Annotated in this window: 810 protein-coding genes, 20 tRNA genes, 2 other RNA genes, 5 pseudogenes and 1 riboswitch (2 of these 838 only partly in view); of the genes and pseudogenes, 447 read left to right on the top strand and 390 right to left on the bottom strand. The window is 67.2% G+C overall.

Translation table 11 applies throughout. The features are described from left to right. Positions 1-663: the beginning of a 3-oxoacid CoA-transferase subunit B gene (locus ACVCMG_RS05610; RefSeq protein ID WP_447099411.1), read on the bottom strand. Its footprint begins 699 nt before the window's first position; only the first 663 of its 1362 coding nucleotides appear in the window; it begins with the start codon at positions 661-663; the stop codon falls past the left edge of the window. 155 nt (positions 664-818) lie between these two features. On the opposite strand from ACVCMG_RS05610, the gene ACVCMG_RS05605 reads away from it, so the two are divergent. From ACVCMG_RS05605 to ACVCMG_RS05595, 3 genes are all read left to right on the top strand, one after another. Beyond that, entirely contained in the window at positions 819-1190 is a 372-nt protein-coding gene (locus ACVCMG_RS05605; RefSeq protein WP_447115079.1) for a BlaI/MecI/CopY family transcriptional regulator, read from the top strand. After that, complete coding sequence (locus ACVCMG_RS05600) at positions 1177-2763, top strand: M56 family metallopeptidase (RefSeq protein ID WP_447115078.1); 1587 nt, start codon at positions 1177-1179, stop codon at positions 2761-2763. The genes ACVCMG_RS05605 and ACVCMG_RS05600 overlap by 14 nt, the downstream gene beginning before the upstream one ends. Positions 2764-2860: 97 nt before the next feature. Continuing rightward, complete coding sequence (locus ACVCMG_RS05595) at positions 2861-3862, top strand: isoaspartyl peptidase/L-asparaginase family protein (RefSeq protein ID WP_395117055.1); 1002 nt, start codon at positions 2861-2863, stop codon at positions 3860-3862. A 69-nt stretch (positions 3863-3931) separates the two neighbouring features. Here ACVCMG_RS05595 and ACVCMG_RS05590 read toward each other — a convergent pair whose 3' ends face one another. The 6 genes from ACVCMG_RS05590 to ACVCMG_RS05565 form a co-directional block, all read right to left on the bottom strand. After that, the gene (locus ACVCMG_RS05590; protein ID WP_447115077.1) at positions 3932-4390 is read right to left on the bottom strand and encodes a hypothetical protein; all 459 of its coding nucleotides are present in this window, start codon (positions 4388-4390) and stop codon (positions 3932-3934) included. Continuing rightward, on the bottom strand, positions 4387-5553 hold the full coding sequence (locus ACVCMG_RS05585; protein ID WP_447115076.1) for a sialidase family protein: 1167 nt from the start codon (positions 5551-5553) through the stop codon (positions 4387-4389). Before ACVCMG_RS05585 ends, ACVCMG_RS05590 begins: the two co-directional genes overlap by 4 nt. A 63-nt stretch (positions 5554-5616) precedes the next feature. After that, positions 5617-7905, bottom strand: a complete 2289-nt coding sequence (locus ACVCMG_RS05580; protein ID WP_447115075.1) for a TonB-dependent receptor — start codon at positions 7903-7905, stop codon at positions 5617-5619. Between the two features lie 93 nt (positions 7906-7998). Further along, a complete protein-coding gene (locus ACVCMG_RS05575) occupies positions 7999-8583 on the bottom strand; it encodes a response regulator transcription factor (RefSeq protein ID WP_395117065.1) in 585 nt (194 codons plus the stop codon). Between the two features lie 70 nt (positions 8584-8653). Then, on the bottom strand, positions 8654-9946 hold the full coding sequence (locus tag ACVCMG_RS05570) for an ATP-binding protein (RefSeq protein ID WP_395117067.1): 1293 nt from the start codon (positions 9944-9946) through the stop codon (positions 8654-8656). 66 nt (positions 9947-10012) lie between these two features. Continuing rightward, positions 10013-11548, bottom strand: coding sequence for a peptide MFS transporter (locus ACVCMG_RS05565; protein WP_395117069.1), 1536 nt, complete (start codon positions 11546-11548; stop codon positions 10013-10015). 332 nt (positions 11549-11880) lie between these two features. Between ACVCMG_RS05565 and ACVCMG_RS05560 the strand changes: the two genes are divergently transcribed. The 5 genes from ACVCMG_RS05560 to lgt all read left to right on the top strand — a co-directional run bounded on the left by ACVCMG_RS05560 (position 11881) and on the right by lgt (position 15401). Further along, positions 11881-12252: a diacylglycerol kinase gene (locus ACVCMG_RS05560; protein ID WP_395117071.1), complete on the top strand. Its 372-nt coding sequence runs from the start codon at positions 11881-11883 to the stop codon at positions 12250-12252. Positions 12253-12325: 73 nt separating this feature from the next. Then, positions 12326-12946 carry a LemA family protein gene (locus ACVCMG_RS05555; protein WP_395117073.1) on the top strand — a complete coding sequence of 207 codons (621 nt, stop codon included), beginning with the start codon at positions 12326-12328 and terminating at the stop codon, positions 12944-12946. Positions 12947-12950: 4 nt separating this feature from the next. Beyond that, positions 12951-13820: a TPM domain-containing protein gene (locus ACVCMG_RS05550; protein ID WP_395121352.1), complete on the top strand. Its 870-nt coding sequence runs from the start codon at positions 12951-12953 to the stop codon at positions 13818-13820. A 1-nt stretch (position 13821) separates the two neighbouring features. Further along, positions 13822-14325 (top strand): TPM domain-containing protein, encoded by a 504-nt coding sequence (locus ACVCMG_RS05545; RefSeq protein WP_447115074.1) that lies wholly within the window; start codon positions 13822-13824, stop codon positions 14323-14325. 191 nt (positions 14326-14516) lie between these two features. After that, the gene (gene lgt, locus ACVCMG_RS05540; RefSeq protein ID WP_447105778.1) at positions 14517-15401 is read left to right on the top strand and encodes a prolipoprotein diacylglyceryl transferase; all 885 of its coding nucleotides are present in this window, start codon (positions 14517-14519) and stop codon (positions 15399-15401) included. Between the two features lie 103 nt (positions 15402-15504). Here lgt and ACVCMG_RS05535 read toward each other — a convergent pair whose 3' ends face one another. Beyond that, the gene (locus ACVCMG_RS05535; protein ID WP_395117079.1) at positions 15505-16515 is read right to left on the bottom strand and encodes a TIGR00266 family protein; all 1011 of its coding nucleotides are present in this window, start codon (positions 16513-16515) and stop codon (positions 15505-15507) included. A 129-nt stretch (positions 16516-16644) separates the two neighbouring features. Here ACVCMG_RS05535 and ACVCMG_RS05530 point away from each other — a divergent pair, with 129 nt between their 5' ends. The 3 genes from ACVCMG_RS05530 (at position 16645) to ACVCMG_RS05520 (ending at position 18438) form a co-directional block, all read left to right on the top strand. After that, positions 16645-17460: a thymidylate synthase gene (locus ACVCMG_RS05530; RefSeq protein WP_447115073.1), complete on the top strand. Its 816-nt coding sequence runs from the start codon at positions 16645-16647 to the stop codon at positions 17458-17460. Between the two features lie 91 nt (positions 17461-17551). Next, on the top strand, positions 17552-18040 hold the full coding sequence (locus ACVCMG_RS05525) for a dihydrofolate reductase (protein ID WP_395117083.1): 489 nt from the start codon (positions 17552-17554) through the stop codon (positions 18038-18040). Further along, complete coding sequence (locus tag ACVCMG_RS05520) at positions 18040-18438, top strand: NUDIX domain-containing protein (protein WP_447115072.1); 399 nt, start codon at positions 18040-18042, stop codon at positions 18436-18438. Before ACVCMG_RS05525 ends, ACVCMG_RS05520 begins: the two co-directional genes overlap by 1 nt. A gap of 52 nt (positions 18439-18490) precedes the next feature. Here ACVCMG_RS05520 and ACVCMG_RS05515 read toward each other — a convergent pair whose 3' ends face one another. From ACVCMG_RS05515 to pilB, 6 genes are all read right to left on the bottom strand, one after another. Beyond that, positions 18491-19303 carry an IS3 family transposase gene (locus tag ACVCMG_RS05515; protein ID WP_447114654.1) on the bottom strand — a complete coding sequence of 271 codons (813 nt, stop codon included), beginning with the start codon at positions 19301-19303 and terminating at the stop codon, positions 18491-18493. Further along, on the bottom strand, positions 19300-19623 hold the full coding sequence (locus tag ACVCMG_RS05510; RefSeq protein WP_447114653.1) for a transposase: 324 nt from the start codon (positions 19621-19623) through the stop codon (positions 19300-19302). Before ACVCMG_RS05510 ends, ACVCMG_RS05515 begins: the two co-directional genes overlap by 4 nt. A 70-nt stretch (positions 19624-19693) precedes the next feature. Then, the gene (gene coaE, locus ACVCMG_RS05505) at positions 19694-20305 is read right to left on the bottom strand and encodes a dephospho-CoA kinase (protein WP_395117087.1); all 612 of its coding nucleotides are present in this window, start codon (positions 20303-20305) and stop codon (positions 19694-19696) included. Next, a complete protein-coding gene (locus ACVCMG_RS05500) occupies positions 20302-21159 on the bottom strand; it encodes a prepilin peptidase (protein WP_447099395.1) in 858 nt (285 codons plus the stop codon). Before ACVCMG_RS05500 ends, coaE begins: the two co-directional genes overlap by 4 nt. 156 nt (positions 21160-21315) lie before the next feature. Beyond that, on the bottom strand, positions 21316-22596 hold the full coding sequence (locus tag ACVCMG_RS05495; protein WP_395117093.1) for a type II secretion system F family protein: 1281 nt from the start codon (positions 22594-22596) through the stop codon (positions 21316-21318). A gap of 141 nt (positions 22597-22737) precedes the next feature. Further along, on the bottom strand, positions 22738-24459 hold the full coding sequence (gene pilB, locus ACVCMG_RS05490) for a type IV-A pilus assembly ATPase PilB (protein WP_395117095.1): 1722 nt from the start codon (positions 24457-24459) through the stop codon (positions 22738-22740). 245 nt (positions 24460-24704) lie between these two features. On the opposite strand from pilB, the gene ACVCMG_RS05485 reads away from it, so the two are divergent. The 5 genes from ACVCMG_RS05485 to ACVCMG_RS05465 all read left to right on the top strand — a co-directional run bounded on the left by ACVCMG_RS05485 (position 24705) and on the right by ACVCMG_RS05465 (position 28581). Then, positions 24705-24944: an AbrB/MazE/SpoVT family DNA-binding domain-containing protein gene (locus tag ACVCMG_RS05485; protein WP_395117097.1), complete on the top strand. Its 240-nt coding sequence runs from the start codon at positions 24705-24707 to the stop codon at positions 24942-24944. After that, a complete protein-coding gene (locus tag ACVCMG_RS05480) occupies positions 24941-25336 on the top strand; it encodes a PIN domain-containing protein (RefSeq protein WP_447115071.1) in 396 nt (131 codons plus the stop codon). Before ACVCMG_RS05485 ends, ACVCMG_RS05480 begins: the two co-directional genes overlap by 4 nt. 68 nt (positions 25337-25404) lie before the next feature. Continuing rightward, positions 25405-26253: a glycosyltransferase family 2 protein gene (locus ACVCMG_RS05475; RefSeq protein WP_447115070.1), complete on the top strand. Its 849-nt coding sequence runs from the start codon at positions 25405-25407 to the stop codon at positions 26251-26253. A 7-nt stretch (positions 26254-26260) separates the two neighbouring features. Then, the gene (locus ACVCMG_RS05470) at positions 26261-27439 is read left to right on the top strand and encodes a glycosyltransferase family 4 protein (protein ID WP_447115069.1); all 1179 of its coding nucleotides are present in this window, start codon (positions 26261-26263) and stop codon (positions 27437-27439) included. A gap of 92 nt (positions 27440-27531) precedes the next feature. Then, positions 27532-28581, top strand: a complete 1050-nt coding sequence (locus ACVCMG_RS05465; RefSeq protein ID WP_447115068.1) for a glycosyltransferase family 2 protein — start codon at positions 27532-27534, stop codon at positions 28579-28581. Between the two features lie 22 nt (positions 28582-28603). Here the strand turns inward: ACVCMG_RS05465 and ACVCMG_RS05460 are convergent, their stop codons facing one another. From ACVCMG_RS05460 to ACVCMG_RS05365, 20 genes are all read right to left on the bottom strand, one after another. Then, positions 28604-29374 carry a class I SAM-dependent methyltransferase gene (locus ACVCMG_RS05460; RefSeq protein WP_447115067.1) on the bottom strand — a complete coding sequence of 257 codons (771 nt, stop codon included), beginning with the start codon at positions 29372-29374 and terminating at the stop codon, positions 28604-28606. A 17-nt stretch (positions 29375-29391) separates the two neighbouring features. Further along, a complete protein-coding gene (locus ACVCMG_RS05455) occupies positions 29392-30414 on the bottom strand; it encodes a glycosyltransferase (RefSeq protein WP_447115066.1) in 1023 nt (340 codons plus the stop codon). A 22-nt stretch (positions 30415-30436) separates the two neighbouring features. Beyond that, on the bottom strand, positions 30437-31819 hold the full coding sequence (locus ACVCMG_RS05450) for a lipopolysaccharide biosynthesis protein (RefSeq protein WP_447115065.1): 1383 nt from the start codon (positions 31817-31819) through the stop codon (positions 30437-30439). Between the two features lie 95 nt (positions 31820-31914). Continuing rightward, the gene (locus tag ACVCMG_RS05445) at positions 31915-32886 is read right to left on the bottom strand and encodes a ketoacyl-ACP synthase III (RefSeq protein ID WP_447115064.1); all 972 of its coding nucleotides are present in this window, start codon (positions 32884-32886) and stop codon (positions 31915-31917) included. Next, positions 32886-33509, bottom strand: a complete 624-nt coding sequence (locus tag ACVCMG_RS05440) for a hypothetical protein (RefSeq protein ID WP_447115063.1) — start codon at positions 33507-33509, stop codon at positions 32886-32888. The genes ACVCMG_RS05445 and ACVCMG_RS05440 overlap by 1 nt, the downstream gene beginning before the upstream one ends. Beyond that, complete coding sequence (locus ACVCMG_RS05435; RefSeq protein ID WP_447115062.1) at positions 33506-34240, bottom strand: SDR family NAD(P)-dependent oxidoreductase; 735 nt, start codon at positions 34238-34240, stop codon at positions 33506-33508. The genes ACVCMG_RS05440 and ACVCMG_RS05435 overlap by 4 nt, the downstream gene beginning before the upstream one ends. Beyond that, positions 34233-35270: an aromatic ring-hydroxylating oxygenase subunit alpha gene (locus tag ACVCMG_RS05430; protein WP_447115061.1), complete on the bottom strand. Its 1038-nt coding sequence runs from the start codon at positions 35268-35270 to the stop codon at positions 34233-34235. The genes ACVCMG_RS05435 and ACVCMG_RS05430 overlap by 8 nt, the downstream gene beginning before the upstream one ends. Next, on the bottom strand, positions 35260-36321 hold the full coding sequence (locus tag ACVCMG_RS05425; RefSeq protein ID WP_447115060.1) for a 3-oxoacyl-ACP synthase III family protein: 1062 nt from the start codon (positions 36319-36321) through the stop codon (positions 35260-35262). Before ACVCMG_RS05425 ends, ACVCMG_RS05430 begins: the two co-directional genes overlap by 11 nt. After that, positions 36318-36557: an acyl carrier protein gene (locus ACVCMG_RS05420; protein WP_447115059.1), complete on the bottom strand. Its 240-nt coding sequence runs from the start codon at positions 36555-36557 to the stop codon at positions 36318-36320. The genes ACVCMG_RS05425 and ACVCMG_RS05420 overlap by 4 nt, the downstream gene beginning before the upstream one ends. 3 nt (positions 36558-36560) lie before the next feature. Then, on the bottom strand, positions 36561-37739 hold the full coding sequence (locus ACVCMG_RS05415; protein ID WP_447115058.1) for a DegT/DnrJ/EryC1/StrS family aminotransferase: 1179 nt from the start codon (positions 37737-37739) through the stop codon (positions 36561-36563). 95 nt (positions 37740-37834) lie between these two features. Next, complete coding sequence (locus tag ACVCMG_RS05410; RefSeq protein WP_447115057.1) at positions 37835-39859, bottom strand: hypothetical protein; 2025 nt, start codon at positions 39857-39859, stop codon at positions 37835-37837. After that, on the bottom strand, positions 39856-41979 hold the full coding sequence (locus tag ACVCMG_RS05405; RefSeq protein ID WP_447115056.1) for a tetratricopeptide repeat protein: 2124 nt from the start codon (positions 41977-41979) through the stop codon (positions 39856-39858). Before ACVCMG_RS05405 ends, ACVCMG_RS05410 begins: the two co-directional genes overlap by 4 nt. Before the next feature lie 69 nt (positions 41980-42048). Then, entirely contained in the window at positions 42049-42492 is a 444-nt protein-coding gene (locus ACVCMG_RS05400; protein ID WP_447115055.1) for a pilin, read from the bottom strand. 359 nt (positions 42493-42851) lie between these two features. Beyond that, positions 42852-43289: a pilin gene (locus ACVCMG_RS05395; protein ID WP_447115054.1), complete on the bottom strand. Its 438-nt coding sequence runs from the start codon at positions 43287-43289 to the stop codon at positions 42852-42854. 107 nt (positions 43290-43396) lie between these two features. Then, entirely contained in the window at positions 43397-44809 is a 1413-nt protein-coding gene (locus ACVCMG_RS05390; protein ID WP_447115053.1) for a hypothetical protein, read from the bottom strand. Between the two features lie 88 nt (positions 44810-44897). After that, positions 44898-45299, bottom strand: coding sequence for a GtrA family protein (locus ACVCMG_RS05385; RefSeq protein ID WP_447115052.1), 402 nt, complete (start codon positions 45297-45299; stop codon positions 44898-44900). After that, positions 45289-46023 carry a class I SAM-dependent methyltransferase gene (locus ACVCMG_RS05380; protein ID WP_447115051.1) on the bottom strand — a complete coding sequence of 245 codons (735 nt, stop codon included), beginning with the start codon at positions 46021-46023 and terminating at the stop codon, positions 45289-45291. Before ACVCMG_RS05380 ends, ACVCMG_RS05385 begins: the two co-directional genes overlap by 11 nt. Continuing rightward, positions 46013-47002 (bottom strand): glycosyltransferase family 2 protein, encoded by a 990-nt coding sequence (locus ACVCMG_RS05375; RefSeq protein WP_447115050.1) that lies wholly within the window; start codon positions 47000-47002, stop codon positions 46013-46015. The genes ACVCMG_RS05380 and ACVCMG_RS05375 overlap by 11 nt, the downstream gene beginning before the upstream one ends. A gap of 157 nt (positions 47003-47159) precedes the next feature. Further along, positions 47160-47483, bottom strand: coding sequence for a type II toxin-antitoxin system HicB family antitoxin (locus ACVCMG_RS05370; protein WP_447115049.1), 324 nt, complete (start codon positions 47481-47483; stop codon positions 47160-47162). After that, complete coding sequence (locus ACVCMG_RS05365) at positions 47483-47731, bottom strand: hypothetical protein (RefSeq protein WP_447115048.1); 249 nt, start codon at positions 47729-47731, stop codon at positions 47483-47485. Before ACVCMG_RS05365 ends, ACVCMG_RS05370 begins: the two co-directional genes overlap by 1 nt. 190 nt (positions 47732-47921) lie before the next feature. On the opposite strand from ACVCMG_RS05365, the gene ACVCMG_RS05360 reads away from it, so the two are divergent. Next, a complete protein-coding gene (locus ACVCMG_RS05360; RefSeq protein ID WP_447115047.1) occupies positions 47922-50042 on the top strand; it encodes a prolyl oligopeptidase family serine peptidase in 2121 nt (706 codons plus the stop codon). A gap of 311 nt (positions 50043-50353) precedes the next feature. Here ACVCMG_RS05360 and mutY read toward each other — a convergent pair whose 3' ends face one another. The 3 genes from mutY to ftsY are packed head-to-tail and all read right to left on the bottom strand — an operon-like array spanning position 50354 to position 53665. After that, positions 50354-51433: an A/G-specific adenine glycosylase gene (mutY, locus tag ACVCMG_RS05355; protein ID WP_447115046.1), complete on the bottom strand. Its 1080-nt coding sequence runs from the start codon at positions 51431-51433 to the stop codon at positions 50354-50356. A gap of 10 nt (positions 51434-51443) precedes the next feature. After that, the gene (locus tag ACVCMG_RS05350; RefSeq protein WP_395117146.1) at positions 51444-52499 is read right to left on the bottom strand and encodes an AsmA family protein; all 1056 of its coding nucleotides are present in this window, start codon (positions 52497-52499) and stop codon (positions 51444-51446) included. Between the two features lie 23 nt (positions 52500-52522). Next, the gene (gene ftsY, locus ACVCMG_RS05345; protein WP_447115045.1) at positions 52523-53665 is read right to left on the bottom strand and encodes a signal recognition particle-docking protein FtsY; all 1143 of its coding nucleotides are present in this window, start codon (positions 53663-53665) and stop codon (positions 52523-52525) included. Positions 53666-53739: 74 nt separating this feature from the next. Between ftsY and rsmD the strand changes: the two genes are divergently transcribed. The 6 genes from rsmD (at position 53740) to ACVCMG_RS05315 (ending at position 58875) form a co-directional block, all read left to right on the top strand. Beyond that, positions 53740-54327 (top strand): 16S rRNA (guanine(966)-N(2))-methyltransferase RsmD, encoded by a 588-nt coding sequence (gene rsmD, locus ACVCMG_RS05340; protein ID WP_447115044.1) that lies wholly within the window; start codon positions 53740-53742, stop codon positions 54325-54327. Positions 54328-54636: 309 nt separating this feature from the next. After that, positions 54637-55197 (top strand): pantetheine-phosphate adenylyltransferase, encoded by a 561-nt coding sequence (gene coaD / locus ACVCMG_RS05335; protein WP_395117152.1) that lies wholly within the window; start codon positions 54637-54639, stop codon positions 55195-55197. After that, on the top strand, positions 55190-55690 hold the full coding sequence (locus tag ACVCMG_RS05330) for a hypothetical protein (protein WP_395117154.1): 501 nt from the start codon (positions 55190-55192) through the stop codon (positions 55688-55690). The genes coaD and ACVCMG_RS05330 overlap by 8 nt, the downstream gene beginning before the upstream one ends. A 104-nt stretch (positions 55691-55794) precedes the next feature. Beyond that, positions 55795-56055, top strand: a complete 261-nt coding sequence (locus ACVCMG_RS05325) for a YfhL family 4Fe-4S dicluster ferredoxin (RefSeq protein WP_395117156.1) — start codon at positions 55795-55797, stop codon at positions 56053-56055. Then, positions 56052-57770: a gamma-glutamyltransferase gene (gene ggt, locus ACVCMG_RS05320; protein ID WP_447115043.1), complete on the top strand. Its 1719-nt coding sequence runs from the start codon at positions 56052-56054 to the stop codon at positions 57768-57770. Before ACVCMG_RS05325 ends, ggt begins: the two co-directional genes overlap by 4 nt. Before the next feature lie 64 nt (positions 57771-57834). Further along, the gene (locus tag ACVCMG_RS05315; RefSeq protein WP_447115042.1) at positions 57835-58875 is read left to right on the top strand and encodes a TMEM43 family protein; all 1041 of its coding nucleotides are present in this window, start codon (positions 57835-57837) and stop codon (positions 58873-58875) included. Between the two features lie 155 nt (positions 58876-59030). Here the strand turns inward: ACVCMG_RS05315 and ACVCMG_RS05310 are convergent, their stop codons facing one another. From ACVCMG_RS05310 to cdd, 4 genes are all read right to left on the bottom strand, one after another. Continuing rightward, entirely contained in the window at positions 59031-59627 is a 597-nt protein-coding gene (locus ACVCMG_RS05310) for an NUDIX hydrolase (RefSeq protein WP_447115041.1), read from the bottom strand. 68 nt (positions 59628-59695) lie between these two features. Beyond that, positions 59696-60625 (bottom strand): 5'-3' exonuclease, encoded by a 930-nt coding sequence (locus ACVCMG_RS05305; protein ID WP_447115040.1) that lies wholly within the window; start codon positions 60623-60625, stop codon positions 59696-59698. Continuing rightward, positions 60613-61182 carry a nitroreductase family protein gene (locus ACVCMG_RS05300; RefSeq protein WP_447105801.1) on the bottom strand — a complete coding sequence of 190 codons (570 nt, stop codon included), beginning with the start codon at positions 61180-61182 and terminating at the stop codon, positions 60613-60615. The genes ACVCMG_RS05305 and ACVCMG_RS05300 overlap by 13 nt, the downstream gene beginning before the upstream one ends. Positions 61183-61254: 72 nt before the next feature. After that, positions 61255-61671 (bottom strand): cytidine deaminase, encoded by a 417-nt coding sequence (cdd, locus tag ACVCMG_RS05295; protein ID WP_447105802.1) that lies wholly within the window; start codon positions 61669-61671, stop codon positions 61255-61257. Between the two features lie 129 nt (positions 61672-61800). On the opposite strand from cdd, the gene ACVCMG_RS05290 reads away from it, so the two are divergent. After that, positions 61801-62901, top strand: coding sequence for an NAD(P) transhydrogenase subunit alpha (locus ACVCMG_RS05290; RefSeq protein WP_447105803.1), 1101 nt, complete (start codon positions 61801-61803; stop codon positions 62899-62901). Positions 62902-62931: 30 nt separating this feature from the next. Here the strand turns inward: ACVCMG_RS05290 and ACVCMG_RS05285 are convergent, their stop codons facing one another. Genes ACVCMG_RS05285 through ACVCMG_RS05275 form a run of 3 tightly spaced genes read right to left on the bottom strand, consistent with a single transcriptional unit; the run spans position 62932 to position 64509 of the window. Continuing rightward, positions 62932-63465 (bottom strand): DUF3106 domain-containing protein, encoded by a 534-nt coding sequence (locus tag ACVCMG_RS05285; RefSeq protein WP_395117172.1) that lies wholly within the window; start codon positions 63463-63465, stop codon positions 62932-62934. Positions 63466-63469: 4 nt separating this feature from the next. Further along, positions 63470-63868, bottom strand: coding sequence for a hypothetical protein (locus ACVCMG_RS05280; protein ID WP_447105804.1), 399 nt, complete (start codon positions 63866-63868; stop codon positions 63470-63472). Then, positions 63865-64509, bottom strand: a complete 645-nt coding sequence (locus ACVCMG_RS05275) for an RNA polymerase sigma factor (RefSeq protein WP_395117176.1) — start codon at positions 64507-64509, stop codon at positions 63865-63867. The genes ACVCMG_RS05280 and ACVCMG_RS05275 overlap by 4 nt, the downstream gene beginning before the upstream one ends. 168 nt (positions 64510-64677) lie before the next feature. On the opposite strand from ACVCMG_RS05275, the gene ACVCMG_RS05270 reads away from it, so the two are divergent. Both ACVCMG_RS05270 and ACVCMG_RS05265 read left to right on the top strand, forming a co-directional pair. After that, entirely contained in the window at positions 64678-64983 is a 306-nt protein-coding gene (locus ACVCMG_RS05270) for an NAD(P) transhydrogenase subunit alpha (protein WP_027493531.1), read from the top strand. Further along, positions 64983-66440 (top strand): NAD(P)(+) transhydrogenase (Re/Si-specific) subunit beta, encoded by a 1458-nt coding sequence (locus ACVCMG_RS05265; protein WP_395117180.1) that lies wholly within the window; start codon positions 64983-64985, stop codon positions 66438-66440. Before ACVCMG_RS05270 ends, ACVCMG_RS05265 begins: the two co-directional genes overlap by 1 nt. 81 nt (positions 66441-66521) lie before the next feature. Here the strand turns inward: ACVCMG_RS05265 and ACVCMG_RS05260 are convergent, their stop codons facing one another. After that, complete coding sequence (locus ACVCMG_RS05260; RefSeq protein ID WP_447100714.1) at positions 66522-66968, bottom strand: hypothetical protein; 447 nt, start codon at positions 66966-66968, stop codon at positions 66522-66524. A 213-nt stretch (positions 66969-67181) separates the two neighbouring features. On the opposite strand from ACVCMG_RS05260, the gene sufT reads away from it, so the two are divergent. The 4 genes from sufT (at position 67182) to ACVCMG_RS05240 (ending at position 71639) form a co-directional block, all read left to right on the top strand. After that, on the top strand, positions 67182-67739 hold the full coding sequence (gene sufT, locus ACVCMG_RS05255) for a putative Fe-S cluster assembly protein SufT (RefSeq protein ID WP_395117184.1): 558 nt from the start codon (positions 67182-67184) through the stop codon (positions 67737-67739). A 499-nt stretch (positions 67740-68238) separates the two neighbouring features. Beyond that, on the top strand, positions 68239-70389 hold the full coding sequence (locus ACVCMG_RS05250) for a M4 family metallopeptidase (RefSeq protein WP_447115039.1): 2151 nt from the start codon (positions 68239-68241) through the stop codon (positions 70387-70389). Positions 70390-70495: 106 nt separating this feature from the next. Beyond that, complete coding sequence (locus ACVCMG_RS05245) at positions 70496-70714, top strand: hypothetical protein (protein ID WP_447115038.1); 219 nt, start codon at positions 70496-70498, stop codon at positions 70712-70714. A 13-nt stretch (positions 70715-70727) separates the two neighbouring features. After that, positions 70728-71639, top strand: a complete 912-nt coding sequence (locus tag ACVCMG_RS05240) for a LysM peptidoglycan-binding domain-containing protein (RefSeq protein ID WP_447115037.1) — start codon at positions 70728-70730, stop codon at positions 71637-71639. 26 nt (positions 71640-71665) lie between these two features. Here the strand turns inward: ACVCMG_RS05240 and ACVCMG_RS05235 are convergent, their stop codons facing one another. The 4 genes from ACVCMG_RS05235 to ACVCMG_RS05220 all read right to left on the bottom strand — a co-directional run bounded on the left by ACVCMG_RS05235 (position 71666) and on the right by ACVCMG_RS05220 (position 76311). After that, complete coding sequence (locus ACVCMG_RS05235) at positions 71666-73306, bottom strand: protein kinase domain-containing protein (protein ID WP_447115036.1); 1641 nt, start codon at positions 73304-73306, stop codon at positions 71666-71668. Further along, positions 73303-73836, bottom strand: coding sequence for an FHA domain-containing protein (locus tag ACVCMG_RS05230; protein WP_447115035.1), 534 nt, complete (start codon positions 73834-73836; stop codon positions 73303-73305). The genes ACVCMG_RS05235 and ACVCMG_RS05230 overlap by 4 nt, the downstream gene beginning before the upstream one ends. 120 nt (positions 73837-73956) lie before the next feature. Continuing rightward, positions 73957-74451 carry an asparaginase domain-containing protein gene (locus ACVCMG_RS05225; protein WP_447115034.1) on the bottom strand — a complete coding sequence of 165 codons (495 nt, stop codon included), beginning with the start codon at positions 74449-74451 and terminating at the stop codon, positions 73957-73959. Positions 74452-74616: 165 nt separating this feature from the next. Further along, positions 74617-76311, bottom strand: coding sequence for an acyl-CoA dehydrogenase family protein (locus tag ACVCMG_RS05220; RefSeq protein ID WP_447115033.1), 1695 nt, complete (start codon positions 76309-76311; stop codon positions 74617-74619). A 103-nt stretch (positions 76312-76414) separates the two neighbouring features. On the opposite strand from ACVCMG_RS05220, the gene ACVCMG_RS05215 reads away from it, so the two are divergent. After that, on the top strand, positions 76415-77200 hold the full coding sequence (locus ACVCMG_RS05215; protein ID WP_447115032.1) for an acyl-CoA thioesterase: 786 nt from the start codon (positions 76415-76417) through the stop codon (positions 77198-77200). 683 nt (positions 77201-77883) lie between these two features. Next, positions 77884-78315, top strand: coding sequence for a hypothetical protein (locus ACVCMG_RS05210; protein ID WP_447115031.1), 432 nt, complete (start codon positions 77884-77886; stop codon positions 78313-78315). Positions 78316-78385: 70 nt separating this feature from the next. On the opposite strand, the gene ACVCMG_RS05205 is transcribed toward ACVCMG_RS05210, so the two are convergent. Further along, on the bottom strand, positions 78386-82006 hold the full coding sequence (locus ACVCMG_RS05205) for a class I SAM-dependent DNA methyltransferase (RefSeq protein ID WP_447115030.1): 3621 nt from the start codon (positions 82004-82006) through the stop codon (positions 78386-78388). Positions 82007-82201: 195 nt separating this feature from the next. Here ACVCMG_RS05205 and ACVCMG_RS05200 point away from each other — a divergent pair, with 195 nt between their 5' ends. The 4 genes from ACVCMG_RS05200 to ACVCMG_RS05185 all read left to right on the top strand — a co-directional run bounded on the left by ACVCMG_RS05200 (position 82202) and on the right by ACVCMG_RS05185 (position 85665). Further along, the gene (locus ACVCMG_RS05200) at positions 82202-82687 is read left to right on the top strand and encodes a hypothetical protein (protein WP_447115029.1); all 486 of its coding nucleotides are present in this window, start codon (positions 82202-82204) and stop codon (positions 82685-82687) included. A gap of 933 nt (positions 82688-83620) precedes the next feature. Further along, positions 83621-84076, top strand: a complete 456-nt coding sequence (locus ACVCMG_RS05195) for a GNAT family N-acetyltransferase (protein WP_447115028.1) — start codon at positions 83621-83623, stop codon at positions 84074-84076. Positions 84077-84093: 17 nt separating this feature from the next. Beyond that, entirely contained in the window at positions 84094-84771 is a 678-nt protein-coding gene (locus tag ACVCMG_RS05190) for a GNAT family N-acetyltransferase (protein ID WP_447115027.1), read from the top strand. Between the two features lie 123 nt (positions 84772-84894). Next, entirely contained in the window at positions 84895-85665 is a 771-nt protein-coding gene (locus ACVCMG_RS05185; protein WP_447115026.1) for an SDR family NAD(P)-dependent oxidoreductase, read from the top strand. Positions 85666-85730: 65 nt separating this feature from the next. Here the strand turns inward: ACVCMG_RS05185 and ACVCMG_RS05180 are convergent, their stop codons facing one another. Beyond that, positions 85731-86105, bottom strand: a complete 375-nt coding sequence (locus tag ACVCMG_RS05180; protein WP_447115025.1) for a DUF2069 domain-containing protein — start codon at positions 86103-86105, stop codon at positions 85731-85733. Beyond that, positions 86102-86704 carry an NAD(P)H:quinone oxidoreductase gene (wrbA, locus tag ACVCMG_RS05175; RefSeq protein WP_447115024.1) on the bottom strand — a complete coding sequence of 201 codons (603 nt, stop codon included), beginning with the start codon at positions 86702-86704 and terminating at the stop codon, positions 86102-86104. The genes ACVCMG_RS05180 and wrbA overlap by 4 nt, the downstream gene beginning before the upstream one ends. Positions 86705-86808: 104 nt before the next feature. Here wrbA and ACVCMG_RS05170 point away from each other — a divergent pair, with 104 nt between their 5' ends. Genes ACVCMG_RS05170 through ACVCMG_RS05160 form a run of 3 tightly spaced genes read left to right on the top strand, consistent with a single transcriptional unit; the run spans position 86809 to position 88822 of the window. Then, entirely contained in the window at positions 86809-88086 is a 1278-nt protein-coding gene (locus tag ACVCMG_RS05170; protein WP_447115023.1) for a YihY family inner membrane protein, read from the top strand. Then, complete coding sequence (locus ACVCMG_RS05165) at positions 88083-88556, top strand: TlpA family protein disulfide reductase (RefSeq protein ID WP_447115022.1); 474 nt, start codon at positions 88083-88085, stop codon at positions 88554-88556. The genes ACVCMG_RS05170 and ACVCMG_RS05165 overlap by 4 nt, the downstream gene beginning before the upstream one ends. Further along, positions 88556-88822: an acylphosphatase gene (locus ACVCMG_RS05160; RefSeq protein ID WP_447115021.1), complete on the top strand. Its 267-nt coding sequence runs from the start codon at positions 88556-88558 to the stop codon at positions 88820-88822. Before ACVCMG_RS05165 ends, ACVCMG_RS05160 begins: the two co-directional genes overlap by 1 nt. A 206-nt stretch (positions 88823-89028) precedes the next feature. Here the strand turns inward: ACVCMG_RS05160 and prfA are convergent, their stop codons facing one another. Together prfA and hemA are read right to left on the bottom strand one after the other, a co-directional pair. Continuing rightward, complete coding sequence (gene prfA, locus ACVCMG_RS05155; RefSeq protein WP_447115020.1) at positions 89029-90108, bottom strand: peptide chain release factor 1; 1080 nt, start codon at positions 90106-90108, stop codon at positions 89029-89031. Between the two features lie 93 nt (positions 90109-90201). After that, a complete protein-coding gene (gene hemA, locus ACVCMG_RS05150) occupies positions 90202-91470 on the bottom strand; it encodes a glutamyl-tRNA reductase (RefSeq protein WP_447115019.1) in 1269 nt (422 codons plus the stop codon). Positions 91471-91578: 108 nt separating this feature from the next. Here hemA and ACVCMG_RS05145 point away from each other — a divergent pair, with 108 nt between their 5' ends. The 8 genes from ACVCMG_RS05145 (at position 91579) to ychF (ending at position 99143) form a co-directional block, all read left to right on the top strand. Further along, entirely contained in the window at positions 91579-93327 is a 1749-nt protein-coding gene (locus tag ACVCMG_RS05145; RefSeq protein WP_447115018.1) for a tetratricopeptide repeat protein, read from the top strand. Beyond that, positions 93324-93929 carry a lipoprotein insertase outer membrane protein LolB gene (lolB, locus tag ACVCMG_RS05140; protein ID WP_447115017.1) on the top strand — a complete coding sequence of 202 codons (606 nt, stop codon included), beginning with the start codon at positions 93324-93326 and terminating at the stop codon, positions 93927-93929. Before ACVCMG_RS05145 ends, lolB begins: the two co-directional genes overlap by 4 nt. Positions 93930-93984: 55 nt before the next feature. Then, positions 93985-95364: a 4-(cytidine 5'-diphospho)-2-C-methyl-D-erythritol kinase gene (ispE, locus tag ACVCMG_RS05135; RefSeq protein WP_395117234.1), complete on the top strand. Its 1380-nt coding sequence runs from the start codon at positions 93985-93987 to the stop codon at positions 95362-95364. Positions 95365-95404: 40 nt separating this feature from the next. Continuing rightward, positions 95405-95481 (top strand) — tRNA-Gln (locus tag ACVCMG_RS05130). Positions 95482-95532: 51 nt separating this feature from the next. Beyond that, entirely contained in the window at positions 95533-96474 is a 942-nt protein-coding gene (locus ACVCMG_RS05125) for a ribose-phosphate diphosphokinase (RefSeq protein ID WP_395121353.1), read from the top strand. A gap of 161 nt (positions 96475-96635) precedes the next feature. Next, positions 96636-97331 carry a 50S ribosomal protein L25/general stress protein Ctc gene (locus ACVCMG_RS05120; RefSeq protein WP_447099339.1) on the top strand — a complete coding sequence of 232 codons (696 nt, stop codon included), beginning with the start codon at positions 96636-96638 and terminating at the stop codon, positions 97329-97331. Positions 97332-97384: 53 nt separating this feature from the next. Continuing rightward, complete coding sequence (pth, locus tag ACVCMG_RS05115; RefSeq protein ID WP_447099338.1) at positions 97385-97966, top strand: aminoacyl-tRNA hydrolase; 582 nt, start codon at positions 97385-97387, stop codon at positions 97964-97966. Positions 97967-98054: 88 nt separating this feature from the next. Further along, positions 98055-99143, top strand: coding sequence for a redox-regulated ATPase YchF (ychF, locus tag ACVCMG_RS05110; protein ID WP_447115016.1), 1089 nt, complete (start codon positions 98055-98057; stop codon positions 99141-99143). Between the two features lie 114 nt (positions 99144-99257). Here the strand turns inward: ychF and ACVCMG_RS05105 are convergent, their stop codons facing one another. The 3 genes from ACVCMG_RS05105 to ACVCMG_RS05095 all read right to left on the bottom strand — a co-directional run bounded on the left by ACVCMG_RS05105 (position 99258) and on the right by ACVCMG_RS05095 (position 104047). Continuing rightward, complete coding sequence (locus tag ACVCMG_RS05105; protein ID WP_447105817.1) at positions 99258-102332, bottom strand: TonB-dependent receptor; 3075 nt, start codon at positions 102330-102332, stop codon at positions 99258-99260. 91 nt (positions 102333-102423) lie between these two features. Further along, entirely contained in the window at positions 102424-103482 is a 1059-nt protein-coding gene (locus ACVCMG_RS05100) for a FecR family protein (RefSeq protein ID WP_447115015.1), read from the bottom strand. Further along, entirely contained in the window at positions 103472-104047 is a 576-nt protein-coding gene (locus tag ACVCMG_RS05095) for an RNA polymerase sigma factor (RefSeq protein WP_395117244.1), read from the bottom strand. Before ACVCMG_RS05095 ends, ACVCMG_RS05100 begins: the two co-directional genes overlap by 11 nt. A gap of 132 nt (positions 104048-104179) precedes the next feature. Between ACVCMG_RS05095 and ACVCMG_RS05090 the strand changes: the two genes are divergently transcribed. The 48 genes from ACVCMG_RS05090 (at position 104180) to ACVCMG_RS04855 (ending at position 141995) form a co-directional block, all read left to right on the top strand. Further along, positions 104180-105220, top strand: coding sequence for a cyanophycinase (locus ACVCMG_RS05090; RefSeq protein WP_447115014.1), 1041 nt, complete (start codon positions 104180-104182; stop codon positions 105218-105220). A 106-nt stretch (positions 105221-105326) separates the two neighbouring features. Beyond that, entirely contained in the window at positions 105327-105815 is a 489-nt protein-coding gene (locus ACVCMG_RS05085) for an acyl-CoA thioesterase (protein WP_395117248.1), read from the top strand. 93 nt (positions 105816-105908) lie between these two features. Then, positions 105909-105994 (top strand) — tRNA-Tyr (locus ACVCMG_RS05080). 48 nt (positions 105995-106042) lie between these two features. Then, positions 106043-106116, top strand: a tRNA-Gly gene (locus ACVCMG_RS05075). A 172-nt stretch (positions 106117-106288) separates the two neighbouring features. Continuing rightward, positions 106289-106364 (top strand) — tRNA-Thr (locus ACVCMG_RS05070). A 78-nt stretch (positions 106365-106442) separates the two neighbouring features. Continuing rightward, a complete protein-coding gene (gene tuf / locus ACVCMG_RS05065) occupies positions 106443-107633 on the top strand; it encodes an elongation factor Tu (protein WP_395117250.1) in 1191 nt (396 codons plus the stop codon). A gap of 106 nt (positions 107634-107739) precedes the next feature. Continuing rightward, positions 107740-107815: transfer RNA gene (locus ACVCMG_RS05060), tRNA-Trp, on the top strand. Between the two features lie 81 nt (positions 107816-107896). Then, positions 107897-108292, top strand: coding sequence for a preprotein translocase subunit SecE (gene secE, locus ACVCMG_RS05055; RefSeq protein WP_395117252.1), 396 nt, complete (start codon positions 107897-107899; stop codon positions 108290-108292). A 7-nt stretch (positions 108293-108299) separates the two neighbouring features. Then, a complete protein-coding gene (nusG, locus tag ACVCMG_RS05050; protein WP_136258106.1) occupies positions 108300-108860 on the top strand; it encodes a transcription termination/antitermination protein NusG in 561 nt (186 codons plus the stop codon). A 299-nt stretch (positions 108861-109159) separates the two neighbouring features. Beyond that, on the top strand, positions 109160-109588 hold the full coding sequence (gene rplK / locus ACVCMG_RS05045) for a 50S ribosomal protein L11 (RefSeq protein ID WP_027491701.1): 429 nt from the start codon (positions 109160-109162) through the stop codon (positions 109586-109588). 3 nt (positions 109589-109591) lie between these two features. Beyond that, positions 109592-110299: a 50S ribosomal protein L1 gene (rplA, locus tag ACVCMG_RS05040; protein WP_395117254.1), complete on the top strand. Its 708-nt coding sequence runs from the start codon at positions 109592-109594 to the stop codon at positions 110297-110299. Positions 110300-110648: 349 nt separating this feature from the next. Continuing rightward, positions 110649-111182 (top strand): 50S ribosomal protein L10, encoded by a 534-nt coding sequence (gene rplJ / locus ACVCMG_RS05035; protein WP_136258108.1) that lies wholly within the window; start codon positions 110649-110651, stop codon positions 111180-111182. Positions 111183-111233: 51 nt separating this feature from the next. Continuing rightward, positions 111234-111605: a 50S ribosomal protein L7/L12 gene (gene rplL / locus ACVCMG_RS05030; protein ID WP_136258109.1), complete on the top strand. Its 372-nt coding sequence runs from the start codon at positions 111234-111236 to the stop codon at positions 111603-111605. A 256-nt stretch (positions 111606-111861) separates the two neighbouring features. Beyond that, the gene (rpoB, locus tag ACVCMG_RS05025) at positions 111862-116025 is read left to right on the top strand and encodes a DNA-directed RNA polymerase subunit beta (protein WP_395121355.1); all 4164 of its coding nucleotides are present in this window, start codon (positions 111862-111864) and stop codon (positions 116023-116025) included. 154 nt (positions 116026-116179) lie between these two features. Beyond that, on the top strand, positions 116180-120391 hold the full coding sequence (gene rpoC / locus ACVCMG_RS05020) for a DNA-directed RNA polymerase subunit beta' (RefSeq protein WP_395117258.1): 4212 nt from the start codon (positions 116180-116182) through the stop codon (positions 120389-120391). 177 nt (positions 120392-120568) lie between these two features. Continuing rightward, entirely contained in the window at positions 120569-120943 is a 375-nt protein-coding gene (gene rpsL / locus ACVCMG_RS05015; protein ID WP_007083021.1) for a 30S ribosomal protein S12, read from the top strand. Positions 120944-121146: 203 nt separating this feature from the next. Then, positions 121147-121614 (top strand): 30S ribosomal protein S7, encoded by a 468-nt coding sequence (rpsG, locus tag ACVCMG_RS05010; RefSeq protein ID WP_007514548.1) that lies wholly within the window; start codon positions 121147-121149, stop codon positions 121612-121614. A 192-nt stretch (positions 121615-121806) separates the two neighbouring features. Continuing rightward, a complete protein-coding gene (fusA, locus tag ACVCMG_RS05005) occupies positions 121807-123924 on the top strand; it encodes an elongation factor G (RefSeq protein WP_395117261.1) in 2118 nt (705 codons plus the stop codon). A gap of 158 nt (positions 123925-124082) precedes the next feature. Beyond that, positions 124083-125273, top strand: coding sequence for an elongation factor Tu (tuf, locus tag ACVCMG_RS05000; RefSeq protein ID WP_395117250.1), 1191 nt, complete (start codon positions 124083-124085; stop codon positions 125271-125273). 534 nt (positions 125274-125807) lie between these two features. Then, complete coding sequence (gene rpsJ / locus ACVCMG_RS04995) at positions 125808-126119, top strand: 30S ribosomal protein S10 (RefSeq protein ID WP_007082173.1); 312 nt, start codon at positions 125808-125810, stop codon at positions 126117-126119. A gap of 20 nt (positions 126120-126139) precedes the next feature. Beyond that, the gene (gene rplC, locus ACVCMG_RS04990; protein ID WP_395117262.1) at positions 126140-126781 is read left to right on the top strand and encodes a 50S ribosomal protein L3; all 642 of its coding nucleotides are present in this window, start codon (positions 126140-126142) and stop codon (positions 126779-126781) included. An 11-nt stretch (positions 126782-126792) separates the two neighbouring features. Further along, positions 126793-127395 (top strand): 50S ribosomal protein L4, encoded by a 603-nt coding sequence (gene rplD / locus ACVCMG_RS04985; protein WP_395117264.1) that lies wholly within the window; start codon positions 126793-126795, stop codon positions 127393-127395. Further along, positions 127392-127685, top strand: a complete 294-nt coding sequence (rplW, locus tag ACVCMG_RS04980; RefSeq protein WP_395117266.1) for a 50S ribosomal protein L23 — start codon at positions 127392-127394, stop codon at positions 127683-127685. Before rplD ends, rplW begins: the two co-directional genes overlap by 4 nt. 17 nt (positions 127686-127702) lie before the next feature. Beyond that, entirely contained in the window at positions 127703-128527 is an 825-nt protein-coding gene (gene rplB, locus ACVCMG_RS04975; RefSeq protein ID WP_395117268.1) for a 50S ribosomal protein L2, read from the top strand. A 12-nt stretch (positions 128528-128539) separates the two neighbouring features. Further along, positions 128540-128812 carry a 30S ribosomal protein S19 gene (rpsS, locus tag ACVCMG_RS04970; protein WP_108473256.1) on the top strand — a complete coding sequence of 91 codons (273 nt, stop codon included), beginning with the start codon at positions 128540-128542 and terminating at the stop codon, positions 128810-128812. After that, the gene (gene rplV / locus ACVCMG_RS04965; RefSeq protein WP_007082179.1) at positions 128812-129147 is read left to right on the top strand and encodes a 50S ribosomal protein L22; all 336 of its coding nucleotides are present in this window, start codon (positions 128812-128814) and stop codon (positions 129145-129147) included. The genes rpsS and rplV overlap by 1 nt, the downstream gene beginning before the upstream one ends. 15 nt (positions 129148-129162) lie before the next feature. Beyond that, the gene (gene rpsC, locus ACVCMG_RS04960) at positions 129163-129915 is read left to right on the top strand and encodes a 30S ribosomal protein S3 (protein ID WP_447115013.1); all 753 of its coding nucleotides are present in this window, start codon (positions 129163-129165) and stop codon (positions 129913-129915) included. 12 nt (positions 129916-129927) lie between these two features. Further along, positions 129928-130341, top strand: coding sequence for a 50S ribosomal protein L16 (gene rplP / locus ACVCMG_RS04955; protein WP_136259088.1), 414 nt, complete (start codon positions 129928-129930; stop codon positions 130339-130341). Next, positions 130341-130526, top strand: a complete 186-nt coding sequence (gene rpmC, locus ACVCMG_RS04950) for a 50S ribosomal protein L29 (protein ID WP_136259087.1) — start codon at positions 130341-130343, stop codon at positions 130524-130526. Before rplP ends, rpmC begins: the two co-directional genes overlap by 1 nt. Before the next feature lie 12 nt (positions 130527-130538). Beyond that, a complete protein-coding gene (gene rpsQ / locus ACVCMG_RS04945) occupies positions 130539-130799 on the top strand; it encodes a 30S ribosomal protein S17 (RefSeq protein WP_136259086.1) in 261 nt (86 codons plus the stop codon). A 15-nt stretch (positions 130800-130814) separates the two neighbouring features. Next, the gene (gene rplN, locus ACVCMG_RS04940; protein ID WP_395117270.1) at positions 130815-131183 is read left to right on the top strand and encodes a 50S ribosomal protein L14; all 369 of its coding nucleotides are present in this window, start codon (positions 130815-130817) and stop codon (positions 131181-131183) included. A gap of 15 nt (positions 131184-131198) precedes the next feature. Further along, entirely contained in the window at positions 131199-131513 is a 315-nt protein-coding gene (gene rplX / locus ACVCMG_RS04935; protein ID WP_136259084.1) for a 50S ribosomal protein L24, read from the top strand. 8 nt (positions 131514-131521) lie between these two features. Next, positions 131522-132064 carry a 50S ribosomal protein L5 gene (gene rplE / locus ACVCMG_RS04930; protein ID WP_395121356.1) on the top strand — a complete coding sequence of 181 codons (543 nt, stop codon included), beginning with the start codon at positions 131522-131524 and terminating at the stop codon, positions 132062-132064. Between the two features lie 63 nt (positions 132065-132127). Beyond that, the gene (gene rpsN, locus ACVCMG_RS04925; protein WP_395117272.1) at positions 132128-132433 is read left to right on the top strand and encodes a 30S ribosomal protein S14; all 306 of its coding nucleotides are present in this window, start codon (positions 132128-132130) and stop codon (positions 132431-132433) included. Positions 132434-132657: 224 nt separating this feature from the next. Next, positions 132658-133053, top strand: a complete 396-nt coding sequence (gene rpsH, locus ACVCMG_RS04920) for a 30S ribosomal protein S8 (protein ID WP_395117275.1) — start codon at positions 132658-132660, stop codon at positions 133051-133053. A gap of 11 nt (positions 133054-133064) precedes the next feature. Continuing rightward, on the top strand, positions 133065-133592 hold the full coding sequence (gene rplF, locus ACVCMG_RS04915; protein WP_447099333.1) for a 50S ribosomal protein L6: 528 nt from the start codon (positions 133065-133067) through the stop codon (positions 133590-133592). A 102-nt stretch (positions 133593-133694) separates the two neighbouring features. Beyond that, entirely contained in the window at positions 133695-134048 is a 354-nt protein-coding gene (gene rplR / locus ACVCMG_RS04910; protein WP_136259079.1) for a 50S ribosomal protein L18, read from the top strand. 151 nt (positions 134049-134199) lie between these two features. Next, on the top strand, positions 134200-134709 hold the full coding sequence (gene rpsE, locus ACVCMG_RS04905; protein WP_136259078.1) for a 30S ribosomal protein S5: 510 nt from the start codon (positions 134200-134202) through the stop codon (positions 134707-134709). Continuing rightward, the gene (rpmD, locus tag ACVCMG_RS04900; protein ID WP_136259077.1) at positions 134702-134899 is read left to right on the top strand and encodes a 50S ribosomal protein L30; all 198 of its coding nucleotides are present in this window, start codon (positions 134702-134704) and stop codon (positions 134897-134899) included. Before rpsE ends, rpmD begins: the two co-directional genes overlap by 8 nt. Beyond that, positions 134899-135336: a 50S ribosomal protein L15 gene (gene rplO / locus ACVCMG_RS04895; RefSeq protein ID WP_447099479.1), complete on the top strand. Its 438-nt coding sequence runs from the start codon at positions 134899-134901 to the stop codon at positions 135334-135336. Before rpmD ends, rplO begins: the two co-directional genes overlap by 1 nt. A 4-nt stretch (positions 135337-135340) precedes the next feature. Beyond that, a complete protein-coding gene (gene secY, locus ACVCMG_RS04890) occupies positions 135341-136663 on the top strand; it encodes a preprotein translocase subunit SecY (protein ID WP_447105820.1) in 1323 nt (440 codons plus the stop codon). A 125-nt stretch (positions 136664-136788) separates the two neighbouring features. Beyond that, complete coding sequence (gene rpsM / locus ACVCMG_RS04885; RefSeq protein ID WP_136259074.1) at positions 136789-137145, top strand: 30S ribosomal protein S13; 357 nt, start codon at positions 136789-136791, stop codon at positions 137143-137145. 90 nt (positions 137146-137235) lie between these two features. Beyond that, positions 137236-137622 (top strand): 30S ribosomal protein S11, encoded by a 387-nt coding sequence (rpsK, locus tag ACVCMG_RS04880; protein WP_007513384.1) that lies wholly within the window; start codon positions 137236-137238, stop codon positions 137620-137622. 67 nt (positions 137623-137689) lie between these two features. Then, the gene (rpsD, locus tag ACVCMG_RS04875; protein ID WP_136259073.1) at positions 137690-138316 is read left to right on the top strand and encodes a 30S ribosomal protein S4; all 627 of its coding nucleotides are present in this window, start codon (positions 137690-137692) and stop codon (positions 138314-138316) included. Positions 138317-138332: 16 nt separating this feature from the next. Next, positions 138333-139331 carry a DNA-directed RNA polymerase subunit alpha gene (locus ACVCMG_RS04870; protein ID WP_395117283.1) on the top strand — a complete coding sequence of 333 codons (999 nt, stop codon included), beginning with the start codon at positions 138333-138335 and terminating at the stop codon, positions 139329-139331. Between the two features lie 204 nt (positions 139332-139535). Next, entirely contained in the window at positions 139536-139919 is a 384-nt protein-coding gene (rplQ, locus tag ACVCMG_RS04865; protein WP_395117285.1) for a 50S ribosomal protein L17, read from the top strand. A 115-nt stretch (positions 139920-140034) separates the two neighbouring features. Then, entirely contained in the window at positions 140035-140598 is a 564-nt protein-coding gene (locus ACVCMG_RS04860) for a disulfide bond formation protein B (RefSeq protein WP_447115012.1), read from the top strand. Continuing rightward, positions 140595-141995, top strand: coding sequence for a class II 3-deoxy-7-phosphoheptulonate synthase (locus ACVCMG_RS04855; protein ID WP_447105821.1), 1401 nt, complete (start codon positions 140595-140597; stop codon positions 141993-141995). The genes ACVCMG_RS04860 and ACVCMG_RS04855 overlap by 4 nt, the downstream gene beginning before the upstream one ends. Positions 141996-142007: 12 nt before the next feature. On the opposite strand, the gene ACVCMG_RS04850 is transcribed toward ACVCMG_RS04855, so the two are convergent. Further along, the gene (locus ACVCMG_RS04850) at positions 142008-143615 is read right to left on the bottom strand and encodes an amidase (RefSeq protein WP_447115011.1); all 1608 of its coding nucleotides are present in this window, start codon (positions 143613-143615) and stop codon (positions 142008-142010) included. 95 nt (positions 143616-143710) lie between these two features. On the opposite strand from ACVCMG_RS04850, the gene ACVCMG_RS04845 reads away from it, so the two are divergent. Further along, complete coding sequence (locus tag ACVCMG_RS04845) at positions 143711-144481, top strand: c-type cytochrome (protein WP_447105823.1); 771 nt, start codon at positions 143711-143713, stop codon at positions 144479-144481. A gap of 13 nt (positions 144482-144494) precedes the next feature. Here ACVCMG_RS04845 and ACVCMG_RS04840 read toward each other — a convergent pair whose 3' ends face one another. Both ACVCMG_RS04840 and ACVCMG_RS04835 read right to left on the bottom strand, forming a co-directional pair. After that, the gene (locus ACVCMG_RS04840) at positions 144495-145010 is read right to left on the bottom strand and encodes a mismatch-specific DNA-glycosylase (protein ID WP_447105824.1); all 516 of its coding nucleotides are present in this window, start codon (positions 145008-145010) and stop codon (positions 144495-144497) included. Continuing rightward, the gene (locus tag ACVCMG_RS04835) at positions 144994-145686 is read right to left on the bottom strand and encodes a Dph6-related ATP pyrophosphatase (RefSeq protein ID WP_447105825.1); all 693 of its coding nucleotides are present in this window, start codon (positions 145684-145686) and stop codon (positions 144994-144996) included. The genes ACVCMG_RS04840 and ACVCMG_RS04835 overlap by 17 nt, the downstream gene beginning before the upstream one ends. 163 nt (positions 145687-145849) lie before the next feature. Here ACVCMG_RS04835 and rng point away from each other — a divergent pair, with 163 nt between their 5' ends. From rng to ACVCMG_RS04745, 18 genes are all read left to right on the top strand, one after another. Further along, positions 145850-147349 carry a ribonuclease G gene (gene rng / locus ACVCMG_RS04830; protein ID WP_395117297.1) on the top strand — a complete coding sequence of 500 codons (1500 nt, stop codon included), beginning with the start codon at positions 145850-145852 and terminating at the stop codon, positions 147347-147349. A gap of 21 nt (positions 147350-147370) precedes the next feature. Next, positions 147371-151315, top strand: coding sequence for a YhdP family protein (locus ACVCMG_RS04825; protein WP_447115010.1), 3945 nt, complete (start codon positions 147371-147373; stop codon positions 151313-151315). Positions 151316-151382: 67 nt separating this feature from the next. Then, a complete protein-coding gene (gene tldD, locus ACVCMG_RS04820; RefSeq protein WP_395117302.1) occupies positions 151383-152822 on the top strand; it encodes a metalloprotease TldD in 1440 nt (479 codons plus the stop codon). A gap of 82 nt (positions 152823-152904) precedes the next feature. After that, positions 152905-153192 carry a PAAR domain-containing protein gene (locus ACVCMG_RS04815; protein WP_395117304.1) on the top strand — a complete coding sequence of 96 codons (288 nt, stop codon included), beginning with the start codon at positions 152905-152907 and terminating at the stop codon, positions 153190-153192. A gap of 144 nt (positions 153193-153336) precedes the next feature. After that, the gene (locus ACVCMG_RS04810) at positions 153337-154650 is read left to right on the top strand and encodes a tetratricopeptide repeat protein (protein WP_395121358.1); all 1314 of its coding nucleotides are present in this window, start codon (positions 153337-153339) and stop codon (positions 154648-154650) included. Positions 154651-154762: 112 nt separating this feature from the next. Then, positions 154763-156724: a type VI secretion system Vgr family protein gene (locus ACVCMG_RS04805; RefSeq protein ID WP_395117306.1), complete on the top strand. Its 1962-nt coding sequence runs from the start codon at positions 154763-154765 to the stop codon at positions 156722-156724. Positions 156725-156735: 11 nt separating this feature from the next. Then, positions 156736-157278: a DUF6931 family protein gene (locus ACVCMG_RS04800; protein ID WP_395117308.1), complete on the top strand. Its 543-nt coding sequence runs from the start codon at positions 156736-156738 to the stop codon at positions 157276-157278. A gap of 261 nt (positions 157279-157539) precedes the next feature. Then, complete coding sequence (gene tagH / locus ACVCMG_RS04795) at positions 157540-158880, top strand: type VI secretion system-associated FHA domain protein TagH (RefSeq protein ID WP_447115009.1); 1341 nt, start codon at positions 157540-157542, stop codon at positions 158878-158880. Between the two features lie 201 nt (positions 158881-159081). Beyond that, entirely contained in the window at positions 159082-160416 is a 1335-nt protein-coding gene (gene tssK, locus ACVCMG_RS04790) for a type VI secretion system baseplate subunit TssK (protein ID WP_447115008.1), read from the top strand. A 4-nt stretch (positions 160417-160420) separates the two neighbouring features. Then, a complete protein-coding gene (gene icmH / locus ACVCMG_RS04785) occupies positions 160421-161797 on the top strand; it encodes a type IVB secretion system protein IcmH/DotU (RefSeq protein ID WP_447115007.1) in 1377 nt (458 codons plus the stop codon). Between the two features lie 5 nt (positions 161798-161802). After that, positions 161803-165330, top strand: a complete 3528-nt coding sequence (gene tssM, locus ACVCMG_RS04780) for a type VI secretion system membrane subunit TssM (RefSeq protein WP_447099320.1) — start codon at positions 161803-161805, stop codon at positions 165328-165330. 4 nt (positions 165331-165334) lie between these two features. Then, on the top strand, positions 165335-166906 hold the full coding sequence (gene tagF / locus ACVCMG_RS04775; RefSeq protein ID WP_447115006.1) for a type VI secretion system-associated protein TagF: 1572 nt from the start codon (positions 165335-165337) through the stop codon (positions 166904-166906). Next, positions 166903-167619, top strand: coding sequence for a PP2C family protein-serine/threonine phosphatase (locus ACVCMG_RS04770; protein ID WP_395117320.1), 717 nt, complete (start codon positions 166903-166905; stop codon positions 167617-167619). The genes tagF and ACVCMG_RS04770 overlap by 4 nt, the downstream gene beginning before the upstream one ends. Before the next feature lie 16 nt (positions 167620-167635). After that, complete coding sequence (locus ACVCMG_RS04765) at positions 167636-172036, top strand: bifunctional serine/threonine-protein kinase/formylglycine-generating enzyme family protein (protein ID WP_447115005.1); 4401 nt, start codon at positions 167636-167638, stop codon at positions 172034-172036. Beyond that, positions 172033-172404, top strand: a complete 372-nt coding sequence (locus ACVCMG_RS04760) for a hypothetical protein (protein WP_395117324.1) — start codon at positions 172033-172035, stop codon at positions 172402-172404. Before ACVCMG_RS04765 ends, ACVCMG_RS04760 begins: the two co-directional genes overlap by 4 nt. A gap of 243 nt (positions 172405-172647) precedes the next feature. Further along, a complete protein-coding gene (locus tag ACVCMG_RS04755; RefSeq protein WP_447099477.1) occupies positions 172648-174417 on the top strand; it encodes a ShlB/FhaC/HecB family hemolysin secretion/activation protein in 1770 nt (589 codons plus the stop codon). A gap of 14 nt (positions 174418-174431) precedes the next feature. Continuing rightward, positions 174432-185240, top strand: a complete 10809-nt coding sequence (locus ACVCMG_RS04750; RefSeq protein ID WP_447115393.1) for a filamentous hemagglutinin N-terminal domain-containing protein — start codon at positions 174432-174434, stop codon at positions 185238-185240. Beyond that, entirely contained in the window at positions 185219-186364 is a 1146-nt protein-coding gene (locus tag ACVCMG_RS04745; RefSeq protein WP_395117328.1) for a hypothetical protein, read from the top strand. The genes ACVCMG_RS04750 and ACVCMG_RS04745 overlap by 22 nt, the downstream gene beginning before the upstream one ends. 39 nt (positions 186365-186403) lie before the next feature. Here ACVCMG_RS04745 and tssA read toward each other — a convergent pair whose 3' ends face one another. Then, positions 186404-187438, bottom strand: coding sequence for a type VI secretion system protein TssA (gene tssA, locus ACVCMG_RS04740; RefSeq protein ID WP_395117330.1), 1035 nt, complete (start codon positions 187436-187438; stop codon positions 186404-186406). Positions 187439-187527: 89 nt separating this feature from the next. Further along, positions 187528-188082, bottom strand: a complete 555-nt coding sequence (locus tag ACVCMG_RS04735) for an NADPH-dependent FMN reductase (RefSeq protein WP_395117332.1) — start codon at positions 188080-188082, stop codon at positions 187528-187530. Between the two features lie 28 nt (positions 188083-188110). On the opposite strand from ACVCMG_RS04735, the gene dapD reads away from it, so the two are divergent. The 5 genes from dapD to dapE all read left to right on the top strand — a co-directional run bounded on the left by dapD (position 188111) and on the right by dapE (position 192267). Beyond that, positions 188111-189067, top strand: coding sequence for a 2,3,4,5-tetrahydropyridine-2,6-dicarboxylate N-succinyltransferase (dapD, locus tag ACVCMG_RS04730; RefSeq protein ID WP_395117334.1), 957 nt, complete (start codon positions 188111-188113; stop codon positions 189065-189067). A 101-nt stretch (positions 189068-189168) separates the two neighbouring features. Beyond that, a complete protein-coding gene (locus ACVCMG_RS04725) occupies positions 189169-189522 on the top strand; it encodes a Spx/MgsR family RNA polymerase-binding regulatory protein (protein WP_395117336.1) in 354 nt (117 codons plus the stop codon). Between the two features lie 31 nt (positions 189523-189553). Next, complete coding sequence (locus tag ACVCMG_RS04720; protein ID WP_447115004.1) at positions 189554-190021, top strand: DUF2165 family protein; 468 nt, start codon at positions 189554-189556, stop codon at positions 190019-190021. Between the two features lie 2 nt (positions 190022-190023). Next, positions 190024-191085, top strand: a complete 1062-nt coding sequence (locus ACVCMG_RS04715) for a VIT1/CCC1 transporter family protein (protein WP_447105834.1) — start codon at positions 190024-190026, stop codon at positions 191083-191085. A 42-nt stretch (positions 191086-191127) separates the two neighbouring features. Then, the gene (dapE, locus tag ACVCMG_RS04710; protein ID WP_447115003.1) at positions 191128-192267 is read left to right on the top strand and encodes a succinyl-diaminopimelate desuccinylase; all 1140 of its coding nucleotides are present in this window, start codon (positions 191128-191130) and stop codon (positions 192265-192267) included. 84 nt (positions 192268-192351) lie between these two features. Here dapE and tatA read toward each other — a convergent pair whose 3' ends face one another. The 17 genes from tatA to ACVCMG_RS04625 form a co-directional block, all read right to left on the bottom strand. Next, positions 192352-192555: a twin-arginine translocase TatA/TatE family subunit gene (gene tatA / locus ACVCMG_RS04705; RefSeq protein WP_447105836.1), complete on the bottom strand. Its 204-nt coding sequence runs from the start codon at positions 192553-192555 to the stop codon at positions 192352-192354. A gap of 13 nt (positions 192556-192568) precedes the next feature. Beyond that, positions 192569-193225 carry a nitrous oxide reductase accessory protein NosL gene (locus ACVCMG_RS04700; RefSeq protein WP_447105837.1) on the bottom strand — a complete coding sequence of 219 codons (657 nt, stop codon included), beginning with the start codon at positions 193223-193225 and terminating at the stop codon, positions 192569-192571. Between the two features lie 10 nt (positions 193226-193235). Further along, the gene (locus ACVCMG_RS04695; RefSeq protein WP_447105838.1) at positions 193236-194069 is read right to left on the bottom strand and encodes an ABC transporter permease; all 834 of its coding nucleotides are present in this window, start codon (positions 194067-194069) and stop codon (positions 193236-193238) included. Next, entirely contained in the window at positions 194066-194995 is a 930-nt protein-coding gene (locus ACVCMG_RS04690; protein ID WP_447115002.1) for an ABC transporter ATP-binding protein, read from the bottom strand. The genes ACVCMG_RS04695 and ACVCMG_RS04690 overlap by 4 nt, the downstream gene beginning before the upstream one ends. Then, positions 194979-196265, bottom strand: a complete 1287-nt coding sequence (locus ACVCMG_RS04685; protein WP_447115001.1) for a nitrous oxide reductase family maturation protein NosD — start codon at positions 196263-196265, stop codon at positions 194979-194981. The genes ACVCMG_RS04690 and ACVCMG_RS04685 overlap by 17 nt, the downstream gene beginning before the upstream one ends. Positions 196266-196318: 53 nt before the next feature. Continuing rightward, positions 196319-198265, bottom strand: a complete 1947-nt coding sequence (gene nosZ / locus ACVCMG_RS04680; protein WP_447115000.1) for a TAT-dependent nitrous-oxide reductase — start codon at positions 198263-198265, stop codon at positions 196319-196321. Positions 198266-198298: 33 nt separating this feature from the next. Then, complete coding sequence (locus ACVCMG_RS04675; protein WP_447114999.1) at positions 198299-200488, bottom strand: 4Fe-4S binding protein; 2190 nt, start codon at positions 200486-200488, stop codon at positions 198299-198301. Further along, the gene (locus ACVCMG_RS04670; protein WP_447105843.1) at positions 200488-201555 is read right to left on the bottom strand and encodes an FAD:protein FMN transferase; all 1068 of its coding nucleotides are present in this window, start codon (positions 201553-201555) and stop codon (positions 200488-200490) included. Before ACVCMG_RS04670 ends, ACVCMG_RS04675 begins: the two co-directional genes overlap by 1 nt. A 47-nt stretch (positions 201556-201602) precedes the next feature. Further along, the gene (locus tag ACVCMG_RS04665) at positions 201603-202679 is read right to left on the bottom strand and encodes an NAD(P)/FAD-dependent oxidoreductase (protein WP_447105844.1); all 1077 of its coding nucleotides are present in this window, start codon (positions 202677-202679) and stop codon (positions 201603-201605) included. A 194-nt stretch (positions 202680-202873) separates the two neighbouring features. Further along, positions 202874-203782, bottom strand: coding sequence for a cyclase family protein (locus tag ACVCMG_RS04660; RefSeq protein WP_447114998.1), 909 nt, complete (start codon positions 203780-203782; stop codon positions 202874-202876). A 20-nt stretch (positions 203783-203802) separates the two neighbouring features. Then, the gene (locus ACVCMG_RS04655; protein WP_447114997.1) at positions 203803-205536 is read right to left on the bottom strand and encodes a hypothetical protein; all 1734 of its coding nucleotides are present in this window, start codon (positions 205534-205536) and stop codon (positions 203803-203805) included. 107 nt (positions 205537-205643) lie between these two features. Further along, positions 205644-205844 carry a hypothetical protein gene (locus tag ACVCMG_RS04650; protein ID WP_136259909.1) on the bottom strand — a complete coding sequence of 67 codons (201 nt, stop codon included), beginning with the start codon at positions 205842-205844 and terminating at the stop codon, positions 205644-205646. A gap of 224 nt (positions 205845-206068) precedes the next feature. After that, complete coding sequence (locus ACVCMG_RS04645; protein WP_168709697.1) at positions 206069-206224, bottom strand: hypothetical protein; 156 nt, start codon at positions 206222-206224, stop codon at positions 206069-206071. Positions 206225-206328: 104 nt separating this feature from the next. Then, positions 206329-206718 carry a hypothetical protein gene (locus ACVCMG_RS04640; protein ID WP_136259908.1) on the bottom strand — a complete coding sequence of 130 codons (390 nt, stop codon included), beginning with the start codon at positions 206716-206718 and terminating at the stop codon, positions 206329-206331. Positions 206719-206775: 57 nt separating this feature from the next. Then, positions 206776-209034: a TIR domain-containing protein gene (locus tag ACVCMG_RS04635; protein WP_447114996.1), complete on the bottom strand. Its 2259-nt coding sequence runs from the start codon at positions 209032-209034 to the stop codon at positions 206776-206778. A gap of 251 nt (positions 209035-209285) precedes the next feature. Beyond that, entirely contained in the window at positions 209286-211703 is a 2418-nt protein-coding gene (locus ACVCMG_RS04630; RefSeq protein ID WP_447114995.1) for a penicillin acylase family protein, read from the bottom strand. 26 nt (positions 211704-211729) lie between these two features. Next, positions 211730-212497 (bottom strand): phosphodiester glycosidase family protein, encoded by a 768-nt coding sequence (locus tag ACVCMG_RS04625; protein WP_447115392.1) that lies wholly within the window; start codon positions 212495-212497, stop codon positions 211730-211732. Positions 212498-212666: 169 nt separating this feature from the next. Between ACVCMG_RS04625 and ACVCMG_RS04620 the strand changes: the two genes are divergently transcribed. After that, positions 212667-213155 (top strand): NUDIX hydrolase, encoded by a 489-nt coding sequence (locus ACVCMG_RS04620; protein WP_447105849.1) that lies wholly within the window; start codon positions 212667-212669, stop codon positions 213153-213155. 128 nt (positions 213156-213283) lie between these two features. Here the strand turns inward: ACVCMG_RS04620 and ACVCMG_RS04615 are convergent, their stop codons facing one another. From ACVCMG_RS04615 to ACVCMG_RS04600, 4 genes are all read right to left on the bottom strand, one after another. Further along, on the bottom strand, positions 213284-214060 hold the full coding sequence (locus ACVCMG_RS04615) for a lipoate--protein ligase family protein (RefSeq protein WP_447105850.1): 777 nt from the start codon (positions 214058-214060) through the stop codon (positions 213284-213286). After that, complete coding sequence (locus ACVCMG_RS04610) at positions 214057-214344, bottom strand: biotin--protein ligase (RefSeq protein WP_395117375.1); 288 nt, start codon at positions 214342-214344, stop codon at positions 214057-214059. Before ACVCMG_RS04610 ends, ACVCMG_RS04615 begins: the two co-directional genes overlap by 4 nt. 194 nt (positions 214345-214538) lie before the next feature. Next, positions 214539-215426, bottom strand: a complete 888-nt coding sequence (locus ACVCMG_RS04605) for an NAD(P)/FAD-dependent oxidoreductase (protein ID WP_447114994.1) — start codon at positions 215424-215426, stop codon at positions 214539-214541. Then, positions 215416-215868 (bottom strand): Rrf2 family transcriptional regulator, encoded by a 453-nt coding sequence (locus ACVCMG_RS04600; RefSeq protein ID WP_447114993.1) that lies wholly within the window; start codon positions 215866-215868, stop codon positions 215416-215418. Before ACVCMG_RS04600 ends, ACVCMG_RS04605 begins: the two co-directional genes overlap by 11 nt. 51 nt (positions 215869-215919) lie before the next feature. Between ACVCMG_RS04600 and ACVCMG_RS04595 the strand changes: the two genes are divergently transcribed. Beyond that, positions 215920-216597: a class I SAM-dependent methyltransferase gene (locus ACVCMG_RS04595; protein ID WP_447114992.1), complete on the top strand. Its 678-nt coding sequence runs from the start codon at positions 215920-215922 to the stop codon at positions 216595-216597. 144 nt (positions 216598-216741) lie between these two features. On the opposite strand, the gene ACVCMG_RS04590 is transcribed toward ACVCMG_RS04595, so the two are convergent. The 3 genes from ACVCMG_RS04590 to ACVCMG_RS04580 form a co-directional block, all read right to left on the bottom strand. Then, positions 216742-217497 carry an oxidoreductase gene (locus ACVCMG_RS04590; protein ID WP_447114991.1) on the bottom strand — a complete coding sequence of 252 codons (756 nt, stop codon included), beginning with the start codon at positions 217495-217497 and terminating at the stop codon, positions 216742-216744. 470 nt (positions 217498-217967) lie between these two features. Beyond that, a complete protein-coding gene (locus tag ACVCMG_RS04585) occupies positions 217968-218702 on the bottom strand; it encodes an SDR family NAD(P)-dependent oxidoreductase (protein ID WP_395117387.1) in 735 nt (244 codons plus the stop codon). An 89-nt stretch (positions 218703-218791) separates the two neighbouring features. After that, the gene (locus ACVCMG_RS04580) at positions 218792-219391 is read right to left on the bottom strand and encodes an NADPH-dependent F420 reductase (protein WP_447114990.1); all 600 of its coding nucleotides are present in this window, start codon (positions 219389-219391) and stop codon (positions 218792-218794) included. A gap of 128 nt (positions 219392-219519) precedes the next feature. On the opposite strand from ACVCMG_RS04580, the gene ACVCMG_RS04575 reads away from it, so the two are divergent. Then, complete coding sequence (locus ACVCMG_RS04575) at positions 219520-220425, top strand: LysR family transcriptional regulator (RefSeq protein ID WP_447099293.1); 906 nt, start codon at positions 219520-219522, stop codon at positions 220423-220425. A gap of 466 nt (positions 220426-220891) precedes the next feature. Here the strand turns inward: ACVCMG_RS04575 and ACVCMG_RS04570 are convergent, their stop codons facing one another. Then, positions 220892-221803: a helix-turn-helix transcriptional regulator gene (locus ACVCMG_RS04570; protein WP_395117394.1), complete on the bottom strand. Its 912-nt coding sequence runs from the start codon at positions 221801-221803 to the stop codon at positions 220892-220894. Positions 221804-221938: 135 nt separating this feature from the next. Between ACVCMG_RS04570 and ACVCMG_RS04565 the strand changes: the two genes are divergently transcribed. Both ACVCMG_RS04565 and ACVCMG_RS04560 read left to right on the top strand, forming a co-directional pair. After that, on the top strand, positions 221939-222727 hold the full coding sequence (locus ACVCMG_RS04565; protein WP_395117396.1) for a hypothetical protein: 789 nt from the start codon (positions 221939-221941) through the stop codon (positions 222725-222727). Between the two features lie 227 nt (positions 222728-222954). Beyond that, positions 222955-223461, top strand: coding sequence for a methylated-DNA--[protein]-cysteine S-methyltransferase (locus ACVCMG_RS04560; RefSeq protein ID WP_395117398.1), 507 nt, complete (start codon positions 222955-222957; stop codon positions 223459-223461). A gap of 159 nt (positions 223462-223620) precedes the next feature. Here ACVCMG_RS04560 and ACVCMG_RS04555 read toward each other — a convergent pair whose 3' ends face one another. Further along, positions 223621-224211 carry a hypothetical protein gene (locus ACVCMG_RS04555; protein ID WP_447114989.1) on the bottom strand — a complete coding sequence of 197 codons (591 nt, stop codon included), beginning with the start codon at positions 224209-224211 and terminating at the stop codon, positions 223621-223623. Positions 224212-224445: 234 nt separating this feature from the next. Next, on the bottom strand, positions 224446-224877 hold the full coding sequence (locus tag ACVCMG_RS04550) for a hypothetical protein (RefSeq protein ID WP_395117402.1): 432 nt from the start codon (positions 224875-224877) through the stop codon (positions 224446-224448). A gap of 357 nt (positions 224878-225234) precedes the next feature. On the opposite strand from ACVCMG_RS04550, the gene ACVCMG_RS04545 reads away from it, so the two are divergent. The 3 genes from ACVCMG_RS04545 to ACVCMG_RS04535 all read left to right on the top strand — a co-directional run bounded on the left by ACVCMG_RS04545 (position 225235) and on the right by ACVCMG_RS04535 (position 228369). Beyond that, on the top strand, positions 225235-225786 hold the full coding sequence (locus ACVCMG_RS04545) for a LemA family protein (RefSeq protein WP_395117404.1): 552 nt from the start codon (positions 225235-225237) through the stop codon (positions 225784-225786). Further along, entirely contained in the window at positions 225783-227531 is a 1749-nt protein-coding gene (locus ACVCMG_RS04540; protein ID WP_447114988.1) for a DUF2207 family protein, read from the top strand. The genes ACVCMG_RS04545 and ACVCMG_RS04540 overlap by 4 nt, the downstream gene beginning before the upstream one ends. 268 nt (positions 227532-227799) lie before the next feature. Then, the gene (locus ACVCMG_RS04535; RefSeq protein ID WP_447114987.1) at positions 227800-228369 is read left to right on the top strand and encodes a peroxiredoxin family protein; all 570 of its coding nucleotides are present in this window, start codon (positions 227800-227802) and stop codon (positions 228367-228369) included. A 40-nt stretch (positions 228370-228409) separates the two neighbouring features. Here the strand turns inward: ACVCMG_RS04535 and ACVCMG_RS04530 are convergent, their stop codons facing one another. Both ACVCMG_RS04530 and ACVCMG_RS04525 read right to left on the bottom strand, forming a co-directional pair. Then, entirely contained in the window at positions 228410-229639 is a 1230-nt protein-coding gene (locus ACVCMG_RS04530) for an MFS transporter (RefSeq protein ID WP_447114986.1), read from the bottom strand. 315 nt (positions 229640-229954) lie between these two features. Further along, the gene (locus ACVCMG_RS04525; protein WP_447114985.1) at positions 229955-231625 is read right to left on the bottom strand and encodes a tetratricopeptide repeat protein; all 1671 of its coding nucleotides are present in this window, start codon (positions 231623-231625) and stop codon (positions 229955-229957) included. A gap of 451 nt (positions 231626-232076) precedes the next feature. Between ACVCMG_RS04525 and ACVCMG_RS04520 the strand changes: the two genes are divergently transcribed. Together ACVCMG_RS04520 and ACVCMG_RS04515 are read left to right on the top strand one after the other, a co-directional pair. Then, positions 232077-232880, top strand: a complete 804-nt coding sequence (locus tag ACVCMG_RS04520; protein WP_447114984.1) for a hypothetical protein — start codon at positions 232077-232079, stop codon at positions 232878-232880. 112 nt (positions 232881-232992) lie between these two features. Beyond that, positions 232993-233634 carry an NAD-dependent dehydratase gene (locus ACVCMG_RS04515; RefSeq protein WP_447105860.1) on the top strand — a complete coding sequence of 214 codons (642 nt, stop codon included), beginning with the start codon at positions 232993-232995 and terminating at the stop codon, positions 233632-233634. 16 nt (positions 233635-233650) lie between these two features. Here the strand turns inward: ACVCMG_RS04515 and ACVCMG_RS04510 are convergent, their stop codons facing one another. Then, positions 233651-234406 (bottom strand): M90 family metallopeptidase, encoded by a 756-nt coding sequence (locus ACVCMG_RS04510; protein ID WP_447114983.1) that lies wholly within the window; start codon positions 234404-234406, stop codon positions 233651-233653. A gap of 94 nt (positions 234407-234500) precedes the next feature. After that, on the bottom strand, positions 234501-237728 hold the full coding sequence (locus ACVCMG_RS04505; protein ID WP_447114982.1) for an EAL domain-containing protein: 3228 nt from the start codon (positions 237726-237728) through the stop codon (positions 234501-234503). 524 nt (positions 237729-238252) lie between these two features. On the opposite strand from ACVCMG_RS04505, the gene ACVCMG_RS04500 reads away from it, so the two are divergent. Next, positions 238253-238747, top strand: coding sequence for a cupin domain-containing protein (locus ACVCMG_RS04500; RefSeq protein WP_447099280.1), 495 nt, complete (start codon positions 238253-238255; stop codon positions 238745-238747). A 26-nt stretch (positions 238748-238773) separates the two neighbouring features. On the opposite strand, the gene ACVCMG_RS04495 is transcribed toward ACVCMG_RS04500, so the two are convergent. Then, positions 238774-239322: a hypothetical protein gene (locus tag ACVCMG_RS04495; RefSeq protein WP_395117426.1), complete on the bottom strand. Its 549-nt coding sequence runs from the start codon at positions 239320-239322 to the stop codon at positions 238774-238776. Positions 239323-239340: 18 nt separating this feature from the next. Further along, on the bottom strand, positions 239341-240408 hold the full coding sequence (locus tag ACVCMG_RS04490) for a DUF5694 domain-containing protein (RefSeq protein WP_447114981.1): 1068 nt from the start codon (positions 240406-240408) through the stop codon (positions 239341-239343). Between the two features lie 471 nt (positions 240409-240879). On the opposite strand from ACVCMG_RS04490, the gene ACVCMG_RS04485 reads away from it, so the two are divergent. From ACVCMG_RS04485 to ACVCMG_RS04470, 4 genes are all read left to right on the top strand, one after another. Continuing rightward, positions 240880-241212: a hypothetical protein gene (locus tag ACVCMG_RS04485; protein ID WP_447100631.1), complete on the top strand. Its 333-nt coding sequence runs from the start codon at positions 240880-240882 to the stop codon at positions 241210-241212. A 69-nt stretch (positions 241213-241281) separates the two neighbouring features. Beyond that, positions 241282-242340, top strand: a complete 1059-nt coding sequence (locus ACVCMG_RS04480; RefSeq protein WP_447114980.1) for a radical SAM protein — start codon at positions 241282-241284, stop codon at positions 242338-242340. A gap of 20 nt (positions 242341-242360) precedes the next feature. Continuing rightward, the gene (locus ACVCMG_RS04475) at positions 242361-243791 is read left to right on the top strand and encodes a hypothetical protein (RefSeq protein ID WP_447099276.1); all 1431 of its coding nucleotides are present in this window, start codon (positions 242361-242363) and stop codon (positions 243789-243791) included. A 41-nt stretch (positions 243792-243832) separates the two neighbouring features. Then, the gene (locus tag ACVCMG_RS04470; RefSeq protein ID WP_447114979.1) at positions 243833-244513 is read left to right on the top strand and encodes a glutathione S-transferase N-terminal domain-containing protein; all 681 of its coding nucleotides are present in this window, start codon (positions 243833-243835) and stop codon (positions 244511-244513) included. 42 nt (positions 244514-244555) lie between these two features. Here the strand turns inward: ACVCMG_RS04470 and ACVCMG_RS04465 are convergent, their stop codons facing one another. From ACVCMG_RS04465 to ACVCMG_RS04450, 4 genes are all read right to left on the bottom strand, one after another. Beyond that, a complete protein-coding gene (locus ACVCMG_RS04465) occupies positions 244556-245305 on the bottom strand; it encodes a class I SAM-dependent methyltransferase (protein ID WP_447114978.1) in 750 nt (249 codons plus the stop codon). A gap of 40 nt (positions 245306-245345) precedes the next feature. Beyond that, the gene (locus tag ACVCMG_RS04460) at positions 245346-246029 is read right to left on the bottom strand and encodes an SDR family NAD(P)-dependent oxidoreductase (RefSeq protein ID WP_447114977.1); all 684 of its coding nucleotides are present in this window, start codon (positions 246027-246029) and stop codon (positions 245346-245348) included. A 71-nt stretch (positions 246030-246100) separates the two neighbouring features. Then, the gene (locus tag ACVCMG_RS04455; protein WP_447114976.1) at positions 246101-247393 is read right to left on the bottom strand and encodes a M24 family metallopeptidase; all 1293 of its coding nucleotides are present in this window, start codon (positions 247391-247393) and stop codon (positions 246101-246103) included. A 48-nt stretch (positions 247394-247441) separates the two neighbouring features. Next, positions 247442-248707 carry an MFS transporter gene (locus tag ACVCMG_RS04450; protein ID WP_447114975.1) on the bottom strand — a complete coding sequence of 422 codons (1266 nt, stop codon included), beginning with the start codon at positions 248705-248707 and terminating at the stop codon, positions 247442-247444. Between the two features lie 366 nt (positions 248708-249073). Here ACVCMG_RS04450 and ACVCMG_RS04445 point away from each other — a divergent pair, with 366 nt between their 5' ends. The 3 genes from ACVCMG_RS04445 to ACVCMG_RS04435 all read left to right on the top strand — a co-directional run bounded on the left by ACVCMG_RS04445 (position 249074) and on the right by ACVCMG_RS04435 (position 253426). Then, the gene (locus ACVCMG_RS04445) at positions 249074-250990 is read left to right on the top strand and encodes a M61 family metallopeptidase (protein ID WP_447115391.1); all 1917 of its coding nucleotides are present in this window, start codon (positions 249074-249076) and stop codon (positions 250988-250990) included. A gap of 32 nt (positions 250991-251022) precedes the next feature. Further along, complete coding sequence (locus tag ACVCMG_RS04440; protein ID WP_447114974.1) at positions 251023-251880, top strand: endonuclease/exonuclease/phosphatase family protein; 858 nt, start codon at positions 251023-251025, stop codon at positions 251878-251880. Positions 251881-252205: 325 nt separating this feature from the next. Continuing rightward, positions 252206-253426, top strand: a complete 1221-nt coding sequence (locus ACVCMG_RS04435; protein WP_447114973.1) for a serine hydrolase domain-containing protein — start codon at positions 252206-252208, stop codon at positions 253424-253426. A 127-nt stretch (positions 253427-253553) separates the two neighbouring features. Here ACVCMG_RS04435 and ACVCMG_RS04430 read toward each other — a convergent pair whose 3' ends face one another. Then, complete coding sequence (locus tag ACVCMG_RS04430) at positions 253554-254390, bottom strand: class I SAM-dependent methyltransferase (RefSeq protein ID WP_447114972.1); 837 nt, start codon at positions 254388-254390, stop codon at positions 253554-253556. Between the two features lie 166 nt (positions 254391-254556). On the opposite strand from ACVCMG_RS04430, the gene ACVCMG_RS04425 reads away from it, so the two are divergent. Together ACVCMG_RS04425 and ACVCMG_RS04420 are read left to right on the top strand one after the other, a co-directional pair. After that, positions 254557-255417 carry a TrmB family transcriptional regulator gene (locus ACVCMG_RS04425; RefSeq protein ID WP_447114971.1) on the top strand — a complete coding sequence of 287 codons (861 nt, stop codon included), beginning with the start codon at positions 254557-254559 and terminating at the stop codon, positions 255415-255417. 29 nt (positions 255418-255446) lie between these two features. Then, positions 255447-256094 carry a hypothetical protein gene (locus ACVCMG_RS04420; RefSeq protein WP_447114970.1) on the top strand — a complete coding sequence of 216 codons (648 nt, stop codon included), beginning with the start codon at positions 255447-255449 and terminating at the stop codon, positions 256092-256094. Positions 256095-256369: 275 nt separating this feature from the next. Here the strand turns inward: ACVCMG_RS04420 and ACVCMG_RS04415 are convergent, their stop codons facing one another. Further along, positions 256370-256837, bottom strand: coding sequence for a hypothetical protein (locus ACVCMG_RS04415; protein ID WP_447099266.1), 468 nt, complete (start codon positions 256835-256837; stop codon positions 256370-256372). Between the two features lie 403 nt (positions 256838-257240). Continuing rightward, positions 257241-257519: a hypothetical protein gene (locus ACVCMG_RS04410; RefSeq protein ID WP_447114969.1), complete on the bottom strand. Its 279-nt coding sequence runs from the start codon at positions 257517-257519 to the stop codon at positions 257241-257243. Here ACVCMG_RS04410 and ACVCMG_RS04405 point away from each other — a divergent pair. Beyond that, positions 257507-258463: pseudogene (locus ACVCMG_RS04405) on the top strand (IS110 family transposase); the annotation flags it as partial. The gene ACVCMG_RS04410 and the pseudogene ACVCMG_RS04405 overlap by 13 nt on opposite strands. A gap of 976 nt (positions 258464-259439) precedes the next feature. On the opposite strand, the gene kynU reads toward ACVCMG_RS04405, so the two are convergent. The 6 genes from kynU to ACVCMG_RS04375 all read right to left on the bottom strand — a co-directional run bounded on the left by kynU (position 259440) and on the right by ACVCMG_RS04375 (position 266123). Then, on the bottom strand, positions 259440-260717 hold the full coding sequence (gene kynU, locus ACVCMG_RS04400; RefSeq protein WP_447114968.1) for a kynureninase: 1278 nt from the start codon (positions 260715-260717) through the stop codon (positions 259440-259442). A 95-nt stretch (positions 260718-260812) separates the two neighbouring features. Further along, positions 260813-261328, bottom strand: coding sequence for a hypothetical protein (locus ACVCMG_RS04395; protein WP_395117465.1), 516 nt, complete (start codon positions 261326-261328; stop codon positions 260813-260815). Then, positions 261325-262359, bottom strand: a complete 1035-nt coding sequence (locus ACVCMG_RS04390; RefSeq protein WP_395117467.1) for an amidohydrolase family protein — start codon at positions 262357-262359, stop codon at positions 261325-261327. The genes ACVCMG_RS04395 and ACVCMG_RS04390 overlap by 4 nt, the downstream gene beginning before the upstream one ends. A 112-nt stretch (positions 262360-262471) precedes the next feature. Next, complete coding sequence (locus ACVCMG_RS04385; RefSeq protein ID WP_395117469.1) at positions 262472-264532, bottom strand: FUSC family protein; 2061 nt, start codon at positions 264530-264532, stop codon at positions 262472-262474. A 132-nt stretch (positions 264533-264664) separates the two neighbouring features. Beyond that, on the bottom strand, positions 264665-265228 hold the full coding sequence (efpL, locus tag ACVCMG_RS04380) for an elongation factor P-like protein EfpL (RefSeq protein WP_395117471.1): 564 nt from the start codon (positions 265226-265228) through the stop codon (positions 264665-264667). A gap of 127 nt (positions 265229-265355) precedes the next feature. Continuing rightward, on the bottom strand, positions 265356-266123 hold the full coding sequence (locus ACVCMG_RS04375; protein WP_447114967.1) for an SDR family NAD(P)-dependent oxidoreductase: 768 nt from the start codon (positions 266121-266123) through the stop codon (positions 265356-265358). A 207-nt stretch (positions 266124-266330) separates the two neighbouring features. Between ACVCMG_RS04375 and ACVCMG_RS04370 the strand changes: the two genes are divergently transcribed. Beyond that, a complete protein-coding gene (locus ACVCMG_RS04370) occupies positions 266331-266765 on the top strand; it encodes an RcnB family protein (RefSeq protein WP_395117475.1) in 435 nt (144 codons plus the stop codon). Between the two features lie 102 nt (positions 266766-266867). Here the strand turns inward: ACVCMG_RS04370 and ACVCMG_RS04365 are convergent, their stop codons facing one another. The 7 genes from ACVCMG_RS04365 to ACVCMG_RS04335 all read right to left on the bottom strand — a co-directional run bounded on the left by ACVCMG_RS04365 (position 266868) and on the right by ACVCMG_RS04335 (position 273782). Further along, a complete protein-coding gene (locus tag ACVCMG_RS04365; protein ID WP_447114966.1) occupies positions 266868-267449 on the bottom strand; it encodes an N-acetyltransferase family protein in 582 nt (193 codons plus the stop codon). A gap of 4 nt (positions 267450-267453) precedes the next feature. Beyond that, a complete protein-coding gene (locus ACVCMG_RS04360) occupies positions 267454-267942 on the bottom strand; it encodes a GNAT family N-acetyltransferase (protein WP_447100608.1) in 489 nt (162 codons plus the stop codon). Further along, positions 267939-269258 carry an amidohydrolase family protein gene (locus ACVCMG_RS04355; RefSeq protein WP_447114965.1) on the bottom strand — a complete coding sequence of 440 codons (1320 nt, stop codon included), beginning with the start codon at positions 269256-269258 and terminating at the stop codon, positions 267939-267941. The genes ACVCMG_RS04360 and ACVCMG_RS04355 overlap by 4 nt, the downstream gene beginning before the upstream one ends. A 61-nt stretch (positions 269259-269319) precedes the next feature. After that, complete coding sequence (locus tag ACVCMG_RS04350) at positions 269320-270222, bottom strand: hydroxymethylglutaryl-CoA lyase (RefSeq protein WP_447114964.1); 903 nt, start codon at positions 270220-270222, stop codon at positions 269320-269322. Between the two features lie 172 nt (positions 270223-270394). Next, positions 270395-272383, bottom strand: a complete 1989-nt coding sequence (locus tag ACVCMG_RS04345; protein ID WP_447114963.1) for an acetyl/propionyl/methylcrotonyl-CoA carboxylase subunit alpha — start codon at positions 272381-272383, stop codon at positions 270395-270397. Positions 272384-272461: 78 nt separating this feature from the next. Then, on the bottom strand, positions 272462-272974 hold the full coding sequence (locus ACVCMG_RS04340; RefSeq protein WP_447114962.1) for a cupin domain-containing protein: 513 nt from the start codon (positions 272972-272974) through the stop codon (positions 272462-272464). Positions 272975-272990: 16 nt separating this feature from the next. Continuing rightward, positions 272991-273782 (bottom strand): enoyl-CoA hydratase-related protein, encoded by a 792-nt coding sequence (locus ACVCMG_RS04335; RefSeq protein ID WP_447114961.1) that lies wholly within the window; start codon positions 273780-273782, stop codon positions 272991-272993. A gap of 129 nt (positions 273783-273911) precedes the next feature. Here ACVCMG_RS04335 and ACVCMG_RS04330 point away from each other — a divergent pair, with 129 nt between their 5' ends. From ACVCMG_RS04330 to ACVCMG_RS04320, 3 genes are read left to right on the top strand one after another with little or no spacing between them, the layout of a single operon-like run. Continuing rightward, complete coding sequence (locus ACVCMG_RS04330; protein ID WP_395117501.1) at positions 273912-274157, top strand: FeoA family protein; 246 nt, start codon at positions 273912-273914, stop codon at positions 274155-274157. Further along, complete coding sequence (gene feoB / locus ACVCMG_RS04325) at positions 274154-275989, top strand: ferrous iron transporter B (protein WP_447114960.1); 1836 nt, start codon at positions 274154-274156, stop codon at positions 275987-275989. The genes ACVCMG_RS04330 and feoB overlap by 4 nt, the downstream gene beginning before the upstream one ends. 10 nt (positions 275990-275999) lie before the next feature. Beyond that, positions 276000-276302, top strand: a complete 303-nt coding sequence (locus tag ACVCMG_RS04320) for a DUF6587 family protein (RefSeq protein WP_447114959.1) — start codon at positions 276000-276002, stop codon at positions 276300-276302. A gap of 249 nt (positions 276303-276551) precedes the next feature. On the opposite strand, the gene rpsT is transcribed toward ACVCMG_RS04320, so the two are convergent. After that, a complete protein-coding gene (gene rpsT / locus ACVCMG_RS04315; RefSeq protein ID WP_072760571.1) occupies positions 276552-276815 on the bottom strand; it encodes a 30S ribosomal protein S20 in 264 nt (87 codons plus the stop codon). A gap of 219 nt (positions 276816-277034) precedes the next feature. Here rpsT and murJ point away from each other — a divergent pair, with 219 nt between their 5' ends. The 6 genes from murJ to ACVCMG_RS04285 all read left to right on the top strand — a co-directional run bounded on the left by murJ (position 277035) and on the right by ACVCMG_RS04285 (position 284491). Next, a complete protein-coding gene (gene murJ / locus ACVCMG_RS04310) occupies positions 277035-278645 on the top strand; it encodes a murein biosynthesis integral membrane protein MurJ (RefSeq protein WP_447105894.1) in 1611 nt (536 codons plus the stop codon). A gap of 34 nt (positions 278646-278679) precedes the next feature. Beyond that, on the top strand, positions 278680-279633 hold the full coding sequence (locus ACVCMG_RS04305) for a bifunctional riboflavin kinase/FAD synthetase (RefSeq protein WP_447114958.1): 954 nt from the start codon (positions 278680-278682) through the stop codon (positions 279631-279633). A 99-nt stretch (positions 279634-279732) separates the two neighbouring features. Further along, positions 279733-282594: an isoleucine--tRNA ligase gene (ileS, locus tag ACVCMG_RS04300; protein ID WP_447114957.1), complete on the top strand. Its 2862-nt coding sequence runs from the start codon at positions 279733-279735 to the stop codon at positions 282592-282594. Between the two features lie 112 nt (positions 282595-282706). Then, the gene (lspA, locus tag ACVCMG_RS04295; protein ID WP_447114956.1) at positions 282707-283204 is read left to right on the top strand and encodes a signal peptidase II; all 498 of its coding nucleotides are present in this window, start codon (positions 282707-282709) and stop codon (positions 283202-283204) included. 99 nt (positions 283205-283303) lie between these two features. After that, positions 283304-284266, top strand: a complete 963-nt coding sequence (gene ispH, locus ACVCMG_RS04290; RefSeq protein ID WP_447114955.1) for a 4-hydroxy-3-methylbut-2-enyl diphosphate reductase — start codon at positions 283304-283306, stop codon at positions 284264-284266. Between the two features lie 149 nt (positions 284267-284415). After that, positions 284416-284491: transfer RNA gene (locus ACVCMG_RS04285), tRNA-Thr, on the top strand. Between the two features lie 121 nt (positions 284492-284612). Here the strand turns inward: ACVCMG_RS04285 and pyrC are convergent. Further along, entirely contained in the window at positions 284613-285656 is a 1044-nt protein-coding gene (gene pyrC / locus ACVCMG_RS04280) for a dihydroorotase (protein WP_447114954.1), read from the bottom strand. Between the two features lie 464 nt (positions 285657-286120). Between pyrC and pilV the strand changes: the two genes are divergently transcribed. The 6 genes from pilV (at position 286121) to ACVCMG_RS04250 (ending at position 294228) form a co-directional block, all read left to right on the top strand. After that, positions 286121-286651, top strand: a complete 531-nt coding sequence (pilV, locus tag ACVCMG_RS04275; RefSeq protein WP_395117519.1) for a type IV pilus modification protein PilV — start codon at positions 286121-286123, stop codon at positions 286649-286651. Then, the gene (locus ACVCMG_RS04270; protein WP_447105899.1) at positions 286648-288033 is read left to right on the top strand and encodes a PilW family protein; all 1386 of its coding nucleotides are present in this window, start codon (positions 286648-286650) and stop codon (positions 288031-288033) included. Before pilV ends, ACVCMG_RS04270 begins: the two co-directional genes overlap by 4 nt. A gap of 82 nt (positions 288034-288115) precedes the next feature. Continuing rightward, positions 288116-288724: a pilus assembly PilX family protein gene (locus tag ACVCMG_RS04265; RefSeq protein WP_395117523.1), complete on the top strand. Its 609-nt coding sequence runs from the start codon at positions 288116-288118 to the stop codon at positions 288722-288724. Positions 288725-288741: 17 nt separating this feature from the next. Then, positions 288742-293205 carry a PilC/PilY family type IV pilus protein gene (locus ACVCMG_RS04260; protein ID WP_447114953.1) on the top strand — a complete coding sequence of 1488 codons (4464 nt, stop codon included), beginning with the start codon at positions 288742-288744 and terminating at the stop codon, positions 293203-293205. A 22-nt stretch (positions 293206-293227) separates the two neighbouring features. Further along, positions 293228-293641: a type IV pilin protein gene (locus tag ACVCMG_RS04255; RefSeq protein ID WP_395117527.1), complete on the top strand. Its 414-nt coding sequence runs from the start codon at positions 293228-293230 to the stop codon at positions 293639-293641. 5 nt (positions 293642-293646) lie between these two features. Next, positions 293647-294228 carry a GspH/FimT family pseudopilin gene (locus tag ACVCMG_RS04250; RefSeq protein ID WP_395117529.1) on the top strand — a complete coding sequence of 194 codons (582 nt, stop codon included), beginning with the start codon at positions 293647-293649 and terminating at the stop codon, positions 294226-294228. Between the two features lie 342 nt (positions 294229-294570). Here the strand turns inward: ACVCMG_RS04250 and ACVCMG_RS04245 are convergent, their stop codons facing one another. The 5 genes from ACVCMG_RS04245 to recC form a co-directional block, all read right to left on the bottom strand. Beyond that, positions 294571-294861 (bottom strand): HigA family addiction module antitoxin, encoded by a 291-nt coding sequence (locus ACVCMG_RS04245; RefSeq protein ID WP_447099232.1) that lies wholly within the window; start codon positions 294859-294861, stop codon positions 294571-294573. Between the two features lie 8 nt (positions 294862-294869). Continuing rightward, positions 294870-295148 carry a type II toxin-antitoxin system RelE/ParE family toxin gene (locus tag ACVCMG_RS04240; RefSeq protein WP_447099231.1) on the bottom strand — a complete coding sequence of 93 codons (279 nt, stop codon included), beginning with the start codon at positions 295146-295148 and terminating at the stop codon, positions 294870-294872. Between the two features lie 217 nt (positions 295149-295365). Further along, positions 295366-297339: an exodeoxyribonuclease V subunit alpha gene (gene recD, locus ACVCMG_RS04235; RefSeq protein WP_447114952.1), complete on the bottom strand. Its 1974-nt coding sequence runs from the start codon at positions 297337-297339 to the stop codon at positions 295366-295368. Beyond that, positions 297329-300985 carry an exodeoxyribonuclease V subunit beta gene (gene recB, locus ACVCMG_RS04230; protein ID WP_447114951.1) on the bottom strand — a complete coding sequence of 1219 codons (3657 nt, stop codon included), beginning with the start codon at positions 300983-300985 and terminating at the stop codon, positions 297329-297331. The genes recD and recB overlap by 11 nt, the downstream gene beginning before the upstream one ends. Beyond that, positions 300982-304524, bottom strand: a complete 3543-nt coding sequence (recC, locus tag ACVCMG_RS04225) for an exodeoxyribonuclease V subunit gamma (RefSeq protein WP_447114950.1) — start codon at positions 304522-304524, stop codon at positions 300982-300984. Before recC ends, recB begins: the two co-directional genes overlap by 4 nt. A gap of 175 nt (positions 304525-304699) precedes the next feature. On the opposite strand from recC, the gene ACVCMG_RS04220 reads away from it, so the two are divergent. From ACVCMG_RS04220 to ACVCMG_RS04195, 6 genes are all read left to right on the top strand, one after another. Then, entirely contained in the window at positions 304700-305122 is a 423-nt protein-coding gene (locus ACVCMG_RS04220; protein WP_447114949.1) for a YciI family protein, read from the top strand. Positions 305123-305209: 87 nt separating this feature from the next. After that, positions 305210-306469, top strand: coding sequence for an RNA polymerase sigma factor (locus ACVCMG_RS04215; RefSeq protein WP_395117539.1), 1260 nt, complete (start codon positions 305210-305212; stop codon positions 306467-306469). Between the two features lie 254 nt (positions 306470-306723). Beyond that, the gene (locus ACVCMG_RS04210) at positions 306724-310479 is read left to right on the top strand and encodes a diguanylate cyclase domain-containing protein (protein WP_447114948.1); all 3756 of its coding nucleotides are present in this window, start codon (positions 306724-306726) and stop codon (positions 310477-310479) included. Positions 310480-310657: 178 nt separating this feature from the next. After that, positions 310658-314377 (top strand): EAL domain-containing protein, encoded by a 3720-nt coding sequence (locus ACVCMG_RS04205; RefSeq protein WP_447114947.1) that lies wholly within the window; start codon positions 310658-310660, stop codon positions 314375-314377. 147 nt (positions 314378-314524) lie between these two features. Beyond that, positions 314525-314599 (top strand) — tRNA-Val (locus ACVCMG_RS04200). 155 nt (positions 314600-314754) lie between these two features. Next, positions 314755-315096 (top strand): lipid-A-disaccharide synthase N-terminal domain-containing protein, encoded by a 342-nt coding sequence (locus ACVCMG_RS04195; protein ID WP_395117545.1) that lies wholly within the window; start codon positions 314755-314757, stop codon positions 315094-315096. 56 nt (positions 315097-315152) lie between these two features. Here ACVCMG_RS04195 and metH read toward each other — a convergent pair whose 3' ends face one another. Genes metH through ACVCMG_RS04180 form a run of 3 tightly spaced genes read right to left on the bottom strand, consistent with a single transcriptional unit; the run spans position 315153 to position 319904 of the window. Continuing rightward, a complete protein-coding gene (gene metH / locus ACVCMG_RS04190; RefSeq protein ID WP_447114946.1) occupies positions 315153-317852 on the bottom strand; it encodes a methionine synthase in 2700 nt (899 codons plus the stop codon). Then, complete coding sequence (locus tag ACVCMG_RS04185; RefSeq protein ID WP_447105911.1) at positions 317849-318949, bottom strand: homocysteine S-methyltransferase family protein; 1101 nt, start codon at positions 318947-318949, stop codon at positions 317849-317851. The genes metH and ACVCMG_RS04185 overlap by 4 nt, the downstream gene beginning before the upstream one ends. Positions 318950-318974: 25 nt before the next feature. After that, positions 318975-319904: an ArsR/SmtB family transcription factor gene (locus ACVCMG_RS04180; RefSeq protein WP_447099221.1), complete on the bottom strand. Its 930-nt coding sequence runs from the start codon at positions 319902-319904 to the stop codon at positions 318975-318977. A gap of 99 nt (positions 319905-320003) precedes the next feature. Between ACVCMG_RS04180 and ACVCMG_RS04175 the strand changes: the two genes are divergently transcribed. Further along, positions 320004-321197 carry an acyl-CoA dehydrogenase family protein gene (locus tag ACVCMG_RS04175; protein WP_395121363.1) on the top strand — a complete coding sequence of 398 codons (1194 nt, stop codon included), beginning with the start codon at positions 320004-320006 and terminating at the stop codon, positions 321195-321197. 190 nt (positions 321198-321387) lie between these two features. On the opposite strand, the gene ACVCMG_RS04170 is transcribed toward ACVCMG_RS04175, so the two are convergent. Then, positions 321388-324558, bottom strand: a complete 3171-nt coding sequence (locus ACVCMG_RS04170; protein ID WP_447114945.1) for a multidrug efflux RND transporter permease subunit — start codon at positions 324556-324558, stop codon at positions 321388-321390. A gap of 12 nt (positions 324559-324570) precedes the next feature. After that, positions 324571-325764 (bottom strand): efflux RND transporter periplasmic adaptor subunit, encoded by a 1194-nt coding sequence (locus ACVCMG_RS04165; protein ID WP_447114944.1) that lies wholly within the window; start codon positions 325762-325764, stop codon positions 324571-324573. A gap of 131 nt (positions 325765-325895) precedes the next feature. On the opposite strand from ACVCMG_RS04165, the gene ACVCMG_RS04160 reads away from it, so the two are divergent. The 10 genes and pseudogenes from ACVCMG_RS04160 to ACVCMG_RS04115 form a co-directional block, all read left to right on the top strand. After that, positions 325896-326210 carry a hypothetical protein gene (locus ACVCMG_RS04160; RefSeq protein WP_447114943.1) on the top strand — a complete coding sequence of 105 codons (315 nt, stop codon included), beginning with the start codon at positions 325896-325898 and terminating at the stop codon, positions 326208-326210. 11 nt (positions 326211-326221) lie between these two features. Beyond that, positions 326222-331147, top strand: a complete 4926-nt coding sequence (locus ACVCMG_RS04155) for an NAD-glutamate dehydrogenase (protein ID WP_447114942.1) — start codon at positions 326222-326224, stop codon at positions 331145-331147. A gap of 176 nt (positions 331148-331323) precedes the next feature. Then, complete coding sequence (locus tag ACVCMG_RS04150; RefSeq protein WP_447099217.1) at positions 331324-332085, top strand: NAD kinase; 762 nt, start codon at positions 331324-331326, stop codon at positions 332083-332085. 110 nt (positions 332086-332195) lie between these two features. Beyond that, a complete protein-coding gene (locus tag ACVCMG_RS04145; RefSeq protein ID WP_447105913.1) occupies positions 332196-333119 on the top strand; it encodes a 5'-nucleotidase in 924 nt (307 codons plus the stop codon). A gap of 227 nt (positions 333120-333346) precedes the next feature. Beyond that, positions 333347-333712: a hypothetical protein gene (locus ACVCMG_RS04140; protein WP_447114941.1), complete on the top strand. Its 366-nt coding sequence runs from the start codon at positions 333347-333349 to the stop codon at positions 333710-333712. Next, a complete protein-coding gene (locus ACVCMG_RS04135) occupies positions 333709-336198 on the top strand; it encodes an Hsp70 family protein (protein WP_447114940.1) in 2490 nt (829 codons plus the stop codon). The genes ACVCMG_RS04140 and ACVCMG_RS04135 overlap by 4 nt, the downstream gene beginning before the upstream one ends. Before the next feature lie 4 nt (positions 336199-336202). Next, positions 336203-337642: an ATP-binding protein gene (locus ACVCMG_RS04130; protein WP_447114939.1), complete on the top strand. Its 1440-nt coding sequence runs from the start codon at positions 336203-336205 to the stop codon at positions 337640-337642. A 12-nt stretch (positions 337643-337654) separates the two neighbouring features. Further along, positions 337655-338848, top strand: coding sequence for a hypothetical protein (locus ACVCMG_RS04125; protein WP_447114938.1), 1194 nt, complete (start codon positions 337655-337657; stop codon positions 338846-338848). 5 nt (positions 338849-338853) lie between these two features. Continuing rightward, complete coding sequence (locus ACVCMG_RS04120; RefSeq protein ID WP_447114937.1) at positions 338854-340878, top strand: hypothetical protein; 2025 nt, start codon at positions 338854-338856, stop codon at positions 340876-340878. 102 nt (positions 340879-340980) lie between these two features. After that, positions 340981-341055 (top strand): annotated as a pseudogene (locus ACVCMG_RS04115) (hypothetical protein); the annotation flags it as partial. A gap of 195 nt (positions 341056-341250) precedes the next feature. On the opposite strand, the gene ACVCMG_RS04110 reads toward ACVCMG_RS04115, so the two are convergent. Next, positions 341251-342126: a DMT family transporter gene (locus ACVCMG_RS04110; protein WP_447114936.1), complete on the bottom strand. Its 876-nt coding sequence runs from the start codon at positions 342124-342126 to the stop codon at positions 341251-341253. A 143-nt stretch (positions 342127-342269) separates the two neighbouring features. On the opposite strand from ACVCMG_RS04110, the gene ACVCMG_RS04105 reads away from it, so the two are divergent. The 4 genes from ACVCMG_RS04105 (at position 342270) to ACVCMG_RS04090 (ending at position 346962) form a co-directional block, all read left to right on the top strand. Beyond that, positions 342270-343439 carry an acyl-CoA dehydrogenase family protein gene (locus ACVCMG_RS04105; protein ID WP_395117571.1) on the top strand — a complete coding sequence of 390 codons (1170 nt, stop codon included), beginning with the start codon at positions 342270-342272 and terminating at the stop codon, positions 343437-343439. A gap of 167 nt (positions 343440-343606) precedes the next feature. Beyond that, positions 343607-344149 (top strand): GNAT family N-acetyltransferase, encoded by a 543-nt coding sequence (locus ACVCMG_RS04100; RefSeq protein ID WP_447114935.1) that lies wholly within the window; start codon positions 343607-343609, stop codon positions 344147-344149. Further along, positions 344146-344652 (top strand): hypothetical protein, encoded by a 507-nt coding sequence (locus ACVCMG_RS04095; RefSeq protein WP_395117575.1) that lies wholly within the window; start codon positions 344146-344148, stop codon positions 344650-344652. The genes ACVCMG_RS04100 and ACVCMG_RS04095 overlap by 4 nt, the downstream gene beginning before the upstream one ends. A 39-nt stretch (positions 344653-344691) precedes the next feature. Continuing rightward, positions 344692-346962 (top strand): thiamine pyrophosphate-dependent enzyme, encoded by a 2271-nt coding sequence (locus tag ACVCMG_RS04090; RefSeq protein WP_447114934.1) that lies wholly within the window; start codon positions 344692-344694, stop codon positions 346960-346962. A gap of 46 nt (positions 346963-347008) precedes the next feature. Here the strand turns inward: ACVCMG_RS04090 and ACVCMG_RS04085 are convergent, their stop codons facing one another. The 4 genes from ACVCMG_RS04085 to ACVCMG_RS04070 form a co-directional block, all read right to left on the bottom strand. Then, positions 347009-347239, bottom strand: coding sequence for a hypothetical protein (locus tag ACVCMG_RS04085; RefSeq protein WP_447105918.1), 231 nt, complete (start codon positions 347237-347239; stop codon positions 347009-347011). Between the two features lie 70 nt (positions 347240-347309). Beyond that, the gene (locus tag ACVCMG_RS04080; protein ID WP_395117579.1) at positions 347310-349070 is read right to left on the bottom strand and encodes a GGDEF domain-containing protein; all 1761 of its coding nucleotides are present in this window, start codon (positions 349068-349070) and stop codon (positions 347310-347312) included. A 356-nt stretch (positions 349071-349426) separates the two neighbouring features. Next, the gene (gene mfd, locus ACVCMG_RS04075) at positions 349427-352915 is read right to left on the bottom strand and encodes a transcription-repair coupling factor (protein WP_447115390.1); all 3489 of its coding nucleotides are present in this window, start codon (positions 352913-352915) and stop codon (positions 349427-349429) included. An 89-nt stretch (positions 352916-353004) separates the two neighbouring features. Continuing rightward, on the bottom strand, positions 353005-353607 hold the full coding sequence (locus tag ACVCMG_RS04070) for a GNAT family N-acetyltransferase (RefSeq protein WP_395117581.1): 603 nt from the start codon (positions 353605-353607) through the stop codon (positions 353005-353007). Positions 353608-353806: 199 nt separating this feature from the next. Between ACVCMG_RS04070 and ACVCMG_RS04065 the strand changes: the two genes are divergently transcribed. Together ACVCMG_RS04065 and ACVCMG_RS04060 are read left to right on the top strand one after the other, a co-directional pair. Then, the gene (locus tag ACVCMG_RS04065) at positions 353807-354208 is read left to right on the top strand and encodes an MmcQ/YjbR family DNA-binding protein (protein ID WP_447114933.1); all 402 of its coding nucleotides are present in this window, start codon (positions 353807-353809) and stop codon (positions 354206-354208) included. Then, positions 354205-354606 (top strand): VOC family protein, encoded by a 402-nt coding sequence (locus ACVCMG_RS04060; protein WP_447114932.1) that lies wholly within the window; start codon positions 354205-354207, stop codon positions 354604-354606. The genes ACVCMG_RS04065 and ACVCMG_RS04060 overlap by 4 nt, the downstream gene beginning before the upstream one ends. Positions 354607-354723: 117 nt before the next feature. On the opposite strand, the gene ACVCMG_RS04055 is transcribed toward ACVCMG_RS04060, so the two are convergent. Beyond that, the gene (locus tag ACVCMG_RS04055) at positions 354724-355263 is read right to left on the bottom strand and encodes a DUF2058 domain-containing protein (RefSeq protein ID WP_447099209.1); all 540 of its coding nucleotides are present in this window, start codon (positions 355261-355263) and stop codon (positions 354724-354726) included. Positions 355264-355595: 332 nt separating this feature from the next. On the opposite strand from ACVCMG_RS04055, the gene ACVCMG_RS04050 reads away from it, so the two are divergent. The 4 genes from ACVCMG_RS04050 to ACVCMG_RS04035 all read left to right on the top strand — a co-directional run bounded on the left by ACVCMG_RS04050 (position 355596) and on the right by ACVCMG_RS04035 (position 358858). After that, a complete protein-coding gene (locus ACVCMG_RS04050; RefSeq protein WP_447105922.1) occupies positions 355596-356015 on the top strand; it encodes a GntR family transcriptional regulator in 420 nt (139 codons plus the stop codon). Next, positions 356012-356896 (top strand): ATP-binding cassette domain-containing protein, encoded by an 885-nt coding sequence (locus ACVCMG_RS04045; protein WP_447099207.1) that lies wholly within the window; start codon positions 356012-356014, stop codon positions 356894-356896. Before ACVCMG_RS04050 ends, ACVCMG_RS04045 begins: the two co-directional genes overlap by 4 nt. Beyond that, positions 356893-357579 carry an ABC-2 transporter permease gene (locus ACVCMG_RS04040; RefSeq protein WP_447105924.1) on the top strand — a complete coding sequence of 229 codons (687 nt, stop codon included), beginning with the start codon at positions 356893-356895 and terminating at the stop codon, positions 357577-357579. Before ACVCMG_RS04045 ends, ACVCMG_RS04040 begins: the two co-directional genes overlap by 4 nt. A 94-nt stretch (positions 357580-357673) precedes the next feature. Then, entirely contained in the window at positions 357674-358858 is a 1185-nt protein-coding gene (locus ACVCMG_RS04035) for an acyltransferase family protein (RefSeq protein ID WP_447105925.1), read from the top strand. A 57-nt stretch (positions 358859-358915) separates the two neighbouring features. Here the strand turns inward: ACVCMG_RS04035 and ACVCMG_RS04030 are convergent, their stop codons facing one another. From ACVCMG_RS04030 to ACVCMG_RS04020, 3 genes are all read right to left on the bottom strand, one after another. Then, on the bottom strand, positions 358916-359815 hold the full coding sequence (locus tag ACVCMG_RS04030) for a cation diffusion facilitator family transporter (protein WP_447114931.1): 900 nt from the start codon (positions 359813-359815) through the stop codon (positions 358916-358918). 131 nt (positions 359816-359946) lie between these two features. Further along, complete coding sequence (locus ACVCMG_RS04025) at positions 359947-360462, bottom strand: Slp family lipoprotein (RefSeq protein WP_447114930.1); 516 nt, start codon at positions 360460-360462, stop codon at positions 359947-359949. A gap of 39 nt (positions 360463-360501) precedes the next feature. Then, entirely contained in the window at positions 360502-361416 is a 915-nt protein-coding gene (locus tag ACVCMG_RS04020) for a 23S rRNA (adenine(2030)-N(6))-methyltransferase RlmJ (protein WP_395117607.1), read from the bottom strand. Between the two features lie 163 nt (positions 361417-361579). On the opposite strand from ACVCMG_RS04020, the gene ACVCMG_RS04015 reads away from it, so the two are divergent. The 15 genes from ACVCMG_RS04015 (at position 361580) to ACVCMG_RS03945 (ending at position 379569) form a co-directional block, all read left to right on the top strand. Further along, the gene (locus tag ACVCMG_RS04015) at positions 361580-361915 is read left to right on the top strand and encodes a hypothetical protein (protein WP_395117609.1); all 336 of its coding nucleotides are present in this window, start codon (positions 361580-361582) and stop codon (positions 361913-361915) included. Positions 361916-362063: 148 nt separating this feature from the next. Continuing rightward, the gene (locus ACVCMG_RS04010; RefSeq protein WP_447115389.1) at positions 362064-362411 is read left to right on the top strand and encodes a hypothetical protein; all 348 of its coding nucleotides are present in this window, start codon (positions 362064-362066) and stop codon (positions 362409-362411) included. Between the two features lie 121 nt (positions 362412-362532). Then, on the top strand, positions 362533-364266 hold the full coding sequence (locus ACVCMG_RS04005) for a copper resistance system multicopper oxidase (RefSeq protein WP_447114929.1): 1734 nt from the start codon (positions 362533-362535) through the stop codon (positions 364264-364266). Further along, positions 364263-365285: a copper resistance protein B gene (locus tag ACVCMG_RS04000; RefSeq protein WP_447114928.1), complete on the top strand. Its 1023-nt coding sequence runs from the start codon at positions 364263-364265 to the stop codon at positions 365283-365285. The genes ACVCMG_RS04005 and ACVCMG_RS04000 overlap by 4 nt, the downstream gene beginning before the upstream one ends. A 9-nt stretch (positions 365286-365294) precedes the next feature. Next, the gene (locus tag ACVCMG_RS03995) at positions 365295-366386 is read left to right on the top strand and encodes a c-type cytochrome (RefSeq protein WP_447105932.1); all 1092 of its coding nucleotides are present in this window, start codon (positions 365295-365297) and stop codon (positions 366384-366386) included. Positions 366387-366388: 2 nt separating this feature from the next. Further along, on the top strand, positions 366389-366841 hold the full coding sequence (locus tag ACVCMG_RS03990; protein ID WP_447105933.1) for a DUF411 domain-containing protein: 453 nt from the start codon (positions 366389-366391) through the stop codon (positions 366839-366841). Positions 366842-366924: 83 nt separating this feature from the next. Further along, positions 366925-367347, top strand: coding sequence for a hypothetical protein (locus tag ACVCMG_RS03985; protein ID WP_447114927.1), 423 nt, complete (start codon positions 366925-366927; stop codon positions 367345-367347). A gap of 82 nt (positions 367348-367429) precedes the next feature. Beyond that, a complete protein-coding gene (locus tag ACVCMG_RS03980) occupies positions 367430-368701 on the top strand; it encodes a TolC family protein (protein ID WP_447105935.1) in 1272 nt (423 codons plus the stop codon). Then, complete coding sequence (locus tag ACVCMG_RS03975; protein ID WP_447114926.1) at positions 368698-369993, top strand: efflux RND transporter periplasmic adaptor subunit; 1296 nt, start codon at positions 368698-368700, stop codon at positions 369991-369993. The genes ACVCMG_RS03980 and ACVCMG_RS03975 overlap by 4 nt, the downstream gene beginning before the upstream one ends. After that, a complete protein-coding gene (locus ACVCMG_RS03970) occupies positions 369990-373154 on the top strand; it encodes an efflux RND transporter permease subunit (protein WP_447114925.1) in 3165 nt (1054 codons plus the stop codon). The genes ACVCMG_RS03975 and ACVCMG_RS03970 overlap by 4 nt, the downstream gene beginning before the upstream one ends. 10 nt (positions 373155-373164) lie before the next feature. Beyond that, a complete protein-coding gene (locus ACVCMG_RS03965; RefSeq protein ID WP_447105938.1) occupies positions 373165-373380 on the top strand; it encodes a GDCCVxC domain-containing (seleno)protein in 216 nt (71 codons plus the stop codon). Between the two features lie 81 nt (positions 373381-373461). Next, positions 373462-373851 carry a hypothetical protein gene (locus tag ACVCMG_RS03960; RefSeq protein ID WP_447105939.1) on the top strand — a complete coding sequence of 130 codons (390 nt, stop codon included), beginning with the start codon at positions 373462-373464 and terminating at the stop codon, positions 373849-373851. Between the two features lie 126 nt (positions 373852-373977). Further along, on the top strand, positions 373978-375165 hold the full coding sequence (locus ACVCMG_RS03955) for a TolC family protein (RefSeq protein WP_447114924.1): 1188 nt from the start codon (positions 373978-373980) through the stop codon (positions 375163-375165). Next, the gene (locus tag ACVCMG_RS03950) at positions 375162-376412 is read left to right on the top strand and encodes an efflux RND transporter periplasmic adaptor subunit (RefSeq protein ID WP_447105941.1); all 1251 of its coding nucleotides are present in this window, start codon (positions 375162-375164) and stop codon (positions 376410-376412) included. The genes ACVCMG_RS03955 and ACVCMG_RS03950 overlap by 4 nt, the downstream gene beginning before the upstream one ends. Positions 376413-376422: 10 nt before the next feature. After that, positions 376423-379569 carry an efflux RND transporter permease subunit gene (locus ACVCMG_RS03945; RefSeq protein ID WP_447114923.1) on the top strand — a complete coding sequence of 1049 codons (3147 nt, stop codon included), beginning with the start codon at positions 376423-376425 and terminating at the stop codon, positions 379567-379569. Positions 379570-379678: 109 nt separating this feature from the next. Here ACVCMG_RS03945 and ACVCMG_RS03940 read toward each other — a convergent pair whose 3' ends face one another. The 5 genes from ACVCMG_RS03940 to ACVCMG_RS03920 all read right to left on the bottom strand — a co-directional run bounded on the left by ACVCMG_RS03940 (position 379679) and on the right by ACVCMG_RS03920 (position 387346). Then, positions 379679-380749: a DMT family transporter gene (locus ACVCMG_RS03940; protein WP_395117637.1), complete on the bottom strand. Its 1071-nt coding sequence runs from the start codon at positions 380747-380749 to the stop codon at positions 379679-379681. 59 nt (positions 380750-380808) lie between these two features. Next, entirely contained in the window at positions 380809-381738 is a 930-nt protein-coding gene (locus ACVCMG_RS03935) for a DMT family transporter (protein ID WP_395117639.1), read from the bottom strand. Positions 381739-381954: 216 nt separating this feature from the next. Then, on the bottom strand, positions 381955-384075 hold the full coding sequence (locus ACVCMG_RS03930; RefSeq protein WP_447114922.1) for an AsmA family protein: 2121 nt from the start codon (positions 384073-384075) through the stop codon (positions 381955-381957). Positions 384076-384195: 120 nt separating this feature from the next. Further along, positions 384196-386424: a penicillin acylase family protein gene (locus ACVCMG_RS03925; protein WP_447114921.1), complete on the bottom strand. Its 2229-nt coding sequence runs from the start codon at positions 386422-386424 to the stop codon at positions 384196-384198. A 70-nt stretch (positions 386425-386494) separates the two neighbouring features. Then, positions 386495-387346 (bottom strand): LytTR family DNA-binding domain-containing protein, encoded by an 852-nt coding sequence (locus ACVCMG_RS03920; RefSeq protein ID WP_395117649.1) that lies wholly within the window; start codon positions 387344-387346, stop codon positions 386495-386497. 144 nt (positions 387347-387490) lie between these two features. On the opposite strand from ACVCMG_RS03920, the gene ACVCMG_RS03915 reads away from it, so the two are divergent. Continuing rightward, positions 387491-389299 (top strand): FAD-binding protein, encoded by a 1809-nt coding sequence (locus tag ACVCMG_RS03915; RefSeq protein WP_447114920.1) that lies wholly within the window; start codon positions 387491-387493, stop codon positions 389297-389299. Between the two features lie 285 nt (positions 389300-389584). Here the strand turns inward: ACVCMG_RS03915 and ACVCMG_RS03910 are convergent, their stop codons facing one another. Beyond that, positions 389585-390247, bottom strand: coding sequence for a YajG family lipoprotein (locus ACVCMG_RS03910; protein ID WP_447114919.1), 663 nt, complete (start codon positions 390245-390247; stop codon positions 389585-389587). 124 nt (positions 390248-390371) lie between these two features. Here ACVCMG_RS03910 and ACVCMG_RS03905 point away from each other — a divergent pair, with 124 nt between their 5' ends. The 7 genes from ACVCMG_RS03905 (at position 390372) to ACVCMG_RS03875 (ending at position 399038) form a co-directional block, all read left to right on the top strand. Then, positions 390372-390797, top strand: a complete 426-nt coding sequence (locus ACVCMG_RS03905) for a heavy metal-responsive transcriptional regulator (protein WP_447114918.1) — start codon at positions 390372-390374, stop codon at positions 390795-390797. After that, a complete protein-coding gene (locus ACVCMG_RS03900) occupies positions 390794-393325 on the top strand; it encodes a heavy metal translocating P-type ATPase (protein WP_447114917.1) in 2532 nt (843 codons plus the stop codon). The genes ACVCMG_RS03905 and ACVCMG_RS03900 overlap by 4 nt, the downstream gene beginning before the upstream one ends. A gap of 90 nt (positions 393326-393415) precedes the next feature. Beyond that, a complete protein-coding gene (gene folC / locus ACVCMG_RS03895; protein WP_447114916.1) occupies positions 393416-394690 on the top strand; it encodes a bifunctional tetrahydrofolate synthase/dihydrofolate synthase in 1275 nt (424 codons plus the stop codon). A 76-nt stretch (positions 394691-394766) separates the two neighbouring features. Continuing rightward, positions 394767-395795, top strand: coding sequence for an SPOR domain-containing protein (locus ACVCMG_RS03890; RefSeq protein WP_447099174.1), 1029 nt, complete (start codon positions 394767-394769; stop codon positions 395793-395795). A gap of 84 nt (positions 395796-395879) precedes the next feature. Continuing rightward, complete coding sequence (locus ACVCMG_RS03885) at positions 395880-396587, top strand: CvpA family protein (protein ID WP_447114915.1); 708 nt, start codon at positions 395880-395882, stop codon at positions 396585-396587. A gap of 30 nt (positions 396588-396617) precedes the next feature. Continuing rightward, positions 396618-398093, top strand: a complete 1476-nt coding sequence (gene purF, locus ACVCMG_RS03880) for an amidophosphoribosyltransferase (RefSeq protein ID WP_395117665.1) — start codon at positions 396618-396620, stop codon at positions 398091-398093. 87 nt (positions 398094-398180) lie between these two features. Then, the gene (locus ACVCMG_RS03875; RefSeq protein WP_447114914.1) at positions 398181-399038 is read left to right on the top strand and encodes a ferritin-like domain-containing protein; all 858 of its coding nucleotides are present in this window, start codon (positions 398181-398183) and stop codon (positions 399036-399038) included. A 3-nt stretch (positions 399039-399041) separates the two neighbouring features. Here the strand turns inward: ACVCMG_RS03875 and ACVCMG_RS03870 are convergent, their stop codons facing one another. The 6 genes from ACVCMG_RS03870 to rnd all read right to left on the bottom strand — a co-directional run bounded on the left by ACVCMG_RS03870 (position 399042) and on the right by rnd (position 406366). After that, complete coding sequence (locus ACVCMG_RS03870) at positions 399042-399368, bottom strand: XVIPCD domain-containing protein (RefSeq protein WP_447115388.1); 327 nt, start codon at positions 399366-399368, stop codon at positions 399042-399044. 614 nt (positions 399369-399982) lie between these two features. Continuing rightward, positions 399983-402364 carry a DEAD/DEAH box helicase family protein gene (locus tag ACVCMG_RS03865; RefSeq protein ID WP_447114913.1) on the bottom strand — a complete coding sequence of 794 codons (2382 nt, stop codon included), beginning with the start codon at positions 402362-402364 and terminating at the stop codon, positions 399983-399985. Next, entirely contained in the window at positions 402357-404291 is a 1935-nt protein-coding gene (locus ACVCMG_RS03860) for a site-specific DNA-methyltransferase (protein WP_447114912.1), read from the bottom strand. Before ACVCMG_RS03860 ends, ACVCMG_RS03865 begins: the two co-directional genes overlap by 8 nt. Positions 404292-404509: 218 nt before the next feature. Beyond that, positions 404510-404965 carry a hypothetical protein gene (locus ACVCMG_RS03855; protein WP_447114911.1) on the bottom strand — a complete coding sequence of 152 codons (456 nt, stop codon included), beginning with the start codon at positions 404963-404965 and terminating at the stop codon, positions 404510-404512. A gap of 150 nt (positions 404966-405115) precedes the next feature. Further along, positions 405116-405192 (bottom strand) — tRNA-Pro (locus ACVCMG_RS03850). A 16-nt stretch (positions 405193-405208) separates the two neighbouring features. Further along, on the bottom strand, positions 405209-406366 hold the full coding sequence (gene rnd / locus ACVCMG_RS03845; RefSeq protein ID WP_447114910.1) for a ribonuclease D: 1158 nt from the start codon (positions 406364-406366) through the stop codon (positions 405209-405211). A gap of 249 nt (positions 406367-406615) precedes the next feature. On the opposite strand from rnd, the gene ACVCMG_RS03840 reads away from it, so the two are divergent. Further along, the gene (locus ACVCMG_RS03840) at positions 406616-408553 is read left to right on the top strand and encodes a formylglycine-generating enzyme family protein (RefSeq protein WP_395117766.1); all 1938 of its coding nucleotides are present in this window, start codon (positions 406616-406618) and stop codon (positions 408551-408553) included. 60 nt (positions 408554-408613) lie between these two features. Here the strand turns inward: ACVCMG_RS03840 and ACVCMG_RS03835 are convergent. From ACVCMG_RS03835 to ccmA, 12 genes are all read right to left on the bottom strand, one after another. Further along, positions 408614-408699 (bottom strand) — tRNA-Leu (locus ACVCMG_RS03835). Positions 408700-408726: 27 nt separating this feature from the next. Further along, the gene (locus ACVCMG_RS03830) at positions 408727-409308 is read right to left on the bottom strand and encodes a cysteine dioxygenase family protein (protein ID WP_395117880.1); all 582 of its coding nucleotides are present in this window, start codon (positions 409306-409308) and stop codon (positions 408727-408729) included. 33 nt (positions 409309-409341) lie between these two features. Further along, positions 409342-410466 (bottom strand): homoserine O-acetyltransferase MetX, encoded by a 1125-nt coding sequence (metX, locus tag ACVCMG_RS03825; protein ID WP_395117882.1) that lies wholly within the window; start codon positions 410464-410466, stop codon positions 409342-409344. Between the two features lie 2 nt (positions 410467-410468). Next, positions 410469-411521: a tetratricopeptide repeat protein gene (locus ACVCMG_RS03820; RefSeq protein ID WP_447099146.1), complete on the bottom strand. Its 1053-nt coding sequence runs from the start codon at positions 411519-411521 to the stop codon at positions 410469-410471. Continuing rightward, on the bottom strand, positions 411518-411991 hold the full coding sequence (locus ACVCMG_RS03815; RefSeq protein WP_447115387.1) for a cytochrome c-type biogenesis protein: 474 nt from the start codon (positions 411989-411991) through the stop codon (positions 411518-411520). The genes ACVCMG_RS03820 and ACVCMG_RS03815 overlap by 4 nt, the downstream gene beginning before the upstream one ends. Positions 411992-411999: 8 nt before the next feature. After that, the gene (locus ACVCMG_RS03810; RefSeq protein WP_447099145.1) at positions 412000-412542 is read right to left on the bottom strand and encodes a DsbE family thiol:disulfide interchange protein; all 543 of its coding nucleotides are present in this window, start codon (positions 412540-412542) and stop codon (positions 412000-412002) included. Next, entirely contained in the window at positions 412539-414512 is a 1974-nt protein-coding gene (locus tag ACVCMG_RS03805) for a heme lyase CcmF/NrfE family subunit (protein ID WP_447099144.1), read from the bottom strand. Before ACVCMG_RS03805 ends, ACVCMG_RS03810 begins: the two co-directional genes overlap by 4 nt. A 125-nt stretch (positions 414513-414637) precedes the next feature. Next, entirely contained in the window at positions 414638-415090 is a 453-nt protein-coding gene (gene ccmE / locus ACVCMG_RS03800) for a cytochrome c maturation protein CcmE (protein ID WP_447105967.1), read from the bottom strand. Between the two features lie 22 nt (positions 415091-415112). Then, positions 415113-415349 carry a heme exporter protein CcmD gene (gene ccmD, locus ACVCMG_RS03795; protein ID WP_395117890.1) on the bottom strand — a complete coding sequence of 79 codons (237 nt, stop codon included), beginning with the start codon at positions 415347-415349 and terminating at the stop codon, positions 415113-415115. Beyond that, complete coding sequence (locus tag ACVCMG_RS03790) at positions 415346-416104, bottom strand: heme ABC transporter permease (protein ID WP_395117892.1); 759 nt, start codon at positions 416102-416104, stop codon at positions 415346-415348. The genes ccmD and ACVCMG_RS03790 overlap by 4 nt, the downstream gene beginning before the upstream one ends. Then, on the bottom strand, positions 416104-416790 hold the full coding sequence (ccmB, locus tag ACVCMG_RS03785) for a heme exporter protein CcmB (protein ID WP_447099142.1): 687 nt from the start codon (positions 416788-416790) through the stop codon (positions 416104-416106). Before ccmB ends, ACVCMG_RS03790 begins: the two co-directional genes overlap by 1 nt. Before the next feature lie 81 nt (positions 416791-416871). Next, entirely contained in the window at positions 416872-417507 is a 636-nt protein-coding gene (gene ccmA, locus ACVCMG_RS03780; protein ID WP_447099141.1) for a cytochrome c biogenesis heme-transporting ATPase CcmA, read from the bottom strand. A 102-nt stretch (positions 417508-417609) separates the two neighbouring features. Here ccmA and ACVCMG_RS03775 point away from each other — a divergent pair, with 102 nt between their 5' ends. Then, positions 417610-418494: an RNA polymerase sigma factor gene (locus tag ACVCMG_RS03775; protein ID WP_447114909.1), complete on the top strand. Its 885-nt coding sequence runs from the start codon at positions 417610-417612 to the stop codon at positions 418492-418494. A 267-nt stretch (positions 418495-418761) separates the two neighbouring features. On the opposite strand, the gene ACVCMG_RS03770 is transcribed toward ACVCMG_RS03775, so the two are convergent. Then, a complete protein-coding gene (locus tag ACVCMG_RS03770) occupies positions 418762-420360 on the bottom strand; it encodes an Ig-like domain-containing protein (RefSeq protein ID WP_447114908.1) in 1599 nt (532 codons plus the stop codon). On the opposite strand from ACVCMG_RS03770, the gene ACVCMG_RS03765 reads away from it, so the two are divergent. The 13 genes from ACVCMG_RS03765 (at position 420347) to gspF (ending at position 431574) form a co-directional block, all read left to right on the top strand. Then, positions 420347-420586 carry a hypothetical protein gene (locus ACVCMG_RS03765; protein ID WP_395117902.1) on the top strand — a complete coding sequence of 80 codons (240 nt, stop codon included), beginning with the start codon at positions 420347-420349 and terminating at the stop codon, positions 420584-420586. The genes ACVCMG_RS03770 and ACVCMG_RS03765 overlap by 14 nt on opposite strands. Positions 420587-420854: 268 nt before the next feature. Further along, complete coding sequence (gene gspG, locus ACVCMG_RS03760) at positions 420855-421289, top strand: type II secretion system major pseudopilin GspG (protein ID WP_447105972.1); 435 nt, start codon at positions 420855-420857, stop codon at positions 421287-421289. A gap of 14 nt (positions 421290-421303) precedes the next feature. Then, a complete protein-coding gene (locus ACVCMG_RS03755; RefSeq protein ID WP_447114907.1) occupies positions 421304-421825 on the top strand; it encodes a GspH/FimT family pseudopilin in 522 nt (173 codons plus the stop codon). Between the two features lie 37 nt (positions 421826-421862). After that, entirely contained in the window at positions 421863-422198 is a 336-nt protein-coding gene (locus ACVCMG_RS03750; RefSeq protein ID WP_447114906.1) for a type II secretion system protein GspI, read from the top strand. After that, on the top strand, positions 422195-422794 hold the full coding sequence (gene gspJ / locus ACVCMG_RS03745; RefSeq protein WP_447114905.1) for a type II secretion system minor pseudopilin GspJ: 600 nt from the start codon (positions 422195-422197) through the stop codon (positions 422792-422794). The genes ACVCMG_RS03750 and gspJ overlap by 4 nt, the downstream gene beginning before the upstream one ends. Continuing rightward, a complete protein-coding gene (gene gspK / locus ACVCMG_RS03740) occupies positions 422791-423711 on the top strand; it encodes a type II secretion system minor pseudopilin GspK (protein ID WP_447114904.1) in 921 nt (306 codons plus the stop codon). The genes gspJ and gspK overlap by 4 nt, the downstream gene beginning before the upstream one ends. Then, complete coding sequence (gene gspL / locus ACVCMG_RS03735; RefSeq protein ID WP_447114903.1) at positions 423708-424919, top strand: type II secretion system protein GspL; 1212 nt, start codon at positions 423708-423710, stop codon at positions 424917-424919. Before gspK ends, gspL begins: the two co-directional genes overlap by 4 nt. A 62-nt stretch (positions 424920-424981) precedes the next feature. Continuing rightward, a complete protein-coding gene (gspM, locus tag ACVCMG_RS03730) occupies positions 424982-425404 on the top strand; it encodes a type II secretion system protein GspM (RefSeq protein WP_447099548.1) in 423 nt (140 codons plus the stop codon). Beyond that, positions 425401-426201, top strand: coding sequence for a type II secretion system protein N (locus ACVCMG_RS03725; RefSeq protein ID WP_447105977.1), 801 nt, complete (start codon positions 425401-425403; stop codon positions 426199-426201). The genes gspM and ACVCMG_RS03725 overlap by 4 nt, the downstream gene beginning before the upstream one ends. A gap of 78 nt (positions 426202-426279) precedes the next feature. Beyond that, positions 426280-426747, top strand: a complete 468-nt coding sequence (locus ACVCMG_RS03720) for a type II secretion system protein N (protein WP_395117919.1) — start codon at positions 426280-426282, stop codon at positions 426745-426747. A gap of 34 nt (positions 426748-426781) precedes the next feature. Next, on the top strand, positions 426782-428881 hold the full coding sequence (gspD, locus tag ACVCMG_RS03715; RefSeq protein ID WP_447114902.1) for a type II secretion system secretin GspD: 2100 nt from the start codon (positions 426782-426784) through the stop codon (positions 428879-428881). Positions 428882-428888: 7 nt separating this feature from the next. After that, positions 428889-430364 carry a type II secretion system ATPase GspE gene (gspE, locus tag ACVCMG_RS03710; protein WP_395117923.1) on the top strand — a complete coding sequence of 492 codons (1476 nt, stop codon included), beginning with the start codon at positions 428889-428891 and terminating at the stop codon, positions 430362-430364. A gap of 4 nt (positions 430365-430368) precedes the next feature. Continuing rightward, positions 430369-431574 (top strand): type II secretion system inner membrane protein GspF, encoded by a 1206-nt coding sequence (gene gspF, locus ACVCMG_RS03705; protein WP_447114901.1) that lies wholly within the window; start codon positions 430369-430371, stop codon positions 431572-431574. 66 nt (positions 431575-431640) lie between these two features. Here the strand turns inward: gspF and ACVCMG_RS03700 are convergent, their stop codons facing one another. The 3 genes from ACVCMG_RS03700 to ACVCMG_RS03690 all read right to left on the bottom strand — a co-directional run bounded on the left by ACVCMG_RS03700 (position 431641) and on the right by ACVCMG_RS03690 (position 435163). Continuing rightward, positions 431641-432048: a DUF3293 domain-containing protein gene (locus ACVCMG_RS03700; protein ID WP_395117927.1), complete on the bottom strand. Its 408-nt coding sequence runs from the start codon at positions 432046-432048 to the stop codon at positions 431641-431643. Continuing rightward, positions 432041-433444: an FAD-dependent oxidoreductase gene (locus ACVCMG_RS03695; RefSeq protein ID WP_447105982.1), complete on the bottom strand. Its 1404-nt coding sequence runs from the start codon at positions 433442-433444 to the stop codon at positions 432041-432043. Before ACVCMG_RS03695 ends, ACVCMG_RS03700 begins: the two co-directional genes overlap by 8 nt. 165 nt (positions 433445-433609) lie before the next feature. Next, complete coding sequence (locus ACVCMG_RS03690; RefSeq protein WP_447114900.1) at positions 433610-435163, bottom strand: M4 family metallopeptidase; 1554 nt, start codon at positions 435161-435163, stop codon at positions 433610-433612. Positions 435164-435507: 344 nt separating this feature from the next. Here ACVCMG_RS03690 and ACVCMG_RS03685 point away from each other — a divergent pair, with 344 nt between their 5' ends. Then, the gene (locus tag ACVCMG_RS03685; RefSeq protein WP_447114899.1) at positions 435508-437475 is read left to right on the top strand and encodes a cytochrome c/FTR1 family iron permease; all 1968 of its coding nucleotides are present in this window, start codon (positions 435508-435510) and stop codon (positions 437473-437475) included. Positions 437476-437485: 10 nt separating this feature from the next. On the opposite strand, the gene phbB is transcribed toward ACVCMG_RS03685, so the two are convergent. The 7 genes from phbB to ACVCMG_RS03650 all read right to left on the bottom strand — a co-directional run bounded on the left by phbB (position 437486) and on the right by ACVCMG_RS03650 (position 444566). Continuing rightward, positions 437486-438247 (bottom strand): acetoacetyl-CoA reductase, encoded by a 762-nt coding sequence (gene phbB / locus ACVCMG_RS03680; RefSeq protein ID WP_395117935.1) that lies wholly within the window; start codon positions 438245-438247, stop codon positions 437486-437488. A 112-nt stretch (positions 438248-438359) separates the two neighbouring features. After that, entirely contained in the window at positions 438360-438860 is a 501-nt protein-coding gene (phaR, locus tag ACVCMG_RS03675) for a polyhydroxyalkanoate synthesis repressor PhaR (RefSeq protein ID WP_395117937.1), read from the bottom strand. 89 nt (positions 438861-438949) lie between these two features. Next, positions 438950-440503: a DHA2 family efflux MFS transporter permease subunit gene (locus tag ACVCMG_RS03670; protein ID WP_395117939.1), complete on the bottom strand. Its 1554-nt coding sequence runs from the start codon at positions 440501-440503 to the stop codon at positions 438950-438952. A gap of 9 nt (positions 440504-440512) precedes the next feature. Further along, positions 440513-441715, bottom strand: coding sequence for an HlyD family secretion protein (locus ACVCMG_RS03665; RefSeq protein ID WP_447114898.1), 1203 nt, complete (start codon positions 441713-441715; stop codon positions 440513-440515). Further along, positions 441712-443184: an efflux transporter outer membrane subunit gene (locus ACVCMG_RS03660; RefSeq protein ID WP_447114897.1), complete on the bottom strand. Its 1473-nt coding sequence runs from the start codon at positions 443182-443184 to the stop codon at positions 441712-441714. The genes ACVCMG_RS03665 and ACVCMG_RS03660 overlap by 4 nt, the downstream gene beginning before the upstream one ends. An 11-nt stretch (positions 443185-443195) precedes the next feature. Further along, a complete protein-coding gene (locus ACVCMG_RS03655) occupies positions 443196-443720 on the bottom strand; it encodes a MarR family winged helix-turn-helix transcriptional regulator (protein ID WP_447099119.1) in 525 nt (174 codons plus the stop codon). A 69-nt stretch (positions 443721-443789) separates the two neighbouring features. After that, complete coding sequence (locus tag ACVCMG_RS03650; RefSeq protein WP_447114896.1) at positions 443790-444566, bottom strand: TatD family hydrolase; 777 nt, start codon at positions 444564-444566, stop codon at positions 443790-443792. 172 nt (positions 444567-444738) lie between these two features. On the opposite strand from ACVCMG_RS03650, the gene ACVCMG_RS03645 reads away from it, so the two are divergent. Together ACVCMG_RS03645 and ACVCMG_RS03640 are read left to right on the top strand one after the other, a co-directional pair. Beyond that, a complete protein-coding gene (locus ACVCMG_RS03645) occupies positions 444739-445317 on the top strand; it encodes a glycine zipper 2TM domain-containing protein (RefSeq protein ID WP_395117948.1) in 579 nt (192 codons plus the stop codon). Between the two features lie 26 nt (positions 445318-445343). Next, on the top strand, positions 445344-445760 hold the full coding sequence (locus tag ACVCMG_RS03640) for a glycine zipper 2TM domain-containing protein (protein WP_447114895.1): 417 nt from the start codon (positions 445344-445346) through the stop codon (positions 445758-445760). An 84-nt stretch (positions 445761-445844) separates the two neighbouring features. Here ACVCMG_RS03640 and ACVCMG_RS03635 read toward each other — a convergent pair whose 3' ends face one another. Both ACVCMG_RS03635 and ygfZ read right to left on the bottom strand, forming a co-directional pair. Continuing rightward, positions 445845-446279, bottom strand: coding sequence for a cell wall hydrolase (locus tag ACVCMG_RS03635; protein ID WP_447114894.1), 435 nt, complete (start codon positions 446277-446279; stop codon positions 445845-445847). A 474-nt stretch (positions 446280-446753) separates the two neighbouring features. Continuing rightward, positions 446754-447557, bottom strand: a complete 804-nt coding sequence (gene ygfZ / locus ACVCMG_RS03630; protein WP_447114893.1) for a CAF17-like 4Fe-4S cluster assembly/insertion protein YgfZ — start codon at positions 447555-447557, stop codon at positions 446754-446756. A 131-nt stretch (positions 447558-447688) separates the two neighbouring features. On the opposite strand from ygfZ, the gene ACVCMG_RS03625 reads away from it, so the two are divergent. From ACVCMG_RS03625 to lpxK, 14 genes are all read left to right on the top strand, one after another. Beyond that, positions 447689-447856, top strand: a complete 168-nt coding sequence (locus ACVCMG_RS03625) for a DUF1674 domain-containing protein (protein WP_447114892.1) — start codon at positions 447689-447691, stop codon at positions 447854-447856. Positions 447857-447936: 80 nt separating this feature from the next. After that, positions 447937-448332: a succinate dehydrogenase, cytochrome b556 subunit gene (gene sdhC, locus ACVCMG_RS03620; RefSeq protein ID WP_395117958.1), complete on the top strand. Its 396-nt coding sequence runs from the start codon at positions 447937-447939 to the stop codon at positions 448330-448332. Continuing rightward, complete coding sequence (gene sdhD, locus ACVCMG_RS03615) at positions 448329-448742, top strand: succinate dehydrogenase, hydrophobic membrane anchor protein (RefSeq protein WP_447105985.1); 414 nt, start codon at positions 448329-448331, stop codon at positions 448740-448742. The genes sdhC and sdhD overlap by 4 nt, the downstream gene beginning before the upstream one ends. Positions 448743-448767: 25 nt before the next feature. Beyond that, entirely contained in the window at positions 448768-450555 is a 1788-nt protein-coding gene (sdhA, locus tag ACVCMG_RS03610; RefSeq protein ID WP_395117962.1) for a succinate dehydrogenase flavoprotein subunit, read from the top strand. Between the two features lie 53 nt (positions 450556-450608). Beyond that, entirely contained in the window at positions 450609-451391 is a 783-nt protein-coding gene (locus ACVCMG_RS03605) for a succinate dehydrogenase iron-sulfur subunit (RefSeq protein WP_395117964.1), read from the top strand. Between the two features lie 63 nt (positions 451392-451454). Then, entirely contained in the window at positions 451455-451637 is a 183-nt protein-coding gene (locus tag ACVCMG_RS03600; protein WP_395121375.1) for an FAD assembly factor SdhE, read from the top strand. Beyond that, positions 451609-452046: a protein YgfX gene (locus tag ACVCMG_RS03595; RefSeq protein ID WP_395117966.1), complete on the top strand. Its 438-nt coding sequence runs from the start codon at positions 451609-451611 to the stop codon at positions 452044-452046. The genes ACVCMG_RS03600 and ACVCMG_RS03595 overlap by 29 nt, the downstream gene beginning before the upstream one ends. A 93-nt stretch (positions 452047-452139) precedes the next feature. After that, the gene (locus tag ACVCMG_RS03590) at positions 452140-453381 is read left to right on the top strand and encodes a lipoprotein-releasing ABC transporter permease subunit (protein ID WP_395117968.1); all 1242 of its coding nucleotides are present in this window, start codon (positions 452140-452142) and stop codon (positions 453379-453381) included. 7 nt (positions 453382-453388) lie between these two features. Further along, on the top strand, positions 453389-454087 hold the full coding sequence (lolD, locus tag ACVCMG_RS03585) for a lipoprotein-releasing ABC transporter ATP-binding protein LolD (RefSeq protein ID WP_395117970.1): 699 nt from the start codon (positions 453389-453391) through the stop codon (positions 454085-454087). A gap of 109 nt (positions 454088-454196) precedes the next feature. Beyond that, complete coding sequence (locus ACVCMG_RS03580; RefSeq protein WP_447114891.1) at positions 454197-456497, top strand: DNA internalization-related competence protein ComEC/Rec2; 2301 nt, start codon at positions 454197-454199, stop codon at positions 456495-456497. 114 nt (positions 456498-456611) lie between these two features. Then, on the top strand, positions 456612-457259 hold the full coding sequence (locus tag ACVCMG_RS03575) for a MotA/TolQ/ExbB proton channel family protein (protein ID WP_395121376.1): 648 nt from the start codon (positions 456612-456614) through the stop codon (positions 457257-457259). Positions 457260-457269: 10 nt separating this feature from the next. Further along, positions 457270-457701: an ExbD/TolR family protein gene (locus ACVCMG_RS03570; protein WP_395117974.1), complete on the top strand. Its 432-nt coding sequence runs from the start codon at positions 457270-457272 to the stop codon at positions 457699-457701. Next, a complete protein-coding gene (msbA, locus tag ACVCMG_RS03565) occupies positions 457698-459482 on the top strand; it encodes a lipid A export permease/ATP-binding protein MsbA (RefSeq protein ID WP_395117976.1) in 1785 nt (594 codons plus the stop codon). Before ACVCMG_RS03570 ends, msbA begins: the two co-directional genes overlap by 4 nt. Before the next feature lie 10 nt (positions 459483-459492). Next, entirely contained in the window at positions 459493-460467 is a 975-nt protein-coding gene (gene lpxK / locus ACVCMG_RS03560; RefSeq protein ID WP_447114890.1) for a tetraacyldisaccharide 4'-kinase, read from the top strand. Between the two features lie 27 nt (positions 460468-460494). Here the strand turns inward: lpxK and hutI are convergent, their stop codons facing one another. From hutI to ACVCMG_RS03545, 3 genes and pseudogenes are all read right to left on the bottom strand, one after another. Then, positions 460495-461760, bottom strand: a complete 1266-nt coding sequence (gene hutI, locus ACVCMG_RS03555; protein WP_447114889.1) for an imidazolonepropionase — start codon at positions 461758-461760, stop codon at positions 460495-460497. 13 nt (positions 461761-461773) lie between these two features. After that, a complete protein-coding gene (locus ACVCMG_RS03550; protein WP_395117982.1) occupies positions 461774-463231 on the bottom strand; it encodes a chloride channel protein in 1458 nt (485 codons plus the stop codon). Between the two features lie 93 nt (positions 463232-463324). Next, positions 463325-464884, bottom strand: a pseudogene (locus ACVCMG_RS03545) (GNAT family N-acetyltransferase). 90 nt (positions 464885-464974) lie between these two features. Here ACVCMG_RS03545 and ACVCMG_RS03540 point away from each other — a divergent pair. From ACVCMG_RS03540 to ACVCMG_RS03525, 4 genes are all read left to right on the top strand, one after another. After that, complete coding sequence (locus ACVCMG_RS03540) at positions 464975-466342, top strand: formimidoylglutamate deiminase (RefSeq protein WP_447114888.1); 1368 nt, start codon at positions 464975-464977, stop codon at positions 466340-466342. Positions 466343-466446: 104 nt separating this feature from the next. Continuing rightward, positions 466447-466608 carry a hypothetical protein gene (locus ACVCMG_RS03535; RefSeq protein WP_447099109.1) on the top strand — a complete coding sequence of 54 codons (162 nt, stop codon included), beginning with the start codon at positions 466447-466449 and terminating at the stop codon, positions 466606-466608. 101 nt (positions 466609-466709) lie between these two features. Then, complete coding sequence (locus tag ACVCMG_RS03530) at positions 466710-467198, top strand: hypothetical protein (RefSeq protein ID WP_447114887.1); 489 nt, start codon at positions 466710-466712, stop codon at positions 467196-467198. After that, on the top strand, positions 467198-468481 hold the full coding sequence (locus tag ACVCMG_RS03525; RefSeq protein WP_447114886.1) for an MFS transporter: 1284 nt from the start codon (positions 467198-467200) through the stop codon (positions 468479-468481). Before ACVCMG_RS03530 ends, ACVCMG_RS03525 begins: the two co-directional genes overlap by 1 nt. Positions 468482-468533: 52 nt before the next feature. Here the strand turns inward: ACVCMG_RS03525 and ACVCMG_RS03520 are convergent, their stop codons facing one another. Beyond that, positions 468534-469817 (bottom strand): alkaline phosphatase family protein, encoded by a 1284-nt coding sequence (locus ACVCMG_RS03520; RefSeq protein WP_447114885.1) that lies wholly within the window; start codon positions 469815-469817, stop codon positions 468534-468536. 84 nt (positions 469818-469901) lie between these two features. On the opposite strand from ACVCMG_RS03520, the gene ACVCMG_RS03515 reads away from it, so the two are divergent. Further along, the gene (locus ACVCMG_RS03515) at positions 469902-470285 is read left to right on the top strand and encodes a hypothetical protein (protein WP_447114884.1); all 384 of its coding nucleotides are present in this window, start codon (positions 469902-469904) and stop codon (positions 470283-470285) included. Between the two features lie 14 nt (positions 470286-470299). Here the strand turns inward: ACVCMG_RS03515 and ACVCMG_RS03510 are convergent, their stop codons facing one another. From ACVCMG_RS03510 to ACVCMG_RS03495, 4 genes are all read right to left on the bottom strand, one after another. Beyond that, positions 470300-470833, bottom strand: coding sequence for a methylated-DNA--[protein]-cysteine S-methyltransferase (locus ACVCMG_RS03510; RefSeq protein WP_395117998.1), 534 nt, complete (start codon positions 470831-470833; stop codon positions 470300-470302). After that, positions 470830-472326, bottom strand: a complete 1497-nt coding sequence (locus tag ACVCMG_RS03505; protein WP_447105993.1) for an AlkA N-terminal domain-containing protein — start codon at positions 472324-472326, stop codon at positions 470830-470832. The genes ACVCMG_RS03510 and ACVCMG_RS03505 overlap by 4 nt, the downstream gene beginning before the upstream one ends. 49 nt (positions 472327-472375) lie before the next feature. Beyond that, positions 472376-472933, bottom strand: a complete 558-nt coding sequence (locus ACVCMG_RS03500) for a nuclear transport factor 2 family protein (RefSeq protein ID WP_447114883.1) — start codon at positions 472931-472933, stop codon at positions 472376-472378. A 263-nt stretch (positions 472934-473196) separates the two neighbouring features. After that, positions 473197-473574, bottom strand: a complete 378-nt coding sequence (locus ACVCMG_RS03495; RefSeq protein ID WP_447114882.1) for a response regulator — start codon at positions 473572-473574, stop codon at positions 473197-473199. Positions 473575-473675: 101 nt separating this feature from the next. On the opposite strand from ACVCMG_RS03495, the gene ACVCMG_RS03490 reads away from it, so the two are divergent. The 7 genes from ACVCMG_RS03490 (at position 473676) to ACVCMG_RS03460 (ending at position 480017) form a co-directional block, all read left to right on the top strand. After that, positions 473676-474983: a two-component system sensor histidine kinase NtrB gene (locus tag ACVCMG_RS03490; protein WP_447114881.1), complete on the top strand. Its 1308-nt coding sequence runs from the start codon at positions 473676-473678 to the stop codon at positions 474981-474983. A gap of 76 nt (positions 474984-475059) precedes the next feature. Beyond that, entirely contained in the window at positions 475060-476730 is a 1671-nt protein-coding gene (gene hutU, locus ACVCMG_RS03485; protein WP_447114880.1) for a urocanate hydratase, read from the top strand. Between the two features lie 70 nt (positions 476731-476800). Beyond that, positions 476801-477124, top strand: a complete 324-nt coding sequence (locus ACVCMG_RS03480) for a transcriptional regulator (RefSeq protein WP_395118010.1) — start codon at positions 476801-476803, stop codon at positions 477122-477124. Next, positions 477108-477425 carry a helix-turn-helix domain-containing protein gene (locus tag ACVCMG_RS03475; protein ID WP_447114879.1) on the top strand — a complete coding sequence of 106 codons (318 nt, stop codon included), beginning with the start codon at positions 477108-477110 and terminating at the stop codon, positions 477423-477425. The genes ACVCMG_RS03480 and ACVCMG_RS03475 overlap by 17 nt, the downstream gene beginning before the upstream one ends. A 102-nt stretch (positions 477426-477527) precedes the next feature. After that, complete coding sequence (locus tag ACVCMG_RS03470; protein ID WP_447114878.1) at positions 477528-478379, top strand: hypothetical protein; 852 nt, start codon at positions 477528-477530, stop codon at positions 478377-478379. 247 nt (positions 478380-478626) lie between these two features. After that, entirely contained in the window at positions 478627-479115 is a 489-nt protein-coding gene (locus ACVCMG_RS03465; RefSeq protein ID WP_447114877.1) for a hypothetical protein, read from the top strand. After that, on the top strand, positions 479115-480017 hold the full coding sequence (locus ACVCMG_RS03460) for a hypothetical protein (RefSeq protein WP_447114876.1): 903 nt from the start codon (positions 479115-479117) through the stop codon (positions 480015-480017). The genes ACVCMG_RS03465 and ACVCMG_RS03460 overlap by 1 nt, the downstream gene beginning before the upstream one ends. Positions 480018-480182: 165 nt before the next feature. Here ACVCMG_RS03460 and ACVCMG_RS03455 read toward each other — a convergent pair whose 3' ends face one another. Then, on the bottom strand, positions 480183-481121 hold the full coding sequence (locus ACVCMG_RS03455; RefSeq protein WP_447114875.1) for an alpha/beta hydrolase family protein: 939 nt from the start codon (positions 481119-481121) through the stop codon (positions 480183-480185). A 509-nt stretch (positions 481122-481630) separates the two neighbouring features. Here ACVCMG_RS03455 and ACVCMG_RS03450 point away from each other — a divergent pair. The 3 genes from ACVCMG_RS03450 to arr all read left to right on the top strand — a co-directional run bounded on the left by ACVCMG_RS03450 (position 481631) and on the right by arr (position 484327). Further along, a complete protein-coding gene (locus ACVCMG_RS03450) occupies positions 481631-483151 on the top strand; it encodes a hypothetical protein (protein WP_447114874.1) in 1521 nt (506 codons plus the stop codon). A 170-nt stretch (positions 483152-483321) separates the two neighbouring features. Continuing rightward, positions 483322-483657 carry a GNAT family N-acetyltransferase gene (locus ACVCMG_RS03445; RefSeq protein WP_395118029.1) on the top strand — a complete coding sequence of 112 codons (336 nt, stop codon included), beginning with the start codon at positions 483322-483324 and terminating at the stop codon, positions 483655-483657. A 235-nt stretch (positions 483658-483892) separates the two neighbouring features. Further along, positions 483893-484327 carry an NAD(+)--rifampin ADP-ribosyltransferase gene (arr, locus tag ACVCMG_RS03440; protein ID WP_395118031.1) on the top strand — a complete coding sequence of 145 codons (435 nt, stop codon included), beginning with the start codon at positions 483893-483895 and terminating at the stop codon, positions 484325-484327. A gap of 9 nt (positions 484328-484336) precedes the next feature. On the opposite strand, the gene ACVCMG_RS03435 is transcribed toward arr, so the two are convergent. Beyond that, positions 484337-484675, bottom strand: a complete 339-nt coding sequence (locus ACVCMG_RS03435) for a PQQ-dependent sugar dehydrogenase (protein WP_447114873.1) — start codon at positions 484673-484675, stop codon at positions 484337-484339. Between the two features lie 330 nt (positions 484676-485005). Next, on the bottom strand, positions 485006-485986 hold the full coding sequence (locus ACVCMG_RS03430) for an IS5 family transposase (RefSeq protein ID WP_447114872.1): 981 nt from the start codon (positions 485984-485986) through the stop codon (positions 485006-485008). Between the two features lie 86 nt (positions 485987-486072). On the opposite strand from ACVCMG_RS03430, the gene ACVCMG_RS03425 reads away from it, so the two are divergent. Next, positions 486073-486345, top strand: a complete 273-nt coding sequence (locus ACVCMG_RS03425) for a hypothetical protein (protein WP_447114871.1) — start codon at positions 486073-486075, stop codon at positions 486343-486345. A gap of 108 nt (positions 486346-486453) precedes the next feature. Here the strand turns inward: ACVCMG_RS03425 and ACVCMG_RS03420 are convergent, their stop codons facing one another. Continuing rightward, entirely contained in the window at positions 486454-487494 is a 1041-nt protein-coding gene (locus tag ACVCMG_RS03420; RefSeq protein ID WP_447114870.1) for a cytochrome-c peroxidase, read from the bottom strand. 650 nt (positions 487495-488144) lie between these two features. Between ACVCMG_RS03420 and ACVCMG_RS03415 the strand changes: the two genes are divergently transcribed. After that, positions 488145-488939 (top strand): hypothetical protein, encoded by a 795-nt coding sequence (locus ACVCMG_RS03415; RefSeq protein WP_447114869.1) that lies wholly within the window; start codon positions 488145-488147, stop codon positions 488937-488939. Positions 488940-489046: 107 nt separating this feature from the next. Here ACVCMG_RS03415 and ACVCMG_RS03410 read toward each other — a convergent pair whose 3' ends face one another. Continuing rightward, complete coding sequence (locus ACVCMG_RS03410; protein ID WP_447114868.1) at positions 489047-490768, bottom strand: ankyrin repeat domain-containing protein; 1722 nt, start codon at positions 490766-490768, stop codon at positions 489047-489049. A gap of 156 nt (positions 490769-490924) precedes the next feature. Then, positions 490925-491353: a GFA family protein gene (locus tag ACVCMG_RS03405; RefSeq protein WP_395118041.1), complete on the bottom strand. Its 429-nt coding sequence runs from the start codon at positions 491351-491353 to the stop codon at positions 490925-490927. A 279-nt stretch (positions 491354-491632) separates the two neighbouring features. Between ACVCMG_RS03405 and ACVCMG_RS03400 the strand changes: the two genes are divergently transcribed. From ACVCMG_RS03400 to ACVCMG_RS03390, 3 genes are all read left to right on the top strand, one after another. Then, positions 491633-492139 (top strand): DUF2975 domain-containing protein, encoded by a 507-nt coding sequence (locus ACVCMG_RS03400; RefSeq protein WP_395118043.1) that lies wholly within the window; start codon positions 491633-491635, stop codon positions 492137-492139. Beyond that, complete coding sequence (locus tag ACVCMG_RS03395) at positions 492139-492369, top strand: helix-turn-helix domain-containing protein (RefSeq protein ID WP_395118045.1); 231 nt, start codon at positions 492139-492141, stop codon at positions 492367-492369. Before ACVCMG_RS03400 ends, ACVCMG_RS03395 begins: the two co-directional genes overlap by 1 nt. Before the next feature lie 156 nt (positions 492370-492525). After that, complete coding sequence (locus ACVCMG_RS03390; protein WP_447100495.1) at positions 492526-492801, top strand: hypothetical protein; 276 nt, start codon at positions 492526-492528, stop codon at positions 492799-492801. A gap of 295 nt (positions 492802-493096) precedes the next feature. Here ACVCMG_RS03390 and ACVCMG_RS03385 read toward each other — a convergent pair whose 3' ends face one another. Together ACVCMG_RS03385 and ACVCMG_RS03380 are read right to left on the bottom strand one after the other, a co-directional pair. Beyond that, positions 493097-493753: a glutathione S-transferase family protein gene (locus tag ACVCMG_RS03385; RefSeq protein WP_447114867.1), complete on the bottom strand. Its 657-nt coding sequence runs from the start codon at positions 493751-493753 to the stop codon at positions 493097-493099. Between the two features lie 98 nt (positions 493754-493851). Then, the gene (locus ACVCMG_RS03380) at positions 493852-494331 is read right to left on the bottom strand and encodes a VOC family protein (protein ID WP_395118051.1); all 480 of its coding nucleotides are present in this window, start codon (positions 494329-494331) and stop codon (positions 493852-493854) included. A 204-nt stretch (positions 494332-494535) separates the two neighbouring features. Between ACVCMG_RS03380 and ACVCMG_RS03375 the strand changes: the two genes are divergently transcribed. Beyond that, positions 494536-496137 carry a tetratricopeptide repeat-containing sulfotransferase family protein gene (locus ACVCMG_RS03375; protein WP_447114866.1) on the top strand — a complete coding sequence of 534 codons (1602 nt, stop codon included), beginning with the start codon at positions 494536-494538 and terminating at the stop codon, positions 496135-496137. A gap of 113 nt (positions 496138-496250) precedes the next feature. Here ACVCMG_RS03375 and ACVCMG_RS03370 read toward each other — a convergent pair whose 3' ends face one another. Both ACVCMG_RS03370 and ACVCMG_RS03365 read right to left on the bottom strand, forming a co-directional pair. Next, positions 496251-497096 carry a diguanylate cyclase domain-containing protein gene (locus ACVCMG_RS03370; protein ID WP_395118054.1) on the bottom strand — a complete coding sequence of 282 codons (846 nt, stop codon included), beginning with the start codon at positions 497094-497096 and terminating at the stop codon, positions 496251-496253. Between the two features lie 112 nt (positions 497097-497208). Continuing rightward, positions 497209-497565 carry a DUF1428 domain-containing protein gene (locus ACVCMG_RS03365; protein ID WP_395118056.1) on the bottom strand — a complete coding sequence of 119 codons (357 nt, stop codon included), beginning with the start codon at positions 497563-497565 and terminating at the stop codon, positions 497209-497211. A 136-nt stretch (positions 497566-497701) separates the two neighbouring features. Between ACVCMG_RS03365 and ACVCMG_RS03360 the strand changes: the two genes are divergently transcribed. From ACVCMG_RS03360 to ACVCMG_RS03350, 3 genes are all read left to right on the top strand, one after another. After that, positions 497702-497920, top strand: a complete 219-nt coding sequence (locus tag ACVCMG_RS03360; protein ID WP_395118058.1) for a hypothetical protein — start codon at positions 497702-497704, stop codon at positions 497918-497920. 211 nt (positions 497921-498131) lie between these two features. Then, a complete protein-coding gene (locus ACVCMG_RS03355) occupies positions 498132-498533 on the top strand; it encodes a DUF6795 domain-containing protein (protein WP_395118060.1) in 402 nt (133 codons plus the stop codon). A gap of 43 nt (positions 498534-498576) precedes the next feature. After that, positions 498577-499740, top strand: coding sequence for a lipase family protein (locus tag ACVCMG_RS03350; RefSeq protein WP_447106003.1), 1164 nt, complete (start codon positions 498577-498579; stop codon positions 499738-499740). 5 nt (positions 499741-499745) lie between these two features. Here ACVCMG_RS03350 and ACVCMG_RS03345 read toward each other — a convergent pair whose 3' ends face one another. The 7 genes from ACVCMG_RS03345 to ACVCMG_RS03315 all read right to left on the bottom strand — a co-directional run bounded on the left by ACVCMG_RS03345 (position 499746) and on the right by ACVCMG_RS03315 (position 506201). Further along, positions 499746-500309: a hypothetical protein gene (locus ACVCMG_RS03345; RefSeq protein WP_447114865.1), complete on the bottom strand. Its 564-nt coding sequence runs from the start codon at positions 500307-500309 to the stop codon at positions 499746-499748. A 68-nt stretch (positions 500310-500377) separates the two neighbouring features. Continuing rightward, positions 500378-500905, bottom strand: a complete 528-nt coding sequence (gene msrA / locus ACVCMG_RS03340) for a peptide-methionine (S)-S-oxide reductase MsrA (RefSeq protein WP_395118066.1) — start codon at positions 500903-500905, stop codon at positions 500378-500380. Beyond that, positions 500902-501360 (bottom strand): peptide-methionine (R)-S-oxide reductase MsrB, encoded by a 459-nt coding sequence (gene msrB, locus ACVCMG_RS03335; protein ID WP_395118068.1) that lies wholly within the window; start codon positions 501358-501360, stop codon positions 500902-500904. The genes msrA and msrB overlap by 4 nt, the downstream gene beginning before the upstream one ends. A gap of 99 nt (positions 501361-501459) precedes the next feature. Further along, positions 501460-502284, bottom strand: a complete 825-nt coding sequence (locus tag ACVCMG_RS03330; RefSeq protein WP_395118070.1) for an NAD-dependent protein deacetylase — start codon at positions 502282-502284, stop codon at positions 501460-501462. A gap of 85 nt (positions 502285-502369) precedes the next feature. Further along, positions 502370-503962, bottom strand: a complete 1593-nt coding sequence (gene ahpF, locus ACVCMG_RS03325) for an alkyl hydroperoxide reductase subunit F (protein ID WP_447106006.1) — start codon at positions 503960-503962, stop codon at positions 502370-502372. A 181-nt stretch (positions 503963-504143) separates the two neighbouring features. Then, positions 504144-504707: an alkyl hydroperoxide reductase subunit C gene (gene ahpC / locus ACVCMG_RS03320; RefSeq protein WP_395118074.1), complete on the bottom strand. Its 564-nt coding sequence runs from the start codon at positions 504705-504707 to the stop codon at positions 504144-504146. A 174-nt stretch (positions 504708-504881) separates the two neighbouring features. Beyond that, positions 504882-506201 (bottom strand): dicarboxylate/amino acid:cation symporter, encoded by a 1320-nt coding sequence (locus tag ACVCMG_RS03315; protein ID WP_447099072.1) that lies wholly within the window; start codon positions 506199-506201, stop codon positions 504882-504884. Positions 506202-506354: 153 nt separating this feature from the next. On the opposite strand from ACVCMG_RS03315, the gene prpB reads away from it, so the two are divergent. Beyond that, a complete protein-coding gene (gene prpB, locus ACVCMG_RS03310; protein WP_447114864.1) occupies positions 506355-507239 on the top strand; it encodes a methylisocitrate lyase in 885 nt (294 codons plus the stop codon). A gap of 76 nt (positions 507240-507315) precedes the next feature. Beyond that, on the top strand, positions 507316-508461 hold the full coding sequence (prpC, locus tag ACVCMG_RS03305) for a bifunctional 2-methylcitrate synthase/citrate synthase (RefSeq protein ID WP_395118080.1): 1146 nt from the start codon (positions 507316-507318) through the stop codon (positions 508459-508461). A gap of 66 nt (positions 508462-508527) precedes the next feature. Here prpC and ACVCMG_RS03300 read toward each other — a convergent pair whose 3' ends face one another. From ACVCMG_RS03300 to ACVCMG_RS03290, 3 genes are all read right to left on the bottom strand, one after another. Then, positions 508528-508740 (bottom strand): helix-turn-helix domain-containing protein, encoded by a 213-nt coding sequence (locus ACVCMG_RS03300; RefSeq protein ID WP_395118082.1) that lies wholly within the window; start codon positions 508738-508740, stop codon positions 508528-508530. Continuing rightward, positions 508740-509321, bottom strand: coding sequence for a hypothetical protein (locus ACVCMG_RS03295; protein WP_447106008.1), 582 nt, complete (start codon positions 509319-509321; stop codon positions 508740-508742). Before ACVCMG_RS03295 ends, ACVCMG_RS03300 begins: the two co-directional genes overlap by 1 nt. A 139-nt stretch (positions 509322-509460) precedes the next feature. After that, positions 509461-510150 carry a TerC family protein gene (locus ACVCMG_RS03290; protein ID WP_395118085.1) on the bottom strand — a complete coding sequence of 230 codons (690 nt, stop codon included), beginning with the start codon at positions 510148-510150 and terminating at the stop codon, positions 509461-509463. A gap of 274 nt (positions 510151-510424) precedes the next feature. Between ACVCMG_RS03290 and ACVCMG_RS03285 the strand changes: the two genes are divergently transcribed. From ACVCMG_RS03285 to ACVCMG_RS03275, 3 genes are all read left to right on the top strand, one after another. Beyond that, positions 510425-511876, top strand: coding sequence for a bifunctional 2-methylcitrate dehydratase/aconitate hydratase (locus ACVCMG_RS03285; RefSeq protein WP_447106009.1), 1452 nt, complete (start codon positions 510425-510427; stop codon positions 511874-511876). Between the two features lie 311 nt (positions 511877-512187). Continuing rightward, on the top strand, positions 512188-513342 hold the full coding sequence (locus ACVCMG_RS03280; RefSeq protein WP_395118089.1) for an OmpA family protein: 1155 nt from the start codon (positions 512188-512190) through the stop codon (positions 513340-513342). A 108-nt stretch (positions 513343-513450) separates the two neighbouring features. Continuing rightward, the gene (locus ACVCMG_RS03275; RefSeq protein WP_447106010.1) at positions 513451-514224 is read left to right on the top strand and encodes a pseudouridine synthase; all 774 of its coding nucleotides are present in this window, start codon (positions 513451-513453) and stop codon (positions 514222-514224) included. A 39-nt stretch (positions 514225-514263) separates the two neighbouring features. Here ACVCMG_RS03275 and kbl read toward each other — a convergent pair whose 3' ends face one another. Then, positions 514264-515463 carry a glycine C-acetyltransferase gene (kbl, locus tag ACVCMG_RS03270; RefSeq protein ID WP_395118093.1) on the bottom strand — a complete coding sequence of 400 codons (1200 nt, stop codon included), beginning with the start codon at positions 515461-515463 and terminating at the stop codon, positions 514264-514266. A gap of 47 nt (positions 515464-515510) precedes the next feature. After that, on the bottom strand, positions 515511-516545 hold the full coding sequence (gene tdh, locus ACVCMG_RS03265; RefSeq protein ID WP_395118094.1) for an L-threonine 3-dehydrogenase: 1035 nt from the start codon (positions 516543-516545) through the stop codon (positions 515511-515513). A 316-nt stretch (positions 516546-516861) separates the two neighbouring features. Here tdh and ACVCMG_RS03260 point away from each other — a divergent pair, with 316 nt between their 5' ends. Then, the gene (locus ACVCMG_RS03260) at positions 516862-519024 is read left to right on the top strand and encodes a S46 family peptidase (protein ID WP_447114863.1); all 2163 of its coding nucleotides are present in this window, start codon (positions 516862-516864) and stop codon (positions 519022-519024) included. 134 nt (positions 519025-519158) lie between these two features. Here ACVCMG_RS03260 and map read toward each other — a convergent pair whose 3' ends face one another. Both map and ACVCMG_RS03250 read right to left on the bottom strand, forming a co-directional pair. Further along, positions 519159-519926 carry a type I methionyl aminopeptidase gene (map, locus tag ACVCMG_RS03255; RefSeq protein ID WP_447106012.1) on the bottom strand — a complete coding sequence of 256 codons (768 nt, stop codon included), beginning with the start codon at positions 519924-519926 and terminating at the stop codon, positions 519159-519161. Further along, on the bottom strand, positions 519923-520135 hold the full coding sequence (locus ACVCMG_RS03250) for a ParD-like family protein (RefSeq protein WP_395121377.1): 213 nt from the start codon (positions 520133-520135) through the stop codon (positions 519923-519925). Before ACVCMG_RS03250 ends, map begins: the two co-directional genes overlap by 4 nt. Positions 520136-520337: 202 nt before the next feature. On the opposite strand from ACVCMG_RS03250, the gene miaA reads away from it, so the two are divergent. The 6 genes from miaA to ACVCMG_RS03220 all read left to right on the top strand — a co-directional run bounded on the left by miaA (position 520338) and on the right by ACVCMG_RS03220 (position 526557). Continuing rightward, entirely contained in the window at positions 520338-521306 is a 969-nt protein-coding gene (miaA, locus tag ACVCMG_RS03245; RefSeq protein WP_447114862.1) for a tRNA (adenosine(37)-N6)-dimethylallyltransferase MiaA, read from the top strand. Positions 521307-521438: 132 nt separating this feature from the next. Next, a complete protein-coding gene (gene hfq, locus ACVCMG_RS03240; protein WP_395118103.1) occupies positions 521439-521723 on the top strand; it encodes an RNA chaperone Hfq in 285 nt (94 codons plus the stop codon). 57 nt (positions 521724-521780) lie between these two features. Further along, positions 521781-523082 carry a ribosome rescue GTPase HflX gene (gene hflX, locus ACVCMG_RS03235; protein ID WP_447114861.1) on the top strand — a complete coding sequence of 434 codons (1302 nt, stop codon included), beginning with the start codon at positions 521781-521783 and terminating at the stop codon, positions 523080-523082. Positions 523083-523249: 167 nt separating this feature from the next. Further along, positions 523250-524320: an FtsH protease activity modulator HflK gene (hflK, locus tag ACVCMG_RS03230; RefSeq protein ID WP_395118107.1), complete on the top strand. Its 1071-nt coding sequence runs from the start codon at positions 523250-523252 to the stop codon at positions 524318-524320. After that, positions 524317-525186 (top strand): protease modulator HflC, encoded by an 870-nt coding sequence (gene hflC / locus ACVCMG_RS03225; RefSeq protein ID WP_447114860.1) that lies wholly within the window; start codon positions 524317-524319, stop codon positions 525184-525186. The genes hflK and hflC overlap by 4 nt, the downstream gene beginning before the upstream one ends. A 78-nt stretch (positions 525187-525264) precedes the next feature. Continuing rightward, a complete protein-coding gene (locus ACVCMG_RS03220; protein WP_447099060.1) occupies positions 525265-526557 on the top strand; it encodes an adenylosuccinate synthase in 1293 nt (430 codons plus the stop codon). A 46-nt stretch (positions 526558-526603) separates the two neighbouring features. Here the strand turns inward: ACVCMG_RS03220 and smpB are convergent, their stop codons facing one another. Further along, the gene (gene smpB / locus ACVCMG_RS03215; RefSeq protein ID WP_395118114.1) at positions 526604-527092 is read right to left on the bottom strand and encodes an SsrA-binding protein SmpB; all 489 of its coding nucleotides are present in this window, start codon (positions 527090-527092) and stop codon (positions 526604-526606) included. A gap of 141 nt (positions 527093-527233) precedes the next feature. On the opposite strand from smpB, the gene ACVCMG_RS03210 reads away from it, so the two are divergent. Both ACVCMG_RS03210 and ACVCMG_RS03205 read left to right on the top strand, forming a co-directional pair. Continuing rightward, complete coding sequence (locus ACVCMG_RS03210; RefSeq protein WP_447114859.1) at positions 527234-527665, top strand: type II toxin-antitoxin system RatA family toxin; 432 nt, start codon at positions 527234-527236, stop codon at positions 527663-527665. Further along, positions 527658-527939, top strand: coding sequence for an RnfH family protein (locus ACVCMG_RS03205; RefSeq protein WP_395118118.1), 282 nt, complete (start codon positions 527658-527660; stop codon positions 527937-527939). Before ACVCMG_RS03210 ends, ACVCMG_RS03205 begins: the two co-directional genes overlap by 8 nt. Positions 527940-527963: 24 nt before the next feature. Here the strand turns inward: ACVCMG_RS03205 and ACVCMG_RS03200 are convergent, their stop codons facing one another. After that, positions 527964-528422 (bottom strand): outer membrane protein assembly factor BamE, encoded by a 459-nt coding sequence (locus ACVCMG_RS03200; RefSeq protein ID WP_447099058.1) that lies wholly within the window; start codon positions 528420-528422, stop codon positions 527964-527966. Between the two features lie 76 nt (positions 528423-528498). Between ACVCMG_RS03200 and fur the strand changes: the two genes are divergently transcribed. Then, positions 528499-528921 (top strand): ferric iron uptake transcriptional regulator, encoded by a 423-nt coding sequence (gene fur / locus ACVCMG_RS03195; protein ID WP_395118122.1) that lies wholly within the window; start codon positions 528499-528501, stop codon positions 528919-528921. A gap of 269 nt (positions 528922-529190) precedes the next feature. On the opposite strand, the gene ACVCMG_RS03190 is transcribed toward fur, so the two are convergent. Continuing rightward, complete coding sequence (locus tag ACVCMG_RS03190) at positions 529191-530789, bottom strand: MASE1 domain-containing sensor histidine kinase (RefSeq protein ID WP_447114858.1); 1599 nt, start codon at positions 530787-530789, stop codon at positions 529191-529193. 96 nt (positions 530790-530885) lie between these two features. Between ACVCMG_RS03190 and ACVCMG_RS03185 the strand changes: the two genes are divergently transcribed. After that, a complete protein-coding gene (locus ACVCMG_RS03185; protein ID WP_395118124.1) occupies positions 530886-531521 on the top strand; it encodes a response regulator transcription factor in 636 nt (211 codons plus the stop codon). A 12-nt stretch (positions 531522-531533) separates the two neighbouring features. Here the strand turns inward: ACVCMG_RS03185 and recN are convergent, their stop codons facing one another. Continuing rightward, complete coding sequence (recN, locus tag ACVCMG_RS03180; RefSeq protein ID WP_447106015.1) at positions 531534-533207, bottom strand: DNA repair protein RecN; 1674 nt, start codon at positions 533205-533207, stop codon at positions 531534-531536. Between the two features lie 122 nt (positions 533208-533329). Here recN and hrcA point away from each other — a divergent pair, with 122 nt between their 5' ends. The 5 genes from hrcA (at position 533330) to dapB (ending at position 539132) form a co-directional block, all read left to right on the top strand. After that, positions 533330-534391, top strand: coding sequence for a heat-inducible transcriptional repressor HrcA (hrcA, locus tag ACVCMG_RS03175; protein ID WP_395118128.1), 1062 nt, complete (start codon positions 533330-533332; stop codon positions 534389-534391). A gap of 81 nt (positions 534392-534472) precedes the next feature. Next, positions 534473-535006 (top strand): nucleotide exchange factor GrpE, encoded by a 534-nt coding sequence (grpE, locus tag ACVCMG_RS03170; protein WP_447114857.1) that lies wholly within the window; start codon positions 534473-534475, stop codon positions 535004-535006. Between the two features lie 98 nt (positions 535007-535104). Then, on the top strand, positions 535105-537021 hold the full coding sequence (gene dnaK, locus ACVCMG_RS03165; RefSeq protein WP_447099055.1) for a molecular chaperone DnaK: 1917 nt from the start codon (positions 535105-535107) through the stop codon (positions 537019-537021). 109 nt (positions 537022-537130) lie between these two features. Next, a complete protein-coding gene (gene dnaJ, locus ACVCMG_RS03160; RefSeq protein ID WP_447114856.1) occupies positions 537131-538258 on the top strand; it encodes a molecular chaperone DnaJ in 1128 nt (375 codons plus the stop codon). Between the two features lie 82 nt (positions 538259-538340). Continuing rightward, positions 538341-539132, top strand: a complete 792-nt coding sequence (dapB, locus tag ACVCMG_RS03155) for a 4-hydroxy-tetrahydrodipicolinate reductase (RefSeq protein WP_447114855.1) — start codon at positions 538341-538343, stop codon at positions 539130-539132. 37 nt (positions 539133-539169) lie between these two features. Here dapB and ACVCMG_RS03150 read toward each other — a convergent pair whose 3' ends face one another. Continuing rightward, positions 539170-539865, bottom strand: a complete 696-nt coding sequence (locus tag ACVCMG_RS03150; RefSeq protein ID WP_395118139.1) for a 2OG-Fe(II) oxygenase — start codon at positions 539863-539865, stop codon at positions 539170-539172. Positions 539866-540080: 215 nt separating this feature from the next. On the opposite strand from ACVCMG_RS03150, the gene carA reads away from it, so the two are divergent. The 3 genes from carA to greA are packed head-to-tail and all read left to right on the top strand — an operon-like array spanning position 540081 to position 544910. Next, positions 540081-541208, top strand: a complete 1128-nt coding sequence (carA, locus tag ACVCMG_RS03145; RefSeq protein WP_447114854.1) for a glutamine-hydrolyzing carbamoyl-phosphate synthase small subunit — start codon at positions 540081-540083, stop codon at positions 541206-541208. Between the two features lies 1 nt (position 541209). Continuing rightward, positions 541210-544437, top strand: coding sequence for a carbamoyl-phosphate synthase large subunit (gene carB / locus ACVCMG_RS03140; protein WP_395118144.1), 3228 nt, complete (start codon positions 541210-541212; stop codon positions 544435-544437). After that, positions 544434-544910: a transcription elongation factor GreA gene (gene greA / locus ACVCMG_RS03135; protein WP_395118146.1), complete on the top strand. Its 477-nt coding sequence runs from the start codon at positions 544434-544436 to the stop codon at positions 544908-544910. The genes carB and greA overlap by 4 nt, the downstream gene beginning before the upstream one ends. A 226-nt stretch (positions 544911-545136) precedes the next feature. On the opposite strand, the gene ykgO is transcribed toward greA, so the two are convergent. The 4 genes from ykgO to ACVCMG_RS03115 all read right to left on the bottom strand — a co-directional run bounded on the left by ykgO (position 545137) and on the right by ACVCMG_RS03115 (position 548825). Then, positions 545137-545262: a type B 50S ribosomal protein L36 gene (gene ykgO / locus ACVCMG_RS03130; protein WP_007080705.1), complete on the bottom strand. Its 126-nt coding sequence runs from the start codon at positions 545260-545262 to the stop codon at positions 545137-545139. A gap of 62 nt (positions 545263-545324) precedes the next feature. Next, positions 545325-546236, bottom strand: coding sequence for a LysR substrate-binding domain-containing protein (locus ACVCMG_RS03125; RefSeq protein WP_447099054.1), 912 nt, complete (start codon positions 546234-546236; stop codon positions 545325-545327). Between the two features lie 231 nt (positions 546237-546467). Next, positions 546468-548486, bottom strand: coding sequence for an oxidoreductase (locus ACVCMG_RS03120; RefSeq protein WP_447114853.1), 2019 nt, complete (start codon positions 548484-548486; stop codon positions 546468-546470). Between the two features lie 81 nt (positions 548487-548567). Beyond that, a complete protein-coding gene (locus ACVCMG_RS03115) occupies positions 548568-548825 on the bottom strand; it encodes an acyl-CoA-binding protein (RefSeq protein WP_395118152.1) in 258 nt (85 codons plus the stop codon). 104 nt (positions 548826-548929) lie between these two features. Between ACVCMG_RS03115 and cmk the strand changes: the two genes are divergently transcribed. The 11 genes from cmk (at position 548930) to bla (ending at position 559838) form a co-directional block, all read left to right on the top strand. Further along, the gene (gene cmk, locus ACVCMG_RS03110; protein ID WP_395118154.1) at positions 548930-549610 is read left to right on the top strand and encodes a (d)CMP kinase; all 681 of its coding nucleotides are present in this window, start codon (positions 548930-548932) and stop codon (positions 549608-549610) included. Between the two features lie 176 nt (positions 549611-549786). Next, positions 549787-551460: a 30S ribosomal protein S1 gene (rpsA, locus tag ACVCMG_RS03105; RefSeq protein ID WP_395118156.1), complete on the top strand. Its 1674-nt coding sequence runs from the start codon at positions 549787-549789 to the stop codon at positions 551458-551460. A 72-nt stretch (positions 551461-551532) separates the two neighbouring features. Next, the gene (locus ACVCMG_RS03100) at positions 551533-551832 is read left to right on the top strand and encodes an integration host factor subunit beta (protein WP_395118158.1); all 300 of its coding nucleotides are present in this window, start codon (positions 551533-551535) and stop codon (positions 551830-551832) included. A 121-nt stretch (positions 551833-551953) separates the two neighbouring features. After that, a complete protein-coding gene (locus ACVCMG_RS03095) occupies positions 551954-552202 on the top strand; it encodes a DUF1049 domain-containing protein (protein WP_447114852.1) in 249 nt (82 codons plus the stop codon). Next, positions 552199-553371: a lipopolysaccharide assembly protein LapB gene (lapB, locus tag ACVCMG_RS03090; RefSeq protein ID WP_395118162.1), complete on the top strand. Its 1173-nt coding sequence runs from the start codon at positions 552199-552201 to the stop codon at positions 553369-553371. The genes ACVCMG_RS03095 and lapB overlap by 4 nt, the downstream gene beginning before the upstream one ends. Positions 553372-553378: 7 nt before the next feature. Beyond that, complete coding sequence (locus ACVCMG_RS03085) at positions 553379-554404, top strand: MraY family glycosyltransferase (RefSeq protein WP_447099459.1); 1026 nt, start codon at positions 553379-553381, stop codon at positions 554402-554404. Continuing rightward, positions 554391-556289 (top strand): polysaccharide biosynthesis protein, encoded by a 1899-nt coding sequence (locus tag ACVCMG_RS03080; protein WP_447099050.1) that lies wholly within the window; start codon positions 554391-554393, stop codon positions 556287-556289. Before ACVCMG_RS03085 ends, ACVCMG_RS03080 begins: the two co-directional genes overlap by 14 nt. Continuing rightward, positions 556286-557161, top strand: a complete 876-nt coding sequence (galU, locus tag ACVCMG_RS03075; protein ID WP_447114851.1) for a UTP--glucose-1-phosphate uridylyltransferase GalU — start codon at positions 556286-556288, stop codon at positions 557159-557161. Before ACVCMG_RS03080 ends, galU begins: the two co-directional genes overlap by 4 nt. 78 nt (positions 557162-557239) lie before the next feature. Further along, positions 557240-558529, top strand: coding sequence for an NAD(P)/FAD-dependent oxidoreductase (locus ACVCMG_RS03070; RefSeq protein ID WP_447114850.1), 1290 nt, complete (start codon positions 557240-557242; stop codon positions 558527-558529). Next, a complete protein-coding gene (locus ACVCMG_RS03065; RefSeq protein WP_395118170.1) occupies positions 558526-558873 on the top strand; it encodes a tRNA-binding protein in 348 nt (115 codons plus the stop codon). The genes ACVCMG_RS03070 and ACVCMG_RS03065 overlap by 4 nt, the downstream gene beginning before the upstream one ends. Before the next feature lie 92 nt (positions 558874-558965). Beyond that, on the top strand, positions 558966-559838 hold the full coding sequence (gene bla, locus ACVCMG_RS03060) for a subclass B3 metallo-beta-lactamase (RefSeq protein ID WP_447099048.1): 873 nt from the start codon (positions 558966-558968) through the stop codon (positions 559836-559838). Between the two features lie 18 nt (positions 559839-559856). On the opposite strand, the gene ACVCMG_RS03055 is transcribed toward bla, so the two are convergent. Then, positions 559857-560780, bottom strand: coding sequence for an MBL fold metallo-hydrolase (locus ACVCMG_RS03055; RefSeq protein WP_447106023.1), 924 nt, complete (start codon positions 560778-560780; stop codon positions 559857-559859). Positions 560781-560931: 151 nt separating this feature from the next. On the opposite strand from ACVCMG_RS03055, the gene ACVCMG_RS03050 reads away from it, so the two are divergent. Next, positions 560932-561273, top strand: a complete 342-nt coding sequence (locus ACVCMG_RS03050) for a hypothetical protein (RefSeq protein ID WP_447114849.1) — start codon at positions 560932-560934, stop codon at positions 561271-561273. 9 nt (positions 561274-561282) lie between these two features. Further along, positions 561283-561711, top strand: a complete 429-nt coding sequence (locus tag ACVCMG_RS03045; RefSeq protein WP_447106024.1) for a DUF2231 domain-containing protein — start codon at positions 561283-561285, stop codon at positions 561709-561711. Here ACVCMG_RS03045 and alkB read toward each other — a convergent pair. The 5 genes from alkB to ACVCMG_RS03020 all read right to left on the bottom strand — a co-directional run bounded on the left by alkB (position 561689) and on the right by ACVCMG_RS03020 (position 566683). Further along, positions 561689-562345: a DNA oxidative demethylase AlkB gene (gene alkB / locus ACVCMG_RS03040; protein WP_447106025.1), complete on the bottom strand. Its 657-nt coding sequence runs from the start codon at positions 562343-562345 to the stop codon at positions 561689-561691. The two genes, ACVCMG_RS03045 and alkB, sit on opposite strands and share 23 nt — an antisense overlap. Continuing rightward, complete coding sequence (locus tag ACVCMG_RS03035) at positions 562342-563073, bottom strand: 2OG-Fe(II) oxygenase (RefSeq protein ID WP_447114848.1); 732 nt, start codon at positions 563071-563073, stop codon at positions 562342-562344. Before ACVCMG_RS03035 ends, alkB begins: the two co-directional genes overlap by 4 nt. Continuing rightward, positions 563070-564146: a bifunctional DNA-binding transcriptional regulator/O6-methylguanine-DNA methyltransferase Ada gene (gene ada, locus ACVCMG_RS03030; RefSeq protein ID WP_447114847.1), complete on the bottom strand. Its 1077-nt coding sequence runs from the start codon at positions 564144-564146 to the stop codon at positions 563070-563072. Before ada ends, ACVCMG_RS03035 begins: the two co-directional genes overlap by 4 nt. A 154-nt stretch (positions 564147-564300) precedes the next feature. Further along, positions 564301-565002 carry a pirin family protein gene (locus ACVCMG_RS03025; RefSeq protein ID WP_447114846.1) on the bottom strand — a complete coding sequence of 234 codons (702 nt, stop codon included), beginning with the start codon at positions 565000-565002 and terminating at the stop codon, positions 564301-564303. Positions 565003-565120: 118 nt separating this feature from the next. Beyond that, positions 565121-566683 (bottom strand): SDR family NAD(P)-dependent oxidoreductase, encoded by a 1563-nt coding sequence (locus ACVCMG_RS03020; RefSeq protein WP_447114845.1) that lies wholly within the window; start codon positions 566681-566683, stop codon positions 565121-565123. A 280-nt stretch (positions 566684-566963) separates the two neighbouring features. On the opposite strand from ACVCMG_RS03020, the gene ACVCMG_RS03015 reads away from it, so the two are divergent. Beyond that, the gene (locus tag ACVCMG_RS03015) at positions 566964-567860 is read left to right on the top strand and encodes a hypothetical protein (RefSeq protein WP_447114844.1); all 897 of its coding nucleotides are present in this window, start codon (positions 566964-566966) and stop codon (positions 567858-567860) included. A 15-nt stretch (positions 567861-567875) separates the two neighbouring features. Here the strand turns inward: ACVCMG_RS03015 and gcvP are convergent, their stop codons facing one another. After that, on the bottom strand, positions 567876-570743 hold the full coding sequence (gcvP, locus tag ACVCMG_RS03010; RefSeq protein WP_447114843.1) for an aminomethyl-transferring glycine dehydrogenase: 2868 nt from the start codon (positions 570741-570743) through the stop codon (positions 567876-567878). Between the two features lie 38 nt (positions 570744-570781). Beyond that, positions 570782-570879: riboswitch (glycine riboswitch) on the bottom strand. Between the two features lie 190 nt (positions 570880-571069). Here gcvP and ACVCMG_RS03005 point away from each other — a divergent pair. Further along, positions 571070-571477, top strand: a complete 408-nt coding sequence (locus tag ACVCMG_RS03005; RefSeq protein ID WP_447114842.1) for a VOC family protein — start codon at positions 571070-571072, stop codon at positions 571475-571477. 126 nt (positions 571478-571603) lie between these two features. Here the strand turns inward: ACVCMG_RS03005 and ACVCMG_RS03000 are convergent. Continuing rightward, positions 571604-571690 (bottom strand) — tRNA-Leu (locus ACVCMG_RS03000). Between the two features lie 260 nt (positions 571691-571950). On the opposite strand from ACVCMG_RS03000, the gene rnr reads away from it, so the two are divergent. From rnr to ACVCMG_RS02985, 3 genes are read left to right on the top strand one after another with little or no spacing between them, the layout of a single operon-like run. Further along, entirely contained in the window at positions 571951-574524 is a 2574-nt protein-coding gene (gene rnr, locus ACVCMG_RS02995) for a ribonuclease R (RefSeq protein ID WP_447114841.1), read from the top strand. After that, on the top strand, positions 574521-575267 hold the full coding sequence (rlmB, locus tag ACVCMG_RS02990; RefSeq protein WP_395118202.1) for a 23S rRNA (guanosine(2251)-2'-O)-methyltransferase RlmB: 747 nt from the start codon (positions 574521-574523) through the stop codon (positions 575265-575267). Before rnr ends, rlmB begins: the two co-directional genes overlap by 4 nt. Further along, on the top strand, positions 575264-575545 hold the full coding sequence (locus tag ACVCMG_RS02985) for a CBU_0592 family membrane protein (RefSeq protein WP_447114840.1): 282 nt from the start codon (positions 575264-575266) through the stop codon (positions 575543-575545). Before rlmB ends, ACVCMG_RS02985 begins: the two co-directional genes overlap by 4 nt. 45 nt (positions 575546-575590) lie before the next feature. Here the strand turns inward: ACVCMG_RS02985 and rnt are convergent, their stop codons facing one another. Further along, a complete protein-coding gene (gene rnt, locus ACVCMG_RS02980) occupies positions 575591-576280 on the bottom strand; it encodes a ribonuclease T (protein WP_395118206.1) in 690 nt (229 codons plus the stop codon). Positions 576281-576292: 12 nt separating this feature from the next. Beyond that, the gene (locus ACVCMG_RS02975; RefSeq protein WP_447114839.1) at positions 576293-576799 is read right to left on the bottom strand and encodes a redoxin family protein; all 507 of its coding nucleotides are present in this window, start codon (positions 576797-576799) and stop codon (positions 576293-576295) included. Between the two features lie 132 nt (positions 576800-576931). Between ACVCMG_RS02975 and ACVCMG_RS02970 the strand changes: the two genes are divergently transcribed. Beyond that, positions 576932-577384: an Hsp20/alpha crystallin family protein gene (locus ACVCMG_RS02970; protein ID WP_395118210.1), complete on the top strand. Its 453-nt coding sequence runs from the start codon at positions 576932-576934 to the stop codon at positions 577382-577384. A 106-nt stretch (positions 577385-577490) separates the two neighbouring features. Next, on the top strand, positions 577491-578387 hold the full coding sequence (locus tag ACVCMG_RS02965) for a DnaJ C-terminal domain-containing protein (protein WP_395118212.1): 897 nt from the start codon (positions 577491-577493) through the stop codon (positions 578385-578387). Between the two features lie 191 nt (positions 578388-578578). On the opposite strand, the gene typA is transcribed toward ACVCMG_RS02965, so the two are convergent. Beyond that, positions 578579-580405, bottom strand: coding sequence for a translational GTPase TypA (typA, locus tag ACVCMG_RS02960; protein WP_395118214.1), 1827 nt, complete (start codon positions 580403-580405; stop codon positions 578579-578581). 221 nt (positions 580406-580626) lie between these two features. Then, a complete protein-coding gene (locus tag ACVCMG_RS02955) occupies positions 580627-582024 on the bottom strand; it encodes a GntP family permease (RefSeq protein ID WP_395118216.1) in 1398 nt (465 codons plus the stop codon). Between the two features lie 173 nt (positions 582025-582197). On the opposite strand from ACVCMG_RS02955, the gene ACVCMG_RS02950 reads away from it, so the two are divergent. The 10 genes from ACVCMG_RS02950 to ACVCMG_RS02905 all read left to right on the top strand — a co-directional run bounded on the left by ACVCMG_RS02950 (position 582198) and on the right by ACVCMG_RS02905 (position 594009). Continuing rightward, entirely contained in the window at positions 582198-584426 is a 2229-nt protein-coding gene (locus ACVCMG_RS02950; protein WP_447114838.1) for a TonB-dependent receptor, read from the top strand. Between the two features lie 132 nt (positions 584427-584558). Further along, positions 584559-585581, top strand: coding sequence for an extracellular catalytic domain type 2 short-chain-length polyhydroxyalkanoate depolymerase (locus ACVCMG_RS02945; RefSeq protein WP_395118220.1), 1023 nt, complete (start codon positions 584559-584561; stop codon positions 585579-585581). 178 nt (positions 585582-585759) lie between these two features. Further along, on the top strand, positions 585760-589170 hold the full coding sequence (locus tag ACVCMG_RS02940) for a PAS-domain containing protein (RefSeq protein ID WP_447114837.1): 3411 nt from the start codon (positions 585760-585762) through the stop codon (positions 589168-589170). A gap of 91 nt (positions 589171-589261) precedes the next feature. Continuing rightward, positions 589262-590683 carry a cbb3-type cytochrome c oxidase subunit I gene (locus ACVCMG_RS02935; protein WP_395118224.1) on the top strand — a complete coding sequence of 474 codons (1422 nt, stop codon included), beginning with the start codon at positions 589262-589264 and terminating at the stop codon, positions 590681-590683. Continuing rightward, positions 590680-591669 carry a cbb3-type cytochrome c oxidase subunit II gene (locus ACVCMG_RS02930; RefSeq protein ID WP_447100459.1) on the top strand — a complete coding sequence of 330 codons (990 nt, stop codon included), beginning with the start codon at positions 590680-590682 and terminating at the stop codon, positions 591667-591669. Before ACVCMG_RS02935 ends, ACVCMG_RS02930 begins: the two co-directional genes overlap by 4 nt. Positions 591670-591679: 10 nt before the next feature. Next, complete coding sequence (locus ACVCMG_RS02925; protein ID WP_447114836.1) at positions 591680-591832, top strand: hypothetical protein; 153 nt, start codon at positions 591680-591682, stop codon at positions 591830-591832. Positions 591833-591846: 14 nt separating this feature from the next. Continuing rightward, a complete protein-coding gene (locus ACVCMG_RS02920) occupies positions 591847-592296 on the top strand; it encodes a cytochrome C (protein WP_395118230.1) in 450 nt (149 codons plus the stop codon). A 166-nt stretch (positions 592297-592462) separates the two neighbouring features. Then, on the top strand, positions 592463-592633 hold the full coding sequence (locus ACVCMG_RS02915; protein ID WP_395118232.1) for a hypothetical protein: 171 nt from the start codon (positions 592463-592465) through the stop codon (positions 592631-592633). 82 nt (positions 592634-592715) lie between these two features. Beyond that, positions 592716-593057, top strand: a complete 342-nt coding sequence (locus ACVCMG_RS02910; RefSeq protein WP_447099028.1) for a carboxymuconolactone decarboxylase family protein — start codon at positions 592716-592718, stop codon at positions 593055-593057. Between the two features lies 1 nt (position 593058). Continuing rightward, complete coding sequence (locus tag ACVCMG_RS02905; protein WP_395118236.1) at positions 593059-594009, top strand: PLP-dependent cysteine synthase family protein; 951 nt, start codon at positions 593059-593061, stop codon at positions 594007-594009. 45 nt (positions 594010-594054) lie between these two features. Here the strand turns inward: ACVCMG_RS02905 and ACVCMG_RS02900 are convergent, their stop codons facing one another. Both ACVCMG_RS02900 and ACVCMG_RS02895 read right to left on the bottom strand, forming a co-directional pair. Continuing rightward, positions 594055-595761 carry a hypothetical protein gene (locus ACVCMG_RS02900; RefSeq protein ID WP_447114835.1) on the bottom strand — a complete coding sequence of 569 codons (1707 nt, stop codon included), beginning with the start codon at positions 595759-595761 and terminating at the stop codon, positions 594055-594057. Positions 595762-595959: 198 nt separating this feature from the next. Then, a complete protein-coding gene (locus ACVCMG_RS02895; RefSeq protein ID WP_447114834.1) occupies positions 595960-596619 on the bottom strand; it encodes a response regulator in 660 nt (219 codons plus the stop codon). Positions 596620-596724: 105 nt separating this feature from the next. On the opposite strand from ACVCMG_RS02895, the gene ACVCMG_RS02890 reads away from it, so the two are divergent. The 6 genes from ACVCMG_RS02890 to ACVCMG_RS02865 all read left to right on the top strand — a co-directional run bounded on the left by ACVCMG_RS02890 (position 596725) and on the right by ACVCMG_RS02865 (position 606482). Further along, a complete protein-coding gene (locus ACVCMG_RS02890) occupies positions 596725-598575 on the top strand; it encodes a 3-hydroxybutyrate oligomer hydrolase family protein (RefSeq protein WP_447114833.1) in 1851 nt (616 codons plus the stop codon). Between the two features lie 180 nt (positions 598576-598755). Further along, positions 598756-601281 (top strand): TonB-dependent receptor, encoded by a 2526-nt coding sequence (locus tag ACVCMG_RS02885; RefSeq protein ID WP_447100453.1) that lies wholly within the window; start codon positions 598756-598758, stop codon positions 601279-601281. Between the two features lie 127 nt (positions 601282-601408). Continuing rightward, entirely contained in the window at positions 601409-603703 is a 2295-nt protein-coding gene (locus ACVCMG_RS02880; protein ID WP_447114832.1) for a glycosyl hydrolase family 95 catalytic domain-containing protein, read from the top strand. Continuing rightward, positions 603700-605343 (top strand): trehalase family glycosidase, encoded by a 1644-nt coding sequence (locus ACVCMG_RS02875; protein WP_447114831.1) that lies wholly within the window; start codon positions 603700-603702, stop codon positions 605341-605343. Before ACVCMG_RS02880 ends, ACVCMG_RS02875 begins: the two co-directional genes overlap by 4 nt. Before the next feature lie 74 nt (positions 605344-605417). After that, the gene (locus tag ACVCMG_RS02870) at positions 605418-605927 is read left to right on the top strand and encodes a peptidylprolyl isomerase (protein ID WP_395118250.1); all 510 of its coding nucleotides are present in this window, start codon (positions 605418-605420) and stop codon (positions 605925-605927) included. Positions 605928-606062: 135 nt separating this feature from the next. After that, complete coding sequence (locus ACVCMG_RS02865) at positions 606063-606482, top strand: YidB family protein (protein WP_447106047.1); 420 nt, start codon at positions 606063-606065, stop codon at positions 606480-606482. A 46-nt stretch (positions 606483-606528) separates the two neighbouring features. Here the strand turns inward: ACVCMG_RS02865 and ACVCMG_RS02860 are convergent, their stop codons facing one another. After that, positions 606529-606783: a GlsB/YeaQ/YmgE family stress response membrane protein gene (locus ACVCMG_RS02860; protein ID WP_447106048.1), complete on the bottom strand. Its 255-nt coding sequence runs from the start codon at positions 606781-606783 to the stop codon at positions 606529-606531. A 160-nt stretch (positions 606784-606943) separates the two neighbouring features. On the opposite strand from ACVCMG_RS02860, the gene ACVCMG_RS02855 reads away from it, so the two are divergent. After that, a complete protein-coding gene (locus tag ACVCMG_RS02855; RefSeq protein WP_447114830.1) occupies positions 606944-608143 on the top strand; it encodes an aminotransferase class I/II-fold pyridoxal phosphate-dependent enzyme in 1200 nt (399 codons plus the stop codon). A gap of 109 nt (positions 608144-608252) precedes the next feature. Then, positions 608253-609236, top strand: coding sequence for a malate dehydrogenase (locus ACVCMG_RS02850; protein WP_447100448.1), 984 nt, complete (start codon positions 608253-608255; stop codon positions 609234-609236). A gap of 115 nt (positions 609237-609351) precedes the next feature. Here the strand turns inward: ACVCMG_RS02850 and ACVCMG_RS02845 are convergent, their stop codons facing one another. Then, entirely contained in the window at positions 609352-610560 is a 1209-nt protein-coding gene (locus ACVCMG_RS02845) for a cation:proton antiporter (RefSeq protein ID WP_395118260.1), read from the bottom strand. 75 nt (positions 610561-610635) lie between these two features. Continuing rightward, positions 610636-612090: an MFS transporter gene (locus ACVCMG_RS02840; protein WP_447099016.1), complete on the bottom strand. Its 1455-nt coding sequence runs from the start codon at positions 612088-612090 to the stop codon at positions 610636-610638. Positions 612091-612273: 183 nt separating this feature from the next. Here ACVCMG_RS02840 and rnk point away from each other — a divergent pair, with 183 nt between their 5' ends. The 3 genes from rnk to epmA all read left to right on the top strand — a co-directional run bounded on the left by rnk (position 612274) and on the right by epmA (position 616089). Beyond that, a complete protein-coding gene (gene rnk, locus ACVCMG_RS02835) occupies positions 612274-612681 on the top strand; it encodes a nucleoside diphosphate kinase regulator (protein WP_395118264.1) in 408 nt (135 codons plus the stop codon). Between the two features lie 61 nt (positions 612682-612742). Beyond that, positions 612743-615133: an NAD-dependent DNA ligase LigA gene (gene ligA / locus ACVCMG_RS02830; RefSeq protein WP_447114829.1), complete on the top strand. Its 2391-nt coding sequence runs from the start codon at positions 612743-612745 to the stop codon at positions 615131-615133. Then, a complete protein-coding gene (epmA, locus tag ACVCMG_RS02825) occupies positions 615133-616089 on the top strand; it encodes an EF-P lysine aminoacylase EpmA (protein WP_447099014.1) in 957 nt (318 codons plus the stop codon). The genes ligA and epmA overlap by 1 nt, the downstream gene beginning before the upstream one ends. Positions 616090-616128: 39 nt before the next feature. Here the strand turns inward: epmA and aqpZ are convergent, their stop codons facing one another. Further along, on the bottom strand, positions 616129-616860 hold the full coding sequence (gene aqpZ, locus ACVCMG_RS02820) for an aquaporin Z (RefSeq protein WP_395118270.1): 732 nt from the start codon (positions 616858-616860) through the stop codon (positions 616129-616131). A gap of 202 nt (positions 616861-617062) precedes the next feature. On the opposite strand from aqpZ, the gene ACVCMG_RS02815 reads away from it, so the two are divergent. Next, the gene (locus tag ACVCMG_RS02815) at positions 617063-618367 is read left to right on the top strand and encodes an MFS transporter (protein ID WP_447114828.1); all 1305 of its coding nucleotides are present in this window, start codon (positions 617063-617065) and stop codon (positions 618365-618367) included. An 81-nt stretch (positions 618368-618448) separates the two neighbouring features. Here the strand turns inward: ACVCMG_RS02815 and ACVCMG_RS02810 are convergent, their stop codons facing one another. Together ACVCMG_RS02810 and sbcB are read right to left on the bottom strand one after the other, a co-directional pair. Continuing rightward, entirely contained in the window at positions 618449-619135 is a 687-nt protein-coding gene (locus ACVCMG_RS02810; RefSeq protein WP_447114827.1) for a DUF2461 domain-containing protein, read from the bottom strand. A 72-nt stretch (positions 619136-619207) separates the two neighbouring features. Continuing rightward, positions 619208-620650: an exodeoxyribonuclease I gene (sbcB, locus tag ACVCMG_RS02805; RefSeq protein WP_447114826.1), complete on the bottom strand. Its 1443-nt coding sequence runs from the start codon at positions 620648-620650 to the stop codon at positions 619208-619210. A gap of 69 nt (positions 620651-620719) precedes the next feature. On the opposite strand from sbcB, the gene orn reads away from it, so the two are divergent. The 4 genes from orn (at position 620720) to ACVCMG_RS02785 (ending at position 624662) form a co-directional block, all read left to right on the top strand. Beyond that, positions 620720-621283, top strand: a complete 564-nt coding sequence (orn, locus tag ACVCMG_RS02800) for an oligoribonuclease (protein WP_395118278.1) — start codon at positions 620720-620722, stop codon at positions 621281-621283. Between the two features lie 37 nt (positions 621284-621320). Next, positions 621321-622229, top strand: coding sequence for a dihydropteroate synthase (gene folP, locus ACVCMG_RS02795; RefSeq protein WP_447106055.1), 909 nt, complete (start codon positions 621321-621323; stop codon positions 622227-622229). Between the two features lie 44 nt (positions 622230-622273). Then, on the top strand, positions 622274-623626 hold the full coding sequence (gene glmM, locus ACVCMG_RS02790; RefSeq protein WP_395118282.1) for a phosphoglucosamine mutase: 1353 nt from the start codon (positions 622274-622276) through the stop codon (positions 623624-623626). A 100-nt stretch (positions 623627-623726) separates the two neighbouring features. Then, positions 623727-624662, top strand: a complete 936-nt coding sequence (locus ACVCMG_RS02785) for an isopenicillin N synthase family dioxygenase (protein ID WP_395118284.1) — start codon at positions 623727-623729, stop codon at positions 624660-624662. A gap of 45 nt (positions 624663-624707) precedes the next feature. On the opposite strand, the gene ACVCMG_RS02780 is transcribed toward ACVCMG_RS02785, so the two are convergent. From ACVCMG_RS02780 to ACVCMG_RS02770, 3 genes are all read right to left on the bottom strand, one after another. Further along, on the bottom strand, positions 624708-625121 hold the full coding sequence (locus ACVCMG_RS02780) for a hypothetical protein (protein ID WP_447106056.1): 414 nt from the start codon (positions 625119-625121) through the stop codon (positions 624708-624710). Between the two features lie 97 nt (positions 625122-625218). Next, positions 625219-625890, bottom strand: a complete 672-nt coding sequence (locus tag ACVCMG_RS02775; protein WP_447114825.1) for a DUF6445 family protein — start codon at positions 625888-625890, stop codon at positions 625219-625221. Position 625891: 1 nt separating this feature from the next. Further along, the gene (locus ACVCMG_RS02770) at positions 625892-626704 is read right to left on the bottom strand and encodes an SDR family NAD(P)-dependent oxidoreductase (protein ID WP_447114824.1); all 813 of its coding nucleotides are present in this window, start codon (positions 626702-626704) and stop codon (positions 625892-625894) included. A 98-nt stretch (positions 626705-626802) separates the two neighbouring features. Between ACVCMG_RS02770 and tpiA the strand changes: the two genes are divergently transcribed. The 5 genes from tpiA (at position 626803) to ACVCMG_RS02745 (ending at position 629427) form a co-directional block, all read left to right on the top strand. Next, on the top strand, positions 626803-627570 hold the full coding sequence (gene tpiA / locus ACVCMG_RS02765) for a triose-phosphate isomerase (protein WP_447114823.1): 768 nt from the start codon (positions 626803-626805) through the stop codon (positions 627568-627570). Between the two features lie 23 nt (positions 627571-627593). Beyond that, positions 627594-628058: a preprotein translocase subunit SecG gene (secG, locus tag ACVCMG_RS02760; protein WP_395118293.1), complete on the top strand. Its 465-nt coding sequence runs from the start codon at positions 627594-627596 to the stop codon at positions 628056-628058. Positions 628059-628070: 12 nt separating this feature from the next. After that, a tRNA-Leu gene (locus tag ACVCMG_RS02755) sits at positions 628071-628155 on the top strand. Between the two features lie 247 nt (positions 628156-628402). Then, a complete protein-coding gene (locus ACVCMG_RS02750) occupies positions 628403-628663 on the top strand; it encodes a hypothetical protein (RefSeq protein ID WP_395118301.1) in 261 nt (86 codons plus the stop codon). Between the two features lie 110 nt (positions 628664-628773). After that, positions 628774-629427, top strand: a complete 654-nt coding sequence (locus ACVCMG_RS02745; protein ID WP_395118303.1) for a response regulator — start codon at positions 628774-628776, stop codon at positions 629425-629427. 94 nt (positions 629428-629521) lie between these two features. On the opposite strand, the gene ACVCMG_RS02740 is transcribed toward ACVCMG_RS02745, so the two are convergent. Further along, complete coding sequence (locus tag ACVCMG_RS02740; protein WP_447115386.1) at positions 629522-632740, bottom strand: Rne/Rng family ribonuclease; 3219 nt, start codon at positions 632738-632740, stop codon at positions 629522-629524. A gap of 431 nt (positions 632741-633171) precedes the next feature. Between ACVCMG_RS02740 and ACVCMG_RS02735 the strand changes: the two genes are divergently transcribed. After that, positions 633172-634077 carry an RluA family pseudouridine synthase gene (locus ACVCMG_RS02735; RefSeq protein WP_447107203.1) on the top strand — a complete coding sequence of 302 codons (906 nt, stop codon included), beginning with the start codon at positions 633172-633174 and terminating at the stop codon, positions 634075-634077. Positions 634078-634277: 200 nt separating this feature from the next. On the opposite strand, the gene ACVCMG_RS02730 is transcribed toward ACVCMG_RS02735, so the two are convergent. Continuing rightward, positions 634278-634619: a 4a-hydroxytetrahydrobiopterin dehydratase gene (locus ACVCMG_RS02730; protein ID WP_447114822.1), complete on the bottom strand. Its 342-nt coding sequence runs from the start codon at positions 634617-634619 to the stop codon at positions 634278-634280. A 167-nt stretch (positions 634620-634786) separates the two neighbouring features. Here ACVCMG_RS02730 and ACVCMG_RS02725 point away from each other — a divergent pair, with 167 nt between their 5' ends. Continuing rightward, a complete protein-coding gene (locus ACVCMG_RS02725) occupies positions 634787-635395 on the top strand; it encodes an NfuA family Fe-S biogenesis protein (RefSeq protein WP_395118307.1) in 609 nt (202 codons plus the stop codon). A 73-nt stretch (positions 635396-635468) separates the two neighbouring features. Here the strand turns inward: ACVCMG_RS02725 and ACVCMG_RS02720 are convergent, their stop codons facing one another. Then, positions 635469-635822: a c-type cytochrome gene (locus tag ACVCMG_RS02720; protein WP_447114821.1), complete on the bottom strand. Its 354-nt coding sequence runs from the start codon at positions 635820-635822 to the stop codon at positions 635469-635471. A gap of 18 nt (positions 635823-635840) precedes the next feature. Continuing rightward, on the bottom strand, positions 635841-636164 hold the full coding sequence (locus ACVCMG_RS02715) for a c-type cytochrome (RefSeq protein ID WP_395118311.1): 324 nt from the start codon (positions 636162-636164) through the stop codon (positions 635841-635843). A gap of 267 nt (positions 636165-636431) precedes the next feature. Between ACVCMG_RS02715 and ssrA the strand changes: the two genes are divergently transcribed. Both ssrA and ACVCMG_RS02705 read left to right on the top strand, forming a co-directional pair. Next, positions 636432-636786, top strand: a transfer-messenger RNA (tmRNA) gene (ssrA, locus tag ACVCMG_RS02710). A 238-nt stretch (positions 636787-637024) separates the two neighbouring features. Continuing rightward, entirely contained in the window at positions 637025-637996 is a 972-nt protein-coding gene (locus tag ACVCMG_RS02705) for an alpha/beta hydrolase (protein ID WP_447114820.1), read from the top strand. A gap of 15 nt (positions 637997-638011) precedes the next feature. Here the strand turns inward: ACVCMG_RS02705 and ACVCMG_RS02700 are convergent, their stop codons facing one another. The 4 genes from ACVCMG_RS02700 to ACVCMG_RS02685 form a co-directional block, all read right to left on the bottom strand. Then, positions 638012-639451: a c-type cytochrome gene (locus tag ACVCMG_RS02700; RefSeq protein ID WP_447114819.1), complete on the bottom strand. Its 1440-nt coding sequence runs from the start codon at positions 639449-639451 to the stop codon at positions 638012-638014. A 155-nt stretch (positions 639452-639606) separates the two neighbouring features. Next, the gene (locus ACVCMG_RS02695; protein ID WP_447114818.1) at positions 639607-642402 is read right to left on the bottom strand and encodes a protein kinase domain-containing protein; all 2796 of its coding nucleotides are present in this window, start codon (positions 642400-642402) and stop codon (positions 639607-639609) included. A 70-nt stretch (positions 642403-642472) separates the two neighbouring features. After that, a complete protein-coding gene (locus ACVCMG_RS02690; RefSeq protein ID WP_395118319.1) occupies positions 642473-643003 on the bottom strand; it encodes an ECF-type sigma factor in 531 nt (176 codons plus the stop codon). A gap of 118 nt (positions 643004-643121) precedes the next feature. Beyond that, positions 643122-643197, bottom strand: a tRNA-Ala gene (locus ACVCMG_RS02685). 188 nt (positions 643198-643385) lie between these two features. Here ACVCMG_RS02685 and hisS point away from each other — a divergent pair. Genes hisS through ACVCMG_RS02670 form a run of 3 tightly spaced genes read left to right on the top strand, consistent with a single transcriptional unit; the run spans position 643386 to position 647150 of the window. Then, positions 643386-644765, top strand: coding sequence for a histidine--tRNA ligase (hisS, locus tag ACVCMG_RS02680; protein WP_447114817.1), 1380 nt, complete (start codon positions 643386-643388; stop codon positions 644763-644765). Positions 644766-644808: 43 nt separating this feature from the next. After that, entirely contained in the window at positions 644809-646728 is a 1920-nt protein-coding gene (locus tag ACVCMG_RS02675) for an HAL/PAL/TAL family ammonia-lyase (RefSeq protein ID WP_447106074.1), read from the top strand. 23 nt (positions 646729-646751) lie between these two features. Then, positions 646752-647150 carry a DUF6165 family protein gene (locus ACVCMG_RS02670; protein ID WP_395118325.1) on the top strand — a complete coding sequence of 133 codons (399 nt, stop codon included), beginning with the start codon at positions 646752-646754 and terminating at the stop codon, positions 647148-647150. A 72-nt stretch (positions 647151-647222) separates the two neighbouring features. Here ACVCMG_RS02670 and pilH read toward each other — a convergent pair whose 3' ends face one another. The 9 genes from pilH to ACVCMG_RS02625 all read right to left on the bottom strand — a co-directional run bounded on the left by pilH (position 647223) and on the right by ACVCMG_RS02625 (position 658314). Next, positions 647223-647588 carry a twitching motility response regulator PilH gene (pilH, locus tag ACVCMG_RS02665; protein ID WP_136258582.1) on the bottom strand — a complete coding sequence of 122 codons (366 nt, stop codon included), beginning with the start codon at positions 647586-647588 and terminating at the stop codon, positions 647223-647225. Between the two features lie 69 nt (positions 647589-647657). Further along, positions 647658-648656 carry a YhdH/YhfP family quinone oxidoreductase gene (locus ACVCMG_RS02660; protein WP_395118326.1) on the bottom strand — a complete coding sequence of 333 codons (999 nt, stop codon included), beginning with the start codon at positions 648654-648656 and terminating at the stop codon, positions 647658-647660. A 17-nt stretch (positions 648657-648673) separates the two neighbouring features. Then, a complete protein-coding gene (locus tag ACVCMG_RS02655) occupies positions 648674-649270 on the bottom strand; it encodes an LOG family protein (RefSeq protein WP_447106075.1) in 597 nt (198 codons plus the stop codon). A gap of 149 nt (positions 649271-649419) precedes the next feature. Further along, positions 649420-650844, bottom strand: a complete 1425-nt coding sequence (lpdA, locus tag ACVCMG_RS02650; protein ID WP_447106076.1) for a dihydrolipoyl dehydrogenase — start codon at positions 650842-650844, stop codon at positions 649420-649422. 142 nt (positions 650845-650986) lie between these two features. Next, the gene (gene odhB / locus ACVCMG_RS02645; protein WP_447106077.1) at positions 650987-652180 is read right to left on the bottom strand and encodes a 2-oxoglutarate dehydrogenase complex dihydrolipoyllysine-residue succinyltransferase; all 1194 of its coding nucleotides are present in this window, start codon (positions 652178-652180) and stop codon (positions 650987-650989) included. Between the two features lie 81 nt (positions 652181-652261). Beyond that, positions 652262-655102, bottom strand: a complete 2841-nt coding sequence (locus tag ACVCMG_RS02640) for a 2-oxoglutarate dehydrogenase E1 component (RefSeq protein ID WP_395118334.1) — start codon at positions 655100-655102, stop codon at positions 652262-652264. Positions 655103-655405: 303 nt separating this feature from the next. Beyond that, positions 655406-656359 carry a GNAT family N-acetyltransferase gene (locus ACVCMG_RS02635; protein ID WP_447114816.1) on the bottom strand — a complete coding sequence of 318 codons (954 nt, stop codon included), beginning with the start codon at positions 656357-656359 and terminating at the stop codon, positions 655406-655408. Beyond that, positions 656356-657552 (bottom strand): JmjC domain-containing protein, encoded by a 1197-nt coding sequence (locus tag ACVCMG_RS02630; protein WP_447114815.1) that lies wholly within the window; start codon positions 657550-657552, stop codon positions 656356-656358. Before ACVCMG_RS02630 ends, ACVCMG_RS02635 begins: the two co-directional genes overlap by 4 nt. A 21-nt stretch (positions 657553-657573) precedes the next feature. After that, entirely contained in the window at positions 657574-658314 is a 741-nt protein-coding gene (locus ACVCMG_RS02625) for a sulfite exporter TauE/SafE family protein (RefSeq protein ID WP_395118340.1), read from the bottom strand. Positions 658315-658478: 164 nt separating this feature from the next. On the opposite strand from ACVCMG_RS02625, the gene ACVCMG_RS02620 reads away from it, so the two are divergent. The 3 genes from ACVCMG_RS02620 to ACVCMG_RS02610 all read left to right on the top strand — a co-directional run bounded on the left by ACVCMG_RS02620 (position 658479) and on the right by ACVCMG_RS02610 (position 662841). Then, positions 658479-660347, top strand: coding sequence for an assimilatory sulfite reductase (NADPH) flavoprotein subunit (locus ACVCMG_RS02620; RefSeq protein WP_447114814.1), 1869 nt, complete (start codon positions 658479-658481; stop codon positions 660345-660347). 83 nt (positions 660348-660430) lie between these two features. Then, positions 660431-662125, top strand: a complete 1695-nt coding sequence (gene cysI, locus ACVCMG_RS02615) for an assimilatory sulfite reductase (NADPH) hemoprotein subunit (RefSeq protein ID WP_447114813.1) — start codon at positions 660431-660433, stop codon at positions 662123-662125. 56 nt (positions 662126-662181) lie between these two features. After that, on the top strand, positions 662182-662841 hold the full coding sequence (locus ACVCMG_RS02610; RefSeq protein WP_447107204.1) for a phosphoadenylyl-sulfate reductase: 660 nt from the start codon (positions 662182-662184) through the stop codon (positions 662839-662841). An 82-nt stretch (positions 662842-662923) separates the two neighbouring features. Here ACVCMG_RS02610 and ACVCMG_RS02605 read toward each other — a convergent pair whose 3' ends face one another. Then, positions 662924-663865, bottom strand: a complete 942-nt coding sequence (locus ACVCMG_RS02605; RefSeq protein WP_447114812.1) for a peptidylprolyl isomerase — start codon at positions 663863-663865, stop codon at positions 662924-662926. Positions 663866-664013: 148 nt separating this feature from the next. On the opposite strand from ACVCMG_RS02605, the gene ACVCMG_RS02600 reads away from it, so the two are divergent. From ACVCMG_RS02600 to ACVCMG_RS02590, 3 genes and pseudogenes are all read left to right on the top strand, one after another. Then, on the top strand, positions 664014-664376 hold the full coding sequence (locus tag ACVCMG_RS02600; RefSeq protein WP_395118348.1) for a PadR family transcriptional regulator: 363 nt from the start codon (positions 664014-664016) through the stop codon (positions 664374-664376). After that, positions 664373-665297 (top strand): annotated as a pseudogene (locus ACVCMG_RS02595) (sensor domain-containing protein). Before ACVCMG_RS02600 ends, ACVCMG_RS02595 begins: the two are co-directional and overlap by 4 nt. Then, positions 665297-665740, top strand: a complete 444-nt coding sequence (locus ACVCMG_RS02590) for a DUF1579 family protein (protein ID WP_395118352.1) — start codon at positions 665297-665299, stop codon at positions 665738-665740. Before ACVCMG_RS02595 ends, ACVCMG_RS02590 begins: the two are co-directional and overlap by 1 nt. A gap of 37 nt (positions 665741-665777) precedes the next feature. On the opposite strand, the gene ACVCMG_RS02585 is transcribed toward ACVCMG_RS02590, so the two are convergent. Then, entirely contained in the window at positions 665778-666065 is a 288-nt protein-coding gene (locus ACVCMG_RS02585; RefSeq protein WP_395118354.1) for a hypothetical protein, read from the bottom strand. Between the two features lie 127 nt (positions 666066-666192). Here ACVCMG_RS02585 and ACVCMG_RS02580 point away from each other — a divergent pair, with 127 nt between their 5' ends. The 6 genes from ACVCMG_RS02580 (at position 666193) to ACVCMG_RS02555 (ending at position 674195) form a co-directional block, all read left to right on the top strand. Then, positions 666193-666801 (top strand): class I SAM-dependent DNA methyltransferase, encoded by a 609-nt coding sequence (locus tag ACVCMG_RS02580; RefSeq protein ID WP_395118356.1) that lies wholly within the window; start codon positions 666193-666195, stop codon positions 666799-666801. A gap of 74 nt (positions 666802-666875) precedes the next feature. Then, positions 666876-668867 carry an OPT family oligopeptide transporter gene (locus ACVCMG_RS02575; protein ID WP_447114811.1) on the top strand — a complete coding sequence of 664 codons (1992 nt, stop codon included), beginning with the start codon at positions 666876-666878 and terminating at the stop codon, positions 668865-668867. Positions 668868-668952: 85 nt separating this feature from the next. Beyond that, positions 668953-671559, top strand: a complete 2607-nt coding sequence (gene mprF, locus ACVCMG_RS02570; protein WP_447106087.1) for a bifunctional lysylphosphatidylglycerol flippase/synthetase MprF — start codon at positions 668953-668955, stop codon at positions 671557-671559. Next, the gene (locus ACVCMG_RS02565; RefSeq protein ID WP_447114810.1) at positions 671556-672359 is read left to right on the top strand and encodes an AcvB/VirJ family lysyl-phosphatidylglycerol hydrolase; all 804 of its coding nucleotides are present in this window, start codon (positions 671556-671558) and stop codon (positions 672357-672359) included. The genes mprF and ACVCMG_RS02565 overlap by 4 nt, the downstream gene beginning before the upstream one ends. A 79-nt stretch (positions 672360-672438) precedes the next feature. Beyond that, on the top strand, positions 672439-673500 hold the full coding sequence (locus ACVCMG_RS02560; protein WP_447114809.1) for a class I SAM-dependent methyltransferase: 1062 nt from the start codon (positions 672439-672441) through the stop codon (positions 673498-673500). After that, positions 673497-674195, top strand: a complete 699-nt coding sequence (locus ACVCMG_RS02555; protein ID WP_447106090.1) for a pseudouridine synthase — start codon at positions 673497-673499, stop codon at positions 674193-674195. The genes ACVCMG_RS02560 and ACVCMG_RS02555 overlap by 4 nt, the downstream gene beginning before the upstream one ends. Positions 674196-674238: 43 nt before the next feature. On the opposite strand, the gene ACVCMG_RS02550 is transcribed toward ACVCMG_RS02555, so the two are convergent. Continuing rightward, positions 674239-674583, bottom strand: a complete 345-nt coding sequence (locus tag ACVCMG_RS02550) for a YkgJ family cysteine cluster protein (protein ID WP_447114808.1) — start codon at positions 674581-674583, stop codon at positions 674239-674241. A 47-nt stretch (positions 674584-674630) separates the two neighbouring features. Beyond that, entirely contained in the window at positions 674631-675218 is a 588-nt protein-coding gene (locus tag ACVCMG_RS02545) for a DUF1415 domain-containing protein (protein ID WP_447106091.1), read from the bottom strand. Between the two features lie 183 nt (positions 675219-675401). Between ACVCMG_RS02545 and ACVCMG_RS02540 the strand changes: the two genes are divergently transcribed. Further along, positions 675402-676961, top strand: a complete 1560-nt coding sequence (locus ACVCMG_RS02540; RefSeq protein ID WP_447114807.1) for a protein adenylyltransferase SelO — start codon at positions 675402-675404, stop codon at positions 676959-676961. A gap of 44 nt (positions 676962-677005) precedes the next feature. On the opposite strand, the gene ACVCMG_RS02535 is transcribed toward ACVCMG_RS02540, so the two are convergent. After that, positions 677006-677082 (bottom strand) — tRNA-Arg (locus ACVCMG_RS02535). Between the two features lie 224 nt (positions 677083-677306). On the opposite strand from ACVCMG_RS02535, the gene amaB reads away from it, so the two are divergent. The 6 genes from amaB to ACVCMG_RS02505 all read left to right on the top strand — a co-directional run bounded on the left by amaB (position 677307) and on the right by ACVCMG_RS02505 (position 683009). Then, a complete protein-coding gene (amaB, locus tag ACVCMG_RS02530) occupies positions 677307-678842 on the top strand; it encodes an L-piperidine-6-carboxylate dehydrogenase (RefSeq protein WP_447114806.1) in 1536 nt (511 codons plus the stop codon). 94 nt (positions 678843-678936) lie between these two features. Beyond that, on the top strand, positions 678937-679245 hold the full coding sequence (locus ACVCMG_RS02525; protein WP_395118375.1) for a DUF4190 domain-containing protein: 309 nt from the start codon (positions 678937-678939) through the stop codon (positions 679243-679245). Further along, positions 679239-680009: an SDR family NAD(P)-dependent oxidoreductase gene (locus ACVCMG_RS02520; protein WP_395118377.1), complete on the top strand. Its 771-nt coding sequence runs from the start codon at positions 679239-679241 to the stop codon at positions 680007-680009. The genes ACVCMG_RS02525 and ACVCMG_RS02520 overlap by 7 nt, the downstream gene beginning before the upstream one ends. Before the next feature lie 77 nt (positions 680010-680086). Next, positions 680087-681133 (top strand): quinone-dependent dihydroorotate dehydrogenase, encoded by a 1047-nt coding sequence (locus ACVCMG_RS02515; RefSeq protein ID WP_447098962.1) that lies wholly within the window; start codon positions 680087-680089, stop codon positions 681131-681133. Positions 681134-681143: 10 nt separating this feature from the next. Beyond that, entirely contained in the window at positions 681144-682172 is a 1029-nt protein-coding gene (gene murB / locus ACVCMG_RS02510) for a UDP-N-acetylmuramate dehydrogenase (RefSeq protein WP_447107206.1), read from the top strand. 318 nt (positions 682173-682490) lie between these two features. After that, positions 682491-683009, top strand: a complete 519-nt coding sequence (locus ACVCMG_RS02505; RefSeq protein WP_447114805.1) for an energy transducer TonB — start codon at positions 682491-682493, stop codon at positions 683007-683009. Positions 683010-683055: 46 nt separating this feature from the next. Here the strand turns inward: ACVCMG_RS02505 and ACVCMG_RS02500 are convergent, their stop codons facing one another. The 3 genes from ACVCMG_RS02500 to ACVCMG_RS02490 form a co-directional block, all read right to left on the bottom strand. Further along, positions 683056-683928 carry a ribonuclease H-like domain-containing protein gene (locus ACVCMG_RS02500; RefSeq protein WP_447114804.1) on the bottom strand — a complete coding sequence of 291 codons (873 nt, stop codon included), beginning with the start codon at positions 683926-683928 and terminating at the stop codon, positions 683056-683058. A gap of 2 nt (positions 683929-683930) precedes the next feature. Continuing rightward, the gene (locus ACVCMG_RS02495; protein WP_395118385.1) at positions 683931-686354 is read right to left on the bottom strand and encodes a DEAD/DEAH box helicase; all 2424 of its coding nucleotides are present in this window, start codon (positions 686352-686354) and stop codon (positions 683931-683933) included. 120 nt (positions 686355-686474) lie between these two features. Then, a complete protein-coding gene (locus ACVCMG_RS02490; RefSeq protein ID WP_395118387.1) occupies positions 686475-687470 on the bottom strand; it encodes a LysR substrate-binding domain-containing protein in 996 nt (331 codons plus the stop codon). A gap of 291 nt (positions 687471-687761) precedes the next feature. Here ACVCMG_RS02490 and cysG point away from each other — a divergent pair, with 291 nt between their 5' ends. From cysG to ACVCMG_RS02465, 5 genes are all read left to right on the top strand, one after another. Next, complete coding sequence (cysG, locus tag ACVCMG_RS02485; RefSeq protein WP_447115385.1) at positions 687762-689228, top strand: siroheme synthase CysG; 1467 nt, start codon at positions 687762-687764, stop codon at positions 689226-689228. Positions 689229-689304: 76 nt separating this feature from the next. Continuing rightward, the gene (cysK, locus tag ACVCMG_RS02480; protein WP_395118389.1) at positions 689305-690243 is read left to right on the top strand and encodes a cysteine synthase A; all 939 of its coding nucleotides are present in this window, start codon (positions 689305-689307) and stop codon (positions 690241-690243) included. A gap of 80 nt (positions 690244-690323) precedes the next feature. Next, positions 690324-690908, top strand: a complete 585-nt coding sequence (locus ACVCMG_RS02475; protein WP_395118391.1) for a TMEM175 family protein — start codon at positions 690324-690326, stop codon at positions 690906-690908. Positions 690909-691049: 141 nt separating this feature from the next. Continuing rightward, a complete protein-coding gene (locus ACVCMG_RS02470; protein WP_447100409.1) occupies positions 691050-691598 on the top strand; it encodes an isochorismatase family protein in 549 nt (182 codons plus the stop codon). Next, a complete protein-coding gene (locus ACVCMG_RS02465) occupies positions 691546-692547 on the top strand; it encodes a GlxA family transcriptional regulator (RefSeq protein ID WP_447114803.1) in 1002 nt (333 codons plus the stop codon). The genes ACVCMG_RS02470 and ACVCMG_RS02465 overlap by 53 nt, the downstream gene beginning before the upstream one ends. 6 nt (positions 692548-692553) lie before the next feature. Here ACVCMG_RS02465 and ACVCMG_RS02460 read toward each other — a convergent pair whose 3' ends face one another. Then, positions 692554-694122: a phospholipase D family protein gene (locus ACVCMG_RS02460; RefSeq protein WP_447114802.1), complete on the bottom strand. Its 1569-nt coding sequence runs from the start codon at positions 694120-694122 to the stop codon at positions 692554-692556. A gap of 142 nt (positions 694123-694264) precedes the next feature. Beyond that, on the bottom strand, positions 694265-695191 hold the full coding sequence (locus ACVCMG_RS02455; RefSeq protein WP_447114801.1) for a hypothetical protein: 927 nt from the start codon (positions 695189-695191) through the stop codon (positions 694265-694267). A gap of 141 nt (positions 695192-695332) precedes the next feature. Here ACVCMG_RS02455 and ACVCMG_RS02450 point away from each other — a divergent pair, with 141 nt between their 5' ends. Continuing rightward, positions 695333-695869 carry a hypothetical protein gene (locus ACVCMG_RS02450; protein WP_447114800.1) on the top strand — a complete coding sequence of 179 codons (537 nt, stop codon included), beginning with the start codon at positions 695333-695335 and terminating at the stop codon, positions 695867-695869. Between the two features lie 57 nt (positions 695870-695926). Here ACVCMG_RS02450 and ACVCMG_RS02445 read toward each other — a convergent pair whose 3' ends face one another. The 5 genes from ACVCMG_RS02445 to ACVCMG_RS02425 form a co-directional block, all read right to left on the bottom strand. After that, positions 695927-696226 (bottom strand): HigA family addiction module antitoxin, encoded by a 300-nt coding sequence (locus ACVCMG_RS02445; protein WP_447114799.1) that lies wholly within the window; start codon positions 696224-696226, stop codon positions 695927-695929. 9 nt (positions 696227-696235) lie between these two features. Beyond that, positions 696236-696514 carry a type II toxin-antitoxin system RelE/ParE family toxin gene (locus tag ACVCMG_RS02440; RefSeq protein ID WP_447098948.1) on the bottom strand — a complete coding sequence of 93 codons (279 nt, stop codon included), beginning with the start codon at positions 696512-696514 and terminating at the stop codon, positions 696236-696238. 178 nt (positions 696515-696692) lie between these two features. Further along, positions 696693-697898 (bottom strand): acetyl-CoA C-acyltransferase, encoded by a 1206-nt coding sequence (locus ACVCMG_RS02435; protein WP_447114798.1) that lies wholly within the window; start codon positions 697896-697898, stop codon positions 696693-696695. 150 nt (positions 697899-698048) lie between these two features. Then, positions 698049-700433: a 3-hydroxyacyl-CoA dehydrogenase/enoyl-CoA hydratase family protein gene (locus tag ACVCMG_RS02430; RefSeq protein ID WP_447114797.1), complete on the bottom strand. Its 2385-nt coding sequence runs from the start codon at positions 700431-700433 to the stop codon at positions 698049-698051. A gap of 66 nt (positions 700434-700499) precedes the next feature. After that, positions 700500-701111, bottom strand: coding sequence for a TetR/AcrR family transcriptional regulator (locus tag ACVCMG_RS02425; protein ID WP_395118409.1), 612 nt, complete (start codon positions 701109-701111; stop codon positions 700500-700502). Between the two features lie 236 nt (positions 701112-701347). Here ACVCMG_RS02425 and ndk point away from each other — a divergent pair, with 236 nt between their 5' ends. From ndk to der, 7 genes are all read left to right on the top strand, one after another. Further along, complete coding sequence (ndk, locus tag ACVCMG_RS02420; protein ID WP_395118411.1) at positions 701348-701773, top strand: nucleoside-diphosphate kinase; 426 nt, start codon at positions 701348-701350, stop codon at positions 701771-701773. Positions 701774-701911: 138 nt separating this feature from the next. Then, complete coding sequence (rlmN, locus tag ACVCMG_RS02415; protein WP_447106106.1) at positions 701912-703042, top strand: 23S rRNA (adenine(2503)-C(2))-methyltransferase RlmN; 1131 nt, start codon at positions 701912-701914, stop codon at positions 703040-703042. A gap of 22 nt (positions 703043-703064) precedes the next feature. Continuing rightward, entirely contained in the window at positions 703065-703820 is a 756-nt protein-coding gene (gene pilW, locus ACVCMG_RS02410; RefSeq protein ID WP_447099553.1) for a type IV pilus biogenesis/stability protein PilW, read from the top strand. An 83-nt stretch (positions 703821-703903) separates the two neighbouring features. Next, complete coding sequence (locus ACVCMG_RS02405) at positions 703904-704818, top strand: helix-turn-helix domain-containing protein (RefSeq protein WP_447114796.1); 915 nt, start codon at positions 703904-703906, stop codon at positions 704816-704818. Positions 704819-704963: 145 nt separating this feature from the next. After that, on the top strand, positions 704964-705614 hold the full coding sequence (locus ACVCMG_RS02400) for a YfgM family protein (protein WP_447114795.1): 651 nt from the start codon (positions 704964-704966) through the stop codon (positions 705612-705614). An 8-nt stretch (positions 705615-705622) separates the two neighbouring features. Beyond that, positions 705623-706822 carry an outer membrane protein assembly factor BamB gene (gene bamB / locus ACVCMG_RS02395; RefSeq protein ID WP_447098943.1) on the top strand — a complete coding sequence of 400 codons (1200 nt, stop codon included), beginning with the start codon at positions 705623-705625 and terminating at the stop codon, positions 706820-706822. 18 nt (positions 706823-706840) lie between these two features. Further along, entirely contained in the window at positions 706841-708244 is a 1404-nt protein-coding gene (gene der, locus ACVCMG_RS02390; protein WP_395118423.1) for a ribosome biogenesis GTPase Der, read from the top strand. A gap of 10 nt (positions 708245-708254) precedes the next feature. On the opposite strand, the gene ACVCMG_RS02385 is transcribed toward der, so the two are convergent. Continuing rightward, positions 708255-708818 carry a GNAT family N-acetyltransferase gene (locus ACVCMG_RS02385; RefSeq protein WP_447114794.1) on the bottom strand — a complete coding sequence of 188 codons (564 nt, stop codon included), beginning with the start codon at positions 708816-708818 and terminating at the stop codon, positions 708255-708257. Positions 708819-708902: 84 nt separating this feature from the next. On the opposite strand from ACVCMG_RS02385, the gene folD reads away from it, so the two are divergent. Beyond that, entirely contained in the window at positions 708903-709772 is an 870-nt protein-coding gene (gene folD, locus ACVCMG_RS02380) for a bifunctional methylenetetrahydrofolate dehydrogenase/methenyltetrahydrofolate cyclohydrolase FolD (RefSeq protein WP_395118426.1), read from the top strand. Between the two features lie 9 nt (positions 709773-709781). Here the strand turns inward: folD and ACVCMG_RS02375 are convergent, their stop codons facing one another. Beyond that, the gene (locus ACVCMG_RS02375; RefSeq protein ID WP_447100400.1) at positions 709782-710687 is read right to left on the bottom strand and encodes a cation diffusion facilitator family transporter; all 906 of its coding nucleotides are present in this window, start codon (positions 710685-710687) and stop codon (positions 709782-709784) included. A 246-nt stretch (positions 710688-710933) separates the two neighbouring features. Between ACVCMG_RS02375 and guaB the strand changes: the two genes are divergently transcribed. From guaB to tadA, 3 genes are all read left to right on the top strand, one after another. Next, the gene (gene guaB, locus ACVCMG_RS02370; RefSeq protein ID WP_395118430.1) at positions 710934-712391 is read left to right on the top strand and encodes an IMP dehydrogenase; all 1458 of its coding nucleotides are present in this window, start codon (positions 710934-710936) and stop codon (positions 712389-712391) included. A 265-nt stretch (positions 712392-712656) separates the two neighbouring features. Then, positions 712657-714234, top strand: a complete 1578-nt coding sequence (guaA, locus tag ACVCMG_RS02365) for a glutamine-hydrolyzing GMP synthase (protein ID WP_447106110.1) — start codon at positions 712657-712659, stop codon at positions 714232-714234. Between the two features lie 136 nt (positions 714235-714370). Next, positions 714371-714802, top strand: a complete 432-nt coding sequence (gene tadA, locus ACVCMG_RS02360) for a tRNA adenosine(34) deaminase TadA (RefSeq protein ID WP_395118434.1) — start codon at positions 714371-714373, stop codon at positions 714800-714802. Here tadA and ACVCMG_RS02355 read toward each other — a convergent pair. Continuing rightward, positions 714799-715332, bottom strand: coding sequence for a VOC family protein (locus ACVCMG_RS02355; RefSeq protein ID WP_447114793.1), 534 nt, complete (start codon positions 715330-715332; stop codon positions 714799-714801). The two genes, tadA and ACVCMG_RS02355, sit on opposite strands and share 4 nt — an antisense overlap. A gap of 242 nt (positions 715333-715574) precedes the next feature. Between ACVCMG_RS02355 and ACVCMG_RS02350 the strand changes: the two genes are divergently transcribed. Next, positions 715575-715766: a hypothetical protein gene (locus ACVCMG_RS02350; protein ID WP_447114792.1), complete on the top strand. Its 192-nt coding sequence runs from the start codon at positions 715575-715577 to the stop codon at positions 715764-715766. A gap of 414 nt (positions 715767-716180) precedes the next feature. Here the strand turns inward: ACVCMG_RS02350 and ACVCMG_RS02345 are convergent, their stop codons facing one another. Further along, entirely contained in the window at positions 716181-716375 is a 195-nt protein-coding gene (locus tag ACVCMG_RS02345; RefSeq protein ID WP_395118438.1) for a hypothetical protein, read from the bottom strand. A 223-nt stretch (positions 716376-716598) separates the two neighbouring features. Here ACVCMG_RS02345 and ACVCMG_RS02340 point away from each other — a divergent pair, with 223 nt between their 5' ends. Then, positions 716599-717075 carry a hemerythrin domain-containing protein gene (locus ACVCMG_RS02340; RefSeq protein ID WP_447114791.1) on the top strand — a complete coding sequence of 159 codons (477 nt, stop codon included), beginning with the start codon at positions 716599-716601 and terminating at the stop codon, positions 717073-717075. A gap of 112 nt (positions 717076-717187) precedes the next feature. Further along, positions 717188-717562, top strand: coding sequence for a response regulator (locus ACVCMG_RS02335; RefSeq protein WP_395118442.1), 375 nt, complete (start codon positions 717188-717190; stop codon positions 717560-717562). 14 nt (positions 717563-717576) lie between these two features. Here the strand turns inward: ACVCMG_RS02335 and ACVCMG_RS02330 are convergent, their stop codons facing one another. Continuing rightward, positions 717577-720375: a PAS domain S-box protein gene (locus ACVCMG_RS02330; RefSeq protein ID WP_447114790.1), complete on the bottom strand. Its 2799-nt coding sequence runs from the start codon at positions 720373-720375 to the stop codon at positions 717577-717579. Positions 720376-720663: 288 nt separating this feature from the next. Between ACVCMG_RS02330 and ACVCMG_RS02325 the strand changes: the two genes are divergently transcribed. Further along, complete coding sequence (locus ACVCMG_RS02325) at positions 720664-721623, top strand: cation diffusion facilitator family transporter (RefSeq protein WP_447114789.1); 960 nt, start codon at positions 720664-720666, stop codon at positions 721621-721623. 375 nt (positions 721624-721998) lie between these two features. On the opposite strand, the gene ACVCMG_RS02320 is transcribed toward ACVCMG_RS02325, so the two are convergent. Beyond that, complete coding sequence (locus ACVCMG_RS02320; RefSeq protein ID WP_447114788.1) at positions 721999-722202, bottom strand: hypothetical protein; 204 nt, start codon at positions 722200-722202, stop codon at positions 721999-722001. 271 nt (positions 722203-722473) lie between these two features. Here ACVCMG_RS02320 and ACVCMG_RS02315 point away from each other — a divergent pair, with 271 nt between their 5' ends. Next, positions 722474-723628 carry a mechanosensitive ion channel family protein gene (locus tag ACVCMG_RS02315; RefSeq protein ID WP_447114787.1) on the top strand — a complete coding sequence of 385 codons (1155 nt, stop codon included), beginning with the start codon at positions 722474-722476 and terminating at the stop codon, positions 723626-723628. A 90-nt stretch (positions 723629-723718) separates the two neighbouring features. Further along, complete coding sequence (locus ACVCMG_RS02310) at positions 723719-724087, top strand: response regulator (RefSeq protein ID WP_395118500.1); 369 nt, start codon at positions 723719-723721, stop codon at positions 724085-724087. 271 nt (positions 724088-724358) lie between these two features. Here the strand turns inward: ACVCMG_RS02310 and ku are convergent, their stop codons facing one another. Next, positions 724359-725291 carry a non-homologous end joining protein Ku gene (ku, locus tag ACVCMG_RS02305; protein ID WP_447114786.1) on the bottom strand — a complete coding sequence of 311 codons (933 nt, stop codon included), beginning with the start codon at positions 725289-725291 and terminating at the stop codon, positions 724359-724361. Positions 725292-725541: 250 nt separating this feature from the next. On the opposite strand from ku, the pseudogene ACVCMG_RS02300 reads away from it, so the two are divergent. Then, positions 725542-725742 (top strand): annotated as a pseudogene (locus ACVCMG_RS02300) (short-chain dehydrogenase); the annotation flags it as partial. A gap of 6 nt (positions 725743-725748) precedes the next feature. Next, on the top strand, positions 725749-728295 hold the full coding sequence (gene ligD, locus ACVCMG_RS02295) for a DNA ligase D (RefSeq protein WP_447114785.1): 2547 nt from the start codon (positions 725749-725751) through the stop codon (positions 728293-728295). Between the two features lie 151 nt (positions 728296-728446). Here the strand turns inward: ligD and ACVCMG_RS02290 are convergent, their stop codons facing one another. Next, positions 728447-728995 carry a type 1 glutamine amidotransferase domain-containing protein gene (locus ACVCMG_RS02290; RefSeq protein ID WP_447114784.1) on the bottom strand — a complete coding sequence of 183 codons (549 nt, stop codon included), beginning with the start codon at positions 728993-728995 and terminating at the stop codon, positions 728447-728449. A gap of 305 nt (positions 728996-729300) precedes the next feature. Here ACVCMG_RS02290 and ACVCMG_RS02285 point away from each other — a divergent pair, with 305 nt between their 5' ends. Next, positions 729301-729462 carry a DUF3309 family protein gene (locus tag ACVCMG_RS02285; RefSeq protein WP_395118508.1) on the top strand — a complete coding sequence of 54 codons (162 nt, stop codon included), beginning with the start codon at positions 729301-729303 and terminating at the stop codon, positions 729460-729462. Positions 729463-729650: 188 nt separating this feature from the next. Here ACVCMG_RS02285 and ACVCMG_RS02280 read toward each other — a convergent pair whose 3' ends face one another. From ACVCMG_RS02280 to ACVCMG_RS02210, 15 genes are all read right to left on the bottom strand, one after another. Next, a complete protein-coding gene (locus ACVCMG_RS02280) occupies positions 729651-730118 on the bottom strand; it encodes a hypothetical protein (protein WP_395118510.1) in 468 nt (155 codons plus the stop codon). A 23-nt stretch (positions 730119-730141) separates the two neighbouring features. Next, complete coding sequence (gene zipA / locus ACVCMG_RS02275; RefSeq protein ID WP_447114783.1) at positions 730142-731086, bottom strand: cell division protein ZipA; 945 nt, start codon at positions 731084-731086, stop codon at positions 730142-730144. 10 nt (positions 731087-731096) lie between these two features. Next, the gene (smc, locus tag ACVCMG_RS02270; protein ID WP_447114782.1) at positions 731097-734606 is read right to left on the bottom strand and encodes a chromosome segregation protein SMC; all 3510 of its coding nucleotides are present in this window, start codon (positions 734604-734606) and stop codon (positions 731097-731099) included. A gap of 134 nt (positions 734607-734740) precedes the next feature. Beyond that, on the bottom strand, positions 734741-734986 hold the full coding sequence (locus ACVCMG_RS02265; protein WP_447098878.1) for a BolA family protein: 246 nt from the start codon (positions 734984-734986) through the stop codon (positions 734741-734743). Between the two features lie 8 nt (positions 734987-734994). Next, positions 734995-735297 carry a YciI family protein gene (locus ACVCMG_RS02260; protein WP_395118518.1) on the bottom strand — a complete coding sequence of 101 codons (303 nt, stop codon included), beginning with the start codon at positions 735295-735297 and terminating at the stop codon, positions 734995-734997. A 37-nt stretch (positions 735298-735334) separates the two neighbouring features. Further along, entirely contained in the window at positions 735335-735829 is a 495-nt protein-coding gene (locus ACVCMG_RS02255; protein WP_395118520.1) for a PaaI family thioesterase, read from the bottom strand. Next, positions 735826-737340 (bottom strand): lysine--tRNA ligase, encoded by a 1515-nt coding sequence (lysS, locus tag ACVCMG_RS02250; RefSeq protein WP_447114781.1) that lies wholly within the window; start codon positions 737338-737340, stop codon positions 735826-735828. Before lysS ends, ACVCMG_RS02255 begins: the two co-directional genes overlap by 4 nt. Positions 737341-737401: 61 nt before the next feature. Continuing rightward, the gene (locus ACVCMG_RS02245; protein WP_447114780.1) at positions 737402-737728 is read right to left on the bottom strand and encodes a hypothetical protein; all 327 of its coding nucleotides are present in this window, start codon (positions 737726-737728) and stop codon (positions 737402-737404) included. Between the two features lie 42 nt (positions 737729-737770). Continuing rightward, a protein-coding gene (gene prfB / locus ACVCMG_RS02240; protein WP_447114779.1) for a peptide chain release factor 2 occupies positions 737771-738896 on the bottom strand; the annotation gives its coding sequence in 2 pieces (ribosomal slippage) (positions 737771-738820 and positions 738822-738896; 1125 coding nt in all). A 139-nt stretch (positions 738897-739035) separates the two neighbouring features. After that, positions 739036-740703 (bottom strand): asparagine synthase B, encoded by a 1668-nt coding sequence (gene asnB / locus ACVCMG_RS02235; RefSeq protein ID WP_447114778.1) that lies wholly within the window; start codon positions 740701-740703, stop codon positions 739036-739038. A gap of 321 nt (positions 740704-741024) precedes the next feature. Further along, positions 741025-741147, bottom strand: coding sequence for a hypothetical protein (locus tag ACVCMG_RS02230; protein WP_447114777.1), 123 nt, complete (start codon positions 741145-741147; stop codon positions 741025-741027). A gap of 144 nt (positions 741148-741291) precedes the next feature. Next, positions 741292-741657 carry a SpoIIAA family protein gene (locus ACVCMG_RS02225; protein WP_395118532.1) on the bottom strand — a complete coding sequence of 122 codons (366 nt, stop codon included), beginning with the start codon at positions 741655-741657 and terminating at the stop codon, positions 741292-741294. A 96-nt stretch (positions 741658-741753) separates the two neighbouring features. Beyond that, positions 741754-743466, bottom strand: coding sequence for a single-stranded-DNA-specific exonuclease RecJ (recJ, locus tag ACVCMG_RS02220; RefSeq protein ID WP_447114776.1), 1713 nt, complete (start codon positions 743464-743466; stop codon positions 741754-741756). After that, entirely contained in the window at positions 743463-744383 is a 921-nt protein-coding gene (locus ACVCMG_RS02215) for a phosphoglycerate mutase (RefSeq protein WP_447106123.1), read from the bottom strand. The genes recJ and ACVCMG_RS02215 overlap by 4 nt, the downstream gene beginning before the upstream one ends. Positions 744384-744387: 4 nt before the next feature. Then, positions 744388-746301, bottom strand: coding sequence for an ABC-F family ATP-binding cassette domain-containing protein (locus ACVCMG_RS02210; RefSeq protein ID WP_447114775.1), 1914 nt, complete (start codon positions 746299-746301; stop codon positions 744388-744390). A gap of 179 nt (positions 746302-746480) precedes the next feature. Here ACVCMG_RS02210 and ACVCMG_RS02205 point away from each other — a divergent pair, with 179 nt between their 5' ends. The 5 genes from ACVCMG_RS02205 (at position 746481) to ACVCMG_RS02185 (ending at position 750500) form a co-directional block, all read left to right on the top strand. Next, on the top strand, positions 746481-746846 hold the full coding sequence (locus ACVCMG_RS02205) for a hypothetical protein (RefSeq protein WP_395118540.1): 366 nt from the start codon (positions 746481-746483) through the stop codon (positions 746844-746846). 95 nt (positions 746847-746941) lie between these two features. Then, positions 746942-747976, top strand: a complete 1035-nt coding sequence (locus tag ACVCMG_RS02200) for an agmatine deiminase family protein (protein WP_395118542.1) — start codon at positions 746942-746944, stop codon at positions 747974-747976. A 121-nt stretch (positions 747977-748097) separates the two neighbouring features. Beyond that, the gene (locus tag ACVCMG_RS02195) at positions 748098-748988 is read left to right on the top strand and encodes a carbon-nitrogen hydrolase (protein ID WP_447100328.1); all 891 of its coding nucleotides are present in this window, start codon (positions 748098-748100) and stop codon (positions 748986-748988) included. A 134-nt stretch (positions 748989-749122) separates the two neighbouring features. Beyond that, positions 749123-750355 (top strand): TraB/GumN family protein, encoded by a 1233-nt coding sequence (locus ACVCMG_RS02190; protein ID WP_447114774.1) that lies wholly within the window; start codon positions 749123-749125, stop codon positions 750353-750355. 58 nt (positions 750356-750413) lie between these two features. Beyond that, positions 750414-750500 (top strand) — tRNA-Leu (locus tag ACVCMG_RS02185). 72 nt (positions 750501-750572) lie between these two features. Here ACVCMG_RS02185 and ACVCMG_RS02180 read toward each other — a convergent pair. The 10 genes from ACVCMG_RS02180 to ACVCMG_RS02135 all read right to left on the bottom strand — a co-directional run bounded on the left by ACVCMG_RS02180 (position 750573) and on the right by ACVCMG_RS02135 (position 758854). After that, positions 750573-750646, bottom strand: a tRNA-Cys gene (locus tag ACVCMG_RS02180). Positions 750647-750738: 92 nt separating this feature from the next. Further along, positions 750739-750814: transfer RNA gene (locus ACVCMG_RS02175), tRNA-Gly, on the bottom strand. Positions 750815-750956: 142 nt separating this feature from the next. Then, positions 750957-751032, bottom strand: a tRNA-Gly gene (locus ACVCMG_RS02170). 37 nt (positions 751033-751069) lie between these two features. Next, complete coding sequence (gene pgsA, locus ACVCMG_RS02165) at positions 751070-751666, bottom strand: CDP-diacylglycerol--glycerol-3-phosphate 3-phosphatidyltransferase (protein ID WP_395118548.1); 597 nt, start codon at positions 751664-751666, stop codon at positions 751070-751072. Between the two features lie 72 nt (positions 751667-751738). Beyond that, entirely contained in the window at positions 751739-753580 is a 1842-nt protein-coding gene (gene uvrC / locus ACVCMG_RS02160) for an excinuclease ABC subunit UvrC (protein ID WP_447114773.1), read from the bottom strand. A 47-nt stretch (positions 753581-753627) separates the two neighbouring features. Further along, positions 753628-754407: a 3-deoxy-manno-octulosonate cytidylyltransferase gene (kdsB, locus tag ACVCMG_RS02155; RefSeq protein ID WP_447114772.1), complete on the bottom strand. Its 780-nt coding sequence runs from the start codon at positions 754405-754407 to the stop codon at positions 753628-753630. Positions 754408-754469: 62 nt separating this feature from the next. Further along, on the bottom strand, positions 754470-755780 hold the full coding sequence (gene aroA, locus ACVCMG_RS02150) for a 3-phosphoshikimate 1-carboxyvinyltransferase (RefSeq protein WP_447106129.1): 1311 nt from the start codon (positions 755778-755780) through the stop codon (positions 754470-754472). Further along, a complete protein-coding gene (gene pheA / locus ACVCMG_RS02145; protein WP_395118556.1) occupies positions 755777-756865 on the bottom strand; it encodes a prephenate dehydratase in 1089 nt (362 codons plus the stop codon). The genes aroA and pheA overlap by 4 nt, the downstream gene beginning before the upstream one ends. A gap of 66 nt (positions 756866-756931) precedes the next feature. Further along, positions 756932-758017 (bottom strand): 3-phosphoserine/phosphohydroxythreonine transaminase, encoded by a 1086-nt coding sequence (gene serC / locus ACVCMG_RS02140; RefSeq protein ID WP_447106130.1) that lies wholly within the window; start codon positions 758015-758017, stop codon positions 756932-756934. 69 nt (positions 758018-758086) lie between these two features. Beyond that, the gene (locus ACVCMG_RS02135; protein ID WP_447114771.1) at positions 758087-758854 is read right to left on the bottom strand and encodes an FHA domain-containing protein; all 768 of its coding nucleotides are present in this window, start codon (positions 758852-758854) and stop codon (positions 758087-758089) included. An 80-nt stretch (positions 758855-758934) separates the two neighbouring features. Here ACVCMG_RS02135 and ACVCMG_RS02130 point away from each other — a divergent pair, with 80 nt between their 5' ends. Further along, positions 758935-759210 carry a polyhydroxyalkanoic acid system family protein gene (locus ACVCMG_RS02130; protein ID WP_395118562.1) on the top strand — a complete coding sequence of 92 codons (276 nt, stop codon included), beginning with the start codon at positions 758935-758937 and terminating at the stop codon, positions 759208-759210. A 98-nt stretch (positions 759211-759308) separates the two neighbouring features. Beyond that, positions 759309-759527: a translation initiation factor IF-1 gene (gene infA, locus ACVCMG_RS02125; protein WP_007081871.1), complete on the top strand. Its 219-nt coding sequence runs from the start codon at positions 759309-759311 to the stop codon at positions 759525-759527. Between the two features lie 92 nt (positions 759528-759619). Here the strand turns inward: infA and clpA are convergent, their stop codons facing one another. Together clpA and clpS are read right to left on the bottom strand one after the other, a co-directional pair. Then, positions 759620-761890 carry an ATP-dependent Clp protease ATP-binding subunit ClpA gene (gene clpA / locus ACVCMG_RS02120; protein ID WP_447114770.1) on the bottom strand — a complete coding sequence of 757 codons (2271 nt, stop codon included), beginning with the start codon at positions 761888-761890 and terminating at the stop codon, positions 759620-759622. Between the two features lie 65 nt (positions 761891-761955). After that, complete coding sequence (clpS, locus tag ACVCMG_RS02115; protein ID WP_395118566.1) at positions 761956-762282, bottom strand: ATP-dependent Clp protease adapter ClpS; 327 nt, start codon at positions 762280-762282, stop codon at positions 761956-761958. Positions 762283-762400: 118 nt separating this feature from the next. On the opposite strand from clpS, the gene ACVCMG_RS02110 reads away from it, so the two are divergent. Genes ACVCMG_RS02110 through hflD form a run of 3 tightly spaced genes read left to right on the top strand, consistent with a single transcriptional unit; the run spans position 762401 to position 764665 of the window. Beyond that, positions 762401-762886: an NUDIX hydrolase gene (locus tag ACVCMG_RS02110; protein ID WP_395118568.1), complete on the top strand. Its 486-nt coding sequence runs from the start codon at positions 762401-762403 to the stop codon at positions 762884-762886. Then, positions 762883-764031, top strand: coding sequence for a tRNA 2-thiouridine(34) synthase MnmA (mnmA, locus tag ACVCMG_RS02105; protein WP_447114769.1), 1149 nt, complete (start codon positions 762883-762885; stop codon positions 764029-764031). The genes ACVCMG_RS02110 and mnmA overlap by 4 nt, the downstream gene beginning before the upstream one ends. Positions 764032-764041: 10 nt before the next feature. Continuing rightward, positions 764042-764665, top strand: a complete 624-nt coding sequence (hflD, locus tag ACVCMG_RS02100; protein ID WP_447115384.1) for a high frequency lysogenization protein HflD — start codon at positions 764042-764044, stop codon at positions 764663-764665. Between the two features lie 73 nt (positions 764666-764738). On the opposite strand, the gene gyrA is transcribed toward hflD, so the two are convergent. The 41 genes from gyrA to ACVCMG_RS01895 form a co-directional block, all read right to left on the bottom strand. Further along, on the bottom strand, positions 764739-767354 hold the full coding sequence (gyrA, locus tag ACVCMG_RS02095) for a DNA gyrase subunit A (RefSeq protein WP_447114768.1): 2616 nt from the start codon (positions 767352-767354) through the stop codon (positions 764739-764741). Between the two features lie 301 nt (positions 767355-767655). Continuing rightward, positions 767656-768675 carry an S-methyl-5-thioribose-1-phosphate isomerase gene (gene mtnA, locus ACVCMG_RS02090; protein ID WP_447114767.1) on the bottom strand — a complete coding sequence of 340 codons (1020 nt, stop codon included), beginning with the start codon at positions 768673-768675 and terminating at the stop codon, positions 767656-767658. A gap of 64 nt (positions 768676-768739) precedes the next feature. Further along, on the bottom strand, positions 768740-769807 hold the full coding sequence (locus tag ACVCMG_RS02085) for a class III poly(R)-hydroxyalkanoic acid synthase subunit PhaC (protein WP_447114766.1): 1068 nt from the start codon (positions 769805-769807) through the stop codon (positions 768740-768742). 11 nt (positions 769808-769818) lie between these two features. Then, a complete protein-coding gene (locus ACVCMG_RS02080) occupies positions 769819-770850 on the bottom strand; it encodes a poly(R)-hydroxyalkanoic acid synthase subunit PhaE (RefSeq protein WP_395118578.1) in 1032 nt (343 codons plus the stop codon). A gap of 121 nt (positions 770851-770971) precedes the next feature. Then, positions 770972-773077 (bottom strand): polyribonucleotide nucleotidyltransferase, encoded by a 2106-nt coding sequence (gene pnp / locus ACVCMG_RS02075; RefSeq protein ID WP_395118580.1) that lies wholly within the window; start codon positions 773075-773077, stop codon positions 770972-770974. 83 nt (positions 773078-773160) lie between these two features. After that, complete coding sequence (rpsO, locus tag ACVCMG_RS02070; RefSeq protein WP_136257158.1) at positions 773161-773430, bottom strand: 30S ribosomal protein S15; 270 nt, start codon at positions 773428-773430, stop codon at positions 773161-773163. Positions 773431-773587: 157 nt separating this feature from the next. Continuing rightward, entirely contained in the window at positions 773588-774526 is a 939-nt protein-coding gene (truB, locus tag ACVCMG_RS02065) for a tRNA pseudouridine(55) synthase TruB (protein ID WP_447114765.1), read from the bottom strand. A gap of 14 nt (positions 774527-774540) precedes the next feature. After that, a complete protein-coding gene (rbfA, locus tag ACVCMG_RS02060; protein ID WP_395118584.1) occupies positions 774541-774924 on the bottom strand; it encodes a 30S ribosome-binding factor RbfA in 384 nt (127 codons plus the stop codon). Between the two features lie 156 nt (positions 774925-775080). Continuing rightward, on the bottom strand, positions 775081-777852 hold the full coding sequence (gene infB / locus ACVCMG_RS02055) for a translation initiation factor IF-2 (protein WP_395118586.1): 2772 nt from the start codon (positions 777850-777852) through the stop codon (positions 775081-775083). A 131-nt stretch (positions 777853-777983) separates the two neighbouring features. Further along, on the bottom strand, positions 777984-779489 hold the full coding sequence (gene nusA, locus ACVCMG_RS02050) for a transcription termination factor NusA (RefSeq protein ID WP_395118588.1): 1506 nt from the start codon (positions 779487-779489) through the stop codon (positions 777984-777986). Between the two features lie 113 nt (positions 779490-779602). Further along, positions 779603-780130 carry a ribosome maturation factor RimP gene (locus tag ACVCMG_RS02045; protein WP_395118590.1) on the bottom strand — a complete coding sequence of 176 codons (528 nt, stop codon included), beginning with the start codon at positions 780128-780130 and terminating at the stop codon, positions 779603-779605. Between the two features lie 181 nt (positions 780131-780311). Next, positions 780312-780388 (bottom strand) — tRNA-Met (locus ACVCMG_RS02040). A 90-nt stretch (positions 780389-780478) separates the two neighbouring features. Beyond that, complete coding sequence (nuoN, locus tag ACVCMG_RS02035) at positions 780479-781933, bottom strand: NADH-quinone oxidoreductase subunit NuoN (RefSeq protein WP_447114764.1); 1455 nt, start codon at positions 781931-781933, stop codon at positions 780479-780481. A 12-nt stretch (positions 781934-781945) separates the two neighbouring features. Further along, positions 781946-783451, bottom strand: a complete 1506-nt coding sequence (locus tag ACVCMG_RS02030; protein ID WP_395118594.1) for a complex I subunit 4 family protein — start codon at positions 783449-783451, stop codon at positions 781946-781948. A 14-nt stretch (positions 783452-783465) separates the two neighbouring features. Further along, entirely contained in the window at positions 783466-785493 is a 2028-nt protein-coding gene (nuoL, locus tag ACVCMG_RS02025) for an NADH-quinone oxidoreductase subunit L (protein WP_447106137.1), read from the bottom strand. A gap of 4 nt (positions 785494-785497) precedes the next feature. Further along, positions 785498-785803, bottom strand: a complete 306-nt coding sequence (gene nuoK / locus ACVCMG_RS02020) for an NADH-quinone oxidoreductase subunit NuoK (RefSeq protein ID WP_136257167.1) — start codon at positions 785801-785803, stop codon at positions 785498-785500. Beyond that, positions 785800-786456, bottom strand: a complete 657-nt coding sequence (locus ACVCMG_RS02015; protein WP_395118598.1) for an NADH-quinone oxidoreductase subunit J — start codon at positions 786454-786456, stop codon at positions 785800-785802. Before ACVCMG_RS02015 ends, nuoK begins: the two co-directional genes overlap by 4 nt. A 9-nt stretch (positions 786457-786465) precedes the next feature. Next, positions 786466-786957: an NADH-quinone oxidoreductase subunit NuoI gene (gene nuoI / locus ACVCMG_RS02010; RefSeq protein WP_395118600.1), complete on the bottom strand. Its 492-nt coding sequence runs from the start codon at positions 786955-786957 to the stop codon at positions 786466-786468. Positions 786958-786960: 3 nt separating this feature from the next. Beyond that, a complete protein-coding gene (gene nuoH / locus ACVCMG_RS02005) occupies positions 786961-788013 on the bottom strand; it encodes an NADH-quinone oxidoreductase subunit NuoH (RefSeq protein ID WP_395118602.1) in 1053 nt (350 codons plus the stop codon). 5 nt (positions 788014-788018) lie between these two features. Beyond that, positions 788019-790343, bottom strand: a complete 2325-nt coding sequence (gene nuoG / locus ACVCMG_RS02000) for an NADH-quinone oxidoreductase subunit NuoG (protein WP_447106138.1) — start codon at positions 790341-790343, stop codon at positions 788019-788021. A gap of 127 nt (positions 790344-790470) precedes the next feature. After that, positions 790471-791781: an NADH-quinone oxidoreductase subunit NuoF gene (gene nuoF / locus ACVCMG_RS01995; protein ID WP_395118606.1), complete on the bottom strand. Its 1311-nt coding sequence runs from the start codon at positions 791779-791781 to the stop codon at positions 790471-790473. After that, positions 791781-792347 (bottom strand): NADH-quinone oxidoreductase subunit NuoE, encoded by a 567-nt coding sequence (gene nuoE, locus ACVCMG_RS01990; RefSeq protein ID WP_395118608.1) that lies wholly within the window; start codon positions 792345-792347, stop codon positions 791781-791783. The genes nuoF and nuoE overlap by 1 nt, the downstream gene beginning before the upstream one ends. 169 nt (positions 792348-792516) lie before the next feature. Further along, positions 792517-793773: an NADH-quinone oxidoreductase subunit D gene (locus tag ACVCMG_RS01985; RefSeq protein ID WP_395118610.1), complete on the bottom strand. Its 1257-nt coding sequence runs from the start codon at positions 793771-793773 to the stop codon at positions 792517-792519. Between the two features lie 2 nt (positions 793774-793775). Next, on the bottom strand, positions 793776-794504 hold the full coding sequence (locus ACVCMG_RS01980) for an NADH-quinone oxidoreductase subunit C (RefSeq protein WP_447114763.1): 729 nt from the start codon (positions 794502-794504) through the stop codon (positions 793776-793778). 8 nt (positions 794505-794512) lie between these two features. Continuing rightward, on the bottom strand, positions 794513-795070 hold the full coding sequence (locus ACVCMG_RS01975) for a NuoB/complex I 20 kDa subunit family protein (protein ID WP_008435613.1): 558 nt from the start codon (positions 795068-795070) through the stop codon (positions 794513-794515). Beyond that, positions 795061-795417, bottom strand: a complete 357-nt coding sequence (ndhC, locus tag ACVCMG_RS01970) for an NADH-quinone oxidoreductase subunit A (protein ID WP_395118614.1) — start codon at positions 795415-795417, stop codon at positions 795061-795063. The genes ACVCMG_RS01975 and ndhC overlap by 10 nt, the downstream gene beginning before the upstream one ends. A gap of 257 nt (positions 795418-795674) precedes the next feature. Then, positions 795675-796028 carry a PilZ domain-containing protein gene (locus ACVCMG_RS01965; protein ID WP_136257074.1) on the bottom strand — a complete coding sequence of 118 codons (354 nt, stop codon included), beginning with the start codon at positions 796026-796028 and terminating at the stop codon, positions 795675-795677. Positions 796029-796111: 83 nt separating this feature from the next. Beyond that, entirely contained in the window at positions 796112-798991 is a 2880-nt protein-coding gene (locus ACVCMG_RS01960; protein ID WP_395118616.1) for a sensor domain-containing phosphodiesterase, read from the bottom strand. 27 nt (positions 798992-799018) lie between these two features. Further along, a complete protein-coding gene (locus ACVCMG_RS01955; protein ID WP_395118618.1) occupies positions 799019-800005 on the bottom strand; it encodes a PIG-L deacetylase family protein in 987 nt (328 codons plus the stop codon). Next, positions 800005-800940, bottom strand: coding sequence for a DNA polymerase III subunit delta' (holB, locus tag ACVCMG_RS01950; RefSeq protein ID WP_447114762.1), 936 nt, complete (start codon positions 800938-800940; stop codon positions 800005-800007). Before holB ends, ACVCMG_RS01955 begins: the two co-directional genes overlap by 1 nt. Continuing rightward, positions 800937-801578: a dTMP kinase gene (tmk, locus tag ACVCMG_RS01945; protein WP_395118622.1), complete on the bottom strand. Its 642-nt coding sequence runs from the start codon at positions 801576-801578 to the stop codon at positions 800937-800939. Before tmk ends, holB begins: the two co-directional genes overlap by 4 nt. Then, on the bottom strand, positions 801575-802615 hold the full coding sequence (gene mltG, locus ACVCMG_RS01940; RefSeq protein WP_395118624.1) for an endolytic transglycosylase MltG: 1041 nt from the start codon (positions 802613-802615) through the stop codon (positions 801575-801577). Before mltG ends, tmk begins: the two co-directional genes overlap by 4 nt. Then, positions 802612-803433 carry an aminodeoxychorismate lyase gene (gene pabC / locus ACVCMG_RS01935; RefSeq protein ID WP_447114761.1) on the bottom strand — a complete coding sequence of 274 codons (822 nt, stop codon included), beginning with the start codon at positions 803431-803433 and terminating at the stop codon, positions 802612-802614. Before pabC ends, mltG begins: the two co-directional genes overlap by 4 nt. After that, positions 803433-804779 (bottom strand): aminodeoxychorismate synthase component I, encoded by a 1347-nt coding sequence (locus ACVCMG_RS01930; protein ID WP_447114760.1) that lies wholly within the window; start codon positions 804777-804779, stop codon positions 803433-803435. Before ACVCMG_RS01930 ends, pabC begins: the two co-directional genes overlap by 1 nt. 11 nt (positions 804780-804790) lie before the next feature. Next, positions 804791-806029 (bottom strand): beta-ketoacyl-ACP synthase II, encoded by a 1239-nt coding sequence (gene fabF / locus ACVCMG_RS01925; protein ID WP_395118630.1) that lies wholly within the window; start codon positions 806027-806029, stop codon positions 804791-804793. Between the two features lie 231 nt (positions 806030-806260). After that, entirely contained in the window at positions 806261-806500 is a 240-nt protein-coding gene (acpP, locus tag ACVCMG_RS01920; RefSeq protein ID WP_007513179.1) for an acyl carrier protein, read from the bottom strand. A gap of 199 nt (positions 806501-806699) precedes the next feature. Continuing rightward, complete coding sequence (fabG, locus tag ACVCMG_RS01915) at positions 806700-807443, bottom strand: 3-oxoacyl-ACP reductase FabG (protein WP_395118632.1); 744 nt, start codon at positions 807441-807443, stop codon at positions 806700-806702. A 38-nt stretch (positions 807444-807481) separates the two neighbouring features. Continuing rightward, the gene (gene fabD, locus ACVCMG_RS01910) at positions 807482-808429 is read right to left on the bottom strand and encodes an ACP S-malonyltransferase (protein WP_447106142.1); all 948 of its coding nucleotides are present in this window, start codon (positions 808427-808429) and stop codon (positions 807482-807484) included. A 144-nt stretch (positions 808430-808573) separates the two neighbouring features. Then, positions 808574-809548 (bottom strand): beta-ketoacyl-ACP synthase III, encoded by a 975-nt coding sequence (locus ACVCMG_RS01905; RefSeq protein ID WP_447098836.1) that lies wholly within the window; start codon positions 809546-809548, stop codon positions 808574-808576. 148 nt (positions 809549-809696) lie between these two features. Then, complete coding sequence (gene rpmF, locus ACVCMG_RS01900; protein ID WP_136257062.1) at positions 809697-809891, bottom strand: 50S ribosomal protein L32; 195 nt, start codon at positions 809889-809891, stop codon at positions 809697-809699. Positions 809892-809974: 83 nt separating this feature from the next. Beyond that, positions 809975-810493, bottom strand: a complete 519-nt coding sequence (locus ACVCMG_RS01895; RefSeq protein ID WP_447107210.1) for a YceD family protein — start codon at positions 810491-810493, stop codon at positions 809975-809977. Positions 810494-810638: 145 nt separating this feature from the next. On the opposite strand from ACVCMG_RS01895, the gene ACVCMG_RS01890 reads away from it, so the two are divergent. The 6 genes from ACVCMG_RS01890 (at position 810639) to ACVCMG_RS01865 (ending at position 816265) form a co-directional block, all read left to right on the top strand. Then, positions 810639-811094: a hypothetical protein gene (locus ACVCMG_RS01890; protein ID WP_395118638.1), complete on the top strand. Its 456-nt coding sequence runs from the start codon at positions 810639-810641 to the stop codon at positions 811092-811094. Beyond that, complete coding sequence (locus tag ACVCMG_RS01885) at positions 811094-811690, top strand: Maf family protein (RefSeq protein WP_447100303.1); 597 nt, start codon at positions 811094-811096, stop codon at positions 811688-811690. The genes ACVCMG_RS01890 and ACVCMG_RS01885 overlap by 1 nt, the downstream gene beginning before the upstream one ends. A gap of 79 nt (positions 811691-811769) precedes the next feature. Next, positions 811770-812711: an AAA family ATPase gene (locus ACVCMG_RS01880; RefSeq protein ID WP_447114759.1), complete on the top strand. Its 942-nt coding sequence runs from the start codon at positions 811770-811772 to the stop codon at positions 812709-812711. Next, complete coding sequence (locus ACVCMG_RS01875) at positions 812711-813664, top strand: DUF58 domain-containing protein (protein WP_447114758.1); 954 nt, start codon at positions 812711-812713, stop codon at positions 813662-813664. The genes ACVCMG_RS01880 and ACVCMG_RS01875 overlap by 1 nt, the downstream gene beginning before the upstream one ends. Continuing rightward, positions 813661-815628, top strand: a complete 1968-nt coding sequence (locus ACVCMG_RS01870; RefSeq protein ID WP_447114757.1) for a transglutaminase TgpA family protein — start codon at positions 813661-813663, stop codon at positions 815626-815628. Before ACVCMG_RS01875 ends, ACVCMG_RS01870 begins: the two co-directional genes overlap by 4 nt. A gap of 46 nt (positions 815629-815674) precedes the next feature. Beyond that, positions 815675-816265 (top strand): Slp family lipoprotein, encoded by a 591-nt coding sequence (locus ACVCMG_RS01865; protein WP_395118648.1) that lies wholly within the window; start codon positions 815675-815677, stop codon positions 816263-816265. A 65-nt stretch (positions 816266-816330) separates the two neighbouring features. On the opposite strand, the gene ACVCMG_RS01860 is transcribed toward ACVCMG_RS01865, so the two are convergent. From ACVCMG_RS01860 to ACVCMG_RS01825, 8 genes are all read right to left on the bottom strand, one after another. Further along, a complete protein-coding gene (locus tag ACVCMG_RS01860) occupies positions 816331-816675 on the bottom strand; it encodes a histidine triad nucleotide-binding protein (RefSeq protein WP_395118650.1) in 345 nt (114 codons plus the stop codon). A gap of 37 nt (positions 816676-816712) precedes the next feature. Further along, positions 816713-817312 carry a recombination mediator RecR gene (gene recR / locus ACVCMG_RS01855; RefSeq protein ID WP_447098830.1) on the bottom strand — a complete coding sequence of 200 codons (600 nt, stop codon included), beginning with the start codon at positions 817310-817312 and terminating at the stop codon, positions 816713-816715. A gap of 103 nt (positions 817313-817415) precedes the next feature. Continuing rightward, positions 817416-817739 (bottom strand): YbaB/EbfC family nucleoid-associated protein, encoded by a 324-nt coding sequence (locus ACVCMG_RS01850; RefSeq protein WP_395121393.1) that lies wholly within the window; start codon positions 817737-817739, stop codon positions 817416-817418. Continuing rightward, complete coding sequence (gene dnaX, locus ACVCMG_RS01845) at positions 817739-819400, bottom strand: DNA polymerase III subunit gamma/tau (protein WP_395118654.1); 1662 nt, start codon at positions 819398-819400, stop codon at positions 817739-817741. Before dnaX ends, ACVCMG_RS01850 begins: the two co-directional genes overlap by 1 nt. An 82-nt stretch (positions 819401-819482) precedes the next feature. Beyond that, an RNA gene (gene ffs, locus ACVCMG_RS01840) (signal recognition particle sRNA small type) lies at positions 819483-819579 on the bottom strand. 50 nt (positions 819580-819629) lie between these two features. After that, positions 819630-819722 (bottom strand) — tRNA-Ser (locus ACVCMG_RS01835). Positions 819723-819838: 116 nt separating this feature from the next. Continuing rightward, positions 819839-820597 (bottom strand): MBL fold metallo-hydrolase, encoded by a 759-nt coding sequence (locus ACVCMG_RS01830; protein ID WP_447106149.1) that lies wholly within the window; start codon positions 820595-820597, stop codon positions 819839-819841. Next, positions 820594-821325 carry a 3-deoxy-D-manno-octulosonic acid kinase gene (locus tag ACVCMG_RS01825; RefSeq protein WP_447107211.1) on the bottom strand — a complete coding sequence of 244 codons (732 nt, stop codon included), beginning with the start codon at positions 821323-821325 and terminating at the stop codon, positions 820594-820596. Before ACVCMG_RS01825 ends, ACVCMG_RS01830 begins: the two co-directional genes overlap by 4 nt. 75 nt (positions 821326-821400) lie before the next feature. On the opposite strand from ACVCMG_RS01825, the gene ACVCMG_RS01820 reads away from it, so the two are divergent. Then, the gene (locus ACVCMG_RS01820) at positions 821401-822444 is read left to right on the top strand and encodes a glycosyltransferase family 9 protein (protein ID WP_447114756.1); all 1044 of its coding nucleotides are present in this window, start codon (positions 821401-821403) and stop codon (positions 822442-822444) included. 18 nt (positions 822445-822462) lie between these two features. Here ACVCMG_RS01820 and ACVCMG_RS01815 read toward each other — a convergent pair whose 3' ends face one another. Continuing rightward, positions 822463-823392 carry a LysR family transcriptional regulator gene (locus ACVCMG_RS01815; protein ID WP_447098826.1) on the bottom strand — a complete coding sequence of 310 codons (930 nt, stop codon included), beginning with the start codon at positions 823390-823392 and terminating at the stop codon, positions 822463-822465. 243 nt (positions 823393-823635) lie between these two features. On the opposite strand from ACVCMG_RS01815, the gene acnA reads away from it, so the two are divergent. Continuing rightward, entirely contained in the window at positions 823636-826389 is a 2754-nt protein-coding gene (gene acnA / locus ACVCMG_RS01810; RefSeq protein WP_447114755.1) for an aconitate hydratase AcnA, read from the top strand. An 86-nt stretch (positions 826390-826475) separates the two neighbouring features. Here acnA and ACVCMG_RS01805 read toward each other — a convergent pair whose 3' ends face one another. Then, a complete protein-coding gene (locus ACVCMG_RS01805) occupies positions 826476-826922 on the bottom strand; it encodes a hypothetical protein (protein ID WP_447114754.1) in 447 nt (148 codons plus the stop codon). Positions 826923-827066: 144 nt separating this feature from the next. Here ACVCMG_RS01805 and ACVCMG_RS01800 point away from each other — a divergent pair, with 144 nt between their 5' ends. Beyond that, entirely contained in the window at positions 827067-828752 is a 1686-nt protein-coding gene (locus ACVCMG_RS01800) for an AMP-binding protein (RefSeq protein ID WP_447114753.1), read from the top strand. 68 nt (positions 828753-828820) lie between these two features. On the opposite strand, the gene ACVCMG_RS01795 is transcribed toward ACVCMG_RS01800, so the two are convergent. Next, the gene (locus ACVCMG_RS01795) at positions 828821-829189 is read right to left on the bottom strand and encodes a PilZ domain-containing protein (RefSeq protein WP_395118664.1); all 369 of its coding nucleotides are present in this window, start codon (positions 829187-829189) and stop codon (positions 828821-828823) included. A gap of 846 nt (positions 829190-830035) precedes the next feature. Between ACVCMG_RS01795 and ACVCMG_RS01790 the strand changes: the two genes are divergently transcribed. The 4 genes from ACVCMG_RS01790 (at position 830036) to arsC (ending at position 833645) form a co-directional block, all read left to right on the top strand. Next, a complete protein-coding gene (locus ACVCMG_RS01790) occupies positions 830036-830968 on the top strand; it encodes a segregation and condensation protein A (RefSeq protein ID WP_395118666.1) in 933 nt (310 codons plus the stop codon). A 62-nt stretch (positions 830969-831030) separates the two neighbouring features. Then, entirely contained in the window at positions 831031-831894 is an 864-nt protein-coding gene (gene scpB / locus ACVCMG_RS01785) for an SMC-Scp complex subunit ScpB (protein WP_447106153.1), read from the top strand. After that, a complete protein-coding gene (locus tag ACVCMG_RS01780) occupies positions 831891-833291 on the top strand; it encodes a pseudouridine synthase (RefSeq protein ID WP_447114752.1) in 1401 nt (466 codons plus the stop codon). Before scpB ends, ACVCMG_RS01780 begins: the two co-directional genes overlap by 4 nt. 9 nt (positions 833292-833300) lie before the next feature. After that, complete coding sequence (gene arsC, locus ACVCMG_RS01775; RefSeq protein WP_447106154.1) at positions 833301-833645, top strand: arsenate reductase (glutaredoxin); 345 nt, start codon at positions 833301-833303, stop codon at positions 833643-833645. A gap of 34 nt (positions 833646-833679) precedes the next feature. On the opposite strand, the gene ACVCMG_RS01770 is transcribed toward arsC, so the two are convergent. From ACVCMG_RS01770 to ACVCMG_RS01760, 3 genes are all read right to left on the bottom strand, one after another. Continuing rightward, positions 833680-834480: an amidohydrolase gene (locus ACVCMG_RS01770; protein WP_395118674.1), complete on the bottom strand. Its 801-nt coding sequence runs from the start codon at positions 834478-834480 to the stop codon at positions 833680-833682. Between the two features lie 2 nt (positions 834481-834482). Then, entirely contained in the window at positions 834483-835622 is a 1140-nt protein-coding gene (locus ACVCMG_RS01765) for a pyridoxal phosphate-dependent aminotransferase (protein ID WP_447115429.1), read from the bottom strand. A gap of 64 nt (positions 835623-835686) precedes the next feature. Further along, entirely contained in the window at positions 835687-836661 is a 975-nt protein-coding gene (locus ACVCMG_RS01760) for a LysR substrate-binding domain-containing protein (protein WP_395118678.1), read from the bottom strand. A gap of 127 nt (positions 836662-836788) precedes the next feature. Between ACVCMG_RS01760 and ACVCMG_RS01755 the strand changes: the two genes are divergently transcribed. The 6 genes from ACVCMG_RS01755 to ACVCMG_RS01730 all read left to right on the top strand — a co-directional run bounded on the left by ACVCMG_RS01755 (position 836789) and on the right by ACVCMG_RS01730 (position 841993). Continuing rightward, complete coding sequence (locus ACVCMG_RS01755) at positions 836789-838459, top strand: amidohydrolase (RefSeq protein ID WP_447114751.1); 1671 nt, start codon at positions 836789-836791, stop codon at positions 838457-838459. Between the two features lie 272 nt (positions 838460-838731). Further along, on the top strand, positions 838732-839079 hold the full coding sequence (locus ACVCMG_RS01750) for a hypothetical protein (protein WP_447114750.1): 348 nt from the start codon (positions 838732-838734) through the stop codon (positions 839077-839079). A 2-nt stretch (positions 839080-839081) separates the two neighbouring features. Next, positions 839082-839456: a GntR family transcriptional regulator gene (locus ACVCMG_RS01745; protein WP_395118684.1), complete on the top strand. Its 375-nt coding sequence runs from the start codon at positions 839082-839084 to the stop codon at positions 839454-839456. Beyond that, on the top strand, positions 839453-840310 hold the full coding sequence (locus ACVCMG_RS01740) for an ABC transporter ATP-binding protein (protein ID WP_395118686.1): 858 nt from the start codon (positions 839453-839455) through the stop codon (positions 840308-840310). The genes ACVCMG_RS01745 and ACVCMG_RS01740 overlap by 4 nt, the downstream gene beginning before the upstream one ends. Continuing rightward, positions 840307-841266 carry an ABC-2 transporter permease gene (locus ACVCMG_RS01735; protein ID WP_395118688.1) on the top strand — a complete coding sequence of 320 codons (960 nt, stop codon included), beginning with the start codon at positions 840307-840309 and terminating at the stop codon, positions 841264-841266. The genes ACVCMG_RS01740 and ACVCMG_RS01735 overlap by 4 nt, the downstream gene beginning before the upstream one ends. A gap of 34 nt (positions 841267-841300) precedes the next feature. Beyond that, the gene (locus ACVCMG_RS01730; RefSeq protein ID WP_447114749.1) at positions 841301-841993 is read left to right on the top strand and encodes a hypothetical protein; all 693 of its coding nucleotides are present in this window, start codon (positions 841301-841303) and stop codon (positions 841991-841993) included. Positions 841994-842170: 177 nt separating this feature from the next. Here the strand turns inward: ACVCMG_RS01730 and ACVCMG_RS01725 are convergent, their stop codons facing one another. Next, positions 842171-843553 (bottom strand): class II fumarate hydratase, encoded by a 1383-nt coding sequence (locus tag ACVCMG_RS01725; protein ID WP_447114748.1) that lies wholly within the window; start codon positions 843551-843553, stop codon positions 842171-842173. 226 nt (positions 843554-843779) lie between these two features. Between ACVCMG_RS01725 and purB the strand changes: the two genes are divergently transcribed. The 3 genes from purB (at position 843780) to ACVCMG_RS01710 (ending at position 847279) form a co-directional block, all read left to right on the top strand. Further along, positions 843780-845147, top strand: coding sequence for an adenylosuccinate lyase (gene purB, locus ACVCMG_RS01720; protein ID WP_447114747.1), 1368 nt, complete (start codon positions 843780-843782; stop codon positions 845145-845147). Between the two features lie 103 nt (positions 845148-845250). Then, the gene (locus tag ACVCMG_RS01715) at positions 845251-847062 is read left to right on the top strand and encodes a DUF885 domain-containing protein (RefSeq protein WP_447114746.1); all 1812 of its coding nucleotides are present in this window, start codon (positions 845251-845253) and stop codon (positions 847060-847062) included. Positions 847063-847075: 13 nt separating this feature from the next. Continuing rightward, the gene (locus ACVCMG_RS01710) at positions 847076-847279 is read left to right on the top strand and encodes a hypothetical protein (protein WP_447114745.1); all 204 of its coding nucleotides are present in this window, start codon (positions 847076-847078) and stop codon (positions 847277-847279) included. Here ACVCMG_RS01710 and ACVCMG_RS01705 read toward each other — a convergent pair. The 5 genes from ACVCMG_RS01705 to ACVCMG_RS01685 all read right to left on the bottom strand — a co-directional run bounded on the left by ACVCMG_RS01705 (position 847255) and on the right by ACVCMG_RS01685 (position 851637). Then, positions 847255-848622, bottom strand: coding sequence for an amidohydrolase family protein (locus tag ACVCMG_RS01705; RefSeq protein ID WP_447114744.1), 1368 nt, complete (start codon positions 848620-848622; stop codon positions 847255-847257). The genes ACVCMG_RS01710 and ACVCMG_RS01705 overlap by 25 nt on opposite strands. Next, positions 848619-850037 (bottom strand): amidohydrolase, encoded by a 1419-nt coding sequence (locus ACVCMG_RS01700; protein WP_447115428.1) that lies wholly within the window; start codon positions 850035-850037, stop codon positions 848619-848621. The genes ACVCMG_RS01705 and ACVCMG_RS01700 overlap by 4 nt, the downstream gene beginning before the upstream one ends. A gap of 221 nt (positions 850038-850258) precedes the next feature. Then, positions 850259-850462, bottom strand: coding sequence for a DUF1579 family protein (locus ACVCMG_RS01695; protein WP_447114743.1), 204 nt, complete (start codon positions 850460-850462; stop codon positions 850259-850261). A gap of 42 nt (positions 850463-850504) precedes the next feature. Further along, the gene (locus ACVCMG_RS01690) at positions 850505-851323 is read right to left on the bottom strand and encodes an IS3 family transposase (protein ID WP_447114742.1); all 819 of its coding nucleotides are present in this window, start codon (positions 851321-851323) and stop codon (positions 850505-850507) included. Then, entirely contained in the window at positions 851323-851637 is a 315-nt protein-coding gene (locus tag ACVCMG_RS01685; RefSeq protein WP_447114741.1) for a DUF1153 domain-containing protein, read from the bottom strand. Before ACVCMG_RS01685 ends, ACVCMG_RS01690 begins: the two co-directional genes overlap by 1 nt. A gap of 327 nt (positions 851638-851964) precedes the next feature. Here ACVCMG_RS01685 and ACVCMG_RS01680 point away from each other — a divergent pair, with 327 nt between their 5' ends. Continuing rightward, positions 851965-853059: a hypothetical protein gene (locus ACVCMG_RS01680; RefSeq protein ID WP_447114740.1), complete on the top strand. Its 1095-nt coding sequence runs from the start codon at positions 851965-851967 to the stop codon at positions 853057-853059. On the opposite strand, the gene ACVCMG_RS01675 is transcribed toward ACVCMG_RS01680, so the two are convergent. The 8 genes from ACVCMG_RS01675 to ACVCMG_RS01640 all read right to left on the bottom strand — a co-directional run bounded on the left by ACVCMG_RS01675 (position 853056) and on the right by ACVCMG_RS01640 (position 859966). Further along, entirely contained in the window at positions 853056-853553 is a 498-nt protein-coding gene (locus ACVCMG_RS01675; RefSeq protein ID WP_447114739.1) for a hypothetical protein, read from the bottom strand. The two genes, ACVCMG_RS01680 and ACVCMG_RS01675, sit on opposite strands and share 4 nt — an antisense overlap. A 4-nt stretch (positions 853554-853557) precedes the next feature. Next, entirely contained in the window at positions 853558-854679 is a 1122-nt protein-coding gene (locus ACVCMG_RS01670) for an ImmA/IrrE family metallo-endopeptidase (protein ID WP_447114738.1), read from the bottom strand. Next, a complete protein-coding gene (locus ACVCMG_RS01665; RefSeq protein WP_447114737.1) occupies positions 854676-855257 on the bottom strand; it encodes a hypothetical protein in 582 nt (193 codons plus the stop codon). Before ACVCMG_RS01665 ends, ACVCMG_RS01670 begins: the two co-directional genes overlap by 4 nt. A 575-nt stretch (positions 855258-855832) precedes the next feature. Beyond that, positions 855833-855922 (bottom strand) — tRNA-Ser (locus ACVCMG_RS01660). A 152-nt stretch (positions 855923-856074) separates the two neighbouring features. Beyond that, on the bottom strand, positions 856075-856443 hold the full coding sequence (locus tag ACVCMG_RS01655; RefSeq protein ID WP_447114736.1) for an LrgA: 369 nt from the start codon (positions 856441-856443) through the stop codon (positions 856075-856077). Continuing rightward, the gene (serS, locus tag ACVCMG_RS01650; RefSeq protein ID WP_447114735.1) at positions 856440-857720 is read right to left on the bottom strand and encodes a serine--tRNA ligase; all 1281 of its coding nucleotides are present in this window, start codon (positions 857718-857720) and stop codon (positions 856440-856442) included. Before serS ends, ACVCMG_RS01655 begins: the two co-directional genes overlap by 4 nt. A 167-nt stretch (positions 857721-857887) precedes the next feature. Continuing rightward, positions 857888-858472 (bottom strand): hypothetical protein, encoded by a 585-nt coding sequence (locus ACVCMG_RS01645; RefSeq protein WP_447114734.1) that lies wholly within the window; start codon positions 858470-858472, stop codon positions 857888-857890. Between the two features lie 156 nt (positions 858473-858628). After that, positions 858629-859966: a replication-associated recombination protein A gene (locus ACVCMG_RS01640; protein ID WP_447098800.1), complete on the bottom strand. Its 1338-nt coding sequence runs from the start codon at positions 859964-859966 to the stop codon at positions 858629-858631. Between the two features lie 211 nt (positions 859967-860177). Here ACVCMG_RS01640 and ACVCMG_RS01635 point away from each other — a divergent pair, with 211 nt between their 5' ends. Further along, positions 860178-863210: a ligand-binding sensor domain-containing diguanylate cyclase gene (locus ACVCMG_RS01635; protein ID WP_447114733.1), complete on the top strand. Its 3033-nt coding sequence runs from the start codon at positions 860178-860180 to the stop codon at positions 863208-863210. A gap of 9 nt (positions 863211-863219) precedes the next feature. On the opposite strand, the gene ACVCMG_RS01630 is transcribed toward ACVCMG_RS01635, so the two are convergent. From ACVCMG_RS01630 to ald, 5 genes are all read right to left on the bottom strand, one after another. Beyond that, complete coding sequence (locus ACVCMG_RS01630) at positions 863220-863909, bottom strand: YoaK family protein (protein WP_447106169.1); 690 nt, start codon at positions 863907-863909, stop codon at positions 863220-863222. 7 nt (positions 863910-863916) lie between these two features. Beyond that, on the bottom strand, positions 863917-864585 hold the full coding sequence (gene lolA / locus ACVCMG_RS01625; RefSeq protein ID WP_447106170.1) for an outer membrane lipoprotein chaperone LolA: 669 nt from the start codon (positions 864583-864585) through the stop codon (positions 863917-863919). Positions 864586-864647: 62 nt separating this feature from the next. Continuing rightward, positions 864648-866174 (bottom strand): tetratricopeptide repeat protein, encoded by a 1527-nt coding sequence (locus tag ACVCMG_RS01620; RefSeq protein ID WP_447110586.1) that lies wholly within the window; start codon positions 866172-866174, stop codon positions 864648-864650. Between the two features lie 128 nt (positions 866175-866302). Next, a complete protein-coding gene (locus ACVCMG_RS01615) occupies positions 866303-868627 on the bottom strand; it encodes a DNA translocase FtsK (protein WP_447114732.1) in 2325 nt (774 codons plus the stop codon). A gap of 29 nt (positions 868628-868656) precedes the next feature. Further along, positions 868657-869721, bottom strand: coding sequence for an alanine dehydrogenase (ald, locus tag ACVCMG_RS01610; protein WP_447098794.1), 1065 nt, complete (start codon positions 869719-869721; stop codon positions 868657-868659). Between the two features lie 219 nt (positions 869722-869940). Here ald and trxB point away from each other — a divergent pair, with 219 nt between their 5' ends. From trxB to aat, 3 genes are all read left to right on the top strand, one after another. Continuing rightward, positions 869941-870903, top strand: a complete 963-nt coding sequence (gene trxB, locus ACVCMG_RS01605; RefSeq protein WP_395118732.1) for a thioredoxin-disulfide reductase — start codon at positions 869941-869943, stop codon at positions 870901-870903. A gap of 99 nt (positions 870904-871002) precedes the next feature. Then, on the top strand, positions 871003-872133 hold the full coding sequence (locus ACVCMG_RS01600) for a GNAT family N-acetyltransferase (RefSeq protein ID WP_447114731.1): 1131 nt from the start codon (positions 871003-871005) through the stop codon (positions 872131-872133). Beyond that, entirely contained in the window at positions 872130-872861 is a 732-nt protein-coding gene (gene aat / locus ACVCMG_RS01595; RefSeq protein WP_447114730.1) for a leucyl/phenylalanyl-tRNA--protein transferase, read from the top strand. The genes ACVCMG_RS01600 and aat overlap by 4 nt, the downstream gene beginning before the upstream one ends. On the opposite strand, the gene ispG is transcribed toward aat, so the two are convergent. Continuing rightward, complete coding sequence (gene ispG / locus ACVCMG_RS01590) at positions 872854-874113, bottom strand: flavodoxin-dependent (E)-4-hydroxy-3-methylbut-2-enyl-diphosphate synthase (protein ID WP_395118738.1); 1260 nt, start codon at positions 874111-874113, stop codon at positions 872854-872856. The two genes, aat and ispG, sit on opposite strands and share 8 nt — an antisense overlap. 183 nt (positions 874114-874296) lie before the next feature. Here ispG and ccoN point away from each other — a divergent pair, with 183 nt between their 5' ends. Genes ccoN through ccoS form a run of 7 tightly spaced genes read left to right on the top strand, consistent with a single transcriptional unit; the run spans position 874297 to position 880192 of the window. Beyond that, complete coding sequence (ccoN, locus tag ACVCMG_RS01585) at positions 874297-875766, top strand: cytochrome-c oxidase, cbb3-type subunit I (RefSeq protein WP_395118740.1); 1470 nt, start codon at positions 874297-874299, stop codon at positions 875764-875766. Between the two features lie 13 nt (positions 875767-875779). Continuing rightward, the gene (gene ccoO / locus ACVCMG_RS01580; protein WP_395118742.1) at positions 875780-876445 is read left to right on the top strand and encodes a cytochrome-c oxidase, cbb3-type subunit II; all 666 of its coding nucleotides are present in this window, start codon (positions 875780-875782) and stop codon (positions 876443-876445) included. Then, on the top strand, positions 876442-876636 hold the full coding sequence (locus ACVCMG_RS01575) for a cbb3-type cytochrome oxidase subunit 3 (protein ID WP_395118744.1): 195 nt from the start codon (positions 876442-876444) through the stop codon (positions 876634-876636). Before ccoO ends, ACVCMG_RS01575 begins: the two co-directional genes overlap by 4 nt. Continuing rightward, positions 876633-877541 (top strand): cytochrome-c oxidase, cbb3-type subunit III, encoded by a 909-nt coding sequence (gene ccoP, locus ACVCMG_RS01570; RefSeq protein ID WP_447106175.1) that lies wholly within the window; start codon positions 876633-876635, stop codon positions 877539-877541. The genes ACVCMG_RS01575 and ccoP overlap by 4 nt, the downstream gene beginning before the upstream one ends. Continuing rightward, positions 877525-877764 (top strand): hypothetical protein, encoded by a 240-nt coding sequence (locus ACVCMG_RS01565; protein ID WP_447106176.1) that lies wholly within the window; start codon positions 877525-877527, stop codon positions 877762-877764. The genes ccoP and ACVCMG_RS01565 overlap by 17 nt, the downstream gene beginning before the upstream one ends. Further along, complete coding sequence (locus tag ACVCMG_RS01560) at positions 877761-880013, top strand: heavy metal translocating P-type ATPase (RefSeq protein WP_447114729.1); 2253 nt, start codon at positions 877761-877763, stop codon at positions 880011-880013. Before ACVCMG_RS01565 ends, ACVCMG_RS01560 begins: the two co-directional genes overlap by 4 nt. Beyond that, positions 880010-880192: a cbb3-type cytochrome oxidase assembly protein CcoS gene (gene ccoS / locus ACVCMG_RS01555; RefSeq protein WP_447106178.1), complete on the top strand. Its 183-nt coding sequence runs from the start codon at positions 880010-880012 to the stop codon at positions 880190-880192. Before ACVCMG_RS01560 ends, ccoS begins: the two co-directional genes overlap by 4 nt. A gap of 168 nt (positions 880193-880360) precedes the next feature. On the opposite strand, the gene ACVCMG_RS01550 is transcribed toward ccoS, so the two are convergent. Beyond that, positions 880361-882304: an acetyl-CoA hydrolase/transferase C-terminal domain-containing protein gene (locus ACVCMG_RS01550; RefSeq protein ID WP_395118754.1), complete on the bottom strand. Its 1944-nt coding sequence runs from the start codon at positions 882302-882304 to the stop codon at positions 880361-880363. A gap of 64 nt (positions 882305-882368) precedes the next feature. On the opposite strand from ACVCMG_RS01550, the gene ACVCMG_RS01545 reads away from it, so the two are divergent. Next, entirely contained in the window at positions 882369-883844 is a 1476-nt protein-coding gene (locus ACVCMG_RS01545) for a phospholipase D-like domain-containing protein (protein ID WP_447114728.1), read from the top strand. Positions 883845-883922: 78 nt separating this feature from the next. Then, positions 883923-885290, top strand: a complete 1368-nt coding sequence (xseA, locus tag ACVCMG_RS01540) for an exodeoxyribonuclease VII large subunit (protein ID WP_447114727.1) — start codon at positions 883923-883925, stop codon at positions 885288-885290. Between the two features lie 35 nt (positions 885291-885325). Here xseA and ACVCMG_RS01535 read toward each other — a convergent pair whose 3' ends face one another. Then, complete coding sequence (locus ACVCMG_RS01535; RefSeq protein ID WP_447114726.1) at positions 885326-886537, bottom strand: glycosyltransferase; 1212 nt, start codon at positions 886535-886537, stop codon at positions 885326-885328. Between the two features lie 116 nt (positions 886538-886653). Between ACVCMG_RS01535 and ACVCMG_RS01530 the strand changes: the two genes are divergently transcribed. Then, on the top strand, positions 886654-887205 hold the full coding sequence (locus ACVCMG_RS01530) for a TetR/AcrR family transcriptional regulator (protein WP_447106182.1): 552 nt from the start codon (positions 886654-886656) through the stop codon (positions 887203-887205). Between the two features lie 186 nt (positions 887206-887391). Beyond that, positions 887392-888822 carry an aldehyde dehydrogenase family protein gene (locus ACVCMG_RS01525; protein ID WP_447114725.1) on the top strand — a complete coding sequence of 477 codons (1431 nt, stop codon included), beginning with the start codon at positions 887392-887394 and terminating at the stop codon, positions 888820-888822. A gap of 78 nt (positions 888823-888900) precedes the next feature. Here ACVCMG_RS01525 and ACVCMG_RS01520 read toward each other — a convergent pair whose 3' ends face one another. Beyond that, positions 888901-889656 carry a YdcF family protein gene (locus ACVCMG_RS01520; protein ID WP_447106184.1) on the bottom strand — a complete coding sequence of 252 codons (756 nt, stop codon included), beginning with the start codon at positions 889654-889656 and terminating at the stop codon, positions 888901-888903. 132 nt (positions 889657-889788) lie between these two features. Between ACVCMG_RS01520 and ACVCMG_RS01515 the strand changes: the two genes are divergently transcribed. Further along, the gene (locus ACVCMG_RS01515; RefSeq protein WP_447114724.1) at positions 889789-891240 is read left to right on the top strand and encodes a phospholipase; all 1452 of its coding nucleotides are present in this window, start codon (positions 889789-889791) and stop codon (positions 891238-891240) included. Positions 891241-891560: 320 nt separating this feature from the next. Here ACVCMG_RS01515 and ACVCMG_RS01510 read toward each other — a convergent pair whose 3' ends face one another. The 4 genes from ACVCMG_RS01510 to ACVCMG_RS01495 form a co-directional block, all read right to left on the bottom strand. Then, the gene (locus ACVCMG_RS01510; RefSeq protein WP_447114723.1) at positions 891561-892154 is read right to left on the bottom strand and encodes a GNAT family N-acetyltransferase; all 594 of its coding nucleotides are present in this window, start codon (positions 892152-892154) and stop codon (positions 891561-891563) included. 82 nt (positions 892155-892236) lie between these two features. Next, positions 892237-893043 (bottom strand): AraC family transcriptional regulator, encoded by an 807-nt coding sequence (locus tag ACVCMG_RS01505; RefSeq protein ID WP_395118771.1) that lies wholly within the window; start codon positions 893041-893043, stop codon positions 892237-892239. 67 nt (positions 893044-893110) lie between these two features. Next, on the bottom strand, positions 893111-893584 hold the full coding sequence (locus ACVCMG_RS01500; RefSeq protein ID WP_447114722.1) for a DUF1456 family protein: 474 nt from the start codon (positions 893582-893584) through the stop codon (positions 893111-893113). Further along, a complete protein-coding gene (locus ACVCMG_RS01495; RefSeq protein WP_447114721.1) occupies positions 893581-894075 on the bottom strand; it encodes a hypothetical protein in 495 nt (164 codons plus the stop codon). Before ACVCMG_RS01495 ends, ACVCMG_RS01500 begins: the two co-directional genes overlap by 4 nt. Before the next feature lies 1 nt (position 894076). Here ACVCMG_RS01495 and ACVCMG_RS01490 point away from each other — a divergent pair, with 1 nt between their 5' ends. The 6 genes from ACVCMG_RS01490 (at position 894077) to ACVCMG_RS01465 (ending at position 900313) form a co-directional block, all read left to right on the top strand. Further along, entirely contained in the window at positions 894077-895543 is a 1467-nt protein-coding gene (locus ACVCMG_RS01490) for a vWA domain-containing protein (RefSeq protein ID WP_447114720.1), read from the top strand. Between the two features lie 160 nt (positions 895544-895703). Beyond that, positions 895704-896258 (top strand): RNA polymerase sigma factor, encoded by a 555-nt coding sequence (locus tag ACVCMG_RS01485; RefSeq protein WP_395118779.1) that lies wholly within the window; start codon positions 895704-895706, stop codon positions 896256-896258. Continuing rightward, positions 896255-897169 (top strand): hypothetical protein, encoded by a 915-nt coding sequence (locus tag ACVCMG_RS01480; RefSeq protein WP_447114719.1) that lies wholly within the window; start codon positions 896255-896257, stop codon positions 897167-897169. The genes ACVCMG_RS01485 and ACVCMG_RS01480 overlap by 4 nt, the downstream gene beginning before the upstream one ends. Beyond that, on the top strand, positions 897166-897762 hold the full coding sequence (locus tag ACVCMG_RS01475) for an IMPACT family protein (protein ID WP_447114718.1): 597 nt from the start codon (positions 897166-897168) through the stop codon (positions 897760-897762). Before ACVCMG_RS01480 ends, ACVCMG_RS01475 begins: the two co-directional genes overlap by 4 nt. A gap of 193 nt (positions 897763-897955) precedes the next feature. After that, entirely contained in the window at positions 897956-899725 is a 1770-nt protein-coding gene (locus ACVCMG_RS01470) for an ABC transporter transmembrane domain-containing protein (RefSeq protein WP_447114717.1), read from the top strand. Between the two features lie 33 nt (positions 899726-899758). After that, positions 899759-900313 (top strand): DUF3228 family protein, encoded by a 555-nt coding sequence (locus ACVCMG_RS01465; protein WP_447114716.1) that lies wholly within the window; start codon positions 899759-899761, stop codon positions 900311-900313. Positions 900314-900385: 72 nt separating this feature from the next. Here ACVCMG_RS01465 and ACVCMG_RS01460 read toward each other — a convergent pair whose 3' ends face one another. After that, the gene (locus ACVCMG_RS01460) at positions 900386-901438 is read right to left on the bottom strand and encodes an NAD(P)-dependent alcohol dehydrogenase (protein WP_447114715.1); all 1053 of its coding nucleotides are present in this window, start codon (positions 901436-901438) and stop codon (positions 900386-900388) included. Positions 901439-901674: 236 nt separating this feature from the next. Here ACVCMG_RS01460 and ACVCMG_RS01455 point away from each other — a divergent pair, with 236 nt between their 5' ends. The 3 genes from ACVCMG_RS01455 (at position 901675) to ACVCMG_RS01445 (ending at position 904351) form a co-directional block, all read left to right on the top strand. Beyond that, the gene (locus ACVCMG_RS01455) at positions 901675-903174 is read left to right on the top strand and encodes a catalase (RefSeq protein WP_447114714.1); all 1500 of its coding nucleotides are present in this window, start codon (positions 901675-901677) and stop codon (positions 903172-903174) included. Positions 903175-903451: 277 nt separating this feature from the next. Beyond that, entirely contained in the window at positions 903452-903952 is a 501-nt protein-coding gene (locus tag ACVCMG_RS01450) for a PepSY domain-containing protein (protein ID WP_395118793.1), read from the top strand. 210 nt (positions 903953-904162) lie between these two features. Continuing rightward, positions 904163-904351 carry a hypothetical protein gene (locus tag ACVCMG_RS01445; protein ID WP_395136023.1) on the top strand — a complete coding sequence of 63 codons (189 nt, stop codon included), beginning with the start codon at positions 904163-904165 and terminating at the stop codon, positions 904349-904351. A gap of 6 nt (positions 904352-904357) precedes the next feature. Here the strand turns inward: ACVCMG_RS01445 and ACVCMG_RS01440 are convergent, their stop codons facing one another. The 3 genes in view from ACVCMG_RS01440 to fabV are tightly spaced (at most 55 nt apart) and all read right to left on the bottom strand, a layout consistent with a single transcriptional unit that may run on beyond the window. Further along, positions 904358-904975: a Fic/DOC family protein gene (locus ACVCMG_RS01440; RefSeq protein ID WP_447114713.1), complete on the bottom strand. Its 618-nt coding sequence runs from the start codon at positions 904973-904975 to the stop codon at positions 904358-904360. Between the two features lie 31 nt (positions 904976-905006). Next, entirely contained in the window at positions 905007-906773 is a 1767-nt protein-coding gene (locus ACVCMG_RS01435; RefSeq protein ID WP_447114712.1) for a GmrSD restriction endonuclease domain-containing protein, read from the bottom strand. A gap of 55 nt (positions 906774-906828) precedes the next feature. Then, positions 906829-907286, bottom strand: partial view of an enoyl-ACP reductase FabV gene (gene fabV, locus ACVCMG_RS01430; protein ID WP_447114711.1) — the 3' end only. It continues 745 nt past the right edge of the window; 458 of the gene's 1203 nt are visible here — the last part of the coding sequence; the start codon falls outside the window, past its right edge; its stop codon occupies positions 906829-906831.

The following is a 907286-nucleotide window of genomic DNA, read 5'->3' as shown; positions in this document are numbered from 1 at the left end:
CTCGTACTTCTCGCCCTGCACGATGCGGTCGACGTAGATGCCCGGCACGTGGATGTTGTTCGGGTCCAGCTCGCCGACCGGCACCAGGTGCTCCACCTCGGCCACGCAGACCTTGCCGCAGGTGGCGATCATCGGGTTGAAATTGCGCGCCGTCTCGCGGAACACCAGGTTGCCCATCGCGTCGCCCTTCCACGCCTTGACGATGGACAGGTCGGCGGTGATGGATTCCTCCAGCACGTACTCCTTGCCGTTGAATACCTTGGTCTCCTTGCCCTCGGCCAGCTTGGTGCCGAACGCGGTGCGCGTGTAGAAGCCGGGGATGCCGGCGCCGCCGGCGCGCAGCTTCTCGGCCAGCGTGCCCTGCGGCGTCAGGTGCAGCTCCAGTTCGCCGGCCAGCGTCTGCCGCTCGAACTCCTTGTTCTCGCCCACGTACGAGGCGTACACGCGCTTGACCTGGTGGGTCTTGAGCAGCGGGCCCATGCCGAAATCGTCCACGCCGGCGTTGTTGCCCACGATGGTCAGGTCCCTGGTGCCCGCCTGCAGCAGGCCGCCGATCAGGTTCTCGGGGATGCCGCACAGGCCGAAACCGCCGGCGGCGATCGTCATGCCGTCGAACAACACGCCCTCAAGGGCTTTCGTCGCGCTCGGGTAAACCTTGTCCATTGCCGTGCCTTCCTCATGGAGAGTCAGCTGCCAAGGATACGACGGAATCGCGCCGGCCGGCCTTGTACCAAGGTCGCAGACAGGCAGGCACATGGCTTGACGCGAACAATTACGCATGTAAACATAGATTCACTTACACGCGTAAACGGTGACTCATGGCGATCAGCGAAGCCGAAGCGGTGGTGATGGACGTGCTCTGGCGCGAGGCCCCGCGCACGGCCGAGGAGATCCTGGCCGAGGTCGGGCCCTCGCAGGGCTGGCAGGAGGGCACGGTGAAGTCCCTGCTCAACCGCCTGCTGAAGAAAAAGGCCGTGCAGGCCGAACGCGACGGCCGCCGCTACCTCTACACGCCGCTGCTGGCGCGCGAGCAATACGTGCAGCAGGAGAGCAAGGGCCTGCTCGATCGTCTGTTCGGCGGCCGCGTGGCGCCCTTGGTGGCGCACTTCTCCGAGCAGCGCAAGCTGTCGAAGAAGGACATCGCCGAACTGCGCAAGCTGCTGAAGGAGCTCGACGATGAGCAGCATTGAATGGGCCGGGATCGACTGGTTTGGCCGCGGCTTGCTGCTGATCCTCGCTTTCACCGCCGCGGTGCTGTTGGTGGCCGCGCTGCGCCGGTCATGCCGTCGCCTGTTCGGCACCGAGCGCGCGTTCCAGCTGTGGTTGCTGGCGCCGCTGGCGCTATTGGCCAGCCAACTGCCGCATGCGGCCATCGCTCCGGTCGTGGTGTGGTCGCCGGTGATATCCGCGATCACCGCGGCCGCCGAGTTGCCGGTACAAACCACCGGGTCTGCTGTCATCGGCTGGCGCACATGGGTCGTGCTGCTGTGGCTGCTGGGCAGCGTGCTCAGCCTGCTGCTGGCGGCGCTCGCGCAATCGCGTTACCGGGCGCGGTTGCGTGGTGCCACCCGTATCGTTGACGAGCGCTCGCACTGGCCGATGCTGCGCGCGCCCGGCTCGGATATCGGGCCTGCCCTGGTCGGTGCCTGGCGCAGTCGCATCGTGCTCCCGGCCGATTTCGAATGTCGCTACGACCCCACCGAGCAGATGCTGATCCTCGCCCATGAAACTACCCACGCGCGCCGCCGCGATGGCTGGTGGTGCTTGCTGGCGCAACTCGTTGTCGCGTTGTTCTGGTTCCATCCTCTGGCCTGGTGGGCACTCGCCGCGTTACGCCATGACCAGGAACTGGCCTGCGATGCCGCGGTGTTGCGCGCGCATGGCACGCAGCGGCGCAGTTATGCGAATGCGATGTTGAAGACCCAGTCGGCCGCGCTCGCATTACCGGTGGGTTGCCCCTGGTCACCCCGTCATCCCATCACGGAGCGAATCGCCATGTTGAAACTGCAACAGCCTGATCTTTTCCGCCGGCGTGCCGGTGGCGTTCTTCTTGCCGTCCTCGCCATCGGCGTGGCCGGTGCCGTCTACGCCTCGACACCTTCGCCACAGGCAAATGTCGGCGGCGGCATCAGTGATCGCTACACGCTGAAGATCGACGTCGCCATGGCAGGCCATCCCGACTCGATGCATTTCATCCGCTGCCTGAAGCCGGGCGAATACGCCGAGCTGAGCGGAACCGACACCAGCAAGCTGTCGTGGCAGGGCCGTTTCGCGGTGTCGCCGGTGGCCAGCGGTCAACTGGAAATCAGTGCGGAGGTCGATACCCGTTTTGATCGCGGTGGCGGCAATGTGCGGACGCAGTCGGCCAAGCCGATCGTGCGGACCATGCCTGGCCAGCAGGCGAGCATCGTGTTCGGCCAGGTCGTTGACGGTGGCCCCCAGCAAAGTGGGAAGCTCGAAGACAACACCATCAACATCGCGCTCACGCCAAGCATGGGCTGCGATAGTGAATCGCTGTCTTCTGCCGCGGCTCAGCCGGGCACGATCAGTCTGAAACTCAAGAATGTTTCCGCGCGCGCTGCCGCCGAATATGTCGCGGCCAAGGCAGGGTTTGTACTGGTCAACCCGGAGGCGCTGGACGAGCGTCGGATGACTTTTGATTACGCCGAGATACCAGCCGCGGTAGCCCTCCATATGATCGGGATGATTGAAGGCAAGCAGGTGATGATTGAGGGCAAACAGTTGCGTTTCTTAGATAAGTGACCGATCAAGCTGGCTATACTCATCCGGTCATTAATCGGAGAGTGTCGTGAAGTCGCGCCATCTGCTTGTTGCCCTTGCTGTCTTCGGAATCACCGCCATGAGTCACGCCGCCGTTTCGCCCGTGCTGGTCATCCACGGCGGCGCCGGCGTGGTCGTGCGTGACATGACGCCGGCGAAGGAGCAGGCCGTGCGTGCGGCGATGACCCGGGCGCTGCAGCAGGGCCATGCCCGGCTCAAGGCCGGCGACAGCGCGCTGGACGCGGTGACTGCGGCGATCACCGTGCTGGAGGACGATCCGAACTTCAACGCGGGCAAGGGCGCGGTGTTCACCCATGACGGGAGAAACGAGCTCGACGCGGCGATCATGGATGGCGACACCTTGCGTGCCGGCGCGGTGGCGGGGGTCGAGCACGTGAAGAATCCGATCCTGCTGGCGCGCGCGGTGATGGAGCATTCGCCGCACGTGATGCTGTCCGGCGCCGGTGCGGAAGAGTTCGCCAAGGAGCAGGGCATCACCCTGGTCGATGCCGCGTATTTCCGCACCGATGCGCGCTGGCAGCAATTGCAGCGGGCGCTGAAGGAGGATGCGGCGAAGCAGCCGCATGCGGACGTCGAGACGGCCAAACACTTCGGCACGGTCGGTGCGGTGGCGCTGGACGCGCGCGGCCACCTGGCCGCCGGCACCTCCACCGGCGGCATGACCGACAAGCGCTGGGGCCGCATCGGCGATTCGCCGATCATCGGCGCCGGCACCTACGCCAACGAGAGCTGCGCGGTCTCCGGCACGGGCTGGGGCGAGTTCTACATCCGTGCCGTCGCGGCACATTCGATCTGCATGAAAGTGACCCAGATGCGCGTGCCGCTGAAACGCGCCGCCGCCGAGGTGATCAACCAGCAGATCCCGTCGATGGGCGGCAACGGCGGCGCCATCGCGCTGGACGCGGAGGGCCACATCGCGATCCCGTTCAACACCGACGGCATGTATCGTGGCTGGATCGGCGCCGACGGTGTGCCGCACGTGGCGATCTACGGCGACGAGGATGACGGCACCACGGAAATCCCGGAGCCGGTTCCCGCCGAGAGCGACGCCCAACCCTGACGCGCTGGGCGGACACCGTCCGCCGCTCCCGGCCGCGGTGCACGGAAGAGCCGGCGGGCAGCGCGAGTCCTACCTGATTTTGCGCATCTGCGCGGGAGTGAGTTCGCCGCTGATGCCCAGGCGACTGCCGTCGGCGCGAATCACCAGTACGCGCGGGGTCTCGCCGCCCCAGGTCGGATCGAGCAGGAAGTTGAGGCGCTCGGGCATGGCTTCGGCGTAGGCGCGATTCGGGAGGCCGTCCACTTTCATGTGCTGCAGCCGTGCCTCGATCGCCCGGCGGCGTTCGATGCTGTCGGTGGTGACGATCACCAGTTCGATGTCGCGCGGGTGGGCGCGCTGCAGTTTGGCCAGCGCCTCCAGATTGGGTTCGCAATAGGCACAGTCCAGCGCCCACAGCACGATGATCCGCTCGCCGTGCGTCGGCGGCTTCAGCAGCGCGGCGATGTCGCCGGCGGCCAGCGGTTGCAGCGTGCCGGCCATGGCCAGCACGGGGAACAACAGGGCCACGATCAGCACCAGTCGCTTCATGGCGTCACCCGGATCAGGCGAAAGCCTTGGGCCGTGTTCCATGCGACGAAGGCGTGGCCGTCCTTCTGCAACAACTGCGGCGAGCCGGCGGCGCCGGCGCTGCTCGCGATCTCGCGGGTAGCGTCGAAGTGTGCGCCGTTGTCGGTCGATCGGCGCAGCATCAGGCGATAGCCATCCGCATCGACCTGGTTCCAGGTCACCCAGACAGTGCGGCCATGCACTGCCACGTCGGCGTGGCTGGCGCCGGCCCCGGCGAGCTTCAGCAACTGCTGCGGCCGCTGGCCGGGATCGAGCTGGCCGTACCAGATCGCGGGGCCGTGGCCGGCCTCGTACCACACCGCGTGACGCACGCCGTCGGCGCCGACGCCCAAGCCCGGACCATGGTGCGGGCAGCCGGCGATGTGCCAGTCGCTGAAGGTCGCACGCTCGACATGGGGTGCACGGCCGTCGGTGTGCAGCACGGCAAACGCGTGGTCGCGGATGTTGTCGCCATAAATGCCGCGGAAGAACGCGGCGACCTCGCCGTCGGGCATGCGCGCCAGCGCGATGCGGCAGCATTCGCAACTCTGGTCGACCAGCTTGCGTTCCGGCACGAAGCTCTTGCCGCCATCGTCGGACCAGCTGTAGTACACCGCGGCACCTTCGTACGGCCGGCCGGCTGCCTTTGCGGCCTCGAGATCACGCTTGTCGATCCAGGCGACCACGATGCGGCCGTGGCCATCCACGGCCAGCGCATCGAAGCGATGGGTGATCTCGGCGCGGTCGTGGTGCACGGTGATCGGCGTGCTGAAGTGTTCGCCGCCGTCCACCGAACGGGCGAACCGCACGAAGCCGGTCCACGGCGCGGCGCGCGGCTGCGACCAGCTCACGTAGAGCTCGTCGTGCGGACCGAAGGCGATCTTCGGCCGGTTCTCGCCTTCGCTGTAGATGCGTTCGGCGACCGCGTTCACCGGCATCGGCGCGCTCAGCGTGCGGCCGTCGTCGTCGGAGTGGCGCAGCCGCACGAGGCCATCGGCCGCGTCCACGACGTACAGGCCGCCATGGCTGTCGAACGCCGCGCTGGCGCCCAGCGCGGGGCTTTTCGGCATCTCCATGTGCATGCCGTCGTGGGCGAAGGCGACGGGCGAGAGCAGGCAGAGCAGGGCGATCAGCAGGTGGCGCATGGAGTGTTCCTCGGGTTTTCGGCCTTGCTTCCCCTGCCCGCAAGGGGAGGTCGGTAGGGGATGTCACAACTCCCAGCGCAGCTCGCCGAACCAGGTACGACCGGCGTAGGGATGGTAGACCCAGTAATGTGTATTGCCGATGTTGTCCACGCCCAGCGCGGCAGTCCAGGCCGGCGCGAACTTCCAGCGCAGCTTTGCGTCGGCGACGGTGAAACGGCTCACCGCGCCGTAGCTGTCGACGTGGTCGCTGTTGTCCAGGCTGCCGTACTGGCGGCCGGAGTGGCGGATGCCCAGCGAGGCGTCCCACTGTGGTGCGAAGCGGTAATCCGCGAACACGCTGACGCGCAGCTTCGGGATGCGCGGGAATACCTTGCCCTCGGCCAGCGGGTACTGGCGATCGCGCAGCGTGCGGGCATCGTTGAAGGCGAGGCTGGCGGACAGGTCGAGCCCGTCGAGCCAGACGTCGTGGAAGTCGAACGCGCCTTCTATGCCGCGTCCGCGCATGCGGTCGATGTTCTGCACGCTGGTCACGCTGGGGCTGACGGTGATGTCGGTCTGCGTGTACAGCGAATCGGCGATCAGGTCCTGGTACAGCGAGACGCGCCAGTGGCCGTTGCCCGTGTGGCGGGTCAGGGTGAGGTCGGTGGAGCGGTCGACTTCCGGCGCGAGCGCGGGATTGTTGTTGACGATGGCGCCGGCCGAGATGCTGCCCTGGAACAGTTCGGACACGGTGGGGTAGCGCACCGCCTTGCCCCAGGCCAGTCGCAGCTCCCAGTCCTGTGCGAAGTCCCAGGTCAGCGCAGCCTTGGGCGAGAAATCGGTGCGCTTGCGGTCGGCGTAGCGCAGCGTGTCGACGGCGTTGGCGAGCACGCCGCGGTAGGCGCGCCATTGCTCCAGGCGACCGCCGAGGGTCAGCGTCCAGGTGTCGGTGAAGCTCCACACGTCCTGCAGGTAGGCGGCGCGGGTCTGGGTGCGGCCGGCGTAGACGCTGCGCAATGCTCCGTCGGCGCCGCTGCGCCAGTCGCTGGCATCGCGCACGCGCGTCGTCAGCACGTAGCGGTCGCCGTGCACGCCGGCGTACAACAGGTGGCGCTCGCCGAGCGGGCCGGAGCTGCGCAGGTCGAACGTGTCCCAGCCCGAACCATCCTTGCTCGCCACGGTGCCGGGGCCGCCGCGTGGCGTGCCGGGCTCGGCCAGGCTGGCGCTGTGCAGTCGCGAATGCCGGAAATCGTAGTGGCTGGCGACGGCGGTCCAGCGCCAGTCGTTGTCCAGCGTGCCGTTCAACTCGAGCCCGTACAGCAGGTGGGTGTCGCGCGCATTCGACGGCGCCAGGCCGCTGGCGGGCAAGGTCCAGGTTTTGCCGGCCGCGTCGATCACGCCGCCGCTGACCAGGGTGCCGTCGGCATCGCGGATCAGGCTGCGGGTGCGATCCTCGGCGCGGTTGTGCCACCAGCCCACGGTGGCCAGCGCCGCGACATGCTCGCCGAGGTCGAAGCCGAGCTTCAGCTTGGCCTGGTCCTGCACGGTGTGCTCGATGCTGTTGGCGCCGTAGACCAGCCGCGGCGAACCGTTCGGGTTGCGGTCGGCGGTGGCACCGGTCACCGGCACCGCGAGCGCCGGATCGCCGCCGGCCCGGGCGGTGGCGTACTGCATCGGTTGGCCGTGGTTGTCGAGGCGGCTGTATTCCAGCAGCCAGCTGAAACGCCCCCGCTTGTCGCCCAGGGTGAACGCGGCCTGGTGGCCGTCGTAGTGGTCGCCGGCGCCGTAATCGTCGGCATAGTCCTGGCTGAAGAACCTCGCGTCGACGCTGGCGGTGAACTGCTGCGGCAGCACGGTGTGGATCAGCACCGTGGTGCCCAGCGAGTTGCTCGGATACAGCGCGGAATACGGTCCGTACAGGATGTCGACCGCGCCGATCTCGCCGGGCGCGACCATGCCCCAGCGCGGTGCGCCATCCCAGCCGTTGGTCATCAGGTTGGAGAGCAGCAGCCCGTCGGCATAGACCAGGCTGCGCGCGCTCTGCAGGGTGCCGGCGTTGCGGCCGCTGATGACGGCGTTCGGATCGCCGATGTAGCGCTTGCGCACCTGCATGTTCGGCACGTACTTCAGTGCATCGGCGCTGTCGGTGCCGTTCTGCCGCTGCAGTTGCAGGCGCGTCACGCGCACCTGCACGGCAGGCGTCTCGGTGACCATGGTGTCGCTGGCGTGTACCGAGACCGGCGACAGCGTCACCGGGTGGGTGGGATCGGAGGCCAGCGCGGGGCTGGCACACAACACGAGCGCAAGTGCGCAAAAGCCGGAGGGGAGGCGTTTCAAAGTGAAACTCTGGATGGGGGTCCAAGGTTCAATCATAGTCCGCTGCACGCGGTGCGACAGACGGCAACTTGTCGCAGCATGGAGCGTGCATGGGATGCGCGCGGCACCAAAAGGTGCCGGCGCCGAACCTCACTCCTCGCCGGGGCGCTCGCGCACCGGGTGCTTGCCGAGCTTGCGCTGCAGCGTGCGGCGGTGCATGCCGAGCCGGCGCGCGGTCTCGGAAATGTTGCCGTCGCATTCGGTGAGCACGCGCTGGATGTGCTCCCACTCGAGCCGGCGCAGGGCCAGGGGTTGTTCGGGGGCGTCCGGCGGCTCGTTGTCTTCGGGCGCGGCGGCATCGCCGTCGAGCAGGGCGCGCACCACCGCGTCGGCGTCCACCGGCTTGGCGAGGTAGTCGTGCGCACCTCGCTTGATCGCCTCCACCGCGGTGGCGATCGAGGCATAGCCGGTCAGCAGCAGCACGCGCAGGTCCGGCACCAGGGTATGCAGCTCGGGGATCAGTCGCAGGCCGTTCTCCTCGCCGAGTTTCAGGTCCAGCACGCAGTAGCGCGGGCGATGGCGGCGGGTCAGCGCGCGTGCCTCGTCGAAATTGCTGGCGGTGATGACCTCGAAGCCGCGCGAGCCGAGCGCGCGGGCCAGCACGCGCAGGAACGTGGCGTCGTCGTCGACCAGCAGCAAGGGGCGCACCGGATCGGCAAGGGGCGACTCGGTCATGGTTCGGTTTCCTTCACTCGGGCAGGCGTCCATTCTTGCCGGAAGCGGCGCCGGTTGCACGCCTGGCGCGTCAGCGCCCGGTATCGACCGGTTCGGCGATCACCGCCAGCGGCAGCCGCAGGCACATCTCGGCGCCCTGTTCGACGTTGCGCGCCACCAGTTCGCCGCTCAGGCGCTCGGCCGTGGCCTCGGCCAGCGCCAGGCCGATGCCGAGCCCGCTCTGCTTGCGCGAATAGCCGAGCCGGGTCAGTTCGTCGGCGGTGTCGAAACCCGGGCCGCGGTCGGACACGCTCAGCTCCAGCCAGCGGTCGTCGCGGGTGATGCGCAGCGACACTGCATTGGAGCCGTTGGCCGCCGAGGCGTCGGCGGCATTGTTGAGCAGGTTGATCAGCGCATGGCGCAGCCCGGCCGGCGTGCGCAGCACCAGCGCCGCCAGCGTCTCGTCGAGGCTCAGGGCAAGCTCCGCTTCGGGCCGCAACAGCTGGAAGCGCTCCAGGCAACCGTGGATGAACTTGTCCACGCGGATGCGCTCGGGGTCCTGCGACAGCTGCGCCTTGCCGAAGGCGATCATCTCGCGCAGGATCGTGCGGCAGCGATCCACCTGGTCCTCCAGCAGCGCCAGATCCTCGTCCAGCAGCGGGTTGCCGGCGTGTTCGCGGCGCAGCTCCGGCAGCAGCGTGCGCATGGTCGACAGCGGCGTGTTCAGCTCATGCGCGGCCCCGGCCGCCTGGGTGGCGATGGCCAGGATGCCCTCGCCGCGCAACGCGCGTTCGCGCACGCGCTGCACCTCTTTCTGCTGCTCGCGCAGCACCCGCGCCAGGCGGCTGATGAAGAAGCTGAGCAGCAGCGCCATGATGACGAAGTTCACGCCCATCCCCGCCACGTGCAGCGAGAACCGCCCGGGCGCGCTGCCATGCGGGGGCAGCGGCAACGGAACATGCGCGTAGAGCAGGATCACGTAGGCCACGCCGGCCAGCGCCGACACCGCCAGCACCGAGCGCCCGGGCAACGCCGCCGCGGTGAGCGCGATCGGCACCAGCAGCAGGGTGATGAACGGGTTGCTGGCGCCGCCGGTGAAATACAGCAGGTAACCCAGCACCAGCGTGTCGAACGCGATGTGACAGACCGCTTCCCACTCGCGCAGCGGCCACGGTTGCGCCAGCCGCCAGGCGGCAAACACGGCGAACACCGCCAGCACGCCGATGCCCAGCAGCAGCGGCAGCAGCGGGATCTGCAGATCCATCCACCATGCGCATACCAGCACCGCGGTGCTCTGGCCGGCGATCGCGCACAGCCGCAGCCACGCCAGCGCGCGGGTCAGTGCGTGGGGTCCTACCTGTCGGATGACGATCTGCTGTGGCATGGCAGGCAATGTGTTGCGCGGTGTCGCGACCCGCCGGGTCGGCGGGTCGCCTGATCGCCGCCGGGCTTACTGCTCCGAACCGATCGTCGGCAGCGGCGCCGGGTTGTTGTGCGCGTGATGCTGTGCCGACAGCTTGCGCATCAGCGGCAGCACGGCCAGCGCGATCACGGTGCAGGCGATGCCGGCCCAGCCCAGCTTGCTGAACAGGCTGGTGTAGATCGGCATGGTCTGCAGCGGGTCGGTGATGTTCTCCGGAATGCTGGCGAAGTTGGCCACGATGCCGCCCAGGTACTGCGACACGCCCGAGGCGACGAAGTACGCGCCCATCATGAAGCCGCCCATGCGCTCGGGCACGTAGCGCGCGATCATCGCCAGGCCCAGGCCGCTGACCAGCAGCTCGCCCAGCGACGAGGCGCCGTAGCCCCACACCATCACCCACGAGCTGGTCTTGCCATCCACCGCGAAGTGCGCGGCCCAACTGTAGATGAAGAAGCCCAGCGCCACCGCGGCGAAGCCGAGCGCGAACTTGGTGGCGATGGAGATGTCCTTGCCGCTGCGCCCGGCGGCGTTGTAGAGCAGCGCCAGGATCGGGCTCAGGATGAAGATCCAGATCGGGTTGAACGACTGGAACTGCGCCGGCGCCCAGTTCCACAGGTGGACGCCGAACACGTCGAAGCTCGGGTTCACGTTGCGCAGCGCGAACAGGTTCAGCGAGGTCGACATCTGCTGGTAGAAGATGAAGAAGAACACCGTCTGCACGGTGAGCACCAGCGCGGCGATCAGGCCGGCGCGCTCGGAGCGCTCGCTGGTGCCGATCAGCCAGGCGAAGATGCCCAGCACCACCGCGGCGGCCACATAGACGAAGATGCGCGCCACTTCTTCATGGGCCAGCACGTAGGCCGAGGCGAACACGGTCAGCACGCCGACGCCCAGCACGGCCAGCAGCTTGCCCACGTGCATCGGCTGTTCGTCCGGCGCCGAACCGACGTGGTTCAGCGTGTGGCGCATCACCAGGTAGTTGGCCAGGCCCACCAGCAGGCCGAACGAGCACACCGCGAACGCGGCATGCCAGCCCAGCTCGTTGCCGTAGTGCAGGTTCACGTAATCCTTGATCCACGGCGTGAGCAGCATCGAGAACGTCGAGCCGATGTTCACCGCCATGTAGTAGATGGTGAACGCGCTGTCGATCTTGGAGTCGTCGCCCTCGTAGATCTTGCGCACCAGGTTGCCGGCGTTCGGCTTGAACAGGCCGTTGCCGACCACGATCACGCCCAGCGAGCAATACAGGAACCAGACGCTTTCGGTCGGTACGGCCATCAGCCCGTAGCCGACCGCCAGGATGGTGGCGCCCAGCAGCATGGTGCGCCGCGTGCCGAGGATCTTGTCGCCCACCCAGCCGCCGATCGCCGGTGCCACGTAGATCAGCGCCGCCGCGGCGCTCCACACCAGGTTGGCCTGCTCATCGGGGAAGCCCAGGCGCTGGACCATGTAGTAGACGATGAGCGCCTGCATACCGTAGTAGCCGAAGCGCTCCCACATTTCGATCAGGAAGACGGTGCTGAAGGACTTCGTCTGCGAGACGGCTGGGTTCTGGGTGGCCATGTTTTCCCCGGGCATTGGTTCAAATCCTGGTGGCGTGCGCGCACGCACCGGTGCCGCTGGACCCTGAACGGATCACAACCGAGCAAGGGTAGCGCATCCCCCCAAAGGTCATAGCTGCACCGCCGCATGACAATTCGTGCGCTGCGTGCTTGCGCTGTGTGCGCCCGATGGGGCGGAGGAACGGCTGTGGCATCATGGCGTGCCCGCGTTCCGCGGCGCGACAGGAGCCCGTTCGCCATGCCCCAGGCAAGCTTTCCCCGGACCGCGCGCGTCCGCGTTTCCTCCCGCACCGGCGCCGCGTCGCCGGTGTCGGCCTGAAGCGGAGGCGCAGCATGCCGGCCGAGGGTTTTCGGGGTCCGCGCCAGGTCTGGAACGCGTTTCGCTGGTCGATGAAGGGGCTGCGCGCCGCCTGGCGCCACGAGGCCTCGTTTCGGCTGGAGGCGATGCTGGCGGTGGTGCTGATTCCGCTCGGCCTGTGGCTGGGCGAGGGTGGCGTGGAAAAGCTCCTGCTTGTCCTCGCGCCGCTGCTGGTGCTGTCGGCGGAGCTGCTCAATTCGGCGATCGAGGCAGTGGTGGACAAGGTCAGCCCCGATTTCAACGAGCTGGCCGGCCGCGCCAAGGACATGGGTTCGGCGGCCGTGTTCGTGCTGCTGGTGCTGGTGGCGTTGAGCTGGGGCCTGATCCTGCTGCCGCGCTGGTTTTAGCTCCCGGTCGTGCTCATTGCGCCGGGACAGGCCGGATGCTGCAATGCAGATCCGTCCGCTCAGGAGCGATGCCATGAAAATCTTGCGTACCTTGATGATTCTGCTGCTGGTCGGCTTGATGTCCGGCTGCGGCTACAACGCCATGCAGCGTCAGGACGAGGCGGTCAAGGCAGCCTGGTCCGAAGTGCTGAACCAGTACCAGCGCCGCGCCGACCTGGTGCCGAACCTGGTCAACACGGTCAAGGGCTATGCCCAGCACGAGGAGAAGGTCTTCGTGGAGGTGACCAACGCGCGCGCCAAGGTGGGCAGCCTGCAGGTCAACGCCGACACCATCAACGATCCGCAGAAGCTGCAGCAGTTCCAGGCCGCACAAGGCGAGCTGGGCAGCGCGTTGTCGCGGCTGATGGTGGTCAGCGAAAACTATCCGCAGCTGAAGGCCGACGGCCTGTTCCAGAACCTGCAGGCGCAGCTGGAAGGCACCGAGAACCGCGTCACCGTGGCGCGCAACCGCTACGTGCAGGCGGTGCAGCAGTACAACGCGATGATCCGCACCTTCCCCAACAACATGACCGCCAAGATGTTCGGCTACAAGGTCAAGCCGAACTTCAGCGTGGACAACGAGAAGGCCATCTCCACCGCGCCCAGGGTGGATTTCGGCACCAGTGCGCCAGCGCCCGCGACCTCGGTGCACTGAAGTGATCCGCCGCCTGCTGCCGCTGCTGCCGCTGCTGGCGTTGCTGCTGTGCCTGCCGGCGGCGCTGCAGGCGGCGGCGGTGCCGCAACTGGCGCGGCACGTCACCGATCTCACCGGCACGCTCAACGCGGCCCAGGTCGACCAGCTCGACGCGCAACTGGTGGCGCTGGAAAAGGCCAAGGGTGCGCAACTGGTGGTGCTGATGGTGGGCAGCACCGGCGAGCAGCCGATCGAGGAGTACTCGCTGGCGGTCGCCGAAGCCAACAAGATCGGCCGCAAGGGCACCGATGACGGCGTCCTGCTGCTCGTCGCCAAGAACGACCGGCGCGTGCGCATCGAGGTCGGTTATGGCCTGGAGGGCGCGATCCCCGACGCCGCGAACGCGCGCATCATCCGCGAGTACATCGCGCCGAAGTTCCGCACGGGCGACTATTTCGGCGGCATCCACGACGCCGTCGGCGCGCTGACCCAGCTGATTGACGGCGAGCCATTGCCGCCACCGGTGGAAGGGGCGCCGCGCGAGGATCGCGGCCTCGGGCTGCAAGGCATGTTGATGATCGCGTTGTTCGCCGCGATCTTCCTGCGCGGCGTGCTGGGCCGGGCGCATGCGCTGGTACGGGTGCCGCTGGGCGGCGCGCTGATTGGCGGCCTGTTGTGGCTGCTGGTTTCCGTCGGCGCCGGCGTGCTCGGCGCGGTGGTGGGCGGCATCGTGATGCTGCTGCCTTCCGGCGGCGGGCGCTCGATCGGCGGTGGCGGCTGGGGCGGTTTCGGTGGCTTCGGCGGCGGCGGCTTCGGCGGCGGAGGTTTCGGCGGCGGAGGTTTCAGCGGAGGCGGCGGCAGCTTCGGCGGCGGCGGTGCCTCGGGGAGCTGGTGACATGACGCGCATGCAACGAGTGCTGGCAAACACGTTCGAGGGCTGGTTCCAGCTGCGGCGGCGTTTTCCCGCCAGCTTGCTGGACGAGATCACGGCTGCCATCGCCGCCGGCGAACGCGGTCACCACGGCGAAGTGCGCGTGGCCATCGAATCGCGACTCCACCCGCTGGCCGTACTGGGCGGACTTGACGCAGCCATCCGCGCGCGCCAGCTGTTCAGCCAGCTGCGCGTGTGGGACACCGAGCACAGCAGCGGCGTGCTGCTGTACGTGCTGCTGGCCGAGCATCGCATCGAGATCGTTGCCGACCGCGGCATTGCCGCACGCGTGTCACCGGCGGCATGGGCCGGCATCTGCACCACCATGCGCAACCACTACGCAAACGGCGAATGGCGCGAAGGCAGCCTGGGCGGCATCGCCGCCACCCACGCCCTGCTGCTGCAGCACTTTCCCGCCCACGACAAGGCCAATCCCGACGAGCTGCCGGATCGGCCGGTGTTGCTGTGAACGCGCGCGGGCGTGTCCCGGGGCCAGACCGGCACTCGTAGGAGCCCGCTCGCGGGCGATGCTTTTGCAGATCCCTGGTCCGAGACAAGAGCATCGCCCGCGAGCGGGCTCCTGCGTGCCTGCGCCCGCGGCATCTTTCCGAATCCTTGCGTGACGCTACACTTGGCCTTTGCCCGATCGGCCCCTTCCGCATGTCGCAGCCTTTTGTCGCCCAATTCGATCCGGTCGCCTTCCATGTCGGTCCGGTGCAGGTGCACTGGTACGGCCTGATGTATCTGCTGGGCTTCCTCTTCGTCGCCGTGCTGGGCGAATACCGGCGCCGCCGCGGACGCCTGCCGGTGAGCCGCGACGCGCTGGGCGACTTGCTGTTCTACGGCATGCTGGGCGTCATCGTGGGCGGGCGCATCTGGTACATGCTGTTCTATTACGAGGGCGGTATCGGCTGGATCTGGCGCGAGCCGCTGGTGCTTTTCAAGGTGTGGGATGGCGGCATGAGCTTCCACGGCGGTCTGCTCGGCGTGCTCGCCGCAGGCTGGTGGTGGTCGCGGCGCAACGCGCTGCACTTCTTCGACACGGTGGATTTCGTGGCTCCGCTGGTGCCGCTCGGACTGGGCCTGGGACGGCTCGGCAACTTCATCAACGGCGAACTGTGGGGCAAACCCGCGCACCATGCATGGGCGATGATTTTCCCCGGCGCACAGGCCGAGGACATCGCCTGGGCCACGGCGCACCCGGCCTGGCTGCCGCAGCTGCAGCAGTTCGGCGGGCTGACCCGACATCCCTCGCAGCTCTACGAACTGTGCCTTGAAGGCGTGGTGATGTTCGTGGTGCTGTGGCTGGTGTCGCTGAAACCGCGTCCGCGTTATCTGGTGTCGGGTTTGTTCGCGCTGCTGTATGGCGTGTTCCGCTTCGCGGTGGAGTTCGTGCGCGTGCCCGACGCGCAACTGGGCTATCTGTTCGGCACCGACTGGGTGACGATGGGACAGATGCAGTCGCTGCCGCTGATCGCGGTCGGGCTGGTGCTGATCGCCATGTCCCGCCGCGCGCCCACGTTGCCGCTGGCCAATCCCTCGTAGGGCGGGTACCGCCCGCCGCTTCTTGACGCGCATGCGGCGGGCATTGCCCGCCGGCTGTTCCCCGGCACGACAATGATGGGTATTGTCCTCCCCGCGAGCGACGTCAGAAGTTGCGGTCGCCGCCCAGGATGTCGCCCAGGCCGCCGAGGATCGAGCCTTCGCCGCGACGTTGCCCGCCGCCCTGCGGCGCGGCTGCCAGCATGCGACCGGCCAGTCGCGAGAACGGCAGTGATTGCAGCCACACCGTGCCCGGGCCGGTCAGCGTGGCCAGGAACACGCCCTCGCCGCCGAACAGCATGCTCTTGATGCCGCCGACCGCTTTCACGTCCATGTCCACGGTGTCGTGGAAAGCCACCACGCAGCCGGTGTCCACGTCCAGCCGTTCGCCGGCGGCCAGCTCGCGTTTGATCATGGTGCCGCCGGCATGCACGAATACCCAGCCGTCGCCTTCGAGCTTCTGCATGATGAAGCCTTCGCCGCCGAACAGGCCGGTGAGGATCTTGCGCTGGAAGAAGATGCCCAGTTGCACGCCGCGCGCGCCGGCCAGGAACGCGTCCTTCTGGCAGATCAGCCGGCCGCCGTGGTCGGAGAGTTTCATCGCCAGCACGGTGCCGGGGTAGGGCGCGGCGAAGGCGACCCTGGCCTTGCCCTGGCCGCGGTGGGTGAACACCGTGGTGAACAGGCTCTCGCCGGTGATCACGCGCTTGCCGGCGGAAAGCAGCTTGTCCATCAGGCCGCCGCCGCTCTGGCCGCCGCTGGAGCCGTCGCCGAACACGGTATCCATCTGCACGCCGGCCTCCTTGTACATCAGCGCGCCGGCCTCGGCGATCGCGCTTTCGCCCGGATCGAGTTCGATCTCGACGAACTGCATGTCCGTGCCCACGATCGTGTAGTCGATCTCGTCGGCGCGTCCGCTGCCCAGCGTCGCCGGCACCGGCGGCGGACCCATCGCCGCGCCCAGTTCGGCCACGCTGCGGATCGCCTTCCACTCGGTGAAACCTTCGCGCCAGCAATAGCCGTCCGGCTGGCGCCGGGCCTGAGCCATCGCGGCGGCGTCATCCAGCGGGCCGACGCGTTCGGTATTCTTGCCGTAGCTGAAAAACCACGCTGCCATGACCGTCTCCGTGCGGAAAAGCCAGAGTCTAGCCGTGGCCCCTGCAGGAGTGCACCTTGTGCGCGATGCTCTTGTGCCGTGCCTCGAAGAGCATCGCGCACAGGGTGCGCTCCTACCTATACTTGGCCGATGCATCCATACCTCGACCTGCTCCGCCACGTCCTCGACCACGGCACCCCCAAGGCCGACCGCACCGGCACCGGCACGCGCAGCGTGTTCGGCTGGCAGATGCGGTTCGACCTTGCGCAGGGTTTTCCGCTGGTCACCACCAAGAAGCTGCACATCAAGTCGATCGTGCACGAGCTGATCTGGTTCCTGCGTGGCGACACCAACATCGCCTACCTCAAGGAACACGGTGTGCGCATCTGGGACGAGTGGGCCGACGCCAACGGCGATCTCGGCCCGGTCTATGGTCAGCAGTGGCGCGCGTGGCCGACGATCGACGGCGGCACGATCGACCAGATTTCCTGGGTGGTGGACGAAATCAGGCGCAACCCCGATTCGCGGCGGTTGATCGTCAGTGCCTGGAACGTCGGCGAGTTGCCGAAGATGGCGCTGATGCCGTGCCACACGCTGTTCCAGTTCTACGTGGCCCCTCCGACGGGCCCGGGACAGGCTGCCAGGCTCAGCTGCCAGCTCTACCAGCGTTCGGGCGACATCTTCCTCGGCGTGCCGTTCAACATCGCGAGTTACGCGTTGCTCACGCACATGATTGCGCAGGTCTGCGGCCTGGCCGTGGGCGATTTCGTGCATACCCTGGGTGACGCCCATTTGTACGACAACCATGTCGAGCAGGCACGCTTGCAGCTGAGTCGCGAGCCGCTGCCGCTGCCGCGGCTGGTGCTCAATCCCGAGGTGCGCTCGGTGTTCGATTTCCGTTACGAGGACATCGCGATCGAAGGCTACCAATCGCACCCGGCGATCAAGGCCGCGGTGGCGGTCTGATTCCGTGCGCGGCGCGGCCTGCTAAGATTCCAGACATCCCGCGGCGCCCGAGTGGCCGCCTTTTCGATGATCACGATTGCAAGGATTTCCCATGGCCATCTCGCTCATTGCCGCACTCGATGAAAACTTCGCGATCGGCCGCAAGGGCCAACTGCCATGGCACCTGCCGGACGATCTGCGCTGGTTCAAGCAGCTGACCGTCGGCAAGAATGTGCTGATGGGCTACAACACCGCCGTCTCGATCGGCCGCGCGCTGCCGGACCGGGTCAACATGGTCCTCACCCGCCGCCATGAGGCGCCGTTTCCCGGCCAGATCACCGTGCGCTCGATCGAGGAGGCGCAGGCGCGTTGCAGCAACACCGGCCTGATGGTGATCGGCGGCGGCATGGTGTTCGCCGAGGCCTTGCCCAACGCGCGGCGGATGTACCTGACCTGGGTCAGCGCAGCCATCGACGGTGCCGACACGTTCTTCCCCGGCGTGCACTTCAGCGATTGGACTGAAGTCTCGCGCGTGCACCACAAGGCCGATGCCGAGCACGCCTACGACTTCGACATGGTCGAGTACCTGCGCAACGCGTGATGCCCGCAACGGTCATGCACGTGATGGCTGGCGTCCTGCTGGACGACAATGGTTGCGTGCTGCTGGCGCAGCGCCCGGCAGGCAAGCATCTGGCGGGATTCTGGGAGTTCCCCGGCGGCAAGCTCGAAGCCGGCGAGACACCGCTGGCGGCACTGGCGCGTGAACTGCTGGAAGAGCTGGGCATCCACGTGCGCGACGCCGAGCCCTTGGTCTGCTTGCCGTGGCGATACGAGGAACGGGAGCTGCTGCTCGATGCCTGGCGCGTCTCGTCGTGGCGCGGGGAACCCCGTTCGCTCGAAGCACAGCCGTTGCAGTGGATGCTGCCGGCAAGCGTCGACCCGATGATCCTCGCTCCCGCGGACCGGGTGATTCTGGCGGAGCTGACGGCGCCGTTGTAGGAGCGCACAGGGTTGAAGTGGCCGGCTTTTTTCAAACCACGAGATAGGAGCGTCAAGCCGCTATCGCCTCAAACTCGGCGGGCGGGCGGTAGCAGAGTGTCGAGTGTAAGCGTTGATGGTTGTAGTAGTTGGCGACGTAGTCGATGACGTCGTGGCTGGCGTGCTTTCGTGTGGCATACGGCTCGTCGACCCATTCCTGTTTCAGGCTGCGAAAGATGCGCTCGACCACGGCGTTGTCCCAGCAATTGCCCTTGCGACTCATGCTCTGCACGGCGCCGTGCTGCTGCAGATGGGTGACAAAGAGGTCCGAGGTGTACTGGCAACCCTGGTCCGAATGCATCATGACGCCAGCGCCGGGCATGCGGGTGGCAAACGCCAGCTCGCTCGCTGCCAGCGCGAGGCGGGTGTCGGCGACGGCGCTCGTGGCCCAACCGATGATCCGGCGGGAAAACAGGTCGACCACGATGGCCAGGTAAAGCCAGCCCTGACGCGTCGGGATGTAGGTGATGTCGCCCGCCCATACCTGGTTCGGACGGCCCGGGTCGAACTGGCGGTTCAAGAGGTTCTCGGCCGGGGCCGGCTTGGTGTTGCGGCTGTAGTGTTTGAAGCGCTTCTTCTTCGCCGTGAGGTTCATCAGGCGCATGACCGTGGCCGCCCGCTCGCGGCCCACGTCCAGGCCGGCTCGGCGAAGCCCATGCGACAACGTGCGCGCGCCGCAGCTGCCACGGCTACGGCGACGGATGCGCTGCACCTCCTGCGCCACGGTGTCGTCCACTACCGCTGGCGGCGGCGTGGCGGCGTAATAACGGCTGCGTGGCCAACCCAGCAACGCATGGGTTTGCCGAACCGACAGTTCCCCTCTCACCGCGTCGAGCGCTTGCGTTGAAACAGCGCGACGAGGTGAGAGGGCAACGATTTTTTTAGCAGGTCGCGCTCCTGTGTCAGGGTGCAACGCGCTTCTTCGGACGCTTTCAACTGCGCCTGCAACTGCTCGATGAGGAGCCGCTGCTCGGCCACGGTGGTCGGCATCCGCGCCTCCCGCTCGCGCCAAGCCTCGACCCAACGGCGTAGCGCCGTGGGGCCAACTCCCATGATCTGGGCGGCGCGCGGCGTCGAATAGTCCGCCTCCACCACCAAACGCACGGCCTCCGCCTTGATGGAAGCCTCTATTTTCCGATGTCCCATGATTCACCTCGAAGGAGAGTTTCGCTCCTATCGGGTGGTCCGGAAATACCCGGCCACTTCAGGTACGCTCCTACAGTGCCAGTGCCAGGTACCGCTGATGCAGTTCGGCCACGGGCTGATCCAGCGCGCTTTCGTCGCCGCTGTTGTCGATCACGTCGTCCGCGAGGGCGAGGCGCTCGGCGCGAGTGGCTTGCTGCTCGATCATGCGCCGTGCCAGGGCCTCGTCGACGCCGTCGCGGGCGATCAGGCGGGCCAGTTGCACGGACTCGGGGACATCGACCACCAGTACGCGGTCGACCCAGCGGTACTGCGCGATGTTCTCCGCCAGCAGCGGGATCGCCAGCAGGCAATACGGCGCGCTCCCGCTCTGCGCGCGTTCGCGCAACCAGGCACGCACGCGCGGGTGGATGATGGCTTCCAGCCTGCGCCGCGCGGCGGGATCGGCGAAGACGCGCCGGCGCATCGAGGGACGATCCAGCTCGCCGCGGTCGCCCAGCACGTCCGCCCCGAATGTGGCAACCACCTCGGCAAGGCCTTCGCTGCCGGGTGCGATCACCTCGCGGGCAGCCACGTCGGCGTCATGCACCGGCACGCCGAGCGCCTCGAAGCGCCGCGTCACCGCGCTCTTGCCGGCGGCCACGCCGCCGGTCAACGCCACCACGAGGCGCGGCCCGCCGCTCATCGCAGGCCGGTGAAGTGCATGTAGCCCTGCAGCAACTGGGGACCGGCCATGAACCACACCCAGCCGGCGGCGGCCAGGAACGGTCCGAACGGCATCGGGATCTCGCGCCCGTGCCTGCGCAACGCGATCAGGCTGCCGCCGACCAGGGCGCCGATCAGCGACGACAGCAGGATCACCGGCAGCAGGGCCACCGGCCCCATCCACGCGCCCAGCGCCGCCAGCAACTTGAAGTCGCCGTGGCCCATGCCTTCCTTGCCGGTGAGCAGCTTGAACGCCCAGTAGACGCTCCACAGGCTCAGGTAGCCGATCGCCGCACCGATGATCGCCGAAGGCGCGCTGGCGAACAGCGGGATCAGCGACAGCACCATGCCAAGCCACAGCAGCGGCAGGGTCAACTGGTCCGGCAGCAACTGCGTGCGGAAGTCGATGCCGGCCGCGGCGATCAGCACCCAGGTGAACACCAATCCTGCCAGCGCGGTCCAGGACGGTCCGAATTTCCAGACCACCAGCGCGCTCAGCACGCCGCTGAACAGTTCCACCAGCGGATACTGGATCGAGATCTTCGCCTTGCAATAGCGGCAGCGTCCGCGCAGCAGCAGCCAGCCGAACAGCGGAATGTTGTCGGCCGCCGACAACGGATGCTTGCAATGCGGGCAGTGCGAAGGCTCGCGCACGATACCCGGCGGCAGCGGCGCGTCATCCGCCGGCAACTCCAGCACCTCGCGCGCCTCCCGGCGCCAGCTTGCGGTCATGCGCTCGGGCAGGCGCAGGATCACCACGTTGAGGAAACTGCCCACCAGCAGGCCGAGCACGGCGGCGAGGGCGATCCAGACGGCGAGGGGTAGTTCGGGCATGCGTTGGCCTTGTGCGTTCATGGTCCCCGGGCGGGGCAGGGTTCAAGGGTACGGTGCCGGGGCGCCGCCCACAAACGAAAGCGGCGGGCAGTGCCCGCCCTACGAGATATCACGCCGTAGGGCGGGCACTGCCCGCCGCTTTTTGTTTCGAGCGCTCTAGAACGTGCCGGCCAGCTTGAAGATCGGCAGGTACAGCGCGATCACGATGCCGCCGACCAGGGTGCCCAGCACCACCATGATGAGGGGTTCGAGCAGGGTGGAGAGGGTGTCCACCGCGTTGCTGACCTCTTCCTCGTAGAACTCGGCGACCTTGAACAGCATGCTGTCCAGCGAGCCGGACTCCTCGCCGATGCCGGTCATCTGTACCACCATGTTGGGGAACAGGCCGGTCTGTTTCATGGCCAGCTGCAACTGGTGGCCGACCGAGATGTCGTCGCGCATCTGTCGCACGGCGTCGCCGTAGACGATGCTGCCGGTGGCACCGGCCACGGCATCCAGGGCTTCCACCAGCGGCACGCCGGCGCGGAAGGTGACGCCCAGCGTGCGAGCGAAGCGGGCGATCGCGGAGTTGCGCACGATGTCGCCCATCACGGGCATTTTCAGCGCGAGGCGATCCAGGAAGTGGGCGAACTTCGGCGAGCGCTTCTTGCCGATGACGATGGCGGCGATGCTGCCGACGATGATGCCCACCACGATGTACCAGTAGCCCTGCATGAACTCCGAGGCGTCGACCAGGAACTGGGTCGGCGCGGGCAACTGCGCGCCCGCGTCCTGGAAGGTCTTGGCGAACACCGGCACCACGAACAGCAGCATGATCAGGATGACGATGAACACCACCGCCAGCACCATCATCGGGTAGAACAGCGCCTTCTTGATCTTCTTCTTGATCGCCTCGGTGCGTTCCTTGTAGGTGGCCACCGTGTCCAGCACGGTGTCCAGCACGCCCGAGGTTTCGCCGGCATGCACCAGGTTGCAGTACAGCTCGTCGAACTGCACCGGGTAGCGGCCCAGCGCCTCGTGCAGCGAGGCGCCGCCCTCGATGTTCTGCTTGACGTCGAGCAGCACGTTCTTGAAGCGGACGTTCTTCTGACCGTCGGCGATGATGTCGAAGGACTGCACCATCGGCACGCCGGAAGCCATCATGGTGGCGATCTGGCGGCTGAAGATCGCCACGTCGCCCGGCTTGATCGTGCTGCCGGAGGCGCCGAACAGCGGCTTGGCCCGTTCGCGCACGGTTTGCGGGTTCATGCCCTGGCGGCGCAACTCGGCCTTGACCAGCGAGGCGTTCTTGGCGGGCATGTCGCCCTTCATGCGCTTGCCGCGCTTGTCCAGCGCCACCCATTCGTAAGTGGTCAGTTGACTGACCTCGGCCCGCTGGGCGCCGAGCGCACGCGTCTTGTCTGCCCTTGCTTTTGCGGTTGCGGTAGCCGTGGCCATGCGCATCTTCCCCCGATGGTTCGATCTCGAAGCCGGCGCGCAGGCCGGCTGGCAAGTCATTTTCTACAGCTTAGGTCATTTTCGGCGCTGCAAACCGTGGCGCCTTGCGCAAGTTCCGCAGCGCTGCAGCCCCGCCGGGCGTCATTCCTTGGTCACCCGGTCGATCTCGGTGAGACTGGTCAGCCCCTGCTTCACCTTGAGCAGGGCCGAGGCGCGCAGGTCGTTGACTCCGGCGGCCTTGGCCACTTCGGCGATCTGCATCGCATTGCCGCCCTGCAGGATGATCTTCTGGATATCCTCCAGCATCGGCATCACCTGGTAGATGCCCACGCGGCCCTTGTAGCCCTCGTTGCAGCCCTCGCAACCCACGGCCTGGTAGATGGTCAGGCCGGCGTCGATGTCGGCCTGGCTGAAGCCGGCATCCAGCAGCACCTTCGGCGGCAGCTCGATCGGCTTCTTGCATTCGTGCAGGCGCCGGGCCAGGCGCTGGGCGATGATCAGGGTCACCGACGAGGTGATGTTGTAGGGCGCGATGCCCATGTTCATCAGGCGCGCGATCGTCTGCGCCGCGTCGTTGGTGTGCAGGGTGGACAGCACCATGTGGCCGGTCTGCGCGGCCTTGATCGCGATCTCGGCGGTTTCCAGGTCACGGATTTCGCCGACCATGATCACGTCCGGGTCCTGGCGAAGGAACGAACGCAATGCGCTGGCGAAGGTCATGCCGCGCTTGGCGTTCTGCTGCACCTGGTTGATGCCCTCGACGCGGATTTCGACCGGGTCCTCCACCGTGGAGATGTTGCGCTCGGCGGTGTTGAGCATGTTCAGGCCGGTGTACAGCGACACCGTCTTGCCCGAGCCGGTGGGGCCGGTGACCAGCACCATGCCGTAAGGCTTGTGGATCGCATCGACGTAGAGCTTCTGCTGCTCCGGCTCGTAGCCCAGTTTCTCGATGCCGATCCTGGCCGCCGAACCGTCGAGGATACGCAGCACGATCTTCTCGCCGAACAGCGTCGGCAGCGAGCTGACGCGAAAGTCGATCGCGCGGGTCTTGGAGAGGTTGAGCTTGATGCGGCCGTCCTGCGGCACGCGCTTCTCGGCGATGTCCAGCTGCGCCATCACCTTCAGGCGCGAGGAGATCCGATTGGCCATCTTCATCGGCGGGCTGGCCACGGCCTTCAACATGCCGTCCATGCGCAGGCGCACCCGGTACTGGGTTTCGAACGGTTCGAAATGGATGTCCGAGGCGCCGCGGCGAATCGCGTCGACCAGGATCTTGTTGACGAACTTCACCACCGGGGCGTCGTCCGTGGCATTGGCGTCGATGCCGGTGGATTCGGCCTCGTCGCTGCCCACCTCCAGATCCAGCTCGTCGAACTCGCCGGTATCCATGTCCGGCATGTTGTCGCGCATGGAGTTCAACAGGTTCTCGATCGTCCGCTGCAGCGAACTGCGCTCGACAAGGATCGGCTCGACCAGGCAATTGGAATGGAACTTGATCTCGTCCAGCGCGTGCGACTGGGTCGGGTCGGCGATGCCAACGAACAGGCGCTTGCCGCGCCGGAACAGCGGCAGCGCCTGATGCTTGGTCATCAGCGCCTCGCTGATCAGGTCCAGCGGCATCGTGGTCGGGTTGAGGGAGGTCACGTCCATCATCGGCATGCCGAACTCGAGCGACAGCACCCGCGTCAGCTGCGCGTTCTCGACCAGGTTGTGATCCAGCAGCCACGCGCCCAGCGACACCTTGCGTTGCGTGCTGTCGACCATCGCCTTGCGAACGTCATCCTCGGGCAGCAGCCCTTCGGACACCAGGCGGCGCGCCATGCCGGTCAGGCCTGCGAGCGACGGTTGCGGTTGCGATGACATAACTTACGTGACCCTTTCCCCGTATGTGGTTGAATCTACCGCAGTCTGGCGCTCAGGTCATCCTTTGCCTGCAGCCGGAGTCCCGGTAGGGTGATGCGGCGCACAAGCTGGATAGTCCGATCGCCGCCGGGGCGCAAAGGCGGCTTTGGTCCAAGCGTAAGCACGGATCGCGCCAGGCTGTCGTGTGGGCATTTGCAGGTTGGCTCCCGGTTCCTTACAGTACGGTAAGGAAAAAGGAGGCAGCCATGTCGACGTCCACCATCACCAGCAAGGGCCAGATCACCATCCCTGCAGCCGTGCGAGAGGCGATGCAGGTGCGTACGGGCGATCGAATCGAGTTTGTGGAGATTGAGCCGGGTCGGTACGAATTTGTTGCCGCAACGCGGCCGATACGGGCGCTCAAGGGCATGTTCGGCAAGCCACGAAAGAGCATGACAATCGAGCAGATGAACGCGGCGATCGCGGCGGCTGCGGCAGGCAAATGATCGGCCTCGATACCAACGTGCTGGTTCGCTACATCATGCAAGATGACGCTGCGCAGGCGAGCAAGGCTTCCGTCTTGCTCGAAAGCCTGACTGTCGATGCGCCGGGCTGGATAGCACTGATGTCCATCGTCGAGTTGGGTTGGGTATTGGGCGCTGCCTATGGTTTGCAGCGCACCGAGGTGCTTGCGGCGATCGAATCCATACTGACAATCAAGGAGCTGCGAGTAGAGCGTGCCAGTCTGGTATGGAAAGCGCTGCGCGCCTGCCGCGCAACCAAGGCAGATTTGGCGGATTGTCTGATCGCCAGCTCCGCCGCCTCGGCTGGCTGCGAACGCACCATGACCTTTGACCGCGCCGCGGCCAAGTTTGCGGGCATGAGCTTGATTGCCTGACTTCGCACTCACCGGCAGTCCTCGGCCAACCTTCACGCTATGATCCCCCTTTACCGGGGAGCCCGATCTTGAACCAGCTCAGCATCATCCTGCCTGCCAAGAACGAGGCGCCCGCGCTTGCGGTCTTGCTGCCGCAACTGCGCGCGGCGCAGCCGCAGGCCGAGATCATCGTGGTCGACGACGGTTCGACCGACGACACCCGCAGCGTCTGCAAAAGCCACGGCGTGCAGTGCCTGTCCTCGCCGTACTCGATGGGCAACGGCGCGGCGATCAAGCGCGGCACCCGCGCCGCCAGCGGTGAGATCCTGGTGTTCATGGACGGCGACGGCCAGCACGACCCGGCCGACGTCGCGCGCCTGCTGGACCAGTTGAACCGGGGCTACGACATGGTGGTGGGCGCCCGCGACTGGGGCAGCCAGGCCGGCGTGGGCCGCGGCATCGCCAACACCTTGTACAACTGGCTGGCCACCAAGATGACGGGCCACCCCGTACTCGACCTCACCTCCGGTTTCCGCGCGGTGCGCGCCGACAAGTTCCGCGAATTCCTGCACCTGCTGCCCAACGGCTTCAGCTACCCCACCACCAGCACCATGGCCTTCTTCCGCAGCGCCTACGCGGTCGCCTACATCCCGATCAAGGCCGCCCAGCGCGTCGGCAAGAGCCACATCCGGCCGCTCAAGGACGGCATCCGCTTCCTGCTGATCATCTTCAAGATCGCCACGCTGTATTCGCCGCTGAAGCTTTTTGTGCCGGCCAGCGCGGCATTCTTCCTGCTTGGTTGCGCAAATTATGCTTACACTGCGTTCGCCTATCACCGACTTACCAACATGAGCACGCTGTTGTGGAGCGCGGCGGTAGTGATATTCCTCATAGGTCTCGTGTCCGAACAGATCACGAGTTTGATATATCGGAAGTAGACGCAGCATGCCGCGAGTGCAATTGGTTTGTCAGTTCGGGCAGCCCGTTCGTGGCGTCAGCCCTTATGGTGACGCATTACTGAGCGGTCTTTCAGCCTGCCGCGGTCTGACTGTCGAGCCTGTGGACTTCCGATCTGCTTATCCTTCAGCCCTGCATCCAGCCGGGGGCTACGGAGCTGTGGATCGAGGCGAGCTTCATTGGGCCGACCCCAGGACGTGGTATCGCATTGCTCACGATGATGCTGATATCGTACATTTGCAGCATTGGATGCCTCCGTTGGCCAGCTACTTGTGGCCGCTCGCGGCTATGTCAAAAGGAGCCGGCAAGCGCGTTGTTATTACGGTGCATAATCCCGAACCACATGAGCCTTTAGCGCTATTCAATGCATTGGAGCATCGCTTGCTGCGTGTCGCAGATACATTGCTAGTCCACGACGCTCGGGGCGAAAAGATTCTGAAGCGCAAGCTGGCCGGATGGCCCTGTGACGCACGCATTATTCCACATGGCGTGAATACCGATATCCGTGTACCGCGACAGGCCGCTGATTATGAGCAGACGTGCTTGACCCCGGAGAGACGTTACGTCCTGATGTTCGGCAATCTGAGGGAATACAAGGGACTTGAAATTCTGCTTGAGGCTTGGCGACAGATCATGGACCTTCTGCCGGACGTCGATTTGGTCATCGCAGGCAGGCTTTGGAGGGGTGGTGGTGGCGTGCTGTCCAGAGTGGCTGCGGGCATGATGGGCTCGGGACGCTATTCCAGGAAAGTCATGGAAAAGCTCGCATTGTTTGGCTCTTCGACACGGGTCATAGTTCGAGAAGGGTTTATATCGGACGACGAGATCAATGCCTTGCTGAGAGTGTCGGAGCTGGCACTGTTCCCCTACGAAATATTTGCAAGCCAATCAGGTGCGGCCTGTCGTGCGGCCGGAAGTGGCTGTCCCGTGTTGGTCACTGACGTTGGCGGACTCCCCGACCTGGCTATAAGTCGCGATTGGGTGATTGCCCCGGGTAGCGTGGAGCAATTGGCTCGTCGTCTGTTGGACAGGCTCTCATACGGCGCGGTCAGAGATGTTTTTGAAGCTGATCAACGGGCTCGTATTGAAAATTACGGTTGGAAGCATGTGAGCCAGATGCACGCGGACGTCTACCGTGATTTGACGGGGGCAACAACTTGCGACTGAATTATGTGAAATCTCGGCAAGGATGACTGTTTCGATACGGCCCTCATGGCTCTTCCTTTGCAGTGTTGCCCGTTTTTTAGATGGAATTATAGATGGCGCTGGTTGAATATTTTGAGGCTCAAGACCCTGTCCCGGATCCGCTGTGTTCAATTTGTATCGCCAATTTCAACGGCAAACACATGCTGGAAGATTGCCTGGAGTCGATTGCTGCGCAACGTGGCGACATTTCTGTGGAAATCCTGGTTCATGATGATGCTTCGAGCGATGGTTCGGTCGAATTTTTGCGGGAGCGATACCCTAGCGTTGCACTGTTAGCAAGCAAGGAAAATGTTGGGTTTTGCATGAGCAACAACCGCATGGTGCAGCGCGCGCGTGGCACATTCGTCCTGCTTCTGAATAATGATGCCGCATTGTGGCCAGATGCGCTGGAGACCCTCCACTCGGCGGCTTCCGAACTCGGTCGAGAAGGTATCTTGACGGTGCCCCAATACGATTGGACAAGTGGTGCTCTGGTGGATCGTGGATCCTTGCTCGACCTGTTCTACAACCCCGTACCCAATCTCGACCTTGGGCGTCTGGACGTTGCCTATACGGTAGGCGCCTGCATGTTCCTTCCTCGCAGCTTGTGGGTTGCTCTGGGAGGGCTTCCTGAGTGGATGGGATCGATGGCAGAGGATGTCTATCTATGCTGCCTTGCACGTCTTCGCGGGTTGCCCGTGCGGGCGCTTCGGTCTAGCGGTTACAGACATCGCCAAGGCGCCAGTTTCGGCGGAAATCGTGTCGATGGTGACAAGCTCAATACCACGTTTCGCCGACGCCGCTTGAGTGAGCGCAACAAGACGGCGGTAATGATCATCTGCACACCGACATGGCTGGTCTGGCCGTTGCTGATCATCCATGTGATCGAACTGGCACTGGAGGGCATGGTAGTCACCCTGCTTCGCCGTGACGGTAGGGTCTGGCGCGAAATCTACGGGCCTACCTTCAAATCCACTTTCAGCGGCATTTCGGCTTTGCGGGACCGACGCCTGCAGCAGCAGGCTTTGCGGCGAGTTTCGCTGCGCGGTTACCTCAATGTATTCAGTTTGTTCCCACACAAGCTGCGGATGCTACTCAAACACGGCTTACCGTTCATTCATTGATTAGCCTGGACTTTCATCCAGGTCAGTCTGGACGGCGGAATAGAAAGAACGGCTCCTTTGGATTTATGCCAAGCAAGGCTTCATCGACGCCGGGCAGCACGTCGTCGTGCCGCTGCACGCAGGAGACCAGCCCGGCCGATGTGAATCGCGTAAATATGTCCCGTCCGAACAGGCGCACATGGTCAGCCTGTCCATAAGCCTGCAGACGCGCGGCATCCGTATCGACGCCGGCATCCTGCCATGTGTGATGCAATTTCACGCTGTACGGTGTTTGCAAGATGGCATGGCCGCCCGGCTTGAGCACGCGATAGATTTCAGTCAGTGCTTTCAAGTCGTCGTCCACATGCTCTAGGACGTGGTTTGCGATGACTAGATCAAACGTCTTGTCGTCGAAAGGCATGCTGAGCATATCGACACGTTGTACATCTGGGGCGTTTGGATATAGATCGCACAGCACATATCGAGCGGGGGCGATGGCTGCGATGCGCCGGGCGAGCCGCTTCTCCGGTGCGAAATGCAACACCGACTTCTGGTGGATGTCTGCGAGCAGCCCGGCTCTTTCCAAGTACATAAGCAGGTGCCGTTCGCGATCGTGCGCGCCACATCGCGGGCACTCGAACTGGTCCGGATTGCTGCCTACGACATCCATCGCAAGCATCAGCCCCAGCGTGTCTATAGAGCCGCGCATGTATGGCATGAAGCGCCAAACATGGTGACCACACATAACGCATCGGCGACTTCCGCCGGGAAGCCAACCTGAAAGAGCGTACTTGGCGAGCTTGATGAAGTTCATGGATTCCGGGCGGTGGGCTAGCGGCGATACAGTACGTTATTGAAACGGCCGTGTGATTTCCTGCGGATTCGTCCAAGCAGGTCTTTGCACGCGATGCGTACAACAGAACAAAACACCAGCAAGGCGGTCCGAATGGTGCCATAAGGGGATGCGGCGAAAGCACGGGGCGTCCATTCTTTCAACAATTCTATCCGTCGCGTGCGCAGCGAGCGAAAGAATACCCGGCGCATGAAGTCCGCGATTCCACAAGCCAAGTCGTCATCCGTCACAAGCTCGTGGGGCACGCTCATGATGGCCTCCCAGTAGAGTTGGCGAACGCGATTGTTACCGTGCGTCACCATGGAGCCAGTCGAGCCGATGCGGTAAATGACCATCGGCTCGGAAAGCTGGGCCAGAAAACCTGCGCGTGCCAACAGAAGGTGCCCGCGATAGTCGATTGCCGGCACATTTATTTCCAGGAGGGCAGCCCCCGCCGCTGCGCGATAGACCACTGAGCTGTTGTTCAAGAAATTTCCGCGGCGCAACAGGGCGCCCAAGTCGAATTGCTCGTTGCGGACATCGTTGAATACGCCAATTTCGCGGTTGTCCTTGTCTACCGTCAATGCGTTGGTAAAAACCGCCGCACAGCCGGAGTGCTCTCGCAGATAATTGACTTGGCGCAGCAGCTTCCCTGGAAGCCAGGAGTCGTCGCCATCGAGATAAGCGATGAACTCGCCGCGCGCCGCGAGAAGGATGCGTCGATGATTCAGTGTGGAACCGACGTTCCTTTCTGCCGTGAAAACGCGTATGACGCCGGGATGAGCGCGTTGATACCGGAGCGCAATGTCACGGGTGTTGTCGGTAGAGCAGTCTTCGCCAATAAGCAGTTCGATGGGCATTTCGGCTTGCTGGGCCAGGACACCGTCAATCGCCTGAGCCAGGTAGGGGCCATGGTTGTAGGCAAGCATCAACACGCTCACGACGGGCTGCTTGACAAGCTCTACCGGATCACTGATCTCGTAACCTTCGTTCAGATCGTCGTTGTTGCGTGCTGGCGTCATGTCGCGGCTTCGCCGGTATTCATCAGTTGAGGGTGGCGGACTTTTCGCGCAGTGTGCGCACTACGCTCAACAAGCCGTTCAGAGCAATGTTGCCGGTAAGGGCCGCCAAGACACCATAGATCACCGCAGCCGCCATGATCGCGCCCAGCATTGAAATCGGCCCTGGCGCCGTCCAGTGCAGGATCGCCCACCCGGCGGCGGCCGCGATGGCGGACAGCACGAACGTGGCGGTTTGGTCGACCAGCTGCTCGACGGGACCGTAATCGAGCAGTTTCTTTGAATAATAGGCGTTGATGCCTACGCCAGAGACCCCGGACGCAAGTACGGCCCAAGCTATGGCAAGCGGCCCCCACTGTGAGGCGGCCGCGATCAAAGCGATGCCGATCAGCTGCTTGGCTATTTCGACGCGCAGTAACAGATTCGACCGGCCCTGCGCCCCGATGGCGGCGAGGTTCAGTATGTGTACCGGCCAAAGGGCAGCGCTCAAAGAGAGAACGCTCAGGATCTGAGCCGCAGGAATCCAGCGGGCGCCATACATCAGTTCGACCAATGGTTTGGCGACCACGGCAATGCCGACCATGCATGGAACAAAAAGGAACATCGCCATACGCAACGATGTCCGCAGGGCGGTGCGCAACTTGATCCGATCCTGCGCGATCGTCGAAAAGACCGGCAATCCCACTCGTCTGAGTATGCCGTCGATCAGCGAGGCGGGTGCCTGCTGGGTGTTCTGGGCCAGGGTGTAAAAGCCGAGCGTGCGGGCATCAAACAACTTGCCAATCAGCAGTGATTGCAAGCGCACGGCAGCTGCGTTCAACAGCCCTGTAAGCAGCATGTATCCACCGAACCCGAACAAGCTCCGGAACGATGCGTAGCGGTAACGTCCAAGCGGCCGCCACCCGGAATACGCCCACAACAGGGCTCCGCGTACCCCAATCGAAACGATGCTCTGCCAAGCCAAACTCCAGACGCCGAAGCCCTGCAGCGCCAGTACGACCGCGACCGTGCCCGAACAAAGTGACGCCACCACTTCCGCCCGCGCACGCGCCCTGAAGTTCAGCCTCATGGTCAACAGAGCGTCGGGGACCGCCGCAAAGGCGCCAAGCGGCAAAACGACCGCCATTACCCTGGTCAGGTCCGCCAACCTGGGCTGGTGGAAGAATGCAGCAATGGCCGGAGCTGCGAGCGCCAGGACTGCGCCGGCAGTCACGCCAGCGACCATGGTGAAGATGAATACTGTGGTCTCGTCGTCCGCTGTCGTCTGTTGACGCTGGATCAGCGCCGCTCCGAACCCCGAGTCGACCAGCAAAGTGCCCAGGCTCGTGAAAACCAGCAACATGGCAATCAAACCGAAATCATCTGGTGTGAGCAGGCGGGCCAAAGCCACCATGACCAGGAACTGCACGCCGTATCGCGCCAGAATTTCCAAAGTGCTCCACCACGCTGCGCTGGCAGCGCGTTTCTCAAGCCCTGGCATATTTGCCGACGCGGGCAGCAGTTTCAGTCATTGCCCACATACTCAAGTAGCGTCACCCCCCACGACAAGCCAACGCCAAAGCCCACCGCCATGACGAGATCGCCACGACGCAAGCCGTTCATCTGCTCTTTCAACAACAGGGGTATCGATGCGGAGACGGTATTGCCGAGGTTCATGCAGTTCTGCGGCACCTGCTCCGTCGCCAGCTTCAGCTTTCGCGCCAGCTGCCCGATCATGAAGCTGTTGGCTTGATGGAACAGCACCGCACGGAGTTGAGCCAGGCGAAGGGCATGTGCGTCTAGCGTCAGGGTAATGGCTTCGGGCACCTTGCTCAGTGCAAAGTTGAGGATGCCGGGGCCATCCATGCGGATGCCGTTCGGCGTGCCAGTATCAGTGCGAAGGGCGGAACCCCGGGCTACGAAGGCGTCGTAGCCTGAGCCATCCGCATAGCTGCGGCAATCGACCATGCGCAAGCCTTTGCGCTGCGTGGAGTACAGCGTGGCTGCGGCAGCATCGCCGAACAGCGCGCGGGTGGTCAGGTCATCACGTCGGATCAACTTCGAGTAGGTGTCAGCGTTCACCAGGATGCCGCTGCCACCGGCGGTGTGCAGCCAGTTGGAAATCACCTGGCCACCCACTATGAAGCCGGAGCAACCTTGGTTGATGTCGAGTACGAAGCACTCGGCTGGGAAGCCTAGCTGCCCGTGTAGGCGTGACGAGACGCCGGGAATGAGGTGGTCTGGTGTTTGGGTGCAGACCACTAGAGCGCCGACGGAGTCGGCGGCAATTGCCGTTTGGGCGAGTAGAGCTTCGGTCGCGGCGCGTGCCAAGTCGCTGGTGTACTGGTCAGGCGCCGCGATGGGGCGGCTATGGATGCCGATCTTGTCGGAGAGGCGCCGGCACTCTGCATCCGGCTGGCCTAGGGTGGCCGAGTCGTTACGCTCGATCGTGTCACCGAGTGCCGTGCCGATGTCGTGGATATAGACGTCGTGCATCATTCACTCCCCGAGACGATGACCTTGGCGGGAACTCCGAAAACCGTAGCACCCGGCGGTACGTTCTTGATGACCACGGTGCCGGCGCCAACCACAGCGCCTTCGCCGACGACGACGTGGGGCAGCACCACGGCGTGAGGATGGATGGTGCAGAACGGTTCCAGTCTGGCGTGACCACCAATGAAGGCATGCGAGCTGATGGTGACGCCGGTGCCGATTGTCACGTCGTGGCCGACTACGGCGAAACCTTGGATCAGCAAATCCTCGCCCAATGTCACGCCGGCAGAAATGCTGCAGGCACCAAGAAAAATGCTGTTCACCGTGCCCGCCAGTGGCGTGGCAGTCATGGCGTCGGGCGAAACCAGAGTGGTAAAGCTTGCACCACACGCTTCGAGCCGCAGGCGAACCTGATGCCGGGCACGCCCATGGCCGAAGCCAGTGAGGTAATGGACATCTTGCCTCGGCACGTGAGCCGCTATCGGTCCCAAGACACCAGCCGCATATGGCTTTTCGTCGTCCAGGAAGCCCTCTACCGCATAGGGCATGGTGCGAGCTGCGATCCACGCAGCCAGCTCGCGGCCGAAGCCACCACAACCCAGAATCAGTAACGGTTGCGCGCTCATTGGGCAGTAAATCCACCGTCGACCACGAGTGTCTGGCCGGTCATGAAGCTGGCTTCGGCGGATAGCAGGAAACGGATGGCAGAGGCGATCTCCTCAGCTGTCGCGTAGCGTTTGCCCAACGGGTAGCGTGTGCGGTCGGCCTGCAACGCCTCATCGGACAATTGATGAGAGTTCTCGACTAACTCGGTCTGCACCATGCCAGGTGCTACACAATTCACACGGATGCCCTTGTGAGCAAACTCCAGTGCCATCACTTTGGCGAACGCAATCAGTGCCGCCTTGGTGCCGGCGTAACTGGCTGTACCTTTCATGCCAATTTCGGGGCCGAGGATGGAAGAGAGCAGCACCACGGAACCGCCAGATTTGAGCTTGTTGTTACGCGCCAGCTCGGCCACCAGCGCCAGCGGCGCGGTCTGGTTGATGGCCACAATGCGTTGGTGCGTTTCCAGCGAAAAGAAGCGCAATGGATTGTTCTCTACGATGCCAGCCGAATGCACAAGGCCATCCAGGGCTGGCACCCCGGCAAGCGTTTCTTGGTAGCGCGCGAATGCCGTCAGGTCGAAAGCCAATGGCATGACCGCGTCGCCGCCAAGCCGTACGAGTTCGTCCAGTCGCTGCGCATTGCGGCCTACGGCTACCACACGGGCACCCTCCACCAACAGTCGCTGCGCAGTGGCGAATCCGATCCCCGAGGTCGCTCCAGTGACGAGTACCGTCTTGCCCTCAAACATGCCCCATCCTTGTCTGATAAAGCCCATGGAAGTGTCTGATGCGCGCCTCCTGCGGCTGCAACTGCACGTCGGGCCCCTCGGCCGACATGCCGCACTGGCAGGCTTCGACCAATACTTTATCTTCGGTCAGCGCTTGCTGCGTGAAGGCGATCGCCTCATCTTTCATGTGTTGCCGCAGAGCAGGCGCCAGCGCCTTCAGCGCTGGCAGCTCGAACAGTTGCCAGGCCAGATGTGTGCGTGCGGCATCGATGGGCACCACACGACTCAGGAAACCAATCAAGCCGTTCGTGTTGGATACGAACAGGTCGGGAAAAACGTAGGCATGACGGTAATAGTGCCCGGCCTGCGGCGCTAAGCGCTGGATCGTGGCGCTCTTGTCCGAAGCGACCGAAGGCAGCATCTCATTCCAAGAGGTGTATTGGCCGCCATGCCAGGTGTAGCGGCCGGTGGAGGTAAAACCTGCCGGCCTGAAGCTGTCGGCATGGACAAAGCTGAGGTGATAACCCTCCAACACGTTCTCTACCAATAGCTTCCAGTTGCAGGCGTGTTCGAGGCTGGCACAGTGGAACGGTGTATCTGGCGCGACACCGGTGTCGGTGAGTACTTGTGCCACTTCGTCGATGGGCGGAGCCGTTCCTGCCAGGCCGAGGAAATACAGCCCATGTGTTTGACTAACTGGATAGCTATCCAGCTGGCACCGCGTGATGCACTCCATGTTGGCTAGTGGTGCCGTAGCCAAGCTGCCGTCGGCGGCATAGCTCCAGCCGTGATAGCCGCAACGGAAGGGGCGGTTGCCACAACCGGGCAGATCAATCAGGGCATTGCGGTGCAGGCAGACGTTATTGAACGCCCGCACGCCATCGCGTGTACGGCGAAGGCTTACTGCTTTGCTCCCGATCCGCAGGCTGCGGTAGTCGTCGAGCTGAGCGAAATCGGACTGCGTACCGGCAAACAGGCGCTCGGCGAAGAGCGTCTCCAGCTCGCGCGTGAAGACATTCGAATCGTTGTAGTCGCGACGTTCAATAGACATCGTCGGACGCAATGCAGGGAAGGACCGAAGCCGCCGGCAATTGGAACGTGGCGCTACCCCAAGAGAGACCCACCCCGAAGCCGGACGCCACGACCCAGCGCGGCATTGCGAACAGCTCTGCGTTGGCGCAGAGGGTGACCGGGATGGAGGCGGAGCTGGTGTTGCCGTAGTGCTCGATTGACGTGGGCACGCGATCCGGCGCGAACCCCAGTTTGCGGGCAATGGTGTCGTTGATCATCCTGTTCGCTTGGTGCAGCAGCAGGAAGTCGAAGTCCTGTGCCGCGCGCCCACTGGCAGACATCGCGCGCTGAATGCTACCGGGCACGCGGGAGATGGCGAAGCTAAAGATGTCCGCGCCGCGCAGTAACAGGTTTCCAGCGTGACGTTGCACGCCATCGCTACCAGTCGCATCGACGAGGTGGCCGTCCACCGGAGGCTGTCGCGAGGCCAAGCCGCCACCGGGGATGATGATCGCGTCCTTGCCGGCGCCGTCCGAGCACAGGTCGACGTGGATGGGCGGCGCGTTCTCATCGAGTTCCAGCGCGGTGGTTGAACCGGCATCGCCGAATAGCGGCCACGCACTCTTGTCGTGCTCGGCACAGACGCGGCTGGAGACATCGCCAACCAGCAGCAAGGCCCGCGCGATGCCCAGCGTGCGTATCATCGACCCGACCACCGCCAGGCCGTACGGGTAGCTGGAGCAACCCAGGTTGATGTCGAATGCCAGGCAACTTTGCGGAAGCCCCAGCTTGTCCTGCAGCACGATGCTGGTGGCGGGCACTGGCTGGTCACCGGTTTGGGTAATCAGGATCAGCGCGCCGACGCTGGCCGGATCCCAGCCGAGATGCTCCAGTACCGCTTTGGCTGCTGTCAGGCAAAGATCCGAGGCGCATTGTCCAGCGGCGACAATACGACGTTCGGAAATGCCCGTTGCCTTCTGGAACCGCCTGCGTTCATCAGGATCAAGGTAGGTGTAATCCGCCGTGCGCACCACGCGCGCCGGCGTCGCCGCGGCAACCGCCCGCAGGGCGACTCCCGTGATGGCGTTCATTCCGTGGCCACGCACTTCGAGGATACGACGGCCCACATGTCAGCTACGGTCGTGGCGGCTTCGATGTCACGACCCGTCACGGTCACGCCGTAATCGGCGTCCGCCATCGCAATTACAGCCAGCGTGTTGAGCGAATCCCAACTCGGCAGCGCCTTGAAATGGGTGTCCGGCGCCAGCGTGTCGGTGTCGACCTCGATGGCAAAGGCGAACTTTTCGATGAAATCTTCGATGGTCATGGATCAGGCCTCATGAATGGAAACGGCGAGAATATCGTGAAGGGTCGATATCATCGCCTCGTTTATCGCACCACCATTGGGTAGCACGATCACCCGGCTGGCCACTGCCTCGCTGTGGGGCAGCAGCAGACCTGCGTGCGGGAACAGGTCGCGGTAGGGCTTCATCATGTGGCAACCCGGCCAGAAATATTTGCGTGCCAGAATGTTCTCGGCGTGCAGGGCGGCGATGATGGCGTCACGCGAGGCGGGGCAGGTTTCATCCACCTCGATCACCACATAATGATGACTATTGCGCTCGGCCGGGTCGTAGCCGAGCAGCGTGATACCGGGGATGCCGGCCAGCGCCTCGTGGTAGGCCGAATGGTTGCGCTCGTTGATGGCTACCACCTCGTCGAAGCCGCCGAGGTTGGTCAGGCCCATCGCAGCGCAGACCTCGATCATCTTGCCATTGGTTCCGGGGTGGATGACGTTGTCGTAGCCCTTGAATCCGAAGTTGCGCATCAGACGCATCGCCTCCGCCAACCCGTCGTCATTGGTCGCGACGGCGCCGCCTTCCATCGTGTTGAAGGCCTTGGTGGCGTGGAAGCTGAAGACCTCGCACTCACCGAAACGGCCGATGCTCTGGCCGTGATAGGTGCTGCCGAATGCATGCGCAGCATCGAACATCAGTTTCAGACCGTGCTCGTCGGCGATAGCTTGCAGTTCGTCAACGGGTGCCGCGCGACCCCACAAATGCACGCCGATGATGCCGGTGGTGCGCGGCGTGATCATGCGCCGCACAGCAGCCGGGTCAAGATTGTGGGTTGCCGGATCGATATCAGCAAACACCGGTGTGATGCCTTGCCAATAGAGTGCGTGTGCAGTCGCGACGAAGGTCCATGACGGCACGATCACTTCACCTTCGAGCCCCAGCGCGCGGATGGCTATTTCCAAGGCGATGGTGCCGTTGCACATGGCAACGCAGTGCTTGACCCCGAGGTAGTCGGCAACGCGTTGCTCAAACTCCTGCACCATCGGCCCGTTGTTCGTCAGCCACTGGTTGTCGAGGATCTGGTTCACACGGCGCAGGAAAGCTTCGCGGTCGCCAGTGTTGGGGCGCCCTACGTGCAAAGGCTGGTCAAATGCCGGGGACGCACCATTGATGGCGAGATCGGCCTTGCTGCGAATGATCTTGGTGGACACCTGTTGCTGGTCTCTTGACGTAGTTGGGATCTAGCCTATCGCAATCCTCCAGCAATGTAGCTGGACAGTGGGCCTCCCGTTTCTGGATCGTCGACTCATTGCAGATCCGGCAAGGTGCGCAACTCATGCAGGACCGTATCCAGGCTTCCGCCGATATCAAGTGACTGCAGACCCTTGAGCGCTTCGATGGCTTCCGCCTGATGCCCCTGCGCAGCCAACATGCGCACCAAGGTAATGCGATAAGCTGGTTCGTTCGGAGCGGCCTTCACCGCATTCTGAGTCATGCTTAAACCCAGCGCATGATCATCCAACACGTTCCATGCGTAGTCGCCATACGTCGCCTGCAGCCGGGCACTGGGGTTTGGGTGCGACAAGGCGGCCCTGAAAGCCTCAACCATGCGCTTCTTGGATAGATTGCAGCGCCCTTCGCGATCGCATTGAGTCAGAGCGCCCAACGAACTCTCGTCCTGCACCCCGGGGACGCGGGCCTTGAGCTTGGCGATCATGCTGTCCCACCACGCATCCTTGATCGGCAGGTGCATGCGTGAGTTCATGAATATAAGTGCCTGCTCGGGAAGAATCGATGCTTCTGGAAGCGCGGCAGACCTTTCCAGGGGCGGGTACGCGAGTGTCGTGAAGGGTGAGGCGGGATCGTAATGTGAGTAAATGATGTAGGTGCGGCCCAGTTCGTACTGGGCTCGGGGAGATTGTGGTGCGCGACTGGCCAAGTCCTCGGCCAGTCGCAGCGGATTGCCCCAGGCGTAGGCAGTAAATGCGGTGAGCGTTGCCCAACACAGCAGCAATCCCCCCAGCAGTACGTGGCGGGGCAGCGTAAACACTTGGTCGCGCGGCGAAGCGAGTAGTGGCACGATTGCAAGCAACAGGCCAAAGCTGGCGAAGTAGTTGCGGTGTTCGTAGATCAGCTCCAGCGGCATGATGGTGCCGGTGAGCAGCTGGCAGCCGAGGAACAGCGTGATGCCGAGTGCTGCCAGCGGTTGCCGCCGACGCAGCCACAGCATCAGTGCGACGAGTGCAGCGAGAAACAGGATGCTGGCCAGCGTGGTCCACGGCGTGAGCAACCCGGCTGAGATGTGGAAGTTGTCGTGGTAGAACGACAACGCATTCGGCGTCGGCAGCAGCGTCCAGACAATGTAGTCAACGACTATGCGTGCTTCGCTGAGCAGGCGCGTGGTCAAGCTGAAGTCTCGAGTTGCCCAGTTCTCTGGTTTGAGTATGCCGGGCAATAGCCATGTCAGACCGACGATCATCGGTAACAGGAGTACCACGACAAACAGACTGATGAGACGCTTGTCGCGTCGGCCGGGAGATGTACGAAATCCGAATACGAGCCATTCGATCGATATCGCATAGAGCGGCAACATCACCGCGGTTTCCTTGGCCAGCACGCCCACGCCAGTGCAAGCCACGATGCTCGCTACGCAAAGGAATAATCCGCGGAGTTTCAGCGACGGGGCGATGCCTGGAATACCAGCGTCACAATCGTGGAGGATGGCCGCGGCACTCAACATGCGGTGGCGCCCGGCGACATAGCCGAGCAGTCCGATCATCACGAACAGGTTGGCCATGCTTTCCATGCGCTGCACGACGTAGAGCACGCCGGTAAGGTTGATCGGCAACAGCATCCAGCTTGCGGCGATCAGTGCCGAAATGATGCCTATGCGTCGTTCCGCACCGGCCAATGGCCCCGATGTTGTCACTCGCGCTCGGGCCTGCGGGCGCTCGAAGTCGAGTCGCAGCAATTCTCGTGACAGCAGAAACACCAGCAGGCCATTCAACAAGTGAATGACCAGGTTGGTTAGCTTCATCCAGAAGGGATTCAGCCCTGTCGCGAGATAGTTCGCGGCGAAACTCAACGAGGCGAACGGTCGCTTGAACTCACTGGACGGTGATGAGAGGGCAGCAGCGACCAGCGACGAAAAGCTGGCGTCATGCGGCTGCACGCCGTGATTGTCGACGATATTGGGATAGTCATCGAACAAATAGCCGCCCGACAAACCGGGGGTGTAGATGGCGACAGTTACCAGCAACCCCACGAGCAACCAGATCCATCCGGTGCGGCGGCTGCTGGGCGAGTGGGGTATGGCTTGCTGTTCGTTCATTTGTTGCTGGCGGCTTTCATGTCGGCGTCCTGCTGCAGGGTGGCACGAAGCCTGTCCATCTCAGTGGGCCAGTAATTCTGCCATTGCAACACCTTGTCGTGGAGCCAAGGCATGCCGCTCGATGGTGATACCTGCGATTTTTGCGTAGCATGATAGTGATCCAGATGGGACAGCCCTTTACGGGGGTAACCCGAAGATCCCAGCAAGGCTGCCTCGTTCAATACGGCGCCGGGCCTTGGGTCAAGGTCGAGCGCTTCATTGAAGTCCTGCAGTGCGCTTTGGGGATCGTGGCGGGCCAGCGCAATATGACCCTTCAAGTACAGCAAGTCCTGATGTCGCCCATCGACCTTCATGAGTTTTTGATTGGCCAGGCCGGCATCCAGCAGCTTGTCCAGCGTGTCCAGAGTCAAGCCCTGACAATGGCCCTCAGTGGCTGCCTTGATACTTGAATCGAACCAGTGCACCAGCAGCGCGCCAGGATCACCAGTGTGGGAAATCGAGTAGCGCGCCAGCTCAATGTCGCCGGGAGGTACCCTGCCGAGCATGCATTGCGCGCCAATCAAGTTGAAGCTCAACTGCACCTGATCCGGATCATTCCGTACGGCCTCGGTCAGGCGGTTGATTGCCTGGAGTGGTTGTTTCGCTGCCATTTCCAGTAACGCGGCATTGGCCTGTGCTCGAGGCGATTCGGGATTGAGTCGGGCCCACATCAAGGCTTGATCATGGGTGTTACCCCATAGGTGGGCACGCGCATGGGTCATCACCCCAAGACCCAACAAGATCAATGTGGCAAGCACCAGCTTGGCTGCATTCGCATTCGCCAACGGCGCTTTTCGTATCGACGTGTCGGCAGCGTCAACCTTGGGTGTGATCAGCGTTCCAACCTTCCCCTCGACGCGGCCGATACTCGCATTGCACAACCACAAGGCAAGCGGCCAGAACATCAGCATGGCGGGCAAATAGTTGCGATGCTCGAAGTAGAGTTCGAGCTGCAGGGTCGTCGATTCCAACGCCTGACCGACGAAATAGAAGAGGATCGCAAGTGCCAATGCAGTAAATTTCTTGCGTAAAATCCACGCACCCAGGATCAGACCAACAATGGTCAGCAAAGCCGGCAGGGTAGTTATGGGATGCCACAGTGACGTCGATGTCTGGAAATGATCGTTGAAGAGACCTGGCGTAAATGGCCGCGGCAGCCATAACAGGTCGAGATATTCCATCAATACACGGGGTTCGGTGAGCAATCTCTGACCCATGGTCCAGGGACGTACGGCCGCAGTTCCGTGCACGAATCCACTCCAGCCCGCCCGCACCAGATACCCAATGACGAACGTCGAAGGCAGCCAGCCAAACAGCAGCATGGTGCGGCGATAGGTCTTAGCATGCGCGGTGATGTCTGGCCCAGCTGTCTTGGTCTCCGCGAGTGACACTGCGGAATACCTCGCGGAATGCCTCTGCAGCCAGACGTACTCGATCACCAGTGCCAATGGGGGTAGCAGGATACCGTTGGCCTTGCTCAAAATGCCGAGCACGGTGCAGCCGCCCAACCCTGCCGCAATCCAGAAAAATCCACGGCCATGGAATCCGGACAGCATCGTCTTCCTGCCATGCAGCCAGAGCAACAGGCCCAGCAATGTGAAGCTGACTGGCAGCATCGCTTCGCGTTGCACGATGTAGAGAGTGGTAGAGACAAGCAGTGGGTGCAACAGCCAGAACGCAGCTCCAAGCACGCCCGCCAGGTCACTGCGACCGTACTGGGCTGGCTGCAGGGATTCACGGCCCAAACGGCGCAGCAGCAAGGCCAGCATGATTCCGTTCGCCAGATGCAGCAGCAGATTTGTGCGTTTGAAGGGGTAGGGCGAAGCAGGCCAATTGTGTCCATCGAGCAAGAAGCTCAGCAGGGCGAGCGGGCGTCCGGTTGGGTCAGCCGTGCCGGAGGTGACATAGCGGAAGAACGTGGCCCAGTTGTCCACCGGGCCGTTGGCGCCCAAGGCGGGCAGATTGCCGAAATCGTCGAAAAGGAAGCCCCCGTGCAATCCGGGAGCGTACGCTCCCACACAGAGCGCAACTGCCGCGCAAGCAAGCAGGAGGGTGGCTACAGGTGAGAAACGAGGCGCCATCAAAATCCCAAGCATCAAAGAGAAGGGCCGCACGCGGCGGCCCTTCAGATCAACGTAAGAACCGAGTGCTTACTGGCGGCACGAGGTCGGCAGGTACTTGGGATCGACCGTGGTGTAAGTGACGTTGTTGCAGCTCCACTCAATCGAACCCGCGTGCGTGATAGCCGAGAGTCCAAAGGTAGCGGACTGAATGGCTTTGTTTGCGCCGGGACCGAAGGCAACTTCAATGACGCCTGCATGGGTACTAACGTCGACCGACTTCACATACTTGCCCTTGATGTCGGTACTGGTTGCCAGGCCCGCTGACTTGTTGGTGGAGGGAAAATTACCGGTATTCGAGTAGAACTCGGCAATTGCGGTCTTGGCGCCGTCAGCCAGCGTCGAGGCCTCCGAGACCTGCGAGCGAACCAGGTAGTCCTGGTACGCCGGAATGGCGATGGCGGCGAGGATCGCGATGATCGCAACCACGATCATCAGTTCGATCAGGGTAAAGCCTTTCTGCATGCTCTTCATGGTGGTTCCTCTTTGCGATTGGTTAGCTAACCGGTGATGCCCCCTGAGCCCCAGTCCTGGATCCCCCTAGGCAGGATCGGACCCCATACTCGTGGTCAGGAACGACCAGGAAGCTCGCGGGAGATGAAGCAGGTTGCATGCCACATCTACCGCTGGTGTATTCCCGCATATCGTAGGCCCCGGGATTGTGCCTTTCGTCACGGATGGCCGCAAGCGTTGGCCTATCTGCAGGGAGCGAGCGGTTTCGTCTGTGGAACTCGTATCTCTCGGGCGGCTGCCTGACCCACGCGATGACGGCGTGGCAGGGCAACAAGTGACGCTCTGCGTCAGTTGTGTGCGCTACGGCGCCTCCTTTCGCACTACTTCCGACAGGTTGTTGGGAGATACTTGCCGTCAATCGTGCTTGGGGTGCATGACCACAGGATGCTCCCGCCCACAGTCGTGGGTGACAGAACCAAGAGCGAGCCTTGAATGGCTTTGTTGGCTCCGGCACCTTGGAAAGCAACGGTTATCGCCCCACCGCTGACGTCCACGCTGGAGACGTACTTGCCCCGGATATCGGTTTTGGTAGCCAATCCCGCAGATTTGTTGTTCGCGGGGTACCCCCCTGTATTGGAGACATAGTCCCAGACGGCAGATTTTGCCCCCGAGGCGAGGCTCATGCCTTCGGTGACCTGTGCGCGGATCAGGTAGTCCTGGTAGGCGGGAATGGCGATGGCTGCAAGGATGGCGATGATCGCCACGACGATCATCAGTTCGATCAAAGTGAAACCGGCGGACAAGCGCTGGCGTGACATGGTGGATTCCCCCTTAGGATGCAGCGAGGGGTAAGCACGTTTTGTACCGACTTGAACGGTGCAATGTGCGCCAAGTCAGGTTTTCGTGATGCAGGCGGTTTCAGTCGCTATTCCCCTCCGCCAGGCACGTTGTGGATCACCAGGCCATTCCTCGTCTCGCGCTTCCATTTTTGCCACCATGTGGCGATCCAATACAGGGTAGTCAACGCCAAAAGTATTTCAAGTGGGCGGAATGGAATTGAATAGCGCGGCTCGGCTTGCAGCGCTGAGTACACGAACGTCACAAATGCAACAAGGGATAGTGTGGAGATCAGTGCGGCTCGGCCTGCCGTCAGTGGCCTCAACCCCAGTCGATTCCGCTGAAGCCAGCCGAGCAGGAAGGCTGCAAGCGCAAGCAGCATCAAAAGGGTGTTTGTAGCGTGGCAGATGGCAGCCAGCGCGATCCACATTGGCTGGGTCTGAAACGGCGCATTTTTGGTTGGAAAGACGAAGATGTCACCCTGTCCAATCTCGATGCCCCAACCCCACAACAATGCAGGCTTCTGCATCAGGTACCACTGGGAAAACTGCAACGGGTGCTGGGAAAAGCGTCGGAGCATGACTCCTACACCACGCAGAGGTGAGCTTCGAAGTCGCGCGTAGTCGTCGTTCACGTGTTGGAACACGACCTTGGCCTTGGCCTTGGCATCTTCATCGCCGAACACGGAATCACGCCATGCGGTCTGAAACTCCGGTCTGCTGCCTTGGGCGAGGTTGAGAAGAGCACGATCCGTTGAGGACGTGCCCGCAACCGGTGCCACGACGATGGCGTTTCGCAGTGCCCACGCGGATGGCAGAACGCATGCCCCTAGTGCCAACGCAATGCATAGCTTTCGTGGGCTCAATCCGCGCCACGCAAGGAGAGCTGCCAGCAGGATGCCAAAGGGCAGTAGTACCGCGTTGGTCAAAGCGGCTGCCCCGAGGATCAACCCGGCCACCGCCGCCAAGTGTGTGCTCCCTCGTTGGAATGCCATCGCGCCGCTGAGGATGCCGAGAACAATCAGAAATCCAAAAACCGTCTCACTGAGCAAGTACCCATTGATCGTGATGCTGTGTGGCCAAAGCGCCATCATCACGCCCGCAGCAGCAGCCCAACGAAGTGGCAGCCAGTGCCGCCCGAACTGTGTGGCGAGAGCCACGGTGAGTGCGCCAAGCAACGCCTGACCCAAGAGAACCGCGGCGTACCAAGCCTCCCCTGCGCCCAGGACTTTCATCCACAGCGCGAGAAACACCGGATAGCCCGGGTCACGGTAATTGTCTGGATGGATGACAGTGGCGCCAGGAAGGTCTTTCGAAAAGATCCCGTGGTTGCTCAGGTTCAGCGCGTAGGCGTAGTACTGTGTCGCATCACCGCGCACCGGCTCCAGGACCAACGCGTGGCTGACGTAGTACCAGCGAAGCCCGAATGCAAACAGGAAGATGGCGAGAAGAACCAACCATCCGTGCCAGCGCCTGATCTCTCCGTCGTCACTTGTGGTCATGGGAAATATTGGCTTCAAGGCTGCGTCGGAATGCAGAGTATGCACGGTGACGCGTAGTACGAGCTGTCGCGTCGGGATCTGGCGGAAGTCACCGGATCGATCGGTACGTCCAGGCGCTATGCAACACGAACGTTGTCGGCGTGACCAGCGCAATCACCAGCGCGATCCCGATACGGTAGTCCAGACCCGCAACCTCGGCAGCCGCGGCTATGACTGTAGTAGCGAGGCAGCCGAGCACGGCGACGCAAACGTAGCGGCGCAGGGTGCGGTGATCCATACGGCTGGCGAAGCTCCACACCGTGTTCGTCGCGTATGAGAACGCCGTGGCCGTGACAAATGCGATGGGGTTGGCAATATACGGAGGCGTGCGCAACCACGCGATCAGGGTCATCGCAACCAGCACGTGGATGCCTGTGGCGATCAGTCCGGTGACGCCGAAACGCAGCAGCCGCCCCGGCCACGATGGCCGTCGCCATGCCTCACTTTGCATGTGCAATGCCCATCAGCGAGACGCCTGCGGGAAGGTTGAAGCGGGTCAGCAGGCGCCGTTCGCAGGAAAAGATGGCGTAGAGCATCGAGTTCACAGGTTGGGCGGGAATGCCGGTGCCGGACGATCTTTCGCCCGGGGCGATCCGATCTTTCAGGCGGGCCAGTGCCGCCAGAGGCAGCAGCAGCGTATTGAAATAAGTGACCCGATCGACGGACAGGCCGCTGTCGGTGAAGGCCCGGCGCAAGGTGCGGGCGGTGTACCGCCGCTTGTGATGCAGGAAAACATCGTGCGTGCTCCACAGCCACTGGTATGCCGGCACGGTGATCAGCATGCGCCCGCCGGGAGCGAGATGGTCCCGCAGCACGGCAAGGGTCTCCAAGTCTTCGTCGATGTGCTCCAGCACGTCGAACAGGCAGATGAGGTCGAATTGCTCGCCCGGGAAAGGGATGGCGTGCGGGCAACTGCCGGCGCGCAAGGTGAACTGGCTTGCGGCCTTTTCCGTCGCGAGCTTCCTGGCTTTGTCGTCCATTTCGACAGCGCTCACGCTGCCGTGGCGGGACAGCATCAGCAGATTGCCGCCGGTGCCGGAACCCACTTCGAGAATGCGCGCGGAATGCGGCAGCGAGAGAGTCTCGATGATGCGGTCGAGGATCCTGCGCCGCCCGCGGAACCACCAGTGCGTGGATTCCGTGGCGGCCATCTCCACATAGGCTTCAGGGTTCATGGCGATCGCCATGAACCTGGCGCACCACGTACACTGGCCGTTGTTTCGACTCGGTGTAGATGCGCCCGATGTACTCGCCCAGGATGCCTACGCTCAGCAACTGCAGGCTGCCAAAGAACAGGATGGCGACCAGCAGGGATGCGTAGCCGGGTACATCCACGCCGTAAAGCAGCGTCCGGGTGACGATGAAAACAAGGTAGATAAAAGTCAGCAACGCGCTGCATGCGCCGATATAGGTCCAGATGCGCAACGGTGCGGTGCTGAAACTGGTGAATCCTTCCAACGCGAAGTTCCATAACTTCCAACCGGTGAACTTGCTGGTGCCCGTGGCTCGCGGCTGGCGCGTGTAGTCGATCACCTCCGTGCGAAAGCCGATCCACGCGAACATGCCCTTCATGAAGCGCTGGCGTTCGGGCAGGCGCTTCAATGCGTCGACGGATGCGCGATTCATCAGGCGAAAATCACCCACGTTGGCGGGTATTTCCAAGTGCGAGACGTGATTGTGGATCTTGTAAAACAGGTTGGCGGTGCCGCGCTTGACGAGTGAGTCCCCGGTGCGGTCGACGCGTCGCGCCAGCACCACGTCGGCGCCGAGGCGCCACTTCTCGATCATTCGGGCGATCAGTTCGGGTGGGTCCTGCAGGTCGGCGTCCATCGGAATCACCGCGTCGCCGGTAGCGGCGTCCAGGCCGGCGGTCAGGGCTGCCTCCTTGCCGAAGTTTCGCGACAGTTCGATGACCTTGATGCGAGGGTCAATGCGCGCTGCGGTCAGCAGTCGAGTGAGCGTGTCGTCCTTGCTGCCGTCCTCGACGCAGATGATCTCGAATGTCGTCGCCTCGATGTCGGCAAGCGTCGCGGTGATGGCCTCGAGGAATACCTCGACACCCTTGCCTTCGTTGTAGAACGGCACGACCAGCGATACGACGGAGCTTGCTTGCATATCCGACACCCGACCCTGCGGCGCCGGGCAGGAACCCACGGCGTCGCCAGATGGTAGCGTACTGGCCCCCAAGGAGCGCTCAAGAGGAGCGATTTTTTAGCAGTCTGCCATCTCTGTGGTCGTTCCCCGGTTATCCCCCGACGCTGTCCGGGTTGGTGTGCACACAGCCCGGCTAGGGGAACGCACAGGTTTCTGCTCACGCGCAAAGCTTGTCCGTGACGTATCGGTTGAGGCTGATGCCTTGCTCCGCTGCCTGCATGGCGAGCGCCTTGTGGCGTTCCGGCGGGATGCGCACCTGGAACTTGCCCGAGTAGGACTTGGCGCTCATCGGCTCCGGCGGTGTTTCGCCATGGGCCTCCATGTCGCTGACGGTCTCACCGACCACGCGCACGATGCCCGCCAGTGCCTTCGCCTGGTTGCCGTGCAGCCATGACAGGCTCGGGAATTCGGCGCACAGGCCTACGTATTCGGCGTCTTCCGGGGACCAGATGACGCGGTAGGTGTAGTGACGAGCGTCCATCATTTGTCCTCCAACTTCTTGATTGCTTGCAGCACTTGCCGTACCTGGTACAGCTTGGCCTTCCCGGCGTCACCTTTCTGGATGTTCACGCGGGGATCGCCATGCCAAGGCGTCTTGTATACGCCATGACTTGTGCCTTCCTGCCTCGCTTTTCCGAAATGGTGATCGCAGACCTTGCAGAGGTCGATATAGGCCACGCTTTTCGGTGCCTGGCGCATCCGTTCGATCAGATCCGTGATCTTGTCCATGTGAAAAACATAGTATCAATAATGATACTGTTCAAGTAGGCCGCCGCGCATGGTTGTTGCCACGGTCATTCCGGACACGCTCGAGGGAATGCTGTCGCCGCGTTGACTTCGCTCCCCGGTGCGCCGGACTTGCCTGTTGCGAGGCAGCGCCTTACCGTGGCTGTTTCGCCGCACAACTCAAGGACCCTCCATGAAACCGTTGATTGCCGCGCTGTTGCTTGCGTTGGTGGCCTCACCCGCGCTGGCGGGCGGTGTCGTCGACACCACTTTTGCCAAGGCCCAGGGCTCGCACGCGTTCAACGTGCGCGATCTGGTGATGATGGATCGGGTCAGCGATCCGCAGTTGTCGCCGGATGGGCGCCATGCGGCGTTCAGCGTGCGCAGCACGGATTACGCGGCGAACAAGGGTGTCAACGCGATCTACGTGCTGGACCTGGAGCGCAAGGGTGCGCAGCCGGTGAAGGTGGTGGACAAGGGTTCGTCGGCGCGCTGGTCGGCTGATGGGAAGAGCTTGTACTTCGTGGCGCCGGCGAAGGATGTGGCGCAGCTGTGGCGCGTCGATCTGGGTGCGAACCCTTCCAGCCATGCGGCGCCGGTGCAGGTCAGCCATGCGCCGCTGGATGTCGTCGATTACAAGCTGTCGCCCGATGGGAAGCAGGTGTTGCTCTCTTATGAGGTGTTCACCGATTGCGCCACGTTGGCCTGCACCGAGCAGCGCATCGAGGCGCGCGCGAAGGACAAGGCCAGCGGCACCTTGTACAACAAACTGTTCGTGCGGCATTGGGATACCTGGGCCGACGGCCGGCGCAACCAGTTGTTCGTTGGAACGTTCGGCGCCGATGGCCAGCTGCCGGCCGAACCGACCCTGCTGAGCCGCGGCATCGATGGCGACGTGCCCAGCAAGCCGTTCGGCGACGCCAGCGAGTTCGCCTTCGCGCCGGACGGCAAGAGCGTGTATTTCGATGTGCGCATCGCCGGCACCACCGAGCCGTGGTCGACCAATTTCGATTTGTACCGCGTGCCGGTGGACGGCTCGACTTCGCCGGCCAACCTCACCGCCGACAACAAGGCCTGGGATGCGTACCCGGTGCCCTCGCCGGACGGCAAGACGCTTTATTACCTGGCGATGAAGACCCCCGGTTTCGAGGCCGATCGCTTCGCCATCATGGCGATGGACCTGGCCACCGGCGCCAGGCACGAAGTCGATCCGCGCTGGGATCGGTCGCCCGGCGGCCTGGCGATTTCCGCCGACGGCAAGACCTTGTACGCGACCGCCGACGACGAAGGCCAGCACCCGTTGTTCGCGATTGACCCGGCCAACGGCGAGGTGCGCAGCCTGTCCGGTGCCGGTGACGTGAACGCGTTTTCGCTGGCCGCCGGCAAGGTCCTGTTTGCGCGCGACGACCTGAAGCGGCCGGCCGACTTGTACCTGGCCAAGGCCGATGGGCGTGGCCTGAAGCAGGTCACGCATTTCAATGCCGAGGATCTGAAGAACGCCAGGGTCGGCGACTTCGAATTCTTCCAGTTCCCGGGCTGGAACAACGAAACCGTGCAGGGCTACGTGGTCAAGCCGATCGACTACCAGAAGGGCAAGACCTACCCGGTTGCCTTCATCATCCACGGCGGCCCGCAGGGTGCGATGAGCAATGGCTGGAGCTATCGCTGGAACCCGCAGACCTATGCCGGCCAGGGCTTCGCCGTGGTCACGATCAACTTCCACGGTTCCACCGGCTACGGCCAGAAGTTCACCGATTCGATTTCGGGCGACTGGGGCGGCAAGCCGCTGGAGGATCTGAAACTGGGCTGGAAGGCCGCGCTGGACAAGTACAAGTTCCTTGACGGCGAGCGCGCCTGCGCGCTGGGCGCCAGCTACGGTGGCTACATGGTGTACTGGATCGCCGGCGTGTGGAACCAGCCATGGAAATGCCTGGTCGACCACGACGGCGTGTTCGATGCGCGGATGATGTACTACGCCACCGAGGAGCTGTGGTTCGAAGAGCGCGAGAACGGCGGCCCGCAGTACGAGGTGCCGCAGAACTACGAGAAGTTCAACCCGATCGACCACGTCAAGGACTGGCGCGTGCCGATGCTGGTGGTGCATTCGGGCAAGGATTTCCGCATCCCGATCACCCAGGGCCTGGGCGCCTTCACCGCGCTGCAGCGCCGCGGTATCCCCAGCGAACTTCTCACTTTCCCCGACGAGAACCACTGGGTGCTGAAGCCGCACAACAGCGTGCAGTGGCATGACACGGTGAATGCGTGGTTGAAGCAGTGGACGGCAAAGGACGCACCATCGGGCGCGTCGAAGTAGCGTCGTAGGGCGGGCACTGCCCGCCGACGGTTCCCCGGTACGCCGATGGGCGGGCACTGCCCGCCCCACGCTTCGCTTCGCTTTTGTAGTGCGCGATGCCTTCCATCACGTGACGAAGAGCATCGCGCACAGGGTGCGCTCCTACACAGGTTTGACAGGCTCGTTGGCACGGACGCACCGTCCGGCGCGGCGAAGTAAGCCCCGTAGGGCGGGCAATGCCCGCCGGTGATGTCGCGGCACGCCGATGGCGGGCAGTGCCCGCCCTACGATCGAGCCGCATTTTTTGTAGGGGCGCACCGTGTGCGCGATGGTTACACGGGATGGGCAGGTTCGTCGGTGACGAGGCGTTGGAGCAGCTTGCGCACGGGGGCGGGCAGGCCGAGGGTGTCGAGGTCGCTGGTGCTGCACCAGCGCAGTTGCGCATCGTCGGCAACACGCTGCCGCGCGGTTGCCTGGTCGAACAGCAGCGGCTCGATATTCAATCGGTAATGGCTGAACACGTGGGTGAATGGCGCGAGCGCCTGGGCGTCGTCGATGCGTGCAAGTTGCTGGGCGATGCGCCAGGCGCCATCGGCATCGGCGGCTTCGGGGAGGCTCCACATGCCTGACCACACACCTTGGGGACCACGCCGCTCCAGCAGGATGCGTTGCCGCGTGTCACGCAGCACCAGCATGACCGTGGCGCGGGTGGGGACGGATTTGCCCGCCTTGCGCGTGGGCAATTGCGCAGTGCGGCCTTCGCGGAAGGCAACGCAATCGCCAGCCAGCGGACAGGCATCGCAACGCGGGTTGCTGCGCACGCAGACGGTGGCACCGAGATCCATGATGGCCTGGGTGTAATCGGCCACGCGGCGCACGGGTGTATGCGCCTCGGCATGCAACCACAGTTGCCTCTCGACCGCGCCGGTGCCGGGGTCGCCGTGGATGCCGTGGTAGCGCGTCAGCACCCGCTTGACGTTGCCGTCGAGGATGGGAAAGCGCAGCCCGTGCGCCTGCGCCAGGATCGCACCGGCCGTGGAGCGGCCGATGCCGGGCAGGGCGGCGAGGGCGGCGAAGTCGCGCGGCAGTTCGCTGTCGTGTTGCGCCACGCAGATCTGCGCGGCGCGATGCAGGAAGCGCGCGCGACGGTAGTAGCCGAGGCCCGACCACAGCGCGAGCACGGTGTCCTCGTCGGCGTTGGCCAGGTCGCGCAAGGTCGGCAGGGCGGCCACGAAGCGCTCGAAGTAGGCAAGCACGGTGGCGACCTGGGTCTGTTGCAGCATCACTTCGGACAGCCACACGCGGTAGGCGTCGCGCTGGCCCGGCGAAGTCTCCGACTGCCACGGCAGATCCTTGCGGCCGTGCCGGTCGAACCAGCGCAGCAGGCGTGCGGCCACGTCGGTATTCGTCATGGACCCTGATCTACTTCGCGGTCGCGGCGGCAGGCGTCGCGCTGCTGGATACGGTCGCCGGCACGTTGTCGCCGGCCCGCAGGGTCAGCCCTTCCACGTGCACGCCACCGGCGTCGATGCTGTCGAACTCGGCGTGTCCGCTGCCGGGCGGCACACCGAGTTGCGGTGCCTGCGGATCGCCCAGGCGACCCCACCAGCGCGCCAGTGCCAGCGGCGGCAAGCGCAGGTCGGCGTGGTTGCCGGGGCCGTCGAGTTTCAGCGCCAGCAGCAGCGGGTTGTCCTGGTTGGCGGGCGTGAGCGTCAGTGACAGGTCGTACTGGCCCGCGCCGGTGCGGTCGAGCTTGCCGGCCAGGCTGGCCGCGGCATCGGCTGCGCCGTGCCAGTGCGCACGGCCGTTCAGCGCCAGCGTCACCGCATCTTCCTGCGCCAGGTGCAGGCTGATGTTGTCCAGTTGCAGGGCGTTGCCCTGGATGCGCGGCGTCGCCGACAGGTGCAGCTGCCACGGCTTGCCGGCGACGAAGGCGTTGATGCTGAGCGGAAACGGCTGCCCGGAAACGAGGCTGCCGGCCCTGATCGAGACGTTGTCCAGCAAGACTTCATTGCCGCGCACCACGCTGCCGTGGGTGATTTCCACGCCGGTGTCGATGCGCGGGATGTTGAGCGGCGCCTGCTGTGTCTGCGCCGGCAGCGCGGCCATCCATGCCTGCAGGGCATCGAGGTCGACGCGCGGCGAGTCGATCTCCAGTTGCGAGATCACGGCGGGCCCGCCGAACAGGGTGTGCCACGGCAGCACCAGCCGGCCGCGCGCGGCGAGCAGGATCGGTGCGCTGGCGCCTTGGGCGTTGAGCGTGATGCCACGCAGGTCCAGCGCCGGCCGCGGGAACAGGCTGGGGCTGGCGGGGCTGGCCAGGTTCAACTCCAGCCCGGCGGCGCGCGCCTGGCTCTGCAGCATGGCGGTGAAGCGGTCGGGCTGCAGCAGCAGGTAAACGGCGGCCACCACGACGAGCGTGGCCGCCACGACCACACCGCCGAGCACCGTTGCGATCAGGCGCAGTCGGCGCGACACCGGATCAGCCCCGCCAGCCGGCGTCAGCCATGGTCTCGAACCTGGCCGAGGTTGGCGGGCAGCAGGCCGTCGACGAAGGCCTCGGCCTCGAACGCGCGCAGGTCGGTGGCGCTTTCGCCCAGGCCCACGAAACGGATCGGCAGGCCGAACTCGCGCGCCAGCGCAAACACCACGCCGCCCTTCGCGGTGCCGTCGAGCTTGGTCACCACCAGGCCGGTGACGCCCACGATCTGGCGGAACTGGCGCACCTGGTTGACCGCGTTCTGTCCGGTGGTGCCGTCGATCACCATCAGCACTTCATGCGGTGCGTCGGCGTCGAGTTTCTTCAGCACGCGGGCGATCTTGCCCAGTTCGTCCATCAGGCCACCCTGGGTGTGCAGCCGTCCGGCGGTGTCGGCGATCAGCACATCCATGTGGCGCGAACGCGCGGCCTGCAGGGCGTCGAAGATCACGCTGGCCGAATCGGCGTCCTGGCCCTGCGAGATCACCGGCACCGCGTTGCGCTCGCCCCAGGTCTTGAGCTGCTCGACCGCGGCGGCGCGGAAGGTGTCGCCGGCAGCCAGCATCACCGCATGCTTTTCGTCGCGCCACCTGCGGGCCAGCTTGCCGATGGTGGTGGTCTTGCCGGCGCCGTTGATGCCGACGACCAGCACCACGAAGGGTTGTCTGTCGCGTACGTCCAGCGGCTGCTCGACCGGCTTGAGCAGCTCGATCAGCGCCTGGCGCAAGGCCGCCAGCAAGGCCGCGGCGTCGGCGAACTCGCGTTTGTGCATGCGCTTGCGCAGGCCATCGACCAGCGCGCTGCTGGCTTCGACGCCGACGTCGGCGGTGATCAGCACGGTTTCCAGCTCGTCGAGCAGGTCGTCGTCGAGCTTCGGGTTGCGCACGAACAGCGAACCGAGGCTGCGCGAAAACACGCTGCCGGACAGGCGTTCGCGCCAACTGCGCTTCGGCGGCGCTTGGGCGGGTTCTTCCGCCGGCGCCACGAAGCGCTCGGTGTCGCGGCGGGTGTCCTCGGCCGAGGGCATTTCCGCCAGCGCCTCGCGCAGGCCCGATGCCACGGCTTCCGGCAGGCCCGCGTCGACCGCCGCATCCGGCGCGGCAGGCGGCACTTCCTTGCCGTGGGCATCCGTCTCGGCGGATTTTTTCTTCCAGAACTTGAGCATGGCCGGGGCGATTCAAAGACAATGGCCGGCATGCTAACACCCCGACCCGTACTCCCAGCTGAGGGCCCGCGCGCGTGAGTGGCGGGCGAAAACCGTCGCCTGGCCAGGTGCGCATCATCGGCGGCAACCTGCGCAATTCGCGCCTGCGGGTGCCGGAACTGCCCGGCTTGCGGCCGACCCCGGCGCGCGTGCGCGAGACCGTGTTCAATTGGCTGGCGCCGATGATCGCCGGTGCGCGCTGCCTGGACCTGTGCGCCGGCACCGGCGCGCTGGGCATCGAGGCGTATTCGCGTGGCGCAGCCAGCGTGCAGTTCGTCGAGCGCGACGCGCAGGCGGCGCAGGCGCTGCGCGCGAACCTGGCGCGGCTCAAGCTGATGTCCGCGGTGGTCACCACCGCGGAGGCGGCGACTTTCCTGCGCGGTCCGGCGCAGCCTTGCGATCTGGTCTTCCTCGACCCGCCGTTCGCGCTCGACCTGTGGGCGCCCTTGGCCGGGCAACTGGAAGCGGGCGGCTGGCTGGCGGCGCAGGCGCTGATCTACGTCGAATCGCCCCGCGCCGGTGTCCCCGGGCTGCCGCCGAACTGGTCGTTGCATCGCGAGGGACAGGCCGGCGAGGTGCGTTTTGCGCTCTATCGGCGTTCGCTTCCGTCAAGGCAACGCTGATCAAGTATCGCCGCCGTCATGATGACTGGAAGGTCCGCAGGTGGTGCTGCGTGGCGCCGGCAAGACTGGCTGTCTTGCCAAGCCGCGCGGCATCGCCTGCGGGCCTTCCAGTCATCACCTCATCATTTCAGATTCAACACGTTGAGGCCCACCCTCTCTGTTCGCACACCTTCGGTCCGCCGCCTCGACAGACGGCCAGTCTGCCTTCGTCGACGGCCCTGTGGTCTGCGAACAGAGAGGGTGGGTGACGGTGGTGATACTTGAGCAGCGTTGCCTTAAGCTAAGGGTCACACCGTCGTCGGCGACTGCATGCCTTCCGTGAGAAAAAATCTGGGGAATCCCCGCCTGGCCATCTATCCGGGCACCTTCGACCCGATCACCAACGGCCACGCCGATCTGGTGACGCGCGCCGCGTCGCTGTTCGACCGGGTGATCGTGGCAGTGGCGGACAGTTCCACCAAGGGGCCGCACTTCAGCATCGGCGAGCGGGTGGCGCTGGCGCGGCTGGCGCTGGCCGACCTGCCCAACGTGGAGGTGCGCGGCTTCGATTGCCTGCTGGCGACCTTCATCGGGCAGGTGGGTGCCGGGGTGATCATCCGCGGGCTGCGGGCGGTGTCGGATTTCGAGTACGAATTCCAGCTGGCCAGCATGAATCGGCATCTGATCCCGCAGGCGGAGACCTTGTTCCTGACGCCGGCCGAAGAATACAGTTTCATCTCCTCGTCACTGGTGCGCGAAATCGGCCGCCTCGGCGGGGACATCTCCGGCTTCGTGCATCCGGCCGTGCAACAGGCGATGCGCCAGCGCTGGCAGAAGTCGCTTCATCCATCCAACCAGCAACCCGAAGCAGAAGGTGATGACCATGCGTAAATTCGTTCTCATTGCGGTTGTCGCGCTGAGCGCTTGCCTGGGCCTGAGTGCCTGCAACAAGCAGGGCGACGACCAGCAGGCCCAGGAACAGGTGCAGAAGGCGCCCAAGCCCACCGACGTCAATGACGCCAAGGGCTGGAATGCCTATCTCGGCCAGTTGGTGCAGGCCAACCTGCAGGGCATGAAGGCGCCGCAGCCGTATGCCTACATGGTCACCCCCGGCCTGACCGAGGACCAGCAGGCGCAGAACGCGCGGCAGTTGCAGGGCGTGCAGGACACCGTCGCCCGCGGCGTGCTGCCGGGCAACCTGCTTGCCTTCGGCGGCCCCAGTTCCGCGGCGACCTCCGAGTTCGTGATCGACGCGTTCAAGAACGCCAACCCCGGCTCGTTCAAGGACGTGATCGTGGTGTTCATCGGCGACAAGGCCGACGAGCAGAAAGTGACCGACGCGCTGAAGCCCACCGGGGCGACATTCCGTTTCGTCGAAATGTGATGAGGCGGGAGTGAGAAGCGAGGAGTGAGAAATGAGAGAGAGCATGGCGAGGTCCTGCCTTCTCTCGTTTCGCACTCCTCTTCACTCACTCCTGGCTTGCCCTCATGTCGCTCAAGATCCTCGACTCCTGCGTCAATTGCGACGTTTGCGTACCGGCGTGCCCCAATCAGGCAATTTCGCTGGGCGAGGAGTACTACGTGATCGACCCGGCGTTGTGCACCGAGTGCGTGGGCCATCACGACGAGCCGCAGTGCGTGGAGGTGTGCCCGGTGGAGTGCATCATCGGCGACCCCGACCATGTCGAATCTCCGGCCCAGCTTGAGTTGAAGTATCGACACCTGATGAGCAAGGAGTCCGTGGCATGAGCATCTCCTTCGATTGGCGCGCGCTGGCGCTGGGTCTGTTGCTGAGCGGTACCGCCGGCCTTGCGCCGGCGGCTTCGGCGAAGCAGGCGCCGCCGGCCGCGCCCGCCGCGCAGCGGCCGGGCCATGCGGCGATCGCCAGCGCGAATTTCCTGGCCACGCGCGCCGGCCTGGAGGTGTTGCGCAAGGGCGGCAACGCGTTCGATGCGGCGGTGGCGGTGGCTTCCACGTTGTCGGTGGTGGAACCGGAGAGCTCGGGCATCGGCGGCGGTTTCATGGCCGTGCTGCACCGCGCCAGCGATGGCCGCAACGTGTTCATCGACGCCCGCGAGACGGCGCCGGCGGCAGTCGATCCGAAGGATTACCTGAAACCCGACGGCAGTCCCAACCGCGATACCGCATTGACCGGCCCGCTGTCCGCCGGCATCCCCGGCGAGCCGGCCGGGCTGGCGCTGCTCGCGAAGGATTACGGGCGGTTGTCGCTGCAGCAGTCGCTGGCGCCGGCGATCCGCATCGCGCGCGACGGCTTCGTTCCCGATCCGCGCCTGCATGGCGCGATCGTCTCCGAGCAGAAATTGCTCGCGCGCTGGCCCGCCTCGGCCACGAAGTACCTGGTGAACGGGCAGCCGCCGGCCGAGGGCGCCACCTGGCGCGATCCGGACCAGGCCCGCACGCTGGAGGCGCTCGCGCGCGAGGGCCACGATGGTTTCTATCGCGGCGAGACCGCGCGCAAGCTGGTCGACGCGGTGCGTGCGGCCGGCGGCAACTGGACGCTGGCCGACCTGGCCGCGTACCAGGCGAAAGAGCGCACGCCGATCAGCGTCGACTACCGCGGCTACCAGGTCATCACCGCGCCGCCGCCGTCTTCCGGCGGCGTGGCGATCGCCGAGATCCTCAACATCCTGTCCGGCTACGACCTGACGAAGATGGATGCCGCCACGCGCGTGCATTACGTCGTCGAGGCGATGCGGCGGGCGTTCCGCGACCACAACGATTACCTGGGCGACCCGGATTTCGTGAAGATGCCGCTGGACATGCTGCTGTCGCCGTACTACGCCGACGGCCTGCGCCAGAGCATCCTGCCCGACCGCGCGACGCCCTCCTCGATGCTGCCGCGCGCCGAGCCGGCCGATGCAGGCATGCACACCACGCATTTCTCCATCATCGACGCCGACGGCAACATGGCCGCGGTGACGCTCACCGTCAACACCACGTTGGGCTCTAAGTTCGTCGCCGCCGGCACCGGCGTGCTGCTCAACAACGAGATGGACGACTTCGCGCTGGTGCCGAACAAGCCGAACGTCTACGGTCTGCTCGGGAGCAAGGCAAATGCGCCGGTGGGCGGCAAGCGCATGCTGTCGTCGATGTCGCCCAGCATCGTGATCGGGCCGGAGCGCACCATGGTGATCGGCTCGCCCGGCGGCTCCACCATCATCACCCAGGTGCTCGAAGGCATCCTGCATTTCATCGACGGGCAGGGCGCGCAGCAGATCGTGGCGCACAAGCGCTTCCACCATCAGTACCTGCCCGACGTGGTCATGACCGAGCCGCAGGCATTCGATGCGGGCACCGAGGCGGCCCTGACGAAAATGGGCTACGTCCTGAAACAGCGCGAGCCGTGGGGGTTCATGAACGTGGTCACCTGGGATCGCAAGACCAACCAGCTCGACGCCGCCAGCGACCCGCGCCGACCGTCGGGCCTGGGCCAAGTGCAGTAGGCGCCGGCATGGAGCATTCCGCCTTGCATCCCGCCTGCTCGTCGCCGCCGGTGCGGTGCCCCTGATGGAGCTGGGCAAGGGCATGTCCTGGCGCCTGCTGGCATTGAACGTCATCGGCGCCCTGCTGGTGATCGCCGGCATCGGCCTGGAGGCGCTCAACGCCAGCAGCCTGATCGATTTCCGCCAGGCGTCCGTCCGGCACGGCGGCGAGGCGATCGAACTGGGCGCGGATGCGCTGCCGCAACCCGGCCAGCACGGCTACATGGCACGCCTGGCCGGGACGCCACGCGTGGTCGAGGCGCCGCACGACCCGGAGTTCAACCAGACCGCCAATACACCCGTGCTGGTGCGGCATGTCGAGATGTTCCAGTGGCGGGAGATCAGCATCGGCGGCAGCGTCCACTACGAACTGGACTGGGTCGACCAGCCGGTGGATTCCAGTCGGTTCCGCGACGTTCGCGGGCACGTCAATCCCGGTCGTTTCCCGATCGAAAGCAAGCAGTTCGACGCCGGACTGGTGCAGATGGGCGGCTTCAGGCTCGGCCGCGTGCTGGTGCACGCCTTGCCCGGTTCGGAACTGATCGAACCCGACCCGGCGGCGCTGCCGCAGAACCTTGCCGTCACCTTCAGCCGTTATCAGGATTACCTGGTGACCAGCGCCCATCCTGGCGATCCGCGCCTGGGCGACCTGCGGGTGAGCTGGAGCGCCGTGCCGCTGCAGCAGGTCACCATCGTGGCACGCCTGGATGGCGCCCGGCTGGAAGCGGCCGCCGATGCTCCCGATGGCAAGGGCTACCAGGTGCAGGTCGGTGACGTGCCCTTGCTGGCGCTGTTTCCCGACCTGCCGGTGCCGCCGCAGTACGTGACGCTGTGGCGGGCTCTCTCCGTGCTGCTGGCGGCGCTGGGCGCACTGGCGCTGCTCGCGGCCCAGGGGCGCCGCCGTGACCCGCTGCTGGCGCTGGGCCTGGGTTCGATCGGCGTGGGCGCCGTCGCCAGCGTGTTGTGGCTGGGGGGCGAGAACGCCCACGTGCTGGGCGGCTGGGTGGTGGTGACCCTGGTCGGCGTGGCGCTGTCGGTCTGGTGTCTGCGCCGGCAAGATCACTGACTTGGACCCGTTCACCCTGGGCGCAGGCCGAAGGCCGCACGCGGAGAATGGCCATGGACAGCCACAGTCCTGAGGAGCGAGGAAGTCGAAGGGCACGCCAGCGACGGGCTTCCCGATAGGCGCCGCTTCGACTCCGCCCGCTGCGCGGGCTACGCTCAGCGCGAGCGGTCGGACATCGCGGACTGCCTTTCCGCACCGTCGTGCTCGATGAACCACAGCCCCGCGAACAGCTTCGGGTCGATCGAGTAGCCCTCGGCCGCGCGCGCGAACAGCCAGGCGCCGGCCTCGCGCCGCGGCACCTCGTGCACCACGATGTTCTCCGTCTCGTCGCCGCCACCAGGGCCGATCTTCTGCAGGTCGCGCGCGCGCACGAAGGCGATCATCTCGGTGCTCATGCCCGACGACGACGGGCCGCGGTGGATGAACTCCACGCTGGCGCAGCGGTAGCCGGTCTCCTCCTCCAGTTCGCGTTGCGCCGCCACCAGCGCGCTTTCGTCGGCCTGGTCGGCCAGGTCGCCGACCAGGCCGGCCGGCATCTCGATCGTGTTCTGCAGGATCGACACGCGGTACTGCTCGACGAACAGCACGCGGTCTTCCGGAGTCACCGCCACGATGATCACCGCGCCCGCCGGATTGTTGCGCTCGGCGTACTCCCAGCGGCCGCGTTTGCGCAGGCTCAGCCAGCGACCCTCGTACAGGGTTTCCACCGGTGCGCCGGCGTCGGCGGGAATGGGGTGGGCGGTGTCGTTCATCGGTGCTCGCAGGTCCGGGCTGAAACATCCATGGTGGCCCGTCGGGCGTGCCGCGACAAGCGATCAGCTCAGATCGCCAGCGCGCGCAGGCGGCTGCGGGTCAGCGGGCCGAAGCGCAACTGCTCGCACAACGCATCGAGCTGATCGACCGGGCGAGGCCGGCGCTGCAGGAGGTCGACTTCGCCGGCGCCGGGAGCGTCCAGCGCGATCCGGGTCAGCCGGCGGCACATGCGTGCCTGCTCGGCATGCTGGCGCAGCCGCGCCGCGCAACTGGCCGCGCCACGAAGGCGCAGGAAGGCCACTTCGTCGATGCGTTCGAGCAGGGCATCCAGGCTGCCGAAGTGGGCGAGCAGGGCCGCGGCGGTCTTGGCGCCGACGCCGGGCACGCCGGGGATGTTGTCCACCGCGTCGCCGCACAGCGCGAGATAGTCGGCGACCTGGTGCGGATGCACGCCAAGCTTGTCGTGGACGCCGGCCGGCCCCCAGCGCAGGTTGCGGGCGTAATCCCACTGCTCGTCGTGCTCGCCCAGCAGTTGGCCGAAGTCCTTGTCCGCCGACACGATCACGCTGCGCCAGCCCAGCGCGCGCAGGTTCCACACCGTGCTGCCGATCAGGTCGTCGGCCTCGTATTCGTGGTCGATCATCAGGTGCACGCCGAGCGCTTCGGTGAGCGCCCGGCACTGCACGAACTGCCGTTCCAGGTCCGGCGGCGGCAGCTCGCGGTTGGCCTTGTAGGCCGGGTAGATCGTGTTGCGGAACGAGCTGGTCAGCGAGGCGTCGAACGCCACCGCGACATGCTCCGGTCGCGCCCGCTCCAGCAGCTCGCACAGGAAGCGCGCATAGCCGTGCACGGCGTTTACCGGATGACCGTCGACGTCGTGGAACTCGTCCGGCATCGAGTGCCAGGCGCGGAACACGTACAGGCTGCCGTCGACGAGATGGGCAGCGGGAAGATGGACGTCCGGACGTCCGTCTGGCGAGCTGGTCATGGCGTCCATGTGGTGAGCAGGTCGGCCAGCGCCGGTCGGTCGCGGTCGGGAACCTCGACCTGCGGCGTGCCCAGGTGGACGAAGCCGACCACGTGCTCGTCGGCGTCCAGGCCCAGCAGTGCGGCGACTTCGCGGTCGTAGGCGGCCCAGCCGGTCAGCCATTGCGCGCCGTAGCCAAGCGCGAAGGCACCGAGCAGGATGTTGTAGGCCACGTTGCCGGTGCACAGCTTCTGCTCGATTTCCGGCACCTTGCTGTCGGGGTCGATGCGCGCGACCACGGCCACCACCAGCGGCGCGAACGTGTAGCGGTGGCGCTCCTTCTCCAGCTTGGCGCCGATCATCGCCGGGTTGTTGCGGATACCGATCGCGGTCACCTGTTCGCCGAACGCCAGCTTGGCCTCGTCGCGCAGCAGAATCAGCCGGAACGGCACCAGCTTGCCGTGATCGGGCACGCGGATGGCCGCTTCGAGCAGGGTGTGCAGCGTGGCGTCATCCGGCGCCGGCTCGCCGAGCTGGCGTGCGGGCACGGAGTGGCGTTGCTGCAGCAGGGAGAGCGGGTTGGCCATGGATCGGTTCGACGAAGTAGGGACGGCCCATGCTAGCGGGCGGGTCGCCGGCGTGCGAACTCCCGGCGCCGCTCAGTTTGCCTGCGGCAGCTTGAACGAGCCGGGCAGCAGCGCGGCCACGCTGGTTTCGCGGGTGGCGCCGGTGAGGTTGGCCAGCAGCACCGGGGTAGCCTCGTCACACAGTTCGGCCATCACCTGGCGGCAGGCGCCGCAGGGCGTGACCGCCTCCGGGGTATCGGCGACCACCGCGATGGCAGCGAAATCGCCGGGTCGGCAACCGGCGGCGACCGCACTGAACAGGGCCGTGCGTTCGGCGCAGTTGCACAGGCCGTAGGCGGCGTTCTCCACGTTGCACCCGCCGAACGTGCGGCCGTCACGGGTCAGTACCGCGGCACCCACGTGGAAGCGGGAATACGGCGCGTAGGCGTGTTCGCGCGCGGCGCGCGCCAGCGTGAGCAGGTCGTCCAGGGCGAGGGGGCTTGCGGGCATCGTGATCTCCGGCGATGACCCCGGCGCTGCGTGCAGCGCGATCCGGCGGGCCAGCTTACTCTCGTGCGCGCGCCCGGATCAAAGCCAACTGCCGCTAAGATGGCAGGAACATTCCACGGGGATCGCACCATGCCTGTCACCATTGCCGCCTTGCGAGAGACTGCCGCCGGTGAGCGGCGCGTGGCGATCACCCCGGAGATGGCCAAGAAGCTGCGCGGCAAGGGGCTGCGCGTGCTGCTGGAGCACGACGCCGGGCGCGCGGCCGGCTTTCCCGACCAGGCCTATGCCGACGCCGAGTTTGCCGATGCCAGCGACGTGCTGGCGCAGGCCGACGTGCTGGCGTGCGTGTTGCCGCCCGAGGACGCGGTGTTCTCCAGCCTGCGCGAGGGCAGCGTGGTCGTCGGCCAGTTGCGGCCGTACGGCGCCGCCGAGCGCATCGCCGCGCTGGCCGCGCGCAAGCTGACCGCGTTCTCGCTGGAGCTGCTGCCGCGCACCACGCGTGCGCAGGCGATGGACGTGCTCAGTTCGCAGGCGGCGGTGGCCGGTTATCGGGCCATGCTGATCGCGGCCGAGGCGTCGCCGAAGTTCTTTCCGATGCTGACCACCGCGGCCGGCACGATCCGGCCGTCGAAGGTGCTGGTGATCGGCGCCGGCGTGGCTGGGCTGCAGGCGATCGCCACCGCGCGCCGGCTCGGCGCGCAGATCGAGGGTTACGACGTGCGCCCGGAAACGCGCGAGCAGGTGGAATCGCTGGGCGCGAAGTTCCTCGACCTGGGTGTCAGTGCCGCCGGCAGTGGCGGCTATGCACGCGAGCTGTCGGCGGAGGAACGCGCCGCGCAGCAGCAGGCGCTGGCGAATCACCTGAAGTCGTTCGACGTGGTGGTGAGCACCGCGGCGGTGCCGGGTCGGCCGGCACCGAAGATCCTCACCACCGCGATGGTCGAGGGCATGAAGCCCGGCGCCCTGATCGTCGACCTCGCCGCCGAGGGCGGCGGCAACTGCGAGCTGACCCGTCCCGGCGAGCACGTCGAGCATGGCGGCGTGACGATCATCGGGCCGCTGAACCTGCCGGCCGGCGCGCCGCTGCATGCCTCGGAGATGTACGCGCGCAACGTGTACAACTTCGTCGAGCTGCTGCTGCACGACGGCGCGCTGAAACCGGATTTCGACGACGAGCTGCTCGCCAGGAGCTGCCTGGCGCACGCCGGGGAGACCCGCTTCCAGAGCTGATGGCCGCGGTCATCCGCGGCCCGGCGTGAGTTACCGGGGCGGATGCCCGGTGCCGGTGCCGCCGTCGCGGTCGTGCTGCTGGATTCGCTGCTGCCGCTGCTCGGGCGACAGCTGGCGCCATTCGCGTTTCAGCTGTTCGCGCTGCGCGGGGGGCAGGCTCTGGAAGCGCTCGAAGCTGCGGTGCACGCGCTGGCGTTCTGCCGGCGACATCTCGCGGAACCGGTGCTCGTTGGCGCGTGCCTGACGGCGTTGCTCCGGCGTCATCTGCTGCCAGTGGACGATGCGCTGGCGGATCTCCTCGCGGCGCTCGGGTGGCAGCGTGGTCCAGTACCGGGTGCGGTGCAGCAGGTGCGCCTGCTTGCGTGGCGACAGCTGATCCCATTCGTCCTTGAGCGGCGCCAGCATCTCGCGCTGGCTCGGTGCCAGGCCGTTCCACGGGGTGCGTGCAGGCGCGTCCGCGCTCGCCGGTGGCGGCGTGGGCGTTTGCGCGCACAGCGGCGTGGCCGCGACCCCGAGCAGGGCGGCAAGCAACAGCGACAGGAGGGAAGGCAGCGGCTTGTTCATGGGGTCAGCGTGAGGTCGGGTGCCGGTCGTTGGCGGCGAGCCAGGCGTAGAAATCGAGGTTCTGGTACAGGCCCGGATCGACCTGCTCGGCGTCGGGCGGCAGCTCGTTGTCCACGTCCTGCGGGGCGCTGCTGGCCGCCTGGTTCGCCGATGGCGCGCGCGTGTGCGGCAGCGGTTGCCACACCATCATTACCGCCAACGCCATGGCCGCCAGCGCGCCGGTGGGGATCAGCCAGCGCACCGCCTGACGCTGCGGTGCGGTTGACGGCTGCAGCGCTTCGCGACGGGCGGCGCGCAGCCGCGCGGTCGTGCTCGCGTCAAGATGGTGCGCGGCCTCGCGCCACAGCTTGTGCGCGCGCCGTTCGATCGGTTCGTGCTCGTGCTCGTGCTCGGGCGAGTTCATCGCCAATCCTCCAGTTGGTCGCGCAGCTGATGCATGGCGCGCGACAGATGGGTTTTCACGCTGCCTTCGCCGCAGCCCATGGCGCGTGCGGTCTCCGCCACGTCAAGCCCTTCCAGCATGCGCAGGATGAACGCCTCGCGCTGGCGCCTGGGCAAGCGCTGCACCGCCGCGGCCATGTCCGCGTACGACTGCGCGTCGTGCAGCCGGCCCAGCGGGTCCTTGCCCGGGTCGGCCGGCTCCCACACGGGCAGCTCGTCGCCGCCGTCGTCATGCCCGCCGCCGAGCCAGCCGACGACGATCGAGCGCACCTTGCGCCGGCGCTGCAGGTCCACGATGCGCCGACGCAGGATGCCCCAGAACAGCGGCGCCCATTCCGCGGCCGGCTTGTCGCGATAATGCCGTACCAGTCGCAGCATGGCGTCCTGCACCGCGTCCATGGCGTCCTCGCGATGGCGCAACTGCAGCTCGGCCATGCGGAACGCGCGGCGCTCCACGTCGGCCAGGAACGCATCCAGCGTGGCCGGCACCGCGCGCGCATCGCCCGGCTCGCCCGCGGCGAGCAGGTCGGCCTCCAGCATGCCGGCGGTGGCATTCACGGCCGACGCTCCGCTGCCATCGGTGATGTCATCGACGGGCTCCATCGGTGGTTCCTGCCTGTTCAACGCGGCAGGCCCGCCAGGGTTGACCGCCTGCGCGAGTCGCGCGGCGCCGTGCGCCGATCGGCGGCCCGGCCTCGACGCGCGCCGGGCTTCCCGTATGATGCAGGTTCGGATGCATCCTGGCGGGCGGCTCTCACGGGGGATGGGCTCATGATCGACGGTTTCCTGGCGCTGTACATCTTCATGCTGGCCGCCTTTACCGGCTATGAAATCATCGCGCGGGTGCCGGTGATCCTGCACACGCCGCTGATGTCCGGCTCCAACTTCGTGCACGGCATTGTGCTGGTCGGGGCGATGATTGCGCTAGGCCACGCGAACACGCCGTTCGAGATCGCGATCGGCTTCATCGGCGTACTGCTTGGTGCGGGCAACGCCGCCGGCGGCTACGTGGTGACCGAGCGGATGCTGGAAATGTTCAAGTCCAGCAAGCCGGACGCCGGCAAGGGAGCCAAGTGATGAGCTGGCTGCCCACCGTCATCAAGGCCTGCTACTTCCTCGCCGCGCTGCTGTTCATCCTGGGCCTGAAACGCATGAGTTCGCCGCGCACCGCGCGTGGCGGCATCGTGTGGGCCGGTTACGGCATGGTGCTGGCGGTGCTGGCCACGTTCTTCCTGCCGGACATGCACAACCGCGGGCTGATCCTTGCCGCGGTGCTGATCGGCGTCAGCGCCGCGTGGTGGACCGGCCGCCGCGTGGCAATGACCGCGATGCCGCAGATGGTGGCGCTGTACAACGGCATGGGCGGCGGCGCGGCGGCGGCGATCGGCGCGGTCGAGCTGATCGGCTACGCGCGTTCGTCGGGACTGCTGCACGCGGTGCCGGATACCTCGCCGCTGCGACCTGAAGCCTGGGCGGTGAACGGCCTGCCGCCGGCGCTGTCGCCGACCGAGCTGGCGCTGGGCGTGCTCGGTGCGCTGATCGGCGCGGTGAGCTTCTCCGGTTCGCTGGTCGCGTTCGCCAAGCTGCAGGGCTGGATGGACAAGCGCTTCGTGTTTCCCGGCCAGCGCGCGGTGAATCTGTTGTTGCTCGCCGCGGCGGTGGTGGTCGGCGTGCTGCTCGCCACCGGTCATGCCAGCCCGGCGCTGATCGCGGCGTTCTTCGCGCTGGCGCTCGCCTTCGGCCTGATGATGACGCTGCCGATCGGCGGCGCCGACATGCCGGTGGTGATCTCGCTGTACAACGCGTTCACCGGCCTGGCGGTGTCCTTCGAGGGTTTCGTGCTGGGCAACGAGGCGATGATCATTGCCGGCATGGTGGTCGGCGCGGCGGGTACCTTGCTGACCCAGTTGATGGCCAAGGCAATGAACCGCTCGATCGGCAACGTGCTGTTCGGCAGCTTCGGCGCGGCCGGCGGCGAGGCGCAGGCGATCGAGGGTGCGCAGAAGCCGATCGACGCCGCCGACGCGGCAGTGATGATGGCCTACGCCGAGCGCGTGGTGATCGTGCCCGGCTACGGCCTGGCGGTGGCGCAGGCGCAGCACAAGGTGTGGGAGTTCGCGCAACTCCTGATGAAGCGTGGCGTGAAGGTGAAGTTCGCGATCCACCCGGTCGCCGGTCGCATGCCCGGCCACATGAACGTGCTGCTGGCCGAGGCCGGCGTGCCATACGACCTGATCGCCGACATGGACGACATCAACCCGGAGTTCGCCACCACCGACGTGGCGCTGGTGATCGGCGCCAACGACGTGGTCAATCCGGTGGCCAAGACCGACCCGGCCTCGCCGATCTACGGCATGCCGATCCTGGACGTGGTGAACGCGAAGCAGGTGATCGTGATCAAGCGCGGCAAGGGCACCGGCTTCGCCGGCATCGAGAACGCGTTGTTCTACGCCGACAACACCCGCATGCTGTACGGCGACGGCCAGGCGGCGGTGGGCGAGCTGGTCAACGAGGTGAAGGCGATCGACGGCTGAGGCCGCCTCGCTGCATGCCGTGGCGGGCACGGCCCGCCGGCTCTTGCTTCGCGGAATGAAAGGCGGCGGGCGGTGCCCGCCCTAGGTGTTCTTCACGGGTGGGGGTGAACGCCGTTGGCGGGAGGCCAGCCACCCGGCCAGCAGCATGGCCAGCAAGGTCCAGATGAAATCGGCGGGGGTCAGGCCCATGCGCGCCAGCTGCCACAGCATGCCGATGCCGGCGGTGCGCATCGCCTCGATCAGGTCCAGGCCCATGCTGCCCGCGACCTTCACGCCGGCGATCAGCAGGTTGACGTAGATCGCCGACAACGCGGTGGCGCCGGCGGCCAGCAGCAGCGCGCCGATGCCGGGGCGATGCACGCCGGCGCGGATGACCCACGCCAGCATGACGCCGATCGGCACCACCAGCCAGGGCAGGGGATGGCGCGAGTACAGCGCCACCACCATCCACGCGGCGCCGGCGGCAAGCCCCAGCATGGCGGCGCTGAACAGCGCAAACAGCAGGGCCGGCACGCTGCGCGCCCTCATTGGTGGCGTCCCGCCAGGTGGGTGCAAGGCATCGCTTGATCCGTCGGCAAAGCGGCCATCATACCGTGCGCTGTGCGCCGGGACGGGCGGGCAAAACGTCGCCTCATCTCCCGCCGGGCTGATCTGGAACAAGCGGTCGCGCGCCGCGGGCGGCATAATGGGCACTTCGGTACGGCATGTGGCCGCGCCTGTGGATACGGGAAAGTCGTTGGCATGAGTGGTTTCAGTCTGAGCAGCGAACCGGTCACCCTGGTGCGCGATTGCAGCGCCGTGATGGTGCCGCAGGGCGAGGTGGTGACGTTGCCCGCGGGCCAGATCGGCTACATAACCCAGGCCCTCGGCGGCAGTTTCACCGTCTACGTCGAGGGCAACCTGTTCCGCGTGGCCGGCGACGATGCCGATGCGCTGGGCAAGGATCGGCCGGTGCCGATCGAAGTGCCGCCGGACGCCACCGATGCCGACGTGGAGAAGCTTGCCTGGGACCAGTTGCGCACGGTGTTCGACCCGGAGATCCCGGTCAACGTGGTCGATCTCGGGCTGGTCTACGACCTGAGCATGGAGCACGGCGAATCCGGCGAACGCAAGGTCTACGTCAAGCTCACCCTCACCGCGCCCGGTTGCGGCATGGGCGACATCCTGGTGGACGACGCGCGCACCAAGCTGGAGATGATCCCCACCATCTCCGAGGCCGACGTGGACCTGGTGTTCGACCCGCCGTGGAACCACTCGATGATGTCCGACGAGGCGAAGCTGGAAACCGGCATGCTCTGAACGGCGCGAGGTCGGCGTCGGAAAATCTTGCGTCGCGCTGACGCGCAGGAACAGTTCGGTACCATCGCGCCCGCAGCGCTTGTCGATGGACTTTCGCGTTCGCGAAAGTGACCACGGACAAGCCATCCGAAAGCTTCCGAAGCATCCGTGACGCTGCGGCGTCGATGTCGTGCGCGCATCCGGCAGGACGTGACCGCGATCACCCGGCGTAGGAAAAAGTCGGATTGTCAGGCGGTATCGCAAGTAATAACGTCGCCGGGTCCACCATCTGGGAGGCTGGGGGATGATCCCGTGGCGACGCCATTGTCGTCTTGCAGTCACGCGTCCAGGTGCTGTCCCTGCAGGGAACCTCAGGGGGAAGGCAGCCACCGGCGGACGTAGTTCGGGATCGCCGGACCGCTGACGAATACCAACGCCGTGTCTCGCACGGAAATTCTTGCATGGGGCTTTGCGGCCGCATCGGGCGCGTTTGTCCCCAATTCTTCCAGGAGTTCAATACATGCCCCATCCATTCCGCCTGAAATTGCTGGTGGCCGCCATCGGCATGACCAGCGCTACGGCCGCGACCGCCGCCAACACGCAATCCCTGCGTGCACAGAATCTGGGCGCCGTGCCCGTCGCCTCGCTCGCCACCCGGTTGAATCTGGGCCCGGACATGACATTGGCGCCGCACGGTGTGGTGACGCTCGCCGGCCAGCATCGCGTGGTGCGCCAGCAGCAGATGTACCAGGGCGTGCCGGTGTACGGCCGCAGCATCGCCGTGGTGCAGGATGCCCAGGGCAATGCCTTGCGCGCCACCGGCGAGCTGATGCAGCAGACGCAACAGCAGATCTCGGTGCGGCCCCGGCTGAATGCCGCGCGCGCGATCGCGGCGCTGAAGGCGCACGCACACACCGTGCTGGTTGCCGGTGCGGCGATGGAGAACGCGCAGGCTGACCTGTTCGTGTATCCGCAGGAAGGCGCCGTGCCGCGGCTGGTCTACCGCGTCTCGTACTTCGTCAACGGCGCCACCCCGACGCGGCCTACCGCCATCGTCGACGCCAACACCGGCGCGGTGATCAAGAGCTGGAACGGTCTCACCGATGCCTCGGCCAACGGCCCGGGCGGCAACCAGAAGACCGGAAAGTACACCTACGGCACCGACTACGCGGCACTCGACGTCACCCAATCGGGCAGCACCTGCACGCTGCAGAACGCCAACGTCAAAACCTACAACCTCAACCACGCCAGCAGCGGCGGTTCGGTGGTCAGCTTCACCTGTCCGACCAGCAACACCGACGCGACCAACGGCGCCTATTCGCCGGTCAACGACGCCCATCATTTCGGTGGCGTGGTGCACGACATGTATCAGTCCTACACCGGCGCGCCGCCGCTGAGTATCCAGCTGCTGATGAAGGTGCACTACCAGTCCAACTACGAGAACGCGTTCTGGGATGGCTCGGCAATGTACTTCGGCGACGGCGCCAGCACGTTCTATCCGCTGGTGTCGCTGGACGTGACCAGCCACGAGATCAGCCACGGCTACACCGAGCAGAACTCCGGCCTGGAGTACAGCGGCCAGTCCGGCGGCATGAACGAGGCGTACTCCGACATCGCCGGCGAGGCGGCTGAATACTTCGACCGCGGCTCGGCCGACTTCCTGGTCGGCGCGGACATCGTCAAGACCAGCGCCGGTATCGGCGACGCGCTGCGCTACATGTGCAACCCGCCGCAGGACGGCGGCTCGATCGACAACGCGGCCAACTACAACTCCGGCCTCGACGTGCACTACTCCAGCGGCGTCTACAACAAGTCGTTCTGCCTGCTGGCCAAGACCACTGGCTGGGACGTGAAGAAGGCGTTCCAGGTCTACGCGTTGGCCAACAAGGTGTACTGGACGGCCACGTCCACGTTCAACTCCGGCGCCTGCGGCGTGGAGTCGGCCGCGACCGACCTGGGCTACGACAAGAATGCGGTGATCGCCGCGTTCGACGGCGTGGGCGTGGCTTGCCCGGGTACCGGCGGCGGTGGCGGTGGCGGCACCACCGAGCTGCAGAACAACGTCGGCGTCACCGGCGTGTCGGGCGCCTCCGGCGCCGACAACGACTACTTCATCACCGTGCCGACCGGCGCCAGCAACCTGGTGATGTCGATCTCAGGCGGCACCGGCGACGCCGACCTGTACACCAGGTTCGGCAGCGCACCGACCACCAGCAGCTACGACTGCCGCCCGTACAGGAGCGGCAACTCGGAAAGCTGCAGCGTGGCCTCGCCGCAGGCCGGCAAGTACTACATCAAGGTGCACGGCTACTCGTCGTACTCGGGCGTCACCGTCAAGGCGTCCTACTCGACCGGTGGCGGCGGTGGCACCGGCGGCCTGCAGAACGGCGTGCCGGTGACCGGCATCGCCGGCGCCCGGAGCTCCAAGACCTACTACACGGTGACCGTGCCGGCGGGCAGTGCGCTGACCATCGCCACCTCCGGCGGCAGTGGTGACGTGGACCTGTACGTCAAGCAGGGTTCCCAGCCCACCACTACCAGCTACGACTGCCGCCCGTACAAGGCCGGCAACAGCGAGACCTGCTCGGGCAGCAACGAGTCGGGCACGTACTACATCATGCTCAATGGCTACAGCGCCTACTCGGGCGTGACGTTGAAGGCCAGCTGGTAAATCGTCCCCCAGGCGGGCCAGGGATGGTCCGTCGTCACAACCCAGGGAGCAGTACCCGCAAGGCAGGCCCGGTCTCGCCGGGCCTGCCTTGCCTTTGGCGGCATGCATGACCGTTCCGGCACTCCGCGGCAGCGAGCTGCAGGAGCATGGCTATACTGCCAGCGCCGATGGCATGGTTCGTCCCCGGGACGGATGCTGCTCGGGGGACTGCCGGATGATGTTCGAACATCTTGATTTCCACGTGTCGCCACCCGCGCCTCTGGCGCCGGATGCGATCGCGCGCGACGAAGCCGCCGCCGGTCGCGGCCGGCTCGCGACGGCCTGACGGATCATCGGGCATGGGTCTCGCGCAACGCACCGCATCGACACGCCAGGTTCGCCTGCCGTGGCCGGCGACGACGCTGATGCTTGCCGCGCTGGCCGCCATGGGCGTGTCCGGCTGCCGTTCGCTGGGCGGCTATTCCTCGGTGGCGGTCACCCCGACGACATCGTCCGCGCGGCCGGCACCCGTCGCGCCCGCGGCGCCGACGCCGACCCCGTCGCTCGCCTCGATCGTCGACCACCAACTGCAACCCGGTCATTACGCCGAGGGCGAACAGGCACTGCGGCAATACCTGAAGCAGCATCCGCAGGACCGCGCCGCGCGCGGCATGTTGCGCCAGCTCACCGCCGACCCCGAGCGCTGGCTCGGCAGCCGTTCGCGGGCGCACGTGGTGCAGTCGGGCGAGTCGTACAGCACGCTGGCCGCGCGCTATCTGGGCGACGCCAACCTCTTCCTGATCCTGGCGCGCTACAACCACTCCGCCAATCCGTCGCTGCTGCGCACCGGCCAGACGCTGCGCATCCCGTTGTCGGCGCGAGGCGCATCACCGGCGCCGGAAGCGGCGGCGAACAGCGCGGCGCCTGCCAGGCCGGCTGTCGCCGAATCGTCGGTGGCGAAGGCGCGCCGGTTGCAGGACGAGAGCGTGTCGCTGTTCGACCAGGGCCACGCGCAGCAGGCGCTCGCCCGCATGGACGAGGCGTTGCGCCTCGATCCGCGGCTGCAACCGGCGGGTGCCGAAGCCGCCAGCCTGCGCAGCCGCCTGCTGGACTCGTACCACGAGCAGGCGGTAGTGCTGTACCGCGACCAGCAACTGGACAAGGCCATCGCGCTGTGGAACCGCGTGCTGGCGATCGCTCCGAACTACGAGCCGGCCGTCGCCTACCGCGCGCGCGCGCTCGAGCTCAAGCAGCGCCTCAAGCAATACTGAGCCGCGTCCCCGCTTCTTGCGGGCTTCTACGGCGGCGGCGCGTCCTCGGCTGCCACCGTGGACATGATGCGGGTAGGCCGGCTGACGTCTGCTTCACCGGCCGGCGGTGCGGCTTCCGCGGTGCGGCGCCGGCGGGCCTGCAGGGTGCTGTTCATCAGGTTGAAGGTGGCGAACAGGCGGCCGAATTCGTCGCGCCGCACCAGGCGGATGCGGTGGGCGAAGTCGCCGCGGGCCACGCGCAGCAGGGCGTCGCCGAGCAGGCCCAGCATCATCAGTGGGCGGCGGAACAACCAGTATGCCGCGCCGACCACGGCGGCCAGGGTCAGCGCCAGCACCAGCGCGATCACCCACAACGTGGTCTTCTGCGCCGCGCGCAGTTCCGCATTGCTGATACCCAGGCGCAGGCTGCCGATCGTCTTGGTCTGGTACTGGATCGGCACCTCGAACAGCAGCATGTCGCCTTGCCGTTCCGCGGCGGGCAGCTTGCCGCCGACCTCGGCCGGCTGCGTGCTGGCGATGACTTCGCCGCTGCGGTCGGCGATCGCCAGGTAGTGGATCTGCCGGTTGCGCGAGACATCGGTAACCAGCGCGCGGGTGGCGGCGTGGTCGCCGAGCAGCAGGTTTTCGGCCGATTCGCCGGCGATCATGCGCCCCATCGAACTGCCGAAATCCAGCGCCAGGCCGGTCACCGCGGCATGCTGCTTGGCGTAGATCGCCGCCAGCCCCAGCACCAGCACCAGGCTCAGGATCGCGCCGAGGCTGCTGGCCCAGCGCAGCCGCAGCGAGATGATGCGCTTGGCCAGCGGTTTCTCGCGCTCGCGCTCGTACTCGCGCGCCGCCAGGCGCAGGTCGTCGATGACCTCCGCGCCGCGCTGGTAGCGCGACTCGGCCGCGCTCGCCAGCAGCGTGCGCGCGATGCTGATCAGCATCGACGGCGTGGCCGGGTCGCGCGGGCGGATCGACGGCTGCGGCGAGCGCAGCCGCTTGCGCATCAGCTGCTGCACGTTGCCCGGCTCCGGCCACGGCAGCTTGCCGGTGAGCAGCCAGTACAGCACCACGCCCAGCGAGAACAGGTCGCTGCGCGCATCGCTGCGTTCGCCGCGCAGGCGCTCCGGCGCCATGTAGGCCGGCGTGCCGCCGACTTCCTTCGCTCGCCGCGGCGTGTCGCGGGGCGAGGCGCGGCGTTCGGCGATGCCGAAATCGCTGATCTTGGCGTAGCCCCAGCCGTCGAGCAGCATGATGTTCTCGGGCTTGATGTCGTGGTGCAGCACGCCGCGCGCATGCGCGTAGTCGAGCGCGGCGGCGAGCTGGCCGATCAGGTCGATGATCGCCGGCAGCGGCGGAAACCCCTCGCGGCTGACCTTGCCGGCGAGCGTCTCGCCCGGCAGCCGTTCCATCGCGATGTACGAACGGCCATCGTCGGTCTCGCCGACGTCGAAGATGGTGACGATGTGCGGGTGGGTCAGGTGGCCGGCGGCGCGGGCCTCGACCAGGAACCGGCGCCGGTAGGCGGGGTCGGCGGCAACCTCCTGGTGCAGGCACTTGATCGCCACGTTGCGCTGGATCTCCGGGTCGAACCCGGCATAGACCACCGCCATCGCGCCTTCGCCGAGCACGCCCTCGACGCGATAGCGGCCGACCTTGGATGGCAGGGCCCCCGCACTCACGGTGAACGCAGCCACCACCAGGCCACGGTGCCGGCGACCAGCAACAGCGCCACGGCAACGCCGATCCAGCGCCCGTGCGAGTGCCTCGGCTGGCCGTGCTCGCGGGTCAGGAACACGAACTCCGCCTGGCCGAGGCGGATGTGGTCGCCGTGGCGCAAGGCCACTTCGTGGATGCGCCGGTCGTTGACGAAGGTGCCGTTGGTGGACAGCGTGTTCATGATGATGCAGCGGCCATGCTGCTGGGTGATCCACGCATGGCAGCCGGACACGCTCAGGTCGTCGACGACGATGTCGTTGTCGAGCCGGCGGCCGATCGCCTGCCGGCCCGGGCGGATGACGAAGCGCCGCCCTTCGATGCCGGGGCTGCTGCCTTCAAGCACCGGTGTGCGCGTGCTGACCTCGCTGTCGCGCCCGTTCGCGGCGTCGCTGGCGTATTGCCGCAAGGCCTCGGTCGAGAAGAAACGGGTGCCTTGCGGCCCCGAAGATCGTTTGCCGGAATGGCGAGACGGTTCTTGCGTGCTGTCACTCATTGATTCCCCGGATGGCCCCTGCCTGTCGGCACTATAGCCAAGCCGCGGGTCCGGCAAGCGTGATCGCCACCTCAATGGCGCCCGACCGGGCGGCCCGGCTGCCGGAGCGGACGCCGGAGGTCAGGACGGCTTCGCTTCCTCGAAGCGGTTCTCCGCGCGGTTCTTGCGCACCTTGGCCGGGTCCCACACGCGGCCGTTCATGGTGATGTAGACCCCGTCCGGCAGGGTCTGCACGGCAGCCACCGCGCAGCCCACATTGAACACCGCATCGGAACCCTGGAAGCGCGCCGGGTTCAGCGCGCCGGTCAGCACGATCACCTTGCCCTTGACCTGCGCCAGTTCGCGCGCGGTTTCCACCATGGTGTCGGTGCCGTGGGTGACCAGCACGTGGCGGTGCGGCTGCGCCTCGATGGTGGAGCGGATCAGCGCGCGATCCTCGTCGGTGATGTGCAGGCTGTCCTTGCGCAGGATCGGGATCACGTCGAAATCGAAGGCCACGCCGAGGTGGCCCAGGATCTCGCCGATCTGCGGCGCGCCGATCTTGTAGTCGGACTTGTCGTCGAAGTAGACCTTGTCGATGGTGCCGCCGGTGGTGACGATGGTCAGGTGCTGCATGTCGGTGCGCCGGGAAGGGAGTCCGCGCATTTTAGCCCGCGCCGGCGTGCCCGCGGGGCCGCACCGCCGGATCAGGTCGAAAGATCACGCAGCATCCGTGGGAGCGCACCCTGTGCGCGAGCTCTTCGTCACCGTGGCGAAAGGCATCGCGCACAGGGTGCGCTCCTACAGTGTCCGGGGCGGTGCGCCGGTGTGGGGCGGGCATTGCCCGCCCCACGTGGTGCTCAGCAGCGACGCGGTGTTTTCGGCGTCTGGCGTGACCAGGCGGTCCAGGCCGCGGCCGACGAATCGGTGCAGCGCGGCGGCGGGGCGGGGATCGCCACGGCCTTTTGACCAGGCGGCCTGGCGCGCGAGCAGGGAAGCGGCGGCGCACCGCGCGAGTGTGAAGGCGAGTCCGCGGGCGCCGGCTTCCATCTGTTCGCGCGCGCCGGCGTGTTGATCGAGCCAGCGCACCGCGGCGTCCAGCGTCTGGCGGATGACGCTGGCCGCGTGCATGTCGTCGTTGCCTTCCAGCCAGCCGGCGCTGACGCTGCGCAACGCGCCGAGGCTGTCGCCGGCCAGCGCGCGCAGGCTGTCCAGCGACAGCACGTTGGTGGTGCCTTCCCAGATCGCATACACCTGCGCGTCACGCAGCAGTTGCGGCAGGCCAGTGTCCTCGATGTAGCCGGCGCCACCGAAGCACTCCAGCGTCTCGGAGCAGATCTTCACCGCCAGCTTGCCCGTCCACAGCTTGGCCAGCGGCGTGAGCAGACGCAGCACGGCGGCTTCCTCCGCGCTGGCCGCGTCGCGCTCGACGCGACCGAGCAGGTGGGCCACCTCGAACGCCAGCGCGAATGCCGCTTCGAAATCCGCCTGCATGTCGGCCAGCGTCTGCGCATGCAGCGGCTGCTCGATCAATGGACGGCCAAACGCCTGTCGACGCGTGGCGAAATCGCGCGCCAGGCTGATCGCGCGGGCCATGCTGGCCACCGCGCAGATCGCGTTCCAGCTGCGCGTGACGTTGAGCATCGGCGCGACCTGGCGCACGCCGTGGGCAAGCTCGCCCAGCGGCCAGGCGGGCAGGCCGTCGAGATGGATTTCCGCGGTGGGCAATTCCTGCGTGCCGAGCTTGTCCTTGAGTCGGTCGATGATCAGTTCCGGTTTGCGCCGCTCGCCGTCCATCGTCTCGACGTAGAACAGCGCCAGCGCGCCGGTACCGCTGCCGGCGCCTTCCGGCCGTGCCAGTGCCAGCGCCGCCTCGCCGACCACGGCCGAGCTGAACCACTTGCGCCCGTACAGACGCCATTGGCCGCTCGCATCCCGGCGCGCGATCGTCTCGGTATTGCCCACGTCGGAGCCGCCGGTGGTTTCGGTCATCCACTGGCCGCTGAGCCAGAAGCTGGACGGATCGCGGCTGAGAAAATGCGGCAGCGCGCGTTCGATCAGCTGCGCATTCCCTGACGCCTTGATCGCGGTGGCGGCGCCGTCGGTCATCGCCAGTGGGCAGGTATAGAACTCGCTGGCCAGGTGATAGAGATAGACGCGGGCAAACTCCTCCAGCCGTGCGTGCTCGCTGTCGCCGTGGCCCGCGGCGAGCACCGCGTGGCGCGTGGTGATATGCGGGCCTTCCTGCCAGGCGGTGGTCAGTTCGATGCGGTCGACGCGCTGGCCCCAGGCTCCCCAGCGCGTCAGCACCGGTTTGCGCCGCGTGGTGGTGCAGGCACGTTGCCAGGCCATCGCGGCGTAATCGCCCAGCACATCCAGATCGACGTCCAGCGCCGCGCGGCGCTTGGCCGGCAACGCGCGATCGAGCAGCGCCAGCAGCGAGCGGTCGCTGCGATACGGGTGGGGAAGTTGCGGCGGATCCTGCAGGAAGGCCATGGCGCGCTCCATCCAGAGTCGAGAGGGCGAGTATAGGCACGCGCGCATCCGGCGCGCCGCGCTGGCATCATCGAAAGCCACTCCCTCGGCGCAGGCGCCACCCATGCGATTCTCCGAAGCGATGCAGAGCGTCATGCGCCATGGCGACGGCTGGCAGGCCACGGTCAGCGAGGACTGGCTGCAGGGACGCAGCGCCTTCGGCGGACTGCAGGCGGCGCTGGCGCTGCGCGCCATGCGCGAGCTGGTGCCGGCGGACATGCCCTTGCGCACCCTGCAGGTGACCTTCATCGCACCGGTGCCGGCCGGCAACGTGGCCATCCGCGCGCAATGCCTGCGCGCAGGACGCAGCGTCATCCAGGTCGAGGCCAGCCTGTGCGACGGCGAGCAGACGCTGTGCCGGCTGCTCGGCGTGTTCGGCAATGCGCGCCCCTCGGCGTTGGACTTCCAGCCCGTGCAGTCACCCGTGGAAAATGCAACTGCGCCGGAGCTGCGCTACGTCGAAGGCCGCATGCCCGCCTTCACCCAGCACTTCCGCGCCAGCTGGCTGCGCGGCGACCTGCCATTCAGCGGCGGCCGCCAGCGTGAAAGCGTGCTGCAACTTTCCCTGCGCGACGACGGCCCCGTCGACGAAACCCACGTCCTCGCCTTCGCCGACTTCATTCCGCCGATCGCGCTGTCGATGTTCGCCGCCCCCACCCCCGGCAGCTCGCTCACCTGGATGCTCGAACTGCTGCGCGACCGCTACGACGACCTCGGCCTGGACGACTGGCGTGTCGACGCCAACCTCATCGCCGCCCGCGACGGCTACACCAACCAGAGCGTGATGCTGTGGGGGCCTCGTGGGGAGGCGGTGGCGTTGAGTCGGCAGAGTATGGTGGTGTTTGGGTGAGGCAGTGTCTCGGGTATGGTGTTCGGGCCGTGGGCATGCGCTTGAAAGCACGGGAGGATTAGGCTGCGGAATTAGGCAGCACCAAGCGAAGCAACTTGTTGATCTGTGTAGGCCTGAGCCATGTCGTGTACGGTGACGAGCGCGGGATAGGCTGCAGGGTTACACTTCATTTTGAAATCTAAATGGCGTTAGAGCCCATGAAGAATATTGCACGCCTTGCCCTTGCCGCCCTTATATTGACCAGCCTACTGGGCTGCTCAGATGCTTACAATTCATTCTTTGGATGCAAGCCCGATCTCATTAGTACGGTTCCATCTCCTGACGGAAAGTACAAAGCAATCACTCGAGTATGCGGCTGCAGTGCGGATGTAGGCCGTCATCTGAGTACCGCAATTGTCCACTCGAACACACAAGGTAGCTGCCACGACCTCAAAGACGAGTCTCTTGCAATCTCTTGGAATAATACTGACAAGTCAAGCGCATCTGTAATCTGGCAGGACAATCGAACGCTAGAGGTAAAGTATTCTGCTGGCACCACCAACATCAACAACGAGCCACTAACATTACCTAGGCGTCGAATTTCATCATCCTTGGCGCCGAGAATAGTTGGTCCGACGAACAGTCTCTAACATCTCGTTCGAGGCGGACGGCTTCGCCGCCGCTCAACTCCAGCGTTAGGCCGCATGACAAACTACTCTCGCCTCTCATTGCAAATACTTCTATACGTGCCACTGCTTCTGGCGCTCAGCTTCGGCCATTCCTTACTTTTGTTGTGGTTTGGGGGCTTGCCAAACTTCTTTCACACTCGCTTCCTCCAGCTGGCGGCCATTCTTGTTGGTGCCGTACTAGCCGGACTGGTTGTCGCTATCGTGTTTGCTTACCCCTTTGCGGTCATCTACCGTCAGCACGCTGTAGCCGTCACCTCAACCGTCGCGATCCTGTCGGCAGCTTGGCGTGTCTTTCTCATTGGCAAAACGCCTGAGCATACTTTTGTTCTGGTAGCGTTCGGTCTGGGGGTGGCATGCCTTGCGGTGTTACCACCAGTGGGCGTGTGGGTGCTCTGCAAGCGGCGCCCTAACAACTCGTTCAAGGCGGACGGCTGCGCCGCCGCTTAATTCCAGCGTCAGGTGCCACTGTGAAATCAGCCGCCCTGATGAAGCTCTGACGGCTGGTTGACCTCGCGCCTCATCGGCTGGCGTAACGGCCGTCGATTTCCTGGGCGCGGCCTAGTGCCACCAGCATGTCGAGCAGTTGCGGCAGGCGTTTCTTCCAGGGGCCGCGGGCGGTGAAGCGGGCGGCGATGTCGTCGATCGAGAGCGGCAGCGGGCTGGCGGAGAGAGCGTCCGCCACGGCGCGTACCTGCGCCACTGCGTCTTTTGGCCACGGCAGCGGCTTTGGGGCGGTGGCTTTGCCGGTGAGTGCGACGGGCAGGTCATCGCGTGCGTCGGGCAGCTCGCCCTGGGTCGGCGCAGGCTGTGCGGATGGGTGCTGGAACTCGGGGCGCAGCCAGCGGACCAGTCCGCGCGCTTCCTCGGCGGCGCGCTCGGCGTTGAGGGCCACCAGCCGTTCGAGGATCGCCTCGTCGAATGCGCGTTTCGCCTCGTCGCGGCTCGTACCTTCCGTGGCAGCGTCATTGCCATGGCTCACCCGCAGTAGTGGCAGCAGATCGCTCCAGCCATAGGCATCGAGCACGGCGGCGTCGATCTCGTCATGCAGCTGGCGCAGCACCGAAACCAGGCCGTGTTCGTGGATCACCCGCTCCTTTGCAGTCAGCGCGTCGCCGCTGCGCAGCTTGTCCAGCACGTTGTACATGCCGGTGAGGGTGAGGTCGGAATGCGCGGCTTGCTGGCGCTTGCGGTGGGTGTCGAGTTGCTCGGCGAGGGTGCGGAGCTTGGTTTGCTGCTCGTCAGTAGTGATGGGGAAAGGGAAGGGGTCGAAGCAACGAGTTTTGTTGTAGCGAGGGTCGTTGCCAACGCCGAGACGGCCACCTGCACTCAAGCTCCAGGCAACGTGAGTCGTGCTGGAGAGGATTGAGAGGGCGGCTGCGTCGCTATCGGCGATGCAGACAATTGAGTGGTCAGCCATCACATCGCCAGCGATGAATTGAAATGGGCGGTGCTTGGATGTTTCTGTTGTTCCGATGTATCTGGACAGACCGTGCAGCGCCTTCCGCAACTGCGGTCTCTCCCAGCCAAAACGCCACCACAGCGTCTTGAGAGCTGCGCGGTTGTTTTGGTCGCGCTCGGGCTTTACGTAGTCGATCACGTGCTGGAATGCGGCGGGATTCGCAGCGCGCGCTTGTTCCTGGCTCATTCCGAAGAAGTCGATCAGGTAGCGTTCGCGCGGAACCTGCAGCAGATCGCGACCGCCGACGTAACGCTTGATGACGGATTCTCCGTGCAAGCGGAGATGTGCGGCTTCCTCAGGCTCGACGATGAAACCTGCGCCGTGCAGCGCGACGCCCATGCCGGCGATTCCGTCGTTTGCCCGAAGCGCCCGCGCCGAACCGATATTCGCGCCGATGCGAAGGTCGGCGTGAATGACGCCACTGCTGTGTTCAAGTTCGACTTGGGTTTCGCCCTCAACTTGATCGAGTTCGCGGGTGACGCGCGCCATCCGTCCGGCTTGCACTTGCGTGGTGCCAACGGTCATCGCGATACGGACGGCCGCACCGTCAGTGCTATCCACCCACGGGTGGTCCGGCACCGCGAACACCAGCGAGAGCGGCATGCTTTTCCCTTCTCCCTTCGGGAGAAGGTGGCGCGCAGCGACGGATGAGGGTTCGGGCGAAGCGCGACGGCTCGCCCTGGCCGCACCCTCATCCGCCCTTCGGGCACCTTCTCCCGGAGGGAGAAGGGAAGAAGCCATCGCGGCTTCGACGACGCGGCGGTTGAAGGTCTGACTGATGGAATTGGTGGTGATGAAGCCGAAGCGCTGCAATGCGCCACGGCTGGTCAGCACGGCGGCGTGATGCCACCAATACATGACGAGGTCAGCGGATTCGGGCACCTCAGGCCATGTGTCGCGCAGCGCTTCCACATAACCCTCGCCGAGCGCCGCTTTCATGCGCTTCGTGCCAATGAACGGCGGATTCCCCACCACGAAATCCGCCTCCGGCCATGCCGCCTTGCGCGGATTCACGTAGCGCTCCAGCGGCACGCGCTTGCTGTCATCGGGAACCTTTTCGCCGGTGACGGGCGAAACCTTCGTGGATTCGCCATCCCAGCGACTGACCGGCACGCCACGCTCATCGAGCACGTATTCCATGCGGTCATACGCCAGCACCGCATCACGGTTCTCGATGTTGCGGAAGTCGCGGATCACCGGTTGCGGCGGGTTCACGTCGCCGCGGGTGCGGTAGTGCCATTGCAGGTAGCCGATCCACAGCACCACTTCGGCGATGGCGGCGGCGCGTGGATTGAGTTCGATGCCGAGCAACTGGTGCGGGTCGACGGTTTCGCCGCCGAGCGCGTCGGCGCGCTCGCCATCCAGCGCCAGGCCGGTCTGGCGGTAGCCGAGTTCGTCCAGCGCGTTGAACACTTCGCCTTCGAGGCGCTTCAAATGTTCCAGCGTCACGTAGAGGAAGTTGCCGCTGCCGCAGGCGGGGTCGAGCACCTTGACCGTGCACAGGCGGTGGTGGAACGCGCGGATGGTGTTGACCGCCTCGTCGGCCTTGCCTTCGGCGGCCAGCGTGAGCGCGGCGGCGTGGGCATCGCTCCATTCGCCGCGCAGCGGTTCGATCACGGTGGGCAGCACCAGCCGCTCGACATAGGCGCGCGGCGTGTAGTGCGCGCCCAGCTTGTGCCGCTCGTCCGGATCGAGCGCGCGCTCCAGCAGGGTGCCGAAGATGGCGGGTTCCACGTGCTCCCACTTTGCGCGTGCCGCTTCGATCAGCAGCGCGATCTGCTCGCGGGTGAGTGGCAAGGTGTCGGGCTGCTTGAACAGCTTGCCGTTGAAGCGCAGCACGTTGCTGGCGATGGCGCCGGAGAAGCCGCCCACGTCCATGTCATGCCACAGGATGCCGAGCATGCGCATGGCGGTTTCGGGCTGATCGGCGTACTCGATCAACAGGTCGCGGAAGCTTTCCGGCGGCAGCAGCTTCACGTCCTCGGCGAACATGGTGAACAGGCAGCGCATCAGGAATTGCGCGACCGCTTCCGCGCGGTGGCCGGCCTGCTCCAGGCTCTTGGCGAGCGCGGCGAGCCGCGCGGCGATCTCGCGGGTGACGCGGGCGGATTCGCGGCTGGGGTCGAGCGCCAGCGGATCGAGCCAGATCGTGCGCAGGCGCTCGCGGATGTTCTCGTCGCGCAGGTCGGCGAGCGCGATGCGGTGGCTGCGCGGGTCGGGGAACGGCGTGTAGGTGGCGCCGGAGCGCGAGAACTCCGAGTACAGCTCGATCCGGTTGCCCACATCCAGCACGATCAGGAACGGCGGCCGGCCCTCGCTGGCGGGCAGCGCGCGGGCGTATTGCTCGGCCTGGCTGCGCGCGCGCAGCAGGGCGTCGTCGAAGCCCTTGGTGTGGGTGGGCGCCTTGAGCTTCTTCGCTTCCAGCACGAAGCAGCCGCGCTTGTACAAGTCGATCCGCCCGGCCGAGGTGCTGCCGTCGCCGTGGCTGAAGGTGATCGGCCGCTCGAACATGTACTGCTGCTGCGCATCGGGGTGCGGCGGCGGCACGTCGAGCAGGCGGCACAGGTCGAGCGCGAAGCTCTGCGCGGTGGAAAGCTCCGAGGCGGTGATGCCGCTCCATTTGCTGATAAAGGCCTCGGCGGTGAAGGCATCGCTGGCGCCTGCGCTGATCTCGGTCATGTCTTGCCTGCTGGATAAACCCCGTTCGCAGGCTAGCCGATGGCGCCGCCCGGCGCACTTCCGGCGCGCGGTCGCGGCGTGGCAGCTGGCTGCGGTTTTTCCTACGCCACTATCAGCCCAAGCCTGCGCGCGCTCGTTGTTAATCTCCCTGCGCCGCCGCTGTGGCGGCTTTCAATCACGCAAGGGAGTGTTGACATGAGCAATGACAACCGTATTTCTGCCGTGCTGTCGGATGAGGACGTGGCGACGGTGCAGGGGGCGTTGACGGCGATCCGCGGGGTGCTGCCGTTTCTGGTGACGCTGTCGACGCAGGAGCGGCGCGAGTTGCCGAAGATGGGGCCCAAATCGGTCGGCTTCGACGAGAAGTGCACGACCTACATGGGCAACCGCGCGGAGTTCGTGCCGGGCTTCGTGGAGCTGGCCGAGGTGCAGAAGGACCGCACCCTGCGCGCGCAGTTGTTGCGCTTTGCGGCGGAGCTGCAGACGCTGGCGACCAGCGTGGACGACACGGTGCAACTGGTGTCCAGCGAGGTATGGATGGCCGACCTGGCCTACTACCAGAGCGTGCGCGAGGCGGCGCACCGCAGCCGCCCCGGCGCGCAGGACATCTACGATGACCTGCGCCAGCGCTTCCCCGGCACGCGTGCCAGCCAGGCTGCGCCGGAGCCGGCAGCCGCCTGAGTGGCAAGGCCCGGCGGGCGGCGCCAGCCGCTGCCCGCCGGGTGTTGGAGGCCCGGCGCCGGCAATCGCACCATCCCCGCCGACCGCGCGGCAACCTCTGCGGCCGCTTCGTTTATCCTCGCCGATGGCGGCGCACCCGGCGCCGACGGTTCAACCCTCGCCGCCGGCTGTCGGTACATCCACGTCGAGGTTTTTTTCATCCCCGCCGACTGGCGTGCGCCCGGCGCCGACGGTTCCGGTGCCGACGCCGGCTGCTGGGCACTCCGTGCCGGGTGATGGACACTCGCGATCGAGTGACGGAGCACCCGACGTCGAAGGGAGTCTCAATCGGCGCCGGGTTGGCTGGAGGTCTGCGGATGTCCCCCAGGTCGTCATTCCGGCGAAGGCCGGAATCGCGCTTTGGCCGTGCAGCCAGTCATCGGATTTGCGCGGTGGCCAGGAGGCACGTAGTGGTGCGATTCCTGCGTTCGCAGGAATGACGAGCATGAGGGTGGCGCGATGTTCCCGCGCCGTCATTCCGGCGAAGGCCGGAATCGCACTTTGGCGGTGCAGCGGGTCATCGGATTTGCGCAGTGGCCGTGGGGCATTTGGTGGTGCGATTCCTGCCTTCGCAGGAATGACGGGGATGAGGCGCCAAATAATGGGTCAGGTTGGAATGCACTTACTTAAGCCCCGTTCGTCCTGAGCGTAGGCCGAAGGCCGAAGTCGAAGGACAAATCGGCGATGGGCTGTCCACGCTTGGCGGCGCTTCGACTCCGCCCGCTGCGCGGGCTACGCTCAGCGCGAACGGTTGGGGGTCGGCCGGGCTTAAGTAAGTACCATTCGGGAAAGGCCATGGCATCTTCGGCAAGGCGAAGCGGGGAATTCGGGTACAGGCGCAGCGACCAGAACGGGATCCTGGTCGCGGACGCGGCTGCGCTACCATCCGCGCGCATGGACATCCGGCCCGACGATCTCACCGCATCCCCCGTCATCGACCTGCTGCGCGAGCACCTGCAGGGCGTGGCGTTGCACTCGCCGCCGGAGAGCATCCACGCGCTCGACGTCGACGCATTGCGCCGGCCGGAAATCAGCTTCTGGACGGCGTGGCAGGAGGGCGAGCTGCTGGGTTGCGGTGCGCTGAAGCAGATCGATGCGCAGCAGGCGGAGGTCAAGTCGATGCGCACCGCCGCACGCCATCTGCGCAAGGGCGTCGCCGCGGCGCTGCTGCGGCACATCATCGACGAGGCGCGGCGGCGCGGCTGCCGTCGACTGTGCCTGGAAACCGGATCAGCCGCGGCGTTCGCGCCGGCCCATCGCCTGTACGCCAGCTTCGGCTTCGTCCGCTGCGAACCGTTTGCGGATTACGTCGCCGATCCATACAGCGTGTTCATGAGTCGCGAGCTGTAGTGGTCGCGGGATCACCGGTGCCAGCCATCCTCGACAACATCTTCTGGCATGCGCTCAGCGGGCCGCAGGCGGGTTTTGCCCAGGGTGCGGGCGGTGCGCGGCGGTTCGCGCCGGGGTTCTCGCCGATCCTCGGCTTTGCCGATCCGGTGGAACCGGTGTTCGGCGACCTGGCGCCGTTCTGCGCGCCCGGCGAATCGTTCTATACCGATGGCTGGGCGGGGCCGGCTCCGGTCGGTTGGAGCATCGAGCTGGAATCGACCATGTTCAAGATGCGCTGGGCGGGCGAGTTGCCGGCGTTGGATGAGGCTCCTGCGGCCGTGCCGCTGGGGGCGGCACACGTGGAGCAGGCCATGGCACTGGCCGCGCTGACCAAGCCCGGGCCGTTCGGCCCGCGCACGCTGGAGCTGGGCGATTACTTCGGCGTGTTCGACGGCGCGCGGCTGATTGCCATGGCCGGCGAGCGTGCCTTCGCTGGCGGCTGGCGCGAAGTGAGCGGCATCTGCACCCATCCCGACGCGCAGGGACGCGGGCTGGCCCGCCGGCTCACCGCCAAGCTGATCCGGCGCCAGCTGCTGCGCGGGGAGACACCGTTCCTGCACGTGATGCGCGCCAACGAAGCGGCCCGCGCGCTGTATCGGCGCATGGGCTTCGTCGATTACCGCGAATCGGTGGTGCGGGTGGTCCGGCGGGCTTGACGATCAGTGCAGCGTGCTTCGCCGCTTGGGTCAGGTTCGCTTACCACCTCAATCTGAACGGGATAAGTAAACTTGGCACCGTTTTAAACCCCGTTTTTACGCACTTCAATTGGGAGCAAGCCGGTGTATGAATTTCAGTCAAAAATCGTATTGATTATCGGTGGGACGAGTGGAATCGGACTCGCCACGGCAAAAGCATTTGCATCTGAAGGCGCCGTAATAATTCTGGCTGGCCGGAATCCCGAGAGAGGCTTTCTGGCCAAAGAAGAACTGGCAAACATGGGCGCGGAGGCAACATTCATTCAATGCGACGTGGGCGATCCGTCGTCGGTGGATGGACTTCTGACCGTAGTGGCCGAACGATTCGGAAAGGTGGATTGCGCCGTCAATAGCACGGGCTATGATTTCAAGCCGACCCGAATGCATGAGGTGCAGAGTCAGGCCGTGTCCGACCAGTTGGCGACCGACTTCACTGGCGTATTCAGTTGTATGAGAGCTGAAATAGCGGCAATGCTGTCGCGGGGCGGTGGGACGATTGTTAACGTAGCCTCAACCACGGGGCTGAGTGGAGTGCCGACGGCCACCTTGTACAGTGCTGCCAAGCATGCAGTCATCGGCCTTACGCGCTCCGCCGCGAAGGAGTACATCACCGACGGAATTCGCATCAACGCTGTGTGTCCGGGCGTAACTGACACACCTCGGCGCGAACGAAGGACGGCACATCTCAGTGAAAGCGAGGTCCTGAAAATCAAGGAAGATATGGTTCGCGAGATTCCTATTGGCAGAGCAGCCAGCGCAGGCGAAATCGCTCAGGCCATACTTTGGCTGAGCAGTAATTTATCGTCCTATGTGGTCGGCCACAGCTTGGTCATCGATGGGGGGCTTACCGCGTGACATGCGGGCCTTCTGATCAGCAATCCAGGCCAAATAATTTCTTCGTTTTCGCGGCTCGGATTAATTCAATCAGGTCGCTTTCCGTCCGGTTCTTTGCGCTTGACGCCCGCCCCCAGCGCCGCGATCAACAACACGGTAAGCATGATCTCCGTCACCGCCAGCCAACGCTCGCCGGGCGAGCTCCATGCCTCGGACACGCCGTGGCAGAAGTAGAACAGGCTGAGGATGCCGACCCAGAGCAGGGCGCGGCGCACGTCACGCAGGGCGAACAGGGGCAGCAGCAGTGGGACGACGGTGATTGCCAGCACCAAAGCCATCGGCATGCTCTGCGGCGGCACCAGCCATGCGTGCCAGGCGAGTTGCAGCACGATGAGCAAGGCCCAGGCGACCAGGCCGGCGCGATAGACCGGCGGGATCGGAGCGCGCATGGCGGTGTTCATGGCGTATTCGCCAGCCGGCGTGCCACGTCGCCCAGGCGACGCCCCAGCGCGCGGGCCAGTTCGCGTTCGTGCTCGCTGATGGGGTTGTCGCCCTTGGCGCCGGCGACATGGCTGGCGCCGTAGGGGGTGCCGCCGCTCTGCGTGCTGGTCAGCGCCGGCTCGGTGTAGGGCACGCCGACGATCAGCATGCCGTGGTGCAGCAGCGGCAGGGCCATCGACAGCAGGGTGGATTCCTGGCCGCCGTGCATGGTGCTGGTGGAGGTGAACAGCGCCGCGGGCTTGCCGGCCAGCGCGCCGCTGGCCCATTCGGCACCGGTGGTGTCGAGGAAATGTTTCAGCGGCGCGGCCATGTTGCCGAAGCGGGTGGGGCTGCCCATCGCCAGGCCCACGCAGTCGTGCAGGTCCTGCTTCGTCACGTAGGGCGCGCCATCCGCGGGCTCGGGCGGCTGTACCACTTCGGTCACCGGCGCCACCGGCGGCACCTGGCGCAGGCGTGCGCGCATGTCCGGCACCTCTTCGATGCCGCGGGCGATCAGCCGCGCCAGTTGGGCGGTGTGGCCGCTGCGGCTGTAATAAAGCACCAGGATTTCTCGGTTCATGCGGCAAATCCACGCGTTGAGGCGTTCACGGGCAATACGCTAGTGTACCGGCCGATACGATGACGAATGGCCGCGGCCGCCCGCGCGGCCGCCCGAGGATACCGATGGCCCGCCGCTTCGACCCCGATCGCATGCGCTATTTCCGCCGCTTCGTGTGGCAGCGCTTCATCGACGACAAGTGCTTCGAGACGGCCGGCGCGCTGTCCTACACCACGCTGATTTCGCTGGTGCCGCTGACGGTGGCGGTGCTGGCGATGTTCGCGGTGTTCCCGGTGTTCGAGGGTGCGCGCGACACCCTGATCAACTTCGTCTTCAACAACTTCGTGCCGGCCGCCGGCGAGAAGGTGCAGGCGGCGCTGCAGAGTTTCGCCGACAACGCCAAGGGGCTCACCGGGGTCAGCATCCTGGTGATGCTGTTCAGCGCGCTGTCGATGATGATCAGCATCGAGGACCGGCTCAACCGGATCTGGCGCGTGCACCAGGCGCGTCGCTGGAGTTCGCGCCTGCTGCTGTACTGGGCGGCGCTGACGCTGGGGCCGATCCTGGTCGGCGGCGGCATCGCCACCACCTCGTACGTCACCGCGATGCCGTTCCTCAGCGTGGCCGCGGGCCAGATCCACACGATCGGCGCCAGCCTGCTGGCGACGCTGCCGTTCCTGGTGACGTTCTGCACGCTGTGGCTGATGTACGCGGTGATTCCCAACACGCGCGTATCGCGTCGCGACGCGGCGATCGGCGCGCTGCTGGGTGCGGTGTTGTTCGAGATCGCGCGCTGGGGCTTCGGCCAGTTCGTGGGGCACGCGCAGACCTACCAGCAGATCTACGGCGTGCTGGCGACGATTCCGATCTTCCTGCTGTGGATCTACCTGTCCTGGGTGATCGTGATCCTGGCCGCGTCCGTGGCGGCGTCGATCTCCGCCTACGAGTACGTCCCGCCCGCCGAGACCCTGCCGGTGGGCGCCGAGTTCCTCGGCCTGCTGGTGGTGCTTGGGCTGTTCGTCGACGCCCAGCGCAAGGGAGCATGCGTGGACGTGGCCGAGGCGCGGCTGTGCGCGCCGAGCCTCAGCGCAGGCGCGATCGCCGGCTATTTCGACAACCTGCAGGACGCCGATCTGATCCAGCGCGGCGAGGCGGGCGGCTGGCTGCTCAGCCGCAGCCTGGACAGTACCGACCTGCTGCGGCTGTATCGTTGCACCCACCATCGACTGCCGCTGCAGCCGCGCGAGGAAGCCGCGGCGATGAACGTGGCACTGCCGGCGGAACTGCTGCTGCTGCTCGACGAGGTCGCCGCCGCGTTGCAGGAGAAGCTGGGCACCCGGCTCGACCAGATCTATCCCCCGACCGTCGATCCGACGGCCGACACCGAGGAACTTCCCGCATGATGTTGTTGAACCGCTTCGCCGCCATCGCCCTGGCGCTGGCCTTCGTCGCCCCCTTGCACGCCGCGATGCCGGCCCAGCCGACGCTCAAGGTCACCACGCTCGATGGCAAGAGCTTCGATTTGGCCGCGCAGCGCGGACACTGGGTGATCGTCAATTATTGGGCGACCTGGTGCGTGCCGTGCATCAAGGAGATGCCGGACATCTCCCATTTCGTCGCCGCGCACCAGAACGTGCGCGCGATCGGGCTGGCCTACGAGGACAGCGAGCCGGCCGACATCAAGGCGTTCCTGGCCAAGCACCCGGTGGTCTATCCGATCGCCCAGGTCACCGTGGACAAGCCGCTGAAGGATTTCGACGCGCCGCGCGGCCTGCCGATGACCTATTTGATCGATCCCGAAGGCAGGGTGGCGCAGCAGAAGCTCGGCCCGGTCACCGAGGCCTTGCTCAAGCAGTGGATCGGGGCCGACTGATGCCGACGGCGCGGTTCCTGGTCGAGGGGCGCGTACAGGGCGTGTTCTTTCGCGCCAGCACCCGCGAGCAGGCGCTGGCGCTGGGCATTGCCGGGCACGCGAGGAACCTGGACGACGGTCGCGTCGAGGTGCTTGCCGGCGGGAGTGGCGAGGCGCTCGACGCGCTGGAGCAATGGCTGTGGCAAGGGCCGCCGGCTGCTGACGTGACGGCGGTGTCGCGCGAGGATTTGTCCATTCGGGAATTGCGCGGGTTCGTCGTGGGTTGAAGTTGTCTTCCAACTGCGGCACTCCCGATCCCCAGCCGTTCACGTTGAGCGCAGCCCGCGCAGCGGGCGGAGTCGAAACGCCGCAACTCGTGGCGCCCGTCGATCGGCGTGCCCTTCGACTGCGGCCTTCGGCCTGTGCTCAGGGTGAACGGGTGTGATGGGTCCCGTCTGACGAAGCCCAGGCTCACGCGCGGTGACGACCGGATTCAGGCGCCGCCGAGCGCCTGCAACTGATCGGCCTGGTGCTCGCGGGTGAGCGTGTCGATCAGTTCGCCCAGGTCGCCCTGCATGGTTTCGGGCAGGCGGTACAGGGTGAGGTTGATGCGGTGGTCGGTGATCCGGCCCTGCGGGTAGTTGTAGGTGCGGATGCGCTGGCTGCGGTCGCCGGAACCGACCTGCAGCCGCCGCTCCTGCGCCTGCGCGGCGGCCTGCTTGCCCTGTGCCTCGTCGAGCAGGCGCGCCTTCAGCAGGCTCATCGCGCGGGCACGGTTCTTGTGCTGGCTGCGCTCGTCCTGGCATTCCACCACGGTGCCGGTGGGCAGGTGGGTGATGCGGATCGCCGAGTCGGTCTTGTTGACGTGCTGGCCGCCGGCGCCGGAGGCGCGGAAGGTGTCCACTTTCAGGTCGGCCGGGTTGATCTCGATCTCGTCGATCTCGTCCAGCTCGGGCAGGATCGCCACCGTCGCGGCCGAGGTGTGGATGCGCCCTTGCGATTCGGTTTCCGGCACGCGCTGCACGCGGTGCGTGCCGGATTCGAACTTCAGCTGCGAATACGCGCCCTTGCCCTCGATGCGCGCCACGATCTCCTTGTAGCCGCCATGTTCGCCGGCGTGCTCGCTGAGCACCTCGACGCGCCAACGGCGGCTCTCGGCGTAGCGCAGGTACATGCGGAACAGGTCGCCGGCGAAGATCGCCGCCTCGTCGCCGCCGGTGCCGGCGCGCACTTCCAGGTAGAGGTTGGCCTCGTCGCGCGGGTCCTTCGGCAAGAGCAGCAGCTGCAGTTCGCCGTCGAGATCCTGCAGGCGCCGCTCCAGCCGCGCCACGTCGTCGACGGCCATCTCGCGCAGTTCGGGGTCAGCCAGCATCGCGCGCGATTCGGCCAGTTCGCGCTCGGCGCGCTCGTGTTCGCGCAGCGAGCCGGCGATCGGTTCCAACTGGGCGTATTCCTGCGACAGCTCGCGGAAGCGGGTGTTGTCGGCCAGCACCTCGGGCTGCGACAGCAGCAGGCCGATTTCCTGGTGGCGCTCGGCGAGCGCTTCGAGCTTGCGGCGGATCGATGGGGTCATGCGTGGAGGTGTTCGCTTCTGTGTAGGAGCGCACCGGCGTGCGCGATGGCTGTCTGGGGTCCGGCGAAAAGCATTCGCGCACAAGGTGCGCTCCTACAGATCCCCATCCTGCTCGTCCAGCCCGTACAGCCGCCCCGCGGCGTGCAGCAGGTCGAGGTCGCCGCTGAGCGCCGCCTCGCGCAGGCGCGCGCTGGGATGATGCAGCAGCTTGTTGGTCAGCGTGTTGGCGAGGAAGGCCAGCGCCTCGTCCGGCGACTTGCCGTGGTCGAGCATCGCGCGCGCCTTGCCCAGCACCTCGTCGCGGTAGACCTCCGCGTGCTGGCGCATGTCCAGCGCGGGGTTCTTCAGCGTCAAGGCGCGTCGCCAGGCCATGTAACGGTCGACCTGCAGGTCGATGATGGCGTCCGCTTCGCGCGCGGCGGTCTCGCGCGAGCGGCGGTTATCGTCGATCACCTGGCGCAGGTCGTCGATGCCGTAGAGATAGACGTCCGGCAGCTCGGCCACCGACTCCTCGATGTCGCGCGGCACCGCGATGTCCACCATGAACATCGGCTTGCGCCGGCGAGTGGTCATGGCCTGCTCGACCATCGCGCGGGTGACGATCGGCTGCCGCGCGGCAGTAGAGGAGATCACGATATCGGCCTCGGCCAGGTGCTGCGGCAGATCGGCCAGCGCCACCGCGTAGCCGCCGTAGCGGCCGGCCAGGTCCTGCGCGGTTTCCAGCGTGCGGTTGGCCACGATCAGGCGGCGGGCGTGGCGTTCGGCCAGGTGGCGCGCGGCCAGCTCGATGGTGTCGCCGGCCCCGATCAACAGCACGCAGGCCTGCTCCAGGTCGGTGAACACCTGTTCGGCCAGGCGCACCGCGGTGAAGGCAACCGACACCGTGTGCGCGCCGATGCGGGTGTCGGTGCGCACCCGCTTGGCCACCGCGAAGGTGTGTTGCAGCAGGCGATCCATCGGCGCCTTCAGCGCATGCGCCAGGCGCGCCTGCTGGTAGGCGTCCTTCACCTGGCCCAGGATCTGCGGCTCGCCCAGCACCATCGAATCCAGCCCGGTGGCGACGCGGAACACGTGGCGCACGGCGTCGCGTTCCTCGTGCCGGTAGAGGAACTCATCGAGCTTGCCGGGGGTCAGATGATGATGACGGTTCAACCATGCCTGCGGGATGTCCTGCGCACCCTCGGCCACGCCCACGTACAGCTCGGTGCGGTTGCAGGTGGACAGGATCATCGCTTCCTCGATGCCCGGCTCGCGAGCCAGTTCGCGCAGGGCCGCGCCAGCGGCGTCCTCATCGAACGCCACCTGCTCGCGCAGGCTGACCGGCGCGGTGAGGTGATTGAGCCCGAGGGCGATCAGTGGCATGAGGCAGCAGGCATCTCGGCGGCAGGGGTTTGGCGGCGTAGGCTAAGCTTGGCGCAGGTGCCGATCATCATGGATACGGCTGCAGCAGGTCGGTCGACGGAGAACAGTGTGCGGAGCGGGTCGAGCAAGTTCAAGCAACTGCGGCATTTTACGGCACTGTCCGCACTGGCGCTTGCGCTGGGCGCCTGCACCACGGCGCCGCTGCGTCCGCAGGCCGCGCCGACGCCGCAGCCGATGGCGCGGCTGGTGGTGGCCACGCCGGATGCCGATCATGACTTGCTGGCACAGTTGCTGGCCGGCGAGATGGCGCTCGGCCGCACCGATCTGGCCGCGGCATCGGCCCATTACGACAAGGCGATGGCCCTCAGCACAGACCCCGCGGTGGCCGAGCGGGCGGCGGAGCTGGCCATCGCCGTGCATCACGACGAGGCGGCCGGCCGCGCGCTTGACCGCTGGCAGGCATTGGGCGCCAAACCCGCACCGATGGCGCGCGCGCGCGCCGAGCTGGCGCTCGATCAGGGCAATGCCACCGAGGCGAAACAGCAGCTGGAGCGCCTGATCGCCAGCGGCGACAAGGACGCCTGGCGCCAGTTTGGCCGCGTGCTGCTGGGCGCACGCGATCAGGCGCAGGCGGCCCGCCTGCTGGAAGCGCTGGCCGTGCCGGCGCGCCTGCCGGCCGACCCCAAGGCCTGGCTGGCGATGAGCGAGTTGGGCGACAAGCTGGGTCGCCATGCCTATGCACAGGAGATCGCCACGGCGGCGGTGAAGCGCTTCAACAACGCCGAGACCTACGCCTGGGCCGCGCAGATGAAGTTCAAGGACGGCGACCGCGACGGCGCAAAGACGTTGTTGCGCAAGGCGCTGGCCCAGGCTCCATCGAATACGCGCTTGCGCCTGGCTTATGCCGGCATGCTCAGCGCGTCGGGCGACGACGCAGCCGCCAGCCAGCTGCTCGCGCACGGCTCGCAGGATGCCGACACCTACGCCATGCGCGCGGGCCTGGCCGCTCGCCACCAGGACACGAAGGCGCTGGCCACCTTGTACCGCCAGTTGCAGCAAGCCTCGCCCGACGTGCGCGCGCAGAGCAGCTACCTGTTGGGGCAGCTGGCCGAGATGCAGCACCGCGACGCCGAGGCGCTGGGTTGGTACGACCAGGTCGGCGACGACGATCCGCACGCGTTCGACGCGGCGATACGCAGTGCGCTGATCCTGCACACGCAGGGCAAGCGCGAGCAGGCCCACCAGTTGCTGGCCCAGTTGGAGATCGACTATCTCGAACAGCCCGAGCAACTGCGTCAGGCCCTGCAAGCCGACGCCGAGCTGTACCTGCGCGAGCAGAACTACGCGCAGGCGGAAACCGCGTTCAGCCGCGCCCTGCAGGTGATGCCCGATGATCCCGGCCTGCTCTACGGTCGCGGCCTGGCCTATGCCCAGGCCGGTCAGATCGACCTGGCAGTGAAGGATTTCCAGCATTTGCTGAAGATCAAGCCCGGTGACGTCGACGCCAGCAACGCGCTGGGCTACACCCTGGCCGACGCCAACCGCGACCTGCCGGAAGCGAAGAAGCTGCTGCAGGTTGCCCGCGCTGCCAAGCCAGACGATCCGGCCATCGCCGACTCCTGGGGCTGGCTGCAGTATCGCCTCGGCCATCTGGAGCAGGCCGAGCAAACCCTGCGCGGCGCCTGGCTGGCGCGCAAGGACGCCGACGTCGGCGTGCATCTGGGCGAGGTGCTGTGGAAGCAGGGCCGTCGCCATGACGCGCAGCAGGTGTTCGACGAAGTGCGCAAGCTCGACCCGCACAGCAGCAGCCTGCGCGATGTCTTGAAGCGCTTGCTGCCGGCCGGAGCGCATCCTTGAACCGGATCACCGCATGTGGCGCAGCGATGTTGCTGCCGTTGCTGCTGACCGCCTGCGCGCCAGCGGTACGCATGCCCGGCGACGCCGGCCTGCTTGCCGCCCAGCGCGCGCGCGAACACGCGCTGTCCGACGCCGGGCACTGGTCGCTGCAAGGCCGGCTGGGCGTGTCGGATGGCCACGAAGGCGGCAGCGGCAGCTTCAGCTGGAGCCAGGACGGCGCGCGTTACGAGTTCGTGCTGCGCGCGCCGGTGACCGGCAAGAGTTTCCGGCTCAGCGGCGATGCGCACGATGCCTTGCTCGAAGGGCTGGACGGCGGGCCGCTGCGCGGCAACGACGCCGAGGCGCTGATGCGCAAGGCACTGGGCTGGGAAGTGCCGCTGCGCGAGTTGCGCGCGTGGGTGCTGGGCCTGCGTGCCGCTGGCGGTCCGGCGGAAATCCGCTTCGGCGAGAACCGGCTGCCGTCGCTGCTGCGGCAGGACGGCTGGTCGGTGGAATACCGCAGCTGGGACGAAACCCGCGATCCGCCGTTGCCGACCAAGGTCTACGCCGCGCGACCGCCGTACAAGGTGCGGCTGTCGATCGAATCCTGGCAGTTTCGGTAAGCGCCGTCGGTTGGGTTAGGCTTTGCGCCCTGCCGACGGTGCGCCGCTGCCATCCATGAACGTCCACATCGACCGTGCCCAGCCGGGCCATGTCGCCGCCCTGTGTGCGATCGAGCGCAAGGCCGTGCAGCTGTTTCGCGGCCATCCGGCGTGGCCGGCGTACGCGGCGGTGTCGATGCCGGTCGAACTGCTGCGGCAGGCTGTCGAGCGCGGCCTGGTCTGGGTGGCGCCGGATGAAGCGGGCGATCCGCTCGGCTTCATCTGGCTGGACGAGGAGCCGGGCGACGGTGCGATCGGCGTCGCCGAGATCGACGTGCTGCCCGGGCATGGTCGCCGCGGCATCGGCGCGGCCCTGCTCGAACACGCCTGCAACTGGGCGCGCGAGGCGGGCTATCGGCGGGTGGATCTGGGCACCCTTGCCGACGTGCCGTGGAACGCGCCGTTCTACGCACGGCATGGTTTCGCGGTGGTCGACAAGAACGCCCCGGCGTTCGCCAACGCCCGCCAGCGCGATCGCGAGCACGGTTTTCCCGACGACCTGCGCGTCTTCATGAGCCGCCCGCTGGCCACGCCGGCGCGTGGTGAATGGACCGCATGGCCCGCGCCGGCCAAGCTGAACCTGTTCCTGCGCATCACCGGTCGCCGTGCCGACGGCTACCACGAACTGCAGACCGTGTTCCGCCTGCTGGACTGGGGTGACGAAGTGCGCCTGCGGGTGCGCGACGATGGCGAAGTGAAGCGCCTGCACGGCGCGCGGGGGGTGGCCGAGTCGGACGACCTGGTCGTGCGCGCGGCCCGCTTGCTGCAGCAGCATGCCGGTTGTGCGCTGGGCGCGGATCTCGCCGTCGACAAGCGCATCCCGATGGGCGGCGGCCTCGGCGGCGGCAGTTCCGACGCGGCCACCGTGCTGGTGGCGCTCAATCACCTGTGGCGGCTGGATCTGGACGAGGACAGCCTGGCCGCGCTGGGCGGCCAGCTCGGCGCCGACGTGCCGGTATTCGTGCGCGGACGTTCGGCCTGGGCCGAGGGCGTCGGCGAGCGACTCAGCCCGATCCATCTGCCGCGAAGGCATTACGTGGTGCTCGACCCGCGCGAGCAGGTGCCTACTGCGGCGCTCTTTCAAGCGCCTGAATTGACACGAAATGCGCCGCGGGCGACAATTTCGTCCTTTGTTTCCGGCGCAACGGTCGAGAACGCCTTCGAGCCGGTCGTGCGGGCGCGTTACCCGCGGGTCGCGGCAGCGCTGGCGTGGCTGGGCGGTTTCGGCACGGCGAGGCTTTCGGGTACCGGCGGCTGCGTGTTCCTGGAGCTGCGCTCGCTCGCGCGTGCCCACGCCATCGCAGAACGTTGTCCGGCGACATTCAGGGTACACGTGGCGAGCGGGATGGATGTCTCGCCGCTGCATCAGGCGCTGGCGCGGCAACGCGCAAGTTGACGGGTTTCAGGCAAAGGCACGACCGAATACACCAAGACACTGGGGCGTCGCCAAGCTGGTTAAGGCACGGGATTTTGATTCCCGCATTCGCAGGTTCGAATCCTGCCGCCCCAGCCACTTCATTGTTGGCTGAGTTTTCGAGGTAGCACCGTGGACACGTCCACCCCGATGATGCTGTTCACCGGCAATGCGCATCGCGCATTGGCCGAGGATGTCGCCCACCGCCTGGGCGTGCCGCTGGGCAAGGCCCTGGTCGGCACCTTCAGCGACGGCGAGGTGCAGATCGAGATCGAGGAGAACGTGCGTCGGCAGGAAGTGTTCGTGATCCAGCCGACCGGTGCGCCCAGCGCGGTGAACCTGTTCGAGCTGCTGGCGCTCACCGACGCGCTCAAGCGCGCCTCGGCGGCCAGCGTCACGGCGGTGATCCCGTACTTCGGCTACGCCCGGCAGGATCGCCGGCCGCGCTCGGCGCGGGTGCCGATCACCGCCAAGCTGGCCGCCCGCATGATCGGCGCCGCGGGCGTGGACCGGGTGCTGACGGTGGACCTGCATGCCGACCAGATCCAGGGCTTCTTCGACATTCCGGTCGACAACGTGTACGCCTCACCGGTGCTGCTGGCCGACATCTGGCGCAAGTACAGCATGGAAGACCTGATCGTGGTCAGCCCGGACGTGGGCGGCGTGGTGCGTGCCCGGGCGATCGCCAAGCGGCTGGACGACGCCGACCTGGCGATCATCGACAAGCGCCGTCCGCGCGCCAACGTCTCCACCGTGATGAACATCATCGGCGACGTCGAAGGCAAGACCTGCGTCATGGTCGACGACATCGTCGATACTGCCGGCACCTTGTGCGCGGCCGCTGCAGCTCTCAAGGAGCGCGGCGCCCGCAAGGTGGTCGCCTACTGCGTGCATCCGGTGCTGTCCGGCGCGGCGATCAGCAACATCGAAGGCTCCCAGCTCGACCGGCTGGTGGTCACCAACACCTTGCCGTTGCGCCCCGAAGTCCAGGCCTGCAGCAAGATCCGCCAGCTCTCCGTCGCCGAACTGCTGGCTGAAACCATTCGCCGCATCGCCTTCGGCGAGTCGGTGAGTTCGCTGTACGTGGATTGAATCCGGGAATAGGGAGTAGGGAATAGGGAATCGAAGAGCCGCACCCACGCTTTTCCTATTCCCTATTCTCCATTCCCTATTCCCCTCCAAGGGCTCTCCTGGTCGCGGGAGAGTCACCCATCCGTCGCAAGGCGGAAAACGCAACCCAAGGTAATAAAACAATGACCCAGACTCATGAAATCAAGGCGCAGAGCCGCAAGGACGAGGGGAAAGGTGCGAGCCGCCGCCTGCGTCGCGCGAGCTTCGTGCCGGCCGTCGTCTACGGTGGCAGCCAGCCGCCGGAAAGCATCCAGATCGAGCACAACACCATCCTGCTCGCCGCCAAGAACGAATGGTTCTTCTCCTCGATCCTCGACCTGAACGTCGATGGCAGGGTGCAGAAGGTGCTGGTGCGCGACTGGCAGAAGCATCCGTTCAAGCAGCTGATGATGCACATGGATTTCCAGCGCATCGACGAGAACGCGAGGCTGCGCGCCAACGTGCCGCTGCATTTCCTGAACAAGGAACTGTCGCCGGCCGGCAAGATGTCCGGCGTGGTGATCTCGCACAACCTGACCGAAGTGGAAGTCAGCTGCCTGCCGAAGGATCTGCCGGCGTTCATCGAGCTGGATCTGGGCGCGCTGCAGGCCGGCGACATCATTCACCTGTCGCAGCTGAAGCTGCCGGCGAACGTGGAACTGCCGGCTTTGCTGCTGGGTGAAGCCCACGACGTCGCCGTGGTGACCGTGAACGCGGTCAAGGAAAGCGCCGCGGATGTCGCGGAAGACGCTGCCGAAGCCGAGGCCGAAGCGACCAAGGCCGCGGCTGCCAAGCCGGGTGCGAAGTCCGACGCCAAGCCGGCTGCCGACAAGAAGTAAGTCGTGCGGCCCCGCGCCAGACCGGCGCGGGGCCATGCATGGCTGGCTGCGCAATGGCTGGATTGAAACTCATCGTCGGGCTGGGCAATCCCGGCGCCGAATACCTCAGAACCCGGCACAATGCCGGGTTCTGGCTGGTGGACGCCCTCGCCGGCGGCCAGGGCGAGCGGTTCGCCTTCGACGGCAAGCTGCATGGCGAGAGCTGCCGCGTGCGCCTTGGCGGCGAACCGGTCTGGCTGCTCAAGCCCGCCACCTTCATGAACAAGAGCGGCATCGCCGTGGTTTCGGCGCTGCGCTATTACAAGATCGAACCCGAACAATGTCTGGTCGCGCATGACGACCTGGACCTGCCGCCCGGCACCGTGCGCCTGAAGTTCGACGGCGGCCACGGTGGGCAGAACGGCCTGCGCGACATCATGGGCCACCTCGGCCACGGCAAGTTCCATCGCTTGCGCGTGGGCATCGGCCACCCCGGCCACAAGGATCAGGTCACGCCGTGGGTGCTGGGCCGGCCTTCCGCCACGGACGAAACCGCCATCCTGGACGGCGTCGCGCGCGCCCTGGACGTGCTGCCGCTGGCGGTGGATGGGCAGTTCGACAAGGCGATGCAGCAGTTGCACACGACGAGGGAATAGGGAATGGGGAATAGGGAGTCGCAAGAGCATCCCGACCCCCGCTTTTCCTATTCCCTATTCCCTATTCCCTATTCCCGGAATCAAATCCATGGGCATCAAATGCGGCATCGTCGGACTGCCCAACGTCGGCAAGTCCACCCTGTTCAACGCGCTGACCAAGGCCGGCATCGCGGCGGCCAATTTTCCGTTCTGCACGATCGAGCCGAACGTGGGCGTGGTGCCGGTGCCGGACCCGCGGCTGAATGCGCTGGCGGCGATCGTCAACCCGCAGAAGGTGGTGCCGACCGCGGTGGAGTTCGTCGACATCGCCGGCCTGGTCGCCGGCGCGTCGAAGGGCGAGGGCCTGGGCAACAAGTTCCTGGCGCACATCCGCGAGGTCGACGCAATCGCCCACGTGGTGCGCTGCTTCGAGGGCGACGTGATCCACGTCGCCGGCAAGGTCGATCCGATCGCCGACATCGAGACCATCGACACCGAACTGGCGCTGGCCGACCTGGAGTCGGTGGACAAGGCGCTGAACCGCGCCGAGCGCGCGGCCAAGGCGAACGACAAGGATGCGTTGGCCAAGAAGCCGGTGCTGCAGAAGCTGGCCGCCGGGCTCAACGAAGGCAAGTCCGCGCGCAGCCTCGGCCTGGACGAGGAAGAGAAGGCGCTGGTGCGCGACCTGTTCCTGCTCACCCTGAAGCCGCTGATGTACATCGCCAACGTCGCCGACGACGGCTTCGAGAACAACCCGTTGCTGGACGCCGTGCGCGAGCGCGCGGCAGGCGAGGGTGCCGAGGTGGTGCCGGTGTGTGCGGCCATCGAGGAGGAACTGGCGCAACTCGACGAAGCCGACCGCGACGAGTTCCTGAAGGACATGGGCCTGGACGAGCCGGGCCTGAACCGGGTGATCCGCGCCGGCTACAAGCTGCTCGACCTGCAGACCTATTTCACCGCCGGCGTGAAGGAAGTGCGCGCGTGGCAGGTGAAGCGCGGCGCCACCGGGCCACAGGCTGCAGGCGTGATCCACAGCGATTTCGAGAAAGGCTTCATCCGCGCCGAAACCGTCTCCTACGACGACTTCATCCAGTACAAAGGCGAAGCCGGCGCCGCCGCCGCCGGGCGTCTGCGCAAGGAAGGCAAGGACTACATCGTCAAGGACGGCGACGTGCTGCACTTCCTGTTCAACGTCTGACGACCAGCGGGCTATGCCCGCCGCAAGATCGTGGGAGCGCACTTGTGCGCGATGCTCTTCGTCACGCTGCGGAAAGCATCGCGCACAAGTGCGCTCCTGCGGGAAGGTTGGCTGCTAAAGCGCGCTGCCGCCGAACTTGTAGGTGAACTGCACGTAGTAGCTGCGGCCGGCCGCGTCGAACCACGAGATGTCGTAGTACGGGTATGACGTGTAGCTGGGGTCGCGTGGCGGCATCTTGTCGAACAGGTTGTCCACCGCCAGCGACAGCTGCGCGTGGTCGCTGAACTTGTATTGCAGCGTGGCGTTGTAGCGGTAGGTGGCGTGTACCCAGGCCGGTTCGCCCGCGCCGGTGTCGACGATCTGGTCGTACGAATCCGAGTTCGGCAGCCGCCCGAGGCGCGTGCCGAACAGGGTGGCCGACCAGGCCTTGCGCTCCCATGACACGCTGGCGCTGGTCTTCTCGCGCGGGATGTCGAAGCCGCTGTTGACTGCCAGCTCGTCCAGGGTGGGGTCGCCGGGATATTGCTGGAACAGGTGATTGCGCGTCCAGGTATGGCTGCCCGCGAGGCGGAATGTGCCGATCGCGGTTTCCAGCTTGTAGTGGGCGCTGGCGTCGATGCCGCTGGTGCGCTCGTTGGCCACGTTGATCGGGTTGACGTAGATGCCGTACAGGCCGCCCGGATCGACCGCGCTGTCGGTCGGATAGCGATTCACGCGCGAGATCGCGTCGAGGCAGCTGGGCGAATTCGCGTCCACCGGATTGCCGCCGACGTCGGTGCCGATGCGGCAGTTCGCCTCCAGCTGCAGGATGCGGTCGGTGCTGAGGTCCTGCACCTGGTTCTTCATGCGGATGTTGAAATAGTCCACCGACAGATCCAGGTTCGGCGTCGGCGACCACACGAAGCCGCCGGTCCACGAGGTGCTGGTTTCGGAGTTCAGGTCGCGGTTGCCCTGGCGCGTGCGGATCAGGCCTTCGTCGGCGTAATCGCAATCGGTGATGTCGACATCCGGCTCCTCGGTGCGGCAGCGGTAGTAGTCGTTGCCGGAGGTTTCGTCGTTGCCGATGCCGGCGTAGACGTAGTGCAGGTCAGGCGCACGGAACGCGGTGCCGTAGGAGCCGCGCAGCAGCAGGCTGTCGAGCGGGCGCCATTCCAGCCCGGTGCTGTAGGTCAGCTTGCCGGTCTTGTGTCCGGAGAAGCGGTACTGGTCGTAGCGGCCGGCCAGGCTGAGGTTGAGCGATTCCAGCAGCGGCAGGCGCAGCTCGCCGGCGGTGGCCCAGCGGTTGCGGCTGCCGTGGCCGTCGGAATCCTTCCAGCTGTAGTAGTAGTACTGGGTGGCCAGCGGATCGGGGTTGAGGTCGTAGGCCTGGTTGCCGAACTCGACCACGCCGGCGAAACCCGCCGGCCCGGCGGGCAGGTTGAACAAGGCGGTGTTGGTCAGGGTGAACGCCAGCGTGTCGCTGCGCGATTCGGGGTGGTAGTTGGTGCGCGCGGTGATCGCGTCGTACTCGGCGCGGGTCAGCGGCGTGTACAGGCGGACGGGATCGGCGTCGAAGATCGGCAGGCCGCTGTCCGGGTCCACGCCCAGTTGCGGGCCGAGGTAGAGATCGTTGGCCTTCGCGGCGACGGTCTGCGGCCAGCTGATCAGCGCCTTGTACTGCGAGTGGCTGAGCGAGGCCTCGTAATCCCAGGCCTGGCCGAACGTGCCCTTGAAGCCGGTGGTGAGGCTGAAGGTCTTCTGCGTGTTCTCGATCATGCCGCGGCCGAGGCCGCCCATTTCTTCCGGCGTGAACTGGCGATACCAGTTCTCGATGCCGCCGCTGTGCGCGTTGTAGAAGTAGCCGTCCTCGTTGCCGTCGGGCGCCTGGTAGTTCCACTGCTCGACGTCGCGGAACAGCTCGACCTTGCTCCAGCCCAGCTGCATGTCGCCGAACCAGCTCAGGTTGTCGTTGATCTTGAAGTTGGCCGAGGTGTAGGTGTTGATGCCGCGGCGCTGGCTGAGGATGGTGCCGTAGCCGATCGACTCGGCGCTGCCACAGAAATTGCCGTAGCGCGGCCGGTTCGCATACACCGTGGTGCCGCCGTTGAGGTACGACAGCGCGTCGCAGGTGGCCTGGCCGGGGTCGATGTAGTCGTCGTTCCAGTCGCCGTTGAGGAAGGTGCGGCGCGGCACCTGCGAGCGCGCGGTGGGCGCGTCGGCGGTGGAGTCCTGGATCTTGCGGTCGTAGGCCCACAGCGGCTTCTGGTCGATCAGCTCGGCGCCGAACACCAGGTTGAAGTCACCCTGCGAGAAGCCGGTGGAGAAGTTCAGCTTGGTCGACGCGCCGCCGCCGCGGGTGGTGTCGCCGTAGCGCAGGTCGATGGTGGTGCCGTCGGCGTGGTCCTTCAGGATGAAGTTCACCACGCCGGAGATCGCATCCGAACCGTACACCGCCGAGGCGCTGCCGGTGAGCACCTCGATGCGGTCGATCATGCCGATCGGGATGTTGGAGATGTCGGTGAAGTTGCTGCGGCCCTTGAACGGCAGCGGAAAATCGGCGATGCGCCGGCCGTTGACCAGTACCAGGGTGTGGTTGGGGCCGAGCCCGCGCAAGTCGACTTCCTCGGCGCCCGGCGAAAAGTCGGCGCCGCTGGAGGATTGCTGGCTCTGCGTCTCGCCGCTGTTCTGGGTGATCGCGCGCATCACGTCGGGCACGCTGGCGAAGCCGGCGGCCTTGATCTCCTGCGCGGTGACCACGGTGACTGGCGCCGGGCCCTCGACCTGCACCCGCGGAATGCGCGAGCCGGTGACCTGCACTTCGTCCAGCCGTGTGGCCTGTTCCGGGTCCGGTTCGGCGGAGCCGCTGCCGGCAGGCGCGGGTGCGGTTGGCGGCGCGGTTCGGCGGGCCGCCTTGACGATCACTACCGCGCCGGACTCGTCGTGCTGCGTGGTGAAGCCGCTGCCGGCCAGCAACCGCCGCAGCGCCTCGTCCGTCGACAGCGTGCCGCGCACGCCGGCGGTGCGCAGTCCGCGCAGCTGGTCGGCCTGGTAGATGAACTGCGCGCCGGACTGGCGGGCCAGCGTATCCAGCGCGGTGACCAGGTCACCGGCCGGGATGTCGACCGGCCGCGTCGCCGGGGCCTGTGCGGCGGCGAGGGCCGGTGCCGAGCAAGCAAGGATCAACAGCGCGCCGCGTAGCGAACGAGTCATGTGCAGTTCTCCCCGGGCAGGCGCGCACGATGCGCACCGCGTAGATGCCATGACGAGCGGGCGCGGAAAATCCCCCCAGGCACCGCTCCGCTCAGCGCGGACTCAACACGATGGTGTTCCCGCGCGCGGTGGCCTTGACCGGGAAGCCGCGCGTCAGCAGCCGCACGAAGGCGTCGGTGTTGGACCAGCGGAAGTTGCCGCCCACGCGCATGGCGCCGACCCGCGCATCGTCGATCACGATCTTGCGCTGGTTGTAGCGGTTGAACTCGGCCACGGCGGTGGCCAGCGGGGTGTCGTGGAAGCTGACGAAACCGTTGCGCCAGCTCAGGTATTCCTGCGCCTGCTGCACGGTTCCCGAATGCACGACCACGCCGCCATCGCTGGCGATGGCCACGCTGCCGGCCGGCAACAGGGTGGTGGCCTGGTGCGGGCCGTCGGGACGACCGTCGGATTCCAGCCGCACCAGGCCCTGGGTGACCACCACGCGCAGATCCGCCGCGTCACGGCGCACCGCGAAGCGTGTGCCGACGGCGATCACCCGGCGCGCGTCGGCGCTGACCACGAACGGTCGTGCGCGATCCTTGGCCACGCTGAAGAACGCCTCGCCTTGCTCGAGATCGACGTGGCGTTCGCGGCGCGACCAGGTCAGCCGGATGCGGCTGTCGCTGCTGAGCGTGGCCACCGAGCCGTCCGCCAGTTGCACCTCGCGCAGCTCGCCGACGGCGGTTCGATAGGATGCCTGCTCCACCGCGCCGTACCCATGCCAGGCCAGCGCCAGCGTCACGACCACCAGCAGCGAAGCGGCGACCGCCAGCAGCCGGGCGTGCGGCCAGGATCGGCGTCGCGTGGCTGCCCGCCAGCCGCGCGGAGTCGCGGCAGCGTGCGGTTGCGCCAGCGCAGGTGCACCGGTGTGCGGCGTCGCCCAACTGCCACGCGGCGGCACGCCGCCGGCGCGCCAGCCGGCACCCAGCGCCTGCAGCCGGCCGCTTTGCTGCCACGCCGCGTCGAGCCGCACGTAGGCCACCCGGTGCGCGGTTGACGCATCCAGCCACGCGTCCAGCCGGCGCTGGTCGCGCTCGTTCCAGTGCTCGCCGTCGCGTCGGGCCAGCCAGCTCGCGGCGATGTGTTCGATCTCCCTGCTACTGGTCATGACCAAGCTCGATGGCGGTTTCCTGTTCGCCTGCACGGGTGTGGCGATGGGCGTGGCGATCGCCGTGCACATACTGAGCGATCAGCCGCGCGCCCTTGGCGATCTGCTTCTCCACGGTCTTCTCGCTGATGCCCATGCGGGCGGCGACCTGTTTCTGCGACAACTGCTCGACGCGGCGCAGCCAGACCACCTCGCGGCAGCGGTCGGGCAGGCGGTCGAACGCGTCGGCGAGGCGTTTCAACTCCTGGTGTGCGTCCAGCCGGCGGTCCGGCGTGACCTCGTCCACCGAGACGTTCAACGCGTCGATATCACCCACGGCCTCGATCGAGACCACCCGTTCGCGGCGCAGGCGGTCGGTCATCAGGTGGCGCGCCGTGGTGAACATGAACGACTTGGGTTGGGTCGGGCGCGACCGTGCCGCGGCTTCGTAGACGCGAACGTAGATCTCCTGGCGCAGGTCGTGGACCTCCTCGCGACGGAACCAGCTGCGCCGCAGATAGCGCATCAGGGCGCCCTCGTGGACGAGGATTTCGCGGGCAAACCAGCTGTTGAGGGAATTGTCCACGTGGCGACCTTAGCGCCAATCCGGGGCGGCTGGACAGCGGGGCGAACGTGGGGGATATCCGCGGGCCGCTCGTCCCGGACGATAACCACGGACGGGCATGCGCCCGCTCTGTCATGGCCCGGGGAAGTGCCGATGAAAACGTTCCGACCAACTTTCCGCTGGCTGTGGCTGGCGTGCTGCCTGCTGTTGGCGGGCTTCGGGCCCGGCAGCGTGGCCAAGCCGTCGGGTGCAGGCTACGACTATTACCGGATCGGCAAGCTCGACGCCGCGCGCCCCGGAACCACCGAGCCGGCGCTGCTGCTGATGGGCGGTGGTGACTGGCCGCCGGCGGCGTTCGCATGGTTCGCCGCCAGGGGCGGGCACGGGCATTTCGTGGTCCTGCGCGCCTCCGGTGCCGATGAATTGCAGAAGGAGCTGTACGAAGACATCGGCGGCGTGGCCTCGGTGCAGACCCTGGTGTTCCACGACCGCGCGGCGGCCAGCGATCCGCGCGTGCTGGAGATCGTGCGTTCGGCCGACGGCATCTTCATCGCCGGCGGCGACCAGGCCAACTATGTGCGGTTCTGGAAAGGCACGCCGTTGAACGCCTTGCTGGAACGCCATGTGGCGCAGGGCAAGCCGCTGGGCGGCACCAGTGCCGGCCTGGCGATCCTCGGCCGCTTTGCCTATGGCGCGCTGGACGGCGGCAGCATCACCTCGGATGAAGCGCTGGCCGATCCGCTGGGCAAGGCGGTGACCGTGGTCGAAGGTTTCCTGCATCTGCCGTACCTGCAGCACGTCATCACCGACACCCACTTCCATGCGCGCAAGCGGCTGGGCCGGTTGGTTGCGTTCATTGCCCGGTTGCGCCACGAGGGGCATGCCGACGTGATCGGCCTGGGCGTGGATGAGGATGCCGCGTTGTGCGTGGAGGCCGATGGACAAGGGCATCTGGTCACCCTGAACGACGGTTTCGCCTGGCTGGTGCGCCCCGCGGGTCCGCCGGCGCGGGTCGTTGCCGGCCAGCCGCTGGACTATCGGGGCATTCGCGTGACCGGCATCGGCCCGCACAGTCGGATCGACCTGCGCGATCTGAGCGTGCAACGCCCGGCGTTCGAGGTCACCGCTGACGTGCGCGACGGCAAGCTTGAGTTGCACGGCGATGCCGTGCCGGCCGCGACGCCGGCAGGTTAGCTGGCTTCGGCGCGCGCATGGCGACGCCGGTTGCCGGCGTAGCGATCGTGGTGAGTGGGTGAAGCGGGCATAATCGCCCTTCCGATCTTGCTTTCGCGGACCCGCCATGCCCGGAAAACAGCAGGAAGTCAGTTTCCGTTTTCTCGCCCAGCCCACCGACGTCAACTTCGGCGGCAAGGTGCACGGCGGCATGGCGATGAAGTGGATCGACCAGGCCGGTTATGCCTGCGCGGTTGCCTGGAGTGGAGCGTATTGCGTCACGGCCTCGGTCAGCGGCATCCAGTTCGTGGCGCCGATCCTGATCGGCGACCTCGTCACGGTGAGGGCGCGCCTGATCCATACGGGCCGCAGCAGCATGCATCTGGCCGTCGACGTGATGGCCAGCGACTTGCGCAAGGGCGACCAGCGCCTGGCGACCAGCTGCGTGATGGTGTTTGTGGCGCTGGACGGCGCCGATGGCAAGCCCACCCCGGTGCCATGCTGGGAGCCGCGCAACGAGGCCGATCGGCGCCTGCAGGCCAAGGCCCGGCAACTGCTCGAGTTGTCCCGGGGGATGGAGCAGTTGGTCGATCCGCAAGACCTTGCCGACACCTGACGGGCACGGCCGGATGGCGCGCCGACATGCGATATGCGTGCCATGAGGTGTTGACAGTTCCCGGCACGATCCACACAATACGCGTTCTTTGTTGGAGGGATACCCAAGCGGCCAACGGGGGCAGACTGTAAATCTGCTGGCTTACGCCTTCGGTGGTTCGAATCCACCTCCCTCCACCAGCAACAAGCGACGCGAAAGCGGCGCGCAAGACACGATTTCCGCGCAGGGCGGGAGTAGTTCAATGGTAGAACCTCAGCCTTCCAAGCTGATGATGCGGGTTCGATCCCCGTCTCCCGCTCCATTGCACTGCAAGTGTCAGAAGCTGTTGATCGACGCGATCGCGGCATAAGTTTCGAATCATCCGGCAGGACGCCGGTCTGTTCTTCGTCATCATGGAGGATGGCTGAAGTTATGAAGAGTCCGACAGGATGTCGGTCTTGTCTTTGCCGTCATGGAGGACGGCTGAAATACACGCTCATGTAGCTCAGTCGGTAGAGCACTTCCTTGGTAAGGAAGAGGTCACAGGTTCGATTCCTGTCATGAGCACCAGCTTCCGGCCTTCACGGCCAGCCCGTAAACGGGCTGTTCTTTTCTACAATTGATTGACTCCATCGGGGTTTAGCGCGCATGGCAAAGGGTAAATTCGAACGCACCAAGCCGCACGTCAACGTCGGCACGATTGGTCACGTGGATCACGGCAAGACGACGCTGACGGCGGCGCTGACGAAGGTCGGTGCCGAGCGTTTCGGTGGAGAATTCAAGGACTACAGCGCGATCGACGCGGCGCCGGAAGAGAAGGCGCGTGGCATCACGATCTCGACCGCGCACGTGGAATACGAGTCGCCGACCCGCCACTACGCGCACGTCGACTGCCCCGGCCACGCGGACTACGTGAAGAACATGATCACCGGTGCGGCGCAGATGGACGGCGCGATCCTGGTGTGCTCGGCCGCGGACGGCCCGATGCCGCAGACGCGCGAGCACATCCTGCTGTCGCGCCAGGTCGGCGTGCCGTACATCGTGGTGTTCCTGAACAAGGCGGACATGGTCGATGACGCCGAGCTGCTCGAACTGGTCGAGATGGAAGTGCGCGAGCTGCTGAGCAAGTACGACTTCCCGGGCGACGACACCCCGATCATCCATGGTTCGGCGCTGAAGGCGCTGGAAGGCGACCAGAGCGAAATCGGCGTGCCGGCGATCATCAAGCTGGTGGACGCGCTGGACAGCTATATCCCCGAGCCGGTGCGCACGATCGACAAGCCGTTCCTGATGCCGGTGGAAGACGTGTTCTCGATCTCCGGCCGCGGCACCGTGGTGACCGGTCGTATCGAGCGCGGCGTGATCAAGGTGGGCGACGAAATCGAAGTGGTCGGCATCCGCGACACGCAGAAGACCACGGTCACCGGCGTGGAGATGTTCCGCAAGCTGCTGGACCAGGGCCAGGCGGGCGACAATGCCGGCCTGCTGCTGCGCGGCCTGAAGCGCGACGACGTGGAGCGTGGCCAGGTGCTGGCCAAGCCGGGCACGATCACCCCGCACACGGACTTCGAGGCCGAAGTGTATGTGCTGTCGAAGGACGAGGGTGGCCGTCACACGCCGTTCTTCAAGGGCTACCGCCCGCAGTTCTACTTCCGCACGACCGACGTGACCGGTGCCGTGACCCTGCCGGAAGGCGTGGAAATGGTGATGCCGGGCGACAACGTGAAGATGGTGGTGAGCCTGATCCACCCGATCGCGATGGACGAAGGCCTGCGTTTCGCCATCCGCGAAGGCGGCCGCACCGTCGGCGCCGGCGTGGTGGCCAAGGTCATCAAGTAAAATACATCGGGAGTAGGGAATCGGGAATCGGGAATCGCTGGAGCGAAGCACGACACGCTCCGGATCGTTTACCATTCCCGATTCTCTATTCCCTGTTCCCGTTTTTACGCCAGTAGCTCAATTGGCAGAGCAGCGGTCTCCAAAACCGCAGGTTGGGGGTTCAAGTCCCTCCTGGCGTGCCACTTTTCCCGAGGATTCGGACGGGTGACGATGGCAGGGTCGACCGCAAGGCTCGGCGTGCTGCCGCCACTCGACAAGCGCACATGATTACCAAGGCAGAACAGCCCAAGGGCACCAACGCTGGCGACATCGGCAAGCTGATACTGGCGGGGCTGGTGCTGGCAGCGGGCATCTTTGCCTATTCCTGGTTCGGTCGTGACGGCAGCGTCCCCGTGTCGATGCGCCTGCTGGGCGTGCTCGCCGCGCTGGTGATCGCCGTGGCGATCGCCGCGTTCACCGGGCTGGGGCGGCGGGTCAGGAATTTCCTGGCCGAATCGCAGTTCGAGATGCGCAAGGTGGTCTGGCCCACGCGCGACGAGACGATCAAGACGACCGGCGTCATCCTGCTGGTGGTGATCGTCCTGTCGCTGCTGCTGGGGTTGATCGACCTGATCCTGAAGTCGGTCATCCTCGACTGGCTGTTGAAGCTGGGTGGTTGAGATGAGCATGAGCAAGCGCTGGTACGTGGTGCACGCCTATTCGGGCTTCGAGAACCAGGTCAAGCGTTCTCTCGAGGAGCGCATCAAGCGCGCCGGGATGGAAGAGAAGTTCGGCGAAGTGCTGGTGCCGACCGAGGAAGTGATCGAGATGCGCGGCGGGCAGAAGCGCCGCAGCGATCGCAAGTTCTTCCCTGGCTACGTGCTGGTGCAGATCGAGTGCAGCACCGAGGGCAAGGCGCCGCGCATCGACGACGAGTGCTGGCACCTGATCAAGGAAACCCCCAAGGTCATGGGGTTCATCGGCGGCACCGCCGATCGCCCGTTGCCGATCAAGGACAGTGAAGCCGACGCCATTCTCAGTCGCGTGCGCGAGGGCGTCGAGAAGCCCAAGCCGAAGGTGCTGTTCGAGCCGGGCGAGATGGTGCGCGTCACCGAGGGCCCGTTCAACGATTTCAACGGCGTGGTCGAGGAAGTCAACTACGAGAAGAGCCGCCTGCGCGTGGCCGTGTTGATCTTCGGGCGTTCGACCCCGGTGGAACTGGAGTTCGGTCAGGTCGAAAAGGCCTGAGTCCAGGGAAAAGATTGCCCGGAGCGCACTCGCTCGGCATCTTCGTCTTTTCCTCCGCTGGCGGGGGAGGGTAGCGCCGGTCAGGCCGACACTCTCCGCTTCCGATTTCGGTCTTGGTGCCGCAACTGGCACGGGGCTTGCTGATGATCCGGTAAATCTCTATACTGCGCGGTTCACGCGGGGTCTTTTTGGCCCGGCGTGTCCGCGTTTCGGATCTGCACGAGGCAGGTCTTCCTTCCATCCACGGAGCGGTGAACAGCGAGGAGCCGCAAGGCGCCTGGACTCGCGAGGAAAATCCCATGGCAAAGAAAGTTGTCGGTTACATCAAGCTGCAGGTCAAGGCCGGTCAGGCCAACCCCTCGCCGCCGGTCGGTCCCGCCCTCGGTCAGCGCGGCCTGAACATCATGGAGTTCTGCAAGGCGTTCAATGCCGCCACGCAGAAGCTGGAGCCGGGTCTGCCGATCCCGACCATCATCACGGCCTATTCCGACCGCAGCTTCACCTTCATCACCAAGACCCCGCCCGCCACCATCCTTCTGAAGAAGGCCACCGGCGTCGCCAAGGGTTCGCAGAAGCCGAACACCGACAAGGTCGGCAAGGTCACCCGCAAGCAGCTGGAAGACATTGCCAAGCAGAAGGAGCCGGATCTGACGGCTGCCGATCTCGACGCCGCGGTGCGCACCATTGCCGGTAGCGCCCGCAGCATGGGCCTTGTGGTGGAGGGTTAAGACATGGCAAAGCTCACGAAGCGCATGAAAGCCGCGCAGGCCGCGGTGCAGCCGGGCAAGTTCTACGGCCTGGAAGAGGCCCTGAAGATCGTCAAGGACAACGCCAAGGCGAAGTTCGCCGAGTCGGTCGACGTGGCCGTGCGCCTGGGTATCGACGCAAAGAAGTCGGACCAGGGCGTGCGTGGCTCCTCGCTGCTGCCGCATGGCACCGGCAAGACCGTCAAGGTCGCCGTGTTCTGCCCGCCGGGCGAGAAGGCCGAGGCGGCCAAGGCCGCCGGTGCCGACGCGGTCGGCATGGACGACCTGGCCGAGCGCATGCAGGGCGGTGATCTCGACTTCGGTCGCGTGATCGCCACGCCGGACGCGATGCGCGTGGTCGGCAAGCTCGGCCAGTTGCTCGGCCCGCGCGGCCTGATGCCGAACCCGAAGGACGGCTCGGTCACCGCCGACGTCGCCACCGCGGTGAAGAACGCCAAGGCCGGCCAGGTGAAGTTCCGCAACGACAAGGCTGGCATCGTCCACGCCACCATCGGCAAGGCCAGCTTCGAGGCCGCCCAGCTGGCGGACAACCTCAACGCGCTGATCGCCGATGTGATCAAGGCCAAGCCGTCGACGGCCAAGGGCGTGTTCCTGCAGAAAGTGGCGTTGTCCAGCACGATGGGCGTCGGCGTTGCCGTCGATACCTCGTCGCTGACGATCGCCGCCAAGTAATCAAGCCCCGCGTCGACCTCGAAGTCGACGCGGGCAGTTTTTGAGGGCAGTCCCGGCCCGTTCGCGAAGCCGGGATCGCTGTCAAAGACCGCAGGCGCAACCAACGCGCGACGACGACGGGCAGGGAGCTCGAACCTGGCAGGGAATCGCCGCGTCGCCAACGGGGTTGCTTAATCGGAGTCGCCACGATCCGGCCTGCGCAGATGGTGCTGCCCCTACTGGAACGGTTCGTTGTTCAGTTCTGGAAAGGCCAACACCCGGGGCACGAGGTGTCCCCGGCGCCAGGGACGGCGTCGCCCAGGACCGCAAGCGGCAGGAGCCGCGAGCGGAGTTCATTTGGAGGAGTGCAATGGCTCTCAATCTGTCTCAGAAGCAAGAAGTAGTCGCAGAGCTGGCTGAAGTTGCCGCGAAGGCTCACTCCCTGGTCGCTGCCGAGTATGCGGGCACCACGGTCGCTCAGATGACCGCGATGCGCAAGAAGGCCCGCGAATCCGGTGTGTACTTGCGAGTCGTCAAGAACACGCTGGCGTCGCGCGCCGTGGCCGGTACCGAGTTCGAGGTCGTCAAGGACGCCCTGGTCGGTCCGCTGCTGTACGCATTCTCGACGGAAGAACCCGGCGCTGCCGGGCGTCTGATCAAGGAGTTCGCCAAGGACAACGACAAGCTGCAGGCGAAGCTCGTCTCGGTCGAAGGCAAGCTGCTGCCGGCCTCGCACGTCGACGTGCTGGCCTCGCTGCCGACCCGCGAACAGGCGTTGGCCATGCTGGCCCGCGTGCTGGCCGAGCCGGCCACGATGTTCGCCCGCGTCGTCAAGGCGGTGGCCGACCAGCAGGGTGGTGGCGAAGTCGCCGCCGAAGCCCCGGCTGAAGCCGAACCGGCCTGATCGATCTGCGTCTCATCAAACCGAACCGAAATACATCCAGAGGTAAATGCAATGTCCCTGACCAACGAACAGATCGTTGAAGCCGTCGCCGCCAAGTCGCTGATGGAAGTGATGGACCTGGTGAAGGCGATCGAAGAGAAGTTTGGCGTGACCGCCGCCGCCCCGGTGATGGTCGCTGCCGGCCCGGCTGCTGCCGGTCCGGCTGCCGAAGCGCAGACCGAGTTCGACGTGATCCTGAAGAGCGCCGGTGCCAAGAAGGTCGACGTGATCAAGGCTGTCCGCGCGATCACCGGCCTGGGCCTGAAGGAAGCCAAGGACCTCACCGAGGCCGGCGGCGTCCTGAAGGAAGCCGTGTCGAAGGAAGACGCCGACAAGTTCAAGAAGGATCTGGAAGCTGCCGGCGCCACCGTCGAATTGAAGTAATCGGCGTTTGTACGCCGCTGCTTCGACTTGATGTCAAGCGAGCCTGGGAGCGAAAGCTCCCGGGCTTTGCCCGTTTGAACGGGAATGGGGAATGGAGAATGGCGAATCGTCAGTAACGGCCTTCGGGCCTTGACCGATTCCCCATTCTCGATTCCCGAATCCCCGGCCCGGATGGCGTTGGCCGTCCGGCAAAGACAAATCATCCCTTCAGCCGGTGTGTGCACCGCCGGCGTCACTGCGAACCGAGGCGCTACCGATCATGGCCTACTCGTTTACCGAGAAGAAACGCATCCGCAAGGACTTTGGCAAGCGTCCGCCCGTACTGGGCGTGCCCAACCTGCTGACCATCCAGACCGATTCCTACCGTGAGTTCCTGCAGGAGCACGTCGCGCCGAAGCAACGCGGCGAGAAGGGTTTGCATGCCGCGTTGAAGTCGGTGTTCCCGATCTCCAGCTATTCGGGCAATGCCGCACTCGAGTATGTCGACTACCGCCTCGGCGAGCCGGCGTTCGACGAGCGCGAATGCCGCAACCGCGGCATGACCTTCGGCGCGCCGCTGCGCACCACCGTGCGCCTGGTCATCTACGACAAGGACAGCCCGGCCTCCAAGAAGGTGGTCAAGTACATCAAGGAGCAGGAGGTCTACATGGGCGAGATTCCGCTCATGACCGACACCGGCACCTTCATCATCAACGGCACCGAGCGCGTGATCGTCTCGCAGCTGCATCGTTCGCCGGGCGTGTTCTTCGACCACGACCGCGGCAAGACGCACAGCTCGGGCAAGCTGCTGTTCTCGGCTCGCGTGATCCCCTACCGCGGCTCATGGCTGGACTTCGAGTTCGACCCGAAGGACGCGCTGTTCACCCGCATCGATCGTCGCCGCAAGTTGCCGGTGACGGTGCTGCTGCGTGCGCTCGGCTACAACAACGAAGAGATGCTGGGCATCTTCTTCGAGCACAACGTGTTCCACCTGGGCAAGAAGGGCGGCACCACGCTGGAGCTGGTTGCCGAGCGCCTTCGTGGCGAGACGCTGAGCTTCGACCTGGCCATCGGCGGCAAGGTGCTGGTGGAAGCCGGCAAGCGCATCACCGCGCGCCACGTGCGCCAGCTGGCGGCCGAGAACATCACCGCGCTGGAAGTACCGGATGACTATCCGGTCGGCCGCATCGTGGCGAAGGACATCGTCGACAGCAAGACTGGCGAGCTGCTGGCCTCGGCGAACGACGAGATCACCGCCGAGCAGTTGGAGAACTTCCGCAAGGCCGGCATCGAGATCGTGCCGACGTTGTACGTCAACGACCTGGACCGCGGCGCCTACATCTCGCACACCCTGCGCATCGACAACACCACGACGCCGCTGGAGGCGCTGGTGGAGATCTACCGCATGATGCGTCCGGGCGAGCCGCCGACCAAGGACGCCGCGCAGAACCTGTTCTTCAACCTGTTCTTCACCTTCGACCGTTACGACCTGTCGAGCGTGGGCCGGATGAAGTTCAACCGCCGCGTGGGCCGCAAGGAAATCCTCGGCCCGGGCGTGCTGTACGACTACAAGTACTTCAGCGAGCGCAAGGAAGAGGAGTCGCAGCGACTGGTCGCCGAGCAGGGCGAGAGCTCCGACATCCTCGACGTGCTGAAGGTGCTGATCGACATCAAGAACGGCCACGGCACCGTGGACGACATCGACCACCTGGGCAACCGCCGCGTGCGTTCGGTGGGCGAAATGGCGGAGAACACCTTCCGCATCGGGTTGGTGCGCGTGGAGCGTGCGGTTCGCGAACGCCTCAGCCTGGCCGAGGCCGATGGCCTGACCCCGCAGGACCTGATCAATGCCAAGCCGGTCGCGGCGGCGGTGAAGGAGTTCTTCGGTTCCTCGCAGCTGTCGCAGTTCATGGACCAGAACAACCCGCTGTCGGAAGTCACCCACAAGCGCCGCGTCTCCGCGCTCGGGCCGGGTGGCCTTACCCGCGAACGCGCCGGCTTCGAGGTGCGCGACGTGCATCCGACCCATTACGGCCGCGTCTGCACCATCGAAACGCCGGAAGGCCCGAACATCGGCCTGATCAACTCGCTGGCCGTTTACGCGCGCACCAACGCCTACGGCTTCCTCGAGACGCCGTACCGCAAGGTGGCCGGCGGCAAGGTCACCGACACGGTCGATTACCTGTCGGCGATCGAGGAGGGCGACCACGTGATCGCGCAGGCGAACTCGCCGCTGGACAAGCATGGCGCCTTCATCGAGGACTTCGTGTCCTGCCGCTTCCGCGGCGAATCCGAGCTGCGCCCGGCGTCCGAAGTGGACTACATGGACGTCTCGCCGATGCAGACCGTGTCGGTCGCCGCGGCGCTGGTGCCGTTCCTGGAGCACGACGACGCGAACCGCGCGCTGATGGGCGCGAACATGCAGCGTCAGGCGGTACCGACCCTGCGTTCGCAGACCCCGCTGGTCGGCACCGGCGTCGAGCGTGCCGTGGCGCGCGACTCCGGCGTCATCGTCTCGGCCAAGCGCGGCGGCGTGATCGACCAGGTCGACGCGGCGCGCATCGTGGTGCGCGTGAACGAGGACGAGGTGGGCGACAACGACGCCGGCGTCGACATCTACACGCTGACCAAGTACACCCGCTCCAACCAGAACACCAACCTCAACCAGCGTCCGCTGGTCAACGTCGGTGACGTGGTGGCAAAGGGCGACACGCTGGCCGACGGCTCGTCGACCGACCTGGGCGAGCTCGCGCTCGGCCAGAACATGCTGATCGCGTTCATGCCGTGGAACGGCTACAACTTCGAAGACTCGATCCTGCTCTCCGAGCGTGTCGTGCAGGAAGACCGCTACACCTCGATCCACATCGAGGAGCTGTCCTGCATCGCGCGTGACACCAAGCTGGGCGCCGAGGAAATCACCGCCGACATCCCGAACGTGGGCGAGCAGGCGCTGGCGCGGCTGGACGAGTCCGGCATCGTCTACATCGGTGCCGAGGTGAAGGCCGGCGACATCATGGTCGGCAAGGTCACGCCGAAGGGCGAGAGCCAGCTGACCCCGGAAGAGAAGCTGCTGCGCGCGATCTTCGGCGAGAAGGCATCCGACGTGAAGGACAGCTCGCTGCGCGTGCCGCCGGGCATGGACGGCACCGTCATCGACGTGCAGGTGTTCACCCGTGACGGCATCGAGAAGGACAAGCGCGCCAAGCAGATCGAGGAAACCGAGGTCAAGCGGGTGCGCAAGGATCTGGACGACCAGTTCCGCATCCTGGAAGGCGCGATCTACAGCCGCATGCGCACCCAGCTGGTCGGCAAGACCGCACAGAGCGGTCCGGGCGGCCTCAAGCGCGGCACCGAGATCACCGACGCCTACCTCGACGGCCTGAAGAAGGACGACTGGTTCAAGATCAACGTCAAGGACGAGGACGTCACCGAGTTCCTCGAGCGTGCCGCCGACCAGATCAAGCGCCACAAGGAAGAGTTCGACAAGCGCTTCAAGGAGAAGCAGGGCAAGATCACCCAGGGCGACGACCTCGCGCCGGGCGTGCTGAAGATGGTCAAGGTGTTCCTGGCCGTGAAGCGCCGCATCCAGCCGGGCGACAAGATGGCCGGCCGCCACGGCAACAAGGGCGTGGTTTCCAACGTGGTGCCGGTCGAGGACATGCCGTACATGGCCAACGGCGAGGCGGTGGATATCTGCCTCAACCCGCTGGGCGTGCCTTCGCGCATGAACATCGGCCAGATTCTGGAAGTGCATCTGGGCTGGGCCGCCAAGGGCCTGGGCAAGAAGATCCAGAAAATGCTCGAGGCGCAGGAGAAGGTGGTCGAGATCCGCAAGTTCCTCGACCAGATCTACAACACCCACGTCGCCGGCGCGGTGCAGCACGTCGACCTGAAGTCGCTCACCGACAAGGAGATCCTGGCGCTCGCCACCAACCTGCAGGAAGGCGTGCCGATGGCGACGCCGGTGTTCGACGGCGCCGAGGAGACCGAGATCAAGGCGATGCTGAAGCTGGCGGATCTGCCCGAGTCGGGCCAGACCACGCTGTACGACGGTCGCACCGGCGAGGCGTTCGATCGCCCGGTCACCGTGGGCTACATGCATTACCTGAAGCTCAACCACCTGGTTGACGACAAGATGCACGCACGCTCCACCGGCCCGTACTCGCTGGTCACCCAGCAGCCGCTGGGCGGCAAGGCGCAGTTCGGCGGCCAGCGCTTCGGCGAAATGGAAGTCTGGGCGCTGGAAGCCTACGGCGCGGCCTACACCCTGCAGGAAATGCTGACGGTGAAGTCCGATGACGTGCAGGGCCGCAACCAGATGTACAAGAACATCGTCGACGGCAACCACGAGATGTCGGCAGGCATGCCGGAGTCCTTCAACGTGCTGGTGAAGGAAATCCGCTCGCTCGCCATCAACATCGACCTGGAAGAGGTCAAGTGATCGACGGGGTTCGGGATACGGGATTACCAGACATTCGTCTGTTAAAAGCCGGGATTTGCAAAAGCAAACCCGGTCCCGGCCCCGGATCCGGCGAACCTGATCTTGTTCGAACTGCGGACCTCGACCCAAGAATTTGCTCCGACCGGAGATTCAAATGAAAGACTTGCTCAACCTCTTCAACCAGCAGCGTGCGACGCCGGATTTCGACGCGATCAAGATTGCGCTCGCGTCGCCGGAGCTGATCCGCTCGTGGTCGTACGGTGAAGTGAAGAAGCCGGAGACGATCAACTACCGTACCTTCAAGCCGGAGCGTGACGGCCTGTTCTGCGCGGCCATCTTCGGTCCGGTGAAGGACTACGAGTGCCTGTGCGGCAAGTACAAGCGCATGAAGCATCGCGGCGTGGTCTGCGAGAAGTGCGGCACGGAAGTGACGCTGGCCAAGGTGCGTCGCGAGCGCATGGGCCATATCGAACTGGCCAGCCCGACCGCCCACATCTGGTTCCTCAAGTCGCTGCCCTCGCGCATCGGCCTGATGCTGGACATGACCCTGCGCGACATCGAGCGCATCCTGTACTTCGAAGCCTTCGTGGTGATCGACCCGGGCATGACCGCGCTGGAGCGCGGCCAGCTGCTCAGCGAGGACCAGTACCTGGAGGCGACCGAGGAACACGGCGACGAGTTCGACGCGCGGATGGGTGCCGAGGCGGTATTCCACCTGCTGAAGTCGCTCGACCTGCCGGGCGAAGTCATCCGCCTGAAGGAAGAGATCGCTTCCACCAATTCCGAGACCAAGCTGAAGCGGCTGACCAAGCGCGTCAAGCTGATCGAGGCGTTCCTGGAATCCGGCAACAAACCGGAGTGGATGGTGCTGACCGTTCTTCCCGTGCTGCCGCCGGATCTGCGTCCGCTGGTGCCGCTGGATGGCGGCCGCTTCGCGACCTCCGACCTGAACGACCTGTACCGTCGCGTCATCAACCGCAACAACCGCCTGAAGCGGCTGCTCGAGCTCAATGCGCCGGACATCATCGTGCGCAACGAGAAGCGCATGCTGCAGGAATCGGTCGATGCGCTGCTCGACAACGGCCGCCGCGGCCGTGCCATCACCGGCACCAACAAGCGCGCGCTGAAGTCGCTCGCCGACATGATCAAGGGCAAGCAGGGCCGCTTCCGCCAGAACCTGCTCGGCAAGCGCGTGGACTACTCCGGTCGTTCGGTGATCGTGGTCGGCCCGACCCTGCGCCTGCACCAGTGCGGTCTGCCGAAGAAGATGGCGCTCGAGCTGTTCAAGCCCTTCATCTTCGCCAAGCTGCAGGCGCGTGGCGAAGCCACCACCATCAAGGCGGCGAAGAAGCTGGTCGAGCGCGAAGAGGCCCAGGTGTGGGACATCCTCGAAGAGGTGATCCGCGAACATCCGGTACTGCTGAACCGTGCGCCGACCCTGCATCGCCTCGGCATCCAGGCGTTCGAGCCGAAGCTGATCGAAGGCAAGGCGATCCAGCTGCATCCGCTGGTCTGCACCGCGTTCAACGCCGACTTCGACGGCGACCAGATGGCTGTCCACGTGCCGCTGTCGATCGAGGCGCAGCTGGAAGCGCGCACCTTGATGATGTCGACCAACAACATCCTGTCGCCGGCGAACGGCGAGCCGATCATCGTGCCGACCCAGGACGTCGTGCTGGGCCTGTATTACCTGACCCGTGAGCTGATCAACGCCAAGGGCACCGGCATGGTGTTCTCCGGCATTGGCGAGGCACGTCGCGCATACGACAACCGTGCAGTCGAGTTGCACGCCAAGGTCAAGGTGCGCATGAAGCTGGTGCATATCGCCGAAGACGGTACCCGCACGCAGCAGACCAGGATCGTCGATACGACGGTCGGTCGCGCCTTGCTGGCCGAGATCATGCCCGAGGGCCTCCCGTTCGAGCTGGCCAACACCGAGCTGACGAAGAAGAACATCTCGCGTCTGATCAACTCCAGCTACCGTCTGCTGGGCCTGAAGGACACGGTCGTGTTCGCCGATCAGCTGATGTATGCCGGCTATCGCTACGCGACTCGTTCGGGCATCTCGATCGGCATCGACGACATGCTGATTCCGGCCGAGAAAAAGCCGATCCTGGAAGAGGCCGAGAAGGAAGTCGTCGAGATCCAGCAGCAGTACCAGTCCGGTCTGGTCACCGCCGGCGAGCGCTACAACAAGGTGGTCGACATCTGGTCGCGCACCAGCGAGCTGGTGGCCAAGGCGATGATCGACGGCATCGGCACCGAGAAGGTGGTCGATGCCGACGGCAAGACGGTCAACCAGAAGTCGATGAACTCGCTGTACATCATGGCCGACTCCGGCGCGCGTGGCTCGGTGGCGCAGATTCGCCAGCTGGCCGGCATGCGCGGCCTGATGGCGCGCCCGGACGGCTCGATCATCGAGACCCCGATCAAGGCCAACTTCCGCGAAGGCCTGAACGTGCTGCAGTACTTCAACTCGACCCACGGCGCCCGCAAGGGCCTGGCCGATACCGCGCTGAAGACCGCCAACTCCGGTTACCTGACCCGTCGCCTGGTCGACGTGGCGCAGGACGTGGTCATCACCATGGACGACTGCGGCACCGAGGACGGCATCACCATGCAGCCGATCGTCGAAGGCGGCGACGTGGTCGAGCCGTTGCGCGACCGCGTGCTCGGCCGCGTGGTAGTCGAGGACGTCTACGCCCCGGGCGACGACGACCAGCCGATCGTCACCCGCGACACCCTGCTCAACGAGGCACTGGTCGAGAAGCTGGACAAGGCCGGCGTGCAGATCATCAAGGTGCGTTCGCCGATCACCTGCGAAGCCGAACATGGCGTGTGCAAGCTGTGCTACGGCCGCGATCTGGCCCGTGGCCATCTGGTCAACATGGGCGAGGCCGTGGGCGTGGTGGCCGCGCAGTCGATCGGCGAGCCCGGCACCCAGCTGACCATGCGCACCTTCCACATCGGCGGTGCGGCTTCGCGTGCGGCGGCGGTGGACAACGTGACGGTGAAAACCACCGGTTCGCTGAAGTACAACAACCTGAAGTCGGTGCAGCACAAGCAGGGCCATCTGGTGGCGGTGTCGCGTTCCGGCGAACTGAGCGTGATCGACGCCAGCGGCCGCGAGCGCGAGCGCTACAAGGTGCCGTACGGCGCCACCATCGCGGTCAAGGACGGTGCGGCGGTCAAGCCGGGCCAGACCGTGGCCAACTGGGACCCGCATACCCACCCGATCGTCACCGAGGTGGCCGGCGTGGTGCGCTTCATCGACTTCCTCGACGGCGTCACCGTGCAGAGCCAGACCGATGAACTTACCGGCCTGGAGTCGGCGGTGGTCACCGATCCGAAGCGCCGCGGCGCACAGGCGAAGGACCTGCGTCCGATCGTGCGCCTGGAAGACGCCAAGGGCCGCGAGCTGAAGCTGCCGGGCACCGACATCGCCGCGCAGTACTTCCTGCCGGCCGGTGCGATCGTGTCGATCCAGAACGGCGCCGAGGTGGGCGTGGGCGACGTGATCGCGCGCATTCCGCAGGAAAGCTCGAAGACTCGCGACATCACCGGCGGTCTGCCGCGCGTGGCCGACCTGTTCGAGGCGCGCAAACCGAAGGAGCCGGCGATCCTGGCCGAGCGTTCGGGCATCGTCAGCTTCGGCAAGGACACCAAGGGCAAGCAGCGCCTGGTCATCAAGGACGTCGACGGCAACGAGCACGAGGAACTGATTCCGAAGTGGCGTCAGGTCATCGTGTTCGAGGGCGAGCATGTGGAGAAGGGCGAAACCGTCGTCGACGGCGAGCCGAGTCCGCATGACATCCTGCGCCTGCTGGGCGTGGAGCCGCTGGCCGGTTACCTGGTCAAGGAGATCCAGGACGTGTATCGCCTGCAGGGCGTGAAGATCAACGACAAGCACATCGAGGCGATCATTCGCCAGATGCTGCGCAAGATCGAGATCGTCGAGCCGGGCGACAGCCATTACCTGCGCGGAGAGCAGATCGAGCGCGTGCGGATCAACGCCGAGAACGAGCGGGCCGTGGCCAAGGGCGAGCGACCGGCCGAATACCAGTCGATCCTGCTTGGCATCACCAAGGCTTCGCTGGCGACCGAGTCGTTCATTTCGGCCGCCTCGTTCCAGGAAACCACCCGCGTGTTGACCGAAGCTGCGGTGCGCGGCACCCGTGATACCTTGCGGGGCCTGAAGGAAAATGTTATTGTCGGCCGTCTCATTCCGGCAGGCACGGGCTTGGCGTACCACGCATTGCGTCGTCGCCAGGGCGGTTTGACCGCCACGGAGCTCGAGACGCTTTCCGGAACCACGCCTGCGACCCCGGTCGCAGAGGTGACCGGTGCAGATGGTGGTGCCGAGTAAGCCCGTTCGAGGCTTCACTCGCTGACATACGAAATGAGGCGCAGGGACGCGCCTCGTGTTCGGGTCAAGGACGGCAGGGCGTCAGCTTGCCCATGGCAGGCGGCTCATGTTAAATTCCCGCTTCTTGGCAGACCGAGCTTGATCGGGCTGCCTTTATGTTTTCAGGAACAGCTACGCATGACGACAGTCAACCAGTTGGTGCGCAAGAACCGCAGTCCCAAGACCTACAAGAGCGGTTCGCCGGCCTTGCAGAGCAGCCCGCAGCGCCGCGGCGTCTGCACGCGCGTTTACACCACCACCCCGAAAAAGCCGAATTCGGCCCTGCGCAAGGTCGCCAAGGTGCGCCTGACCAACGGTTTCGAGGTCATCAGCTACATCGGCGGTGAAGGGCACAACCTGCAGGAGCACTCCGTGGTGCTGATCCGCGGCGGCCGTGTCAAGGACCTGCCGGGTGTGCGCTACCACACGGTGCGCGGCAGCCTCGATTGCGCCGGCGTGACCAAGCGCCGCCAGTCGCGTTCCAAGTACGGCGCCAAGCGCCCGAAGAAGTAACGCCCGGGCCTGCCAGGCAGGCGGGCAGGGTCGACCGCCCGGGTTGCCGGGTCGGGCACCTGCAAGAGTGAGACATCTGGAAAGTGCGGCCATGGACGGGCGCTTTGGCTTCGCAGGCGGGATGCCTGCAAAAACATCGATGCGGCCATAACGGCTGCTTTTCGTGCGGGCAGGGTTGCCTGCGAAAACAACGGACAACAAACATGTCGCGCAAAGGTTCACATCCCGCCCGTCTGGTTCTGCCGGATCCCAAGCATGGCAGCCAGCTGATTGCCCGCTTCATCAACATGGTGATGAAGAGCGGCAAGAAGTCCGTGGCTGAGAGCATCGTTTACGGTGCGCTGCAGCACATCGGCGAAAAGAATGCCGAGCCGGTGGCCCTGGTCGAGAAGGCACTGAACAACATCGCCCCGGCGGTCGAGGTGAAGTCCCGCCGCGTGGGTGGTGCCACCTACCAGGTGCCGGTCGAGGTGCGTCCGGGCCGTCGCATGGCGCTGGCGATGCGCTGGGTCATCGATGCTGCCCGCAAGCGCGGCGAAACCTCGATGCCGCGCAAGCTGGCTGCCGAGCTGCTGGAGGCCTCCGAAAGCCGCGGCGGCGCCGCCAAGAAGCGTGAAGAGACGCACCGCATGGCCGAGGCCAACAAGGCCTTCTCGCACTATCGCTGGTAATTGAAGTTGCGCTTGCCGCCAAACAGTGGCGGCGAGCGACAAAAGCCGCCGTCCATGGCGGACCAGGGATACCGGGCCGCTTCAATGGCGGCCAAAAGCAAGCCGCCTTCAAGGGCGGATTTCTCACAAGCTCTCGGCCCGGGCGGCCGCGTCCAGACATGGGGCAGGGCTGCCCGGCAAAGGTAATCATCCATGGCACGCAACACTCCCCTCGACCGCTACCGCAACTTCGGCATCATGGCCCACATCGATGCCGGCAAGACCACGACCACGGAGCGCATCCTGTTCTACACCGGCGTCAGCCACAAGATCGGCGAGGTGCATGACGGCGCGGCCACCATGGACTGGATGGAGCAGGAGCAGGAGCGCGGCATCACCATCACCTCCGCGGCTACCACGGCCTTCTGGAAGGGCATGGATGGTTCGATGGAGCAGCATCGCTTCAACATCATCGATACCCCCGGACACGTCGACTTCACCATCGAGGTGGAGCGCTCGCTGCGCGTGCTCGACGGCGCCGTATTCGTGCTGTGCGCGGTCGGTGGCGTGCAGCCGCAGTCCGAGACCGTGTGGCGCCAGGCCAACAAGTACAAGGTGCCGCGCCTTGCGTTCGTCAACAAGATGGATCGCACCGGCGCCAATTTCGAGAAGGTCGTCGGCCAGCTGAAGTCGCGCCTCGGTGCCCACCCGGTGCCGATGCAGGTGCCGATCGGTGCCGAGGACAACTTCACCGGCGTGATCGACCTGTTGCGCATGAAGGCGATCAGCTGGGACATGGAAACCCAGGGCATGAAGTTCGAGCTGAACGACATCCCCGCCGAGCTGGCCGACAAGGCGGCCGAGGCGCATTCCTTCATGGTGGAATCCGCTGCGGAAGCCACCGAAGAACTGATGAACAAGTACCTCGAAGGCGGCGACCTCTCCACCGAGGAGATCATTGCCGGCCTGCGCCAGCGCACGCTCGCCAACGAGATCATTCCCGTGTTCTGCGGTACCGCGTTCAAGAACAAGGGTGTGCAGGCGATGCTCGACGCCGTGGTGCAGCTGTTGCCGTCGCCGGCCGACCGCCCGCCGGTGGCCGGTATCGACGAGAACGAGCAGGCGGCCACGCGCAAGGCCGATGACGCCGCGCCGTTCTCCGCGCTGGCGTTCAAGATCATGACCGACCCGTTCGTGGGCTCGCTGACGTTCTTCCGTGTCTACTCGGGCACGCTGAACTCGGGCGACGCCGTGTACAACCCGGTCAAGAGCAAGAAGGAGCGCATCGGCCGCATCCTGCAGATGCACGCGAACGAGCGTCACGAGCTGAAGGAAGTGCGTGCCGGCGACATCGCCGCCGCGGTCGGCCTCAAGGACGTGACCACCGGCGACACGCTGTGCGCGCAGGATCACGTGATCACCCTGGAGCGGATGACGTTCCCGGAGCCGGTGATTTCGATGGCGGTCGAGCCGAAGACCAAGTCGGACCAGGAAAAGATGGGCATCGCGCTGGGTCGCCTGGCTGCCGAAGATCCGTCGTTCCGCGTCCGTACCGACGAGGAATCCGGTCAGACCATCATTTCCGGCATGGGCGAGCTGCACCTGGACATCCTGGTCGATCGCATGCGCCGCGAGTTCAACGTCGAGGCCAACGTCGGCAAGCCGCAGGTGGCTTACCGCGAGACGATCCGCGCTTCGGACGTCAAGTCGGACTACAAGCACGCCAAGCAGTCGGGCGGCAAGGGTCAGTACGGCCACGTCGTGATCGAGCTGTCGCCGATGACGGAAGAGGAGCGCAAGAGCCCGGACGTCAAGGACGATTTCCTGTTCGTCAACGAGATCACCGGCGGCGTAATCCCGAAGGAGTTCATCCCCTCGGTCGAGAAGGGCCTGCGCGAGACCATCACCAGCGGTCCGCTTGCCGGGTTCCCGGTGGTGGGCGTCAAGGTGAAGCTGGTGTTCGGTTCGTACCACGACGTCGACTCGTCGGAAATGGCGTTCAAGCTGGCCGCCTCGATGGCGTTCAAGCAGGGCTTCAACAAGGCCAATCCGGTGCTGCTCGAGCCGATCATGAAGGTCGAGGTGGTGACTCCGGAGGAATATGTCGGTGACGTGATGGGCGACATGAGCCGCCGTCGCGGCCTGCTTCAGGGCCAGGACGACACGCCGTCGGGCAAGACCATCGACGCGATGGTTCCGCTGGGCGAGATGTTCGGATATGCGACCACCATCCGCTCGCTGACCCAGGGTCGTGCAACCTTCACGATGGAGTTCGACCACTACGCCGAGGCACCGAACAACATCGCCGAGCAGGTGATCAAGAAGGCCTGATTGGCGCGATCGTCCTGATCGCAAGAGCAAGATCAAACAGCGGCCATCCATGGCCGTACTCTTCAAGAAAAGCAGTGCGACCTTCGACGGGTCGCGTAGGTTGAAAGCGACGCGGCGGACGCCGCACTGACGAACGTTCCAGCTAGAGGTCTCAAGTCATGGCAAAGGGTAAATTCGAACGCACCAAGCCGCACGTCAACGTCGGCACGATTGGTCACGTGGATCACGGCAAGACGACGCTGACGGCGGCGCTGACGAAGGTCGGTGCCGAGCGTTTCGGTGGAGAATTCAAGGACTACAGCGCGATCGACGCGGCGCCGGAAGAGAAGGCGCGCGGCATCACGATCTCGACCGCGCACGTGGAATACGAGTCGCCGACCCGCCACTACGCGCACGTCGACTGCCCCGGCCACGCGGACTACGTGAAGAACATGATCACCGGTGCGGCGCAGATGGACGGCGCGATCCTGGTGTGCTCGGCCGCGGACGGCCCGATGCCGCAGACGCGCGAGCACATCCTGCTGTCGCGCCAAGTCGGCGTGCCGTACATCGTGGTGTTCCTGAACAAGGCGGACATGGTCGATGACGCCGAGCTGCTCGAACTGGTCGAGATGGAAGTGCGCGAGCTGCTGAGCAAGTACGACTTCCCGGGCGACGACACCCCGATCATCCATGGTTCGGCGCTGAAGGCGCTGGAAGGCGACCAGAGCGAAATCGGCGTGCCGGCGATCATCAAGCTGGTGGACGCGCTGGACAGCTACATCCCCGAGCCGGTGCGCACGATCGACAAGCCGTTCCTGATGCCGGTGGAAGACGTGTTCTCGATCTCCGGCCGCGGCACCGTGGTGACCGGTCGTATCGAGCGCGGCGTGATCAAGGTGGGCGACGAAATCGAAGTGGTCGGCATCCGCGACACGCAGAAGACCACGGTCACCGGCGTGGAGATGTTCCGCAAGCTGCTGGACCAGGGCCAGGCGGGCGACAATGCCGGCCTGCTGCTGCGCGGCCTGAAGCGCGACGACGTGGAGCGTGGCCAGGTGCTGGCCAAGCCGGGCACGATCACCCCGCACACGGACTTCGAGGCCGAAGTGTATGTGCTGTCGAAGGACGAGGGTGGCCGTCACACGCCGTTCTTCAAGGGCTACCGCCCGCAGTTCTACTTCCGCACGACCGACGTGACCGGTGCCGTGACCCTGCCGGAAGGCGTGGAAATGGTGATGCCGGGCGACAACGTGAAGATGGTGGTGAGCCTGATCCACCCGATCGCGATGGACGAAGGCCTGCGTTTCGCCATCCGCGAAGGCGGTCGCACCGTCGGCGCCGGCGTGGTGGCCAAGGTCATCAAGTAACGGTTCTTGCGGGAATTCCGGCATGGATGCCGGTTTGATCTTTGCCATCAGGGAGGATGGCTGAAGTAAAGGTCACGGGGTCGCGGGACGAACGGAACCACGCGCTGCCGGGACAACTCCCGCCGTTGAACCGGCCGCGGCTGCGCCGCGCCGGTTCACCCCGGGGCGAGTCGAGGGTGAAGTTGTTTCGCACCTCTTCACTAATCCCGGATTTACCGGTATACTTCGCAGCTCACTTGTCGGACAGACGTGTTTCTGGACGACCAACCGCGAAATGAGGCACAGGACGTGCTTCGAGTTCGCTGGCCGTGGATCGGCCTTCGCAAGTCGACGTGATCGCGGGGCTAGCCCTGTTGACACGTCGTTTTGCGCGAGATTCGGATTGTGCCAGGCGAGCGGATCGATGCTCGCCTGGTGTTTTTCAAAGGGGCCGGCAGATCTCGATGGCCCCGGACAAGTGGCAAAAGGGCAGTGCGGAGTGGTGAGAAGCCGCTCCGGCATCACAGAACGTTCTTTCGACAACAGGACACGGTTATGGCGAACCAGAAGATTCGCATTCGGCTGAAGGCATACGATCATCGACTGATCGACCGCTCCGCCAGCGAGATCGTCGAGACGGCTAAGCGCACGGGTGCCACGGTACTCGGCCCGATCCCCCTCCCGACCAAGATCGAGCGTTACACCATTCTGACGTCGCCGCACGTCGACAAGGATGCACGCGACCAGTACGAGACCCGTACGCACAAGCGTGTACTCGACATCGTCGACCCGAACGACAAGACCGTGGACGCGCTCATGAAGCTTGATCTCGCCGCTGGCGTCGATGTTCAGATCAAGCTCGGTTGAGCGACAGACAGGATACGAAGATGAGTATCGGATTGGTTGGCCGCAAATGCGGCATGAGCCGACTCTTCACTGAAGACGGCCGCTCGATTCCGGTGACGCTGATTGAAGCGACGCCGAACCGCGTGACCCAGGTGAAGACGGACGACAACGATGGCTACAGCGCCGTCCAGGTTTCCGCAGGCAGCAAGCGTGCGAACCTGCTGACGCAGCCGCTGAAGGGCCACTACGCGAAGGCGAAGGTCGAGCCGGGTCGCGGTCTGTGGGAGTTCCGCGTTGCTGCCGAGGATCTCGGCAAGTACGCGGTGGGCTCGGAGATCAAGGCGGACGACGTGTTCTCCGTCGGCCAGATCGTGGATGTCGCCGGCGTGTCGAAGGGCAAGGGCTTCCAGGGCACGATCAAGCGCTGGAACTTCAAGATGGGCGACGCTACCCACGGCAACTCGCTGTCGCATCGCGCACCGGGCTCGATCGGTCAGCGCCAGACCCCGGGTCGCGTGTTCCCCGGCAAGAAGATGGCCGGCCAGATGGGCAACGTGAATCGTACCCAGCAGGGCCTGGAAGTGGTCAAGGTCGACGCCGAGCGTCATCTGATCGCGGTCAAGGGTGCGGTACCGGGTGCCACCGGTAGCGACGTCGTCATCCGCCCGACGACCAAGAGCTGAGGAGAGACACCATGGAACTCAATGTCATGGGTGCCAAGCCGCTCAGCGTGTCGGACGAAGTGTTCGGCGGCGAGTACAAGAAGGCCCTGGTGCACCAGGTCGTGGTTGCCTATCAGGCCGCTGGCCGCGCCGGTACCAAGGCGCAGCTGTCCCGCGGCGAAATGTCCGGCACCACCAAGAAGTTCAAGAAGCAGAAGGGCGGCGGCGCCCGCCACGGTGACTACCGTGCCCCGATCTTCGTCGGTGGTGGTGTCACGTTCGCCGCCAAGCCGCGCAGCTACGAGCAGAAGGTCAACCGCAAGGCTTATCGCGTCGCGATCCGCTCGATCTTCTCCGAGCTGGTTCGCCAGGGTCGCCTGAAGGTGGTCGAGAGCTTCGGCATCGAGACGCCGAAGACCTCCGCGATGGTCGCCAAGCTGGCCGAGCTGGACGTGTCCGGTCGCGTGTTGCTGGTGTCCGAGGATGCCTCCGAATCCGTGTTCCTGGCTGCGCGCAACATCCCCTACATCCATGTGCTGGATGTGATGGGCCTGAACCCCGTCAGCCTCGTCGGCTCCGACCACGTGGTGGTCACGGTCGATGCGGTGAAGAAGATCGAGGAGTGGCTGGCATGAGCAACGAACGCATTCTCGATACGCTGCGTGCGCCGCATATCTCCGAGAAGTCGGCGCGTCTTGCCGAGCACAACCAGTATGTGTTCCTGGTCGCCCCCGCGGCGACCAAGGCCGATGTCCGCGCTGCGGTGGAAAAGCTGTTCGACGTCAAGGTCGAGCAGGTGAACCTCGTCAACGTCAAGGGCAAGGTCAAGTCCTTCCGTTTCCGCGCTGGCAATCGCCAGGGCAAGCGCAAGGCCTACGTGCGTCTTGCCGATGGCCAGGCCATCGACGTGTCCGCCAAGGCCTGAGCCAGGAGTTCTGTGAAATGGCACTAATCAACCACAAGCCGACCTCGCCGGGTCGCCGCGACGCAGTCAGCGTCCGCACGGAAGGCCTGTACAAGGGCGCGCCCTATGCTCCGTTGACCGAGGCGCAATCCCGTACCGGCGGCCGCAACCATCATGGCCGGATCACCACGCGTCATCGTGGCGGCGGTCACAAGCAGCATTACCGCATCATCGACTTCAAGCGTGACAAGGAAGGCATCGCCGCCCGCGTCGAGCGCATCGAATACGATCCCAACCGCACCGCGCACATCGCGCTGCTGTGCTACGCCGATGGCGAGCGTCGCTACATCATCGCGCCCAAGGGCGTGCAGGTGGACGATCGCCTGGTGTCGGGTCGCGAGGCGCCGATCAAGGCCGGCAACTGCCTGCAGCTGCGCAACATCCCGATGGGCAGCACGATCCACTGCGTGGAGCTGCGTCCCGGCAAGGGCGCGCAGATCGCCCGCAGCGCCGGCGCCTCGGTGCAGCTGGTTGCCCGCGAGTCCGGTTACGCCACGTTGCGCCTTCGCTCCGGCGAGATGCGTCGCGTCTCGGTCGATTGCCGCGCCACCATCGGCGAAGTCGGCAACGGCGAGCACAGCCTGAAGAAGCTGGGCAAGGCCGGCGCCAAGCGCTGGGTAGGCATTCGCCCGACCGTCCGCGGCGTGGTGATGAACCCGGTCGACCACCCGCACGGTGGCGGCGAAGGCAAGACCTCCGGCGGTCGTCATCCGGTCAGCCCGTGGGGCACGCCGGCCAAGGGCTACAAGACCCGCAACAACAAGCGCACGCAGCACTTCATCGTGCGTCGTCGTACCAAGTAACAGGAAGCCGACATGCCTCGCTCTTTGAAGAAAGGTCCCTTCGTCGACCTTCACCTCGCGAAGAAGGTGGAAGCTGCGGTTTCCGCCAACAACAAGCGCCCGATCAAGACCTGGTCGCGCCGCTCGATGATCCTGCCGGAAATGGTCGGCTTGACCATCGCCATCCACAACGGCCGTCAGCACGTGCCCGTCCTGATCAACGAGAACATGGTCGGGCACAAGCTCGGCGAGTTCGCGGTGACCCGCACGTTCAAAGGCCATGTCGGCGACAAGAAGGGCAAGTGATGAGCACTGAAGCCAAAGCGATCCTGCGCGGCGCCCGCATTTCGGCGCAAAAGGCACGCCTGGTGGCCGACCTCGTCCGCGGGCTTCCCGTGGGCCGGGCCAGCGACGTGCTCACCTATACCAACAAGAAGGCTGCGCACCTGGTTCGCAAGGTGCTGCTGTCGGCCGTCGCCAACGCCGAGAACAATCTCGGTGCCGACGTCGACGAGCTGAAGGTGTCCAGCATCTTCGTCGACGAAGGTCCGGCGATGAAGCGCATGTACGCCCGCGCCAAGGGCCGCGGTTCGCGCATCCTGAAACGTACCAGCCACATCACTGTGGTTGTCGGCAACTGACTGAGGATATAGACGATGGGTCATAAAGTTCATCCCACCGGTATCCGCCTCGGCATTGCCAAGGACTGGAACGCGAAGTGGTTCGCCAACAAGGGCGATTACGCCAAGTATCTCGTGGCCGACATCAAGGTCCGCGACATGCTGAAGAAGAAGCTGGCCGCCGCCGGCATCTCGAAGATCCAGATCGAGCGCCCGGCCAAGACCGCGCGCGTGACGATCCACACTGCCCGCCCGGGCGTGGTGATCGGCAAGAAGGGCGAGGACATCGAGAAGCTGCGCAAGGAAGTCAGCGACATGATGGGCGTCCCGACGCACATCAACGTCAACGAGGTGCGCAAGCCCGAGCTGGACGCGCAGCTGGTGGCAGAGTCCATCGCGCAGCAGCTGGAGCGCCGCATCATGTTCCGCCGCGCGATGAAGCGCTCGGTCGGCAACGCGATGCGCCTGGGCGCCCTGGGCATCAAGATCAACGTCTCCGGCCGCCTGAACGGCGCCGAGATCGCCCGCTCCGAGTGGAGCCGCGAGGGCCGCGTGCCGCTGCATACGCTGCGCGCCGACATCGACTACGGTTTCGCCGAGGCGAGCACCACCTACGGCATCATCGGCATCAAGGTCTGGGTGTACAAGGGCGAGATCTTCGATCTGGCCGCTGCCAGCCAGGAGTCGAAGGACGAACCGTCGCCGTCGCGCCGTGAAGGTAGCGAAGGCCGTCGTAATGATTCGCGTCGCGAGGCCGGTGAAGGCCGTCGCGAGCGGTCTGCGAAGTAAGGGAGAGTTGCCATGTTGCAACCCAAGCGAACCAAGTACCGCAAGCAGTTCAAAGGCCGCAACGACGGTCTGGCCCAGTGCTCCAACCTCGTCAGCTTCGGCGAGTACGGCCTGAAGGCGACCACGCATGGTGCGCTCACCGCGCGCCAGATCGAGGCGGCTCGTCGTTGCATCACCCGCTTTGTAAAGCGTGGCGGCAAGCTGTGGATCCGCGTGTTCCCGGACAAGCCGATCACCAAGAAGCCGATCGAAGTGCGCATGGGCGCGGGCAAGGGCGGCGTCGAGTTCTGGGTCGCCCCGATCCAGCCCGGCCGCATGCTGTATGAAATCGAGGGCGTCGACGAGACGACGGCACGCGAGGCGTTCCGCCTGGCCGCCGCCAAGCTCTCGGTGCAGACCCAGTTTGTGACACGGGCGGTGATGTGATGGCCAGCAAAGATATCAACAACCAGTCGGCCGACGAGCTGAACCAGCATCTGCTGGACCTGCGCAAGGAGCAGTTCAACCTGCGCATGCAGAAGGGTTCCGGCCAGCTCACCCAGCCGCACCAGCTTCGCCGCGTTCGGCGTGACATCGCCCGCACGAAATTCGTGCTCGGCAGCAAGAAGTAAGGGACGGCCGAGATGAGCGAGAACCAGAAGAAGGCACGCACCCTCGAGGGTCGCGTCACCAGCAACAAGATGGACAAGACGGTCACCGTCCTGGTCGAGCGCCAGGAGCAGCATTGGCTGCTGGGCAAGACCATTCGTCGGTCGACCAAGCTGCATGCGCAGGACGACCTGGGCGCGAACGAGGGTGACCTCGTGCGTATCGCCGAGTGCCGTCCGTTGTCCAAGACCAAACATCACCGCGTGGTTGAAATCATCACGCGCGCCAACGTCTAAAGGGAGGGTGCAGCCATGATCCAGATGCAAAGCACGCTTTCCGCAGCGGACAACAGCGGCGCCAAGGAAGTGATGTGCATCAAGGTGCTCGGCGGCTCCAAGCGCCGTTACGCCTCGATCGGTGACGTGATCAAGGTCACCGTGAAGGATGCCATTCCCCGCGGCAAGGTGAAGAAGGGCGAGGTGTACAACGCCGTGGTGGTGCGTACTGCCAAGGGCGTGCGCCGTCCCGACGGCTCGCTGATCCGTTTCGACGGCAATGCGGCTGTCCTCCTCAACAACAAGCTCGAGCCGATCGGTACCCGTATCTTCGGGCCGGTTACCCGCGAGCTGCGCAACGAGAAGTTCATGAAGATCGTCTCGCTCGCGCCCGAAGTGCTCTGAAGCGGAGTCAAGACAATGAACCGTATCCGCAAGGGTGATCAGGTCCTGGTGATCACCGGCAAGAACAAGGGTCAGCGCGGCGACGTGCTGCGTGTTGCAGGCGATCGCGTATTCGTCTCCAACGTGAATCTGGTCAAGCGTCACACCAAGCCGAACCCGCAGGCCAACCAGGCTGGCGGTATCGTCGAGCGTGAAGCCTCGATCCATCTCTCCAATGTGCAGCTGTTCAACCCCGCCACGAACAAGGGTGAACGCGTCGGTTCCAAAACGCTCGCTGATGGGCGCAAGGTCCGCGTGTTCCGTTCGAATGGCGAGGTCGTGGACGCGTAAGGAACACGATCATGACGCGCCTTGAAAAATTCTACAAAGACCAGGTAATCGGCAAGCTCACCGAGCAGTTCGGCTACCAGAACGTGATGCAGGTTCCCCGCATCACCAAGATCACGCTGAACATGGGCGTGGGCGAAGCGGCGGGCAACAAGAAAGTGCTCGAGAACGCCGTGGCCGACATGGCCAAGATCGCCGGCCAGAAGCCGATCACCACGAAGGCCCGCGTTTCGGTGGCTTCGTTCAAGATCCGCGACGGCTGGCCGATCGGCTGCAAGGTCACGTTGCGCCGTGCGCAGATGTGGGAGTTCCTCGATCGCCTGATCAACATCTCGCTGCCGCGCGTGCGCGACTTCCGCGGTGTTTCGGCCAAGGCGTTCGACGGTCGCGGCAACTACAACTTCGGCATCAAGGAACAGATCATCTTCCCCGAGATCGATTTCGACCAGGTGGATGCTCTGCGCGGCATGGATATCTCCATCACCACGACGGCGCGAACCGACAACGAGGCGAAGGCCCTGTTGACGGCCTTCAGCTTCCCGTTCCGGAACTGAGCGGTCATCCTTGACGAACCCGGCCGTCCGCGGCCGGACTCTTTGAAAGAGCAGCGATAAATTATGGCCAAGAAATCAATGGTGAACCGCGACGTCAAGCGGGCCAAGCTGATCCAGAAGTACGCCGCCAAGCGCGCCGAACTGAAAGCGATCGTGCTCAACCCGACGGCTTCGTACGACGAGAAGATGGAAGCGCAGGCGAGCCTGCAGAAGCTTCCGCGCGATGCCAGCCCGGTTCGCGTGCGGACGCGTTGCGCCCTGACCGGTCGTCCGCGCGCCGTCTACGCGAAGTTCGGCCTGGGTCGCAACAAGCTGCGCGAAGCCACCATGCGCGGCGACGTGCCGGGCCTGCGCAAGGCCAGCTGGTAATTCACAACCTGCAGGATCGGCGCGTCGGCTGTTCCGGCGCACCGATCCGACCGGCGGCACCGCATGCCACCGGTGGATGCGACTAACGCATCCGATGTTCGCCAAAACCCGAAATTGCTGCTATAGTCGGCGGTCTGCGCAACGCAGGCTGGCTTCTTTGCCGGCTCACAATCTGATTGATTTCCGGTTTTATCGGATATCGGTGCACTCTGAAGGATGTTTTCATGAGCATGACTGATCCCATCGCCGATCTGTTCACGCGCGTCCGCAATGCCCAGGCCACGGGCAAGCCGGTCGTGCGTATGCCGTCGTCGAAACTGAAGGTGGCCATCGCCGACCTTCTCAAGAACGAGGGCTACATCCTCGACGCCAAGACTTCCGTCGAGGAAGGCAAGCCGGTGCTCGAGATCAAGCTCAAGTATTTCGACGGTCAGCCCGCCATCGAGAACATTTCCCGTGTCAGCCGTTCCGGCCTGCGCGTTTACCGCGGCAAGGACGAGCTGCCGAAGGTCCTCGGCGGCCTGGGCATTTCGATCATCTCGACTTCCGCTGGTCTGTTGACCGATGCGCAGGCCCGTGCCAAGGGCCTGGGCGGCGAAGTCATCGGCCAAGTGGCATAAGGAGTCTTTCAATGTCACGTGTAGCCAAACAACCCATTTCCCTGCCGAAGGGCGTCGAGCTGACGATCGCCGGAGGCAACATTTCGGTGAAGGGCCCGAAGGGCACCTTGTCCGTGCATCAGCTGCCGGGCGTCACGGTCGCCGTCGACGGCGGCGTGGCGAATGTCACGCTGGGCGAAGGCGTGGACGACAAGTTCGGCGGTACGGCGCGTGCGCTGATCGCCAACATGGTCACCGGCGTCTCGCAGGGTTACGAACGCAAGCTTGAGCTGGTCGGCGTCGGTTATCGCGCTGCCATGCAGGGCAAGGCGCTGAGCCTCAGCCTGGGCTTCTCCCACCCGGTGGTGTTCGACGCGCCCGAGGGCATCAGCATCGAAACGCCGACCCAGACCGAAGTGCTGATCAAGGGCACCGACAAGCAGGTCGTCGGCCAGGTCGCAGCCAAGATTCGCGGCTTCCGCCCACCCGAACCCTACAAGGGCAAGGGCGTGCGCTATGCCGGCGAGAAGATCACCCTGAAGGAAGCCAAGAAGGCGTAAATGCGCTGTCCCTGCGCGTAGAGACCGGTCATCCATGGCCGGACTTTTCACAAAGAGCAGATGACAGCCATCCGAGCCGATCCGCTTTCGAGGAATTGAGAGATGAACAAGAACGAAAATCGCCTGCGCCGCGCCAAGTCCACCCGCAGCCACATCCGCAAGCTGGGCGTGGCCCGCCTGTCGGTGCATCGCACCGGGCAGCATCTTTATGCGCAGGTGTTCGACGCCTCCGGCAAGAACGTGGTAGCGGCTGCCTCCACCGTGCAAAAGTCGGTCGCCGAAGGCCTGAAGGGCACCAAGAACCTGGCTGCTGCGGCGGCCGTGGGCAAGGCTGTGGCCGAGCGCGCGAAGGCTGCCGGTGTGGAGTCGGTGGCGTTCGATCGCTCCGGTTTCCGCTATCACGGCCGCATCAAGGCGCTTGCCGAGGCGGCGCGCGAGGCGGGCTTGAAGTTCTGAGGCGCCGGGATGCGGGGCGCGGGATTCGGGATTCGAAAGAGCCCGCTTCCGCGAGTCGCCAATCCGGTTGCTGATCCTGGCAGCACATACAACTACAAGCGGCCAAGCCGCAAGCAAAAGCCCCGGATGGTCCGGGCACACGGAATAGAACATGTCTTCTAACGATCGCGAAAATTCGGACGGCCTGCTCGAGAAGCTGATTGCCGTCAACCGGGTGGCCAAGACCGTCAAGGGTGGCCGCCAGATGAGCTTCACTGCACTGACCGTGGTCGGTGACGGCGAGGGCAAGGTCGGCTTCGGCTATGGCAAGGCGCGTGAAGTGCCGGTGGCCATTTCCAAGGCGATGGAGCGTGCCCGCCGCCAGATGGTCAACATCGAACTGAACAACGGCACCCTGTGGTACGCCATCAAGGCGAACCATGGTGCGGCCCGCGTGTACATGCAGCCGGCTTCCGAAGGTACCGGCGTGATCGCCGGCGGCGCCATGCGTGCGGTGCTGGAAGTGGTCGGCGTCAAGAACGTGCTGGCCAAGGCCGTCGGTTCGCGCAATCCGATCAACCTGGTGCGCGCCACCATCAAGGGCCTGCAGGCGGTTGCCTCGCCCAAGAAGATCGCCGCCAAGCGGGGCAAGAGTCTGGAAGAGGTGCTGGGCAATGGCTAAGAAGAACGAATCCGCTGCCACCGTGCGCGTGCGCCTGGTCAAGGGCCTGCGCGGCGTGCAGGCGCGCCATCGCCTCAGCGTCAAGGCGCTGGGTCTGGGCAAGGTCAACGACGTGCGCGAGCTGAAGGACAGCCCGCAGGTGCGTGGGCTGATCAACACGGTCTACTACCTGGTCCGGGTCGAGGAGTAATCATCATGCGTCTGAATGACATCAAGCCGGCCGCCGGTTCCCGCAAGACCCGCCTGCGCGTGGGTCGCGGCATCGGTTCGGGCCTGGGCAAGACGGCCGGTCGCGGCCACAAGGGTCAGCATGCCCGCGCGGGCGGCACCCACAAGTTCGGTTTCGAAGGCGGCCAGATGCCGCTGAACCGCCGGTTGCCGAAGGTCGGCTTCCGCTCGAAGCTGAAGGCGCAGAGCCAGGAAGTATTCCTGTATCAGCTGGCCAACCTCAAGGGCGACGTGATCGACGTGGTCGCGCTGCATCAGGCTGGCCTGATCGACAGCCGCGCCAAGAAGGTCAAGGTGGTGCTGAAGGGCGAGATCGGTCGCGCGGTGAAGCTGTCCGGTCTGCTGGCCACGGCGGGCGCGAAGGCGGCCATCGAGGCGGCCGGCGGAAGCGTGGAGTAAGACGGTGGCCGTAGCCAAGGGCAACGCACTGGGCAAACTCGGCAAGCTGACGGAGCTTCGTCAGCGCATCCTGTTCGTGGTGGGTGCGTTGATGGTGTTCCGTCTCGGCTCGTTCATTCCGGTTCCGGGCGTCAACCCGGAGGCGATGACGAACCTGGTCAACGGCAACGGCCTGATGGACATGTTCAACATGTTCTCGGGCGGCGCGCTGGAGCGGTTCTCGGTCTTCGCGCTCGGCGTGATTCCGTACATCTCGGCGTCGATCGTGTTCCAGATGATGGGCGCGGTGGTGCCGAGCCTGCAGACCCTGCGCAAGGAAGGCGAGGCCGGCAAGCGCAAGATGACGGCGTACACCCGTTACGCCACGGTGCTGCTGGCGGCGTTCCAGTCCTTCGGCATTGCGGTTGCCTTGCAGGGCCAGGTGGCCGCGGGCGGCGCGCCGGTGGTATACACGCCGGGCTTCGGCTTCGTGTTCTCGTCCGTGGTCGGCCTGACCGCCGGTACCATGTTCCTGATGTGGCTGGGCGAACAGATGACCGAGCGCGGCATCGGCAACGGCATCTCGCTGCTGATCTTCGCCGGCATCGTGGCCGGCTTGCCCGGCGCGGTGGTGCACACGCTGGGCATGGCCAACAACGGTGAGCTGTCGCTGCTCATGCTGCTGGTGGTGTTCGGGCTGGTGCTGGCCGTGACCGCCTTCGTGGTGTTCGTGGAACGCGCCCAGCGGCGCATCACGGTGAACTACGCACGACGTTCGGGCGGACAGAAGGCCTACCAGAACCAGAGCTCCAGCCTGCCGCTGAAGATCAACATGTCGGGCGTGATTCCGCCGATCTTTGCGTCGAGCTTGCTGATGTTCCCGGCCACCGCGGTGAGCTGGTTCAGCACGGGTCATTCGTCGCGCTGGGTGCAGGATCTGACGCAGTCGCTGAGTCCGGGCAACCCGTTGTATGAAATCACCTTTTCGGTACTGGTGATCGGTTTTGCATTCTTCTACACCGCGATCGTGTTCAACGCGGAAGAGACGGCGGACAACCTGAAGCGCTCCGGCGCCCTGATTCCCGGCATTCGTCCGGGCAAGGCCACGGGCAGCTACATCGACGCGGTGATGACACGCCTGACGGCGGTCGGCGCGATCTACCTGGTGCTGGTCTGCCTGGTGCCGTCGTTCATGCAGCAGGCGTGGCACGTACCGTTCTATTTCGGCGGCACCTCGCTGCTGATCGTGGTGGTGGTGGTGATGGATTTCACGGCGCAGATCCAGGCGCATCTGGTCAGTCATCAGTACGAAAGTTTGCTCAAGAAAGCCAACCTCCGTCGCAGTTGACGCGGCGAGGGACGCTCCAGGTCGGAGAGTTGCGGTGCCTTGGCGCCGCAGGGCTTTCCTGTTCGGGTAATTCAGGTTAAAATTGCGCGTTTACCGCGCACGAAACGCATTCGGAGAGAGTACTCATGGCGCGCATTGCGGGTGTCAATTTGCCGGTTCAGAAACACGTCTGGGTCGGTCTGCAGAGCATTTATGGTATCGGCCGCAGCCGCGCCAAGCAGGTTTGCGTGGACGCGGGCGTGGTCCCGACCACCCAGATCAAGTCGCTGAGCGAAGGCGAAGTGGAAAAGATTCGCCTGGAGATCGCCAAGTACACCGTCGAAGGCGATCTGCGCCGCGAGGTGGGCATGGCGATCAAGCGGCTGATGGACCTGGGCTGCTACCGCGGCCTGCGTCATCGTCGCGGCCTGCCGGTTCGCGGGCAGCGTACCCGTACCAATGCGCGTACCCGCAAGGGTCCGCGTCGCGCAATCAAGAAGTGATTGCCTGCGGATTTGTGCGGTCACCGATGACCGCGAAGATCAAAAAAGCGGCCATCCGTGGCCGCACTCATCGAGAAGAGCCTTCAAACCATGGCTAAGCCGGTCAAGACCAAGAAGAAGATCAAGCGCGTTGTCACGGATGCCGTGGCCCACGTGCAGGCCTCCTTCAACAACACCATCGTTACCATCACCGATCGCCAGGGCAATGCCCTGTCGTGGGCGACCGCCGGCGGTGCCGGTTTCCGCGGCTCGCGCAAGTCCACCCCGTTCGCTGCACAGGTCGCCGCCGAGAAGGCCGGCCGCGCCGCGGGCGACTACGGCGTGAAGACGGTGGAAGTGCGCATCAAGGGTCCCGGCCCGGGCCGCGAGTCGGCGGTGCGTTCGCTGAATGCGCTGGGCTACAAGGTGCTCAACATCATCGACGTCACGCCGATCCCGCACAACGGCTGCCGTCCCCCCAAGAAGCGGCGTGTCTGAGGGCGGTCGTTTTCGATCGCGAGAATCAAGCACCGGCCGCGGCCGGACTATCTGAAAGAGAAGAAACATGGCCCGTTATCGTGGAGCTACCTGCAAACTCGCCCGGCGCGAAGGTGCGGATCTCAGCCTGAAGAGCCCGGCGCGTGCGCTGGATTCAAAGTGCAAACTGGAAAACAAGCCCGGCCAGCATGGCGCGAACAAGCGCATGCGCATGTCCGACTACGCCGTCCAGCTGCGTGAGAAGCAGAAGGTCAAGCGTATCTACGGCGTGCTCGAGCGCCAGTTCAGCAACTACTACACCAAGGCGACCACGCTCAAGGGCAATACCGGCGAGAACTTGCTGCGTCTGCTCGAGAGCCGCCTGGACAACGTCGTGTTCCGCATGGGCTTCGCGGTCACCCGCGCCCAGGCCCGCCAGCTGGTTGCCCACAAGGCGGTGCTGGTCAACGGCAAGAAGGTGAACATTCCTTCCTACCAGGTGCGCCCGGGCGACGCGATCGCGCTGACCGAGAAGGCGCGCAGCCAGCTGCGCGTGCAGGAAGCGGCCACCGTGTTCGACACCATGGACCTGCGCCCGGTCTGGGTCGAAGTGGATTCCAAGAAGTTCGAAGGCACGTTCAAGTCGGTGCCGGATCGCGGCGACCTGCCGTCCGACATCAATGAAGCATTGATCATCGAGCTTTACTCGAAGTAATTAACCGGAGCTCTGCATGGCAGTTTCGTCAACTAGTGTGCTGCGGCCACGTGGCCTCAGCGTCGAACAGCTCGGAGCCAACCGCGCCAAGGTGGTGGTCGAGCCGCTCGAGCGTGGCTTTGGCCATACCCTGGGCAACGCGCTGCGCCGCGTGCTGCTCTCCTCGATCCCCGGCAGCGCCATCGTCGAGGTGGAAATCGACGGCGTGCTGCACGAATACACCACGCTTGAAGGTCTGCAGGAGGACGTCATCGAAGTCCTGCTGAACCTCAAGGACGTGGCGATCCGGCAGCATTCGGGCGATGAAGTGACCCTGACCTTGTCCAAGAAGGGCAAGGGCGTGGTGACCGCCGGCGACATCGTGGTCGACCATACGGTGGAGATCGTCAACCCCGAGCACGTCCTGTGCCACCTGACCAAGGACATCGCGCTCAACATGCGCCTCAAGGTGCGTCGCGGCGTCGGCTACCAGCCGGCCAGCGCGCGCCAGCATCCTGACGACGAGGCGCGCCCGATCGGTCGCCTGCAGCTGGATGCCTCGTTCGCGCCCGTATTGCGGGTGGCCTACGAAGTGGACGCCGCGCGTGTCGAGCAGCGCACCAACCTTGACAAGCTGGTGCTGGACATCGAGACCAACGGCACCATCGACGCCGAGGACGCGGTGCGCAAGGCCGCCGAGATCATCAACGACCAGCTGTCGGTGTTCGGTGACTTCTCGCGTCGCGAAAGTGCCACGGACAAGGCCGAGAAGAGCGGCTTCGAACCGCTGCTGCTGCGTCCGATCGACGATCTGGAGCTGACCGTGCGTTCGGCGAACTGCCTGAAGGCCGAGAGCATCTACTACATCGGCGACCTGGTGCAGAAGACCGAGGTCGAGCTGTTGAAGACGCCGAACCTGGGCAAGAAGTCGCTGACCGAAATCAAGGATGTCCTGGGCGGGCGCAGCCTGTCCCTCGGCACCAAGCTGGAAAACTGGCCGCCGCCGGGGCTTTCGCACGGCATGCAGCTGGGCTAGGGCGATCCTCCTTGATCGCTGTTGTAGCCGGATATTGGCCAGGGTGTGTACAGCACCTTGGCCATGCAGCAGAAGCGGCCATCCATGGCCGCACTTTTCACAAGAGCCTGCTCCGATGGGGCTCACATAAAAGCGGGTAACCGCGGGGTGTCGGACACAAGCGCCGGCACTTCATAACAACAGACCTACAGAGAGTATTCCGTCATGCGCCACCAGAAATCCGGACGCAAGCTCAACCGCACCAGCAGCCACCGCGAAGCGATGTTCAAGAACATGGCCTCGTCGCTGTTCAAGCATGAGCTGATCCGCACCACCCTGCCGAAGGCGAAGGAACTTCGCCGCGTCGCCGAGCCGCTGATCACGATGGCCAAGACCGATGGCGTCGCCAATCGCCGCCTTGCGTTCTCGCGTCTGCGCGACAAGGAAGCGGTGGGCAAGCTGTTCGTCGAGCTGGGCCCGCGTTACAAGGAGCGTCCCGGCGGTTACCTGCGCATTCTCAAGTGCGGCTTCCGCGACGGCGACAACGCGCCGATGGCGTACGTCGAGCTGGTGGGGCGTCCGCAGGTCGAGTCCGTCGACGCGGAGTGAGATGCCGGCCGGACGACCTGACGGTCGCCTGCAGCGTCATGCAAACCCGGCCTGGTGCCGGGTTTTGCGTTTTCGGCCCGACGCCGGTCCGTCTTCGCGGTTGCTGCAGCGTTGCGTGCTGACAGCGCTGCGCCGAACGGGTAATGTCATCGTTTCGCATCGCAGCAAAGCCCCTATGAACCCATTGCGCTGGTCGTACCGCTTCAGTTTCGCCGTCGGTTTCCTGGTGTGCGCCGCCCTCATGGGCTTCGCGCTGTATGCCGAATATGCCTGGGAAATGACGCCGTGCCCGCTGTGCATCTTCCAGCGCGTCGGCTTCATCGTGATGGGCGTGTTCTTTCTGCTTGGCGCCTTGCATGCGCCGCGAGGCGGGCTGCGCTGGATCTATGCCGCGGGCGTGTGGCTCGGTGCGGTGTTCGGCATCGTGGTGGCGGGGCGGCACCTGTGGATCCAGTCGCTGCCCGCCGACCAGATTCCGTCCTGCGGGCCGCCGCTCGATTACATGTTCAGCGCGTTCCCGTTTGCCAAGGTGCTGCGCATGGTGTTTACCGGTTCCGGCGAATGCGCGGCGGTCGAGCCGATCCTGGGCTTGCCGATGCCGGCGTGGACGCTGCTTTGGTTCGTGCTGCTCGCCGTGCTGACGGTGGTGGCGGTGCGCCGCCGGACGTCGCACGCATGAACAAGCTGCGGGATTCCGACGTCGGCGTCGTGGCTGCTGATGTGGCTCGTGCCGGCACGGCGCCGTGGACGCCGGATTCCTGGCAGCGTCGTCCGGCCCTGCAGCAACCGAGCTACGACGACCCGGTCGAGCTGGCCAAGGCAGGTGCGCTCCTGGCCCGATTGCCGCCGCTGGTCACCTCGTGGGAGATCCTGGCGCTCAAGGAGGCGGTGGCCGAGGCGCAGGAAGGGAAGCGCTTCCTGTTGCAGGGTGGCGATTGCGCGGAGAGCTTCGCCGACTGCACCAGCCCGGTGATTTCCAACCGGCTGAAGGTGCTGCTGCAGATGAGCCTGGTGCTGGTGCACGGGCTGAAGAAGCCGGTGCTGCGGGTGGGGCGCTTTGCCGGGCAGTACGCCAAGCCGCGTTCGGCCGATAGCGAAACGCGCCACGGCGTGAGCCTGCCGAGTTTTCGCGGCGACGTGGTCAACAGCCAGGAGTTCACCGCCGCCGCGCGGCGTCCCGATCCGCAGCGGTTGATCCAGGCGCATGCGCATTCGGCGTTGACGATGAACTTCGTGCGCGCGTTGATCGACGGCGGTTTTGCCGACCTGCGCCATCCCGAATATTGGGACCTGGCCTGGGTCGAGCATTCGCCGCTGGCCGCCGAGTACCGGCAGATGGTCGCCGCGATCAGCGATTCGCTGCACTTCATGGAGACGCTGGCCGGCCCGATCGCCGGCTTCTCCAAGGTGGATTTCTTCACCTCGCACGAGGCGCTGCTGCTGCATTACGAACAGGCCCTGACTCGCCAGGTACCTCGCAATCCGGGCTGGTTCAACCTGTCCACGCATTTCCCGTGGATCGGCATGCGCACCGCTGCACTGGATGGCGCGCACGTGGAGTACTTCCGAGGCATCCGCAATCCGGTGGCGGTCAAGATCGGCCCCTCGGTGACTCCCGATCAACTGCTGCCGCTGATCGACGCACTCGATCCGCACGCCGAGCCGGGCCGGCTGACCCTGATCCACCGGATGGGGCAGGCGAAGATCGCCGATGCGCTGCCGCCGCTGCTGGATGCGGTGAAGCGCGAAGGTCGACGCGTGCTGTGGGTGGCGGACCCCATGCACGGCAACACCGAGAGCACCTCGAACGGCCACAAGACGCGCCGCTTCGACAACATCCGTGGCGAACTGGATCGGGCCTTCGACATCCACGCGGCGGCTGGCACGCGGCTGGGTGGCGTGCACCTGGAGCTGACCGGCGAAGACGTGACCGAGTGCATCGGCGGCGCGCGCGACCTCAAGGAGGGCGACCTGGATCGCGCCTACAAGTCGATGGTCGATCCGCGCCTGAACTACGAACAGTCGCTGGAGCTGGCGATGCTTATCGTGCGCAAGTCGACCGGCGGGGCGGGCTGACGCACTGCATGCTCAGCGCGGGGACGCCGCGGGCGGATCGCCCACGGTGGGCAGAAACTGCGGCGCTTGCCATGCCTTGGCGTGCTGCTCGAAACCGTAGGCGATCGAGATCAGCACCGGTTCGCTCCACTTCGCGCCGAACAGCACGATGCCGACCGGCAGGCCGTGGGCGAAGCCGGCGGGCACGGTGATCGACGGGTAGCCGGCCACGGCTGCCGGTTGCGAGGCGCCGCCCACGGTCGGATCACCGCTGACGATGTGATCGCCCAACACCGGGTCGGTGACGAAAGCCGGGCCCCACGACGGCGCCAGCAGCGCGTCCAACTGCTGCGATTGGAGCGCCGCGTCGATGCCTTCCGGCCCGGACAGGCGCTTGGCCGTGGCCAGCGCATCGGCATAGTCCTTGTCGCTGGGCGGTCCCTTCTGCTCGGCCTTTTCGAACAGTTCCTGGCCGAACCACGGCAGTTCTTCGGCGGCATGCGCCTGGTTGAACGCGATCAGATCGGCCAGCGTCTTCACCTTCAGGCCGTGGCGGCTGGCCAGATAGGCGTTGACGTCGTGCTTGAAGTCGTACAGCAGCACGGTGAATTCCCGGTCGCCGAGTTCGGCCAGGTGCGGCAGCGTGACCGGATCGACGACGATGGCGCCCTGCGCTTTCATCAATGCGATCGACTGCGCCAGCACGCGGTCGGCGTTCGGCTCGGCGCCGGCGAGCTGACGCACCACGCCGATGCGCTTGCCCCTGAGTCCGTTCGGGTCGAGGAACTTCGTGTAGTCAGTGGCGTGCCGGTCGGCCTCCAGGGTGGCCGGGTCGCGCGGGTCGCTGCCGGCGATCACGCTGAGCAGGGTCGCAGCGTCGGCGACGCTGCGCGCCATCGGGCCGGCGGTGTCCTGGTTGTGACTGATCGGCACGATGCCGCGGCGGCTGACCAGACCGAGGGTGGGCTTGATGCCGACGATGCCGTTCATTGCCGCGGGGCAGATGATCGAGCCGTCGGTTTCGGTGCCGATCGCCACCGTGGCGAGCTCGGCCGCCACCGCGACGGCGGAACCGGCGCTGGAACCGCAGGGATTGCGATCGAGCACGTACGGGTTCTTCGTCTGCCCGCCGCGCCCGCTCCAGCCGCTGCTGGCGTGACTGGAACGGAAGTTCGCCCATTCGCTCAGGTTGGTCTTGCCGAGGATCAGCGCACCGGCCTTGCGCAGCCGCTCGACCAGGCTGGCGTCGCGGGCGGCCGGTGCATCGATCAGTGCGAGCGAGCCGGCGGTGGTGAGCATGTGGTCGCCGGTCTCGATGTTGTCCTTGAGCAACACCGGGATGCCGTACAACGGGCCGTGGGATGTCGTGCGCTTGGCGTCGAGCGCGTCGGCCAGCGGCAGCACGTCGGGGTTCGTCTCGATCACTGCGCGCAGGGTGGGGCCGGAGCGATCGATCCGCTGGACGCGATCGAGCAACGCGCGGGCCAGCTGGCGGCTGTCCAGCGCGCCGGCATCCATGCGTTGCTGGAGTTGGTCGATCGACGCGTAGGCGACATCCGGCGGCGTGGCTTCCGTGGCCAACGCGAGGCCCGGGAGCAAGGCGATGGTCAGTGCGGCGATACGGACGGCTGGACGGTTCACGGTAACCCCCGATTTCGGGACACGGCGTGTGGTCGCCCGGCCAGCTTAGCGCCGTTGCGGTTTGGGCGCTGCGGCCGTCAGCGTACAATCGTCGGATGATCACGAACCTCAGCCTGCGTCACGCCAAGCCGTTCGGTGTCGCCATGCTGTTTGCGGCCGCCCTCGGGTACGGCGCCGCCAGTTGCGCCGCCGACCGACTCCCGATTCCCGATACCTTGCAGCAGCGCATCGCCGCCTGCACCACCTGCCATGGGAAGCAGGGCGAGGGGCGTGCGGCCAGCGGATATTTCCCGCGCCTGGCCGGCAAGCCGGCGGCCTACCTGGCGCGGCAGCTGCAGGATTTCCAGGACGGTCTGCGCAAGTACGCTCCGATGGAATACACCGTGCGCGAGCTGACGCCGACGTACATGCACGAAATCGCCGAGTACTTCGCCGCCCAGCGCGTACCGTTCGCGCGCTCGCCGACGCCTGCCATGCCCGCCGCGGTGTTGCAGCGTGGTGCACAATTGCTGGACAAGGGCGATCCGTCGCGACGCATTCCCGCCTGCAGCAGCTGCCACGGCAGCCAGTTGACCGGCGTGGAACCGTCGATTCCCGGGCTGGTCGGTCTGCCTTACGACTATGTCAGCGCGCAACTGGGTTCATGGCGCACGCACACCCGCGCCACGGTGGCGCCGGACTGCATGGCCGAGGTGGCCAGCCGGTTGAGCGAGTCGGACATCAGCGCGGTCGCCGCCGCGCTGGCCAACCGTGAACTGCCGACCGATACCCATCCGCTACCGGCCGGTACGGTGAAACCGCCGCTGCATTGCGGGGTGCTGGATGCGGCGATCGAAGCGGCACCGCCGGCCACGACGGTCAACTGAAGCTGCGGACGCGTCAGCGCGCGCCATCGCCCCGGTACAACGCACCCAGTGCCAGCCACGGCTGCAGGTTCCAGTGTCCGCGTGCCTGGCCGGAGGGCGAAGGCAGCACGAACAAGCGCGTGGCGCCGAAGGTTTCCTCCTGCATGCCGTAGTCGAGCGCGCCACCCAGCGCCGCGCGGGCGGCGTTCTTGCTGGTGAAGGCGAGCAGGCGCGGTCGGCAGCGCCGGATCTTGCGGCGCAGCGCGGCGGCGTCGAAGGCGTCGCGGGGCAGTGCGGCGTCGTTGCCGCTGTGGTGTTTGGCCAGGTCGGTGAGGCCGATGCCGAGCGGCAGCAGGTGCCTGAACTCGGCCGGCGCAAACAGGCGCGGGGTGAGCCCGGCGTCGAACAATGCGCGCCAGAACAGGTTGCCGGGATGCGCGTAGTAGGCTCCTTCGGCAGCCGAGCGCGCACTGGCGGCGGTGCCGCAGAACACCAGGCGCAATCCGGGTGCCAGCAGGTCGGGCAGGATGGTGTCAGGCCGGGCCGGCATGCTCGTCGAGCAGGAAATCGGTGTACTGGAAGCGCCCGTCGCGCAGCACCGACTCGCCCCGGCGCAGCCGCAGCGGGTGGCGGAACAGCGGTCCGGCGTAGCTCAGCGTGTGGAACTCGCCGTGTTCGCCGCAGGGATCCACGCCGGCCGGCAGGGTGTCGAGCAGGCCCGCATCGTAGTCGCGGCCGCAGAAGCCGGCGTCCAGTTGCCCGGTGTCCACGCAGCACAGCACGGCGCGGTGGCCCTCGCCCACGAAGCGGCGCGACAACGCCGCCGTGTCCTCGCCCCACAGCGGGAACACCGCGCGCCAGTTCTCGCGGCCGAGCTGGCGCACGCGGTAGTCGCGCACGTCCTCCAGGAACAGGTCGCCGAACGCGCAGTGGCGGATGCCGGGCCAGCGCATGCGGGCCTCGACCAGCGCGCGGGCGTGGGCTTCCTCGTAGGCTTCGTTGCTGCCGGGCCAGTCCAGCAGGACTTCGACCAGCGGCAGGCCGAGCGCGGCGGTCTGCGCCAGCAGCACTTCGCGATGGACGCCGTGCATCGCCACGCGCTGATAGTTGCGGTTGAGCGTGGTCAGCAGGCCGACCACCTGCCAGGCCGGGTCGGCCAGCAGCCGCTGCAGCGCCAGCAGGCAATCCTTGCCGCCGCTCCAGGCCAGCAGAATCGGGGTGGTCATGCGCGACTGGCTCCAGAGGGGCGGGAACGTCTCGCGCCGGAAGCGAGACGAAAACGGACCCATTTTGCAGTATCGGTGCGGCCGGGTCGATTTCCGCGCGCCGTTCATCGACAGCCTGCATGGCCAACGGCTATAAAGATGGCTTGTATCCTGGGGGTGTGCGGTGAGTGAAGAAATCCTGATCAACGTGACACCGCGTGAAACCCGGGTCGGCGTGGTCGAGAACGGCATGTTGCAGGAGGTGCACGTCGAACGGGCCTCGCGGCGCGGCTACGTCGGCAACATCTACAAGGGCCGCGTGCAGCGCGTGATGCCGGGCATGCAGGCGGCGTTTGTCGAGATCGGGCTGGAGCGCGCCGCGTTCCTGCATGCCTCGGATATCGTGCGCCCGGCGCTGTCGGCGGTCGAGGATGACGATGCCGGCAGCAACGGCAACGGCCACCTGCCCTCGATCAGCGAACTGGTGCACGAGGGCCAGGAGATCGTGGTGCAGGTGGTGAAGGACCCGATCAGCACCAAGGGTGCGCGGCTGTCGGCGCACCTGTCGATTCCCTCGCGCTACCTGGTGCTGCTGCCGCATTCGCGCACGCTGGGCATCTCGGCCCGCATCGAGGATGAAGTCGAGCGCCAGCGCCTGCGCGAGGTACTCGGCACGCTGATCGGTGCCGATGCAACCGATGGCAACCGCCTCGGCTACATCGTGCGCACCAATGCCGAGGGCCAGGGCGCGGAGTCGCTGGCATTCGACGTGACCTACCTGGGCAAGGTGTGGCGCGTGGTGCAGGAGAACATCGCCAAGGCGCGCGTGGGCGAGCGGGTCTACGAGGAGTTGTCGCTGCCGCTGCGCAGCCTGCGCGACATGCTCAACGAGGACATCGAGAAGGTGCGCGTCGATTCGCGCGAGACCTTCGAGCGGGTGGCCCGGTTCGTGCACAAGTTCATGCCGCAGCTGGACGATCGCGTCGAGCACTACGACGGCGAGCGCCCGATCTTCGACCTGTACGGCGTCGAGGACGAAATGCAGCGCGCGCTGAAGAAGGACGTGCCGCTGAAATCCGGCGGCTACCTGATCGTCGATCAGACCGAGGCGATGACCACCATCGACGTCAACACCGGCGCCTATCTCGGCACGCGCAACCTCGAGGAAACCGTCTACCGCACCAATCTGGAAGCCGCGCAGGCGGCGGCGCGCCAGCTGCGCCTGCGCAATCTGGGCGGCATCATCATCATCGACTTCATCGACATGACCGATGAGGAGCACAAGCGCCAGGTGCTGCGCATGCTCGGCAAGGGGCTGGCGCGCGACCATGCCAAGACCACGGTGTACCCGATGTCGGCGCTGGGCCTGGTCGAGATGACCCGCAAGCGCACCACCGAGAGCCTGGCCCGCCAGCTGTGCGAGCCTTGCCCGGCCTGCAACGGCCGCGGCGTGCTGAAGACTGCCGAGACGGTGACCTACGAGATCTTCCGCGAGATCACCCGTGCCGTGCGCCAGTTCAACGCGGAGAAACTGCTGGTGATGGCCAGCCCCTCCGTGGTGAACCGCATCCTGGAGGAGGAGTCCGCGGCGGTCGCCGAGCTGGAGGAGTTCATCTCCAAAAGCATACGCTTCCAGGCGGAAGAGCATTACTCGCAGGAACAGTTCGATGTGGTCTTGCTGTAAGTCGATGCCGGCCCAAGGCGCATGAACAAGGTGTGGCGTCGTCGATTGCACGGTGGCGCGCGCGGCCTGGGTTGGGTCGCGGGCGTGCTGGTGATCCTGTTCGCCGTGCTGACGGCGCTGGCGCAGTTGCTGTTGCCGCTGCTGGCGCGCCATCCCGAATGGGTGGCTGCGCAACTGAGCCAGCGCCTGCAGCGGCCGGTGGGCATCGCCTCGATGGCGGGGCGATGGACGGCGGGCGGTCCGGAATTCGTGCTGCATGACGTGCGCATCGGCCCGGCCGCCGGGACGAATGGCGCGGCACTGCAGTTGCCGGAGTCTCGCCTGAAACTGGACCTGGGTGGTTGGCTGCTGCCGTCACGGCATCTGTTCAACGTGTACCTGCGCGGCTTGCAACTGGATCTGCTGCACGACGCCAGCGGCTGGCGCGTCAGCGGGCTTGGCACCGCCGCCGGTGCGGACCAGCCGGCGCTCTCCCTGCGCCACCTGTCGCTGGATCTGTGGCTGGATGACCTGCGCGTGGTAGTGACCGATGCCACGCTGGGCGAGCACTACGCCTTGCTGTCGCGGCAGTTGCGGATCAGCTTGCAGGGTGACCGCATCCGCTTCGGCGGCAGCCTGCGGCGCGAGGGCGTGGCCGAGGCCAGCGTGCGCGCGGTGGGCGACCTGCGCCAGGACGAACGCTCCGGCAAGCTGTGGGTCAGCGCCGATGCGGCCCATCTGAAACCCTTGCTCGACGGCATCGACCTGAAAGGTTACGGGATCGAACACGGTACCGGCTGCCTCAGCGCATGGCTCGACTGGCGCCAGGGTCAACTGGGCGACAGCGTGGTGCGTGTCGACCTTGACACGCTGTCGGTGCGCGGACCCGCCGGCGGCGTGGCCGAGGTGGCGACGCTGCATGGCTTGGCCGGCATCCATGCCGAGGGTGCCGGTTACGCGCTGCGCTGGGCCGGCGACGACGGCAGTGCCGCGGTGGTGGAACTGGATCAGCCGGGCACGCCGCAATTGCGCGTGGAGGCCGCCGCGCACAAGCTGCAGTTGGCACCGCTGCTGCCATGGCTGGCGTTGAAGCCGGATCTGCCCCCGGGCCTCGCGCGCTGGCTCGGTCGCGGGCATCCGCGTGGCGAACTCGAGCGGCTCGCGCTGCACTGGACACGGGCCGGCGGATTGCAGCGCCTGGCAGTGGCGTTCGATCGGCTCGGCATCGATCCGGTGGACAAGTCGCCAGGCTTGAGCAACCTGCGCGGCACGCTGCGTGGGGACGCCGAAGCCTTCTCGCTGGAGCTGCCGGCGCAAGCCACCACGGTGACGTTTGCGCAGGTGTTCCGCCACCCGTTCGCGTTGTCGAACCTGTCCGGCACGCTGGCGTTCTGGCCGCAGGATGGCGACTGGCACATCGGTGCCGACAGTCTGGAATTCGTCGGCGCCGGCTATGCCGGCAGCGCGCGCGGCGAGGCGGTGCTGCCTGCCGGCGGCGGCGCGCCGTGGCTGGGTCTGTACGCGTCGATCGACCACGCCGAGGTTCCCGCGGCGAAACTGTTCTGGCCGGTCAACGTGATGCCGCCGGCGACCGTGGCATGGCTGGACCGCGCGCTGGTGGCCGGCACCGTCGAGCAGGCGCAGGTGCTGGTGCGCGGCGATCTGGCGGACTGGCCCTTCCACCACAACGAGGGTCGCTTCGAAGCGCGGGCCGAGATCCACGGCCTGACCCTCGACTACGGCGACGAGTGGCCGCAGGCCGAAGGCGTCGATGCGGTGGCCAGCTTCGTCAACGGCGGCATGCTGGTGCAAGCCGGCGCCGGCCATTCGCTGGGCGTGAAAGTGGACAGCGCGGTGGCGCTGATCCCGGACTTCGGCCAGCCCCTGCTTGACCTCAACGTGCGCGGTGGCGGCAGCGGTGCGAGCCTGCTGAACTTCTCCCGCAGGAGCCCGGTCGCCCGCCGCGCGTCCGATACGCTGGCCAAGCTCACGCTTGGTGGCCGCGGCACGTTCGAGTTCCATCTCAGCCTGCCGTTGACGCACATTGCCGATGCGCAGCTCGACGGCACCGCGCAGTTGCATGATGCCGACCTCGCGGCACCGGACTGGCAACTGGCATTGGCCGGCATTGCCGGTCCGCTGCGCTTCGACCTGCACGGCCTGCAGGGCGGGCCGCTGGATACCGTGTTCCATGGCCAACCCGCGCAGTTGCAGCTGGCGATTGCCGGCGCCAACGCCGCGCCGGACACGGTGTTCTCGGCGACCCTCCAGGGCAATTACCAGGTCGCCGAGCTGGTGCAGGGTTATCCCTCGCTGGCATGGCTGGCGGACCTGGCGCACGGGCGTGGCCCGTTCAGCATCGGCTTCACGCTCGCCCATCCGCCGGGCAGCGAGGAACTCGCGCAGACGCTCAGCATCGATTCGCCGCTCAGCGGCATCGCGCTGGCGCTACCCGCGCCGCTGGACAAGCCCGCCGCGGGCAACCTTCCGCTGCATCTGCAGATGAGCCTGCCGACCGCCGGAAGCGACGTGCAACTGGAGCTGGGCCAGGTGCTGCGCGGCCACCTGCGGCTGGCCGATGACGCCGCCGGACGACCGCTGGCCGGCACCTTGGCATTCGGCAGGCAGATGCCGCCGGCGCTTCCCACGCAAGGCTTGCGCATCCGCGGCCATGCGGCCCGGCTGGATGTCGCCGGCTGGGTCCAGCGTGCGGTGGCGGGTGCGGGCGGCGACGGCCCGGCGCTGGAAAGCATCGACGTCAGCACCGACCAGGCGATCGGTTTCGAGCGCCCCCTCGGTGCGCTGACCGTGCGTGCCGCGCCCCAGCCCGGCTTGCTAAGCGTGGACGTGGATGGCCCCGCCATGGCCGGCAACATCAAGGTGCCCACCGACGAACTGGACAAGCGTGGCGTCACTGCGCGCATGGAACATCTGCACTGGCCACGGCAGCCCGCCGCGTCGGCCACGGCGGCGAGTGCGCCTGCCGTCGCGGCGACCGCGGCCGCCCCCGGGCCGGCACCGGCGGCAATCGTCGATGACCCGGCGAACACCGGCATCAATCCCGCGGCGCTGCCGCCACTGCATCTGTGGGTGCGCGACCTGCGCCTGGGCGATGCCAGACTGGGCGAAGCGCGGCTGGAGACGTGGCCCACGCCCAAGGGCATGCACATCGAACAGCTGCGCGCGCTGTCCGAGCGCGTGCAGGTCACCGCCAGCGGTGATTGGGACGGCACCGCCACCGACAGCCGCACCCACATGCGGATCAGCTTCTCCGCCGAAGATCTCGGCGCGATGCTCTCGGCATTCGGCTACGACGGCCTGGTCGATGGCGGCCGGACCCGCGACGAACTCGATGCCAGCTGGCCCGGCAGCCCCACCGCGCTGTCGCTGGCCACGATGGACGGCACGCTCAAGGTGCAGGTCAACGATGGCCGTATTCCCGAGGCAAGCTCGCCCGGCGTGGGGCGCCTGCTCGGCCTGGTCTCGCTGGCCGACCTGCCGCGCCGGCTCACGCTGGATTTCGGCGACGTGTTCGGCAAGGGGCTGGGCTTCGACACGATCAGCGGCGATTTCCGCCTGGCCGACGGCAACGCCACTACCGACAACCTGATCATCAAGGGGCCGGCGGCCAACATCAGCGTCACCGGTCGCACCGGCCTGCGCGCCCGCGATTACGACCAGCAGATGGTGGTGGTGCCGCACGTCGGCAACAGCCTGCCGGTGGTCGGCGCGGTGGTCGGCGGCCCGCTCGGCGCGGCGGCCGGTTTCGCGGTGCAAGGCCTGCTCGGCAAGGGGCTGAACAAGGCGGCCAGCGCGCGCTACCGGATCACCGGGAGCTGGGACGACCCGAAGATGACCCTGGTCGAGAAGCACGACGTGGTGGTGCCGCCGAGCCTGTTGCTCGAACCCGCGCCGGCTTCGTCCGGCGGTATCGCGCCGACCGGGTCCGTGCCTGCTCCGGCCAGCGCCGGTTCGTCGGGGCCGTGAAGCTTTAAAGCCGCCCCCGCCAGCCCCATGTGGGGTAGTTCCGGATCGACCACAGGCACGTTGACCCATGGATTCACTGATCGCCCTCGCCGAAAGCAAGCTGCTGTCCCCCGGCGGCATCGCCACCGGCGACCTCGACCGCGTGTTCGGCCAGCTGATGGGTCCGTCGATCGACGCCGCCGACCTGTACTTCCAGCATTCGCGCAGCGAGTCGTGGACGCTGGAGGAGGGCATCGTCAAGGACGGCAGCCACTCGATCGAGCAGGGTGTGGGCGTGCGCGCGATCTCGGGCGAGAAGACCGGCTTCGCCTATTCCGACGAGATCGTGCTGCCGCAACTGCTGGAGGCGTCCAGGGCAGCCCGCGCGATCGCTCACGGCGGCAACGGCGCCGGCAAGCCGCTGGCACTGCACGACGCGCGCGCGCTGTATCCGGCGATCGATCCGGTGGAGAGCCTGCCCAATCCCGACAAGATCGCGCTGCTGCGCGAGGTCGACGCCTACGCGCGCTCGCGCGACCCGCGCATCAAGCAGGTCATCGTCAGCCTCGCCGCGACCATGGACACCATCCTGATCGCTGCCTCCGACGGCACCCTGGCCGCCGACGTGCGCCCGCTGGTGCGCATCAACGTGCAGGTGATCGCCGAAGCCAGCGGTCGCCGCGAGCAGGGCTATTCCGGCGGTGGCGGCCGTTACGGTTATCGCGAATTGCTCGAGAACGGACGTGCGCTGCGTTTCGCCGACGAGGCCGTGCGCCAGGCGCTGGTGAACCTCGATTCAACCGACGCGCCCGCCGGCCAGATGACCGTGGTGCTCGGCCCCGGCTGGCCCGGCGTGCTGCTGCACGAGGCAATCGGCCACGGCCTGGAAGGCGACTTCAACCGCAAGGGCAGCTCCGCGTTCTCCGGTCGCATCGGCCAGCGCGTGGCGGCGAAGGGCGTCACCATCGTCGACGACGGCACGCTCGCCGGTCGCCGCGGTTCGCTCAGCATCGACGACGAAGGCACGCCGACCGAATGCACCACCCTGATCGAGGATGGCATTCTGAAAGGCTACATGCAGGACAAGCTCAACGCGCGCCTGATGGGCATGGCGCCGACCGGCAACGGTCGCCGCGAATCGTTCACCGCGCTGCCGATGCCGCGCATGACCAATACCTACATGCGGGCCGGATCGCACGATCCGGCCGAAATCATCCGCTCGGTGAAGAAGGGCCTGTACGCGCCGAACTTCGGCGGCGGCCAGGTCGACATCACCAACGGCAAGTTCACCTTCTCCGCCTCCGAGGCCTACCTGATCGAGGACGGGAAAATCACCCGCCCGGTGAAGGGCGCCACCCTGATCGGCTCCGGCCCCGACGTGCTCAACCGCGTCTCGATGATCGGCAACGACCTGGCGCTGGACGAGGGTGTGGGTGTGTGCGGCAAGGACGGCCAGAGCGTGCCGGTGGGCGTGGGCCAGCCGACCCTGAAAATCGATTCGATGACGGTCGGCGGCACGGCCTCGTAATCCGGGCATGCGACGCGGCTGACTCCGTGCGCCGAACTGGCGTACCATCGCCGGGTCACGCCATCGAGCCACGGAGTTCGCCATGCCTCCCGCCGCACGCCTCACCGACATGCACGTGTGCCCGATGGTGACCGGCGTGGTGCCGCACGTCGGCGGCCCTATCGTCGCGCCGGGCGCACCCACCGTGTTGATCGGCGGCTTGCCGGCCGCACGGGTGAGCGACATGGTCACCTGCGTGGGCCCGCCGGACACCATCGTCATGGGCGCACCCAAGGTGTTGATCGGAGGCCTGCCTGCGGCGCGCATGGGCGACAGCACCGCACACGGCGGCACCATCGTGCTCGGCTGCTTCACCGTCATCATCAACTAGACGTCGTTCGGTTCCGGTATCCCGTCCGCGGCGGACGGGGCTTGTGCCGGACGCGACTGCGCGTGGCAAGGGGGCGACTTGAAGCGTGTTTCGTCGGATCGAAGCCGACGCCGGCCGCACGGCAGTGCGCTGGCTGCCGGTGTGCTGGCCACCCTGGGCGACGCGATCGCCGCGCATCGCGACGGCCAGCTCGACGCGGCGGAGGCGCTCTACGGCAAGGTCCTGCAGCGACAATCCGGGCAACCCGATGCCCTGCATTTCCTCGGCGTGCTGTGCCACCAGCGCAACCGCAGCGAGGAAGGCATCCGGCTGATCCGCATGGCGCTGCGCGCGACCCCGCAGCATGCCGATGCGCACAACAACCTGGGCAACATCCACAAGGAGTGCGGCCAGCTGGCCGAGGCCGAGGCCTGCTACCGGCGCGCGCTCGGCCACCAGCCGCGGCACCACGACGCGCTGAGCAATCTGGCCCTGGTGCTTGAGGCGCAGGGCCGCGTCGACGACGCCGGCGAGATCTACGCCCGCTTCCTGGCGCAGGAGCCGCAACTGGGCCACGCGCACTACCTGATGGGCATGTTCCGCCGTCGGCACATCAACCAGATCGAAGACGTGGAGGAAGCGGTGCGCTGCTTCACGCGTGCATCCCAGCTTGATCCGCGGAACCTGCGCGCGCGTGATGCGCTCGGCGTGTCGCTGTACATGCTCGGCCGCAGCGGCGAGGCGATCGAGGTCTATCGCGACTGGATGGCGCGCGAGCCCGACAACCCGGTGCCGCGGCACATGCTGGCCGCCTGCGGCGGCGAGGCGGCGCCTGCACGCGCGGAAGACGCTTATGTCCGCCAGGTGTTCGACGGCTTCGCCGCAAGCTTCGACGAGATGCTGCTGAAGAACCTCAACTATCGCGCGCCGCAGGTGCTCGTGGGCGCGCTGGCGGATCGTCTCGGTGCGCCGCAGGCCACGCTGGACGTGCTCGATGCCGGTTGCGGCACCGGTCTGTGCGGGCCGCTGATCGGACCGCATGCGCAGCGCCTGGTGGGCGTGGACCTGTCCGGCGGCATGCTGGAAAAGGCGCGCCAGCGCGGTGGTTACGACGAACTGGTGGAGGCGGAACTGGCCGGGTGGCTGCGCGCGAGCCCGCCCGTCTGGGATGTCGTGCTGTCCGCCGACACCCTGATCTATTTCGGTGACCTGGTGCCGGTGCTGTCGGCCGCCCATCACGCGTTGCGCCCGGGCGGCTGGCTTGCCTTCACGCTCGAGGTGCTGGACGGCGAAGGCGATCGTCTGGAGCTGTCCGCCAGCGGACGTTATCGGCACACGCGCGGGTGCGTCGAACGCGTGCTGTCCGCCGCCGGATTTCCCGATCCGTCGATCAGCGCGGATTCGCTGCGCAAGGAGTTGGGCAGGCCGGTGGCCGGCTGGGTGGTGCTGGCGCAAAAGCCCGCCGCGAACGGCAATTGAAGAGGCGCGCAAGCGCCGCAGGGCGCCAATGGACTCCCCAAACAGGCCAGACGTATGATACCGGGACTGGTTTGCCGGCCCATGCCGTCGGGACCGTTGGGGGAGGACGGACATGCCGCATCAAATGACACTGAAGTCAGATCTCGGTGACAAGCTGCAACCAGCCAGCTTTTCCGGCAGCGAACAACTGGGGCAGCTGTTTTCGTACAACCTCAAAGTACTCAGCAAGGATGGCGAAGTTGCGCTGCTGCCGTTGCTGGGCAGCTCGATGACCGTCACGTTCGACACCGGCGACTACACCCGGCATTTCAACGGCATCGTGGCGGAGATTTCGCAGACGGGGTTCGAGAGCTTTTCCGGCAAGCGCCAGGCGGAGTACGCGTTGACCCTGGTGCCGAAGCCCTGGTTGCTGCTGCACAAGATCGATTGCCGCATCTATCTCAAGAAGTCCGTGCCGACGATCGTCAAGGACGTGCTCGCCGAAATCGGCTACAGCGACGTCAAGCTGAGCCTGAGTGGCGACTACCCGGAGCGCGATTACTGCGTGCAGTACCGCGAGAGCTACTTCAACTTCATCAGCCGACTGATGGAGCAGGAGGGCATCTACTATTTCTTCCAGCACCGTGATGGCGTGCACACGATGGTGCTGGCCGATTCGCTCGGTGCGCACGGAGCCACCGGCGGCTTCGACGAATTGCCGTATCGGCCGCAGACCGGCACCAGCAAGGCGTCAAGCGAGCCGGCGATCACCGAGTTCAGCACCGCGCGTTCGGTGCAGACGATCAAGTATTCGCTGACCGACTACGACCCGCTGGACCCGAAGAAGTCGCTGCTGGGGTTCGAGTCGATCAGCAACGCCGACGGCAACCATCGGGTGCCCAAGCTCGATTCGTTCGACTACCCCGGCGACCACCTGACCGCCGCCGCCGGCAAGCATTACGCGCAGGTTCGGCTGGAGGCGATCAACGTCGCGCAGTCGCTTTGCACCGGCGCGACCAACGTCTGCGGCGTGCTGACCGGCGCGCTGTTCAAGCTGACCAAGTTCCCGCGCGCGGAGTTGAACCAGGAATACCTCGTGGTCGGCTCCACCGTGCACATCGAGAATGCCGCCGAGGTCTCCGGCGCGCAGGGCAGCAACCAGTTCTTCTGCCATTTCTCGGCGATCCAGAGTCGCCAGCCGTTTCGCAGCATGCCGACCGCGGTCAAGCCCGGCATCGTCGGCCTGCAGACCGCGGTGGTCTCCGGCAGCGACACCGCCGAAGACATCTCGGTGGACAAGTACGGCCGCATCCAGGTCACGTTCCACTGGAACAAGCCGGACAAGGAAAACTTCCACATCTCCTGTCCGGTGCGCGTGGCCTCCTCGTGGGCCGGCAAGAACTGGGGCGCGGTGAGCATTCCGCGCGTCGGCCAGGAAGTGGTGGTGAGCTTCCTCGAAGGCGATCCGGACCGGCCGCTGGTGATCGGCAGCGTCTACAACGCCGACAACATGCCGCCGTACACGCTGCCCGACAACATGACCCAGAGCGGCATCAAGAGCCGCAGCCACAAGGGCGGCGGCGCGGAGGATTTCAACGAGCTTCGCTTCGAGGACAAGAAGGGCAGCGAAGACTTCTTCATGCATGCGCAGAAGGACATGCATGTGGAGGTGGAGAACGACCGTGTCGTGACGGTGGACCACGACGAGAAGATGACCGTCAAGAACGACCAGACCGAGGACGTCACCGGCAAGCGCACGACCACCGTGGGCAAGGACGACAAGCTTGACGTCACCGGCAACGGCACGACCACCATCGGGCAGAAGTTCAAGCTCAGCGCGGGCACCGAGATCGAGCTGGTGACCGGTGCGGCGAGCATCGTGATGAAGTCTTCCGGCGCCATCGACATCAAGGGCGTGAACGTCAGCATCAAGGGCGTGAGCGTCAAGATCGACGGCGACGCCACGGTGGCGGCCAAGGCCGGTGCCTCGGCGGAGTTTTCCAGCAGCGGTGCGACCACGGTCAAGGGCACCATGCTGTCGCTCAAGGGCGACGCCATGGCGCAGTTGTCCGGCGGCATCATCATGATCGGCTAGAGGGCGCACAGATGTCATCCGTGATGCAGGCATCGATCCAGATGGAGTTGTCCGAGCCGGCCAGTGCGCTGCTGCGGCCGGAGATGACCGCGCACGCGGCGGTGCAGGCGCTGGTCGAGGCCGGCCAGGTGCAGGATGCGCTGAAACTGCTGGCGCGGATGCTGCCCAAACGCTACGCCGTGGCATGGCTGTGCCAGTGCGCACGCGACCAGACGCTCGATGCGGAAGACCGCGCCGGCGCCTCGCTGGCCGAGAAGTGGGTGCGCGAGCCGAACGAGAGCAATCGCCGCGCGGCGTTCGAGTTCGCCACCGCGGGCGGTTACAAGTCCGCCGGCGCCTGGGTCGCCGCTGCCGCGGGCTGGTCCGGCGGCAGTCTCGCGCCCGCCACGCAGGAGGCGCCGGTGCCGCCGGCCGACCATCTCACGGCATGCGCGGTGGTGGCCGCGATCAACATGCTGGCGGCGCTGGATGTCGATACCTTCGCCGCGCGTCGCGCCGCCTTCATCAAGCCGGCCTTGAGCCTGCTCAACGGCGACGGCGCGGCGGGAGCCTGAGGCCGGTCGCGCGCGTTCGCGGCTTGCCCGCTGCACCTCGGGACGATACGATGGCGCGGACGGTTTCCGCGCGTCAGTCAGGCCATGCCGGCAGTTCCGATCACGCGCTTCGCGCGTGGCGGCGACCGATCCACGGAGCCGCGGTTTTTCGCGAACAGTCAGCAGCCAGGTCGGACGGCGAGCCCGGTCGGGACGTGGATGGAATCCATCGTGCGCGGCGCCGGCTGATTCACCTTGACCAGGGAACACTCGAGCAAACCGATGTCGCAGAGCCTGATCCTCGCCGTTGCCGGTCATCAGGCTGCCCAATTCGGCAGCCGCAGCAGCGGGACGTTCGCGGGCGTCGGCGGCAGCATCGGTCGTTCCGAGGATTGCGACTGGGTGCTCGGCGCCTCGGGCGTGTCGCGCGTGCACGCGATGGTGCGCTACCTCAACGGCATCTACTTCATCGAGGATCGCAGCACCAACGGCATGTTGCTCAACGGTGCGCCGCTGGTGAAGGGCGAACCCTCCGCGCTGACCGACGGCGATCGCCTGCTGATCGACACCTTCGAGGTGGAAGTGCACCTGGGCGATGCCGGCGCCACGATCCCGCCGCCCGACCTGCTGGCGCCGCCGACCGCCGCCGCGATCGGTGCCGACATCGACCCGCTGGATTTCGGGCTGTCGTCGCCGATGGCGTCGCTGCCGCCGCAGCCCTCGCCGAACACGATTCCGGCCGATGCCGACCTGATCCCCGGTGCGGTCGGTGTCGGTGGTGCGCTGGACCCGCTGAGTTTCCTCGGCCCGGGCGATCCCGCTTCCGAACTGCTGTCCGGTGCCACCACCGGCAATGCCAGCGCCAGCTGGAACCACACCGCCAGCACGCAGGATCATTTCCACCCGCCGATGACCAACGAGCAGCGGCAGGCCAACCAGCTCCCGGAGAACTGGGACCTGACCATGGGCGACTTCTCCGCGCCGGTGCCGCCTGTGGCGGCGGCGCCGGTCGCCGCGGCGCCGCGCGTGATGCCCGCCGCGCCGATGCCGATGGCCGCGGTCGATCGCGCCGAGGCCACCGGGCCGCACGCCTTGCCGGCCGGCGTGGACGAGATCTTCCGCGTCGTGGTCGACGGCGTGATGGACGTGCTGCGTGCGCGCGCCGAGATCAAGAACACGTTCCGGCTGCCGGTCACCATCATCCAGCGCTCGGAGAACAACCCGCTGAAGTTCGCGCCCAACCCGGAGGAGGCGCTGCAGAAGATCATGGCGCCCAGCGGCGGCGCCTTCATGTCCGGCACCGCGGCGTTCGAGGATGCCTTCGACGACATCCGCTGTCACCAGATGGCGATGCTGGCAGGCGTGCGGGCGGCATTCGAGTCGTTGCTGGTGCATTTCAACCCGGATCGCTTCGAGCAGGAGGCCGATGGCGGCTCCAAGCGTTCGGCGTTCGCCGGCAAGGGCAAGTACTGGGAAAGATATCGCGAGCATTTCGAAGGCTTGAACAAGGACCCGGACGATTGTTTCCGGCGCCTGTTCGGCGACGAGTTCGCGCGTGCGTACGAAGAACAGTTGTCACGCCTGAAATCGGCGCGGAGAATGCGGCAGGCAACGCATCGCTAGCGGGTACATGGCGATTGCGGACGCGCCGCGTTCGATGGGGTGCAGGAAGGGCAGGGCCGCTCTTTCTCGACGGATTTCCGGGCGCCGGGGGCGCCACGGACGCGGATGTTTTTCCATGCAGCGTCGGTCGGCGACAGCGGGTCGACGCGGCATATCCCGGCAGCGTAGCCGGGGGAACTTCTGACAGGGGCAGCGCGACGCATGGAAAACAACAAGGTTGTGTGGAGTGAGGGGCTGTTCCTGCGCCCGCAGCACCTGCAGCAGCAGGAGCGTTACCTGGAGCGTTTCGTCGAACTGCGCGCCGGCGGCCTGCGTCCTTACACCTGGGGCTTCTCCGAACTGGAGCTGGAAACCGACCTGCTGGCGATCGGCAAGCTCGGCATCAAGCGCGCGCGTGGTGTGTTTCCCGATGGCACGCCGTTCGACATGCCCGGCGACGATCCGCTGCCGCTGGCGCTGGACGTCAACGACAACTGGCGCGACCAGACCGTCTTCCTGACCCTGCCGCTGCGCTCGCCGGCGCAGCCGGACAGCGGCCGGCCCGAGGCGCCGGCGGAAAAGCTGTTCCGTTATCGGGTGCGCGAGACCGAGGTGCGCGACGCCTCCGGCAGCGTCGACGGGCTCACCGTGCTGGAGGTGGGCGGGCTCAACAGCCGGCTGTTGCCGCAGTCGCAACCGCTCGAAGGGCTGGCGCAGATCCCGGTGGCGCGCATCGTCGAATGCCGCTCCGACCGGCGGGTGATCCTGGAAGAGGCGTTCATGCCGACGGTGCTGAGCTGCCAGGCCGCGTCGCGGTTGAGCACGTTTCTGTCCGAACTGCTGGGCCTGCTGCACCAGCGCGGCGAGGCGCTGGCCAGCCGCGTGGCGGTCACCGATCGCGGCGGCGCCGCCGAGATCGCCGACTTCCTGCTGCTGCAGGTGGTCAACCGCTATCAGCCGCTGATCGCGCACCTCTGTGCCGCGCCGATCCTGCATCCGGAGGATTTCTACCGGGTGCTGGCCGAGATGGCCGGCGAGCTGGCCACTTTCACTGCTGCCGGCAAGCGTCCACCGGCATTTCCGGCGTACCGCCATGAGGCGCTGTACGCGAGCTTCGAGCCGCTGATCGTGGCGCTGCGCACCAGCCTCAGCGCGGTGATGGAGCAGACTGCGATCCCGATCCCGATGCAGCAGCGCAAGTTCGGCGTGTGGGTGGCGGTGGTGCCGGACCTGAGCCTGATCGATACCGCAGCCTTCGTGCTGGCGGCGAAGGCGGACCTGAAGTCCGAAGACTTGCGCCGCCAGCTGCCGGCGCAGTCGAAGATCGGTCCGGTGGAGAAGATCCGCGACCTGGTGAACCTGCAGCTGCCGGGCATCCCGGTGGCGCCGATGCCGGTGGCGCCGCGGCAGATTCCGTACAACTCCGGCTACCTGTATTTCGAGTTCGACAAGAATTCGCCGATGTGGCGGAGCCTGAAGACGTCGGGCGGCATCGCGTTCCATTTTGGCGGCGAGTTCGCCGGTCTCGACCTGCAACTCTGGGCGATCCGAGGTTGAGCGCATGAGCAGCAATGGTCCCCACGACGACGATCCGCAGCAGGACCGGACCATAGTCCGCCCGCGCGGCGCACCTGCACCGGCTGCGCCGACCCCCGCGCCCGCTCCTGTTCCCGCAGCGCCTCCCGCTACCCGGCCGACTGCCGCGCCGGCACGGCCGGCGGCGGGTCACGCGCAGGTTCCCGCGGCTGCAATCGGCGATTTCCTGGGTGCCGGGCTCAATACCCTGGTTCAGGCGGCCAGCCCCTTGCTGCTGTTGTCGGTGCAGTTGCGCAACAGCGCGTCACAGCCCGATGCGGCGCGCCTGCGCGAGCAGGTCATCGCCCAGGTGCGCCAGTTCGAGAGCAACGCGCAAGCCGCCGGCATTGCGGCGCAAACCATCACCGCCGCGCGTTACGTGCTGTGCACCACGCTCGACGAGGCGGTGATGAACACGCCGTGGGGCGGGCAGAGCGGCTGGGCGGCCAAGACGCTGCTGGTGGCCTTCCACGGCGAATCGTACGGTGGCGAGAAGTTCTTCCTGATCCTGGATCGCCTGTGCGCGGATTTCTCGCGCCACATCGACCTGATCGAACTGATGTACATCTGCCTCACGCTCGGTTTCGGCGGGCGTTACCAGATCGAGGCCGACGGCCGCGCCAAGCTGGCCGACATCCAGGAGGAGCTCTACCGGCGCATCAAGGTGCAGCGTCCGCCGGCGGCGGACGAACTGGCACCGCACTGGAAGGGCATCGAGGACCGGCGCAACCCGCTGGTGCGCTACGTGCCGCTGTGGGTGATCGTGGCGGCCGGCGCCTGCATCCTGCTGGGCGCGTTCCTGTACTTCTACACCCGCCTGAACGAGTTGTCCTCGCCGGTCAGCGCGCAGGTGGCGCAGATCGGCTTGCGCAGCGCGGTGCCGCCGGACGAGTCGCGGCTGCGCCAGACCCAGCCCAAGGTCGAGCGCAAGAGTCTCAAGCAGCTGCTGGCGCCGCAGGAGCAGGCCGGCGCGCTGACCGTGGAGGAGAAGCCCGACGGCTCGGCGCTGGTGCGGCTCGATGCACCGGCGATGTTCGCCTCCGGCGGTACCGAGGTGACAGCGCGGCAGATCCCGATGCTGCACGCGATCACCGCGGCGCTGAACCAGGTACCGGGCCGGGTGGTGGTGGTTGGCCATACCGACGACCAGCCGGTTCACTCGCTGAAGTTCAAGGACAACTACGCGTTGTCGGCGGCACGCGCGCGTTCCGTGGTGCAGATCCTCAGCGAGGGCATCGACAACGCCGGGCGGCTCGAATCCAGCGGTGCCGGTTCGTCGCAGCCGATCGCGCTGCCGCCGGACCTGCCAGCCAACCGGGCGCGCAACCGTCGCGTCGAAATTCTCTACAGCCCGGAGGACTGAACATCGTGGGCAAGCTTCTTGCGCTGTTCAAATCCCGCCTGTTCATCACCCTCGTCGGCCTGCTGCTGCTGGGTTTGCTGATCTGGTTCGGCGGCCCCTACCTCGGTTTCGGCGAGTCGCATCCGCTGGAAAGCCAGGTCGTGCGGCTGCTGGTGATCCTGGTGATCGTGGTGATCTGGGCGGTGTGGCTGCAGGTGCGGCAGATGCGCGTGCGCGGCAAGGCGCGGCAGATGGCCAGTGACCTCAGCGAGCAGGGTGCGCCGGCGACTGCGGGCATCGACGATCGCGCCGCCAACGAACGTGCGCAATTGCAGGGGCGCTTCCAGGAAGCGGTGGACACCTTGCGCAAGAACCGCAGCGGCGGCACCAACCTGTACGCGCTGCCCTGGTACGTGGTGATCGGCCCGCCGGGTTCGGGCAAGAGCACCCTGCTGCAGAACTCCGGCCTCAACTTCCCGCTGTCGAACAAGTTCGGCAAGGAAGCGATCCGTGGCGTCGGCGGCACCCGCAACTGCGACTGGTGGTTCACCGACGAGGCGGTGTTCCTGGATACCGCCGGACGCTACACCACCCAGGACTCCGACCGCGGCGCGGATGCGTCGGCGTGGACGGAGTTCCTCAACCTGCTGCGCAAGTACCGCAAGCGGCGGCCGATCAACGGCGTGATCGTGGCGATGAGCCTGTCGGACCTGCTCACCCTGGATGAGGCCGGGCGGCAGCAGCACATCATGGCGGTGCGGCAGCGGCTGGACGAGCTGGCCAAGCACCTGCGCATCGGGGTGCCGGCCTACCTGGTGTTCACCAAGTGCGACCTGGTGGCCGGCTTCACCGAGTTCTTCGACGACCTCACGCCGGAGCTGCGCAGCCAGGTCTGGGGCATGTCGTTCCCGGTCGACCAGACCATGGCCGGCACCGCGGCCAAACAGTTCCTGGCGGAGTTCAACCTGCTGCTGGAGCGGCTCAATACGCGCATCCTCGATCGCCTGCATCGCGAGCGCGACCGCCAGCGGCGCGCCGCGATCCTGTCGTTTCCGCAGCAGCTGGGCGCCTTGCGCGAGATCACCCGGCAGTTCGTCGAAGGCGTGTTCACGGGCCATCAGTACGACGCGCCGCTGCTGCTGCGTGGCGCGTATTTCACCTCCGGCACGCAGGAAGGCACGCCGATCGACCGCATGATGGGCGCGGTGGCGCGCACCTTCGGGCTGGACGCCTCGCGCCTGCACGTGCCCGGCGCGCAGAGCCGCACTTTCTTCGTCGAGCGTCTGCTCAAGGACGTGCTGTTCCGCGAATCGGGCTTCGCCGGCACCGATCCCAAGCTGGAGCGCCAGAAGGTGCTGCTGCAGGCGGCCTGCTACATCGGCGTGCTGCTGGCCTGCGGCCTGCTGGTGTTCGGCCTGGCCACCAGCTATCGGCGCAACGGCAATTATCTGGCCGACGTGCACACGGCGCTGGCCAAGTATCCGGCGCAGAGCGATCTCTCGCTGGCGCCGAACCAGCAGGCGTATTTCGCGCTGGTGCTGGAGCGGCTGGAAGCGCTGTCCGCGGCGGTCGACGTGGCCGACCAGCACCAGGGCGACGTGCCGCTGTCGATGCGCCTGGGCCTGTACCAGGGCAACGCGGTGGGCGACGAGGTGCGCGATGCGTACTACCGCGAGCTCAACGCGATCCTGCTGCCCGGCGTGGCCTCGCAGTTCCGCGCCGGGCTGGCCGCCAACGCCGGCGACCCGCAGATGCTTTATTACTACCTGAAGGGTTACCTGATGCTGGGCGAGCCCAAGCATCTGGACCACGACCAGATCGTGGCGCTGGCCGGGGTCGAGTGGCAGCGCCTGTTTCCGAACGACCCGGTGCTGCAGAAGGCGCTGAGCAAGCACTTCGACGCACTGGTCGCGCACGAGGGGCGCCTGCGCCCGCTGAGCCTGGACGACAACCTGGTCGAGCAGGCGCGCAGCACGCTGCGCACCGCGGACCTTGCCACGCTGATCTACGGCAACCTCAAGCTCACCGCCGGCAGCGGCAACTACCCGCCGCTGCGGCTGGACAAGGAACTGGGCCTGCTCGGCAACGTGTACCAGCGGCGCAGCGGCAAACCGCTGTCCGATCCGATCCCGGCGTTGTTCACCCAGCCGGTGTTCAAGCATGAGGTGGACAAGGGCATCGAACAGTCGGTGGCGCAGTTCGCCGCGGACGACTGGGTCTTCGGCGCCACCAAGATCGACGCGGTGCAGAAGGCTCAGCTCGCGCAACAGGTGCTCGGGCTTTACGAGCAGGACTACATCAAGGCCTGGGACGATGTTCTCGCCGACCTGCAACTGCAGCCGATCAACAACATCCAGGACGCCAGCGCCATCGCCGCCAAGCTGGCCGGCCCCAACTCGCCGCTGAAGCTGCTGCTCAAGGTGGTGCGCGACAACACCAGCGATCTGATGCGCGCGCCGCCCGGCGATGCCGCCGACAAGGCCGAGGACGTGGCCAAGAAGCTGGCGCAAAAGCGTGCCACGCAAACTGCGCTGGCGCGGGCGCTGGCGCAGGCCGGGGCCACCGGTGCGGCGGGTGGCGATGCAGCCAGCGAGAAACCGGGCAAGGTCATCAGTGACCATTTCGCCGAGATCGACAAGCTCACCGAGGGCGCGCCCGGCGCGCAGCCGATCGACCAGACCCTGAAGACGCTGGACGACCTCAGCAAGACCTTGCTGACCATGGGCGATTTCAGCAACGCGGCCGGCCAGCCCAACCCGCAGTTGCTGCTGGCCCAGCAGGCTGCGGCGCAACTCCCGCCGCCGGCCTCCAACTGGTTTGCCGCACTCACCGGCAAGAGCCAGGCGCTGGTGGCCAGCGGCACCAAGAGCGCGCTGGACGACCAGTACCAGCAGGCCGTCGGCAAGGACTGCGCCGACTTCACCCGCGGACGCTACCCGTTCTCGCCGTCGAGCAACAACGACATCCCGCTGCAGAACTTCGGCGAGCTGTTCGGCTATGGCGGTCGCTTCGACAGCTTCTACAACCAGACCGCCGGCAAGCTGATCGACGCCAGTGGCCGCAACTGGCAATGGAAGACCGGGCCCGGCGCGATCAGCGGCTCGGCCGGAATGCTGGGTCAGTTGCAGGGCGCCGACCGGATCAAGCAGATGTTCTTCCGCAGCGGCAACCTGCCGGAAGTCGATTTCACCTGGCTCACGCCGGTGCTTGATGCCGGCATCGGCAAGCTGGTGATCGACGTCGACGGGCAGAAATACGAATACCAGCCGGGTGGCGCGACCAACGTCAGCATGAAATGGCCCGGACCGCAGCCGGGCCGCGTCTCCATCTCCGCCTACGACACCGCCGGCAACCTGCTCACCACGTTCGACTATCGCGGCGACTGGGCGTTCTTCCGCGCACTGCAGGCGGCCAACCTGCAGAAGCAGTCCGACCTGCGCTTCGTGGCCAGTTTCAATTTCGGCGGCCACGTGGCGAAGGTGACGCTGCAAGCCAACAACCTGAAGAATCCGTTCCTCAGCAACGCCCTGTCCAGCTTCCGGTGCGGAGGCTGAGCGCGTGCCGTCCGCGGCCGCAGGCTTCTTCGGCAAGCTGCCCTGCGCGGGAGACTTCGTGCAGCGACGGCTGCCGGCCAGCTTCGTCGATGCCTGGGACCGGCACTTCGAGACAGCCGTGGCGCACAGCCGCGACGCGTTGGGCGATACCTGGCACGAGGCGTTCCACGCCAGCCCGGCGTGGCGTTTCGCACTCGCGCCGGGCGTATGCGGCGAGGCGGCGTGGGTCGGCGTCATGGGGCCGGGCGCCGATCGTGTGGGTCGCTGTTTTCCGATGGTGATCGCCGCGCCGCTCTCCGACGTTGCTGCAGCCATCGGCGATGGCGCGGAATGGTTCGAACGCGCCGAGCAGTTGCACCGCGCGGCGCAGGCCGATGCGAGCATCGGCGTGGACGACTTCGACGCGCAGGTCGCGGTCTTGGGCAGCCCGCTCGATGCCGGCCAGACGCGGCCCGATCCGTGGCGTGAGGTGGACTGGACAGCGGCCAGCCACTGGCGCCTGCCGTTGCCCGCGCATGGCCGCGCGACAGCCTTGGCTGATCTGTGGAAGCGCCTCGGCGCCGTTCCCGGGCGCTGGTGCCTGTGGTGGACCGATGGCGCGGGGCGCGTCCCGGCCAGTGTGCTGGCGACCGATGGCTTGCCGGGCGCCGAGGCTTACGCCGGCTTGCTCGACGCCGGGCAGGGCACGGCCGCGTGGCAGACGCTGGGCAGCTTCGAGCTTGCAACTCCGCGCACAACCGCGCCACTGACGATGGACGCGCCACCACCGGTGGCCTCCATCAACTCCTGGCTGCCGGACGATCTCGACCTGCTTGCCGACCTGGGCGGCAGCTCGCCCGCCGCATCCACGGCCATGCCGCTCGGCGACCTGACCCTCGCGGCGGATGTCGCCGCGGCAGCGAACCCGCCGGTCGCCGCCCTCGCCGTGCTGCAACGGCCGGAGGTCGGCCTGAGCCTGGTCGCCGCCGAGGTCGGCGTGGCCGATCCGCGCCAGCAGGCCGTGGCGGCAGTGGCGGCGATTGCCGGCGACATGCTCGGCGCCGAACTGATCGGCGGCATGCAGGTGCTGCGCACGCGCATCATGGCGTTGAACCCGCAACTGCGGCAGTTCGGCGAGGATCTCGTCGACCCGGTGCCGGAGGATTGCGCGGTGATCGCCGCGCACGTGGCCGACGGCCAGGCCGCATTGCTGCGTATCGGCGCGGCGGCAGGCTGGCATTGGCGGCACGGCCGGCTGCAACCGTTCTTCGCGCGCAGCGATGCGCCACCGGCCGCCAGCGCGAGCAACAGCAGCGACGACCTCGACGACCTGCTGTGCAGTCCCGTGTCGCTGGCTGCGCCCGGCCTGGGCGCGACCGCGCAGCCGACTTGCGGCGAAGTCAGTTGCGCGCTGCAGGCCGGCGACCGGCTGCTGCTGATGGCCTCGCACCCCTTGCTGCAGCTGCCGCCGGACTTGCTGGCGCGCAGCCTGGCCGCAGGCACCTGCAGCGAGGCGCGCGCACGCATCGCGGCGGCTGCCGGACTGGGCGCCAGTCCCGACCACTGGCCGTTGGCGGTCATTGAGGTGCACGCATGACCACCCGTTATGTTTCCGCCGGCCGCACGGTGACCGGCAAGGTGCGCAAGCACAACGAGGACGCGATCCTGGTGCGTGATGAAGTCGGCCTGTGGGTGGTGGCCGACGGGTTGGGCGGGCACGCTGCCGGCGACTACGCCAGCAACATGATCGTCGAGCGCCTCGGCGCGTTGCCGCGTGCCGGCAGCGTGTTCGATTTCATCGAGTCGATCGAGGACACGCTGGTCGGGATCAATGCGGAGCTGCTGCAGACCGCGGCCTCACGCGGCGTCGACCTGATCGGTTCGACCGTGGTGGTGCTGGTGCGCGACACCGATTTCACGCTGTGCGGCTGGGTCGGCGACAGCCGCGCCTACTGCTACGAGAACGACCGCCTGCGGCAGATCACCCGCGACCACGTGCATGGCGGCGACGTCGACGTCACTCATTTTGGTGCCGCACCGCCGCCGGCTGCCGGTTCGGGCGTGCTGACCCGCGCCGTGGGCGCCGAGGACCAGTTGTTCGTCGACTGGGTGGTGGCGGGGAGCCAGCCCGGCACCACGTTCGTGCTTTGCTCCGACGGCATCAACAAGGAGATGTCCGACAGCGAGCTTCACGAACAGTGCCGCGTGCATCCGCAGCCCCAGGATCTGGTCGAGAGCCTGTTCGAGCTGGCCATGGGCCGCGCCGGGCGCGACAACATTTCGGCCGTCGTCGTCGGCCTGCAAGCATGAAGACAGCAACCAATCCATGAATTCCATTGCCGAACTGGTCAGCGCCTACCAGGCCGAAAAAATCAAGCTGCCCGCGCTGTTCGAAGCGCTGGGCGCGCTGCCGTCGTTGTCCGCCGACGAGCATCGTGCCGGCGTCGAATGGATCGGCCAGGAGCAGGCGGCGGGCCGGATCGATCCGCTGATCGCCAAGGCCTTGCTGGCCAAGCTGGCGACACTGCAGCCGGGCCCGGCGAGCCCGGACGAAGACGTCACCATGGTCAAGCCGACCACCCGGCGACCGCCACCGCCGTCCGCGGACGACGAGGCCACCCGCGTGGCGCCGCCCTCGCGCCCGCCGGCGCCGCCGCTGGACGAGGCCACCGTGGTCAAGCCGGCCTCGCGGCCACCGCAGCCGCCGACCGACGAGGCCACCATCGTCAAACCGGTGTCCAGCGCGCCGCTGCCGCCGCGCGAGGGACAGACCACCAGCCACACCGGCACCCAGGGCACGCGCCAGGGCATGACCGGCACCAGCTCCAGCATGGGCAGCCAGTCCAGCTGGCAGCACATCGGCGACGCGGAGACCGCCGACTTCGTCGCCGTCGGCTCGCTGCTCAAGGGTCGCTTCTATCTCGAACGCGAGATCGGTCGCGGCGGCATGGGCGTGGTGTACAAGGCGCGCGACGAACGCAAGGTGGAGGCGCGCGATCGCGATCCGTACGTCGCGGTCAAGGTGCTGAACGACGAGTTCCGCCGTCACCCCGATTCGCTGATCTCGCTGCAGCGCGAGTCGCGCCGCTCGCAGCAGCTGGCGCACGACAACATCGTGCGCGTCTACGATTTCGACAAGGATCGCACCATCGTCTTCATGACGATGGAGTACGTCGACGGCTCCGACCTCAAGCAACTGATCCGCGAAAAGGCCTACAACGGCATGCCGCTGGAGCAGGCGCGCCCGCTGATCGAAGGCATGGCCCGCGCGCTCAGTCGCGCGCATGCGGCCGGCGTGGTGCATTCGGATTTCAAGCCCGCCAACGTGATGGTCACCCGCGAGGGCGTGCCCAAGGTGTTCGACTTCGGCATCGCCCGCGCCGGCAAGCACATGGGCGATGCGGTGGGCGAGCAGACCGTGTTCGACGCCGGCACGCTCGGCGCGCTGACCCCGGCCTACGCCAGCCTGGAGATGATCCAGGGCAAGGACCCGGTACCCAGCGACGATGTCTACGCGCTCGGCTGCGTGGCGTTCGAACTGCTTACCGGCACCCATCCCTACGGCAAGGTCAGTGCCGAGGTGGCGATGCGCGAAGGGCGCAAGCCGCCGCCGGTGAAGGGCCTGACCAAGCAGCAGTACAAGACGCTGTGCGCCAGCGTGGCGTTCCGCGCCGAGGACCGCCTGAAGAGCGCCACCGAGCTGGTGGACGGCCTGCGCGACGTGGGCTTGCGCGAGCGGGCGCTGCCGTTCCTGATCTACGGCGTGCCGGCGGTGCTGATCGTCGCCGGCGGCGTGTGGGGCTGGGTCACCTGGCGCCACGACCATCACGTCAACGAAGTGATCCAGCGTTTCACGTTGACCCGGCCGGATCGCTACGCCAGCGAGTCGCAGGCGCTGCAGGCACTGGACACGCTCAGCGACGACGACCGCAAGCGCATCGTGGTCGACCAGAGCGACCTGATCCAGAAGTTCCTGCTCAGTCGGATCGACGCGTACTGGAACCCGACCGAGGGTCGCTACGACTACGCCGGTACGCAGAAGGTGTTCACGCTGCGCGACGACCTGAAACTGTATTCGCCCGCGCTGGACATCAAGCGCAGCGAGATCGAGAAGCAGCGCAACGACCTGCTCAACGCGCTCGACACGCAACTCAGCCAGCAGATCGGTGCCGGGGCGATCTTCGAGAACCAGCCGGACAACGTGGTCGCCACGCTGGACAAGATCCGCGCCATCGACCCGACCAGCGCGCTGCTGAAGAACACCGAGCTGGAACTCAAGTACGACGCGGCGATCGGCAAGTCGCTGGATGCCGGGCAGGTCGACCAGGCCGCGACCGAATTCAAGCTGGCCAGTCGTCTGTTCCCCGATTCCACGCGGATCAAGCAGCGCGGCGCGCAACTGGATGAGCTGGGCAAGGCGCTCGCCGCGCAGCAACTGGCGCAACAGCAGGCCGCGCAGTTGCAGCAGCAGCGCGAGCAGAGCCTGCTCTCGCTCAGTGGCCTGCTCGATCATCCCGACAACAGCGACGACTGGCGCAACCGCGCCGCCACCGCCTACCAGGGCGCCGCCAAGCTGCTGGCCGACGACGCCCGCCTGCCGGCGCAGGCGGAGCGCCTCAAGCAGGCGCTGGCCGCCCAGGCCGCCGAACGCCAGGGCGCCGGCGATCTGGACGGCGCCATCGCCATCGCGGGCTTCGGCGTCAACCTGTTTCCCGGCGATGCCGATCTGTCCTCGACTCGCCAGAAACTGCTGGAACAGCAGAACCAGCTGGCGCAGAAGGCCGCCAGCGAAGCCCAACGCAATGCGCTGGCCAAGCGCCGCGTCGACGATCTGCTGGCCAAGCCGCTGGGCACGGCCGTGTGGTTGCAGGACGTCAGCAGCGCGCTGGGTACCGCGCGCGAGCAGATTGGTGTCGGCGCACCGGCTTATGCCGAGGTGCGCGGCAACGTCGATGCCAGCCTGATCAAGCTGGCGCGCGAGCGGATCGCCGCTGGCGATCTCGATGAAGCCCAGCGCATCGTCCAGGCCGGTCAGCGAATGGACCCGGCCGAAGCCGGCTACGCCACCGTGCTGGCCGAGGTCGGTGCGGCCCGCAGCGCCGCGCAGGCGCGCCAGCAGCAACAGCAGGTGCAAGCCATTGCCGCTGCTCGCGCCACCCTGGCCGGGCTCGCCGCCAAGCCGTTGCTCACGCCCGACTGGCAGCAGGCCGTGGCCAGCGCGATGGCCTCACTCAAGGGCGATACCTCGCCGGAAACCACCCGCACGGTCGGTGCGTTGGCCACCTCGATTGCCGACGTGGCCGCCTCGCAGGCTGATCCGCAGCATCTGCCGCAGGCGCGCCTGGCGGTGGACTTCGGGCTGAAGTATGTGCCGCAGTCGCCACGCTTGCTGGCCGAGAGTGCCAAGCTGGATGCGCTGCAGGCCGACCTCCAGGCCAAGGCGGCGCGCGACAGCGCGGATGCGGAAGTGAAGTCGCGCATCGAGTCGATGCGCAGCGCGGCGGCCGCGGCGGACGTCGGCAAGGCGAGTCAGTCGCTGGCGCGGATCAAGGCGCTGCAGCCGGACAACCCGTTCCTGCAGAACGAGGGTCCGAAGCTGCTGGCCGATGCCTATCTCGGCCTGGGCCAGGAAACGTTCCAGAAGGGGCGCTACGAAAAGGCCGCCGAGGTGCTTGGCCAAGGCCTGCAGGTGCTCGGCGGCAATGCCCAGTTGCGTGGCGCGAAGGCACGCTACGACGTGGTGGCGGCGATCATGGCCGCGGCCCGGCAGCCGACCAGCACGGCCGATTACGCACGGTTGAAGCAGCAGCTGGCGAGCGTGCGGCGCAACGATCCGAAGGCGCTGGCCGCGCTCGAGTCGGACATGCGCATTCGTGGCCAGCTGACCGGCAAGACGCTGGAGGAGCAACTCGACCGGGTCAAGCCGAGTGCCGCGGCCGCACCGGCGCCGGCACCCGCACCCGCCACGCCCGTTGAGTCGACGCCGGCCACGGAGCAGGGCGCCCTGCCGGGGCGGCCCGTGCCGGTCCCCCGGCCCGGCGCACCGACACCGGCGCAGCCGGGCAAGGTCGCCAATGTGCCGAGCGGGCCGAGCGGCCCCGATCCGTGCGCCAAAGCCGGGATGGCCGGGACCGGCAAGTTCTGCCGCGACAGCTTCGGGACGTCGTATGGCCCCTTCATGGTGGTGGTGCCTGGCGCGGGCGGTGGACGGCCGTATGCGATGTCGCGTGCGGAGGTATCGATCAACGAGTTCAACGCGTTCTGCCGCGCATCCGGCAAGTGCGCAGCCAAGTCGGTCAGCGATCCGGATCTCGGCAATGCGCCGATCACCAACATCCCGCTCAGCCAGGCGCAGGCTTATGCGCGGTGGCTCAGCGATGTCAGCGGCTTCAGCTATCGCCTGCCGACGGATGCCGAATGGCTCAATGCCGCCAGCGCCGGCGGCCGCTTCAAGCAGGCCGAGGACAGCAACTGCGTGCCGCCTTCGGCTGGCGGCGGCGACGGCAGTGGCGCGCTGGTTTCCGCCCGCGGGCGTTCGCGCAATCCCTGGGGCCTGGTCAACATGACCGGCAACGCCTGGGAGTGGGTCGTCAGCGGTGGCAGCGTGGCCGTGCGCGGCGGCAGCTACACCAGCTATTGGTCCGATTGCAGCGTGGGCACCCAGCGCAGCGATGGCGGCTCGCCGCAGCGCGACGTCGGCTTCCGCATCCTCAGGGAGGTGAAATGATCGATTTCGCTGAACGCGGGCGTGCCGTGAACCAGGATCTGCGTGTGCTCGACGACGCCCATCGGCTTGGCCGGATCACCCGCGCCGAGTATCGCGCGCGTCGCCGGCGATTGCTGGAAAGCCTGTACGACCCCAGTGCGGTGGTCACCGCCCGCAACACCCTGGTGCCGCCGACGGCCACCACCACTCCGCGACCGCGCAGGGCGCCGGCGGCGCCGCGTGACGATGCCTCCGCCGACTCGGCCAGCCATGCCCTGACCAGCCTGCTGGCGATGCGACCGGCCACGCGCTGGAAGTCGGTGGCGGGCGGCGTGCTGCTGCTCGTCATCGCGTTGGGTGCGCTCGCCTACTGGTTGTTGCGCGGCTAGCTTGCGCCGGGCTTGCCGGTTCCGGCATCGGCTGCTGCGGCGCGTCACGAGGGCGGGACGGAGGGCGGAAAATCGCTCGCCAAACCGTCGCGTGCAGGCCTGCGGTGACTGGTTCCGCAGCGCGACGAGGGTGTATCCTGATCGGACGATCCAAGCCCGGGGGCAGCAATTGCCCGATCCGTGGGGGGCTTCGATTTCGCAGCTGGCGCGCCTTCGATGTCCAGGCGTGCCGTCAATGGAAAGATGATGCAGCCGGGGGAGTGTATCGTGCGAATTGTCCGTCTCGCCGCAGCGTTGACATCGGCCTTGGCATTCACCGGCGGCGTGGTTCACGCCCAGGAAGCAGCAACGGCTGCGCCAGGTCAGTCTTCACCCGCACCCACTTCGACTCCCGCGCAGACGACGCCATCGCCGCCGCCGGGCGGCGTCGTTCCGCCGGTACGCGATCGCGATGCGGCGGCCGTGCAGACGGTCGCAGTACGCGGCTTTCGCGTCAGCGGCGTCGGCAGCCATGCGCAACTCGGCATCACGCCGGCCAGCATCCAGGCACTGGCCGATGCGCAGTTCCGCGAGCTGGCCGCAGGCGCGGGCACGGCCGAGTTGAGCTTCGCCCAGATGCAGGGCGTCGCCGACAAGATCACCGAGCGTTATCGCACCGCCGGCTTCATCGTCTCCAACGCGTTCCTGCCGGCGCAGACCATCGGCTCCGACCAGGTCGTCGGCATCCAGGTGCTGGAAGGGCAGATCGGCAAGATCATCGTCAAGGGCACCAAGCGCTATCGGCCGGACGTGATCTCGGCGGCGGCGCAGGAATTGCGCGGCAAGCCCCTGCTGAAGAGCGACGTCGATTCCGCCTTGCTTTATGCGCGCGACCTTCCCGGCGTCACCGTGGCCTCGACCTTCCAGCCCGGCGAGCAGACCGGCGACACCGACCTGATCATGATCGCCCACGAGAAGCGGCCGGTTCAGTTCACTCTCGGCGCCAACAACTACGGCACCGACCTGACCGGCAAGTACCGCGTGCAGGCCGGCGTGGAATGGGCCAATCCGCTGCACCTGGGCGACACCTTCACGGCCAACGTCGATTACGCGCTCGACCCCAACGACAACATCTACGGTGCGCTGACCTACCGGGTGCCGTTCACGAGCACGCCGGGGTTGTCGGCGGTGGTCGGCGCCTCGCGCAACGAGCTGCAGATCAATACCGGCACCTTTGCCGCGCTCGACGTGAAAGGCCCCAGCTCGCTCTACTACGGCGGCCTCGACTGGAAGTACATCAATCGTGACGACCTGCAGCACGTGGCCACCCTGCACCTGCTGAGGGAACGCTCCCAGCTCGACAGCCTGGGCTTCCACCTGTCCGACGAGAAGTTCACGGTGGCGGAAGCCACCTGGGGCATGCTGCATACCGATCGCCGCTTCCACGGCGTGGACATCATGCAGGTGGCCCTGCGCAAGTCGATCAGGGACGATTCGCGCGAGCCCGACCTGATCAGCCCGCAGCATGACCGCAGCTTCCTCGTCGCGAAGCTCTCCTACACCCGGTTGCAGTTCCTCACCAAGTCGCAGCGCCTGAACTTCAAGTTCATCAGCCAGTACACCCGCGACGCGCTGGTGCCGCTGGAGCAGTTCGCGATGGGCGGCCCGGACAGCGTGCGCTCCTACCCGATCGCCGACGCACTGCGCGACCGCGGCTTCTACACCGCGCTGGAATACCACGTCGATGCTCCCGGTTTCGGCGACAAGGTGTCGCCGTTCTACGGCAGGCCGTGGCGCGAGCTGCTGGAGTTCGAGGTGTTCTACGACTACGCCAGGGGCTACTCGGCCGGCGCCAACCGCATGACCACGCCGGACAGCGCGGAGCTGAGCGGCGCCGGTGCGGGCTTCATCTTCCGCCTGCCGCGATTCAAGCAATTCGAGCTGCACTTCGACGCGGCCAAGACCACCAGTTCGCAGAACGCGTCCAACGGCAAGGGTTTCCACATCTATACCCGCTTCAGCTTCACGTTCTGAGGGATGACGACGACATGAGCAAGCACATCAGCACCCGGCGTGAATCGCGCAACGGCGCTTCCGTGGATCGGATCGCACGCTTGCCCTCCGGCAGCCTGCCGCTGCACAAGACCTGGCCGATCAGCTTGTGCATCGGGCTCGCGATCGGCTCGATCGCCGTCAGTCCTGACGCCTTCGCCGGCGGCCCCACCGGCGGCACGGTGGTCGGCGGCACCGGCAGCATCACCCAGAACGGCAACGAGACGGTGATCAACCAGATCTCGCAGCGACTGGCGCTGAACTGGGAGACATTCAACCTCAAGGCCAACGAATCGGTGCTGTTCAACCAGCCCGGCCGCTCGGCGGTGGCGCTCAACCGCATCCTAGATCAGAACCCCAGCCAGATCTTCGGCAAGATCAACTCCAACGGTCAGGTCTTCCTGATCAACACCCACGGCATCATCTTCGGCGCCACGGCACAGATGAATGTCGGCGGCCTGATGGCCAGCACGCTGGACCTCACCCCGAAGGATTTCCTTGCCGGCAACTACAGCCTCAACGCGGTCGGCGCGGGCGCGGGCATCGTCAACCACGGTCTGATTCAGGCCGCCAGCGGCGGCTCCGTCGCACTGGTCGGCGGCAGCGTGGCCAACGACGGCGTGATCCTGGCCAACTACGGCAGCATCAACCTCGACGGCGCCGAACACGCCGTACTCGACTTCGACGGCAACGGCCTGATCAACATCCAGATCACCGGCGAACTGAAGCAGCGCCTGGACGACAAGGAAGCGGCAGTCAGCAACTCCGGCACCCTCAAGGCCGAAGGAGGCACCGTGGTGCTGCAGGCCTCGGCAGCCAAGGATCTGTTCACCAACCTGGTCAACAACTCCGGCGTGATCGACGCCAGCGGCATCAGCACCGACGGCGGCGTGGTGCGGCTGGCGGGCAACGGCGGCAATGTGCAGAGCAGCGGCAGTGTCACCGCCACGGGTGACCATGGCGGGCGCATCGAATTGCTGTCGGACCATGACGTGATGGTCACTGGCGGCACGGTGGATGCTTCAGGTCGCCTGGGTGGCGGAGCCATTCGCGTCGGTGGCGGCATCCGTGGAGGCGAAGGCCTCGCCGTGGCCGCGCGCACGTACATCGGGCCGGATGCGTCGCTCAACGCCGATGCAACCGGCAAGGGCGACGGCGGCAGCATCGCCGTGTTCTCGCGCGACAACTCGGTCATCGCCGGCGGCTTGTCCGCGCGCGGCGGCATTGACGGCGGCAACGGCGGTTTCGTCGAGACGTCGAGCCACGGCGCGCTCACCATCACCGGTACGCCGCAGGTCTTCGCGCGCAGCGCCGACGGGTTGGGCGGCAACTGGCTGATCGATCCGAACAACATCACGATCGTCGCGGGCGGCGGCAACACCAAGATCAATGCCGCCAACCCCTTTGTGTCGACCAACGACGGAGCGTCGCTCGGCGTCGACCTGATCACCGCCGCCTTGACCGGTGGCGCCAGCGTCACGGTCACGACGGGTACGGGGGGCGCCAATTCCGAAGCTGGCGACATCACCCTCAATGCCGACCTCGACTACAACGGCAAGGGAACCAACTCGCTCACGTTCAATGCGGCGAACGACATCGTCATCAACAACAAGATATTCGATTCGGTGCTTGGCGGCGACGTGCTGAACCTGTCGTTGCTCGCCGGCCGCAACATTTCGCTCAACAACGACATCTCGCTGGGCGGTGGTACGGCCACGCTGACTGCGACTGCCGGCAGCATCTCGCGCACTGCGGGCACGATTTCCGGCAGCGCCCTGACTCTCACGGCGGGCGGCACCAATGGCGCGATCGGCGCATCGGGCGCCATCCAGACGGACGTCGACAGCATCGTGTTCAGCGCGAAGGGTACCGGCGCGGTCAACATCGTTGACGCCAATGGCGTGAATGTCAGCGGTACCGCCGGCAGCGGCAACGTCGGCATCACCACCACCACGAGCGATCTGGGCGTGGTGGGTTCGGGCATCGTCACCGCCGGTGGTGCGGTGACGCTCGGAGCCGCCGGCGGCGGCGCGCGCATCAACATCGGCACGGGCGTCGCAGTGGATACCACCAATGGTGTCGCTACCGGCGCAAACGTCAGCCTGGTTGCAGACAACGCCGACATACTCGGAACCATCAATGCCGGCACCGCCGGTATCGTGGCCATCCGGCAGGCTACGGCGGGACGGCTCATTTCGCTGGGCCCCGACGCTCCGTTTCCCGCAGATCCCCAGCTTGGCGTGACGAGTGCCGAACTGGATCAGATCACCGCCAACACGATCGTGATCGGTGACGCCAACAGCGGTGACCTGGCTATCACGGCGGCCATCGCTCCGGCCCACGCCACCACCCTCTCGCTGAATACCGGAGGGACCATCTCGCAAGTGGGGGGAGCCACCATCACGGTCGGCACCCTGACTGGCAGCTCGGCCGGTGCCACCACGTTGGGAGAGGCCAACCAGATCGGCAATCTCGGAAGTTTCACCGCCTCAAGCTTCAGTCTGACCAATGCCGCTGCGCTCACGCTTGTCGGCAACGTGACGACCAGCGGAGCACAAACCTACAACACGGCATTGGTGTTGGGCGGCGACCGCGTGTTGAGCGGCAGCGACATCACCTTTGCCTCGACTGTCGACGGCACGCATGCGTTGACCGTGAACGCCAGCGGAATCACCAGGTTCGACGCTGCGGTCGGCGGCACGACGGCGTTGACCAGCCTGATCACGGATGCCGCCGGCAGCGCCACGTTGAGTGGCAATGTCGCCACCAGCGGCATGCAGAGCTGGGGCGACGCGCTGACGCTCGGTTCCAATGTCATGCTGACTGGAACGACGATCAGCCTGGCGGCCGTGACAGGTGCCGGCAACAACCTGACGGTGACCGGCAATGCGGTGCTGGCAGGGGCGGTGGCTGGTGTGGGCGTGCTGCAGGTCAGCGGCACGACGAATCTCAATACCGCCAGCGTGAGCACCAGCGGTGACCAGGCCTACAACGGCTCGGTGACGCTGGGTGCCAATGCAACGCTGGCCAGCAGTGGCAGTGGCACGATCGGCTTCGGCTCCACGGTGAATGGCGCGCACACGCTGGCGGTGAACACCGGCGGCGCCGCCAGCTTCGGCGGCGCGGTCGGCGCAACGACGGCACTGACCAGCCTGACGACGAACAGCGGCACGTTCAGCGCGGTCGACCTGACCGTCAACGGCCCGTTGTCGGTCACCACCACGGCCGGAGGGATCACGCAGGGAGCCGGTTTCTACACGGTCAACGGAACATCGACTTTCAACGCCGGCAGCAACGCGATCACGCTGACCTCGCTCAACGACTTCATCGGTGCGGTGAGCCTGACCGGCGGCACCACGCAGATCACCGATGCCAACGCGCTGGCGCTGGGTACCTTGCAAACAGGCAGCCTGACGGTCAGCAGTGGCGGAGCGCTTGACCTTGGCCATGGTTCGGTTGCCGGCGACCTGTCGGCAACTTCAGGGACGTCCATAACGCTCAATGGAGCGCTTGCCGGACTCGGCAACGTGGCGTTCAGCGGATCTGCGCCAAGCGGTACTGGAAGCATCGCCGGCACCGGATCGATTACAGGCATCGGTGGGTCACCGTTTGCGCTTTTCGGCGCCAACCAGGGCACCTCCGGCGGGATCAGCTTCACGGGTTTCATCGCGGCCGACGCCACGGCGGTCACCGGTGCTGCGGGTTTCGACGATGCCAGCAAGGTCAGCCAGGGCATGACCTTCGTCAACGCCACCAGCGTGGGCGGCAGCGGCACGATCGCGAACGTGGTCGGCAGCTTCGCCGACAACACCGGGACCTCGTCGGCGAGCGGCATCGTCTACAGCGGCTTCGATGCGGTGACGGGCACCGGCGGCAGCGTGACCGGCGTGACCGGCAGCTTCAATCTCGGCACGAAGGTGTCCAGCGCGTCGACGCTCGACTACAGCGGCTTCGGCGTCACCACGCTGACCGGCAGCGGGGCCGGTGCCACGATCGCGGGCAGCGGCCAGACCTACACGCTGGACAACACGGTCATCGACCAGGGCAGCAGTGGTGGCGTGACCTGGACGGGGTTCGGCAACATCGCCGATACCAGCGGCACGGTGGCCTTCGGCACCGGCGGCAGCGTCAGTGGCAACGTGACGGCGGCGACGCTGAACTACGGCAGCCACAGCGGTGCCGTGACGTTCGACCTGGCCGATGGCAGCGGCGCGACCACGGGCATCGGCGGGACGTGGGCGGGCGTCACGGCGGTCACGGGCAACGGCAATGGGGCGATTACGGGCAGCAGCACCTTTGCCCTGAGCGGAGCCAACGCGGGCTCGGCGGGCGGTGTTGCCTTCACCGGCTTCACGGCCGCCGACGCGGCGACCATCACCGGTGCCGCGGGTTTCAACAGCGCGGCCAAGAGCAGCCTCGGCATGACCTTCGCCAACGCCACGAGCGTGGCGGGCAGTGGCGCGATCACGAACCTGGGCGGCACCGCGTTCAACCTGAGCGGCACCAAGACGGGCAATGCCGGCGGTGTCGGCTATAGCGGCTTCACCGCGGCCGACACGACGACGGTCACCGGTGCTGCGGGTTTCGACGATGCCAGCAAGGTCAGCCAGGGCATGACCTTCGTCAACGCCACCAGCGTGGGCGGCAGCGGCACGATCGCGAACGTGGTCGGCAGCTTCGCCGACAACACCGGGACCTCGTCGGCGAGCGGCATCGTCTACAGCGGCTTCGATGCGGTGACGGGCACCGGTGGCAGCGTGACCGGCGTGACCGGCAGCTTCAATCTCGGCACGAAGGTGTCCAGCGCGTCGACGCTCGACTACAGCGGCTTCGGCGTCACCACGCTGACCGGCAGCGGGGCCGGTGCCACGATCGCGGGCAGCGGCCAGACCTACACGCTGGACAACACGGTCATCGACCAGGGCAGCAGCGGTGGCGTGACCTGGACGGGGTTCGGCAACATCGCCGATACCAGCGGCACGGTGGCCTTCGGCACCGGCGGCAGCGTCAGTGGCAACGTGACGGCGGCGACGCTGAACTACGGCAGCCACAGCGGTGCCGTGACGTTCGACCTGGCCGATGGCAGCGGCGCGACCACGGGCATCGGCGGGACGTGGGCGGGCGTCACGGCGGTCACGGGCAACGGCAATGGGGCGATTACGGGCAGTAGCACCTTTGCCCTGAGCGGAGCCAACGCGGGCTCGGCGGGCGGTGTTGCCTTCACCGGCTTCACGGCCGCCGACGCGGCGACCATCACGGGCGCTGCAGGTTTCGACGACATTGCCAAGACCAGCCAGGGTATGACCTTCGTCAACGCCACCAGCGTGGGCGGCAGCGGCACGATCGCGAACGTGGTCGGCAGCTTCGCCGACAACACCGGGACCTCGTCGGCGAGCGGCATCGTCTACAGCGGCTTCGATGCGGTGACGGGCACCGGTGGCAGCGTGACCGGCGTGACCGGCAGCTTCAATCTCGGCACGAAGGTGTCCAGCGCGTCGACGCTCGACTACAGCGGCTTCGGCGTCACCACGCTGACCGGCAGCGGGGCCGGTGCCACGATCGCGGGCAGCGGCCAGACCTACACGCTGGACAACACGGTCATCGACCAGGGCAGCAGTGGTGGCGTGACCTGGACGGGGTTCGGCAACATCGCCGATACCAGCGGCACGGTGGCCTTCGGCACCGGCGGCAGCGTCAGTGGCAACGTGACGGCGGCGACGCTGAACTACGGCAGCCACAGCGGTGCCGTGACGTTCGACCTGGCCGATGGCAGCGGCGCGACCACGGGCATCGGCGGGACGTGGGCGGGCGTCACGGCGGTCACGGGCAACGGCAATGGGGCGATTACGGGCAGCAGCACCTTTGCCCTGAGCGGAGCCAACGCGGGCTCGGCGGGCGGTGTTGCCTTCACCGGCTTCACGGCCGCCGACGCGGCGACCATCACCGGTGCCGCGGGTTTCAACAGCGCGGCCAAGAGCAGCCTCGGCATGACCTTCGCCAACGCCACGAGCGTGGCGGGCAGTGGCGCGATCACGAACCTGGGCGGCACCGCGTTCAACCTGAGCGGCACCAAGACGGGCAATGCCGGCGGTGTCGGCTATAGCGGCTTCACCGCGGCCGACACGACGACGGTCACCGGCGCTGTGGGCTTCGACAGCTCGGCCAGGAGCAGTCTCGGCATGACCTTCGCCAACGCCACGAGCGTGGCGGGCAGTGGCGCGATCACGAATCTGGGCAGCACCGCGTTCAACCTGACCGGTACCACGGCAGGCAACGCCGGCGGCATCGACTACAACGGCTTCACCTCAGCCGACACCACCACGGTCACCGGTGCCGCGGGCTTCGACTACACGGCCAAGACCAGCCTGGGCATGGCCTTCGCCAACGCCACGAGCGTGGCGGGCAGTGGCGCGATCACCAACCTGGGCAGCACGGCGTTCAACCTGACCGGCATCATGGCAGGTACGGCAGGCACCACCAGCTTCAACGGCTTCGACGCGGCCGACACCACGGCCGTCACCGGCGCCGCAGGTTTTGACAGCTCGACCAGGAGCAGCCTGGGCATCGCCTTTGCCAATGCCACGAGCGTGGCGGGCAGCGGCGCGATCACGAACCTTGGGGGTACCGCGTTCAATCTGGTCGGCACCAAGACCGGCAATGCCGGTGGCGTCAACTACAGCGGCTTCACCGCGGCCGACACCACGTCCGTCACCGGTGCCGCCGGTTTCGACAGCGCGGCCAAGAGCAGTCTCGGCATGACCTTTGCCAACGCCACGAGCGTGGCGGGCAGTGGCGCGATCACGAACCTGGGCGGCACCGCGTTCAACCTGAGCGGCACCAAGACGGGCAATGCCGGCGGTGTCGGCTATAGCGGCTTCACCGCGGCCGACACGACGACGGTCACCGGCGCCGTGGGCTTCGACGACAACGGCAGGACCAGCGAGGGCATGGCCTTCGCGAACGCCACCAGCGTGGGTGGCAGCGGCTCGATCGCGAACGTGGTCGGCAGCTTCGCCGACAACACGCGTATCTCGTCAGCTAGCGGCATCGCGTACAGCGGTTTCGGTACGGTTACGGGCACCGGCGGCAGCGTGACCGGGGTGACCGGCAGCTTCGATCTCGGCACGAAGGTGTCGAGCGCCTCGGGCATCGACTACAGCGGCTTCAACCTCACCACGCTGGCCGGAAGCGGCGCCGGCGCCACGATTGCCGGCAGCAACCAGACCTACAACCTGACCGGCACAGACGCCGGCAACAACGGCACGCTGAGCTGGACGTCGTTCGGGAACCTGAGCGACAGCGGTGCCGGCACCTTCATGTTCGCGAACGGTGCGGGCGTGTCGGGCATGCTGACTTCCGCTGCCGCAGGCACATTGGATTACAGTGCGTACACGACCGCGGTGAATGTGGACCTGGGAGGCACGGCGACCGGTACCGGGGGCTGGAGCGGGATCACCGCGGCGAAGGGCGGTTCTGCCTCTGACACGATCAGCGGCAGCAGCCAGATCTACAATCTGACCGGCCTCAATGCCGGCAACAGCGGCACCGTGAGCTGGACCTCGTTCGAGAACATTGCCGATGCGGGTATCGGCACGTTGACCGCCAGCAACCAGACCTGGAGCCTGACCGGGCACAACCAGGGCACGGCGACCAATCTGGCAGGCGCCTTCTCCGGCATCGGCAATCTGATCGACACCGGCACCGGCCACTTCCTCATGCACTCGGGCGCTGACGGGGACATCTCCGGCAGCCTCGACGCCGGCATCGACGGAAGCCTGGACTATTCGGGCTACACCACCGCGGTCAACGTGAACCTTGCCGGTGCGGGCTCGACAGGCGTAGGCGGTACAAACTCCGGAATTTCAGCGGTAACGGCGAGTTCGAACCTCGGCATCAGCGGCAATGCGAGCAACGGGCTGACGATCACCACGACGGGCGCCGGAACCACCACAACCCTGGGCGCGACCACGGTCGGAGGCGATCTGAACATCACCGCCAGTGGGGCGGTCTTGCAGACCGGCGGTGCGCTGAGCGTTATCGGCACGAGCACCATCCATGGCGGTTCGAACGCGATCACCCTGACAGGCGGCAGCAACGACTTCGGCGGCACGGTGAATCTCACCGGCGGTGCCACCCAGATCAATGACCTCAATGCACTGACCCTTGGCACGGTGAACACCGGGGCGCTGACGGTGAGTGCGGGCGATCTCACCCTGGCTGGTGCGGTCAATGGCACGGCGGTCAGCCTGACCTCTTCCGGCGCGATCAGCGAAGGCGCAGGCGGCAGCCTCACGGCCACTTCGCTGACCGGTCATTCGGCCGGTACGACGACCCTTGCCGGGACCAATCACATCGGCTCGCTGGGCAGCTTCAGTGCGGCGGGCTTCGCGTTGATCAACGCCCAAGCCTTGACGGTGAATGGCCCGGTAAGTGGCGGTGCGGGTACCGCGCTGACCACGACCGCCGGCAACCTGACGATCAATGGTGCAGTGAGCGGCACCACGACAACGCTGAATTCCGCCGGTGGGATCAGCGAAGGCGGCAGTGGCAGCATCACGGCAGGCACCTTGAGGGGTCAATCCATCGGTGCGACTGCGCTCAACGGCGCAAACCACATCGGCACCTTGGGCAGCTTCAGTGCGGCGGGCTTCGCGTTGACCAACGCGCAGACCCTGGTCGTGGGCGGCACCGTCGACGGGGGGGCCAGCACGGCGTTGACCACGACGAGCGGCGACCTGGCGATCAACGGTCTGGTGAAGGGCGCCACCACCACGCTGGTCTCGGCGGGCGCGATCACCGAAGGCGCCGGCGGCAGCATCACGGCGAACCTGTTGACCGGTCATTCGATCGGAAACACCACACTCGATGGCAACAACCACATCAACATACTGGGCGGCTTCAGCGCAGACTTCAGCCTGACCAACGGTCAGACGCTGACCGTCGAAGGCCCGCTCGATGGTGGCCCGGTCGTGGCGCTGACCACGACGGCCGGCGACCTGATCATCAATGGCACGGTGACCGGCGCCACCACCACGCTGACCTCGGCCGGTGCGATCATCGAAGGCACCCATGGCGTCATCACCGCCGATAACTTGACCGGCAGCTCCGCTGGCAGCACCAGCCTGCTCGGCGCCAACCAGGTGGCAGCCCTGGGCGCATTCGTCAGCGGTGGCGACTTCGCCTTCAACACCATCCGGACCTTGACGGTGAATGATGCACCGTCGGCCAATGGTGGTGCCGGCGACCTTACGCTGACGGCCAGCGGGGCGAACTCGGACCTGATCCTGGCCAGCACCCTGACCGGCAACACGGTTACCTTGGGTGCAGGCCGCAATATCAACCAGACGGCTGGTGCGATCCATGCGAACACGTTGACTGGCAGTTCGGTCGGCAGTACCGCGCTCGGTGGCGCCAACCACATCGGCACGCTGGGCAACTTCACGGCGGCGAACTTCGCGCTGACCAACGCGCAGGCGCTGGCGGTGACGGGCTCCGTGGACGGCGGCGCGAGTACTTCGCTGAAGACCACCAGCGGCAATCTGGCGATCAACGGCACGGTGAAGGGCACGACCACGACGCTGGCCTCTGCTGGCGCAATCACCGAAGGCGCCGGCGGCAGCATTGTCGCCGGCATGTTGACCGGCAGCTCCGCCGGTGCCACCACGCTCAACGGCGCCAACCGCATCGGCACCCTGGGAGGCTTCACGGCCGCCAGCTTCGCCTTGACCAACGCACAGACATTGGCCGTCAGCGGCACACTGGATGGCGGCGCCAGCACCTCGCTGAAGACCACCAGCGGCGATCTGGCGATCAATGGTCCGGTGAAGGGAACGGCCACCTCGCTCACCTCGGCCGGCGCGATCACCGAAGGCGCGGCGGGCGTCATCACGGCCGGCACCCTGACCGGCAGTTCGGTCGGCGCGACCACGCTCAACGGCGCCAACCAGATCGGCACGCTGGGCAGCTTCACGGCAGCCAATTTCGCCCTGACCAGTGCGCAGGCGCTCACTGTCGACGGTCCGCTGGATGGCGGCGCCAGCACTTCGCTGAAGACCACCAGCGGCGATCTGGCGATCAACGGTTCGGTGAAGGGAACGGCCACCACGCTCACCTCGGCCGGCGCGATCAGCGAAGGCGCCAGCGGCATCATCACTGCCGGCACGCTTAGCGGCAGCGCGGTGGGTCCGACCGTGCTGGGCAGCGCGAGTTCGCCCAACAAGAACATGGTCGACACGCTGGGCAACTTCACTTCGCTGGCCGGCTTCAGCATGACCAACGACAAGACGCTGACACTGGCGTCGGTGGCCGGCAGCGCCTTCACGGTGAACGCGGGCACCTCGCCGTTCTACCTGTCGGTGACCCATGGCGACCTGTTCCAGCTCGGCACGACACCGCTGTATGACGGCATAGGCGTATGGGGTTCCACCGGGCGCCTGGGTTCCAGCTCCCAGCCGATCTACGTGGTGGGCACGGGCCTGCAGAACATCGCCAACGTCGGCCTGCCGCCCGCTTACTTCTATGCGGTGGACAGCTCCGGCAACCTGCTGCCGCTGGGCGGTGGTTTCGCCATCAACGTGCCGACCGCCTCCGGTGCGGGCAGCGCGCAGAACGGCAACCACGGCGACTCCTACATCGACCCGAGCGTGATCACCGCCAACTACCGCTCGTACGGCATCGTGCCTTCCGGCGTGCGCCTGCCGCCCGACCAGCAGAGCGGTTGCGATCCGGATCAGCCGGACCAGGCCGCCTGCCAGGACCCGGACGCACTGGGCATGGTCATGCCATGGCCGAAAGCGCCGCAGTGACCGGCATCGGCAAACTCGGCGCAGGCATCGCGGTGGCGATGCTTGCGCTGGGCCTGACCGGCCCCGTCGCGGGCCAGGCAGCGCCGCAGATCGCGCCGCGGCTGACCGGGGAACTGATCATCACGCAGCTGGACACGGCGCAACACGACCTCGCCGCACGTGCGACCGGGTCGCCTGGCTCCAGTCTCGCGGCAACCAGCCAGAAGCTGGCCGACCTGGGCCGGGACTTGCGCAAGGCGCTGGGCAAGGATCTGGCCAAGCCGATCGACATGCTGGGCAACGACGAGAAGGCGCAGGCCTACCGCGCCGAAGCCGCCGTGCAGCGCACGCAGGCGTTCCTGGAGGCCAGCAAGGGCTGCCTGGGCCAGGATGTCGCCGCGATGGCGGCTGCACTGGCCCGCACCGTGGCGTTGAAGGCGGCCGCCTCCGGCGGGTCGAAATTGCCGCCGGTGATCAATGGCGTGGAGACGCTGGATCGACGCCCGCTGTTCGTCCTGCATGGCGCCGGCGCCGGGGCAGCGTTCGCGCTGACCGGGGAAAACCTGCTTGACGCACAGTGCGCCAGCCCGGTGGTCAGCGCGACCGACGCACAGGGCAAGCCGCAGGCGGTGCAGCCGGTGGTGACCGGCGTGTTGCCCAATCGCATCGAATTGAAATTGCCTGCCGGTGCGCTGCCATCGGGCAGCTACGTGCTCAACGTGGTGGCGCAGCGCAAGGTGTTCCTGATGGGCTGCACGGCGCAGCCGCCCACCTCGGCCGCGCTGGAGGTGGCGCCCGCGCCGAAGGTCTCGGTGAGCTACGCGCTGACCCAGATCTGCCCGGCGCCCGGCGGCGGACAGGGTCGCGCCATGCCGGCGGTCACCGGCAGCATGCCCGAGGGTGTAGGGCGGGGCACGGTGGCCAAGTACGTCACCGTCGACGGTTGCGCCGATCCGCTCAGCTACGCGATCAGTGCGACGGTGACGTTCGGCGACGGACACGGCAGCACGGTGGGGCCGATCAGCCAGATCGCCTCGGCCGGCATCACGGCCGGGCTTCCGGGCGGCCTGTCGCTGAGCTGGGACCCTTCGGTGCACCAGCTCGTGGTTCGCCCCGCAGCCAGCAGTTGCAAGGGCGTTTACTGACGAGGCGCCGCGCCCGCCGGACTTGTTCCCGGCGGCGGGCTATTCGTCTTCCGGCGTACCCGACACCACGCGCAGTTCGGAAATGCCGCCCGGCGCGAGATCCCTGAGCAGGTCCATGAAATCCATGCCGACCAGCCGCTGTGCGCGCCGCAACAGCAGCGGTACCGGGCTGGAGGGTTCGCAGCGCGTGTAGTAGTCGCAGATCTCGTCGAGCCGGCGCATCACGTCCTGCGGCCCGGCGATCGGACCCGAGGCCCGCGCCGCGTTCGGTGCACCACCCTCCGCGCCGCCTTCGCCAGCCCCTTCGCCTTGCACTTCGGCCGGCAGTCGACGCGCCAGCTGCGGGTCGAGGAATTTCTTCAGCTCGTAGATGTCGCTGAGCAGGTTCTTGAAGTCCGGACCCATCGTGCCGACGTGGTCGTTGAACAGGGCGTCGATGGCCTTGGCATGCTCCAGTGACTCGCTGATCGCGGCGGTGGTCTGGACCAGCTCCTCCTCCGCGCAATCCATGCAGCACGCTTCCATCTCGGTGATGCTCGGCTCGGGGCCGTCGCCGGGCGTGGTGACCTTCAGCGTGCCGTTGGCGATGCGCAGGTCGCGCAGGCTGAAACGGCCCATGCGCGGCGACTGCACGAACGGCGTGGTGCGGAAATAACCGAGCACACCCTGCAGGTCGTTCAGCGGCACCACCGCGTTGACGCGCATGGTCGGGTCGTTGTCGTCCTCCGCGTCCAGCTGCGGATGCACGGTGTCCCAGAATTGTTCCAGCAGGCCGCGGATCAGCCCCAGCCCGGCGCTCCAGCCGGGCATGCCGGAGCTGCGCATCCAGGCCGTGGTCAGGTGCACCGCCGGGCGCAAATCCTTGGAGCGTTGCAGGATCGCCTCGGACAGCTCGACGACTTTCTCCCAGTCCGGCTCCTCGGCAGCCTTGACCGCGTCGCCCACGGCGCGCTCGGCCTTGGGCGCGGCGGCGCGCTCCAGGGCGAGAAACTCCGGGTCGTACTCGAGATCCGGTCCGGCCGGCGATTCGTCGGATACCGGGGCCAGCAACGGCTCCAGATTGTATCGCGCCATGGATCTCCCCCCGTGGTCGAATGGTCCCCCATTATCGCCCATCGGCGGCGCAAAACCAGTCGCAGGCGTGGTGGCCGGCGACGCCGGGATCAACGTGCAAAGCGGCGAATCCAGGCCACGTAATCATCGACGAAACCTTGCAGGAACTTGCGCGTGGAGTCGTTGGCGACGCTGCCGTCATCGGCGATCAGGTCCTCCTTGAAGTGGATGAATACCTCCGGCTGGGCCAGCGTGGGCACGTCCAGGTAGGCCAGCACGTTGCGCAGGTGCTGCTGCGCCATCGCGGTGCCGGTCGAGCCGATCGAGGTGCCGATCACCGCCGCCGGTTTGCCGGCGAACGAGTTGGTGCCCCAGGGGCGCGAGGCGATGTCGATCGCGTTCTTCAGCACGCCCGGGATCGAGCGGTTGTACTCGGGCGTGACGAACAGCAGCCCGTCCGCCCCTTCGATATCCTTCTTCAGCCGCGTGGCGGTGGCCGGGTAGGCGGCGTCGAAATCCTGCGAGTACAGCGGCAGGTCGTTGATCTGGATGTGGCGGAACGCAAGGTCGCCCGGTGCCAGTTTCTCCACTGCCCGGGCCAGTCGGCGGTTGAACGAATCTGCACGCAGGCTGCCTACCAGCACGGCAATCTTGATCTGGCTCATGTTCGGCTCCTCGTGGGGATGTGGAAGAATGGACGTCCAGCCAATGTACTGCGCCGTCGGGTTAAAAGCGCATGAACCCGGCCGCACCCGCGCTGGCAGCCTGTACTCTTTGCCGTTCGCCGCAGCGGCCGCCTTTCATCGACCGAATCGAATCGCCATGCAATCCATCGAAACCCTGATCGACGACGCCTTCGAGCGTCGCCACGCACTCACCCCATCCGAGATCGAAAGCCATCTGCGGCCGGCCGTGGGGCAGGTGCTCGACCTGCTCGAATCCGGCGAGCGCCGCGTCGCCGAGCCGGACGGCCACGGCGGCTGGACGGTGAACCAGTGGCTCAAGAAGGCCGTGCTGCTGTACTTCCGCATCAACGACAACCGCGTGGTCGACGGCGGCCCGGCGCAGGCGTTCGACAAGGTGCCGCTGCGCTTCGCCCACGGCAATGACGCCGAACTGCAGCAGCTCGGTGCGCGCGTGGTGCCCGGCGCGCTGGTGCGTCGCGGCGCGCACATCGCGAAGGATGCGGTGCTGATGCCCAGCTACGTCAACATCGGCGCCTGCGTCGGCGCCGGCACCATGGTCGACACCTGGGCCACGGTGGGTTCCTGCGCGCAGATCGGCGCGGGCGTGCACCTGTCCGGCGGCGTCGGCATCGGCGGCGTGCTGGAGCCGTTGCAGGCCAACCCCACCATCATCGAGGACGGCTGCTTCATCGGCGCGCGCTCCGAGGTGGTCGAGGGCGTGGTGGTGGAGAAGGGCAGCGTGATCGGCATGGGGGTTTTCCTGGGCCAGTCCACCCGCATCTACAACCGCGCGACCGGCGAGGTGAGCTACGGCCGCGTACCGGCCGGCAGCGTGGTGGTGGCCGGCAGCCTGCCGGCGAAAGACGGCTCGCACAGCCTGTACGCCGCCATCATCGTCAAGCAGGTGGATGAAAAAACCCGCAGCAAGACCAGCATCAACGACCTCCTGCGAGCTGCCACATAGGAGCCCGCTCGCGGTCGATGCCCTGGCGGGCATCGGGATTCGGGATTCGCAGAAGCAAGAGCATCGCCCGCGAGCGGGCTCCTACAGGAAGGAAGATCGGGATGACGACTGTTTATGGATTGCCCACTTGCGACACCTGCCGCAAGGCGCGCAACTGGCTGGTCCGCTTCGAGGTGCCGCATGATTTCGTCGACTACCGCGCCAACCCGCTGCCGGCGTCGACGCTGAAGGACTGGGCGGCGCAGCTCGGCGGCTGGGAAAAGCTGGTCAACAAGTCCTCCACCACCTGGCGCAACCTGCTGCCGCAGCGCAAGAACCCCGGCAGCGACCCGGAGTGGACACTGCTGCTGAAGGAATATCCCGCGCTGATCCGCCGTCCGGTGGTGGTGCGGGACGACGGCACGGTGAGCGTGGGCTTCACCGACAACGGCTTCAAGAAGCTGTTCGGGCGCTGACGTGTCGATGCGGCTTTCGAAGATCGGGTTGGTGGCGACGATCGCACTGTGGCTGGCGCTGGTCGCGTTCGGCAACCTCACCGACTACGGCAGCAACCTGGTCTTCGTGCAGCATGTGCTGGCGATGGATTCGATCTTCCCCGACGCCGCCATCCACTACCGCGCGATCCATGCACCGCTGCTGCAGCATGCCGCCTACGTTCTGATCATCGCCGCCGAAGCACTGGCCGCCGTCCTGTGCGGCGCAGGCGCCTGGCGCATGTGGCGCGCGCGCCGTGCGCCTGCGACGGCGTTCCGGTGCGCCGGTCAGCTCGCCGTGGCCGGCCTGGGCGTCGGCGTGCTGTTGTGGCTGGGCGGCTTCATGGCGATCGGCGGCGAATGGTTCGGCATGTGGATGTCCACGCAGTGGAACGGGCTGGGCAGCGCGTTCCGCTTCGTCGTCGTGTTGCTGCTGGCGCTGGTCTGGCTCGGCCAGCATGACGACGAGCTCGGTGATTGACGATGACCCACGGCCGCACCCGCCGCTTCCGCAACAACCTGCGCATCGAGCGCGACAACGCCGCGCTGTACGCGCGGCTGGCCGAGCTGGCCGACGACCCGCAACTTCAGCACGCCTACCGGCGCATCGCCGCGGGCGAGCGCGGCAATGCGCAATTCTGGGAGGCGCGCCTGCGCGAACTGGGCGAGGCCGTGCCGCGGCAGCGGATCGGCCTGCGCGTGCGCGCGCTCAGCTGGTTTGCGCGACGCTTTGGCACCGAGTTCGTGATGCCGACCGTGGTGCGGTTGGCGCACGCGGATCATGAGGCCACGCCGGTCGACCGCAGCGGCCACCGCGACCACTTTCCGTTGCCGCGTCCGGCCGGTCCGCACGGGTTGCGCCATCGCGCGCAGAGCGGCAACACCTTGCGCGCCGCCGTCCTCGGCGCCAACGACGGGCTGGTGTCCAACGTCAGCCTGGTGATGGGCATGGCCGGCGCCGCCACCGGCGATCGCGCCGTGCTGCTGGCCGGCCTGGCCGGCCTGGTCGCAGGCGCGTGCTCGATGGCCCTGGGCGAGTGGCTGTCGGTCAACAGCTCGCGCGAGTTCTACCAGGCGCAGATCACCGAGCGCGCCGAACGCCTGGCGGTGGCCCCGGAAGATGGCCGCGAACACATCGCCGGCATCTATCGCGACAAGGGGCTGGAACCGGCGGCGGCCGAGCACCTCGCCGAACACGTGACCGAAACGCCGCGCGCGGCGCTGGACATGCTGGTGCGCGAGGATCTCGGCGTCGACCCGGCCGAGCTGGGCGGCTCGGCCTACGGCGCGGCGACCTCCTCGTTCTGCCTGTTCGCCTGCGGCGCGCTGTTTCCGGTGGCGCCGTATTTCTTTCTGGGCGGACAAGCGGCATTGCTGGCCAGCGTGGCTTCCACTGCTGGCGGATTGGCGCTGATCGGTATCGGCACCTCGCTGTTCACCGGGCGCAGCATGCTGTTCTCGATCGCCCGGCAATTCGTCATCACCAGTGTCGCGGCCGCGATCACTTTTGGCGTGGGGCATTTGCTGGGCGTGGTGCTGAGCTAGCTTGGTATGCTGCGGCATCCCCCGGCACTGCGCAGGAACCCCATGTCCGACGTGCTCGAACTTGCCCGCGACCTCATCCGCCGTCGTTCGGTGACGCCGGAAGACGCCGGTTGCCTGCCCTTGATCGGCGAGCGCCTGGAACACGCCGGCTTCCGCGTCGAGCACCTGCGCTACGGCGAGGTCGACAACCTGTGGGTCACCCATGGCGCCGCCGGTCCGACACTGGCCTTTCTCGGCCACACCGACGTGGTGCCCAGCGGTCCGGAAGCCGCGTGGCAAAGCCCGCCGTTCGAACCGACCATCCGCAATGGCCGTCTATACGGCCGCGGCGCGGCGGACATGAAAGGCTCGGTGGCGGCGATGGTGGTCGCACTGGAGCAGTTCGTGGCCGCGCATCCCGATCATCGCGGCCGACTCGGCCTGCTGCTGACCAGCGACGAGGAGGGTCCGACCAATCTCGACGGGGTGCGCCGCGTGGTCGAGCATTTCCGCGGGCGCGGCGAGCGCATCGACTGGTGCGTAGTGGGCGAGCCATCCTCGAAGGAAACACTCGGCGACCTGATTCGCGTCGGACGTCGCGGCTCGCTGTCCGGCACGCTCGTCGTGCGGGGCGTGCAAGGCCACGTGGCGTATCCCGAGAAGGCGCTCAACCCGATCCACGCCTTCGCTCCCGCCCTGGCCGAACTCGCCGCCGAGCGCTGGGACGAGGGCAATGCGGGTTTCCCGCCCACCTCGTTCCAGGTCTCCAACCTCAACGCCGGCACCGGCGCGAACAACGTGATCCCCGGTGAACTCGTCGCGCTGATCAATTTCCGCTACTGCACCGCCAGTCGCGCCGACGACCTGCGCGCGCGCACCGAGGCGATCCTGCATCGCCATGGACTCGACTTCGCACTCGACTGGAATCTCTCCGGCGAACCCTTCCTCACCCCGCCCGGCGGCGTGTTGCGCGAAACCGTGGTGGCAGTCTGCCGCGAGCTGTGCGGCATCGATCCCGAACAGAGCACCGGCGGCGGCACCTCGGACGGCCGCTTCATTGCCCCGATGGGTGCCGAAGTTGTCGAGCTCGGCCCGGTCAACGCCACCATCCACAAGGTGGACGAGTGCGTGGACGTGGCGGAGCTGGAGAAACTGCCGGCGGTGTATCGGGCGTTGTGCGAGCGGTTGCTGGCCGGGACCTGAGCTGACGATGACGCTTCAACAGGCGAGTCTCGACCGCCGTTGCGGTGCCTGCATCAGGCAAGTCAACGCATCCGGATCAGCGCCTCAATGTCGTGGTTGGCCATCCGCATCTCGCCGCACCGTCGGCGGCGTGGCCTCGTGCGGCTGGCCGCCCTTGAGCCCCTGGCGGAAATCGGCGATGGCGCTGCCGAGGTCGCGGCCGACGTTGCGCAGCTTGCCGGTGCCGAACACCAGCAGCACCAGCACCAGCAGCACGATCCAGTGCGAAAAACTGTTCAGTCCGAGCATGGGTGAATTCTCGTCAGGGAAGGGGGTGGGCTGGCGTCGCCGGCGCGGCAGATGCAGCCGGTGAGTGCAGCGTGGCGGGCAGGGCGGAGGATGCCGCGGGTGCGGCCAGGCATTGCAGCGGGCCACGCGCGCCGGCGGCCTGGGCAGGGCAGCGGTAATCCAGCGTGGCCACCAGCGCGGGCGTGACTTCGTCGAAAGCGAGCACGGCGCCGCCGTGTTGGTGCACGAAGGCTTCCGCTGCCGCGCGGCTGGCGAATGGCGCCAGCGTCGGTCCCATCGAGCCGGGCAGCGGCTGCCAGGCCACGTAGAACGCGCGGCGCGCGTCGATGAAGCTGGCCGCGGCATGGCTGGGCTGGCGCCAGTCGATATGCGCGCTGTCCTGCACGTACAGCTCCTGCAGCGCGGACTGGTTCTCCGGTTGCAGCACGTAGGCGAAGAAATCGCGGGTGGAGTCGAACACCAGCGGCTTGGTGCGTCCGCTCACCCAGGCTTCCGCTCGGGGTCCAGGCGAGCCGTCCAGGTACATGCCGCACACGGCACAGGCGTCGTCCGGGTGGGTGTCGACCGCGTGCTGCGCAGGCGCGTGGCCGCCGTCGCAGCCGGCGAGCAGGGCCAGCGCAAGGGCCAGCGCGGCCGGGCGGGTGCAGCGGAGCGTGGGGTGGATGCGCATGCGGTTCTCCTCAGACTTCCTTGCGCCGGAACGCGAACAGCGCCCACGCAAACGGCAGCACCGCCCAGGCCAGCATCGCCAGGCCCAGCAGCAGCGGCGGGTAGCCGTGGTGGGCAGTCATGCCGGTGAGCAGGTCGTTGCCGGCGCCGTCGCCCAGCGCGGTCAGGTTGACCAGGCGGAACACGTCGACCGGGTTGAGCAGCAGCAGGTACGGATACACCGCCCGCTCGACCGGATTGCCGCCGCTGACCACCAGCAGCGCCAGCAGCGCGAGGTCGAACAGCACCACGCTGGCGAGCCAGCCGATCAGCGCCAGGCCGGCGGCGCGCGACTTGTCGGCGGTCTGCACGCTGATCAGGCAGGCCAGCCCGACGAAGCAGGCGCCCAGCAGCGAGGCGCTGAGGATGAAGCGGCCGATGTGCAGCCACGCCTGCAGCGTCTGCGCGGGCGGCTGCATCCACTGCATGATCGCCACGGCCACGCCGAAACCGGCGAGCGTGGCGGCGGCCAGCGCGCCGCAGTGGCCGAGGAACTTGCCGGCCACCAGTTGGCCGCGTGAGAGCGGGTAGCTCAGCATCAGCAGCAGGGTGCCGTCGTCGCGCTCGCCGACGATGGCGTCGTAGGCGATCAGCAGGCCGATCAGCGGGATCACGAACGCGCCCAGCGTGGTCAGGCTGGCCAGCGTGGCGTCGAACGAGGTGAAGCCCACGCGCCCGGCCGCGGCGCTGCCGAACCAGGCGATGCCCAGCGCCAGCAGCGCGAACAGGATGGTCAGCGCCACCGTCCAGCGGTTGCGGAAGTCGTCGCGGAACTCCTTCCCGGCGACGGTCAGCACGGTGTTCATGCGCAGACCTCCGCCGTGGTGTGCTGGCCGGCGCCCAGCCAGTCGTAGAGCTGCGCCAGGGTAGGCTCGCGCACGTCGAGGTCGGCCACCGCGGGGTCGGCCAGCAGTTCACGCAGCACCGGCAGCTTGCCGGCGCGCGGCACTTGCAGTTCCAGCAGGCCGTCCGGGCGCAGCAGTGCGGGCAGGCCGCGTGCGTCCAGCCGGACCAGCAGCCCACCGGCAGCGTCCTCGCGCGGGCGCAGCAGCAGGCGTGCGGGCAGCGCGGCCTGCTCGCCCAGCGCGTCGAGGCTGCCGGCGGCGAGCAGGCGGCCCTGGCGCAGGATCAGCGCGCCGTCGATGTGCGGCTCCAGCTCGGCCAGCAGGTGCGAGGAGAGCAGCACGCTGCGCCCGTCCGCGCGCAGCTCGCCGACGATGCGGTACAGCTCGCGCGAGGCCTGCGGGTCGAGCCCGGTGGTCGGCTCGTCCAGCAGCACCAGTTCCGGCGAGCCCAGCAACGCCTGGGCCAGGCCCAGGCGCTGGCGCATGCCCTTGGAGTAGCTGCCGATGCGCCGGTCGGCGGCGTGCGCCAGGCCCACGCGCTCCAGTAGCGCCGCGACCTGGCCGCGCGGCGCCTGCTTCAGCCGGGCCAGGTAGTCGAGCAGTTCGCGCCCGCTGAGGCTGGCGTAGAAGGTGGCGTTCTCGGGCAGGTAGCCGATGCGCCGGCGCAGCGCGTGCGCGCGCCACGGCGACTGGCCGAGCACATCGAGCCGGCCGTCGCTGGGCGCGATCAGGCCGAGGATCAGCTTGATCAGAGTGGACTTGCCGGCGCCGTTGTGGCCGAGCAGGCCGATCACCCGGCCGCGCGGCACGCAGGCGCTGATGCCGTCGAGCGCGGCCAGCGTGCCGTAGCGCTTGGCCAGCGCCTCGAATTCAATCGCGTGGTTCATGGTCGGGCCGGAAGGAGGAGGGGGCTTTCATCAGCGGGCGGCTGTCCTGCACCGAGGGCGGCGTGAACACGGGGAACGCGCGCTGCACGTAGCGCAGCAGCAGCACCGCGGGGCTGGACATCAGGTTGCGCGCGGAGGGGTATTTCCACAGCAGCACGTCGACGCCGTCGTTGGGGCGGAACGGCACGTCGCCGATGCCGTCGGCGTCCAGGTCCCAGCCGAGGTAGTCGCTCCAGAAATTGCCGCGGCCGCGCTCGGACCACTCCTGCGCCAGGTTCTGCACGTACTTCACCTGGATACGGTTGTCCACGAAGCGGTTGCCCCACAACCGGTTGTTCTCCGAACCGGCGGTCATGTGGATGCCGATCTGCGAGTCGGCGGCGAGGTTGTCGTGGAGGGTGTTGAACTGCGACAGGTAGACGAACAGCCCCTTGCCCTCGGTGCCGTCGATCAGCCCGCCCCGGGTGTCGCGCTGGCCGTTGATGCGGCGTACCTGGTTGCCGGCGATCTCGCTGTGCGAGATGTAGTTGAGCAGGAAGCCGTAGGATTCGTCGTCCTCGGCGGTGTTGCCGATCACCTTGAGGTGATCGGACGACATCAGCGCGTAGCCGGCCAGGTTGCCGCGGCTGATATTGCCCAGCAGCAGGTTGTGCTGGGAATACATGTAGTGGATGCCGTAGCGCACCTCGTGCACCACGTTGCGCGCGATGGTGTTGTGCGGGCTGACGTAGACGTAGATGCCGTCGCGCGAGTCGGCCACGTCGTTGCCCTCGATGGTGCAGCCGGTGTCGTTCCACAGGTGGATGCCGTCCCCGCGGTCGGCCACGCGCAGCGAGCGCATGCCGCGGATCACGTTGTGCGCGACGCGCACGTTGGCCGCGCCGTCGAGGTAGACGCCGAACAGGCTCTGCTCGATGTGGTTGCCCTCGAGCGTGACGTCGCGCGCCTGGCGCTCGACGAAGATGCCGGCGTTCATCGCGGTGAGATCGGTGCCGCTATGGCGGATGGTCAATCCACGCACGGCGACCTGCGCGGCGCCGATGCGCACCACGTCGCCTTCGCCGCCGCCGTCGAGGATCGCGCCGGGTTCACCGACGAGGGTGATGGGTTTGTCCAGCCGCAGGTGCACCGTGTGCACGCCGGCCGGCACGTTGATGGTGGTGCCAGGCGCCGCCGCGGCCACAAGCTGCTCCAGCGACTCGCGCGCATGCACCGGTGCCGCCAGCGGTAGCGCCAGCGCCAGGGCGGCAAGGAAACGAAGCGTATCCATGGGACGGAGAATCCGGCCGTGCCGCCGCGCACTGCGCGGCGGCACGACGCGGCTCACGCCTCGACCAGCATCCGCCCGCTCATCTCCATGTGCATCGCATGGCAGAAGAACGTGCAGTAGTACCAGAACACCCCCGCCTTGTCGGCGGTGAAGGTGGTCGAGGCGGTGGCGCCCGGGCTGATCTCCATGTTGATGCCGTAGTTGACGATGCAGAAGCCGTGGCTGACGTCCTCCACCGCGTCGATGTTGGTCACCACCACGGTCACCTCGTCGCCCTTCTTCACCTTGAAGCTGCCCATGCTGAAGATCGGCGCGGCCGAGGTCATGTACACGAACACCTTGCGGCCCTCGCGGATGACCTTGCTGTCGGACAGCACGTTGACGCCGTGCTTCTTCGCCATCGCCACCGTCTCGGCGAAGAACGGATCGTCGCGATCCCAGCTCTTCCTGACCTTGTCGATCAGCTGCCGGCGGTGCAGCAGGATCACGTCGTGCGGTTCGGCGTAGACCGGGCCGTCGGCGACCAGCTTCATGGTCTCGCCGGAGATGTCGATCAGCTGGTCGTTGTCCGGATGCAGCGGGCCGGTGGGCAGGAAGCGGTCCTTGGAGAACTTGTTCAGCGACACCAGCCACTTGCCGTCGGCATCGCGGGTCTCGCCCATCGAGGTGTGGCAGTGGCCGGGCTGGTAGGCCACGTCGATCTTCTGGCGCAGGTAGTTGACCTTCTTGCCGTCGTGGGCGGCGATCGCGTCGGCGATGTTCCACTTGGCGATCTGGCTGTCGATGAACAGCGTGGTGTAGGCGTTGCCGCGGCCATCGTAGGCGGTGTGCAACGGACCCAGGCCCAGTTCGGGCTCGGCCACCACCGTATCGCGCGGGTCCTTCAGCTTGCCGGCGAAGCAGTCGTCGATGCGGCTCCACTCCATCACGGTGACGGTGGGCGAGAGCTTGCCGTTGGCCACCACGTACTTGCCGTCGGGGCTGGCGTTGATCCCGTGCGGGTTCTTCGGGATCGGGATGTAGAGGGTCAGCGGCGAGCCGTGGCGACCGTCCAGCACCGGCACCTTGGAGCTGCCGATGGTCTTGAACTCGCCCTTCTTCACCGCTGCCTCGATGCGCGCGATGTTGAACACCACAGCCCAGTCGCGCTCGGCCTGCATCGTGCCGGGCAGGTCCATGCCGCCCTCGCTGTTGTAGCAGGTGGAGATGGCGTACTTGCCGGCGTAGTCGGCCTCGGTGTTGTCCAGGTTGCCGTCCACCAGCACCTGCCAGACGACTTCCATGGTGTCGCCGTCGAGCGCGCTGAACATGGTCTGGTACTTTTTCGGATCGTCCAGGTCGCGGCCGTCGTTCGGTGCCGGGATCAGGAACTCGCCGTTGGCGAACACGTAGCCGGTGCGCGGTGCGCGCTGCACGCGCAGGCCGTGGATCGCCTGCACGTTGGGCACGTCGGTGATGCGGTCGGTGCGCATCACGTCGCAGCGGATGCGCGCGACGCGGGTGTGCGCCTTGTCGTTGATGAAGATGTAGCGGCCGTCGTAGTGGCCGTCGGTCTGGCTCATGTGCGGGTGGTGGCAGTCGCCGCCGGGCGGGAAGTTCGGCCCCAGCACGCGCTTGCTCTCGTTGGTGACGCCCCAGCCGATGGTGAAGTCGGGGTTGAACACCGGGATGCGCATCAGCTCGCGCATCGAGGGCACGCCGACCAGGCGCACCTCGCCGGACTGGCCGCCGCTCCAGAAGCCGTAGTACTCGTCGAGCTGGCCGGGCGGCACGTGGTCGGAAGCGGCTTCGTGCTCGCCGTGCTCGCGCTGGCGTTCGCCATCGTGTCCGGCGGCGGCACCTTCCGCGCCACCGTGGTCCCCTTTGCGACCGCAGCCCGCCAGTGCCAGTCCCGCCGCACCGGCCAGGCCGGCCAGCGCGCTGGTCCTGATGAAGTTGCGACGCGCGGGGTCGGCGCCTTCCTCGATTGCTTCGGGTTTGATTTTCGATTCGTCGTGCATGGCTTCCATCCGCAGAGGCAGGTGAGGTGGGGATCAGTCGACGACGGGCGCCGGCTCTCGGGTTTCCGGCGCGTTCGCCGGGGTAATCAGCGCGATCGGTGTGGGCAACGGCCGCGCGGCGCGTTCGCGCTTCTTGCGTTGCTGTACTACCGGCGGGCACTTGTGGTCGTTGACGCGGGTGACCTGGCAATCCAGGCAGTAGTGGCATTCGTTGAAGTCGATGCGGCCATCCGCATGGATCGCCTTGACCTCGCACTCGTTGGCGCAGACCTGGCAGGGGCTGCCGCACTCGGGGCGTCGGCGCAGCCATTCGAACAATCGCCAGCGTCCGGACACGGCCAGTCCGGCACCCAGCGGGCAGACATAGCGGCAATAGAACTTGTGGTTGAACGCGGATACGCCGACCAGCAGCACCGCGTAGAGCACGTAGCTCCACGAGCGCGCGAAGTGCAGCGTGAACGTGGTCTTGAACGGCTCGATCTCGGCGTAGTGCTCGGCCGTGTTGAGCGACTGCAGCGACATGCCGAACAGCACCAGCAGGATGACGTACTTCAGCGCCCACAACCGCTCGTGCACCGCCCGCGGAAACTCGAACTGCGGCACGTGCAGCCGCTTGGCCGCGTTGTTCACCAGTACCTGCAGCGCGCCGAACGGGCACAGCCATCCGCAGTACACGCCGCGCCCGAGCAGCAGCAGGGTGGCGGCGACGAATACCCACAGGATGAAGATCAGCGGGTCCATCAGGAAGGTTTCCCAATGGAAGCCGTGCAGCACCGACTGGATGAAGGTGAAGATGTTCACCACCGACAGCTGCGCCAGCCCGTGCCAGCCGATGAACACCAGCGTGTAGATCAGGAAACCGGTGCGCACGCGTTCGAGCAGCACGGGCCGCGTCACCAGCCAGTCCTGGAACAGCAGGACCAGCGTCAGCACGGTCAGCCCCGCCAGCAGCACGGCGATGTCGATGCGCCGGCCGTACCAGATCTTCTGCCACAGTGCGGCGTCGGCCGGCAGTGCATTGGACTGCGAGTCGGTGCTGCTCTCCGGTCGCGTGGTGTAGACCGCCGGCATGCGGTAGTCGCGGGTGAAGGTGTGGTAGATGCTCTGCAGCGGGCCGACCTGGCGGTTCACCATCAGCTGCAGCGTCCACGGCCGGGTCGCGTCGAAACCGCTGCCGCTGTTGCGCACGATGAAGATCGCCTGCTCGGCGAACGCCGGCTTGCCACGCAGCGGGGTGTCGTTCAACTGCACCAGGTCGGTGTCCTTGAACAGCACCAGCTTGCCGTCCTGCAGCACGTGCACGCGGTCGAAGATGCCGCCGCGCACGTAACCCACGCCCTTGAACGAATAGATGCCGTTGGCCATCACCGCGATCGCCGAGTCGCCGGGCTTGAGCTGCTTCATCAGGTCGGCGTGGGCGGTCGGGCCGAGCAGGTTGCGGCCCACCGTGGGCGGGGTGACGTCGGCGAAGTACAGGTCGATGAAGACATCGCCCTCGTGGCCGGGCGCCGGCGCGGTGGGATCGTCGACCAGGCCGCTCTCCGGCTGGCCCTTGAAGGCGTCGGTGATCGCCTGGCGCTTGAGCTGCAGGTGGGCGATCGCGCCGTTGCCGGTCAGCGTGTCCCAGTCGGCCCGCTGGTAGTAGTCGGTGCGCACCGCCGCGGTCCTGGCGTCGGTGTCGGTCGCGCCGGCGATCAGCTTGCGCGAGGCGGCCACCTTCAGCGCCGAGTTCATGATCGTCTCGTTGACCACCATCGAGGTCACCGTGGCGCTGCTGATCGCGTCGATGCGCACGCTGCCGCTGGCACCGCCGCCGACCACGATCTGGTCGTCCACGCGATGGCCGATGTAGCGCGCCACGAAGTCGTACAGCTTCTGCACGGGGATGCCGACCAGCAGGATCGGCTCGTGCTGCTCCAGCACGCGGGCGTCGCGGATGCTGCCGTCGGTGCCGATCGACACCAGCAGGTTGATCGGCGCGCCCGAGTACGCCGGCACCGGCGCCACCATCACCGTCTCGAACACGTAGCCGATGATCTTGTCGCCCCGGTACACCGCGGCCGCCGGCGGCGTGCCTTCGATGTCGCCGTAGCGGGTGGCCTGCGGAAATACCTCGTGCAACTGCGGGTGCTTCGCATCGATGCCGGCCAGCGCGGCGGGTGCCGGCAACAACAGGCACAGCGCCAGCAGCAGGCGGGTGACGAGCGGGCGTGACAAGCGCATCACGCGCGCTCCGCCGTGCCGGCGATCAGCGGCAGGTCGCGCGAGCGCCAACGCTGCCCGCCCGTGCGCGAGAACGCCAGCCACTGCTGGTCCTGCGCGTCCATCAGTGCAGACAGGCGCGGCAGCTCCAGCGAGAACGCCGCCGTGCTCATGCCGTCGGCCAGCACCGAACGCTGCGCCATCACGGTGACGCTGGAATAGCTTTGCGGCGACCAGCCGGTGCGCGGGTTGACGATGTGGAACAGGCGCCGGTCGGCGGAGAAGAACACGCGGTAATTGCCGGACGTCGACACCGCCGCGTTGCGCAATTGCAGCACCACTGCCACGCGGCTGACGTCGCGTGGATCGACGATGCCGACGTTCCAGTGCCGCGCCGGGTCGTTGCCGCAGATCGCCTGAATGTCGCCACCGGCGTCGATCAAGCCGTACTCGATGCCGGCGCCGCGCAGCGCGGCGATGCCCTGGTCGACCACGTGGCCCTTGGCGATGCCGTCCAGCGTGATCGCCATGCCCGGGCGCAGCAGCCGCGCGCCGCGCGCATCGAGTGCGAGGTCGCGGTAGCCGACCAGCGCGTCGCGGCTTTCAGCCACGCGCTGCTCGTGCGCGTCGGTGGCCGCCGTGCCGCGCAGCGTTTCGAAGTAGCGCAGCACCGGCAGCACGGTCGGGTCGAACGCGCCGTCGGTCAGTCGCGACAGCGACAGCGCCTGGCGCAGCACCGCATCCAGTTGCGCCGGCACCTGCGCCAGCCGGCCCTCGCGGTTGAGTCGCGCCAACGGGCTGGCGGGATCGAAGCGAGTCAGCTGCGCGGCGGTCGCGGCCATGCGCGCGAACGCCGCCTCGATCGCCACGCCCGCGGCTTGCACGTCATCGGCCAGGCAGGTCACCGCCACCGAGGTCTGCATCAGCGTGCGCTCGCGGCGCACCTGCCACAGGTTCTGCTTGCGCTTGAGCACCGCCCAGCCGCCGCCGGCCAGCAGGCCGCCGGCGATGGCGAGCTGGCCGGCCTGCTTCAGCCAGCGCCGGCGTTCGGGCGAACGCAGGTCGTCGGAAGCGGAGGGACGGTGCATGGGATGTCTCCCGGGATGAGTGATTGAACGCGTGCGGGCGGGCGAGGTCAGGCCGTGGCAGCCACGCGTGGCGGCGGCTCGGCGACGACGTCATCGCGCTCGGCATCGCGCACGCCCAGGCGCCGCTGCAAGGCCGGGCTGGTGGTCGTGTACTGCAGGTTCACCTTGTCGCCGGGGTGCAGGTGCGCGTGCACGGCGAACGCGCACAGCGCGCTTTCATGGAAGCCCGACAGGATCAGCTTCTTCTTGCCCGGGTAGGTGTTGATGTCGCCCACCGCGAAGATGCCGGGCACCGAGGTCCGGAAGGTCGCCGGGTCCACCACCAGTTGCTGGCGTTCCAGCGCCAGTCCCCATTCGGCGATCGGCCCCAGCGCCGGATGCAGGCCCCAGAACACCAGCAGGTGCGAGGCCGCGATGCGCTGGACCATGCCGCTGCGCGTGCGTACGCGCACCTGCGCCAGTGCGTCGTTCGCCGTTTCCAGGCCGACGATGTCGCCTTCGCAGAACTGCATGCGCCCCTCGTCGCACAAGGCCTGCATGCGTGCCACGCTGGCCGGCGTGGCACGGAAGCTGGACGAGCGGTGCACCAGCACCACGCTGCGCACGCGCTCGACCAGCTCCAGCGCCCAGTCCAGTGCCGCGTCGCCGCCGCCGGCGATCACGATGTCCTGGTCGTCGAACAGCGCCGGCTGGGTCACCTTGTAGTGCAGCGTGCGGCCCACCAGCGGCGCGGCTTCCGGCAGGTTCAGCGTGCGCGGTGCGAACGCGCCCAGGCCACCGGCGATGATCACCGCGCCTGCGTCGAACGCCAGCCCGCCGCTGGTCTGCAGGCGGAAGCGACTGTCCTGCATGCGTTCCAGCGAGGTGACGGTGTGGCCCAGGTGGAACTGCGGCGCGAACGGCCGGATCTGCTGCTGCAGCCGCGCGATCAGCTCGTGCCCGCTGCACACCGGCACCGCCGGGATGTCGTAGATCGGCTTGTCCGGATACAGCTCGATGCATTGCCCGCCGGCATGCGGCACGGCATCGACCACGTGCGCATCCAGCCCGAGCAGGCCCAGCTCGAAAACCTGGAACAGGCCGACCGGGCCTGCGCCGATGATGACGGTGTCGCAGCTGATCATGGATCGCGCCCGCTTGTGGACAGGGCGGATCATGCGCGTGCGCCACGCGCTCACGTTTGACTGTGGTCAACTTGGCCCGGGTGGCCCATGCGGTCGAATGTCGCGCCGGCATTGACGCACGCCGCGCGACGGGGTGCCTCCGCGATCAGTCGAGTTCCGGCGGCGCACAGCGCTGCCGCATGCCGCCGGTTACCTCAACCCAGGCGTGCCCACGCCCGCACCGGGAACGTGCCCATGCCTGCCATGCGCATCGGCACGGCGGAGAAGCGCAGCTTCTCGGCGGGCAGCATGGCGAGTGAGGCGAGGTTCTCGACGATCGGGATGCCGGCGGCCAGCAGGATCGAGTGGGCGGGGCGTTGCGGATCGCCGGTGTCGTCGATGTTGAGCGCGTCGACGCCGACCAGCACCGCGCCGTGGTCGCGCAGGTACTCGGCGCCGTCGCGGCTGAGGAAAGGTTGCGCCTGCAGGTAGGCACTGGTGCCCCAGCGAGCGGCCCAGCCGGTATCGAGCAGTACGGCGCGCCCGCGCACGTCCAGTGCCGCGAGCGCGGCGCGGTCGATGCTTCGACCGCGCATGCCCTGCAGGTGGATGACCACGGCATCCACGTCGGCGATGTCGCCGAGCGGCAGCTGGGCGACGTCGGCGGCGCCGGGGTAGCGGTGGGAGGGTGCGTCGATCGCGGTGCCGGAGTTGGCCACCATGTCGATGCGCGCAATCTGGAACGTCACGCCCTCGGCGTAGCGGCCGATGCTGGCCTGGTGGCTGAGATGGTCCGACACGCGGGGCGCGGGCAGACCGGGGTAGACCTCCTCGCCGCTGTGCACGACGTGGGCGAGGTCGATCAGGTCCGGCCGGACGGCGTTGCCCGGCGCGGCTTGCGGCTGGCGCTTGTGACGTTCGCGGATGATCGACTTGTTGAGGATGCGCACGGCGCCGACCATCAGCAACCGCATGTCGCGCACGATGTAGTCGGCCAGCGCCGCGTCGTCGATGTCGTCGCCGTCGATGTCGAGCCGGAATCCCTGGCCCTGGATGCCGCCGCCGTTGGAGAAGTCGACTTCGAAGTCGAAACAGGCGCGGCATTCTTCGGTGAATCGACTCATGTGGTTTGCTCCGGTCTCGCCTACATTCTCCCGTGTTCCAGCGGTCGCTGGCGATGCATCAGGGCCCATTCGGCGTGTTCGGCCAGGGCGGCCTCGCCCAGCGCGTGGAGGATGGCGCGTTGCTCGGTGGCGTTGGTGGTCAGGGCCAGCGCCTTGCGCGCCTCGTCGAAGATGCGTTGCATGAAGCGGTATTGCTTGATGAGTTCCTTGTCGGCCTTCTTGAACGCATAAGCCTCGCGCACGGCGGCGAGGATCGACAGCACGCCCATGATGACCACCAGCGTGTTCTTGGTATCGGCGGCCAGGCGGTGTGCGAGCGCCGCCAGCACGATGCTGATGCCGATGCCGGCAAGCAGGCTGGCGAAGCCCAGCATTTCGGTGAAGCGATGCTGGCGCGTGCGCTGCGCAGCCTTGCTGCGGAAGTAGTCCACCTGGCCACCATGTGCGCCGTCTCCGACCCATTCGCTGATGACCTCGCGCAACTCACTCTCCGGGTTGCCGCTGCCCGGCACGCGGCAGAGTGCGGCGCTGCGCATCACGTTGCGCGTCCAGCCAAGCTCGATGTCCTGTTTCTGCATGAAGCTGTCCTGTGCAAACTCGGGGTCGCCGGTGAGCGAGATCCCGGCACGGCGCCAGTAGCCTTGCACGCGCAGGCCTTCCGCCAGTGCCCGGTAATCCAAGTATTTGCGATGCCAGCCGCGTCGCCGCGCGAGCGTGGCCAGCCATACGCCGCCGGCGAACAGCAGCAGGAATACGTAGATGAAGTCGTCCTGGTCGGGCAGGTTGTCGTAGATCGTGAAGGCGATGGCCATGACTGCCGCCAGCGTGTAGAGGGTTCGCATCGCCAGCAGCACACGCTGGCGGAAATGCACCGCCAGCCAGTCCGCCGCACGGAACAGGGCCGCCTCCGGCCGTGCCAGCGTTGCGGTGTCGCTTGGCGACCCATCGGCACCGGCACCGCCGTGGATCTCGCTGCGGTATTTCAGGCAATCCGCGTCGAACTCGGCCATGCGCGCGAAAGTCTGGTGGAACATCGCAGGCATCGGAACGTCGGGCAATGAAACTTCGGTCTGCGTGCGCCACAGCAGCTGCCCTGGCTGCAGTGGCGGGAGCGGCGCGCCGTCGTCGGTATCGCGCGAGCAGACGATCTGGCAGACCAGCCGCTCGTCGCCGCTGCCCAGCAGGTGATGACGGCCGCCGCAGCGGCGCTCGGTCAGGCCCGGCATCACGCCGCTGAGAAAGAACTCCGCCACCTGGGCGGTACCGCCGAGCCGGGTCGACGCTTTGCCGTCCCAGATCGCCAGCAACAGATGGCAGTGCCGCGCAATGAACACGCCGGCCCGTCCGTACTGCCGATCGCGCTGGGGGCCAGGATTGCCGATGCCGCGGGAGGTGCTGTCCGGCAGCAGCGGCAGCTCGATCACCCGGGCACGCGCGGCGAGTGCATCGAAACGGTCGCGGGTGGCCGCGTGGTGGAAGTCCTCGACATAGAGTTCGCGCGGCAACGGCAGCGGCGCGATCAATCGCGCGCCGAGCGCCAACGCCTCTTCCGCCACCAACTGGTCGCCGCCCTCGGCCAGCGCGGACAGCACCACCAGCGGCAGCGCGGGAAAATCGCGCTGCAGTTGCGCCAGGAATTCCCGCACGCGGCGCCGCACCAGGTCGACTTCGCGGGCGGGAATGTTGCGGTGGCTGGTGACGCCGATCACCAGCGGTACGCTGGCAGGTGCGAGGAGGCGAGGTCGATGTTCCATGGTGGGCAAGGGGTCGCGTCAGGTAATTTCGATTTTCGGATGGCGCCAACGCCTTGAGCGGATGAAGGCGGCAAGCCTTGCTCAGGCCTGCCGCCTGCGCCGCCTTGCTAGTTGTTTTTGATCCTCGGGTCTGTGGTGGTGTCGGGAGATACGCAACTCTGACTGCCAATCGCACAGGCGAACCAGTTGCTGATGGCATCCATGACCGAGTCCGAGGAACCCGCGGCCGGCGTACCGGCACTGGCAAGTGCCGAAGTCGCCGCCAAGGCGATGCCAAAAGCTACAGACAATGCGATGCGCTTTTTCATGGTTTCATCCTCACGTTATGCGGAAATGCCTCATTGAACATCGATTATTTCGGTACAAGAGCCGGCGTGTTTCGTTATCCGCTCATGGCTGGTCTGCTTCAGTTCGCTAATCGGTCGGCATCGGGCGCGCAGATATTGCGGTGGCTGGTCACGCCGATCACCGCGATACGCTCGCAGGTGCGAGGGGGCAAGATCGATGTTCCATGCGAGGCACTGGGTTAGTGTCAGAGGTTCTTGATCTGTGGGTTGGTCGTTGTGTTCGGCGAGAGCGTGCCCAACTGTTCCACGTTCTGGTCGGAGTCGCGGTTGCTATCCTGGGTCTGGTCGTCTGGCTGCGGTTCGGCCGGGATGTTCTGATTGTCTTTGCTGGTCTTTGGCATGATGGTCTCCAGGCTTGACTGGTATGCGATGTTGCCGTTCGGATCGAGGTACCCTTGGCATTGCTTCCTCGCTGTCCCTGCGCCAAAGCGCCTGCATGGTGGCGCTACAGGTTCTTGATCACCGGATTCGTCGTGGTGGCCGTAGGCAGCGTGCTGATGGTCGAGTATGGGGCGCCATTGATCGTCGCGCAGAGCTGGTAGATCCACTCGCCGCTCGAGCTGGTGCTGTCGTTGGCATCGGTGATGGTGATCTTGTCGCCGTTGTTCGCGAGTTGCGCCTGACCGAACACGCCGGATGGAGGCGATTGGATCCAGGCGAACCCGGGATGGGTCGGATCGCTGATCGCATTGAATGATCCCGGGCTCACGCCGGGGCCGCTCAGGTGCCAGGTGATCGTCACCGACTGGCCGTGGGCGATCTGGTTTCCGTTACCCGACTGGTCGACGTCGAGGCTGCCGTTTTTCAGTGTCACCTCAAGTGTTACGTTGGGCATGTCGTACTCCTGCAGGGATCGATGGGCGGCGTGGAAGGCGGGCCGCAGCGCCTTGATTCAGGGCTTCGGGTGCGGCGTGCGCACCGCTGCCGTGACGGGCGCCGGAGTGCTGGCGTCGACCTGCATGATCTGCGCGATGCGCGTCGCGAAGGCGGGGTTTTCCGGGTAATCCACGCGGGCACGCCGCAGGATCGCCAGCAGCGCCGGGTCGCGGTAACCGGCATTCCAGAGGCGCTCGATCAGCAGCCTTGCTTCGGCATTTTTCTGCAGGCCAAGCAACGCCTCGACCTGCAGCGCGAGCAGGCGCGGATCGTCCTTGCCGTCCTTCACCGATTGGCTCGCCTCCCATGCCTCCTCGCGCAGCCGTCGTGTCGCTGCTGCGTCGCTGGCGGTGTCGGCGAGCAGCAGCTTCGCGGACAGCGTATCCAGCACCAGGCCGCGGTCATCCGGTTCCTTGGCGAGTAACGGTTGCAGGATGTTCATGGCGACCTGCACCTGCGCCTGCGCCGCCGCGGACTGTCCGCCGGCAAATGATTGCGCGGCCTGCTCGCTGCGTGCCGCGGCGTCAATCTGCTGCCATGTAACGTTTGCTGGATCCTGTCGAGTGAGCCTGGACAGGATGGCCAGCGCTTGTGCGGCCAGCGTCCGTGCCGCCGGCAGGTCCCCGTGCAGGCGTTTCAGGCGGCTCAATTGCACGAGATAGAGCGCCGATTTTGCCTGAAAGCCGGTTTGCGTCGGCGCGATCGCGATCAGCTGGGCGGCGATGTCGACCGCCTGCTGGAGGTCGCGGATGCCCGCGTCGACGTCGCCGGTCAGGGCCAGCGTGCGGCCTAGGATCGCGCGCACCCGCAGCATGTTTTCGCGCTGGTCATTGTTCTTGGGGTCGGCGGCGGCAAGCCGGGTTTCGATCGCGTCGTCGGCGTGGTACTCGGCGATCGCCTCTGCCAGATCGCCACGCTGCAAGGCCAGCTTGCCGAGATTGTTGTGTGCAATCCCCAATGCAGCCGACCAATCAGTGTTGACGGGATTGGCCGCGACCAACCCGCGACCCAGTGCCAACGCGTTCCGGTAGGCGCTGGCGGCGGCGGCCGGCTGCCCGCGTGCTTCCAGCACGTGACCGATATTGCTGTTGACGTTCAGCAGTTCGAACTTCAGCGACAGGTCATTGCCGGCACGCGCCTGTGCCTGCTGCAGCACGTTCTGCGCGGATTCGAAATCCCGCCAGGCGGCGTCCAGCTTGCCCTGATACCAGTCGGTCATGCCGACGAAGGACCACGACCGGGCATGGGCGACCTGCCGCGCCGCGTCGCCGGGTGCTTCCTCGGCGAGGCGCCCGGACAGCTGCAGGGCTGCCCGATACGACTCCATCGCGCCGGACAGGTTGCCTTGATCCAGGCGCACGCTGCCGATCTTCTCCAGTGCCTTGGCGCGCTGCTCCAGGGTCTCGTCGGTGACATCCGTGGCCGGCAGCGACTGGAAGTAGGCCATCGCTTTGTCGTCGACGCTCTGCATGATGTCCAGCCGGGCTGCTTGCGCCAGCTTGTCGTTCAGATCGCCGAGCATGAAGCCGACCAGCGCCTCGGCCTGCTTCTGCCGGCGCTGCGCGGCCTGGCTGGCTTCCACCGCGGCGTGGCGCGAAACGATGGCGAGGACCGCCAGCGTGGTGGTCACCGTCATCACGGTCACCGCCAGCGCCGCCACCATCGTCATCCGTCGCGCGCGCCGCCGCAGCTCGCGCTGCTTGAGCACGTCGAAGCCCACGTCGAGCATCCCGGCGATCAGCTTCAGCTTGGCGTTCGCCTTGCCGTCCTTGTCCGGGCGGGCGTCGGCGGCGATGGGCTCGGCGCGTTGCGTGGCGAGCAGGCCGGTGGCGTCGAGCTCGAAGCGCAGCGCGGGGGCGAAACATTCCTCCGCCTCGCGGCCGGGCAGGTCGCTGGCGTTCGGTTCGCCGTCCACGATCAGGCAAAGGATCCGCTCGTCACGACCGAGGCGCTTGTACGCCAGCACTTCCTCGCTCACCCAGTGCGACGCCGCCGAATGCGGCGAGCAGATCACGATCAGGTTGGCCGATTGCTCCAGCGCCTCGATGATCTTGCGGCCGAGGTCGTGCGCGCTCGCCAGTTCGTCGCGGTCGCGGAAGATCGGCGTGAGGCGTTTCGGGATGGGGCCGGCCGTGGTGATCTGCCCGACAAGGCGTTTCGGCACCGCATAGGTTTCCAGCGCCTTGTGGAGCCAGTCGGCCCAGGTCTTGTCCTGGTGGCTGTAGCTGATGAAGGCGTAATACCGGAACCCTGGAGATCCCGTGCCCTGCGTCATGACATCCGGCACTCCCGTGCCTGGTCATGCAGTCCCTTGCGGGTTGTCCCCGCGTCGAGACGGCCGGCAGCAGCTCAATCACTACCGTGTCGGTGGTCTGTGCGTCGGCGCAACATAGCACCAATCATGAGAACTGCGTCACACTTTTCGGCACGCCGCGCCGGGTGGCGGGGTGGCGGGAGCCATGCCGCCCCGCGGGGGCGACGCGCCGGACCTGCGAGGCCCGGGCGCCCGGGCATGCGAGGTCGTGGTCAGCCGGCTTCCGGTTGCAGCGTCAGCGTGTGCGTGGCCTGGCCCGGCAGCAGCGGAGTGGGACGCCCCTGAACCCAGTCCTGGTGCCCTGCGCCGAAGAACGGCGAGAGCGGGTTGTCGCTCTGGCCGCCGGGCATTTCCAGGATGCCGCGGTCTTCGTGGCCGGGGGAGACGTCGAGCCGTTCGGAGGCGCCGAAGCCCGGTACCGCCACGCGCGGCATGTTGTGGTCGCCGGGCAGCGGCTGGTCGGGCATGTCGATGAAGCGCGCCAGCCATGCGGGCAGGGCGGCGGCCAGCGGATGCCTGATGTCGCTGCGATTGATCTCGCCCCAGTGGCGCGCGGCGAGGCCGCCGGGTTGCCGGTCGAGCTGCCGCGCCACCTGGAGCGCGGAGTCGGTGAGCAGGGCAGGCCAGTCGGGATACTTCGGATCGAGCAGCCAGTCGGGTCGCGCGTGGATCAGCATCCACACCGCCGCTTCCGGGCTGTGCTCGCCGGGCCAGCGGAAATCCGCATGGCGTTGTTTCACCCGCGCGACGAACGGCGCCAGCACCGCCTGGCTGACCTGTGTGCGGAAAGCGCGCACCAGCCGGTAGTCGACGCTGTCGACGGCGGCGCGGCCGCGCCAGTGGCGGGTGAGCCGGCTCATTTGCTGCAGCAGCGGGTCGTGGCTGTCGGCCAGTGTGCGTTGCAGCAGCGCCTGCCAGCGGGTGAGGAACAGCGCGTGGTCGTCGAGCTGGATGTCGAGCAGGTCGCCGGGGGTGAAGCTGGCGCGCGCGTGCAGGTCGTCGCGGATCTGCTGCGCGCGCGCGCCGAGATCGTGCCCGCCGTTGCCGAGCAGGCTCAGCGCGGCGCCGTCGACGGTGCGGTTGTTGGCGGTCCACAGTCTGCCGTCGGCGGGATTCTCGATGCGCGGGTACTGCGCGGGCGCGGCCCAGCCCTGCCAGCCGATGCCGGACGCGGACCAGTCCGACGGCAGCAGCGGGTCGATGCCCACGCGCAGCGGGATGCTGTTGCCGGCGATGGTCCAGCCGATGCTGCCGCTGCTGTCGGCCACCAGCAGGTTCTGCGGCGGCATGCCCAGGGTGGGTGCGAGCTGCAGCGCGTCGGCCACGTTCGCCACTTGCTCCATCCGCAGCAGGCCGAGGTTGTAGCTGCGTGGCTGTTGCGCGATCCAGGCCAGCGCCAGCGGCGTGCCGTCGGTGTCGGTGGCCATGATCGGGCCCCAGCGGGTGTCCTCCACTTTCAGGATGGTGTCGGGCTGGCCCTTGACCTGGATGTGCTCGTCGTGGGTTTCCAGCGCGGCCCAGCCGTCAGGCACCTTGTAGCGCGTGGAATCGGCCGGATCACGCCGCACGCGCACCCAGTCGGCCCAGTCGCCGTAGCTGTTGGTGAAGCCCCAGGCGACCTGGCCGTTGGAGCCGGCGATGATCGCCGGCGTGCCGGGCAGGCTGACGCCGTTGACGTCGCGCCGGCCGTGCGGTGCGCCGGCGTCGGGATAGCGCAAGCGGGCGCGGAACCAGATGTTGGGTACGCGCAAGGCCAGGTGCATGTCGTTGGCCAGCATCGCCGCGCCGTTGCCGGTGAGCCACCCGGCCACGGCGAAGTTGTTGCTGCCGGGGCGTGGCGCATCCAGCGCGGGTGCCACCGCGGCGGCCAGGCCCGCGGTGGCCGCATTGGCCGGCAACTGGCGCAGGTCCAGCACGTCCGCGCCGGGCACCACTGGCGAACGCGACAAGCGCCCGCGCAGCGGCGCCTCCCAGTCGGGGTCGGGCGCGAGCAGGAAATCCACCAGCGATGCCGGCAGCACGTCGCGCATCTGGGCAAGGCGCAACTCGCGCTCGTTGCGCCCGCCGCTGTTGAGGTCCAGGTACATCGCCGCGATGACCAGGGCGCTGTCCTGCGGCTGCCACGGCTGCGGCTGGCTGCCCAGCAGCAGGTATTCCCACGGCCGCACGCGCAGGTCGGCCAGCCCCGCGTTGACGCCGGCGGCGTAGCGGCGCAGTACGTCCTTCTGCGCCGGCGGCATCGCGGCCCATGCCGCGTCGACCACCGCGCGCAGGCGATGGCGGCGATGGTCGAGATCCACCGGCAGCGCCGCCGGCCCCACCAGCGCGGCCAGCTCGCCCGCACTCGCGCGGCGCATCAGGTCCATCTGGAAAAAGCGCTCCTGTGCGTGCACGTAACCCATCGTCCAGGTGACATCGGCGCGGTTGCCGCCTTCGATGGTGACCGTGCCCAGCGCGTCGCGGCTGATCGTCACCGGCGCCTGCAGCGCCGCCACCGCGCGCGTGCCGTCGAGCCGCGCGCGACCGCCGGCGAGCAGCCACCACGCCGCGGCGAAGGCAACCAGCAGCAAGGCCAGCAGGCTCGCCAGGACGGCGCGTGCGATGCGCCAGGAGCGTGAGGTCACGGGCATGTCGTCATGGGGTGGGTGGTCACGGATCAAGGCTTGGCGAACACGGCAAAGATGCCGGCGTACGGCTTGACCATGAAGGCCGGCGCGCCGGCGTAGCCCGCGCCGTCCACGTAGATCTGCGAGATGCTGCCGTCCAGGTACAACGCATCGCGGCAATGCAGCTTGTCGCGGAACAGCCGTCCAAACGTGTGGAAGTTCACCGGCGCCTCGCTCACCGCGAACACCACTTCATGCGGCGACGGCGCGCACACGCCGCTGCGCCACTTGAGGCTGGCGGAGTCGTCGATGAACTGCTCGTTGAGCCTGCCGTCGATCAGCAGCATCGGGCCGGACTGGGTCGCCGCCTGCACTGCCTTGTCGTCGGCCTTGAACGCCTCGCTGGTGCGTACCGCGGCATGGCCGTCCGGGTAGATCGCGAACACGCCATTGGGCAGCAGCGAGAAATTGCCCGATGCGGGATTGCCGTGGACCAGGTTCAGTGGCACCAGCGTCTTGCCGTCCTCCACGTACAGGCCCAGCGGCGCAAACTTGTGGTCGTAGATGCCGGCATTGGCCGCGAACAGCAACCGTTGGCCATGTGCCTCGCCCCACTGGCGCAGGCTCTCGACGCTGCCGAACGGCTGGCCATCCTGCGGATTGCGCCAGTGCAGGCCCAACTGTTCGCGCTTGAGGTTGATGTGCACGACCCGGTACTGCTGCCCGGCAAACGCCACCTCGTCGCTGTCCAGCGCCCGCGCCTTCGACGTGCAGCCGGGCAGGGTGAGCAGCAGGCCGAGCAACACCGCGGCCGGCATCCAGCGGCGGCGGCTTCGGGCGGTCGAGTGGCATGGGATGCGGAAAGTCATCCCCTGATGGTCGCGGCGCAGCGGCGATCGCGCAACCCCGCGCGCGCAACGTTCTCCCGCCGTGGGTCCGGCGCGTCGCCATTCGCCGTTAAACTCGGGTTTTTGCCGCGAGAGCGCGATGCCCTACACGCCGATCGTCGCCACCCTGGGTTACGTGTTGTCGCCGGATCGCAGGCAGGTGCTGATGATCCACCGCAACACGCGGCCGGACGACCAGCACCTGGGCAAGTACAACGGGCTGGGCGGCAAGATGGAGCCGGGGGAGGACATCGCCACCTGCATGCGGCGCGAGATCCGCGAGGAGGCCGCGATCGAGTGCGAGTCGATGCGCCTGCGCGGCACGCTGAACTGGCCCGGCTTCGGCAAGCACGGCGAGGACTGGCTTGGCTTCATCTTCCTGATCGACGCCTGGCGCGGCACGCCGCTGCAGGGCAATCACGAAGGCGCGCTGGAATGGGTCGCGCGCGAGCGGCTGCTGGAGCTGCCGATGTGGGAGGGCGACCGCCATTTCCTGCCGCTGGTGTTCGACGACGACCCGCGGCCGTTCCATGGCGTGATGCCGTATCGCGACGGCCGCATGCAGTCGTGGTCGTTCAGCCGGTTCTGAAGTCGCCTCGCTTGCGCCCGCTCCTCCGCAGGAGCCCGCTGGCGGGCGATGCTCTTGGCTGGGAGACTCGCAAGAGCAAAAGCATCGCCCGCGAGCGGGCTCCTGCGGTGACGTGCGCATGGGCGGGATCACGCCACGTCGGCCAGCCACGCCTCGCTGGAAAACCGCTCGCGCGCCAGCGCTTCGGCGCGGGCCAGCTCGCCGGCGCGCAGGACGTCGTCGGCGAGTCCGTGGCGCTGGCGGAAGGTGGCGATCATCCGCTCGATCACCGCCTCGCGCGGCAGGCCGGTCTGGCTGCGCAACGGGTCGACCCGCTTGGCTGCGCTGGTGGTGCCCTTGTCGGACAGTTTCTCGCGGCCGATGCGCAGCACGTCGAGCATCTTCACCGCGTCGATGTCGTAAGCCATGGTGACGTGGTGCAGCACCGCGCCGCCGCGATGCGCCTGCGCGGCGCCGGCGATCTTGCCGCCTGCGGAAGTGATGTCGTTGAGCGGCTGGTACCACGCCTTGATGCCCAGCGTGCCCAGCGCCTCGATCACCCACTCGTCCATGCACGCATACGCCTGCTGGAACGACAGGCCCTTGATCAGCGACAGCGGCGCGCAGATCGAATAGGTGATGGTGTTGCCCGGCTCGATGAACATCGCGCCGCCGCCGGAGATCCGCCGCACCACCTCGATGCCGTGGCGCCGCGCGGCTTCCATGTCGACCTCGTTGCGCAGCGACTGGAAGCGGCCGATCACCACCGCCGGGGAGGCCCACTCCCAGACGCGCAAGGTCGGCGGACGATGCCCGGCGCCCACCTCGTGCACCAGCACGTCGTCCAGTGCCATGTGCAGGCTGGGCGATTGCGGCGTGGTGTGGATCAACTGCCAGTCGTGGTCACGCCATTCGCTGCGCATCATGCGGCATCTCCATCCACGGCACGGCGCACGGCAATCGCGATCGCCTGCGCGGAAAGGCCATACATCATCACATCGTCCGCCAGCCCGTGCTGGATGGCGGTGGCGAGGGCAGCCTCGTCGGCATCCTGCGGCCGGCCTTCCAGCGCCCGGTTGATCGCGTGCAGCGCGCTGTCCGGCTCCAGGAAGAAATCCCCGCTCACCTGCACGCCGGCAAGCCGGCCGTCGCGAACCTCCAGGTCGACCACCACCAGCTTGCCGCCGGGCATCTTGTATTCGCCGTGCATGGGCGCGTTCCGCGTATCGTCTGGACAGACGTGCAGTTTGCCTCGTTGTCGGCACCGATGCCAAAGACGGCGACTTCAGACCGCCGCAATGTCCGTGTCTCCGACGAGCACGTCCAGGCCGTGCCTCGGGATCGGCTCAATCGGGCGCTGGAAGAACCCGCTTCGTGAGTCGCGGTCCAGGGTTTGGACGTTGGCTACGACCCCGGCCACACCAGCGAGCGGTGAATCTGCGCGCCGGCCCAGGCGCCGTCGCCCACCGCAAGCGAAACCGAGTGCGGGATCTTCGCGGCGTCACCGCAGGCGAACACGCCCGGCACGGTGGTCTCCCTGGTTTCGCCGGTGGATATCTGCAGGCCCATCGGCGTCTCGACCAGTTCACAACCGAGCTGTGCCGCGATCGGCGTCGAGGGTTCGTTCCGCGGCGCGGTGAACAGGCCGGCGAAGCTCATGCGTCGTCCGTCGGTGAGCACGACGTCGGCGTCTGCGTCGATCCGCACGATTCGCGTCGCTTCGACCGTCACGCCGCGGCGCGCCAGTTCCCGCGCGGCAGCCTCGTCGAGTTCGAACGTACCGTTGGGGAAGAACGTGGTGTTTCCCCACTCCGGCAGCAGTTGCGCCTGATGGATCGACATCGGCCCTGTCGCGATGACGCCGATGCGGCCCTGATCCAGTTCATAGCCGTGGCAATACGGGCAGTGGAAGATGCTCCTGCCCCAGCGCTCGGCCAGGCCGGGGATTTCGGGCAGCCGATCCGACACGCCGATCGCCAGCAGCAAGCGCCGGGCTGAATGCGGGGTGCCGCCACAGGCCACCTGGAAGTCGTCCCTCGTGCCGGTTGCTTGCTCGACCTCGCCATCCAGCCAGGTCAGCGTGGGATACGCGTGCAGTTGCTCGCGGGCAACGCGGGCCAGTGCGGCGGGATCGACGCCGTCCTGGCCCAGGAATCCGTGGGAATGACTGGCGCTGCGATTGCGTCGCTTGCCGCCGTCGATGATGAGCACGCTGCGGCGCGCCCGCAGCAGCTGCAGGGCCGCGGCCATGCCCGAGTAGCTGCCGCCGATGATGATCACGTCATGCTTCATGCCGGTGCCTCGACCGACGGGCGCCATGGCGGCGCGCGAAATCCGCGGCCAGCGCGGCCAGGGTGACCGACTCGAACCGCTGCAGCAGCAGTGCCTCGGCGTCGGCGAAGGCGGTGTCCAGCGCCGCATTGATCGCCTGCTCGACGAGGCATTCGGGATGTTCATTCCGGTTGCCCACGGCGAACAGTGCAGGCTCGCCCAGCGCTTCGTGCAACTGGCGCAGCGTGACCTTGGAGAGATCCGCCGAAATGCGCCAGCCGCCGGCGTGTCCGCGATCCGCCGTGACCAGGCCGGCCTCGCGCAGCAGGCCCATGGTGCGGCGGACCACCACCGGATGCGTGCCCAGGCATCGCGCCAGCGCGTCGGACGTCATCGGCGCATCGCGCTCGGCCATGTGCAGCAGGGCGTGGAGTACGGCGGAAAGTCGGCTGTCTCGTTTCATGTAACAAACGATGTTACGTTAGTGCCTCCATGTCAAGCGGGCGAGGGCAGCATGTCTTCTTTCAACGATCCCCAGGCGGTGGCGCGATACACGGACGGGCCGCTGCGGCAGGTGCCGGGATTGCATGCGCTCCACCAGATGACCGGCCTGCTCCTGCACGAGCACGTGCCCTCCGATGGGCGCGTGCTGGTGCTCGGCGCCGGTGGAGGTCTTGAGCTCAAGGCCTTTGCCGAGACCTACCCGCACTGGCGTCTGCTCGGCGTCGACCCGTCGGCGCCGATGCTGGAATTGGCCGTCCAGACGCTGGGGCCGCTGGCGCCGCGGGTGGAGTTGCTGGAGGGCACCATCGATGCGGCTCCGGCCATCGAATTCGACGGCGCGGTTTGCCTGCTGACCATGCACTTCCTGTCCGTCGCGGAGCGCCTGCAGGCGCTCCGCGAGCTGAGGCGCCGATTGAAGCCGGGCGCCCCGCTCGTGGTGGCCCATCACAGCGTTCCCGCTGCTCCCCACGCAAGGAAGCGCTGGCTGCAAAGGCACGTGGCCTTCATGGCTTCCAACGGCATGCCGGTTGCGGACACGGCCAGGACCATCGAAGCGATGGCCAGCCGTCTCCCGCTGCTTTCTCCCGAAGCCGAGGTCAACTTGCTGGAGCAGGCCGGCTTCGAGCGGCATGAGCTGTTCTATGCGGCTTTCACGTTCAAGGGATGGGTGGCGTATGCGGCTTCGTGAAAATCCTCCAACCTCACGCCTCGATCGGCAAAGGCTTGTGCGACAGACGGACCGCAAGGATGCCGGGCGTCATCGTCTTGCCGGCCGGCAGCCATTCGATCGGGTCGCCGCGGGCGCACCGAATCCGGCGGGAAGCCACATGCTTCAGCGCGCGGTCATTCCGCCATCCACGCGGTAATTCGCGCCGGTCAGGAACTTGCCGCGATCCGACACGAGCAGCGCAACGACTTCGGCGATGTCCTCAGTGGCGCCGATGCGGCCAAGCGGCAGAAGCTGCAGCCACGCGTCCGTGGAAAATCCCGGCGTCGTCCTGGCGAATTCATCGGAACCCGGTGTCGCGATGACGCCGGGGGACACGACGTTCACGCGGATTGCCGGCGCGAGCTCCAGTGCGAGCGTGCGCGAGTAGTACTCGAGCGCGGCCTTGGCGGCGCCGTAATGCACGAAGGGGGCGAACGGCATCGCTGCCGCCGCGGAGGAAATGTTCACGACCGCTGCAGCTTTCGACTCCCGCAGCGCCGGGAGCAGGGCGTTGGCAAGGCGGATCGCCGCCTGGAGGTTGAGCGCGAAGCTGTCGGCCCATGCCTCGTCGGGGATCGTCCATGAGCCTTCCAGGAAGGCGTGCGCGCCGCCCGCGTTGTTCACCAGGATGTCGAGGCCGCCGAGTGCTGCGAGGGCCTGCGTCGCGACGGCCGCCACGCCTTCGCTCGTGGCGACGTCGCCGGACACGAACGTGGCGCCCGCGGGCATGTCCTTGTCGGCTTTGCGCGCGACGACAACGACCTTGGCGCCGGCATCGAGCAGGCGCTGGGCCACCGCCGCGCCGATGCCACGCGTGCCTCCGGTGACGAGGGCACGGCGGCCGGCGAGTTCTTTCGGCAAATGGGGATGGTTGGACATGATGATGTTCCTGTGTGGTTGGTCGATATTTCCCGGGAAGTGATCCGGATGATCACGATCTTTTGCGCGCGGCAAGGTTCTGCTCCCGGGGAGCGGGTCGCCTTGCAGGGCGCATGCGTCGCTGTCAGGCCTTCACGAACCGATAGGCGAAGCGATCGGTCCGGCCCTCGATCGATGGGTCGATGCTCTCGCCCCGGCTGCTTCGCCAGGGCCCGGGCGCGGCCGACCGGATCGTTCTTGAGGTGAGCGACCTCGGCCGGCACGAAGCTGCAGACCCGTCCCTCGGGACCGACGATGTCGGAAAAGAGGCCGGTCCAGTCCCCGTCGCCCGGATCCACGTCGATCACGGTCGAGCCAGCCTCGGCTCGGGCGAAACGCAGCAACTCGGATTGTCTGGAGTGCGGGGAGATGGTGGCCTCCGAAGTGGATGACTCTGAAAAACGGGTGGGGAGCCGGAAGGGCATGCCGCGTCAGATCTGCGCCAGCCCGCCATCGACGGCGAGCTCGCTGGCGGTCATGAAGCCGCTGTCCGACGACGCGAGAAAGGCCGCCGCTGCTCCGATCTCCGCCGGTTCGGCCATGCGCTGCAGCGGGTTCATCGAGGCGAACACCCTCATGCCTTCCTCGCCCACCGCGGCCTTGGCCAGTTCGGTCGCCGTCGGCCCGGGCGACAGCACGTTGACCCGGATGCCGGTGCCCTTCAGGTCCTGCGCGAAGGTCTTGGCGAGGTTGCGCACGGCGGCCTTGCTCGCGCTGTAGACGCCGAAGGCCGGGGCGCCGGTGGTGCCGGCGCTCGATCCGGTCAGGATGATCGAGCCGCCCGGGCCCATCAGCGGCAGCGCCTTCTGCACCGTGAAGATCGTGCCCTTCACATTGGTGTCGAAGGTTTCGTCGATGTGTTCGGCGGTGATCTCGCCCAGCGGAAGCAGGCTGCCCGTCCCGGCGTTGGCGAACACGATGTCGAGCGTTCCGCGTTCGGCCTTCACCGCCGCGTAAAGCCGGTCGAGATCGGTCGGGTCCGAGACCGAACCCTGCACTGCGCGGGCGTTGGGGCCGAGTTCGGCCACCGCGGCGTCGAGCGCTTCCTGCCGACGGCCGTAGATGAAGACGAAGGCGCCTTCGTCGATGAAGCGCTTTGCCGCCGCGCGGCCGATGCCGGTGGCACCGCCGGTGATCACCGCGGTCTTTCCATGCAACTTGCTCATGTCATGAATCCTGGATGGGATTGCAACTGCCGAAGCAGTGATGGGGATGGCGCGCCGATCGCGATCCTTGTCGCGATGGCCGTACGCGCTCAGGGCTGCTGCTTGAACAGGTCCTGGAAAATCAGCGGGCCCCAGACGCGGCCGCGTGCCTGCACCAGGGTGCCGCCTTCGTCGAACCTGCCGAGGTTGACGGGGGCGAAGCCGAGTCGCTTGGCAAAGTCCGCCACTTGCGCGGTGGCCGCTTCGTCGTCGCCCGACAGGAACACCACCCGGTGGCCGCCCTGGACGTTCGGGTCGGTGGCCAGCGTGCGCGCCAGCAGGTGATTGAAGCCCTTGACGAACCGGGCGCCGGGGAACGACCTGGCGGCGAAGGCGGAGGAGGGGAGGCCGTCGAGCGTTTCGACGGGGGCATTCGTGTTCATCGCGTCGATGATCGTCTTGCCCTTCCAGTCCGGAAGCGCCTTGCCGACGTCCTGGTGCGCCTCGAACAGCACCGCCAGGATGATCACGTCCGCCTTGACCGCTTCCTGCAAGGTCCCGGGGATGACCTTGGGGCCGATCGCCTGCGCCTGCGGCAGCAGGGCTTCGGGCGGCCGCCGACTGGCGACCGTGACCTCGATGTCGTTGCGGGCGAACGCGCGGGCGAGGGCCTGGCCTATGGAACCGAAACCGATGATGGCGTAGCTCATGGGGATGATCCTTCTTGAGTGGAGTGATCCGGCCTGTTCGAGCCGGTTGCCCAACCCATCTGGGTCGCTTGACGCATCAATCCAATTGACGAAATATCGCTTGATACGATCTATTTTTTGGATAGCCGATGCTCGACAACGTCACCATCAACCAGCTGCGTGCGTTCGTTGCGGTGTGCGACCAGGGCAGCTTCTCGGGTGCCGCGCGCAAGCTCGCGCGGGCGCAGTCGGCCATCAGCCACGCGATCAAGGCGCTGGAGAGTGCGTTCGACGTCGAGCTGTTCGAGCGCAACACGCGCAAGGCCCAGCTCACCGCGGCGGGGCGCAGCCTTCTGCCGGACGCCCGGGCGGTGATCTCGCGTACGGAGGAAATGAAGAACCGCGCCGGCGCGATCGCCAAGGCCGGCGTGCCGCAGGTATCGGTGGCGGTCGACGCCTACTTCCCGCGCGCCCACCTGGTCGACGGCTTGCGCACGCTGCAGGAAGAGTTTCCGACCGCCGCGATCAACCTGCGCATCACCACCATGCAGGGCGGCGAAAAGCTGGTGCTCGAAAAAGTGTGCGCGCTGGCCGTCACCATCAACGACGTGCCGGAAGTGAACCCGCAAGCCATCGAACGCCACTGGCTGCGCGAGGAGGAGATGGTGACGGTATGCGCGCCGTCCTATCCGCTCGCTTCGACACCCAAACCCATCCCGGTGGATGAGTTTGGCCGATACATACAGGTCATCGTCACGGACAACCAGCCCGGCGCCGAAGAGAGCCAGCAGGGTGTAGCCGGCAAGCGCCAGTGGCTGGTCAACGACCTGGGCGCCAAACGCGACCTGCTCAAGGCCGGCCTCGGCTGGGGACACTTGCCACGGCACCTGGTCAGCGAGGATCTGGCAAGCGGAGCGCTCGTCGAGCTTGAGCGTCGCGCCTGGCACATGGGTCCGCTGACGTTCGTGATCTCGCAGCGCCGGGGTCACGATTTCTCGCCGTGCGAGTTGCGGCTGATCGAGTTGCTCGGGAAACCTCGGCGTTCGCTCGTTTGAAGAAGTGGGAGAAAAGTGTCGGGGGCAATGCGCGACGGATGATGAGGAGTGGAATGGCAGGTTGAGGCCAATCAAAGGAGACCTGGTGAGCTGGGCCGGGTTTGACTGATCCTCTCGGACGCACACAGGGTGCCGAGCGAGAATTGCACGTCGAAGTCATGCATTTTCCTGAAGCCCGCGGAGCTCCCGCTTTCCGCGGCCGATCCCGATGCCGAGTCGGTGCTGCCCATTGATGCCGAGGAGGTTTCCATCTGCGTGGAACAGGCACTGCCTGCCTTGACCTGGTCATCCGCTACGGATGCATCCGGGGAAGTGGGCGAGGGCCGGGTGGAATTTTCCCGACCCGGTGGGCATGCGACCCGGTCACTGGCGCCGCACTGCTCGCGTCGCTCGGACTGCACCCCGCTGGTACGGCGGCTGTGCGATCAGTTCGGTTGGGTCGCCTTTGACGAGTCGCCCCTGCTGTTCAAGCCTCACCGTCCACCCCGGCACCGGGTTGAGGGAGACGTGGCTCATTGCCTTTTTCAGCTCCCCCATTCCGCAACCACGCGCGCGGGGACATGCCCACAGACTGGGTGAAAACCCGCGACAGTGACGACGCGTTGCGATAGCCGAGCTGCAGGCTCGCCGTTTTCAGCGAAGCGCCTTGGCGAAGCAGGGCCTGCGCGACGGCAACGCGCCATTGCGTGAGGTATTCGACCGGCGTGTGGCCGACGTGCTGCTTGAAGGCGGCGGCAAATGCACTGCGCGACATGCCGGCGGTCTCGGCCATGGCGGCCAGCGACCAGTCTGCGCCGGGCTGCTCGTGGATCGCGGTCAGTGTGCGCGCCAGCTTCGGGTCCGACAGGCCGGTCAGCATGCCCGGCGGCAGTTTCGCCTCTGCGGGATGGTCGAGCAGCCAGCGCAGCAGTTGCAGCACCAACACGTCGAACAGGCGGTCGGCCAGCAGGCGCTGGCCGCAGCGTACCCGCTCGGCTTCCGCGAACAGCAGCGCCAGCGTCTGCTCCAGGCCGTCCACCGCCCGCAGCGGCAGCACCAGCAGCGGCGGCAGGGCGCGCGCCAGCGGATGCCGCGCGCCGCCATCGAAATCAAGCGTGGCGCAGACGAAATCCGAACCCTCGGCCGGCGGGTTGTGGAAGCTGTGCGCCAGCGGGCGCGGGTAGAACAACAAGCTCGGTTCGGCAACCTCGATGCGGCGCGGCACACCGCTGCGCGGGCGATGCGTCACCACCAGTTCGCCCCGTCGCAACACGTGCAGGAAACCCCGTCCCGGCCGGGCGTCGAATTGTGCCAGCCCGCACAGCGCCCCGGCATGAAACAGGTGCGCCCGCACGTGGAAGCGCTCCATCAGTGACGACAAGCGGTCGAGGGTAGCCATGGTTTGCTTCCGCATCCTGGACGATCAGTGGTATTTCATGGACAAAATAACACCTGTAGAGGGCGCTCCGGGGCGACGCTGGCCCCACGTCGCCAAGCACCCGCCAAGGCGGCACATCCCCGATGAGGAGTCGCCATGTCCACACACCCGCCGTTGCATCCACGTCAGCCGCTCGGCACCCGCGCGCGTCTTGCCATCGCCGTGGCACTGCTGCTGGGCGGTTCGGCCAGCTTCGCCCATGACGGCACCACGCACGCTGGTGGCATCGCCAGCGCACCGGCCAAAGCCGTGCAGGCACCGTTCGACATCGTGCATACCAGGGTCAGCACCGAGGGAAACATCGCCACGTTTCACATCGCCGTATCCGGCAAGGCCGGCGACAGCAAGCCGGTGAAGACCGGCAAGCTCGCCGGCAGCAGCGTGTTCTCCTACGTGTGGCCGACCACGCTCGATCCCTACCTGGTCGGCTTCGAGCATGGCAGCGGCATTCTCGCGTTCGCGGTCACCGCCCATCCCGACTTTGACGACACCCCGCTGTTCGACGAGAACGGCGATGGCGACCCCGGCAACGATGGCAACCTGTGGCACTCGCACTGGGTGGTGCTGCAGCCCGACGACGCCTGCGGCAAGGGCGCGCTGAAGGTGGTCGACATCGCCGAGGGCAGCAAGCCGCGACTGCCCAGGACCTGGCCAGGCCTGCCGATCCTGATCGACAGCCCCGGCTGGAGCCCCGTCTTCGACGACCACTCGCTGGAGGTGCGGGTGCCGTTCGACGACATCGGCGCGGTCGACGCTGCCGGTTTTGACGGTGTCACCGCCGCCTTGCGCGTCAATGCCAGCGTGCACGACCCGCTGCTGTGCGTTGTCGACGTGTTCAAGGTGGCTTCGGGCGACTTGTCACGACCGGGCAGGGTCAATCGCTGATCGGGGAGGGGCGGCGGCTGGCTGTTCTGTCGTGCGCGGTGCGCCTCGTCTCGCGCATCGGCCAGCCGCCCTGACCCTCCGCCGACGTATTCCGCCAAGCAGGTGATTCGCGCGACTGCGTGGTGTGGCAGTGAGGGGGTGAGACGGGCGCGCTTCGTCCCGACGGCCGCGGGGAGTACCGTGCATCGCATCGGCTGCGTCGCCAGCCATCTGCTTTCCCCTGCTTCATGCCCGACGACCTGGCCTACCTTCCCGTCGATACGCCGCTCGGCGTTTTCCTCGTCGCCGAGCGCGACGGAGCCCTGAAAGGCGGCTGGTTCGAGGGGCAGAAGTACTTTCCGGCCATCTCGCCGGAAGCCGGGTGGCGGAAGGCCGCGACGCCCTTGTTGCACGAGGCGGGGCGGCAGCTGGACGCCTATTTCGCCGGCGAGCTGACGCACCTGGAGATGCCGCTGGCGCCGGAAGGCACCGCGTTCCAGCAGCAGGTGTGGCGCGCGCTGTGCGCGGTGCCGTACGGGGAGACGACGACGTACGCGGCGTTGGCGCGGGCGATTGGCCGGCCCGAGGCGTTCCACCCGGTGGGCGCGGCGGTGGGGCGCAACCCGATTTCGCTGTTCGTGCCTTGCCACCGCGCGCTGGGCAGCAACGGCTCGCTGACCGGCTACGCGGGCGGGCTGGCCCGCAAGCGCTGGCTGCTCGATCACGAAGGACGCGAGCGCCGCTTGTTCGATTGAGCCGGGAATGACGGCCCCGACCAGGATGCCTTGTCGGGCGGCTTTGGCATCCAGGTGCAGATCACGGCGGCACGCGGCCGCCGCTTGAACCCGGCGCCCTCCGCCCGATTTGCTGCCGTTGATTGGCCGGGTCGCGAGGCTCGCGAGCGGTCTCGGACCTTAGCCCTGCACTGGCTGCGGCTCGCCCATCCCGCCCTGCAGCGCCTGTCGATCGATCTCCGCCCGCAGCAACGCCGTCGCGATATGGATCTCCCTGCTGCCGGCCTGGTTCAGCGTCTGGATGAATCGTTCCAGGCTGCCTGATGCGACACCTTCACGCAATGCGGGCAGCATGACGAGCCAGTCGCCCTTGATGCCCCGCTGCTCCAGGTAGATGTCCATCAATTTCTCCGCCTCGAACCAGAACGGGGATGTTCCGACCTTGACGGGTATGGCGATGGTATTCACGCTCCAGGCACCCCACTCCGCGACGTGGGTGCCGGCTTGGGGTGCTCCGGCCCTCGCGAGCCCCCCGCACAGCAGCGACAGGGCTGCCTCCCGCGCCTGCGCGCTGATCCCCGCCTGCAGCAGCGCGGTAACCGCGGCGGCTCGTTGAAGGGCCACCGCCATCCACAGGGCGTGCTCGCGCTCCTCGTCCGAGGTGCACCGCGCCACGACCTGGGTGGCGGCCTGGGGCGTGTCGTCGTTCCACAACAATTCGATGATCGCCTGCTTGAACTCGAACTGCCTGCTCTGTGCTTCCGTTGTCATGGGCGTTCCTGGTGTGCTCGTGATTTCGTGGTACGACGGCGGCAACCGGCAGCGTCCGCGTAGACAGTCGGCGCGAACGCCTGACGGTCGTGGGCAGGTTCAACCGCGTCTTCCGCGCTGGTGGCGGTGGTTGCCGATACCGGCAGGTGCCGCAGTGGAGAAGGACTTTCGCTGGCGCCGCGTGCCGCTGCCAGCTTGCGGGGGCGGCCTGCGCCTGGCCTATTGCTTGGTGCGTCAGCGAGAGGAAGCGATGAAGCTGTTCGGTGCGTAAAGCACCCAGTCGGCTTCCTCGCCGTTCACCGCCACGTGGGCATTGAACGCGACGCAGCTGTGATCCGGGCAGGGACTGGCGTACGCCATGTTGCCCGGGGCGGGAGCGAGCAGCGCATAGTCATGCCTGGCATTGATCTCGCGGCAGAACTCGGGTGCGCCGCCGATGATCTTGATCACCACCGGGTTTGCATAATATCTGTGGTCCAGCACCTGCAGCTTGAATTCTTCGGAGGTACAAGCCCAGGCGCCAGACTTGAAGCTGACCGAAGTGGCCTGGGCGGGCGGCGCAAGCAGCGCTTCCTGCGCGAGGGTCGGCATCAGGCCGTTCCTCCCGAAATGCCAGAGAAGAATGCCGCCAAACACCACCAGCCCCACCAATGCCCGCTTCAACATCTTTGTCTCCCCCTCGATCCTCCATGGATCGTCGTGACGCAGAATTGCACCGCATTTCAGGGGCGTCAAACCAGGCAAGCGAAACCGGGGCGGAGAAAGTCAGTGCCCTCTGCTCGATGTCCGCGTGCTTCGGCGGCCCCGGACGGCGCAAGCTCACCAGGTGGCCGATGGTCTTTTCCCCCATGGCCTCGATTGACTTCCTCCATCCCGCTTTCGGCGGCAGTTGAACCCGGCGCGTGCTGTCGCCAGAATGGCGCCGGCGGCGCAGGTGGCGGTCGCACAGGGTATGGGGAATGTACCGGTCGGCTGTGCCGTCGGATTGCAGCGCCCGCGAATCGGGCGCGAGGGGACGCTCATTTGATTTTCTACGCAACGGGCCTGCTGCTCGTCGTCGGCGCGGTCTGGCTGTTCAATCGACTGGTGCGGCTGCGCAACCAGGTTCGCAACGCGTGGAGCGATGTCGACGTGCAGTTGCAGCGTCGCCACGATCTGGTGCCCATGCTGGTCGAAGCGGTCAAGGGTTACGCCAGCCATGAGCGGCAGTTGCTGGAACGTGTCGCCGCCGAGCGCAGCGCGGCGATGCGCGGCGGAACCCCGGCGCAGCGGATCGCGCCCGAGATTGCGCTGGGCCAGCAGCTGGTGCGCCTGGTCGCGCTGGGCGAGGTTTACCCGGAGCTCAAGGCCAGCGGCAACTTCAGCCAGCTTTCGGACGAGCTGGTGGAGGTGGAGAACACCTTGCAGCACGCCCGGCGCTTCTACAACGGCTCGGTGCGCGAGTACAACACGGCGCGCGAAACGTTTCCCACCTTGCTGATCGCCGCGCCGCTCGCCTTCAGGCCCGCGGAGTTCTTCGCCGCCGACGCCGATGCCAGGGCCAATGTCCAGGTCAGGCTCGGGGAGCCTGCATGAGGCTTGCCGGCGGTCTCGTGCGGCATCGGATCTCGCGCATGTTGTGCCTCGTTGCCGTGGCGCTTGCCGCCGGCAGTGCGATGGCGCAGGACGCCGGTCAGTCCGGTGTCGAACCCACCACGATGACGCGCGATACGTCGATCTGGGTCAACCACGACTACTCGATCGAGGTCAGCGAGACTACGGAGGTCAACGCGGCGACCCCGTGGGAGTTCCATCGCGACCTGGTTCTTCCGGGCCGCAAGCTCGCACTTCGCGACGTGTTCCTGATGGGGGCGGCCGAGAACGGCGACGGGGTGACGACCGAGGTTGCGCCGCTGGGCGATGGCGTGCGTATCACCGTGCATCCGACACGTCGCGTGGGGATGCAGTTGTTCGAACTCGATTACCGCGTCCTGTACAAGGCGGTCGACGATGGCAAGCTCGTTTGGCCGCTCACCTCGGCCACCGATCGACTGTCGCTGCAGCGTGCGAAATTGGTGGTGAAGCTGCCGCGGGAAACGCCTTCCAGTCAGATCCATGCGCAGTTCCAGCTCGACGGTGCGCCTGTCACGGCAGGGGATCGCCGAGTCACCGGAACCAAAGTCGACCTCGGTTGGCACGATGCCGTCGCGCCGGGGCAGGTGTTGGGCGCGGTGCTCACGTTTCCCGAGGTGGCCGAGGCATCGACCCCCCTTTTGTCGGCGGGGCCGGCCTGGATGTTCAACGGCACCGTGTGGCTGGCGGTGCTGGCGTTGTACTACCTCCTGGCGAAAATTTTCTTCACCGGCGGCGGCGAGGGCAAACCCGTGATCGTGGAGTACGAGCCGCCGACCGGCTGGTCCGCCGGCGCCGTGCGGTTGCTGTGGCGCGGTGCCTGGGATGAAAAATGCTTTGCCACCGGCGTGCTCGGCATCGCCGCCAAGGGTGGGCTCACGCTGGCCCGGCAGGACGATGGCACATGGGTGGCAACGCGAACCGGCGGTGACCTTGCCCCGGCCTTGACGATGGACGAACACCGGCTGCGTTCGGCGTTGTTCGCGTTTGGCCCCACGGCGGAGTTCTCCGAGGCCCATGCCGACAGCACCGGCCTTGCCGAGCTTGCTTTCCGGCGTGCGCTGGAGAATCGCTGCGCGGGCGAACGTCCAGGCGATCCCGCCTGGCTGTTGATCCCCGGCTGGCTGACCGCGCTGACCGGCGCCACGCTGTTGTTCTTCGGCATCGACAGCCGCTTCGTTATCTTGGGCGAGATTGCGGCTCCCAGCCTCGTCGGTGCGCTCGTCGTGGCGATGCTGATGGACGTGGTCCCGCTTGCGCTCCTGCGCGCCACTCGTGCGCAGGTGTACGTCGTGGCCGCGATCGCCGCGATCGGCCTGCTGGGCGGCGGCGATCGGCTGGACTGGCTGGCGGGCGCCGCGCTGCTCGCCGGCCAGGTCGCCGCGGGGTGGTGGTTGCTGCGCCAACCGCCGCGGGAGACGCCGTTGCGGCGCAAGCTGCACGGCTTCCGCTGGTACCTCGGCACCGCCGAACAGCAGGACATGGATGCGCGCTACAAGCCGTCGCTCCATCCCGAACTCCAGGCGAGCCTGCTGCCGTACGCGATGGCGCTGGATGTGGCGGTGACGTGGAACGCCCGCTTCGCGCATTCGCTCGAAGAGGCGGGAGGGCAAGAGGATTTTATTGCCAGCCTGAATCCCGACCATGACGACGCCGCGCTGGAACTGCTGGCTTTTGCACAGGCGATGGCGCGTCGCATCCCGAAATGAAGGGCGCATGCGATGGAAACGCGGCGGCCGGTCGCTGGACAGGCCCGGGAGGCTAGGGCGAAAGCTTGCGGCAAGTCACGGGCCAGCCTGCGTCCCGTAGCCATCCCGCCGGAAACACGACAGCGCGCCGATTCGCGGATGCCCGCACCCCGGACGACTGTCGAGTCCGGTGCGCCGCCAGTGAAGCAGGGAAGATGTACGCTGCGTGGTTGAAGTGATGCCCGCGGCAGCTGGCGCCGCGGGTCGTGCAGCAGGGATGGAGATTGCGATGACGTCCGCAGCAGCCCCCGAGTGGCGCACCAGCGCCTGGTTGAACACGCCCGAGCCATTGACCCTCGGCCATTTTCGCGGGCGGGTGGTGCTGCTGCACGCGTTCCAGATGCTCTGTCCGGGTTGCGTGGCGCATGGCATTCCGCAGGCGCAGCGCGTGGCCAAGCTGTTCGAGGGCGCGCCGCTGGCGGTGGTCGGCTTGCACACGGTGTTCGAGCACCACGCGGCGATGGGGCCGGAGTCGTTGCGCGCGTTCCTGTACGAATACCGCATCGCGTTTCCGGTCGGCATCGATGCGCCCGGCCCGGCCGGCGATCCGATTCCGTGCACCATGCGCGCGTATGCCATGCAGGGCACGCCGACCACGATCCTGATCGACGCGCAGGGACGGCTGCGTCGCCAGGTGTTCGGCCAGCACGATGACCTGCTGCTCGGCGCGGAGATCGGCACGTTGCTGGCAGAGCTGGAGCAGTCGCGCCCGCAGATGGCAGACGCGGCGCCCGCGGCAGAGGCTTGCAGCGAAGATCGCTGCGGGATCACGGCGGGTGCGCGGCAGCCGCCGTCGTAGCGGCGCCTGGCACGGCAGAAGAATGATGAGGAAGCGCGGACTAGGCTGATCGCTCCGGCGCATCGGGACGCAGATCCATCGCGCCCGGTGTGGTGTGCACCAGCGGCACGAAGTTGTCGTCCGGCGTCACTTCGCGCTTGCGGCGCATGAAGCGGTACAGCGCGTAGCCGGCCAGCAGGCTGTCGAGCACCGCGAACCAGCCGAACAGGAGCGTCGGCCGCGTCAGGCTCATCAGCGTGCCCGCCAGCAGCGGCCCCACCGCCGAGCCGATGCCGTTGACCAGCAGCACCGTGCTCGATCCGGACAGCAGCTCGTCGCGGCGCAGATAGTCCACCAGGTGCGCCACCGCGATCGGGTACACCGCGAAGCTCATGCCGCCGAAGGCGAATACCAGCAGCATGGCGATGGTGTGGCCGGCATTCGGCAACACCAGGTTGGCCAGCGCCGCCAATGACGCGGTGGCGCTGATCAACGCCAGCGCCAGGCGCCGGTCGATGCGGTCGGACAACCGTCCCAGCGGCAGTTGCAGCACCACGCCACCGGCGATCGCCACGCTCATGTAGGTGCCGACTTCGGCCGCGCCGAGACCGCGCGCGGCCGCATACAACGGCAGCAGGCCCCAGAACGCGCCCAGCACCATGCCCGAGATCAGTGCGCTGACCAGCGCGGTCGGCACCAGCCGGAACATGCGCCCGACCTGGACGCGCGGCGCGGCATGGATGGACGGCTGCGGCTGCGGGGTCATCACCACCGGCAGGTTCGCCGCGCAGACCAGGATCGCCACCACGCAGAACAACACGAAGCCCTCGCCGCCGATGTGCAGGAACTGCTGCGCGATCGCGCTGGCACCCAGGTTCAGCATCATGTAGACGGCGAACACCGAACTGCGATGCTTCGGATCGGCGGCGGTGTTCAGCCAGCTCTCGATGATCGCGTACAGGCCCACCAGCAGCAGCCCCTGCAACACGCGCAGCACCAGCCATGCCGCGTAGGCCGAGGTCAGTGCCTGCACCAGCACCACCACCGCCAGCAGCGAGGTGCAGAAGGCGAAGGTGCGGATATGGCCGAAGCGATGCGTCAGCCGGGGCACGGTGTAGGTGCCGACCAGGAAACCGGTGTAATAGGCCGAGGTCAGCACGCCGATCATCGCCACGGAGAAGCCCAGCACCTCGCCCTGCAACGCGATATGCGTGTGCAGCAGGCCGACGCCCATCAACAGGAACACGGTGCTCGACAACAGCGGTGCGGTGGTGCGGATGCTGCTCAACATGCGAAAGACCCGGGGATGGCACGCGCCGCGCGACCGGCGAAGCCGGTGCGGCTTCGGCAGGGTAACCGGACGGGAAAGCGTTTGTCGCCGCCCGGCAGTGTGCGGGCCATGGCGTACGCACGGCGAAGCGTGGCCCGGAACAATCGACACGACGGCGTTGAACGCGTTGCGCCGCCCCGGTCCCGTCGACTTCCCAACCCCAGGAGCGGGCTCCTGCGAGGGCGTGGAATTCCGGGGGCCGTGGCGCCGACGACGACGGCCGCGCACCTTGGCCGGAATGACGGCACGATGAGACGGCGAGGGGTCTCTTCGCTATCAGTATCGTGCCGTCGTCAGCGGCGCATCGGCCCACTGCCATGCGGTCGCCTGCAGCTTCGAGGTTTCGCGCGCGGCGTCGACCTGACCGAGCTTTTGCTGGGCCTGCGCCAGGCCGAACAGCGACCAGCCGTTGAGCGGGTAGGTTTTCAGGTCCTGGTTGAATGCTTCCGCCGCGCCCGCGGCATCGCCGGTTTCGAGCAGCGCGGCACCGAGGTAGGGGCGGACCGGGAGCGGCCAGTCGGCCGGTTCGTTGTAGGCCAGCGCATCCTCGGCGGCTGCCGCTTCGTGCAGCGCGGCGATGGCCTGCGCGTGCTTGCCTTGTGCGCGCAGCAGTTCCCCGCGCAGCAGGGCGTCGGCCACGCGCAGCACGCCATCGGCGTGGTTGATGTCGAAGAAGCTTACTTTCGCCATTGCCGGATCGACGGCGATCGCATGCAGGGCGTCGGCTTCGCGAGCGGCTTCGATCAGGGTGCCCTTGCGCGCGTGTGCCATGCCGCGGGCGAAGTGACGGATCGCCGCGGGGTATGGCAGTTCCGGTGACGCGGCGGTGTCGGCAAGAATCGCGTCCCAGTCGCCGAAGCGGACTTGCGTGAGCAGAGGCGTGACCACGAATTGCTGCATGAACTCCATTGGCGCCGCGCCCATTGCGGCACGGTCGGCGCGCCGGGCAGTCTGCTCGGCCGCCTGCAGCGCCAGCGTGCGCGAGCCGGTCAGGCCTGTCGTCATCGTGGCGAAGTGCCAGTTGTGCGGCACGTAGCCCAGCGGATAGACGCCGTTGCTGCCGCGGCACATCGCCAGGAAATCCTTGTCGGCGGTGGTGGCGGCGAGGTTGGTCAGGGTCGCGTCGTGGTAGCGGCCGACGCGGATGTAGGTGTGCGCGGGCATGTGCACCAGGTGGCCCGAACCGGGCGCCAGCGCGGCCAGCGCGTCGGCGTGGGGTTCGGCGCGCTGTGGCTCGGGCGAGGATTCGGTGGCGTGGATGTAGTAATGCATCGCACCGATGTGGCGCGGGTTGCGCGCCAGCACGCGTTCCAGTTCGCCGAGCAGGCGCGGGGTGAACCGGGCCGGAGTGCCGTCCTTTTCCCAGTACGCCCAGGGCGAGAGATCCATCAACGCCTCCGCGTACAGGGTGGCGGCATCGTCGTCCTCGGGGAATTGCGCGACCACGCGCGCCATCGCTTCGGCATAGGCGCGGTCCAGCGGTGCGCGATCTTCCGGCGCCGGGTCGGCATAACGCAGTTGCAGTGCCTGGATCAGCGCGCGATCGACCGGACGTGCGGTGGCGGCCAGGCTGGCCGCGCGCGCGGCGAGGGCGGTGGCGTCCTTCGCGTGGGCTGGGTCCATCGGCAGGTTGATGTTCGGCCCCAGCACCAGCGCCTGGCCCCAGACGCACATCGCGCATTGCGGGTCCAGTCGCGCCGCCTCGGCGAAGTTGCGCCCGGCCGCCTCGTGGTTGAAGCCGTACGCCATGCGCAGGCCCTGGTCGAAATGGCGTTGCGCCAGGGGCACCGGGGTGGCCACGTCGTGGTGCAGGTCGCCGAAGGTATCGAACAGCGGCGGCGCAGCGGTTTCGGGCGCGGATGCGGCGTCGCCGGCCGCCCTCGGCGCGGGATTGCAGCCCGCCAGCAGGACTGCCAGCAGCGGCAGGAACAAGCATCGACGGATCATCGTGATTCTCCCATGGTCGGTTCGGAAACAGGGGGGAAGCAGCGGACAGAGTAGCCGAGGTTTGCGGAAATGGATGCCCGATTTTCTCAGGCCACGCACGGGCCGGTTCACTGCCCCTGCGGCCGATTGGACGTCCATCCATACCTTCCACGTTCACATTGTCCCTGACAGCTTTGGCTCTCCGGCCGGCTGTTGCGGTCCCATCCGGGAAAGCTCACCATGCGCGACGTGCACGAGTGCCTTGTCGTACTCGACCGCATGAGTGTGCGATGGGGTAGTGAGGGGAAGTACCAGTTTTGGGGCAGGCACGAACGCCGCCGTTTGCCTGGATGTCCGCCTGGGACACCGGCGCCTGTGCCATTGGACTCACCTGTGCTCTCGGCACCGCGACCCACTCGGTGACCGAGCCCGGTTGAGCCATCCGTTGTGGAAAGAACCAATCGGGGATGCCATGACCACGAATCACGCGCAGGCGCTTGACCTACCCACCAGTCCGAACCTCATGGCGGCCGTCGACCGCTGGATCTGGGTCTTCATGGCGGCGTTCTTCATCGCCATCACGCTGACCGGATTCGTGCCGGACTCGCTGCAGAAAGTCGCCATGGTCCGGGCCGGGGCAAGGCCGCCGTTCCCGCCGGTACTGCATGTGCATGCCGTGTTGATGGGCTCGTTTCTGGTCCTGCTGCTCGTCCAGTCCTGGCTGATGGCGACCGGCCGGCGCCAGCGGCACATGCTGCTGGGGCGCCTGGCTTTCGTGCTGGTCCCGGCCATCATCGTCACCGGTTTCCTCCTGGTCCCGACGATTTACCGACAGGTCTGGAACGGGGCGCACGTCGCGCCGTCGCCGGTGCGTGAACAGCTCCAGCAGACGCTCCTTTTCCTCGACAACATCGCCTTGCTGCAGCTGCAGGCCGGCATCCTGTTTGCCGCTTTCATCTGGCTCGCCTTGCGTGTGCGACGCACCGATCCGGACTTCCACAAGCGAATGATGTTCCTGGCCACAGCCTTGCCGCTGCAGGCGGCGATCGATCGCATCGGCTGGTTGCCGCCGATCCATCCCGGTCCGTTCTCGACCGACCTCTACACGCTGCTTGCGGTGTCGCCGCTGTTCCTGTGGGACGTGGTCAGGCAGCGCCCGGTGCAGCGGGTCTATCTGGTCTGGCTGGGCCTGTTCCTGCCGGTGGCTGTTGCCGTCAACCTGTTGTGGGACATGCCGGGCTGGCACGCGCTGGTGCCGAAGGTGCTGGCGCCCTGACGGAGGCCGGCGCGGTCGCGACGCATCGCGCGGGTAACATCTGAAGCGCGGGACGCTCGACGCGTGGTCCGCCGAGTCGTCCATTGCGTTTTCCCGTCATCCGGAGGCATGCATGTCGCGAGTGTTGCTGTGCGGTGCCACCGGCCTGGTCGGGCGCGAGGTGCTGCGGATGGCGCTGGATGATGCCGCCGTCACCCGGGTGGTGGCGCCGACGCGGCGGCCGCTGCCGGCGCATCCCAAACTGGTGAACCCCGTGGTCGACTTCGAGCAGCTGCCGGCCGATGCCGCGTGGTGGCAGGCCGATGCGGCGATCTGCACGTTGGGTACCACGCTGCGCGATGCCGGCTCGCCTGCGGCGTTCCGGCGGGTGGATTTCGATTACGTGCTGGCGTTTGCGCGACTGGCGCGGGCCGGTGGCGCGCAGGCCTTCGCGCTGACCTCGTCATGGGGTGCCGACGCGGCATCGCGCTACTTCTACCTGCGCATCAAGGGCGAGGTGGAGCAGGCGGTGCAGGCACTGGGTTATCCCTCGCTGACCGTGCTGCGGCCCTCGCTGATCGGCGGCGAGCGCGAGCGGCGGCGGCTGCGCGAGCAGCTCGGCATGCGTGTGCTGCAGGCGCTGGCGCCGATCGTGCCGCGACGCTGGCGCATCGTCCCGGCGCCGCGAATCGCGCAGGCATTGCTGCAGTCGGCGCTGGCGATGACCCCCGGCTGCGCGGTGATTTCCCCGGAGCAGTTGCTGTCGCCGGCATGAAGCGGCGGGCGCCGGCCTACAGCGGATGCTGGCGATAGAACAGCTCGAGTTGCCGGTAGACCTCCGGCAAGTGCTCGCGCAGGTTGGCCGGAGCCTCGAAAAACTGCTCGCTGCACACGGCGAAGAACTCGGCCGGGTTTTCCAGCGCGTACGCGTCGATCGGCAGCTCGTCGCCGTTGTTGCGTGCCTGCTTGAGGCGATGCCATGCGTCGGAGAACACCTGCGACCACCGCCTGGCATCCATGCGCCGGTGCAGTGGCGGGAAGCCGTTCGCCTCGCCGTTGAGCATGTCGAGCTTGTGCGCCATCTCGTGGATGACCACGTTGTGGCCGGGCTTCTTTCCGCTGTCCAGCACTTCCGCCCACGACAGGATGACCGGACCACGGCCCCACGCCTCGCCGGCCAGCAGGCTGTGGCCCTGGTGGACCACGCCGGCGGCGTCCACGTGCTGGCGCTGCGGCATGAATGCATCCGGGTAGACGATGATGCTGTGCCAGCCGTCGTACCAGTCCATGCCCAGTTTCAGGATGGGCATGCAGGCATGCGCCGCCAGCAACACGCGGTCGACGTCGCCCAGCGGCAAGCCTTCCACCGGCTCCAGCGATTTGCGTTCGAGGAACAGCGTGGCCAGCACGCGCAGCGCAGCCTGGTCCGACGCGCCCAGCCGGCGCGCTGCGGTGCAGCGTTGCAGCGCCTCGCGCCAGAGCGCTTCGGCGATCGGGTGCCGGGTGACGGTGCGCCGTGCGCGCCAGTTGCGGAAGATGTCGAACATGGCCACATGCTGGAGGGGGAGCTCCGGAACATCTGGGCCGTCGCGCCGTTACTCAAGCGGGCGGGCGATGCATAAGCACGGGCGGTGCGGCGATTCAGACCGGCGCGGGGTGCGCTTCCAGCGTGGCCTCGAACTCCGCCGGCGGCAGCGGGTGGCCGATCAGGTAACCCTGGAACACGTCGCAGCCCTGGGTCAGCAGGAACTGCCGTTGCGCGATGGTTTCCACGCCTTCGGCGATCACTTCCAGGCCCAGGCCGCGGCCCATGCCGATGATGGTCTGCGCCACCATCGCGCCGTTGGCGTCCTCCGGCAGGCAGGCAACGAAGGACTGGTCGATCTTCAGCTGGTCCAGCGGCAGGCGCGAGAGATAGGTCAGCGAGGAATAGCCGGTGCCGAAGTCGTCCAGCGAGATGCGGATGCCTTGCGCACGTAGCGCGGTGAGCTTGACCGCCGCCTCGGCGAGGTCGTCCATGATGGTGGTTTCGGTGATTTCCAGTTTCAGCCGCGACGGATCGGCACCGGTGGCCGCCAGCGCCTGGCACACGCCGTCCACGAAGTGCGGCTGGGCGAACTGCCGCGCGCTGACGTTGATCGCCAGGGTCAGCGACTGCGTGGCCGGCCGGCTCGACCAGGCCACCAGCAACTCGCAGGCGCGCTGCAGCACCCAGTCGCCCAGCGGCAGGATCAGCCCGCTCTCCTCGGCCACCGGGATGAACACGGTGGGCGACACCGCCACGCCGCGGCGCGTCCAGCGCAGCAGCGCTTCGGCGCCGAGCACGCGGCCGTAGCGGTCGACCTGCGCCTGGAGGTTCAGTGCCATCGCGCCTTGGGCGATCGCGTCGCGCAGGTCGTGCACGAGGCCGTCGCGCTGCGCCAGTTCGGCCAGCATCTCCGGCTCGAAGCGGCATACCTGGTCGCGGCCGGCCGCCTTGGCGCTGTACATCGCCAGCTCCGCCTCGCGCAGCGCCGATTCGGGCGTGTCGTGGCCGGCCGCCAACTCGGACCAGCCGATGCTGGCGGTGATCGTCACCGGCGCGTCGCTGGCCAGCCGGAACGGCTCGTGCAGCGCCTCGCGCACGCACTCGGCGCACTCGCGGGCGCGCTGCGCGCGTTCGCTGCGGTTGCTCCGCTCGCACGGCAGGGCGAGCGCGAACGTGCCGCCGCCCAATCGCGCCAGTACGCAGCCGTCTTCCAGCAGCCGGCGCAGGCGCTGCGCGATCAGGGTCAGCAGGTGATCGCCGGCGGCGTGGCCGCGCAGATCGTTGACGCGCTTGAAGTGGTCCAGGTCGACCAGCAGCAGCAGCGCGCGAAAACCTTCGGCCTGACCCAGCAGGTGCTTGAGGTGGTTGCGCAGGAAATGCCGGTTCGGCAGATCGGTGAGCGGGTCGAAGAAGGTCATGTGGTCGACGCTGGCGTGGGCCTCGCGCTCGCTGGTCAGGTCGACCATGGTGCAGACGCGGTGGGTGACCTGGCCTTGCGCGTCGGCGACTGCCGAAGTGGCCGCGCGCACCACCCGCGGCTGGCCGTGCTTGACCTGGATCCAGCGCTCCTCCTGCCAGAAGCCGTCGGGGCCGAGCTGCTCGTGGTGCTCGTGCGCCGGCGCGTTGTCGTCGCGGCGCGCCCAGACCTGCGACGAGGGCTGCCCCCGCACCTCGTCCAGGCGATAGCCGGTGAGCCGGGTGAACGCCTGGTTGACGCGCTGGATGGTGCCGTGGGCGTCGGTCACCATCAGCGCCTCCTGGGTCTGGAAGGCCACCGCGGCCAGACGCAGTTCGCTGTCGGCGCGTTTGCGCTCGGTGATGTCCTGCGCGTAGAGGATCGCGTAGAGCGCCGCGCCGTCCTCGTCGTGGATCACCGAGCAGTCCAGTTTCGCGGGAAAGCGACGCCCGTCGCGGGTGATCTGTTCGGTTTCCCAGACCAGGTGCGCGAGGCGGTCGGCCTGCGCCCATTGTTCGTGCTGGCGGGCAAGGACGTCGGGCGGGAACAGTGCGTCGACAGGCGTGCCGACCATTTCCTCGGGCGCGTAGCCGCGCTCGCTGGCGAACACCGGGTTGACCGCGGTCAGCAACCGCGTGCGCGAGTCGCAGATGGCCACGCCGAAGGCGGCGTTCTGGAACGCGTGCGCCCACAATCGCAGTTGCGCCTCGCTGTGCAGGCGCCGGGTGACGTCGCGCGCCACGGTGAGCACGCCGTGGATCGCGCCGGTGGGATCGTGCAGCGGCACCTTGCTCAGTTCCAGTTGCCGGCTGTCGCCGTCCGGTGCCTCGTACGGCACGATCGCATTGCTCGGCTGTCCGTTCGACAGCACGCCCTGGCTCATCGAGCGCGATGCGGCGGCGAAGCGCGTGTTGCGCTCGTCGAAGGCGTCGAACGTCGTGCGGCCGAGCAGCGATTCGCTCGTGCGCCCGAACAGGCTGCAGGCGCGGTCGTTGCAATCGGTGAGCACGCCCTTGCCGTCGCTGACCCACATCGCGTCCGGGCTGGCGTCGAACAGGGCGCGCAGGTTGCGCTTCTGCGCGCGCAGCTCGCGGGTACGCACGGCCACCGTGCGGCGCAGCGACCATACCCACAAGGCCAGCAACACGGCCAGCGCCAGTCCCACGATCAGCGCGATGCGCGCCGTCCGCGCGAAAGGTTGCGACATGGCGGGACGATCCAGCCAGCGCTCACGCAGGGCGGCGCGTTCGGCCGGCGTGATCATCGCCATGCCGCGCTCCACCGTCTGCAGCATCGCGCTGTTGCCCGCGCGCACGGCGCGGCGGGGCTGGCCGGTATAGAGGATGTAGGCGAGGTAGAACTTGTCCAGCGCGGCGTAGCGGTAGAGGTAGTAGTTGGCCGGGTTGGTGTCCATGCAGAACACGCCGATGTTGCCGCCGACCGCAGCCTGGATGATCTCCTTGTAATTGGTGTATTCGTGCAGGTCGGTGATGCCTTGCCTTCGCATGTGTTCGGCGCAGGCGTCGCCGCGCTCCACCGCCACGGGAAAGCCGCGCAGGCCGGTGCTGTCGGTGATGCCGCGGATGCTGCGCGCCACGTAGATGCCCACGGCCTGCTTCGCGTACGGTGCGGAGAACTCGTACAGGGGCACGCGCTCCGGCGTGAGGTAGATCATGTCGATCACGTCGGCCTTGCCGGCCAGCAACTCCTTCTGCGCTTCGCTCCAGGCCATCGGCTCCAGCTCCACCTGGATGCCGGTGCGCTGCTGGAACAGCCGCCACATGTCGACTTCGTAGCCCTGCGGCTTGCCATTGCCGTCGAGGAACAGGAAGGGCGGGTAGTTGTTGTCGGTGACCACGCGGATGCGCGCGGGGGTGGGCGACATGGCGGCGGACGTCGAGGCGCTCGGCGGCGGCGACGCGGCCACTGCCGCAAATGCCGCGGCCAGGCCACAGAACGCTCCTCCGATGCATGCCGTGCGCCATCGCTTCATGCAGATGCCTCTTGCGGTCGCGGTCCCCGTTGCGAAGTTCAACCATACCCCAATCGGCGCGGTCCGGCGCAGGCCGGCCCGGTTCGCCGCGGGGCATCTCTGCCTTGTAGCGGCGTCGCCGGGAATCTCTTGAACATGGCGCGCATGCCGTGCGCGTGAGCCGGCGGCTGTTCCGGCCTGGCGCCGAGGCCAGCCGGCTGGTGCCGAACCCGGCGGTGCGCCGCCGGGCCGCGGTCATCCGCCGCCGCATCGCCGGCAAGGGCCATCTGCTCGACGACTCCCCCGCAGCTTTGTTTCAAGGCGTACCTGCATGCCGAGAGTGCGGCGACGGTGCCACGCCGCGAAACGCTGTCGCAATTTGCGGCGCGACGGTGTTCTTCCGTGAGGACAGCTTCTGTCGAACGGAGGATGCACCCATGAACACGACATGCGCGATCGCCTTGCTGGCGCTTTCACTGGAACTGGCCCCGACCCCCGCCGCGGCCGCGCCGCCTGCTGTTGCCGCCGTGCAGCTCGCGCCCGGCGACCTGAAATGGATGCCGGCGCCGCCGGTGCTGCCCAAGGGTGTGCAACTGGCGGTGCTGAGCGGCAATCCGTTCGCGGAAGGGTTCACCACCCTGCGCCTGAAGATCCCGCCGCACACCGTACTCGCGCCGCACTGGCACCCGACCGCGGAGGGTTTCACCGTGCTGCAGGGAACCTTCCACATCGGCATGGGCGACCAGGTGGACAAGGCCGCGGCCAAGGCGCTGCCGGCGATGAGCTACGCGTCGCTGCCGGCGATGCATCACCACTACGCCTATACCGCGGACGAGGGCGTGGTCATCGACCTGAGTTTCTACGGGCCGTTCCAGATCCACTACGTGCATCCGGCCGACGATCCGTCGCGGGTGGCCGCGACGAAGCCCTGACGGCGGATCGTGCGGCGTCCTAGGTCCTAGATGCCTGCGTGGTACGGTCGGCCGGCCACGCAGTTGTCTACTTCCTGCTGGCTGATGTGCGCGTAGGGCCGCAGGTTCACCACCGCTTGCACCATCCGGTCCTGGCGCTGCACCACGTCAGCCAACGCAGCGCAGAATTCGGGGGAGTGGGACAGAGCGAGGCCTTGCTGCTCCAGTTTGTTCTCCATCTTGTCCAGGCGGCCGGTCATCATCGCGAACACGGTCCTGGCCATGACGTGCCGGGTCATGTGCGCGGCCTTGTCCAGCGAGAGATCCACCAGCGCGATCACCGCCTCGCGGTAGCGCAGCGCCTCGGCCTTCTGCGCAGCGGAGAGCGCCAGCGGATCGTTGCCGATCTTCACCGCGCCGGAGGCGTCGATGCTGGCGTCGGGATGGCCCTTGGCGTTCATGCCCAGCGGCTCGCGATGCACCTCGGCACGCGCCGATTCGATCTCGCGCGTGGCCACGCCCGAGCAGCCCGTGCCAAGCATGGCCACGAGGATGAGGAGGGCGCCAGCCAGGCGCGGTCGATTTGCCTGAAACATGCGGGATTCCCGGGGCGGTTACTGCAGCACTTTTTCCGCGTCGACGATGGCCACGCCCTGCATCTGGCCCAGCAGGCTGTCGAACCACGGCTTGTGGGTGGCGCCGACGATGCACAGCACGCGGGCACCGGGACGTTCGCGAAATGCCGCGCGCACGTTGGCCACCATGCGCAGGTTGCGCGTCTCCCAGCCGGCGACGTAGATGCGCGCCAGGTGGCCGGGCGACTCATCGCGCATCGCCGCGCCCATGTCGGCGTCGATCTGCCTGCGCAGGACCTCGGGCCGGTTGATGAAGCGGTACAGCGCGAGCATGTCGCCGCGACCGGTGAGCGTTTCCTGTTGTCTGCGATCGGCCGCCACTTCGCCCGCGCTGGCGGCCCAGGCATTGCGGATCGCGTTGGCGTAGGCGGGCACGTCGGGCACGTCCACGTTGTCGCCGGAGTGGTCGTCGACCGGATACACGCGTTGCAGGCCCAGCCGTGCGGCGAGGCGCGCGGCGATCTGCAGGTCCTCGCCGTTTCGCGTCTGCAGTTCGCGCAGGCGGGTAGCCAGCGCATCGTCCAGGCCATCACCGGCGTGTCGTTCGGCCTGTGGCAACTGCAGCCACTGGGTCAGCGCCGAGGCATCGTCGCCGCTGGCGAGAAACAGCGCGGCCAGGTGCCGGCGCTGCGCCGCGTGCGGCCGTGCCGGCCAGTGTGCGAGCGACTCCTTCACCGCGGCCACCGCAGCGGGAACGTCCAGGCCGGTGGCTTTCTTCGCCGCCGTGGTGTCGCTGCAATAAGTGGCGACGTCCTGCGCCGCGTAGAGCGCCGGGTTGCGCTTCATCATCGCGCAGCTTTCGCCGGGGATCGCCTCGACGGTGATGATGTCGGGCCTGAACTTGGCCAGCTTCGCCAGCACCGGCTGCAAGGTATCGGCCTTGAACCCGTCGGGCATCTGCGACAGGTGCACGCTGCCCAGCACCAGCACCTGCGACGACGGACCGGCCATGCCCTGGTCCAGCCCGGACAGGTCGACCTGCGCCAGCGCCGTGCCCGACCACAGCAGCGCCGCCAGCAGGCCACAGCTCGTCCATCGATTCGTCATGCGTCGCTCCGTGGCGGCAGGTGTGGGGAAGTATTGGCGCTGGGCCCGACCTCGCCGGCCATTGCATCCGCGCGACCGCGCGCCGCCGTCACGCCATGGTGCGGGCATGCACCGACACGGGCACGTGCGAAAAGTCACGAGGGATGTCGGGAGCGCCGCAGGAAAAAAAGCGAGGCGCGCGGCGTGGGTTCATTCCGCACGGCAGTGTGCAAATAGGAATGAAGCGTGGTGGGTATCACCTGACCCGGGGGAACGCGGTAGCGGGTCATTCGCGCCCCGGTTCGCGGCGCGTGGACGTGCGGCGGCCGCGCTGCGGCGCGGTCGCGGTGTCGTTGCGTGCTGGCATGTCGCTTGCTGGACATGGCGTCGGGGGCGGGCGATCGGACTCCGGCGGCGGGCAGGCCGCCGGGTTCCGGTTGTCGCAGCCGCCTTCGCCCGGGCAACCGGCAATCCAGCGCAGGAGGCTTCTTCATGGCCACGACTCGCAAGATCACAAGCAACGCGAACAGGGGCTCGGCCAAACTGTTCGCCCTCAAGCCGCACGATCACGCCGGCATCGCCAAGGCGCTCGGCGTGGCACGCGGCGATTACGAAGTGAAGTGGTGGTGGAAATACGGACAGCCGGCGATCGACCTGATCCAGGCACAACTGGAGGTCAACGCCAAGCAACTCGGCCCGGTGGTCAGCCAGCTGATGCGGCTGAACGGTCCGACGCTGCAGGTCAGCGCATCGTGCTTCCCCTACGGCATCCCGGTGCCGGAGTGGTTCCGGCTCGAAGTGAATATCCGCAACGCCGGTCGCTAGAGGCCGACTGATGCATCCACGCGGCCGGGAGCCATCGCCCGGCCGCCGTTGCCTTGCCGCGAGAACGTCATGGGCCCGACCGGCGACGTCGTCAACGTCATCCAGATCCACCCCACGCTGCGCTGCAACCTGCGTTGCCGGCATTGCTACTCGACCTCCGGTCCGGAGCAGCGCGGCGAGCTGGACGTGGAGCTGCTCGAGCGCTTCCTCGCCGACGCAGCGGGCGAGGGTTACAACGCGATCGGCATGTCCGGCGGCGAACCGCTGACCTGGAAGCCGCTGCCGCGCCTGCTGGCCTGCGCGCGGTCGCTGGGTTTCGCCACCTCGGTCACCAGCAACGGTTTGCTGCTCGATGCGCGGCGGCTGGCGCAACTGGCGCCGCATCTCGGGCTGCTGGCGATCAGCCTCGATGGCGTGCCGGAGAGCCACAACCGCATGCGCAATCGCGCGCACGCGTTCGAGCAGATGCGCGCCAGGCTCGACCTGCTGCGCGCCGCCGGCGTGCCGTTCGGTTTCATCTTCACGCTGACCATGGACAACCTGCCGGAGCTGGATTGGGTCGCCGGCTTTGCCGCGACCGAGGGTGCGCGGTTGCTGCAGATCCATCCGCTGGAACAGGTCGGCCGCGCCCGCGAGTACGAGCTGCGTCCGCCGGACGACCTGGAGCTGGCGTACGGGTTTCTCGAAGTGGCGCGGCTGCAGCGGCAGTACCACGGGCAGCTGACCTTGCAGTACGACGTGGCCGATCGCCAGCTGATCGCGCGCGAACCCTGCCGCGCCTTTGCCGGCCCGGCGGTGGCCGCGGACGTGGCCGCCGATGCGCGGCTGGCCGCGCTGGTCTCGCCGCTGGTGGTGCAGGAGGATGGCTGGGTGGTGCCGATCCAGCACGGCTTCGCCACCACCCATGCGATCGCGCGACTCGATCGCGGCCCGTTCCGCACGCAGGCTGCGCGCTGGAAGCGCGAACGCTATCCGCGCTTCCGCCATCTCGCCGAGCAGGTCTGGGCCGGCATGCGCGACGCGCCGGAGCACCTGCCGTTCACCAACTGGTATGCCGCGATCACCACGGCCAGCGCGCATCGACCGGCGCGGCGGCCGCTGACGACGCCGGTGCGGTTGACGGCCTAGGCGAACTTTCGGGGGACGACATGCGCAGATGCATCACCATGGGGTTGATCGCGGGCCTTGCCTGCCTCGGCAGTGTCGATGCGCTGGCGCAGCCGCCAGCGCAATCGCTGCAGCAGTTGCACAAGCACGAGGCATTGGTGCCGGTGGCGAAGGCGGCGAGCAGCGTCACGCATGTGTCTGCCCCGAGTGCGGAGCAACACGTGGCGTTGAGTGATGCGATGCTGCACGTAGTGGCGGGGCAGCCGCCCCTGCCGGCGTCGGCAACCACTACCAGGCCGGCCGCCGTACTCAGCCCGGCTGCCGCACGGGCGGCGCAGAAGTTCCATCTCGACCCGCTGGCCCTGAGCAGCGGCGAGGTGAAGGCGGTGTCCGGCAGCCATGTCGAAGTGGTCAATCCCGATACGGTTGCCGAACAGGCACGGCCGGGTTCGGTCTTCGTCACCCGCACCGGTACCGGCGCGACCCGGGTGGCGCTGTCGGCGCCGCTGCGCGCGGCGCTGCCGGCCGGGGCGCAGACATCCGCCGTGCGGCTGGGTTATGTGGTGAGCGCCACCACCGGGGCGGAGGCCAGCCCGGTGCGGCTGGCTGCGCTCATCGCCGACAACACCGGGCTGGTGCTGGACGCTGCGCATTCCGCCTGGCGCGGCGGCTTCTCGGTGGCGCTGTCCAATCTCGACGATCCCGCCGATCGGCGCCCGCTGAACACGCCGGTCACCGTGGCGATCACCGCGGCCGGTGCCTCCGACGTGACGCCCGCGCCGCTCAGCATCGCCGACGTCGGGCGCTGGCATGCGGTGCGCGTGACCGTGCCGGATTTCCCCGGCGACCGCTACCACGTGTCGGTCAGCGCCGACCCGCAGGATCGCGGCAACGCGATCGACCTGCCGGTGGTGAAACCCACCATCGAGGTGATCGCCGCCAACCCGCAGATCGCCGGCTGGGGCATCGGCCAGACCGCGATCACGCTGCGCGCCCGCGGCCTGGTCACGCCCGACGGCTATCCGGTGACGCTGCGCAACGAGCACGGCTCGCTCGACCCCACCTACGTGAAGCTCGACGCGCAGGGCGTGGCCACCGCGCGGCTGCGCTCTGATTCGGCCAGCTCCACCAGCGTGAGTGTCGCCGACGCCGGCGTGGTTTCCCAACCGGCCACCGTGGTGTTCACCGCGCCGTGGCTGTTCCTGGCCGCGGCTGTTGCCGGCGGTCTCCTCGGTGCGTTCATCCGCGGCAAGGGGCGCCGCCGAGCCTGGTACGCGTTGGCGATCGGCGTGGCGTCGGCGATCCTGATGACGCTGGCCTACGCAGTCGGCATCGACTGGGTCAGCCGCGCGCTGCCGTCGGCGCACCTGGCCACCTCCGGCGAGGCGGTGATCTTCGTGCTGGGCGCGATCGCCGCGCTGCTCGGCGTGGGCGTGCTGCTGCCGGCGGGTGGGGGAGGGAAGGACGCTTGATCGGGGGACGCAGACGGCGGCGATAATGACGGGATTCTCCTGTGCGAGGCGCCGCGATGTCCGTTCAATCCGACGAGGCCGCTGCGAGCCCGCTGCCGCGCATCACCGGGCGCAGCAGTTCCCACTACACCCGTCTGGCACGCATGTTCGCGCACGAGCTGGACGTGGCCTGCGAGTTTGCGCCGGTGTACGACCTGGCCTCGCTGGACGAGCGCAGCTACACGGGCAACCCCGCCCTCAAGTTGCCGGTGCTCAGTCATGGCGGGACAGTGGTTTTCGGGACCGAGAACATCTGCCGCACGCTGGCGGAGCTCGCCCCGCGCTCCGCCGTGATTCTCTGGCCCGAGAATCTGCGTGACGCGCCGGCGCGCAACGCGCAGGAGCTGGTCTGGCACGCGATGCAGGCCCAGGTGCAGCTCGGGTTCGGCACGCAGATCGCGGGGCTTTCGCCGGACAGCATCTACTTCGTCAAGGCGGCCACGGGCCTGCGCAACGCACTGGCGTGGCTTGACGAGCGGGCGCCCTCGATCATCGCCACCCTGCCGCCGCACGATCTGGGCATGCTGGAAGTGTCGCTGTTCTGCCTGCTCGAACACCTGGCCTTCCGCACCACCGTGCCACTCGCGCCGTATGTGCGGCTCGGCGATTTCGCCCGCGTCTTCGGGCAGCGGGCTTCGGCGCGAAGCACGGCTTATCGGTTTGACACGCCCGCTCGGGATTGAAGCGGTCGGCCCCGGCGAAGCGCTGCGCCGAGCCTGGCGACGTCAGCTCGCCTCCGCGCGCACCAGCCACACCTCGCCGCGGCGTGCGCGCGGCAGTCCGTTGAACAAGGCGAACCAGGGTGCGAGCAGGCGCACGGTCCAGCCCAGCCGGCGGATGCGGCGGAACGGGCTGGAGACGGCGCGTTCGGCGTGGATGGTGAAGCCGGCTTCCTGCAGCGCCTTTTCCAGCACCCAGGGGCTCAGCGGCGTGATGTGGCCCTGTTCGCGGTAGTCGATGTCGCGAAACCACTGGAACTGGCCCGTGCGCAGGAACAGCGCCTGCGAGACCGGGTTGGCGATGTTCGGCGTGGACAGCACCAGTTGCCCGCCGACCGGCAGCAGGGCGCGGATCTGTCGCAGCACCTCGCGCGGGTTTTCCAGGTGCTCGACGATTTCCAGCGCCATCACCGCGTCGAAGCCCTGCGGCCATTGCGCGGCGAATGCGCCGTTGAGGTCGGCCGCGACGAAGGGCACGTCGGTCGGCTTGAAGCTTTCGGGAAACAGGTCGCTGGCGGTGACCTGGAAACCCAGGTCGGTCAGCCGCAACGACATCGCGCCGCTGCCGGCCCCGAACTCCAGCACGCGCGCCCCCGCGCTGGCCGCGCCGACCAGCAGTTCGGTGGCCGCCTCATGCAATCCGGGGGCGGCGTAGATCGGCAGGCCCTTGTACTCGCGCATCGGCTGGCCCGCGAAGCCGGTGCGGAAGTTCTCGGCGCGCGCGCTGGCCTGGTCGGCCACGGAGGGAGTGGGCATGGGCGTCGTGGTGGGCGGCTGGAGGGTTGAGGGGCGGCGGTCACACGCGCCCGGTCACCGGGATCAGGGCGCCGGTGATGGCGGCGGACTGTTTCGACAGCAGGAACACGATCACGTCGGCCAGTTGCTCCGGTTTGACCCAGCGCGTGAAGTCGGCCTTCGGCATGTCGGCGCGGTTGGGCGGCGTGTCGAGGATGCTGGGCAGCAGCGCGTTGACGGTAATGTCGCGCTCCTTGAGCTCCTCGGCGAGCGATTCGGTGAAGCGCATCACGCCGGACTTGGAGGCGGTATAGGCCGCCACGCCGGCGCCGGCCTTGAGCGCGGACGCGGCGCCGATGTTGATGATGCGTCCGCCGGCATGCAGGTGTTTCAGCGCGGCCTGGCTCGCCGCGACGGCGGTGCGCAGGTTGACCCGGTAGAGCAGGTCCCAGGTGTCCGCGTTGCCGTCGGCCACGCTCTCGTAGCGAAACATGCCGGCGATGTTGACCAGCGCGTCGAGCCCGCCCATGGCCTCGGCGGCAGTGTCCAGCGCGTTCGCCGCGGCGGCGGGATCGGCCAGGTCGACGCCGCCGATGCAGCTGGCCGCGCCGATGCCTGCGCTCGGTGCGGGGGCACGATCGATGGCGGCGACGCGGGCGCCGGCGGCCAGCGCCGCCTGCACCGTGGCGAGGCCCAGGATGCCGAAACCGCCGGTCACGGCGACGCGCAGGTGGTCCAGTTGCATGGTGTTCTCCCGAGGCTGTCCGCCGGACAGGATAGCCTGCCGCGCAGGCCGTACAAAGAAACGCCAGCCGATCAGCCGAACGGCAGTTCGATCGACGGGCTCTGCGGGGTGAACCAGCGTGCGCCGTCGTCGGTGATGTGCATGTCGTCCTCCAGCCGCACCCCGAACTCGCCGGGGAGGTAGATGCCCGGCTCGTCGCTGAAGGTCATGCCCGTTTCGAGCGCGCGCTTGTTGCCCTGCACGAGGTAGTACCACTCGTGCATGTCCATGCCGATGCCATGGCCGAGGCGGTGGCTGAAGTACTTGTAGCCGGGGCCGTAGCCGGCGTCGACGATGACCTTGCGCGCGGCGGCGTCCACCGATTCCATGGTGGCGCCGGGGTGAGCGGCCTTCAGCGCCGCCTGCTGCGCGCGGTGCACGATGTCGAACACGCGCTTCATCTTGTCGCTGGCCTTGCCCAGCACGAAGGTACGGGTGAGATCGCTCTGGTAGCCGCCGACCTTGCAGCCGTCGTCGAGCATGATCACGGTGCCCTCGCTGATGTGCTGCGGCAGCGGCGAGCCGTGCGGCGAGGCGGTGAACGCGCCGACGTTGACGCTGGCGTCGCCGCGCAGGCCCTGGCGTGCGTAGGCCGCGTCCACCAGGGCGGAAATCTGCTGCTGGGTCATGCCCGGCTGCAACGCCTTCCACACCGCGTGGTACACCGCCAGGGTGGCGTCGTTGGCCAGTTGCATCAACGCCAGCTCGGCCGGGCTCTTGATCGCGCGGCAACCGGCGGTGACCGGCGTGGCGCTGACCAGCTTCACGTGCGGCGCCGCGGCGGCGATGCCGAACTGCGTGGCCGAGCGCAGTTGCTCCTCGATACCCAGCGTGCCGGTGGCCATGCGCCATTCGGCGAGCACGCCGGCGATCAGCGCGTACGGGCTCTCGAACTCCTGCCAGGTGCGCACGTCCTTCCTGCCGAAGGCAATCTGCTCCAGCGTGCGTTCGCGCTCGAACGCCGGCGTGATGTAGACCGGGTCCCCCGATTTCGGCAGCAGCATGCCGGTGGTGCGTTCGCTGACCCACCAGTGCATGCCGGTGAAGTATTCGAGCGAACTGCCGCCGCCCATGAACACCGTGTCCATCCCGTGCTCGGCCATCAGCCGCTGCGCCTTGCGCAGGCGTCCCTCGCGCTCGGCATCGGTGATCGGCACGGCGCGCGGCGCCACCGGTTCCAGCGCCAGGATCGAGGGCGGCAGTGCACTGCCCGTGTCGCTCGCACTGGCGGTACCGGCGCCCAGCAGCGGCAGCGCAGCGGCGCCCAGCGCGGAGTGTTTCAGGAAGCGGCGTCGCGATGGCTGGAGGGTTTCATCGTGGCTCATGGGTGTTCGCCTGGCATGGAGAATGAAAGGTTCGCACACCCGGCGCGGTCACGCGCGCGCAGGCGGTCGCACGTCGGGCAGGAACACCGCCAGCAATCCCAGCAGCGGCAGGAACGCGCAGACCTGGTACACGAACACGATGCCGTAGTGGTCCGCCACCACGCCGAGCACGGCCGCGCCGATGCCGCCGAGGCCGAACGAAAGCCCGTAGAACATGCCTGACACCATGCCGACGCGGTGGGGCATCATGTCCTGCGCGTAGACGATGATCGCCGGGAAGGCCGATGCCAGCACCACGCCGATCACCACGCTCAGGCCCACCGTCCATGCCAGCCCCACGTGCGGCAGCAGCAGGGTGAACGGCGCGATGCCGAGTATCGACACCCAGATCACCTGCTTGCGCCCGATGCGGTCGCCGAGCGGGCCGCCGAACAGGGTGCCGGCGGCCACGGCCATCAGGAACACCGCCAGCAGGTGCGTGGCGGTGGTCATCGACAGGCCGAAGTGGTGGATCAGGTAGAACTCGTAGTAGCTGCTGATGCTGGCCAGGTAGAAGAACTTGGAGAACATCAGCACCATCAGCACGCCCAGCGTGCGGCGCACCACCGGCGCGGGGAAGGGCGGCTGGTCCGAGGCCAGGCGCTTGCGCACGCGCTCCTCGATGTGTCGGCTGTACCAGCGGCTGACCTGCAGCAGCACCACGATGCCCAGCAGCGCCGCCAGCCCGAACCAGCCCACGTGCGCGCGGCCCAGCGTGAGCACCACGCCCGCCGCCATCAGCGGCCCCAGCGCCTGGCCCAGGTTGCCGCCGATCTGGAACACCGACTGCGCCAGGCCATAGCGCCCGCCCGAGGCCATCCGCGCCACCCGCGAGGATTCCGGATGGAACGCCGACGAGCCGCAGCCGATCAGCGCCACCGCCAGCAACAGCACCGGGTAGCTCGGCGCCACCGACATCAGCAGCAGGCCGGCCAGGGTGAAGCACATGCCGACCGGCAGGGTGTACGGCAGCGGGTGCCGGTCGGTGACCATGCCGACCACCGGCTGCAGCAGCGAGGCGGTGAGCTGGAAGGTCAGCGTGATCGCGCCGATCTGGAAAAAGCTCAGCTCGAACTCGCCCTTGAGCAGCGGATAGATCGCCACGATCACCGACTGCATCATGTCGTTGAGCACGTGCGCGAAACTCACCGCGCCCAGCACGCCGTAGCGCGTCCTCGACAATGGCGTGGTGGTGGCCGCGGCGATCACCGGTGGCGCGCCGCCGGCTTCGCTGGCGGTGGCGAGGGAAGAAGTGTTCGACACGGTGTCTTTCATGCGGGGAAGCATCACGGGTGGAGGGGAGTTGCCGTGTCCACGCCGCACGCCGGATCGGGCCGCCGGCCGCACCGGGCAGCGCAGTCACGCGGTCGGCCATCAGCACCGCTCAGGATACGCCGCGGGTCGCCGTCGTCCAAGCAAATGCCTGCGTCGTGCGCATTCGCTTTCCGGCAACCCGTGCCGCGTCACGCGGAAGCCTTGTCGTGGAAAGCAGGTCGCGTGCTACCTGCCGGTACATGGCCGCAGGTTCCTGCGGGCAGGGGCACGCTGCCATGCGCCAGGGCAGTGGTGCTAGTTTGATGCACTTCCCGCCGCATCACGGAGTCGCCCATGCCCGCTCGCCCTTCCGCCCGCTCGTCGGCCATGCGCCGGCTGGCCTGCACTTGCATGCTGGCGACTTCGCTGGCGCTGTCTGCCGGCACCGCGCTGGCGCAGCAACAGCGCAGCCAGCAGGTACCGGACCCGCAGGACACGCCGTACGCCGGCACGATCGCGCTGCATGTCGATGCCAGCGACACGACGCAGGGCATTTTCCGGGTGCAGGAGACGATTCCGGTCACGACCGGGCCGCTGACCCTGCTGTACCCGCAATGGATCCCCGGCGACCACTCGCCCACCGGCCCGATCGACATGCTGGCCGGGCTGAAGCTGAGTGCCGGCGGCAAGCCGCTGGCGTGGAAGCGCGACAAGTACAACGTCTACGCGTTCCATCTCGACGTGCCTGCAGGCGTGTCCAGCCTGGACGTGCAGTTCCAGTACCTGTCGCCGCGCCGCGGCGGCTTCGAGATCACCGACCGCATGATGGACATGGCGTGGAGCAAGGTCGCGCTGTATCCGGCCGGGCACTACACGCGCGGCATCACCTTCGAGCCCAGCCTCACGCTGGCGCCGGGCTGGCAGCTCGGCACTGCGCTGGAGACGTCGGTGCGCAAGGGCGATACCGTCACCTTCAAGCCGGTCACCTTCAACACGCTGGTGGATTCGCCGGTCTACGCCGGCCGCCATTTCAAGCGCGTGGACCTTGCCCCGGGCAGCAAGGTGCCGGTGCACCTGGACATCGTCGCGGATGCGCCGAAGTACCTGGAGATCACGCCGGCGCAGCTCGAGGCGCACCGCGCGCTGGTAAGCCAGGCGGTGAAGCTGTTCGGCTCGCAGCACTATGACCACTACGACTTCCTGTTCTCGCTGTCGGACGTGCTGGCCGGCAACGGCACCGAGCACCACCAGTCCAGCGAGAACGGCCTGGACGCGGACTACTTCACCGCCTGGTCCGACAACGCGCCCAACCGCGACCTGCTGGCGCACGAGTACACGCATTCGTGGAACGGCAAGTTCCGCCGTCCGGCGGATCTGTGGACGCCGAACTTCAACGTGCCGATGGGCGATTCGCTGCTGTGGGTGTACGAGGGCCAGACCCAGTACTGGGGCTTCGTGCTGACCGCGCGCTCCGGCCTGTGGACGGCGCAGCAGTTCCGCGATGCGCTGGCGATGGTCGCGGCCAATTACGACCGCAACCGGGTCGGCTTCGGCTGGCGCACGCTGGAGGACACTACCAACGATCCCACCGCTGCGCTGCGCGCGGCGCTGCCGTACCGCAGCTGGCAGATGAGCGAGGAGTACTACAGCGGCGGCCAGATGATGTGGCTGGCGGTGGATGCAAGAATTCGCAGCCTCACGCACGGGCGCAAATCGCTGGATGATTTCGCCCGTGCCTTCTTCGGCGTCGACGACGGCAGCTTCGTCACCAGGACCTATACCTTCGACGATGTGGTGGCGGCACTGAACGGCGTGGCGAAGAACGACTGGGCGAGCTTCCTGCACGCGCGCGTGGACACGCTGGATCCCCCGCTGGCCAGCGGCCTGGCCGCTACCGGCTGGAAGCTGGTCTACACCGACCAGCCCAGCGCCTATGAAAAGCAGTACGAGAGCCGCCCGGAATCGCCGCGGCACATCTTCAACTTCGCCTGGTCGATCGGGCTGACGCTCACCAAGGGCGGCGAGATCAACGACGTGCGCTGGGACGGCCCGGCGTTCAAGGCCGGCGTGAGCACCGGCGCCACCGTGGTCGCGGTGAACGGGCAGGCGTACGGCACCGACGTGCTCAAGGACGCGATCACCGCGGCCAAGGGCAACCAGGCGCCGATCAAGCTGCTGCTGAAATACCAGGGCAGCCTCCGCGCCGTGGCGGTGGACTACCACGGCGGGCTGCAATATCCGCACCTGCAGCGCATCGAGGGCACGCCGGATTACCTCGGCGACATCATCGCGGCACGGCAGTAGATCGGGCGAACCACCCGGCACGGAGGAAGGCCATGAAACCACGTCACTGGATTGCCATGCTTGCCTGCGCCCTGGCGATGGGTGCGAGCAGTGCCGCGCCGGCGCGCGACGCTGCGCTGCGCGTGATGACCTTCAACGTGCGCGTGCCGGTGGACCAGGGTGCCAACGCGTGGGAGAACCGGCGCGGGCTGATGGTGCAGGTGATCCGCGCGCAGCACCCGGACGTGCTCGGCACGCAGGAGCTGACCGAGGAGCAGGGCGAATACCTCGCCGCGCATCTGCCCGGCTACGCCTGGTTCGGCCAGGGTCGCGAGGGTGGCAGCAAGGGCGAGCACATGGGCGTGTTCTACCGCACCGATCGGCTGGAGGTGCTGCGCTCCGGCGATTTCTGGCTGTCCGACACGCCGGACGTACCCGGCAGCATCACCTGGGGCCAGCCGTATCCGCGCATGGTCACCTGGGCGCGGTTCCGCCTGCGCGATGGCGGCGGCACGTTCGACTACCTCAACACGCACTTCCCCTACCGCGACCAGGACGTGCGCCCGCGCATGCTCAGCGCAGCCGAAATCCTGCGCTGGATCGACCAGCTGCCGGCCGATGCGCGGGTCATCCTCACCGGCGATTTCAACTGTGCGCCGGACACGCCGGTGCACGCGAAGCTGACCGCCGGCTTGCATGACGCCTGGATCGAAGCCGCCACGCGCTCGGGCCCGGCAAGGACGTTCCACAACTTCACCGGCACGCCCGACCGGCGCATCGACTGGATTCTCAGCCGCGGCTTCAAGGCGCGCACGGTGAGCACGGTGACCACGCATGAAGGTGCGCGCTATCCCTCCGATCACTTCCCGGTGGTGGCCGAGCTGGTGGCGACGCCGCCCGCAGTCCAATGAGCGATGCCCGGCCTGCACGAGCCCGCTGGCGGGTGATGCTGTTGGGGCGGGGGTCAGGGATTCGGGATTCGGGATTCGCAAGGTGAAGAGCATCGCCCGCGAGCGGGCTCCCGCGGGGCCCCGCCGGGTTTGAGTCGTCCTGCATTTGACCTGGCGGTGCATTCTTCACGACCGCCATGCCAGCGACGCGAGTCATGTCGCTGACCTGCGGCATGACGACCGGTGAGGCTGACGACTAGAATCGAGCGGCTGTCGCGCCGGTGAATGCAGCCTTCGCCCATTCTCCGGCTGACGCAATCGCGTTCGCCCCACCATCGGAACCACCATGCGTTCGACCCTCGGCTTGCGTCTGCTTTCCCTCGTGCTGTGCCTGGCTGTGCCGCTGCCGCTGCCGCTGTTGGCCAAAGATGCGCCCAGCGTGGGCCAGCAACGCGAGGACGTGCTGTTCTGGACGCAGGCGCAGCGCACGGCGCAGTTTCCGCGCATGTACGAACTGTTTCCCGCCGACCGCGTGGCGCACGGCAGCCACGTGCACGCCTTGCCCGAGGGTGAGCCGCTGGTTCCGCGCTGGGACGCCGCTGGCGTCACGCTGGCCGGCTACATGAGCGAACACTACCTGGCCGGCGTGATGGTGCTGCAGCACGGCCGCATCCGCCTGCAGCGCTACGCGAGCGGCTTCGGGCCAGCGCAGCGCTGGACGTCGTTCTCGGTGGCCAAGTCGGTCACCTCGACCCTGCTCGGCATCGCGCTGCGTCGCGGCGACATCCACGGCATGGACGACACGCTGGAGACCTACATCCCGCAATTGCGCGGCACCGCCTACGCCAAGGTGACCGTGGAGCAATTGCTGACGATGACCTCCGGCGTGCGCTGGAACGAGGATTACGACGACCCGCATTCCGACGTGGCGCAGATGTACCGCAGCGCCTGCGAGAACGGCCAGCCGCATGTGGTCTCGTACCTGGCGAAGTTGCCGCGTGCGTATCCCGCCGGCACGCACTGGAACTACAACACCGCCGAGACCGACCTGCTCGGCATCCTGGTCCAGCGCGCCACCGGCCAGTCGCTGGCGGGCTATCTGTCGCAGACGATCTGGAAGCCGTACGGCATGGCCTCGGACGCGTACTGGCTGAAGGACGAATGCGACGGCAGCGACACCGGCGGCAGCGGGCTCTCCGCCACCCTGGCCGACTACGCGCGCATCGGCCAGTTCATGCTCGACGGCGGCCGCATCGACGGCCAGCCGGTAATCGCCGACGCGTGGCTGCACGGCGCCATGCGCAAGCAGCAGGAGGTGGCCAGCCCCGGCCACGGCTACGGCTACCTGTGGTGGACCGATGCCGACGGCAGCTACGCCGCGATCGGCATCTTCGGCCAGATGGTCTACGTCGATCCGGCGCGGCAACTCGTGATCGTGCAGGTGGGTGCGTGGCCGCAGGCGACCTCGAAGGCGCTGGTGGCCTCGCGCCGTGCCTTCATCAAGGCCGTGCAGCGCGGCGCGGATGCACCCGTTGGCGAGCGCCGGTCTCCCAGCCATTCCCGCTGAGCGTCCCGTTCGCCCCGGCCCACCACCGGGCGCTGCATGGTTCCCGCGAGCTTCGCCTGCCCGTCTCCATTGATCCCGCTGAGCGTAGCCCGTGCAGCGGGCGGAGTCGAAGCGCCGCCGCACCCGCTCACCGCCGTATGGCAAGCACCCCGTCCAGCGCCAGCTCCGCCCGGAACCCCGCCTGCTCCAGCCGGCGCGCCACCTCGCGCGGCACGTCGCGTCCGCTGGTCAGCTTGTTCGGGCTGCCGGTGTAGTGGAACAGCCGCCCGCCGCGACGCAACACCCGCGCCAGCTCCCCGTAGAACACCTGCGAGTACAGCCCGCCGGCGATGCCGAAGCGCGGCGGATCGTGCAGCAGCGCATCGAACGAGGCATCGGCGAGTTGCCCGATGGCCTGCGACACGTCGGCGTGCTCCATCTGCAGACGACCGTCGCTGGCGGCCGGGTCGGGCGACCACGGGTTGAGCGTGCGCAGCCACAGCACGTCGACGTTCTTCTCGAACGACTGGACGCGCACCACGCCGGACTCCAGGCAGCACGCCGCGAAATAGCCAAGGCCGCCGCAGGTATCGAGCACCGCCTTGCCGCGCGGTTCGACCAGCGCCACCTTGCGCTGCGCATCGGCGAGCGGCGAGGCCTTGGCCGTGGGCAGCATCTTGATGCCGTCGATTTCGAACGTGGGCACGCCCCACTCGGTGGGCACCAGCTTGATCAGCGAACCGGCGAAGCGCGCCACCGGCGCGAAGTCATCGCCATCGAAAAAGTAGACCGTGCGCTCCTTCAGCTTGCCGGGGTAGGGATGGAGCGCGTCGCGCCAGCGCCAGCCGTCGGCCAGCAACGCAACCGTGTCGTGGCTGAGGCCCAGGTCGAGCGAACCGGTCCAGGTGGCGGCGCCGGCATCGCGCGCGGCGAGCAGGTCGTCGGCGATCGGGCGGGTCAGCAGCGGACCGTGATAACGGGACAAGTGGCGATTCCTGTGCTGGCAAATCGGGCCGGCTGGCCGGGCGGGCTAGTTATCCCGTCACGGGGATGGTACAGGCCCGCGCCGGTTGCCTTGCGTTGGGCAGACGGCCCGGCGGAGGCCGGAAAGGTTTGATCCTTGCCGGCTGCGGCGTATAGTAGCTATACACATGACTACTAATAAGCCAGGCAGCGACATCCTGCACGCGCTGCACCAGCTCGGCTTCACCGAGTACGAGGCGCGCGCCTATGCGGCGCTGGTCGCCGGCGGCGAGCTCAACGGCTACGCGCTGGCCAAGGCCAGCGGCATTCCTCGCGCCAACGTCTACGCGGTGGCGGGCAAGCTGGTGGCGCGCGGGGCGGCCGTGCGGGTCGAACGCACGGCTGGCGCGGCCTATGTCGCCACGGCGCCGAAACAGCTCCTGCGCGACATCGATGCCGATCGGCGCAGGGCGTTGGGCGATGCCCGCGAGGCGCTGTCGCGGCTTTCCCGCGAGCGTCATCCGCCGATGGTATTGAACCTGCGCGACGACGAAGTACTGGAGCGCGCCGGACAGCTGATCGAAGCCAGCGCGACCAGCCTTCGCATCGCGCTGCAGCCCACCGAGGCCGCGCACCTGGCCGCGCCGTTGCGTGCCGCACGAGAGCGCGGCGTGGCCATCACCACCTTGTGCCTGGAAGGTTGCGAGGTGGAATGCGGCGGCTGCGTAGGTGACCTCCATCGCTGCGCCATGGTTTCCGGCGGCGCGCGCTGGCTGCTGGTGGTCAGCGACGATCACGCGGCACTGCTGGGTTATTTCACCGGCAGCGGCATCACGGCGATATTCACCGAGCAACCGCTGGTGGTTTCGCTGACGGCGGCCTACATCCAGCAAAGCGCCACGCTGGCGATCCTGGGCAGCGAGCTCGCCGGACGTTTCGAAGGCCTGCTGTCGGCCGAGAGTCGCCGCCTGCTCGACGGTCTGTACCCGGCCGGAGATTTTCTCGCGCACATGCGCGAACTGAGTGACGCCACGCCACGAACGGCGTGACGCGTTTCCATGCAAGAGGAGTGATGACCATGAACATGCGCAAAAACGTATTGGTAGCAGCGTTGGCCCTGGGCGGCATCGCCTTTGCCAGCGTGGCGATTTCCGCCGAAGCCCCGGCCGCGGCACCGCAGGCGCAGATGAACGCGTCGGCGATGAACTGGTTCGGCGGCGAGACTTACCTCGGCGCTCCGGCACTTGATGTAACCGCCGCGCTGGTCAAGGCCGGTGGCGGCGCCGACAACTTCAGCTTCTCCACGGCACTGGTCTCGATGCTGGGCGAAAAGACCGTCAACGCGGAGGTGGCCAAGCTCACCAAGCAGTACGGCCATGAGAGCGTGACCAACTTCATCAACGGCATGACCTTCGCCGTCGACGACGGCCTCAAGCGCGCCACCGAAGCCGGCGTGACGTTGCCTGCGGCGCCGGCCGACCTCAAGGGCGCCAAGCTCGCCGGCACCCTGGTCAGCGCCGGCACGGCTGCCGACGGCAGCTGGTGGTCCGGCCTGCTGTTCGACAAGGCGCTCTCGCACGACATCCACGTCAAGGTGATGCAGGACATCGACGCCAAGTACGGCCATGGAGCCGACGAGAACACCCACAAGATCCTCAACCAGGCGATGTACGACGTCGCCCAGGCGCTGAAGGCGAAGAACGTGAAGCTGGCCTCATTGCACTGAAGGCTTTCCACGGAATCGATGCAGAAACGGAGGCACAGGCCTCCGTTTCCCTTTTCAACCCGGCGCGTCGCCGGTGGCTTCAGCGCTCACCGGAACCGGCAGCATCGGGTGCGTGCGGCCCAGCGTGATGTTCTTGCTGGTGCGGCCCCATCAGCTCGCCTGGCTCATGCAGGCCGGGGACGCGTGGCGCGTCGTTGCTCATGGGAGGCTCCGCGGCGGGAAAACCGCAGCATCGCGCCGCGGCCTTCAAGGGTGCACGGTGCCTCGGCATGGAGTCACTCCGCGGCCGACATCACCGCCTTGAGCTTGTCCTGGTCCATGTACTGTTCGAGGTCGGCCATGCCCTTGGCAACCTCGGGGTTCGAGAACAACTCCCTGCCGGCCACCTGTCCGAGCATGTTGAAGGCCGCGCCCACGGCGCCGCTCCCCTCGTACTTGACGGCGGCCTGCATCTCCTTCTTGCAAGTCACCGTCAGCAGCGTCTCGAACAGCTGCGCCATGTCGATGTTGAACTGCTTGCGTTGCGCTGCGGGTATGGACACGTAGCGCGAGACCGCCGGGTTGAGTGACATGGCGGAGAACATCCAGTTGACCAGCACGGCCTTCTGCTCGGACGTCGTGCGCGATACCAGGCACTTTGAAAGGTCGTCGGTGTATACGCCGGCCGAGGCCGGTCGCGGCGCAACGGCCATGAGCGTGAACAGCGCCGGCGCCAGCAGGGTGGCAGTACGTCGATTCCTCATCCTTGTGATCTCGCTTGAAGTCGGTGATGGATCGGTGGCGCGAGGTCTCGCGCGCAACCGCCGGGAAGGAGAGCACCCCTGTCTGCGACACCGCCGGCCATGCGGCCGCGGCGCGCTGGAGAGCAACAGGGAAATCCCCGCGAGCACTATAGCCGCAGACATGGGCCAGGCGAAGCGCGTGTACTTGATCCGATGGTCCGCACCATTCATGGGGCGAGGTATCGGCGGAAAACAAACGTGATCCGTCAGTGCTTGCCCAAGGGTTGCAACCTGGCCACCTTCGACGACGCCTTCATTGACAGGTGGTTCGTGGGCCTGGCTTGGGCATGCTGTGGACTCCTGAGAAGTCAGTTCAGGTGTCCACTAAACCGTAGGAACCGTCGGTTTCGGGCTCAATGAATGGTTAGGCCGCAGCCTGACCAAGCAACCACTTTGCGATGCTCTGCCATGCCGGACTCTCAATTGCCGCCAGCTCAATCATATGGACTGCGATCATTGCGCCGCCCGCCCAGAGATAGACCGGATGCACACGTTTGATCGTCAGCAAGTCACGTGCAATTGCAACCAGCAGCACGGAATCCGCGATGATAGAAAAGACCAAAAACGGATTCTCCACCGAGGGGAAGATATGGCGGAACCTTACCCAGGCCGGTCCGAGCAGTGAAATGGTGGCTAGCAGCACAAGTCCCGGCGGGGACGGTGGTGGCGATGGAAGCCTGCAGCGGGGCCCATCACTGGGCACGGCGGTGTGAAGAGTACGGGCTGCGGCCGCGGCTGATGGCTGCCCAGCTGGTCAAGCCGTACCGCAAGAGTCAGCGCAGCAAGAACGACCGCAACGACGCCGAGGCGATCGCCACGGCCGCCCGCCAGGGCAACATGCGTTTCGCGCCGATCAAGACCATCGACCAGCAGGCCCGGCTGTCCTGGCATCGGGTGCGCGAGGGTTACAAGGCGGAGAGTCTGGCGATCGGCAACCGCCTGCGCGGCCTGCTGGCCGAGTTCGGCATCGTGATGGGCAAGAGCGACAAGGCCCTGCGCCGGGTGCTGGCCGATCTGGATGCACACACCGCGCTGCCGGCAGAGTTCAAGGCGTTGATCCGCAGCGTGGAGGCCCACTGGACCCAGGTCCGCACGGCCTTCGACGCGTGCGATGCACGCATCGAAGCCCATGCGCGCGATGACGAGCGGTGCGTGCGCCTGCGCGCGATCGTCGGCATCGGCGCGCTCACCGCGGACGCCCTGATCGCCAGCCTCGGCAAGGCGCAGGAATTCCGCAACGGTCGGCAACTGGCGGCGTGGCTCGGCATGGTGCCGACCCAGCACTCCAGCGGCGGACACACGCGGCTGGGTGCGATCAGCTGTCGCGGCGATGGCTACCTGCGCACGCTGTTGATCCAGGGCGCGCGCAGCAGCCTGCAACGGGCCAAGGCGGTCGCCACCGAAAAGGCCACGCCCGAACAACTCTGGATTCGATCCCTGGCGGCGCGGCTGTCCTTCGGCAAGGTGCTGGTCGCCATCGCCAACAAGCATGCGCGCCAGCTGTGGGTGATGCTGGCCCACGACGTGGACTACGATCCCTGCGCCAGCCAGCGCCACCCGATGCATCGCCCCGCCCAGCTCGCCTGAGGAACCTCTTCTTTCGATTCACGGTCAGCGCTACGCGGCAACAACGGGTCAGACCCACCCGGAGAGAACCTGACTAACATTCTGGCCGTCCAAACGTGCTTCGGCCGATCCCCGAGCACCGACGACACCGCTGAACGAATGAGGTCTCCGGGCGCGGTTTATACCCTGGTCCGAGCCGGCAACATCGACTCAACAAGACCGTCTAAGGAAATGCAGTCTGGCAACGTTCGACGCCGCATCCCACTGACCACGCAGCACACACGAAGCACAACACGACCACCGGCAGTCGCCCGAAAGCTCAGGGCAAAAGCATCATGCGCCCGGGGTTGACGGGAAGTCTCCTAAGGAATTGTTAGAGCTTATCCGACAGTGCCGATTTCCCCGCGCTTGTGAGCCGTAGCTGCCAGTTATCAGGGACGTCGCGAAGATGGATGCCGGGGTCTCGCGTATAGTTGAAGGTGGCGAAACCACTCTCGGTAAGAAGTGCGATGGCTCGGTCTAAGCTGACGTTGAGGCGATTCTCGACAACTTGGCGGAACAGCTCTTGGTTTGCCTCCGGCCTGGTGAAATAGCCCGTGGCCGCGACGGCGCAGAGGAGCTCATTGGCTGTCATACGAGATCCCATCAGTGAGCTCTAACGCTAAGTAGACCCCAAAAATGGGGTGTTGCTCGGAGTATGCGGCTCCACTTCCCATCGTTCAAGCGGGGGATTTCTGCGACGGATCATCCGGTTGCGCCGCGGTGTGGGGGCGGGTACGGGGTTTGCGGCTCGGTGTTATCAGGCACTTTTGAGGGTGTATGAGTTACACCCTCGGGAGTGGGGGTGTAACGGGGGCGAAAGTGCCGGGTTTTCGTGTGGTGGGGCGCCGGATTTTCGGACGCGGTCTGGCCAGCGGGCCAATGGGGCCTTGCGGTGCGACGTGCGCCTGGGTCGCCGGATCGTGTCGGGACCGGCAATCATCCGGTAGCGGTCGGGTCAGCCGCCGCGACTCCACTCGCGTGCCGCCTCCGAAAATGCCACGCAATCCGCGAAGCGGTTGTACAGCGGCGCGGGCGAGATGCGGATCACGTCGGGTTCGCGCCAGTCGCCGATGACGCCGTGGGCCATCAGATAATCGAACAGTGCGCGGCCGCGTTCGCGGCCTTCGATCACGCGGATGGAGAGCTGGGCGCCGCGGCGTTCGGGGTCGGCGGGGGTGACGACCTGCAGTACGTCGGCCAGTTGCGTCTGCACCAGCCATTCGAGGTAGCCGGTGAGCGCCAACGATTTTTGGCGCAGGGCATCCATGCCGGCGCGGCGGAAGATTTCCAGCGACACGCGCAGGGGGGCCAGCGCCAGGATCGGCGGGTTGGAGAGCTGCCAGCCGTCGGCGCCAGGCGTGGGCACGAACCGGGGGCCCATCTGGAAGCGCGTGGTCTTGTCGTGGCCCCACCAGCCGGCGAAACGCGGCAACACGGCCTTGGCGTGGCGCTCGTGCACGAAGGCGCCGCCGACGGCACCGGGTCCGCTGTTCAGGTATTTGTAGCTGCACCAGATCGCGAAGTCGGCGCCGCTGTCGTGCAGTTGCAGCGGCAGGTTGCCGACGGCGTGGGCGAGGTCGAAGCCCACGGTGCAGCCGTGCCGATGCGCCAGCGCGGTGATGGCCTTGAGGTCGAACGCCTGGCCGGTGCGGTACTGCACGCCGGGCAGCATCACCAGGGCGATGCGCGAGCCGTGTTCGGCCAGCACGCGTTCGATGGCGGCGGTGGAAACAATGCCGTTCGGCTCGTCGGCTTCCAGTTCGATCAATGCCGTGGAGGGATCAAAACCGTGGAAGCGGATCTGCGATTCCACCGCGTAGCGATCGGTGGGGAAGGCGCCGGCCTCGATCAGGATCGCCGGGCGTTCGGCGGTGGGGCGGTAGAAACTCACCATCATCAGGTGCAGGTTCACGCCCAGGGTATTCATGGCCACTACTTCGGTGGGCAGCGCACCGACCACGGCGGCGAGGTCGTCGCGCACGAACTCGTGGTAGTCCATCCACGGCAGGCGACCCTTGAAGTGGCCTTCCACGCCCAGCTCGCCCCAGTAGTCCAGCTCCGCGTTGACCGCCTCGCGCACGGCGCGCGGCTGCAGGCCGAGCGAGTTGCCGCAGAAATAGGCGCTGTCGCGGCCTTCGTGCGGCGGGATCAGGAACTCGTCTCGGAACACGCGCAGCGGATCGGCGGCATCGCGGGCGGCGGCCCACGCAGCGGTGGGCTGGTAGTCGGGCATGGTGGTGTCCTGTTTCGGTGGGAGCGGCTGGCGCGCTTTTCGTCGGCGTGACGGAGAGCATCGTGCGCGAGCGCGCTCCTGCAGGGGTTGCGGATCTATTTCAGTTGGACGGCCAGCGCATCGCAGCCCTTGTCGAAATCGGCCTGCCATGCGCTGCCGGCCTGGGTACGGGTCGGGCGCACGCAGCGCAGCTGGATCGCGTAGCCGTGCTTGAACCAGTAGTGCTCGGTGTAGCTGAAGGCGGTGCCGTTTTCCTGCGCGGTGTAGAGGTTGCTGTTCGGTACCGGCGGCACCTTGTCCTGCTGGTAGCCGGGCAGGGCCAGCGCCTTGGCCGTGGCCTGGGCCATGAACTGGTGGAAGCTGCTGATGTCCGGCACCCGGGTCACGGTGACGGTGACGCGGGCCAGGCTGCTCTTGCCGGTGGGCGAGGGGTCGGGCACCTGGAACACCTGCGCCTCGGGGTCGCCTTCGGTCTGCATGATCGGGAGCCAGTTGGCGGGCGTGTCGAAGGTGATGTTGCCGCCGGCCATGCTGACTTCCGCGGCGTGCGCCGTGCCGGCCAGCAGCAGGGTGGCGACGAGCGCCAGTGTGGTCGTGCGAAGCAGGTTCATGCGGACTCCGGTCGAGAAGGGTCGGGGGCAAAACGATGCCTGGGCAGGCCCAGCCACTCCAGCGCGGTGCCATGGAACAGTCGCTCGCGCCCGGCCTCGTCCAGGCCGAGCGCCTCGATGCCGCTGCCCGGCACCTGTTCGCCCAGCGGGAAAGGATAGTCGGTGCCGAGCATGACCTGTTCGACGCCGGTCACATCCAGCAGGTAACGCAGGGCATCGTCGTCGTGCACGCAGGAGTCGAAATAGAAGCGCTTGAGGTATTCGCGCGGGTTGCGCGGGTTGTCGGTGGCCACCAGATCCGGGCGCATGCGAAAACCGTGCTCGATGCGGCCGATGGTGTACGGAAAACTGCCGCCGCCGTGGGCCAGCATCACGCGCAGCTTCGGCAGCCGCTCCAGCACGCCGCCGAAGGCGAGGCAGCAGGCGGCGCGGGACTGCTCCGCGGGCATGCCGACCAGCCACGGCATCCAGTACTTGGGCATGCTGGCCATGCCCATCATGTCCCATGGATGCACCAGGATCGCCGCGCCGAGATCGGCGGCCGCCTCGAAGAACGGGAACAGCTCAGGCGCGTCCAGGTTCCAGTCGCCGCAGTGCGAGCCGATCTGCACGCCTTGCAGGCCCAGCTCGTCGATGCAGCGCTCGAGTTCGCGCACCGCCAGCTCCGGCGCCTGCAGCGGCACCGTGCCGATGCCCGCGTAGTGGCGCGGGTAGTCGCGGCAGATGCCGGCCATGTGATCGTTCAAGTGGCGATGCAGTTCCAGCGCCTGGTATCCCGGTGCCCAGTAGGAGAACAGCACCGGCACGGTGGAAATCACCTGCACGTCGACGCCGAAGCGCGCGTAGTCGTCGATGCGCGTCTGCGGATCGAACGCCGAATCCCACACTTCGCGGAAAAACCTGCTGTCCTTGTAGATGCGGTGGCGGCCGTCGGTATGGGTCATCACCGGGAAGCGGTCGTCGCCGTACTTGGCTGCCAGGTTCGGCCAGTCGCGGGGCAGGATGTGCGCGTGGGTGTCGATCTTGAGCATCCGTGCAGTGTAAAACCTCCGGGCGCCGCCGTCGCCTCACCGTTTTTGCGGGAGCGCACCTGTGCGCGAGCTCTTTCGCCACGGGAGGATCCAGCGCGCGCAGGGTGCGCTTCTACCGGTCGGGCAGGGCCGGCTCGGGCCGGTGGCGGTTGATGACGTGGGCAAGCGTATCGATGTTGTCCACCAGGCGATCGCTGATGCGGCCCAGCAGGTCGACACTGGCAGCGTCCGCGCCCGCAGTGCGGCGAACCAGCGCGCGTTGCGCGGCACGCAGGTCGGGCAGCCCGGTGAGCGGTGCCTGCTGGCGCAACGCGCCGGAGATGGCATGCAGTGCGCGGATGCATTCCCCGATAAAGTCGGCCAGCCCGGTCGACGGCGGCAACCTGGCGAGGTCGCCCAGCATCGCTTCCAGCGTCATCGCGGTGCGCGCCAGCCGGTTGCCGTTGGCTAGCAGCTGGCGTGCCAGCGCCAGCAACGCAGGAGGCGTCGCCGGCTCACTGCGCATGCGCTCGATCGACGCCTGCGCATTGATCCGGGCCGTGCGTGCGGCGGAGCGAATTTCGCCGCGCACCACGCCGCCGCATCCGGCCAGGTGGCCCAGGTAATCAGCATAGGCGTCGAGCATGCTGGCCAGGGCCTCGCGCGCGCGACTGCGCTCCCAGGTCGGCCACGCCACGTAGGCGAACAGCGCAATGCCGCAGCCCAGCGCGGTGTCGATCACGCGGTCGAGCACCGCGGCATCGGGTGCCACGCCCTCGAACGAAAGCAGGATCACCACGGTGCCGGTCAGTGCGGCCACCGCGATGCCGTAATGCGCGCCGGCCAGGTAGCGGAACGCCATGCACAGCACGGCCATCAGGGCGAGATGCGCCCATGGCTGGTCGGGCGTGATCGACAGCAACATCGTGGTAAGCACCAGACCGAGCACGGTGCCGAGCACGCGCAACAGGCCGAAGTTGAAGGTGGCGGCGAAATCCGCGCGCAGCACGATCGCCGCCGTCATCGGCACCCAGTAGCCGTGCGGGAGATCCAGCCAGCGCGACAGCGCCAGCGTTGCGGTGAGGCACACTGCCATGCGTACGGCGTGGCGGAACGCCACCGAGCGCGGCGTGAGGCTGGCGCGCAGGGTGGCCCGGATCGCCGTGCTGCGCAGGGTCGCCGGCAGGCGCGTTTCCGCTGCGCTGGCGCGCAGCTCGCCGCGGCTGCCGGCCCAGTCGGCGTTGCGCACGGCTGCCGCAAGCTGACCGATCAGCGCATCCCGATGCGGCGCCAACCCGTCACCCTCGTCGTGCCGCGCGCGCAGGGCCTGCAGCAGCGTGTCGGCGCGTGCGGGCGAATCGCCGTGCTCCAGCGCGTCGGCAATCGCCGCGAGCACCTCGGCCGCGCCATCCCGGAAGCCGGCCTGCAAGGCAGGGCCGGCATGCAGCTCGGCGATGGCGGTGAGTTCCAGGCGGATTCGCTCGGCCAGTTCCAGCAACACGCCGAAGGCTTCCATCGCGCGCCCGTGGGCGCGGTGGCGCCCCAGCAGGGTCTGCTGAAGGGTGGTCATCGCCTCGGTCAGCGCCGGCACGTCGGTGGCGTCGTGGCGTGTTTCGCGCGCCAGCGTGGCCAGCCCGCGGTACACCTCGACCAGCGCATGGCGCTCGGGCCAGTAGCGCTGCAGCGGCCACGCCGCCAGCGAGAACGCGGCCAGCAGCAGGCCGCCGGCGAAGATCAGCGCCGCGCCGCCCAGTGCGCCGGGCAGCGGCTGCGGGGTGGCGGCGGTGATCACCAGCAGGATCATGCTGGTCATGCCGGCGCGTGCCGTGTCCGGGCCGAACACCACCAGCAGGCCGCCGAAGAAACCGAGCGCCGCCGTAATCGCCAGCAGTGGCAGCAACTGGTCGCCGAGCAGGAAACCCGCCAGCGAGGCCAGGCCCGCGGCCAGCGCGTTCAGCAGCAACTGCCGCAGGCGCTGGCGATACGGCCCGGGCTGGTCGGAGAACATCGCATTCAACGCGCCGCTGGCCACCGCCAGGCCGATCGTCTGGTGACCCGTCGCCATGCCGGCAGCCAGCGGCAGCACCACGGCAGCGGTGTTGCGCACGACCACCCGCCACGGCACGTTCGGCCGCTTGACCTGGGTCAGGCTTTCGATGGCGTGCGCGCGCAGGGAGTAGCTGCTGGATGACATGGGGCAGGAAGCGGGGGCGGGCAACGAGTATGGCAAAAAGGCGCGCGGCAGATGCCGCGCGCCTTGTTTTCCGTGCCGCCGGTGCACGGCGCTGTTGCTGCGCGCCGTGGCGGATCGCGAGGGGTGTCCGCCCTACGCGCGGCCGGCGAACTCGCCGGTGAGCGTGTTAACCCACACCTTTTCGTCGACGCTGATGTACTCGGGCACCTGCACTTCGATGCCGGTGTTGAGCTTGGCAGGCTTGTTGCGCTTGGTGGCGCTGGAGCCTTTCATTTCCGGCGCGGTATCGACCACGGTCAGCACCACGCTGGTCGGCACCTGCAGGCCGACCGGGGCGTCGTCGATCAACTGCACGTAATAGCCTTCCAGATCCTCGACGATGTAGCCGGCGTTGTCGCCGACCAGTTCCGGCGAAAGCAGGTACTGGGTGTAATCCTCCGCGTCCATGAACACGAACGCGTCGCCGTCCATGTAGGAGAAATTCGCCGCGCGGCGAACCAGGTCCATTTCCTTCAGGTCGTCGTCGGCGCGCAGGCTGAGGTCGTACTTGCGCGCACCGGGAATCGAATACATGGTGAAGCGGAAGGTGACGTTGCCGCCCCGCGCGGTGGGCGCGCTGCGCTCGATGTCGCGCACCTGGTAGACGGTGCCGTCGTGCTCGACCACGTTGCCTTTCTTTACGTCGGAAGCTTTCATGGGTTTGGGGCCGGGAATAGGGAATGGGGAATAGGGAATGGCGAGAGCGGTACTGGGCGACAGTGGGGCAGGGTGGCGGGAACCGGCTTTTCCTATTCCCTATTCTCCATTCCCTATTCCCTGGCGGCTACTTCGCCGCCAGCCGCACCGCGCCGTCCAGCCGGATCGTCTCGCCGTTGATGTAGCGATTGCCCAGGATGAAAGCGACGGTGCTGGCGTATTCGTCCGGCCGTCCCAGCCGCGAGGGGAAGGGGATCGAGGCGGACAGCGATTGCTGCACGGCCTCGGGCATGCCGTCGACCATCGGGGTCCAGAAGATGCCCGGCGCGATGGTGGCCACGCGGATGCCGAAGCGCGCCAGCTCGCGCGCCATCGGCAGGGTCATGCCGACCACGCCGCCCTTCGATGCCGAATAGGCGGCCTGGCCGATCTGGCCTTCGTAGGCGGCGACGCTGGCGGTGTTGATGATCACGCCGCGCTCGCCGTCCTCGCCGGCTTGGTTGTTCTGCATCAGCGCCGCGCCGGCCTTGGCCACGTTGAAGCTGCCGACCAGGTTCACCATCACGGTGCCGGAGAAGTTGGCCAACGGCATCGGGCCTTCCTTGCCCAGCACGCGGCCCGCGCCGAGGATGCCGGCGCAGTTGATGACCACGTTGAGTCCGCCCAGCGCGTGATGTGCAGCGGCCACGTTGGTGGCCACGCCCTCTTCGGAGGTGACGTCGGTGCGGAAGAAGCGGGCGGCGTCGCCCAGTTCCCTCGCGGCGGCCTGGCCCTTCTCGTCGTTGACGTCGAACAGTGCGACGCGGCCGCCGTGGTCGACGAAATGCTGCGCCACCGCGTGGCCGAGACCGGAGGCGCCGCCGGTGATGATGGCCTTGACCTGATCGAGCTGCATGGGTGATCCCCCGAAACGGATGCGGAAAGCCGCCAATGGTAGCCGAGCCGCCGCGTATGCTGCAGGCTGAACGCAAAACACGCCCGGCTGGCCGATTCATGCCCGGTTGGGGGTGTCGGCACCAGCGTGTCGTCTGACCGCACAGCATCGTCAGGCGGTTGTCGGTACGATGCACGCGGTTCCTGGCCCACCAAGTGGAGATCCATCATGAAAAAGTTGCTTGCTCTGTCTGTTGCATGCGGCACGATGCTGATGCTGGCCGGCAGCCCCGTATTGGCGCAGGAACACGGTCGGGGCCACGACCGCGATCGCCACGGGCAGAACGACCGTGACCGCAGCTACGACCATGATGGCGACCGTTACGTGCGCTACGATCGCGACAACGACCAGGGGCGTGGCCACGGTCGCGGCCATGGCCGCTACAAGAACTGGCACGACCGCGGTCGCCACGAGGGCTGGTACAAGCGCGGCGGCTACCTGCCGGTGGAATACCGCAGCACCCGCTACGTGGTATACGACTGGCGCGACGCCCGCCTGCGGGAACCGCCGCGTGGCTACCACTGGGTGCGCAGCGACAACGGCGACTTCCTGCTGGTGGCGATCGCTACCGGCGTGATCGTCGACCTGCTGCTCAACCAGTAAGCCGGCTTGACCGTGAAGGCGTGCCCGCATCCGCGGGCACGCTTTTTTTTTTCAGGCAAACCGGCGCAGATATGCGGGAGAGCAAGGCGGGCAGTGCCCGCTCTACGCGTTCGGGTGGTCTTCCAGCAACTCTTGCAGCGTGGCCTGTGGCAACTGCGGGAAAGGGGTGACGGGCGCGGGCGGATTCGCCGCCGCCTGCAGCTCCTTCTGCCATACGCCCACGTCCCACCACCGGCCGAGCTTGTAACCGCACTGTCGCCACACGCCGGTCGACGTGAAGCCCATCGCCTCGTGCATCGCCACGCTGGCCACCCCGGGCAGGGTGATCACGCCGACGGCCTGGGTGATGCCCTGCAGCCGCATCACGTCCAGCAGCACGCCATACAGCTGGCGCGCGATGCCGCGGCGCTGTGCGTCGGCGCGCACGTAGATCGAGGTTTCGGCGATCCAGTCATAGGCGGCGCGTTCGCGGAAGCGGCCGGCGTAGGCGTAGGCCAGCACCTCGCCGGCTTCTTCCCACACCAGCCACGGGTAGTGGTCGAGGCGCGCGCGCAGGCGTTCGCGCATGGCGTCCACGCCGGGCAGTCCGGTTTCGAAGGTGGCCACGCCGTCGCTGACCGATGGTGCGTAGATCGCGTGAATGGCGGCGGCGTCTTCGTCGCGGGCAGTGCGAATGGGTGTCATGGGCTCACAGCTCGCGGATGAAGAAGCGGTCGCAGCTGAAATGCCCGGTGCCGCCCATCGGCGCGCACAGCGCGGTGAAGCCGCTGCGCTTGTACAGCGCCTGCGCCGCGTCCATGCCGGTCAGCGTCTCCAGGTAGCAGCGCCGGAAGCCGTGCGCGCGGGCCGCGTCGAGGCAGCGCTGCATCATCGCCGTGCCGGCACCGATGCCGCGCGCGGCGGGCAGGAAATACATCTTGCGCAACTCGCACACGTCCGGCTCCGCGTTTTGCAAGGGCGCGACGCCGCCACCGCCGATCACCGTGCCGTCGCGCTCGAGCACGAAATAGCTGCTGCGCGGTTGTGCGTAGGACTCGTACATCGTGTCGACTTCGGCGTCATGGATCGCGAAGCCGGGGCCGTCGGCGCCGAACTCGGGCATCACGGCGCGGATGATCGCGGCCATCGCCGCGTTGTCGCCCGGTGCGATCGGGCGGATCAGGAAGTTTTCGCTCATGGGGTGTGGTCGGGAGTGAGATAGGGGAGGCCGGCCTTCATCACGAAGACCGGATGCTGGAGTGCGTCGATCTGCGTGCTCGGATCGCCGCTGAACGCGGCGAGGTCGGCCGCCAGGCCGGGTGCGATGCGGCCCAGGCGCTGCGACTGGCGCAGGATTCTTGCCGCCACGTCGGTGGCCGCGTGCAATGCCTGCGCGGGCGTCATGCCGCCGGCGACCATCGCTGCCGGCTCGCGCCAGTTCTCGCCGTGCGCGAACACGCCGACGTCGCTGCCGTTGCCGATCGTGACGCCCAGTTTCAGCGCGGTGCGGAAGGCGTGGTCGGCTTCGCGCATGCGCTCGGTCGGTTCGCTCTTGCCGGGCACGTAATGCTGGAAATATTCCGCGGTGGACTCGACCGCGGTGAGCGTGGGCTCGTAGGCGATGCCGTGCTGCTTCATCAGCCTGAAAGTGGCCTCGCTGGCGCCGTAGCCGTGTTCCACGCTGTCCACGCCGGCCTCCACCGCCATGCGCACGCCGGCGTCGCTGGCGGCGTGCACGGCCACCGGGCGACCGATCTGGTGCGCGGTGTCGACCAGCGCCTTCAGTTCGGCGGCGGTGAAGGTGGGCGCGGTAGCGCCGTCCGGGCCGACCCGGTAGTCGCCGTAGATCTTGATCCAGTCGGCACCGCGCGCGGCCTGTTCGCGCACCGCGGCCATCGCGGCATCGACGCCGCTGACTTCCTGCGCGCCGCCGGGCAGGGCGATGTCCGGACGGAAGCCGCGCGGGCCGGGGCCGTAACTGGCGGTGGCGACGATTGCGCGGGTGGCCACGAACAGGCGCGGGCCGGGGATCAGGCCTTCGTCGATGGCGCGCTTGACCGACACGTCGGCGTAGCCGGCGCCTTCGGTACCGAGATCGCGCAGCGTGGTGAAGCCGGCAAGCAAGGTGTCGCGCGCATGCTTCGCCGCCAGCAGCGTGCGGTAATCCTGCGGCTCGGTCAGCACCTGGTCGTTCCACAGCGTCTCGTTGTACGGATGCAGGAACAGGTGCGAGTGCAGGTCGATCAGGCCGGGGGTGAGCGTGGCGCCGGGCAGCTCGACCCGCTGCGTGCCGGCCGGCACGTCGATGCCTGCACGCGAACCCACCGCGGCGATCGTGCCGTCGTGCACCAGCACCGCCCAGCCCGTGTGCGCGGCATCGCCCTCGGCCGTCCACACGCGCTCGGGCAGCAGCAGCCAGTCGCCTTTCGGCGTGGCGGCGCTGGCGGACAGGCTGCAAAGCAGGATCAGCAGTGCCGCTGCCGCCCGCCACCAGGTCATCAGGCTCGTGCGCATCGCTTCGTCTCGTCAACCGAAAGCCGATGATAGTGATCGCGATCGGGATTTCGCGAGTGGCTCAGGCCGCGGCGGCGCGTGCCCGGGTGACCCGGCTGGCGGTTTCCTTGTGCAGTTGCGCGGCCAGCCAGGCGCCGGTGGCGACCAGCAGGTCGAGGTCGATGCCGGTTTCCATGCCCATGCCGTGCAGCATGTAGACCACGTCTTCGCTGGCCACGTTGCCGGTGGCGCCCTTCGCGTACGGGCAGCCGCCGGTGCCCGAGACCGCGCTGTCGATCACGCGCACGCCCTCCTCCAGGCAGGCCAGGATGTTCGCCAGCGCCTGGCCATAGGTATCGTGGAAATGCACGGCCAGCGCGGCGATCGGCACTTCCTGCGCCACCGCGTGCAGCATCGCGCGCGCCTTCGCCGGCGTGCCGACGCCGATGGTGTCGCCCAGCGAGATTTCGTGGCAGCCCAGCTCGTGCATGCGTCGCGCCACGCGCACCACGTCGCTTGCCGGCACCTCGCCCTGGTACGGGCAGCCGAGCACGGTGGAGACGTAGCCGCGCACCTGCACGCCGTCGGCCCGGGCCTGTTCCATCACCGGGATGAAGCGCTCGATGGATTCGTCGATCGAGGCGTTGATGTTCTTGCGGTTGAACGCTTCGGATGCCGCGGTGAACACGGCGATTTCGGTGGCGCCGACTGCGCGCGCGCGCTGGTAGCCCTGCAGGTTCGGTACCAGCACCGGGTAGCTCACGCCCGGCACCTTGCGGATGCCGGTGAACACCTCGGCGGCGTCGGCCAGTTGCGGCACCCACTTGGGGCTGACGAAGCTGGTCGCCTCGATGGTCTTTAGGCCGGTGGCGGAGAGCCGGTCGATCAGTGCGATCTTCACCTCGGCCGGCAGCAACGTCTTCTCGTTTTGCAGGCCGTCGCGGGCGCCGACTTCGACGATGCGGACGTGGTTGGAGGTGTTCATGAAAAAGCTCCGGAGGACGCGATGTCCTTCTCCCTCCGGCGACTGAAAGGAGTCCCCTTGGGGTGAGAAGGTGCCCCGAAGGGGCGGATGAGGGTGCGAGGCTAATGCGGACATTTCGCTCCGGCCGAACCCTCACCCCAACCCCTCTCCCACTGGGAGAGGGGCTTGGAAGCTACACGGCGAAGCGGACCAGCACCGCGTCGGCCTCGACAAACTCGCCCTGCGCGGCATTCACGCTCTCGATGGTGCCGGCGCGCGGTGCCTTCAAGGCCAGTTCCATCTTCATTGCTTCCATCACCAGCAGTTCCTGGCCCTGCTCGACTGCGTCGCCGGCTTGCACCTTCACCAGCACGATGCGGCCGGGCATCGGCGCGATCACCTGGTTGCCGCCGGCGGTGTCCTTGGCTTCCCACGCGAACGCGGCCGCGCGACCGAGGCTGTAGCGCTGGCCGTGGGCGTCGTGCAGCAGCACGTGCGCGGCGTCGACGTGCAACGGCACGCGGCGCGCTTCGCCGTCGAAGCGGGCACCGAGGTTGTCGTCCGACAGGAGCGCGCCTTGCACCTCGCAGGTCGTTTCGCCGCGGCGCAATTGATAATTGCCGGCGTGCCCGCGCGCCTCGATCTCGAAGCGCTGGTCGCGCCAGGCCAGCGCCACGATGCGCTTGCCGGCGTGGCCGACGCGCCATGCGTCGGCGCGGGCCCAGGGCGAATGCGGGTCGGTCGCGTTGCCGGCCACGTGCGATTCGTCGTGCAGCAGCACGGCGGTCGCGGCGGCAAACAGCGCACCCTCGGCCGGAGCCGCGTCGCCGACCAGGAATTCGTCCAGGTGGCGATCCAGGTAACCGGTGTCGATGCGGGCCTCGACCACGGCCGGATGGCGCACCAGTCGTTCGAGAAAGGCGATGTTGGATTTCGGGCCGATGATCTCGCATGCCGCGAGTGCCTCGCGCATGCGCTGCAGCGCCTTCGGGCGATCCCCGTCCCACACGATCAGCTTGGCAATCATCGGGTCGTAGAAGATCGTCACCGTGTCGCCTTCGACCACGCCACCGTCGAGGCGCACGTGTTGCGAGGGAGTCGGCAAGCGCAGCGACTGCAGCTTGCCGGAGCCGGGCAGGAAGTTCTGGTCGGGGTCTTCGGCGTACAGGCGTACCTCGATCGCGTGGCCGTGCGAGACCACGTCCTGCTGGGCCAGCGGCAGCGGTTCGCCATCGGCGATGCGCAGCTGCCATTCCACCAGGTCCACGCCGTGGGTCAGCTCGGTGACCGGATGCTCGACCTGCAGGCGGGTGTTCATTTCCATGAAGTGGAAGTCGCCCGCGGGACCGACGATGAACTCCACCGTGCCGGCGCCCACGTAGTTCACGGCGCGCGCGGCGGCCACGGCGGCGGCACCCATGGCGGCACGCTTTTCCGGGGTGAGGAAGGGCGAGGGGGTTTCCTCCAGCACCTTCTGGTAGCGGCGCTGCGCGGAGCACTCGCGCTCGCCCAGGTGGATGATGTTGCCGTGGCGGTCGCCGAAGATCTGGAACTCGATGTGGCGCGGGTGCTCCACGTAGCGTTCCAGCAGCATCGAAGCGTCGCCGAAGGCAGCCTGCGCCACGCGCTGCGCGGTGGCCAGCGCCTCGGGGAACTCGGCGTCCGAGCGCACGATCTGCATGCCCTTGCCGCCGCCACCGGCCGAGGGCTTGATGATCAGCGGGTAGCCGACCTGGTGTGCCTGTTCGGCGAGGAAGGCATTGTCCTGGTTGTCGCCGCTGTAGCCGGGCACCAACGGCACGTCGTGCCTGGCCATCAGCTGCTTGGCGGCGGCTTTCGAGCCCATCGCGTCGATGCTTTCGGGGTCGGGGCCGATGAACACGATGCCGGCGTCCTTGCAGACGCGCGAAAAGGCGGTGTTCTCCGACAGAAAGCCGTAGCCGGGGTGGATCGCCTGCGCACCACTCTTTTTCGCGGCGTCGAGGATCGCGTCGATGCGCAGGTAGGACTCGGCCGGCAGCGGACCGCCGATGGGCCAGGCCTCGTCGGCCAGCCGCACGTGCTGGGCATCCTTGTCCGCCTCCGAATACACCGCGATGGTGTGGATGCCCAGCCGCCGGCAGGTGCGGATCACCCGGCAGGCGATTTCGCCACGGTTGGCGATCAGTACGCGTTCGAACATGTGGATTCCTTGGCCGAGGCAAAGCCTTGGCAAATTAACAGATGCGCCTGCGCGCCGATGCGCGGCGCAGCAATCGCGTTACTCGCCTTCCCAGTAGTCGCGTGCGTCGGCCGTGCGTCCGATGTGGCGAAAACGCGCCGCCGTGGCGTCGGCGAAGGCGCCGAACTTGCCTGAGTCGGGGTATTCGCAAACTTCCGCCGGTGCGACGGTGCTGATTGCGAGATAACGCATTTCCGTGGCGCCGGTGTTGATGATCTGGTGTGCGGTTTCCGGCCCGCCGGTGGGGCAGGCGATGATGTCGCCCGCCCGCACGGGATAGCGCGTGTCGCCGTAGCGCAGCTCGCCGTCGCCGTCGAGGATGACGAACATTTCCTCCTCGGCTCTGTGGCTGTGGAAGGGACAGGCGCTCTTCCCTGGCGCGACCACGGTGAGATTGCAGCCCAGCTGGCGCGCGCCGATGCGGCTGGCGACCTCACCCCAGCGCAGGTCGTAGCGTTCGGCGGTGGCACCTTGTGGCAGGCCGGCGGGGATCGGTGTGTCGGCGGCGGATTGCACCACCACGTCGGCGAGGTTGAGGACCGGTTTGGTCATGCTCGTGGCTCCGTGGTCAACCGGCGACCCATGACGGCGCGCGCTTGTCGAGGAACGCGCCCAGGCCATGCTGGCCTTCCGGCGAGACGCGCAGGCGGGCGATCAGTTCGGCGTTTTCGGTGTCGATGCGCTCGGCCGTGACCGAATCGGCGCCGCCGATGCGCAGCGCCAGTTGTTTGGCTTCGCGCTGGGCCAGCGGGCCGGCCTTGGCGAGGAAATGCAGCTGGCGCTCGATCGCCGCGTCCAGTTCCGTGCCGGTCACGACGGCATGCAGCAGGCCGATGCGCCGGGCCTCGGCGGCCTCGAACACCTCGCCGCTGACGAACAGCCGGCGCGCCTCGCGCAGGCCGATCGCGGCGATCACGTAGGGCGAGATCACCGCCGGCACCAGGCCCAGCTTCACTTCCGACAGCGCGAACTTGGCGCCGTCCACGCCGATGGCGATGTCGCAGCAGGCGACCAAGCCCACGCCGCCACCGTAGGCCGCGCCGTTGACGCGGGCGATGGTGGGTTTGGACAGGAACTGCAGCGAGCGCATCAGCCGCGCCAGGCGCAGCGAATCCTCGCGGTTCTCCTGTTCGCTGGCGGCGGCCATGCCGCGCATCCAGTGGAGATCCGCCCCGGCCGAGAACGTGCTGCCGCTGCCGCTGAGCACGACGCAGCGCACCGCCGGGTCGGCATCGGCCTGGGCCAAAGCGTCGGTGAGTGCGGCGATCAGGTTGTCGTCGAACGCGTTGTGTACCTGAGGCCGGTTCAGGGTGAGCCAGGCCACGGCGCCGCGGCGCTCGTTGAGGATGGAGTCGGTCATCGGTCGTCCCGGCAAATAACCCGATGATAAACGCAGCGCGCCGCGAGCACCGGCGCGATGCAGGCCGGCGTGGTGCGGGCGCCGGGGCAAAGGAATACAATGCGAACCATTCTTGTTTGGATTCCGCCCGTGCGTCTGTCCGAATTGCCCAAGGGTGCCCTTGCCGTGGTCGAGCGCGTGCTCGATGTGCATGCGGCCGATCCGATCGCCCAGCGCCTGCGCGACCTCGGTTTTGTCGACGGCGAACCGGTGCGGGTGGTGGCGGTCGGCCCGATGGGCGGCGACCCGGTGCTGATCCAGATCGGCTTCACGCGCTTTGCGCTGCGGCTTGCCGAGGCGGCGCGGGTCAGCGTGCGCACTGGGGTGGCTGCGTGAGCGCATCGACCCTGCGCATTGCCCTGGTCGGCAATCCGAATTGCGGCAAGACGGCGCTGTTCAACCTGCTTACCGGCGGGCGCCAGAAAGTGGCCAATTACGCCGGCGTCACGGTGGAACGCAAGGAAGGGCGGTTCATGGCGCCGTCCGGCCGACTGCTGCAGATCCTCGACCTGCCGGGCACCTACAGCCTGGAGGCGAACAGCCCGGACGAGCAGATCACCCGCGACATCTGCGCCGGCACCTATCCGGGCGAGGCGGTGCCTGACCTGATCGTCTGCGTGGCCGACGCCACCAACCTGCGCCTGCACCTTCGTTTCGTGCTGGAGGTCCAGCGCCTCGGCCGGCCGGTGGTGCTGGCGCTGAACATGATGGACACGGCGCGCTCGCGCGGCATCGTCATCGACGTGTCGGAACTGCAGCGCCGGCTGGGCCTGCCGGTGGTGGAAACCGTGGCAGTGAAGCGCGGCGGCGCGCAGGCGCTGATCGAACAGGTCGACGGCGAAGTTCCCGCCGCCGCACCGCGGCGACCCAGCGATGCCGCCAGCCGCGCCGACCTGCATGCCCAGGTACGCGAACTGCTGGCGGCCACGGTGACGATGCCGCGCGTCACCGCCGAGATCGACGACGCACTGGACCGCTGGACCCTGCACCCGGTGTTCGGTCTGGCGATCCTGGCGGTGGTGATGTTCCTGGTGTTCCAGGCGGTGTATTCGCTGGGCAAGCCGATGACCGACGCGATCGGCGACGGCTTCGGCTGGCTGGGCGCTCACGTCGCCACGTGGATGCCGGCCGGGCCGCTGCAAAGCCTGGTCAACGACGGGCTGTTCGGTGGCCTCGGCACGGTGCTTGGCTTCCTGCCGGAAATCCTGGTGCTGTTCCTTTTCATCATCGTGCTGGAGGAATCGGGCTACCTGCCGCGCGCGGCGTTCCTGCTGGATCGGCTGATGCTGTCGGTGGGGCTGACCGGGCGCTCGTTCATCCCGCTGCTGTCGAGCTTCGCCTGCGCCATCCCCGGCATCATGGGCACGCGCAGCATCACCGACCCGCGCGACCGGCTCGCCACCATCCTGATCGCGCCGTTGATGACGTGCTCGGCGCGGCTGCCGGTGTACGCGCTGCTGATCGGCGCGTTCATCCCGATCCATTACGTGTTCGGCGTGTTCAACCTGCAGGGCATCGTGCTGTTCGCGCTGTACCTGGCGGGCATCCTCGGCGCGATGCTGGTGGGCTGGGTGATGAAGCACATCCGCCGCGACAAGAGCGAGCATGCGCTGATGATGGAGCTGCCGTCCTATCGCGTGCCCAAGCTGCGCGACGTGGCGATCGGCCTGTACGAGCGCGGCATGATCTTCCTCCGGCGGCTGACCGGCGTGATCCTGGGCCTCACCGTGCTGATGTGGTTCCTCTCCACCTTCCCGGGCGCGCCGGAAGGCGCGACCCTGCCGGCCATCGACTACAGCTTCGCCGGCTACATCGGGCGCGGCCTGCAGTACGTGTTCGCGCCGATCGGCTTCAACTGGGAGATCAGCCTGGCGCTGATCCCGGCGTTTGCCGCACGCGAGACCGCGGTGGCGGCGCTGGCCACGGTCTACCTGGTGGGCGGCGAATCCGGCGGGCTCGGCCAGGCGCTGGCCGGGCAGATCCCGCTGGCCAGCGCGCTGTCGTTGCTGGTGTGGTTCGCCTATGCGCCGCAGTGCATGTCCACGCTGGCGATCATCAAGCGCGAGACCGATTCCTGGCGCAACGTGGCGATCTCGTTCGGCTACATGTTCGTGATGGCCTACACCGCGTCGTTCATCGTCTACCAGGTGACGAGGGCGCTGACGTGAGGAGCCGCCCATGAGTGCCGGCCTGTTGCTGCAGTACGTGGTGATCGCGCTGGCCGTGCTGGCCAGCGTGTGGATCGTGCTGCGCAAGCTGGCCCGGAAAACGACCAACCGCTGGCTGGCCGCCGGCTCCATCCATTTCAACCAGCCCGGCCGCGGCGCCCTGGCGCGGGCGTTGGGCCGGCGCCTGCAGCCGATCGAAGCCACCGGCGACTGCAGCGACGGCTGCAGCACCTGCGACGCCTGCGGCCCGAAACCGCCGGCGGCGGCGCAGCCGGGCGAGGCGATGCCGCTCGAATTCCGCCCGCGGCAGTAGGGCGGGCGGTGCCCGCCGCTCCTGTCGATCGAGTTCCTTCAGCGGCAGCCCCTGCAGGGTGCGTTCGCGCAAAGGCCGGACGGTCGCGCACCGTCACCGGCGAAGCGGCGGGCGGTGCCCGCCCTGCGAGTACAGCGAAGAGCGACTCCACCGCAGCCCTCTCCTGCGCTGCAGGGGAGGGGCAAGGCGCGGACACGAAAAAGCCGGCTTGCGCCGGCTGTTTCATGCAACCCGAATCGCGTGGCCGGCTTACGCCAGTTCGCGGATCTTCGCGTTGAGGCGGCTCTTGTGGCGGGCGGCCTTGTTCTTGTGGATCAGGCCGCGGGCGGCGTAGCGATCCATCACCGGCTGGGCGACGGTGAATGCGGCAATGGCACCGGCCTTGTCCTTGGCCTCGATGGCCTTGACGACCTTCTTCAGGGCGGTGCGGACCATGGAACGTGCGCTGATGTTGCGCAGGCGGCGCTGTTCGGACTGGCGCGCGCGCTTCTTCGCGGACTTGATGTTGGCCAAGGTAGAACTCCGGGATGCAGTGTGTTGGGTGGAAAAAGACGCCAATTATGCGGTCGATTCATCGACGCGTCAATCACTTGGCCGGCTTTATCCGCAGCCGGCGTGGCGCGCGGCGGCGGGGGCGCCGGCATTTTGCCATAACCGGGCCGTGATCCTGCCGGCGCGGGCTGTCAAACTGTGCGCCCCGTGCGAACGACGCCGAAGGTAGAACCGCCGCCCATGAAGTCTCCCAGCATGCTCCGCGGGCTGCTCTCCTTCAGCAGCATGACGATGATTTCGCGGGTGCTCGGCCTGGTGCGCGACATGTCGATCAACGCCGCGTTCGGCGCCAACGGCGCCACCGACGCGTTCTGGGTGGCGTTCCGCATTCCCAACTTCATGCGCCGGCTGTTTGCCGAGGGCTCGTTCTCCACCGCCTTCGTGCCGGTATTCACCGAAGTGAAGGAGAAGGGCACGCATGCGCAGCTGAAGGAGCTGATGGCGCGGGTGTCGGGCACGTTGGGCGGGGTGCTGCTGCTGATCACGGCGCTGGGCATCATCTTCGCGCCGCAGGTGACTGTGCTGTTCTCGCCCGGCGCGATCGACGAGCCGCGCAAGTTCGAGCTGACCGTCGAGCTGTTGCGGCTGACTTTCCCGTTCCTGCTGTTTGTGTCGCTGACCGCGCTCTCCGGCGGGGCGCTGAACAGTTTCCACCGCTTCGGGCTGCCGGCGCTGACGCCGGTGATCCTCAACCTGTGCATGATCGCCGGCGCGCTGTGGCTGTCGAAGAAGCTGCAGACGCCGATCCTGGCGATGGGCTGGGCGATCCTGGCCGCGGGCATCCTGCAGTTGCTGTTCCAGTTGCCGGCGCTGCGGCAGCTCAACCTGCTGACCCTGCCACGATGGGGCTGGCGCCATCCGGAGGTGCGGAAGATCATGCGGCTGATGGTGCCGACCCTGTTCGGCTCCTCCGTGGCGCAGATCAACCTGCTGTTCGACACGGTGATCGCCTCGCTGCTGGTCGTCGGTTCGCAGAGCTGGCTGTCGCAGGCGGATCGTTTCCTGGAACTGCCGCTGGGCGTGTTCGGCGTGGCGCTGGGCACGGTGATCCTGCCGTCACTGGCGCGCCATCACGTCACCACCGACACCGCCGGCTTCTCGCGGGCGCTGGACTGGGGGCTGCGGATCACCCTGCTGATCGCGGTCCCGGCGATGTTCGCGCTGATGCTGCTGGCCGGCCCGCTGGTGGCCACGCTGTTCCAGCATGGCCACTGGACCGCGCACGACACGCACATGGCGACCTTGTCGATCACCGCGCTGAGCTTCGGCCTGCCCGCTTTCGCGCTGGTGAAGGTGTTGCTGCCGGCGTTCTATGCGCGCCAGGACACGCGCACGCCGGTGCGCGCGGCGGTGGCTTCGCTGCTGACCAACATGCTGTTGAACGTGGTCTTCCTGGCGCTGCTGTTCGAACTGTGGGCGCCGGCCGGCTTGAAGCAGCTGTCGTGGCTGGATGGCATCGCCCGCGTGCCCGGCCTGCACATGGCGCTGGGCTTGGCCAGCGCAGTAGCCGCCTACGTCAACCTGTGGCTGCTGTGGCACTGGCTGAAAAGGGCGGGCGTGTACCAGCGCCAGCCGGGCTGGTCGCGCCACTTGCTGCGGCTGGCCGCGGCCTGCGCGGTGATGGTGGCGGTGCTGTTGCTGGGCCGCTGGCTGTGGCCGGACTGGGTCCACGGGGTGCCGGTGCTGACCCGGCTGTGGCATCTGGCCGTGCTGGTGCTGGCCGGCGGGGCCAGTTATGTCGCCGTCCTGTTTGCCGGCGGCTTCCGCCTGCGCGATCTGCGCGCGGCGTGAGGCCGCGACACCGACCGTTCTATATACTCGCGCGATGATGAGACTCTCCAGGGATGTCGCCGGCCCTTGCCTGGCGCCCGGTGGCAGTGTGGTCGCGGTGGGTGCGTTCGACGGCTTGCATCGCGGCCACCAGGCGCTGCTGGCGCAGGTGGTCGCGCGCGCGCGCGAGCTGGATGGCAGCCCGCTGGTAGTGAGCTTCGAGCCGCTGCCGCGCGCGTTCTTCTCGCCGCGGCCGGTGCCGCGGATTTCCAGCGTGCGCGACAAGTTGCGCGGCTTCGCCGCTGCCGGCATGCAGCAGGCCCTGCTGCTGCGCTTCAACCGGGCGCTCACCGCGATGTCGGCCGAGGATTTCGTCCGCCGCGTGCTGGTCGAGCGGCTGGCTGCGCGCGAGGTCTGGGTGGGCGCGGATTTCCGCTTCGGCCACAAGCGTGCCGGCGACGTGGCGCTGCTGCAGGCGATGGGTCCCCAATGCGGCTTTCTCGCCTGCACGATGCCGGAAGTGCAGTGGCACGATGCGCGGGTGTCGGCCAGTCGCGTGCGCGAATTGCTCGCGGCGGGCGAGTTCGCCGCGGCCGAGCCGCTGCTTGGCCGCCCTTTCGTGATCGACGGCAAGGTGCAGCGCGGCAACCAGCTCGGCCGCACCCTGGGTTATCCCACCGCCAACATCCATCTGCGCGATCGGGTCAGCCCGGTGCTGGGCATCTTCGCGGTGCGCGTGGGCCTGGGCGAGGGCGAATGCAGCTGGCCCGGCGTGGCCAGCCTCGGCGTGCGGCCCACCGTGAACCGGGTCAGCCAGCCGCTGCTGGAAGTGCATTTGTTCGATTTCGAGGGCGACCTGTACGGCCAGCGCATGGCGGTGGAGTTCGTCGGCAAGCTGCGCGACGAGCAGAAGTTCGACGGACTGGAACCGCTCAAGGCGCAGATGGCGCTCGACGCGCGCCGGGCGCGCGAGCTGCTGGGCATGAATCCGCGGCTGGTCGGGGCGTGAGCGTGTTCCCGAGTATTCCTGTGCGCCCGCGCATCCATTAACTTAGAAGCCTTTGCCCGCCCATGGGCGGGCCGCAACACCTTCAACGGCACCTACGCGATGACCCACGATTACAAGAGCACCATCAACCTGCCGCATACGGATTTCCCGATGCGCGGCGATTTGCCGAAACGCGAGCCGGGCTGGCTGGCGCAGTGGGAGCAGGTGGGCCGCTATGCGCAGATCCAGCAGAAGACTGCCCATCGCGAGCGCGCGTTCGTGCTCCACGACGGCCCGCCGTATGCCAACGGTGCGATCCACATCGGCCATGCGGTCAACAAGATCCTCAAGGACATGGTGGTCAAGTCCAAGCTGCTGGCCGGTTACCGCGCGCCGTACGTGCCGGGCTGGGATTGCCACGGCCTGCCGATCGAGATCGCGGTGGAGAAGAAGTTCGGCAAGCCGGGCGACAAGCTCGACGCCGCCGCGTTCCGGCAGAAGTGCCGCGAGTACGCCACCGAGCAGGTCGACACGCAGCGCGCCGGCTTCAAGCGGCTTGGCGTGCTCGGCGACTGGGAGCACCCCTATCGCACCATGGATTTCAAGTACGAGGCCGACATGCTGCGCGCGCTGGCGCGCATCGTGGCCAACGGCCACGTGCTGCGCGGCGCCAAGCCGGTGTACTGGTGCTTCGATTGCGCCTCCGCGCTGGCTGAGGCGGAGATCGAATACGGCGACAAGGTTTCGCCTGCGGTCGACGTGGCCTACGACGCGGTCGATGCGAAGGCGCTGGCCGCGAAATTCGGCGTCGACGCAGGCGATGCCATCGTCGCCATCCCGATCTGGACCACCACGCCGTGGACGCTGCCGGAAAGCCAGGCGGTGTCGCTGGGCGCGGATCTCGAATATGCGTTGATCGAAGGGCCGGCGCGCGACGGCCGCCGCGTGCTGCTGGCGGTCGCCAGCGCGCTGGTCGACAACGTGGCGCAACGCTACGGCATGGAGCAGGCGACCGTGCTCGGCCATGCCGAAGGCAAGGCGCTGGAACGACAGATGCTGCGCCATCCGTTCTACCCGCGCGAAGTGCCGGTGATCCTCGGCGACCACGTCAGTGCCGAGGACGGCACCGGCGCGGTGCATACCTCGCCCGATCACGGCGTGGAGGATTTCGTGGTGGCGCGCGAGTACGGCATCGGCCTGCTCAACTATGTCGGTTCGCGCGGCGCGTATCACGCCGACACCCCGGCCGCCGACGGCGTCGAGCTGGCCAACATGCACATCTGGAAGGCCAACGACGCCATCATCGACGTGCTGCGCCAACGCGGCGTGCTGCTGGCCTTCGCCAGGATCGAGCACAGCTACCCGAACTGCTGGCGGCACAAGACGCCGGTGATCTACCGCACCACGCCGCAGTGGTTCATCTCGATGGAGCAGGCGAACCTGCGCAAGACCGCGCTGGCCTCGATCAAGGACGTGCGCTGGGTGCCGGGCTGGGGCGAGGAGCGCATCGCCGGCATGGTGGCCGGCCGGCCGGACTGGTGCATCTCGCGCCAGCGCACCTGGGGCGTGCCGATCGCGCTGTTTGTGCACAAGGTCACCCAGGAGCCGCACCCCGATTCCGTCGCGCTGCTCGAACAGGTGGCCAGGATCGTGGAGCAGGGCGGTGTCGATGCGTGGTTCGCGCTCGATCCGGCCACGCTGCTGGGCGATCAGGCGAACGACTACGAGAAGGTCACCGACGTGCTCGATGTGTGGTTCGATTCCGGCGTCACGCATTTCGCCGTGATCGGCCAGCGAGCGGAACTGCAGCGCGGCAGCGCGGACGAGTACAAGGTGATGTATCTGGAAGGCTCCGACCAGCACCGCGGCTGGTTCCAGTCGTCGCTGCTGACCTCCTCGGCGATCCACGGCCGCGCGCCGTATGACGAGGTGCTCACCCACGGCTTCACGGTGGACGCCAACGGCCGCAAGATGTCCAAGTCGCTGGGCAACGTGGTGGCGCCGCAGAAGGTGATGGATACGCTGGGCGCCGACGTGCTGCGCCTGTGGGTGGCCTCCGCCGACTATCGCAACGAGATGTCGGTTTCCGACGAGATCCTCAAGCGCGTCTCCGACAGCTACCGGCGCATCCGCAACACCGCGCGCTTCCTGCTCGGCAATCTGGACGGCTTCGATCCGGCGCAGCATCTGCTGAAGGTGGAAGACAGCCTGCTGCTCGACCAGTGGGCCGTGCAGCAGGCGTTCGACGTGCAGCAGGCCGTGGTGGCGGCCTACGAGCGTTACGACTTCCCGGAGGTGGTGGCGCGCGTCCAGAACTTCTGCACCAACGAGCTGGGCGCGCTGTACCTGGACATCACCAAGGACCGGCTCTACACCATGCCGACCGACAGCCGCGGCCGGCGCAGCGCGCAGAGCGCGATGTACCGCATCGCCGAGGCAATGGTGCGCTGGCTGGCGCCGATCCTGGGCTTCACCGCCGAGGAAATCTGGCAGCAGTTGCCGGGCGAGCGGGGCGACAGCGTGCTGTTCGAAACCTGGTACGACGGTCTCGCATCGACCCAGGCTTCGCCGGAGCAGCGCCGCTACTGGGCCGACCTGCTGGCGATCCGCGACGGCGCTTCGCGCGTGCTCGAAGGCATGCGCAAGGCCGAGCAGATCGGCGCGGCGCTGGAGGCAAAGCTCGTCGTGCATGCCGACGCTGCACTCGCGGCGCGCTACGCCGACGTGGCCGACGAACTGCGCTTCTTCTTCATCACCTCCGACTTCACCCTGGCACCTCTGGTGCCGCGTGGGGACGACGCGATGAAGGTGGAACTGGAGGGCGGCGAGGCCTGGGTTTCCGCCAGCGTCAGCAGCGCGGTGAAATGCGTGCGCTGCTGGCACCGCCGTGAAGACGTTGGCAGCCACGCCGAGCATCCCGAGCTGTGCGGCCGCTGCGTCGACAACGTCGAGGGACCGGGCGAGGATCGCCGCTGGTTCTGATCGCAACCTCCTTTTGTAGGAGCGCACCCTGTGCGCGATGCTGTTCGGTGATGCGGCGAAAGAGCATCGCGCACAGGGTGCGCTCCTACAGGCAACCTGGTAATCCATCTCCATGACCAAACCCAACGCGCTTCCCTGGCTGCTGCTTTCTGCCATCGTCATCGCGCTCGATCAGCTGAGCAAGTGGTGGGCGATCCATGCGCTGCAGCCGATGGGCACGGCCCATGAGGTCATCCCCGGCTTCCTGAACTGGACGCTGGCGTTCAACACCGGGGCCGCCTTCAGTTTTCTCGCCGATGGTGCGGGTTGGCAGCGCTGGTTTTTCGTGGTGCTGGCGGTCGCGATCAGCGCGGTGCTGGTGGTATGGCTGGCGCGCACGCCGCGGCGTGACTGGCGCACCGCCTTGCCGCTGGCCTTCATCATCGGCGGCGCGATCGGCAACCTGGTCGACCGCCTGCACGCGTCGCAAGTCACCGACTTCATCCACGTGTACTTTCGCCAGTGGAACTATCCGGTGTTCAACCTGGCCGACTGCGCCATCACGGTCGGCGCGGTGATGCTGGTGGTATTCGGTCTGTTCGCCGACAAGCCCGCAGACAGCGTGCGATAATCCAGACCCGTGCGCAGGAGCCCGCTTGCGGGCGATGCCCTTCGAGTGGAAAGCATCGTCCGCAAGCGGGCTCCTGCGGAATTCCATATCGAGGTCGTCTTGGACATCCTGCTCGCCAACCCCCGCGGCTTCTGTGCCGGCGTGGATCGTGCCATCGCCATCGTCGAACGCGCACTGGAATCCTACGGCGCGCCGATCTACGTGCGGCACGAAGTGGTGCACAACCGTTACGTGGTCGACAAGCTGCGCGCCGACGGTGCGGTGTTCGTGGAGGAGCTGCACGAGGTGCCTGACGGCGCCACCGTGATCTTCAGCGCGCATGGCGTGTCGCAGGCGGTGCGCGAGGAGGCTGCACAGCGGCAGCTGAAGGTGTTCGACGCCACCTGTCCGCTGGTGACCAAGGTGCACATGGAGGTGGCGCGACTGGGCCGGATCGGCCGCAGCGTGGTGCTGATCGGCCATGCCGGCCACCCGGAGGTCGAGGGCACGATGGGGCAGTGGAACCCGGCCAACCACGGGCAGATCCTGCTGGTGGAGTCGCTGGAGGATGTCGCCACGCTGGTGCCGACGTTCCCGCACGCGCTGTCCTACGTCACCCAGACCACACTGTCGGTGGACGACACCAAGGCGATCATCGAGGCCCTGCGCGCGAAATTCCCGAGCATCGAGGGGCCGCGCAAGGACGACATCTGCTACGCCACGCAGAACCGCCAGGACGCCGTGCGCAGGCTCGCCGACTCGGTGGACCTGATGCTGGTGGTCGGCTCGGTCAACAGCTCCAACTCCAACCGCCTGCGCGAGCTGGCCGCGAAACAGGGTGTGCCCTCCTACCTGATCGACGGCGCCGAACACATCGAGCGCCACTGGCTCGACGGCGTGCAGCGCATCGGCCTGACCGCCGGCGCCTCCGCGCCGGAAAAACTGGTACGCGACGTGATCGCCCGCCTGCAGTCGTGGGGTGCGGGTGCGGTGCGCGAACTGGACGGTGAGCCGGAGAGCATCACCTTCGCCCTGCCCAAGGAGCTGCGAGTGGTCGGCACCAGCGGCTCGGCCAGCTTCTGACGACCTTGTTACGGGGAGGTCGCAGGGCGGCACCGCCCGCCAGCTCCCGCATCGTCGCGAGAAGCGGCGGCACCGTTCGCCGACTCCGGCATCGCCGACCCTGCGCGGTTGCGCGGGGACGGCGGGCACCGTAAAATCCACGGCTCTTTGCCGGAATAGCTCAGTTGGTAGAGCGGCGCATTCGTAATGCGTAGGTCGTAGGTTCGATTCCTATTTCCGGCACCAGACACGGCACACGCAAGCGGCTCGATCTCCGGATCGGGCCGCTTGCTTTTGCGGCCGTGAAACCCGGTGCAGGCACGGCCGCGGATGTCCGTCCGTGGGGTGGCGCCGGGCCCCTCGACGGTCAATTCTCGACCAGCGACCACGCCACCGTGCTCCCCGCGCGCATCGGCACGCAGGTGGCGTCGCCCAGAGCGAGCTCGGCCGGTACGGTCCAGGGCTTGCGTTCCAGCAGCAGGCGCTCCTGGTTGCGCGGGAGGCGATAGAAATCCGGGCCGTGGAAGCTGGCGAAGGCTTCCAGTCGGTCGAGTTTGCCGGCCTGGTCGAACGCTTCGGCGTACAGCTCGATCGCGGCGTGCGCGCTGTACACGCCGGCGCAGCCGCAGGCTGATTCCTTGGCGTGGCGCGGGTGCGGCGCGCTGTCGGTACCGAGGAAGAATCGTGGATCGCCGCTGGTCGCCGCCTTCACCAGGGCGGCGCGGTGGGTTTCGCGTTTCAGGATCGGCAGGCAATAGTGGTGCGGGTTGAGGCCGCCGGCGAACAGTGCGTTGCGGTTGAGCAGCAGGTGGTGCGCGGTGATCGTGGCCGCCAGGTTGGCCGGGGCGGCGGCGACGTACTCGGCCGCGTCGCGCGTGGTGATGTGTTCCAGCACCATGCGCAGGGCAGGGAAGCGTGCGCGCAGCGGCATCAGGTGGCGTTCGATGAACACGCGCTCGCGGTCGAAGATGTCGATCGCGGGGTCGGTCACCTCGCCATGCAGCAGCAGCGGCAGGTCGTGGCGCTCCATCGCCTCCAGCACGTGGGCGACGCGCTCCAGGTCGCGCACCCCGTCCTGTGAATTGGTGGTGGCTCCGGCGGGGTAGTACTTCACCGCGAACACCGTGCCGCTGGCCTTGGCCCGCTCGATCTCCTGCGCCGGCGTGGCCTCGGTGAGGTACAGCGTCATCAACGGCTGGAAGTTGGTGCCGGGCGCCAGGCTGGCGAGGATGCGGCGTCGGTAGTCCTCCGCCTGCGCCACCGTGGTCACCGGCGGCTTCAGGTTGGGCATCACGATGGCGCGGCCGAACCGGCGTGCCGTATCGTCGACCACCGAGGCCATCGCGGCGCCGTCGCGCAGATGCACGTGCCAGTCGTCGGGGCGGCAGATGTCGAGGCGGTCAGCGGTCATTGGCAGGAATCCGTGTCGCGGCGTGCGGGCGGAGTGGCGGGGCGGGTGTGGCGAAGAGGCATGCGGATTGTCCAGAAGATTTGCGGCAGTGAGTTGGACCACTGGCCATTATCGCCCGCCAGCGCATTGAAGCCTCCCCCTTTGGTCGCTGGCGAGAGAAGGCGAGGAAAGCCCCTCTCCCTGCGGGAGAGGGGTTGGGGTGAGGGTTCGGGGCCGAGGCGTGGCTGCAGGTTTCTCCCCGCACCCTCATCCGGCCCTTCGGGCCACCTTCTCACCCGCAAGGGGACTCCCTGCGGTCGCCGGAGGGAGAAGGGCTTTAAAGGCTTCCCCGCCGCGTGATCGGGTTCACCCTTTCCGACAACGACCGCGCCGCTCATCGGCCAATTCCTACCGCCGGTCGGCTGGGGGCTGGCCGCGCCTCGCGCGATGGGTACATTGCACTCAGGGGTATCAGGGAGAATTCCATGCAAGTCCTGTCGCGTCAGCGAGGCATCTCGTTGATCGAGGTGATGATGGCCGTGCTGATCTTCAGCATCGGCCTGATCGGCTTGGCCAGCCTGATGGTGATGGCCACGCGCTCCAACCACGCCGCTTACGTGCGCACCCAGGTGGTATTCCTCGCCAACAGCATGGCTGCGCGGATGAGCGCCAACCCGATCGGCGTGTGGAACGGCAACTACAACAGCGGCAGTTATCCGGTCTCCTCCAGCTCGATCGGCTGCGGCTCCGGCTCGGCCTGCGATGCAGCGGAGCTGGCCACCCACGACCAGCGCCTGTGGAGCAGCCAGTTGAAGACCTTCCTGCCCGGCCCGTCGGCCAGCATCGACTGCGGCGGCGTGGGTACCGCCGGCTACGACCCCACCTCGCAGCTGGCCATGCAGCCGCCTTATGGCGGCAGCTGCAAGATGAAAATCACCTGGAACGAGCAGGGCACCGGTGACCAAACCAAGCGTGCCAGCGAGCCACAGTCCTTCTCGTGGGAGTTCCAGCCATGAGCGCGTTCCGCATGCTGCCTCGCCATTCGCGCGGCTTCACCTTGATCGAACTTATGGTGGCGATGGTGCTGGGCCTGCTGGTGGCCGCTGGCATCGTCACCGTGTTCGCCTCCACCTCGAGCAGCAACAAGGCGCAGAACCAGCTGGCGCAGTTGCAGGAGGCGGGGCGCTTCGCAGTGACCCGCATGGGCACCGACCTGCGGATGGTCAACGGACAGTACTGCACCAACACCGGCGGCGTGGCCAAGATCGGCACGGGCGGCAATGCGCTCGATCACATCCGCGCGCCCAAGGTCTACGCCAAGAACCTGATCGGCGCCGCTGGCGCGGTCAGTGGCGCGTTCGGCGACGTCACCACCGCCTGGGGCGCCGGTTCGTATCCGGCTGCACCCGCGGCGCCGTACACGATGCCGTCGTTCCTGTTCATGCGTGGCTACGAGTGCACGCTCACCGCCTGCACGCCGGTCGATCCGAACACCACCATCAGCACCATCCCGGCGATGGGTACCGCGATCAACAATCGGGTCAAGGGCGCCGACGTGCTCACCGTGCGTTACGTCAACCCTGCCGCCGGCTGGGCCATCGTCCCGGCGGGCGTCACCGGCAGCACCTTGGCCACCAGCAGCAGCGCGGCCACCATCACCTCGATCACGCTGGTCCAGCGTACCGGCGAACCGCCGGTGAGCAATGCCGCCAACGGCGACCTGTTCATGCTGGCGGACTGCTCCAACGCGCAGATCTTCCCGGCCACCGCCAGCAGCGTCGGCGTGATCACCCCCTTGGCCAACACCACCGATGGCTTCGGCACCGGCGCGGCCAACCTGCCGACCGCGCAGGAGCCGGAGTCGGCGCCCAAGGTGTTCGACGTCAACCGCGATTTCCAGACCGTCACGTATTACCTCAAGCTGGTCAGCGTCAACAATGACGGCAACGCACCGTTCACCGGTGCACTGATTCGAAGGGTCAACGGCGGTACGGCCGGCCGCGGCGGCTCGGAGGATGAGCTGGTGCGAGGCGTCGAGCGGCTGGATTTCCGCTACGGCGTGCAGGACAACACCGGCAAGACCAGCTTCCTCACTGCCGCCCAGGTCGACGCCGCCCCCGCGGCAAGTTGCCCACCGGCCGAGTTGAATGCGATCACCGCCACCGGTTGCCTGTGGCGCAGCATCAAGAGCATCGAGGTCAGCCTGCTGATGGACGGCCAGACGCCGCTGTACACGCTCACCGGCAACCAGCTGAATTACCGCTACAGCGCCGACGCCAACACCGGCCTGCTGCCACCGTCCGGTCATGCCATCAAACCCAGCGACCAGGGCTTCCCCGACCAGTTGCTGCGGCGCGAGTTCAGCGTGCTGGTGCCCGTGCGCAACTACAACCCGTGATGAAAGCGGCGGCGCCCACCGGTGCCGCCGCATGATGTTTTCCTGGAGCCAAGTCATGGCGATGCCGAACAAACCACGATCAATGCGAACCGGCCCGCACGCCCAGCGTGGCGCGGTGCTGGTGGTGGCGCTGATCTTCCTGATCCTGCTGACCATCCTGGCGATCAGCGCCTCCGGCCGCTCGCTGTTGCAGGAGCGCATGGCCGGCGGCCTGCACAACGCGCAGCAGGCGGACATGAGCGCGCTCACCGCGCTGCGCGGGGCCGAGTGGAAGCTGTGGACCAGCACCACCAACGTCACTGCCCATCTCAATTGCGGCACCGGCATCTTCACCGACTGCTACGTCTACGACCCGGCCAACCCGATCGCCAACGTGGTCGACTTCCGCACCAAGCAGGGCTGGGTCACGGCAGGCTCCACCGAGTACAAGGGCTACGGCGGTTCGGTCGACTACACCGGCGCCACGACGGGCGATCTCGCGCAGAACCCGCGCTACATCATCGAGGACCTGGGCGTGGAGCTGCCGCCGGGGGTCAGCGGCGGCCTGCATGAATCCGGGGCCACCGGCAGTTCCGGCACCGGCACCGCCAGTTCCAGTCGGCACATCTATCGCATCACCGCGCGCGCCACGGGCGGCAGCGCCAACACCGTGCGCGTGATGGAAAGCACCTTCGCGGCCAAGAGCAACTGAGTCGGAGTATTCAAGCCATGTCTAGTCGTCGGTTTCTTCCCGGACGCATGTCGTCGGCGCTGATGGGCGCCGTGCTCACCGCCGTGGGTGGCCTTTCCGCACCGGCCCCGGTGCCCGCGACGCTGTCGGTGATGGCGCTGGTCGCCGCCGGCAGCAGCTTCGTTTCCGCGCCCGCTTCCGCGGCCACGGCGGCGACGAGCGGCATCGTGGAGCTCAGCCCCACGCCGCCCAACGTGACCCAGGCGGTGCCGCCGAACATCGTGGTGACGTTCGATGATTCGGGGTCGATGGCCAGCAACTACATGGGCGACAACCGGCCGTTCGATGGTGGTAGCTGGAGCGGGCCGTGGCGCTGCGCCGGCGTGATCGATCCGCGCACCACGTCCAGCAGCGACGTCCGTTCCAAGGCCATGAACGGCGTGTACTACAACCCGAACGTCGTGTATTCGCCGCCAGTGAAGGCAAACGGATCGTTGTTCCCGAATGCGGACAAGACGTTGGCTGCGGTGTGGCTGGACGGCGTTGGCGTCAACCGACCGTATTCGCCGGTGACGGCCGACACCTACTCCAGCTACCGCAACAACCCCAATGGCACGACCGATCCCACCGGCCTGACGGATCTCACCGGTGTTCTCACCTACAAGACCACTGTCACCTACTACGCCATGTTCGGAACTACCTGCGCGGCGAACGCGGACACGGGTAGCTGCCAGACGAACACCTCTGACACTTCCAGTGGCGGCACCCACCGTTTCTGGACGGACAACGTCGCCAACACCAGCGGCAGCGGTATCGCCACCGTGTATTCGGGCACCAATCTGAAGACTCGGGACAGCAGCGGTTCCGGATACACCCGGAGGGACGGCGACAAGACCAGCGCCACCGCGAATTACGTTACCTGGAAAGTCTCGACCACCGACACCTCGACGGTGACCAGCGACAATCGCTGGAAGTGCGGTTATGGCAGCTCGCCGATGGACGGCAGCAGCGCTGACTCCGATGGCAACACCTATCCGAACGGCGGCCCGTACTACTACCGCTACAAGTCCACGGCGCCCACCATCACGGTCGATACTTTCGGCAACCCGGACAGCGCCGGCCGCGCCAATCTCTACACCAGCGCCAACTGGGAGGCTGTGGCCGTCCCCAACACGACCGTCACCATCAACGGCCAGTCGGTCAACCAGTGGCAGAACTTCGCCAATTGGTATGCGTACTACCGCACGCGCAACCTGATGACGAAAACCGCGTTGTCGCGCGTGTTCGGCTCGCTCGGTGCAACCACGGTCACCGGCGGCTTCGGCAACAGCATTCGCGCCGCGTGGCAGAACATCAATGACGGCACGTTCAAGCTGCCTAGCAGCGCGATCATAACCAGCCTGATCGATGCGTCCGGATGCGATGCGAGTTCGACGACAACCTCCAGTCCTTCGGCCATCCAGCAATCCGGCGCGATCAAGACTCCGCCCGATTGCTACCGCAGCGCATTCTTCAACTGGATGTTCCAGACCGACGCCAGCGGCAGTACGCCCAACCGCGCTTCGACCATTCGCGCCGGCAAGTTCTTCCAGCGTGGCAATGGCAATACCGGCGGCACCGGCAACCTCCAGGATCCGTACTGGGATCCGCCCAAGGTCAGCGGAGCCGACGGCCTGGAGCTGGTGTGCCGGCAGAACTACCACATGCTGGTGACTGACGGTTACTGGAACGAGGGCGATCCAACTCTGCCCACCCCGTTCCAGACGTCGCAGTCGGCCGTCTCGGGCAATTTGCCTGACGGCACCGCCTATCCTGCCAATACCGCCGAGTCCCGCGTGTATTGGGACGTGCAGGGCAGCGTCTACACCTCATCGCTGGCCAATATCGCGTTCAACTACTGGGCGACCAATTTGCGCCCCGACCTGTACAAGCCATCCCAGGGCAAGATCGTGCCGCCGTACATGCCCGACACCACCACGGGCGTGGTCACCGGCGCCACCTCGCCGGCCCTGGAGAAGTATTTCAACCCGAAGAACGATCCCGCCAACTGGCCGCACCTGGTGCAGTACATGGTGACCCTGGGCGTACCCGGCAACCTGACCCATTCGACCGACGCCGACTGCACGGATGCCAACAACGATCTATGCCGTCTGCGGCGCGGGCAGACCAACTCCAGCGGAAGTACGGGTTGGCCGCGGCCGATCAACAACGATCCGGCAGCGATCGACGACACCTGGCACGCCGCCATCAACAGTCGTGGCGACTACTTCAATGCAGCCAATCCGCAGAATCTGGTCGACCAGCTGACCAACATCCTGACCAACATCAGCGCACGCAACGTGCCGGCGACCACCAGCGCGCTGAACACCAGCGTGCTGGTGCAAGGTGCGATCGGCTTCACTGCCGGCTACAGCTCGGGCGATTGGACCGGCCTGTTCCAGGCCATCACGGCGAATGTCGACGGCACCGTGGCGGGCCTGCAGTGGGATGCGGGCGTGATCCTCACCGACGCGACGAAAACCCCGCCGGCCAATCGGCAGATCCTCAGCGCCAAGGAAAAGGCGGATGGCTCGTTCGATGGTGGTACCGCCTTCCGCACCTTCACCGGCCTGGACAACCTGACCGCCAGCACGGGCAGCAGCTATCTGAGCGCGCAGGCCCTGCTCAGCGGCCTGCCGGCCAGCACCGGCAGCACGGACACGGGCCAGGCCCGGCTGGATTACCTGCGCGGTTCGAGGGCGCTGGAGAGCACTGTCTACCGCACGCGCAGCAGCCTGCTCGGCGCCATCATCAACTCGCAGGCCCTGTACGTGGGGGCGCCGTCGAGCGGCTACCACAGCGGCTGGCCGGCAGGCTCGCCCGAGGCCACCGCGATGGCCAACGACAACACCACCTGCGTCGTGACGGCGCCCACCCTGACCACCTGCCACAGCTACGAGGCATTCGCGAAGATCTACCAGGATCGGACGCCGGCGGTTTACGTGGGTGCCAACGACGGCATGCTGCACGCGTTCAACGCCAAGATGGTGCTGGACTCGTCGACGCCACCGGTGGCAGTGCCCGACACCGACGCGGGCAAGGAGATGTTCGCCTACGTGCCGCGCACGGTGTATCCGAACCTGGGCAATCTCACGGCCAGAACCAATTTCAAGTTTGCGCCGACCGTCGATGCCACTCCGGTGACGCGTGACGTGTTCTTTGGCGCCGATACCTCCACCCCGGCCGTGACCACCAAGGGCTGGCATACGTTGCTGGTGGGCGGCTTGCGCCTGGGCGGCCGCGGCGTCTATGCGCTGGACATCACCAATCCCGGCGACGTCACCGAGGCGAATGCCAGCCAGAAGGTGCTGTGGGAGTTCAACGCCGATACGCCGGCGGTGAGCGGCGTGGGCGATCCGGCCGACCTGGGCTACACCTTCGGCCAGCCCAACATCGGCCGCCTGGCCAATGGCAAATGGGTGGTGCTGGTGCCGGGTGGCTATTTCCCCGACTGCAGCAAATCCGATCGTCCCGCGAACTGCGTGACGCTGGCGGCAGCCTCCAAGGGCTACAGCGCGCTGTTCGTGCTGGATGCGCAGACCGGCGCGATGATCCGCGAACTGAAGACGCTGACCACGATCAGCGGTGTCACCAGCGGTGGGTTGTCGTCGGTAGTGCTGGGCGACTACAACAACGACCAGATCGACGACGTGGCGTTTGCCGGCGACCTCAACGGCAACCTGTGGCGCTTCGACCTGACCGATCCCAACCCGGCCAACTGGCAGGCGCATGTGACGCTGGCGTTCAAGCCCGCCGTGCAGGGCGACCAGCCGATCACGGTGATGCCGCGGCTGTTCCCCGATCCGGCCACCAACCGCTTCATCGTGGTGTTCGGCACCGGCAAGTACCTGGGTGCGGACGACAACACCAGCAACAGCGCCAAGACCCAGTCGATCTACGGCATCCGCGACAAGCTCGACAGCAGCGGCAACCCGATCACGGCGGTCAAGGCCGACCTGGAGCAGCAGACGCTGTACGAGGCGCAGTCCGCCAACGGGCTCAACACGCTGCGCGGCCTGACCGACAATCCGCTGACCCTGGCGCAGAACGGGTGGTACATCGACCTGGATCTGTCCAGCGCGCCGGGCGAGCGCATGGTGGTCACCGCCGGTGCGTTGTTCAACACCAACCGTGCCATCATCACCACTCTTATCCCGGGCAGCCAGGACCCCTGCAGCGCCACGATCGGCGGCGCCCTGATGGTGCTCAACGCGGCCACCGGTGGCGCGGGTGGCGGCCTGTCCAGCCCGTCCGGTCCGACCGGTGGCTGGAACACAGGGGTAAGTACCGTGGGCGGCCTGGTCAACAATCCGCCTACCGGTGGCTCGGTGCCGGTGGCGTCGGTGATCGGCGGCGGCAAGCTGCTGATCCCTGGCCTGGAGCTGCAGGGCGGCGGCAACCTCAACATCGATGACGCGATCTGGCGTCGACGCTCATGGCGGGAGTTGAACAATGACCTGTGACGGCAAGCCAAGGGGAATGGCGATGGGGCGCATGCGCGGCTTCACCCTGCTCGAACTGATGATCGTGGTGGTGATCATCGCGGTGCTCGCCGCGGTGGCGATCCCGACCTACGGGCGCTACGCGTTCCGCGCGCATCGGGCGGACGGGCAGGAGCTGCTGCTGCGCGTGGCCACGGCGCAGGAGCGCTACTACTCCACGGCCAATGCCTATGGCGGCCTCACGGACATCGGCTTCGACAATCCGGCGATCTCCGAGAAGGGCTTTTACTCGGTGACGGTGGTAGCCAGCTCCTCGTCGCAAGCCTTCGTGGCCACCGCCACGCCGGTCGGCGGGCAGGCCAACGACGTGTGCGGGCCGCTGACGATCGACAACGCGGGCGTGAAGACGCCCGGCCCGGCGTCGGCCTCCTCCAACAGCAACGGCAGCTGCTGGTGATCGCCATGAATGCCATGCCCAACCGCGCGCGCGGCTTCAGCCTGCTGGAGCTGATGATCACGATTACCGTGATGGCGATCCTGCTGGCGATCGCCGTGCCCAGTTTCCGTGACGTGATCCATCGCAACCAGGTCAGCTCGGCCAGCAACGCCTTGCTGGCCAGCGTGAACTACGCGCGCAGCGAAGCGATCACCCGCGGCCAACTGGTGTCGATGTGCCCGGGCGACAAGACCTCGGGCTGCACCTCGGGCGGCACGGTGTACGACCAGGGCTGGATCGTCTACACCTACCCGGCCGGCGCGGCCTCGGCCAACAAGGCCTACGCAGCAGCCAGCTCGATCCTGCTGCGCGCCACCGATCCGCAGACCAACGTGTCGATCCAGGCCAAGAGCGGCACCATCGTCACCTTCGGCCAGCAGGGCCAGCTCAAGCCGAGCACGCCGCTGGTGTTCGCCACCTGCTACCGCAGCGGCAGCAGCGGTACCGGCACCATCACCGCCAAGGTACCCGGCGTCCAGCTCGATGTGAACGGCTCGGGCAGCGTCACCACGAAATCGCTGACGACCGGGAGTTGCACGCCGAGCTGAGCCGGCCCAGGCATTGAACATGGCGCCGTCGCGGATTCCGCGGCGGCGCTTTTTTTTGACACGAGTGTCATCGAAGTCCCTGCGGCCGAGGCTCATCTCCAACAGTCCTGCGGTTCACGCTCAAGGCGATTGGCAGCGAGCGGTGTCGAGTTGCGAGGCGGCGAGGCGCTCACGTAGATCGCCTGGCGCGCGAGATGGCGGTGTAAACCAATTCGCGCGTGAGGATGCGGTTGTCTTCGTCGGGCGGCAATTCAGGCGGATGGGAACGCCCTCGATTCTGCATTTTGCGCGGGAAAACGCTCCTTCTCCGGGCCGTGTTCGGTCCCTGCGCCCTCCCGGGCTTTATGCCACGGCTTGCAGGCGCTGCACGGTCGGCTGCTTCCGTTGCTCGGCCAGCGACAGCTCGTAGTTGGCCTGCAGCGTCATCCAGAACCGGGCGGTACTCACGCCGGCGCGCTCCAGCCTGATCGCCAGATCCGGGCTGATCCCGGCACGGCCGTTGATGACGCGCGACAACGTGGTGCGGGACATCCCGAGCCGGTGTGCGGCATCAGTGACTTCGATGCCGAGCGGCAGCAGCACGTCTTCGCGCAGAAGCTCTCCGGGGTGCGGGTGATTCTTCATCATGGCCATGACCTCTTTCAGTGGTAGTCCTGATAGTCGACCAGCTCCACGTCGGTGCCGACAAACCGGAACGTGACACGCCAGTTGCCATTGACCCACACGGACCAGTGGCCTTTCAGTGCCCCTTTGAGTGGATGGAGTTTGTAACCAGGCTGGTTCAGTTCAGCCTGTGACGTGGCTGCGTCGAGCGCCGCCAGAATGCGACCGAGCTTGGGAACGTGCGCAGCCTGCACTCCACGAGCAGAACCTGTCCGGTACAGGGTTTCAAGTCCCTTGTGGCGGAAGCCGATTATCATGGCTCAAGTGTAGCGTGTGGCGATACACGCTGCAATGAAGGTCACATTCTTTACGGCGAACGGATGGCAGCATGCTCCACCCTCCAGGTGCGTTTCCTGCCTTCGCGGGAATGACGGTGGGGAAAGATCGATGGTCGGGGCGACAACGGGATGACGAAGGGGCGGCAAGGAGGCTGCAAAGGGGGAGTGGCGGCAGGGAAGGGCCGCCGTGTGGCGGTCAGCCGGCGAGGTGCGCGGGGTCGTCGCGATCGCCGCCATCCTGCGCCAATCGCTCGGCCAGGCCGGAGTGGCGGCGGGTACGGCGCGCCACCGCGTCAGCGATGATCGCTTCGCTGCCGAGCAGGCTGAACCAGCGGCGGGCGCGGGTGATGCCGGTGTAGAGCAGTTCGCGGGTCAGCACCGGGTTCATGGCTGCAGGCAGCACCAGGGCGGCATGCTCGAACTCGGAGCCTTGCGATTTGTGCACGGTGAGCGCGTAGGCCGTTTCCACTTCGGGCAGGCGCGAGGGAGCGACCAGGCGCAGGCGCGTGCCGCCGCCTGCTGCCGCGGCGAGGAAGGCCACCGCCAGCCGGCTGCCGCCACCGGCGACAGGCAGCCGCAGGCACAGCCCGATGTCGCCGTTCATCAGGCCCAGCGCGTAGTCGTTGCGGGTGACCATCACTGGGCGACCTTCGTACCAGCCGCTGCTGGCGTCGATCAATCCCTGCGCGTGCAGCGCTTCGGCGACGAGCTGGTTGAGCTTGTCCACACCATGCGGGCCGTGGCGCAGCGCGCACAGCAACTGAAATCGATTGAACGCCTGCAGAGCGCTGGTGGCCCAGTTCGCGTGGGCGTCGTCACCGGCGTCGGTGGCCGGGCGGCAGGATTGCAAGGTATCGAGGTAGTGGCGGTAGCCGCAGGCGCCGCCGGGCGCCGCGGTGCCATGGATGACGAGCGCTTGCAGCGTGCCGACGTCGGCAGCCGGCAGCCAGGCGAGGTCGTCGCAAGGTGCGCCCAGCAGCGCCAATGTGGCGGCCGCATCACCCATGTTCACGTCCTGTGCCAGCCGGCCGATGCCGCTGGCGGCGCTGAAGCGATGGCTCACGCGCAGCATGGCGATGTGTTGATCCAGCGGCTGCGCATCGGCCTGCACGAAGTCGCCGATGTCGTCGCCGCTGGTGGCCGCGATCCACCGTGCGGTAGTGGCATCGTAATGACCACCGTCGGCACGCCGGCACAGGTCGCCCAGTACCGCGCCGGCCTCCACCGAGGCGAGCTGGTCCTTGTCGCCCAGCAGGATCAGCCGCGCCGACGCGGGCAGCGCGTCGAGCACGGCGGCCATCATGTCCAGGTCGATCATCGACGCCTCGTCGATCACCAGCACGTCCAGCGGCAGCGGGTTGGTGCGGTCGTGGCGGAAGCGCCGGGTATCGGGGCGGGCGCCCAGCAGGCGATGCAAGGTGGCCACCTCGGCGGGCACGGTGGCGCGCACGGCGTCGTCCACATCCAGTCGGGCGAGCTGAGCGCTGATCGATGCATTGAGCCGCGCCGCCGCCTTGCCGGTGGGTGCGGCGAGGCGGATGCGCAGCGCCGGCGCCTGCGCGCGCCATTGCAGGGTCTGCAGCAGCCCGAGCAGGCGCACCACGGTGGTGGTCTTGCCGGTACCGGGGCCACCGGTGATCACGCCGAAGCCGCTGCGCGCGGCCAGCGCACAGGCGATGCGCGGCCAGTCGGGTGCGTCGCCGGCAGCGGTCGGGAACAGCCGCGCCAGTTCCTCGGCCAGGTACGGCGAGGGCAGTTCCGCGCGCGCGACGCGGTCCAGGATGCCTTTCGCCACCTGGCGCTCGTGATTCCAGTAACGGCGCAGGTAGAGTCGCCGGCCGTCGAGTACCAGCGGCGCACTGGCCGGTTCGCCACCGTTGCCGGCGGCGAGCAGCGAAGACGCGGGCAGGCCGTCGCGCAGCGTGTCGGCCAACGCACGCCAGTCATCGGGCCAGTCCTGTTCGTCGGCCAGCGCGTCGAGTTCGGCGAGGTCGAGGCATAGGTGGCCGTCGGCCAGTTGCCGGCTGAGCACCGCGGCCAGCCATGCGAGTGCGGGTGCGATGTTCGCTTCCCGCTCGATCAGGAAGCGCGCAAAGGCCACGTCCAGCGGGCGCAGCCGTTGCTGTTGCAATGCGTGGTCGAGCAACGAGGAGAGCATGTCATGCCGCATGGGCGGTGCCCCCCGAGGCGAAGAGCTGGTCGAGGGCATCGACCAGGGCCAACGGCAGCCGTTCGCGATGCACGCCGCGACCCCTGCCATCCACCCCGCGCAGGTAGAGGTAGAGCACGCCGCCCATGTGGGTGTCGTAGTCGTAGTCGGGCAGGCGCGCCCTGAGCTGGCGATGCAGCGCCAGTGTGTAGATGGCGTACTGCAGTTCATAGCGGCTCTGCAGCACCGAGGTGCGCATGGCCTGATCGGTGTACGCGGCGGCGTCCTTGCCGAGGTAGTTGGATTTGTAGTCGGCCACGTACCAGCGGCCCTCATGCTCGAACACCAGGTCGATGAAGCCCTTGAGCATGCCGTTGACGAGGTTGGGCGCCAGTGCGGGACGTGGTGCGCCATCCAGCGTGTGCGCGGTGACGAGGCGATCCAGCGCCTGCGCCTGCACGAGATTGGCCTCGAACCAGAACTCCAGTTCGGCTCGGTAATGCAGCGGATCGGCAAGCGCGGTCAGCGCCATGTGGGTGCCGCCAGGCAGCGGCAATGGCGTGCGCAGCAGCGCGGGCAGCCAGGCGGTGAGCGGTTCGATCCAGTGCTTCCAGCCGCGTGCCTGGCAGCGGCGGGCGAGGGTGTCGCGCAGCAGCGGCGACGGTGCGGCGGCGCGTGCGAAACCTTCCTCGGCGCAGTGCTCCAGCAGCTCGTGCAGGAACGTGCCGGGCGCGGCGCCACGCTCGAAGCCGTGAATGCCAGGCGCGGATGCGGAGGCCTCGATGTCGGCTTCCGTCTGCACGGCTTCGGCCAGCGTGGCCTGGCTCGCGGTTTCCGGTGCGGCGTGCGGTGCGGTTTCGTCGTGCCGGGCCAGTGCGCTGTAGCTGGCGATCCACCACGGCGTGTGCGCGGGCAGCGTGCACTGGCGCGCGGGACGTGGCTGGCTGGTGTTGTCCTCGGGCTGGCAGCGCCGGGTTCCCGCGGCTTCGGGAAGGGTGACGAGCTGGATGGCGGACTGGCCCCGGGTCAGCGTTTGCAGCGTGGGCATCAGCTCGCCGGCCTCGATGATGTTGCCGCCGGCCAGCACGTAGCCGAAGGCGGATTTGTGCAGGCCGGAATCCTTCTTTGCGCCGTCCTTGAGGCAGCCCACGCCCAGCCAGCACAGATAGCGGCCGCGGGTGAGTGCGACGTAGAGCAGGCGCAGGTCTTCCTGCAGGCGCGCGATCTCGGCGGCTTGCCAGGCGTCATTGCCGGGGCGCAGGTCGAAGTGCGCCACGGCGTGTTCGTCGTGCCAGAGCAGCGGTTTCTTGCCGTCGGTTTCCCTGTAACCGCAGACAAAGGGCAGCAGCACCACCGGGTACTCCAGGCCCTTGGATTTGTGGATGGTCACCACCTTGATCAGGGCGGCTTCGCTTTCCAGTCGCACGATCTGTTCTTCGGGTGCCTCGCCACCGGCGGGGTTGGCAATCTGCGCGGCGAGGTGGCGGATCAGCGCGTGTTCGCCGTCCAACCCGGTAGCGGCTTGTTGCAGCAGCTCGGCCAGGTGCAGCAGGTTGGTGAGCGCACGCTCGCCGCCATCGCGTGCGAGCAGGCGCGCGGGCACGCCGAAGCGGTGCAGCAGTTCGTGCAGCATGGCCAGCACGCCATGGCGTCGCCACAACGCATGCAACTGGCGGAAGTGCTCGCCGCAGGCTTCCCAATGGGCCTCGTCGGTGTTCAGGCGATCCAGCTCGGCCAGGCTCTGGCCCATCATCGGCGTGGCCAGCGCGGTGCGCATGGCGCGGTCGTTGCCGGGGTTGGCACAGGCGGCGAGCCAGGTTTGCAGCTCCTTGGCCTCGCCGCTGGCGTAGACCGATTGCTTGTCCGAGAGGTACACGTGGGCGAGGCCGCGCGCGTGCAGCGCCGCGCGCATCGCGGCGGCATCGTTCCTGTCGCGCACCAGAATGGCGATGTCGCCGGGTCGCAACGGCGTGAGCCGGCCCTCCTCGCCGACGAAGCCGCAGCGGCCTTGCCGCGCGGCGGTGAGCCATTCCACCAGCTGCGCGGCGGCGTGGGCGGCAAGCGTCTCGCGATAGTCGCCGGCGCCGATGGTGGTGGCGGACGTCTGGACGGCCATTTGCATGGCCGGCAGGTCGGCGCCGTCGAGTTGAAGCCGATCCTTGCGGCCCCTGGCGTTCACCGCGACGAAGGGAAGCTTTGCGCCGAAGCCGAAGGCGCCCGTGACGCGCCCGTTCGTGGCGTGCTGGTCGGCGAACTCGAAAACGTGGTTGACCGCCTTCACCAGCGCATCGGTGGAGCGGTAGTTGGTGTCCAGCGTCCAGTGCGGGCTGGCGGCCTTGTCGCGCGCGGCGAGGTAGGTGTGGATGTCGGCGCCGCGAAAGCCGTAGATCGCCTGCTTGGGGTCGCCGATCAGCAGCAGCGCCTTGCCTTCGGCGCCGTGGAAGACGCGCTGCAAGATGCGCCACTGCAGCGGGTCGGTGTCCTGGAACTCGTCCACCAGCGCCACCGGGTATTGCGTGGCGATCAGGCGCGCGAGGGTATCGCCGGTAGCTCCGCGCAGGGCGGCATCCAGGCGCTTGAGCATGTCGTCGTAGCCGAGCAAGGCCTGCTTGCGGCGGGCCTGGTCCGTACGCTGCGCCACCCAGGGCGCCGCATGCGCGAGCAGCAGTGGCGGCAGCGACGCGGCCTGCCGGCGCGCGGCCAGCAGATGCTCGACCGCCGCAAAGGCGTCATGCGTGGGCGGCTGCTTGCCGGCCATCGTGCGCTCGGCGAAATAGGCCGGCGTGAAGCGCTCCAGCGTGGCGTCGTCGAGCGCGTTGCCCTGTGCCCAATCGAACATGCTGGCGAGATGGCCGGGCAAGCCACGGGCTTGCAGTCGGCGGCCGTCGAACACTTTGGTTTGCGAGGCCGCGAGAAGCAGCGCTTCAATGGCATCGGCGTGCTGCAGCCACAGGCTTCGCGCCTGCATCTCGGCGGTGTGCAGGGCCTTGGCCTGCGCGGTCAGCAGGTCGCCGGGATCGCGCAAGGCAGTCAGCGGCTGGCCGTCCAATTGCAGACGCTCGAGGTGGGGCAGCAGCGGCTTCAGCGCGGCCTGCAGCGCGTCGGGCGTATCCCACGACTGCGCGTACAGCGCGGCAGCTTCGATGCCCAGCGTCAGCACATGGCCGCGCCAGTAGTCGCGCACGGCTTCGGCGAGCAGGTCCGCCTCGTCGGCCACGGCATCCGCGCTGGCCGTCTCGCCGCTGGCGAAAGCGTGCTGGGTGAGCATGCGCTGGCACCAGCCGTGAATGGTGAACACGGCGGCCTCGTCCATCCACTGCGCGGCGAGTTCCAGCTGGCGCGCGGCGCGGGCGCGCGGTTCGGTGCCGGGGTATCCGGCGATCAGCTCGCGCAGGAAATCATCCGGCGCGGCCTGGTCGCGGAAGGCGGCGGCAGCTTCGGCCAGGCGCGTGCGGATGCGCTCGCGCAGCTCGGCGGTGGCGGCCTTGGTGAATGTCATCACCAGGATCTGCGCGGGCAGTAGCGGCGCGCCCCCGCCGTGGCCAAGCACCAGGCGCAGGTACAGCGCGGCGATGGTCCAGGTCTTGCCGGTGCCGGCGCTGGCTTCGATCAGCTGGGTGCCGGTCAGCGGCAGGCGCAACGGGTTCAGGGCTTGCGCGGCGCTCATGCGGTTTCTTCCATGACGCATGCGGCGTCCAGCAGGGGGCGGTACAGGTGCAGCCAGCGTTCGAAGCCGGCGTCGTGCAGGGTGGCGAAGTCGGGCCAGCGGCGGGCGAGGGCGGGTTCCTCGTCGACCTCGCCGTGGCCGTGCGGGCCATCGCTGTGGTCGTAGACCCTGCTGGCATGGACGAAGGGATCTCTCTGCTTGTCGGGGCCGGCCCCCTGGTTCGCAGCCTCGACCTGCAGCCAGGCGAAGGCGCTCTTGCGCACGATCGGCAGTGGCGTGGTCATGCCGGTGGCAAAGGCGGCGAGCAGGTCGTCGAGGTGGTGCTTTGCGGTGGCGACGTCCAGCGGCAGCAACTGCACCAGTGCGTCCGGTGCCACGATGCAGGTGGTGGCGGGCAGTGCGTTGGCGTTCGCCAGCAGGTGCGCGACCCAGTGGGCGAGCAGCTTGTCGTGGCGCAGCGCCTTCTTGTCCACGAGCTTGCTGGCCGTGGCGATGAGGCGGGTGAGATTGCCGTGCTCATCCTCGCGCAGGTCGTCCAGGCCGTCTTCCACGATCAGGCCGTGCGCGGTGGCGCGCAGCAGGCAGGTGTTGCCGGTGCGCGGGTAGTGCGCGTCCAGTGCCTGCCAGCGCGTGGCGACGCGCTCGACGGCGGCTTCCATCGGCTCCAGCGTCAGCGCGCCGAAGCTGCCCGGCGGCAGCGCACCTTGCTCGTGCAGGCGTTGCATGGCTGGTGCCACCGCGTCGTGGCCGTCATGGATGGCGGTGCGCAGCAGGGCGTCGGTGAACTGGTGGTTCTCCAGATGATCCAGCGCGAAGGGCTCGTTGTCCGTGTCGACCTCATCGTCGCCGGCAAAGTGCACCCCGAGGCGTTCGGCATAGAACACCTTGGCGGGCGACTTGAGGAAGCGCTGCAGCAGGGCGAGGTTCAACGGCGTTTCGCGCTGCCAGGGCTGGAGCGGGGCGTCGCCGCCGGCCGGTGCGACCTGGCGTGCGCGCTGCCATTCGCCGGCATAGGTGAACAGTCGCGCATCGCTGGCGGTATCGAAATAGCTGGGACTGAAGGCTTGCAGCGGGTACTCGGTGGTGAGGGACAAAAGGGGGTCGGAGTCACTTTTCGTGGCGGCCGACGCTGGCGAGCGGTCATCGGAAAAGTCACTCTGCCCCTCTATTTTCCACCCCGCGGCGAGGTAGTCGCGCAATTGCCCCACCAGCACCGACGGCGGCAGCTCGCTGTTGTCGCGAGCGCTCTTGCCCACCCAGCTCACGTACAGTGCGTCGCGGGCGGCGAGCAGGGCTTCGAGGAAAAGGTAGCGATCGTCTTCGCGGCGGGAGCGGTCACCGGGGCGTGACTGGCCGGGCGTGGCCATCAGGTCGAAATCCGGCGCGTTGGCGCGGCGCGGGTAGGCATCGTCGTTCATGCCGAGCAGGCACACCACGCGGAAGGGAATGGCGCGCATCGGCATCAGGGTGGCAAAGCTCACCGCGCCGCCGAGGAAGCGTTGCGAAAGATGGCTTTCGTCCACCGCGCCCAGCCAGTATTCACGCACGACGGCAAGTGGCAGGGCGTGGCCGAAGCCCGCCTCAAGGCAGGTTTGCTCCCATGTTTCCAGCGCATCGGCCAGACGTTGCAGCAGGATGGCGTCGCCGTCGTCGCGGCCGGCATCGAAGAACGCCGCGAGCAGGCCGCGCAGGCGATCGCCCCACGCCGCGGGCGTGGCCGGGGTGGCGAGCAGGCGGCCGTAGTGGTCGAGCTGATCCAGCAGTTGCGCCAGCGGGCCGACCAGGGCGGCGTCCAGTCCGGCCACTTCGCCGTAGGGGGCAATGCCGTCCAGTGATTCGCCATCGCCCACCGCGTAGCCCAGCAGCATGCGGCGCAGACCGAAGCGCCAGCTGTTCTGTTCCTCCGGCGGCAGGCCCAGGTTTTGCTTTTGCGGGCCGTCAAGGCCCCAGCGGATGCCGGTGCCTTCGATCCAGCGGCGCAACACGGGCAGGCCGGCCTCATCCAGCTGAAAACGGCAGCGCAGTGCGGGCGTGTCCAGCAGGTCGAAAATGTCGCCCGCGGCGTAGCGTGATTCGGGCAGGCGCAGCAGTTGTTCCAGCGCCACCAGCAGGGGCGCGGTGCCGCGCGCGGGGCGGTCGGCGATGCTGCAGGGCATGTGGCGCGGGTCGTTCGGCGGCAGGCGGCCGAACACGGCCTGGATGTGCGGTGCGTAGGCGGCGATGTCGGGCACCATCACCATCACGTCGCGGGGCGCCAGCGGCTTGCCATCGCGCTCGGCCTGCTCGAACCGGGCGAGCAGGTTGTCGTGCAGGATCTCCACTTCGCGCTGCGGGTTGTGCGCAACGTGGAAGCGCAGCGAGTCGTCGCCGGCGATCAGCTGCCGGCGTTGCGCGGGGTGGGCGGGCAGCGGCTCCAGGTCGAGGATCGCCTGCTGCACCTGGTGCAGCAGGGTGTCCGTGCCGGGATCGTCGAACAGGTCGATGTCGCGGCCCAGTGCGGCGAAGCGTGCGCGGTACGCGGCCGGCGCATCGAAGCTGTCCAGCAGGCGGATGTAGTCACGGCCCTGTTTGCCCCAGGCGGCCAGCAGCGGGTTGGCGTGCTGGTGCAGGTCTTCGAAGCGCGGTTCGGGCGGCAGGCCGGGCTTGCCGGCGTGGCGGCGCTGCGCCGCCTTGAGCAGCTCGCGATCCTCGATGATGTCGGCCCAGTAGTGGCGACACGGGTTGGCCACCACCAGCAGCACCTGGCTGAAACGGGCCAGCGCGGTGAGCGCCTCCAGGGTCTGCTGCGGCAGGGAGGAGATGCCGAACACCACGATGCGCCGCGGCAGCGCCGCCGGCCGTTCGGCTGCGGTGGCGAGGCGCTCGACGAAGCTGCGATGCACGGCGGCGCGATGCTGCCGGCGTTCGGCGAGACCGACGTCGTCCAGCAGCAGGCGCCACAATCGCGGTTGCCAGCGCTGGCTGGCCTCGATGGATGTGCGCCGGCCACGCAGGTCGTCGCGCAGCACGTCGTCGCCGTGTTCCCAGTCGTCCAGCCAGTCCGCGCGATAGACCTGGTACTGGTCGAACAGGTCGGCAACCTGCGCGGCGAGCTGGTACTGGCGCAAGCCGTCGGCTTCGGCGTGCCCGGCCAGCAGGTAATCGCGCAACGGGCCGAAGTCGGGGTCGTCCACGTGCTGCGGAATCAGCCGCAGCAGCCGCCAGGTCAGCCGCGACTTGTCGAACGGCGAGGTGGTGGCCACCGCCTCGCGGCCCAGCACCGCGCGATAGGCGGTCCACAGGAACCGCCCGGGCAACTGCATGTCGATCGCCGCGCTGATGCCCAGCCCGCCATCCGCCGGTGCGCGGGCCAGCGCCAGCTTCAGCCACTGCGCGATGCCGTTGCTCTGCACCAGCATCAGCTCGTCTTCCAGCGGCCGCAGCGGCGTGCCTGCCAGCCAGGCGGCGAGCAGATCGCGCAGGTCTTCCAGGCGGTTGCCGTGCAGCACCATCAGGCCCGCTTCGATCGAACTCCCGGCAGAGATCGTGGCGGTGCTCACCGGGGGCGTGGCTCGTGTGCGCTCATGCGGCGATTGTCTCCAAAGTGGAGCGGCATTGTCGCCCGTCCGGGTCTCGACGCCTGCGACGGGTGGGCCGTGTCGATCCGCAGCGCGCTGGTTCGTCGGTGAAGTGAAGCCGGCGCACGGTGATCCGGCCCCACGGGAGATACTTGCGATGCGATGCATGGTGATAGTCAAGGCCACCGCCGAATCGGAAGCCGGCGTGATGCCGAGCCAGGAGTTGCTGGCTGCGATGGGCAAGTTCAACGAGGAGCTGGTCAAGGCCGGCGTGATGCTTGCCGGCGAAGGGTTGGCGCCCAGCGCGCGCGGTGCACGGGTGACGTTCTCCGGCAAGCAGCGCCATGTCGTCGACGGGCCGTTCACCGAGACCAAGGAGCTGGTCGCCGGCTTCTGGCTGTGGCAGGTGAAATCGCTCGACGAGGCGATCGCCTGGGTGCGGCGTTGCCCCAATCCGATGGAGGGCGAGTCGGTGATCGAGATCCGCCCGGTGTTCGAGGCGGAGGATTTCGGCGAGGCGTTCACGCCCGAGCTGCGCGAGCAGGAAGCCCGCCTGCGCGCGCAACTGGGCCACGAGTAGGGCGGGCACCGCCCGCCAGCGCGACGGGCGGCAGCCCCCACCAACGGCGCTTGCGCCCGCCGCGGACCGGTGCTGTGATCGGCGGTCATGAGCATGACCGACACCCATCGCACCATCGACGCGGTCTGGCGCATCGAATCGGCCCGGCTGATCGCCGGCCTCGCGCGGATGCTGCGCGATGTCGGGCTGGCCGAGGAACTGGCGCAGGACGCGCTGGTGACGGCGCTGGAACAGTGGCCGCAAACCGGCGTGCCGGACAACCCCGGCGCCTGGCTGATGACCACCGCCAAACGCCGTGCCATCGATCGCCTGCGCCGGCACAAGCTGGTCGAACGCAAGCACGAGCAACTTGTGCACGAATGGGATCGCGAACACGAATCCGCCGAGGCCGTCGCCGAACGCACGCTGGACGACCCGTTCGGCGACGATCTGCTGCGGCTGATCTTCACCGCCTGCCACCCGTTGCTCTCGATGGAGGCACGGGTGGCGCTGACCCTGCGCCTGCTCGGCGGGCTGGGCACGGACGAGATCGCGCGCGCCTTCCTGGTGCCGGAGGCAACGATTGCCCAGCGCATCGTGCGGGCCAAGCGCAGCCTGGCCAAGTCGGACGTGGCCTACGAAGTGCCGCGCGGCGACGAGCTGGCTGAGCGGCTGGCCGCCGTGCTCGGGGTGATCTACCTGATCTTCAACGAGGGCTATGCGGCCACCACCGGCGACGACTGGATGCGCCCGGGCCTGTGCGAGGACGCGCTGCGCCTGGGCCGCGTGCTGGCCGGGTTGATGCCGCGCGAGCCGGAGGTGCATGGGCTGGTGGCGTTGATGGAGATCCAGGCCTCGCGCGCCCGCGCGCGCACCGATGCGCGCGGCGAGCCGATCCTGCTGCTCGACCAGGACCGCGCGCTGTGGGATCGCCTGCTGATCGGCCGTGGGCTCGCCGCGCTGGAACAGGCGCGCCGGTTGGGCGGCGAGCTGGGCCCGTACGCCCTGCAGGCGGCGGTGGCGGCCTGCCACGCGCGCGCCGCCACGGCCGCGGAAACCGACTGGTCGCGGATCGCCGCGCTGTACGCCGTGCTGGCCCGGGTCGCGCCCTCGCCGGTGGTGGAGCTCAACCGCGCGGTGGCGGTGGGCATGGCCAGCGGTGCGGCCGAGGGCTTGGCCCTGGTCGATGCGCTGGGCGACGAGCCGAGCCTGCGCCATTACCACCTGCTGCCCGCCGTGCGCGGCGATCTGCTGGCGCGGCTGGGGCGCGGCGAGGAGGCGAGCCGGGAGTTCGAGCGCGCCGCCACGCTGACCCGCAACCGTCGCGAGCAGGCCATGATGCGCGAGCGGGCGCGTGCCTGCCGGTAGCGGCGCTGATCGGCCCGTTCTGACCCAAACGGCATGGATTTCCCCGGCCGCTGTCCGGCGGCATGGCGCGGGAATGCGGGCGATGCCTGCAGGCAAGGGGTTTCCGTGGTGCGGTTGCGGTGGCGTGGAACTTGCTTCTACTGCGCCGTGAACCTGTTTCCGGCGGGCTCTCGGTGGGGCGCAGCGCCTGGCTGCCGCCCGTCTTTCGGCCATCGGCCGGCTGAGCGGGGCGTCGGAGAGGATATTTGGGGGGAATGATCGGCATGGCGGTGCAGGGGCAGGATCGGCAGGATGGCGAACTTCGCGAGCGCTTCTACCAGAGCGTGGCGGAGACGCTTACCCTGCTGCACCCGGCCGCCGGCTACGATCGCCGCCGCGCCCTGCTCGAAGTGGCCACCACCGTGGTCAGCACGATGGATCTGCCGCTGGTGTGGATCGGCCGGCGCGAACTGGGCCAATCCACGCTCGAGCTGATCGCCGCCGGCCCCGCCGCGGAGTACGCCAGCGTGTGGCCGGTCAGCGACGATCCGCGCGAACCGGGCGGCCGCGGCCCGGCCGGAGCCGCCTTGCGCGACGGCCGTCCGCAGCTGGCCTCGATCGACTCGCCCGGGGACGCGGACTGGCAGGGCTCGGCCCATGCCTACGGCCTGGACTCGGTCATCGTGGCCGCCGCCGGCACCGCCGACGGTGGCCAGTTGGCGCTGGCCGCGTACTCGCGCCGCGGCGGGCCCGCGCTCACCGACGAACTGCTCGACTGGGCGCAGCGCCTGGCCGACGAGCTGGCCCGGTTCTGGGACGACCAGGCGCAACTGGAACGCAACCTGCGGCTGGGCCGTTTCCGCGATGCGCATCGCACGATCCAGCGCGCGCTGCTGGCGCACCCCGAGCCGGCGGCGATCTACATGACGCTGGCCAATGCACTGGTCAAGGACGCCGCGGCCAGTGCGGTGATGGTTTATGTGCCCGAGGGCGAGGTGTTGCGCCGGGAAGTGGGTGCCGGGCCGCTGGTCGAGCGGCTGGCGACGCTGCCCGAACCGCCGCGACAGGTCGACGAACCGCCGATGCCGGTAGCTACCCAGGCGTGGATGGAGGGTGAACCGGTGGTGCGGCTGCGCCCGTCGGCGTGGCCCGACGTGTCGCTCGTGTGGCACGGCGAGTCGCTGGGCGAGGTGGCGGCGATCGGTTGCTGGCCGATCTTCCAGACCCTGCCCCGCGACAGCGGTGTCGAGTACCACGCCGCCGCCGTGTTGTTGCTGGCGGCGGCCGAGATCGACGCGTTCGATGCCGACCTGTGGCGCCTGCTCGACGAGATTTCCGACACCGTCGGCCTGGCGCTGCGCCAGTACTCGCAGCGCCAGGCCCTGTTCCGCGAACAGGAGCGGCAGACCTACCTGGCGCTGCACGACGCACTGACCGACCTGCCCAACCGGCGCGCACTCGATTACCACCTCGAACGCGCGCTGGCGCGGGCGGCCCGGCACCACCATCTGGTGGCGGTGGGCATGCTCGACCTGGACGACCTCAAGCCGATCAACGACCGCCACGGCCACGCCGCCGGCGACCGTGTGCTGGTCGAGGTGGCACATCGCCTGCACGACGCACTGCGCTCGGAGGATTCGGTGGCGCGCGTGGGCGGTGACGAATTCGTGCTGGTGCTGGAGGACCTCGCCAGCGAGGACGACCTGGCCATGCTGCTGGAGCGGCTGTGGCAATCGCTGCAGCAGCCGATCGCGCTGGGCGGACAGAACAACATCGACATCACCGTCAGCCTGGGCGTGGCCTTGTATCCGACCCACGCGCAGGACAGCGGCGAGCAACTGCTGCGGCTGGCCGACCAGGCGATGTACCAGGTCAAGGCACACAAACAGCAGCGCGCCAACTGGTGGGCGCTGGCGCGCAGCGAAGGCGCCCCCGTTGCGGCGGCGGGCGATGAGGCCGGCATCGCCGAGGCGCATGGCCCGCAGGCGGCCGCGGTGCTGCGCGCGTGTGCCGAGGTCTGGCAGGCGCAACTGCCGGTGGTGGCGCAGCGCTTCCATGCCGCCCTCGGCGCCCATGAAGGCATCGCCGGCCTGCTGGCGAGTTTCCCCGCGTCGGCGCGGGAGGCGTTCGAGGAACGCCTGGCGCGCCATCTGCAAACCCTGTGTTATCCCGAGCTGGAAGAAGCCGGCCAGCGCGCAGGCGCGATCCGCGCCGGTATCTGCCAGGCCGCGTGCGGGCTGGAAGAAGCGTGGCTGGCCGAGGCGATCGAGCAATTGCGCGGGATCCTCGCCGGCACCCTGGGACGCGGTCCGCGCGCCCAGCGCGATGCGCTGGCGATCGTGCTGCAGCGACTGGCGATGGACCAGCAATGGCAGCTGGAAAGCATGCGCGACCTGCAGCGCCGGCGTGACGCGGCGCTGGCGAAGATCCACGCCGCGGCGTGGTCGGCGCACGACAGCCTGGACCTGCTCGAAGACGCCGTACAGGTGCTGGCGGCGCACGAGGAACTGGTCGTCTGCGCCGCCGGTCGCCCGGATGCCTCCGGCGACATGGTCAGCGAGCTGGTGGCCGGCGCGGTGCCGGCCGAATACCTGCGCATCACCAACCACGGCGTGGCGCCGCCGCTGCAGGTCGATCGCGCCGCGGCACGGGCGGAAGAACCGCTGCGCCGCGCCTGGCAAAGCGGCGCCGTCGAACGCAGCGCGCACTACGGCAGCGATCCGGTGATGGCCTTGTGGCGCGACACCGCCGAACGCCACGGCATCGTTTCGCAGGTCGCGGTGCCGCTGTGCCTGGCCCCGGGCCGACCGGTGGCGCTGCTGGCGCTGTACAGCGGTTATGCCGGCGGCTTTCGCAGCGAGCACCAGCGCGCGTTCATCGCGCAGATCAAGCAGGTACTGGAACTGGCGCTGCTGCGCATGGCGCCGCAACGCCAGTTGGCGACCCTGCTGCCGGCCTTCGTGCGCCAGCGCTGGCGCAGTCTGCTGGCCGGCGGTGCGCTGCGCATGCACTACCAGCCGATGGTGCGCCTGGCCGACAACCAGATCGCCGGCTTCGAGGCGCTGGCGCGGCTGCGCGACGCCGCCGGCGGCCTGCAGCTGCCGGCCAGTTTCATGCCGGCGCTCGGTGCGGCAGGGCTGATGCGGCTGTTCCGCGACGGCATCATCCAGGCGGTGGCGCGGCAGCAGTCGCTGGCACGCAGCGGGCTGGCGCTGGGCATGTCGGTCAACGTGCCGGTGGCGGCGCTGCGCGATGCCCGCTACGCGCGCACGGTCGAGACCATCCTGCAGGCCAGCGGCTGTCCGCCCGACGCGCTGCGTTTCGAGGCTTTCGAGAACGCCAGCGGCATCGGCTGCTGGGCGTTGCTGGCCGAAACCGGCGTGCAGTCGCTGAAGTCGATCGAGCACCACGCGCCGGGCGACGACCGCGCGCTCAGCCGCAACCTGGTGGCGCGGCTGAGCCAGTCGCCGTTCGACCGCATCAAGGTCGACCACGCCATCATCGGCCAGGTCCGGTTCGATCCGCTGGGCACCCTGCGCGCGCTGCGCCAGTTGATCCGGGTCAGCCACGACCTGGGTCTGGAGGTGGTCGTCGAAGGCCTGGAATCGGCCGGCATGCTGGAGGCCGCCGCGATCCTCGGCGCGGATTTCGGCCAGGGCTTTGCGCTGGCCCACCCGATGCCGGCGGAGGCGTTGCCCGGGTGGCTGGGGACCGTCCGTCCTCCGCGGCCGGGCGCATCGCCACGCCATGCGCTCGGCGCGCTGGCCAGCGCGCTGCGTTGGGAGGAGCGTTTCGCCGCGTTGTTCGACGTGCCCGATGCGCTGCGTCGCCACGTCCATGCCGGCGGCGGCGTCGGGGACTGGCTGCGCACCGCCGAGGGCGTCGGCGCGCCGTTGCGGCTGGCCTGGCGCGAGATGCTCGACGGCGCCGCCGCGGGGCCGTTCGACCCCGGCCACGGCCGGCGCCGCGACCGGCTGTTCGCGCTGCTGGTCGAGCACGCGCTGGCCGAGGAGCAGGCCCCGGCCCGTTGACCGGCGCGGGCCGATCTGCACAAGCGCAAATTGATGCGGCGACGGACCGATTTCCGGTAGGCTGATGATCGTTGCACCGAATCACCCACGACTGCCGCTTTGCCGGTGACTCCCGGCTTGTGCGGCAGGCAAACGCGCCGACACGATCCACGACGACGAGGAGCCGCCGAGGGAGTCCATGCCGAACCGAGCTGCCGTGCCCGGCGAACTGCGCGAGCGCTTCTATCGAAGCGTGGCGGAAACCTTGAGCCTGTTGCATGCCGCTCCCGGTCACGATCGCCGCCGGGCACTGCTGGAAGTCAGCCGCATCCTTGCTGCCACCATGAAGCTGCCGTTGGTGTGGATCGGCAGGCGCGAGAGCAACATGCACGCGGTCGAGGTGCTGGCCGCCGCGGGGCCGGCGCAGGCCTATGCCGAGACCCTGCGCTTGAGCGACGCGATGGACGAGCCCGGCGGCCGCGGCCCGGTCGGCATCGTGCTGCGCGAGGAGCGCGCCCGCGTCACCCCGGTGGCCTCCGCCGAGTTTGCGCACTGGCGCGCCGCCGCCCGCCAGCACGGCTTCGGTGCCTGCATCGTGGCCGCCTCGCGTACCCGCGACGGCGGCCAGCTGGTGCTGGCCTCGTACTCGCGCGAGGGCGGCCCGGCGCTTGGCGAGGAGCTGCTGGACTGGGCCCAGCGCCTGGTCGACGAGCTGAGCCGGTTCTGGGACCACCAGATGCTGCTAGAACGCAGCATCCGCATGAGCCGTTACCGCGATGCGCAACGCACGATCCAGCGCGCGTTGCTGGAGCAACCCGACCCGGAAGCGATCTATCCCACCTTGGCGCGTGCGCTGGCGGACATCGCCGGCGCTGCGGCGGTCGACGTGTTCGCCGCCGTGGAGGGCCAGGACACCTTGCGCCGGGTGGCCCTGGTCGGGCCGATCGCCGAGGTGATGCTGACCCTGCCGATGCCGCCGCGGCACCAGGACGGCCCGCGCACCATCGCGCCTACCCAGGCGTTCATGCAGGGCACGCCGGTCATCCGGCGCAAACCCACGGCAGGCACGCCGAGCGACAACCCCTGGCGCACCGAGCTGAGCGAGCACGCCAGTGCGGTCGGCTGCTGGCCATTGTTTGCCGGGCCCGTCGATGGCACCGACCCGAATGCGCGCACGCCGACCGGTGTATTCGTGGTGGTGACCGCCGAACCCGATGCGTTCGACGAGGAGATGTGCCGGTTGCTCGACGAGATCGCCGACGCCGCCGGGCTCGCCCTGCGCCAGCATGCGCAGCGCCACGCCCTGCGCCAGGAGCAGGAGCGGCAGACGTACCTCGCCTCGCACGACGACCTCACCGACCTGCCCAACCGGCGCGCGCTGGATCGCCATCTGGACGCGGTGCTGGCCAGCGCGCGGCGGCAGGGACGGCGGGTCGCGGTCGGTCTGCTCGACCTGGACGATCTCAAACCGATCAACGATCGCCACGGCCACGCGGTGGGCGACCGAGTGCTGGCCGAGGTGGCCGAGCGGCTGCGGCTGCTGCTGCGCGGCGGCGACTACGTGGCGCGCTTCGGCGGCGACGAGTTCGTGCTGGTGTTCGACGACCTGCAGCACGAGAGCGACCTGGACGACCTGCTGGAACGGATCGGTGCCGCGTTGCTGCAACCGGTGCCCATCGACGGCCGGCTGCTGCCGATCGGCGCCAGCCTGGGCATCGCCACCTATGCCAGCGACGGCCATGCCAGTGGCGAGCAGTTGCTGCGCCTGGCCGACCAGGCGATGTACCAGGTCAAGGCGCGCAAGCGCCATCGCACGCGCTGGTGGGCGATGGCGCGCTCCGACGGCGCGCTGGCCACGGTGGAACCGGAAGGGCCGGTCGCACCCTACGGCGAGCAGGCCACCATGTTGCTGCGGGCCTGCCGCGACAGCTGGCAGCCGCGGCTGCAGGCGGTGGTGGAGAGTTTCTGCGCGGCGCTGCTCCAGCACGAAGGCATCGGCACGCTGCTGCGCGCGTTGCCGGACGGCGAGTACCGCGCGCTCAAGCTGCACATGCTGGCGCATCTGCAGGTGCTGGCCCGCGCGGACCTGGACCTGGCCGCCCACCGCAAGCGCGCCACGCGCACCGGCCTGTTCCACGCCGCCTGCGGGCTGGAGGAAGTGTGGCTGCTGGAGGCGATCGAGCAACTGCGCGACGACCTGGTCACGGTGCTGGCCTCGGCCGACCGCCGCGCGCTGGACGTGGTGCTGCAACGGCTGGATGCCGAGCGGCATTGGCAGCTTGAAAGCATGCGCGCGCTGCAACGCCGGCGCATGGCGCTGCTGGCCCGGCTCAATGCGTTGGCGTGGTCGGCCGAGGGCTATCTTGGCCTGATCCAGGGCGTGGTCGACATCCTCGCCTCGCACCAGGAATTTGCCGCCTGCGCGGTGGGGCGCCCGGACGATTCCGGCCGACTGACCTACGAGGCGGTGGCGGGCAATGCGTTTGCGGCCTACCTGCGCGCGCTGAGCGCGGGCGAGGCATTGCCGATCCGCGTCGATCCCGATCACCCGGAGGGCGGCGGGCCGAGCGGGCGCGCCTGGCGCACGGTCAGCATCCAGCGCTGCGTGCATTTCGGCAGCGATCCGGCCATGGCCAGCTGGCGCGACATGGCGCTCGGGCTCGGGGTGGTCTCCAGCGTTTCGATCCCGCTGTGTCCGTCGCGCGACAACCCGGTGGTGGTGCTGTCGCTGTACAGCCCGTATGCCGGCGGCTTGCAGAGCGAGGATCAACGTGCCTTCGTGGAGCAGGTCAAGTCGGTGCTGGACCTTGCGCTGGCGCGGCTGTCGCCACCGCGGCAGGGCGCCGAATTGCTGCCGTTCTTCGTGCGCGAGCGCTGGCGCGCGCGGATCGCCACCGATGCCTTGCAGATGCACTACCAGCCGCTGATCCGGCTGGCCGACGGCGCGGTCACCGAGTTCGAGGCGCTGGCGCGCTTGCGCGACGTGGACGACCAGCTGCTGGCGCCCGGCCGCTTCCTGCCCGCGCTGGATGCCGATGACCTGATCGTGCTGTTCCGGCATGGCCTGGCGCTGGCCACCGCCTGCCGGCAATCGCTGTGCGGTGCGGGCCACCCGCTGGACATGTCGGTGAACGTGCCGGCGGCGGCGCTGGAAGATCCCCGCTACGGCACGGCTGCCGCCGCGGTCCTCGCCGACAGCGGTTGCCCGCCCGCGGCGCTGCTGCTGGAGATCCTCGAATCCCCGCTGGCCAGCGAACACCCCGGCTCGCTGGACGAGCCGGGCATGCAATCGCTGAAGGCGCTGGGCGTTCGGCTGGTCGAGGACGACCTCGGTGCCGGCTACAGCTCGCTGATCCGGCTGCGCCAATGGCCGTTCGACCGCATCAAGATCGACCAGGCGATCGTGCTGCAGGCCAGGCGCGACCCCTTGAACACGCTGCGTTTCATCCGCCAGCTGATACGCATCGGCAACGACCTGCGGCTGGAGGTCGTGGTGGAAGGGCTGGAAACGCCCGACCTGATCGAGGCGGCCTCGCTGCTGGGTGCCGATTTCGGCCAGGGCTACGCACTGGCCCGGCCGATGCCGGCCGAGGCGCTGCAAGGCTGGCTGCGCGCGCATCGCCCCGCTCCGCGGGCGCAAGTCCCGCTCACCAGTCTCGGCGCGCTGGCCAGCGAGTTGCTGTGGGAGGAGCAATTCGTCGCGCTGCCGGCCGAGTCCGCGTTCTGGGCCACCCACAGCGGACGCACCTGCGGCCCCGGCGAATACTTCCACCTGGCCGATCTCGACGACAGCCTGGGCGCCAGCCACCACGCCATGCACGTAGCCGCGCTGAAAGGCCCGCAAGACCCGCACTACCGCCGCCTGCGCGAAACGTTTCTGGCCGCACTGGTCGCCCACGTGCTCGAATCGTCGGGCTGATCGTGCCGGGGCAGGCGAGATCCGTGTCGCTTGCCCGGCCCAGCCATTGATCACCGGGCGCCGGCCATCCCAGCGTCGGTGCCGCGCCGGAGTTCGCGCGATGGTTGACCGGCTCGGCATGTATCCCTAAAATTGCGCGTTCTCGGCGGGCGATTAGCTCAGCGGTAGAGCACTGCCTTCACACGGCAGGTGTCGCAAGTTCGATCCTTGCATCGCCCACCATACAGAATCGCGAAAAGGCCACCCAGCGGGTGGCCTTTTTCGTGTTCGCGGCGAAGGAGACGGCCTTGCCGATCGCCGCCGGCTGCGGCGGCGTGCAAGGAGCGATGGTGGCGAATTGCTAGACTTGTCGCCTTTCCCGACGCAAGCGCACGCTCATGGCATTCCTCGACACCGAACTGGTTCGCATCCTTCACGCGCTGCAGCAGTTCGAGCTGACGCCGTGGAAGATCGTCGGCTTCGCCGGCACGCTGATGTTCACCAGCCGCTGGTTCGTCCAGCTCTACTACACGCGCAAGTACAAGCGCGTGGTGATGCCGTTGGCGTTCTGGTGGCTGTCGGTGTGCGGCAGCGTGTTGCTGCTGGCGTACTTCGTGTTCGGCAAGAACGACTCGGTGGGCATCCTCTCCAACTTCTTCCCGGTGTTCGTGTCGGTCTACAACCTGGTCGTGCACCTCCGCCATCGAAAGAACGGCATGACCGGCGACGCCACCGCTTGAGTTGACGCAGGGCGGGCCCTGCCCGCCGCCAGTGCCCGCCCTGCCCGGGCGATCGGTCAATCGGGGTCGTAGTCGAGGTTGGCGGCGAGCCAGCGTTCGGCCTCGGCCTGGCTCCAGCCTTTGCGTTTGGCGTAGTCCTGCACCTGTTCCAGGCCCAGGCGGCCGACCACGAAGTACTGGCTGCCGGGGTGCGAGAAGTACCAGCCGGAGACGGCGGCTGCCGGGTACATCGAGAAACCTTCGGTGAGTATGATGCCGGCGTTGTTCGTGGCGTCGAGGAGCTTGAAGAGCGTCGCCTTCTCGGTGTGATCGGGACAGGCCGGATAGCCGGGGGCGGGGCGGATGCCCTGGTATTTCTCGGCGATCAACGCCTCGTTGTCGAGGCTTTCGTCGGGCACGAAACCCCAGAACTCCTTGCGCACGCGCAGGTGCATGCGTTCGGCGAAGGCTTCGGCGAGTCGGTCGGCCAGCGCTTTCAGGATGATCGCGGAGTAGTCGTCATGGTCGGCGTGGAAGCGCTCGAGGTGCGGCTCGATGCCGAGGCCCGCGGTGACGGCAAAGCCGCCGATCCAGTCGGGCTTGCCGAACGACTTCGGCGCGATGAAATCGGCCAGGCACAGGTTGGGGCGTTCCACCGGCTTGTCGGCCTGCTGGCGCAGGTGGTGCAGCGTGGCCAGCGGCTGGGTGCGGGTGTCGTCGGTGTAGATCTCCACGTCGTCCATGAGGTTGGCGGCCGGCCAGAAGCCGATCACCGCGCGGGCCTTCAGCCACTTCTCGTTGACGATCTTGTCCAGCATCGCCTGCGCGTCGGCGAACAGTTCGCTGGCCTGCGTGCCGACCACGGCGTCGGTGAGGATGGCGGGATAGTGGCCGGCCAGTTCCCAGGCCTGGAAGAACGGTGTCCAGTCGATGGTTTCGCGCAGCTCGGCCAGCGGGTAGTCGTCGAACACGGTGAGGCCGGGCTGCACCGGCTGCGGCGGGTCGTAGTTGGCCCAGTCGCAGCTGAAGCGGTTGCCGCGTGCGTGCGCCAGCGTCACCAGCTTCTTGCCGGGGCCGCGGTGCTTGTGGCGCTCGCGCACCTCCGCGTACTCGCTGCGCACCTTGGCCAGGAAGCCGTCGACCAGCTCCTTGCTGACCAGCGATTGCGCCACGCCGACCGCGCGCGAGGCGTCCTTCACCCACACGCAGGCGGTTTCGTAGTGCGGCTCGATCTTGATCGCGGTGTGCGCGCGCGAGGTGGTGGCGCCGCCGATCAGCAGCGGGATGCTGAAGCCGCGCCGCTTCATTTCGCGGGCGACGTTGGCCATCTCCTCCAGCGAAGGGGTGATCAGGCCGGAGACGCCGATCATGTCGGCCTTCTCCTCGATCGCGGTGTCGAGGATCTTCTGCGCCGGCACCATCACGCCGAGGTCGATCACCTCGAAGTTGTTGCAGGCGAGCACCACGCCCACGATGTTCTTGCCGATATCGTGCACGTCGCCCTTGACCGTGGCCATCACGATCTTGCCGTTGCTCTTGCTGGTGTTGCCGCTGAGTTTTTTCTCCTCTTCCATGAAGGGCAGCAGCCACGCCACCGCCTTCTTCATCACGCGGGCGGATTTCACCACCTGCGGCAGGAACATCTTGCCGGCGCCGAACAGGTCGCCGACCACGTTCATGCCGTCCATCAGCGGACCTTCGATCACGTCCAGCGTGCGGGTGACGGTCTGGCGCACTTCCTCGGTGTCTTCCACCACGAACTGGTCGATGCCGTGCACCAGTGCGTGTTCCAGCCGCTTGCGCACCGGCAGTTCGCGCCAGGCCATGGCGTTGCTATTGTCCTGCTCGCGCGCGCCTTTCTTGTGCTTCTCGGCGATCTCCATCAGCCGCTCGGTGGCGTCGGCGCGGCGGTTCAGCACCACGTCTTCCACGCGCTCGCGCAGCTCGGGTTCCAGCTCGTCGTAGATCGCCAGCTGGCCGGCGTTGACGATGCCCATGTCCATGCCGGCCTGGATGGCGTGGTAGAGGAACACGCTGTGGATCGCCTCGCGCACGGCGTCGTTGCCGCGGAACGAGAACGAGACGTTGGAGACGCCGCCGGAGAGGTGCGAGTACGGGAAGCGCTTCTTCAGTTCCTTCGCCGCCTCGATGAAGTTCACCGCGTTGTCGGCGTGCTCCTCGATGCCGGTGCCGATCGGGAAGATGTTGGAGTCGAAGATGATGTCTTCGGGCGGAAAGCCCACTTCTTCGGTGAGCAGCTTGTACGAGCGCTCGCAGATTTCCAGGCGGCGCGCCACGCTGTCGGCCTGGCCGTTCTCGTCGAAGGCCATCACCACGGTGGCGGCGCCGTAGCGCAGGATTTTCCGCGCCTGCTCCAGGAATGGTTCTTCGCCTTCCTTCAGCGAGATGGAGTTGACCACGCCCTTGCCCTGCAGGCACTTCAGGCCGGCCTCGATCACGCTCCACTTGGAGGAGTCCACCATCACCGGGATCTTGGCGATGTCCGGCTCGGCGGCGATCAGGTTGAGGAACTTCACCATTGCCGCTTCGGAATCGAGCAGGCCTTCGTCCATGTTCACGTCGAGGATCTGCGCGCCGCTCTCCACCTGCTGGCGGGCCACTTCCACCGCTTCGTCGTAGCGGTCTTCCTTGATCAGCTTCTTGAACTTGGCCGAGCCGGTGACGTTGGTGCGCTCGCCGATGTTGATGAACAGCAGGTCGGGGGTGATGACCAGCGGTTCGAGGCCCGACAGGCGGGTGTGGCGCGTCATGGTCATGCGGCCTCCGCTTGATCGACGCAAGGCAGCGCACGCGGCGCGCAATCACGCACCGCCTCGGCGATCGCCTTGATGTGAGCCGGCGTCGTGCCGCAGCAGCCGCCGACCAGGTTGAGCAGGCCGTCGCGGGCGAAGTCGGCGATCACGCCGGCCATGTGCTCGGGCGTCTCGTCGTATTCGGCGAAGGCATTCGGCAGGCCGGCGTTCGGGTGGGTGCTGACATGGCTTTCGGCGATGCTCGCCAGGGTCTGGATGTGTGGGCGCAGGTCCTCGGCGCCGAGCGCGCAGTTGAAGCCGACCGACAGCGGTTGTGCGTGGCGTACCGAGTAGTAGAACGCCTCGGCGGTCTGGCCGGAGAGCGTGCGGCCGGAGCGGTCGGTGATGGTGCCGGAGATCATCACCGGCACGCGCGCGCCGCGCTGGTGGAACAGTTCGGACAGCGCGAACAGCGCGGCTTTCGCGTTCAGCGTGTCGAAGATCGTCTCGACCATGATCACGTCGGCGCCGCCGTCGATCAGGCCGCTGGCCGCCTCGGTGTAATTCGCCGCCAGCTCCTCGAAGGTCACGTTGCGGAAACCCGGGTCGTTGACGTCGGGCGACAGCGAGGCGGTGCGGCTGGTCGGGCCGAGCACGCCGATCACGAAGCGTGGCTGCTGCGGCGTCTTCGCCGTCATCGCGTCGCAGGCGGCACGGGCCAGCTTTGCGCCTTCCAGATTCAGCTCGTGGGCCAGGTGCTGCAGCTTGTAGTCGGACTGGCTGATGCGGGTGGAGTTGAAGGTGTTGGTCTCGACCAGGTCGGCGCCGGCTTCCAGGTAGGCGTCGTGCACGCTGCGGATGATCTCGGGGCGGGTCAGGGTGAGCAGGTCGTTGTTGCCCTTGAGGTCGCAGCCCCCTGGATGGTCATGGGCATGACCGTCGTGCGCGTGCGCGTGGCCGTCGTGGCCGTGCTCGAAGCGCTCGCCGCGAAAGCCCTCTTCGTCGAGGTGGTGCGCCTGCAGCATGGTGCCCATGGCGCCGTCGATGATCAGGATGCGTTGGCGCAGCGCCTGTTTCAGGGCGGCGACGCGATCGGGGTGGAGCCAGGGCAGGGTGTTCATTGCAACGTCCTTGCAGACAAGAGGGTCAGGCGCGCTTGCGCGCCAGCAGGCTGATGACTTCGAAATGCGGCGCCTTGCGCTCGCGGCTGAGCCGGTTGCCGCTGAGCACGTCGAGCCCGGCGCTGCGCGCGTAGCCTTCGAGTTGCTCGATGCGGAAACCGAGATTGCGGTGGTCGAACGGCTCGACCGCGGCGCGGTGGTCGTGCTGGCCCAGCGTCACGGCCAGCAAGCGGCCGCCGGGGCGCAGCAGGCGGGCGGCCTCGGCCACCGCCTTGGCGGGGTGTTCGGCGTAGGTCAGCGCGTGCAGCATCAGCACCAGATCGAAGCGCTGCTCGCCCAGCTCCAGCGCGTGCATGTCGCCCTGGATCACGCGCACGTTGGCGAACGACTTCAGTCGTTTCGCGGCGGCCTCGACCACGCGCTCGCTGGAATCGACGCAGACGATCGAGTGCGCATGCGGCGCCAGCAGCTCGGCGGTGATGCCGTCGCCGGAGGCGATGTCGAGCACGTCGCCGGTGCCCAGCAGCTGCAGCAGCGAGCGCGCCAGCGTTTCCCAGGTGCGGCCGGGCGAGTAATGGCGCTCCATGTCGCCGGCGACGGTGTCGGCCCAGCCTTCCTCGCGGGCGCGGTTGGCCAGCACGCCGGGCAGTCGTGCGGTGTCCTCGCGCAACAGGGCGTCGTCGATGCTGGCGCGCAGCGAAACCACCAACGCGTGCTGCGCCTCGTCGCCCTCGTTGTTGGCGCGGTAATAAGCCGAGACGCCGGCGCGGCGGTCGCGCACCAGGCCGGCTTCCTTGAGCTTGGCCAGATGCGTGGATACCCGTGGCTGCGCCAGATGCAGCACCGCGGCCAGTTCGGCCACGGTCAGCTCCTCGTTCTCCAGCAGGGCCAGCAGGCGCACGCGGGTGGGGTCGGCGAGCAGGCGCAACACGCTGGACGCGGTGGCCAAGTCCATGATTATCCCTGTATCGCGATATAAAGATGTATAGGCTAGGCCGGGCTTTGCCATGCGTCAAGCGGGCTGCGCGGGGCCGATCGGCCATTTGCCGCTAAAATCGGCGGCTCGATTGCCTCAAGGAGCCCACCCGTGGATTTCCGTTTTACCGAAGACCAGTTGTCGATCCAGTCGATCGCCCGTGATTTCGCGCACAAGCGCATCGCGCCGGTGGCGGCCGAGCTGGACGCGAAGGGCGAGTTTCCGCTGGAGAACATCCGCGAGATGGGCCGGCTCGGACTGATGGGCATCGAGGTGCCTGAGGCGTACGGCGGTGCCGGCATGGACCCGATCGCCTACGTGCTGGCGATGATCGAGATCGCTGCCGCCGACGCGGCCACTTCGACGGTCATGTCGGTGAACAATTCGCTGTTCTGCAACGGCATCCTCAAGCATGGCACCGAGGAGCAGAAACAGCAGTACGTGCGCGCCATCGCCACCGGCGAGGCGATCGGTGCCTATGCGCTGACCGAGCCGCAATCGGGCTCCGATGCCTCGGCCATGCATACCCGCGCCACCAGGAACGCCAACGGCGACTGGGTGATCAACGGCAAGAAGAGCTGGATCACCTCCGGCCCGGTGGCGCGCTACATCGTGCTGTTCGCGATCACCACGCCGGGCATCGGCGCCAAGGGGGTGTCGGCCTTCATCGTCGATACCCGGCTGCCCGGCTTCCACGCCGGCAAGACCGAGCCCAAGCTCGGCATCCGCGCCTCGGCCACCTGCGAGATCGAGTTCACCGATTACGTGTTGCCAAAAGCCAATTTGCTGGGCGAGGAGGGCAAGGGCTTCTCGATCGCGATGGGCGTGCTCGATGCCGGACGCATCGGCATCGCCTCGCAGGCGGTCGGCATTGCCCGCGCCGCGTACGAAGCCACGCTGCAGTGGTCGCGCGACCGCAAGGCGTTCGGCCAGCCGATCGGCACCTTCCAGATGACCCAGTCCAAGATCGCCGACATGAAGTGCAAGCTCGATGCGGCCACGCTGCTCACCCTGCGCGCCGCGTGGACCAAGGGCGAGGCCGAAAAGCACGGCGGCCGCTTCGGCACCGAGGCGGCCGTGGCCAAGCTCACCGCCTCCGAAGCGGCGATGTGGATCGCCCACCAGGCCGTGCAGATCCACGGCGGCATGGGCTATTCGAAGGAAATGTCGCTGGAACGCTACTTCCGCGACGCCAAGATCACCGAGATCTACGAAGGCACCAGCGAGATCCAGCGGCTGGTGATTGCACGGGCGGAGACGGGATTGCGCTGAAGAGCGAGAAGTGAGTGGAGAGGAGTGAGGAGTGAGAGACAGCCTGCCTGCATCCCCCATCACTTCGCTCATCTGAAGCAACCAACAAAAAGGCCCCGGTTGGAACCGGGGCCTTTTTGTTCGGAGCAAGCGGTACGCAGGAGTACCGTGCTTTTCTCTCACTCCTCACTCCTCTCCACTCACTCCTGCCTCAATGCCCCCGCTGCGGATCGGAGTCGAACGTGTGCGGTGCGTTCAGGCCCGGGCGGGGGATATCGCCATCGAGTCTGTCGCCGAGCAGGCGACGCACCACCACGTAGAACACCGGGATCAGCAGCACGCCGAGGAAGGTGGCGAACAGCATGCCGCCGATCACGCCGGTGCCGATGGCGTGGCGTGCGTTGGCGCCGGCGCCGGAGGAGACGAGCAGCGGGAACACGCCGAGGATGAAGGCCAGCGAGGTCATCAGGATCGGGCGCAGGCGCAGGCGGGCTGCGTCGACCGTGGCCTCGCGCAGGCTGCGTCCGGCCTGCTGCTCGGCCACCGCGAATTCCACGATCAGGATCGCGTTTTTCGCGGCCAGGCCGATCACCGTGATCAGGCCGATCTTGAAGTAGATGTCGTTGGGAAGGCCGCGCAGCAGGGTGAACACCACCGCGCCCAGGAACGCCAGCGGCACGATCAGCAGCACCGAGACGGGGATCGACCAGCTTTCGTACAGCGCGGCCAGCGCCAGGAACACGATGAAGATCGACAGCACCATCAGCAGGGTAGCCGCGTTGCCGGAGAGGATCTCCTGGTACGACTGCCCGGTCCAGTCGTAGCCGAAGCCCTTGGGCAGGTCGTTGCGGATGATCCGTTCCATCTCGCTCATTGCCTCGCCCGAGGCGTGCCCGGGCGCCGGCGAGCCGACGACCTCGACCGCCGAGTAGCCGTTGTAGCGGGTCAGCGAGGGCGATGACACGTCCCACGTCGAGTGCACCACGTTGGCCAGCGGGATCATCTGCGCGGTGCCGTCGCCGGCCAGCTTGGAGCTGGGCGTGAAGATGTGCTGCAGCGCATCCGGGCCCATGCGGTAGGGCGCGTCGGCCTGCATGATCACGCGCTTGATGCGCCCGCCATAGGTAAAGTCGTTGACGTACACCGGCGCCAGCATCAGCCCGATCGCGTTGTAGATGTCGCCGATCGACAGGCCCATCGACTGCGCCTGCACGCGATCCACCTGCAGGTGCAGCTGCGGTGCTTCCTCCAGCTCGTTCGGACGCACGCCGGCCAGCTTGCTGTCCTGGTTGGCCTTGCCGATCAGGGTGTTGCGTGCCGCGGTCAGGGCGTCGCGACCGGCACCGCTGCGGTCCTGCAGGTACATGTCGAAGCCGCCGAACTGGCCCAGCCCCTGCACGGTGGGGATGTTGATCACGAAGATGCGCGCATCGCGGATCTGGTGCAGCTTGCGGTTGGCGCGCTGGATGAACTCGCTGGCGCCGACATCGCGGTCGGCCCAGTCCTTGAGCTTGATGAAGGCCATGCCGGCGTTCTCGCCGGAGCCGATGAAGCTGAAGCCGGTGACCTGCATCACCCCGTCCACCGCGGGGTCCTTGCGCAGGATGTCGCGCATCTGCGTCATGACCTCGGTGGTGCGCTGCTTGGTTGCGCCCGGCTGCAGCTGGATCACCGACATCGCGTAGCCCTGGTCTTCCTCCGGCAGGAAACTGCCGGGCAGGCGCGTGTAGAGGAAGCCGCCGAGCAGCGCGACCACCACGAACGCCAGCATCCACCGCGGCGCGTGGCCGATCGCGACGCCCACGTGGCGGGTATAGGTGTGCGTGGTCCAGTCGAACAGCCGGTTGAACTTGCGATAGACGACGTTCTTCTTCTTCTCGTGCTCCGGCTGCAGGAAGCTGGCGCACAGCGCCGGCGTGAAGCTCAGCGCGAGGAAGGCGGAAAAGCCCATCGACAGCGCGATGGTCAGCGCGAACTGCTTGTAGATGATGCCGGAGGCGCCGGGCTGCAGCGACGAGGGCACGAACACCGCCGCCAGCACCACGGTGATCGCCACCACCGCGCCGGTGATCTGGCCCATCGCCTTGCGCGTGGCATCCTTCGGCGAGAGACCCTCCTCGGTCATGATGCGTTCGACGTTCTCGATCACCACGATCGCGTCGTCGACCACGATGCCGATCGCCAGCACCATGCCGAACAGGGTCAGCTGGTTGATGGTGAAGCCGAGCACCAGCATGCCGAGGAAGGTGCCGAGCAAGGCCACCGGAATCACCAGGGTGGGGATGATGGTGGCGCGGAAGTTCTGCAGGAACAGCAGCATCACCAGGAACACCAGCACGATCGCCTCGATCAGCGTGTGCACCACCTCGTTGATCGAGATGGTCACGAAGGTAGTGCTGTCGTACGGGCTGAACCAGGTCACGCCCGGCGGGAAGCTGGGCGCCAGCTCATCCATCTTGGCGCGCACCGCGGTGGCCACGTTGAGTGCGTTGGCGCCAGGCAGCAGCTGGATCGCGAAGGCGCCGATCGGCTTGCCGTCGTACTGGGTATCGAAACCGTAGTTGCCGGGCCCGAAGCTGATGCGCGCCACGTCGCCCAGGGTGACGGTGGTGCCGTCGGTGTTGGTGCGCAGGATGATCTCGGCGAACTGCTGCGGCGTGGTGAAACGGCCTTCGGTCGACACCGTGGCGCTGAAACCCTGGCCGGGGATGGCCGGGTCCGCGCCCAGCGCGCCGGCGGCGAACTGCACGTTCTGCGAACGCACGGCGGCGAGCACCTGGCTGGCCGACAGATTGTAGCCGTGCAGCTTGTCCGGGTTGAGCCAGATGCGCATGGCGTACTCGGAGCCGAACTGCCGCGTGCTGCCCACGCCCGGCACGCGCGAAATCTGGTCGAGCACCTGCGAGCCGACGATGTCGTTGAGGCGGTCGCGGTCGATGCCCGGGTTGGTCGATTGCAGCGCCACCACCATCAGGAAGCCGGCGTTGGCCTTGGCCACCACCACGCCCTGCTGGGTCACTTCGGAAGGCAGTCGCGGTGTGGCCAGCGCCACCTTGTTCTGCACCTGCACCTGGGCGATGTCGGGGTCGGTACCGCTCTCGAAGGTCAGCGTGATGCTGGCGCGACCGCTGGCGCTGGACGAGGAGCTGAAATACAGCAGGTGGTCGATGCCGGTCAGCTGCTGCTCGATGACCTGGGTGACCGTTTTCTCGGTGGTGTCGGCGCTGGCGCCCGGGTAGCTGGCGCTGACCGTGACCGACGGCGGCGCGATGTCCGGGTAGGATTCCACGCCTAGGTTGAGGATGGCCAGCACGCCACCGAGCGAAATCAGGATGGCGACCACCCAGGCGAAGACAGGGCGGTCGATGAAGAAGTTGGGCATGTCGGCGCTCCGTTACTGGCCGTTCGCGGAAGCGCCGCCCGCCGGCGCCGTGGACGTCGCGCCGGCCGGCGCATCGCGGTGCCAGGGACTCGGCTTGGCCGGCTCGCCTTCCTTCACGTTCTGGATGCCGGAAACCACCACCTTGTCGCCGGCCTTCAGGCCGCCGCTGATTACCCAGTCGCCGTCGCGCATGTCGGCCGTGGTGACGTCCTTGCGCACGACCTTGTTGTCCGCACCCACGGTCATCACGTAGGCGCCGGTGGTGTCGCGCTGCACCGCCTGCTGCGGCAGCACGAACACCTTGTGACGCTGGCCCAGGTTGGCCTGCAAGGTCACGTACATGCCCGGCAGCAGCTTGTGCTTCGGGTTGGGGATGGTGGCGCGCAAGTCCACCGAGCCGGTCGCCGGGTTGACCGTGGCGGCGGAGAAATCGACCGTGCCCGGCTCGGCGTAGGTGCTGCCGTCGGGCAGGGTGATGCGCACGCTGGCCTTGTTCTGGCCGGCCAGGGTGACGTTGCCCTCGCTCTGCGCCTGGCGCATGTTCTCCAGCGATTCCACGCTGAGCGTGAAGTTCACGTACAGCGGGTCGATCTGCTCGACCGTGGTGAGCAAGGTGGCCGCCCCGCTGCCCACCAGCGCGCCCTCGGTCACCTGCTGCTGCCCGGCGCGGCCGGCGATCGGCGCGGTGACGTTGGCATAGCCCAGGTTGATGCGCGCGGTCTCCACGTTGGCGCGCGCGGCCTGCACGGCCGCGGCGCTGCTGCGCTCGGCGGCCAGCGCGTTGTCGAGGTCGGCCTTGGACACGTAGCCCTTGGGCGCCAGTTCGCGCACGCGCTGCGCGGTGACCTTGTTGTTGGTCCAGCTGGCCTGGGCCTGCGCCAGCGAAGCCTTGGCCGCGTTCAACTCGGCCTGCAGCGGCGCCGGGTCGATCTGGAACAGCAACTGGCCGCGCGTGACGTCGGTGCCTTCCTCGTAATCGCGCTTGAGCAGCACGCCGGCCACCCGCGCGCGCACGTCGGCGCTGCGATAGGCGGAAAGGCGCCCGACCAGGTCGCGGGTCAGCGGCGAGTTCTGCGGTTGCACCGTGACCACGCCCACCTCGGGCGGCGGCATTTGCGGCGGACCGTTGCTGGTGCTCTTGCCGCAACCGGCCAATACCAGCAGGCACAGGCACAGCAGCGGCGAGCGCAGTGACGAAGGCTTCATGGGGACTCCGGTTCTCTTTCTTGTTCGGGGTGTGGGGAGGGGCGTCGCATGCGCCGCGCGGGAATCCGTTTCCGCCGCGCATCGGGTGTTGCCGGTGGCGCCCGAAACGCCGCCGTGGCGGCGCTTCGGAGATGTCACAACGTACAAACTGGACTGCGCAGTATACATTTTCCGGCGGCGTCGTTTCCAGCGCGGGTCGCGCGCGCAACCTCGCATGGTCGGAGGCAGCGGTCGATGAATATCCGCCGCCGCGCCACGCGCCGTTCGACACGCCGTTCGACACGTTGTTCGACATCCGCGCGGGCCGCGTTGCGCGGCGGATCATCCGCGCCGCGTGCGGCGCCTCGCAGACGTTCGCCCCGCCCCGCGCGCGGGTGGATTCGGGAGGTGCCGCGGCGTATCCTTCCGAGGATTTATCGCGGCCCTTCCCACCTCCGTCCAACTAACAGCAGATGCCATGAATGCGACCCTTGCGGCAAATGACCCCTCCCTCCCGTCCGTAGTGCTCGCCGAGCTGAAAAAGAGCGGCATGTCGCCCCAGCGCCTGACCCAGGCCGAGGTGTTCTGCACCGCCTTCTTCGCACGGGTCGCCGGCAGCGATGTCCAGCTGCACACGCCGGTGCAGTGGGCGGCGCTGGTCGGCAGCCTGCTGGAGTTCATGCAGCAGCGCCCGGCCGGTCGCGCCGCGGTGCGCGTGCTGAGCCCCGCGGACCTCCACGCCGGGCGCAGCCTGCTGCAGGTGGTCACCGACGACATGCCGTTCCTGATCGACACGGTGAGCATGGTGGTGTCGACCAACCTGCAGATCCACGCGGTGATCCACCCGGTGCTGACCGTCTCGCGCGACGCCGCCGGCGCGCTGCAGGAGCTGGGCGGCAAGCAGGGACACGCCGAGTCGGTGATGCATTTCGAGATCGACCGCGCCGCCGATGCCGCCGAGCAGGAACAGCTGAAGGCGCAGGTCGAGGCGGCGCTGGAAGACGTGCGCGCCGCGGTCAACGACTGGAGCGCGATGCGCGAGCAGGCGCTGGCGATCGCCGCCGAGCTGCCGCAGCGCAAGATCCCGCTGGACGAGGCCTCGGCGAAGGAAGCGGCTGCCTTCATGCGCTGGCTGGCGGAGGACAACTTCACCTTCCTCGGCTACCGCGAATACGAGGTGGTCGATGCCGACGGCGACCGCGTGTTGCGTTCGCTCGAAGCCTCGGGCCTGGGCATCCTGCGCAAGACCGACAGCGCGCTGGCCCCGCGTTCGCTGCGCACCCTGGCCGCCAGCGAGCTGCCGCAGTCCGGCGCCACCGACGCGATCATCCTGACCAAGACCAACGCGCGCTCGCACGTGCATCGCCCCGGCTACATGGACTACATCGGCGTGCTGCAGTTCGGGCCTGATGGCCGCGCGGTCGCCGAGCAGCGCTTCCTGGGCCTGTTCACCTCCAGCGCCTACATGGCGCGCCCGCAGGACGTGCCGCTGGTGCGGCACAAGGTCGAGGCAGTGCTGGCCCGCTCGGGCCTCAAGCGCGATTCGTACTCCGGCAAGTCGCTGCGCCACATCCTGGAAACGCTGCCGCGCGAGGAGCTGCTGCAGGGCACCGAGGAGGAGCTGTTCAACACCTCGATGGGCATTCTCGAACTGCGCCAGCGCGCACGCACGCGGCTGTTCGTGCGCCGCGACCGCTACGGGCGGTTCTTCACCTGCATGGTGTTCGTGCCGCGCGACCGCTTCAACACTTCGGTGCGCGAACGCATCGAGGCCACGCTGGGCATGGCGCTGCACGCGGTGCAGAGCGATTCCTCGGTGGAGATGGGCGAGTCGGCGCTGGCGCGGCTGACCATCGTGATGCGGCCGAAGATCGGCGACCAGCCTGCCTGCGACGTCGCCGAACTGGAGCACGCCGTGGCCGCGATCGTGCGCAACTGGCACGACGAGGTGCGCGATGCGCTGGTGCGCCTGCGCGGCGAACACGAGGGCGTGGTGCTGGCCAACCGCTACGCCCGCGCGCTGCCGGCCGGCTACGTCGAGGACGTCAGCCCGGCGGTGGCCGCGGAAGACATCCACGAGTTGTCGCAGCTGAGCGGCGAGCACGGCATCCGCATGTCGTTCTACCACCCGCCGCAGAACCCCGAGTCGCTGCGCTTCAAGGTGTACCGCAACGGCAGCGACATCTCGCTGTCCGAGGTCCTGCCGCAGCTGGAGAACCTCGGCTTGCGCGTGCTCACCGAGCATGTCTACGAGATACCCGGCGACACGCCGTTGTCGATCCAGGATTTCGACGTGCAGCCCACCGGCAAGCTCGCCTTCAGCGTGGAGCAGGTCGGCGCGCTGTTCGAGGATGCGTTCGAGCATGTCTGGCGCGGCGCCGCGGAGAACGACGGCTTCAACCGGCTGGTGCTCGGCGCCAAGCTCGATTGGCGCCAGGTGGCGATGCTGCGCGGCTACAGCAAGTATCTGCTGCAGACCGGCGTGACCTTCTCGCAGGCGTACATGGAGGAGACGCTCAACCGCTATCCGGCGATCGCCGGCTTGCTGGTGGAGCTGTTCCTGGCCAAGTTCGACCCGCGTCGCGAGGCGCTCTCGCCCGACGAGCTGAAGATCGCCGGGGCCACCCTGGCGGTGGAGATGCGCACGCTGATCCCGGCCAACGTGCAGGCCGCGCAGCCCGGCCTGATCGACGAGCTGGGCGCCGCGCTGGCGCGTCCGCGCGCCGAGCAGGTCAAGGTCGTGGAAGCTGCCATCGGCGTGCTGCTGGAGAACGTGGCCAGCCTCGACGAGGACCGCATCCTGCGCAGCTTCGTGGGGCTGATCCGTGCCACCTTGCGCACCAGTTTCTTCCAGCAGTGGGAGGGCGCGTACCGCGACTACATCAGCTACAAGATCGACTCGCACCAGGTCGCCGAGCTGCCCAAGCCGGTGCCGTACCGCGAGATCTGGGTGTGCGCCCCGCGCGTGGAAGGCATCCACCTGCGCTTCGGCGCGGTCGCCCGCGGCGGCCTGCGCTGGTCCGACCGCCGCGAGGATTTCCGCACCGAGGTGCTGGGCCTGGTCAAGGCGCAGATGGTCAAGAACACGGTGATCGTGCCGGTCGGCTCCAAGGGCGGCTTCTTCGTCAAGAAGTCCCCCGACGGCGACCGCGACGCGGTGCTGGCCGAGGGCATCGCCTGCTACAAGCTCTTCATCAACGGCCTGCTCGACATCACCGACAACCTGGTCGAGGGCAAGGTGGTGCACCCGCACGACGTGGTGCGCCACGACGCGGGCGACCCCTACCTGGTGGTGGCCGCCGACAAGGGGACGGCGAAGTTCTCCGACATCGCCAACGCCATCTCGATCGAGCACAACTACTGGCTGGGCGACGCGTTCGCCTCCGGCGGGTCGCACGGCTATGACCACAAGGGCATGGGCATCACCGCGCGCGGTGCGTGGGAGTCGGTCAAGCGCCACTTCCGCGCACTCGGCCGCGATTGCCAGAACGAGGATTTCACCTGCGTCGGCATCGGCGACATGTCCGGCGACGTGTTCGGCAACGGCATGCTGCTGTCCGAGCACATCCGGCTGCTGGCCGCGTTCGACCATCGCCACGTGTTCCTCGACCCGAACCCCGACGCGGCCCGTTCGTTCGTCGAGCGCAAGCGCATGTTCGACGTGCCGCGCTCGAGCTGGGACGACTACGACAAGTCGCTGATCTCCGCCGGCGGCGGCGTCTACCCGCGCAGCGCCAAGTCGATCCCGATCTCGCCCGAGGTGCGCGTCGCGCTGGGCCTGAAGCCCGACGTGGAACACCTGGCGCCGAACGATCTGCTCAGCGCGGTGCTCAAGGCGCCGGTCGACCTGCTTTGGAACGGCGGCATCGGTACCTACATCAAGGCCAGCAGCGAAACCCACGCCGACGTGCGCGACCGTGCCAACAACGGCCTGCGCATCGATGGCGCCGAGGTGCGCGCGAAGATCATCGGCGAGGGCGGCAACCTGGGCATGACCCAGAAAGGCCGCATCGAGGCGGCGCAGAAGGGCGTGCTGCTCAACACCGACTTCATCGACAACTCCGCCGGCGTGGACACCTCCGACCACGAGGTCAACATCAAGATCCTGCTCAACGACGCCGTGCAGCGCGGCGAGCTGAGTTTCGATGCCCGCAACGAGCAACTGGCGTCGATGACCGACGAAGTGGCCGAGCTGGTGCTGTGGGACAACTACCGGCAGAACCAGGCGATCACGTTGATGGAGCACCAGTCGATCGGCCGCATCGGTTCGATGGCGCACTTCATCAAGACGCTGGAAAACGAGGGCACGCTGGACCGCCAGGTGGAGAACCTGCCGTCCGAGGCCGAACTGGCCGAGCGCAAGAGCCGCGGCCTGGGCCTGACCCGGCCGGAGCTTGCCGTGCTGCTGTCCTACGACAAGATGCGGCTGTTCCAGCAACTGCTGGACTCCGACGTGCCGGAAGACCCGTACCTGTCCAAGGAGCTGGTGCGCTACTTCCCCGCGCCGCTGCACGAGAAGTACGCCGAGCACATGCAGCGCCATCGCCTGAAGCGCGAGATCATCGCCACCGCGGTGACCAACTCCACGCTCAACCGCATGGGCGCGACGTTCATGATGCGCATGCAGGAGGACACCGGCAAAGGCCCCGAGGCGATCGCCAAGGCGTACACCGCGGCGCGCGAGATCCTCGACGCGCGCCAGTTGTGGGCGCAGATCGAGGCGCTGGACAGCAAGGTGGCCGAGGACACCCAGGTCGACGCGGTCAAGCAGATCTGGTCGCTGCTGCGCCACATGACGCGCTGGCTGCTCAACCGCCCCGGCGGCTCGCTCGACATTGCCGAAAACGTGGCGCGCTATCAGACGGGCGTTTCCGCCCTGCGCCAGGTACTGCCCGAGGTGCTCACGCCCACCGGCAAGGGCGACTTCGCCTGCACCCAGGAGAAATGGGAAGGCCTGGGCATGCCGGCCGAGCTCGGCCAGCGACTGGCCCGCATGCCGGACCTGCGCGCCGCGCTGGACATGGTCGAAGTCGTGCAGCAGAGCGGGCAGCCGATGGAAAAGGTGGCGCGGGTGTTCTTCGAACTGGGCGAAGTGCTGGATCTCGAGTGGCTGCGCGGCCAGATCGAGGCCTTGCCGGTGGAAGGTCACTGGCATGCGCAGGCACGCGGCTCGCTGCTCGACGAACTGAGCCACCAGCATCGTGCGTTGGCGCTGCAGGTGCTCGGCATGGCCGGCGCCACTGGCGACCTCTCGCCGGTGCAGGCCTGGCTGCAACGCGACGACGCCACCTTGCAGCACACCCGCAACATGCTGGCGGAAATCCTCACCCAGAACGCGGACTACCCGATCGCCTCGGTCGCCGTCCGTCGCCTGGCCCAGCTGGCACAGGTGCCGGTGGGTTGAGGGCAGGGTATCGGGAGTAGGGAATAGGGAATAGGGAATAGGGAATAGGGAATAGGGAATAGGGAATGGCAAAGGCGGCGGCGAGCAGGCTTGATCTGATGCGCGCGTTGCAGGGATGATCGGAACGGTCGGCTTGCCGGCTCTTCCGATTCCCTATTCCCTATTCCCGGCCTCCCATGCGCATCGCCTTCGTCGCCAGTGACACCAGTGTCGCCCAGCAGGCGAGGCGCAAGCTGGTGGAGCGGTACGGTGACGTGCCGGCGGTCGAGGCGGAGCTGATCGTGGCGCTGGGTGGCGATGGTTTCATGCTGCGCACCTTGCACCTGCACCACGCGCTGGACGTGCCGGTGTATGGCATGAAGCTGGGGCGGGTCGGCTTCCTGATGAACAAGCACAAGCTCGATGGCCTGCCCGAGCGGGTGGCGCGCGCGCACGCGGCGGAGCTGCATCCGCTGGAGATGCTGGTCACCGATGCGGACGGCGCCAGCCATCAGGCGCAGGCGTTCAACGAGGTGTCGTTGTTGCGCCAGAGCAATCAGGCCGCGCACCTGGAAGTGAAACTCAACGAGACGGTGAAGCTGCCCAACCTGGTCTGCGACGGCATCATGGTCGCCACGCCGGCGGGCTCCACCGCCTACAACCTGTCCGCGCACGGGCCGATCCTGCCGCTGGACGCGAACGTGCTCGCGCTCACCCCGATCAGCCCGTTCCGCCCGCGCCGCTGGCGTGGCGCGATCCTGCCGCACCGCACCCAGGTCACGCTGCGCATTCTCGATCCGGGCAAACGTCCGGTCAGCGCCACCGCCGATTTCCATGAAGTGCGCGACGTGCGCGAGGTGGTCGTGCGCCAGGCCGAAGGACGCGGCGTGCGCCTGCTGTTCGACCCGGAGCACAACCTGGAGCAGCGCATCCTGGACGAGCAGTTCGCCGCGGAATGAGAAGTGAGTGGAGAGGAGTGAGAAGTGAGAGAAGGCCGACTCCGCTGTTGCTCGCTCTCACTCCTTACTCCTCTGCACTCACTCCTCGCCCTTTGCGGTAGATTCGCGGCATGAGCCAGCCAACCGTCCACGATCCCGTATCCACCACCGACAACCGCCTGGTCGTCGCCATCTCCTCGCGCGCGCTGTTCGACCTCGGCGACAGCCACGCGCTGTTCGAACGCGACGGGCTCGACGCTTACCGCTCGTTCCAGATCGATCACGAAAACGACATCCTTCAGCCCGGCGTGGCGTTCCCGCTGGTGCAGAAGCTGCTGGGCCTCAACAAGCTGGCCGGCGACGTGCCGCCGGTCGAGGTGATCCTGCTGTCGCGCAACTCGGGCGACACCGGCCTGCGCATCTTCAACGCGATCCAGCACTACGGCCTGGAAATCAGCCGCGCCGCGTTCACCAGCGGCGCGCCCACCTCCGACTACATCGCGCCGTTCAAGGCCGACCTGTTCCTCTCGGCCAACGCCGAGGACGTCGGCCGCGCGCTGGCCGCCGGCGTGGCCGCGGCGACGATCCTGCCCAGCACCGCGCCGCCGCGCATGAGCGAGCAACTGCGCATCGCGTTCGACGGCGACGCCGTGATCTTCGGTGATGAGGGCGAACGGGTATCGCGCGAGGAAGGCCTGGAAGCCTTCCATCGCAGCGAAACCGAACACGCCGCCGAACCGTTGTCGGTGGGCCCGTTCCGCGGCTTCCTCACCGCGCTGCATCACCTGCAGACCGCGTTTCCGGCCGAGGACTCGCCGATCCGCACCGCCCTGGTCACCGCCCGTTCCGCGCCCGCGCACAAACGCGTGATCCTCACCCTGCGCCGCTGGGGCGTGCGCATCGACGAGGCGCTGTTCCTCGGCGGCCGCGACAAGGGCCCGTTCCTCGACGCCTTCGGCGCCGACATTTTCTTCGACGACTCGCCGGCGAACGTGGAGTCCGCGCGCAAGCACGTGGCGACCGGGCACGTGCCGCATGGGGTCAGCAACCGCTAGATTGCCCAGCTCGGAGCCTCTGTTCACACCGATTTTTTCGGTGTAGCTTTGAGCCGATTCCAACAGGGGGAATCGTGGTCCTCTGACCATCCGTGTCATCGCATTCCGTGAGACACGATCAGTGCAAAGTGGCACTGGGCATTCGTGAGTGTTGACACCCCTTGAAGGGATCGGCTTGGCTATGCGTTGCTTGGTCGATACCTACACTTGCTGGAAAGGAGGCCATGATGGCGCCAGGGGATAACGAACAGATCGAACAATCGCTGATCGACATCGCTGTCGAGAGTTGGCGCTTTTCACGCCTATTCAGCAAGGTGGTCGGCAAGCTCGACGCGGGTGAGTCAGGTCGCTACATCAACCAGACCCGCTACTTCCAGAAGAAGGTCGAGGAAAGCCTGGACTCAAACGGTCTGAAGCTGGTCAATGTCGAGGGGCAACCCTACGACGCAGGGATGGCGGCTTCTGCCTTGAACTTGGGGGATTTCGGCCCGGACGATGTGCTGCTCGTCGATCAGATGCTGGAGCCGATCATCATGGGGCCGAATGGTCTGCGCAAACAAGGCACGGTAATGCTCAGGAAGGTGGAAGCATGAAATACGTCGGTATCGACCTCGGCACGACAAACAGTGCCATCTGCTCGTTCGATGGGGACAAGATTCACCTTTACAAGAGTCCCGAGCAGCACGATGTAACGCCTTCTGCCATCTTCATCGACCGGCGCGGCAATAAGTATGTCGGTTTGCGCGCCTACAACAACGCCGCAAAGAATCCCGATAACGCGGCAGTGCTGTTCAAGCGACTCATGGGCACAAGTACCCCCGTGAAGCTACCAGCGGTCAATCTCACGATGACGCCGGAAGAATGTTCCGCCGAGGTGTTGCGCTCGCTCTTTGGCTATCTGCCGGAGGAGATTCGCGGCGATGGCGACACGGGCACTGTCATCACGGTTCCGGCCGCGTTCAACCAAATGCAGAAGGACGCCACGATGGCTGCCGCTGATGCGGCTGGGCTCGGACGTGTCGCGTTGATGCAAGAGCCAGTCGCTGCCGTGATGAGCGTCATGCGCCAGCGCAAGAACGACGGCATCTTTGTTGTGTACGACATTGGTGGTGGCACGCTGGATGTCGCTATTGCGGAAAGTATCGCAGGACGCGTGAGCCTGCTTGCTCATGGCGGCATTGCCATGTGTGGTGGGCGGGATTTCGACCGCATTCTGTTCGACAACGTCGTCAAGCCGTGGCTGCTCGACAACTTTGATTTGCCAGAAGACCTGGCGTCCAATCCGCAGTACAAATCGCTGCGCACCATTGCAACCTGGGCTGCTGAAAAAGCCAAAATCGCGCTGTCGCAAAGCGACGAGTCTGTGATCAGCCTTGCCGAGAATGAGTTGGGTGTACGCGACCAGGCTGGTGAAGAAATCTACCTCGATATTCCGATCAGCCGGAGTCTGTACGACGGTTTGATTGCGTCCAAGGTGGATGAGTCCATTCAGGCGACCCGAGAGAGCATCGAGAAGGCAGGTCTGAGTTCTCACGATGTTGAGCGGGTCGTCTTTGTGGGCGGGCCGGCACAGTACAAAAACTTGCGCGACAAGGTCGCTTTCGAGCTGGGCATCGCACCATCCACCGACGTGAACCCGATGACTGCCGTTGCCGAAGGAGCGGCAGTGTTTGCTGAGTCCATCGATTGGGCTTCGCAAAGTCGTGGGCGCAAGAGTTCCCGTGGCGCACTCAGCGCCGGTGGCGCGCTCGATCTTTCGTTCAATTACATCGCACGCACGCCGGAGCACAAAGCCAAGATCGTCGCCAAGCTGTCGCATGCGCCTGCGGGCATCGAATTTCAGATCGATAGCCTTGATACCGGCTGGTCGTCGGGCCGCGTCGCGCTAAGGGAAGGCGCAAGTGTCGAACTCAGTCTGTCCAAGCCCGGCGACAATATTTTCAAGGTGTTCGTGTTTGATTCGAACGGGGCTCCGATTGCGCTGGGCGAAGACAAGATCGTCATTGCCCGCACCGCCGCCAGCATTGACGCTATCCCTGCGTCCCACTCCATTGGCGTGGAAGCACGCGACAAGGTGGGCGGCCGCTCGGTATTGGACTACCTCGTGCGTGAGGGCGATCAATTGCCCAAGAAAGGCAAGAAGTCCTTCAAGGCAGGCGAATCCCTCAAGGCCGGAAGCGCCGGATCGATCAAGTTCAAGCTGTGGGAAGGCGAAATTTCCGATCCCATCAACGACAATCGCTTCATCGGCATGTTCGAGATCAAGGGCGCGGATTTCGACGACGGTGTCATCGCCGCGGGCGCGGAGATGGTCTGCGAGTTCGAAGTGCTCGATTCCGGCAACATCGTTCTGGAGGTTTCGGTTCCTTCCATCAGCGGCTCGTTCCAGAGTGGTCGCAACTTCTACTCCAGTCAGGAAGGCAAGCTCGACTACTCCAGTCAGGCCAAGAATATTCAGGAACAGTCGGAGCACACCTTGGAACGTCTCGAAGAGATGGCATCCAAAGTGGACGACCCGCGTCTGGAGCAGGCTCGCGAGAAATTGGAGCAGGCCAGCACGATTGAGTCGGGTGAGGCCGATCCGGAAACGGCAAAGCAAGCAATGGACAACGTGCAGGAGGCGAAGCGCCTGCTGGCGCTGACGCGCAAGGAGCACCTGAAAGACATCCGTCAGCTTGAGCTGGACAGGGCGGTCGATTTCTTCGAGAAGGTTGTGCGCGAGCACGCTCGCCCCACCGAGGCCACGTCCTTCGACAATCTGGTGAAGACCGCACAGCGCGCACTTGAAAACAACAGCAGTGACTTCGAGTCGCACTTGGACGATCTGCGCAGCCGCAACTTCATGATCTTGTGGCGTCAAGACTGGTTCGTGATCGACCACTTCAAGCGCCTGGCACAAGCAAGCTACCTTTTCTCTGACACCAGAGAGCATGCGCAGCTTGCGGCGCTCGGAACCGAAGCCATCAAGGCCAACGACATCGACAAATTGCGGGCAGTGGTTGGCCAGCTCTTCTCGATTCAAGTCGGCTCTGCGGGTGACGACGACATGATGGCCGGTGCCAATATCGTTCGGAGTTGATCTCATGGCCCTCGACGCATGGCTTCCCATCGGATTCAAGCTGCCAGACGGTGCGAAAGTACGCGCCGTGCTATTCGAAGGTTCGGACTGGCAGATTTACGAGACGATGGGCGGCGGCCGTGCCCTGATCGCACAGGGCACGTTGGCGCAACACTGGGGCGGGGCAGGACTGATCGACGAAGGAACGCTGGATGCCTTCCGGTTCGGTACCCGTCAACTTCGAACGATTTCCAGCGCGCCGAGCCAGACGCTTTGCCCGGTCAGCGAAGGCAAGTCTCCGGACAACAAGTCCGAGGCATTGGCCTTCGCGCTGGCGTTGAAGGCCACGCGCGACATCGACCCAGAGTCGGCACTGCAAGATGCCTTGTATGTCGAGAAGATCACGCGCTTGCTGCCGACCTACAGCATCAGCTCTAGAACCGGCGACGATGTCGTGCTCGGCTACTGGTTGACGGGTGGCACCAACATTCCAGCCAGCTCGTTCCGCCGCCTGCGTCAGTCGATGAGCTGGCTGGGCGCGAGCCACTTGAAGGATGTAGTGCAGGCAGCGGGCTTCGAGGTCGCCGAAATCATCCCGCTCGAACGCCAGCCGGACACGCCGACCGAGAAGACCGAGGCTGTTCCCGCTGAAGAGAAGATCGAAGCCAAACGCACCGCCCCAGAACCGAACAAGGTGTTCGAACTGGCGGGGCGACCAGAGTTGGCCGCCTTCTTCAACGAGCACATCGTTGACATCATCCTGCACCGCGAGCGCTACAAGGCACTTGGCATCGAGTTCCCCTCTGCGGTGATCCTGCATGGCCCTCCGGGCTGCGGCAAGACCTTTGCTGTCGACAGACTGGTGGACTTCCTCGGCTGGCCGATCTTCCAGATCGACGCCTCCAGCGTGGCCAGCCCCTACATCCACGAGACCGGCAAGAAGGTCGCGCAGGTGTTCGATAAGGCGATGGAAAACGCACCGTCTGTGCTCGTGATCGACGAGATGGAGGCGTTCCTCGCCGACCGCGAAATGGGCTCGGGCCATCACCGCGTGGAAGAAGTGGCCGAGTTTCTGCGCCGCATTCCGGAGGCAGTGAAGAACGACGTGCTGATCATCGCCATGACGAACCGCATCGAGATGATTGACCCGGCCATCCAGCGTCGAGGACGTTTCGATCACGTCATCAAGGTGGACTTCGCCAGCGAGGTCGAAGTGCTGGCACTGCTGGACAAGTTGCTCGCCTCCTTGCCAAAAGAGTCGGATGTGGACGCCAAGCCGCTGGCGAAAGAACTGGCTGGCAGGCCCTTGTCCGACGTCTCTTTCGTGGTGCGCGAAGGTGCGAGGCTGGCGGCGCGCTCCGGCAAGGATCGCTTGGATCAAACCAGTCTGTTGTCCGCTCTGCGCTCGTCACCGGCGCGGGAGCGTGAAGGCGGTGAAACCAAGCGACGTATCGGATTTGTTTAGGGAGAGGCAGTCGTGGTCGAGGGGGAAGACAAGAACAAGAAAGACGAGAGCAAGGGCTTTGCAGGCCTGTCTTCGCTTGTGTCCGATGTGGATACGTCGCCGCCGCCTGCCCCCAAGAAGGAGCCTGCCGCCGCTGCGCCGAGCGCCGGACATGCCGCCTCGCAGGCAGTCCGACCGCAGCCGCCAGCAAGCCAACAGCGTCCAACGTATCAGGAACCTGCTCAGCCTCCTCCTGGAGGCTCGTCTGGTGGCAAATGGGTGTTGGGCATCGCCGTTGTCATCGGCGTGCTCTGGCTGATCGGCCAGTCCAACACGACCACGACCACTTCCTCTGCTCCGGCCTATTCCCCGCCCGTGGGGACCTCCGCGTCGAGCTATTCGCCGCCAGCGCCAGCGCCATCGCTGCCGCAACCACAAGCACCATCGCGTCCCACCGAGTCCAGGCCGCCCGTCGGACAAGACCTCGTGTTCTCAATGGAGCAGATTCGGTATTGTCTGGCCGAAGACATCCGCATGGACGGCACGAAGTCCGCGCTCAACAACTACAGCGACCAAGAAGTGAATCGTTTCAACGCGATGGTCACCGACTACAACAGCCGTTGCGGAAGCTTCCGCTATCGGCGCGGCGCATTGGAAAGCGCGCGGAGTGACATTGCGCCTTGGCGAAGTGAAATTTATGCGGAAGGGCAAAACAGGCTGGCAGTTGGTGTCTCTGGTTCTAAGGCAGCCTCATCGGAGGCGGTCGAGCCAACGGGATCACATGTCATCGCTACGGCACCTCAGCAAGTCAGCACCTCCACTCAGCAACAAAATGAAGCTCCCGCCAAGGTAGCGGCTCAGTCTGAGTGGAAGTCTGCGATTTCTAACTGGGCGAAATTCCACTCAGATTTCCTCGCGGATTCTCACCGTATGCAAAGAATGCAAGACGCTCTCGATGCAATTAATTTGGAGACTGGCGGCTCCTTGAGCAATAAGGAGCTGATCAATGCAGCTTACAGGCGCGCCGCTATAGAGACAGGTTGGCTTACCGAGATTCCGTCTACGGCCGAAGGAAAGCCTATTTCAAAGTCCGATCCCATTTCGCCTCGCGGGACGCAGGTTGAACAAAACCGTGCAAAAGGCAAGGCAACTTGCGTCTATAAGCCAACTATGAGTAGCGACGATCTTCATGCGTGCGGGATTGATCCAGCAGCGCGAGGTGGGTAAATCCGATGGCAATCTGCTTCAGATGTGGTTCCGTAAAATTAAGCGCACTGGATGCTTGCCGGGACTGTAATGTTGCGCCGCGTACTAACAGCGAATGCGCCATTTCGCTGGTTCTCTCCGATTATCTGTCTTCCAAAGAGCAGCGCGCTCAATACAGTTCTGAGCTCCGTAACGGCGAGAATTTGTCCGTGCCGCGCGAAGCACTCGTGAAGGCGCTCGATGCGCTGAAGGACCCCCAGCTTCTTGCGATGCTCGAGGCGCAACCAGCAGCTCTCGCTCCAGCACCATCCGCCCCAGCAGTAACCCGCCAGCCTCCATCTGTGCCTTCGGCAGCCCCACAACGGGCGGCCCCGCCGCCACCGCCCATAAGGTCGGAGCGTCGACTCACCAAGACGGTTCTCCATCAGTCCCCGTTCGTCATCTTGGGCGTGACAACCCGCGATAACCGCAAACGCATCGTCGAGCTGGCGGAAGAAAAGTCTTTGGATCTAGATCAGGAAATCTGCCAGAAGGCGCGCTCCGACCTAACGAACCCGCGCAATCGGCTGAGCGTGGAAATGGCGTGGTTGCCCGGCGTCTCGCCTCGCAAGGCATCTCAACTTTTTGACAGCCTGGTTCACAACCCGATGGCGATTCGGGAAGAGTCTGGGCTGCCTACGTTGGCACACCTGAACCTGCTGGCCGCCGCATTTGAGTCTATCGATGGCGCGCACGATGCAGACGACTTGGCTGAGTTCATCATGGAGACCGCCTATCTTGCCGAGGAGCTGAGCCCCGAGGATGTCCTGCGCGACATCAATGAGGACCGCGCCGTCTCCGGCTTTCCGGAAGTGCGTACGCTCGACCAGATCGAAGCCGAGTTGAACGAGCGTAAGCGGTACTACCGCATCGCCATCAAAGACGCCCTCGACAGACTTCCGCCAATGACGCTCATCCAAGTGATGACAGAAGCCGTGGGTGGTGCCACCTCCGGCGGTGAAAATCATGCACCGGGGCTGATCGATGACCTCGTCGACAGCTACGAGGTGGAAACCCAAAGCATCCTGCAAAAGGAAGCAGAAAACGTTCACAAGCTCATCAAGGCAGCACGAGAATCAGCGGGTTCCGGCGAAGCCGCCGTCAAGTCCTACGTGGATAAGCTCAACGCGGTTGCCCGCAACTGGGACAAGATCGCGCAGCCCATCCAACTGAGTTCGAAAGCGCGAGGTATCGACCACGAGGCAAGTCGCACCTTGGCCTATGAAATCCGTAGCCTCGCCATCGACCTGTTCAACGAGCACGACATGCTCGCACAGTCGCAGCGGCTGACCGGGTTGATTCAGGAACTGTTTTCAGAAGTCCCTGAAGTTGCAGATCGGGTTGATGAAGATGCGGACGCACTTTCCGATATTCAGCAGCGCAGGAATGAAGTGTCCGCAATTGATCCGATCAGAAGACTTGTTGAAGAGGTTTTGAAGGCTATCGAGCGTAGTCCGAGCACGGCAAATAATGATGGGGAGCGGTTGCTCAGTGAAGGTCTGTCGCTCTTGAGGACCGCGCCGCTCAAGGCCAATTCTGCGACTTATCATGAAGCGCAGAACATTCTCGCGGCGGGCATCATGCAATGCGCCATTGCCTTCGGAAATCAGACCTCCAAGTGGGCACCTTGCATGTCGCTCCTGCAAAAAGCATTGGAGCTCGCTTCAGACGCAGGGCTTCGACAGAAGTTGACCGAAAACCTGACTATCGTCCGGGGGAACTACGATAGCCTCGGAGACCTTGAGCCGATCCGGAAGGCTCCTTCGCTACATACGATTAATGGTATCGGCACCACGCTTTATGGAAGTACAGATCCTAAGCCTGATGGGTCGCACATGGCGACCTATTACTTTGTGTTCTTCGCCATTCCCATTTTTCCGATCTCGCGCTATCGAGTCATCCCTACGGGCGGCGGCTACAGGTTTTTGGGGAAGGGACGGCTTCGACCGTTCGATTATTGGCATATCGCAATTTCGATTGGTTTGATCTTATTTATGTTTGCGCAGGGTTGATGAGGGTTGCAGGCAAATTCAGTTCTGAAGTGCATCACCCCAAGCGGTAGAGCGGCGCAGGTGCGGTAGCGTGCGCCGCTTCACCGCCAGGTGGAACTGCACATGAGCTACACACACCTGAGCCAAGGCGAACGCTATCAGATTCAGCACCTGCATAGGGGCGGCTTTTCAGCCCGGGAGATCGGCACGGAGTTGAAACGTGCAGCGACGACAATCAGTCGCGAGCTTCGACGCAACCCGGGCGACGCAATCACGTATCATCCGCGCTGCAACGTCGACAGCACTCGCCCGTCGCTGTCTGATTCAGCCGTAACGGTTTCCCGTACTGCGACAGATGACTGTCGTTCCCAAGGCGTTGCACAGTCGGGGGAATCAGATCATCCGCATGCGCTTCCACCAGCGCGTCACCTGTTCCTCGCGCACGAAGGTGAACAGGCCGGCGCCGAGGATGATCGCGATACCGATCGCCATCGGCCAGTCCAGCCGATCGTGGAACAGCACGTAGCCGAGCAGCACCGCCCACAGCATCTGGCTGTACTGGGTCGGCGCGACGTGGTTGGCCGGCGCCTTCTGGGTGGCCAGCATCAGCAACACCGAGGCCAGCGCGGCGAGCAGGCCGTAGCCGAGCAGCAGCCCCCACTGGGCCAGGTCCGGCCAGCGGAAGTTGGCCAGCATCAGCAGGCCGGCCACCAGCATCGAGCCGACCATGCCGGCGCCGTACAAGGTGACGCGTTTCTCGTGCGGCCCGGCCATGCGCAGCGCGATCATCGAGACGGCGCCGGAAAGCCCGCACACGATCGCCGCCAGATGCCCGATGCCCAGCACGCGGAAGCCCGGCCGCAGCACCACCAGCACGCCGACGAAACCGGCCACCACCGCCGACCAGCGGCGCCAGCCCACGGCTTCCTTCAGCACCAGCACCGACAGGATGGTGACGAAGATCGGCAGCAGGAAGATCAGCGCGAACGCCTCGGCCATCGGCAGCGCGGTGAACGCCATCACCGCCGCGATGCTGCCCATCGCGCTGGCGAGCGCACGTACCAGCCACAGGCCGGGGCGCTGCGCCCGCACCACGTCGCGCCAGCGGTCGTCGCTTCCCTTGATGAAGGGCAGGGCCGTCAGCCCCAGCGCGGCGCCGAAAAACACGGCCTCGTAGGCCGGCAGCGAGCCGCGCAGCGACTTCACGAACGCGTCGCTGGCGGCGAAGGCGGCAAAAGCCATGAAGCCGAGCAAGACACCTTTGAACATGGATTTTCGGGGGGGCAGATGTGCGGCGGAGAGAGGGGCCGGGACAGGCGCGCTCCATACGCACCCGTCGGGGCCGCCCGGCCTGTGCGGGCGCATGGGTCGCGCTACAATACCGGCTTTTACGCGCCCCCTCTGGAGCTTCCATGGCTGTCCGTCTGAATCCGCTCGATCTGTACGATGTCCGCGCGCTGCTCAGCGACGAGGAGCGCATGGTGCAGGATTCCGTCGGCCGCTTCGTCGACGAGCGCGTGCTGCCGATCATCGGCGACTGCTTCGACCAGGGCCGCTTCCCGAAGGAGCTGATCCCCGAGATCGCCGGTCTGGGCCTGCTCGGCGCGACGATCCCCGAGCAGTACGGCGGCGGCGGCATGAACGGCGTCAGCTACGGCCTGATCTGCCAGGAGCTGGAGCGCGGCGATTCGGGCCTGCGCAGCTTCGCCTCGGTTCAGAGCTCGCTGTGCATGTACCCGATCTTCGCCTACGGCAGCGAGGAGCAGAAGCAGCAGTACCTGCCGCGGATGTCGGCCGGCGAAGTGATCGGCTGCTTCGGCCTGACCGAACCGCATGGCGGCTCCGATCCGGCCAACATGAAGACCAACGCGAAGAAGGACGGCGGCGATTGGGTCATCAACGGCGCCAAGATGTGGATCACCAACGGCAACCTGGCGCACATCGCGATCGTCTGGGCGCAGACCGACGACGGCATCCAGGGCTTCGTGGTGCCGACGGACACGGCCGGCTTCAAGGCGCAGGAAATCCACAAGAAGATGAGCCTGCGCGCCTCGGTCACCAGCGCGCTGTTCTTCGACAACGTGCGCGTGCCGGACAGCGCGCGGCTGCCGAACGTGAAGGGCCTGAAGGGCCCGCTCGGCTGCCTGACCCAGGCGCGCTACGGCATCACCTGGGGTCCGATCGGTGCGGCGCAGGCCTGCCTGAAGGAAGTGCTCGACTACACCGCCGAGCGCATGCTGTTCGGCAAGCCGCTCGCCTCCAACCAGGCGATCCAGCTGAAGATGGCCGACATGGCCAGGCGCATCACCACCGCGCAGCTGCTGTCGCTGCAACTCGGTCGCCTCAAGGATGCCGGCAAGATGCAGCCGACCCAGGTGTCGCTGGCCAAGTGGAACAACTGCCGCATGGCGATCGACATCGCGCGCCAGTGCCGCGACATCCTCGGCGGTGCCGGCATCACCACCGAGCACTCGGCCATCCGCCATGCGCTGAACCTGGAATCGGTAATCACCTACGAGGGCACCGAGACCGTGCACGAGCTGGTGGTCGGCCGCGAGCTGACGGGGATCAACGCGTTCTGAGGCATGGGCGCCAGGCGCCTTCCCGGCTCGTCATCCCGGCGAAAGCCGGGAGCCAGTGCCTTTCCCCATGCCGGAAACACTGGATGACCAGCTTCGCTGTGGTGAAGCTTCTCCGGCGTTCGCCGGAGTGACGGCGCCAGGCATCGCCGCTTAGGCCGGAGTGTTGTATGGGTTGGCAAGACATCCGCATTGAAACCGATCGCCTCATCCTCCGCCCGACCCGGCCGGAGGATTTCGAGGGCTGGGCGACGCTGATGGCCGACGCGGAGAACGCGCGCCACATCGGTGGCCCGCAGTCACGGGCAGTGGCGTGGCGCGGCTTCCTGTCCATGGCGGGGGCCTGGGCGATGCAGGGCTTCGGCATGTTTTCGGTGATCGAGAAAAGCAGCGGCCGATGGATCGGACGGCTCGGGCCGTGGTGTCCGGAAGGCTGGCCCGGCACCGAAGTGGGCTGGGGCTTGTTGCGCGATGCCTGGGGCAGGGGTTATGCGACGGAAGGTTCGGTGGCGGCGATCGACTGGGCCTTTGCCCAGTTGGGCTGGACCGAGGTGATCCACACCATTGCGCCGGACAACCTTGCATCGCAAAGCGTCGCGCGCCGACTCGGCTCAAGCCTGATCGGTCCCGGCCGCCTGCCCGAACCGTTCCAGGATCTGCCGGTGGAGATCTGGGGGCAGAGTCGCGAAGCCTGGGAACGCCGCCGCGCATGAGCCATCTCTCGCCCGCGCTGTATGCCACCCTGGCCGACGTGGTGCCCGATCTGCACGTGCACTGCGTCGATCCGTGGTGCCTGATCGGCAGCGCCGCGGCGTTGGTGCTTGGTGCCGAGGTCAGCGTGGCCGACGTGGACGTGCTGACCTCGCGCGCCGATGCGGACACGCTGATGCAGGTGTGGGCGCAGCAGCGCGAACCCGCATTCGCGCCACCGGATGGCGACCGCTTCCGCTCGCATTTCGCCCGCTTCCGTTTTCCCGGCGCGCCGGTCGAGGTGATGGGCGGGCTTGAACTCCACCTCGACGGTCGCTGGCAGCCCGTGGCGCCGGGCAAGCTGGTGCTCGCCGGCGTGAACGGCCTCGCCGTGCCGGTACCGTGCATCGACGACCAGATCCGCCTGCTCGAAAGTTTCGGTCGCGAGAAGGATCTGCGGCGCGCCGCCGTGTTGCGCGTGCTGCGGGTACCGGCTTTTCCCTTGCCTGTTGTTTCATCCCGCTGAGCGACTCCGTTGTCGCCGGCCACCACTGACGAATCCGCCATGACCGCCATTCCGTTTGCCATCAGTTCCCGCCACAAGGGCTTCAACCGCGCCGAAGTGGTCGACCAGAACTTCATCGAGTTCGTGCAGCTGTGGCGCGGCGACGTGCATGCCGCACCGCGTGACGGCGAGGCGGTGCTGCCGGGCAGCGCGCTGGATGCACGCGGTTTTCGCGAACTGCTGGAATCGCAATTGATCTCGCGCCACCTCGACCTGATGGCGCGCGTGCTGCGCGTGCAGAACAAGGTGTTCTACACCATCGGTTCGTCCGGCCACGAAGGCAACGCGATGGTGGCGCGGCTGACCCGCCACACCGATCCGGCCTTCCTGCATTACCGCTCCGGCGGTTTCATGGCCGAGCGCTTCCGCAAGATTCCGGGGATGGACCCGGTGATGGATTCGGCGCTGTCCTTCGCCGCCAGCAAGGACGACCCGGCTTCCGGCGGCCGCCACAAGGTGTGGGGCAGCAAGCCGCTGTGGGTGCTGCCGCAGACCTCGACGATCGCCTCGCACCTGCCCAAGGCGCTGGGCACTGCGGTGGCGATCGAGCAGGCGCGGCGGATCGGCCACCAGCTGCCGATTCCCGACGACAGCATCGCGATCTGCTCGTTCGGCGATGCCTCCAGCAACCATGCCACCGCGCAGACCGCGTTCAACACCGCGGCGTGGACGGCGTACCAGAAACTGCCGGCGCCGGTGCTGTTCGTGTGCGAGGACAACGGCATCGGCATCTCGGTGAAGACGCCGAGCGGCTGGATTGCGGCCAACTACCAGCATCGTGCCAATCTCGACTATTTCTTCGCGAACGGCCTGGACCTCGCCGAAGGCTACGCCCAGGTGCAGCGTGCGGTGGAGCATTGCCGCGGCACGCGCCGGCCGACCTTCCTGCACCTCAAGACCACCCGCGTGATGGGCCACGCCGGCACCGATTTCGAGATCGAGTGGCGCTCGATCGAGGAGCTGTTCGCGGTGGAGGCGACCGACCCGCTGCTGCGCTCGGCCGGCATCGCGCTGGCGTCCGGCCTGTATTCGAAGGATGAATTGCTGAACCTGTACGAGGCCACCCGCAGGCGCTGCTTCGCCGCTGCCGAGGACGCGGATTCGCGCCATCGGCTGACCTCGCTGGAGGACGTGATGGCCCCGCTGGCGCCGTACACGCCGGCCGCGGTGAAGGCCGAGGCCACGCGTGCCGACTACGCGGAGAAGCGCCTGGCCGTATTCGGCGGCGAGGCGAAGCTGCCGGAGAAACTGCCGCCGCGGCACCTGGCGATCCAGATCGGGCAGGCCCTGCACGACCTGCTGGCGAAGTATCCCGAGGCGCTGCTGTTCGGCGAGGACGTGGCGCAGAAGGGCGGCGTGTACACCGTCACCAAGGGCCTCAACAAGACCTTCAAGGGCAGCCGCGTGTTCAACACGCTGCTCGATGAAACGATGATCCTGGGCCTGGCCCAGGGCTACGCGAACATGGGCATGCTGTCGCTGCCGGAGATCCAGTACCTGGCGTACTTCCACAACGCCTGCGACCAGATCCGCGGTGAGGCGGCGTCGCTGCAGTTCTTCTCCAACGGCCAGTACCGCAACCCGATGGTGATGCGGGTCGCGTCGCTGGGCTACCAGAAGGGCTTCGGCGGCCATTTCCACAACGACAACTCGATCACCGCGCTGCGCGATATTCCCGGCCTGGTGGTGGGTTGCCCGAGCCGCGGCGACGACGCGGCAATGATGCTGCGCACGCTGATGGCGCTGGCCAAGGTCGACGGTCGCGTGTGCGCCTTCCTCGAACCGATCGCGCTGTACATGACCAAGGACCTGTACGAGGCCGGCGACGGCCAGTGGCAGTTCGACTACCCGGCGCCGGACCAGGCGATGACGCTGGGCGAGGGCCGCATCTACAACGACGCGGCGAACGACCTGGTGGTGTTCACCTTCGGCAACGGCGTGCCGATGGCGCTGCGCGCCGCGCGCACGATCGAAGCGGAACTGAAGTGGAAGGTACGCGTGGTCGACCTGCGCTGGCTGGCGCCGCTCAACGACGCCTTCATCGCGGCGCAGGCGAAGACCGCCAAACGCATCCTGGTGCTGGACGAAGGCCGCAAGAGCGCCGGCGTGGGCGAGGGCGTGATCACCGCGATCGTCGAGGGCGGCTGCGGCGCCACTCCGATCAAGCGCGTGGTCGGTGCCGACACCTTCACCCCGCTGGCCGGGGCGGCGCTGCTGGTGCTTCCGGGCGAGGCCGACGTGGTGGCGGCAGCGCACGCGCTCGTCGGCTAGGCATGCTCTGACCACGTCTTTGCCCGTCGTTCCCGCGAGGCGCGTTTCAACAGTCGAAGGGCTGGTAGAGCTTGTCGCTGTCCGGCATCGTACCGTCACGCCGCTGGGTCAGGTACGGCAGGATCGGTGGCCGTGACCGGGCATCGAAGCCATCGCCTCCCGCAGGAGCCCACTCGCGGGCGATGCCTTTGGGGCCGGGATCGGGATTTGTAAGAGCCAACGCATCGCCCGCGAGCGGGCTCCCGCGACCATCGGTCGCGAGTGGGGTCAGGATCATGACTGGACAACCGCGCGCCTCCGCCGGGGTGACGACTTGTTCGGACCTTCGCTGGCTGGCGCGCCGCGCTTCAGCGATCCTCGCGCCGCGTCTCCACCACGCGCAGGCGCTTTTCGCCGGCGGCGTGCGCGGAGCGGTTCGTGAATTCGTCCATGCACACGCGATTGCGGCCGCGCAGCTTGGCGCGATACATCGCCTGGTCGGCGCGGTCGATCAGCAATTCGAGCGTGTCGCCGCGCTGGCGCATGGCCACGCCGATGCTGACGCTGAGCAGTTGCTGCTCGTCGCGCACCGGAATCTCCAGCCGGTGCACGCGGCGGCAAAGGCGGGTGGCCACCTGCATCGCCTCCTGCGCGTCGATGCCGTCGAGCATTGCCACGAACTCCTCGCCGCCGTAGCGGCCGAACAGGTCGCCCGGCCGCAGTTCCGCGCTGAGCGTGGTGGCCACCGCCACCAACGCGCGGTCGCCGGTGTTGTGGCCGTGGTGGTCGTTGAGCTGCTTGAAGTGATCCAGGTCGAGGAACAGCACGGCGATCGAAGGCGCCTGGCTGCTGGCCAGCAGCGCTTCGGCACGCTCGGTCCAGGCACGGCGGTTGAGCAGGCGGGTGAGCGCGTCGTGGTCGGCCAGCACCTGCACCACGTCGCGATCCTGGCGCAACTGCAGCGCGCGATCGGCCAGGCCCAGCGACAGCACCATCGCCTCGAAGGCGCCGCCGGCGAGGCTGAGATCGTTGAGCCAGTCGATGCGGGGCAGGGCGCCGTTGACCTGGGCGCTGGTCAGCGCGGTCAGCAGCAGCAACGGCGTCCAGCCGGCGAGGAAAAACCAGGCCTGGCGCGAGCCGCGCAGCGCGGCGATTGCCCCGGCCACCAGCAACAGCAGCGCGCCGATCATCAGCAACGGGTTGAGCAGGGCCTGTGCCATCGAGACCAGCAACGGGATGCCGCTGCAGCGCATCAGCACCAGCTGGATCATGCCCACGGCCACGGCGATCACCGGCACCTGCAGCAGCCGGGCATGGCGGCGCAGGTCGCAGAACCGCATCATGAACAGCGAGGCGAACGTCACCGACAAGGCCACCGCCACTGCGCCGACCATGGTGCTGGAGTCGACCAGCCATTGCCAGCGCAGCGGATGGAACACGAAACCGGTCTGCATGCCCTGGATCAGGGCGTAGCAGACGATGTAGCCGGCATACCAGGCGTAGGTGATGTCGCGCAGCATCAGCGAGAAGAACAACGCCATCATCACCATCGCCAGCATCACCGCGAAGCAGATGCTGGCGAACACCAGCCACTGGGTGTCGCGCTGCAGATACTCGTCCCACGACAGGATGCGAAAGCGGATCGGCGCGCTGACGGTTTGCGTCGGTTCCACGCGCAGCAGGATCGGCGTGGATGCGGACAGGTCCGCCGGCACGCGCCACGCCAGCCGGCCGTGGCCGTGGCCGTGGGCGCTGAAATCGTTCATCGCCAATCGATGCACCCGGTCGCCGTGGAACACGCTGATCGCACCCATCGGCGCCGGGTACACGGTGAGCACGCGATCCTCGTTGTTCCACGGCGGCTGCGCCGCGATCACCACCCAGCTGCCCAGCTCGTTGCGCGGAAAGCGTTGCAGCATGGACGGGTCGAAACTCTTCATGCGGCCGGCGTGGTAGGCGTCCATCACGCCCTGTGGCGTGTCACCGGCGACAACTTCCTGCCAGGCCCCATTCAGCGGCATGCCGTCGGCATGGGCTGCGCCGATCCCGAGCAGCAGCAAGCCGAGCCCCAGCATCCATGCGCGGATGCGTTGGCGGTGGCGTGCTGAAAATGTGACCGGCTTCTCCACTCGGCTTTCCCTGTTCTGCGCGACTTGCGGGGGAGCACGCGCGCAGGGCTTTTCTGTGGTCCGTGAGTCGATTTGTCCGTGGATACTGGCCTGCAGGGGTGCAAAGAAGGCCAACCTCCAACGCTGCACGATGTAAAGCCAGGATGTCAAGCACGGGTCATGCCATGTCGTGGCTTGCCGGGAGAGGCGACCGGCGGCGGCGGGGAGGGCGGGGCGATGCTCTGATGGTCCAGGGGAACGGCCTGCAGGGACCAAAGCGGACGCTTTGGGTCACTCCCGACACCCGGGTCGGCAAGGTGATTCCGGCAGCCCGGTCGTGGCTTCCCTGCCGACGGAGGAGTCTGAGCTTGCCGCGCTCAGCGCGGGCGACGCGCGCCCAGCAGCGCCAGCACGTCCTGTGCGCTGCGGATGCGTTCGCTGGCGCCGGGCAGGTCCAGGATCACCTTCAGCTTGTCCTGGCCATCCAGTTTGTAGACGCGCGGCTGGGTCTGGATCAGCTTGATGATGGCCAGCGGATCGACCTCCGGCTTCTCGCGGAACACGATGCGGCCGCCGTTGGCGCCGAAGTCGAGTTTGCGAATGCCCAGCGGCGTGGCCATCAGCTTCAGGCTGGCCACGGCGAACAACTGCTTCGTCGGTTCGGGCAGCAGGCCGAATCGGTCGATCATCTCCACCTGCAAGTCGCGCAGGTCATCCTCGCTGCGGGCGCTGGCGATGCGCTTGTACAGGGTCAGGCGCGTGTGCACGTCGCCGAGGTAATCGTCGGGAATCAGCGCGGGCAGGTGCAGTTCGACCTCGGTCTCGTGCTCGGAGCTCAGGTCGAAGTCCGGCACCTTGCCCGACTTCAGCGCGCGTACCGCGCGATCGAGCAATTCGGTGTACAGGCCGAAACCGATCTCCTGGATCTGGCCGGATTGTTCGTCGCCGAGCAGCTCGCCGGCGCCGCGGATTTCCAGGTCGTGCGTGGCCAGGGTGAAGCCGGCGCCGAGCTCTTCCAGCGAGGCGAGGGCCTCCAGCCGTTTCTGCGCATCGGCGGTGATCGACTTGCGGTCGGGCACCACCAGATAGGCATAGGCGCGATGGTGCGAGCGACCGACGCGGCCGCGCAGCTGGTGCAGCTGGGCCAGGCCGAAGTGGTCGGCGCGGTCGATGATGATGGTGTTGGCGGTGGGGATGTCGATGCCGGTTTCGATGATGGTGGTGCACACCAGCACGTTGAAGCGCTGGCGGTGGAAATCCGCCATCACGCCTTCCAGCTCGCGTTCGGGCATCTGGCCGTGGGCGATGCGGATGCGCGCCTCGGGTACCAGCTCCTCAAGCTCGCGCACGGTGCGCTCGATGCTCTGCACCTCGTTGTGCAGGAAGTACACCTGGCCGCCGCGCGACAGCTCGCGCTGCAGCGCCTCGCGGATCGTCGCCGGGTCCCACACCGAAATGAAGGTGCGTACGGCGCTGCGATGTGCCGGCGGGGTGGCGATCAGCGACAGGTCGCGCAAACCGGCCATCGCCATGTTCAGCGTGCGCGGGATCGGCGTGGCGGTCATGGTCAGCAGGTCGACTTCGGCACGCAGCTTCTTCAGCTGTTCCTTCTGGCGCACGCCGAAACGTTGCTCCTCGTCGACGATGACCAGGCCAAGGTTCTTGAACTTGATGTCCGACTGCAGCAGCTTGTGCGTGCCCACGATCACGTCGATCTGGCCGTCGGCCAGGCGCTTCAGCGCTTCGTTCACTTCCCTGGTGGACTTGAAGCGCGACAGCACATCCACGCGCACCGGCCAGTCGGCGAAGCGGTCGGCGAAGTTGCGGTAGTGCTGCTGGGCGAGCAGGGTGGTCGGCACCAGCACGGCGACCTGCTTGCCGGCGGTGGCGGTGGCGAAGGCGGCGCGCAGCGCGACCTCGGTCTTGCCGAAGCCGACGTCGCCGCAGATCACCCGGTCCATCGCGCGCGGCGCGGCGAGATCGTCCAGCACCGCCTCGATCGCGCTTTCCTGGTCGGGAGTTTCCTCGAACGGGAAGCTGGAGCCGAATTCCTCCACCAGCTGACGGTCGATCGGCAACGACTCGCCGCCGCGCGCCTGTCGCTGCGCGTAGATCGCCAGCAGCTCGGCAGCGACGTCGCGCACCTTCTCCGCCGCCTTGCGGCGCGCGCGCTCCCACGCGTCGCCGCCCAGCGAGTGCAGCGGCGCCAGCTCCGGCGCGGTGCCGGAGTAGCGGCTGACCAGGCCGAGCTGCGAGACCGGCACGTACAGCTTGTCGCCCTTGGCGTACTCGATGGTGAGGAACTCGCCCGCCATGCCGCCGACGTCCATCGACAGCAGCCCCTGGTAGCGGCCCACACCGTGATCCACATGCACGATCGGCGCGCCGACGGTGAGTTCGGTGAGATCGCGGATGATCGTGTCGGGATCGCGCGCCGTGCCACGCCGGCGTTTGCGCTCGCGCTCGTTGCGCACGCGCTCGCCGTAAAGCTCGCGCTCGGTGAGCACGGTCAACACCGGTTTGGTCAGTGCAAAGCCCTGCTCAAGCGGTGCGATGGTGATGGCGAAGCGCGGAAGGTTTTGTTCGTCATTCCGGCTTTCACCGGGATGACGAGCGAGAAAGGCCGACCAGTCATCGACGTGCTCGGGTTTCAGCCCCGCGCTTGCCAGCGTATCGACCAGCGCCTCGCGCCGTCCCGCCGAATCCGCCGCGATCAGCACGCGGCCCGGGTAGCCGGCGAGGAAATGCCGCAGCGAGGTGGCCGGCTCCTCGCCCTTGCGATTCAGCGGCAGCTCCGGCGCCGGCTGGGTGCCGGTGTCGATGGCGTGCTCGTGGCCGGGCTCGACCACGTCCACGCGCAGGCGCTTGTTGAGCTGCTCGCGCAGCTTGTCCGGCGGCAGGTACAGCTCGGCTGGCGGCAGTACCGGGCGCTCGATATCATGCGCGCGCTGGTCGTAGCGCTCCAGTGTCTGTGCCCAGAACTGGTCGGCGGCTTCCCCGGCGCCTTCGCCGAGCACGAACAGCGCGTCCTCGGCGAGGTAGTCGAACAGCGTGGAGGTCTGCCGGAAGAACAAGGGCAGGTAGTATTCGATGCCCCCGGGCGTGACGCCCTCCTTCATGTCCTGGTACAGCGGGCAGCGGCGCACGTCGATCGGGAAGCGCTCGCGCAGATTGGAGCGGAACTCCTTCGCCGCTTCCTCGGTGAGCGGAAACTCGCGGGCGGGCAACAACTCGACGCGTTCCACCTGCTGCTGCGAGCGCTGCGTCTCGGGATCGAAGCTGCGGATCGAGTCGACCTCGTCGTCGAACAACTCGATGCGGTACGGCTCGGCAGTGCCCATCGGAAAGATGTCCAGCAACGCGCCGCGCACCGCGAAGTCGCCCGGCTCGGCCACCTGCGGCACGTGGCGGTAACCGGACGCTTCCAGTCGGCGCTGCTCGGCGGCCAGGTCGAGCTGCTGACCCTTCGACATCACCAGGCCGGAGCCGGTGATGTGGGTACGCGGCGCGATCCGCTGCATCAGCGTGGCCACCGGCACCACCAGCACGCCGCGCTTGACGCCAGGCAGGCGATACAGCGTGGCGATGCGTTGCGAGACGATCTCCGGATGCGGACTGAACGCGTCGTAGGGCAACGTCTCCCAGTCCGGGAACTGCAGCACCGGCAGATCATCGGCAAAGATGCCCAGCTCCGCTTCCAGCGCCTGTGCGCGCTGGGTGTCGCGCGCCACCACCACCAGCAGGCCTTCATGCGTGCGCGCCGCCTCGGCCAGCAGCAAGGCGCGTGCCGAGCCGTGCGGCGGCAACCAGTAGCGGCGCTGCCTGGGTGTGGTGGGGAGGGGAGGATGCTTGATCGGGCTGGGCATAGCCGACAAGTGTAACGCGGCGCTCCAGTCGGGCCGTGCGGGGCGGGCACTGCCCGCCGCTCCCGATCATGGCGCCGTGATGAGTTGTCCTACAGTTTCAAGGTGATCAGCATGGTGCCCGGTTCGTCGGGAATCGCGCGCTGGGTGAAGCCGAGCTCCTTGCACAGTTGCAGCATCGGCCGGTTTTCCTGCAGCACGTAGCCCCACAGTTCGTACAGGCCACGGCGCCGGCAATCGTCGACCAGCCGCTGCATCAGCAGCGCGCCGAGGCCGATGCGGCTCCAGGCATGCTCCACCAGCACGGAGAACTCGGCCGTGTCGGTGGTATCGTCGACGTAGATGCGCCCCACGCCGCGCATCTCGGCCGGGTGGAGGGATTCGTCCATCAGCACGAAGGCGGTTTCGCGCGTCGGGTCGATCCGGCACAGTTGCTGCGCCATCGGCGTGGGCAGCTCAGACATCGCGTGCAGGAAGCGGCGACGGATCTCCTCCGGCGACAGGCGGGCGAAACAGCGCTGCATCGCCGCCACGTCACCCGGTTCGATCGCCCGCAGGGTGAGCTCCCGTTCGTCCTGCGTACGCACCTTCTCGCCGGCCGCCGGCGCGAGGGCCTTGCGGGCAAAGCGCAGGCTGCTTCGCGGTGGCAGCGAGGCATGCGGCGTGGGGGAGACGAAGTCGATCGCGGGAATCATGGGCGCTCCATACTTTTGCGTATTGTGTGCAATGCAGCATGATTATGCAACGGGCAACCGCCGACAGATCATGATGATGAGGTGAGCTTTGGCGTCACTTCCGGTCATTCATGTTGCGCCACAAGATGCGCCGCAGGACAAAGACAGCGCCTGCGCAACACCCCACAATGGATGCGGATTCCCCGGCGGAGCAGCCTGCATGACCGACCAGCCACCCCGCGGCATCACCGTGGCCCAATTGCAGCGGCTGTGCAGCCGCTGGCCCGGCGTAACGCGCGACATCAAGTGGGGCGACAACCTGGTGTTCAGCGTGGGCGGCAAGATGTTCGCCATGACCCATGCCGATGGTCGCGAGGGCGGGCGCCTGGCGTTCAAGGTGGCGGACGAGCGATTCCTCGAACTCACCGACCTGCCTGGTGTCATTCCGGCCCCGTACCTGGCGCGGATGCGCTGGGTGTCGGTCACCGAACCACGACGTTTCGCCACGGCGGAGCTGCAGGCGCTCATCCTCGACGCGTATACGCTGATCCGCACCAGGCTCACGAAGAAACTGCAGTCCGGACTGGGCCCGCTGCCCGTGCTCAAGGCAGGCAAGCCATGAAGCAGCATCTCGGCGCACTTGCGCTGCTGGTCGCCGACTACGACGAGGCGATCGCCTGGTACACCCGCGCGCTCGGTTTCGAGCTGATCGAAGACACCGACATGGGCGGCGGCAAGCGCTGGGTGTTGTTGGCGCCGCCCGGTTCCGGCGAAACCCGCTTGCTGCTGGCCAAGGCGAAGGGTGACGAACAGACTTCCCGCATCGGCAACCAGACCGGCGGCCGCGTGTTCCTGCTGCTGCACACCGACGACTTCCAGCGCGACTGGCAGCGCATGCGCGCCGAAGGCGTGCACTTTCGCGAGGAGCCGCGGCATGAGACCTACGGCACGGTAGCGGTGTTCGATGATCTGTACGGCAACGGCTGGGATCTGCTGGAACCGCGGCGTAACCCGCCGTAACCGTTCCCCGAGGCCACCCCCGTCCCTGCAGGAGCCCGCTGGCGCGGCGATGCCTTGAAAGCCGGGTTTCGGGATTCGGGATTCGCAAAAGCAACTGCATCGCCCGCGAGCGGGCTCCTACCAGATCAAATCGTCCGGCACCTGGAACTGCTTGTAATAGTCGTCGTCCGCACCATTGCCGCTACCGGCTTCGCTACGCGCGTGATCAAGCACGATCGCTGTCGCATCACGCTCGTATACCTTGTCGGCCGCAACACGCGGCAGCAATTCATAACCCTGATCATGCCGCACGATCACCAGCGTGCCGCTGGCCAACTGCGCACGCAGCGCCTCGTTCACCAGCACATCCCTGATCGTGCCGCCATCGGTGAACCGATAGGCAATCTCCCCATCGCGCTTCACCTTGTGCGCCTCGACAATCTGGCGCACCTGCGCGTGCGCTTCGTTCTGCCGCAGCTGCGCATTGCGCTCCGCCGCCAGCGCACGATCGCGCTCGGCCTTCTCCGCCTGCAACCGCTCCACCTCCACCTGCTCGGCACTCGGTGCCGCCGGCCCCTTGCCCTTGTGCTTCTTCGCCTGCTCGCGCACGACCTGCGCCGCCTTGGCCTTGTTGACCAGGCCGGCCTTGAGGAGTTGTTCTTGCAGGGGATTGCGCATGGGGCAGAGGGATCCCGGGCAGAAGTGCTAAAGAGAATTGTAGCGTGTGATCGGTATGCGACCGTCGTCAGTTTGGGTGGCGTGTGCAACTCCTCGCCTTTACGCACCTAGCCGAAAAGTCTTCGCTTCCCCGATGCGGTCGATCTTTTGCCGCCCGATGTAATGCTCGGCATCTCGTTGCTTGAGCAGCCGCCCGAGCCATCCGCGCCACATGTCCATGAAAGGCGGAAATCCGCTCCGGATGTCTTCTGCCGATGGTTGTCCGATGGAAGCTTTCCTGCCGAGTGTCCCGATGGCTTTACGGCACAGAACTTGGTGGGTATACTGTGTATATGAAGTATGCACAGATCGACCCCGAACTGTTCCTGTCGGTCAGCGACAGCACGCCGATGTACCAGCAGATCGTCAACCAGATCACCACCAAGGTGATGGCTGGTGATTGGCCGGCGGGCCAGCCGTTGCCATCGATCCGGGAGTTGGCGAGTGCCAGCCGGGTCAGCGTGATCACGGTCAAGCGCGCCTATGCGGAGCTGGGCCAGGCCGGGGTGATCGTGACGCGGCACGGCATGGGTTCGTTCGTGGCCGAATCGCGGGATTTGTCGACAACCTTGCTGCGTGCCGAGTTCACCCAGCACTTTGATGCCATGTTGGCCAGCGCCCGACGGCTTGGCCTATCCGCGGAAGATATCCGGCGACTGCTTGACGAGCAGGCCGACTGGTCCGCCGATTCCACTGAAGGATCCACACCATGACGACTGCATTCTCCCTGTCCGGAGTGACCAAACGCTACGAGAACTTCGCGCTCCGGGACATCGATCTCAGCATGCCCGAGGGGCAGGTCATGGGGCTGGTGGGAGTAAACGGCGCGGGCAAGACCACGTTGCTACGCATTCTCAGCGGTCTGGCACTGGCCGATGCGGGTGCGGTCGAGGTGCTTGGACATGCCATGCCGGCGCAACAAGTTGCCGCGAAGAAGGACTTGGGATTCGCGACGGAAGACATGCGCCTGTTCAAGACCCGGACCTTGCGCTGGCACATGGATTTCGTGCGTGCGATCTATCCGGGCTGGGACGAGGCGTACGCCACCGAGCTGCTTCGCCGCTTCGACCTGCGCGCGGAACAGACGATGACTGGGTATTCGCACGGGCAGCGCGTTAAAGCGCTGCTGATGCTCAATTTCGCCCGCCGGCCGAGGCTGCTGTTGCTCGATGAACCGACCACGGGCCTCGACCCGGTGGCGCGTGACGAGGTGCTGGAGGCGCTCGCCGATGTTCTTCGCGACGAAGCGCGCAGTGTGATCTTTTCCTCTCACAACACCAAGGACATCGAGCAGATGGCGGACACCATCACCTTCGTTCACGACGGCGCGCTGCTGGCGTCCAGGGAGAAGGAAGCATTCCTCGACGATTGGCGCCGGATCGTCTGCCTGGGAGCGTGGCTGCCGGACAAGATCGCGTGGCCCGAAATCGCCGCGGCGCGACAGAACGGTTCGATCCTGGAACTGAAGGTGCGCCAGTTCAGCGACGGATTGCTGAAACGCCTGCAGGCGAAGGGCGTGGAAATTCGCAGCACCGAGCCGATGAGCCTGGAAGATATTTTCGTCACCACCGTGCGCGCTGGAGGTGTGGCATGAATTTCTCGTCACTCAACCTGCCGGTGATCAAGCTCCTGGTGGCGAAGGACTGGCTCCTGTTCCAGAAACAACTCGCGGCCTGCGTGCTCGCCGGGATCGTGGCGCTGTGCCTGATCGGCATGGCCACCGGCTGGAGTTTCTATCTTGGCTCGCTGCTGCTGATCATCGTGCTGGTCTCTGCCTCGTGCTTCTCGATCTCCACCTCGTTGCTGGTCGAACGCAAGGAGCACACGCTGGCGTTCGTGATGAGCCTGCCGGTGACGCCGCTGGACTATTACCTGGCCAAGCTGGTCGGCAGCCTGGTCACGTTTCTCGTGCCGTTCTTGGTGATGCTCGCTGGAACGATGCTGGTGATCCTGTTCACACCGTTACCGGACGGGCTCGTCGTCTTGTCGTTGTTGATCTTCGGACACGTGCTGCTGGCGTACACCGTGTCGTTGAGCGTCGCCATGGCAGTCGAATCCGAGGGGTGGAACATTTTCGCCATGATCAGCAGCATGGTGCTGATCAATCCGTTCATCATGCTTCTGGGGCAGCTCCCGGCGATCAGCGACCACGTCAAGACCGACACCATCGTATTCGGCCCGGTCGTGGTGTCGATCCTGCTTGGCCAACTGGTGGTCGGCGTTGCGGTCCTCATCGCGACCGGCTGGGTGCATTGCCGAAAGAAATCGTTCTACTGAACTGATCCCCGTTCACGCTTAGCCCTTCGACAAGCTCAGGACAGGCGTAGCCCGCGCAGCGGGTGGAGTCGAAGCGCGGCCATGCACCATTCCGATGAATCCGTCCGACCTGTTCGGAGGTCTCGCCATGCACGACACAATGCGCTTTCATTACATGGACAACCTGCGCGCGCTGGCCATGTTGTCCGGGGTGGTTTTCCACGCCGCGCTGGCTTACAGCCCGCTCCTGCATCCGTATTTTCCCACGGCCGATCGCGCGCAATCGCCTGCCCTTGATTGGTGCATCTGGTTCCTGCACCTGTTTCGCATGCCGCTGTTCTTTCTGGTTGCGGGCTTCTTTGCGGCGATGCTCCTGCGCAAGCGTGGTATGTGCGGCATGTTCCTCAATCGCATGCGGCGCATCGCATTGCCGCTGGTGATCTTTTGCCCGCTGGTGCTCGCCGCGATGAGCTACAGCACGCTGCATGCGGCGGCGAGCGTGCAGAACCCGTCACCTGTGCTGGTGATGATCAAGCAGTTCTCGTTGATGGCGAACCCACCAGCACTGCCGCCCGGTACGGGCCACCTGTGGTTCCTCTACTACCTGTTGTTCTTCTATGTCCTGATCTGGGCGGCGAAAAGCCTGGAGCTGGGGGAGGTCGGGAACCTGGTGCGTGGCCTGAACCCCGCGTGGCAGTTGGCGTTGTTACCCCTGTTGCTGGTGCCGGCGCTCGCCTCGGTGACCGCTCCGCATCCCGCACCAGAAAGCCTGTTTCCCAAGTTCTGGGCTTTCGGGTTCTATGGACCATTCTTCGCGTTCGGCTATCTGCTTTTCGGCCACGAGGCCCTGATCGAGCGCTTCCGCCGTTTCGCATCGTGGCTGCTGCTGGCAAGCCTGGGCCTGTACGGTGTGTTCTGGTATCTGCTCAAGCGGCACGTGCCCACCGCCGCGGAGCCGTCTGCGACGCTGCCCATCGCGGCAGTCGAAGCCTGCGTCAGCGTCTGGATGACCTGCGTTTGCCTCGTCGCCGGCCGATCGTTGCTGAATCGGGGCAACTGTCTGTTGCGCTACCTCTCCGACTCGTCTTATTGGGTCTATATCATCCATCTCCCGGTCCTGTTCGTCATTCAGTACCGACTGATGGACATGGAGCTGTGGTGGGGGGCGAAGTTTGCGATCTCCGTCATGGCAACGTTCGCACTTTGCCTGCTCAGCTATCACGCTCTGGTGCGCAAGACCGTTATCGGAAAACTTCTTGGCGTCCGACCACCGGTGGCGGGACCAGCCACCGGGGGGTGATGGCGCGGGCGCTTGCGACGAACAACACGTTGTCACATGGCTTTCCCTCGCCGATGATCAATCCGCGTTGTCCGGCTCGAAGAAGCTCCAGCGCACGTCGCCGAACTCGGCCTTCATCGCGGCCTCGACGGTGTTGATGGCTTCGATGAGGCTGGCGGTGGGCTGCATGCGCGCCTTCACCGCCACCATCACGTCGGCGCCCATCTGCAGGGTGATCAGGTTGAGGACTTCGGCGACTTCGGGGCGGTTCTTCAGGAAGCCCATCAGCTCGTCGCGGCGGCGCGGTTCCACGCCCTGGCCGATCAGCAGCGCCTTCACCTCGATCGCCACCAGCACGGCGACGACGATCAGGAGGGTGCCGATGGCGATGGTGCCGGCGGCGTCGAACATCAGGTTGCCGGTGAACATGGTGGCGCCGATGGCGAGGGCGGCCAGGCAGAGACCGACGAGGGCGGCCAGGTCTTCGCCGAAGATCACCAGCAGTTCGCTGGAGCGGGTTTGGCGAAACCACGTCCACAGATCCTGGTCACCGCGGGCCTTGTTCACTTCCTGCATGCAGCCGCGCATCGAGATGCCTTCGACCACGATGCCGAACACCAGCACGCCCATCGCCAGCCACGGCCACTTGAGCGGTTCGGGATTCGTGAGCTTGTGCACGCCCTCGTAGATCGAGAACATGCCGCCCACGCTGAACAACAGGATGGCGACGAGGAACGACCAGAAGTACAGCGCACGACCCCAGCCCAGCGGGAATTCGTCGGACGGTGGACGCTTGGCCTGGCGGATGCCGAGCAGCAGCAAGCCCTGGTTGCCGCAGTCGGCCAGCGAGTGCACCGCCTCGGCCATCATCGCGCCGGAGCCGGTAACCACGGCGGCGGCGAGCTTGGCCACGAAGATGGCGAAGTTCGCGCCCAGCGCGAGGAAAATGGCCTTGATCGGGTTGGCGTGGCTGGACATGCGCGGGCTCGGGCGGGAAACGGGCGGCCATTGTAATGGACGCCAGCCGGGCCTCTCCGCGAGATGGCGGCGGACGCCTGCTGCCTCCGCGGCGAGGCCGTGAGGCGGGGTGCCCGCCTCCGGACAGCGACTCAGCGGATGCCGACGCCCACGCCAAGCCCGAAGTGCACGTTGCTGCGACCCTTCTGCATTTCCTCGGCGGTCCAGACGTGGGACTGCGCCACGTCGACCAGCGGGAACAGGTAGTCAGCCTGGCCAACCTGGCCGCCGCGGGTGCCGTTGAGTTTGCCGTCGACGGTCATCAGCGCGCCGGCGGGGTAGTCGAGCGGTTCGATGTAGCCGCGCAGCACGGCGATGAAGCGGCCGTTTCCGCTGTCATTCGCCTTCGGCCGCTGCGAGGAATCCAGCGGATAGGCCAGCAGCTCGATTTCGCTGTGGTCCTGGAAATTGCTGACGTGCACGATGCGCCCGCCCCAGATGACTTCGTTGCCGCTGTACTGCTCGGGCGTCTGCGCCACTTGCGCGGGGGTGGCGAGCACCGCGTTGCCGGTGGTCTTGTAGATCGGCGCGGGTGCGCAGGCGGCCAGCACGAGCAAGGCGGCGGGCAGGGCGAGCCGGATCAGCAGCGGGGCGGGGCGGTGGCGCATGGTCGTGGCTCCTGGACGGACGCGAAAGACGGGGCCAGCTTAGCGACGGTTCGGCCTGGGCGGTAGTCGCGAGGCGGGCAGGGGGCTGGGCGTATTCAGCTGGCTGCCGGCCTCGTCCAGCAGCCAGTCGAGTTTTACCGTGGCCGGACGCTCGCGCGCCAGCAGGCCGGCCAGCACGCGCAGCGGTTCGCGCAGGGCATCGTCCAGTTTCCACGGCGCGTTGAGGATGACCATGCCTGAGCCGTTGAGGCGCAGCGGCGAATCGTCCGGGTGCACCAGCAGCTCGGCGCGCAGGACGCGTTTCACCCCGCTGTGCTGCAGGCGGCGCAGGAACGGCTGTACCTGGCTGCGCAGCTTGATCGGATACCACACCGCGTAGACGCCGGTGGGCCAGCGCTGCAGCGCCGGCTTCAGGGCCTGCTCGATCAGCTTGTACTCGGCGTCCTGCGCCTCGTAAGGCGGGTCGATCAGCACCAGGCCGCGCTTCTCCTGCGGCGGCACCAGCGCCTTCAGCGCCTCGTAGCCGTCGCGCTCGTGCACGTGCACCTGAGGGTTGCCGCGGAACAGGTCGCGCAGCTTGCATGCCGCCTCGGTGTGCAGTTCGCACAACTGGGCGCTGTCGCCGGGGCGCAGCAGGCGGGCGACCTGCAGCGGCGAGCCGGGGTAGCGCTTCAGGCCCTGCGCGTTGTCGGCGCTGCCCAGGATGCCGTCGCGCCAGCGACGCAGCAGCGGCGGCAGTTTCTCCGCCGGGTGCAGGCGCGCGATGCCGTCCTTGAACTCGCCGGTCTTGCCTGCCTCGAAACCGTCCAGCGGATAGTTGCCGCTGCCGGCATGGGTGTCGATATAGCAAAACGGTGCGGGCTTGGCCTGCAGCGACTCGATCAGTGCCAGCAGCACGACGTGTTTCAGGACGTCGGCAAAATTGCCGGCGTGGTAGGCGTGGCGGTAGTTCATGGCGGTCACGGGAATGGGGACACCCAGTATAGAGGGCCGATGCCGTGCTCCCCCGGTGCTACGTAACCTTTCCTGCACATGGGCCGGTGCAGGCTCCGCTTGTTGCAGCGTTGCAACCGGCCGGACGCGCGGCTCCGGCCGTCCACCTGCGCGGAGAATCATCATGAAGTTCCTGCCAAGAATCATGGTTTCGACGGCCGCTGTCGGCCTTTGCCTGGCATTCGGCACGGTCAGCGCCCAGGACACCGGAGGGATGGCGCCGGCACCGGCGTCGAGCAGCATGGGCCATATGGGCGGCATGCATCACAAGATGATGCGCCACAACAAGAACGGCAGCATGCACATGATGCCGGCCACGGTGAGGTCGGTGGATGCCAAGACCGGCATCGTCGAGGCGGACGCGGGAGGCATGTCGCTACGCGTGCACTTCCCGCCGGCTTCGGTGGCCAACCTGAAAGTCGGCGACAAGATCACGCTGCACATGGGCTATACCAAGTAGTTCGTCGGGTGACCGACGAACCATGGCGCGTGCCGAACATGGGACCGATGGACCCATGTCCAGAGTTGAGACTGGCCGGCACCGACCCTATGCTGTGCCGATGAATCACCTGCTTCGCCATGCCGCACGCTTGCCGTCCCTCCGGGCGATGGCATGGTTGGCGTGGCTGATTCTCGTGCTGGCACCGGTGCACGGCATGCCGCGCGGGATGACCGGCGACGCGCTGCGGGGCGCGCCGGCACCGTCCGTCGCGCACGCGGTCGATCATGGTCCGGATGCCATGCCGGTCGCGTCCGGCTGCTGCGCCGACCACGGCCTCGGCCAGCACGACGCGATGGCGTCAGCCCATTGCGCGGCGGCGTGCGGCAGCCTGCTGCAGGCGGCCACCCTGGCTGCTCTGGTGCCGGCGGCGCCGGAACCGCTGCACGTTTTCCCTCCCTTCGCGTCCGCGCCCAGCGTCGTGCACGCGCCACCGCTGCGGCCGCCAGCCGGCTGATCCTCGTTCGCTGCGACCGTGCCTGCATGCCCGCCTGGCGGCGAGCGTGGACGGCGGCCCGTGTCGGCACCGGCCATCGGTGCCTTCCCCGAAGGAGACCTGCGTGCATCCATTTCCCCCCATGCCTGCGACCGACCTGTCGCGGCGACGTTTCGTGCAGGGCCTGGCCCTGGGCGGCGCGGCAGCCGGCCTTGGCCTGTTGCGGCCCGCGAACGCCTGGGCGCTGACCAGCCCGGGACAGCCCACCGTGCTCAGCGGCACCGACTTTGCGCTGGACATCGTCGAGCGCACCGTCAACTTCACCGGCGTGCCGCGGCCGGCGACCACCGTCAACGGCGGTGTGCCCGGTCCGTTGCTGCGCATGCGCGAAGGCACCACGGTGAACCTGCGCGTGAGCAACCGCCTGCGCGTGCCCACCTCGATCCACTGGCACGGCATCGTCCTGCCGTTCCGGATGGATGGTGTGCCCGGCCTCAGCTTCGACGGCATTGCGCCGGGCGAGAGTTTTCTGTACCGCTTCCAGCTGCGCCAGAGCGGCACCTACTGGTATCACTCGCACTCGGGTTTCCAGGAGCAGAACGCGCTGTACGGCCCGCTGGTGATCGAACCGGCAGGCCCCGAGCGCTACCCCACGGATCGCGACTACGTGGTAATGCTCAACGACTGGACCGACGAGGACCCCGAGCGCATCTACGCCAAGCTGAAAAAGCAGAGCGACTACTACAACTTCGCGCAGCCCACCGTGCCGGACTTCTTCCGCGATGTGCGCGAGAAGGGGCTGGGCCAGGCGCTGGCGAAGCGCAGGATGTGGAACGAGATGCGCATGAACCCGACCGACCTGGGTGACGTCTCCGGCTACACCTACACCTACCTGATGAACGGCACGACGCCGGCCGGCAACTGGACCGGCATCTTCAGGCCCGGCGAGAAGATCCGGCTGCGTTTCATCAACGGTTCGTCGTCCAGCATCTTCGACGTGCGCATTCCCGGCCTGAAGATGACGGTGATCGCCGCCGACGGCCAGGACGTGCAGCCGGTGCCGGTCGACGAGTTCCGCATCTCGGCAGCCGAAACCTACGACGTGATCGTCGAGCCGCAGGAGGAGCGCGCGTACACGCTGTTTGCCCAGTCGATCGACCGCAGCGGCTACGCGCGCGGCACGCTGGCTCCGCGTGCAGGCATGGAAGCCGAGGTGCCGGCGCTGGACCGGCGCGTGTGGCTGGGCATGCAGGACATGATGGGCGCGATGTCGCACGCGGACCATGGCGGCGGTGATGCCGCGATGCCCGGCATGGACCACGGCAGCATGGATCATGGCGGCATGACCACCGCACTCCCTGTGCACCACGCCCGCACCGAATACGGCCCCGGCGTGGACATGCGCGTCGACATGCCGCGCAGCAATCTCGACGATCCGGGCATCGGCCTGCGCGACAACGGCCGCCGCGTGCTGACCTACGCCGACCTGCACACCGTCGGCGGCCCGCTCGACGCGCGCGAACCCGGCCGCGAGATCGAACTGCACCTGACCGGCAACATGGAGCGCTTCATGTGGTCGTTCGACGGCATCAAGTACTCCGACGCCAAGCCGATCCATTTCAACACCGGCGAGCGCCTGCGCATCGTGCTGGTCAACGACACCATGATGAACCACCCGATCCACCTGCATGGCATGTGGAGCGAGCTGGAAAATCCGGATGGCCAGTTCCAGGTGCGCAAGCACACCATCAACGTGCAGCCGGCGCAGCGGATCAGCTACGCGGTGACCGCCGACGCGCCGGGCCGCTGGGCCTACCACTGCCACCTGCTGTACCACATGGAGGCGGGCATGTTCCGCGAGGTGGTGGTGGCATGAGCACGAAGCGTCGCGACACCTCGATTGTTCTGCGTCGCGCGGCGTGGCTGGCCGCGCTGCTGCTGGCCTTGCCGCTGGCGGCGACGGCGCAGAGCGCACCGGCTCCGGCCAGCAGCGCGGCGCCGACGGCGGTGGACCATGGCTCGGTGCACGGGATGGATCACGGCTCCATGCATCACGGCGCGCCGACGCCCGCGCCGGCGGCATCCACCCACGTCATGCCCGGCATGGATCACACGTCGGTGCACGGCATGAGCCACGGCCAGGCGCATGGCGCGGGCACAAACACGGAGCCGGCGCAGGGCGAGCACGCGCCCGCGGACGCACGCAGCGGCGATTATTCCGACGGCATCGCCGCCAGCCCCGCGCACGCCCTGCACATGCACGGCAGCACACCCGCCGGCATGCTGCTGGTCGATCAACTGGAAGCGTTCCACGGCCGCGACGGCAACGGCCAGTCGTGGGAGGCCGAAGGCTGGTACGGCAGCGACGCGGACAAGCTGTGGCTGCGCAGCGAGGGCGAACGCAGCGGTGGCAGGGTCGACGACGGCGAGGTCGAGGCGCTGTGGAACCACGCCGTCGCCGCGTTCTGGAGCACGCAGCTGGGCGTGCGCCATGATTTCGGCGCCGGCCCGCAGCGGGAGTGGGCTGCGTTCGGTGTGCAGGGTCTGGCGCCGTACTGGTTCGAGGTCGAGGCAACCGCCTACGTCGGGCCATCCGGTCGCAGCGCGGCGCGCCTGCGTGCGGACTACGAGCTGCTGTTCACCCAGCGGCTGATCCTGCAGCCGGAGCTGGAGGTCAATCTGCACGGCAAGTCCGACCCGGCACGCGGCATCGGCAGCGGCCTCACCGATGCCAAGCTGGGCTTGCGCCTGCGCTACGAGATACGGCGCGAGTTCGCGCCGTATCTTGGCGTAGTCTGGACGCGCCGCTTCGGCACCACGGCCGATTTCGCCCGCGCTGATCATCAGGCAGTCTTCGACCGGCAGTGGGTCGCCGGCCTGCGCATCTGGTTCTGAGGAGAGCCCATGAAACGACTCATCATCACCGTCGTGATTCTCTGCGTGATCGCCGCCGCCGGCGTCGGCGCCTTCGTCTGGTCCGGCGTCTACAACATCGGCGCCGACGACCACCACACCAAACCCGTCTACGCGTTGATGCAGGCGCTGCGCGAGCGCTCGATCGAACATCACGCAAGGGACATCGTGGTGCCGAACCTCGACGATCCGCAGCTGATCCTCAACGGCGCCGGCCAGTACGCGGCCATGTGCACCGGCTGCCACCTGGCGCCGGGCATGGCCGAAAACGAGATGCGTCCCGGCCTGTACCCGCTGCCGCCCGAGCTGGCGAAATTCCGGCCCGACCCGCGCGAAGCGTTCTGGGTCATCAAGCACGGCATCAAGATGAGCGCGATGCCGGCGTGGGGCGCCACCCACGACGACGCCACGATCTGGAGCATGGTGGCGTTCCTGCAGAAACTGCCCGGCATGACGCCGGCGCAGTATCAGGACATCGTGGCCCGGGCACCGCAGGACCACGACATGGATGAAGCGGGCGGCCACAGCCACAGCCATGGCAGCGCCGCTGACGACGATGCGCATGGCGCAGCGGTGATGGAGGGCATGGCGATGGCCGGCGACGCGGGCCACAGCCACGCTGACGCGGATGGCGATGCCGACGAACACGATACCGCGCCGGCGGTCGAGGCACCGCTGTCGATGGAAGGCATGACGCCGGGCGCGGTGCCGGCGGCGGAAACGGTGGCGCGGGCCTTCCAGGCCGCGTTGCAGCGTGGCGACCGCGAAGCTGTACTCGCACTGCTGGCGCCCGAGGTCCGCGTCAGCGAAGGCGGTCACACGCAGACACGCGACGAATACATCGCCGGCCATCTGGGCGAGGACATCAAGTTCCTGAAGGCTGCGAAGCTCACGCCGGTCTCGTTCGGCTCGATGCCGATGGGCGACACCGCGATGGTCGGCAGCGAAAGCGACATCGAGGTCACGATCAAGGGCAAGCCGACCACGCTGCGCAGCCGCGAGATGCTCAAGCTCGGCAAGGACGGCGACAGCTGGAAGATCGTGTCCATCCAGTGGCAAACCACCCCGGCAACCGGAGAATGACGATGAAACGATGGTTTTCCCGCATGGGCATCAGTTTGCTGTTTGCCGTGCTGTTCGCGCCGGCGGCGATGGCCGCGAACGCGTTGGACGTGTACAGCGACCCGTCCTGCGGCTGCTGCGGCGCCTGGGTCGATTACATGCGCGCGCAGGGCTACACCGTCACCGTGCACCAGGACCAGCCGATGGCGACGGTGAAGGCGCGCTTCGGCGTGCCGCCCGGTGCGATGTCTTGTCATACCGCGGTGATCGAGGGCTACGTGGTCGAGGGGCACGTGCCGGTGGAGGACATCCGCCGTCTGCTCGCCGAGCGGCCGGACGCCATCGGCATCGCCGCGCCCGGCATGCCGATGGGTTCGCCCGGCATGGAGATGGGTGCACCCGAACGCTACGACGTGGTGCTGATCGGCCGCGACGGCTCGACCCGGGTGTATGCGACGCATGGCCCCGCCGGGTGAGCCAAGTCGGTATCGTGCTTGCAATCCGCCGACTTGACCCGCGTCAATGACCTGCCCGTTGCCGACATTACAGTGCCCGTGAGATGAAACCCGCCTTCCGCCTCCGCCCCGTCGTCCGTCGCCGCCTTGCGTGGCTGGTGGTCGTGCTGCTGCTGTGGCAGCAGGTGGCGGTGGCGGCGTATGTCTGCGTCGCCGCACCGGTGCCACCGGCCACGGCTGCGCTGGCCGTGGCGGTGCATTCCTCCTCCATGGCAATGGCCGACGATTGCGCGGACATGGCGACGCCGGTCGATCCGCTGTGCCGGCAGCATTGCCAACCCGATCATGCCACCCAGGTCGACGCTCGCACCGCCTCGGTGCCGGCCAGCGCGCTGCCTGCGCTGCCGCCGGTGCTGCCGTCCATGACGGCCGTGACGTTGCCGTCCGAGCGGGCGTTGATTCAGCGCGAGCGTTTGCGAGCGCCGCCACCGATTCCCCGCTTGTTGTTCTGCTCGCTCCTGATTTGATCTGACACGTTGCGGTATCCACCGACGTGGTGCCGTGCCCGCGTGGCGCGGCGCAAAGCTCAGATCGACGGAGTGTTCATCCATGTTGTCCATTCATTTCGCCCGGCACCCGATGGTGACGGGCCTGGCCGCGCTCCTGTGGGTGGCCGTGGCCGCGGCGGCGCAGGCCGCCGAACCGCCACTGACCCTGGAAGCGGCCGTTCGGCAAGGCCTGGCGCGAGCGCCGCAGCTTGAGGCGCGTGCCGCCGACATCTCGGCCACGCGCGAGGACGCGGCGCGTGCCGGCCAGCTGCCGGATCCCACGCTGACGTTCGGGCTTTCCAACTACCCGGTCACCAGCCCGGGCGCTTTCAGCCTGCGCTCGGACGAGATGACCGTGCGTACGGTCGGCGTGATGCAGGCCATTCCGTCGCGCACGGCGCGTCGCGCGGAGCGCGCCCTGGCCAGCGCGCGCATCGATTTGGCGCAGGCCGACAGCGTGGCCACCGCGCAAAGCGTGCGCGAGCGCATCGCCGATGCCTGGATAGACGTGTGGGCGGTCGAGCAGCAGCGTGCGTTGTTGGCTGACCTGCACGACGAGGCGGCGTTGGCTGCGCGGATCGCGCAGGCCCGCCTGCGCGGTGGTGAGGGCAGCGCGGTCGACGCGCTGGCAGCGCAGGCCGAGGTCGCCACACTCGACAATCGGTTGGAGGCGGTCGACGCCGATCTCGCGGCCGCACAGGCAGGCTTGCAGCGCTGGGTGGGAACGCCAACCCGCACGCTTGGTGCGGCGCAGGACTTCGGTCAATTGCCGGTGGATGCCGCTCGCCTGGCGTCCAGCATCGACCGGCAGGTGCCGTTGCAGGCGTGGGCTGCGCGCGAACAGGTGGCGCAAGCGGCGCTCGAGCGGGCGCGTGCGGCCAGGCACCCGGATTGGAGCGTGAGCGCCAGCTATGGCAAACGTGCGCCGGGCCTGTCGGACATGGTGATGCTGGAGGTGGGCGTCAGCCTGCCGCTGTTCACGCGCAACCGGCAGGACCGCGGTATCAGCGCCCGGCAGGCGCAATGGGACGCCGTGCAGGCCGATCACGAGGACGCGCGTCGTGCCCAGCGCGAGGCAGTGACGCGGGCGGTGGCTGCCTGGCAAGGCTGGGGGCGGCAGATCGTGCGCTATCGGCAAACCCTGCTGCCGCTGGCACGTGATCGTGCGAAAACCGCGCTGGCTGGTTACCGCGGCGGCGGTTCGCTGCAACCGTGGCTGGATGCGCGCCGCGCCGAGATCGAGCTGCGCCTGAGCTACGCCGATGCACTGGCCGCTCGCGCACGGTCGTGGGCTTCGCTTGCCTATCTGCTGCCTTCGGAGGTGACGCCATGAAGCGTCCTTGGGTCGTTTTTGCCGCCATCGTCGCGGCGATGGCATTGCTCGTCGCCGGCTATCTCGGCGGCCGTCGCCAGGCCGCTACCGTATCGACGCACCTGCCGGCGACCGCGCCGGACACGGCCGGCAAGGTGCTGTACTGGTACGACCCGATGGTGCCGGAGCAGCATTTCGACAAACCCGGGCTGTCGCCGATGGGCATGGAAATGGTGCCGAAGTATGCCGATGGCAGCGCGGCGGCAGGTACCGTGCGGATCGATCCGTCCACCGTGCAGAACCTGGGCGTGCGCACCGCGCCGGTCGAGCGCCGCGTCCTGTCGAGCGCGCTGCGCGTGCCCGGCACGGTGGCGTGGAACCCGCGCGAGGCCGCCACGGTCAGCGCCCGCGTCGATGCGGTGATCGGCAAGCTGCGGGTGCGCGCGCCGTACACGCAGGTGACGGCAGGCGAGCCGCTGGCCGACCTGCTGGCGCCGCAGTGGAGCAGCGCGCTGGCCGAGTACGACGCGCTGCAGGGCGCGCAGTCGGCCGACGCGAAGGCCTTGCGCGGGGCCGCACGCGAGCGCCTGCAGGTGCTGGGTCTGAACGCTGCGGACATCCGCGCGGCACGTCGCGGCGCGGGTGCGGCGATCACGCTGCATGCGCCGCAGGCCGGCGTGGTCACTTCGCTGGAAGTACGGGAGGGACAACGGGTGAGTGCCGGGCAGACGCTGATGACGTTGAACAGCCTGGCCACGGTCTGGATCGAAGCGGCGCTGCCGCAGGCGGTCGCCGGTGCGGTGCGCGCCGGCACGCCCGTCGCCGTCACGGTCGATGCATTTCCCGGGCAGGTGTTTCACGGCAGCGTGGAGACCTTGCTGCCGGATGTCGACAACGCCACGCGCACGCAGCGCGCACGCATCGTGCTGGCCAATCCGGACGGACGGTTGAGCCCGGGCATGTTCGTCACCGTGCAACTGCATTCCGCCGATGGCAAGGCGGTGCCGGTGGTTCCGGACGACGCGCTGATCGCCACCGGCCGGCAGACGCGGGTGATCGTGGCTGAAGCGGACGGCCATTTTCGTCCGCTCGCGGTGCGCACCGGGCGTTCGGCCGATGGTTACACGGAGATCCTGGATGGCGTGCACGGCGGCGAGAAGGTCGTCGTGTCCGGCCAGTTCCTGATCGATTCGGAGGCCAGCCTGTCCGGCGCGCTGGAGCGCCTGGGCGATGGCCGGGGCGGGCCCGCAGCAGCTACCAGCGCCGCGGACCGCGCCATGTCCCATCCGATGCCGATGCGAGGCCATCCATGATCGCCGCGCTGATTCGTGTCGCGATCGCGAACCGCGTGGCCGTGTTGCTGGCCGCGCTGGTGCTGGCCGCGGCCGGCGTGTTCTCGGTCATGCGCACGCCGCTGGACGCGCTGCCGGACCTGTCCGATACCCAGGTGATCATCCGCACCAGCTGGGCCGGGCAGTCGCCGCAGGTGGTCGAGGACCAGGTCACCTATCCGCTGGCCACCACCATGCTGTCGGTGCCCGGCGCCCGGACGGTGCGCGCGTATTCGTTCTTCGGCGACTCCTACGTCTACGTGTTGTTCGACGACAGCACCGACCTGTACTGGGCCCGCTCGCGCGTGCTGGAGTACCTGAGCCAGGTGCGCAGCCAGCTGCCGGCCGGGGTCAACCCGTCGCTGGGCCCCGACGCCACCGGCCTGGGCTGGGTCTACGAATACGCGCTGGTCGACCGCACCGGCAGGCACGATCTCGGCGAGCTGCGCGCGCTGCAGGACTGGTTTTTGCGCTATCAGCTGAAGACCGTGCCCGACGTCGCCGAGGTGGCCAGCCTCGGCGGCATGGAGCGCGCCTGGCAGATCGTGCCGGACCCGCAGGCGCTGGCCGCGCGCGGCATCACGGTGGCGCAATTGGCGGATGCGGTGCGCGCGGCCAACGGTGCCAACGGTGGCTCGGTGATCGAGCAGGGCGAGGCCGAGTTGATGGTGCGCAGCGAAGGCTACCTGCGCAGCCGCGCGGACTTCGAGAACGTGCCGATCACTACCAGCGCGAACGGCGTGCCGGTGCTGCTGCGCGAGGTCGCCACGGTGCGGCGCGGGCCGAGTTTCCGGCGCGGCATCGCCGAACTGGATGGCCAGGGCGAAGTGGCCGGCGGCATCATCGTGCTGCGCTCGGGCAAGAACGCGAAGGCCGCGATCGGGGCGGTCAAGGCAAAGCTCGCCGAACTCAGGCGCAGCCTGCCGGCCGGCGTCGAGATCGTGCCGACCTACGATCGCTCGCAGCTGATCGACGCGGCGGTGAGCAACCTGTGGGGCAAGTTGTTCGAGGAATTCCTGGTGGTCGCGCTGGTGTGCGTGCTGTTCCTGGGCCATCTGCGCTCGGCGCTGGTCGCCGTGGTCAGCCTGCCGCTGGGTGTACTCGTCGCGTTCATCGCGCTGCACCTGCAGGGCGTGACGGCGAACCTGATGTCGCTCGGCGGCATCGCCATCGCGATCGGCGCGATGGTCGATGCAGCGGTGGTGATGATCGAGAACGCGCACAAGCATCTGGAACACTGGCGCGACGCGCACGACGGCGAGGAGCCGCAAGGTGCGGCGCGCTGGTCGCTGCTCGCCGACGCGGCGGCGGAGGTCGGGCCGGCGCTGTTCGTCAGCCTGCTGATCATCGCGCTGTCTTTCATCCCGGTGTTTGCGCTGCAGGGGCAGGAAGGCAAGCTGTTCAAGCCGCTGGCGTTCACCAAGACCTACGCGATGGCGGCGGCGGCCGGGCTGGCGGTGACCCTGGTGCCGGTGCTGATGGGTTACCTGATCCGCGGGCGCATTCGCCCGGAGCGCGCCAATCCGCTCAACCGCGGCCTGATCGCGCTGTACCGGCCGATCCTGGAAGCGGTGCTGCGCCATCCGAAAGCGACCCTGGCGCTGGCCGGGCTGTTGCTGCTCACCGCACTGCTGCCGCTCGGCCGGCTCGGCAGCGAATTCATGCCGGCGATGGACGAAGGCACGCTGCTGTACATGCCCACGGCGTTGCCGGGATTGTCCTCGGGCAAGGCTGCGCAACTGCTGCAGCTCACCGATCGCATGATCAAGACCGTGCCCGAGGTCGACCACGTGTTCGGCAAAGCTGGCCGTGCCGACACGGCCACCGATCCGGCGCCGATGGAAATGTTCGAAACCACCATCACGTTCAAGCCCAAGGACCAATGGCGACCGGGCATGACGATGGCGAAGATCAAGGCGGAACTGGACCAGGCGGTGCAGGTGCCGGGCCTGACCAACCTGTTCGTGCCGCCGCTGCGCAATCGCATCGACATGCTGGCCACCGGCATCAAGAGCCCGATCGGCATCAAGGTGCTCGGCAGCGATGTCGGCAGCTTGCAGAGGGTGGCCGACCGGATCGAGACGGTGGCGCGCGGCGTGCCCGGGGTGAGTTCGGCGATTGCCGAGCGCGCCGCCAACGGGCGTTATGTCGACGTGCGCATCCGGCGCGCCGATGCCGCACGTTACGGCCTGACCCAGCAGCAGGTGCAGCAGCTGGTTGCAACGGTGGTCGGCGGCGAACCGATCGATCAGGTCGTCGAGGGGCGCGAACGCTACCCGATCGTGTTGCGCTATCCACGGGCGGCGCGCGATTCGCTGGCCGCGCTGGCGAAGTTGCCGATCGTCGCGGCGAACGGCGCGCAGTTGACGCTGGGGCAGGTGGCCGACATCGAGGTGGCGGCCGGACCGTCGATGTTGAAAAGCGAGAACGGCCAGCTGGCGACTTACGTCTACGTCGACACCGCCGGCCGCGACCTCGGCGCGGTGGTGGCTGACTTGCAGCGCGCGGTGGCCAGCGAAGTCAAACTGCCGGCGGGCGTCACCGTGGCGTGGTCGGGTCAGTTCGAATATCTGGCGCAGGCGATGCGCCGACTGACCCTGGTGGTGCCGATCGTGCTGCTCATTGTGTTCGTGCTGATCTACGCGGTGTTCCGCCGGATGAGCGAGGCCGCGTTGATCATGGCCAGCGTGCCGCTGGCCCTGGTGGGCGGACTCTGGCTGATCTGGCTGCTTGGGCATGCGGTGTCGGTGGCGACCATGATCGGCTTTATCGCGCTGGCCGGTGTCGCCGCCGAATTCGGCGTGGTGATGCTGCTGTACCTGCGCCATGCGTGGGATCGCCAGTTGGCGGCCGATCCGGCGTCGGGTGTCGCCGAACTGGACGAGGCGATCCGCGAAGGCGCGGTGCAGCGCGTGCGGCCGAAGGCGATGACCGTCGCGGTGATCCTTGCCGGCCTGTTCCCGATCCTGCTCGGCCACGGCGCCGGCTCCGAAGTCATGCAGCGCATCGCCGCGCCCATGATCGGCGGCATGCTCACCGCGCCGCTGCTGTCCATGCTGGTCATCCCCGCCGCATTCCGCCTGCTGGTCCTGCGCCGGTTGCGTCGGGCCGGCCAGATGATCGCGCCGACGCAAGCGGAGTAGGGTGGATGCCATGACGACCGAACCCATCCTGCGCAGCACGCTGACTTGTCCGCATTGCGGCCACCAGGTCACCGAAACCATGCCGACCGACGCCTGCCAGTTCTTCTACGACTGTCCCGGCTGCGGCGAATTGTTGCAGCCCAAGCCGGGCGATTGTTGCGTGTTCTGTTCCTGGGGCAGCGTGCCGTGCCCGCCGGTCCAGCAGCAGAAGGGCTGCTGCGGTTGATCGCCGCGGCGAGCGGGCAGCCGGTGGTGCGTCGAATCGCCGGTTGCCTTCACGGTTCTTCCTGCGCATAGTGAGCGGGTCATGAGCGTCCTTCGCACCCTTCGCCGCTTGCCCCGTCGTCGCCCCGTCATGGTGCGCACGGTGCTGCTGCTCGCGTTGGCGATGGTGCTGTCGGCCTTGATGCCGAGGTGGATCACGCACGGCCATGACGGCGCGCACACGGCAGTACATGCGATCGCCGCCGATGCCGCTGCCGATCACCACCATGCCGATGGCGACGGCGAGCCGATGGTGCCGTTGCCGGACGGCTCGCACGTCCATGCACATTACCTGGCCGGCGCCGCGGCAACCCTGCCGCAAGTCGTCGTTGCACTGTGCGCACCGGTGCAGGCAGACGCCTGCGCGCCTCGGCAGGATGCTTCCGCACCCGACGGTTCGCTGACCCGCCTGCATCGCCCTCCCATCGTCTGACGGCAACGTCCCGACGGCCGCATCGCGGCCTGAACTCGTTGACTGTGCATTCGATGGGAGAACATCGTGTTTTCTTTACGCTGTCTGTGCCTCCTGCTGCTGGCGGGCGGTTTCGGTGCGCCTGCGGTGGCGGGCGAGACCCTTTCGCTGCCGCAAGCGGTAGCTCGTGCGCTTGCACACAACCCGGCCCTTCGCGCCGGCGACCGGACGGTCGTCGCCGCCGAACGGCAGGCGGACCTTGCCGGCCTGGCGCCGCCGTGGGTGGTCGGGGCGGATGTGGAAAACGTGGGCGGTACCGGATCGGTCGTCGGCGTCCGGGCGGCAGAAACCACGCTGCGGCTGGGTCGTGTCATCGAACGGGGCGGCAAGCGCGACGCGCGCCGGGCGGTGGGCGCCATCGACATCGAGCGGTCGCGCAATGCGCTGGATCAGACCCGCCTGGAACTGGCTACCGAGACCACCCGGCGTTTTGTCGAAGTGCTCGCCGACCAGGCGCGCAGCACCGTGGCGGCGCAGGATCTCGCCCTCGCGCACGAGCTGACCGCCACCGTGCGTCGCTGGGTGCAGGCGGGCCGCAGTCCGGAGTCGGATCTCGCCCTGATGCAGATTGCCGAGACGCGGGCCGACATCGAGGTGGAGCACGCGGCGCATGAACTGGCCGGTGCCCGGGTTTCGCTGGCCGCGCTGTGGAATACCGTCGAGCCCGATTTCGACACGGTGGCCGGCAACCTGTTCGAGCTGCCCGCTGTGCCGTCATATGACGTCATCGTTTCGCGCCTGCCCGACAACCCCGGCCTGCGCGGCCTGGCGCTGGACACACATGCGGCGCAAGCGCGTGAACGCGTAGCCGCCGCCAGTGCCAGGCCGGACGTCACATGGCACGTCGGCGTGCGGCGGCTATCGACGTTCAACGACACCGCGCTGATCGCCGGCATCTCGCTGCCGCTGGGCAGCGCCAAACGCTCGGCGCTGAGCGTGGCCCAGTCCGTGGCCGAGACCGAGGCGGCGGACGCGCGCGCGCAGGCGCAGCAGATGGACGTGCGCCAGCGGTTGTTCTCGACCTACCAGGAACTGGTGCACGCGCGCACCGCCTTCGAAGCGCACCGCGACCGCATGATCCCGAAGGCCGAGGCCGCGCTGGCGCTGACCCGCAAGGGCTTCGAGGCCGGGCGCTTTAGCTTCGTCGCGCTGTCGCAGGCCCAGCGCACGCTGCTCGAGCTGCGCAACGCGCAAATCGACGCCGCCGTCCGCTACCACACCTTGTTGACCGACATCGAGCGGATGACGGTCACTGCCGGAGTTCCGTCCCCATGAAAATCCTCTCTATCAATCGCGCCGCGCTGGCGCTGCTGATCCTCGCCCCGCTTGCCCTCGGCGCCTGCAGCGATCGCGCGGCGCAGGAACCGGCCGAAGGCGAACACGCGGCCGCTGAAGCCTTCGAGCGCGGCCCGCACAACGGCCGCCTGCTGCGCGACGGTCCGTTCGCGCTCGAAGTCACCGTGTACGAGACCGGCGTGCCGCCCGAGTTCCGCCTGTATGGCTACCGCGACGGCAAGCCGTTGCCGCCGGGCGCGCTGCAGCCGGTGGTCGAGATCAGACGTCTGGACGGCGAAACCACCCGCTTCACGTTCCGCCCGGAAGGCGACGCACTGGTCGCCAACGGCACGGTGGTCGAGCCGCACTCGTTCGACGTCAAGGTCAGTGCCACCCACGAAGGCAAGACGCACGCGTGGACCTACGCCTCGTATGAAGGGCGCGTCACGATTCCTGCGGCGATTGCCGCAGCGTCAGGGGTGAAAACCTCGGTGGTGGGCCCGGCCACGATCCGCGACGCACTGCCGCTGATGGGGCGCGTGGCGATCGACCGCAGTCGCCAGGCCCTGGTACGCGCCCGCTTCCCGGGCATCGTGCGAGCGGTGCCGGTGAACCTGGGCGATCGCGTGCGCCGCGGGCAGACGCTGGCCACGGTGGAAGGCAACGACAGCATGCGCCGCTACGCCGTCACCGCTCCGCTGGACGGCGTGGTGCTGGCGCGCAACACCAACGTCGGCGATGTCGCCGGCGAGGCACCGCTATTCGAGATTGCGGATCTGTCCTCGGTCTGGATCGAACTCCATGCGGTCGGGCGCGATGCCGATCGCCTGCGGCCGGGGCAGGCGGTGAGCGTGCGCCCGGCCAGCGGCGGCGAAGCGCTGGGCACCCGCATCGATACGCTGGTGCCGGTGACCCGGGCGGGCATGAGTGTGGTGGCCCGTGCGCGCATTCCCAACCCGGACGATGCCTGGCGCCCGGGCATGGCGGTGGTCGGCGAGGTTGTCGTCGCCGAGCGCGAAGTGCCGTTGGCGGTGAAGGTCTCGGGCCTGCAGCGCTTTCGCGACTTCACCGTGGTGTTCGCCCAGGTCGGCGACACCTACGAGGTGCGCATGCTGGAACTGGGCGATCGCGACGACAGCTCGGCCGAGGTGCTCGGCGGTCTCAAGCCCGGCACGGCCTACGTGAGCGAGCAGAGTTTCCTCATCCGCGCGGACATCGAGAAGTCCGGCGCCAGCCACGACCACTGAGGACGCCCGCATGCTTGAACGACTCGTACGCGCCGCGATCGCGCATCGCCTGCTGGTGCTCGTGCTGGCCCTGGGGCTGGGCGCGCTGGGCGTCTGGAACTATTCGAAGTTGCCGATCGACGCGGTGCCCGATATCACCAATGTCCAGGTGCAGATCAACACCGAGGCGCCCGGCTATTCGCCGCTGGAAGCGGAGCAGCGCCTGAGCTGGCCGATCGAGACGGCGCTGGCCGGCCTGCCGCGCCTGCAGCAGACGCGCTCGATCGCCCGTTACGGGTTGTCCCAGATCACCGCGGTGTTCGAGGACGGCACCGACGTGTATTTCGCGCGGCAGCAGGTGGCCGAGCGGCTGAAGGAGGTCGGCGCGCAACTGCCGGCGGGCATGCAGCCGACGCTGGGGCCGGTGACCACCGGCCTGGGCGAGATCTTCATGTACGTGGTCGAGGCCGACCCCGAGGCGCGGCGTGCCGACGGCGAGCCGTGGACGCCGACGGACCTGCGCACGCTGCAGGACTGGGTGATCCGGCCGCAGCTGCGCAACCTGGCCGGGGTGACCGAGGTCAACACGATCGGCGGCTTCGTGCGCCAGTTCCACGTCACCCCCGACCCGGCCCGGCTGGCCGCCTACGGGGTGAGCCTGGTCGACGTGCAGCAGGCGCTGGAACGCAACAACGCGAACGTCGGCGCCGGCTACATCGAGCGCTTCGGCGAGCAGTACCTGATCCGCGTGCCCGGGCAGATCACCGAACTCGACGGCCTGCGCGAGGTCGTGGTCAAGCGGCAGGACGGCGTGGTGCTGCGCGTGCGCGACGTGGCCGAGGTCGTCGAGGGCCAGGAGCTGCGTACCGGCGCGGCGACCGAGGACGGCCGCGAGGCCGTGCTGGGCACCGTGTTCATGCTGATCGGCGAGAACAGCCGCGTGGTGGCCCGGCGGGTCGCGGCCGAGCTGCAGGACATCAACCGAAGCCTGCCGGCCGGCGTCAGCGCGCGCGCGGTCTACGACCGCACGCAGCTGGTCGACCGGGCCATCGCCACGGTGCAGAAGAACCTGGTCGAAGGCGCGCTGCTGGTGATCGTGGTGCTGTTCCTGCTGCTGGGCAACCTGCGCGCGGCGCTGATTACCGCGGCGGTGATTCCGTTGACCATGCTGATGACGATCAGCGGCATGGTCGGCAACGGCATCTCCGGCAACCTGATGAGCCTGGGTGCGCTCGACTTCGGCCTGATCGTCGATGGCGCGGTGATCATCGTGGAGAACTGCCTGCGCCGCTTCGGCGAGGCGCAGCACCGCCTGGGCCGCCTGTTGCGCCGGGACGAGCGTTTCGCGCTGGCGGCGAGCGCCACGGTGGAGGTGATCAAGCCGAGCCTGTTCGGCCTGTTCATCATCGCCGCCGTGTACCTGCCGATCTTCAGCCTCTCGGGAGTCGAGGGAAAGATGTTCCACCCGATGGCGTTCACCGTGGTGATCGCGATCACCGCGGCGATGGCCCTGTCGCTGACCTTCGTGCCCGCGGCGGTGGCGATGTTCGTGAGCGGCCGCGTGGCCGAGAAGGAGAACCGGGTGATGCTCGCCTTGCGCCGCGCCTATGCGCCGCTGCTGGCGCGGGTGATCGCATGGCGGGTGGCGGTGGTCGCCGCCGCGGCCGTGCTGGTGGTCGGCGCCGGCCTGCTGGCCGGCCGGCTCGGCGCCGAGTTCATCCCCGACCTGGACGAAGGCGACATCGCCCTGCATGCGCTGCGCATCCCCGGCACCGGCCTGACCCAGGCGATCGGCATGCAGGCGCAACTGGAGGCGCGCATCAAGCAGTTCCCCGAGGTCAGCCACGTGTTCGCCAAGATCGGCACGGCCGAGGTGGCGACCGACCCGATGCCGCCGTCGGTCGCCGATACCTTCATCATGATGAAGGATCGCAAGGACTGGCCCGATCCGCGCAAGCCCAAGGCGGAACTGGTCCGCGAGCTGGACGCGGCGGTGCGCGCGATACCCGGCAACAACTACGAGTTCACCCAGCCGGTGCAGATGCGCATGAACGAGCTGATCGCCGGCGTGCGCGCGGAGGTGGCGATCAAGGTCTTCGGCGATGATCTCGACACGCTGGTGAAGCTGGGCGAACGGGTGGAGAAAGTCGCCGCCGGCGTGGCCGGCGCGGCCGACGTCAAGCAGGAACAGTCCACCGGCCTGCCGCTGCTGACGATCCAGCCCGACCGCGTCGCACTGGCGCGCTACGGCCTGTCGGTCGCCGACGTGCAGGACACGGTGTCCATCGCGATGGGCGGCGGCACCGCAGGCCAGGTGTTCGAGGGCGACCGGCGCATCGACATCGTGGTGCGCCTGCCGGAGGCGCAGCGCAACCGGCTGGAGGCGCTGGGTGCCTTGCCGATACCGCTGCCGGCGCACGACGACCCGTCCGCCCCCGCCACCGTGCCGCTGGGCGAGGTGGCGCGCATCGAGCTGTCCACCGGGCCGAACCAGATCAGCCGCGAAAGCGGCAAACGCCGGGTGGTCATCACCGCCAACGTGCGCGACCGCGACCTGGGCTCGTTCGTGGAGGAGTTGCGCGACGCCGTGGCCGCCGAGGTCGTGCTGCCGCAGGGCTACTGGATCGACTACGGCGGCACCTTCGAGCAATTGATCTCGGCCGGCCAGCGCCTGCAGATCGTGGTGCCGGTCGTGCTGCTGCTGATCTTCGGCCTGCTGTTCATGGCGTTCGGCTCGGCGAAGGACGCCGCGGTGATCTTCAGCGGCGTGCCGCTGGCGCTGACCGGCGGTGTGCTCGCGCTGTGGCTGCGCGGCATCCCGTTCTCCATTTCCGCCGGCGTCGGCTTCATCGCGCTGTCGGGCGTGGCGGTGCTCAACGGCGTGGTGCTGGTGTCGTTCATCCGCCGCCTGCTCGACGAAGGCCGCAACTTGGACGACGCCATCGTCGAAGGTGCGCTGACCCGCCTGCGGCCGGTGCTGATGACGGCGCTGGTGGCGTCGCTGGGCTTCGTGCCGATGGCGCTGAACGTGGGTACCGGCGCCGAGGTGCAGCGCCCGCTGGCCACGGTGGTGATCGGCGGCATCCTGTCCTCGACCTTGCTGACCCTGCTGGTGCTGCCGGCGCTGTACCGGTGGGTGCACGGGGGCAATGCGCGGCGCCGGGTATCGGCCAGCTGAGCGGCTGTTGGCCATTTGAGGAGATCGCGAACAGCCGCGTTCCTGGTCGCCATTCCCGCGAAAGCTCCTGTCGCCTTCGCGGGGATGGCGTCATCGGGGCGAGGTTCCTTCAGGCATGCCGATGGCGGTGGTGGATGTCCGGATAGTGCGGGTGGCTGTGCACCAGCGGTTCGTGCACGTGCGGGTGGGTGTGGGGCTCCTTGCCGTCCCACGGGAAGTCGTGGGCGTGCTGGTGGTGCTCGTCGTGGTAGTGGCGATGGCTGTGCGCCAGCGCCTCATGCGCGTGTTCGTGCGCATGCCGCTCGCTGACGTGCAGCCATACGCCGAGCACCATCAGCGCGCCGGCCAGCCAGAATACGAGCGGCGGATGTTCGGCGATCAGCAACAGCGACAAGCCGGCACCGACGAACGGAGCGGTGGCGAAGTACGCGCCGGTGCGCGCCGTGCCCAGGCTGCGCAGGGCGAGCACGAACAGCACCAGGCTCAGGCCGTAGCCGACGAAGCCGAGCACTCCGGTGGCGAGCAGGGGCAGCACGGCAGGGAAGCGGTAGCCCATCATCAGCGCCAGGGTGAGCGTGATGATTCCGGCCACGCCGCCCTTGATCGCGGCGATCTGCACCGGATCGCCGCCGGCGACGGGGCGTGTCAGGTTGTTGTCGATCGCCCAGCACAGGCATGCGCCGGCGATCGCCAGCGCGCCCCACGGAACCTCGCTGCCGGCCTGGCGCTGCCAGGACAGCAGCACGCTGCCGGCAACGATCGCCAGCATGCCCAGGAACACGCGCCGATCCACATTCTCGCGAAACACCACCCAGGCGAGCACGGCGGTCAGCACGCTTTCCAGGTTGAGCAACAGCGAGGCCGTGGACGCGGGCGTCTGCGCCAGCCCCAGCATCAGCAGGATCGGACCGAGCACGCCGCCGAACAGCACCGCGCCGGCGAGCCATGGCGCATCCCGTCGCGTCAGTGGTGCCTCAGCGGCGCGCTGGCGGCGCAGCTTGCGCAGCAGCAGCCATAGCGAAAGGCCCAGCCCCGAGCCGGCGTACAGCAGCCCGGCCAGCAGCAGCGGCGGCGTCGTGTCCAGCAGCAGCTTGGCCAGCGGCGTGCCGAGGCCGAACAAGGCTGCCGCGGCCAATGCCTGCAAGATGCCGCGGTGGTGCTGGTGGTTGGCGGTCGTCATGTGTTCGCCCCGATGAATCAACGCTGGCGCGCCGTGGCAGCGTAGTGCGCGAGGTTCGCTCAGTCGACCATGCTGTGGCTTTCGGTGGTGCCAAGCAGCTCCGGCTGGGTGGTGACGCGCTGCTTGCGATGCAGCAGCGGATGCACGAACACTGCGGCGAGGATCACCGCCACGCCGAGATAGAACCAGTGATCGAGTTCGTGCTGCTCGCCGAGCAGCACGATCGCCAGCACGATCGCGTAGACCGGTTCCAGGTTGGTCACCATCTGGGTGCCGAACGCCGTCATGTGGCGCAATGCCACCAGCGCCAGCGTGAACGGCAGCAGGGTGCAGCCGAACGCCAGCGCCAGCAGCAGCAGCGCGTCGTGCAGGCTCGGCAGCACGAACAGCGCGCCCTGGTGCGGCAGCAGCGGCGCCAGCAGGGTGAGGAACGCGGTACCGGTGCCCAGCTCGATGAAGGTCACCGTCAGCGGATCGCCCGATTCGACCATGCGCTTGTTGAGCGAGCCGAACAGCGCCACGAACAGCGCCGACAGCACGCCCACCGCGATGCCGATGCGCATGTCCACCGGCACGCCGCCGACCACCATCACCACGCCCGGCACTACCGCCACGCCGATCAGCAATTCGCGCGGATCGAATTTGCGCTTGGCGAGCCACGGCTCGATGAAGGCCAGGAACACCGGCCCCAGCGCGATGCAGGTGGCGCCCACCGAGGCATTGGACAGCTTGATCGCGGCATAGAAGGTCAGCCAGTGCAGCGACACCAGCACGCCGATGCCGGCATATGCGCCGATCAGCCGCCATGACATCGCCCGCAACTGGCGCCGCACGCGCGGCACCAGCAGCAGCGCACCGGTTACCAGCAGCATGCGCCACCACACCAGCGGCAGCGCCTGCAAGGTGATCAGCTTGCCCAGGATCGCGGTAAAGCCCCACAGCAACACGCAGAAATGAATCTGCAGACGAGCCTGATTGACGGGGTGCATGGGCGTACGCGCGAAGGGAGTCGCGGCATTCTAGCGCCACGCCTCGCTCCGCATGGACCGTGCAGGAGCGCACCCAGTGCGCGATGCTCTTCGTCACATGACGACAGGCATCGCGCACTGGGTGCGCTCCTGGCAAGGACGGCCGCGCAGGGCGGGCACTGCCCGCCATCATCGCGCTACACCGTCATCGGCGGGCGGTGCCCGCCCTGCGGTGCGTCATTTCGTGGCTGGAGCCTTCGGCTCGGCGTTGCGCAGCTGCTCCAGCACCGCGCGGCAGGTGTTCTCGCCGCCGTCCTCGCTCTCGTGACTCGGAGCGATCAGCGCGACCAGCGCAGCGGCAGGCGCGGCGACAGTGCCCAGCGCGACAGCGCCAGCGCTGCGCAGCAGCAGCGGACCCTTCTGCACGCCGACGTCGGGATGCTTGAGCGTGCCGCGCACGTACAGCGGCGAGCGCAGGGAGAGGATGCGCAGGCCCTTGGTGTGCGGTTTCACGTCGAGGTCGAGTTTCTCGCTGGCGAGATTCACCGTGCCATCCACCTTGATCAGCGCGTCGTCGGTGTCGAACACGAACAGGCGCATGTCGAACAGGCCGTTTTTCGCGACCATGTCGGTGGCGGCGCAGTTGATCTCCACCGTCTTGTCGCCGAACAGCTTGCCGATGATGATGTTGCCCACGTTGAGGCCGGCGGTTTCCAGCAGCGTCTTGCTGATCGCGCCGTCGTTCATCAGCAGCTTCAGCTCGCCGTCGGCGCTGCCGAGCAGGGCGGCGATGGAATTGCCTTCGGCGGTGAGGTTGGCGTCGCCGTTGATCTCGCCGAAGCTGGTGCGCATCGGCGAGAACTGCGGGAACAACTGTTTCAGCTTCAGGTGGCGCGCATGCAGCTCCAGCACGCCGGGCATCGGCGCGCGGCTGCCGTCGAGGGTGATGTTGCTGCGCACGGTGCCGCCGGCCACGCCGAAGGTCAGCGGGTCGAGGTAGAGCGCGCCGTTGCTCAGCACGAGGTGCGTGTGCAGCGAGTCGATCGGCAGCGCCTTGCCGTGCTCGATGCGGGTGGCACTGAAGTCCACGTCGGCGTCCATGGTTTGCCAGCGCCCGGTGCGGAACGGCGCTACCGGCAGCAGCTTGTCGGCCGGCTGCGAGCTGTCGGGACGGTCGACCCTGGCGGTGTCGGAGTCCGCGCCGATCAGTGGCGCCAGGTCGGCGAAGCGCAGCAGGTTCGAGTGCAGCTTGCCGCTCAGTTTCGGTCGTTCGCCGCCAGTGACGAACAACAGGTCGCCGGCGAGGTCGCTGCCACCGACGTGGCCGCGGAAGTCCTGGTAGTGATAGCGGCCGGAGCCCTCGCCCAGCCTGGCGCTCAGGTGGCCCTCGGTGGCGTAGGGCGGCGTATCGGGCAGGGTGATGCCGGTCAGCGGGTACAGCTTGGCCATGCTGCTGCCGGAGAACCACAGGCGCAGATCAAGCGCGCCCAGTTGCAGCGGATCGGTCAGCGTGCCGACCAGGGCGATGTGGCTGTCGCCGATGTGCACGTCGGCCTGCACCGGAAAGGGCCGGCTGGCGTCCTGCAACGCCAGCACGGCACCGGTCTTGCCTTCGCCGGTGAGCGCACCGCCCTGGTACGTGCCGCTGGCTTGCCAGGCGAACTGGTAGCTGGTCGCGCTGGCCGATTTGTCCCTGGGCACTTCCGGCGCCTTGGCGGCGGCCTTGCCGGTGGTCTTCTGCGCCTGCTTGCGGGCGTCGGCGCTCTGTTGCGCCACGATGTCGTCGTAGGGAATCGCCGCCTGCAACGGTTTCACGGCGACCTTGAGCCTGGTCTGCGTGACCGCGTCATCCAGCCGGATCACGCCGTGGTCGAAACCGACCGAGCCCACGTCCAGATGCCATGCCGACGGCCCGGATTTCTTCGGTGAATTGAAGTGCCAAGTGGCGCGGCCGTCCTTGTCGCGCTCCAGGTCGATGCTGGGGTTCACCAGTTGCACGCTGGGTACCTCGATGCGATGCATCAGCAGCGCCCACGGCGAGAGCCGGAAGCGCAGCGCATCCAGCTGCGCGAATGGCGTTTGCGCGGCCCAGTCGGGGTTGGCGATGCGGATGTCTCGCGCGGTGAACTCGGGCCACGGCATCCAGGCGGCGGGGCCGCTGCGGCTGCGGTCCCGGCGCCAGTCCAGCGTGAGGTCACCGTTGATGGAAAAGGGCCGGCCGATCGCCTGGCTGACCTTGTCGCCGATGAACGGCCGCAGCCGGTTCCAGTCGAACGTGGCGATCACGATCAGTGCCACCACGAGCAACGCCAGCACGACGCTGCCGATCACCACCAGTGACTGGGTGCCACGCTTCATGGGTTCGCTCCGCGGTCCGCGACCTGCGCACCGGGTTGGCGCATGCGCAGGTCATTCCACGGAAGTCATAACCAGGTCGATGACAAGGTTATGTGCTCGACCGTCGTTGCCGTTCAGCTTTTACCCGCCGGGGTGATAGCTGCGTTCGGTGTGGCCCTTCAATTGTTCCGGCCAGAAGTACACAGTGCGCAGGTTGCCGGTGGTGTAGCGCTCCGCCTCGTCGTTGAAGTGCGGAGAATCGGGGTGCCCGCTTTCGCCGCCGGCGGTGATCGCCCGCGCATGCACCTTCGGCCCGAACTCGACGGCAGCCACGAAGCTGTTGCCGCCGGTGCCGTAGTAGCGCTTGGTACCCGGCCAGCGATGCGCGCCGAACGAGGCCAGCGAACCCCAGCGCGAGGAGGTGAACGGCACCGGGATGCTGGGCTTGGCGTCGTCGAATTTCTGCACGATGTCGCCGTTGATGCGCTGGAAGCGGTTGATCTCGCCCCACGGCACGCCCCAGCTGCCGAAGTCCTGGGTCAGCCGGTCGGAGGCTTCGACCAGCGCATGGAGGCGCGCCTTGGCGCCGGCCTTGGCGGCCATCCGGTCGTAGATCGACAGGCCTTCGGCGGTGTCGGCCTTGCTCACTTCGTCCCACAGCGTATCGCCCCAGAACACCGCCAGCGAGGTCGGCATCGAGGCGATGCCCCAGCGGTAGTCCCAGTCGCGCAGCAACTGGATCGGCCCGGCGAGTTTCGCGCGCAGGGGATCGTCGGCGGGCAGCGCGTCGTAGTCGGCGATCAGGATCGGCAACTGGCGCGCGAACGCGGGCAGGTAGGAGTCGAACGCGGCGGTGATCAGCGAGGGCAGGGTGACCTGCCTGATGTTGGTGAGCAGGCGGATCGCGTGCAGGCCGCGCGGGTTCTCGCCGAAGGTGTCCATGTAGCGCGGGTAGTCGGCCTGCTTCGGGCTGTACGCGCCGGCGGCGGAATACGGCCAGTTGTTGGTGTTGAAGGTCCAGCCATTGGGCGGGTTCACCACCTGCGGCAGCTGGTCCAGCGGCGTCAGGCCCTGCCAGTCGGTGGCCGGATCGCTGCCGTCCACGGGTTTGGTGTAGTCGAAGCGGTTGTCGCGCCTGGGCACGAATTGCGGCAGCAGGAAGGCGATCTCGCCCTTGTCGTCGGCAAACAAGGTGTTGTTGGACGAGTTCGCCTTCAGCTCGGCGACCTTCATGTAGCTGGCGAGATCATGCGTCCTGGTGCGCAGCCAGCTCTGCTCCAGCGCGGGGATCGGCTTGTTCATCAGTGCTTCGGCGATCCACTTGCCGTCCGCCTCGCGCACGATCGGGCCGTGATGGGTGAAATGCGCGGTGAACGTGCGCTGCGCCAGCGCGCCGCTCTTGTCGCGATACGACAAAGTGATCTGGCGTGACGTCACCGGCCGCAGTTCCTTGCCGTAGCGGTAGAACAGCTTGCCGTCCCGGTGCACGATGGTCTCGGCGAACTCGTCGACCACGTCGACGCCGGTCGAGGTATGCATCCAGCCCACGTGCGGGTTGAAGCCCTGGTAGATGAAGAATTGGCCCCAAGTCACCGCGCCGTAGGCATTCAGCCCCTCGTCGCTGGACATCTGCAGTTCGGAGCGGAAGAAGAACGAGGTGTGCGGGTTGATCAGCAGCAGCGCGTGGCCGTCGGCGGTGAGCTTCGGCGCGATCGAGATGCCGTTGGAGCCGGTCGGCTCGATCCAGCTGGGTTGCGTGTGCACCTGTGCCAGCGGCGCGTCGGCCGGGCTGCCATAGAACGCCTTCAGCGGTGCCAGCTCCACCCGCTCGATGTCGCCGCCGATGCTGCCTTCGGTGAAGGACAGCGCCATCCACGGCTCGAAACGGGTGAGCACGCGCGGGTGCACGTCGGGATGGGTGGCGAGGTAGTAGTTGAGCCCGTCGGCCCAGCTGTCCATCAGCTGGCGCAGCCAGCGCGGGCTTTGCGCGTACAGCTTCTTCAACTCGGCCGGATCGATGAACAGGCGCTGGCGCAGGTCCTGCCACAGCGCAGAGTCGTCGGCGTCCTTCGCCTCGGCCAGCCGGCCCAGCGCGATCAGGTAGTTGGTCTCGACCCGGTTGAAGTCGTCCTCGGCCTGGGCGTAGGCCATGCCGAACACCGCGTCCGCATCGGTCTTGCCGTGCACGTGGGCGATGCCCCAGTCGTCGCGGGTGATCGTCACCGCCTGCGCCTGGCGCTCCCAGCGCGACTGCTCCGGGGTGGCCGCGGTGGCGGTTTGCAGCAGGCTCCATGCCAGCAGTGCGGCGATGACCAGCACGGTCGACGCCCTGTGCGCCCGCGCGATGCCGCCGAGGATGCGTGTATTCATCTGTTGCCCCTTGATGACCGACCGGTCTGCCCAGCGTAGCCCATTCCGCCCGCACCGCGCTGTCGCCCGCTCAGCCGCCGAAACGCTCGCGCAAGGCAGCACGGTGGCGTCGGCTGCAGGGGATGGTGGCACCGTCACGCATGGTCAGGCGGGCGTCGCCGGTATCCAAGGGCTCGATCTGGGCGAGGTAGTCGAGGTTGACGAAATAGCCGCGGTGCACGCGCACGAAACGCGCCGGGTCCAGCCGCTCCTCGATCGCCGCCATGGTGCTGCGCAGCGGGTAGTCGCGACCGTGCACATGCAGGTTCACGTAATTGCCCGAGGCCTGCAGCCATTCGACCTCGCTGGCATTGAGCAGGAATTCCCGCCCCAGCTTGCGCACCAGGAAGCGTTCGGGCCGCTCGACCGGTTCGGCCGGCTGCCCCTCGTCGGGGGCGGCCAGCAAGCGCGCCTCGCCCTGCCAGCGGATCAGCCACAGGCGCGACAGGCACAGCAGGGCGATGATGACGAAATAGGTGCGGATGTCCTTCAGATACTCGTAGCCGTAGTGCGCGCCGAACTGGTCGTGGGAACCGACCAGCGCGTAACAGAGCCGACGCAGCGCCACCATGCCGGTGACATGGATGAGGCTGAACGGGACCGTGGCCAGCAGGTGGCGCGGCAGGCTGTGCCGCCAGGTATCGACGCGGAACGGCCAACGGCGTTCCAGCGCGATCACGAACGGGATCAGCGCCAGGATCAGGAGGGCGCTGCTGAACTCCCACACCCAGGGTTTCCACGTGTCCACGTCGGGATGATCGGTCAGCGCAACCAGCGCATTGAATCCGGCGTTGAGGATGACCAGGGCCACCCAGAAGCCGACTTCGATGGGTCGCCGCCAGCGCTGGAAATCGTCGAAGCTGAGGCCGGGGCGTTCGTTCATCCGGCGATTCTACGCAAAGCCCCGCGACCCGTCCCCGCAGCCCTGCCGTCCGTCCCCGTGACGGGTCGATCCGTCACCTGGCGGGCGACAGCGCGGCCGGAGGCGCTGCAAGATGGAGCCCTCGACCCCACCATCGGAACGCCCATGAACCGCCGCGATCTGCTCAAGGCCGCTGTCGCCGCAACGCTCCTGCCCTTGGCGCTGTCGCCGGTCGCCCGGGCGCTGGCCGGTACCCGCAACCATCTTTCCCGACTGCTGCGCCGGGTGCGGCCGGGCGATCCGGCGTGGCCGGACGCCGACGCCTGGGAAACGCTGAGACAGCAGGTCGGCGGACGCCTGCTGAAACTGCAATCGCCATTCGCGCCGGGGGCGACTGCCGCTGCCCGGGCCGAGGCGCTGGCGCAGATCAAGAATCCGTTCTACGTCGGCGACAACCCCGCGCTGACCCAGACCAGCGGCTGGCTGGATGCCTGGGCCTCGCAGCCCAGCACGTACGCCGTGGCCGCCGAGAGCGCGGCCGATGTGGTCGCCGCGGTGAACTTTGCCCGTCGGCATCATCTGCGGCTCGTCGTGAAAGGCGGCGGCCACAGCTACCAGGGCACCTCGAACGCGCCCGACTCCTTGCTGGTGTGGACGCGGCACATGCACGACGTGACCCTGCACGACGCCTTCGTCGGCCACGGCTGCGCGGGCAAGCAGGCCGCACAGCCGGCGGTGAGCATCGGCGCCGGCGCGATGTGGATCGACGCCTACGACGCTGTAACCACCAGGGGCGGCCGCTACGTGCAGGGTGGCGGCTGCACCACGGTGGGCGTGGCCGGGCTGGTGCAGAGCGGCGGCTTCGGCAGCTTCTCCAAGCATTACGGCACCGCGGCGGCGGGCCTGCTGGAAGCCGAAGTCGTCACCGCCGACGGCCAGGTGCGCATCGCCAACGCCTGCACGAATCCGGATCTGTACTGGGGCCTCAAGGGTGGCGGCGGCGGCAGCCTTGGCGTGGTCACGCGCCTGACCCTGCGCACGCGCGAGCTGCCGGCGTTCTTCGGTGGCGTGTTCGGCACGATCGAGGCCACCACCGATGCCGCCTATCGCACGCTGATCGCCCGGGCGATCGCGTTCTATCGCAGCGACCTGTTCAATCCGCACTGGGGCGAGCAGATGGGCTTCAGCGGCCGCAAGTTGGAACTGAGCATGCTGTGCCATGGGCTGGACCAGGCGCAGATGGAAAAGGTCTGGGCGCCGTTCCTCGACTGGGTGAAGGCGCGCGCGGAATATCGCTACGCCGATCCGATGAAGATCTTCGCGATGCCGGCGCAGCACATGTGGGACGTGGATTTCATGCGCCAGAATGCGCCCGGCGTAATGGTGGCGGACAACCGGCCCGGCGCGCCGAAGCACCATGCCTACTGGGCGACCAATGTGGGGGAGGCGGCCTGGTTCCTGCACGCCTACCAGTCGGCGTGGTTGCCGGCCACGCTGCTGCACGAGGATCGCCAGGGTGCACTGGTCGATGCGCTGTTCGACGCCGCGCGCGAATGGAGCGTGGGCCTGCATTTCAACAAGGGCTTGGCCGGCGCGCCCGCGGCGGAAATCGCCGCAGCGAGAGACACCGCGACCAACCCGCAGGTGCTCGATGCGTTTGCGCTGGCGATCATCGCCGGCGGCGGTGCACCGGCCTTTCCGGGCATGCCGAAACCGGATCTGGCGAAGGCGCAGCGCGCCGCCGCCAGCATCGGCACGGCGATGGCCGCCCTGCGCAAGGTCGCGCCGAACGCGGGCGCCTACGTCTCCGAGAGCGATTACTTCCAGCGCGACTGGCAGGCCGCGTTCTGGGGCACCCACTACCCGAAGCTGCTCGCCGTGAAGCGCCGCTACGATCCTGACGGCCTGTTCTTCGTCCACCACGGCGTGGGCAGCGAGGGTTGGAGCGGCGAGGGGTTCGTGCGCAAGGATTGACCGGATATCGAGTTCAGAAGGGAAGACGAGGATGTAGGCCGAGCAGCTGTCTTAGTGATCTGAGGACAGCTTGCTTCGGCGGGCAAGCACTTCACCTCCCTCCTGGGGAAGATGGCGCGAAGCGATGGATGAGGGTTCGGGGTTCCCAGCGCGCGCTTCGGCCGCCCCTCGCCCCTACCCCTCTCCCGAGGGGAGAGGGGTTCAACACCTTCACGCGGCGCGTATGCACGCCGCTTCCTGTCCTCCAGTGACGCAGATGGCGTTCTTATGGCTTTTACGCCTGACTCAGAGCCCGTTGTTGTTGGCGGCGTCGGCGAACTGTTTCAGGTAATCCTCGAATGCACGCTGGTAGGCCAGTTGCCAGTTGGCTTCGCGAGCGACCTGGATGGAGTTGTGGCCGTATCCCTTCACGGTCACCTGGCGATGCCCCTGCGGGCTGTCGATCTTGAGCAAGGTGTCCAGCTTCGCCTCGATGCTGGCGCTCCAGAACCCGGGCGTGAACCACGCCCAAAATTGGCGGATGTCGACGCTGACATGTGGCGCACTCGCCGGGGCGCTGGCTGCATCCACGACGCTGTAGCCGCGGCTGGCAAATGCATTGGTCAACAACTGCCGGGTCACCGACTCCACGTTCTGGCCGGGCTTGAGCAGGATGTCGCCGAATGCCTTTCCGAAGCCGCCACGCTTGCGCGCGATGGCCTGCTTGCGTTGCGTTGCATCCAGCGCGTAGCTGGCGCCCTTCTTCAAAGATGGCGTGCTGGGGTCGTCCGGATCGGTTTCGAACACGCGCACGTCATGGATGGCGTCGATGACCACTGGTTTGCCGCCACTGACCACGGCCGAACCCGGCGATGGCACGTCGAGCGACATCCGGGTGCGCGTGGTTGCGCAGCCTGAGATGAGGGCAAGGACAAAGACGGCGACGAGGCCGTGAACGAGATGCTTCATGCGTTTTCCCCTGTAGCGATGATGTCGTGGATCTGAATGGAACGAAGGAGTTGTCGCAAATGTCGCGACGAAAGGGAAGCTGATGCTTGACTCTAGACCTTGATCCAAGGTCTAGACTATGCCCATGAACACGCAAGCCTCCTCCCTGACCATCGGTGCCGTCGCCAGGCGCGTCGGCGTGGCGATCGACACGATCCGTTATTACGAGCGCGAAGGGTTGTTGCCCGAGCCGCAGCGGCGTGCCTCCGGCTATCGCAGTTACGGCGAGGGCACGATCACGCAGCTGCGTTTCATCCGCCGTGCCAAGGATCTGGGCTTCACGCTGGAAGAGATCCGCGAGCTGCTGGCGCTGTCGGCAGATCGCCAGCGCGGGGTGAAAGCGGTGAAACAGCGCGCGCAGAAGCGGCTGGCGGCGATCGAGCAGCGCATCGCCGAGCTGCAGCGGGTGCGCGACGGCCTGGCGGAGCTGGTGGCATCGTGCCCGGGGCACGGCAAGCCGGAGCAATGCCCGATCCTGCGCGCGCTCAGCGGTGAGGAGGTGTCGCCATGAACGCGCATGCCTGCTGCCACGGCGGCGACGACACGCCTTCGGCGGTGATTGACCCGGTTTGCGGCATGACGGTCGATCCGGCCACGTCGAAACATCAGTCGATGCACGACGGGCAGGCCTTCCATTTCTGCTGCGGCGGCTGCAAGGCCAGGTTCGAGGCGGAACCGGCGCGTTACCTGGCCCAGCCTGCGGCGCACCATCATGACCCCGCCTCACACGGGGCTGCGCATGGCGCACACCTGGCGAAGGACCCGGTCTGCGGCATGAGCGTGGACCCGCACACCGCGAAGCACCGCGCCGACCACGACGGCCATCCGTATCACTTCTGCTCCGCGCGCTGCCGCGAGAAGTTCGTGGCCGACCCGGCCGCGTACCTGGGCGAACGCAAACCCGCGCCGGCCGTGCCTGCGGGCGTGATCTACACCTGCCCGATGCACCCGGAAGTGCAGCAGGTCGGCCCCGGCTCTTGCCCGAAATGCGGCATGGCGCTGGAGCCGATGATGCCCTCGCTGGACGAGGACGACGGCGGCGAGCTGCTGGCGATGACGCGGCGTTTCCGGTGGCTGGTGGCGCTGACCCTCCCGGTGTTTGCGCTGGCGATGGGGCCGCATCTGTTTGGCTGGCATCTGCCCGCGCCGTGGGATGGCGTGGCGGTGTGGGTCGAGGCGGTGCTGGCCAGCGTGGTGGTGCTGTGGGGCGGCGCGCCGTTCTTCGCGCGCGGCTGGCGCTCGCTGAAACCGTGGTCGCCGAACATGTACACGCTGATCGCGTTGGGCACCGGCGTGGCATGGTTGTACAGCGCGGTGGCGTTCCTGCTGCCGGGGATTTTCCCGGCGGGGTTCCGCGATGCGCATGGTCGTGTTGCGGTGTATTTCGAATCGGCAGCGGTGATCGTCACCCTCGTCACGCTGGGCGATTTCCTGGAGCTGCGCGCGCGGCGGCGCACCGGCGCGGCGCTCAAGGCGCTGCTGGGGCTGGCGCCGAAAACCGCGCGGCGGATCGCTGCCGACGGCAGCGAGGCCGACGTCCCGCTGGAGCAAGTGCAGGCCGGCGACGTGCTGCGCGTGCGCCCCGGCGAGAAGGTGCCGGTCGATGGCGTGGTGATCGAGGGCGAGAGCCATGTCGACGAATCGATGCTCACCGGCGAGCCGATGCCGGTGGTCAAGGCCAAGGAGGATGCGCTCACCGGCGGCACCGTGAATCAGGATGGCGCGCTGACCATGCGCGCGCAGAAGGTCGGCGGCGAAACCATGCTGGCGCAGATCGTGGCGCTGGTGGCGGCCGCGCAGCGCAGCCGCGCGCCGCTGCAGCGCGTGGCCGACAAGGTGGCGGCGTGGTTCGTGCCGGCGGTGGTCGTGGTGGCCGTGCTGGCGTTCGCCGCGTGGGCGATGGTGGGGCCGGAACCGCGCCTCACGCATGCACTGATCGCGGCGGTGTCGGTGCTCATCATCGCCTGTCCGTGCGCGCTGGGCCTGGCCACGCCGATCTCGATCATGGTGGCCAGCGGGCGCGGTGCGCAGCACGGCGTGCTGTTCAGGGACGCCGGCGCGATCGAAACCCTGCGCGGCATCGACACCCTGGTGGTGGACAAGACCGGCACGCTGACCGAAGGCAAGCCGGCACTGACCGAACTGGTGGTCCTCGGCAACCAGCCGCGCGAACACCTGCTGGCGCTGGCCGCCGCACTGGAGCGGCCGAGCGAGCATCCGCTGGCCCGCGCGATCGTCACTGCCGCCGAGGCCGAAGGCGTGGCGGCACCGGCGGCCACGGAGTTCCGCTCGCTGACCGGGCGCGGCGTCAGCGCGACGGTGGATGGCAGCACGGTGGCGCTGGGCAATGCCGGGCTGATGGCCGAGTCGCATGCCGCCATCGGCGACGATGCCAACGCTCGCGCGGAACAACTGCGCCAACACGGCGCCACGGTGATGTTCCTCGCCGTCGACGGCAGTCTCGCCGCGCTGCTGGCGGTGGCCGACCGCATCAAGCCGGACACGCCCGCCGCCATCCAGGCGCTGCATGCCGCCGGCCTGCGCATCGTGATGCTCACCGGCGACAACGCCACCACCGCGCAGTCGGTGGCGCGCACGCTGGGCATCGACGAGGTGCATGCCGACGTTTCGCCCGCCGACAAGGCCGCCGTGGTCAACGCGTTGCGCGCCGAAGGCCGTCGCGTGGCAATGGCCGGCGACGGCATCAACGACGCGCCGGCACTGGCCGCGTCCGATGTCGGCATCGCGATGGGCAGCGGCACCGACGTGGCGATGGAGAGCGCGCAGATAACGCTGGTGAAGGGCGAGCTCGGCGCCATCGTGCGCGCGCGCCGGTTGTCGCAGGCCACCGTGCGCAACATCCACCAGAACCTGTTCCTCGCCTTCGTCTACAACGCCGTCGGCGTGCCGCTGGCGGCCGGCGTGCTGTATCCGTGGTTCGGCATCACCTTGTCGCCGATGATCGCCGCGCTGGCGATGAGCCTGAGTTCGGTGTCGGTGGTGAGCAACGCGCTGCGGTTGCGTGGCGCGGGATTGTGAGGGCAGTGCCGGCTGTCTGATCGGTGCGTTCCTGCGCCGGGTTCGGCGACAATGGGCGACCCCTTCGCCTGTTCATCGAGTAACCCGTTCATGCCCCGCACCCTCGCCGAGTGGTTGAGCTATCAGGATCGCGTCAACCTGCACACCATCGAACTGGGGCTCGATCGCGTGCGCGAGGTATGGCAGCGCATGGGCGCGCCACGGCCGGCGCCGCGGGTGATCACCGTGGCCGGCACCAACGGCAAGGGTTCGACCGTGGCGCTGCTGGAGGCGATGCTGAAGGCTGCCGGTTGGCACGTCGGCGCCTTCACCTCGCCGCATCTGCTGGCCTACAACGAGCGCATCGGCATCGACGGCGTGCCGGTCACCGATGCCGCGCTGATCGAGTCGTTCGAACGCATCGAGGCGGCGCGCGCGGAGATTCCGCTGACCTATTTCGAGTTCGGCGCGCTGGCGGCGGTGGACTTGTTCGCCCGCGCCGGTGTCGACGTGGCGGCGCTCGAAGTGGGGCTGGGCGGCCGACTCGACGCGGTCAACATCATCGATGCGGACGTGGCCGTGATCACCACCGTGGATCTGGACCACATGGAGTGGCTGGGCCCCGACCGCGACAGCATCGGCCGCGAGAAGGCCGGCATCGCGCGCCGCGGTCGGCCGGCGATCGTGGGCCAGCTCGATCCGCCCGATGGCCTGCTTGCAGCGCTGGCCGAACGTGGCGCGCAGGTCGAGCGCGCCGGCATCGATTTCAGCGTGGAGCGCCACGAGGACGGCTGGCGCTGGCGCCATCGCGACGGCAGTGCGATGGAGTTGCCCGATCCCTATCTCGCCGCGCCGGTGCAGCACGCCAACGCCGCCGCCGCGATCGCCGCGTTGCATGCACTGGGCGACGAGGCGTTCTCGCCCAGCACCCTGTTCGCCGCGGCCAGCGCCGGCCTGCACGACGTGCGGATCGCGGCGCGACTGCAGGCGCTGGGCGGCGAGCCGCCGGTGTTCGTGGACGTGGGCCACAATCCGCAGGCCGCGCGGGCGCTGGCCGAGTGGCTGGACGCATCGGCGCATGGCGCAGTGCATGCCGTCTATGGTGCGCTGGCCGACAAGGACGTGGCCGGGGTGATCGGCGCGCTGGGTGCGCGCATCGCGCACTGGCATCTGGCCGGGCTGGAGCAGGTTTCGCCGCGTGGCATGGACGTGGCGGCGCTGTCCGAGAAGCTGAAAGCCACCTTGCCGCAAGCATCGTTCGACGCCCATCCCGACGTGGCTGCCGCACTGGCTGCGGCACGCCAGGCCACGCAGCCGGGCGACTGCATCCTGGCGTTCGGCTCGTTTTTCGTCGCCAGCGCGGTGATGGCTGAACATGCGCCGTGAGCCGCCGCATGGCGCCGGGCGCCGGCAGGTATAATCGCCATATTGCGCATCGCGTTCGCCGCCTGGGAGCGAAAACTTGAAAACACGCCTGCTGGGAGCTGCCGTCCTGATAGCGTTGGCGGTCATCTTTGTGCCGATGTTCTTCACCGACAGCCCGCCCACCCCCGGCGGTGACCGCTCGGTGAGCCTGGCCATTCCGCCTGCGCCCGACCGCGACCTGCAAACCAGGACGATGAGCCTCGACCCGTCCGCCGCCGCCAGCGTGCCGGCCGGCGCGGCGACCGCCGCGGCGTCGGGCGACCGCATCGCCACGGTCACCATCGACTCGAACCGCCCGCGCGACGTGGAACTCGACCCCCAGGCAGGCCGGACGCCCGCGCCGACCACGGTGACGACCGGCAGCGGCACCTCGCCGGCGCAACCGGTGATCCCGCAGCGCGACACGGGTGCCGCGCCGATGCCGAAAGCCACGGTCGCAGCGAAACCCGCGCCGGCCAGCGAGCCGACCCGGCCGGCGGCCAAACCGGCCGAGCCGACGCCCGCACCCGCGCTGGCACCGGTCGCGGCGGCTGCGGCACACGGCAGCTACACGATCAACCTCAGCGCCTACGCCAGCGCCAGTGGCGCGGCAAAGTTGCAGAGCCGGGTGCGCGCATTGGGCTACCCGGTATCGGGCCGCGTGATCACGCGGGCCGGGCAGTCGCGCACGCTGGTCACCGCCGGTCCATTCGAAACGCGCACGGCCGCCGAGGCGGCGCGCCTGAAGATCACCCAGGCGATTCCCGGCGTGCCGGCCAAGGTGGAGCAGGACGGCGATGCCGCGGGGACGTCCACGAGCACCACGCCGACGGCCACCCATGCCGCCAGGGCCGGCGGCTGGGCGGTGCAACTGGCGGCGGTGAGCAGCCAGGCCGACGCGACCGCCCTGCGCGACAAGTTGCGCGCGGCCGGCTTCGACGGTTTCGTCGACTCTGTGCAGTCCGGTGGCCGTACCCTGTGGCGCGTGCGCGCCGGCCCGCAGACCCAGCGTGCCGATGCCCAGCGCGTGCACGACCAGATCAAGGCCAAGCTGGGCATCGACGGCAATGTCGTTTCGGTGCCCTGAACGACACCGCGGCCGCGGTGATGAAGGTACGCCGGCGACGCGGTCATATGCCGGGCGCGGCGTCCGCGCGAGCCGGTTGAACGGATGAACTGGCTCGACGGAATCATTCTGGCCATCCTTGCGCTGTCGGTGCTGATCGGCCTGATGCGCGGACTGGTGGCGGAGGTGTTGTCGCTGGCCACCTGGATCGCCGCCTTCTGGATGGCGGCGGTGTTCGGGCCGGATGTGGCGGCCTTGTTCCAGAATTCGATCTCGCTGCCCATGGCGCGGATCGGACTCGGCTACGCGATCTGCTTCTTCGGCATCCTGTTGCTGGGCATGCTCGTGCGCTTCGCCGCCCGGCGGCTGATCTGGAGCACCGGCCTGACCGGCGTGGATCGCGTGCTGGGCGTGTTGTTCGGTTTCGTGCGTGGCGCGCTGGTAGTCACCATCCTGGTGTTCCTGGTAGGGCTCACCGCGGTGACGCGCGAGCCGTGGTGGCAGCAATCCGTGCTGTTGCCGCAGTTCCAGGTCGCCGCGGCGTGGCTGGGGCAGAACATCCCGGCCAGCGTGGGCGATCACCTGCATCCCGATGCAGTGCTGGACAAGCTCAAGTCGGCGCCGGTGCTGCCGCACGGGCCGGCCGGCTCGTCGACAGCGCCGAGCCTGCTCGAGCGCGTGGCTCCGGCCGAACTGCTCAAGCGGGTGGACGGCTTGAGCGAGCGGCTGCACGCCCCCATTTCCGGACGGCAAGGCGCTCCCGCTGCGCCGGCCAGCGCCGCCAGCACGCCGCCGCCCGCGCGGCAACCATAGAATCAGCATTCCCGAAACAGGCCATCCATCATGTGCGGAATCATCGGCATCGTCGGTACCACGGAAGTGGCGTCGGCGCTTTATGACGGCTTGACGGTGCTGCAGCATCGCGGCCAGGACGCGGCCGGCATCGCCACGGTCGAGGGCTCGCGCCTGCGCCTGCACAAGGGCAACGGCCTGGTGCGCGACGTGTTCGGCCAGCGGGCGATGGGCGAGTTGCGCGGGCGTATCGGCATCGGCCATTGCCGCTATCCCACGGCCGGTTCGGAAGGTTCGGCCGAGGCGCAGCCGCTGTACGTCAATTCGCCGTATGGCATCGCCTTCGCGCACAACGGCAACCTGGTCAATACCGACGCACTGCGGCGCGAGATGTTCGAAGGCGACCGTCGCCACATCAACACCGATTCCGATTCCGAGGTGCTGCTCAACGTGCTCGCGCACGAGCTGCAGATCCAGGACCGCATGGAGCTGACTCCCGACCACATCTTCAAGGCCGTGGCCGGCGTGCATGCCCGAGCCCGCGGCGGCTACGCCTGCATCGCGCTGCTGCTGGGTTACGGCCTGGTGGCGTTCCGCGACCCGCACGGCATCCGACCGCTGGTGCTGGGCGAGCGCGTTACCGCCGAAGGGCACGAGTACGCCGTGGCCTCCGAATCGGTGGCGCTGGACGTGCTGGGTTTCAAGCGGTTGCGCGACGTGATGCCGGGCGAGGCGGTGATCATCACCGACCAGGGCCAGTTGCACAGCCGCCGGTGCGCCGAGGGCGCGGTGCACACGCCGTGCATTTTCGAGTACGTCTACCTGGCGCGGCCGGACTCGATGATCGAGGACGTCTCGGTATACAAGGCGCGTCTGCGCATGGGCGAGAAGCTGGCCGCGAAGATCCTGCGCGAGCGCCCCGACCACGGCATCGACGCGGTGATCCCGATCCCCGACACTGCGCGCACCGCCGCCAGCGCGCTGGCCGGCGTGCTCGGCGTGCCGTTCCGCGAGGGCTTCGTCAAGAACCGCTACATCGGCCGCACCTTCATCATGCCGGGGCAGGGCGAGCGGGTGAAATCGGTGCGCCGCAAGCTCAACGCGATCGACCTGGAGTTCAACAAGAAGAATGTGCTGCTGGTGGATGATTCCATCGTGCGCGGCACCACTTCGAAGCAGATCATCCAGATGGCGCGCGATGCCGGGGCGAAGAACGTCTACTTCGCCTCCGCCGCTCCGCCGGTGCGCTACCCGAACGTGTACGGCATCGACATGCCCTCGACCAGCGAGCTGGTCGCTGCCGGTCGCACCGAGCAGGAAGTGGAGAAGCTGCTCGGCGCCGACTGGCTGATCTACCAGGACCTCAAGGATCTCGAGTGGTCGGTGCGCGACGGCAACGCGAACCTCGAGCACTTCGATACCTCGTGTTTCTCCGGCGAATACGTCACCGGCCTGGACGACCAGTACCTGGAACAGATCCAGATGCTGCGCTCCGACGACGCCAAGGCTGCGCGGCGCGCCGTGTAAACCGCAGGAGCGCACTTGTGCGCGATGCTTTTCTGCCGGGATTCGGGAAAAGCGTCGCGCACAGGGTGCGCTCCTGCAGGGAAACCCATGTCCGATCTGCATGCCGCCGCCAAAGCCTGCCTTGACGCCAGCGAGCCCGACGAGAAGTTGCGTCTGACGCGTGAGACGTGGCGCGCCTTCGAGCGCGGCGAATTGCAGGCCGATGCGTCATCGCCTGCGCCCGAACCGATCGGTCCGCCGGGTCGCCCCGAGCGGCCGCGGCTGGTCAATGCGCGTCAGCTGCCGCAGCGCGGGCTGGGCAGTGCCGAAGGCCGCATTGCCCTGGTGCATGCGGTGGCGCACATCGAGTTCAACGCGATCAACCTCGCCTGGGACGCGGTCTACCGCTTCCGCGGCAAGCCGCACGACTATTACCGCGACTGGGCCAGCTGCGCCCACGACGAAGCGCGTCACTTCGCGATGCTGTCCGCGCGGCTGGGCGAGCTGGGCCACGCCTACGGCGATTTCGACGCCCACGACGGCCTGTGGCAAATGGCCGAGAAAACTGCCGACAGCGACACCGCGCGCATGGCCTTGGTGCCGCGCGTGCTGGAAGCGCGCGGGCTCGACGTCACCCCCGGCATGATCGAGCGCCTGCGCCAGCTGGGCGACGAGGGCACCGTCGCCATCCTGGAAGTCATCCTGCGCGAGGAAGTTGCCCACGTCGCCGCCGGCACGCGCTGGTATCTGCATTGCTGCGAGCGCGACGGTATCGAGCCGGTGGAAACGTTCTTCGGATTGATCCGCGACTACATGGGCGTCGACCTGCGCGGGCCGTTCAATCGCCCGGCGCGGATCGAGGCGGGGTTCACCGCGCAGGAACTGGACAGGCTCGCCAGTCTCGCCGCAGGCCTGCACAAAGATCGCGAACCGGTCGAACCGTCAGCGACGCGCAACCGGGCGTAACGCTCAACGTCCGGGCACTTGTGGACCCGGCGGTATCGACGGAATCACCTCCGCTGGTGCCGGCGAGTTTGGGACGATTTGCTGCTTCGCTTCCGTCCAGGCGGCGCTGCTTTCCATGATCGAGGTGCGCGTTGCGCCGGCGGTTTGCACATGCGCCATTCGCGCAGGCAAGCTGTCCTGCAGCGCGAATGCACGCTCGCCATCCCCGCTCAACGCGACCTGATCAATCCGTTCCAGGCCCTCGCGGCGTGCGGTCACGGTGAGCGCCGCGGCGAGATTCCTGCTGCGCGTATCGGAGTGTCGGCTGAGCTGTGCGTCGATCCGGCGCACTCCCGCCAGCGCCTGCTGGTACAGCGTGTGACCCGGGTGGCGCAGTTCGTCCAGCGGAATGACGGCGACGCGGTCCCTGTGCCGCAAGGCAAGATCGAGCGCGCGCTGCGTCCGCGCTCCGACCTTGCCGTCGACGACAAGCTGATGATCGCGTTGGAAGGCTTTGTGTCCCTTCCCGGATCGGCCATATAAAGCGAAGGGCTAGGTTGAATATGGTCGGCGACGGTCGACCAGGGTCGGAGCCTAGGGGAGAGCCGCCGGGAAACCGGTGCAGGGACCCCCGACCCGCCCAGATTGTTGGGGTGAACCCTGCGTAGCGACGCCGATCAGCTCGTGCGTCGCGCCGACGATGGTCCTCCCGCTCCAGCGGGGGTTGGCCGACCCGGCAAGGGCCCCCTCCGCACCCGCGGGGCTGGGGAGCCTTTGCCTTCGGTCGGTCGGCAGGAAAGAGCAAAGACTGAAGGCAAGGGCCAGAGCCTTGCTGGGGGAGAGCCCTCCATGGTCATGCATCAGGAAACCGGGAAGAGCTATAGCCCAATGGGGTTTGTCATACCCCTATCAGGAAGCCCGATAACAGATAGATGGAAGACGAAAAACGGAGCGCCGTGCCGAAATCAGACCTTGAAGCACTCCTTGGCCGCAGCTTCGATGGAGGTGTGGTGGACGGCAGCAGGCGAGCCAGCCTTCATCTTCCAGACGGTATAGCCACCCTTGGCCGGCTTCTCGCCCAGCTTGGATTGCTTGCCCTCCGTGATGAACCTGGTGAGGATCTTGGTGATCCCTTCGTCCTGGATGTCGAACAGCTTTCGCGCCACCGCGTCGGTCAACAAGTGCCCGCCCTTGGTGTCCAGGCAGAACACGAACTTACCCTTCCAGGCGATAAAGTCCGGGTAGAACGAGGCGCTGTCGCCTTCGGTCAGAAGCGGGATACGGAACCCGCCATTGCTGGGGTTGCGATGCCAGACGTGGCCCAATTCATCCAGGGCATTGGCGAACAGCAACTCGAACTTGTTGAAACCGCTGTAGCGCTCATACAGCCCATTGACGAATGCAGGCGCCTTCTTGGGCACGCGCATGGGAGGAAAGACGAAGGGCTTGGCGCTTTCGTAAACCAGATCGGTGCGCTGGTAGTAAGCGGATACTATTTCCTGAGCCAATTTCTCCGCCCACACATGGGCGTTGCTGTTGGCCTCCACCCGCAAGTCGAATTTGGGCGACTGGAGATCCACCACCGCCTGGGCGCCACGCGAGCGGCTACGGATGGCCATGTTCACGAGCCAGCGCAGCCGCACCCGGTTGGAGTGACCACTTGTCTGCCACTCGGCCGCATCACTCTTACCCAGGTCCTCCAGATCCACAAAAGCAGACTTCTGGTGGGCCTCGCCCAAGGTGTCGGGGTCGCCCTCCTTGATGGTGGGGAAGTGCGAGATCAACTCCCCGATTGCTGCGATTGCATCGTCGGCGTCGGCATTGACATGGTGCAGCACCACTTCCACATCGTCTTTGGCGTGGAGTTCGTCCGAGCCTCCATCCCCGGCCCCATAGGACTGGACAATTTCGATGGCCGCGCCGCCCTCGCGCAGCTTGACCTTGACCGCATCGATGGTGTCGGTGAAGACATTCTTCTTGTCCACGCGCAAGAAGAAGTGGGCGGAGTTGAGGATCGGGGTGTCGTAGTGCTTGGCGTCGAACTGGCGCAATACCCGGCCGATGATCTGTTCGACCCGGATCTTGGACCCCATGCTCTTGTCGATGTAGCCCAGGTAGCACGCCGGATCATCCCAACCTTCCTGGAGCCCCTGGTTGAAGATGATGTGCTGGAAGTCGCCCGCCTGGAACTCATCGAAATCGTTCTCGCCTCTGGAGAACAGATTCACTTCTTCGGGCTTGGTGCCCTCGATGAATTTCAGGTCGGCATAGATCGCGATCTTGGCCGGATCCACCTTCTTGGCTTCCACCAGGTAGCGCCAGATCCGGATGGGGGGCGCATTGCGGTGTGCAAACGGCTTGGTGGGGTCGTCGCGATCGCCCTCATCGGTGATATTGGTCTTGCAGACATAGATGGCCTTGGGCGTGATGGTCAAGGCGCGGGTCGCGATTTCCTGCTCGATCAAACCAAGCCGCTCAAACAAGTCGTCCAGGCAACGCTCCATGGATGCCGTGCTGCCGTCGAACTGGATGGCCGTCTTGATCAACTCGGCCTTGATCACGGCGTTGCTATCAACGGCTGTGGTGGCAAACGCATGGGGTGCGACTGCACCGGTATTGTCCATGGCGTTGAGCTTGCCAAAGTAGGCGGGGCCATCGTCCTCTTCGGCTGTTTCTTCGACCCACTGGAGCAGGGGGTTGAGGACGGACTTGGCGAAGTTCGTCGGCAACTGGAGCGTGGCGGACGCCAGCAGGTATGCGTCGGGTTCAAGTTCGGCCAGGATCGCGGTTTGCTGGTCGGACAGGTTGTGGCCTTCGTCGTAGACGATGATCAGTGGGCGGCGAACACCATCACTGTCTCGCTCGATCAACCGTTCCCAGGGCGATTTGTCGCCGAACAGGTCTTCATCGGTCTTGTAGATGTTGAGTGCGCCGTCGGCCTGTTCCTTGTTGTTGAACAGCCCGGTGGTGGCCATCACGATCAATGGCACCGTGCCATCGCTGATGATGTTGGGCTCCAGGTCCGCGGCGTGGATCACGCGGAAGTCTTCAACGATCGCGGAATACTTCCCGCCATCTTCAAAGTTCGTGTATGTCTGCTGGACGACGGAACGGGCCTTGGACATCCAGAACACAATGGGCTCGGCCGGGAAGTGCAGGCGCATGAGCGTCACCGCTTCGGCCAGGATCGGCGTCTTGCCTGCGCCAGTGATGGCCGACAGCGCTTGGTAGAACGGTCGGGGCTTGGTGCCCTTGTGGACCGGGCGATGAGGGTGGTTGGCGAAAGCGGCGTAGCGGTTGGCGATCTGCCTGGCTGCGAGGATCTGGAAGGGTTTGAGTTCAAGCATCCAAGCCGTCCTCGTTGTTGTATGCGTCGGCCCTGGTGTTGAAACCTATATGCTCGAGCACGCGATCGGGGATCTTGTAGAACTCGATATCGTTGCCGGTATACGGCGCCAAGGCGGCATAAACGTGGTAGCGCGGTGCCAAGCCGTTGTCCTTGGCCTCTTTGGCAATTTCCTTGAACACCGCCCGAGTGAGCGAGGACGGCTGGTCGCCCGAGGTCCACACCAGGTAGAACCCTTCTTCGCGTGCGTTCACGGCGAAGAGGTGCTTGTGTTCGCCAACCGGCAGGCGCTTGAGGTAGGACCTGGCCTTCTCGGCCTTGTCCCAGTAGCTGGTCAGCAGGAGGTCGATCATTTCCTCCCGCTCCAGGGCGTTGACGGCCTGGGCATCGATCTTCTCGCGCTTGAGCGAGATGAAGCGGAACCCACCACCCAAGGGCTCGCGCTTTCCGGACTTCCAGTTGCCGGTGATCACCCGCTTCAAGCGATTGGCGGTCAAGGTCTTGGCGTAATGGTCGCCCTTGTCGGTATTGCCCTGCTCGATGAGGATGAAGCGGCGCTTGGCGCCAGCGTCTTTATTGAGCGCGAGCACGGCGTGGCCAGTCGTGCCGGATCCAGCGAACGGATCCATCACTATGCCGTCAGGGCGACACCAAAGCTGGATGATCTTGGTCATCAGCTTCATGGGTTTCACCGTGGTGAACCCGTGCCCTGGTCCTACGATTTCCGTTAGCTCCTTCACCCCGTCCGCGGACCGACCAGACTCGCTAAAGCCCCACGAAGTCGAGCCAACATCCAGTTCGCTGGTCACTTCGCTGTCGTCCGCCCAGTAGGTCGTGGGAACCTTGCCCTTCTTGATGTTCTTCAAGTAAGTCTTGACGCGCGGCCGGCCTTCTCCTTCCCGGCCGAACCAGACGAAGGGCCAACTCGGTTGCGCCAGTCGCTCAAGGGCCCGAGCCGACACCTTTTTCGGCACTTGGCCGACCTGGGCGCCCTTGACCATCAGTGCCGGTTGGCGCCCGTCGGAAATGCTGCGTTCCTCGTATGGGCTTCCCCACATCGCCAGCCACTGCATGATGTTCTTCTTGGGGTGGCGCCACGCGCCTTCGCCGGCCGGGTAGTGGATCTCGCCGGTAAAGGGGGACTGGATCGCGTAGTCGTCCTTGGCGGAATAGCTTTTCGCCGTCAAGTTCCCCTCACGCCACTCGCCTTGAACATCCTGGTCGATGTTTCCATACCGCTTGTTGTCGGCTTCGGTGCGTTCCAGGGAAGCGGTCTTCGCGCGGTCGATGCCCTTGGAGTAGACCAGGACATATTCAGTGGCGGTGGACACATGCTTGTTGTCCGGCCGAGCAGCTGCCGACTTCTGCCAGTTGATGATGCCTAGGCGGTTCTCTTCGCGGAAGATCTCATCCATGAGCATCCCCAAGCGATACAACTCCCGGTGGTCGATGCAGATAGCCATCACTCCACCCGGCTTGAGCATCGCGTGCATCATCCACAAGCGCGGCGCCATGAAGCGCAGCCACTTGCTGTGGCGCGAGCCGTCGTCTTCGGGCACCAGTTCGCCAAGGTCCGGATCGTTCGGATCCTTGTCCCACTTGTCGTTGTAGCGGAAATCCGAACCGGTGTTGTAAGGCGGATCGGTGAGCACCAAGTCCACTTGGCCGCGATACTTGTAGAGCGTGGTCATGGCCGACAGGTTCTCCCCGTCCCAGATCTCATTGAGGATCTGTTCTTGCTCGGGGCCGACCGATGCACTCTTGTTGATCTGGCACAGCTTGGGCTTGACCTGCCGGATGATCTGCCAGGGCGCCGTGCGCCCGGCATAGCTCATCACGATGCCGTCTTTGCCAGCAACTGCCAAGGTTTCGTCGTGCTCCGCCAGCAGCTTGATCAGCGCTGCCCTAGACAGGTCCTCGTAATTCATCCACTCGCCCCATTCGTCGTGATCATCGGCCGCCCTTGGAACACCTTCGGCCGAGGTTGAACTGTGGCGTCCAGCCCGGCCCCAGAGACCGGAGCGAGCGCCGGACCGTAGCCCAGCGCCATCTCACCGCCTGCGCCACCCCTAACAGTATCGCGGGCCGCTCTCGGTTGCGCGCTCGGCGCGTCCCTTGCGCCGTGCTCCACCCGACTGAGCCATCATCAGTAGCGGATGAAGCTGCCCGTAGCTTCTGGAGCGGAACCGATCTTTTTCTGCATATCGGCCTGAACATCACGCGCCCGCAATTCATCGACCTCAACGAGGATCTGCCGCCACACCATGGCCGACCGCTGACGCTGGGAAAGCATGCGGGGTCCAATGGTGCTGTGCGCCTTGCGGCGCTGGGACGGCATGTCCGGCGATCCGTCGGGTCGAACCAAGCCCACCCTGGCGTCCATGGCGGCCCCGAGGGCCGCGATGGGGACCCGCCAGCGAGCCCCATCCTTGCGCAGGCCCGAGATGAGGGTCCCGGTGTCCGGGGCCGCACGAACGGTCTCCACTCGTTTCTTGGTGTCCTTGCCTTTGCCATGGAGTACACGGGCTATCTCTTTCGGCGAAAGAGCGACCCGTCCATGAAACGCCTCTTGAAGGACACCGGTGTTCGACTTGGTGCCCATGCCGCAAGTCTACACCTCGGACGCTCGTGCACGAATGAGGCAAACAAAGGTGCAAATTGGTGCCTAGCGGAAGGGTCTGCCCCAAAAAACGCTAGCCACAAAAAAAGCCCAAAAAACGCTAGTTTTTCAGGCTTTCTGCTGCTGCTCGATTGGTCGGGGAGACAGGATTTGAACCTGCGACTTCTACGTCCCGAACGTAGCGCTCTACCAGGCTGAGCTACACCCCGTGGGAAGCCGCGTATCTTAATCGCCGGCCGAGGGCTTGGCAACTGGTCGGCTGGTCGCGGGGCGGTCGGGCAGCAGGCTGGCGAGGCGCGGGTGCAGCAGGTCGTGGCGCCAGCCATCGAGGGATTCGGGCCATTCGGCGGTGACCACGTATTCCTCCAGCACCTTGCGCGGGCACAGCAGGCCGGGCGGCAGGTCGAGTTCGGTGGCGAGCGTGTCGACCGACTGCTTCATCGCCGCCAGCGCCTGCTTGGCGGCGCCCTGCGGATGGCCGGGGATGCGGGCGGTGGCGTCGATCTCCGCCGGGGTGACGGCGGGAGCGAGAACCTCGAACAGCTCGCTGCGCTGGGCTGAGCGCAGTGCGCGCTGGCCACGGGCGCGTTGCTCCAGTTCGGCCAGCGTGACCGGCGGTTGCTGCGCCAGGCTGAGGGCGAGGGTGTCGTCCAGCATCCACGGGCGCGGTACGTCGAGGCGGCGGGCGCAGCTGTCGCGCCACAGCAGCAGCCGGCGCAGGCGGGCCTGCGCTTCCGGGCGCCAGTCGGCCGCCGCGCGCAGGGCGCGCTGGGGCTGCGGATCGCTCTCGCGGTGCACGCGGCGTTTCAGCCGCTCGCAATCCTGCGCGTGCCAGTCGCTGCGCCCGCGCTGCTGCAGACGCTCGGCGAGTTGTTCGTGGATGGCCTTGAGATACACCACGTCCAGGGCGGCGTAGCTGCATTGCGAGGCGGTGAGCGGGCGACGCATCCAGTCCGAGCGGGTTTCGCCCTTGTCCAGGTCCACGCCGACCAGCTCGGCCACCAGCGCGCGATAGCTGACGCCCAGGCCCATGCCCACGAAGGCGGCCGCGATCTGCGTGTCGAACAGTTGCTGCGGGCCAGCCGGCAGCAGCGGCGCCAGCACTTCGAGATCCTCGCTGGCGCTGTGCATCACGGTCACCGCTTTGCCCGCACCCAGCAGCGGTTGCAGTGCGGCGCCGATCGGAAAGGCCAGCGGGTCGACCAGCGCGTGACGGCCGTTCCAGCCCAATTGCAGCAGGGCCAGCTGCGGATGAAACGTGTCGCGACGCATGAATTCGGTGTCGAGGCCGACGGCCGCGTCCGCGGGCAGGGCAGCAAGCCAGGATTGCAATGCGTCGGCCTGGTCGATCCAGTCGGCAGCGGCGGTTTGGGACAGCGACATCGGGACTCCTTCGGGGGCGCCGGCGCGGATTGCCCTGCCGGCGGTTTGTGCCTATGGTGAACGCAGAGCCTGGGCGGGACGGGTCATCCGGCGACGAGGTGCGGCTTGCGGCGCGCGCTTCTGCCGGCATATCGGCGAGAATGGATGCACGCGTCGAACGTCGGTCGGCCGCGTACGATCTCCGCCGCCAAGGTTTTCATTGTTCATACTCCTTGGCACGATAACAGGCCGCAACCGGGACGCCCATCCATGCCACGCAATGCCATCCTGCGCCGTCAGCGTTTCTTCGGTGGGGCGCTGGGCATGATCGTGCTGGGCGTCGCGCTGACGTATCACTTTTTTCCGCAGTGGTTCCACGTGGCGCCGGGGCAGATGCCGCAGCGGGCGATGAGCCTGGGTGACGTGTCGCCCACCGGCAACCTGCCGCCGCAACGCGTGGCGGCGATCAACGAACTGAACGCCGGTCCGCCGCTGACGCTGGCCCCGACCGCGGTGATCGTGGCGCGCAACCGCAACAACGCCAGCCTGCCCGAGCAGAAATCGGCCGAGTCGCCGCAGGTGAAGGAGCTGCTGGCGCGCGCCCTCAAGGCGTTCCATGCCGGCCAACTGGCTGGCGATCCGGAGAGTGCCGCCGCGTTGTTCATGCAGGCGCTGAAGGAAAAGCCGGACAGTCGTCGCGCCGTGCAAGGCCTGTTCGACGTGCGCGCCCGGCTGGTGGCGGAGATCGACCAGGACATCGCCGTCGGCGACGTCGACGCGGCGAAGGAATTGCTCGATGCCCTGCGCACCCTGCCCAATGCGGAGCAGGAAGTCGCGCAACTGGAGGAGAACCTGAAGACGCTGGCCACGGTGCGCCCGATGCTGGCCGCGGCGGCGGCGCTGCTGCAGCAAGGCAAGGCCGACCAGCCCAAGGGCGACAACGCGCTGGAGTTGTACCACCAGGTGCAACAGCTAGATCCGCAGAATGCGGTAGCCGAGCAGGGGATTTTCCAGGTGCAGCGTGCGGTGCTCGATCGCGCGCTGGCGGCGGTCGCGCAGAACGATTTCGCCGGCGCGGAGAAGCAGCTGGCCCGCGCGCAGGCGATCCGTCCGGGCTCGCAGCAGATGCACGACGTGCAACTGCGCATCGACGACATGCGCCGCCAGCGCGCCGCGGGTGTGCTGGCGCAGGCGCGGCTGGCGCTGGATGGCGGCAACCTCGAGCTGGCGACCAAACTGGTCGCGCAGGCACGCGCGACCGATGCCGACCTGCCCGAGCTGGCGCAGGTGGACGAGCAACTGACCAACGCGCGCCTGTACGCGAACTACAAGCCCGGTCAGGTGTTCACCGATCGCTACGTCGACCTGCCCGGCAAGGGGCCGGCGATGGTGGTGGTGCCCACCGGCTCGTTCCTGATGGGGGCGGCGGCTGACAACGAGGATCGCACCGACGCCCAGTTGCCGCAGCACCGGGTCACCCTGGCCAGGGGCTTCGCCATCGCGCGCACGGAAATCAGCGTGGGCGAGTTCCGCGAGTTCGTCCGCGCCAGCGGCTACGTACCCGATTCGACCCGGCTCGGCGGCGCCAGCGTGTACGACGAGCGCAGCGGCGCCCTGCGCGACGATGCCAACGCCAGCTGGCAGGACGACTACGCCGGCCGCAAGGCCGGCGACAACCTGCCGGTGGTCAACATCTCGTGGAACGATGCGGTGGCCTACGCCAAGTGGCTGAGCGAGCGCACCGGCAAGCAGTATCGGCTGCCCAGCGAGGCGGAGTTCGAGTACGCGCTGCGCGGCGGCGCCACCAGCCGCTACTGGTGGGGCGACGCCGCACCCGACCAGAAGGTGGAGAACCTGACCGGCTCCGGCGACCGCTCGCGCAGCGGGCGTCGCTGGAGCAACGCCTTTCGCGGCTACCGCGACGGCTACTGGGGCCCGGCGCCGGTGATGAGCTTCGCCGCCAACCCGTTCGGCCTGTACGACATGGACGGCAACGTCTCCGAATGGGTCGCCGACTGCTGGCACGACAACTACATCCGCGCCCCCGACGACGGCAGCGCCTGGATCAACCCCGGCTGCCGCGTGCACGTATTGCGCGGCGGCTCATGGGGCAGCTCCCCCGACCAGGTGACCTCCGCCTACCGCCAGGGCGCCGACGGCGACGTGCGCAGCGGCCGCGTGGGCTTCCGCGTGGTGCGCGAGTTGTAGCAGCCCGTGCGCGCCCTGCAGACGTGAAAAACCCCGCGTGAAGCGGGGTTTTTCGCTACCTGGTACCGGTGAGAGGACTCGAACCTCCACTGTGTCACCACAAGCGGATTTTGAGTCCGCCGCGTCTACCATTCCGCCACACCGGCATGCGTGAGCGGGGAATTATGCCGGGTTCAGTGCACGCGGTCGAGACCCAGCTGGCGCACGTCGCGGCCGTACCAGCGGTCTTCGGGCAGTGGCTGGAATACCGAGCAGCGAACCATCGGGCCGGAGTAGACGTGCAGGCTCACGGTGACGGCGTCGTCGCTGGGGTTGCGGATGCTGTGGTATTCGTGCGGCGGGATCAGGCTGCCGGCGGAGCCGGTGCCGGCCTGGATCGAGCCGACTGCCTGGAAGCAGTAGCGTTGCGCATCGTGCTCCAGCAGTTCGTACTGCACGATCTCCAACGCGCCGTTCCAGACGCCCTCGACGCACCACATGCCATCGTGGTCGTGGATCGGCGTGCCCTGGCCCGGCCCCCAGGTCATCGCCACCACGCAGTAGCCGTGGTCTTCGCTGCGGTACAGCTCGCGGCGCGCGTAGTGCTCCGGGTTGGCCTCGAACACGCATTCGGGCAGGCGCACTGCCTGCTCGCGGATCAGCCGGCACAGGCTCTGGCGCAGGCTGTCGGTGAGTTCGTGGGTGGTGGGTTTGGCCACGGCGGCGTCGATCGCGTCGATCAGGGTGCGGCTGCCGGGGAAATCCAGGGTGAGCATGGCGGTCTCGGATGGGCGAGTGGCGGCCAGAGTCTACCAGTGCGGCGATGGCGCGGCCGCCAGGCGGTTCAGAAATCCGCCGATGGCGGGGCTGTAGTGCTCGATGTCGACCAGGAAGGCATCGTGGCCCTGGGGCGAATCCAGCGCCACGAATTCCACCCTGGCGCCGGCAGCCTGCAGACCTTCGGCGATCTGCTCCTGCTGCTGCAGCGGAAACAGGATGTCGGTGCTCACGCCGATCACCATGGCCTGTTCGATGCAGATGCGCTTGAGCCCGTCGTGCACGCTGCCGTGGCCGTACTCGGCGATGTCGAACCAGTCGCTGGCGCGCGACAGGTACAGGTAGCAGTTCGGATCGAAGGTACGCACGAAACGCCTGGCGTGGCCTTCGAGATAGGACTCCACCTGGAACTCGCGGCCGAACGGTTCGTCCTCGCGCTGCTCCGGATCGAGCCGGATGCGCGCGAAGCGGCCGTTCCATTCCATCGCGGAGCGGTAGGTGATCACGCCCAGCTTGCGCGCGATGCTCATGCCGATGTCGGGGTAGTTGGCGTCGTCGTAAACGCCTTCGTTCCAGTGCCGGTCGAGGCGGATGGCCTCGCGCTGCAGGGAGCGGATCGCGATGGCGAACGGCTGCGCCTGCGGCGCGGTATCCACGCTGATGTGCGCGCGCACGCTGCCCGGGTGCAACAGCATGTAGGCCAGCGCGCTCATGCCGCCCATCGAGCAGCCGATCAGGCAGGCCAGCTGCGTGATGCCGAGGCTGGCGACCACGGCGTGCGCGGCATTGGCCACGTCTTCCAGCGCCAGCTCGGGAAAGCTCAGCCGATAGGGCTCGCCCGTGGCAGGGTCGAGCGACGCCGGACAGGTGGAGCCCTTGTCGCTGCCCAGCGAGTTCACGCAGATCGCGAACCAGCGATCCGTGTCGATCGCCTTGCCGGGGCCGGCCATGTCCTGCCACCAGCCGGGCGACGGGTCTTCATCGCACGAGGTCATGTGTGCACTGGGCGACAACCCGGTGAGCACCAGCACTGCGTTGTCGCGCGCTGCATTCAGCGTGCCCCAGGTTTCGTAGGCGACGTGCGCGCCGTGCAGTTCCCCGCCGCGCTTCATCGGAAACGGCGAGGGCAGGTTCAGATAGCGGCGCGCGTCGCCCATCGTCAGTGCACCTTGTCGATGGTGATGGCGACCGGCGTCTTGCGTGCGACGTCGACCACGCCCGCATCGCCTTCGAGGTCGCCGGGCGCGGCGGTGGGCTGGCCGTCATGGCTGATCCGCGCGCCGACGAAAACCCGTGCCACCGACGACAGCTTGAACGCGGGCGTCATCGCCATGGCGTCGTTGAGAGTGACCGTGGCGGGCAGCTTGACCGGCTCGATCCGGGCCACCGCCAGCGGCATCGGCGGGCCATCCGGCGCGCGCGCGTAGACATAGAGCACGTCGCCCTTGGCCAGCTTGCCCTGCAGCGACGGCGCCAGGGTGACGGTGACCCGCAACGAAGCACCTGCCGGCACAGCCGCTGCGGCGCTGCCGGAGGCACCGGCCGGTGCGCCGCCGGCGCGGGCGTCGGCGATGGCGATCTGTTCGGCGACGGACTTCGCCACGCTGGAGCCGGGTTCGAGCTGCGGTTGCAGCAGGCGCCAGGTGGCGGCAGCGTTGCGGTAGTCGCCGCGCTGGAAGTCGCTGATGCCGAGCAGCCACAGCCCGCGCTGGTTGTCCGGGTGCTGCTTCACCGCACGCTGCAGCAGCTCGCGGGCGCGGCCTTCGATCTGGTGGTCGGCGCGCAGCATCGAATCGCTTTCGGCCCAGCCCACCATCGCCTCGGCGTTGTTGGCATCGAGCTTCAGCACGTGGTCCCACGCATCGCGCGCGTCGCCTGGCTGGCGCATCATCGCGCTGGTCTGTGCCAGCAGCATCCAGCCTTGCTGATCGTCGGGCTGCTGCGCCAGGTGCTCGCGCAGCTGGGCGATCGCCTGCGGCAGGCTGATCGGCGTCTGCGCCTGCGCAGAGACCCCGTTGAGTGCCGCCGGCGTGCCGACCTTGAGATAGAGCACGCCGGCACCCAGCGGCAGCAGCAGGGCGATGGACAGGCTCAGCACGAACACGCTGCGAGCGCGGCCGGAGCGGCGTCCCTCGCGCACCAGGGGCACCAGCAGGGCAGCCAGCGCCAGCGCGACCATCAGCGCGGCCACCACGATAAAGGCGATTTTCACCAATCTTCCCCGTTGTCGGCGCTGTCGCCGACGGTCTTTGTGTCAACGCCTTCGCGCCTGCGTTTGCGGATCGCCACCAGCACCACGCCGGCGCCGGCCAGCAGAATCGCCAGCGGCCCGAACCAGAGCAGCACGGTGCCCGGCTTCAGCGGCGGGTCGTACAGGATGTAATTCGAATAGCGCGCGACCAGGTACTGCTTGATCTCGTCGTCGCTCTTGCCTTGTTGCATCAGCTTGAAGATCTGGTTGCGCAGGTCGCGGGCGATCGGCGCATTGGAATCGGCCAGCGTCTCGTTCTGGCACATCGGGCAACGCAGCTGGTGGGTGAGATGCTGGAAACGCAGTTCCTGCGTGTGATCCGTGAACGGCATCGGCTCGATCGCCTGCGCGTGGGCGATGCCCGCGCACGTCAGCAGCGCGATGAAGAACGCGAACAGCAACCCGCGGGCTGGCGATGCCCGATACCCGATGCCCGGTTTCACGGCGTCTCCTTCAACATCGCGGCGATCGCCGGCTTGACCTTGGTCGCCAGCACGTCCGGGGTGATCGGCCCGATGTGCTTGAAGCGGATCACGCCCTTCGCGTCGACCAGGAAGCTTTCCGGCGCGCCGTAGACGCCGAAGTCGATCGCGGTCTGGCCGGACTCGTCGGCGATCAGCAACGCGTATGGGCTGCCGTGCGCCGCCAGCCAGGCCTTGGCGTCGGCCGGCGCATCCTTGTAGTTGTAGCCGACCAGCTTCACCCCAAGGCTCGGCGCTGCGGCGGTCAGCACGGGGTGTTCCACGCCGCACTCGATGCACCAGCTGGCGAACACGTTGAGCAGGTAGGGCTGGCCGAGCAGGTCGGCCTTGCTCACCGTCTGCGTCGGCTCGTACAGCTTGGGCAGGTTGAACGCGGGCGCGGGCTTGTTCAGCAGCGGCGTGGGGATCGCGTTCGGATCGTGGCGCGTGTTCCACCAGATGCCGAACCCGAACAGGCCCACCAGCAGCATGAAACCGATGAACGGCAGCAGGCGATTCATGCGCGGGTTTCCTGTGGCTGCAGGTCCAGCGAAGCGGTGGCATCAGCCGTGCGCTTGAGACGGAAGCGCTTGTCTGCGGCGCAGACGAAGCCACCCAGCATCATCAGCAAGCCGCCACCCCAGATCCAGCGCACGAATGGCTTGTAGTAGAGGCGCAGCGCCCACGCGCCTTCGATGTTGCCGGCGTCCATCGGCTCGCCCAACGCCACGTACAGGTCGCGGAACACGCCGGCGTCGACCGCCGACTCGGTCTGCACCTGACCGCGCGGGTAGGTGCGCTTCTGCGGGTGCATGACCGCAATCTGCTTGTCGTCGCGGGTCACCGTGATCACGCCCTGGTCGGCTTTCCAGTTCGGGCCGGTGGTGCGGTGCACGCCATCGAAGCGGAAATCGTAACCGCTGATGTGCTGCGTTTCGCCCGGCGCCATGCGCACGTCGCGGGTCACGCTGAGCGATTCGGTCAGCAGCACGCCGGCGACGAACACCCCCACGCCAAGATGCGCCAGCAGCATGCCGGCCATCTCGCCCGGATAACGGCGGCCGCGCGGCACGTCGCGCCAGCGCTTGTAGGCATACAGCAGCACGCCCACGCCCAGCCACACCAGCGCCGCGACGCCGACGATCGCCTTGAGCTTGCCGTCGACGAAGAACGCCGCCACGATCGCGCAGGCCGCCGCGGCAACGCCGACGCGCAGCAGGATCTGCTTCAGCAGCGGCGATTCGCCCTTGCCCCAGCGCAGGAACGGCCCGAACGGCATCAGCAGCACGACCGGCAACATCAGCAGCGGGAACAGGAAGCCGAAATACGGCGGGCCGACCGAGATCCGGCCCAGGTTCAGCGCGTCGCCGATCAGCGGGAACAGCGTGCCCAGCAACACCATCGCCGCAGCCACCGCGAACATCAGGTTGCCGATCAACAGCACGGTTTCGCGCGACAGCAGCTGGAACGCCTTGCCGCCGGCCACCTTGGGCGCTCGCAACGCGTACAGCAACAGCGAGCCGCCGACCACGATGGTGAGGAAGATCAGGATGAACACGCCGCGGCGCGGATCGGAGGCGAACGCGTGCACCGAGGTCAGCACGCCCGAGCGCACCAGGAAGGTGCCCAGCAGGGACAGCGAGAACGCGAAGATCGAGAGCAGGATCGTCCACGCGCGCAGCGAGCCGCGCTTCTCGGTCACCGCCTGCGCATGGATCAATGCCGCGCCGACCAGCCACGGCATGAAGCTGGCGTTTTCCACCGGGTCCCAGAACCACCAGCCGCCCCAGCCCAGCTCCGCATACGCCCACCAGCTGCCGGCGACGATGCCCAGGGTGAGGAAGGCCCAGGCCACGTTGGTCCACGGTCGCGCCCAGCGCACCCACGCCTGTTCCAGCTCGCCGCCGAGCAGGCCGGCGATGGCAAACGCGAAGGCCACGGAGAAGCCGACGTAGCCGGTGTAGAGCACCGGCGGGTGGAAGGCCATGCCGGGGTCCTGCAGCACCGGGTTGAGATCCGCGCCGTCGCCGGGCATCGGCAGCAGCCGGCCGAACGGGTCGGAGGTAAACACGATGAAGGCGAGAAAGCCCACCGCGATCAATCCCATCACCGCGAGCACGCGCGAGGCGAACACTTCGGGCAGCTTGTAACTGAACGCGGCCAGCGCCACCGTCCACACGTTGAGGATGAAGATCCACAACAGCAGCGAACCCTCGTGCGCGCCCCACACCGCGGCGATGCGGTAGTACCACGGCAGCTCCAGGTTGGAGTTGTCGGCCACGTACTGCACCGAGAAATCGAAATGCAGGAACGCCCACACCAGGATGCCGAAGGCGAACGCCACGAACACCGCCTGGCCCGCCGCCGCCGGCCGCGCCACCGCCATCAGCGCGCGATTGCCGCGCCACGCGCCGATCAGCGGCAGGACGCCCTGTGCCAGGGCGAGCAGCAGGGCGAGAATCAGTGCAAGTTGGCCGAGTTCGGGGGTCATGGGTTTGAGCCGGGAATAGGGAATAGGGAGTGGGGAATAGGTGAAAGCGAGGCACCACGCAGTTTCGGCGCGTTTCGGTGCAGCAATTGACAGCAGGGAATGGTGTGCACGGCTTTTCCGATTCCCTATTCTCGATTCCCTATTCCCGGCTTCTCGGCATGCGCCTTGGCCATCGCGTCCTTCAGTTCCTTGGGCATGTAGGTTTCGTCGTGCTTGGCCAGCACTTCGGTGGCGACGAAGCGGGCGCCGGCCATGTGGCCGGTGGCAATCACCGACTGGTTGTCGCGGAACAGGTCCGGGAGGATGCCGGTGTACTCCACCGGCATCGCGCCGCCGGCGTCGACCACGGTGAAGGTGACCTTGAGCGAATCGCTGGAGCGCTGGATCGAGCCGGCCTTGACCATGCCGCCGAGGCGAAAGGTCTTGTAGCCGCTGGCCTGGCCGGACTGCACCTGGCTCGGCGTGAGCAGGTAGTTCATGTTGTTCTGCAGCGCCACCACCACCAGCACGGTGGCTAGCGTGGCCGCGGCGAGGATCAGCAAGACGATGACGAGGCGGCGCTTGCGGGTGGGGTTCATGGGCATGGCAGGTCTGTGCCGGTCAGGCGGACGGCGTGGAAGGAGGTGAATGACGTTGCTGACGGGCACTCTGACGGGCCAGTCGCGCGCGAAGTTCCCGCAGCACGCGGTGGCGGCGCAGTCCCGGCGCGAGGCTGTCCGCAACGAGCACGATGAAGAACACCGCGTAGGCTGGCCACACGTAGGCGGCGTAGCCGCCCATCCTGAAGAAGGCGGCGGCCTCGCCGCCCGCGGCGAAAAATTGCTGCAGCGCGCTCATCGGTCGGCCTCGTCTTCGGCAATCTTGCGTACCCAGTCCTTGCCGCCTTCCATGTCCAGCAGGTCGGTGCGCGCACGGCGGAACAGGCTGCCGGCGTAGTAGAACTTGGTCGCCAGGGTCATCGTCAGCAGCGGCCACAGCATGTCCCACGCCATCTTCGACTGGCCGAACACGTTGACCGTGCTGCCCTGGTGCAAGGTGTTCCACCAGTTCACCGAGAAGTGCACGATCGGCACGTTGATGACGCCGATGATGGCCAGGAAGCCGGCGGCGCGCGCGCCCTGGCGGCGATCCTCGAACGCGTGGTACAGGCCGATGACGCCGAGATACAGGAACAGCAGCACCAGCTCGGAGGTCAGCCGCGCGTCCCAGGTCCACCAGGTGCCCCACATCGGCTTGCCCCACAACGAGCCGGTGACCAGGGTGATGAAGGTGAACGCCGCGCCGATCGGCGCCGATTGCATCGCCACCACCTCGGCCAGCTTGATCCGCCACACCAGCGCGACGAACGAGGCCACGCCCATCACCGCGTAGATGAACATGCTCATCCACGCACTGGGCACGTGGATGAAGATGATCCGGTAGGCGTCGCCCTGCTGGTAGTCGGCGGGCGCCAGCACCAGGCCGCCGTACAGCGCGACCGCGCCCAGCAGCAGCGCCAGCGCCATCGCCCACGGCTGCAGCGCGCCGGCGAAGCGGTAGAACGTCGGCGGCGAGCCGAGCTTGTGCAACCAGAGCGGAATCCAGTCAGACATCATGCGTCCAGGGCAATGCGAAGGGCGGCCGCGCAGGCCAGCGGCGCCAGCACCACGGCGAGCACCAGGGCGGCAGCCAGCCAGGCGATCGGTGCCAGCCACGGCAGCCCCTGTTGGGCGGCAGCCACCGCGCCGGCGGCGAAGATCACGGCCGGCACGCACAAAGGCAGCAGCATCAAGGCGAGCAGCATACCAGAGCGCCGCGTGCCGGCCGTCAGCGCCACCAGCACGGCACCGAGCAGGCTGAGCAGCGGCGTGGCCAGCAGCAGCGCCAGCAGCAGTACCGGAATCACCGCGCCGGGCAGGTGCAGCATCGCCGCCAGCAGCGGCGCGATCACGATCAGCGGCAGCGCGGTGGCCAGCCAGTGGGCGAGGATCTTCATGCCCAGCAGCAGCGCCAGCGGCTGCGGCGACAGCACCAGTTGTTCCAGCGAACCGTCCTCGATGTCGCTGGCGAACATCGCATCCAGCGCCAGCAGCATCGCCAGCAACACGGTGACCAGCACCACCCCGCCGGCAATCCGCTGCAGCAGGGTGTCTTCCGGGCCCAGCGCGAACGGAAACAGCGTGGCCACGATCACCGCGTACAGCACCGGCATGGCGATGTCGCCGCGGCGACGCCAGGCGAGCGCGAGGTCGCGCCGCAGCATCGCGGCGCAGGCGGTGCCGAGGCCCGGCCGGTTCATCGTCGTGCTCCTCCCTCTGCTTGTCCCAAAGGGATTTCCTTCGGTCGCAGGGGAGCGAGTTCACGCATGGGGTTCCCGGCCTCAATCATGCATGCGAATCCGTCGCGGTTCGCCGCCGTGGAAACTCACGGTGCCGTGGCTGGTGACCATCGCCGCGCCACCGGCGTCGGTGTGGCCTTCCAGCAACTCGTTGACCAGCGCGATGCCGATGCGGTCGAGGTTGGCGTAGGGCTCGTCGAGCAGCCACAGCGTGGCCGGCAGCAGCAGCAGGCGCGCCAGCGCGGCGCGCTTCTTCTGGCCGGCGGACAAGCGCCGCACCGGCTCGTCCTCGTAGCCGCGCAGGCCGATCCGGGCCAGCACGGAGGCAGCGTTGGCGCCCTCGCGGCAGCCATGCAGGCTGGCCGCCACGCGCAGGTTCTCGCGCGGGCTGAAGTCCGCCTTCAATCCCAGCTGGTGGCCGAGGAACAGGATGTCGCCGGCGGTGGCGTCGCGCTGCAGCGGCGCGCCGCGCCAGCGCAGTTCCCCTTCGCCGACATGCAGCAGGCCGGCCAGCATGCGCAGCAAGGTGGTCTTGCCGCTGCCGTTGTCGCCCTCGATCAGGGCCAGCTCGCCCGCGTGCAACCGGAAATCCAGCGGTGCGAACACCGGTTCGTCCTGGCGACGAAAACTCAAGCCCCGTGCTTCGAGCAGGGGCGCGGCGGCGGGCGTGGCGGTCATCTCCGTGATTGTCCGCAATGGCGATGGCGCTTGTCCATGCGGCGCACTGCCGCTGTCGCGCGAGTGCCGCAGGCGCGCGTACACCGGGCCGTACCCCGGGCCATGCCGGCGCATGTGCTGCCCGGCCCGGCGGCCCGGAGCGTCGGGCACGCCGGTAGCCGGATCGTGCCGGGCAGGCAGCGGCCCGCGTTCGTGAGCGCCGATGCCGGCCGCCGGTCGATGCCGGAACCCGCAAGCCGCATCTGCATCCAAATAGCCATGCAAGGGTCCTCATCTTCGTCCGCGGATGTCACGCGGATCGACTACGCCGCGCTGAACGACGCCGCGCTGGTCCTGCTTGTGACGCATGGCGACCATGAAGCGTTCCGGTACATCATGCAGCGCTTCGGCCCGCACTTGTACCGGATCGCGCGCGGCGTGCTCAAGGAGGAGACCGAAGCCGAGGACATCGTGCAGGAAGCTTTCACCAGGGCCTATGACAAATTCGACACGTTCCGCGGCGATGCGCCCCTGCGAACCTGGCTGATCAGCATCCTGCTCAACGAGGCGCGCAGCCGCTTGCGCAGGCGGCGCGCGACGGTCGGGCTTGAGCACGTCGACATGTCGTCGCCGGATCCTTTCTGGGTCAGCCGATCCGGGCTTGGGCGCCATGGTGGCGATCCGGTATCGTTCGCTGCCCGCGCAGAGATCCGTCTCCTGCTGCGGGATGCGATCGACGAGCTGCCCGAGCCCTATCGCACCGTCTTCAGGTTGCGCGAGATCGAAGCGTGCAGCGTCGAGGAAACCGCTGCTCGACTGGCCATCAAGCCGCAGACCGTGAAGACCCGGCTGCACCGCGCGCGCCGGCTGCTGCGCAAGTCGCTGGGCACCACGCTCGGCAACATGCTGGCCGACAGTTTTCCGTTTCTCGGCGTGCGCTGCGCGTGCATGACCGCCGTCGTGATGGCGTGGCTCTCGGCGGAACCAGCTTCCGGCGAGGGCGATTAGCTCCCCCGTGGCCCGGTTGCCGCTGCTTGGTCGCCAGATGCCGGTGCGATCCGCCATCGGCATCACGCCGGTGCAGGGCGCCGACGGGTCACCGCCGGCTTGCCTTGCTCCAGTGGCGATCGGGATTGCCTGAAGCGGGCATCCCCCGGCGGCGTCGGGGGATGTCCTCGGGTATCTGGCCAAACCGCGCCGCGGGGCCGGCTTGAACTGCCGGGTCGCGCCCTGCGGATCGTGTCGCATTCGTCCGGTCGGGCGCTCCCGCACGAGCTACAGCGACTTCACGTACTGCGCGACGTCGGCTACCTCCGCGCTGCTCAGGCCGAGCGCCTGCTTCGCGTTGTATTTCGCCACGACGTCGTCGAGCGTGGCCGCCGAGCCGTTGTGGAAGTACGGTGGATGCTGCCAGACACCCTTCAACGGTGCCGTGCGGTACTGCTTGGTCGCCGTGCGCGATGCGTAGCTTGGCACGCCGGGGGCCTCGGGTTCGCTTGCCACGTCGCTTGCCGGGTGCAGGCGTTCGTTGGCGTCGGTGAACTCGGGGCCGCTGTGGCAGGTGATGCATCCTGCCTTGCCCTCGAAAAGGACCTTGCCGCGCGCTGCGGCCGCGGCGTCGAAGCTGCCGGCCGGTGCGGGTGGCGCCGCGATCGACAGCTGATATGCCTGCAGCGCGGGCAGCTTGGCGGTGACCAGGTCGTCGGTACCGTTGGTGATGTTGATGCCCGTGCCGACGCGCGCATCGGTGAAGTTGCCGTGCCCGCCCATCTGCGTGACGGCGACATACCGGTTCCAGTAAGCCAGATCGTCGCCATCGCCGGTCGCGATGATCTTGTGGATGCCCTGCAGGCCGAAGGCCGGCGAGATCACCTGCGGACCGTTGATGCCATCGATGTTGTAGCGGGGGTCGTACATGCCCGGCCCCCACGAACTGTAGACGGCCTTTTGCGCCTGGGTCAGCGCCGGCGACAGCGAGATGATCAGCCCGGGATTGAGGTCGCGATTGGGCCAGCCATCCAGGCGCTTGCCGATACCCGGCGCAAACGAGTTGTCGACCGTGGAATGGCACAACGCACAGGTGATTCCGACGCGGGTCAGCGTGCTCTTGCCGTTGACGGTTTCCACGGTGCCCTTGATGCCCACCACCGCATCGAGGCTGATCAGCGCAAGCGTGGTGTCGGGACTGGTCAGGCTGATGCTGCCGTCCTGGATGCCTGCCACGACGGACGAAGGAAGCGCCTCTGCGTCCACTTTCAGGCCGACGGCCAACGCCGTCTTCGGATCGACGGCTGCAGCGATGACGTCGTTCATGTGCAGTGTGTCGGTCCACGTCGTCTCGTCGCCGAACGTGTCGAAGCGGAAGATCTGCTTGCCCTGGTCCAGGAACGCCGTGTCGGTCACGGTCGAGAATGTCCACACGTAATTCGTTGCCAACGCGGCGCCGTTGGTGCCCTTGACGCCGGTCGTGATGGTCGCGGTGCAGGTGACGTTCGCCGCCATGGGTTCGGCCACCTCCGACTGCGGCGGGTTGGTCGGCGATTCGGTGATGCGCACGAACGTGGCTTTCCTCGTCGCCGCATCGTAGGTGACGGACCCGAAGGCAGCCGCGCCGGCCGGGCAGTTCACGTTGAAGGTGGCGTTCTTCAGCGTTGCCGGGTCGATCGCCTGGTCGAACGTGGCGCTGACTTCCGCCGTATTCAGTACGCCCGTCGCTGCATTGGCCGGGGTGGTGGACACCACGGTCGGGGCCGGGACCGGAGGCGGCGTGGCCGCCTGGCCGTGGGGACTGGAGCCGCCGCATCCGGTGAGGCCGACGACAAGTGCGACAGGCAGCGCCGTCGGCAACCATTTCTTGTGCATGAATCTGCTCATCTGCATTCCCTCTTCATTGGATGCACCCAGTCAGGACAAAAACACTCCGCGCAGCGGTTTCCAACGGCCGCAGCAACCCATGCCGACCGCATCGGCCGGCACCATGGAACTGTCTCTGCGTATCGACGAATCCGCGCAGATCCATCGCTGCGCGGTACCCGCATTGCATCGCGTCGACGCCGGGGAACCAGTCCCCGCTCACCAACCGACGCAGCGGCACGAATAAGGTTCCCGTCGACGCACGGGACGGCGACAGAGGCATTGCGATCGGCGAACGGGTTTGCCTGCCGCACCGACGATGCGCATGCGCGTCATGCGGAACCTGCGGGCCGCTGCTTGCATCACAACGGAGACTTCAGCGCATCTTCGGGCCGATGTGCCCGCCGAACGCGTCGAGCCTGTGCTGGAGCCGTCTTGCCTTGCCGCCGTGCGCACGCGCAGTGCGGCCGGACATTCGAGCCGCAAGCTCTCTGCACATCCGAGGTGGCGCCACCATGCCGACACGTGTTTCGTCCCAACGCGGTTTCACCCTGCTTGAACTGATGGTGGTCGTGGTGATCCTCGGCATCCTCGCTGCGCTGGTCGTGCCGAAGGTGATGAGCCGGCCGGACGAGGCGCGCGTGACCGCTTCGCGGCAGGACATCGCCAGCCTGATGCAGGCCCTGCAGCTCTATCGTCTGGACAACCGGCGCTACCCGACCACCGAACAGGGACTGCAGGCGCTGGTGTCCCGGCCGGACTCCGGCCCGATCCCGCCGAACTGGAAGCCCGAGGGATACGTCGGGCGCCTGCCGAAAGACCCTTGGGGCCATCCCTACCAGTACCTGAACCCGGGCCTGCACGGGGAGGTGGATGTCTACGGTTTGGGGGCCGACGGTGCACCCGGCGGCGAGGGCAACGATGCCGACATCGGTTCGTGGACGCTGTGACGGAAGCCCGTGCCGTGCATGAAGCGATCGTTCGCCAGGGCAAACGCGGCTTCACGCTGCTGGAGATGCTGGTCGTGGTGCTGATCATGGGCATCCTGGCGGGAACCATCGGGGCACGGATGCAACCGGGCGATCGCGACCTGTTGCGGGTCGAGGCCGAGCGACTCGCGCAGCTGCTGGAGCTTGCCGCCCAGGAAGCGCGCATCTCCGGCGCCGCCATCGTGTGGACTTCCGACGGCAGCCACTACCGCTTCTGGCGCCAGGGTGGCGATGACGGGTGGTCCGAGATCCGTGACGACGATGTGTTGCGTGCGCGCAGCCTGCCGCACGGCATGCTGGTATCGCAGCTGCGCAACGAAGCCGCCGCGGCGCAGTCGACCATGCGTCTGCAGTTTCCGTCCGACGGCTCGATGTCGGCGTTTTCGATGGACCTGGCGCTCGGTGCCGACCATTACGGCATCGCGGCCTCTCCGGTCGGCGACTTGCGCATCGCACCCGGGCAGGGGAAGACCTATGGCGACATGGCAGCGCAATGACGCGCCGGGATTCACGCTGGTCGAAGTGCTGGTCGCCATGACGATCGTCGCGGTGTCGCTGCTTGCCGCGTTGCGCGTGGCCACGCAGGGCGTCAGCCATGTCGACGAACTGCGTGGGCGACTGCTGGCCGGGTGGGTCGCGGCCGATCGCCTCGCCGAGCATCGTGCACGCGGCGACTGGTTGCCGGTCGGCGTGCGAACCGGTGTGCGGCACCAGGGCAATCTTGAACTCGGCTGGCGCGAGGAAGTATCCGCGACGCCGAATGCGGCATTCCATCGCGTCGACGTCTTCGTCTTCGTGCCGGCGCAGCCAGCGCACTTCCTTGCGCATTCCACGGGTTTTGTCGTGGATCCCGCGGAGAGCGGCCGATGAACGCCCACCGGTTTCGCGCTGCCCCCGGATTCACCTTGATCGAGCTGCTGTCGGCGCTGCTCGTTCTGTCGCTGCTCACGCTGATGGCCTATCGCGGACTTGGCGTGGTCATGGCGTCGCGCGACCGCATCCAGGCGGAATCCGCGCAATGGCGGCAGGCGGAGTCGTTCTTCGTCCGCTTTGCGCGCGATATACGGCTGGCCGCGCCGCGCCCGGTGCGCAGCGATGCCGGCACCTCGCCAGCGTGGCTTGGTCGACCCGATGCAGCACAGGCGCCACTGCTGGAGTTCACTCGGTTCGCCGGGACGGACGGCGTCGACGTACCGCGGCGCATCGGCTACGGAGTGAACGGCGCGCACCAGATCGAACTGTGGATCTGGCCGGGGCTCGACCTTGCCGCAACCACGCCGCCGACCCGCTACGTGGTACTCGATGACGTGACCCGCCTGAGCCTGCAATACCTCGGCCCCGCGTTGACCTGGAACAATACGTGGCCGACGACGCCGGCCGACCCCCCGCTGCCGCTGGCCGTACGCATGCAAGTGGTGCTCGGTTCGGGCGAAACCGTGGTGCGCGTGTTCGCGCTGCGCTCATGAACGCCGGGCAGCGCGGTGCGGCCTTGCTGATGGCGATGGCGATCATGGCGGTGGCTGCAGTGGCGGCAACGGCCATGCTGGTCGCGCTGAGCACGTGGTCGCGCCAGGCCGGGTTGGCCGCCGACCATGTCCAGGCCGAGGAACTGGTCACGGCGGGAGGCGACTGGGCTCGCGCAATGCTGTTCGACGACCGTCGCGCCAGCGGCGACGTCGACCACGCCGGAGAACCGTGGGCGCTGCGCCTGCCGCCGATCCCGTTCGAGAATGGCGAACTGGCCGGCCACATCGAGGACCAGCAAGGCCGGTTCAATCTCGACAACCTGGTCCGGAACGGCAAGCTCGATGTCACGCAGTACGCGCGTTTCCAGCGTCTGCTGGCCATCCTCGGCTTGCCGGCGGAGCTGGCCGATGCGCTCGCCAACTGGGTCGACGCCGACAGCGTGGCGCAGCCCGCCGGCGGGGCGGAGGATACGTACTACCGCGGGCTCGGCCATCCTCGTCTGGCCGCCAACCGGCCGCTCGTCGATCTGGACGAACTGGGTCTTGTACGTGGCTTCGACGCCAGTGTCCGCGCGCGCCTCGCGCCTTTCGTGACGGCGCTGCCGGCGACCACCGCGCTCAACGTGAACACGGCGTCCGCCGAGGTTCTCGCTGCCGTGGTCGATGGCCTGGACCTGGATTCGGCGCGGGTACTGGTCGCCCGCCGCAACGGAACTTTCTATCGCAACAACGCCGATTTCCTTGGCCAGCTCGGCAAGGACGCCACGGTACCCGGGCAGGACATCCGCGTCGGCAGCGATTACTTCCTGGTCACGCTGCGGGTGACTTACGGCAAGACGCAGGCCCGCAGCCAGCTGCTGTTGGCGCGGACGGACGCGGCGCGCTGGCCCGGCGTCGTATGGCGGAAGCTCCGATGAGTCTGCTGCGCATATTCTGTCCGCTGTCGGCGGCGCCCACGTCATGCCGATGGGTGCTGCTGGACGAGCACGCCGGTGTGCATTCCGGAAGTGGGGCACTGGCACAGTTGCCGAACACGGCATCGCGGGTCGAACTGGTGCTTGCCGCCAGCCAGGTCTTGATCACCCGAACGCGATTGCCTCGAGTGGGCAGGCGCAGGTCCGCGGCGTTGCTGGCCTATGCAGCCGAGGAACAACTGGCATCCGACCCGGACGCCAACCAGGTGAGCATGCTGGGGCGGGTCGGGGACGACGACGTGCTCGCAGTGGTTGACCGGCAGCGGCTGCAAGGCTGGCGCGACGCGCTTGGCGCGGTCGGTATCCGCGTCGACGTCGTGTATTGCGAGACGCTGATGTTGCCGGTGCAGCAAGGGGAGTGGAGTCTTGCCTGGAGCGGGCAGGAAGGCTATGTGCGCATCGGCGAACTCGAGGGCGGCGCCACCGATTGCGGCGATCGGCAGACGCCGCCACTGGTGCTGCAGTTGCTGCTTGAGCAGGCGCGGGCGCGCGATGCCGTACCCGCGTCGATCGCGCTGCATGTGACGACGCCGGCGGCGCGGCCCGATCCGGAGGCATGGCAGCAAGGCCTGGGCGTCAGCGTCCGGTTCGCATCGGAACCGGATTGGCGCATGGCGCCGGCGTTGGCCGGCATCCGGATCGATCAGGAACGCGGGCACTGGCGCCCGTCCGTCGCCATGCTCGCACGCTGGCGACACATCGGCTGGATTCTGCTCGCGGCGCTGCTGCTGCATTCGGCAGCCTTGCTGGTCGATCGCGTGCGGCTGGCGAGCGAACAGCATGACCTTCGCCAGCAGATGGAGGCGCGCTTCCGCGCGCTGTTCCCCGACGCCGTCGCGGTGGCCGACCCGGCATTGCAGATGCGGCGGCAACTGGCCCAGGCACGGCGCGCCGCGAACCAGCCGGATGGCGGCGATTTCCCGGCCATGCTCGGCAAGGTGGCAGCAGCGTTGGCGGAGGTGCCGGCCGCGGAGCTGCGCGCGCTGTCGTATGAGGACGGACGCATGGTGCTGGAGTTCGCCGCTGCGGACGGCGCGCTCACGCGTCGCGTCGAGGCTCGCCTGGCGCAGGCCGGGTTGGATGTCGACGCGCCGCAGGAGGCGCGTCGTGCCGGGCGCGGCACCGTCACGCTGACCCTGAGGTCGCCATGAAGCATGCCTTGAACCGACTGTGGGCGGCGCGATCCCCGCGGGAACGTGGGCTGGTTGCCGTCGTGGCGATCTGCCTTGGGCTGGTGGCGTATGCGTGGCTGCTGTACGCGACGACACAGGCGCGCTTGCGGCTGCTGCCGGCGGTCGCCCAGCTGCGTGCAGACGCGATGCGTCAGAGCGGGCAGGCGGACGAGATCGTGCGCCTGCGCGCGATGCCACCGCTGCCTGCGTCGACGACGGACCTGCGCCAGCTGGTGCAACGCCAGGTCGACGCCAGCGGACTGACCCGTTCGCTGGCGAGCATCGAGCTGCCGGATGCGCGCCACGTGAAGCTGGTATTCGCCAATGTGGCCTTCGCCGACTGGCTGGGTTGGGCAGACACCATGCGCGCGCAGCAGCTGCGCCCTGTCGCAGTGCGGATCGAATCCGGTTCCGCGCCCGGCCAGGTGGGCGTGACCGTCACCCTGGAGCGCCCTGGCCGATGACGCGCCGACTGACATGGCGGGGACCGATTGCCAGCGTCTGCGTGGCGATGGCGGCCTATGCGGCGTTTCTGGTCCTGCTGGCGCCAGCTACGCTGCTCGATGCGGGCCTGCGGCGCGCCAGCGCCGGGAAGCTGCGTCTTGCGCAGGCGCACGGCAGCCTGTGGTCCGGCAGCGGGCGGCTGGAGATCCGCGATGGTGCCGGGTCGGGCGGCGTCGGCAAGGATCTTTCCTGGACGCTGCAACCGCGGGCCCTGTGGCGCGGGCGCCTCGACTTCGAGGTCGCCATCGATCACGCCGACCGGGGCTTCCCCGTGCGCATCTCGGCGCACAGTATCGAGGTATCAAGCGTCGACTTCTCCTTGCCGGCCAGTGCGCTTGGCCTCGCCGTGCCTCGCATGGCGCCGCTCGGCCCGCGCGGCGATCTCGCCCTCCATGTCACGCAGTTCTCGCGTTCCGGCGACACCGTTTCGGCCGATGCTGTCGTTACGTGGAAGGATGCCGGTTCCGCCCTGACCCGGGTCGCACCGCTCGGCACCTACGAACTTCGTGTCCACGGCAATGCGGGATTGTTGAAGGCGACATTGCGTACCGGCAGCGGGCCGCTCCATCTCGACGGCAGCGGGTCCTGGCGCGGCGACGGCCCCGCGACGTTTTCCGCCACCGCGCGGGTCGATGCGCAGCAGCGCCCGCAACTGGCGCCGCTGTTGCGGCTGATCGCCGTCGAGCGCGACAACGGCGATTTCGACCTGCAACTCGGCCCGCCGCTCGGCGGCGCACCCGCCGGCGCGCGGCCATGAGTTTCCGGCGGGCCATCGACATGGGAACCCTGTTGTCCCCGCGACCATCCAACCCGTGCAGGCAGAGGGAACAAAGGCATGTTGTCCGGACGATCGAATCTTGCGCGAACGGCGCTCGGCGCTGCATCGAAAGCCGGCGCGCTGTCGTTGCTCGGTCTCGTGCTGGCGTACTGGACCTGGGCGTGGTGCGCGCCGGCACCGCTGCCGCGGGCCATGGAGATTTCCGGGCCGGCCGATCGCCTCGCTGCTGCCGGCAACCTGTTTGGCCGGCTGCCCGCCGATGCGCAGGCCGAGGTGCCGTCCGGGCTGGCGATCAGGCTGCTGGGCGTCATGGCTGCCGAGCCGCAGGGCGCCGGCTACGCGCTGCTGCAACTCGATGCGAAGAAAACCCGACTGGCCCGTGCCGGCGAGTATCTCGCGCCGGGCATCCGGCTCGAGAAGGTACTTCCCCAGCAGGTGATCCTGCAGCGCAACGGATCGCGCGAAACGCTGGCCTGGCCACACCCCTCCCAAGCCCCTGCCACCACCACGAGCACTTCCCGATGAAACGCCATGGGTCAACTTCCCCCTGCGGGCAGCCATGAACCAGCACACGCTGCAAGCGGCCATCGTGGCCGTGGCCTTGTCCTGCGCGTACGTTCCGGCGTTGCGCGCGATGGCACAGGCGGCGGAAAGTCCGGCGCCGGTCAAGACCGTCACGCTCAATTTCGTCGATGCGGACATCGAGGGTGTGGTGAAGGCGATGGCGGAAGTCACCGGCAAGAACTTCGTGCTTGATCCGCGCGTCAAGGGCACCGTCAACATCATCTCGGCGCGGCCGGTGGCACGCGATACCGTGTACGAGGTATTCCTGTCGGCCTTGCGCCTGCAAGGTTTCGCGGCGGTGGAGGACCACGGCCTGGTCAAGATCCTGCCGGAGGCGGACGCCAAGCAGCACAGCAACGTCCAGTCGAGCCGACACCCCGGCAGCGACGGACTGCAGACGCGGGTGTTTGCCCTGGCGCATCAGTCGGCGGTGCAACTGGTGCCTACGCTGCGTCCCCTGGTGGCGCCGAACAACACCATCACCGCGCTGCAGGACAGCAACTCGCTGGTCATCACCGACTACGCCAGCAACCTCGAACGGCTGGCGGGCATCATTGCCGCCGTCGACCAGCCGGACGAGGCCGGCGCGACGATGATTGTCCTGCAGCATGCTTCCGCGCTGGACGCAGCGCGGACCATCAACAATCTGTTTGCGGCAGCGCCGCAGGCGTTGCAGACGCTGCAGGGAACGGACCCGACCCAGCGCGTGGCAGTCATCGCCGATGCCCGCTCCAACAGCCTGCTGGTGCGCGCGGCCGATCCGGCGCGACTTGCCCAGGTCCGGAAATTCGCCGCACTGCTCGACTCCCCGACCAGTGCCGCCGGCAACGTTCACGTCGTCTACCTGAAGAACGCCGAGGCCGTGCAGCTCGCGGAGACCTTGCGCGGCATCTACTCCGGCAGCGCATCATCGCCGGGACAGATATCCGGCGCGGCGGCGCCAGCCGAGGCGGTGTCGCCGAATGCGACTGCCGGTGTTGCCATCGGCGGCGGCGCGCAGGCGGCATCGGGCGGCGGCGGCATGCCGGCGACGGGAGACGCCATGCCGCAAGCTGCAACCGTGCCAGGCATCATCCAGGCGGACGCCGCCACCAACTCGATCATCATCACGGCGCCCGATGCGGTCTACAACAACCTGCGCGCGGTGGTGGAAAAACTCGATGCGCGGCGGCTGCAGGTCTATGTCGAGGCGCTCGTGGTCGAGCTTACGGCGAACAAGGCCGGCGAGTTCGGCATCCAGTGGCAAGACCTCGGCGGCATCGGCGAGTCGGGTACGCATGTGTTCGGCGGCACCAACTTCGGCGGGGCGGGGCGGAACATCATCGGCATCGCGCAGAACCAGGCCAGCGCCGGCCCCGGGCTGAACATCGGCACGGTGCACGGCAGCGTGACGGTGGGTGGCGTTCAGGTCCTCAACCTCGGCCTGCTCGCGCGTGCACTGGAAACGGACAGCAACGCCAACATCCTGTCGACGCCGACCCTGCTCACCCTCGACAACGAGGAGGCGAAGATCGTGGTTGGCCAGAACGTCCCGTTCATCACCGGCCAGTACGCAGTTTCGGGTGCGGCAACCACGCCGTCGCCGTTCCAGACCATCGAGCGCAAGGATGTCGGGCTGACCCTGAGGATTCGCCCGCAGATATCCGAAGGCGGAGTCGTGCGCCTGCAGATCTACCAGGAGGTTTCGAGCATTGCCGACACCGCCAATCCCGCCGGGGTCATCACCAACACGCGCTCGATCGAGTCGACTGTTCTGGTCGACGACGGACAGATCATCGTGCTCGGCGGGCTGATGCAGGATTCCGTCAACGGCGGCGTAGCCAAGGTTCCGCTGCTGGGCAGTCTGCCGTTGCTCGGCGGCCTGTTCCGCTACAACAACCACTCGCGTACCAAGACCAATCTGATGGTATTCCTGCGCCCGACCGTCCTGCGTGACGCACAGGGGGCGGGTGCCTTGACCGGCGAACGCTACGACTACATCCGTGGTCAGCAGATCCACGCCGAGCCGACTCGCGGCGCAGTGCGCGGCAACGATCCTTCGCCACTGTTGCCACCCCTGCCGCCGGCATCGGCCGGCCAGGACAATCGGCGGTGATCGCGGGATGCTGACGAAGCCGCCCGTGCCGTATGCCTTCGCCAAGGCCAACGGCATCGCCGTCACCGGACTTGGCGACGGTGTCGCCGAAGTCGTCGTGCGCCATGGCGCGTCGGCTGGCGCGCTGGCCGAGCTGCGACGCGCACTCGGCGTGCCCATTCGTGCGCAGCGCGTCGGCACAGGCGAGTTCGACGAGCGCATCGCCACCTTGTACAACGGCGCCGACGAAGGCGCGGCTGCGCTGGCGGACGACCTCGCACAAGACATGGATCTGTCCCGGTTGCTGCAGGAAATACCGCGCGTCGAGGACCTGCTGGACAGCCAGAACGACGCGCCGCTGATCCGCCTGATCAACGCCTTGCTGACCCAGGCGTTGCGCGAAGGCGCTTCGGACATCCACATCGAACCGTTCGAGTCGCGCTCGGTGGTTCGGCTGCGCATCGACGGTACGTTGCGCGATCTGATCGAGCCCGCACGCGCGCTGCATACGGCCATCGTGTCGCGCGTGAAGATCATGGCGCAGCTCGATATCGCCGAGAAACGCCTGCCGCAGGACGGCCGCATCGCGCTGCGCGCCGCCGGCAAGCCGATCGACGTGCGGGTGTCGACGATCCCGACCGGCCACGGCGAGCGTGTCGTGCTGCGCCTGCTGGACAAGCAGGCCGGCCGGCTCGAACTGTCCCGGCTGGGCATGGACCCGCCCACCCTCGCGCAAGTGGACGCGCTGATCCGCGAGCCGCACGGCATCATCCTGGTGACCGGTCCCACGGGTTCCGGCAAGACCACCACGCTGTATGCCGCGCTGTCGCGGCTGGATCCCAAGGCGCTCAACATCATGACCGTCGAGGATCCGATCGAGTACGACCTCGACGGCATCAACCAGACGCAGACCAACAGCCGCGTCGACATGAGCTTCGCGCGTGCCCTGCGCACCATCCTTCGCCAGGACCCGGACGTGATCATGATCGGCGAAATCCGCGACCTGGAGAGCGCGCAGATCGCGATCCAGGCCAGCCTCACCGGGCATCTGGTGCTCACCACGCTGCATACGAACGACGCGGTGAGCGCCGTCACCAGGCTGGTCGACATGGGCGTCGAGCCCTTTCTGCTTGCGTCCAGCCTGATCGGCATCGGCGCCCAGCGCCTGGTGCGCAAGCTCTGCGTGGAATGTCGTGTGCCACTGGCAGCCGATGCCATGCAGTTGCGCAGCCTCGGTCTGGCGTCTGCACCGGGCAATTTCCATGCGGCGGTCGGTTGCCCTGCGTGCAACCGCTCCGGCTACAAGGGCCGTACCGGCATCTACGAATGGCTCACGGTCGATGACGAGCTCCGCAAGCTCATCCACGACCGGGTGGACGAGCAGACGCTGCGCGAACACGCCGGCGCGCATGGCATGGGTTCGCTGCGCGACGACGGCATGCGACTGGCCGCCGAAGGCACGGTGAGCCTGGAGGAAGTGCTGCGCGTCACCCGCGAGCGGTAGCACCATGGAGGCGTTCCGTTACCGGGCACTCGATGCCGCCGGTCATCCCAGGTCCGGCCTGGTGCAGGCGGATTCACCGCGTCAGGCCCGCACCCAGTTGCGCACCCGGGGCTTGTATCCGGAGCGCGTCGAGCGTGTTCGCAACCGGGAGCGCGCGGCGCCGCCCTGGTCACGCGGCATCCCTGCGGCCGAACTGAGCCTGCTCACCCGCCAGCTGGCCACGCTGCTCGCTTCCGGCCTCACGATGGAGCATGCATTGGCCGCGCTGATCGAGGAGGTTCCGGCGCCGAAGACGCGGGAAGTACTTGGTGGCGTCAAGGCCGAGGTCACCGCTGGCCTGTCGCTCGCCGGCGCCATGGGCAGCTACGGGCGGGATTTCCCCGGTTATTACCGCGCGCTGGTGCGCGGTGGCGAGGAATCGGGCGCGTTGCCGGACGTGCTGCAACACCTTGCCGACTACCTGGAGGCGCGTCAGGCGCTGCGCCAGAAGACCAGTCTCGCCCTGCTGTATCCGGCGCTGGTCACCTTCGTGGCGATCTGCGTGGTTGCCGGATTGCTGGTCTACGTCGTGCCGCAGATCGTGCAGGTTTTCCAGCAGTCCCGACAGAGCCTGCCGCTGCTCACCCGGGGGCTGATTGCGGTCTCGGATTTCCTGCGCGGAGCGGGGCCTTGCCTCGTCGTCATCGGCCTCTGCGCCGCAGTCGGCGTGCGGGCCGTTCTCCAGCGCGAGCGCCACCGGCGCCGCTGGCACGCTCTGGCGTTGCGCTTGCCCTGGCTCGGATCGGTCATTCGGAGTCTGAATGCCTCGCGCTTCGCCAGTACGCTGGCCATCCTCGTCGGCGGTGGCGTGCCCTTGCTCGCGGCACTCGACTACGGTGCGCAAGCCATGTCCAACCTGGTCATGCAAGGCGGCATCAAGGCTGCCATTGAGCGCGTGCGCGAAGGCGATACGCTGACACGCGCGCTGGATGCCGCGCATGTCTTTCCACCGCTGATGATCCACCTGGTCGGCAGCGGCGAAGCCAGCGGCAAACTGGAACACATGCTCGAACGCGCCGCACAGCTCGAAATGCAGGCTCTCGAACGACGTCTGGCGGTTCTGCTGACGTTGCTCGAACCGATGATGATCCTGGTCATGGGCGGCGTCGTGCTGATGATCGTGCTGGCTATCCTGCTGCCGATCATGGAAATCAACCAGCTGGTGCATTGAAATGCATGTGGTCCCTGATCCCGCCCACCTCTCCTGGTGTCGGGTCGACGGGCGCGTGCGGACGCGTCATTCCATTACGCGCAAGCGGGCCGTACCGTCGGCGCGGCCGTGAAGGTAGGCCAGTTGCTCGTGGCGACGGGCCAGCGCGTCCAGCGTCGCCCGGTCGGGACCGGTCACGAACAGGCTGGGCTCATGCCAGCCGCTGGTGCCGATGCCGATCCCCGGACGGATCGCCGCCCCCGGCCATTCGCGCAATGCGGCGAACAGCTGCTCCTGCGCAGCGAGGTTGTCCGCCAGGTCGCGCGGTTCGCCGCGCGGGTTCCACGCCGTGATGAACCCCCAGGCCTGGGCACCGACCAGCGCGTGCAGCGCAACCGGCAACGGCTGGTCGATGCGGATATCGGCCCATTCCACAGGGTCGAGGCAGACCAGGTAACGAGTGGCGCGGAAGGCGGCAAGCAGCGATTCATCCATGGCGCAGTGGCGGCAGCGGCGGCAGGCGGGAGCGCAACAGACTCGCCGCGGCGTCCAGGTCGATGTCCGCAACCCGGGGCGTGTCGCGCAGCAATTGTTCCAGCAGTTCATCCTGTGCGCGGCCGCGTGCAAGCGCGTAGGCGTAGGGCACGTGGGTGAACGTCACCAGGCGATAGCGCGCCATGTAGTGGCCGGGAATGCGCTCGGCCAGCTTCGCGCCGAGTTCGCGCTTGGCCAGGTAGTGCGGATCGGCCACCGAGTCGCGCATCTCGATGTAGTTCTCCACCGCCATCGCGGCGATCGCGTCGGCGTTCGGCTGGCGCACGCGCTGGAATTCGGCGAACACGTCGGCGCTGTCGTCCGGCGCCCCGGCCAGCAGGTCCGCGAGCACCACGGTGTCCTCGAAGCCGCAGTTCATGCCCTGGCCGTGGAACGGCACGATCGCGTGCGCCGCGTCGCCGAGCAGCAGCGCGCGGCCGTCCAGGTGCCAGCGCTCGAGGTACAGCGTGGACAGCGTGCCGACCGGGTGGCTGTCGAAATCCTCTCCGAAGCGCGGGATCAGCGGCAGCAGGCCCGGGAACTGCTCGCGGAAGAATGCGCCCGCGGCCGTGGCGTCGGGCAGGGTGGCGAAGCTCGGCGCGGCGCCCTGCGCCGGCAGGAACAGGGTGACGGTGAAGCTGCCCTCGGTATTCGGCAGCGCGATGCACATGTAGCCGCCGCGCGGCCAGATGTGCAGCGCGTGCGGCTCCAGCGCGAACTGGTCGCGGCCGCCGCTGTGCTGCAGCACCGCGGCCGGCAACTCGCCGGCTGGCGGGATCTCCAGTTCCTTGTAGCCGTGGCCGAGCGACTCGATCCGCTCGCCCAGCGGCGCCTGCGCGTTCATCGCCGCGCGCACCGCGGAGCCGGCGCCGTCGGCGCCGACCAGCAGCCCGGCATCCAGTTCACGCTGCACGCCCGCCTCATCGGCGAGCCGGATGCGCTGACGCCCGAAGTCGGCGCCGACCAGCGACTGGCCGAAATGAAAGCGCACGCCGGCCGCCTCGGCCGCATCCAGCAGCAGCATGTTCAGCGCGCCGCGCGAGACCGACCAGATCACCTCGCTGTCGTCCACGCCGTAGCGCTGCAGGCCGCTGTTGCCATCGCGGTCGTGCACCATGCGCCCGCGCATCATCACCGCGCGCTGCAGCACGTCGTCGGCCAGGCCGGCCGTGCGCAGCGCCTGCAGGCCGCGCTCGGCCAGCGCCAGGTTGATCGAGCGACCACCCAGGAAACCGCTCAGTCGCGGATCGGGGCGCTTTTCGAAGACGTCGACGGCGAAACCGCGCCGGGCCAACTGCTGCGCCAGCAAGGCGCCGACCAGGCCGCCGCCGATGAGGGTGATGGGTTGCTGCGCCATGCTGCGGTCCGGAGAAGGAATCCGCACACTGTTCCGCAAGCGCCGCGCGACTGCAATCCCGGATCGTCCGTTTCGTGCCGGCATGCCTCCGGCAGGCTGTCGCGGCAACGAGAAGGGCCGGCCCTTGCGGACCGGCCCTCGTTCAACGGCAGGCTTGCCGGTTGCCTACTGGCAGGTCACGCCGACGGCATTGAATGCCGCCACCACGTCGCTGCGCGAGTAGCCGTAGTCGTCCGCCGCGTTCTCCACGCCGCAGGCACCGGCGTTGAACGTGGAGGTGGCCGACCAGTACATCGCGTTGGCGTGCGCGAAGACTTCGAAGGCCTTCCTGGTGTTCCAGTTGGACGACTTGGCCAGCGTGCAGAACGCCTTGTTGTAGACACCGCTGGAATAGTGCACGTCCAGCGAGCTGGTGTAGTTCGCCGCGTTGTCGATCGAGGCGCCGTCCAGCTTCGGCGTGCACATCCAGCGCAGCGCGGTGCCGTTCTTGATGATCTCCGCGCCCACCAGCCAGTCGTTGTGGCCGCGGTCGAAGTACTCGGCCGCTTCGCCTGCCATGTCCGAGAACGCCTCGTTCATGCCGCCGGACTGGCCGGAATACTGCAGGCCGGAGTTCTGCTCGGTGAAGCCGTGGCTGATTTCGTGGCTGGTGACGTCCAGCGAGGTCAGCGGATAGAAGTAGCTGGCGCCGTCGCCGAAGTTCATCGACGAGCCGTTCCAGAACGCGTTCTCGTAGTTGCGGCCGTAGTGCACGTTCATCACCAGCGAGAAGCTCAGCGGCGGCGCGCCGAGCCAGTTGTTGTACATGTCGTGCACGACGCTGCCGAAATGGTGTGCGTCGTTGATCGGCGAATAGGCCCCGTTCACGGCATCGCCGCTGCTGTTCGGGCAGATGAAGCTCCACAGCGTGCCCGTGCGCGTGCTTTTCGCCATGTTGTTGGTCTTCACGTCCGGGTTCTGCATGTAGCAAGTGGAACCGGACTGGGTGACGGCAAGCGCCGCATAGTCGGTGCCGTAGAAATACTGGCCGGTCTTCTGGTTGCCGCCGGCGCCGGTGGCCAGTGCCGGCGTGCCGGTGCTGCCGCCACCGCCGCCGCCCGGCTTGCCCTTGGTGGTGAGGCCGTCCCAGGACTCGATCACTTCCCCGGTGTTGGCGTCGATGATCGCCATCGGGCGCGTCGGCTGACCGCTGCGATCGACGAAGAACGAGGTGAGATAGGCGAGACGGGCGCGGTTGCCCTCGGCGTAGACGTACAGATCGCTCTTCGCGTTCTGGATGTCGCTGTCGCGAATGCCGTTGACGCCGATGCCGAGCGGCAACAGGCCGGCGTGCGCGCGCAGCAGGCCGATGGCGCGAGTGCCGTTGATGGCGGGGGCGACCGAGGCGATGTCGTGGCCGATGCCGCGGGAAATCTCGCCGCTGACGCCGAGCACGTTGCCGCTGCCGTCACGTTCCACCACGACCTGGCGACCGTATACCGGTATGCCGCGGAACGTCTGCTGTTCGCGGGTTTTCACGGTGCCGTGGGTGGTGCGTGCCTGCAGTCGCGGCGACAGCGCGGCGTCGGCATCCAGGCCGATGCGGTTGGCCAGGGCGGCGGGCGCGAGCTTGCCCATGGATGGCGCCTGCACGCGTGCGTGCGTTGCTGCGCCGGCATCGGACATGACGGTCAGGCCGATGGCGCCCAGCAGCGCCGCGGCAAGTGGTTTTTGCATCATCAGTGGTTCCCCTCCTCGTGATTTGAAAAGACGCCCGGCAGGTTTCCCTGCCGGTGCGTCTTGCAGTCCGGTGCGCGAGGAGTCCCCCCCAGGACAGACGGCGACCGGATCGCAGGAAACTACGACTTCTTGCCATTTCCGGTCAATGACCGGGTTCCAGGGCCGCACGGACGCGGCGTCGCGACGCAGGAAGTTTCGGCCGGGTCAGCGCGGCCGCCGAGGTGCAAGGGATACGGCATCTGCGTGAATCATTCTCATTTGCAGTTGATGCGCTCATTCGCGACAATGGCGCCTTCCGTTTTTCCGTCGCCCCTGGCCGGGCGCTGCCTGGAATCCGCTTCGCCATGCATACGCATTGTCGTCGTCCATCTTCGTTCTGCCTTGCCTGGTTGCTGGGCCTGGGCATGCTCGTCGTCGCGGCCACGGCGACGGCAGCCGCACCCGCGCCTGCCGCGGACAAGGCGCAGACGATCGTGCACATGCTCGATTACATCAGCGTGGACTACCCCCAGTTCGTGCGCGACGGCAAGGTGCTCGACCAGAGCGAGTACGCCGAGCAGCTCGAATTCGCCACGCAGTCGCTGGCGTTGCTGCAGCAGTTGCCGGCACAGACGGGGCAGGCGGAACTGGTGGGCAAGGCGCAGGCCCTGCGCGCGGCGATCGCGACGAAGACCGATGGCAAGGCGGTGGCCGCGGCGGCCAATGCGTTGCGTTGGGACATCATCCGCGTCTGGCAGCTGAGCGTGGCGCCTCGGCAGGCGCCGGACCTTGCCGCGGGTGCGCGCCTGTATGCCGCCGATTGCGCCGCCTGCCACGGCGTCAGCGGCCATGGCGACGGCGTGCTGGCAGCCGGGCTCGATCCGGTGCCCAGCAATTTCCACGATGCGGCAAGGATGGATGCGCGCAGCATCTACGGGCTGTACAACACCATCACGCTGGGCGTGGCCGGCACGCCGATGCGGCCGTTCCCGGAACTGTCCGAGGCCGAGCGCTGGTCACTCGCGTTCTACGTCGCCGGCCTGCGCGCCACGCCCGCGCAGTTGCAGGCCGGGGCCACGGCTTGGCAGCAAGGCATCGGCAAGGCGCAGTTCAAGGACTTCGGCGACCTGGTGACGCGGGCGCCGAATGACGTGGCGCAGCGCGAAGGCGCGCAACTGGTGGCAGTGCAGGCTTACCTGGCCGCCCATCCGGCGTCGATCCAGGCCGCGGCACCCACGCCGATGGCAACCACCCGCGACAAGCTCGACGCCAGCCTCGACGCCTATCGCCGCGGCGATCGCGACATGGCGCGGCAACTGGCCATCGGTGCCTACCTGGAAGGTTTCGAACTGGTCGAGGCCAGCCTGGACAACGTCGACGCCCCGCTGCGGCGCGAGGTGGAGACCCGGATGATGGCCTTGCGCACGACCATCGCCCAGGGGCCGCCGGTGGCTGAGGTCGCCGCGCAGGTCAAGCGCATCGACGGCCTGCTCGACCGTGCCGAACAGGAGCTTGCGGCGGGCGAGCTGTCGCCGCTGACGGCCTTCCTCAGCGCGCTGCTGATCCTGCTGCGCGAGGGTCTGGAGGCCATCCTGGTGCTGGCGGCGATCATCGCGTTCGTGCACAAGACCGGGCGCCGCGATGCGATGCCGTACATCCACTTCGGCTGGATGGCGGCGGTGCTGCTGGGCACGGCGACGTGGGTGGTATCGAGCTATCTGCTGGCGATCTCCGGCGCCAATCGCGAGGTCACCGAGGGCGTCACCGCGCTGATCGCCGCGGCGATGCTGCTGTACGTCGGCTACTGGCTGCACAGCAAATCGTACGCGCAGGCATGGAGCGCGTTCATCCGCACGCGGGTGAATGCCGCGCTGGGCAAGGGCACCTTGTGGGCGATGGCCGGCGTGGCGTTCCTGGCCGTGTACCGCGAGCTGTTCGAGATCGTGCTGTTCTACCAGACCCTGTGGGTGCAGGTGGGCAGCGAGGGGCAGCACTACGTGATCGCCGGCATGCTCACGGCGGCGCTGCTGCTGGCGCTGGTGGCCTGGGCGATCCTGAAGTACAGCGTGCGCCTGCCGATCGGGCCGTTCTTCACTGCGACCTCGGCCTTGCTGGCGCTGCTGGCGGTGGTGTTTGCCGGCAACGGCATTGCCGCCTTGCAGGAGGCCGGCGTGGTCGGCGCCGACGCCGTGTCGTTCGTCTCGATCCCGTTGCTGGGCATTCACCCGACGCTGCAGGGCCTGCTGGCCCAGGCGTTGGCGCTGGCGCTGACCGCCGGCGGCGTGTGGCTGGCGCGGCGGCAGGCACTTGCTGCCGCCCGCAACGCGGGTTGAGCCGGGACGCTCAGAAGCTCATGAAGTAACCGCCGTTCACCGGCAGGTTGGCGCCGGTGATGTAGCCGGCGTCGTCGGCGGCGAGGAAAGCCACGGCGCGGGCGATGTCCGCCGGCGAGCCGAGCCGGCCGACCGGAATGCCGGCGATGATCTGGGCGCGGATGTCGTCGGGCACGGCCGCCACCATCGGCGTGTCGCAGTAGCCGGGCGAGACGGTGTTGACGGTGATGCCCTTGCGCGCGGTCTCGCGCGCCAGCGCCATGCTGAAGCCATGCACGCCGGCCTTGGCTGCCGAGTAGTTGGTCTGGCCGAACTGGCCGGTCTGTCCGTTGACCGAGCTGATGTTGACGATGCGACCGAAGCCGCGCGCGCTCATGCCGTCGACCACGTGGCGGCAGATGTTGAACACGCCGTCCAGATTCACCTGCATCAGCTCGTGCCATTGCTGCGGGCTCATCTTGCGCAGGCTGGCGTCGCGGGTGATGCCGGCGGCGTTGACCACGATGTCGACGCTGCCGTGGCGGTTTTCGACCTGCGCGAGCGCCTGCCGGCAACTTTCGAAATCGCTGACGTCGAGCGGTGCGAACTCGACCGCGCCACCGAATTCGGAGAGTTCGTGGTGGAAGGCGGCGACCCGTTCGGTGCGCGCAGCCAGATCGAGCGCCACCACCTGGCGCCCGGCGCGGGCAAGGTGGCGGCAGATTTCGGTGCCCAATCCGCCGATGCCGCCGGTGACGATGGCAACGCGTCGTGGAGTGTCGGTCTGATTCATCGGGATCGCTTCGCTGGCCGGCTCACGCTGCGTGGCAGCACATGTTGTGCTGCAGCGTCCGGGAAAGGTTGGGGCGCCGGCGACGGAGCGGGGCCGTCGCGGCGCGCGGGATTCAGCCGGGCTTCTTGCCGCTGCGCGTGCCGGCCGGCGGCGGGGTCGGCATCACCTTGGCGGCGGTGTCCATCAGCCCGCGCTGCATTGCCTGGAACGCCGCCATGTTGCGCTCGGTCAGGTCGTTCAGCGTGTTCCAGGGGGTTTGCCCCATGAGGTTGTTGAGCTGGCTGCGGAACTGGGTCTGCTGGTCGAGGAACACCTGCAGGCTGCGCTCCAGATAGGGGCCCATGAAGCCCTGCAGCGAGTCGCCGTAGAAGCGGATGATCTGGCTGAGCAACTGCGGCGACAGCATCGGCTGCCCCTTGTCCTCGTGCTCGGAGATGATCTGCAGCAGCACCGAACGGGTCAGATCCTCGCCGCTCTTGGCGTCGCGGACCTCGAAATCCTCGTTGTCCAGCACCAGCTGGCGGACTTCCTCCAGCGTGATGTAGCTGGAGATCTCGGTGTCGTAGAGACGCCGGTTCGGGTACTTCTTGATGATGCGTTTGTTTTGTGCCATGCGCCACAAGCTAGCAGAAGATATTGCGGCGCACCAGTCGGCGCCGCCGTTTCATGCTGCGGCATCCGGGCGCAGCAAATCCGCCTGTTTCAGTGCCCCGGGGCACCGCCGGCATTGCCGAACGGCGGGCGCGCCAGCCACAGCAGCGGGATCATGGCGAGGAACAGCACGGCGCAAACGAGGTAGACGTCATTGACCGACAAGGTCAGCGCCTCGCGGGTGATCAACTGGTCGACCACATCCAGCCCCTGCCGCATGGAAAAGCCGCCGTGCTCCAGGTGCTGCAGGAAACTGGTCGCGGCGGGCGCCGCCGGCGTGATGTGTTCGGTCAGCACGGCATGGTGGTATTCGCCGCGATGCTGCCACAGCGTCACCGTGGCCGCGGTCGAGACGCTCGACGCCAGCGTGCGGCAGAAGTTGGCCAGGCCCGAGGCGCTGGCGACCTGGTCCGGGTTCAGGCCGGACAGGTACATCTGGTTGAGCGGGATGAAGAAGCAGGCGATGCCGATGCCCATCACGAAGCGCGGCAGCACCAGGGTGCCGAACGAGGCGGAGCTGTCGAAGCTGGCGAACCAGAACGAGGTCACCGCGAACACGATGAAGGCGAACGTCACCACCGCGCGCAGCTCCAGCCGCTGGATGTTGGCGCCGATCACCGGTGCCATCAGGAACGCCAGCACGCCCACCGGCGCGCTGGCCAGGCCGGCCCAGGTGGCGGTGTAGCCGAGGTCGATCTGCAGCCACAGCGGAAACACCACATTGATGCCGAAGAACGCCATCATGCCCAGCGACAGCGCCACCACGGCCACGGTGAAGTTGCGCCGCTTGAACAGCGCCAGTTCGACCACCGGATGTCTGGCGTGCAGCTCCCACACGATCAGGAAGGTGAGGCAGACCAGCGCGATGATGCCCAGGGTCAGGATCATCGGCGAGGCGAACCAGTCGTGGTCGTTGCCGTTGTCCAGCATGAACTGCAGCGCGCCCACGCCGACCACCAGCAGCACCAGCCCGATCACGTCGATCGGCATCTTGAAGGTTTTCGTCTCGCGTTTGTGCAGCAGCGCCCAGGTAATCAACGCGGCCAGCGCACCCACCGGCACGTTGATGTAGAAGATCCACGGCCACGAGAAATTGTCGGTCAGCCAGCCGCCGAGGATCGGGCCGAAGATCGGCGCCACCACTACCGTCATTGCCCACAGCGCCAGCGCCATGCCCTGTTTCGCCTTCGGGTAGCTCGACAGCAGCAGGGCCAGCGACAGCGCCACCATCGGGCCGGAGCCCGCGCCCTGCAGCAGGCGGCAGATCACCAGCATCGGCATGCTGGTAGCCATGCCGCAGAGCATCGAGAACAGCACGAACAGCGTCACCGAGCTGATGAAGGTGCGCACCTCGCCGAAGCGTCGCGCCAGCCAGCCGGTCAGCGGCTGCATGATCGCGCTGGCCAGCGCGTAGGAGCTGATCGTCCAGGTGCCCTCGCTGGGACTCACGCCGAGGCTGCCGGCGATGTGCGGCACCGAGACGTTGACGATGGTCATGTCCAGCACTTCCATGAAGGTGCTGAAGGCGACCGCGATGGTCAGCAGGACCAGGGCGCCGCCTTGCAGCGGCTTCAGGGGCGTGGTGTCGTCGGGCGTGGCGGCCATCGGCTCGACTCAGCGGGCGTCGCGCGGCAGGTTGGCGCGGATGACCTGCTCGGCCTCGGCGTCGGCCTTGGCGGCCATCTGGGTATAGACGTCGGTCTGCGCCACCGGCTGCTGCGCCGGGGTGGCGGCCAGCACGCTGCCCTTGTCGTCGGTGATGTCGATGGTGACCTCGCTGGACAGGCCCACCCGCAGCGGATGCTTGTCCAGCTCGGCGTTGTCCAGCGAGATGCGCACCGGCACGCGCTGCACCACCTTGATCCAGTTGCCGGTGGCGTTCTGCGCCGGCAGCAGAGAGAACACGCTGCCGGTGCCGGCGCCCAGGCCGATCACCTTGCCGTGGAACACCGAGTCGTCGCCGTAGAGATCGGAGACGACCGTCGCCGGCTGGCCGATGCGGATGTGGCGCAACTGGCTTTCCTTGAAGTTGGCCTCCACCCACAGATCGTGCAGTGGCACCACCGTCATCAATTGCTGCCCGGGCTGCACGCTGTTGCCCAACTGCACGCTGCGCTGCGCCACGTAGCCGGAGACCGGTGCGTAGATCGCGTTGCGCTGGGCGGCGATCCACGCGGCGCTGAAATTCGCGCGGGCCTGCATGACGCCCGGGTTGCGCGCCACGTCGGTGCCTTCGATTGCCGCATGCGCCGCGGCTGCCTGGGCCTGCGCGCCGGCCAGCGCGGCGCGCGCCTGCGCCACGCCGTCGCGCAGGTGCTGCACGATTTCCGGCGATTCGGCGTGCGCTGCCAGCAGCGGCAGGTGGCGTTTGAGGTCGGCGTCGGCCTTCTGCAGCGCGAGCCTGGCTGCGTCGACCTGGGCGTCGGCGCTGCTGGCCGAACTGGTTTGCTGGCGCACGCCGCGCACGGCCTGGGCCAGTGCGCTGCGTGCCTGTTCCAGGCGCACCTTGGCGTCGGTGGGGTCCAGCCGTACCAGCACCTGGCCGGCTTCGACGCGCTGGGTGTCGTCGGCGAGGATCGCCACCACCGTGCCGGGCACCTGGGCCGAGATGGCCACCTGGTTGCCGCCGACGTAGGCGTTGTCGGTCTTGACCCGGGTGGAGAACACGAAGAACCACAGCGCGAACCAGGCGAGCCCGGCGAGGATGAACGCGGCGGCCACGATCAGCAGCGCGCGCCGACGCTTGGCCGGGTCCTTCGCGGCCATGCCGCTGTCGTTGGCGTCGACAGACGACCGGTCGGTTTCAGTGGTGCTCATGGGCGGGCTCCAGCGGTAACGGAAGAGGTGGCATCGGCGTTGCGGTCGGCGGCGGAGGCGTCGCGATAGCCGCCACCCAGCGCCTTGACCAGCGCGAGGTCGGTCGCCACGGCTTGCGCCTGCAACTGCACGGCCGCGTCGCGCTGCTGCAGCCATTGCGCCTTGGCCACCAGGCTCTCGCGGGCGTCGCGCACGCCCTGGGCGGCGCGCGCCTGCGCGTTGGCCAGCAGTTGCCGCTGCGCATCCACGCGGGTGCGCTGGACCACGCGCCGCGCGGCGATCTGTTGTGCGCCGAGCGCCTGCGTGGCGACTTCACGGGCGGCACCCAGCACCGTGCTGTCGTACTGCGCGATTGCCGCGTCGAGCTGGGCCTGGCTCACACCGTAGTTCGCCTTCAGCGCGCCGCCATTGAAGATCGGCAAGTGCAGCGCCGGGGCCAGCGAGAACGTGCGGCTGCCGGCGGTGAACAGCTTGCCCAGGTCGATGCTCGACAACCCGGCCATCGCGCTGATGCTGAAATCCGGGAAGAACTCGGCGCGGGCGGCGTCGGTCTGGCGCAGCGCGGCTTCGACCTGCCAGCGGCTGGCGGCGATGTCCGGGCGGCGCGCGATCAGGTCCAGCGCGGCGTTGGCGGGAATGCCCTCGTCGACGCGCGGCAGCGGTCGCGGCTGCAGCTCGGGCAGCTGTTCCGGTGCCACGCCGAGCAGCGAGGCGAGCGACACGCGGCGGATCTTCGCCGAGCCTTCCAGCGCCACGCGCATTTCCTGCACGGCGGCCAGTTGCGCGCGCGCCTTCTGCGCTTCGTCCGGCAAGTCCACGCCCTGCTTGACGCGCAGATCGGCGATGCGGCTGAACTGCTGCTGCGTGGCGAGCGCTTGATCGGCCAACTGCAGGCGCGCCTGGTCGGCCTGCCAGCCGAAGTAGGTATCGGCCACGGCGTATTGCAGTGCCAGCGCCGCAGCGCTGCGCTGCGCTTCGGCCGCGTGCGCCTGGTCGAGCGCTGCTTCCAGCGTGGCGCGCTTCTTGCCCCACCAGTCGAAGTCGTATTTGAGCTGCGCACCGAGGTCGGCCTGGTTGTACCAGCTGAGGCCGAGGAACTGGCTCGGGATCAGCCCGTGGTCGCTCAGCCGTTGCCGCGCCACCTGTGCGCTGCCGTTCACCGACAGCCCGAGCTGCGCCGCTGCCAGCCTCGCCGACTGCTCCGCCTGGGCCACTCGGCTCTGCGCCACCGCGAGGTCCGGCGACTGGCGGGTGGCGCTATCCATCAGGTTGTCCAGCTGCGGATCGTGGTATTGCCGCCACCACTGCGCCGCGGGCCAGCCGGCGCGCTCGGGCGCCTGCAGCCCGGCCAGCGGCACGTCGGCACGCAGGTCGGGTGAGAGCAGCCTGGCCGGTGCAGCGCAGGCGGCCAGGGTCAGGGCAATCAGGGCGGCGAGCATCGCGCGTCCGCCCGGCAAGGCGTGCTTCATGCGGGAATCCTTCATGGCAGGCGCTGTTCGCCCAACTGGTCGAGATTGGCGGCGAGCTTGCGCAGCAGCCGGTCGAACTGACGCATGTCGCCGGCGCTGAAGCCGCCGAACATGGCGCCCACCTGCGGGAACATCGGCGGCAGCATCTTCTGCACGAAGCGCCGGCCGGCAGGGGTGATGCGGATCAGTACGCGGCGGCGATCCTCCTTGCTGCTGCCGCGGGTGATCAGGGCGCGCTTGACCAGCGCATTGGCGATGCGCGTCATGTTGGTGGCGCCCTGGGTGGTGAACTCGCACAGCTCGCCCGGCGTGGAACTGCCGTCCGGCCGGCTGTACAGGATCATCAGGGTCAGGAACTCGCTGTGGTTGAGCTTGTTCGGCTTGAGCTTCGCCTCCAGCTCGCGGTCGATGGTGGCGCCGAGCATCAGCATGAGCCGGCACATCCGCGCTTCCGCCACGGGCATTTGCGGGACGAGCTGGCCGACCCGGTCGATGCCTTCGTCCATCATCGCGATGCAATTTGCGAGAGTCGCCATTTCACTGATTTATAATTCACCAGTGAAGTAAATTAGCAGGCGCCGATGGCCCGGGGCAAGTGACAATTGTCACGGGTTCCGGTCGAGGCCGAACAGGCGGCGGGCATTGGCGGAGGTGGCTTGCGCCACGTGCTGCTCGCTCTCGCCGCGCAGCTCGGCCACGCAGCGCAGGATCTCGACCAGTCGCGCCGGTTCGTTGCGTTGGCCGCGGTGGCCGGCGTCGGGCTGGTCCGGCGCGTCGCTTTCCAGCAGCAGGAACTGGATCGGCATGGCGGCAACGATGCGCCGCAGGCGCTGCGCGCGTTCGTAGGTCACCGGGCCACCGATGCCCAGGTGGAAGCCGATGTCCCAGAGCTTTGCTGCCTGTTGTTCGCTGCCGGAGAAGCTGTGCACCACGCCGCGCGCGCTGGGGCAGCGGCGCAGGCTCAGGCTCACCTCTTCCAGTGCCTGGCGTGCGTGCACGATGACCGGCAGATCGAGTTCGCGCGCCAGCCGCAGCTGGATTTCGAAGAAGCGTTGCTGCAGGTCGCGATCGGACCCCGCGCCGTGGTAGTCCAGGCCGATCTCGCCCACGGCGACCGCGGGGTGATCGCCCAGCCAGTCGCCGAGGCGCTCCAGGTGCTCGGGCCGATGGCGGTCCATGAACAGCGGATGCAGGCCATAGGCGGGATGGATGCCGGGTCGGTCGTCGCACAGGGCATGGATGCGCGGCCAGCTTTCGGCGTCGGTGGCCGGGACCACCAGTTGGCCAACGCCGGCCGCTTCGGCACGCGCGATGACCGCGGCGCGGTCGGCCTCGAACGCCTCCAGGTCGAGATGCACGTGGCTGTCGATGAGCAGTTGCATGGGGAAGATCCGTGAATGTGGGCGCGACTGCACGGCAAGTGCGTGAAAACCATGTCATAACTTCGAGCTAGCTGCGATTCAGTCTGGCATCGGTTCAATTGACTGCGCAGGTTGTTACGTCCGCTGCACATCCCGGGCGGTAGGCTGCGCTCAAACAGAGGAGTAGGAAGTGATGAACACGTTGATGGTCAATGTACTCAAGGCGGCGATCGCCGCGGCGCTGGTGACGGGAGTATCTGCCTGCAACCGCAGTGCGGACGCCGGCTCGACCGGTGCGGACGGCATGGCCGCGAGCGCCGATGCCGGGGTGAAGTACGGCAAGGTCGTCTCCGTCGACCCGGTGCGCACGACGGTGAACAACCCCAAGCAGGTCTGCCATGACGAGACCGTCACGCACACCGCACCGCCGAAGGACCAGCATCGCATCGCTGGCACGGCGATCGGCGCGGTGGTCGGCGGCCTGGTCGGCAACCAGGTCGGCGGCGGCAAGGGCAAGACACTGGCCACCGTGGCCGGCGCGGTCGGCGGCGGCTACGCCGGCAACCGGATCGAGGCGGCGCACCAGAAGGGGCAGGTCACCACCAGCGTCGAACGCCGCTGCGACACGGTCAACAACACTAGCAGCAAGATCGTGGGCTACGACGTCCGCTACGTCTACGACGGCGTCACCCGTACGGTCCGCATGGATCACGACCCCGGTGATCGCGTTGAGGTGAAGGAAGGCGTGACCGTGGTATCCGACGCTCATTGAGCTCATTCACCCCACAGGAGCACCTGATGACTGCACGCATTGCAAAACTTGCACTGGCCGCATCGATGACGACGGGCCTCGCCCTCGCCGGTTGCGCGACCCAGCCTTACGGCAACAGCAACAACGGCTACTACGGAGGCCAGTCGTCGGCTTACGGCAACCAGCCGGTTCGCTGCAACACCTGCGGCGTGGTGCAGGAGGTCCAGCAGGTGTATCTGGAGAACAGCGGCAACGGTGGCACGCTGGGTGCGATCATCGGCGCGGTGGCCGGCGGCGTGGTCGGCAACCAGGTCGGCAAGCGCAGCGGTGCCGACAAGGTGGCCTGGCGCATCGTTGTCCGTCTGGACGACGGACGCTACGCCACCGTGACCCAGCGCGAGAACCCCGGCCTGCGCCAGGGCGACTACGTCGAGGTGCGCGGCGATCACGTCTACCCGCGCTGATCGTCCTTGACATACGGACGTCTGGACGTCCAAAAGAAAAGGCCACCGGAAGGTGGCCTTTTCTGTGTCTGCGATACCTTCCGCTCAGTTCACTGCGTAGAAGGCGTGGTCGCCGATCGTCACGCTGGGGCGGTTGTGCGACCACGAAGGTGAGATGGCGGTGGTGGCGAAGTGGTCGGCGTGCGGCACCAGCATGCGACGCTGCGCCAGCGGCAGCTGCCAGTTGTGGATCGAGTTTCCGGCAACGTCCCACGCCTTCACGAAGGCGGACAGGTTGCTGATCTCGAATGATCCGGACGTGGTGGTTGTGGCGAACTGGTGCGGTGCCGTGACCACTTTGCACACGGTATCGCCGTAGTGCCCGCGATCACGTCGGCGCAGCGCCACCTCGGCCACCGCCCACTGGCCGTCGGTGGGCTGGCTGCGTGCTTCGAGATAGACGGTCGTGGCCAGGCAGGCCTGGTCAGCTACCGGCTGGGGCATCAGTGTCGTCAGCCACAACAGCAGGGAAAGTTTCATGTTCTGCCTCCAGCGTGCTGTACGCGCGAAGCCGGGTTTCAGCTTCTTGCGCCGTTGCGGTGGACGGGCGGGCAGGCCGTTCCACCTGGATCTGCCGCCCGGGCCGAAACTTGTGGCCAAGGCGCTTTGCCACGGGATTGTGGCGATTCGAGCGGCTCTGCGAAGCCGGCCGGAAGGGTTGTGCCGGGAACGGCGCCGTCATGGGCGTCGCGTTGCTTCCGGCGGCTTTGCCTCGAAGGATGGCAAGGCCTGCTCTCATCCGGCGTTGCTGCTGCCGGGTCGCGCCGATACGGATTCATCCGGTTCGTCGCGTCAATCGACACCCCGTGTACCGGGTGCCGCGATATTCGATCGGCGGAGCCTAGTGGCGGGAAGCGCCGCTGGCAAGTGCCGCGATGGGCGGATTTAACTTGCACTCACGTGTCGTTGACAAGTGCCATCGCGGAAAAATCCCCGCGCGTTTGCATGTCACGTTCATGCGGACCATGACTCCTGCAGCGTCAATGCAAGTGCACGCTGGAATGATGGCGTAGCGCCTGCGCGAAGTTGTGCGGCAATGTCGTCATCCAGCACCAGCAGCACGTCGGACGCGCCGTCGCCGTCAACGACATCCAGCACGCAACCGACCTCGCGATCGTCGATGCGCAACGCGTCGCCGGCCTGCACCGGCTGCGACGTCGTGCCGCGGTGCAGGTGGCGCTTGTGGCCACCGCGAAAATGCAGTCGCGCCACGATTTCCTGGCCGGGATAACAGCCCTTGTCGACAGCCACCGCGTCGAGCCGCTGCAGCGACAGCGCAGCGGGCAACGACGTTCCGAGCGTCGACGCCGGCAGCCACGGCCAACCGTCGCGCAACTGCAGCGCGCGCCATGCGTCGTCCGTGGAATCGGTCGTGGAAACGTGTAGCGCATGCGAGCCGCAACCCAGTGAGACGGCATCGCCTTCCATCGTCACGGCATGCAACGCTTGCATGGGGCCGGTGGTCAAACTGCGCGCCGGCAGTGCGGTCAACCGGAGTCGGGAGCGAAATACGAATCGTTGCAGTGCTTCGACCATCGCCGCGGCATCGCCACCGCGCAGCAGCAGCAGATAGCGTTGTTGCTCCAGTCGCGCCAAATGGAACAGTGCGCGGACCCGGCCCTTCGCATCCAGCCATGCGCTGAATTGCCAGCAGCCCACGGCGAGGCCATCCACCTTGCTGCTGAATTGCGCATGCGCAAATGCGGCTGCATCGGGACCTTCTAGCAACAGTGTTTCGGCGATCGGGGATGCGTGCATGGTGCAGGGAGTTGGGGGCAGTCGCGCCATTGCGCAAGTGAGCGGCATCGCGGTGACACAGTGCGGTGTCCGCGGGCCGATGGTTGTGCTGTCTGGGGGCAAGTACTAATCTTCAGCGGCTGACAAACACCATGTCCAATACCTCAGTTCCCATCGAAACCACGCCTGCCCCAGTCGAGCCGGAGACGACCGCCAAGCCGGCCGATCCGCCGCCCGACAAGGCAGTCGTCGAGCGCCCCGCTCCGGACCCCACGCGCTACGGCGACTGGGAAAAGAACGGGCGCTGCATCGACTTCTGAGCGGGAGCGCCCGGCACGGGGCGCGGCATCAAGGGGCGAATGCAGCAGGGATATCAGCGATTCCACAGAGGATAGCCGCCATGGCAGAGAAGCAACGACCGCTTTCCCCGCATCTGCAGATCTACCGCAAGCAGGTGCAGATGATGACCTCCATCACGCATCGCGCCACCGGCATCGCCCTCGCGGTCGGCGGCTTGCTGGTGGTCTGCGGCCTGCTGCAGCTTGCCGCCGGCGAAGATAGCTTCAACCGCTTCAAGGGCATCATCGGCAGCCCGGTCGGGATGGTGCTGCTGTTCGGCTGGAGCTGGGCGCTGTTCTATCACCTCTGCAACGGCATCCGGCACCTGATCCAGGATGCCGGACTCGGTTACGAGATTCCCCAGTTCGTGCGTTCGAGCTGGCTGTCGGTGGCCGGCAGCATCGTGCTGACCGCTGCGACCTGGGCCTGGGTAATGATGGCCGGAGGTGCGGCATGAACCTGCGTGTGGGAACCGACGACGTGCGCAGCCAGCTGCGCAATCCGATGAAACTCGCCCGCGGACTCGGTTCGGCGAAATCCGGCGTGGAGCACTGGTGGGTGCAGCGGTTGACTGCGGCCGCGCTGGTGGTGCTGGGCATCTGGTTCGTGATCACCGTGCTCGGCCTGCTGCACGCGGATTACGCGGCGGCGCGCGCGACGGTGGCCAAGCCGTGGAATGCGCTGCTGCTGATGGTGTTCGTGCTGACCATGTTCTGGCATGCCGTGCTGGGCTTGCAGGTGGTGGTCGAGGATTACGTGCACACCCGCTGGAAGGAGGTCGTGCTGCTCGTGGCGATCAAGTTCCTCGCGGTGCTGGGCGCACTGGCTGGCGTGCTGGCCGTGTTGCGCGTGGCGCTGACCCCCTGAGACGAAAACGCGAGGCCGGGATTCCATGGAAAGCTACAAGGTTCAGCAGCATCTTTATGACGTGATCGTGGTCGGCGCCGGCGGCGCCGGCTTGCGCGCCACCTTCGGTCTCGCCGAGAAGGGTCTCAAGGCGGCGTGCATCACCAAGGTCTTCCCGACGCGTTCGCACACCGTGGCGGCGCAAGGCGGCATCGCCGCCGCGCTCGGCAACATGAGCGAGGACAACTGGCGCTTCCACTTCTACGACACCGTGAAGGGCGGCGACTGGCTCGGCGACCAGGACGCGATCGAGTACATGTGCAAGCACGCGCCCGAAGCGGTGATCGAGCTCGAGCATTACGGCGTGCCGTTCTCGCGCACCGAGGACGGCCGGATCTACCAGCGTCCGTTCGGCGGCATGACCACGCACTACGGCAAGGGCACGGCGCAGCGCACCTGCGCGGCCGCCGATCGCACCGGTCACGCGATCCTGCACACCCTGTACCAGCAGGCGCTTGCGCACGATGCGACCTTCTTCGTGGAGTACTTCGCGATCGACCTGGTGTTCGACGCCGAGGGCGTGTGCCGCGGCGTGCTGGCGCTGGACATGAACGAAGGCACCATGCATTTCTTCCGTGGCCACGCGGTGGTGCTGGCCACCGGCGGTTACGGTCGGGCCTACCTGAGCGCCACCTCGGCCCACACCTGCACCGGAGACGGCGGCGGCATGGTGCTGCGCGCGGGCCTGGCGCTGCAGGACATGGAGTTCGTGCAATTCCATCCCACCGGCATCTACGGTGCCGGCTGCCTGATCACCGAGGGCGTGCGCGGCGAGGGCGGCTACCTCACCAACTCCGAGGGCGAGCGCTTCATGGAGCGCTACGCGCCGCATGCGAAGGATCTCGCCTCGCGCGACGTGGTCAGTCGCGCGATGACGGTCGAGATCAACGAGGGCCGCGGCGTCGGCGAGCACAAGGACCACATCTTCCTCAACCTGATGCATCTCGGCCCCGAGGTGATCCACGAGCGGCTGCCCGGCATCGCCGAGTCGGCGCGCATCTTCGCCGGAGTCGATGTCAGCAAGCAGCCGATCCCGGTGTTGCCGACCGTCCACTACAACATGGGCGGCATCCCCACCAACTACCACGGCGAAGTCGTGCAGAAGCGCGGCGACGACGTGGATGCCGTGGTGCCCGGGCTGTTCGCGATCGGCGAAGCGGCGTGCGTGTCGGTGCACGGCGGCAACCGGCTGGGCTCCAACTCGCTGCTCGACCTGGTCGTGTTCGGTCGTGCCGTGGCGCATCGTTGCGCCGAGATCATCCAGCCCGGCACGCCGCACAAGGATCTGCCCGCCACCGCGCTGGACAAGGCGCTGGAGCGCTTCGACCGCCTGCGCAACGCCAACGGCAGCACGCCCACGGCGGCGATCAGGCTGAACATGCAGCGCACGATGCAGCGCTACGGTGCGGTGTTCCGCACGGGCGAGACGCTGGACGAAGGCAGCCAGAAGATCTCCGAGGTGTTCAAGACGTTCGAGGACGTCAAGGTCAGCGATCGTTCGCTGGTGTGGAACACCGATCTGATCGAGACGCTGGAACTCGCCAATCTGCTCGAGCAGGCGGTGGCGACCATGCACTCGGCCGCGCAGCGGCCGGAGAGCCGTGGCGCGCACGCCCGCGAGGATTTCCCGGAGCGCGATGACGAGCACTGGCTCAAGCACACGCTGGTGTGGGTCGACCGCGAAGGCGCCACCCGCTTCGACTATCGTCCGGTGCACCTGGACACCTTGACCGACGAGGTGGCTTCGGTCCCGTTGGCCAAGCGCGTCTACTGAGTCGTTGCGTTCGATGTCACGTCCCGTTTTCGAGAATATGGAAGGGCAATGCCATGGGTGAATTCACGCTGCCACGGAACTCCAAGATCCAGCCCGGCAAGCATTACCCGGCCAAGGATGCGAAGAAGCCGCGCACCTTCCGCATCTATCGCTGGTCACCGGACGACGACAAGAATCCGCGCATCGATACCTACGAGATCGACCTGGCCGCATGCGGTCCGATGGTTCTCGACGCCCTGCTGAAGATCAAGAACGAGATCGACCCGACGCTATCGTTGCGCCGTTCCTGTCGCGAGGGCATCTGCGGCTCGTGCGCGATGAACATCGACGGCACCAACACGCTGGCGTGCATCTGCGCGATCGACAGCGTCGCCAGCGGCGACGTGAAGATCTACCCGTTGCCGCACATGCCCGTGGTCAAGGACATCATCCCGGACCTCACCCATTTCTACGCGCAGTACGCCTCGATCAAGCCGTGGATTCGCACGCAGAGCCCGGCGCCGGGCAAGGAGCGCCTGCAGTCGCCGGAAGATCGCAAGAAGCTCGATGGCCTGTACGAGTGCATCCTGTGCGCCTGTTGCTCCACCAGCTGCCCCAGCTACTGGTGGAATGGCGACAAGTACCTCGGTCCGGCAATCCTGCTGCAGGCCTACCGCTGGATCGTCGACTCGCGCGATGAAACCACCGGCGAGCGCCTGGACGACCTGGAAGACCCGTTCAAGCTGTACCGCTGCCACACCATCATGAACTGCACCCGCACCTGCCCCAAGGGGCTGAACCCGGCCAAGGCGATCGCCGAGATCAAGAAGCTGATGGTGGAGCGGCGCAGCGCATGATGCGTCGTGGATAAGGGCCGCCTGCGCTGGCGTGCCCGCCGCGGCACGCGCGAACTGGATGCCATGCTGGGCGGCTGGCTCGACGAGCGTTTCGAGCAGGCCGACGAGGCACAGCGGCAGGCGTTCGACGAATTGCTCGACACGCAGGACCCGGAGCTGTGGGACTGGATGATGGGCCACGCCCGTCCCGACAGAGCCGACTGGCAGATCATCATCGATGACATCCGCGCCCGCCATCGGCTTTGATTATTCCCCGTCGCGGCTGCTGCCGCGCAGCCTGCTGCTGGTGGCGACGCTCGCCGCGATCGCCGTGCTGGTCAGCGCCTTGCCGCCCTGGCTGCGCGCGGTGACGGTGGTTGCGCTGGCACTGGCGGCCTGGCAGGCGTGTCGCCGATTGGCGATGACTGTCGTGGCTGCCGCCGGCTGGAGCGCAGAGTCGGGCTGGACCCTGCATACCGTGGACGGCGAGGATCATCCCGCCAGCCTGGCTTCGTTCCGCGTGCTGGGCGATCTCGTGTGGCTGCGCATGCAATCGGCGCAGCACGGCATCTGCGTGCTGCTGCTGGCGCCGGACAACAGCGACGCCGACATCCGCCGTCGCCTGCGCATGCGCCTGGCGACGATGCAGCCGGGTGAGGCGCTGCCGCGCTGGTGAGGCAACTTCGTCGAATCGGCGCGGTCTTGTCGAATGACCGATAATGCCGGTCCGGGCGGCCCGCCCCGTGCCATCACCACAAGCGAATCGCCCATGTTCCGACCGCTCGAACTCTTCATCGGCCTGCGCTACACGCGCGCCAAACGTCGCAACCAGTTCATCTCCTTCATCTCCACCGTGTCGATCGTGTGCATTGCGATCAGCGTGATCGCGTTGATCACGGTGATGTCGGTGATGAACGGCTTCGACTACCAGATGCGCTCGCGCATCCTGGGCGCGGTGTCGCAGGCGACGATCACCAGCGTCGACGGCCCGATCAAGGACGTGCCGCGCGCGCTGCAGGTCGCCCAGGCCAATCCGCACGTGCTGGGCGCGGCGCCGTTCGTCGAATCCGAGGCCATGCTGATCGGCCAGCGCTCGGCCGGCGTGCGGGTGCGCGGCATCGACCCGGCGCAGGAGCCGAAGGTTGTCGACATCGGCCAGCACATGATCGAAGGCTCGCTCGACGACCTGCGTTCCGGCGACTGGAACATCGTGCTGGGCCGCGATCTGGCGATGCAGCTCGGGGTGGGGGTGGGCGACCGCGTGACCATGGCGGTGCAGGAGTTGCGCGCCACGCCGATGGGCGGCATCCCGCGCATGCGCAGCTTCCACGTCACCGGCACGTTCCAGCTCGGCATGGAGCAGTTCGATTCCGGCCTGGCCCTGGTCAACATGCGCGATGCCGAGAAACTCAATGATCTCACTGGTCCGACCGGCATCCGGCTGCGCCTGGACGATCTGTTCAGCGCGCGCCCGGTGGCGCGCGAACTGGCCAGTCAGTTGGGGCAGTACTACGGCGTGCGCACCTGGATGGACGAGAACGCCAACCTGTTCCATGCGCTGTCGATGGAAAAGCTGGTGATGTTCATCATCCTGTCGCTGATCGTGCTGGTGGCGGTGATCAACCTGATCTCGATGCTGATGATGCTGGTCACCGACAAGCAGGCGGACATCGCGATCCTGCGCACGCTCGGCGCCACGCCCCGCAGCATCATGGGCACCTTCATGGTGCAGGGGTTGCTGGTGGGCTTCGTCGGCATCGGCTTCGGCGTGGGTTTCGGCGCGCTGCTGTCGTGGAAACTGCCGGGCATCGTCAAGTGGATCGAGCACACCTTCCACGTCACCTTCCTGTCGCCGGACGTCTATTACATCAGCGAGGTGCCGAGCCGGCTGGACTGGCAGGACGTGGGCTGGACCGCGCTGCTGACCTTCGTGTTCGCGCTGCTCGCCACCCTCTATCCCGCCTGGCGCGCCTCGCGCACGCAGCCGGCGCAGGCCTTGCGTTATGAGTGAGAAATCCATGTCTCCCACCCGCGAAAACGTGCTGCGCGCCAGCCATGTGGCCAAGACCTACGCCGAAGGCGGCCTGCGCACCGACGTGCTGAGCGACGTCAGTTTCACCCTGAAACGCGGCGAGACGATGGCGATCGTCGGCGCCTCCGGCTCCGGCAAGAGCACCCTGCTGCACATCATCGGCGGATTGGACACGCTGACCGCCGGCGAAGTGGAGGTGGATGGCCGCGTACTGTCGAAGCTCTCCGACGCCGAGCGCGGCCGCGTGCGCAACCGGTCGCTCGGCTTCATCTACCAGTTCCACCACCTGCTGCCCGAGTTCACCGCGCTGGAGAACGTGTGCATGCCGTTGCTGATCCGCGGCACCGCGATCGCCGAGGCGCAGCGGCAGGCGGTCGGCTTGCTGGAGCGGGTCGGCCTGGGCGCGCGCACCCACCACAAGCCATCGGAACTCTCCGGTGGCGAGCGCCAGCGCTGTGCGGTGGCGCGTGCGCTGGTGACGCGGCCGGCCTGCGTGCTCGGCGACGAGCCCACCGGCAACCTCGACGAGGCGAACGCGGCCCAGGTCTACGAGCTGATGCTGGAACTCAACCGCGAAATCGGCACCAGCTTCATCCTGGTCACGCATGATCCGCACCTGGCCGCGAAGATGGATCGCACCCTGGTGTTGCACAACGGCGTGCTGCGGGAAGGTCCGGGCGCCTGACGTCAACGGCAGGAGCGCACCCCGGCGCACGCCTACAGCACTTTCAGCATCAGCGTCGCCGCTTGCACGCTAGGCTCGACGGTCTCCAGGACGGAACGGGCGACGCGGCATGGCGCGACACGGGGCGATCACGGCGGCGCTGGCCTTGCTGGCAGGCGTGTTGCTGGTGCAGGCGTGGCCGCGCCTGCCGTCGGTGTGGATCTGCCTGCCGCTCATCGTGCTGGCGTTGGCCTGGGCGTGGCGTTATCCGCGCTGGCGCTGGCTGTGCGCCCTGCCTCTGGGTGTCGCCTGGGCGCTGTGGTGCGGCACGCAGGCGATGCAGGCCCGGCTGCCGCGCGCGCTGGAAGGCCGCGACGTGCTCGTCGTCGGCAGTCTCGACGGATTGCCGCTGGCGCGTACCGATGCCAGCCGCTTCACCCTGCGGGTCGAAAGCGCCCAACTGGACGGCCGGCCGCTGGCCTTGCACGGCCTGCTCACCGTGTCGTGGTACGAGGGCGCGCCGCCGCTCGCGCCGTGCACGCGTTGGCGCCTGCTGCTGCGCCTGAAGCGCCCGCGCGCGCTGCTCGACCCCGGCAGCACCGACAGCGAGCGCTCGGCGCTGGAGCGCGGCATCGTCGCCACCGGCTACGTGCGCGAGGATGAAGGCAATCGCCGCCTCCCGGGTCCGCGCTGGTGCGTGGACGGCACGCGCGCGGCGATCGCCCGCGGCATCGCCGCGCGCGTGCATGACCCGCACGATGCCGCGCTGTTGCGCGCCTTCGCGGTCGGCGACACGCGTGGCCTCGACCAGCAGGACTGGGCGGTGGCACGGGCGAACGGCGTCTCGCACCTGATCGCGATCTCCGGTTTCCACGTCGGCGTGGCGGCGGTGTTCGGCGTGTGGCTGGCCTGGCTGGTCTACGCGTTGTGGCCGCCAGCGGCGCTGCGTCTGCCGCGGCCGCAGGCGCAGGCCGCCGCGGCGCTGCTGTTCGCCGTGGTCTACAGCGCGCTGGCCGGCTTCGGCCTACCTACCGTGCGCACGCTGTTGATGATCGCGGTGGTGGCGCTGGCGCGTTGCAGCCGGCGCGGCAGCAGCGGGGCGCAATCGCTGGCGCTGGCGATGATCGCGATCCTGCTGGCCGATCCGTTGGCGGTGCTGGCGCCGGGATTCTGGTTGTCCTTCGTCGGCGTGGCGTTCCTGATTCTCTGCCTGCAGGCGCAAGGTCGCGGTTGGCGTGCCTTCCTGCACGAACTCTCCGCCGGCCAGTTGCTGATGACCGTGGCGCTGCTGCCGCTGACCCTGTGGTTCTTCGGCCAGGCGTCGCTGGTCGGTGCGCTGTCCAACCTGGTCGCGGTGCCGGTGGTGAGTTTCGTGATCGTGCCGTGCGCGCTGTTCGGGATGCTGCTGTTGCTGCTGTGCCCGCCGCTGGCCGCGCCGGTGCTGTGGCTGGCCGCGCGGATCGTCCACGCGCAATGGTGGCTGTTCGAGCGCATGGCCACCTGGCCGGGGGCGCACTGGTATCTGCCGGCGGTGCAGCTCCACGCGCTGCTGCTGGCGGTGGTCGGTGCGCTGTGGATGTTCATGCCGCGCGGGGTGCCGCTGCGCTGGCTCGGGGCGGCGCTGTTCCTGCCGCTGCTGTTGCCGCCGCGCAGTACGCCGGCCGACGGAGCGTTCCGGTTGTGGGTGCTCGACGTGGGGCAGGGGCTGGCGGTGCTGGTGCGCACGCACGATCACCTGCTGGTCTATGACACCGGTGCGCGCTATCCCTCCGGTTTCGACCTCGGCGAGGCCGTGGTGCTGCCGTCCATCCATGCGCTGGGCCTGTCGCGCGTGGATATGTTGATGATCAGCCATGGCGACAATGATCACGCCGGTGGCGCGCAGACGGTTGCCGAGGCGTTTCCGCAGGCACGCCGGCTGGCCGGTGAACCCGCCCGCATGCGCGTGCCCATGCAGCAATGCGCGGCCGGACAGGCGTGGCAGTGGGATGGCGTGCGCTTCCGCGTGCTGAGCCCGGCGCCCGGCGGCGGGGACCGCGACAACGACAGCTCCTGCGTGCTGCTGGTGGAGGGACGCGGCGGGCGGGTGCTGCTGCCAGGCGACATCAGTTCGAAGGCGGAACCGGCGGTGGCTGCGGCGGTGGGGGCGGGCCCGCCGCCGGTGCTGGTGGTGCCGCATCATGGCAGCAAGACTTCCTCCGGTGCGGCCTTCATCGCGGCGTTGAGGCCGTCGCTGGCGCTGGTTTCCGCCGGTTGGCGCAATCGCTTCGGGCACCCGCGTGCGGAGGTCCTGGCGCGCTATGCCGAGGCGGGCGTGCCGTTGTTCAACACCGCCGTGGAGGGGGCCGTGGAGGTGGAGTTTCCCGCCGACGGGACGCCGCGACGGCAGCCGGGCTGGCGCCGGCAGCAGCCCCGCTACTGGCGCGAGTAGCATGGTGCGACGCCGGGATTGCCACGCCTGCCGCAGTACGCGCGAACGACGCTGCTATCATGCGCGCTTCCCCGGAGCGTGGTGCGGCGAGGACTGAAGGTGCTTGATATCCTGATGGCGGGCGGCTGGGCGATGGTGCCCATCCTGATCTGTTCGGCGGTCGCCCTGGCGATCGTGCTGGAGCGTTGCTGGACGCTGCGCCGCAGCTCGGTGCTGCCGCCCGGGCTGGGCGACGAGGTACGCCAGTGGGCGCGCTCGGGCCAGCTCGATCCCGGTCATCTGGAAGCCCTTGCCAACGGCTCGCCGCTGGGCGAGCTGCTGGCAGCCGCGCTCGCGGTGCGGCGGCAGCCGCGCGAGATCATCAAGGAGCGCATCGAGGACACCGGTCGCCACGTGGTGCACCGGATGGAGCGCTATCTCAACACGCTGGGCACGATCGCCCTGATCGGCCCGCTGCTGGGCCTGTTCGGCACCGTGATCGGCCTGATCCGCATGTTCATGGAGGTGATGGGCGGCGGCATCGGCGATCCCGCGCGGATGGCCGGCGGCATCGGCGAGGCGCTGATCTGCACCGCGTCCGGCCTGACCGTGGCGATCCCCGCCTACGTGCTGCACCGCTACTTCCGCTCGCGCGTGGCCGGTTACTGCGTGCTGATGGAAAAGCAGGCCACAGCCTTGCTGGACGATCTCACCCTGACCGCGCCGGCACCCGTCGCGCGTGCGCGTCGCGCGCCGGCACCCGCCGCGCCGAGCGCGAGCTGAGGCACCGTCGATGCGCATCGGCAACGACCGCCGCGGAGACGATTTCGAGATCAACGTGATCCCGTTGATCGACGTGCTGCTGACCCTGCTGATGTTCTTCGTGCTCACCAGCACCTTCGTGCAGCATTCGCGGCTGAAGGTGACGCTGCCGCAGGCGAGCGTGCAGGAGCGCGACATGAACGCGCCGGCGCTGACCATCATGATCGACCGCGACGGCCGCTTCTTCGTCGGCAGCGACGAGGTGATGGGCGAGGGCATCGAGGCGCTCAAGCAGAGCCTCGCGCGCCATGCCGGCGACAGCCGCGACCAGGCGGTGACGATTCGTGCCGATGCCATGACGCCGAACCAGAACGTGGTGACCGCGATGGATGCACTGGGCCAGCTCGGCTTCACCCGCCTGTCGATCGCCACGACGCCGAGCAAACCGGGCGCCGCGCAATGAACGCGGACCAGGCGACCGCGGCAGACGCGGGCAGCTGGCCGACCTACAAACGCCTGCTCGGCTACACGCGACGCTACTGGGCGATCGGCCTGGTGGCCTTCGTCGGCATGCTGGCCGACGGCGGCGGGTTGGCGCTGTTCACCGGGCTGATCAAGCCGATGATCGACAACCTGTTCGCGCAGAAAGACCCGTACCTGATCTTCTGGATGCCGATCTGGATCATCGCGATCTTTCTGGTGCGCTCGCTGGGCACCTTCGTCAGCGATTACGGCATCTCCTACATCGGCCGGCACGTGGTGCAGGCGCTGCAGCTGGAGGTGTTCGCCGCGTACCTGAAGCTGCCGGCGCCGTATTTCGGCAGCGAGCCGTCGGGCCAGCAGATCTCACGCATCACCTACACCAGCGAACAGGTCGCCGCGGCGTCCAGCAGTGCGGCGAAGATCGCCATCACCGACGGCTTCACCGTGATCGCGATGCTGTTCGTGATGCTCTATTACAGCCCCTACCTGACGCTTTCGCTGCTGGTGATGGTGCCGGCGATCGCGCTGGTGGCCACGGTGGTGGCGCGCCGCTACCGGCAGATCAGCCGGCGCATCCAGGGCAGCATGGGTTCGGTCACGGGCACGGTGGAGGAATCCGTGGGCGCGCATCGCGAGGTGCGCGTGTACGGCGGCCAGGCGCATGAGGCCGAGCGTTTCGACCAGATCACCCGGCATACGCGGCGGCTCAACCTGAAGATCGCCGCCACCAACGCGGCGTCGAGCTCCACCGTGCAACTGGTGGCGGCCAGTGCGCTGGCGGCACTGGTGTTTCTCGGCACGCGGCCGCAGGTATTGGTCAACATGACGCCCGGCGTGTTCTTCGCCGTGCTCACCGCGATGGGCACCATGCTGCCGTCACTGAAGCGCCTCACCAACGTGCAGGCGAACATCCAGCGCGGACTGTCGGCGGCCGAGGACATCTTCGACGTGATCGACCTGCCGCCGGAGCGCGATGCCGGCACGCTGGAGCTCGAGCGCAGCCGCGGCGAGCTGCATTTCGTCGACGTCGGCCTGACGTATCCGCGCAGCCATGTTCCCGCCCTGCAGGAAGTCAATCTCGATTGCGCGCCCGGCACGGTCACCGCCCTGGTCGGACGCTCGGGCAGCGGCAAGAGCAGCCTGGTCAGCCTGCTGCCGCGCTTCAACGTGCCCGGCGCCGGGCGCATCGTGCTCGATGGCGAGGATTGCCGCAGCTACACGCTGGCTTCGCTGCGCAGGCAGATTGCCTGGGTCGGCCAGAGCGTGGTGCTGTTCAACGACACCGTGGCCAACAACATCGCCTACGGCGAACTGGCCGGCGCCAGCGAGGCGGAGATCGTCGCCGCGGCCGAGGCGGCCAATGCGATGGAGTTCATCTCGCGCATGCCGCTCGGCATCCACACGCCGATCGGGCAGAGCGGCAACCTGCTCTCCGGCGGCCAGCGCCAGCGCATCGCGATCGCCCGGGCGATCCTCAAGAACGCGCCGATCCTGGTGCTGGACGAGGCCACCAGCGCACTGGATACCGAGTCCGAACGGCTGATCCAGCAGGCGCTGACACGGCTGATGAAGGATCGCACCACGCTGGTGATCGCCCATCGCCTGTCCACCGTGGAAGGCGCCGACCAGATCGCGGTGATGGATCAGGGCCGCATCGTCGAGCGCGGCACCCACGCCGAACTGCTCGCGCTGAACGGGCAGTATGCCGCGCTGCACCGCATGCAGTTCCACGACGCCGCGGCCGTAACGGCCGGCGGCTGAGACGCCCGTCATGGCGCTGCCCGACACGCTCGCATCGGCCTGGTACGGCGGCGGTCGCGCGCCGTGGTGGACGTGGCCGCTGGCTGCACTCTACGGCGGCGTGATCCGGCTTCGTCGCGCGTTGTACCGCATCGGCTGGCTGCGCCGCGAGCGCCTGCCGGTGCCGGTGGTGGTCATCGGCAACCTCACCGCCGGCGGCACCGGCAAGACGCCGCTGACGATCGCGGTGGCCGCCAGCCTGCGCGAGCACGGGTTCCGGCCCGGCGTCGTGAGTCGCGGCCACGGCGGCACGCAACGCGAGCCGCTGCTGCTCGGCGGCTCGCCGGACCCGCGACAGGTCGGCGACGAACCCTGTCTGATCCGCGCCAGCGGCGTGCCGGTCGCGGTCGGGCGCGATCGTCCCGCGGCGGCAAGGCTGCTGCTCGACGCCGGCTGCGACGTGGTGGTGGCCGATGACGGCCTGCAGCATTACGCGCTGGCGCGCGACGTGGAGATCTGCGTGATCGACGGCGTCCGTCGCTTCGGCAACGGCAAGCTGCTGCCGCTCGGCCCGCTGCGCGAGCCGCTGGGCCGGCTGCGCAGCGTGGACCTGCGCGTATGCAACGGCGGCACCGCCGAGGCCGGCGAATATCCGATGAGGTTGTGCGGCGACGAGGCGGTGGCGCTGGAAGGCGGCGAGCGTCGCCCGCTGGCCAGCTTCGCCACCGGGCCGGCACATGCGGTGGCGGCCATCGGCAACCCGCAGCGATTCTTCGAAAGCCTGCGCGCCGCCGGCATCGAGGTGATCGGGCACGCCTTTGCCGACCACCATGCGTTCAGCGCGGACGAGCTGGATTTCGCGGACGGCCTGCCGCTGTTGATGACCGACAAGGATGCGGTCAAGTGCCGGTCGTTCGCACGGCCGCACTGGTGGCGCGTGCCGGTGCGGGCGGAATTGCCGCCGGCCTTCCATGCCGCCTTGCGCGAACGCCTCGCGCGGTGGTGATCCGAAGAGTCCTGGCGCGGCGACTCCCTACGGCTGGGTGCCCGCCGCGCGCTGCGCAGGCTTGCGCCGCGATACTGCCTCGCCGGCCACGTAGACCCGCCGCGCCAGGTTGCCGCCGATCCAGTAGCACAGTTCCGCCGGCTGGCGCGCATTCCAGATCACCACGTCGGCGCGCTGGCCAGCCGCCAGCGTGCCGCGATCGGACAGACCCAGCGCGCGCGCGGCGTTGACGGTCACGCCGCGCAGCGCTTCTTCCGGGGTCAGCCGGAACAGCGTGCAGGCCATGCCCGCCGCCATGCGCAGCGACAGCAGCGGCGAGGTGCCGGGGTTGCAATCGGTGGCCACCGCCAGCGGCACGCGTTGTTCGCGCAGCAGGTCGATCGGCGGCAAGCGGGTTTCGCGCAACGCATAGAACGCCCCCGGCAGCAGCACCGCGACGGTGCCCGCGGCGGCCATGGCGCGCACGCCTGCCTCGCCCAGATGCTCCAGGTGATCGGCCGACAGCCCGCCGAACTCGGCCACCAGGGCGGCGCCGTGCTGGTCGGACAACTGCTCGGCGTGCAGCTTCACCGGCAAGTCGAGTTCGCGTGCCCGCTCGAACAGACGACGAACTTCCGCGACGCTGAAGCCGATGCTCTCGCAGAAGCCGTCGACCGCATCGACCAGGCCTTCGCGCGCCAGCGCCGGCAGCATCTCGTCGCAGACCAGCGCCAGGTAGTCGGCCCGGCGATCCTTGAACTCCGCCGGCAGCGCGTGCAGGCCAAGGAAACTGGTGCGTACGCTGATGCCCAGCTCGCGGCCGAGCCGGCGCGCCACGCGCAGCATGCGGCGTTCGCTGTCCAGTTCCAGGCCGTAGCCGGATTTGATCTCCAGCGTGGTCACGCCGTCGGTCAGCAGCGCGCGGGCGCGCGGCAGCGCCTGCGCGTAGAGAAACTCTTCGCTGGCCGCACGGGTGGCCTTGACGGTGGAGGCGATGCCGCCGCCGGCGCGGGCGATCTCCTCGTAGCTGGCGCCATTCAGGCGCAGGTCGAACTCGTCGGCGCGCTCGCCGCCGAACACCAGATGGGTGTGGCAATCGATCAGCCCGGGGGTGACCAGGGCGCCGTCCAGCGATTCCACTTCGTCGGCCAGCGCCACCGGCGCGTCCGGCAGTTCGTTCATCCGCCCCAGCCAGGCAATGCGCCCGTGCTGCATGGCGATGGCCGCGTGCTCGACCAGGCCATACGGCGTTTCGCCGGCGAACGTCGCCAGGGTGGCGTTCAACAGCAGGCGGTCCCAGCGTGGTTGGGTCATCGGTATCGCTCCGTCATGGTTTGCCGGGATGCTGCGGTTGGCCGGACTCGGCGGAGTCGGGGTAAGCCGTGGTCTCGGCGGCTGCGGGCAACGGTCTGGCGGGCTGGTGGTGGGCCCGCTCGGCCTGCTGCTGTCGCTCGGCGTCGCGCACCATGCGTTCGGCGAAGTCCCGATATACCGGGGTCGGGCAGAACAGCGATGCGGCCGCGCGAGCAAGCAGACAGGCTGCCATGATCGGAATCACCATGTCCTGGTTGTCGGTCAGCTCCATCGCGATCACCGCCGAGGTCAGCGGCGAACCGGTGACACCGGCGAGGTAGGCGCTCATGCCCAGCAGCACCACCGCACCGGCGGGCGCGCCCGGCAGCAGATGCGCGATGTTCTGGCCCAGGCCGGCGCCTACCGCCAGCGCCGGCGAAAAGATGCCACCGGGGATGCCGGCCCAGTACGAGACCACATTGGCCAGCAGCTTGGCGATGCCGAAGTCCTGGCCCGGCATGGCGGCCGTGCCCTGCACGATCGCGCGGGCCTGGTCGTAGCCGGTGCCGTAGATGCTGTTGTGCGTACACACGCCGAGCACCGCCAGTGCCAGGCCGCAGCCGGCGGCGAACAACACCGGCCAGCGCGCACGAAGGCGACCGACCTGCGCCAGCGGGCCGCGTCGACTGAGAAGGATCAGGCGCGCAAACAGGCCGCCGAGCAGGCCGCAACCGACCCCGGTCAACAGCACGGCCAACCAGGCGCTGCCCAGCGGCAGGCTCGCGTCCACTTCGCCGAAGTATGAGTAGTTGCCCATGACGCCCAGCGACACCACGCCGCCGATGATCACCGCGGTCAGCAGCAGGCCGCTGAAGCGGTGCTCGAACGTCCCGGCCAGCTCCTCGATTGCGAATACCACGCCGGCCAACGGCGTGTTGAACGCCGCCGCGATGCCGGCTGCGCCGCCGGCGAGGATGAAGCGCGATGCAGCCTTGGGATCGCTGAAGCCGAAACGCCTGCCGATGGAGTAGAACAGCGCTGCGCCGACATGCACGGTCGGGCCTTCGCGCCCGATCGAGGCGCCCACCGCCAGCGACGCCAGGGTCAGCACCATCTTGCCGGCGGCGACCGGCAGCGACAGCATGCGCGTGCGAAAGCCGCCGTCCTCGATGTGCAGCGAGGCGATCACCTGCGGAATGCCGCTGCCGCGGGTCGCGCGCAGGCGCCCCTCCGTTGCCTGAGCGAGCAGCCCGAACACCAGCGGAGTGAGGATGAGCGGTATCCAGATGCCGTGATCCAGGATGCGCAGGAACAACTGGTAGGACCAGACGCTGGCCTTGGCGAACAGGATCGCGGCCAGCGCCACCAGCACGGCGCCCGCCCACAACACCAACCGGCGTTTCCAGTGGTGCGGCGCAAAGAACTCATGCCCGAGCAGCGCCTGCAGGCGGGGATTGGAGGATGCTGGAGCGGACTTGGGCGGTTCTGGCATGGCGCGATTATCGCAGACGGCCGCGGCAGGATTGATGCCGCCAGCCCTGGCCGTCCGATACCGGTGCCAACGCTGTCGCACCGCGAGTCGCCATCAGCGTGGCCGCCAGCGGGTTTCGTAGAGATCGAAACGGCGGTCCTTGAGGTTGGTCACCGCGCCGGCGTTGCGCGCGCGGGCCAGGGTTGCCAGGTGCAGGTCGGCGAACAGCACGGTCTCGATGTTCGGCGTGGAGTCGGCGGCGATGCCGTCGCGGGCGAAGCCGAAGTCGCTGGGCGTGAGGATGCAGCTTTGTCCGTACTGGATGTCGAAGTTGTTGACCCCGGGCAGGTTGCCCACGTTGCCGGACAGCACCACGTAGCACTGGTTCTCGATCGCCCGCGCCTGCGCGCAGTAGCGCACGCGCAGGTAGCCCTCGCGCACGTCGGTGCAGAACGGCACGAACAGGATCAGCGCACCCTGGTCGACGAGGTGGCGCGCCACCTCGGGAAACTCCGAGTCGTAGCAGATCATCACCCCGATCGGGCCGCAGTCGGTGAGCACGGTGGCCGCGCTGTCGCCGCCGGCGATGTTCCACACGTTGCGCTCGCTGGGCGTGGGGTGCAGCTTCTCGCGCTCGTGCAGCGAGCCGTCGCGCAGGCACACGTAGCAGACGTTGTGGATGTCGCCGTTGGCCTGCTCGGTGGGATGCGTGCCGGCGATGATGTTGATGTTGTAATGGACGGCCAGACGGCTGAACAGCTCCTTCACCTGCGGCGTGTAGTGGCTGAGCTTGCGGATCGAATCCACCGGCGACAGCTCGGTGTTCTCGATCGACAGCAACTGCAGCGTGATCAGTTCGGGGAAGGTGACGAAGTCGGCGTTGTAGTCGGCGGCGATGTCGGTGAAATACTCGACCTAGGTGGCGAACTCCTCGAACGAGGCGATGCGCCGCTGCTGGTACTGCACTGACGCCACCCGCACCGCGTCGGGCAGGCGCTGCGGCGAGGGGATCGAGGGCGTGTCGGGCTGGTCGAGCAGTTGCGGGTTGCGCCAGACCAGGTGCACGGCGTAGCCCAGCGACTCGTGGTCGGAGGGCACGTAGCCGCGCAGCAGGCCGATCACCTCGAAATCGTTGGACAGCTGGAAGCTCAGCGTGAGGTCGCGCCGCCGGCCTTCGGTCACCGCCTGCACGTAGGACTCGGCACTGCCGTAGCGCGCGATGTTCTTCGCCAGCCCCGGAATGCGCCCGCCGAACACGATGCCGCGCAGCTTGAGATTCATGCACAACCGCTTGCGCGCGCGATACAGCCGCTGGCCGATGCGCATGCCGCGGTAGTCGGGGTGCACCACGACTTCCAGGCCGTACAGCCAGTTGCCGTCCGGCTTGTGGCGCGAGGCCATGCCGCCGCCGGTGATCTCCATCCAGGTGTGCGGCGCCAACGCGGTGGCTTCGTCGATGCGGAAGGTGGCGCAGTAGCCGACGATGCGATCGTCGTACTCGACCACGAACTGGCCTTCCGGGAAGTGCGTCTGCTGTGAGCGCAGCATCTCGGCCGAATGGCCCCATTCCGGGCCGTAGACCCGCCCGGTGAGTTCCACCAATTGCGGCACGTCGACCGGCCGCGCCTGGCGCAACAACAACCGCGGGGTGTTTTCACTGGATTTGCCTGCCATGCGGGCCATTATGCATGGGCGTGTCGAGGCTCGGGTGAAGGCGCGGCAGAGGCACGGTTACACTGGCGACCATCGCAACGGAGACCATCGATGAACGAAACCAGCCGCAGCACCAGCTACCGGGCCGGACGGTTGTGGCGAGACGGCGAATGGCAGCGCGATGCCAGCTTCGCGGTGGACGCCGGTGGTGCGCTGGTCGACGCGAGCGACGGCATCGAGACGATCGGCCAGTGGGTGTTGCCCGGCATGCCGAACCTCCATTCCCATGCGTTCCAGCGCGCGATGGCGGGCCTGGCCGAACGCCGGGGAAGGGCGGACGACAGCTTCTGGAGCTGGCGCGAGGCGATGTACGGCTTTGCCGCGGTGATCGACCCGGAGTCGCTGCAGGCGATCGCCGCGCAGCTCTACGTCGAGATGCTCAAGGCCGGCTACACCCGCGTGTGCGAATTCCACTACCTGCACCACCGGCCCGACGGCACGCCGTACGCGCAGGCCGAGGCCATGTCGCTGGCGCTGGTCGAGGCCGCGCGCGAGGCCAGCATCGGCCTGACCCTGCTGCCGGTGCTGTACATGAGCGGCGGTTTCGACGGCCGCGCGCTGGGCGAACGGCAGCGGCGCTTCGGCCACGACGTGGATGGCTACCTGCGCCTGCTCGACACGCTGCAGGCGCACGCCGATCACGACCTGCGCATCGGCACCGCGCTGCATTCGCTGCGCGCCGTGCCGGAGGCGGCGTTGCGCGAAGTGCTCGCCGACTCGCGGGTGCGTCGCGGGCCGATCCACATCCACATCGCCGAGCAGATCGGCGAGGTGCAGGATTGCCTGGCCATCCGCGGCGCCCGCCCGGTCGAGTGGCTGTTCGACCACGCCGAGGTCGATGCCCGCTGGTGCCTGGTACACGCCACGCACCTGACCGAGGCGGAGACCGCACGGATCGCCGCCAGCGGCGCGGTGGCCGGGTTGTGTCCGACCACCGAGGCGAATCTCGGCGACGGCCTGTTTCCGCTGGCGGCCTACCTCGATGCCGGGGGCACGTTCGGCATCGGCTCGGATTCGCACATTTCCATTTCGCCGGTGGAAGAACTGCGCTGGCTCGAATACGGCCAGCGACTGCTCACCCGTCGCCGCAACATCGCCGCCCGCCAGCCCGGGGCCAGCGTGGGCGAGACGCTGTGGCGCGGCGCTCTGGCCGGCGGCGCGCGCGCCAGCGGCCTGCCGGGCGGCGAGTTGCATGCCGGCGCGCCCGCCGACCTGATCGTGCTGGACGAAAACTCGCCGCTGCTCGCCGCGCGCGATGAGACCTCCGTGCTCGACAGCTGGCTGTTCGCCGGCAACACGCCGCTGGTGCGCGACGTGATGCGGGCCGGTCGCTGGGTGGTGCGCGATTTCCGCCACCATGACGAGGAACGCATTGCAGCGCGGTATCGCACCGCCGTGCAGCGGATCGCCGCCGGCTGAGTCGACGGCGGCCGGCTGAACGGTTGCCATCGTGCGCCACACCCTTGTCATCGCCCGCGCGCGAATGCCGTTGATGGGGGCACTTCCCTCATCTGGAGCGTGCCATGCGTCGATTCCTGCATCGTGTTTCCGCCGCCGCCCTGCTGTTGCTGTTTGGCGCGACGCTGGCCGGCTGCGTGGTGGTGCCCGCGCGCGGGCGCGCGTGGGTGCCGGGCCACTGGGCGGCACCGCATGTCTGGGTGGGCGGGCACTGGCGTTATCGCTGAGCGTGCCAGCCGGCGGCGTGACCATCGGCAGGGGTGACGGCGCTGGCGCGGGAGTATGTTGCCCGCTCGCATGCGGCATGCCGCCGCAGTCGGGAACGCGCATGAATCAGGCACGCCGCTCGGCGGGCGCCGCCATCCTGCGGGGTGGCCTGGTGGCCGGTACCATCGACATCGGCGCGGCGTCGCTGATCAACATGGTCGACCCGCTGATCATCCTGCGCGCGATCGCCAGCGGCCTGCTCGGCCGTGCGGCGTTCGCCGGCGGGTTGCCGGTGTCGCTGCTGGGCCTGGTGCTGCAATGGGCGATGTCATTGCTGATCGCGGCGATCTTCGTGCTGGCCGCGCAGCGCCTGGCGTGGATGGGCCGCCGCTGGATCACTGCGGGACTTGCCTACGGCGTGGTGGTCTTCGTGGTGATGGAGTTCGTGGTGGTGCCGCTGTCGGCCGCGAAGAATCCGCACTTCACGGTGCTGTCGCTGCTGGAGAACGTGCTGGCAATGCTGCTGTACGGCCTGATCATCGCGTTCTTCGCGCGGCGGGTGCGCCAGGCTATCCGACCCTTCCGGTTCGTGCCGCAGCGCAGGCAGTGATGACGACAGCCCCCAAGCCTGCGGCAGCACTTCCGTCCACGGATGCCGCCGCGCGCTACATCCATCACGGCACGCCAGACTTCCGCCGCACCAATCTCGCCCTGTTCGCCGCCGGCTTCGCCACGTTCGGCCTGCTGTACTGCGTGCAGCCGCTGATGCCGGAGTTCAGCCGCCACTACGGGGTGAGCGAGGCGGGCGCGGCGCTGTCCTTGTCGCTGACCACCGGGGTGCTGGCGTTCGCGATGCTGTTTGCCGGCGCGCTGTCGGACGCGTGGGGACGCAAGTCGCTGATGGTCGCTTCGCTGCTCAGCTCGGCGGTGCTGGTGCTGGTGACTGCGATGATGCCGGACTGGTACGCATTGCTGGTGGTGCGCACGCTGCTGGGGCTGACCCTGAGCGGGCTGCCCGCGGTGGCGATGACCTACCTCAGCGAGGAGATGCACGTCGAGTCGATCGGGCTGGGCATGGGCCTGTACATCAGCGGCAGTGCCGTGGGCGGCATGGGCGGGCGGCTGATCACCGGCGTGCTGGCGGACTTCTTCGGCTGGCGCATCGGGGTGGCCGTGGTCGCGCTGATCGGCATCGTGGCCGCGCTGGTCTTCTGGCGCATGCTGCCTGCCTCGCGGCATTTCACGGCGCAGCCGCTGCGCTGGCGCACGGTCGCGGGTCGCTTCAACGGCATCTTCCACGACCGCGGCCTGCCGTGGCTGTTCATCGAGGGCTTCCTGCTGCTGGGCGCGTTCGTCACGGTCTACAACTACCTCGGCTACCGCCTGCTGGCGCCGCCGTACAACCTCAGCCAGGCGGTGGTGGGCCTGATCTTCGGCATCTATCTGGTGGGCACCTTCAGCTCGGCGTGGATGGGCCACCTGGCCGGCAAGCTGGGCCGGCGCAAGGTGCTGTGGACGGCGCTCGCGCTGATGCTGGCCGGAGTGGCGCTGACCGTGGCGCAACCGCTGTGGCTGGTGATGGCCGGCCTCGTGGCGGTGACGTTCGGTTTCTTCGGCGGCCACTCGATCGTCAGCAGCTGGGTCGGCCGCCGCGCCGGCGCGGCGAAGGCGCAGGCCGCGTCGGTGTACCTGTTCTGCTATTACATGGGCTCCAGCATCGCCGGCGCCAGCGGCGGCCTGTTCTACGCCGCGCACGGCTGGGCCGGGGTGGCGCTGTTCGTCGGCGTGCTGGTGCTGCTCGGACTGCTGGTCGCGCTGTGGCTGTTCCGGCTGCCGCCGCTGGTCAATGTGGCGACCGCGCCGACGCCGATGAGCAAGGGCGCGATGGGGTAGGCGGGCGGTGCCCACCCCAGGGGTGCAGTGCGTCGCTGCCGGCGCTTTCGCTCTACCGAATCCCCTTCACAAGCATCCCCTTCACCGCGTCGTAATCGCCGTCGTTCGCGGCGGCGGGCAGTCGGAGCAGGTGGGTCATCAGCGGATAGACGTCCACATTCGGGAAGGCGGGGATCTTCGCGCCGACGCGAAACGCCGGGCCGTGCGCGATGAAGATCGCCTGCATGGCAGGCTCGGCGTTGTCGTAGCCGTGGTTGCCCAGGCTGGGCGGGTCCTTCTTCGCGGCCAGCTTGGCGCGGCTGGCGATGCGCCAGTGCACGTTGGCCAGGCAGATCAGCTGCGGCACCCGCGGATTGCTTCCGTAGTCGAAGCGCGCCGGTATGCGGCGCTTGTCCCAGCAGCGCATGTGTCGTTGCGGCCGTTCCAGCTTGCGTTCGATCGCCGCGAACCGGGCGCGGTCTTCCGCGCTGTCGGAGCGCGGATTGAAGCCGGCGACGATGCCCTCGCTCACCAGTTGCACCTGGTCCAGCGGCAGCAGGTCGTCCAGCAGCACGGTGTTGCCGGCGGGCACCGCGGCCATGCCGTGGTCGGACAGCACGATCAGGTTGATCCGCTGGAACAGCCCGCGCTGCTTCAGGCCCTGCAGCAGTCGGCCCAGCGCGGCATCCGTGGCGCGCAGCGCGGCGTCGACCTGCGGCGAGTCCGGGCCGTGCTCGTGGCCGGCGTGATCGACGGCATCGAAATACAAGGTGAGAAAGCGAGGCCGCAAGGCGGGCGGCAAGTCGAGCCAGGCCAGCACCTGGTCGACCCGCGCATCGGCGCCGACGCTGTCGTCGAACGGGTGCCAGTAGTCGGGATGGCGGCCGTGGATCCCCGCTTCCGAACCCGGCCAGAACATCGTCGCGGTGCGCATGCCGTGTTCGTCGGCGGTCACCCAGATCGGCGTGGCCTCGTCCCACCAGCGGCCGTCACTGACCGCCTTGCGGTTGCCCAGCGAGAACTTGCCCAGCTGCGGGTCGAACATGGTGTTGTCGACGACGCCGTGATGGTCCGGGCGCAGTCCGGTGACCAGGGTGTAGTGGTTCGGAAACGTCAGCGAGGGAAACGAGGGTTGCATCGAGGCAGCCTGCACGCCGTGCCTGGCCAGCTTCTCCAGGTTGGGGCTGAGGCCGCGATCGATGTAGTCGTGGCGATAGCCGTCGATCGAGATCAGCAGCAACGGTGAGGGTTCGCTTGTCGCGGCGCGGACGAGCGCGCGATCGGTGCCGGAAAGATGCGCGCAACCGGCGCACGCGGCGATGGCTGCGCAAAGCAGCAGGCGGAACACTGTATTCATGCGGGTCGTTGCACACTCTGGCCAAACCAACGCCCATGGTCGCGCAGAGTCATGACGATTGCAGCCCACGCATCTCCAACCCGCATGCTCGCCTGTACGGCGATGCTGCTGGCGCTCGGCTCTTCCGCTGTCGCGGGCGCCGGGCAGGTCACGCCGCCGACACCGGTGCGCGCGTACGCGCCGGCGCAGCGCGACGCGTCCCGCCATGCCGTGCGCCAGCAGCAGCTGCGCGATCAGGTGCGCCAGAGCGAACTGCAGCAGCAACTGCAACAGAACGTGTCCGACAACGCGAAGCGTCCGGGCGCGAAGAACAAGCTGCTGCAACGCCAGCTCGAGCAGGCCGACCAGGCGCGGCACGAGCGCGACCGCGCTGCGCTCAGGGACCTGCTCGACCGGCAGCAGGCCCACTCCGTGCTGCCGCGGGTGATCCCGCCGGATGCGCCGGCGCCGTCGCGCAGCGGCGGTTGATCAGCGGCGGTTGATCAGCGCGCCGCGCGGCGCCCGTCGTCAGCGCCGAACAGGTCGCCGTGCGCGATGCGGCGTTCCCACCCCAGCAGGAATCGCTTCGCCGGCAGGCCGCCGCCGAAGCCGGTGAGGCTGCCGTTGCTGCCGATCACGCGATGGCAGGGCACCACGATCGGCAGCGGGTTGCGCCCGTTCGCCGCGCCGACCGCGCGCATCGCCTGCGGCTGGCCGATACGGCGCGCCAGCTCGCCGTAGCTGATGGTCTCGGCGTAGGGGATGCGCGCCAGTTCCTCCCACACCGTCAGCTGGAACGCCGTGCCTTGCGGATGCAGCGGCAGGTCGAACCCGGTTCGCGTGCCCGCGAAGTATTCCTCCAGTTGCTCGCGCGCGAATGCGAGCGCCGACGACGAGCGCACCCAGTGCGGCGAAACCGGCCGCGGGTGCCGCTCGGTCTCGAAGCGGATCTCGCGCAGCCCCTGCGCGTCGGCCAGCAACAGCAGGCGGCCGACCGGGCTCGGCATCCCGTCGACGTGGATCGTTTCGGCGTTCATGGTTTGCTCCGTTGGGCGGTCGCGGCGTCGCCGACGCTGCGCCACAAATGCATCACCGCGTAGGCGCGCCACGGTCGCCATGCCTCGGCCAGCGCGGCGAGCGCCTTCGTGCCCAGTTCGGCGCCGTCGCCGGCCGCCGCTCGGCGCAGGATCAGGTCGGCGGCGGGGAATGCATCGGGGTGGCTCAGCGCGCGCATCGCCATGTAATGCGCAGTCCATTCGCCGATGCCGGGCAGCGCCACCCAGCGCGCGACGAACTCCTGCAGCGGTTGCTCCACGCGAAAATCCACGCGGCCGTCGAGCAGCGCCTGGGCGATGCCGCGGATCGCGGCGGCGCGCGCGGTGGTGACGCCGAGTTCGCGCAGGTCCGCGTCGGCCAGTTGCGCCGGGGTCGGAAACAGCCGTTCCAGGCCGTCCGGCAGCGGCAGCGCGAGCACCGAGCCGTGGCGCTGCACGATGCGCGAGGCCAGCGTACGTGCGGCCGCCACGCTGACTTGCTGGCCGAGCACCGCGCGCACCGCGATCTCGAAACCGTCCCAGCCGCCCGGCAGGCGCTGGCCCGGGTGCCGGCGCAGCATCGGTTTCAGCACCGCGCTGGCGCCCAGCGTCGCCGCGATCACGCGCGGGTCCGCGTCGAGGTCGAACATCCGCCGCGCTCGCGTGACCAGCGGCAGCAGTTGCGCGGGCCGTGCGCCGTGCAGTTCGAGTTGCAGCGCGTGGTCACCGCCCGGCGCCGCGGACAGACGCAGCCAGCCGGCATCATCCGCGTCGCCGAAGACGCGCGCGTAGGCGTGCTCGTCCACCCGTTCCACGCCGGGCAGCGCGCGCGTGCGCAGGAATGCCAGCAAGGCCGGGAAGTCGTATGGCGGGCGATAACCCAGGCGCAGCACCAGCGTGGCGCCGGCCGCAGCGCGCGGTTGCCGGCGCAGCTCGCGCGGCGGCATCCGGTTCGCCGCCGCAAACGCGGCATTGAAACGGCGCAGGCTGCCGAAGCCCGACGCCAGCGCCACCTCGGTCACGGGCAGCGCAGTCTCGGTCAGCAGTTGCTTGGCGAACAGCAGGCGGCGAGTGGTGTGCACGTCGATCGGCGGTGCGCCCAGATGCGCCACGAACAGGCGGCGCAGTTGCCGCGCGCCGACGCCCACGCGCGTGGCCAGCTCCGCCAGCGGACGCTCGCTCAGCGCGCCGGCATCGATCAGTTTCAGCGCACGCGCCACCACGTGCTCGCCGCGATGCCAGCTCGCATTGCCCGGCGCCAGTTCCGGCCGGCAGCGCAGGCAGGGCCGGAACCCGGCCGCTTCCGCGGCCGCGGCGCTGGCGTAGTAGCGGATGTTTGCCGGTTTCGGCGGCGGCGCCGGGCAGACCGGGCGGCAATAGATCCGCGTGCTGGTGACGGCGGTGAAGAACAATCCGTCGAAGCGGGCGTCGCGGCTCAGCCGCGCCTGTTCGCAGACGGCCAGCGCGGGCAGGATGGCGGCGGGTGATTCGGACATGGGCGCAGGCTAGCACTGCGGCGGCCGCGGAACTGGCCGTTTTCGGACCTCAATGCCGGATCGTCGGCAGCACCACCGCGGTGGGTCGCTGGCAGGCGCGCTGGCGGCTGCGGCGGAAGTCCCCCGCCTCCTTGTCGCTGGCGGGGCGGCCGCTGTCGCCACCATCGAACGCGACCCGCCACGAACCGTCCGGCGCGCGCCGCCATGTCGTCGAGAAATGTCCGATCGCGTAACGCGATGCCGCGTTCGCGCCCAGGTTCTCGAACAGGTACGGGCCGCTGGACGTCGCCAGCGTGCCGTCCGCGCTCGCGACCACGTACTGCGGATACCAGTCCAGCCGCACGGCCTTGCCGGCAAGGATCGCCGCCCAGTGCCGCACGATTGCCTGCGATCCGCGCACGGGCGTGTCCGCATTTGCGTCGAACACGCTGTCGTCGGCGAGGAACGCGGCGAATGCCGCGGCATCGTGCCGCTGCACGCTGCGGGCAAACGCCAGTTCGCGTTGCCATACCTCGCAGGCGGCGCGATCGGCCGCAGCCATCGCGGCGGACGCCGGCGCGCCGGGCAGGGCGGCAAGCAGCAGGATCAACCCCATCGAGCGTGACATCGGCGACTCCGGCGGTCGGGTTGCCGCGCAGCTTCCATCCGCCCCAGGCGTGGCGCCAGTGCCGGAACGCACGGGGCCATTGACGCAGCGCCGCGGGCATGGCCAGGTCAGCCTGGAGGCCTGCGCGAGCGTGGCGCTGCGCAAGCACACCGGCATCGACGCCGCCCGCAGCCCGCCCTCAGCCATGCCGACGGCCGCTCAGCGCCTGCGTTCGACGGGCACCCCGCGAAACGCGCGCTCCACGCCCTTCGCCCACCGGACGTTCAGGCGGAGGTGATGCCGAGCAGCCCGCCCACTGCGCCGAGCAGGGCGCGGCGATCGTAGGGCTTGGCCAGGAAGGTCGTGTTTTCGGGAAAACAGGTGAAGCTGTTGCGTGGATCCGCCGAGATCAGCATGACCTGGATGGACCGATGCCGTCGGGCGCGCAGCGCCAGTTCGATACCGTCGATGCCGCCGGGCATGTGGATGTCGCTCACCAGCAGGTCGATGGTGGAATCGTGCATCAGCATGTTCAACGCGCTGGTGCCGTTGCCGGCGGTCACGACGTGGTAGCCCTCGGCCTCCAGCACCATCGCGGTGGCGTCGCGGGCGCTGCGGTCATCCTCTGCCAGCAGGATGGTGTAGTTCTGCGCATGGGTCATGGCGATCTTCCGCAGACGGGGACCGACCATGATCTGTCCGGTGTAAAAGCCCGGTGAGGGTGGAATCTGTGTAGGCTGTAGCTCCCCGGGGGCGGCGACGCATGAACCGACTTGAGCGCTATCGACAGCTGGTCGGGTTCTTCCCCGATGGCATACATGAGCTCGACGTGTCCGGTCACATCGTCGGCATGAACGACAGCGGCCGCGCCGCGCTGTGCATTGCCGACCCGGTCAGCGCGATCGGGCAGCCGCTGGCCGCGTTCTGGCCCGAGGGAGCGCGTGCCGCGATCGATGCAGCGCTGGCGAGCGCGCGCGAGGGGCGCTCGGTCGAGTTCACCCAGGTGCTGCCGTCGGCCGACGGCGAAGATGGCTGGTGGGAGATCAGCGTGCATCCGTATCTGGATGCGCGACAGCGGGTGGACGGCATCGTCGTGATCAGCCATGACGTCACCGAGCCGGTGCAGGCAACGCTGGCCCTGGACACGGTGATCCACGGCCTGCACCGGCGGCTCAGCCTCAGCGAACTGGCCGGCGAAAGCGATGCCGCCCGCTATGAGGCGCTGGCCCGGCAGCTGGCGCGCGCACGGGTGTTCCAGCGGGAGGGAGCCGGCCGGGAGGCGTCGCTGAAGCTGCAACTGGGCCTGGCAAGCGCCGCCCAGGCGGTGGCCGAGCACGCCTCGCAGCAGGCGCAGAAAAACGAGGCGATTGGCCAACTGGTGGCGGGCCTCTCGCACGACTTCGCCAACATGCTGCAGATCGCCATGGTGGCGCTCAGCAGCATCGAGGACGATCCGGCCAACCTCGACGAGCGGCAGCGTCGCATGCTTGGCTACAGCATGGAGGGTGTACAGCACGCCGCGCTGCTCGCCAAGCGGCTTCTTGCGTTTGCCCGTGTGCACCGCTATGCGGCAGCGCCGGTGGAACTGACCGCGATCGTTCGCGACATCGAGGGTTTCGCCAGGCAGAGCCTGGGCGCCGGCATGGATTTCCAGGTTGGGCCCGTCGCTGACGAGCTGCCTACCCTGGGCGACTGCCATTCCATCGAACAGGCCTTCATCAACCTGTGCATCAATGCACGCGACGCATGTCGCGGGCAGGGCAGCATCCGGGTCGACCTGGGCGAGCTGATCGTGGGCGAGGCCGAGAGCAGCACGCTGCGCCAGGCGGGCGACTACGTCACCTTGGCCGTCACCGACAATGGCAGCGGCATGGAGGAAGCCGTGCGCGAGCGCCTGTTCGAGCCGTACTTCACCACCAAGCCCGAAGGCAGCGGCACCGGCCTGGGTCTGGCCCAGGTGTACGGCGTGATGCGGCAGGCCGGCGGTTTTGTCGACGTGGAATCCGCACCGGGCCAGGGCACCACGATGACCCTGGCGTTCCCGCGCCTGCGCCTGCCCGCAGCGGGCTGACCCGGCAGACCACCGCATTCGGGCCGTGCGGCCGCTGACCTATACTCGGCGGTCTGACTCACCGGAGCGCATCGCCATGAACGCACCCACCCGCATCGACACCACCCGCACCATCCGCGCGCCCCGCGGCAGCGAGCTTTCCTGCAAGAGCTGGCTCAGCGAGGCGCCGTTCCGCATGATCCAGAACAACCTCGATCCCGAGGTGGCGGAGAACCCGGCGGAGCTGGTGGTGTACGGCGGCATCGGCCGCGCCGCGCGCAACTGGGAGTGCTTCGACGCGATCTTGCGCAGCCTGCGCGAGTTGAACGACGACGAGACCCTGCTGGTGCAGTCCGGCAAGCCGGTCGGCGTGTTCCGCACGCATGCCGACGCGCCGCGCGTGCTGATCGCCAACTCCAACCTGGTGCCGCACTGGGCCACCTGGGAACACTTCAACGAGCTCGATAAAAAGGGCCTGATGATGTACGGCCAGATGACCGCCGGCTCATGGATCTACATCGGCTCGCAGGGCATCATCCAGGGCACCTACGAAACCTTCGTCGAGATGGGCCGCCAGCATCACGGCGGCAATCTCAAGGGCAAGTGGCTGCTCACCGCCGGCCTCGGCGGCATGGGCGCGGCGCAGCCGCTGGCCGCCTCGCTGGCCGGCATGTGCAGCCTCAACATCGAATGCCAGCAGAGCCGCATCGACTTCCGTCTGAAGACCCGCTACGTCGACGAGCAGGCCGGCAGCCTCGACGACGCGCTGGCGCGCATCGCGAAGTACACGAAAGCCGGCGAGGCGAAATCCGTCGCGCTGCTCGGCAACGCCGCCGACATCCTGCCGGAACTGGTCAAGCGGGGCGTGCGCCCCGACGCCGTCACCGACCAGACCAGCGCGCACGACCCGGTCAACGGCTACCTGCCGCAGGGCTGGACGCTGGAGCAGTGGTTCGAGCGCCGCAAGGCCGACCCGGTCGGCACCGCGCGCGCCGCCAAGCTGTCGATGAAGACCCACGTGGAGGCGATGCTCGCGTTCCACGCGCAGGGCGTCCCCACCTTCGACTACGGCAACAATATCCGCCAGATGGCCAAGGACGTCGGCTGCGAAAACGCGTTCGCATTCCCCGGCTTCGTGCCCGCCTACGTGCGCCCGCTGTTCTGCCGCGGCATCGGCCCGTTCCGCTGGGTCGCGCTGTCCGGCGACCCGGAAGACATCTACAAGACCGACGCCAAGGTCAAGGAACTCATCCCCGATGACGAACACCTGCACCGCTGGCTCGACATGGCCAGGGAGCGCATCAGCTTCCAGGGCCTGCCGGCGCGGATCTGCTGGGTGGGGCTGGGGCTGCGCGACAAGCTCGGGCTGGCGTTCAACGAGATGGTGCGCAAGGGGGAGTTGAAGGCGCCGGTGGTGATCGGGCGGGACCATCTGGATTCCGGCTCGGTCGCGTCACCGAACCGCGAGACCGAGGCGATGAAAGACGGCAGCGACGCCGTCAGCGATTGGCCGCTGCTCAACGCGATGTTGAATGTGGCCGGTGGGGCGACATGGGTGTCGCTGCATCATGGCGGCGGAGTGGGGATGGGGTACTCGCAGCACTCGGGCGTGGTGATCGTCTGCGACGGCACGGCCGAGGCGGACAAGCGGATTGCGCGGGTGCTGTGGAACGATCCGGGTACTGGGGTGATGCGGCATGCGGATGCGGGGTACGAGATTGCGGTGGAGTGCGCGAAGGAGCAGGGGTTGAAGTTGCCGATGGTTTGAGTGCCAGCTACGGCATTGCCGTACATACGGCAATGCCGTATGATCGGGCAAGACGGAAAGGAGTCTGTCCATGTTCGAGTTCATCGAGTCGCCGCTCTTCGAGCGATTGATCTATGACTATCTCGACGATGAAGGCTATGGCGCGTTGCAAGCCGCGTTGTCGCAATGGCCGGAAGCGGGCGATCTGATCCCGGGTTCGGGCGGATGCCGGAAGTTGCGCTGGCATCTGCCTGGCAAGGGCAAACGCGGCGGCCTTCGCGTCGTTTACTACGTCAAGTTGCGCGATGGACGCATCTGGTTACTGGCTGTTTACGGCAAGAGCATGCAGGAGAATGTCCCCGCGCATGTCCTCAAGGCCCTGAAAGAGGAATTCGTTCATGGCGAAAATGACTGAAGCTCAATTGGCCGAGCGTGACAGCAAGCGCAACCTCGGCGAAGAACTGCTGCAGGCGGTGCGCGACATCAAGGCTGGCCGTACCGGTCGCATATTCCGCGTCGAAGTGACCCAAGCCACCGAAGCCCGTGTCAAGCTGGGCCTGTCGCAAGCAGATTTCGCGGCCATGCTTGGAGTATCGGTACGTACACTGCAGGATTGGGAGCAGGGCAGGCGCGAACCGAGCGGTGCGGCGAAGGCGCTGCTGAAAATCACCGTGGCCGCGCCGAAGACGGTGCGCAAGGTGCTCGCGGCGGCTTGATAAGTGAACCTGATCCCGTTCTTGAAATCTTGAAGGCCTGCAGCGATTGCGGGCCTTTTGCTTCTTCAACTTCCAAGCACCACACAAGCATCGGAGCATTGTGTGACGAACACCATGCTTGTATGGTCGGCGGAGCCACATGCCAAAGGGGGACTTGGAATGGCTGCCATACCGAAGAAAGTCGCGGAGCGTCTTGTCGTTGGCCTTAAACGCTATCAGCCCATCTTGGCCGCCGCGAAAGCTCGCGACGTTGGCGAAGCAGATACCGTCACGATCATCAAGGACATGCTGGCCGACGTGTTCGGATACGACAAGTATTCGGATGTCACATCGGAGCACGCCATCCGCGGCACGTACTGCGACCTCGCGATCAAGATCGATGGGCATCTCCAGACGTTGATCGAGGTCAAGGCCATAGGTCTTGATCTGAAGGAACAGCACGTCAAGCAGGCCATTGACTACGCGGCGAATCAGGGCGTGGACTGGGTTCTGCTCAGCAACGGTATGACGTGGCGCGTGTATCACCTGATCTTCGCCAAGCCAATTGATCAGGAGCTTGTACTGGAAATCGACTTCTGCGCGCTCAACCCTCGCGTCCAAGGTGACGTCGAACTGCTCTATCTCTGGTGCAAAGAGGGTTGGCAGCGATCGGTGCTTGGGGAATATCACACCCAGAAGCAGGCACTATCCCGATTCTTCATCGGTGCGATGCTGCAGACAGATGTCGTGCTGGATGTGATCCGTCGCGAACTCCGCCGCATATCTCCCAACGTGCGCATTGATTCGACGCAGATCAAGGATGTGCTGATCAACGAGGTCATCAAGCGCGACGTACTTGAAGGCGACAAGGCGGATGAGGCGCGCAAGAAGGTCGCGAAGTCTGCAAACAAGATGCTGAGGGCTGCGTCGGCCAAGCCAGCACAAGCGGATGTGGCTACTGCTGAAATGCTTTAAATGAACCTGATCCCTTTTTTGGCCGATGACGTGAACGGCGCCGCAGAAGACAAAAAGGTCCTTTATATGGGACTTTTCTTTCCGGCGCCTTTGTTGTCTATCAGGTGCCTCTCTAGTATGTTCACGTCATTTCACTGAACGGTATTCGGGGCGGCTTTTTTTGAAGCTGGCCGCACTATTTGGGTGAGATTCGACATTCGGAGACTTGGCCCGTGGGTACTGTAGAAAAATTCTTAGGCGCAAGCTCGTGAACGAACTTCTGAATAAGCTATCGTCCTACAATATATTTAACTACCTGTTTCCTGGGGCGATCTTCTCGATCCTTGCGGATCGATTCCACATTCTTGATTCGCCGAACGACATAATAAGGCAGCTTCTCTGGTATTACTTCGCCGGAATGGTAATTAGCCGCATCGGTTCAGTCATACTGGAGCCGATCCTGCGGCGCGCGTCATTTGTCAGGTATTCCGACTATTCCAAATATCTACGTGCATGCTCTTTGGATCCAAAGCTTGATCTAATGGTGGAAGTTTCCAACACCTATCGGACACTTGCTACTGCGTTCGTGATTCTTTTTCTCGGTGTGTTTCTCGATCGGATTGCGAAAGCATTCGACATGCCCGTCTTTTGGATGAACGCGGTAGCGCTACTGCTGCTCAGTGTTTTATTTCTATTCTCTTTCAAGAAACAATCGGATTATGTGACTAAGCGAGTAAACCACAACGGAGGTGCCTAGTGGCCATCGTGAAGAGCTTCGCCGTCGGTAACGGTGACATGTGCTACATCAAGCATAATAGCGATAACTTCACCATCGTCGACTGCAATCTCACTGGCGATCGAAATGATGAGATAATTCAAGAACTAAAGGAGCAGGCTGGATCAACAAGAATGCGCCGATTCATTTCTACTCATCCTGATCAGGATCATTTTGGTGGAATTGAGAAGCTCGATGCAGAATTTTCCATATGGAATTTTTACGTAATCAGGAATCATGCTGTCAAGGAAGATGAGACAGAATCATTTAAGTACTACTGCAAGCTGAGGGACGACGAAAAGGCATTCCATATTCATAAGGATTGCAGTCGAAAGTGGATGAATCAAAGCGACGAGACCCGTTCGACTGCTGGCGTCAATATTTTGTGGCCAGACACGTCAAACGAGCATTTTAGAGAGGCGCTAGCCGATTGCGACGCGGGGGTGAGCTTCAACAATACCTCAGCGGTAATCCGTTATTCTGTCGAGAATGGCGCGTCAGTAATGTGGCTTGGGGATCTTGAAACTCAATTCATGGAGAACATAGTAGATAGCATTGCTCTCCCGAAGACGACGATTGTCTTCGCTTCGCACCATGGTCGAAAATCCGGGAAAATTCCTGATTCTTGGTTGGAAAAGCTAGATCCTCAAGTAATCATAATCGGTGAAGCCCCATCGCGACATCTGCATTACTACACCGGCTACAAGACGATAACGCAGAATATGGCGGGTGACATCACAATAGACATTGTTGATGACAGAGTTCATTTTTATGTTTCGAACGAAAACTATAGTCACGCTGAATTGACTGACGAAAGCCAAGCGATGTTTGAAAATTATATCGGAAGCATAACAGTGGAAACTGAATATACATTGGATGGATGACGATTTAACGGAAGAACGGCACGCCGCGAAAAAGGTGTCACCATTTCGCCGTCCGCGCCCGCGAAAAGGTGTCAGGGACAATTTCGGGGCGGCAACAGGCGTCGTCAAATTGTCCCCGTTCAAAGATGTCCGTCAAAGCCAGGCCATCTCACTCTGACCCCGGTTTTATTTCGGCAGCCCCGCCAGCCACGCCAGCACCGCGTGTGACAGCTCGATGCGCTTGTCCGAATAGGCGTGGTCGGTGGCGAAGTGCTGCGTAGTCACGTGCGTGTCGCCGGCGCTGCGCAAGGCAGCGGCGAAGGCGCTGTTCTCCCGGGTGAGGCCGTCGTCGGCCGTGAGGATCAGCGCGTTGCGGTTTTTCAGTGCATCCACCTTGTCCAGGAACGGCCAGCTCATGGCGTGGTCCGACAGCTCTTTGGCCAGCCCGTCCGGTGTGCATCCCGCCAGCGGCGCCATGCCTTCTTCGGCCAGTCCGTGGGCCATGGCGGCGATCGCGTCGGAGCGCTTTTCCTTCTCAAGAAGGGCTTGCATGCGCCCGGACATGTCGGCGGCCGAAATGGTGGCGAAGGCCTTGATCGCGGGGTCCGCCGCAGCGGCCTCGACGGTCATGAAGCCGCCCATGCTGTGGCCGATCAGCACGATGCGGTTGGGATCCAGTCGCAACGACCGGGCTACCTCCGGCTGGCGCAGGTAGGCGATGGCGGCCCCGGTATCCTCGATGCTGTGCGCGAACGAGAAGTCGCCCGGCGTGCCCCACGAACCGCGGTAATTGAAGTACAGGACATCCCAACCGGCGCGTCGCATGTCCTGCGCCAGATCGAGGTTGCGCTCGTTGCCGGGAAACCCGTGCAGCAGGATCACCACCGGATGGGGACCCGCACCCGCGGCGATGTAGACCAATGCGTTCATCAGCTCCCCATGGCTGGGGATCTGCATGGTCTGCATGGAGGCGCGATCAGGCGCGTGGGCCATTGCCGCATCCTGAGGCGTACCCGGAACCGGCGGCATCCCGGCGCGGACGGCTCCAGCGGCGAGCGCAAGACAGGCGCTGAGGAACACAACCCTTGCGTGCTTCATGGCATTCCCCTGAGCGGAATTGGACAAGTCTGGTACGGAAGGAGCGCCGAACGCCAACCTTGCCAGACTACTCCGCCGAACGAGGCCATCTCAATCCGGCCCCGTTCGTTCCTGTTTCCAAGGAACGAGCCGCCGCGAGCCTTGCGAACTCGCGGCGGCCTGTTGTCACAAAGGTCAGGAAAAACGAGGGTCAGAGTCTGAGGTTTCCCCACGTTTTCATGCCGGTACATGCAGTTGATCCAGCAACTGTGGACTGGGACGCCGTAGCTGATCGATGAGCTCGCTCAGACGCGTGCTCGACCATCGTCGCACCAGCGCCTCGTGCCCCAGTCGCATGACAGAGTAGAGACGTCAGGGACAAGGGGACGGAGGTAATTGAATCCGAACGGACATCGGGCAACTGCTCCAAAGGACGCGGCGGAGCTGATCAAGCCGCCGGCAAAGCAGGCACAAGACTGATACCGTTCGCCGTATGGTGTGGTCCAGTCCGGCCACGCGCTCGTTGTCGGCAGACGGCCATCCAGGGGGACGCATCGATGAACAGGATCATGACGGCGGCGGCGCTTGTATTGCTGACCGTGTGCACGGCGCGGGCAACGATTCCGCCGACGTCGAAACTCGCCGATCGGGCCGCCGAGCCGGCGGCAGGTGTCGTCCAGTTGGTGCAGAAGGCCTTCGCTGACGCCAGTCACAATGACACGGCGTCCGCACAGGCGGAACTCGACAAGGCGATTCGTGCCGAGGGTTTCAACGACCTTCCGACGGATCTGCGATACCGCGCACTGCTGGTTGCCAGCCTGATCGCCACCCAGAACGGCCAGGACAAGAGGGCTCACGAAACGGCCGTACGGGCGACGGCTTTTGACGAGGCCGATGAAACGGCATGGATGACCCGCCTCTCCAGCGCGTTCTCCACCGGCGATTACAGCGATGCAGGGCATAGCGTGGCGGTCTTTGCCCGGCGCTGGCCGGGAAAACTGGGCGACGTGAATTCAGGCGCGATCAGGCAACTTCATTACCAGTACCTGCAGGCGCAGAACCCTGACACGGACCGGGAGATGCTGGACGCGCTGTTCGATGCGGGATGGTCGCAGAGCGGTGTCGAGCCCGGCAACTTGTGGCGTGACCTGGCGCTGCTGCACATCGAACGCAACGACATCGCGCGCGCTACGGCGGTGGCCTTGCGGATCACCTCGGCCCAGGCGGCGCTCAGCATGCGCGTGGATCGGCGCTTCGACCCCATCACCCTGAAGCGCTCTCGGAATTTCGATATTGATCGCCTGGTCGCCGCGGAGATCGAGGCAGCGCAGGAACGGGTGAAGGCCCAACCGGACAAGCTTGAGCCCATTGCGGACCTTCAAGAGCTGCTGCTGATCACCGGCCAGAATGCGCGCGTGCTTTCGATCAGCGACACGGTACTCGTTCATGCCGGGCGCGGAGACGGCCCCAAGACCTATACGGACTTTGACGACAAATACCCCTGGGTGCTCGACAACCGTTCACGGGCGTTCAAACGGCAGGGACGTTGGGACGATGCCGTGCGCGTCGAGGTATTGGCAGCGCGGCGCCCCGAGCATGGCGGCATGAACGTGAGCCAGTTGATCAATCTCGGCGGGTTGTACGTCGATCTCGGCTTGCCCGACAAGGCAGCCGATGCCATCGTCGAACTCGGCGACATGAGTCCCTTCGGTCGCATGCAGCTGGAAAGCGTGAAACTGCGAATCGCCGTCGCGAAAAGCGATGCCGCCGCCATCGCTGCCTCCATGAGCTATCAGCGCGAGCATCGTGCCGATGCCATTGCCACGTGGGAGGACGCCCTGCTGCTCTGCGGGAAGCTCGACGAGGCTGCATCCCTGCTCATCGAGCGGCTGCAGAAGCCCGCCTGGCGGAATGCCGCACTGGTCGACATGCAGCATTACGCCGATGTCACCGAGACGCCGACGGAAAAGCTGATTCACGACCGTTGGATCACGGTCACCGCGCGGCCCGATGTTCAGGCCGCCATGCAGAAGGTCGGCCGGGTGGAGCGGTTCCACATAGCGGGGGCGCTGCGTTGACCCGTCAATTGAAGGGGGCGTGGCCAGTCAAATTCGGTCGTCGTCTGGCAGGGCCCGTCGCCTGCCTGGCTTGATTGGCCACGTCCCCTTTTCCAGGGAGCGCGGCCGCTGGGCGTGCGCATGGCGCACACTGTCGCCATCACCACTGGTTCAAGCCGAGGAGCCGAACCATGACTGACGTTCACGTCATCCGGGAAGAAAACGGCCGGCATGGCCGCTATGTCGCAACGGTGGCGGGTATCGAGGCTGAAGCGGAACTGGTTTTCACGCATCGCGGGCCGGGGCTGATCAGCGCGGACCACACCCTGTCGCCGGAGAGCCTGAAAGGAACCGGCGCGGCGTCGGCGCTGGTCGATCGGCTGATCGCCGACGCGCGCGGGCAGGGTTTCCGGATCATTCCGTTCTGCCCCTATGTCCGTGCGCGCTATCTGAAGAACCCGGCCTGGCAGGACGTGATGACGGTGGCGCCGGGTGTGGTGCCGGAACCGTGCACTGACCAGGCATGACGTATGGCGCGGAGGCATCCGTGCCGTGCCCTGTTCCCCGTTCTTCAGGTTGACGGCGGGCGCGCCGATTTCAGCCCGGCAGCGCAGGTGAAGGAGGTCGCAGCGAAAAAAAAGGAGGCGCACTGCGCCTCCCACCATCAATTTATATCAGTCACCGGGGCTTGCGGCAAGGCTGCCGGGGCGTCTGAGAATCGCCGGCCTGCCGATCGGGCAGCAAGCATGAGGTACGCCGGGGATGCATGACGACGACGAGTGGGTTCCGGTTTCCCACGGGAACTGCCATCGCGTGGAAGGGCCGTTCTACCACGGGACGAAGGCGGATCTTTCCCTGGGTGATTTGCTGATGGCCGGGTTCACCTCCAACTACGACGTCCGCGTCGTGATGAACCACATCTATTTCACCGCCGTAGCAAAGGGGGCCGGCCTTGCCGCGGAGATGGCGCGCGGCAGGGGAAGGCCGCGGGTCTATGTCGTCACGCCGACCGGTGCGTTCGAAGACGACCCCAACGTGACGAACAAGAAATTCCCCGGCAACCCCACTCGCTCCTACCGAAGCGCGGCGCCGCTGAGGATCGTGGGCGAGCTCGAACGCTGGGAGCCCTACGACGCGGAGTTCATCCGGGAACTGAAGCGTCGCGTCGAAGCCGGTATGGGGGAGATCATCAATTGACACGTCGAGTCATTTCGGCGTGAGCCGATACAAGCCGCCGGGGCCGGCGTCCTCCAGCATCCACAGCGAGCCGTCCAGCGCTTCCTTGATATCGCGCACGCGCTTGCCGACGTTCCAGCGGTCGACCGCGGTGGTGCCGCACTTGCCATCGAACGTGACGCGGATGATGGCCTCGCTGGCCAAATGAAAGGGGACGTGAAAAAGAAGGGGCGTGGCTAATTGAATTCGGTCGTCGTCTGGCAAGGCCAGCCGCCTGCCTGGCTTGATTGGCCACGTCCACTTTTCCCGGTACCCCCTTCGCGTGACACTTTCCGCGGGAAATACTTTCCGCGTGCCCGCTTCGAACATCTGTAGCAGAATCCTCCCGCGGCGGTGCGCAGCCGGCAGTGCATCGTGCGACATCGATGCCGGCCACCGGGGACCAGGGGAAAGACATCATGGCGCTCGATCGGAGATTTCTGCTCTGCGGTTTTGCCTATGCCATCGCGGGCATGGGGCTTGGCATCTACATGGCGGCTTCGCACAACCACGCCTTGGGATGCTCTGATCTATTGATCTCGACATAGCCGTCCAGACGGCCGCGCGGAAACTCTATTTTTGCTGCGGTAAAAACGGCTTTTGAAACTGAACTGCCGCCATCATGGCGCCGATTTACCTCGAACCCCCCGATTTCCAGCCTTACGAGCGCACCTCTCCTGAAGATGCCCACAAGATTCGTCGCGCCATCCACAGATTCGACAGCGCGAACAGCGTCAGCACTTGAGACGTGTTCTTGAGCAGTCCCTTGAAGCGCACCTTCTGGTAGCCAAACTGCCGCTTCACTACCCGGAATGGGTGTTCCACCTTGGAGCGAACGGCGGCCTTCATGTGTTCGGTGTGCTTGACCGCGTCCTTCAACTCGCCTTCGGGCATCGCCTTGATACCGCCGCGCTTGGCCGCGATGTACCACGTGCGGCCGCGCTTGGGGGCTCGTTTCTCCGCTCCCTGATAGCCGGCATCGGCGTACACCGTCTTCTCCTTGCCGTGCAGCAATTTGGCCACTTCCATTACGTCGCCAACGTTGGCTGGTGTCGTGGTCACTGTGTGCACCAAGCCCGATTCCACGTCCACGCCGATATGGGCCTTCATCCCGAAGTACCACTGCTGGCCCTTCTTCGTCTGGCGCATCTCCGGGTCACGCTGTTTGCTCGCGTTCTTGGTCGAGGACGGTGCCTGGATGATCGTGGCGTCCACGATCGTTCCCTGACGCAGCAACAGGCCTTTGCCGCTTAGATGGCCATTGACCGCGGCGAGCATCTTCGCCGCCAAGCCGTGCTGCTCCAGGAAGCGGCGGAACTTCAAGATCGTTGTCTCATCCGGAATCGCATCTTCGTTCAACTCCAGCCCCGCGAACCGGCGCATCGACTCGATCTCGTACAGCGCATCCTCCATCGCCGGATCGCTCAGCGCGTACCACTGCTGCATGAAGTGGATGCGCAGCATCACCGACGGCGGCATGGGCGGGCGGCCGCGGCGACCGGCGGTGGGATAGCTCGGTTCGATCAGTGCCAGAAGATCAGCCCATGGCACGACCTCGTCCATCTCGCCAAGGAATTTCTCCCGGCGGGTTGGCTTCTTCTTAGCATCAAAACTCAACGACGCGAACGAACGCTGCTTCATCGGGGATGTGCTTCCTGGGACTCGTCGCTATGATGCCGCAGACGGGGAATAAATCAGAGCATCCCTTGTTCGTGGCGCACGCGCACATGCTGCTGCTGGGTTTTGTGGTGTCCTTCATCTACGCGTTGATCCACAAGCTGTGGCTCGTCGGCGCGGGGGGCAGGGTCGCCGGCTTCCAGTTCTACCTGCATCAGCTGGCGGTGCTGGTGTTGTCCGTGGGCCTGGTCCTGCTATATGGCGGCGTGGTTCCGGAACCGGCGATCGGGCCCCTGCTCGGTGCGGCGGCGGTGGGTGTGCTGGTCGCCCTGCTGTTGATGGCCTGGCTGGTGCTGCGAATCAAAGGGGACGTGGCCAAATAAATCCGGTCGTCGTCTGGCAGGGCCAGTCGCCTGCTTGGCTGAATTGGCCACGCGCCCTTTTTTCTGGACGTCCCTGCATGCTTGCCTGGACAGCCTCATTCGTGCGGGTCACGGCTTGGGCCGCGGGGTGGTTGCCACGCTGGGTGGCAGGGTCGGCAGCGCGACCTTCGGCTGGTCGCCGGTCAGGGCCCCGAGGAAAACCTCGATCTTGCCGACCTCCTCGTCGCTCAGCTTCGCGCCGAGCTGGCTGCTGCCCATGATCGCGACGGCCTGGCGAAGATCCCACACCTTGCCCGTGTGGAAATAGGGCGCGGTCAGCGCGATGTTGCGCAGCGAGGGCACCCGGAACACGTATTCGTCGCTGGCCGTCTTGGTCACCGCGAAGCGCCCCTTGTCCCCCGGCGGGAGAATGTCGGCACCGGGCCGCTCGACCACGCCGAACGGGGCGTACATGCCCCCGCCGATGTTGATGCCGTTGTGGCATGCCGCGCAGCCCTTGTTGATGAACAGCGCCAGGCCTTCCTGCTGGTTTGCGTCGAGCGCCTTCTCGTTGCCCTTGAGGTAGCGATCGAACGGCGCGTTCGGCGTGATCAGGGTGGCCTCGAACAAGGCGATGGCCTTGCGTACGTTGTCGAACGTAATCGGATCGGGCACGGCCGGATAGGCCTTGGCGAACACGGCGGCGTAGCCGGGAATCCCCTTGAGCTGTTCGACGACATGTGACTCGGTGGTGTCCATCTCGACCGGGTTGACCAGCGGACCGCCAGCCTGCTGTTCAAGGTCCTTGGCGCGCCCATCCCAGAATTGGGCAACGTCGAACACCGCGTTGTAGACGGTCGGCGCATTGCGACCGCCATGCTGCCAGCGATGACCCAGCGAAGTCTCCTGCAGGTCGACCCCGCCCATGCCGACCATGTGGCATGAGTTGCAGTTGATGGCATGGCTTTCGGACAGCCGTGGCTCGAAGTAAAGCATCTTGCCTAGCTCCACCCTGGCCGGGGTCGCCGCATTGCCCGGCAACGGCGGCGCATTGGCGGGTATCGGTTTGAACAGACCCTGGGCCTGCTTCATCAATGCCGTTTGCGACCATGCCTGGCCTGTCGCCAGGGAGGCGAGAACCATCAGTGAAACCAGCTTGATCGGCGACATGAGCTGACTCTCCGAAGTTGGGGGGCAATCGAAACCATCAATGTCCGTGGCGTATCCAGGAAACCCTGGCGATGCGGGAACGCGGCGCGGAACAGACGACACGGTGGATGACGCCGGGGTCGTCGCCATGCCTGTCGTCCTGGCCCAAGCGGAGTCGCCGGCCTTGCCTGTCGATGCCGGATCGCGCTGGCAACACCCGCATGCTCGGTTCATCGGCACCGATGGCTGTTGACCGAGATCAACAAAAGCGATTTCGAAACGAAGGCAGGCGTCCGGCCCGCGACCATCGCTCCGTGCTGTCTGCAACAAGGGCATGCGGGAACAAAGGAGACGCGTCCAATTGAATTCGTGCTCGTGCGTCGGTCGAGATTGCGGATGGACCCACCGGGGAATTGAACATGGCGGGCTCCTGGCCGCGGAGCGAAAAACGGCCAGCCGGGTTGTGCCGGCTGGCAAGCCTCGTGAGACCAGCGTATGGTCCGCACACGGCGCTGACTCAGGGGTGAGGCACGGCCTGCACACGGGAAGGCAGCGTCTTCGCGGCTGCGGTGCCGCAAGGCGTGGAATCGTCGATCGCCTGCAAACCAACTTCAATCCACCAGGGGTCCCCACTCATGTCACGTTTCCGTCTTTTCTGCCGCGCCCTGGGCGTGAGCTTCGGCCTGGCTGCTGCCTGTGTGTCGTTGCCGGCTTTCGCGGGCGATCCGGTAGCGGTGACCTTCGCGGCCAACAGTGTCTGGGCGCAGGAAATCGGCAACCTCACGCATTCCGACAGCTCGCTCGATTACACGGTGGCGATCGCGGCGGGCAAGACGTTGCAGCTCAATCTCCTCACCCGCAATCCCAACGTGCGTTTCAGGGTGGAGGACCGGACCAACGACAAGCTGCTGCTGGATTCGCGCAAGACCGGTGAGTCCACCTGGACCTTGCCGAACGCGCCGGCTGCCACGTATGCGATCCATGTCTACATCGATCCCGCCGCGATACCATCCGGCGACACCGCCAAGTACGCGTTGCAGGTCGGGCAGTACGGGGCCGAAGACATGCAGGTGCCCACGAGCGCGGTGACATTCGAAGCCGGCAAGCCGTGGGCGCAACAGGCTGTGGTGTTGTCGCCCGGCGCCACCGCGCACAACTTCACCGTGGCCATCGCGGCGGGCATGACGGTGAAGATCAACCTCATTTCGGACAACCCTCGGCTGTATTTCAAGGTGACCGACCAGACCCACGACAAGGCGCTGGTCGACACGAGCACGACCGGAGCGAACACCTGGACCGAGTCGGTGGCGACGGCGACAAATTACGTGATCCAGGTGTATCTCGACCCGTCGGCGACGCCGTCCGGTCAAACCCGATTCGCCCTGCAGGTCGGGCAATACCCGTCAGCGAACACGCAGCCCGCCGGCGCGACTACGGCCGCGGCGGCTTCCACGCCATCGATGTGATTGCGTTCGAAGCGGCCGGCGGCCGCTCCGGGCGTGACAGAGCAAAATAAGGGGTCGGCGTGCGCTTTCGACACGCCGACCCCTTCTTTCATGGTGCGCCGCTGCGCTCAGTCCGTACCCGAGCGCAAACCGTCGAAATACGCGGCGATCTCTTCCGGAAACGCGTAGCGCTCCTCCGGTATGGGCGAGCCGGCGTCGATCAGCGCTTCCGCGCAGGCCAGCCAGTCGCCGCCGGGGGTGGTCTCGGCCCGGGACGCGAAGCTGAGCGTGCCGTAGACGTTGTCCTTGAAACCGTGGCGCTCGTCGTAGCGCGCGCCATGGGCGAGCAGGAAGCGTGCGAGCGATGCGTTGCCGCGGAATACCGCCCAGTTGAGCGCGCTGCCGTCGATGTCGCCGCCGCGCGTCGTGATCGGCCAGCCTGCCTCAACCATCACGCGCACTGCTTCCTCCTCGTTGCCGGCGGCCATTTCCGGCAGCAGGCGCAAGGCGGCCGACGGCAGTTTGCCGATGAGGCCCGGGTCGTCGGCCAGCATCGCCTGCACGTTGGCGCGATCGCCTCGCGCGCACGCGCCGAGGAAGGCGTCATGCGGGCGGTCGTCGGGCACTGCGCCGGCTTGCACCAGTTGCCGGGCCACTTCGACGAGGCCAAGGCTGCACGCCAGGCGATAGGCGGAGATGCCGTGCCCGTTGCTTGCCGAAGGATCGGCGCCGGCGTCGAGCAGCAGGCCGATGGTCGCGGGCGAGCGACGGCGGCGGATCGCGTGCAGCAAAGGGCTGCCGTCCGGGCCGGGCTCGTTCGGGTCGCCGCCGTGGGCGAGCAGCAGGCGCACCGTGTCGGGATGCTCATGGTCGAGCGCGCGGAACAGCGCGTTGCAGCCGGTCACGCGGGCACCGGCGTCGAGCAGCAGGCGGACAATCGTGCTGTCGGCGATCTCGGTGGCGTGGTAGAGCGATTCGTTGTCGTTGGGGTTGGCGCCGGCTTGCAGCAGTCGCCGCGTGAGTGCGATGTCGTGGTTGCGACCGGCGGCGCCGTACAGGACGCTGAGCGAATCGTGCGGCAGCTCCGGATCGGTCCATCGCGCATCCGGGTCCGCGCCGGCATCGAGCAGCAGGTCCGCGCAGGCACGAATGCCCGGCGCGCAGGCGGGCAGGGCGATCAGCCCGGAAAAGGTGGCGCAGGCGAGCGGCGGCATGCCATTGTCGGCGCGCGCCGTCGTGGCCCAGGCGGGATCGGCTGCGAGGGCGGCCTGCACCGTGGCGACGTCGCCGATGGCACAGGCAAGCGCGGGCGCGCCGACCAGCAGGTCCGCATGTTCGCGCAGCAGTCGCTCGGCCAGTGCGGGTTTGGCCGTCTGGTAGCCGTGGCCGAAGACCCAGTGCATCCACTGGCGTTTGCGCGCGTGCATGTCGACCGAGGCGGCCTGCAGCGCGACGTAATCCTTCAACTGCGACCACGAGCCGAAACCGTACTCGCGTGCGATGCAGGACTGCGCGTCGTGCAGGCGCAGTTCCATGGCGGCGATGGCGGCGTGATCGAGCCGGGCGGCGCCGGGCAGGGCAAGGCGAACGCGTTCGAGCGCGTCGGGATCGCCGTGGCGGACGTCCTCGAGCAGCCGCTTGGCCTGTTTCTTCAGATGGTCCAGATGCGGACGGGCGGGCAGGTTCTTCATGACAACCTCCATGCAATGAATGCCGAAGGTCCGCAATCCCGGCTGCATAAAGGTCGATGGTGGCCAGCGATGGACAAGTGGGTTGAACCCTTCCCGCGGACCCGGAGGCGGCTTGCGACGCCGGGGCGTGAGCATAGACCAGGAGGGAAGCGGGGCCAATCGCCAGGTAGCGTGGGTGTGGCACCCGGTTCGATGCGGGAATCAAACAGGGGCCGAGGCTGATCAAGTTCGATTGTCGTCCGCCACGGCAAGCCCCGCTGTTTCGTTGCACGTGCGTCAGGACCACTGCCCGTCCATGGGCTATCCGCCTGGACGTCACTCGGGCAGGGCTTGCCCCGATCCGCCAAGCTCGGCCGGGAAGTCTCTCAGCTTGGGCAAGCCGTCCTTCATCCGCAGCACGGTCTCGGCATAGTTCACGTGGACGGCGGGTACGAAGTCGAGATCCGGAATGGTGGCGGCGTAGACGTCGGTCAGGCCCAGCGTCGGATGGTCGGTCATCAGGTGCCCGCCGCATTGCTTGCAGAACTGGCGGTCGCTGGTTTCCGTCTTCTGGAAATGCCCGACGAATTCCGACCCCTTGGTTACCCTGACGCTGGCGGGTTTCCACAACGTGAATGCATTCACCGGTCCGGCCGACCAGGAGCGGCAGGAGCCGCAGTGGCAGTACCCCATTGCTTCGGGCGCGCCGGAGACCTCGATCTCCACGGCACCGCAGAAACAGCTACCCGTGTGCTTGTCTGTCATGTCGTTTCTCCAGCGTGTCGGTGGTGTTTCCCCTTGCCCTGATCGGGCGAATCATACGGCTGACGCGGCTCCGGGAGGGGCGAGGCAATCGAGTCGGCTCCCCCCGCTCGCCCGCTGCGGCTCTCTTCGGTGGCGAGGTGGCGTTGTCCTCACCGGAGCGTGCGCTGACTGATGCGACGGCGGAGGTTTTGGGAGGGCAGGACGATCATATCGTTTTTCATTGCGAATATATCGTTTTGCGATATATTGCGGTCACTAAACGATACGTGGAGAGCAGCGATGGGGGATTTTGCGGTGCTGGCGCTGCGCGCCGTGATTGCGATCGCGCTGGCGGGTTCCCTGGTGGTGCAGGGCGTGATCGCACCGTTGTTGTGGCATGACCTGGAATCGGCGCGCGCGGACGTGCGCATTCCGCTGGTGGTGATCGTCATCCTCGGCGTGTTGACGATGCAGGTGACTGCGGTCTGCATCTGGCGGTTGCTGACCATGGTCCGGCGCGGCACGGTGTTCTCGTCCGCGGCCTTCCGCTACGTCGACATCGTGATCGGAGCCATCGCGGCAGCCTCGGCGCTCACGTTCGGCATGGCGGTGGTGGCCGCGCACGCCAACCGCATCACGCCCGGCGACGAAATCGCCCCGGGCCTGATCGCCATGGTCTGCGGCGCATCGCTGGTGATCGCCGGCGTGGCGCTGATCGTGCTGGTGCTGCGGATGTTGCTGGCGCAGGCGGTCGCGCTGGATTCGCAGGCCAGGCAGCTCAAGTCCGAACTGGACGAGGTGATCTGATGGCCATCCTGGTGGACATCGATGTCATGCTGGCCCGCCGCAAGATGGCCGTCGGCACGCTGGCCGAGCACATCGGCATCACGCCCGCCAACCTGGCGGTGCTCAAGAACGGCCGTGCCAAGGCCGTGCGTTTCACCACCCTGGCTGCGTTGTGCGAGGTGCTGGAATGCCAGCCGGGCGATCTGCTGCGTTGGGAGCCCGACGACGCCGCCGGGACGTCGGTGCGCTGAAGAAGCGACACGGGCAATGTGCGTTCGTACTGCAGGAAAGGTCACGACGAATGGCCAGGTTGCCGGGACCAGGATTGAACGAAAGCGGTACGGCAGCTTCACGTTGTCGTGGAGGTGGTGTTCGTAGCATGGCCGGACTACTCCCGGGAGCATGTCATGGCCGATGAAAATGCCGGCAAGCAACTCGATCACGTGACTGACACGCTGGCGCAGCTCAAGGAGATGCGCCACTACGCCAGGAACAATGTGGAGCACCTGACGGCGATCTGGCTGTTGTTCGACGGTGAATTGTCGAAGCTGAAGCAGACCGACAAGATCGACGATCTGATGAACCGCCAGGGCCAACTCCATGATGCACTGGAGGCGGTGATTGCGGATCTGGAGGCATTGCAGCAGAAACTGCAGCCGCCACCGGAGGGCGCGGCAGGCTGAGGGCCAGTTTCGCGCCCCGGTCCGGTGCTTGCGTACCGGAGGGGTATTACCACAGCAACAATTAGGAGCTGCGTGCCTCCGGAGTACCGTCTGGAACCTTCACCACCGGTCGCGGCCTGAACGCCTTGCGGGAAGCCGGCTGGAAGCTGTGCACGTTGAGTTTCGACGGCAAGCTCACCCGGCGGGGACGGCAGTTGGATGGCTGCCTGGCACGGATGAGCTGAAGCGTCGGCCGCATGATCTGCAGCCTTCCCGGAGATCCTGTTCCGCCGAAGGCGCCGGGCGCCGAGGCGCCTCAACCGTCGGCGGCGTGCTTGCCGGTGAACACCGCCAGCTGCGCGGCGAACGCGCGCTTGTACGCGGGCCGCGCTTCACCGCGGGCGACATAGGCGGCGAGGTGCGGATATTCGGCGAGCATGCCGGATGGCTTCAGGCGCAGCAGCGTGTGGACCATCATGAGGTCGCCGGCGCTGAACGCGCCGTCGAGCCAGTCGGCATCGCCCAGCCGGACGGCGAGCTGGCCCAGCCGGTTGCGGATGCGATTCTTGATGAGCGGCAGCCGTTCTGCGGCCCATGGCTTGTCGCCTTCCAGGAACCTGGCGGTCTGCAGATCGAGGATCGGCGGCTCCACCGTGTTGAGTGCGGCAAACATCCACATGATGGCGCGCGCCCGGGCATTCACGTCGTTGGGCAACAGACCGGCGTGGTGTTGCGCGAGGTGGAGCACGATCGCGCCCGACTCGAACAATGTCAGCTCGCCTTCCTCGTAGGTGGGGATCTGCCCGAACGGATGCAGCGCCAGGTGGGCAGGCTGCTTCATAGTGCCGAACGAGACGAGGCGGACCTGGCAGGCTTGGCCCACTTCCTCGAGTGCCCAGCGCACGCGCATGTCGCGCGCGAGGCCCTGCCCGCGATCCGGCGAGCTTTCAAAAGCGGTGATGGTGGGGATCACGGCGAGACTCCGGGTGGATACGCGATGTCATGTCGGGTGGCGGCAGCGCTCGGTTCGCTGCGCAGGCGGTGGGGGCCAGCGCCGGCGGTTGAAACGCATCAGCCGCGCCGGGCCGCCTCGATCGCGGCGATGTCGATCTTGGTCATGTCCATCATCGCGTTGAACGCGCGCCGGGCGACGGCGGGGTCGGGGTCGCTGATCGCCGCCATCAGTGCGCGCGGGGTGATTTGCCACGACAGGCCCCACTTGTCCTTGCACCAGCCGCAGGCGCTGGGCTGGCCGCCGTTGTCGATGATCGCGTTCCACAGGCGGTCGGTTTCAGCCTGGTCGTCGGTCGCCACCTGGAACGAGAACGACTCGTTGTGCCGGAAGGTCGGGCCACCGTTCAGGCCCAGGCACGGGATGCCCATGACCGTGAACTCGACCGTCAGCACGTCGCCTTCCTTGCCGGAGGGATAGTCGCCTGGCGCCCGATGAATGGCGCCGACGGTGGTGTCGGGGAAGGTCTTGGCGTAGAAGGTGGCGGCCTCCAGGGCGGCGCCGTCGTACCACAGGCAGATCGAGTTCTTGCTGGTCATGCGTGTTCTCCGGGTTGTGGGCGGCGTGGCTTGCATGATCTGCGACGAACGAGTGGCGGGCAGATCGACATCCCGCTATTCCGCCATGCGCGGCTGGCGACATCAGGCCATGTGCGTCGATGTGCCGTGGCAAACTGCACGGACTGCGGCCGGTTGCGGCCCGACGAGTGCGAGGTCGATCGTTTTGCATCCGGACGTTGTGTCATGAACAGTCATCTGGAGACGGTGGCGTTTCCGCTCGGTCGCCGGGCGCGGCAATGGTTTGCCGAGCAGCAGTTCGACGCGGCGCGGGAGGCGCTGGAATCGCTGCTTCGGCAGGTCCCCGCCAACCCGTTCGTGCAGATGGATCTTGCGGCGGTGCTGCTGCGCTGTGGTCGCCTGGGCGACGCCGCGATCTTGATGCTCGATGTCGCGCAATCCGACGATCCGCAGCCGTCGCTGGACATCCAGTTGGCGCGCGGGCTTTCCGCTGCCGGCGAGGTCGTCGCGGCGCGATCCTGCCTGGATCGGCTGGAGCGGGCCGCGGATCTGCCGGCCATGCTGCTGGCCGAACAGGCCCATTTGCGCTGGGGCATGCGGGACATCCCCGCCGCGCGACGGATGATCGATCGCGCGGTCGCCGCAGGTGTCGACGCGCCGCGCGAACTCCATCTCCAGGCCATGCTGCGGCAGTTCGCCGGCGAAACCGACGAAGCGGGCCGCCTCCTGGATGCCTGCCTGGATCGCTGGCCTGCCTTCGGCGATGCGGCGCTGGCGCGGGCCAACCTGCGTACGCAGACGGCGCAAACCCACCACCTCGATTTTCTGCGCCTGCAGCTGCAGCGGCTCCCGGCCGACGCCGGAGCTCCCGCGCAACTGGCCAATCGCGCCGCGTTCGAGGCGGCCGTGTTCAAGGAACTGGACGACCTGGGACGATACGATGAGGCATGGCCAGCGCTGCAGCGATGCAATGCGCTGATGCACCGGGTCAGGCCGTACGATGCGCAGGGCGAGACCGCGGTGGTGGACGCCTTGATCCGGGTTGCCGGTTCGCTGGGAAGGTCGGCGGCGCCGGGCGCGCAGCAGGAAGAAGGGCCGCAGCCGATCTTCATCGTCGGCATGCCGCGCTCCGGAACGACGCTGCTCGACCGCATGCTGTCCAGTCATTCGCAGGTGGCCTCGGCCGGCGAGATCATGGATTTCCCGCAACAGTTGCGCCGGGTCGCCGGGGTGGTCCCGCATGGCGCGGCAGGCACGCTGGCCGCGATCGAGCGCGGTGCGGAGCTGAACCTGGTCGATCTCGGTGCGCGCTATCTCGCGCAGACGCGCTGGCGGGCACCGGGGTCTCGCTACTTCATCGACAAACTGCCGACCAACATACGCATGGTCGCCCACATCCGCCGCGCGTTGCCGCATGCGCGCATCGTGCACGTGGTGCGCGATCCGCTGGAGGTGTGCTTCTCGAACCTGAGCATGATGTTCGGGAACCGGGCGGCGTACAGCTACGACCAGCGTGCCATGGTTCATTACTACGGCCAGTACCGCCGCCTGGCGCGGCATTGGCAAACCACGATGCCCGATTCCATGATCGAAGTGGCCTATGCGGATCTCGTCCGCGAGCCGGGCGTCGCCTTGCGCAAGGTTCTCGACCATTGTGGCCTCGCGATGGAGGAAGCCTGCCTCCACCCGGAGCGGAACGCGGCGCCGGTGGCCACGCCCAGCGCCGCCCAGGTTCGCGAGCCGATCCACGGCCGGGGCAGCGGCCGCTGGCGCCCTTACGCGTCGCACCTGGACGTGTTGCGCGGGGCGGTGCTCGACATGGCGTGAGCTGCTGTGGCGCGGCGCGTATCGCGTCGCGAAGACGGGGCGGTGTTTCGAGGGCCTCGTGCGGCGCTTCGCGGCCTGCGCTTTTGCGACGCAGCCCGGCTTTCCGCCACGTGCTACTGGCGGCGCTTGGAGATGTACATCGCGCGGTCGGCGTGCGCCAGCAGCGCCTCGGCGTCGGTGCCGTCGCGGGGGTAGCAGGCGATGCCGATGCTGGCGTCGGGGCGGAACGGGCCGTCGGGCAGGGTGCAGGGCAAGCCGAGGCGGGCGCGCAGGTCGTCGGCGATGGTGCGGGCGGCCCGGCTGTCGCGGCAACCCGGCAGCAGCGCCACGAACTCGTCGCCGCCGACGCGCGCCACCAGGTCGCCCTGGCGCAGGCCCTGTTGCAGCCGCTGACCCACTTCGCGCAGCACGCGATCGCCGGTTGCGTGGCCGGCGCGGTCGTTGACTGCCTTGAATCCGTCGAGGTCGAGGTAGAGCACGGCCAGGCCAGAGCCGGTTTCCGCCGCGTTGGCGATGGCGTACTGCAGTTCGACGTGCAGGCGGTGACGGTTGGGCAGGCCGGTCAGCAGGTCGTGGGTGGCGCGATGTTCCAGTTCGCGCTCGTTGCGGCGCAGCTCGGTGACTTCGTGGGCCACGCCGATGCGCACGCCGTACTCCGGCAGCCAGCGTGCCGACCACTGGATGTCCACGCTGTGGCCGTCGCGGTGGATGTAGCGGTTGCGGAAGTGGCGTTGCAGTTCGCCGGCCATGACCTGTCCGGCTTGCCGCAAGGTGGCCTCGCGGTCTTCCGGATGCACCAGTTCGAAAATGCGCCGGCCGAGCACCTCGGCTGGTGCGTAGCCGAGTATCCGTTCGAAGCTCGCGTTGACGTAAAGCAGGCGTCCCTCCGCATCGACCACGCAGACCGCATCGGGCATCAGGTCCAGCACTTCGGCGAGCGGGGGAAGCTTGGCAATCATGGAGTGGCGTGCGGTCTTCGGGCATTACCGGTTGGCTTGCAGTATGGCCAACCGGGCAGGCCGAGGCTACCCGTCGAACCGCCGGGAGCGGAAGGCGCGGGTTCGGCGGCACTCAGCCTGGCAGGCTGACCACCGGCACGAAGCCGCCGAAGATCATCCGCTTGCCGTCGAACGGGCAGTTGGCGGCTGCCTCCATGCGCGGGTCCTTCATGATCTTCTCCATGCCGGCGTCGCGGGTGGGCTTGTCGGGCCACTCGATCCAGGAGAACGCCACCGCTTCGTCCGGCTTCGCCTGCACCGCGCGACGGAAATCGGTGAGCTTGCCGTCAGGCACGTCGTCACCCCAGCACTCCACGACGCGGAGGGCGCCGACCTCAAGGAAGATCGCGTCATAGGTGCGGGCGTGGGCGATGAACTGCGCGCGATTGGCCTCGGGTACGGCGATCACGAAACCGTCGATGTAGGACATGAGCGGACTCCTGCGGAGGACACGGCCGGGATGGCCGGTCTGCCATCGTGCGACGAACGAGCGGGCGCGGAATCGACGCCTGCGGCGAAGCGGGCCGATACAATCGGCGGACCACTTGCGACCGGGCAGCACGAGCATGCGCAGTTTCGACGATCTCCACGACGGGCACTGGCAGGCCGCGCTGCTGGACGCCTCGTATGGCAACGTGCGGCTGGTGTTCTCGCGCGCCGGCGCCGGCGAGATCCGTCAACTCGCCCTGCCGGCGGAGAACCTGCGCGTGGCCGAGGACGAGCTGGCCACGATGGACGATGCCCGGTTGCGCCAGCTGCTGGGCGAGTCCGAGCCGTGGGCGTAGCGCACGAGACGGCTCGATGCCGGGATGTCGAACCCTGCACTTTTTTTGCGGGCGGTTTGCCGGTACGGTTGGCGTTCGAGGGGGACAGGGCATGCTGATGCGGGCGGTAGAACCTGGGAAGGGGATGCGGCGGCGATTCTTGTCGCGGCCCGGCACGCTGGCCGTGGCGGCACTGTTCTTGTTGGCTTTCATTCTGTCCGAGGGGTGCGCCATGGGGTTGTCCAGTCCGCTGGTGCTGTTTTCCGAGGTGCATGGCACGGTGCTGAGCGGCGGCAAGCCGGTGCAGGGCGCCGAGCTGGTGCAGGAAGTGGTGTGGTCGGACAACAAGAACGACGTGCCGCCCGCACACACGCTCAGCGATGCGCAAGGCCGCTTCCACTTTCCGGTGGTGGAGCATCGCCCCGGCGTGCTGCGCGCGGTGCCGCACCAGCCGGTGGTGCTGCAGAAGATCACCATTCGCCACGAAGGCCGCGACTACACCGCCTGGCGGCACACCCGGAATTCCTACGAGCCGAATGCGGAGCTCGACGGCAAGCCGCTCAACCTGGAATGCGAGCTGACCCGCGCGCCCGATTTCGAGGGCACGCACTACGGTATCTGCAAGGCGATCTGAGCCGGAAGCTCAGTTGACTGGAAGCAAGCGGGGAGGGATGGGGATGTCGAATGACCTTTCACCGGCGCAGGCCGCCGAGATTGCGGACAGTGCGTACGCGTTGCGCCTGTCCACCGACATGGTGGATGCGGCGACCGCCGCGCCGACGGCGCGCGAGTCGTTCGACCTGCTGGGCGGCACGCGGCTGACCGGTTCGACCGGCCTGGGCAGCTCGCCGATCAGCCAGCGCACCGGCTTCGGCTACGTGGCGCGCGGCAGGAACGCGCGCGAACGCGAGCGCCTGGTCTCGATCCGCGGCACCTTCAAGACCAGCGCCTACGACTGGCTCAGCAACCTGCGCATGGCCGGCGTCACCGGCCCCAGCGGTTACATCGTGCACGCCGGTTTCTGGGCGGCGGCGCAGACCTTGCTGCCGCAGATCCGCCAGGCGATCGGTTCGCCGGCCGAGGTATCCACGATCCACGTGGTGGGCCACAGCCTCGGTGGCGCGATCGCCACGCTGGTGGCCGACAGCCTCGGCGACCTCGGCTGCAAGCTGCAGCTGTACACCTTCGGCGCGCCCCGCGCCGGGTTGGAGCCGCATGCGCAATACCTCACCCGGCGCCTGGGCGCCGATGCGATCCACCGCGTGTACCACGACACCGACCTGGTGCCGATGGTGCCGGTCTACCCGTACAGCCACGTGCCCTGGCGCGACACTGCCTACCGCATGAAGGGCCCGGGCAAGCTGGTGTCCATCGAGGCGCACTTGATGCCGCAATATCGCCGCTCGGTCGGCGACGCCGCCTGGCGGGCGCTGCCGGTGCTGCAGGAAGGGCCGGACAGCTTCGAGCAGGCCGAAGCCTGGCTGGGCATGGCCGCCGCGGTCGGCGGACCAGGCATGATGCTGTCGGCGACCGCGCTGCGTTGGATCCTCCGCGCGCTGGACTGGATACTCTCCGCGCTGGGCCACGGCGCAGGCCTGGCGGTGCTGGGTGGCGCCACCATCCTGGACACGCTGGCGCGGCTGCTCTACTCCGGCGCGCTGCAGTCGCTGCGACTGGCGGCGATGATCCGCAACCTCATCACCGCGATCATGCGTTTCATGGGCCGCGCCGTGGCAGCCACGGTCAACATCACCGTGGCCTTTGTGGAGTACGTGCTGGGCATGCTGTTTCGCGTGGTGTCCACGATGGCCCGGCAGGCAGTGGACGTGCTGCTGCGCTGAAGCGGTCAGCGGAGGTGGGCGAACAGCATCGCGATATAGGCGCCCACCAGCGTGGCACTGAAGACCACCAGCGCCTTGTGCAGCCACTCGCGCGAAGTCCACGCGCCCAGCAGGGAGCCGGCAATGAAAATCAGCTGGAAGCCTGCATCCAGCGTCCGGGGCAGGGCGCCGTGGAGCATCCAGCTCTTGCCGAGGCTGATCACCAGCAAAAGCACCAGCAAGGTATAGAACCAGCGGTGGTTGGCGTAGTAATGCCGGCGCAGGTCGACCGGTTCACCCGCAGTGATGTCCGGCAGGACCAGCCCGGCCAGCAGGTACAACGGCACGGTTTGCGCCAGCAGCACGGAGAAGCCGAGGAAACTCCAGTCCTGGCGCAGGCGCAGGTTGTACATGGCCCACCAGACTTGCACGTCGAGTACCAGCAGCAAGATGGCCCACGCCAGCGAAGGCCAGTACATCGTCGCGCTGGAGCGCGCCAGCATCAGGCCGCGCAGACCCTGCAACACCTGGGTGATCGCCAGGCCCACGATGATCGAGAGCAAAACGGACAGGTAGCTGAAAGCATCCATGTTCGATCCGGGCCGGTGTGGATTTGCGCAAACGCACTTTGCCCGAGCAGCTCGGCTCGCGCCAGCGATCAGCCGGCTTGCCCGGTTTCTCCGCCGCGATGCGGCAGCTTCCAGTCCGGCCGGATGAAGTGGCAGGTGTAGCCGCCGGGGTAATGCTGCAGGTAGTCCTGGTGCTCGGGTTCGGCCTCCCAGAAATCGCCGGCGGGGGCGAGTTCGGTCACTACCTTGCCCGGCCACAGGCCACTGGCCTCGACATCGGCGATGGTGTCGAGGGCCACCTGCCGCTGCGCCTCGCTGGTATGGAAGATCGCCGAGCGATAGCTGCTGCCGCGGTCGTTGCCCTGGCGATTCGGCGTGGTCGGGTCGTGGATCTGGAAGAAGAACTCCAGCAGCCGGCGATAGCTGATCCGCGCGGGATCGAAGATGATCTCGATCGCCTCGGCGTGGTTGCCGTGATGACGGTAGGTGGCGTTCGGCACGTCCCCACCGGAATAGCCCACGCGGGTGGACAGCACGCCGGGCTGCCGGCGGATCAATTCCTGCATGCCCCAGAAGCAGCCACCGGCCAGGAGCGCGCGTTCGCTGGTGGGGTTCATGCGTCGTCCCTCGCGTGGTCGAACAGGTGGAGAAACTCGCCGTAGCCCTCTTTCTCCAGCTGTTCCAGCGGAATGAAGCGCAGCGAGGCAGAGTTGATGCAGTAGCGCAAGCCGCCGCTGGCGCGCGGGCCGTCGGGGAAGACGTGGCCCAGGTGGCTGTCGCCGTCGCGCGAGCGCACCTCGGTGCGGAGCATGCCGTGGCTGGTGTCGTGCTTCTCCACCACGCGCTCGCCCTGCACGGGGCGGGTAAAGCTGGGCCAGCCGCAGCTGCTGTCGAACTTGTCCAGCGAGCTGAACAGCGGTTCGCCGGAAACGATGTCGACGTACAGGCCGGGCGCGGCGTGCGCGTTGTAGAGATTGTCGAACGGGCGCTCGGTGGCGGCCTCCTGGGTGACCCGGTATTGCTCGGGCGTGAGCCGGGCTAGCGCTTCGGCGGTCTTGCGGTATTTCGACATGGGAGCCTCCGGGGATGGTCGACCTGCACGCTGGCGAGCAGCGGGCGTTGCTGACTACATGGGGTTCGTCGGAGGCGTGCCAAGGTTACTCCCCGGCGATCAGATGACGGCCAGTGGTTCGGCGTCCAGCACGAACGCCAGGGCATCGCTGCAACGCGCGTCGACCTTCAGGCTGAGCAGCGCATCGGCGCGCGTGCGGCCGAGCGTCACCGCCGCCACCGGCTTGCCGGCCCTCGCCGCGGCCTGCACGAAACGGTAGCCGGAATAGACCATCAGCGAGGAGCCGACCACCAGCACGCCACCCGATGCGTCGAGCGCCTGCGTGGCCGCTTCCACGCGCCCGCGCGGCACGCCCTCGCCGAAGAACACCACGTCCGGCTTCACGATGCTGCCGCAGCGAGGGCACGGCGGCACGGCGAAGCGGGTGAAGTCCTGGCCGTCTAGGTCCGCGTCGCCGTCGGGGGCGATGGTGGCGTCGAGGTGTTGCCAGGCCGGGTTGCGTTCGACCAGCTGCTGCTGGAATGCATCGCGCGGCAGGCGCCAGTCGCAGGCCATGCAGCGCACTTCGTCGAGCCTGCCGTGCAGGTCGACCACGCGCTCGCTGCCGGCGCGCTGGTGCAGGCGATCGACGTTCTGGGTGACCAGCAGCTCGATGTGCCCGCGCCGCTCCAGTTGCGCCAGGGCCAGGTGCGCAGGATTCGGGCGCGCTTGCCCGAAGTGCGGCCAGCCGATCAGGCTGCGCGCCCAGTAGCGTTGGCGCGTGGCGTGTTCGTGCATGAAGGCCTGCAGCGTCACCGGCGGGGGGCGCTTCCACTCGCCCTCGCGGTCGCGGTAGTCGGGAATGCCGGAGTCGGTACTGACACCGGCGCCGGTCAGCACGAACAACCGCGGGTGGGTCTCGATGAATTGCTGCAGCGGAGTCATGTCTTGCGAGCCGGGTGACGCGCCGAAAGCGACCGCCCGAGCATAGCCGCCCCGCGGCGCTTGCCGCGGGTGCCCTCAGTGATGGTCAGGCTGCCACCGCCTCGGGTTCGACCGCCGCCGCCACGGGGCTGCGGATGATGTGGTCGAACGCGCTCAGCGCGGCGGTGGAACCGGCGCCCATCGCGATCACGATCTGCTTGTACGGCACCGTGGTGGCGTCGCCGGCGGCGAACACGCCGGGCACGGAGGTCTGGCCGCGTTCGTCGATGACGATCTCGCCGCGGGGCGAGAGTTCCAGCGTGCCCTTCAGCCACTCGGTGTTCGGCAGCAGGCCGATCTGCACGAAGATGCCTTCCAGTTCGAGCGTGTGCATCTCATCGCTGACGCGGTCCTTGTAGACCAGCGCGCTGACCTTCTGTCCGTCGCCCAGCACCTCGGTGGTGAGCGCGCTGACGATGATGTCCACATTGGGCAGGCTGCGCAGCTTGCGTTGCAGGACGTCATCCGCGCGCAGCTTGCTGTCGAACTCGATCAACGTGACGTGGCTGACGACGCCGGCCAGGTCGATCGCCGCCTCGACGCCGGAGTTGCCGCCGCCGATCACCGCCACGCGCTTGCCCTTGAACAGCGGGCCGTCGCAGTGCGGGCAGTAGGCCACGCCCTTGTTGCGATACTGGTCCTCGCCGGGCACGCCCATCTGCCGCCAGCGCGCGCCGGTGGCCAGGATCACCGTCTTCGACTTCAGCGTGGCGCCATTGGCCAGTTGCACCTCGACCAGACCGCCGGGTGCGGTCGCGGGCACCAGCTTCTCGGCGCGTTGCAGGTTCATGAGATCGACGTCGTAGTTCTTGACGTGTTGCTCCAGCGCCGCGCCCATTTTCGGGCCTTCGGTGTAGTCGACCGAGACGAAGTTCTCGATCGCCATGGTGTCCAGCACCTGGCCACCGAAGCGCTCGGCCGCCACGCCGGTGCGGATGCCCTTGCGCGCGGCGTAGATTGCCGCTGCGGCACCGGCCGGTCCGCCACCCACCACGAGCACGTCGAACGCTTCCTTGGTCTTGATCTTCTCCGCTTCGCGGGCGCTGGAGCCGGTGTCGATCCTGGCCAGGATCTGCTCCAGGCTCATGCGGCCCTGGTCGAACAGCTCGCCGTTGAGGAACACGGTGGGCACCGACATCACCTGGCGCGTTTCGACCTCGTCCTGGTACAGCGCGCCGTCAATGGCGACGTGCTGGATGTTCGGATTGAGCACGCTCATCAGGTTCAGCGCCTGCACCACGTCGGGGCAGTTCTGGCAGGAGAGCGAGAAATAGGTCTCGAACCTGTATTCGCCATCGAGGCTGCGCACCTGCTCGATCAGCTCGGCCGCCGCCTTGGACGGATGTCCGCCGACCTGCAGCAGGGCCAGCACGAGCGAGGTGAATTCGTGGCCCATCGGGATGCCGGCGAAGCGCACGCCGATGTCGGTGCCAACGCGGTTGATCGCGAACGAGGGTTTGCGTGCTTCGCTGTCGTCGCGGCGCAGGCTGATCTTGTCCGACAACGTCGCGATCTCCCGCAGCAACTCGTCCAGCTCGCGCGACTTGGCGCCGTCATCCAGCGCTGCGACCAGCTCGATCGGTTGCGTCAGCTTTTCCAGGTAGGACTTCAGTTGGGTCTTGAGGGCTTCGTCGAGCATGGCGAACACTCCGAAACGGATAAGGGGGATGCGGGAGGCTTGTGGCAGCGGCCGGCGCCATGGGGAGGGCCGACCTGACGGAGGGAGGGGCAGGCCGGACGCAGGCCGCTGGCACAAGCATCCTGTGCGGAGCCCGGGCGCACCGCGGCGCCCGGGTCCGTGACATCGTTGCAGCGAAAACTCAGATCTTGCCGACCAGGTCCAGCGACGGCGCGAGGGTCTTCTCGCCTTCCTTCCACTTGGCCGGGCAGACCTCGTTCGGATGGGCGGCGACGTACTGCGCGGCCTTGACCTTGCGCAGCAGTTCGGACGCGTCGCGGCCGATGCCGCCAGCGGTGATCTCGACGATCTGGATCTTGCCCGCGGGATCGATCACGAAGGTGCCGCGATCGGCGATGCCGTCGGCCTCGATCAGCACGTCGAAGTTGCGCGAGATCTGGTGGGTGGGGTCGCCGACCATGGTGTAGTTGATCTTCTTCACCGCGTCGGAGGTGTCGTGCCACGCCTTGTGCGCGAAATGGGTGTCGGTGGAGACCGAGTAGATCTCGACGCCCAGCTTCTGGAATTCGGCGTAGTTGTCGGCCAGGTCCTCCAGCTCGGTCGGGCAGACGAAGGTGAAGTCGGCCGGATAGAAGAACACCACCGACCACTTGCCCTTCAGGTCGGCTTCGCTGACTTCGATGAACTTGCCGGCCTTGAGGGCCTGGGCCTTGAACGGTTTCACTTCGGTGTTGATCAGGGACATCTGCTTGGCTTCCCGTGGTGGTTGGACAACGAAAGGAATGCTACGAGCCCGTCGCCAATTTATCTAATTGATTGTTGGCATGGGTTTGATTGGCTGTAGCTATCGGATTGACGGTACTGTGCAGATGCGGGCGAAGCAGCCGGCTTCAAGCCCTTCGAGCCGCAGCGGACGGGCTTACGGGCCCGTCGTCGCGAAACGGTCGCGCAGCTGGTTGTCCACCACCGTGGCGGTAACGATGTCGCTGCCCACGTTCACCGTGGTGCGCATCATGTCGAGCACGCGATCGACGCCGATGATGATGCCGATGCCCTCGGGCGGGATGCCGAAGGTGGCCAGCAGGCCGGCGATCATCGGCAGCGACCCGCCGGGAATGCCGGCCACGGCCACCGCGCTCAGCACCGACAACAGCATCAGGATGGCCTGGTGGGTCAGGCTGAGTTCCACGCCGAACGCCTGCGCCACGAACAGCACCACGCAGCCCTCGAACAGGGCAGTGCCGCTCATGTTCATGGTCGCGCCCAGCGGCAGCACGAAGCCGGCGGTGCTGGGGTTTAGCTTCAGTTCCTCCTGCGCCACCGCCAGCGAAGCGGGCAGGCAGGCGTTGCTGGAGCTGGTGGAGAAGGCGGTGATCAGCAGGGCGCGAATCTGCCGGAAGTACACCAGCGGCGAGCGCTTCGCCAGGAAGCGCAGCCACAGCGACATGGTGCCGAACAGGTGCAGCGCCAGTGCCACGGTGCAGCCGATCACGAATACCGACAGCGCCAGCAGTACATCCACGCCGACCTTGACGATCACGCTGTAGATCATCGCCGGCACCGCGTACGGCGCCAGCTCCAGCGCAAAGCCGACGATCCTGGTCATCAGGTCGGTGATGGTGTCCAGCGCCACCTGCACGCGCTTGCGCTCCTTCTCGCGCAACTGGGTGGCGGCGGCGCCTACCAGGATTGCGAACAGGATCAGCGGCAGCACGTCGCCGAGCGCATTGCGGCTGGGACCGGCCACCGCGCCGACCAGGTTGCGCGGCATGAACATCTCCACCAGCGTGCCGAAGCTCATGCTCGGCTGGGCCGCCCTGGTGTCGATCGTCTTCTGCGCACTGCTGCCGTACTCCTGCATCAGCTGGGCGCGCGCCTGCTCGTCCAGGTGATGGCCGGGCTGCACGGTGTTCATCATCACCAGGCCGATCGCCACGGCGATGCCCATGTTGAGGAAGAACAGCAGGAACGTACGTCCGGCGAGCGGGCCGAGCCGGTCCAGCCGGCCGAGCTGGGCCACGCCCGAGGCCAGCGAGCTGAACACCAGCGGGATCACCACGAAGAACAGCATGCGCAGGAAGATCTGCCCGAACGGGTCGAACACGGCCCCGGAAATCTTCTGCATCAACGCCAGGGTGGGCGGATGCCACTGGCCGATGCCGAGCGTGACCACGGCGGCAACCACGCCGATCACCAGGCCCCAGAGGATGCGTTTCGCGAGAGGAGTCGATGTGCTCATCGGACCGAATGTACGGGGCCGTGGCGGATTCGTCACGCGAGAAATTGCGATCGGCTGCCGGGCTGGTGCCCGCGGCCGGCGCGGGGGTGCCAGAAGGTCCAATCCCGGCCGTTGGCGCGGTGGGCTAAAATGGGCGTTTTCAAGGGAGGCCACATGACAAAGTCAGCATCCCCGGGTGCCCGTTTTCGCGCAGCCGTCGCCGCCGAGCAGCCGCTGCAGGTCATGGGCGCGATCACCGCCTACGCCGGCCTGATGGCCAAACGCGTGGGCTACCAGGCGCTGTATCTGTCCGGCGGCGGCGTGGCCGCCAATTCGCTGGGCATGCCGGACCTGGGCATCTCGACGATGGAGGACGTGCTCACCGACGCGCGCCGCATCGTCGATGCCACCGGCCTGCCGCTGCTGGTCGACATCGATACGGGCTGGGGCGGGGCGTTCAACATTGCGCGCACGATCCGCTCGTTCGAGCGCGTCGGCGTGGCGGCGGTGCACATGGAGGACCAGGTCGGCCAGAAGCGTTGCGGTCACCGTCCGGGCAAGGAAGTGGTGTCGAAGGACGAGATGGTCGATCGGGTGAAGGCCGCGGTCGATGCACGTACCGATCCGGGCTTCGTGATCATGGCGCGCACCGACGCGGCTGCGGTAGAGGGCATCGATTCCGCGATCGAGCGCGCGGTGGCCTATGTCGAGGCCGGCGCCGACATGATCTTCCCCGAGGCGATGAAGACGCTGGCCGACTACCGCCAGTTCAAGGCGGCGGTGAAGGTGCCGATCCTGGCCAATCTCACCGAGTTCGGCTCCACCCCGTTCTTCACCACCGACGAACTGCGCGACGCCGGCGTGGACATCGCGCTCTACTGCTGCGGTGCGTACCGGGCGATGAACAAGGCGGCGCTGAACTTCTACGAGACCGTGCGCCGCGAAGGCACGCAGAAGAACATCATTGGCACCCTGCAGACGCGCGAGGAGCTGTACGACTTCCTCGGCTACCACGCCTACGAGGACAAACTCGACGCGCTGTTCTCGCAGAAAGGCTGACCACCATTACGGTAGGCGCCCGCGAGCAGGCTCCTGCAGGAATCGAAAGCACCAACCCGCACCCTGGAGATTTCCGATGAGCGAACAAGTCCTGCCCAAGGCCAAGAAATCCGTCGCCCTGTCCGGCGTGGCCGCGGGCAACACCGCGCTGTGCACGGTCGGCCGCAGCGGCAATGACCTGCACTACCGCGGCTACGACATCCACGACCTGGCCGCCAAGGGCTGCTTCGAGGAAGTCGCCTACCTGCTGGTGCACGGCGTGCTGCCGAACTGGACCGAGCTGCAGAACTACAAGGCCAAGCTGAAGCGCCTGCGCGGCCTGCCGGCACCGGTCAAGGCCGCGATGGAACTGCTTCCCGCATCGACCCACCCGATGGACGTACTGCGCACCGGCTGCTCGGTGCTCGGCACCGTGCTGCCGGAGAAGGACGACCACAACGTCACCGGCGCGCGCGACATCGCCGATCGCCTGATGGCCAGCTTCGGCTCGATGCTGCTGTACTGGTACCACTTCAGCCACAACGGCAAGCGCATCGAGGCCGAAACCGACGACGAATCGATCGCCGCGCACTTCCTGCACCTGCTGCACGGCCGCAAGCCGAGCGAGCTGCACGCGCAGGCGCTGGACAAGTCGCTGGTGCTGTACGCCGAGCACGAGTTCAACGCCAGCACGTTCAGTGCCCGCGTCATCGCCGGCACCGGCTCGGACCTGTACTCGGCGATCACCGGCGCGATCGGCGCGCTGCGCGGTCCCAAACACGGCGGCGCGAACGAGGTGGCGATGGAGATCATCGCGCGCTACCGCAACGCCAATGATGCGGAAGCCGACATCCGTGCCCGCGTCGAGAAGAAGGAAATCATCATCGGCTTCGGCCACCCGGTCTACACCGTGTCCGACCCGCGCAACGAGATCATCAAGGAGATCTCGCGCAAGCTGTGCACCGATGGCGGCAACCCGACCCTGTTCGACGTCTCCGAACGCATCGAGAAGGTGATGGGCGAGCTGAAGAAGATGTTCCCCAACCTCGACTGGTTCTCGGCCAGCACCTACCACATGATGGGCGTGCCGACCGCCATGTTCACGCCGCTGTTCGTGATCGCGCGCACCGCCGGCTGGAGCGCGCACGTGATCGAGCAGCGTCAGGACGGCAAGATCATCCGCCCCAGCGCGAACTACACCGGGCCGGAAGACCTGGCCTACGTGCCGATCGACAAGCGCTAGGAAGCAGCAGGCAAGGTGGCGGGGAGCCAAACGGCTTCCCGCCTGCCTTGCGCCCGGGTCCGGTTTTCAGGGCTCGTCGTCGACGTGGCGCAGCAGGTCGCCGGGCTGGCACGCCAGTGCCGTGCAGATCGCGTCGAGCGTGCTGAAGCGTACGCCTTTCACCTTGCCCTGCTTGAGCAGGGACAGGTTTGCTTCGGTGATGCCGACCGCCGCGGCCAGGTCCCTGGATTTCATCTTGCGCCGCGCCAGCATGACATCCAGTTCGATGATGATCGGCATCAGACGAACGCCCGGTTCTCCTCGGCGGCGCGTGCCCCCTCGCGCACCATTTCGGCCACCGCATGGGCGAGGATGGCGGCGGTGAGCGTGCCCAGGAAGCCGATGCCGAGGCTGAGCTGGTATTCCGGGATCTGGGTGGCGGCGACCAGTCCGGCGGCAAACCCTCCGATGAGGTTGACCAGCAAGGCGTGACCCAGCCACGAGAAGCACCGTGCGACGACAAAGTTCAGCGGCGACGGTGCGCGCAACGCCTTGCCCAGCCGACGCAGGCAAACGATCGGCGCCATCCCGGCCACCAGGGCCAGCAGCAGGGCCGCCGAAAGTACGGCACCGTCGAAAGAAGCTCTCGGCAACAGGTGCCAGCGTTCAAGCAGTTGCTGCGCCGAGCCGGAGTCCATCCGGGTCATGCCGCTGACTTGCCAGAACAGGAGCGCCAGCAGCATGCAGCCGCCCACGGTACAGAAGGCGAGGATGCTGGCGAACGACATGATGTCGTTGGCACGCCGCTGGATGCGTGTCGTCCGCGCATGGGCGGGCTCGGCGGCGGGGCGAAGGGATTCGGTGCGGGCGGCAGACGACATGGGAGGTTCCTGGGCGGCAGATACTTATCGTATTACGATAATTAATATCTGCGCAAGAACATCGGCCGTGCGCGACAGCGCGCTGTCGCCTTGGTTGAATCGCGTAAGGTCCGGAGAAGGCCGGCCGGCGAGGCCGCGCCTATGCGCCGGCTTGCCGCAGTCGCCGCCGGCGACGCTGGACCAGCCAGCCGCCACCGCAAATGACCAGGATGGCCAGGACGTCGAGGCCATACGCGGCCCAGGCGTGGGCGTCGAACCACCCGCTGAGCAACTGGTCGTGGGCGATCATGCGGCCGGCGGTGATCGCAATCGCGGCGGCGCCGATGTACATGATGATCGGGAAGCGGTCGATCAGCTTGAGGATCAGGGTCGAGCCCCATACCACCAGCGGCACGCTGACCAGCAGGCCGATGATGACCAGGCCCAGGTGGCCCTTGGAGGCGCCGGCGATCGCCAGCACGTTGTCCAGCCCCATCAACGCGTCGGCGACGATGATCGTGCGCAGTGCGCCCCAGAACGTCTTGCCGGCCTTGATGTCCGGGCCGTCGTCGTTGCCATGATTCAGCAACTGCCAGGCTATCGGCAGCAGCAGCAGGCCGCCGGCGAGCATCAGGCCCGGCAGCTTGAGCAGGAACACCACGATGGCGGTGAGCGCGAAGCGCACGGCCACGGCGCCGAAGGTGCCCCAGAACACCGCCTTCTTCTGCAGATGCTTCGGCAGCCGGCTGGCGGCCATGGCGATGACGATGGCGTTGTCACCGGCCAGCACGAGGTCGAGCAGGATGATGGTGAGCAGGCCGGAGAGAAAATCGGGAGCAGCGAGGGTCATCGGGGGTTCCATGCGCGTCGAACAATGCGGCAGCCATGGACGCGCGCGGCCCATGCCCGCCACAAAAGTCTTGTTCGCAGGATGACTGCCGGACGACCGGAGCGAAACCTCGCTCGTGCTGACGATCGTCGCATCGCGGAAGGTGGACTTGCCGCGAGAACTACTCCCTTCTGGGCTGGCGGCGATTGTCACGGCCCGGGCGCGGTGCGGTCAAGCAACGCGTTCGACGACAGTCGGCTAAAATGGCGGTTTTCCCTCGCCACGAGATCCCGCCATGAGTGCGCACGACATCCGTTCCGCCGTCCGTCCCGATCCCGACCAGCCGCTGGTCGATATCGCCGATTACGTGGTCGATCACCAGATCGATTCGCGGGAGGCCTACGACACTGCGCGCTACATGCTGCTGGACTCGCTGGCCACCGCCATGATGGCGATGAAGTTTCCGGAGTGCGTGAAGCACCTCGGCCCGCTGGTGCCGGGCGCCACGCTGCCGGGCGGTGCGCGCGTGCCGGGCACCAGCCATGAGCTGGACCCGGTGCAGGCGGCGTTCGCGATCGGCACGCAGATCCGCTGGCTGGATTTCAACGACACCTGGCTGGCGGCCGAATGGGGCCATCCGTCGGACAACCTCGGCAGCATCCTGGCCGTCGGCGACTACCTCAGCCGCAAGGCGGAGCGCGAAGGCGGCCAACCGCTGAGCGTGCGCGACGTGCTTGGCTACGCGATCAAGGCGCACGAGATCCAGGGCTGCTACGCGCTGCTGAACAGCTTCAACCGGGTCGGCCAGGACCACGTGATCCTCGTGCGACTGGCCTCCACCGCGGTGGCCACCGCGATGCTCGGTGGCAGCAAGGAACAGATCATCACCGCCGTGTCGCACAGCTGGATCGACAACGGCGCGTTGCGCACCTATCGCCATGCGCCGAACACCGGTCCGCGCAAGAGCTGGGCCGCCGGCGATGCCTGCCGTCGCGCGGTGACCCACGCGATCAATGCGGTGTATCGCGGCGTGGTCGGGTATCCGTCTGCGCTGTCGGCAAAGACCTGGGGCTTCTACGATGTGGCGTTCGGCGGCAAGCCGTTCGAGTTCGAGCGCCCGTTCGGCAGCTACGTGATGGAGAACGTGCTGTTCAAGATCAGCTATCCGGCCGAGTTCCATGCGCAGACTGCCGTGGAATGCGCCATGCAGTTGCATGGCGAGGTGGCCGGCAAGCTCGATCAGATCGAGAAGATCGTCATCGAGACGCAGGAAGCGGGTTGCCGCATCATCGACAAGACCGGCCCGCTGGCGAACTATGCCGATCGCGACCACTGCATCCAGTACATGGTCGCCGTGCCGTTGATCTTCGGCCGCCTGGTGGCCAGCGATTACAACGACGACGTCGCCGCCGACCCGCGCATCGACGCACTGCGCGACAAAATGACGGTGGTGGAAAATACGCAGTTCACCCGCGACTATTTCGATCCGGCCAAGCGTTATATCGGCAATTCGGTGCAGGTATTCTTCAAGGACGGCAGCCATACCGGCAAAGTGTCCGTCGATTATCCGATCGGTCACCGCAAGCGCCGGGCCGAGGGCATTCCCGTCTTGCTGCAAAAATTCGAGGCGGCCATGCGCAGTCATCTGCCGGCCCATCGGGTCAAGGCGATCATGGATGCCACGCGCGATCCGGCGCACTTGGACTCCATGACGCTGCATCAGTTCCTGGGTCTCTTCACATTGTAGGCACGTCCGTCATGGAACATTCGGTTCGGTCGGAGATGAACCACTGCGTGGCGGCGAGTCGTTTAGCCAGTTTCGCCGCTCTGTGAAGGGATTGGCCCGGCACGATCACTTACCTGAATGATGTTGCACCGAATGGTTGCGAAAGCGTACGCGACGCAACTGCTACTTAACGTTTTTGCTACAATGCGGGTCGCTTGTCCAGGACACGCCAAGCGCGGGCCGGTAGGGCCTTGAATCGAGTTAAGTTCTGACGTGCGACTTTCTGGTATGGGTCGAACGGACTCAAATTTTAATAATCGAGGAGACACCTGATGAAACGTAAGGGCTTGTATTTTCTGATCGCGCTCGCCCTGGGCGGCGTAGGTGCCGTTCATGCGCAGGACACGGCTGCGGCACCGGCCGATGCCTCGAGCAGTGAAACCGCCATCTCGTCCTATGACGGGCGCTGGTATATCGCGCCGACGGTGGGGGGCTACGTCAACGACACCGAGCGCGATACCAATAGCCGCCAGATCTACTACGGCCTGGGTTTCGGTCGCTTCTTCTCGCCCAACATGTCGCTCGATTTCTTCGTCGACCGCACGAAGCGCAAGATGGACAAGGGCCCGGCCCTTGGCGGCGGTCACAGCAGCGATTCCTGGGCCAGCACCAATGTCGGTGCGGCTGCCCGGTTCTATGCCGGTGACTGGAATGCATGGCGCCCCTACGGCATGGTCGGCGTGATGGGCAGCCATCACCAGAACAAGCTGGACAATGGCTGGGCGCCTGCTGCACAGATCGGCGGCGGCGTGTCCAAGATGGTCACCGACAGCACCAACATCCGGTTGGAAGCGGGCTATCGTTTCGACTGGGACAAGGACACCCATCCCGCCAACAGCAGCTATGGTGACTGGTTCCTCGGCTTGACCGTTGCCTCGCGCTTTGGTGCGCCTGCCGCCGCTCCGGCGCCGGTAGCGGCACCGGTTGCACCCGCGCCGGCCGACTGCTCCACCCAGGACAGCGACCAGGACGGCGTGAACGATTGCGAGGACAAGTGCCCTGCCACCGCCGCCGGCACCATCGTGGGCCCGGATGGTTGCGCGCAGAAGGTGGTGATCGACCTGCGTGGCGTGAACTTCAAGTTCGATCGTCCGAAGGCCGGTGAAACCGATATCTCCAAGTCGCTCGCCGAGCCGACGGCCGATTCGATCTCGGTGCTGAACCAGGCCGTCGACACCTTGCAGCGTTACCCGCAGGTGCACGTGACCGTGGCCGGCTACACCGACTCGAAGGGCACGGACGCGTACAACCAGAAGCTGTCCGAGCGTCGCGCCTCGATCGTCTACAACTACCTGACCAGCCATGGCATCGATGCCAGCCGTCTGGAAGGCCCGATCGGCCACGGCGAGAGCAACCCCATCGGCGACAACGAAACCGATGCGGGCCGTGCGCAGAACCGTCGCACGGAGCTGCAGGTTCAGCAGTAAACGAACCGCGGTAGCTAACAGGGAAAAGCCCGGCTTCGGCCGGGCTTTTTTTGTCTTCGCCGGCGATGATTCTTGTTGCCCCGCGGCCCCGACCTATACGCTTGCACGATGTCCCGTCCTTCTTCCTTCCACCCGGCGCGCGCGACCGGGCCGACTCCGCCGCCGCGCTACGGGCTTGCCCGCGTGCTGTCCAAACTGGGCGTGTGCTCGCGCAGTCAGGCCGAGCAGTGGATTCGTGCGGGCCGGGTCAGTGTGGGCGGGCGGGTCGTCCGCGACCCCCAGCATCCGACCCTGATCGACCGCCAGGGGATCGCCATCGACGGCGAAGCCGTGGGCCGGGCCACGCCTGTCCACGTGGCCTTCAACAAGCCGCGCGGCATCGTGGTCAGCGCGGCCGACGAGCATGGTCGCGCGACGGTCTACACCGCGCTGGCGGCCGCCGGGCTGCCCTGGCTGGGTCCGGTCGGCCGGTTGGACAAGGCCAGCGAAGGACTGTTGCTGCTGAGCAACGACACCCGTTGGGCGGCTGCCATCACCGACCCGCTGACGCATCTGGAGAAGACCTATCACGTCCAGGTCGCGGGGCTGCCGGATGCTGCGGTGCTGGCCGCGATGCTGGCGGGCGTCGAGGATGCCGGTGAACGCCTGAAGGCGCGCCGCGTCACGCTGCTGCGTGCGGGCGCAAAGAATGCATGGCTCGAAGTGGTGCTGGACGAAGGCCGCAACCGACATATTCGCCGGCTGCTGGCGGCGCTGGGTTTCGACGTGATGCGGCTGATCCGGGTGGCGATCGGCCCGCTTGCGCTTGGCGAACTGGCGAAGGGCCAGTGGCGCCGGCTGGAAGAGCACGAGGTGCGTTCGCTGGCGGCGAAGCGGCCGTGATGGCGGCGCGGCCAGGCTGCGGCCGCACCAGTCTCGGTGTCAGCGCGGAATCACGCCCAGGGTTTGCCCGACCTTGGTGAAGGCTGCAATCGCCTGGTCGAGGTGTTCGCGGGTGTGCGCCGCGCTCATCTGAGCGCGGATGCGTGCCTGCCCCTGCGGCACGACCGGATAGAAGAATCCGGTGACATAGATGCCTTCCGCCAGCAGCGCGGCAGCCATCGCCTGCGCTTTGGGCGCGTCGTGGATCATCACCGGCACGATCGGGTGCACGCCCGGCTTGATGTCGAAGCCGGCGGCCGTCATCCGTTCGCGGAAATAGCGGGTGTTCTCCTTCAGCCTGTCGCGCAGATCGCCGGCGCTGGCCAGCATGTCGAATACCCTGATCGCGGCGGCCACCACGTGCGGCGGCAGCGAGTTGGAGAACAGGTAGGGGCGCGAACGCTGGCGCAGCAGTTCGACCACTTCCCGCGGCCCGGTGGTGAAACCGCCGAGCGCACCGCCGAGGGCCTTGCCCAGCGTGCCGGTGAAAATGTCGATCTTGTCCATCACGCCGTGCAATTCGGCCGAGCCGCGGCCGGTATCGCCGAGAATGCCGGTGCAATGGCATTCATCGATGTGCACCATGGCATCGTACTTTGCGGCCAGCGCGGTGATCTCGTCGAGTTTGGCGATGAAACCGTCCATCGAGAACGCGCCATCGGTGGTGATGAGCTTGGTCCGCGCGCCGGCCGCGTCGGCCGCCTGCAACTGCTTCTCCAGGTCGGCCATGTCGCTGTTGGCGTAACGGTAGCGGGTGGCCTTGCACAGCCGCACGCCGTCGATGATCGACGCGTGGTTCAGGGCGTCGGAGATCACCGCGTCTTCCTCACCCAGCAGCGGCTCGAACAGGCCGCCGTTGGCGTCGAAGCAGGCGGCGTACAGGATGGTGTCCTCGGTGCCGAAGAATTCGGCGATCTTCGCCTCCAGTTCCTTGTGCAGATCCTGGGTGCCGCAGATGAAGCGCACGCTTGCCATGCCGAAACCGTGGCTGTCGAGCGCATCCTTGGCCGCCTGGATCACCGCCGGATGATCGGCCAGGCCGAGGTAGTTGTTGGCGCAGAAGTTCAGCACCTTGCGGCCGCCTTCCAGCTCGATCTCGGCAGACTGCGGCGAGATGATGATGCGCTCGGCCTTGAACAGGCCGTACTCGCGGATGGCCGCCAGTTCGGTGGCGTAACGTGCTTTCGCGGATGGAGTCATGGAATCTCCGGGTGCAGAAGTGTGTGGCGTGGAGGTTGCGGCGGTGCTCAGTTCCAGGAGCAGACGACCTTGCCGCACTGGCCGGCATCCATCAGGTCGAAGCCCTTCTGGAAGTCGTCGATGTGGATCTGGTGGGTGAGCACCTTCTGCAGCGGGAAGCCGGTCAGCACCATCTGGGTCATCTTGTACCAGGTCTCGTACATGCGCCGGCCGTAGATGCCCTGCAGGGTGAGGCCCTTGAAGATCACCTTGTCCCAGTCGATGCCCGCCCCCTTGGGCTGGATGCCGAGCAGGGCGATCTTGCCGCCGTGGTACATGCAGTCGAGCATGTCGTTGAAGGCACGCGGGTTGCCGCTCATCTCCATGCCCACGTCGAAGCCTTCCATGTGCAGGTCTTTCATCGCGTCCTTGAGCGAGGCGTTGGCCACGTTCACCACGCGGGTGGCGCCCATGTCGGCAGCGAGCTTCAGGCGGAAATCGTTCACGTCGGTGACGACGACGTTGCGCGCGCCCACGTGCTTGGCGATGCCGGCGGCGATGATGCCGATCGGGCCGGCGCCGGTAATCAGCACGTCCTCGCCGATCAGGTCGAACTCCAGCGCGCAATGCGCGGCATTGCCGTACGGGTCGAAGAAAGCGGCCAGTTCGGACGGAATCTGGTCAGGGATCGGCCACAGGTTGGATGCCGGCATGGCCATGTATTCGGCGAACGCGCCGTTGCGGTTCACGCCGATGCCCACCGTATTGGGGCACAAGTGCTGGCGGCCGGCGCGGCAATTGCGGCAGTGGCCGCAGACGATGTGGCCCTCGGCCGAGACGCGGTCGCCAACCTTGTAGCCGGTGACGCCCGGACCGATCTCGACGATGCGGCCGACGAACTCGTGGCCGATGGTTAGACCCGGCTTGATGACGCGCTGGCTCCATTCGTCCCACTTGTAGATATGCAGATCCGTACCGCAGATCGCGGTTTTCTCGATCTTGATCAGCACCTCGTTGGGGCCGACCTCGGGCATCGGCACCTCTTCCATCCAGATGCCCTGTTCGGGCTTGCGCTTGACCAGGGCTTTCATTGTCTGCGGCATGGGAAATCCATCGGCTGGCCCGCGATGCGGGCGGTTAAACGTCAATTATAGAGCGCGGCGGCGCGTGACCGCTGTCCATGCGAATTTTCCGGTCGTGTGCGGCGCCTGGAGGCGCAAGTCACTGCGATGGCGCGGAAGGCACTTCGATGCGCTGGAAGCACATGCGATCGCCTGCCGGGACGAGTATGCGTGCGCGCTGAATGTCGCAGGCATGACTTGCGGCATATGCCGCACTCGCCCGGCTCGGGCATAAGTCGAAAGTTATTGCGCCACTTTCGCCTGCTTCCCGGGGCCGGCTTTCACCAGGAGATTCCCTTTGCGCCGTCTATTGCTCGCTGCCGCCGTATCCGTCGGCTTCATCTCGTCCGCCCATGCCGTCGAAGGCATGTGGCAGCCCGCCCAGTTGCCGGGTATCGCCGCCACGCTGCAGCAGCACGGCCTGAAACTCGATCCGAAAACGCTGACCGACCTCACCGCCTACCCGATGGGCGCGATCGTCAGCCTGGGCGGCTGCACCGCCTCGTTCGTCTCGCCCGAGGGTCTGGTGGTGAGCAACCACCACTGCGTCTACGGCGCGCTGCAGCTGAACTCCACGCCGGAGAACAACCTGATCGAGAAGGGCTTCCTGGCGAAGACCCAGGCGGACGAGCTCTCCGCCGGCCCGTCCGCCCGGATCTTCGTCACCGAGGAAATCCGCGACGTCACGAAAGAGATCACCGCCAAGCTCACCGATGCGATGAGCGGCGCCGAGCGCTACAAGGCGATCGAGCTGGCGATCAAGGAGCAGGTCAAGGCGTGCGAGAGCGAAGGCTACCGCTGCGACGTCTACACCTTCCACGGCGGCTACAGCTATCAGCTGATCAGGCAACTGGAAATCAAGGACGTACGCCTGGTCTACGCGCCGCCGGAATCCATCGGCAAGTTCGGCGGTGACGTCGACAACTGGATGTGGCCGCGCCACACCGGCGACTTCGGCTACCTGCGCGCCTATGTCTCGAAGGACGGCAAGTCGGCCGCCTTCTCGAAGGACAACGTGCCGTACCGGCCGAAGCATGTGCTCAAGGTGAATCCGCAAGGCGTGGAAGCGGGCGACTACGTGATGGTGGTCGGCTACCCAGGTCGCACCAACCGCTATCGTCTCGCCGACGAGGTGCAGAGCTCGATCGACTGGGTCTACCCGACCCAGATCAAGGTATACGAGGACACGCTGAACATCATCAACACCGCCGGCAAGGCTGACCCCAAGGTGGCGGTGAAGTACGCCAGCATGGTCGCCGGCCTGAACAACTACCTGAAGAATTTCGGTGGCCAGCTCGAAGGCCTGCATCGCGCCGATGCGGTCACGGTGAAGCGCGCGCAGGAAGCGCAGTTGGAGGCTTGGCTGAAGCAGCAGGGCGGCGCCGAGAACACCGCGCTGGCGGCCGACATCGGCAAGCTGCGCCAGCAGATCGCCGCCGACCAGGCCAATCGCGAACGTGACCTGGCCATCGGTCTGGTCAGCCGCGCCCAGCTGTTCGGCACCGCGGTACGCCTGACCCACCTGGCGAAGGAGCGTCCGAAGGCCGATCTCGACCGCGATGCCGGCTACCAGCAGCGCGACTGGGTGCGCATCGAGGGCGGCCTGAAGCAGATGGATCGCCGCTACGACCCGGGCGTCGACCAGCAGTTCATGGTCTACGGCCTCAAGCGCTACGTGGCCTTGCCGCAGGCGCAGCGCCTGCCGGCGCTGGACAAGTGGCTCGATGGTGCAAGCACCGAGGCGGCGATCAAGGCGAAGGTTGCCGCGCTGTACGCCGGCAGCAAGCTCGGCAACGTCGACGAGCGCATGAAGTGGTTCGGCGCCGACAGCAAGGCGATCGACGCCAGCTCCGACAGCATGCTCAGACTCGCCCGCGCGGTGCAGCCGCAGCTGAAGGCGCTGGAGGACGAATCCGATGCCCGCGCCGGGGAGATGAGCAAGCTGCGCCCGCGCTACATGCAGGCGATGATCGCGTGGAAGGACTCGCAGAAGCTGCCGGTCTACCCGGACGCGAACAGCTCGCTGCGCGTCACCTTCGGCAACGTGCAGGGCGTGGCGCCGCGTGATGGCGTGAGCTACGCGCCGTTCACCACCGCGCAGGGCATCGTCGAGAAGGACACCGGCGTCGAGCCGTTCAACCCGCCCAAGGCCGAGCTGGCCGCGATCAAGGCCAAGGCGTTCGACAGCTATGCCTCGCCGAAGCTGGGCACGCTGCCGGTCAACTTCCTCGCCGACCTGGACATCACCGGCGGCAACTCCGGTTCGCCGGCGATGGACGCGAACGGCCAGCTGGTCGGCCTGGCGTTCGACGGCAACTGGGAGTCGGTCAGCGGCGACTGGCTGTTCAACCCGCAGCTCAACCGCTCGATCCAGGTCGACGTGCGCTACATGCTGTGGGTGATGCAGCACCTCGACCACGCCGACAACCTGCTGAAGGAAATGGGTGTGTCGGCGAAGTAAGCCGTACATTCGTGCATGCATCAGGGCCCGCGTCATCGGCGCGGGCCCTTCCGTTTTCCGTGGGGCGAACCCGGTCATGCGCGGGGCCGCGCCAAACCCGGAGCGGCAGACGCCGGCATGGCGGGCGGCTTGATTCAGCCGGCCGGTCTTTCCTCGGGGCGCAGCGTCAGGACCCGCACGCCGTTTCGCGTCACCGCCACCGTATGCTCGAACTGTGCCGACCATTTTCCGTCCCGAGTGACGACCGTCCAGCCGTCGTCCTCGGTCCGCACGGTCCGGCGGCCCTGGTTGAGCATCGGCTCGATGGTGAACACCATGCCCTCCCGCAATACCAGACCGGTTTGCGGCCTTCCCCAATGCAACACCTGCGGCGGTTCGTGCATTTCACGGCCGATTCCGTGCCCGCAATACTCCCTCACCACCGAGTAGCCATTCCGTCGGGCGTGATGCTCGATGGCATGGCCCACATCGCCGAGCCGGGCACCCGGGCGGACAGCCCTGATCCCCTTCCACATGGCTTCATGCGCCACCTGCACGAGTCGCTTGGCCGCTGGCGTCACCTCGCCGACGAGGTAGGTCTTGCTGGAGTCGGCGATGAATCCATTTTTTTCCAGCGTGATGTCGAAATTCACGATGTCTCCGTCTCGCAGGATTTCCAACGGAGACGGGACACCGTGACAGACGACGTCGTTGCGTGAGGAGTTCAGTGCATGGGCATAGCCGTACTGCCCCTTGCTCGCCGGACGCGCAGCGAGTTCGTCCATGATGTAGCTTTCGACCAGGTCGTTCACCTGCATGGTCGACATGCCGGCCAGACTCAACTGGTCCACGTAGCCGAATACATCGGCCAATAGCCTGCCCGACTCGGCCATCAGCGCGACTTCTTCCGGTCGCTTGGTCATGCGGCACCGGGTGCGAGCGGCCGTGCCTCGACACCGGCGGCGTGGAGTTCCCGCATGAGAACCTCCTGGAAAGTCAGCGTGGGGCTCATTTCACACAACATGCCGACCTTGATCCAGAAGGCCGCCTGCGCGTTGATGGATCGGCACGTCACTGCGCTCGCCCTGCGAATCTGACTGTGCAGATCGTCGTCGATGTTCACGATACCCATAAAACGTTCCATATATGTTTCATATATGGATGATATATTTTGGGGGTGTGGCTGGGCAAGCGGCGGATGTCATGGCTCATGGTGGCGACGGCACACCCTTGGCATCATGTCTGCGCACTTTTCCACCTCGTGGGGTGAGTGCCGTCGGCCGCGAGGCCGCTGGCGGTGCGGGCAGGGCGGTGCTCTCGTCTAAACTGCCGCGATGCCCGTTGATTCCCGCCCCCTGGCCATCTTCCTGATGGGCCCCACCGCCTCCGGCAAGACCGCGCTGGCATGCGCGCTGAGCGAGCGGTTTCCGCTGGATCTGGTCAGTGTCGATTCGGCGCTGGTCTACCGCGGCATGGACATCGGCACGGCAAAACCCGACCCGGTGACGCTGGCGCGCCATCCGCATGCGCTGGTCGACATCCGCGATCCCGGCCAGCCGTATTCGGCGGCGGATTTCCGCGCCGATGCGCTGCCGGTGATGCAGCGGATCAGCGCGCAGGGCAGAGTGCCGCTGCTGGTCGGCGGTACCGGGCTGTACTTCCGTGCGTTGCAGCAGGGGCTGTCCGACCTGCCGGAAGCCGACCCGGCCACCCGTGCGCGGCTGGCCGCCGAGGCGCAACAGCTCGGCTGGCCGGCCTTGCATGCGCGGCTGGTGGCCCTCGATCCGGCCGCCGCCGGCCGGATCGGCTGCAACGACGTGCAGCGCCTGCAGCGTGCGCTGGAAGTGATCGAACTGACCGGCCGGCCGCTATCCGAATTGCAGCGCGGCGGGACGGCGGCGCGCTTTCCGTGGCGCGTGCTCAAGCTGGCGCTGCTGCCGACCGACCGGCGCGTGCTGCACGAGCGCATCGCCCGGCGTTTCGACACGATGCTGGCGGAGGGCTTTCTGGACGAGGTGCGCGCACTGCGGGCGCGCGGCGACCTGCACGCCGACCTGCCGGCGATCCGCGCGGTCGGCTACCGGCAGGCGTGGGAACACCTCGATGGCCAGACCGATGCGGCCACGTTCCGCGACCGCGCCATCTACGCCACCCGCCAGTTGGCCAAACGCCAGATCACCTGGCTGCGCAGCGACACCGGCATCCGGATCGTCGAGCCGGATCGGCCCGATCTCGGCGAGCGGGTGCGCGCGGCGGTGGACCTGTTTGTCGACGGCCCGGCCGGGGTCATGCCACCAGCGTGACCCAGTCCACCGTCGTGGAGCAAAAATCTTCTTTCATCAAGCATTTGAAAGCAGTTAACATCCGATCTTGTTGGGCCGGGGCGCCAGCGGCGTCTTTTCTCCGGTCTGGTCGTGGCAAGGGGAGAACAAGAAATGTCCAAGGGGCAATCGTTGCAAGATCCGTTTCTCAATGCGTTGCGGCGCGAGCGTGTGCCGGTGGCCATCTACCTGGTCAACGGCATCAAGTTGCAGGGCACGGTCGAGTCGTTCGACCAGTTCGTGGTGCTCCTGCGCAACCAGGTCAGCCAGATGGTGTACAAGCACGCCATTTCCACCGTGGTGCCGAGTCGCAACGTGCGCATCGGCAATGGTCACGATGGCCACGAAGGCCACGATCACCAGGCCGATACTTCGGCAACCGTCGAAGCGGGCACTTGATTGCGCGTGGGGTGATCCACATGAAGGGAGACTGTCCCCGCAGGATGCTGCCCCACCGTGTTTGACCGGCAAAAGAGAGGCGACCGCGCCGTCCTGGTACTTCCGCATTCGCGCGGCGAAGGCGATGCCGCGCGCCGCGCGGAGGAATTCTCCGAACTGGCCAAGTCGGCCGGTGCCGAGGTGTTGGCAACCATCGGCGCGCGCGTCGACGACGTCAATCCGCGTTACTACATCGGCAGTGGCAAGGCCGAGGAAGTCGCCGAGGCATCCCGTGCGCTGGAAGCCGACCTGGTGCTGGTCGACCACGTGCTCACTCCGGTGCAGGAACGCAATCTGGAGAAACACCTCGGCGTGCGCGTGGTCGACCGTGCCGGTCTGATCCTGGACATCTTCGCCCAGCGCGCACGGTCCCACGAAGGCAAGCTGGAAGTGGAGCTGGCCCAGTTGAAGCACCTGGCCACGCGACTGGTGCGCGGCTGGACCCATCTGGACGCCCAGCGCGGTGGTGCCATCGGCAACCGCGGTCCCGGCGAAACCCAGCTCGAAACCGACCGTCGTTTGCTGGCGGTGCGGGTGAAGATGCTCACCAAGCGGCTGGAAAAAGTGCAGACCCAGCGTGGTCAGCAACGCCGTTCGCGCTTGCGCAACACCGTGCCGCGGGTGGCGCTGGTCGGTTACACGAACGCCGGCAAATCCACCCTGTTCAACGCCTTGACCCGCGGCTCGGTCTACGCCGCCGATCAGTTGTTCGCCACGCTCGACCCTACGGTGCGCAAGATCGAGGACCTGGCCTGCGGCCCGGCGGTGATCGCCGACACCGTGGGCTTCATCCGCGAACTGCCGCATGACCTGGTCGCCGCGTTCCGCGCCACCCTGGCCGAGGCCCGCGACGCGGACCTGCTTCTCCACGTCGGTGACGCTGCCGACGAGGAGCGCGTGCGCCTGCATCGGGTGGTCGATGCCGTGCTGGAGGACATCGACGCCGGCGACGTCCCGCAGTTGCAGGTGATGAACAAGATCGACCTGGCCGGTACCGAGCCGCGGATCGAGCGCGACGCAACCGGCAAGCCGGTGCGGGTATGGCTGTCGGCCGCCACCGGCGCCGGCGTCGACCTGCTGCGCCAGGCGCTGGGCGAATTGCTTGGCGGCGACCGCGTGCAGTCGCCGCTGCATCTGCCCTTGTCCGCCGGGCGGCTGCATGCGCGCCTGAAGGCGGCCGGGGCGATCAGTGCCGAGCACGTGGACGAACACGGCTGGCAGCTGCGCATCGACGCGCCGCGCAGCGTGATAGCGCCGCTCAGCGGTGGTGAGGGCGCCGAGGCAGTGCTGTTGCGGGAACTGTTGAGTGCGGCCGGTTGATCGGCCGCGCCCGGACGGTTTCGGCTGCCTCTGCTAGAATACGCAGCGTTTGCGTCGGCCATGGCGGCATCGATGGCCCAGTGGTCACCTCGCCGTGTGCGAGGTGGAAGAAAGGCATGTTCCGGCCGTCGTTGCCGGCCTCCCGACGGCTTCAAGGAGACTGACTCGTGGCGTGGAATGAACCCGGAAAGAACGGGCAGAGCGATCCGTGGAACCGCAAGCGTCCTTCCGGCAAGTCGCCGCTGGACGACCTGCTGGCAAAGCTGAAGAACCGTGGCGGGAAGTTCGGCCAGGGCTCCGGCGGCATCCTCACCGGCGTGCTGGTGCTGATCGTGGTGGGCCTGCTGTTCAGCAGCTACACGATCATCGGCGCGCGCCAGCAGGGCGTGGTGCTGCGCTTCGGCCAGTACTCGCGCACCTTGCCGCCCGGCTTCCACCTGAAGTTTCCGCAGCCGATCGAATCGGTCACCAAGGTCGAGGCCACGCGTATCCGCTCGGTCACCGACAAGGTGGCCATGCTGACCCGCGACGAGAACATCATCACGATCGACTTCACCGTGCAGTACCAAGTGGATGATTCGCGCAAGTACCTGTTCTCGCTGACCGATCCGGACGGCACCATCAGTGCCGCCGCCGAAGCCGCCGTGCGCGGCGTGATCGGCGGCAGCGACATGGACCAGGTCCTGTCGGCGGCCGGCGCCAACCTGGTCACCCAGGCGCAGCAGGCGTTGCAGCGGACGCTGGACGTCTACGATTCGGGCTTGCGCGTCACCGAGGTGAGCTTCCAGAACGTGGCGCCACCCGATGAGGTGAAGGACGCCTTCGACGACGTCAACAACGCGCGCGAAGACAAGCAGAGCATCGAGAACGCCGCGCTGGCCTATTCCAGCAAGGTCGTGCCGGTGGCGCGCGGCGAAGCGGCCCGCATCGCCGCGGAAGCGGCTGGCTACAAGGCCGAGCGCGTCGCCCGCGCCGAAGGCGACACCGATCGCTTCAACCTGTTGCTGGCGCAGTACAAGGCAGCGCCCGAAGTGACCCGCAAGCGGTTGTGGCTGGAGACCATGGAAGAGGTGATGGCACACAACACCAAGATCGTCGACGACGCCAGCGGTCGCAACATCATCAACCTGCCCTCGACGCCGGGCGCCGCATCCCAGGCGGGGACGACCCAGGTCGGCGCGATTGTGCCGCCCCCCGCAACGGCAAGCAGTGCGAGCGACAAGGGAGCACAGCCATGAACCGCATCGTTGCCGCATTCGTTGCCGTCGTGGTGATCCTGCTCGGCTTGAGCAGCATGTTCGTGGTGAGCGAAGGCCACAGCGCATTGGTCCTGCAATTCGGTCGCATCGTGCACACGGACTACCAGCCGGGCCTGCATTTCAAGCTGCCCGTGCTGCAGCAGGTGATCCATTTCGACAAGCGCATCCTGTCGCTCGACGCGCCGCCCGAGCGCTACTTCACCTCCGAGAAGAAGAGCGTCAACGTCGATTTCTACGTCAAGTGGCGCATCGCCGACAACGCGGCCTATTACCGCGCCACCGGCGGCGACCAGCTGCAGGCCGCGCAGCGGCTCACCCCCATCGTCAAGGACGCGCTGCGGTTCGAGTTCAATGCACGCACCTTGCCCGACCTGATCTCCGGCGGGCGCAAGGACATCACCGAGCGGGTGCGTGCTCAGACCGATCTTTCGGCGCGCAAGAACCTGGGCATTGCGGTGGTCGACGTGCGCATCAAGCGCATCGACCTGCCCAACGAGGTCAGCGAATCGGTGTACAAGCGGATGCGTGCCGAGCGCCTGCAACTGGCCAATGAACTGCGTTACACGGGCCAGGAAGCGGCGACCCGGATCAAGGCCGACGCGGATCGCCAGGCGCAGGTGCTGGAAGCCGATGCCAACCGGGATGCCGCCAAGGTGAAAGGCGAGGGCGATGCCGAAGCCGCCGCGATCTATGCGCGTGCCTACAGCAAGGACCCGGAGTTCTACGCGTTCTATCGCAGCCTGGCGGCCTATCGTGCGTCGATGGAAACCGGCAACGGCGTGCTCATCCTCAAGCCTGATTCGCCGTTCCTGCATTACTTCGACGACCCCGTACCGCGGAAGTAGGCCGCATCGACCCGCGCAGCGGGCGTTTACCCAGGCAGCCCCGTGGCGGGGCGGCAAACTAACGAAACGAGAGTTCACATGGGCAAGTCAGTCGTAATCCTGGGCGCGCAGTGGGGCGACGAGGGCAAGGGCAAGATCGTCGACCTGCTGACCGAGCGGGTCAGCGCGGTGGTGCGCTTCCAGGGCGGCCACAACGCCGGCCATACGCTGGTGATCAAGGGCAAGAAGACCGTGCTGCACCTGATTCCCTCGGGCATCCTGCGCGAAGACGCGCTGTGCCTGATCGGCAACGGGGTGGTGCTGTCGCCCGAGGCGCTGATCAACGAGATCAGCGAATTGGAAGCCAACGGCGTCGAAGTGCGCTCCCGCGTCAAGATCAGCCCGGCGACACCGCTGATCATGCCGTACCACATCGCCGTCGACAAAGCTCGCGAGATCGCCGCCGGCGGCAAGGCCATCGGCACCACCGGCCGTGGCATCGGTCCGGCCTACGAGGACAAGGTTGCCCGCCGTTCGATCCGCGTTGCCGACCTGATGTACCCGCACGAATTGCCCGCGTTGCTCAAGACCGCGGTGGACTACCACAACTTCATCCTTACCCAGTGGCTGAAAGCCGAGCCGGTCGATTACGACACCGTGCTGAAAGATGCGCTGGCCTGGGGCGAGTACATCCGCCCGCTGGTCGACGACGTCGCCACCATCCTGCACGACGTGCGCAAGGGCGGCGGCAACATCCTGTACGAGGGCGCGCAAGGCGCGCTGCTGGACATCGACCACGGCACCTACCCGTACGTCACCTCCAGCAACACCACCGTCGGCGGCGCGCTGGCCGGCACCGGCGTGGGTACGCAGGACATCGACTACGTGCTGGGCATCTGCAAGGCCTACGCCACTCGCGTCGGCAGCGGTCCGTTCCCGACCGAACTCAATGACGAGATGGGCGAGCTGCTGCGCAAGAAGGGCAACGAGTTCGGCGCCAGCACGGGCCGTCCGCGCCGCTGCGGCTGGATCGACCTGGTCGCGCTCAAGCGCGCCACCCAGATCAACGGCATCAACGGCCTGGCGATCACCAAGCTCGACGTGCTCGACGGCCTGTCCACCATCAAGGTCTGCATTGCCTACGAATACCGGGGCAAGCGCCGCGAGCTGGCGCCGCTGGATGCGGACGGCTGGGACGAGTGCAAGCCCGTCTACCTGGAATTTCCCGGCTGGGAAGAATCCACCGCCGGTATCCGCGACTGGAACAAGCTGCCGCCCGCCGCCCGCGCCTATCTGCGCGCCGTCGAGGAGCTGTCCGGTTGCCGCCTGGCGCTGGTCGCAACCGGTGCGGACCGGGAAGACACCATCGTGCTGGATGACCCGTTCGCCTGAGGTCCGTACGCCCCGCCGCGCACTGGCGCAAGGCGGGGTTCGCTGATCAGGCGCGGTTGTGCGAGCGCATGGTGCGCTGCTTCTCGATCTGCCAATCGCGTTGCTTCTCGGTCTCGCGCTTGTCGTGCTCCTGCTTGCCGCGGGCCAGGCCGATCTCGACCTTGACCTTGTTGCCTTTCCAGTACATCGCCGTGGGCACCAGGGTGTGGCCCTTGCGTTCGACCGCACCGACCAGCTGGTCGATCTCCTTGCGGTGGAGCAGCAGCTTGCGGGTGCGCCGATCCTCGGCGATGACGTGCGTCGACGCGCTGATCAGCGGCGGGATCGAGCAGCCGACCAGGAACACCTCGTTCCTGAGCACCACCGCATAACTGTCGCCGAAATTGATGCGGCCGGCACGCAGCGCCTTCAGCTCCCAGCCTTGCAGGGCAACGCCGGCCTCGAAGCGCTGGTCGATGTGATATTCGAAGCGCGCGCGCTTGTTCAGCGCGATGGTGCCGCCGCCCTTGGTGTCCTTGTCCTTGCTCTTGGCCATGTCCGCTAAACTTCGGGCCACTGGGCGGCCGCATTGCCCGCCGCCCCATTGGGGCGACGCATTTGTCGAGATGGCGCCTCGGGGCGGGCGCTCACTTGATCTTCGCATTCATGGATGAATGCACAAGCCCGAGAGGTTGTCGTGATCGAAATACGTCGCAGCGCGTTGGTGAAGTACTCGCCGGCGCAGATGTTCGAACTGGTCAATGAGGTGGAAGCATACCCAAAGCGCTTCGCCTGGTGTGCGGACGCCGAAGTGCTGGAGCGCGGCGACAACGTGGTGGTGGCCAGGCTGGATCTCAAGTTTGCCGGGTTCAGCCAGAGCTTCACCACGCGCAACGTGCTTTACGCGCCGCGGCGCCTGGAGATGAACCTGGTCGAAGGACCATTTCGCAGCCTGCATGGCGTGTGGGATTTCACCGCGCTGGGTGATGCCGGCAGCAAGGTCGCCTTTGCGCTTGATTTCGATTACGCGGGCAGGCTCGGCGGTGCCGCCTTGCGGCTCGGCTTCCAGGGGCTGGCCGGGCGCATGGTGGATGACTTCTGCCGCGAAGCGGAGCGCCTCCATGGTTGAGCCGTCGATCGGCATCGAGGTGGTGTTTGCCGATGGCGATTCGGTGGTGGTGCGTCGTCGCGTGCAGGTCGCCGACGGTTGCACGGTGGCCGAGGCGGTCACCGCCAGCGGCATCGCGTCGTCGCTGCCGGCAGGTGCCATCGATCCGGCCCGGCTGGGCATCTTCGGACACAAGGTCGTTGCCGGGCAGCGCGTGCGCGACGGTGACCGCATCGAGATCTGCCGACCGCTGACACTCGACCCGATGGAGGCGCGGCGCCGGCGTTCGCGCTGAAACCCTGCCGCCCGCGCGCCAGCCTCAATGGCTGCCGTCGGTCCCCTGGCCCAGGCCGCCGTCGTTCTTCTTGTCATCCGGTGACTGGCTCTTGTCGCCCTGGGTTTCGTTCGCCGGATAACCCGAGTTGTACTTGCGGCTTTCCCTGATCAGCTGCTGCGGATCGCGGGCGAAGAAGTCGCCTTCGGTGTGCACCAGGGTGTCGTTGTTGAAGGTCAGCTTGAACGTGCGCACCTTGGGCTTGCCGCCGCGGCGGGACTGGGTGGACACGTAGTCCCAGCGGCTGTTGTCGAACGGCGTGCGCACCGATGGCGTGCCGAGCAGCAGAAGGACCTGGTGCTTCGTCATCCCCGGTTTCAGCTGATCCACCATCTTTTCGTCCAGCAGATTGCCTTGCTGCACGTCCGGCGTGTACGCGATGTGGCAACCGGCGACGGCAAGTGCCAGCAGCGCAACAACCGGCAGGATGATCAGCTTTTGCATGCGTGTTGCGTCCAGGGTCGTGAAGGTGTCGGATGATACACTACCGGCTCGGGCTCGCCGTGCGTGGAGAGAGGCTATGGAACAGGAAACCAGAGAGCTGCGTCGGGTCGGTCTCAAGGTGACCCATCCGCGCATGCGCATCCTGCAGGTGTTCGACGACGAGAGCGAACGCCACTTGACGGCCGAGGACGTGTACAAGCACCTGCTGGCCCAGAAGGAGGACATCGGGTTGGCGACCGTGTATCGGGTGCTGACCCAGTTCGAGGCGGCGGGGATCATCGTCAAGCACAATTTCGAAGGCGGCCAGGCAGTCTACGAACTCGATCGCGGCAAACACCACGACCACATGATTGACGTGGACAGCGGCAAGGTGATCGAGTTCATCAGCGAGGAGATCGAGCGCCTGCAGCACGAGATCGCCGCCAAGCACGGCTACGTGATCGAGGATCACAGCCTGGTGCTCTACGTGCGCCCGAAACAGCGCGCCCGCAAGGATTGAAGCCGGGCGCCCGACGCCTCGTTCGTATTCGTCATGCCACGAAAAAAACCGCAGGTGGACTCCTGTCCGCCTACGGTTGATGCCTTGCCGGTCGGATGGCGCGCGGTGCGCGCGCGTATCCATCCGGCAGCGGCGAAACGGCATCCTGCCGTTTTCTCAGAATCACCGTCCCCACGGTGACCCTGATCCGCCATCTCACGACGGCGGTTCCCCCACATCGATGACGACATCCTAACGATGTCTTCACGTTGCGCATATCGGAAAAATTCCTAGTCCAGGCGACTGCGTTCGGTGCTGCTTTTGCTGCCTCGCAGCAAAATACGCAGGTGCACTCCAGGGTGGTCGGTGCGCAGGCGGAACTGTCCGCCCAGCGAGGTCACCCGGTCGCGCATGCCCTGCAGGCCCCGCCCGCCGCGCGGCAGGCGATGGGGCAGGCCGGTACCGTCATCACGCAGATCGAGCAGGGCGACGGCGATGCCGTTGCGTTCGCCGATGCGCAGCCGCAGGCGGAATTCACTGGCGCAGGCGTGCTTGACGGTATTGGTGGCGCTTTCCTGAGCCAGCCGGTAGATCGCCGTGCGGGTGTCATCGTCGAGCAATCGCGGGTCGCCGTGGAGTTCCACGTGGTAGCGCATGCCGGCACTGGTCAGCAGGTCGCGGATCGGGCCTTCATCCAGCGCGCGCAGCAGGCCGAACTCGTCCAGGATCGCCGGGCGCAGGTCGTCCAGCAGGCGATGCAGGGCGCGGCGCATGTGGGCCAGGATGGTGTTGATCGAGATGCTCACGTCGTCCATCCCGACCTCGTGCAAACGCGCCTGGGCCAGTTTCACGTGGGTCTGGATCGCGGTGATGTTCTGGCCCAGTTCGTCATGCAGTTCGGCCGCAAGATGCCGCCGCTGGTTCTCGTCGGCCTGCAGGTTGCCGCGTGCGGCGTCACGCAGCTGTTGGGCCAGATGATCCAGGCGGCGATTGACGGCCCCGAGGTAGACGTTCTGCTCCGCCACCCGTTCGCTGCTGCGCCGCAGGGCGTCGGTGGCCGAACCGAGCATCAGCGCGCCGGTGCCTGCCACGGCCAGGAACAGGTAGGCAGCGGCGGTCGAGGGCGTGTGGCCCAGGTGCACGTCCACCAGGGTCATGCCCAGACTGGTGATCAGCATGGCGAGGCTGGCGCCGCGCCAGCCATGGCGGAAGGCGAAAAACAGCACCGGCGCCAGCGACAGCACCCGCGCGAACTGCGGCTGCGGCGCGGCGCGCTCGGACAGCACCAGCAGGATGGCCATGGATGGTGCCAGCACCAGCAGCACGTCCGTCAGCAGGCGCATCACCGAGGCACGCTCCAGCCGCGTGTGCAGCAGCATGATCAACACCGGCGCCACCAGCAGGATGGCCAGATAGTGGCTGAGCAATTCCTCGGCGATGACGCGGATCATCAACTCTGGCGTTTCCGACCAGTTGGTGAATGCGAGCAGCGCGGCGTCCGCGGCGGTCGTGACCGTGACCACCAGCACCACCGAAAGCAGCAGCCGGGTCACGTCCTGCGGGCTGTGCAGGCTGGGATGCAGGTGCAGCCGGCGCAGCAGCCACATGCAGGCCATCATCACCAGGAATGCCGGCAGCACGTCTGCCAGCACGCCGCTGATGTGCAGCGGTGATCCATGCCACCAGGCGGCGCCGGCACAGGCGAGCAGTTCCGCGGCGAGCAACCAGCCCCAGTGGCGCAACGGTACCAGCAGAAGTGCGGTGAAACGCAGGCCGTAGGGCAGCATCCAGTAGGGTTGTGCCGTGGCGCCGAGCAGCAGCCACAGCACCAGATAACCTGCGCCGATGAGCGGCCCGGAATCGGGCAGGAGAGATGGCTTGAATCGCATCCGGCGATGGTACATGCGCCGTGCGCGGGGTGGCGTGCCGGGGTACTTGGCCTGGCGTGCTGTCCCGGGCGCGCCTTCCTGTGTCAGAGTAGGAAGATGTACAGCATCGTTCTGGTTGACGACCACGCCATCGTTCGAGAGGGCTTCAAGCGCCTGATCGAGCTGGAATCGGACCTGGAAGTGGTTGCCGAATGCCGCAACGGCGACGACGCGGTGGAGGCGGTCGGCCACTGGCGCCCGGACCTGGTGGCGCTGGATCTTTCCTTGCCCGACGGCAGCGGTTTGCCGTTGATCGAGCATCTGCTCAGCGTGCATGCGGCCACTCGCGTGGTCGTGTTGAGCATGCATGATGGCGACGCTTACGTTTCCGAGGCGTTGCGCCGCGGGGCCAGCGGGTTCGTCACCAAGGGCGTCGCGCCGGAGGAACTGGTGGCGGGCCTGCGCGCCGTGATGCAGGGCGAGTGCTTCCTCAGCTCGGACCTGCGCCAGCGCCGCACCGAGCGCCCCAACGACGCGCTCGATCCGGTCAACCGGCTGACCGCCCGCGAGCGCGAAGTGTTCCTGTTGCTGGCCGGGGGGCGCACGCCCAAGCAGGTCGCTGCCGACCTCGGCATTGGCCAGAAAACCGTGTACATCCACCGTGCCAGCCTGATGGGCAAGCTCGGCGCCGGATCGGAACTGGACCTCTATCGCATGGCGACCGAGCGCGGCCTGCTGTCGACGACGGTCTGAGGACAGCCGCCTTCAGGTCGCCTGCGCGCGCTCCAGCATCTGCCTGGCGTGAGCCCGGGTCTCGCGGGTGATTTCCACGCCGCCGAGCATGCGAGCCAGCTCGTCGCGCCGGCCTGCGGCGTCCAGTTGTTCGATCCGCGTGCGGGTGGTGTCGCCGTCGCTCTGCTTGCTCACCCGCAAGTGGGCGTGACCTTGCGCGGCGACCTGCGGCAGGTGGGTCACGCAGAGCACCTGGCGACGGCTTCCCAGCGCACGCAGTTTCTGGCCGACCACCTCGGCGACCGCGCCGCCGATGCCGCTGTCGACCTCATCGAAGACCATGCTGCCGATCGAATCCTTGCCCAACGTAGCCACTTCGATGGCCAGACTGATGCGCGCAAGTTCGCCGCCGGAGGCGACCTTGCGCAGCGGCCGCGGTGGCTGGCCAGGATTGGCGCTGACCAGCAGCTCGCAGCGCTCCCGGCCCTGGGCGTCGGGTTCGTCGCCGGGCGTCGGCACCAGCTCGACGCGCAGTACGCCACCGGCCATGCCGAGTTCGCCCATCAGCGCACTGACTTCCTCGCCGAGCTTCGTCGCGGCAGCCATGCGCGATTGACCCAGCAGGTCCGCCGCGCGGGAGTATTCCTGTTGCAGGCGCTGAAGCTGACCGCTCAACTGTTCCAGTGCGTCGCCGGCGCCTTCGAGTTCGGCGTGCTCGGCGCGCAGCGCCAGCAGCCTCTCGTGCAGGGCTTCCGGCGGCAGCCGGTGGCGGCGCGAGAGCGCGTGCAGATGGCTCAGCTGCTGGTCGAGCGCGGCGTAGCCGGCCGGATCGAGGTCGACGTCTTGCGCATAGCGGCCCAAGCCGTCGGCGGCTTCGCCCAACTGGATACCGGCGTTGTCGAGCAGCTCCAGCCAGGGTGCCAGCCGGTCGTCCAGGGCGGCGAGTTTGCCCAGCTCGGCATGCGCACGACCCAGGGCCCGGCGCAGGGCGAACTCGCCCTCGCCATCGAGCAGTTCCACCACGCCGGCGCTGCCTTCCGCCAGGCGGTCGGCGTTGGCCAGGCGCTTGTGGTTGGCCTCCAGTTCGGCCAGTTCGGTGGGTGGCAGCGCCCATTGCTCCAGTTCCGCCAGTTCATGGCGCAGCAGCTCCAGCCGAAGTTCGCGATCCTCGCCGCCACTGAGCTTGTGCATGCGCTGGTTCAACTCGCGCCACTGCTCCGCCTGGCGGCGCACCTGGGCGATCAAGTCATCGTGGCCCGCATAAGCGTCGAGCAAGGCCAGCTGATGGGCCCGCGAGAGCAGCGCCTGGTGTTCATGCTGGCCGTGGATCTCGACCAGCAAGGCGGCCAGCTCGCCGAGCTGGCGCGTGTTGGCGGGGCGGCCGTTGATCCAGGCGCGGGAGCTGCCTTCGGCACGCAACACTCGCCGCAACTGGCAGTTGCCGTCTTCGTCGAGTTCCTCCCGGCGCAACCATGCCTGCGCGTCGGGCAGTCCGGTCAAATCGAACTCCGCGGCCAACTCGGCGCGGTCGCTGTCCGCGCGGATCATGCCGCTGTCGGCGCGTGCGCCGGTCAGCAGCATCAACGCGTCGACCAGCAGCGACTTGCCGGCGCCGGTCTCGCCGCTGACCACGGTCAGGCCGGGGCCGAAAGACACCTCGGCGGCCTCGACGACGGCAAAATGGCGGACATAGAGCGAAGTGAGCATGGGCAGTTCGGCATTGGAATGGGAGAATTGTAGCGGGAGCCCGGGTGGGCAAAACACCGCATTCGCTTGCAAGCCGCGCGTGCAGACCTTATTTCTGTCGGGTCTCAGGAACTGCTACGGACATGATCCTTCCACACGGCCATGACCTCGATGCCCGCACGCGGCGCCTGCTGCGCGCGCTGATCTCCCAGTATCTGGTCGACGGCGAGCCGGTGGGGTCGCGCACGCTGGCGCGCTCCTCGGGGCTGGACGTCAGTCCGGCGACGATCCGCAACATCATGGCCGACCTGGAAGACGCCGGCCTGGTCGCTTCGCCGCACACCTCGTCAGGCCGCGTACCCACGCCGCGCGGCCTGCGCCTGTTCGTGGACAGCCTGATCGAGTTGCAGCCCTTGCCGCGCGCCGAACTGGCGCGCTTGCAGAGCGAACTGCCACCGGGGCCGGCCACCACGCGCGACCTGCTCGGCAACGTGTCGACTTTGCTCTCGGCGATGACCCGCTTTGCCGGCGTGGTGACGGTGCCGCGCCAGGCCGACTTCCCGCTGCGCCACATCGATTTCGTGGCCCTGCCCGATGCGCGGGTGCTGGTGATCCTGGTGTTTACCGACAACCAGGTGCAGAACCGCATCGTGCAACTGCTCAAGCCGTTGCCCGCCGGTGAGCTGGAGCGGGCGGCCAATTATCTCAACACCCACTTCGCCGGGCTGCGCGTGGACGATATCCGCGCCCACTTGCTGGCCGAGGTACGCGAAACCGGCAGCGAGCTCAACCGGCTGCTGGCCAGTACGGTGGAGCTGGCCACGGCCTCGTTCGCGCCGCAGGCCAGCGATGCCGACATGCTGGTCAGCGGGCAGACCAACCTGATGGCCTGCGCCGAGCTGGCCGACCTGCAGCGGCTGCGCGACCTGTTCGACGCGTTCCAGCAGAAGAACGAGCTGCTCCAGCTGATGGAAGTCTGCGCGAAGGCGCCGGGGGTACGGCTGTTCATCGGCGAGGAGTCGGGCTTCGCGGCACTGGATGGTTGCAGCGTGGTCACGGCCAGCTATGGCGCGCAGGGGCGAATGCTCGGCGCGGTCGGCGTGATCGGACCCACGCGCATGGCCTACGAGCGGGTGATTCCGGTCGTGCAGGCCACGGCCGGATTGCTGAGCGACGCCTTGAATCGGGTCGCGGTGACCCTATAACCGGCAGCAGAGGCGGGATTTCTGGTTGATTTGGATGGCGGGCCACGGTGCCGGCCGCGAACTTTTTGTTGGGAGTGACGCATGCACGACAACGACACCCAGGCGCATGACGAGGCCATGGACCCCGGGTCGGCACCAGCCGTCGACGGCGACCAGTTCGCCAAGCTGCTGGCCCGCGTGGCCGAACTGGAGGCGATCAACGCCGAGCTGCAGGAAACGGTCTTGCGCGAGAAGGCGGAGATCGAGAACCAGCGTCGGCGCCTGCATCGGGACCTGGAGCAGGCCCGGCGGTTTGCCAACGAGAAACTGCTGAACGAATTGCTGCCGGTATACGACGGACTGGAGAGCGGCCTGGCAGCCGAGGGCGGCGACGTCGCCTCGATACGCGAGGGCCTCGGTCTCACCCTGAAAGCGCTGCTCAAGGTCGCCGGGAACCACGGCATGGCGCAGGTCGATCCGATCGGCCAGCCGCTCGATCCCGAGCGCCACCATGCGGTGAGCATGGTCGCGGCCCCCGGCCAGGCGCCGGGCACCGTGGTCAGCGTGCTGCAGAAAGGCTACGTGCTGAACGATCGCCTGCTGCGTCCGGCGCTGGTCGCCGTGGCGAAGGACTGAGCGCATCGCACGCCGCCGTCGGCATTGAATCGCTGCGGCAGAACCCCATCTGGAAACCATCGCGGCCGCCGGGCCGCCAATAGATTCGGAGCATGAACATGGGCAAGATCATCGGCATCGACCTGGGCACCACGAACTCCTGCGTGTCCGTGATGGACGGCAGCACGACCAAGGTCATCGAGAACTCGGAAGGCGATCGCACCACGCCCTCCATCGTCGCCTTCACCAAGGACGGCGAGGTGCTGGTCGGTGCCTCGGCCAAGCGCCAGAGCGTGACCAACCCGAAGAACACCTTCTACGCGGTGAAGCGCCTGATCGGTCGCAAGTTCAACGACGCCGAGGTGCAGAAGGACCTGAACATCGTGCCGTTCGGCATCGTGGCGCACGACAACGGCGACGCCTGGGTGCAGACCTCCGACGGCAAGAAGATGGCGCCGCAGGAAATCTCCGCCAAGGTGCTGATGAAGATGAAGAAGACTGCCGAGGACTACCTCGGCGAGACGATCACCGAGGCGGTGATCACGGTGCCTGCCTACTTCAACGACAGCCAGCGCCAGGCGACCAAGGACGCCGGCCGGATCGCCGGCCTGGAAGTGAAGCGCATCATCAACGAGCCGACCGCGGCCGCGCTGGCCTATGGCCTGGACAAGAAGGGCGGCGACCGCAAGATCGTGGTGTATGACTTGGGCGGCGGCACCTTCGACGTGTCGATCATCGAGATCGCGGAAGTCGACGGCGAGAAGCAGTTCGAGGTGCTGGCCACCAACGGCGACACCTTCCTCGGCGGCGAAGACTTCGACATGCGCGTCATCGACTACCTGGTCGAGGAGTTCCAGAAGGAGCAGGGCATCGACCTGCGCAAGGACCCGCTCGCGCTGCAGCGCCTGAAGGATGCCGCCGAGCGCGCCAAGATCGAGCTGTCCTCCAACCACCAGACCGACGTCAACCTGCCGTACGTGACGGCCGACGCGTCCGGTCCGAAGCATCTCAACATCAAGCTGACCCGCGCCAAGCTGGAAGCGCTGGTGGAAGACTTGGTCAAGCGCACCATCGAGCCGTGCCGCACCGCGTTGAATGACGCCGGCCTGCGCGTGTCCGACATCAACGACGTGATCCTGGTCGGCGGCCAGACCCGCATGCCGAAGGTGCAGGAGGCGGTGAAGGACTTCTTCGGCAAGGAGCCGCGCAAGGACGTCAACCCGGACGAGGCCGTCGCCGTGGGCGCGGCTATCCAGGGCGGCGTGCTGGGCGGTTCGGTCAAGGACGTGCTGCTGCTCGACGTCACCCCGCTCAGCTTGGGCATCGAGACCATGGGCGGCGTGATGACCAAGCTGATCGAGAAGAACACTACCGTGCCGACCAAGGCCGCGCAGACCTTCTCCACCGCCGACGACAACCAGACCGCGGTGACCGTGCACGTGCTGCAGGGTGAGCGCGAGCGCGCCAGCGCCAACAAGTCGCTGGGCAAGTTCGACCTGCAGGGCATCGAGCCGGCGCCGCGCGGCATGCCGCAGATCGAGGTCACCTTCGACATCGACGCCAACGGCATCCTGCACGTGTCGGCCAAGGACAAGAAGACCGGCAAGGAACAGAAGATCGAGATCAAGGCCGGTTCGGGCCTGTCCGACGAGGAAATCCAGCGCATGGTCGCCGACGCCGAGGCGAACAAGGAAGAGGACAAGAAGTTCCACGAGCTGGTCGCCACCCGCAACAAGGCCGACCAACTGGTGCACGCCACCCGCAGCGCGTTGAAGGAGCATGGTGGCAAGGTGCCGGCCGACCAGCTGTCCACGATCGAAGGCGCGTTGTCGGATCTGGAAAAGGCCAAGGATGGTGACGACAAGGCGGCGATCGAGGCCAAGGTCGAGAAGCTGGAACAGGTGGCCCAGGCGCTCTATGCCGCGGCGCAGGGCGGCCCGGCCGATGCCGGCGCGCAGTCCGCGCCGGGCGGCTCGGCGCAGCCGGACGACGTGGTCGATGCCGAGTTCACCGAAGTGAAAGACGACAAGAAGTAAGCGGCATCGTCATCGGCACGGCCCGATGGCCAGCCCGCGCCAGGAACGTTCCTGGCGCGGGCGGTTTTGCGGATGGTGCCATGGGGCGGACGAGCATGTGGATGCATGAATGAGCAAGCGTGATTACTACGAAGTGCTGGGTGTGGAACGCACCGTCACCGAAGTCGAACTGAAGAAGTCCTTCCGTCGGCTGGCCATGAAGTACCACCCGGATCGTTGCCCCGACGACCCGACCGCGCAGGACAAGTTCAAGGAGGCCAAGGAGGCCTACGAAGTGCTGTCCGACGAGCGCAAGCGTGCCTTGTACGACCAGCACGGCCACGCGGCGTTCGAAGGCGGCATGGGCGGCCGCGGCGGCGCCGGGTTCGGCGACGTGGGCGACATCTTCGGCGACATCTTCGGCGACATCTTCGGCAGGAATGGCGGTGGCCGCGGCCGGCCGCGCCGCGGCTCGGACCTGCGCTACATCATGGATCTCGACCTCGAGGAAGCCGTGTTCGGCGTCAGCAAGCAGATCGAGATCCCCACCCAGGTCAATTGCCATCACTGCAACGGCAGCGGTTCGGCCGACGGCAAGGTAGCCAAGTGCGCGACCTGCCATGGCCACGGCCAGGTACGCATGCAGAACGGCATCTTCTCGATCCAGCAGGCCTGCCCGCATTGCGGCGGTACCGGCCAGGCGATCGAGAACCCTTGCCGCAAGTGTCACGGCGAGGGGCGCATCGAGGAGACCCGCACCCTCTCCGTGCAGATTCCCGAGGGCGTCGACAACGGCGACCGCATCCGCCTGAGCGGGCAGGGCGAGGCCGGCCCGGCCGGTGCGCCAGCCGGCGACCTCTACGTGGAAGTGCGCGTGCGTGAGCATGCCATCTTCCAGCGCGACGGCAGCGACCTGTATTGCGAGCTGCCGATCCGCTTTTCCCAGGCTGCGCTGGGCGCGCAGCTGCCGGTGCCGACACTGGAAGGCGAAGTCCCGATAAGCATTCCGCCGGAGACGCAGACCGGCGCGCAGTTCCGCCTGCGCGGCCGCGGCGTCAAGTCGGTGCGCAGCAGCCGCCACGGCGACCTGATTTGTCGGGTGGTGGTGGAAACGCCGGTACGCCTGACGCGCCAGCAACGCGAGCTGCTGGAGTCGCTGGAGGCCACGTTCAGCGGCAGCGATGCCGACAAGCACACGCCGCGCGCCAAGGGCTGGGTCGACGGCGTGAAGAAATTCTGGTCCCGCGTGACCGCCTGAGGCGAAGCGGGCCTGCGGCCGCCACCCCGCGGCCGGGCTGCGCGGTTAGCATGGACGCCTGACCCCGAGGAATGCTGCGCCGATGACACGCCCCTTTCGACTTGCCGTGAACGGTGCCTCCGGCCGCATGGGCCGCGCCTTGCTCGACTTGCTGGGTGCCGACGGCGACGCCGAACTGGTGCATGCCGTGGTGGCGCCGGGGTCGATCCACGCCGGCCAGCCCGTGCCCGGTGTGGCAAACGGAACCCTTCGTTACGCGCATGACTGGACGCAGGCGCCGCCGATCGACGTCATTGTCGATTTCAGCACGCCTGCGGCGCTGGGAGCTGCGCTCGACCATTGTCTGGAGCGCGGCATCGCACTGGTCAGCGGCACCACCGGCATCGACGGCGCGCTGACGTCGCGGTTGGCCGATGCCGCGCGGCAGATCGCGGTCCTGCGCGCCGCCAACTTCAGCCTCGGCGTGGCGATGCTGGCGCGGCTGTTGCGCGAGGCGGCGTCGGCCCTGCCGGCCTGGGATCTGGAGATCGTCGAAGCGCACCACGGTCGCAAGCGCGATGCACCATCCGGCACCGCCCTGGCGCTTGGCGAGGCGGCGGCGGCCGCACGCCACACCACGCTGGAGGCTGCGGCGGCATTCGAGCGTGGCGGCGAGCGCGTCGACGGCAGCATCGGTTTCGCCGTGATCCGCGGTGGCGACATCGTGGGCGAGCACCAGGTCATGCTGATCGGTCAGGGCGAGCGGCTGGAGCTGGTCCACCGCGCCACCGATCGCTCGATCTTCGCGCGTGGCGCGCTGCATGCGGCGCACTGGCTCGCAGGCCGGCCAGCCGGTCAGTGGCGGCTGGAGGACGTCATCGCCACGCGGCCCTGAAGCATTTCCTCCGGCGCTGCCGGAGCCTGATCCCGGCTCAATCGCGATGTGCGGCGTTGCGGCCCCGGCTGGCGCCGAACTTCCGGTCGAGGCCGCCGAAAACCTTCTTGAACGCCCGCGAGAACTTGCCGCGACGGGTCTTGCGCAGCTTCTCTTCCTCGCTGGTGAGCCAGGCGACCTGGATGACGCGGCGTTCGCCCTCGTACGGCAAATGGCCGTGGAAGGAGTTGTCGCAGCGCTTGAACACCGCAAACTCGCCGTACAGTGGAATCAGCTCGGGCATCACCATCGCGTCGATGTCGTCCATGCTGTGCAGGAATCGCAGGCAGCCGGCGCTGGTGTCAGGCCATTGGCCGTTGAGGTAGAGCAGGGCGGTGGCGATCTTCGACCGGCTGTCGGTGTGGATCGTGCCATGGCGCTTGTTGAGCATGCGACACAGGGTAACCAGGGTGGGATAGCGGTCCAGCTCCTCGATGCCCAGGCGCTTGCCGATGGCGCGGGCGAACTCCGGGGAGGTCAGGCCCTCGATCAGCGCATTGACGCTGGCGCCGCAATCGGCCGGTTCGTAGGGGAAGAATCCGGCGCTGGCATAGCGCGGGAAATCGCGATCGAGATCCGCACGCATCTCGTCGGGCAGTTGTCCGTGGGCGACCATGAACGGGAAAGGCTGGTGCCGGATCGTGGTATCCGGGCGATCGAGACGCGCGGGGTCCAGCAGTACGACGGCACCCATGGGACGTCCAGCTCCATTGAAATGAGGCCTAGTGTACCGTTCGCGCTCCATACGCGACGCACCGGGCATCGGCCGATTCATGCTGCCGCAAGGTGGACAGGAACGTGCCCGCAGCCTATCATTGCGACCCGCCCGGAAAGCTTCCCCTCCAAACTCCACAAGCCAGCAATACTGCGGCTTGCGGACTTTGCTGCATCAAAAAGGCGGTCCTTGTTATGTCGCATCCTGCCCTGCTGGCCCTCGAAGACGGCAGCATTTTTCATGGCCACGCCATCGGCGCCGTTGGCGAAACGGTCGGCGAAGTGGTCTTCAATACCGCCATGACCGGTTATCAGGAGATCCTCACCGATCCCTCCTACGCGCGCCAGATCGTCACGCTGACCTACCCGCACGTCGGCAACACTGGTGTCAACGAGGTGGATGTGGAGTCGAATCTCGTGCATGCCGCCGGCCTGATCGTGCGCGACGTGCCGCGGCGTGCCAGCAACTGGCGCTCCACTCGCAGCTTGCCCGACTACCTCGCCGACCACGGCACGGTGGCCATCGCCGGGATCGACACGCGCCGGCTGACCCGCATACTGCGCGAGAAGGGCGCGCTGGCCGGTTGCATCGTGGCGGCCGCGCAGGTCGACGCGGAAGATGCCCTGGCCAAGGCGCGCGGCTTCTCCGGCCTCGCCGGAATGGACCTGGCCAAGGTCGTGGGCACCGGCAAGCCCTACAGATGGAATCAGGGCTGCTATGACCTCGATCGCACGGCGTTCAACCAGCCGGCCATGCAGTTCAAGGTGGTGGCCTACGACTTCGGCACCAAGCTCAACATCCTGCGCCTGCTGGCCGAGCAGGGTTGCGACATTACCGTGGTGCCGCCGCAGACTCCCGCCGCGGAGGTGCTGGCGATGCAGCCCCATGGCGTGTTCCTTTCCAACGGCCCGGGCGATCCCGCTGCGTGCGATTACGCGATCGAGGCGACGCGCGTCTTCCTCGACGCGAAGATTCCGCTGTTCGGCATCTGCCTGGGCCATCAACTGATGGGGCTGGCGCTGGGCGGACGCACGCTGAAGATGAAATACGGCCACCACGGCGCCAACCATCCGGTGAAGGATCTGGACGACGGCCGCGTGCTGATCACCTCGCAGAACCACGGTTTCGCGGTCGATCCGGCCAGTCTGCCGGCCCATGTGCGGCTGACCCACCGCTCGCTGTTCGACGGTTCGCTGCAGGGTTTCGCGCTGACAGATCGCCCGGCCTTCTGTTTCCAGGGCCATCCCGAGGCCAGCCCGGGACCGCATGACATGGGCTATCTGTTCCAACGTTTCGCCAAGCTGATGCAGGAGGCTCGCTGAGATGCCCAAGCGCAATGACATCAAGAGCGTGCTTATCATCGGCGCCGGCCCGATCGTGATCGGCCAGGCCTGCGAGTTCGACTACTCCGGCGCGCAGGCCTGCAAGGCGCTGAAGGAAGAAGGCTTCCGCGTCATCCTGGTCAACTCCAATCCCGCCACGATCATGACCGATCCGGACACCGCCGACGCGGTGTACATCGAGCCGATCAACTGGCAGACGGTGGAACGCATCATCGCCAAGGAGCGCCCGGATGCGGTGCTGCCGACGATGGGTGGGCAGACCGCGCTCAATTGCGCGCTGGACCTTGCCGACCACGGCGTGCTGGAGAAGTACGACGTCGAGCTGATCGGCGCCCGGCGCGAAGCGATCCGCATGGCCGAGGACCGCGAGCTGTTCAAGCGGGCGATGACCGAGATCGGGCTGGACAGCCCCAAGTCGGACGTGGCCAAGAACTTCGAGCATGCAGTGGAGATCCAGGCCCGACTCGGTTTCCCGGTGATCATCCGGCCCAGCTTCACGCTGGGCGGCACCGGCGGCGGCATCGCCTACAACAAGGAAGAGTTCGAGACCATCGTCAAGCGTGGCCTCGACATGTCGCCCACCCACGAGGTGCTGATCGACGAATCCGTGCTGGGATGGAAGGAGTTCGAGATGGAAGTGGTCCGCGACACCGCGGACAACTGCATCATCATCTGCGCCATCGAGAACCTCGATCCGATGGGCGTGCACACCGGCGACTCGATCACCGTGGCACCGGCGCAGACGCTCACCGACAAGGAATACCAGCGCCTGCGCGATGCCTCCATCGCGGTGCTGCGCAAGATCGGCGTGGATACCGGCGGCTCCAACGTGCAGTTCGGCATCAACCCCGACGACGGTCGCGTGGTGGTGATCGAGATGAATCCGCGCGTGTCGCGCTCCTCGGCGCTGGCGTCGAAGGCCACCGGCTTCCCGATCGCCAAGGTCGCCGCCAAGCTGGCGGTGGGCTACACGCTGGACGAATTGAAGAACGACATCACCGGCGGTCGGACCCCGGCCTCGTTCGAGCCGTCGATCGACTACGTGGTTACCAAGATCCCGCGTTTCGCCTTCGAGAAGTTTCCCGCGGCCGATGCGCGCCTGACCACGCAGATGAAATCCGTCGGCGAGGTGATGGCGATCGGCCGTACCTTCCAGGAGTCGCTGCAGAAAGCCTTGCGCGGGCTGGAAATCGGCAAGACCGGCCTCAATCCCACCGGCCTGGACATCGGCACCGACGACGGTCTGGCGGTGCTCAAGCGGGAGCTGCGCGAGCCGCGTCCCGATCGCGTGTTCCACCTGGCCGATGCGTTCCGCGCCGGCCTGTCGCTGGAGGAGGTGTTCGAGCTAAGCCGGGTCGATCCCTGGTTCCTCGCCGCGTTCGAGGACATCGTGCTGGCCGAGACGGAGATCACCCGGCAAGGCATTACCGCGCTCGACGCCCCGCGTCTGCGTGAACTCAAGCGACTCGGCTTCGCCGACGCACGCATCGCCGAGCTGCTCGGTACCGACGAGGCCTCGGTGCGCCACCTGCGCCACACTCTTGGCGTGCGTCCGGTGTACAAGCGGGTGGATTCCTGTGCCGCCGAGTTTGTCACCGGCACCGCCTACATGTACTCGACCTACGAGGAAGAGTGCGAGGCGCTGCCCACCGATCGCGACAAGATCATCGTCCTCGGCGGCGGCCCGAACCGCATCGGGCAGGGCATCGAGTTCGACTATTGCTGCGTGCATGCGTCGCTCGCGCTGCGCGAGGACGGCTATGAAACCATCATGGTCAACTGCAATCCGGAAACCGTGTCGACCGACTACGACACTTCCGACCGGCTGTATTTCGAGCCGGTGACCCTGGAAGACGTGCTGGAAATCGTCCACCTCGAAAAGCCCAAGGGCGTGATCGTGCAGTACGGCGGGCAGACCCCGCTGAAGCTGGCGCGTGCGCTGGAAGCGGCCGGCGTGCCGATCATCGGCACCAGCCCCGACTCGATCGACCTGGCCGAGGATCGCGAGCGCTTCCAGCAGATGATCGAGAAGATCGGGCTGAAGCAGCCGCCGAACCGCACCGCGCGCAACGCCGACGAGGCGCTGGCGCTGGCCCGCGAGATCGGCTACCCGCTGGTGGTGCGCCCGAGCTACGTGCTTGGTGGCCGCGCGATGGAAGTCGTGCACGACGACGCCGACCTGTCGCGCTACATCCGCGACGCGGTGAAAGTGTCGAACGATTCGCCGGTCTTGCTGGACCGCTTCCTCGACCACGCGGTCGAAGTCGACGTGGACGTGATCGCCGATGCCGCTGGCACCGTGCTGATCGGCGGCATCATGGAGCACATCGAGGAGGCGGGCGTGCATTCGGGCGATTCGTCCTGCTCGCTGCCGCCGTATTCGCTGAGCGCCGATATCCAGGACGAGCTGCGCCGCCAGGTCAGCGCGATGGCGAAGGAGCTGAAGGTCGTCGGCCTGATGAACACCCAGTTCGCGATCCAGGGCGAGACGGTCTACATCCTGGAAGTGAACCCGCGCGCCTCGCGCACGGTGCCGTTCGTGTCCAAGGCTACCGGCGTGCCGCTGGCCAAGATTGCCGCGCGCGTGATGGCCGGGCGTTCGCTGGAGAGCATGAACGCGACACGCGAAGTGATCCCGTCGTACTTCTCGGTGAAGGAGGCGATCTTCCCGTTCCTGAAGTTCCAGAACGTCGATCCCATCCTGGGACCGGAGATGCGCTCCACCGGCGAGGTCATGGGCGTCGGGCGCAGCTTCGGCGCGGCGTTCGCGCGTGGCCACGAGGCCGCGGGCATCCGGCCGCCGTCGTTGGGCAAGGTGTTCCTGTCGGTGCGTGACGGCGACAAGGAGCTGCTGTTGCCGGTGGCCGCCGAAGTCATCGCGCGCGGGTTCAGCCTGGTGGCGACCGCCGGCACCGCCAGCTACCTGACCGCGCATGGCGTAAAGTGCGAGCGCATCAACAAGGTGATGGAAGGCCGGCCGCACATCGTCGACGCGATCAAGAACGGCGAAATCGTCTACATCGTCAACACCACCGAGGGGAAACAGGCGATCGCCGATTCCTTCTCGATCCGCCGCGAGGCGCTGCAGCACCGCGTCACCTACTCGACCACGGTGGCTGGTGCCCGCGCGCTGGTGCACTCGCTGGATTTCCGTGGCGGTGGTGAGGTCCACAGCCTGCAGGAACTGCATCAGGAGCTGAGCGCATGAGTCGTGCCCCGATCACCAAAACCGGTTCCGAACGCCTGCGCGCGGAACTGGAACGGCTGAAATCCATCGAGCGCCCGCGCATCATCGCGGCCATCGCGGAGGCTAGGGCGCACGGCGATCTCAAGGAGAACGCCGAGTACCACGCCGCGCGCGAACTGCAGAGCTTCACCGAGGGGCGCATCGCCCAGCTCGAAGGGCTGCTGTCGACCGCCGAAGTCATCGACGTGTCGCGGCTCAATGCGGGCAAGCGGGTGGTCTTCGGCGCGACCGTCGACCTGGAGGACGAGGACAGCGGCACCCCGGTGACCTACCAGATCGTCGGCGACCTGGAGGCGGACATCAAGCAGAACCTGATTGCCGTCTCCTCGCCGATCGCCCGCGCCCTGATCGGCAAGAGCGCCGGCGACAGCTTCGAGTTCACCGCGCCCAACGGCGTCAAACACTACGAAATCATCGACGTCCACTACGACTGAGGGGTTGGAAAGACTCAGCCTCGACGCCAAGGGCGGGGATGGTCGCGTGCCGGCCTGCTTTCGTCATTCGCGCGAACACGGAATCCATCTTGCGGTCCGCCCGGGATCAGGACAGCTTTCGCATGAGCGCCCCTTCGGCCGTCGTGAAGCACCTCGAGGGCCCGATTCCACACGCGCACAAAAAAAGCCGCATGAGCGGCTTTTTTGCCGGCACGTGCGCGATGACTCAGCGCTGGCGAGCCTTGAAACGGGGGTTGCTCTTGCAGATCACGAACACCTTGCCGCGACGACGCACGATCTTGCAATCGCGGTGCCGCGCCTTGGCGGACTTCAGAGAATTAAGCACCTTCACGGCAGGCTCCTGACACCAAATGAAAAACTCAAGCTCGCAAGTATAACGAGGCTCGCGGCAGCTCACAAGCCTGGCGCGACAGCCACTTCCGTGACGGTGGCCAGGAACTGTTGCAGCGCCGGTGAGGGGTCGTTGGCCCGGCAGGCCACGGCCAGCAGCAGAAAGGCGTTCGGGTCCTCCAGCGGCACATAGGCAACACCGGGCAGCCGCACCGTCCGCAGGCTGGACGGCACCAGCGCCAGTCCCAATCCGGCGGCGACCAGCGCCAGCAAGCCGTTGATCTGCTGGGCGTGCTGGACGATGGCGGGCTGGAACCCGGCGTGTTGCGCCAGCGTCACCAGGCGGTCATACAGCGTCGCGGCGAGCGCACGTGGCTGCGACACGAAGGCATCACTGGCAACCTCGGCAAGGTCGACGCTGCTGCGTCCGGCCAGCCGGTGCCCCGCCGGCATGGCAAGCAACAGCGGCTCGCGGTCGATCACGCTGAGTCTCAGGTTGCGCGCGTCCTGCAGGTGCGCCGGCTCGCCGCGGACGAAGCCGGCGTCGATCTCGCCGCCCAGCAGCGCGGCGAATTGCGGCTCGGTGTACATCTCGTCGAGTTTCAGTCCCACCTTGGGCGCCACTTGTCCGTAACGGAGCAGGATTCGCGGCAGTGCCGGGTGGAACGATGCCGACACGGTGTAGGCCAGGCGCAGGTGGCCGCTGTGGCCGGCGGCAGCGGCGACGACCTGGCTGCGCGCCTCGTCTGCCTTGGCAAGGAGGTGCCTGGCCTGTTCGAGAAATACCCGGCCCGGTTCCGTCAGCGAGACGTGGCGTTTGCTCCGCTCCAGCAGGCGCACGCCCAGATCCTGCTCCAGTGACTTGATCTGCTGCGACAGGGGCGGCTGCGAAAGATGCAGGCGCAAGGCGGCCCGCGTGAAGCTCAGCTCCTCGGCGACGGCCACGAAGTAGCGCAACTGGCGGAAATCAAACATATAGCAAAGTCGAATAAAAACGAGCGTAAATATATATTGGATACTTTATTCGGTCGATCATAAAATCACCGCGTCGCCCCACTATCCCCTCCCCCAGTGGCGGTGGCCCTCGCCCCGCAGCGACGCTGAATACGACATCTGGTTCAACTCCCCCCCTGAACCCATGTCGATGCGTCGCACCATGCGGGGCGCTTTCTTTTGCGGTGCCGCGCTGGCGTCGTCGCGGCCCGTTCAGAGTCGCGCCGCCAGCGCCGTGCCCTGCGCGATGGCGCGTTTGGCATCGAGCTCCGCGGCCACGTCGGCCCCGCCGATCACGTGCACGCTCATGCCCGCGGCGATGAGGGCATCGGCCAGTCGACGATCTGGCTCCTGGCCGGCGCAGACGACCACGTTGTCGACCGGCAGGACCTGCGGCTTGCCGTCGAGCGTGATGTGCAATCCGCGGTCGTCGAAGCGCTCGTAGCCGACCTTGCCCAGCATGGTCACCTGCTTGGCCTTCAAGGTGGCGCGATGCACCCAGCCGGTGGTCTTGTTGAGTCGGGCGCCGGGGCGTCCTTCGCTGCGCTGCAGCAGCCAGACCTGTCGCGCTGGCGCCTCCGGTCGCGCGTCCAGCAGGCCGCTGCGAGCGTGCAGCGCCATGTCCACGCCCCATTCGCGCGTCCAGCGGGCGACGTCGGTGGTGGGCGAGGGCGCGCGTTCGACGAGAAACTCGGCCACGTCGAACCCGATCCCGCCAGCGCCGATGATGGCTACTCTTGCGCCCACGGGTCGGTCCCGCGCCAGCACGTCGAGATAGCCCAGCACGCGCGGGTCGTCGCTGCCGGGGAAATCGACCTGGCGCGGGGTGACGCCGGTGGCAACGACCACCTCGTCGTAGCCGCCATCGCGCAGCATGGCAACGTCGGCGTTCTCGCCCAGACGCAGCTCGACGCCGGTATCGCGCAGCTGGTGGCCGAAGTAGCGCAGGGTTTCGTGGAACTCTTCCTTGCCCGGGATCCGCTTGGCGACGTTGAATTGCCCGCCGATCTCGTCGGCGCGGTCGATCAGGGTCACCTGGTGGCCGCGCTCGCCCAGCGTGCTGGCGCAAGCCATGCCGGCGGGGCCGGCGCCGATCACCGCGATGCGCTTGGGCACACGGGTCGGCTCGATCTTCAACTCTGTTTCGTGGCAGGCGCGCGGGTTGACCAGACAGCTGGCGCGCTTGTTCTGGAACACGTGGTCCAGGCAGGCCTGGTTGCACGCGATGCAGGTGTTGATGCGCTCGCTGCGGCCGGCCCTGGCCTTGTTCACCCACGCCGGGTCGGCCAGCAGCGGGCGCGCCATCGAGACCATGTCGGCGTCGCCATCGGCAAGGATGCGTTCGGCCACCTCCGGCATGTTGATGCGATTGGTGGCCACCAGCGGGATCGAGACCTCGCCCATCAGACGGCGCGTGACCCAGGCGAAACCGGCGCGGGGCACGCTGGTGACGATGGTCGGCACGCGCGCCTCATGCCAGCCGATGCCGGTGTTGATGATGCTGGCGCCGGCGGTCTCGACGGCCTTGGCCAGGGCCGCGATCTCGTCCCAGTTCTGGCCGTCGTCGACCAGGTCCAGCATCGACAGGCGATAGATGATGATGAAGTCGCGGCCGACGGCCTCGCGTGTGCGCCGCACGACCTCCACCGGAAAGCGCATGCGTCGCTGCGCATCGCCGCCCCATGCATCGTCGCGCCGGTTGGTGCGCGCGGCGATGAATTCGTTGATCAGGTAACCCTCCGACCCCATCACCTCGACGCCGTCGTAGCCCGCTTCCCGGGCCAGTTGCGCGCAGCGGACGAAGTCGCCGATGGTGCGCTCGACGCCGCGTGGCGACAGCGTGCGCGGCGTGAAGGGCGTGATCGGCGACTTGATCCGCGACGGCGCCACGGACAGCGGGTGATAGCCGTAGCGCCCGGCGTGCAGGATCTGCATGCAGATGCGGCCGCCTTCGGCATGGACGGCGGCGGTGAGCTTGCGGTGGCGCGGCTTGTGCCAGGGCATCGTGAGCCGACCGCCGAAGGGCTTCAGCCAGCCCTCGATGCTGGGCGAGATGCCGCCGGTGACCATCAGTCCCACGCCGCCGCGGGCGCGTTCGGCGAAATAGGCGGCCAGTTTGTCGTAGTCGCGGGCGCGATCTTCCAGCCCGGTGTGCATCGAACCCATCAGGATGCGGTTGGGCAAAGTGACGTGGCCCAGATCCAGCGGGGCGAACAGCTTGGGATAGTTCATGCGATCCACGCGGCTTCAAACGATCGTATGAATGTGCCGGCAATGGGCCTGCAAAAGCAAGCGGGGCGGGAGACGGAGCTGTCAGGCCAGCAGTTGCTGCACCAGCGCGATGTAGCGGCGCATGGCTTCCTCGACAGGAACGCCGTTCAACTGCGCCCAGGCTTCGTGCTTGGCAGTGCCCACGAAATCGAAAAAGCCCGGCTGGGTCCGCTTGAGGTCGCCCTCGGTGCCCTGCTTGTACAGGGCGTAGAGCTTGAGCAGGGTGTCGTTGTCCGGCCGTTTGGCCAGGCCTTTGACATCTTCGGCAGCTTGCTCGAACTCTCGACGCAGATCGTTCATGGGGCAATGGACCTGCGGCGGGCGGGAAACGGGATGGATAGCACGCGTTCGGAAGTGGGTCAACGCGTTAGACTGCGCGTTCTCCACGCCGCCAGGATGCTTCGATGAGCCATGCCGCCGCCGTTCCCGTGCTTGCCATCGACGGGCCGTCCGGGTCGGGCAAGGGCACGATCAGTGCGCTGGTGGCAGAGCGGCTGGGCTGGCGCCTGCTGGATTCCGGGGCGTTGTATCGCGCGGTGGGCTACGCCGCCGGCATGGCCGGGCTGGACCTGTCCGATGCCGATGCGATGGCCCGCTGCGCCCAGACGACGAAGATCCAGTTTCGCGCCGCCGAGACGGGAGGCGGGGCGCGGGTGATCGTCAACGGTCACGATGCCACCGACGAGTTGCGCACGGAAACGGCCGGTGCCGCGGCGTCGGCGATCGCCTCCATGCCCAGCGTGCGCGAGGCCCTGGTGGCGCTGCAGTTGGGCTTTCGCAAGGCGCCCGGGCTGGTGGCGGACGGGCGCGACATGGGCACGGTGATCTTCCCGGATGCCGCGTTCAAGGTTTTCCTCACCGCGAGCGCCGCCGAGCGGGCGAAAAGACGCTATAAGCAGTTGAAGGAAAAGGGGCTCAGCGTTACACTTGCCGGCCTTCAGCGCGAAATTGAGGCGCGTGACAGCCGCGATGCATCGCGTGCGGTCGCGCCACTCAAGCCCGCCGATGATGCGGTGCTGGTGGACACCACCGGCATGGCCATCGACGAGGTCGTGGCGAAAGTACTTGCCGTCGTGCAGTCCTGAGCGGATTGCGCGGCGGCTTTTGTGCCCCTGCCGCGGCAGGGGGTTTTGAACCACGGTGACAACGTTCGGCCCCGCAGGGCCGTCGCGGCCACCCCCAACCGGTGGACCGGGAAGTTCGTGCGCAACAACCAACCCAGCGCAGCGGACCCAAGGTCTTTTCCCACTATGGAATCAACATGACTGAAAGTTTTGCCGAACTGTTTGAACAGAGCCAGCAGGCCATCTCCAAGCTGAAGCCCGGCGCCATCGTCACCGGCATCGTCGTGGAAATCCGCAACGACGTCGTCGTGATCAATGCAGGCCTGAAGAGCGAAGGCATCGTCCCGATCGAGCAGTTCAAGAACGAGGAAGGTGTGCTGGAGGTGCAGGTTGGCGACGAGGTGAAGGTAGCCCTCGAAGCCCTGGAAGACGGTTTCGGCGAGACCAAGCTGTCGCGCGAGAAGGCCAAGCGCTCGATGGTGTGGGACGACCTGGAGCAGGCGTTCGACAAGGAAGAGACCATCGTCGGCATGATTTCCGGCAAGGTCAAGGGCGGTTTCACCGTCGACATCAAGGATGTCCGCGCGTTCCTGCCCGGTTCGCTGGTCGACGTGCGCCCGGTGCGCGAGCCGACCTACCTCGAGGGCAAGGAACTCGAGTTCAAGATCATCAAGCTGGATCGCAAGCGCAACAACGTGGTGGTCAGCCGCCGCGCCGTCGTCGAGACCGAGTTCTCCGAGGAGCGCGAGAAGCTGCTGGAACGCCTGGTGGAAGGCGCCGTCGTCAAGGGTGTGGTGAAGAACCTCACCGATTACGGCGCGTTCGTGGACCTGGGCGGCATCGACGGCCTGTTGCACATCACCGACATGGCGTGGAAGCGCGTGCGCCATCCGTCCGAGGTGGTCAACGTCGGCGACGAGCTCGACGTGCGCGTGCTGAAGTACGACAAGGAGCGCAACCGCGTGTCGCTGGGCCTGAAGCAGCTGGGCGACGACCCGTGGGTGAACATCTCGCGTCGCTACCCGGTCGGCAGCCGCATCTTCGGCAAGGTCTCCAACGTCACCGATTACGGCTGCTTCGTCGAGATCGAGCCGGGTGTGGAAGGCCTGGTGCACGTGTCCGAGATGGACTGGACCAACAAGAACGTCAACCCGGCCAAGGTGGTGCAGGTCGGCGACGAGACCGAAGTGACCGTGCTGGACGTGGATGAAGAGCGTCGCCGCATTTCGCTGGGCATCAAGCAGACCCGCTCGAACCCGTGGGAAGCCTTCGCCGCCATGCACAAGAAGGGCGACAAGGTGTCGGGCCAGATCAAGTCGATCACCGATTTCGGCGTGTTCATCGGCCTGGAAGGCGGCATCGACGGCCTGGTGCATCTGTCCGACATCTCCTGGCAGGTGTCCGGCGAAGACCTCGTGCGCGACTTCAAGAAGGGCGAGGAGATCGAGGCGGTGGTGCTGGCCGTCGACCCGGAGCGCGAGCGCATCAGCCTCGGGATCAAGCAGATGGAGCAGGATCCGTTCGGCCAGTTCATGGCGGCCAACCCGCGTGGCACGATCGTCAACGGCACGGTCAAGGAAGTCGACGCCAAGGGTGCCGTGATCGACCTGGGCGAGGGCGTGGAGGGTTACCTGCGCGCCAACGACATCGCCAAGGAGCGCATCGACGACGCTACCCAGCACCTGAAGGTGGGCGACAAGGTCGAGGCCAAGTTCACCGGCATGGATCGCAAGGGTCGCCAGCTGGCGCTCTCGATTCGCGCCAAGGACGAGGAAGACGCCCCCGAAGCCGCGGTCGACTACTCTTCGGCCGCCAGTGGCACGACCAAGCTCGGCGCGTTGTTGAAGGAACAGTTCAACAAGGCCGACTGATCTCTCGTTGCAGGCACGACGCGGGGCGGCACGTCGCCGCCCCGCTGTTTCACGTCACGGACATTGGGGCCCATGACCAAATCCGAATTGATCGAAGCGCTGGCCAGGCGCCAGACCCACCTCGCGTTCGCCGACGTCGAGATGGCCGTCAAGAGCGTCATCGAACAGATGAGCCTGGCGCTGGCCCAGGGCGAACGCATCGAGGTGCGCGGCTTCGGCAGCTTTGCGTTGCACTACCGGCCGCCGCGGATGGGGCGCAACCCCAAGACCGGCGAAGCCGTGGCCCTGCCAGGCAAGCACGTTCCCCATTTCAAGCCGGGCAAGGAATTGCGCGAGCGCGTCAATCTTGACCTGGAGAACAGTGCCGGTTGAGTCCATCGACCGGAGAATGCGAGGCAGGCGGCGCGAGCCGGTCCTGCCTTCTTTTTGCCTGCAGGACGGCTGGCGGCGGCAGCGCCTGTGCCCGACTGCGCCAATCGGGTAAAGTTCGAGCATGCGATTGCTTGCCCTCATCATTCTGGCCGTTTTCGCCGCCGCCGGCATCGTGCTGGGCGCGCTGAATGCGGAAATGGTCGGCTACGACTTCGGCTTTGCCCAACTGCAGTTGCCCAAGGGAGCCGCGCTGCTGGGCGCCCTGGTGGTGGGCTGGTTGCTGGGCGGGGTGACCGCGTGGCTCGGTGTGCGGCCACGGCGTTCGCGACGCACTACGGGCGCGGACAGGAAGCCGCCGGCCAAGCCATGAATCCCCTGTATGTGCTGGCCGCACTGCTCCCCGTCGCCTTCGTGCTGGGTTGGTGGGCTTCGCGCCTGGTGGTTGCGCGGCGGGCCGGCGTCGACGTCAGCACCTTGTCGTCGGATTATTTCCGCGGCCTGAACTACCTGCTCAACGAGGAGCAGGACAAGGCCATCGAAGTCTTCCTGAAACTCGCCGAATACAACCGCGACACGGTGGAGACGCACCTCGCCCTGGGCAACCTGTTTCGCCGTCGCGGCGAGGTGGATCGGGCGATCCGGCTGCACCAGCACCTGGTCTCGCGACCGGGCCTGTCCGACGCAATGAAGACCGTGGCCCTGCTGGAGCTCGGCGAGGACTACATGCGCTCGGGCCTGCTCGATCGTGCCGAGGCCTTGTTCGCCGACCTGGTGGCGATGAACTCGCACGCGCCCTCGGCGCTGCGCCATCTGATCTCGATCTACCAGCACGAGCGCGACTGGCACAAGGCGATCGAGCACGCGCGGCGGCTGGAGGTGATGACCGGCGACGACGAGGCGCCGATGATCGCCCAGTTCTACTGTGAGCTCGCCGAGCGCGCGCGTCAGCATGGCGCCCGTGCCGAGGCGCGGGAATACCTGCGCCAGGCGTTCGAATGCCAGCCCGATTGCGTGCGCGCCTTCATGCTCACCGGACGCCTGCATGCCGAGGACGGGCAGCATGCCGAGGCCATCGACGCGCTGGAGGCGGCGATCAGGGCCGACAGCGCCTTCACTCCCGACATCCTGCCGCCGCTGCTCAACAGCTATGCCCGCGTGCGGCAGATGGACCGCGCCGAGACCTTCCTGCGCACCCTGATGGCGCGCTATCACGGCGTTTCGCCGATCCTGGCGCTGACCAACCTGTATCGCCAGCGCGACGGCGAGCGCGTGGCGGTCGACTTTCTCACCGCGCAGTTGCGCCAGCGGCCGTCGGTGCGCGGGCTGATGACCCTGCTCGACGCCACGATGGACAAGATCGAAGGCGAGGCGCGCGAGAATTTCCTGATCCTGCGCGATCTCACCCGCAAGCTGCTCGAAGGGCAGGCGATGTACCGCTGCAACCGTTGCGGGTTCGGGGCCAAGGCGCACCACTGGCAGTGCCCCAGTTGCAAGAGCTGGAGCACGATCCGGCCGATCCACGGGGTGGCCGGCGAGTGACATGGCCATGCTGATGACCATCGGATGGTTGCTGGCAGCCTTCCTGGTTACCGCACTGCTGGTACGCGCCGCGGTCGGTTACGCGCATCGGCGCGGCATGCTCGACCTGCCCGGACAACGCCGCTCGCATCAGGTGCCGACCCCGCGCGGCGGCGGCATCGGCATCGTCGTCGCCATGCTGGTGTGCCTGCCCGGCGTCGCCTGGAGTCTGCACGCGGCGGTTCCCGCGCCCGGGCTGCTCGGGTTGTCGTGCGTGGCCTTGCTGCTGGTGGCGCTGGCGGGCTGGTGGGACGACCATCATCCGCTTCCGGCCTGGCCGCGACTGGCCGTGCAATTGGTTGCCTGCGCCTTGCTGTGCGTCGGGCTGCAGGCCTGGTCGCCGGCCTGGTGGTGGTTGCCGTTGTTGCTGGTCGGCGGCGCGTGGAGCATCAACCTGCACAACTTCATGGATGGCATCGACGGTTTGCTGGCGCAGCAGGCGGCTTTCGTGGGCGGCGGCCTGGCCGTGCTGGCGTGGGCAGCGAACCTGCCTGCGCTGGCGCTGGCCGCGGCCTGTCTGGCGGCGTCGGCGCTGGCGTTCGGGTGGTTCAACTGGCCGCCGGCGCGGATCTTCCTGGGGGACGTGGGCAGCGGCAGCGTGGGCCTGCTGGTGTTCGCATTCAGTGCGATGCTGTGGCGGGCGAATCCGGCGTGGCTGTGGCCGGCGTTGATCCTGTCGTCGGCGTTCGTGGTGGATGCCAGCCTTACCCTGTTGACGCGGATGTGGCGGGGGCGTCGCTGGTACAGCGCCCACCGTGAACACCTGTATCAATGGCTGGCGCGCCGCGCCGGCAGCCATGCATCGGTGGATGCGGCCTACCTTGGCTGGAACCTGCTGGTAGCGGCCCCGATGACCTGGTTGGCCTGGAGTCATCTGCACGCCGCCTTGGCGATTACCATGGTCGTTTATGCAGGGGCAGCGATCATGTGGTTGTATCTGAAACGTCGCCTGGTGCGGCGCCACCCGAGCAAGGGCCTCCATGTCACTGCGTAAGCTTGTCGGCTTCATTCACCCGCGGGTAGCGGTCGTCGTCCACGATCTGCTGATGGCGGCGCTGGCCTGGTGGATCGCCAAGTGGCTGCGCTACACGCTGCGCCCGGACGAGGTGTTCGGTTTCCAGCTGCTCGAGTTCCCGATTGTGCTGCTGGTGCAGGGGCTGATCTTCCGCTGGACCGGGCTGTACAAGAGCGTCTGGCGCTTCGCCAGCCTGCCGGATCTGGTGAACATCGTGCGTGCCGCGGTCATCGGCACGCTGGCGATCGGACTGTGCCTGTTTCTGTATGACCGCCTGCTGGGCGTACCGCGCTCGGTGTTCGTGTTGTATCCGGGGCTGCTCGCCGTGTTGCTGGGCGGTCCCCGGCTGGCCTATCGCTACTGGAAGGACAGCCGCGCCGATCTGTTCAAGGGGAGCGACGCCAAACGGGTGCTGATCGTGGGCGCCGACCGCGCCGGCGAAGTGCTGTCGCGCGATCTTCGCCGCGACAACCGCTATGCGGTGGTCGGCTTTGTCGACGACGCGCCCAGCCTGCGTGGCGCCAGCATCAACGGTCGCCCGGTGCTGGGCCGGCTCGACGAGCTGCCCGAGCTGGTGCGCAGCGCGGCCGCCGACATGCTGCTGATCGCCATGCCCGGGGCCACGACGGCCGAGATGCGGCGCGTGGTGGCCCTGTGCGACAGCACCGATCTGCCCTACCGCACGGTGCCGCGCATCGAGGACATCGTGGCGGGCCGTGCCCAGCTGAACCAGATCAAGGAGGTGGCGATCGAGGATTTGCTCGGCCGCGACACGGTGGAACTGGACTGGACCGCGATCCGCGAGACCCTGAGCGGGCGGCGCGTGCTGATCACCGGTGGTGGTGGTTCGATCGGCTCGGAACTGTGCCGGCAGGTGGCGCGGCTCGGTGCACAGGCGCTGACCGTGGTGGAGGTGAGCGAGTACAACCTCTACCGGATCACCCAGGAGCTGCGCAACCATTTCCCGGAGCTGATCCTCGACGGCATCCTGGCCAATTGCTGCGACCAGGTGGCGATGCGCAAGGTGTTTGCGGAGGCGCAGCCGCAGGTGGTATTCCACGCCGCGGCGTACAAGCACGTGCCGATGCTGCAAGGCCAGCTGCGCGCCGCGTTCTGCAACAACGCGCTGGGTACCCGCACGGTGGCCGACGCGGCCTGTTCGGTCGGGGTGGCGTGTTTCGTGCTGATCTCCACCGACAAGGCGGTCAACCCCACCAGCGTGATGGGTGCCTGCAAGCGCGTGGCGGAAATCTACTGCCAGAACCTCGACGCGCAGACCGATACCCGCTTCATGACCGTGCGTTTCGGCAACGTGCTGGATTCGGCCGGCTCGGTGGTGCCGCTGTTCCGCCGGCAGATCCGCGACGGCGGCCCGGTCACCGTGACGCACCCGGAAATCTCGCGCTACTTCATGACCATTCCCGAGGCCTGCCAGCTGATCCTGCAGACCGCCAGCATTGGCAAGGGCGGCGAGATCTTCGCGCTCGACATGGGCGAGCCGGTGAAGATCCGCGACCTGGCCGAGCAGATGATCCGCCTCGCCGGCAAGAAGCCGGGCAGCGAGATCCCGATCGTCTACACCGGCCTGCGCGCGGGCGAGAAACTGTTCGAGGAGCTGTTCCATCCGCTGGAGAACTACAGCGCCACCACGCATGCCAAGATTTTCCTGGCGCAGCATCGCGAGGTGTCGTGGGAGTTGCTGCAGGCCCTGCTGCACAAGGCCGCCGAGGCGGCCGACATTTTCAATGAGGAAGAACTTCGCCGCTGCGTGTCCAGCCTGTTGCCCTCGTTCCGCTGGAGCGAAGCGGCGCAGCCTGACAACGTGGTGTCGATCCGCCGTGCCAACCCGGAGATCAATGAGTGAGCAAGCCCCTGCGCAAAGTGGTGTTTCCCGTAGCCGGACTCGGCACGCGCTTCCTGCCGGCGACCAAGGTGGTCGCCAAGGAAATGCTGCCGGTGCTCGACAAGCCGCTGATCCAGTACGCCGTCGACGAAGCGGTGGATGCAGGTGCCGACACCCTGGTGTTCGTCACCAACCGCTACAAGCACGCGATCGCCGACTACTTCGACAAGGCCTACGAGCTGGAATCGAAGCTGCACGAGAAGGGCAAGGCCGAGCTGCTGGCGCTGGTGCAAGGCACCTTGCCGCGGCACGTGCGGGCGATCTTCGTGACCCAGCCCGAGGCGCTCGGCCTGGGCCATGCCGTGCTGTGCGCCAAGCCGGTGGTCGGCGACGAGCCGTTCGGCGTGATCCTGCCTGACGACCTGATCTGGAACGGCGCCGGCAAGGGCGCGCTGCGGCAGATGGCGGAGCTCGCCGAGGCGCAGCAGGCCGGCGTGATCGCGGTGGAGGAAGTGCCGCACACCGACACTGACAAGTACGGCATCGTCGATGCCACACCGGTCGACGATCGCAGCGCCCTGATCCGCCACATGGTCGAGAAGCCCAAGCCGGCCAACGCACCGTCGAACCTGGCCGTGGTCGGCCGCTACGTGTTGCCTGGCCGCATCTTCCAGCTGCTGGAGCAGACCACGCCCGGTGCCGGCGGCGAGATCCAGCTTACTGACGCGATCGACGCGCTGCTGAAAGAGCAAGGCAAGGTGCTGGCCTACCGCTTCGAAGGCACCCGTTTCGATTGCGGCAACAAGGCCGGCCTGGTGCGCGCCACCATGCACATGGCGATGCAGGACCCGAAACTCGCGCCCACCGTGCGAGAGTTCCTCGGCCAGCTTTGAACCACGGCTGCCACGACTTCCTGGCATGAAGGATATGCTTGCCCGGTCACGGACACTGGTGCCGCCTGTCGCTGCAGCATGAAATCCCCCTCGCCCACGTCCTACTACCGCGCCACTGCCACGCCGTACCCGGCCTGGGAGCCGCTTCAGGGCAGCACGCACGCACGTGTTGCCGTGATCGGCGGCGGCTTTGCCGGCTTGAACACCGCGCTGGGCCTGGCCGAGCGCGGCGTGCGCGACGTGGTCCTGCTGGAACGTGAGCAGGTCGGGTTCGGCGCCTCCGGTCGCAATGGCGGTTTCGTCTTCGCCGGCTATTCGCTGGGCGAGCAGGCGCTGCTCGACCAGTTGGGCGAAGCGCGAGCGCAGGCCCTGTTCCAGCTGACCACCGCGGCGGTCGGGCGCATCCGACGACGTGTCGCCGACTACGCCATCCCCTGCGACGCGGTCGACGAAGGCGTGATCTGGGCCAACTGGTTCCGTGACCCCGCGGTGCTGCGCCGGCGCCAGCAACTGCTGGCCGAACACTACGGCGTGAACTGGCAGTGGTTGCCCGAAGCGGAGTTGCGCGCACGCATCCGCAGCGAGCGTTATCACGACGGCCTGTACGAGCGTGATGCGCTGCACCTGCACCCGCTCAACTACGCGATCGGCTTGGCCGCGGCGGCGGCCGAGCAGGGTGTGCGCATCCACGAGCACAGCGGCGTGCGCCGCCTCGCGCGCGAAGGCCGGCAGTGGCGCCTGCGCACGGCGCAAGGTGAGCTGCTGGCCGATGAGGTCGTGCTGGCCTGCGGCGGCTACCTGGCCGGCCTGCAGAAGCCGATCGACCGGGCGATCCTGCCGATCGCCACCTACGTGATGGTGACCGAACCGCTCGGCGATCGACTGGACGAGTGCCTGCACACCCGCGCGGCGATCTACGACAGCCGCTTCGCGTTCGACTATTACCGCGCGCTGCCGGGTACGCGACTGCTGTGGGGTGGGCGCATCTCGGTGCTCAACCGCTCGCCGCGCGGCGTGCAGCGCCTGCTGACGCGGGACCTGCTGCGGGTGTTCCCGCAACTGGCCGGCGTGCGGATCGAGCACGCCTGGTCGGGCCTGATGAGCTACGCACGGCACCAGATGCCGCAGATCGGCGGCAGCGGCGACGGCCTGTGGTGGGCGCAGGCGTTCGGCGGCCACGGCCTGGCCCCGACCTGCGCGGCCGGTGAACTGCTGGCGGCGGCGATCGCCGAGGGCGACGATGGCTGGAAACGTTTTGCCAACTACGGCCTGGGTAGCACCCATCGCCCGTTCGGTTATCTGGCGGCGCAGGCCAGCTACTGGTGGCAGCAGAGCCGCGATTGTCTGAAGACGAGGCTGGAAGGATGAGTGCAGCGAATTGCCCCGAAATCAGCTGGGCCGATTTCGAGAAAGTGCTGGTCGTCGCCGGCACGGTGATCCGGGTCGAACCGTTTCCCGAAGCGCGCAAGCCGGCGTGGAAAGTGTGGGTGGATTTCGGCCCCTACGGCGAGAAGAAGACCAGCGCGCAGATCGCCGCGTTGTACCAGGCCGACGACCTGCTCGGCCGACAGGTCGTGGGCGTGATCAACTTCCCCGAAAAGCAGATCGGCCCGTTCCGCTCGCAATTCCTGCTCACCGGCTTTCCCACCGACGAGGGCGTGGTGCTCACCGCGGTCGAACGCCCGGTGCCGAACGGTACGCGGCTGGCCTGAGCGAGCCGCGCCCGCAATTTGCCAGCGATGCGCCCGCGCCAGCGCCGCGTCGTCGGCGAGCATGACGGCCTCGTCCCCACGGAATCCCCGGCATGAATCCATCTCTCCGCGCGCTATGGTTTGTTGTCACCTTGACGGTGGCGGGTTTCGCGCAAGCGGATGAGGCGCGCTGGAGTGCGCCGCAAAAGCCCTTCCACATTCATGGCAACAGCTGGTACGTGGGCACGCAGGGATTGAGCGCGATCCTGATCACCTCGCCGCAGGGCCATGTGCTGATTGACGGCACGCTGGAAGGCAACGTGCCGCAGATCGAGGCGAACATCCGCGCGCTCGGTTTCCGCTTGCGCGACGTGAAGCTGATCCTCAACTCGCACGCCCACTTCGACCACGCCGGTGGCATCGCGCGTTTGGCACGTGACAGCGGCGCCTCGGTGGCGGCCAGTGCGGCCGGGGCGAAGGAGCTGCGGTCCGGCGGCAACGACCCGGACGATCCGCAGTACGGCATGGCGACACGCTATCCGGCGGTGGCATCGGTGCAAGTGGTCGCCGATGGCGCGGCAGTGCGGGTGGGGCCGATCGCGGTCACGGCGCACTACACGCCCGGCCATACGCCTGGCAGCACGTCCTGGACCTGGCGCTCGTGCGAGCAGGGGCGCTGCCTTGCGCTGGCCTATGTCGACAGCCTCACCGCGCTCAGCCGCGACGGCTTCCGCTACAGCGACGACCCGGCGCGCGTGGCGGCTTTCCGCCGGTCCTTTGCGACCGTCGCCGCGCTACCGTGCGACATCCTGATCACCCCGCATCCCGAAGCCAGCGGCTTCATGCAGAAGATCGCCGCACGCGATCGCGAGCACGACTCCGCGGCCCTGATCGACGCCGGTGCCTGCCGCGCCTATGCCGCGGCGGCGCAGCCGCGTTTCGAGGCGCGGCTGGCACAAGAGCGGCGCGACGCACGCGCAAAGTGAGCTGCCAGCGGCGGGCGCTCAGCGCCCCAGCCACACCTCCAGCCCCTGCGCGTTCAGTTCGATGTCCATGCCCAGCAACTGGCGCAGCGCGTCGCGTCCCTGCTGCCAGCCATGGGCCTCCGCCCGGGCGGCATAGAACCCGATGAGCGATTCCACCAGCACGGCATGCCGCTCGGGCGAGCCGTGCGCGGCGCGGGCGAGGGCCACCATCGCGTCGATCTGCGCATGCAGGTCGGCGGCCAGGCGCTCGACGCTCTCCACCCGGCCGTAATGGGTGAGGTACATCGCCTCGGGTTTCAGCGCGAGCAGCCGCTCGATCGACGCATGCAGCGCCTCCGGATCGAACTGCACCGGCGAGGTGGTGGGCAGGATGAACGGACCGTTCGCGGTGTCGAAGTCGCGATAGGAGAGGCCGAACACGTCGCCAGTGAAAAAGACGTTGGCGCGTGCGTCGTGGATGGCGATGTGGTGGCGCGCGTGGCCCGGCGTATCGAGGCAGCGCAGGGTGCGGCCGGCAAGGTCGACGACGTGGCCGTCCGCCGCCTCGACCACGCGCTCGGCAGGCACCGGCCGCAAGCGTCCATACGTCTGTTCCATCACCGACTCGCCGTAGACCGCACTGGCGCCGGCCCACAGCACACTGGGGTCGATCATGTGGCGCGCTCCGCGCGGATGCACCACCAGCTTCGCGTTCGGCAGTTGCGCGATCAGCTCGCCGGCGCCGCCGGCGTGGTCCAGGTGCACATGGGTGAGGATCAGCCAGTCGACGTCCGCCGGTGCGATGCCGGCCTCATCCAGTGCCGCCAGCATGCGCGGCACGGCGAAGTTGGTGCCGCAGTCGATGAAGGCACCGCGGCCGTTCTCCACGATGAGGTAGGCCGCATCGAACCGCGGTCGCACGAAGCCGGTGTCGATGGTGTGGATGCCGTGGGTGGGTGTCATGTCTGCCTCGCGAACCGGACGATCCGACGAGGGTAGCAAGCCGCGGCGGTGCGGGCACCTGCACCATGGTCGAGCGCGGGAACCTTTGGGCAACCCGCCGCATCGGATCGAATGTTGCTCACTTCATCAACGTGCCAATCGGGGGAACGACATGCTGCTCTATGCGATTCTGGTTTTTGCGATCGCCGCCATCGGCGGCCTGGTGCTGGCTTCCAGCGTGCTGCGCGGCAAGCTGGCGCCGTGGGCAATTTCCTTGCTGCACGCGCTGCTGGGCGCCAGCGGCCTGGTGCTGCTGATCCTGGTGGTGCTGCAGGGTGCGGCGCCGGCGCGGCTCACCGCGGCGCTGGCCCTGCTGGTACTGGCCGCGCTGGGCGGTTTCTTCCTCGCCTCGTTCCATCTGCGCCAGCAGGTTGCGCCGAAGGCCGTGGTGTTGGTGCACGCCGGCGTCGCGGTGGCGGGTTTCCTGACCCTGCTCAGCCTGCTGCTGGCCTGAGTCGCTGCCATGCGCCATCCGCTGCATCCGGCCCTGGTGCATTTTCCGATCGCCTGCTGGTCGCTGGCCACCGCGACGGACCTGGCCAGCCTGGCCTGGGGCGAACCGGCGTGGCGCTTCGCCGGGGTGTTGCTGCTGGCGGGGATCGGCTTCTCGATCCCCGCCATGCTGGCCGGCCTGCTCGAACTGGCCAAGGTCGCCGAAGACAACCCGGCGCTCAAGGACGTCAACCGCCACATGCTGATGGTGATGGGCGCGCTCTGCTGCTACGTGGCCAGCCTGTTCCTGCGCCTGCACGGCACGCATTTCATCGCGCCGGGCCTGCTGGCGATCGCTCTGAGCGTGTCGGGTTTCCTGTGCTTGGCCGTGGCCGGCTGGCTGGGCGGCAAGCTGGTGTACGGACACCGGCTCGGCGTCAGCCCGCCCGACGAAACGTGAGATTGATGCGGGTCTCGCCCAGCAGCGGGTGATGATTCGGCTTCAGCGGCAGCACGCCGTGATAGCGCAGCCGCGCCGGACCGCCCCACACGACCACGTCGCCGTGCGCCAGCGGCACGCGTTGCGCGCGGTCCGCGCGCTGCAGGCCGCCGAACAGGAACACGGCCGGGATGCCCAGCGAGACCGACACGATCGGCTGGCCCAGGTCGCGCTCGTCGCGGTCCTGGTGCAGGCTCAACCGGGCGCCGGCCTCGTAGCGGTTGAGCAGGCAGGCATCCGGCACGAAGCCGGCGAAACCGGCGTGCGCCGCCGCGGCATCGGCCAGTTGCAGGAAGACCGCCGGCATCGGTGGCCAGGGCCGGCCGCTGTCCGGGTCGATCGGGTCGTAGCGGTAGCCACGACGATCGCTGACCCAGCCCAGCGGCCCCGCATTGGTCATCGCCACCGACATGCGCAAGCCACCGGGCGTGACCAGGTGGCGGAACGGTGCCTGCGCCGTGATCGCCTCGAGCGCCTGCAACAACGCTGCCTCGCTGGCCAGGGCAAAGCCGCGCAACACCATTGCGCCCTCGCACAGCGGCAGGTCCCGACGGAAAGGGGCGGGCGCAGCGGCGAACAGGTCGGTGCTGATCATGTGGCGTCGTGAAAGATGATGCCGAGCGTGTGGCGGCGCCCGCTGCGCACGCGGCTGACGCCGTGGCGCAGGTTCACCCGGTAGCTGCCGCGCCTGCCCTGCAGCGGCCGCTGATGCACCGCGAACAGCACCGCATCGCCCTGGCGCAGCGGCACCACCTCGACGCGCGACTGCATGCGCGGGCGCTGCTCGGTCAGCACGAACTCGCCGCCGCTGAAATCGCGCCCCGGCTCCGACAGCAGGATCGCCAGCTGCAGCGGAAACACGTGCTCGCCATACAGATCCTGGTGCAGGCAGTTGTAGTCGCCCGCGCCGTACTGCAGCAGCAACGGGGTGGGGCGCCGCTGGCCGGCGGCGTGGCAGCGCGCGATGAATTCGGCATGTGAGGCGGGGTAGCGCACGGGCAGTCCCATCGACGCGTTCCAGCGATTCGCGATCGGCGCCAGCTGCGGGTAGACCGCGTCGCGCAGCTCGGCTACCCGTTCGGGCAACGGGTAGTTGAAGTAGCGGTATTCGCCCTGGCCGAAGCCGTGGCGACCCATCACCACGCGGCTGCGGAAGCGTCCGTCGTCCGCGTACATGCTTGCCAGCGCCGCGCACTCCTGCGGCGACAGCAGGGCCTCCAGCATCGCGCAGCCGTGCGCGTCGAGTTCATCGGTGATCCAGGCCCAGTCGTACACCTGCAGCCGCGGGTCGGCCTCGGGGGCAGGACGCAACCGCGCATTCATGCCTGCGCCTCGCGCTCCAGCAGCGCGCGCTTGCGCTGCACGCCCCAGCGGTAGCCGGACAGGCCGCCGTCGTTGCGCACCACGCGGTGACACGGGATCGCCACGGCCAGCAGGTTGCTGGCGCAGGCCTGCGCCACCGCCCGCGTGGCCTTGGGCGAACCGATGCGCCGCGCGATCTCGCTGTAGCTGGCGGTGCTGCCGGCCGGGATCTCGCGCAGCGCCCGCCACACGCGCTGCTGGAACGCGGTGCCGCGCACGTCCAAGGGCAGGTCCAGGCCGATCGCCGGCGCCTCGACGAAGCCGACCACCTGCGCCACCAGTTGCTCGTAGTCGTGGTCGCCGCCGATCAGCCTGGCCTTGGGGAAGCGATCCTGCAGATTGCGCGCCAGCGCGTCCGGATCGTCGCCGAGCAGGATCGCGCACACACCGTGTTCGCTCTGCGCCACCAGGATCGCGCCCAGCGAGCATTCGCCGATGGCGAAGCGGATCTCGCTGTCGGCGCCGCCGGCGCGATAGCGGGAGGGCGTCATGCCCAGCACCTGGTTGGCGGTTTCGTAGAAACGGCTGCTGGCGTTGTAGCCCGCGTCGAAGATCGCCTCGGTCACCGACGCGCCGCGCTCCAGTTCGTTGCGTACGCGACGGCTGCGATGCGCCGTCGCGTACTGCTTCGGGGTCACGCCGGTGACGGCCTTGAACACGCGGTGGAAGTGGAACGGGCTGAGCCCGGTCGGTTGTGCCAGCTGCTCCAGCGTGGGCGTCGTCTCGGCCTGCTCGATCGCGCGGCAGGCGGCGGTGACCATCGCCGCATGCTGTTCCGCCAGCGACAGCTGGTCGGGCCGGCAGCGCCTGCACGGGCGAAAGCCGGCGCGCTCCGCCTCGGCGGCGGTGGCGTGGAACGCCACGTTTTCCGGCCGCGCGGCGCGCGCCGCGCAGGAGGGGCGGCAGTACACGCCGGTGCTGCGCACCGAATAGAAGAAGCTGCCGTCGGCATGCGCGTCGCGCGCCTGCACGGCGGCCCAGCGCGGGTCGGCGAGGGTGGCGGCACGTGCGGCCTGTTTCTCGGGAGTTTTCATGGCTGTTCCTTCCGTCGGATTATCGCTCAAGGCGCAATCTACGGACCGGCAGCCACCGCGGCACTCCGGGTCTTGCGATCGAATTGGAGCTGGCCGTGCCGGCGCCCGCCGGGGCGTCGGCACCGGGCGCCACGCGTGCCCGCATGCGCGAAGCTCAGGGCGCGGTATCGACCAGCACCAGCTCGGCGTCTTCCAGCGCGGTGACCTTCAGCGTCGACTCCTGGCGGATCGCGGCGCCGTCGCGGGCGTCCAGTTGCACGCCGTTGAGGTCCACCTTGCCGGTGGCCGGTACCAGGTAGGCGTAGCGGCCGGGGGCCAGCAGGTACTCGGTGCTTTCGCCGGCCTTCAGCGTGGCGCCCAGCACGCGCGCATCGGTGCGCAGCGGCAGCGCCTCGGTATCGTCCTTGAAGCCGCTGGCCAGTGCCACGAAGCGCCCGGAACGATCGCCCCTGGGAAACGGCCGCGCGCCCCACGACGGCGGCTGGCCGTTCTCGTCGGGGATGATCCAGATCTGGAAGATGCGCGTGGTCACATCCTCCCGGTTGTACTCGCTGTGGGTGATGCCGCTGCCGGCGCTCATCACCTGCACGTCGCCGGCCTCGGTGCGGCCGGCGTTGCCCAGGCTGTCCTGGTGGCTGATCGCGCCTTCGCGCACGTAGGTGATGATCTCCATGTCCGCGTGCGGGTGCGGCGGGAAGCCGGTCTGCGGCGCGATGGTGTCGTCGTTCCACACGCGCAGCGCGCCCCAGCCCATGCGATTCGCGTCGTGGTAGCCGGCGAAGGAGAAATGGTGTTTGGCGTTGAGCCAGCCGTGGTCGGCTCCGCCCAGGCGGTCGAAGGGTCTGCGTTCAATCACGGCGTTGCTCCTCATGCTTGATCGCGCCGGATGGCGCCTGTCCGCAAGATAAGGCTACGCAGTGCCGTCTGAAACCGGCGCGAAGGAAACGGATTGTCGTCGCTCCGGCACCAGTGGCTCACCAGTCGGTGGGGCGGTAGTCCTTCAGGAACTGGCCCCACACGTGCTCGCCGGTGTTGATGCCGTGGATGATCGGGTCGACGATGCGCGCGGCGCCGTCGACGATGTCCAGCGGCGGGTGGAAGCGTTCCTCGCGCACCTTCTTCGCGGCCAGTTCCGCGGGGTCCTCGTCGGTCACCCAGCCGGTGTCGACGCTGTTCATGTGGATGCCGTCGTTGTGGTAATCGGTGGCCGCGGTGCGCGTCATCATGTTCAGCGCGGCCTTGGCCATGTTGGTGTGCGGGTGGCGGGTGGTCTTGAAGCTGCGGTAGAACTGGCCCTCCATCGCCGACACGTTGACGATGTGCTTGTCGCGCTCGGGCGTGCGCAGCATCAGCGGCTTCAGCCGCGCGTTGATGATGAACGGCGCGATCGCGTTGACCAACTGCACCTCCAGCAATTCGACCGACGGCACCTCGGCCATCAGCAGCCGCCATGAATTGCGCTGGCGCAGGTCGACCTGCTGCAGGTCCTGATCCAGTCGGCCCTCGGGAAACAGGTGGCTCTGCGCCAGCAGTTCTTCCGGCAGCAGCGGCAGCTGCGACAGCTCGGCGGCGCGGCTCAGCCCGGGCAGGTCGGCGCCGCGACTGGCCAGCGCGCTGCTGCCGGGCAGGATCTCCGCGCCGCGCAGGCCTTCGTAATGGCCGACCAGCCGGCGCACGTGCACGGGCAGCTCGTGCAGCGCAGCGATCTCGCCTTCCATCATGTGTGCGTAGAAATCCGGCGGGCGGCGCACGGTCTGGCAGGCGTTGTTGATGATGAAGTCCAGCCGCGGCCGGGTCGCCACCAGCTCCTGGCAGAACGCCTCGACGCTGGGCGTGTGGCGCAGGTCGAGGCCGTAGACCTGCAGGCGGTGGCCCCAGTCGGCGAAGTCCGGCTCGGCCGCGTAGCGCGCCGCCGAGTCGCGCGGGAAGCGCGTGGTGACGATCAGCTCGGCGCCGGCACGCAGCAGCTTCAGGCCGGCCTGGTAGCCGATCTTCACGCGGCCGCCGGTGAGCAGCGCCACGCGACCGCGCAGGTCGGCCAGTTCGCTGCGCTTGGCGTAGTTGAACGCGGCGCACTCCGGGCACAGCTGGTCGTAGAAGAAGTGGATGGCCGTGTATTTCCGCTTGCACACGTAGCAGTGCTTCGGCTCGACTGACTCGCGCGGCTGCGCGGCGTCGGCCGCGGGCGGCACGTCGTGCGGCAGGAAACCTTCCGGCGCGAACGCGTTCGGCGTGGTGAACACCGGCTTGCGGCGCAAGGCGCGGATGCCGGTCTCGTTCAGCACAGTGTCTTCGGCCTGGATGCGCGCGGCGTGGCGTTGTTTCTCCGCGGCCTTGAGGCGAATCCGGCGCGCGCCCGGTTCGGGGTGGTACATCCGCGCCACGGCCTGGTGCAGCTGTTGGCGTTCCGCGACGGGCAGCCGCTCGAGCAGCCCGCGGTCGTCGGCAATGGTCTGCAGCAGCCGGATGGCGGCACGCGCCTGCGCCAGCAGTTCGGCGTCCGTTTCGTCGGCAGGGGGCGGGCAGGTCGTGGTCATGAGGGCGTCGGTCGTGGTCGAACAGGGCATCGCCGGCGCGCTGCGGGCCGGGTCGCACGCGGGTTGCGCGAGAAGCGAGCCGCCCATGATGCCTGTTTTTGCGCCAATCGCGGTAATCGGGTGTCGACGGGATCAACCCCGGAATGAGCTCTGTGCCACATTTCGTGCCTTCGACGTGTGCCATCGTGAGCGCGAGGCCGCCTGGTGAGGGCGGTCAGTCCATCAGATCCGGGGCATCGCGGCAGGACATTCGCATCAGCCCCGGCAAACAGGTCGGTTTGTGCGCAAGTCCAGTTCAGTTTTCCTCGCCCATTTCGGTCCATCGGTGATCGGCAACCCCGGGTCCCGCCTTCGTTTTCTTTTCCTGCCGGCGCGCGAGGCTTGCGACCGGCATGCGACTTACCACGGCCATCTGGTCAAGGCCGAAATCCTGCTCGACCGCATCGCCGCCGCCCAGACGGCCGGGTTGCGCGCGGTTGCGCCGGCACTGGACGATGCGGACGAAGCGCGCGCCACGGTCAAGCCGCCACGCGACCTGTTTTCCCCCACCACGCTCGAATATCGCCGCTGGTACACGCCGGATGGCAGCGCGCGGGCGCAACCGTTGACGCGTGAGGCGCTGGCCGGCCTGCTGGGCGCGGATGGCTTGTCGCCGCGCGAGGCACTGGACCGCGCCACCCACCGTTCGCATGCATTGCCTGCGGCGGATCAGGCATGGCTGATCCGCCGACGCAGCCTGCCGGTGCAGCAGCGTCCGCTGAATCGCCGCGAGTTCCACGAGCTGGTCGACGCGCTCGACGGTGCCTGGCAGGCCCCGGCCGGTGCGCCGGAGGTGACGCGCCACAACCGGCGGCTTGCGCTGCAGGTGGCAACGTCGCTGGCCGGCATGCTCGATGAACATGTCGCGCCGCCGTTCCGCGTCGAGGCATTGAACGAGGCGTTCAACGAACGTCTGCTGGTCCACCTGCGCCAGAGCATCGACGCATTTTGCCGGGCCAACGCAGTCTGCGCGGTGCTGCTGGCGGGGCCCAAGGCGTGGTTTGCCGCCAAGGCCGCCCGCATGCGTGCCGAACATCAGGTCGCGCTGGTGTTGTCGACGCGCGCGCACTCCAGCGGGGGCGGTCCGCGTGCCGGGAACGCGCAGCCCGCGGGCATGCCGCGGGCTGCAACCGGCTGAGCCTGCCCTTCGGGCTCAGGCCTCGGCAGCTTCCTTGTACGCATCCACCGGGATGCACGCACACATGATGTGCTTGTCGCCGTAGACGTTGTCGACGCGGGCGACCGGCGGCCAGTACTTCTGCAGCTTCAGGCTGGCCAGCGGGAAGGCGGCCAGTTCGCGCGGGTAGGCGTGGGTCCACTCGCTGGCGCTGACCATGGTGGCGGTGTGCGGGGCGTTCTTCAGCGGGTTGTCCTCGCGGTCCAGCTTGCCTTCCTCGATCGCGCGGATCTCGTCGCGGATCTGGATCATCGCGTCGATGAAGCGGTCCAGCTCGACCTGCGATTCGCTCTCGGTCGGTTCCACCATCAAGGTGCCGGACACCGGGAAGCTCAGCGTCGGCGCGTGGAAGCCGAAGTCGATCAGCCGCTTCGCCACGTCCTCGGCGCCGATGCCGGTGGCGTCCTTGAGCGGGCGCAGGTCGAGGATGCACTCGTGCGCCACCAGCCCGTTGCGACCGGTGTACAGGGTGGGGTAGTGCGCTTCGAGCCGCTTGGCGATGTAGTTGGCGTTGAGCAGGGCCACTTGCGTTGCCTTGCGCAGGCCCTGCTGGCCCATCATGACGATGTACATCCAGCTGATCGGCAGGATCGAGGCGCTGCCGAAGCTTGCCGCAGAAACCATGCCGACCGGGCTTTCCTCGCCGAACTTCCTCGGCAGGAACGGGGCGAGGTGCGACTTCACCGCGCACGGGCCGACGCCCGGGCCGCCGCCACCGTGCGGGATGCAGAAGGTCTTGTGCAGGTTCAGGTGCGAGACGTCCGAGCCCCACTTGCCGGGCTTGGCCACGCCGACCAGCGCGTTCATGTTGGCGCCGTCGGTGTACACCTGGCCGCCGTGCGCGTGGACGATGTCGCAGATGGCGACGATGTCTTCCTCGAACACGCCGTGGGTGGACGGGTAGGTGATCATCAGCGCGGCGAGGCGATCGGAATGCTGCTCGGCGGCGCGGCGGATGTCCTCCACGTCGACGTTGCCGTTGGCGTCGCACTTGGTCACCACCACGCTCATGCCGCACAGGTGCGCGGAGGCCGGGTTGGTGCCGTGGGCGGATTCGGGGATCAGGCAGATGTCGCGATGCGCGTCGCCGCGCGAGCGGTGGTAGGCGCGGATCGCCAGCAGGCCGGCGTACTCGCCCTGCGCGCCGGAGTTCGGCTGCAGGCTCACCGCGTCGTAGCCGGTGCATTCGACCAGCATCGCTTCCAGGCCGTCGATCAGTTCCTTGTAGCCCTGCGCCTGGGCGGCCGGCGCCAGCGGATGGATGTTGGCGAATTCCGGCCAGGTGACCGGGATCATCTCGGCGGTGGCGTTGAGCTTCATGGTGCACGAGCCCAGCGGGATCATCGTGCGATCCATCGCCAGGTCCTTGTCGGCCAGCGCGCGCATGTAGCGCAGCAACTCGTGCTCGCTGTGGTGCGTGTTGAACACCGGGTGGGTGAGGAAGTCGCTCTTGCGCAGCAGCGTGCGTGGCAGCGCGTCGTGGACTTCGGCATCGAGCGCGTCGATGTCGATCGCGGCACCGAACAGGCCCGCCAGTGCGACGACGTCGGTGCGGGTGGTGGTCTCGTCAAGGCTGATGCCGAGGCTGCTGGCGTCCAGCTCGCGCAGGTTGATGCCTGCAGCGCGGGCCTTGGCATGGACAGCGGCGGCGTCGATGCCGGTGATGTGCAGCGTATCGAAGAAATCGCCGCCCACCTTCACGCCGGCCCGACGCAGCGCGACGGTCAGGATCGCGGCCAGGCGATGCGTGCGGCGCGCAATGCGGGTGAGCCCGGCGGGGCCGTGGTAGACCGCGTACATGCTGGCCATCACCGCCAGCAGCACCTGCGCGGTGCAGATGTTGGAGGTGGCCTTCTCGCGGCGGATGTGCTGCTCGCGCGTCTGCAGGGTGAGGCGGTAGGCCGCCTTGCCCTCGGTGTCGATCGACACGCCGATCAGGCGGCCCGGCATCGAGCGCTTGTACGCGTCGCGGCAGGCCATGAACGCGGCGTGCGGGCCGCCGAAGCCGAACGGCACGCCGAAGCGCTGCGAGTTGCCCACCACGATGTCCGCGCCCCATTCGCCGGGCGCGGCGATCAGGGTCAGCGCGAGCAGGTCGGTGGCGACCGCGACCACGCCGCCGCGCGCGTGCACGGCGTCGGCGATCGCCTGGTAATCGTTGATGCTGCCGAAGGTGTCCGGGTACTGCAGCAGCACGCCGAACGCATCGGTGCCGGCCGCGTCGCCATCGGCGCCGACCACCAGTTCGATGCCCAGCGGTTCGGCGCGCGTGCGCACCACTTGCAGCGTCTGCGGGTGCACGCCGCTGGACACGAAGAACACGTTCGACTTCGACTTGCACGAGCGCTTGGCCAGGGTCATCGCCTCGGCCGCGGCGGTGGCCTCGTCCAGCAGCGAGGCGTTGGCGATCTCCATCCCGGTGAGGTCGGCGCACATCGTCTGGAAGTTGATCAGCGCCTCCATGCGACCCTGCGAGATCTCCGCCTGGTACGGCGTGTACGCGGTGTACCAGGCCGGGTTCTCCAGGATGTTGCGCAGGATGACGTTCGGCGTCAGCGTGCCGTAATAGCCCTGGCCGATGAAGCTGCGGAACACCTGGTTCTTGCCGGCGATCGCGCGGATCCTGGTCAGCGCGGCCTCCTCGGTGATCGCTTCGGGCAAGGCCAGCGGGGCGGCGGACTTGATCGAGCCGGGAACGATGGCGTCGGTCATCGACTCCAGCGAATCGTGGCCGATCACGCGCAGCATCTGTGCGATCTCGGCGTCGTCCGGACCGATGTGGCGTTCGATGAACGCGCCGTGGTGTTCGAGGTCGCGCAGGGAGGTCGGGTTCTTCGAGGTCATGAAAGGGCATCCGCAGACAACGTGCCGTGCCGCACGTGGGGCGCCCCTCTGTCCTTTTGCCTGAGAGTTTGGAAACGCGGCGGCGTTTCGTGCCCCTTCGGCGGCGGATTCAACCGCTCTCTCCAGAGTGTTGACGCGTGGTGGTGTGGGGCCTGAGCGATTACGGGCGTTGCGTCTTCGGCAGCCGGTGCTCCGGTCGGGAGCGCGCGGCTTCTCCCACCATGCGTTTTACCCCGACGATTATACAGGTCGGGCACGTGTGCGGCGGGCGCGGTTCAGGTGGAACCGGCACTATGCTTGGCGCCCCGTCCAGTGGAGGAACCCGCATGCTCCGCATCGGCGAGATCGACCACGTGGTGTTGCGCGCCATCGACCCGGTGGCCATGCAGCGCTTCTATTGCGACGTACTGGGTTGCCGCGAGGAGCGGCGCCAGGACGAGATCGGCCTGGTGCAACTGCGTGCCGGCGCCTCGCTGATCGACCTGGTGGCTATCGACGGCAAGCTCGGCCGTCTTGGCGGCGCTGCACCCGCGGCGCAGGGCCACAACATGGATCACCTGTGCCTGCGCGTGGAGGATTATGACGAGGCGGCGATCCTGGCCCATCTGCGCGCGCACGGCGTGCGTATCGGCGAGTCGGGTTCGCGCTATGGCGCACGCGGCGAGGGCCCGTCGATCTACCTTTACGACCCGCAGGGCAACATGATCGAGCTGAAGGGGCCGGCAATCGCTTGAAGCGCGAAGAACTGCGCTCCCCGCACGCTCAGGGTGAGCGGTGTGGGCCGGAAGGCGGCCTTCCCGACTTCAATGCAGGCCCGGAAAAGACGAAGGCCGCCTTGAAAGGCGGCCTTCGTTTACAATTGGTGCCCAGAAGAGGACTCGAACCTCCACGGAGTTGCCCCCGCTAGCACCTGAAGCTAGTGCGTCTACCAATTCCGCCACCTGGGCAAGGTGCCACACCGCTCAGCGAGCTGCGTGAGCCGCGTAATGTAGGCATCGACCGCTGGCTTGTCAACTCTTTTTCACCCTCATCGCACGCGCCGTGTCATTCTCTGCGCCGCGTGACACCACAAGGATACTTAGTGACCAGAAAAACTCCCCCCACGTCCGGCCGTTCCCCGGATGCGCGCCCCCCGAAGAAAACCGGCAGTCGCTCGTCGCGCGGGCCATCCGCGCCGGACAAGCGCGGCAAGGCTGCCACCGGCGCCGTGCGCGACCCGCATGCCAATCGCGAGGCACAGCGCTATGCGCGCCCCATCCCCAGCCGCGAGGCGATCCTCGCCCTGCTGGAAGAGCGCGGCGAACTGCTGACCGAAGCGCGCATCGCCGACGCGCTGCAGATTCACGATGAAGTCGACCTCGAGGCACTGCGCAAGCGGCTCGCGGCGATGGTGCGCGATGCCCAGTTGCTGCTGGGCCGGCGCGGCGGCTACGCGCCGACGCGCAAGCTCGACCTGATCGCCGGCCGCGTGCTGGCCAACGCCGAGGGCTACGGGTTCCTGCGCCCCGACGAGGGCGGCGAAGACCTGTACCTGTCGCCGCAGCAGATGCGTACGGTGCTGCATGGTGATCGCGTGCTGGCCAGCGTGGTCGGCATCGACCGTCGCGGCCGCAAGCAGGGTGCGATCGCCGAAGTGCTGGAACGTCGCTCGCCGCGCCTGGTCGGCCGCGTGTTGATCGAGGACGGCGTCACCCTGGTCACGCCCGACGATCGCCGCCTGAACCAGGACGTGATCATCAAGCCGGGCCAGGAGCAGAGCGCCGAGTCCGGCCAGATCGTGGTGGTGGAGATCACCGACCCGCCGACGCCTTACCGCGGTCCGCTGGGCGAGATCCGCGCGGTGCTGGGCAATCGCCTGCAGCCCTCGCTGGTGGTGGAGATGGCGATCGCCAGCCACGACCTGCCGCACGAATGGCCGGCCGAAGTGTTGCGTGATGCGGCGCAGGTGGAAGCGGAGGTGACCGCTGCCGAGCGGGAAGGCCGTACCGACATCCGCAAGCTGCCGCTGGTCACCATCGACGGCGCCGATGCCCGCGACTTCGACGATGCGGTGTATGCCGAGCCGAGGCGTGGTGGTGGCTGGCGGCTGATCGTGGCGATCGCCGACGTGTCGCACTACGTGCAGGCAGGCAACGCGCTGGATCGCGAGGCATACGAGCGCAGCACGTCCACCTATTTCCCCGGCTTCGTCGTGCCGATGCTGCCGGAGACGCTTTCCAACGGCATCTGCTCATTGAACCCGAAGGTCGAGCGGCTGTGCATGGTCTGCGACATGACCGTCGACGCCGAGGGCAACGTCGCCCGTTCGAAGTTCTACGACGCGGTGATGCGCTCGCATGCGCGGCTGACCTACGACAAGGTGTGGCAAGCGGTCGGCCTGCGCGAGAAGGACGCACGCCACGAGGTCGCCGACGTGCTGCCGCAGCTTGAGAACCTGCACGCGCTGTACAAGGCGATGGCGGCGCAGCGCAAGCGCCGCGGCGCGATCGACTTCGAGACGCCGGAGGTGAAGTTCCGTCTCGACCAGACCGGCGGCGTGGAGTCGATGGGTGCCACCGAACGCAACGACGCGCACAAGCTGATCGAGGAGTGCATGATCGCGGCCAATGTTCAGGCCGCGCTGTTCCTGGAGAAGAGGAAAATCCCCGCGCTGTTCCGCGCACACGAGCCGCCGCCGGCGGAGAAATACGAGGACCTGCAGCAGTTCCTGCGCGAGTTCAAGCTGCGCATGCCGCCGGTGGAGGAGGTGACCCCGGCCGACTTCTCCGAGATCCTCGCACTGGTGCGCGATCGCCCCGAGCGCGAACTGATCCAGAGCGTGCTGCTGCGCTCGCAGAGCATGGCCGCCTACCAGCCCGACAACCGCGGCCACTTCGGCCTGTCGCTGCAGGCGTACGCGCACTTCACCTCGCCGATCCGTCGTTATCCCGACCTGCTGGTGCATCGCGCGATCCGATACGCGCTGACCGGCGGCAAGCCCAGCGACTACACCTACACGCCCGCCGAGGTGGCGGCGATGGCCGTGCATTGCTCGCAGCGCGAGCGTCGTGCCGAGGAGGCCGAGCGCGACGTGGACGAGCGCTTCAAGTGCGCGTGGATGGAGAAGCACATCGGTAGCGAGTTCGACGGCGTGGTCACCGGGGTCACCTCGTTCGGCCTGTTTGTGGAGCTGGACGAATCGAAGGTTTCCGGCCTGGTGCACATCAGCCAGCTGGTGAACGACTACTACCACTTCGACGCGGTGCGCAAGCTGCTCAAGGGTGAGCGCACCGGCGCGCAGTTCCGCCTCGGCGACCACGTGCGCATCCAGGTGCTGCGCGCCAGCCTGGAGGATCGCAAGATCGACTTCCGCCTGGTCTCGCCGCGCACGTCGGCCCCGGCCCCGGCCCCGACCGGCAGCGGCAAGGCGTATGACTATGCCGCCGCGGGCGAGCGCTATTCGCTGCCGAAGAAGGCGGCCGCCACGACCAAGGCACCGGGCATGTTCGGTCGCGCCGCCAAGGCGATCGGCCGCGCATTCGGCCGCAAGGAGGCCGAGGTTGCCACACCGGCGCCGGCCCCGCGCAAGGTGGCGGCGAGCGATAATCCGCCGCCGCGTGCACAGTCGCCGGCAGGGCGCCAGCATGCCGGCGGCCAGCATCAGGGCCGCAGGGTCGAACCGTCGTCGGATCGTCGCCCGCGCAAGGACGGTTCCGCCAGGCGCGCGCCGGCCCCGGCTGCCGTCCCGCCGGCGCCGAAGAAGCACGGCGGCCGCAAACCGAAACCGAAAGGCAAGCCATGAGTGAGAGCTGGATCGTCGGCATCAATCCCGTCGAGGGCGCATTGAGCAACGATGTCGAGCGCGTGCGTGAGCTGCTGGTGGAGAACGGCCAGCGCAACGCCCGCGTGCTGGAGCTGGCCGAGCGCGCAAAGAAGCTGGGCATCGCGGTACGCCACCGTCCGCGCGAGGAGCTGGACAAGCACGCGGGCGAAGCGCGCCACCAGGGCGTGGCGGCGCGTTACGAGGCGGCGCCGGCCGCGCACGAAAGCGACCTTGCCGGCCTGCTCGAACGCGACGGCAGCGATACCCTGGTGCTGGTGCTGGACGGTGTCACCGATCCGCACAACCTCGGCGCCTGCCTGCGCAGCGCCGCCGCGGCGAAAGTCACCGCGGTGATCGTGCCGAAGGATCGCGCGGTCGGCCTCACGCCGGTGGTGCGCCGCGCCTCGGCCGGCGGCGCCGACCGGGTACCGCTGATCGCGGTTACCAACCTGGCGCGTACGCTGCGCGAGCTGAAGGATGCCGGCGTGTGGATCACCGGCCTGGCGGGCGACACCGAGACCACGATCTACGGTATCGACTTCAAGGGACCGGTGGCGCTGGTGCTGGGCAGCGAAGGCGAGGGCATCCGCCGGCTCACCCGCGAACTGTGCGATTTCGTGGCGAAGATCCCCATGCCCGGTTCGATGGAAAGCCTCAACGTCTCCGTCGCCACTGGCGTGGCCTTGTTCGAGGCGTTGCGCCAGCGCGGAGCGAAGCGATGACTTTCTTCTGGTACGACTGGGCCGGCTATCTCGGCGTGGCGCTGGTGTTGCTGGCCTTTCTGCTGCTGCAGGGGCATCGCCTGCATGGCAACGGGCTGATCTACCAGACGATGAACATTTTCGGCGCGCTCGGTGTGCTGTTGTCGCTGGTATTCGGCAGCTTCAACCTGTCCGCCTTCCTGCTGGAGGCCGCCTGGATCGCCATCGGCGTCTATGGCGTGGTGAACAACTGGCGTCGTCGTCGCGCGATGCCGCCGCCGGCTGGCCACGCGCCATAGGTTGGCTGCCTGAATCCGCGTGCCGCCGGTTCCGCGGGTGGCCCGTCAGGCGATCGGGACGTCGCCACCTTGCGCAGCGGACGCGCCGAGGTCGAGGCTCGCCCGTTCCACCAGCTCCAGTTGCCGCCAGCGGTTGACGATGCTGCAGAACAGCTCGGCGGTGCGCTCGGCGTCGTAGACGGCCGAATGCGCCTCGCGGCTGTCGAAGGTCAAGCCCGCCGCCAGCACCGCCTTGCTCAGCACGGTCTGGCCATAGGCCAGGCCGGCCAGGCTGACCGTGTCGAAACAGCTGAACGGATGGAACGGATTGCGCTTGTACCCGCAGCGGCGCACCGCCTGGTTGAGAAAGCCCAGGTCGAAGGCGGCGTTGTGGCCGACCAGGATCGCCCGCTGGCAACCTGCCTCGCGCACCGCCTCGCGCACCACCTGGAAAACGTGGTCCAGCGCCTGGCGTTCGGGCAGGGCGCCGCGCAATGGATTGTCCGGATCGATCCCGGTGATCTCCAGCGAACGGGGATCGAGGTTGGCGCCGGGGAACGGCTCCACGTGGGTGGTGACCAGCTCCTTGGTGCTCAGGAAGCCGGCCTCGTCGATGCGCAGCGGTATCGCGGCGATTTCCAGCAGCGCATCGTGTTCGGCATCGAAGCCGCCCGTCTCCACGTCGACCACGACCGGCAGGAAACCACGGAAACGCTCGGCCATGCGGGCCACGGCAGGGTTGTTGACGATATCCATCGGCGCAGCATATCAGCCGCCGTGCGGTGCACCCGGCGCCTGGCCGATCGCCGCGAGCATCGCCTCGGCGGTGGACACGCGCAGTTCGCCCGGCGCTTCCAGCTGCAATTGCCGCACCACGCCATCCTCGGCATACAGCGCGAACCGGCGCGCGCGGATGCCCATGCCGAAATCGCTGCCGTCCAGTTCCAGGCCCAGCGCGCGGGTGAAGCTGGCGTTGCCGTCGGCCAGCATCAGCAGCCCGCGTGGCACGTGCTGCTCGGTGGCCCACGCCTGCATCACGTAGGCGTCGTTGACCGCGAGGCACATCACCGCGATGCCGCGCGCCTGGAACTCGGCGAACGCCGCCACGTAGCCGGGCAGGTGATGGTTCGAGCAGGTCGGCGTGAACGCGCCAGGCACGCCGAACAGCACGGCCTTGCGTCCGCCGAACAGCGCGCCTGTGTGCACGGGCCGGATGTCGCCGTCGATCATCTTGATCGCGACGTCGGGCAGGGTGTCCCCGGGTTGGATGGTCATGGATCGCTCAATGGTGAACAACGCTTGCATGCTAGTGGTTTTGGCGGTCGGGTGCCTTGAATCGCCGCGGCGAGCACCTATTTCCGGGGCAGGCGGCGATCACGCCGCAAACCCGTCAGAGGAGGCACTGAAATGAACGTGAGCCGTCAATCCGTGTGGAACCGCGAGTTCGGTACGCCGGACGATTTCCGCCAGGTCATGAGCCGCTTTTTCGGCGCCGGCGACAATGACCAGTCCACCGTGGAAACCAGCCAGTGGGCGCCGCGGGTGGACATCCGCGAGGAAGACAAGCGCTTCATGATCCTGGTCGACGTGCCCGGCGTGGACCCGTCCACGATCGAGGTGAGCATGGACAAGAGCATCCTCACCATCAAGGGCGAACGCACCGTCGACAACGAAAAGGACGGCGGCAGGCTGACCCGGCAGGAGCGCGTCTACGGCACCTTCCATCGCCGCTTCTCGCTGCCGGAGAGCGCCGACGCGGAGAACATCAGCGCGCATGGCCGTTTCGGCGTGCTGGAGATCGCGATTCCGAAGAAGCCCGAAACCACGCCGCGTCGCATCGCGATCGACACCGGCAACTGACCTGCGCTGCACACGCAACGCGGTATGAAGACCCGCCCCGTCGTGGATAATGCTCCGCGGCGGGGCGCAGCCTTTCAGGCTGCGGTACCGACGAAAAGGAGCGGGTGTGGAATTCAAAGATTATTACGAGATCCTCGGCGTCAAGCCTGACGCCAGCGAGGCCGACATCAAGGCGGCGTATCGCAAGTTGGCGCGCAAGTACCACCCGGACAAGAACAAGGACGCGGGCGCCGAGGAGAAGTTCAAGGCGGTCAACGAAGCCAACGAGGTGTTGAAGGACGCCGAGAAGCGGCGCTCCTACGACCAGTTGCGCGCCGGCGGTTATCGCCAGGGCGAGCAGTTCCGCCCGCCGCCGGGCTGGCAGGAGCAACAGGGCTTCGGTGGCGACGCCGGTGATTTCAGCGATTTCTTCGAAAGCCTGTTCGGTCGCGGCGCTGCGCATGGCGGCCATCGCGGCCAGCCGCGGCCGCGGCGTGGGCAGGACGTGCAGGCCTCGGTGCAGATCGACCTGCAGACCGCCTTCGACGGCGGCCCTACGCGGTTGGCCATGCACGATTCGTCCGGCGGCGAGCGCGTGCTCGAGGTGAAGATCCCCGCCGGCATCCAGAGCGGCCAGGTGATCCGTCTCTCGGGCCAGGGTCAGTCGGGCATGGGCGGTGGACCCAAGGGCGACCTGCTGCTGGAAGTGATCATCCGCGACGACCCGCGCTTTCGCCTCGACGGTCGCAATGTCGTCCACGTGCTGCCGATCGCGCCGTGGGAAGCCGCGCTGGGCGCGACCGTACCGGTGCCGACGCTGGCGGGCACCGTGGACCTGCGCATCCCCGCCGGCTCGCAGTCAGGCCGCAAGCTGAGGCTGAAGGGGCGCGGCATGCCGGGCAGCAACCCCGGCGACCAATTGGTGGAATTGTCCATCCGCACGCCGGCGGCCGACAGCGACGCGCAGCGCAAGGCCTACGAGGCGTTGCGCAAGAGCTTCGCGAACTACGATCCGCGAGTTTGAAGGTCCCGGGTTGTAGGGGCGGGCACCGCCCCCGGCCATCTCTCGAACGCCGATGGCGGGCTTTGCCCGCCCTGCGCACGACGCCTTCCGTCACGTGACGAAGGGCATCGCGCACAACGTGCGCTCCTGCAGAGCAGCGCGGACCACGGGGCGGGCAAAGCCCGCCATCGCCGTATCGCGGCGCGATCGGATCAGCTGCGCGAGGCGCGCTTGCGGTCGATCTCGGTGAGGTGCTTCTTGCGCAGGCGGATTTCCTTCGGGGTGACCTCGACCAGCTCGTCGTCGTCGATGAAGTCCAGTGCCTGTTCCAGGGTGAACTTGATCGCGGGGGTGAGCTGGATCGCGTCGTCCTTGCCCGAGGCGCGCATGTTGGTCAGCGGCTTGGGCTTGATCACGTTGACGGTGAGGTCGTTGTCCTTGGCGTGGATGCCGACCAGCTGGCCTTCATACACGTTGTCGCCCTCGGCGGCGAACAGCTTGCCGCGATCCTGCAGCGGCCCGAGCGAATAGGCGGGGGTGGTGCCGCCGGCATTGGCGATCATCACGCCGTTCTGGCGCTTGGCGATCTGGCCTTCTTCCTTCGGGCCGTAGTGGTCGAACACGTGGAACAGCAGGCCCGAGCCCTGGGTCAGGGTCTTGAACTGGTTCTGGAAGCCGATCAGGCCGCGCGCCGGGATTTCGTAATCCAGCCGCACGCGGCCCTTGCCGTCGGATTCCATGTTCTTCAGCTGGCCCTTGCGCATGCCCAGCTTCTCCATCACGCCGCCCTGGTGGATTTCCTCCACGTCGACCACCAACTGCTCGATCGGCTCCATCTTCTGGCCGTCGATCTCCTTGATGATGACTTCCGGGCGCGACACGGCCAGTTCGTAGCCTTCGCGGCGCATGTTCTCGATCAGCACCGACAGGTGCAGCTCGCCGCGGCCGGAGACCAGGAACTTGTCGGCGTCCGAACCCTGCTCCACCTTCAGGGCCACGTTGTGCACCTGCTCGCGCTCCAGCCGGTCCTTGAGCTGGCGGCTGGTGAGGAACTTGCCGCCGGAGAGATCCTTGTTGCCGGCGAACGGCGAATTGTTGACCTGGAAGGTCATCGAGATCGTCGGTTCGTCCACGGTCAGCGCGGGCAGCGCTTCGGGCGTGTCCAGCGCGCAGATGGTGTCGGAGATGGTCAGGTCGGCGATGCCCGAGATGGCCACGATGTCGCCGGCCTCGGCGGTTTCCTGCTCGATCCGCTCCAGGCCCAGGAAGCCGAGCACCTGCAGTACCTTGCCCTGGCGCTTCTTGCCGTGGCGATCGATCACCGCCACCGGCATGTTCTTCTTCAGGGTGCCGCGCTGGATGCGGCCGATGCCGATCACGCCGACGAAGTTGTTGTAGTCGAGCTGGCTGATGCGCATCTGGAACGCGCCGTCCGGATCCACGTCCGGCTTGCTGACGTGCTGCATGATCGCCTCGTACAGCGGGGTCATGTCGCCCTCGCGCACGTTCTCGTCCAGGCCGGCATAGCCGTTCAGCGCCGAGGCGTAGACGATCGGGAACTCCATCTGCTCGGGCGTGGCGCCGAGGCGGTCAAACAGATCCCATACCTGCTCGACGACCCACTCCGGGCGCGCACCGGGGCGGTCGACCTTGTTGATCACCACGATCGGCTTGAAGCCCATCGCGAACGCCTTCTGCGTCACGAAGCGGGTCTGCGGCATCGGGCCGTCCATCGCGTCGACCAGGATCAGCACCGAGTCGACCATCGACAGCACGCGCTCGACCTCGCCGCCGAAGTCGGCGTGTCCGGGCGTGTCGACAATATTGATGCGGTTGCCCCGCCACGTGATGGCGGTGTTCTTGGCCAGGATGGTGATGCCGCGTTCCTTTTCCTGGTCGTTCGAATCCATCACACGCTCGGCCAGCACGGTGCGCTCGTTCAGCGTGCCGGACTGCTTGAGCAGGCAGTCCACCAGCGTGGTCTTGCCGTGGTCGACGTGGGCGACGATGGCGATGTTGCGCAGATTTTCTATGGACATGGGATCGACTCGGGTGGCGCGTGCAGCCACCACGTGGGTAATTTGAGGGTTAACCGGTCGATTATACGGGTTTGTGCGCCCGCGTGTGGGCACCCGTGCGACAGCCGGTCAAGGCACGCGACACCACCCGCCTCGGCGAACGGCCGGTGGCATGGGTCGGTCATCGCCCGAGGCGGGCTTCGTCCCGGGGTTCAAGCGGCGGGCGGCGCGGGCGGAGTGCGCTAGACCACGCCCAGCAGGTAGTACGCGGTGATGACCACGGCCACGGCCAGGGTCTTGATCACGGTGATCGCGAAGATGTCCTTGTAGGACTGGCGATGGGTCAGCCCGGTGACCGCCAGCAGGGTGATCACCGCGCCGTTGTGGGGCAGGGTGTCCATGCCGCCGGAGGCCATCGCGGCCACGCGGTGCAGCACCTCCATCGGGATGCCGGCGGCGTTCGCGTTGTGGATGAAGGTCTCCGCCATCGCGCCCAGCGCGATGCTCATGCCGCCAGAGGCCGAGCCGGTGATGCCGGCCAGCGCGGTGACGGTGACCGCCTCGTTGACCAGCGGGTTGGGAATGGTGTGCAGCGCGTCGGCCACCAGCTTGAAGCCGGGCAGGGCGGCGATCACCGCGCCGAAGCCGTACTCCGAAGCGGTGTTCATCGAGGCCAGCAAGGCGCCGCCGACCGCCGCCTGAGTGCCTGCGGCCAGCCGCCCCATCACTGCACGCCAGGCGAACACCAGCACGCAAAGAATGCCTGCCAGCAGGGCGCCCTCGACCGCCCAGATCGCGGCGACCTTGGACACCTCCTGCACCACCGGCCTGGCGCTGCCGACCACGCTGGGCAGGAACGATTGCGTCTCGCCGTAGAGGTGCGGAATCCAGTCGGTGAACAGCTTGTTGCATACGCCGACCAGCACCAGCGGCAGCAGGGCGATCAGCGGATGCGGCAGGCGGGTGGCGTCGAACGGCTCCGGTTCGTTGACCAGGTTGCTGCCGTAGCCCTCGCCGGCTGCCGCGGCCTTGCGCCGGCGCCAGTCGAGATAGCCCAGGCCCACGACCAGGATGAAGATGCCGCCGATCGTGCCCAGCCACGGCGCGGCCCAGGTATCGGTGCCGAAGAACGCGGTGGGGATGATGTTCTGGATCTGCGGCGTGCCGGGCAGCGAATCCATGGTGAAGGTGAACGCGCCCAGCGCGATGGTGCCGGGGATCAGCCGCTTGGGGATGTCGCTGGCGCGGAACAGTTCCGCCGCGAACGGGTAGACCGCGAACACCACCACGAACAGCGACACGCCGCCGTAGGTCAGCAGCGCGCACACCAGCACGATGGACAGGATCGCCCGGCTGCGCCCGACCAGGCCGATCGTCGCCGCCACGATCGACTTGGAGAACCCCGACAGCTCGATCAGCTTGCCGAACACCGCGCCCAGCATGAACACCGGGAAATACAGCTTGAGGAAGCCGACCATCCTGTCCATGAACAGGCCGGTGAACATCGGCGCCACCAGCGCCGGCTCGGTCAGCAGCACCGCGCCCAGCGCGGCGATCGGGGCGAACAGGATCACGCTGTAGCCGCGGTAGGCCGCGAACATCAGGAAGCACAGCGCAGCCAGCACGATCAGAAATGCCATCCGTAGTGGCTCCCCAGTTTGGCGGTGGTCGGGACTCGGCGAAGGCACGAGTATCCGCGGCTGCTCCGGCATCGGGCACTGTACGAAGGTACAAGTGCCGTTGCGCCGGCAGCTGCCTAATCTGCCCGCATCAGCCTTCATCGTCGATGTGGGCTTCACTGCGAGGGGAAATCATGAAGCTCACGTCTTTGAGTGTGGCGATCGGACTGGCCACCGGTCTGTTCCATGTCCTGCCGGTTCACGCGCAACAAGCCGACAACGCCCCGGTCGCCACGGATACCGCCAAGCCGAAGAACGCCAAGCAGCTCGATACCGTGGTGGTCACCGCACGCAAGCGCGAAGAAACCCTGCAGGACGTGCCGATCGCGGTCAGCGCCTTTACCGCGCAGTCGCTGGAACGGCAGAACGTGCAGAGCCTGTCCGACCTGCAGGGCAAGGTCCCCTCGCTGCAGATTTATGCCGCGCGCGGCTCCAACACCACGCTCACCGCCTATATCCGCGGCGTCGGCCAGGCCGACCCGACCTGGGGCTTCGACCCGGGCGTGGGCATCTATCTCGACGACGTGTACCTGGCCCGTCCGCAGGGTGCGGTGCTGGACGTGTTCGACGTCAGCCGCATCGAGGTGCTGCGCGGCCCGCAAGGCACGCTGTATGGCAAGAACACCATCGGTGGCGCGATCAAGTACGTCTCCAATCCGCTGCCGGTGAAAGCCGAGGGTTCGGTGGAAGTCACCGGCGGCACCCATGGCGAGAAGGACGTCAAGGCGAGCCTGGGCGGCGCCAGCGCCGACGAGATGTGGCGCGGCCGCATCGCCTACGCCAGCAGCCACAACGACGGCTTCGGCGAGAACATCCTCACCGGCAGCCGCAACGGCAACAAGAACACCAACGCCGCGCGCGCCACGCTCGGCTTCTTCCCGTCCAGCACGTTCAACGTGCAGCTGTCGGTCGACGGCGTGCGCGACAACTCCAACCCGCGCGGCGCCAAGATGCTCGTGGCGAACAAGCTCGACCCGGCCTACCAGCCGCTGGACAGCGATTTCGACACCCGCAGCGGCTTCCCCCAGGTCAACCACACCAAGCTCTACGGCAGCGCGCTGACCATGAACTGGATCGCCAGCCAGGATTGGTCGCTGAAATCCGTCACCGCCGTGCGTGGTTCCCACACCGACACCAACATCGACTTCGACACGCTGCCGGAGAAGATCGCCGACGTGAACGCGGTCTACGCCGACCACCAGTTCACCCAGGAATTCCAGGCCAACTACGATGCCGGCGGCACCGTGCACGGCGTGTTCGGCCTGTACTACTTCGACGGTCATGCCGACGGCCAGATCAAGAACATCTTCCTCGGCTCGCCGCCGTATTCCACCCTGGGCCTGACCCAATTCGGCGGCACCGGCGGGCGCATGGGCACCAAGAGCTGGGCCGGCTACGGCGACTTCACCTGGGACATCAGTCCGAGCTGGAGCCTGGACGTCGGTCTGCGCTACACCCACGAGACCAAGACCGCACTGATCCGGAACTACGGCTACGCGGACGACACCTTCACCACGCCGATCGCCACGCTGGCCGACTTCAGCGGTTCGCACGCCAGCAGCAACGTGTCGCCCAAGGTCTCGCTGGACTGGAGCGTCAGCGACCAGGTCAAGCTCTACGCCAGCTACTCGGAGGGCTTCCACTCCGGTGGCTACAACATCCGCGCCAACTGCGTGGCGGTGCCTGCTTCATGCCGCCCGATCGACGACGAGAAGGTGCAGTCGTTCGAGCTGGGCAGCAAGATGAGTTTCTTCGACGGCGCGCTGATGATGAACACGGCGATGTTCCGCAACGTCTACTCGGACATCCAGCTGTCGGTGTTCAGCTCCTACACGCAGGCCAACGGCAGCCAGGGTTTCTTCGGTGACTTCACCAACGCCGGCAAGGGCCACATCGATGGCCTGGAGGAGGAATTCGCCTGGAAGCCGTCGGAGAACTGGACCTTCAGCGGCAACTTCGCCTACCTGCATACCAGGTACACCAAGTACATGACTGGCGGCGTCAACGTCGCCGACCAGCAGAAGTTCACCAACGCGCCGGAGTGGTCCGGCGGCCTCTCGCTGGAAAACAGCACGCCGCTGGCCAACGGCGGCAACCTCTCGGCGCGGATCAACTACACCTACCAGACCATGGTGTATCCGGAGACCACGTTGTCGCCGCTGATCGCGCAGTCCGCCTACGGCCTGTGGAACGCCGGCGTCATCTGGCAGGTCAACCAGCCCTGGTCGCTCAGCCTGCAAGGCACCAACCTGGCCAACAAGTCCTACCGCACCACCGGCTACAACATTGGTGCGCTGGGCATCTACACGGGCTTTTACGGCGCCCCGCGGATGGTCACGCTGAGCGCGAAGTACAAGTTCTGACGACACGGTTCCTCCCCATCCCGCGGAAGTGCCGGCGTGCTTCCGCGGGGTTTTTTTCATGCGCCGGCGCATCCGGTCGGCGTCGGGACCACGCTCGCCGCCAGGCATCGGCTGGCCAAACGGAGAACACGCATGCGCAAGACCCTCGGCTTCGTGACCTTGCTGCTGCTCGCCACCGTCGCGCGGGCGGGCGACACCCCGCCATTGCCCCGGTTGAAGATCGTTCCGGCGCGCACCGCCGTGGTCGGCCTTTCGTCCGGCGCGTACATGGCCAGCCAGGTGCAGCTGGCGTATCCGGAACTGTTCCCGAACGCGGCCCTGGTCGCCGGTGGTCCCTACGGCTGCGCCGGCGGCCAGCTCGGTGCGGCGCTCGGCAGTTGCATGAAGGGCGCGCCCGCACCGGATGTCGGTGCGCTGGTGGCCAAGGCTCGCCGGCGTTCGGCCGCCGGCGAGATCGGCTCCCTGAAGGATCTCGCGCGTGCCCGCGTCTACCTGCTGCACGGCAGGGACGACGCCCTGGTGGCGCCGGCCGTGGCCGAGGCCGGCGCCCGTTTCTACGAGCAGTTGCGCGACGGAACCCCCGCTCTCGCGGGCATGCGGGTGCGCGACGATGGCGATCGCGCGTTCGCACACAACCTGCCGGTGGCCGGCCGCGGCGACGACTGCGACAAGTCGGTGTCGCCCTACCTGGGCCACTGCGGTTTCGATGCCGCCGGCGAGATCTTTGCGCAGATGTTCGGCAAGCCGGCCCACGCGGCGGGCGAAGCACACGGCGAACTGCGCAGCTTCGACCAGGACGCCCTGCGTCCCGGTGACGCCGACGCCTTCCTGGCCGACACCGGCTACGTCTACCTGCCCGCCGCCTGCCTCGCCGGCAAACCCTGCGGCCTGATGGTGGCCTTCCACGGCTGCAAGCAGAACGCTGCCGCCGTGGGCAAGGCCTTCGTCGAGGACGCCGGCTTCAATCGCTGGGCGGACGTCTACGACGTGGCCGTGCTATATCCTCAGACACGCGCAAGTTTCGCGCCCTTGAATCCGCAGGCATGCTGGGACTGGTGGGGTTATTCGGGAGCCGACTACGACACACGCCAGGGCGTGCAGTTGCGCTGGCTGGTGAACGCGGCGCGCGCGCTGGGCTTGCCTGCCGGTCATTGATGGCCCCCCATGCGGACGGCTTCGGCAGTGTTGTGGGAGCGCGCTCGCGCGCGATGCTCTTGTTCCCGTCCGCTCCTGCAGATACCGGCGTACGAAAGCTGTTCGTTTTGAAGACATGGCACATCGGGACTAACGCATCGCGGCCGGGGTCGCCCCCGCAAGCAAGGGCACAGACGCCATGCTGAGCTCCAGCGTCATCGCGATCGCGGCGCTGTGCTGGCTGGGCCTGCTGTTCGGGGTGGCGTTGCTGGGCGAGCGGCGGCCGCACATTTTCGAGAAGCGATGGGCGATCGTGTATGCGCTGTCGCTGGCGATCCACTGCACCTCGTGGACGTTCTACGGCACCGTCACCCAGGCCAGCCGCTCCGGTTGGTGGCTGCCGCCGACGTTCGTGGGGGCGATCGTGATGTACCTGTTCGCGCTGAAATTCCTCGGCCGGATGGTGCAGCTGGTGCGCGAGTACAACGCCGGTTCGCTGGCCGACCTGATCGCGGTGCGGCTGGGCCGGCATTCGGGGTTGGCGGCGCTGGTCACCGCGGTGGTGGTGATCGGCATCGTGCCGTACATCGCGCTGCAGCTCAAGGCGGTGGCGATGAGCTACGGCATCCTCAGCCAGGGGCAACTGGCCGAATCCGAGCCGTGGCAGGACAGCGCGTTGTACGTGGCCTTGCTGATGGCGCTGTTCGCGATGCTGTTCGGTACGCGGCGCGCCTCGACCATGGCGCACAATCGCGGGCTGGTGCTGGCGATGGCGTTCGAGTCGCTGTTCAAGCTTGGCGCAATGCTGGCGCTGGGCAGCCTGTTGTTTGCCGCGCTGCCGGCGGATTTGCCCGCGCATGTGCCAGGGCCGCCGGACAGCGGCGGCTTCCCGGTGCTGATCCTGCTCGGCGCGTTGGCGATGTTCACCATGCCGCACCAGTTCTACGCCGGCATCGTGGAGTGCCGCAGCGACGGCAACCTGCGCACCGCGCGCTGGCTGTTTCCGTTGTACCTGCTGCTGATCTCGCTGCCGATCCTGCCGCTGGCGCGGCTGGGTGATGCGCTGCTCGGGCCCAGCGGGGTGTCGTCGGACATGTACGTGCTGGCCCTGCCGCTGGCACAGGGCGAGCGGGGGCTGGCGCTGGTCGCGTTTCTCGGCGGTCTGAGCGCGGCGACCAGCATGGTGGTGATCGCCACGCTGACGCTGAGCCTGATGGTGGTCAACCATTTCATCGCGCCGCTGCGCGTGCGTTCGGGTTGGGGGCGCGGCGAGCGCGTCGACTTGCGCGGGGCATTGCTCAATTACCGGCGCGTGGCGATCGTGGTGGTGATCCTGCTGGCGTGGGCATACAGCCGCCTGCTGGCGCGCAACGAGGCCCTGGCCGACATCGGCGCGATCTCGTTCTCGGCGCTGGCCGGACTGACGCCGGCCGTGCTTGCGGCGATGTACCGGCCGCAACTGGGCTCGCGCGCGGTGATGGCCGGGCTGGCTGCCGGCACCGTGGTGTGGATCTACGCGGTGTTGCCGGCGCTGCTGCCGGCGTCACTGCCGTGGCTGCGCGAGGGACCGTTCGGCGTGCACTGGCTGGCGCCGGACGACCTGCTCGGCCTGGGCGACTGGAACCGCCTCGGTCGCGCCGTGGTGGTCAGCCTGGCGGCGAACGCGGCGGTGATGCTGGCCGTTGCCGGCTCGCGCTACGGGCAGGGCGGACGGGCGGTCAGCGTCGGCCATGTCGACGTCGCCGAACTGCGTGCGCTGGCGGCGCGCTTCCTGCCGCCGGAGCGTGTCGAGCATCTGTTCGACGGTGCGCCAGCCAGCGGCTCGTCCGGCACCGCGCGGGTCAACCAGGTGGAGCACGAGCTGGCCGCGGTGATCGGCGCCGCCTCGGCGCGCCTGCTGCTGGAAGTGGCGCATCGGCAGGGCCGCGACGAGCTCGATACGGTGGTCGCGATCGTGGGCGAGGCGGCGCAGGATTTGCGCTTCAATCAGCGCGTGCTGGGCGCGGCGCTGGAGAACATGAGCCAGGGCATCTGCGTGGTCGACGCGGAGCTGTGTCTGGTGGCGTGGAACTCGCCGTATGCACGCCTGTTCAACTATCCACCGGGCATGTTGCGGGTGGGCCGCCCGGTCGCCGAGCTGACCCGCCACAACATCGAGGCCGGCATGCTCGGCCCCGGGGCGGTCGAGACACGCGTGCAGCGCCGGCTGGAGCACATGCGCGCGGGCACCCGGCATTTGTCCGAGCGTCGTTTTCCCGACGGCAGGATCGTGGAGGTCCGCGGCAATCCGATGCCCGGCGGCGGCTTCGTGGCCACCTTCACCGACGTCACCGCGTTCCGCCAGGCCGAGGCGGCGCTCAAGCGCGTCAACGAGACACTGGAACTGCGCGTGGATGAGCGCACCCGTGCACTGGCGCTGGCCTCGGCGGATGCGCAGGCGGCCAACGAGGCGAAGGGCCGCTTCCTCACCGCGGTCACCCATGACCTGATGCAGCCGCTGCATGCGGCGCAGTTGTTCGCGCATGCGCTGACCGAGCGCAGTGGCGACAGCCGCACGGCGCAGCACCTCAACGGCGCGCTCGCCGCCACCGAGGGCTTGCTGACCGGGCTGCTCGACGTGGCGCGGCTGGAGGGTGGCCGCCTGCATCCGCAGCTGCGCGCGTTTGCGCTGGCCGAAGTGTTCGATCCGCTCGGCGCCGAGTTTCGCGCGATGGCCGCCGATCGCGATGTCCGGTTGCGCGTGGTGAGTACGCGGGCATGGGTGCAGTCCGATCCGCAGCTGTTGCGGCGGGTGCTGCAGAACTTCCTGTCCAACGCGCTGCGCCATGCCGGCCACGGCCGCGTGCTGCTCGGCGCGCGCCGGCGCGGCGCCATGCTGCGGCTGGAGGTGTGGGATACCGGTGGCGGCATTGCGCCGGAGGAGCAGCAACTGATCTTCCAGGAGTTCCGTCGCGGCAGTACGGCCGGAGGGCAGGGCTTGGGACTGGGCCTGTCGATCGCGCAGCGCATGGCGGACCTGCTCGGCCATCCGCTCGGGCTGCGCTCGTCGCCGGGGCACGGCAGCGTGTTCCATCTCGAGGTGCCGCTGGCACCGCCCGCGCCGCACCGCGCGCCCTCTCCCGACACCATGCAGCCGCTGCCGGCGGGCCGCGCGCTGGTGCTGGACAACGAACCGGCGGCGCTGGCGGCGCTGACCACGCTGCTGGCCAGCTGGGGCTGGCAGGTGCACGCCGCGCGCAACGCGGCGCAGGCGTTGGCGGTGCCGTGGCGGCCGGACGTCAACATCCTGGACTTCCATCTGGATGGCGGCCAGAACGGCCTGGATGTCTGGCGACAACTCGCGGCAGGCCACCCTGACGTGCCCACGGTGATGCTCACCGCGGACCGCGACGGCGAACTGCGCCAGCAACTGCTCGATGCCGGCGCGGGCGTGCTGTACAAGCCGCTCAAGCCGCTGGCACTGCGGCAGACGCTGTTGCGCCTCGGTGCGCGCGGTGTACATGCGGCGCAACAAGTTGCGCGTACCCGCGTCGTCAGCGCGGGCACGGCGCCTTCGCCCACCGCGTCGCAGCCGGGCGATTCTTGCGGCGCCACTGCCGGCGAGACCTGATCTGGATCAATGCCGCACCGGAGATCGAGGCCTATGGTCATGGGGCTCGACGCCCGGGTGGGCGCCATACCGGATTCGACGGAATGGAACGATGCAGGCAAGCGCAGCGGCACCCCGCGCGATCGGACAGGCGGAAGACGACCGTGCGTTGACGGCGGTATTCACGGCGTACGTCACCACCGCCACGATCTGGCTGGTGATTGCCACGGCAGTCGGTCTGCTGCTGGCGTTCAAGTTCGGCGCACCGGACTTCTGGGCGGCCAAATACCTGACTTTCGGTCGCCTGCGGCCGATCCATACCAACGCGACGTTCTACGGCTGGGCCAGCATCGGCCTGGTCGGCGTGGCGTATTACATCGCCGCGCGCAGCTGCGGCACGCGCCTGTACAGCACCCGGCTGGCGTGGCTCGGACTGGCGTTGTTCAACCTCGCCGCGATCGCCGGCACGATTGCGCTGGACCTTGGCTGCAACGACGGCGATCTGGAATATCGCGAATGGCCGTGGCCGATCCGGCTGATCTTCCTGGCCGCCTTGCTGGTGACGGGATGGAACCTCATCGGCACCGTGCTCAGGCGCAGCAGCGAGGACATCTATCTTTCCAACTGGTACACCATCGCCGGCGTGTTGTGGACGTGCGTGATCGCCACCGTGGGCGTGCTGCCGTGGTACCAGCATGGCCTGGGCCAGGTGGCCATCTCCGGTTTCTACATGCACAACGCGGTCGGCATGTGGTTCACGCCTCTGGCACTGGGCACGTTCTACTACGCGATACCCAAGATCCTGAGCCGACCGATCTATTCCTACGCGCTTGGCGTGTTCGCGTTCTGGACCAACCTGCTGTTCTATCCGCTGCTCGGTGCGCACCATTTCCTGTTCAGTCCGCTGCCGTGGTGGCTGCAGACCACCGCGATCGTGTTCAGCGTGGCGATGCTGGTGCCGGTGTGGGGCGGCAGCGCGAACTACCTGCTGACCATGCGCGGGCGCTATCGCGACATGATCCATTCCTACCCGCTGATGTTCATCTTCGTGGGGGTGATCGGTTATCTGTTCGGCTCGACCCAGGGCACGGTCGAGGCGTTCCGCTCGATGCAGGCGATCTGGCACTTCACCAACTTCACGGTCGGACATTCGCACCTGACGATGTACGGCTTCGTCACGTTCGCGCTGTGGGGCGGCATCTACGCGCTGCTGCCGCTGGCCACCGGCAAGACCGCGGGACGCATCGGGCTGGCGGCGCATTTCTGGATGGCGCTGGTAGGCAGCTTCATCTACGTGATCTCGCTGTCGATCGGCGGCACGGTGCAGGGACTGGATTGGCTGCACGGCCTCCCGTTCATCCAGTCGGTGGTGGACATGCAGCCGTACTACGTGTGGCGTGGCGTGGGCGGGATGCTGATGTTCGGCTCGCACCTGGTGTTCGCGTGGAACGTGTGGCGCATGACCTCGGGCCAGCCCGGCAATGCCGCCTCGCCGGTGCTCGATGCCGACGCCACCGGGGAGGTCACGGCATGAAAAAGCTCCTGCTGATCGCCGGCGGGGCGCTGGGCATCTACATCGTCATCGTGCTGCTGGTGGCGGTGCTGCCAGCGATCGACTTGTCCGGCACACCGGCGGGCCCGGGCGTGGAACCGCTGACCGCGTTGCAGGCGGAAGGCCGCACGGTTTTTGTCGCCAACGGCTGCAGCTATTGCCATACGCAACAGGTACGCCCGCTGGACGAGGACAAGGTGTTCGGCCGGCCTTCCGCGCCGGGCGACTTCGCCTACCAGACGCCGGAGTTGCTGGGTTCCGAACGCACCGGCCCGGATCTCGCCAACGTGGGCGCCAGCAAGCCGAGCGACGTGTGGCAGTACATCCACCTGTTCGACCCGCGCGCCGTGGTGCCCGAGTCGATCATGCCGAACTTCAGGTTCCTGTTCCGCGTGGTGGACAAGGTGCCGCCCGGCGAGACCGCGGTGCCGATTCCGGAAGGTTTTGCACCGACGACGGGCAAGGTGATCCCCACGCCGCAGGCCAGGGCGCTGGTTGCCTATCTGCTGTCCCTGAAGCAGACGCCGATCCCGGGTTACACGATGAACGGCAGCATGGGCGGCGCGACGAACGCGGCGCCGATGGCGAAGGCCGGACCTGCGCCGGCGACTGCTCCGGCCGGTGCGTACCAGTACGTGGCGAGCAAGGGCGAGGCGTTGTTCACCGCCAATTGTTCCGCCTGCCACCAGGCCACCGGCACCGGCATCCCCGGCGCCTTTCCGCCGCTCAAGGGCAATGCCGCGGTGGACGATGAGGACCCGACCCTGCACATCCACACGGTGTTGCAGGGCGCGCACGGCGTCATCATCGGCGGCGTGAAATACGACAGCGCCATGCCGCCGTTCGCCGGCCAGCTGAGCGACGCGGACATTGCCGACATCGTCAACTACGAGCGCAGCTCGTGGGGCAACCACGCCAAGCCGGTCACGCCGGCCGAGGTCGCTGTCGTGCGCGCGAAGGGGCAATGACATGCATCACATGACCGGGCCGCTGTGGGGCAACATCGCGATCATCGGGATCGCCGGTGCCATCACGATCGGCTGTTTCGTCGCGATGTTCTGGATGATCTTCCGGCCCGGCGAGAAGGATCCGCGCCACCGCAAGAACGACATCCTGCGGCCGGATCGGTGAGGGAGGTATCCGCGATGGCCAAGCCGCACGTGCGCATCTACATCGACGACAACCCGAAGCCGGTGATCGATCGCGAGTTGCCCACCTCGCTGACGCTGGATACGCGCCAGCTGAGCGACGGTCCGCATCGTCTGATCGTCTGTGCCGAGGACCAGGGCGGTGCCGAAGGCATCGAGGAGATCCCGTTCGTCGTGCAGAACGGTCCCGGCATCCTGGTCTCCGGCCTGCGTCCGGGCTCGACCCGGCGCGGCGAGTTGCAGCTGCACGTGGATGCGTTCAGCACGGACGATCCGTTTGATCCGCGCCGCGCCGAGGCGCGTTCGTCGATCCCGGTGTGGGTGTGGGTGCTGAGCCTGTTCGTGGTGGCCTGGGCGGTGTTCTACGCCGCGCGCATGTGGGAGGTGCCCGCGCCCTATGCGAACACGCCGACCTACATGCAGCCGGCCGCACCGTCGCACGGTTGATCGCTGCCGCCGCGCGTGGCCGGTGCGACCACGGTGTTTTCACCGGTGCGCGCCCATCATGCCGGCGATCCAGCCATTCCCTGACGTGGATCAGCGCTGCGCCATGCGGCCGCGCCTAAGGTGAGGGTACGCGACGCCCGCTTGGCGCCATGCTGGGTGCACAACCATGAAACGATGCAGAAGGGCAGCGGAATCCGACGTGCGGCGGCAGACGCCGGGTGATGCGCGCCAGTCGCGCGAACGGCGCGAACGACGCATCGACGAGCAACTGGCGCAGAGCTTTCCCGCCAGCGATCCGCCCGGCTGGGTGCTCGGCACATCGCGGCCGCCACTCTGAGGCGATCGACCCGACCCCGCGCGTCCGGTCGCCGCAGGGCGAGCGGGCGTGCGCGTCCGAGAAACGAACAGGAGCAAACCCCATGGAGTCACCCATGTATCCCCCCTCCACCGTGGAACTGGCGCGCAAGCGCCGCGAGCTGGCGCCCGCGCCGCTGCAGGCCTTCAAGGCTTTCAGTGCCGCCGTGTTCGCCGACGGCGCCTTGCCCGACGTCACCAAGCAGTTGATCGCGGTGGCGGTGGCGCACACCACGCAATGCCCGTACTGCATCAAGGGCCATACCGCCGAGGCACTCAAGCAGGGCGCCACCGAACAGCAGATCATGGAGGCGATCTGGGTCGCCGCCGAAATGCGCGCCGGCGCCGCCTATGCGCATTCCGCGCTGGCGCTGGACGTGATGCAGCATGCGCACGAGGGCCACTGAGATGAGCGCCCGTTTTGCCACGGTCTCCGACACCATCCTCGACGCCATCGGCGACACGCCGCTGCTGAACATCGAGGGTGTCTACGCCAAGATCGAGTTCCTCAACCCGTCCGGCTCGATCAAGGCGCGCATCGCCAGGTACATGATCGAGCGCGCCGAGCGCGAAGGCCTGCTCAAGCCGGGCGACACCATCGTGGAGGCGACCAGCGGCAACACCGGCAACGCCCTGTCGATGGTGGCCGCGGTGAAGGGCTACCGCATGCAAGTGGTGATGCCCGAGGGGCTGTCCAGCGAGCGCGTGGCGATCTCCCGCGCATTCGGCGCCGAGGTGCTGTTCTGCGGCAATTTCCACGTCAACGAGGCGCTGGCGCGGGCGAAGGAACTGGGCCAGCAGCCCGGCTATTTCTGCCCCAGCCAGTTCGAGTCGGAATGGAACGTGGAGGAGAACCGCGAGATCCTCGGCCCGGAGATCCTTGCCCAGTTGCCCGCCGGCTGCGTGCCCGATGCTTTGGTGCTCGGCGTGGGCACCGGCGGTACGCTGATCGGCGTGGGGCAGGCGTTCCGCGCGGTCAATCCCGATGTGCGGCTGTTCGCGATGGAGCCATCCGAATCGTGCACGATCCTCTGCGGCGAGATCGCCGCGCACACCATCGAGGGCATTTCCGACGGCTTCGTGCCGGGCATCTTCGAACGCCACGCCAGCCTGGTGAACGAGGTGCTGTCGGTATCCAGCGTCGATGCGGTGGCCGAGATGAAACGGTTGGCACGCCGCCACGGCCTGTTCTGTGGCCCCAGCTCCGGCGCGCACATGCTGGCGGCGCAGCGCATCCGCAAGAACTTCCCCGAGTTGAAGACGGTGGTGACGGTGTTCTGCGACGAAGGCGAGAAATACCTGCACGAGTATTTCATGGCGCCGGCCAGCAGCGAGGTCGATGCCACGCATTTCGCCTGAGTGAGTGTTGGTACGTGACGGGGATTGCGGCGGGACGCCGTGCATTCACGGATGTGCCGCGACGAACCCCTTCGCTTCGGCCAGCGCCGGCAGATCCGCATCGGCGCTGTGCCAGATGGTCATCAGTTCCTTGTAGGTGACGGTGGCTGCCGCGGGGTCGCCGCTGGCCGATTCCGCGCGGGCGCGGCCGAGGAGGGACCGGGTGCGGCGGGGTGCGCTTTTCAGTGCGGTCCCGAATGCCGCGCGCGCCTCGGTCGCCTTGCCTTGCCTGAGCAGCTGTTCGCCCAGCAGTTCGTGTGGCGGCTTGATCGGCACCGGCGGACCGAAGTCGAACGCCAGTGTTTCGTAGCGGCGGGCTGCGCGGCGGATGGCATCCAGGCCACTCTGCGGCTTGCCCTCGCCGATCGCCAGCATGCCGCCGAGGTCCTCCCGGAGGATGGCCAGGTAGCTGGTCGTCTGGGCGTCGCCGGAGGTCTCGCTGCCGGCGTGCCGCGCCGACAGCGCGGCCAGCGATTTCTGCGCAGCCGGCAGGTCGTGGCGTTCGATCGCGGCATAGCCCTCGGTGAAATCGTTCCAGCCGGCGTCCGGGCCCATGCCGGTCGTATCCACCGTGGTGTGCGCGGCCGGGCCGTTGCCGTCGCCGGATTCGACCACGGCGATCGCGCGCATCTGCAGCAGCGACTTGTTGAGCATTTGCGCGAACTTCGTCGGCGTGCTTTGCATCGTGGCGAGCCGGTCGGCGTGGGCGTTGGCCCAGGCTATCGAGGGTTCGATCGACTGCCGGCATGCCTGCAGCGCCCTTTCAGCATCGCGGAAACGACCCTGCTGGTAGTAGGCGTACTCCAGCCATTCCATGTAGTGACCGCATTCGGCGGGCGGGCGGCCCGCGGCTTTGGCCTGGGCATTGACCACGCGCATCGCCACCTCGTTGGCTTTCGCCACGTCATCCCACAAGCCGAGCGCCATGAAGATGTGCGACGTCATGTGCTGGGCGTGGGCGGCGTCGGGCGAGATCTTCGACAGCGCGTGCGCAGGCTCGAGCGCGCCGGCGGCGTGCGCGGGATCGTCCATTGCGTGAATCCAGTAATGCGCCGCGCCGGGGTCCTGCGGGTTCAGGCGGAAGATGCGCTCGGCAATGGCACCGGCGCGCAGATAGGCCGGGATGTCGCGCACGCCTTCGCTGCGTCCCATCAGCGCCAGCGCGTGGAAGAGCTGGGCGTTGTTGTCATGCGGCCAGGTCCTGGCCAATCGCTCCATCGCCTGGTCGTACTGCGCGTCGCGTTCCGGCTTGGTGCCGTGGCCGGAATACAGGATTTCCACGGCGGCGAGATAGGCCTTCTCGCGCGGCGTCGGCGCCTTGGCGGCGCGCGCGGCCGGGGTAGGGCCGAGCCGGTCGAGTGCCGCGCGACCGGCATCGGCATCGAGCTGGTTCCAGATGCCGTGGTTGTACGTCATCGCTTCACCCCAGCAGGCCATGGCGAAGCCCGGGTCCAGTTGCCGGGCCTCGCGGAATGCCTTGGCGGCATCCGGATACTCGAACAGGTGCAACAGCAGCGCGCCGCGCAGGAAGGCGGTTTGCGCAGCCGTCGAATGGGTCGACGTGGGGAACGAGATGCTGCCGAGGCCGGCGATGGTTTGCATCGGGGTGGCTTCGCGCGCCTGGGCGCCGGTCAGCAGGCCCGGCCACAGGATTCCGCAGACGAAGGCGACGAGAGCCAGGACGACGAGACGAAGACGACGCGACAGATTCATGATTGACATCCTTCTGCTGGATGAAGTCACGTGCGGCGGGCGAACCCGCCGGCGCAGGGGACGAGATCATGAGGTAGCGCCCATCCTCCGGGAACGGGGCAGAGGCGTCTCGGTCTGGGCGCGCGCAGTGTGCGCCTGGCCGGCCACGGATGGAATCCCGCCAAGGGCGATGTCGTGGCGTGGTGTCGCCGCGTGCGGCTATCCCACCCGTCCTGGCTCCCCCAGGTCGAGCGATCGCAACAGCATGCCGGCCTGCGTGCGATTGCGCACCCGCAGCTTCTCGAAGATCGCCGTGACATGTGCCTTCACCGTGCGCTCCTGGATCGAGAGCCGGTCGGCGATCTGCTTGTTCAGCAGCCCCTCGGCGAGCAGGGCGAGCACCCGCGACTGCTGTTCGGTCAACCGGGCCAGCCGGCCGGCCAGATCGGTGTCGGTGGAATCGGCGGGCAGGGCGGCGACGGCGTCGGCGAGTGCGGCGGGCAGCCAGCTGCCGCAGTCGAGCACCTGCCGGATCGCTGCACCGATCTCGGTGGGGCTGGCGCTCTTGCAGATGAAACCAGCGGCGCCGTGGTCGAGCACGCGGCGCACCACGTGCGGTTCGTCGTGCGCCGATACCACCAGCACGGCAACCGCCGGATGCTGGCCGCGCACCGCGGCCAGGCCGGTCAGTCCGTGGCTGCCCGGCATGTGCAGGTCGAGCAGCACCAGGTCGATGTCCGGGTCCGCACGCAACGCGGCCAGTGCGGTGGCCAGGTCGGTGGCCTCGCGCACGGTGCAGTCGGGCAGGTTGTGCTCGGCGGCCTGGCGCAACGCGGCACGAAACAGCGGGTGGTCGTCGGCGATCAACAGACTCGGCATGAGCGCCAAGGTAGCCGGACGAACTGCCGGCGTCGAGTTGCCGTGGCGGCGGCGCTGGACCTTCGTACGATGGCAACGCGTCGCGTGCCTGCTTATGGTGTGGCAATGAATGCATCCCTTCGCTGGTTGGCCGCGCCGTGCATCTGCGTGCTGGTTTCCGTCATGCTGTCCGCTTGTGTCGAAGGGGCGACCACGCGAGGGGCGAAGATGCATGAGCTGGAACTGGGCAAGGTGCTTGCCACCGAGCACCGCGGCCACGATGACCTGCTCAGCGCCGGCCTGGGCCTGAGCGGATTGGCCGGCTTGCCGGCGCCGTTCGCCAATCCGCTGGCGCCTACCGCGGCGGAGCTGCGCCGCCGGGCGATCCAGGCCAGCTGGAAAGGCATCGCCGATCTCGGCCCGCTGGGCGGCTACGGCCGCGTGTACGGCGGCGTGCCGGACGTGCCGGGGCGCGAGTACCAGATGTTCGCTCGGCTGCCGGGGGCGCGTTCGCCGCATCGGGTGCTGCTGCAATTGCCCGACGGATTCGACCACGCGAAGCGCTGCCTGGTGGTGACCGCCTCGTCCGGTTCGCGCGGCATCTACGGTGCGATCGCCGTGGCCGGCGCGTGGGGTCTGCCGCGCGGTTGCGCGGTGGCGTACACCGACAAGGGCACCGGCTCGGGCTATTTCGATTATTCCGACGACAGCGGGGTGGCGCTGGACGGCCGGCGTGCGAAACGCGGCGAGCAGGAACTGGAGTTCGAGCCGCCGCCGGCAGGTGCCGGTACGGGCATCGCGGTCAAGCACGCGCACTCCGGCGACAACCCGGAGGCGGACTGGGGCCGCGACGTGATCCAGGCCGCGCAGTTCGGCCTGACCATGCTCGACCGCGCCTACCCGGGCGAGGCGCCGTTCACGGCGCAGAACACGAAGATCATCGCCACCGGCATCTCCAATGGCGGCGGCGCGGTGCTGCAGGCGGCGGGGCTCGACCATGACGGGTTCTTCGCCGGCGTGGTGGCGCTGGAACCCAATGTCTACGCCGCGGATGGCGGCCGGCCGCTGTACGACTACGCGACCGAGGCGGCGATCTGGCTGCCATGCGCGCTTGCCGACGCCCGCTTCGACGACACCCCCATGGCGCGCGGGGCAACCCGTCAGCCGCCGCCGGCGTGGTCGTTGCGCTGCGCCAGCCTGCGCGCGCAGGGCAAGCTGCAAGGCAGCATGCTGGCCGAGCAGTCGGCGCAGGCGCGCCACTATCTGCAGCAGCGTGGCTGGAACGACGCGGCGATGGCCACCGCGGCCAGCACCACCGCGTTCGACCTGTGGCGCGTGGTCACCGCCGGTTACGCCTCGGCCTATCTGCGCCGCGGCCCTGCCGACATGCCATGCGGGTTCCATTACGCGCCGATGGGTGCCGGTGCCCTCCCGGGCGTGACTGATCCGATGGCGCGCGCGGCGTGGTGGGCCGACGCCTCGGGCATTCCTCCCGGCAATGGCGTGGGGCTGTTCGGCGGCGTCAACGTGTCGCCCGATCCGACTCTGCTCGGCGAGGATTGCCTGCGCGCGCTGTGGACCGGCGACGAGCCGGCCGCGCAGATGCTGCAGGCCTCCATTGCTGCCACGGCGGCCAAGCTGCCACGCGCCGACTTGCCGCTGTGGGTGGTGCACGGTGCCGACGACGGCCTGCTGCCGACCGCCTTCACCTCCGAACCCTATGCCGCCTGGCTGCGCGAAGAGGGCCGCCGGCTGCTGTACTGGAAGGTGCCGCACGCCCAGCATTTCGATGCGTTCCTGCCGCTGCCAGGCTTCGGCGAACGCCATCTGCCGCTGCTGCCCTACGGCTACGCCGCCCTCGACCGGTTGTGGGCGCATCTGTACGAGGGGGCTGTCTGGCCGACCAGCGTGCCCACCCCTGCAGGCCACCCGCGCGGCGCGTCCGTGCTCACGCGGGAGTCGCTGGGGCTGGACTGAGGCGCTGCCTCGTGGGGGCGGGTGTTGACCTGACCGGAAAAACGGCGCGACCATGTTCAGTGTTGCGGCAAATCGTCGCAGGCGAGGGACAACAAAAATCAGGGGCTCAATGACGGCGAAGCGGCCGGTCGCGAATGCGGCCGATACCGGCGAACCGCCTTACGTCGGGAGCAGAACTTGATGAACAGACACATGCGATTGGTCTTGTCCGCGGCGATTGCCGCCTGCCTCGTGCCCGGACTCGCGCTGGCACAGGATGACGACTCGGCGCAAACCACGGCACCGCCTGCTGCCAGCAAGGCGCCGGCCAAGCCCAGTACCGCCAATACCAAGAACCTCGAACAGGTGGTGGTGACGGGCAACGCGGCCACCGGCGGCCTGAAGAAGATCGACACCAGCTACACGATCACCACGGCAACCGCCGAGCAGATCAAGATGGCCAACCCCAAGAGCACGGCCGATCTGCTGAAGATCGCGCCGGGCCTGTGGCCGGAGTCCACCGGTGGCCAGACCGGCGCCAACATCGAGATCGCCGGCTTCCCCGGCGGCGGCGATGCGCCGTTCAACACGGTGCAACTGATGGGCTCGCCGCTGTACGGCATGCCGACGCTGTCGTTCTTCGAGCAGACCTCGATCTTCCGCCTCGACGACACCGTCGATCGCGTCGAGATCATCCAGGGCGGGCCCTCGGTGGTATTCGCCGACGGCCAGATCGGCGCCAGCGAGAACTTCATCCTCAAGCAGGGCACCGAGGTGCCTTCGGGCAGCGTCGGGGTGACCTGGGGCAACGAGAACCTCAAGCGCGTCGATGGCTTCTTCGGCTTTCCGATCGCGCAGGACTGGTATGGCAGCGTGGGCGGTTTCTACCGCGATTCGGACGGCGTGCGCGATCCGCAGTTTCCCGCCGACAAGGGCGGCCAGCTCACCGGCACGCTGACCCACGACAGCGACAACGGCACGATGACGCTGTACGCGCGCTACCTCGACGACAAGAACCAGTTCATCACGCCGATTCCGCTGATCCAGACCGGCACGGACAACTTCCATGCCTATCCGGGCTTCGATCCGCTGACCGACACGTACAACAGCAAGGCCATCCAGCACGTGTTCCTGCGCGGCTATCCCGGTGGGGGCCGCAACGCCGACCTGGCCAACGGCCGCGGCGCCAAGTTCGGCTTCTTCGGCGGCAACTTCGACTACGACCTGGGCAACGGCTGGCGGCTGTCGAACAAGTTCCTCATCGACGGCGGCGACGTCGACACCAATGCGCTGTTTTCCGGCACCAACCCGGGCAGCATGAACGACATGCTGTACACCGACCAGAGCCAGATCGGCGCGTTCAACCTGGCGCCTGGTTCGGCCACCGCCACCTACGTGGGTGGCGGCGCGGTCGATCCGAACCAGAGCGTGATTCACCAGGGCTGGTGGTTCATCCACAAGCACCTGAAGAACATCAACAACGACTTTCGCCTGAGCAAGGAGATCTTCGACGGCAACACGCTCACCGCCGGCCTGTACCTGGCGCACTACACCATGGATGACGAGTGGGCACTGGGCAACCAGATGCTGATGACCAACACGCCCAACGCACGCCCGATCACGGTCAGCTACGTCGATGCCAACGGCGTCAACCAGCTCACCGACAACCAGGGCTTCCTCGACTACGGCGGCTTCAACATCACCGAGCATGGCAACGCCAACAACAAGGCGTTCTACCTGTCCGACATCTGGCGCCTGGGCAAGTGGCTGATCGACCTGTCCGGCCGGGTGGAGAACCAGAACGCCACCAACGACGTGTGCAACCTCACCAACGTCAACCTGGACGGCGACCCCAACACCAAGTACGACAACGCCGTGCCGGTATGCAACGGCAGCTTCTCGCATACGCGCTACGACAAGACGCATCCCTCGTGGACGTTCGGCGTGAACTACGAGCTGGCCGACAACATGAGCGTGTATTTCCGGGCGAACAAGGGCGCGCACTTCCCCGATTTCGACAACGGCATCCGCGGCAATGCGTCGGACAACGTCGCGCCGGTGCAGAAGATCCAGAACGTCGAGGGCGGCTTCAAGTTCCAGTCCAAGCAGTTCTATGCGGACATCAGCGTGTACCACCGCCAGTTCATCGGTCTGCTGTACCAGCCCACCGACGCCGGCGGCGTGCCGAACGGCCCGCAGAGCACCTACGGTTCGGATTCCAAGGGCGTCAACGTCAACACCGCGTGGAGCCCGACCGAGAACCTCAAGTTCCAGCTGATCGGCGACTACCTCGATGGCCACTACTCGCACAACAGCTCATGCCTGCCGTACACCAACCCGGTGGCCGGCAACGGCTGCGCGCTGATCAACGGCGTGCAGCTGCAGCGCCAGCCGAAGGTGCGCTACATGTTCACGCCCAGCTACAAGATCCCGTTCGGCTGGGGCGACGTGCTGGCCTTCGTCACCTACACCCACGTCGGTCCGCACACGCAGGACATTTCCGGCCTGCAGCAGCTGGGCAGCTACCACACCTGGGATTTCGGCGTGGTCGCCAACCTGCAGCAGAACTGGCAGGTGCGCGTGCAGGGCACCAACATGACCAACGAGCTGGGGCTGACCGAGAGCAACTCGCGCATCTTCGGTTCGGCGGCCGGAACCACCGGCGTGATCCTGGCCCGTCCGCTGGAGGGGCGTGAAGTCAACATGGAGGTCAAGTACATGTTCTGACCTGCGCAGGTGGCGCTTCCACGGGTGCGGGAGTGCCACCCATTTTCCCGGGGTCATTCCCGCGAAAGCGGGAATGACCCCGGGGTACGCAGCCTTCCGGAAGCCGGGCAACAAAGAGGCATGCCCCATGAAGAGTTTTTCCGCCGGACTCGCGGCGTTCCTGCTCGCCATCACCTTGCTCGCTGCGCCGGCATCGGCCGCCACCGATCCGAGCTTCCTGTTCACCGCCACGGCGAAGGATTTCGCCAGCTACTTCCCTGGTTACCTCGCCAACGGCTACTTCTCCACCATGACCTCGCCGCGCGGCACCGAGCCGAACGCGTCGTACATGGTCGCCTTCATGGATTACAAGCCGGGCGACATCTCGCGTCCCGCGGCGATTCCCGGCTGGAGCGAAATCGACTACAACCCCGGCGGTGGCTGGCTCAACCGCACGCGACTGGATGCGCGCATCTTCCAGCGCTACGCACAGACGCTGGACATGCACGACGCCACGCTGACCACGCGCTACCGCTTCGCTTACGCCAACAAGGCCAGCGACATCGAGGTCACCAGCTTCGTCAGCCAGGCCTCGCCGCACCTCGCGGCTATCCGCATGGCGATCACGCCGCAGTTCGACGGCCAGGTGCAGCTGAGTTTTCCGATCCGGTTGTGGTCCGAGCACCAGCCGCGCTTCCCGATCGCCAGCATGGGCGGCGAGGAAATGATCGCCGCGGTGATCGCCAGCGGGCAGAGCCTGGACAACAAGCCGGTACCCACGCCCGACCGTGCGCCGGTGTGGTATCCGGGCTACACCCAGGTGCGTTCCGCCGAGGGTGATGCGAAGGCGCTGACGCTCGCGCTGAAGGGCAGGGCACAACACGGACTCGGCATGGCCGAGGCGGCCGCGATCGGGCTGCCCGAAGGGCCCTCGCCCGACACGGTGAAGCTGGAACGGACTTCCACCAGACTCTCGCTGGACATCACCGCCACGCTGCACAAGGGCCAGCGCTACGTCTTCACCAAGTACGTGGCGCTCTCGCGCGACGGCTGGGGCGACGACGGGGACGTGCTCGGCCTGGCCAGCGCCGCGCGCAAGGCCGGCTTCGACCGCCTGCTCGCCGATCACCGGGCGGCCTGGCACAAGCTGTGGCAATCGGACATCGTGATCGACGGCAAACCGGCCGTGCAGAAGGCGGTGCACGCGGACCTCTACTACCTGTTGTCCAACACCACCGTCGACACCGCCTGGCCGATGGGTGCCTGCGCGCTGACGCCCAATTACGCGGGCCATGCGTTCTGGGACAGCGACTCGTGGGTGTTCCCGGCGCTGCTGCTGTTGCACCCGGAGCGCGCCAGACCCATCGTGATGTTCCGCGACCGCACCACCGAACCCGCGCGGGCGCGTGCCCGCCAGTACGGCGTGCAAGGCACCATGTACCCGTGGGAAGCCGATCCGCAGACCGGCGTGGACGTCACCCCGCACTTCGCTTGGGAGGTCTACCGCGAGGTCCACGTCAACGCCGACATCGCCATCGCGCAATGGCAGTACTACCTGGCGACGGGTGACAAGGCATGGTTGAAAACGCATGCGTGGCCCGTGCTGGAGGGCATTGCCACGTTCTGGACCAGCCGCGTCACCTACGACAAGTCGCACGACCGCTACGAGATCCACCACGTCACGTCGCCCGACGAGGCCTACAACGACGTGCCGAACGACTCCTTCACCAATGCCGTCGCCCGCAAGGCGCTCGAGATCGCGGTGAAGGCAGCGCGCGTGGTGGGCGCCAAGGCGGACCCGCGCTGGAGCGAGATCGCCGCGAAGATGTACATCCCGTTCGACGAGGATGAACAGCGCCATCTGGATTTCGACAAGTCGGTGCCGCACGACAAGATCACCTGGATGGGCTCCTCGCTGGCCTGGCTGATGTATCCGAACCTGGACTTGCCGATGTCGCCGCAGGTGCGCCGCAACGACTTCGACTTCCAGCTGCAGGCGCTGAAGAGCCACGGCGACGACCCCAACGAGATGATGATGGTGATGCTCGCCGTCGGTGCCGCAGAGCTGGGCGACGGCAAGGCGGCCGGCGAATGGATCGACCGCAACCTGGTCGGCTTCCTCAAACCCCCGTTCAACGTGCGCACCGAGACCGCCGCCAACAACGCCGGCTACATCCTGGCCACCTCGGCCGGCTTCGTGCAAAGCATGCTGTACGGTCTGACTGGGCTGCGCATCGACGACGACGGGCTGAGCGCGAAGTACGCCCCGGTGTTGCCGCCAGGCTGGAACGCCTTGACGCTCAAGGACGTGAGGTTCCGCGGGCGCCGCTACGACATCCGCATCAGTCGCGACGCCGACGGCAAGGTGGTGCTCAGCCGCCAGCCGTTGCGTGCAACTGGCATGCGCCACCCTGATCCATTGCAGGAGGAAGCCCGCCCATGAAAGTCGTCTCCCTGTTCGCCGCCATGGCGCTGGCCTTCGCTACCGCGGCCGGTGCCGCCACGCCCGACCCGGCGCAGACGCAGGCATACATCCACAAGGCCTGGGACACGCTGACGCGCTCGCTGGACGATTGCTCGGCCCTGCACGATCCGAAAATGGATGCGCGCCCGGTGCTCTACCTGCCGGCCGGCTTCCCTGCGCCCGCAGCGATGGCCGACATCAGACAGCGTTGCAAGATCGACGTGCACACGCTGCCTCGGCGCATCGAAAAGCTCGGCGACCTGATGCCGTCCGCGCTGCCGGCGGAAGGCCTGCTCTACCTGCCCAGGCCCTACGTGGTGCCGGGCGGGCAGTTCAACGAGATGTACGGCTGGGACAGCTACTTCATCCAGCTCGGCCTGCTGGCGGACGGGCGCGTCGAGCTGGCCCGCGACATGACCGACAACATGCTGTTCGAGGTCGAGCACTACGGCGGCGTGCTCAACGCCAACCGCACCTATTACCTGACCCGTTCGCAGCCGCCGTTCCTGTCGCGGATGATCGGCGACGTGCTGGCCGCGCCCGGCGCCTTCAAGGGCGAGGCCGAGCGGCATGCATGGCTGGTCCACGCCTATCCGCTGGCGGTGGCCAACTACCGCATCTGGACCCGACCCGAGCATCGTGCCGGCGACACCGGCCTGGCACGCTACTTCGACCTCGGCGCCGGCCCGGTGCCGGAGATGCACGGCAGCGCCTACTACCGCGGCGTGATCGACTGGGTGCTGGCGCATCCGAAGGACGACCCCGGCTACCTGGTCAAGGCCGCCGAGCATCCCGACGCCGCCGAGACAGCGCGCCTGAAATCCACCAGTTGCGACATCGAGGCGTCCCATGTCTGCGCCGGCGCCTGGTCGCAGGGCCATCGCCTGAGCGCCGACTACTACCTGGGTGATCGCGCCATGCGCGAGTCCGGCTTCGACACCAATTTCCACTTCGGTCCGTACGGCGGCACCACCCATCACTACGCCGGCGTGGGCCTCAACAGCCTGCTGTATCGCTACGAGCGCGACTTGCACGACTTCGCCCTGCAACTGGGCAAGGTGGCCGAGGCCAGGCAATGGGCGGACGCCGCCGCGAGGCGCAAGGTGGCGATGGACAAGTACCTGTGGCAGCCGGAACGCGGCATGTTCATGGACTACGACTTCACCATCAGCAAGGCATCGACGCAGCCCTATGTCACCACCTACTGGCCGCTGTGGGCCGGGCTGGCCAGCAAGGCGCAGGCGGCCGCGCTGGAGAAGCACCTGGCCGTGTTCGAGCGCAAGGGCGGCCTGTCGATGGACGACCTGGGCAGCGGCGCGCAATGGGACGAGCCGTTCGGCTGGGCGCCCACCAACTGGCTGGCGATCTCGGGCCTGGACGCCTACGGTTTCCATGACGACGCCCGCCGCCTGGCGCGCAAGTTCACGGCCACGGTGGATACCGGTTTCGCCCATGACGGCACCATCCGCGAGAAATACAACATGGCGCTGGGCAACGCGGACGTGAAGATCACCGCCGGCTACACCACAAACGTGATCGGCTTCGGCTGGACCAACGCGGTCTACCTCAAACTGCACCGGTTGCTGCAGGCGGCGCCAAAGCCGGCGGCGGCGCACTGAGGATCATCCGTTCACGGCTGCAGCCGGCGGCTGGGTTATCCTTTCGGTCTTTCGCCCCAGCCTCAAGGATCGCCATGACCATCAACGTCACCTTCACCACCAACCGCGGCCCGATCCACCTGCGCCTGCACGAGGACAAGGCACCGGTGACGGTCGCCAGCTTCGTCAACCTGGCGCGCCGCGGCTACTACGACGGCCTGTCGTTCCATCGCGTGATCGCCGATTTCATGATCCAGGGCGGGTGCCCCGAGGGCAGTGGCCGCGGTGGTCCGGGCTACAAGTTCGAGGACGAGTTCAATCCGTCGCTGCGCCACGACAAGCCGGGTGTGCTGTCGATGGCCAATGCCGGTCCGCGCACCAACGGCAGCCAGTTCTTCATCACCCACGGCCCGACGCCGTGGCTGGACGGCAAGCACAGCGTGTTCGGCGAAGTGCTGGACGCGTCCGACATGGACGTGGTCAATGCGATCCAGCAGGGTGACACGATCGAGAAGGTCACCGTGGAGGGCGACGTCGACGCCTTGCTGGCGGCGCAGGTCGACCGCGTCAAGGAATGGAACGAGGTGCTGGATCAGCGCGGCTGAGCTTGCCGCCGGATACGCAGGAAATCGCCGGCCGGAGCCGGCGATTTTTTTGCGCGAATGAGTCATGGCTCCACTACTTTCACCGGCCTATGATCGGCGGGCTACACGCGTGTTCATTCATCAAGGAGAGCGACCATGTCATTCCTCAATGATTTGCTTGGCGGTCAGGGACAGCAGGCCGGCGGTGCCGGCTCGATGATTTCGGTGGCCAGCGACCTGTTGCAGCGGGCTGGCGGCGTGCAGGGCCTGATCAGCATGCTGCAGCAGCACGGGCTGGGTGGCGCAGTGCAGTCGTGGGTGAGCAACGGGGCGAACCAGCCGGTATCGGGCGATCAACTCGGCCAGGCGCTGCAGCATGGCGGCATGGGCTCGCTGGTGCAGGAGGCGGCCAGCAAGCTCGGCGTCGATCCCGGCGTGGTGCTCAACGGACTTTCGCAGGTCTTGCCGCAGGCGGTCGACCACCTGACACCGGATGGCCAGGTGCCGGCAGACGGGCAGGGCGGCGGCTTCAACCTCGGCATGCTTGAAGGGCTGGCGGGCAAGCTGCTGGGCTGAGGCTGCGGAGCGTCCCGGCGGGGTGATCGCCCCGCCGGGAGGCCGGTCAGGTCGACTTGCGCTTGAGCAGGTGGTAGAGCAGCAACAACACGATGGCGCCGACCACCGAGGCGATGAAGCCGGCCGATTGCCCCTCCTGGTACCAGCCGAACAGCTGCTGGCCGACCCAGGTCGCCAGCAGCGAGCCGACGATGCCGATGATGGCGGTGATGATGAAGCCGCCCGGGTCCTTGCCCGGCGTCAACAGCTTGGCCACCACGCCCACGACCAGTCCGATCACGAAAACCCAGAGCCAATGCATGCGGTTCTCCTTGTAGCGGGTTGACTGCGAAGCCCGGTGCGCGGGCGCATCCATGATGCCCCGATTGGACGGCGGTGGCGCAAGCGCATGGCAGACGAGCGCCCGGGGCGGGCGGCGTGGTAAAATTGCGGCCTTTGTTTCCTCACTGCGTGAGACAGCAATGCCCCAGCTCGCCAAGCGTGTCGGCCGCGCCAAACCCAGCGCGATCATGCTCATCGCCGAGAAGGCCAGACAGCTCAGGGCTGCCGGCCGCGACATCATCAGCTTCTCCATCGGCGTGCCGAACTTCCTGCCCGGCGAGCATGTCTACGCCGCCGCGCGCGAGTCGCTCTCGCACGACTCCGGCCAGTACGGCAGCAACCGGGGCGCCGACGCGCTGCTGGACGCATTCCTCAGGCACATCGAGGCGCTCGGCTTCAGCGGCTACACGCGCACGAACCTGTCGATCGGCATCGGCGCCAAGCAGGTGCTGTACAACCTGGCCGAGGCGTTGCTGGACGAAGGCGAGGAGATCTGCTTCGCCGCGCCGTACTGGACCACCTACCGCGACATCGCCGACATCGTGGGCGCGAAGATCCACGTGATGCCGTGCGGGGCGGAGCAGAACTACAAGCTCACCCCGGCCCAGCTCGACGCCGCGCTGGCGCGCAAGCCGAAGGTGTTTCTGTTCAACAACCCGTCCAACCCCACCGGCATGGTCTACACCGGCGCGGAAATCGCCGCACTGGCCGAGGTGATCGCCCGGCACCCGGATACCTGGGTCATCACCGACGACATCTACAATGCGATGGTGTTCGACGGGCTGGGATACCACAACTTCGTGTTCGCCAGGCCGGAGCTGCGCGAGCGGGTGATCTTCGTCGATTCGGTCTCCAAGACCTACGGCATGCCGGGCTGGCGCGTGGGCCTGCTGGCTGGCCCCGAAGTGGTGGCCAAGGCGGTCACCACGCTCAATTCCAATCACATCACCAGCCTGCCGGAAGTGATCACCGCCGCGGCCGTCGCAGCCTTGTCCGGCCCGCAGGACGTGCCGCAGGCCAAGTGCAGGGAGTTCGCCGGCCGGCGCGACACGGTGTTTGCCGCGCTCACGGCGATTCCCGGCGTGGCCTGCCCGCGGCCGCAGGGGGCGTTCTACGCGTTCCCGGACATCTCGGTGGCATTCGGCAAGCGCCACGGCAGCATGAAGATCGACAACGACGTGGAGTTCTGCGCCGCGCTGCTGGAAGCCAAGGGCGTGGCCTGCGTGCCCGGCTCGGCCTTCGGCGAGCCGCGTGCGATGCGCATTTCCTACACCTGCCCGCAGGCCCAGTTGCAACTCGGCCTGGACCGTATCGCCGAATTTTTCGCCGAACTGACGTGAATCAGTGCCTGCAGGAGCGCACCCTGTGCGCGATGCTCCTGTCGCGAAAGGCATCGCGCACAGGGCGCTCCCGCACAAGAATGAACACCCCCAGAAGGAGTCATCGTCCATGAAAGCCCCCGTTCGAGTTGCCGTTACCGGTGCTGCCGGCCAGATCGGCTATGCCTTGCTGTTCCGCATCGCCGCCGGCGATATGCTCGGCCCCGACCAGCCGGTGATCCTGCATCTGCTGGAGATCACCCCGGCCCTGCCGGCGCTGCAGGGCGTGGTGATGGAACTCAACGATTGCGCGTTCCCGACGCTGGCCGGCGTGGTCGCCACCGATGACGCCAATGTCGCGTTCAAGGATGTGGATTACGCCCTGCTGGTCGGCGCGCGCCCGCGCGGCCCGGGCATGGAGCGCAAGGATCTGCTGGAAGCCAACGGCGCGATCTTCGCACCGCAGGGCAAGGCACTGAACGCGCATGCCAGGCGCGACGTGAGGGTGCTGGTGGTCGGCAACCCGGCTAACACCAATGCCCTGATCGCCCAGCAGAACGCGCCGGACCTCGACCCGAAGTGCTTCACCGCGATGGTTCGCCTCGACCACAACCGCGCCAAGAGCCAGCTGGCCGAGAAGACCGGCAAGCACAACACCGACGTGAAGAAGATGACGATCTGGGGCAACCACAGCTCCACCCAGTATCCCGACCTGCACCACGCCACCGTCGACGGCAAGCCGGCGCTCAGCCTGGTCGACCAGGCCTGGTACGAGAACGAGTTCATTCCCACCGTGCAGCAGCGCGGCGCGGCCATCATCAAGGCACGCGGCGCCTCGTCGGCCGCCTCGGCTGCCTCGGCGGCGATCGACCACATGCGCACCTGGGCGCAGGGCACGGCCGAGGGCGACTGGGCCTCGATGGGCATTCCTGCCGATGGCTCCTACGGCATCGCGCCGGGCGTGATCTACGGCTACCCGGTGACCGTGAAGAACGGCAAGTACGAGATCGTGCAGGGCCTGGAGATCGGCGCCTTCTCGCGTTCACGCATGGACGCCACCGACAAGGAACTGCGCGAGGAGCGCGCCGGCGTGGAGCACCTGTTCGCCAAGTAATCCCGCCGCGATGCCGGCCTGCCCTCTGCGCAGGGGCGGCGGGCCACGGCGGCACTCCAACGGGCCGGCTTGCGTCGGCCCGTTGTCGTTTCGTCGCTGCCGCAAGCGGCAGCGGTCAGTTCGGTGCCTCGGGCAACTCCGTGGTGCCGGCGGCCTGATCGCCGCGCTTGAGCAGCCAGGCCAGGATCGGCGGCGTAACCATGGCGGTGAGCAGCGACATCGCCACGATGATCGCGTAGATGCGGTTGTCGAACACGCCGGCGGCCAGCCCCAGGGTGGCGACCACGATGCCCACCTCGCCGCGCGGCACCATGCCGAAGCCGATGATGGTGGCGCTGCGCGTGCCCAGCGTGAGCGAACCGAGCCAGCCGCCGGCCAGCTTGGATACCACCGCGATCGCGGTGACCACCGCCAGCATCCACAGCGCCTCGGCGCTGGCCAGTTCGTGCAGGTCGACCTTGCTGCCGGTGACCACGAAGAAGAACGGGGTAAGCAGGGCGAGCAGCGGGGCCGTCTGCTTTTCCAGGGTGTGCTGCTGGCGGGTTTCCGAGGCGATCATGCCGGCCAGGAACGCGCCGATGATCGCGGCCAGGCCGAAGCGGGTGGACAGCCAGGCCAGCCCCAGGCACAGCGCCAGCACGATCATCAGCGGCGAATGCGGGCCCAGCGGCTTGTCCAGCCAGGCGGAGTTCCAGCGCATCACCCGCGCGCCGCCCCAGCCAATCACCGCGATGAAGCCCGCCGCACCGGCGAGTACCACCAGCAGGTGCGAGGCGTCGACGCTGCCGCCACCCTGCAGTGAAATCACGACGCCGAGCAGCAGCATGGCCAGGATGTCATCGATCACCGCCGCACCCAGGATCACCTTGCTCTCGATCCGCTGCAGTGCGCCCAGCTCCTGCAGCACGCGCGCGGTGATGCCGGCCGAGGTGGCCACGAAGGCCGCCGCGACGAACAGCGAACGGTCCCAGTCGAAGCCGTTGCCGTGGGCCCACACGCTGCCCATGCCGAATGGCACCAGCACGCCGACCACGCCGACCGCGAACGCCACCGCACCGACCTTCTTCATGTCTTCCAGCCGGGTTTCCAGGCCCACCGCGAACAGCAGCAGGATCACGCCGATCTCCGCCAGCACGTCGAGCGGGGTGCCGGTGGCGATCTGCCCCGGGCTGATCCAGCCGAGCAGGGAAGGGCCGATCGCGCAACCGGCGGCGATCTCGCCGACCACGCCGGGCAGCTTCAGTCGTTGCGCGATCTCGCTGCCGATCTGGGCGGCGACGAACACGACAAACAGGGTGAACAGGATTTCGCTGGCGTGGTGCATGCAATACGTGCCCGAGCTTGCGGCAAAGACTGCATGCTACACGCAGCCTCTCGCCGGGCGGCGCCTTGCCGCGGTTCAACCTGCCGCCGCGCCGGCTCGCGACAGCGGGCGATCGTGCCGCAGCCGGCCGAACACGCGGCTGGCCGCCGCCGTGACCAGCGCCAGCAGCAGCACCGTCCAGCGGAACGCCTCGACATAATCCGCGCGCTCATGCCCCTGCAGCAGCGCCTGCATCAGCAGCGTGGACAGCGCGATGCCGAAGCTCATCGCGAGGTATTGCACGGTCGAGGCCATCGACGAAGCCATCGAGGCGTGCGCGATGTCCAGGTCGTGGTAGATCAGCGTGTTCATCGCGGTGTACTGCAGCCCGGCGAAGCCGCCGTAGCAGAACGTCAACGTCGCGATGGCCCACACCGGCGTGGCCGGTCCGAGCAGGGCAAACGCCGCCAGCAGCACGGCCACGATCAAGGTGTTGCCCAGCAGCAGGCGGCGGTAACCCAGGTGCACCAGCACGCGATTGATCGCCCATTTGGCGCAGATCGAACCCAACGCCTGCGGCACCATCATCAGGCCGGCCATCAGCGGCGACCAGCCGCAACCGACCTGCAGGAACAGCACCAGCAACAGGAACATGCCGGAGATGCCGAGCCGGGTGAACAGGCCGCCGGCCAGCGCCACCCACACGCTGCGCACCTTGAGCAGGGTCAGGTCGGCGACCGGAAAGGCGGTGCGTCGGCTGTGCCACACATAGGCCAGGCCCAGCAGCACCGCCGCCAGACTGCATTGGCCGATGCGCATCCACGGCACCGGCGTGGCGCCGGCCAGCTCCGAGGCGATCAGCAGCAGGGCCGAGGCGGCGGCGAAAAGCCCGAAGCCGAACAGGTCGAAACGGTGTGCGCGCTCCAGCCGGTAGTCCGGCATGTCGCGCCGGTTCATCCACACCCCGGCGATCGCCACCGGCACGTTGATCAGGAAGATCAGCCGCCACGAGGTGAACTCCACCAGCGCGCCGCCGAGCAGGGGGCCGAGTACTGAACCCAGCAGGCCGAAGGTGGCCACCGTGCTCATCGCGCGCACGAACTCGCGCCTGTCGATGCTGCGCACCAGCACGTAGCGCCCGACCGGCATCAGCGAGGCGCCACCGATGCCCTGCAGCACGCGCGCGGCGACCAGTTGCGGCAGCGTCTGCGCCAGCCCGCACAGCAGCGAACCCAGCCCGAACACCACGATCGCGGCGCCGAACACCCGCCGCGTGCCCAGCCGGTCGCACAGCCACGGACTGGCCGGGATCAGGATCGCCAGGGTCAGCACGTAGCTGGTCAGCGCCGTGCGCATGCCCAGCGGGGTTACCTCCAGCGCCACGGCCATCATCGGCACCGCGGTGTTGACCACGGTGGAATCCAGCGCCTGCATGAAGAAGGCCGCCGCGACCAGCCACAGCAGGCCGCGGAAGCGCTCGCGCGTGGACGGCTCGGGCAAGGCGGCCGAAACCGTTGCTGAAGGGGCGTCCGCGGCGGCTGGGCTGGCCATGTCGGGCATGATAACTGTTGTGACAGCTTGCATTTGGCGCCGGGATTTTGCACAGTCACGTCTGATGCACCTGCCGCCGGTGATGTGCCAGGCGCGGCAGCGGATAACCGACCTCACGCGCCGGGACACCATGTTCTGGCGCGTGTTTTTGTGCGGCTGGAGCCGCGGGAACCAGGAATCACCATGAGTCATTCAGCAATCACCGTGTCGCGCATCGACCTGGATCGCATCGAAGCCCTGCTGGAGCGGCTGCCGGCAGCCGAGGCCGACAAGCTGCAGGCGCTGCGCGCCGAGCTGGATCGCGCCGACGTGGTCGAGCCGGCGGACATGCCGCCGCACATCGTGACGATGAACTCCACCGTGGTCTTCGAAGACGAGTCCGACGGCGAAAAGCTGACCCTCACCCTGGTCTACCCGGCCGGCGCCGGTGCGCCCGGTACGGTCTCGATCCTCGCCCCCGTGGGCAGTGCGCTGCTGGGCCTGGCGCGCGGCCAGCAGATCGACTGGCCGATGCCCGACGGGCGCAAGCGCCGCCTGAAAGTGCTGGAGATCACCTACCAGCCCGAGGCCGCCGGCCACCTGCACCGCTGAGCGCCGCGCGCGCGGCGGGCGCACCGGCGGGTCGCTAAACTGCGCGGAGAAGGAGACCCGCATGGCCGCACCCGCCGTTCCCGCCGACATCCTGGCCCGCGCCGCCGCACTGCGCGCGCAGATCGAGCAGGCCAATTACCGCTACCACGTGCTCGACGACGCGGACATCACCGATGCCGCGTACGACCGCCTGATGCGCGAACTGGAAGCGCTGGAAGCCGAACACCCGGCGCTGGCCTCACCCGATTCACCGACGCGCAAGGTCGGCGCACGCGCGCACGGCGGCTTTGCCGAGGTGCGCCACGCGATCCCGATGCTGTCGCTCGGCAATGCCTTCGAGCAGGACGGCGAGACCGATCGCGAACGCTTCCACGAGGTGGCCGAGTTCGAGCGGCGCATCGAGCAGACGACAAAACGGACTGAACCAGTTTTCTCGGTCGAACCCAAGCTCGATGGCCTGGCGATCAGCCTGCGCTACGAGCATGGCGTGTTCGTGCAGGGCGCCACCCGCGGCGACGGCGAAACGGGCGAGGACGTCACCGCCAACCTGCGCACGGTGCGGGCGATCCCGTTGAAGCTGCGCGGCAAGGACTGGCCCGAGGTGCTCGAAGTACGCGGCGAGGTGATCATGCTGCGCAAGGATTTCGAGGCGTTCAACGCGTACGCCCGCGCCCATGACGAGAAGCCGCTGGCCAATCCGCGCAACGGCGCTGCCGGCTCGCTGCGCCAGCTAGACCCGGCGATCACCGCGAAGCGGCGCCTGAGCTTCTTCGCCTACGCGATCGGCGTGGTCGAGGGCGGCGAGCTGCCGCCGACCCATTCGGCCACGCTGCGGCAGCTGCGCGCGTGGGGGTTCCCGGTGTCGCCGGAAGTGGGCACGGCGCGCGGCTTCGACGGGCTGATCGCCTACTACCGCCGCATCGGCGGCAAGCGCGACAGCCTGCCGTACGACATCGACGGCGTGGTCTACAAGCTGGACGATTACGAAGGCCAGCGCGAGATGGGTTTCGTCTCGCGCGCGCCGCGCTGGGCGATCGCGCACAAGTTTCCCGCGCAGGAGCAAACCACCCGCCTGCTCGACATCGAGGTGCAGATCGGCCGCACCGGCGCCGCCACGCCGCGCGCGCGGATGGAGCCGGTACAAGTGGCCGGCGTCACCGTCACCTACGCCACGCTGCACAACGCCGACCAGGTCGCGCGGCTGGATGCGCGCATCGGCGACACGGTGATCGTGCGCCGTGCCGGCGACGTGATTCCGGAAGTGGTGCGCGTGGTCGAGGACCAGCGCCCGCCCGGCACGGTGCCGTGGACGATGCCCGCGCAATGCCCGGTGTGCGGTTCGGCGCTGATCCGCGAAGAGGGCGCCGCCGCCTGGCGCTGCTCCGGCGGACTGATCTGCGCGGCACAGCGCAAGGAGGCACTGATCCACTTCGCGTCGCGTCGTGCCATGGACATCGAAGGCCTGGGTGAGCGCTTCGCCGAGGCGCTGGTGGAGTTCGACATCGTGCACTCGCCAGCCGATCTGTACGCGCTCACCGTCGACAGCTTCGTGGCGATGAAGCAGGCGATCGACGAACGGGATGGCACCACGCCCGAAACGGTCAAGGCCGGCAAGGTGGCGACCAAGTGGGCCGAGAACCTGGTCGCCGGCATCGAGGCCAGCAAGCACACCACGCTGGCGCGCTTCCTGTTCGCGCTGGGCATCATGCATATCGGCGAGAGCACGGCCAAGACGCTGGCCGCGTGGCTGGGCCGGCTCGATGTCGTGCGCGCCATGCCGGCGCCGGTACTGCGCGTGCTGCCTGACGTTGGCGCCGAAGTGGCCACCTCGATCGCCGGCTTCTTCGCGCAGGCGGGCAACCAGCAGGTGGTCGATGCGCTGCTCGAGGCCGGCATCGTGTTCAGTGACGAGAGCGCGCCTTCGCCGCAGCTGCGCGAGCGGCTGAATCTGGGCGTGCTGCTGGACATGGCCGGGATCAACAAGCTCGGTCCCAAGAGCAGCAAGCTGCTGGCGCAGCATTTCCCCACGCTCGATCGCCTGCTCGCCGCGGGCGCGGCGCACTGGATCACCGCTGGCGTGCCGCAGGCCGCGGTGGCGGCGTTGGAAGCCTTCCTGGCCGATCCCGCTGCACAGGCTGCGTTGCGCGATGCCGAGGCAGCGATGCACCGCCTGCTCGATGCGATTCCCGCCGGCGCGGCTGTGGCCACGGCGCCGCTGGACGGGCAGACCTTCGTGCTCACCGGCACGCTGGCCTCGCTCAGCCGCGACGAGGCAAAGGATCGGCTGGAGGCGCTGGGCGCCAAGGTGTCCGGATCGGTCTCGAAAAAGACCAGCGTGGTGGTGGCAGGCGTTGAAGCCGGCTCGAAACTGGACAAGGCGCAGGAGCTTGGCGTGCCGGTCTGGGACGAGGCGCAGTTGCTGGCGTTGCTCGACGAGCACGGGGCGGGTTGATGAGTCTCGCCCTGCCTGACGCCCTGCGCTTGCGTGCACGGCTGTACGCCCTGATCCGCGCGTACTTCGCCACGCGCGACGTGCTGGAGGTGGAAACCCCGGTGCTGTCGGCAGCCGGCAATACCGATCCGAACATGCAGGGTTTCAGCACGACCTTCAGCGGCCATGTCGATGCCGGTGCACGCGAGCGCTGGTTGCGCACCTCGCCGGAGTACCCGCTGAAGCGGCTGCTCGCGGCGGGTGTCGGCGACTGCTACGAGCTGGGCCGGGTGTTTCGCAACGGCGAGGCGGGCGGGCGTCACAACCCCGAGTTCACCATGCTGGAGTGGTACCGGGTCGGTTGGGACCATCGCCGGCTGATGCAGGAAACCATCGTGCTGGTGGAGGCTGCGCTGGGGCTGGTGGGGCGGCGCGCCGAGGTGCGGGTGACCACGTACCGGCAGCTGTTCCTGGACGGGCTGGGCATTGACCCGTTGCATGCGCCGGTGGACGAACTGCGTGCGCCGCTGACCGCGTTCGGCATCGGCCCGGACGGGCTTGGCCGTGACGACTGGCTCGACCTGTTGATCACCCACAAGCTGCAGCCGGCGTTTCCGCGCGACCGCATCACGGTGATCCACGACTATCCGGCCAGCCAGTGTGCACTGGCGAAGATTCGCCCCGGCGAACCGCCGCTGGCCGAGCGCTTCGAGCTGTATCTGGGCCGTTACGAGCTGGCCAACGGCTACCACGAGTTGAACGATGCGGCCGAGCAGCGCGGGCGCTTCGAGCGCGACAACGCGGTACGCCGCGAGCGCGGCCTGCGCGAGATCCCGCTGGACGAGAACCTGCTGGACGTGCTCGATGCCATGCCCGCTTGCGCCGGCGTGGCGCTGGGCGTGGAGCGTCTGTTGATGTGCCTTGCCGACACCGACGCTATCGCCGACGTGTTGGCGTTTCCGTTTGCCCGGGCGTGAGACGCGGCGCGCGACCGGGCCGGCCGCACGCCTTGTCGCTCAGGCGGAGTCGCCCCTGATCGCCGGTTGCTGCGGCCGGTCGCTCCACAGGTAGCGGTAGACCAGGCCGCCGATGATGCCGCCAAGGATCGGCATCACCCAGAAGAACCACAGCTGGTGCAAGGCCCAGTCGCCCTGGAACACCGCCACGCCGGTCGAGCGCGCCGGATTCACCGAGGTATTGGTGACCGGGATGCTGATCAGGTGGATCAGGGTCAGCGCCAGGCCGATCGCGATGCCGGCGAAACCCGCTGGCGCACTCCGATGCGTCGCGCCCATGATGATGAAGATGAAGAAGCCGGTCATCACGATCTCGCACAACGCCGCCGCCCCCATCGAATAGCCGCCCGGCGAGTGCGCGCCGTAGCCGTTGGAGGCGAAGCCGCTGGCGGCGGCGTCGAAGCCGGGCTTGCCCGAGGCAATCGTGTACAGCACCAGGCCGGCCACGAGGCCGCCGAGGACCTGCGCGACGATGTAGGGCAGGACATCCTTCGCCGGGAACCGGCCGCCGGCGGCCAGGCCACAGGTCACCGCCGGGTTGATGTGGCACCCGGAAATGTGGCCGATGGCGTAGCACATGGTCAGCAGGGTCAGGCCGAAAGCCAGTGCGACGCCGGCGAAACCGATGCCGAGTTCCGGAAATCCGGCTGCCAGCACGGCGCTGCCGCATCCACCCAGAACCAGCCAGAACGTGCCGAAGAATTCGGCGGCGCAACGTTTGCTCATGTTCATCGAAACTCTCCTTGCAGCATGTGAAAGAGACGAGTCACTCCATGAAGCAGGCAATTACCGCGACTGGGCCCGGGCCCCCTCGGCCAGTCCCGCCGAATACTAATCGGAAAGCGGCAGAAGCTCCGGGCGCCAGGCCGATCGGGCGGGCCGGTTTTTGGGGTATGTTGCCGCGGCGGCCATGGCGGCCTTCAGGAAACCGACGATGTTCGAGCAGGGTCTCGTGTTGCATGGCGACATCGGGGATGACCGGGTGCTCGGTCGCCGCGACATCCGCATACTGATCCTGGCGGCCCTGGGCGGCGCGCTGGAGTTCTACGACTTCGTGGTGTTCGTGTTTTTCGCGATCCCGCTGAGCCAGCTGTTCTTCCCGCACGACACCGCGCCGTGGCTGGCGCAGCTGCAGGTGTTCGGCATCTTCGCGGCGGGCTACCTCGCGCGGCCGCTGGGCGGCATCGTGATGGCCCACTATGGCGACAAGCTGGGTCGCAAGCGGATGTTCACGCTCAGCGTGTTCCTGATGGCGGTGCCCACGCTGGGTATCGGCCTGCTGCCGGTATATGCGCAGGTCGGCATGCTGGCGCCGCTGGCCTTGCTGTCGCTGCGGGTGGTGCAGGGCATCGCGGTGGGAGGCGAAGTACCCGGCGCGTGGGTTTTCGTGGCCGAGCACGTGCCGGCGCGACGGGTGGGATTTGCCTGCGCCAGCCTCACTTCGGGGCTGACCGTGGGCATCGTGATCGGCTCGCTGGCGGCGGCGGCGATCAACAGCCGGATGAGCCCGGCGACCGTGCTCGATTGGGGCTGGCGCGTGCCGTTCCTGGCCGGCGGCGTGTTCGGTTTCTTTGCGGTGTGGCTGCGGCGCTGGCTCAGCGAGACGCCGGTATTCGAGGCGATGCACGCCCGGCGAGAGCTGGCCAGCGGCCTGCCGCTGCGGCAAGTATTCGAGCAGCATTTTCCCAGTGTGCTGCTGTCGATGCTGGTGACCTGGATGCTCACCGCGGCGATCCTGGTGATCGTCCTGATGACGCCGTCGCTGGTGCAGTCGGTGTTCCATGTGGCGCCGGCGCGGGCGTTCCTCGGCAACACCGTGGCCTCCGTCGCGCTGGCGTTGGGCTGTCTGGGTTATGGCGTCCTGGCGGATCGAATCGGGTTTGCGCGCGCGCTGCTGTTCGGCGCGGCCGGCCTGGTGGTGTGCAGCTACGCGCTGTATCTGGATCTGCGCTCCGGGGCGGCGCATTTCCTCGTGCTGTACGCGCTCGCCGGGCTGGCCGTCGGCGTGGTCGGCGTGGTCCCGGCGCTGATGGTGGTGGCGTTCCCGCCCGCGGTGCGCTTCTCCGGATTGTCGTTCTCGTACAACATCGCCTACGCAGTGTTCGGCGGCATCACGCCGCCGCTGATCGGCCTGCTGGTGAAGCAGTTCGGCGTGCTGGCGCCGGCGCATTACGTGGCGTTCGCCGCGGTGATCGGGATGGGCGTGGCGTACACGCAACTTCGTCGCCGGCATGCGTAGGAGCCCGCTTGCGGGCGATGCTTTTCCCTGCGCGCACGAAGACAAGAGCATCGCCCGCGAGCGGGCTCCTGCCGTGGGCGATCAGAACTCCAGCTCCTGCGCGGCGCACAGATAGTCGACCAGCGGCGCGACGCGCTTGAAGGTGGCGACCGTCCACGGCAGCAGTTCGTCAGAGCAGGCCAGCGCTTCGCTGAAGCCGGTGCTGGCGATGAAATCCTTGCGCTTGAGATCCTCGATCAGCTCATGCGCGGGGTCGTAGCCGCGCGGCGGGCGGATCAGCGATTCACCGGCGAGCTGCAGGTGCTCCCGGAAGGTCTTGCTTCGCGTGGCGCGCTTCCATGCTTCCGGATTGTCGACCAGGAATTCGCGGATGTGCTTCAGTGCGTCCGGTTCCGGATGCCACATGCCGCCACCGGCGAAACAGTCGCCGGGTTCGATGTGGAGGTAGAAACCGGGCGCCTGGATCTCGTGGCGTCGCTCATGGGTGAAACGCGAGCCCTGCCAGGATTTGTACGGCAGCTTGTTGTTGGAGTAGCGCGTGTCGCGGTAGATGCGGTACAGCGAACCGCCGTTCTTGCGCGGGTCGGCGCGGTAGTGCGGGCTGATCTCCGCCAGCGGCGGCTGCAGGTCGGCGATCAGGACGAGGAACGGCTCGCGCACGTGGCGCTCGTAGTCGTTCTTGTGCGCGTGGAACCAGTCGCGATGGTTGTTGCGTTCCAGAGCGCGCAGGAAGCGGAAGGTGGCGGGGGTGAAATAGCTCTTGGGCATGGTGGTTCGTCGAGGGTGGGGCGGGCATTGCGCCGGGCTTTGGGCGTGTCGCGGTGGCGGGCAGCGCCCGCCCTACGTTCCGTCGATGCTGTGGGCGAGTTGCTCGCCCCAGGCCTGCAACTGGTCGAGCAGGGGCAGCTTGTCCTGCGCGGCCGGATCGTGGCGCAGCTCGCCGAGGCGGGCGAAGTAGTCATCGAGCGTGAGTCCGGTCAGCGGCGTGTGGCGAGTCAGCCGTGCCTGGCGGAATGCACCCCAGCGCACGTGTTCCTCCGCGTCCAGCGTCTCGGGCCAGTTGCGCGCGCGGTAGCGGAACAGCAGCTCCGGATAGCGCGGGTCGCGGAATGGAAACGCGCGCGTGCCCAGTTCTGCCGGTGGCGTGGCACGTACCTGGGCCAGCAGGCGCTTGTCGGCATCGGGCAGGAAGCCGTTGTAGAGCGCCAGCTCCGCATCGTCCGGCGGAGGAAACTCCGCGGCGCGCTGGAACACGCGACGCAGCTTTTCGGCCAGCCCGTCGACCGCGCGCAAGGTGTCGCGATGCGCGAGGCAACGCTCCAGGTCGAGTTGCAGGCGCTGCTGGTCCACGCCTTGCAGCACCGACAGCGGCGCCAGCGCCGGTGCGTGGTTTGCCCGCACCGTGCGCAGCGGGATGCGTTCGATGCCTTCGGGGAGATCGGCACGCGGCGTGAAGATGCGGTCGGCGATCTCGTCTTCGTCCAGCGCCAGCCATTCGGCCGGATCGGTGGCCAGGTCGTACACGATCACTTCGCCGGCGCGGCCCGGATGCGCGGCCAGCGGCGCGATCAGTGCAAGGCAGTGGCGACTGGCCGGGTAGCGCGAGGAGACGTGCACCAGCGGCGTCATGTTCACCACGTCGAGCAGGTCGAACACCTTCTGCTTGCGGCGCAACGCGTAGTACCAGTCCCAAAGTCGCGGTTGGCGCACACGGATCAGCCGGGCCAGGTCGATCAGCGCACGGACGTCGGACAAGGCATCATGCGCCCGCTCCTGGCTTAGCCGGTTCGCGCTGGCCAGGTGCTCCAGCTTGAAACTCGGCGAGCCATCCTCGCGGGTCGGCCAGACAATGCCCTCGGGGCGCAGCGCCTGGCACATGCGCACCAGGTCGATCAGGTCCCAGCGCGAATTGCCGTTCTCCCATTCGCGGCCGTACGGGTCGTGGAAGTTGCGGTAGAGCATCTGCCGGGTGAATTCGTCGTCGAAACGCAGCGAGTTGTAGCCGACTCCGCAGGTGCCCGGTGCGGCCAGCTGTTCATGCACGCGGGCGGCGAAGTCGGCCTCGCCGACGCCCTCGCGCTCGGCCTGCTGCGGCGTGATGCCGGTGATCAGGCAGGCGTCCGGATGGGGCGGCATCTCCAGCGGGGGCTTGCCGTAGAACATCACGGGTTCGCCGACGATTTCCAGCTCCAACGTGGTGCGGATGCCGGCGAACTGCAGTGGGCGGTCGCGGCGTGGATCGGCGCCCGAGGTCTCGTAGTCGTGCCAGAAGAAGGTCTGCATCCGGCGATGATCGCATGCAGGCATCCGTCACGGGCAAGGCTGATAAACTGGGTCGCACAAGGAGATTCCATGAGCCAAGCCAACGAAGAAAACCTGATCTGGATCGATCTGGAGATGACCGGCCTCGACACCGACAACGATTCGATTCTCGAGATCGCCACGGTGGTTACCGACAAGAACCTCAACGTGCTGGCCGACGGCCCGGTGTTCGCGATACGCCATGAAATCGACCGGCTGGAATCCATGGACAGCTGGAACATCAACCAGCATCACAAATCCGGCCTGTGGCGCCAGGTGCTGAACTCGCAGACCGACCACGCGATGGCCGAGCAGGCCACAGTGGAGTTCCTGCGCGCCTGGGTGCCGCCAGGCAAGTCGCCGATGTGCGGCAACTCGATCTGCCAGGACCGGCGCTTCATGCACCGGCAGATGCCGCGGCTGGAGCGCTATTTCCACTATCGCAACCTCGACGTGTCCACGTTGAAGGAACTGGCGCGTCGCTGGGCGCCGGAAATCGCCAAGAGCGTGGGCAAGGAATCGGCGCACACGGCGTTGTCCGACATCCGCGATTCCATCGCCGAGCTGCGCCATTACCGGCGCTACATGGGCGAGCTGGGCGGCACGGGCGGATGAGCCCGCGGGCAGCAGGGCACGGCGCGGAGACATCAGCATGACGAACGAATGGTTTGCACCGGTACTGGACTGCGCCGGTCGCGCCCTGTCGCTGGATCGCCCGCGCGTGGTCGGCATCCTCAACCTCACGCCTGATTCGTTTTCCGACGGCGGCATCCACGCCAGCGTGGACGACGCGGTGGCGCACGGCGTGCGCATGGTCGAGGAGGGCGCGGACATGCTCGACGTGGGTGGCGAATCCACCCGTCCCGGCGCCGACGAGGTCTCCGTCGAGGAGGAGTTGCGCCGCGTGCTGCCGGTGATCGAGCAGCTGGCGGCGCGCACGACGGTGCCGATCTCCATCGACACCTCGCGCCCGCAGGTGATGCGCGCGGCGGTGGCCGCGGGCGCGGGCATGATCAACGACGTGTACGCGCTGCGCCGCGACGGGGCGCTGGAGGCGGCAGCCGAGCTGGGCGTGCCGGTGTGCCTGATGCACATGCTGGGCGAGCCGCGCAGCATGCAGGACGACCCGCATTACGACGACGTCGTTGCCGAGGTGCATCGTTTCCTCACCGATCGCCTGTTTGCCTGCGAGCTGGCGGGCATCGACCGGCGCAAGGTGCTGGTCGATCCCGGCTTCGGCTTCGGCAAGACGCTGGAACACAATATTGCGTTGCTGTGCGCACTGGATCGTTTCACCAGCCTGGGCAGCGGGGTGTACGCCGGTCTCTCGCGCAAGCGCATGATCGGCACCCTGACCGGCCGCGCCACGCCGGCCGATCGCGCGGCCGGTTCGGTGGCCGCGGCGCTGATCGCAGTGCAGCGTGGTGCCCGCATCGTGCGTGTGCATGATGTGTTGCCCACGGTCGATGCGCTGGCGGTATGGAGTGCGGTGCAGGCAGCCGACACGGTTCCGCGCCGGGACGATCGTCCGGCGGCGCCGCGCTGGCCCGACGACGATTGAAACGCCCGACTCGACGCGATCCCTTTCTTTCTCGGAATACCACGATGACAGAACGCAAGTATTTCGGCACCGACGGCATTCGCGGCCTGGTCGGGCAGTGGCCGATCAGCGCCGATTTCATGCTGCAGCTTGGTCGCGCCGTCGGCGCCGTGCTCGGGCGCGAGGGCGGCGAGCGGCCCACGGTGCTGATCGGCAAGGACACGCGCGTATCAGGCTACATGTTCGAGGCCGCGCTGGAGGCCGGGCTGGTGGCGGCCGGTGCCGACGTCGGCCTGCTCGGTCCGATGCCTACGCCGGCCGTGGCGTTCCTGACGCGCTCCATGCGTGCCCAGGCCGGCATCGTGATCAGTGCCTCGCACAATCCGCACCACGACAACGGCATCAAGTTCTTCTCCGCGGCCGGCGAGAAGCTCTCCGATGCGGTGGAACTGGCGATCGAGGCTGAACTGGAGGCGGCGTTCACCACGGTCGCCTCCGAACGCCTGGGCAAGGCCGTGCGCGTCGCCGATGCGGTGGCCCGCTACGCGGAGTTCTGCAAGGCCACGGTGGCCGAGGATTTCAGCCTGCGCGGGATCAAGCTGGTGCTCGACTGCGCGCACGGCGCCACCTACCAGGTCGCGCCGAAAGTGTTTGCCGAACTGGGCGCCGAGGTGGTGGCGATCGGCGACAAGCCCGATGGCTTCAATATCAACGATGGAGTGGGTTCGACCCATCCGGAGGCGTTGCAGCAGGCCGTGCTGGCGCATGCGGCCGACCTGGGCGTGGCGTTCGATGGCGACGGCGATCGGGTGATCCTGGTCGATCGGCATGGCGAACTCGCCGATGGCGACGACATCCTGTTCATCCTCGCCCGGCACCTGCGCGCGCAGGGCCTGCTGGCCGGTCCGGTGGTCGGCACCCTGATGAGCAATTTCGGGTTGCAGCAGGCGCTGGATGACCTCGGCGTGCCATTCATCCGCGCCAACGTCGGCGACCGCTACGTCATGCAGCAACTGCAGCAGCACCAGGGTGTGCTGGGTGGTGAAACTTCCGGCCACATCCTTTGCCTGGACCGGGCCAGCACCGGCGACGGCATCATCGCAGCGCTGGCCGTGCTGGAAGCACTGACGCACGCCGGCCATGACCTGGCCAGCGCGCGCCAGGGGCTGCAGAAGTTTCCGCAGGTCATGCTCAACGTGCGCGCCGAGGGTGCGCGCGAGTCGCTGCGGAGCGACGCGGTGCGCGCTGCATTGGGCGAGGTCGAGCGCGTCCTGCAGGGGCGCGGCCGGGTGGTGCTGCGCGCTTCGGGCACCGAGCCGGTGGTACGGGTCACGGTCGAGGGCGCCGACGCGGACGAAGTGCGGCAACTGGCGGATCGCCTCGCCGGAACGGTAAAATCCGCCGCCGAACGCTCGTGAACCTGAGGTAGTACCGGGTCGCCATGGATTGGCCCGACGTGCCCCGCCCCCTGCGGTGGCGGATCAATCGACCGCACGACCCTCCAATGGACGTTCACCCATGAAGCACGTTCCCACCCTCGACATCCGCCGTTACGACAGCGACCGCGACGCCTTCGTCGCGGAAATCGGTGCGGCCTACCGCGAATTCGGTTTCTGCTGCATCAGCGGCCACGGCATCGCGCGCGAGCTGATCGACGGCTCCTACGACGTGTTCCGGCGTTTCTTCGCGCTGCCCACCGACACCAAGATGAAGTACCACGTGCCGGGCAGCGGCGGTGCGCGCGGCTACACGCCCTTCAAGGTCGAGACGGCCAAGGACAGCCAGTACGCCGACCTCAAGGAGTTCTGGCATATCGGCCGCGAGATCCCGCGCGATTCGAAGTTTGCCGAGCTGATGCCGCCGAACCTCTGGCCGGCCGAGGTGCCCGACTTCAAGCGCTACGGTTACGGCCTGTACGAGGCGCTCGACCAGCTCGGCACGCGCGTGCTGCGCGCGCTGGCGCTGCACATCAGGCAGCCGGAGAACTTTTTCGAGGACAAGACCGACGTCGGCAACTCGATCCTGCGGCCGATCCATTACCCGCCGATCACCGACGAGAATGTGCCGAACGTGCGCGCCGGTGCGCACGAGGACATCAACTTCATCACCCTGCTGGTCGGCGCCAGCGCCGAAGGGCTCGAAGTGCTCACCCGCGAGGGCGAGTGGCTGCCGATCACCACCGAGGGCGACGCGATCGTGGTGAACATCGGCGACATGCTGCAGCGCCTCTCCAACCACGTGTATCCGTCGACCACTCATCGCGTGGTCAACCCGCCGAACGAGAACGCGCGCAAGCCGCGCTACTCGGTGCCGTTCTTCCTGCACCCGAACCCGGACGTGATGCTCGATCCGCTCGATTCCTGCATCACGCCGGACAACCCGCGTCGCTACGACACCTCGATCAGCTCGCACGAATACCTGCTGCAGCGGTTGCGCGAGATCAAGCTGATCTAGGGCCGGGATGCGGGGTGCCCCGTCGGGCGCCCCGCGATGCCGTTGCTACTGGTTTTCCAGCGCGTGGGTGTTCTGCAGGTTGCGGCGGATGTCCTGTTCCAGGTAGTCGATCCAGCCGTTGTAGTTGCGATGGATGCTGCGCTGAGCGCCCTTCTCGCGATAGTTCAGGTTGGTGCTGCGCAGGTAGGTGAGGTTCACCGCCGCGGCGTCGTAGGTGATGCGGATGGTGGCGGTATGTTCGCGAATGTGCAGCGTGCTGAGGATGTCGCCGTCGGCAAGATTGTCCAGGGTCCAGCCGCGGCCTTCGAGCGCATTGATGATGCTGGTCTTGACCTGCGCCTGGCTGACCCCGGCCGGCACGGCGATCGGTGCGGCGGGCTTCAGCGGCGCCGAGGTACAGGCAACGAGCGCCAGCGTGGCCAGAAACACGAGTACCGTCCTTTTCAGCAGTCGATCCATGAGAATTCCCCCGGTGTAATGTGAGTGCGCGGACATGCGCCGCCGGATCATAACCGACGAACGGAAGCCGTCGGCGGCAGCCTGATCCGGCGGGTGATTACGCCATCCAGAAAAAAACGGCGGTCATGCGCTTGGTCGCCGTTTCCAATCCCCAGTACGCGCTGGCGCTGTGGATCAGGTTGGCCTTGTAGACCAGCAGCCGGTTCCAGCGGTGCGCCACGCGCACGTCTTCGACGAACGCATCCGGGCGCACGAAACGGTTGCCCAGGGCCTCGGCCAGGTTGCGATGCGGCGCCAGCACGATGTTGCCCCCGAGCTGGCCGCCGGGCATGCGTTGGCGGAAGAAACTGGTGCCGCAGTGGTCCGGCACGTCCGGGTTGAGGTAGAGCACGGCGGCGTAGCGACACAGGTGCGAGGAATCGGTGTGCGGCTTCACCGAGCCTTCGACCGAGCCGACGACCTGCACGCAATTGTGGTTGAGCCGGGTGCCGGCTTCGCTCTGCTCGACCCAGACCCTGGCCGCACCGGTCAGTGCGCAGACTCGCGCATCCAGTGCCGCCAGTTCCCCATCGAGCAAGGCGGGCATGGCCCGCATGCCGGGCCAGACTTCACCCGTGTGCGGGTAGCCGAGTTCCCAGTCGGTGCGGGCCAGGCAGCGTTCGCGCACGTCACCGGCATTCGGCAGGACGTCGTCCACCACCCAGTAATCGCGGCCTTGTTGTGGTTTGCGGTAGGGGAGCGGGCGCATCTGCGTCGGCATCAGCGACATGTCAGTGGGTTTCCGTGTCGCGATAACGCGTGCCTTGTCGTGCCGACAGCCGCAGAGCCAATCGGTCCGGCATCAGCTGCAGCGCCGTCTTGATGAAACGGTTGATCCGGCCCGGGATGTAGACCGCGTCGCCACGCTCCACCGCGGCAATGCCCTGGCGCACGACCGCGTCGGCGGTCAGCCACATGTAGCCGGGCAGCTTGTCCATTTTTGCGCGCGTGCCGGTGACGTCGTGGAACTCCGACCAGGTGAAGCCCGGGCACAGCGCGCTGACATGGACGCCGCACGCGCTGTTTTCCAGTGCCAGCGCCTGCGAGAACTTGATCAGGTAAGCCTTGCTCGCCGCATACAAGGTGTGGCCGGCCGGCGCCGGAACATGCCCGGCCAGCGAGGCCACGTTGATGATGCGACCGTAGCCGCGCTGGCGCATGCCGGGGAGCAATCGCCAGGCCAGCTCGGTGGGCGCGGTGAGCAGCACGCGCAGGAAATCGGCATGCACCGGCCAGTCATTGGCGTCGAACCTGCCGGGCACGCCGTAGCCGGCGTTGTTGACCAGCCAGTCCACCCGCAGGGAGCGTTGCTCCATGGCATGGCAGAGGTCCACCACCGCCGTCGGCTCGGCCAGGTCGCAAGACAGCACCGTGACCGTGGTCGAGTGCGTCGCGTGCAGTTCCGTCGCCAGCTCCTGCAGGCGCTCGGTACGGCGCGCGGTGACCACCAGGTCATGGCCCCGTGCGGCAAGCTGGCGGGCGAACGCCGCACCGATGCCGGAAGAGGCGCCAGTAACCAGGCTGAGCGGGCGAGCAGGTGTCATCGGTGTTCCCTGTGAGTGCCGCCGCGCGTGACCGGCCGGTTTGCCGATGTCGCGGGCGCTGGCTAAGCTTGCCGTTTTGACGGCTACGGAAGCACACCATGCGCAAGAAACTGGTCGCTGGCAACTGGAAGATGCACGGCAGTCGCACGATGGCCGCCGCGCTCGTCGGCGAGCTTGCTGCCGCCAAGCCGGCGTCGATCGACGTGAACGTGTTCCCGCCTTTTCCCTACCTGGCCGAACTGGCCGCGCAGCACCGTGACAGCGGCATCGGCTTTGGCGCGCAGGATCTGAGCGAGCACGAAGGGCAGGGCGCGTTCACCGGCGAAGTGTCCGGCGCGATGCTGGCGGATGTCGGCGCGCGCTGGGTGCTGGTGGGCCATTCGGAGCGCCGGCAGTACCACCATGAGGACAACGAGCTGGTGGCGCGCAAGTTCGCCGCTGCAAGCGCGGCGGGCCTCACGCCGATCCTGTGCGTGGGCGAAACCCTGCAGCAGCGCGAAGCCGATGCCACCGAAAGCGTGATCGCCGCCCAGCTGCAGGCCGTGCTGCGCAGCTCGGGCATCGCCAGTTTCGACACCGCGGTGATCGCCTACGAGCCGGTCTGGGCGATCGGCACCGGCCGTACCGCCACGCCGGAACAGGCGCAGCAGGTGCATGCGTTCATTCGTAGCCAACTGGAAACCGAAGATGCTACACTTTCCCGTCTGACCCGACTGCTTTACGGCGGTAGCGTCAAGGCGGCGAATGCCGCCGAGTTGTTCGCGCAGGCGGACGTGGACGGTGGCCTGATCGGCGGTGCCTCATTGACTGCCGCGGACTTCCTGGCCATCTGCACCGCCGCACACCAGGCGCCCCAGGGCAGCTAGTACACAGGCTCGAATACAAACCTATGTTCGTCATTTTCAGCGTGTTTTACATCCTGATCGCTGCGGCCATGATCGTGCTGATCCTGCTGCAGAACGGTGCAGGCGCGGATGCCGGTTCCGGTTTCGGCGGCGGCGCGTCGGCTACGGTATTCGGCGCGCGGGGTTCGTCGACCTTCCTGACCCGCGCCACCGGCGTGCTGGCCGGGCTGTTCTTCCTGCTCAGCCTCGGCATGGGCATTTACCTGCATGCCAACGGCGCGCCACAGCCCGCCGGCGGCGGCCTGGGCGTGATGGCCGGTTCGACGGAACAGCCTGCACCCGCAGCGGCGACACCGCCGGCCGCAACCAACGGTTCGGAAGTACCCGCGGCCACGCCGGCCGCCGGCAAGGCCGTTCCGGCAGCGACGCCCGCCGCCACGAACGCAGCGCCGGCCCAGAGCCAGGGCGACGTGCCGCCGGCAAAGCCGTCGGAGCCAACAAAGCACTGAAGCAACACACCTGCCCAGGTGGCGGAACTGGTAGACGCACTACCTTGAGGTGGTAGCGCCGAAAGGCGTGGGGGTTCGAGTCCCCCCTTGGGCACCAACCCTGACCTTGGCCATCTGCGGCCAGGATCGCGAAAAGCCGCCGCAAGGCGGCTTTTTCGTTCGATGGCTGCGTGGGCCATGGCGCTTGCATCTCGATCGTTCCAGGCATGTGCACGGCGAGTTTCCGCACAGCTTCCGTAGGATTGCACCGACATATCGGCAGCGGACTGGCGTGCCATCCTGCCTGCGTTTGCGGGGATGAGGGTTGGGGGCTGATGTCCGGCGTCATGCAAGGGGATGGCTGCATGCTGACGATTTCGCTGCGCTGCTCGGGATACGGCTGGAGCGTGTGTCGGCACGACGCCGCACTGTTCAGCCAGTTGCCGCTGCGGCAGGCGATCGAACTGGCGCGAACCGTTGCGCGTGACGAACACCGGCGTTCGCGCCAGCCGGTCCGCGTCGAGATGGCGGGTGCGCGCGGGCATGTCGTGCTGGCCCGTTTCGCGAAGGCGGTCGACGGTCGGGGGATGCATCCGGCCCTCGACACCCGCTGCACAGGGGCCTGATTGGCGGGCGCGCGCGGTCGGTGCAGTTCAGTGCAAGAATCTGTGCCGGCCGCTTGCAATGGGGTGGCAGCCGGCCTACTTTCAAACAACCCAACCAAGGAGGGCGTCACGTGATCAGTGTGGTCCTGGTGGACGATCATGAGCTGGTGCGCACCGGCTTTCGGATGATCCTGAAACAGCAGCCGGACATCGAGGTCAGCGGCGAGGCGGGCAGTGCGGAAGAAGGCTTGCGCCTGATTCGCAACCTGTCGCCGGACATCGCCCTGGTGGACGTGCACATGCCCGGGATGAGCGGGATCGAGCTTACCGAAAGGGTGAACCGATCCAAGCTGTCGACCCACATCGTCATCGTGACCGTGGTCGACGACGCGCGTTTCCCCAAGCGCCTGCTCGATGCCGGCGCGCTGGGTTACCTGACCAAGGGGTGCAACGCGGACGAGCTGGTGGCGGCCGTGCGACAGGTGGCTGGCGGGCGTCGCTACCTGGCCCCGGCGGTGGCCCAGCAGCTTGCGTTGGCCACGCTCGACGGCAGCGCCTCGCCGTTCGATGCGCTCTCCAGCCGGGAGCTGGAAGTGGCCATGATGCTGGTGCGCGGCAAGCCGCTCACGATCATCGGCGAGCAGCTCAACCTGAGCCCGAAAACCGTCTCGACCTACAAGCAGCGCCTGATGGAGAAGTTGCAGGTGGACCATGTGCTCAGCCTCGCGCATCTGATGACCGTGCACGGACTGATCGACACGCCCAGCCATCACGTCGGCAATTGAACGCGGTTCGGTACGCTGATCGCCGGTACCGGATTCCAGGCACGAAAAAAAACCGGACTCGCGTCCGGTTTTTTCGTTTCGACACTCGGGTGGATCAGCCGTGCGATTCACCACTCGAACGACCGTCCTCCGGCCGCGGCTCCGCTCGCGGCTTGTCGGCTTCGCTTGCCTGGACGTGAGGCGTCGCGTTGCCGGATGAGGCGAGCAGGTCGCCCTGCTTGGGCAACGATGCGGCGACCGGTGCCTGCGCGTGGGTCGTCGGGCCCGTGGATGGCTCAAGCGGTGTCGTGGCAGGCGTGACGACAGGCGACGCCGGCGCGGTGGTCGGCCGAACGGTGTCGGCCGCTGGGGTGGCCGGCGTCGGAGTCGCCAATGGCGCGGCCACCGGTGCCGCAGCGATTGCCACGCGAACCGGCGATTCGGTCGGCCGCGGGCCGGCGGGCAGGCTGGATGCCCCCGTCTGGGCCACCGCCGGTTCCGGGCGGAGGGACGTCGCATCAACAGCGACGCGATCAGCATGGCGCGGCAGCGGCGACTCGACCCGAACCTGGGTATCGGCACTGCGCGGTGGCGTCGCGGCAGCGGACAGGGTGGCCTGGGCCGGCGCCGGTTCGGCATCGGTCGATGGCGCAGCGGAATCGGGGATCGGCGGCAGCGTCGGCAGGATGAAGCTGGCGGCGGGCAAGGCAACAGCCGGCTTGTCCATGGACTTGTCGGAAGGCACGGTGCCGGTCGCCGAGAGGATCTTGTCGGTTGCCGGTTCCCACGCGCTCGTCGGTGCAGACGACGAAGGTGCGGTCACGGCGGAGATGCCGGCAGGGGCCGGAGCGGGGTGCGACTCCGTCTCCTTCGATGCTGCGGCCAGCGCATCCGGTGTCGCGGCGGGACGTGGCGTGCGGCGCGCCGCGGCGGTCACGGTGTCGGCGGTAGCCGGCGCCTTGCCGGGCTCGTCGCGGTCCTCGTCGTCCAGGGCTTCGGCTTGCGTCGAATCCAGCGAACCGTCGACGGCGGTCGTGTCGTCATGACGGCGACGGCGACGGCCGCCACGGCGGCCGCGGCGGCGACGCGACGTGCCGGCATCACCCTCGGCTGCCGAGTCGGTCGGATTCTCGTTCTCGCCCGGCGCCGTCGGAACCACTTCGGCGGCACCGGCGGCGAGCAGGGCTGCGGCCTTGGCAGCCTCATCCGTTGCCTCGATGGGCGCGCGCTCGGCACGCTCGGGGCGCGGCGCCCGCTCCGGACGCGGCTGTTGCGGTGCGCGTTCGGGGCGTGACGCGGCGGCGGACTCGACGGCCGGCGCGGGCCTGGCCGGCCGCTCGGCACGCGCGCTCTGGCTCTGCGGCTGAGCGGGCGAACGCGACGCCGCTTCGTTGGTGCGTTGGCGATTGTTGCGCGCTTGCTGCTGGGCGCCGGACTTCTGGCTTTGCGGCGATGGCGAGTCGCGGCGCGGCTGGCGGGCGGATGATGCCTGCGTGCCATTCGTGCCGCGCGTGGCGTTGCGCGGACCGTTCTCCTCGCGGCGATTGCGTGCGCTGCTGGTCGGTGCCGGGGCGGGCGTGGGCGCGGCGGCTTCGGCATTGCGGAACCAGCCGAACAGGCGCGAGAGCAGGCCGCCGGTCGGAGCGGCGACGGCAGCACGCGGGGCAGGCATCGGGCGTCGCGGCGCCGGCTGCGTTGCCGCCACCGGGGCCGGCACTTCCTCGCGCACCGGGGCAGGGCTGCCCGGCACGATGCCGCTCACGGCGGGCTGCTCGCCGCTGCCCAGGGTCTGGCCCATCTTCGGCAAGTCCGTGGCGGTCACGGCGGTGAGCATTTCGTAGCTGGGCTTGCTGTGCTCGCCCATGTCCGCTTCGCGGATGCGCTGGATCTCGATGTGCGGGGTCTGGAGCTTTTCGTCGGCGACGATCATCACGTGCACCTTGTGGCGCAGTTCGATCTCCACCACGCTGGCGCGCTTTTCGTTGAGCAGGAAATTGACCACGCTCGAAGGAGCCTGCACCAGCACCTGGCCGGTGTTGTCCTTCATTGCGTGTTCCTCGATCAGGCGCAGGGTCGACAGCGACAGCGATTCCACGCCGCGGATATGGCCGTGGCCTTCGCAACGCGGGCAGGTGATCTGGGTAGCTTCGCCGAGGCTGGGGCGCAGCCGCTGGCGCGACATCTCGAGCAGGCCGAAACGCGAGATCCGGCCGACCTGCACGCGGGCGCGATCGAGCTTCAGCGCTTCCTTCAGGCGATCCTCCACCTCGCGCTGGTGGCGCGGACTGTCCATGTCGATGAAGTCGATCACGATCAGGCCGCCGGCATCGCGGATGCGTGCCTGGCGCGCCACTTCCACCGCGGCCTCGCAGTTGGTGTTGAACGCGGTCTCCTCGATGTCGCTGCCCTTGGTCGCCTTCGACGAGTTGACGTCGATGGCGGTCAGCGCCTCGGTCTGGTCGATCACGATCGAGCCGCCCGACGGCAGCCGCACCTGGCGGTCGAACGCGCTTTCGATCTGCGTCTCGATCTGGTAGCGGGTGAACAGCGGGGTGTCGTCCTGGTACAGCTTGAGCTTGCGCAATGCGTTCGGCATTACCTGCTGCATGAACTCGCGCGCGTCGTTGAACAGCGGCTCGTCGTCGATCAGGATCTCGCCGATGTCGCTGCGCAGGTAGTCGCGCAGGGCACGGATGAACAGCTTGGATTCCTGGTAGATCAGGAATGGCGCCTTCTGCTTGCCGGCCGCCTCGGAGATCGACTTCCACAGGGTCAGCAGGTAGTCCAGGTCCCACTGCAGTTCTTCGGCGTCGCGGCCCAGGCCGGCGGTACGCACGATCAGGCCGACGTCATCCGGCACGGTGACGTGGTCCAGCGCCTCCTTCAGCGCCTGCCGGTCCTCGCCCTCGATCCGGCGCGACACGCCGCCGGCTTTCGGGTTGTTCGGCATCAGCACCATGTAGCGGCCGGCCAGGCTGATGAAGGTGGTCAGCGCAGCGCCCTTGTTGCCGCGCTCTTCCTTCTCCACCTGCACGACCACTTCCTGGCCTTCCTTGACCAGCTCGCGGATGCTCGACTTGTGGTGGTCGAGGCCCGGCGTGAAGTACTCGCGGGAGATTTCCTTCAGCGGCAGGAAGCCGTGGCGCTCGGCGCCGTACTCGACGAAGCAGGCCTCGAGCGAAGCCTCGACCCGGGTGATTCGGCCCTTGTAGATATTGGACTTTTTCTGCTCCCGCGAAGGGATTTCGATGTCCAGGTCGTACAGGTTCTGGCCATCGACAATGGCCACGCGCAACTCTTCACGCTGAGTCGCGTTGATCAACATGCGTTTCATGGTGGTTATCCTCGGCTTGGCCGCGCGTCGCGAGCCACGGTGGCGCCTGGAATGGCGGCCTGCCGGGAATCGCGCCGCAGCGGTTAAGCGGCAAAAAAACGGCACCGTTGCCGGTGTCGGGGATGATTCGGTCAGCTGCGCCTGCTGTCGCAATGCCGTATGGCAACGGACAAACACCAGCCCAAACCGTTACGATGAAAGGGAGCCGCGACCGGCTACCCCAAGGGCAACCGGCGCAATCCTCGCCGACGTCACGGGCGGGCACTCCACCCGATCCAGGCAACAGACGGATGGAAACCAGCGCCCGGCGAGTATCCTATCTAAGCAGGTTTTTTTCAATGCAGACGGCAACTTCCCGGGACGCACCTCACGGTGTACGTCAAGTCGAGATCGGCCCGGAGCGCGACGGGCAGCGCATCGACAACGCCCTGGTGACCCTGCTCAAGGGCGTACCCAAGAGCATGATTTACCGACTGTTGCGCACCGGACAGGTGCGCGTGAACGGGAAACGGGCCAAACCCGATACGCGTCTCGCTGACGGTGATACGCTGCGTATCCCGCCGGTGCGGATGGCCGACAAGGTCGAGGGTCGGGGGCCGGCCGAGGGGCAGGTGGCCGAGGTCGCCGAGGCCGTCATCTTCGAGGACAAGCATTTCCTGGTCATCGACAAGCCGGCCGGCGTGGCCAGCCACGGCGGCAGCGGGATCAGCCATGGGGCGATCGAGCTGCTGCGCGCGGCGCGTCCGCAGGAACACCTGGAGCTGGTGCACCGGCTCGACCGCGATACCAGCGGCGTGCTGGTGTTAGCTCGTACCCGGGCGGGATTGACCGGGCTGCAGGCGGCGATCCGGGCCGGCGAGGTTACCAAGCAGTACCTGTGTTTGATGCTGGGGCACCCGGCCAAGGCCAGGTTCGACGTCAATGCGCCGCTGCTGAAGTCGATCATGCAGGGCGGCGAGCGCATGGTGCGGGTGGCCGAGAGCGGCAAGCCGTCGTTGACTTTCTTCCGCGAAATGGAGCAGTACCCCAGCGCGCGCCTGATGCAGGCCACCCTGGGAACCGGCCGCACCCACCAGATTCGCGTGCATGCGGCGCACATCGGCCATCCGCTGGCTGGCGACCCCAAGTACGGCGATCGCGAGATGAACAAGCGCTACCGCGAGATGGGTCTGCACCGGATGTTCCTGCATGCGGCCCACCTGAGCTTCGACCTAGACGGGCGTTCCTACAGTTTCTCGGCGCCGCTGCCGGCGGACCTGAAGGATTTCCTCGACACGCTGGCCGTCAAGGGCAAGCGGCTGGTCTACACCCGCGAGAAGTCGCGTACCGACTTCTGATCAGCACTTGTGAAGACAACCACTTCCTGTGGTTTTCTTCTATCGCGAGCCCGGTACATGCCCGGACTCGCTCACGCGAATCAGACACTGGCGGGCCTGCTCCGCGTCCGGCGATCGGCCGACCGCTCCATGCGTTGCCTCAACTCGGGCATCCATGCCCTCGCTCTGGCCGGACTTCGAGGTTGAAAAGTCACAACCTTTCAGCGCGCCAGCAGGGCATCGACCCGTGCGGCGCAGATGAAGTCGTTCATCGACAGCCCGCCCACGTCGTGGGTCGACCACAGCAGCCGGCAGTGGCCATAGCCCGCCTCGATGTCCGGGTGGTGATCCTCATGGTTGGCCATGAAGCCCACGGCATTGATGAAGCCCAAGGTGCGGTGGAAATCCTCGAACTTGAAATCCTTGACGATGGCCTTGCCGTCGTCGCGCAGTTGCCAGCCCGGCAATGCGTGCAGGAGCTTGGCGGCTTCCTCGGCAGCGAGCGCGTGCTGCTTGCCCTTGCGCGGTTGGCAGTGCTGGTTCGACAGTTCGGTGGCGTTCATCGCAAGGCTCCATGCAGGTTTGAAGTGAGAAGGGAAGGGTCGAAGCTGGCACGCGAAAAGTCAAAGCGCATGGCGACGCCAGCCATTGGACTCGAAACTGGACTAAAATGGTGCTGATTCACCGGTGAGGGCTTGCCGCCCTCGGTCCATGAACAGCGGAGCCAGGCATGATCGACATTTCCCCGCGGGCGCAGCAGCACTTCCTGCGCCTGCTTGACCAGCAAGGCATCGAGGGGCTGGGCATTCGCCTGCGGGTCACGGCGCCGGGCACGCCGGCGGCCAACTGCGAGCTGGAGTTCTGCGAGCCTGCCGATCTGGCAGGTGGCGAATGGACGATCGAGTGCGCCGGTTTCGAGTTCCATGTCGATGGCGACAGCGCCAGCTGGCTGGACCAGGCCAGCATCGACTTCGAGCCCAACGCCACCGGCGGCCAGCTCAACATCCGCGCGCCGAAGATCAAGGGGCACGTGCCCGGCGTGGATGCCGGCGTGATCGAGCGCGTGCGCTACGTGATCGAGGCGGAGATCAATCCGCGGCTGGCGTCGCATGGCGGGCGGGTGACCTTGCTGGAAGTCGATGCCGATGGCGCGGTGGTGCTGCAGTTCGGCGGCGGCTGCCATGGCTGCGGCATGGTCGATGTCACCTTGAAGCAAGGTGTGGAAAAGACCTTGCGCGAGCAGGTCCCCGAAGTCACCGCGGTGCGCGACGCCACCGATCACTCCGGCGGCGAGAAACCGTACTACAGCCGGCACGAGGGCAAGTCGGCGATGGCCTGAATCCGGGCCCGCCTATCCCGCAGTCAACAAAAAGGCCCGCATGGCGGGCCTCTTGTTGCCACGTCGGCGAGCTTCAGTTGTCGCCGCCGATATGACCTTTCAGCGTGTCCAGCTTGCCGGGCAGGCTGGAGAAGTAGGCCGAGATGTCTTCGATGTCCTGGTCGGACAGCGTGGCCACCATGCCCTTCATGATCGGATTGTCGCGCTGGCCGCTCTTGTACTCGTGCAGGACCTGCTGCAGATAAAGGTTGTACTGGCCGGCCAGCCGCGGGTATTGCGGATCGACCGAGTTGCCGTCCGTGCCGTGGCAGGCGAAACAGGTGGCGGCCTTCGTCTTGCCGTTGGCGGCATTGCCGTTGGCGAACGCTGCGGTGGAAGCGAATGCCAGCACGGCGCCGAAGGAGATCAGGGTAAGCACACGGTTCATGCGGAAGATCCTTGGCGATTACTTGGCGAGGCTGGAAAGATAGGCGGCGATGTCCTGGATGTCCGTGTCGGACAGGCTCTGCGCCTGCGCATCCATGGTCGGATGCTTGCGGTCGCCACTCTGGTAGCCATGCAGCGCGTTGACGATGTATTGCTCGTTCTGGCCGGCGATCTTCGGCACCGGGTATTGCGGATAGGCATTGGTGTAGCCGGGCACGCCATGGCAGCCGGCGCAGGTATACACCAGCTTGCGACCGGCGGCCTTGTCGCCTTCGGCATGGGCGCTGGTTGCAGCGAAAAGAGCCGTGGCCGCAACGAGGCCAAGCATGTGCAATCGAGTCATCGAGTTCATTCCCACTGGTACGGCGACTTGGGTGATGCAACCGCGCAAGTATAGACGTTGCCCTCGCGCCTGAACAACACTCCGCCGAATCGGACCTGCCATGGGAGCGAGGTTCGCGCTTCGAAATGGCCCCCGGCAAGGCGCTTGCCGATGCGTCCCCGTCAAGACCGCGCGGCCGGACATGAACGGATCGCGCGAACGGCGCCAGCCTCGATTGCGGTTGCCGGCGACGGACCCATATACTTCGCGCGAGTCACCATTTTCCCCGGGGGTGTTCTGGCTTCGACGGGGGCAGTGAGATGGCTTGGTGCATGCCGAGGGGGCAGCTTTCCTCGTTAATCCAGCAGCAAACTCATAGTTGCCAACGACGACAACTACGCTCTCGCCGCTTAAGGCGTAAGCCCCGAACCCACTTGTGCTCATGCTCGTCGGTGTAGGGTCATTATCATGAGATCGCTGAAGACTGTCGCCTGGCGGTCGTAGGCAAGATCAATCAGGCTGGTTTCGCGGTGCGCTTTGCCCGCCGTGCTTGTCGCGAAACGAGATCGAACGGTGAGCTAAGCATGTAGATCCGGGCATTGAACGCCTTCGGACGCGGGTTCGACTCCCGCCACCTCCACCAATGCAAACCCATCAGGCGAGTGATTCGCCTGATGGGTTTTTTGTATGCGGGCACTGGTCCTTGGCCCGCCCGCATCGGATGCCGATTGCAGCGACGGCCCCGTCTGCCCGGGAACGGGACTGAAGGGCCGTGCCGCGTGCGGCGAGTCAACCCGGGTGCTCGCGATCCGTTGAAGGCGGGCGACGTGCGCCGGCGTGGCGCGCGAGAGTTTTGGCTTCGTGGCTTCCGGGAGAGGATGATGGGTCGCAACTTTCGTTTGGCGTTCCAATCGTTCGCATGGATGAGCCTGGCGCTGTTGCCGTTGGTGGCGACGGCGCAATCCGGTGCGTTGCGCGAGCGGCTGTTGCAGCGGCATGGTGCAACGGCGCAGCACGAATCGCGCGGGCCGGTGAAATTGCCGCCGGGCGCACGGTTGGTGCAGGACGTGGCCTACGGCAGCGATCCGCGCCAGCGTTTCGATGTGTATCTGCCGGCGCATGCCAGCGCAGCACCGGTGATCTTCATGGTGCACGGTGGCGGTTGGCGGCGTGGCGACAAGGCGGCGCGTGGCGTGGTCCAGAACAAGGTCGATCGCTGGTTGCCGCGCGGCTTCGTGGTCATTTCGGCGAACTACCGGTTGCTGCCGGATGCAACGCCGCTGCAGCAGGCGCAGGATGTGGCCCGCGCGCTGGCACTGGCGCAACGCAAGGCACAGAGCTGGGGAGCCGATCCTCGCGCGTTCATCCTGATGGGGCATTCGGCCGGCGCGCATCTGGTGGCCCTGCTGAGTGCCGAACCGGCGCTGGCGCGCGAGCAGGGCGCGCAGCCCTGGCTGGGCACGGTCTCGCTGGACAGCGCCGCGCTGGATGTCGTGCAGATCATGCAGGGCCGGCACCCGCGCCTGTACGACGATGCCTTCGGTTCGCAGCCCGCCGATTGGCTGGCAGCATCGCCGTACCAGCAGATGCGTGGCCGCATGGCGCCGTTTCTGGCGGTGTGCTCCAGCGAGCGGCGGGAGTCCTGCCCGCGTGCGCACGATTTCGTGCGCAAGGCGAAGTCTTTCGGTGGAGAGGCGCGCGTGCTGGAGGAAGGCCTCTCGCATGGGCGGATCAATGCCGAACTCGGCTTGCCTACGGATTACACCGATGCCGTCGAACGCTTCATGCGCGGCCTCAGTCCCGCCGTCGAACAACGACTTGGCTCGGCGCAGCCCGCGACGTCGAGCCGCTGAGTTGCCGGCCGGCTCTCACAACGCCGAAAGGAATGCCACCAGATCGCTTTTCTGCCCGGCGCTCATGCCGATGTTGAAGCGGCTGTCGTAGAAATCGACCACGTCCATCAACGTCGCCGCCGAACCGTTGTGGAAGTACGGCGCGCGGGCGGCCAGGCCGCGCAGGATCGGTCCCTTGAACTTGCCGATGTCGACCCACTTGCCGGTCAGCATGGCCAGGCCCGGGTCGGTGGTGCGCACCACTTCGCCGGTGCTGTAGCGGGTCAGCGTGTACAGCGGCAGATCCGGCGTGCGCCGGCTGGCGTCGGCAATGCCGATATTGACCGGCAATGCCACCGAGTGGTTGCCGATGTTCGGCGCGTTGTGGCAACTGCTGCAGCTGCCGTGGATGACCGGCACGCCGGTGACGTCGTTGAGGCCGGCCACGCCGCTGATGTCGATCGGCATGTGGTTGAACAACTGCTCGCCGCGGGCGATCGCGGCGCGTGCGCGATCGCGCGGGTCGCGGCTCAGTGACGCGCGCGGATCGTTCCAGCTGTCGAACAGGCGCATGGCGCGCGGGTCGAACGGTTCGCCGGTGGGATCGTTGTCGAAAGTGTCGTTGATGCCGACCCAGAAGCGCTGTTGGCCCAGGATGCTGGCCCCGCCCATGCCGCCGTCGTCGTTGAGGCGCCCGGCCTGCCGGTCGATCGACTGCGCGGTGAACAGGTGCGATTCGAACTCGACGATCCGGTCGATGACGGCGGCATCCGGCACGCTGCCCGCCTGCTCGTGGCCGAGGATGGCATCGCGCGCCTGCGAGGCCAGGCTGGCGTCGATGTCGCCGATGTCGATGCCGGCATCCATCGGCGGCTTGAACGGGGCAAAGGTCTCGCGTCCGTCCCACATCACTGCGGTGTCCCAGATGAGATTGGTGGCTGGCAGCGGGCGGCGGAACAGCGACAACTCGCGCGCGCTGGCGTAGCCGTAGGGATCGTCCACGGCAGTGAGTCTGAACTCGGCGTGCGCCGGCATCGGCATGCCGATGCGCAGCACGCCGCGCTTGAGCAGCATGGCGTAGGCGATGCGCCGCGCGTAGACGCTGGAAACGTCCGCAAGCGGCGAAACTGCGCCGTCGACCAGGGCGAAGATCGGGTCGGTGCCGTTGCTCTGCCGGAAGCGTTCACGCACCTCGGCGGCGGAGATCGTCCAGCCCTCCGCCTGGCGATGGCAGGAGTCGCACGAGCGCCCGTTGCTGCCGAGGCTGGCGAAGAACGGGTTGTCGATGTCGATGCGGCCGCTGGGCGTGCTGGTCTGCAGCCAGCCGGACGGGTCGGCGGTGACGGCGTTGTCTGCTGATGCCGGCGCCGGTCGGCCGTCCTGGGCCGACGCCATGCCGGCAAACGCGAGCAGCAAGAGTGCAGCCACGGCAGCCAGCTGCCGCGCGGCCGCATGGATCGCGTGATGATGAAACATGGTGGTCGACCTCCCTGGTAGCTCGTGCGCACGCGCGCCCCTTGCGCGGGTGGACACTGCGCAGAACACCGACGCGGCGGCAATTGCGACATGCGCCAGACCAGGCGCGTGAACCATGTGGACAGCGGGTTGCCGAGGAGGTGACGGGTTTCCCGTCAGTTCGGCAAGGCGACGCAGGTGGCGATGGGTTGACGCAGCATCGCCTGCGGGCCGGCGAGCCCGGGATGGGCGGCAAGCCGGTTCGCTTCGATGATCGTGCTGGCCGCCCGTGCCCTGGCCGATGCCGCGGCGCAATCGCCCGTGCGCGCCGTTGCAATGGCCAGCCACAGCTGCGCGGCAAGCTGGCGTGGATGGGCCGGTGGCAATTCGCGGGCGGCGTTGGCGATCGCGGTGGCCAGCTCGGTCCTGGCCAGCTCCGGTTCGCCGCGCAGCAGTTCGACCCGGGCGCGCAGCGTATGCACCCACAGCAGCTGCGGGTCGTGGCGCGAAGCGGCGGCAGCCACGTCGCGATCGACGCTGGCCTGGAGATCGTCGGGACACCCCGCGCCGGGAGCCTCGGTGCAGGCGAGCAGCAAGCGCGCCTCGGCGATCAGCGGAGGCATCGGCCAGGAACGCGTGCGCAGGCCGACGATCGCCGCCGGCAGCAGTGTGCGTGCCTGTTCGGGATGGCCCTCCAGCAGGTCGATGCCGGCCAGTTCGCTGTCGATGCGGCCGATCCGCATGCGATTGGCCGGGCTGTCGCCGTAGCGTTGGCGCGCGGCGGCAAACAATTCGCGCGCACCGGCCAGATCGCCGGCTTCCTCCAGGCCGAACGCGGTGGCTTCGAGCGAATCGCCATGCAGCGCACTGGTTTCTCCGAAACCGTCCGCCGACCATGCTTGCGCCTGGCGGCAACGCGCCTGCGCAGCGGCACGATCGGCGCGCAACCCTTCCAGCACGCACGCCTTCTGCGCCGCGTACACCTGGGTGAGTTGCGGCTGGCCGCCATGGCGCGTGTACAGCGCCAGCGCTTGCGTGAAATGCCGGTGCGCCTGCGCCCAGTCGCCGGCGCGATATTCGGACGAGGCCAGGCCGGCCAGCGCCAGCGTGGACTCGTTGCTGGACGGGCCGAAATGCGCGAGTTCGAACTGCAGGGTCTTGCGCCACATCGGGATCGCCTCGTCGTAGCGCGCCAGGCCTTCCAGCGCGGAGGCGACGTCGTTGTAGCCGATGCCGACGCGGGCGTCGTCCGGTCCCCAGGTGGCGATCCGCTCCGACAGCGCTTCGCGGGAGAGTTGCAGCGCGGCGTCGGCATGCCCTTCGCTGTTCTCGACCGCGGCCAGCGGGCCGAGCAAGCGGATCAGGTCCTCGCCATGGATGCCCTGCGCGCGCATGCGCCGGCGGGCCAGGCGCAGGTCGGCGCCGCCGGCCGCGAAATCCTCCGTGCGCACCTCGGCGTAACCGCGTGCGGTGAGCGCGCGGATCGCCTCGATGTCGGTGGGCGCCAGCGCCCGCGCGGACAGGGCAACGGCCCGGTCTGCGAGCCTGCGCGGCTGCGCGGGTTCGCCGAGGTTCTCGTACAGGCGCGAGAACATCGCCAGCAGGTCCACGCGACCGGCGTCGTCCAGTTGCGGCGAGTGGTCGAGCTTTGCCACGCCGCGCGCCAGCAGCTCGCCGAGGCTGGGCTGCTTCGCGGGGGCAACGCCGTACTGGATCGGTGCGAACAGGTCCTCGACGAAGTCGCGCATCATGGTCGCGCGGATGGCTTGCTGGCGCGCAACGTGCGCCTGCCACAGCGCGGTGGAGAGCGAGACGAGCACGGCGAGCACGAGCACCGTCATGATCGCCACGCCGCCGCGATGGCGGTCGATGAACTTGCCGGCCCGATACCAGGGCGAGGGCGGATGCGCCAGCACCGGCAGGTGATCGAGGTGGCGTTCGATGTCGTCCGCGAGCGTGCCGGCCGAGGCATAGCGGCGCTCTGCGTCGGTGGCGGTGGCCATCCGCACGATGTTGTCGAGGTCGCCACGCAACTGGCGCCGCCATGCTCGCGCGGTGCGCGAGTTGCTCCTGCGCGAGACGGCGTCCGAACGCGTGGACGGCGGACCGGTCTCGCCGGCAGTCCGTCGCCGGCCCGACAGCAGTTCGTCGAGCAGGACGCCGAGCGCATAGACATCCGTGGCCGTGGTCACTGGCTCGCGGGAGAACTGCTCCGGCGCGGCATAGGCCGGCGTGAGCGCGCGGTGCTGGGTGCGGGTGGCGTCATCGGTGCGGTCGTCGAGCAGCTTGGCGATGCCGAAGTCGAGCAGCTTCACCTCGCCGTCGGTGGTGACCAGCACGTTGGAAGGCTTCAGGTCGCGATGCACGATCAGCGCGCGATGTGCTGCGGCCACCGCGCGGCACACCTTCAGGAACAGCAGCAGGCGCGGGCGCAGCGGCAGGCGGCGATCGCGCGCGTAGTCGGTGATCGGCACGCCATCGACCAGTTCCAGCACGATATAGGCCAGCCCCTGTTCGGTGATGCCGCCCTCGATCAGCCGCGCGATGCCCGGATGGCGCAGCCGCGCCAGCGCCTCGCGCTCGCGCCGGAACTGGTCGCGCGCAGCCGGCGTGTAAAGACCACGCGCCAGCAGCTTGAGGGCGACCTCCTGGCGCACGCCGGCTTCCTGGCGCGCGGCGCGGAATACGGTGGAGGAGCCGCCTTCACCCAGCACCTCGATCAGTTCGAACGCGTTGATCCGGCTGCCCGGCGGCATCGCCGCGGCGACACCGGCCTCGCCGATCACGCGCGCCGCGTCGACGGCGTCGCCGGGCAGCCAGTCGTCGTCGGCGGTGTCGGCGCTGAGCATGCGTTCGATCTCTTCACGCTGTTGCGGGTCGAGGCAGTGCGCGGCCAGCCAGTCCATGCGCGCGGCGCCGCTCAACTGCAGCGCTGTTTCGAACAACTCGCGCAATGTCGGTGTGGAGTCCACGTGGAGCGCCCTTGCCGAATGACCTGCCTGCGTTTAACCCCGCTGCGCGCCCGATTGCGACGTGACCGGCTCAGTCCATGTGCGCCTTGAGGAAGGCGCGGGCGAAGCGCCAGTCGCGGTCGATCGTGCGCCGCGCCAGGCCGAGGGTGTCGGCGATCTGCTGCAGGCCCAGCCCGGCGAAATAGTGCAGCTCCACCACTCGGGCGGCGCGCGCATCGGTCTGTTCCAGCGCGTTCAGCGCGGCATCCAGCGTCAGCGCCTGGGCGGCCGTATCCAGCGCGAGCCGGACATCGTCCTCGTCCAAGGTGACCTTCATCCATTGACCGCCGGCGCGCAGGCGCAGCCGGTCGCGGGCGCGGTTGGTCAGCAGGTGGCGCATGGCGCGCGCGGCGTAACTGAAGAACTGCGCCGGGTGTTCGAAGTGCAGTGCCTCGTTCTGGCCGATGCGCAGGTACAGCTCGTGCACCAGCTCGGTGGTGTCCAGCGTGGCGCCCTGGCGTCGATTCAATTGCCGGGCGGCCATCGCCTTGAGGCGCGCGTAGACCTCGGCGAACAGGGCGTCCGTCGAACCTTCGGCAAAGGATGATCCGGTCCCCGTCATGCTCTTGCGTGCACCGCCCCGACGCGGAGCTGGTCGGGGCCGATGGTACGCCTGTGCGGGCCGGACAGGAAAAAGGCCGGCGCCCTCGGTTGCGGACGATCCGGCCTCTTGCATGACGTGGTGGAGCGGATGGGGATCGAACCCACGACCTTCGCATTGCGAACGCGACGCTCTCCCAGCTGAGCTACCGCCCCACGTGAGCGGCGCATCTTAGCAGCGTGCGAGGCGGTTCGCCAAGTGTTGGTTGCGGCGGGAAGGCGGCCCCGGCTGCGTCGCGGCCCCCGCGTGCACGCGGGGGGAAATCGCCTCGTTCTGCTAATCTTGACGGCTGCCGTCGCTGTCGCTCGCACGGCGACCCGTCCCATCGTCAGCAGAGGATTCCATGGCGCTTACCCCGGCCCGCACCATGCCCGGCGTGCTCGAGCTGTTGCCGCTCGACCAGATCGCGTTCCAGCGCATGCTCGACGTGATCCGTCGCAATTACGAGCGTTTCGGCTTTCTCGCCATCGAGACGCCGGTGATCGAATACTCCGACGTGCTGCTGACCAAGAGCGGCGGGGAGACCGAGCGGCAGGTGTACTTCGTGCAGTCCACCGGCGCGCTGGGCAAGGCCGACGAGGGCATGCCCGAACTGGCGCTGCGCTTCGACCTCACCGTGCCGCTGGCGCGCTACGTGGCCGAGCACGAGCGCGACCTCAGCTTTCCGTTCCGCCGCTACCAGATGCAGAAGGTGTACCGCGGCGAACGCGCGCAGCGAGGGCGCTTCCGCGAGTTCTACCAGTGCGACATCGACGTGATCGGCAAGGACTCATTGTCGGTGCGCTACGACGCCGAGATCCCGGCGGTGATCTACAGCGTGTTCCGCGAACTGGCGATCGGCCCGTTCACCATCCAGCTCAACAACCGCAAGCTGATGCGCGGCTATTTCGAGAGCCTGGGCATCGTCGACGGCGAGCAGCAGATGCTGGTGCTGCGCGAGGTGGACAAGCTGGACAAGCGCGGCGCCGACTACGTGCGCGACACGCTGACCGGCGAAGCGTTCGGCTTGAGCGCCGAGGTTGCCACCAGCATCCTCGCCTTCGTGCAGGTGCGCTCGACCTCGCTGCAGGACGCGTTCGACAAGCTCGATGCGCTGGGCGCCGGCCCGGAAGCGATGGAGCAGGGCCGCAACGAGCTGAAGGAAGTGCTCGGTCTGATCCACGCGTTCGGCGTGCCGGAAACACATTACGCGCTGAACCTGTCGATCGCCCGCGGCCTCGACTACTACACCGGCACCGTCTACGAGACCACGCTGAACGACCACCCGCAGATCGGCTCGATCTGCTCCGGCGGCCGCTACGAGAACCTGGCCGGCCAGTACACCAAGTCGCACCTGCCCGGCGTCGGCATCTCGATCGGTCTGACCCGGCTCTACTGGCAGCTGCGCGACGCCGGCCTGATCGACACGGCGAAGAGCACCGTCGAGGTGCTGGTGACCCAGATGGACGAGGCGCAGCTGCCGGCCTATCTCGCGCTGGCCGGCGAGCTGCGCGGCGCCGGCATCGCCACCGAGGTGGTGCTGGAAGGCGGCAAGCTGGGCAAGCAGTTCAAGTACGCCGACCGCGCCGGCATCCGCTTCGTGGTGGTGCTGGGCGAGGACGAGCTCGCCCGCGGCGTGGTGACGGTGAAGGACCTGCGCCGCGAGGACCAGTTCGAGGTGGCGCGCGGCGAACTGGTCAAGACGCTGCGGGTGGAGCTGGAGCAGGCTGCGGCAATGGGGTGAGGGCGCTATTGCCTTTGACGCCGTCATTCCCGTGTTGGCGGGAATGACGGCAACAACGTGGAGCATTACTGCAGTGGGTGAAACGATTCTTCTCGATGGCAGCAGCCTGACGCGCACGCAACTGGTGGCGGTGGCGCGGCAGGGCGCATCGGTGGCGCTGGATCAGGCGCAGCTCAAGCGCGTGCAGCGCGCCGCCGATTTCCTGGCCGACAAGGTCAATTGCGGCGAGCCGACCTACGGCGTGACCACCGGCTTCGGCAGCAACGCCGACAAGCTGCTGGGCGCGCATCGCGTGCGCGACGAGCTGCCGGGGCATCAGTCCGCCGACGGCACGCTGATGGAGGAGTTGCAGCACAACCTGATCATCACGCACGCCGTCTGCGTCGGCAAACCGTTTGCGGCGGAGGTGGTGCGCGCGATGCTGGTGATCCGCATCAACACCTTGATGCGCGGCCACTCGGGCATTCGCGTGAGCACGCTGGAAGCGCTCGCCGCGATGCTCAATGCCGGCGTGGTGCCGGTGGTGCCGGAGAAGGGCTCGGTCGGCGCCAGCGGCGACCTGGCACCGCTGTCGCATCTGGCGATCGTGCTGCTCGGCGGCGGCGAGGCATTCTACGAAGGCGAGCGCATGCCGGGCGCGCAGGCGCTGGAGCGTGCCGGCCTCAAGCCGATCCGGTTGTCGTTCAAGGAAGGGCTGGCGCTCAACAACGGCACCGCGCAGATGCTCGCCACCGGCGCGCTGGCGCTGGACGTGCTGGGCGATCTGCTGGACGTCGCCGATCTCGCCGCGGCGATGACACTGGACGCCTTCGCCGGCCGCAGTGGCGCCTTGCGACCGGAGGTGCATGCGCTGCGTCCTCATCCCGGGCAAGTCGAGACTGCGGCGCACGTGCGCGAATTGCTGGACGGTTCCACCTTGCTGGACATTCCGTATCACCTGGTGCCGCGCTTCAAGCCGTGGAGCGCCGATGCCTGGAGCGAGCCGGACGACCAGGCGCTGAGTTTCGACATCGGCTGGGACTGGGTGCCTGCCAACCAGCGCCACGGCCGCGAGGCGTTCTACCAGCGCTTCCTGCCGTTCAAGGGCGGCAAGAAGCACCAGCCGCAGGATGCCTACAGCCTGCGCTGCATGCCGCAAGTGCACGGTGCGGTACGCGATGCCTGGGCACAGGCTTGCCGCGTGTTCGACATCGAGCTCAACTCGGTCACCGACAACCCGCTGATCTTCCCGGACAACGCGGACGCGCAGTTCATCGAGGAGCAGGTGATCTCTGCCGGCCACTTCCACGGCATGCCGCTGGCGCTGGCGATGAGTTACGTGAAGGCGGCGATCCCGGTGCTGGCGTCGATTTCCGAGCGCCGCCTCAACAAGCTGGTCGACCCGGCCAACAACGACGGCCTGCCGGCCTTCCTCACCGGAAACGAGGACGGCACCGACTCCGGCTTCATGATCGTGCAGTACACCGCCGCGGCCCTGGTCAACGACCTCGCCACGCGCGCGCATCCGGCCAGTGTGTATTCGGTGCCGACCAGCGCGAACGCCGAGGATCACGTTTCGATGGGGGCGAACGAAGCCCGCCACGTGCTGGACATGGTGGAGGATCTGAGCCACGCGCTGGCGCTGGAGCTGTACACCGCGGCGCAGGCGCTCGACTACCGCCAGGAAATGCTCAACGCCGCGCGCCGGCTGGCCCGCCGCGGCGGCTGGCAGGCATTGGCGGCCAAGGTGGCCAATGCGCCGCGCGAGGGCCAGCCGCACTACGAGCAGTTCGTCGCCGAGGTGCAGCAGCTCGCCGATGCCCTGACCGGCGCCGGCGATTTCCACGCGGGCGCACGGGTGCGTCAGGCACACGCGATCCTGCGTCAGCGCATTGCCTTCATGCATCGCGATCGCGCGCTGGACGGCGACGTGGCCGCGGCCTGCGCGCTGGTGCAGCAGGGCGCCTTCCGCGCCACGGTTTGAAACACACTTCCACGGAGCCGAGCATGAGCCTGATCCAGACCCCCGTTTCCCACGGCGAACTGATCGACAAGATCACCATCCTCGAAATCAAGTCGCGACGGATGACCGACGACGCCAAGCTGGCCAACGTGCGCAACGAGCTGGACCTGCTCAACGCGATCTGGGCCAACGACGCGGCGTCGCGGATCGACATCGGCGAGGAGCGCGCCAGTCTGCTCGCGGTGAACGAGCTGCTGTGGGATATCGAGGACAAGATCCGGTTGAAGGAACGCGCGCAGGAGTTCGACCGGGACTTCATCGAGCTGGCCCGCTCGGTGTATTTCCGCAACGACGAGCGCGCCGCGTTCAAACGCGCGATCAACCTCAAGCTCGGTTCGCAGCTGGTCGAGGAAAAGTCGTACCAGGATTACCGCGCCGGCTGACCGACCGCCGGCCGGCCGCTTCACGAAAAACGGCGCCCGCGGGCGCCGTTTTTCGTGCAAATGGGAGACGGGTCAGTGGGGCAGGAATTCGTCCAGCGCCTTGACCAGTTCCTCTTCCTTGATGGGCTTGGTCACGTAGGCCTTGGCGCCCTGGCGCATGCCCCACACCTTGTCGGTTTCCTGGTCCTTGGTGGTGACCAGGATGATCGGGATGTGCGCGGTGTCGGCGTTCTTGCTGATCGTGCGGGTGGCCTGGAAGCCGTTGAGGTTGGGCATGACCACGTCCATCAGGATCAGGTCGGGCAGTTCCGCCTTGGCCACCTCGACGCCAGCGGCGCCGTCTTCGGCCGACAGCGTCTCATGCCCGAGTTTCTCGACGATCCGCTTGATGCCCAGCAACTGGGAGGGGGAGTCGTCGACGATCAGGATGCGTGCCATGGGTTGGGGGTTCCCTGCGGGTTTCGATGATTCTAAGGCGTGACGATGGTACTTCCAAGCACGTCGCTGTCAAACCGGATGGTCGATGTGCACGAGCGTGCGGCCGAAGGAATCACCGGCAAGCATGCGCTCGAACGCCTGCGGCAACTCTTCCAGTGCGATGTCGCGCGTGCCGATGCGCTCCAGGTGCCGCGGCTTCCACTCACTGGCCAGGCGCCGCCAGATGTCGTCGCGAATGTCCCGCGCGGTGCCGGCCGAAGCCACGCCCAACAGGCTCACGCCGCGGATGATGAAGGGCATCACCGTGCTGTCGAACGCGATGCCGCCGGCGTTGCCGCAGATTGCCACGTTGCCGTAGGGTGCGATGAGCGGCAGCAGGCCGGCGAGCATGCGGCCGCCGACGTTGTCCAGCGCTCCGCCGAAGCGGGCCGAGTCCATCGGCTTGCCGCTGAAGGCGAGCTGGTGGCGGTCGATGCAGTCCGTGGCGCCGAGGCTGCGCAGGAAGTCGAAGTGGTCCGGCTTGCCGCTGATCGCGTGCACTTCGTAACCGGCGCGGCTGAAGATGTCGATTGCCAGCATGCCGACGCCACCGCTGGCGCCGGTTACCGCGATCGGGCCGAGCGCCGGTGTTTGCCGGTTGTCCTGCATGCGCAGCAGGGCCAGTGCGGCGGTGAAGCCGGCGGTGCCGAGGATCATGCTCTCGCGCAGGCTCAAGGACGCCGGCAGCGGGATCGTCCAGCGCGCGTCGAGGCGTGCGTATTCGCCATAGCCGCCGTCGCGCGTCTCGGACAGGCCGCTGCCGGTGCACAGCACCGCGTCGCCTTCCCTGAACGCCGGATCGGTCGAGGCGACCACGTGGCCGGCCACGTCGATGCCGCCGTTGAGCGGATAGGTGCGCAGGATGCGGCCCTTGCCGGTGCCGGCCAGCGCGTCCTTGTAGTTGACCGAGGAATACGCGACCTTGACCAGCACCTCGCCGGGCGACAGCGCACCGGTGTCCATGGTCTCGATGCCGGCGCGGTAGCCGGCGTCGTCGTTGTGGATGCGGAACGCGCGGAAACGGGTCATTTCGACCTCCTGTGGAATCAGGCGTCGACGCTGCGGGAGGAAATCCACTTGGGCGTGTAGCTGCCTTCGTAGTCCCGCATCCAGTCGAGCAATGCGGCGATGTCGTCGCCGAACCAGATGCTGTCGCGCTGCGCCGCCTTCACGAAGGATTCGTCGACCATGTGCTCCATCAGCGTGCGCAGGTCGCGGTAGTAGCCGCGCACGTCGAGGAAGGCGCAGGGGTAGCGGTGCAGGCCGAGCTGGGCCCAGGTCAGCATCTCGAACATCTCGTCCATCGTGCCGAAGCCGCCGGGCAGGGCGACGAAGGCGTCGGACAGCTCGTACATACGCGTCTTGCGCTGGTGCATGGTCTCGACCACCACCAGTTCGCTCAGACCCGGATGGGCCACTTCGAGCTCCACCAGTTGCCGAGGAATCACCCCGATGACCTTGCCGCCGCCGGCGAGCACCGCGTCGGCCACCACACCCATCAGGCCGACCTTGCCGCCGCCGTAGACCAGCGCGATGCCACGTCGAGCCATCTCGCTGCCGAAGGCGCGTGCCTGCTCGGCGTACTCGGGATGCCGGCCGCTGCTGGAGCCGCAGTAGACGCAGATGGCGGTGGGTTGGGCCATGGGCTTACCTGGGTGGAGAGTGGAGAGGAGTGAGAAAAGAGTGTGCGCTTGCATGCTCTCTCTCGTTTCTCACTTCTCTCCACTCATTTCTGAAAAAGAGCGACCCGCCCATGTCGCCACGAGCGGGCCGCGTTGGCTCTGCGCGGGCTTCAGTTGCCCTTGTGGATGGCGCGTTTGTCGACCGACAAGGCGGCTTCGTGCACGGCCTCGGACAGGGTCGGATGGGCGTGGACGATGCGGGCGAGGTCCTCGGAGGACCCCTTGAACTCCATCGCCACCACGCATTCGGCGATCAGCTCGGAGACGCCCGGACCCACCATGTGCACGCCCAGGATGCGGTCGGTTTCGGCGTGCGCGATCATCTTCACCTGACCGACCGCCTCGTTCATCGCGACGGCGCGGCCGATCGCGGCGAACGGGAAAGTGCCGACCTTGTACGGCACGCCCTCGTCCTTGAGCTGCTTCTCGGTCTTGCCGGCCCAGGCGATCTCCGGCTCGGTGTAGATCACCCACGGGATCGTGTCGTAGCTGACGTGGCCGGCCTTGCCGGCGATCCACTCGGCGACCGCCATGCCTTCCTCGAAACCCTTGTGCGCAAGCATCGGGCCGCGCACTGCATCGCCGACCGCCCACACGCCGTCCACGCCGGTGTGGCAATGCTCGTCGACCACGATGCGGCCGCGCTCGTCCAGCTTCACGCCGGTGTCGTCGGCCAGCAGGCCGGCGGTATAGGCGCGGCGGCCCACGGCGACCAGCAGCTTGTCGACGACGAGCTTCTGCTCGCCGTCCTTGTCGGTGTAGACCAGGTGCACGCCGTCCTTCTTCACCTCGGCCTTGTTGAGCTTGGCGTTGAGCTTGATGTCCAGGCCCTGCTTGGCGAATTCCCTGGCGGCGACCTTGGCGACGTCCGCGTCGGCGACGGCGAGGAATTCCGGCAGCGCCTCGATCACGGTGACTTCCGCGCCCAGGCGGCGCCACACGCTGCCCAGCTCCAGTCCGATCACGCCGGCGCCGATCACGCCCAGGCGCTTCGGCACGGCATCGAGTTCCAGCGCTCCGGCGTTGTCGATGATGTTCTTGCCGTCGAACTTCGCGAACGGCAACTCGATCGGCACCGAACCGGAGGCGAGGATCACGTTGGTGGCAGCGATGGTCTGCCTGGCGCCGTCGTTGCCGGTGACCTCGACCTGGTTGCCCTTCAGCAGCTTGCCGGTGCCGAAGAAGCTGGTGATCTTGTTGGCCTTGAACAGTTGCGCCACGCCGCCGGTGAACTGCTTGACGATCTTTTCCTTGCGGCCGATGAAGGTCTTGAGGTCGACCTTGGCGTTCTCGACGCTGATTCCGTGCACGGGAAGATTGTGCGCGAGGTTGTAGAACTGCTTGGAGGAGTCGAGCAGCGCCTTCGACGGGATACAGCCCACGTTGAGGCAGGTGCCGCCGAGTGCCTGCTTGCCATCCTTGCCGACAAAGGCATCGACCACGGCGGTCTTCAGGCCCAGCTGCGCGGCGCGGATCGCGGCGTGGTAACCGGCCGGGCCCGCACCGATGACGATGACATCGAATTTGTCGCTCATGATTTTCCTCTTTGCTCTTTCCTTCTCCCGCCGGGAGAAGGTGGCGCGAAGCGCCGGATGAGGGTGCGGGCGGAGCGAGGCGTTGCGGTATCACCGAACCCTCGCCCCAACCCCTCTCCCGGCGGGAGAGGGGCTCAAGCGATCACAGACCCAACAGCATCCGCTGCGGATTCTCCAGCTGGTTCTTGATGTCGACCAGGAACAGCACCGCGTCCTTGCCGTCGATGATGCGGTGGTCGTAGCTGAGCGCGATGTACATCATCGGCGCGGCGATGATCTGGCCGTTCTCGACGATCGGGCGCTCCTTGATCGTGTGCATGCCGAGGATCGCGCTCTGCGGCGGGTTCACGATCGGCGTCGACAGCAGCGAGCCGAAGGTGCCGCCGTTGGTGATGGTGAAGGTGCCGCCCTGCAGGTCGTCCAGCGACAGCTTGTTCGCGCGCGCCTTGGTGGCGTAGTCGGCGATGCCCTTCTCGACGTCGGCGAAGCTCATGTCCTGCACGTCGCGCAGCACCGGCGTGACCAGGCCCTTGTCGGTGGACACGGCGATCGAGATGTCCTGGTAGCCGTGGTAGATCACGTCGTTGCCGTCGACCGACGCGTTGACGAACGGATAGCGCTTCAGCGCCTCGGCCGCCGCCTTGACGAAGAAGCTCATGAAGCCGAGCTTGATGCCGTGTTCCTTCTGGAACGCGTCGCCGAGGGCTTTGCGCATCTTCACCACTTCGGCCAGGTTCACCTCGTTGAACGAGGTCAGCATGGCGATCGAGTTCTTCGACTGCATCAGGCGCTCGGCGATGCGCGCGCGCATGCGGGTCATCGGCACGCGCTCTTCCGGGCGGACGCCCGGGGTCGGTTTCGCGGCCGGCGCGGCGGCGGGAGCTGCGGCAGGGCGCGAACCGGCGTTGACCACGTCTTCCTTGATGATGCGACCGTCGCGGCCGGTGCCGGCGATGGCGGAGGTGTCGACCTTGCTCTCGGTGGCCACGCGCTGCGCGGCGGGCGAAAGCTCGGCGGCGGCCTTCGACGCGGCGGGGGCGGGCGCCGCGGCCGCGGGCGCCGGAGCGGCGGCGGCCGGAGCCGGCGCAGCCGCCGTGGCGCCTTCCTCGATGATCGCGATGACCTGCTCGCTGTTCACCGTGTCGCCGACCTCGTGCCTGATCTCCTTCAACACGCCGTCAACCGGCGCGGGCACTTCCAGCACCACCTTGTCGGTTTCCAGATCCACCAGGTTCTCGTCGCGCTTCACCGCGTCACCGGCCTTCTTGTGCCAGCTGGCGATGGTGGCGTCGGAGACGGACTCGGGCAGCACGGGGACTTTCAGTTCGATGGACATAAGAGGCTCTTGGGTTTGTGCGACTGTCGATGGACACAAGAAGCAGGGGCGGCCAATCGCGACCGCCCCGTTCGAAACGGATTACTCGGCGGCGTGGTCGGTACCGACCGGCTCGACCAGGGCCTGTTCGACCAGCGCCGCCTGTTCGGCGACGTGCGTGTTGTGGTGGCCGGCGGCCGGCGCCGGCGAGCGCGCGCGACCGGCGTACGACAGGCTGTGCTTGCTGCCCGTGCAGGCTTGCAGGTGATGGCGGATCTGGAACCAGGCGCCCTGGTTCATCGGCTCCTCCTGGCACCAGATCACTTCCTTCGCCGACGGATACTTGTCCAGCTCGGCGCTGACCTCCACGCGGGGGAACGGGTACAACTGCTCGACGCGCACGATCGCCACGTCGGTCAGGGCGCGCTTCTCGGCTTCCTCCAGCAGGTCGTAGTAGACCTTGCCCGAGCACAGCACCACGCGCTTGACCTTCTTCGCGGTCAGCTTGCGATGCTCGCCGATCACCAGCTGGAAGCTGCCGTTGGCCAGCTCGTCCAGGCTCGACACCGCCAGCTTGTGGCGCAGCAGCGATTTGGGCGTCATCACGATCAGCGGCTTGCGCGCGGCGCGCAGCATCTGCCGGCGGATCATGTGGAAATCCTGCGCCGGCGTGGTCGGCACGCAGACCTGCATGTTGTCCATCGCGCACAGCTGCAGGAAACGCTCCAGCCGGGCGGAGGAGTGCTCCGGCCCCTGGCCTTCGTAGCCGTGCGGCAGCAGCAGCACCAGGCCGCACAGGCGGTTCCACTTCGATTCGCCCGAGCTGATGAACTGGTCGATCACCACCTGCGCGCCGTTGGCGAAGTCGCCGAACTGGGCCTCCCAGATGTTGAGGGTGTCCGGGTCGGTGGTGGAGTGGCCGTACTCGAACGCCATCACCGCCTCTTCGCTGAGCAGCGAGTCGATCACCTCGACATCGGCGCCCGCGCGCACGGTGGCCAGCGGCATGTAGGTGTGGCCGTCCTTCTGGTCGTGCAGCACCGCATGGCGGTGGAAGAACGTGCCGCGGCCGGAATCCTGGCCGACCAGGCGCATGTCGAAACCGCCGTCGACCAGGGTCGCGTAGGCCAGGTTCTCGGCGAAGCCCCAGTCGGCGGGCTGTTCGCCGGCGGCCATCTTGCGGCGGTCTTCGTAGATCTTGGCCACGCGGCCCTGCAGGGTGAGGTCGGCGGGCAGGGTGAGGATATTGCTGGCCAGTTCCTGCAGCTTGCGCATGGGCACCGTGGTGTCGGTGGGCAGCGACAGCTTGCCGCCGATGAAGCGCGCCCAGTCGACGTGGCCGTCGCGGACGGGGCTGGGGTCCAGGTCGGTCATCGGTGCGCCGGCTTCCAGGCGCTCGCGGTAGGCGTCGAACTGCTTCGCCGCCTCGCCCTCGGCCAGCACGCCGGCCTTCACCAGTTGCTGCTGGTAAAGGTCGCGCGCGGTCGGACGCTTGCGGATGATCTGGTACATCACCGGCTGCGTGGCGGCCGGCTCGTCGGCCTCGTTGTGGCCGTGGCGGCGGTAGCAGACCAGGTCGATCACCGCGTCGCGGCGGAACCGCTTGCGGAAGTCGTAGGCCAGCCGGGTCACCAGGATCACCGCTTCCGGGTCGTCGCCGTTCACGTGCAGCACCGGCGCGTTGACCATCTTGGCCAGGTCGGTGCAGTACATGGTGGAACGCGCGTCCTCCGGATTGGAGGTGGTGAAGCCGACCTGGTTGTTGACCACGATGTGCAGGCTGCCGCCGATCTTGAAGCCGCGTGCCTGCGACATGTTGAACAGTTCCATGTTCACGCCCTGGCCGGCAAACGCGGCGTCGCCGTGGATCAGCACGGCCATCGACTGCGTGTGCGCGGTATCGCGGCGGCGGGTCTGGCGCGCGTGCACCGAGCCGGTCACCACCGGGTTGACGATTTCCAGATGCGAGGGGTTGAACGCCAGCGCCACGTGCACGCCGCCCTTGGGCGTCTTGACGTCGGCGGAGAAGCCCATGTGGTACTTCACGTCGCCGGAGTGGGCCGGGTCGTCGGGATGGTCGAAACGGCCCTCGAACTCGTCGAACAGGGTCTTCGGCGGCTTGCCCAGGATGTTGACCAGCACGTTGAGGCGGCCGCGGTGGGCCATGCCGATCACCAGCTCCTTGATGCCGTTGTCGCCGGCCGCGCGCACCACGTCGTCGAGCATCGGGATCAGGCTGTCGCCGCCTTCCAGCGAGAAGCGCTTCTGGCCGACGTACTTGGTGTGCAGGTAGCGCTCCAAGCCCTCGGCGGCGGTGAGGCCGTCCAGCACGCGCTGCTTGCCGGCCTTGTCCAGGCCGCTCTGGCCGGCGGATTGTTCGAGCCGGCTGTAGATCCAGTTGCGCTGCTCGTGGTTGCTGATGTGCATGAACTCCGCGCCGATCGAGCTGGCGTAGGTCTTCTTCAGCCGGTCGAGCAGGTCGCGCAGTTTCAGCCGCTGGCCGCCGCCAGCGTAGTTGCCGGTGTCGAATTCGGTATCCAGGTCGGCGTCGGACAAGCCGTGGAAGGCCAGGCCGAGATCGGGGGCCGGCATCTTGTCGGCCAGGCCCAGCGGGTCGAGGTCGGCGGCAAGGTGGCCGCGAGAGCGGTAGGCGGTGAGCAGGCGCAGCACGCCGGCCTGCTTGCGTGCGTACTCGTCGCTCATCGGTACGGCGGCGGCGCCGTTGCGGCCCTGCTTCTGCGCCGCCTCGATCCGCGCAATGGCGGCGCCATGCGGGACATCGCCCGATTCGCGACCCTTGAACGTCTCGAAATAACCTGCCCATTCGGCGGGAACGGCCGTGGGGTCGGCCAGCCATGCGTCGTACAGCGATTCCACGTAATCGGCGTTGCCGCCAGCGAGTTGGGAGGATTCGTAGAACTCGCGGATCAGGTTTGTACTCACGTCACCACCGGCAGAAAAAGAGGCTTGCAGCCATCCATGTGAGCTGAACGTCGCGGCTTGCGACCGGTTTTCAAGTCCGACCGGTGGCTCGTGCGGATGACTGGTATCAATCTGCACGATTATACCCTTCGCCCGCCACGGCACGGCAACCCGTGAAATGGTCGCAGACGGCCTGCGGCGCGGCTCCGCGGCCACGATGCACGGCCGCAAACGCGCAAGGGGTGTGGCCTGGTCGCGTTGTGCATCGTCGCGGACGCGGATGGCCACGAGCCAGCTGCGGTTCAGTCCGCGCGGCCGTCTCGCTCAGATATCCAGCCGCTGCAGCGCCGTGGCGCGCTCGGAGCGCTCCCACACCTCGTCGAATTGCTGTTGCAGCGGCGCGGCGCCGGCGCGGTCGTCGCGCGCCGCGCGTCCAGGTGGACGCTCCGCCGCGGGCAGGAACAGGTAACCGCCGACGTCGTTGAGCAGGCAGGCCGAAGGCCAGGCCAGGTCGACGTCGTCCACCGGCACGCGGATCTGGAACGCGCTGGACAGGCGCTGGGCCAGGCCGATCAGTGGATGGTCGGCCTGCAGCGCGGCCTGCGGCTCGTGCAGCAGCACGCGGATCAGCGCACTGCGGCCGGAGGTGGCGATGCGTCGCAACTCGGCCAGTTGTTCCGCATCGGCGAAGGTGTCGGCAGTGAGCGCGGGCAGGCGCACGGCCAGCTGATGACGCGCATCACGCAGCAGTTGCAGCCGCGCCTGCACGCATTCCGCCGCCGTGCCGGTCGCCAGCCGTCCGGGATCGCGACCAAGCGGATGCTCGACCGTCGCGTCCCGCTCGAACACCAGCCGCATGGCGCGGTGTGCCAGCCCCGCGTCCTCGAATTCGTCCCCATATGCCACGAAACCGGCGCGGGTGTAGAAGCCGATCGCGCTGACCTGGGCGTCCAGTGCCACCTCGGGCCAGCCCCGCGCGCGCGCCAGGCCCAGCAGCTCGCGCAGCAGCGCCGCGCCCACGCCCTGGCCGCGCCAGTCCGGCAATACCGCCATGCGACCGATCTTGTGTTGCGGCGTGAGCCGGCCGCAGCCGATCGGGTGGCCGGCATCGTCGCGGGCCAGCACGTGCCAGCAGTCGACGTCCAGCCCGTCGCGCTCGCGCTGCTCGCTCACGCCCTGTTCCTGGATGAACACCGTGGCGCGCAGGTCGAGCAGGGCGGCGCGCTGGTCCTCGCGCGACCAGTCGGCGATCTCGACGTGGAAGTGCTGCAGCTTCATCGGCGGCGGCGCGCCGGGCGCAGCAGCAGGTGGCCGTCGTTGACCAGGGCGAGCAGGAGTTCGCGGTCGGCGGCGACAGGCGTGCGGTCGAAGGCCAGTTCGCGTTCGGCACACAGCCGTTGCGCCAGTTCCACCGATGCGCCATAGGCCTGGCCACACACGTACAGCACGCCACCGGTCTTGCCCCCCGCCCAGGCCATGCGCGCCCAGGGGTGGCGCAGCAGCCGGGCACCGGCGGCGAGGCGCGCAGCGAACCGCTCATCGCTCAGTGGATGGTCCGGCGCCACCGGCACCTGCGCGTTGCGGTAGCGGGTGATGAAGCGGCCGAACCAGTCACGCAGCAGGTCCTCGCGCAGGGCGGCGGCAAATGGCAGGGCCGCCTTGAGCCGCTCCAGCGCGGCGCGGTCGATCTCGCCGGCATGCCGGGCCGGGGCCAGGTCGGGGTCGGCGTAGCGCAGTTCGTCCGGCAGCTGCTCGGCGATGTAATCGGCCAGGTCGCCGGTCAGTTCGGCCTGCGAGGGTGCGCGCATGCCGACGGAGAACGTCATGCACGGGCCGCCGAAGGCGACGCCGTCGTGCGGCACGCCTGGCGGCAGGTAGAGCATGTCGCCCGGGTCGAGCAGCCATTCGTGGGTCGGCTCGAACTGCACCAGTTGCTTGAGCTCGATGTCGGGCCGGAACGCCTTCGGTGCCAGCGGATCGTCGCTGATCGCCCAGTGGCGCTGGCCCAGGCCCTGCAGCAGGAACACGTCGTACTGATCGATGTGCGCGCCGACGCCGCCGCCGGGTTCGGCGTAGGACACCATCACGTCGTCCATGCGCCAGCTCGGCAGGAACCGGAAGTGTTGCAGCAGGCCGGCCACGTCGGCGTCCCACTTGTCCACGTCCTGCACCAGCAAGGTCCAGTTGCGTGGTGGCGTGGCGGCGAAATCGGCCTCCTCCAGCGGGCTCGACTTGACCCGCCAGCGGTCGCGCACCTCGTCGTGCACGATCAGCCGCGCCAGCGCGGTGGGCTCGCAGGCCAGGCCGGCGAGATCGTCCGGTTGCAGCGGCGGGCGGAAGCCGGGGAAGGCGTTGCGGATCAGCAGTGGGCGCTTCTGCCAGTAGTCGCGCAGGAAACGGGCCGGGCTCATGCCCAGCGGGCGCGTGGCGCTGCCGCGCACTTCAATCGGAAAAGTCGGGGTGGCGTTCATCCGGCCATTGTAGTGGCCGGCTCAGGTGAACAGGCGCACGGTGTTGTTGAGGCCCAGCGCCAGCACTGCCAACCCGGCCAGCGCGGTGGCGACGCGCGCCGGCACGCGTCGCACGAACACGGCGCCGAACGGCGCGGCCAGGGCGCCGCCGATGATCAGCCCGACCACCGCGGCCGCATGGCTGACGCCGATGGTGAGCAGGAAACTGAAGCTGGCGGCCACGCTGACCACGCACTTGGCCAGGTGCACGCTGCCGATCACCGCTCGCGGCTGCAGGCCGCGCGCCAGCAGCGTGGTGACGGTGATTGCGCTCCAGCCGCCGCCGCCGATGGCGTCGACCAGGCCGGCAATGCCGCCGGTGATGCCGGTGCCGCGCGGGACGTCCATGCGTGCGCCGGCCGCTCGTCGGCAGCGCAGCAGCAGGAAGCCGCCCATGCCCAGCAGGTAGGGCGCCAGCAAGGCGCGCAGCCAGGAAGGCGGTACGTGCACGGCGATCCACACGCCGATCAGCGCCCCCAACACGCCGGGGATCACCAGTGCCAGGAACAGCGCGCGGCGCACGTTGCCGGCCAGCAGGTGGCTGAGGCCGGAAGCACCGCAGGTGAAGGCCTCCGCGTAATGCACGCTGGCGCTGGCGGCCACCGGCGGCACGCCCAGCGCCAGCAGCAGGCCGGACGCGGTGACCCCGAAGGCCATGCCCAGCGCGCCGTCGACCAGCTGGGCGAGGGCGCCCACGACCATGAATGCAAGCAGTTCGCTCAAGCGCGTCGGCAACCACATCGGGTGGATGCGCAGTATACGGCGCGCCCGGCCGCGCGCAGGAAATGAGCAGCGGACATAACGACATGCCGACAGATGCTTTCCCCGAGTTCGAACCGAAACCTACCATTGTCATATGGACGTAAAGACGTCCAGAAGGAATGACCGTGAACGCTGCGCTGAAATCGCTGCCGCCTGCACCTACGCTCGATCCGGAGCGGCTGGCGCTGCTGGCCCGCTTGACCCACGGCCTGGCACCGGCCGACCTGTACTGGATCGCGGCGTACAGCGCCGCGGCCGCCGCTGGCGGCGCGGTTGCGGCCAGCTTGCCGGGCATGGGCGAGCAACCGGCGGACGCGGGCCGGCGGTTGACCATCGTCTATGGCAGCCAGACCGGCAACTCCCGCCGTGTGGCCGAGCAACTGGCGACTCGCGCCGAGGCCGCCGGTCTGCCGGTGCGCTTGTTGCGCGCCGGCGCCTACCCGCTGCGCGAGCTGGCGCAGGAGCGCTTCCTGAGCGTGGTGATCAGCAGCCAGGGTGACGGCGATCCGCCGGACGATGCGGTGGGTTTCGTCGAGTTCATCGCCGGCAAGCGCGCACCGAAGTTGCCGCAACTGAAGTTCGCCGTGCTGGGCCTGGGTGATTCGAGTTACCCGAAGTACTGCGCGGTCAGCCAGGCGCTGGATGCGCGGCTGGCCGAGCTGGGTGGGCAGCGCTTTGCCGAGCTGGGCGAGGCCGACGTGGATTTCGAGGCGGCGGCGGCAGGCTGGTCCGAACGCGCCCTCGCCGCAGCCCGCGAGACGCTCGACGTGCCCGCGACGGCTCCGCGTCAGGGCGCGGCACTGCACGCGGTGCGCACGGTGGCGACATACTCGCGCGAGCAACCGTTCGCCGCCGCCGTGCTGGAGAACCAGCGCATCGTCTCGCGCGACAGCGAGCGCGACGTGCGGCATGTCGAACTGTCGCTGGAAGGTTCGGGCCTGCGTTACGAAGCCGGTGATGCGGTCGGCGTGTGGCCGCGCAATCCGCCGGCGCTGGTCGAGCAGTGGCTGACGACGTTGCGGCTGGATGGCGCTGCGGAAGTCGAACATGGCGGCAAGCACCTGCCGCTGGCGCGCTGGCTGGCCGAGGAGCGCGAAATCACCCGACTGACCCGTCCGTTGGTCGCGGCGCAGGCCGCAGCCACGAGGCATGCAGGTCTGCAGCGCCTGCTGGCTCCGGAGCAGCGCGCCGAGTTCGCCGCCTTGCTGGAAAGCCACCAGCCGATCGATCTCCTGCGCGAGTTTCCCGCCGCGTGGGACGCCGCCGAACTGGTCGCCGCACTGCGCCCGCTGACGCCACGGCTGTATTCGATTGCGTCCAGCCCGAAAGCGGTGGGGCCGGACGAGGTGCACCTGACCGTGGCGGTGGTGGAATACGCTGCGCATGGCAGCACGCATTACGGCGCGGCATCGAGCTTCCTTGCCGGCGCGGGCGATGACGCGACAGTGCCGGTATTCATCGAACCGAACGAACGCTTCCGCCTGCCGGCCGACGGCAGCCGCGACGTGATCATGATCGGCCCCGGTACCGGCGTCGCCCCGTTCCGCGCCTTCGTGCAGGAGCGCGAGGCGACTGCCGCCAGCGGCCGCAACTGGCTGTTCTTCGGCAACCGCCACTTCGCCCGCGACTTCCTCTACCAGCTCGAGTGGCAGGACGCCTTGCGCCGCGGCAGCCTGAGCCGCCTCGACCTGGCCTTCTCGCGCGACGGCGTGGCTCGTTCAGAGAGTGCGCTCAGGGATGTGCGGGGTGTTGCGAGGGGCTCGCACAAGGTCTACGTGCAGCAGCGCCTGCGCGAGAACGGTCGCGAACTGTACGCATGGCTGCGCGAAGGCGCGCATCTGTATGTCTGCGGCGATTCCGCGCACATGGCCCGGGACGTGCACGAAGCCCTGCTGGAGATCGTCGCCACCCACGGCGGGTTGTCCGCCGAGGGCGCGCGGGCCTGGTTGGCCGATCTTCTGCAGCAGGGGCGTTACGCCCGCGATGTCTATTGATTGAACCGCGTCGTCATTCCCGCCTTCACGGGAATGACGAACAAATAAGCATGCAACCCGAACGCGAACTGGCTTGAATCCCCATGCCTTCCCACCTGGAAAAGATCAAGATCGAAAGCCGCCTCTTGCGCGGCACCATCGCCGAGGGGCTGGCCGATGCCCTCACCGGCGCGATCGCCGAGAGCGACACCAAGCTGCTGAAGTTCCACGGCAGCTACATGCAGGACGATCGCGACATCCGCGACGAGCGCCGCCGCCAGAAGCTGGAACCGGCGTATGCCTTCATGGTGCGCGCGCGCCTGCCTGGCGGCGTGATGACCCCGGCGCAGTGGCTCGCCTTCGACCGGATCGCCGGCGACTACGCCTCCAGCGGACTGCGCATCACCACGCGGCAGACTTTCCAGTGGCACGGCATCATCAAGCGCGACCTGAAGCCCGCCATCGCCGCGATCAACGCGGCCATGGCCAGCACCATCGCCGCCTGCGGCGACGTCAACCGCAACGTGGTGTGCAACACCAACCCGGTCGAATCGCCGGCGCACGAGGCGGCGTACGCGTGGGCGGTGCGCTTGTCCGAGCACCTCAAGCCGAAGACGCGCGCCTACCACGAGTTCTGGCTCGATGGCGAAAAGCTGGTGGGCGAGGAAGCCGCCAACGAAAGCGAACCGCTGTACGGCGCCACCTATCTGCCGCGCAAGTTCAAGATCGGGCTGGCGATCCCACCGCAGAACGACATCGACGTGTTCGCCCAGGACCTGGCCCTGATCGCCATCGTCGAACACGGCGAGTTGCTTGGATTCAACGTGGGCATCGGCGGCGGCATGGGCGCCACCCATGGCGACCCGGCCACCTATCCGCGGCTGGCCGACGTGATCGGCTTCGTGCGGCCGTCGCAACTCATCGCGCTGGCCGAAACCGTCATCGCCGTGCAGCGCGACTGGGGCGATCGCGAGGAGCGCAAGCATGCACGGCTGAAGTACACCATCGACACGCTTGGGCTCGGTGCGGTCAAGGCCGAGATCGAGCGACGGTTGGGCTTCGCGCTGGAGCCGGCGCGCGCGTTCCGTTTCGACAATAACGGCGATCGCTACGGTTGGGTCGAAGGCCATGCCGGGCGCTGGCACCTGACCTTGCAGGTGGAGTCCGGCCGCCTGCTCGACCGCGGAGCGCACACCTGGCTCAGCGGCATGCGCGAACTGGCCGGCGTGCACACCGGCGACATCCGGCTCACCTGCAACCAGAACCTGATCATCGCCAACGTGGCGGCCGCCGATCGCGCCGCGATCGACGCCCTGGTGGCCCGCCACGGCATGGACGGCTACAAAAGGCACAGCGCGATCCGCCAGCACGCGATCGCCTGCGTGGCGCTGCCCACCTGCGGCCTGGCGATGGCCGAGAGCGAGCGCTACCTGCCGACGCTGCTGCCGAAACTGGAAGCCTTGCTGGACCGGCACGGCCTGCTCGACACGCCGATCCTGCTGCGCCTGTCCGGTTGCCCCAACGGCTGCTCGCGTCCGTACCTGGGCGAGATCGCCCTGGTCGGTCGCGGCCCGGGGCGTTACGACCTGCGCCTGGGCGCGGATTTCCGCGGCCAACGCCTGAACCAGGTCTGGCGCGAGAACGTCGACGAAGCGGCCATCCTCGCTGCACTCGACCCGCTGTTCGCGCGCTATGCCGCCGAGCGCGAGGCGGGCGAGGGCTTCGGTGATTTCCTGCTGCGCGCGGCTGTTCTGCAGCCACCACCTGCGCGGCGCATCGCCGCCACGGTGCTCGCGTGAAACCGCTACCGGTGGACACTGCCCCCGACGCGCAGGCGCTTGCGGGGATCAACGCCATGCTGGCCAAGCGCAGCGCTGCGCAGCGGGTGGCGTGGGCGCTGGAGCACCTGCCCGGAGAACACGTGCTGTCGTCCAGTTTCGGGGCGCAGGCCGCCGTGTCGCTGCATCTGGTCAGCCGCCAGCGTCCGGACATCCCGGTGATCCTGATCGATACCGGTTACCTGTTCCCCGAGACCTACCATTTCGTCGACCAACTGACGGCGCGGCTCGGGCTCAATCTCAAGGTCTACCAGTCGCCGCTCAGCCCCGCGCGGATGGAGGCGCGGCACGGCCAGTTGTGGCGCCAGGGAGTGAGTGGCATCGACCAGTACAACCGCGTTCGCAAGATCGAGCCGATGCAGCGCGCGCTCGATGAACTGCATGCCGGCAGCTGGATCGCCGGACTGCGCCGGCAGCAATCGCGCAGCCGCGCCGCGATCGATTTTCTCGAACTCCGCCACGGCCGCTGGAAACTGCACCCGCTGGCCGACTGGAGCGACCGCGACGTCGGCCACTATCTCAGCCGCCATCGCCTGCCGTACCACCCGCTGTGGGAGCAGGGCTACGTCTCGATCGGCGACCACCACACCAGCCGTCGCTGGGAGCCCGGCATGGACCCGGAGGAAACCCGCTTCTTCGGCCTCAAGCGCGAGTGCGGACTGCACGGCATCGCGTGACGGTGGGTCCCCGCAGGGCGGGCAGTGCCCGCCGCTCCTGGTCTGGGTGCGTTGAAGAGCAGGCGGGCAGGGCCGCCCTGCGTCAATGCGCTGCTTTCGGCTCACGCACGGGGATGTCGACGCTGCACAGGCCGACCTTGCCGGACGACACCTTGTAGAAATCGTCATGCCGGTGGCGCTGGGCGTCGAGCAGGGCGGCGAAGGTGGCGCTGTCCGTGCGCAGCACCTGCACGGCCGGGCGCTGCGCCGGCGGCAGTTCGGAGGCCAGTCGCACGGATTCGATCGGCGTGCGTTGCGCGGGCTTGTCGTAGAAGCCCATCGGGCCGGTACCACGCGGCAGGGCGGACAGCAGCGGCATGCCTTCCAGCACGCGGCCGGCGATCGCCAGGTTGCGGTCGAGCCGGCGCGGGGACTGGCCGATCACCACGTACAGCTCGCTGCCGCTGCCGGTTTCCTGGCCGATGTCGCGTCCCACGCCGACCATGCCGTAGCAATGGGTCAGCCACTGCTCGCCGCTGGCCGGGTCGCGCGCGGCGGGGAAGCCTTCACTGAAACCGACCTCGGGTGCATAGACGTCGCCGTCGGGCAGCGGGGTCCATTCCAGCCTCGGGTCGATCGGCCGCGTGTATTCCGGCGGCAGCGTGGCGTGCGCCTTGCCCAGCGAGCGCGGCTTGCTGGCGGGATCGTTGTTGTCGCCCGCCGGGTCGCCCCATTGCGTGACGAAGTTGTCCTGCACCCGCACGATCGCCAGGCCGTCGTAATAGTGCTGGCGCGCCATGGTGCGGATGTTCGCCGCATGCAGCGGGGTGAAGTCCGGCGCCAGCTCGATCAGCACGCGCCCGGTCGGCAGCTGCATCACCAGCAGGTTGTGCGGGTCGGGCGTGCGCCATTCGGCCGCGGTGGACTTGGCCAACAGCTCGGCGCGGCTCGGCGTGGGCGCCTGGGTATCCGTGGCGGCGAGCGCCGGCACGGCGACCAGGCTGGCCAGCAGCGTCAGGGCCGCGAATTGACGACGTGCATGCATGGCTATCCCCTCAAGGTTTGCAACGGCGAGACCCGCAACTTAGCAGAGCGTCCGCGTCGCCGGCAGGCGCATGACTTCAGGCATATTCACTAGTCATAACTGCACACTAGAATGAATACCGTAACAGGTGACAGTGCGGGTGAGTGCGATGGATGACGGCAGTCAACTGAAGAAGTTCCAGAAGGAGCTGTCCACCGGCACGGTGGCGCTGGTCCTGCTGGCCGTGCTGGCGCAGTCGCGCCAGCCGATGTACGGCTACCAGATCGCCAAGCGGCTGGAGGCGGTGGGCGAGGGCGTGCTCGCCGGCAAGCAGAGCGCGCTGTATCCGGTGCTGCGCAATCTCGAGGCGTCGGGATTGCTGGCCAGCGAGGTCGAGCCTTCGATCAGCGGACCGCCGCGACGCTATTACCGCATCACCCGGCCCGGGCGCGACGCGCTGCGCGACTGGACCGCCGCGTGGATCGCCACCCGCGATTCGGTCGACAACGTCTTGCAAGGAGGGGTTTCATGAACGCGCCACGCACGATTGCCCAATATCTCGATCAGCTGCGCGCCGCGCTGCGCGGGGCCGACCCTGCGCTGATCCAGGATGCGCTCTACGACGCCGAGGAACACCTGCGCGCAGAGCTTTACGAACGCCCCGGACGCGACGATGCTCGAACAAGTGGTGCAGAGCTACGGCGCACCGGACGAGGTGGCCGAGATCTACCGCGACCAGGAGATCAAGGTGCAGCGGGCGATCCGCCCGCCGCCAGCACCGCCGCGTCGCTCGCTGGCCGGGCGCTTCTTCGGCGTGGCGACCGACCTGCATACCTGGGGTGCGCTGTTCTACATCCTGCTGGGGTCGGCCACGGGCATCGCCTATTTCACGCTGGCCGTGGGTGGCATCGCGCTGTCGGCGGGCCTGTCCGTGCTGATCATCGGCCTGCCGTTCATAGTGCTGTTCATCGGCAGCATGCGGGGGCTCTCGCTGCTCGAAGGGCGCATCGTGGAAGCGCTGCTGGGCGTGCGCATGCCGCGGCGGCCACCGTACCCGCAACGCGGCGTGCCGCTGCTGGGGCGGATCGGCGCCATGTTTACCGACCCGCGCACCTGGACCACGCTGTTCTACATGGTGCTGATGTTGCCGCTGGGCATCGTGTACTTCATCCTCACCGCCGTCTTGCTGGCCGTCGCGCTGGGCCTGCTTGGACTGCCGGTGCTGATGCTGTTTGGCCACGACTGGTTGCAGGGCCTGTACGTGGATCACACGATCCTGCTGGACTGGGGTTCCGGCCCGCACGTACCTGGCTGGGCCGAGGTGCTGGCGATGTTCCTGTTCGGCGCAGGGTTGCTGTTCGCCACCCTGCACCTGGTACGCGGAATCGGCCGCTTGCACGGCGCCATGGCCAAGCACCTGCTGGTGCGCGGCACAACCCGGGGTGCATCGTGATGGACGACCTGCTGGCCCGTTTCGATGGCGCATGGGATGGCGAAGAAACCATCGCCACGACCCGCTGGGGCGAGGGCGGCCCGGCGCTCGCGCAGATCAGCGGGCGGTTGGCCCTCGGCGGCAGGGTGCTGCTGATGGATTACCGCGAAACGCGGGACGGCCAACCCGCGCTGCAGGCGCACGCGGTATTCGCCGACGGTGCCAGTCCCGGCGACTTCGCGCTGCACTGGTTCGACAGCTACGGCTTCACTCCCGCAGAACCTGCGCCCGGATATCGCGACGGCGATCGGCTGGTGTTCGTGCGCAGTTCGTCGCGCGGGCAGACACGACATGTGTACCACTGGCTGGGCAACGACGAGTTCACCCTGGTGCTGGAAAGTTCGTTCGACGGCGGTACAAGCTGGGAGAAGGTCATGCAGGGCAGCTACCGTCGCGTCCCGTAGCCCCGGCGCGCCGGGGTAACCGGCGTCGTCGCGGCTTTCAGAAATCATCCACGAACTCGATGCCGGCGCTGCATTCGCTGGCCAGTATCTCGGCGTTCATGCGCACGTCGTCGGCCAGGCTGTCGCTGGCCGCGCCCACTTCGATGAGATAGGCATGTGCGTCGCTGTCGCCGGCCGAACCCAGCGAGCTGGAGTCGTCGCGGATGCCCAGCGCGGGGTCGTCGATTTCCTCGATGTGCTCGACGCCGTCGATGCCGTGCAGGCCGATGATGAGGGTGTCGGCGTCGGCGCGACTGCCGATCAGGCGAAAACGGATCATGGGCATGGTGTTGGCTCCGGGTGGTCGGGGGCGGGGCGAGCATCGCAAGCGAAACGCATGCGAAAAGTGATGCCGTGCCGCGCGCTACCATGGGCGTTCATCCGCCAGCCACTCCGGCCCGCGCCGGGAAGCCATGCCCAAGACCTACGACCGCAGCTATTTCGACAAGTGGTATCGCGACCCGCGCCACGCGGTCGGCTCCCCGGCCGAGTTGCGGCGCAAGGTGGCGATGGCGGTGGCGCAAACCGAGTACTACCTGGGCCGCACGATCCGCAACGTGCTGGACGTGGGTTGCGGCGAAGCCACGTGGCGGGCGCCGCTGCGCGCGCTGCGACCAGGCGTGGAGTATCGCGGGCTGGATGCCAGCGAGTACGTGGTGGCGCGTTACGGCCGCAGCCGCCGGATCGGCCTGGCGCGCTTCGGCCAGCTCGAACAGCTGCGCTTCGACACCCGCTTCGACCTGATCGTGTGCAGCGACGTGCTGCACTACCTCAAGCCAGCCGAGATCCGTGCCGGGCTGCATGGTATCGGCGAGATGCTCGATGGCGTGGCCTTTCTGGAAGTGTTCACCAGCCGCGACGACGTGGCGGGCGACCGCCAGGGTTTCATCGCGCGCGCTCCCGCCTGGTACTTGCGCGAGTTCGGCCGCGTGGGCCTGTTGCCGTGCGGATCGCATTGCTATCTCGGGCCGCGACTGGAGCAGCATGTGGCCGCGCTGGAGCGCGCGCGGCTGCCTGGCTGACGAAGGCCGGCGTATCGCCGGGCGACGGTTCCGCGCTATCGTGCGCGGCAGTTTTCATCGGGGGAGAGCACGAAGTGACCCAGCCAGTCTTGTCCAGCCCATCGCGCCGCGAGCTCACCCTTCGTGGCGTCATCATCGGCATCGTGATCACCGTGGTGTTCACCGCTGCGAACGTGTTCTTCGGCCTCAAGGCCGGACTCACCTTCGCCACCTCGATCCCCGCCGCGGTGATTTCCATGGCGATCCTGCGCGCGTTGAAGAACTCCACCGTGCAGGAGAACAACATCGTGCAGACGGTGGCCTCGGCTGCGGGCACGCTGTCGGCGATCATCTTCGTCCTGCCGGGCCTGGTGATCCTGGGCTACTGGAACGGCTTCCCGTTCTGGATGAGCTTCGGCATCTGCGCCACCGGCGGCATCCTCGGCGTGATGTACACCATCCCGCTGCGCCGCGCGCTGGTCACCGATTCCGCCTTGCCGTATCCGGAAGGCGTGGCCTGCGCCGAGGTGCTCAAGGTGGGCTCGGGCGATTCGCCGGAGGCCGCCGAGTCGGTGGAGTCCGGCGGTGCCGGGCTGAAGGCGGTGGTGGTGGGCTCGATCGTCTCGGCGGCGTTCTACGTGGTCGTGCAGACCAAGATCTTCGCCGCCGCGGTGTCCAGCTATTTCCGCATCGGTGATCGGGGTGCGGCTAGCGGTTTCGACTTCGGTCTCTCCTTCGCGCTGTTCGCGGTGGGACACCTGGTGGGCCTGTGGGTGGGCGTGGCGATGCTGCTGGGCGCGATCATCGGCTGGGGCTGGGCGGTGCCGCACTTCCTGCTGCTGCACCCGGAGGGCGGCGCGGCGGCGGAAGCGGCCCAGGCCACCTGGAGCCACTACGTGCGTTTCGTGGGCGCCGGCACCATCGGCGTGGCGGCGATCTGGACGCTGGCCAAGCTGGTCAAGCCGGTGATCGGCGGCCTGGCCGGCGCGATGCGCGCCTCCAGCGCGCGCAAGGCGGGCACGCTGCATTCGCTGCCGCGCACCGAACACGACATGCCGATCGGCCAGGTCGGCATCATCACCCTGCTGTGCCTGATCCCGGTGGCGTGGCTGCTGGGCCACTTCGCCAACATCAGCGGGCTGGGCGAGCACATGGCGCTGCTGGTGATCGGCGGCGTGGTGTTCGTGATCATCATGAGCTTCCTGGTTTCCGCGGTATGCGGCTACATGGCTGGCCTGATCGGCTCGTCCAACAGCCCGCTGTCGGGCGTGGGCATCCTGGTGGTGATCATCGCCGCGCTGCTGCTGGTGCTGGGGGTGAAGTCGCTGGTGCCGGAGGAGGCCGGCAAGGCGCTGGTGGCCTTCGCGCTGTTCATCACCTCGATCGTGTTCGCGGTGGCCTCCATCGCCAACAACAACCTGCAGGATCTCAAGACCGGGCAGCTGGTGGACGCCACGCCCTCGCTGCAGCAATGGGCGCTGGTGATCGGCGTGATCGCCGGCGCGCTGGTGATTCCGCCGGTGCTGGACCTGCTCAACCAGGCCTACGGTTTCCTCGGCGCGCCGGGCGTGGACCCCGCGCGCGCGTTGCCGGCGCCGCAGGCCGGGCTGATCTCGGCGCTGGCGCAGGGCGTGATCACCGGCAACATCGACTGGAGCCTGATCGCTATCGGTGGCGGCATCGGCGCGGTGCTGATCGTGGTCGACGAGGTGCTGGGCAAGACCAGCAAGTCGATGCGCCTGCCGCCGCTGGCGGTGGGCCTGGGCATCTACCTGCCCACCTCGACCACGCTGATGGTGGTGGTCGGCGCGATGGTCGGCGCCTGGTTCGACAAGCGTGCCGAGCGCGGCCCCAAGGCGGAGCCGACCAAGCAGTTGGGCGTGCTGCTGGCGTCGGGCCTGATCGTGGGCGAGAGCCTGCTCGGCGTGATCGTGGCGGCAGCGGTGGCGCTGTCCGGCAACCAGTCGCCGCTGGCCGTGGTGGGCGAAAGTTTCGCGACCCCGGCGATCTGGATCGGCGGCCTCGCCTTCACCGCGACGATCGTGGTGATGTACCGCTGGATCGCGCGGATGGGGCAGGGCGGCTGAGGTCGCCTTGCCGCGTGGCTGCCGTTCAGCGGCTGCCACGCGACTGGCCCTAAACTGGCGGCCTTTCCGGGGGGATGCGAGCCGCGTGGTGCAGGAACAAGTCGAACGGGCGCCGCGCGCGGACGGGATTCCCGATGGCCCCAGCCAGAGGGTCGCGTGGTTGCGCCACATCGCCGGCCCGCTGTTCTCGGTGGGCATGCTGTGCCTGGCGCTGTTCGCCCTGCATCTGCTGGCGCGCGAGGTGAATTACCACCAGGTGCGCCAGTACGTACAGGGCCTGTCGCACGAACGCCTGGGCCTGGCGGTGCTGTTTACCCTGGCCGGCTACGCGGTGATGACGATGTACGACCGCCTGGCGCTGGCCGCGATCGGACGTCGGCTGCCGTGGCGGCGGGTCGGCCTGATTTCCTTCATCAGCTACGCCTTCAGCAACGCCCTGGGCATGTCGCTGCTGGTGTCCGGTTCGATCCGCTATCGCTTCTACGTGCAGAACGGGCTGGGCAACGGCGAGATCGCCCGCGTGGTGCTGTTCTGCACCAGCAGCTTCTGGCTCGGCCTGCTGGCGCTCACCGGCACCACCTTGTTGTGGGTGCCGCTGCCGCCGGAGCTGCCGCTGGCCGGTCTGAGCCAGCCGTTGGGCGCGGTGCTGGTCGCACTGCCGCTGGCGTGGCTGGCTGGCGGATTGATCCATCGCCCGCTGCGCATCTGGCGCTGGCGCGTGACGCTGCCTTCGGTGGGCACCGCGTTGAAACAGATCCTGGTCGGCGCCTGCGACTGGGGCCTCGCTGCCGCGGTGCTTTACGTGCTGATGCCGGATGCGTTGAACAACGGCTTCGGGCACTTCCTGGCGATTTTCGTGATCGCCCAGATCGTCGGCCTGGTGAGCCACGTGCCCGGCGGGCTGGGCGTGTTCGAGGCGGTGATGCTGGCCGGCTTCGGCGCCACCGGCAACGCGCAGCTGACGGCACCGATCCTCGGTGCGCTGGCCGCGTACCGGGTGATCTATTACCTGCTGCCACTGTGCGCCGCCGCCGTGCTGGTACTGCAGCGCGAGGCGCAGGGCTGGCGCCGCAAGGCCGTGCTGGCACCATGGTTCACCGGCTTGCTGCCTTCGTTCTTCGCCGGCCTGACCCTGGTCTGCGGGGCGGTGCTGCTGTTCTCCGGCGCGACCCGCGCGCTGCCGGTGCGCATGGCGATCCTCGGCGAGCTGTTGCCGCTGTCGGTGCTGGAGGTTTCGCACCTGCTGGCCAGCGTGATCGGCATGCTGCTGCTGATCCTGGCGCGCGGCCTGCAACGACGGCTGGATGCCGCCTACTGGCTGACCCTGGTGTTGCTGCTGGCTGGCGCGGTGTTCTCGCTGCTCAAGGGCATCGACTACGAGGAGGCCGCGCTGATGACCTTGCTGGCGCTGGCACTGGCGCCGGCCCACCGGTTGTTCCATCGGCGCGCGTCGCTGTTCAGCACCAGCTTCGGCGTGGGCTGGATCGTGGCGATCGTGGCGACGCTGGGCTGCGCGGCGTGGCTGGTGGTGTTCAGCTACAAGCACGTCGACTACAGCGCCGACCTGTGGTGGCAGTTCAGCCTGCAACACGGCGGCGCGCCGCGCGCGCTGCGCGCGCTGGTGGCCGCGGCCGTCACCGGCATGCTGTTCGCGGCGGCCAGCCTGATCCGTCCGCAGAAACTGCAGCGCGAACGACCCGGCGAGGCCGAGTTGGCGCAGGCGCTGCCGCTGATCAAGCAGTTTCCCTCGGCGCAGGCACACCTGGCCCTGATGGGCGACAAGACCTTGCTGTTCGACGACGAGCACAAGGCCTTCGTGATGTTCGACACGATCGGACGCAGTTGGGTCGCGATGGGCGATCCGGTGGGCACCGACGAGGCCGCACGGCGCGAGCTGGTGTGGACCTTCCTCGAACAGTGCGAGCGAGCGGGTGGCTGGCCGGTGTTCTACCAGGTCAGCCCGGCCAACCTAGACCTGTACCTGGAGGTGGGCCTGAACCTGCTGAAGATCGGCGAAGAGGCGCGGGTGCGACTGGATGCCTTCAACCTCGACGGCAAGTCGAAGAAGGTGCTGCGCAACACGGTCAACAGGCTGCAGCGCGACGGCCTGCGCCTGGAGATCGTGCCGGCCGACGCGGTGGCCGGCCTGCTGCCGAAGCTGCGGCCGGTGTCGGACGCCTGGCTGCGCGACAAGCACGTGCGCGAAAAGCGCTTCTCGCTCGGTGCCTTCGACCCGCACTACCTGGCGCGCACGCCGATGGCGCTGGTGTGGCAGGGCGATGAGCTGGTGGCATTCGCCAACCTGCTGCTCAGCGACACCCGTGAAGAGGCATCGGTCGATCTGATGCGCCATCGCCCGGACGCCCCGGCCGGCATCATGGACTACCTGTTCGTGGAGCTGATGCTGTGGGCGCGCGCCGAGGGCTACCGCTGGTTCAACCTCGGCATGGCGCCGCTGGCCGGGCTGCACAGCCGGCGGCATGCGCCATGGTGGAACCGGTTCGGCGCGATGGTGTTCGGCCGCGGCGAGCGCTTCTACAACTTCCGCGGCCTGCAACGCTACAAGCAGAAGTTCGACCCGCAGTGGGAGCCGCGCTACATGGCGGTACCCCGCGGCATCGCCTTGCCGATGATCCTGGCCAACGTGGCCAGCCTGATCGCCGGCGGATTGGGAGGAGTCGTGCGCCGATGAGACGATGGAAGACCTGGCTGGCCGGTGTGCTGGTGCTTGGTGTGCTTGGCGCCTTGCTGGCGTGGCGGCCCTGGTCGTCGGTCAGCCTGGCCGATGCGGCCGTGGTCTGGCCGGTGGCCGCGCATGCCGTCGCACCGCCGGCGGGGAAGGACGACGTGATGGCGGTGATCGTCTCCGGCGATGGCGGCTGGGCCGACGTGGACCGGCGCCTGGGCATCGCCTTGATCGACCGCGGCGTGCCGGTGCTCGGCATCAACTCGTTCAAGTACTACTGGCGCGGGCACGACCCGCGGCAGACTGCGCGCGAACTGGATGCGTTGATGACGAAGCAGCTCGATGCGTGGGGCAAGCGGCGGATCTGGCTGATCGGCTTTTCGTTCGGCGCCGACGTGCTGCCCACCATCACCGACCAGCTCGGCGCCGAGAACCGTGCGCGGATCACCCAGATGGTGCTGCTCTCGCCCAGCCGCGACGTGACCTTCGAGATCGAGCTGCAGGGTTACATGATCGAACAGGGCTGGTTCAAGGAGCGCCTCAAGGACGCGTTGCAGTGGATCAACCCGATCGATCATCACGACCCGCTGCCGCCGCTGCGGGCGTTGCACGACCAGCCGCCAGTGGTGTGCTACTACGGCCTGGACGACGCGGCCGACAGTCTGTGCGACCAGCCCGGTCTGCCGACGTGGGTCACCGTGCACGCCAAGCAGGGTGGCCATCATTTCGACGAAGGCTACGGCCCGTTGGCGCAACAGATGCTGGACGAATTGCCGGCGTCACCGGGTACCGCCGCACGGCCTTGAGCACCGTGCAGGCGACAGGCGCGCAAAGGCGCCGCGATACACTGCGCGCCTGTTTCCCGGGTCAGGACATCGAGTGAGCATGGCGGGAGTATTCGCGACCCCCAGCGCAGCGCTGGCGGCGTTGTTCGTGCCGTTCGAGACGGCGCGGTTGAGTTTGCCCGCGGATGGCCGGGTGCTGTTCTTGCGTGCGCGCGCCAATGTGCGCCTGCGCGAGCTGGCGCAGCCGGGCTGGTTGTGCGAGCAGGGTTTCCTGCCGTTCGCGGAGGAGCTGGCGCGACAGGGCCTGCACGTCGGCGAACCGGCGGCCGACGAACGTTTCGCGCTGGTGCTGGTGCTGCCGCCGCGCCAGCGCGACGAGGCGCGCGCGCTGTTCGCCCGGGCGCTGCAGCACACCGCACCGGGCGGCACCGTGCTGGCGGCAATGGCCAATGCCGAGGGTGCGAAATCCGGTGAGGCGGATCTGCAGAGGCTCGCCGGCCCCGTGCAGCAATTGTCCAAGCACAAATGCCGCGTGTTCTGGGCCACGCGGGACGACGCTGCCATCGACCAGGCGTTGCTGGAGCCATGGCTGGCACTGGATGCACCACGCGAGATTGCCGGCGGCTGCGTCAGCCGGCCGGGGCTGTTCGCCTGGGACCGCGTCGACCGCGCCTCGGCGCTGCTGGCCGAACACCTGCCGGTGGAGCTGCACGGTCGGGTGGCGGACCTCGGCGCCGGTTACGGTTACCTCGCCTGCCAGCTGATCGCGCGTTGCCCGCGGGTCTCGGCGATCGACCTGTACGAGGCCGAGGCGCGCGCGCTGGAGCCGGCGCGCGTCAACCTTGCGCGGGCACAACGCGATGCTGGTCGCGAGCTGGCGGTGAACGTGCACTGGCACGACGTGACCCGCGGCTTGCCCGAACGCTACGATGCCATCGTCAGCAATCCGCCGTTCCACCAGGGCCGCGCGGACCTGCCGGAGCTGGGCCGCGCCTTCATCACCAGTGCAGCGGATGCGCTGCGACCGGATGGTTGCCTGCTGCTGGTGGCGAATCGGCACCTGCCGTACGAGGCGCACCTGGGCCAGCGCTTCGAGACCGTGCGCACGCTGGCGACGCAGGAAGGATTCAAGGTGATCGAGGCCACCGGAGTACACGCATGAAACTGGTCAAGCTGATCGCCAACCTCGGCTACGGCAGTCGCAAGGACGTGACCCGGCTGTTCCGCAGCGGTCGCATCACCGACGCCGATGGCGAGGTGCTCTACGCCGACGACGTGGTGCCGCTGGAAACCGTCCGCGTCGACGACGAGCCGCTGGACCCGCCGCCTGGCCTGGTGCTGATGTTGAACAAGCCGCTCGGTGTCACCTGCTCGCGCAAGGACCCGGGCCGCATCGTCTACGACCTGCTGCCGCCGCGCTACAGCGTGCGTACGCCCGCGCTGTCCACCGTGGGGCGACTGGACCGCGACACCTCCGGTTTGCTGCTGTTCACCGACGACGGCCCGCTGCTGCACCGGATCATTTCGCCGAAGGCGCAGGTGGCCAAGGTGTACGAGGCCACCCTCGCACAGGATCTGCGCGGCGACGAGGGCGCGCTGTTCGCCAGCGGCACGCTGCTGCTGGAATCGGAGAAGGAACCGCTGGCACCGGCGACACTCGATGTGCTGGGGCCGCGGCATGCCCGCCTGACCGTCACTGAGGGCCGCTATCACCAGGTTCGCCGGATGTTCGCTGCGGCAGGCAACCACGTGGAAACGCTGCAGCGGATTTCAGTCGGTGGACTCGCCTTGGGGGATCTGCCGTCCGGCGAATGGCGCGCCCTCGATGCCGCCGAGGTCGCGCTGATTTTCGCGTAGGCCCGCCGGCTGTCTTGCAATCCGATGGCGGGCGGGGTCCGCCCTACAACACGTGCACCGCCGTGGGGATGACGTTGCCGAACCATTTGTGGCGCTCGTCGCGGCAGCTCGGGCTGCCCATGGCGTACTTGCGGCAAATCGCGGGGCGGTCTTCGTAGATGGTGCAGCGGGAGGTGTTCGGGTCCACCGCGGCACACCAGCCGTCTTCGCCCTTGGCCAGGATTTCCATGCCGTGTGCGTCGTGATCGACCAGCCAGGCGGGCACGTGGTCTTCGGGCATCAATACCACGGTGAGACGACAGCACACGGCTTCGCAGGTCGTGCATTGCACGCCGGGGTCGATGCTTTCGCTGTAAGGGTCGCTATAAGGGTCGGGAATGTTTTTCACGCGCCAGCATGGCACGGCGGGCATGAACGCCGTGTGGTGGCGCAAGTTCAGCCGGTTTCGCCGCGCCACAGCTCCTGCCAACCCTCGACACCCAGCCGCCGCAGTGTGTCGATGTTGCGCCGGTAGATCGCGTCGGTGTCGCTCATCTGTTCCATCGCGCGTTCCACGCTCGCTTCGCGCAGCAGGTGCAGGGTGGGAAAGGGCGAGCGGTTGCTGAAGTTCTCGATCGCGTCGTCGGCGCTGTCGGCGAACCGGTATTGCGGGTGGAAGCCGGCCACCTGCCATTCGCCTTCGAGCCCCAGCGTCTGCACCGCGGCATCGGCCACGTCGAGAAAATCGTTGTAGTCGAGGAAGTCATTGAGCACGAACGGATGGATCAGCAGGCCCGTCTCGCATTCGTCCGGCGTCAGGGCGTTCAACGATTGCAGTTCGCCGCACAGGTCGTCGAGCAACGCATCGGTATCGCGTGCGTGGCTTACCCGCAGCCGCAGCTTGCCCTGCGCGTGGGGCGCGCGGGCAAACGGGCACAGGTTCAGCCCGACCACTGCACGCTCGATCCAGCGCGTGGTGGCGGCGAGGCAGGGCGCGTCTTCGGGCAGGGCGTCGGCGTTGAGGTCGGCGGGTGTGTCGTTCATGCGCTTCTCGCAGGCTGGGCGCGCCGACTATAGCTGTCCGCGATGCCGACGCCGTAGCGCCATGCTTGTAGGGGCAGACCCTGTGCGCGATGCTCTTCGTCACGTGACGCATAAAGTATCGCGCGCGACCAAAGAAAGTCCCTTGTGGACAGGCTGCTCACCTACAATCGGTCGGGTATGCCGATGTTCAAGCTTCGTTTCGACAACGCGTTCGTGCACGAGCTGCCCGGGGACCAGGAGGCAGGTGCGCGGCTGCGCCAGGTCGAGGGGGCGCTGTACTCGCGGGTCGATCCGACGCCGGTGGCCGCGCCGCGATTGCTGGCGCATTCGGTGGAGATGGCGGCGTCACTGGGTTTCAGCGAGGCGGATGTCGCCAGCGACGAATTCGCACGGGTGTTCGGCGGCAATGCCTTGCTCGGAGGCATGCAGCCGTGGGCGGCCAATTACGGTGGCCACCAGTTCGGCAACTGGGCCGGCCAGCTCGGCGATGGCCGTGCAATTTCGCTGGGCGAGGTGATCGGCGCCGCTGGCGAACGTTGGGAGTTGCAGTTGAAGGGAGCAGGCCAGACGCCGTACTCGCGCGGCGCCGACGGTCGCGCGGTGCTGCGTTCGTCGGTGCGCGAGTTCCTGTGCAGCGAGGCGATGCACCACCTCGGCGTGCCGACCACGCGCGCCCTGTGCCTGCTCGAAACCGGCGAGCCGGTGCTGCGCGACATGTTCTACGACGACCACGCCGCGCCCGAACCCGGCGCCATCGTCTGCCGTGCGGCGCCTTCGTTCATCCGCTTCGGGAATTTCGAGCTGCCGACCTCGCGCGGCGATGCCGCGCTGTTGCGACAGCTGGTCGATTTCACGATCAGGCGCGACTTTCCGGAGCTGTCGGGGCAGGGCGAGGCGCTGCATGCCGAGTGGTTCGCCCAGGTCTGCGCACGCACGGCCACGATGATCGCGCACTGGATGCGGGTGGGCTTCGTGCATGGCGTGATGAACACCGACAACATGTCGATTCTCGGCCTCACCATCGACTACGGCCCCTACGGCTGGGTCGACAACTTCGACCCGGACTGGACGCCGAACACCACCGACGCGCAGCGCCGCCGCTACCGCTACGGCCAGCAGCCGAACGTGGCGTGGTGGAACCTGAGCCGGTTGGCCGCGGCGTTGGCGCCGCTGTTCGACGACGTGGCGCCGTTGCAGGCCGGGCTCGACCGCTACGCCGAGGTCTACGCCGCCGCGGATCGCGTCAACATCGCGCGCAAGCTCGGGCTGGCCGAGTGCCGTGACGCGGATGTGGCGCTGATGCAGGATCTTCATGCGCTGATGGCGTCGGCCGAAATCGACATGACGCTGTGGTTCCGCGCACTCGCCGACATCGATCCGGCGAGGCCAACCCTGCAGCCGATGGACGATGCCTTCTACGATGAGGCGAAACGGCGCGAAACCGAGCCGGCGCTTGCCGACTGGCTGGTGCGCTATGCCGCCCGGCTCATCGACGATCCGCTTTCGGCCGACGTGCGCCGCGCGCGCATGCGGGCGGCCAATCCACGCTACGTGCTGCGCAATTACCTCGCGCAACAGGTGATCGACCAGGCAAGCGCGGGCGATCCTTCCGGCATCCGCGAGCTGCTCGACGTGATGCGCCATCCGTACGATGACCAGCCCGGCCACGAGGCATTTGCTTCGAGGCGGCCGGACTGGGCGCGGCACAAGGCGGGTTGCTCGATGCTGTCGTGCAGTTCCTGAAACGCACAAGGGCCGACATGGCCGACCCTTGCGTTCGCTGCGATTGGTGCCCCCGAGACGATTCGAACGTCCGACCTGTCCCTTAGGAGGGGACCGCTCTATCCAACTGAGCTACGAGGGCGGGGTGGCGATTTTCGCATGGATCGCGCGGTTCTGCTCCTCCCTTCCGCTTGCAGAGGCAGATTGCGGGGGCGCGCGCAGGGTCGCTGCAAACCGGGGCCGAGAGCGACCCGCCCGACCCTCGCCAGCGCGCAGGGAAGAAGCCATTCCTGCCACCCTGCTAGAATGGCCAATTGCCTACTTCATCCACGGCGCCAGCGGGCGCCGCACGACCAGGAGCCACGTATGTCGCATGCCATCCTCAAGTCGCTCGGTATCGGTACCGAACATTCGGGTACCTATCTCGGCCAGGGCGAGTGGTCGAAGACCACCGATGCCGGTGCCCTGCAGCCGGTGAACCCGGCCACCGGCGAGGTGATTGCGACGGTGCATGCCTCCAGCGCTGCCGACTACGAGGTCATCGTCAAGCGCGCGCAGGAAGCGTTCAAGGTGTGGCGCACCACGCCGGCGCCGCAGCGCGGCGAAGCCGTGCGGCTGTGCGGCGAGGCGCTGCGCAAGCACAAGGACGCGCTGGGTTCGCTGGTCGCGCTGGAGATGGGCAAGATCAAGCCCGAGGGCGACGGCGAAGTGCAGGAGATGATCGACATCGCCGACTTCGCGGTCGGCCAGAGCCGCATGCTGTACGGCTACACCATGCACTCGGAGCGCGCCGGCCACCGCATGTACGAGCAGTACCACCCGCTGGGCGTCGTCGGCATCATCAGCGCGTTCAACTTCCCGGTCGCGGTATGGGCCTGGAACGCGATGCTGGCTGCCGCCTGCGGCGACATCTGCATCTGGAAGCCCTCGCCGAAAACGCCGTTGTCGGCGATCGCCGCGATCAGGATCTGCAACGAGGCGCTGAAAAACGGCGGCTACCCCGACCTGTTCTTCCTGTTCAACGACGCCGGCAGCGACCTGGCGCAGGCCTTCGTCGACGACAAGCGCATCCCGCTGATCAGCTTCACCGGCTCGACCAAGGTCGGCCGCATGGTCGGCGAGCGCGTGGCGCAGCGCATGGGCCGCTCGCTGCTGGAGCTGGGCGGCAACAACGCGATCATCCTGGACGAGTCGGCCGACCTGAAGCTGGCGATTCCGGGCATCGTGTTCGGCGCGGTCGGCACCGCCGGCCAGCGCTGCACCAGCACGCGCCGCCTGTTCGTGCATGAATCCATCCACGACAGCGTGCTCGACACGCTGGTCAAGGCCTACAAGCAGGTCGAGGGCAAGATCGGCGATCCGACGCTGGCCACCACGCTGATGGGCCCGTTGAACAGCCAGGACGCGGTGCAGGGTTATCTCGCCGCGATCGAGAAGGCGAAGGCGGCTGGCGGCACGGTGGCCACCGGCGGCGCAGCGCTGACCGACCGCAAGGGCAACTTCGTGCTGCCGACCATCATCACCGGCCTGAAGAACGCCGATGAAGTCGTGCAGACCGAAACCTTCGCGCCGATCCTCTACGTGATGAAGTTCAAGCATCTCGACGAGGCGATCGAAGCGCAGAACGACGTGCCGCAGGGCCTGTCCTCGGCGATCTTCACGCAGAACCTGAAGTCGGCCGAGAAGTATTTGTCGGCGGCCGGTTCGGACTGCGGCATCGCCAACGTCAACATCGGCACCTCCGGCGCCGAAATCGGCGGCGCGTTCGGCGGCGAGAAGGAAACCGGCGGTGGCCGCGAGTCCGGCTCGGACGCGTGGAAGGTCTACATGCGCCGCCAGACCAACACCATCAACTACTCCGATTCGCTGCCGCTGGCGCAGGGCATCAAGTTCGACCTGTAAGTACGGGCAACAGGCTCGCGGCCGGTTCGCCGGCCGCGGTCGATCACGCTACGATGCTCTCGACGCCGACCCGGCGCATTCCGCGAGCAAGCCGATGAACGATCCCGTGTCCTATCGCGCCGCCGCCCCGACCAGCACGCTGGCGGTGGTGAGCCTGGTGTTCGGCATCCTGGCCTGGTGCGTGCTGCCGTTCTTCGGCGCGGTGGTGGCCATCGTCTGCGGACACCTCGCGCGCAGCGAGATCCGCAACAGCCATCCGGAGCACCGCCCCGAAGGTGACGGCATGGCGGTTGCCGGGCTGGTGCTTGGCTACGTGCAACTGCTGCTGTCGGTGCTGTTCGTGTCCTTGGTGATCGCGGTGCTGTTCTTCGGTTTCGCGCTCGGCGGCTGGCACGGATGGTGAGTGCGCCGCCGCCGTTCGATTTTCATGGCTGGCGCGTGCTGGTGGCCGGCGGCAGCCGCGGCATCGGCCGCAGCATCGCGCTGGGTTTCGCCCAGGCCGGCGCCGCGGTGTCGATCTGCGCACGCGGCGCGGCGGCACTGGAGGAAACGCGCCTGCAGATCGCCGCCCACGACGTGACCGTGCACGCGCAATCCGTCGACCTGGCGCAAGCGACGGCCATCCAGGCCTGGGTCGACGACGCGGCGAGCGCGCTGGGCGGCATCGACGTGCTGGTCAACAACGCCAGCGGCTACGGCTTCCGCGACGAGGACGAGGACTGGCTGGCCAACTTCAACGTGGACCTGATGGCGGCCGTGCGCGCCTCGCGGGCCGCGCTGCCGCACCTGGCCGGGTCGGCGCATCCGTGCATCCTGCACACCAGTTCGATCTCCGCGCTGCGGCCGCGTCCGGGCGGCCCGTCGTACGCGGCGATGAAGGCTGCGCTGAGTCATTACACGACCTCCCAGGCGCAGGCCCTGGCGCCCCGGCGCATCCGCGTCAACGCGATTGCGCCCGGGTCGATCGAGTTTCCCGGTGGCCTGTGGGACCAATGCCGCAAGGATGATCCGACGCGCTACGCCGAGGTGCTGGCGAAGATCCCGTTCGGTCGCTACGGCACGCCGGCAGAGGTCGCGCACGCGGCCTTGTTCCTCGCCTCGCCATGGGCCGGCTGGATCACCGGCCAGACCCTGGTGGTGGACGGCGGCCAGCTGCTGGCCGGCTGAGCGTGACCCGGCCGCCTTCGGCGCGCTGTCCGGCACGCTAAACTGCGCGACATTCCACCACTGCCGGCGTTATCGACTTGGCCCTCTACGACATCCTGCGTCCGCTGCTGTTCTCGCTCGAGGCGGAGTCGGCCCACCGGCTGACCCTGTACGGGCTGGGCGTGGCCCAGCGCAGCGGTTTCGCCCATCGCCTCGCCACCGTGCCGGCCGACCTGCCGGTGCGTGCGTTCGGCCTCGAGTTTCCCAATCCGGTCGGCCTTGCCGCGGGGCTGGACAAGAACGCCGAGCATCTCGATGCGCTGAACACACTGGGTTTCGGCTTCATCGAGGTGGGAACGGTCACGCCGCTGCCGCAGCCTGGCAATGCGAAACCGCGCCTGTTCCGGCTGCCCGCACACGAGGCGATCATCAACCGCATGGGCTTCAACAACGGCGGTGTCGACGCGCTGGTGCGCAACGTGCAGCAGTCGAGCTACCACGGCGTGCTCGGCATCAACATCGGCAAGAACAAGGACACGCCGAACGACAAGGCGGTCAACGACTACCTGGCCTGCCTGACCAAGGTGCATGAGCTGGCCAGCTACGTCACGGTGAACATTTCCTCGCCCAACACCCAGGGCCTGCGCGACCTGCAGGAACAGGCCACGCTGTACAAGTTCATCTCGCTCCTGCGCGCCGCGCAGGAGCGGCTGGGCTCGCAGCACGGTCGGCGCAAGCCGATGCTGCTGAAGATCGCGCCGGACCTATCCGGGGTCGAGCTCGATGCGATGGCCGAGGTGCTGCTGCGTACCGGCATCGACGGCGTGATCTGCACCAACACCACGACCGACCGCGCCACGGTGGCGGACGACCCGCGCGGCGGCGAGGCAGGAGGGCTCTCCGGCAAGCCGCTGTTCGAGCGTTCCACCGCCGTGCTGGCCGGCATGCGCCAGCGCCTGGGCGAGCGCATCCCGCTGATCGGCGTTGGCGGCATCCTCGACGGCAGCGACGCGGTGGAAAAGCTCGACGCCGGCGCCTCGCTGGTGCAGCTCTATTCGGGCCTGATCTATCGCGGCCCGCACCTGGTGGCCGAATGCGTCAACGAGATCCGCCGCCAGCGCGAGGCGTCAGTCGATGGCGTCTGAGCGCGTGGACATGGGCGGCTACACGCTCACCGAGAACGCGTCGCTGGCGCGGCTCAACACCTTGCGCGTCGATGCCCGGGCGAACCTGCTCGCCGACATCCGCGATGCGGGAAAGTTGCCCGAACTGCTGGACTTCCCGGCGATCCGCCAGGGGCGGCTGCTGGTGCTCGGCGAGGGCAGCAACGTGCTGTTCACCGACGATTTCCACGGCACCGTGCTGCGGATGTCGACGCGCGGCGTGCAAGTTGAAAGTGACGGCGACAGCGCGCGCATCGCGGTGGCCGCGGGCGAGCGCTGGGACGATTTCGTGCGCTGGACGCTGGGACAGGGCTACGCGGGGCTGGAGAACCTGATCCTGATCCCCGGCACCGTCGGCGCCGCACCGATCCAGAACATCGGCGCCTACGGCTGCGAGGTGGCCGAGTTCATCGAAAGCGTCGAAGCCTGGGACCTGCGCGAGCATCGCGTGGTGACGCTGGACCACGCCACCTGCGCGTTCGCCTATCGCGACTCGCTGTTCAAGCACGAGCCCGGCCGCTACATCGTCACCGCGGTGCGCTTCGTGCTGCCGCGCAGCCGGCCGTTGCGCACCGACTACGCCGGCATCGACGAGGAACTGGCGCGGATGGGCGTGGACAAGCCTGCGCCGTTCCACGTCGCCGAGGCGGTGGTACGCCTGCGCACGCGCAAGCTGCCTGACCCCGCGGTGATCGGCAACGCCGGCAGCTTCTTCAAGAATCCGATCGTCGATGCTTCCGTGGCGGAAGCATTGCAGCGCGAGCACTCCGACCTGCCGGCCTGGCCGCAGCGTGACGGTCGCCGCAAGATTTCCGCCGCGTGGATGATCGAGGCCGCTGGCTTCAAGGGGCTACGCGAAGGCGACGCCGGCATCTCCAACCGCCACGCGCTGGTGCTGGTCAACCACGGCCACGCCAATGGCCCGCAGTTGTGGGCGCTGGCGCAACAGGTGATGGACGGCGTGCACGGGAAATTCGGCGTGCGGCTGGAGCCGGAACCGGTGGTGATCGGCGCGGGCTGAGTCCGTGCCATCCGGGCTCCGCCCGGCGCCTTGTGTCGTTTTGCCTGAGCGCAAGTGCGCAGGCCCGGGGGCCAAGGGTGGTGCATTGCGCGTGCACTTCGACGCCGCTTGCTGTCCCAAGTCGCGCTCAGTGCGAACGGGGGGTGTGGTGGCCCATGCTGTTCTCCCTGAGTGCAGGCCCGCGGGGCCGAAGTCGAAGGGTGGGGCGCCGGTATCTTCGATCCTTCCCGTATTGCACACGGGCAGGTGCCCTGTCATTTTGACGCGCGGGCGACGGGTCGCCCCAACCGCATTCTGATTCGATCATGGAGGTTGGACATGCAGGTGTCGTCGAGCTGGCCGGTGCTCGTGTTGTGGACCTTCGTTGCCACCGTGGTTTGCGGCTGCAGTACGCAAGAGGAACGCAAGCCGGTTGGGGAGCCCCGGACCAGTTACGCGGAGATGGCGGCGCCTGCGAGCGCACCGCATTACACCTTGCAACCCGGGGATACGGCGGTGAAGCCCGTGCTGGACAAGCAGGTCTCGCCGGTGTACCCGCCCACCCTGGTTCGCCCGGGCGCTGCGCCGGTCACTGTCGTGGTGCAGCTGGTGATGGACGAGAACGGCCGCGTCCAGACCGTGCACCCGCAGCCCGGCACTGCGGATGGTCCGGCGCATGCCTTGTTCGAGGCTGCAGTCGAGCAGGCGGCCATGCAATGGACGTTCACGCCGATGTGGGTGCGGCATCCGTGGGGCGATGGCACGTATGAGGTGACGCAGAAACCTTTCAGCCTCTGGTACGTATTCGATTTCAAGATGGCAGGCGGCAAACCTGTCGTCGAATCGGGCAGGCGCTGACGACTGCTCGCCGCGCGATGCGGGATACCCCCGTGCCGCCCGCCGGTCATGGTGCCCGCAGGTTCGCCATGTGCAGCAGCACCCCGGCCAGGCTTTTCAGATCCTGCGCGTTGTGCGCGGCGACGCGGCGCAGGTTGCGGGCGGAGCCGCCGCGCAGGTAGGTGAGCCAGGCGGCGGGGGCCTCCGCGCCGGGCAGGTCGTCCTCGCGCACGACGCCGAGCAGCTGGCGCTCGGCGGTGGCGAGGCGACAGTTCGGCCACTGGTGTTTCCAGTCGCGGCGCACCGGATGCAGCAGGTCCAGGTGGCCGCGGCCGGCCAGCGGGTTCGGCAGGCGGGCGAGACGGTAGCGCGTTGCCAGCAGCGGCGCGTCGTAGCACTTGCCGTTATAGCTGACGAGCACGGTGTCCTCGTCCAGCCAGCCGGCGAAGGTGCGCAGCATGGCGGTCTCCGCCGCCATGGTGGTGATGGTGAGCTGGCGGATGCGCAGGCGGCCACCCTGCCAGTCGGCCGCGCCGATCATGAAGGCGCGGGTCCCGGTGCCGCCGGCCAGGCCGGTGGTCTCGGTGTCGAAGTGCAGCAGGCGATCGTGGTGCACGGGTTCCATGCGGGCGAAGCCGGCGTCGATGACCGGCGGCGGAACGAGCCAGTCGGCAAACGCCTCGGTGTAGCGCAGGCCGGGGGAAAGTTCGAAGCCGGGCACCTCGCGGTCGCGGGATGACGGCACCGCGGCGGTGCCGCGCTTGAGCCGGGCGTGGCGCTGGAGCAGCCGGCGCAGCTCGGGCGCCATCGCGGAAGAGGGCGGCGCGACGCGGGGGGTTCCCGGCGTCGCTGCATCCAGCGCATGGCGGGCAGGCACGGCGGCGTGGGCATGTCCCGCCTCGCTGCGCAGCTGGCGCAGCTTCGCGATGAGGGGGTTCACGCTCACAACGCCACCAGCAGCGCGAGCACGCGCAGGGCGAGGGCCTTGGGCGTGGCGACGGCCGGATCGTCGGCGGTCTGCTCGTCCGTCGCCAGTACCGGGCCGACACAGGCGGGGCAGCCGGCGCGGCAGTCGCAGCGTTCGATCAGGCTGACCGATTGCGCCAGCAAGTCCTCGCGACGCCGGAACAGCGGTTCGCTGTGGCCGATGCCGCCGGGGAACGCGTCGTACAGGTAGACGGTGGGCGTGAACGGCGCATCCGGCGCCAGCGCGGCGGGCTGGCCATCGCTGCCGCGCAGCTGGCCGCGACCGTGGAGGTCGGTGCTGGCGAACCAGGCGCCGTCGCCCGAGCCCACGGCTTTCTGCAGGTCGCGCGCCTCGGCCATCACCGCCACGGTGGCGACGATGTGCAGCGCGTAAGCCGCGCCGAGGAAACCGTCGAGCGCCTGCTGGCGTTGCTCGAACGCGGCTTCCAGCACCATCTGCGGCAGCTGCCACCACACCGCCGTGGTGTGCAGTTCCTGGTCGGGCAGGTTGACCGGGCCGTAGCCGATGTTCTCGTGCGAATAGAAGCGGATCTTCTTGTAGCCGGGCACCCGGCGCACCACGTGCACCTCGCCGTGATGGGCCTGACCGCAGCCGGCGTGCGCGCTGTCGAAACAGTCCAGCACCTTGAGCCGGGTGTAGTCGATGGCGTCGGTGTAGTAGTCGACGCTGGTGCGCGTGACGTAGGCCTTGCGGCCTTCCCAGTCCAGCTTCTCCACCTGGTAGGGCAGCGACTGGACCATGTGGATCGCGCCTTCGTACAAGGTGACCGCGGCGGCGGAGTAGTCGACTTCGGCGATGATGGTCTGGCGGCCGTCGGTGCGGTCGACCACCACGAAGTTGCCGTCGGCCACCGAGCGCAGCGACACCGCGATGGCCGGGTAGCTGTCGGCGATCCATTCCCAGCGATCGCCCTCGCGGTGCAGCACGCCTTCCTCGCGCAGCAGGTCGAGCCACGGCGTGGCGACCTCGGTGCCGAACATCTCGTCGCCGGTGAACGGCAGCTCGAACGCGGCGCAACGGATGTGGTCGAGCAGGATCAGCGGTTGATCGGGCTGGATGCGCGCGTGCTCCGGCGAAGCGCCCTGGAAGAACTCCGGGTGGCGCACCAGGTACTGGTCCAGCGGGTCGGAGCTGGCCACCAGCACGCCCAGCGCCGATTGCTGGCGGCGCCCGGCACGACCGAAACGCTGCCACGTCGCGGCGACGGAGCCCGGGTAGCCGTTCAGCACCACCGCGTCGAGGCTGCCGATGTCCACGCCCAGTTCCAGCGCCGAGGTGCTGACGATGCCGTCGATGCTGCCCTCGCGCATCGCGCGCTCGGCGGCGCGGCGCTCCTTCGGCAGGTAGCCGCCGCGATAGGCGCGGATGCGCGGGCGCTTGCGCGGATCGTGGTCGAACACGTCCTTGAGGTACTTGGTGAGCACCTCGACCATGCTGCGCGACTGGGCGAACACCAGCGTCTTCATGCCGCTCTTGATCGCCAGCCGCGCGATGCGGTTGGTCTGCGAGCGCGCCGAGGCGCGCAGACCAAGGTCGGGGTTCACCACCGGCGGGTTCCACAGCAGCACGTGCTGGTCGCCGGTGGGTGCACCGCTTTCGGTAATTGCGGTGACCGCATCCTCGATCAGCGCCTCGGCGTGTTCCCGCGGATTGCCGATGGTGGCCGAGCACAGGATGAACTGCGGGGTGACGCCGTAGAACGCGCAGACACGCTTGAGCCGGCGGATCACGTTGGCCACGTGCGAGCCGAACACGCCCCGATACGTGTGCACCTCATCGATCACCACGTAGCGCAGGTTCTCGAAGAACTGCGCCCACTTGGTGTGATGCGGCAGGATGCCCTGGTGCAGCATGTCCGGATTGCTGACCACGATGTCGCCATGCAGGCGGATCGCCTGTCGCGCATCGCCGGGCGTGTCGCCATCGAAGGTGAATGCCTTGACCCCCAGCGCGCCGGCCCGGTTCAGCTCCAGCAGCTCGGCCACCTGGTCCTGCGCCAGCGCCTTGGTGGGGAACAGGTACAGCGCCTTGGCGTGATCGGTCATGGCAGCGCTGATGACCGGCAGCGTGTAGCACAGCGACTTGCCCGAGGCGGTGGGCGTGACGATGGCCACGTGCGCGCCCGCCCGCGTGGCTTGCCATGCCTCGGCCTGATGGCTGTAGAGCTGCTCGATGCCGCGCGTGCGCAGCGCCCCGGCCAGCGCATCGGGGAGATCGTCGGGCAGCGGCGCGAACGTGCCCTCCCGACCGGGCACCACGAAGGCGCCGGTGATCCGCGCGGCATAGCGCTTCGACAGCCGCCGGGCCAGGCTGCGGCCGTCGCCCGGCCCGTCCAGCACGAGGTCGTCGCTGGCGTAGCGGTCGGGTAATGTGTTCATCGGCAGGCTCCGCGCGAAGGTCCGCGGATTAGGCCGCGTGCGCGTCTCACCGGGTGAGATGGCGCGTGGCCGTCAGGGCATCGTCAGCCGTCCTTGCGGGAGCGGGCCCGACCAGGAGCGTCAGGCGACTTGCGCGGCAGGCGACCGCTGACGTTCGCGCCAGTGCGGCACCTCGGCCCAGCCGTCGCGCGGTGGTTCGCCGGCCAGCGCGCGGCGCAGTTCGTGGCGACCGAGATGGGGTGCAAACTGGTGGATGAAGGCCAGCGTGTACTCACGCGGCACGCTGTCCCGGCGCAGTACCACCCAGGTCGTGCACGGCGCGAACAACGCATCGGCGGGCAGCGCGAGCAGGTCGGCGTCGCCCGGCTGCATGGCCATTTCGGCGAGGATGCCCACACCCATGCCGGCGCGCACGTAGGTCTTGATCAGGTCGGCGTCACCGGCAGTCATCGCGATCTGCGGTGACAGCCCGGCCTCCTCGAACGCGCGGCGCAAGGACGACTCCGGCCGCAGCGAGGAGTCGTAGCTGACCAGCGGCAGGCCCGCCAGCTCGGTCAGCGTGGGCGCGGCGGCGCGCCGCGCCAGCGGATGGTCGCGCGGGGTGACGATCACCCGTTGCCAGCGATAGGCGGCAAACGCCATGCCGACGGCCGGCGCGCTGCCGGCGCTGCTGATAATGGCCAGATCGACCTGACCGGCTTCCAGCCGGGCCAGCACGTCGGCGTCGCGGGTCGGCTCCAGATGCACGCTGACCTGGGGGAAGCTGGCATTGAGCGCGGCGATTGCCGCGGGCAGGGCGAAGCGAGCCTGGGTATGCGTGGTGGCGATGCGCAGCTCGCCGTGGGCCTCGTTGCGCAGGTTCGCGGCGATCGCGCGGATGTTGGTTGCCTCGGCCAGGATGATCCGCGCCCGTTCGATCACCTGCTCGCCCGCGTGGGTCACCGCATCCAGGCTCTTGCCCTTGCGCACGAAGAGCTGAAAACCCAGCTCGTCCTCAAGCTGGCGCAGCTGCTTGCTGAGACCGGGCTGGGTGGCATGCACGCGCTCGGCCGCCAGGGTGATGTTGAGGCCGGAGTCGGCGATGGCGATGAGATGGCGCAGCTGGGTAAGCGTCATGGGCAGGAGTCCGTGGGCGATGGTCGGGGGACGGATGGGCGATGCAGCTGCGCATACATCGTGCAATCCCCCGGCCGCCGGCGTGACGAGCCCCTGGCCGGTCGTCACGGATACCCTTGTCGATGGAATGACATACTTTCATATTGGACGTCTATACGTCCATTCGTGTTGCATGTCAATCGGGCCTTCCGGTCATGCCGCGACGGCATAAGCACCAAGGCACAAATCATTTGTGGTGCCGGTGGCGGCTTCGTAGCGTAGGCGAACCCCTTGCTCCGGCCATTCCTGCGCATGAAGCTCTACCCGATCTTTGCCTCGTTGTCGCAGCGCGCCGTGCTGGTGGTCGGTGGCGGCGCGGTGGCCGAGCGCAAGGTGGCAGCACTGCTGCAGGCTCGGGCGCAGGTGACGGTGAACGCGCCCAGCCTCACGCCGCGCCTGCAGCGCTGGGTGCGGCAGGGCCGTATCGCCCATCGCACCGATCCGTTCCGCGAGAGCTGGCTGGAGCGCGTGTGGCTGGTGGTGGCGGCCACGCCCGATCGCGAGATCAACGCGCTGGTGGCCAGTGTGGGCGAGTTGCGCCGGATCTTCGTCAACGTGGTCGACGATGCGGCGCTGTCCAGCTTCCACGTGCCGGCGGTGATCGACCGCGCACCGCTGACCATCGCGATCTCCAGCGGCGGCGAGGCGCCGATGCTCTCGCGCCTGCTGCGCGAGCGGCTGGAAGCGCTGCTGGATGATTCGCTGGGCGCGCTGGCCCGGCTGATGGCCCGGCTGCGCCCGCGCATTCGTGCCCGTTTTCCCGCACTGGCGGCGCGACGCGCCTTCTACGACAGCCTGCTGGCCGGGCCGGTGGTGCAATTGTTGCGCCAGCAGCGAGATGGCGAGGCGCAGGCGGCGGCGGAACATGCTCTCGCCGACGCGCCGTCGCCGGCCACCGGTTCGGTGGTGCTGGTGGGCGCCGGCCCCGGCGATCCGGGCCTGTTGACCTTGCGTGCATTGCGCGCGCTCAACGAGGCCGACGTGATCCTGCACGACCGGCTGGTCGGTGCCGGCGTGCTGGCGCTGGCCCGGCGCGATGCCGAGCGGATCGAGGTCGGCAAGCAGGCCGGCCGGCACCACACCACGCAGGAGGCGATCCACGCCTTGCTGCTGGAGCATGCGCGTGCCGGCAAGCGGGTGGTGCGGCTGAAGGGCGGCGACCCGTTCGTGTTCGGTCGCGGCGGCGAGGAGCTGGAGTTTCTGCACGCCCACGCGATTCCTTTCGAAGTGGTGCCCGGCATCACCGCCGCCGTGGCCTGCGCGGCTTACTCGGGGGTGCCGCTGACTCATCGCGAGCGCGCCCAGTCAGTGCGCTTCGTCACCGCGCATTGCCGCCATTCGCACGACACCGTGGACTGGCCTGCGCTGGCGCAGGAGCGGCAGACGCTGGCGATCTACATGGGCGTGAACGAGCTGGCGACCCTGCAGGCGCGCCTGGTCGAACACGGCCGCGCTGCGTCCACGCCGTTCGCCCTGATCGAAAACGGCTCGCTGCCGAACCAGCGCGTAGTCTGCGGCGTGCTGGGCAACCTTGCCGAGCGAGCCGCAGCCCACGCCGTGAGCTCGCCGGCGCTGCTGATCCTGGGCGAGGTGGCCGCCTTGGCGCCGTCGCTGGCCTGGTTCGGCGCCGCCCCGCTGGGCGCGACCGTGCACGCCTTGCCCGCCGCCGCGGCGGCGCGCGATGGCGTGCTCGAGGCGATCCATCGCGCCGCCTGTTGACCGATCCCGAATCGGCGCATCATCTGCCTTCGTCCATGCGCCCGTTCCTCACGTCCGATTCCCCGAGGAGACACCCATGATCTACGACAACATCCTGGACACCATCGGCCGCACGCCGATCGTGAAGCTGCACCGCCTGGCGCCCGCACACGTGAGCATCTACGTGAAGATCGAGGCGTTCAACCCGGCCGGTTCGGTGAAGGACCGACTCGCCCTGGCGATCATCCTGGACGCCGAGCAGCGCGGCACGCTCAAACCCGGGCAGACCGTGGTGGAGGCCACGTCCGGCAATACCGGCGTGGCGCTGGCCGCCGTGTGCGCGGCGCGCGGCTATCCGTTCGTGGCGGTGATGTCCGACACGTTTTCGCTGGAGCGGCGCAAGCTGATCCGCGCCTATGGCGGCAAGGTGGTGCTCACCCCCGGTGCGGCACGCGGTACCGGCATGGTGGAGAAGGCCGCCGAACTGGCGAAACAGCATGGCTGGTTCCTCGCCGACCAGTTCGAGAACCCGGCCAACCCGGCCTACCACCGCCAGACCACGGCGGCCGAAGTGCTCGGCGACTTCGCCGGCCGGCGGCTGGACTACTTCGTCAGCGGCTGGGGCACCGGCGGCACGCTCACCGGCGTGGGGGAGGTGCTGAAAGTGGCTCGGCCGCAGGTCAAGGTGATTGGCGCGGAGCCGGCCGGCGCCTCGCTGCTCGGCGGCAAGGAGTGGCAGCCGCACAAGATCCAGGGCTGGACGCCGGACTTCGTGCCCGCCGTGCTCAATGCCAAGGTGGTCGACCGGATCGTCACCGTCGACGACGTGGTGGCGCGCGACACCGCGAGGGAACTGGCCCGGCGCGAGGGTATCTTCACCGGGCTGTCCTCCGGCGGCACGCTGGCCGCGGCGCTTGAAGTGGCGAAGGACGCGCCGGCCGGATCGGTCCTGCTCGCGATGCTGCCCGACACCGGCGAACGCTACCTGTCGACCTTCCTGTTCGAGGGCGTCAACGAGGGTTCCGACGAGGTTTGAGCGCGGCTGCATGGCAACCGGGGCTCGCGCCCCGGGGCGCCTCGTCGGATACTCGACTTCGATCGATCCCGGGGGCGACGATGCACAAGAACCGACTCGAGGCGTTCAGCGACGGCGTACTCGCCATCATCATCACCATCATGGTGCTGGAGATGAAGGTGCCGCACGGCGAGACGCTGGCGGCGCTGCTGCCTATGGCGCCGGTGTTTCTCAGCTACGTGCTGAGCTTCGTCTACGTGGGCATCTACTGGAACAACCACCACCACATGCTGCAACTGGCCGGCCCGGTCAGCGGCGCGGTGTTGTGGGCCAACCTGCATCTGCTGTTCTGGCTGTCGCTGCTGCCGTTCGCCACCGGCTGGATGGGCGAAAACCACTTCGCGCAGGGGCCGACGGCGCTGTACGGCGTGGTGCTGCTGATGGCGGCGCTGGCGTACTGGATGCTGCAACGCGCGCTGATCCGCGCCGAGGGCAGGGCATCCGCGCTGGCCCGCGCCGTCGGCGGCGACTGGAAGGGAAAACTCTCGCCGGTGATCTACGCCAGTGCCATCCTCGTCTCGTTCCGCGCCGCGTGGATCGCGCAACTGCTGTATGGCGTGGCCGCCCTGCTGTGGCTGGTGCCGGACCGGCGCATCGAACGGGTGGCGGGACGGGCGCCGCACTGAGGCGAGTTCTGCCGGCGAGGTCGGCCGGCAAGTTTGGCCGGAAAAGCTTGGCCGGATCGGTCCGCTCCGGGTCCGGTGCAGGGCTCGTCGAGAAAGCAGCGGCTGCCTAGAGTGACGGCTCCCCCATGATGGAGTCGCCCCATGTCCGACACCCCCGCCTTGCTGGTCATCGACGTGCAGCAATCGTTCCTGCAGGCACCGTACTGGCGCGAAGACGACCTGCCGGCGTTCCGCGAGAAGTTGTTGCAGCTGATCGACGGCGCGAGCGCCCGCGGCTGGCCGATCGTGCGCATCCTGCACGAGGAGGCCACCGGTCACTTCAGTGTGGCGTCGGGGCTGGTGCAGCCGATGGCGTGGGTGCCGCAGGTGCACGACACGGTGTTCCGCAAGCAGGTGCACAACGCGTTCACCGGCACCGGCCTGCAGGCATGGCTGCGCGAGCGCGGCATCGGCCGCGTCATCATCAGCGGCATCCGCAGCGAGCAATGCTGCGAGACGACTGCCCGGGTCGCTTCCGATCTCGGCTTCGACGTCGACTACGTCACCGAGGCCACGCTGACCTTTCCGATGGTCCACGCCGGCAGCGGCACTCGCTACGATGCGCAGGACATCAAGCAACGCACGGAACTGGTTCTGGATGGACGCTTTGCCCGCATCCGCACCGTCGATGACGTCCTCGCCGATCACTGAGGTGTGCTTCGTGCTGCCACCGGACCTGATCCTGCTGGATCTGGCCGGTGCCGCAGACGCCTTTCGCATTGCCGCGGCGATGGGCTTGCCGGTGCGCCTGCGGCTGATGGCGCCGGTGGTGGCGGGCGAGGCGGCACCAACCGCGCTGGGCGTCAGTCTTGCCGGCGTCGAACCGCTGCCGGCGAAGTTGCCCGAGCACGTGCTGATCGTGGTGTGCGGTGCCACCGGCAGCACCGCGCGCCTGTTGTCGTCGGCGGCCGGCAAGGCGCTGGTGGCCTGGTTGCGGCGCCATGTCGTCGCTGGCCGACCGCTGGCCTGCGTCTGTTCCGGCGCGCTGCTGGCGGCGGCCGCCGACCTGCTCGACGGGCGGCGCTGCACCACGCACCACAGCCTGCTCGACGAGCTGCGCCAACTGGCGCCGGCGGCCGAGGTGCTGGACAGCCGCGTGTTCGTGGAAGACGGCGAGGTCTGCACCAGCGCCGGCATCACCGCCGGCATCGACCTCGCGCTGCACCTGATCGCCAGGCTCGGCTCGCCGCGCCTGGCCGTCGCCGTGGCGCGGGAAATGGCCGTCTACATGCGCCGCGCCGCCGGCGACCCGGCGCTGTCACCGTGGCTGGAAGGGCGCAACCACATGAACATGGCCATCCACCGCGTGCAGGATGCACTGCTCAAGGCGCCCGCGCAGGACTGGCCGCTGGCGCGGCTGGCCGACATCGGCCACCTGAGCGTGCGCAGCCTCACGCGCCACTTCCGCGAAGCCAGCGGCATGTCGGTCAACCGGTACCACGCGCGCCTGCGGCTGGCGCTCGCGCGGCAGGCGCTGGCCAACGGCGACAACGTGGAGCGGGCGGCCGAGTGCGCGGGCCTGGGTTCGGCGCGGCAGCTGCGCCGGTTGTGGGCAGCGCATGCCGACGACCGTCCGGCGTCGGTGCGGCCACGCGCTTGAGCGGGCCTAGAGCAGGCTTTCCAGCGGCAGCAGCTTGAGCATCTGCACCTCGACCCGGCGGCCGGTGGTGGCGCCGGGGTCGTGGTCGTAGGTCACCGGCTTGCCGTGTTCCGTGGCCTGCCATTGCATGGCGCCGCCATGCGCCGAGCCGTCCTGCTTCAGGATCACGCGGTAGGCCTGCTCGGGCAGCGTGGCGCTGTCGAAGAACGCGGTGACCGCCGCGGCCAGCAGCGGACAGTCGACGATGATGCCCATCTCGGTGTTGAGCAGCTTCGAGCGCGCGTCCATGTTCATCGAGCCGATGAACACCTTGCGCCGATCCACCACGATGGCCTTGGCATGCAGGCTGACGCCGGAGGAGGTGCCCCCGGTGGTGACCCGTTGCGGCGCACCCGCGGCAGGTCGCAATTCGTACAGCTGCACGCCGCTCTCCAGCAGCGGTCGGCGATAGCGCGAGTAGCCCGAGTAAACGATCGGCTCGTCGTTCGAGGCCAGCGAATTGGTCAGCACCTTGACCGTCACCCCGCGCCTGGCCAGCGCATCGAGATAGGCCGTGCCGCGCTCGCCGGGGATGAAGTAGGGCGAGATCAGCAGCAACTCGTGCTGCGTGCCATCCGCCATCGCCTTGATGTCCGGGCCGATGCGCAGCTCGGGCTGGTCCTCGGTCGCCTCGATCTTGGCCGGCTGGTCGGCCACCAGCGTGGCCGGTCCCCAGAACCACTGGCCTTTGCGGTCGGCGGAGGCGCCGTAGGGCAGGGCGTCCAGCGTGGCCTGGGCGTAATCCGATTGCGCGAACGCGCGCGCATCGTGCGCCAGTTCGGTCCGCAGTTTCGCCAGGTCGACATGATCGGCATGCTTGCCATGGAATGCCTTCACCGGATAAGCCGCGTCGCAGTTCCAGTACTCGTCGAAGGCCTGCGAGGCCTGTGGCACCACCGGGCCGATCGCGATCAGGTCGAGGTCGCGGAAATGGGTGTCCTCGCCCGCGTCGAAGTATGCATCGCCGATGTTGCGTCCGCCGACGATCGCCACGTTGCCGTCGGCGATGAACGACTTGTTGTGCATGCGCCGGTTCAGCCGGTGCGTGTCGAGCAGGAACTGGGCAGCCTTGGAGAATACCGACGGCTTCTTCGTGGCGAACGGGTTGAACAGGCGCACCTCGATGTTCGGGTGGGTATCCAGCGCGTCGAACAGGTCGATCGCCTGGCTGGCGTTGATGTCGTCCACCAGCAGGCGCACGCGCACGCCACGGTCGGCCGCGGCCAGCAGGCGCTGCGCCATCAGTCGCCCGGTCGCGTCGTTGTCGAAGATGTAGTACTGCAGATCCAGCGAATGCTGCGCGTGGTCGGCCAACGCCACGCGGCTCATCAACGCATCGGTGCTGCGGATCAGCAGGCGAAAGCCCGACTGATCCTGGTGTTTGTCGGTCTCGGCATGCACGTAGCGCGCCGCCGGCGTGCCCACGGTCGGCGGCAACGCCTTCGACACCGGCTTGACCACGGGCGCGGGCGGCGAGCAGGCCGCCAGGGCCACGCCGAGCAACACCGCGCCAAGCACACTGATGAGTCGCCGCATGTTCACCCGCCTTCTGCTGCGTGCCGATCACGGCTTCGCGGCAATCGTCCATCGCCAGCGGCGTACTTTGCGAAGGCGGTCGTGAAATCCATGCGACTGTGGAGCCTCGCCTGACCCGGGTACTCGGGTTTCCGCCTTTCGCCTATCCCCAGCTCGACAACGGCATGGCACCGGGCGCGAACATCCCCTGCGGTCCGAAGTGGAACATGCGGGAGCGGTCGCGTACGTAGTCGTGGCCTTTCTCGGCGAGCACGGACCGGTTCAGTTCTTCGTACCAGCGTTGCACCGTGGTGGCGTCGGTCAGCAGCAGGAAGGTCCAGTCGGGGAACACCACGGTGACGGGTTCGTCGCCGTGCCACGCGAACTGCGCCTCCGCGCCGTGCTGCACCATGTCGGCGCCGATCAGCTGGTTCAGCGAGCTGCGGATGCGCTCGAACTCCATGTCCGGGAGCAGCGGGGTGAAGTTCTTGACGCCGTGGAGTTGGCCTTCATGGCGTCGGTTGTCGGTTTCCTTGCCGCGAACGATCACATCCTTCAGATCGTAGTCGCCGTGGATGTAGACCCAGCCCTTGCCGGCGTGGTCGAGCTGCAGGCAGCCGTAGTGGCGGGATGCGGGGTCGACGTCGACGCGCCAGCGCCACTCGGCCGAGCAGGCGGCGGCGCGGCCCACGCCCCAGGCCGCCCAGCTTTCCGGGCGCTGCGGATCGCCCATGGGCGGCGTCTTGTTCTCGGCCGCCAAGTATTGCATGCCGTCGTGCCAGGCCTTCATCGCCTTGTCCCGCTTGGCTGACTTGAAAGCCCCGGGGTGCATGCCCGGGTGCACCACCAGCCCGGCGATGACGTAGTCCTGTTTCACCATGCGCCCCGCCACCGAGCGCATGGGGCCCGGCGGGTTGACGTCGGCGGTCTTGGCTTTCAACAGGGCCGGTTTGGGGTAATAGCCGGGCATGCCGACGTAGCGCAGCGAATCCTCGTTGGTATGACGCACGAGCAGGATGACCTTGCGCTCCCGCGCCACCATGAGGAACTTCTGCAGGTCGATGCCGCGCATTCCGATGCCGATACCCATGTTCGTCGTCCTTGTTGTCGTATGGATGGGGGAGTGTATGAGTTTTGAAAATCGAGATCGGAGCAAAAAGCCCCGGCGACGGGGTTCCGGACTCGGCGCGCAAGGCTATCTCTCCGTCAGTGGAACGATGGAACCCCGGCGTTGGCACTTCTTCGCGCGATGCCGAAACAAAAAAATCCCGCCATCGGCGCTGTCTGCTCAGACGACGATGTCGGGAAGGCCGGCGTCAAGGCTCTTCTGCTTGGTGGCGGGGCCACGACCTCCAACCGCGACGCCGGGCATCCCGACCACGAAAGCGCGAAGCCTTCCGCCTTGCCGTGGAACGTGAGCGTCTTCGCACTCCTGCGTTATGCTCGGCCGGTATTCCGGGGGAAATGGATGACCATGAAACGCTGGCCGATGGCTGCCGCCGTCATCTGCATGGCCGCTGCAGGCTGCAGCAGGACCGATGCAGACGTACCGTCAAACACCCGCCGACCGCAGCAGGCCGGCGCGACCAACCCGCTCGCCACCGCCGGCCACCTCGCCGGCATCGAAGCCGCCGGCCTGACCGGCGACCAACGCGCGATGCAAGGCCACGTCGACGCGATGCACAAGGACATGATGCGCTCCATGCATCTGCCCGACCCCTCCCGCCCGATCCAATCAAAGGGGACGGGGGTAATTAAGCTGGTTTGACCACCTCAAGTCACTGATGCTCCCACGGGACGGAATAGCTAACCTGTGGCGCTCCAGTCACGCGGCCCGTGGCTCCACCCGGCGCAGGATTTCGTCGCGTGTGGCCAGTGTCTTGAGATCGTAAGTTGCCTGCAGGTTCAGCCAGGACACCGCGTCGCCGCCGAAGTAGCGTGCCAGGCGCTCGGCAGTGTCGGCGCTGATGCCGCGGCGCTCGTTGACGATTTCGTGGATGCGGGTGGCCGGTACGCTCAGTGCCACGGCCAAGGCGTTGGCGCTCATCCCCAGCGGGGTGAGGTAGTCCTCGCGCAGGATTTCGCCGGGATGTACAGGGCGCATGCGATTGACGGGAAGTTTCATGTGGCTCTCTCAGTGGTAATCCACGATTTCGACGTGCTCGGGTCCGCTGGCTGTCCACACAAAGCAAACGCGCCACTGCCGGTTGATGCGGATGCTGTGCTGGCCAGCGCGATCGTGCTTGAGGGCTTCGAACTGGTTGCCAGGCGGTGAACGCAGAAACTCAAGCGTTTGCGCGGCATCGAGTTGCGACAACTTGCGGATGGCGGCGTCCTTGATGGCACGGAACCGACGAGGATCGCCACCCTCGAACAGCGCCTGCGTATCCTTGCAATGAAAGCTCCTGATCACGCGCTGACGGTATTACGTTTGACGTAATACGTCAAACGAGCACCGTATCCGCTGGACAACGCATCCCTTGGCCGAGAAGGGTTTGCAAGCGGATCAGATCCACTCAAACGCGAACGGCGCCGTATCGCTACGGCGCCGTTCCAGTTTCAGATTCCGGCCTTCGCCGGAATGACGAACTTCAGAGTGCCTCGAAGATTCCCGCCGCACCCATGCCGGTGCCGATGCACATCGTCACCATGCCGTACTTCTGTTTGCGTCGGCGCATGCCGTGCACCAGCGTGGCGATGCGCACCGCGCCGGTCGCACCGAGCGGGTGGCCGAGCGCGATCGCGCCGCCGAGCGGGTTGACCTTGGCCGGGTCGAGCTTGAGGTCGCCCATCACGGCGAGTGCCTGGGCGGCGAAGGCTTCGTTGAGTTCGATCCAGTCGAGCTGATCCTGGGTGATGCCGGTTTGCGCCAGTGCTTTCGGGATCGCTTCCTTCGGGCCGATGCCCATGACTTCGGGCGGCACGCCGGCGACGGAGAAGCCGACGAAGCGGGCAAGCGGCTGCAGGTTGTATTGCTTGATGGCCTTTTCGCTGGCCAACAGCACGGCGCCGGCGCCGTCGGACATCTGGCTGGAGTTGCCGGCGGTGACGGTGCCGCCGAACTGGCCGTTGCGGAACACGGTTTTCAACTTGGCCAGCACTTCGGGCGTGGTGCCGGCGCGCGGGCCTTCGTCCTGGTCGATGACGCGGTTGTCGGTGGTGATGCCGCGGCTGGCGAGATCCGGGTAATGGTCATCGAGCTGGAACGGGGTGATCTCGGCCTTGAACTCGCCGGCGGCCTGGGCAGCCAGGGCGCGGCGGTGGCTTTCGACGGCGAACGCGTCCTGCTGCTCGCGGCTGACTTTCCACTGCTTGGCGACGTTTTCGGCGGTGATGCCCATGCCGTAGGCGATGCCGATGTTCTCGTCCTGGAAGATCGCGGGGTTCATGGCGATCTTGTGGCCCATCATCGGCACCATGCTCATGCTCTCGGTGCCGCCGGCGAGCATCAGGTCGTCCAGGCCCAGGCGGATGCGGTCGGCGGCCATCGCCACCGACTGCAGGCCGGAGGAGCAGAAGCGGTTGACGGTGACGCCGGGCACGGTGTGCGGCAGGCCGGCCAGCAGCAGGCCGATGCGCGCCACGTTCATGCCTTGCTCGGCCTCGGGCATGGCGCAGCCGATGATGACGTCGCCGATCTGGTGCGGGTCGATGCCCGGCGCCTGCGCCATCACGGCGCGGATCACGTGGGCGAGCATGTCGTCCGGGCGGGTGTTGCGGAACACGCCGCGCGGCGCCTTGCCGACCGGGGTGCGGGTGGCGGCGACGATGTAGGCGTCTTGCACTTGCTTGGTCATGGTTCTTGCTCCGTGGCGTCGCGCATGAAGCAGCGACGGCTTTGGTTTTTGATCGTCATGCCAGCGAAAGCTGGCATCCAGTGTCTTGACGTTGTGTCTCGAGGCGCTGGATCCCAGCTTTTGCTGGGATGACGGCGTGGAGGGGTCTGGTCAATTCCTGAGCGGCTTGCCGGTGGTCATCGTGTGCGCAATACGGGCTTGGGTCTTTTCGGTTTTTGCCAGCTCCACGAAGTGCTTGCGTTCCAGTGCCAGCAGCCATTCCTCGTCAACGGTCGAGCCGCGCTCGATTACGCCGCCGCACAGGGTGTCGGCGATGCGCGAGGCGATGTCGACGTCGTGCTCGGAGGCGAAGTAGCCGGCTTGCAGGTTGGCCAGTTGCGCCTTGAAGGTGGCGGTGCCGACGTCGCCGGCGACGATGACCTGGGCAGGCAGGGGCGGGCGGTAGCCGGCTTCGGCCAGCGACAATGCCACCTTCTTGGCGACGTACAGCAGTTCATAGGCGTTGAACACGACCACGTCGCTGTCGCGCAGCAGGCCCATGTTCTTCGCCTCGATGGCGCTGGGGGAAACCTTGGCCATCGCCACGGTCTCGAACACCTTCTTCAGTTCCTCGAACGGATCGGCCGGATTGGCCCTGGACGCACGGACGGCCAGTTCATGCAGGCCGCCACCGGCGGGCAGCAGGCCGACGCCGGCCTCGACCAGGCCGATGTAGCTTTCCAGTGCCGCAACCGTCCGGGCGGAATGCATCTGGAATTCGCAGCCGCCACCGAAGGCCATGCCGCGCACGGCGGAGACCACCGGCACCAGGGCGTGCTTGATCGCCATGCTGGTGCGCTGGAAGTTGGCGACCATCTTGCCGAAGTCGTCGAACTTGCCGTCCTTCAGCAGGCCCAGCGCGCCCTTGAGATCCGCGCCGGCGGAGAAGGGTTCGCCGGTCTGCCAGATCACCACCGCCTTGAGCTTTTCCTCGGCCAGCCTGATCGCGTGCTGGATGCCGTCGAGCACGTGGTCGTTCACCGTGTTCATCTTGGTCTTGAACGAGATGATGCCGACGCCGTCGTCGCCCAGCGTCCACAGGCGGATGCCGTCGTTCTCCCACACCGTGCTGCCGGTATCGAACTTCTCGCCCAGGATCGGATCGGGGAACAACTGGCGCTGGTACACCGGGTGCCGCGAACGCGGCTTGTCGGCGTTGGCGCTGGCCGAATACGAACCGTTCTTGCCGTGCACGCCCGTGCGACCGTCGGTGACCCAGGCGGGCAGGGGCGCATCGCTCATCGCCTTGCCGGCCTTGATGTCTTCATTGACCCATTCGGCGACCTGCTGCCAGCCCGCGGCCTGCCAGGTCTCGAACGGCCCGAGCTTCCAGCCATAGCCCCAGCGGATGGCGAAATCCACGTCGCGCGCGGTGTCGGCGATGTCGGCCAGGTGATAGGCGGTGTAGTGGAACAGATCGCGGAAAGTGGCCCACAGGAACTGCGCCTGCGGGTCGCTGGAGGCGCGCAGCTTGCCGAACTTCTCGGCGGGGTCCTTGATCGCCAAAATCGCGGCGACTTCATCGGAGGGCCTTTGTTCGGACGGGCGGAAGTCCTGCTTGGCCACATCCAATACTTGGATGTCCTTGCCGACCTTCTTGTAGAAGCCGCCGCCGGTCTTCTGGCCCAACGCACCCTTCTCGATCAGGCCGGCCAGCCACGCCGGCGCCTTGAAGTACCGGTGCCAGGGATCGTCGGGCAGGGTATCGGCCATGGTCTTGATCACGTGGGCCATGGTGTCCAGGCCGACCACGTCGGCGGTGCGGTAGGTGGCGCTCTTGGGGCGGCCCACGGCCGGGCCGGTCAGCGCGTCGACGGTGTCGAAGCCGAGCTTGAACTGCTCGGTGTGATGCATGGTGGCGAGCATCGAGAACACGCCGATGCGGTTGCCGATGAAGTTGGGCGTGTCCTTGGCGATCACCACGCCCTTGCCGACGGTGGTGACCAGGAAGGCTTCGAGGCCGTCCAGCACGTTCTGGTCGGTGAGCCGGGTCGGGATCAACTCGACCAGGTGCATGTAGCGCGGCGGATTGAAGAAGTGCACGCCGCAGAAGCGGTGGCGCATTTCCTCCGGCAGCGCCTCGGCCAGCGTGTTGATCGACAGGCCCGAGGTATTGGAGGCGATGATCGCGGTCTTCGACAGGTGGCCGGCGATCTTTTTGTACAGGTCGAGTTTCCAGTCCATGCGCTCGGCAATGGCCTCGATGACCAGGTCGACATCCTTCAGGTGATCGAGATCATCGTCGTAGTTGGCCGGGATGATCGAGGCGGCCAGGGCCTTGTCGGCCAGCGGGGCCGGCGACAGCTTGGCCAGGTTGGCGATCGCCTTCAGCGCGATGCCGCTCTTCGGACCCTCTTTCGCGGGCAGGTCGAACAGCACGGTTTCCACGCCGGCGTTGGTCAGGTGCGCGGCAATCTGCGCGCCCATGACACCGGCGCCCAGCACGGCGGCCTTGCGGATGCGCAAGCCGAGGGTGGGGGAAGATGCAGCGGTCATTGGCTTCTCCGATGGTGCGATGGTGGTGACGCGATCAATGGGGCAGGCAGCGCTGGCGGGGTGAGTTCACGGGTGGCTCAGCCCGGCGGCGGCGAAGCGGATCAGGTGCTGGACGGTCTGCTCAAGATGCTCTTGTTCGCTGACGTCGCCCTTGCGCTGGATCATGCCGAAGCCCGACATGGCGTGGGTCAGCGCACCGGTCACGAGGTCGATGCGCCAGTACAGCTCGGCCTTGCCCAGGTGCGGCAGCAGCCGGGCGAATTCGGCGGTGAACTGGCGCATGACGTGGCCGTAGTTCTCCGACAGGAAACGGCGCAAGTTGTCGTCGTGCTCGGCGAAGGCGCGCGCCAGCACGCGCATGAACAGGGCGCCCTTGCCGTCGTGCGACAGCTCCAGCGCCGGGCGGATGTAGGCGGCGAGCACCTGTTCGAGCGTGGCCTCGCCGCCGGCCAGCTTGTGCAGGGCGGCCAGGCGATTGGCATTCAAGGCGTCCAGGCGCCGGCGGAATACCTCCTCGACCAGTTTCTCCTTGGAGCCGAAGTGGTAGTTGACGGCGGCCAGGTTGACCCCGGCGGCGGCGGTAAGCTGGCGCAGCGAGGCGCCATCGAAGCCGCGCTGGGCGAACATTTTTTCCGCGGTGCCGAGGATGCGATCCCGGGTGGAGCTGGTCGAGTTCACGGAAGCGGACGTCCTTTGGCAGCTGACGCGATTCAAACGATCGTTTGAGCATACGGGAAGCGCTTCCCGGGCGTCAAACGAGCGTATGGATCAGGCCTGCGCGATCCTTGCCAATGAGCTAGAATCTGTCAGACTTTAGTGGGCTAAATCCTCATTCCTTGTCGGAATTGGCTACCTTTGCCGGTAGTTGCCCGCTCAATCACTTTTCCCGAAATCCGTCAGCCGGAGCAGATCCCATGGCGCTGGAGCGCACCCTTTCCATCATCAAGCCCGATGCCGTCGCCAAGAACGTCATCGGCGAAATCTACGCCCGTTTCGAAAAGGCCGGCCTGAAAATCGTCGCCGCCCGCATGAAGCAGCTGTCGCGCGCCGAGGCCGAAGGCTTCTATGCCGTACATCGCGAGCGCCCGTTCTTCAAGGCCCTGGTCGAGTTCATGATCTCCGGCCCGGTGATGATCAGCGTGCTGGAGGGCGAAAACGCCGTGCTGGCCCATCGTGACCTGATGGGCGCCACCAACCCGAAGGAAGCTGCGCCGGGCACGATCCGCGCCGACTTCGCCGAGTCGATCGACGCCAACGCCGTGCATGGCTCCGACGCCGTGGAAACCGCCAAGGTGGAGATCGCCTATTTCTTTGCGGCGACGGATGTGGTTTCGCGTTAATTTCGTGCGTTCATCCTTGAACGCGAAGATCAGACAGCGGCCACTCGTGGCCGCACAGTAGAAACAAGTGCGTTCGTCCCTGAACGCGAAGATCAAACAGCGGCCATCCGTGGCCGCACTCTTCACAAGAGCCACTCTTTGAACTCAGTTGTCGCCAGCTCGAACAAGGTCAACCTGCTCGATTTCGATCGCCAGGGTCTGCGTGATTTCTTCACGCAGATCGGCGAGAAGCCGTATCGCGCCGAGCAGGTGATGAAGTGGATCTACCACGACCTGGAAGACAACTTCGAAAACATGACCGACGTGGGCAAGGCGCTGCGCGCCAAGCTCACCGAGGCTTGCTACATCGGCGCGCCCAAGACGCTGCTGGACAAGGTCGCCACCGACGGCACGCACAAATGGCTGCTGGGCATGGATTCGGGCAATGCGATCGAGACGGTCTACATCCCCGAGCCGACCCGCGGCACCTTGTGCGTGTCCTCGCAGATCGGCTGCGCGCTGAACTGCCAGTTCTGCTCCACCGGCGCGCAGGGCTTCAACCGCAACCTGTCCACCGCCGAGATCATCGGCCAGGTGTGGGTGGCGGCGAAGTACCTGGGCAACGTCACCCACCAGAACCGCCGCATCACCAACGTGGTGATGATGGGCATGGGCGAGCCGCTGGCCAATTTCGACAACGTGCTGAAGGCGATGAAGCTGATGCGCGACGACCTGGGCTTCGGCCTGGCATCGAAGCGCGTCACCTTGTCCACTGCCGGCCTGGTGCCGCTGATCGACCAGTTGTCCGATGCCATCGACGTGTCGCTGGCGGTGTCGCTGCACGCGGCCAACGACGAGCTGCGCACCGAACTGATGCCGATCAACAAGCGCTACCCGATCGCCGAGCTGCTGGCGGCCTGCCAGCGCTGGGTCGCGCGCAAGCCGCGCACCTCGATCACCTTCGAATACACCTTGATGAAAGACGTCAACGACCAGCCCGAGCACGCCCGCCAGCTCATCAAGCTGATGCGCAAGCTGCCCACGTGCAAGGTCAACCTGATTCCGTTCAACCCTTTCCCGGGTACGCAGTTCGCGCGCTCGGACGCGGCTGCGATCCACGATTTCCAGAGTCAGCTGCTCAATGCCGGCGTGCTGACCATGCTGCGCCGAACCCGCGGCGACGACATCGACGCGGCCTGCGGCCAGTTGGCGGGGCAGGTCGCCGACCGTACCCGGCGCAGCGCCGAACTTCGCAAACGGCAGAACCAGGGGGCTTTGCATGCGCTTTGACCGGGTGGTGATTCCCTGCTTGTTGTTCGCCCTGGCCGGCTGCGTCACCACGCATACCAACACCGGTGCGCTGGGCAAGCCGCTGCCGCAGGAGAGCAAGGCCGAGCAGGCCACGGACGCGGCGCGCATCCACACCGAACTGGGCCAGCATTACCTTGCCACCGGCGACCTGCAGACGGCGCTGAGCAAGGTGCAGATGGCGCTCCAGTTCGACCCGAACTACGCTCCCGCCCATACCGTCCTCGCCTACATCGACGCGCGGATCGGCAAGCTGGCCGAAGCGGAGCAGCACTACCGCAAGGCGGTGGCGCTGGAGCCGACCAAGGGTGCCTGGAACAACAACCTCGGCCAGTTCCTGTGTTCGCGGGGCAACTATGCCGAGGGCGAAACCTATTTTCGCAAGGCAGTGGCCGATCCGTTCTACGCCACCCCTTCGGAGGCCCTGGCCAACGCCGGCGTCTGCCAGCTGATGGCAGGCGACAAAACCAAGGCAGAAGCGGATTTTCGTGACGCCATCGCGCGAAATCCGCAGAATGGCGAGGCACTCTTCCAGCTCGCAAACCTTCTTTACCAGGGGAAAGATGCGTTTCGCGCAAGGGCATTCCTGCAGCGTTTCGACGCGCTGGGCAAACCGACTGCCGCCGCGCTGAAACTGGGGTACGACATCGAATCAAGCATGGGCAACCCGGAGGGGGCCCGCAATTATCTCAAGCGACTGCGCAGCCAGTTCCCGGACTCGGAACAGGCGCACGCCCTTGACTCCATCGACAACCCATGACGTCCATGCAGCAGTCTCCCATGTTCGACCACGCGCCTGACGGCACCCATTCTTCCCTCGCCCATGGAGCGGGGCAGGGAGCGATGGCCGGTGAATCGGCCCAGCCGAGTTTCGGCAGCCGGCTGCGCGCGGCGCGCGAGGCACGCGGACTCGATCTTGAGGCCTGCGCCAACGCGCTGCGGTTGCCGGTGCGGGTGTTGCGCAAGCTGGAACTGGATCAGTACGACGGCACCGACTCCAAGGTCTACCTGGGCAGCTACATCGCCAAGTACGGGCGCCACCTGGGCATCAACGACGCCTCCATCCAGCTCGAAGTGGACCGCATCCGCCAGGTCGACGCGCCGCTGGTGACCAGTGGCGGCATCTCCCATTCGCGCTTCCTGTTCGACCGCTACGCCACTGCGGCCACCTACGTGGTGCTGACGCTGGTGATCGCCGTGCCGACGCTCTGGTTCGGCGTGAAAAGCACGCTGGATCGGGACATCACCCATTTGGCCCCGCTGGACGCCGCCCCGGTGGCACAGCAGGAGCAAGCCGGCACCAGCACCCCGGCGATGGTTGCCGCCGACCGCGCCCGCCAGCCGGCGGCGCCGGTGCAGGCCGCGGCCGCCGACACGGCATCAGAGCAGCCGTTGCTGGCCTCGATGGCGCCGTTCCCGAGCCTCGCCAGCGACACTCGTCCGGCCGTGCCTGCGCCGCCGGCAGCGATGATCGCCGCCGGCAGCGGTGGCCATCAGCTGGAGCTGACGCTCAGCGCGCCGAGCTGGGTCGAGGTGACCCGTGCCGACGGCACGCGTCTCGAATACGGTTTGCTGCCGGCGGGCAGTCACGCCGTCTATCACAGCGACCAGCCGCTGAACGTGAGCATCGGCAACGTCGGCGGCGCCCAGGTCGCGATCGACGGGCAGGCGGTGGGAATGGATGATTTCCGCCGCGCCAACGTCGCGCATTTCCGCGTGCAAGTGCAGGACGGCAAGGCCTCCGCCACTGCCCTCTGATCGGCATCGCCGCCGCTGCCGGCGACCCAATTCGGTTATGCTTGCGCACTGCCCGCCTGCGACCAGGCGGGTCTGATCCACCCATTACCTGTGTTTACGCGCTGGACTGCGCCAAGCGGTGCGCGGCCTATTGAACGGTGATTGCATGGCATTTGAAGAGTACGACAAGTACGAACAGAGCGAGTTGGTACAGAAGTGGCTGCGCGAGAACGGCGTTTCGATCGTTGTCGGTGTTCTTATCGGACTGGTCGGCATCTTCGGATGGCAGCAATGGCGCAACCACCAGGCCCGCAACGAGAGCGCGGCCTCGCAGCTCTACCAGCAGGCCAAGGTGGCGCAGCTGTCGGGCAAGCCCGACGTGGCCGCCCAGTTGACCGACCAGTTGATGAAGGATTACGCCAAATCGCCGTATGCGCTGTTCGCGGTCAGCGACCGCGCCCGCCAGCAAGTGCAGGACAAGCAACTGGACAAGGCCCAGGCCTCGCTGGAGTGGGCCGAAAGCCACACCACCGAAGAGCCGCTGAAGTCGCTGACCCTGGTGCGCATCGCGCGGGTCGAATTGGCGCGCGACCAGGCCCAGGCCTCGCTGGCCACGCTCGACCGCGTGCCGCCCGGCAGCTTCCAGGGCATGGTGCAGGAACTCCGCGGCGATGCGATGGTCAAGCTTGGACGCATGGACGATGCACGCAAGGCCTACCAAGCGGCCATGTCGGCACTGAGCGAGGACGCCCCGCAACGCGGCGCCTTGCAGATGAAACTCGATGACCTGGCCGTGGCCGGGAAGCAGGGTGCATGAAAGTTCACATGATCAAACGCGCCATGCTGGTTTCGCTGGTTTCGCTGCTGACGCTCGCCGGCTGCCACTCCTTCAAGAAGGAGAACGTGCAGCCGCCGACGCCGCTGGCCAAGGATTTCAAGCCGACGGTGCAGGTGACGCGACTGTGGCGCGAACGAGTGGGCGACGGCGCGGGCGACAGTGGCGTGCGGCTGCGTCCGACCGTGGTCGATGGCGTGCTCTACGCCGACAGCACCGACGGCAAGCTGGCCGCCTTCGATGCGGCGACCGGCAAGACGCTGTGGTCGAAGAGTTCGCGCACGCACGGCTGGTTCGGCTGGGGCGACAAGAAGCGCAAGGACGCCCAATATGCGGGCGGTCCGGCGGTAGGCGGCGACCTGCTCGCGGTGGGCACGCTGGACGGCCACGTCTACGGCGTCAACGCAAAGGACGGCAGCCCGCGCTGGGAAGCCGAACTCAATACCCAGGTGCTGGCCTCGCCGGTGATCATCGGCAACCAGGTCATCGTGCGCGGCAGCAACGGCCGGGTTTATTCCCTTGACGCGGCCACCGGCGAGCGCCAGTGGGTGAACGACCAGGGCAACGTGCCGCTGCTGAGCGTGCGCGGCAACGGCGGCTTGCTGGTCGCCAACGGCGTGGTGTTCTTCGGCAGCGACGACGGCCTGCTGGTCGCGCTGCGCCTGGACAACGGCAGCAAGCTGTGGGAGCAGCGCCTGGCCAGCGGCGAGGGCCGCACCGAGATCGACCGTCTGAACGATGCCGACGGCGCGATCCTGCTCGACGGCAGCACCCTCTACGGCACTGCCTACCACGGCAACGTGGTGGCCATCGACGGCCCCAGTGGCCGCCCGCTGTGGTCGCATCCGTTCTCCAGCTATACCTCGCTGGCGGTGAAATACAATGCCATCTTCGGCGTCGACGATCAGTCGCGCGTGTGGGCCTTCGACAAGTCCGGCGGCGCCGACATGTGGAAGAACGACGCGCTCCGCTACCGTTGGCTGACCGGGCCGGCCGTGCAGGGCAACTACGTGGTGGTCGGCGATGCCGAAGGCTATGTGCACTGGCTGCAGACCGGCGACGGCGCGTTGGCCGCGCGCGAGCGGCTTTCCAAGAAGGCGATCCGCGCGCAGCCGCTGGTGGTGGGCGATGTCGTGTACGTCCAGGACGTGAAGGGCCACATCGGCGCCTACCGCCTGTCCTCGCCCTGATCGCGGGACGAAGTTTCCATGCTGCCCGTCGTCGCCCTGGTCGGTCGCCCCAATGTCGGCAAATCGACCCTGTTCAACGTGCTCACGCGCAGCCGCGACGCGCTGGTGGCCGACATGCCCGGGGTCACCCGCGATCGCCATTACGGTGCGTGCCATCTGGGTGAGCGCCCGTTTCTCGCGGTCGATACCGGTGGTCTGTCGGGTGTCGAGGAGGCGATCGACGTCCTTACCGCGCGGCAAGTGCGACTGGCGATCGAGGAGGCCCAGGTGCTGGTCTTCGTGGTCGATGCGCGCGACGGCCTGCTGCCGCAGGATCACGTGATCCTTGGCGAGTTGCGCCGCAGCGGCAAGCCGATCATCGCCGCCGTGAACAAGATCGACGGCCTGGATGAACAGGCCGCCCTGGCGGAATTCGCTGCCTTCGGCATGGCCACCACCTTGCCGATTTCCGCTGCGCATGGTCGCGGCACCGACGAGCTGATCCGCGCCGTGCTGCCGCTGTTGCCGCCGGACGAGGATGCCGCGAACGAGCCGGCCACGGAGGACGGCAGTATCCGCGTGGCGATCGTTGGCCGCCCGAACGCCGGCAAGTCCACGCTGATCAACCGCCTGCTGGGCGAAGAACGGCTGATCGTCTCCGACGTCGCGGGCACCACGCGCGACCCGATCCGCGTGCCGCTGGAGCGCGACGGCAAGCGTTACACCCTGATCGACACCGCCGGCATCCGACGCAAGGCGCGGGTCGAGGAGGCGGTGGAGAAGTTCAGCGTGATCAAGACGCTGCAGTCGATCGCCGCCGCCCAGGTGGTGGTGATGATGGTCGACGCGCGCGAGAACCTGGCCGACCAGGACCTTACCCTGATCGGCTACGCCATCGACGAGGGCAGGGCGCTGGTGATCGCGCTCAACAAGTGGGATGGCCTGGACGCCTATCAGCGCGAGGAATGCCTGCGCGCGCTGGATCGTCGGCTGGTGTTCGTCGACTGGGCCAAGCGCGTGCACATATCGGCGCTGCACGGTTCCGGGCTGCGCGAGCTGATGCGCGCGGTGGTGCGCGCGCACGCGTCGGCGACCAGGGAGCTGAGCTCCTCCGACCTGACCCGCACGCTGGAAAAGGCGTACGAAAGCTACCAGCCGCCGCTGGTCAACGGCCATGCGCCGAAGCTGCGCTTTGCGCATCCGGGCGGCACCAATCCGCCGACCATCGTCATCCACGGCACGCGCACCAAGCACATCGCGCCGGCCTACCAGCGCTACCTGGAAAACTTCTTCCGCAAACGCTACAAGCTCGAAGGCACGCCGGTCCGCATTGCCTTCCGCGAGGGCGAAAACCCCTACGCCGGACGCAAGAAGGTGCTGACCAAGGAGCAACAGCACAAGGCCCGCCGCCGGCTCAGCGAACTGATCAAGCGCACGCGCTGATCGTCGACGCTCAGGGAAGATCCGACGGCAGCAGCCCGTACACCGCCGCGTCCCGCGGTTGCCCCTCCACCAGCAAGCGCTGGCGCGCGATCGACTCGAATCGTGCGCCGATGCGCAGCGCCGTGGCGCGGCTGGCTGCGTTGTCCGGCAGCGCCACGATCTCGATGCGGATCAGCCCCAACTGCTCGAACCCGAAGCGCGCGACGCGCTGCGCCGCCGCCGTCGCCAGCCCGCGCCGCTGGCAGCCCTGGCGCATCCAGTAACCGAGATTGGCGCGGCGGTGGATCGGCTCGAACTGGTTGAGCCCCACGCCGCCCAGCAGCGAGCCGTCGGCCGCACTGCGCACCGCGAAGGCGAAATGGTTGCCGGCCTGCCAGCCGTCCTGGCAATGCGCGATCCATGCATGGGCGGCATCGTGGCCGTAGTCGGCGCGACACCACGGCAGCCAGCGCCCGACGCTGTCCACGGAGTCGCGCACGGCATCCACCAGGGCGTCGGCGTCAGCGTGGTTCCAAGGGAGCAACCGCACGCGCGCGTCGCCCAGCTCGATCGTGTATTGCGGGTCGTGTCCCATCAGCCTGCCTGGTTGCCGGCGCGCTGCCGTTTGTGCGCATGTCGTCCAGCCCGGATAATGCATCCTTTACGGCCAGGGATCAGCATGAGCGCACGCATACTCGACGGCAAACGCATCGCCCGGGAACTGCTGGAACAGCTGCACCTGCGCGTGGCCGAACGGGTCGGTCGGGGCCTGCCCGCACCGGGGCTGGCCGTGGTGCTGGTCGGCAGCGACGCGGCCTCGACGGTGTACGTGCGCAACAAGCGCAAGGCCTGCCACCAGGTGGGCTTCCGTTCCTTCGATCACGACCTTCCGGCCGAGACCACGCAGGCCGAGTTGTTCGCGCTGATCGACCGCCTCAACGCCGACCCGCAGGTGCACGGCATCCTGGTGCAGTCGCCGCTGCCGGCACACATCGACGAAGACGCGCTGGTCGACCGCATCGACCCGGACAAGGACGTGGACGGGTTCCAGGCAGTCAACGTGGGGCGGCTGGCGCTGCGCCGGTTCGGCCTGCGGCCGTGCACCCCGCGCGGCGTGATGACCCTGCTCGGCCACACCGATCGGCCGGTGCGCGGGCAGCATGCGGTGGTGGTGGGCGTGTCCAACCACGTCGGCCGGCCGCTGGTGCTGGAGCTGATGATCGCCGGTTGCACCACCACCTCGTGCCATCGCTTCACGCGGGAGCTGGAAAGTTTCGTGCGCCAGGCCGACATCGTGATCGTCGCGGTCGGCAAGCCCGGCCTGGTGCGGGGCGACTGGATCAAGCCCGGCGCGGTGGTGATCGACGTCGGCATCAATCGGCTGGAGGACGGCCGGCTGGTCGGCGACGTGGAGTTCGCCCCGGCCGCCGAGCGCGCCAGCTGGATCACGCCGGTGCCGGGCGGGGTGGGGCCGATGACCGTCGCCACCTTGATGGAGAACACGCTGGAAGCGGCCGAGGCACAGGCTGCCCGCGGCAGCGCCGGCTAGGTCGTTCGCTCAGCTGCGGTGGCCGGTGTCGTGCGCCTCGAGCGAACAGGGCGTCGCGACCACCTGGCCGCTGGCCGCATGGTCGGTCTGGATGGTCGTATGCGTGATCGCGAATCGATCGCGCAACATGGCTTCCAGTTCGCGGCGCACGTCGTGGCAGTCGACGTCGAGCTCGACGAAGACGTGTGCCGACAGCGCCGGCATGCCCGAGGTCACTTCCCACACGTGCAGGTCGTCCACCCGCGTGACCGCGGGCAGGGCGTGCATCGCCTGGCCGATCGCGTCCGGTTCCAGTCCGCGCGGCGCCGCCTCCAGGAAAACCCGGCCGGCGTCGCGCACCAGCCCGATGCCGGCCTTGAGCATCAGCGCCGCCACCACCAGCGCCGCCAGGGAATCGAACTGGTTCCACCCCGTCCACCAGACCAGCACGCCGGCCACCGCCGTGGCGATGAATGCATACAGGTCGGTGAGCACGTGCTGGTAACTGCCCTGGATGTTGAGGCTTTCCCGGTTGGCCTTGTGCATCGCCCACACCGCCAGCAGGTTCACGCCGATGCCCGCCACCGCCACGACGGTGACCAGCAGGCCGTGCACGGCGGGCGGGTGGATCAGCCGGCGCACGGCCTCGACCACGAACCACGCCGAGAGCAACAGCAAGGTCACGCCATTGGCCTGCGCGCTGAGAATTTCCACCCGCTTGAGCCCGAACGTGTAGCTGCCGCGCGCCGGTCGGCTGGCCAGCCGCATCGCCACCAGGGCCAGGGCAATCGCGCCGACGTCGGTCAGCATGTGGCCGGCATCGGAGATCAGCGCCAGCGATTGGGCCAGCATGCCGACCACCACCTCGACGATCATGAAACCCAGCAGCAACAGCAGGGCGATCGTCAGATAACGCCGATCGGCATCACGGGCCACGCCGTGGGCATGCGGATGACCGGCCGCATGGGGATGGGCATGGTCGTGTCCCTGTGCGTGATCGCGAGGGTGATCGTGGGGGTGATCGTGAGAGGAATGGGCGTGCACGGCGGCTCCTGCGAAGGTCGCCAAGATACATGCCGGGTGCGGTGCTATGTCATCACATTGGCCGCGCCGCGCGGGTCCGGCGCTGGCGAGGGCAGTGAAGGGAACGTATAATTCCCTCTTTGCAGCGGGACATTTCGCATGCGTATCCTCGCCGAGGCCCTGACCTACGACGACGTCTACCTGGTTCCGGGCCATTCCATCGTCCTGCCGCGCGACGTGAACACCTCGACGCGCTTCACCCGCGGCCTGCGGCTGAACATCCCGATCGTTTCCGCCGCGATGGATACCGTCACCGAGGCGCGCCTGGCCATCACCATGGCGCAGAACGGCGGCATCGGCATCATCCACAAGAACATGACCGCCGAGCAGCAGGCCGCCGAAGTGCGGCTGGTGAAGAAGTTCGAGGCCGGCGTGATCCGCAGCCCGATCACGGTCGGCCCGGAGACCTCGATCCGCGAGGTGCTGCGGCTCACCCACGCGCACAACATCTCCGGCGTGCCGGTGGTCGAGGGCAATCGCCTGGTCGGCATCGTCACCAGCCGTGACATGCGTTTCGAACGCAAGCCGGACGATCCGGTGCGCAATATCATGACCCGCCAGGACAAGCTGGTCACCGTAAAGGAAGGCGCCAGCCAGGACGAGGTGATGCTGTTGCTGCACAAGCATCGCATCGAGAAAGTGCTGGTGGTCAACGACGACTTCCAGTTGCGCGGCCTGATCACCGTGAAGGACATCCAGAAGGCGCGCGACAACCCGCATGCCGCCAAGGACAGTCACGAAGCGCTGCTGGTGGGTGCTGCCGTCGGCGTGAGCGGCGACACCGAGCAACGCGTGGCGGCACTGGTCGATGCCGGCGTCGACGTGCTGGTCGTGGATACCGCACACGGCCATTCGCAGGGCGTGATCGACCGGGTGGCCTGGGTCAAGAAGCACTATCCGCAGGTGCAGGTGGTGGCCGGCAACATCGTCACCGGCGAGGCGGCGCGGGCACTGCTCGACGTGGGGGTGGACGCGGTCAAGGTGGGCGTGGGCCCCGGCTCGATCTGCACCACTCGCGTGGTTGCCGGTGTCGGCGTGCCACAGATCACCGCGATCGACCTGGTCGCCACCGCGCTGAAGGACGAGATTCCGCTGATTGCCGATGGTGGCATCCGCTACTCCGGCGACATCCCCAAGGCCCTGGCGGCCGGTGCATCCAGCGTGATGCTGGGCTCGATGTTCGCCGGCACCGAGGAATCCCCGGGCGAGGTCGAGCTGTTCCAGGGCCGCTCGTACAAGAGCTACCGCGGCATGGGCTCGATCGGGGCGATGCAGCTCGGCTCCAAGGATCGCTACTTCCAGGACGAGGCCGACGCCGACAAGCTGGTACCCGAGGGCATCGAGGGCCGCGTGCCGTACCGCGGGCCGCTGCGCAACATCATCCACCAGTTGATCGGCGGCCTGCGCGCGTCGATGGGCTACCTGGGCGCGGCCACCGTCGAGGATGTGCGCAGCAAGGCGCAGTTCGTCAAGGTCACCTCCGCCGGCGTCACCGAAGCGCACCCGCACGACATCCAGATCACCAAGGAAGCGCCGAATTACCGCTTGAACTCGTGATCCGGCCGGGAAAGGTGGTCATTACCATGCCCGCCCCTCCCGCCACACGCCGTACCACACCGCCGTCATCCCGGCGAAAGCCGGGGTCCAGCGCTTTCCCAAGCGTCGCGGCACAAGTCACCGGGTCCCGGCTTTCGCCGGGATGACGGGCATGGGGAATCGTCGCCTCGCGTAGCTTCCTGCTTTCGCCGCGGCGACCGGCATGCAGCTTCCGTCACCCGTCGCACTCGTTGGCCCATCCTTTCCTGATATCCGTCCGCCGCCCATGACCAACATCCACTCCCACAAAATACTCATCCTCGACTTCGGTGCGCAGTACACGCAGTTGATCGCCCGGCGCGTGCGCGAGCTGGGCGTGTATTGCGAGATCTGGGCCTGGGACCACGATCCGGGCGAGATCGCCGCGTTCGGCGCCAAGGGCATCATCCTGTCCGGCGGGCCGGAATCGACCACGCTCCCGGGCGCGCCCAAGGCGCCGCAACAAGTGTTCGATGCGGGCGTGCCGATCCTCGGCATCTGCTACGGCATGCAGACCCTGGCCGCGCAGCTGGGCGGCGCCACCGAGGCGGCCGACCAGCGCGAGTTCGGCCATGCCCAAGTGGACATTGCGGGCACCAGCCGACTGTTCGAGGGCCTCACCGACCACGCGGACGCGCACCGGCTGGACGTGTGGATGAGCCACGGCGACCACGTGTCGCGTGTGCCGCCGGGCTTCGTGGTCACCGGCACCACCGCGCGCATTCCGGCGGCGGTGATGGAGAACCACGACAAGCGCTGGTACGGCGTGCAGTTCCACCCGGAAGTGACCCACACGAAGCAGGGCGGGGCGCTGCTCAAGCGCTTCATCACCGAGATATGCGGTTGCGCCACGCTGTGGACGCCGGCCAACATCATCGACGACCAGATCGCCCGCGTGCGCGAGCAGGTCGGCGACGACCACGTGCTGCTCGGCCTCTCCGGCGGCGTCGATTCCTCGGTGGTGGCCGCGCTGCTGCACAAGGCGATCGGCGCGAGGCTTACCTGCGTGTTCGTCGACACCGGCCTGCTGCGCTGGAAAGAGGGCGACCAGGTAATGGCCACCATGGCCGAGCACATGGGCGTCAAGGTGATCCGCGTCAACGCGGCCGACCGCTACTTCGAGGCACTCGAAGGCGTCTCCGATCCGGAAGCCAAGCGCAAGATCATCGGCGGCCTGTTCGTGGAGATCTTCGACGAGGAGTCGGGCAAGATCACCGCCGACGGCAGCAAGGTGAAGTGGCTGGCGCAGGGCACGATCTACCCCGACGTGATCGAGTCGGCCGGCAGCAAGACCGGCAAGGCCCACGTCATCAAGAGCCACCACAACGTCGGCGGCCTGCCGGCGCACATGAAGCTGAAACTGGTCGAACCGCTGCGCGAGCTGTTCAAGGACGAAGTGCGCCGCATCGGCGTGGAGCTCGGCCTGCCGCGTGAAATGGTCTATCGCCACCCGTTCCCGGGGCCGGGCCTGGGCGTGCGCATCCTCGGCGAGGTGAAGCGCGAATATGCCGAGTTGCTGGCGCGCGCCGACGCGATCTTCATCGAGGAGTTGCGCAAGGCGGACCTGTACGACCGGACCAGCCAGGCGTTCGCGGTGTTCCTGCCGGTGAAGTCGGTGGGCGTGGTCGGCGACGCGCGCGCCTACGAATGGGTGATCGCCTTGCGCGCGGTGGAAACCATCGACTTCATGACCGCTCACTGGGCGCACCTCCCGTACGAGTTTCTTGGCAGGGTTTCAAATAGAATAATCAATGAGTTGCGTGGTGTTTCTCGCGTTGTTTACGACATCAGCGGCAAGCCACCCGCCACGATCGAGTGGGAATAGGCAAATCAATGGCTTGCGTATGTCGGGAAAGGCCAGCTTGGCTCCAATCTTTCCCAGATAAAGTCGACAACTTATTGAGATGAAAGACGAAAAATCGGAAACCTCAAGTGGTTTCTCACCCGCCGATGTGCGCCACATGCAGCGTGCGCTGCAACTGGCCGCGCACGCCCGCGACAGCGAGAACGAGGTGCCGGTGGGGGCAGTGCTGGTGTTGAACGGCGAAGTCGTGGGGCTGGGCTGGAATCGCAACATCACCCTGCACGATCCGACCGCCCACGCCGAGGTGATGGCCATGCGCGCCGCCGGCGAGCAGCTCGCCAACCACCGGTTGTCCGGCGCCACGCTGTACGTGACGCTGGAACCGTGCTCGATGTGCGCGATGGCGCTGATCCACGCACGCATCAGCCGCGTGGTCTACGCCGCCGCCGATCCCAAGACCGGCGCGGCAGGCAGCGTGTTCGATACCTTGATCGACGCGCGGCACAACCATCGCATCGAGGTGGCCGGCGGGCTGTTGGCCGAGGAATCGGCCCGCATGCTGCGCGACTTCTTCCGCGCCAGGCGCTAGTGGCCGCGCGGCGCCGCCGCCACGGTGTCGATATCACCGTAGGCGGTATCGGGCGGCTTGCTGCCGAGCAGCCGCATCCGCATGCCCCAGGGCGCCACGAAGTCCAGCGCCATGCGGCCAGCCCACGGACCGGAAGTCAGTCGGTGTGGTGCGCCACTGACGATGACGCCACGCTGCCGAAGCCAGGCATCGGTGCGCAGGGTGCCATCTGCGAGGAACTGCAAGGTCTCGCCGGTGGCGGCCGAGCCGCGGGCAGGGGAGTCGCCACGCTCGACGAACAATTCCAGCATCGAACCGCTGCCGCAGGAAAGCAGGCGGGAGCCTGATGCCCCCGCCGCGATTGGCGCGGGGTCGCCAACCGGGTGGCAATTCAGTACGTCGTGGAAGAACGCCGAGGCCTGCCGCAGATCCGGCACGCCGATCCTGGCGTAGTCGCCATCGCCCAGAGTCGCTGCGCGCGCGCCTGCCGGCAGGGTCGCCAGCAGGCCGGCGGCGACGAGCCACCGGAAGAACACGATCTTGTTGTTCATGGCGGGGATTTCCGAAGAACTCGGCAGCCAGATGGTGCCGATCCCCCTCGGCAAAACCCGTGACTGATGACCGGTGTGTTTCCCCGGGCGAACAGTCCGCCAGCCCACCGCTGTTTCTTGCCGGGAACGGTGCGATCACCGCAGCGCCATTGATCCCGGGCCATTCCGGCCTGATTCCCTGGTCACGCCCGGACCGGTGTGCTCGTTGACCGGTCATTGCCTCGTCCACAGGACTCAACACCATGACACGCGACAACAGACAGAAACCGCGGCAGCCATACCAGCACCATCAGCGCGGCGTCTCCGGGCGTGCCGGTCGCGACGCCTCCCGTCAGGACACCGCCAGCATGGGCGGACTGAGTTTCGACGACGGTTACGACTGGTTGCAGCGGGTCGGCCGCACGAGAGCGACCCGGACAATGGGCAGCGCCTGAGGGCTGCCTCTCGCCAACGCCGCAAGGTCGGCGAGGGTGAAGGTCCGCCAGCCACATTGGGCGCCCGGCGCTAGATGCCGTTCTTTCGCGAGCGTGTGCCCGGCACAGAGTCGACCGAGATCGACAAGAGCACGTGCCGATAGCGTGTGGAGGTCGATGCCTCGATGATGTATTCTAAATTTTACATAATATACATTATGCGAAATTAAAGATAGCAGGCGACAGCCTCCACGGCAACCGTCCGCCAACGACGCATCGACCCTCTCCGCCACTGCCTCGCCAGGTGCCAATCAGCTTCTTCAGGACGTTGGAAGAGCCACCGCCTTCAAAGGACATCGTTCTTGCCTGGTCGAGGTGTTCGACCTGGGTCATGCGCAGTTGTGCGCGTACTCCGCTTGTCGGCGATGTTCTCGCTCAATCCGGTTCCGGCGGTTTGGACGGGATGAACGGCGAGACAGGATCGCTGGCCGGAAAGGTTTCCTCCAGTGCCTCGTCCTGGTTCTCGCTTTCCTTCTTCTTGCGTTGCCGCCGCGTTTCGGGAGTCTCCGGTGGCTCCCTGTCGTTCTTGCGCCCGGGATGTTGCCGGTCTTTGCGGTCGTGGGTTGCCATGCCTGCTGCTCGTGTGTGGAGGGGCGATGGCAGCCTGCGTTTTGCCGGGTGAAGCCTCGGTGTGGCCGGCGTGCACGTGCGGTCGCGGGCCCCGCTGCCGATGGCCGGACCAGGCCCGATTCGCTGCGATGGCGTGATGATGGCCGGGCCCTCGCGGGACACCGGATTCACGCCTGGGATGGAATGCTCGCCACTCCCTCCCCCGCCAGAACCGGAGCGCCCCGTGGATGCCATCCAACTGCTGAAAGCCGATCACAAGAAGGTCAAGGAACTGCTCGCCGAGCTTGCGAAAACGACCACCCGCGCCGCGAAGACACGCAGCGAGCTGCTCGCACAAATCCGCGTCGACCTGGAGGTCCACGCCACGATCGAGGAAGAGATCTTCTATCCCGCCTTCAGGAAGGCCGGTACGAAGGACGATGCAAAGATGTACTTCGAGGCGCTGGAGGAGCATCGCGCCGCCGGCGATCTGGTGCTTCCGGACCTGCTCGACGCCGACGTCGGCAGCGAGCAGTTCTCCGGCCGCGCCAAGGTGTTGCGCGAACTGGTCGAACACCACGTCAAGGAGGAAGAGGAGGAGATGTTCAAGGAGGCGAAGAAGCTGCTTTCGGCCGCCGAGCTCAAGGCACTGGGCGCACGCATGGAACAGCGCAAGGTCGAACTGGCCAAGCAAGTCGGTGGCTCGCGCGGCAAGGCTTGAACCGCGGATGCAACGGGGAAAGTCGGACACCCCGGACGGCGATCCCAAACCGCCGTCGGCGGCCTACAATGCGACTTTGACGGGCGCCAGGGTCACGGAAATGGAAGCGGAAATGGAAGACTGCAAGCGCGTGCTGGTGGTCGAAGATGACCCCGTGGTGGCCATGGTGATGGAAGACACGCTGCGGGCGATGGGCCTGGAGGTGCTGGTCGACCTCAATCTGGTCGACGCGCTCAACGATGTCGAGGCCAGCCGGCTCGATGCGGCGATGATCGACGTGGGCTTGCGCGGCGAGAATGCGTGGCCGGTGATGGCCGCCTTGCAGAAGCGCAACGTCCCGTTTGCGGTGATGTCCGGTGGCGACCTCAGCGGGTTGGCGCAGGAGTTTCCGCGGGTTCGCATGGTGAACAAGCCGGTGTCGGTGGATACGCTGCAGCAGATCGTGCGCGAGCTGCTGGCTTCGCCGCCCGCTTCGGCAGGCGGTTGAACAACCCGACCGGCTCAGTTCGCGTCGTCGCCGTCCGCGACATCGCCCAGCATCCGCTGCAACCGCTCGGTCAGCGCGCTCACCGTGAACGGCTTGGTGATCAGCTCCATGCCGGCGGCGAAACCCTTGCTTGAGGCCGCGTCGGCGGCATAGCCCGTCATCAGCAGCACTTTCAGTTCGGGCTGGCGCGCGCGCAGCGTGTCGGCCAGCGAGCGGCCGCTCATGCCCGGCAGGCTGATGTCGGAGATCAGCATGTGCAAGTGGCCGTGCGATTCCAACGCGGCGAGGGCGGCATCGGCGTCCGGCGCCTCCAGCACCGCGTAGCCCAGCTGGTGCAGTACCTCTACCACCACCTGGCGCACCACCTGTTCGTCTTCCACCACCAGCACCACTTCGCCGTTCGACGGGCGCGGGGTGGCCTCGGCCTGATCGTGCCCTGGGCGCGCCAGCTCGACATGGCGCGGCAGATAGAGCTTGATCGAGGTGCCCTCTCCCGCCGCGCTGCGGATGTCGCAATAGCCGTTCGACTGCCGTGCGAAACCATAGACCATCGACAGGCCCAGGCCGGTGCCCCGCCCCGTCGGCTTGGTGGTGAAGAACGGCTCGAAGGCGTGCTCCAGCACCTCCGGGGCCATGCCGGTGCCGTTGTCGACGACCTCGATGCAGATGTATTGCCCGCTGTCCGCCTCCAGCCAGTTGCTGCTCTCGATCGAGCCCGCGTCCAGGTTGCTCGAACGGATCAGCAGGTCGCCGCCGTCGGGCATCGCGTCGCGCGCGTTGATGGTCAGGTTCAGCAAGGCGCTTTCCAGCTGGTTCGGATCGCACAGGGTCAACCACAAGTCGTCCGCCAGCTCGAAGCGCAGCGTCACCGCCTCGCCGAGCGTGCGCCGCAGCAGTTCTTCCATCGACGCGATCAACGGGTTGGCCGCCACCGGACGCGGGTCCAGCGGCTGGCGGCGAGAGAAGGCCAGCAGGCGATGCGTCGTCGCCGCGGCGCGATTGGCCGAGTTGAGCGCGCCCTGGACGAAACGTTGCAACGTGGCGGCGTCGCCCGAGCTGGCGTGCAGCTGGATCAGATCCAGTGAACCGATGATGCCTTGCAGCAGGTTGTTGAAGTCGTGGGCCAGGCCGCCGGTGAGCTGGCCGACGGCTTCCATCTTCTGCGCCTGGCGCAGTTGCGCTTCGATCCGGATCTTTTCGCTGAGGTCGCGGATGAATACGTTGGTACGCGATTCGCCGTGCAAGGACAGGCTGCTGACGCTCAGTTCCACCGGGATCGTTTCGCCCACGCGGTTGACCATCTCGCTCTGCCGTGTCGCCCCGCGCCTCGCGCCCCGCGCCGGGCTGGGTTCGAGGTCGGCCAACAGTCGCTCGGGATGACCGGGCGGACCCACCAGGGTCGCCAGCGGCTTGCCGCGGGCCTCCGCGCGGGACCAGCCGAACATTGCCTCGGCCTGCGGGTTCCAGCGCACGATGCGGCCGGCGCCATCGAGCTGGGCAAAACCGTCCAGCGCGGAGTCGATGATGCCGCGCGCCAGTTGGTCGCTCTCGGCCAGCGCCGTCTCGGCCTGCCGGCGCCGCGAGATGTCGCGGGTGATCTTGGCGTAGCCGACCAGCACGCCATCGTCGTATATCGGGTCGATCACCACGCTGGCCCAGAAGCGGCTGCCGTCCTTGCGCACCCGCCATCCCTCGGCCACGTAATGGCCTTCCCGCCTGGCCGTTTCCAGCGCCGTCTGTGGCGTGCCGCGACTGCGTTCTTCCGGCGGATAGAAGCACGAGAAATGCTGGCCGATGATCTCCTCGGCGCGGTAGCCCTTGATGCGCTCCGCGCCGGTGTTCCAGTTGGTGATGATGCCGCGCGGGTCCAGCATGAAGATCGCGTAGTCGGTCACGTTGGACACCAGCAGCTGGAAATACCGTTCGCTGCGGCTCACGCCCGCCATGCCGGCTTCCGCGACGCGGGTGCGCTCGGCCATCCGTCGCTTCAGGTGGCTGTTCAGATCCTTGCTGGCCTGCCCTGCCTCACGCGGATCGGGGATGTCCACCAGCATGTTCACCGCGCCGGTCAGCACGCCCCCGTCGAACAACGGCGTGGAATAGGCGGCGAACGCGATCCGCCGGCCATCGGCCCGTTGTGCCAAGGCGATGTCGCCATGAATCGCCCGCGCTTCGCGCACCGCCCGCGCCATCGCGCACTGCTCGTGCGGCAGCGGCGCGCCATCGGCCTGGAACAGTCGCGCAAACAGACACCATTTCTCGCCCGGCATCGGGCGCCGCCCGGCTAGCTCCACGGCCGCTTCATTGAAGAAGGTGATGGCGCCTCCGGCATCGGTGCCATGCACGGCGATCGGCAAGGCCTGCAGCAGCTGCTGCGAGAGGCGACCGCGCTCCGCCGTGGCGCGCTGGCGCGAGTTCTGTTCCTTGACGTCGATGGTGATGCAGCGCGAGTGCACGAACTGGCCGCGCTCGAAGCGTCCACTGGAGCTGATCTGCACCTGGCGCACCCGGCCGTCACCGCCGATCAGCCGCGCCGGCCGCTTGTCCACCGATTCGCCGGCGCGCACCCGCGCGAGCAGCGCGCACAGATTGTCGTCGTCGGCATCGAAATCGGCCAGGTTGTGGCCCACATACTCGTCGCGGCGATAGCCCAGCAGGTCCAGCTCGGCCTGGTTGGCACGCAGGATCGTGCCGTCGGCCGCGACCAGCCGCATGCCCACCGCGGCATGTTCGAAAAAATCCTCCGCGTCGCTCATCCCCTTCCTGTCGCCGCCGTGCCCGGCCGCATGGGGTGGTGAGGTGGAATCTGCCATGCAACGCATCCCGTCCCGATTCGAAAGCAGCCTGTCCCGTCAGGAAGAAACCCCGCGTGCGGCGGCATGGTTCACGACCGTCTCACGGCGCCATCCCCAGTCTGTGGCGCGATCACTATGCACCGCCCCCGCGGGCGTTGCCAGCCACGCCAGTCAAGCCGACCGCCCGCACAGCCCACGCCAATGTCAGAACAACGCACCATCGTCACCACGCACCGGCACGCATCCGTGCTCGCCACGCGCCTGGCTGGCAACCGCAACCGCGTATCGGGCATGGCGGGCTGAGTCATGGCCTCCGCTTCGCACAAGGTGGTCTACGTCGCGCTGGGCGGCAACCTGATGATCGCGATCGCCAAGTTCGTGGCGGCCGGGCTGTCCGGCAGCTCGGCAATGCTGAGCGAGGGCGTGCACTCGCTGGTGGACACGGTGAACGAGGTGCTGCTGTTGTACGGCTTGCATCGCGCCGGCAAGCCGCCGGATCGCAGCCACCCGTTCGGCTATGGCCGCGAGCTGTATTTCTGGAGTTTCATCGTGGCGCTGCTGGTGCTGGCGGCAGGCGCAGGCGTGTCGTTCTACGAAGGCGTGATGCACATCCGCGAACCGGAGGCGATCAAGCGGCCGTGGATCAACTACGCGGTGCTTGGCGTGTCGTTCCTGTTCGAAGGCACTTCGTGGCTGGTGGCGCTGCGCGAGTTCCGCGCGCGCAAGGGCAAGCTGGGCTACTTCGAGGCGTTCCGGCTGAGCAAGGACCCCAGCACCTTCACCGTCCTGCTGGAAGACAGCGCGGCCCTGCTTGGCCTGCTGATCGCGCTGGCCGGCGTGGTGGGTGCGCAGGCCTTCGACGAGCCTGCACTCGATGGCGTCGCCTCGCTCGGTATCTCCGGCGTGCTGGCCTCGTTCGCCCTGCTGCTGGCGCGCGAGACCAAGGGCCTGCTGATCGGCGAACCGGCGCACCCGAGGGTGAGCGGTTCGATCCTCGCGATCGCTGCCGCGGACCCCGGCGTGCATGCCGCCAACGGCGTGCTGACCGTGCAGATGGGACCGAACCAGGTGGTGGCCACGCTGAGCGCCGAGTTCGAGGATGCACTGACCACGCCGCAGATCGAGGCGTGCATCAACCGCATCGAGGCGCAGGCCAAGACGATCCATCCCGAACTGCTGTCGCTGTTCATCAAACCGCAGACAGCCGAAACCTGGCGTGAGCGGCGCCGGTACGTCGAGGCGGCGGGTGACCAGCTGACCTCGTGAGCTGCCGCACGCGGCTGCCCGAAGCGGCGGTAGAACGGGCGCTGCACGCGGCCGGCCTGGAGGATGAAGCCACCGTGGTCACCGCGCGGCTCGAACCCAGCTGATCCGCGGCGGGAGGTCGTGAGCGCCGCACGGCGCCCAGTTCGACCACGTTGACCAGATTGCCCGCCTCGTCCCACAGCGCCTGGTCGTCCTGCCAGCCCAGCCAGCCCAGCTCGCACGCGGCGCAGCCGCACTCGCCGCAACGTTCGGTGCAGGTGCAAGCGGCCCGCCGGCGCACGTCGACCGCGCCATTCAATCGCAGGTAGCCATCCGGCGGCCAGCGACGGATGCCCTCGCGCGTCGGCAGCTCCGGTGGCGGGGATGGGGCGGCGTTCACCTGCACGGCCTTGCCGCCGACGGCCGGTCGCGCCCGGGGGGCGGCTGCAACGGTGGCAGCTCGGGTTCGTTCGGCGTGGGCTGCGGTTCCGTGGGATCGGGGAACGGCGGCGGCGAGGGATCGGGCGGCTGGTACTCGGGATCGCCGGCGGATGATGGCGGGACGCTGGACAGCATGATCGGCAGGGAGTGCGATGGCATGAGCGGTCTCCTCGGGACGTGGCTCGATCCTCGCCGTTTCCGCGCCGATTTCCCGTGAGATTCGCGCGACGCGATCGTGAGCAAGTTTCGCCGAAGAAGTGGCGCTTGCTGTTGACTCGCCAGGAGCGATCCCACCCCGGCCCTCCCCTGCGCGCAAGGGTACGAGCGCTGCATCAAGGGCCTTCGCCGGGGCGCCATCGCTGGAAGCTCGAGGGCATGGCCCGGCCGCATGCCCACGCGATGTCGACACCGCGCCGTGCAGGCTGGGTGCATGGCCGATATCTTCACCGTGTGGTGGCAGTTGTGGCAGCAGCATGTCGCGGTGCGGCTGGGCGTGACCGTGGTGGCCGGTTTGTTGCTGGCGCTGGTGCTGCGTGTCGCGATCCACGCCGTGCTGCGGCGGCTCGCGGGCGATCGCCCGGTGATCGCCGACCTGATGCAGCGCGCCCACGCGCCGCTGCAGTGGCTGCTGCCCTTGCTCTCGCTTTTGCTGATGCTGCGCTATGGCCCCGCACTGGACTCGGCACCGATGGCACTGGTCGAGCATCTGTTGCTGATCGGTTTGCTGGCCGCCGGCACCTGGCTGGTGGTGCGTTGCGTCGGCGCGTTCGAGGGCGCCGCGGTGCGGCGCTATCCGATGGATGCCGCGGACAACCTGCAGGCTCGTCGCGTGGTCACCCAGGTGCGCGTGCTGGCGCGCACTGCCGACGTGGTGGTGATCGTGCTGGGCACGGCGATCATCCTGCTCACCATTCCCGGCGTGCGCCAGCTCGGCGCCAGCCTGCTCGCCTCCGCCGGCGTGGCCGGGCTGGCGATAGGACTGGCGGCGCGGCCGGTGCTGAGCAACCTTATCGCCGGCCTGCAGATTGCGCTGACCCAGCCCATCCGTCTCGACGACGTGGTGATCATCGAAGGCGAATGGGGCCGCATCGAGGAGATCGCCGGAAGTTACGTGGTGGTGCGCATCTGGGACGAGCGCCGGCTGGTGGTGCCGCTCAACTGGTTCATCGAGCATCCATTCCAGAACTGGACGCGCCGCAGTTCGCAGCTGATCGGCACGGTGTTCCTGATGCTGGATTTCCGCACGCCACTGGCGCCGCTGCGCGAGGAGTTCAAGCGCCTGTGCGAGGCCTCGGAGCAGTGGGATCGTCGCGTATGCGTGCTGCAGGTCACCGACGCCACCGAGCAGACGATGCAACTGCGCATGCTGGTGAGCTCCACCGATTCGGGCCGCAACTTCGACCTGCGTTGCCAGGTGCGCGAGGGACTGATCGCCTTCGTTCAGGCGCACTACCCGCACGCGCTGCCACGCTGGCGCGGCGAGCTGGATCGTGGCCAAGAATCCGCCGCGCCGATGCCGCCGGCGCCGGCACCGCAGCGCGCACCGTCGGCCGAAGACGGCGGCCCCGAGCGTCGCGCCAGCTGAACGGCAGCCGACGTTCTGCGACGTCTTTCACGGCGTGCGGACCAGGCCGATGCCAAGGTCACGACGACGCCGACGACGGGAGTCACGCGCATGTTTCCCAAACGGGTGCTGCTGGTGGAGGACGACCCCGATACCCGCGAGATCACCGCACTGCTGCTGCAGCACGCAGGCTACACGGTGATCGTGGCGCACGACATCGCCAGCGGCGTGGCGGAGTCGGAAGCACGGCAGGATTTCGGCGTGATCGTGACGGACATGTATCTGGGTCGCGGCCAGACCGGCATCTCGCTGATTCGCAGCCTGCGGGACAGCGGCTCGCGCACCCCGATCGTGCTCACCTCCGCGCACGAGGAAGCATCCATCGCCGCCCGCGACATGAAGGTGCTGTTCCTGCCCAAGCCGTACGGCCGGCAGGCCCTGCTGTCGGTGGTGGCCATGGCGCGCGTGTGCGGCGTCTGAACGATGCTGCCGCCTCATCGCTGCGGCACGACAGTGTCACGCCCGCTTGCCGCACCGCGCGGTCTGCCGGGAGCTCGCCCGTGGCCCGGGAGATTGCGCCTGTCCCATCGGAATCGACCCGCGCACGGCGGCAGCGCCCGGTATCGGCACGCACGCCGAGCGGAGCAAGTGATTGGTCGCCGCCGACAGCCCCGGTTGCTCCCACCTGGCGTGCTCGTGGCAGTGCCAGCACCTGCACGCTGGTTTCGGCATGGTTCTGAACCGGGGTAGTTCAGCCTGCCTTGTGGCGGGAGGCGCGCTTTTTCGCTGACGCTTTTCTCGTCGCGGACTTCTTCCTGGCCGTGGTCGTGGTGGTTCGCTTGTCCCCTTTCCCGCCCGCCGCCGACTTCTTCGCCGGCGTGCGCTTGTTGCTGGCCAGGCTCTGCTGCAGCAGCGACATGAAGTCGACCACGTTGGTGGTGGCGTTCTCCGGCATCGTCTCCTCGTCTTCCGGTTCGGTGGTCACCACGCCTTTCGACTTCATCCGCTTCTCGATCACCTTGCGCAGGCGATCACGGAACTCGTCGCGGTACTCGGCCGGATTCCACTCGTCGCTCATCGACTCGATCAGCTGCTCGGCCATCTGCAGCTCCTTGGCCGAGATGCGGTAATCCGACGCTGTCCCTGCGGGAATCTTGTAATCCTCGGCGTCGACCAGCTCCTGTGGGTAGCGCATCAGCATCAGCATCAGCGCATCCCCCCGCGGCACCACTGCGGAGAGGTATTCGCGCGTGCGGATCACCACCCGCGCGATGCCGATGCGGCCGGTGCGCTTGAGCACCTCGCGCAGCAGCACGTAACCCTTCTCCGCCTTCTTGCCCGGCACCAGGTAGTACGGCTTCTCGAAGTATTCCGGGCCGATCGAGTCGGCCTCGACGAAGGCTTTCACGTCGACCGCCTCGCGCCCCTCGGCGGCGGCCGACTTGATGTCCTCCGGCTCCAGCACGACATAGTTGCCCTTGGCGTATTCGAACGCCTTGACGATCTCCTTCCAAGGCACCTCCTCCCCGGTCTCGGCGTTCACGCGCTCGTACCGGACCGGCGTGTTGCTGCGGCTGTCCAGCATACGGAAATGCAGGTCCACGCTGCGCTCGCCGGTCATCAGCGACACCGGCACGTTGAGCAGGCCGAACGACAGGGTTCCGCTCCAGATGGGTCGTGCCATGGCTTCAGACTCCGGCGGCGAGCAGGTCGACAGACTATTCCGGTTTGCGCGTGCAGGGGCTGTCAAACGTGCCGTGCGAATCACGCACACGCTTCACCTGCGGCGCACGCCGGGCGCACTACGGTGCGTCGCGTCGCCACCGCGGAGCCATCCGATGCCTGTCGCCGAACGCAGCAAGGCTGCCCGAACCGCCGTCGAACGCCGGCGTCCGATCCGGGCTGCCACCGGACAGGCCGAACGACGCAAGCCTGCCAGCGGTCCGGTGTGGACCTCGCCGAATTCGGCGGACCAGTCGGCGCAGAAGGTCGGCGAGTTCGGCGCATCCAGCGCGATGGGCCGCCCGGTGCAGCCGGAGCAATTGGCGCCGTCCCATGTCTTCCTCGCGGCGCCGTCGTGCGCCAGCTGCCTTTCCGGCGCGGTGCTGCCGGTGGCGGGCGGCCCGACCGGCTGAGCGATCATGGGCAACCTGCGCGACTATCAACGCAAGCGCGATTTCTCGAAAACGCGCGAACCGGCCGACAACGCGGCGGGACGCCGGGGCAGTCGCGCGATCTTCGTGGTGCAACTGCATCATGCCAGCCGCCGGCACTTCGATTTCCGCCTGCAACTGGGCGACGTACTGAAGAGCTGGGCGGTGCCGAAAGGACCCAGCTACGACCCGCAGGTGAAACGCCTGGCGGTCGAGGTGGAGGATCATCCGGTGTCCTATGCCGGCTTCGAGGGCGACATCGAACACGGCTACGGCAAAGGCCACGTCGACCAGTTCGACATCGGCGTGTGGACCACCGAAGGCGACGCCGAAGCGCAGTTGCAAAAGGGTCACCTGCGCTTCGAGCTGTTCGGCAAGCGGCTCAAGGGCGGCTGGCACCTGGTGCGCAGCGGCCGCAAGGAACGCCAGCCGGCGTGGTTCCTGATCAAGGCCAAGGACGCGTTCGCCGGCGACGTGGAAGCGGACGACCTGCTCGACGCGAAGATGATCCGCAGCACCCGCGCGGCCGCGACAACACCGGCGACCAGGGCGGCGGCAAAGAAGTCCACCGCACGCAAGAAAGCCGTGCCGAAGGGGAAAAAAGTGCCGCGCTTGCGCCTGGCCAAGGCTGCCGCCGCGCTGGACGGGGCGCGCCCGGCGCCACCCGGCACCGAGTTCTTCAAACCGGAACTGGCACGCCTGCGCGAGTCGCCGCCGCCAGGCGAGCAGTGGCTGCATGAGGTGAAGTGGGACGGCTACCGCATCCTCGCCGCGATCGCCGACGGCGAGGTGAAGCTGTGGTCGCGCAACGCGCTGGCCTGGAACGAGCGGCTGCCAGAGATCGTGCAGGCGCTCGAATCGCTGGGATTGCATTCGGCCCGGCTCGATGGCGAGCTGATCGCGCTCGATGCCCGCGGACACAGCGATTTCAACGGCCTGCAGGCCACCCTGTCCGGCGAAGCACAATTGTCGCTGGTCTACATGCTGTTCGACCTGCCCTACCTCGAAGGCAGCGACCTGACCCGGGTACCACTGCTGCAACGCAAGGCGCTGCTGCAACGGCTGCTGGCCCACGCGCCGAAACACCTCGCCTTCAGCAGCCATGCGGTCGGCGACGGTGAAGGCGCGTTCCGCACGGCGACCGAGCAGCAGCTGGAAGGCATCATCTCCAAGCGCGTCGATTCGATCTACCGACCCGGGCGCGGCGACGACTGGCTGAAGATCAAGCGGCTGGAAAGCGACGAGTTCGCGGTGGTCGGCTACACGCCGCCCAAGGGCAGGCGCAGCGGTTTCGGTTCGCTGCTGCTGGCCCGACCCGATCCGGAGGTGTCGAACGGCTGGATCTATGTCGGACGCGTCGGCACCGGCTTCTCCGACGAACAGTTGCGGCAGTTGAGCAAGACCATTGCCGACAAGAGCAGCAAGAAACCGACGGTGAAACTTGCCGCGATCGATCCGCTGCTGCGCGGTGCACACTGGGTCGAACCGAAGGCCGTGGCCGAGGTGTACTACCGCGGCATCGGCAACAAGAACCTGCTGCGCCAACCGAGCCTGAAGACCATGCGTACCGACAAGTCCGCCACAGACCTGCGCGACAGCGATCGCGCCCCATCCACGCGCTCCGCCAGCAACCGGCGACGGCGCGGCGGCGGGATGTCCGCCGCCGACATCACCATCACCCATCCCGACCGCGTGGTGTATCCCGAGGACGGCATCACCAAGCAGGAAGTGGCCGACTACTACACCCGCGTGATGGACTGGTTCCTGCCTGGCGTGGTTGACCGTCCCACCTCGGTCATCCGTTGCCCGGAAGGTACCGGGAAGGCCTGCTTCTTCCAGAAGCACATGATCGCCGGCCTCGAGCACGTCGGCAGCGCGAGGCTCAAGGAGGAATCCGGCGGGCAGGCCAGCTACATCTATCCGCGCGATGCCAACTCGGTGATCGAGCTGGTTCAGTTCGGCGTGCTGGAGTTCCACCCCTGGGGCGCGACCGTCAAGCAGCCGGACCTGGCCGACCGCGTGGTGTTCGACCTCGATCCCGGCGAGGACGTGGCCTGGGACCGCGTGGTGGCGGCAGCGCGGCTGGTGCGCAAGCTGCTGTCGCAAATGGGGCTGGAATCATTTTTGCGCACCACCGGCGGCAAGGGCCTGCACGTGGTGCTGCCGTTGAATCCGGGCTGCCCGTGGCCGCAGGTGAAGGGTTTCGCCCAGGCGTTCGCCAGCTCCTTGGCGCAAGCCCATCCGCTGGAGTTCATCGCCACCGCCAGCAAGGCACGCCGCGGCGGCCTGATCTACGTCGACTACCTGCGCAACAGCCGCGGCGCCACCAGCGTCGCCTCCTATTCGCTGCGCGCACGCCCCGGCGCGCCGGTGGCGATGCCGTTGCGCTGGACCGAACTGGGCAAGCTGAAAAGCGGCCACGATTTCGACGTCCATTCCGCGCCCCAGCGCCTCGCGCGGCTGCGCAGCGATCCGTGGGCCGGCATCGGCGAGCTGCGCCAGAACCTCGACGACGTGATGGAAAAGCTCGGCTGAGGATCGCCCGCGCCTTTCGCGCGATGCTCTTCGTCGCATGATGCAAAAGGCATCGCGCACGGAGTGCGCTCCCACGGATTCGCGACGAAACCATGCAGGGCGGGCCGTGTCCGCCCTGCGTCGGCGTTGGACCAGGTCGACGTCGACGGCGTTACGCGGTAGCGCCAAGCGCGTCGATGATCGCGTCGGCAAAGGCAGGGATGTCGCCCGGGCGGCGGCTGGTGATCAGCTGGCCGTCACGCACCACCTCGCTGTCCTGCCAGTGCGCGCCGGCGTTCTCCAGATCGGTGCGCAGCGACGGCCACGAGGTGACCTGGCGATTCTTGACCAGGCCGGCTTCGATCAGCGTCCATGGAGCGTGGCAGATCGCCGCCACCGGCTTGCCCGCGTCGTCGAACGCCTTGACCAGCGTGATCACCGCGGGCACCCGCCGCAGCTTGTCCGGGTTCATCACGCCGCCAGGCAGGACCAGCGCGTCGTAATGCTTGACCCTGGCCTCGTCCAGGGGCACGTCCACCGGCACGGCCCTGCCCCAGTTGCCATCGCTCCAGCCCTTGATCTCCCCGGCGTGGCCGGGGGCGATCACGTCGGTCTGCGCGCCGGCCTGTTCCAGCAGGCGTTTGGGTTCGGTCAGTTCGGACTGTTCGAAGCCGTCGGTGGCGAGGATGGCGATGCGGCGGCCGGTGAGGTTGAAGGACATGGGGCACTCCAGGATCGGAAAGCCGCAGCATCGCCGCTGCCACATGCAGGCAGCGTGCGGTTGTCGTGAGCGCGGCGTGACTCAAGCGCGAGCTACGCCCGCCACCCCGCCGCGAGAGAGCCCGCGGCATGACGAAGCAAACCGTCGTTCACCCCATCGTCATCCGCGCGAAAACGGGGTCATGTTCAGCCCTTCCGCCGCGACGCATCGTTGACGGCCCTTGCACCGGGACGCTGCGAAGGTGCAGGCGTCGCGCGATGCCGTCCGCGATCTCCGCAACTCCACGTGCACAAAGGAATACGAACATGTCGATTTCACTGCTGGTGCTCATCGTTCTCGTCATCCTGCTGATCGGTGCGTTGCCGACGTGGGGCTACAGCCGCTCCTGGGGTTATCGTCCGACCGGCGGCATCGGCATCATCCTGCTGATCGTGCTGGTGCTGTGGTTGCTTGGCGTTTTCCACTGAGCGCCCCGCCGACACCGTGATCGTCCTGGCCAAATCGGTGTAACCCGTGCGCGCGGCGGCAGAGTGCCAGGGCTGCCTGCCAGGGCGCCGTGCCACGCAGACCGCACCGGGACTCGGGATTTGCCAGGGAACGACGCTGCCGGCGACTCGAGTATCCGCAGTCCCGGGCAACGAGCGGCGAGCCGGCGTCAGCGCAGCGGTTCGGCGGCCCTGTCGCCCTGGCAACGGATCGGCCCGCCGTCGCGGCCGCGAGCCTGGGTGAAGCTGGAGCCGCGGCGATTGATCACGATGCCGTTGGCACATTGCTGGTTGGCGTCCAGCAGGTAACTGGCGGTGACGCGCTGCGCCTCCTGCTGCTGGCGCTGCAGCTGCACGGCGCGGCGGGCCTGGTATTCGCGCGCCTGGTCGGCGACCTGGCGGTAATTGCTGGCCAGCTCCTCGCGACGCTGGCGCAGGTCGCGCTCCAGTTCGTCGTGGCGCTGGCGCGCACTGGCACGGGCTTGTTCGGCCTGCAGCGCGGCGGCGCGCTCGGTTTCCTGGATCAGCTCGTCGGCATGGCGGGCGGCAAGCCAGCGCGACACCCCGTTCCAGCCCAGGATCGCCACGACGAGGGCGGCGACAGCGGCGGCGATTTTCCAGCGCAAGGCAATCGTCATGGCTCCCGCTCCCGCGCGGCGATTCAGCGACCGAAGATGATTTCTTCACCCTCGTGGTCACGGTCCCAGCCGCGCAGCTGGTCGCGGATGTGCGCGATGCCTTGCCGGCCGAGCGCATTGCGCTCCTCATCCAGTACCTGGCCGTCGAGCAGCTCGGCCAGTCGCTGCGCGGTGGGCAGCATGGCGTCCCAGGCGTCGAGCGCGGGGACCGGCCCGGGCAAGGTCATGAAGAAACTGACGCCGGAGGTCTGCAGCGCATCCAGCCGGGCCAGGTCGAAATTGCCCGGCTTGAGCATGTTGGCGACGCTGAAGATGGGGCCCAGCTCGCGCTTGCCATCCACCAGGCGGTGATAGATGCCCATGTCGCCGAATTCCAGCCCGGCCTTTTCGGTGGCGACGACCAGGTCCGGTCCGTTGAAACGCGTGCCGTCGCGCGCCACCACGAACAAGGTGACGATGCGTTCCACCGGCGTGTCGGCCGGGCGCCGACCCAGCTCCGAGCGCGGCACCGGCTTGGTGGCGGGCGGCGCCGGTGCCGGTGCGGCGGCGGGTTCGGCGGCGGCGGGTTCGGCGGGCGCGCGCAAGGTATCCACGATCGAGGCGGCGTGGCCGGCCAGGCGTTCGGTCAGGCGCTCGGCCGGCTTGGCCGCATGGCGTTCGCCGGAAAGCGTGGCGCCCAGGCGCTCCAGTTCCTCGCGCAGGCCGACGTCGAGCTCGCCTTGCTGCGGCGTCGCCGAGGTGTCGCCCAGGCTGAAGGCCGGGTCGTCGGCCAGGCTGGAGCCGCCCATGGTGGGCTCGCGCCGCGCGTGTCCGTGCGTGTGCGTATCGCCCGCTGCCCTGCGCTTGCCCTGCTCTTTCCGCGGCTGGCCGAACAGCCAGATCAGTGCCAGCACGATCAGCCCCACGATCAGCATCGGAATGCCGACGGCGGCGTTCCACGCAAAGGCAAGCAAAGGTTGCACGGTCATCATCGGTTCCTCAGGCAGCTCCCGCCAGTTTAGCCGCTTCGGCCAGGTCGACCTGCACCAGACGCGACACGCCGGGCTCGCGCATGGTCACGCCGCACAGCTGGGTGGCGGCTTCCATGGTGGCCTTGTTGTGGCTGATGAAGATGAACTGCACGTGTTCGCTCATCTCGCTTACCAGGCTTGAGAAGCGACCGACGTTGGCCTCGTCGAGCGGCGCGTCGACTTCGTCGAGCAGGCAGAACGGCGCGGGGTTGAGGCCGAAGATGGCGAACACCAGCGACACCGCGGTCAGCGCCTTCTCGCCGCCGGACAACAGCGAGATGTTGGACGGGCGCTTGCCCGGCGGGCGCGCCATGATCGTCACGCCGGTGTTGAGCAGGTCGTCGCCGGTGAGTTCCAGATAGGCATGGCCGCCACCGAACAGGCGCGGGAACAGTTCCTGCACGCCGGCGTTGACCTTGTCGAAGGTTTCCTTGAAGCGGTGGCGGGTTTCGCGGTCGATCTTCTTGATCGCGCCTTCCAGCGTTTCCATCGCGCTGACCAGGTCGGCCAGCTGGTTGTCCAGGTAGGTCTTGCGCTCGCTCTGTTCGGCATGTTCCTGGATCGCGGCCAGGTTGACCGGCTCGATCCGCGCGATTTTCTGGCCGATGTCGGCGAGCTGTGACCGCCACTGGTTGGCGTCGATGTCGTCGGCCAGTTCGGCCAGCAGGGTTTCCAGTTCGAGGCCGGAAGCGGTGATCGCTTCGGCCAGTTGTTCGGCGCGCAGCTGCAGCGCCTGGGCGGCGAGACGCTTCTCGGACAGGCCCTCGCGCAATGCCGACAGGCCCTGCTCGGCCAGGTGGCGCTGCTGTTCGAGCTTGCGGAATTCGAGGTCGCAGTCTTCCAGTGCGCGGCGCGCTTCCACCAATTGCTTGTCGACCAGCAGGCGCTGGTCCAGATACGCCTGACGCTCGGCTTCGAGTTCGGCGATCGGGTCGGAGCCGGCGGCGAGCTGTTCGGCGATCTCGTTGCGGCGCGCCTCGATCTGGCGCAGCTGGGCATCCATGCGACCGAGCGCCTGTTCCAGCGAGCTCAGCGACGAGCGCTTGGACTCCAGCGAGAGCGCCAGCGAGTGCGATTGATCGGCCGCCTCGCGCGCATTCATGCGGGCTTCCTCGCGCGCCTCGAGCAGGCTGCGGCGTTCGTTTTCCAGTTCGCGGCGCTGGTCTTCCAGGTCACCCATCAGGCCGACCGACTCGTCCAGCCGCGCACGCGCCTCGCGGGTCTGGCTCTGCAGTTCGTCGAGCTGCGTGGACAGGTCGGCCAGCTCGCCGTTGACCTTTTCGGCACGGGCGCGGGCGGTCTCCAGCTTGCCGCGGTGGCTTTGCAACTGGCCGGCCAGTTCGGACTGGCGACGGTGCGCGTTGTACAGCTCGCGCTGGGCGTCGTCGCGCGCGCGTTCGGTTTCGAATTTGCTGGTGCGCAGGTTGTCGAGCCGTTCGCTGGCTTCTTCCAGCTGCGCTTCCAGCATGGCGATCTGTTCGGCCAGCGTGCGCAGCTCGCGCTCGCGCGCCAGCACGCCGACCTGGCTGCCTTGCGCCCGGCGCACCCGCGCCCAGCCCGGACCGAGCCATTCGCCGCCGCGCGTCATCACGGATTGATACGGTGCCAGTGCGGACAGCGAGGCCACCTGCCGGTGGGCGTCGGCCAGCGATTCGGCAGTAAGTACGTGACCGAGGATGGCCATCGCCGCCGCCGGGCCGCGTACGTGGGCGGCCAGCGTGCCAGCGGCGCCGACGCCGCCCTCGGCGTTGTCGAGCAAGGCGATGTCGGCGTTGTCGAGCGCATCGAACTCCGCCGCCAACGCATGCGAGCCATCCACCAGCACCGCGTCCAGAAAACCGCTCAGCGCCGTTTCCACGGCGGTCTCCCAGCCGTTTTCGACCTGCAGCGACTCACCGAGGCGGCGTGACGTGTTCAACCCGAGACGAGCCAGCCAGCTGCTGGCAGCGTTTTCTTCCTGGCCGAGCGCGGCATGCTGCAGCGCTTCGAGCGAGGCGTGCCGGCCACGGGCGGCCTGCAGTTGCTGGCGGGCCTCGTTCAGCGCCGACTGCACCTGGCGCTCTTCTTCCTGCACTTTTTCATGGTTGGACTTGTACTGGTCGAGCAGGCTGCCCAGGGTTTCCACGCGCTCGCGCTGGGCGTCGTGTTCGCTGTGCAGTTGCTCGCCGGCGGCGGCCAGTGCGGCCACGTCGGTGGCTTTCTGCTCGGTTTCCAGTGCTTCGCGGCGGCGCGCCAGGTCGATGCCCTGGCGGTCGAGGTAATTGAGCTTGGTGCGTTCCACTTCGGCGGCGCGGTTGGATTCGCCGGCGTTGCGGGTGTGGCTGTCCCAGCGCTGTTGCCAGTCGGCCAGCCTGGCCTCGGTGCTGCGCTGGGCTTCGGCGGTGTCGTCCTGCAGCTGCTGCAGGGCTTCGAGTTTCGGTTCGCCTTCGGCCAGCGCCTGGCGCAGGATTTCGACCTGCGCGTGATCGGTGGCGATGTGCGCGGCCAGTTCCGCGTGTTCGCGCTCGCTGTCGGCGTGGGCGCGCTGCAGGCGTTCGGCGCTCTCCTTGTTGTGGCGCACTTGCTGCTCGACACGGGCGATCTCGGCGCCGACCTTGTAGACCTCGGCCTGTACCGCGTTCAGGTGCTCGCTGGCGTCGGTGTGGCGTTCGCGCATGACCTCGATCTGCGCCTCGATCTCGCGCTGGCCGGCCAGCTGCTTCTCGATCTCGATCTCGGCGGCGGACAAGCCGGCGCCTTCGCTGTCGTGCTGGCTCTTGAGGCCGCGGTATTCGAGCGCGCGCAGCTCGGCTTCCTTGCGTGTCTGCTCTTCCTTCAAGGCTTTCCAGCGCTCGGCGGCGCGGGCCTGGCGGTTCAGGTGTTCGAGCTGCTTGTCGACTTCGTCGCGCACATCGCGCACGCGGTCGAGGTTTTCGCGGGTGGCCTTGATGCGGCTTTCGGTCTCCTTGCGGCGCTCCTTGTACTTGGAGATACCGGCGGCTTCCTCCAGGTGCGTGCGCAGTTCGTCCGGGTGCGCCTCGATGATCTGGCTGATCATGCCCTGCTCGATGATCGAGTAGCTGCGCGGGCCCAAGCCGGTGCCGAGGAACAGGTCGGTGATGTCGCGCCGGCGGCAGCGCGCGCCGTTGAGGTAGTACGAGGATTGCCCGTCGCGGGTGACTTGGCGCTTCACCGAGATCTCGGCGTACTGGCCGTACTCGCCCTGCACCGAGCCGTCGGCGTTGTCGAAGATCAGTTCGACCGTGGCCTGCCCCACCGGCTTGCGCGTGTTGGAGCCGGAGAAGATCACGTCGGTCAGCGAGTCGCCGCGCAGGCGGCTGGCCGCGCTTTCGCCCATCACCCAGCGGATCGCGTCGATGATGTTGGATTTGCCGCAGCCGTTGGGGCCGACCACGCCGATCATGTTGCTCGGCAGGTGCAGGGTGGTCGGGTCCACGAAGGACTTGAAACCGGCGAGTTTGATCGTGCTCAGGCGCATGCAGTGTTCAACGGTAGGGTGCTACGGCCGGTGCAGCCGGATGACAGGGCACTGTGCCAAACGCGGGGGCCTGCTGCAATGCGTGTCCGCGTGAGATTTAGTGTAAAGAATACGATACAACTCATTGATAGATATTATTTCTCGACGGCATCTATGGAAACGGCATGGATCCCGTTGTCCATCAACCCCTGCAGCGCCGCGTAGACCATTCGGTGCCGGCGGATCGGCAACAGCCCGGTGAACGCGGGGCTGGCGATCCGCACGCGGAAATGGCCCTTGCCCTCACCCGCATGCCCGGCGTGCAGGTGGCCTTCGTCGACGATTTCCAGCTCGGTCGGCGCCAGGGCCTGGGTCAGGCGCTGGCGGATCTGCTCGATCATCGCCTCGCTCACGCCGGCAGGGCCTTGCGGAATGGCTTGATCTGCACCTCGGCGTAGACGCCGGCCGCCACGTAGGGGTCGGCATCGGCCCAGGCGCGGGCGTCGGCCAGCGACGGAAACTCGGCCAGGATCAGGCTGCCGCTGAAGCCGGCCGGGCCCGGATCTTCGGACTCGATCGCCGGGAACGCGCCGGCCACGAACAGGCGGCCCTCATCCAGCAGCGCCTGCAGCCGCGCGATGTGCGCGGGCCGCGCTCCCTTGCGCTTCTCCAGCGAGTCGGCAACGTCCGTTCCGATGATGGCAAACCACATGATCAAGCCTCCTGGTGGGATGGGTCGCGAGTCTGGCTCATGCGTGGCGCGCGGCTGCGGCCAGCTGCGCGGTGTCGACACGCACGAAAATCGAATCGCCCAGCGCGGTGAGCACTTCGCCCGCGTGGACCTCGCACAGCACGCGGGTCTTGCGCCCGACTTCGCCCTCGACGCGCGCCTTCAGCGTCAGCGGCACGTCCATCGGGGTGGGCTTGAGGAACTTGATGCCGAGGCTGCCGGTGACGCAGTCGATGCGCGGCTTGCTGTCCGGCGCGCGCTGCTCGGCACGGTAGTGGTATGCCATCGCGGTCCAGTTGGAATGGCAGTCCACCAGCATCGCGATCAGCCCGCCGTAGACCAGCCCCGGCCAGCCGTGGAAATCCGCTCCCGGCAGGTGCGTGCTGACCACGTGCACGCCGTCCTCGTGCCAGTGGCTCTTGATGTGCAAGCCGTGAGGATGGGCGCTGCCGCAGCCGTAGCAGACGCCGTCGGGCGCGGCCAGGTCCTGCAGCGCGGGCACGTCGGCGCTCATGCTTCCGGTCGCATGTACGGGAACAGCAGCACGTCGCGGATCGAGGACGCGCCGGTCAGCAGCATCACCAGGCGGTCGATGCCGATGCCGAGGCCGCCGGTGGGCGGCAGGCCCACTTCCAGCGCGCGGATGTAGTCGGCGTCGAAGTGCATGGCCTCGTCGTCGCCGGCGTCCTTGGCGTCGACCTGGGCCTGGAAGCGTGCGGCCTGGTCTTCCGGGTCGTTCAACTCGGAGAAGCCATTGGCGATTTCCTTGCCGCCCACGAACAGCTCGAAGCGGTCGGTGATGCCCTTGTCGGTATCGCTTTCGCGAGCCAGCGGCGACACCTCGACCGGATGGTCGGTGATGAAGGTGGGCTGGATCAGCGTGTGCTCGACGGTCTTCTCGAAGATCTCCAGCAACAGCTTGCCCCAGCCGTAGCCGGGCTTGACCTGCACGCCGAGGCGCTTCGCATGCGCCGCCATCGCCTCGCGGTCGCGCAGTTCTTCGCGCTTGATCTCCGGGTTGTGTTCCAGCACCGCGTCTTCCATGCGCCAGCGGCGGAATGCCGGGCCGACGTCGATCGCCGCACCGTCCCATTCCAGCTGCGTGGTGCCGAGCACGGCTTGCGCGGTATCGCGGATCACGCTCTCGGTGAGGTCCATGATCTCGTGGTAGGTCGCGTAGGCCTGGTACAGCTCCAGCATGGTGAACTCGGGGTTGTGCCGGGTCGACACGCCCTCGTTGCGGAAGTTGCGGTTGATCTCGTAGACGCGGTCGAAACCGCCCACGACCAGGCGCTTCAGGTACAGCTCCGGCGCCACGCGCAGATACAGGTCCAGATCCAGCGCGTTGTGGTGGGTGACGAACGGCCTGGCCGTGGCGCCGCCGGGGATCACGTGCATCATCGGCGTCTCCACTTCCATGAAGCGGCGCGACGGCGCTTCCAGCCATTGACGCATGGTGCCGATGATCCTTGAGCGCAGCATGAAGGTGCGGCGCGCTTCCTCGGTGACTATCAGGTCCACGTAGCGCTGGCGATAGCGCTGCTCCACGTCGGCCATGCCGTGATGCTTGTCGGGCAGCGGGCGCAGGCTCTTGGTCAGCAGGCGCAGGTGATCCACGCGCACCGAAAGCTCGCCGGTCTTCGTGCGCATCAGCGTGCCTTCGGCACCCACGATGTCGCCCATGTCCCAGCCCTTGAACGCCTCGTAGACCTCGCCAACCGTGCCTGCATGGATGAACAGCTGGATGCGTCCGCTGAAATCCTGCAACTGCACGAAACTGACCTTGCCCTGCACGCGCTTGAGCACGATGCGTCCGGCCATCCTCACCCGGCGCGCAGCCGCTTCGACGGCTTCGGCCGTGTGCACGTCCTTGTCGGCGAACTCGGTTTGCAGGTCGCCGGCGAAGCTGTCGACCTTGAAGTCGTTCGGAAACGCGATGCCCTGCCCGCGCAGCGCCTTGAGTTTTTCGCGGCGCTCGGCGATCAACTTGTTCTCGTCGGGAAGGGTGTCGGTGACTTCGCTCATGGATGGTTCCGTGGCTGCCAGCGCGCGCTGGACAGTGGATGTCTCGTGGATGGGGCGGCGCTCAATTGCCCTTGTCGAAAATCTGCTTGACGCCGCGTTTGGTGGAATCCCAGCCCTCGCGCGCGCCGTGGCCGATGGCGACGCCTGCCTTCTTCGCGCCATGGCCGATGCCGGTGCCGGCCTCTTTCGCGCCGTGCCCGATCTTCCTGGCCACATGCCTGGTCGCGTGACCGACATCGCGGGCGCCGTCGGCGACGCCGTGGCCGACCGCCTTCGCGTCCTGCTTGATGCCCTGTCCGGCGCTGCCCTGCGACGACTGCGCTGCCGCGCCGAACGCCATCAGCGCGACCAAGGCGATCAGGAAAATGCCGATCTTCTTGCTGTTCATGCGCGTCACCTCGTCAATGGGCGGGTCGAAGGGAATCGGGCGTCAGGCATCGATGCGCTTGGCGCCGGCCTCGAGGCCGGATTTCAGGCTTGCCTCGATGAACTCGTCGAGGTCGCCGTCGAGCACCTTCTGGGTGTCCGAACGCTCGATGCCGGTGCGCAGATCCTTGATGCGGCTCTGGTCGAGCACGTAGTTGCGGATCTGGCTGCCCCAGCCGATGTCGGACTTGGTCGCTTCCAGCGCGTCCCTCTCGGCATTGCGCTTCTGCACTTCCAGTTCGTACAGCTTGGCGGCCAGCATCTTCATCGCGCGGTCGCGGTTGGCGTGCTGGCTGCGCTCGGTCTGGCAGGCCACGACCGTGTTGGTGGGCACGTGGGTGATGCGCACCGCCGACTCGGTCTTGTTGACGTGCTGGCCGCCGGCACCCGACGAACGGTATACGTCGGTCTTCAGGTCGGCCGGGTTGATGTCGATCTCGATGTCGTCGTCCACTTCCGGCGACACGAATACCGAGGTGAAACTGGTGTGCCGGCGATTGTCCGAGTCGAACGGGCTCTTGCGCACCAGCCGGTGCACGCCGATCTCGGTCTTCAGCCAGCCGTAGGCGTAGTCGCCTTCCACCCGGAACGTGGCGGACTTGATCCCGGCCACGTCGCCGCCGCTGACTTCCATCAGCTCGGTCTTCCAGCCGCGGTTCTCGCACCAGCGCAGGTACATGCGCAACAGCATCTCGGCCCAGTCCTGCGCCTCGGTGCCGCCGGCGCCGGCCTGGATGTCGACGAAGGCGTTCATCGCATCCATCTTGCCGGAGAACATGCGCTGGAATTCCAGCTTGCCGACCTGGGATTCCAGCTTGGCCAGGTCGTCGATCACCGACTTGGCGGTGTCGTCGTCGCTGTCGGCGATGGCCATTTCCAGCAGGTCGCCGGCGTCATTCAACCCGGTGGTCAGCGTGTCGATGCCGTGGACGATGGTGTGCAGGCGGGCGCGCTCCCGACCCAGCTCCTGCGCGTTGGCCGGGTCGTCCCACACGGTGGGGCTTTCCAGTTCGCGGGTTACTTCTTCCAGGCGTTCGCGCTTGGTAGCGTAGTCAAAGATACCCCCTAAGCGACTCGACGCGGTCCCTGAGGTCGTCGATCTGCGCATGGATGGGATTGGTCTCGATCATCGGGAAATCTTGGTGGGAGGCAAGCGCACAAGAATAACAGACCCGTTTGCCGCCAGCGTCCCGCGTAGGGCGGGCACGGCCCGCCGGCCTTTCGATCGGCCGTGACCGGGAGCGGCGGGCCGTGCCTACCCTACGAGGGTCAGGCCAGCGCCTGGGCATGGACTCCTCTGACGGCACGACCCGACGGATCGGCCGCGTTCGCGAACCCCGGATCCCACGCCAGCGCCGCCGGCGACGAACAGGCGATCGACTTGCCGCCGGGCACGGTCGCGGCGCAGGCCTCGCCGGGGAAGTGCCGCTCGAAGATGCGGCGGTAGAAATACGCCTCCTTGGTCGCCGGCGTGTTGAACGGATAGCGCGCCGCGGCTGCCGCAAACTCGCGGTCGCTGACCGCCTGCTCCGCATGCGCCTTCAGCCCGTCGATCCAGCCGTAGCCGACGCCGTCGCTGAACTGCTCCTTCTGTCGCCACAGGATTTCCTTCGGCAAGGCGCCGTCGAACGCTTCGCGCAACACGTGCTTCTCGATCCTGCCACCGCCGGCCATCTTGTGCTTCGCGTCCAGGCCCATCGCCACGTCGATGAACTCCAGGTCGAGGAACGGCACGCGCGCTTCCACGCCCCACGCCATCATCGCCTTGTTCGCGCGCAGGCAGTCGTAGCTGTGCAGCGCGTCGAGCTTGCGCACGGTCTCCTCGTGGAACGCCTCGGCCGACGGCGCCTTGTGGAAGTACAGGTAGCCGCCGAAGATCTCGTCGCTGCCTTCGCCGGACAGCACCATCTTCACCCCCATCGCCTTGATCCGCCGCGCTAGCAGATACATCGGCGTGGCGGCGCGGATGGTGGTGACGTCGTAGGTCTCGATGTGGCGGACCACTTCGGGCAGCGCGTCCAGACCTTCCCAGAACGTGTAGACGAAGCCGTGGTGCACGGTACCCAGCGCGTCGGCGGCCACCTGGGCGGCAGCCAGGTCGGGCGAACCTTCCAGCCCGATCGCGAACGAATGCAGGCGCGGCCACCAGGCTTCACTGCGGTCGTCGTCCTCGACGCGTTCACGGGCGAACCGGGCGGCACAGGCAGCCACCAGTGAGGAATCCAGTCCGCCCGACAGCAGCACGCCGTAGGGTACGTCGGTCATCAGCTGGCGATGCACGGCCTGTTCGAAGGCTCGGCGCAAGGCGGGCGCAGCCACCTCGTGCCCTCGTGTGGCGGCGTAATCACGCCACGGTCTTTCGTAATAGCGCTGCAAGCCGCCACCGGCGCTGTCGTAGACATGGCCCGGCGGGAACGGCGCCACGTCGGCGCACACGCCGACGAGTGCCTTCATCTCCGAGGCCACGCACAACCGGCTCTGCGCGTCATGGCCCCAGTACAGCGGGCATACGCCGATCGGGTCGCGTGCGATCAGGTAACGCTGCGCCGCACCGTCCCACAAGGCGAAGGCAAAGATGCCGTTGAGCCTCCCCACAAGATCGCCGCCTTGCTCGCGATACAACGCATTGATCACTTCGCAGTCCGAAGCGGTGGTGAAATCGTAGTCGCTGCCCGCGCGCAGCTCGCGGTGGTTGTAGATCTCGCCGTTCACCGCCAGAGCCAGCGCGCCATCGCGCGATCGCAGCGGCTGCGCGCCGCTGGCCGGATCGACGATGGCCAGGCGCTCGTGCACCAGGATCACCCCTGCGTCGACGAATACCCCGCTCCAGTCCGGCCCGCGATGGCGCTGGCGCTGCGACAACTCCAGCGCCTGCCGGCGCAAGGCACCGAGGTCGTCGCCCGGCTGCAGGTCGAACATTCCGAAAATCGAGCACATGGCAAAAGTTCCTCGGTTGCTTGTTGTGGATACCGCTCTTCTGAAAAGTCGGCCATGGATGGCCGGATTGGCTCTGCGCGGAGGGAACCGCGCAAAAGTGAATGCACGGCCATGGATGGCCGGATTGGCTCTGCGCGGAGGGAACCGCGCAAAAGTGAATGCACGGCCATGGATGGCCGGATTGGCTCTGCGCGGATGGACCCGCGCAGAAATGAATGCACGGCCATGGATGGCCGGGTTGGCACTGCGCGGATGGAACCGCGCACAAAAAAAAGACCCGCACTAGGCGGGCCTCTTTCGCGTATTCGATGGAACTTGCAGCTACGCGCGGGCCCGCCAACGGTTGGCGTTATTGTTCGCGCGGTTATTGTTGTGGCCGGCCAGCACGAAGCCTCGCGCGGAGAGCGCGGCAAGGGTCAGGCTGCGGGCGACCATGGAGTTCATGGCCCCAACTTGAGCAGATTCCCCGGCGCTTGGCAAGTACGGCTACCACCCAGTTGCCGCAGAAGCCCGCTCGCGGGCGATGCTTTGGGGCTGTGATCAAGCAAAAGCATCGCCCGCGAGCGGACTCCTGCGGCAGAGGCGGGATCAGGGGCTGGTGATCCAGCGCCTGGCGTCGTCGATTTCCACGCCGTGAAACAGGCGGAACTGGGCGGGGATGGCGAAGCTGAAGGCCGTGGCGGTACCGCGCAGCCAGGGCACGTCAGTGACCAGCGCCACGCGGTCCCAACTGCTGAAGTGCCGCGCGCCGAGTTTTGCGTCGTTCCACATGGCGCCGGGGTCGAAGCCGGTGAAGTCGTCGGCAGTGACGTAGAGCAGGCGCAGCTTTCGATTGAGCGCGAACGCCGCCTCGACGTCCGGCACCACGATGTTCTCGTAGTCTTGCGCGGTGACCTGGCCGTGCGCGCGAAAACCCAGCGTGCCGGCAGGCAATCCTTCGATCTGTGCGATCACGGGCGTGCTCCTGGGGTGGGGTACACCAGTTTGGGTCCAGACACGTGAAAACCGTGCAAGTCAGGACAGGTTTTCGAGATTCCTGCACATTCGCGCTCAGGCGGGCTCGATATGCCGCAGCAGCAGGCGTGGCGTCTCGCGGCCCTGCCAATCGTTGATGGTCAGCTCGTAGGCGGTGCGCAGCCGAGGCGGCGGTGGCTGGCCGTCATAGGCATTGAACATCACCGCGTCGTGCACGGCGCCATCGCGCGGGTCGCGCAGTTGCAGGCGCAGATGGGTCTCGCCCATCACCTTCCAGCCGGCGCAGTCGAACAGGTTGTCGAACAGCGGTTCGGGGAACGCCTGGCCCCATGGGCCGGCGGCGCGCAACTGGCGGGCCAGCGCCAGCGTGGCGGCACCGGGCGGCAACTCGCCGTCGGTGTACAGCACCGCCTGCAGGCGTTCGGGCTCGATCAACTCGCGCGCGACCGCATCGAAGGCGGCGGCGAAGCGCGGGTAGTCGGCGGCTTTCAGGCTCAGACCGGCAGCCATTGCGTGGCCGCCGAAGCGTTCGATCAGGCCGGGCTGGCGGGCGTCGATCACGGCCAGCGCGTCGCGGATGTGGAAGCCCGGAATGGAACGGCAGGACCCCCGAAGGTTTTCGGTGTCGTCTTCGCTGGCCGGGGCGAAGGCGATCACCGGGCGGTGCAGCCGCTCCTTGAGTTTCGAGGCGACCAGGCCGACCACGCCGGCATGCCACGACGGCTCGAACAATGCCACGCCGATCGCATCGAGCGGCCCCAGGCCAGCCACCATCACCTCGGCCTCGGCCACCATCGAGGCCTGCAGGTCGCGCCGCTCGCGGTTGATCGCGTCGAGCTGCTCGGCGTAACGGCGCGCCTGTGCCACGTCGTCGGTGAGCAGGCAGGCCACGCCCAGGCGCATGTCCTCCAGGCGCCCGGCCGCGTTCAACCGCGGCCCGACTGCGAAGCCGAGATCGCTGGCGCACAGCGTGGTCAGGCTGCGCCTGCCCGCTTCCACCAGCGCGGCGATGCCGGCGCAGGCGCGGCCGCTGCGCATGCGCTGCAAGCCGGCCTCGACCAGCACGCGGTTGTTGAAATCCAGCGGCACCAGATCGGCCACCGTACCCAGGGCGACCAGGTCGAGCAGCACCGACAGGTCGGGTTTCGCCGCGCCGAAAGCGCCCTGCTCGTGCAACTTCGCACGCAGGGCGAGCAGCAGGTAGAACATCACCCCGACACCTGCCAGCGCCTTGCTGGGGAACGCGTCGCCGGCGAGATTTGGATTGACCATCGCATCACACGCCGGCAACCGCTCGCCGGGCAGGTGATGGTCGGTGACGATGACCTTGATGCCGCGCGCCTGCGCCGCCGCCACGCCGGCCACGCTGGCCACGCCGTTGTCGACCGTGACGATCAGCTGCGGGGTGGGCTGCATCGAGGCGACGAAGGCCGCGCTCAGCCCGTAACCGTGCACGAAGCGGTTCGGGATCGCGTAATCCAGCCGCCGCGCACCGAGCAGACGCAGGCCGCGCACGGCCACGGCGGTGCCGGTGGCGCCGTCGCAGTCGTAGTCGCCGGCGATCAGGATGGTCCAGTCATCGCGGATCGCCTCGGCCAGCAGGTCGACCGCCTGCGCCATGCCGCCCAGCAATTGCGGCGACAGCATCCGCGCCAGCCGGTGCTCGACCTGGCCGGGTTCCAGCACGCCGCGCGCGGCGTAGACCTGCTGCAGCACCGGGTGCACCGCATCCGGCCAGCCATGCGGCGTGCCCCGGCTTTCGCGCCGACGCAGCTGCAGCACGCTCAACGCCCTGCCCCGCGCCAGAAGCGCCAGCGATGAGCGGGTTTGTGCAGCCAGCGTTCGCCGCTGGCGAAATGCAGCGTAACGGGCTGGCGTTCGAGCAGCGGCTGCAGCAGCGGCCACCAGCGCGAGGCCAGCTCGTGCGCCGGCAGATCCTGCAGGTCGATCAGCCAGCCGGCACCCGCGGCTGCGACCGCATCGGCCGTGCGCAACGGATGCGCGATGCCGGCACGCGCGGCCAGTGCGCGCAGCAGCAGGTCGTCGCTGACCACGCCGGCCAGGGTACTGGTCGGCGGCGCAGGCAGGCGTCCGCCGCCCCACAGCCACAGACTGTTGACCAGCGATTGCCCGCGCATCCGTCGTTGCGCATTGAGCGGATGCTGGTGCAGCAGCACCTGGATGTCGTTTTGCAACACGCGCCAGCGGCGCCCGTGCGCGCCCTGCGGCAGGTGCTGCGCGAGGTCCTCGCCCAGCGCCTGCGATGGCGCGGCCAGGCCGGGCAGCGGCGTATCGGCCGGCAGGCGCAGATGCCAATGATCAGGGGTGGAAATCTCCAGTTGCATGCCGGCCTCGTCGAACACCGGCCGCAGCGTTTCGGCCAGCGCCTGCGCCTCGTCCAGGCCCAGGCCCATGCGACCGCAGGCCAGCAGGCGTACCCCGTTCATGTCCGGCTGCACCCAGGCCGGGTCGGCCGACAGCCACAGCGCATCGCCCGCGTCGCCGGCTAGAAACTGGCGGGTGATCGCCGCCGCGGGCACGTGCGCCTCGACGCCGGTGAAATGCCCGCCGAGGCCATCGAGATAACCGACGCCGCCATCCGCCAGGCGGTCGGCGCGCGGGAGCCACGCGTGCAGCGGATGGGTCGGCTCGACGTGCGCCAGCGAGGGCAGCCACAGTTGCAGCGACGGCTCCGGTTTGGACATCTCTTCAGGCCTCCAGTTGCTCGACCAGCGCCAGCCACTCGTTTTCCAGCGATTCCTTCTCGCCGCGCAGCTGCGCCTGGCGCTGGCCGATGCGCATCATTTCGCTGGTCGGGCCGTTGTAGGTGGCCGGGTCGGCCAGTTGCGCCTCCAGCGCGGCCAGCTCGGTATCGATGCTGGCGGTGCGCGTCTCGATCTTCTTCACCCGCTGGCGCGCGGCTTTTTCCTCGTCACGCTGGGCGGCAGCCTGGCGCCTGTGCTCCTCCGGCGAAACCTCCACCACCTTGGCCACCACCGGCTTGGCCGCCTTCTTGTTCGCGGCAGTGCGGGTCTTCAACCAGCGCGCGTAGTCTTCCAGGTCGCCGTCGAACGGCGCCACCTCGCCGTCGGCCACGCGCCAGAAGCTGTCGCAGACCATGCCGAGCAGATGGCGGTCGTGAGAAACCAGCACCAGCGCGCCGTCGAAATCGGCCAGCGCGTCGGCCAGCGCCTCGCGCATGTCCAGATCGAGGTGGTTGGTCGGTTCGTCCAGCAGCAGCAGGTTCGGCTTGTCCCACGCGATCAGCGCCAGCGCCAGGCGTGCGCGCTCGCCGCCGGAGAAACCGTCGACCGACTCGAACGCGCGGTCGCCGGCGAAATTCCAGGTGCCGAGAAAATCGCGCATGACCTGGGTGGCCGCGCCCGGTGCCTTGTCCAGCAGATGGTCGAGCGGACTGGCGCCTTCGCGCAGGCTTTCCACCGTGTGCTGGGCGAAGTAGCCGATCTTCAGGTCCTTGTGCACCTTGCGCTCGCCGCCGAACGGTTCCAGCTCGCCGACCAGGGTCTTCACCAGGGTGGATTTGCCGGCGCCGTTGGGGCCGAGCAGGCCGATCCGTTCGCCCGCCTCGATGCTGAAGCGCACGTCGGCGAGCACGATGTTCGCCACTTCGTCCGCGTGCGTGGAAGGATCGGCCAGGTAGCCGGCGGTGATGTCCTCCAGCTGCAGCATCGAATCGGGCAGTCGCTCCGGCGCGGGAAACTGGAAGCTGAAGGGGCGCTCGGCGCGTACTGCCTCGGTGCCGGCCAGCTTCTCCAGCCGCTTCATCCGCGACTGCGCCTGCTTGGCCTTGGTCGCCGTGGCCTTGAAGCGGTCGATGAAGGACTGCAGGTGCGCGCGCTCGGCCTGCTCGCGCTCGTGCGAGATCTGCTGCTGGCGCAACTGCTCGGCGCGCAGGCGCTCGAACGCGCTGTAATTGCCGGTATAGAGCTTGGCCTTGCCGTCGTTGAGGTGCAGCGTGTGGGTGATCACGCCATCGAGGAACTCGCGGTCGTGCGAGATGATCAGCAAGGTGCCCTGGTAGCGACGCAGCCATTCTTCCAGCCACAGCACGGCGTCGAGGTCGAGGTGGTTGGTCGGCTCGTCCAGCAGCAGCAGGTCGGACGGGCACATCAGCGCACGCGCCAGGTTCAGCCGTCCGCGCCAGCCGCCGGAAAATTCCTGCACCGCGCGCTCGTGCGTTTCCGGGGGAAAGCCCAGGCCATGCAGCAGGCGGCCGGCGCGGGCGCGGCCGTCGTAGCCGTTCAGTTCCTCGATGCGGTGATGCGCCTTCGCCATCGCCTCCATGTCGCCGCGATCGCCGGCTTCCGCTTCGTCGTTGATGGCGGCGGCCAGTTCCTCGTCACCGGCCAACACGTAGTCGATCGCGGCGTCCGGCAGCGCCGGCGTCTCCTGCGCCACCGAGGCCAGCCGCAGCTTGCCCGACATCTCCAGCTCGCCCGCATCGCTCTCCAGCCTGCCCTGCAGTGCGGCGAACAGGCTGGATTTGCCGCAGCCGTTGCGGCCGATCACGCCAAGGCGCCAGCCGCTCTGGATCACCAGGTCGATGTCGGAAAGCAGCAAACGACTGCCGCGGCGCAGGGCGAAATGTCGAAACGAAATCATGGAATGGGCGAGTCCTGCCCGCGCAAGCGGGCACTGCAGCCGCCCATGATAACGGCGATGGCTCGCCCATGGCCGCAGCGAATGCCCAATCCATCGCAATCGCCGCGACCCGGCATGGCGTAACATTGCCGGGTCTGATACAACGACGCCGCATGCAGCCTTGTATGGAGAGGGGAGCCATGGTCAAGTTCACGAGCAGTTTGCCGATCGCCATCCTGCTGGCCGCTGCCGCCGGTCTGGCCGTGTCGCCGCAAGCCAATGCGGCGCAATCGCGCGCGCATGGCGACAGCCTGCTGATCCACCGCGTGCAGCAGGAAAGAGGCATGAACCTGCCGCGCCGCGGGTTGAGCATGGCCCAGGTCGAGAAGACCTGGGGCGCGCCGCAGCGCAAGTTGTCGCCGCGCGGCGGCGATACCAGCAAGCATCCGCAGATCAACCGCTGGGAATACTCGAACTTCATCGTGTATTTCGAACACAGCCACGTCATCCACTCGGTGCTCAACACGCCGGCGGGCAACAACACCGATCCATCCGCGGTCCACTGATCCCCTTCATCCGGACGCGGCCCGTGTCGCCACGGGCCGCGTCTGCGTTTGCCTGCGCTTTACAATAGGCGGCCCATCCGCACGAGAACCCCGCCATGACCGACTCCACCCTGCGCCTGCCGGCAGAATGGGAACCGCAGGCCGCGGTACTGATCGCGTGGCCGCATGCCGGCACGGACTGGGCCGAACGGCTGGACACGGTGGAATCCACCTACGTGGCGCTGGCCGCCGCGATCACGCGGTTCCAGTCGCTGATTGTCGTGGTCGCGGACGCCGCGCTGCGCGCGCACGTGCAGTCGCAACTGCATGGCGCCGGCGTGGACCCTGCGAAGGTCCGCTTCATCGAGCTGCCCTACGACGACACCTGGCTGCGCGACTCCGGCCCGATCACGCTGAAGCGTGGCGACACCGGCTTCCAGCTCACTGATTTCCGCTTCACCGGCTGGGGCGGCAAGTTCGGCGCCGAACAGGACGACGCGCTGGTCGCCGGCCTCGTCGACGCCGGCGTATTCGGCCATGCCGCGCACAAGCGCATCGACTGGGCGCTGGAAGGCGGCGGCATCGAGAGCGACGGCGCCGGCAGCATCCTCACCACCTGGCGCTGCCTGGTGCAACGGCATCCCGAACAGTCGCGCGAGGAGATGAGCGCGATCCTGCGCGACAGCCTGCACGCCGACCGCGTGCTGTGGCTCGACTACGGCTACCTCGAAGGCGACGACACCGACGCGCACATCGACACGCTGGCCCGTTTCGCGCCCGGGGATCGCATCGTGTTCCAGGCCTGCGACGATCCCGCCGACCCGCACCATGACGAGCTGCAACGCATGGCCGACGAACTGGCCGCCCTGCGCACCACGGACGGCCGCCCGTACCAGCTGCATCCGTTGCCGTGGGCCAAGCCCATCCTCGACGAGGGTCGCCGGCTCGCGGCGTCCTACGCGAACTACCTGATCGTCAACGGTGCCGTGCTGGTGCCCGCCTACGACGACCCTGCCGACGACCAGGCCGCGCGCATCATCGGCACCGCGCATCCGGGCCGCGAGGTAGTGCAGGTGCCCTGCCGCCCGCTGATATGGCAGAACGGCAGCCTGCACTGCATCACCATGCAACTGCCGGCCGGGATGATCTGAGCGGCTGCCTCGACCCAGGCGGGCAAAGCGCGGCGCAGGCCGGCCGTTGCCGCCCCACGCACAACCGCCACGACGCGCTTCGCTACACTAGCGTGTCACGCCACAGGCGGCAGGAACCATCATGACCCGCAAGACCCTCAAGGTCGCGCTGCTGCAGGAAACCGACCGCGGCAGCCGCGACGCCAACCTGGATGCGATCGAGACCGGCCTGCGCGAAGCCGCCGCTGCCGGCGCCGAACTGGTGCTGCTGCAGGAGCTGCACAACGGCCCCTACTTCTGCCAGCGCGAATCGGTCGAGGTGTTCGACCAGGCCGAGAGCATCCCCGGCCCCGGCACCGAGCGCATCGGCAAGCTGGCTGCGGAACTGAAGCTGGTGGTGGTCGCCTCGCTGTTCGAGCGCCGCGCCGCCGGGCTGTATCACAACACCGCCGTCGTCTTCGACCGCTCGGCGGCGATCGCCGGCGTCTACCGCAAGATGCACATTCCGGACGATCCGGGCTTCTACGAGAAATTCTACTTCACGCCCGGCGACCTGGGTTTCGAGCCGATCGATACCTCGGTCGGCCGCCTGGGCGTGCTGGTGTGCTGGGACCAGTGGTATCCGGAGGCGGCGCGCCTGATGGCGCTGGCCGGCGCCGAGCTGCTGCTCTATCCCACCGCGATCGGCTGGGACCCGTCCGACGAACAAGCCGAGAAGGACCGCCAGCGCGACGCCTGGATCACCGTGCAGCGCGGCCACGCGGTGGCCAACGGCCTGCCCCTGCTCGCCTGCAACCGCACCGGTTTCGAGAGCGATCCTGCCGATGCCGCCTCGGGCATCCAGTTCTGGGGTTCGAGCTTCGTCGCCGGCCCGCAAGGCGAGTTCCTCGCCCGCGCCGGCACCGATGCCCGCGAGCTGCTGCTGGCCGACATCGACCTGGGCCGCAGCGAGAACGTGCGCCGGATCTGGCCGTTCCTGCGTGACCGCCGCATCGACGCCTACGCCGACCTGCTGAAGCGCTTCCGTGACTGAGCCTTTGCGATCATCCTTGATCGCGAAGATAAAAAAGCGGCCAGCCATGGCCGCAGTTTCAAGTTTTGGCTTGTGCCACAGGGGCGTCACCCCCATTCATGGCTTCTCTCCCCGTTGACTGGCGTGCCGTCCGCATGAGTGTTCCCGAAACCGCAGTCGCCCCGCCGGCAGCCCTCGAAGGACAGCCGCTGGAGCGCGTGCAGCGCGATGGCGTCGAGTACGTGGTGCTGGGCACCGCCCACGTCTCGCGCAGCAGCAAGGAAGCAGTCGAGGCGCTGCTGGCCAGCGAGCATTTCGACGCGGTGGCGGTGGAGCTGTGCGAAAGCCGCGCGCAGGGCATGCGCGATCCGGAAGCGTTCAAGCAGATGGACCTGTTCCAGGTGATCCGCCAAGGCAAGGCCGGCATGGTCGTCGCCAGCCTGGTGCTGTCTACCTTCCAGAAGCGCCTTGCCGAACAGTCGGGCATCCAGCCCGGCGCCGAGATGAAGGCAGCGATGGACGGCGCCGAGGTGCACGACGTGCCGCTGTGGCTGATCGACCGCGAAGTCGGCACCACGCTGAAACGCGCCTGGCGCAGCGTGGGTTTCTGGCAACGATTCGGCCTGCTCGGCGGGCTCGCCGCCAGCATCTTCGAGCGCAACGACATCGCCGAAGACGAAGTGGAAAAGCTCAAGCAGAGCGACCTGCTGGAAAGCGCCTTCAGCGAGTTCGCCAGCGGCTCGAAGCCGCTGTATGAAAGCCTGATCGGCGAACGCGATGCCTACATGGCGGCGCGACTGCGCGAGGAAGCCGCGCACACGCCGTCGGACGAGCCCCGGCGCGTGCTGGTGGTGATCGGCGCCGGCCATCTCAAGGGCCTGTGCACGCTGCTGCGCGAGCAGCACGAAGACCCGGCGCGTACCGTTGCCGAACTGGCGCAGACCCCGCCCAAGGCACGCTGGCCGAAATGGGTCGCCGCCGGCCTGGTGCTGCTGGTGTTCGCCGCCATCGCCTGGGCATTCCACCGCAATGCGGCGCTGGGCACGCAGGCGCTGATGGCGTGGATACTGTTCACCGGCGGCTTCGCTGCCCTGGGCGCGGTGGCGGCCGGCAGTCATCCATTGAGCGTCGCCGCCGCTTTCGTCGCCGCCCCGATCAAGCCGTTCCGCCCCGGCATCCCCGCCGGCGGCATCAGCGCGATGGCCGAAGCCTGGGTGCGTCGTCCACGCGTGGCGGATTTCGACAGCCTGCGCGAAGACATCGTGCACTGGACCGGCTGGTGGAAAAACCGCGTGGCGCGCACCCTGCTCAACTTCATCCTGGTCAGCGTGGGCACGCTTATCGGCGAGTACAGTGCCGGCTTCCACATCGTCAAGAGCCTGTTCTGACCCGCGTGCTAGCATTCGCGCCGCTGCGCGCGGCGCCCTTCGCGGCGAGCACACTCCGGCCCGGGTGGCGAAACTGGTATACGCAAGGGACTTAAAATCCCTCGGCCGCAAGGCCATGCGGGTTCGACCCCCGCCCCGGGCACCAGCCACCGCCAGACAGCAAAAAGCCCGCCGATGGCGGGCTTTTTGTCGGGCTGCCGTGACAGCCGCGATGCAATGGAGGCCTAGGTCGGAATCGAACCGGCGTACGCGGATTTGCAGTCCGCTGCATGACCACTCTGCCACCAGGCCGTTGCTTGATGCACGCGATCATCGTGACACGGAGATGATCGCATATTCCCCGGAAAACAAAACCCCGGCGATCCGGGGTTCCGTGCAAATCCTGGAGCGGGAAACGAGACTCGAACTCGCGACCCCGACCTTGGCAAGGTCGTGCTCTACCAACTGAGCTATTCCCGCATCGGAGCCGCAAATGATAGCAGAACCAGATCGCTTGTGAATAGCGCCCGGCCCTCCCGCGTGCGTCCCTGCGCCGTGGCTGATGGCCGGAAACGACAAGGCCCTGAACGAGTCAGGGCCTTGCGTCGCCACGGGCGAAATCTGGAGCGGGAAACGAGACTCGAACTCGCGACCCCGACCTTGGCAAGGTCGTGCTCTACCAACTGAGCTATTCCCGCATCGGAGCCGCGCATTCTAATACGTGAAACGGTGTCGTCAAGTCGGTTTGCCCGAGGCGTCGTCGCGCAGCATCGGCCAGGCTGCGCGCAGGTAGTACAGCCCGGACCAGATGGTCAGGATGCCGGCGATCACCAGCAGTCCTTCGCCGATGTGATACAGCCGCAGCGCCGTGGCTTCCTTCTCGTGCTGCACGATGAGCACCACCAGCGCCACCATCTGCATCACGGTCTTCAGCTTGCCGATCATGGCGACTTTCACGGTGGCGCTCATGCCGATCTTGGCCATCCATTCGCGCAGCGCCGACACGCTGATCTCGCGCCCGACGATGACCGCCGCGGTCACCGCCATCAGGATGCCGGACCAGCCGCTGCTCGGATGCGACTGCACCAGCAGGAACAGCGTCACCGCCACCATCAACTTGTCCGCCACCGGGTCGAGAAAGGCGCCGAACGCCGAGGTGAGCTTCATCCGCCGGGCGAGATAGCCGTCCAGCCAGTCGGTGATGGCGGCCAGGATGAACACGATGGCGGCCGTGATGTTGTGGCCACGGAACGGCAAGTAGAACACCACGACCATCACCGGCAGCAATGCCACGCGGAAAAGGGTCAGCCAGGTCGGCAAATTGATGCGCATGGTTCGTCCTGAGGATTTGTTGCAGTTTCGCACGCCGGCATGCCGCTGCCACGTGATGGTACCTGCCGGCATTCAGCCATGCAGGCTGGCATAGATTTTCTCGGCCAGGTTTCGGTCGATGCCCTTCACCTGCATCAACTCCTCGACGCCGGCTGCCTCCACGCCCTGCATGCCGCCGAAGGCCTTCAGCAGCAACGACCTCCGCCGCGCCCCGATGCCCGGGATGTCCTCCAGCACGCTGCGCTCGCGCGCTTTCTCGCGCCGCTTGCGATGGCCGCTGATGGCAAAGCGATGCGCCTCGTCGCGCACCGCCGCGACCAGGTGCAGCGCCGGCGAGGACGAGCCGGGATGCAGCTCGCGGCCCACGCTGCCCGCCTCATGTCGCGCCAGCACCAGGGTTTCCTCGCCGGCGCGGCGGCCCGGCCCCTTGGCCACGCCGACCACCTCGATGCCGTCGACACCCAGGTCGCACAACACCTCCAGCGCCTGTGCCACCTGGCCGCTGCCGCCATCGATCAGCAGCACGTCGGGACGCACGCCCTCGCCTTCGGCCACCTTGCGGAAGCGTCGGGTCAACGCCTGGTGCATGGCCGCGTAATCGTCACCGGGCGTGATGCCGGCGATGTTGAAGCGGCGGTAGTGCGATTTCTCGGGGCCTTCCGGGCCGAACACCACGCACGACGCTACCGTGAGCTCGCCCATGGTGTGGCTGATGTCGAAGCATTCGATCCGGCGCGGCATGCTGTCCAGCCCCAGCACCTTCTGCAGATCGTCGAAACGCGTGCCCAGCGTCTGCCGGCTGGCCAGCCGCGCGGTAAGCGAAGCCTGGGCATTGCGCTCGGCCATCTGCAGGAACTGCGCACGATCCCCGCGCACGCTGGACTTCAGTTCCACCACATGACCGGCGTGCTGGCCCAGCACCTCGGCGAGGAGGGCCTGGTCGGGCAGCGTCATGCCCAGGATCAGCTCGCGCGGCACCGGCCGGTCCAGGTAGTACTGCGCGATGAACTGCGCCAGCACGTCGGCCGGCGTGGCGTCCAGCGGCAGCCGCGGGAAGAAATCCCGCGTCCCCAGGCTGATGCCGTTGCGGAAGAACAGCACGCTGACGCAGGCCATGCCGGCCTCGATGCGACAGGCGAGCACGTCCATGTCGGCGCTTGCCCCGCGCACGTGATGCTGCGCCTGCAGCTGGCGCAGCGCGGCGACCTGGTCGCGCAGTTTCGCGGCACGCTCGAACTGAAGCGACTGGCTGGCCTGCTCCATCGCCGTGGCCAGTTCGTCGATCACCGCGTTGCTGCGCCCCTCCAGGAACATCTCGGCATGGCGTACGTCCTCGCGATAGTCCTCGACGCTGATCAGCCCCACGCACGGCGCACTGCAGCGGCCGATCTGGTACAGCAGGCACGGGCGCGTGCGGTTGCGGAAGTAGCTGTCCTCGCACTGGCGCACCTTGAACAGCTTCTGCATCAGGTTGAGGCTTTCGCGCACCGCATGGGCGCTGGGGTACGGCCCGAAATAGCGACCCGGCAGGTTCTTTGCGCCGCGGTGGAAGGCCAGCCGCGGATAGTCCTCGCCGCTGGAGAGGTAGATGTACGGGTAGCTCTTGTCGTCGCGCAGCAGGATGTTGTAGCGCGGCTTGAGCGACTTGATCAGCTGCGATTCCAGCAGCAGCGCCTCGCCCTCGGTACGCGTCACCGTGATCTCGACGCGGGCGATCTGCGCCACCATCGCGGCGATGCGCGCCTCTGTCGGCGGCTTCAGGAAATAGCTGCCGACGCGCTTCTTCAGGTTGCCGGCCTTGCCCACGTAGAGCAACTCGCCGGCCGCGTCGAAGTGGCGGTAGACGCCCGGCGAAGTGGCGAGCGTACGGACGAAGGCCTTGCCGTCGAAGGGGGGCGGTTGCGGGGACTGCATGGAGGGATTCTAGCGGCAGCGGATGGCGACGCTCCCGATATGGAGCCTCACCGGTGCGAGCGCAACCACAGCTCGGCGCGTTCCAGATCCGCCTCGGTGTCGATGCCCGGGGGAAACGGCTCGGGCGTCAGCCGCACGGCGATCGCGTGGCCGTGTTCGAGCACGCGCAACTGCTCCAGCGATTCGGTCTGTTCCAGCGGGGTGCGCGGCAACTGCGTGTAGCGACGCAGGAACCCGGCCCGATAGGCATAGATGCCGATGTGGCGCAGGAACGGCGTGCCGGACGGCAGCGTGTGCCGATCCGTCGCGAACGCATCGCGCGCCCACGGCATCGGCGCGCGGCTGAAATACAGCGCGCGCCCATTGCCGGTGCGCACCAGTTTCACGACGTTCGGGTCGAACAGCTCCTCGGCGTCGATGATCGGCGTGGCCAGCGTGGCCATCGGTGCGTCGTCGCCCGCCAGCGCCTGGGCAACGGCGCGAATGCCGACGGCCGGCGCGAACGGTTCGTCGCCCTGCAGGTTGACCACGATGCTGTCGTCGGCCCAGCCGAGCTGCTCCGCGCATTCGGCCAGCCGATCGCTGCCGGAGGCGTGGTCGCGGCGGGTCATGCAGATCTGCACCTCGCGCTGGCCGGCCAGCGCCTCGGCGATGCGCTCGTCGTCCACTGCCACCACGACACGGCCGGCGCCTGCTTGCAGTGCGCGCTGCGCCACGCGCACGACCATCGGCAGCCCGCCGATGTGACGCAGGGGCTTGCCCGGCAACCGGGTCGAGCCATGCCGGGCCGGGATGGCCACGATGAACGGAGATGAGGCGAGCGGCATGGGTCAGTTCCGGGGTGCGCGCCAATGCGCGCGCCCACGATACAACGAGTGTCGCGACGGGTTCAGCACATCTCGCGCAGGGCGAACCCGCAGCCATTGGCCAGCGCGCGAAAGCCCGGGAACGAGGTGGCCACGTGGCGGCAGTCGTTGATCCGCACCGGCCCGGTCGCGCGCAAGCCGGCCACCGCAAAGCTCATCGCGATGCGATGGTCGGTGAGGCTTTCCACCGTGCCGGCGCCGATCGGGCCGCCGTCGATGACCGCGCCATCCGGGGTCTCCTCGATCGCCACATCCAGCGCGCGCATGCCCGTCGCCATGGTGGCGATGCGGTCGGATTCCTTCACCCGCAACTCGGCCGCGCCGCGGACCACCGTGCGTCCCGACGCCGCGGCAGCAGCGATGAACAGGATGGGGAGTTCGTCGATCATGTCCGGCACCAGCGCGACGGGCAACTCGATGCCATGCAACGGCGCATGGCGGACCACCAGATCGCCCACCGGCTCTCCGCCGGCCTCGCGTTCCTGCTCCACCACGATGTCTGCGCCCATCAGGCGCAGTGCCTGCAGCAAGCCGGTGCGGCGTGGATTGAGGCCTATCCCCGGCAGGCGCAGCTGCGAACCCGGCACGATGCTGGCGGCAACCAGGAAGAATGCCGCCGACGAGAAGTCCGCCGGCACCTCGACGTCGACCGCACGCAAGGCGTGGCCACCGTCGAGCCGGACACGACCCGGCGTGAACTCGATCGGCCACCCGAACGCGGCCAGCATGCGTTCGGTGTAGTCGCGGGTCGGGTGCGGTTCGAGAATCTCGCTCGTGCCTTGCGCATACAGGCCGGCCAGCAGCAGGGCGGACTTCACCTGGGCGCTGGCCACCGGCAACTCGTAGCGGATGCCGCGCAGGGTGTTGCCGCCGTGAAGCCGCAGGGGCGGCAGGCCGTCCTGGCTGTCGATGCGCGCACCCATCCGTGTCAGCGGGTCGGTCACCCGGCGCATCGGTCGCTTCGACAGCGAAGCATCGCCCACCAGCACGCTGTCGAACGCCTGCCCCGCGAGCAAGCCAGCGAGCAGACGCATGCCGGTACCGGCATTGCCGCAGTCCAGCGGCTGCGTGGCGGCATGCAGGCCGTGCAGGCCGACGCCGTGAATGACGCGTTCACCCTCCGTCGGGATTTCGATGCGCACGCCGAGCTGGGCCAGTACCGCGGCCGTGGCGCGCGTGTCCTCACCCTCGAGAAAGCCGCGAATATGCGAACGCCCCTCGGCGATGGCCGCCAGCATCAGCGCCCGATGCGAGATCGACTTGTCGCCCGGCACGGCGACGCTGCCGTGCAAGGGGCCACCTGCGCCGCTGAGCCAGTCCAGCCGTGCGCTCAAGGCAAGGCCACCGGGTAGGAGCCGAGCACGCGGATCGACGCGGCCGACTCGCCGATGTCGCGCACGGCGGCCTGCAGCGCATCGTCGTCAATGTGGCCGGACACATCGATGAAGAATGCGTACTGCCACTTGCCAGTGTGCGCCGGGCGCGACTCGATCCGGTTCAGGCTGATGCCATGCTTCGCGAACGGGCTGAGCACGTCGTACAGTGCGCCCGGCTTGTCGTTGACCGTGACCAGCAGCGAGGTGCGGTCGTTGCCCGAAGGCGGGAACAGCGTGCGGCCGATCACCAGGAAGCGCGTGGTGTTGTCGGCGCGGTCCTCAATGCCCTGCGCCACCGTCTTCAGCCGATAGACCTTGCCTGCGCTTTCGCCGGCGATCGCCGCAACGTCATCGGCATGCAACGCCAGCCGAGCCGCCTCGGCATTGCTCGACACCGCGATGCACTCGACGTCGGGCAGGTTGATGCGCAACCAGGTTTTGCACTGCTGCAGCGACTGAGCATGTGCGTAGATGCGATGCACGTCTTCCAGCCTGCCGCTGCGCGAGTGCAGGCACTGGTGCACGCGCAGCTCGATCTCGCCGCAGATGGTGGCCTCGGAAGTGAGGAACATGTCCAGCGTCACCTGGATCATGCCCTGCCCCGAGTTCTCCACCGGCACCACGCCGAAATCGGCGTGCCCGGCGGCGACCTCCTGGAACACTTCCTCGATGCTGCCCAGCGGCAGGCCGTAGGCGGCATGGCCGAAATGCTTGCGCACGGCCTGTTCGCTGAAGGTGCCCTCCGGGCCGAGGAAGCCGATCTTCAACGGGTCTTCCTGCGCCAGGCAGGAGGACATGATCTCGCGGAACAGGCGCACCATCTCGGCATCGGACAGCGGCCCCTGGTTGCGGTCCACCACCATGCGCAGCACGTGCGCTTCGCGCTCGGGGCGGTAGTAGTCGATCGCCGAAAGCCCCTCGCCCTTCACCTTCGCCACCGTGCGGGCATGGTTGGCGCGCTCGGAGATGAGCTGCTGGATCTGCCGGTCGATGCTGTCGATGCGCTCGCGCATCTCGCTAAGCGGAGTCTTGGGGTCGTTCATGCCTTGGCCGTCTGGATGGAAAGAAGTCCATTTGCACGCGAGCATCCCATGCTCCGCGAATGATGTTCAACCATGGCGCGTGGCGAAGTCGCGCATGAAAGCGACCAGCGCCTCGACCGCCTCCAGCGGCACGGCGTTGTACAGCGATGCGCGCATCCCGCCCACTGCCTTGTGCCCCTTCAGCGCAAGCAGCCCGGCGGCCTCGGACTCCTGCAGGAATGGCGCATCCAGCGCACTGTCATGCAGGGTGAATGGCACGTTCATGCGCGAACGCGCGGCCGGCTCCACCGGGTTGCGGTAGTAGCCGCCGGAGCCGTCGATGCTCGTGTACAGCAAGTCGGCCTTGGCGCGGTTGGCTGCACCCATCGCGGCCAGCCCGCCCTGCGCCAGCAGCCACTGGAAAGTGAGCCCGGCAAGATACCAGCCCCAGGTGTTCGGGGTGTTCAACATCGAGTCGGCCGCGGCATGGTCGGCATAGCGGAAGATCCGCGCCATCGGCCGGCCCGCTCGTTGGAGCAGGTCGCGACGGATGATCATCAGCACCAGTCCGGACGGGCCGATGTTCTTCTGCGCGCCGGCATAGACCAGGCCGAATCGGCGCACGTCCAGTGGCGCGGACAGGATGTTGGAGGACATGTCCGCGACCAATGGCACCTCGCCTGTCTCGGGCACGTCGGGGAACTCCACGCCGTGGATGGTTTCGTTCGGCGTGTAGTGCACATAGGCGGCGCGCGGATCGAGCTGCCAGCTTTCGCGCGGCGGCAGCTGCCGATAGCCGGCGGCCTTCGCGCTGGCGGCCACGTTGACCCGCACGTACGGCGCTGCCTCGCTGATCGCCTTGGTACTCCAGTGGCCGCTGTCGATGTAGTCGGCGCTTTCGCCCTCGCCCGCCAGGTTCATGGGGATCTGGGCGAACTGCTGCGTCGCGCCGCCCTGCAGAAACAGCACGGCATGGTCAGCAGGGATACCCACCAGCGCGCGCAAGTCCGCTTCGGCCTGCGCGGCCATGGCGATGAAGCGCTTGCCGCGATGGGACTGCTCCATCACCGAAGCGCCGCTGCCCTGCCAGTCGGTCAGCTCGTCGCGGGCGCGTTCGAGCACGGCCAGCGGCAGCGCGGCGGGACCGGCACTGAAATTCCAGACTCTGCTCACGGGGTTTCCTGCGGCGTCGAGGTTGTTCCGCATTATGCCGCGGCGCAACATGCTTTCGTCAACCAGTGCTCAGAAGCGCACCAGCAGCACCAAGGCGATGGCCAGCGCCAGCGCGGCAGCCGTGGCGATCAGCCACCACACCTCGCCGGAAGGCCCGGCCGCTGCCTCGGGCAAGGGCGCCGCCCGCGGCGCGGATTCGACCGGTTCCGGTTCGGGTTCCATGCCGGGAGCCTCGAGTACGAAGCGGTGCATCGCCACGCCAATCTGGTCGCCGTCCTGCAGCGCCACGCATTGCGTCGCGACGCCGTTCACCCGCAACGGATGCCGCGCCGAGGGCAGGGTCGACTCCAGCATCAGCCGGCCCTCCTGCCAGCCGATGCGCAAGCCCACCGCCTCGCCCGCCGGCAGGCCCGGCAGGCAACGGCCGGCGGGACCGAACTCGAGCCCATCCTGCACTGGCAGCAGCCGCCCGGACAGCGGTCCGGCGACCGCGCGCAGCGCCACGATGCAGCGTTCGTGCGCCGGGACCTGACGCGGCTCACGCAGCGCGGGATCGTCGTCGTCGCGCAGCAACATGCGGCAATCGCCGATGCTGACGACGTCGCCCGGACGCACCAGCGCACGCTCGCGCACGGGCCTGGCGTTGACGTAGATGCGGTCGGCCGAGGGCAGCACCTGGAGCACCCAGCCGCGACGATCCTGCTCGATGCGAACGTGCCGCGCGGCCGCCTGGCCGGCGGCCAGCACCAGGTCATTGGCGGCGTCGCTGCCGATGCATAGTCGCGCCTGCGTCCAGCGGAAATCCTCGCGAGCGGCATTGGGAAATTCGATGCGCATGGCGTGCCAGGTCGATCAATCGCGAGACTCTACCATGCGCCTGCATCGCAGTAAGATGGCCGCTTTGCCGGAAGCATGCCATGCCGAGCATCCATATTCGCCGCGCCCACCAGTTGTCGATCGCCGAGGCCCGCGCCCGCGTCGAACAGGTGGCCGCGCGCATGCACGAGAAGTTCGGCCTGGCCGGCGACTGGCAAGGCGACACCCTGGGTTTCTCGCGCCCCGGTGTCACCGGTTCCATTGCCGTGGAGCGCGAGGCAATCGACGTGCAGGCGAGGCTGGGCATGATGCTGACGCCGCTGACCGGCATGATCGAACAGGAGATCCGGCGCAAGCTGGAGGAGCTGTTTGCCTGAACTTGCGACGGCCTTGATGATTCTTTAACCACGCCGCCATTCGTGGCATAATCGACGGCTTACGCAGCCATCTCGGCTGCGCGTGAAGCCCGGGACATATGGCCAAAGACGACGTCATCGAAATGGAAGGCACGGTCCAGGAGACCCTGCCCAACACCATGTTCCGCGTGCAGCTGGAGAACGGTCACGTGGTGATCGCGCACATCTCCGGGCGCATGCGCAAGCACTACATCCGGATCCTCACCGGCGACAAGGTCAAGATCGAGATGACCCCGTACGACCTGAGCAAGGGTCGCATCACTTATCGCATGAAGTAGGCCGCCCCGCAGGGCGGCATCGAGGAAAGCAGAAAGCAGAAAGCGGCGCCAGGCGCCGCTTTTGCTTTTCCGACACCAGCATCAGCCGGGCATCATTCGACGATGGCCGGCAGCTTGGCGGCGGCCTTGCACTCGACCTTCAGCTCGCCATCGGCCACGCTCAGCGTGACCACGCCGCCATCGGTGAGCTTGCCGAACAGCAATTCGTCGGCCAGCGCGCGCTTCACCTTCTCCTGGATCACCCGCGCCATCGGCCGCGCACCCATCTGCGGGTCGAAGCCGTGCTCGGCCAGCCAGCGGCGGGCATCGGCACCCACGTCCAGGCTCACCTTCTTTTCGGTCAGCTGGCTTTCCAGTTCGATCAGGAACTTGTCCACCACGCGCAGGATGTGCTCGAAATCCAGCGAGTCGAACTGGATGATCGCATCCAGCCGGTTGCGGAACTCCGGCGTGAAGATGCGGCGGATCACTTCCATCGCATCGGATTCGTGCTTCTGCTCGACGAAGCCCATGGTGCGGCGGGAAGCAATGGCCGCACCCGCGTTGGTCGTCATCACCACCACCACGTTCTTGAAGTTCGCCTCGCGACCGTTGGTGTCGGTGAGCACGCCGCGATCCATCACCTGCAGCAGGATATTGAACACGTCCGGGTGGGCCTTCTCGATCTCGTCGAGCAGCAGTACCGCGTGCGGATGCTTGGTCACCGCCTCGGTCAGCAGGCCACCCTGGTCGAAGCCGACGTAACCCGGAGGCGCACCGACCAGGCGCGACACCGAATGCCCTTCCATGTATTCGGACATGTCGAAGCGGATCATCTCGATGCCGAGCTGCATCGCCAGTTGCTTGGTCACCTCGGTCTTGCCCACGCCGGTGGGGCCGGCCAGCAGGAAGCAGCCGATCGGCTTGGACGGATCGGCCAGACCCGAGCGGGCCATCTTGATCGACGCGGCCAGCGCCTCGATCGCCGGATCCTGTCCGAACACCACCATCTTGAGGTTGCGCTCGAGGTTGCGCAGCACGTCGCGATCGGAGGCGGAGACCTGCTTCTCCGGAATCCGCGCCATCTTGGCCACGATGTACTCGACTTCGCTGACGTCCACGGTACCGGTGCGCTTGTCTTCCGGCAGCAGTCGCTGGCGTGCGCCGGCCTCGTCGATCACGTCGATCGCCTTGTCCGGCAGCAGCCGGTCGGGGATGTGCTTCACCGACAGGTCGACGGCCGCCTTCAGCGCGTCGTTGGTGTAGGCGACATGGTGGTGTTCCTCGAAGCGCGAACGCAGGCCCTTGAGGATCTCCACGCTGTCGGCCACGGTCGGTTCGACCACGTCGATCTTCTGGAAGCGGCGGGCCAGCGCACGGTCCTTCTCGAACACGCCGCGGTATTCCTGGAACGTGGTCGAACCGATGCAGCGCAGTTCGCCCGAGGCCAGCATCGGCTTGATCAGGTTCGAGGCATCCATGGTGCCGCCCGAGGCGGAGCCGGCGCCGATGATCGTGTGGATCTCGTCGATGAACAGAATCGCACCGGGCTGCTTCTTGAGCTGCGCGATCACGCTCTTCAGGCGCTTCTCGAAATCGCCACGGTACTTGGTACCGGCCACCAGGGCACCGAGATCCAGCGCCCAGATCGTGGCGCTCTCCAGCACCTCGGGCACTTCGCCGTCGACGATGCGCTTGGCCAGGCCCTCGGCCAGCGCAGTCTTGCCCACGCCGGCCTCGCCGACATACAGCGGATTGTTCTTGCGCCGGCGGCAGAGCACCTGGATGGTGCGCTCGATCTCGTCGGCGCGCCCGATCAGCGGGTCGATCTTGCCTTCCAGCGCCAGTTCGTTGAGGTTGCTGGCGAACTCGTGCAGCGGGTTGCCCTTGGGCTCGCCGCCCTCCTCGCCTTCGCGCTCGCCGCCGGACACGCCGGCCGCCGGCTCGTCGCCGATCTTGGCGATGCCGTGGGAGATGTAGTTGACCACGTCGAGCCGGGTGATCTCCTGCTGGTGCATGAAGAACACCGCATGCGAGTCTTTCTCGCCGAAGATCGCCACCAGCACGTTGGCGCCGGTGACCTCCTTTCGGCCGGACGACTGCACGTGGTAGACGGCGCGCTGCAGCACCCGCTGGAACCCCAGCGTGGGCTGCGTGTCGCGCTCGTCGCCCGGCGGCAGCACCGGCACCGTCTCGCCGATGATGCGGGTCAGCTCGCCGGCCATGCGCGGCAGGTCGACGCCGCAGGCGCGCAATGCGCCGAGCGCCGACTGGTTCTCCGTCAGCGCCAGCAGCAGGTGTTCCACCGTCATGAACTCATGACGCTGTTCGCGGGCCTGCTTGTAGCAGTGGCCGATGGTGACTTCCAGATCCTTGCTGAACATTCGGATCGTCTCCGCTAGCTTGTTGGGCGGCCTTCAGCGCCGCGATGGGCACGAAATGGGGGCGTTCAGAGCTTTTCCATAGTGCACAACAACGGATGCTGGTGCGAGCGGGAATACTCGTTGACGTGGGTGACCTTGGTTTCTGCCACTTCCCGCGTGAACACGCCGCACACGCCGCGTCCGCGGGTATGCACGTGCAACATGATTTGCACCGCCTGTTCCTGGTCCAGGGTAAAGAAATTGCGCAGCACCTCCACCACGAAATCCATCGGTGTGAAATCGTCGTTCAGCAGCAGCACCTGGAACAGCGGCGGTCGTGCCACTTCCGGCTTGGCGGTTTCCAGCGCCAGGCCGCGGCCGCTGTCTTGTTCGTGTTCGTTTTCGTTGGCCATGGTGTCGTGGGAGGCATTCGCTTTCGGTTGAAGTATACGCCGCCGCCAATCGTGCCCGGCGCGTCGGCGTTTACTGCAGGTAGTGGCACAATGGACACTTTTCCACCCCTGAATTTTCATGGCCGACCCCAAGCCCCGCCCCGAGATCTGGCGCCCGCACGTCACCGTGGCGTGCGTGGTGGCTGAGGCCGGGCGCTACCTGATGGTGGAGGAGGAGGTTGCCGGTCGACTGGTCTGCAACCAGCCGGCCGGGCACCTGGAGGACGGCGAAACGCTGGCCGCCGCGGCCGTGCGCGAGACCCTGGAAGAAACCGGCTGGACGGTCGAGCCGCAGCACCTGATCGGCGTGCAGCAATGGCGCAGCAGCGAGCACGGCGAGGCAGTGATCCGCTTCAGTTTCGCCGCCCGGGCACTCGGGCACGACGCCGATCGGCCGCTGGACACCGGTATCCGCCGCGCCTTGTGGATGACTCGCGACGAAATCGCCGGCCTCGGCGAGCGCCTGCGCAGCCCGCTGGTGCTGGCCAGCATCGACGCCTGGCTGGCCGGCCAGCGACTGCCGTTGGCCAGCCTGAGCTGGGTGCCGGGAGGGTCGCGCGGATGAAGGTGATGCTGGGCGTCTCCGGCGGTGTCGATTCGTCGGTGGCTGCCTTGTTGCTGCAACGGCAGGGCCACGAGGTCGAAGGCCTGTTCATGCAGAACTGGGAAGAGGACGACCGCGACGGTCCGTGCACCAGCGACGCGGATCGCAAGGACGCGGTGGCGGTCTGTGGCCGCCTGGGCATCCCGTTCCACGCGCGCAATTTCGCGGCGGAGTACTGGGATGGCGTGTTCGAGCACTTTCTTGCCGAATACCGCGCCGGCCGCACCCCCAACCCGGACGTGCTGTGCAATCGCGAGATCAAGTTCAAGACCTTCCTCGACGAGGCTCGCATGCTCGGCGCGGAAAAGATCGCCACCGGCCATTACGCCCGCGTCGATTGCGTGGACGGACGCCACCGGCTGCTGCGGGCGACGGACGCGGCCAAGGACCAGAGTTATTTCCTGCATGCGCTGGGCCAGCAGCAACTGGCCGCCACGCTGTTTCCGCTGGGCGGGATCGAGAAGCCGCGCGTGCGCGAACTGGCCCGCGAGGCGGCGCTGCCGACCCATGCGAAGAAGGATTCCACCGGCATCTGCTTCATCGGCGAGCGCGACTTCCGCAGCTTCCTGGCGCAGTACATTCCCGCACGCCCGGGCGAGACGCGCACGCCCGACGGCCGGCGGGTCGGCGAACACCAGGGCGTGATGTATTACACCCTGGGCCAGCGCAACGGACTCGGCATCGGCGGCCGGCATGGCGCCAGCGGCGAGCCCTGGTTCGTGGTGGGCAAGGACGTGGCGGCCAACGTGCTGGTCGTCGCCCAGGGCGGCGAGAACCACTGGCTGCTGTCGCGGCGATTGCATACCGAGGCACCACACTGGATCGCCGGCGAGCCGCCGGGCACCGAGTTTCGCTGCACGGCGCGCACGCGCTACCGTCAGACCGACCAGGCGTGCTCGGTCAGCGTCGGCGAGACCGGTCTTGCCGTCACGTTCGATGTGCCGCAGCGTGCCGTCACGCCGGGTCAATCGGTCGTTTTCTACGCTGGCGAGGTCTGTCTCGGCGGCGCGGTGATCATGGCAACCGATGCCGCCTACGGCGGCTTGCTGCCAGCCTTCACACTCACCACCACAGCGCAACTCAAGGAATCGCAAATCCGTGTTTGAAACCCTAGGCATGAACGAGGAACGCGTACTCGCCCTGGCCGGATTGTTTCAGGCCTGCTCGCTGGCCCAGCAACTGGCCAACGACGGACGCTGCGACGAGATCGCCATGCAGGCGGGCGTGGCCAGCATCTTCCGCATCGACGCGCCCTCGGTGGTGGCCGTGTACGGTGGCGTCTCGGGCGTGCGACTCGGCCTGCGCAACCTGGTCGCCCAGCTCGACGAGAGCGATCGCGACATGTCGGTTACCCGCATGGTGGTCACCGTGATGCGGCTGGAACGCAGCCTTGCCGGCCGCCCGGAGCTGCTGGAGAAGCTGCAGCAGGGCATCCAGGCGGCGCAGCGCCAGGTCGAGCATTTCGGACAGGATTCGAGCCAGGTCAGCGGCCGTCTCGCCGAGCTGTATGCCTCCACGCTGTCCACCTTGCGGCCGCGGGTAATGGTCAGCGGAAATCCGCAGCAGTTGCAGCAATCGGCCGTGGTCGAGAAAGTGCGCGCCAACCTGCTCGCCGCGGTGCGCTCGGCGGTGCTGTGGCGCCAGGTCGGCGGACGCCAGTGGCAGCTTCTGGTGCACCGGCGTCAATGCAGCATGCTGGCCCGCGGCCTGCTGACCGGTGTCACGCTGGACCACCGCTGACCGACGCGCGGCATGCCATGAACGCTAACAGGCCCCGGCCATGCCGGGGCCTGTTCGTTTCACCACAGCGGGATCACTCGCCCGCGGAAGCGTCTCCCGTGGCGCCCTCACCCGCTTCGCCGACCGGCGCATCCCTGGACTCGACGACGGCCTCGTCGCCGTTGTCCTCTTCCGCGTCCAGCCGCATCACGCTGACCAGCGTTTCGTCGGCGGGCAGCTTGATCAGGGTGACGCCCTGGGTATTGCGGCCCAGTTGCGAGACTTCCGCCACGCGCGTGCGCACCAGGGTGCCCTGGTCGGAGATCAGCATCAGCTCGTGCGCCTCGGTGACCTGCACCGCGCCGACCAGCGCGCCATTGCGCTCGGAGCACTGGATGCCGATGACGCCCTGCGTGCCACGGCCCTTCTTGGTGAACTCGGCCAGTTCGGTGCGCTTGCCGTAGCCCCGCGCGGTGGCGGTGAGGATGTCGCCTTCCGCCGCCACGATCAGCGATACCACCTCGGCGCCGCCGACCAGTTTCATGCCGCGTACGCCCGCGGCGGTGCGGCCCATCGAGCGCACGGTGTTCTCGTCGAAACGATTGACCTTGCCGTTGGAGGCGAACAGCAGGATGTCGCTGTCGCCGTCGGTCAGCTCGACGTTGACCAGTGCGTCGTCGTCGTGCAGCTTGATCGCCAGCTTGCCCTTCTGCAGCTGGAACGCGAATTCGGTCAGCGGGGTTTTCTTCACCGTGCCGTGCTTGGTGGCAAAGAACACGAAGCGATCTTCCGCATACTCGCGGATCGGCAGCACCGCCTGCACCTTTTCGCCCTCGCCCAGCGGCAGCAGGTTGATGATCGGCTTGCCGCGCGCGCCGGGACCGGCCTCGGGAATCTGGTAGACCTTGAGCCAGTAGACGCGGCCGGTGCTGGTGAAGGTGAGCAGGGTGTCGTGCGTGTTGACCACCCACAGCTGCTCGACCACGTCCTCGTCCTTCAGCGCCGAGGCCGAGCGACCCTTGCCGCCGCGCCGCTGCGAGCGGTAGGTGCTGGCCGGCTGGCGCTTGACATAGCCGGTGTGCGACAGCGTGACCACCATGTCTTCCGGGGCGATCAGGTCGAGGACGTTGAGGTCCTCCTGCGAATGCTGGATCTCGGTGCGACGCGCGTCGCCGAACTCGGCCTTGATCGCTTCCAGCTCCTCGCGGATCACCTGCAGCAGGCGGTCCGGGTTCTCCAGGATCTCGATCAGGCCGCGGATGGTTTCCAGGATCTGGCGGTACTCGTCGGAAAGCTTTTCCTGTTCCAGGCCGGTAAGGCGGTGCAGCCGCATCGCCAGGATTTCCTGCGCCTGCACGTCGGACAACTGGTAGCCATCGGCCTTCAGGCCATCGCGCGGGTCCATGTCCTCCGGTCGCGAGGCACCGGCGCCGGCCGCCGACAACAGCGCGCCGACCACGCCCGGCTGCCATTTCCTGGCCAGCATGCGCTCGCGCGCCTCGGCCGGCGACGCCGAAGTCTTGATCAGCTCGATCATCTCGTCGATGTTGGCCAGTGCGACAGTGAGGCCTTCGAGGATGTGCGCGCGGGCGCGGGCCTTGCGCAGCTCGAAGATGGTGCGGCGGGTGACCACCTCGCGCCGGTGGCGGATGAACGCTTCGAGGATGTCCTTGAGGTTCAGCAGCTTCGGCTGGCCGTCCAGCAGCGCCACCATGTTGATGCCGAAGGTGACCTGCAACTGGGTCTGCTGGAACAGGTTGTTCAGCACCACGTCGCCCATCGCGTCCTTGCGGATCTCGATGACGACGCGCATGCCGTCCTTGTCGGACTCGTCACGCAGCTCGCTGATGCCTTCGAGCTTCTTTTCCTTGACCAGCTCGGCGATCTTTTCGATCAGCCGCGCCTTGTTCACCTGGTACGGCAGCTCGTGGACGATGATCGTCTCGCGGCCGTTCGACTCGGTTTCGATCTCCGCCTTCGCGCGCACCAGGATGCGGCCGCGACCGGTGCGATAGGCCTCGATGATGCCGGAGGAGCCATTGATGATGCCGTGGGTCGGGAAGTCCGGGCCCGGGATGTAATGCATCAATTCGTCGATCGACAGCGCGGGCTCGTCGATCAGCGCGATGGTCGCCGCGATTACCTCGTTGAGGTTGTGCGGCGGGATGTTGGTGGCCATGCCGACCGCGATGCCGGCCGAACCGTTCACCAGCAGGTTCGGCACGCGCGTGGGCAGCACCAGCGGCTCGTGCTCGCTCTCGTCGTAGTTCGGGCCGAAGTCGACGGTTTCCTTGTCGATGTCGGCCAGCAGCTCGTGGCTGAGCCGCGACATGCGCACCTCGGTGTAACGCATGGCGGCGGCGCTGTCGCCGTCGACCGAGCCGAAGTTGCCCTGGCCGTCGACCAGCATGTAGCGCAGCGAGAACGGCTGCGCCAGGCGCACGATCGCGTCATACACCGACTGGTCGCCGTGCGGATGGTATTTGCCGATGACGTCGCCGACCACGCGGGCCGACTTCTTGTACGGCTTGTTCCACACGTTGCCGAGTTCGTTCATCGCGAACAATACGCGACGATGCACCGGCTTGAGTCCATCGCGTACATCGGGAAGCGCGCGGCCAATGATCACGCTCATCGCGTAATCGAGGTAGCTCTGCCGCATCTCGTCTTCGATGTTGACGCGAATGATTTCTTTGGCGGTTTCTGCCATGGATTGGCTTCCCTGGAGACAAAAAAAGGACGCTGGCGCCGCGTCTCAAGCGCGTGCGCGAGCGACCCGAAATGAACCGCTGGATTGTAGCATGGATGGCTGCAAAATGACAGGTTTTAAGCTTTTGAAATCAATGACTTGTATTGCCATCGCGAGACCGGCACGAGGCCATCGGAAATGTGCTCAAGAATTGAGCAGCGCGCCGGACGCGCCGGCCCCCAGCGAGGTCGTCTCGGCAACCAGCGGACGAACACGGCAAGCGCCGCGAGGACGGCCGAATGCCGCATCGGAACCCGGGGAATCAATGGCCGAACAAGGCCTGCATCGACAGGGTGTCAGGTCGCTCGATCACGCCGCGCTCGGTGACGATCGCGTCGATCAGCTCGGCGGGTGCGACGTCGAAAACCGGATTCCATGCCTGCGCTCCCTCCACCACCACGCGCCTGCCCCCGCTGGACAGAAGCTCGGCCGGGTCGCGCAGCTCGATCTCGATCTCCTCGCCGTTGGCGGTCGCCATGTCCACCGTCGACGACGGCGCCACCACCATGAACTTGACGCCATGGTATTTCGCGCTGATCGCCAGTTGGTAGGTGCCAATCTTGTTGGCGGTGTCGCCGTTGGCCGCGATGCGGTCGGCACCGACGATCACCCACTGCACGGCGCCGGATTTCATCAGGTGCGCGGCGGCAGAGTCGGCGATCAGCCGGGCGGGGATGCCCTCGCGTACGAGTTCCCACATGGTCAGCCGCGCGCCTTGCTGCCACGGACGCGTCTCGCCGGCATAGACGCGCGCGATCCGGTTTGCGGCGACGCCGGCGCGGATCACCCCGAGCGCGGTACCGTAACCGGCGGTGGCCAGCGAACCGGTGTTGCAATGGGTCAGTACGCCCGAGCCCGGCGCGATCAGTGCTGCACCGAGCTCGCCCATGCGGCGATTGGCAGCCAGATCCTCGTCCTGGATCAGCTGCGCCTCGTGCAACAGCGCACCGGCATCGGCACCGGCAGCGATGCGTTTTTTCATCCGGTCCAATGCCCACATCAGGTTCACTGCCGTGGGCCGGGCCGCGCGCAACTGCGCCAGTACCGGTTCCAGCGGAACGCCCTGCTGTGCCGCCATCGCCACGCCCCAGGCGGCGGCAATGCCGATGGCCGGCGCGCCACGCACGACCAGGTCGCGGATGGCCTGGGTGACCTGGGCCGCATCGCGGCAGTCGATCCAGCGTTCCTCGCCCGGCAGCAGGCGCTGGTCGAGCAGGCGCAGGTAATCGCCTTGCCACTGCACGGCGCGGATGGAATCGTGGGTATCGGCGGATGTGGTCATCCGGTGATTATCGCCTGTCGTGCGTGGATTCCGCACGACAGGCGATCACGTGCGTGCGCGCGATTCAGTCGCGCTGGCGCAACCACTGGTGGATCGCCGGCGGCACCTCGCGCTGGGCGCGGCCGGACACGTAGATGCCGATGTGGCCGCCCTTGAACGCGAGCTGGGTGTAGTCGGTGGTGCCCACGTGCTTGCCCAGTGCGCGCGAGGCATCCGGCGGCACCAGGTGATCCTGCTCGGCGAAGATGTTCAGCACCGGCTGGGTGATCATGCCCAGATCCACGCTCTGACCGCCGATGTCCAGCGTGCCCTTGACCAGCTTGTTGCCCTGGTAGAAATCCTTGATGAACTGGCGGAACGCCTCGCCGGCCTGGTCGGGCGAGTCGAAGATCCAGCGCTCCATGCGCAGGAAGTTTTCCAGCTCGGTCGGGTTGTCGAGGATGTCCACCATGCCGATGTACTTCTGCTGGTTCAGCCGCAGCGGCTTCAGCGTGAGGTAGACGTAGTTCATCAGCCCGGCCGGGATGTTGCCCATGGTGTCGACGAACAGGTCCACGTCCATCCGGCGGCACCAGTGCGACAGCATGTTGTCCGGCGTGTGGAAATCCACCGGGGTGACCATGGTGATCAGGTTCTTCACCTTGTCCGGATGCAGCGCGGTATAGCACAGCGAGAACGCGCCGCCCTGGCAGATGCCGAGCACGTTGATCGCGTCGAGACCGTGGCGTTTGCGTACCACGTCGACGCAGCGGTCGAGGTAGCCGTTGATGTAGTCGTCCAGGGTCAGCCAGCGGTCGGCGCCGTCGGGATAGCCCCAGTCGATCAGGTAGACATCCTCGCCCTGCTCCAGCAGGTTGCGCACCATCGAGCGGTCGGCCTGCAGGTCGGTCATCCACACCGTGTTGACCAGGGCGTAGACGATCAGCAGCGGGGTCTTCGAGGTCGCCTTGCCGTGGCCGGTGAAGTGCCAGACCTTCAGCTTGTCCTCGCTGTAGACCAGCTCGCGCGGGGTATTGGCGTATTCCGGCTCGCGCATGTTGCGCAGGTTGGCCATGCCGGCGGCCAGTTTGCGCTGGAAGGTGGCGATGTCGGCCAGGGCCTGGGTCGGGTCGATGCGCAATGGTGTCTGCATGGCTGCTCTCCTTATTTGCGCTTGCGCTGGCCGGAGCCCGATTTGGACGGGCTGGTGGGCTTGCGCGCCGCTTTCGCCGGCGCCTTCTTCACGGCGACCGCAGGCTTGGCAGCGGCGCGCTTCTTCACTGCGGGTACCGCCGGGCGATCGGCGAGCCGGCGCTTCAACGCCGCGAGTTCCCGGCGCAAGGCCATGATCTCCCCGGCATGGTCGGCGGACCCATCGGCCAGATTGGCACGGAATTCGCGGCGCAGCGCCTGCAGGCGTTCGCCGAGGCTGGACACTTCGCTGCGCGTGGGCACGCCGAGCTGCTGGCACATCTGCTCGGTCTGCTGTTGCTGGAGCTGGCGCACGCGCATCTGCGTGTTGACCATCTCGCCATAGGCATCGCGGAATTCGTCGGACAGCGCGATTCCCGCATAAGCCTCTTCGGAGGCGTCCACCCACAAGTCGTACAGCCCCTTGAGCGAATCGACCTGGCGCCCCGGTTCGGCCAACCGCGCCTGCAGGCGTTGCATGCCTTGCGCGTTGGCGCGCTGGATCAGCTCCTGATAGCGGGCGGATGCCCGCATCGACTCCAGCAAGGCCGTGGCCAGGGCTTGCTGCTGCATCTGCTGCTCGCGGTTCAGGCCGAATGCCGGGGTCGGCCCCTGCAAGCCCGACAGCTCACCGAAACCACCGCGCTGGGCCGCCTGCAGCCAGGACTGCCATTGCCGCGCGAAGCCCTCCGCGCCGGCAGTGTCGATGCCGCCGAAAGCCTGCGCGAACGGCTGACTGGCTCCACCGAACATCTGCTGCAATTGCTGACGCCAGTCGGTGGCCGGCTGGGCCGCGCCGCCGCTGGCCGCTGCCTGCATCCAGTCGAAGTATCCCTTCAGCCCGGCCAGGGTGCGTTCCAGCATGTCATTGCCCGCGGCAGGCGCCGGGGGCGGCGCGAACGGATTGGCCGCGGGAGGCTGCTGGAACTGGCGCGTCCAGGCGTCCCACGACTGCTGTGCCAGCGCCTGGTAATCCCTGATGAAATCATTCGCCGGATCGGCCATCGGTGCATCCTCGCGCAAGGTCCATCCATCCTAGCAAAAGCACGTTGCACAAAATCACCGGCCCCGAAACGCGCAAGGCCCGGCATGGGCCGGGCCTTGCGGAATTGCCTCGTGGCGGAGTTCAGACGCTGGCGCGCTCTTCCTCGGTCACGGCCTTCATCGACAGGCGGATGCGGCCCTGCTTGTCGACTTCCAGCACCTTGACCTTGACGATGTCGCCTTCCTTGAGCTTGTCGGAGACCTTTTCGACGCGCTCGTCGGAAATCTGCGATACGTGCACCAGACCGTCCTTGCCCGGCATGATCGTCACGAACGCGCCGAAGTCCATCAGCTTGGCGACCTTGCCCTCGTAGATGCGGCCCGGCTCGACGTCGGAAGTGATCTGCTCGATGCGCTTCTTGGCCGCTTCGCCCGCCTCGCGATTGACCGAGCCGATGATGATGGTGCCGTCATCGCTGATGTCGATCGTGGTGCCGGTCTCCTCGGTGATCGAGCGGATGGTGGCGCCGCCCTTGCCGATCACTTCGCGGATCTTGTCCGGGTGGATCTTGATGGTGATCAGGCGCGGGGCGAACTCGCTCATCTCGGTGCGGGCGGTGCTGAGCGCCTTGCCCATTTCGCCGAGGATGTGCAGGCGGCCGCGCTTGGCCTGCTCCAGCGCCACCTTCATGATCTCCTCGGTGATGCCGTCGATCTTGATGTCCATCTGCAGCGCGGAGATGCCTTCGGCACTGCCGGCCACCTTGAAGTCCATGTCGCCGAGGTGATCCTCGTCGCCCAGGATGTCGGACAGCACGACAAAGTCGTTGCCCTCCTTGACCAGGCCCATGGCGATACCCGCCACCGGCGCCTTCAGCGGCACGCCGGCATCCATCATCGCCAGCGAGGAACCGCACACCGAGGCCATCGACGAGGAACCGTTGGACTCGGTGATTTCCGAGACCACGCGCACCACGTACGGGAACTCCTCGATGCTCGGCTTGACCGCCTGCACGCCACGCTTGGCAAGACGGCCGTGACCGATCTCGCGACGCTTCGGCGCGCCGAAGCGACCGGCTTCGCCCACCGAGAACGGCGGGAAGTTGTAGTGGAACAAGAACGGGTCCTTCGACTCGCCGCCGGGAGCGTCGATGATCTGCGCGTCACGCGTGGTGCCCAGGGTGATGACGACCAGCGCCTGGGTCTCGCCGCGGGTGAACAGCGCCGAACCATGCGTCCGCGGCAGCACGCCGACACGGGCGGTGATCGCACGCACGTCGTCGAGCTGGCGGCCGTCGATGCGCACCTTGGTCTTCAGCACGCTGTCGCGCATGGTGTGGTATTCGAGCTCCTCGAATTCCTTGGCCATCGCGGCGGTGGACCAGCCGTTTTCTTCGGCCTGTGCCTTGAGCCCGGCCAGCACGTCGGCCTTGATCGCGGAGATCGCGTCGCGACGCTCGAGCTTGTCGCGCACCTGGAACGCGGCGGCCAGCTGGTCGCCGACCGCGCCCTTGACGGCAGCGGCCAGCGACTCGTTGCGCGCCGGTGCCTGCCAGTCCCACGACGGCTTGCCGGCCTCGGTGGCCAGTTCGGCGATCGCGCGGATGGCGGTCTGCATCTGCTGGTGGCCGAACATCACCGCGCCGAGCATCACGTCCTCGGACAACAGCTGCGCTTCGGATTCCACCATCAGCACGGCGCCGGCGGTACCGGCGACGACCAGGTCCAGCTGGGAGGTCTTCAGCTCGGTGGTCGACGGGTTCAGCAGGTACTTGCCGTTGGCGTAACCGACGCGGGCGGCGCCGATCGGGCCCTTGAACGGGATGCCGGCCAGGCTGAGCGCGGCGGAGGCGCCGAGCAGGGCCACGATGTCGCCGTCCACTTCCGGGTTCAGCGAGACGACCTGGGCGATGACCTGCACTTCGTTCTTGAAGTCATCCGGGAACAGCGGGCGCACCGGGCGATCGATCAGGCGCGAGGTCAGCGTCTCCTTCTCGGTCGGACGGCCTTCGCGCTTGAAGAAGCCGCCGGGAATGCGGCCGGCGGAATAGAACTTCTCGACGTAGTCGACGGTGAGCGGGAAGAAATCCTGGCCTTCCTTCTGCTTGGTCGCGGCGACGGCGGTGACCAGCACCACGGTGCCGCCCATGCTGGCCATGACCGCACCGGATGCCTGGCGGGCAATTTCGCCCGTCTCCAGCGTGACTTCGTGATTACCGTACTGGAATGACTTGGTTACTTTTGCCACGTGACTGTTTCCTGATCTGAATTGGGAAAGGCGCCCGCGCACGGGCGCTGCATGATCCTCGCGTCCGCGAACGGCGCCCAGCGTTACCGGCGCAGGCCGAGGCGTTCGATCAGGGTCTGGTAGCGCGCAAGATCGCGATCCTTCAGGTAGCTGAGCAGGCGCTTGCGCTGGTTGACGAGCTTGAGCAGGCCACGACGCGAGTGGTGGTCCTGGATGTGATCCTTGAAGTGACCGGTGAGATGGTCGATGCGGGCGGACAGCAGGGCCACCTGGACTTCAGTCGAGCCCGTATCATTCGGCACGCGGCCGAAATCAGCAATGATCTTGCTGGTCTGTTCTGCGGTAAGGGACATGGTTGTACGTTTCCTTGAAAGGCGATGCGAAGCTTGCGCTTGCATCATCGCGAGATGACGCAAGCGCAAGCTTCGCCCTGGTTGGAGTGAAAGCGTTGAAATAACTTGTCTATTCTACTGATGCCAGTGGTGTTACAACAAGTGCGCAGCCCGCTTTTCAGGCAAATCCGCCCGCTGGCGGCAGGTTGAAGCCGCGCAGGATGCGGCTGCGGCGCATGTCGTCCAGTTCGAGCACGGCGAGCAAGGCACCATCGGGCGCGAATGCCGCGCAGCGACCGGCGGGTACCGAGGGGTCAAGCTGGATCGGCTGGCCACGCGAAACGGCCATCGCCTGCGCCTCGTCCAGGTGAACCGACGGCAGGTCGCGCAGACCCTCGGCCACCGGCAGCAGATGGCACAGCAAGGCCTCGTCGCCCTGCTCCGCTGCCTGCTCGAGTTCGGCCATGGTGACCATGCGCGGATCGCGGAAGGGATCCACCCAGGTGCGCCGCAGCGAAGTCAGGTGCGCGCCGCAACCCAGGGTGGCACCCAGATCCGTCGCCAGCGAGCGCACATAGGTTCCCGAGCCGCATTCCACCAGCAACTGCAAGGTGTCGCTGTCGCGGGAGAGCAGCTCCAGTCGATGCACGACCACCTCGCGCGCCGGCCGTTCCACCGACTCGCCGCGGCGCGCCTTCACGTACAGTCTTTCGCCATCCTGCTTGAGCGCCGAATACATCGGCGGCACCTGACGGATCGCTCCACGCAGCGGTGCCAGCGCGGCTTCGATCAGCTCGGGGTCGAGTCGGGGCACCGGCTGGCGTGCGATCACCTCGCCCTCGCGGTCACCGGTGTCGGTGCTGATGCCGAGCCGGCATTCAGCCAGATAACCCTTGCTGGCGCCGAGCAAGGTGCCGGCCAGCTTGGTGGCCTCGCCGAAACACAAGGGCAGCAGACCGCTGGCCAGCGGGTCGAGCGCACCGGCGTGGCCGCCCTTGGCCGCGCGCAACAGCCGGCGAACGCCTTGCAGGGCCTGGTTCGAGCTCAAGCCGATCGGCTTGTCGAGCAGCACGATCCCGTGCAGGTCGCGGTACTGGATGCGGGGTGGTCTGCGCATTCGTGCCGCCAGACTCAGACCGCGTTGGCGTCATCGTCCGGCTTGGGTGCATCCGCCTGTTCGCGCAGCAGGCGTTCGATGCGCTCGCCCTTGTCGACCGAATCGTCGTACTTGAACTTCAGTTCGGGCACGCGCCGCATGCGCATGCCGCTGTGCGCCAGCGCGTGGCGAATCTCGTGCCCCATCTGGTTGAGCGCCTTCACCGCCGGCAAACCCTGCTCCGGTACCAGCGCGGTGACCCACACCGTCGCCCAGTCCAGGTCCCGGGTGATCTCGACATCGGAAACACTCACCGACGGCAGGCCGTGGTCGCGCACCGCGGCATGCACCAGCAGCCCAAGCTCGCGGCGCAGCTCGGCTCCGATCCGGTCAGTACGTTTGAAGTCGCGGGAAGGCATGATTGGAAAGCCGGGAATAGGGAATCGAGAATAGGGAATCGGAAAGGCAAAGGTGCGTCACGGGAGCATGGAGGCCAGGGAAGTCGGGACAGCCGCTCTGACTATTCCCGATTCCCTATTCCCTATTCCCGCTCGCACCTTGCGATGCCGCAGGCATCACAAGGTGCGAGCCACTTCCGTGCGCTCGAAGCATTCGATCTGGTCGCCGACCTTGACGTCGTTGTACTGCTTGACGGCGATGCCGCACTCCATGCCGCTGCGGACTTCTTCCACGAGGTCCTTGAAGCGGCGCAGCGATTCCAGCTCGCCCTCGAACACCACCACGTTGTCGCGCAGCACGCGGATCGGCTTGCTGCGCTTGACGTGGCCCTCGGTGACCATGCAACCGGCCACGGCGCCGAACTTGGAACTGCGGAACACGTCGCGCACCTCGGCGATGCCGATGATGTCCTCGCGCACTTCCATGCCGAGCAGGCCGGTGGCCGCCTGGGTGACCTGATCGATCACGTCGTAGATGATCGAGAAGTAACGCACGTCGAGGCCATTGGTTTCGATCACCTTGCGCGCCGATGCGTCGGCACGGACGTTGAAGCCGATCACCAGCGCCTTGGACGCAGCGGCGAGCGTGGCGTCGGATTCGTTGATGCCGCCCACGCCGGAGGACACCACGTTGACCCGCACGCGCTCGTTGCCGATCTGGGTCAGCGACTCGCGCAAGGCCTCCACCGACCCCTGCACGTCGCCCTTGACCAGGATGTTGAGCGTCTGCTGCTCGTCGCCCTGGCCCATCTTGGCGATGATGTCTTCCAGACGGTTGCTCTTGCTGACCATCCGCGTCTCGCGCCGCTTGAGCTCACGCTCCTGCGCCACTTCGCGGGCCAGACGCTCGTCCTCGACGCAGACGAAATCGTCGCCGGTCTCGGGCACGCCGGACAGACCGAGCACCTGCACCGGAATCGACGGACCGGCTTCGTCTACCTGCTTGCCGGACTGGTTGATCAACGCGCGCATGCGCCCGTACTCGATGCCGCAGACCACGAAGTCGCCCTTGCGCAACGTGCCCTGCTGAACCAGCACGGTGGCCACCGGACCGCGGCCGCGATCCAGGCTGGATTCGATCACCACGCCGGAGGCGCGGCCGTCGGCCACCGCCTTGAGCTCCATCACCTCGGCCTGGATCGAGATCGCTTCGAGCAGTTCCTCGATGCCCATGCCGGTCTTGGCCGACACCGGCACGAACTGCACGTCGCCGCCCCAGTCTTCCGGCACCACTTCCTGTGCAACCAGGCCCTGCTTCACGTTGTCGGGGTTGGCGCCGTCCTTGTCCATCTTGTTGACCGCCACGATGATCGGCACGTTGGCCGCGCGGGCATGCTTGACCGCCTCGATCGTCTGCGGCTTGACGCCGTCGTCGGCAGCCACCACCAGGATCACGATGTCGGTCGACTGCGCACCGCGGGCGCGCATCGAGGTGAACGCCGCGTGGCCCGGGGTGTCGAGGAAGGTGATCACGCCGCGCGAGGTCTTCACGTGGTACGCGCCGATGTGCTGGGTGATGCCGCCGGCTTCGCCGGATGCCACCTTGGTGCGCCGGATGTAGTCGAGCAGCGAGGTCTTGCCGTGGTCGACGTGACCCATGATCGTCACTACCGGCGGCCGCGGAACCTTCTCGCCTTCCAGCTCGATGTTCTGGGTATGCGCCGCGAGCGTCTCCTCGGCGTTGTTCTGGTTGTCCGCCACCGGCGTATGGCCGAGTTCCTCGACCACCAGCACGGCGGTGTCGTGGTCGACGGTCTGGTTGATCGTCGCCATCACGCCCATCTTGAACAGGGCTTTCACCACCTCGGAGCCCTTCACCGCCATCTTCTGGGCGAGATCGGCCACCACGTTGGTGTCGCTCACCACCACCTCGCGCACCACCGGTGCGGTGGGACGGGAGAACCCGTGCGTTCCGCCGGACACGCCGCTGCCGCGCGCCAGCAGGTCGCGACCGCCACTGCGCCCGCCCTTGCCGCGTTTGGTGCTGGAGGACGAGCGGCGTGCGCGATCGGCCTCGCTGAGGTGCATCTGGCCGCCGGCGAAGCGCTTGCTGCCGTCGCGCTCGTGCTTGCTGCCGACGTCCTCGCTGCGCTCGCGGCCATGCCGTGCCTTGCCGCCGCGAGCCGCATCGCTCGCTGCCGGCGCGGGCGCCGGTGCGGGAGCCGGTGCCGGGGCGGGCGGCTTGACCAGTTTTTCGCGCTTGCGCGGCTCGTGGATGCGCGGAAGGATCATGCCCAGCTCGCGCTGGTCCATGCGCTGCACGCCCGGCTCCTCGTCGACGGGTTCGCTGGCGACCACCGGCTCCTCGGCAGGCGCTTCCGGCGCGGGTTCGGCGAGATCCGCCGCGCTCTGCGCTTCGGCGGCCGTTTCGGCGCGCCGGGCTTCTTCCTGGCGCTGTTGTTCGTCGAGCTCGCGCTGGCGCGCGTCCTTCTCGCGGCGCTGCTCGGAATCCAGCCGTTCGCGCTCCTCGCGCTCGCGCTGCTGCTGCGATTCCTGCAGCTTGCGCACGGCCTCCTCGCGCTCGGGTTCGGCGCTGGCCTCCTCGGCAATCACGCTGCGCTTGACGTAGGTGCGCCTGGCGCGCACTTCCACGTTGACCGTCTTGGCGGGGCCGGCGGCGCCACGACCACCGGAGCCGGCCACCTTCAATTCGCCCACCGTGCGTCGTCGCAGGGTGATCTGGCGCGGTGCCGCATCCGCAACCTCGGCGGCGGCTTCGGCCTTGCCGTGGGTTCGGCGCAGGAATCCGAGCAGCTTCACCTTCTCGGTGCTGCTGATGACCTGCTCCTGGTCGGAGAATTTCATGCCCGCTTCGCCAAGCTGCGTCAGCAACTTGTCGACCGGCATGCCCAGTACCTGGGCGAGTTGTTTGATCGTGACGTCCGACATTCTGTTCTCTGCTCCGCCGTTCCCGCGCTTGTCATTTCGTGCGGCATCATGATCGCCGCCCTTTCCATCCCTGGTGAAGAACCCCGGGGTTCTTCCCGGCGCACCCGTCCGGGGTGCCGCCGTACCCGCGCTCAGCCACCCTGCTCCAGCCGCGCGATCATCGGCGCGCGGGCCGCCATGATCAGCGCCGCAGCGCGCTCCTCATCCATGCCCTCGATATCGATGAGGTCGTCCACTGCCAGGTCGGCCAGGTCGTCGACCGTGCAGACCTCACGCGCGGCCAGCGCATAAGCGGTTTCCTCGTCCATGCCTTCCAGGGCAAGCAGCTCGGCGCTGGGCTGGTGATCGTCGACGCCCTCCTCCACCGCCAGCGCCTCGGTCAGCAGCGCATCGCGGGCGCGGGCACGCAGCTCCTCGACGATGTCCTCGTCGAAGCCCTCCACGGCCAGCAGCTCGGCGCTGGGCACGTAGGCGATTTCCTCGATGCTGGAGAAACCCTCCTGCACCAGGATGACCGCGATCTCCTGGTCGACCTCGAGCTTGTCCATGAACAGGACGCGTGCCGCTTCCTGCTCGGCCTCGCTCTTGGCGGTGACCTGGTCCTGCGTCATCACGTTGAGCTGCCAGCCGGTCAGCTTGCTGGCCAGGCGCACGTTCTGGCCACCGCGGCCGATCGCCTGGGACAGCTTGTCCTCGGCCACCGCGATGTCCATTGAGTGCTTTTCTTCGTCCATGATGATCGACTGCACCTCGGCCGGCGCCATCGCGTTGATGACGAACTGGGCCGGATTCTCGTGCCACAGGATGATGTCGACGCGCTCGCCGTTGAGGTCGTTGGAGACCGCCTGCACGCGCGAACCGCGCATGCCGATGCACGCGCCGATCGGGTCGGTGCGGCTGTCGTGCGCCAGCACGGCGATCTTGGCGCGGTCGCCCGGGTCGCGCGCGCAGCCCTTGATCTCGACCAGGCCCTGGCCGACTTCCGGCACTTCCAGCTTGAACAGCTCGATCATGAACTCCGGCGCGGCGCGCGACACGAACAGCTGCGGGCCACGAACCTCGGATTTGACCTCGTAGAGATAGCCGCGCACGCGGTCGCCCACGCGCGCCGACTCGCGCGGAATGGTCTTGTCGCGCGGGATGAACGCCTCGGCGTTGCTGCCGAGGTCGAGATAGATGTTACCGCGCTCGACGCGCTTGACGATGCCGGTGACCAGTTCGCCGACGCGATCGGCGAAGGCGTCCACCACCTGCTGGCGCTCGGCCTCGCGCACGCGCTGCACGATCACCTGCTTGGCGGCCTGCGCGGCGATGCGGCCGAATTCGGCGTTCTCGACCTGCTCCTCGATGTACTCGCCGACCTGGGCGTCGGCACGCTCGTCCAGCGCATCCATCAGGCGCAGCTGGTACGCCGGGGATTCCATCTCGCCGTCGTCGGCGATGATCTCCCAGCGGCGGAACGTCTCGTACTCGCCAGTAGCGTGATCGATCGACACGCGGATATCCGGCTCTTCGTCCGGGTACCGCTTCTTGGCGGCCGAAGCCAGTGCGGCCTCCATCGCGTCGAAGATCACGTCTTCCGATACGCCCTTTTCGTTGGCGACCGCATCGACGACCAGCAAAAGTTCTTTGCTCATTGCTGCAACTCCACAGGCGCCAGGCGGCGTCCAATTGTTGATTTTTCTGCGCTCGTCCATGAACACGTGGATCAAAGGTCCGCCATCCGTGGCAGGCTTTTCAATGGGTTCTGCTAACTCTTCGCAGGGCGCTTGCCGCCGGGCTTGGGCTGGGGCGCATAGCCGAGCGCGACCCAGTCCGGCACCACGCGCGCACTCTCGACCTGGTTGTGCTCGAAATCGAAGGTGCGGCCTTCCGCTTCGAGCGAAATGCGGTCGCCCTCCACCACGGCCAGCTTGCCGCGCAGGCGACGGCGGCCATCCAGCGGTGCCTTCAGCAGCACCTTCACTTCCTGTCCCGCGGCCTTGCGGAACTGCGCCGCGGTGAACAACGGCCTGTCGATGCCCGGCGAGGAGACTTCCAGCACGTAATGGCCGGGAATCGGGTCGTCCACGTCGAGCAGCGCCGACAGCTCGCGACTCGCCTTCTCGCAATCCTCGATGCCGACTTCACGACGCTCCGCGCCATCCGCCTCGGGCAAATCAAGGTAAACGCGCAGGGTACTCTGCCCCTGCGATGGAGTGAACTCCACGCCAAGGCATTCCAGGCCCAGATCGGCCAGTACTTCGCTGAATCGTCGTGCCAGAGCCTGGGTATCCATCACTCACCTGAACTCGGTCGCGGAAACAAAAAATGGGCTCCAACGGCCCATTTCCCTAACTCGCCGATGATCGTCCTCGTGTCGCGTTCCATGTCCGGCGCTCGCGTTTCGCGCCGTGCGGTACATCCTTGCAGCCAACAAAAAAGCCTCACGAGGAGGCTTTCTTGCATCAAGAAAGATCTGGTAGCGGGGGCAGGATTCGAACCTGCGACCTTCGGGTTATGAGCCCGACGAGCTGCCAGACTGCTCCACCCCGCATCAGAGTCCGCAAAGTCTACCGGGATGGCGGGTTTCTTGCAAGCACGAAGATCGTCGCGCTGGCCGGAAAACCATCCGCCGACATGGGCGTCAGACGCCGAACGCGCGCTGGCACCATGCCAGCAGCGGCCCCCAGTACAGGCCGAGCGCAAGCAGCGCCAAGGCATTCACCGACAGCACCACGCGCAGCGAGGTGTCGGTCTTGACCTCCACCACCGCGCCTTCCTCCGGCGCATCGAAGTACATGACCTTGATGACGTAAAGGTAGTAGTAAAGCCCGATGAACGCGGTGACGACGCCCACGATGGCCAGCCACAACATGTCGGCGTGGATCGCCGCCTCCAGCACCAGCACTTTGGCCCAGAAGCCGAACAGCGGCGGCACGCCGGCCAGCGAGAACATCGCCAACAGCATCAGGAACGCCATCCACGGCGCCTTCTGGTTCAGACCCTTGAAATCGCTGATCCCCTCGCACTCGAACCCGGTCCGGGCGAGCACCAGCATCACGCCGAACGCCGCCGCGCTCATCAGCGCATAGCAGATCACGTAGAACAGCGCAGCCGAGTAGCCTTCAGGGGTTGCCGCCGAGAGGCCCAGCAACACGTAGCCCATGTGCGAAATGGTCGAGTACGCCATCATGCGCTTGAAGTTGGTCTGCACGATGGCGACCAGGTTGCCGATCACCAGCGATGCGGTGGCCAGCGCGGCCAGCATCGGCTGCCAGTAATGGCTGAGATCGCCCATCCCGACCTCGAGCAGGCGCCAGGCCAGGCCGAATGCCGCCAGTTTCGACACCGCGCCGATGAACGTCGTCACCGGCGTCGGCGCTCCGTGATAGACGTCCGGCAGCCACATGTGGAACGGCGCGACGCCCAGCTCGAAACCGATGCCCACCAGCATGAATATCAGGCCCAGCAGCAACAGCTTGGGTGCCGTGGTGTAGGCCATCACGCCATGCAGCTGCGCCAGATCCAGTGTCGGCGTGCCGCCCATGCCCGACGCGCCGTAGACCATCGACATGCCGTAGAGCAGCATGCCGGAAGCAAGGGCACTCAGCACGAAGTACTTGATCGCCGCCTCCGGCGGCAGGCGGGCATCGCGGTTGAGCGCGACCAGCGCATAGGACGACAGCGACAGCAGCGCCAGGCCGAGGTAGATCGTTACCAGGTTGCCGGCCGACACCATCACCATCACGCCGAGCGCGGCGAAAATCATCAACGCGTAGAACTCGCCGCCGAACAGCTTGCGGTCGATCATGTAGGGCCGCGCGTACACGAACACCACCGCGGTGATGCCCAGCGCGAAGACCTTGAGGATCTCCGCCACGTGGTCGCGCACGAACATGCCGTTGAACGCGGTTGCGGTCTGTTCGGGCTGGCCGGCGACCACCAGGTAGATCGCCACCAGCAGCACGGCGATGGAGATCCAGTGCAGCTGCGGGCGCTGCGCCGGTTTCATGAACGCGTCCAGCAGCAGGATCAGGCACACCGCCGCCACCAGGTAAAGCTCCGGCAGCAGGGTCAGGATGTCATAGAGAGTGGGCATGTTCGCTTCTGCTCAGATCTTGTGGACGGCAAGTTGCTGCACCAGGTGCGCCACCGAGCTGTCCATCAGGTGGATCAGCGGCTGCGGCCACACGCCGATGGCAAGGACCGCAACGGCGAAGCCGATCAGCACCCAGGTTTCACGCGGGGTCATCGGCGTCATGTGCTTGACGTGTTCGGTGGTCACCGGGCCCCACAGCACGCGCTTGACCAACCACAAGGTGTAGCCGGCACCAATGATCAGGGTGAACGTGGCAAACAACGCGATCCACGGGCTGGCGCTGAAGCTGGCCAGGATCACCATGAACTCGCCGACGAAACCGCTGGTGCCCGGCAGGCCGCAGTTCGCCATCGCGAACAAGACGTAGAAGAGGCCGAACCACGGCATCATGTTGATGACGCCGCCGTAGTCCTTGATCTGGCGCGTGTGGGTGCGGTCGTACATCACGCCGATGCAGGTGAACATGGCGCCGGAGACGAAACCGTGCGAAATCATCTGCACCATCGCGCCCTGCATGCCCAGGCTGGCCATGTCGGTATTGCCGCCTTCGCGCACCAGCATGAAGGCCATGAAGATGCCCAGGGTGACAAAGCCCATGTGCGCCACGGACGAATAGGCCACCAGCTTCTTCATGTCCTCCTGCACCAGCGCGACATAGCCGATGTAGACGATCGCGACCAGGCTGAGCACGATCACGATCCACGCGAAGTGCGCACCGGCGTCCGGGGTGATCGGCAGGATGAAGCGCACCATGCCGTAGGTGCCGATCTTCAGCATCACCGCCGCCAGCCACACCGAACCGCCGGTGGGCGCCTCGACGTGCGCGTCGGGCAACCAGGTGTGCACCGGCACCATCGGCACCTTGATCGCGAAGGCGATCAGGAAGCCGAAGAACAGCCAGGCCTGCTCCTTCATCGTCAGCGGCAGCGCCGCCAGCGTCGCCAGATCGAACGTGTGCGCCTTCTGGTACAGGTACAGCAGCGCGATCAGCATGAACACCGAACCGGTGAACGTGTAGATGAACAGCTTCAACGTCGCGTACACGCGCCGCGGACCGCCCCACATGCCGATCAGGATGTACATCGGGATCAGCACCGCCTCGAAGAAGGCGTAGAACACCAGCGCGTCGGTGGCGCAGAACACGCCGATCAGCAGGCCCTCCAGCAACAGCATGCAGGCCATGTACTGGTGCGGACGGTTCTGGATGACCTTCCACGCGCCGGCGATGACCAGGATGCCGACGAAGGTCGTCATCAGGATCAGCGCGACGGAGATGCCGTCCACCGCCAGGGTGAAATGCACGCCCCAGGTCGCGATCCACACATGGGTTTCCTGCAGCTGCATCACCGACCCTTCCGGGTCGTAGCGCAGCAGCCACAGGCTGATCACGAAGGTCGCGATGGTAATAAGCAGCGCCAGCCAGCGCGCCAGCATCGGCCGGGCGGAACCGGCCAGCAGCACCGGCACCGCGCCGACGATGGGCAGCCAGATCAGCAGACTGAGAAGATGATTGAACATGGAGCCTGCTTCCCCTAGTTGCCGAACAGTCGATAGCCGCCAAACAGCACGATCACGCCGATGATCATGGCGAACGCGTAGTGGTAGAGGTAACCGGTCTGGAGTCTCCGCAGCAATGCCGCGCCGCGATGGACCAGCCGCACCGACCCGTTCACCGCCACGCCGTCGATCACGCCGGCGTCGCTGAACTTCCAGAACAGGCGCCCCATCTTCTGCCCGCCGCTGGCAAACAGCGCGTACTCCACTTCATCCGCCCAGTACTTGCGGTCGAGCACCGTCCACAATGGCTTGAGCGCCTGCTTGATCCGACCGGCCAGCGCGGGATTGAACACGTAGATGTAGGTACAGATCACGAAGGCCGCCACCACCAGCAGGAACGGCAGCTGGGTGAAGCCGTGCAACGCCATCACCGCCGCGCCATGGAACTCCTGGCCCAGCTCGGCCAGCACGTTGTTGGCCTCGCCCACGTGGATCGCGCTGCCGAACCAGTTGCCGAACAGCATCGGCGCCACGGTGACGTAGCCGATCAGCAATGACGGGATCGCCAGCAGCACCAGCGGCACGGTCACCACCCACGGCGACTCCTTCGGCGCATGCGCCAGCACGCCCGGTTCATGGTGATCGTGATCGTCATGACCGTGACCATGCGAGGCGACGACAGTGAAGCGTTCCTTGCCGTGGAAGGTCAGGTACATCTGGCGGAACGTGTACAGGCCCGTGACCAGCGCACCGGCCATCACGCAGAAGTACGCATAGTTGGCGCCCCAGCGATGCGACAGGCCGACCGCCTCGATGATCGCATCCTTGGAGTAGAAACCCGAGGTGAACGGCACCGCCACCAGCGCCAGCGAGCCGATCCACATGGTGATCCATGTGATCGGCATGTACTTGCGCAGGCCGCCCATGTAGCGCATGTCCTGCTCGTGGTGCATGGCGATGATCACCGAGCCGGCACCGAGGAACAGCAGCGCCTTGAAGAAGGCGTGGGTCATCAGGTGGAATACCGCGCCGGAGTACATCGACACGCCCAGCGCCACCGTCATGTAGCCCAGCTGCGACAGCGTCGAGTACGCCACCACGCGCTTGATGTCATTTTGGACTATGCCAATCAACCCGGTGAACAGCGCAGTCGTGGCGCCGATCACCAGCACGAAGCTCAGCGCAGTCGAGGACATCTCGAACAGCGGCGACATGCGCGCCACCATGAAGATGCCGGCGGTGACCATGGTCGCGGCATGGATCAGCGCCGAGATCGGGGTCGGGCCTTCCATCGAATCGGGCAGCCACACGTGCAGCGGCACCTGTGCCGACTTGCCCATGGCGCCGACGAACAGCAAGATGCAGATCACGGTCGCCGCATCCCACTGCGTGTTCGCGGTGATCTGCAGCGTCTGGCCAGCCAGCCCCGGCGCCGCGCTGAACGCACTGGCGTAGTCCAGCGTGTGCAGGAAGGTCAACACCGCGGCAATGCCCAGCAGGAAGCCGAAGTCACCCACACGGTTGACCAGGAACGCCTTCAGGTTGGCGAAGATCGCGGTCGGCCGCTTGTACCAGAAGCCGATCAGCAGGTAGGACACCAGGCCCACCGCTTCCCAGCCAAAGAACAGCTGCATGAAGTTGTTGCTCATGACCAGCATGAACATCGAGAAGGTGAACAGCGAAATGTAGCTGAAGAAGCGCGTATAGCCCGGGTCGTCGCGCATGTAGCCGATGGTGTACAGGTGCACCACCAGCGAGACGAAGCCCACCACCACCAGCATCATCGCGGTGAGCCTGTCCACCATGAAACCGACGCTGGCGTTGACTTGCCCGATCTGGAACCAGGTGTAGAGGTTCTGGTTGTAGTTGTCCGCGCCGCCCACGGTGAGCTGGTACAGCACATGGAACGACAGCGCGACCGACACGATCATGCACGCGATGGTGACGGTGTGGGCGACCGCGCGACCCGCGCGGCCGAGGAACGGGCTGACGAAACCGGCCACCAGCGAACCGAGCAGCGGCGCCAGTGCGATGGTCAACAGGACGCTCGTGGAAAGACCCATGGGTTCAGCCCTTCATGCTGTCGATGTCGGCGATATTGATCGTGCTGCGCGTACGGAACAGCAGGACCAGGATCGCCAGGCCGACGGCAGCTTCCGCCGCAGCCACGGTGAGGATGAAAAACACGAACACCTGCCCCGACACGTCGCCCAGGAAGCGCGAGAACGCGACAAAATTCATGTTGACCGCAAGCAGCATCAGCTCGATCGACATCAGCAGCACGATCACGTTCTTGCGGTTGATGAACAGCCCGGCCACGGCGATGCAGAACAGCACGGCGCCGAGCACGATGTAGTGTGCGAGCGAAATCATGGCTTGGATTCTCCTGCGGTGCCCTCGTCGGCGGCGGCCGGCGTCGGGCGTACGGCGTCCATCTTGACGATGCGCACGCGATCGCGCGGATCGACCCTGACCTGCCGGCTGGCGGATTCGTAACGCGCACCGCGACGTTCGCGCAGGGTCAGCGCTACCGCAGCCACCAGGCCCACGGTGAGCACCAGCGCAGCCACTTCGAACGGCAACAGGAATTTGGTGTACAGCGCCTGGCCCAGCCACGCGGTGTTGGACATGCCGGCCACCGCAGCCGGGTCAGCGCCCAGGTCGCGCGCATGCATCGCCCGCACGCCGATCAGGCCGAGCATCTCGACCAGCATCACGATGGCCACGATCACCCCGACCGGCAGGAACTTCACGAAACCCTCGTGCATTTTCTCCAGGTCGATGTCGAGCATCATCACCACGAACAGGAACAGCACCATCACCGCGCCGACGTAGACCACCACCAGTGCCAGCGCGAGGAACTCGGCGTCCAGCAGCATCCACAGGCAGGCAGCGCTGAAGAAGGTGAGCACCAGCGCGAGCACGGCGTGCACGGTGTTCTTCAGCGTGATCACCGAGAGCGCCGCCGCCACCGTGACGAGGCTGAAGGCGTAGAAGCAGATGATTTGCAGCGTTTGGGGATTCATCGAAGGGCCTCAGCGGTACGGCGCATCTTGGGCACGATCCGCAGCGATCTGCTGTTCGAAGCGATCGCCGATGGCAAGCAGCTTCTGCTTGTCCACCACGTTCTCGCCGCGATTCTCGAAGTGGTATTCGTGGATCGAGGTCTCGACGATCGAGTCGACCGGGCAGCTCTCCTCGCAGAAACCGCAGTAGATGCACTTGAACAGGTCGATCTCGTAGCGCGTGGTGCGGCGCTGGCCGTCGCTCTCTCGCGGAGCCGAATCGATGGTGATCGCCAGCGCCGGGCAGACCGCCTCGCACAGCTTGCAGGCGATGCAGCGCTCCTCGCCGTTCGCATAGCGGCGCAACGCATGCAGACCGCGGAAACGATTCGACTTCGGGATGTGCTCCATCGGGTAGCGCATGGTGTACTTGGGCTTGAACATGTAGCGCATCGTCACGCCCATGCCGGCAACCAGCTCCGCCAGCATCAAACTCTTCAAATAACGGGTTACCGCGTTCATGGCTTACGCTCCCACCCCGATGCTGACCAGGTCGTAGTACTTCAGCAGACCGGCGACGAACACCCAGGCAATGGCAATGGGGATGAATACCTTCCAGCCCAGGCGCATGATCTGGTCGTAGCGGTAGCGCGGGAACGTGGCGCGGAACCACAGGAAGAAGAACGACATCACGAACGCCTTGATGAACAGCCAGATGAAGCCGCCTGCCCCCAGCCAGCTGATCCAGCCGGGCGCGTCGGCGGAGATCCAGCCCTGCAGCGGGCTGAGCCAGCCGCCGAGGAAGAAGATCGCCGACAGGAAGCTGACCAGGATCATGTTGGCGTATTCGGCCAGGAAGAACAGCGCGAAGGCCGACCCGGAATACTCCACGTGGAAGCCGGCGACGATTTCCGACTCGCCTTCGGCCATGTCGAACGGCAGGCGGTTGGTCTCGGCCACGCCGGAGACGAAATAGATCACGAAGACCGGCAGCAACGGCAGCCAGAACCAGTCGAACAAGCCCTTGCCGCCGGCCTGCGCGTTGACGATTTCGCTGAGGTTGAGGCTGCCGGCCAGCACCATCACGCAGACCAGGCACAGGCCCATGGCCAGCTCGTACGAGATCACCTGGGCCGCCGAACGCATGGCGCCCAACAGCGCGTAGCGCGAGTTGGACGCCCAGCCTGCGATGATGATGCCGTAGACGCCCATCGAGGTCATCGCCAGCAGGTAGAGGATGCCTGCGTTGGCGTTGGAGAGCACCATCTTGCCGCTGAACGGGATCACCGCCCAGGCCGCCAGCGCGGGGACCAGCCCGATCAGCGGCGCCAGGAAGTACAGGAAGCGGTTGGCCTTGGTCGGCAGGATCACTTCCTTGATCAAGAGCTTCACCACGTCGGCGAACGCCTGCAGCACGCCGCCGGGGCCGACCTTGTTCGGTCCCATGCGCACGTGCATCCAGCCGATGACCTTGCGCTCCCAGTACACGAACATCGCCACCGCGATCACCAGCGGCAGCACGATGCACAGGATGTAGATCAGCGGCCACATGACCTGGTTGATGAGTTGATCAGCCATGATGCCTATGCCTTGCTCAAGGTGATGGCTGCGCCGTGCGGCGGCAGCGTGGCGGTAAGGTCTTGGGCTGCCTCGATCCACACGGCGCCGTCGGGCACGGCCGCATCGACCAGCACCGGCAACTGCACCTCGCCGATGCGCGCCTGCGCGCCGGCGGTCAGGCCTTGCCGCCCCGCCTCGGCTTCATTGAGGCGGATCGCCGGCGCACGATTGAGCGGGTGCGCATTGAGCGCGGTGGCCCGGCGCAACACCGCATCGACGCGGTAGATCGGCCAGGTGGCCAACCGGGTCAGCGCGGCAGGCGCCGCACGCGTCGACAGGCCCTGGCGCGCTGCCTGCGCGCGCGCGCCGATGCCGTCGCGCAGACCGGCGATGTCGTCGAACTCGAAACCGGCCAGCTGCATCGCCCCGCCGAGCGCACGCAGGACCTTCCAGCCCGGCCGCGCCTCGCCCGGCGCCTTGGCACCCGCGATCACGCCCTGCGCCAATCCGTCGACGTTGACCAGGGTCGCGTCGATTTCGGCCAGCAGTGCAATCGGCAGGATGACGTCCGCCACCTCGCGCAGCGCGGCACCGCCGAAGGCGCTGAACGCCACGACCTTGTCAGCGCCGCGCAGCGCCTTCAGCGCCGCGGCGCCATCGGCGAAGTCGTGCGGCGGCTCGACGCCGTACAGCAGGTACGCCTTGCGCGGCTGCGCCAGCATGGCCTGGGCATCGAGCCCGCCATTGCCCGGCACCACGCCGATGCGACCCAGGCCGATGGCGTTGGCGCCCACCGGCACCTCATTGACGCCGGCACCGGTGGCTTCGCCGATGAAGTGCGCGATCGCGCGCAGCCACGAGGCCTGCGGGTGTGTCGCGGCGGCTTCGCCGAGGATCACCGCCGAGGTACCCGCCTTCAGCGCGGCAATCACCCCACCATCGCCCTGCCCGCTGCGGGCGCTGTCCAGCGCACCGGCCAGCGATGCCGGCGCCGTGGCACCGGCTTCCACTGCAGCCTTGGCCAGCCCCAGCATGGCGTCGACCAGCGCTTGCGGAGCGACGATCGTCTCGCCCGCCAGCTTGTAGTTGAAATCGAAACGAGCCGGATTCACCACGAAGACGCGCGCGCCCTTCTTGGTCGCCTGGTGCAGCCGGTGATTGACCAGCGGCAGTTCCTGGCGCAGGTCCGAGCCGACCAGCAAGGCGGCCTGTACCCTTTCCAGTTCGGCGACCGGCATGCCGAACGGTACCGCCACGGCGTGATCGGCAAAATCGAGCTGGCGCAAACGGTGGTCGAGGTGGGCACTGCCCAGGCCACGCGCCAGGCGCACCAGCAGGTCGCCTTCCTCGTTCGAGATCGACGGGTGCGCCAGGATGCCCAGCTCGCTGCCCGGCGCCTTCTTCAGTGCCTCGCCGGCGAACGCCAGCGCGTCCTCCCAGGTGGTGTCGTGCCACTGGCCGTCGCGCTTCACCTGCGGAGCATGCAGGCGATCGGGGGCGTACATGCCCTGGTGGCTGTAGCGGTCGCGGTCTGACAGCCAGCACTCGTTGATCGCCTCGTTGTCGCGCGGCACCACCCGCAGCACCTCGCCGCGGCGCGTGTGCAGCCACAGGTTGGAACCCAGCGCGTCATGCGCGCCGATCGACGGCTTGGCGATCAATTCCCAAGCGCGCGCCTTGAACTGGAACACCTTGTCGGTCAATGCGCCGACCGGACAGACGTCGATGATGTTGCCGGACAGCTCGGTTTCCACCGTCTTGCCGATGTAGGTGCCGATGACCTGGTCCTCACCGCGGCTCATGCCACCCAGCTCGTAGGTGCCGGCGATCTCGCTGGTGAAGCGCACGCAGCGCGTGCAGTGGATGCAGCGCGTCATCTCGGTGGCCACCAGCGGCCCGATGTTCTCGTCGGCCACCGTGCGCTTGCGCTCGGTGAAGCGCGACACGCTGCGACCGAAGCCCAGCGCCACGTCCTGCAGTTCGCACTCGCCGCCCTGATCGCAGATCGGGCAATCCAGCGGGTGGTTGATCAGCAGGAACTCCATCACGTCGCGCTGGTATTGCAGCGCGAGCTTGGAGCGGGTCTGCACCTTCATGCCCTCGGTGACCGGGGTGGCGCACGCGGGCAGCCCCTTGGGCACCGGGCGCCCGCCCATCTCCACCTCGACCATGCACATGCGGCAGTTCGCGGCGATCGGCAGCTTGCGGTGATAGCAGAAACGCGGGATCACGACGCCGACGGCATCGGCTGCCTCGATGATCATCGCATTCTTGCGGATCTGCACCGGCTTGCCGTCGATCTCGATGCTGACCAGGTCGGGAGCGGTGCTGGTTGGCTGCGTACTCATGCAGCAACTCCTTGGGGAGCAGGGAATGGAGAATGGAGAATGGGAGATGGAAAGGGCCGCCGGATGTCGCGGCGCGATTCCCTGTTCCCGATTCCCGATTCCCGATTCGCGCGGATGGAGAGCATGGTCATGCCTTGACCTCATCGCGCGAATCGACGATCGAGTGTCCGTGCTCCACGTAGTACTCGAATTCGTTCCAGAACCGGTTCAGGAATCCCTGCACCGGCCATGCCGCCGCCTCGCCGAAAGCGCAGATGGTGTGGCCCTCGATCTGCCCGGCGATGGCCTTCAGGCGGTGCAGGTCCTCCTGTGTGCCGTTGCCTTCGACGATGCGGGTCAGCACGCGATACATCCAGCCGGTGCCTTCGCGGCACGGCGTGCACTGGCCGCAGGACTCGGCCTTGTAGAAGCGCGAGATGCGCTGGCAGACCCTGACCATGCAGGTGGTCTCGTCCATCACGATCACCGCGCCCGAGCCCAGGCCGGAGCCGGCCTTCTGCAGGCAGTCGTAGTCCATGGTGCTTTCGAGCATGATCTCGGCCGGCAGCACCTTCATCGAGGAGCCGCCCGGGATCACTGCCTTGAGCTTGTGGCCGTTGCGCACGCCGCCGGCCAGCGCCAGCAGATCCTTGAACGAGGTACCGAGGCGGACTTCGTAATTGCCGGGGCGATTGACGTGGCCGGACACCGAAAAGATCTTCGGGCCACCGTTGTTCGGCTTGCCGAGGTTGAGGAACCAGTCCGCGCCGCGGCGCAGGATCGCCGGCACCGAAGCGTAGGTCTCGGTGTTGTTGATCGTCGTCGGCTTGCCGTACAGGCCGAAATTGGCCGGGAACGGGGGCTTGAAGCGCGGCATGCCCTTCTTGCCTTCCAGCGACTCCATCATCGCGGTCTCTTCGCCGCAGATGTAGGCGCCGGCGCCCAGGGCGGCATGGATGTCCACGTCGATGCCGCTGCCCTGCACGTTCTTGCCGAGCAGGCCGGCGGCATAGGCTTCCTTCAGCGCCGCCTCGAAGTGTTCGAACGGCTCGTGGTGGAATTCGCCGCGCAGGTAGTTGTAGGCCACCGTCGAGCCCGTGCAGTAGCAGGCAATGGCCAGCCCCTCGATCACCGCGTGCGGGTTGTAGCGGAGGATGTCGCGGTCCTTGCAGGTACCCGGCTCGGACTCGTCCGAATTGCACAGGATGTATTTCTGCATCGTGCCCTTGGGCATGAAGGACCACTTCAGTCCGGTCGGGAAACCGGCGCCGCCGCGGCCGCGCAGGCTGCTCTTCTTGATCTCCTCGACCAGCGACGCCGGATCGGGCTTCTCGGCGAGGATCTTGCGCCAGGCCTTGTAGCCGTCGACCTGCTCGTAGCTTTCCATCGCCCACGGCGTGTCGAAGTGCAACGTCGTGTAGACGACCTGGTGTTCCTGGGGTGCGGGTCCGACGGCCATCAGTGACTCCCCTCCGCGCCGTGGGCGGCCGGACCGTCGAGGGTCAGGCCATCCAGGATCGCGTCGAGCTTTTCGGTGGTGAGACGTTCGTGGTAATGCCCGTTGACCGTGGCGGCCGGGGCGTACACGCAGGCGGCGATGCACTCTTCCTCGGCCTTCAGGTAGACGCGCCCGTCGGGCGTGCTCTGGCCCAGCTTGATGCCGAGCTTCTGCTCGCAGTGGCGGACCAGCTCCTCGGCACCGTTGAGCCAGCACGAGATGTTGGTGCAGATAGCCACGTTGTTGCGGCCTACCGGCCGGGTTTCGAGCATCGAGTAGAAGCTCGCCACCTCATAGGCCCAGATGGGCGGCAGGTCCAGATATTTCGCCACCGCGGTGATCAGCTCGTCGGTGAGAAAGCCGCGGTTCTGCTCCTGCGCGCCGAACAGCGCCTGGATCAGCGCCGAGCGCTTGCGATCCGGCGGAAACTTGGCCACCCACGCGTCGATGTGCTTGCGCGTGTGCTCGGAAAGCACGAGGAGTGGATCGACGTGCTTCACCTGGTTGTAGTTGCCGGTGGCTTTCATGGATGGAACTCCGGGAATCGGGAATCGGGGCTCGGGAATCGGCAAAAGCCATCCCGCATCGCGACGATCCCGACTCCGTGACAGCAGTCGTGGCTGGTAGAAACATGAAGGCACGCGCGACCGAGATGCGCTCTGCCCATTCCCGATTCCCGATTCCCGATTTCCCGGATCATCGATCCACCTCGCCGAACACCAGGTCATAGGTGCCGATCATGGCCACCACGTCGGCGAGCATGTGGCCGCGCACGACGGTGTCCATGGAGGAGAGGTGGGCGAAACCGGGAGCACGCAGGTGCACGCGGAACGGCTTGTTGGCACCGTCGGAAACCAGGTAGCAGCCGAACTCGCCCTTGGGCGCCTCGACCGCGCAATAGGTTTCGCCGGCCGGCACGCAATAGCCTTCGGTGAACAGCTTGAAGTGATGGATGAGCGCTTCCATGCTCTCCTTCATCACCTCGCGATGGGGCGGCACGACCTTGTAGTCGTTGAGGATCACCGGGCCGGGATTGGCGCGCAGCCATTCCACGCACTGGCGGATGATGCGGTTGGACTGGCGCATCTCCTCCACGCGGCACAGGTAGCGGTCGTAGCAGTCGCCGTTGACGCCGACGGGGATGTCGAAGTCCACCTCGGCATATTTCGCGTACGGCTGCTTCTTGCGCAGGTCCCATTCCACGCCGGAGCCGCGCAGCATCACGCCGGTCATGCCCCACTGCTGGGCCAGTTCCGGGCTGACCACACCGATGCCGACGGTGCGCTGCTTCCAGATGCGGTTGGTGGTGAGCAGTGCCTCGTATTCGTCCACCTTCGAGGGGAAGTCGGCGGTGAACGCGTCGAGGAAGTCGAGCATCGAACCTTCGCGCCAGCTGTTGATGCGCTTGAGGTCGGCACCCTTGTGCCACGGCGACTCGCGGTACTGCGACATCTGCGCCGGCAGGTCGCGGTAGACGCCTCCCGGGCGGTAGTACGTGGCGTGCATGCGCGCACCCGACACCGCCTCGTAGACGTCCATCAGCTCCTCGCGCTCGCGGAACGCATAGAGCATCACCGCCATCGCACCCAGGTCGAGTGCGTTCGAGCCGATCCACATCAGGTGATTCAGGATGCGGGTGATCTCGTCGAACATGGTGCGGATGTACTGCGCGCGCTCCGGCGCCTCGATCCCCAGCAGAGTCTCGATCGCGCGCACGTAGGCGTGCTCGTTGCACATCATCGACACGTAGTCGAGCCGGTCCATGTAGCCGATCGACTGGTTGAACGGCTTGGACTCGGCCAGCTTTTCGGTGCCGCGATGGAGCAGGCCCACGTGCGGATCGACGCGCACGATGGTCTCGCCGTCCATCTCCATGATCAGGCGCAGCACGCCGTGCGCAGCCGGGTGCTGCGGGCCGAAGTTCATCGTGTAGTTGCGGATTTCCTGGGCCATCTTCAGTTCTCCCGCCACTTGTCGGCGGCTTCAGCCCGGGCCTGCAGCAGGTCGGCGTCGTCACGGATCGTGCGCGGCACCAGCACGCGCGGCTCGATCGACACGGGTTCGTAGATCACCCGCTTCTGCTCGGGGTCGTAGCGCACCTCGACATTGCCGATCAGCGGGAAATCCTTGCGGAACGGATGGCCGACGAAACCATAGTCGGTGAGGATGCGGCGCAGGTCCGGGTGCCCTTCGAAGATGATGCCGAACAGGTCGAACGCCTCGCGCTCGAACCAGTTCACGCCAGGCCACACCGGAGTCAGCGACGGCACCACCGGCAGGCTGTCGTCCGTGCAGAACACGCGCAGGCGCAAGCGACGGTTGTGCTCGATCGAAAGCAGCTGGACCACCGCGGCGAAGCGGCGCGGCTGGCTGTCGCCGCTGGGGCGATCGGCCCAGCTGAAGCGGCCCAGCGCCTGCCCTTCGACACCGCGCGAGAAACCCGAGCCGCTGACCGTGGTGGTGTCCCACTCGACCTGACCGTAGCCGAGGTAATCGATGCCGCACAGGTCGATCAGCTCGCCGAAGCGGAACGCCGGCTCGTCGCGCAGCGCGGTGGCCACCGCAACCAGGTCGGCGGCGGCCAGGTCGGCAATGATCTCGTTGCGCTCGGTGCTGACTTCCAGCGTGTCGCCGAAGCGCGCGACAAGCTGGTCGGCAAGCGACTTCGCGGAGGTATCGGACATGTCGGGCCTCACGAACGCGCGATGGTGCTGGTGCGACGGATCTTCTTCTGCAACTGCAGGATGCCGTGGATCAATGCTTCGGCCGTCGGCGGGCAGCCCGGCACGTAGATGTCCACCGGCACGATGCGGTCGCAGCCGCGCACCACGGAGTAGGAATAGTGGTAGTAGCCGCCGCCGTTGGCGCAGCTGCCCATCGAGATGACCCACTTCGGCTCGGGCATCTGGTCGTAGACCTTGCGCAGTGCCGGCGCCATCTTGTTGACCAGGGTGCCGGCCACGATCATCACGTCGGACTGGCGCGGGCTGGGGCGGAAGATCACGCCGTAGCGGTCGAGGTCGAGCCGCGCCACGCCGGCGTGCATCATCTCCACCGCGCAGCAGGCCAGGCCGAAGGTCACCGGCCACATCGAGCCCGTGCGCGCCCAGTTCATCAGCGCGTCGACGCTGGTGGTGGCGAAGCCGCGTTGCACGACGGGGTTGTCGCCGGCCGGGCGCAGGATGTCGTCGACCAGGTTCAGCGGCTCGGGGTTGTGCATCACCCGGCTGATGGAATCGATCACTCCCATTCGAGCGCTCCCTTCTTCCACACGTAAGCAAAGCCGATCACCAGCAGCAGCAGGAACAGCCCCATCTCGATCAGCGCGATCAGGCCGATCTGCTTGAACACCACCGCCCACGGAAACAGGAAGGCGATTTCCAGGTCGAAGATGATGAACAGGATGGCGAGCAGGTAATAGCGCACGTCGAAGCGCATGCGTGCGTCCTCGAATGCCTCGAAGCCGCATTCGTAGGGGGCGAGCTTCTCCGCCTCGGGGCGACGCGGGCCGGCGAGCAGGCCGACCACCAGCAACACCACGCCAAGGCCGGCGGCAACGGCGATGAACAACAGGACAGGCCAGTATTCGGCGAGCACGATGCAACCTACCTCCGCGCCGCTTGGGCGCATCAGTGACCGGTGGGAACTTGGATCAAGTGCTCACGGTCCGACGACTTCAGTTCGGTGCATCGGCGTGGCCTGGGCCTCCGACTACGCCGGCGGATCGAAGCCACCGGCGCCCGATGTCTCGCAAAACGCGTTTGCGAATCCGCGCATTGTATCAGTGCGATGGGGTACAACAAGCCTTGACGGCTGCTGCGTTGCGAACTAACGCACGGCTCGCGCCGGGCGCGTCACATGGTCTGCGTGGGTCGCTCGGAATTGAGCGTGCCGGCGAGGATGTTCTCGATGCGGCTGCGCGCGGCCTCCGCGTCGCTGGATTCGTTGAAATGGATGCCGATGCCGGCGGTACGATTGCCCTGCGCGCCGACCGGGCTGATCCACACCACCTTGCCCACCACCGACAGCCGCTCGGTCTCGTCGGCCAGGGTCACCAGCAGCACCACCTCGTCGCCCAAGGCATAGGACTGCGCCGTCGGCGCAAACAGGCCGCCATGCTTGAGGAACGGCATGTACGCGTTGTACAGCGACGCCGCGTCCTTGATCTTCAGCGAGATGATGCCTTGCCGGCCAGCCATCGGTTTCATGCCACGCTCCCCGCCGGGCCTGCGTCCCGGTCAACGGCGTCGATCTTAGCAGGTCGGCGCAGCGCGTCAGGCACTGCCGCGCGTCACTGCCCGGTCGTTTCGCCGGCCAGCAGCGACTGCCGTTCGTTGACCAGGTTGCCCCAGGTGGCCGGCGGCGCCCAGCCGGCAACCCATGCCGGCACGGAAGCGGCGGCCATCGGCCGCGATATCGAGAAGCCCTGCAACTGGTGGCAGCCCAGCGACGCCAGCAGATCCCCCTGCACCGGCGTCTCCACCCCTTCGGCGATCACCGCCTTGGCCAGCATGCGCGCGGTGGTGATCACGCCCGCGGCGATCGCCATGTTGCGGTCGTCATGCAGGATGTCGCGCACGAAACTCTGGTCGAGCTTGATGTGCTCGATGTCGAGCTGCTGGATGTGGCTCAGCGACGCCGAGCCCGTGCCGAAATCGTCCAGCCCCACGCGGATGCCGCGCCGCCGGCATTCCTCGATGACCACCTTGGCCCGCGCATGGTCCATGCTTGGCCCGGTCTCGGTGATCTCGATACCGAAGCCGACGTCCATCACGTCAGGATAGGTGTCCAGCGCGGCGTCGATGTCCGCGAAGAACGCCGGGTGCAACAGGTGGCGGGTGCTGATGTTGACCGACACCGGAACGGGCACGCCGGCATGCAACCAGCCCTGGCAGCAGCGCAGCGCCTCGTCCAGCACGTAGCGTCCGATCGGCCGGGCAAGTTGCGGGTCGTCCAGCACGTGCATGAAGTTGGCCGGGCCGATCAGCTCCTGCTCGCGATCGTTGAGGCGCAGGAGTGCCTCCATCCCGGCCACGCCGTTGATCCCGGGCAGGCCGTCGATGTAGACGATCGGCTGGAACAGGAGCTGCAAGCGCGACTGCTGCAGGGCCTGGGCGATCCGCTCGCGCATCGCCTGCAGACGCACCTGCTCCAGCTCCATGGCCGGCTCGTACAGCGAGCCGCGATCCTTGCCTGCCTCCTTCGCCTCGTACATCGCCATGTCGGCGTGGCGGACCAGCCCCTCGGCGCTGGAGCCGTCGAGCGGAAACAGGGTCCAGCCGATGCTTGCCGACAGGAACAACTGCTCCTCGTCCAGGTTGAACGGCACCCGCAGCGCCTGCAGGATGCAGCGGCTGATCACGTCCAGCTGCTCGCGGCTGTCCAGGCCAGGGATCAGCAACGCGAATTCGTCGCCGCCGAGGCGGGCCAGCACGTCGGCGTCACGCAGCATGCCGCGGATGCGCGAAGACGCCTCCGCCAGCACGCGGTCGCCGCCGCTGTGGCCGGCGGTATCGTTGACGCTCTTGAACCGGTCCAGGTCCAGGATGCCCACTGCCAGCAGGGAATCGTCGGCGGTGGCTCGGGTCCGCGCCTGTTCCAGCAGCTCGAACAGCAGCCGCCGGTTGGGCAAACCGGTGACCACGTCGTAGAACGCCAGCCGCTCGACGCGCGCCTCGTGCAGTTTCCGCTCGGTGATGTCGCGCTGCTGCCAGATGCAGCCCTGCGCCACGCCGTCAATGCAGATCGGCATGAAGTCGCGCAGCAGTACGCGCCCGTCGGCCAGCAGCACTTCCTCGTCGCGCGACTCCTCGTTGCGCGCCACGATGCCGGCCATGCGTTCGAGCTCGCGTTCGGGCTCGCAATAGAGATGACTGATGCGCGCGTGCAGCGCGGCCGACGGCAGGCCCTCCAGTTCGCCCGGCGATTCGGCCAGCCCGAACAAGGCACAGAATGCCTCGTTGGCGAACTTCACCAGCCCGTTCGCCGTCGTCACCAGCACCCCGGAATGCTGGTTGGACAGCACCGTGCGCACGTGCTGCAGGTTGAAACGCAGATCGCGCTCGGCCAGCAGCCGCGCCGCGTGCGCCCGCTGCATCTGCATGCCCAGGCCAAGCTCGACCGCCATCTCCGCGAACACCTGGACCTCGACCGGAGTGAATGCGTCGGCCTGGTCGGCACCGACCACGAACACGCCCACCACCGCCTCGCCCACGCGCAGCGGCAACGCCAGCACCGCGCCGTCCCCCAGCGTCGTGCCCGGCAGCGGCCATTCGCGCGGCGCGCCCGCGGCGTACTGGCGAACGCACGGCTCGCCGCGGCGCAAGGCGACGACCGCGGCATCGCCGGCATGCTTCTGCTCGTCCAGGGCGAGGCCCTCCCCCGGCGTCACCACGCCATCCATGCCGGCGTGGGCATGCAGGCGCAAGCTTGTGGCCGCGTCGTCGGCAAACAGGCCGATCCACGCGAAGCGGTAGCCGCCCACGCGACAGGCCACGTCGCTGCTCTCGGCCAGCAGCAGGGTTTCGTCAGCGCTGTGCGTGACCACCTTGATCATCTCGCTGAGCAGACGCAAGGCGCGGCGCTGGCGAGCCTCCTGCTGCACCGAGCGCTGCAACTGATGGCGTTGCGACTGCGCCTCCAGCCCCAGCCCGATGCTCGCGGCGGCCTGCTGCAGCAGCTCGGTCAACCGTGTCGAGAAGTACGCGGGGTCGGATGCGCGGATCACCAGTCCGGCGCGCACCTCGCCGAACACCATCACCGGTATCGCCATCGCGGCGACCACGTCATGGCGCTCGTAGGCGGTGCGCAATCGCTGCAGGCCCGGCACGCGGCGCAGATCCGGCTCGATCTGCGGCACGCCGCGCCAGAACGAGGGCCGCACCAGCGACAGCGGGGTCTGTTCGGGGTAGATGTCCTGCATGTCCGCGGCCACCGCCACCGGCGCCACCCGCTGGAACCATCCGGCCGCGTGGTCGGCCTCGCCGATCATCACCAGCATCGCGCCCAGGCGCCGCTGCAGCACCTCGATGATGGCGTCGTAGAGTTCCGGAGGTTCCACCGCGCGAACCAGCAACTGGCCGATCTCGGACAGCGCCGCGTAATAGCTCTCGCTGGTCGCAGCCGTGGCGCCCGTATTGACCCGCATCGCGTCCGGCTCTTCGAGGTGCATGCCGTCTTCCCCTGCTTGCGCAGCAACCTAGCTGGGTCGGTCCAAGGGCGCAACACCGGCGGCGGGGGTCGGCTCGTCGGCTTGGATCTGGCACCAGCCCCAATGGTCGAATATCCACGGCGAGCACAAGTCCAGCGACAGCCGCACGAAACACGGCGCCGCACGCGCAGCCGCGGGCAGCTGCAGGCGCAATGTGCCGTCCGCGTCATGTCGCAGCGGCGCGCTCTGCCAGGCCCAGCGCTGCGATGTTGCCGGGTTCACCAGGTCCAGCCGCAGCCAGCGCCACCACACGCGGGGCGGGTGCCACGGCAGGGCTGCCGGCATCGGAGCGTCCGGCTCGAAATAGGTTTCGTCGCGCTCCGCCATTCGGCGCAGGCGCTTGCCGCTCAACGCGAGTTGGCTGCGATGCGCCTGCAGGGCGGCGCGCTTGCCGGCGAGCTGGGCGGCCGTGGCAGGCATCTTCAAGGCGCGCCGATCCCCCTTGTCGCCATGCACGAGGTAGGCGAGCAGCGCCGGCGGCGTGGCGTGGCCGGCCAATGCCAGCCGCACCAGCACGTGCGCCGCGCTGTGGTCGGGATGCCGATCCTGCAATGACGGCACGGCGATCAGGTCGGGGGCGAAGCGGTCGATCGCATCGCGGATGGCGGCCACGGCCAGGTCGGTCGATCGCAGCAAGAGGCCGGTGACGCCGAGGTCGGGCCAGTCCAGGGATTGCAACGCAGTCGCCGGTACCCCCAGCGCGGCGAGCGCATGCTGCAATTCGGCCGCGCGCCGCTGCGCCCAGCGGCGCCGATCCGCCGCGCCGAGGCGCCAGCGGCGTTCCAGCGCGCGCTGCGGCCAGGGATTGTTGTCGCCGGCGGTCAGCAGCAGGATGCGCACCTCGCCACCGGCCGCCAGCACTTGCTGCAGCAGCACGCCGGTGGCCAGGGTTTCGTCATCGGGATGCGGCGCGATCACCAGCAGACGGGTGCTCGCGGAGAACTCTGGCCCGCCGTCGCCCCGGGCACTGTCCATCAGCGCCACCGGGACAGCAGCTCCAGCAGCAGCAGATCCGGGCGCAAGGGGCCGCGCAGGCCCTCGCGTGCACGGTTGCAGGCGTCGTGCCAATCGCCCAGCGCCGCCGCGTCCAGCGCGCTGCCCAGTGGCGGGCGATCGCCCAGCGAACGGGCGCGCAGTTCGTCGGCCGCGGCCTGCGCGGCAAACCACAGCCGTTGCGCCGGCTCGTCGTCCAGCCAGCGCTTGACCACCTCGGCCGCCTGGCCGCGCCCGCCGGCCAGCGCCGCCAGGTCGCGGCGGACTTCGGTGCGCTGCTCCAGCGCGCCATGCCGGCTCCATTGCATGGCGAGTCCCGGGTTGCCACCGGCTGCCGCCAGCGCCGCCCTGCCGTCGGCCACGCCTTCGCGCTGCAGCCAGGCCAGCGCCAGCGCCGGTTCGGGCAGATGGAACTCGATCCGCTGGCAACGGCTGCGGATCGTCGGCGGCAACCGCCACGGCGCATCGGCCAGCAGGATCAGCATGGTTTGCGCAGCCGGTTCCTCCAGCGTCTTCAGCAAGGCATTGGCCGCCGCGGCGTTCATCGCGTCGGCCGGGTCGATGGTGACCACCTGCCAGCCGCCGAGCTGGCTGCGCATGGCCAGCCGGGCGGACAACTCGCGAATCTGGTCGACCACGATCTCGGTGCGTGGCGTGCCGTCCTTGCGCAAGCCGAAGGTCAGTTCCACCCGGTCCGGATGCGAGCCGGCCGCGGTCAACCGGCAACCCCGGCAATGCCCGCAGGCTTCGCCGTGCACCGGCTCGGTGCACAGCAGGCCGCGCACGAAACGCTGCGCGAACGCACGCTTGCCCAGGCCGGCGGCACCACACAGCAGCAGGGCGTGCGGCAGCGCGCCGCGCTCGCGACGGGCCTGCAGCCGCGACCAATGATCCTCGTGCCATGGCAGTGCGTTCATCGGGCCGACCCTTCCAGCCACTCGATCAAGGCATGCGTGGCCGTCTGCAGCACCTGCCCGGGAGCTTGGCTGGCGTCGATGACGCGGAAGCGGTTCGGCTCCTGTGCCGCGCGGTCGCGGTAGCTGGCACGCACCCGCTCGAAGAACGCGTCCGCCTCGGACTCGATGCGGTCGGCCTCGCCGCGACCGGCGGCACGGGCGCGCCCGGCCGCGACCGGCAGGTCGAGCAGCAAAGTGAGATCAGGCTTCACGCCGTCGCAGGCCCAGCGCTCCAGTTCCTCGATGCGCGCGGCGGGCTGGCCGCGTCCACCGCCCTGGTAGGCGTAACTCGCGTCGGCAAAGCGGTCGCACACCACCCACTGCCCCGCAGCCAGCGCGGGCTCGATCACCTCGCGCACCAGCTGTGCGCGCGAGGCGAACATCAACAGCAGTTCGGTCTCCGCCGCCAGCGGGGCCAGCGCCGGGTCCAGCACGATCGCGCGCACCGCCTCGCCCACCGGCGTGCCGCCCGGCTCGCGCGCCTGCACCACCGACAGCCCGCGCTGGCGAAGGCAGGCCAGCACGCCGGCCAGCAAGGTGCTCTTGCCGGCGCCCTCGCCGCCCTCGAGGCTGATGAACCTGCCGCGCGCGGGACTCATCGGCAGCGCTTCCGCTGGTAGCAGTCGACGTTGCGGTTGTGCTCGGCCAGGGTGCTGGAGAACACGTGACTGCCATCGCCGCGCGCCACGAAATACAACGCATCGCCGGCGGCGGGATGCAGCGCGGCCGCGATCGCCGGCCGGCCCGGCAGGGCGATCGGCGTGGGCGGGAGGCCGGGCCGGGTGTAGGTGTTGTAGGGCGTGTCGGCGGCGAGATCGCTCTTGCGGATGTTGCCGTCGTAACGCGCGCCCATGCCGTAGATCACGCTGGGGTCGGTCTGCAGCAGCATGTGATGCTCCAGGCGCCGGACGAACACTCCGGCGATCTTCGCACGCTCGTCGGCGCGGCCGGTTTCCTTTTCCACGATCGAGGCCAGGATCAGCGCCTGGTACGGATTGGCCAGCGGCAAGTCCGGCGCACGCCCCGGCCAAAGCGCCGCCAGCGTACGCTCCATCGCCGCATGGGCGCGGCGCAGGATGTCCAGCTCGCCGTCGCCCTTCACGTAGGCGTAGGTCTCTGGCAGGAAGCGTCCTTCCGGCGCCTCGCCGCCGGCGCCGATGCGCTGCATGATCGTCGCGTCGTCGAGGCCGCTGGTGTCGTGCTGCAGCACGTCGGCCTGGGCCAGCGCGCGGCGCAGCTCGGCGAACGTCCAGCCGTCGACGATAGTGAAGTTGCGCTGCAGGACCTTGCCCGCCGCCATGTCCGACAGCAACTGGCGCGGCGTGATGCCGGGCGCGAGCGCATATTCCCCCGCGTGCAGTTTGCCGGCCACGTGCATCTGCTCGGCCAGCAATCGCCAGTACCACGGGCTGGCCGTGGTCAGACCCTGTCGCCGCAGCTCGGCGACGATGCCCCGGAAACTGGTGCCGCGGCTGACGTCGATGCTTTGCTGTTGCGGCGATACGTTCAACGCGGTCACGCTGAAACGATGGTAGTCGTTCCAGCCCACCGCCAGCGCCGCAGCGAGCGCCAGCGCCAGCACCACCAGCAGCAACCCGTGCAGCCGCGCAGCCCCGCGCATCGCTCGAACACTCATCCGCCCTGCTCCATCGAAAATCCCAGATCGCGCCAATGCTGCTGCAACCGGCGCGCCACTGCGCCGGGTGCCCAGGTCCAACGCTCCAGCGACTGTACCGGCACGATGCCGCGCACGCTCGAACTCAGGAACAGCTCGCTGGCCCCGGCCAGGGCCTCCAACCCGATCTCGGCCACGCGCGCCGACATCGCCTCCAGCACCTCGGCCCGCGCGACCCCGGCGATACCGCAGCGGTCCACGGCCGGGGTCAGCAACTCGCCATCGATCACCGCGAACAGGTTGGCCATGGTCGCCGAAATCACATGGCCGTGGCCATCGCACAGCACGCCTTCGGCGATCGCCGGATCGTTCCACTCGGCGCGCGCCAGCACCTGCTCCAACCGGTTCAGATGCTTGACGCCGGCCAGTCGCGGCTGCTCGGCCAGCCGCAGCCGGCACACCCGCATGCGCACGCCGTGGATGGCCGCCTCTCCCACCTGCGGCGCCGGGAACGCGGCCACCACGCGGGTGGGTCGCGGCGTTGCCGGCGGCGCATAACCGCGCTCGCCGATGCCGCGCGTCACGGTGATACGCACCACCGCATGCGCCATGTCCGCCCGGACCTGCTGCGTTTCGTGCCAGAGCTGGTCCGGGTCGGGCGCGGGAATCAGCAGGCGCTCGCAACCGGCCGTCAGCCGCTGCATGTGCCGCGCCCACAGCGGCGCGCGCGTGCCGACCAGGCGAATGCTCTCGAACAGGCCGTCGCCGTAACCGAAGCCGCGGTCGAGCACGCTGACCCGATCCGCGGCCACGCCGTCGACCAGCAGCCGCGCCGCCATCAGCCCGGCTTCCCGAGCGCGCGCAGCAGGCCGCGTGCCTTGGCGCGCGTCTCGTCCAGCTCGGCGGCGGCTTCCGAGTCGGCGACGATGCCCGCGCCGGCGCGCAGGCTCACGTGCTCGCCGCTCAGCGTCAGGGTGCGGATCAGGATGTTCAAGTCGAGCTCGCCATTGCAGTCCAGGTAGCCCAGCGCGCCGGTATAGGCGCCGCGCGGCGTGCGCTCCAGCGCGGCGATGATCTCCATGCAGCGTACCTTGGGGCAGCCGGTGATGGTGCCGCCGGGAAAGGTGGCGGCGATCACCTCGCCCGGCGTTACGCCGGCGCGCAGCCGTCCGCGTACATTGGAGACGATGTGGTGAACATGGGCGTAACTCTCCACCACCATCAGCTCGTCGACCTCGACCGTGCCCGGCGCGCAGACACGACCCAGGTCGTTGCGCTCCAGGTCGAGCAGCATCACGTGTTCGGCACGCTCCTTCGGGTGGGCGCTCAGTTCGCGGATGCGCGCGTGCTCGTCGTCGCCGCTCAGCCGCGGGCGCGTACCGGCGATCGGACGCGTCTGCGCCACGCCGCCGCGCACTTCCACCAGGCGTTCGGGCGAGGAACTCAGCACGGCCCAGCCCGGCTGTTGCAGCAAACCGGCGAACGGCGCCGGGTTGGCGCGGCGCAAGGCGTCGTAAAGCGCCGCCGGCTGGGGAGGCAGCGCGTAGCGTGCGTTCCAGCCGCGCGACAGGTTCACCTGGAACGTGTCGCCGGCCCGGAGATGTTCGTGAATGCGCTGCACGCCATCGAGGAAGTCGCCGGGCGGGTCTTCCTCGATGGTCTCGAGTGCGGGCAACGGCGGCCATGCCGCCGGCGATGCAAGATCGGCTTCGAGCCGGTCGAGCAACGGCTCGAAGCCGGCCTCGGCGACCAGCCAGGTGCATTCGTGCCAATGGTCGACGATGATCGCCGCCGGGCAGCGCACGGCCAGCGCCAACGGCAGCGTCGAGCTGGGCGGCAACTTCAATCGGGGCTCGATCTCGGCGGCCAGTTCATAGCTCAGCAGCAAAACCCAACCGCCGTGGAACGGCAACTCGTCGGCGCCAGCCGGGCACCGCCCGGCAAGCCACGCCCGGTCCAGCGCATCGAGAAAGCGACCCGGCTGCACGCGACCGTCCCTGTCGCGCAACACGCCATCGGCGACCAGTTCCAGGCGCTCGCCGGGAAACGCGAACAGGATGTCGTAGCGCGATTGCGCGCTGCCGTGCACGACGCTCTGCAACAGGCAGGGATAGCGCTCGGGGAGCGCCGCCGCCGGCGCGAGAAGATCGCGCCGGCCGTCCAGCCGGCGCCGATGGCAAGCCATGCCCGCGTCGGTCAAACGCGACGGAACGCCAGCGTGCCGTTGGTGCCGCCGAAGCCGAACGAGTTGGACAGCACCACGTCGAGCTTCGCCTCGCGCGCGACGTTGGGCACGAAGTCGAGGTCGCAGCCTTCGCCCGGCTCGTCCAGGTTGATCGTGGGCGGCAGCACCTGGTCGCGCAGCGCCAGCACGCTGAAGATCGCCTCGACGCCACCGGCCGCGCCCAGCAGATGGCCGGTGGTGGATTTGGTGGAGCTCATCGCCAGCTTGTATGCGTGGTCGCCGAACACCTTCTTCGCCGCCATCACCTCGCCGAGGTCACCCAGCGGCGTGGAGGTGCCGTGGGCGTTGACATACTGCACGTCGGACGGATTGAGGCCGGCGTCGTTCAACGCGGTCTGGATGCAGCGCGCCGCGCCTTCGCCGCCTTCGCTGGGCGCGGTCATGTGGAATGCGTCGCCGCTCATGCCGAAGCCGACCAGCTCGGCGTAGATGCGCGCGCCGCGCGCCTTGGCATGCTCGTACTCCTCCAGCATCACCACGCCGGCGCCGTCGGACAGCACGAACCCGTCGCGATCCTTGTCCCACGGGCGACTCGCCTTGGTCGGCTCGTCGTTGCGGGTGGACATCGCCTTGGCCGAGCAGAAGCCGGCCATCGCGGTGCCGGTGGTGGCGAACTCGGCGCCGCCGGCGATCATCGCGTCGGCATCGCCGTACTGGATCATGCGTGCGGCCAGGCCGATGTTGTGCGCGCCGGTGGTACAGGCAGTGACGCAGGCGATGTTGGGGCCCTTCAGGCCGAACATGATGGACAGCTGGCCCGAGACCATGTTGATGATCGAGCTGGGCACGTAGAACGGCGACACGCGGCGCGGGCCCTTCGCGGCCAGTTCCAGCGTGGTCGATTCGATCGTGTACAGGCCGCCGATACCGGCGCCCACTGCCACGCCGACGCGCGGCGCATTGGCATCGGTGATCTCCAGGCCCGAATCGCGCAGCGCCTGGGTGCCCGCCGCCACGCCGTAGTGGATGAACGGGTCCATCTTCTTGACGTCCTTGAGCGGCATCCATTCGGCGGGGTCGAAGCCGCTGACCTGGCCGGCGATGCGCGTCGAGTAGGCCGAGGTGTCGAAATGGACGACCGGCCCGATGCCGCTCTCGCCCTTGACCACCCGATCCCACGCGCTGGCGATGTCGTTGCCGACGGGCGAGATGATGCCCATGCCGGTCACTACTACTCGACGCTTGCTCATGCTTGTTCCTTCGTTGTTCCCGGGAAGCTGCCACGACCGATGGCCGGCGCGGCGCGCTCCGGGTGCGTCGTCCGTGGCGCCCGACGATGCGCGATGCACCATACGGGTTCGGACGTTGCGAAATTCAGAAACGAAAACTGCGCCATTCAGGCGCAGCATTCGATACCGCTGCCCATCCTTGCCGGCTCGCACGGGGCGTGCCAGGCGGGATGGACATGCCTCCGGAACCGATCAGTCCTTGGAGTGGGCCTTGATGTAGTCGACGGCCTGCTGCACGGTGGTGATCTTCTCGGCATCCTCGTCCGGGATCTCGGTCTCGAACTCTTCCTCGAGCGCCATCACCAGCTCCACCGTGTCCAGCGAGTCCGCGCCCAGATCATCCACGAACGAAGCGTTCGCCGTGACTTCATCTTCCTTCACGCCCAACTGCTCGACGACGATTTTCTTGACGCGTTCTTCGATGGTGCTCATGTTGCCCATACCTCTCAAGGGGTGATTGTTTGTCGGTACCGGTCCGACTGCATGGCTCAAGACCGGCGGCATTGTAGTGGCTAAGCGCCAGCGCTGCCACGATTCGCCGGCGATGGCTGGACCTGCCTGCCGCTGACCGACGCGAAAGGGCGATTGTCGCCCAAAACGAGGCCGCTGGCGACAGCTGCGTGCGCATGCCTCACGGCATGTACATCCCGCCGTTGACGTGCAAGGTCTCGCCGGTGATGTAGGACGCCGCAGGCGAAGCCAGGAATCCCACGGCCTTGGCGATGTCGCCGGCATCGCCCAGACGGCCGAGCGCGATCTGGCCGAGCAACCCGTGGCGGGTCTCTTCCGGCAGTGCGCGGGTCATGTCGGTGTCGATGAAGCCGGGCGCCACCACGTTGACCGTGATGCCGCGCGTGCCGATCTCGCGCGCCAGCGATTTGGAGAACGCGATGATGCCGGCCTTCGCCGCCGCGTAGTTCGCCTGGCCGGGGTTGCCGGTGAGCCCGATCACGGAGGCGATCGAAATGATGCGGCCCTTCTTCGCCTTCATCATGCCGCGCATCACCGCCTTCGACGTGCGGTACACGGAGGTGAGGTTGGTGTCGATGATCGCCTGCCAGTCCTCCTCCTTCATCCGCATCAGCAACTGGTCGCGGGTGATGCCGGCGTTGTTGACCAGGATCGAGACCGGGCCGAATTCCTTCGCGATGGCGTCGACCAGCGCCTCGACGGCGGCGCCGTCGGTGACGTCCAGCACGCGGCCGTGACCGCCGTGCGCAGCCATCCGCTCACCGATCGCGGCGGCGCCGCCTTCGCTGGTGGCGGTGCCGATCACGATGGCGCCCATGGCCGCCAGCTCGTCCGCGATCGCCGCGCCGATGCCGCGGCTGGCGCCGGTGACCAGCGCGATTTCACCTTGCAGTGGGTTGCTCATTGTCGGGTGTTCCTTCGGGGAATCGGAAAACTGAAAACTCACGCCCACTCGGCGCGGGCGGCATCGAGCTGGGCCGGATCGCCAAGCGGGCGCGCCTCGATGCTCTTGTCGATGCGCTTGATCAGTCCGGCCAGCACCTTGCCCGGCCCGCATTCGGCGATGTGCGTGGCACCGCCAGCGGCCAGTGCCTGCACGCACTCGGTCCAGCGCACCGGCAGGTACAACTGGCGCTGCAAGGCGCCGCGGATCTCCTCGACCGTGCCGTAGCTGCGCGCCTCGGCGTTCTGGATCACCGGCACGCGCGGAAGCTGCCAGTCGATCGTGGCCATCCGCTCGCCCAACCGATCGGCCGCCTCGCGCATCAGTGCGCAGTGCGACGGCACCGACACGGCCAGCTTGATCGCCTTCTTCACGCCCAGCTCGGCGAGCCGGACCAGCGCACGATCGACCGCCTCGGTGTTGCCGGCGATCACCAGTTGTCCCGGTGAATTGAAATTGGCCGGTGACACGACCTGCCCTTGCGCCACCTCTTCGCAGACAGCCGCGATCTGCGCATCATCGCCACCGAGGATGGCCGCCATCGCGCCCACGCCGGCCGGCACTGCAGCCTGCATCAGGCGCCCGCGCTCGGCCACCAGGGCGGCCGCGTCGTGCAAGGACAGCGAACCGGCGCAGACCAGCGCGCTGTACTCGCCCAGGCTGTGGCCCGCCAGTTGTGCCGGATCCACGCCACCCAGCTTCTGCCACACGCGCCACACCGCCACGCTGGCAGCCAGCAGCGCCGGCTGGGTGTGCTCGGTGCGGTTGAGCAGTTCCTCCGGCCCCTGCATGGCGAGGCTCCACAGATCGACGCCGGCGCCCTGCGAAGCTTCCCCGAACGCCGACTGCACCTCGGCGTGCGCAGCAGCCAGCTCGGTCAGCATGCCGACCGATTGCGAGCCCTGACCGGGGAAAACGAAAGCCAGCGAAGCGGAAGTGGAACTCATGGAGGCGCAAATCCCGTCGACGAAAACCGCCATGGTGCCAGCATCGACGGCCATACGCAGCTGTATTCCGCATTTTCCGGGACACAAAACACGATGCCGCCCGGCTGGGCGGCATCACGAAGAACTCGCCGGAACCGCGGTGGCTCAGTAACGCAGCAACGCCGAGGCCCAGGTGAAACCGCCGCCGAATGCTTCCAGCAACAGGTTCTGGCCACGCTGCACCTTGCCCGAACGCACCGCGTAATCGAGCGCGAGCGGCACCGAACCCGAGGACGTGTTCGCATGCTTGTCGACCGTCACGATGACCCGCTCCATCGACATGTTCAGCCGCTTGGCGGTCGCCTCGATGATGCGCAGGTTGGCCTGGTGCGGGATCAGCCAGTCGATGTCCGACTCCTGCATGCCGGCCGCCTCCAGCGTCTCGCCGACCAGGGCGTCCAGCGTCTTCACCGCGACCTTGAACACCTCGCGCCCGGACATGCGGATGCGCACGCCGTGATTGGGCTCGTCGCTGAAACCGGCCGACACGCCCACCGGGTTGTACAGCAGGTGCTTGTAGCCGCCGTCGGCGTGCAGGCAGGTGGCGTAGACGCCCGGTTCGCTGGACGCCTCCAGCACCACCGCGCCGGCGCCGTCGCCGAACAGCACGCAGGTTTCGCGCTCCGTCCAGTCGACCATCCGGGTGAGCGTCTCGGCGCCCACCACCAGCACCTTCTTCGACTGCCCGCTGCGGATGAACTTGTCGGCAACGCCCAACGCGTAGACGAAGCCCGAGCACGCCGCATTCACGTCGAACGCCGCGCATCCGTTGGCGCCCAGGCGATGCTGCAGCAGGCAGGCGGTGGAAGGAAAGATGAGGTCCGGCGTGGTCGTGCCGAGCACGATCAGGTCGAGCTCGGACGCCTTGACGCCCGCCGCCTCCAGCGCGTTCTGCGCGGCCCGGAAGGACAAGTCGCCCGTGGTTTCGCCGTCGGCGGCGATGTGCCGCTGGCGGATGCCGGTGCGGGTGCGGATCCACTCGTCGCTGGTGTCGACGATCTTTTCCAGATCGGCATTGGTGACGATACGCTCGGGCAAGGCGCTGCCGGTGGCGACGAGGCGGGAATAAATCTGGGTCATTCAACTTTCCATCGGCAGGGACTGCGGGATCGGCCGCTGGGCCGACGCCGTACGTTACGTGCCCGGGTGGCGGAACGCAAAAACGGCGCGTCGCCGCGCCGTTCCGGTTGATCGCCCGGCGGGACCCCGCAGGGCCCCGGCAACCCGGTCAATCCTCGACCGACACCGCGGCCTTGGCCTGGATCACCTTCTTGCCACGGTAGTAGCCGTCCTTGGTGACGTGGTGGCGCAGGTGCACCTCGCCGCTGGTCGGGTCGGTGGAAAGCTGCACGGTGCTCAGCTTGTCGTGGGCACGACGCATGCCGCGGGTGGACGGGGTACGGCGGCTCTTGGCAACAGCCATGGTAGTTCTCCAACTGAAACGTGGTGAAATGAAGCGGGATGATCGTTGATCGAACGGCCCGGATCAGGCGAGCCGGGCCGACGTTATTTCTTCAGCTCGCGCAATACCGCGAACGGATTCTCCGAGCGCCCCGATTCGGCATGATCCTGCGCCGGGTCGCGGCCTGTCACTTCGTCGGGCAACCGGCTGTCCGGGTTGACCGGGACCAGCGGCAGCGCCAACAGCAATTCGTCCTCTATCACATCCGCCGGTCGCAGGCGGCCATCCTCGGCCACCAGCAGCGGTTCGCAATCGGGCGGCAACCCCGCCTCGTCGCGTTCCTGGCCGATCAGCCCCAGCCGCGTGTGCACCGCAACCGGCAGCACGAACGGTTCCAGCGAACGCTGACAGATCAACGTCAGCGGCGCGCTGGCGCGAACATCCACGTAGCTGGTGCCGAGATCGTCGCGCCCGAAATCAAGCGTGAAACTGACCTCGCCACCGGTGCCGGCAAGTGCCTCGCCGAGGCGCCGCAGGCTCGCGATGGGCAGCGTTCCCTCGAATGAACGCCGCGCCGAGACCATGCGCCAAGCGTCCACGGACTCTGGCAGTGTCACGGACATAATCGCGGAATGGTAGGTTTGCCGGGTCGCCAAGTCAACCCGCGGCTGCGCCGGACCGCCGACGCCGACGTCTGTCAGGTGCATTTTGCCTGATCCCGCCCCGATGCGGCAGACTGGGCCACTCCCGCACGACGAAGCCGCGCCCTTGAATCCGTACCTCACGCTCAGCGTGGCGGCCTGCCTCGCCATCCTGATCCTGCTGGCCGGCACGGCCATGCTGCTGCGCAAGCACCAGAACCGGCGCGCCGGCAGCATCCGCGACCTGCTGGACCTCGCCGACCGGCTGGAGATCGACCTGAAAACCTGCCGCTCCGGCCTGCAGCAGGCGCATGCGGTGATGTCGCTGAACCCGGACCTGCCCGCCGCCAGTGAAAAGGACGCCCGTCACGCGGTCGATGCGGGGCTGCGCGCGCTGCTGCAGCAACGCTTGTGGATTCGCGACCGGTCCCCCGCCGCGAGCCAGCACGAACTGGACGAAACCGCCAGCTCGATGCGCGAGGCGCGCGACCGCCTGCAGCCGCTGCTGAAGGCACTGGCCCAGGCGCAAACCGAGCTGAACAGCGCGATGCGCGAGCAGATCCGCCGCGATTCGGACCACTGATGGACAAACTGCACACGCGACGCCGCATCGTGCTGGCCTCGACCTCCCGCTACCGCGCCGACCTGCTGCGCCGCCTGCTGGCGGATTTCGAGCAGGCCGCGCCCGATACCGACGAGACACCGCAGGCCGGGGAAGCTCCCGCGTCGCGTGCCCTGCGCCTGGCGATCGCCAAGGCAACCGCCGTGGCCGCGGATTTCGACGACGCGCTGGTGATCGGCTCCGACCAGGTGGCCGCGCTCGACGGCGCCATCCTGCGCAAGCCCGGCAGCGTGGAGGCGGCCCGCGAGCAGCTCGGCGCCAGCTCCGGCTGCGTCGTGCATTTCCACACCGCGTTGTGCCTGCTCGACACCCGTCATGGCCGCTCGCAAACCCACGTGGATGACACCCGGGTCCGCTTTCGCGAGTTGGGCAGCGCGGAAATCGAGCGCTACGTCACACGCGAGCTGCCGCTGGATTGCGCCGGCAGCTTCAAGTGCGAAGGATTGGGCATCAGCCTGTTCGAGGAAATCGACAATCGCGATCCCAGCGCCCTGATCGGCCTGCCGCTGATCGCACTCGCGCGCATGCTGCGCCAGGCCGGCGTCGCCGTGCCCTGAGCGGCGACGGGCGTGCCGCTACACTGCCGGACACACGGCGCGGACCGCGCCCGCCTTGGCTCCAGACCGTCGAGAAACCATGTCCGCCACCATCGAGCCCCGCGCCGAAGCCCTGCAACAACGCCTGCAAGCCGCGATCGACCAGGTCAATCGCGTCCTGCTGGGCAAGCCGCATCAGGTCAAACTCGCCTTCACCTGCCTGATCGCCGGCGGCCATCTGCTGCTGGAGGATGTGCCCGGCGTGGGCAAGACCACCCTGGCGCATGCGCTGGCCGCCACCTTCGGGCTGGAGTTCCAGCGCGTGCAGTTCACCAGCGACCTGCTGCCGTCGGACATCATCGGGGTCAGCGTCTACGAGCGCGACAGCGGGAGCTTCCGCTTCCATCCCGGGCCGATCTTCACCGGCCTGCTGCTCGCCGACGAGATCAATCGGGCCAGCCCCAAGACGCAAAGCGCGCTGCTTGAGGCGATGGCGGAGAACCAGGTCACCGTGGACGGCCAGACCCACGCGCTGGCCCCACCCTTTTTCGTCGTCGCCACGCAGAATCCGCTCGATCTCAACGGCACCTTCCCGCTGCCGGATTCGCAACTGGACCGGTTCATGCTGCGGCTGTCGCTGGATTACCCCGACCCCGGCGCCGAGCGCGCGCTGCTCACCGGCAGCGATCGCCGCGACATGCTGGCCCGACTCACCCCGCAGCTGGACGCCGAATCGCTGCTGGCCCTGCACCAGCGGGTGCAGGCCATCACTGCCAGCAGCGCCCTGCTCGACTATCTGCAGGCGCTGCTGGCCGCGAGCCGGCGCCATCCGGAGATCCGCGCGGGCCTGTCGCCACGCGCGGGCCTGGCGTTGCTGGGCGCTGCCCGCGCCTGGGCCATGCTCAGCGGCCGCAGTCATGTACTGCCCGAAGACATCCAGGCCCTGTTCGTGCCGCTGGCAGCTCACCGACTGCCGGCCACGCGGGGGGCCGACGGAGCGCAGCTGGCGCGGCAGTTGCTGACCGAGGTGGCGGTGGATTGATGCGAGGCCTGATGCAACGCCTGCAACGCCGGGCGGAAAAGCGCCTGCCGGCCTTGACCCGCTACCGCCGCCCGGAGCGGTTGCCGATCACCCTGCATCGCCGACGCATCTATATCGTGCCCAGCGGCTTCGGCCTCGGCTTCACCGTGCTGTTGCTGGTGATGCTGGTCGGCGCGCTGAACTACAACAACAACGCCGCCCTGCTGCTGACCTGCCTGCTCGGCGCAGCGAGTGCGGCGAGCATGCTGGTGGCATTCCGCAACCTCGACGGGCTGCGCCTGGATCACCTGCGCGCCGGCCACGCGATCGCCGGAGAGGCGATCGAGCTGGTGTGCTCGTTCCATTCGGATCGCCCGCGCGGCGCCCTCCGACTGGACCTGGACGACGAATCGACTGCCTTCGCCGTGGACAGCGCCGACGCCGCCCAGGTCCGCCTGCGCCTGCCGACCCACCGGCGCGGCTGGCAACCGCTGCCGCGACTGCGCCTGTGGACCAGTTGGCCGCTGGGCATGTTCCGCGCCTGGAGCTGGCTGCACCCGGAGCAATCCGTGCTGGTCTGGCCGCGCCCGGAGGCGACCGGTCCGGCGCCACGGGCGATGGCCGACGACGCCCGCCACATGCAACTTCACCGCGGCGAGGAACTGGCCGCGTTGCGCGACTATCGCGCCGGCGATCCGCAACGGCACATCGCCTGGAAACCCAGCGCCCGCCACGACGACCTGCTGGTGAAGGACTTCGAACAGCCGCGCAGCCGGCCGCAGTGGCGCCTGGACTGGCGGCAACTGCATGGTCTGGACGATGAAGCCCGCATCGCGCGACTGGCACGCTGGCTCAACGAGGCGCAGGCGCAGCGCTGCAGCTACAGCCTGTGGCTGCCGGGCACCGAGATCGGCAGCGGCAGCGGACTGCAGCACTACGTCCGCTGCATGGACGCGCTGGCGGCCCTGCCGTGAGCGGGCGCAGGAAACCGGGCAAGCCGGCGATCGCGCTGCCACAACGCGCGTTCGACCTGCTCTGCCTCAGCGCAGCCTTCGTGCTGGCGGTCAACGCCAGCCACCTGCCGTGGTGGCTCAGTGCCGCGCTTGCCGTGATCCTGGGCAGCCGCTGGTGGCAGCGTCACCGCCACCCCGGTCGCGTGCCGCAGGCGATCAAGCTGCCGCTGCTGACCCTGCTGACCCTGGCGATCATCGCCTACTACGGCAACCTGTTCGGGCGTGCGCCGGGCACCGCGCTGGGCATCGGCCTGCTGGTGCTCAAGCTGCTGGAAACCGAAACGCTGCGCGACGTGCGCGTCGGGGTGGGCTTCGCCTGTTTCACCCTGATGACCGCCCTGCTGTTCGACCAGGGCATGGTCAGCACGCTGGTGGTGGCGCTGGGACTGGTGCCCGCGCTGGCCACCCTGCGGGCGCTGGAACCCGCGCAACCGGCGACCGGCATGACGCGCAGCTTCATGCCCGCGCTGGCGCTGCTGGCGGCGGCACTCCCGCTGGCCTTGCTCGCCTTCGTGCTGGTGCCCCGGCTGGGTTCGCCGTTGTGGGGCGCACCCGGCCGCGACCAGGCGCGCACCGGCCTCAGCGACCGCATGAGTCCGGGTGCCTTCACCGAGCTGTTGACCGACGATCACCCGGCCATGCGGGTCACCTTCGACGGCCCACCGCCGCCGCCGGACCAGCGCTACTTTCGCGCCTTCGTCATGGCCAGGTACGACGGCGTGAGCTGGAGCTATGACGACGTGGCCCACGCAGCACCGGTGCCGCTCGAGGTCGAGCAGTCGATCGGCTACCGGATCAACCTGCTGCCCACGCACCGCCGCGTGCTGCCGACCCTGGACGTGCCGATCGAGGCGCCCGCGGGCGCGGTCATGCGCAGGGACCGCGTGGTGGTAGCCAGCCGACCGGTCGACGATGCGCTCAGCTATGCGCTCGATTCGGCGACGCGATACCGGCTCGAACCGCGGTTGGACGCGCGACCGCAGCGCTGGCTGCAGCTCCCCGCCCGCTTCAACCCGCGCACGCTGGCGCTCGGCCAATCCTGGCGCGAGCGCCACGGCAGCGACGACAACGCCATCGTCCGCGAGGCGCTGGCGCTGTTTCACGATGGCGGGTTTCGCTACACGCTCGCGCCGGCACCGTTGGGCCGCGACGCCATGGACGATTTCCTGTTCGCCACGCGCGAAGGCTATTGCGAGCACTACTCGTCCGCATTCACCGTGCTGATGCGCGCAGCCGGCATTCCGGCACGCGTGGTCACCGGCTACCAGGGTGGCTACTGGAACAAGCTGGGCAACTATCTGCTGGTGCGCAACTCCGATGCCCATGCATGGAGCGAAGTGTGGCTGGCCGGTCGCGGCTGGGTGCGCGTCGACCCCACGGCCGCCGTGCGCCCCGAACGGGTCAGCCTGGGCGCTGCCGCTGCCGCGGGTGATCAGTTGGACTGGTACCGACGCGACTGGCTGCAGCAGTTCCGCAATCGCTGGGACATTGTCAACCGGTGGTGGGACCAGGGCGTTGTGGCGTTTGATGCGCTACGTCAGCGCGGCTTGCTGACCCCGTTCGGCATCCGCGACACCGACACGAGGACGCTGGGTGTGCTGCTGGCCATCGGCAGCAGCCTGTTCATCGCCATCGGGCTGGCGTGGGCATTGCGGCGGCGGCAGCCGCGCGACCCGTTGCGGGAGGCCTTGCGCGCGCTGGAACGCAAGCTCGCACGGCAACGGATCGTCCGGCGGACCGGCGAAGGCCCGCAGCACTACCTGAGCCGCGCGGCACGTGCCCTGCCGGCGCAGCGCGGCCAGCTGACGGAGTTGATGCAGCAGTACCTGGAGCTTTGCTATGCCAGCGACGAACCCGCGCCTGAATCAGTCCACGCGTTCCGGCGCATGGTGCGGGATTTTCGGGTAACGAACGTGGTCAAATGACATCGATGCGATGGTGGACACCATCGTTCCTGACGGAGAAAACCTCATGTCTCTTTACCGTCCTCTCACCCTCGCCGCCGCGGTTGCCGTGCTGGGTGGTTGTGCGACGATCCCGCAACCGCTGCAGGGAAACTACGCCACCGTCTCCACCGCCAGTGCGCGACAGGGCGGCGCCGGCGACACCCCGGTTCGCTGGGGTGGCGAGATCATCAAGACCGAACCCGGCCCGCAGCAGACCTGCTTCTTCGTGCTGTCGCGCCCGCTGGACAAGCAGGCACGACCGCGCCTGGGCAATTCGGGCGAGAACGACGGCCGCTTCGTCGCCTGCCGTGACGGTTTCTACGACCCTGAGGTGTTCACCCGCGGACGCGAGCTGACCGTGACCGGCACCCTGCACGGCACCGTGACCAAGAAGGTCGGCGAGTACGACTACGCCTACCCGCGCATCGAGGCGAACGTGGTCTACCTGTGGCCCAAGCGACAGCCCCGCGCAGCCTACCCGCCAGGCTTCTACGACCCGTTCTGGGGCCCGGGCTTCGGCCCGTACTGGGGCAGCCCGTGGGGCTATCCGTACTGGGGCGGCCCGCGGGTGATCGTGGTGCGTCCGCCGGCACCGCCACCGCCGCCGAAGAAGTAACCATCTGCCTACGAAAACGCCGGCTCGCAGCCGGCGTTTTCCGTTTTTCGTCAGGTCCGCGCCGGTCAGCCCGGCGGCCAATGCATGCGGCGTCCGGCCAGCAGATGGACATGGATGTGGAAGACGGTCTGGCCGCCATCCTCGTTGCAATTGATCACGGTGCGATAACCCTGCTCGGCGAAGCCTTCCTGCTTGGCGTAGGCCGCGGCGGCCAGCAGCAGTTTTCCGAGCAGGGCCGCCTGTTCCGGAGTCGCGTCGTTGAGCGTCGCCAGCGACTGCCTGGGAATGAACAGCACGTGCACCGGTGCCTGCGGATTCAGATCGCGGAAGCCCAGCACCTCGTCGTCCTCGTAGACGATGTCGGCGGGAATCTCGCGGCGGACGATCTTGCTGAAAATGGTATCGCTCATGCTTGACTCCCTCGATCCGGCGGCGCGGTGGCCGTCATCAGTCCAGTATCTGGCGACCGCCGAACGCATGCGCCAGCGTGCTGCGGTCGACGTATTCCAGTTCGCCGCCCAGCGGCACGCCGTAGGCCAGCCGGGTCGGGCGCACGCCACCGGCACGCGCCAGCTGCGCGAGGTAGTGCGCGGTCGCGTCACCTTCCACGGTGGGATTGGTGGCGATGATCATCTCCTCGATCTCGCCCTCGCCCAGGCGCCGGGTCAGTTTCGCCAGCCCCAGTTCTTCCGGCCCGAGCCCGTCCAGCGGCGACAGCCGGCCCATCAGCACGAAGTACTGGCCACGATAACCGGTGGCCTGCTCGATCGCCGCCAGTTCGGTCGGCGACTCGACTACGCACAACACCTGTCGATCACGACTGGCACTGGCGCACAACGCGCACAGCGGCTCCTCGCTGAAATTGCGGCAACGCTCGCAGTGGCCGATCTTCTCCATCGCCTGCGCCATCACCCGCGCAAGCCGCGACCCGCGCTCGCGCTCGCGCTCAAGCAGATGAAACGCCATCCGCTGCGCACTCTTGCCACCCACGCCGGGCAGGCAGCGCAGCGCCTCGATCAGTTCGGCAAGAAGTGGGGAGCTGTTCATGGGCCCTTGGCCGCGAATGGGGAATCGGGAATGGAGAGTCGGGAAAGCACGGCTCGCTGGCTCCCGCGCCTGGTCTCGCGATTCCCCATTTCCGATTTCCGGCTCAAAACGGCATCTTGAACCCGGCCGGCAGGTTCATCCCGGCGGTGACGCCGCCGAGCTTGTCTTTGCTGGCCTGGGCAACTTTGTTGACGGCGTCGTTCACGGCGGCGGCGACGAGGTCTTCCGCCATCTCGGGGTCGTCGGCAAAGGTCTGCCGGTCGATCTGCACGCGGCGCACTTCATGCGCGCCGGTCATCACCACGCTGACCAGGCCGCCGCCGGCGCTGCCGGTGACTTCGAGTTTCGCGATCTCCTCCTGCGCGCGCTTCATGTCTTCCTGCATGCGCTGCGCCTGCTGCATCAACTGACCGATTTGTCCTCTCATCATCTGGCTCCGGGTTCGTTGCCCAAGGGTTTGACGGATTGCGGCACGACGCGGGCGCCGAAGTCGCGCTTCAGGCTCTGCACCAGCGGATCGTCCTCGATCGCCTGCTCGGCCGCGCTCTGCGCGCTGTCGCGTGCCTTGGCCGCGCGCGCCGCCGGGGTCTGCATGGCGTCGGCCTGGCTCTCGCTGACGAAGCGCAGGCGGATGGTCTCGCCCAGCGCCTGGCTGATGCGATCCTCCATCTGGCTGACCATGGGCTCCACCGCCATGCCCATGTGCGCCGGCTGCAACGCCAGCACCAAGGTCTGGCCGTCACGCTCGCGCAGCACCGCGTTCTGCGCCACCACGCTGAACGGCCCGCGCAGCTGGGCCCGTTCGATCAGCGCCTCCCAATCCGGCCGGCCGCTCGCATCGCGTGCGATCGGCGCGGGCGCCGGGGCCTGCGCGGCGGGCTCGCGCGGTGCTGGCGCGGGTGTCGGCGTGGCAGCGCGAGTATCTGCGGACGGCGGTGCGGGTGCACGCGCGTGCGCCTGGCTCGTCGGCGCACGCGGCGCCATGCGCGCCGCCGCGGGTTCGTCGCCCGGACGGAAAGCGAGCATGCGCAGCAAGGCCATCTCGAAACCGGTGCGGGCGTCGGGCGCCAGCGTGAGGTCGCGCCGGCCCGTCACTGCAATCTGGTAGTACAGCTGCACGTCCTCCGGCGTGATGCGCCCGGCGAGGTCGGCCAGCGCGCCGTCGGCGTCATCCGCTTCCGGCCGGTAGCCGGGAATCAGCTGGATCAGCTGCAGGCGATGCAGCAGGCCGGCGATGTCGTCGAGCACGCCGCCGAAGTCGGGCGAATAGGAGGCGATCTGCGTGCACTCGACCAGCAGCTGCTCGCCGTCGCCCGAAGCCAGCGCCTCCAGTACGCCGAGCACCTGCCCGCGCGCCACGCTGCCCAGCATGGTGCGCACGTCGTCGGCGTGCAGCGCGCCGCCGCCATAGGCGATGGCCTGGTCGAGCAGCGACAGGCCATCGCGCAGCGAGCCATCCGCGGCGCGGGCCAGCTCGCCGATCGCGCTGTCTTCATAGGCGATGTTCTCGGCACCCAGGATGTGCCGCATCTGGCCGGAGATCTGCTCCGGCAGCAGCCGCTTCAGGTTGAACTTCAGGCAGCGCGACAGCACCGTCACCGGCAGCTTCTGCGGGTCGGTGGTGGCGAGCAGGAACTTCACGTGCGGTGGCGGCTCTTCCAGCGTCTTCAGCAACGCGTTGAACGCGTTCTTCGACAGCATGTGCACCTCGTCGACCAGGTACACCTTGAAGCGGCCGCGCGACGGCGCGTACTGCGCGTTCTCGATCACCTCGCGCACGTCATCCACGCCGGTGTTGCTGGCCGCGTCGATCTCCAGCAGGTCGACGAAGCGGCCTTCGTCCACCGCCGTGCACACCGAACACTCGCCGCACGGATCGGCCGACTGCCCGCGCTCGCAGTTCAGCGACTTGGCGAAGATGCGCGCAATGGTGGTCTTGCCGACGCCGCGGGTGCCGGTGAACAGGTAGGCGTGATGCATGCGGCCGGTGTCGAGCGCGTTGGTGAGCGCGCGCACCACGTGTTCCTGCCCCACCAGCTCGGAGAACTTGCGCGGGCGCCACTTGCGGGCGAGTACCTGATAGGACATGACTGCCAACGTGGGGACAAAGGTCGATTGTGCCAAGTCGGCGCACGCAAGTCAGCAAACGTCCGGCCCGAAATGGTGGCGGCCCCGCCAGCCACACCCCGGCACCCGAGTCATTCGCTACCGTTGCTTCCTTCCGGACCTGGCGGAGTTTGCGAACTATCGTCGCGGGGGGACCGACGGGGCCACCATGGACGTTGCACGGCGCTCGCCGTGACTCACTTCACTCAATTGGCGGAGAGGGCGGGATTCGAACCCGCGATACGGGGATAAGCCGTATACACACTTTCCAGGCGTGCTCCTTCAACCACTCGGACACCTCTCCACTTTTCGAAGCAACCCGGCAAGGACGCCCGGATCTTCCTTGCGGGGCATCCCGCCCGACAAAGAAGCGGAAGGATAGCCGCAGGCCCGGATGCAGGCAAGCAAATCGAACGGGAGTCAACCGGCGTCGGCGCGCGGCGCGGCCGGCGCCTGCAACGCGACGCGTTGCCCCGGCGTGGCGATACGGAAACCGCGTGCCGCCAGCGCATCGCCATCGGCCGCGCTGCCGTAGTGGTAAAGAAGCAACTGTCGCTGCAGCGCCTGCGGGTATTCCCGCGCGATGTCGTCGATGCCGGTGTGCGACGGATTGCCGAGCAGGCTGCAGTCGTGGGCGACCAGCGCCGCGCCGCCGGCATGCCGCGCCAGCACTTCCGGGATCGGCCGGGTGTCGCCGGTGTAGACGAAACTGCCCTCCAGCGCCAGGCCGTACGAGGTGCCCGGCACGTGATGGCGGGTGGCGAACACGTCGAACCAGCAGCCATCCAGCCAGAAGCCGCGACTGCACGGCACCAGCTGGAACGCCTCCCAGAAATTGACTCCGCCTTCGGCCAGCGCACCGGGGTAATCGGCCACCCGCGTCTGCAGCCATGGCACCAGCGCGGCGTGGGTGAACAGGCGCATCCGCCCGCGCCGCGCCGGATCGAACCAGAGCCGGATGAACAACTGCTCCAGCTCCGCGACATGATCCATGTGGGTGTGGGTGATGAACACCGCGTCCGGCAGGGTGCCGTAGCTTGCCGTGTAGCGGTCGAGCGTGCCCGGTCCGCAGTCGATCAGCAGCACCGGCTTGCCCGCGCGCACGAGGACGGCGGCAGAGGCACCCAGCGCCGTCGCATGCGCGGCGCCCACGCCGAGAAAATGCAGTTGCCAGTTCATGCCGTCAGTGCGCGCTCGTGGCCATGCAGCAGAGGCTGCCAGATTTCGCGCTCGAACGCCTGCTCGCCTGCCGCGGCGGCGCCGAGCTTGAGCAACGACCGGCGCAGCCGCTGCAGGTTCGCCCGGCGCCAACCGGGTGCGGGCGCACGCTGGCGACCGCGGTCGAAGTCGATCAGATGCAGGCCGGCGGCCGAGACCAGGACGTTGTGCGCGTTCAGGTCGGCATGCCAGATGCCGGCCCGATGGAAACGCCCGACCACCGCGCCGACCTCGACCGCAAGCTCGCTGCCGAGGTCACCGCCGGCCAGGCACTCGGCGAGCGTCCGCGCGCCGGCGATGCGATGCGTGATGAGGTCGGCGCGATACAGCAGACCCTGGCGACGGTAACGCGCGGCGACCGCGCATGGCCCGGGCAAGCCCAGCCGCGCGATCTCGGCAAGCAGCCGGAACTCCCTGAAAGGCCGGCTGCGCCGCGCCCCCAGCCACAGGTAGCGATCGCCCAGCAGTGCCCGTACCAGTCCGCCACGACGATAGTGGCGCAGCACGCACTCGCCGAGCGGGCTCGCGATGATCGCCACGCCGCCGCGGCCGCCGGCCTGCATGCGCAAGGCGCCGCGTTCGCGCCAGTAATCCGGCGCAAACCAGTCGTCGTCGACTTGTGACGATACGGCGGCGTCACACAGAATCGCGCCGTGGGCGTCTTGCTGGATGCGTTCGGGCATCATGATGCCTTGTGACCGGACACCGATTCTAACCCACAGGCCCGCCCTGCCTTCCGCTGGCGCGGGCCAACGACCATCGCGATGAATGCACCTTCCTCGATCTGCCTGCTGCGTACCTCCGCCATCGGCGACGTCACCCACGTCGTGCCACTGGTGCGCACGCTGCAACAGGCGTGGCCGCAGACCGCGCTGACGTGGATCGTCGGCAAGCTCGAACGCAAACTGGTGGGCGACCTGCCCGGCGTGGAGTTCGTCACCTTCGACAAGGCCGCCGGCTGGGCCGGCCTGAGTGCAGTGCGTGCCGCCCTGCAGGGACGTCGCTTCGACGCGCTGCTGCAGATGCAGGTGGCGATGCGCTCGAACCTGCTGAGCCTGGCCGTCAAGGCGGATCGGCGCATCGGTTACGACCGCGCCCGTGCGAAAGACCTGCACGGCCTGGTCATCAACGAGCGCATCCCTGCACGCGGCGGCGAACACGTGCTCGACGCGATCGGCAGCTTCTGCGAACCGCTGGGCCTGCAACAGACGCAGGTGCGCTGGGACATCCCGATCCCCGGCGAAGCGCACGCCTGGGCCGCCACGCAACTGCCCGGCGACACACCCACCTTGCTGGTCAGCCCCGCCTCCAGCCATGCCTTGCGCAACTGGCGGCCCGAGCGCTACGCGGCGGTGATGGACCATGTCGCCTCCCGCGGCTGGCGGGTGGCCCTGATTGGCGGACCATCCGCATCGGAGCGCGCCATGGCCGACGCGGTGCTGGCCGCCTGCCGGCGCGCGCCGCTCGATCTCACCGGCAAGGACACCCTGAAGAAACTGCTGGCCCTGCTCGCTCGCGCGCAGCTGCTGCTGGGCCCGGATTCCGGTCCCATGCACATGGCCAACAGCGTCGGCACCCGCGTGCTCGGCCTGCATGCCGCCAGCAACCCGGAGCGCTCCGGCCCCTACTCCGATCGACGCTGGTGCGTGAACAAGTACGACGAGGCCGCGCGCAAGTACCTGGGCCGACCGGCAGCGGAGATTCCGTGGGGCAGCAAGATCGAACGCACCGGCGTGATGGACTTGATCGACGTGGATGCGGTGATCGACCGTTACGAGGCAGCCGCACGCGACCTCGGCCTGGCCTGACCTTCGCGCGTCGACGCGTCAGCCCTTGCCGCTGCGCACGCGCAAGCCCGGTCGCTGCCGCGCCAGCTTGCGCAACAGCTCGGCAAAGGCGTGCAGGTCGTCGTGCCAGGGCGAGGCATCGCGCCAGTACAGCGCGATTTCGCGACCGCCGGCCGAACCCTTGAGCCGCGCCAGCACGATCCCCGGCATCGAGGCGAGCCGCTCGTGCGCCAGCGCCGGTACCAGCGCGTAGCCACCGCGCAAGCTGACCAGCGCGGCGAGGCTTTCCAGGCTGACGTCCTGCACGTTGCCACGCTCACTGCCGTCGAGCCCGTCGGCATGGCTTTCCGCCATCAGGATCGCCTCGGCCTGGTCCAGTTGTTCCAGCGCAATGGACGGTCGGCCGGCCAGTGGATGATCGGCGCGCAGCATCAGCTCCCACGGTTCGAAGAACAGCGCCCGTGAGGCAATCCCGCTGACAGTCGATGCCGATGGGGCGAGCACCGCGTCCAGTTCACCCTCGTGCAGCCTGCGCAACAAGCCGCGTGGCTTGCCCTCGGAGATGCCCAGCCGGGCGCCGGGAAAATGCTGCGGAAACGGCGCAATCAGATGCGGCAACAGATATGGCCCCAGCGACGCCGGCAAGCCCAGCCGCAGCGCGCCGCCGAAAGCCACCTCGCCGGCACGGGCGACCTGCTGCAGGTGCTCGGCCGCCACCAGCACCGCATCGATCTGCTGCAACAGGCGTTGGCCGCCGGCGGTCACCACCACCCGCCGCCCGCCACGTTCGAACAGCGGTGCACCGAGCGCCTGCTCCACCTTCTGCACCTGGTGGGACAAGCCGGACGGACTGATGTGCATCGCGCGCGCGGCACTGTTGAAACTGCCGTTCCGATGCACCGCCTGCACCAGCGCAAGGTCGCGCAGCGAGACGGCGGCGAGGTGGGTCGAAATCATCGAACGCTGCATGTCGTCAAAGGCGTTTGTCTGTGATGGTCAAGGCGGGCATCCTGCAGGCACCGCGTGATTCCCCACCCGGGCGCCGGGTGCAGTCTAACCGGCGCAGCAGCCCGTCACGCGCCGACACGCCCGGGTTCCTCGACGCCGACATGCAACGTTTGAGCGATAATTCCCCTTTTGGCGGGGCCGGCCGCGCCGTTTCCGCATGCTTGCCAGTCGTCCCAGCCGCAGGATTCAGCCAGGAGCAGCACCATGAAAGACACGTTCGCCACCCGTGACACTCTCGAAGTCAACGGCAGGAAATACGCCTATGCCAGCCTCGCCAAGCTTGGCGAACGCTTCGACCTGAAGCGGCTGCCCTACTCGATGAAGATCCTGCTGGAGAACCTGCTGCGCCACGAGGATGGCGTGGACGTGACTTCCCGCGAGATCGAGGCGGTGGCCACCTGGGACGCCAGCAAGGAGCCGGATACCGAAATCGCCTTCATGCCGGCGCGCGTGCTGCTGCAGGATTTCACCGGCGTGCCGTGCGTGGTCGACTTGGCTGCCATGCGCGACGCGATGAAGGCGCTGGGCGGCGATCCCACCCTGATCAACCCGCTGTCGCCGGCCGAGCTGGTGATCGACCACTCGGTGCAGGTGGACGTCTTCGGCAGCGAGGACGCGCTGGAGAAGAACGTCGCGATCGAGTTCGACCGCAACCAGGCGCGCTACAGCTTCCTGCGCTGGGGCCAGAAGGCGCTGAGCAACTTCAAGGTGGTGCCGCCGCGCACCGGCATCGTCCACCAGGTGAACCTGGAATACCTGGCGCGGGTGGTGATGCACACCGAGATCGACGGCCAGGCCTGGGCCTATCCCGACACCCTGTTCGGCACCGACTCGCACACCACGATGGTCAATGGCCTGGGCGTGCTGGGCTGGGGCGTGGGCGGCATCGAGGCGGAGGCGGCCATGCTCGGCCAACCTTCTTCCATGCTGATTCCGCAGGTGGTCGGCTTCAAGCTGTCCGGCCGCCTGCCCGAGGGCGCCACCGCCACCGACCTGGTGCTGACCGTGACGCAGATGCTGCGCAAGCAGGGCGTGGTCGGCAAGTTCGTGGAGTTCTTCGGTCCGGGCCTGCAGCACCTGGCTCTGGCCGACCGCGCCACCATCGGCAACATGGCGCCGGAATACGGCGCCACCTGCGGCATCTTCCCGGTCGACCAGGAGTCGCTGAACTACCTGCGCCTGTCCGGCCGCAGCGACGAGCAGATCCAGCTGGTGGAGGCGTACGCCAAGGCCCAGGGCCTGTGGCATGACGCCAACAGCCCGGAGCCGGCGTTCTCCGCCGTGCTCGAACTCGACCTCGCCGACGTGAAGCCCTCGATGGCCGGCCCCAAGCGCCCGCAGGATCGCGTGTTGCTGACCGACGTGCAGAAGAACTTCCACGAAGTGGTGGGCCCGCTCACTGCCAATCGTCGCCGCGGCAATGGCGACGTCGACCGTTTCTCCAACGAGGGCGGCGCCAGCGCGATCGGCAACCCGTCCAACGCGATCGGCGATACCGGCGTGCTGGTGGAACGCAACGGCCAGAGCTTCCGCGTCGCTGACGGTTCGGTGGTGATCGCCGCGATCACCTCGTGCACCAACACCTCCAACCCGGCAGTGATGCTGGCGGCAGGCCTGGTCGCCAAGAAGGCCGCTGCCAGGGGCCTGAAGGCCAAGCCGTGGGTGAAGACCTCGCTGGCCCCCGGCTCCAAGGTGGTGACCGATTACCTGGAGCAGACCGGCCTGCTGAGCGAGCTGGAGAAGACCGGCTTCTACCTGGTCGGCTACGGCTGCACCACCTGCATCGGCAACTCCGGCCCGCTGCCGGTCGAGGTCAGCAAGGGCATCGCCGACGGCGACCTGGCGGTGGCCGCCGTGCTCTCGGGCAACCGCAACTTCGAAGGCCGCGTGCATGCCGAGGTGAAGATGAACTACCTGGCCTCGCCGCCGCTGGTGGTCGCCTATGCGCTGGCCGGCTCGCTCGACGTGAACCTTTCCACCGATCCGCTGGGCCAGGATGCGCAGGGCAAGGACGTGTTCCTCAAGGACATCTGGCCGAGCAACAAGGAAATCAGCGACCTGATGGCCAGCGCGGTCACCTCGGCCATGTTCAAGAAGAACTACGCCGACGTGTTCAAGGGCGACGAGCGCTGGAACGCGATCGCCTCGCCGGACGGCGCGCTGTACGCCTGGGACGAAGCTTCCACCTACATCAAGAACCCGCCCTACTTCGAAGGCATGACGATGGAGCTGGGCACGGTCGAGGACATCCACGCCGCGCGCTGCCTGGGCCTGTTCGGCGACTCCATCACCACCGACCACATCTCCCCGGCCGGTTCGATCAAGAAGGATTCGCCCGCCGGCCGCTTCCTGATCTCGCGCGGCGTGCAGCCGATCGACTTCAACTCCTACGGCTCGCGCCGCGGCAACGACGACGTGATGGTGCGCGGCACCTTCGCCAACATCCGCATCAAGAACCAGATGCTGGATGGCGTGGAAGGCGGCTTCACCCGCCACATTCCCAGCGGCGAACAGCTGGCGATCTATGACGCGGCGATGAAGTACAAGGAAACCGGCACGCCGCTGGTAGTCATCGCCGGCAAGGAATACGGCACCGGCTCCTCGCGCGACTGGGCAGCCAAGGGCACCCTGCTGCTGGGCGTCAAGGCGGTGATCACCGAGAGCTTCGAGCGCATCCACCGCTCCAACCTGGTCGGCATGGGCGTGCTGCCGCTGCAGTTCAAGGCCGGCGAGAATGCCAAGTCGCTGGGCCTGACCGGTCGCGAGAGCTTCGACATCACCGGCCTGGACAACGGCAACGCGAAGGAAGCCATGGTGACCGCCACCGCCGAGGACGGCAGCAAGAAGCAGTTCAGCGTGCACGTGATGCTGCTCACGCCGAAGGAGCGCGAGTTCTTCCGCCATGGCGGCATCCTGCAGTACGTGCTGCGCCAGCTGGCCGGCCGCAAGGCCGCCTGATCCGGCGACACCCCTGACAAGAAAACGCCCCGCTGGCCGGGGCGTTTTCTTTGTGGGGCACCGCAGCGTCGCCTGCGCGCCGGCTGCTAAATCGAACGCTCCCAGCTGGCGGTATAGCAGTGCCAGTCGCCGCCTTCCTCGCGCCAGCCCGAGGTCACCCTGTAGACCCCAAGCCGATCGGGCAGCAGGCGTCCGCCGCTGCTCAGGGTGACCGTGAAAGTCGCCACCATGCGTTCGCCGCGTGGCTCGACGGAGACCGGCCCGAGCAAGACGCCGACGTGTTCGCCGCGCAGCTTCAACAGGCCCACCATCGCCATCAACCGGCGCCGGTCCAGTTCGCCGGCGTTGCCATCGAAGTCCTCGCTCAATGACTCGCCCACGCCGCTGGCCGAACCGGCTTCCGCCGCCTGCGCCGTCGCAGTGATTGCGGCACGTATGCGCTCCTCGTCCGGCGTACGGTGGCAGGCGGCAAGCATCACCACGCACCACAGCAGTGCCGCCGACAGCAGGAAGATTTTTCGCGATCCGATCATCGATGGACTCCATGGCAACGCGGCTTGCCGCCGTGCGCGGGCGTATGCTCCAATGAACCGGCGCATGGGCCATCATGGATGCGTTCGGCATCCTGATTCCACCATCGGCGGCGCCATCACGGAAAACACGGGGAACCCCAGAGCATGAGCAACGAACGTCCCTGGCTGGAACACTATCCGGCCGGCGTGCCCGGTCAGATCGACGTCAACCAGTATGCTTCGGTCCCGGCGGTGCTCGAGGAAGCGTTCACCCGTTTCCGCGATCGTCCCGCCTTCGCCAATTTCGGCCGCCAGCTCAGCTATGGACAGATCGACGAGATGAGCCGCCAGTTCGCCGGCTACCTCACCGGCGTGCTCAAGCTCGGCAAGGGCGATCGCATCGCGATCATGCTGCCCAACGTGCTGCAGTATCCGATCGCGCTGTTCGGGGCGTTGCGCGCCGGGCTGGTGGTGGTCAATACCAACCCGATGTACACCGCGCGCGAGTTGAAGCATCAGCTGGAGGATTCCGGCGCCAAGGCGATCGTGGTGCTGGACAATTTCGCTGCCACGCTGCAGCAGGTGGCAGCGCAGACCCAGGTCAAGCACATCGTCACCACGGGCATCGGCGACCTGCTCGGCTTCCCCAAGGGCGCGCTGGTCAACTTCGTGCTCAAGCACGTCAAGAAGATGGTGCCGGCGTTCCACTTGCCCGAAGCCGTGCGTTTCCGCGACGCGCTGGCCCAGGGCGCAACGCACCCGCTGCAGCCGGTCACGATGGACCACGACGACATCGCCTTCCTGCAGTACACCGGCGGCACCACCGGCGTGGCCAAGGGTGCGATGCTGACCCACGGCAACATGATCGCCAACATGCTGCAGGCAGCCGCCTGGATCGGCACCGAGCTGGTCAAGCCCGGCAACGAAGTGATCATTACCGCGCTGCCGCTGTATCACATCTTTTCGCTGACGGCGAACGGCCTGGTCTTCACCCGCCTGGGCGGCCTCAACTGGCTGATCACCAACCCGCGCGACATGCCCGGCTTCGTCAAGGAGCTGGGCAAGTCCGGTTTCACTGCGCTGACCGGCGTCAACACCCTGTTCAATGGCCTGCTCAACACGCCGGGCTTTGCCGAACTGGATTTCTCCCGCCTGCACCTGACCCTCGGCGGCGGCATGGCGGTGCAACGCAAGGTGGCCGAGCGCTGGAAACAGATCACCGGCTGCACGCTCGCCGAAGCCTACGGTCTCACCGAAACCTCCCCGGCGGTGTGCATCAATCCGCTGAACCTGAAGGAGTACAACGGCTCGATCGGGCTGCCGGTACCGTCCACCGACGTGGCAATCTGGTCGGAGGCCGGCCAGCCGCTGCCGGTCGGCGAAGTCGGCGAGCTGATGGTGCGCGGGCCGCAGGTGATGAAGGGCTACTGGAAGCGCGAGGATGAAACCGCCAAGGTGCTCGGCGCCGATGGCTGGCTGCACACTGGCGACATCGCGAAGATGGACGAGAACGGCTACTTCTACATCGTCGACCGCAAGAAGGACATGATCCTGGTCTCCGGCTTCAACGTGTATCCGAACGAAGTCGAGGACGCGGTGATGGCGCACCCCGGCGTGCTGGAAGTGGCCGCGGTCGGCGTGCCCGACGAGCATTCCGGCGAAGTGGTGAAACTGTTCGTGGTGCGCAAGGACCCGAACCTCACCGAGGAAGCGCTCAGGCAGTTCTGCCGCGAGAACCTGACCGGCTACAAGCGGCCCAAGCTGATCGAATTCCGCGACAGCCTGCCCAAGAGCAACGTGGGCAAGATCCTGCGCCGCGAATTGCGCGACGAGAAGAAACCCGCGGGCTGAACCTTCGCACATCCACCTGCAAAAACGCCCGCAATCGCGGGCGTTTTTGCAGGCGCGACGGAACCGGCTCAACCGTCCTTCCAGTACTCCAGGATATCGGCGTAACCGCCCAGCAGGTTCCACAGCGGCACCTGCTTGTCCTCCGGAATGCGGCTGTAGGAAAAACCGATGTGATGATCGGAGATGCGCGCGACAGTCGCCTCCAGATGGATATGCAGGTTGTGCCCGAAAATCATGTCCAGCACCCAGCTCTGCCCGGTTTCGCCGGTCCAGCCCAGCGGGCGGCGCAGCAATGCTCCGGTCGCCGAGATATCCACCAGTTCGGTGGGGTGCGACTCGCCATGACGGCTGATCAGCACCGTCGTCTCGATCTGCATGCGTGCCGGACGCAACTTCTCCGGCTCGCCTCGATCATGTCCCTGTTTGTCGATCGCCATCAGTTTTACCGCCTGTCTGCGTTTGCGCCTGCCCGGGGCAGGAACGCACCACCCTCATGTCCGGCGACCGCACCGGCCCCATCGAAACCGGCTGTCGTGTGTCCGGCCTCCCTCCGCTCGTAGCAATTGCCGTGCCACGGCGTACGTACACCACCAAACCCCTCGCCAGGCCTCTTGCCGTGGGCAGACGCCGCATTTGCCGGCCGCCGAAAGGACACCTTCCTTTCAGCTGTGGACAGCCCCCTCCGGAAGGGCGCTTCGAGCGCTTTCGCGCTTGCCCCGCAGCGTCACATTGGGTCACGTGGGGCCACCGGCATCCCCGCGGTAGTGGCGGAACCCCCTATTCTGCCTGTTGCCGACGCGGACATGAACCCCGCACGCGCTTTTCGTCCACCCGCGACCGACTGGACTTGTGTCCGGCTTGCCATTACCCTGTGGCCACGCGTGGACCCATGGAACCTGCTTGCTGCCGGCCCTTCGGCGCTCCAGGGTTGTCCACCGAAGTACCCAGACTGACCGGCAAAGAGCCAGCGGCGCCGAAGTTGTTCGCCAGTTGGCTTGCTCTGTTGTCGTGGCCGACGACCCGCAACAGCAGCGCCTTGGTCGCTGACGACCCGCCTGACCGAACCACGACGCGTGGATTCATCATGCCGGGCGAAACGATGGCGCCGACCGCGCCTCGGTTTTGATGTTGCACGGAAACGGGATACCGGGACGCCGCCCAACGACGCGTTTGAGCGCGGGCACATGCCGGGCGCGAGCACCACGTCGCGCCTGCCCACGAACAACCATGAACATGCGCTACCCACTGCCAGCCGTGGAACACGGCTCTCCAGACAGGCCTTGATGAGCACTGAATCCGTCGTCGAGCAGTCCGATCCGGGCGCCGCCACGCCCGACGCATTTGCCGCGGTACCGCAACAACAGGAGATGCCGCTGGCCATCGTGCGCGGCGAACCGATGCTGCAGATGCCGCAGGATCTGTACATCCCGCCGGACGCGCTCGAGGTCATCCTGGAGTCGTTCGAAGGTCCGCTGGACCTGCTGCTGTACCTGATCCGCCGACAGAACCTGGACATCCTGGACATCCCGGTTGCCGAGATCACCCGGCAGTACATGACCTACATCGAACTGATGCGGGACGTGATGCGGCTGGAGCTGGCCGCCGAGTACCTGCTGATGGCGGCGATCCTGGGCGAGATCAAATCGCGCCTGCTGCTGCCGCGTCCGCCGCTGGAAGAAGGGTTGGAAGACGACCCGCGCGCCGAACTGGTACGCCGTTTGCAGGAGTACGAGCGGTTCAAGCGGGCGGCCGAGGACATCGAGGCCCTGCCGCGCATGGAGCGCGACAGCGTGGTGGTGCATGCCGACACCGGCGAGCGCAACGTGATCCGGCTGCCGCCCCCGCTGGAACTGACCGAGCTGCTGCTGGCACTCAAGGACGTGATGCACCGGGCCGAACTGTTCGGGCATCACGCGATCAAGCGCGAGGCGCTCAGCGTGCGCCAGCGCATGGGCGAGCTGCTGAGCCGGCTGGAGGACGACACCTTCCACCGGTTCGAGGACCTGTTCGACCTGGCCGAAGGCCGCCCGGGCATCGTGGTGACCTTCCTGGCGATGCTGGAGCTGGCCAAGGAAATGCTGATCGAGATCGTGCAGGAAGTGCCGCTGGCGCCGATCTACGTCAAGGCCAAGGCCAGCCATGAGGAGCCCGCCGAACTGCCGGCGGAAGACACACGAACGGGCGAATCGGCGCTGGCCGAACCGTCCGGCGACTGATCCACCCATCGACCGATCCATCCCTGGACCGACCCACGCCGACCCGGCACCGACTCGAACCCATGCAGATCGACCAACTCAAACCCATCATCGAGGCCGCCTTGCTGGCGTCGACCCAACCGATGACCCTGCCCCAGCTCGGCGACCTGTTCAACGAAGACGAGGACGTCGGCTCGCAGCAGATCGCCCAGGCGCTGGAATCACTGGCCGGCGACTGTGAAGGGCGCGGCATCGAACTGAAGGAGGTCGCCTCCGGCTTCCGCTACCAGGTGCGCCAGGACGTGCATCCGTGGATCTCGCGGATGTGGACCGAGCGACCCAGCCGCTACTCGCGCGCCCTGCTGGAAACACTGGCGCTGATCGCCTACCGGCAGCCGATCACCCGTCCCGAGATCGAGCAGATCCGCGGCGTGGTGGTGTCTTCCAACATCATCAAGACGATGGAGGAGCGCGAGTGGATTCGCGTGGTCGGCCATCGCGACGTGCCCGGCAAGCCGGCGTTGTTCGGCACCACGCGCGCGTTCCTCGACTACTTCAACCTCAAATCGCTCGATCAGCTGCCGCCGCTGTCGGAGATCCGCGACATGGAAGATCCGCAGATGCGCTTCGAGCCCGACCCGCTGCCGGCGCACGTCGGCCGCGACCTGCCCATCGACCCGGACGACGACGCGGACGACCAGGTTGCGGAAACGACCGATCCGGGCGAAACCGACCCCCCGCGCGAACCGCTGTCCGACGCCGAGTCAGGCACCGGATCACCGATCGACGCCCACCACCCCACCCTCGCCGCCGACGCCCAGGCGTCCAGCGGCTCATCCGGGCCTGACGAAGCTGCCGACCATCCCGGTTCGCCTTCCGTCAGCCCGTCGACCACGGCCGTCGAAACCGACGCCGACGATCAAGATACCAAGGAGCAAAGCGCATGACTGCGCCGCAAAAATCCGTTCTTACCCTGAAGCGCGACACCCGCGCAGCCACTGACGGACCGGCCCTGGAGGAACGCCTGCACAAGGTGCTCGCCAACGCCGGCCTCGGCTCGCGCCGCATGCTGGAACAACGCATCCAGGCCGGAGAGATAGAGCTCAACGGCAGCCCCGCCGAGATCGGCATGAGCGTCAAGGCTGGCGATCGCGTGGTCATGGACGGCAAGCAGTTCGTGGTGGCCACCGACAACCGCGATGACGCCGAAGTGCTGATCTACCACAAGCCCGAAGGCGTGCTGACCACCCGCGACGATCCCGATGGCCGCCCGACCGTGTTCGAGCAACTGCCGCAACTCAAAGGCGCGCGCTGGGTTGCCGTGGGCCGGCTGGACATCAACACCACCGGCCTGCTGCTGCTGACCACCGACGGCGAGCTGGCCAACGGCTTGATGCATCCCAAGAGCGGCATGGAGCGCGAGTACCTGTGCCGCGTGCACGGCGAGGTGCCGGACGAGGTCATCGAACGCCTGAAAGCCGGCGTGGAGCTGGAGGACGGCCCGGCCCGCTTCGACGAGATCGCCGTGATCAGCCGCGGCGGCAGCCACAGCTGGTTCCGCGTGGTGATCCGCGAAGGCCGCAACCGCGAAGTGCGCCGCTTGTGGGATTCGCAGGGCTTCCTGGTCAGCCGGCTCAAGCGCATCCGCTACGGCCGGATCGAGCTGCCGCGCAACCTGCGTCGCGGCGAATGCGAGGCGCTCGACGCCGACAGCGTCAAGCAGTTGCGCCAGACCAGCGGGCTCGGACTCCCCCAGCCGGTGCTGACGCTGAGCCCGATCCTGCACCAGCGCCGTGCCACCCGCGGCGTCACCGAATATCGCCCGGAGCACGGCACCGGCAGCGCCTGGACCAGCGGCCAGGACGAGGCGCGCGAGCTGCGTGCCTACGACCGCATTCGCGAAGAACCCGCACGCGGACGCAAATCCGCGCCGCGCAACGGCCGCGAGGTCAACGGCAACGTGGCGGCACCTGAGCGGGCGCCGGGGAATGCGAAGCGGCACGGCAAGGGCCGTCGTGTGGCACCGGGCCAGGAGCTGCCTTCGGTGCGCACCTGGTTTGCCGGCGAGTCTCGCGATGGCAGCCCCCGTCCCGGCGGTCGGCGCGGCTTGGCCGGTGCCACCACCGGCAACCGTGGCGCGGCGGGTGGCCGCTCACGCGGCGCCCCCGCTGCCGGCAGCCCCTACGCCGGCACGGGCGGCGGCGGCAACCGCGCGCCTGCCAACCGACCCGGCCACGCCGGTCGTGGCCAGGGCGGCAACCGCGCCCCGGGCAGCCCGCGGCCCAAGGGCCATGGCGGCGGACGCCCGCCGGGTCGCGGCGGCAACCGCTCCGGCAACCGTTGAGGGCGAGCGATGATCCGCATCTACCACAACAACCGCTGCTCCAAGTCGCGCGCCACGCTGGCCCTGCTGCAGGAACGCGCCGACGACGTCGAGGTAATCAACTACCTCGACACGCCACCCACCGCGACGGAACTGGTCGACCTGCTCAAGCAACTGGGCATGACCGCCCGGCAATTGCTGCGCACCGGCGAAGCGGAGTACACCGAGCTCGGCCTGGATTCGCCCTCGCTCGATGACCAGTCGCTGATCGCCGCCATGGTGGCGCACCCGCGCCTGATCGAACGACCGATCGTGGTGGCCAACGGCAAGGCCGTGATCGGCCGGCCGCCCGAATCGGTGCTGGCCATCTTGTAGGAGCCCGCACGCGCCCGGTGCCGGTCAGCGCTCGTCAATCCGCGTCAAGCGTGAATGAGTCCGCATCCATCCATGCCGGGAAGCGTTCGCGATGCGCCAGCAGTGGGGCCGGGTCGAGAGTGACGGTGACCACCTGCTCCTGCGCACCCAGTTCCACCAGTGCCTCGCCCACCGGATCGATCACCGCGCTGTCGCCGGCATAGGCGATCTCGTTGCCGTCCACGCCGACCCGGTTCACGCCGACCACGCAGGCGAGGTTCTCGATCGCCCGCGCGCGCAGCAGGGTACGCCAGGGATGCCGACGCGCAGCCGGCCAGTTCGCCACGAACACCGCCAGGTCGTAATCCATGCCACCACTGGCCGATGCGAGCCGGCGATTGCGCAACCACACCGGAAAGCGCAGGTCGTAGCAGACCTGCGGCAGGATGCGCCAACCCTTCAGCTCGACGATTGGGCGCCGGCTGCCGCTGCCGTAGCGGGTGTGCTCGCCGGCCATGCGGAACAGGTGGCGCTTGTCGTACTGCTCGAAGCTGCCGTCCGGGCGCATCCACAGCAGGCGGTTGTAGACCACCTCGTCCTCGCGGATCGCCACGCTGCCGCAGATCACCGCCCCCACCTCGACGGCCAGCGCGCGCAGCCAGGCGATGCCCTCGCCCTCCATCGTGTCGGCGCTGGCGCGGGTATCGTTGCTGAAGCCGGAGAGGAAGGTTTCCGGCAGCACCACCAGATCGCTGCCGCGCGCACGACGCACCAGCTCGCCGTAATAGTCGCGGTTGGCCGGCGCGTCGTGCCAGCGCGTGGCGCCCTGCACCAGCGACACGGTCAGCGGCAGCATCGTCACAGCCGGCACAGCCGCTCGGCGGCCGCCTCCATGGTGGCGTCGCTCTTGGCAAAGCACAGCCGCAGCAGGCGCGTGCCCGGCGGGCGTTCGCAGAACGGCGTCAGCGGAATCGTCGCCACGCCGCCGTGCTCCACCAGCCAGCGACTGAAGGTGAGATCGTCCTCGTCGCGGATCGCCGAGTAATCGACCAGCTGGAAATAGCCGCCCGGCACGTCGAGCAGCTTGAAACGCGAGGGCGCCAGCAGCGCGCGGAAGCGGTCGCGCTTGGCCCGGTAGAACGCCGGCAATTCCAGGTAGTGTTGCGGCGTGCTGGCCATGAATTCGGCAAATGCCACCTGCGCCGGATGAAACGTGCAGAAGGTCAGGTACTGGTGCACCTTGCGAAATTCGGCCGACAACGCGGCCGGCGCCACCGCATAACCGACCTTCCAGCCGGTGCAGTGATAGGTCTTGCCGAACGAGGAGACCACGATGCTGCGTTCGGCCAGTTCCGGGTGGCGCAGCACGCTCTCATGGGCACCTTCGTAGACGATGTGCTCGTACACCTCGTCGGACAGCACCACGATGCCGGTATCGCGCACGATCGCCGCCAGCTCGTCCAGGTCGGCCGCCGAGAGCACCGCGCCGGAAGGATTGTGCGGGGTGTTGATGAGGATCATGCGCGTCTTCGGCGTCACCGCGTCGCGCACGCGCTGCCAGTCGATCGCGAACGCCGGCACGGTCAGCGGGATGTGCACCGCGCGCGCGCCCTGCAGCTCGATCGCCGGCTCGTAGCAGTCGTAGGCCGGGTCGAACACGATCACCTCCTCGCCCGCGCGCACCGTCGCGGCGATTGCCGCGAAGATCGCCTCGGTGGCGCCGGAGGTGACCGTGATGTCGGTATCGACGTCGAGCTTGCGCCCGTACAGACGCGCGGTCTTCAGCGCAATCTGCTCGCGCAGGGCGGCGGTGCCGTGCATCGGGGCGTACTGGTTCCTGCCGGTGTTCATCGCCCGCGTCAAAGCATCGCGCAGCTCCTGCGGCGGTTCGAAATCGGGGAAGCCCTGGCCGAGGTTGACTGCCTGGTGCTGCAGCGCCCACTGGCTCATCACGCTGAAAATCGTCGTACCGACCTTGGGCAGCTTGGTTTCAATCATCGTCATCTGGCCGTTTGGATGTCCATAAGGGAATCAGCGTAGCGCATGGGCCGGGTCGCCTGCATCAGGCAGGCGGCAGCTCGGCCTGCGGGCGTTTGCTGCACTGCTGGTGTTTCAGCAACGTGGTTTCCGGCAGGCGCTCGGCCAGGAAATCGACCAGCGCGCGCACGCCCGGCAGCATGCCGCGCCGGCTGGGGTAGACGAAATGCATGATGCCCTCGGGCATGGTCCAGTCCGGCAACACCACTTCCAGTTCGCCGGCGGCAATCGCCGGCGCGCACACGAACTCCGGCAGCAGGGCCACGCCCAGGCCGCGGCGGGCCGCCTCCAGCAGCACGGCGAAATCGCCGGTGATCAGGCGCGCCTGCACCTCCACGTTGACCTGCTCCCCGCCGGCGTCGATCAACTCCCACGTCTGCGCGCCTTCGTGCTCGCGCATCGACAGCGCGGGCAACCGGGCCAGCTCCTCCGGCGTCGCCGGGCGCCCGGTGACCTTCAGCAGCGCGGGGCTGGCCACCAGGGTGGTGCTGGAATGGCCGAAACTGCGGATCACCAGGTTGGCGTCGGTGTCCAGCTTGCTGCGCACGCGAATGGCCAGGTCGAAGCCCTCGCCGATCACGTCGATACGGCGATCGTTCGCCAGCAGACGCACCTGCATCTTCGGGTACATCGCCAGGAAATCCGGCAGCAGGTACGCCAGCACGGTCTGCGCCAGCGAAACCGGGCAGCTCAGGCGCACGACACCGCGCGGCTCGGCGCGCAACTCGTCCACCGCGTCCTGCGCCGCCTGGGCCTCTTCCAGCACTGCACGGCAATGGGTGTAGAAGCGCTCGCCGACCTCGGTAACCACGAACCGGCGGGTGGTTCGCTGCAGCAGGCGCACGCCGAGCCGCTCCTCCAGCTGGGCCACCCGCTTGCTCAGGCGCGACTTGGGCACGCCCAGCGCGCGGCCGGCGGCGGAGAAGCCGCCGTGCTCGACCACCGCCGCAAAGAAGTACAGATCGTTCAGATCCTGCAAGGCACCGCTCAGTTGCGTCATCTTCGTATCCATCTACGAACCACGGCCATCGCGCCAGCGTAGCACCGCGGTTCGACTGCGCCAGCCGCCGCTGGAAATTGCCGGCCGGCATTGACACACTGGCGCACCCAACTGCCGGAACCTCCACATGACTCCGTTCCCGCGCGTGCTCCTGTTCGCCGTGCTGCTGGCGAGCGCCCCGCTGGGCCATGCTGCCAAGCTGCTGGTCAGCAACGTCAACGGCTACACGCTGGACAGCCACGGCCAGTTGCAGCAATTCCAGGCGCTGCTGGTCGATGACGGCAAGGTGGTGGCCACCGGCAGCACGGCCGAACTGCAACAGCGTGCCGATGGCGCCCGCGTGTTCGACGGCCGCGGCCGCACCCTGCTGCCCGGCCTGATCGATGCGCACGGCCACGTGCTGGAACTGGGCTACGCGCGCAACAGCGTCGACCTCAGCGAGACCCGCTCCCTCGACGAGGCGCTGGCCAAGGTGAAGGCCTACGCCCAGGCGCATCCGCAGGCGAAATGGATCCGTGGCGGCGGCTGGAACCAGGTGATCTGGAAACTCGGCCGCTTCCCCACCGCCAGCGAGCTCGATACCGCGGTCGCCAACCGGCCGGTATGGTTGAGCCGCGTGGACGGCCACGCCGCGTGGGCCAACAGTGCAGCGATCAAGCTCGCCGGCGTCACCCGCGCCACTGCCGACCCGGCCGGCGGACGCATCGAGCGCGACGCGCAAGGCAATCCGGCCGGCGTGTTCGTCGACGGCGCCACCGAGCTGGTCGACACCCACGTGCCGGCGCTGACCGCGGCGGAGAAAGCCGCTGCGCTGGACACGGCGCTGGCCGAGATGGCCCGCGTCGGCCTCACCGGCGTCAGCGATGCCGGCATCGATCTGGACAACTACCGGCTCTACCGGCAGTACGCCGACGCGCACAAGCTGACCGCGCGCATCTACGCGATGATCCGCGATACCGGCGAGTCCTTCGACGTCATCAGCAAGGACGGTCCGCTGATCGGCTACGGCAATGATTTCCTCACCGTGCGCGCGGTCAAGCTGTTCGCCGACGGCGCACTGGGCAGCCGCGGCGCCGCGATGCTCAAGCCCTACTCCGACGACCCGCACAACAGCGGCCTGCTGTTCATGTCGCCTGCCACCATGACGGCCAAGATCGACAAGGCATTCGCCAAGGGCTACCAGGTCGGCATCCACGCCATCGGCGACCGCGCCAACCGCGAAGTGCTGGACAGCTTCGCCGCGGCCTATCGCAGCCACCCCGACGCCAAGGCGTTGCGCAACCGCGTCGAGCACGCGCAGATCGTCTCGCTGGAGGACATCCCGCGCTTCGTGCCGCTGCAGCTGATCGCCTCGATGCAGCCCACCCACGCCACCTCCGACATGAACATGGCCGAGGATCGCGTGGGCCACGAACGCATCAAGGGGGCTTACGCGTGGCAGCGCTTCCTGAAACAGGGCACGGTGATCGCCGCGGGTTCGGATTTCCCGGTCGAGTCGCCCAACCCGTTCTTCGGGCTGTACTCGGCCGTCACCCGCGAAGACCATCAGGGGCAGCCGCCCGGCGGCTGGTATCCGCAGCAGGATCTGAGCCTGACCCAGGCCCTGCGCGCCTTCACCCTCGATGCGGCGTACGCCGAGCATGCGGAGAACCGCATCGGCACGCTGGAGCCCGGCAAGTGGGCCGACTTCATCCTGGTCGACCACGACGTATTCAAGGACCCGGCCAGCAAGCTCTGGAACACCAAGGTGCTGCAGACCTGGGTCGGCGGCAGGCAGGTGTACGCGAAGAAGGATTGATCACCTCCCCTGACGACCCGAGAAGGCCGGCTGCGAAGCCGGCTTTTTGTTTGGAGCAGGGAATAGGGAATGGGGAATAGGGAATAGAAAGAGCGGAAAAGCGCCGCCCTGATGCTCTTGGCTTCGGCTATTCCCTATTCCCTATTCCCTACTCCCCCGCCCCATAGGCCATCAGTCATGTAGTCAAATCCGAATTTCCCCTTGACGGCTCAAAAGTCGGTGATATAGTTCACTACAACACCACTCACCCAGAGCACCAAAGGAGGTTCGACATGAAAGCGTACAAACTGATCGCCGGCGCCGCGGCCATCCTGCTCACCTTCGCGAGCCTGCGCGCCGTCTTGTACAACGTCGACGCCTGGCAGCCGATCGGCAACAGCCACACCAGCACGCCGGCCCACGTCACCAACCTGGCCCCGGTCACCGTGCATCCGAGCGCCGCCGAACGGCGTGCCGCGGCACTGATCGACGACGGCAGCGCCGCCAACCTGGCCGCCGTGCCTGCCGACGCGCAGCTGCGTCTGGGCGAGGCGATCGAGCCGCTGGGCCTGCTCGGGTCGCAGTGGGTCATGCCCTACTATTCGTTTGGCAAGAAGTTCGGCCGCATCACGAAGGAATAACCATGACCATCGCCTGGAACGACAGCGTCCCGATCTATCGCCAACTGCACCAGCGTGTGGTGGCGATGATCCTGGACGGCGCCTTGAACGAAGGCGACCCGCTGCCGTCGGTACGCCAGGTAGCGGCGGATTATCAGATCAACCCGCTGACCGTATCGAAGGCGTACCAGGAACTGGTCGACGAACAACTCGTGGAGAAAAGGAGGGGTCTGGGCATGTTTGTCATCGAAGGGGCGCGCGATGCGCTGCTCAAATCCGAACGCGAGCGCTTCCTGCGCGAGGAATGGCCGGCGCTGCATGCCCGCCTCCAGCGCCTCGGACTGGATCTCAAGACCCTGATGCGGGAAGCCGGCAACCACCAGGAGCCATCAGCATGAGCGCGGTCATCACGGCCAGCGGCCTCGGCAAGCGTTACAAGTCGACGGTCGCGCTGGACAACGTCAGTTTCCAGGTCGAACCCGGTCGCATCGTCGGCCTGATCGGCCCCAACGGTGCCGGCAAGACCACCGCACTGAAGGCCATCCTGGGCCTGACCGACTTCACCGGCGAGCTGAACGTGCTGGGTTTCGACCCGCGCAAGCAGCGCGACCGGCTGATGGGCGAGGTGTGCTTCATCGCCGACGTGGCGGTGCTGCCGCGCTGGATTCGCGTGCGTGAAGTGGTCGACTTCGTCGCCCACGTGCATCCGCGTTTCGACCGCGCCAAGTGCGAGGCCTTCCTTGCCCGCACCAAGCTGCAGCCCGAACAGCGCGTGCGGCAGATGTCCAAGGGCATGATCGTGCAGTTGCACCTGGCGCTGGTGATGGCGATCGACGCCAAGCTGCTGATCCTGGACGAGCCGACCCTGGGCCTGGACATCCTCTACCGCAAGCAGTTCTACCAGAACCTGCTGGAGGACTACTTCGACGAGAACAAGACCATCATCGTCACCACCCACCAGGTGGAGGAAGTCGAGCACATCCTCACCGACCTGATGTTCATCCGCGACGGCAGGATCGTGCTCGACGCGGACATGGACGCCGTGGGCGAGCGCTACATCGAGGTGATGGTCAACGCCGACCGGTCCGAGGCCGCCCGTGCGCTGAAGCCGCTGGACGAGCGCCAGGTCTTCGGCAAGAGCATCTTTCTGTTCGACGGTGTCGGACGCGCGCAACTGGAAGCCCTGGGCGAAACCCGGCGGCCATCCATCAGCGACCTGTTCGTCGCCACCATGAAGGGAACCTACGCATGAACACCTTCCTGTGGTTGGTCAAACGCGAATTCTGGGAGCACCGCGGCGGCTTCCTGCGTGCGCCGGTGATCACGGCCGCGATTTTCCTGGTGCTCAACCTGATGGGCATCGTGACCGGCGAGGTGATGGGCCGGCAGATGGGCTTCCACCTGGGTATGGGCAGCAACAACCTGCACCTGCTCACCCAGGACCTGGACCAGCGGTCGATGGAGGCGGTCGGTGCCGGGCTGGACCTGGTGATGTACTCCTCCACCATGATCATCGGTATCGTGCTCGGCTTCGTGGTGTTCTTCTACTGCCTCGGCGCGCTCTACGACGATCGCCGCGACCGCAGCATCCTGTTCTGGAAATCGCTGCCGGTGTCGGACACCGCAACCGTGCTGTCCAAGGTCTTCTCCGCCACCGTGGTCGCGCCGTTGATCGCGGTGGTCGTGGGCGCCCTCACCGGGATCGTGATGCTGCTGATGTTCGCCATCACCCTGTCCCTGCATGGCGTCAGCGTGTGGCACCTGCTGGGCCTGTCGCACCCGCTGCAGGTGATCGCCAACCTGGTCGGCTCGATCCCGCTCTATGTGTTGTGGGCGCTGCCGACGGTGGGCTGGCTGATGCTCTGCTCGGCCTGGGCGCGCAGCAAGCCCTTCCTGTGGGCGGTGGCATTGCCGGTGGGCGTCGGCATCGTGATCGGCTGGTTCAACCTGCTGGGCACGCTGAATATCTCCAACGACTGGTACTGGCGTGGCGTGGTGGCCCGCATCCTGGGCAGCGTGTTCCCGGGTGGCTGGTTCAGCGAGGTCAGCGGCATCGGCGGCGACAACCCGGCGCAGGTGCTCTCCACCCTGAGCGTGATGCACAGCTACAGCGCGATGGGCTCGATGAACCTCTGGATCGGCGTGGCCGCGGCCGCCGCCATGCTGGCTGGTGCGATCTGGTTCCGCCGCTGGCGCGACGACAGCTGAGTTGCGTTCCAACACACGACTTGGAGAAGCACCCATGAAATACCTCACCCTCAACGCCCTCGCCCTGGCCTTGCTGTTGCCGCTGGCCGCCTGCGGCCAGTCGGACCACACGGACTCCCAGCCGGCCTCCTCGGCAACCACCGCACAAACTGCCGGTGACAAGGCGCCCACCTCGTGGGTGGCCCGTCGCGTCGACGACGCCATGCAGAAGGCCCGGCAGGAACTGGCGACCAAAAACATCGACGTGGACACCGTCCACATCGGCAGCACCCTGCGCATGGGCCGCTCGACATCCAACGCCCAGATCACGCCGCAAGGCGAGCTGCTGATCGACGGCAAGCCGGTCGCCGCCACGCCGGAGCAACGGCAGCTGCTGCTGGACTACCGCCACCGCGTCATCGACATCGCCGAGGCCGGCATGGCGATCGGCACGCAAGGCGCGGACCTCGGCATGCATGCCGCCAGCGCAGCGCTGAGCGGCGCGTTCAGCGGCAAGAGCGACGCGGAAATCGAGGCGGCGATCAAGCCGCAGACCGACCGCATCCAGGCCGCCGCCCTCGAACTGTGCAAACGCCTGCCCGACCTGCGCGCCGCCCAGCAGCAGCTGGCAACCACGATGCCCGCATTCAAGCCCTACGCGACGATGACGGAGGAAGACGTGCAGGACTGCGACAAGAACATTGCCAACTCGGGCCACAAGAAAGGCGTGACCGTGCTGTCGTTCTGAGGACGGGATTCGGGATTCGGGATTCGGGATTCGGGATTCGGGATTCGGGATTCGCGAGAGCAAAAGCAAAGGCGTCGCCCGCGAGCGGGCTTCTACAAGATGACGGAGGCTGCAGGAGCCCGCTCGAGGGCGATGCCTTTGCAAATCACCAATCCCGTATCCCGAATCCCTGGTTGTCTATTTTTCGTGGATGCCGCCGCGGGTCAGCGCCATCGGGTCGAGCAGCTTCTTCAACTCGTCCTTTTTCAGCCCGGTGGTTTCCAGCGCCACGTCCATGATCGGCCGGTGCTGTTTGTACGCCTGCTTGGCGGTGGCCGCGCCCTTCTCGTAGCCGATCACCGGGTTCAGCGCGGTGACCAGGATCGGGTTCATCGCCAGCGCCTGATTCACCCGTGCCTTGTTGACCTTGAACCCGGCGATGGACTTGTCCGCCAGCAGCACGCTGACATTGGCCAGGATGCCGATCGACTGCAGCAGGTTGTGCGCGATCAGCGGCAACATCACGTTGAGCTGGAAATTGCCGGACTGGCCGGCGATGGTGATCGAGGCATCGTTGCCGATCACCTGCGCGGCCACCATCGCCACCGCCTCGGGGATCACCGGATTGACCTTGCCCGGCATGATCGACGATCCCGGCTGCAGCGCCGGCAGCTCGATCTCGCCCAGGCCGGCCAGCGGGCCGGAGTTCATCCAGCGCAGGTCGTTGGCGATCTTCATCAACGCGACGGCCAGCGTCTTCAACGCGCCGGACAGCTCCACCGCCGCATCCTGCGCGGCCATGCCCTCGAAGTAGTTTTGCGCCGACTCGAACTTCACCCCGGTCAGCTTCCTCAGCTGCGCGGCCATCGCCGGGCCGAACTTCGGGTCGGCGTTGATGCCGGTGCCCACCGCGGTGCCGCCCTGCGGCAGTCGGCGCATGCGCTTCAGCACATCCTCGATCCGCTCGATGGCCGCGCCGACCTGCGCCGCCCAGCCCGACAGTTCCTGCCCGAAGGTGATCGGCATCGCGTCCATCAGGTGGGTGCGGCCGGTCTTGGGCGTGTTCTTCAGTTCGCGCGCGCGCTTGTCGATCGCCTTCTGCAAGTGCTTCAGCGCCGGCAGCAATTGCTCGCTGGCGGTCAGCGTGGCGCTGACGTGGATGGCGGTGGGGATCACGTCGTTCGAGCTCTGCCCGTAATTGACGTGGTCGTTCGGATGCACCTTCGCACCCGCGGCAACCGCCAGGTGCGCGATCACCTCGTTTGCATTCATGTTGGTGCTGGTGCCCGAACCGGTCTGGAAGATGTCGATCGGGAATTGCGCGTCGTACTGGCCGTCCGCCACCGCCAGCGCCGCCTTGCGGATCGCCGCCGCCTGACCCTTCTTCAGATGGCCCAGCGAAAGGTTCACGTCGGCCGCGGCGGCCTTGATCAGCCCCAGCGCACGGATGAACGGCCGCGGCAGGTGCAGGCCGGAAATCGGGAAGTTGTCGATCGCGCGCTGGGTCTGCGCGCCATACAGCGCGTCAGCCGGGACTTGCAGCTCGCCCATGCTGTCGTGTTCGATGCGGAAGCCGCTCATGGTTTGTTCCTTCGGTGGATGGGAGAAGCCAGATCCTGGAGAATTCCCCTCGCCCCAGCGCAAGCTGGGGCCCAGTGACTCGTGCCCTTGAAGACCAAAGGCACTGGATTCCTGCTCGCGCAGGAATGACGGGCAAAAAGCCGTTTGATGGCTCGCCACTATAAGCCGCAAGGCAGTGCGCCGCCGGCAATGTAAAATGCCCGTTTCCCCTCGCCGGAACGCCCCGATGTCCAACCACGCCCTGACCGCCCTGTCGCCGCTGGACGGCCGCTACGCCAGCAAGGTCGAAGCGCTGCGTCCGATCTTCAGCGAGTTCGGGCTGATGCATCGCCGCGTGCAGGTGGAGATCGAATGGCTGCTGGCCCTTGCCGCCGAGCCCAAGATCGTCGAACTCCCCGCCTTCGACGCGACCCACGTCGCCACCCTGAAAGCCATCGCGGAGGACTTCAGCGAAGCCGACGGCGAGCGGATCAAGGCGATCGAGGCGACCACCAACCACGACGTCAAGGCGGTCGAGTACTTCATCAAGGAGAAGATCGGCGCCGAAGCCAGCCTCGCGCAGGCGAAGGAGTTCGTGCACTTCGCCTGCACCAGCGAGGACATCAACAACCTCTCCTACGCGCTGATGCTGCGCGACGCGCGCCGCGGCGTGCTGCTGCCGCAGCTCGATGCGCTGATCGACACGCTGCGCCAGATGGCGCACGACAACGCCGGCCTGCCGCTGCTCTCGCGCACGCACGGCCAGACCGCCTCGCCCAGCACGCTGGGCAAGGAGATCGCCAACGTGGTGGCGCGCCTGGAACGTCAGCGCAAGCAGCTGGCGGCGGTCGAAGTCTCCGGCAAGATCAACGGCGCGGTGGGCAACTACAACGCCCACGTGATCACCTACCCTGAAATGGACTGGCGGGGTTTCTCGCAGCGCTTCGTCGAAAGCCTCGGCCTCGACTACAACGCCTACACCACCCAGATCGAGCCGCACGACAACGTCGCCGAATACTGCGACGCGGTGCGCCGCGCCAACATCATCCTGATCGACCTGGCCCGCGACATCTGGGGCTACATCTCGCTGGGCTACTTCAAGCAGACCTTGAAGGCCGGTGAAGTCGGCTCCTCGACCATGCCGCACAAGGTCAACCCGATCGACTTCGAGAACGCCGAAGGCAACTTCGGCCTCGCCAACGCGCTGCTGGGTCACTTCGCCGAGAAGCTGCCGATCAGCCGCTGGCAGCGCGACCTCACCGATTCCACCGTGCTGCGCGCGCTCGGCACCGCCTTCGGCCACACGCTGGTGGCGCTGGAATCGCTGAAGAAGGGCCTGGGCAAACTCAACGTCAACGCAGAACGCATCGCCGCCGACCTCGACACCAGCTGGGAAGTGCTGGCCGAAGCCGTACAGACCGTGATGCGTCGCTACGGCCTGCCGCAACCCTACGAGCAGCTCAAGGCACTGACCCGCGGCCACGGCATCACCAGGGATTCTATGCGCGAGTTCATCGCCGGGCTTGAACTTCCGGCGGATGCGAAACAGCGCCTGCTGGAGCTGACGCCGGCCGGCTACATCGGGCTGGCAAAGCGCCTGGCGAAGGAAATCTGATCGCTCCGCGCGGCACGACAACCGGCACCATCCCGCGCGCGATTGCGTCGAACCGGCAGTACGCCTTAGGCTCGGCGCTTGCGATCATCCCGGGGAAGTCGACATGCATCCATTGCGCGCGCTCACACTCTCTGCCGTCGTTGCCGCCACCTTTCTTGCCGGCTGCTCCGCCGACGCCTCGCTGTCGGGCCAGTCCACGCCGGCCGCCGCATCCAGCGTCCACGCGGCGGACGCCGGCCGCAACGCGGCACTGGCAACGGACGTCGACGCGTTTCTTGCCGGCTACTTCCAGCACTACCCGGTGTTCGCGGCCAACGCCGGCAAGCACGAGTTCGACGGCCGTCTGCCCGATTTCAGCGCCGAAGGCCTGAAGGCCAACGCGGACTGGCTGCATGCGCAAAGGAAGAGCTTTGCCGCATTCACCGATGACGAGCTGGACGCCCGCGGCCGATTCCAGCGCGACTACGTACTGGCGGTGATCGACGGCCAATTGTTCTGGCTGGAGGATTCGGGCGCACCGTACAAGAACCCCACCTTCTACACCGGCGACCTGTCGCCGAGCATGTACCTGACCCGGCCATACGCGCCTCTGGCGCAGCGCATGGCGGCCTTCGTGACTTACCAGGAGGCGCTGCCCAAGGCGCTGGCGCAGATCAAGGCCAACCTCAAGCTGCCACTGCCCGCCTCGTACATCGACGTGGGCGTCAATTCGTTCGCAGGCTTCGCCAGCTTCTTCAAGACCGACGTGCCCGGCATCTTCGCCCAGGTGAAGGACGATGCCCTGCAGGCGCGCTTCAAGGCCAGCAACGCCGCCGCCATCAAGGCCTCGCAAGAGCTGGCCGACTGGCTCAAGGCGCAGAAGCCGCACGCCACCCAGGACTTCGCGCTGGGCGCGGACAAGTTCGCGAAGATGCTGCATGCCACCGAACGGGTCGACCTTCCGCTGGACCAGCTCAAGGCGATCGGCGAATCCGATCTTGCGCGCAACCTTGCCTCGCTCAAGAGCGCCTGCGACAAGTTTGCCCCGGGCCAATCGCTGAAGGATTGCGTGGCGAAGGAGAGCGCCGACAAACCCGTCGGCGGAGCAGTCGAAGGCGCTCGCGCGCAGCTCGCCAGCCTGCGCCAGTTCATCGTCGACAAGGATCTGGTGAGCATTCCCGGCACCGAGCAGGCCAAGGCCGAAGAGGCGCCGCCGTTCAACCGCTGGAACTTCGCCTATATCGAGATTCCCGGCCCGTACGAGAAAAACCTGCCGTCGGTGTATTACATCGCGCCGCCCGACCCGACCTGGAGCAAGGCCGACCAGGCCGCCTACGTGCCGGGCAAGGCCGCGCTGCTGTTCGTCTCCGCGCATGAAGTCTGGCCCGGCCACTTCCTGCAGTTCCTGCACGCCAATCGTGCGCACTGGAAGTTCGGCCAGTTGTTCGTCGGCTACGCCTTCGCCGAAGGCTGGGCGCACTACACCGAGGAAATGATGTTCGACGCCGGCCTCGACGGCGCCACGCCGGAAGTCCACATCGGCCAGCTCACCAACGCCCTGCTGCGCGACGTGCGCTATCTCTCCGCGATCGGCCTGCACACCGGCGGCATGAGCATGGCCCAGTCCGAGCAGATGTTCCGCGACAAGGCCTTCCAGGACCCCGGCAACGCCCGCCAGCAGGCCGCCCGCGGCACCTACGACCCGGCCTATCTCAACTACACCATGGGCAAGCTGATGATCATGCAGCTGCGCAAGGACTGGATCGCGGCGCACCCCGGCCCGAATGCGCTGAAGGCCTTCCACGACCAGTTCCTCAGCTACGGCGGCCCGCCGATTCCGCTGGTGCGCCAGCAGATGCTGGGCGGCAAGGTGGAGGCGAAGCTGTGGACGGTGGATGAGGTGACGGACGCCAAGGCGACTGCGGCGGTCGAGTAGCCTGGAACACGGCATGTCGAAGGAGTCGACCCGTGCCACCGGCTACTGGAACAGCACCGCCAACCAGGCTGTCGCAGCAGCGGCAGATGCACTCGCCACGCGCATGGCGATATGGGGAAGAGCCGGCGGACAGTGCCTGGCCTGCGACGACCGGCTCCTTCGCCTGCAGGCGAAGGAGCCCGCGGCACATGCCTACGGCGCCGTCGGCATGATGTAACCCGGCGGCAAGGTGTGCTTCTCCCGCATCGCCTGCATGTAGCGGTCGCGCAGCATCGTCTGGCGGCTGACCATGGGAATCTTGCGGCCGGCGATGAATACCTGGTCGGCGAAGCTGGACAGTTCCAGCGGGTCGCCGCTCCAGATCACCACGTCGGCCAGCTTGCCCTGCTCCAGCGTGCCCACATCCTGGTCCATGCCGTAGATCCGCGCCGGGTTCAGCATCAGCGCCTTCAGCGCGTCGAGCCACGGCAGGCCGTTGGCCACCGCATTGCCGGCAGCCTGGGTGACATTGCGCGCGTTGTGGGTGTCGCCGGTGGCGAAGGCGATCATCACGCCGGCTTTCTGCAGACGCGCGGCGTTTTCCAGGGTCGAGCCCAGCGTCTCGAAATGTGCCGGCAGGTCTTCCAGCGGATTGAGCAGCACCGGCACGTGGGCGGCGGCGAGTTCGTCGGCGACCATCCAGGCTTCGGCGCCGCCGGAGACGATCAGCTTCAGCTTGAAGTCGCCGGCCAGCCGCAACGCCGCCTCGATGTCGCTGGCACGCTCGACGTGGAGCACCAGCGGCTCCTTGCCCGCCAGCACCGGGCCCAGCGCCTCCAGGTCCAGCCGTGTCAGCGCGTACGTGCGGCGCTGGTTGCTGGCATAGGCGCTGGTGTTGTCGGCGTAGTCCTTCGCATCCTGCAGCGCCTCGCGCAGGGCCAGCATGGCGGCCGCGCGCGAGCCGCCGGCCTGGGCGGCGCCGGTCTCGCCCAGCGCGGCGAACATCGCTGCCGCATCGCGATGGATGAAGCCTTCGGTGGAACCCAGGTCGATGATGGCGCCACGGCCGGCGATGATGTGCTTGTCGCCGTTGGTGGGCGACACCATCGCGCGGGTGACGCCGGCGATCCGGTTGACCGGGATCAGCATCGAGCGCGGGTTGATCGCGTCGGCCACGTCGAACGCGGCGCTGAAACGCGAGTCGCCGGCCGAGGCGTCGCGGGTTTCCTTCACCGCGCCCACCTCGACGATGCCGAACTGGCTTTGCGGGTCGAAGATGCCGGGCGTGACGATCTTGCCGGTGGCGTCGATGCGCTCGGCATCGGCGGGAATCTCGACGTTGGCGCCCACCGCGGCGATCCTGCCGTTCTTGACCAGCACCGTGCCGTGCTCGATCTTGCCGGCGGCGCCCAGCGTGTACACGGTGCCGCCGGTGATGGCGTAGGTCTTGCCATCGCCGGCAGCGTTGCCATTCGCAGGCGCCGCGGAACTGGCCGCCGCGGTATCGGCATGGCGGTCCGAACGGTCGGCCGGGCTGCAGGCGACGCAGAGCATCGCCAGGATCATGGCCAGGTATTTCATCGTGCGCCCTCCCCTGCGGCGTCGACATGCGGGTCGATGAAGCTGCCCAGCATGAAATCGGAGGTCGATTGCCGCTGCGGTTCGTCGCGCTCGTAGACCACGGCGCCGTCGAGGAACACCTTCTCGGTGCGCGCGTAGACGCTGAACGGGTCGGCGCTCCAGATCACCACGTCGGCATCCTTGCCCGGTTCCAGCGAGCCGATGCGGTCGGCCAGGCCCAGCGCCTTGGCCGGGTTGAGCGTCATCCACATCACCGCGTGCTCCTTGCTGATGTCGAGCCCGGCACGCCGCCCTGCTGCCAGCGCCTTGGCCACTTCCTGGTTGAGGCGCTGGATGCCGTTCTCGTCGTCCGAGTGGATCATCGCGCAGGCGCCGCCGGCATCGACCATCGCGATGTTGGCGCGGATGCCGTCCCACGCTTCCATCTTGAAGCCCCACCAGTCGGCCCACATCGCGGCACAGGTGTCGGCCTTGGCCAGCAGGTGCGGAATCTTGTACGCCTCGACGGCGTGGTGGAATGCGGCGATCTTGAAATCGAACTCCTGCGCCACGTCGAGCAAGGCGGCCATCTCGTCGGCGCGGTAGCAATGCATCTGTACGCGGATCCTGCCGCCGAGCACTTCGGCCAGGGTTTCCTTGCCCAGATCGCGCTTGGGCGGCGGGCCGGCCTCCGTGGCGCCCTTGGCCTTGACCTTGGCCTCCCACGCCTTCCACTCGCGGTCGTAGGCCTGCGCGTCGGCGAACGCCTGCCGGTAACCGGCGACGTCGCCCATCAACGTCGACGGAAACTGGTGGCGGCTGCCGTAGACCCGCATCGGATTCTCGCCGCAGGCCATCTTCAGGCCATACGGCGCATCCGGAAACTTCATCCCCTGCACGGTGGTGGCCGGCACGTTCTTCAACACCACGCTGCGCCCGCCGATCAGGTTGCCGGAACCGGGCAGGATTTCCAGCGTGGTCACGCCACCGGCGCGCGCGGTGTTGAAGCCCGGGTCCTGCGGCCACACCGAATGCTCGGCCATCACCTGCGGCGTGGTCGGATTGGTCATCTCGTTGCCGTTGGCGGTGGCCTCCACCGCGGGCGACGGATACACGCCGAGATGCGAATGCACGTCGATCAGCCCGGGCGTGACGAACTTGCCCTTGGCGTCGATCACCACGGCGTCGGCTGGCGCCTCGACCTGCTTGCCGATCGCCGCGACCTTGCCGTCGCGCAACAGCACCGACCCATCGTCAATGCGCTCGCCGGTACCGGTGTAGATCGTCGCGTGCCGGATCAGCGTGGTCTGCGCAGGCAGCGGCTGGTAGGTGGACGGGAAGGCGTCCGGCGGGAATTCGGTGGGCTGCGGTGACGCGGCCTGGGCGACCGCCCCGACGGATACCCCCAGCCATGCGGCAAGCATCGCCGCGCGCATACATGACGATTTCATCTTCGCTCCCGAGTCGGCCCCAATGCCACGCCAGCCCTGGCTGCGATGCGCGGCGCGTCCGTTGTCGCCACCGGCGAACCGTACAGGGAAGTGGCGGCAAAGTCTCGCCGGGGAATCACTCCAACAGGTGCTTCGACTCACCCCGCATCGACCGCATCGCTCGACTTCCGCCGCCCTCTTTCCCCGGACGCCCGCGGGCCGATCGCTCAATCCATCCGCGTGTACTGCAGGCTGACGGCCAGCGCCTCCTTGCCGTTGCGGGTCTCGTAGTATTCGTAGACGAAATGATCGCCGTCGGCGATGCGCATGACTTCGCGCACCGGCACCGGCAAGCCGTCATTGCCGGCCATCTCGCCAGTAAACGTATAGGTCCGGCTCGCCGCGTCGTAGCTGCCGTGGGCGAGGATCATCCCCGAGAAATTGGTGTAATGACCTAGCGGTTTCTGCTCAGGTCAGGCCGCTAAAGCATAAGCCTCAGCGGGTGTCTTCATGCCCAGCGCCTGATGCGGACGCCGGTGGTTGTAGAACTGGATCCAGTCGCCGATCACGCGGCTGGCGTGCTGCTGGCTTTCGAACCGATGGCGATGCGCACACTGCTCCTTCAAGGTGCGGATGACCCGCTCGACCATCCCGTTCTGCTGCGGGCAGTGCGGCGTGATGAACTCCTGCCGCAGCCCGTAGCTGCGCACCAGCCGGGTGTAACCGCGGCTGGTGAACACCAGGCCATTGTCGGAGCGCAGCAGAAACGGCGTCTGCACCTGGCCCAGAGTCCCGAACCGGGCGATCAAGGCCTGCTCCAGTGCCGCGGCAGCGGTGCTGGCCTTGCCGCTGCGCGAGAGCTGCCAGCCCAGCAGCTGCCGGGTGTAGCAGTCGATCACCAGCGCCAGGGTCAGCCAGCCGTCGCGTCCGCCCCAGATCCGGCACAGATCGGTCGCCCAGCGTTCGTCCGGCACCTGCGCCACCGAAGGCAGTGCCTGGATTCGGGGGCGGCAGCCGACGGATCTCTTGCGTACCTGCCAGCCTTTCAGCTGGAAGATGCGCTGCACGGTGTTCTTGTTCATGCCCAACAGACCCGCCACCGTCCGGTAGCCGAACGACGGTTCCTCCTCGATCAGCGCCTTGATCGGCTCCGCCAGCTCCGACCGGACTTTCGGCGACGCCTTGGTCGGCTGGTAGTACACGGTCCGCCGTGCCACGCCGAACCAGCGGCACAGCTTCACCATCGAGACCTCGAAGCCATCGTCCCGCAGCCCCTGCTGGATCGAGACCATCAGGTCTCGTCCTTGCCCAACAGGGACTGCAATTTTTTTCGGGCGCGCAACTCCAGCATGGCCTCGCCGTACGCCTCCTGCAGGTCCTTAAGCTGGCGCTCGTATTGCTCCCGGACGTCCTCGGGCTTCGCCCGCAGGGCGTTCTCCATCCCCCGCTTGCCGTCCTCGACCCAGCTCTCGATCTCCGACGGCGTCAGGTCGAACTGCCGGCTGGCTTCGGCCACCGTCGTCTTGCCCTGGATGATTTCCAGCACCAGCGCCGACTTCCGTCGCGCCGTCCAACGCTTGATCTCTTCTTCCATCACTTGGCTCATCGTGCTCTCCGTAAAAGGTAGCACCTGAGCAGAAAATCACTGGGTCATTACATTGGCGTCCATCCAGCTGCTGAAGTACCTGCCGGTGACAGCGTCCTGGCCGATGTATCCCAGGCCTTCGAACGGCTTGCTCGACGCGATGCGAGAGTGCGGCGGTAAAGTGCACTCTGACCCGGGCTTCGGCGTCTCGTAGCCCGTCCCGCCGCTCTTTAAGTAGTGATGGGAACCCTTCCCTACGCGCTTTGGTTTCAACCGCGGCGCGAAAAGTAATCTTTACCTGACCCGGCTCTTAGGGCGGCCCTTGCTCTGTTTTGCTACGCTTCGGCCATGGAATGCGTCATTGTCAACGTGGGAAAGAGGCGAGATGGCGGCTCCCGCTATTGGTGCACTGCGCATCATGCAAACGCGACTGCGAAATACGGAGTTGCAGCCGAAGAATGCGTCGCCGCACATGACGCCCCCATCCAGCCTCACGAAACATTGGATCTCGACCTTGGCGCATATCCAGGCGGTATCGCCCTCTGGGGCTCAGTTCCAGCCGTTTACGACACCACCACGCTTCCTGCGGATCGCGGCATTCATGTCCATGCTCGCCACGTGTTGGGCGGCAATAAGGACATCGACAAAACCTATCGGCGCTTGCGGATCCCTTACACGAAGGATCTTCTCTCCGGCGAGTGGTTCACCGTCGACGAGATAGACGCAATCAACTACATGGTCTCCGGCGTCTTCAGCTTCGAAACCATTGAAGTGACTTGCACCCATTGCGGTTTTCCTCATCTTGACAGGGACTGGTTTGCCGTTCATCCCCACCGTCGCCACCAATGCCACGGCTGCGGGTGCCAGTTTTCCGATATGACCAACGGGATAGGAAACCCCTTGGCTCAACTCAAGCATCGCCTGGAGAGAACTACGCGCCGGGCAGAGCTGGCTAAGGCCAGCATCAAAATCAGCCAAGACGACTATCCGGGTGGCATTCAAATATGGGGCTCAAACCCGGCGATCGTGTGGACTTTCGACAAGCCTGAAGAAGTCGGGATCCACGTTCATGGCCTCGAACAGGAAGGCCAAGAGTATCCGCCGGTTGACGACACCTATGCCGAAGTAATCATTGATGGGATTGCACTCGACCCTGACCAAGTTAGGCACTACATGGCACAGAGTGCGATGCCCCACCTTGAAGGTCGCATCGTGTCGCTCAACTGCCCGAAATGCGGCGAACCCCACTTTGATCGCGGAACCGATGCCTATGCCCCGCACATCGACCACTATTGCGTGCGGTGCGGCTCCATGTTTCAGGCGAGGCAGCAGATAAAGAAAACAATAGGCAATCCGTTCGTTGCTGTTCGTTCGCTACTAGCCAGCAAGACGTCTAGGCCTTTGCGAAACGATCGCCTTGGACTTCGTCCAGAAACGATCTAGCTAAGGCATGGAGAGAACAGCTCCAGGCTGGCCTCCGGCAAGTAGCCGCCCCTTTCGATCATCAGTTGATACGCGGCAAGCGCCTCATGTGGCGAAGCTTTTCCTGCGGCGCACAGCGCACGAAGTAACCCAATTGATCCCGTGACGCGATCTTCTGGGTCCAACCTGGCCTTGGCTTCCCGGCGAGCTTGTTTGTCGTCGCACGCGATGCAACAACCCATGATTCCTGCAGCCAAAATGCACTCTGTTTCTCCATCTCCCAACCGCATCTCCCGCTTTGCTTGAGAGAATGCTTTGGCCGTAATCACATTGTCGTCGACAAACCGAAGAAGCCCGGTAGCGACCACCTGCTCGACCTCTTCAGCTATGGACGGAATCTCTTCCAAGACCGCCTCACCCACCAAGAACTCGAAGCCATCCAACACCAAAACGTCGCCTAAGACCCCGCCGTTGGCTAGGTTGATCAAAGTAGAGGCGTCGAGGATGACGACCACGTCGTCAATTGGCGTTAGCGGAGAAGATGGCGGAAATCGGCACGTTGATGAGTTCAGCCGCTCTCCCTGCTGACATGCGTCCCTCCCGAACGAGTCGCGCTCCCTCACGAATTAGACGAGGCGAGGTTTGAAACAGCATCTCCTCCCGCGGAGGAAGATTCAGATCCTCGGCTCTGCGCTCTGGGTTGCCGTAGTCATCCGAGATCTTCTGATACAGAGCGCGCGCGCCTCGATGTGGAAGTAGATCGAGGTATTCACAGCGTCTAGCCGCCACCTCAAAACTGACATTGAAGAACCGCGCCAGGACAGAGATTTCGATATCGCCGAGCGGACCTTTGGCACCAAAATGATCTCGAACCGACGAAAGAGTGCGGTAGACCCCCTGTGCAGGCATCAAGAGGCAAGAAGCAAAGGCGTCGGCAAACCGCTCACCCTCCTTAAAGGCATCTCGGTCATAGCCACCGCCGACCACGTCGTCCATCAACGCGAAACTGTCATGGATCCGATCATGGCGAGCAACCAAATGACCAAGCTCGTGAGCCAGAGTGAACAGCATCCTCGGCTGAAAAGTCCTCGGCGCTAAGAGGATGATGGCGAGATTATCAACGATGGCAGAGATGCCCTCCACCCTTGGATCGCGCCCAAAGACGAGCAGGACCCCTAACTCTTCGACCACTTGAGGTAGATTTGGAAAGGGCTCTTGGTCATCAAGTGAGGCAAACGCACGACGAAAGATGGTGGCGAAATTTTCCGCATAGTCGACGGCTGGTGATAAACCTTTGAAAAGGTCGGGCCAACCATCATGTCGTTTGAGGGATGATGAAACTTCAAGGATGTCCCGAAGCTGCGCCGAAATGACGGCCATGGAAGAGGCGATATCGTCAACCCGCTGGCCAAGCGTCTGTCGAAGTAGGACTTGAACTCGCTCGCCTTCTTCATCTTGGCTGAAATCCAAAAGGGTGGACAGCGGGACTTTGAGCGCCCGTGAGATCTTCTTCATCTCAGACAACGACGCATCCGCTCCGCTGACAATCAGCGAGAGGCGGTCAATCGGTAAATGAGTTCGCCGAGAAACCTCATTGATCGTGAGGTGGCGGTTGCTCATATGTTCGGCGAGCGTGATCACCGCTTAGCTTCCGCTTTGATTTGAAGCAAAGCTTCACGCAGGCGGGTCGCCTGCTCTTCCGATAAGCGGCGGTTCCGACCAATCACGTCTCGCACACGCCGTACTCCGCGCTTTTCGAACACTTGGGCCAAGATGTCGACAGAATGCTCACGCCCCAGAGCAATTTCGCGCGCAGTTTCTAGCATCACTGGATTCTTGCCGACCAAGTAGTTCTGAATCCTGCGATCAAATTTGTCATGTCGATCGCGTTGATCATGGTCCCCGGCGGCATCCACGATGATGTTCCCGATCCGCTGTCCCGATGCATCAAAGTGAAGGCGATGCTCCGGATACTTCTCGTAAGCCAGTAGTTGGTTGGCGAGCTTGTCTTGGATCTCTAATCCGCCAATCACGTATTGGTTGACCAATTTCCCCATGCTTCCACTGACCACGAAAATCTGGTCGCCCAGTTTCACCAGGCGCCGAAGATCAGGGCGGCAGGTGCCCATCGTGGGCCTTGCTCCGCTCAGAACTGGATCAACTAGAGGCTTCCCCATGCCGGGATCTGATCCCGGGGATACAAAGATGTAGCTCGCCACGTCCACCTCCAATCCATGTCAGTGCGCCTTGAGGATTTTTCGCAAACACCTGATGTTCAAGAGCTTTGGCAGGAAAAAGTATGCCCCTCCTGAACCGCTTGGACAAGTTATCGGCCCAGCTCATACCGATTCTGATCTCAAGGCGGAGGCCTTGTCGCGGTCGCCACGGCGTCAGTTCCGGCGATGCCAACGGTTCCTGAGCCGCAGCAGCCGTAGGCGAACGAGGTCCGACTGTAGAGCCGGCAAAAGAGCCTGCACGCGCTCCCGGGCTTCCTCGGGGAGCACCGCTAGCAGCGCGGCCACCTCATTCTTCCCCGCGACGCAGAAGGCCTCCACCGCCGATGCGAACCTGGTGGGAGAAAAAGAGCAAAGGGGCAGGTTCGTTTACCGCATGCGGCTTAATGAACCTACCCCCTTTTCGCGTGACTCCTTTTCGCGTCCGCTTCTCTCGCGCACCTAGATGTTGATGGCCTTCGTTACACCCGGACTTAGGATGCCTCCTGTCTCTCACACCCAATTGGCAAACTAACTTCCTGTCTGCAAGAACAGGGTCAGGTTCACTTTCCCCTCGAGAATGGCGGAGAGAGTGGGATTCGAACCCACGGTAGTGTTACCACTACGGCAGTTTTCAAGACTGCTGCCTTAAACCGCTCGGCCATCTCTCCGAACTTTTCACGCTCTTCCGCGGAGGGTCGCCATGCTATCAGGAACTCCAGCACGGGTGCCGCTTACGGCGGGACCGGGATGCTATGGGAGCGCACCCTGTGCGCGATGCTCTTCGTCACGCCGGCAAAGGGCATCGCGCACAGGTGCGCTCCTACAACGGTTTCGGGCCTTTTCTCGACAACGCCACCAGACAGCCGACCAGGATCGCCACCGGAATCAGCGCGCCGAGCAGCGGCACCAGCAGCACCGGTTCGCGCACAACCATCGGCACCAGCTGGGTGGCGCTGGCGAAGGTGACGATGGCGAGGCGCCAGCGGCGGCTGTGGCGGGCGAACCAGAAGCTGGCGAGCACCAGCGTCATGGCGACTACGGACAGGTCGAGATCCAGCACCGGCATCTGCCACACGCCGTCGAAGCCCAGGCGCATGCCGATCACCGTGGCCAGCACCGCCAGCAGGAAGAAGCAGGTGTAGAACTCCACCCTGCCCCAGCGGCCTTGCGCGGATGCCGGCGCGTTCACGCGATGCTGTCCAGGCCGGCCAGGTAGGGGCGCAGCACCTCGGGCACGTCGATCGAGCCGTCGGCGTTCTGGTAGTTCTCCATCACCGCGATCAGGGTGCGGCCAATGGCGAGGCCGGAGCCGTTGAGCGTGTGCACCAGCTCGGGCTTGCCGGTTTCCGGGTTGCGCACGCGGGCCTGCAGGCGGCGGGCCTGGAAGTCCACGCAGTTGGAGCAGCTGGAGATTTCGCGGTAGGTCTGCTGGCTGGGCAGCCACACTTCCAGGTCGTAGGTCTTGGCCGCGCCGAAGCCCATGTCGCCGGTGCACAACAGCATCTTGCGGTATGGCAGGCCGAGCTTCTGCAGCACGGTCTCGGCGTGGCCGACCATCTCCTCCAGCTGCGCGCGGGACTGGTCGGCGCGGGCGATGTGCACCATTTCCACTTTCTCGAACTGGTGCTGGCGGATCATGCCGCGGGTGTCGCGACCGTAGCTGCCGGCTTCGGCGCGGAAGCACAGCGTGTGCGCGGTCATGCGCAGCGGCAGCGCGTCGGCGTCCTGGATGGTGTCGCGCACCAGGTTGGTCAGCGAGACCTCGGCGGTGGGGATCAGGTAACGCTTGGTCTCGCCGACTTCGGTGGCGAACAGGTCTTCCTCGAACTTCGGCAGCTGGCCGGTGCCCTGCATGGTGTCGGCGTTGACGATCACCGGCACGTTGCATTCCAGATAGCCGTGCTCGCCGGTGTGTAGGTCGAGCATGAACTGGCCGAGCGCGCGGTGCAGATGCGCGAGCTGGCCGCGCAGCACGGTGAAGCGCGCGCCGGAGAGCTTGGCGCCGGCGTCACCGTCGAGCCAGCCGTGGCGCTCGCCCAGTTCGACGTGGTCCTTCACCGCGAACGCGAACTCGCGTGGCGTGCCCCAGCGGCTGACTTCGACGTTGTCCTTTTCGTCCTTGCCCAGCGGTACTGAGGCATCCGGAATGTTGGGGATGCCCAGCGCGATCTCGGCAAGTTTCGCCTGCACGTCGCCGAGGGCCTGCTCGTTGGCCTTGAGCTTGTCGCCGATGCCGGCGACTTCGGCCATCAGCGGTGCCACGTCCTCGCCTTTCGCCTTGGCCTGGCCGATCGCCCTGGAGCGGGTGTTGCGCAGGTTCTGCAGCTCCTGTGTCTCCATCGCCAGCTGCTTGCGCGAACTCTCCAGCGCCTCGACGGCGGCCACGTCCAGCATGTAGCCGCGGGTTTCGGCGAGGCGTGCGGCGGTTTCGGCCAGATGCGAACGCAGCAGGGCGGGATCGAGCATGAGCGAGGTCCAGGTAACGGCTTGAACCGCGAATTATCGCTGCGCGTGGCCGGTGGCCGCAATGAATGCGGCCACGTCCCTGCTTTTGGTGGCCCTTCGACTTCCTCGCTCCTCAAAGCCGCGGCCATCCCTGGCCGCACCCCGCGTGCGGCGCTACGCGCCTACGCTCAGGGGGAACGGTTCGACGGGCGCTCGCCGCGACCCAGCCACCACGCCATCGCGGCGCCGGCGAGCAGCCAGCCGATCAGTTGCTCGGCCAAGGCGGCGAGCGTGAAATCGAGCGGGAAGCGGTACCAGTTCCAGTACGGGAGCATGCTGCTGAGCCAGGCAAACACGGCCGCCGCCGCGGCAATCGCCACACGGCGACGGAAGCCCACCACGGCCAGCCCCATGACGAAGGCCAGCGCCAGCGACGCCAGCGTGTCGGACGCCCACTGCCGCCCGATCTGCGGGCCCATCTGCATCATGTCGGTGCCGCGCGGCTGGTACACCACCCAGGCGTACGGCGAGCGCACAGCCTTGATCGAATAGGCGCGCACCACGGCCGCGTCGCCCATCTGCTTGGGATCGAGCGAGGGCAGCAGGTACACCCCTGGTTGATCGCCCAGCCCTTCCTGCAGTCCGCTCAGCGCCGCGTTCTCGTTGAGCGGCTGGTGGATGCCGACACTGCCCAGCCCCAGCGCCATGTGCGCGGCCACGCCCCAGAGGAACATCACGATGCCGCCGATCAGACCCGCCACCAGTACGCGCATGGTTCATCCCTCCCCGGTTGGTTGAGCCAATCTAGGTCGGGAAAGCGCGTGCGGCAAGGGCGTACGCGGTAGGAGCCCGCTCGCGGGCGATGCTCTTGCGAATCCCGTATCCCGAATCCCGAACCCGAAAGAAAAGCATCGCCCGCGAGCGGGCTCCTACGGATTGCGGGCTTTTTCGCGGGCGGCACGCAGGGCCAGCAGCTTTTCGCGCAGTTGCAGTTCCAGGCCGCGTTCGACCGGTTCGTAGAACACCGTGCCGACGAGCGCGTCGGGCAGGCACTGCTGGTCCAGCGCGATGCCGCCTTCGGCGTCGTGGTCGTACTGGTAGCCCTTGCCGTAGCCGAGGCCCTTCATCAGTTTGGTGGGCGCGTTGCGCAAGTGCATCGGCACTTCCAGCGTGCCGCCCTTGCGTACCGCGTCGCGGGCCTTGTTGTAGGCCATGTAGGCGGCGTTGCTCTTGGGCGAGATGGCCAGCCAGATCGCCAGCTGGGCCAGGCCCAGTTCGCCTTCGGGGCTGCCCAGGCGCTCGTAGGTGTCCCACGCATCCAGCGCCATGCGCCAGGCGCGCGGCTCGGCCAGGCCGACATCCTCCACCGCCATGCGGGTCATGCGGCGGGCGAGATACAGCGGATCGACGCCGCCATCGAGCATGCGGCACAGCCAGTACACGGCGGCGTCGGGGTCGGACGAGCGCACGGATTTGTGCAGCGCCGAGATCTGGTCGTAGAACTGCTCGCCCTGCTTGTCGAAGCGACGGGTGCGGTCGGCCAGCACCTGGCTCAGCGTGGCCTCGTCGATGGTGCGCTCGTGCGCGAGTTCGGCGGCGATTTCCAGCAGGGTCAGCGCGCGGCGCACGTCGCCATCGGCGGCCTGGGCGATCGAATCGAGCGATTCGTCGGACACCTGCAATTGCAGTTCGCCGAGGCCGCGCTCGCTGTCGGCCAGCGCGCGTTTCAGCGCGGCGATGATGTCGGCGGTGGAAACCGGCTCCAGCACATGCACGCGGCAGCGCGACAGCAGCGCGGAGTTCAGCTCGAACGAGGGGTTCTCGGTGGTGGCACCGATGAAGATGATCACGCCGCGCTCGATGTGCGGCAGGAACGCATCCTGCTGGGTCTTGTTGAAGCGGTGCACCTCGTCGACGAACAGGACGGTGCGTCGGCCCTGCGCGAAGTTCACCTCGGCCTCGGCCAGCGCCTTGCGCACGTCGGGCAGGCCGGACAGCACGGCGGAGATCGCACGGAAATCCGCCTCGGCGTAACGCGCCACCAGCAGCGCCAGCGTGGTCTTGCCGCAGCCGGGCGGGCCCCACAGCACCATCGAATGGATCTTGCCGGCCTCCAGCGCGCGGCGCAGCGCCTGGTCCGGGCCGACCAGCCGCTGCTGGCCGACGATTTCGTCGAGGCTGCGCGGGCGCATGCGTTCGGCCAGGGGCTTGAGCGCGTCGGGCTCGGCGAACAGGCCGGAGCCGGCCGGGGCAACGGGAGGATTCATGCGCCGATGATAAAGCATGCACTCGCGGCACCCGCCTGCCGAAACGCAGTGCATGCCGGTATCATGGCGTCGCCCGCGTTGTCTAGCCGATTCGACCGGGCGTGGCGGGGGACAACCAGAACGTGATCGTGCACGGAATCATTGACCACACCACGAAAACCGGACGCGCGCAGCGGCCCGGCGCCTTGCCGTGCCGGCATGGATGGCCGGGGTGAAGCGGCAGCCCTTGCGCTGCCCGTTGCTGGGCCTGCTGGGAGCGCTGCTGCTGTTGCTCCGGGCTGGCGCGGGCATGGCTGCTCCGGCCGATCCGTGGGCGCCGTTCGAGTCGCCATGGTTCGACAAGGTATCCAGTGCGGAAGGATTCCCGCCGGCCATCGTCACCGCGCTGGCGCAGGATCGCGAAGGCCTGCTGTGGGTGGGCACGATGGTCGGGCTGGCCCGCTATGACGGCTACCGCACCCAGCTGTTCGACGTCCGCGGCGAACCTGTCAAGGGCCTGCCCGACGCCTACGTGCGCTGCCTGCTGGCCCTGCCCGACGGCGGCATGCTGATCGGCACCAACGCCGGCGGCCTGGTGCGCTTCGATCCGGCGACCAACACCTTCCACGTCTATCCCGGCGGCCCGGACGGCATCTCCGACCGCAAGATTTTCGCCCTCGCCGACGACCACGCCGGCGGCGTGTGGGTGGCCACCGAACAGGGCCTGGACCATCTCGACCTGCGCAGCAACGCGATCCGCCACGTCGACACCGGCAGCGACACCGCGCCGCGCAACTTCAGCGTGATGCAGGACCGTGCGGGCAACCTGTGGCTGGGCAACAACGAGGGCCTGTTCGTGCGGCACGCAGGCAGCGATCGCTTCGAGCGTCCCGCGCCGCCCGCCGACGCCGTGGTGGCCACCGTGCTGGAGAACCAGATCTGGGCCATCGACGAGGACAGCGCCGGGCGCCTGTGGATCGGCAGCGGCCAGGCCGGCGCGGTGTACCGCGGCCCGCACGGAAACTGGCATCCGGTGCCGCAGTTCAGCGGCTATCGCAAGGGCGCCCAGCGCGCCACCGTGCGCGACTTCCAGGAGGCCGCGCCGGGCACCATGTGGATCGCCACCGACGGCAGCGGCGTGCTGGCCTACCGCCCCGGCGACGCCTCGCTGCAGCGGATCGAGCACGATCCGGCGGTGCCCTCCTCGCTGCCCGGCGACGCCGTGCGCGCATTGCTGCACGACCGCGCCGGCAACCTGTGGGCGGCCACCGACCTGGGCCTGGCCCGCGCCTATCTGGGCGACCGCGGCGCGTTCTCGGTGCTGCCATCGCCGCTGGAATCGAACATGCTCAGCGACACCAGCGTGCGCGGCGTCTACGTGGACAGTCGCGGGCTGGTCTGGATCGGCCTGAGCGCCGGCCGCATCGACGTGATCGATCTGCGCGCCGGGCAGATGCGCCACCTGCGGCTCGGCGGCACGCAGACGCTGCGCGACGTGCAGTCCTTCGCCGAGGCGGCGGACGGCTCGATCTGGGTCGGCACCCAGGGCCTGGCGAAGGTGGACCCGCACACGTTCGAGATCAGCTCGTCGGTGCTGCCCGCACTGGAGAATACGCCGGTGCTGTGCCTGCGCATGGATGGCAACCGCCTGCTGATCGGCACCTACGACGGACTGTTCCGCTACGACACCGGCACCGGCGTGCTGGACCACATCCGGCACGACCCGGACGACCCGACCAGCCTGGTCAGCAACACGGTGCGGCAGATCCTCAAGGTCGGCGACGAATGGTGGTACAGCACCTCGCGCGGCATCAGCATCGCCCCCGACAGCGGCGCCAGCCGCGGCTTCCGCACGCTCACCCATCGCGAGGGCGATCCGACCAGCCTGCCCGGCGATTCGGTGAGCGCGGCAACGCCCGGCCCGCGAGGGCGCCTGTGGGTGAGCACCTCCGGCGGGCTGGCCGAAAGCATCGGCAAGAACCCGTGGCGCTTTTCCAGCATCGGCGTCGCCGAAGGCCTGCTCAGCGACAAGGTCACCAGCGCGCTCAGCGATGGCCTGGGCCACATCTGGGCCAGCACCTCCAGCGGCGTCGCGCGCGTCGATGCCGGCAGTCACGCGGTGCGCAACCTGAGCTCGCGCGACGGCCTGCACATCCGCAGCTACCACTATGCCGACGCCGCCGCCCACGCACCCGACGGCTCGCTGCTGTTCGGTGGCCTGGGTGGCCTGACGGTGATCCGCCCGGCCATCCAGATCGACGACAACGACGACGCCCCGCTGGCGATCACCCACGCGGTGCTCGGCGCGGTGGCACTGCCGTTCGGCAAGCTGCCGCATGACGGCGACACGATCACGCTGGACCAGCGCAACCGCAACCTGCGCGTGGACTTTTCCCTGCTGGATTACCGCTCCCCCGGCGAAACCTCGTACAGCTATCGCATGACCGGCCTGGACGACGGCTGGGTCGACATCCCGGCCGGCGCCAAACCCGGCGCGAACTACACCAACCTCGCGCACGGCGACTACGTGCTGTATCTGCGCGCCAGCACGCAGGGCATGTACCCGCGCACGGTCGAAAGCCGCCTGCTGGTGAAGGTCGCCCCCCGCTGGTACGAGACCTGGTACAGCAAGCTGGCAGCGGTCGCGCTGCTGATCGGCCTGGTGGTGCTGCTGGTGCATCTGCGCACGCTCTACCTGCGCCGACAGGCGCTGCAGCTGCAGCGACAGATCAACGAGCACACGCGCGACCTGCGCGCCGCCAACCGGCGCCTGGACGAGCTGGCCAGCACCGACGGGCTCACCGGTATCTACAACCGGCGCCGCTTCCTGGAGCTGGCCCAGGCGGAATGCGAACGGTCGCGCGAGCAATCCATCTGCATCGCGCTGTTCGACCTGGACCGCTTCAAGCAGGTCAACGACATCCACGGCCACCTCGCCGGCGACGCCGTGATCCGCGGCGCGGTGGCGGTGATCCAGCGCCATTGCCGGCAGGGTGACCTGCTCGGACGCTACGGCGGCGAGGAGTTCGTGCTGTGCCTGCCCGACACCAGCGTGGCGCAGGCCAGCGAGATCGCCGAGCGCATCTGCGCGGCCATGGCCGGCACGGCCGTCAGCTATCAGGATCGGCCGATCCAGGTCACGGTGAGCATCGGCGTCACCGCGCTGCGTCAGGGTGAATCCATCGAGCAGTGGCTGTCGCGCGCGGACAAGGCGCTGTACGAGGCCAAGCGCAACGGCCGCAACCGCTACGCGGTAGCCAGCTGACATCCCCGCTCAATCGGCGCCCGCGGTGCCCCGACTCAAGGTGTATTGCCGGTATATGCCGTAGCCCATGCCGCACAGGCCGGTCAGCGCGGCCGGCACCAGCAGCGCGCGTTCGCCCATGGAGCGGAACAACAGTGCGCCGGCCGTGCCGCCCAGGGTGAAACAGGTCACCACCAGCAGGCACACGCCCACGCGCAGCGCATCCACCGGCAGGCCGCGCATCCGCTGGCCGATGTAGATTCCCAGGTCGGTAAACATGCCGGAGACGTGGGTGGTGCGGAACACCATGCCGCTGTACGTGCTGGCCATGCCGTTCTGCAAACCGATGCCGATCGAGGCCAGGTAGATGCCGCCCAAATCATTGGCATGCAGCAGCGGCACTGCCGCAAACAGCAGCAGCGACTCCAGCACCAGCGCCACGCCGTAGCGGCGGCCGAGTTTCAGCGTCTGCTGCTGCACGATCAATCCGCTGAGCAGCGCACCGAACACGAACGCCGCCACCGACAGGCCCCAATGCACCGCTTCGGGCCCGTCCGCCAGGCCCAGCGATGCACCGAGCAAGGTGGTCGATCCGGTCAGGTTGGTGATTGCCTGGTGGCGAAAGCCCAGGTAACCGGCCGCGTTGACGATGCCGGCGATGAACGCCAGCACGCCGCCACCGATCCACGCCCAGCGCGGCAACTGCCGCAGTACGGCCATCGCCGGCTCAGTCCCGGATCGGCTGGATGCTGATCTGCGGCACGTCGCCGATCACGTCGGCTCCCTCCGGCGGCACGAAGTTGAACGTGCCCGGCGGCAGCACCGGGTTGCGCTGCCACTGCGAGAAGCGGATCTCGGTGGTCGCGCCGAGCTGGTCGCGGAAGGTCATCCGGGCCAGGCCGTTCGCGTCGAAGCCGAGGTCGACCCAGGCGAACTGCGCGTCCTTGCTGGTGGAGGTCAGCCGCAACCAGGCGAGCCCGTCCTTTTCGCCGCGTTCGCTGGCGTTGAACTCCTTGTCCAGCTGCTTGAGGTCCGTCAGCACGGTCAAGGGACTGTGCGCCTCCTCGGTGCTCTGCCTGCGCACGGTGACCTGCTCCAGCTCCGGGTCGTACATCCAGACCCGGCCGCCGTCGGCGACGATGGTCTGCTTGTACGGCGTGGTGGTGTCCCAGCGGAACTCCCGCGGCGCCTCCAGGGCCAGCGTGCCGGCACTGGTCTTGCTGCCCTGGCCGTTGACGTTGGTCAGCGTCTGGCTGAAATGCCCGGTCAGCGAATGCAGGCCGGTGGCGAATGCATCCAGCCGCGCCCGCGCCGGGCCGGTGGCCGCCTGCGCGAGGCCAGCCACGCCCAGGGCAGACAGGGCGACGATGCAGAGAATGATGCGATTGCGGGTCATGGCCATTTCCGAATGGGTAAAGACAAGTGTGTCATCCACTGGCTTAATCAAAGGCTTCCGCGTCAATCGGGAACCACGTCGAAGGCGACCGACAGGCGGTAGTCGCCGGGAGCGGCCACGAATGGCACCGTGCCATGCCACATCCACGAAGGGAACAGGGTAAGCACGCCCGACACCGGCTTGACGCAGTGCCCGGGGGGCGATCCGGACGGCAGTTCGTGGCCGAACTTCAACCATCCGCCGCGGTCGTCATCGGACAGCGACGCCGGCACCTCGATGTGACAGGCCGAGGATATCCAGCCCTTGCCGTGGAAATGGCTCGCATGGTGCCCCTGTGACTTCAGCCGCACCGACCACATGCCGCTGAAACGATAGCGGCCGGTGCCACGCCGCGAAAAGGCGTCGGCACCCGTGGCCATCACCGTCTCCATGTAGCGGCGGATGGCGCCATCGACCGCCGTCGGAAACGCCCGCACCGCCCGATCCGCCGAGGGGCTGCCGGGCCGCAACTCGACCTGCGTGCCGGTGCGCGCCGACTGCGTGGGCGGGTGCGCCTGCAACGGGTCGTGCCGTGCGTGCAGGCTGGCCGCGAGGTCGTGCAGATAATGGTCGAGACTGGCCCAGCCCGGTGGCACGTCGATGCGACAGGAGTGCACCAGCCGCGGGTAGTCGTACAACGCCGGATAGCGCGGATCGCCCAGCGCATGCCACGCCGCGGCCTGCAGCGCGAAGGCGGACACGTCGTTGCGGTCCAGCGCCAGCAGTCGCCCGGCCAGGCTGGCCGCCGCTTCCGGCAGCCCGGCCGCGAGCAGGATGTCGCCGTGCAAGCGGTGCGCCTCCCGGCTGCGCGGCTCCAGTTGCAGCGCGTGGGTGATGAGCGCCAGCGCCCGGGGCGGGTCCAGTTGCAGCGCGCATTCCGCCGCCAGTACGTGCAGCGCGGCGTGCTGCGGGTGCGCTTCGAGCAGCGGCGCAAGCTCGGCGTACGCTCGTTCGGCCGCGCCGGTCTGACGCCACAGCCGGGCCTTGATCATGCGCAGCTCGACGCGCGAGCGGGCGTCGCTGCCCGCATCGAGCGCGATGGCCACCGCATCCATGTCGCCGCTGCGCATCCACACCAGTTCGGCCAGCGTGGTATGCGCCGCAAGGTGCTGCGGCGCTGTCGCCACGACCTGACGAAGCTCCGCTTCGGCCTCGACGAACCGATCCTGTTCGAACAGGGCGCGAGCCAGCACGTAATGCACGTGCGGATGGTCGAGCGACTGCGCGAGTGCGCCGCGCGCCACCGCCTCGGCTGCCTCGGGCTGGCCGCTTTCGCCGTGCGCCACGGCAAGCCCCAGCAGCATGCGCCCATCCCCGGGCGCGGCGGCCATCGCGACTTCGAACGCCGGCACGGCCTGCCGCGGACGCCCCAGCGACAGCAACAGCTGCGCGCGCAACCGCAGCGGCTCGACGACCCGGCAATCCGGCGTCGAGCCGAGGAATCGCTCGACGATCGCCAGCGCGTCCTGCGCGCGGTTTTGCTGAACCAGGCGATGGACGTCGCCGGCCAGCGACGCCCACGCGGCATCGTTCCCATCGTGTTGCGGCAAGTTCGACACCATGACCGACGTACGCGTCCAAGAGCAATCATGAAGGCCGTCGCGCGTCCGATCCACGGACCCGGCGCGCGCGGCAGGAGCGCATCATGCCGGTTTTGCGCCGGCAGCGGGATACCGGATCAATCCTTGGGCGGCGGCGGCGCCAGCACCTCGCGGTTGCCGTTGTGCTGCGGCGCGCTGACCACGCCGTCGGCCTCCATCTGCTCGACCAGTCGCGCGGCGCGGTTGTAGCCGATGCGCAGATGCCTTTGCACGCCCGAGATCGAGGCGCGGCGCGTCTGCGTGACCACCGCCACGGCCTTGTCGTAGAGCTGGGTGTCGGCGTCGCCGCCTTCCTCGCCGTCCTGCGGCAGGCCGGAGTCGTTGATGAACTTGCCGTCGCCGGTGGCCTGCACTTCCTCCAGCACGCCTTCGATGTAGTCGGGCCCGCCCTGCGACTTCAGCCAGGCGACCACGCCGTGCACCTCGTGGTCGTCGACGAAGGCGCCGTGCACGCGCTCGGGCGTGGCGGTGCCCGGCGGCAGGTAGAGCATGTCGCCGTGGCCCAGCAGCGCTTCCGCGCCGGACTGGTCGAGAATCGTGCGCGAGTCAATCTTGCTCGATACCTGGAACGCGATGCGGGTGGGAATGTTGGCCTTGATGAGGCCGGTGATCACGTCCACCGACGGGCGCTGGGTGGCCAGGATCAGGTGCACGCCGGCGGCACGCGCCTTCTGCGCCAGGCGCGCGATCAGCTCCTCGACCTTCTTGCCGACGATCATCATCATGTCGGCGAATTCGTCGATGAACACCACGATGTTCGGCAGCGGCTCCAGCGGGTCGGCCGCCAGGCCCGGCATGTCCGGGTTGGGCCGGAACAGCGGGTCGAGCAACGGCTGGCCGGCGTTCTCGGCGTCCTTCACCTTCTTGTTGAAACCGGACAGGTTGCGCACGCCGACCGCGGCCATCAGCTTGTAGCGGCGCTCCATCTCGGCCACGCACCAGCGCAGCGCGTTGGCGGCCTCCTTCATGTCGGTGACCACCGGCGCCAGCAGGTGCGGGATGCCCTCGTACACCGAGAGCTCCAGCATCTTCGGGTCGATCATGATCATGCGCACGTCTTTGGGGCTGGCCTTGTACAGCAGGCTCAGCACCATCGCGTTGACCGCCACCGACTTGCCCGAGCCGGTGGTGCCGGCCACCAGCAGGTGCGGCATCTTGCCCAGATCGACCACGATCGGCTTGCCGCCGATATCCTTGCCCAGCGCCAGCGCGAGCGGCGATTTCATCTGGTCGTACTTGTCCGAGCGCAGGATCTCCGACAGATACACGATCTGCTTGCGCGTGTTGGGTATCTCCAGCCCGATCACGTTCTTGCCCGGGATCACGTCGACCACGCGCACGCTCACCACGGAGAGGCCGCGGGCGATGTCCTTGTCCAGGCTCGACACCTGCGAACCGCGCACGCCGGGTGCCGGCTCCATCTCGAAACGGGTGATCACCGGCCCCGGATAGGCGCCGACCACCTTCACGTCGATCTTGAAATCCTTCAGCTTGAATTCGACCTGGCGCGAGAGGACTTCCAGCGTTTCCTCGGTATAGCCAGGCCCCTGCTCCGGCGCCTCGTCGAGCAGCGACAGCGGCGGCAGTTCACCCGGCGCGGCGGCGCCGGCGAACAGCGGGATCTGCGTCTCCAGCCGCGCGCGCTCGCTCTTGGTCACCGGCGCGGGCGCCGCCTCGATGCGCACCGGTTCGCGCCGGGCCTGCTTCACCGCGTCGGCCTTCTTGATCACCTCGCGCTCGCTGCGCGCCTGGCGCGCGGCCAGCAGTTGCGGTGCCTCGCGCAGCTTGCCGCGCAGCCAGCCGGCCAGCTGCAGCACGGCCTGGCCGGTCCAGTCCATCACGCCGAACCAGGACAGCCCGGTGGCCAGCGTCACCGCAATCAGGAACAGCGCCAGCAGCAGCAACGGCGCGCCGGTGGACCCGAACGCCGACAGCACCGCATGGCCCACCCACACGCCGATGATGCCGCCCACGCCCTGCGGCTGCACCGGCTCCTGCGCGAAGTTCAGATACAGCAGCGCCGGCCCGGTGATGAAGAAGAACACGAAGCCGACCAGCCGCAATGCCGGTTCCCACGGATGCTGCGGTTGCTGTCCGCGCTGGCGCAACACCTGCACGCCGAGCAGCAACAGCAGCAACGGGAAGCAGTACGCCACCAGGCCGAAGATCCATCGCAGCAGATCGGCCACGTAGGCACCGACGGTGCCGCCGAAGTTGCGCGCATGCTCCAGCTGGCCGGCATTGGTCCAGCTGGGGTCATGCGGGTCGTAGCTGAACAGGCATACCAGGAGGTACACCGCCAGCGGCAGCAGCAGCAGGGCGCCGGCTTCGCGCAGCCGGCGTTTCAACTCATCGCTGAGGCCTGCCTTGGGTTGTTGCCTTGCGTTCGCGCCGCGCGCCACCCGGGGTGCCCCTTTCTTCGTGACCAGGGTCAGAGCATACCTTGCAGCGCCGGATGTACCAGCTTGCCGCCGTCGATGTTGATGCCGACCTTGAGCGGCTCGAACTCGCGCCACGCGTTGCCGCCGGCCAGGCGCTGCACGTACGGCAGGATCGCCGCGGAGATCGCCACCGACGAGGTCTGCGGCACCGCGCCGGGCATGTTGGTGACGCAGAAGTGGGTAACGCCGTGCACGTCGTAGGTGGGGTGCTCCCAGGTGGTCGGCCGGGAGGTCTCGAAGCAGCCGCCCTGGTCGATCGCGATGTCCACCAGCACGCTGCCCGGCTCCATCGACTTGACCATCGCCTCGGTCACCACGTGCGGCGCCTTGGCGCTGGGGATCAGCACGGCGCCGACGACCAGGTCGGCGTCGCGCACCTCCTCGGCCACCGAGGATTCATAGGCGTACAGCGCGGTGACGTTCGGGCCCAGCGCCATCATCTCGGCCAGGCGATCCTGGCGCTTGTCGAACACCACCACGTTGGCGCCGGCCTGCGCCGCCAGCGCCGCGGCATTGCCGCCGGCCGCGCCGGCACCGAGCACCACCACCTTGCCGCGCGGGGTCGAGGCCATGCCGCCGAGCAGCTTGCCCTTGCCGCCCTGCGGACGATGCAGCAGCGTGGTGCCGCACTGGGTGGCGATGCGCCCGGCGATCACCGACATCGGGTGCAGCAGCGGCAGGCCGCCGTGATCTTCCACCGACTCGAACGCCACGCCGGTCAGGCCGATGTCGAGCAGGCTGCGGGTCAGCGCCGGCTCCGCCGCCAGGTGCAGATAGCAAAACAGCAGGTGGTGCTTCTTCAGCAGGGCCAGGTCGCCGGCGATCGGCTCCTTCACCTTGACGATCAGTTCGCCCGCCTCGTACAGCGCGGCGGCATCGGCCACGATCTTGATGCCGGCGTTGACGTACGCCTCGTCCGAAAAACCGCTCTTCAGGCCGGCCCCGGCCTGGATGAACACCTCATGGCCGCGACGCACCAGGTCGGCAGCAGCGGCGGGAACAAGGGCGACACGACCTTCGAGGGTCTTGGTTTCGGAGGGGATACCGATACGCATGGCAAAAGAATCCTGTGGGAACACGTGGAAAGTCCATCGCGCAACTGCCGCGGTGGTGTCGTTGATCTGCCGGCGACTTGAATCAGCCACGCGGATTCCCCATTCTCCGGGGGTCGCATTCGTTGTTGCCACCTGCAGGCCCGGTTTCGGTGAAACCCCGGCTGCAGCTGGAGCGAATAGCCGCTCAAGCCACCAGCAAACCCAAGGATTATACCTGCCATGCCCACCCCCAAGCACAGCCGCCTGCTGATCCTCGGCTCCGGTCCTGCCGGCTACACCGCCGCGGTGTACGCCGCCCGCGCCAATCTCAAGCCGACCATGATCACCGGCCTGCAGCAGGGCGGCCAGCTGATGACCACCACCGACGTGGACAACTGGCCGGGCGACGTCGAGGGGCTGCAGGGTCCGGCGCTGATGCAGCGCATGGCCGAGCACGCCGAGCGCTTCCACACCGAGATGATCTTCGACCACATCCACACCGCCGACCTCAAGCAGCGCCCGTTCCGGCTGGTCGGCGACTCCGGCGAGTACACCGCCGATGCGCTGATCATCAGCACCGGCGCCACCGCGAAGTATCTGGGCATCGCCAGCGAGGAGAAGTTCAAGGGCAAGGGCGTGTCGGCCTGCGCGACCTGCGACGGCTTCTTCTTCCGCGACCAGGACGTGGTGGTGATCGGCGGCGGCAACACCGCGGTGGAGGAAGCGCTGTACCTGGCCAACATCGGCCGCAAGGTCTACCTGGTGCACCGCCGCGACAAGCTGCGCGCGGAGAAGATCATGCAGGACAAGCTGTTCGAGAAGGAGGCCGCGGGCAAGATCGAGCTGGTCTGGAACCACACCATCGACGAGGTGCTCGGCGACGACACCGGCGTCACCGGCGTGCGCGTGAAGGACGTCAACTCCGGCGCCACCCGCGACATCGCGGCCACCGGCTTCTTCGTGGCGATCGGCCACACCCCGAACACCGGCATCTTTGCCGGCCAGCTGGACATGCACGACGGCTACATCCGCATCCACAGCGGCCAGAACGGCATGGCCACGATGACCTCGATCCCCGGCGTGTTTGCCGCCGGCGACGTCGCCGACCACGTCTATCGCCAGGCGATCACCTCCGCCGGCTTCGGCTGCATGGCCGCGCTGGACGCCGAACGCTGGCTCGACCAGCAGACGCCGGCGGGCTGACCTGCCCGCAGGAGCCCGCTCGCGGGCGATGCTTCTGGCCGGGATTGAAAAAAACAGAAGCATCGCCCGCAAGCGGGCTCCTATGGCACGTGCCGAGTCATGCACATCCGCTTCCACGACGCGATCGCCGAACTGCCTGCCGCGGCGTGGGACGATTTGCGCGGCGGGGCGAATCCGTTCGTGTCGCACGCGTTCCTGCATGCGCTGGAAGACACCGGCTGCATCCGTCCCGACTGGGGCTGGCAGGCACACCACCTGGGCCTGTACGACCACGATCGCCTGGTGGCCGCCGCGCCGCTGTACCTGAAAGGCAACTCGCACGGCGAGTTCGTGTTCGACTGGAGCTGGGCCAGCGCGTGGGAGCGCGCCGGCGGCGAGTACTACCCGAAGCTGCTCTGCGGCGTGCCCTACTCGCCGGTGCCCGGCCCGCGCCTGCTGGCTGACACGCCCGCGCTGCGGCAGGCGCTGGTCGAGGCGATGCGCACCGAGGCGAAGCGGCTGGGGCTGTCCTCGGTGCACGCGAACTTCCTGCTGGCCACGGAGGCGCCGGCCTTCGGCGACGACTGGCTGGCCCGCTCGGACGTGCAGTTCCACTGGCACAACCGCGACTACCGCCACTTCCCGGATTTCCTCGCCGCGCTGACGCACAAGAAGCGCAAGAACATCCTGCGCGAACGCACCCAGGTCGCCGCCAGCGGGTTGGCGGTCGAATGGCGCAGCGGCGACACGCTCGACGAGCACGAGTGGAATCGCGTGCACGCGCTGTACGAAGCCACCTTCGACGACAAGGGCAACCACGCGGTGCTGACCGTCGCCTTCTTCCGGCAGCTCGGCGAACTCGGTCCGCTGGCACAGCTCGCGCTGGCCCGCGCGGGCGGCGAGATCGTGGCGATGGCGTTGTTCGTGCAGGGCGACGGCGTGCTCTACGGTCGTTACTGGGGCAGCATGGTCGACGTGCCCGGGCTGCATTTCGAACTCTGCTATTACCGCGGCATCGAGTACGCCATTGCGCAGCGGCTGCACCGCTTCGAGCCCGGGGCGCAGGGCGAGCACAAGCTGGCACGCGGCTTCCTGCCCGCGCGCACGCAGTCGCGCCACTGGCTCGCCCACCCGGGCTTCCGCGCGGCGGTGGCCAGCGCGCTGGCGCGCGAGGCACCGGCGGTGGATGCCTACGCGGAAGAATTGCGGCAACACAGCCCGTACGCGCAGCACGACGAGGCTGCGCCATGATCCGCCTGCCCCTGCTCGATGCCGACGCGCCGGAGCGCTTTCCCGATCCCTCCCGCGCACTGGCCGAACCGAACGGCCTGCTTGCCTTCGGCGGCGACCTGTCGCCAGGCCGGCTGCTGGCCGCCTACCGGCAAGGCATCTTCCCCTGGTTCGGCGATGGCGAACCGATCCTGTGGTGGTCGCCGGACCCGCGCTGCGTGTTTCGCACCGACGCGTTGCGGCCGAACCGCAGCCTGCGTCGCCAGCTCGCCGGCAAGCGCTGGCGGGTGACGATCGACCGGGCGTTCGAGGCGGTGATCCGCGGTTGCGCGGCGCCGCGCGACAACAGCTCGGGCAGCTGGATCGTACCGGCCATGATCGACGCCTACCTCCACCTGCACCAGCTCGGTTACGCGCACAGCGTGGAGACCTGGGACGGCGAGCGCCTGGTCGGCGGCGTCTACGGCCTGTCTGTCGGCAAGCTGTTTTGCGGCGAGTCGATGTTCAGCGCCGAGAGCGGTGGTTCGCGGGTGGCACTGATCGCGCTGGCGCGGCTGCTGCACGAACAGGGCTGCCCGCTGCTCGATGCGCAGGTAGCCAACGCCCACACGCTGAGCCTGGGTGCGTTCGAGATGGCGCGCGCAGACTACCTGGCGCAGGCCGGCGTGCTGGCCGCGCAACCTGGGCGGGTCGGCAGCTGGACCGATCTCGGCCCGCGGCTGTGGCAGCCCGGCACGACTTTCAGCTAGCGCGCGTGGCGTACTTGCGCGCCACGTAGTCGTCGAGGATGTCGACGAACTCGTTGGCGATGTTGTCGCCGCGCAGCGTCATCGCCTTCTCGCCGTCGATGAACACCGGCGCGGCCGGCGCCTCGCCGTTGCCCGGCAACGAGATGCCGATGTTGGCGTGCTTGGATTCGCCCGGCCCGTTGACGATGCAGCCCATCACCGCCAGGGTGAGGTTCTCCACGCCGTCGTATTTCACCCGCCACAGCGGCATCTGCTCGCGCACGTGTTCCTGCACGGTCTTGGCCAGTTCCTGGAAGAACTCGCTGGTGGTGCGCCCGCAACCCGGGCAGGCGGTGACCAGCGGCGTGAACGAGCGCAGACCCATCGTCTGCAACAGCTCCTGCGCCACGATCACCTCGCCGGTGCGCGAGGCACCGGGTTCGGGCGTGAGCGAGATGCGGATGGTGTCGCCGATGCCCTCCTGCAGCAGCACCGCCAGCGCAGCGGCCGAGGCGGTGATGCCCTTCGAACCCATGCCGGCCTCGGTCAGGCCCAGATGCAGCGCGTAGTCGCCGCGCGCGGCGATGTCGCGGTACACGGCGATCAGCTCCTGCACGCCGGAAACCTTGCATGAAAGGATGATGCGCTCGCGCGGCAGGCCGAGCTCCTCGGCACGCGCGGCCGAATCCAGGGCGGAACGGATCAACGCCTCGCGCGCCACGTGCGCGGCATCCCACGGCTCGGCGCGCCGCGCGTTCTCGTCCATCAGCGCGGCCACCATGGACTGGTCCAGCGAACCCCAGTTGGCGCCGATGCGCACCGGCTTGCCGTAGCGCAGCGCCTTCTCGATGATCGAGGCGAACTGGCTTTCGTGCTTCTTGCCGAAACCGACGTTGCCGGGGTTGATGCGGTACTTCGCCAGCACCTCGGCGCAGGCCGGTTCGCGCTCCAGCAACTGGTGGCCGTTGTAGTGGAAGTCGCCGATGATGGGCACGTCCACGCCCATCATCGCCAGCCGCTCGGCGATGCGCGGCACCGCGGCCGCGGCGGCCGGCGTGTTCACCGTGATGCGCACCAGCTCGGAGCCGGCGCGGGCCAGCTCGGCGATCTGTTTCGCGGTGCTGGCCGGGTCCTCGGTGTCGGTATTGGTCATCGACTGCACCACGATCGGGGCGCCGCCGCCTACCTTGACCTTGCCGACCTGCACGCCCACGCTGGCGCGGCGCGGCGCGGGCGCCGCCGGACGGGGTTGTTGCGAAACGATCTCACTCATGGATTCAACCGGAATGTCTGGTCGCGGCAGGCCGCGACTGAAGATGCCAAGGATACTCGCCCGACCGGTAGCGCCGGCCTCCACCGCGATGACGTGGACGGAATGCCGCAGTTGCTTGATCGAGGTCAGCACTTCGCCGCATGCTTGCCGCCAAAATGCCCCGCTGTCCAGCCGGAAACTCCGATGCCGAACACCGAATACTACAACGACAAGGTCGTCCGCCAGTTCCTGCTCGCGGCCGCCGTATGGGGCATCATCGGCATGTCCGTCGGCGTCTATGCCGCCGCCGAACTGATGTGGCCGGTGCTCAATTTCAACGTGCCGTGGCTGACCTTCAGCCGCATCCGGCCCGACCACACCTTCGGCGTGATCTTCGCGTTCGGCGGCTCGGCGCTGATGGGCACCTGCTATTACGTGGTGCAGCGCACCGGCCACGCGCGGCTGGCTTTCAGGAAGCTCGCCGCATTCACCTTCTGGGGCTGGCAACTGGTCTGCGTGCTGGCGATGACCACGATGCCGCTGGGGCTGACCCAGAGCAAGGAATACGCCGAGCCGGAATGGTTCATCGACATCCTGATCGCGGTGGTCTGGGTGAGCTTCGGCGTGGTGTTCTTCGGCTCGCTGGCGCGCCGGCGGATCAAGCACATCTACGTGGCGAACTGGTACTACGGCGCCTTCATCATCGCGGTGGGCCTGCTGCACATCGTCAACAACCTGGCCATCCCGGTCTCGCTGACCAAGTCGTACTCGATCTACTCCGGCGTGGTCGATGCGATGGTGCAGTGGTGGTACGGCCACAACGCGGTGGCGTTCTTCCTCACCGCCGGCTTCCTCGGCATGATGTATTACTTCGTGCCGCGGCAGGCCAAGCAGCCGCTGTGGAGCTACCGCTTCTCGATCGTCAATTTCTGGGCGCTGATCTCGGTCTACATGTGGGCCGGCGCGCACCACCTGATGTATACCGCCCTGCCCGACTGGGTGCAGTCGGTGGGCATGGCGTTCTCGCTGGTGCTGCTGATGCCGAGCCTGGGCTCGGCGGCGAACGGCCTGCTCACCTTCAACGGCGTGTGGCATCGCCTTCGCACCGATCCGGCGGCCAAGTTCATGGTGCTGTCGCTGGTGTTCTACGGCGCCTCCACCTTCGAAGGCTCGATGATGGCGATCAAGACGGTGAACTCGCTGTCGCACTACACCGACTGGACCATCGCCCACGTGCACTCCGGCTCGCTGGGCTGGGTTGCGATGATCACCATCGGTTCGCTCTACGCGATGGCGCCGCGTGCGCTGGGCCGGCCGGAGATGCACTCGCGCCAGGGCATGGAGCTGCACTTCTGGCTGCACATCATCGGCACCCTGCTGTACGTGGGCTCGATGTGGACGGCCGGCGTCACCGAGGGCCTGATGTGGCGCGCCACCAACCCGGACGGCGCGCTGACCTACGGCTTCCTCGACAGCCTGCTCGCGATCAAGCCGATGTACCTGATCCGCTGGGCCGGCGGCGTGTTCATCCTGTCCGGCATGTGGGTGATGGCGTGGAACCTGTGGCACACCGCCGCCGATGCCCGCGCGCGCCTGATCAAGCCGATCCCGGTGCCGATTCCCGAGCCGGCGCCCCACCAGGTGCCCGCTCCCCTGCCGGCAAGTGCCGGCTGAGGAAGAGATCAACATGGCCTACAAACATTTCGAAGCGATCGAGAAGCACGCCGGCCTGCTCGGCATCGGCATCGCGATCATGGTCTCGCTGGGCGGACTGGCGGAGATCACCCCGCTGTTCATGGAGGCGCACTCGGTGAAGGCGCCGCCGGGCGTGCATCCGTACGAGCCGTTGCGCCTGATCGGCAAGGACGTCTACGTGCGCGAAGGCTGCTACCTGTGCCACTCGCAGATGATCCGCGCGCTGCGTTTCGAGACCGAGCGCTACGGCCACTTCTCCACCGCGGCCGAGTCGGTCTACGACCGTCCGTTCCAGTGGGGCTCCAAGCGCACCGGCCCGGACCTGGCGCGCGTGGGCGGCAAGTATTCCGATGCATGGCAGCGCCTGCACCTGATGGACCCGCGCCAGGTGGTGCCGCAGTCGAACATGCCCGGCTATCCGTGGCTGGCGCACAACACGATCAGTGCCGAGGACGTGCAGGCACGCATGCGCACGCTGCGCAAGCTGGGCGACCCGTATACCGACGCGCAGATCGCCGCCGCGCCCGAGGCCGTCAAGGGCAAGACCGAGATGGACGCGCTGATCGCCTACCTGCAGGGCCTGGGCATCGCCAATGAGCCGGCCCCGTCGGCAGCCAAGCCGGCGACCACCGACGGCGTCGCGGGAGCCACGCCATGACGCCGATGAGCCCGGTCTGGGGCCACGTTGCAGGGGTATTCATCATCCTGATGCTGGTGACCTTCATCGGTATCTGGATCTGGGCCTGGCGCAAGCGCCACCAGGCCACGTTCGACCGCATGGCACGCCTGCCGCTCGAACAAGACGAACAATCCGACAGCGATGTCGATGCCAAGGAGGATCGCCCATGAGCACCGGCTGGTCGTTGTGGGTCATGTTCCTGGTGGTGCTCAACCTGGGCATCACCTTCGGGCTGTTCCTGTGGGCGCCGCGGGCCAAGATCCCGACCCGCCCCGATGGCACCACCGGACACGTGTGGGCGCACGGCACCATCCTGGAAGGCCTCAAGAACCTGCCCACGTGGTGGATCGTGTTCTCCGGCTCGATGTTCGCCGCGGCGTTCATCTACCTGTTCCTGTTCCCCGGCTTCGGCAACCACAAGGGTGCGCTGGGTTGGACCTCGCACGGCCAGCTGGCGCGTGAAGTGGCTGCCAACGAGGCCAGGCTGGACCCGCTGCTGGACCGCTTCCGCCTGTACACGGTGGAGCAGCTGGCCGGCGACCCGCAGGCGCAGCAGATGGGCAAGGTGCTGTTCGAGGACAACTGCGCCGCCTGCCACCAGCGCAGCGGCAAGGGCAACATCCTGGTCGGCGCACCCAACCTCACCGACGGCGACTGGCTGTACGGCGGCACCGGCAAGGACATCACCACCTCGATCCACGACGGTCGCAGCGGCGTGATGCCGCCATGGGCGAGCCTGGGCGCGGACAACGTGAAAAACCTCGCCCAGTACGTGCTGAGCCTGTCCGGCGCCCCGCACGACGCGGCCAAGGCGGCAGCCGCCAAGCCGTTGTTCTCCACCTGCGCCGCCTGCCACGGCGCCGAGGGCAAGGGCAACCCGGCGCTGGGTGCGCCGAACCTCACCGACCACGTCTGGCTGTACGGCGGCACCCCGGCCGATATCGAGCAGACCATCGGCAACGGTCGCCAGGGCCACATGCCGTCGTGGAGCACGCGGCTGAGCGAAGACCAGATCCACGTCATCGCCGCCTACGTCTACCACCTGTCGCACCCGGTCGATGAAGACCAGCCATGACATCGGCGTCCGCACGGCATCGGCCTGGTATCGCCAGCCGGTGCTGTGGCTCGGAGCATTCATCTTCGCCGCCTCGCTGGCCGGCTGCGCATGGCTCATCGTGGTCAGCGTCCGCTACGCCGACACGCCGCTGACCACCAGCTCGCACGCGGTATTCGGGGTGCCGGTCGCCTCGCACAGCGCGCCACCGCCATCCACCGCCCCTCCCCCGCGCAAACCATGAACAGCGCGGCGACATGGGCCGATCCCCGGCTCGCCGCCCAGGTGCTGCGCGAGCGACGCGACGGCTTGAGCGAGATCGCCCTGCGCGTCGAGGCGCTGGACGATCCCCGCCGGCTGCTCTGGCTGGAGCAGCGCATCAACGCGCTTGCCGGCGTGCGCCGGGTCAGCGTCGACCGCGCCGCGCGGCGCATGCGGGTGGTCTGGGACACCCGGCGCACCACCCTGCCTACCCTGCTGGAGAACTTCGCCGCCGCCGGCTGTCAGGCGCGCCCGCTGCGCCTGGACGAAGTGGAAGACGTCCGCGCCGCCGAGATGCACGATGCGCTGAAGCGCATGCTGGTGGCCGGCATGTGCGCGATGCAGGTGATGAGCTACGCCTTGGTGATCTACCTCGGCGTGGTCGACTTCGTCGATTTCAGCACGCGCAACCTGTTCCGCTGGCTTGGCCTGCTGACCACCATCCCGCTGGTGGCCTATTCGGCGCAGTCGTTCTTCCGCGGCGCCGCAGAGGAACTGCGCGGCCGCCGCCTCGGCATCAACCTGCCGGTGGCGCTGGCGATCGCGCTGGTGTTTGCGGCCAGCGTGATCAACACGCTGCGCGGCAGCGGCGAGGTGTATTTCGATTCGGTCAGCATGTTCGTGTTCCTGCTCCTGGTCGGGCGCTACATCGAACTGCGCTCGCGCCATCGCGGCGACGCCGGCGGCGATGCCTTGCTGGATGCCACGCCGCTGCTGGCGCAGCGCCGCCGTGCCGATGGCGAACTGGAAACCGTGCCCGCGATGACCCTCGCCAGCGGCGACTGCGTGCACATCGACGACGGGGGCACCGTGCCGGCCGATGGCGTGCTGGAAAGCGCCGTGGTCGAGGTGGACGAAGCGCTGCTCTCCGGCGAATCGCGCCCGCAACGGCGCCAGCGCGGCGAGCGTCTGGTGGCCGGCAGCGTGCTGCTGACCGGGCCGGCGCAGCTGCGCGTGGAACATGGCGGCGCGCAGACCAGCGTGGCGCGGCTCGGCGCGCTGGCCGCGCGCGCGCGCCAGGCCCGCACGCGAATCGCCGGCAGCGATCGCGAAGTCACCCGCTTCGTGCGCCGGGTGCTGGTGCTTACCGTGGTGACCGCGCTGGGCTGGCTGCTGGTCGACCCCTCACGCGCGTTCGACGCGGCCATCGCCGTGCTGGTGGTGGCTTGCCCCTGCGCCTTCGCGCTGACCGTGCCGGTGACGCTGACCCGGGCGCTGGGCCGGCTTGCCCGCCGCCACGTGCTGGTCACCGACGGCAGCGCCCTGCTCGCACTTGCCGGCGTCGACCGTGCCCTGTTCGACAAGACCGGCACACTCTCCACGCCGCACCTGGATGACGAGGCGGTCGAACCGCTGCGCGGCGACAGCCGCGAGCAGGTGTTGGCCTGGGCCCTGGCGCTGGCCCGCGCCAGCTCGCATCCGCTGGCCCGCGCGCTGAGCGCCGCGGCGCGCCCGCGCGGCGTCACACCGGCGGCACAGGACGTGCGCGTGCACCTGGCCGCAGGTATCGAAGGCCACGTCGGCGACCGCGCGCTGCGATTGGGCCGCGCCCGCTACGCGCTGGGCGACGCGCATTACGATCCGCGGCTGGCCAGCGCGGCCATGGTGCTGGCCGACCAGCACGGCGCGCTGGCCCGCTTCGGCTTCCAGGAACGCCCGCGCGAGGATGCCGCCGCCACGCTGGCACGGCTGCGCGAGGACGGCATCGACGTGTGCATGGCCAGCGGCGACAGCGCCGATCGCGTCGCCGCGCTGGCCACCCGGCTCGGCATCGACGACTGGCATGCGCGGCAGCTGCCGGCCGACAAGCTGGCCCTGCTGCAATCCCTGCAGGCCGACGGCCACCGCGTGCTCGCCGTCGGCGACGGCAGCAACGACGCCCCGCTGCTGGCGGCCGCCGACGTCTCCGCTGCGCTGTCCAGCGGCACCGACCTGGCCCAGGCCCAGGCCGACCTGCTGCTGCTCGACGGGCGCCTGCAAGGCCTGCTGCACGCGCACGCGATCGCCGTGCAGATGCAGCAGGTGATCGCGCAAAGCCGCCGCTGGGCGCTGGGCTACAACCTGTTCGCCGTGCCGTTCGCGGCGTTCGGCCTGGTGTCGCCGTGGCTGGCCGCCATCGGCATGTCGCTGAGCTCGCTGATGGTGGTGCTCAACGCCATGCGCGTCGGCCGCGCACACGCGCACGACGCCAACCCCGGACACGCCGACCGCACCGCCGAGGCGGCGGCATGAACGTCCTGCTGGTGCTGATCCCGGTCACCCTGGTGGTGATCGGCGTGGCCGTGGCGCTTTTTTTCTGGGCCGTGAACCACCAGCAATTCGACGACCTCGACAGCCCCGGCGTGCTGCCGCTGATGGACGATCAGCCCGCGCCGGCCGAAGAGCCCGAGGACCCGTCCACGCTGCCGTAGGAGCCCGCTCGCGGGCGATGCTCCTGGCTTTTGCATATCCCGAATCCCGGCACGAGAGCATCGCCCGCGAGCGGGCTCCTACCAGTGGCGGGGCGTCCGGGCGCAGGGCCGGCAGTGCCCGCCATCCCTGCGCGACAGCGACGACAAGAGCCGGGGGGCGGTGCCGCCCTACGATCGCCGGCGCAGCGCGGCTTGCAGCAGGCGTCGCTGCAGGCGATCGGGCAAGCCCTTCGGCGCATCGAGACCCATCCGGGCCAAGGCGGCGTCTTCACCTTCGACGGCATCGCCGGGATGGATTGCCGCGCGCAGCACTTGCCAGCGGCCGCGCCAGCGACTGCTGCGCGATTGCAGCCATTCCAGCGCCGGCAACAGGCGCTGTTCGACCTCGTCGAAATCGCTGCCGAAGGGGAACACCGGCAGTTGGCCCTTGCGCCGGAATGGCATCAGCGATTCGTGCAGTGCATCGGGCTGGTGCCGGCGCCAGGCATCGGGTATGGCGAAATCCGCCGCCAGCTTGCCGCGCGATTTCGCCTCCGCGCACAGCGCGTCCAGAAAGCGCGCATCGCAGATCGACAGCATCGCCTCGATGCATTCGCTGTCGCTCTTGCCGCGCAAGTCGGCGACCCCGTATTCGGTGACCACGATGTCGCGCAGGTGGCGCGGGATCGTGGTCTGGCCGTAGCTCCAGCGGATCGTGCTCTCGATGCCGCCGCGATGGCGGCGGGTGGCGCGCAGCAGCAGCACCGAGCGCGCGCCCGGCAGCTCGTGCGCCATCGCCACGAAGTTGTACTGGCCGCCGACGCCGCTGACCACCGCGCCGTCCTCCAGCGTATCGGACACCGCCGCACCGAGCAGGGTCGCCATCATGCAGGTGTTGAAGAAACGCGCGTCGCGTCGCTGCAGCGTGGCCAATGCCTGTTGGTCGCCGTACAGCTGGTTGACGTTGGACACCGCGCACATGTCGATCGCGTCCGGGTCGCTCGCCTCGGTGGCGGCCAGCCATTCGTACAGGTCGCGCGAACCGAGGAAGAATGCGCCGCGCAGGTAATGGCCGCCGGGCGTGCCCGGATTCAGCCGGCCGGACAGCGAGGCGCGCTCCAGCGCAAGGTTGTCCCAGCTGCGCCGCTTCAGGATGCCGCCGCGCTGCAGGTGCATGAAGCCGTCCATCACCATCTCGCTGGCACCGTACAAGCCGGTCCCCAATGGTGCAAGGCCACCGAGCGCGCCTGCCTGCGCATGGGTGCTGCCGGCCGGGTCCAGCGCCACCAGCATGCAGCGCCAGGCGGTGTTCTGCTGCTGGCGCAGCAGCAAGGCCTTGACCAGGGCGTCGGACAACGCGCCGATGCCGATCTGCAGGCAGCCACCGTCGCGCACCAGGCTGCTGGCGTGCAGGCCGATCGCATATTCGGCCAGGTCGATCGGCAACCGCGGCAGCGCGAACAGGCGCGGCGAGGATTCCGGCTGCAGCTCCACGTCGAAGTAATCCGCCGGCACCTCGGCATCACCGCCCAGCCACGGCAGGTCGGGATGCACCACCGCCACGCACAGCGGCCGGCGTGCGCCTGCCAGCTGCAACTGGCGCAGGAAATCCAGGGTCAGGTCGGGGTTGCACGAGAGGCTGTAGCGCACACCCTCGGCGGTTTCGCGGCGTGCGACCAGCTGCACCAGCAGGTTGATGTCCTGCAACGCCAGGTCGCGCGCCACATGGGTGTAGTTCTGGCTGATGTAGTTGCGCTGCGCACTGCCCGAATGCAGCAGCGCGCCACTCTGCAGGTAGAACTCGTGCACCACGACGTTTGGCGGCAAGGCATCGCGCGCCTCGTCCAGGGCGTACTGCGGGTCGACCGCGTCGGCGCCGAAATGGCGATCGAGGAACGGCTGCAGGAAGCGCCGCTGCAGCCCCGCCTTCGGCTGCGGCCGGGTCAGCGACAGCGCGGTGTACAGGCGCATCGAACGCGTCGGGTCGCCGGCGGTGAGTCGGTACAACGCGTTGAGCAGGCCGTGCGGCTTGCCCAGGCCCAGCGGCGCGGCGATGCGCAGATCCGGCCCCAGCGCATCGGCGAGGTCGTGGGCGCAAGCGTCGGTGTCGCTGTAGCGCGGCTTGGCGGGCATCCTCCGATCATGCCAGAAGCCGCCGCCACGGCGCATCGACATCCCCATCGCCTACACTCGATGCATGCCCGACCCCTTGTCGCCGTCGTCGTCCTCGTCCAGTCGCCTGCTGGCGCAGCAAGCGCTGAGCCGCGCTGCCGGGGCACCGTTGCTCAGCGGCAACGCGGTGGACCTGCTGATCGATGCGGCAGCCAACTATGCCGCGTGGCTGGAAGCGATCCGCGGCGCGCGCCAGCGGGTGCTGCTGGAAAACTACATGGTGCGCGACGACGTGGTGGGCCGCGAATTCCGCGATGCGCTGGTCGAGCGCGCGCAGGCCGGCGTGTTCGTGGCCGTAGTGGTCGACTGGGTCGGCTGCCTGGGCCAGTCGCGCAGCGGCTTCTGGGCACCGCTGCGCGCGGCCGGTGGCGAAGTGCGCGTGTACAACCCGCTGCAGCTGGGGCAGACCTTCGGCTGGCTGAGCCGCGACCACCGCAAGTCGCTGGTGGTCGATGGCGTGACCGGTTTCCTTTCCGGCGTGTGCATCAGCGCCAGATGGCTGGGCAACCCCGCGCGCGACGTGCCGCCGTGGCGCGATACCGGCGTCGCCTTGCGCGGCCCGGTGGTGACCGAGCTGGAAGCGGCATTCGCGCAAAGCTGGAGCGCCACCGGCACGCCGCTGCGCGAATTCCCGAGCGCGGTCGAGCCGACCACACCCGCCGGCGACGTCGCACTGCGCCTGATCGCCACCCAGCCCTCCACCGCCGGCATGTATCGGCTCGACCAGCTGATCGCCTCGCTGGCCACCCGCACGCTGTGGCTCACCGACGCCTATTTCGTGGGCATCGCACCCTACGTGCAGGCACTGGTGGCGGCCGCCCGCGATGGCGTCGACGTGCGCCTGCTGGTACCCGGCAGCAGTGACATCCCGGCCGTGGCCAACATGTCCCGCGCGGGCTACCGGCCACTGCTGAAAGCCGGCATCCGCGTGTTCGAATGGAACGGCTCGATGCTGCACGCCAAGACCGCGGTGGCCGACGGGCAATGGGCGCGGGTGGGCTCGTCCAACCTCAACCTAGCCAGCTGGCTGGGCAACCAGGAGCTGGACGTGGCGATCGAGGACGCCACGTTCGCCGGCAAGCTCGCCGCCCAGTACGAGCACGACCTGGAAAACGCCACCGAAATCGTGCTGGCGCCGCACCATCGCCGCGGCCATGCCGAGAAAGTACGCACCAGCCAGGCGCGACCGCGCGTGCGCCATGGCGGCGGCAGCTCCGGGCGTGCCGCGGCGGGTGCGTTGCGCCTGGCCAACAGCGTCGGTGCCGCGCTTGGCCATCGCCGCGTGCTCGGTGCGACCTCGGCCAGGCCGTTGTTCCTGGCCACCGCGGCGCTCCTGGTGCTGGGCGTGATCGCGGCACTGTGGCCGGCCTGGATCGGCTGGCCGGTCGCCGTGCTGTGCGCCTGGTTCGCGCTGAACCTGGGCATCCGCGGCTGGCGCCTGCGCCGCCGCCAGCGCACGGCGCGCGAAGCCGACGCCCGCGGGGCCGGCCACGACACATGAGACATTTGTTCTGATTCACCTCCCAAGCGGATGTTTTTTCACGACTTCACCGTAGCGGCATGCTAGGCTCTTCGCCCCATGTCCGTCCCCGACACCCCCGCCCCCCGCCACGTGCTGACCCCCAGCTCGCTCAACCGGCTGGTTCGCGACCTGCTGGGCGACGCGCTGCCGCAGGTGTGGATCGAAGGCGAGCTGTCCAACGTGGCGAAGCCGGCATCGGGCCACCTGTACTTCACCTTGAAGGACAGCGGCGCGCAGGTGCGCTGCGCAATGTTCAAGATGAAAGCCTCCGTGCTGCGCTTTCGCCCGGTCGACGGCATGCAGGTGCTGCTGCGCGCGAAGGTCGGCCTGTACGAACCACGCGGCGAGTTCCAGCTGGTCGCCGAATACATGGAACCGGCCGGCGAAGGCGCGTTGCAGCGCGAGTTCGAGCAGCTCAAGGCCCGGCTCGACGCCGAAGGCCTGTTCGACCCGGCGCGCAAGCGTGCCCTGCCCCGCTACGCGCGCCGGATCGGCGTGATCACCTCGGCCACCGGCGCGGCGATCCGCGACGTGCTGAGCGTGCTGTCACGGCGCTGGCCATTGGCTGATGTCGAGATCTTGCCGGTGCCGGTACAGGGCCGCGAGGCGCCGCCGGCGATCGTGGCGATGCTGCGCAAGGCATCGGCCAGCGCACGCTACGACGTGCTGCTGCTGACCCGCGGCGGCGGCTCCCTGGAAGACCTGTGGGCATTCAACGACGAAGCGGTGGCACGGGCGATCCACGCCAGCGCGGTGCCGGTGGTTTCCGCGGTGGGCCACGAGATCGATTTCAGCATCGCCGACTTCGTCGCCGACCTGCGCGCGCCCACGCCCTCGGCCGCCGCCGAACTGCTGGTGCCCGACGCGGTGGCGGTCGATCGCCACCTGCGGCAGCTGCAGCGGCGCCTGGCTACCCTGCAGCAACGACGCATGCAGGGGAACGCGCAACGCGTCGACCATCTGCTGGCGCGATTGCAGGCGCAGCGGCCGCAGGCGCGGCTGCAACGCGATCGCGAGCGGCTGGTCCATCTCCACCGTCGCCTCCTCGGGGCAATGCGCGAACAGCAGCAACGCCGCCAGTCGCAGCTCGACCGCGCTCGGTCCCGCTTGCTCGAGCAACACCCGCAGCAGCGGTTACCCCTGCTGCGCCATCGCCTCGGCGAACTCACCCAGCGCCTGCGCCACGCCATCGAGCGTCGTCTGGAACGCGACCGCCTCACCCTGCAGCAAGCCGCCCGCGCTCTGCATACGGTCAGCCCATTGGCCACGCTGGAACGCGGCTACGCCATTCTGTTCGACGAGGCCGGCAAGGTGCTGCGCTCGACGCAAGGTGTCGAGACGGGCACCGCGCTGCGCGCGCGCTTGGCCGATGGAGAGCTGGGGCTGCGGGTAGAGGAACGTGAGGCCGCGAAGCCTCGCGGGTAATCGCGCAGCAACCGACACCCGTGCCGCCCAGGCTCCTAGCCTGCAAACATTCTCTCGATGGCGGCGACCGCCGTAGCCAGGCCGTCTTCGCGGGCGATACGCCGACCAAGCTCGGCTGCACGCGCGGCGACGGTTTCCCCCGCGACAAAATCGAGGGCCGCGGCAAGAGCCCTGGAGTCCGGAGTTGCCGCCGGGAGTGCCGCCGGCGCCACGCCCAGCCGACGAAGGCGATCCGCCCAGAACGCCTGATCCCCGGCGAACGGCATGACGATGGAGGGTTTGCCTGCCCGCAGAGCCGAGTGGGTGGTTCCCGATCCGCCGTGGTGGATCACCGCAGCCATCCGTGGAAACAGCCAATCGTGCGGGGTGGCGTCGATGCACAGGACATTGTCCGGCAGACGCACGTCGCCCATCCCGTTCCACCCCGGCCAGAACACGGCACGTCGCCCGTCCAGCGCCGCGACCACCGCACCGAGCATGGCAGCCATGTCGATGCCGGTCATGCTGCCAAAGCCCACATAGACCGGCGCGGTGCCGGCGGCAAGGAACGTCGCCAGAGCCGGAGGTGGCGTGTAGCTTTCACCCATGGGCGGCAGCCACTGGCCACACAGCGTGGCATTCGCCGGCCAGTCCTTGGGCGATGGCAGCAGCGTCGGCGAGATGCCGTAGAGCATGGGCAGATCCTTCCACACGGTTTTCCGCGGCGGCAGGGCCAGCACCTCCGCCCGTGCACGGTTGAGCGCCTGCTTGAAAGCCAGCCAGAACAGCTTGTTGGTGAACGCGAGGCTGGCCCGGTTCAACCAGGCGGGGACCCAGGCCGGCGGCAAGAAGGGCGAAGCAAACTCGCGCGACGGCGTAAGGGGGATCATCCCCGCGATGACGGCGGGAACCTCGAGGCGCTCGGCCACCGAAAGCCCGACGAAGCCGGCCAGGCCCGACGTCACGATGGCATCGCAACCTTCCGCCGCGGCCAGCGTCTCCCGCATCCACGCAGCCGTGTGCTTGTTGGTCAATGCCACCATGGCCTTGGCCGTGCCGCGCGGCCCTTGTTGTCCCCAGTCGGCAAACAGCTCGCGGATGTCGCCGGAAAGCGGCGTGGCTGGAATCCCGAGCGCATTCGCCGTGCCCAGGGTTCGCGCGTCACCCAGCAGAACCACCTCATGGCCCGCTTTGCGCAGGGCATGACCCAGGGCGGCCAGCGGGCGCGTATCGCCCTCGGTGCCGCAGGTCAGAAGCACGAGCTTCATGTCACGCTCCCATGTAAAGTAAACGTCGTATACTTTACATGCCACCGAGTGTCTGAGCCATGCCCTCTTCCCGTCCGCGTCCCCGGCCATCGAGCCGGGCCGATTTGCCCGAACACATGGGCCTCGTTGCGCGCCAATTGTTCGCATCGCACGGCTATGCCCAGGTGACCATGGAGCAGGTCGCCGCCCAGGCCGGCGTATCCAAGCGCACCCTGTACAAATACTTTCCGGCCAAAGAAGCCCTGCTGGAACACACGCTGGAAGCTTCCCTCTCGAAAGACCTCGCAACACGCGACTTCAGCCTGCACGAGCGTGCCGGCTTCCGCGCCGGCGCCACGGCACTGCTGCACGAATCGGCGCACTGGTGCGAACAGCACGCCGATATCCTGTTGCCCTACATCCGCTACAAGTTCGCCAATTTCGACCCGGGCGCCAGGCCGAAGGAAGATCGCGGCCTGCTTCCACTCTGGGTGATGCTGATCGAAGCCGCCCAGGATCGCGGCGAGCTGGCGCCGCAGCATCGCTCCGAACAACTGGGCATCTATTTCCACTACCTCTACCTGGGTGCCTTGATGCGCTGGCTCAGCGAGCCGGGCCTCGACCTGCGGCAAGAGTTCGACATGGTGATCGGGCTGTTCATGGACGGGGCGGCGGCCGGCGCGAATTGATGTTCGGCAAGCTGGCGCATGGCCATGCAGCCTTGTGTCGCCGCGGGGAGAGCCTCGACATCATGCCCGTGTGGCCGTCGCGGCCAGCGCGAAACCAGGTTCACCCACTGGCAGACGACAGCAGCTCACGACCCCTGAACAACACCACGCCCTATCCTTGCCGGATCGCAACCGCAGGCAAGCGCCATGTTGAACAAGACCTACCCGTACTACCTTGCCAACCGGCCGCAGACGTCGAAGGCCATGCTCGACGTGCGCGACAAGTACAACGGCAAGCTCGCCACCCGCGTCGCGGTACCGGACGCGAAGGCCACCGAGCAGGCGATCGCCGCCGCGGTGAAGGCGGCCAGGCCCATGCGCGAGTTCAAGCCGTGGGCGCGCCAGGCCGTGCTGCAGCATTGCGCGCAGCGCTTCGCCGAGCGCCGCGACGAACTGGCCGAGGCGCTGTGCATCGAGGCCGGCAAGCCGATCAAGGATGCAGCCGGCGAGGTGACCCGGCTGATCGAGACCTTCCGCATCGCTGCCGAAGAAGCCGTGCGCATCAACGGCGAGACGATCAACCTGGAACTGGCCAGCCGTCTGGACGGCTATCACGGCTACACCAAACGCGTGCCGCTGGGGCCGGTGTCGTTCATCACGCCGTTCAACTTTCCGCTGAACCTGGTCGCGCACAAGGTGGCGCCGGCGATCGCCGCCGGCTGCCCGTTCGTGCTGAAACCGTCGGAGAAGACCCCGATCGGCGCGCTGATCATCGGCGAGGTGCTGGCCGAGACCGATCTGCCGAAGGGCGCGTTCTCGATCCTGCCGCTGGACGGCGACCATGCCGCACCGCTGGTCGAGGACGAGCGCTTCAAGCTGCTCTCGTTCACCGGCGGCCAGATCGGCTGGGCACTGAAGGCACGCGCCGGGCGCAAGAAGGTAGTGCTGGAACTGGGCGGCAATGCCGCCTGCATCGTCGACGCCGACCAGGGCGCGCAGCTCGATCGCGTGGTGGAGCGGCTGGTGTTTGGCGCGTTCTACCAGTCCGGGCAGAGCTGCATCGGCGTGCAGCGCATCTACGCCCACGCGGATGTCTACGACGCGCTGAAGCGCAAGCTGGTCGCCGCCACGAAGAAGCTCAAGGCCGGCGACCCGCGCGACAAGGAGGTATTCCTCGGCCCGATGATCGACGAGGCGGCCGCCGAACGCCTGCACGGCTGGATTCTGGAAGCGAAACAGGCCGGCGGCAGGATTCTCTGCGGCGGCAAACGCGAGGGCAACATGCTCGACGCCACGCTGATGGAGAACGTGCCCGCCGATGCCAAGGCGAACCGCATGGAAGCGTTCGGCCCGTTCGCGCTGCTCGCTCCGTTCGACAAGTTCGACCAGGCGATCGGCATGGTCAACGACTCGGACTACGGCCTGCAGGCCGGCGTCTTCACCAACGATCTGGACCACGCCATGCGTGCCTGGAACGAGCTTGAGCAAGGCGGCGTCATCATCAACGACATCCCCAGCTTCCGCGTCGACAACATGCCCTACGGCGGCGTCAAGCTGTCCGGCCTGGGTCGCGAAGGCCTGCGCTACGCGATCGAGGACATGACCGAGATCCGCCTGATGGTGATGCGCGAAGGCTGATCCATGCCGGACCCTGCGCCACACGAAGGTCGCCGCCCGCTGCACGGCCGCGACGGAAGCCGGCGGTCACCGCCCGCCCTACCGCAAGGGTTTCATGACCGGTGCGTTCCAGCCCATCGCGTTGTAGACGCGGTACCGCAGCACGCCCAGGTACTCATGCAGGGCCACGTCGGTCAGCACCAGGTTCTGCGCCGAGGGCCACAGGCCCAGGTTGGCGTGCAGGTAATCCGCGCGCACCGGGGTGGCTGCTATACCGAAATGGTCGAAGTACAGCACGCTGCGACGCAGGTGCCAGGCGGAGCTGACCAGCCACACCTTCGGCGCGTCGAGCCTGGCCAGCAGCGGGCGCGAGAACTGCGCGTTCTGCCAGGTGTTGTTGCTGCGGGATTCCAGGATCAGATCCTCGTCCGGCACACCGAGCCCGCGCAGCACGCGGGCGTAGGAGACGGCCAGCGGCGTTTCCATGCGTTCCGGGTCGCCGCCGCTGACCAGCAATTTGCAATCGGTCCCGGCCGCGTGGCAGGCGTGGTACAGCACGGCCGCTTCGGTGATCCGTCCGTACGCGCTGATGCTCGGTTCGACCTTGTCCTGCGGCACATGGATCGAACCGCCGGTCAGCAACACGATCGCGTTGTGCGGTGCCCATGCCAGCGTCGGACGCAGCGCATACGGCGCCTGCAGGCGTTGCAGCAACAGCCGGGGCAACACGCCACATCCGGCCAGCAGCAACAGCAGCACCGCCAGTAGCGCGGCGCCGCCGCCCAGCCGACGCCAGCGACGCCAGAGCGCCAGCCAGGCGAGCAGGATCAACGCAGCGATGAGCGAAAGCAGCATGGTCGGGCCGACAGCACGAAGGCTCGCAGGTTAACCGATGCGAGGCCGCACGCAAGGCGCGCTTTCGTGACGGCGACAACTGCGCGAGGATGATCGACGCGCGCGATCGGCGCGTGCCGCGCAGGCGTCGCCATGACCACCCTCGTCTTCGTCCACGGCTGGAGCGTCACCAGCACCGCCACCTACGGACAGATGCCGCAACGCCTCCAGCAACGTGCGGCCGCCAGCGGCCTGGCGATGACCCTGGCCGACATCTGGCTGTCCGAATACGTGAGCTTCGACGACGCGGTAACCATGGCCGACCTGGTGCGCGCCTTCGACCACGCCCTGCGCGACCTGCACCTGCAGGACGCAAGCTTCGCCTGCGTGACGCACTCCTTTGGCGGCCCGGTGGTGCGCGAGTGGTTGCGCGCGCAGCGCATGCAACCCGGACGCCACAGCACCATCCGCCTGACCCACTTGGTGATGCTGGCGCCGGCGAACTTCGGTTCCGCATTGGCACAGTTGGGCAAGGGCGTGCTCGGCAAGCTGAAGGCGTGGTGGCACGGCGTGGAACCGGGCCAGCGCCTGCTCGACTGGCTGACGCTGGGCAGCCCGGGCTCGCTCGCCCTCAACCTGGACACCATCCACGGCGTGGACCCCGCGACCACCGGCCTGTATCAATTCGTGCTGACCGGCGATCGCCCCGACCGCGCGCTGTACGACTACCTGGTGCCCTATACCGGCGAGGACGGCTCCGACGGCGTGGTGCGCATTGCCGCGGCCAATCTCAATGCGCGCCACGCGGTGCTGAGCCGGGAGGGCAAAAGCGATGTCGGCGGCATCGACGAGCTGGCGTTGAGGGTGACCCGCGGCCCGCGCTTCGCCTTCAAGATCGTGGCCGACGCCGCCCACTCGGGCAGCGAACACGGCATCCTGCGCGAGGCGGCGCCGACCACCGTGGCCGACATCCTGCGTTGCCTGCAGGTGCGCAGCAGCGGCGACTACGCCACCCTGGCCGACGCCTTTGACGCCGAGAACGCCGCACGCGACGCGCACCGGGTGGAACTGGAACCGGCCGACCCGTTCCCCGCCCGCGTGCACATCCACGACCCGCGCAGCCAGCTGATCGTGCGCATCAGCGACGACAGCGGCGAGGCGCTGGCCGGCGCCGGCTTCCTGCTCACCGCCGGGCCGCAGGCCAGCCCCGACCGGATGCCGCCGGGCTTCATGCTCGATCGCCAGGTCAACTCGCGCCATCGCGCCACCACCACGCTGTATCTCGACCACACGCTGCTCGCGGGCGCCGATCGCGTGAGTCATCCGGACAACTCGCGCAAGACACTGCGCCCCGCCATGCCCAGTCACCGGCCCTACGGTGCCAGCGTCACGCCGCAGGATCTCGGCGGCCTGGTGCATCACGCGCTGGCGCGCAGCATTGCCGCCGATGACCTGTTCGCCATCCTCGGCCCGCACCAGACCACCGTGCTGGACGTGGTGCTCTCGCGCAAAATCCACGCCGGCGTGTTCCGCCTCATCCGCGACCTGGAGCCGCAGGACTTCCGCCAGCCGTCGCCCGGCCCGGTGATCGGCCAGCGCCGCTGACCTGATCGCGCGCGGGACGTCACGATGCGCGCCGGAGCTCCAGCGCGCCGATCACCGTAGGAGCCCGCTCGCGGGCGATGCTCCTTAACCGGCCAAGACCTGGATTTCGTCACGTCACAAGAGCATCGCCCCCTGCGCCGCACGAAGACGCCGAGCGAACGCACCGGATTACGACTTCGAGACCAAGTCGAGCCAACTCTCCGACGACCGCAAGACCGCCACCGTGGAGATCACCAGCGCCATGCGCATCGGCGACATGACCCTCGCCCGCTCCCGCTCGGTGGAACACCTCATCCGCCGCCTGGGCCGCATCCGCAGCGTCAGCAGCGAAGAAACCGTGTGGGCGTACCAGCCGGAATAGGCCGAACGTCGGTGAGTACCACCGATGCCTCGATCTGTCGTTCCGATATGTTCCAGTAGGCCCGCAGCAGCTTCGGCGCCTGCGCCGTCGGCACCGGTTCGAAACCGTGCCGCTGATAGAAGCGGATCGCCCAGTCGGCCGCGGACCATGTGCCCACCAGCATGCGCCGCGCACTCTGGCGGCGCAGGTGCGTGATCAGCTCCCCGCCGATGCCGCGGCCCTGCTGGCCGGGCAGGACGTAGGCGTGGCGGATCAGGTCGACGTCTCGCACCGCCTGGACACCCATCACGCCGACCAGCGCGCCATCCATTTCATAACCCCGGAATTCGACCCCGGCGGCGATCTCGCCGTCGAGCTCCCGCAACGTCATGTATGGCTCGTGCCAGCAATCGTCGGGAATCACGCCCCGGTACGCCTCGGCAGCGGCCTGGATGATCGCAAGTATCGTCGCGCGCTCGTCGTCGCGACAGCGCCGGATGATCGCCGGCGCGACGCCTTCGGTGGTTGTCGGGGAAACTTCGCCTTGGTTGGGGTCGATGATGGCGTTCTGCATGTGCCGCACTCCTGTCGGTTGGACGGGTGCAAGCCTGACGACACCGACGTGGGCGGTCTTGGACAAAAGTGCGGGCGCGGAATCAACCGGCGGCGGCGTAGCGGCTCGGCGTAACGCCGAACTGCCGGGTGAAACAGCGGGTCAGGTGGCTCTGGTCGAAAAAGCCGGCAATCGCCGCCGCCTCGGCCAGCGCATGGCCGTTGCGAATGAGCCGGCGCGCCAGAGCGACCCGCCGCTGCAGGATGTAAGCATGCGGCGGCAGCCCCAGCTCGCGCGCAAAGCCCCGAAGCAACTGGTAGCGACTGAGCCCGGCCTCGTCGGCCAGGCTTGCCAGCATCAGCGGCGCGGCCGGGTCGTCATCGATCCTGTCGCGGACCTGGCGGATGGAAGCCACCGGCCCCGGCGACGCCATTCGGCCGCCCGCCGCATTGGCCTGCATGCCCGCAGCCAGGCGCAGGAGCGCCGTCTCGCAGGCCATCGCATTGCTCGATCCGCCCGCAGGCACATGGGTGAAGATGTCGTCGAAAAGCCGGCGCAATCGCTCGTCCTTGAATACCGGTGCGGCGAACGCCAGCGATATGTGGGCGCCATCGTGGATATCGTCCAGGACGTTGCCCAGCAGCTCGGGATCGACATACAACATCCGCCACGACCGCGGCTGTCCATGGATTGCGCGGCCGTCATGGACTTCGCCCGGGTTCACGAAAATCAGGCTGCCCGGCCCGGCTTCGACCTGACCCCGGCCGCTCGACGATGCATGTCCGCCGGTGTCGAGGACACCAATGCCGTACTGGTCGTGCGTGTGGCGCGGATAGCTGCGCGCCGTGGATGCCGTCATCGCGTCGATGCCGGCCAGAGGGAAACGGTGGTAGAGGATACGCTCGCTCATCCGCACTCCAGAGGGCTGCGGTGCCTCGGGCCATGGGAGCCAGCCCGGCGCCGGCTGGCAACGGTGCTCAGCCGTTGCCGCGCACCCGCACTGTCAACCCTTTCAGGAAATTGCGCAGCAGCTGATCGCCGCACAGCTTGAAGTTCTTGTGGTCGCTCTGGCGAAACAGTGCGCTGAGTTCCGGCTTGGAGACGGGGAAACCGGCGGACTCGAGGATCTGGTGCATGTCCACATCCTTGAGTTCGAACGCCACGCGCAGCTTCTTCAGTACCACGTTGTTGGTGACGCGCTTCTCCGGCGGGCGCAGCGGGCGGCTTTCGTCCTTGCCGCGGCGGTGGAACACCAGTCCGTCGAGAAACAGCGCCAGCAGCTTGGTGCTGCATTCGACGTAGCCGGGCTCGTCGTCCTTCTTCAGCATCGCCTGCACTTCTTCCTTCGTCACCGGCGCGGCGGCGTCGGCCAGGTGGATCAGCTCCACCACCTTGCCGTCGCTCAAGTCGAGCATGTAGCGGATGGAGCGCAGTACGTCGTTGTTGATCATGTCGTTCCGAAGGGGCGTGCGTAAGGCCGCCATGCTACCGCGACGGTCCGGCGAGTTTCAGTCGGCACATACTCAACCCCCTTTCCGTTCGCGCTGCGTTTCATCTTCCACACCCGGAGGAGAACCGACGCGATGAAAACGAATACCCTGTGGCGCAGCGTATTGATGGCCTTGCTGGTGATGCTTGCCGGCTGCGGCCACCGGCCAACCGCCGAGCCGGTCAAGACCGGCCATGCCGCCAGCGCCGCGGCAACGCAGAATGACCAGTCGGCCCGGACCACGCCGGCACCTTCCACCCGCCCGTTGCAGGAAACCGCACCCAGGGCGGCGAACGACACCACACTGCCCTCGCCGCCACGACTGCCACCGCCGCCGTATGTGCAACGCCGGGCAACCCCGCCTTCGCCTCCCGCACCGCCACCGATGGTCGCGGCGCCATTGGCAGCAGGCAAACGCATGGCCCCCGCCATGCCGACGATGGCGTCGATCATCATGTCCCCGAACCAGCCATTGCCCGGCGACATCAACACCGAAAACTACACCCACCGCGATGCCAATCCGGTGCAGCTGGTGAGCGAACACCCGGTGTCCACCTTCAGCATCGACGTCGACACCGGCGCGTACACCAACGTGCGGCGCATGTTGAATGCCGGCCGCCTGCCGCCAGCCGACGCAGTGCGTGCGGAGGAGTTCATCAACTACTTCGATTACCACTACGCACCGCCGGCGAATCGCGCGCGGCCGTTCAGCGTCATCACCGAACTGGCGCCGGCGCCGTGGAATGCGCAGCGACAACTGTTGCTGGTCGGCATCCAGGGTTATCGCGTGCCGAAGGCGCAGATCCCCGCCGCCAACCTGGTGTTCCTGATCGATACCTCCGGCTCGATGAACGAGCCGGACAAGCTGCCGCTGCTCAAGGCTTCGCTGAAACAGCTGGTGCGCGAACTGCGCAAGCAGGACCGGGTGGCGATCGTCACCTATGCCGGTTCCGCCGGCGTCGCCCTGCCTTCCACCGCCGGCGACCAGCACGCCACCATCGATGCCGCCATCGACAGCCTCGGCGCCGGCGGTTCCACCAATGGCGGGGCCGGCATCGAGTTGGCCTATGCGCAGGCCGGACAAGGCTTCATCAAGGACGGTGTAAACCGGGTAATACTGTGCACCGACGGTGATTTCAACGTGGGCACGGTCGACGAGGAAGCCCTGAAAACCACCATCGAGGACCATCGCAAGAGCGGCGTGGCGCTGACCACGCTGGGCTTCGGCGAAGGCAACTACAACGATGCGATGGCGGTGATGCTGGCCGACGTGGGCAATGGCAGCCACCACTACATCGACAACCTCGCCGAAGGCCGTCGCGTGCTGGTGGACGAGATGTCCGCGACGCTGCTGACCATCGCCAGGGACGTGAAGATCCAACTGGAGTTCAACCCCGCCCAGGTGCAGGAGTACCGCCTGATCGGCTACGAGAAGCGCCTGCTCAAGCGCGAGGATTTCAACAACGACCAGGTCGACGCCGGCGAGATCGGCGCCGGTGCCAACGTCACCGCGATCTACGAGATCACCCCGGCCGGCTCTGCCGGCGCGCGGATCGATCCGCTGCGCTACGGCGACCGCGCCGAGCCGCAAGGCCACGGCAATGAATTCGGCTTCCTGCGCCTGCGCTACAAGTTGCCGGGTCAGTCGGCGAGCCGCCTGATCGAACAGCCGATCGCCGCGCAGGCCGAGGCTGAAGCCAGCGAGCGGCTGCGCTGGGCCGCCGCGGTGGCCGCGTTTGCCGATGCCTTGCGCGGCGGCAAGTACCTCGACGGCTACGGCTACCGCCAGATCGCGCAGCTCGCCAACGGTGCCCGCGGCCAGGATGCCGACGGCTACCGCGCCGGCTTCGTGCAGTTGGTGAAGCTGGCCGAGGGCCTGGCCACGCCCGCCCCGGCCAACCCTGAAACTTTCCTGCGCTGAGCCATTCGGCCCCGCCGCGTCGACCGCCGTGACGACCGCAGCCTGCTCCCCCGCTGCCGCCTTCCCCCACGACGATCGCGCGGCGGCGCCGATACCCGTCGCGCCGGCGCCCCTGCACGGGTCGCCCGGACACCGCCGATTTGTCTTACCCTCGCACTCCATGGATGCCCCGGTCGACCCCGATGCGATGCTGATGCTGGCCTACGCGCGCGGCGATCTTGCCGCGTTCGAGGCGCTGTACGCGAAGCATCGCGGCGTGCTGTACCGGTTCCTGCTGCGCAGCCTGCGCGATCCCCAGCGCACCGACGAGCTGTTCCAGGAAACCTGGAGCCGGGTGATCGCCGCCCGCGCGCGCTACCAGCCGCAAGCGAAGTTCAGCACCTGGCTGCTGCAGATCGCGCACAACCTGCTGGTCGATGCGCTGCGCCGCCAGCGCCCCACCGCCGACGGTGAGGAAGCCGAACTGGCGCTGTCCCGCGTCGCCATCCCCGAACACGAGCAACCCGAGCACGCCTGGTCCGATTTCGAGCGCCGCCGCCATCTGCAGCGCGCGATCGAGCAGTTGCCCGACGAGCAACGCACCGCCATCCTGTTGCGGCTGGAGCAGGAGCTGAGCCTGGAGGAGATCGCCGAAGTGACCGGCAGCGGCCGCGAGACCGTGAAGTCGCGCCTGCGCTATGCCATGACCCGCCTACGTGAAGCGCTGTCCGAATGAGCACGCCCCTGCCACCGAACGATCCCGCCACCCCGGACGAGAAGCTGCCCGGCGAAGCCGAAGTGGCCGCGCTGTACCGGCATCTGCCGCGGCGCGAGCCCGGTCCGGAGCTGGACGCGGCCGTGCTGCATGCCGCGGCGCATGCGCTCGGCGTCGACCGGGCGCCGTTGCACGTCGAACGCCGCAAGAACCCGCGCGAGTCCGGCGACTGGGTACACCCCAAGCCGTTGTCGGCGATCAAGGCTCGCGCGATCCCGTCGGTCGACCCGGCCGCGCGCGCACGCCGTCGCCCCATGCCGCACTGGCTGGTGGCGCTGGGCAGCGCGGCCAGCCTGGTGCTGGTTGCCGGCCTGGCCTGGCACATGCGCTCGACGTCGCCGGCTTCGCCGCTGCCGACCGAAACGGCCGCGCCGGCGCAGGCCGTCACGCTGCCCACTGCCGGGCAAGCTGCCGATCGCGCCGCTGCCGCTGCGGCGCCGTCACCGCGCACGCAGGCAGCGGAAGCGGCCAGGCGCCAGTCGATGGCTGCAGGGAAACAAGCCGTCGCCCCTGCCGTCGTCGCGGAAAGGACGGCCCCACCGCCGCCGGTGACGCCGATGGCCAAGGCGTCATTGCAACCGCAGATGACCGCAGCCCCACCGTCACCACCGCCACCGCCGGTGCCGGCAATGCTCCAAACGCCCGCTCCCGCACCGGCAGCACCGCCCGCGCCGCCAGCGGACACCGTCGCGAAGGAAGCCGCACCAGTGACGGTTGGCGTCATCACCCCGGCCAAGGAGCTGGCGCGGATCGAGCAGCTGTTCGCGCAAGGCGAGGAGCACGAGGCACGGCAGCGCCTGCTCGATTTCCACCACGCCCACCCACAATGGCCGCTGCCGCCGGAGCTGCAGGCGAAACTGCCCAAACCGTGAGCGAACCGCTGTCCACCCTCGCCGCGCGTTGCCGCCACCAGCAGGAGATTCGCAAGAGCCGGTTCCTTGCGTTGGCCGCACCGGTGGGCTCGGGCGAACAGGCGCTGGCATTCCTGCGCGAAGTCGCCGACCCCGCTGCCACGCACAACTGCTGGGCATACCGCATCGGCCCGGACTACCGCTTCAACGACGACGGCGAACCCGGCGGCACCGCGGGCCGGCCGATCCTGCAGGCAATCGAAAGCCAGACCATGGACCGCGTGATGGTGGTGGTCACGCGCTGGTATGGCGGCATCAAGCTCGGCGCCGGCGGGCTCGCGCGCGCCTATGGCGGCACCGCCGCCGAATGCCTGCGCCTGGCCGAACGCGTGCCGATCGTGGCGATGGCGCGGTGTGGCCTGCGCGTGGAGTTCGCCGCACTCGCCCTGCTCAAGGCCCGCCTCAGGGACCTGCAGGCCGAGGTCGAGTCGGAACACTTCGACGCCGACGGCGTCACCCTGCAATTGGAACTGCCGGCAAGCCGCGCGGAGGAACTGACGCTGCTGGTACGCGACCTCACCCGCGGTCGCAGCGAAGCACGCCGGATCGACTGATCGACGCCACCTGCAGAGCCTGCTTGCGGGCGATGCCTTTGGGGCCTGGATTCGGGATTCGCGAGAGCAAAAGCATCGCCCGCGAGCGGGCTCCTGCACAAATCCAAGGCGGCACCGATTGAATCGGCTGGCTTGCGCCCCACCTCAGTGGCTGCGTGCCGCCGTGCACATCTCCCACCTCCTGCGAGTATCCATGAGCGACGCCACCGACACGCCCCGCCCGTCCCGCCGCCTCGGCGCGCTGCGCGGACTGTGGCCGTTCCTGAAACCGCACCGCGCGCTCGCCATCGGCTGGCTGGTGTTCCTGGGGTTGTCCTCGGGCGCGTCGCTGACCTTGCCGCTGGCGTTCCGCCACATCATCGACAAGGGCTTCGGCCACGCCAGCCAGACGGCGATCAACGAGACCTTCATCGCCTTGTTCGGCGTGGCGCTGGTCCTCGCCGTGGCCACGGCGGCGCGTTATTTCTGCATCACCCTGCTGGGCGAACGCGCGCTGGCTTCCCTGCGGCAGACGCTGTACGCCCAGGTGATCCGGCTGGACGTGGCGTTCTTCGAACGCAGCCGCGTCGGCGAATTGCTGTCGCGCCTCAGCGCCGACACCGAAGTGGTGCAGACGCTGATCGGCTCGGGCGTGTCGGTGGCGTTGCGCAGCGTGGTGATGCTGGTCGGCGCCAGCGCCATGATGGTATGGACCGCGCCCTCGCTGGCCGGACTCACCGCGCTGGTGATCCCCGCGGTGATGCTGCCGATTCTCGTCTTCGGCCGCCGCGTGCAGAAACTCTCGCGCGCCAGCCAGGATCGCCTCGCCGACGCCGCGGCGATCGCCAACGAAACCCTCAATGCGTCCACTGCGGTGAAGGCCTACGCGCGCGAGAACATCGAAAGCACCCGCTACAGCCACGCGATCCTGCGTGCACTGGCCACCGCGCGCCGACGCATCGGCATGCGCGCGCTGCTGACCATGGCGGTGATCGTGCTGGTGTTCGGCGCAATCACCCTGGTGCTGTGGGCCGGCGCGCGCCATGTGCTGACCGGCACGCTGGACCCCGGCGTGCTGGGCCAGTTCGTGCTCTACGCCGTGTTCGCCGCCGGCTCGGTCGCCGGGCTCTCCGAGGTCTGGGGCGACGTGCTGCGCGCGGCCGGCGCGATGGAGCGCCTGGGCGAGCTGCTCGACGAGCGTCCCGAAATCGTCGCACCGGCGCAGCCGCTCGCCCTGCCCAAGCCGCTCCGCGGCGCGCTGCGCTTCGACGGCGTCAGCTTCCACTACCCGAGCCGCCCCGACGCCCCCGCGCTGCACGACTTCACGCTGGACGTGCGCCCGGGCGAAACCGTCGCCCTGGTCGGCCCGTCCGGCGCCGGCAAGAGCACCGTGTTCTCGCTGCTGCTGCGCTTCTACGATCCGCAGTCCGGCCGCATCTGCATCGACGGCGTCGACCTGCGCGCGGTGACGCTGGACGACCTGCGCGGCGCGATCGCGCTGGTGCCGCAGGAGACCGTGATCTTCAGCGGCAGCGCCGCCGACAACATCCGCTTCGGCCGCGACGGCGCCAGCGACGAGGAAGTGCACGAGGCGGCCCGCGCTGCCGAGGCGCACGACTTCATCAGCGCCCTGCAGGACGGCTACCAGGCCGAGATGGGCGAACGCGGCGTGCGCCTCTCCGGCGGCCAGCGCCAGCGCATCGCAATCGCGCGCGCCATCCTGCGCGACGCCCCGCTGCTGCTGCTCGACGAAGCCACCTCGGCGCTGGATGCGCAATCCGAGGCGGCGATCCAGCAGGCACTGGAGCGCCTCGAAAAAGGCCGCACCACCCTCGTGATCGCCCACCGCCTCGCCACCGTGCAACGTGCCGACCGCATCGTGGTGCTCGACGGCGGCCGCATCGTGGCGCAAGGCACGCACGACAGTTTGCTGGCCGAAGGTGGCCTGTATGCCGAATTGGCACGGTTGCAGTTCGTGGCCTGATCCGTATCCCCCAATCCCGAATCCCGGCCTTCCATGCCTATCGTCCTCACTCCCTTCGCCCGCACCCGACTGTTCCCTCGCGATCGCCGCCGCAGCGCGATCCAGGATTGCACCGCCGAGGAGTTCGAGCAGCGCCTCAATGCCGAAGCGCCGTTGAAGGTGCTGGATGGCTACGCGCCGTTCTGCAAGCTGCACGTGCACCGCAACTGGACGTCCACGCGCTGCACCGCCACGCCGATCACCGAGGCCAACCGCCACCTGCTGCGTTCGGCCTACGAGGCGCGCAGCACCGACGAATTGCCGGTGCTGGTGCGCTGGTTCGAAGGCATCGACCCGCCGGTCGCCAACTATCTGCTGCCAATCCTCTACAGCCGCGAACAGCTGGCGAAGGAAGGTTCGCCGATCGACGCCGACTGGGGCGTGGTCGGCTGCCTCTACACGGCCGAGCCCGAAGAGATCCCGATGGTGCCGATCACCATGCTGCGCAATGCGCTGGGCGTGGAAGAAGGCGGCTCGGGCGTGCCACTGGATCGCGCGGCCTATCGGCGCGCCGTGGCGTTCTGGGAACGGCACGCGAACTGGCGCTGAGCAAAGCAAGCCACGAAGAGCGACCTCGCCCCGGCCCTCCCCTGCCATCGCAGGGGAGGGAGCATATGCGGATCAACTGGCCAGCGAGCTGTTGTCGATCACGAAGCGGTATTTCACGTCGCCCTTGACCATGCGGTCGTAGGCCTCGTCGATCTGCTGCGCGCCGATAATCTCGATGTCGGAGACGATGCCTTTGTCCGCGCAGAAATCCAGCATCTCCTGCGTCTCGGCGATGCCGCCGATCAGCGAGCCGGCGATCGCGCGACGCTTGAAGATCAGGTTGCCGATGTTCGGTGACGGATGCGGGTCCGACGGTACGCCGACCAGCACCATGGTGCCGTCGCGCTTGAGCAGACTGGTGTACGCATCCAGCGAATGGCTGGCGGCCACGGTGTTGAGGATGAAGTCGAAGCTGACTGCGTGCGCCTTCATCTCGTCGGCGTTGCGTGACACCACCACCTCGTTCGCACCCAGGTCCAGCGCCGCCTGGCGCTTGCTGTCCGAGGTGGTGAACGCCACCACGTGCGCGCCCATCGCGTGGGCAAGCTTCACGCCCATGTGTCCCAGCCCGCCGATGCCGACCACGCCGACCTTGCTGCCGGGGCCGACGTTCCAGTGCCGCAGCGGCGAGTACGTGGTGATGCCGGCGCACAGCAGCGGCGCGACCGCTGCCAACTGTTCTTCGGGATGGTGGATCCTCAGCACGAACTTCGCGTCGACCACGATGCGCTGCGAGTAGCCGCCCAGCGTGTGGCCGGGCGCGTCCTTCGTCGATCCGTTGTAGGTGCCGGTGAAGCCGTTCTCGCAGTACTGCTCAAGCCCTTCGTCGCAAGCGGCGCAATGCTGGCAGCTGTCGACCATGCAACCCACGCCGACCGTCTCGCCGACCTTGAAGCCGGTCACTTCGCTGCCCACCGCGCTGACGTGGCCGACGATTTCGTGGCCGGGTACGCAGGGAAACAGTGTGCCGCCCCACTCCGAGCGCACGGTGTGCAGGTCGGAATGGCAGACGCCGCAATAGGCGATCTCGATCTGCACATCCCGCGGGCCGGGTGCGCGGCGCTCGATGTCGATGGGTTGCAGGGGCTTGTCGGCGGCGTGCGCTCCGTAGGCTTTGGTGGTCATGGTATTTCCTTGGGGCTCGGGAATGATGGGGAATCGGAGGATCAGCCCTACACGATATTCCTCAACGGCCATCTTCTCCATCCGTCCGCCGCGAAAGCCGGCGCCAGGCGCCCTCCGGACCGGCATGGCACCGCCTATCGCCCCGATTGGAAAATCCGAATGGCTTGTTCACGCACCTGGAGGCACACTCGATGGACTTACCCCCCGGCTGGCCCTCATCGAAGGAGGCAATCCCCATGTCCCATGACCCGACCAAGCCCGGCAGCGGCTCCACCACCGGATCCGGTGCACCCGCCGTCAGCGACCGCAACTCGCTGACCATCGGCCCCAATGGCCCGATCCTGCTGCACGACGTTCACTTCCTCGAACAGATGGCGCACTTCAACCGGGAGAAGGTGCCCGAGCGCCAGCCGCACGCCAAGGGCGCCGGCGCGTTCGGCGTGCTGGAGATTTCCGAGGACCTCTCCCGCTACACGAAAGCGGCGCTGTTCCAGAAGGGCGCGAGCACCGAGATGCTGGCGCGCTTCTCCACCGTCGCCGGCGAATCGGGCAGCCCCGACACCTGGCGTGACGTGCGCGGCTTCTCGCTGAAGTTCTACACCGACGAAGGCAATTACAACCTGGTCGGCAACAACACGCCGGTGTTTTTCCTGCGCGATCCGATGAAGTTTCCGCACTTCATCCGCAGCCAGAAGCGCCTGCCGGATTCGGGCCTGCGCGACAACCACATGCAATGGGACTTCTGGACGTCCAACCCGGAAACCGCGCACCAGGTGACCTACGTGATGGGTGAGCGCGGCCTGCCGCGCACCTGGCGGCACATGAACGGCTACGGCTCGCACACCTACCTGTGGATCAACGCGGCGGGCGAGAAATTCTGGGTGAAGTACCACTTCCACACCCGCCAGGGCATGGCCTTCTTCAACAACGCCGAAGCCGCCGCGATGGCCGGCGAGAATGCCGATTTCCATCGCGCCGACCTGTTCAACGCGATCAAGCGCGGCGAGTATCCGGTGTGGGACCTGTCGGTGCAGGTGATGCCGTATGCGGAAGCGAAAGACTATCGCTTCAATCCGTTCGACCTCACCAAGGTTTGGTCGCACAAGGACTACCCGCTGATCAAGGTCGGCACGATGACCTTGAATCGCAATCCGGAAAACTTCTTCGCGCAGATCGAGCAGGCCGCGTTCTCGCCGGGCAACACCGTGCCGGGCATCGGCCTGTCGCCGGACAAGATGCTGCTCGGCCGCGCGTTCGCCTACGCCGATGCCCAGCGCAACCGCATCGGCACCAACTTCCACCAGCTGCCGGTGAACCAGCCCAAGGTGCCGGTGAACACGTACATGTTCGACGGCCAGATGGCCTACCACCACAGCGGCAACGCCCCGGTGCATGCACCCAACAGCGGCGGGCGCCCGTGGTCGGACGACACCGGCCCGGTCGAAAACGGCTGGGAAGCCGACGGCGAGATGGTACGCAGCGCATACACGCTGCACGCGGAGGACGACGACTTCGGCCAGGCCGGCACCCTGGTGCGCGAGGTGTGGAACGACGCCCAGCGCGCGCAGTTCGTCGATCAGGTCGCCGGCAGCCTGCTCGGCGGCGTGCGCAGCCCGGTGCTGGAACGCGCCTTTGCTTACTGGAAGAGCGTGGACGCGAAAATCGGCCAGCAGATCGAGGACAAGGTCCGTGCCGGCAGCGCATCGGAACCGGCCGAGGGCATGGGCGAAGGTTGATCGCCCTCACACCCTGTCGACTCCCGTCACACCCGTAGGAGCCCGCTCGCGCGCGATGCTCTTGTCGGATGTCGGGGTTCGACAGCCGCAAACCAAAACAGCATCGCCCGCGAGCGGGCTCCTACGGGCGACGGCTTCCCGGTGGCACTGTCTGCTGAACCAGCATTCATCACGTTCACGCAGCCATTTCACCGGCACTGCTTCCATCGGACTCCCCATGAGTCGGCGCCCGGCCAGTCCTGGCCGGCTGGCGACATCACCGAAGAAGGAGTCACTGATGACCAAGCACACACTTCCGCTGTTGATCGGCCTGTCCGTGTGCACGGCAGCCATGGCGCAGCAGGCGCCCGCCCCCGCGCAATCCGGCACCACCACGCAGATCGTCACCACGACCACTCACTGGGGCACGCAGCCGCCGGAAGGCGCGCTGACCGAGGACGCCATCAAGACCGCGATCGCCAATGCCGGCTACAAGGAGGTCAAGGGACTCAAGTTCGAGGACGGCGTGTGGCGCAGCCAGGCACGCGGCGGCAACGACCAGTGGGCGAAGATCACCGTGGGACCGGTCAGCGGCAAGGTCTACGTCACCGACGCCCCGTCCAGGCTGAACAAGGACGAAATCAAGGCCAAGCTCACCGCCGCCGGCTACGAGAAGATCCACGACGTGGAATACGAGCACGGCCTGTGGAGCGCCGAAGCCGACACCGCCCGCGGCACCGATGTCGAACTGCTGGTCGACCCCGACGACGGCAGCGTGGTGGCCAAGTCGCGCGACTGACATGGCGTTTGCCGACACTGAAAACCCGATGCCTTGATGGCATCGGGCTTTTCATTTCAGGGGCGGCTCAATCGAAATGCTCCATGTCTTCCGGCAAGCCCAGTCAGGAATGCTGACGCCCTTCGTAGACCGATACCTGCGGCGGCGGAAAACTCGGGTCGGCGCCATTCAGCCAATTGCGCACAGGCCTACTAAGGTATAATGGTCGCCGTGAAGTCCGCCAAGCCGACCATCCCCAACAAGAAGCCGCTCCGCGCCGCCAAAGCGCCCAGCCAGCGGGCCATCGTCCGTGCAGTGGCCAGTTCCACCGCTATCGAAACCGGCAAGAGCATCCGCCAGGTCGAAGAGTCCTTGCTCGGCAAGAACCCCAAGCTTCGCGGAATCGCACTGGCAAGCTGACTCCTCTCAGTTCACCAGGGCCGCTTCAACCAATCGCTGCATCGGCCGGTAGTCGTTCGCCATGCCGGCTCGAATGGCGCCGAAATACGCTGCCTTGTCTGCCTCCCACGCGCTGTAGTCGAGTGGCCCGCGCCCCGCCTGTACCACCATGACGTCGGCCGTTAGGCGCGACAGCCGCCCATTCCCCTCGCGAAATGGGTGAATCAGGATGAGTTCTACGTGGGTCATGGCGATCGCTTCGATCAAAGAAGCATCATCAATGTCATGGCAAGGCGTGAAACGTGCAAGACAACCGTGTTCAAACACCGTCAACAGACGGGGAACCTGCGTTGCCGCGGCAAAATGGAAATCGCCCTTGCCCATGTTGACCGAGCGCTCCATGCCGGCCCAGTCATATACATTGCCGAGCCACCGACGATGCCAGGTTTTCAAGTCCGCCACGTACAGGCGTCGATCAGGCAATACCTCCAACAGCACCGCCCGGTAGATCTGCCCCAATAACTGCAGTTCGACTTCGTCCATCTCGTCTGGATCGGTCACGCCCAGCTTGTTCCGCAAGACCCGGTCGTCCGAGCCAGGCTCGTAGCTGCCTTGGGCCTCACCGGCTTCGTAACGGTTACTCATGCAGACGCGTCCCCTGCCGCGACCCAGGCCGTCACCTCAATGTCTCGAAGCCCCGACGAACAATATCGGCCATCAGCTTGCGCCGCTCCACCAGAAAATCAGCATAATTCATCTGCGGCCAATCAATCGGCAAGGCATGTAGCTCATGCATCCGCTGCCATTCCTCCCCGCTGAAACGTGCCTTGATCTGTGGCACGTAATCGGTCGGCGGACTGTCACTGATATCAATGTTGTCCGGCCATTCCAGAAGTGCGTAGTTCGCCATCTGATTGATGACCTTGCGGTCTTCCTCGCCCTGATTTTGCAACCAGGCGACAGGAAATAGATGATGCCGCTCAAGGGACTTCTTTTTTGTCTTCAGCGCCGGGTCGAGCAGATCGCTAACCTTTTTGTGCGAAAACAGTACCGGCGCGTTCAAACGATTCTGCGCAGCCACGTAGGCGAACAGCTCCGGATTGCGTGCCGACGAGCTGTTCAACGCAGCGGGCAAAGTGATCGCCCAGAAGTCGCCTGTAAGCTGACTGGTCATCAGATCGTCGAGAATCGCAATGAATCGCTCAGCCTCACTCACGCCACGCAAGCGGTTGAGGTCGCTGTCCATGATTGTTTCGGGCGAATTGCTGTAACGGCCAGTCAAACTGGCGAAATAAAACCAACGCCCGATCACCTTCTGCAACTGGTGCTCGGGAACTTTGCACTGGGTACGGCCGATCAGATAGAACGCATAGGCATACACCAATGCCATCTGCGATGAGATCATCTCGCGGCTGCGGAATCCTGCGCCAATCAATGCGCTCAGGAACTGATGCCAACAAGTCAGATCCAGCACCTTGGCCTGTGCTTGCTGCAGAATCTGAAACTGCGCATCCCGACGAGTGGCGGAAAACTGTCCTGTCTCCAAATCCTTGCCACGCAGCACCTGATATACGCTTTTCAGGCGGCCACGCGAAAAGCCAAGCGCTACCGACACACGCAGTAACTGGTCGGGATCAGGCTCAATGAAGTGATTGAATGGCGAAGCCGCACTGCCTGCCGCCGGTGGCTGACGCGAAGCACGGCAAAAATGCTCCAATGCCGCCCTGCCCGAATCCCAAAACACCGACAGCAGAGTCAGCAGGAAGTCTGCCTGGTTGAGCTTCACGCCCTCGCTATTGATACGAACAAAAATGTCGGCGACCTGCTCCTCGTCCACTGTCGAGGCGATCTCCAACGCAGTGAACGGGTACTTCTGCAGATCGAACAAGCGGTCGAGATTGTGGCTGATCTGCTCTTCTTCCTCATCGCTCAGTTCCGTTTTGGCACTCAAACCGTTGAGGAAATCCTTCACCATCCTGAAGCTGGAGTTGCCCGAGGCCCAAAGCTCGGAAATATTGGCAATCCATTCCGGGTCACGCTTGATCGCCGCATCCGCCACGTCAAAGCGACCGTCGCGCGGACGGAAGGCAATCTCGATCCGGCGCTCGCGATAGTCGTCGTCAAGTACGTGTTTGCCGCGAAACACCGCATATAACGAAGTCAGCCGCTGCTGCCCATCGACGATCAGCCGCGAAGGCGCCGTATGCACCTTGTCACCCACACCGATTTGCTTGGCGCCGTTGGCCTGTCCGTTCTCCCAGAACAGGAAATAGCCCACCGGGAAACCGCGATACATCGAATCGAACAGGTCGCGCACCTTGGCGTTGGACCATACGAACGGCCGTTGGATGTCCGGAAGACCAATATCGCCGATATCCAGATAATGCAACAAGTTGGACAGGTCATAGTCCACCCGTTTGAAGCAGGTTTTCATATCACTCATATGGTCCGTTCCTTGACACTGAGTTCAACGTTGTGAAAGTGGATATCTCCTGTCCTCACATCTCCACACAATCAAACCGCCGATCCGCCTCCACCTCGGCGTCGTAGTCCACGTCGTCGCGGTCGAAGCCGAACAGCTGCAGGAACTCGTGCTTGTAGCCGGCGTAGTCGGTGATCTGCTTGAGGTTCTCGGTGGTGACGGTGGGCCAGATCGTCTTGCAGGGTTCCTGCACGTCGTCGCGCAGTTCCCAGTCATCCAGGCGCAACCGGCCTTCATCGTCGGTAGGCGCGGCCGCACCATCAGCACGGTAGAGACGATCACGGAACAACCGGTTGGCCTGCTCGATCGGGTTTTCGTGGATGCCCTTCTCCTTCATGATCTTGAAGGCGATGGAGACGTACAGCGGGATCACCGGGATGGCGGCGCTGGCCTGGGTGACGACGGACTTCATCACGCCGACGTAGGCGTCGAGGCCGGGGTGGCGGTTGCGCAGTTGCTTCGCGGTGTTGTCCA

It is taken from the genome of Rhodanobacter sp. UC4451_H18 (genome assembly GCF_052978225.1).
Note: the sequence above shows the minus strand (reverse complement) of the source record. Positions and strands in the feature narration are given on the sequence as shown.

Excerpts from the sequence above, each read along its gene's own strand:
- ACVCMG_RS05605 (WP_447115079.1), top strand. The coding sequence starts at position 819 with ATGGCGATCAGCGAAGCCGAAGCGGTGGTGATGGACGTGCTCTGGCGC.
- ACVCMG_RS05600 (WP_447115078.1), top strand. The coding sequence starts at position 1,177 with ATGAGCAGCATTGAATGGGCCGGGATCGACTGGTTTGGCCGCGGCTTG.
- ACVCMG_RS05595 (WP_395117055.1), top strand. The coding sequence starts at position 2,861 with ATGAGTCACGCCGCCGTTTCGCCCGTGCTGGTCATCCACGGCGGCGCC.
- ACVCMG_RS05590 (WP_447115077.1), bottom strand. The coding sequence starts at position 4,390 with ATGAAGCGACTGGTGCTGATCGTGGCCCTGTTGTTCCCCGTGCTGGCC.
- ACVCMG_RS05585 (WP_447115076.1), bottom strand. The coding sequence starts at position 5,553 with ATGCGCCACCTGCTGATCGCCCTGCTCTGCCTGCTCTCGCCCGTCGCC.
- ACVCMG_RS05580 (WP_447115075.1), bottom strand. The coding sequence starts at position 7,905 with ATGATTGAACCTTGGACCCCCATCCAGAGTTTCACTTTGAAACGCCTC.
- ACVCMG_RS05575 (WP_395117065.1), bottom strand. The coding sequence starts at position 8,583 with ATGACCGAGTCGCCCCTTGCCGATCCGGTGCGCCCCTTGCTGCTGGTC.
- ACVCMG_RS05570 (WP_395117067.1), bottom strand. The coding sequence starts at position 9,946 with ATGCCACAGCAGATCGTCATCCGACAGGTAGGACCCCACGCACTGACC.
- ACVCMG_RS05565 (WP_395117069.1), bottom strand. The coding sequence starts at position 11,548 with ATGGCCACCCAGAACCCAGCCGTCTCGCAGACGAAGTCCTTCAGCACC.
- ACVCMG_RS05560 (WP_395117071.1), top strand. The coding sequence starts at position 11,881 with ATGCCGGCCGAGGGTTTTCGGGGTCCGCGCCAGGTCTGGAACGCGTTT.
- ACVCMG_RS05555 (WP_395117073.1), top strand. The coding sequence starts at position 12,326 with ATGAAAATCTTGCGTACCTTGATGATTCTGCTGCTGGTCGGCTTGATG.
- ACVCMG_RS05545 (WP_447115074.1), top strand. The coding sequence starts at position 13,822 with ATGACGCGCATGCAACGAGTGCTGGCAAACACGTTCGAGGGCTGGTTC.
- lgt (WP_447105778.1), top strand. The coding sequence starts at position 14,517 with ATGTCGCAGCCTTTTGTCGCCCAATTCGATCCGGTCGCCTTCCATGTC.
- ACVCMG_RS05535 (WP_395117079.1), bottom strand. The coding sequence starts at position 16,515 with ATGGCAGCGTGGTTTTTCAGCTACGGCAAGAATACCGAACGCGTCGGC.
- ACVCMG_RS05530 (WP_447115073.1), top strand. The coding sequence starts at position 16,645 with ATGCATCCATACCTCGACCTGCTCCGCCACGTCCTCGACCACGGCACC.
- ACVCMG_RS05525 (WP_395117083.1), top strand. The coding sequence starts at position 17,552 with ATGGCCATCTCGCTCATTGCCGCACTCGATGAAAACTTCGCGATCGGC.
- ACVCMG_RS05520 (WP_447115072.1), top strand. The coding sequence starts at position 18,040 with ATGCCCGCAACGGTCATGCACGTGATGGCTGGCGTCCTGCTGGACGAC.
- ACVCMG_RS05510 (WP_447114653.1), bottom strand. The coding sequence starts at position 19,623 with ATGGGACATCGGAAAATAGAGGCTTCCATCAAGGCGGAGGCCGTGCGT.
- coaE (WP_395117087.1), bottom strand. The coding sequence starts at position 20,305 with ATGAGCGGCGGGCCGCGCCTCGTGGTGGCGTTGACCGGCGGCGTGGCC.
- ACVCMG_RS05500 (WP_447099395.1), bottom strand. The coding sequence starts at position 21,159 with ATGCCCGAACTACCCCTCGCCGTCTGGATCGCCCTCGCCGCCGTGCTC.
- ACVCMG_RS05495 (WP_395117093.1), bottom strand. The coding sequence starts at position 22,596 with ATGGCCACGGCTACCGCAACCGCAAAAGCAAGGGCAGACAAGACGCGT.
- pilB (WP_395117095.1), bottom strand. The coding sequence starts at position 24,459 with ATGTCATCGCAACCGCAACCGTCGCTCGCAGGCCTGACCGGCATGGCG.
- ACVCMG_RS05485 (WP_395117097.1), top strand. The coding sequence starts at position 24,705 with ATGTCGACGTCCACCATCACCAGCAAGGGCCAGATCACCATCCCTGCA.
- ACVCMG_RS05480 (WP_447115071.1), top strand. The coding sequence starts at position 24,941 with ATGATCGGCCTCGATACCAACGTGCTGGTTCGCTACATCATGCAAGAT.
- ACVCMG_RS05470 (WP_447115069.1), top strand. The coding sequence starts at position 26,261 with ATGCCGCGAGTGCAATTGGTTTGTCAGTTCGGGCAGCCCGTTCGTGGC.
- ACVCMG_RS05465 (WP_447115068.1), top strand. The coding sequence starts at position 27,532 with ATGGCGCTGGTTGAATATTTTGAGGCTCAAGACCCTGTCCCGGATCCG.
- ACVCMG_RS05460 (WP_447115067.1), bottom strand. The coding sequence starts at position 29,374 with ATGAACTTCATCAAGCTCGCCAAGTACGCTCTTTCAGGTTGGCTTCCC.
- ACVCMG_RS05455 (WP_447115066.1), bottom strand. The coding sequence starts at position 30,414 with ATGACGCCAGCACGCAACAACGACGATCTGAACGAAGGTTACGAGATC.
- ACVCMG_RS05445 (WP_447115064.1), bottom strand. The coding sequence starts at position 32,886 with ATGCACGACGTCTATATCCACGACATCGGCACGGCACTCGGTGACACG.
- ACVCMG_RS05440 (WP_447115063.1), bottom strand. The coding sequence starts at position 33,509 with ATGAGCGCGCAACCGTTACTGATTCTGGGTTGTGGTGGCTTCGGCCGC.
- ACVCMG_RS05435 (WP_447115062.1), bottom strand. The coding sequence starts at position 34,240 with ATGTTTGAGGGCAAGACGGTACTCGTCACTGGAGCGACCTCGGGGATC.
- ACVCMG_RS05430 (WP_447115061.1), bottom strand. The coding sequence starts at position 35,270 with ATGTCTATTGAACGTCGCGACTACAACGATTCGAATGTCTTCACGCGC.
- ACVCMG_RS05425 (WP_447115060.1), bottom strand. The coding sequence starts at position 36,321 with ATGAACGCCATCACGGGAGTCGCCCTGCGGGCGGTTGCCGCGGCGACG.
- ACVCMG_RS05420 (WP_447115059.1), bottom strand. The coding sequence starts at position 36,557 with ATGACCATCGAAGATTTCATCGAAAAGTTCGCCTTTGCCATCGAGGTC.
- ACVCMG_RS05410 (WP_447115057.1), bottom strand. The coding sequence starts at position 39,859 with ATGAACGAACAGCAAGCCATACCCCACTCGCCCAGCAGCCGCCGCACC.
- ACVCMG_RS05405 (WP_447115056.1), bottom strand. The coding sequence starts at position 41,979 with ATGGCGCCTCGTTTCTCACCTGTAGCCACCCTCCTGCTTGCTTGCGCG.
- ACVCMG_RS05400 (WP_447115055.1), bottom strand. The coding sequence starts at position 42,492 with ATGAAGAGCATGCAGAAAGGCTTTACCCTGATCGAACTGATGATCGTG.
- ACVCMG_RS05395 (WP_447115054.1), bottom strand. The coding sequence starts at position 43,289 with ATGTCACGCCAGCGCTTGTCCGCCGGTTTCACTTTGATCGAACTGATG.
- ACVCMG_RS05390 (WP_447115053.1), bottom strand. The coding sequence starts at position 44,809 with ATGACCACAAGTGACGACGGAGAGATCAGGCGCTGGCACGGATGGTTG.
- ACVCMG_RS05385 (WP_447115052.1), bottom strand. The coding sequence starts at position 45,299 with ATGCAAAGTGAGGCATGGCGACGGCCATCGTGGCCGGGGCGGCTGCTG.
- ACVCMG_RS05380 (WP_447115051.1), bottom strand. The coding sequence starts at position 46,023 with ATGAACCCTGAAGCCTATGTGGAGATGGCCGCCACGGAATCCACGCAC.
- ACVCMG_RS05370 (WP_447115049.1), bottom strand. The coding sequence starts at position 47,483 with ATGGACGCTCGTCACTACACCTACCGCGTCATCTGGTCCCCGGAAGAC.
- ACVCMG_RS05365 (WP_447115048.1), bottom strand. The coding sequence starts at position 47,731 with ATGGACAAGATCACGGATCTGATCGAACGGATGCGCCAGGCACCGAAA.
- ACVCMG_RS05360 (WP_447115047.1), top strand. The coding sequence starts at position 47,922 with ATGAAACCGTTGATTGCCGCGCTGTTGCTTGCGTTGGTGGCCTCACCC.
- mutY (WP_447115046.1), bottom strand. The coding sequence starts at position 51,433 with ATGACGAATACCGACGTGGCCGCACGCCTGCTGCGCTGGTTCGACCGG.
- ftsY (WP_447115045.1), bottom strand. The coding sequence starts at position 53,665 with ATGCTCAAGTTCTGGAAGAAAAAATCCGCCGAGACGGATGCCCACGGC.
- coaD (WP_395117152.1), top strand. The coding sequence starts at position 54,637 with ATGCCTTCCGTGAGAAAAAATCTGGGGAATCCCCGCCTGGCCATCTAT.
- ACVCMG_RS05330 (WP_395117154.1), top strand. The coding sequence starts at position 55,190 with ATGCGTAAATTCGTTCTCATTGCGGTTGTCGCGCTGAGCGCTTGCCTG.
- ACVCMG_RS05325 (WP_395117156.1), top strand. The coding sequence starts at position 55,795 with ATGTCGCTCAAGATCCTCGACTCCTGCGTCAATTGCGACGTTTGCGTA.
- ggt (WP_447115043.1), top strand. The coding sequence starts at position 56,052 with ATGAGCATCTCCTTCGATTGGCGCGCGCTGGCGCTGGGTCTGTTGCTG.
- ACVCMG_RS05315 (WP_447115042.1), top strand. The coding sequence starts at position 57,835 with ATGGAGCTGGGCAAGGGCATGTCCTGGCGCCTGCTGGCATTGAACGTC.
- ACVCMG_RS05310 (WP_447115041.1), bottom strand. The coding sequence starts at position 59,627 with ATGAACGACACCGCCCACCCCATTCCCGCCGACGCCGGCGCACCGGTG.
- ACVCMG_RS05305 (WP_447115040.1), bottom strand. The coding sequence starts at position 60,625 with ATGGACGCCATGACCAGCTCGCCAGACGGACGTCCGGACGTCCATCTT.
- ACVCMG_RS05300 (WP_447105801.1), bottom strand. The coding sequence starts at position 61,182 with ATGGCCAACCCGCTCTCCCTGCTGCAGCAACGCCACTCCGTGCCCGCA.
- cdd (WP_447105802.1), bottom strand. The coding sequence starts at position 61,671 with ATGCCCGCAAGCCCCCTCGCCCTGGACGACCTGCTCACGCTGGCGCGC.
- ACVCMG_RS05290 (WP_447105803.1), top strand. The coding sequence starts at position 61,801 with ATGCCTGTCACCATTGCCGCCTTGCGAGAGACTGCCGCCGGTGAGCGG.
- ACVCMG_RS05285 (WP_395117172.1), bottom strand. The coding sequence starts at position 63,465 with ATGAACAAGCCGCTGCCTTCCCTCCTGTCGCTGTTGCTTGCCGCCCTG.
- ACVCMG_RS05280 (WP_447105804.1), bottom strand. The coding sequence starts at position 63,868 with ATGAACTCGCCCGAGCACGAGCACGAGCACGAACCGATCGAACGGCGC.
- ACVCMG_RS05275 (WP_395117176.1), bottom strand. The coding sequence starts at position 64,509 with ATGGAGCCCGTCGATGACATCACCGATGGCAGCGGAGCGTCGGCCGTG.
- ACVCMG_RS05270 (WP_027493531.1), top strand. The coding sequence starts at position 64,678 with ATGATCGACGGTTTCCTGGCGCTGTACATCTTCATGCTGGCCGCCTTT.
- ACVCMG_RS05265 (WP_395117180.1), top strand. The coding sequence starts at position 64,983 with ATGAGCTGGCTGCCCACCGTCATCAAGGCCTGCTACTTCCTCGCCGCG.
- ACVCMG_RS05260 (WP_447100714.1), bottom strand. The coding sequence starts at position 66,968 with ATGAGGGCGCGCAGCGTGCCGGCCCTGCTGTTTGCGCTGTTCAGCGCC.
- sufT (WP_395117184.1), top strand. The coding sequence starts at position 67,182 with ATGAGTGGTTTCAGTCTGAGCAGCGAACCGGTCACCCTGGTGCGCGAT.
- ACVCMG_RS05250 (WP_447115039.1), top strand. The coding sequence starts at position 68,239 with ATGCCCCATCCATTCCGCCTGAAATTGCTGGTGGCCGCCATCGGCATG.
- ACVCMG_RS05245 (WP_447115038.1), top strand. The coding sequence starts at position 70,496 with ATGACCGTTCCGGCACTCCGCGGCAGCGAGCTGCAGGAGCATGGCTAT.
- ACVCMG_RS05240 (WP_447115037.1), top strand. The coding sequence starts at position 70,728 with ATGGGTCTCGCGCAACGCACCGCATCGACACGCCAGGTTCGCCTGCCG.
- ACVCMG_RS05230 (WP_447115035.1), bottom strand. The coding sequence starts at position 73,836 with ATGAGTGACAGCACGCAAGAACCGTCTCGCCATTCCGGCAAACGATCT.
- ACVCMG_RS05225 (WP_447115034.1), bottom strand. The coding sequence starts at position 74,451 with ATGCAGCACCTGACCATCGTCACCACCGGCGGCACCATCGACAAGGTC.
- ACVCMG_RS05220 (WP_447115033.1), bottom strand. The coding sequence starts at position 76,311 with ATGGCCTTCCTGCAGGATCCGCCGCAACTTCCCCACCCGTATCGCAGC.
- ACVCMG_RS05215 (WP_447115032.1), top strand. The coding sequence starts at position 76,415 with ATGCGATTCTCCGAAGCGATGCAGAGCGTCATGCGCCATGGCGACGGC.
- ACVCMG_RS05210 (WP_447115031.1), top strand. The coding sequence starts at position 77,884 with ATGACAAACTACTCTCGCCTCTCATTGCAAATACTTCTATACGTGCCA.
- ACVCMG_RS05205 (WP_447115030.1), bottom strand. The coding sequence starts at position 82,006 with ATGACCGAGATCAGCGCAGGCGCCAGCGATGCCTTCACCGCCGAGGCC.
- ACVCMG_RS05200 (WP_447115029.1), top strand. The coding sequence starts at position 82,202 with ATGAGCAATGACAACCGTATTTCTGCCGTGCTGTCGGATGAGGACGTG.
- ACVCMG_RS05195 (WP_447115028.1), top strand. The coding sequence starts at position 83,621 with ATGGACATCCGGCCCGACGATCTCACCGCATCCCCCGTCATCGACCTG.
- ACVCMG_RS05180 (WP_447115025.1), bottom strand. The coding sequence starts at position 86,105 with ATGAACACCGCCATGCGCGCTCCGATCCCGCCGGTCTATCGCGCCGGC.
- wrbA (WP_447115024.1), bottom strand. The coding sequence starts at position 86,704 with ATGAACCGAGAAATCCTGGTGCTTTATTACAGCCGCAGCGGCCACACC.
- ACVCMG_RS05170 (WP_447115023.1), top strand. The coding sequence starts at position 86,809 with ATGGCCCGCCGCTTCGACCCCGATCGCATGCGCTATTTCCGCCGCTTC.
- ACVCMG_RS05165 (WP_447115022.1), top strand. The coding sequence starts at position 88,083 with ATGATGTTGTTGAACCGCTTCGCCGCCATCGCCCTGGCGCTGGCCTTC.
- ACVCMG_RS05160 (WP_447115021.1), top strand. The coding sequence starts at position 88,556 with ATGCCGACGGCGCGGTTCCTGGTCGAGGGGCGCGTACAGGGCGTGTTC.
- prfA (WP_447115020.1), bottom strand. The coding sequence starts at position 90,108 with ATGACCCCATCGATCCGCCGCAAGCTCGAAGCGCTCGCCGAGCGCCAC.
- hemA (WP_447115019.1), bottom strand. The coding sequence starts at position 91,470 with ATGCCACTGATCGCCCTCGGGCTCAATCACCTCACCGCGCCGGTCAGC.
- ispE (WP_395117234.1), top strand. The coding sequence starts at position 93,985 with ATGAACGTCCACATCGACCGTGCCCAGCCGGGCCATGTCGCCGCCCTG.
- ACVCMG_RS05125 (WP_395121353.1), top strand. The coding sequence starts at position 95,533 with ATGATGCTGTTCACCGGCAATGCGCATCGCGCATTGGCCGAGGATGTC.
- ACVCMG_RS05120 (WP_447099339.1), top strand. The coding sequence starts at position 96,636 with ATGACCCAGACTCATGAAATCAAGGCGCAGAGCCGCAAGGACGAGGGG.
- pth (WP_447099338.1), top strand. The coding sequence starts at position 97,385 with ATGGCTGGATTGAAACTCATCGTCGGGCTGGGCAATCCCGGCGCCGAA.
- ychF (WP_447115016.1), top strand. The coding sequence starts at position 98,055 with ATGGGCATCAAATGCGGCATCGTCGGACTGCCCAACGTCGGCAAGTCC.
- ACVCMG_RS05105 (WP_447105817.1), bottom strand. The coding sequence starts at position 102,332 with ATGACTCGTTCGCTACGCGGCGCGCTGTTGATCCTTGCTTGCTCGGCA.
- ACVCMG_RS05100 (WP_447115015.1), bottom strand. The coding sequence starts at position 103,482 with ATGACCAGTAGCAGGGAGATCGAACACATCGCCGCGAGCTGGCTGGCC.
- ACVCMG_RS05090 (WP_447115014.1), top strand. The coding sequence starts at position 104,180 with ATGAAAACGTTCCGACCAACTTTCCGCTGGCTGTGGCTGGCGTGCTGC.
- ACVCMG_RS05085 (WP_395117248.1), top strand. The coding sequence starts at position 105,327 with ATGCCCGGAAAACAGCAGGAAGTCAGTTTCCGTTTTCTCGCCCAGCCC.
- tuf (WP_395117250.1), top strand. The coding sequence starts at position 106,443 with ATGGCAAAGGGTAAATTCGAACGCACCAAGCCGCACGTCAACGTCGGC.
- secE (WP_395117252.1), top strand. The coding sequence starts at position 107,897 with ATGATTACCAAGGCAGAACAGCCCAAGGGCACCAACGCTGGCGACATC.
- nusG (WP_136258106.1), top strand. The coding sequence starts at position 108,300 with ATGAGCAAGCGCTGGTACGTGGTGCACGCCTATTCGGGCTTCGAGAAC.
- rplK (WP_027491701.1), top strand. The coding sequence starts at position 109,160 with ATGGCAAAGAAAGTTGTCGGTTACATCAAGCTGCAGGTCAAGGCCGGT.
- rplA (WP_395117254.1), top strand. The coding sequence starts at position 109,592 with ATGGCAAAGCTCACGAAGCGCATGAAAGCCGCGCAGGCCGCGGTGCAG.
- rplJ (WP_136258108.1), top strand. The coding sequence starts at position 110,649 with ATGGCTCTCAATCTGTCTCAGAAGCAAGAAGTAGTCGCAGAGCTGGCT.
- rplL (WP_136258109.1), top strand. The coding sequence starts at position 111,234 with ATGTCCCTGACCAACGAACAGATCGTTGAAGCCGTCGCCGCCAAGTCG.
- rpoC (WP_395117258.1), top strand. The coding sequence starts at position 116,180 with ATGAAAGACTTGCTCAACCTCTTCAACCAGCAGCGTGCGACGCCGGAT.
- rpsL (WP_007083021.1), top strand. The coding sequence starts at position 120,569 with ATGACGACAGTCAACCAGTTGGTGCGCAAGAACCGCAGTCCCAAGACC.
- rpsG (WP_007514548.1), top strand. The coding sequence starts at position 121,147 with ATGTCGCGCAAAGGTTCACATCCCGCCCGTCTGGTTCTGCCGGATCCC.
- fusA (WP_395117261.1), top strand. The coding sequence starts at position 121,807 with ATGGCACGCAACACTCCCCTCGACCGCTACCGCAACTTCGGCATCATG.
- tuf (WP_395117250.1), top strand. The coding sequence starts at position 124,083 with ATGGCAAAGGGTAAATTCGAACGCACCAAGCCGCACGTCAACGTCGGC.
- rpsJ (WP_007082173.1), top strand. The coding sequence starts at position 125,808 with ATGGCGAACCAGAAGATTCGCATTCGGCTGAAGGCATACGATCATCGA.
- rplC (WP_395117262.1), top strand. The coding sequence starts at position 126,140 with ATGAGTATCGGATTGGTTGGCCGCAAATGCGGCATGAGCCGACTCTTC.
- rplD (WP_395117264.1), top strand. The coding sequence starts at position 126,793 with ATGGAACTCAATGTCATGGGTGCCAAGCCGCTCAGCGTGTCGGACGAA.
- rplW (WP_395117266.1), top strand. The coding sequence starts at position 127,392 with ATGAGCAACGAACGCATTCTCGATACGCTGCGTGCGCCGCATATCTCC.
- rplB (WP_395117268.1), top strand. The coding sequence starts at position 127,703 with ATGGCACTAATCAACCACAAGCCGACCTCGCCGGGTCGCCGCGACGCA.
- rpsS (WP_108473256.1), top strand. The coding sequence starts at position 128,540 with ATGCCTCGCTCTTTGAAGAAAGGTCCCTTCGTCGACCTTCACCTCGCG.
- rplV (WP_007082179.1), top strand. The coding sequence starts at position 128,812 with ATGAGCACTGAAGCCAAAGCGATCCTGCGCGGCGCCCGCATTTCGGCG.
- rpsC (WP_447115013.1), top strand. The coding sequence starts at position 129,163 with ATGGGTCATAAAGTTCATCCCACCGGTATCCGCCTCGGCATTGCCAAG.
- rplP (WP_136259088.1), top strand. The coding sequence starts at position 129,928 with ATGTTGCAACCCAAGCGAACCAAGTACCGCAAGCAGTTCAAAGGCCGC.
- rpmC (WP_136259087.1), top strand. The coding sequence starts at position 130,341 with ATGGCCAGCAAAGATATCAACAACCAGTCGGCCGACGAGCTGAACCAG.
- rpsQ (WP_136259086.1), top strand. The coding sequence starts at position 130,539 with ATGAGCGAGAACCAGAAGAAGGCACGCACCCTCGAGGGTCGCGTCACC.
- rplN (WP_395117270.1), top strand. The coding sequence starts at position 130,815 with ATGATCCAGATGCAAAGCACGCTTTCCGCAGCGGACAACAGCGGCGCC.
- rplX (WP_136259084.1), top strand. The coding sequence starts at position 131,199 with ATGAACCGTATCCGCAAGGGTGATCAGGTCCTGGTGATCACCGGCAAG.
- rpsN (WP_395117272.1), top strand. The coding sequence starts at position 132,128 with ATGGCCAAGAAATCAATGGTGAACCGCGACGTCAAGCGGGCCAAGCTG.
- rpsH (WP_395117275.1), top strand. The coding sequence starts at position 132,658 with ATGAGCATGACTGATCCCATCGCCGATCTGTTCACGCGCGTCCGCAAT.
- rplF (WP_447099333.1), top strand. The coding sequence starts at position 133,065 with ATGTCACGTGTAGCCAAACAACCCATTTCCCTGCCGAAGGGCGTCGAG.
- rplR (WP_136259079.1), top strand. The coding sequence starts at position 133,695 with ATGAACAAGAACGAAAATCGCCTGCGCCGCGCCAAGTCCACCCGCAGC.
- rpsE (WP_136259078.1), top strand. The coding sequence starts at position 134,200 with ATGTCTTCTAACGATCGCGAAAATTCGGACGGCCTGCTCGAGAAGCTG.
- rpmD (WP_136259077.1), top strand. The coding sequence starts at position 134,702 with ATGGCTAAGAAGAACGAATCCGCTGCCACCGTGCGCGTGCGCCTGGTC.
- rpsM (WP_136259074.1), top strand. The coding sequence starts at position 136,789 with ATGGCGCGCATTGCGGGTGTCAATTTGCCGGTTCAGAAACACGTCTGG.
- rpsK (WP_007513384.1), top strand. The coding sequence starts at position 137,236 with ATGGCTAAGCCGGTCAAGACCAAGAAGAAGATCAAGCGCGTTGTCACG.
- rpsD (WP_136259073.1), top strand. The coding sequence starts at position 137,690 with ATGGCCCGTTATCGTGGAGCTACCTGCAAACTCGCCCGGCGCGAAGGT.
- ACVCMG_RS04870 (WP_395117283.1), top strand. The coding sequence starts at position 138,333 with ATGGCAGTTTCGTCAACTAGTGTGCTGCGGCCACGTGGCCTCAGCGTC.
- rplQ (WP_395117285.1), top strand. The coding sequence starts at position 139,536 with ATGCGCCACCAGAAATCCGGACGCAAGCTCAACCGCACCAGCAGCCAC.
- ACVCMG_RS04855 (WP_447105821.1), top strand. The coding sequence starts at position 140,595 with ATGAACAAGCTGCGGGATTCCGACGTCGGCGTCGTGGCTGCTGATGTG.
- ACVCMG_RS04845 (WP_447105823.1), top strand. The coding sequence starts at position 143,711 with ATGATCACGAACCTCAGCCTGCGTCACGCCAAGCCGTTCGGTGTCGCC.
- ACVCMG_RS04840 (WP_447105824.1), bottom strand. The coding sequence starts at position 145,010 with ATGCCGGCCCGGCCTGACACCATCCTGCCCGACCTGCTGGCACCCGGA.
- ACVCMG_RS04835 (WP_447105825.1), bottom strand. The coding sequence starts at position 145,686 with ATGACCACCCCGATTCTGCTGGCCTGGAGCGGCGGCAAGGATTGCCTG.
- ACVCMG_RS04825 (WP_447115010.1), top strand. The coding sequence starts at position 147,371 with ATGAACAAGGTGTGGCGTCGTCGATTGCACGGTGGCGCGCGCGGCCTG.
- tldD (WP_395117302.1), top strand. The coding sequence starts at position 151,383 with ATGGATTCACTGATCGCCCTCGCCGAAAGCAAGCTGCTGTCCCCCGGC.
- ACVCMG_RS04815 (WP_395117304.1), top strand. The coding sequence starts at position 152,905 with ATGCCTCCCGCCGCACGCCTCACCGACATGCACGTGTGCCCGATGGTG.
- ACVCMG_RS04805 (WP_395117306.1), top strand. The coding sequence starts at position 154,763 with ATGCCGCATCAAATGACACTGAAGTCAGATCTCGGTGACAAGCTGCAA.
- ACVCMG_RS04800 (WP_395117308.1), top strand. The coding sequence starts at position 156,736 with ATGTCATCCGTGATGCAGGCATCGATCCAGATGGAGTTGTCCGAGCCG.
- tagH (WP_447115009.1), top strand. The coding sequence starts at position 157,540 with ATGTCGCAGAGCCTGATCCTCGCCGTTGCCGGTCATCAGGCTGCCCAA.
- tssK (WP_447115008.1), top strand. The coding sequence starts at position 159,082 with ATGGAAAACAACAAGGTTGTGTGGAGTGAGGGGCTGTTCCTGCGCCCG.
- icmH (WP_447115007.1), top strand. The coding sequence starts at position 160,421 with ATGAGCAGCAATGGTCCCCACGACGACGATCCGCAGCAGGACCGGACC.
- ACVCMG_RS04770 (WP_395117320.1), top strand. The coding sequence starts at position 166,903 with ATGACCACCCGTTATGTTTCCGCCGGCCGCACGGTGACCGGCAAGGTG.
- ACVCMG_RS04765 (WP_447115005.1), top strand. The coding sequence starts at position 167,636 with ATGAATTCCATTGCCGAACTGGTCAGCGCCTACCAGGCCGAAAAAATC.
- ACVCMG_RS04760 (WP_395117324.1), top strand. The coding sequence starts at position 172,033 with ATGATCGATTTCGCTGAACGCGGGCGTGCCGTGAACCAGGATCTGCGT.
- ACVCMG_RS04755 (WP_447099477.1), top strand. The coding sequence starts at position 172,648 with ATGATGCAGCCGGGGGAGTGTATCGTGCGAATTGTCCGTCTCGCCGCA.
- ACVCMG_RS04750 (WP_447115393.1), top strand. The coding sequence starts at position 174,432 with ATGAGCAAGCACATCAGCACCCGGCGTGAATCGCGCAACGGCGCTTCC.
- ACVCMG_RS04745 (WP_395117328.1), top strand. The coding sequence starts at position 185,219 with ATGGCCGAAAGCGCCGCAGTGACCGGCATCGGCAAACTCGGCGCAGGC.
- tssA (WP_395117330.1), bottom strand. The coding sequence starts at position 187,438 with ATGGCGCGATACAATCTGGAGCCGTTGCTGGCCCCGGTATCCGACGAA.
- ACVCMG_RS04735 (WP_395117332.1), bottom strand. The coding sequence starts at position 188,082 with ATGAGCCAGATCAAGATTGCCGTGCTGGTAGGCAGCCTGCGTGCAGAT.
- dapD (WP_395117334.1), top strand. The coding sequence starts at position 188,111 with ATGGACGTCCAGCCAATGTACTGCGCCGTCGGGTTAAAAGCGCATGAA.
- ACVCMG_RS04725 (WP_395117336.1), top strand. The coding sequence starts at position 189,169 with ATGACGACTGTTTATGGATTGCCCACTTGCGACACCTGCCGCAAGGCG.
- ACVCMG_RS04715 (WP_447105834.1), top strand. The coding sequence starts at position 190,024 with ATGACCCACGGCCGCACCCGCCGCTTCCGCAACAACCTGCGCATCGAG.
- dapE (WP_447115003.1), top strand. The coding sequence starts at position 191,128 with ATGTCCGACGTGCTCGAACTTGCCCGCGACCTCATCCGCCGTCGTTCG.
- tatA (WP_447105836.1), bottom strand. The coding sequence starts at position 192,555 with ATGCTCGGACTGAACAGTTTTTCGCACTGGATCGTGCTGCTGGTGCTG.
- ACVCMG_RS04700 (WP_447105837.1), bottom strand. The coding sequence starts at position 193,225 with ATGCGCATCCACCCCACGCTCCGCTGCACCCGCCCGGCCGCGCTGGCC.
- ACVCMG_RS04695 (WP_447105838.1), bottom strand. The coding sequence starts at position 194,069 with ATGAACACCGTGCTGACCGTCGCCGGGAAGGAGTTCCGCGACGACTTC.
- ACVCMG_RS04690 (WP_447115002.1), bottom strand. The coding sequence starts at position 194,995 with ATGAACCACGCGATTGAATTCGAGGCGCTGGCCAAGCGCTACGGCACG.
- ACVCMG_RS04685 (WP_447115001.1), bottom strand. The coding sequence starts at position 196,265 with ATGGATACGCTTCGTTTCCTTGCCGCCCTGGCGCTGGCGCTACCGCTG.
- nosZ (WP_447115000.1), bottom strand. The coding sequence starts at position 198,265 with ATGCACGACGAATCGAAAATCAAACCCGAAGCAATCGAGGAAGGCGCC.
- ACVCMG_RS04675 (WP_447114999.1), bottom strand. The coding sequence starts at position 200,488 with ATGCGCTTGTCACGCCCGCTCGTCACCCGCCTGCTGCTGGCGCTGTGC.
- ACVCMG_RS04670 (WP_447105843.1), bottom strand. The coding sequence starts at position 201,555 with ATGCACCGTCCCTCCGCTTCCGACGACCTGCGTTCGCCCGAACGCCGG.
- ACVCMG_RS04665 (WP_447105844.1), bottom strand. The coding sequence starts at position 202,679 with ATGATCAGCTGCGACACCGTCATCATCGGCGCAGGCCCGGTCGGCCTG.
- ACVCMG_RS04660 (WP_447114998.1), bottom strand. The coding sequence starts at position 203,782 with ATGAGTCGATTCACCGAAGAATGCCGCGCCTGTTTCGACTTCGAAGTC.
- ACVCMG_RS04655 (WP_447114997.1), bottom strand. The coding sequence starts at position 205,536 with ATGGAACATCGACCTCGCCTCCTCGCACCTGCCAGCGTACCGCTGGTG.
- ACVCMG_RS04650 (WP_136259909.1), bottom strand. The coding sequence starts at position 205,844 with ATGAAAAAGCGCATCGCATTGTCTGTAGCTTTTGGCATCGCCTTGGCG.
- ACVCMG_RS04645 (WP_168709697.1), bottom strand. The coding sequence starts at position 206,224 with ATGCCAAAGACCAGCAAAGACAATCAGAACATCCCGGCCGAACCGCAG.
- ACVCMG_RS04640 (WP_136259908.1), bottom strand. The coding sequence starts at position 206,718 with ATGCCCAACGTAACACTTGAGGTGACACTGAAAAACGGCAGCCTCGAC.
- ACVCMG_RS04635 (WP_447114996.1), bottom strand. The coding sequence starts at position 209,034 with ATGACGCAGGGCACGGGATCTCCAGGGTTCCGGTATTACGCCTTCATC.
- ACVCMG_RS04630 (WP_447114995.1), bottom strand. The coding sequence starts at position 211,703 with ATGCCCGTGACCTCACGCTCCTGGCGCATCGCACGCGCCGTCCTGGCG.
- ACVCMG_RS04625 (WP_447115392.1), bottom strand. The coding sequence starts at position 212,497 with ATGCCGGCCGCGGTGTTGCTCGGCCTGCTGCTCACCCTGCCCGGCTGC.
- ACVCMG_RS04620 (WP_447105849.1), top strand. The coding sequence starts at position 212,667 with ATGCCCTACACGCCGATCGTCGCCACCCTGGGTTACGTGTTGTCGCCG.
- ACVCMG_RS04615 (WP_447105850.1), bottom strand. The coding sequence starts at position 214,060 with ATGATGCGCAGCGAATGGCGTGACCACGACTGGCAGTTGATCCACACC.
- ACVCMG_RS04610 (WP_395117375.1), bottom strand. The coding sequence starts at position 214,344 with ATGCACGGCGAATACAAGATGCCCGGCGGCAAGCTGGTGGTGGTCGAC.
- ACVCMG_RS04605 (WP_447114994.1), bottom strand. The coding sequence starts at position 215,426 with ATGAAGCATGACGTGATCATCATCGGCGGCAGCTACTCGGGCATGGCC.
- ACVCMG_RS04600 (WP_447114993.1), bottom strand. The coding sequence starts at position 215,868 with ATGAAACGAGACAGCCGACTTTCCGCCGTACTCCACGCCCTGCTGCAC.
- ACVCMG_RS04595 (WP_447114992.1), top strand. The coding sequence starts at position 215,920 with ATGTCTTCTTTCAACGATCCCCAGGCGGTGGCGCGATACACGGACGGG.
- ACVCMG_RS04590 (WP_447114991.1), bottom strand. The coding sequence starts at position 217,497 with ATGTCCAACCATCCCCATTTGCCGAAAGAACTCGCCGGCCGCCGTGCC.
- ACVCMG_RS04585 (WP_395117387.1), bottom strand. The coding sequence starts at position 218,702 with ATGAGCAAGTTGCATGGAAAGACCGCGGTGATCACCGGCGGTGCCACC.
- ACVCMG_RS04580 (WP_447114990.1), bottom strand. The coding sequence starts at position 219,391 with ATGAGCTACGCCATCATCGGTTTCGGTTCCATAGGCCAGGCCCTCGCC.
- ACVCMG_RS04575 (WP_447099293.1), top strand. The coding sequence starts at position 219,520 with ATGCTCGACAACGTCACCATCAACCAGCTGCGTGCGTTCGTTGCGGTG.
- ACVCMG_RS04570 (WP_395117394.1), bottom strand. The coding sequence starts at position 221,803 with ATGGCTACCCTCGACCGCTTGTCGTCACTGATGGAGCGCTTCCACGTG.
- ACVCMG_RS04565 (WP_395117396.1), top strand. The coding sequence starts at position 221,939 with ATGTCCACACACCCGCCGTTGCATCCACGTCAGCCGCTCGGCACCCGC.
- ACVCMG_RS04560 (WP_395117398.1), top strand. The coding sequence starts at position 222,955 with ATGCCCGACGACCTGGCCTACCTTCCCGTCGATACGCCGCTCGGCGTT.
- ACVCMG_RS04555 (WP_447114989.1), bottom strand. The coding sequence starts at position 224,211 with ATGACAACGGAAGCACAGAGCAGGCAGTTCGAGTTCAAGCAGGCGATC.
- ACVCMG_RS04550 (WP_395117402.1), bottom strand. The coding sequence starts at position 224,877 with ATGTTGAAGCGGGCATTGGTGGGGCTGGTGGTGTTTGGCGGCATTCTT.
- ACVCMG_RS04540 (WP_447114988.1), top strand. The coding sequence starts at position 225,783 with ATGAGGCTTGCCGGCGGTCTCGTGCGGCATCGGATCTCGCGCATGTTG.
- ACVCMG_RS04535 (WP_447114987.1), top strand. The coding sequence starts at position 227,800 with ATGACGTCCGCAGCAGCCCCCGAGTGGCGCACCAGCGCCTGGTTGAAC.
- ACVCMG_RS04530 (WP_447114986.1), bottom strand. The coding sequence starts at position 229,639 with ATGTTGAGCAGCATCCGCACCACCGCACCGCTGTTGTCGAGCACCGTG.
- ACVCMG_RS04525 (WP_447114985.1), bottom strand. The coding sequence starts at position 231,625 with ATGATCCGTCGATGCTTGTTCCTGCCGCTGCTGGCAGTCCTGCTGGCG.
- ACVCMG_RS04520 (WP_447114984.1), top strand. The coding sequence starts at position 232,077 with ATGACCACGAATCACGCGCAGGCGCTTGACCTACCCACCAGTCCGAAC.
- ACVCMG_RS04515 (WP_447105860.1), top strand. The coding sequence starts at position 232,993 with ATGTCGCGAGTGTTGCTGTGCGGTGCCACCGGCCTGGTCGGGCGCGAG.
- ACVCMG_RS04510 (WP_447114983.1), bottom strand. The coding sequence starts at position 234,406 with ATGTTCGACATCTTCCGCAACTGGCGCGCACGGCGCACCGTCACCCGG.
- ACVCMG_RS04505 (WP_447114982.1), bottom strand. The coding sequence starts at position 237,728 with ATGTCGCCCACCCCCGCGCGCATCCGCGTGGTCACCGACAACAACTAC.
- ACVCMG_RS04500 (WP_447099280.1), top strand. The coding sequence starts at position 238,253 with ATGAACACGACATGCGCGATCGCCTTGCTGGCGCTTTCACTGGAACTG.
- ACVCMG_RS04495 (WP_395117426.1), bottom strand. The coding sequence starts at position 239,322 with ATGTTTCAGGCAAATCGACCGCGCCTGGCTGGCGCCCTCCTCATCCTC.
- ACVCMG_RS04490 (WP_447114981.1), bottom strand. The coding sequence starts at position 240,408 with ATGACGAATCGATGGACGAGCTGTGGCCTGCTGGCGGCGCTGCTGTGG.
- ACVCMG_RS04485 (WP_447100631.1), top strand. The coding sequence starts at position 240,880 with ATGGCCACGACTCGCAAGATCACAAGCAACGCGAACAGGGGCTCGGCC.
- ACVCMG_RS04480 (WP_447114980.1), top strand. The coding sequence starts at position 241,282 with ATGGGCCCGACCGGCGACGTCGTCAACGTCATCCAGATCCACCCCACG.
- ACVCMG_RS04475 (WP_447099276.1), top strand. The coding sequence starts at position 242,361 with ATGCGCAGATGCATCACCATGGGGTTGATCGCGGGCCTTGCCTGCCTC.
- ACVCMG_RS04465 (WP_447114978.1), bottom strand. The coding sequence starts at position 245,305 with ATGCCCACTCCCTCCGTGGCCGACCAGGCCAGCGCGCGCGCCGAGAAC.
- ACVCMG_RS04460 (WP_447114977.1), bottom strand. The coding sequence starts at position 246,029 with ATGCAACTGGACCACCTGCGCGTCGCCGTGACCGGCGGTTTCGGCATC.
- ACVCMG_RS04455 (WP_447114976.1), bottom strand. The coding sequence starts at position 247,393 with ATGAGCCACGATGAAACCCTCCAGCCATCGCGACGCCGCTTCCTGAAA.
- ACVCMG_RS04450 (WP_447114975.1), bottom strand. The coding sequence starts at position 248,707 with ATGAAAGACACCGTGTCGAACACTTCTTCCCTCGCCACCGCCAGCGAA.
- ACVCMG_RS04445 (WP_447115391.1), top strand. The coding sequence starts at position 249,074 with ATGCGCCGGCTGGCCTGCACTTGCATGCTGGCGACTTCGCTGGCGCTG.
- ACVCMG_RS04440 (WP_447114974.1), top strand. The coding sequence starts at position 251,023 with ATGAAACCACGTCACTGGATTGCCATGCTTGCCTGCGCCCTGGCGATG.
- ACVCMG_RS04435 (WP_447114973.1), top strand. The coding sequence starts at position 252,206 with ATGCGTTCGACCCTCGGCTTGCGTCTGCTTTCCCTCGTGCTGTGCCTG.
- ACVCMG_RS04425 (WP_447114971.1), top strand. The coding sequence starts at position 254,557 with ATGACTACTAATAAGCCAGGCAGCGACATCCTGCACGCGCTGCACCAG.
- ACVCMG_RS04420 (WP_447114970.1), top strand. The coding sequence starts at position 255,447 with ATGAACATGCGCAAAAACGTATTGGTAGCAGCGTTGGCCCTGGGCGGC.
- ACVCMG_RS04415 (WP_447099266.1), bottom strand. The coding sequence starts at position 256,837 with ATGAGGAATCGACGTACTGCCACCCTGCTGGCGCCGGCGCTGTTCACG.
- kynU (WP_447114968.1), bottom strand. The coding sequence starts at position 260,717 with ATGCCCGACTACCAGCCCACCGCTGCGTGGGCCGCCGCCCGCGATGCC.
- ACVCMG_RS04395 (WP_395117465.1), bottom strand. The coding sequence starts at position 261,328 with ATGAACCTGCTTCGCACGACCACACTGGCGCTCGTCGCCACCCTGCTG.
- ACVCMG_RS04390 (WP_395117467.1), bottom strand. The coding sequence starts at position 262,359 with ATGCTCAAGATCGACACCCACGCGCACATCCTGCCCCGCGACTGGCCG.
- ACVCMG_RS04385 (WP_395117469.1), bottom strand. The coding sequence starts at position 264,532 with ATGTCATCCAGCAGCTACTCCCTGCGCGCGCACGCCATCGAAAGCCTG.
- efpL (WP_395117471.1), bottom strand. The coding sequence starts at position 265,228 with ATGAAAGCTTCCGACGTAAAGAAAGGCAACGTGGTCGAGCACGACGGC.
- ACVCMG_RS04375 (WP_447114967.1), bottom strand. The coding sequence starts at position 266,123 with ATGCAGCTCGATCAGGTCAAGGCCATCATCACCGGCGGCGCCTCCGGT.
- ACVCMG_RS04370 (WP_395117475.1), top strand. The coding sequence starts at position 266,331 with ATGAAAAAGTTGCTTGCTCTGTCTGTTGCATGCGGCACGATGCTGATG.
- ACVCMG_RS04365 (WP_447114966.1), bottom strand. The coding sequence starts at position 267,449 with ATGACACCCATTCGCACTGCCCGCGACGAAGACGCCGCCGCCATTCAC.
- ACVCMG_RS04360 (WP_447100608.1), bottom strand. The coding sequence starts at position 267,942 with ATGAGCGAAAACTTCCTGATCCGCCCGATCGCACCGGGCGACAACGCG.
- ACVCMG_RS04355 (WP_447114965.1), bottom strand. The coding sequence starts at position 269,258 with ATGCGCACGAGCCTGATGACCTGGTGGCGGGCGGCAGCGGCACTGCTG.
- ACVCMG_RS04350 (WP_447114964.1), bottom strand. The coding sequence starts at position 270,222 with ATGAACACCTCCAACCACGTCCGCATCGTCGAAGTCGGCGCCCGCGAC.
- ACVCMG_RS04345 (WP_447114963.1), bottom strand. The coding sequence starts at position 272,383 with ATGTTCGAACGCGTACTGATCGCCAACCGTGGCGAAATCGCCTGCCGG.
- ACVCMG_RS04340 (WP_447114962.1), bottom strand. The coding sequence starts at position 272,974 with ATGACCAAACCGGTCCTCAACCTCGCCGACGTGGTGGTGCAATCCGCC.
- ACVCMG_RS04335 (WP_447114961.1), bottom strand. The coding sequence starts at position 273,782 with ATGACCGACTCCATCCTCAACGAGCGCCGCGGCGCCGTGGCCTGGCTC.
- ACVCMG_RS04320 (WP_447114959.1), top strand. The coding sequence starts at position 276,000 with ATGAGTGCCGGCCTGTTGCTGCAGTACGTGGTGATCGCGCTGGCCGTG.
- murJ (WP_447105894.1), top strand. The coding sequence starts at position 277,035 with ATGAAGTCTCCCAGCATGCTCCGCGGGCTGCTCTCCTTCAGCAGCATG.
- ACVCMG_RS04305 (WP_447114958.1), top strand. The coding sequence starts at position 278,680 with ATGATGAGACTCTCCAGGGATGTCGCCGGCCCTTGCCTGGCGCCCGGT.
- ileS (WP_447114957.1), top strand. The coding sequence starts at position 279,733 with ATGACCCACGATTACAAGAGCACCATCAACCTGCCGCATACGGATTTC.
- lspA (WP_447114956.1), top strand. The coding sequence starts at position 282,707 with ATGACCAAACCCAACGCGCTTCCCTGGCTGCTGCTTTCTGCCATCGTC.
- pyrC (WP_447114954.1), bottom strand. The coding sequence starts at position 285,656 with ATGACCGCTGACCGCCTCGACATCTGCCGCCCCGACGACTGGCACGTG.
- pilV (WP_395117519.1), top strand. The coding sequence starts at position 286,121 with ATGCAAGTCCTGTCGCGTCAGCGAGGCATCTCGTTGATCGAGGTGATG.
- ACVCMG_RS04270 (WP_447105899.1), top strand. The coding sequence starts at position 286,648 with ATGAGCGCGTTCCGCATGCTGCCTCGCCATTCGCGCGGCTTCACCTTG.
- ACVCMG_RS04265 (WP_395117523.1), top strand. The coding sequence starts at position 288,116 with ATGCGAACCGGCCCGCACGCCCAGCGTGGCGCGGTGCTGGTGGTGGCG.
- ACVCMG_RS04260 (WP_447114953.1), top strand. The coding sequence starts at position 288,742 with ATGTCTAGTCGTCGGTTTCTTCCCGGACGCATGTCGTCGGCGCTGATG.
- ACVCMG_RS04255 (WP_395117527.1), top strand. The coding sequence starts at position 293,228 with ATGGGGCGCATGCGCGGCTTCACCCTGCTCGAACTGATGATCGTGGTG.
- ACVCMG_RS04250 (WP_395117529.1), top strand. The coding sequence starts at position 293,647 with ATGAATGCCATGCCCAACCGCGCGCGCGGCTTCAGCCTGCTGGAGCTG.
- ACVCMG_RS04245 (WP_447099232.1), bottom strand. The coding sequence starts at position 294,861 with ATGGCCATGATGAAGAATCACCCGCACCCCGGAGAGCTTCTGCGCGAA.
- ACVCMG_RS04240 (WP_447099231.1), bottom strand. The coding sequence starts at position 295,148 with ATGATAATCGGCTTCCGCCACAAGGGACTTGAAACCCTGTACCGGACA.
- recD (WP_447114952.1), bottom strand. The coding sequence starts at position 297,339 with ATGCGGCATGACATGCTCTCCTCGTTGCTCGACCACGCATTGCAACAG.
- recB (WP_447114951.1), bottom strand. The coding sequence starts at position 300,985 with ATGAGCGCCGCGCAAGCCCTGAACCCGTTGCGCCTGCCGCTGACCGGC.
- ACVCMG_RS04220 (WP_447114949.1), top strand. The coding sequence starts at position 304,700 with ATGCGATGCATGGTGATAGTCAAGGCCACCGCCGAATCGGAAGCCGGC.
- ACVCMG_RS04215 (WP_395117539.1), top strand. The coding sequence starts at position 305,210 with ATGAGCATGACCGACACCCATCGCACCATCGACGCGGTCTGGCGCATC.
- ACVCMG_RS04210 (WP_447114948.1), top strand. The coding sequence starts at position 306,724 with ATGATCGGCATGGCGGTGCAGGGGCAGGATCGGCAGGATGGCGAACTT.
- ACVCMG_RS04205 (WP_447114947.1), top strand. The coding sequence starts at position 310,658 with ATGCCGAACCGAGCTGCCGTGCCCGGCGAACTGCGCGAGCGCTTCTAT.
- ACVCMG_RS04195 (WP_395117545.1), top strand. The coding sequence starts at position 314,755 with ATGGCATTCCTCGACACCGAACTGGTTCGCATCCTTCACGCGCTGCAG.
- metH (WP_447114946.1), bottom strand. The coding sequence starts at position 317,852 with ATGACCATGACGCGCCACACCCGCCTGTCGGGCCTCGAACCGCTGGTC.
- ACVCMG_RS04185 (WP_447105911.1), bottom strand. The coding sequence starts at position 318,949 with ATGAACACCCTGCCCTGGCTCCACCCCGATCGCGTCGCCGCCCTGAAA.
- ACVCMG_RS04180 (WP_447099221.1), bottom strand. The coding sequence starts at position 319,904 with ATGGACTTGGCCACCGCGTCCAGCGTGTTGCGCCTGCTCGCCGACCCC.
- ACVCMG_RS04170 (WP_447114945.1), bottom strand. The coding sequence starts at position 324,558 with ATGCCCAACTTCTTCATCGACCGCCCTGTCTTCGCCTGGGTGGTCGCC.
- ACVCMG_RS04165 (WP_447114944.1), bottom strand. The coding sequence starts at position 325,764 with ATGAAGCCTTCGTCACTGCGCTCGCCGCTGCTGTGCCTGTGCCTGCTG.
- ACVCMG_RS04160 (WP_447114943.1), top strand. The coding sequence starts at position 325,896 with ATGTCACAACGTACAAACTGGACTGCGCAGTATACATTTTCCGGCGGC.
- ACVCMG_RS04155 (WP_447114942.1), top strand. The coding sequence starts at position 326,222 with ATGAATGCGACCCTTGCGGCAAATGACCCCTCCCTCCCGTCCGTAGTG.
- ACVCMG_RS04150 (WP_447099217.1), top strand. The coding sequence starts at position 331,324 with ATGCGCATCGCCTTCGTCGCCAGTGACACCAGTGTCGCCCAGCAGGCG.
- ACVCMG_RS04145 (WP_447105913.1), top strand. The coding sequence starts at position 332,196 with ATGAGCCAGCCAACCGTCCACGATCCCGTATCCACCACCGACAACCGC.
- ACVCMG_RS04140 (WP_447114941.1), top strand. The coding sequence starts at position 333,347 with ATGGCGCCAGGGGATAACGAACAGATCGAACAATCGCTGATCGACATC.
- ACVCMG_RS04135 (WP_447114940.1), top strand. The coding sequence starts at position 333,709 with ATGAAATACGTCGGTATCGACCTCGGCACGACAAACAGTGCCATCTGC.
- ACVCMG_RS04130 (WP_447114939.1), top strand. The coding sequence starts at position 336,203 with ATGGCCCTCGACGCATGGCTTCCCATCGGATTCAAGCTGCCAGACGGT.
- ACVCMG_RS04120 (WP_447114937.1), top strand. The coding sequence starts at position 338,854 with ATGGCAATCTGCTTCAGATGTGGTTCCGTAAAATTAAGCGCACTGGAT.
- ACVCMG_RS04110 (WP_447114936.1), bottom strand. The coding sequence starts at position 342,126 with ATGTTCAAAGGTGTCTTGCTCGGCTTCATGGCTTTTGCCGCCTTCGCC.
- ACVCMG_RS04105 (WP_395117571.1), top strand. The coding sequence starts at position 342,270 with ATGGCTGTCCGTCTGAATCCGCTCGATCTGTACGATGTCCGCGCGCTG.
- ACVCMG_RS04100 (WP_447114935.1), top strand. The coding sequence starts at position 343,607 with ATGGGTTGGCAAGACATCCGCATTGAAACCGATCGCCTCATCCTCCGC.
- ACVCMG_RS04095 (WP_395117575.1), top strand. The coding sequence starts at position 344,146 with ATGAGCCATCTCTCGCCCGCGCTGTATGCCACCCTGGCCGACGTGGTG.
- ACVCMG_RS04090 (WP_447114934.1), top strand. The coding sequence starts at position 344,692 with ATGACCGCCATTCCGTTTGCCATCAGTTCCCGCCACAAGGGCTTCAAC.
- ACVCMG_RS04085 (WP_447105918.1), bottom strand. The coding sequence starts at position 347,239 with ATGATCCTGACCCCACTCGCGACCGATGGTCGCGGGAGCCCGCTCGCG.
- mfd (WP_447115390.1), bottom strand. The coding sequence starts at position 352,915 with ATGCCCAGCCCGATCAAGCATCCTCCCCTCCCCACCACACCCAGGCAG.
- ACVCMG_RS04070 (WP_395117581.1), bottom strand. The coding sequence starts at position 353,607 with ATGATTCCCGCGATCGACTTCGTCTCCCCCACGCCGCATGCCTCGCTG.
- ACVCMG_RS04065 (WP_447114933.1), top strand. The coding sequence starts at position 353,807 with ATGACCGACCAGCCACCCCGCGGCATCACCGTGGCCCAATTGCAGCGG.
- ACVCMG_RS04060 (WP_447114932.1), top strand. The coding sequence starts at position 354,205 with ATGAAGCAGCATCTCGGCGCACTTGCGCTGCTGGTCGCCGACTACGAC.
- ACVCMG_RS04055 (WP_447099209.1), bottom strand. The coding sequence starts at position 355,263 with ATGCGCAATCCCCTGCAAGAACAACTCCTCAAGGCCGGCCTGGTCAAC.
- ACVCMG_RS04050 (WP_447105922.1), top strand. The coding sequence starts at position 355,596 with ATGAAGTATGCACAGATCGACCCCGAACTGTTCCTGTCGGTCAGCGAC.
- ACVCMG_RS04045 (WP_447099207.1), top strand. The coding sequence starts at position 356,012 with ATGACGACTGCATTCTCCCTGTCCGGAGTGACCAAACGCTACGAGAAC.
- ACVCMG_RS04040 (WP_447105924.1), top strand. The coding sequence starts at position 356,893 with ATGAATTTCTCGTCACTCAACCTGCCGGTGATCAAGCTCCTGGTGGCG.
- ACVCMG_RS04035 (WP_447105925.1), top strand. The coding sequence starts at position 357,674 with ATGAATCCGTCCGACCTGTTCGGAGGTCTCGCCATGCACGACACAATG.
- ACVCMG_RS04030 (WP_447114931.1), bottom strand. The coding sequence starts at position 359,815 with ATGTCCAGCCACGCCAACCCGATCAAGGCCATTTTCCTCGCGCTGGGC.
- ACVCMG_RS04025 (WP_447114930.1), bottom strand. The coding sequence starts at position 360,462 with ATGCGCCACCGCCCCGCCCCGCTGCTGATCCGGCTCGCCCTGCCCGCC.
- ACVCMG_RS04020 (WP_395117607.1), bottom strand. The coding sequence starts at position 361,416 with ATGAACTACCGCCACGCCTACCACGCCGGCAATTTTGCCGACGTCCTG.
- ACVCMG_RS04015 (WP_395117609.1), top strand. The coding sequence starts at position 361,580 with ATGAAGTTCCTGCCAAGAATCATGGTTTCGACGGCCGCTGTCGGCCTT.
- ACVCMG_RS04010 (WP_447115389.1), top strand. The coding sequence starts at position 362,064 with ATGGCATGGTTGGCGTGGCTGATTCTCGTGCTGGCACCGGTGCACGGC.
- ACVCMG_RS04005 (WP_447114929.1), top strand. The coding sequence starts at position 362,533 with ATGCCTGCGACCGACCTGTCGCGGCGACGTTTCGTGCAGGGCCTGGCC.
- ACVCMG_RS04000 (WP_447114928.1), top strand. The coding sequence starts at position 364,263 with ATGAGCACGAAGCGTCGCGACACCTCGATTGTTCTGCGTCGCGCGGCG.
- ACVCMG_RS03995 (WP_447105932.1), top strand. The coding sequence starts at position 365,295 with ATGAAACGACTCATCATCACCGTCGTGATTCTCTGCGTGATCGCCGCC.
- ACVCMG_RS03990 (WP_447105933.1), top strand. The coding sequence starts at position 366,389 with ATGAAACGATGGTTTTCCCGCATGGGCATCAGTTTGCTGTTTGCCGTG.
- ACVCMG_RS03985 (WP_447114927.1), top strand. The coding sequence starts at position 366,925 with ATGAAACCCGCCTTCCGCCTCCGCCCCGTCGTCCGTCGCCGCCTTGCG.
- ACVCMG_RS03980 (WP_447105935.1), top strand. The coding sequence starts at position 367,430 with ATGTTGTCCATTCATTTCGCCCGGCACCCGATGGTGACGGGCCTGGCC.
- ACVCMG_RS03975 (WP_447114926.1), top strand. The coding sequence starts at position 368,698 with ATGAAGCGTCCTTGGGTCGTTTTTGCCGCCATCGTCGCGGCGATGGCA.
- ACVCMG_RS03970 (WP_447114925.1), top strand. The coding sequence starts at position 369,990 with ATGATCGCCGCGCTGATTCGTGTCGCGATCGCGAACCGCGTGGCCGTG.
- ACVCMG_RS03965 (WP_447105938.1), top strand. The coding sequence starts at position 373,165 with ATGACGACCGAACCCATCCTGCGCAGCACGCTGACTTGTCCGCATTGC.
- ACVCMG_RS03960 (WP_447105939.1), top strand. The coding sequence starts at position 373,462 with ATGAGCGTCCTTCGCACCCTTCGCCGCTTGCCCCGTCGTCGCCCCGTC.
- ACVCMG_RS03950 (WP_447105941.1), top strand. The coding sequence starts at position 375,162 with ATGAAAATCCTCTCTATCAATCGCGCCGCGCTGGCGCTGCTGATCCTC.
- ACVCMG_RS03945 (WP_447114923.1), top strand. The coding sequence starts at position 376,423 with ATGCTTGAACGACTCGTACGCGCCGCGATCGCGCATCGCCTGCTGGTG.
- ACVCMG_RS03940 (WP_395117637.1), bottom strand. The coding sequence starts at position 380,749 with ATGACGACCGCCAACCACCAGCACCACCGCGGCATCTTGCAGGCATTG.
- ACVCMG_RS03935 (WP_395117639.1), bottom strand. The coding sequence starts at position 381,738 with ATGCACCCCGTCAATCAGGCTCGTCTGCAGATTCATTTCTGCGTGTTG.
- ACVCMG_RS03930 (WP_447114922.1), bottom strand. The coding sequence starts at position 384,075 with ATGAAGCGTGGCACCCAGTCACTGGTGGTGATCGGCAGCGTCGTGCTG.
- ACVCMG_RS03925 (WP_447114921.1), bottom strand. The coding sequence starts at position 386,424 with ATGAATACACGCATCCTCGGCGGCATCGCGCGGGCGCACAGGGCGTCG.
- ACVCMG_RS03920 (WP_395117649.1), bottom strand. The coding sequence starts at position 387,346 with ATGAACGAACGCCCCGGCCTCAGCTTCGACGATTTCCAGCGCTGGCGG.
- ACVCMG_RS03915 (WP_447114920.1), top strand. The coding sequence starts at position 387,491 with ATGAACCGCCGCGATCTGCTCAAGGCCGCTGTCGCCGCAACGCTCCTG.
- ACVCMG_RS03910 (WP_447114919.1), bottom strand. The coding sequence starts at position 390,247 with ATGAAGCATCTCGTTCACGGCCTCGTCGCCGTCTTTGTCCTTGCCCTC.
- ACVCMG_RS03905 (WP_447114918.1), top strand. The coding sequence starts at position 390,372 with ATGAACACGCAAGCCTCCTCCCTGACCATCGGTGCCGTCGCCAGGCGC.
- ACVCMG_RS03900 (WP_447114917.1), top strand. The coding sequence starts at position 390,794 with ATGAACGCGCATGCCTGCTGCCACGGCGGCGACGACACGCCTTCGGCG.
- folC (WP_447114916.1), top strand. The coding sequence starts at position 393,416 with ATGCCCCGCACCCTCGCCGAGTGGTTGAGCTATCAGGATCGCGTCAAC.
- ACVCMG_RS03885 (WP_447114915.1), top strand. The coding sequence starts at position 395,880 with ATGAACTGGCTCGACGGAATCATTCTGGCCATCCTTGCGCTGTCGGTG.
- purF (WP_395117665.1), top strand. The coding sequence starts at position 396,618 with ATGTGCGGAATCATCGGCATCGTCGGTACCACGGAAGTGGCGTCGGCG.
- ACVCMG_RS03875 (WP_447114914.1), top strand. The coding sequence starts at position 398,181 with ATGTCCGATCTGCATGCCGCCGCCAAAGCCTGCCTTGACGCCAGCGAG.
- ACVCMG_RS03865 (WP_447114913.1), bottom strand. The coding sequence starts at position 402,364 with ATGCTTGAACTCAAACCCTTCCAGATCCTCGCAGCCAGGCAGATCGCC.
- ACVCMG_RS03860 (WP_447114912.1), bottom strand. The coding sequence starts at position 404,291 with ATGAATTACGAGGACCTGTCTAGGGCAGCGCTGATCAAGCTGCTGGCG.
- ACVCMG_RS03855 (WP_447114911.1), bottom strand. The coding sequence starts at position 404,965 with ATGGGCACCAAGTCGAACACCGGTGTCCTTCAAGAGGCGTTTCATGGA.
- rnd (WP_447114910.1), bottom strand. The coding sequence starts at position 406,366 with ATGTCGCTGTCCCAAACCGCCGCTGCCGACTGGATCGACCAGGCCGAC.
- ACVCMG_RS03840 (WP_395117766.1), top strand. The coding sequence starts at position 406,616 with ATGCCACGCAATGCCATCCTGCGCCGTCAGCGTTTCTTCGGTGGGGCG.
- ACVCMG_RS03830 (WP_395117880.1), bottom strand. The coding sequence starts at position 409,308 with ATGCTCACCCTGGATTTCCCCGGCAGCCGCACCCTGATCGACGCGATC.
- metX (WP_395117882.1), bottom strand. The coding sequence starts at position 410,466 with ATGGGCGACGCGCGCCGCTATCTGAACCTGCCCTCGCCGTTTCCGATG.
- ACVCMG_RS03810 (WP_447099145.1), bottom strand. The coding sequence starts at position 412,542 with ATGAATCGCCTGCTGCCGTTCATCGGTTTCATGCTGCTGGTGGGCCTG.
- ACVCMG_RS03805 (WP_447099144.1), bottom strand. The coding sequence starts at position 414,512 with ATGACCCCCGAACTCGGCCAACTTGCACTGATTCTCGCCCTGCTGCTC.
- ccmE (WP_447105967.1), bottom strand. The coding sequence starts at position 415,090 with ATGAACCCCACCCGCAAGCGCCGCCTCGTCATCGTCTTGCTGATCCTC.
- ccmD (WP_395117890.1), bottom strand. The coding sequence starts at position 415,349 with ATGAGCGCGCTGCAGCAATTTTTCGCCGCGGGCGGCGAGGCCGCCGCC.
- ACVCMG_RS03790 (WP_395117892.1), bottom strand. The coding sequence starts at position 416,104 with ATGTCTGACTGGATTCCGCTCTGGTTGCACAAGCTCGGCTCGCCGCCG.
- ccmB (WP_447099142.1), bottom strand. The coding sequence starts at position 416,790 with ATGAACCGGCCGGGCCTCGGCACCGCCTGCGCCGCGATGCTGCGGCGC.
- ccmA (WP_447099141.1), bottom strand. The coding sequence starts at position 417,507 with ATGACCGCCACGCCCGCCGCCGCGCCCCTGCTCGAAGCACGGGGCTTG.
- ACVCMG_RS03775 (WP_447114909.1), top strand. The coding sequence starts at position 417,610 with ATGCCGGCGCATGTGCTGCCCGGCCCGGCGGCCCGGAGCGTCGGGCAC.
- ACVCMG_RS03765 (WP_395117902.1), top strand. The coding sequence starts at position 420,347 with ATGAATCTGCTCATCTGCATTCCCTCTTCATTGGATGCACCCAGTCAG.
- ACVCMG_RS03770 (WP_447114908.1), bottom strand. The coding sequence starts at position 420,360 with ATGAGCAGATTCATGCACAAGAAATGGTTGCCGACGGCGCTGCCTGTC.
- gspG (WP_447105972.1), top strand. The coding sequence starts at position 420,855 with ATGCCGACACGTGTTTCGTCCCAACGCGGTTTCACCCTGCTTGAACTG.
- ACVCMG_RS03750 (WP_447114906.1), top strand. The coding sequence starts at position 421,863 with ATGACGATCGTCGCGGTGTCGCTGCTTGCCGCGTTGCGCGTGGCCACG.
- gspJ (WP_447114905.1), top strand. The coding sequence starts at position 422,195 with ATGAACGCCCACCGGTTTCGCGCTGCCCCCGGATTCACCTTGATCGAG.
- gspK (WP_447114904.1), top strand. The coding sequence starts at position 422,791 with ATGAACGCCGGGCAGCGCGGTGCGGCCTTGCTGATGGCGATGGCGATC.
- gspL (WP_447114903.1), top strand. The coding sequence starts at position 423,708 with ATGAGTCTGCTGCGCATATTCTGTCCGCTGTCGGCGGCGCCCACGTCA.
- ACVCMG_RS03725 (WP_447105977.1), top strand. The coding sequence starts at position 425,401 with ATGACGCGCCGACTGACATGGCGGGGACCGATTGCCAGCGTCTGCGTG.
- ACVCMG_RS03720 (WP_395117919.1), top strand. The coding sequence starts at position 426,280 with ATGTTGTCCGGACGATCGAATCTTGCGCGAACGGCGCTCGGCGCTGCA.
- gspD (WP_447114902.1), top strand. The coding sequence starts at position 426,782 with ATGAACCAGCACACGCTGCAAGCGGCCATCGTGGCCGTGGCCTTGTCC.
- gspE (WP_395117923.1), top strand. The coding sequence starts at position 428,889 with ATGCTGACGAAGCCGCCCGTGCCGTATGCCTTCGCCAAGGCCAACGGC.
- gspF (WP_447114901.1), top strand. The coding sequence starts at position 430,369 with ATGGAGGCGTTCCGTTACCGGGCACTCGATGCCGCCGGTCATCCCAGG.
- ACVCMG_RS03700 (WP_395117927.1), bottom strand. The coding sequence starts at position 432,048 with ATGGATGAATCGCTGCTTGCCGCCTTCCGCGCCACTCGTTACCTGGTC.
- ACVCMG_RS03695 (WP_447105982.1), bottom strand. The coding sequence starts at position 433,444 with ATGGCGCAGCAACCCATCACCCTCATCGGCGGCGGCCTGGTCGGCGCC.
- ACVCMG_RS03690 (WP_447114900.1), bottom strand. The coding sequence starts at position 435,163 with ATGATGCAAAAACCACTTGCCGCGGCGCTGCTGGGCGCCATCGGCCTG.
- ACVCMG_RS03685 (WP_447114899.1), top strand. The coding sequence starts at position 435,508 with ATGCATACGCATTGTCGTCGTCCATCTTCGTTCTGCCTTGCCTGGTTG.
- phbB (WP_395117935.1), bottom strand. The coding sequence starts at position 438,247 with ATGAATCAGACCGACACTCCACGACGCGTTGCCATCGTCACCGGCGGC.
- phaR (WP_395117937.1), bottom strand. The coding sequence starts at position 438,860 with ATGGCACAAAACAAACGCATCATCAAGAAGTACCCGAACCGGCGTCTC.
- ACVCMG_RS03670 (WP_395117939.1), bottom strand. The coding sequence starts at position 440,503 with ATGGCCGCCACGCCCGACGACACCACGCCCCTGAAGCCGCTGCAAGGC.
- ACVCMG_RS03665 (WP_447114898.1), bottom strand. The coding sequence starts at position 441,715 with ATGAGCACCACTGAAACCGACCGGTCGTCTGTCGACGCCAACGACAGC.
- ACVCMG_RS03660 (WP_447114897.1), bottom strand. The coding sequence starts at position 443,184 with ATGAAGCACGCCTTGCCGGGCGGACGCGCGATGCTCGCCGCCCTGATT.
- ACVCMG_RS03655 (WP_447099119.1), bottom strand. The coding sequence starts at position 443,720 with ATGGCGACTCTCGCAAATTGCATCGCGATGATGGACGAAGGCATCGAC.
- ACVCMG_RS03650 (WP_447114896.1), bottom strand. The coding sequence starts at position 444,566 with ATGCAACTGCTCATCGACAGCCACGTGCATCTCGACCTGGAGGCGTTC.
- ACVCMG_RS03645 (WP_395117948.1), top strand. The coding sequence starts at position 444,739 with ATGAACACGTTGATGGTCAATGTACTCAAGGCGGCGATCGCCGCGGCG.
- ACVCMG_RS03640 (WP_447114895.1), top strand. The coding sequence starts at position 445,344 with ATGACTGCACGCATTGCAAAACTTGCACTGGCCGCATCGATGACGACG.
- ACVCMG_RS03635 (WP_447114894.1), bottom strand. The coding sequence starts at position 446,279 with ATGAAACTTTCCCTGCTGTTGTGGCTGACGACACTGATGCCCCAGCCG.
- ygfZ (WP_447114893.1), bottom strand. The coding sequence starts at position 447,557 with ATGCACGCATCCCCGATCGCCGAAACACTGTTGCTAGAAGGTCCCGAT.
- ACVCMG_RS03625 (WP_447114892.1), top strand. The coding sequence starts at position 447,689 with ATGTCCAATACCTCAGTTCCCATCGAAACCACGCCTGCCCCAGTCGAG.
- sdhC (WP_395117958.1), top strand. The coding sequence starts at position 447,937 with ATGGCAGAGAAGCAACGACCGCTTTCCCCGCATCTGCAGATCTACCGC.
- sdhD (WP_447105985.1), top strand. The coding sequence starts at position 448,329 with ATGAACCTGCGTGTGGGAACCGACGACGTGCGCAGCCAGCTGCGCAAT.
- sdhA (WP_395117962.1), top strand. The coding sequence starts at position 448,768 with ATGGAAAGCTACAAGGTTCAGCAGCATCTTTATGACGTGATCGTGGTC.
- ACVCMG_RS03605 (WP_395117964.1), top strand. The coding sequence starts at position 450,609 with ATGGGTGAATTCACGCTGCCACGGAACTCCAAGATCCAGCCCGGCAAG.
- ACVCMG_RS03600 (WP_395121375.1), top strand. The coding sequence starts at position 451,455 with ATGCTGGGCGGCTGGCTCGACGAGCGTTTCGAGCAGGCCGACGAGGCA.
- ACVCMG_RS03595 (WP_395117966.1), top strand. The coding sequence starts at position 451,609 with ATGACATCCGCGCCCGCCATCGGCTTTGATTATTCCCCGTCGCGGCTG.
- ACVCMG_RS03590 (WP_395117968.1), top strand. The coding sequence starts at position 452,140 with ATGTTCCGACCGCTCGAACTCTTCATCGGCCTGCGCTACACGCGCGCC.
- lolD (WP_395117970.1), top strand. The coding sequence starts at position 453,389 with ATGTCTCCCACCCGCGAAAACGTGCTGCGCGCCAGCCATGTGGCCAAG.
- ACVCMG_RS03580 (WP_447114891.1), top strand. The coding sequence starts at position 454,197 with ATGGCGCGACACGGGGCGATCACGGCGGCGCTGGCCTTGCTGGCAGGC.
- ACVCMG_RS03575 (WP_395121376.1), top strand. The coding sequence starts at position 456,612 with ATGGCGGGCGGCTGGGCGATGGTGCCCATCCTGATCTGTTCGGCGGTC.
- ACVCMG_RS03570 (WP_395117974.1), top strand. The coding sequence starts at position 457,270 with ATGCGCATCGGCAACGACCGCCGCGGAGACGATTTCGAGATCAACGTG.
- msbA (WP_395117976.1), top strand. The coding sequence starts at position 457,698 with ATGAACGCGGACCAGGCGACCGCGGCAGACGCGGGCAGCTGGCCGACC.
- lpxK (WP_447114890.1), top strand. The coding sequence starts at position 459,493 with ATGGCGCTGCCCGACACGCTCGCATCGGCCTGGTACGGCGGCGGTCGC.
- hutI (WP_447114889.1), bottom strand. The coding sequence starts at position 461,760 with ATGACCCAACCACGCTGGGACCGCCTGCTGTTGAACGCCACCCTGGCG.
- ACVCMG_RS03550 (WP_395117982.1), bottom strand. The coding sequence starts at position 463,231 with ATGCCAGAACCGCCCAAGTCCGCTCCAGCATCCTCCAATCCCCGCCTG.
- ACVCMG_RS03540 (WP_447114888.1), top strand. The coding sequence starts at position 464,975 with ATGAACGAAACCAGCCGCAGCACCAGCTACCGGGCCGGACGGTTGTGG.
- ACVCMG_RS03535 (WP_447099109.1), top strand. The coding sequence starts at position 466,447 with ATGCGTCGATTCCTGCATCGTGTTTCCGCCGCCGCCCTGCTGTTGCTG.
- ACVCMG_RS03530 (WP_447114887.1), top strand. The coding sequence starts at position 466,710 with ATGAATCAGGCACGCCGCTCGGCGGGCGCCGCCATCCTGCGGGGTGGC.
- ACVCMG_RS03525 (WP_447114886.1), top strand. The coding sequence starts at position 467,198 with ATGACGACAGCCCCCAAGCCTGCGGCAGCACTTCCGTCCACGGATGCC.
- ACVCMG_RS03520 (WP_447114885.1), bottom strand. The coding sequence starts at position 469,817 with ATGAATACAGTGTTCCGCCTGCTGCTTTGCGCAGCCATCGCCGCGTGC.
- ACVCMG_RS03515 (WP_447114884.1), top strand. The coding sequence starts at position 469,902 with ATGCTCGCCTGTACGGCGATGCTGCTGGCGCTCGGCTCTTCCGCTGTC.
- ACVCMG_RS03510 (WP_395117998.1), bottom strand. The coding sequence starts at position 470,833 with ATGAACGCCGAAACGATCCACGTCGACGGGATGCCGAGCCCGGTCGGC.
- ACVCMG_RS03505 (WP_447105993.1), bottom strand. The coding sequence starts at position 472,326 with ATGTCCGAATCACCCGCCGCCATCCTGCCCGCGCTGGCCGTCTGCGAA.
- ACVCMG_RS03500 (WP_447114883.1), bottom strand. The coding sequence starts at position 472,933 with ATGTCACGCTCGATGGGGTTGATCCTGCTGCTTGCCGCCCTGCCCGGC.
- ACVCMG_RS03495 (WP_447114882.1), bottom strand. The coding sequence starts at position 473,574 with ATGACCCATGCGCAGAACTACACCATCCTGCTGGCAGAGGATGACCGC.
- ACVCMG_RS03490 (WP_447114881.1), top strand. The coding sequence starts at position 473,676 with ATGAACCGACTTGAGCGCTATCGACAGCTGGTCGGGTTCTTCCCCGAT.
- hutU (WP_447114880.1), top strand. The coding sequence starts at position 475,060 with ATGAACGCACCCACCCGCATCGACACCACCCGCACCATCCGCGCGCCC.
- ACVCMG_RS03480 (WP_395118010.1), top strand. The coding sequence starts at position 476,801 with ATGTTCGAGTTCATCGAGTCGCCGCTCTTCGAGCGATTGATCTATGAC.
- ACVCMG_RS03475 (WP_447114879.1), top strand. The coding sequence starts at position 477,108 with ATGGCGAAAATGACTGAAGCTCAATTGGCCGAGCGTGACAGCAAGCGC.
- ACVCMG_RS03450 (WP_447114874.1), top strand. The coding sequence starts at position 481,631 with ATGAACAGGATCATGACGGCGGCGGCGCTTGTATTGCTGACCGTGTGC.
- ACVCMG_RS03445 (WP_395118029.1), top strand. The coding sequence starts at position 483,322 with ATGACTGACGTTCACGTCATCCGGGAAGAAAACGGCCGGCATGGCCGC.
- arr (WP_395118031.1), top strand. The coding sequence starts at position 483,893 with ATGCATGACGACGACGAGTGGGTTCCGGTTTCCCACGGGAACTGCCAT.
- ACVCMG_RS03435 (WP_447114873.1), bottom strand. The coding sequence starts at position 484,675 with ATGTTCGAAGCGGGCACGCGGAAAGTATTTCCCGCGGAAAGTGTCACG.
- ACVCMG_RS03430 (WP_447114872.1), bottom strand. The coding sequence starts at position 485,986 with ATGAAGCAGCGTTCGTTCGCGTCGTTGAGTTTTGATGCTAAGAAGAAG.
- ACVCMG_RS03425 (WP_447114871.1), top strand. The coding sequence starts at position 486,073 with ATGCTGCTGCTGGGTTTTGTGGTGTCCTTCATCTACGCGTTGATCCAC.
- ACVCMG_RS03420 (WP_447114870.1), bottom strand. The coding sequence starts at position 487,494 with ATGTCGCCGATCAAGCTGGTTTCACTGATGGTTCTCGCCTCCCTGGCG.
- ACVCMG_RS03405 (WP_395118041.1), bottom strand. The coding sequence starts at position 491,353 with ATGACAGACAAGCACACGGGTAGCTGTTTCTGCGGTGCCGTGGAGATC.
- ACVCMG_RS03400 (WP_395118043.1), top strand. The coding sequence starts at position 491,633 with ATGGGGGATTTTGCGGTGCTGGCGCTGCGCGCCGTGATTGCGATCGCG.
- ACVCMG_RS03395 (WP_395118045.1), top strand. The coding sequence starts at position 492,139 with ATGGCCATCCTGGTGGACATCGATGTCATGCTGGCCCGCCGCAAGATG.
- ACVCMG_RS03390 (WP_447100495.1), top strand. The coding sequence starts at position 492,526 with ATGGCCGATGAAAATGCCGGCAAGCAACTCGATCACGTGACTGACACG.
- ACVCMG_RS03380 (WP_395118051.1), bottom strand. The coding sequence starts at position 494,331 with ATGACCAGCAAGAACTCGATCTGCCTGTGGTACGACGGCGCCGCCCTG.
- ACVCMG_RS03375 (WP_447114866.1), top strand. The coding sequence starts at position 494,536 with ATGAACAGTCATCTGGAGACGGTGGCGTTTCCGCTCGGTCGCCGGGCG.
- ACVCMG_RS03370 (WP_395118054.1), bottom strand. The coding sequence starts at position 497,096 with ATGATTGCCAAGCTTCCCCCGCTCGCCGAAGTGCTGGACCTGATGCCC.
- ACVCMG_RS03365 (WP_395118056.1), bottom strand. The coding sequence starts at position 497,565 with ATGTCCTACATCGACGGTTTCGTGATCGCCGTACCCGAGGCCAATCGC.
- ACVCMG_RS03360 (WP_395118058.1), top strand. The coding sequence starts at position 497,702 with ATGCGCAGTTTCGACGATCTCCACGACGGGCACTGGCAGGCCGCGCTG.
- ACVCMG_RS03355 (WP_395118060.1), top strand. The coding sequence starts at position 498,132 with ATGGGGTTGTCCAGTCCGCTGGTGCTGTTTTCCGAGGTGCATGGCACG.
- ACVCMG_RS03350 (WP_447106003.1), top strand. The coding sequence starts at position 498,577 with ATGTCGAATGACCTTTCACCGGCGCAGGCCGCCGAGATTGCGGACAGT.
- ACVCMG_RS03345 (WP_447114865.1), bottom strand. The coding sequence starts at position 500,309 with ATGGATGCTTTCAGCTACCTGTCCGTTTTGCTCTCGATCATCGTGGGC.
- msrA (WP_395118066.1), bottom strand. The coding sequence starts at position 500,905 with ATGAACCCCACCAGCGAACGCGCGCTCCTGGCCGGTGGCTGCTTCTGG.
- msrB (WP_395118068.1), bottom strand. The coding sequence starts at position 501,360 with ATGTCGAAATACCGCAAGACCGCCGAAGCGCTAGCCCGGCTCACGCCC.
- ACVCMG_RS03330 (WP_395118070.1), bottom strand. The coding sequence starts at position 502,284 with ATGACTCCGCTGCAGCAATTCATCGAGACCCACCCGCGGTTGTTCGTG.
- ahpF (WP_447106006.1), bottom strand. The coding sequence starts at position 503,962 with ATGCTCGACGAAGCCCTCAAGACCCAACTGAAGTCCTACCTGGAAAAG.
- ahpC (WP_395118074.1), bottom strand. The coding sequence starts at position 504,707 with ATGTCCCTGATCAACACCGAAGTGAAACCGTTCAAGGCCCAGGCCCTC.
- ACVCMG_RS03315 (WP_447099072.1), bottom strand. The coding sequence starts at position 506,201 with ATGAGCACATCGACTCCTCTCGCGAAACGCATCCTCTGGGGCCTGGTG.
- prpB (WP_447114864.1), top strand. The coding sequence starts at position 506,355 with ATGACAAAGTCAGCATCCCCGGGTGCCCGTTTTCGCGCAGCCGTCGCC.
- prpC (WP_395118080.1), top strand. The coding sequence starts at position 507,316 with ATGAGCGAACAAGTCCTGCCCAAGGCCAAGAAATCCGTCGCCCTGTCC.
- ACVCMG_RS03300 (WP_395118082.1), bottom strand. The coding sequence starts at position 508,740 with ATGCCGATCATCATCGAACTGGATGTCATGCTGGCGCGGCGCAAGATG.
- ACVCMG_RS03295 (WP_447106008.1), bottom strand. The coding sequence starts at position 509,321 with ATGTCGTCTGCCGCCCGCACCGAATCCCTTCGCCCCGCCGCCGAGCCC.
- ACVCMG_RS03290 (WP_395118085.1), bottom strand. The coding sequence starts at position 510,150 with ATGACCCTCGCTGCTCCCGATTTTCTCTCCGGCCTGCTCACCATCATC.
- ACVCMG_RS03285 (WP_447106009.1), top strand. The coding sequence starts at position 510,425 with ATGAGTGCGCACGACATCCGTTCCGCCGTCCGTCCCGATCCCGACCAG.
- ACVCMG_RS03280 (WP_395118089.1), top strand. The coding sequence starts at position 512,188 with ATGAAACGTAAGGGCTTGTATTTTCTGATCGCGCTCGCCCTGGGCGGC.
- ACVCMG_RS03275 (WP_447106010.1), top strand. The coding sequence starts at position 513,451 with ATGTCCCGTCCTTCTTCCTTCCACCCGGCGCGCGCGACCGGGCCGACT.
- kbl (WP_395118093.1), bottom strand. The coding sequence starts at position 515,463 with ATGACTCCATCCGCGAAAGCACGTTACGCCACCGAACTGGCGGCCATC.
- tdh (WP_395118094.1), bottom strand. The coding sequence starts at position 516,545 with ATGCCGCAGACAATGAAAGCCCTGGTCAAGCGCAAGCCCGAACAGGGC.
- map (WP_447106012.1), bottom strand. The coding sequence starts at position 519,926 with ATGACCAAGCGACCGGAAGAAGTCGCGCTGATGGCCGAGTCGGGCAGG.
- ACVCMG_RS03250 (WP_395121377.1), bottom strand. The coding sequence starts at position 520,135 with ATGGGTATCGTGAACATCGACGACGATCTGCACAGTCAGATTCGCAGG.
- miaA (WP_447114862.1), top strand. The coding sequence starts at position 520,338 with ATGCCCGTTGATTCCCGCCCCCTGGCCATCTTCCTGATGGGCCCCACC.
- hfq (WP_395118103.1), top strand. The coding sequence starts at position 521,439 with ATGTCCAAGGGGCAATCGTTGCAAGATCCGTTTCTCAATGCGTTGCGG.
- hflC (WP_447114860.1), top strand. The coding sequence starts at position 524,317 with ATGAACCGCATCGTTGCCGCATTCGTTGCCGTCGTGGTGATCCTGCTC.
- ACVCMG_RS03220 (WP_447099060.1), top strand. The coding sequence starts at position 525,265 with ATGGGCAAGTCAGTCGTAATCCTGGGCGCGCAGTGGGGCGACGAGGGC.
- smpB (WP_395118114.1), bottom strand. The coding sequence starts at position 527,092 with ATGGCCAAGAGCAAGGACAAGGACACCAAGGGCGGCGGCACCATCGCG.
- ACVCMG_RS03205 (WP_395118118.1), top strand. The coding sequence starts at position 527,658 with ATGGTTGAGCCGTCGATCGGCATCGAGGTGGTGTTTGCCGATGGCGAT.
- ACVCMG_RS03200 (WP_447099058.1), bottom strand. The coding sequence starts at position 528,422 with ATGCAAAAGCTGATCATCCTGCCGGTTGTTGCGCTGCTGGCACTTGCC.
- fur (WP_395118122.1), top strand. The coding sequence starts at position 528,499 with ATGGAACAGGAAACCAGAGAGCTGCGTCGGGTCGGTCTCAAGGTGACC.
- ACVCMG_RS03190 (WP_447114858.1), bottom strand. The coding sequence starts at position 530,789 with ATGCGATTCAAGCCATCTCTCCTGCCCGATTCCGGGCCGCTCATCGGC.
- ACVCMG_RS03185 (WP_395118124.1), top strand. The coding sequence starts at position 530,886 with ATGTACAGCATCGTTCTGGTTGACGACCACGCCATCGTTCGAGAGGGC.
- recN (WP_447106015.1), bottom strand. The coding sequence starts at position 533,207 with ATGCTCACTTCGCTCTATGTCCGCCATTTTGCCGTCGTCGAGGCCGCC.
- hrcA (WP_395118128.1), top strand. The coding sequence starts at position 533,330 with ATGATCCTTCCACACGGCCATGACCTCGATGCCCGCACGCGGCGCCTG.
- grpE (WP_447114857.1), top strand. The coding sequence starts at position 534,473 with ATGCACGACAACGACACCCAGGCGCATGACGAGGCCATGGACCCCGGG.
- dnaK (WP_447099055.1), top strand. The coding sequence starts at position 535,105 with ATGGGCAAGATCATCGGCATCGACCTGGGCACCACGAACTCCTGCGTG.
- dnaJ (WP_447114856.1), top strand. The coding sequence starts at position 537,131 with ATGAGCAAGCGTGATTACTACGAAGTGCTGGGTGTGGAACGCACCGTC.
- dapB (WP_447114855.1), top strand. The coding sequence starts at position 538,341 with ATGACACGCCCCTTTCGACTTGCCGTGAACGGTGCCTCCGGCCGCATG.
- ACVCMG_RS03150 (WP_395118139.1), bottom strand. The coding sequence starts at position 539,865 with ATGGGTGCCGTCGTACTGCTGGACCCCGCGCGTCTCGATCGCCCGGAT.
- carA (WP_447114854.1), top strand. The coding sequence starts at position 540,081 with ATGTCGCATCCTGCCCTGCTGGCCCTCGAAGACGGCAGCATTTTTCAT.
- carB (WP_395118144.1), top strand. The coding sequence starts at position 541,210 with ATGCCCAAGCGCAATGACATCAAGAGCGTGCTTATCATCGGCGCCGGC.
- greA (WP_395118146.1), top strand. The coding sequence starts at position 544,434 with ATGAGTCGTGCCCCGATCACCAAAACCGGTTCCGAACGCCTGCGCGCG.
- ACVCMG_RS03125 (WP_447099054.1), bottom strand. The coding sequence starts at position 546,236 with ATGTTTGATTTCCGCCAGTTGCGCTACTTCGTGGCCGTCGCCGAGGAG.
- ACVCMG_RS03120 (WP_447114853.1), bottom strand. The coding sequence starts at position 548,486 with ATGAACTATCCCAAGCTGTTCGCCCCGCTGGATCTGGGCCACGTCACT.
- ACVCMG_RS03115 (WP_395118152.1), bottom strand. The coding sequence starts at position 548,825 with ATGAACGATCTGCGTCGAGAGTTCGAGCAAGCTGCCGAAGATGTCAAA.
- cmk (WP_395118154.1), top strand. The coding sequence starts at position 548,930 with ATGAGCCATGCCGCCGCCGTTCCCGTGCTTGCCATCGACGGGCCGTCC.
- rpsA (WP_395118156.1), top strand. The coding sequence starts at position 549,787 with ATGACTGAAAGTTTTGCCGAACTGTTTGAACAGAGCCAGCAGGCCATC.
- ACVCMG_RS03100 (WP_395118158.1), top strand. The coding sequence starts at position 551,533 with ATGACCAAATCCGAATTGATCGAAGCGCTGGCCAGGCGCCAGACCCAC.
- ACVCMG_RS03095 (WP_447114852.1), top strand. The coding sequence starts at position 551,954 with ATGCGATTGCTTGCCCTCATCATTCTGGCCGTTTTCGCCGCCGCCGGC.
- lapB (WP_395118162.1), top strand. The coding sequence starts at position 552,199 with ATGAATCCCCTGTATGTGCTGGCCGCACTGCTCCCCGTCGCCTTCGTG.
- ACVCMG_RS03085 (WP_447099459.1), top strand. The coding sequence starts at position 553,379 with ATGCTGATGACCATCGGATGGTTGCTGGCAGCCTTCCTGGTTACCGCA.
- ACVCMG_RS03080 (WP_447099050.1), top strand. The coding sequence starts at position 554,391 with ATGTCACTGCGTAAGCTTGTCGGCTTCATTCACCCGCGGGTAGCGGTC.
- ACVCMG_RS03070 (WP_447114850.1), top strand. The coding sequence starts at position 557,240 with ATGAAATCCCCCTCGCCCACGTCCTACTACCGCGCCACTGCCACGCCG.
- ACVCMG_RS03065 (WP_395118170.1), top strand. The coding sequence starts at position 558,526 with ATGAGTGCAGCGAATTGCCCCGAAATCAGCTGGGCCGATTTCGAGAAA.
- bla (WP_447099048.1), top strand. The coding sequence starts at position 558,966 with ATGAATCCATCTCTCCGCGCGCTATGGTTTGTTGTCACCTTGACGGTG.
- ACVCMG_RS03055 (WP_447106023.1), bottom strand. The coding sequence starts at position 560,780 with ATGACACCCACCCACGGCATCCACACCATCGACACCGGCTTCGTGCGA.
- ACVCMG_RS03050 (WP_447114849.1), top strand. The coding sequence starts at position 560,932 with ATGCTGCTCTATGCGATTCTGGTTTTTGCGATCGCCGCCATCGGCGGC.
- ACVCMG_RS03045 (WP_447106024.1), top strand. The coding sequence starts at position 561,283 with ATGCGCCATCCGCTGCATCCGGCCCTGGTGCATTTTCCGATCGCCTGC.
- alkB (WP_447106025.1), bottom strand. The coding sequence starts at position 562,345 with ATGATCAGCACCGACCTGTTCGCCGCTGCGCCCGCCCCTTTCCGTCGG.
- ACVCMG_RS03035 (WP_447114848.1), bottom strand. The coding sequence starts at position 563,073 with ATGAATGCGCGGTTGCGTCCTGCCCCCGAGGCCGACCCGCGGCTGCAG.
- ada (WP_447114847.1), bottom strand. The coding sequence starts at position 564,146 with ATGAAAACTCCCGAGAAACAGGCCGCACGTGCCGCCACCCTCGCCGAC.
- ACVCMG_RS03020 (WP_447114845.1), bottom strand. The coding sequence starts at position 566,683 with ATGACCACGACCTGCCCGCCCCCTGCCGACGAAACGGACGCCGAACTG.
- gcvP (WP_447114843.1), bottom strand. The coding sequence starts at position 570,743 with ATGACCTCGAAGAACCCGACCTCCCTGCGCGACCTCGAACACCACGGC.
- ACVCMG_RS03005 (WP_447114842.1), top strand. The coding sequence starts at position 571,070 with ATGCTCCGCATCGGCGAGATCGACCACGTGGTGTTGCGCGCCATCGAC.
- rlmB (WP_395118202.1), top strand. The coding sequence starts at position 574,521 with ATGAGTGAGAGCTGGATCGTCGGCATCAATCCCGTCGAGGGCGCATTG.
- ACVCMG_RS02985 (WP_447114840.1), top strand. The coding sequence starts at position 575,264 with ATGACTTTCTTCTGGTACGACTGGGCCGGCTATCTCGGCGTGGCGCTG.
- rnt (WP_395118206.1), bottom strand. The coding sequence starts at position 576,280 with ATGGATATCGTCAACAACCCTGCCGTGGCCCGCATGGCCGAGCGTTTC.
- ACVCMG_RS02975 (WP_447114839.1), bottom strand. The coding sequence starts at position 576,799 with ATGACCATCCAACCCGGGGACACCCTGCCCGACGTCGCGATCAAGATG.
- ACVCMG_RS02970 (WP_395118210.1), top strand. The coding sequence starts at position 576,932 with ATGAACGTGAGCCGTCAATCCGTGTGGAACCGCGAGTTCGGTACGCCG.
- typA (WP_395118214.1), bottom strand. The coding sequence starts at position 580,405 with ATGTCCATAGAAAATCTGCGCAACATCGCCATCGTCGCCCACGTCGAC.
- ACVCMG_RS02955 (WP_395118216.1), bottom strand. The coding sequence starts at position 582,024 with ATGGCATTTCTGATCGTGCTGGCTGCGCTGTGCTTCCTGATGTTCGCG.
- ACVCMG_RS02950 (WP_447114838.1), top strand. The coding sequence starts at position 582,198 with ATGAAGCTCACGTCTTTGAGTGTGGCGATCGGACTGGCCACCGGTCTG.
- ACVCMG_RS02945 (WP_395118220.1), top strand. The coding sequence starts at position 584,559 with ATGCGCAAGACCCTCGGCTTCGTGACCTTGCTGCTGCTCGCCACCGTC.
- ACVCMG_RS02940 (WP_447114837.1), top strand. The coding sequence starts at position 585,760 with ATGCTGAGCTCCAGCGTCATCGCGATCGCGGCGCTGTGCTGGCTGGGC.
- ACVCMG_RS02935 (WP_395118224.1), top strand. The coding sequence starts at position 589,262 with ATGCAGGCAAGCGCAGCGGCACCCCGCGCGATCGGACAGGCGGAAGAC.
- ACVCMG_RS02930 (WP_447100459.1), top strand. The coding sequence starts at position 590,680 with ATGAAAAAGCTCCTGCTGATCGCCGGCGGGGCGCTGGGCATCTACATC.
- ACVCMG_RS02925 (WP_447114836.1), top strand. The coding sequence starts at position 591,680 with ATGACCGGGCCGCTGTGGGGCAACATCGCGATCATCGGGATCGCCGGT.
- ACVCMG_RS02920 (WP_395118230.1), top strand. The coding sequence starts at position 591,847 with ATGGCCAAGCCGCACGTGCGCATCTACATCGACGACAACCCGAAGCCG.
- ACVCMG_RS02915 (WP_395118232.1), top strand. The coding sequence starts at position 592,463 with ATGAAACGATGCAGAAGGGCAGCGGAATCCGACGTGCGGCGGCAGACG.
- ACVCMG_RS02910 (WP_447099028.1), top strand. The coding sequence starts at position 592,716 with ATGGAGTCACCCATGTATCCCCCCTCCACCGTGGAACTGGCGCGCAAG.
- ACVCMG_RS02905 (WP_395118236.1), top strand. The coding sequence starts at position 593,059 with ATGAGCGCCCGTTTTGCCACGGTCTCCGACACCATCCTCGACGCCATC.
- ACVCMG_RS02900 (WP_447114835.1), bottom strand. The coding sequence starts at position 595,761 with ATGAATCTGTCGCGTCGTCTTCGTCTCGTCGTCCTGGCTCTCGTCGCC.
- ACVCMG_RS02895 (WP_447114834.1), bottom strand. The coding sequence starts at position 596,619 with ATGCCGAGTCTGTTGATCGCCGACGACCACCCGCTGTTTCGTGCCGCG.
- ACVCMG_RS02890 (WP_447114833.1), top strand. The coding sequence starts at position 596,725 with ATGAATGCATCCCTTCGCTGGTTGGCCGCGCCGTGCATCTGCGTGCTG.
- ACVCMG_RS02885 (WP_447100453.1), top strand. The coding sequence starts at position 598,756 with ATGAACAGACACATGCGATTGGTCTTGTCCGCGGCGATTGCCGCCTGC.
- ACVCMG_RS02880 (WP_447114832.1), top strand. The coding sequence starts at position 601,409 with ATGAAGAGTTTTTCCGCCGGACTCGCGGCGTTCCTGCTCGCCATCACC.
- ACVCMG_RS02875 (WP_447114831.1), top strand. The coding sequence starts at position 603,700 with ATGAAAGTCGTCTCCCTGTTCGCCGCCATGGCGCTGGCCTTCGCTACC.
- ACVCMG_RS02870 (WP_395118250.1), top strand. The coding sequence starts at position 605,418 with ATGACCATCAACGTCACCTTCACCACCAACCGCGGCCCGATCCACCTG.
- ACVCMG_RS02865 (WP_447106047.1), top strand. The coding sequence starts at position 606,063 with ATGTCATTCCTCAATGATTTGCTTGGCGGTCAGGGACAGCAGGCCGGC.
- ACVCMG_RS02860 (WP_447106048.1), bottom strand. The coding sequence starts at position 606,783 with ATGCATTGGCTCTGGGTTTTCGTGATCGGACTGGTCGTGGGCGTGGTG.
- ACVCMG_RS02855 (WP_447114830.1), top strand. The coding sequence starts at position 606,944 with ATGCCCCAGCTCGCCAAGCGTGTCGGCCGCGCCAAACCCAGCGCGATC.
- ACVCMG_RS02850 (WP_447100448.1), top strand. The coding sequence starts at position 608,253 with ATGAAAGCCCCCGTTCGAGTTGCCGTTACCGGTGCTGCCGGCCAGATC.
- ACVCMG_RS02845 (WP_395118260.1), bottom strand. The coding sequence starts at position 610,560 with ATGCACCACGCCAGCGAAATCCTGTTCACCCTGTTTGTCGTGTTCGTC.
- ACVCMG_RS02840 (WP_447099016.1), bottom strand. The coding sequence starts at position 612,090 with ATGGCCAGCCCAGCCGCCGCGGACGCCCCTTCAGCAACGGTTTCGGCC.
- rnk (WP_395118264.1), top strand. The coding sequence starts at position 612,274 with ATGAGTCATTCAGCAATCACCGTGTCGCGCATCGACCTGGATCGCATC.
- ligA (WP_447114829.1), top strand. The coding sequence starts at position 612,743 with ATGGCCGCACCCGCCGTTCCCGCCGACATCCTGGCCCGCGCCGCCGCA.
- epmA (WP_447099014.1), top strand. The coding sequence starts at position 615,133 with ATGAGTCTCGCCCTGCCTGACGCCCTGCGCTTGCGTGCACGGCTGTAC.
- aqpZ (WP_395118270.1), bottom strand. The coding sequence starts at position 616,860 with ATGAACATGAGCAAACGTTGCGCCGCCGAATTCTTCGGCACGTTCTGG.
- ACVCMG_RS02815 (WP_447114828.1), top strand. The coding sequence starts at position 617,063 with ATGTTCGAGCAGGGTCTCGTGTTGCATGGCGACATCGGGGATGACCGG.
- ACVCMG_RS02810 (WP_447114827.1), bottom strand. The coding sequence starts at position 619,135 with ATGCCCAAGAGCTATTTCACCCCCGCCACCTTCCGCTTCCTGCGCGCT.
- sbcB (WP_447114826.1), bottom strand. The coding sequence starts at position 620,650 with ATGCAGACCTTCTTCTGGCACGACTACGAGACCTCGGGCGCCGATCCA.
- orn (WP_395118278.1), top strand. The coding sequence starts at position 620,720 with ATGAGCCAAGCCAACGAAGAAAACCTGATCTGGATCGATCTGGAGATG.
- folP (WP_447106055.1), top strand. The coding sequence starts at position 621,321 with ATGACGAACGAATGGTTTGCACCGGTACTGGACTGCGCCGGTCGCGCC.
- glmM (WP_395118282.1), top strand. The coding sequence starts at position 622,274 with ATGACAGAACGCAAGTATTTCGGCACCGACGGCATTCGCGGCCTGGTC.
- ACVCMG_RS02785 (WP_395118284.1), top strand. The coding sequence starts at position 623,727 with ATGAAGCACGTTCCCACCCTCGACATCCGCCGTTACGACAGCGACCGC.
- ACVCMG_RS02780 (WP_447106056.1), bottom strand. The coding sequence starts at position 625,121 with ATGGATCGACTGCTGAAAAGGACGGTACTCGTGTTTCTGGCCACGCTG.
- ACVCMG_RS02775 (WP_447114825.1), bottom strand. The coding sequence starts at position 625,890 with ATGTCGCTGATGCCGACGCAGATGCGCCCGCTCCCCTACCGCAAACCA.
- ACVCMG_RS02770 (WP_447114824.1), bottom strand. The coding sequence starts at position 626,704 with ATGACACCTGCTCGCCCGCTCAGCCTGGTTACTGGCGCCTCTTCCGGC.
- tpiA (WP_447114823.1), top strand. The coding sequence starts at position 626,803 with ATGCGCAAGAAACTGGTCGCTGGCAACTGGAAGATGCACGGCAGTCGC.
- secG (WP_395118293.1), top strand. The coding sequence starts at position 627,594 with ATGTTCGTCATTTTCAGCGTGTTTTACATCCTGATCGCTGCGGCCATG.
- ACVCMG_RS02750 (WP_395118301.1), top strand. The coding sequence starts at position 628,403 with ATGCTGACGATTTCGCTGCGCTGCTCGGGATACGGCTGGAGCGTGTGT.
- ACVCMG_RS02740 (WP_447115386.1), bottom strand. The coding sequence starts at position 632,740 with ATGAAACGCATGTTGATCAACGCGACTCAGCGTGAAGAGTTGCGCGTG.
- ACVCMG_RS02730 (WP_447114822.1), bottom strand. The coding sequence starts at position 634,619 with ATGAACGCCACCGAACTGTCGAACCAGCACTGCCAACCGCGCAAGGGC.
- ACVCMG_RS02725 (WP_395118307.1), top strand. The coding sequence starts at position 634,787 with ATGATCGACATTTCCCCGCGGGCGCAGCAGCACTTCCTGCGCCTGCTT.
- ACVCMG_RS02720 (WP_447114821.1), bottom strand. The coding sequence starts at position 635,822 with ATGAACCGTGTGCTTACCCTGATCTCCTTCGGCGCCGTGCTGGCATTC.
- ACVCMG_RS02715 (WP_395118311.1), bottom strand. The coding sequence starts at position 636,164 with ATGACTCGATTGCACATGCTTGGCCTCGTTGCGGCCACGGCTCTTTTC.
- ACVCMG_RS02705 (WP_447114820.1), top strand. The coding sequence starts at position 637,025 with ATGGGTCGCAACTTTCGTTTGGCGTTCCAATCGTTCGCATGGATGAGC.
- ACVCMG_RS02700 (WP_447114819.1), bottom strand. The coding sequence starts at position 639,451 with ATGTTTCATCATCACGCGATCCATGCGGCCGCGCGGCAGCTGGCTGCC.
- ACVCMG_RS02690 (WP_395118319.1), bottom strand. The coding sequence starts at position 643,003 with ATGACGGGGACCGGATCATCCTTTGCCGAAGGTTCGACGGACGCCCTG.
- hisS (WP_447114817.1), top strand. The coding sequence starts at position 643,386 with ATGGCGCTTACCCCGGCCCGCACCATGCCCGGCGTGCTCGAGCTGTTG.
- ACVCMG_RS02675 (WP_447106074.1), top strand. The coding sequence starts at position 644,809 with ATGACGGCAACAACGTGGAGCATTACTGCAGTGGGTGAAACGATTCTT.
- ACVCMG_RS02670 (WP_395118325.1), top strand. The coding sequence starts at position 646,752 with ATGAGCCTGATCCAGACCCCCGTTTCCCACGGCGAACTGATCGACAAG.
- pilH (WP_136258582.1), bottom strand. The coding sequence starts at position 647,588 with ATGGCACGCATCCTGATCGTCGACGACTCCCCCTCCCAGTTGCTGGGC.
- ACVCMG_RS02660 (WP_395118326.1), bottom strand. The coding sequence starts at position 648,656 with ATGACCCGTTTCCGCGCGTTCCGCATCCACAACGACGACGCCGGCTAC.
- ACVCMG_RS02655 (WP_447106075.1), bottom strand. The coding sequence starts at position 649,270 with ATGGCCCAACCCACCGCCATCTGCGTCTACTGCGGCTCCAGCAGCGGC.
- lpdA (WP_447106076.1), bottom strand. The coding sequence starts at position 650,844 with ATGAGCGACAAATTCGATGTCATCGTCATCGGTGCGGGCCCGGCCGGT.
- odhB (WP_447106077.1), bottom strand. The coding sequence starts at position 652,180 with ATGTCCATCGAACTGAAAGTCCCCGTGCTGCCCGAGTCCGTCTCCGAC.
- ACVCMG_RS02635 (WP_447114816.1), bottom strand. The coding sequence starts at position 656,359 with ATGAAGCTGCAGCACTTCCACGTCGAGATCGCCGACTGGTCGCGCGAG.
- ACVCMG_RS02630 (WP_447114815.1), bottom strand. The coding sequence starts at position 657,552 with ATGAACGCCACCCCGACTTTTCCGATTGAAGTGCGCGGCAGCGCCACG.
- cysI (WP_447114813.1), top strand. The coding sequence starts at position 660,431 with ATGCCTTCCCACCTGGAAAAGATCAAGATCGAAAGCCGCCTCTTGCGC.
- ACVCMG_RS02610 (WP_447107204.1), top strand. The coding sequence starts at position 662,182 with ATGCTGGCCAAGCGCAGCGCTGCGCAGCGGGTGGCGTGGGCGCTGGAG.
- ACVCMG_RS02605 (WP_447114812.1), bottom strand. The coding sequence starts at position 663,865 with ATGCATGCACGTCGTCAATTCGCGGCCCTGACGCTGCTGGCCAGCCTG.
- ACVCMG_RS02600 (WP_395118348.1), top strand. The coding sequence starts at position 664,014 with ATGGATGACGGCAGTCAACTGAAGAAGTTCCAGAAGGAGCTGTCCACC.
- ACVCMG_RS02590 (WP_395118352.1), top strand. The coding sequence starts at position 665,297 with ATGGACGACCTGCTGGCCCGTTTCGATGGCGCATGGGATGGCGAAGAA.
- ACVCMG_RS02585 (WP_395118354.1), bottom strand. The coding sequence starts at position 666,065 with ATGCCCATGATCCGTTTTCGCCTGATCGGCAGTCGCGCCGACGCCGAC.
- ACVCMG_RS02580 (WP_395118356.1), top strand. The coding sequence starts at position 666,193 with ATGCCCAAGACCTACGACCGCAGCTATTTCGACAAGTGGTATCGCGAC.
- ACVCMG_RS02565 (WP_447114810.1), top strand. The coding sequence starts at position 671,556 with ATGAGACGATGGAAGACCTGGCTGGCCGGTGTGCTGGTGCTTGGTGTG.
- ACVCMG_RS02560 (WP_447114809.1), top strand. The coding sequence starts at position 672,439 with ATGGCGGGAGTATTCGCGACCCCCAGCGCAGCGCTGGCGGCGTTGTTC.
- ACVCMG_RS02555 (WP_447106090.1), top strand. The coding sequence starts at position 673,497 with ATGAAACTGGTCAAGCTGATCGCCAACCTCGGCTACGGCAGTCGCAAG.
- ACVCMG_RS02545 (WP_447106091.1), bottom strand. The coding sequence starts at position 675,218 with ATGAACGACACACCCGCCGACCTCAACGCCGACGCCCTGCCCGAAGAC.
- ACVCMG_RS02540 (WP_447114807.1), top strand. The coding sequence starts at position 675,402 with ATGTTCAAGCTTCGTTTCGACAACGCGTTCGTGCACGAGCTGCCCGGG.
- amaB (WP_447114806.1), top strand. The coding sequence starts at position 677,307 with ATGTCGCATGCCATCCTCAAGTCGCTCGGTATCGGTACCGAACATTCG.
- ACVCMG_RS02525 (WP_395118375.1), top strand. The coding sequence starts at position 678,937 with ATGAACGATCCCGTGTCCTATCGCGCCGCCGCCCCGACCAGCACGCTG.
- ACVCMG_RS02520 (WP_395118377.1), top strand. The coding sequence starts at position 679,239 with ATGGTGAGTGCGCCGCCGCCGTTCGATTTTCATGGCTGGCGCGTGCTG.
- murB (WP_447107206.1), top strand. The coding sequence starts at position 681,144 with ATGGGCGGCTACACGCTCACCGAGAACGCGTCGCTGGCGCGGCTCAAC.
- ACVCMG_RS02505 (WP_447114805.1), top strand. The coding sequence starts at position 682,491 with ATGCAGGTGTCGTCGAGCTGGCCGGTGCTCGTGTTGTGGACCTTCGTT.
- ACVCMG_RS02495 (WP_395118385.1), bottom strand. The coding sequence starts at position 686,354 with ATGAACACATTACCCGACCGCTACGCCAGCGACGACCTCGTGCTGGAC.
- ACVCMG_RS02490 (WP_395118387.1), bottom strand. The coding sequence starts at position 687,470 with ATGACGCTTACCCAGCTGCGCCATCTCATCGCCATCGCCGACTCCGGC.
- cysG (WP_447115385.1), top strand. The coding sequence starts at position 687,762 with ATGAAGCTCTACCCGATCTTTGCCTCGTTGTCGCAGCGCGCCGTGCTG.
- cysK (WP_395118389.1), top strand. The coding sequence starts at position 689,305 with ATGATCTACGACAACATCCTGGACACCATCGGCCGCACGCCGATCGTG.
- ACVCMG_RS02475 (WP_395118391.1), top strand. The coding sequence starts at position 690,324 with ATGCACAAGAACCGACTCGAGGCGTTCAGCGACGGCGTACTCGCCATC.
- ACVCMG_RS02470 (WP_447100409.1), top strand. The coding sequence starts at position 691,050 with ATGTCCGACACCCCCGCCTTGCTGGTCATCGACGTGCAGCAATCGTTC.
- ACVCMG_RS02465 (WP_447114803.1), top strand. The coding sequence starts at position 691,546 with ATGGACGCTTTGCCCGCATCCGCACCGTCGATGACGTCCTCGCCGATC.
- ACVCMG_RS02460 (WP_447114802.1), bottom strand. The coding sequence starts at position 694,122 with ATGCGGCGACTCATCAGTGTGCTTGGCGCGGTGTTGCTCGGCGTGGCC.
- ACVCMG_RS02455 (WP_447114801.1), bottom strand. The coding sequence starts at position 695,191 with ATGGGTATCGGCATCGGAATGCGCGGCATCGACCTGCAGAAGTTCCTC.
- ACVCMG_RS02445 (WP_447114799.1), bottom strand. The coding sequence starts at position 696,226 with ATGAAACTTCCCGTCAATCGCATGCGCCCTGTACATCCCGGCGAAATC.
- ACVCMG_RS02435 (WP_447114798.1), bottom strand. The coding sequence starts at position 697,898 with ATGACCAAGCAAGTGCAAGACGCCTACATCGTCGCCGCCACCCGCACC.
- ACVCMG_RS02430 (WP_447114797.1), bottom strand. The coding sequence starts at position 700,433 with ATGACCGCTGCATCTTCCCCCACCCTCGGCTTGCGCATCCGCAAGGCC.
- ndk (WP_395118411.1), top strand. The coding sequence starts at position 701,348 with ATGGCGCTGGAGCGCACCCTTTCCATCATCAAGCCCGATGCCGTCGCC.
- ACVCMG_RS02405 (WP_447114796.1), top strand. The coding sequence starts at position 703,904 with ATGGCCGGTGAATCGGCCCAGCCGAGTTTCGGCAGCCGGCTGCGCGCG.
- ACVCMG_RS02400 (WP_447114795.1), top strand. The coding sequence starts at position 704,964 with ATGGCATTTGAAGAGTACGACAAGTACGAACAGAGCGAGTTGGTACAG.
- bamB (WP_447098943.1), top strand. The coding sequence starts at position 705,623 with ATGATCAAACGCGCCATGCTGGTTTCGCTGGTTTCGCTGCTGACGCTC.
- der (WP_395118423.1), top strand. The coding sequence starts at position 706,841 with ATGCTGCCCGTCGTCGCCCTGGTCGGTCGCCCCAATGTCGGCAAATCG.
- ACVCMG_RS02385 (WP_447114794.1), bottom strand. The coding sequence starts at position 708,818 with ATGGGACACGACCCGCAATACACGATCGAGCTGGGCGACGCGCGCGTG.
- folD (WP_395118426.1), top strand. The coding sequence starts at position 708,903 with ATGAGCGCACGCATACTCGACGGCAAACGCATCGCCCGGGAACTGCTG.
- guaB (WP_395118430.1), top strand. The coding sequence starts at position 710,934 with ATGCGTATCCTCGCCGAGGCCCTGACCTACGACGACGTCTACCTGGTT.
- guaA (WP_447106110.1), top strand. The coding sequence starts at position 712,657 with ATGACCAACATCCACTCCCACAAAATACTCATCCTCGACTTCGGTGCG.
- tadA (WP_395118434.1), top strand. The coding sequence starts at position 714,371 with ATGCAGCGTGCGCTGCAACTGGCCGCGCACGCCCGCGACAGCGAGAAC.
- ACVCMG_RS02355 (WP_447114793.1), bottom strand. The coding sequence starts at position 715,332 with ATGAACAACAAGATCGTGTTCTTCCGGTGGCTCGTCGCCGCCGGCCTG.
- ACVCMG_RS02350 (WP_447114792.1), top strand. The coding sequence starts at position 715,575 with ATGACACGCGACAACAGACAGAAACCGCGGCAGCCATACCAGCACCAT.
- ACVCMG_RS02345 (WP_395118438.1), bottom strand. The coding sequence starts at position 716,375 with ATGGCAACCCACGACCGCAAAGACCGGCAACATCCCGGGCGCAAGAAC.
- ACVCMG_RS02335 (WP_395118442.1), top strand. The coding sequence starts at position 717,188 with ATGGAAGACTGCAAGCGCGTGCTGGTGGTCGAAGATGACCCCGTGGTG.
- ACVCMG_RS02330 (WP_447114790.1), bottom strand. The coding sequence starts at position 720,375 with ATGGCAGATTCCACCTCACCACCCCATGCGGCCGGGCACGGCGGCGAC.
- ACVCMG_RS02325 (WP_447114789.1), top strand. The coding sequence starts at position 720,664 with ATGGCCTCCGCTTCGCACAAGGTGGTCTACGTCGCGCTGGGCGGCAAC.
- ACVCMG_RS02320 (WP_447114788.1), bottom strand. The coding sequence starts at position 722,202 with ATGCCATCGCACTCCCTGCCGATCATGCTGTCCAGCGTCCCGCCATCA.
- ACVCMG_RS02315 (WP_447114787.1), top strand. The coding sequence starts at position 722,474 with ATGGCCGATATCTTCACCGTGTGGTGGCAGTTGTGGCAGCAGCATGTC.
- ACVCMG_RS02310 (WP_395118500.1), top strand. The coding sequence starts at position 723,719 with ATGTTTCCCAAACGGGTGCTGCTGGTGGAGGACGACCCCGATACCCGC.
- ku (WP_447114786.1), bottom strand. The coding sequence starts at position 725,291 with ATGGCACGACCCATCTGGAGCGGAACCCTGTCGTTCGGCCTGCTCAAC.
- ligD (WP_447114785.1), top strand. The coding sequence starts at position 725,749 with ATGGGCAACCTGCGCGACTATCAACGCAAGCGCGATTTCTCGAAAACG.
- ACVCMG_RS02290 (WP_447114784.1), bottom strand. The coding sequence starts at position 728,995 with ATGTCCTTCAACCTCACCGGCCGCCGCATCGCCATCCTCGCCACCGAC.
- ACVCMG_RS02285 (WP_395118508.1), top strand. The coding sequence starts at position 729,301 with ATGTCGATTTCACTGCTGGTGCTCATCGTTCTCGTCATCCTGCTGATC.
- ACVCMG_RS02280 (WP_395118510.1), bottom strand. The coding sequence starts at position 730,118 with ATGACGATTGCCTTGCGCTGGAAAATCGCCGCCGCTGTCGCCGCCCTC.
- zipA (WP_447114783.1), bottom strand. The coding sequence starts at position 731,086 with ATGACCGTGCAACCTTTGCTTGCCTTTGCGTGGAACGCCGCCGTCGGC.
- smc (WP_447114782.1), bottom strand. The coding sequence starts at position 734,606 with ATGCGCCTGAGCACGATCAAACTCGCCGGTTTCAAGTCCTTCGTGGAC.
- ACVCMG_RS02265 (WP_447098878.1), bottom strand. The coding sequence starts at position 734,986 with ATGATCGAGCAGATCCGCCAGCGCCTGACCCAGGCCCTGGCGCCGACC.
- ACVCMG_RS02260 (WP_395118518.1), bottom strand. The coding sequence starts at position 735,297 with ATGTGGTTTGCCATCATCGGAACGGACGTTGCCGACTCGCTGGAGAAG.
- ACVCMG_RS02255 (WP_395118520.1), bottom strand. The coding sequence starts at position 735,829 with ATGAGCGCCGACGTGCCCGCGCTGCAGGACCTGGCCGCGCCCGACGGC.
- lysS (WP_447114781.1), bottom strand. The coding sequence starts at position 737,340 with ATGAGCGAAGTCACCGACACCCTTCCCGACGAGAACAAGTTGATCGCC.
- ACVCMG_RS02245 (WP_447114780.1), bottom strand. The coding sequence starts at position 737,728 with ATGAACAGCAAGAAGATCGGCATTTTCCTGATCGCCTTGGTCGCGCTG.
- asnB (WP_447114778.1), bottom strand. The coding sequence starts at position 740,703 with ATGTGCTCGATTTTCGGAATGTTCGACCTGCAGCCGGGCGACGACCTC.
- ACVCMG_RS02230 (WP_447114777.1), bottom strand. The coding sequence starts at position 741,147 with ATGAACTCCATGGTCGCCCGCAGCCTGACCCTTGCCGCGCTCTCCGCG.
- ACVCMG_RS02215 (WP_447106123.1), bottom strand. The coding sequence starts at position 744,383 with ATGTCCAAACCGGAGCCGTCGCTGCAACTGTGGCTGCCCTCGCTGGCG.
- ACVCMG_RS02210 (WP_447114775.1), bottom strand. The coding sequence starts at position 746,301 with ATGATTTCGTTTCGACATTTCGCCCTGCGCCGCGGCAGTCGTTTGCTG.
- ACVCMG_RS02205 (WP_395118540.1), top strand. The coding sequence starts at position 746,481 with ATGGTCAAGTTCACGAGCAGTTTGCCGATCGCCATCCTGCTGGCCGCT.
- ACVCMG_RS02200 (WP_395118542.1), top strand. The coding sequence starts at position 746,942 with ATGACCGACTCCACCCTGCGCCTGCCGGCAGAATGGGAACCGCAGGCC.
- ACVCMG_RS02195 (WP_447100328.1), top strand. The coding sequence starts at position 748,098 with ATGACCCGCAAGACCCTCAAGGTCGCGCTGCTGCAGGAAACCGACCGC.
- ACVCMG_RS02190 (WP_447114774.1), top strand. The coding sequence starts at position 749,123 with ATGAGTGTTCCCGAAACCGCAGTCGCCCCGCCGGCAGCCCTCGAAGGA.
- pgsA (WP_395118548.1), bottom strand. The coding sequence starts at position 751,666 with ATGCGCATCAATTTGCCGACCTGGCTGACCCTTTTCCGCGTGGCATTG.
- uvrC (WP_447114773.1), bottom strand. The coding sequence starts at position 753,580 with ATGCAGTCCCCGCAACCGCCCCCCTTCGACGGCAAGGCCTTCGTCCGT.
- kdsB (WP_447114772.1), bottom strand. The coding sequence starts at position 754,407 with ATGCCGCTCGCCTCATCTCCGTTCATCGTGGCCATCCCGGCCCGGCAT.
- pheA (WP_395118556.1), bottom strand. The coding sequence starts at position 756,865 with ATGAACGACCCCAAGACTCCGCTTAGCGAGATGCGCGAGCGCATCGAC.
- ACVCMG_RS02135 (WP_447114771.1), bottom strand. The coding sequence starts at position 758,854 with ATGCGCATCGAATTTCCCAATGCCGCTCGCGAGGATTTCCGCTGGACG.
- ACVCMG_RS02130 (WP_395118562.1), top strand. The coding sequence starts at position 758,935 with ATGCCGAGCATCCATATTCGCCGCGCCCACCAGTTGTCGATCGCCGAG.
- infA (WP_007081871.1), top strand. The coding sequence starts at position 759,309 with ATGGCCAAAGACGACGTCATCGAAATGGAAGGCACGGTCCAGGAGACC.
- clpA (WP_447114770.1), bottom strand. The coding sequence starts at position 761,890 with ATGTTCAGCAAGGATCTGGAAGTCACCATCGGCCACTGCTACAAGCAG.
- clpS (WP_395118566.1), bottom strand. The coding sequence starts at position 762,282 with ATGGCCAACGAAAACGAACACGAACAAGACAGCGGCCGCGGCCTGGCG.
- ACVCMG_RS02110 (WP_395118568.1), top strand. The coding sequence starts at position 762,401 with ATGGCCGACCCCAAGCCCCGCCCCGAGATCTGGCGCCCGCACGTCACC.
- mnmA (WP_447114769.1), top strand. The coding sequence starts at position 762,883 with ATGAAGGTGATGCTGGGCGTCTCCGGCGGTGTCGATTCGTCGGTGGCT.
- hflD (WP_447115384.1), top strand. The coding sequence starts at position 764,042 with ATGAACGAGGAACGCGTACTCGCCCTGGCCGGATTGTTTCAGGCCTGC.
- gyrA (WP_447114768.1), bottom strand. The coding sequence starts at position 767,354 with ATGGCAGAAACCGCCAAAGAAATCATTCGCGTCAACATCGAAGACGAG.
- mtnA (WP_447114767.1), bottom strand. The coding sequence starts at position 768,675 with ATGACCACATCCGCCGATACCCACGATTCCATCCGCGCCGTGCAGTGG.
- ACVCMG_RS02085 (WP_447114766.1), bottom strand. The coding sequence starts at position 769,807 with ATGCAGACACCATTGCGCATCGACCCGACCCAGGCCCTGGCCGACATC.
- ACVCMG_RS02080 (WP_395118578.1), bottom strand. The coding sequence starts at position 770,850 with ATGGCCGATCCGGCGAATGATTTCATCAGGGATTACCAGGCGCTGGCA.
- rpsO (WP_136257158.1), bottom strand. The coding sequence starts at position 773,430 with ATGTCCCTTACCGCAGAACAGACCAGCAAGATCATTGCTGATTTCGGC.
- truB (WP_447114765.1), bottom strand. The coding sequence starts at position 774,526 with ATGCGCAGACCACCCCGCATCCAGTACCGCGACCTGCACGGGATCGTG.
- rbfA (WP_395118584.1), bottom strand. The coding sequence starts at position 774,924 with ATGCCTTCCCGCGACTTCAAACGTACTGACCGGATCGGAGCCGAGCTG.
- infB (WP_395118586.1), bottom strand. The coding sequence starts at position 777,852 with ATGTCGGACGTCACGATCAAACAACTCGCCCAGGTACTGGGCATGCCG.
- nusA (WP_395118588.1), bottom strand. The coding sequence starts at position 779,489 with ATGAGCAAAGAACTTTTGCTGGTCGTCGATGCGGTCGCCAACGAAAAG.
- ACVCMG_RS02045 (WP_395118590.1), bottom strand. The coding sequence starts at position 780,130 with ATGGATACCCAGGCTCTGGCACGACGATTCAGCGAAGTACTGGCCGAT.
- nuoN (WP_447114764.1), bottom strand. The coding sequence starts at position 781,933 with ATGCCCACTCTCTATGACATCCTGACCCTGCTGCCGGAGCTTTACCTG.
- ACVCMG_RS02030 (WP_395118594.1), bottom strand. The coding sequence starts at position 783,451 with ATGTTCAATCATCTTCTCAGTCTGCTGATCTGGCTGCCCATCGTCGGC.
- nuoL (WP_447106137.1), bottom strand. The coding sequence starts at position 785,493 with ATGGGTCTTTCCACGAGCGTCCTGTTGACCATCGCACTGGCGCCGCTG.
- nuoK (WP_136257167.1), bottom strand. The coding sequence starts at position 785,803 with ATGATTTCGCTCGCACACTACATCGTGCTCGGCGCCGTGCTGTTCTGC.
- ACVCMG_RS02015 (WP_395118598.1), bottom strand. The coding sequence starts at position 786,456 with ATGAATCCCCAAACGCTGCAAATCATCTGCTTCTACGCCTTCAGCCTC.
- nuoI (WP_395118600.1), bottom strand. The coding sequence starts at position 786,957 with ATGAACGCGGTAACCCGTTATTTGAAGAGTTTGATGCTGGCGGAGCTG.
- nuoH (WP_395118602.1), bottom strand. The coding sequence starts at position 788,013 with ATGGCTGATCAACTCATCAACCAGGTCATGTGGCCGCTGATCTACATC.
- nuoG (WP_447106138.1), bottom strand. The coding sequence starts at position 790,343 with ATGAGTACGCAGCCAACCAGCACCGCTCCCGACCTGGTCAGCATCGAG.
- nuoF (WP_395118606.1), bottom strand. The coding sequence starts at position 791,781 with ATGGCCGTCGGACCCGCACCCCAGGAACACCAGGTCGTCTACACGACG.
- nuoE (WP_395118608.1), bottom strand. The coding sequence starts at position 792,347 with ATGAAAGCCACCGGCAACTACAACCAGGTGAAGCACGTCGATCCACTC.
- ACVCMG_RS01985 (WP_395118610.1), bottom strand. The coding sequence starts at position 793,773 with ATGGCCCAGGAAATCCGCAACTACACGATGAACTTCGGCCCGCAGCAC.
- ACVCMG_RS01980 (WP_447114763.1), bottom strand. The coding sequence starts at position 794,504 with ATGTCCGATACCTCCGCGAAGTCGCTTGCCGACCAGCTTGTCGCGCGC.
- ACVCMG_RS01975 (WP_008435613.1), bottom strand. The coding sequence starts at position 795,070 with ATGGGAGTGATCGATTCCATCAGCCGGGTGATGCACAACCCCGAGCCG.
- ACVCMG_RS01965 (WP_136257074.1), bottom strand. The coding sequence starts at position 796,028 with ATGAAACCGATGGCTGGCCGGCAAGGCATCATCTCGCTGAAGATCAAG.
- ACVCMG_RS01960 (WP_395118616.1), bottom strand. The coding sequence starts at position 798,991 with ATGCACCTCGAAGAGCCGGACGCGATGCGGGTCAATACGGGCGCCACG.
- ACVCMG_RS01955 (WP_395118618.1), bottom strand. The coding sequence starts at position 800,005 with ATGGACAGTGCCCGGGGCGACGGCGGGCCAGAGTTCTCCGCGAGCACC.
- holB (WP_447114762.1), bottom strand. The coding sequence starts at position 800,940 with ATGAACGCACTGCCATGGCACGAGGATCATTGGTCGCGGCTGCAGGCC.
- tmk (WP_395118622.1), bottom strand. The coding sequence starts at position 801,578 with ATGAGTCCCGCGCGCGGCAGGTTCATCAGCCTCGAGGGCGGCGAGGGC.
- mltG (WP_395118624.1), bottom strand. The coding sequence starts at position 802,615 with ATGAGTGTTCGAGCGATGCGCGGGGCTGCGCGGCTGCACGGGTTGCTG.
- pabC (WP_447114761.1), bottom strand. The coding sequence starts at position 803,433 with ATGGCGGCGCGGCTGCTGGTCGACGGCGTGGCCGCGGATCGGGTCAGC.
- ACVCMG_RS01930 (WP_447114760.1), bottom strand. The coding sequence starts at position 804,779 with ATGGCTTGCCATCGGCGCCGGCTGGACGGCCGGCGCGATCTTCTCGCG.
- fabF (WP_395118630.1), bottom strand. The coding sequence starts at position 806,029 with ATGAGCAAGCGTCGAGTAGTAGTGACCGGCATGGGCATCATCTCGCCC.
- acpP (WP_007513179.1), bottom strand. The coding sequence starts at position 806,500 with ATGAGCACCATCGAAGAACGCGTCAAGAAAATCGTCGTCGAGCAGTTG.
- fabG (WP_395118632.1), bottom strand. The coding sequence starts at position 807,443 with ATGAGCAACCCACTGCAAGGTGAAATCGCGCTGGTCACCGGCGCCAGC.
- fabD (WP_447106142.1), bottom strand. The coding sequence starts at position 808,429 with ATGAGTTCCACTTCCGCTTCGCTGGCTTTCGTTTTCCCCGGTCAGGGC.
- ACVCMG_RS01905 (WP_447098836.1), bottom strand. The coding sequence starts at position 809,548 with ATGACCCAGATTTATTCCCGCCTCGTCGCCACCGGCAGCGCCTTGCCC.
- rpmF (WP_136257062.1), bottom strand. The coding sequence starts at position 809,891 with ATGGCTGTTGCCAAGAGCCGCCGTACCCCGTCCACCCGCGGCATGCGT.
- ACVCMG_RS01895 (WP_447107210.1), bottom strand. The coding sequence starts at position 810,493 with ATGTCCGTGACACTGCCAGAGTCCGTGGACGCTTGGCGCATGGTCTCG.
- ACVCMG_RS01885 (WP_447100303.1), top strand. The coding sequence starts at position 811,094 with ATGGACAAACTGCACACGCGACGCCGCATCGTGCTGGCCTCGACCTCC.
- ACVCMG_RS01880 (WP_447114759.1), top strand. The coding sequence starts at position 811,770 with ATGTCCGCCACCATCGAGCCCCGCGCCGAAGCCCTGCAACAACGCCTG.
- ACVCMG_RS01875 (WP_447114758.1), top strand. The coding sequence starts at position 812,711 with ATGCGAGGCCTGATGCAACGCCTGCAACGCCGGGCGGAAAAGCGCCTG.
- ACVCMG_RS01865 (WP_395118648.1), top strand. The coding sequence starts at position 815,675 with ATGTCTCTTTACCGTCCTCTCACCCTCGCCGCCGCGGTTGCCGTGCTG.
- ACVCMG_RS01860 (WP_395118650.1), bottom strand. The coding sequence starts at position 816,675 with ATGAGCGATACCATTTTCAGCAAGATCGTCCGCCGCGAGATTCCCGCC.
- recR (WP_447098830.1), bottom strand. The coding sequence starts at position 817,312 with ATGAACAGCTCCCCACTTCTTGCCGAACTGATCGAGGCGCTGCGCTGC.
- ACVCMG_RS01850 (WP_395121393.1), bottom strand. The coding sequence starts at position 817,739 with ATGAGAGGACAAATCGGTCAGTTGATGCAGCAGGCGCAGCGCATGCAG.
- dnaX (WP_395118654.1), bottom strand. The coding sequence starts at position 819,400 with ATGTCCTATCAGGTACTCGCCCGCAAGTGGCGCCCGCGCAAGTTCTCC.
- ACVCMG_RS01830 (WP_447106149.1), bottom strand. The coding sequence starts at position 820,597 with ATGAACTGGCAACTGCATTTTCTCGGCGTGGGCGCCGCGCATGCGACG.
- ACVCMG_RS01820 (WP_447114756.1), top strand. The coding sequence starts at position 821,401 with ATGAATGCACCTTCCTCGATCTGCCTGCTGCGTACCTCCGCCATCGGC.
- ACVCMG_RS01815 (WP_447098826.1), bottom strand. The coding sequence starts at position 823,392 with ATGCAGCGTTCGATGATTTCGACCCACCTCGCCGCCGTCTCGCTGCGC.
- acnA (WP_447114755.1), top strand. The coding sequence starts at position 823,636 with ATGAAAGACACGTTCGCCACCCGTGACACTCTCGAAGTCAACGGCAGG.
- ACVCMG_RS01805 (WP_447114754.1), bottom strand. The coding sequence starts at position 826,922 with ATGATCGGATCGCGAAAAATCTTCCTGCTGTCGGCGGCACTGCTGTGG.
- ACVCMG_RS01800 (WP_447114753.1), top strand. The coding sequence starts at position 827,067 with ATGAGCAACGAACGTCCCTGGCTGGAACACTATCCGGCCGGCGTGCCC.
- ACVCMG_RS01795 (WP_395118664.1), bottom strand. The coding sequence starts at position 829,189 with ATGGCGATCGACAAACAGGGACATGATCGAGGCGAGCCGGAGAAGTTG.
- ACVCMG_RS01790 (WP_395118666.1), top strand. The coding sequence starts at position 830,036 with ATGAGCACTGAATCCGTCGTCGAGCAGTCCGATCCGGGCGCCGCCACG.
- scpB (WP_447106153.1), top strand. The coding sequence starts at position 831,031 with ATGCAGATCGACCAACTCAAACCCATCATCGAGGCCGCCTTGCTGGCG.
- ACVCMG_RS01780 (WP_447114752.1), top strand. The coding sequence starts at position 831,891 with ATGACTGCGCCGCAAAAATCCGTTCTTACCCTGAAGCGCGACACCCGC.
- arsC (WP_447106154.1), top strand. The coding sequence starts at position 833,301 with ATGATCCGCATCTACCACAACAACCGCTGCTCCAAGTCGCGCGCCACG.
- ACVCMG_RS01770 (WP_395118674.1), bottom strand. The coding sequence starts at position 834,480 with ATGCTGCCGCTGACCGTGTCGCTGGTGCAGGGCGCCACGCGCTGGCAC.
- ACVCMG_RS01765 (WP_447115429.1), bottom strand. The coding sequence starts at position 835,622 with ATGATTGAAACCAAGCTGCCCAAGGTCGGTACGACGATTTTCAGCGTG.
- ACVCMG_RS01760 (WP_395118678.1), bottom strand. The coding sequence starts at position 836,661 with ATGACGCAACTGAGCGGTGCCTTGCAGGATCTGAACGATCTGTACTTC.
- ACVCMG_RS01755 (WP_447114751.1), top strand. The coding sequence starts at position 836,789 with ATGACTCCGTTCCCGCGCGTGCTCCTGTTCGCCGTGCTGCTGGCGAGC.
- ACVCMG_RS01750 (WP_447114750.1), top strand. The coding sequence starts at position 838,732 with ATGAAAGCGTACAAACTGATCGCCGGCGCCGCGGCCATCCTGCTCACC.
- ACVCMG_RS01745 (WP_395118684.1), top strand. The coding sequence starts at position 839,082 with ATGACCATCGCCTGGAACGACAGCGTCCCGATCTATCGCCAACTGCAC.
- ACVCMG_RS01740 (WP_395118686.1), top strand. The coding sequence starts at position 839,453 with ATGAGCGCGGTCATCACGGCCAGCGGCCTCGGCAAGCGTTACAAGTCG.
- ACVCMG_RS01735 (WP_395118688.1), top strand. The coding sequence starts at position 840,307 with ATGAACACCTTCCTGTGGTTGGTCAAACGCGAATTCTGGGAGCACCGC.
- ACVCMG_RS01730 (WP_447114749.1), top strand. The coding sequence starts at position 841,301 with ATGAAATACCTCACCCTCAACGCCCTCGCCCTGGCCTTGCTGTTGCCG.
- ACVCMG_RS01725 (WP_447114748.1), bottom strand. The coding sequence starts at position 843,553 with ATGAGCGGCTTCCGCATCGAACACGACAGCATGGGCGAGCTGCAAGTC.
- purB (WP_447114747.1), top strand. The coding sequence starts at position 843,780 with ATGTCCAACCACGCCCTGACCGCCCTGTCGCCGCTGGACGGCCGCTAC.
- ACVCMG_RS01715 (WP_447114746.1), top strand. The coding sequence starts at position 845,251 with ATGCATCCATTGCGCGCGCTCACACTCTCTGCCGTCGTTGCCGCCACC.
- ACVCMG_RS01710 (WP_447114745.1), top strand. The coding sequence starts at position 847,076 with ATGTCGAAGGAGTCGACCCGTGCCACCGGCTACTGGAACAGCACCGCC.
- ACVCMG_RS01705 (WP_447114744.1), bottom strand. The coding sequence starts at position 848,622 with ATGAAATACCTGGCCATGATCCTGGCGATGCTCTGCGTCGCCTGCAGC.
- ACVCMG_RS01700 (WP_447115428.1), bottom strand. The coding sequence starts at position 850,037 with ATGCGCGCGGCGATGCTTGCCGCATGGCTGGGGGTATCCGTCGGGGCG.
- ACVCMG_RS01695 (WP_447114743.1), bottom strand. The coding sequence starts at position 850,462 with ATGATCCTCGCCCACGGCAGCTACGACGCGGCGAGCCGGACCTATACG.
- ACVCMG_RS01690 (WP_447114742.1), bottom strand. The coding sequence starts at position 851,323 with ATGGTCTCGATCCAGCAGGGGCTGCGGGACGATGGCTTCGAGGTCTCG.
- ACVCMG_RS01685 (WP_447114741.1), bottom strand. The coding sequence starts at position 851,637 with ATGAGCCAAGTGATGGAAGAAGAGATCAAGCGTTGGACGGCGCGACGG.
- ACVCMG_RS01680 (WP_447114740.1), top strand. The coding sequence starts at position 851,965 with ATGGAATGCGTCATTGTCAACGTGGGAAAGAGGCGAGATGGCGGCTCC.
- serS (WP_447114735.1), bottom strand. The coding sequence starts at position 857,720 with ATGCTCGATCCCGCCCTGCTGCGTTCGCATCTGGCCGAAACCGCCGCA.
- ACVCMG_RS01645 (WP_447114734.1), bottom strand. The coding sequence starts at position 858,472 with ATGCGCGTACTGGTGGCGGGTCTGATCGGCGGCATCGTGATGTTCCTC.
- ACVCMG_RS01640 (WP_447098800.1), bottom strand. The coding sequence starts at position 859,966 with ATGAATCCTCCCGTTGCCCCGGCCGGCTCCGGCCTGTTCGCCGAGCCC.
- ACVCMG_RS01630 (WP_447106169.1), bottom strand. The coding sequence starts at position 863,909 with ATGGCCGTACTGCGGCAGTTGCCGCGCTGGGCGTGGATCGGTGGCGGC.
- lolA (WP_447106170.1), bottom strand. The coding sequence starts at position 864,585 with ATGACCCGCAATCGCATCATTCTCTGCATCGTCGCCCTGTCTGCCCTG.
- ald (WP_447098794.1), bottom strand. The coding sequence starts at position 869,721 with ATGCGTATCGGTATCCCCTCCGAAACCAAGACCCTCGAAGGTCGTGTC.
- trxB (WP_395118732.1), top strand. The coding sequence starts at position 869,941 with ATGCCCACCCCCAAGCACAGCCGCCTGCTGATCCTCGGCTCCGGTCCT.
- ACVCMG_RS01600 (WP_447114731.1), top strand. The coding sequence starts at position 871,003 with ATGCACATCCGCTTCCACGACGCGATCGCCGAACTGCCTGCCGCGGCG.
- aat (WP_447114730.1), top strand. The coding sequence starts at position 872,130 with ATGATCCGCCTGCCCCTGCTCGATGCCGACGCGCCGGAGCGCTTTCCC.
- ispG (WP_395118738.1), bottom strand. The coding sequence starts at position 874,113 with ATGAGTGAGATCGTTTCGCAACAACCCCGTCCGGCGGCGCCCGCGCCG.
- ccoN (WP_395118740.1), top strand. The coding sequence starts at position 874,297 with ATGCCGAACACCGAATACTACAACGACAAGGTCGTCCGCCAGTTCCTG.
- ccoO (WP_395118742.1), top strand. The coding sequence starts at position 875,780 with ATGGCCTACAAACATTTCGAAGCGATCGAGAAGCACGCCGGCCTGCTC.
- ACVCMG_RS01575 (WP_395118744.1), top strand. The coding sequence starts at position 876,442 with ATGACGCCGATGAGCCCGGTCTGGGGCCACGTTGCAGGGGTATTCATC.
- ccoP (WP_447106175.1), top strand. The coding sequence starts at position 876,633 with ATGAGCACCGGCTGGTCGTTGTGGGTCATGTTCCTGGTGGTGCTCAAC.
- ACVCMG_RS01565 (WP_447106176.1), top strand. The coding sequence starts at position 877,525 with ATGAAGACCAGCCATGACATCGGCGTCCGCACGGCATCGGCCTGGTAT.
- ACVCMG_RS01560 (WP_447114729.1), top strand. The coding sequence starts at position 877,761 with ATGAACAGCGCGGCGACATGGGCCGATCCCCGGCTCGCCGCCCAGGTG.
- ccoS (WP_447106178.1), top strand. The coding sequence starts at position 880,010 with ATGAACGTCCTGCTGGTGCTGATCCCGGTCACCCTGGTGGTGATCGGC.
- ACVCMG_RS01550 (WP_395118754.1), bottom strand. The coding sequence starts at position 882,304 with ATGCCCGCCAAGCCGCGCTACAGCGACACCGACGCTTGCGCCCACGAC.
- ACVCMG_RS01545 (WP_447114728.1), top strand. The coding sequence starts at position 882,369 with ATGCCCGACCCCTTGTCGCCGTCGTCGTCCTCGTCCAGTCGCCTGCTG.
- xseA (WP_447114727.1), top strand. The coding sequence starts at position 883,923 with ATGTCCGTCCCCGACACCCCCGCCCCCCGCCACGTGCTGACCCCCAGC.
- ACVCMG_RS01535 (WP_447114726.1), bottom strand. The coding sequence starts at position 886,537 with ATGAAGCTCGTGCTTCTGACCTGCGGCACCGAGGGCGATACGCGCCCG.
- ACVCMG_RS01530 (WP_447106182.1), top strand. The coding sequence starts at position 886,654 with ATGGGCCTCGTTGCGCGCCAATTGTTCGCATCGCACGGCTATGCCCAG.
- ACVCMG_RS01525 (WP_447114725.1), top strand. The coding sequence starts at position 887,392 with ATGTTGAACAAGACCTACCCGTACTACCTTGCCAACCGGCCGCAGACG.
- ACVCMG_RS01520 (WP_447106184.1), bottom strand. The coding sequence starts at position 889,656 with ATGCTGCTTTCGCTCATCGCTGCGTTGATCCTGCTCGCCTGGCTGGCG.
- ACVCMG_RS01515 (WP_447114724.1), top strand. The coding sequence starts at position 889,789 with ATGACCACCCTCGTCTTCGTCCACGGCTGGAGCGTCACCAGCACCGCC.
- ACVCMG_RS01510 (WP_447114723.1), bottom strand. The coding sequence starts at position 892,154 with ATGCAGAACGCCATCATCGACCCCAACCAAGGCGAAGTTTCCCCGACA.
- ACVCMG_RS01505 (WP_395118771.1), bottom strand. The coding sequence starts at position 893,043 with ATGAGCGAGCGTATCCTCTACCACCGTTTCCCTCTGGCCGGCATCGAC.
- ACVCMG_RS01500 (WP_447114722.1), bottom strand. The coding sequence starts at position 893,584 with ATGATCAACAACGACGTACTGCGCTCCATCCGCTACATGCTCGACTTG.
- ACVCMG_RS01495 (WP_447114721.1), bottom strand. The coding sequence starts at position 894,075 with ATGATCGACGCCATCGTCGGCATGGCGGGGGCCATGCGTTTGCCTGCT.
- ACVCMG_RS01490 (WP_447114720.1), top strand. The coding sequence starts at position 894,077 with ATGTCCCCGAACCAGCCATTGCCCGGCGACATCAACACCGAAAACTAC.
- ACVCMG_RS01485 (WP_395118779.1), top strand. The coding sequence starts at position 895,704 with ATGGATGCCCCGGTCGACCCCGATGCGATGCTGATGCTGGCCTACGCG.
- ACVCMG_RS01480 (WP_447114719.1), top strand. The coding sequence starts at position 896,255 with ATGAGCACGCCCCTGCCACCGAACGATCCCGCCACCCCGGACGAGAAG.
- ACVCMG_RS01470 (WP_447114717.1), top strand. The coding sequence starts at position 897,956 with ATGAGCGACGCCACCGACACGCCCCGCCCGTCCCGCCGCCTCGGCGCG.
- ACVCMG_RS01465 (WP_447114716.1), top strand. The coding sequence starts at position 899,759 with ATGCCTATCGTCCTCACTCCCTTCGCCCGCACCCGACTGTTCCCTCGC.
- ACVCMG_RS01460 (WP_447114715.1), bottom strand. The coding sequence starts at position 901,438 with ATGACCACCAAAGCCTACGGAGCGCACGCCGCCGACAAGCCCCTGCAA.
- ACVCMG_RS01455 (WP_447114714.1), top strand. The coding sequence starts at position 901,675 with ATGTCCCATGACCCGACCAAGCCCGGCAGCGGCTCCACCACCGGATCC.
- ACVCMG_RS01450 (WP_395118793.1), top strand. The coding sequence starts at position 903,452 with ATGACCAAGCACACACTTCCGCTGTTGATCGGCCTGTCCGTGTGCACG.
- ACVCMG_RS01440 (WP_447114713.1), bottom strand. The coding sequence starts at position 904,975 with ATGAGTAACCGTTACGAAGCCGGTGAGGCCCAAGGCAGCTACGAGCCT.
- ACVCMG_RS01435 (WP_447114712.1), bottom strand. The coding sequence starts at position 906,773 with ATGAGTGATATGAAAACCTGCTTCAAACGGGTGGACTATGACCTGTCC.